The following is a 922,746-nucleotide window of genomic DNA, read 5'->3' as shown; positions in this document are numbered from 1 at the left end:
TACGTGCGCCGCAAAGACCCGCGCGTGCGCCTGGTGGCCCAGCTGGATGGCGGTGGCCATGAACGCGGCTTCCGCTCCGGCACCATGAATGTGCCGGGCATTGTGGGCTTTGGCCAGGCAGCGGAGTTGTGCCGCCTGCACCTGGACGCAGAACATGCCCGCCTTTCCGCGCTGCGCAACCGGCTGGAAAACGGCCTGCTGGCCCTGGGTAATGTAACCGTGAACGGGGATGCCACCCATCGCCTGCCCCAGGTGAGCAACCTGGCCTTCGGGCAGGTGTCTGGCGAAATGTTGTCGGCGGCCTTTGCCAGCCAGGTGGCGCTATCCTCTGGTTCTGCCTGCAATGCGGCGAGTATGGAGCCCAGCTATGTGCTGCAGGCTATGGGGTTGAGTGATGCGTTGGCGAGAGCCTCCCTGCGATTGAGCTTGGGTCGGTTCACCACGGAAGCGGAGGTGGATTTTGTGGTGGAGACCATTAGCCAGGCCGTGCGGCAATTAAGGACGCAGGTGTTTTCTGCGTAAAAAAAGAAGGCAGGCGCGGTGACCCGCCCACGCTCCCGGTTACCCCAAAAAACTCCCCCGCCAGGAAATATCCTTTGTTATTTCACGTTTGCTTATTAATTAGCAATTAATACATTAATCATTTTTTACTAGCTTTACCGGGTCCTTACCTGAACATCTCATGCTCGCCATCTTTAAAAAAGAAATAAACCAGTTCTTCAGCAGTATCACCGGCTACGTGGCCATTATCGTATTCCTGCTGGCCAATGGGCTGATGCTTTTTGTATTCCCTGATACCAGCCTGCTGGATTACGGGTATGCTAACCTGGACCCGCTTTTTGACCTGGCGCCCCTCATCTTCCTGCTGCTTATCCCTGCCATTACCATGCGCAGTTTTGCAGATGAATTTAAAGGCGGCACCATGGAACTCCTCGGCACCAAGCCCCTCACCGGCTGGCAGATCGTGATGGGAAAATTCTGGGCCAGCGCCCTGATCGTAGGCATTGCGGTGCTGCCTACCGGGGTGTATTATGTGGCCATCCGCGCCCTCTCCGCCACGCCAGGCAATATTGACAACGGTGGCATTGGCGGCGCTTACATCGGCCTGCTGCTGCTCGGCGCCGTATTCACTGCCATCGGCACCTGGGCCTCCTCCCTCACCGCCAATGCCGTGATCGCCTTCCTTATCGCTATTTTTACCTGTTTCCTTTTTTATAATGGTTTTGATGCACTCAGCAAATTACCGATATTCACCGGCGGCTGGGATTACTACCTGCAAATGGCGGGCATCAAGTTCCACTACAACTCTATCAGCAGGGGCGTGGTGGACAGCAGGGATGTGATCTATTTCCTAAGTGTAACGGGTCTTATGCTGTACCTGACCAAAACTGCCCTGCAGCGCAAAATGTGGCAGTAAGCCCTTCCCTCAAACCATTACCGCACCGCTTATCTCATGGAATCTACCAAAGCAAACAAACAGAAAAAATATATACAACGCGCCATCACGGTGGTGGCCGTGCTCATAGGGCTGAACGTACTGGCCGGCTATTTCCACACCCGGCTGGACCTCACGCAGGAAAAGCGTTTCACCTTGTCTGAGCCTACCAAACAGTTGTTGCGCAGGCTGGATGGCACCGTGTCCGTCACCGTATTTTTAAAAGGGGAATACCCCGCCAGCTTTAAGCAACTGGCGCAAACCACCCGGGAAATGCTGGAGTCTTTCAAAGAATACGGCGGCCCGCATATCCAGTTTGATTTCATCAACCCCGCCCAGGGCCTCTCTGACTCTGCCTTTGCCGTGCTACAGGATTCCCTGGCCGCAAAAGGCATCATGGCCTACAACCTGCAGGTGCAGCAGGAAGGCAACCAGGGCTACGCGGAAAAACTTATCTTCCCCGCGGCCATGCTGCATTACAAGGACCGCACCATCTCCGTGAACCTGCTCAAGGCCCAGGGCGGGCAGGATCCACAGGCGGCCCTCAACGCTTCTGAATCCTTGCTGGAATACCAGTTTGCCAATGCCATCCGCAAGCTGCAGCAAACGGAAAGGCCCCTGGTGGGCTACATGCTGGGCAATGGTGAATCACTGGGCCTGGAAGTATATGACGCCCTCTCTACCCTGCAGAGTAATTACCGCCTGGATACCATCACGCTCAACCTGAATGATCATATTCCACATGAATTTAACGCCATCGTATTTGCCGGCCCTACCCAACGCTTTACGGATGAAGACAAGTTGAAGATAGACCAGTACGTGATGCACGGCGGTAAGGTAATGTGGTTTGTGGATGCGCTGAATGCGCACGTGGACAGCATTAACGGGCAGGATAATTACATGGCGTTTGACCAGGGGCTGAACCTGGATGACATCCTGTTCCGCTACGGGGTGCGCATCAACAGCGACCTGGTGGAAGACCTGCAGTGCGACCGCCTGCCGCAGGTGGTAGGCAGCCTGGGTGGCAAGCCGCAAATGGCCATGCTGCCATTCCCTTTCTTCCCACTCCTCCAATCTGCCAGCACGCATCCGATCGTGAAAAATATGGATGAAGTGCTCACCCGTTTTGTAAGTTCCATTGATACAGTGGGCGATGCCGGCATCAAAAAAACCGTGCTGCTTACCACTGGTCAAAATAGCCGTAAGGCAACCGCCCCGGTAAAACTGAGCTGGGCAGAACTGGGCCTGCGCCCTAACCCGCGCAACTTCCGCCAGCAGCGTGTACCCGCCGCCGTGCTGCTGGAAGGCCGCTTCCCTTCCGTGTTCCAGCACCGCCTGAGCCGTGCGGAAGCCGACTCCTTCGCCCAATTGAGCGGCCAGCCTTTCCTGGAGCAGGCAGATACCATTAATAAAATGATCGTGGTGAGTGATGCGGACATTATTGCCAATGCCGTGTCCCAGCAAAAAGGCCCCCTGCAAATGGGCGTGAACCTCTACAATCCCGACTACGTTTTTGCCAACAAGGAATTTTTCCTCAACGGCCTGGAATACCTGACCACCAATGATGCAGGCATTATGGAAACACGCAATAAGGAACACGTGTTACGCCTGCTGGATCCCAAAAAAGTGGAAGCGGAAAAAACAAAATGGCAGATCATTTGCTTTTCTGTACCCATTGGTATGGTACTCCTGTTTGCCATGATCTTCCAATACGTCCGCCAACGGAAAAACGGCTAAGAACCGCACTGCTGCCTATTTACCGCCCACGCCGCCATCCTGCCGGCATGTACCGTATGAATGCTATTTACATTTAATTAATGTATATATAATTTTCATATGAGATAGTTTTATGCGCCGGTGTAACCTGTGGTTGCACATAAGGGCGATCTGTGGACATTAATCCATTATCTTTGCAACTCGTTTTAATTGATATACTGCATGACTCCCAACCAATTAACCTATCTGATCTTTGGCATCGTGATGGTTCTAGCCCTTGTTTTTGATTTGGGGTTACTCAGTAAAAAAACCGCCAGCATGAGCATGCAAAAGGCGCTCTGGCAAACGATTTTCTGGCTGGGCCTTTCCGCGGCATTCTGCGGGTTCATGTGGTATGAGAATGGTATGAACATGGCCATCAGCTACATCAGCGCATACCTGATGGAGTGGTCATTGTCTATTGATAACATCTTTGTATTTATCCTGATCTTTGGCGCGTTCCGGGTCCGGGAAAGCAATATCCCCCGGGTGCTCCTGATCGGCATTCTTATTGCGATCTTGCTGCGCGTGATTTTCATCACGGTGGGCGTGGCACTGATCGAGAAATTTAACTGGCTGCTATACGTTTTTGGTGCCATCCTGGTATACACCGGCATTAAAATGTTTACAGCTGAGCATGAAACCGAGTTCGACAAGGAACAAAGCGCGGTGTACCGCTTTATGCGGAAATACCTGCGCATCAGTGACGGGGAGCCGGCCGGCCGCTTTACCATCCGCAGTAACGGTAAGATCTATTTCACTATTTTGTCAGTGGTTGTGGTGATGCTGGCGGTAACGGATATTGTGTTTGCCCTGGATAGTATTCCTGCCGTTTTTGCCATCTCGCACGTGCCGTTGGTGGTGTATACGTCCAATATTTTTGCCGTACTTGGACTTCGCTCTTTATTCTTCTTATTACGCAGCGCAGTAAATAAGTTCGATTACCTGCAGCATGGCATTGCCATTGTGCTGGTGTTCATCGGGCTGAAAATGCTGGCTGAAATATTCCACTTCACCCTGCCCATCTATGTATCGCTGATCGTGATCGTGGTGTGCCTGGTGGGGGCCATTTTATACTCGCTTTACCGAAGCAGCAAAACGGACCGTTAGACACGGGCCACAAAACAATAAAAAGTGTATAACGCAGAAAGTATCAGCAAGATCCTCAAAGGAGAATTGTTGCAGCAGACGGGGTCTTCAAGCATTGAACATCTTTTATTGGACAGCAGGAAGCTCAATTTTCCGGAAACCTCTTTGTTTATTCCCATCGTAAGCCCCCGGCGCAATGCCCACCAGTACATGGAAGAAATGTACCGCAAGGGTGTCAGCAATTTCCTGGTGAGCGACGATGTGAACCTGGCACAATATCCAAAGGCCAATATCATCCATGTAAAAGATACCATGCAGGCCCTGCATACCCTGGTGGCCAACCACCGGCAGCAGTTCCACATACCGGTGATCGGCATCACCGGCAGCAATGGGAAAACCACTGTAAAAGAGTGGCTGTACCAACTGCTGGAAAAGGACTACAACATTGTACGCAGTCCCAAAAGCTACAATTCCCAGATCGGGGTGCCGCTTTCCGTGTGGCAAATGAAACCGGAAAATGAACTGGCCATTTTTGAAGCCGGCATTTCCCAACCCGGTGAAATGGTAAACCTGGAAAAGATCATCCGTCCTAACATCGGCATCTTTACCAACGTAGGCGAAGCACATGACGAAGGCTTCCTGAATGTGCGCCAGAAAGTGAATGAAAAGCTGGTGCTCTTCATGAAAAGCGAGTTGCTCATTTACTGCAAAGACTACCCCATCCTCAACGAATGTGTTTCCTCTTTTCATAACACCGTAGGCAAGCGCGATAAGGAAGACAGCCTGCAGCTCCTGAGCTGGAGCCGGAAGATGGAAGCAGACCTGCGCATCATTTCCGTAGATAAGAACCAGAACCATACCCGCATAGATGCGCTCTATAAAAACGAGCCGCACTTTATCCGCATTCCCTTTATTGACGAGGGTTCCATTGAAAACGCCATTCACTGCTGGGCCCTTATGCTGCACCTGGGCAAGGATCCGGAAGTGATCCGCCAGCGGATGGAAAGCCTGACCAATATAGCCATGCGCCTGGAACTGAAACAGGGTATCAATAACTGCTCCCTGATCAATGACAGCTACAACTCTGACCTGGGCTCTCTCAGCATAGCACTGGATTTCCTGCAGCAACAGCAGCAACATCCTACGCGCACCCTCATTCTCAGCGATATCCTGCAAAGCGGCAAAAGCGACGCCTCCCTGTATGAAGAAGTGGCCCACCTGCTAAAGAAACGCGGTATCAACAAGCTCATTGGCATTGGCAAAAATATCAACCACCAGAAGAAAACCTTCCAGCTGGTAGAAAATCTCAAGAGCCAGTTTTACAACAGTACCGATGAATTTATCCGCGATTTCGACCCGCAGGAATTCCAGAGTGAGACCATCCTGATCAAAGGAGCCCGCATCTTCGAGTTTGAGCGCATTGGCAAAAGGCTGGAACAAAAGGCCCACCAGACCATCCTGGAGATCAACCTGAGCGCCATTGAGCATAATGTAAAGCAATTCCAAAGCTACCTGAAGCCGGATACCAAGATGATGGCCATGGTAAAGGCATTCTCTTATGGCAGCGGCAGTTTTGAAATAGCCAACCTGCTACAGTTCCTCGGGGTGGATTACCTCACGGTGGCCTATGCGGATGAAGGCGTGGACCTGCGCCGGGGCGGCATTACCATGCCTATTATGGTGATGAACCCCGAGCCCAGCACCTTTGACGCCATCCTGCAGTGCGACCTGGAACCTGAGATCTACTCCATGCACGTGTTGCAACAATTCCTGGAAGAAGTACGGGTATCCGGCAAAAAAGAATTTCCTGTACACATCAAGCTCGATACGGGCATGCACCGCCTCGGCTTTGAACAGAAAGATATTGCGGCCCTTGCCGAAGTGCTTACCAATACGGACCTGGTGAAGGTGAAATCCATTTTCAGCCACCTGGCCGGCAGTGAAGATCCCAAGCTGGACGCCCTTACCCGCAAGCAGGGCAAACTCTTTGGCGAAATGAGCCACGAGCTGCAGCGCGCCCTCGGTTATGCGGTGATCCGCCACATTGTGAACAGTGCAGGCATTTACCGCCACCCGGACCTGCAACTGGACATGGTGCGCCTGGGCATAGGCATGTACGGGGTAGACAGCAGCCATGAAATAAAAGACCTGCTGCGCAATGTAAGCACGCTGAAAACCACTGTGGCGCAGGTAAAACATCTCAAGGCAGGAGAAACCGTAGGCTACGGCGCCACCTGGAAAGCCAAAGCCTCTGCCGCCATTGCCACCGTGCGCATAGGCTACGCAGACGGCTACCCACGCGCCCTGAGCCATGGTAAAGGCAAAATGCTCATTCACGGCAAACTGGCCCCGGTAGCGGGGATCATTGCCATGGACATGCTTATGCTGGACATCACCAACATCCCCAACGTGGAAGAAGGGGATGAAGTGATCGTGTTTGGCGAAGCCCTCCCCGTGGATGACGTGGCCAAATGGGCCGGCACCATTCCTTATGAAATACTCACCGGCATTTCGCAGCGCGTGAAGCGGGTGTATTTCCAGGAGTAAAATTGTCTCAGGTCTTAAGCCCTAGGTCTTAGGTACCATACTATATAATTAAAATATCCGGCTTTTGCCTTGTTAAGGCCTGGGACCTAAGACTTAAGACCCAAGCCCTAAGATCCAAGCCGCGGGCCTCCGCTGCGGCGGATGTTTTTTCCCAAAAGGATGAACATTCGCCGTTTTTTATTTAATATGCATTTAACTTAATATGTAAATGCGGGCGCAGCGCGGCCACATCTCGTAAAACGCATATCCATGCTGCATTTTCATACTACATACTCCTTAATACTTAATACATTTTTTTATATTTTTGGCGCATGAAATACAAGCACGTCATCTGGATTGTGGTGTTGGTACTGGCAGCAGACCAGGCATTGAAATTTTGGGTAAAGACACATATGACCATGGACCAGGAGTTTATGGTGATCGGCAACTGGTTCCGCATTCACTTCCTGGAAAACCCGGGCATGGCGTATGGCTTGGAATTTGGCGGCAACTTCGGTAAGATCCTGCTCACCCTTTTCCGCCTGGTGGCGGTGATCCTGGGCTTTGGGCTCATGAAAAAACTGGTGCGGGAAAACTATAGCAACGGCCTGCTGGTGTTTGGCGCCCTCATCCTGGCGGGTGCTGCCGGTAATCTGATCGATAGCATGTTCTACGGCATGATCTTCACGGACAGTAACTATTACCAGGTGGCGCAGTTTGTGCCCAACGGCGGCGGCTACGGCCACTTCCTGCACGGCCGCGTGGTAGACATGCTCTACTTCCACCTGTATGACGATGTCCTGCCGAACTGGGTGCCCTTTTCCGGCGGCAAACATTTTATCTTCTTTGCCCCCATCTTTAACATTGCAGATGCCAGCATTTCCGTGGGAGTGATCGCCATCCTGCTGTTCCAGAAAAAATTACTGCACAAGAAAACGGCTCCCATGGTAACAGATGGTGCAACCGTAAACACCGCTTCTGAACATACAGCGTAAGCCAACAGCATATTAGTCAAAGCCCGGGACCAATGGTTCCGGGCTTTGTGTTTTCAACCATTTTTCCATTCCTGCTTTGAAATTCCGGATACGCGGTTTATATTTGTCCACAAAATCTATAGACTATTATGGAAATAAGAATATTAGCCCCTCATTATCAACGATGTTGAGCCAGGCTCTTCCTATAATGACTGTAATTTCATCCATATTCCACCCCCATGGACCACCGCACACACACAACCAAAATGAATAAACAGATACGATTCCTTGTAGCATTATTCCCCCTTTTGCTGGCCACGGCCCTGCTGCATGCACAGCTGAACGGCTCTTACATTATTGATGGCCGCATCACCGACGACCAGGGTAACTACCTGCCCGGCGCCACAGTGCTGATCAAAGGCAGCAGCTTTGCGGCGCAGACAGACAGCGCCGGTTATTTTAAACTCACGGCGAACGTGAAACCGCCTTTTAAACTGAGTATCCGCCTCATTGGTTATCAGCCGCAGGAATTTGAGGTGCGCAATGCCAACAGCAAACTGGCTATACAACTCACTACCCAAAGCCTGCTGGTAAACGAGGTGGTGGTATCTGCCAGCCGCCAGCAGGAGAAGCTGATGCGCTCCCCCGTGGCCATTGAGAAGCTGGACATCCGCGCGCTGAAAGAAACGCCGGCCGCCACTTTCTACGATGCCATCGGTAACCTGAAGAACGTGCAGATGACCACCGCCGGCCTTACATTTAAAGTGTTCAATACCCGCGGTTTTAATGTGCCGAACAACTTCCGCTTTATGCAGCTGGTGGATGGGGTAGATAACCAGGCGGCCACCCTGGGCGTACCCCTGGGCAATGCCATTGGCCCCAGTGAACTGGACATCCAGAGCGTGGAGATCACGCCGGGCGCCAGCTCCGCCCTGTATGGCATGAACGCTATCAATGGTATGTCTAACCTTATTACTAAAAACCCGTTTGTATACCAGGGCCTTTCCGTATCGCAGAAAGTGGCGTTCAACCACTTTGACGGCAAAGGTGGTGACGGCCCCAAACCCATTACGGAAACGAACCTGCGCTTTGCAAAAGCCTGGAATGACAAGTTTGCCTTCAAGATCGATTTCAGCTACCTGCAGGGCACGGATTGGTATGCAGATAACCATAACGACTTTAACCCGCAGCCTGTTGCCAACCCGGACTTCCCCGAGCTGAGCGGTGCCAATAACCCGGCTAATGACGCCTGGAACAAATACGGTGATAACAGTAACATCCAGATCATTGATAAAAATAACCGCGCCTTTAACGTGCACCGCACCGGCTACTGGGAAAAAGACCTCGCCGGCGACTACCATGTGAAGAATATCAAAGGGGATGTGGCCCTGCACTACAAGATCAATCCTAAAACAGAGCTTTCCTATGCTTACCGCGTGGGCGATATGGATGGCTTTTTCCAGCGCGGCAACCGCATTGGCCTGCGCGATGTAGTGGTGCAGAATCACAAGGTGGAGCTCACCGCACCGGATTTCACCGTACGCGCTTACATGTCGCTGGAGAGCACGGGCAACTCTTACAATATGAACCCGCTGGCAGACAACCTGGAGAAATCCTTTAAGTCAGACTCCAGGTGGAAAGCGGATTACCTGAAAGCGCTCAATGACGCGGAGGATAAAACACCCAATGACCTGGCAGCTGCTCACCGTGCCGCACGTGCCGCTGCAGATGCAGGCCGTTTTACGCCTGGTACCGCGGCGTTTGACCGCCAGGTGTACCTGATCCAGCACGTAAATGACTGGGACATTTACCCTACTTCCAGCAACCCGAAAGATACTACCGGTGGTGCAGCCCTGTACCAGAAGAGCCACTTCTATCATGCAGAAGGCATCTGGAACCTGCGCCGCTACATTAAATTTGCCGATGTACTGGTGGGTGCAGATTACCGCACCCTCGAGATCTTCCCGGATGGGAATAACTTCGTGGACTTTACCCGTCCGCTGGCGGAGCGCAACCAGCCTGGGGGCAAGAACATCTGGTACGGCAAGTATGGTGGGTTTGCACAGGTGGCCAAGACCTTCTTTGCCGATGCCTTGAAACTTACCGGCTCCCTGCGCTATGATAAGAACCAGCAGTTCAGCGGCAAAGTAAATCCCCGCCTGGCGGCTGTTTACACCTTCAACGAAAAGCACAATGTGCGTTTCTCCTGGCAGAATGGTTTCCGCTTCCCCTCTTTGTTTGAAGCTTATTCTTTCGTAAACAACGGCCAGGTACGCCGCGTGGGTGGCCTGCCTTTCATTGAAAAAGGCCTTGGTTATTATGAAAATGCATTCTATACCTCCACAGTAGACGCCTTTACTACTGCGGTAAACCGCACTATCAATAATGAACACCTGAGTAAGCCGGATGCTGCAGCCAAGAACCAGAACATTCTTAAACAGTCTCACCTGGGGCCCATTAAACCGGAGCAGATCCAGGCCTTTGAAGCCGGCTATAAGAGCGTGGTGGCAGATAACCGTCTTTTCATAGATTTTGACGCCTATTACAGCCGTTATAAAAATTTCATCGGCCAGGTGGACGTGGTAGTGCCCAAAAACGGTAATGTAAGCGTGAAAGACAGCGCGCTGCTGGCTGCCATGCAGGATAAGGCACAACAAAACCGCTACCGCGTGTGGGCCAATAGTACCTCCACAGTGTCCAACTACGGTTTTGCCCTGGCCCTCACCTACGAATTTGATCACAACTGGAGCCTGAGCGGCAATGTGAACTATAACAAACTGGTGCAGGATAAAACCAAAGACGATGCACTGGTACCAGGCTTCAACACACCGGAATACTTTACCAACGTAAGCTTTGGCAACCGCGCGATTGTGCCCAACCTGGGTTTTAACGTGGTGTGGCACTGGCAGAAATCCTTTTACTGGCAAAACCTGTTTGGCAATGGTACCGTACCGGCTTACAACACCTTTGACGCCCAGGTTACTTACCGCCTGCCCAACATTAGTTCCAACATCAAGATCGGTGGCTCCAACATCTTCAACCACCAGTATTACCAGTACGTGGGCGGCCCCACCATCCGCGGCCTTTATTACGCCACCATCACCTATGACGGCGGATTTAAGAAGAAGAAAAAGGACTGATCTTCAACCAAAACAGCTGCATAAAAAGAGGACCGTATCAAAAAACGTGATACGGTCCTCTTGCTTTTTATTCGCACCTGCATCCTGCAATGCAGTGCCTTTTATCGATGCAAAGCATTCACCTGGTTGAGCAGCAGCTCATCATTCTCGAAGCTGCGTATATTCATTAACGTTATATCGGCAATCTGGGTCAGCGCCTCTTTGGTAAAGAAGCCCTGGTGAGAGGTGATGAGCACATTAGGGTAGGTCATCAGCCGCATGATCACTTCGTCATCAATGATATGCCCGGAGAGGTCCTGGAAGAACAGGGCCTCTTCCTGCTCATACACATCTATGCCCAAAGCCCCTATGTGCCTGCTTTTCAGCCCCTCAGCCACTGCATGGCTGTCTACCAGCCCGCCACGGCTGGTATTGATGAGGGTAACGCCGCGCTTCATCTGGCTGATGGAATGTGCATTGATCATATGCTGCGTGGCCTTGTTCAGCGGGCAATGCAGGGAGATCACATCACTTTCCGCCCACACCTTTTCCAGCGATACATACCGCACGCCCTGCTGCTCCAGCAGCACGTTGTGGGCAATGTCATAAGCCAGCACCTTGCACCCAAAGCCCAGCATAATGCGGGCAAACACGGCGCCTATATTGCCGGTGCCCACCACGCCCACTGTTTTCTTGAACAGGTCAAACCCTTCCAGGCCGGTCAGTGTAAAGTTGTAATCCCGCACCCGGTTGTAGGCACGGTGCACATGACGGTTCAGCGTGAGCAGCAGTGCCACCGCATGCTCCGCCACGGCATGGGGCGAGTAAGCTGGCACCCGTACCACGCGGATACCCGCACTGGCAGCGGCTTCCAGGTCTACATTATTAAACCCCGCACAGCGCAGGGCAATGAGCGCTACACCTTTTTGTTTGAGGACCTGGATCACGGCGGCATTCACCACATCATTCACAAACACGCAGATCACTTTTTCCTGTTTTACCAGGGCAGCGTTTTCTTCATTCAGGGCAAAGTCCAGGAAGCGGAACTGGAAACCAAATTGGGCGTTGGCTGCCTCGAAATACTTGCGGTCGTACGGCTTGGTGCTATAGAATAAAACCTGCATAGCGGAGGGAATTAAGAGTGCCCGCTGAAGGTAACGAAAAACGGCAGCATAAAAGAAAGGCGCCGTGGAAAGTCCGCGGCGCCCGTCTATGATTTGAGAAAAAGCGATGTTTAGATCTCACCCACCATTTTCTTCGGGTCTACCACCACGTCAAATTCTTCAGGGGTGATATAGCCCAGTTTCACGGCCATTTCCTTCAGCGTGGTGCCTTCTTTGTGTGCTTTCTGCGCAATTTCGGCCGCTTTGTAGTAGCCGATCTTGGTGTTCAGCGCGGTTACCAGCATCAGGGAATTGTCTACGTGTTTTTTGATATTGGCTTCAATGGGCGCCAGGCCTTCCGCGCACTTGTCGTTAAAGCTTACGCAACCTTCGCCAATGAGGCGGGCGGAGTGCAGGAAGTTATAGATCATCACGGGTTTGAACACGTTCAGTTCAAAATGGCCGGTGGCGCCGCCAATGTTAATGGCCACGTCGTTGCCCATCACCTGCGCCGCAATCATGGTCAGGGCCTCACATTGGGTGGGGTTTACCTTACCAGGCATGATGGAAGAACCAGGCTCATTGTCAGGGATGAAGAACTCACCGATGCCAGCGCGGGGACCGGAGCTCAGCATGCGGATATCGTTTGCGATCTTCATCAGGGACACCGCTACGGTTTTCAGTGCACCGTGCGCTTCTACAATAGCGTCATGTGCTGCCAGGGCTTCAAATTTATTGTCGGCCGTGCGGAAGGGCAGGCCGGTGAGGGTGGCAATGTGCTTGGCCACGTTCACCGCATAACCTTTGGGGGTGTTGATGCCGGTACCTACCGCGGTGCCGCCCAGTGCCAGCTCGCTCAGGTGGTCCAGGGTGTTGTTGATGGCGCGCAGGCCGTGATCCAGCTGCGATACGTAACCGCTCAGTTCCTGGCCCACGGTGAGGGGGGTGGCGTCCATGAAGTGGGTACGGCCTATCTTCACCACATGCATGTACTGCCTGGCTTTATCTGCCAGGGTATTGCGCAGCTTTGTTATGCCGGGGATGGTGGTTTCCACCAGCATTTTGTAAGCGGCAATATGCATCGCCGTAGGGAAAGTATCGTTGGAAGATTGTGATTTGTTTACATCATCATTGGGGTGCAGCACCTTGTCCTTATCGGTGAGCTTACCACCGCTGATCACGTGGGCGCGGTAGGCCACTACTTCGTTCACGTTCATATTAGACTGTGTGCCGCTACCGGTTTGCCACACCACCAGGGGGAATTCCTTGTCCAGCTTTCCTTCGAGGATCTCGTCGCACACGCGGCCGATCAGGTCTGACTTTTCTTTAGGCAGCGTACCTGCATCCAGGTTAGTGAGGGCCGCGGCTTTCTTCAGGTAAGCAAACGCGCGGATGATCTCTTTGGGCATGCGGTTAATATCCTGTGCTATTTTGAAATTTTCAATAGAGCGTTGCGTCTGTGCGCCATAGTAGGCATCTACCGGCACCTGCACTTCGCCCATTGTGTCTTTCTCTATTCTGAATTCCATATCTGTGATTTTTTGTGAGCCAAAGTTAGGGGATTGTTAGCTTGTTAGCTGGTTAAATTGTCTCAGTTCCCCGTAAACTTGGCGGGCCTTTTCTCCAGGAATGCCTGCGCGCCTTCCTGCAGGTCTTTTGTGCCAAAGCATTCGCCGAAGGATTTCATTTCAAAAGCGTAGCCATCGGTTTCCTTGTCCAGGGCGGCATTGGCGGATTGGAGCACCCGGGCCACGGCCAGGGGCGCTTTGGCGTGTATCTTTTGCAGCAGGCTTTGGGTGAAGGCAAGCAATTGATCGGGGGCCACTACATGGTTTACCAGGCCCCAGGAAAGGGCATCCGTGGCAGGCAGCATATCGGCTGTGAGCATCAGTTCTATGGCTTTGCCTTTACCCACCAGTTGCGTGAGGCGCTGGGTGCCACCGTACCCGGGAATGAGGCCCAGGTTCACCTCCGGCTGACCAAACTTCGCCTTATCGCTGGCCACGCGGAAATGACAGGCCATGGCCAGTTCGCAGCCCCCGCCGAGGGCAAAACCGTTCACCGCGGCCACAATGGGTTTTACACAATTTTCTATACGCTGGAAGATCACCTGTCCGCGCCGGGCCAGGTCAGCGCCTTCTGCAGGCGTGAGTTGCAGGAACTCGGAGATATCGGCGCCGGCCACAAAGGCCTTTTCGCCCGCGCCGGTGATGATGGCGCTTTTAACGTCGTCACGGCTGTACACTTCGTCCACCGCCAGGGCCAGGTCGGCCATCACCTGCTGGTTCAGGGCATTCATTTTATCAGGCCGGTTGATCGTAATGAGGTAGGTACCGTCAATCAGCTGGGTATTCAGCGTTGCATACATGAGGAAGCAGGTTTGTGCCGCAAGCCCCGTCTGTGTTGCATTCAACCGGCCTGCGACGTTTTATGGATTGGATGTTTTATGGTCGTGCTTATGATAATGCTTGTACCGGCCATCATAATGATCATGTGGTGGCCGCGCAAAATTATAGCTTAAGGTAACAAAAAACATTTTACTGTCCGTTTGTGCATAGGGGTAGGTCTTTACACCAGCTACAGTTTCGTGGTAATCTTTATTGAGGAAGTCGGTGAGGAAGTACTGTACCTTGAGGCCAATGCCCGGGTGGAAGCGGATGCCCGCAAATACGGAAGGCTGGAAGAGTGGCGTGCGGTCGCTGAACCAGGTATTGAATTTGTGCCGCTTGTCGCCGTCTATGAACTGTTTCTCCTTATAATTAAAATTGAGCGCATACTCACCACCGGCAAAGAACATGATGGTGCCATGCCTTACCTCGCCCAGCTTGATGCCGATGGGTATGGCCAGGGAATACACGCGGCGCTTGAGTTTCAGGGAATCGTTCTCCTTGGTGATAAGGCCCACATTGCGCAGGTTAAGACCGGTGAACACCCCAAAATGTTTGCTGAAATTGTAGTTGAAGTTATTGCCCACATTCACAAAAAAAGAAAAACGGGGAATGTTGCGCACATGCTCTCCGTTCTCTTTAATGCTGCCAAACGACAGCAGGGGGCCATCGCCGCCCCAGGTCACATAGACCTTGCGTTCCGGCACATCGCTGTAATTGTCATGCACACGGAGGTCCCATCTCATGTGCAGGTCGCGATGGGTGGTATCATGGGCACGGGAAGTATCTGACTGGGACTTGCCGGCCAGGGGAAACAGCAGGGAGAAAAGGAAATAGTACAGCGGATGAAGGTGTTTCATGATTGGGTATTTTTTGGAATAAGTACATCTTAAAGACGGCCGGCTTCCCAAAAAGTTTCAGCTTTCCCCTAAAATTTCTGCCCCGCCCGGGTAAAATGCCTCTTACCCGGGCCATCTCCCACTAAAACTGCCGGTGCTCCTTCACCCAGCCGGTAATATAAGCGGCAATATCCCGGGTATCCGTACCGGGTGGGAACAGCTTGCCTACGCCCATTTTGTGCAGGGCGGCGATATCATCTTCCGGGATAATGCCGCCGCCGGTGAGCAGCACATCATCCAGGCCTTTGTCTTTCATACACTGGATCACCTTGGGAAACACGGTCATGTGGGCGCCGGACAGGATGCTGATGCCAATGGCGTCCACATCTTCCTGCAGGGCCGCATTTACCACCATCTCGGGGGTCTGGCGCAGGCCGGTGTAGATCACTTCTATGCCGGCATCCCGCAGGGCGGCCGCAATTACCTTGGCCCCGCGGTCGTGGCCGTCCAGGCCTACTTTTGCTACCAGTACGCGTACCGGTCTTTCTTGCTGAATGGACATGTGTTTTGGGATGATTAGTATGTAAATGTATGTTTTTGTGAAAACATTACCTTTGGGGGCTTTAAAAGGTATTAGGTATTATGTAGCCGGTATTAAGTATTTTGTGCCAGTACAGCTATGTAAAAGTAAAAAGTATAACATCCGCTATACATAGTACTTAATACATACTACCTAATACATCCAATTATTTTATGAGCGAAGAAAGATCCCTCAATTTCCTGGAACAGATCGTAGAAGACGACATTGCAGCAGGCACCAATGGGGGCCGCGTGCTCACCCGCTTTCCGCCGGAGCCCAATGGCTACCTGCACATTGGCCATGCCAAATCCATCTGCCTTAACTTTACCCTGGCGCAGAAATATGGTGGCAAGACCAACCTGCGTTTTGACGATACCAACCCGGTAAAGGAAGACGTGGAATATGTAGATTCCATCAAAGAAGACATCAAATGGCTGGGCTTTGAATGGGCCCAGGAACTATACGCCTCCGACTACTTTGAACAACTGTACCAGTTTGCCGTACAGATGATCGAAAAAGGCCTGGCCTATGTGGATGAAGCTACCCCGGAGCAGATTGCCGCCGCCAAGGGCTCACCCACCGTACCCGGCACGCCCACGCCCGCACGCAGCCGCAGCGTGGCGGAAAACCTGGATCTCTTTGCCCGCATGCGCAAAGGGGAATTCAAGGATGGAGAAATGGTGCTGCGCGCCAAGGGCGACCTGACCTCGCCCAACATGCACATGCGCGACCCGCTCATGTACCGCATTAAACACGCCCACCACCACCGCACCGGCGATGCCTGGTGCATTTACCCGATGTACGATTTTGCCCACGGGCAGAGCGATAGCATTGAAAAGATCACCCACTCCATCTGTACGCTGGAGTTCATTCCCCACCGCCCGCTGTACGACTGGTTCATTGAGCAGCTGGGCATCTTCCCCAGCCACCAGTATGAATTTGCACGCCTGAACATGACCTACACGGTGATGAGCAAGCGCAAACTGATACAGCTGGTACAGGAAGGCCACGTACGCGGCTGGGACGATCCCCGCATGCCCACTATTTCCGGCCTGCGCCGCCGCGGCTTTACGCCCGCCAGCATCCGCATGTTCTGCGAAAAGATAGGCGTGCAGAAGCGCGACAACCTGATCGATTTTTCCCTGCTGGAATTCTGCATCCGCGAAGAGCTGAATAAAACCGCTCCCCGCGTGATGGCCGTACTGGACCCCGTAAAAGTGGTGATCACCAACTACCCGGAGGGCCAGGTGGAGATCCTGCACACGGAAAACAACCCCGAAGATGAAAACGGCGGTACCCGTGAAGTGCCTTTCAGCAATACACTTTACATTGAGCGGGAAGACTTCATGGAAGTACCTGCCAAAAAGTTCTTCCGCCTGGGCCCGGGCCTGGCCGTGCGCCTCAAATCTGCCTACGTGATCCAGTGTGAAAGCTTTGGCAAAGATGCGGATGGCAATGTGAGCGCCATCTACTGCCGCTACCTGCCGGAAAGCAAAAGTGGTAACGACACCAGCGGCCTGGTGGTAAAGGGCACCATCCACTGGGTGAGCGCCGCCCATGCACAGCAGGCAGAAGTACGCCTGTACGACCGCCTTTTCAACGTGCCGGAACCCGGCAATGAAGAAGGTGATTTCAAATCCTTCCTCAACCCGGACTCTCTCCAGGTGATCGGAAATGCGCTCATAGAGCCTTCCCTCACCAAAGCACAGGTAGGCGAGCGCTTCCAGTTCCTGCGCAAAGGCTACTTCGTGGTGGACAACGATTCCACTCCGGAAAAGCCAGTATTCAACCGCATTGTAACACTGAAAGATACCTGGGCCAAGGAGGCAAAAAAGGGATAAAAAATCGTACAACGTACAGCGTACAACGTACAACGTACTTACATAAAAAATGCCGGCGCAGTGCCGGCATTTTCCGTTTATATTACTACCCATTGTAACCGTATACTTCGGCCGGTTTGTACAAAATACGATGTACAAGATATCTCTATCCCTTTTTGCCAAATCTCAACACCGGCCAGCTTTCCCCGCTTTGCTCCGCTGTACGTTGTACGTTGTACGCTGTACGTTGTACGTTTTAAAGCGACATCATCTCTTTAAACTTCACCGCCTGCCGCCTGCTCACTTCAATTTTCTCTCCGCCTTTCATTTCCAGCAGCAAGCCTCCGTTAAAATAAGTATCTATCTTTTCGATCATGCGGAGATTTACGATATGCTTACGGTTGGCGCGGAAAAAGGTACGCTCATCCAGGCGCTCTTCCAGGGCGTTGAGTGATTTAAGGATGAGGGGTTTGTTGCCTTCAAAATACACGCGGGCGTAGTTGCCTACGCTTTCAAAAAGGCGGATCTCCTGGAGTTTCACAAACCAGCAGCGGTCACCGTCTTTTACAAATACCTGGTCGTTTTCAGACAGGATGTTGCGCAGGCCACCGGCCACGGCCTGTCTTTCTTTTTCATCTGCCTGGTGCAGTTTGTGGATAGCATCCGCCAGGCGTTTGGGCTCTACGGGCTTCAGCAGGTAGTCCAGTGCATTGTATTCAAATGCCTTGAGGGCGTGTTCGTCATAAGCGGTAATGAAGATCACCTGGGGGGCGCGCTCCAGTTCTGCCAGCAGCTCAAAGCCGGTCTGGTCGGGCATTTGTACGTCCAGGAAGAGCAGGTCAGGGCGCAGGGCCTCGATCTTCTCCAGGCCGTCCTTTGCATTTACGGCTTCGCCTACCACGAGTATTTCGGGGTGGTCTACCAGTAACTTTTTCAGTTCACTTCTGGCCAATCGCTCGTCGTCGATGATCAATGCTTTTTTCATACGAGTAAACGTTGTTCGTTAATCGTTAAATGTGAATCGTTTCCTTACACTACCGGCATCTGCACCCGTGCTTCCACGTGGGCGGCGTCGTCGTTGTAGATGTCAAAAGAGGCGCGGTTGCCAAACAGGAGGCTGAGCCGCTGCCGTGTGCTTTGCAGGCCAAAACCGTGTCCATCGCCTGCAGTGGCCCTGTTCGGGTGTAACTGGCCGGTGTTGCGGATGGTGAGCACATGATTCAGTTCCACCAGGCGGGAGCTGATCACTACTTCCCCTCCGTGGATCTGCCGGGAAATACCGTGTTTGATGGCATTCTCCACGAGGGTTTGCAACATCATGGGCGGTATAGGCAGTTCCAGCGTGGCCGGGTCTATCAGGTATTGCACTTTCAGCCTTTCCTCAAAACGGATGGTTTCCAGTGCCAGGTAATCTTTTACAATATTCAGTTCCGCCTCCAGGCTCACTGTTTCTACCTTTTCCGTAGCCATGGAGCTACGCAGGATGTTAGACAGTTCTGTGATGGCGGTCCGGGCCCGCTGAGGGTTCTCATCTACCAGGGCGCGGATACTGTTGAGCGCGTTAAAAATAAAATGCGGGTTCAGCTGCGCCTTGATGGTCTTGAGCTCCAGCTCCTTCACGGTACTTTCCAGTTTCAGCTGGTTCACCTGCGAGTTCCGGTTGCGCTCCACGTAATGCCAGGCAAAGTAGATAAGCAGCCACGTGGTGCTGATGGCCATCATGCCCAGCAGGCTCTTCAGGCCGTCCTGGGAAAGGCTTTCCGAAAACAGGTTCATGAACTCCTGGAGATCGGCCGGCGGGGCAAACTGACTGGGATTCAGCGTTATACACACCGTAACGCCCAGGGTCATGAACACGCCGATGCCGATCACCCCCGCAAAGAACAGTATGATAAGCTGGTCAAAGCTGTACTGCACCCAGTTGTTCCGGCGTATGATGAGCCGGTACAGGTGGGTGCCCGCCAGACCAAATATAATTACATAAATCAAGTTTATGACATCGTTGTGGTCCACCTTCTTCATGAAAGAGTAGGCCAGGAACACATTGATGACGAAGTAGGTGAACCAGCCCAGGAGCTGGCACCACCAGTATTTGGATATTTTCTTGAGCATTCCTCTTAAAATTACTACGCGGCGCGCTATTTCAAAAATACCGCAGGGGCCTGCGGGGGCAGGGCTAATTTATATGAATGGTAGCAGGGCGGGGGAAGTGGACAGACCGCGGTCATATAGCAGTGTTTGTTACTCATTTTCCCTCGTATTTCCCTGCAAAATCCTTATTTTTGACAGTATAAAACCATCAACCCGTCTATGGACATAACCGCCGGCCCACTATTGCGCCTTATAGATGACCCCAGCGACCTGCGGAAACTTGATAAGGAAAAGCTTAACCAGGTTTGTGAAGAACTCCGCCAGTTCATCATTGATGTCGTGAGCGTACATGGGGGCCACTTCGCCGCCAGCCTCGGTGTAGTGGAACTTTCCGTGGCGCTGCACTACGTGTTTAACACCCCGTACGACCAGCTGGTGTGGGACGTAGGGCACCAGGCCTATGGTCACAAGATCCTGACCGGCCGCCGGGATGTTTTTCATACCAACCGTAAATACAAAGGCATCAGCGGCTTTCCCAAGCGCGATGAAAGCCCTTATGATACTTTCGGGGTGGGGCACTCCTCCACTTCCATCTCCGCTGCACTGGGTATGGCCATGGCCTCCCAGATCAAAGGAGAGCATGACCGCCAGCACATTGCCGTAATAGGCGATGGCTCCATGACCGCGGGCATGGCCTTTGAAGCGCTGAACCACGCCGGCGTGGCCAATTCCAACGTGCTCATTATCCTCAACGATAATTGCATGTCCATTGACCCGAACGTGGGCGCACTCAAAGAATACCTGACAGACATTACCACCTCTCCCACCTACAACAAGCTGCGGGATGACGTGTGGAACCTGCTGGGCAAGCTGCCCGTGGGCAAACGCTTTACCCGTGACATGGCCTCCAAGCTGGAAGCCAGCGTGAAAGGCGTGGTAACCCGCTCCAGCAACCTGTTTGAATCCCTGAAGCTCCGCTACTTTGGTCCTATTGACGGGCATAATATCACCAAGCTGGTAGATACCCTGCAGGACCTCAAGGATATTCCCGGCCCCAAGCTGTTGCACATCGTTACCACGAAAGGCAAAGGCTACGCGCTGGCAGAAAAAGACCAGACCACCTGGCACGCACCAGGCCTGTTCGACAAGATCACCGGTGAGATCTACAAAAAACCGGTGGATGCGCCCCAGCCGCCCAAGTACCAGGACGTGTTTGGCGAAACCATCATAGAACTGGCGGAGGCCAATAAGAATGTGCTGGGTGTAACGCCCGCCATGCCCTCCGGCTCCAGCCTCAAATTCATGATGGAAAAAATGCCGGACCGCGCGTTTGACGTAGGCATCTGCGAGCAACACGCCGTAACCCTCTCCGCCGGCCTGGCCACCCAGGGCATGCGGGTGTTCTGCACCATTTATTCTTCCTTCATGCAGCGTGCCTTTGACCAGGCCGTGCATGATGTGGCCATACAAAAGCTGCCGGTGATCCTCTGCCTGGACCGCGCCGGCCTGGTAGGCGAAGACGGCCCCACCCACCACGGTGCGTACGACATTGCTTACCTGCGTGGCATTCCTAACCTCATCATCAGCGCACCGATGAATGAAGAGGAATTGCGTAATCTCATGTACACCGCACAACTGGAAAGCAACAAACTCCCGTTCGTGATCCGCTACCCCCGTGGCCAGGGCGTAATGCCCGACTGGCGCAAGCCTTTCAAAGCCATTGCCGTGGGTACCGGCCGTAAGATCCGCGATGGGAAAGACATTGCTATCCTCTCCATTGGCCACCCGGGCAACTTTGTAACCGAAGCCATCAGGCAACTGGTGAACGACGGCCTGCAACCCGCCCATTACGATATGCGCTTTGTAAAGCCCCTCGATGAAGCCCTGCTCCACGAAGTGTTCAGCCGGTTTGATAAGGTGATCACCGTGGAAGATGGCACTGTAACCGGTGGCTTTGGCAGCGCCATCCTGGAGTTCATGGCACTGCATGGCTACAAAGCCGATGTAAAGATGATGGGCATCCCGGATCGCATTATAGAACATGGCAAGCCCACGGAATTGTACCGTGAGTGCGGCTTTGACGCACCCGGCATTGCTGCCGCTGTGATAGAAATGATGAAGAACAAGATCACCGTACTGGGCTAACCACCAGCGGTAACACATATCTCTTTAATGAATTGGTCAGCGGTCCCCGGGTCACTGGCCAATTTTTTTGTACCTGCTTTTTATGACGGATCTCTATCTTTCCCTGCGCATTGTAAACATCCTCCGCGAAACGGAGGACACCTTCACCTACCAGCTGGAAACCACGGATGGTGAGCCCCTTCAGTACAAGCCCGGCCAGTTCCTCACCTTTCTCATCAACTTGCATGGCATAGAGTTCCGCCGCTCTTATTCCTTCAGCACCACGCCCGGCATCGATGCACTGCCGGCAGTAACGGTACGCCGCAGGCAAAACGGGGAGATCTCCCGCCACATCCTGCACGATTGGAAAGTGGGCGATGTGGTAACGTCCCTGCTGCCCTCCGGCCGCTTCACTCACGATACGCTGCAAACCACCCCCCGCGATATTGTGATGATGGCCGCGGGCTCCGGCATCTCACCTGTTTATTCCTTGCTCAAATACATTTTAGAAGCAGAACCTACCGCCCGGGTGACGCTGCTGTACAGCAACACGTCTCCCGAAACGGCTATTTTCCGCGAGGCGGTAGAAGCCCTGCAAACCCGGTACCCACGCACCTTTACATTGATCCACTTTTATAGCAGCGGCACCTCCCATGAGATGCCGGTATACCGGCGACTGAGCAACATTGTGCTGGAACCGCTCATCAACACCCGCCTGCATTACGACCGGCGCCTGGCGCAGTTCTACTTCTGCGGCCCGCCGGAATACATGCGCATGATCCAGCTTACCCTTACTTTCATGGGCTTTGATGCCACCCAGCTGCACAAAGAGAACTTCGTGGTGGATACCGAAGGAAAGCGCAAACACGCTGCTATTCCTACAGATGCCTCTCCCCGGGAAGTAACGCTACTGTATCACGGTGAAGCACACATCCTGCATGTACCGGGCAATGAAACCCTGCTGCACGCCGCACAGGCACAGGGCCTGCACCTGCCTTACAGTTGCAAGGGTGGCGTGTGCGGCTCCTGCACGGCCGCATGCACAGAAGGCTCCGTGTTTATGTCTGTAAATGAAGTGCTCACCGATGCGGAAATAAAACAGGGGCTGATCCTCACTTGTGTGAGTTACATTACCAGTGATAAAGCGGTGGTCCGCTGGTAATAAAAAAGTCCCGCCACGACTGGCAGGACTTGCTGTTAATACACTTAAATCAATCACTCACTTTGAGTTAGCTTAACATCGGTATATCGATGATCAATACGGATGAGGGTTTTGTGAATTTCACCTCCGCACTTTCAAACGCACTGATGCCAATGGCATCACGGGTTTGCAGGGTCTCTCCATCCACCATGGCTTCACCTTCAAAGAGGAAGATGTAGCTGCCGGCTCCCTTAAATTTCGTTGTAACATCCAGCGTCTGCCCTGCATCAAAATCACCCAGTGAAAACCAGGCCTGCTGGTTGATCCATAAACCCTCACTATCTTTTTCCGGCGATACTACCACCTGCAGTTTATTCCGGCGGGCAGCAGGATCGAAGGTTTTTTGCTCGTAGCGCGGCGTGATGTTCCGCTGTTCCGGGATCACCCAGATCTGCAGGAAATCTACCGTGTCTGTTTTGGATGCATTCATTTCTGAGTGGGCAATACCGCTACCGGCGCTCATGATCTGCACATCATTGGTATTGATGATGGCGTTTCTGCCGGTGGAGTCGCGGTGCTGCAATGCACCCGTGATAGGAATGCTTACTATTTCCATATTGTCGTGCGGGTGGGTACCAAATCCCATTCCGCCTTTCACACGGTCATCATTGAACACACGCAGTGCACCAAAATGGATCTTATCAGGACTATAATAATTAGCGAAGCTAAAGGTGTGGTAACTCTGTAACCAGCCATGGTTGGCAAATCCACGGTCATTGCCGCGATAGATTACTTTGTTCATATACTGTATCTCCTTATTGTTTATACAAATTTACACCAGTATACGGCGCAGGTAAATGGACGGAACAACGGAAATGGTAGACAGAAATCAGCGAAGCATAAAAAACCGCCTGCAGGCGCAAAGTCTTGTGGACCGTGGCTTGCAGGCGGCAGCTATGTGAGGAAGCAGCGGCTTATACCAGCTTGGCTTCTACAGTGATCTTTGTATTCAGCAGTTTGGAAATGGGGCAGTTCTTTTCGGCATCTGCAACCAGTTCATCAAACTTCGCCTGGTCTATACCGGGGATGGAAGCAGTTACTTCCAGGTGGCTTTCCACGATAGCGCCATTCTCAAAAGTGATGGTGGATTTAGTGTCAATGTTATCCGCTGTGAAGCCTGCACCGTTCAGGTTAAAGCTCAGCTTCATAGTAAAACAGCCGGCGTGTGCAGCACCTACCAGTTCTTCAGGATTGGTGCCGATACCGCTTTCAAAACGGCTGGTAAAAGAATACTGGGTGTCGTGCAGTACACCGCTCTGGGTAGAGAGTAAGCCTTTACCTTCTTTACCGCTGCCTTTCCAGTTTGCAGTTGCAGTTCTTTTCATAATTATATTTTTTTTTGTGAGGATGATCCCGCAAGAAATGTACCGTTGGGGGAGCTAAAATTACGGAAAACATAAAAAAGCCGGGCTGCTTTTGCGGCCCGGCATATGAAATATACGTTAAGTACTTATTGTTTTACCACCTGGATGCTGGCGTTCAGCTTCACTTCGTCGCTGAGGATCACGCCACCGGCTTCGGTGGTGCCATTCCAGCGCAGGCCAAAGTCTGCACGGTGCAGGCGGCCGGTTACTTCAAAGCCAGCCTTGGTTTGACCATACGGGTCTTTTACAATACCGCTGTATTCTACTGCCAGCTCCACGGGACGGGTTTCACCGTGCATGGTCAGGTTGCCGGTTACCTTGTATTCATCATCATGCAGCTTCTTTACCTGGGTAGATACAAAGCTCAGTTTGGGATATTGTGCAGCGTCAAAGAAATCAGGGGATTTCAGGTGACCATCACGTTGTTCATTCTTAGTGTTAATGCTGTCGATGTCTGCTTCAAAAGTGATCACCGCGTCTTTGAAGTCTTCGCCTTCATTGGTTACCGTACCATCAAAAGCAGTGAAGTTACCGCTTACATTTGTGATCATCAGGTGTTTGATCTTGAAACCTACTTCGCTATGTGCAGCGTCAATTTTCCAGGTTGCCATTGTTTTGTAGTTTATGTGTTTAGTAATCTTGTTCTCGGGTTTGTCTTCGTTGTTTCCGATTTGACAAGTCAAAATTAGATGTTATAACATGTATTTTAAATGGACAAAAAATAGAAAGTGGTGGACTTTTTTTCGGTAAATAGCAATTATCTGTTAATCAATTATTTATAATAAAAAAATCCGGGATTAGCTGCCTGCCTTGGATAACTCTTTGAATTCGGACGGGCTTTGGTTGGTGTATTTCTTGAAAAACCGGGAAAAATAATGGGGATCATCAAATCCCAGTTCATAGGCGATCTCTTTGGCGGAGAGATCGGTGTTGTATAAATAACGCTGTGCTTCCAGGATCACGCGGTTGCGGATCTGCTCCCCCGCGGTAATGCCGGATAGTTGCTTGCTGATCTCATTGAGCTGCACAGGCTTTATATGCAGCAGGTCTGCATAGTCCGATACATTCTTGAGGGTACGGAATTTCTCTTCTATCAGGTGCTTGAACTGCAGGTACACTCCATTGTAGTGCGGGGAAAGGGAATCCTGGGTGCCCGCGCTGGTAGCGGCTTTCAGGCGGGAGGCCAGCACCAGCAGGTAGCGCAGCAGGCCGTGGGTGGCCAGCTGGTATTCCGGCAGTTGGTCTATGATCTCGCGCATCATGCGCTGCACCAGCCATTCAAAGTCTGCTTCCATCCCCGTATCCAGGGTTACCACGCTGCTAAACTGGGCGTTGAAGAAAAGGCTGGAATTAATGCCGGAGTTCTGGTTGGCATCCTTCAGGCAGAGGAAGGCGTCCTGGAAGGCCACCAGGTAGCCTTCCAGCTGTTCGCTGAAATGCATCTGGTACACCTGGCCCGGGGCTACAAAAAGCAGCGTATTGGGCCCTACTTCATGAATGATGGTGTCGATGGTGATCCGCAGCTTACCTGCCTTGATCCAGTACATGGCATAGAAATCATGCCGGTGGGGATTGTCATGCCGAGCAAAGAAAGAATCCCCCAGGCCACAAATGCTGGACACGATCATGTCCGGCGTTTGCTGCGCCAGGGAGGGCAGGGTCACCATGGCAATATGCTGGCGCTTATCACTCATCTCCCTCGTTTTCGGCGTCTTCGTCTTCCGGTGTAATATGCAGGGGCATATCGCTCAGGTATTCCACGATAAAATTATTGCGCCCATCGCCCACCATGATGCCCAGGTGGTTCATCTGCACCAGTTCCAGCATGGAGAGGAACAGGAAGATGGCGTGCACACGGTCACGACAATGGTCAAATATTTTTTCAAAGGGAAGCGTCTTTTCGTAGCGGGCCATTTCCATCATATCGCGCCGGGAAGTTTCCATGGTGTACTCATATTTGTATACCACGTGCTGGGGTTTATCGCCCCGCTCTTTCATGCGCTGCATGATCTTTTCAAAGGTCTTGCTCAGCTTAAACAGGGTAATGGTCTGCACCTCCGTGCCCTCGCTGGTCACCTCGCCAATGTTTACCAGTTCCTTCGCAATGTTGCCGCGGCGCAGCATTAGCAGGCGTTCTGCTTCTTTCTCGGCCATTTCCACGGCCGCCTGTTTATAACGTTTGTATTCCAGGATCTTGTCTATCAGCTCCTGGCGGGGGTCTATCTCGTTGCCCTGCTCATCCACTTCCTTACGCGGTATCAGCATCTTGGCCTTAATGCGCATCAGTGTGGATACAAAGAGGATAAATTCGCTGGCCTGCTCAATGTTGAGCTCTTCCAGCTTATGGATGTACTCCAGGAAGTCCTGGGTAATGGTGTTAATGGGGATGTTATAAATGTCCAGCTCATCGCGCTCAATGAAGAACAGCAACAGGTCAAACGGCCCCTCAAACTGGGCCAGCTTTATTTTATAACTATGGTCTAAATGCTCGCTCACAGGCTAAAGTTTTTCCCGGGGCCATGCCGCACAGGCTTTCAAAAATAAGGAAAATACGGCATTTGATGGCGGCCCGGGTGGATGCGTGCGCCGTCGCTTTGGCATAACAGCGCCCGCGCGCCACGAGCCAGCCCCGGACCACACCTCCAGGGTAATTCCGGGCACGAAAAAACCCGCCGGGATGGCGGGCTTTCTCAATATTTTATCCCGGGTGGGGGCTAAAATAAGCTATCCAGGTGGCATTAAAACTTCGCGGAGAAGCCTACGCCTATCACTTCCTTTACCTGCAGCCTTGGGCCCAGCACCCCGGTTTTCGGGTTTTCAAACACCCTGGCCTTGTCATCATAGATCATATCCACGTTCACTGTAGCGGCAATGTATTTATTCACTTTCATGGTCAGCATGTTAGTCCAGAACATATACACATTCTGCGGCTTCTCCAGGTAATCTGAAAAAAGGTCCAGGCGGGTTTTAAAAGTAATGTCTTTGCTGATGGTAGCCAGCCAGTTCACCGTAACATATGCACCAAACTGCGACTTCACATGCTTGCCGGGATCCACGCCGTAAGCACCTTGTGCAGACAGCGAATCATCCATCACCACGATCCATCTGCCTGTAACGGGAGAAAGGAACACGGAGAAGGCATCGGAGGGCTTATAGTCGAAACCTGGCGACAGTAGCAGGTTTGCGGGCGAAAAGAATTTAGAGGTCAGTGTCTTGGACGTGTCCGTATAGAGGTACCCGTTAGCAAACTGGGTACGCACGTTGCCCAGCAGGCTGGCATACCAGTGCTTGCCTATATCGTAGCCATATTTGCTGGTAAGGTCTATGTGGTCATCTGCCTTACGGGTGCCCAGGGTGGTGGTGTTGGTAAGGCCAAAACCCAGGTCGGCCACGTTATCCCAGGCGCGCCGGCCATTTTTGTAAAAGGCATACGCGTTTAACAGGGAGCTGATGGACATGGAGAATTTATCGCCACCTGCTGCCCAGTTGGTCAGTGAGCCCTGGTTGATATTCACATTCACCAGCATGCCTTTCTTCCAGGTTTTAGGCACGGTGTCATTCGGGTCCTTCTTAATGTTGCCGGCCGCATTATCGCGGTAGGTTCCTAATTGGTTGATCTGGGCGTGTACGCTTCCCGTCCAGCACAGTACAGCCACGAGGGCCAGCACAGTTGATTTCAGTTTCATGTAGTGTGTGTATTTGTTGATAAGGGCTTACGGTACAGTATGTAAATGGATAACAACGCAGCCCGTATCATGTTATGGGCGCTGCCATATGCAGGCAGCGCCTTATTATTCTTCGTTGTTGTTACGCCCGGGCCTATTTTGCTTTGATGGCATCGCGGATCTCCATCAGCAGTTTTTCCTGTGCGGTAGGTTCTGGCGGAGCAGCAGGTGCGGCTTCTTTTTTCTTATGCAGGGAATTGATGGCCTTTACCATCAGGAATATGCTGAAGGCAATGATGAGGAACTGGAATATGGATTGTACAAAAGCCCCCCAGGCCAGCACGGCTACGCCTGCCGCCTTGGCCTGCGCCAGCGTATCAAAGTGTCGCGTCTCATTCCAGTTGAGCACCAAAAAGAGATTGGAAAAATCAGTGCCTTTGGTAAACAGGCCGATCACCGGCATGATCATATTATCCACCAATGAGGTTACGATGGCTCCGAAGGCCCCGCCGATGATCACACCCACCGCGAGGTCAACCACGTTGCCTTTCATAGCAAAATCCCTGAATTCCTTAATAAACGACATAGTAATAATATTTATGGTTACAGTTGAAATGTACAGTCTTTATGTTGTGTCGTTCTATTGGTCAAGATCAATGGCCCACCTTGGCGTCGCTGGTTTTGAGGCGGGGATAGTGCATGTCCAGTGCTTTCAATGCATCCCTTACAGTCTTTGCAATGTAGTATTCCTTGTACCAGTTGTTATCTGCCGGCACTATATGCCAGGGGATATCACTGCAGTGCTCAAACACATCGTCATAAGCGGCGCGGTACTTATCCCACAGTTTAGCCTCGGCCAGATCTGCTGCATTATACTTCCACATCTTCGTCGGATCTTCCGTGCGCTCCGCCAGTCTTCCAGCCTGCTCTTCCGGCGATATGTGAAGATAGAATTTTAATATCACCGTATTGTTATGTTTGGCCAATAATTGTTCAAACTGGTTGATGGCTTTCATGCGCTGGAAGGCCACCTTATCATCTATCCAGCTGTGCACGCGCTGTATCAGCACGTCTTCATAATGTGAGCGGTTGAAAACCTGCATCATACCTTTTGCAGGCGCATGCCGGTGAATGCGCCACAGGAAATCATGCGCCAGTTCATCCTCCGTAGGCCCTTTGAAAGGCTGCACTGCAACGCCCTGGGGGTTCAGCTGCCCGAATACTTTGCGGATGGTACCGTCCTTGCCGGCTGCATCCATACCCTGCAATACAATGAGCACGGCATGTTCCCTGCCTGCATACAGCAGGTTTTGCAGGTCATCCAGTTCGGCCAGGATCTTTTCTGTTTTGGCTTTGATCTCTGCTTTGTCTTCTTTGTTAGGAGCCTTGGTGCTGATGTCTGCTAATTTATCTTTTGCCATAAAATGATGATAAGTGAGGGTAAAAAAGTAGGGACTACCACTAAATGCGTACCGCTTTTACAATAGCATGCGCCTATCTTTGCGCCATGCGGACGCTGGTCTTGTGGCTGACCGCACATTTAATATAACAAAATTTTGAAACAAAGTTTTACAAACTGGCTGATATTTACCGGCCTTTCACTCACCTGGGGTTGCTCTTTTATCCTCATGAAAGTAGGTATGGAAGCTCTCACGCCCTTCCAGGTAGCCAGTATCCGCCTCTTGTCTGCCGGCATTTCCCTCCTGCCCTTCTTCTTCCAGCACATCCGTACCACGCCGCTGCGCAAGGTGCCGGTGATCCTGTTGTCAGGTATCCTGGGCAATGGCATTCCGGCCTATCTGTTCTGCATTGCCGAAAGCCGGATAGACAGTTCGCTGGCCGGCATACTCAACGCCCTCACACCGCTTATGGCCCTGGTAGCGGCTTTCCTGCTATTCAAAGTGCCGGTGAAGCGCCAGCAGTTGTTTGGTGTCTGCATTGGCCTGGCCGGTGTAGTGATGCTCTTTCTCGAAAAAGGTTTTGGCGATAATGCCTATTGGTATTATGGCTGCTGGATCGTGGTGGCCACGGCCTGCTATGGTATTAACATTGCGCTGGTGCATCATTACCTGAAAGGCTATACGTCGTTGCAACTGGGCTCCATTGCGCTCTTTGGCGTAGGAGGCATGGCAGCCGCCATGCTTTTTTCCGGTGATCTTACGGTTTTCCGGGGCGCCCGTTTTCCCTGGGCTTCTGTAGCTGCCGCGTGTACCCTGGGGGTAGTGGGCAGTGGCATTGCTTCTGTATTATTCTACCTGCTCATACAGCGGGCGGGGTCCCTGTTTGCCTCCATGGTCACCTACGCCATTCCCATCGTGGCCATCGGCTGGGGCATGGCGGCCGGCGAGACGATCACCCTCCTGCAGGTGGCATGCCTGGGCATTATCCTGGCCGGGGTGTACCTGGTAAACCGGAAAAAAGCGTAACGCTCCCGTTATAAACGACAAAACCCGCCGGGGCGGGTTTTTGTTTGCGGAATAATATCTGCATCAGCTTAGATAGACATAATTTCCTTCTCCTTCTGCTGGCAGTGCTTATCCACCAGGAGGATGAATTTGTCTGTCATGACCTGTACATTGTTTTCACCATCGCGGGCTTCGTCTTCACTGAGGCCGTCTTTCTGTAGCTTTTTAATGTCTTCGATCGCGTCACGGCGGATGCTGCGGATGGCGATCTTGCCCTGCTCACCTTCCCCGTTCACTTTTTTCACCAGTTCCTTTCTTCTTTCTTCGGTCATGGGCGGCAGGAACAGGCGGATGATCATGCCATCATTCTGTGGGTTCAGGCCAATATTGGAAGCGATGATGGCTCTTTCAATGGGCTGCAACATATTTTTTTCCCAGGGTTGTATGGTAATGGTACGGGCATCCGGGGCGGTAATGTTCGCCACCTGGCTGAGGGGGGTAGGCGATCCGTAGTATTCCACGTGAATGCTGTCTACCATATTGGGAGAAGCTTTTCCGGCCCTGATCTTTAAAAGTTCAGCTTCCAGGTGCGCAATCGCCTTTTGCATAGTCTGCTGGGCATCGTCAATAATAAGGGTCAGATCGTCTTGCATAATATATTGTGCTTAATAAGTGGTTGCAAACCTACACGATTTTTTTTAGTCGTCAAAGGCGGCACCGGCCCCTGGAGCCATAAAAAATGCCGCCATGCAAGCATAGCGGCACCGGGCAGAGACTGCAGTACTTTATTTGTCTTCCAGCACCCCGTTGGTGGTCACGTGCAGGATCTTGGTGCCCTTCACAGTGCTCATTTCGGGAGTGGAGGAAATGTTCGTAATAACAACGGACGGCCGTTCGCGACGCTTACGCAGCATGTACAGCATGCCGGTACCTAAGCTGGCAGCAGCCACCATCAGGATCAGCAGGGTTCCTGTGCCCAGGTCCTGGAACATGAAGGCGCCGGCTATGAAAAGTACATTGGTCACTACGGCTACCAGGGTGGTCTGGCGATGGTTCAGGCCCAGGTCCAGCAGGTAGTGGTGAATGTGGTTACGGTCTGCAGAGAAGGGAGAACGGCCGCTGAGCATGCGCACGGAGAACACGCGCAGGGTGTCAAACAGGGGCACGATCAGGATGGCCACCGCTACGGCAGGCACGGAATTTACCGGCAGGCTGCTGGCAGGGTTGCCCGCTACTTCAATGAACTTTACGATCAGTATGGTGTTGAGTAATCCCAGCAGCAAGGAGCCGGTATCGCCCATAAAAATTCTTGCAGGAGACACATTGAAGACAAGGAAAGCCGCCAGGCCACCGGCCATGGCAAAGCCGAGCACCGCGTAGAAGGTTTCGCCTACCTCCATAAAATAAGTACCCAGCACGGCAGATACCAACAGGCCAATGCCGCCGGCCAGCCCATCCACCCCATCAATCAGGTTAAACGCGTTGATGGTTACCAGGAAGGTGAAGTAAGTAAGCAGCAGGCTGATATGTTCTGGCAGTTCCTGCATGCCCAGGAAGCCATACATGCTGTGGATCTGGATATTGCCCAGGTAGATCACGGCAAAGGAAGCAATCAGTTGCCCGATCAGTTTTTTCACCGGTGAAAGGCCTACCAGGTCATCTTTCAGGCCCACGAGGAAGATCACGAAAAAAGCCGCTGTAAAATATTGAAAGGGAGACTTATCAGTTAACGGAGCACATACACCTGCTGCCAAAATAAAACCGGCAAAAAATCCAATGCCACCCAGCGTAGGCGTACGGGCCACATGCGCTTTGCGCGCGTCCGGTTCATCAAAAAGATGCTTGACTTGCGCCACCTTGATCAGCACCGGGATGGAAAGATAAGTGACAACAAAACTTAGGACAGTGGCAATAATTACATTCTCCATAATGGGGGTATTGAACACAATGCATTGAATTTCCTTCTCCAGTTTTCCTTTCAGCTTCTCCTATCAACGGTCTATCTCGGATATGTAGGACAAACAAACTCAGTAAATAAGTACAATGTGTTTAGTTAGACAAAGTCAAAGTAGTTCGGTTACTGCCTGACCGGCAATAATTTAGCAGGCCGGGGGCAAAAATAGCGTTTTTTTGCTACCTGTCCCCATATTTTTGATAACACGTTAATTCTCAATCATTTTGAGCCATCAGGTTGCCTTTAATTCTATAGCCTGTCTTGCAGCTGTACGGGCAGGGTACCATCCGGCGCCCACACCGATCGCCAGTATCGTGATGGTGATGAGTAAAAAGTCAGCCAGGTGCATGCTCACGGGGAAAGCATCTACCAGGAAGGAGGTGCCTCCCAGTTTTATGATCCCAAAACGTTGTTGCAACCAACAAATGGTGAACCCTAACACAAATCCCCCCACTGCGCCAAAACCCGCTATCAGCAAGCCTTCCGCGAGGAAGATCCTGCGGATCAGGGATTCGTGGGCCCCCATGGCTTTTAAGATAGTGACGTCCTTCTGCTTTTCTATGACCAGCATAGACAGGGAGCCTACCATATTGAAAGCCGCTATCACCAGCACAAAACTGAGTATGATATATACAAACCATTTCTCCGTCTGCATAATGGCAAAAAGAGACTGGTTCTGATCGAACCGTGTCTGTACTACAAATTTGCTGCCAAGCAATCTCTGCAACGAATTCTGTACCGATTTATCGCTCACATTTGGCGCAATTGCCACCTCAAGGGCGGACATTTGCCCACCTTTCATCGATAACAGCCGGCGCAAAAAGCCAATATCCGTGATCACATACTGCGTGTTGAAATCCTGCTGTATGTTAAAGGCGCCTACGGGAAACAACACATCACTGCTCAATGCCTGCTCCGGCAGGGTAGTGGCATCGGCCCCGGGCCGCGGCAGGTATACCGTTACCGGGATATCGCTGCGGGTTACGTCTATCCCCATCGCCCCTTCCAGGTCGTACCCGAACACCCCTTCCGGGATGCCCTGGGACATGGTTTCGTACTTACCTCTTATGATCTTATTCTTAACACCTGAGACCCGGGTATAGTTGCTATCCACGCCTTTTAAAATGGCAATCGTGGGCTCATTGTTATAGCTGAGCACCGCCTTTTCCTCCACCACCTCACTGTAATATACGATGCCGGGCACCGCGCGGATACGTTGCAGCATGGCCGTATCCAGGTACAATTGCTTGCCCTGGGCCGGTACTATCTTTATACTCGGGTAAAAAGAGGAGTACAGTGAAGCTACCAGTTCAGAAAACCCGTTGAAAACGCTGAGAATGATAAAGAGTGCGGCCGTACCTACGGCAATGGCGCATACGCTGATCCAGGCAATGATATTGATAGCATTGGTGGATTTCTTGGCCCAGAAATAACGGGTAGCGAATTGCCAGATCATAGGGACAGTTAGCTTTCGGAAAGTTGAAGAAAATTATTGGCATTCATGTACAAACGCATGTTAAACAGTGTTAACGCACAGAAATTGCCTGGAGCCTAGCTTTGGGGAGCGTCCGGATTCTCATTGATCTTTTTAAACAGCTCTTCCATCTTGAACACGTAGTCCAGGGTATCGTCCAGGAAGAAAGACAGCTCGGGGATGCGGCGCAGTTGCTTGGACATCCGGTTGCCCAGGTCTTTGCGGATCTCGGCGCTGTGCTCCTTGATGCGCTGCAGCATCTCGGAAGTATCTTTGATCTGGAACATGCTCAGGTATACGCGGGCTTCCAGCAGGTCCGGGGTCATGCGCACCGTGGCAATGGAGATCATGCCACCGTCTGTTACGTTAAATCCCATGCGCTGAAAGATGTCACTCAATTCCTGCTGCACCAGTTGTCCTACTTGTTTTTGACGCTTACTTTCCTGCATATCATGGGTATTAATGATCAACAAAAATATGAAATCCGCCGTCCGGCGCGGCTCCCCGGCGCATGATGGCCGGGCGGCTTCCGCGAAAGTAACATTAATTATGCTAATTTTGCAGGCCGCCACGGGCGGACTAAAGTAAATGGAATGAAGACTTTTAAGCGATTACTCAGATTTGCCACTCCCCTGCATCACTATGTACCCGAGCTGATGACGTACACCGTGCTGGGCATCGTGTTCGGCATTGTGAACTTCACGATGCTGATCCCCATGCTGCAGGTGATCTTTGGGCAAACCAAGATGGACGTGGTAAATACCCTGCCTCACTTTGCCTTTACCGTTGATTATTTTAAAACCGCATTCAACTATTATTTCAACCAGTTCTATACCCCGGCTACGCCCCTGCGCGGGCTGGCCTTTGTGTGCAGCATCATTGTAACGGCTACTATCCTGGCAAACTTTTTCCGCTACATGGCAGCACGCGTGCTGGTACGCATGCGTATGAACGTGCTGGAACGCATGCGCAATACGCTGTACAATAATCTTACCCACCAGTCACTGGATTTCTTCCACAACCGCCAGAAAGGGGAAATCCTTTCCGTGATGACCAATGACGTACAAGAAATTGAAGCATCTGTGATCAGCTCCATCCAGGTGTTCCTTCGCGATCCGTTCCTGATCATTGCCTACTTTGGTGTGCTGTTCTATATGTCCTGGCAGCTTACCTTGTTCACTATCGTATTCTTTCCCATCTCCGGCTTCCTGGTGTCTTATATTTCAAAGAAACTGAAGCAGAAAGGCTACTTCAGCCAGGAAATGCTGGGGAAGATCCTCAATGTGTCTGAGGAAACGGTGAGCGGCATCCGTGTTATACAGGCCTTCAGCGGCGAAGGTTTTATGCAAAGGAAATTTGCAGCCATCAACCGCCGCTTTTCCGTGGTGAGCAAGTCCATGTTCAACCAGCGCGAAATGGCATCCCCGGTGTCCGAAATGCTGGGTGTGATCGTGATCGTGATACTGGTAATGTATGGCGGTAACCTGGTGCTCACCCGTGCCAACGGCGGCATCCTGGATGGCGCGGGCTTCATCGTGTACCTGGTGTTCTATTCCCAGATCCTGAACCCTGCCAAGAACGTGGCATCTTCCATCACCACGTTGCAACGCGGCATTGTGGCCGGTGAGCGCATTTTTGGCCTCATGGACGTGCCCCCGCATATTGAAGAACGCCCCAATGCCAAGCCCGTAGCGGATTTCAGGCAACGCCTGGTGTATGATAATGTTACTTTTAAATACGAGCAGCAAAACGTGCTACGCAACGTGAACCTGGCCATTGAAAAAGGCCAGGTGGTAGCGCTGGTGGGCAAGAGCGGCGCCGGCAAAAGCACCATGGCCGACCTGCTGCCCCGCTTTTACGATGTAAATGAAGGCCGCATCACCCTGGATGGCGAGGACATCCGCGACTTTAAACTCAATGACCTGCGCAACCTGATGGGCATCGTATCACAGGAGGCCATTCTTTTTAATGATACCGTGTTTAACAACATTGCCTTTGGCCACCCGGATGCAAAGCTGGAGGATGTGATACATGCTGCAAAGATCGCCAATGCACACGAGTTCATTGCGCAGCTGGAAAACGGCTATGAGACCGGCATTGGCGATCGTGGCATGAAACTGAGCGGTGGCCAGCGCCAGCGACTCACCATTGCCCGCGCCGTGTTCAAGAACCCGCCCATCATGATCCTGGACGAGGCCACCTCCGCCCTGGATACCGAGTCTGAAAAATTAGTGCAGGAAGCATTGGATAAGCTGATGCAGCACCGCACAACCATCGTTATTGCCCACCGCCTCAGCACCATCCAGCACGCGCATGAAATTATAGTGATGGATAAAGGCGAGATCGTGGAACGCGGCCGCCACGACGAGCTGCTGGCGCTCAATGGTATTTATAAGCGGCTGGTGGAAATGCAGGAGTTTAAATAGATTGTACCAGGTACCGGTATCTCACTTTTAGAAAGGCAGCGGGTTTCCTGCTGCCTTTTTGCATGAAGGCATGGAGTAACGGGCATGCATGTATGTTATTGTGCAGGTTTACGGCTACGGCATAATTTTTGCATCTCTTTAACTTATTGTTTGTTTTTATTATCCTGTTACTTTCCACCCTATCCTCACTTTTTCTTACCGGAATACACTTACGCACCGCACAAGCGGCTGTTTTAAACAGACGTCCTAATTAGTATACATACAAACAGCAAGAGGCCATGCGCTCGTCGTGTGGCCTTTTCATTTGGGTGTGCGCGTTATTTGCGCGCGGGGTACGCGCATAAAAAAACCGGGCACGTGGCCCGGTTCATTTATTAAACAGTTGAAGGAAGTCCTTATTTGCTTTTTGCCAGTTTGGCTTCAATGCTCAGGGTAGCATGCGGTACGGCCTGCAGACGTTTCTTGTCTATCAGCTTACCGGTAACACGGCACACACCATAAGTTTTGTTTTCAATACGGATCAGTGCTTTTTCCAGGTGATCTGCGTATTGGATCTGGCGGCTGGCCATCTGGTTCAGCTGCTCACGTTCCTGGGAGCCGCTGCCATCTTCCATGCTCATATATTTGTTTTCGGTATCGTCTGTGCCTGCTTCATCCTTGCGGGTGATAAGGCCCTGGAGGAACACGAGTTCTTTGCGGGCGTTCTCCAGTTTTTTCTGGATCAGTTCCTTGAACTCCTGGAGCTCCGCATCGCTATAGCGGTACACCACGCCCACGGGCTGGTCTGGTGAGTCCAGGATGGACTTGGTAAACTCCGGCTGGTAGGCAACAGGAGAAGAAGAAGCAGTAACAGGTTTGGTAGTTTTTTTCTCCGCTGCTTTCTTCACTGGTTCCTTTTCTTTCGCAGGAGCCTTCACTTCTTTCTCTATTTTTTCTTGGTTGTCTTTAACAACTTTATTTTTTACGGGCATTGCTACTTCTTTTTCTGGATACTGAGTAATGTCCGGTTGTGTACGTGATACAGGAGCGACTGTTTTCTCCGGCTGTTTGGCAGCGGCGGCCTTCGGCGTCACTGTAGGCGTAGTTGCAACCGGGTGTTTTTCTTCTTTTTTCTTTACCGGGGCCTTAGCTTTCGCTACCGGTGCAGCTTTTACAGCAGTTTTAGGGGCAGGTGTCGCCTTTACGGGCGCTGCCACTTTGGGAGCTACGGCTCCTTTCTTGGGTGCAGCCGTTGTTTTGGCGGCCACTGTTTTCTTAGTAGTCGTTCTCGATGCAGACTTGGGGGCTGCCTTTGCAGCAGTGGTTTTCGACGCAGGCTTGGGTGTAGCCTTCTTCGGTGCGGCTTTTTTCGATGCTACAGGTGCTGCTTTTTTAGGGGCAGCCTTGGGTGCTGGTTTCGGAGCGGGCGCAGCCTTCTTAGCTGAAGCGGGCGCAGCCTTTTTAGCAGCAGCCTTGGGGGCTGCGGCCTTCTTGGCCGGCACTACCTTTTTCGTTGTTTTACTAGCAACTTTCTTCTTTGTTGCCATGGGGAATCAGCTTTTTTTGTTAACTAATACATTGAATTTTAAGTCATTAACTTCCACTTCCGTACCCAGCTGCAAATCCGTCACCAGTTCCAGGCTATCTGCCAAAATTTCCGTGCAAATATAGTCATTAAAGTTAATCAACGCTGTTTTCAGCCCCTCCACTGCTCCTACCTGTACGGCAATGCGGTCGGTAAGTTCAAATCCACTGTCCTTGCGGATCTTCTGAATCCGGTTTACCAGCTCGCGGGCATTGCCCTCGTCTAAGAGTTCGGGGGTGATCGTGATGTCGAGCGCTACGGTCAGTGAGCCCTTATTGGCTACCGTCCATCCCGGGATATCCTCAGAGATAATTTCAACATCGCTCAGTGTTAGTACAACGGGCTCGTTCTCAACGGTTAAGTGGAATTCTCCTGCTTTTTCCAGGCTGGCAATGTCTGCGGCCGTGAATTCACCGATGGCATTGGCCACCGCCTTCATCCGGGCGCCCATTTTACCGCCTAATGATTTATAATTCGGTTTGATCTTCTTCTTGATGAAACCTTCTGTTTCCGTAAGATACTCAATGTCTTTAACATTTACCTCACTTTTTATCAAATGCGCCACGTTGGAGATCTGCTCCTTCAAATGCGCATCGCTCATGGGGATCAGGATCTTATGCAGCGGCTGGCGCACATTGATCTTCACCTTTTTACGCAGTGACAGTACCAGGGAGGAGATGTCCTGGGCCAGTTGCATACGCTCTTCCAGTTCCGGATCGATGGCCGCGGCGTTTGCCTCCGGGAAATCGGTCAGGTGTACGGAAGCGGTATCTTTCACGCGACGGGAGATATTGTTCAGGTTGCTGAACAGCCAGTCGGAGAAGAAAGGTGATACCGGGGCCATCATTTGCGACAGCTTTTCCAGGCACTCATACAAGGTCTGGTAAGCGGCGATCTTGTCTTTTTCATACTCCCCTTTCCAGAAACGGCGGCGGCAAAGGCGTACATACCAGTTACTGAGGTGCTCATCCACAAATTCCTGTATGGCGCGGCCAGCCTGGGTGGGTTCAAAGTCATCCATGTTGGCGGTCACCGTCTTTATTAATGTATTGAGCAGGGAGATGATCCAGCGGTCAATTTCCGGGCGTTCTTCCAGGGGAATGTAAGCTTCCCTGAACGTGAACCCGTCCAGGTTGGCGTACATCGCAAAGAAATTGTACGTATTGTAGAGGGTGGAGAATAGTTTGCGCTGTACTTCCTTGATCCCGTCCAGGTCAAATTTCAGGCTGTCCCACGGCGAAGCATTTGTGATCAGGTACCAGCGGGTGGCATCTGCCCCAAAAGTTTCAATGGTCTCAAAGGGATTGATCACGTTCCCCAGGCGCTTACTCATTTTCACGCCGTTCTTATCGAGCACCAGGCCGTTGGATACCACTGTTTTATAGGCTACACTATCAAAGAGCATTACCCCAAGTGCGTGCAGGGTGTAAAACCAGCCACGGGTCTGGTCCACGCCCTCCGCAATAAAGTCTGCCGGGAAATTTTTGGCAAAAACCTCCTGGTTTTCAAACGGGTAGTGCCATTGCGCATAAGGCATGGCGCCGCTGTCAAACCAAACGTCGATCAGGTCTGGTTCCCGGTACATAGGCTGCCCATTGGAACTTACCAGGATCACGTTGTCTACATAAGGCTTATGCAGGTCTATGTCCAGCTGGTCACCTTTCATTTTCACTGCGGCTGCCTTCATTACACCGGCGGCGATGGCTTTGTTCACTTCCGTGGTCAGTTCCGCGAGGGAACCGATACAGATCTCTTCGCTGCCATCCTCTGTGCGCCATACCGGGAGCGGGGTGCCCCAGTAGCGGCTGCGGCTGAGGTTCCAGTCCACCATGTTCTCCAGCCAGTTGCCAAAGCGGCCTGTGCCGGTGAAGGCAGGCTTCCAGTTAATGGTCTTGTTCAGTTCCACCATCCGGTCCTTCATGGCGGTGGTTTTGATGAACCATGCATCCAGCGGGTAGTAAAGCACGGGCTTGTCCGTACGCCAGCAGTGTGGGTAGGTGTGCTCGTATTTTTCCACGCGGAAGGCACGGCCTTCCAGTTTCAGTTTTACGGCTATGTCTACGTCTACGTCTTTGTAATCCGGATCGTCTTTGTAGTTTTTAACATAGCGGTGGGAGAATTCACCTACGTTATCGGTGAACTTACCCTGGCGGTCTACCAGTATGAGCATGCCAATGTCATACTTGCGACCCACGCGGCTATCGTCTGCACCGAACGCTGGCGCGGTGTGTACAATCCCCGTGCCATCCTCGGTGGTCACAAAATCGCCCACCAGCACGCGGAACGGGTCACCGCTTTCCGGCAATGCGTAAGGCAGCAACTGCTCGTAACGGATGTTTTCGAGGGCGGCACCGGTGGTGGAAGCCAGGATCTTCCAGGGCAGGACCTTATCTCCTTCCCGGAATGCGTCAAAGGCGGCATTCTCCCCTTCCGGTTTAAAATATTTGCCCAGCAGGTCCTTGGCCAACACCACGTTCTGTGGTGTGTGGGTGTAAGGATTGAGGGTCTTTACCAGTACGTAATTAATATTACCGCCCACGGTAAGGCCCAGGTTGCTCGGAAGCGTCCAGGGGGTGGTGGTCCAGGCCAGGAAGAACACGTCTTCATTGCCGGCGGCGTCAAAAAGGAACTGGGACTTTGCATCGCGCTTAGCCTTGAACATGGCCACGATGGTGGTGTCCTTTACATTTTTATAGCAGCCGGGCTGGTTCAGCTCATGGGAGCTGAGGCCGGTACCCGCCGCCGGGGAGTAAGGCTGGATGCTCTTGCTCTTGTACAGCAGTCCTTTCTTATATAAGGTCTGCAGGCACCACCACAAGCTTTCTATATATTTATTATCAAAGGTGATGTAAGGATCTTTCAGGTCTACCCAATAACCCATCTTCTGGGTCAGCTCATCCCACTTGTCCTTATATTTAAGTACCTCCTTGCGGCAGGCTTCATTATAGGCTTCGATGGAGATCTTTTTACCGATATCGTCCTTGGTGATACCGAGCTGCTTTTCCACGCCCAGTTCTACGGGCAGGCCGTGGGTGTCCCAGCCGCCTTTGCGTTTTACCTGGAAGCCCTGCATGGTTTTATAGCGGCAAACCAGGTCCTTGAGGGTACGGGAAATTACGTGGTGAATACCGGGCATACCGTTAGCACTGGGCGGTCCTTCAAAAAATACGAAGGGAGTGGCGCCTTCACGATGGCTCACGCTCTGTTCAAAGGTCTGCCGGGCCTGCCAGCTTGCCAGGATCTCTTTTTCCAGTTGCGGGAGGTTCAGCTGCGTATATTCCGTGTACTTGTTGGTCATATGTAAACTCCGGTGGGACTTGATTTTAAATGATGTTCAAAAAAGGGCACACTGCACCTAAAATGCCTGCAAAGTTACGAAATCTGCCGCGGACGCCCTAAAGTCATTTAGTAAAAAAATCTCCCGATTTTATAATTTCTGATAAATTTTTCGTTATTTTACAATAAGATATTATCGACTTGCGTTTTGGCATTGTTTTAGCATTTAAGCGGAATTGAAAAACCTTTATCCATTTACCCGACTTTAGATAATAAAACCATATCAAACCGATGAAAAAAGTTATAATATTTTTATGCGCCGCCCTGCTTTCTTCCGGCATAGGATTTGCTCAGAAAAGGACGGTCAAAACGACGAAGTCTACCAAAAAGACAACGGTCGTAAAAGTGGAGGCCCCCGCTCCTGTAAAAGAAGCTTTCTCTCAAAGTTTTGCGGACGTTACGGATGCCAAGTGGACCAAGACCAGTGGAGGTAACTGGACGGCCGCTTTTGACAAACAAGAAATTAAGACCACTGCAGTATATAAGCCTGAAGGCACCTGGGTTTCCACACACAGCGAGTTTCAAGCGAACAATATACCGGAGCCGGTGTTAAATACAGTAAAGGCCAAATATCCTTCCGCTACTGTGAAGGATGCGACGAAGATTGAACGTGCAGATGTAGCCTCTTACTACAAAGTAAATATTCAGGATAACGGGACGGATAAAGCCGTGTTGATCAACGAAAGTGGTGTGTTATCTGAATAGACATTCATTACGTATTTCATAGGTATAGGGATAAATAGGACAGACCCTGCTCTTTTGGGCGGGGTTTTTCTTTTGTGCCATACGCTATCGTTTATAACATATTGACCAGGAAACCAGGCTTTACCGGCCTGGCCTTTTTGTTTACAAACCGGCCACCCGTGCGGATATGCGCACCCTGGTCCTATAAGAAATTTCCCGGCCTGGTATTTCTATCTGCAACGTGCTCCGTGCGGATATGCCGCGCCCTGCTTTCATAAAAAAAGACAGCCCCGTGCGGGACTGTCTCTCTATTACAACCACCTTGTTGATCATCCGTTATTTCAGCAGCTCACCTTTGAGGCGCAGCAGTTCTGTTTCGGCTACCTTGGCGTTGAAGCGGGCCTGGATGAGGCGGTACTGCGAGTCTTCCAGGCTTTGCTGGGCCTGTTTTACTTCTATGGTGGTGGATACCCCTTGCTTAAAGCGCTCCAGGGCCACCATCGCGTTTTCCTTGGCCAGCTCCAGGTTTTCCTGCTCCAGGGAAAGTGCTTGCTTATAGTACTCGTAATCTTTGAAAGAGTTGTTGAGATCAAGCGCCAACTTGGTGCGTACATTCTCCAGGTTGAGTTGATAATATTCCACATTCAGCTTGGCGTCCTGGTATTGCTGGCGTGCGGAGAAGCCGTTAAAGATGGGCACATTGAGTGTAAACCCATAATTGTAACCCCGGTTCAGGTTGGAGATAGGGCTGAACTGGTTAGTAGGCTGGCTGTAAATAGTACGGGAAAAATTGTAGGCACTATTAAAATACAGCTGCGGATAAAGATTGCCCTTGTATTCCTTCATGGCATATTTATACACTTCCACATTTTGTGCGGCAGACTTAATGTCCAGGCTATTCTTGTTCATCCCGGATTCCAGGTCACCAAAGGAAAGGTCCATGTTAATGGGAATGATCTCTTCCACTTCATAAGATACGTTGTTGGCCGGCCTGGCCGCCATTACCTGGTTCAGCGTGTCTTTGGTCTGGTCTATCACCGTGAGCTGGCGCAGGTATGCTGCCTTTTGTGCATTGTAGTCCACCTTAGCCTGCAGCAGGTCTGTTTTAGGGCCCAGGCCCGTGGTGAATTTTGCATCAGACAATTTTACACGTTCTTCTGAAATGGACATCTGCTCCTGGATGGCCCGCAGCTGCTGCTTTTCCTGTACCACATTATAATAAGTACGGATCACACGGGAGATGGTGTTGATCAGTTGCACTTTTACATTGGTCTCGCCCAGGTTGTTGATCGCTTCCAGCTTGTTGCGGGTGGCAAACATGCGCATACCATCAAACAACTTCCAGTTCAGCTGCAATTGCGCCTGCACATTGGGGCTGTGAATATTGTTCCTGTTAGATGGAGGACCTGTTTCAAACTTTTGCTTGGAGGTGTTGCTGTTCCACAAATTGGCCGCATTGGCATTCAGTGTGGGGGTGAACAGGAAGTTGCGGTAAGCGTAATCATTGGCCGCAACATCAAACACGTTCTTTGCCAGGCGGATGTCGTAGTTGTTTAGCAAAGCCAGGTCTATGGCCTGGTCCAGCGTGAGGATGTTACTGTTGTTACCAGGGGCCTTGTTACTCAGGCTATCGCTTTGCGCATGCGCAAAGCCTTGCATCAGTACAAAAAAAGTGAAGAAAATATATCGAACGTATTTCATGCGAATGAATCCATTTAAAAACTTATGCATGTGCAGTGGCTGCCTGCGCTTCATCACCGGCGGTGGCTTCTTCCTCTTCCTCATCATCGTGTGCGCCCCCGGCTTTGCGGCGGGACAGGAAGCTGTAGATAGCCGGGATCACAAACAGGGTGAGGATGAGGGAGAATATAATGCCCCCTACGATCACAATACCCAGCGGAATGCGGCTGGTGGCTGCGGCGCCCAGTGACATGGCAATGGGCAATGCACCCAGGGCCATGGCCAGGCTGGTCATCAGGATAGGGCGCAAGCGCATGCTGGATGCTTCCACCACGGCTTCTATCTTACCCATACCCTGGTCGCGCATATGATTTGCAAACTCCACGATAAGGATACCGTTCTTTGTTACAAGTCCTATCAGCATGATCATACCGATCTGGGAGAAGATGTTGAAGGTCTGGTCAAAGATCCACAGCGAAAGGAATGCACCGGCAATGGCCAGCGGTACGGTGAGCATGATGATAAGCGGGTCTATCCAGCTTTCAAACTGCGCGGCCAGTACCAGGTAGATCAGCACCAGGGCCAGTACAAAGGCAAAGCTGGTGTTGGAAGAGCTTTCTGCAAAGTCGCGGGAGGAGCCGGAAAGTGCAGTGGCAAATTGATCATCCAGCACGCCTTCACTTTTCAACTTATTATAGATGCGGTACATCGCCTTAATGCCGTCCCCGATGGTTTTGCCGGGGGCAAGGCCTGCAGAGATCGTGGCAGATTTATAACGGTTAAAGTGATAGATCACCGGCGGGCTGCTTTCTTCCTGGATGGTCACCACGTTGTCCAGCTGGATGGATTCTCCACGGGAGTTGCGCACGTAAATGTTCTGCAGGTCCATGGGATCATCACGGTCTCCACGGTACACTTCCCCCATGACCTGGTACTGCTTACCATTGCGGATGAAGTATCCATAACGCAGGTTACTGAGTGCCAGCTGCAGGGTTTGTGAAATATCATTTACCGATACGCCCAGCTCACTGGCCTTTTCACGGTTAATGTGCACCCGCAGTTCCGGCTTATTGAATTTCAGGTCCACGTCCACACCCTGGAAAGTGGGATCAGCATTCACTTCATCCAGGAAGCGGGGCAGGGCCTTGGACAGGCTGTCAAAATCAATGTGCTGCAATACGAAAGACACCGGCAAGCCGCTGCGGCGGCCCACCTGGATGGTTTGCTGCTCAATGGCAAACACCTTTGCATCCGGGAAGCGGAAGGTGTTACGGTTGATCATGTTCACGATCTGTTTCTGGGAGCGCTGGCGGTCATGCGGTTCCACCAGCATCACGTTGGCAACACCCGTATTCACCGCGGAGTTAGCGCTACCCGGGGCCACAATGGTCATGAGCATGGTTTGTTCCGGGATAGAGTCTTCCATGAATTTTTCCAGGCGGTCCATGTAGTGGTCCATATAATCGTAGGAAGTACCTTCCGGTGCGGTTACAGACAGGCGAAGCTGGCTGCGGTCTTCCAGCGGTGCCAGTTCGGATGGCAGTGTTTTACCGATAAGCCAGATGATCCCGCCGCAGGCGGCGATGATCAATACGGCTATCCAGCGCCATTTCATAAAGCCTTTGAGCGAATCTTTGTACCCGCTTTCCATCCACTGGAAGAAAGGCTCTGTTTTGGTATAGAACCAGGAGTGCGTATGGGTTTTGCGGCCCAGCTTCACGTTCAGTACCGGCGTAAGCGTGAGTGATACAAATGCGGAGATCAATACGGCGCCGGCCACCACGATACCAAACTCGCGGAACAGCTGGCCTACAAATCCTTTCAGGAATACGATGGGCAGGAACACGAAGGCCAGCGTAATAGAAGTGGCGATCACCGCAAAGAAGATCTCCTCAGAACCCTCGCGGGCGGCGCGCATGCGGGGCATGCCGGCTTCGATCTTCTTATAAATATTCTCCGTTACCACGATACCGTCATCCACCACCAGGCCCGTGGCCAGTACAATGGCCAGCAGGGTAAGGATGTTGATCGTAAACCCGCACACATACATAATAAAGAAGGCACCGATCAGCGATACGGGAATATCGATGAGCGGGCGGAAGGCCATGAGCCAGTCGCGGAAGAAGAGATAGATAATGATGATCACCAGGATGAGGGCCACCATCAATGTTTCCTGCACTTCCTCGATAGACTTCTTGATGAAGCGGGTATTGTCCATCGCAATGTCTGTCTGGAAGTCCGGCGGAATATCTTTCTTCAGCTGGTTATAACGTTTGTAAAATTCGTCCGCAATGGCCACGTAGTTGGAGCCCGGCTGTGGCACCAGGGCCAGCGCGATCATGGGCGTACCGCTTTCTTTGAGGGCAGATTCTTCATTCTCCGGGCCCAGTACGGCCTGGCCTACATCCCGCAGGTGAATGTCTGTATTGTTTACATTCTTAATGATGAGGTTATTGAAGTCATCTTCCGTATTGAGGCGCCCAAAGGTGCGTACAGTAAGCTCTGTAGCGTTACCTGCTATTTTACCGGACGGCAGTTCCACGTTCTGGGTCTGCAGGGCCGTCTGCACATCTGTGGGGGTGAGGCTGTAAGCAGAAAGGCGGGCGGGGTCCAGCCAGATGCGCATGGCATAGCGTTTCTCCCCCCAGATCTGGATCTGGCTTACACCGGGAATGGTTTGCAGTTTTTCCACCAGTACATTGGTGGCGTATTCGGTCACTTCCAGCAGGTTGCGGGAGTTGCTCTTTACGGTCATGGAAAGGATCGCGTCAGAGTTGGCGTCCTGCTTGGACACTACGGGCGGTGCATCAATATCCGGCGGCAGGCTGCGGAGGGCCTGGGACACTTTGTCGCGCACGTCGTTGGTGGCGGCTTCCAGGTCTTCCCCCAGTTCAAACTCCACGGTGATATTGCTGCTACCCTGGCTGCTGCTGGACGAGATATTTTTAATACCGGCAATACCGTTAATGGACTTCTCCAGCGGTTCGGTGATCTGGGTTTCAATAATATCGGAGTTGGCACCGGCATAGCTGGTGCGTACGTTCACGATGGGCGGGTCAATGGCGGGGAAGTCGCGCACCCCCAGGAAGGTGTAGCCCACCACGCCAAAGATGACGATGATGATGTTCATCACGATCGCCAGCACCGGTCTTTTTAATGATAATGAAGGTAAACTCATGGTATATCTTTTAGCCTGCGGCCAATGGCCTTATGGCAAACACGGTTCTATTGGTTACTGCACTTTATTGAACTTCACGGGCATGCCTTCCTTCAGCTGGAGAATGCCGGTGGTCACTACGGTATCGCCTATTTCCAGGCCGCTGGTGATCTGTACATTATCTTCTGTGCGGGTACCTGTTTCCACGGTCACGTATTTCACTTTGCCATGGTCCATTACCAGCACGGTCTTATCGCGGGTACCGGGTATGATGGCCTGGCTGGGTATCATAATGGCATTGGGATTATCCTTCAGATAGATGGTCACGCGGGCAAAGGAGCCGGGGAAGAGGCGGCCGTTGTTTGGCACGATGGCGCGGAGCTTCACGGTGCGGGTGCTCAGGTCTATCTTGGGATCTATAGCATAAATGCTGCCTTTGTAGTTCAGCGTATCGCCTGCCACCTTGAACCCAACCGGGTCAGTAAGGTGTACGGTGTTGCGGTATTTTTCAGGGATGGCAAAGTCTATTTTCAGCGGGTCTATCTGCTGCAGGGTAGCGATCACGGTGGCGGGGGTAACGATGGCGCCTTCGCTCACATTGCGCAGGCCCAGGCGCCCGTTGAAGGGGGCGCGGATCTCCGTTTTCTGGATCTGGGTGCGGGTAAACTCCATATCAGCGGCGGCGGCTTCCACCTGGTTGCGGGTTACGTCCACATCCTGGCGGCTGATGCCGTTTATTTTCAGCAGGTTTTCCTGGCGTTCCAGCGTGGTCTTGTATAGCTGCTGCTGTAGTTCCAGTTTCTGCAGGGTGGCTTTGAGGTCGGCATCATAGAGCTTTACCAGCAGGGTGCCTTTGGCAACGTTGGCACCTTCTTTAAAAAAGAGCCCGGTGATGCGGCCGTTCACTTCCGGCTGGATCTGTATCTCTTCATTGCTCTGCAGGGTGCCGCTGGCCTCGATGGTCTGGTCCAACACACTGTTTTTCACTACATAAGCATCGGCCAGGAGGGTCTTATTGGTTTTCCCTTTACCGCCGCTACCGGCTTCGTCCTTCTTTCCGGCGGAGATCTTCTTGACTACGAAATAGATAATGCCTGCCGCTACAGCGAGCAGCAGAACGGTCCTGAGCAGCTTTTTGCTATTTCCCATTTTAATGTATATGTATAATAATGTACTTGCGGAGTATTATCCTGTTGTTTCCGGTATATATGTCCCTGCTGTGGTGGTTTCCGGCGTGGGCCGATTTACAAGCCAACAAAAGTAATAAAAGGAGCATCATGGTGCTCCTGCCGTATTGTTAACTAAGGTTAACACTTCTATAAAAGGCACCTGGGGCTGTTAAATGGCGAATTGTTGGTATGATATTTATGGCGGGAAGCAAGGCCCGGAATGCGCCTGGGATGGGGGTTTAGGCAGGATCGGGGTTATAAAAGCCGGGGTGGTCCGGGAGGGGATGGCCGTTAAAATTTCCCCACGCCATTGGCAATTCAATAAATATTATATTTTTGCACTCAAGTTTAAACCAAAAACACTTAAAATTATGTCAGACATTGCATCAAGAGTTAAAAAGATCATTATTGACAAATTAGGCGTTGAAGAAGCTGAGGTAACTCCTGAAGCCAGCTTTACCAACGACTTAGGCGCTGACTCTTTGGATACGGTAGAACTGATCATGGAATTCGAAAAAGAATTCAACATCTCCATTCCTGACGAACAAGCTGAAACTATTACCACTGTTGGCCAGGCAGTTGCTTACCTGGAAGAACACGTAAAATAATCCTACTAATCAGATTTGTTTTAATGCAACCAAGACGAGTAGTCGTTACCGGTTTAGGCGCACTGACACCGCTCGGCAATTCTACCGCCGCATACTGGCAGGGATTGGCGAACGGTGTTTCCGGCGCCGGGTTAATCAAGCAATTTGACGCTTCTAAGTTTAAGACCCGCTTTGCCTGTGAGTTAAAAGACTTTGACCCTACCAACTATTTAGAGAAGAAAGAGGCCCGTAAAATGGACCCTTTCACCCAAACGGCCCTCATCTCCGCTGATGAGGCGGTACTTGATGCAAAGATCGACCGCAATAGTGTTAACCTGGACCGCATCGGTGTGATCTGGGCGTCCGGCATAGGCGGCATGATCGGCTTCTGCAACGAGCTAAAAGAATTTTATACCGGCGATGGTACGCCCCGCTTCAGTCCCTTCCTGATCCCCCGTCTTATCCTGGATATTGCTGCTGGCCAGATCTCCATGCGCCATGGATTCCGCGGCCCCAACTTTGCGGTAGCCTCGGCCTGTGCTTCTGCCACCAATGCCATCATTGAAGCCATGCACCATATCCGTTATGGTATGGCCGATGTGATCGTGACCGGCGGTTCCGAAAACGTGATCAACGAAGCCTGCGTGGGCGGCTTCAACGCCATGAAAGCCCTTTCTGAACGCAATGATGATCCCCTCACCGCTTCCCGCCCGTTTGACCTGGACCGGGATGGCTTTGTGATGGGTGAAGGCGCCGGCGCCATTGTGCTGGAAGCCTATGAGCATGCCATGGAACGTGGGGCCCATATCTATTGCGAACTGGCTGGTGGCGGCGCTTCTGCAGATGCTTACCACCTTACCGCTCCCCATCCGGAAGGCCTGGGTGCCCGCCTCGTTATGAGCCGAGCCCTGGCAGATGCAGGGATGCAACCTACTGACATCGATTACATCAATGTACACGGCACCTCTACGCCGCTGGGCGATGTGGCCGAAATAAAGGCCATCCAGCACGTATTCGGCGAAGCCGCTTACAATCTCAATATCAGTTCTACCAAATCCATGACCGGCCATCTCCTGGGCGCAGCCGGTGCCATTGAATCTATTGCCTGCATTAAGGCGATTGAGCATAGCCTCATCCCGCCTACTATCAATCATTTCAATGACGATCCGCAGCTGGACCCGAAATTAAATTTTACCTTTAATGTAGCGCAACAGCGGGAGGTGCGTGCAGCCGTGTGCAATACCTTTGGCTTTGGTGGGCACAACGCCTCTGTTATCTTCAAAAAATTCGTTGCCGAATAATAGCGTGAATATAGTACCAGGTTTTTTATACCGATTCAATCCAAAGAAAAGGCAACTTTATAAAGACCTTTTTAACTTACTCGGGTTCACCCCGGGTAACTTTGCATTGTATGAAGTAGCCCTGAGCCACCGCTCCAGCAAAGAAAAATTCCTGGAGAGCAACGAGCGCCTGGAATACCTGGGAGACGCTATCCTGGGCGCCATCATCGGCGATTACCTTTTTAAAAAATACCCGTACAAAACAGAGGGCTACCTCACCGAGATGCGCTCCAAGATCGTGAACCGCCAGCAACTGAACGATATCGCGATCAAAATGGGCCTGCGCAAACTTACTATCTACGATAAATACAACAGCTTCCTGAAGATCAGCCAGATCTTCGGGAATACACTGGAAGCGCTGGTGGGCGCCGTATACCTGGACAAGGGATACAAACGTACCAAACAGTTTGTACACAAACGCCTCCTGGTACCTTACATTGACCTGGAAGCGCTGGAAATAGTGGAGATGAACCACAAGAACAAACTCTATGGATGGGCCAACAAGAACGGCAAGAACCTGGAGTTTGAACTGCTGGAAGAACAGATGGACAGCGGCCGCCGAATCTTTACGGTAGGCGCCATGGTAGACGGGGAACTGATCTGCAGCGGCAAGGCCTTTAATAAGAAAGATGCCAGCCAGATAGCCGCCCAGCAAGCCATTGAGCTGCTAGGACTGGGAGATGGGGAGCGGTAAACCTTCCTTTATCAATGATGTTTTTTTGAAGGCCGGGTGGCCTTTTTTTATTTCCTTCATTTTAATGGTATAAAAAGCCCCGCAGCGCTTTAAGTGCTGCGGGGCTTCCTGTTTGGGTCTGAGCCGCCTGTTGCGCCTGTGAGGCCCCTTTGGCGATGCCCGCTGCCTGCACCGGCTGCACGTATGTTGCCGGACGGCATGATCTAATCGCCGGCATGCACGCCTACCTGTACCAGGGTAAGGTTATTTTCAGGGTGCTCAAAGTCGCAGTGGATGTAGTGTTCCCGGCTTTCACCCGTAAGAGGCAGGTGGCTCATCCGGGCACCGGTGATCAACTGGCAGTAAGTCTGCTCCAGCTTATCCCAGGCCCCTTTGTGCAGGGCAGATACGCAGGACAGGGGAGCGGTGGCTTCCAGGTGGTAAGGCCCCTGCACCGGACGGACGGACGCTACCGGAAGGCCTATACGCAGTTCGCCCCGGGTGGCCGGGTGGCCGTCAAAGCCATGATAGTGCCACTGTTGCGGGCCGCAGATCTCCATGCCCTGGGCAATGGCATCTTTGTAGATCTCTTTGGGCGCTTCCCGCACGAGGTCCAGCATTTCGGCCAGGGTTACGGTAAAGCGGCGGTGAAAGAAGTGGAAGGAGGGCGCCGTTTCCAGGCCCGGGGCGGCGCCCGCCTGGAAGAAGCCGAACCAGAACTTGAAATCCGGGTTGGCCAGCAGGTTAAAGTGGTTGAAAATGCTGGCTGCAAAGGCGGTGGGCTGGGTGCCGGAAGCGGTGATCAGTTGCCCGTCATCTACACTGGGCGCCTCCACGTAGCGGGGAGCGGCCTGGTATTCCGGAGCAGTGAGCTGCAGGTATTGCAGCGCATTGCTGGTATGATCCGCGTGGTCCAGCAGGCCATTCCGCGCCAGCAGGGTGGTGGCACCACAGATGGCGGCCAGCGGCTTGCGTTGCTGGATCATGTAGCGCAGCAGGGGCAGTATGGCGTGCAGCGCCGGGTCATTTTGTTGCAGGGCCATGCCACCGGGCAGAATGAGCAGGTCGATGGATTCAGGGCGCAGGGCTTCCAGGAAGGTGTCCGGGGTAACGGAGAGGTTGCCGCCGGAGCGTACAGGCGCCCCATCAATGGAGAAGGTGGTTACAGCAAAGTCTGAAAAATTATGCAGGCCGTACATGGCCAGCGCAGGCTCCCAGTCTGAATAACCGTTATACACAAACACGTAGCAGTTCCTTTGTTTTTCCATAGCAGGCGGATTTATACCACAAAAGAACCACCGGGGTGTGACAACCGTATGTCAGCAGGTTCTCAAAATATTTTCAGGCCATGCCGTGATGCTCCTGTAGCTCCGCTACCCGCTTGCGCACCAACTGGGTAAGCTCTACCGGGCTGATGATCTTTACGCCCCTGCCACAGGTCATCATCCAGCCGGCAAAGTGATCCAGGCAGCCTACCAGGAAGGTCATTTCAAAACCATCTTCAATGGGCGCTTCTGTGAGCAGGCCATGGTGCAGCTTTATAGTTTGCATGTGCTGGGCCACATCCTTGCGCATGTGGACGATCACCAGGTGTTGCATGTCATCCGGCTGGCTCTTTTGCGCCTCCAGGTATTCCTGCAGGGACATGCGGCTTTCGCGGGTGAAGGTTTCTTCCAGCACCCGCATGCTCTTGATACGGTCTGCCCGGAAATCGCGGTAGTCCTGGCGCAGGCGGCACCAGGCAATGAGGTGCCAGCGGTGCTGGCTCAGGAAAAGGCCGATGGGCTCTACGGCGCGGCGGCTTTCGTTGCTTTCCATCACGGTGCTGTAATCCAGTTGTACCACCTGCTGGCGTGCGATGGCTTGTTGCAGCGGTGTCAGAAAGCGGTTGGGGAAATCGTCCTGCTGCGGGTTTGCGGGCTTCAGTACGGCAATCTGGGCTTCCAGGTTTTCCAGGAAATCCTTGTCCTTGCCCCGCAGCACGGCACGTATCTTTTGCATGGCAGAGGTGAACTGCTGGCGTATACTTTCATCGCCAAACTGCTCCATCATTTTTTCACCTGTAAGCAGTGCGGCGGCTTCCTGCTCGCTGAACATAACGGGCGGTAAGTGATAGCCGTCCACGATGTAATAGCCTGTGCCTGCTTCCGCACCAATGGGCACGCCAGCTTCCTGCAAGGCCTTCACATCACGGTACACCGTACGCAGGCTCATGCTGAACCGGTCTGCTATCTCTGCGGCCTTCACGATCTTTTTACTCTGGAGGTGTACCAGGATGGCTGTAAGCCGGTCTATACGATTCATGTTATTATAGTGATGATATACACTGTAAAATTCGATCTTTTAATCTCGTTCTAATCCGCTGTGGTAGCGGAAAAAATATTTAAAAATTTTTAGTCCGGGCGTTAAACTTTAATGACCGTTGCCTGTCTTTATACCGTACAACATTTGAACGGAATGTGAAAGCGGGCAAAATATTAAAAAGTGCTTAAAAATGTTGTCAGATAGCGTCCAAAGTGCCTGAAAACGGCCAAAGCGCTATACCTTCATTAGATGCTACAGTACAGAATATAGGTTAAATGGTATGCCCCTGCAATTTTTTGCGGGGGCCTTTTTTTGTACTATATCCAATGCACTCCTGCTCATCGCATTATCTCATTTTTTAAATTCACTTGCTCCTCACTCCCGGCTTGTTACCAGGTAGCGCTACCTGGCAAACACTTATGTCTTTTAATGGCTAATTGGGAACGGGCCTGATGTCCACCAGGCTTTCTTTGTTAGCCGGGGCATCAAATATAGCGGGCTGTTTCGATTATGCATCCAGTAATTCCGTAAAAATTTTCCAGTGATCATTTTCGTATATCCATATCCGTATGAAATAGTTTTGGCCGGACTGTCCGTAGCTGTGACCCAAGTCGCGGGAGGATGCCAGCACACGGTGCTCTTCCGTGGTTTCCACCGTACCATCTCCCATTTATTGCAGGGCCGTGCGCCGGTCGTCCGGAGAGACCGCATGGTTGCAAAGCAACTGTGGCCGCGCAGTAAGATCGGCCTGCAAACGCTTCATCAACGATGCCTTTACGCTTTGTGCAAACATACCATTGGCACAAAACAATACTATGTGTAAACAAAACAGCTTTTTCATCCGCCCGGATTGGGGGTGTTGCACCGGCGTTATTGCCGTCACAAAATATACGTCATTTTAGCCACTTATTGCAGTCATATAGCGGGCAAACACCATATCTGAAATCATCAGGTGTTAAACCTTTTACGAATGAAATTCCTTGCTGCCTGAAATAAATTTATTTTCTATTTTTGTTACAGATCAAAAAGGACACTTTTTACACGATATGGCGTTTGACCCCGCAAAACCCGTTTCTGAAAAAGCGATCTACTTACAACTACGATCAACACGGAGAGAAAAACTAGCTATCACCCTTTTTAATTACACATCCATGAATACCCAGCCAACCCTTCCTGCAAGCAAGGCATTCAACGAAAAGAAACTGGAACGCCTGATTGCCGCCTTTGTACAGCAGGTAAATGAGCTGAACGACATGTCACTGCAACATATCAGCATCTATCTCCATGGCAAAGAAGGATGTTTCAATGCGCTTCCGCCGGAGGACATGGCCAAGCCACTGGAGAACAATGTTACCTACCGCGAAATAGAAGTACCTGCACCGGTACACAACCGCATTTACCTCATTTCAAGGGGATAACCACGAAGGCTATACGCCGGCAGCAACCCTTCTCCCGCACGGGTTACAGGGATCCTTTCAGGATGACAGGATCCATCTCATTATAAGACAATACCTTCCAGGGAAAGCCGCTGTCGCAGCCGGCTTTTAAGTTTTTATTAAGACTTCGCTGTTAAACTCCTGCTTTCATTGCGTATCTAATTATCAACAAAAACGCAATACCATGAAAGCGATTTTACTTTGCGGCACCTTGTTCATGACAATGCTCACCGCCACCGTAGCTCACGCGCAGCCCCTGCATCCTGCGCCCAAACAGCCCGTTCATCATCACCGTCACCATACCGTTGTAACGCACCACGAAATTGCCCGCAGGGCTCCTGTAAAAGGGCACATGAAATATGTGCACAACGAACGGCATGTGCCCTATAACGGTCACGAGGGTACGCTGAAACGGCACGACGGTTATACCCGCGACATTTACTAGCGTAAAAAGCCAACTTCCGGCGGCGCACATTGCCGCCCATAACAAACGGGTGTTGCACATTTCGTGCAGCGCCCGTTTTCTTTTTACTTTTGTGGCATGACACACCCATCCGGGCTGCTACCGGCCACCTTTATTGATACCATACGCACTCATGCCGCCGCGGCAGAGGCCCTGCGGCAACTGCACCCTGCACAACTGGACCTGCTTTACCAGCAGCAGTGGCTGAAAGCTGCCGTACCGGCTGCATACGGCGGCCTGGAATATTCCCTGCCACAGCTGGTAGCACTGGAAGAGGCCATGGGCTGGGCTGATGGCAGTATGGGCTGGGTATTTACCCTTTGTGCGGGTGCAGGCTGGTTTGGTGGTTTTATGGACCCGGCCTTTGCCATGGAAATATTTGCAGACCCGCAGGTATGCCTGGCCGGTAGTGGCGCTATAACTGGAACGGCTATACGGGAAAACAACGGCTACCGGGTGCAGGGCAGCTGGCAGTACGCCAGCGGGGTAAAACATGCTACGGTATTCACCGCAAACTGCCAGCTGGCGGGCACAGAGGAGGTGCTTACCTTTGCCTTCCTGCGCAGTGAAGTAACCCTGCAACCCACCTGGCATACCATGGGCATGGTGGCCACCGGCAGCGATTCGTTTGCTGTGGATGATGTATGGACCCCGGAAAGCCGGCTTTTTAAAATAGATGCAGGCGCCGCACGGATAAGCAGCCCACTCTATCACTTTCCCTTTTTACAACTGGCAGAAGCCACGCTGGCAGCCAATATTGCCGGCATGGCCATTCATTTCCTGGACGTCGCGGCGGAGCACCTGCAAGCCAAGGCCCGCGCCACCCGGGTACAGCACCAGCTTATGCAGCAGGTGCGGCACCAGGCCACTACCCTGCTGGATCAGGAGCGCCAAGCACTGCACCACAGTGTAGCCGCTGCCTGGGAAGCTTGTGTGGCAGCGCGGATAGTACCGGAAGCTTTGCGGACTGCCATCAGCCGGCATAGTCGCTCCCTGGCGCGGGTAGCGCTGCACCAGGTGGATATGGTGTATCCCTATTGTGGCATGGCAGCGGCCAACCCGGAAACGGAGATCAACCGCGTGTGGCGCGACCTGCATACGGCCAGCCAGCATGCCCTGCTCACCTTTGATGCATGAAGTAAAATTGCACTACCTTTAATCCATTCAACCCTTTATTTCAAAACCTTTGTTCTGACTGAAATGAACACCACTATCCGCCCCCGGCTCCACCCAACGCGCCCCTGGCTGGCCGCCTGCGTGCCGCTCCTGGCCTGTATCCTGCTGCTGGGCAGCTGCATCAATCTTCAGCATGTAAGTGACTATGCCACGGCCTCCGGCACCCAGCTGGAAAACTATAACAGCCTTGGCTACAGCTTTTCTCAGGCCTGTACAGACGCCTGTAACATTAATTCCCTGCGCGACGGGAAACTGGACACACCGCCCTGCGCATGCGCCGCAGACGCTACGGCAGACAGTGTAACCACCGTGCTTTATAAAACCCTGCATACTTATTTCGACGCCCTGGCCAAACTGTCTGACAAGAGCACCGCCCATTACAAAATGACGGGCCTTTCCAAAGGCCTGCAGGCCGGCAGTTTCGGGAGTGTGACCATCAGCGCGGAGCAGGCAGACGCCTCCACTAAACTGGCAGGACTACTGACCGATCTTATTGCCGGGTCTAAAAAACAAAAGAAAGTAAAGGAATACATCGGCCGTGCTGATTCTTCTGTACAGGTACTGCTCCAAGCACTGGCAGCCAACCTCCGGGATAACCTGGGCGGTAAGTTACGGGTACAGCAGGCTTACCTTCAGGGCCTGTATACAGACCTCGCCAATGATCCCAAAGCCACGCAATGGGAACGTGTACGCGCCGTACAGGATTACCGTGCCGCCGTGCAGGCTGCAAAAACAAAGAATGCAGCACTGGACCTTTATGCAAAAGGGCTGGACAAGCTGGCCCAGGGCCACCATAAGCTATACCTGGACAGGGAAAAATTAACCCTGGATGAGTGCAAAGCCGCGCTGGACACCTATTCCGGCCAGCTGAGCGACCTGGGAGAGGCATTCAAAAAACTTAAAAACAGCAACTGATCATGGCTACGCTTACCGCAAAACAGATCACAGAACTGGCCAATGATTTCCTGGGAATGGCCCAGGCAGTGGGCGATTACCGCTACCAGAATTACGGCAAACTGACCAAGGCCCAGAACAAACAACTCAGTGACCTGCACTGGACGCTGCTGAATTATTCGGAAGACCTGTTCACCCAATCGGCCATCTTCGTATTGGACGATGTGGATGGCTCACTGGACCAGATCAAGGATATTTCCAGGCAAATGACGGAGACTTACAAGCAGTTGGCCAAGGTGCAGCAGGTGATAGACATCAGCGCCGCGGCGGCTACCCTGGGCGCGGCTATTTTCAGCAAGAACCCTGTGGCCATAGCCGGCGCTGTGCAGGCATTGGTGAAGAGCATTAAAGGTTAACCAGTACCAGTTTTATAAGCCCCACAAATATCACTGCTGCTACAACGGATGCGATGATCATGATCCTGCCATGGCGGCGGGTGCGTTCATCAAACATATACGCACTGCTACCATCTGGCAGGGTTCTGCGCCCTTTCAGGAACGCAATACCGCTTGCTGCCGGCGTAGCCATCATCAGCCCTGCAAAGAGAGCAATGGGTGTGAGCCCATGCAACAACTGGTAGAAGCCGAGGAATGAAATGAGAAAACCGGCTGCGCCCACGCAATAGATGCCTGCCAGTGTTGTATTGGTCAATGGGCGCGGCCTGGCCAGTTCAGCTATCCGGGCTTCTTCCGCCGCCTCCACCTGTTCTTCCGTGATGGCTATCCCATGCTCCCGCAGCAAAGCTACGGCCAGGGCCTGGTCATACTCACCCCATTCATCCGGGCGGTGCACAATGTCCAGCAATTCCTTGTCCGAAAAGCTGAACAGGTAATAATCGGGTTCTATATCGTCCAGTGTTATTTGCACGCTGTTCCGCAGCAGGCGCTGCGCAGCCATAAACTGGTAACCCTGCACTTTTACCTCTACCCTGGCACCCGGCGCTTCCCCCACGAGGGTGCGGTCCAGGATGGGCGGTACCGTTTCCATGGTGGCCGGAATACCGTTGGCCATCAGGAACTGTACAAAGGTAGCGGCTTCCGATTCAGACTCAAAACGGCGGAAAGTGCGGTAGGGATGCATAAAAAGGGTTTCAATGATGCGGTGTAAAAGTAGCCGAAAATTTGTAACCGGGATTTCGAAAAATGTTGTTAAATTCATCTTGCGCACAACCCTACCATATCGCCGTTGTTGCCCGACTGGTTCTCACTTGCAGCCCACTACCACCTGTAAAGAAGAAAGTGAAGAAGATTCAACCAATTTCCGCAATTGTAATTTTTAGCAAGTATCTGTTTGCCCGGTAACCAAATGCCGGCCTCCTGTGACTGTAACACACAGGCCCTGGAACTTTAACGCGCTACCACCTGCGGGTACTGTACCGCTGCGCCTCCATTTTATTTTGACACGTGGCTACTGCCGGCTTACGGGCCGGGGATGCCCTTGTATTACCCTTTAGTTCCGTTCCATATTCCACGCATTTGTTCTTCATTTCTTAACCATCAACTTTTACCCGCATGAAAAAAATGACACCCGCAGGCTGGCTTGTTGCGCTCTGCACCCTGCTCTTCTTTGCTTCCTGTAAGAAAGACCTCGTTACTGATCCCAGAACCGCCACTGCCGCAAGAGCCGTATCTGCAGCAGATTTCAAGGTGATAGGCTACCTGCCTACCTGGTCTGGCACTGTAAGCGCCATCCAGTTTTCCAAGCTTACGCATATCAACTATGCTTTCCTCATTCCCACCACCAGTGGCGGGTACCAGGCCGTGGAAGATGCAGCCAAGCTGACCAGCCTTGTATCTTCCGCTCACGCCAATGGCGTGAAGGTGCTGATCTCCGTAGGTGGCGGTGGCGGCGGAGATGCCTTTCATACCATTGTGGCCAGTGCTTCGCTGCGCACCGCGTTTGTAAACAACATGGTGACCTTCTGTAACCAGTACAACCTGGATGGAGTGGACATTGACTGGGAATATCCCAGCGATGGCACGGAGGCGAATAATTTTGCCACGATGATGGCAGCGCTTTACACGGCCATGCACAATGGAGGCCGCCTCTGCTCTGCAGCGGTGATCGCCTACGGAGGCACCTCTATTACCAATGCGGTATTCAGTGCGGTAGACTACCTGCAGATCATGGCCTATGACGAGAACAATTTTCAGCATTCCACGTACGACCTGGCCGTGCAAAGCCTCAACTACTGGATAGGCCGCGGCCTGCCGGCTTCCAAAGCCATCCTGGGCGTGCCTTTCTACGCACGTGACAACCGGTATGACTATGCCACCAAGAACTACAACGAATTGCTGGCCATGGGCGCCAGTCCCAATGCAGACGTGTTCCAGACCTACGGTTACAATGGCATTCCCACTATTAAATCAAAAACATCACTGGCCATGTCTACCGCCGGCGGCATTATGGCCTGGGAACTGAGCGGGGATGAAGGCACCGGCGCTAACTCCCTGGTATCGGCCATCCATGATGTGGTAACCGGGGGCACTACCCATCCCACTAACCCGCCCATCGGCCAGACCATTACGCTCAAAGGCAGCAATGGATTGTATGTGAGCAGCAAGAATGGCACCGCGCCCATGATCTGTAATGTAAGTACCCTGGGTAGCTGGGAAAACTTTACCGTGGTAGATGCCGGCGGCGGTAAGATAGCCCTGCGCGGTAGCAACGGCCTGTATGTGAGCAGCGAGAACGGCACGGCCCCGATCAATTGCAACCGCACCACGGTGCAGGATTGGGAAAAATTTGACTGGGTGGTGAATAGTGCCGGCCGCGTAGCATTCCGTGGTAACAACGGCAAATTCATTTCCTCTGAAAATGGTACACAGAGCATGACCTGCACCCGTGACACTGCACAGGACTGGGAGTATTTCGGTATTAATCAATAAAGTACTGCGCGCCGCCACACACAGCGGCCGCCAGTGTACACAAAGCAGCGCCACTCAGCCGGCGCTGCTTTTTTAACTTTAGTTTTAGAAATGGGGACCTAATTTCAGGAAACATTGTTTCCCGATGAAATCTTTCCTGCTACTGCTTATCCTCCTGCTTCCCGCTGCCGCTGTGGCCCAGCAGCTTACCGGTATTGTGCTGGATGCACAGACCAATGTACCGGTAAAAGATGCCCTCGTTTCGCAGGGCATCAGCGTTTCCCGCACGGATAGCCGCGGCGTGTTCCACCTGGTGCTGAGTGTAGTGGTGGATTCCATTACGGTGTATGCCATTGGCTACCAGCACCGCCGCCTCCGTATGCAGGCGCTCCACTTTACAGATACCTTACCGGTATACCTGTACCCGCTGCAGTCCAGCCTCCGGGAGTTTGTGGTGAAGGGGCGCAATTACCACAAAGATTCCCTGGCCCTGCGCGATGAATTTGCCAAACAATTTAACTACCGCGGGCCCGGCATTTCAGATGTGCTGTGGCAATACAAAAGCCCCTATGATGCGCCTTCCGTATCCATCGGGCTCACCACGCTGGCATCTATGATCGGTAAAAAATGGACCAAGGAGTATAAGTTGCAGCAGAAGATGCTGGCCTATGAAAAAGAACGCTACATTGACAACCGTTTTACAGAAGAGATGGTGGAACACGTGACCCACCTGCAGGGCGACTCCCTGGCCCGCTTCATGCGGGAATACCGGCCCACCCAGCACTTCCTGCAAACCTGTACCGATTATGACCTGCTGCTGTACATCAAACACAATTGTGAAACGTTCCGTGGAATAACGGCGCCAGCTTCAGATACCACCCATGCTTCTTAACCGTGACAATAATGATGCCCGCTCAGTCATGCGCAATAAAACCATGCAGGCATTCACGGTACCTTACAACACATTTTGCCCCGTAAATTACGAATGATGCAGGCGTCGGGATCACCATATGCTAACTATTAATTATCTGATTTTAACCTGTACCGGTATAACCCGCTGCTGCCCCCTTTCCCTTAATATTCCATTTTAATGTCATCAGGACATGTTAAAAAATGGTAAAGATCAGTCAGAATCTGTGCACTGGAAATAGTTCTCTCCAAGTAATTTAACGTCACCAAAAAACGCCGGCTAAAGAATGATGAAAAAAATCAGCATCCCGGTTGTTTGTGCCAGGTGTAGCAGGTGTATGTAGAAAACAACCTTTAAAAAAACCAGATACTTCAGGGTTTGTAGCACAAACCCTTTTGAAGGCTTACTCGCAGGCCACGGGGCAACCTGTATGATGGCCGGTCCAACATTATGAAATTTCCTGCGAAAAGGCTTTCGCAGGAGCAGGATTCCCTTTGCCGTATGCGTTCCTCAAACAGATTATCATCACCCTTCCTTAATAACTACCATGAATAAACGCTTATCTAAACTGCCTCCCTTATTGCTATTGCTGCTGATGTGCTGTTTTGCACACGCGCAGCATGCCCGGCAAGCTGCCATCGACACGTCTGCCTACGTAAGTGGCAAAGTTGTTACAGACAAATACCTGCCCATCCCAGGGGCTACTATCCAGTTGCTGGGTAGTAAACATGCGATCAACACCAATAACAGCGGGGAGTTCCGCCTGCGCCGCAGCAAAGAGGACACTGCCATGCAGGTCAGCTTCATTGGCTTCCAGACGCAGGTACTTCCTTTAGGCAGTAATGTTACCGTGGTCCTTAAAGACGCGGCCAGTGACATGAACGAAGTGGTAGTGGTTGCCTACGGTAAGCAAAAAAAGATCTCCGTAACGGGGGCTATTGCCACGGTAGGCACCAAGGAGCTGAAACAAAGTCCTGTAGCCAATTTGAGCAATGCCCTTGCCGGCCGCCTGCCCGGCCTGGTCACAGTGCAAACCAGCGGGGAACCGGGCTACGATGGTGCCGCGCTTTGGATACGTGGCATGGCCACCTTCACCGGCAGCCAGTCCCCGCTCATCCTGGTAGATGGCGTGGAACGCTCCTTTTCCGGTATTGATGCCAACGAAGTGGAAAGCATTTCCATCCTCAAAGACGCCTCCTCCACCGCCGTGTACGGGGTGCGTGGCGCCAACGGTGTGATACTGGTAACCACTAAACGGGGCACCAATTCAAAGCCCCAGATCAATTTCACCCTGCAGGATGGTATCCAGGAGCCCACACGGCTGCCCCAATACCTGGATTCTTATGATGCACTTTCGCTGTATAAACAGGCACTCATTAATGATGGGCAGAACTATGCCATGTACACAGATGAATACCTGAACAAGTTCCGCGACCGCAGCCACCCGGCCTACCAGTACCTGTACCCGAACGTAGACTGGCTGCATACCCTGCTGAAGCCAACATCCCCCATGTATTCCGGCAACCTGAATGTGAGTGGCGGCAATAACTTTGTACGTTATTTCACCTCCATTTCCTATCTGCGCCAGAGCGGCTTATACCGGTATGCTAACTTGTCTGACTACGATATCCAGGCGCTGAATAACAAGTATAACTTCCGCACCAATATTGACCTGAACATCACCAAAGATCTTTCCATGGAACTGAACCTGGGAGAGATCATTTATGATAACAACTATCCCAACGTATCTGCCTCCGCATTGTTTGCAGACATGCAGTCCATTCCGCCTTACCTGTATCCCATGCAGAACCCCGATGGTAGTGTGGCTTACCAGTCGTCCAAGCCGTACAACCCCTTTGGGAGGCTTACCCAGGGCGGCTACCAGCGCAATTTTGAAAATACCCTGCAGGCTACTACCGGCGCAAAACTGGATATGCCCTGGATCACCAAAGGCCTGAGCACCCGTGTGCGCCTGTCTTTTGACTCTTATAATTACCGCAACGTAACCAGGGCCAAGTCTTACTACACCTACCAATGGTCCATTGCCGACGACCAGGCTACAGACCTTTCACAAGGCACCTACACCAAGATCACAGACGGTTCCAATAACCTGAGCTACGATGTGGCAGCCAACAGTAACCGCAGGACCCAGGTGGAAGCCTACCTGAACTACGAGCGCACCTTTGGTAAACACGCGATCACCGCGATGGCCCTGTACCAGCAACAAAGCTTCTTTGATGCCATTGGTTCCGGCGACGCCATTAACGGGCTGCCCTACAAATACAATGGCGTTGTAGGCCGCCTCACGTACAATTACGCGGCAAAGCTGTTTGGCGAGATCAATTTTGGTTACAACGGTTCTGAGAATTTCCCCGCCGGCCGCCGCTACGACCTGTTCCCCGCTTTCTCGGCCAGCTACGTGATCAGCGAGGAGCCTTATTTCAAAGAGCATGTGCGTAATATCAACCTGCTGAAGCTGCGCGCTTCGGCGGGCACTGTGGGCAATGATAAAATTGGCGGACAACGTTTCCTGTACCAGAGTACCTGGAGCCTGGCGGGAACTGGCTACCAGTTTGGCCGCAATCATGACGGTTCTTATTTTGGCGGCACCGTGGAAGACCGCACCGGCAACCCCGCGGTAACCTGGGAAAAGGCCAACAAATACAACCTGGGCCTGGACGCTGAATTTTTTGGAAGCGCCCTGTCATTCACCGGCGACGTGTTTTACGAAGACCGGAAAAACATCCTGGCCACCCCGGGCACCATCCCCAGCATGATCGGTATTGTGAACCTGCCTTATGTTAATCTTGGTGAGGTAAAGAACAAGGGCTTTGAAGTATCGCTGGAATACCGGAAACACTTTGCCAGGTTCGGCTATTTCGTGAAGGGAAACTATTCCTTCAATATCAACAAGATCATCCGGATGGATGAACCTTCTTACGAGGGTCATACCTACCAGCGCCACACCGGCCGCGCCATAGACGACCAGTATGGTTATAAGGCACTGGGCTTTTTCAGTTCACAGGATGACATCAACAAAAGCCCTGACCAGTCTTCCTTTGGGCAGATACAGCCGGGCGATATCAAGTATGAAGACATTAACAAAGATGGAGTGGTTAATTCCATGGACCAGACTTACCTGGGCAAGCGGGCAACGCCCAACCAGATCATGGGCCTGGCCCTGGGTGGTGATTTCAAAGGGTTTGACGTCAGTGTACTGTTCCAGGGAGGCTTTGGCGGCAATACCTGGTTCACCGGGCCGCGCATGTGGCCCTTCTCCGGCGACGCCGGCGTACTGTCTGACATCAAGGGCAACTACTGGACACCGGAACACCTGGATGCAAAATACCCCCGCCTTTCTTACGCCGCTAACCAGAACAATGACCAGAACTCCACCCTCTGGCTGTATAACTCAAACTATGTGCGCTTAAAAAACCTGGAAGTGGGCTATACGCTGCCCAACAGGCTTTCGGGGCATTACGGCATCCGCAGCCTGCGTGTGTTTGCCAATGCGTTGAACCTCTACACCTGGGATAAGATCAAAATCTTTGACCCCGAAACACCCAACGATTCCGGCAACTACCCGCAGATGCGCGTATTCAACTTCGGCCTCACCCTTGGTTTATAAACTGTGATCCATCCAAACAACAACGATGAAAAAAATAAAACTATATACCATCACACTGGCGCTTGGAGCAGGCTTGTTACTGCCCGCCTGTAAAAAGTTTTTGAACGTAGTGCCCTCTGAACTCGTCACCTCTGACCAGGTATGGGGCAACATCAACAATGCCAACGGTGTGCTGGCCAATATGTATTCTAAAATGCCTGGCTGCCTTGCCAGTGGCTGGACAGACGAGATCACCGCCGCCACCGATGAAAGTTTTCACCATTGGGGAGCCGGCTTTTATCCCATCTATTATAACAATGGCGCGTGGAATGCCGCTAACAATCCATACGATATCTGGGCCTCCAGCTACCAGAATATCCGCCAGTGTAACCTGTTCCTGGAAAACATTGATAAAGTGCCGGTACCTCAGAACCAACAGGACTACTATTCTAAAGTGATCCCCCGCTACAAAGCGGAGGCGCGTGTGCTGCGCGCGATGTTCTATTTTGATATGTTCCGCCGCTATGGTGCCATCCCGGTGGTGACCCGCTCTTATGACGTGTCCGAGTCCGGTGAAATGCAGATGGCACGTGCCCCGCTGGACTCCGTGGTTGATTTTATTGTTGGAGAATGCGAATCAGCCGCACAGACATTGCCCACGTCTTATTCAGACGGAGACCTGGGCCGTATTACACAAGGAGGAGCCCTGGCGGTGGCTGCACGCACCCTCGTTTATGCGGCCAGCCCGCTTTTCAATGGGAACACACTGTACAAGGATATCAAGAACAGTGACGGCACATCCCTTTTCCCACAGGCTTATGATAAAGGGAAATGGAAAAGAGCGGCCGATGAGGCGCAAAAAGTAATAGGCCTCAACCTCTATAAACTCAACACCATTCCCGGCGACCCTATCAACAGCTATGCCCGGGTATTCAACACCCGTAACTGGGATGAGGTGATCGTTGCCAAACAGCAGGCTAACAGCAAGAATATCGAAAACGAACTGCTGCCCTACGGCGGATGGTTCTCCGGCTGGGGCAAATACAGCATCCTGCAGGAATTTGTAGATGCTTACGAAATGAACAATGGTTATCCCATCAAAGCGCCTGGTTCCGGTTATGATGCCACGCATTTTTGGACCGGCGATATTTTCGGTGCGGACGGTTACAGCGAAACGGTGCATTTTGACAACATTTCCACCATGTATAAAAACCGTGATCCGCGGTTTTATGCCACGGTAACCTTCCAGGGAAGCAAGTGGGCCATAGGGCATACGGCCAATACGCCGGTGTGGATGTCGTGGTGGGGCAACAACGGGGGGCAATCCCAGGGCTGGCCCAAATCCACCGGCACCTACCCGGTTTCCGGGTACAATCCGCGCAAGTGGATCGCACCGGACGTGGATATGCTTAATTACTGGACCTCTCCGGATGCCCAGCGCAATGATCCGGTGATCCGTCTTTCAGAAATGTACCTGATCTATGCAGAGGCCATTAATGAATATAACGGGGGCCCTACCGCAGATGCGTTTGCGGCTATCAACAAGGTAAGGGAGCGGGTGAATATGCCGGACCTCCCGGTGCTTGCAGACGACAATTCATTAATCGGCTTCCGGGCACGTGTGCAAAATGAGAACCGGGTAGAATTTGCCTTTGAGTCCCACCGCTTCTGGGATGTGCGCCGCTGGCTCATTGGCACCACCGTGGATAACGGACCGGTACATGGCCTGAACGCCCGCCCCACCACGGAAGAGCTCAAAGCCACCGGCTACGACGTTAACAGTAAAGAGGCCGGCCTGGCAGTGTTCTACAAAGTGGTCACCATCCAGACCCGCGTATTCCAGCCAAAGCATTACCTGTTTCCCATTCCTCAAACGGAATTAGAGACCAACCATAAACTTGTTCAAAATTACGGTTGGTAATAGCTCCCCAAAAACCACCGTACTACTTACCTGTGGCTGGTGGTGAGCGGGGTGCCCACCGGGCATTGGGAACACCTTACGGATGGCAATGATGCCAAGACGGGCAGTGGCCATACCACTGGCACCACCGTTAATAGCCTGTTCATTCATTGATTCGAGCCCCAATATAAAACGGCCGCCATAGTTTGCTATTGGCGGTCTTTTTTTTGCCGGGGAGTGCAGCCTGCAAACTCTTTAAACGCGCGGATAAACTGGGATTGATCAGCGTATTCATTACAGGTAGTTGAAGCTGCGGATAACAGAGCGTCAGACGTGTACTTATGCAGGCAGCTGGCGCTGCGGGTGGTAGCCTGCGTTAAATGCATTTACAATGGAGCGGGGCGTAAGCACCGTCACCATGTGCCCTGCGGGCAATGGTACTGCCGTGCCATAGCCGGTTGCGTGCCAGGGATATAATTGACCACCGGCTATCACATGCGGATGATCATTGTACACGATAAATGTACCATCGGGCAATGTACCTGCTGCGGCATCATACGTTACCTTTTCCCCTTTTTTATTGATGCGTTCTGCGTGCAGTAAGTTGTCGATATGATTGATGGAGGTTTGCTCATTGAAACCCGCATCAGGATTGCCCTGCAGCCAGGCGGCCTTAAAGCGTTGGGCATCGGCGCGCCGGCATTCAAAACAGGGGCGGTGGCCGGCGGAGAAGGCGGTGGCTTCATCCGGGAAGAATAATTCTGTGTAGCGGTGGGGCGCCATCACGGTGCGTTTACGGCCTTTAAACTCCAGTACGCAGGTGATCCATGCTTTGAGTTTGAAGGTGCGTTGTATTTGCTGGTGCTCATTGTGCAGGAGGCCGCGGTTGCCCATCCACGCGCCACGGGCGGGCGTGCGGATCAGGTGGCCGTATGGATCTACGCGGTTTTGGAGCATGGGGAGGGTTTATTTACCATGCAAAATAAGCCAATATGCGCACAAACGGCTAAGGCCGCAAAGGCATCTTTTCAGCGGGGTGAGCCGTTGAGAAACCATTTGATCAGTGTGATATTACCTCGTGCAATCGGATCATATCCTTACAGGATGCCGCGCTTACTTGCCTTGCTGATTAATGCAGCGGTATTTTTTGCCCCAAACTTTTCCAGCAGGCTTTTGCGATGAGTATTTACCGTAGCGATGCTGATAAAAAGTTTTTCGCCAACTTCAGCATTGGTAAGTCCTTCAGCGATGAGTTGCAATATTTCCTTTTCGCGCCGGGTGATCAGGGGAAGCTTATCGTTTGAATCTTTCATGGAAAGCGCGGCATCAAAGCTCAAAAAACTCCTTCCCTTCATCACTGCATCTATTGCTTCCAGCAGCTCCTCTTTTGTCGCGTTTTTCAATATATAACCGGAAGCCCCGTTGTCTATCATATTCTGAATAACAGGCCGCTGGTTAAATGTGCTGAGGCCAAGTACAAAAACAGATGGGAAAAGATGCCTGACCTCTTTGCAGAGCTCAATGCCACTCACGTCCGGCAGGTTCACATCCATCAGTATAACGTCTGGTTGCTGTTGCTTTAAAAAGGCATGGCAGGATGCGGCATTCATAGCATGCCCCATCCACTCGATATCCTTCTCATTTTGCAGTAAGGAACGGATGCCCTCTATTACCATGTAATGATCATCTACTATAAACACCCTTGTTTTCATGCGTATAAGTTAAACAGCGATCTCAATTAAAGCAGATGTGCCATTCCCCGGCGAAGACCGGATGTCTAATTTTCCCTTTAGAAAGTCTACCCGGCTTTGAATATTTTTCCAGCCCATGCCGGCCGCTTGTTGCAGGACCGCTGTATCAAACCCTTTGCCATCATCTTCCACTGTAATGGTCAACAATTTTTCTGCTGCGGATTGATGCACTTGTACCAAAATATTTTTAGCTGCAGCATGTTTAATGGCGTTATTCACCAATTCCTGTACAATGCGGTACACTGTAACAGCTGTTGTTTGATCGAACAGGCTATTAGTCAAACCCAGTGATTGATAATGCGCATGGACGGCTCCGCTGCGGGTAACGTCATTACAAAATTCCTTTAAGGCGGTATCCAATCCATATTTCAACAGCATTTCAGGCATCATATTATGCGCCACACGCCGCATCTCTTTAATGCTGCTGTCAAGCATATCTATGCTTCTTTCGAACGCCTGTGCATTATCAGGTGTCATGATCAGATTTTCTTTCATATTACCCAATGAATGTTTTATACCACTGAGCATTCCGCCCAGTCCATCATGCAGGTCTTTGGCCAGGCGGGTGCGTTCCTGCGCTTCGCCTTTCAGCACAGCTTCTGTAGCAGTGAGTTGCTTCTCCGCCTCCAGCTCATCAATTTTTGCCTGCTGCAATTTTTTACGATGGTAGTAATTCCGGTAAGATAAAAGAAGGATCACCAGCAACGCTACTGCACCTGCTATTAAAAAATAAATAACGGCTGTCCTTCGTTTTAGCTGTATTTGTTGCAGTTTGATCCGGGCTTCCTTTTTCTCGGTTTCAAATCTCTTCTCAATGCTTAACGTTTTCTTTTGGATCTCATCGCCTCTAAATTTGTCTTCGATCACCTGGGCGCTGTCCAAACAACGCTCGGCTCCTGCGATATCATGCGTCGCATACAACACACTGGATAAGCTTTTCAGGTTCTCGTACTTTTCAGAGAGCAATTCAAGGCTGTCCGAAATTACCAGGGCCTTTTCGATATTGTTTCTCGCGGCTACAAAATCCTTTTTCAGCAAGTAAGAATGAGCTATACCCCTCAGCGCATTGGATTCTCCTTCAAAGTCGCCCAATTGCTCAAAGATCCCAAGAGATTTTTGATAGTACAGCTTCATACTATCGGCATTATACTGATGAAAATGAATATTGCCAATATCCAGCAAACTGAGTGCTTCCAGTCTTTTATAATTTATTTTACGGGAAATAGCCAACGCTTCATCGTAATAGGTCAATGCAGAATCAGTTTGCCCCACGGACTGAAAACTATTTGCCGTATTTAACAATGCCTGCCCCAATGAGGGTAGATCATCAGTAGTGCGTAAGATACTAACCGCAGCCTTTCCAAATTTCAATGCCTTGTCGCTTTGGCCCAGCTTCATGTAAGCATTTTGAAGCACATCCTGTATCCTGGCCATCTTTACTACATCGCCTGATGATTCAAAAAGCTTAATGGAAACTTCGTAACAATACACGGCACTATCATATTCATCCATGTATTGAAAGGTATTCCCGGTATTGGCCCATGATTTGGCAAGGGCTACATTATCGTTCAACGATTTGGCTATCTGAATAGCCTGTTTATTGAGCAGCAGCGAACTATCAAATTGCCCATTGACATTTAAAAGATAAGTGTAGTTCGAAATAAATTTCAACTCCCCACCTTTGTAGTTCAACTTCTTACTAAGCTGATAGGCTTTCCAATAGTAGGATCCGGCCGCATGAAAATCATCCAATTCATAAAGGTTCCCAATTTCAAGGTATGCAGACACCTTCATGGTGTCCTCCTTTGCAGTAGCTAACACTTTCAGCAAGCTGTCCTTTTTATCTACATCCTGAGAATTTGCCGGGGTGGCTATGCCGGCCAGGCAAATCAATAGTATAAATAATCTTTTAGGCATTGGGGGAATTGGGAATTTAACAGTTGCAAAATACTATTGAAGGTATATTTTTCCTCTCATTCTTTTTAATGATTTTTTATAGCCTGGTAAAGAGCCACAGCATGCATCGGGCACTGGAAAATGGCATACTCCATTCGCGTCCCCGACAAAAAATCATCTTTTTTAACGATAAGAACCGCCCGTCCACCGGGCTATTTTTATTGAAAAATCCCAAAATGAAAAAAACGTTGTTCCTGGTAGTAGCCATCATTATTCCGGCATTTACAGTGGCACAAAAGCCTTCTAAAGAGCAATATGAAGCCGACAGGAAAAAAATGGTGGCGGCCCAAAAGGAATTAGATTCCATAAAGGCTGCCATGAGCCCCGAGGCGCGGAAAAATTTCGAGGATATGATGGGAAAAATGGGCGGCACCAAAGCGATGCAAAATGCCCAGCAGGGGATGGACTACAATGCAAGAGGAAACACGGGTATTATGCAACGCAGTACCGACCCCGAAATTATTCCTGATAAAGTTGCTGCCTTTAAGATTGCAGCCGCTCCCCAAAGCAAGGCACAACTTACGGCTTACCTGTCTCCCATCTTTGCAGAAGCAGATAAACTCATAAAACCCGAAAGTAAAAACGCGGTAAAAAACCTGTTGAACAAAGGCGAAACTACCGGTAAATATGCCATGGTATTCTGGGCACACAATGAACTGGATAAAGCCCTTTATCTTTTATTGAACGCCTGCATTACCAATAGCGACGATATGGTTTCCCTCAATAACCTGGGCAGCCTGCTCACTATTTCCGGCTACGCGCACAAGTCGCTGCCCATACTGCTGTATGCGCAAAAATTATTGCCTAACAGCGGTACTATCGCCAATAATACAGGCCAGGCCTGGCTCAGCCTGGGCAATGTAGAGAAAGCAAAACCATTTTTAACTGCCGCAATAGCAAAAGATTCTGCCAATGCAGAAGCATACCGCTCATTGGCGCTTATCGCGCAGCAACACGGCAATAGCGCCGCCTGTGCAGGCTACCTGGAAAAAGCCATTGCTCACGGAGGTGCCACCGCCGAAAATATAAACCTGTTGCAGCAGGCATTGCCCAATGCAGACAAGTCCGGCATGTACCTATCCATCCATAACAATTTTAAACAATTCTATAAGGACCATAGCATCACCAAACGCTTTATAGTACCTGAAATCCCAGACAGTTATGAGGCTGCGGTGGCCACATATGCCGATATCAACAAGTTCTTTCTAGACCTGGACGCTACCATAAATGCTGCCGGGAAAGCCCGTAAGGAATTTGAGAAGGACGGTGAAAAGCAAATGATGGAAAACATGAATAAACGGATGGCACAGGTAAAGCAGATCTCCGAGAACGCAGGTAAACCAGGCGCTGCCAAAATGGTGCGGGATATGAAAGCCGGGCTTACTATTCCGTTTACGGCACATGCAGCTTTTATGCTCAACGCTATTGACAACCCGCAGTACAGTGTTTCCTACATCAGCCGCATGAACAAAGAAATCGCGGGCAGATTGCAAAGGGTAACTGAGCTGAAGCAATCATTGAAAACGGATTATGACAATAAAATAGCCGCTCTTGTAAATGAAAAAAGCAAACTGGATGACGGGGAAGGGAAGGGCGCTGCCAATATACGGACCATGCAAATTGACAAAGAGCTCTGCCAGTTAAAAACCGAAAGGCAAAATGCCTGGCTGAAAAAATCGGCTGAAATCAACAATCAGTATGTCCGTAACATGGAAGACCTGATGAACCAGCGTTTACAGGAATATCTTTTCTGGAATACCATAGCCTTGCAGCCCATACAAGACCCGACGGCCGTAAATTATGCAGCCTATATCAGCTACCTCAACAACTTAAATAGTTTCCGTTCTCTTTTTCCGGTGTATGTGGACGGCGGCTTATCCCAGCCCTGCGGTGACTATTTAAAACAGGACTTCAAAACAAAAGGGAAAATCCAGGAATGGGAAAGAGAACATTGCGAAGTGGATTTTGGGTTTGATGCCAAAGTAGTTGCAGGTAAAATGAATTGTGAGGGATTCACCATCTATGCAGATCTAAAGGCGGGTGAATTTACTTATAACCGGAGCATTGATCCGGTAACCTGGGAAACCACAGGGCATAGCCTGTCTGCCAAAGCCGGTAAAGACAAAGAATTTGAGATCACCAAAAACCTGGGTGGTAAAATCGGCGCTTCCGTAGAAACTACGATCAAATTTGATGGCAATATGACGCCTGTTGACCTCACCGTGCAAGGGGCGGCTGGGGCTGGCATCAGCGGCCCTTATGGCGGGGGCGCTTCTGTGGATTTAGGTTCAGTGACGGTAAGTGTAAGCGGCGGATTCAACGCCGCAGGCCCTGGCTTCACAAGTTTCGGCAGTGGTTTCCTGAAATAGTCTCGAAGCTACCGAAGCGCTAAAAAATATCCCCCTGCCCTTGTAATAAATAAGAAAATAGAAATGAAAAAATAGCTACCGTATTCTTTGCATGTATAGCCTTGCAAAACAGCCACGCTCAAACTGTTGTTATTGACAAAACGCCCGAGCGCGGTTTCAAAATATTTTACAACGCAAACCGTGTTGCAGGGACGTCCCGATAATTATAAAGACGACCATACCGATTTCCTTACACTCAACAACGGAAATGGCTACGTGGAAAACTGATTAAGCGGGGCAGATATGATTCGCATCCGGAAAGATCCTACCAGTGGATTGACAGGCATTACCTCATTACCCAACAGGGCATTCCATTATTGACAGCCGTTTCCCGCAAACAATATTTGCAAGACATGCCGGAGTATCTTGAATTAGAAAAAGCCAATTTTAGTTTTACCATAGAAGACCCGATAAATAAAATTGCCACAGATAAAAGCGATTTCGCAAACCAGAAAAGACAAACCCGGCAAGCCCATACAGCGATGTATGCTGAAATATACGAAGCAAGAAAAGCGAAGCTAAAAGCACTCCTCGCAACAAAAAGTGAAGATTGGCTACAACAGCAGGCCATAGAGGCGGGTGGCAACAAAACCAAAGATGCAAACGACCGGTTAAAAGAAACCGGAAAATTTTACGACAACGAAGAAGAAAACATTTACGCACTGTATGTTTTGAATCCCGCTTATTGGAGTAGAGATACCAGCGACCCCATAAAGCCAATATTATTCGAGATACAATTCAGGTATGAAATTGCAAAAGAAAATCAATGGGGTAAAAACCTTTTGAAAACCTTTGAAAAGAATTTTGATTTTGAGGCGCTGAGAAAAATGTTGAAATAATAAATCATCCTTTTTAACGATTGCGCCACCTGTATTCCCAAGCTACTTTTAATTTAAGTTATTACCCAGTAAAAAAATCAGCAATGAAAACAACTTTGATAATTGCGTTGATGGCAATATCCACTACGCTGTTTGCCCAGTCCATAACCATTTATGGCAAGGCGGTCAAAGGCGATGGAAGCCGCCTTAAAGGCACCTCTACAATGAAGCGATACGAGGACCAACTGATCATTACCAACTATACCGGGGGATCTGATCATACCGCGACCATAGAAATTGAAGTGCCTACGGCTGCTTATGTGGCTGACTTCAGGAATATGATGACCACCGCCACACAGCCCAAACCATCCATTGCTGCAAAGCCCATTATAAAAAACATCGCAAACCCCGGAAGTGCTCCTATCGCGGCTGCCACGGGAAAAATAACCACCCAATCGCTGCAAACATTTCCTTTGTCCAGGTTGGATATTTCCGTAACGAGCAGGGTTGGTAATAATTTACCCGTCGTATCCCGCCAGGTAATACTGGAAAACCTGATCGTAGAAAGCTGCACAGACATCCCTGCAAGCAATACCACCAAGATAAAACTGAAAGCAATCCGCATTGGCTGGATCTATTATAGTACAGATGCAAAAGGCAACACAACGGTTACCGGCAAGTCTGGATGGGATACAGCTGTGGGAGCTGCATGGACCAGTTTCTGACCTCAGCCCACTGCCGTTGCTAAATGACAAGTGACGGCTTTTACAGGGAATTACTGTAATAACAAATTACGCGATGAAGATGGTGCTATTCTATAACTATTAATACATTTTATAAATGAAAAAAGCAGTTTTCGTGTTATGTATGATACTCTTTACGGGTAGCATGGCGCATGCACAGTTGTTGCCTAAAATCAAAACAAAAGCCACTACAGCCGTCAATAGCTCAACTGACAGGGCTGCCGATAAAGTGGTGAACGAAGCGGTGAACAAAACTTCGGACAATGTAACGGACAAGGCAATAGGGGCAACCGGGGAAAAGATAAAAACCCTTTTCAAAAAGAAGAAGAAAAAGCCTGCTGATCCTGAACCTGCGGTGGCTCCTGCTACGGACAGTGTTGCCGTGAAGCCTAATGAGCCGGTTTCAGCAAATTAAATGCAACAAAAAACAACCGTACTGCACCTGGCAGGATAAACATTTTTAGCCGCCACGACATAGCAGCCACCTGGAAAATCATCTTTTTAACGATTGCCCGGGCTCCGGCACCGCTCTATTTTTACTATATAAAATCACATAAAATGAAAAAAATATGCTTCTTCATACTATTCATTGCCGGGGTAATGACCGTACATGCACAGAGAAAAAGTGATATGCAAACCAAAGGTCAAATCGCTCCTACAGTGATAACAGGCCCGAAGGTATCACAAACAGATCCAAAGGTTATATCGATAAAGCCAATAAAACTAAACGTAGCCACCATTGTGGCTAACCAGCCTTTCACAAAAGACCTGGCGATTGATCAGTTTCAGATATCGTATGACCCCTTGCTTAAGCGCTACACACTTAAATGCAGAATAGTTAATGCAGGAACCACCGATATTGACCTGAATCTCCTGTCTTATTACGCACACGGTTCTCCCAATGCTTTGAGCACTTCGGTGTCTGCATCTGATCCTGGTTTCGGAGAAAATTCTTACCCGATGAACATTCCCTTTGACCTGGAAACAGAACTCCCCTCCGGGTGGCAGGAAAATGGAAGGAACCTGAAGTTGCTCAATAGTTACCTGTCGGGTAAAACTTTTGTACTTGCTGTTACCAGCAGAGATCCTAATGCCGGTTGGGTTTTTACTATCAATACCAATCCTGTCCTTAAACCCGGTGAGGCCGCCTATGCCATGGCATTTGATAATGTGGTTTGGCAACCCGGTATTGTAGGGCTTGGGCCGCATAGAATTTACACCATTAAGATAGATCCACTCAATAAAACCGGCGATCAGAATTTAAGCAACAATACCATTTCTGTAACAGTAGATAATTATTATTGAAACCGCAAAAGAGATGAGATCAATAAAAAATAGGCTCCTGTTTATCCTGGTAATAACAATGAGCTGCCCGGGATTTGCCCAAAAGCAGTCCTTTGATATTGTTACCTATACCGCTCCTCAAAACTGGACAGGGAAAGCCGGAGATGGCAATATCTCTTATTCCCGCATTGATGGTGGCAACTGGGCACAGATAGCTATTTACCAGCACCGCAGCAGTGAGGGTGATATACAAAGCGATTTTGACAAGGACTGGAATGAACTGGTTGCAAACGGCAGAGCCATTTCAGCGCCCGATAAAACGGAACCAACGTCTGAAAGCGGCTGGACGGCAATGAGCGGCAACGGCGTATGGCAGTACAATGGCGCCAACGTAGCAAGTATGCTTACGGTGTATAGCAACAAGAAGGTTTGCGTGGCGATACTGTGCAATGCAACCGCCATGCCCTATTTGAAAGCGTATCAAACCATGCTTGGTTCATTGGATATAGCGGCTGCTGATCATCCCGGATCTTCCAATACTAACCATACTTCCCTGGCAGCTAAGGGCAATGGAAATGCTGTCGTTGGATTATGGTCATACAATTTGCTGGAAACGAGCGGGTATTCCAATGGCTTTCCTCAATATACCGCCGGCTATTCAAGAAGCGAATATCTTTTAAAAGAAGATGGAACTTATATTTATCGTGCCAAGAGCTGGATGGTTTACGGAGCGAAAAATATCTTATTCATTTATGAAGTAGGGACTTACTCCATAAATGGCAGCCAGATCAGTTTTACGCCGAAACAAGCTAAAGGCGGATGGTGGAAAAAGACAAGCAGCACCAAAGAATGGGGCCCTTTTGTAAGCGGCTTAACCGACTATAAGCAGGAAAGGAAGGTCTATAATTTTGAGATGAAATATTACTCAGGTACCAATAACACGGCGCTGATCTTGAAAACAGGAAACGCGACGGGAGTGCAGGAGATCAGCTTTACGAAACGGGCTGCCAATGAACCATTGATTGATAACCCGCCAGGCTTTGAGACCGGTTTTGAAAAATAAACCACTTAAAGCGCTAACACCAAAATAACTCCGGGCCATCTTAATGACCTAAAGACTACGCTTAAAAAGGAATGGGAAGGGAAATTCGATGCGTTAAAACCGGAATGCCCTTAGATCAATCATTACTGTTCGCAATGCCTGAAGATTTACGTGGAATGTCTATAGCATAATAATTCCACAATTCTTTAAATGCAAAAAACGCCTTCGAGTCCAAGACTCAAAGGCGTTTTTGTTCAGCGGAGACGGCGAGATTCGAACTCGCGATACGGTTTCCCGTATACACACTTTCCAGGCGTGCTCCTTCAACCACTCGGACACGTCTCCAGGTTGAAAGTTTCTTAATGGGCTGCAAAGATAGCGATTTGCCCCTATTCTCCAAATATTATTGCAGAAATTACTCCTCGTTTATTTCTATCGGCGTCAATTCACCGCACAGTGGCCGTTCTATCATTTCCCGCACCTGGTCCTGCGTCAGGTTTTCCTGGCCCAGAACGAACATGAGTTTGGTGATAGCCGCCTCAAAGGTCATATCATGGCCGCTCACGACCCCCATCCGTTTCAGTTCCCGGCTGGTCTCATACTTGCCCAACTCCACGGAGCCACCATCGCATTGGGTAATGTCCACCACCGTGGCACCCCGCTCTATGGCCTTGCGGATGCACTCAATGAACCAGGGCTGTGTATTGGCATTGCCACTGCCAAAGGTCTCCATGATCACGCCTTTCAGGCCGGGCACACTCAATATGGCCTCCACAGACTTGCGGGTGATACCGGGAAACAGTTTCAGCACCGTGATGTTCGTTTCCAGGTTCTTATGTACTACCAGCGGCTCCGTGGGCACGGGCTGCATGAAGGCGGATTTGTATTTGATGTCAATGCCCGCTTCGGCCAGGGGCGGGTAGTTCATGGAGTAAAAGGCTTCAAACTTCTCTGCATTATACTTCTTGGAGCGGTTGCCGCGGAAGAGGGAGAAGTCGAAATAGATGCACACTTCTGGCACCATGGCGTGGCCATTGTGCCGGGTGGCGGCAATCTCCATGGCCGTGATGATATTTTCCTTGGCATCCGTGCGGATCTTGCCAATGGGCAGCTGGGAGCCGGTAAGTATTACAGGTTTGGAAAGATGTTGCAGCATAAAGCTGAGCGCGGAAGCGGTAAACGCCATGGTGTCTGACCCGTGGAGGATCACAAATCCATCATAGCGGTCGTAGCGGTCTTCGATAATGCTGGCCAGTTCCACCCAGATCTCCGGCTGCATGTCCGATGAATCAATGGGCGGGTTAAAGGTGTACACATAAAAATCTATTCCCATCCGGTACAGTTCCGGCAAATTGTTCCTTATCTCGTTAAACCCTATCGGGCGGAGCGATTTGGTCTTGTCATCGTAGATCATACCAACCGTTCCTCCCGTGTAAATGATCAAAATCTTAGTCATCCTTAGCGGTGGAAATTGTACGCAAAGGTACCCCCTAAATGATTAGTGCATTTTGAATAATTTGCAGGCATTACTGCTCGTTATTTCCGCTACCTCTTCAATTTTTAGATTTTTTATATCTGCAAGGCATTGGCCTATCAAGGGAATATAGGCACTTTCATTGCGCTTGCCACGGTAAGGCACCGGCGCCAGGTAGGGCGCATCTGTTTCCAGCACCAGGTGTTCTATGCCTACCTGCTCCACGATCTTATCCAACCCGGATTTCTTAAATGTGAGCACACCGCCTATTCCCAGGTAAAAGCCCAGGTCAATGATTTCCTTTGCTTCTTCCAGTGTGCCGGAAAAACAGTGGAACACGCCGCTCAGCGTGCCATCCTGCAGCGCCTTTACATCGGCAATCGCCTCCGGTGTAGCACTGCGGCTGTGGATAGATACCGGTACCCGGTACTGTTTGGCCAGTTTCAGTTGCTCCCGGAATGCGTGGTGCTGCTGCTCCCGGAAGGTAGTGTCCCAGTAAAAATCCAGCCCTATTTCCCCCACGCCCACGAACGTGCGGCGGGAAAACCAGTCACGGATCAGCGCCAGCACATTTTCCACGTTCCCGTTCACATGGCAGGGATGCACGCCCATCATCGGGAAGCAGTGCCCGGGAAACTGCGTTTCCAGCGCCAGCATGCCGTCAATGGTGGTTTCATCCACATTGGGCAGCAACAAGGTGCCCACTCCTGCATCTATAGCCCTGGTAATCATAGCCTCCCGGTCAGTGTTAAAGCTGTCACTATACAGGTGCGTATGGGTATCGGTCCAATTCATAAAATATTTCTGAATAAGATTAAACTTATTTTATATATATTTGTCTACTATATCCTACAAAGGTAACCTTATTGAAAACAACCTAACATCTTCAACTATTTCTATGAAAACTTATTTCAGCACCAATCGCGTTGTGGCTACTGCTGCCCTGAGCCTGGCCACCATAACTGTTTTCTTCGCCTGTAAGAAAAATAACAACGACGCCAACTCCACTTCCAACGTGGTAGCAACCAACAACGCCATTGCTTCCATCAGTAATGAATCTGCTGCATCAGCCGGCTTCAGCGATGTGTTTGAAGTAAGTTTCAATGGTACCAAAGATATGACGGAAGCCCGGACCAGCACCGCCAGCCAGGAGCCCAGCGTGCAATATGGCTTTGAAATCAGCTATACACCGGTAGACAATACCTGGCCTAAAACCGTAACCCTGGATTTCAAAAATGGCAGCATTGGCCTGGATGGTAAAAAACGCTCCGGCCAGCTGATCATCACTTTGCCGCATCCCTTCCTGGTGGCTAATAATACGGTGACCATCACCTCCACTAACTATACCGTGGACGGCGTTAAACTGGTGGGTACAGAAACCCTGACCAGCGGCAACCTCACCAGTGCACTTAAATACACCCAGGTGATCAGCGGCACGGTAACCGTAGGTGACACCACCACTTATACCTACAACAGCAACAAGACCCTCATCGTTGATACAGACGGCTTCAAAGGCATTGGCTTTGCGGCCCTGAAATATCCCACCGGCGATAGCGCCGCTATCACTGTAACAGACACCCTGGTGAAAGCCTGGGATTGCCGCTGGATCGGTAAAGGCAAAGCTACCGTGGTACGCGGCAAGCTCACCGGCACCATTGATTACGGCAATGGAATCTGCGATGACAGTGCCACGGTAGTGGTGGGTAATTATACGAAGATGATCAAGCTCTAAGCAGCGATTGGTTTAAACATATGCAAAGGGGGCCGGCTCACATTTAGCGCCGGCCCCCTTTCCTTTTTATCACTGAACAATGGAACAGCGGGCTCATATCGCGCTATTACCGGCTATGCATCGCCTTTGGTTCAACTTGTAGCAGGGATGGCTTTCATCTCCCATTTTTGTTTTTCGCAGAATGCCAGCACCCGCGGCAGGGCATAAGACATGCGGTCCCAGGCCTTGGTACTGTCGTGGAATACGATGATGGAGCCTGGCTTTGCCTTGAACACTACATTCTCCACGCAGGCATCCCCGCCTATTTCCGTATCAAAATCCCCGCTCAGCACGTCCCACATAATGATCTGGGCCCCTGGTATACGTTCTTTGATCTGCTTTACCTGGAAAGGCGTAATGCGCCCATACGGTGGCCGGAAGAGGGGCCCCTGGATGTACCGGCGTGCTTCCATTACGTCTTCTAAATACTTGCCTGTGCCGGTTTTCCAGCCATTGAGGTGGTTATGCGTATGGTTGCCCACCGCATGGCCTTCTTCCAGGATGCGCTGGTAGATCTCCGGGTAGGCCTGCACATTTTTTCCAATGCAAAAGAAAGTACCCTTGGCCCCGTGGGCCTTCAGCTGGTCCAGCACAAAAGGGGTGGCCGTAGGATGGGGGCCGTCGTCAAACGTGAGGTACACGGCATTGGCGGCCGGGGAAAGGCTCCAGGTGCAGCTTTTGTAAAGGGCCTTCACGAGGGCCGGCGTCTTGGTCAGGTAGAACATAATGGACAATTATCTTCAAAAGTATACCTTTGTTACCTATGGAACAGAGAAAAGTTAGGGTGCGTTTTGCACCCAGTCCTACCGGTGGTTTACACCTGGGTGGCGTTCGCACGGTATTGTTCAACTACCTGTTTGCCCGCCACCACCATGGCACTTTTGTGCTGCGTATTGAAGATACTGATCAAACCCGCTACGTGCCCGGCGCGGAAGAATATATCCTGGAATGCCTGCGCTGGTGCGGCCTTTTGCCCGATGAAGGTAGCGAAGCCGGTGGTGAATACGGCCCCTACCGCCAGAGTGAGCGCAAGCCCCTGTACCGCCAGTATGCAGAACAGCTGGTAGCACAGGGCCATGCCTACTACGCTTTTGATACCCCGCAGGAGCTGGAGGCCATGCGCGAACGTTTTAAAACACCGGAAAATCCATCCCCCCAATACAATATCAAAATGCGCCATCACATGCGCAATTCCCACAGCCTTTCCCAGGATGAAGTAACCGCCCTGCTGGCTGCCGGTACCCCGCACGTGATCCGCATTAACATGCCGGCAGATGAAGACCTGCGTTTCACTGATATGATCCGTGGGGAGGTTACTTTCAATACCAGCAGCGTAGATGATAAGGTGCTGCTCAAGGCAGACGGTATGCCCACCTATCACCTGGCCGTGGTGGTGGATGATTACCTGATGAAGATCAGCCACGCCTTCCGCGGGGAAGAATGGCTGCCCTCCGCCCCGGTGCACATCCTGCTCTGGAAATACCTGGGCTGGGAAGCGCATATGCCACAATGGGCCCACCTGCCCCTGATCCTGAAGCCCGATGGCAATGGTAAACTGAGCAAGCGTGACGGAGACCGCCTGGGCTTCCCCGTGTTTGCCATGAACTGGACCGATCCCAAGACCGGCGAACTGACCACCGGCTTCCGCGAACGCGGCTTCCTGCCGGAGGCTTTTGTAAACATGCTGGCCATGCTGGGCTGGAATGATGGCAGCGGCCAGGAGATCTTCAGTATGGAAGAACTCATTGCCCGCTTTTCCATGGACCGTGTGCACAAGGGCGGTGCTAAGTTTGATTTTGATAAAGCCAAATGGTTCAACCATGAATACATTGTCCGCACGGATAATGAAAAACTGGCCGGCCTTTTTGCCCCCGTACTGGAAGCAAAAGGCATCGTGGCAGATCCTTCATACGTAGCCACAGTGGCGGGTTTGGTAAAAGAGCGCTGCCAGTTTATCAACGAGATCTGGGACCATGGCTTCTTCTTCTTTGAAGCACCCGCCAGCTATGATGAAGGTGCGGTGAAGCCCAAATGGAATGCAGACAAACAACAGTTCTTCGACGCCTGGAACCTGCAACTGGCCTCCCAGCATGATTTCAGCGCCTCTGCACTGGAAGAAAGCTTTAAGGCCCTGGCCGCGGAAAAGAACCTCAAAATGGGTGACCTGCAACTGCCCTTCCGCATCATGCTCACCAGTGGCAAATTTGGCCCGCCGGTGTTCGTGATCGCTGCTACCATTGGCCGCGAGCAAACCATTGCCCGCATTGCCAAAGCGCTGGAAGTGTTTGGTGCATAAGCAGGAAAAACAAGTATAAAAAAAACGGCTGCAGCTTCCGCGGAAGGTGCAGCCGTTCTGCATTTACAACCGGCACTAAAAAATACCCCGCCGGTGAAGACCAGCGGGGATTCAAAGTTAGTTACGATCAACATTTAAAATACCAGGGTTACACAGGATAGCCTTTAACAACTATTTGATCGCAAACCCGCGGGTGATCTTGTCATCCAGGTCACGCAGGTGCGCTTTGGTCATTTTATCCAGGGCAGGATTTTTCAACTGCTGGCGGAACATGGCCTGCTCTGCTTTCAGCTCATCACGGATCATGATCTGGAAGTCTGAAAATGCAGGATGGTACGCGATAGGGCCCAGGATCTGGTACTGGTCATCCTTGGCAAAGGCCTGTTCCAACATGCGGAACACGAAGAACTTCTGCAGGTTGCGGCGGTATACGTCCACGTTCTTACCGGCATGTTCTTCCGCAAAGATCATCTTGTTCAGGTCTGCCAGGTATTCTGTAGCGCCATAGTTAGCCCGGTCCGCATATTCCGCTTCCATGAGGAGGCTGATCCTGTTGCGGCCCACCAGTGCATTGATCATCCCGGTCTGCATCTCTGTAAATTCAATCATGAAATTGAAGTTGGCAAAACGGGTGGCCATGCTCTTCTCATTCAGCCACAGCGGGGTGTTGAAGAATTGTTTGTTGATGAAGTCCAACGCTGCTTTCTGTTTGGCCCTGGGCACATATACATCCACGGGGCCCGGTTCTGCACCGATCTTCGGCGTGGAGTACACCCCCCCAACAATCTTCAGCACATGTCCCATGTACAACTGGTACTGTGACAGTACTGCGCTGTAGGGTTCTTTCACCTGTTCCGCATCGTCGGTAGAATCAACATCCCATGCGGCTATCTGCGTGATAATGCGCTGGAGGTTTTTAATACCGTAGCCGCTGGCCTTCACGGCATCATCGCCCAGGTCTTCATTCTGGTTACGGGGATCAAAGGGCGACAGCTCACTGCCAAAACGCAGGCGGGGGTTCTTCAGGCTATCCGTAACGATCTTCGTCAGCGTCCGCTGCTCATCTGCAGAAGACTTATACTCCGGGCGCCAGGTGTAGCCCCACTGGACGGCCCAGGTGTCATAATCATTGATGCGGGGGAAAAGGCCGGCCTCGCCGATATTGTCTTCCGGCTGCGCCACGTAGTTAAAGCGTGCATAGTCCATGATAGACGGCGTGTGGCCGTGGGCTTCCACCCATTTCTTATTACGCAGGCTGTCTACCGGCACGCTGGAAGATGCGCCAAAGTTGTGCATGAGGCCCAGCGTATGGCCTACTTCGTGGGATGATACAAAGCGGATCAGTTGCCCCATCAGTTCATCATCAAATTCTCTTTTACGGGCGCGGGAATCGGTGGTGCCGCATTGTACCTGGTACCAGTCGTGCAGCAATTTCATTACGTTGTGATACCAGAAGATGTGGCTCTCAATGATCTCACCGCTGCGGGGATCGGCCACATTGGGGCCCATTGCATTGGCAATCACAGACGGGCGGTACACGATGGCTGAGTGAGTGGCGTCATCAATGCTCCAGGTGCTGTCTTCCTGCGGGGATGGAGCTTCGCGGGCATAGATCGCGTTTTTGAAGCCTGCTTTTTCAAACGCCTTCTGCCAGTCATTCACACCCGCAATCAGGTAAGGTACCCACTTCTTGGGCGTGGTAGGATCGATATAAAATATAATGGGTTTCTGGGGCTCCACCAGCTCACCGCGCTTGTATTTTTCCACGTCTTCCGGCTTGGGCTCCAGCCGCCAGCGCACTGCATATACGATCTCTTTTACGCCTTGCGGGTTAGCATCAAAATCTTTGAAGCCCGTGGCAAAGTAACCTACGCGGTCGTCTCGCAGGCGGCCCTGCATGGGCTTTTCCGGCAGGAGCACAAAGGAGGCATTCAGCTCCAGGGAGTAGTAAGGATAAGCAGGATTGAGACCGGCGGAATATGTTTTCAGCGCACGCACTTCCAGGTTTTTGGAGAACGTGTGCACATATTTGATATAGCTGCGGTCTGCCAGCTGGCCGGCCACACCGGCGCGCTGCTTCAGTTTTTCATTGTGGAAGTACAGCACATCGTTATCGGCATTCAGCCAGTCTGTTACTTCAATTACGGCAGCGGAAGAATCTTTGTTGTACGCCACGATGGGGAATGCAGCCGCCAGGGGTTGCACATTGTTCTTCTGTACACCGGCAAACATGGCCTTGGTGCTGTCCCCACTGTATTCTGAAAACGACATGCGCTTCAGGTACAGTTTATTGCCCGGGCCTTTTTCAAAGCTGTACACGGCTTCGCCGATTTCATCGCCGGCCATGCCAAAGGAGCCGTTGCGCATATCCACGGAGGCTTTGGCAATACGGCTTACATTCAGCAGATCGCGGCCCATGATGGAGAAGGGTATCTCAAACCAGTACTTGTCTTCCTTTTTGTGCACGGTGATAAAACCTTTGGAAGTCTCTACGTCTTTGGTGATCACCTCTTCGTACTTCTTTAACTTGGTTTTATCATCCTTCTCCTTCTTGGCGGTGGTGGAGTCGGTAGCGCTCTTCTCGGCGGAAGGAGTGGCTTTGGCGTCGTGTTTTTTCTTACGCTGGGCTACTGAGGAACTGCCTGCGCCAATGGTGGCGCACAGCAGTACTACAGCAAAAAATGACATCTGTCGTTTCATGTTGTTGTTGTTGTTAAACGATAAGCGTTGTGGTGGTTACCGTGGGTTTTGCACGATTTCCGGGTTTTGTTGAATGACTTTGTTTGCGATGGGAAACACATAAGCATTGCTGTTCGGTTCCAGCGTGATGACCTGTCCTTTATAATGATGGGACACCGTAGTGGCCAGGCCGGCCTCCTTATTCAGGCGTTTCAGGTCATACCAGCGGAAATCACGGGCCATCAGTTCGCGGCGCCGCTCATTCAACACCGTTACCAGGACATTGCTGGTGGTAGCGGTGAGGGGCTGGTAATCTGCGGCTTTAAACCGGTGCTTACGCAGGGCGTTCAGTTGATCCAGCGCGGTATTCACGTCACCGGCACGGGCGGCTGTTTCCGCCTTGATCAGCATCATCTCCGCTACACTCGGGCCATTCGTAAAATAGTTGTCCAGCGCAACAAACGGGAAATAATAAAAGCGGCCGGTGAACTGGTAGCTACTTTTCGTATAATCCGCTGTAAACAGTTGGTAACGCAGATCCGTGGTATCAAAAAGTTGCAGCAGGGAGTTGCTCAAAGGTACTGTTGCCGTGCCACCGCTCTGCACCTTACTGAAGATCACTTCCGGGTTATAAAGGCGGTAAGGATAGGCAGCCAGGCTGGTCACGTAGTCTTCAAGGTTCAGCAGGGTGTTCTGGCGGGCCAGGGTGCTGTCTGCATATTTCGCGGCATCGGCGTACAAGCCTTGCTGCAGGCTGGCGCGGGCCAGGATGGCATATGCCGCAGCCTGTGAAGCCTGGTTGGTATAGGCGCCCTTGTTATCCAGGTCCGGTATGGCGGCCAGCAGGTCTTTCTTTACCTGGTCATACACCGCCTGCACGGGGAAACGCTGCAGGCTTTCATCCAGGTTTGGCGTAAATACCATCGGGATGCCGGGGTCCGTACCGGCCGTGCCGGCATCATACTGTTTGGCGTAAATGTTCACCAGGGTATAAAATGCGTATGCGCGGTGCACCAGGGCTTGTGCATAGATATTGTTTTTCTGCGCATCGGTGCCCCCATCGCTGGTTTTCACACCGGCAAGCAACAGGTTGCTGATGTATACCTGCTTGTACATTTTGTTCCAGTCCTGGTCATCCGCATCCACTACAATGCTTGGCGCCCAGGTATAGGCATTGGCCACATAGATGTTCAGGGTATTCTGGTAGCCGCCATCGGATACATCCACATCGTCGGTGCCCCACATGGGATAGCTCACCGTAAGGTCAATATCCGTATAGTTAGCCAGCATGGCCTGGTAATCACTGGTATTGTGCAGGGTCTTCAGGCCCACCTGTGGAATTTCCACGTATTTGCGGCAGCCTGCACCGACAGTGAGTAACAATGCAGCCGCACTTATATTGAGTAAGATCCTCTTCATGATCAGAAAGTAAGATTAATGTTAAGCGCATAATTTTTTACAGGAGGCCAGCCAGTGTAATTGCCGGAGTACATATAATCCGGGTCTACCCCAACTTTATTCTTCCTCCAGATAATACCCAGGTTGTCTGCAGAAGCACGGATGCTGGCGTTCTTGATCACGCGCAAGCGTTCCAGTACTTTGGAAGGCAGGCTGTAACCCAGGGAGACCAGTTGCAAGCGGATATGGCTGCCATCGATCACGTTCGCATCGGAATACTGGTAGCGTGAAATGCTTGTAAAATTGGAATACAGTATTCCCGGAATATTCGTGGTGGCTTCATCACCGGGCTTACGCCAGCGGTCCACCAGTTGTTTGCTGGTTTGCAGGAACCCGGATGCGTAACCGGGGCTGGGGTACAGTTGCGGGTTAATGCCCGTGCGGAGTACCTTGTAATCCAGGTTGTACATCACAGACGCCTGCAGCGTCCACAGCTTATAACGCAGGCTATTGGTAAACCCGCCGAAATAAGCAGGAGAAGTACGGCCCACATACTTAAGATCTTCCGGCTTCAGGGAGGTATTATCCTGGTAAGAAAGCACATTGTGCTGCGCGTCATAGATCTGGGTCTGCCCCTGGTCATCCAGGCCAGCAAAGCGGTACAGGAACAGGTTGTCCACCGGGTAACCCGTGATCACCACAGGGATGCCGCTGGAAGAAGTGATGGTCTTGGGAAAGCGGGTGTCCGTGATCTTGGTCGTGTTGTAGCTAAAGTTCAGGATGGAAGTCCAGGTCCAGTTCGAACTACGTATAGGTGTTACCGTTAATCCCAGCTCCACACCATGGCCCGTCATGTTGGCGGCGTTCACATCCCGTTGTGTGAAACCATAGGTGGGATTGATGGGCAGGGAAGTGATCATGTTATACGTCTTCTTATGGAATATATCTGCATTCACCCCTAAACGGCCCTTGAAGAGTGATGCATCGATACCAAAGTTCAGCGTGCGGGTGGTAGCCCAGGTCAGATCCGGGTTTGCGGGATTTACCAGCAATGCACCGGGAACAGGCTGTGTGGGCGGGTTAGGCGCTGTGATGTTAATGATGGCAAACGGGGAAGCCGTAGCAGGAATTGTACCACCTGTTCCAATAGACCCACGGATATCCAGGTTATCCAGCCAGTTCGCCATGCGCAGGAATTTTTCATCCTTTATGTTCCAGCGCAACCCGGTAGACCACAGTGGCGTAGCACGTTTGCGGCGTTCCACCCCCACCAGGTTATGATCGTCAAAACGCACGCTTCCGGTTACAAAGTACTTACCAAGGAACGCATAGGATGCATTGCTGAAGTAAGACAGGAAACGGTAACGGCCCACAGACAAGGATGTACTGGTAGAACCAATGGAAGTTGGATAGCCATAAATAGTGGTATAAGTGGCTGTAGGATTTACCGGTACGGAAGAATATGTATCCTCATCAAAACCGTAATGCGCCTGGGAATAGCCACTGGAAGTAGTTTGGCGGATCTCTGCGCCGCCTATCATATTCAGGTGATGCTTATTGGCATTCCAGCCCTTGTCCAGGTCAAACTGGCCGCGGATGGAATAATCATTATTTACCTGGTGGCCGGTATACAGCACCCCGCCATAAGGTACACCATAAGTAACACGGCCATTCTTGAAGGAAGTACCGGTGTTCACCAGGTTCAGGGTGTTATAGCTGTTCAGCTTCTGCAGGTTGCTCATGTCTGTCATGTTTCGCTGGTACATGCCCGAAGCAGAAACAGTCAGCCAATTGGTGATCTTGCCGCGGATCTGCTCTGTAAGGCGGGTAGCCGTAGTGCTGAAGTAATTACTGGATTGTAGTTCATTAAAGCTGTTATAATACCAGGGCAGGTAACCGAGCGTGGTAAGGCTGTCTATCACATGCGGTGTGAAAAGGACAGAACGGTTAATGGGATTGCCGTTATCATCCACTAGCATATCATACGGGCGCAAGCCATTCGCAGTGGAACTCAGTGCATCCTGCGCCGCACCATTCACCTGGCGGTCTGTATACTGCATGTTAAATCCGGTGGTAAAAGTAAGGCGGCGGTCCAAGAAATTATTGGTCAGGTTGCCGGCAATATTGTACGCGGTGCTGGTATTCTCTCGAAACACTGGTTTGTTGCTGGTATAGTTGCCGGAGATGTAGAACGTGCTGGCATCTGTGCCACCGGAGAGCGAAAGATTGTACTGCTGGGTGATGGCCTTCTGTAGCAGGTAACGCTGGATCTGGCCCAGGTTATTGCGGTTGGAAAGCTGTTCCAGGGTCTTGTCCAGTTCTGCCTGGGAGATCTTCCCAGACTGCTGTGCAAACATGGCGGTGATCGCGTCACTCACATTGGAGTAGCGGTAGTAAGTGGAGGGATCAGTCACGTAATAGCCGTTGTCCCAAAGCTCCTTTTCATAGTCCACATACTGGCGGCTGTTCATCATATCCACGTTTTTCATGTCCGGATTGCTGGCCACGGTCACCGTAGAATTGAGGTTGATTACTGTACGGCCACGGCGGCCTTTCTTGGTTTCGATCACGATCACACCGTTGGCAGCACGGTTGCCCCAGATAGAGGCTGCGGCAGCATCCTTCAGGAAAGTGATACTCTCAATATCATTCGGATTGAAAATGCTCAGGATGGTGTTATTATTCACCGGGATCTGTGATTTACCGCCTGGCACCGCGCTACCGGTGCTCTGGCTGCCAGGAAAGTTGGCCAGGTTCTGCTCCACCGCCGGAAAACCATCCACTACGATCAGCGGGGTAGCTCCCCCGGCAGAAAAATTGTTATCCCCCCGGATCTGGATCTTGTTGTTGGCCACGTCAAAGCGTACACCTGGCACGCCCCGGGTAGCCAGGATATCCGTGAGGTTCAGCGAAGGATTCTCCGCGATCTCGTTGGCCGTTACCACTGTGAATGCCCCGGTGGCCTTGGTACGGTCCAGCTTCTGGTAACCGGTATTCGGCATTACGTTTATCCCGGACAATTGGTTTTCTGCCAGGTAGACTGTAACGGTCACTTCCAGCGGTTCATTTTCCATTTTCACCCGTTTCTCCACCTTATTATAAGCCACGTGGGTAACGGTAATAATGTACTTGCCCGGCTTTAACTGGGAAAAGGTGAATGCGCCGTCCGTACTGGTCATGGTGGTTTGCCCGGAAGGCTGCAGGGTTACCGTAGCATGAGCAATGCCACGCCCCATATCATCCTGCACCCTGCCAATAATAGGCTGCGGGTATGCAACCGCCTGTTGCACATCATCCATCACCTGCACCATGGATCCCTTGCGGCTGATCACGATGGTCTTATCCTGGATGTCATACACCAGGGAAGTACCCTTCAATGCCTTACGGATAAAGGATTCCAGCGGTTCATTCGTTGCCTTGATGGCAATGGGATGCTGGTCCACAATGTTCTGATCATAGAAAACAACGTAGCCCGTCTGTTGCTTGATCACTTTAAAAATGTTTGGCAGCGATGTGCTCCCGGAGGCATAGGTGATCGTCTGCGAAAAGGACCTGGCGCTGATCTGAAGGCAGCATGCCAGCATGATAATGGTTGATAATTTCATAACACGAAGTGTTAGAATCCTTAACCGGTGGCGGGGGCAGGCAGTGGTGGGCCCTGCATCCCGGCTATGCACCCCTACAGGCATAGCAATAACATTCCGGTTACAAAAAATGTCAAAAAGCATACTTTTGTACTGGTTTTTGGTTGATAATAAATAATTGTCTGAGCAGACGTTGTTTATGCACCGGCCTTTAAACTGATAGCCGTTCTACCTTCCCCGTAGAGCGGTTTTTGTTTTATTGCCGGTGTTCCTTCTTTCTTAATGTGCTAATCTGGTAATACGATCAATTTTCTTCCTTCTATTTTATAGTTGATCCCTACTTTCTCTAACACCACCAGTACCTGCTGCAATTGCAGGCCCCGCTGGACCTCGCCCCCGAAGCGGCGTTGCGGTATTGCACCCGCATACACTACTTCTATATCATACCAGCGGGAGAGCTGGCGCATCACCCCTGGCACATCTACCCCTTCAAAATTGAAGACGCCATTTTTCCAGGCAGTGATCTGCTCTACATCCACGCCAGGCAGCACATCCAGGTGGCCATCCGCCACGCGGGCCTGCTGGCCGGGCTGCAGCACCACGGCACTTGCAGCGCCCAGGTGCACATTTACTTTTCCCTGCACCAGTGTGGTATTGATAGACGGTTCGTCCGTATAGGCATTCACGTTAAACTCCGTACCCAGTACATCTATCGCCAGGCCATTATTTACCCGCACCTGGAAAGGCCGGGCGGCATCTTTGGCCACTGCGAAGTACACTTCGCCCTGTACGGCCACCAGGCGCTGGTTACCTGAAAATGCCGTGGGATAGGTAAGGGATGAATTGGCATTCAGCCACGCTTCTGTGCCATCCGGCAGTGTTACGCGGAACTGGCCGCCACGGGGCGTTGTAAGCGTGTTTTGCTGGGGTGTGCCGGCATTGCCTGCATACAGCAATTGGCCTCCCTGCTGGCTTACACTGGCGCCTATCTGTTGGTGCCCGGTGCTGTCCAGTGCAATGGTTTGTCCATTGCCCAGGGTCAATACCGCCCTGCTCGAACCGGGTTTGATCACCGCGGCCTGTTGTACATAGGGGGGCGTATTGCGCGCAGCGTGCCACCAGAAACCGGCCGCTACGATGCCTGCCACCGTGGCGGCGGCGGCCCAGCGCGCCACCGGTGCCAGGCGGAATGCCTTGCGCTGTGGTGCGCCCAGGATGGCCTTCAGCATGGGCGCGCCGGTAGCGGCGGTGTACTGTACATCCGACACGGACAAGGACTCCCAGTGCTGCTGCAGCAGGCTATCCAGGCTGGCGGTTTCCGGCTGTTGCGCCACATAGTCCATCAACTCCATCTCCTCGGCGGGTGTAGCTTGCTGCTGATAGTAGCGGTCCAGTAAATATTGTAAACGCGTGGTGGTCATAAAGGCGATAGGTAAATGGATGAAGGGTGTTGTGCTTATAAGACAAAGCGCACCTTCAAAAAGTAGATATGGAGGCCCGGAAATTTTTAAAGTTTTTTTACACGGGAAGGCAAGGACCGGAAAAGGCCGGGGATGAAGGTTAGCGGCGCATGCACAGTAGCAGCACCAGGGGAAGGCTTACGAGGTGCTTGTCCCGGATGTAGGCGCTTACAGAGAGCACCGCCAGCTGCATGTATTTTTTTACCGTGGCCACGGTGAGCCCCATGCGCTCCGCTATTTCCGCCTGGCGGAGGCGCTCCTGCCGCCCCAGGCGGTACACCTGCTGCTGCTGTGGGGGCAGCTGGCGGATGGCTTCGTCAATAAGGGAATAGAGCTGCGGAAGGTGGTCGGGGCTTTCTGTTTCTGCAAAGGATTGCGTGTAGGCAGCCCGGTTGCTGCGCTCCCGGGCCATCTTTTGCAAGGCGTTCAGGGCGCGGTTCCTGGCTATCACCCAGAGATAAGGACGGAAGGCAGCAATGCCGGTGAGGCTTTCACGGCTCATCCATATTTTAAAAAATACGTCCTGTACAATTTCTTCTGTATCCTCGGCAGAACGGGTAATGCGGAAAATATGGGTGGAGAGCAGGGGATAATAGTGGTGGAATAATTGCGTGAAGGCAGCTTCGTCTCCTGCCGCTACCCGCGACAGCAGGTCTTGTTCCCCAGACTGGTCCACTGCATGCAAATTCACTATAACGACCGATTTACCCGTTAAAAATAATAAAAAAGGAATGATCGGTTCCGGAAATTATACGGCGGTGCGTGTAAATTTGCGCTGCTTTCGTTATGTTTATCGCGTTCACTCAAAACGGAGACATGGATACATTCGCCCTTCTTACGGCATTAGTGACGCTCAGTGCCATTGCCTCTTTTGTAAATAACCGCGTGCTTAAGCTGCCGGGCACCATCGGCGTAATGGTGGTGGCTATTGTGCTGTCTGTGGTTATTTCCCTCACTGGTAAAATATTCCCGGGCGCATTTGCCTTCATCAAAGCACTCACCGCCAGTATCGATTTTTCACATACCCTGCTGGATATTATGCTGGCCTTCCTGCTGTTTGCCAGCGCCCTGCATTTTGATTACCCTGCACTCAAACAGCAGATAAAACCGGTGATGCTGCTCAGCACCTTTGGGGTGGTGGGCTCTACCCTGCTCTTTGGCTGGTTCCTCCGTTTTGCCACCATTGCACTGGATATTGAGCTGCCCCTCATGTACTGCTTTTTGTTCGGGGCCCTCATTTCCCCTACGGACCCGGTAGCAGTGCTCTCTATCTTAAAGAAATCCAAAGTGCCGGCCAGCCTGGAAACCATCATTGGCGGGGAGTCCCTGCTCAATGACGGCGCAGGCCTTTTGCTCTTCGTGATCCTCAAGGAAATAGCCGATGAATCCGTGGCCAATCCTACCCTACTGGAGGGTTTCACCATCTTTGCACAGGAAGTGTTTGGCGGCGTGGCCCTGGGCGCATTTTCCGCCTTTATGGCCTACAAGACCATGAAAAAGGTGGATGACTTCCAGACAGTGGTGCTGGTAACGCTTTCCATGGTCATGATCATTTCTGTTGCAGGGGGCCTGCTCCATGTATCCATTCCCCTGGCGGCCGTAGCGGCGGGCCTTATCCTGGGCAATACCACCCTGGGTGATAAGCGGGAACAGGAGTTGCAGGGCTACCTGCAGCGCGTCTGGAAGCTGATAGATGAAATGCTGAACACCATCCTCTTTGTGCTGCTTGGACTGCAGATCGTGGTAATGCCTTTTATCCAGAACTACTGGGTGCTGGGCGCGGCAGCCATTGTAGCCATCCTGTTTGCCCGCTGGCTCAGCATCCTGCTGCCTGCCATCGTGTTCAAGAAATTTGTGCACACCAATGTGCGCAACGTGACCATCCTGGCCTGGGCCGGCCTGCGTGGCGGTATCTCCGTGGCGCTGGCGCTCTCCCTGCCGCCGTCACCTTACCGGGAGCTTATTATCTCCGGCAGTTATTGTATCCTCCTGTTCTCCGTGATTGTGCAGGGGCTTACACTGAACCGGGTAGCAAATGCGCTGATGCGGGTGTAAAAGCTCATTCAACTGGCCTTATCTGTTAAAAGCAACATCCCGCCCTGCCATGCAAGACGGGATGTTGCGACCCCAAAATGCCTCCCACCTGGTGTAAAAAAAAATCCCGGCCGCATCCTGCAACCGGGAATATCTTAAACCCTGCCCCTTTCCGGGGACAACGCTGTTATTTTATTTCACTCCTACCTTGGAAGTATGCACTGCATTGGCAATTTCCTTGATCAGGGACGCATCTTTCTCGATCGCATTTCCCACCACGATCACATCCGCACCAGCCTTGCAGTTCAGGTACGCCTTTTCCGGGTCCTTAATACCGCCACCCACGATCACGGGGATGCCCACATGGCTGCTCACCCGCTGTATCATGCTTTCGGGAATGGGCTTCCGCGCACCACTGCCCGCATCCATATAGATCAGCTTCAGCCCCAGCATCTCACCGGCCAAAGCAGTACATAAAGCAATATCATCCTTGTCTGCCGGGATAGGCGCAGTATTACTGATATAGGACACCGTAGTAGGCGCCCCGCCATCAACTACCATGTAACCGGTGGACATTACTTCCAACCCGCTTTTCTTCACCGCGGCAGCACTCACTACGTGCTGGCCAATGAGCAGCTCGGGGTTGCGGCCGGAGATCAGTGATAAATATAAAAGGGCATCCGCGTAGCGTGACACCTGGGAAGGACTGCCGGGAAACAATACCACCGGGATATCGCAGTGGGCCTTCAATTGCTGTATCACCTCGTCCAGGTGCTCGGTAACCACCAGGCTGCCTCCCAGGTACAAATAATCCACTTTCGCGTCCACGCACTTTGTGGCCAGGGCACCCACACTCTGCGGTGTTACCTTGTCCGGGTCTATAAGCACCGCAAAGGCTTTCGCCCCTTTGGCTTTCTTTTCTACGAACGAGTTGTAAACTTTTTGCATTAAAATGGACATTGTTCCGGTTGAGACAAATGTATTGATTTTTTGTTAAATAGCTAGTTGCCTGATAAATACAGCGGTGCAGGCCTGCTTTCCTTCTCCAGATTTAGATTTGATTGCCAGCGGCTTGTATAGCCTGCTGCTACGATATAAACCCACCGGTTTCGTAATTGTTCGGCATCACAGGGCTCCCGCATTTTCCCGTCAAATGTAATGCCGGGCTTTTAAAAATCCTTCTTTCCGCACGTTTTTTGAAGTTTAAACCCAGTCTTATGCACACCCTGTGCTTATGCACAGCCTGTGGATAAGAAAAAGGAATATGCCACTATTTCTAATTTAACTTTAAAATCACCTCAAGTGACCAGTCCTTTAGACACCATACTCTTTAATACACCTCATTATAAATCCTTCGTCATGGGCAGTAAAAGCAATACCAAAGCCGGTTCCGGGCTTACCTTTTCCCGGCACTTTACCAATGACCGTCAAGGTCCGTTTGACCAATTCGAGTACGAGCTACGCACCTCGGTGATCCGCAATCCCAGCGGCGACACCGTTTTTGAAATGAACAATGTGGAAGTGCCCAAAGGATGGTCGCAGATCGCGACGGACATCCTGGCCCAGAAATATTTCCGCCGCGCAGGCGTGCCCCAGCCGGATGGTAGCCTGGGCCGTGAAACCTCGGTAAAACAGGTGGTACACCGCATGGCCAACTGCTGGAAGGTCTGGGGCGAACGCTACCATTACTTTGCTTCCGCCACCGATGCCCAGGTGTTTTACGACGAGCTGGTGTACTGCATGCTGAACCAGGCCTGCGTGCCCAACTCACCGCAGTGGTTCAATACCGGCCTGCATGAAAGCTACGGCATCACCGGCCAGCCGCAGGGCCATTATTATGTAGACCAAAACACCGGCAAGCTGGAAAAATCTACCTCTGCCTACGAACGTCCCCAGCCCCATGCCTGCTTCATCCTCAGCGTAAAGGATGACCTGGTGAACGAAGGCGGTATCATGGACCTCTGGACCCGCGAAGCCCGCATCTTTAAATACGGCTCCGGCGTGGGTACTAACTTCTCCCAGATCCGGGGCGAAGGGGAGAAACTGGCCGGGGGCGGCACTTCCAGCGGGTTAATGAGCTTCCTGAAAATAGGCGACCGCGCCGCAGGCGCCATTAAATCCGGTGGCACTACCCGCCGCGCCGCCAAGATGGTGTGCCTGGACCTGGACCACCCGGAGATCCTGGACTTCATTAACTGGAAAGTAGAAGAAGAAAAAAAAGTAGGCGCCCTTATTGCCGCCGGTTATTCTTCTGATTATGAAGGAGAAGCCTACCGCACCGTATCCGGTCAGAACTCCAATAACTCTGTACGCATTCCCAACAGCTTTTTCCGTAAACTGGAAGCGGGAGACGACTGGGAGCTGAAAGCCCGTACCACCGGCAAAACCATGAAAACAGTGAAGGCGGCGGACATGTGGAACCAGATTGCTTACGCCGCCTGGCGCTGCGCCGATCCGGGTACCCAGTACGATACCACCATCAATGAGTGGCATACCTGCCCGGAAGGAGGGCCCATCCGCGCCTCCAACCCCTGTTCTGAATACATGTTCCTCGACAACACCGCATGCAACCTGGCCTCTGTGAACCTGCGCCGCTTTTACGAGGAAAACAACAACACTTTTGATGTAGGTGGCTTTGAATACACGGTGCGCCTGTGGACCGTAGTGCTGGAAATATCCGTGCTCATGGCCCAGTTTCCCTCGCCGGAAGTAGCCCAGCTGAGCTACGATTACCGCACCCTGGGCCTCGGCTATGCAAACCTGGGCTCCATGCTCATGGTAAGCGGCATCCCGTACGACAGTGAGGCTGCCCGCGGCATAGCCGGCGCCATCACCGCCATCATGACCGGCGTTGCTTACAAAACCTCCGCGGAAATGGCCGCCCACCTGGGCGCTTTCCCGGAATACGAGGCCAACAAAGCCCACATGCTCCGCGTGATGCGCAACCACCGCGCCGCTGCCTATGATGCTGCAGATGCCTATGAAGGCCTGGAGATAAAACCCCTCGGCATCAATGCCCGCTACTGCCCCGATTACCTGCTGAAAGCCGCCACCAAGGCCTGGGACGAGGCCGTGAAGCAAGGAGAACTGCATGGATACCGCAATGCACAAACCACGGTGATTGCACCCACCGGCACCATAGGCCTGGTGATGGATTGTGATACCACTGGCGTAGAGCCGGACTTTGCCCTGGTGAAGTTCAAAAAACTGAGCGGTGGTGGCTATTTTAAGATCATTAACCAAAGCATTCCCACGGCGCTGAACAACCTGGGTTACCGCCCGCATGAGATCCGCGCCATCGTGGATTATGCAAAGGGTACGGGCAATTTTGCCGGCGCGCCTTACATTAACCACCAGACCCTGAGTGAAAAAGGGTTCCTGGGTGAGGAGCTGAAGAAACTGGATGCCGCAGCCGTATCCACGTTTGATATTTCTTTCATCTTCAACGTGTACACCCTGGGTGAAGAATGCCTGCAGCGGCTGGGCTTTACACCGGAACAGTACTTTAATATGGATTTCAGCCTGCTGGAAGCACTGGGCTTTACGGAAGAACAGGTAGAAGCGGCCAACGCTTTTGTATGCGGCACCATGACCGTGGAAGGCGCGCCCTTCCTGCGCGAAGAGCACCTGCCGGTGTTTGACTGCGCTAATAAATGCGGGAAGATAGGCCAGCGTTACATCCACGCCCATGGCCACATCCGCATGATGGCGGCCGCCCAGCCCTTTATTTCCGGGGCTATCTCCAAGACCATCAACCTGCCTCACGAGGCCACCATTGAAGAAATTGCTGATTCCTATATGCTTAGCTGGCAGCTGGGCCTCAAAGCCTGCGCCCTTTACCGCGATGGGTCCAAAATGAGCCAGCCCCTGAGCAATAAGTCTGACAAAAAGAAAAAGGCAGATGCAGCAGCCACCGAAGAGGCCCCTGCGGCAGCCGTAGCCCTGCACGATCTCACCATTGATGACCTGCTGGGCGAAGTGCAAAAACGCCTCATGGCCAGCGAGGACACTACACTGAAACGCCAGTTATCCCGCATCGTGGAGCGCAAATCGCTCCCGGCCAAGCGCCGCGGCTTTACCCAGAAAGCCAAAGTGGGCGGGCAGGCCATCTTCCTGCGCACCGGGGAGTATAATGATGGCACCCTGGGCGAGATCTTCATAGACCTGGCCAAGGAAGGCTCTACCCTGCGCAGCCTCATGAACTGCTTTGCCATAGCGGTCTCCGTAGGCCTGCAATATGGCGTGCCGCTCGAAGAGTTTGTGGACAAGTTCGTTTTCACCCGCTTTGAACCCGCAGGCATGGTAGACCACCCCAATATCCGGTCTGCCACCTCCCTCATTGATTATATCTTCCGCGTGCTGGGCTACGAATACCTGGACCGCCAGGACCTGGTGCATGTGCTCCCGGAAGTGGAAGATGAGGTAGACCCAGAGCTCTCTAACGTGCGGGTGACGATGGTAAACCTTGCCACCGGCGCCATAACGCCAGGCGGTGCCCCCGCCGGCATTAACACAGCCTCCGGCCCCCAGGCTACCCCACATACCGGCACGCACGCCCACAACGCCGCCCAGCCTGCGCTGAAAACCACCACCAGTCATGGCCACACCCATACAGAAACGCATACACAAGACTATCTCCGCAGTATGCAAAGTGATGCCCCGGCCTGCAATACCTGTGGGCACATCACCGTGCGCTCCGGCACCTGTTATAAATGCCTGAACTGTGGCAATAGCATGGGATGTAGTTAAGTTACTACTAAATAAAAAGGCCGTTTTCTACCCAGGAAACGGCCTTTTTTATTTTTGGCATGCTTAAGTAACGCAGTAGTAAACCGGCTACAAACGGGGGTAGAAAACAGGTGATTGGTTGTTAACCGGTTGCCTTCACAGTTTGTTAACAGCATTTACAAGCTTCCACTAACTATTTGACAATAAACAATTTGAGATTGAAATTTGTTAACGATTTGTTATTCGGGACCGAAAATTTCCACCAGACAAAACATGCACTTACATTTGTATTCAAATAGGGTTTTCATAGGATAGTAACAAATTGAGGGCGCCTTTCCAGGTGCCCTTACTCTTTTAGCCCGCACTACACTTTCCCCTTTTTTCATTTCCTACTTTATTGGTGTTCAAAAGCTTCTTCAACGATTGTTAATCGTTTGTTAACAGAACCTTTTGTTTCTTCTCTTCCATATTGCATTTCATCATAAATTTTATTTTTCATCTAATTATTGCACCCTTTCATTGAAGAATGAACATATTATCTATATTTGAACTGTATTAATTTTTATGGTTACTGTCCTATGAAAAACCAAATATCCTACACCGCATGATTCTTCATGCATGTAAATGACTCTCGAAAGCAATGGCTAGTCCATTGCTTTTGTTTTTGGGGGAAGGCTGGCGCCTGGAGGAGATACCGTTGTTTCCGGGAAGGCGTAACCGTCGCTTGAACAGGCTGTTCCTCCTGGAAAAAGTAGCTACCTGAGCAGGCAGTTGTTTTCAGGAAAATACAGCCGCCGGCCAGGCTGCGAACAATTCGTATGTAACAATTGTTTACCTTTCACTAACTCATTCACCCCTAAACCACATCCTTTATGAGAAATTACCTGGCAGAATTCTTTGGTACTTTTTGGCTGGTATTTGGCGGTTGCGGCAGCGCCCTTTTTGCCGCGGGCATCCCGGGCCTTGGCATTGGCTATGCCGGCGTGGCCCTCGCTTTTGGCCTCACGGTGGTCACCATGGCCTACGGTGTAGGACATATCTCCGGCGGGCACTTTAACCCTGCGGTTTCCATCGGGCTGGCGGCAGCAGGCCGTTTTCCGGGCAACCAGGTGCTCCCTTATATTATTTCGCAGCTGGTAGGGGCTGTGCTGGCAGCAGCGGTGCTGTATGTGATCGTTACCCACAATGTCACGCCCTTTGTGATAGACAACACCAAGCCAGGCGCATTTGCAGCCAATGGTTACGGCGACCTGTCGCCCCACGGCTATTCCCTGGTGGCAGCTTTCATTGCAGAATTTGTGCTCACCTGCTTTTTCCTGCTGGTGATCTGCGGCGCGTCAGACAAGTTTGCAAGCAAGGAACTCACAGGACTGGCCATAGGCCTGTGTTTAACCCTCATTCACCTGATCAGCATTCCCATTACCAATACTTCTGTGAACCCCGCACGGTCTACTTCCCAGGCATTGTTTGCCGGGGGCGGCTTCCTTCCGCAGTTATGGCTGTTCTGGGTGGCGCCTATTGCCGGTGCTTTGGTGGGAGGTTTGTTATATAAACATTTGCTCCAGTTGTCGGATAAGGGACAGGCTAATTAAAAACAGCTTACCGCACATCGGATAAAGTAACAACCCACCGGGCAATAACAATATGCCTGGTGGGTTTTCTTTTGCCTGTTAGCCGGAGATCATTCCCCCAGCAGCAACTCCCTGAAAAAGAACCGGTGTTGTTCTCCATAGCTCCGCTCCTCTACCTGGCCCACCCGGTAAGGCACCGGGCTGGAAAACAACGGCCCATCCACTACGAAAGAATGAAACTCCCCATTCTCCCCGCAAGGATCCACTCCCTCCGGAAGATCGGCCAGGAACGCGGCATCTATGACCCGGCCGGTGAAGTGGGCGGGGAGAAGGTCCGCATTCACACACACCACTACCGCCTTAAACCCATCCGCGATCATGGCCTCCACCAGGGCACGGCTATCCCGCTTCCAGAGCGGGAACACGCCTTCCATACCCACCTGCTCCAGCTGGCGCTCCCGGTATTGCTTCAGGTCTTCCAGGAAAATATCGCCAAAGATGGACGTGCTGATGCCCTGGTCCCGCATGAATGCCATCTCCTGCCCCATGATCGCGTTGTAATCTTCCAGGCCGGCCTGCTCCGGCAGCCAGGCCTTGCGCAGGGGAATGCCTACCCGTGCGGCCTGGGCGTCCAGCAGGGCTTCAGACAGGCCGTGCATGGACACCCGCCGGTAGGCAGCGCTCAACGTGGTAAAGAGGAAATCCACCTGGTGGCTGCCCGCCTGCAATACCTGCCAGAGGGCATAGGCGGCATCCTTGCCACTGCTCCAGTTCATCAGGGCTTTTTTCTTCATGTGGGTAATGATAACACTATTTAACATTAAAGCCCGGTTCGCCGGTCAAGAAATTGTTAATTGTAAAATTATATTTTGTAATTTTAGTCGGCAAAATCTAATCTCCCATGAAACATTTGTTGGCCATACTGTTGTTCCTGTCCGCACTCGTGGGCACGGCTGCGGCTAAGGGCATTGCCCCGGGCGACAACAATGAAGATCATGGAAATCCGAAGGCTACCGCCGCCAAGCCCACGCCCCGCGTGGAGGACTTGCTCTGGATACTGCCCACCGCCGGTGTGGTAACCCATGAGGCCCCCCAGACCCGGCTGGACCAGCAGGAGTTTGAACAGGCCGTGGTAGACCTTTATAAATGGTACCTCCAGGCCAATAAGAACGGCACCAATGCCCAAACCCTGAACGCCTGCGGCAAGGAACTGATGTTCCACTTCAAAGTAGATCCTAAAATCCTCCAGCAATACCTCCAGTTCATCAAAAACAACTTCCCCGGCCTTAGCGAGGAAGACCTGATAAACGGTAAGAAAAACACCGCTGCCAACAGTCACAGGAAATTTGCGCCCGTATCCACCCGGGACGACATCGAAAGCCCGATGTCCTTTTCGCTCACCAAATAAGCTGTATTGCGCGTACAGAATGGAGTTGCCATGCATCTGGAGTTTAATTACAAAAAGAATGAGGTGCTGAATGCCTTACGGTATCACTTTTTGCACCGCGGAGAAGTTCGCGTTTTCCAAGTTACCTTACTCATATTCATATTGTTCACCATCGCAGGATACCTGTTCCATGTGGTGAACCGTGGCGCCCTGGCCGGCGTTACGGGCATGACCATCCTCATTGTATGGAGCTTCTGGTACCTGCTGCCTGTATCCACTTACAACAAGGCCGCTACTTTCCAGGACAACATCCGCCTCCGTGTAAACGAGGAAGGCATGACCATCACCACCAGCGAGGGCGGCGACCGCTCCGTAGGCTGGCAGCGCTTTTCCCAGGTGGTGGAAACCCAAAAGTTCATTTACCTCTACCGCGATAAGAAATCCTTTTTCCTCATCCCGCTCAGCGCCTTTCAAACACCGGAGTCCCGGGCGGATTTCATGGACCTGCTGCAGCGTCACTTCCCGGGGAAGTATATCATTGACGGTAAATAAGCTCTTTCCTGTTTCCATCCTGTTAAGTTTGTCATACCGCAGCCATTCACACCGCGGCCGGCAGGCTATTTGTGTGCCAGTGAAATACAGTATCTTTGCGTCTTCATGAATCTACAGGCCGTTTTACAACTGTACCAACGTGATACCCGCCTGCAAACGCTGGTGAAAGGGATACATATGCCCGATCCGCAATATTTCCAGCTCACCGGCTTACATGGCAGCGCCGCATCATTCGTATCCGTAGGTACCTGGGCACAATCTGATGCCAACCATCTTTTTATTCTCAACGACAAAGAGGAAGCCGCCTATTTCCAGAACGACCTGGAACACCTGAGCCAGGCCCTCGATATTTTCTACTTCCCAGACTCTTTCAAGAAAACAGGCATATTCTCGGAGTTTAACAACAGCCATAGTATGTTGCGCACCGAAGCCCTCATGCGCTTCTCCGGTACCCAGGCCCACAAAAAAGTGCTGGTGTCTTACCCGGAAGCGTTGTTTGAGAAAGTAGCCGGCGCCAAGGCTTACAATGCCAACATGGTGCAGCTCAAAGTAGGCGATGTGCTGAAAATAGACCCGCTGCTGGAAAAGCTGGTCCAGTGGGGCTTTGAGCACGCCGACTTTGTGTATGAGCCCGGGCAGTACGCCGTGCGCGGGGGTATCCTGGATATTTATTCCTTTGGCAACGACAAGCCTTACCGCATAGAACTGTTTGGAGATGATATTGACTCCATCCGCCTCTTTGACCCGGAAAGCCAGCTCAGTGAGCGCAAACTCACGCAGGTGACCCTCATTGCCAACATGGACACCCATGCAGCAGATCACCTGAAAACCTCCCTGCTGGAATTTCTGCCGGCCAATACCGTGGTGTGGATGAAGGACCCGCAATACATCCGGGAAGTGCTGCAAACCATGGAGATCCGCCTGGCAGACTGGCTGGCCACCGGCAACTCCACCCGCACTACGGACGAGGAAACCCTGCACCTGAAGGAAAGTGATTTTGTGCCCGCCGGAGAACTGTTCCGCCAGATCCTGGAGCACCACTGCATTATCTTTGGCAGCAAGCCCCTGCCGGAAGATGGCCTGCGCAACGTACAGCCCCTTGCTTTTGATACCAGCGACCAACCGGTGTTTAACCGCCAGTTTGATATGCTGATCAAAGACCTGGCAAAACATAACGCTAACAAATACACGCTGTTCATCTTTGCAGAGAACCCGCGCCAGCTGGAACGCCTGCGCAGCATCTTTGAAGACCTGAAGGCGGACTTTGTTTTCTACCCCATTCCCACGCCCATCAGCGCCGGTTATATTGACCACGCGCAGAAAATACTGGTGTATACGGATCACCAGATCTTCCAGCGCTACCACAAGTTTAAGCTGAAGCAGGCCTACAACAAGAACAAGGCCCTTACGCTGAAAACCCTGCGGGAGCTGCAATCCGGCGATTATGTGACGCATATAGACCATGGAGTGGGTGTGTACAGCGGCTTACAGAAAATAGAAGTGAATGGAAAAATGCAGGAAGCTATCCGCATTGTGTATAAAAACAATGACCTGCTGTATGTGAACATCAACTCCCTGCACAAGATCAGCAAGTACACCGGCAAGGAAGGCCAGGAGCCCCGCGTGAACAAGCTGGGCAGCGATGCCTGGGATAAGCTGAAAGAAAAGGCCAAGACCCAGGTAAAGGATATTGCCAAAGACCTCATTAAACTGTACGCGGCGCGCAAGGCCCAGCAGGGCTTTGCCCACCAGCCGGATACTTACCTGCAAACGGAGCTGGAAGCATCTTTCCTGTACGAGGATACGCCAGACCAGAGTAAAGCCGTGGCAGATGTGAAGCGCGATATGGAATCATCGTCCCCCATGGACCGCCTGGTGTGTGGCGATGTGGGTTTTGGTAAAACAGAAGTAGCCGTGCGCGCGGCCTTCAAAAGCGTGGTGGATGGCAAGCAGGCCGCCGTACTGGTGCCCACTACCATCCTGGCTTTCCAGCATTACAAAACCTTCTCCGACCGCCTGAAGGACTTCCCCTGCACGGTGGATTACCTGAACCGCTTCAAATCTGCCAAGCAGAAAAAAGAAACCCTGCAACGCCTGGCGGAAGGCAAAATAGATATCATTGTAGGCACCCACGCGCTGCTCAGCAAAGACGTGAAGTTCAAAGACCTGGGCGTGCTGGTGGTGGATGAGGAACAGAAATTTGGTGTGAGCGCCAAGGAAAAGCTGAAGCAATGGAAAGTGAACGTGGACACGCTCACCCTAACGGCTACGCCTATCCCAAGAACACTGCAGTTCTCCCTCATGGGTGCACGGGATCTTTCCATCATCAATACACCGCCGCCTAACCGGCAGCCTATTGAAACGGAAGTGCACGTGTTTGACCAGGAGCTGATCCGCGATGCCATTTATTATGAAACGGAGCGTGGCGGCCAGGTATATTTCATTCACAACCGGGTGCAGGGCCTCCGGGAAATGGCAGGCCTCATCCAGGGCCTGTGCCCGGACCTGAGCATCGGTACCGCCCACGGCCAGCTGGAAGGCCATGAACTGGAAACGGTGATCATGGATTTCATAGACCGCAAATATGATGTGCTGGTGTGCACCAACATCGTGGAAAGCGGCGTGGATATTTCCAATGCCAATACCATCATCATCAACAACGCCCACCACTTTGGCCTTAGCGACCTGCACCAGCTCCGTGGGCGCGTGGGCCGCAGTAATAAAAAAGCATTCTGCTACCTGCTGGCGCCTCCCATCAGCAGCCTGCCGGCAGACAGCCGTAAGCGCCTGCAAACCCTGGAACAACACAGTGAGCTGGGCAGCGGTTTCCAGATAGCCATGCGCGACCTGGACATCCGCGGCGCGGGCAACCTGCTGGGGGGTGAGCAAAGCGGCTTCATTGCAGAAATAGGTTTTGATATGTACCAGAAGATCCTGGACGAAGCCATCCGCGAGTTGAAGCATACGGATTTCAAGGAGCTGTTCAAAGACCAGATAGAAGAAAAGAAAGACTTTGTGAGCGACTGTACCATTGATACAGACCTGGAGATCCTCATCCCGGACAGCTACGTAGAAAGCATCCAGGAGCGTTTGAACCTCTACCAGGAACTGGACAATATTGAAACAGAAGAAAAGCTCAAAGCCTTTGAAGCCTCGCTGGCAGACCGCTTTGGCCCCATCCCTGCGCCGGTGTACGACCTGTTCACCACCATCCGCTGCCGCTGGTGTGCCATTAAACTGGGCTTTGAAAAGATGATCCTCAAGGATGAAACCCTGCGTTGTTATTTTATCAACAACCCGGATTCCCCCTACTTTGAATCGCCCACTTTCAATCATATCCTGCACTACATTCAAACCCGCACTAACAATGCGAAGTTGAAGCAGGCAGGCAAAAACTTTTTGCTCACTGCCACCCGCATAAAAAGCATGACAGAACTGTATGACCTGATCAGCGGAATGGCAAAGCGGTAGCAGATAGCAGGCTATACTTATTATCTACTACAGATCTTCAAGGGCTGCGGCGTAATGCCGGCAGCCCTTTTTGTTGTAACTTTTGTGCAGGTATTTCGTTTAGAGAACTGTGCTGTACATTTTTTTTACTGTACTTATGGAATGCAACTATGAACACGCATCCTGTTAGCAAATGATCAAAGCAATCTTTCTGTTAAAAAAATCTTAAACAAACGCATATGAAAAAGGGTTTATTAGCATTACTCGCCATCCTAACAATTAACACTATGAGCTGGGCACAAAGCAATGATAAAACACCGCCGGTAAAAAAAATATCCGTCACCGGCAGCGCTGAATCTGAGATCACGCCAGACATTATCTACTTTGACATTACACTGCATGAGTACAAAAACAGAAATTCAAAGGTAGACATCAGCACCCTGGAAAAACAATTACAGAAAGCCGCACTGGACGCCGGTGTACGGTCATCAGACTTCACCATTGCCAATGTGTATGGCTTCAATGGTGACCAGTGGTGGAAGAAGAAAAAAGACCCGGACTTCATGGCCCGCAAAACCTACCGCCTGAAGCTGTCTAAGCTGGATAAGATCAACGAGATCCTCGCTGCCGTGGATGACGAAGGCATTGAAAGCGTAAGCATTTCTTCCTATGAGTACAGCAAGATGGAAAGCCTGCGTAAAGAAGTAAAAGAAAAGGCTATCCAGGCTGCCAAGACCAAAGCGGCTTACCTGGCCGCCGCTATTGATGAGCAGATAGGTGGCGCCCTGGAGATCCAGGAGCTGAACACTGACAACTACTCTGATGTACGTCCCGTGATGTACAACACCATGGTAAGAGCTGCTGCTGCACCGGCTGCAGACATGCCTTCCATTGATTTCAAGACCATCAAGGTGCGTGCAGAAGTAAATGCAACTTTCTTTATTAAGTAACTACGTACCTTGTACACATAAAGTGGGCGTCTCAAAATGCTGAGGCGCCCACTTTTTATTTAGGTACTTGTTGCTATAACTCCGCGCCGATGCCTGTTTTTGTCACCTGCGCTTTCAGCTGCCCGTTCTCATAGAAATCTGCTTCATCAAATTTAATGCGACTGGGGATCAGTATCACCATCGCCACGCGCGAGCTGGTATCGGTATTATTGAGCAGGGTATCATTATAGGCTACCCGCAGCTTTTGATCTTCCAGGTGGATGCCGGTAATGTGAATGCCGGCATGCGGGGTATGGAAATCACGGATAATGCCCAGCACCTTGTTTTGCTGGAATATGGTGGGCGTAAGGCGGGTACGGGTATTCAACGGGCGGAAGAGGCTTTCAAAACCTGCCTGCTGGTCCAGCACCACGTAGCGGGCATCCTGTTCCAGGTCCACATCGGGACGGGGTGCATAATCCGGCATCAGCTGGTAATGGATAGTGCGGCCACCATCGCCACAGGCGCTGAAAAGGCCCGCCAGTAGTGCGCCGCCCAGGAGGAAGATCATTATTTTCATGGCCGCCGTATTTAGTGAAGGATAGGCGGATACAACGGCCATTTTCATGCCAGCATGTGGCCGGTGGAAAAGCATTAACAAAAAAGCCCTGCCGGGTGATGGCAGGGCCGTGGACAGTAAAATGAGCTGCCTTAGTAGGTTACGTTAAACTTACCCTGGGAAATAGTCTTGCTTCTTTCGTTGTGGAACACCTGGCCACTGAAAGTACCGGCGGCGTGCACACCATCCAGCTGGGTAAGGTTCACTTGCACTGAATCGCCTATCCAGGTGGTGGCAATGTCCGCCTGCAGGATACTGTCTGCAAACACCATGGAACCATAATAAGTGCCGGGGCGGGCATTGGCAGAATCCAGCGGGAGGAACAGGATCACGTTCTGGGCAAAATTGTTTGTAAGGCCCCGCACCTCCAACGCTTTTTTCCCCATGGTGTCCATCATGATGGCGTCACCACCTTTGCAATTGTATTGGGCAGAATCGAGAAAGAACGAAAGGCTCACAACAGGAGCCGTCGTTGCAGCCTTCTGGCAGGCAGTAATGGTAACGATAAATGCCAGCACCAGTAAGGGCAGAAAGCGGAAGAGACGCATAGGTGTATGGTTAGAGTGAGAGTTTAATTTCCTTTTGCTACGGTAGACAGGTTAATGCGGAACTGGCCACCGGTCACCTTCAGTACCTGGTCCTGGTTAGTGGTAGATGCCACCTCACCGGAGAAGGTGCCTTCCAGCACCTTGCCATCAGCCTTGCTGATCTGGATCACGGAGTAGTGTGATGTATTTGATTGGTAGAAATCCTCACCACCCAGTGCCGGGACCCAGTTAATGCCATCCGTGGCATAGGCAGTATCGCCATAATTGCCCGCCACCACCTGGCCTTTGCGGAAGGTAACGGAGAGGGTGATCTGGCCTGCATTGGCAGCTGCACTGGTAAGGCCGGTCAGCACGTACAGGGAGTCTGTCTGGTTCACTTCCTGGTCTGCCACCGCTGCGGTGCTCAGTTCCAGCCTGGTAGTGGTATAAGCTTTCCCGTCCAGGGTAAAGGCCACCGTATTATCTGCCACCGTGGGGGTGGAAGGTTGGTCATTGCTGTCTTTCTTACAAGCAGCAAACAAGGCGGGCAGGGCGCACGCCATCAGCAGATGCCTGGTTTTCATAGGGCTATATTATTAGCATTCCGAAGATATATAAAATAATCAAATACCAATATTAAATAATGTGTTTACAGGCGCTGGTGCACGATATAGGGTGATTTCAGGTCCACCTTAAACTGCCCGCTGGTGAGCTCCACGGTCTTGGTACCGTCTGAGGTGTAGGCCAGTTTGCCGCTGAAGGTGCCTTCGATAAAGCTGCTGTCGGACCGGGTCAGGTTAATGGTGATGCCATATTGGGGTGTGGTGGCGTAAAAGTCGCGCGCATTGAGGGTTTCAGACCAGTACATGGCATTTTCCGCGTCCGTGGTATTGGTATACTCACCGGCGGGCAGCTGGCCATTGACCGTGTTAATGTAGAGGCCTACCTGCTGGCCACCGCTCATAGGGCCGCTGATCTCGTAGGCCAGGTTGGTCACCTGGTCTGTGCTGCGGGCCGTGATGGTGTCAATGAACATTACAAAGTCTTTGGAACTGGAGGTGTAGCTTTTGCCATTTACGCTCACGGTCAGCGTGTTAGCCGATCCGGGCTTGTCTTCGTGATCTTTTTTACAGGCGGAAAGGCCCAGTACACAGAGGGCCACTAATAGCAGTGGGTTTTTCATAGGATACGGTTTTTATCGGGTAGGCCCATCCGGGGCATCCAGACAAATATATGAAATGCATAATATGAATGCAATTTAATTTCCCCTGCGGCCAATGGGCTCCAAAACGAAACGCCCTTCCGCGGCAAGTGGAAGGGCGCTCTTTATAGAAAAACTGTTGTTACCGGTTAGGCATCAATGCGGGCATATTTCGCATGTGATTCGATGAACTCACGGCGGGGCGGCACCTCGTCACCCATCAGCATACCAAATACGCGGTCTGCTTCAGAGAGGCTTTCAATGGTCACCTGTTTCAGGGTGCGCTTGTCCGGGTTCATGGTGGTTTCCCAAAGCTGCTCAGCGTTCATTTCACCCAAACCTTTATAACGCTGTACCACTACGCTGTCTTCCTTACCGCCAGCAGCCAGCTTGGTAATGGCGGCTTTGCGCTGGGGCTCATTCCAGCAATAGATCTGGTCCTTGCCTTTCTTTACCAGGTACAGGGGCGGCTGTGCCAGGTACACATATCCCTGGTCTACCAGTGCGCGCATGTAGCGGAAAATGAAGGTGAGGATCAGGGTGGCAATGTGGCTTCCGTCCACGTCGGCATCTGTCATGATCACCAGCTTGTGATAGCGGAGTTTTGCCAGGTTCAGGGCCTTATCATCTTCTTCTGTGCCAATGGTTACGCCCAGGGCGGTGAAGATATTCTTGATCTCCTCGTTCTCATAGATCTTATGCTCCATGGCCTTTTCCACGTTCAGGATCTTACCACGGAGGGGCAGAATGGCCTGGTAGTTACGGTTGCGGCCCTGCTTGGCGGTACCACCCGCCGAGTCACCTTCGACGAGGTAGAGCTCACATTTTTCAGGATCGTTATCAGAGCAGTCGGCCAGCTTGCCGGGCAGGCCGGAGCCGGTCATCACGCTCTTACGCTGTACCATCTGGCGGGCCTTGCGGGCCGCCTCGCGGGCCTGTGCTGCCAGCACTACCTTGTTGATGATGGTCTTAGCCTCACGGGGATGCTCTTCCAGGTAGGCGTCCAGCACCTGCGCCACTGCGCTGTCTACCACGCCCATTACGTCGGAGTTACCCAGCTTGGTTTTAGTCTGGCCTTCAAACTGCGGCTCGGGCACCTTTACGCTGATAATAGCGCTCAGGCCTTCGCGGAAGTCATCACCGGTCACCTCTACCTTGCTCTTTTCAAAGAGCTTGTTCTTATCGCCATAAGACTTGAACACACGGGTAATGGCGCGGCGGAAGCCTGCCACGTGTGTACCGCCTTCAATGGTGTTGATATTGTTTACGTAAGAGAAAATGTTTTCGCTGAAGGAATCATTGTACAGCATGGACACCTCGATGGCTACGTTGGTACCGGCATCGTGGGCCTCAATGGTGATAGGCTGGGGTACCAGCGGGTTGCGGCGGGCGTTCTTGTCCACCATGATCACAAATTCCTGCAGGCCACCTTCACTGTAGAAGGTTTCGCTCACGGGGTGGCCGGCATCGTCCAGCTCCCGCTTGTCTGTGAGCACAATGCGGATACCGCGGTTCAGGAAAGCCAGTTCGCGCAGGCGGCCGGCCAGGATCTCCCGGTTATACGTGGTGTCCTTGAAGATCTCCCCATCGGGTTTGAAGTGCACCGTGGTTCCGGTGGTATCAGCCTCCCCGATCACGCGCACGGCGTATTGGGGAATACCGGCGCGGTACTCCTGTTCAAAGATCTGGCCTTCGCGGCGCACGGTTACATGGCAGGGGTCAGACAGCGCATTCACGCAGCTTACACCCACCCCGTGGAGACCACCGGAAACCTTGTAGGTATTCTTGTCAAATTTACCACCGGCGTGGAGCACCGTCATTACCACTTCCAGGGCGGAGCGGCCTTCTTTGGGGTGCATGCCCGTAGGGATACCACGGCCATCATCCACTACCGTGATGGAATTATCTTCGTTGATGAAAACTTCAATGTTTTTGCAATAGCCTGCCAGGGCTTCATCGATAGAGTTGTCCACCACTTCATAAACCAGGTGGTGCAGCCCCTTGACCCCGATATCACCAATGTACATGGCAGGACGCTTGCGCACCGCTTCCAAACCTTCCAATACCTGGATACTTCCAGCATCGTAACCACTATTTCCAGCAGGGGGAGTTTGCACTAATTCTTCGCTCATATTTGGATTTAAAATGCTTAATTGAATAAAACGGTGTGAATTGTGCAAATATAAGCTATATGGGGCTATTAACCATGAACTTTAAGGGGTTTTTCAGCCTGTTTTCACCCCTTTAACAAACCCTTGCAAACCCGCTCCTGCTGCCGGCTGATATCGGGCACTGCCGGGCCGCTAAGTGATACTTTTCAGCAAGCCGCTCCCCGCGGTTTGCTTGATGCCTTTAAAGATGGTCTTCCATACCAGGTTAAAGAAAGATTTATGCGGGTCCCTATCCATTTCCACGATGGCAGCCGCCGGTACAACGCCCTTATCCGGGCTGTTATTTTTGAGGCCAAACGCATTGGCCAGGAAGGTGGCCAGGCCCGACCTCTTTGCATGCTTTGTGTCTTCCTTTTGCTGCAGGAAAGTGACCTTGAGACTGTCGTACTTAAAGTCCACGGTACCGGCTGCACGGTATTGGTTCCCGCTCATATTGAAGGCCAATGAATGCACCTGGAGAGCGGCGATCTCTATCCGGTTCAGCGGGCGCACAATGGGGTTCATGCGCCGCCCGTCCAGGTTTTTCAACACCCCGCTCAGACGGAAGGCGCCTGCGGAGTCATTGATCGGGAAATCAAAACGGGCACTCAGGTCGCCCTGGCCCATCAGGAGGGCGTGTAGCCGGACCACCAGTTGGTTGTCTTTTTTTAGCGAAGTATCTATGTTCGTAATGTTGGTCAGCACGCCACTGGCGTGTTTAAAATCCAGCACCCCGGTTTCGCCGGTTTTGGGACTTACCTCCCGGTATTGTACGTCTATTTCTTTTGCGATCATGGTGTCCAGCTGCAAGGGCACGCCCAGGCGGGCCAGGACCTGGTTGGGATGCTTGCCATACTTGGGCTTCGGGTCTTCCGGCAGGTTGCGGTTGTGGTACACATGCACCATACCGCTGCCCACGTGCATACTGCGGGCCAGCAGGTTACCTTCCATCAGGGAATAAGGATCGCAGCCATGGATGCGCACCTGGTTGAAGCGGATATTGAAACGGTCGTTCTGGAAATGCAGGTGTTTATCAAACTCCGCGTAGTCATACATGGGCTCCAGGTGGAAGCTGTCGATGCGCAGCGTTTGTGCGGCAGCGTTATAGTGCAGCTCATGCACTTTCATCCAGTACATACTGTCCTTGGAGCGGTACTTATAATCTTTGAGGTCAATGGTGAAATTACTGCTGTAGAGGTAGCGCGTAGGATCACGCTGGGCTACAGAGTCCACCAGCAGGTCCTCCACGCGGATGTCCAGCTTATTTACCTGCATGCTCATTTGCTTTGCGCCGGGCCGGTCAAAGGTGTAGAGCATATTGGTATTGAGCAGTTGCAGGCGCCCGATGCGGATCTCTTTCAGTTGCCGGGACATGGCCTGGTAAAAGCTCCGGGGAGCGGAAGTGTCTTTGGTGCGGGTATCTACATGCATCACCAGGGCGGGTGCTGTGAATACGAGGGCGCTGGCCACGATCTTCTTTTCCCGGAAATACTGCCATGCCGAAAAGCCCTGCAGGTCTATCTTATCCGCCGCCACAGCGCAATAGAAAGGCCTGGCGCGCTGCTGCTCCTGCAGGTGATGATAGCGGGCGGTGTCTGGTACAAGGCTAATTTTATGCAGGGTGAGGTCTCCCCCCAGGATATCCAGGTCCATACTGGCATATTGCAGGGAATAAAGACTGTCTGTCATTTGCAGCACGTAACTGTGCAACTGGTGCTGCAGTTCGCGCCGCCAGTGGTAGCCGGTATACCAGGCCGCGCCTATCACTACCAGCAATATGCCTGTAAAACCAACTGCAACTTTTTTCCAGTGTCTTTTAGAAAATTGTACCATATCCATATCACTATTGGGGTACCAATACCATACCACCGGGACACAGCCGTAGTTTCCACGCTAACCGTTGCTTAAATGATACAGGTTGCTGATTATGACAAACCCAAGACCGCCCCCGTTACCTGCCAAACACCCAAATCCTTAATTTTACACTCCAGTCGCACGCACTGTCACTCATTTGTCAAAGCATGCATGCATTTCACAGCATCGCTTATATTTGTGAGGATTTTAATTACAGTTAGGCTTTGAAAGACGTACAGGAAATATTAACGATGGCCATTCCCCAGCCTGCAATGAGTGATCAGTTGCAGCTGGCGGAAAGCAGTGCCGTGGCCGTGCCAGACTGCATGGAATTTGAACTGCAGCGCTTTACCTACGATGTGCCCCTGCCGGTGGAGGACGTGGCCATGGTGGTGTACCAGCCCGCCAAACGCGGGCAGGCCGCTACGATAGAGCTGCGCTACTGCGTGAATGGCAGCAAGTACTGTAAGAACCCTGCCTGCACGGATAGCCTCTGCGCAGAGCACAAGGGTAAGTGCAATGAAAAAGATCCTTCCCTGGACCTGGTAACCCTGCGTTTCCAGCCCACCTTCATACAAACCTTACAAAAAGGCGCCACCAATTTCTCTTTTGAACTGAGCGGCAAAAAGCCCTTTGTGAAGACCCTGCAGCCGTGCAACAAGAGCAAGGCCGTGCTGGAGCAGATGGTGCACCACAATTATGAAGGCATTCTCAAAAATATTTTCCTGCAAAGCAAGGCCCTGGAACTGCTGCTGTTCAGCTCCGACCAGTTCATCAGGAACGATACGGAAGAGCGTTACGGCTGCCGTTTCCTCACCCAGCTGGAAGACCGGGAAAAGATCATCAAGGCCCGCGAGATCCTGCTCCAGCAGCTGGATGCGCCTATCACTATCCGTGACCTGGCCCGTAAGGTAGCGATGAACGAGTGTTACCTGAAAAAAGGCTTTAAGGCCATGTATGGTACCACCATTTACGATTACTTCCAGAAAGAGCGGATGGAGAAGGCCCGTGGCCTGCTGTATGAACAGGGCATTTCCGTATCGGAGGTGGCCATGCAGATGGGGTATTCCTGTATTTCCCACTTCTCTACCGCGTTCAAGAAACACACTGGCCTGAAGCCGTGTGAACTGCTGCTCCGGTAGGTTGCCGGCGCGTTCCCGACAACAATTTCCGGCAGTAACGAAGGCTTTTAGCGTCAACTTTCAAATAGGGATAATTTCCAAACGTAAACTGGTTTTCAACGGTTTGTGTTTGGAAATTGTTGTTTGGGGGATGTTCTATGCGGTGTTTGAAAATGGTGGGTGCCTGAAGCCGGAAATGGCGGGTTGGAAATTCCCTTTTTGATTATTGGTTTTCCCGAATTGAAAAGCGAAAGCGGATAAAGCGGCGTTATTTTGTATCACGAAGTCAAGGATATACATCCCCGCTTCCAATAAGCTTCCTTATTAGATTTGACCATTGGGAATGCGTAGGGCACCAGTAAAGCCATTACAACATTGCCGCGTATCCACACCATGAGTACGTTGCATGCCATACGCTTTCTTCAAAGTAATTGCATAAAAACTGGCCGTCATTTTTTAATGACGGCTTTCCTTTTTTTAGCCTAACAGTGCGAAGGCCACTTGCTGCAAATAGTGCCAGTCAGGCACTGTGAAGATGAACACTATCCCATAGTAGTGCCCAATGCCATTGAAGCCATCAAAATGAAATGGAGGAATGGGCCTTGAGAATAAAGACCCGGTCGGAGAAGTGGCCGGCAAAAATATTTCGCCGGAATCAGGCAGCGCTGCCGAAGTATTGTTATCCTGATTTACTGTACCCCTGCCGTAGAATCTTTCGGGGCCTGGGCCTCATTGCGCTTATACTGCTCAAAGGACTGCTTGATGTATAGCAGCAGGTCATAATCCGTAGCTGTTTTGAGGAAGTCGTACGTGGGGTGGTATTTCTGCATGAAGCTATCCAGTTCCGGGGGCTCCAGCTTGGTCATGCGGGCCACCAGGTCCGGGTTGTAGCGGTAGTCTACAAATTTCTCCTGTTCAAACGTTACCAGGGTGTTCTGGAAATGCTCTTTCTGCTTGCGGGCCTTGCTGGGCACCAGGTAGGAAAGGGCCGTGATCGGGCTGCTGGGCAGTGTTTTCAGCACATCCATGGCGCCGGGCTTATGGTAGTTGAAGTACTTGCCATACTCCTGCCGGTTGGCAATAGAATCCTGGTGATAGTTGCGGGATCTCACGGTAGCCTGGTTCAGGTCGTAGATGCGGCGGTTCATGTAGATGATCATGCTGCCCGCTGCGGGGATCACTTCGTGCTGGGCGGCGTAGCCGAGCATGGTGAACACCAGTGTATCGCCGGGCTCACCCTGGATAAAGAAACGCCCGTTTTCACTGGAAAGGGTGCCTTCTTTGGTGCGGAGATTCTGGATGGTCACTGCAGGCAAGCCGGTCTTGGCCTCCATATCAGCCACCATCCCGGAAACCCTGATCTGTGCATGTGCAACCTGTGTGCCTGCCAGTGAAACAAATATTAGCGCTACGATATAGAAAAACAGGCGACTCATGCTCATAAGTAATCTTGTAAATATAGTGCTCCCATCCTAAATAAAACGTTAAAAGTGCCCGCAGGGCGGGCCTTGGAAGCCTGCGTCTTTCCGGGAAAGCGCAAAATTCGGGTAAATAATTAATTATATTTACGCCCTAGTCAAATCTTATGCCGCAGCCGATCGTATTTGCTTCACAGCGTTATCAATATTTACGGGACGACCTGCTGCTCCACGCGGGGCTGCAGTGGGAACCCGGCCAACTGGCCATCCACAACTTCCCGGACGGGGAACATTACCACCGCATTCTTTCCAACATCCGCAACCAGCCGGTGATCCTGCTGGGCGGCACCATAGACGACCAGGAAACCCTGGAGCTCTTCGACCTGGCCAATGGCGTAGTACAGTGCGGCGCCTCTTCCCTCCACATTGTGATCCCCTTCTTTGGCTACTCCACGATGGAGCGCGCCGCCAAGCAGGGCGAAATCGTAAAGGCCAAGAACCGTGCGATCCTCTTTTCCGCCTTGCCCCAGACATCACAGGGCAATAATATTATTATGCTGGACCTGCATGCAGAAGGCATCTCTTATTACTTTGACGGCAACATCCGCCCCGTGCACCTGTACGGTAAAAGCATCGTGGAGGAGGCAGCCCTGGAGCTTTCCAAAGGGGAAGACTTTGTGCTGGCCAGTACCGATGCAGGCCGCGCCAAGTGGGTAGAGTCGCTGGCCAATGACCTGCATGTGCCCGCAGCATTTGTTTTCAAGCGCCGCATTTCCGGCGAGGAAACGCATGTAACCGCTATCAGCGCGGATGTAAAAGACAAGATGGTGATCATTTATGATGACATGATCCGTACGGGTGGCTCCCTGCTGCATGCCGCCAATGCTTACAAACAAGCGGGCGCAAGAGAAATAAATGTGATCACCACTCATGGCCTTTTCTCCGGCGGCGCCTTTGAAAAGATCAAGAAGAGCAACATCATTAAACGGGTGATCTGCACCAACAGCCATCCTGCCGCACTCGCTATTAAGGACCCCATGCTCCGTATAAAAACAGTGAGCGAGTTGATCATTTCTTACTTCCGCGATATTGGCATGCACGGTTAACAGTAGATAACATTTGTTAACTATCCTGCTGTTTTATTTTACCAATTAATGTTGAGACCCGCCACCACTACCCTCCTTTGGGTAGTGGTAAGGCCGCGTTGGCCTGATCTTTGTACCCCCATCCCAAATTTGTTTTTCAATACTGCTTGTGCCCAATAGGGGTTTGCACCTGTTTTTTGCGTGTTACTGTTTAGCAGTATGTAACCATTTATTAACGTTGTTTGCTGCTTTGTATTTGGTAAGGAATACGAACCGTTTCGTCTGTGAGCAAAGACATGCTATACTGTGCAGATTTTTACGAAAAACCTTTTTTTAATTTTTTCCTGATGTTTAGTTTTCGTGTACTTGTTTATGGAAGTAAAGCATATGAAGACATGGTTTCCCTTCGGGATGCAATACTCCGTAAGCCGCTGGGGCTAAGCTTTTCGCCGGAATACCTGGCCCGTGAGAAAGATGATATACTGATAGGCGGCTTTACTACCACACACCCGGAGCGCATGGTGGGTTGCTGCATCTTATCGCGCGTGGATAACAACACGGTGCAGCTGCGCCAGATGGCCGTAGCCAATGAGTACCAGCAGCAGGGTGTGGGCAGTGACCTTGTTGAATTTGCGGAAGCGCAGGCCATCAGCGCCGGTTACAAAACGCTGATGATGCATGCCAGGAATGTGGCCCAGGGCTTTTACACGAAACTTGGCTACCAAACAGTTGGACCAGAATTTGAAGAAGTAGGCATTCCTCATTACGAGATGCGGAAAAACCTTTAGTGCCAGCACCGGTCCTCATTTGTCCCGGAGAGTAACAACATGCAACCATATCACTTAACGCAAAAACCTTTTGTGTTACCCCTGCATGTGCCTCCCGCACTTACCTCCCGAATAAACACAAATCACATAAACAAGAATTGTAACCAAACCTGATTGACTAATGAGAAAAAATGTACTGATGCTATGCGGCATGTGCGGCATGCTGTTATCGTACACGGCCAGTATTGGCGCGCGGACGAACAGGGTCGGCACATCCACCGCAACGCGATCGATCGGCCAACTGCGAGATACCACACCATCCAACACGGCTTCCCCGGTAGTGATCACGCCCCAAAAGGCGAATGCTGATACTACCAAACCCGCCACTGCAACCCCCGTGGTGATCTCGCCAAATAAAACCGCCGGCGCTGACACGACCAAACCTGCTACAGATACGGCATCCAAAGGCGGTGTGGTCATCACGCCCAAAACTGCGGACAGCAGCAACACCGCGGCCCATAGCGATACCACGCGCCCGAAAAATGATACCGCCCTCATCCTGCCCCCGGACCCCGCCACTGCAGCGGCCACCGCCGGGCAGTTCAACCTCCGCGGCTCCGTGTCGGAAAACAATGCACCCGTACCCGGTGCACTGGTGGTGAACAAAACCACGCACGATACCACTACCACGGACGCTTCCGGCCAGTTTACCATCAAAGCCTCTATCAACGATACCCTGCTGGCCAAAGCCATCGGGTTCAATGAGCAACAGGTGAAAGTGGAAAAACGCACACCACAGGATATTCCCCTTACCACCACGAAGAGCACTGCCAAAACACTGAACACCGTAGTGGTAACGGCTTTGGGCATACAAAAGAATTCCCGTTCCGTAGGCTACGCCATTGCAGAAGTAGGTGGCAATGCCGTGCAGGAAGCCAAGGAAGTGAACTTTGCCAATGCCCTTTCCGGGAAGCTGCCCGGCCTGCAGGTGAATACCAATTCCGGGTCCATGGGTGGCTCTACCAAGGTGAATATGCGCGGTACCAAATCCATCCTGGGTAATAACAATGCCCTGTTTATCGTAGATGGGGTGTACCTGTTTAACAACAATACCAACCAGGCCGGCCAGCAGAATGGCGGTGGTGGTTACGACTATGGCAGCGCCCTGGCAGACATCAACCCGGAAGACATTGCCAACGTTTCTGTACTGAAAGGTGCCGCTGCTACTGCATTGTACGGCAGCCGCGGCGCAAACGGTGTAGTGTTCCTCACCATGAAAAAAGGCCCGGATACGGAAAAAGGCATTGGTGTTACCTACAGTCTCAACGCTCAGATGGATGAGGTGTATGTACTGCCCAAATACCAGAATCAATACGGCGGTGGCGCCAATGGCTTCGATACCCTGTATTACAACGAGCACCCGGAAGCCTTCCTCAGCGAAAGCGCCGCCACTTATGACGATAACAATGGCAAGGGCCGTTATGACCTGCTGCCGCAGTACTCCCAGGATGCCAGCTGGGGCCCCAAACTGAACGGGCAGATCATCCGCCCCTACTGGTCGTGGGACAAGGATAAAGGCAACCCCGATTTTGGTAAAACGGATAAGTGGGTAGCCCATCCCAACAACGTGCGCGACTTTTACCGCAAAGGCTTCACCATCACCAACAACGTAGCGTTTGCGGGTCGCAATGAGAAAGGCAGCTACCGCCTTTCTTACGGCAATATGAACCAGAACTTTATCCTGGCCAATTCCGGCCTGAAGCGCAATAACGTGGCCTTTACGGCTAACTACAACCTGCAGAAAAACCTGCACGCCGTAGCGTCTGTAAATTACTCAGACCTCCGTGCGCTGGGCAGGCCGGGCACCGGCTTTACCGGGCCTAACCCCACCCTGCAGTTTACCATGTACGGGCAGCGCCAACTGGATATCGAGAAAGAAAAAGAATATGCTTACGCGGACGGCTCCCAGCTCACGTGGAACCGTACTTCCTGGGACAATCCCAAGCTCTCCTCCAGTAATGGCCCTTACTGGAACCGCTACCGGGATTACGAGACCGACAGCCGCACCCGCACTTACGGCTATGCAGGCCTGGACTATGAGCCCATGAAATGGCTGCAACTAAGCGCCCGCGTATTCATGGACAGCTATAACACGCTGGAAGAAGAACGCACGGCAAAAGATTACGTGGTGGGCGGCTACATTAAACGCGAGCGCCAATCGAGGGAAATGAACTACCAGCTGACCGCCGCTTTCAAAAAGGACTTCAGCAAATCACTTTCCTTTAACGCGCTGGTAGGTGGCAACATCATGAAGCGCACCTGGAGCGTGCTGGGTGGCAGTACTGTGGGTGGCCTCATCCAGCCAAACGTGTACAACCTGAATAACTCCGCACAGCCCGCACAGATCATTGACAACCCGTACGAAAAGCAGGTGAACTCCGGCTTTGCTACCGCCTCCCTGGGGTTTAAGAACCTGCTGTTCCTGGAAGTATCCGGCCGTGAAGACCGCAGCTCCACCGTACCGGACCCATATTTCTATCCCTCCGCCTCGCTTTCTTTTGTATACAGCGACCTGCTGAAACAATGGAAATGGCTGGACTACGGCAAACTGCGCGTGAGCGCCTCTTCCGTGGGTAGCGATACAGACCCGTACAACATTTTTGATACGTACAACTTCCTGCCGGTGTATGGCACCTTCCCCATCACCAGCCTGAGCACCACCAAGAACAATCCTGATCTGAAACCGGAACGCACCCGTGAAATTGAAGCGGGTACGGAGATCCGCTTCCTGAATGATCATATTGGTATTGACTTCACCTATTATGACCGCCATACCAAGGACCAGATCATCCCGTTCAATATTACGCCCACTACCGGCTTTAACGCCACGTTTGTAAACGCAGGGGAAGTAAGCAACAAAGGTTTTGAGGTGGGGCTGTCGCTCAATCCCATCCGCCTGAAGAACAGCTTCCGCTGGGATATCACGGCAAACATTGCCCGCAATAAGAACCTGCTGCTGAACCTGAACATTCCACAGTACGGCCTTACCGCAGACCAGATCACCGTGGGTACAGACCGCAGGACCAATAAAGTGTCCGTGGTGGCCAAACCTGGCTATGCCCTGGGAACCCTGGTGGGCACGGACTACACGTACCTCAATGGCCAGAAAGTGGTGGATGACAACGGCTTCTACGTTCCCTCTTCCGACCTGAAAGTGCTGGGCAATGCCAATCCCGATTTCTTTGGAGGCATTAACAACGCCTTCTCCTATAAGGGAATTTATCTCTCCGCACTGGTGGACTTCCAGCATGGAGGCGATTTCTTCTCTTACACCAATATGTACGGCGGCGTGTCCGGCCTGCTGGACTTTACCGCGGCCAACGGCATCCGGGAAAATGGCGTAGTGAACCCCGGTGTACATGCGGATGGTACGAAGAACAGCACGGTGATCACGGCCAAAGACCACTTTAACCAGGACTTTGGTAAGTTCATCAGCAAGGCAAACTTCTACGACGCCAGCTACTGGTACCTGCGCGAAGTGAAGCTGGGTTACGACCTCCCGGAGTCTGTGTACAGGCACATTGGCGCACAGCGTGCCCGCATTTCCCTCTACGGCCGCAACCTGTGGTTGATCAAGAGCAATGCACCGAACGTGGACCCGGCAAACCTGATCAACTCTGATTCCAACATCCAGGGCATTGAAGGTGGTGCACTGCCTTCCGTGCGCTCTTACGGGCTTAACCTCAATGTTTCATTCTAATACTAACGGTAATGATTACACGAAAAATACTTTATAGTCTCGGCTTCTTGCTGCTGGTGGGCCTTGCTGCCTGCAACAAGTTTGACGAAATGAACCACGACCCGTCCAAGTCGGGCAGCACACAGCCGGAATACCTCTTCACCTATGGCGAGAAAAATGCCATGGACCTGATCTACGCCGGTACGCAAAACGGGAGCATCGGTATGCTGTATGCACAATACTGGACCGGCGACCAGGCAAACTCCAGCCGCTATGCCCTGGACGAAGGCAGTAACAATGCCTTATGGAGTGGCCTGTACATCACGGTAAACAACCTGCAGGAATCCATCCGCCTGAACCGCCTGCGCCAGGCGGATGTTCCTGCTGCTAAAAACCAGATCGCGTGCGCCTGGGTAATGAAAGCGTGGATCTACCAGATCCTGGCCGATGCCTATGGCAATATTCCTTTCTCGGAAACCAATAACCTCAGCAAGACCATCACGCCGAAATATGATGATGCTGCCACTGTGTACAAACAGCTGACAGACACCCTGCAGGCGCAGATTGCCCTCATGGATGAAACCCTGCCCGGCTTTGAAACCGGCGACGGTATTTTCAACGGTGACATGGCGAAATGGAAAAAGCTGGCCAACTCCCTGCTGCTGCGCATTGCCATGCGGGAAGTGGATGTAAATGCGGATGCGCAAAAGATCATTGAAACAGCGGCACCCAATGCGATGACGAGCAATGCAGACAACGCCGAGTTCAAATACCTGGGCGTGGACCCGAATGCATTCCCGTTCAACAACTCACAGCGTGAGATCATCCAGTACTATGTATCCTCCACGCTCACGGATTATATGCGTAATACCCACGATCCACGCCTGCCGGTATACGCCCGCCCTGCGACCATCCCGGATACCATCAATGGCATGCGCTACGGCTGGTCTGAAAGCGACCCGGACCGCAAGGCCGCCGGCTATTACTCTTACCCCGGCAGCAAAGTATACTCCGCCAGCATGCCCGGCATCCTGATGCAGTATGCAGAAGTGGAGTTTATCCTGGCAGAAGCAGCCGCCCGCGGCTTCGCCACCGGGGATGCAGCCACCCACTACAACAACGGTGTAAAATCGTCCGTCAGCTACTGGGCCGACACCTCCGCCGCTAATAATTTCCTGGCCAATGTGCCTTACACTGCCGGCGACTGGAAAAACGTGATCGGCACCCAGAAATGGCTGGCACTTTATCCACAAGGCCTTCAGGGCTGGTTTGAACGCAATCGCCTGGACCCGAAAAAGCCCAATGGTGACAGCCTTTTCCTTGCTCCTTACAACAGTATTGAAGATGGCTCCGTAAAATTTGTACCCTACCGCCTCAGCTATCCCAAGTCGGAACAAACCCTTAACGCCGCCAGCTACCAGTCAGCAGTGCAGGCCATGGGGGGCACAGACACACAGGGCAGTAAGAAGTTGTGGTGGGATAAGTATTAAAAATTGTACAACGTACAGCGTACAACGTACAACGTACTCTCAGCCGCTTGTTAATACAATGGCCTGAAATGCAGTATCCATCTGCATTTCAGGCCATTTAAATTATATGCATAAAAAAGGCCGTAGCTATGCATTGCATATTTACGGCCTTCGCTATTTTATCCGCTGTACGCTGTACGCTGTACGCTGTACGCTGTACGCTGTACGTTGTACGTTGTACGATCAATTAAAACATCGTAGCCTTCATCACCAGGTCACGCACAGCGGACATGTGGATGCGCTCCTGCTCCATAGAGTCACGGTAGCGGATGGTTACGGTGTGGTCTTCTTTGGTCTGGTGGTCTACCGTTATGCAGAAGGGAGTGCCGATGGCATCCTGGCGGCGGTAGCGCTTACCAATGCTGTCCTTTTCCTCGTAGTAAGTATGGAAGTAAGGTTTGCATTCATCGATCAGTTCCTGGGCCAGTTCCGGCAGGCCGTCTTTTTTAGTGAGCGGGAACACGGCGAGTTTAATGGGGGCCAGCATAGCAGGGATCTTCATCACCACGCGGCTGTCCTGTTTATCTGCAGTGCTCAGGTCCTGTTCTTCGTAAGCAGCGCATACGGTCAGCAGGAACATACGGTCCAGGCCTATGGAAGTTTCAATTACATAGGGGATATAGTTCTGGTTGATCTCGGGATCAAAGTACTGCTGTTTTTTGCGGCTGTATTCCTGGTGTTGTTTCAGGTCAAAATCGGTGCGGGAGTGGATACCTTCCACTTCCTTGAAGCCGATCGGGAATTCAAATTCGATGTCTTCTGCCGCATCCGCATAGTGGGCCAGCTTGATGTGGGGCTTGAAGCGGTATTTTGCTGTATCAAAGCCCAGGCTCTGGTGCCATTTCATACGGGCTTCTTTCCAGTGCTGGAACCACTCCTGCTGTGTGCCAGGCCGTACAAAGAACTGCATTTCCATCTGCTCAAATTCGCGCATGCGGAAAATGAACTGGCGGGCTACGATCTCGTTGCGGAAGGCTTTACCGGTTTGCGCAATACCGAAGGGGATCTTCATGCGGCCGGTCTTCTGTACGTTGAGGAAGTTCACAAAAATACCCTGTGCGGTTTCGGGGCGCAGGTAGATCTCGCTGGCTTCATCGGTAACGCTACCCAGCTGGGTGGAGAACATGAGGTTGAAGTTGCGGATCTCGGTCCAGTTTACCGTGCCGCTCACGGCGCAGGCAATCTTTTTTTCTTCGATGAGGGCTTTCAGACCGGCAAAATCATTTTCCTTCAGCAGGTCATCCATCTGTGCCAGCACCGCGGCTCCTTCTGCTTCCGGCAGTGTATCGGCGTACGCCTCGATCAGGTGGTCTACGCGGTAACGTTTCTTACTGTCTTTATTATCGATCATGGGATCGCTGAAGCTATCCACGTGGCCAGACGCTTTCCAGGTGGTGGGGTGCATGAAGATGGCCGCGTCAATACCCACGATATTGTCGTTCAGCTGGGTCATGCTTTTCCACCAGTAATCACGGATGTTTTTCTTAAGCTGGGCACCGTACTGACCGTAGTCGTACACGGCACTGAGGCCCTCGTAAATTTCACTGGAAGGAAATACGAAGCCATATTCTTTACAATGCGAAATGATCGCCTGGAAATTGTTCTGATCTGTTGCCATAAGGCAGCAAAGATAATGGCAAAAAGCAAAAAAGTCAATTTGCCCCATGGGGTGGCAAAAATGGCCTGAATGCCGCCAGGACAGGGCATTTCACCAGATGCTGCGTAAGGGAATGGAAAAATCATTGACACAGGCAACAAAAATCCACTGAAACCTGCTTCAGGGCCTGGTTTGCTGCTGGTCAGGGCTTTCATGGGGCAGGTGTTCCGGCGGGGCTGGCGGGTGAAAGCCCTTGGACGGATCCGCAGTGACCAGGGTTGCGTCCCCCGGCTTCAGGGGACCGGGCGGCATGGGAATGCGCTCAACCGGCTTAACCGCCGCCAGGCTGTCCAGCGCTTCGGTCGATTCTTCTGCGACCTGTTTTACCCACACGGCGTACTCATTGGGGTAAATGCGGGCCCCGCGGTAAGCCACCCAGCAGCGGGTAAATTCTGCCCCAAAGTACAGGATGGCCGCCGAGTAATATACCCAGAGCAGGATGATCACAATGGAACTGGCGGCCCCGTAAGTGGTACCTACTTTGCTCATACCCAGGTAAAACCCGATGCCAAAGCGCCCCAGCATGAACAGCACCGCGGTGGTCATCGCCCCTACCATTACGTGTTTCCATTGAATACGGGCATCCGGCAGGATCTTAAAAACGCAGGCAAAAAGCGTTGCCACCACCAGCAGGGTAATGGCCATATTCACTACATAAACCAGTACCACGGTGATCTCCGGGAACAGGTAAGTGAGCCGGGTGCTCAGCAACTCGATGAGCCCATTGAGCATCAGCGACACCAGCAGGATAAAGCCCATGCTCACGATCATGGAGAAAGATAACAGGCGGTTGAGGATGATCTTGATGAAACCATTCCTGGGCTTGGCTTTCAGCTGCCAGATCATGTTGATGGAGTCCTGGATCTCGCCAAACACAGTCGTGGCACCAATGAGCAGCGTCACGATTCCCACCATCGCGGCCAGGGTGCCGTGGTTAGAGAGGGCGGCGCTTTTGATCATATCCTGGATCTGGAGGGCGGCCTGGTTGCCTACCAGCCCTTTAATGCGGCCATATACGATGCCGTCCACTGCGGCCCGCCCTACAAATACGCGGAGCAGCGTAGTGATCACGATGATCATGGGCGCAATGGAAAAAATGGTGTAGTAGGCCAGTGAGGCGCTTAATTTCAGCACCTTGTCTGTCATGAAATTAGCACCGGCCTGCCGGAGTACCTGCCAATAGGCTTTTACAGAAAAAGGCTGTTTCATATGCTGGAGGAAAATCAAAAACGAAGCCAGCGCTGCAACGCCGGGCATCCTGCGCCTAGCGCTTTAATTTATCATTCTCGATGTGGCGGTTCGCGTCACGGATATTCTTCTTGTCGAAATTCTTTTCCAGGGCCACCGTCATGTCTATGCCCGTCTGGTTGGCCAGGCAGAGCACCACCCACATTACATCTGCCAGTTCATCGGCCAGCTCTTTCTTCTTATCGGATTCCTTACTGGATTGGTCACCATACTGGCGGGCAATGATGCGGGCCACTTCCCCCACTTCTTCGGTGAGGATGGCCATGTTGGTCAACTCGCTGAAATAGCGCACCCCCGTGGTGCTGATCCAGCTGTCTATTTTTTCCTGGGCTTCCTTGATGGTCATGGATATTATTCTTTTGCTTTGGTATCAATGAGGATGGTTACCGGTCCATCGTTGAGCAGCTGCACTTTCATATCTGCCCCGAAAATGCCGGCCGGCACGGGTTTGCCAAGATCAGCGGCCAGCGTGCTTTTCATTTGCTCGTACAAAGGGATGGCGGTATCCGGTTTGCTGGCGCGGATATAGGAAGGGCGGTTGCCTTTCTTCGTGGCGGCAAACAGGGTAAACTGACTCACAATTAAAATGCCACCGTCTATGTCTTTTACAGACCGGTTCATCACACCGGCATCATCATTAAAGATGCGCAGGTTCACGATCTTGGCGCTCAGCCACTGGATATCTTCCGCCGTGTCACTGTCTTCTATGCCCAGGAGGACCAGCAGCCCCGCTGCTATCTGCCCGGTGATCTGGCCATTCACGGTAACAGAGGCCTGGGTAACTCGCTGAATAACTGCCCGCATAGCGCAATGATAATGAAAAAAGGCATTGAGCCTACGCCCTGCACTGCCCGGTAGTGAATAAATCCGTAAGAAGGTTTTATGATGATGAAATAATGACTAAGGGATTACGCTTATCTTGCCATAAATATAACCCAACAAATTATAAATTTACAAATATGATTCCCTTCATATCGCCCGAGGAAATTACCTTCCGCACCGCGCGCAGTGGCGGCAAGGGCGGGCAGAACGTGAACAAGGTGGAAACCATGGTAGAAGGCTACTTTGACATACAAAACTCCCCCTCGCTCACGGATGCCCAGAAAACCTTACTGCTGGAAAAGCTGCAGAACAAGCTCTCCGCGGACGGGCAACTGCTGGTGAAATCGCAGGAAGAACGCACTCAACTGGGCAACAAGCAGAACGTGGTACGCAAGATCAACGGGCTGGTGCGCCAGGCCCTTACCCCCGTGAAGAAGCGGGTGGCCACCAAACCCAGTAAAGCCGTGAAGGAAAAGCGCCTGGACTTTAAGCGCAGGCTGAGTGAGAAAAAGCAGAACCGCCGGGGCTATCCGGGGGAATAAAGTAACTTTGATCAAAACTTTAGGGAATTGAGCATCAAACAACTGGCGGGTCAGACGGTTTTTTACGGAATAAGCAACATAATCAGCAAGTTTTTAAATCTCTTACTTACCCCATTTTATTTGCTGGTGTTGATGGACACCGTGTCTTTCGGGGCCATGTCCAGCGTATACGCCTACATTACCTTTATCAATGTGATCCTCACTTATGGGATGGAGACCACTTTCTTCCGCTTTGCCAAGCAGGGCCAGGAAAGAGCGGTGCTCAGCACTTCCATGATCTCCCTCATTGCCAGTTCCACCATTGCCTTCATCCTGTTCATGCTGGTGCGCACCCCGGTGATCAATTCTCCCCAGGGCGTGATGGCCGGGCTTACCGGGCATCCCAGCTACTACCTGTACATTGTCCTGGTGCTGTGTTTTGATGCCGTAACGGCCATTCCCTATGCGCAGCTGCGCCTGGACGGGCGCCCGGTGCGCTATGCCATTATCCGCATTGCCAATATCCTTACCAATATTTTCTTCAACGTATTTTTCCTGTGGCTGGGGCCCAAGCTGCACGCCAGCGGGGTGCCTTTCATGCCCCATCCCACCACCGGCGGTGAGCAGATCGGCTACATTTACCTGGCCAATGTAATGGGCAGCGGCATGACCCTTCTGCTCTTCCTGCCCCAGATCCTGAAGATAGACTGGAAGATCAACTGGCCGCTGTGGAAGCAACTACTGCAATACTCCCTGCCCCTGGTGGTGTTTGGCCTGGCCGGTATGGTCAATGAAACCCTGGACCGTGCCTGGTTCCTGCCCACCTACCTGCACATGCCCCTGCATGAAAAGCAGGAGGCGCTGTCTATTTACAGCGCCAATTACAAGATGGCCATCTTCATCACCATGTTCATACAGGCGTTTAAGATGGGGGCAGAGCCTTTCTTCTTTAAACAATCGGAGGGCCAGAACCCACAGAAGGTGTATGCCCGTATCATGAAACTCTTCGTGGTGCTGCTTTGTGTGATGTTCCTCTTTGTGAGCCTCTTCCTGGACATCTGGAAAATATTCCTGGTAAAGAACAAGTTTTACCAGCAGGGGCTTTTCATTGTACCGGTATTATTGCTGGCCAATGTATTCCTGGGCATTTATTATAACCTTACCATCTGGTTCAAGATCACAGACCGTACCCGCACCGGGGCGGCCATCACCATTATTACCGCGCTGCTGGCCTGGGGCTGTAATGCATGGTGGATACCCAGGATGGGCTATTTTGGCGCGGCGCTGGCCACCATGGTGTGCTACCTGGTCCAGATGGTGATCTGCTGGGCCCTGGGGCAAAAATATTACCCCGTGCCTTACCACCTGCCCCGCATCCTCACTTACATCGGGAGCGCCGTGGTGGTGTATTATTTCTTTGCATGGCTTACCAACCACCTGCTTTCACCCGGCGCTCCATACGCCCTTACCCCGGCCACCCTGGGCACCGGCCTGCTGTTCTTCTTTGCTTATCTTTGGTTTGTACTGAAAATGGAGAAAAGAGAATTTGCCAAACTCCCGTTTGTGGGCAAATACATCGGTAAATTGTAGCAAAATGGCGGGTGGTGACACCCGCCATTGCCCTATTCATATTATATAAATTGATATTTAATCCAATGTATACCGCTCATTGTTAATTATACGTTAGATGGCTGAAGGCCCGGAAATACCACTCGCGCATTATCCCTGCAGGAAAGGGTTGTACTTTTTCTCAAACCCGATGGTAGTAGCCGGTCCGTGGCCGGGAAAAACCTTTACATCGTCCGGTAAGGTAAACAGCTGCTCCCGGATGCTGGTGAGTAACGTTTCATGATCGCCGTAAGGCAGATCTGTGCGGCCAATGCTCTGGTAAAACAGCACATCCCCGCCTATCACAAACTTTTCCTTTTCACAATAGAATGATACACTGCCAGGCGAATGTCCGGGGGTGAAAAGCACCTCCAGCTCCGCATCACCAAAGGGTATGCGCTCGCCGGTTTCCAGGTAGCGGCCCGGAGGCACAGAAGGCTCAAACGGGATGTTGTACATCACACCCACTTCCGTGGCCCGGTCAAACACCGGCTGGTCTGCTGCATGAAAGGCAGGCTTCAGTCCAAAGGTCTTCGCTATAAGCGTATTGCCGAAAATGTGGTCAAAGTGTGTATGGGTATTTAAAAGTTGGACAACATGTAACTTTTCGCGTTGTATAAAGTCTAACAGTTCTTTGCGCTCAATTTCATAATAACAACCAGGATCTATGATGATACACGCTTTCCCCTCGCTGATCAGCAGGTAGGTATTTTCCTGCAAAGGGTTGAAAGTGAATTGTTGGATTTGGATCATTGTTTCGCCGATTTTTATATAATTTTATCGATATACAATATTATCAATACTTTCAGTATGAACCGATTTATTACCAGGTTTTTATTCGCCGGAATGCTGATACTTTCCACGTTTGCTGCCCACGCCCAAACCAATACGGTAGAGTATGGGAAAAACCGGGTTCAATTCAAGAAATTCAAATGGCGTTTTTACCAGAGCCGCCACTTTAATACCTACTTCAGCCAGAACGGCCTTGAACAGGGCAAATACGTAGCCCAGATGGCCGAGCTGGAACTCCCCTCCTTGGAACAATTCATGGAATTTACCTTCCGCAACCGCGTCAACATCGTGGTGTATAATAACTATGGTGAATACCTGCAGTCCAATATCGGTATTGGTATTGACTGGCAGAACACCGGTGGCATTGCCAAGCTGGTAGGCAACAAACTGCTGGTGTACTACGACGGGGACCATGAGCACCTGCGTAAACAGATCCGCGAAGGCATAGCCCGCGTGATGCTGGAAAACCTGTTGTTTGGCGAAGACATTGGCGAATTTGCCGGTAACGCCGTGGGGGGAGAGCTGCCCAAATGGTTCACCGACGGTTTCATTGCCTATGCCGCAGAACATTGGAATACTGACCTGGATGAACAACTGAAGAACGTGGTGCAATCTGCCAAATACAGCAACTTTAACCAGTTTGCCTACGACAACCCCTACCTGGCCGGGCATGCCTTCTGGTACTATATTGAAAGCAAGTATGGTAAGGATGCCGTGCCTTACCTCATGTATATTTCCCGCATCAGCCATGGCATGAAAAAGGGCTTTGAGCAGGTGCTGAACAAAGAGCCCAAGGTTATCATGCAGGACTTCTTTGTTTACAACGCCAAGCGCTACCAGCAGGACAACCGCCGCCGCCGCCAGGTGACCAAGGGCCGCGCCATCGTAGCACTGGAAACCACTAAAAAAGATTACTTCCGCTTCCAGCCCAACCCGAAGAACAATACCTACGCAGTAGTGGAATTTAAGAAAGGTATCTGGCACGTGGAGATCCGCCTGGGTGATGAAACCCGCAAGGACCTGCTGCATGGCGGCTGGCGCCAGCAGAAGTCTGAGCTGGACCCTAACTACCCGCTGCTGGCATGGAACCAGAAGGGCAACCGCCTGGCCATCATTTATGAAAAAGAAGGCAAGACGAAGCTGATGGTCTATGATCTCATTACAAAGATCACCATCCGCCAGGACCTGCCCCAGTATGAGCGCGTGCTGGATGTGAAATACCTCTGGGAGTACGACAACTCCCTGCTGCTGAGCGCTGTGAAGAACGGGCACTCCGACATTTACACCTACAGCATCAGCAACCTGAGATCCGAGCAGATCACCAACGACGTGTTTGACGACCTGGACCCCTCTTTCGTGGCCTTCCCCGGCAAGCAGGGTATCATTTATGCCAGTAACCGGCCTTCCGCTACGGCCCGCAGCTCGGATACTACATTGCCCCATGGGCGTTATAACATCTTCCTGGTAGACAACTTCAACAAAACGTCCCAGAAGCAGATCTCCCAGCTGACGAACATGGCCTATGGCGATGCCCGCCTGCCCGTGCAGTATAACACCACCCACTTCACCTTTGTATCAGATGCAAACGGTATCCGTAACCGTTATGCCGGCTTCTTCAAAACAGAGCGTGCCGGTGCAGACACCCTGTACTACGTAGGTGCGGAGATCCTCCACAATCCTGAAAAAGAAGAACTGGACTCTGCCCTGGCAGACTATGGCGCTACCGGGCCGGACTCTGTGCAGGTGGTTACGCTGACCAAAGATTCCACCTACACTTTCCCCATTACCAACTACCAGTATGGTATCAAGGAATCCACTATTGGCGGGGACCAGGGCCAGGTGTCTGAAGTGGTATCGCTCAATGACTATAAACGCCTGTACAAACTGAAAGTGGATACCAACACGCTGCGCCGCCGCAACGTAACCGCAAGGCCTACCCACTACCGCCAGGCACAGATGCATGAAGACAGCCTGCGTTTAGGCATCCCCGTGAGTGTGCCCGCTACCGTGGACACCGCCCGGCATAATGATTTCTTCCAGAACGAATTCGGCAATGAGCCCGATACCACCAAACGCCAACTGGAAGCGGCCGCACCCTCTCCCACGGTGAATATGTACCGTGAAGAACCGGTGCTCAAGAAATCACAATTATTCCCCTACCGGTTAAAGTTTGCCACGGATTACGTGCTGCTGCAACTGGATAACTCTATTCTCATCAACCGTTACCAGACCTTCACCGGTACAAACGCAGGCATGCCTACTGGCCCCATCCAGCTGGCCAATCCCTTCAACGGCATGATACGCCTGGGCGTAAGTGACCTCATGGAAGACCTCAAGTTCAATGGGGGCTTCCGCCTGCCGCTGGACCTGAACGGCACGGAATACTTCTTCACTACGGAATACCTGAAGCGGCGCTTCGATTATAAATTCACCTACTACCGCAAGGCAGAGAAAGACGCCATCGTGGTAAGTACCGGCGGTTCTTCCGGCATCAGCTACCCGGCCAAGCTGAAGACCAACCTGTACCAACTGGAAGTGCGCTATCCGTTCAGCCCTGTGAAGCGCATCGGCCTCACCGGCGCTATCCGCAACGACCGCCTGGTGACCCTGGCATCTGACGCTACCAGCCTGCACGAAAGTGACCACCACAATACCTACGCCATTGGCCGCGTGGAATACGTGTATGACAATACCCTCAATCCCGCTATCAATATCTGGAAAGGCACCCGCTACAAAGCATATGTGGAGGGCGACTTCCGCATGGGCGGCAGTGACCTGTCACAGTTCTTTGGGGCGCCGGTTCCCGGCAAAGGAGGCCTGATGGTGAACTATGGTTTTGACGGCCGCCACTACACCACCATTTTCCGCAACTTCATCTGGGCAACCCGCCTGTCTGCAGACTTCTCCGTCGGTACAGAGAAAATGCTCTACTACCTGGGTGGTACGGACAACTGGATGTTCCCCAAGATTAACAGCTACCCGCTGGTAAGCACCACGGAATCTTACGCGTTCCAGACGCTCACCGCACCGCTGCGTGGTTACAAGCAGAATGCGAAGAATGGTAACAACGCCCTCCTGTTCAACCAGGAACTGCGCCTGCCGGTGTTTGCCACCTTCCTGCAAAAGCCCATCACTTCTGCATTTATCCGCAACTTCCAGGTAGTGTCCTTCATGGATATTGGTACGGCATGGAATAAATCCTTGTCGTTCAAAGACGCTAACTATACATACTATACCAATGGCCAGGTGACTACCAAGATCAAGGAAGGCTTTCTCGGCCCGTTTGTGGGTGGTTATGGTTTCGGTGTACGTTCCACCATTGCCAGCTACTTCCTGCGCCTGGATGCGGGCTGGCCCATGACGGGTTTCTTCCGCGGCTCTCCCATCATTTACTTTGGACTGGGCGTAGATTTCTAAACCGCACTTACTTAACGCATATAAAAAGGAACAGCAGGCTACGAAGGCCTGCTGTTTTTTTTATGCTTACTCATGCTTGCGCTGGCCGGTGCACCATTGGGCGCATCACCCACAACAAGGCGGCCATGCAGGCGGTAAATGCCCAGGCATCCAGGTGATGATGCGGGTGCAGGAACAGGCCTGCTACGCCCTTGCCGATCTGCATGGGCTGGGTAAACACGTACCAGCTGTTCCACCGCCAGTAGCGGCCCATGTACACGCCCATGCCGGTGAGCAGGAATACCACGGCGTTAAAGACCAGCGGCTTTATGCGGGGAAACTTCCGGCTCCAGAAGTGCTGCATTTGCTGCAGGGAGCTGTAAGCCCACACCATGCCAGCCCAGGCAAAGGCCAGCAGCAGGATCAGGTCGTACCAGCGGGGCACGTCCTGGTACTGGAACAGGTGGTAAAGGTCCGTGAGCATGTAAGGTGCATTGGGCAGGAACATCAGCCACACAAAAACCATGGGCGCCCACAATATAACGCGCCGTTGCAGCCGGGGCACCCGGGTAAGGGCGGTGCTGATGATGAGTGGCACCAGGGCCAACACAATGTTCCAGGCCATATTCATCATACCCGGCTGCCTGGTGTGCTGTACCCGCACGCCCAGCATGGCCAGCGGAAACGCGGCAATGAACAGGTGTTGCAGCCAGTCCGGCAGCTGCTCTTTGTATTCGTATATCCGTAAGCGTGATAGTAACTTTTTCATCGTTGTAAATATGGAAAGAAGATCAGCACACCCGCTATCACCGCAATGATGGCACTCACCAGCACAGCCCCCGCGGCTACATCCTTGATCCATTTTATCCGCGGGTGCCGCTCGGGCGCCACGTGGTCCATGATCTTTTCCACCACGGTATTGATCATCTCTGTAACCCACACCATTCCTATGACCAGCAGCAGCAGCACCCATTGCAGGGCGGGCAGTTTTACATAGCAACCCAATGCTACCACCACTACGGTGGCCAGTGCGTGAATGCGGGCATGCGGCTCGCTGCGCAGGAAGGCGGCCATGCCCTGGAAAGCGTAACCAAAGCTAAGAAAGCGGGTGCGCCAGTAGTTAGTGAATTTGTTCATGAGCTTTGTCAATTACCGATGTACGGGCAGCCACCCAGGTCCAGGCGCCGCCTACCACGGTAAAATAAAGGAAAAAATGCGCCATTATGCTCAGCAGGCTGTGACAACCGCGGTCAAAGGTGAAAAGCAGCCACCCGCAAAGCGCTATAGCCAGCACGGTGACCAGGCTGCCGCCTATGGTGAGCGGCACGTAGGTGATACCGTACTTTTTAAACCAGGGATGCAGGATCATCTTGTTTGGATTTTTAAGGTGAATGAATTAAGCCTCGCTGGCCAACAGCCTGCGGGGCACGTCAAAACGTACTTTGCGGCTCACATACATGAGCACTGCCAGGATCACAAACAGGCCCAGGCTGCCCATCAGCAGGGCATTATCTTCCGATTGCAGGATCACGTAAATAAACCCGTAGAGAAAGGAAAGGGAACCTGCCACTGTAAGGGAAGTGCCCAGCTTCCGGAACATGCTGCCGGTAAAACCGGTGATCAACCCGATGGTCATAATGGAAGCAATGAGATAGGCCACATCAAAATTGGTCTGCTCGGAAATAGAGAGCAGCAGGGTGTAAAACACGATAAGCGCGGCACCGATCAGGCTATATTGCAACGGATGCACACTGCGGCCCTGCAGCAGTTCTATGAAATAAAACACCAGGAACGTGAGGCCTATAATGAGGATAGCATATTTGGAAGCACGGCTGGTTTGCTGGTAAGCATCTATGGAGGTCATTAACCGCACACCGAAGTTGCCGTGCTCCATATGGTAGGTATTGCCCACCCATGCATCCGGGTAATTGCGGTTCAGCTGCAGCACCTGCCAGTTTGCCGTAAACCCTTTCCCATGGCTGCTGTGGGTCTTGGGTAAAAAGTCACCTTCATAGCTGGGCTCCATGGTATCGCTTTCCAGGTTTACCTGGGTGAAGCTGCCCACCGGGGAAAAGAACAATTGTTGTGAGCCTTTCAGGTCAAAGTGGATATCAAAATCACCGGCCACCAGCTTGCCCTCCTGTAACTGTACCGGCACGCGGGTAAGGATGCCGCTGGGGTACAGGTCCTGGTTGGCCACACCCGGCGTGAAGCTATAGTCACTGTTGTTGTACACCATCTTTACTTCACTGCTGATGCCCCTCAGGTCAGACACACCTACGGAAAGGCTCACCTGGTCCGGGAGCACCCAGGCAGGGTCTATGCCCAGAGAGTTGAGCGCCAGGCTTTTGAAATCGCCCTTCAGATCCAGGTGGCTATCATAAACAGCCGTTTTATAAATGCCCCGGCTCCGCAGCTCCGGGTGCAACTTGCCGTTGATAGCGAGTTTTTCCGGGAGCACGTATGCATACAGCACCTCACCGGCCGCCTGGGCATCTGTCGTTTTGGGCACGCGGTAAGGCACTACCAGTACGGGCCCTGTCACAGTTTGCGACTTTCCCCATTGATCATTGATAGAGGCGGTAACACTTTGCTGGTACGCGTGTCTTTCCCGGATGAGGTCTTGCAGCATTACCGCGGGGATGAGCAGTATTACCACGAGCAGGAGGATCACCATAGCTTTGATTACCGGGGCGTAGCGCTGGAAGAGGTTGACCTCGGGCGATTGATTTTCCATCGTGTCAGTTTTAGAGTTTAAAAAGCACTTTGTATTTCAAAGTATATAGATAAAAAAAATTACTTTACAGATTTGATCATGGCTTCCAGGGCGGCCAGGTGGTTTTTGAAGGCTTTTTCGCCGGCTTTAGTTACGGCGTAGGTCGTGTTGGTCTTGCGGCCAATGAAGCCCTTATGCACTTTGAGGTAGCCGCTTTCTTCCAGCGTGTTCAGGTGCGAGGCCAGGTTGCCATCTGTGAGCTCCAGCATTTGCTTCAGGTCATTGAAATTCACCTCCTCATTCACCATGAGAATGCTCATCACGCCCAGGCGTATACGGCTTTCAAAAATTTTATTTAAATGCAGGATGGGATTTTCCATTCCAAAAAAGATCAATTGACGTCACAAAGATAAGCAGTCCGCCCAGTAATTGACAGCTTGCAAATATACGCTCCCCACCCAGGCCATGGTAGCAGGTTCTAGCCCTCTGCAGGGTGCCGCTCATACTTCCACCACATGAGCAGTCCGTAGATAATATGGCATACCCCAAAGCCCAGCGCCCAGAAAATAAGGCTGTAACCCACTATATCAAAGAAGAACAAGTTAATGAGGCCCAGTGCTATTTCCGTGAGGCCCAGGTAACGTACATCGCGCACGGTGTACTTGCTCACATTGATCAGTGCCAGCCCGTAAAATACCAGGCAGGCGGGCCCTATGGTAACATCGTAATGGTGATAGATACAACCCAGCAGGAACAATCCTGAACTGCCCAGGGTGACGATCATGTTCATGGCCATTTTGCGCGAAGTGGCATCCCAAAGGGAGGCACCTTCCCGGTTTGCCTTGCGCCAGGTGAAGTAAAAACCGGCACCAAAGGCCAGGATCACAATTACACCTGCCAGGATCAATAATTCCAGGCGGAGCTGGTTCCATATATCGGCATCCGCGCTCAGCACCGCGCGTCCGGCGGTACGTGCATGCTGCACGGCCGCATCGTAGTCCACATCCCCACCGTACGGCTGCACCAGTGCGCGGTAATGATCAATGCGCAGATGCGCCACGTACGCCCCGGCCAGGGCGATGATGCCCGCCGCCACTCCACTCAGTCCGCTGAGGGAGAGAAAGCGCGTGGATTTTTCCATGATACGCTTAATATCATGCAATGCCTGGATGGATTGTTCTTCGGTCATGTGTTAAAGCACTTTGCACTACAAAGCAAATGCATTTATGTGGGATTGCCAAATGGAAAATGTTTAAAAGGGGGGAAGGGGATACCATCGCCCCGCGGGGCCTGTCTCCCCGGCGGCGATGGTCGCCAACCAGGGCATGGCCTTGCTTGTAAAAAAAATTACCCTTGCTTTGTGAGCAAAGTACTTCCTCTCCCAAAGGCAGGCCCCCTTTCTCCGCATCCGGGAGACGGCCCCGAACCGCGGCTTTCCTCTCCCGGGAGAACAGCTGCTCACCGGGCCTCCTTGCCCCGCACCTGGGAGACGGTCCTGAACCGCGGCTTTCCCCTCCCGGGAGATCAGCCGCTCACCGGGCCTCCTTGCCCCGCACCCGGGAGACGGTCCTGAACCGCGGCTTTCCCCTCCCAGGAGAACAGCTGCTCACCGGGCCTCCTTGCCCCGCTCCCGGGAGACGGTCCTGAACCGCGGCTTTCCCCTCCCGGGAGATCAGCCGCTCACCGGGCCTCCCGTCCCGCTCCCGTGCCAATCGCCTCCCACAGGCCCCATCCCGGCATCCACCTACAAAATGATGTACATATCCCACTCCCCGGCCCGGTAATTGTATTACCCGTTCATTACTTCCACCCAGGGTCTTCATTTTTACGGTAACTTCGTTGCCGTATTAAGCGTTGTACCCCCGGTGAAAACTGTAGCGATCCACCTGGATAAGTTGCCTGCTCAAAACGGGCACCGATAATACTTTCCAGGTTTCCCTGCCGTTATTTCACCGGTACAAAAGGAAACTTTGCCGGAACTATCCCCAGAACCACCGGTTTTGGCCCCGAACGCGGCCCAGATCGGACAAAGACATGACTTTCAAGGATAAAAAACCAGTATTTTTACCGCAATTATGACGGGTTGGACGAGAATCATAGCTATAATTTTAGGTCTACAAGTATGGGGTATTAGCCTGTTTGCGCAATACAAGATCACCGGAGTGGTACGCGACGCCCACTCGGAAGAAATCATCCCTTTTGCTACCCTGGTATTCCCCCATACCAATACCGGTATGGTCACAGACGTAAACGGAGCATATACTTTTGACCTGTCATCTATCCCAGGAGATTCCCTGCAGGTAAGGGTAATGGGCTACCGCCTCCTGGCCATGCCCGTAAAGCGCAATGTACCCAATCAAACCATCAACTTCGATATTGAACGCTCCGACGTGTCACTGAAAGTGCACGAGGTAAAGGCCAATGTGAACTTTGCCCTCATCCTCCTGCGCCAGATCGTAAAACACAAACCGGAAAATAATTTCGACCGCATTCCCAACTACAAATACCAGTTGTACAACAAGATCGAGATCGATCTCAAAAATGTGAACAAGAAGAAGTTCTCCCATAACTTCCTCACCAAGCCATTCACCTTCATCCTGGATAATATAGACAGCACGTCGGAAGAACAACCCTTCCTGCCGGTGTACCTCACCGAAACCATGTCTGAATATTACTACCAGAAAGATCCGCATAAGACCAAGGAGATCATCAATGCATCCAAAACATCGGGGATTGACAATGCAAGCCTTATGCGCCTCATGGGCGGCATGTACCAGAATGTGAACGTGTACGACAACTTCATCCCCGTATTTGATAAACAGTTTGCCAGTCCTATCAACAACAACGGACAGCTGTTCTACGACTACAAGATCGCGGATACGGAATACATCAGCAACCAGCGTTTCATTAAACTGGCCTTTACGCCCAAACGCAAGGGAGACAACGCTTTCAGCGGCGACATCTGGGTACACGACACCACCTACGCGGTGATGAAAGTAACGCTCACCACGGATCGCAGTGCCAATATTAACTTCATCAAGAAGATCAGCATGGTGCAGGAATTCCGGCAAATGCCCGACAGCACCTGGTTCCTGGCCAAGGATAAATTTGTGGCGGACTTTTCCCCGCCCGGGCCTAATCCCACTAAAACACTGGATTTCATTGGCCGTAAAACCACTACCTACACGGATGTGGTAATGAATGATACATCCGTCACGAATATTTTTTCAGACAAACGGTATCCGTCCAACATTAACCTGCTGGCCGATGCCCAGCAGCGCCAGGATACGTTCTGGTCGCACAACCGGCCGGATAGTCTTAGCGGCAACGAAGCTGGTATTTACAAGATGGTGGACTCACTCTACCACATGCCCCTGTTCAATAAATATTACAATACCATTAAGTTCATCGCAGGCGGTTACAAGCCGTTTGGGCCTATCAAGTATGGCCCGTGGTATTATGTTTTCACGGCCAATGACCTGGAAGGATTCCGCACGGAGCTGGACCTGGCCACCACTAAGCAATTCCATCCTAACCTGTACCTCACAGGCTACCTGGCATACGGCTTCTCTGATCATGTGTACAAAGGCCAGCTCACGGCACTGTACCTGCTAAGCCGCCACCCGCGCAGCTACGTGTATGGCTCTTACACCAAGGACCTGGATAACGGGATCACCTATACGGACGAAATAGGCACCGGCAACATCTTCAGTGTGGCGATCCGCAAGCCGGGTGTGCCCCAGAAATTCCTGATGACGGAAACTTACCGTGCGGAATATTTCAGGGAATACTGGAGCGGCTTTTCTTATCACCTGAATTTTATCCACTCCGCCTACCACCCGTTTGCGCCCTTACCCACCATTGAAGATTATGCGAAGGAAGGCCAGAAAGGCACGCCTCTCACTAACTTTGAGGCCAAGCTGCAACTGCGCTATGCCTGGCATGAAAACTTCCTGGAGGGCGATTTTTACCGCACCAGCCTGGGTAGCAAATACCCGATCGTGGAAGCGGATTATTCCGTGGGCATACCGGATGTACTGGGCAGCCAGTACTCATACCAGCGCGTGGCACTGCAGGTGTATGACTACGTAAAAGTGCCGCCGGTAGGCAAGTTCTATTACAATGTATTTGCCGGGAAGATCTTTGGTACCCTGCCCTACACACAGCTGGATATTGCAAAAGGCAACGAATTGTATTACTACGATAAGTACGCGTTCAACATGATGAACCGCTTTGAATTCCTGAGCGATGAATATGTGGGCGTGAACCTGGAACACACCATTGGCAATGGTTTGCTGGGATATATCCCCCTTATCAAAAAACTGAAATGGCGCCAGTTCTGGACCGCGAAAGGCCTCATCGGCGATCTCTCACCTGCCAACCGTGAACTGAACCTCACCAAAGGTTATCCCTTCCGTACCCTGAAAGGCAATCCCTACCTGGAAGTAGGTACAGGCATTGAGAACATCTTCAAATTCCTGCGCGTGGATTTCATCTGGCGCGTAACACCGCAGCCCACTGCAGACGATCAGTGGAACAAACGTTTCGGGGTGTTCGGAAGTTTCAAATTATCATTCTAAAGAAAATACAAGGGGAAATCTCATAAGTAAAATGAAGGCCCTGAGAATTGCTTAAACAGAAAGTTTTTCCATCAGGTACCCGAACAAAAGAGGGTTGTCTCGAAGTTTGAGACAGCCCTCTTTTTATTCCCGCGGGTTATCCTGTTACTTTCCTATTCTTCTGTTTTAAACCAGCCTGCATACATCAGGTAATTGTTTGCAATACGCTTGATCTCTCCATTCATAAGGTCCTGGCTCACTTTCTTTACCATCTTTGCAGGCACGCCCGCATAGATGCTGCCGGCTTCAATGATGGTATTTTCCAGTACCACCGCGCCCGCGGCGATGATAGAGTTCTTACCCACCAGTACATTGTCCATTACGATGGCTCCCATCCCGATCAGCACATCATCTTCCACTGTACAGCCGTGCACAATGGCATTGTGCCCGATAGACACGTTGTTGCCGATAATGGTTTTTGTTTTTTCATAGGTGCAGTGGATCACCGCACCATCCTGCACATTCACTTTGTTTCCCATACGGATGCTGTTCACATCACCGCGTACCACGGCATTGAACCATACGCTGCAATCATCGCCCATGATCACATCGCCACAGATGGTGGCATTGGGGGCAATAAAACAATTATTTCCCTGCTGCGGGAGTACTCCTTTTACTGGTAATATGAGGGCCATAACGTAGATTTTCTGTTTGTAGGGAAAGGTAATGAATTTGTCCATTGCTCCCTGCACTGCCTTACCTTTGCTGCAATTATAAAGCGCAATGAATAACCGTCAACTTTTCTTGCGGCATGTGGCCCAGACCTCCGATGCGCCTCTGGCGCTGGAGATCACGCATGCAGCAGGTATGTATATGTACCAGGCCAATGGAAAGCGCCTGCTGGACCTCATTGCAGGCATCAGCGTGTGCAACATGGGCCACTGCCATCCCGCCGTGGTAAAAGCCATCCAGGAGCAAGCCGCCACCTATATGCACCTGCTGGTATATGGAGAACTGGTGCAGTCGCCCCAGGTGGCCTATGCGTATACCCTCACCCAACACCTTCCGGCAACGCTCAACTCCGTATATTTTACCAACTCCGGCGCAGAAGCCACGGAAGGCGCCATGAAACTGGCCAAGCGCTACACGGGCCGCCCGGAGATCATTGGCTTTGAAAACGCTTACCATGGCTCCACCCAGGGGGCGCTCAGCCTTATCGGGGAAGAATCCATGCGGGCCGCTTACCGCCCGCTACTGCCCGAGACACGTCATATCCGCCAGAACAATATGGACGACCTTCTCCAGATCACAGCGCGCACTGCCGCCGTGATGCTGGAAACCGTGATGGGCGAAGCCGGTGTGCGCAAACCGGATGCCGCCTGGCTGCAGGCCCTGCGCGCCCGCTGTACGGAAACAGGGGCCTTGCTCATCTTTGACGAGAACCAATGTGGCCTGGGCCGCACCGGTACCCTCTGGGCCTTTGAACAATACGGCATTGTGCCGGACATCGTTACCCTGGGCAAGGCGCTGGGCGGGGGCATGCCCCTGGGCGCATTTGTGGCAGACCGGGAAGTGATGTGGGTGCTCACCCATAACCCGGTCCTGGGGCATATCACCACTTTTGGCGGGCACCCCGTCAGCTGCGCTGCAGGCCTGGCGGGCTTTGAGGCCCTGCTCTCTTCCGGTGTGATCGGGGAAGTGGCGCAAAAAGAGCGGCTGTTTCATCACCTGCTCCGGCACCCGCGCATTAAAACAGTAAGGTCCGCGGGACTGATGATGGCTGTGCAACTGGATGATTTCCCGGCAAATAAGAAAGTGATCGACTACTGTATTGAGAAAGGCATGCTTACAGACTGGTTCCTGTTTGCCGCTGATTGCCTGCGCATTGCGCCCCCGCTGATCATTAGCGAAGCGGAGGTAAAAACCGCCTGTGCCCTGATCCTGGAGGCACTGGACACACTTTAGGAATTTTCACTATATTTGTAGGCAACGAAAATCCTATCCTATGAAAAGAGTGACGGCGCTCCTGCTGCTGGCCGCCATTGTGGCTACCACGTTTGCATCCTGCGCCTCCAGCAAAACAGGCTGTCCAGGTGTGAACTTTTACTCCAAACAGGACCGTGCGCAAACGCGCAGGGCACAGCATCAGAAAACCCTATTCTAAGTGTTATGCGCAAATCAATTGCTATTGTTTTACTGATCGTGCTGGACATCCTGGCGGCCTGCCGCTCCAATAAAGTAGGATGCCCGCAGCCGCGCAGCCAGTGGGGCGCAGAGAAAGTGCTGGAAGAAATGAGTAAGCCCAAGAAAGGCAGCAAAACATCCTTTGTGCCAATGCCGGCAAAGCATACCGTCACGGTATAACGGAGAAGCCTATATGAAATTTTAAAACGCCCGGAGGTACCCGGGCTTATTGTATTTGAATACTATGGTATAGCTAAGACACCTATACGATATATGAAAACGCCCGGAGGCAATGCGGATGTTCCGTATTTGAAAGAGGACTAACGATAACGAGTATACGTTGACCATCAATATCCCTTATCGTCCAGCGTGGAGAGGATGGTAACATAGCTCACATAGCGCTCGGGGTAGATCTTACCCTCGTCTACTGCCGCTCTCACAGCGCATCCTGGCTCATTGAGATGCAGGCAACTGCTGAACCGGCATTGGGAAATATAGGGTTGCATTTCCAGGAAATAATGGGACAGCTCCGCTTTATCAATATCCACGATGCCCAGCTCCCGGATGCCCGGTGTGTCTATGAGGCTGCCGCCGTCTTCCAGGTCAAACATTTCTGCAAAGGTGGTGGTATGCTGGCCTTTTCCGCTCCAGCCGCTCACGGCATGGGTTTTCAGCTGTGACGCAGGCAGCACGCCATTGATCAGGGTGGACTTCCCTACGCCGGAATGCCCGCTGAGCAGGGTGGTTTTGCCCGCCAGCAGATCCTTTACCATGGCAATATCCACGGCATCCGTAGCGGAGACCAGGCGCACGGTGTAGCCTATCTCGCTGTACATATCTTCGTACAAGGCGTATTGTTCTATCTCTTTTTCCCTGTAAATGTCTTTTTTGTTGAACAGCAGTATCACCGGGATGTGATAGGCGGCGGCCGTAACCAGGAAACGGTCCATAAAGCCCTGGGAGGTGCGGGGCGAGGCTACGGTGGTCACCAGGATGGCCTGGTCCATATTAGACGCAACGATGTGTTTTTTTACACGTCCATGCGGCGATTCCCGTACAATATAGTTGCGCCGGTCGTGGATGCCGGTGATCATGGCATCGCCCTGCTCCATTTCAATTTCCACGTAATCACCCACTGCCACCGGGTTGGTAGAAGTGATGTCCTTGTTCTTGAACACCCCCTTCATGCGTGCCTTGAACGTGGTACCATCCGCGCCCTTGGCCACATACCAGCTGCCGGTAGATTTATAGATCCTTGCCTCCATGGGTGCAAAAATAGGTATTAAGTATGGGTATGGCACTTGCCGGAAAAGAAAAATGCAGCAGGGCCGGCCTGCTGCACTTAAAATGTCTTCGTGTATTTAATACTGCTGTGGCGCTCAAAAATCACGGCAAACTCTTAAACACCGTATACCGCAGCAGCATTTCCAGCAGGAGGCTTACCAGCGCCAGGATGGCAAAGGGAAAGAAATGTTCTGCGTAGCGTTTGTAAGAGGTAACCTCTACCTTGGTCTTTTCCAGCTTGTCAATGTTATTGTAAATATCCTGCAGGGAGCTGTTGTCTGTAGCGCGGTAATAAATGCCGCCGGTCTCTGAAGCAATCTTTTTCATCAGGGCTTCATCAATCTGTACATCCATCATCTGCATCTGCACAGAGCCATCCGGCGCTGTCATGGGGAAGGGTGCTTTGCCAATGGTACCTAACCCGATCGTATATACGCGAATCTTAAACGCCTTGGCTATTTCCAGTGCGGTGAGCGGGTCTACCAGGCCGGTGTTGTTCACGCCGTCTGTGAGCAGGATGATCACTTTGCTTTTGGCCTTGCTGCTGCGCAGGCGGTCTACCGCGGTGGCCAGCCCCATACCAATGGCGGTACCATCCTGCAGCATGCCGCTCTTCACCTGTGCGATCTGGCTTTTCAGCACCGCGTGATCGGTGGTGATAGGGCACTGCGTAAAGCTTTCACCGGAGAAGATCACCAGGCCTATGCGGTCGCTGATACGGCGGTCCACGAAATCCTGCGCCACTTTCTTAGCGGCTTCAATACGGTTGGGCTGCAGGTCCTGGGCCAGCATACTGCCGGAAATATCCAGGCTTAGCACAATATCTATCCCTTCACTGTCAATGTTCTCGGAAGTATTGGAGGTTTGGGGCCGGGCCAGCGCCACTACCAGGGCGGCAAAGGCCAGGATGCGCAGGGCCAGCAACACGGGGCGGAAGCGCACTTTCCAGGACACAGGCAGTCCCCGCAGCCCCTGCACGGAAGACACGGCCATCACGCCCTGCCGGTTGCGCTGCTTCTTCATGTACCAAAAGATCATGAACGGGATGAGCAGCAACCACCAGAAGAACTCCGGGTAAGCAAATTCAATATTTTTCCAGATCGAAAAATCCATATCGTTCTTTATTCCAAAAAATCAATGTAGCGCTGGCAATTATTTTTCACCGTTCTTTTTATCCGCATCCGCTGTAGCAGGAGGTTTGGGCTTGGTCCATTCCACGATGGCAATGGCCTTTTGCAGGCAGTCCTCGTGGTCTTCCGGAGCGGGTTGCAGCTTCGCAAATTTGGCCAGGTCTGCCACGGTGAGGATGGCCTGTAGCTTATCACGCTGCTGGTTCAGGATGGTGACCGGTTTTATATTTTGCAGCAACTCGGCACTGGTTTGTTCCAGGGCCGCGATCTTGAATTGTTGTTCAAAATAATTACGCAGCACATCGGTGAGCGTAGTATAGTAAGCTTTCACATCCTGGTGCCAGGGCTTGTCCTTTTCCAGGGTGTGCAGCTCGCGGATGGCCACCTGGTAGGGCGTTTCCGTGGGTGCGGGCGGCACTACCACGGCGGGTGCTTTTTTCCTGCGGATAAAGAACCACCACACCAGGAAACCGATGATCAGCATAGCGGCAGCACCTATCACAAAATACCAGATGTAGTCCATAAAGTTCCAGGCCACGCCGCGCACGCTTTTGATGGGCTTGAATGCCTTGGTGGTATCCACCTGCACTGTGTTCACATCAATGGTCAATGGCTCCGTAAAGGCGGAATCTACCGTCTGGTCGGGGCGGATGAGCTCATACTTGATGGGCGGGATGACCCAGCGGCCGGAATCAAAACTGGTAATGGTAGTGGTCTGGCGGAAAATACCTGCATATTCGGCTGTAGGCGCCAGGGTATCCAGTTTAGCGCGGTCCACCACTTCAAAGTGCTCAAAAGAATCGGGCAGGATGGCCAGGCTCAATTGGTAGCCTTTGAGCGCAGCCGGTACTTTAATTTCCACCTGCATTTTCACCGGCTCACCCAGGCGGATATGGCTGGTATCTGTGCTGGCCTGTACGGAAAGTTGCTGGGCAGTAACGCGCAAAGACAGCCCCAGGAAGGCTGCCATTGTTATGAAAAAAAATTGGATACGTTGTTTGCTCATGTTGCTGCTGCGGGCTCGTTGGTTTTAACTCCTGTTCATGAAAAAGGTTTGCAACGCCTTCACATAATCCTCATCCGTGCGGATACTCATCAGGTCTGCCCCGCTTTTCAGGAAAGCGTTGCGGCAGTACTGGGCGTGCTGGGTAAACTGGTGCTGGTAGTAATCCCGCACCTGCTTATCGTTTGTGTCAATCCATTGCTGCTGGCCCGTTTCGGCATCCTTCACCTGGATGAGGCCTACGGCGGGCAACTCTTTGTCGCGCTGGTCATACACATGCAGCCCTATCACATCGTGCCGTTTGGCGGCAATATTGAGGGCGTCGTGGTAATTGGGATTGGCCAGGAAATCGCTGAGTACAAAAACGATACTGCGTTTCTTGGCGGCATTGTTAAAAAAGCGCAGGGTTTCGGTGATGTTGGTGCCTTTCTTTTTGGGCTTATAGCTCAGCAGCTCCCGGATAATGAACAGGATATGTGATTTACCTTTCTTAGGCGGGATGTATTTTTCGAGGCCGTCACTAAAAAAGACCACGCCTACTTTATCGTTATTATTGATGGCGGAAAATGCCAATACCGCGCACAACTCCGTGATCAGATCGCGCTTGCGCTGCTGGTGTGTACCAAAGGATGAGCTTTCACTTACATCCACGAGCAGCATCACCGTGAGCTCCCGCTCTTCCTCAAACACCTTGATGAACGGGTGATGGAAACGCGCCGTCACATTCCAGTCAATGGCCCTTACATCGTCCCCAAACTGGTATTCCCGCACTTCACTGAACGACATACCCCGGCCTTTGAAGGCGCTATGGTATTCGCCCGCAAAGATATGATTGGTAAGCCCCTTCGTCTTGATCTCCAGGCGTCTTACTTTTTTAAGTATCTCGGAAGTGTCCATTTCTTAAATCAATTTCCAAAAAACAATTTCCAACCGCAGGGCAGCTGCCGCTTATGGCACTTCTACCGCGTTGAGAATTTCGCTCAGGATGTTTTCGCTGGTTACATTCTCTGCTTCCGCTTCGTAGGTGAGGCCCACGCGGTGGCGCATTACATCAAAGCAGATGTTGCGCACATCTTCCGGGATCACGTAGCCACGGCGTTTGGTAAAGGCGTATGCCTTTGCAGCCCAGGCCAGGTTAATGCTGGCACGGGGGGAGCCACCGTAAGCGATGAGCGGCTTCAGTTTATTGAGTTTGTATTCTTCAGGATTGCGGGTGGCAAATACGATGTCGAGGATATAGCGTTCAATCTTTTCATCCATGTACACTTCCCTTACCAGCTTGCGGGCATTGAGGATGTCCTGCGGATCTATCACGGGATTGATCTTGGGCTGGCCTTCGGGATTGAGGTTCTGGCGGATGATGTGGCGCTCCTCTTCCTTGGTGGGATAGCCGATCACCACCTTGAGCATGAAACGGTCTACCTGCGCTTCGGGCAGGGTGTATGTACCTTCCTGCTCAATAGGGTTCTGGGTGGCCAGTACCAGGAAAGGCTCCTCCAGCTTAAAGGTGTTTTCACCAATGGTGATCTGGCGTTCCTGCATGGCTTCCAGCAGGGCGCTTTGCACCTTTGCCGGGGCCCGGTTGATCTCATCCGCCAGGATAAAGTTGGCGAAGATGGGACCGCGGCGTACCACGAATTCATTCTTTTGCTGGTTATAGATCATGGTGCCCACCACGTCTGCCGGCAGCAGGTCCGGGGTGAACTGGATACGGGCAAACTTTGCATTGATAGCAGAAGCAAGCGATTTGATAGAAAGTGTTTTTGCCAGGCCGGGCACCCCTTCCAGCAACACGTGACCCTGGGCCAGCAGGCCTATGAGCAGGCGCTCTACCATGTATTTCTGTCCCACAATTACTTTTCCCAGTTCCATGTTCAGCAGGTCTACAAAAGCGCTGGCCTGATGGATCTTTTCATTTAATTGTTTGATGTCGGTCGATGTATTTTCCATGCAGTTATATTTCGGAGTTGCTAAAATAAGCGATTTGCCCACAAAACGGCCCCGGCCCCAGGAACCTGTGCCGTTAAAATGCTGTTAAATGTAGCACTGTGGCTGGTTTTCACGCTTTTGCCACTGGCCGGCGCCGGACCATACCGCCCTGGCCGCCAACCTGCTGCGCCAATTTAGTAAAGGTGCTCGATATTTAGCCATAAATTTGCAGGAGCAATATTTTTTAAACCACGACATCCCATACATGTTAGATAATTTCATAGAACGCTGGCATAAAGTTGAAAAGCTCATGGTAGAGCGCTTCGGCAAAAAGCCCAATATGGAGGCTATGCTCTTCCTCATTGGGCTGAACGAGATCGGTAAACTCAAAACGAAATATACCAAGGAACAAAAACAGGACCTCATGCACGTGGCCATGTGCACCCTGCTGGCCCAAAGCGGCTATTACGCCCCGGACGGCCTGGACGCAGACGGATGGCCCCACTTTAAAGTACTGCAGCCCGTACCACCCATGAACGGCCTGCTGGAACAGGAGTTTTTTATCAAGGAACACATCATCGCCTACTTTGAGGCCGAAGAAGATATTGAAGGCATTACAGAATGATCACGCTAAAACAAGCCACCCTGGCGGACCTGGACCAGCTGGTAGCCCTGGAGCATGTCACCTGGGCCAGCACCTTCCGCCACCTGTATACGGCGGAAGACTTTGAGACCTATATGCAGGCTTACAAGACACCGGAAGCCATTGCCCGCAAACTGGAACGCCCGGGCACCCTGTGCTGGCTGGCCATGGATGGCAGTTTGCCCGTAGGTTTCCTCACCCTCAACCTGCATAAACAGCCGGACCACGGCGGCCCCCTGCCCGGCCCCGTCATGGAGATAGAGCAGATCTACGTACACCCGGATATTAAAGGCAAAGGCATTGGTACCCTGCTTTTCCAGCAAACCTACGGGATCGCAAAGACTGAAGGCATCAAAACCCTGTGGCTGGGCGTTTTCGAGAACAATGAACCTGCCCAGAAATTTTACATCAAAGAAGGATTTGAAAAATTTGCTACCCACATTTTCCGCGTGGGAGCACAGGACGATACGGACTGGTTGATGAAGAAGGAGTTGTATTAAGTCTTAGGTCTTAGGTCTTAAGTCCTAGGTCTTAAGTACATTCTTTTCAATTACGATACGATGCTGCCAAATTATTCTGTTATCATTCAAAACAAACCAGGACCCAAGACCTAAGACCTAGGACTTAAGACCTAGGACCTAAAACCTGGAACCTGGAACAATCATTTCCCCTCATGAAGCACCTCTACCTCCTCATGGCCTGTATACTGCTGTGCACGGGCCTTTCCGCCAGGCACCGGCGAGTGAAGATCATCACGCCCTATGGCACTATGGTGGTGCGGCTGTACGATGAAACGCCCCTGCACCGTGACAATTTCATTAAGCTTACGCGCCGGCATTTCTTTGACAGTACACTGTTCCACCGGGTGATCCTGCATTTTATGATCCAGGGTGGAGACCCGGATTCAAAGCACGCCAAACCTGGCCAGGAGCTGGGCAATGGAGACCTGGGATATACCATCCCGGCGGAGTTCCGCCCCAACCTCTTTCACCGTAAAGGCGTGCTGGCCGCCGCCCGCGATGACCGGCCAGACAAGGCTTCCTCTGCCTGCCAGTTTTACCTGGTGCAGGGCAAAGTATTTACCGATGCGGGGCTGGACAGCCTGGAAAACGGTCGCCTGCACGGGCGCAAGATCCCGCCGGCACAACGCGCGGTGTACAAGACCATTGGCGGTACGCCCCACCTGGACCAGAACTATACCGTGTTTGGCATCGTGGAAAAAGGCATGTATGTGATAGACAGCATTGCCGGGCAGCCTACGGATAAAAATGACCGCCCGCTCACCGATGTGCCTATGAAAATAAGGTTGAAAAAGAAGTGGTTGTTCTTTTAGTGTTATGCCTTGCTGGCATTGACTTTACGGGGTACATTGGGTTGTAATTACCGGCGCCTTGCGGCAAATGCGTTTTTTATCAGGACAATCCTTTAATTTTACGGCTCAAAATCAATCATTAATTATGAACTTTCCTTCCAACCTCCGTTACACCAAGGACCACGAATGGATCTCTTTAGAAGGTAACACCGCCACTATCGGTATCACTGAATTTGCGCAGCGCGAACTGGGTGACATTGTATTCGTAGACGTTCCTTCCGTTGGTAAAACCCTGGCTGCGGAAGAAGTATTCGGCACTGTAGAAGCAGTGAAAACCGTATCCGACCTGTTCCTGCCGGTGGCCGGCACCATCAATGAATTGAATGGTGGCCTGGAAAGCGAGCCTGAACTGGTAAACTCCGACCCCTATGGCCAAGGCTGGATGGTAAAGATGACCGTTTCCAACCCCGAAGACATTAACGCCCTGCTCACCGCAGACCAGTACAAAGCGCTGGTAGGCGAATAACGGAGGAGGCCTTTACATGAGATCTATCCGCTTTTACCTGCCCGCCATTGCATGGGTGCTGCTCATCCTTTGGGTCTGCACACTTCCCGGTAAAGACATTCCCAACGTAGGCTGGTGGGAAAGATTTCACCCCGATAAGGTGGTGCACTTCATATTGTTTGGGATGACGGTATTCCTCTTTGCCCTGGGTAACTACTGGCGCAAAAAACGGGTTTCCATCACCAACCTGGTTTTATTGGTATTGGCATCCGCCGCTTACGGGCTGGCCATTGAATATATCCAGCGATACTGGGCCCAGGGCCGCAGTTTTGATATGACAGATTTCCTTGCAGACTCCCTGGGTGCACTGGCCGGTGCTGTTATTTTTAGCTGGTTGTTCAACAGGCCGAAGGAGGCGTAGGTAAAAAGCACAGACTGATATTTTAAAAGCGATCGTACATGCAGTGCGGTCGCTTTTTTTTATGCGGTAGGACAAAAAAAATTCCCTCCGAGAAATCGGAGGGATTATCAAAATATACTGCTTATGAGAAATAAAAAGTTTGTTATTGTTGTTTTTGTGCTTCCACTTTAGCGTCGTTCTTCAGCTTATCATTTGCATAGATGGAGAACTCAACGCGCCTGTTCTCTGCACGGTGTGCTTCGGTGAGGTTATCCACCTTCGGCTGGGTAGGACCATACCAGAACGTTTGAATGCGGCTGGCGGAAACGCCCTGTGTAGCCAGGTAATTTGCTACAGACTTTGCGCGGCGCTCAGACAGGCCCATGTTATACGCTAAAGTACCGGTGCTGTCTGTATGACCTTCAACGCGTACGTACGTGTCGGGGTACTTATTCAAAATCTGGGCCAATTGTTGAATATTGGATTGCGCAGTAGAAGTTAAGTCTGCACTGTTAAAGGCAAACAGCACCCCATTGCTGAAAGTAACGTTGATACCTTCGCCCACGCGCTCTACGTTTGCGTTCGGGATCTCTGTTTTAATTTCCTGGGCCTGTTTATCCATCTTTTTACCGATCAGTACACCGGCAGTACCGCCTACCGCTGCACCCAGGATGGCGCCCAGCGCCGTATTGCCTGCCACTTTACCGATGATGGCACCTGCGGCAGCACCGCCACCTACACCGATCGCAGCACCTTTCTGCGTGTTATTTGCATTCTGAACAGTCTTACAGCCTACGCCTGAGATCATCAGTGCAGCCAGTGCCCAGGCCATAAACGTTTTACCGTTTTTCATAGAGTTAAATTTCAACATCGTTTACGAGTTTAAGTTGAGGTCAAAAATAGCGAAATCAAAGAAATCAAATATGTTGCCAAAGTCGGGAAATTGGCTAAGGAGTTACATTTCAGCCCATAACGGAAAAGAAAAAAGCCGCATGTTGCAGCTTTTTTTCTCGTATAGCCGGTAAGGTTAAGTTTACAATAGCTCTTACATGCCGCCCTGGTTCAGCTTTTCCGCGTTTTCAGCAAACTGCAGCGCTTCCAGCATTTCTGTGATCTCACCGTTCAGGAAGGCGTCCATATTATAAATGGTCATGCCAATGCGGTGGTCTGTAACGCGGCCCTGGGGGAAGTTATAAGTACGGATTTTGGCAGACCGGTCGCCGGTGCTCACCAGTGATTTACGCTGGGAGGCAATGGCTTCCTCATGTTTGCGCACGGCGGCTTCGTAAATGCGGGTACGCAGCATCTTCATCGCGATCTCCCGGTTTGAGTGCTGGCTGCGGCCTTCCTGGCATTCTACCACCACGCCGGTGGGAATGTGGGTGAGGCGCACGGCAGACTCGGTTTTGTTTACGTGCTGGCCGCCCGCACCGGAGGAGCGGAAGGTATCCATTTTAATATCGGCATCCCGCACGTCCACTTCCACTTCATCCGGCTCCGGCAGCACGGCTACCGTAGCGGCAGAAGTGTGCACACGGCCGGAGGCTTCCGTGGCTGGCACGCGCTGTACGCGGTGCACGCCGGATTCAAATTTCAGGGTACCATATACATCGTCTCCATTCACTTCCAATGCAATTTCCTTGTAACCACCGGCAGAACCAGCGGTTTCATTGAGCAGGGAGGTGCTCCAGCCCTTCAGCTCACAGTAGCGCAGGTACATGCGGAACAAGTCGCCGGCAAAGAGGGCGGCTTCGTCTCCACCGGTACCGGCCCGTATTTCCAGGATGGCGTTGCGTTCGTCCTGCGGGTCTTTGGGAATAAGGAGGTTGCGGATGGCGGCTTCCTGTTCTACCTTCTGCTCCTGCAGGGCCTCAGTTTCTTCTTTGGCCAGCTCCCGCATTTCATCATCGCCGCTTTCCAGTACTTCTTTATTAAAGGCGATCGCCTCCAGCAACTTCAGGTACTGGTCTCGCGCGCGCACGATCTTTTCCAGCTGGCGGTATTCCTTGCTCAACTTACTGAACTGTTTGTTGTCGCTCACCACATCCGGGTTGGTGAGGGCCATGGATACCTGGTCAAAACGGCCTTTTATATTATCCAGTTTGTCTATCATAATTATCTTTGACGGGGAAAGGGTTTTTCCCCGTGCAAAATTAAGATCATTGTTTTAAATAAACAGGAGTATGTCAGATTGGATCAAATTAAAGGCAGACCGGATCTTTGACGGGCAGCACATGCTGCACGGCAAAGTGCTGGTGCTGGAGGCAGATGGTACCGTGGAAGCCTTGCTGGACGCGGAAGATGCCGGGCTGGGCATTACAGAATGCATCGGGATGCTTACCCCGGGCTTTGTGAACACGCATTGCCACCTGGAGCTTTCCCACATGCAGGGCGTAATACCCGAAGGTACCGGGTTGCCCCTTTTCCTGCAAACCGTGATGGAAAAGCGCAACGGGGGCTCCGACCCGCTGAAAGCCATGACCCTGGCCGCCGCCCGCATGATAGAAGAAGGGGTGGTAGCCGTGGGCGACATCTGCAATTCCCCCGCTACCCTGGCGCTGAAGCAGCACAGCCACCTGTATTTTCACACCTTCGTGGAAACCATGGGCTTTATACCCGCCGGTGCCCCCCAGCGCCTGGAACAGTCGCTGGCCGTGCTGGAACAGTTCCGGGCCATTGACGGCCCCCAACACCGCAGCAGCATTGTGCCCCATGCGCCCTACTCCGTGAGCAAGGCCCTGTTTAACCTGCTGGCCAGCCTGCCAGGCAATGCCCTGCAAACCATCCACAACCAGGAAACCCTGGCCGAAGCCAGTTTGTACCTGGACAAGACCGGCGCCTTCCTGGACTTTTTCCGCCACTTCGGGATGGATATTTCCGGCTTTGCGCCTACCGGCAAGAACAGCCTCCAGAGCTGCCTGCCCTATTTCAATGACAACAGCCAGGTGATCCTGGTGCACAATACATTTACAACAGAAACGGATATACGCTTTGCGCAACAGCAGCCGCAAACCCTTTACTGGTGCGTATGCCCGAATGCAAACCTGTATATTGAAAAACAGGTGGCAGACATTCCCCTGCTGATGCGCACCGGCTGCACCATTACCATGGGTACAGACAGCCTGGCGTCTAATCACCAGCTGTCCATGTGGGCGGAAATAGCCGCCATCCGGGAGGCATACCCCGGCATTCCCCTGGAAGACATCCTGCAATGGGCCACGCTCAATGGCGCCAAAGCCCTGCAGATCGATGACCGCTACGGCAGTTTTGAAAGAGGCAAGCAACCAGGTGTAGTGCTGGTGGCGGAAGACATTTCCCGTAAATTATATTGATCTCCATATGCACGAATTCTTTTCGCGGCAATTCTTTGGTAACAGCCTGCGTGACTACACGATCCTGGTAGCCGTGCTGCTGATCATATGGGCGGTGCGCCGCCCCCTGTCCCGCGCGCTGGCCACGCTTTTTTTCAGCGTTATAAAAAAATGGGCCACGCTCATTCACCGTAAAGACCTGGTAGACCTGCTACTGCGCCCCATCGAGTTCTTCCTGCTGCTCTCCGTGTTCATGCTCACGGTGAACCATTTCCATTTTCCGGCCGAATTTAATTTTGTGCTGTACCGCGGCGAGGGCGAGGCCGGGGAGCAACACGTCTTCACCCTGCAACAGTTCCTCACGCTGGTGTTCAACATCGCCTTTGCATCGGCGGTGATCTGGATCGCCCTGCGCATCGTGGACTTTGTATCCCTGGTGCTGCACACCAAGAGCCGCGCCACGCAGGACAAAACTGACGATCAGTTCATCATCTTTTTCAAAGATTTTTTCAAGGCCATCCTCATGGTGCTGGGCTGCATCTGGATGATACGCCTGCTCTTTGGTCCCTCGCTGGTAGAAAAACTGGTGGCGGGTTTGGGCATAGGCGCGGCTGCGCTGGCACTGGCTGCCAAGGAAAGCATTGAAAACCTTATCGGCTCTTTCATCATCTTTTCTGACAAGCCGTTCCATGTAGGGGACACGGTGAAGGTGAACGGCTACCAGGGCGAGGTGGAAAAGATCGGCCTGCGCAGCACCCGCATCCGCACGGTGGATAAAACTTTTGTAACAGTGCCCAACAAACAGATGGTAGACAGCATTGTAGACAACCTGACCCTGCGCACCCTGCGCCGGGTGGAGCTGCGCCTGGAGCTGGACAGTGATACGCCGGCAGATAAAATACTGGCGGTGATCAAACGCATACGCGGCTTCCTGGTTACAGATGCCCGCGTGAATGAAGGCTTCCAGGTAAACCTGCAGGAGTTTTCAAAAGACACGTACGTGATACAGGTGATCTACCTGACCATGATCCTGGAAGCTGCGCCCTTCCTGGCTTTGCGGGAAGAGGTGAATATCCAGATCATCCGTGCGCTGGAAAAGGAAAGCGTGAAACTGCCCGCTACCAAAACGATCATAATAGATCCTGGCAGCAAGCGGCCTGCATAAAAAACATAACGGCAATAAGAAAGGCGCTCCCGGACAGGAGCGCCTTTCTTAATATAGCCTGCGGTAAAAATCACTGCATGGAAGAAGTAGAATTAGGATCGGGCTTGTCATTGCGCGTAGCGTCAAAAACAATTTTAGACAGCTCGGTCTCATAGTTGGAAGCAGTAGGATCACCTACAATGCGGCCCACTTCCTTGCCATTGCGGCTTACCACCACGGTGGGTATCTTCTTGAATTTGTAAGGTACCGTAACGCCGGCTTCGTCGTGCTGGTCTACGCAGAAAATTTCCATGGTCTCTGCGGGATAGCTGGCCTGCAGCAGTACTTTGGTGAGCTTGGGAAATGCTTCCTGGCTGGTAGCATCCCAGGTGCCAATGATCACGGTGATATTGAATTTCTCACGTTTTGCTTTCAGGAAATCCACGGCAGCGGCGGTATTGGGCTGGTAACGGTTTACACCGGTGTAAAACCAACGGAAGGCAGAATCACTCATGAAGGTCTGGAGTGTGGGCTTGCCTTTCAGCACTTTCACCCCTTCGGCGGTGCGGCTTTCAGTAAAAGGCTGGTTGGTCTGTGCAAAAGATGCAGTAGCTCCGAACAGCAACCCTGCAGCAAGTAATAAATGACTCAGTCGCATAAACATGATTTATATGTTACATTGTTAGATTGATAGATTGCGGGATCAATTCAACAATTTATCAATCTAAAGTTGATCTTTCAATTCTGTAAGGAATCCCCTCACCTTTAGCAAAGCCTGTACCATCTCAAAATTTCGGGCGGCCAGTTTCTTGTCTTCTTTCAATTTTTGCTTGGCCCCCTCAATGGTATATTTACGTTCCCGTAGCAGGTGGTAAATTAATTTCAGGTGGTGGATATCTTCCTGGCGGAACAGCCGGTCTCCCTTGCGGTTCTTTTTTGGCTGGAGGATGTCGAACTCATTTTCCCAGTAGCGCACCAGGGAGGCATTCACTTTGAACATGGCAGCCACCTCGCTGATGGGATAGTACTGCTTATCCAGGTTCACCTTGTCCAGGTCGCGGATCACGTGCGGATCGTCTGCCAGCTCCTTGAGCGACTTGCGCCCACGCTTCTTGGGACTGGCTAAGCCCGGCGTAGCCGCCAGCACAGGGGCATCCTTTCCGTCGGCCGTGGCCACCGGGGCTGGCTTCGGCGGTGGTGGGTCTGTTCCAAAAAGGTCCAATTGGTGCATCATGGCGTTGCGTTTATGGGTGAGTTCCAATAACAAATGTACAGGAAAACGTCCGCAAACCGCTAGTCAAATGACTGGTTGCCGGAGCGGGCTATCTTCAGCATTTCGTCAAACTGGTCTGGCGTAAGGTCGCTGAAGAAGAAATATACCGGGTCTACTTTTTCCCCGTTCTTGATCACTTCGTAATGGCAGTGCGGGCCGGTGCTTTTGCCGGTACTGCCCACCCAGCCTATCACTTCGCCGCGTTTTACCACTTCGCCGTCATGCACTTTTATCTTCAGCATGTGGCCATACATGGTCTTATAACCATAGCCGTGGTTAATAAGCACGTGGTTACCGTAGCCCACGGCCGCCTGGCTGGCATCTTCCACGGTGCCGTCGCCGGTGGCGTAAATGGGTGTGCCGGCGGGGGCGGCAAAATCAAGCCCGCTATGGTATTTTTCTGTTTTGTAGATCGGGTCAATGCGGTAACCAAAGCCGGAGGCAATGCGTTTCAATTCCTTGTTGGATACCGGTTGTATAGCGGGGATGGAAGCCAGCATTTTCTGCTTGTTCTTCACCAGGTCATCTATTTCCTTGTAAGATCTTTCCTGTACGGTAATGCGGTGCAGCAGCTCCTGGAGCAGGATGCCGGTGGATTTTACAATGTCGCTGTTGTTTGCATATTCGTCCTGTACCAGTTGTTCTTCACTCCTGGCACCCGCCCTGGAACTGTCCGGGATGGGAGAGGCCTCAAAGATCACGCGGTAAATATCATTGTCGCGCCGCTGCAATTCCGTAAGCTGCCCCTTCACCTCTTTCATATTGCTCTGCAGGGCCTCGTATCGCTCATTCATGGCGGCCAGGTCGTGGCGGAGGGTTTTTTCACGGGGAGAATCCAGGAATTTGAAAGATACTGCCAGGAAGAGGAAGCCGGTAACAATAGCGGCAGACAGGAAGCCCACCACGCGGAACACTTTCACCCGCACCGAGGTGACGAGCTTTTCATATTTGAGCGTTTGTGTATTATAAAAGTACTTGACTTTCTTCATTAGAGCTAGGGTTGTGCGATAGCCAGGACCAGTTCCTAACGCGTGTTGCGCATATTTATTTTATGTTGCAGTGTACAAAATATGGAGCTGGCAGGGCAAAAGATAGTGGTTTTTGAATAATCTGGCAGCTTTCAATATTTTTGCACCGCCCGGGTACCGCCATCTCTGGATGGCATCAGGTGCAAGGCCTTTCACAGGCAGGCATCAGCCGGGTATAAAACGCAAATTAAAGTCAAATTTCGCTTAAGCGCAAGCCGGGCACGGGGTTTAGGGGCCATGCAACACTATTTAACACTGTTGCATACCCCGCCTGCCGCCGCCTAAATGCTTCATGCTGAGCGCAAAAACGTAAAAACCTGCACCACCGGTGCATTGCATACATCCTTTTTATGACAGGTTCCGAAATCAGACAGCAATTCCTCGACTTCTTTGCTTCAAAAGGCCACGTGATCGTGCCCTCCGCTCCCATCGTACTGAAAAATGATCCCACGCTGAAATTTACCAACGCGGGCATGAACCAGTTCAAAGACTATTTCCTGGGCAATAAAAAAGCGCCCCACCACCGCGTGGCGGACACCCAGAAATGCCTGCGTGTGAGCGGCAAACACAATGACCTGGAAGAAGTAGGCGTAGACACCTACCACCACACCATGTTTGAAATGCTGGGCAACTGGAGCTTTGGCGACTATTTCAAGAAAGAAGCCATCGAATGGAGCTGGGAACTGCTCACGGAAGTGTACAAGATCCCCAAGGACCAGCTGTACGTGACCGTGTTCCAGGGCGATGCCGCCGAAAACCTGGAAAAGGACCAGGAAGCCTACGACCTCTGGAAACAATTTGTGCCGGAAGAACGTATTCTCCTGGGCAATAAAAAAGATAACTTCTGGGAAATGGGGGAAACCGGCCCCTGTGGCCCCTGTACGGAGATCCACGTAGACTGCCGCACCCCGGCCGAACGTGCCGCCGGCGACGGCGCCAGGCTGGTGAACGCAGACCATCCCCAGGTGATCGAGATCTGGAATAACGTGTTCATGCAGTTCAACCGCCTCAAAGACAAATCCCTGGAGCCCCTGCCCGCCAAACATGTAGACACCGGCATGGGCCTGGAACGCCTGGTGCGCGTGCTGCAGGGCAAACAAAGCAACTACGATACCGACCTGTTCATGGATACCATCCATGCCACGGAAAAACTGACCGGCCAGACCTACGGTGGCAGCGACTCCCGCAAGGACGTGGCCTTCCGCGTACTGGCAGATCATATCCGCGCCATCAGCTTTGCCATTGCAGACGGGCAACTGCCTGCCAGCAACGAAGCGGGTTATGTGATCCGCCGCATCCTGCGCCGCGCCGTGCGTTATTACTTCTCTTTCCTGGAAGTACGCAAGCCCCTGCTGCATGAGCTGGTGCCCGGCCTGGCCAAACAATTTGCACACGTATTCCCCGAGCTGGAAAAACAGGTGGACTTTGTAAAGAAAGTGATCTTCGAAGAAGAGAATAACTTCCTCCGTACCCTGGGCCAGGGCCTGGAACGCGTGGAAGCCGCCGTGGCAGACCTGAACGGCAGTAAAGTGATCAGCGGCCAGGTGGCCTTTGAACTGTCTGACACCTACGGCTTCCCGCTGGACCTTACCCAACTGATTGCCCAGGAAAAAGGCCTCACCGTGGATGAAAAAGGCTTTGAAGCAGCACTGAAAATACAGAAAGACCGCTCCCGCGCTGCTACGGCACTGGATGTGGACGACTGGGTAGTGCTGGATGAAAAGGCCGGTGTGAAATTCATTGGCTATACCCATCTCAGTGCAGACACGAAGATCACCAAGTACCGTAAAATAAAGGCCAAGGGCAGGGAACAGTTCCAGCTGGTGCTGGCCACTACACCTTTCTACGCGGAAAGCGGCGGCCAGGCCGGCGATACCGGTGTGCTGGAAATTGATGGTGAAACCATTGCCATCACAGACACTAAAAAAGAGAATGACCTCATCGTACACTTTGCAGACGTGTTGCCCTCCAGCCCTGCAGCCCCCGTGCATGCACAGGTAGATGTGGTGAACCGTAAGAGCACCGCCCGCAATCACTCTGCCACCCACCTGCTGCACGCCGCCCTGCGCCAGGTACTGGGCACCCACGTGGCCCAGAAAGGCTCCCTGGTGAACGGGGACTACCTGCGCTTCGACTTCAGCCACTTTGCCAAAGTGACCGATGAAGAGCTGGCGCAGATTGAAAGCATTGTGAACGATAAAATCCGCGAGAACATTCCCGTAGTGATCAAGGAACTGCCCAAGGAAGAAGCCCTGAAACTGGGCGCCATGGCCCTTTTTGGCGAGAAGTACGGCGATGTGGTGCGCGTGGTGATCATGGATCCCAACTATTCAGTGGAACTGTGCGGCGGTACCCACGTGGCTCATACTGGTGAGCTGGGCCAGTTTAAATTTACAAGTGAAAGCGCCGTGGCCGCGGGAGTGCGCCGCATTGAAGCCCTCACCGGCGTACAGGCAGAAACCTGGGTGAATGAGCAACTCACCGCCCTCAAGGCCCTGAAAGTACAGCTCAAAAATCCGAAAGACCTGATGAAGGCCGTGGAGCAGTTGATGGCTGACAAAGCCGCGCTGGAAAAGCAGGTAGAGGTGTTTGAAAATGAAAAAGTAAAACAACTTTCCACCCAGCTGCAAGGCAAAGCGGAAAATGTGAACGGGGTACAATTCATCGGGGCAGTGCTGGAAGTAAGCAATGCCGAAGCGCTGAAAAACATTGCCCTGGCCCTGAAGCAGCAGTTTGAGGCCAGCTTCGTATTTGCCCTGGCGGCCAACGTAGCCGGCAAAGCCAGCATCACGCTGATGATCGCGGATAACCTGGTAGCAGATAAAAAATGGAACGCCACCAGCATTATCAAGGAGCACATTGCCCCCCTCATCCAGGGTGGCGGCGGCGGCAAGCCTAACCTGGCATCTGCCGGCGGACAGGACGTAAGCCAGCTGGATGCAGTGATCAGCAAGGTGAAAGGCCTGCTCTAAATCTTCAGTCCAAACCTTTTATAAAGGCTGCTTCGCAAGAGGCAGCCTTATTTTTTAACTTTTCCTTGCCGGACGACCCCGTTAAATTTGTAACCATCCAAAAACAACAAAAAATTAAGACGTGATGAGCAAGATGTGGCAAACCCTTTCCCTGGCAGGTTTCAGCTGCCTGGTACTGGCCTCCACTGTGCCGGTACACGCCCAGTCGGCTGAGCAGCGTGACAAGCTGGGCGAATACGATGAGATCATCATCAAACGCAAAAGCGGGCAGGATGGTAAAGTGAACGTGGAAGTGCGCGACGGTAAAGTCTTTATAGATGGCCAGCCCCTGGACCAGTACAACAATCCCGACTTTTCTGTTCGCCAGCGCAGTGTGCGCCCGGTGGATGGCAACCGTATGATGATGCAGCCCCGGGGTGGCCTGCAATGGTTTTCCCAGCCACCGGCAGGGCTCAATACTAACCAGGCTTTACTGGGTGTGATCACTGAAAAGGCGGCAGCCAAGGGCGTAACCGTGCGCCAGGTGGGCAAAGACACCCCCGCGGAAAAAGCAGGCCTGCAGGTAGGCGATGTGATCACCGCCATTGACGATCATGCTATAGACGAGCCACAGTCGCTCTTTGAGACCATTGGCAGTTACAAACCGGGTGATGAAGTGAACGTAACTTACCTGCGCAAAGGCCAGGAAAAAAAGGTCAGCGCCATCCTGGGCAAGCACCAGGCAGACCTGGGTAACCTTTATAACATGGAGCCTGGCAATGATGACGACGGGCCTTTTGCCAACATGATGCCGCCCGGCATGCCGCGCCGCTATTTTGATTACGGCGATAACTTCCGCAATCCCCGTCCCCGCCTGGGCCTCAGCCTGCAGGATGATGATGCCGGCAAAGGCGCCAAGGTAACAGACGTACTGGCCGGCACCAGCGCCGCCAGCGCAGGCTTTGCCATGGACGACCTGGTGATACAGCTCAATGACACGAAGATCACTTCCGCAAAAGATTTTGCAAACGCCTATAAACGTGATAAAGAAAAAGGACAACTAACGGTAACGGTTATACGAAATGGAGAAACAAAAACGCTGACCGTAAAAGCACCGAAGCAGTTGAACAAAGTGGACTTGTAGCGAAATACTGTTTTGATATAGATTTAAGTGTTAGTATTCCTGTGCCCCGGCCTCGTACCGGGGCTTTTTTATGGTCTTACCGGAAAAATCTTTTTATCCACCGCAGCTTATTGCCAAAGGGCGGATACTTCACCGGTACATCCAGCCAGGTACCGGTTTTGATCATACTCTTGCGATGGGTAAAGGTTTCAAAACTATACTGCCCATGGTAGCGCCCTATGCCACTGGGGCCTACACCGCCCACGGGTAGTTCCGTATTGGCAAAATGGATGATGGTATTGTTCACACTTCCCCCGCCAAACCGCACCCGCGTGATCAGTTCCAGCTCCCGTTTCCGCTTGCCGGTAAAAATGTACATGGCCAGCGGGTAAGGATTATGAGCGATGATCTCCATGGCATCCTCCAGGTTTTTGTAAGGCAGCACCGGCAGGATGGGCCCAAAGATCTCTTCCTGCATTACCGTGGCGGTAAGTGGCGGATTGTCCAGCAGGGTGGGGGCAATAAAACGGCTGGCGCGATCTGTGGCCCCGCCGTGCAGGATGGGCGCCTGCTCCAGGTAAGGCAGCAGGGCATTGAAGCGCTTTTCATTGATAAGGCGGGGCAGGTCCGGGCTCTGGCTGGGATCTTCCCCATAAAACTGCACGATGTATTTTTTCATGGCCGTCACCAGCTTGTCCTTCACCTGCTCCTGTACCAGCACATAATCCGGCGCTACGCAGGTTTGACCCGCATTCCAGCATTTGCCCCATACAATGCGGCGGGCGGCTACAGCAATATTGGCCGTTTCATCCACCAGGCACGGGCTTTTGCCACCCAGCTCCAGGGTTACAGACGTGGGATGCCGGGCGGCCATGGCCATGATCTGCCGGCCCACCGGCACGCTGCCAGTAAAGAATACGTGGTCAAACCGGTACTGCATGAGCGCCGGCACTACCTCCTGGCCCTCGCCCTGCACCAGGCCAATGTAAGCCGGGTCAAAGGTTTCCGCGATCATGGCTTCCAGCACGGCGGCGCAGCGGGGCGCCAGCTCCGAAGGTTTGAGGATGGCGCAATTGCCCCCGGCAATGGCCCCGATCAACGGTGACAGCATGAGCAGCACCGGGTAGTTCCAGCTGCCAATGATGAGGGTAAGGCCCAGGGGCACCTTGTATATTTTGCTGTAACTGGGGTAGAACATGAAAGGCGAGGTGACCGCCTCCGGCTTCATCCAGTCCCCCAGGCCTGCCCGCATTTGGCTGATCTCCTTGTACACCACACCAATATCACTGGAAAATGCCTCCAGCGGCGACTTGTGCAGGTCGTCCCGCAAAGCCTGCATGAGGGAGGCCTCCCGCTGCTGCAGAGCTTTATACAGGCGTTTCAGCTGCCGGTCGCGGAAAGCATGGGGCAGGGTGGCGCCGCTCTCGAAGTAGGTCTTTTGCCGGGCATAAAGCGTAGCTATAGGCATAGTGTTTTCCATAATTGCAAACAATTTGGCCGCAATACAGGCAATTTAACAAATCTCCCCCGCTTTCGCCTTTCCGCTTATCTTTGTGGGGCACCTCGTATTGCATTCGAAAACAATGGTAGATTATTCAAAATATGAAACGGTGATCGGGCTGGAAGTCCATGCCCAACTGCTCACCGAAAGCAAGCTGTTCTGTGCCGATAGCGCTGCATTTGGCGGTGCTCCTAACACGCATATCAGCCCCATTACCCTGGGCTATCCTGGTACCCTGCCCATGCTCAATAAGAAAGCGGTGGAATACGCCATCAAGCTGGGCCTGGCCTGTCATTGCACCATTGAGCACAATAATTATTTTGCCCGTAAGAACTATTTCTACCCCGACCTGCCCAAAGGCTACCAGGTGTCACAACACACGGCGCCCATTTGCGTAGGCGGGCATTTAACGATACAGACCGAAGCCGGGGAACGCAGGATTGCGTTGAACCGTATCCACATGGAAGAAGATGCCGGCAAATCCATCCACGACCAGGATGACGATTTTACGCTGGTAGACTTTAACCGTGCCGGCGTGCCCCTGGTGGAGATTGTGACGGACCCCACCATCCACAGCGCGGACGAAGCCTACGCGTACCTCACGGAGCTTCGCCGGCTGGTGCGCTACCTGGGTGTGTGCGATGGCAACATGGAAGAAGGCAGCATGCGCTGCGACGCCAACATCTCCGTGCGTCTCCATGGCGATACCACACTGGGCACCAAGGTGGAAGTAAAAAACATGAACTCTATCCGTAACGTGAAGCGGGCCATCGAGTTTGAGGTAAAGCGCCAGATAGATCTCATAGAAGCCGGCGGCACCCTGGTGCAGGAAACCCGTAGTTTTGACGCAGCCACCGGCGGCTCATTTTCCCTGCGCTCCAAGGAGGAGGCCAATGATTACCGTTATTTCCCCGAGCCAGACCTGGCACCTTTCCATTTTACAGAGGCTTATATTGCAGGCATAAGGGCCACCTTGCCCGCATTGCCGGAAGAGCTCATTGCCCGGTATACCACCGTGTACGGCCTGTCTGAGTATGATGCCCGCGTGATCTGTGACGACAAGTCTTTTTCTGATTATTACGAACTGCTCATACAAGCTACCCCGCTTTATAAGGCTGCGGCCAACTGGATGCAGGGCCCGGTAAAATCCTGGCTCAATGACAACGGCGGCGATATTGCCACCTTCCCCGTGCCGGCGCCGGCCCTGGCTGCGCTGATCACCCTGGCGGATGAAGGCAAAGTAAGTTTCTCCGTAGCGGCCAAATCCATTTTCCCGGAATTGCTGCAACAACCAACGGAGACGCCACTGGCCATTGCCACCCGCCTGAACCTGCTGCAGGATAAAGACGAAGGGAGCATTGCCCCCATCGTGGACGAAGTGCTGGCCTCCCTGCCCGCCAAGGTAGCTGAGTTCAAGGCCGGTAAAAAAGGCCTGATGGCCCTTTTTGTGGGAGAGGTAATGAAACGCTCCAAAGGCAAGGCAGACCCGAAGCTGACCAATGCCCTGCTGGCGGAGAAATTAAAATAACCATATTTCAATACAACCATCTTATATGAAAAAAGCTTACCTCGCCCTGGGACTGGGCCTTACGCTGGCGGCTTGCAACCAGCACCCGGAAAAGGGAGATTTCAAGATCGATGTGCAACTGGACAATGCGCCGCTCACCCACATTACCCTGGACCAGCTGGGGATGAACGAGATAAAAGTGGTAGACTCCCTGACGCTGGCAGATGCCTCCGGCAAGTTCACGCTGAAAGGCATTGTGTCTGAAGAGGGCCTGTACCGCATTCACTTTGGCGAAGAAAAAAATAAAGATATCCTCCTGGCCCTGGATGCCGGCGACGTGCAGATCAAGGGTGACTACAATCACCTGGACAAGGTGACCGTAACCGGCTCTGAAGCTACCTCCGAACTGCAGGAATTTATGCGCCAGATGGATACGAAAGGCATGGCCCTGCAAAAGCTGGTGAGCGGCCTGGATACCCTGCAGGGAAAGAAAGGTGCAGACAGCCTGCTGGAAGCACGGTCCAAGGAAGCAGAAGCTGCCCGCCAGGCTTACATCCAGTGGAACATTGATTATGCAAAGAACACCAAATCCCCTGCGGTAGCGGCTTTTGCGCTGGGCACCAGCAGCATGGATGTGCTCCTGGAACACCAGAAGGACGTAGACGAGATCGCGAAAAAATTCCCGGCAAACAGCCTGGTAAAATCACTGGCCAGCGAAGTAGCTGAACAGGCAGACAAATCCAATACCGCCCAAGCTACCGCTGGTAACCAACCCGCCGTGAAGGCAGGTGATGAAGCGCCGGACTTCACGCTGAACACACCGGATGGCAAAACCGTAAGCCTTAAATCACTGAGAGGCAAATACGTACTGGTAGATTTCTGGGCCAGCTGGTGCCCGCCCTGCCGTGCGGAAAACCCCAACGTGGTAGCGGCTTTCAACGAATTTAAAGGCAAGAACTTCACGATACTCGGTGTATCATTGGATAAAGACAAAGCTTCCTGGGAGAAGGCTATTGCGGATGATCATCTTACCTGGACGCATGTGAGTGACCTAAAATTCTGGGATTCTAAAGTAGTAGGACTGTATGGAATTGAAGGTATTCCTTTTAACTTTTTGCTGGATCCGCAGGGTAAGGTAGTGGCTTCTAATCTGAGAGGACCGGCGCTGCAGGAGAAGCTGAAAACGGTGTTGCAGTAAGTAACGGTAGACCTGGCTGGGAAGAGGGCAGTGAAAAAAGTGCGTCCTCTTATTAGCAGTGTCAAAAAAGATCCGGTAAACTTTACGTTTTACCGGATCTTTTTTGTTATTAATAACTTGACGGTTAGATGCTCCTGCTTATTAGATTGTAATACACTAACGAAAAATAATATGCCAATAATCACTTTTTATTAAATTAGCTCTGGATTCATATTCTTGCTGTTTTAATCCCGGAAGTTCTGTATCCATTGGACCAAATCAAAGAACCCCTTATGTGCGTTGATTGCGTGGCCTCATTTTAATATCCCTTTGGTAAATCGAATACTTTGTTTTCCCAATTTTTAACCCGCTATAATCAATTTTATGTTACGATTCAAGAAACAATTGCCTATCCTGATGGCATTATGTGCCCTTCTATTTGTTGCCGGGAGTTGCCGCCGGCATGATCAATTCAATGATCCGGTATCCCCCGCAGCGCCTTCACCCCAGAAGGTATCACTCAAGCACATGCCTAACCCTTTTTCATTGCGCAATGTACAATTGGCCATGCAAACACTGAACAGGAAGACCAATGGGCGGGTAGCAGCAGACTGCCCCAACTGTTATCCAACGTATGTATATTACCGGATCAATCCCGCTAATGTTGACTCTAATGCAGTGAAGTTATTTCGTAATGACACCAGCATGTACCTCAATTCATTCCCTTTTGGTGATGGAGGCGTATACAATGACACCACGCTCACAGAAGATAACATCGCTCAATTGGAAGATGGTAACCTCTATGGCATTGCGCCTTTTGGTGACACGACCATTACGCGGCTAAAGAATATGTCGGCATTGAATTTTACTGCCCTGGATACACTTGTGCTCTTGCCGGATTCCAGCCAGCAACTGGCTGAACAGTCAATGCGACAGGTAGGCATGAATCTTAGTTTAAGGATTTGCCTGCTCAAAAAGCCACATGGATATGTCCGTACGGCGGATGACTATTATGGCTCCTCAGAACCGGTCAGAGGCATTAAGGTCTGGGCGCTTGCCTTTGGTATACCAGTTTCTACCCATACTGATGGAAATGGCTATTATGAGATCGGATTCAGGTTCTCTATTGGCTCTATCATGGGAACAGAGGCCAATTCCAGCCGGGTAAACATCAGACCGCTGGATTTTAGTGGACCGACAGGGTCAATTGACAATGCGCGTATACTGGCCAATCTTCTCATTGGTTCCGTGCACACCTATGGTGGCGTGAGCGCCTGCCGCATGGGTGATGGACTAAATATTACTTTTTCCGGTCATACACAACAACGGTACTGGGCTCATATTTTGAACGCTTACTATTTCCATGACCAATATTGTGCGCAGGAAAACATCCTTCCAGCTCCCAGTGGTATGACGGTATATGCGATTTGGAATAAATCTGCAGAAGTCGGTTCTGCTTCTACAATGATGATGGGGCACGCAAGTTTACCAATTGCTAACGTGGACATTACAAATTGGATAACTGGGTTCGTCAATCCACTTGGTAGTACAGATGCAGTTCCTCCCTTGCTGAGCAACGCCATCCGCGGATGGCTGCCCGATCAATCCTTCCAGGTTGGAGTAAATCCCCCTCCGCATTTCAGCACAGATTTTACGCAAATAGCTTTCCATGAACTTGGGCATGCATCGCAATACAGGCAAGTTGGTGGCTTATGGTACAGTGCAGTGGTAAACCGGGAAATTAACAATGGTGCGTCTAATCCTTACGGTAATGGCACAGAAACAAATGCCATCTATGTCGGTATGAGCGAAAGCTGGGCTGAGTTTATCGGAAATAAGTTTGCAACACGGCGCTATCCCAATGGCACAGATGCTGCGGGGACCGCATTTTCAGATAAACTTGAAACCCGGGAGACCTTTAAAAAGACGTTCATCCCCTCAGGCCTGTATTACGACCTCATGGATGCAACAAATACCAACCCGGTGGGAGAACCTTATGATAACGCTACTGGCCTTACCATCAACAGGATGTACTATGCCTTTGGTCCTTCTGTCACTTCCTGGTGCAGCTACGTTAGTGCTCTGACGGCCAGCGGAAGTATTCCTTATCTTTGGCCGCTGTTAACCCACTACAACATCGCCTGTGGCAACCGTTATTTGAGTACGGCAATCAATACAACACTGCAAAAACAAGGTTGTTCTGCCCCGTCAGTCGGGAGCATGGTGGCAATCAATTTTCCGGAGGGTTATGCCTCAAGTACAATATCCCAAGCAGATGCTAACGCACAAGCTGCGGCAGCCGCACAAGCCTACGCAAACGCACAAGGCACCTGTATTGGAGGCGTGTACGTAAAGTTGACATACCTTCACCAGCGAACGCTGGCGGATGGTACTCAAGAAGCCGATATTACCCTAAACTTCTTTTCTGATCCTGCAGGCACCATTCCGTATAGTGTAAGTGGCCTAACTGTAAATGTGGTAGATAATGTACTTAACTGTCCGGGCGGCAATTGCACCCCTTCGACCAATAATTATCATCCGGTAGCCACTGGCGCAGTTGTTGAAATGCTCCATCAGGCAGAAATTTTCTATAGCAGTACCACTACAGATGACTATCGCTCGCACGATTTTGAGATCCTCCCGGGGGCAGGGTATACCGCAATAAATTAGGTATTGCGATTAATGAGGAACGTGTCTCATTGGTCATTAAAACCGTACCTCCCGCGTGACGGCGATCCGCTACACAAAGCCAATGCGCATGTAGAAGCCCTGCTTTGATATACCGGTATTAAAAAGCCCCGGCCTGCACATGCAGCCGGGGCTTTCAATTTTTAAGTATCGCACCAAATTAGTAACCGTAGTTCTGGAGATTTCCTTTGGAAGCGTTGATAGAGTTCTGATCAATTGGCAGTGCCCACAGATGGCTGTCAACCGGCATAGACAAAGCAGTAGACGGCCAGGATCTTACCTGGTTTACGGAATAACCGCTGGTGGCTGAAGATCTGGCGATAGGCACATCCTGTCTTTTCAGATCAACAAAACGGTCGCCTTCAAATGCCATTTCCAGTCTTCTCTGGAGCTGGATTGCATTCAGCAGGGCAGTACCGGTTTCGGTTCCCGGAACGTAGTCAGAATAACGCTGTGCACGCAGGGTGTTCAAGTCAGCCAGGGCCAGTACAGGCTGGCTGGTTCTGGCATAAGATTCAGCGCGGATCAGCAGCACATCTGCAACGCGCATCAGCTTCACATCGTTCAGGTTCAGCGTACCTGTACCACCTTTTCCGAGGTATTTCACCACTAATTTATTGCTTATACTATTGTACACAGAGTCTTTGAAATAAGTAGGTCTGCGTATGTCTGTAGCAGTATATAGGTTGTAAAAGTCCAGGGTAGGCACCTGCTCTGGCTTGTTAGCCTGACCCAATACTGTACCGATATTGATCTTATCCACGTCCAGGATCTTCAGTTTGAACAACACACCATTGTTGGTAGCATCTGTCCAGATCTTCGGAAAGTCAGCATAAGAGCCTACGTTGGGAGAACCACCCAGCGCCGCGCTGGCAGCAGTGATCGCCTTGTCGTACTCACCACGGTAGAAATATGCTCTTGCCAGGTAACCATTGATACCGGCAAGGCTGATGCGACCATTGGTAGTAGCGCTGGCAGTAGATACAGACGGATCTACCAGGGAAGCAGCCTGCGTCAGGTCGGCTACGATGTTGTCGTACACTGTTTTAATATCATCTCTTTTGGGAGATTCAGTGTAGTTCGGAACGGTTTTCACATAAGGAATACCGAAATCGTTGGCGCCAGGAGTAGCTGTATAACGAACACCAAACAGGCGAACCATGTCAAAATGCACGACTGCTCTCATTGCCAATGCCTGGGCCAGGTAGTCGCTTTTAGCGGTGCTGTTCGGCAGGTTGTCAATGTTGTTAATGATCTCATTCGCAGCGCGGACGATGCCATAACCCTGTTGGAAAAAAGAAGTGGTGGACAGGGGTGTATAAGTCCAGTTAGCGAATGTCTGACCGGTACCGCGGCTTTGGCTGAACGGGATAGCATTATCTGCCAAGATATCATTTGAAACCACAAAGCTGAAGCCATCACCCCCGCCATAATAGCCCGAAGCGTTGGTCATTTGCTTGTATACACCGTTAACGGCATATTGGAACCCGGCTTCATCCTTCAACACAACCTCGGGCGGCAGCGCGTTGTAAGGTGTTTGGGTTAATTCTTTGTTGCAACCTGTTGCCATAAGCGCGAGGCATGCAGTACCATATATAATTAATTTCTTCATCTTGATGTCTTAGTATTAAAAAATTAGAGAGTTACATTGATGCCTACTGTCCAGGACTTGTAGTTCGGGTAAGAATACAAGCTGTACACACCGTTGATGTAAGCACTACCAGTGATCGGGCTGGTTGGATCAGACTCAGTGGAGCCAATGCCCACTTCGGGATCCCCCTTGTAATGCGGGCGGTAAGTAGCCAGGTTATGACCGGTAGCATAGAGGCTCAGGCCTTTGATCACCTTGGTACGGGCCAACACATTGGCAGGTACCGAGTAAGACAGGGTAACATCCCTCAAACGGATATAATCACCTTTCTGCAGCCAACGATCAGAATCGTAGAAATTAGAGTTATAAAGAACAGGCTTAGGCTGTACATTCTTATCGCCTGGCTTTTTCCAGTAGTTAAACGCATCTGTAGACATCCACGAGCTTACATTGTAGCCATCAGCCAGTGCATTCTCATAAATGATGTTGTAAATGTAGTTGCCACCAGCATAGTTCGCAGACGCAGCCAGGAAGAACTGTTTCCATCTAACATCCAGGTTCAAGCCACCGGAGTAAGTCGGATTGGGCGATTTACCATCCAATACCTGAGAATAGCTGGAACTGTAAACGTTGGTCACTTTACCATCGTTGTCATAGTAGAGCGCATCGCCGTTGTTCGGATCAGTACCAGCAGAACGTACCATGTAGAAGTTCAGGTAAGGTTTACCCACTTTCAGGGTGGTATAACCGTCTGGCTGCGGAATTTCTTCATTCGGCTTGCCAGTCAGTTTGGTTACACGGTTTTTGTTAAAGGCGATATTACCACCAAATGTTACGTCCAGATTCTGGGATTTCACAAACTGATATTTGAGTGCCAGTTCCACACCGGTGTTCTTCATGGAACCAAGATTCAGCAGAATATTGGTAAAGCCCACGGTGGAGGGGATGGGAACAAGCTGCAGCAGGTTTTGCCTTTTCTGATCGTAGTAATCAATTGAACCGGTCAGACGGGAGTCAAATGCAGCGAAATCAATACCAAGGCTGGTAGTGGTTTGTTTTTCCCAGGCCAGGTCCGGGCTGGGCAACTGAGAAGGCTTAGCAGCGGAAGAACCGTTGTAGCTGGCGAAGTTGTACAGTGACTGGGAGTTGTAGTTACCGATATTGAAGTTACCGGAAGAACCAATGCTTCCTCTTACTTTTAACGTGTTGACCCATTCAATATTGTGCATGAATTCTTCCTTGGCAACATCCCATGCAAGACCTACAGAATAGAACGTACCATATTTAGTGTTGCTACCGAAGCGGGAAGAACCATCCCTTCTGATAGAACCATCAACAAAATATTTCTCTTTATAATTGTAGCTACCGGTGGCAAACAAGCCCCAGAGCGTCCAGTCATTCTTAGAGGTTGTAGCCGTCTGCGGGGAAGCTCCATTATCCAACGTGGTCAGATCCGGAGAAGCAAAACCCTTCTGACTCATGGAATATGTTTTCTGGTGGTTCTTGGTAAACTCAGAACCAACCAACAGACTTACATTATGATTTTCATTGAATGTATGCCGATAGTTAGCCGTATTGGTCCATACGTAGTTAAACGTCTGGAATCCAGCATCCGTTTTGTTGCCAGTTGGCTTGCCATTAAGTATATTATCCAGGTAAGAACCAGGCTGGGTATACGCTTCAGACTGGTAATCCACATACTGTAAGCCTATCTGGGTTTTTACTTCCAAATCGCGGATGGGATGTACTGCTGCATAATAAGTACCGCCACCGTAATTAGTGATGTTGAAAGACGGATTATGTTTCAGCGCTTCCATAATGGGGAAACCATTAACAGTCAGATTGTAACCCTTGTAATTGTCAACGGTGCTATCCATCACCTGTTCATACGGATTGGTAGTGTATGCAGCCACAAAGGGGTTCTGCGCATTATAACGGTCGCGCAGTGCATTGATCCTGTAGCTGGAGAAAGAGGTATTAGTACCCAATGTCAGCCATTTCTTAGCCTTATAGGTCAGGTTAAGACGGCCACCGGTACGCTTGAAGGATGATTCACGGAGTATACCATCCTGCTGAGAGTGGTCCAGGGATACATAGTAGTTGAATTTGTCATCAGCACCGGCAATAGATATCTGGTTCTTCAACAGGGTAGCGTCCTGCATAACTACATCAAACCAATTGGTGCTGTGTGCTTCCAGGTTTGCCCATTCACCTTTCAGTTTGTCCATCGGTACAGACTGGATATCGGTAGAGTTAGGATCATAGCCATTTTCGGACATCCAGTTGGAGATGTAATAGTTGGTGAAGTCCAGATCATACTCATATTGCAGTTTCTGTGCGGTAGACATCATCTTGTAGTTATCCTTGATACGGGATTGCTGGCCATATTCGGTATTTACCTTTACCACAGGCTCACCACCCTTACCCTTCTTGGTAGTAATCACTATTACGCCATTTGCACCTCTTGCACCGTAGATGGCGGAAGAAGACGCATCCTTCAGGATAGTCAGGTCAGCGATATCATTCGTATTCAGAGCGTTGTAAGCGCGGGTATCCGCTATTACGCCGTCGATCACAAAGATAGGATCAGAACCTGCCGCCAGCGATCCTACTCCACGGATGCGGATGAAAGCGTTTTGTCCGGGAGCACCATTCTGAGCTGTGATCTGTACACCGGCAGCTTTACCCTGCAATGCGTTACCAATATTGAGCACTGGGATATCCTGTACCTTTTTTGCATCCACAGTAGCAATAGCACCAGTAAGGCTGGTACGTTTCACCGTCTGATAACCAGTTACCACCACTTCATCCAGTGCAGCAGTGCTTTTGTTTAAGCGCACCGTAACAGCGCCGTCCTTTATGGCAGCCTTCGCTACGTCGTAACCTACATAGGAAACTTCCACTTCCTCTTTACCAACAGGAACATTCAGCGAAAAGCTACCATCAGCAGCAGCCTGTGTACCTACGTTAGTACCTCTAACGCGTATGGTGGCGAAAGGTACAGGGTTACCTGATTCATCCAGAACTTTACCGGTCACGTGCCGGGATTGGGCGATTACCTGCAGTACGCTGAATACCGCAAGCACGCACAATAGTAGTGCTTTCTTCATAAGCAAATTCAGATTTTGATTTTGATTTTTATTTTCAATTATTATTCGACATACTATCGATCAATGCACGCTGGGTTTGTTGTGGTTAGAAACGTCTGTCCAAAAGAGAATTGATGGAATTCTCCACTAAGGTAATAGTCGAAATTAATCACAGTTGAATACAAGGTTCACAAATGCTGTAAGCGTGTTGATACTGTTTTTTTCAAATGCAGCCTCCAATTATTGGCTACTCTATTTAGATTTTGTTGATCTGTCTCCAAAATGTTGATAAACTAAACTTCAAATCTTCCTCATGCCCCCTCTTTTATGGGGCCATAAATTTGAGCTTGGGCAGCGTTGTAAACGACTTAATTAACGAAAACAAATTAAACGGTGCCGCAACGAACACGGTTCCAAATTAGGGAAAAAAATTTAACAAAATACTAGGGTACATGAAAGTGCTATACCGGAAATAATGTTTAAACCGGGTTTTGACAATCATTGTTTCATCACTGCCCGATATGCTGAATCCTTATCTGTGCTGATTTTTTTAACGTTTTGATAACATTTATCTCCGCTGTTGGGGCTGCAAGGGAAAAGGAGTGATCATTAACAATTCATTAACAAAACAATTCTTCCTCTATAGCATTAAATCCGTCTATTCTTGTCAAGTCAGGCCAATGATGAAAGGTTGTTGCCCATCCCTGGCCCAGCACTCTCTCGAAAATGGCCAGGTCATCAATTAAGGAAGGTAACCGAAAATAATACCTGGTTTAGCAAAACAGTCCAGGCTGCCAACGGACATCGAGCATGTAGCTCTTCCATGTTAAAATAATAAACGGGCAACAGGAATGCCGCCCGTAATTCATCAACCAAAATCTAAATCTCTCGATTTAGAAGAAACTCTTTATTGTTTAGAATTAATTCATCTCCAAGTGCACGGGCGTCCGGTCTCGTTACACACAGTAATACCTGGCTGGCATGCTGCCTTCATTACCCGGATACCTTGATTAGCGTGTTATCCTCATTACACGAGCAGTCATCTTACCCTTCACACAACCTACCTCACCTGCACCTGCAACGCCCTTCCCCAGCATTCACATGCCGTTACGCAGCGATTGCCAGCCCGGAAAAACCCGGTCACCGCTTACTTACGCCGTGAGCAAATGCAGCGGCTGCTCCTTCAGCAGCGTAAGCAGGATCGGAAACAGGTCCTCCTCCCGGTGGTTATAACGGAATTCGCATTCCCGCAGGTGCAGGTACACGGTGCCGGAATTCAGCCCCTTGAACTTTACCAGCCGGTGGCGGGTAAGGCCCCAGAAAGCTTCTATCCCTTCCGATGCCTGTACAGCCGGTGCCGAAGCACCCTTCCGTACATTGTACAACCGGTACTGGCTCAGATCTGCTACACCTTCATACTCCTCTACCAGGGCTGCGTCATCTGGTTGCAACCGTCCCTTGCCCAGTCCCTGCAGCAATGCAGGCCCGGCCTCCGGGATGATCTCCGTGTGCACACGGTCATTTACCTTGAAAATGCCCACAATAACGGGCTTGCGCAGAGGGGGTGGCGGCGTAATATCGCCCGGGGGATCTGGGGTCAATAACAGCGCTGAAGATACCTTGTGAGGCATAGCCGCCTGCAACAGGGATTCATTATGTAGCGCTATCCGCTGACGGATCTTCTTCAGGTAACTATTTACGGTTACCCGGCTCACGGCACTGATGTCCGCGATCTGTGTTGCGGTTAAATCCTCCGCAAACAGGCTCAGCAACTCCCTAAACTTGCGTTCAGAAAGGTGCGCTCCTTTCGAGTACTTATTTTTCATTAATCTGTGGTTAAGAATGGCGTAATAAACATCATACTTTTTTATTACAATCACCCATCCTTTGTTATAAACGGCACTATGTAAGTGACGAATGAAGGCCACTAGATTATTTTGGAGAAAGGGCGCAAACCCTTGCTGCACCAAGGGTTTACCCGTTATAACAAGCAACTTTTGGTTGTAGGAATGTACCTACATTTTCCTGTTAGCCACCTTGCCGTTCGTGGTCTTTTCCAGCCACAAAAGGAAACTGGGCAGGATGGTCAGGTTCGTCACCATGGCCAGCACCAGCGTCAGCGAAGTGAGCCAGCCCAGCGCCCGCGTGCCCCCGAAGTCAGAAAAGCTGAAGATCATAAAACCCGCAAAAAGGATCAGCGAAGTGTAAATGATGCTCAGCCCGGTTTCCCGGATAGTTTGCTGCACCGTTTCCCCGATGTTGCCCTGGTGATGGGGCAGCTCCTGCTTAAAGTTCACCAGGAAACGGATGGTAACATCTATGGCAATCCCCAGCGCTATGCTGAACACCAATACCGTGGAAGGCTTGATGGCAATGCCACACCAGCCCATCACCCCCGCCGTAACCACCAGCGGAATGAGATTGGGTACCAGCGCTATCAACAGCATACGCCAGGAACGGAACAGGTACAGCATACAAAAAATAATGAGCACAAACGCCAGCAGGATACTGTCTACCAGGCCATGTATGATAAACCGGCTGCCTTCCAGGAAAATAATGCTGGTACCGGTAAAGGTCACTTTGTATTGCGCTGTGTCAAACAACTGGTTCACTGCCGGCCGCAGGGAATCCAGGATAAGTGGCAACCGCTGTGAGCCCACATCCGCCATGCTTACACTCACCCGCGCCACCTGCCGGCTGCTGTCCATGAAGGAGGCCAGCAGCTTGCTGAACAGGGCACTGCCACCACCCGCCTCACTGCCCGCATTTTTCATACGCAGGTAGGGCGCCAGGAACGGTACGTCAAACTGGTTGGGAATGCTGTAACTGGCCGTATCCCCGTTGTAATAGGCCTGCTTCACGAACTTGATCCCTTCTGCAATGGACAGCGGCCGGGCAAATTCCGGCAAAACCGCTATCTGCGCAGAAAGACTGTCTATCTTTTGCAACGTGGGCAGGCTGATCACCCCGTTTTTCTTTTTGGTGTCAATGGCAATTTCCAGCGGCATTACGCCCTTGAAATTGCGCTCAAAGAATTTCAGATCGGTGTACAGCTTATCGGTATGCGGAATGTCGTCCACGATAAACCCTACGGATTGCAACCGCCACATGCCCACCACGGCCAGCACCAGCGACACTAACGTGATCGCATACACGATCTTGCGGTATTGGAACACCAGCTTGCTGATGGCAGCCAGCACCCCGTTAAAGAAGCGGCTCTCCAGGTAAGTGGTATGCCTTGTTTTAGGCGGAGGCAACAAGCTCAGTACCACCGGCAGGAAAATGAAAGAGATCACGAAGATCCAGAGAATGTTTAACCCCGCTACCACACCGAACTGCTTCAGCAGGGTGCTCTTCGTAAAATAAAACACGCCGAACCCAATGGCAGCAGTGATATTGGTGAATAACGTAACAATACCCATCCGTGCAATCATGCGCACGATCGCTGTTTGCTTATCCCCCGTCTTCGCATATTCTGTATGGTATTTATTGAGAAAATACACGCAGTTGGGAATGCCTATCACCACGATCAGCGGCGGGATGATACTGGTAAGCAGCGTGATCTTGTAGTGGAAAAGCACAATGGTAGCTACAGACCAGATAACGCCCATGGCTACTACCACCATGGACATCAGCACCGCGCTTACAGACCGGAAAAATGCAAAGAGGATGGCCGCCGTGAGCAGGAATGACAGTACCAGGAAGAACTTCAGCTCGTCTGCCACCCGGGTGGCCATGGCCGTGCGGATAAGCGGCAGCCCGCTCATGTACACCTCCTCCTGCTGCTGCTTGCCAAAAGTAGTGGCCATGGTAGTGATCTGCTTTACCACCACGTTGCGCCGGGCAGAGCTCATCACATCTTTGTTAATGCGTACGGCCATCAGGTAACTACTGGTCCGGGGATTATAAAGTTGTCCCGTGTAAAAAGGTAACCGGTGAAAGAGGCCCACCGCACTATCCAGTTGTGCGACCGTTTGGCCTTCCGGGAAAACCGCCACAGGCACCAGTTTGTGGGTACTGTCGTTCTTCACCAGGTTTACCGCGCCGGCCACGCTGAGGATATTCTCCACACCAGGCACCTGCTTCAGCCCTTTGGTGAGCTTACGGTAAGCGTCAAAACGGTCCGGTGCAAAAAAATGCGGGTCCTGCACGGCCAGTACCAGCAGGTTCCCATCTTCACCAAATTGCTGGCGGAACTGCAGGTATTCGAGATAACGGGGATTATCAGTAGGAATGGCGCCACCAAACTCGTAGGACAACTGTACCTTACTGGCGTAATAGCCCATGAGCGCTGTGCTGCCCAGCAAAAGAAAGAGGAGTAATAAACGGAACCGGAGCACAAAACCAGCGAGGCGTTGCCACATAAAAGATTTTTGGGTTTTGATATTTACTAAAGATAATCAAATATTACTTTTACGATTATGCATCGCCTGCTCGTTTTCCTAAGCCTGTTCTTATACCTCCGCAGTGCTGCACAACCTGTGCCCATCGGACATTGGCGCAGTCACCTGCCCGCGGCGCCCGCCCGCTCCGTGGCCTTGCTGGATGGGCAGCTGTATTGCGCCACGCCCTACACCGTGTTCAGTGTAAGCCCGGATGAACACGCCTTTACCACCTACAGTAAGGTAAACGGCCTGCATGATGCCGGCATTGCCTGCATGGGCGCCGGCGCAGGGGTACTCGTCATTGCATACCATAACAGTAACCTGGACCTGCTCAAAGACGGGGCTTTCATCAACCTGCCGGACATCTTGCAGAAGAACATTGCAGGTGACAAAAGTGTTCGCAACGTCAGCTTCTATAATGAAACCGCCCTGCTGGCCTCCGGTATCGGCATCATCGTGGTGAACACAGACCGGGCGGAGGTTGCAGATACGTATGTGCTGGGCGATGCCGGTGAATACCTGGGCGTAAATGCCTGCGCCATCAGCAACGGCTATCTCTACGCCGCTACAGACCGGGGCATGAAACGCGCCCCCCTGCAAGGCGCAAACCTCGCAGATTATCACAACTGGACCAGCGTAAATAACGGCCTGCAAGCCGCGCCTATAGCAGAATTACAGCTCCTGGGCAATACCCTCATTGCCCGCCAGGGCAATATGCTTTACCAGTGGAACAACGGCCAATGGCTGCCCTGGTACCAGGATGCTACTCACCACATCACCCGCATACGCGCTGCAGGCCAGCAACTCCTGGTGTGTGAACAGCCCGCCCGCATTTCCTTCCTTCAAAATGATGGCAGCCTGCAAGCCGCCATCAGCAACGGCTTCACTGCACCCAATGATGTAACGACACAGGATGGTGAGCTGTGGATAGCCGATAGCACCGGCCTTGTCAATTACACCGCTGGCACAGCGCAAAGCACCACCCCCAACGCGCCCCAAGGCATTGCCACTGGTGATATGATCTTCAACAACAATGACCTCTGGGCCATGGCAGGCCACAACAGCAGCGGGTTCTATGGCTTCGCCAATGAAACCTGGACCACTTACCGCAAAGGACTGGATACCCTGCCTAACCTGGTAAGCACCGCAGTACTGCATGATACCCTGTACGCTGGCTCCCTGGGGGGAGGCCTGCTGCAAATGAGCCCGGACGGGCATTTCACCGTATACAAACAACACTCCTTACTGCCGCCCACGGATGATGCCACCCACGCCTACAACGTGAGCGGCCTTTGCACAGATGCTTACGGCAATCTCTGGATGACGGCCACCGGCGCGGCTACAGACGTAGTGGTAAAAAAAGCCTCCGGCCAGTGGCAAACCTTTGGCATTCCTTTTTACCACACCAGCGTAAGCCAGATCCTGGTGGATGACTACGACCAGAAATGGATCGTATCGCCCGCGCAGGAAGGCCTCTTTGTGCTGAACACGGGCACAGACCTGGAAAACCCGGTGGACGATAAATGGAACCGCTACACCAGCGGCAATAACAATGGCAACCTGCCTGGCAATGATGTACGCTGCCTGGCCAAGGATAAGAACGGCTGGATATGGATAGGCACGGGGCAAGGCATAGCAGTACTGCCCTGCGCCCAGAACGCAACAGGGACGGGCTGCCCAGCCTACTGGCCCATTGTGCAGGAAGGCAGCTTTGCAGGTTATCTTTTTCAAAGTGAGCAGATCAACGCGATTGCCGTGGATGGGGCCAACCGCAAGTGGGTGAGCAGCAATAACGGCGTGTGGCTGGTAGCCGAAAACGGGGACTCCGTGCTCCAGCATTTTGATGTGACCAACAGCCCCTTGCTCAGTGACACGGTGTATAAGATCGCCATCAGCCCCATCACCGGCGAAATATGCTTTGCCACGGCCAATGGTATTATTTCTTACCGCGGTACCGCCACGGCTACCAGCAACGTAGCCGCTACCAGCGTATTGGCCTTCCCCAACCCGGTACCTCCCGGCTATACCGGCACCATTGCAGTACGCGGCCTCTTTGCCAATGCCACCGTAAAGATCACCGACATCAGTGGCAAGCTGGTGTACCAGGCCAAAGCCACCGGCGGCCAGGTAACCTGGAGTGGTACCGACTATACCGGGCACCGTCCTCAAAGCGGTGTCTACCTTGTGTTTGCAAGCAATGCAGATGGCTCGGATAAACTGGTTAGCAAGATTGTATTCATTCATTAGCAATGATAGCATATACACTAAGTGCCCAATAAAAAAAATCCCATCCTGGATCAGGACGGGATTTTTTTTATTGCGTATATACATAAACGTTATTCGGAGCGGAGGCTTTGTACCGGGTTCACCATAGCGGCCCGGATAGCCTGGAAGCTCACCGTGAGCAATGTAAGCATTAGCGCGCCCAGGCTGCTCAGCAGTAATACCGCCCAGGAGATCTGCATATGATATTCATATTTGGACAGCCATTGCTCCATGCAGTAATAAGCCACCGGTATGGCCAGTACGGAGGCCAGCAGCACCAGCATGACAAAGTCTCTGGACAGTAGGCCCCACACCTGTACAATGGTAGCACCCAGCACCTTGCGGATGCCGATCTCCCGCGTGCGCTGCGCCGCTACGAATGACGCCAGCCCGAAAAGCCCCAGGCAGCTTATCAGCACGGCAAACACGGTAAACACCGCTGCCAGCGTGCCGGTACGTTCTTCCACCTGGAACTTGGCCGCATACACATCGTCCACAAATCCATACACGAAAGGCCCCTTGGGATTATGTTGCCGGAAGATCTTTTCGATCACAGGCAGCGCCGCGGCAGGCTGCCTGCCCGGCTGCAGGCGAACGATGGCCATCGCGATGTCCACACCATCCGGTACAAAGATCATAGGGTTTACCTTTGCAAAAGGCGATTCCATCACTACATCCTTTACCACGCCCACCACATGCAACTGGTCATCACCCCAGCGGATCATCTTGCCCACCGGGTCTTTAATGCCGGTGTAACGTACGGCGGCCTCGTTTAAGATAACAGCATGATCATCTGTGCCATAATCCCTGGAAAGATCACGCCCACGGCTGATCTGCCAGCCTACGGCTTTACCATAGTCCACCGTTACCCGTGTCACACCAAATTGTGGCCGCATATCCGCCGGCATTCCCTCCCAGGAAAAACCGCCCAGGTTAGCCCATATCGCGGTAGCTGGGCCGGAAGACTCGGCCATTTCCGCCACCATACCGGATTGCAGCAGGTCGCGGCGCAGCCCCTCATAATTGGTCCTGATCTCCGGTGTGTTCAGGGCCACCTGCAGCAGCCCTTCCCGGTTGTACCCTACGGGCCTGTTTTGAGTATAGCGGATCTGCTGGTAAATGCTCACCGTACCAATGACCAGGACCACTGAAATAAAGAACTGCACTACCACCAGCAGCCTGCGTGGCAGGGCCGCCATCCGGCCGGTCTTGAACGTGCCCTTGAGCACCTTCACCGGCTTAAATGCTGATAAATAAAACGCGGGATAGCTGCCGGCTATGATGCCCGTAAACAGCACGCATACCAGGATCACTGCCCAGAAAACAACACTCCCTACCGGGAGGTGCATTTGCTTATCCGCGAGCTGGTTAAACGCGGGCAGCGCTGCGGCCGTTGCCAGCAAAGCCAGTACCATGGCGGCTGCGGCCATCATCACAGATTCTACCAGGAACTGCGCGATCAATTGCCCGCGCAAGGAACCGGATGATTTGCGGATGCCCACTTCCCGGGCACGCTTTTCAGACCGCGCTGTACTGAGGTTCATAAAATTGATACAAGCCAGCAGCAATACAAAACCACCAATGGCGCCAAACAGCCACACGTACTGGATAAGCCCGCCATCCGGCTTGCCGTTTTTGAAATTGTTGTACAAGTGCCAGTTACGCATGGGCTGCAGCACCGGCTTGGGATCGCCACCCAGGTTGCGGTGGTCAAACACACCGGCAATATGGGCGCTGGCATTTTCAAGGCTTACATGATCCTGCAACTGCGCATAAATGTCGTAGGAATTGTTACTCCACCTGTTATTTTCAATATCATGCCTGGCCCAGTCACGATCCTGTGCAATGTTCATCCAGGGCATCAGGTACTTTACAGGGGCAAAGCTGCAGTTCAATGGAAAATCGGCAAACACACCCGTTATCTTCATGCTGCGCTTATTGTCTACCCGCACTACCTGGTCCAGCGGGTTCTTATCACCAAAAAGCTGGTGGGCCAGGGAGGTGCTGATCAGGAGGGAGCCCACGTCATCCATCGATGCCGCGCTACCCTGCAGCAGCTGCATATTCAGCATGGACACCAGCGGTGTTTCCGCATACAGGCCAAAGGTGGTCAGCTGTGTTTCACCGGCCTCCATCACATGATCCGCACCTTTTCCAAGCGCCACGGCCTTATAGTCGCCCGCGTATTTCACGCGCATTTCGGCGGCCAGGGGGTAGGGCACCGTTTGATAAGTGCTTACAGTTCCATTATCGGTACTGTTATGATACACCTTCAGCAGGCGGTCGTAATGCGCGAAATTCCTGTTGAACGAGCATTCATCCCACATCCACAGCCCGGTAAGCAACGCCATGCAAAGTCCCATGGCAAGCCCCAGTACATTGATCACGGAATACACCTTGCTGTTGCGGAAACTCCGCCAGGCTATCTTGATATAGTTTTTAAACATTGCATGCAGTTTGTTTGTGTGCCACCGAAAAAATGCCATGCCGCACAGGTTATGATTGTCAATAGCAAAACATATAGTTATTTTACACATGTGTTCGTTATCAGTACGCGCCTCGTCCGTTATTGCTACCTTGTGGTTCTATCATGTTACACAAAACAAGGGGTATTGTTTTACGCCAGGTAAAGTATGGCGACACCAGTTTGATCGTGAGCATTTTCACGGAGCTTTTTGGCGTGCAATCTTACATGGTCAATGGCGCCCGCTCTTCCAAACCTAAAAGCGGCGGCAAGGGCAACCTGCTGCAACCCGGCAATATCCTGGAACTGGTGGTGTACCACCATGAGCAAAAGAACATGCAGCGCATTTCCGAGTTCAAACTTGGCTATATCTTTACCAGCCTGCATTTCAACGTGGTGAAGAACACCGTATCCCTGTACATGATAGAACTGTTGCAAAAGTGTCTTAAACAACCCGAGCAACAGCTGGAGCTGTATTATTTTGCAGAGAACATGCTGCAGCTCCTGGACCAGGCACCGCTTTCCGTAGTGGCTAACCTTCCCCTGTATTTTACCCTGCAGCTCAGCAGCCATATGGGTTTCCAGATCAGCGGCCAGTATTCGGAATACACGCATTACCTCGATCTGAAAGAAGGCGTCTTCACAGACCTGCCTCCCCACCACCCTTACCACCTGGATGCGCAGAACAGTGAATTCACTTCGCAGCTGCTCTATGCAAAAGATACCACCACGCTGGGCCACATCATCATGAACAAAGACCAGCGCCGCAAATTGCTGTATGCTTACCTGGATTTCTTTAAACTGCACCTGGCGGAGTTTACGGACCTGCATTCACCACCTATTTTGCATGAGATCCTCGATGCATAAAAGGAAACGCCCAAACTCAGTATCGTATTGAGCTTGGGCGTTTCCTTTATCTATAAAATGATGATCCTTATCTTCCGATCACTGTTCCTTTCGGGCCATTTTCATTCTCAAAATATTTCAGCTCCATATTGTTGCCATCAAACACTGCGTAGGAGTTGTAGTTGAGCCACTCTCCCAGGTTAATATAGCGGCTATGCGGGCCCACGGGCATATCTATGGGCAGGTGGCGGTGGCCGTAGATGAAATAATCGAAGTGTTGTTGTTGCAGGATTTCCTTGGAGTGGATGGCTAGCCATTCATTTTCTTCGCCCAGGAAATGTTCCAGCTCCATGCCGGTGGCGGAGCGGCTTTTGTGGCTGAAGTAGTTGGCAATGGAAATGCCCATGGCCGGGTGCATCCAGGAAAACAGCCAGCGGCACAAGGGGTTGCGGAATACTTTTTTCAGGAACTTATACCCATGATCACCGGGGCCCAGGCCATCGCCATGGGCTACGTAAAACTGCTTACCCCCTATTTCAAAGGTCTGCGGTTCCAGGTACACGGGGATGTTCAGTTCACTTTCAAAATAGCCGTTCATCCACATGTCATGGTTGCCAATGAAGGCGCTTACGCCAATGCCGCGGTCTGTAAGGGAAGCCAGCTTGCCCAGCAGGCGGGTATAGCCTTTCGGGATCACGTGGTTGTATTCAAACCAGAAATCAAACAGGTCGCCCACCAGGAAGATGTGGGCGGCGTCCTGCTCCGCCATGTCCAGGAAGCGCACAATGCGTTGCTCCCGGGCCCTGCTGGTGGCCGGATCCGGCGCACCCAGGTGGAAGTCTGACACAAAATAAACGCGCTTGCCTGCTGGTAATCCGATATGCATGAATTGGTTTTAAATCGTGGCAAAGATAAGGTGGATGAAAATGTATTTCCTGGTAAGGCTATTATAAAAAAACAGCGCAGGATCTTACTCCATGCGCTGTTGTTATCTACAAATAGATCAGACCTTATTTTTCTTCATCCAGCAGGAAAACGTACACCTCACGGGGGCCATGAATGCCCACTACCAGCGTCTTTTCAATATCTGCCGTGCGGCTGGGGCCTGTGGCAAAATTGATCATGGAAGGCAGTTTGGCGCCGTATTTATCCTTCATTTTGGCAATGCCGTCCTTCACATCAAACACCAGCTGGTGCGTGTAAGCGATCACCACGTGCACCGGCGTGTACACCGGTAAGGCACGCCCGGAGGGCTGTGCGGCGCTCATGATGATGCTGCCTGTACGGGCCACCAGGTATTCACAGTCGGTGATGGCCGCCTGGAAACCACTGGCTATATGGGCATTGTCTGCGTTCAGGAAAGAAAGGCCTGCGGGCGCCAGGAACTTCATCAGTGAAGGGGTCTGGCACAGCACCTGGCTCCAGTTCTTATGCTCGGCCAGGGCCTGCAGGTTCTCCAGCAGTTCACTTTTACCGGAGCAAAAGATGAACTTACCCTGCAACTTGCTGAACTCTTCGGCAAACTTCATTTCCAGCCCGTCGTGCGCCGTTTGGAACACGGAGTTGTTACCTTCCGCGTTCGGAAAAGGCAGTTGTACTGACTGGCTGAGGGCATTACGTACCCGCTTGAGGATGTTTTCTTTTGCCGGTGAAACGTTCATATTAATTTTCGTTAGCGATGGATGGAGCGCTGTTATTGATCAGGTCTGACGGGCTTACCGGGTCCACGGTGAGGTCACCAATGGGTTTGTGCTCACGGCGCACATCGTACGGGCGTTTACCGATCAGGCGTTCCAGGTCGTCTTTGTACAATACTTCTTTTTTCAACAGCTCTTCCGCCAGCACTTTCACTTCGTTCATTTTGGAAGTGAGCAGCTCCTTGGTGCGGATGTAGGCGTTATTGATCAGGATGCGTACTTCTTCATCGATCATACGGGCCGTTTCATCAGAGTAAGGCTTGGTGAAAGCCTGGTCGTTGTTCGGATCGTAGAAAGATACGTTGCCCACCTTGTCGTTCATGCCATACACACTCACCATGGCATAGGCCATGCGGGTGATCACCTGCAGGTCGTTCTGTGCGCCGGTAGAGATCTTGCCAAACACCAGCTCTTCCACGGCACGGCCACCCAGGGTCATGCAGATATCGTCCAGCAGCTGCTCGGTGTTATAGAGGTATTGCTCTTTAGGCAGGTATTGGGCGTAGCCCAGTGCAGCCACCCCACGCGGTACGATGGTCACTTTTACCAGCGGGTTTGCGTGTTCCAGGTGCCAGCCGCAGATGGCGTGGCCGGCCTCGTGGTAGGCGATCACTTCTTTCTCTTCGGGAGAGATGATCTTGTTCTTTTTTTCCAGGCCACCGATCACGCGGTCAATGGCATCGTTGAAATCTTCCATTTCCACCTGGTTCTTGCCTTTGCGGGCAGCGATCAGGGCCGCCTCGTTACATACGTTGGCAATGTCTGCGCCGGCAAAACCGGGCGTCATGGAGGCCAGCTTTTTAATATCGAGGTTGGGGGAAGTTTTGATGGGCTTCAGGTGCACTTCAAAGATGGTCTCACGGCCAGCCAGGTCCGGCTTGTCGATAGAGATCTGGCGGTCAAAACGGCCGGGGCGCAGCAGCGCGCTGTCCAGTACATCCGGGCGGTTGGTAGCAGCCAGGATGATGATACCGCTATCGGTACCGAAACCGTCCATTTCCACCAGCAGCTGGTTCAGCGTATTTTCCCGTTCATCGTTGCTCATCATTACGTTCTTGCCACGGGCACGGCCAATAGCGTCAATTTCGTCAATGAAGATGATACAGGGCGCTTTTTCACGGGCCTGTTTAAACAGGTCGCGCACACGGCTGGCACCTACGCCCACAAACAGTTCTACGAAGTCGGAACCGCTCATGGAGAAGAAAGGTACCTGCGCCTCACCTGCCATGGCCTTTGCCAGCAGGGTTTTACCCGTACCGGGAGGGCCTACCAGCAGGGCGCCTTTCGGAATTTTACCACCCAGGGCGGTGTATTTTTTAGGATTACGCAGGAAGTCCACGATCTCCATTACTTCTACCTTGGCTTCGTCCAGGCCGGCTACGTCACTGAAGGTGATGTTCACACGGGTGCCTTTATCAAACAGGGTGGCCTTGGACTTACCGATGTTGAAGATACCGCCAGGGCCGCCACTGCCGCCTCCGGGGCCTCCGCCCACCTTACGCATGAGCAATACCCACAGCCCTATCAACAGGAGAATGGGCAGCACGATCGAGACAAAGGGCTCCAGCATACCTTTCCGGTCTATGAAGTGAAGCTCCACCCGGTCCTTTGCGGGCACATTTGCCTGCGCGGCGTTGATATCGTCTTTGAAGGTGAGAATACTACCGATGCCGAAGGTGTAATGAGGGCCATTGTTAGTACCACTGATGCGGCTTTTGGCGATCTTGTTGTATTTCGGCTCGTTGAGTTTGTCTTTCTTAATGAAAACCTCTGCGGTTTCTTTGTTGATCACATTTACGTGATCGATGTCGCCGGAGTTGAGCAGCTCAGTCATGAACTGTTTGTAGCTGATCTCCTCGGTGGGGCCTTCCCACGGCCACAGGTTCATTGACAAAAGGGCTATACCAATAAAGGCATAAACCCAGTATATATTGAACTTAGGTCCTTTCTTTGGCGATTTGTCTGGGCTTTTGATGAAGTTATTGCCTCCTTTTTCCATAATATTCCTTTCGCTCCTTTTACGGATGTTTTTTGCAATGCTGATTAAATATCTGCGCGGTGTATTGAAGTTAAATAGTCACAGAATCTGGGCTGAAGTGTTGAGGGAGGGAGGTCAATGGCCTTACGCGCTTACATAGGTGGCCAGGGATGGCGCGCCGTATGCGGGCACTAGCCGGCATGTTCCATGCGATCTGCGTCGCTCCACATTTCTTCCAGACTGTAAAATTTGCGTGTTTCCGGCTGGAAAATATGAACGACCACATTCACATAGTCAACCAATATCCATTGTTGTGCAGTAAAACCTTCGTGTTTGTACGGCTCTTCGCCGATCTTGCTCATTTCTTCCTCTACATAGTCCGCAATGGCGCGTACTTGCGTACTGGAGTTGGCTTCACAGATGATAAAAAAGTCGGCCACCGCTTCCGGAATGTTACCCAGGTCCAGGGACACGATATTTTCTCCTTTTTTATCCTGGATGGCCCTGATGATGGTAGTAAAAATCTCACTATCTCTGCTCAGGCGGGTTTCCGCTCTTTTTCTCTTACTCAAAACGGTTATAGGTGCCAATAAATCACGTTTTCGTTAAAAATAATCTTTAATATTCAAAGTTACTAAATCAGGCATGAAATATTAACAATTATTAATGCCTTGGACAACAGCCGCTTCACACCGGTGAACCACCACCAAAAACAATAAAAAGCACTACTTTTCGTGCTGAAAAATAACGCTTTAAACATCTACTGTGATCGGACAGCCTTTTATTGTATTGAACACCACTGACAGCACCAATAACTATGCCATGGCACAGCTTAATGAAGGCCTGGTGACACCCGGAACTACCTGGTTTGCCATGGAGCAAACCGCCGGGAAAGGCCAGCGTGGCAAGCAATGGCACTCACCTCCCGGCGAAAACCTGATGATGACCACCCTGCTGGAACCCAAGGTGCTGGCCCTTTCCCACCAGTTCATGCTCAGCGCCTCCATAGCCCTGGCCGCTTATGATTTCTTTCTCCAGTACGCCGGCGATGAGACCGGGATCAAATGGAGCAATGACCTGTACTGGCGTGACAGAAAGGCAGGAGGCATTCTCATTGAAAACGTGCTGCGCGGCGGAAGCTGGCAATATGCCATCGTGGGCATTGGCATTAATATCAACCAGGCCCGCTTCCCGGACCACCTGCCCAATCCCGTATCGCTGAAGCAGATCACCGGCAAGGACTGGGATGCCGTAGCCCTGGCCCAAACGCTGTGCGCCTGCATCCAGCGCAGGTTTGAGCAGCTCCACCCCACTCGGTTCGAGGCCATCCTGGAAGCATATAAGAGCAAGCTGTTCCGCTGGCAACAGCCGGGACTTTACAAGCAGGGTGATACCTACTTTACTGCCACCATCCGTGATGTGCAGCCGGACGGGCGCCTGGTACTGGATAAAGACGGGGAAATATTTTCAGTGGGGTTTGGGGAGATCGAGTTTGTCATCACGAAATAAGGGCGGATTGTTCAGTTACGGACAAACATAGACCGGCGGCGGACAAGTGGGTTAAAGGGGAACCGCCCCCCGTTATTCATTCGCCGCCGGCTGCGATCCTGTTGCAGTAGGATGGAAGTGCTCATACACCAACTTGCCTTTGGCCTGGCCTACCTCATTCACCAGCTCATCCAGTGTAAGGCCCCTGATCTTGTTTACGGAGCGGAAGGTTTTCAGTAACTGGGTAGCGGTATTCTCCCCTATGCCTTTAATGGCTTCCAGCTCATTTTTAAAGGTGCCCTTGCTGCGCTTCTGCCGGTGGAAAGTGATGCCAAAGCGGTGCACCTCATCGCGTACGCGGCGGATCAGTTTCAGGCTTTCACTGCCGTAGGGAAGTTTTATACTGTCCTTATCCCCCGGGAAAAAGATCTCTTCCTCGTTCTTGGCCAGCCCTACCACCGTCATGCTGCCTATCAGGTCCAGGGCGCGGATGCTCTCCATGGCGGCGCCCAGCTGACCTTTACCACCATCAATGATCACCAGCTGAGGCAGGGGTTGCTGCTCCGCCAGCAGGCGGCTGTAGCGGCGGTGTACTACTTCCTTCATAGACGCAAAGTCGTTGATGCCTACCACCGTTTTAATATTGAAATGCCGGTAGTCCTTCTTGGAGGCCACCCCGTCTTTAAACACCACGCAGGCTGACACCGGGTAGCTGCCCTGGAAGTTGGAGTTATCAAAACACTCAATGTGCTCCGGCAGCAACGGCAGCTCCAGGTCCGCCTGCAACTGGTAAAGCACTTTCTTGCGCTCCATATCGCTCTTACCTTCCAGGTGGAGGATCTTTTTGCGGTATAACTCGTCCTTGAAATAGTTCACATTCTTCTCACTCAGCTCCAGCAGCTTTTTCTTATCGCCACCTTTGGGCACGGTTACCGTTACCTGGCTTTCCGGGTACTCAATTTCCATGGGCACCACGATCTCGCGGGCCAGGCTTTTAAAGGTATCCCGCAGGTAGCCAATGGCATAGGTGAGCACCTCTTCATCCCCTTCCTCCAGCTGTTTTTCCAGGGTTACCGTTTTGGTGTCGGAAATGGTGCCGTTCAGCACGCGCAGGTAGTTCACGTAAGCGGCGTTGCCTTCACTGAGAATGGTGAACACATCTACGTTGCCCACACGGGTATTGACCACGGTGGATCTTACCTGGTAGGCATTGAGGCTGTCTATCTTCTTGCGCAGGATCTCCGCTTTCTCAAACTCCATATTCATGGCATATTCCTGCATCTGCTCTTTAAACAGGTTTACCACCGGTGAGAGATTGCCCTTGAGGATGTTCTTTACCTGCGACAGGTTCTCGTTATAGTCTTCCTCTGTTTGCAGGCCTTCGCACGGGCCTTTGCAGTTGCCCAGGTGGTATTCCAGGCATACTTTGAACTTGCCCTTCTGGATGTTATTAGGCGTAAGCAGCAGGTTACAGGTGCGCAGGGGAATGTTGTAGCGGATCACTTCCAGCAGCTCCCGTACACGGCCCACGGAAGTAAAGGGGCCCAGGTATTCAGAGCCATCCTTGATCACGTTGCGGGTCAGGAACACACGGGGGTAGTTCTCATGCCGGATCACCATGTAAGGATAGGTCTTATCGTCTTTCAGGTTAATGTTGTACCGCGGCTGGAACTGCTTGATCAGCGAGTTCTCCAGCAGGAATGCATCCTGCTCTGAGTTTACGATGGTGAACTCAATATGGTGGATGTTCTCTACCAGCCGGCGGGTCTTAAAGCTGTCGTGGTTCTTCACAAAATAAGAGCTCACGCGCTTGCGCAGGCTCTTGGCCTTGCCCACGTAAATGATCTCGTTATTTTCGTCGAAGTACTTGTAAATGCCCGGCTGTAGCGGGATGGTGTGTGATATTTTTGAAAACTCCGCTGCTGTCATTTCCTTGTTATTTTGGGTACATGCGTACCTGCACAGACAAGTGGGTAGGCGCCAGTAGCACCACTTGCTGGTCTGTGGTAACACTCACTGTTTTCAGGTGCTGGTACACCAGCGTTGATGATGTTTTGTACAATAAATTGCTGGTGCGGGAACTTAGTTGCACTGATTGGATGTTGCCGGCGCTGTCTGTTTCCAGGAGCACCTGCTGGGGGTTTACGGCCGGCGTTTTGGCAGTATAGCTCAGGGAGCGCGCCCCGCTGAATTCGTCCGTCACGGAATCTATTGTGTATTGATCGCGCAGGGAAGGCTTGTTCAGGTCAATGCCGGCAAAGGGTTTCAGCAGGTGAGCAATGGTGGCCGTATCACTGGTGATGAGGGAATCCCGCACCCCGTCCTGTTCTGCTACTTTATGAAAAATGAGGCCCGCCTGTTTCAGCTGGTGCTGCTCTCCCGCAAAGTAAGCCGGCAGATCACGGAAACGCGCGCTGGCAGCAGCGGATGGGCCTTCTACCTGCATGCAGGCGGCAAATAAAAAAGCAATGCTGATCCCTGAAATTCCTGTCAAGCGGGCAAAACGACGGTCCATGTTTCAAAAGTACGCAGAAAAAAAATATGCGCCGTGAACACGGCGCATCTAAGCATGAGCAAATCTGTCGAGAGCACTAAAAAAATCGTTTAAACCAATTGACTCAATATGTTAACCTAGTGAAAAACCAATACTCAGATGCAGTACCCGGGGGCATTTCCATATCCTCCGCTCAAATTCCCCCCCTTTTGCCGGGAACCTGCCATTAAAACGCAGGCTATTCTTCAAAAGTTACACGCCCCATAAAAAAACCGCGGAAATTTTCTTCCGCGGTTTTTGTCCGTATGACACAATAAACTTACTGATGTTAAACGAGCACGGTGCCGGTCATTTCCTTCGGAATGGGCAGGCCCATGAAATGCAGGATGGTGGGAGCAATGTCGCCCAGTTTGCCGGCTTTCACTGCACCGCGGAAGTCCTTGTTGATGATGAAGAAGGGTACCGGGTTCAGGGTGTGGGCCGTGTTGGGGGAGCCGTCGTCATTTTTCATGAAATCGGCGTTGCCATGGTCTGCCGTCAGGAACACGGTATAGCCATGGTTCAGGGAGGCAGTTACCACTTCCTTTACACAGGCGTCTACGGTTTCTACCGCTTTGATGGCGGCTTCCCAGATACCGGTGTGGCCTACCATGTCCGCATTGGCAAAGTTAAGGGCAATGAAATCAGCGCTTTCGGCATTGATCTCGGCCACGATCTTTTCTGTTACTTCATGCGCGCTCATTTCCGGCTGCAGGTCGTAGGTGGCTACTTTGGGCGATGCGGCCATGAGGCGGCGTTCCCCTTCAAACTCCTTTTCACGGCCACCGCTGAAGAAGAAAGATACGTGCGGGTATTTCTCGGTCTCGGCAATGCGGATCTGGCTGCGGCCCGCCTGCGCTACCACTTCACCCAGGGTGTTGTTCAGGTTATCGTTCTCAAAGATCACATGCACGCCCTTGTATGTTTTATCATACTGGGTCATGGTGGTGTAGAACAGGGGAATGGTGTGCATGTCAAAATCCGGGAAGTCCTGCTGGGTAAGGGCCTGCGTGATTTCGCGGCAACGGTCTGTGCGGAAGTTGAAGCACAGCACCGCATCCCCTTCCTGGATGGTGGCCACGGGCGCGCCGTCTGCACCGGTGATGATAATGGGTTTGATGAATTCATCCGTCACGTCTGCCGCGTAGCTAGCCTTCACGGCAGCCACAGCATCTGCAGCTTTAGTGCCAATGCCCTTGGTGAGCGCATCGTAGGCCAGTTTCACCCGTTCCCAGCGCTTGTCGCGGTCCATGGCGTAGTAGCGGCCGGTTACGCTGGCAATCTTGCCCCCGTTTGCGTCCAGGTGCTGCTGCAGGTCTGTGAGATAGCCCAGGCCGCTTTTGGGGTCGGTATCGCGGCCGTCTGTGAAGGCGTGAATGTATAACTTAGTGATACCCATTTCTTTGGCAATATTCACCAGGGCTTTCAGGTGGCTGAGGTGGGAGTGTACACCGCCATCGCTCACCAGGCCCATGAGGTGGAGGGCTTTACCGTTGGATTTGGCGTACTGGAAAGTTTCCTGCAATACCGGGTTCTGGGCCAGTTCTCCTTCACGGATGGCTACGTTGATGCGCTGCAGTTCCTGGTATACAATGCGGCCCGCGCCAATGTTGAGGTGACCTACTTCGGAGTTGCCCATTTGCCCCTCGGGCAGGCCTACTTCCTCACCCCAGGTTACCAGGGTGGTGTGCGGGTATTGTTTGTACAAGCTGTCTACGAAAGGGGTATTGGCAGCGGCCACAGCGTCGGCGGCGGCTACTTTACCCTGCGCCCAACCATCCATGATGATCAAAATGGCTTTATTCTTTTCCATCCGGTTTCTGTTTTTAAAAATTCGGTCACAAAGATAATAGAAGCATTGGGCTTAAAAAGAGAAATCGCGGCGGGCTAAGCGCTGAGCGGGCAGACGCATCTGTGCTGAAAAAAGATAAAAAATACCTGATTTTTATATATTTCAAACCCTTTTTATAAATTAGCGCCTCAAAACTAGCGATCCGCGTAAAGCCGCGCCAGACCTCGCTTTTTGGCATAGTTTTGGAACATTAGAGATTAAAGGCATATGATGCCATTAAAATACAACATGATGAAAAATTTAATGTATGTGCTGGGGGCGCTGGGTGCAGTACTTGTGTTCACTGCATTTACGGTGTCCGCACATCCAAAACCCACCACTGAAGTAGTTGTAAGTGAGGCCGCTGGCCCGTTTGAACAAGTGGTGAGCGCTATCAAGGCGGGTAGCGTAAGTGGCCTGACCCCTTACATGGATAACACCATAGAGATCAACATTTCCGGTAAGTCTAATTCTTACAGCAAAACCCAGGCAGAAGTGATATTGAAAGATTTTTTTGCCAAAAACCAGGTAAAATCCTTCGAGATCGTGCACCAGGGTGAAGGCGGCGGCGGCTCCCGTTTTGGTATCGGGAACATGAGCACAGCCGGCGGCACTTACCGTACTTACTTCCTGCTCCAGAAAAAAGGAGCCAGCATGGTATTAAACGAGCTGCGCTTTGAGACCAAGTAACCATACCTTGTAGACATAAATCATTTGAAAACCTGGATAGCCCCGCCGCCGCGGGGCTTTTTTATCCGGCATATCCGGCAAACAGCCCCAACCCCTGGGGGCTGCCACCGCGCGGGACTCCTTTATCCGGCATATCCTGGCCAACAGCCCACCCCCTGGAGCCCCGCCGCCGCGGGGCAACCTTGTGCAGCGCCGTTGATTTCCCTGCCCCGGGGCTCCGCATTGAAAAGGGAGCGGGAGGCCGGAAGTCAAACAAGGGGATTAATCCCACAAAGTGTAATTTTGCTCCGGAAGTAAGAACGTCCTGTTTTAAACACATCATTATGGCATTAGACCCAACGGCTCTTTCGGCATTCATTACCAGCGCCCTGGCAGAAGATATTGGCAGCGGCGACCATTCCACCCTGGCCTGCATACCGGCCAGCGCCCGGGGCAAGGCCCAGCTCAAGATCAAGGAAGACGGCATCCTGGCCGGCATGGAAGTGGCGGAAGCCATTTTCAGGCACCTGGACGCTTCGGCCATTTTCACGCCCCTCAAAAAAGACGGGGACACCATGCAAAAGGGCGAGGTAGCCTTCACCATTGAAGCCAGCGTGCACACACTGCTCACCGGAGAACGCCTGGTGCTCAATTGTATGCAGCGAATGAGCGGCATTGCCACCCTCACCCATCAATATGTACAAGTATTAAAGCCTTATCATACCCGCATCCTGGACACCCGCAAGACCACGCCCAATTTCCGCCTCCTGGAAAAGGAAGCCGTGCGTATAGGTGGCGGTACCAACCACCGCATGGGCCTGTACGATATGATCATGCTCAAGGATAACCACGTGGACTTTGCCGGTGGCATCCCCCAGGCCGTGGCCCGTACCGTGGAATACCTGCAGGCGCACCACCTGGACCTGAAAATTGAAGTGGAAACGCGCACCCTGGAAGATGTGAAACAATGCCTGGCCACCGGCAAGGTAGACCGCATCATGCTGGACAATTATACGCCAGACCAGCTCCGCGAAGCCCTGCAGCTCATAAAAGGACAGGCGGAAACGGAGGCTTCCGGCGGTATTACCCTGGAAAATATTGTGACCTATGCCCAAACCGGCGTAGATTACATCTCAGCGGGCGCCATCATCCATCATGCGGTGAGCCTGGACCTGAGCCTGAAAGCGATGTAACAATGCGGCATCCATTATATACCTGAATGCAATTACCTTGAAGAAGATCCTCATCATCATTAACCGGAAAGCCGGCACCAACCGTCAAAAGCTGTTGGACGCCCACATAGCCCGCCACTTCCCGGAAAATGCCTTCCACGTAGAAACGGTGTACCTGGCTTACATGGGCCATGGGGAAGACCTTGCCAAAGATGCAGTGACCCGCCACTTTGATATTGTAGTGGCCGTGGGCGGCGATGGCTCTATTAACGAAATAGCCCGTGGCCTGCGGGGCAGCAAAACCGCCCTGGGCATCATTCCCCTGGGCAGCGGCAATGGCCTGGCCCGTGCCCTGAAAATACCGCTGAACATAGACAAGGCCATGGAACTGATCGTAACCGGCAGGCCCCGCCCCATGGACGTGGGCTTTGCCAACGAGCACCTTTTCCTCAGCAATGCCGGTCTTGGTTTTGACGCCAAAGTGGCGGAAGAATTCCGCCATACCAAGCACCGCGGCCTGTATGGCTACGCCAGCCAGGTGATCAAAAGTTTCAGGAATTACCGCTACCTTCCTTACCATATAGAAATAGACGGCAAAACGATCGAGGAGCCCGCGTTCCTGCTCACGATTGCCAACAGCAACCAGTTTGGTTTTGAATTTAAGCTGGCCGCGGATGCCACCGTATTTGACGGCCAGTTCGACCTTTGCCTAGTGCGCCCCATCTCCTTCTGGCAGTTGGCGCCACTCAGTTTCCACTCCCTGATGGGCAACCTGGAGAAAACTGATTTCATGCAGCACTACACCGGCCGCACCGTTACCATCAACAGCGAACAACTGGAATGCCTGCAGGTGGATGGAGACGCCGTGCCCCTGAGCAATGACCAGCAGGTTACCTTCCGCCTGGAACCCGGTGCCCTGCAGGTGATCGTGGCTGAATAATTCATGCTTCAAAACGTATTTCCCATGTCCAAGAACAAACGCACTACAAACGGTATCGTATTCTCCACCAACCCTGATTTCAAGCCCCAGCACGAGGAACCTGAAATACAGGATACCCTGCCGCCGGCCCAGCAGCAACTCCGTGTAAAACTGGACAACAAACAACGGGGCGGCAAAACGGTAACCCTCATTGATGGCTTCATTGGCACACCGGACGACCTGGAAAAGCTGGGTAAAGCGCTCAAGACAAAATGCGGCACCGGCGGCAGTGTAAAAGATGGCCAGATCCTGATCCAGGGCGATTATAAGGCCAAGGTGATCCAGTGGTTGACAGGATGGGGCTATACCAAAACGAAATAATTTCCAACTGCAGGAGAACTTATAAGGCCAGGTCCCGGCGGATCACTGGTGGAAAAGCCCGGGCGCATCATCGCATTGCGCCCGGGCTTTTCATTTCCCCGGAACATTGAAGTTGCTATTGGGAAATTTCTTCTGCCGGCTTTTTGTATTTTGTTCCAAAGTCTGCTTATGCCCCCACGCAAAAATACCTGGGTATTGCTCCTGCTGTTAGCTTCGAAAATAGCGTTGCAATACTGTGTTGTTTCCCCGCAATATGATCCTCACCGCGATGAATTCCTGCACCTGGACCTGGGGCACCACCTGGCCTGGGGCTACCTGAGCGTACCACCCCTATCTGCGGTGGAAGCCTTTTGCATACAGTGGCTGGGCAACGGGGAGTGGGCCGTGCGCCTGTTCCCGGCCGTATTTGGCGCACTCACCATCCTGCTGGTCTGGCAACTGGTGGCGGCCGCAGGCGGGCACTTGTATGCGCAACTGCTGGCATGTTTTGCCATGCTGTTCTCTTCCTACCTGCGCCTTAATATGCTGTTCCAGCCCAATTCGTTTGACGTGCTGGCCTGGACCTGGATCTACTATTGTCTGGTGCGTTATATCCAGACAGAAAAACCTCGATGGATGATCTGGCTGGGCGTGGCCCTGGGGCTGGGTTTCCTGAATAAGTACAACGTGATGTTCCTCGTAGTAGCGCTGCTACCTGCGTTGCTACTTACACCGCAACGCAGGTTGATGGCTACCCGGCCTTTCTGGTACGGAGCCGGCGTGGCGTTACTGATCGCATTGCCCAATATTATCTGGCAATGGCAACATAACTTCCCGCTGGTACATCACATGAAAGAGCTCAACACTACCCAGTTGGTAAATGTAACCGCATCAGGCTATCTTCTCTCCCAGGCTTTATTCCTGTTTGGTTCCATCTATCTCTGGATAGGCGGAGTGGTGGCGCTTTTCGTGTATCCCCCTTTCCGGTCTTACCGTGCATTGGGCTGGTCTTTTCTTTTTGTAACAGGCCTTTATTTGCTGGCGCATGGTAAATCTTATTATGCCTTTGGCCTGTATCCCATGCTGCTGGCCTTTGGCAGCGTATATTTTGAGCATTTGTTTGAGCATGGCTGGAAACGTTACCTGCGCCCGCTTTGGGTGCTGGTACCCGTGGGATTGCTGGCCTGGGTGTTTGACATTGTATACCCGGTGGCCAGTCCTGCGCGGCTGCAGTTGCAACACCACCGCATGCAGCGGCTTGGATTATTGCATTGGGAAGATGGTAAGGATCACTTACTACCGCAGGACTTTGCAGACATGCTGGGCTGGCACCAGATGGCAGACCTGGCGCTGAGCGCTTATCACAAACTGCCGGATAGCGTGAAGCCGCATACCCTGGTCATTTGCGGCAACTATGGCGAAGCCGGTGCCCTGAACTTCTACAACCATGGTAAAATGCCGGATGCCATTGCTTACAATGCAGACTACGCGTATTGGTTCCCGAAGATGGATACGCTTTCCGCCATCATTCTGCTGGATGACGAACCGGACGAACTGGCAAAGCGGGTAGCGGGCAGTATTGTAAAAGAAGGGCAGGTGACCAATGGGTATGCACGCGAGAATGGCACTGCCGTATTTACCCTCCGTGAGCTGCAACCGGGGCTGCTGGCCCTTTTGCGGGACAAGGCAACGGCAACGATCAACGAATATGAAGCCCGGAAATAAAGCAGGCATTCCGAAAAGCAAAAGCGGCAACCCGTTTACCGGATTGCCGCTTTTTGTATTCAATGCATTCAACTATCAATACTGCCAGAGGTCTTGTTCCTTGTTAAAGATCTTGTCATGGATGGCTTGTCCTTCCATGAGGCGCATTACGCCGTCTTTAATGTAGTCCTTGATCTCACGGTTGTAGTTATTGTTCTCCTTGATGATGTAGCTGGAGAAAAAGCGCATTTCAAATACGTCTTCCCAACTCATGCTGGCTGCGTCGTTGTTCTGGTTGTAAACATCAAATTTAGCCAGTACAGGGCGCAGGTCAGGATAGTATACCCAGAACAGGGGGATGGAGGCGCGCAGGCTGCCGTCTTCGTTCATACGGGCCACCATGGGGGCTATACCCAGGATGCGCACTTTGAGCGCGGAGGCTTCCTTGTCTATCACCCACACTTCCTTGATCTTGAATTGCTTGATCGTTTCGGGGTTGAAATCATCCCGGGTTTCCACCATTTTTTCCTCACCGGTCACGGGGTCAATGCTGCGCACTTGTTTTACCTCGCCCTGCAGCTTGCCCATGATCTCTTCGTAAGGCATCACGGTGGTGAAACGGTCATCAATCGGGTTGAAGGCCTCTACTTCCTTGTTCTTGATCGCGTTCAGCAGGATGTTGATGAACAGCTGGTTCGTACCGTTTTCATCCTCTACGTTATACTGGAAGGGCAGGTTCATTTTTTCGCGGATGTCAATGATCTGCCATACGCGTTTTTCCCAGAACTTGTCGTCTTCACGGATATAATCGTAGGTGAGAGGTGTACGGTCACGGATAAGGCTCTTGGCGGTTACACCATCCACACGCTTGGACGTACGGGGTGTATCTACCATGGGGCCTGCGCTGATGCCATCCGGGCGCAGGGAAGGCTGCGTACCAGTGGTGGCTGGCGCCGCGGGGGGAGGAGCCACTGTGTTACCGGTTGCCGGGTTGGTCACGCCTGCGTTGGGATCGGTCTGCTGGGTTGCATCAGCAGCCGGTTTACGCCGGGTGGCGCCGCCGCGACGTTGTGCATCAGCGCCGGTGCTGATCAGGGCAGTCAGTAAAACGCACCATGCTATCCGGTTGATCATTGTTGAACGCATAGAATTCAAGTTGTAAAGGACCGTTTTAGTTTAATTTGAAGGAAATGTTACCCATGTCGCGTACGCGGCCATCGGGACCTTTCACTTTTACATTGTCGAAGTATACCTGGTCGCCGGGTTTCAGGGAACGTACAGAAGCCTGGATGCTGCTGGGGAAGTAAGCGCTGTTAGCGTCGCCTTCCGCATAGTCCCTGCCTTTTGCATCGATACCGATACGGTAACCAACTACATCATATTTCACACCTTCAAATTCAAAGTTCTCCAGGTCAGCACGCAGGCCGCCCTGTACTTTAAATTCAGAGGCTTTCATATAACCGGATTTGTTCATACCCACTTTCAATACAGGGTCGGGGATGAATTTCACACGGAATTCTTTGGAAGAAAGGTTCTTGCCATCAGCAGATACCACGATGTTTGCTTTGCCAGGCTGGCTGCACGTTACCAGGAACTTGCCGGCTGCTTGTTTGGCAATGCTACCACCGGTGATAGAAGCGGCTACTTTTTCAGCAGGTACGCCGGCAGCGGTGATAGAGATCGGGTTCTGTACACCGATATAAAGAACGTTCATCTTGTCTGCAGAGATAGAAGTAGCAGAAGCGCCTACGGTGTAAGGTTCGTTGATCGCAGATTCTACTATTTCACCATTGGGCTTTTTCAGCTTGATGGTACCGGTCAGCGTCTTATCACCCAGGCCGGATACGGGGAGGGTGTAAGTAGCAAGACCGTTCTCCACTTTCAGGGTCTGGCCATTCACTACGATCTCAGGGCTCACGGTAGTGCTGTAAGCGCCGATCGCGATCTGGGCAGTGAGGGTCTGGCCTTCCTGCAGGTTCTTGGAGTTCATGGATACGAACGCCTGCATTTTATCGAACACGATGTCATTGGCGTGAATCTGCTTCAGCAGGTCTTCCACTACCATGGACTCAGAGTTTTTCACGTCGTTCTGCAGTTTAGACAGGATGGTGAAAGCAGCTACTGCGGGCACCATGTTAAAGTGGTAGGTGGTCCAGGTCTTAGCCTTGCCATCTTCCCCCTTATAGCTGTCCTGGATCTGCAGGGGCAGCGCTTTATCAAAAGTAGCGCGGTCTTTAGGATCTACACTGCTCAGCAGGCTGGTGCGGAACTTTTTGAGCATAGCCTGCAGCTCGGGGCCCTTCTTTTGGTTTTCCATGATGCGGGTGGCCACATCCAGGTTACCTTTTTCTTTCAGTGTTTTTTCACCGCTTGCTTCGGTTTCGTAACCACCGGTTTCTTTGGCGATCTGGTCTTTCAGCGCTTCCAGCTGGTCGTAAGCTGTTTTAGCTTCCGCTTTTACGGCATCAGCCTTTGCTTTCAGCGGGCCTACTTTTTCAGGATCGTCCGCCATTTGCTTTACAAAAGCTGCGTATGCGTTATTGTTCTTTCCGGTGATGGAAACGTTAGAGTTATCGATTGAATTGTTTACGATGGTAAACGCATTCAGGATCTCCGCAGACACGTTCAGTGCCAGCATGGAGGTAAGCACCAGGTACATGATGTTGATCATCTTTTGCCTGGGGTCTTTTGGTAATGCCATAGTTCTTTTCTTTTTGGATTAAAGCCTTTGTTTCAACTATAGTATTTCCAATTATCCTTTCATTGCGGACAGCATGTTGCCGTAAACAGTGTTCAGGTTACCGAGGTTCTTAGCCAGCAGTGTGATCTGTTCCTGTGTTTTCTTAGCATCTTCCACGCTATTGTTCATGGCTGCAGAAGCATTCACCAGGTTGCCGTAGAACTTGTTCATGGCTTTCAGGTGGTTGTTGGTATCCTGCAGTTCCAGTTCATAGATAGCGTTCAGGGAAGCCAGGTTCTTGCTCATCACCTGCATCTGCTCGTGGAAGGATTTAGTAGCATCAGAAGCGCTGTTGAAAGAAGATACAGCAGCAGCAGCATTGGTATATGCAGTAGCTACGTTACCTACGGCCACAGCAGCTTCCTTGGTTTTTGCTGTATAGTCACCGGTAGCAGCTACCACGTCGGAAATGTCGCGCATTTTGTCAACGGTAGTACCCAGTTTCTGGAAGTTCTCGCTCAGGCGTTGCAGGCTTACCGGCGTGATGTTGGCATCACCCAGCATTTTGTCCAAACCAGCCACATTAGGGCTGCCAGCGGCTACCACAGTTGTATGTGCAGGTGCATCATGACCACCGGTGTCCGGAACGAAGGCATACACCAGGAAGATGAGGGCCTCCACGCTCAAACCCATGATCAAAGCGATATCAGCGCCTTTCCAGTGCTCAATTTTGAACAGGGCCCCGATAATTACCACAGATGCAGCAGTACAAACGAAAAAGTTGAGCCATTTTGCTTTGTTAGGATTCATAGCCATAGGTTAAAATTTACTTTTTTAGTTAAATTTTGTTAAGGTTAAAGTGTTGAAGTTTATGGAATAGTTGTTTGCGCTAACGACTTGTGCTTGTTTTTCAGGATGTATTCCAAACTATTTGTGTTTGCTAAAATCGTTACGGGAACGGCTCAGGAACGCGATCGTACAACGGAAGCCGATGTAGGACTTGGCGCTGTCCTGGTATTCGTAAGAGCGGGTACCGGTTTGCAGGAAATAACCGATGTCTTTCCAGGAACCACCTCTTACAGCCTTACGTTTCATCTTCGGAGCCGCCGTATCCGGTACGTCCATGCGCAGGTAGGGGTTCATATCTGAAGTGAAAGAGTAAGCATTTTCATAATAAACGTCCTGTGTCCATTCTGCTACGTTACCAGCCATGTTGTACAGGCCGTAATCGTTGGGCCAGTAAGCATCTGCACGTACGGTGTAGAAGCCACCATCTTCCGGATAATCACCACGGCCTGGCTTGAAGTTGGCCAGCAAACATCCTTTCTTGTTGCGGATGTAAAGACCACCCCAGGGATAAGGCGCCTGCTCACGGCCACCGCGGGCAGCGTATTCCCACTGGGCTTCTGAAGGCAACTGGAACTTATCTTCTGTGAAGAGCTTCTTGGAGGTGCGGTAGTCTTCCCAGTAGCGGCTGCGCCATTCGTTGAAGGCGTTGGCCTGGTGCCAGGTAACACCCACTACAGGATAATTGTCAAAAGCCGGGTGCCAGAAATACATACGGGTCATCGGCTCGTTATATGCGTAAGAGAAGTCGCGGATCCAGCAGAGGGTGTCCGGGTAGATCGCCACATCTTTCTTTACGATGAACTGGGAGCGGGGCTTGCCGGCATTGGTACGCAGCTTAGCCTGGTCCCAGTTGAAAGTTTCGGAGTGATAAATGAGTTTATAAATATCGATCTCTTTCTTGCCGTACAGGCGGTTTTCCTGGGAGTAGTACAGCGGCTCCATCTTGTCGATGGTGGCCTTATCGGCATAGTTGATCTTCTGTTTCCAGTCAATGTAATCCTGCCCGTCATCCTGTTTTACATGACCCAGTAAAATGTGTGCGATGGAATCACGCACCCAGTTAACAAACTGGCGGTATTCATTGTTCGTGATCTCGGTAGCGTCCATGTAGAAGCCGGAAATGGAAATCGCTTTGTTGCGTGCTGTGAAAGAATAGTTCACGTCCTCATCACTGGGGCCCATGTGAAAAGTGCCGGACGGCACATACACCATTCCATAAGGTACAGGGGGAAAGTACTTCGGCCGGGGACTTACGCCGATTAATTGCCCTTGCGCATTGCCGGGAGTTTTTTTACTACCGCCACAGCTGGCCAGCAGGCTAACCAGCACGATCGCAAACAGACCACTGAAAAAATTAAGCTTCATAAGGGTAGCTTTCATTAGAATATGTGTTTTACGCTGAAAACCGCCAGGTGCTTCTAGCCTGTTGTAAGGACACACGCCTCTTACTTACGACCGGGCAAAGTTTTATCAAAGATAGCAAATGTAACAATATTTTTTAATCCGTAGTTACTTTTCCCACAAACTTTTCTCACCGGTTTCGGCCCTCGCGGGATATATAAACGCAAATTTTAACATTTTATTTTACGGGGTTAGCCCGATTTTTCGTTACGAGACGGCTCGTATCAAATATAAAACAAATATTAAATTAGTTTAATAATTTCTTCTATGTGTTTCACCGGTTTAATGCAATGGTAATGTTCGCACACGTAGATCAGCGTCTCCCCCTCCTGCTCCCGGCTGCTCAGCAGCGGGTAGTCCGGCCGGTCCTTTTCCGCGCCCAGTAAGACTTTGAAGGGAATATACACCTTCCCGATCTCATCCATCCTGGCCCGGAAATCCTTGCCTACCACGGCTATCTCCCGGGTGCCTGCCACCAGCTGTAACACGAAATTACACCATACCCCGAACGAGGTGGGATAGCGGCTCAGGGTTTGGGCCAGCTGGCCTGCCATCTTCACTGCACGGTCTGCCCACTCCTGGCGGTCATATGCAAGGGCCAGGTACCAAAGGTTGCCTGCCATCACGGAATTGCCGCTGGGTACTGCCCCGTCATAGATCTCTTTTTTGCGTACAATCACGTCTGCCTGGCCGGCTGCCGTGTAGTAAAAGTATAGCTGTTGCTCATCGGAAAACGCTTTACTCACATGCTCCGCCAGCAGTTGGGCTTTCTCCAGGTAGTGCAGGTGGCCGGTGGTCTCCTGCAGGGTTATCATAGCGCGGATGAACCAGGCGTAATCATCCAGGAACGCGGGATATTTAGCCTGCCCCGCTTTGCAGGTGTGGAAAAACGCAGGGGTTTCCCCGGGTTGTTTTAGTTGCGTCCAGCAAAATGCTGCATTCTTTTCCGCAGCATCCAGGTATGGCTGGTGCCCCAATGCCGCATAGGCTTTGCAATGGGCGTGTATCAATAACGCATTCCACCCTAATAAAATTTTGTCATCCAGCCCGGGGCGCACTCTTTTTTCCCGCGCTGCCAGCAACGCGGCCCTGCATGCTGCCAGTACGGTGGCCAGCCATTCCTTATCCAACTGGTTTTTAACGGCATAGTCTTCCAGGGTTTCCGGCATCCAGAGGATGTTCGTATGCTCCCAGTTCCCCTCATCTTTTACGCCGTAAAAATCACAGAACAAATTAGCCTGCTCTGTCAGGATAGACCCGATCTCCTCCCGGCTCCAGGTGTAGAATTTACCTTCCACCCCTTCAGAATCCGCATCCAGCGCGGCATACCAGCCACCGCCGGCATCCAGCATCTCGTTCTCAATGAAGGCCAGCGTGTGCCGGATCGTATCTGCATAGCGCTCGTCCTTTGTAAGTGTGTAAGCTTCCGCCAGCGTATCTACCAACAGGGCATTGTCATACAACATTTTTTCAAAGTGCGGCGCCAGCCACTGATCGTCTGTGGAGTAGCGGGCAAAGCCGCCCCCCAGCTGGTCATAAATGCCGCCCTGGATCATCTTGTCCAGCGAAAGTGTGGCCTGTGCAATGGCTTCCGGCTCCCGGAACAAATGCCCGTAGCGCAGCAGGAAATTGATATTGAACGTGCCGGGGAATTTCGGTGCACGCCCAAACCCGCCCCAGGTCTTATCCGCCTGCCCCATGATATTCTTATACATGGTATGACACTGATCCTGTGAAAACAGTTCATGACGGGGAATGTTCAGGTCAATGGGATTACTGAGGCCAAAATCGTTACTGCGGGTCATGTGCTCTGTGAGCTGGGCCGCCTGGGCCTCCAGGTCGGGCCGCTTTTCCAGGTAGGCATTGTGGATGGAGCGCAGCACGTCTGTCCATGAAGCCCGGTTGTACATGGCCTTTGGAGGGAAATAGGTACCCCCGTAAAAAGGCCGGGCGTCCGGCAGCAGGAACACATTGAGCGGCCAGCCACCCTGGCCGGTCATGGCCTGCACGGCATCCATGTAAATATGGTCCAGGTCCGGGCGCTCTTCCCGGTCTATCTTAATGTTGATGAAATACGCATTCATAAGGGCCGCGGTAGCCTCGTTCTCAAAACTTTCCCGCTCCATCACGTGGCACCAGTGGCAGGCGGCATAGCCGATGCTTACCAGGATGGGCTTATCCTCCCGGCGGGCCCGTTCCAGGGCCTCTTCGCCCCAGGGATACCACTCCACCGGGTTATGGGCATGTTGCAATAAGTACGGACTGGTCTCCTGTGCTAATCTGTTCATACGGAAAGTTGAAAGCGCAGCAGCTTCCCACAGCGGGATCTGTCCACAAGTTGTGCGCCAGTTTTGTTGGATAAGTATATGTTGTTCAACGAACTAAGTCACGTACAAGATAAGCCGTGTTCTGGTATTTTTTGTATTAATTCCATAAAAAAAGACAGCCCGGCGGACTGTCTTTTCAAATAGTATTTATAGGTACCGGTATGCAGCATAAAAAAGGCGCTGGTACCGGCAAGAAGCGGTGTAATTCCTGCAGCTATTTCTTCACCGTCATGTTAGACAGGTACAGCTCCAGGGCGGCCACCATGGAAGGTGCCTGGGGAGCCGGTGCCTTTACATCCAGGCGAAGACCTGCCTGCTCTACCGCGGCGGAAGTGGTAGGCCCGAAAGCGCCGATGGCGGTGCCATTCTGCACAAAGCCCGGTACGTTCTCAAACAGTGACTTTACGCCGGAAGGGCTGAAGAACACGATCATATCGTAGTCCTGTTTGGTCACTATTTCCTTTACATCATTGCTTACGGTTTTGTAGAGGCTGGCAGTAGCAAACTCGCATTTGTTAGCTTTGAACCATTCTTCAATATCTTTCTGCTGGCTGTCTGAGCTGGGGAAGAGGAACTTCTCGTTGTCGCGGTGCTTGTTCATCACCTCCAGGAGCCCTTTGGTGGAACCGTCTGCGCCGTAAAAAACCTTACGCTTGCGGTAAAGGATGAATTTCTGCAGGTAAAGGGCAACTGCTTCAGTGATACAGAAGTATTTGCAATCCTGTGACACCTTGATCTTCAACTCTTCGCATACGCGGAAGAAGTGGTCTACTGCGGTACGGCTGGTAAAGATCACCGCGGTGAATTGCAGGATGTCGATCTTTTGCTTCCGGAAGTCTTTGCCACTCACGCCTTCTACCCGGATAAACGGGAAGAAATCCAGCTTTACGTTGTATTTCTTGGCTAAGTCGAAATAAGGTGATTTTTCTGTTTCAGGCTTAGGTTGGGAAATCAGGATCGACAAGGTGTGTTTACTCTGCAAGTCTTTTTTTGGCCCGCCTTTTATCATACATTTTTGTGATTGCGCGTGTGTTAACAATTGGCTTTGTAACTGCTAAATTACCCGTTAACCAGTTTCAGGAGCACCTTCGTCAGAATGAGTACCGGCGCGACCTCGAATGCGCAAAGGTACAGAAAAAAATGCAATTTACTGAACGACAGGTACTGCTTCACCAGTGCATACGATCTAATATACCTGTATACAATCAATAATATGATCAAAAATATCGAAATATAGAGGAAAAACCGGGCTATTCCCGGTGAGCAGAAAGCCAGAATCACTAAAAAGGGCAACAACAATACGCCGGTGATCTTGTTGATCAGGTACAGGATGAAAACGTAGGCATCCACCAGGTCTTCATTGCCAAACAACCAGCCACACAGGCGCAACACCACGTACTTCACAAAATAGATGGCCGCCACCAGCAGGATCAGCGCAGGGATGAGCAGCAACGGGTTGTAGCTGGAAATGTATTGCAGGCGGAACATCACCAGGAACAGGTACATGCCCAGGCTGATGGCAAAGAAAATATTGAGCAAAAAGTTGGGAAACGGCGATTGGGACAACTGATCCTTCAGCTGGCGCTGGCTCAGGGTAGGATTGGTGAACGCGCGGAACAGGTCACTGAAATACTTCTGATATGCCAGGCGGATAATGCCCAGAATGAGCGTTACCCCCAGCATGATGTACACCAGCCAGTCCAGGCTGCGGTAATTGCGCAGCGGGTTCATATCGTATACCACGGGTTTGGGGCTACCGGTCTTGTGCAGGTTGTCCCCGGCCAGCAGGTGGTGACGGCGCAGGCTTCTCATCAGGCTGTCGTAGGCCAGGGAGCTGGCGGTAGGCGTGTACACGGACCGGCCCTGGGTAGGCGTGGCCACCGCATGCCTGGCGGCAGAGTCGGCGTAGGAAAACTGGCTGCTGTCTTTTTTTACACCTGCGGCCAAAGCAGCCTGGCGGGTAGTATCCGGTCTGCCGATGACGCGGCCCAGGGAATCGCGCTTCACCTTTGGCGCTATGACACGGCCCAGGGAGTCGCGGCGCACGGGCGCGATGGGCCGCCCCAGGGAATCGTGGCGGACCTTTGGCACTACTACATGACCGGCGGAATCGTGCTTAATGGTAGTGGTCACTTTCTTGGGAGGCACATGCCCGGTATCTGTCTGGGCAAAAATCGTAACCCGGCAGCAAAGCAGCAGGAGAAAAAACCAATAGCGCACAAAGAATATATTTCTGAATAATGGAGAGGCAACGCCACGTAACGCCGTAATTTTTAGGGCGATAAGCCTGCAGATGCCCAGGTTCACAAATATCTGATTATTTCCCATTAGTTGCATGGCCTTACCTTTGGGGCCTGAGAAAAAATATGGCTGGCATTTATATTCACATTCCATTTTGCAAACAGGCGTGCTACTATTGCAACTTCCACTTCTCCACTTCCCGGGGGCGGCAGTCAGAAATGGTGAGCGCCCTGCTGGCAGAACTGCTGCTGCAAAAAGATTACCTGGCCGGGGCACCGGTATCGTCCATTTACTTCGGGGGTGGCACCCCCAGCCTCCTGCAACTCACGGAAATAGAAAGCCTGCTGGCCCAGTGCCGCCTGCTCTTCCCCGTGAACGCGGATGCGGAGATCACCCTGGAGGCTAACCCGGACGACCTTACACCGGAAAAACTGCAGGCCCTCCACACGGCCGGCATTAACCGCCTGAGCATAGGCGTGCAGTCCTTCCACGAAGCAGACCTGCGCTGGATGAACCGGGCCCACAATGCGGGCCAGGCGCTCCAATGCATCCGCGAAGCACAGGCAGCCGGCTTTCACAATATCACGATAGACCTCATTTACGGAGGACCTACGCTCAGTGATGAAGGCTGGGCCATGAACCTGGAGCAGGTAAAGGCATTGAACATTCCCCATCTTTCCAGCTACGCCCTCACCGTGGAGCCAGGCACTGCCCTGGATCATTTCATTACGCAGCATAAAGTGCAGGCGGTAGACCCCGACAAGGCCGCCCGCCATTTTGAAATGCTCATGCAGTGGGCTGCTGCCAATGGGTATGAACATTACGAGATCTCCAACTTTGCCCGCCCCGGCTGGCACTCCCGGCACAACAGCAGCTACTGGCAGGGACAGCCCTACCTGGGAATAGGCCCGTCTGCACACTCCTTCAACGGGCACTCCCGCCAGTGGAATGTGGCCAACAACGCCCTGTACCTGCAGGCGCTGGAAAAACAAGCGCTGCCGTTTGAAAAAGAAACGCTCACCCCCACTATCCGCCTCAATGAATACCTGATGACATCCCTGCGCACTTCCCAGGGAGCCAGCCTGGCCTTCATCAGCGCCACCTTCGGGCAGGATAAAGCGGAGCGCCTGCGCCAGGCCGTGGAGCCTTATGTGGCCAGCGGCAAAATGCACCCGGTCATGGACTGGATGGTGCTCACCAATGCCGGGAAGCTGTTTGCAGACGGGATTGCATCGGACTTGTTTTTCTGATGGACGGCCCATTGGTGGTTGACAGCCTGCCTGCAGGTTGCTGACAGTTGGCCGGCCAGGTGGTTGACAGCCCGCCTATCGGTGCATGGCTCCATACATTGGCTCCCTGATGGTCGCCCGCTGGTGGCGGTTTTCCCACGCCCTCTTATCTGGTGCATGAATTACCTGCCATAAAACGTGAATTACCTGCCATAAAAAAAGACTGCCCCTTTCAAGGCAGTCTTCCTTCATGAAACAAGCTTCATCCCTAAGCCTTACCAGCCCAGGATATATGCAAAGATCAGGGGCGCCACGATGGTCGCATCTGATTCTACGATAAACTTCGGCGTGTGAATATCCAGTTTACCCCAGGTGATCTTCTCATTGGGCACGGCGCCGGAATAAGAACCGTAAGAGGTAGTGGAGTCGGAGATCTGGCAGAAATAGCCCCAGAAGGGAACATCATGCCATTCCAGGTCCTGGTACATCATGGGCACCACGCAGATGGGGAAATCACCTGCAATACCGCCACCGATCTGGAAGAAGCCTACGCCCTTGCCGCCGGAGTTTGCACGGTACCACTCGGAAAGGGTAGTCATGTATTCAATACCGCTCTTCATGGTGCTGGGTTTCAGCTCACCCTTGATGCAGTAAGAAGCAAAGATGTTACCCATGGTGCTGTCTTCCCAGCCCGGTACCACGATGGGAATGTTCTTTTCGGCTGCGGCCAGCATCCAGCTGTGCTTCGGGTCTATTTCGTAATGTTCTTTCATTACGCCGCTAAGCAGCAGCTTGTACATGTATTCGTGGGGGAAATAGCGTTCACCGTTGGTTTCTGCGTCTTTCCAGATCTTGAAAATATGTTGCTGGATGCGGCGGAATGCTTCTTCTTCGGGAATGCAGGTATCCGTTACGCGGTTATACCCTTTTTCCAGCAGCTCCCATTCATCCTGGGGGCTCAGATCGCGGTAGTGGGGCACGCGCTTGTAGTGCGTGTGGGCTACCAGGTTCATAATATCCTCTTCCAGGTTAGCGCCGGTGCAGGAGATGATGTCTACCTTGCCCGCGCGGATCATTTCAGCAAAGGAAATACCCAGCTCTGCCGTGCTCATGGCGCCGGCCAGGGTTACCATCATTTTACCACCTTCCAGTAAATGTGTTTCGTAGCCTTTGGCTGCATCTACCAGCGCTGCCGCGTTGAAGTGCCGGTAATGATGCTGGATAAATTGTGAAATGGGACCTTTTGTCATATGCTCTTAAATTTTTATCGGAGGGGCGAAGGTACGATTTTAGGGCAATGTGGGGGTGCCTTTCCGGAAAGTTAACGCGGCCTGCGGCATAGGGGCATAAAAAAGCCTGCCTTGATCGGTCAAGGCAGGCCTACAGATACTAAAACAGCGGATGCTATTACATGGCTTGTTTGAATTTGTTGTACACGCTCAACCAGCCGTCAGGCGTAGCCTTCACGATGGTGATCATGTCATCTTTACTTCTTTCAGTGATGTAGTAGGTCACTTCACCGTTTGCCTGGTACTCCGTAATGTTCTCAATGCGCTGACCGGCGTATTTCTTGGCCAGGCGGTTGGTTACCGCCAGGGGCAGCTGGTCTTCGTTCAGGTAACGGCTGGTGTTCAGCAGGTTACCGTCTGCATCAAAATGAGCGGTCACTTTAGACTCGCGGATGGTAAAGTTTGCAGTGTAGTTCTGGGCTTTATCATCTGTAAACCACTCTACGTTCTTAGCCTCGGTAAATTCCTTCTGGAAGGAGGCCATCACTTTTTTGTTGTTTACAGTTTCCTCTCTGAGGGAGGCAAAAGCTGTGCTGATACCGAATGTGGCAGCAACACAAAGCATCAGGATCATCTTTTTCATGGCGGAGAAAAATTTAATGATGTGATTGATTAGTGTTTATTGTTTGTTTGAATGATGATGTAAAACTACGTGCATCCGGGACAAGTGGCAAGGCTTACTATACCAGTGGCGGGTCATGATCAGTTTATATGATCCTATGTTGTAACGTGCATCCATAGCGGGTTACAGCACCTGGTGCCAGCCCCGCATCCAGTGCAGTGTTGCTGGGAAATGAAAAAAGTTGCAGCGGCCTGGGTTAAGGAATTGTTAAAAGGGAATTGTGGTAAGAATGGTAGATGCTGGATAAGAAGAAAGGGGGGAACGACTGATGGGTGGCGGGTTTGGTGGAAATGGGCGTTATTGCAATTTACGCAATAAAACTGTTAATGCAGATGGTTTTGCACAATATTTTTGCACTTCATTTGCACAATTATTAAAGACTGGATAAGCTGGCCTGGTTTTTAATACATTCGTGCTGCATGTACTATCAATTCTAACCATGAACTTCCTTGCCCACGCCTACCTCTCCTTTCACCAGCCGGACCTGATGACCGGCAATATGATCGGTGATTTTGTGAAAGGACGACAACTGGCCCTGTATCCGCAGCCCATACAGGAGGGCATCCGCCTGCACCGTGCCATCGATACCTTTACAGATAACCATCCTGCCACCTTTGCCGCCAGGGCTATATTCCGGCCACAGACCCGCCTATATGGGGCCGTGTTCACCGACATCGTGATGGACCACTTCCTGGCCAATGATCCGCGGCATTTCACAGATACCTCGCTCCAGGCCTTTGCACAGGAAGTATATGCCACGATAGGTACACCGCCGGTAGCACTGCCCTCCAGCTTTACCCATATGCTGGGATATATGTCTTCACAGAACTGGCTTTACAATTACCGCTTCCGCAACGGGATGGAACAAACCTTCCGCGGAATAGTAAGGAGGGCCAAGTATATCAACTTTGAAGCCAGCGTGCCACTGTCCGTTTTTGATACACATTACAACGCCTTGCAGCAATGCTACGATGAATTTTTCCCGGCCTTATATACCTTTGTTCAGAAATATACTGCCGCCTGACATTTTACAGCACATTATTCAGGGCAAAACCTGTACGTTTGCCCGGCAAATTTTTAATATCATCTATAAAGCAAATCGTAATTTTTATCTATGAAAAAGTACCTGCAATTCCTGGTTATGGCCAGCCTGCTGCTCACGCTGGGCATCAATGCAAAAGCACAGCATCCTGCACAACTGCCACCGCTGGACTCCAGTCCCATGGACATGGCTTACTTCCCGTCCATGTATCCTTACCTGGTGCGTGTAAAAGGGGAACCCGGCACCCTGGTGGCCCGCGTGGTGTACAGCCGTCCGCAAAAGAAAGACCGCGAGATCTTTGGCAAGCTGGTAGAATACGGTAAAGTATGGAGACTGGGCGCTAACGAAGCCACCGAGATCGAATTTTTCCAGCCGGTGACCATTGGCAATAAATCCATTCCCAAAGGCCGCTACACACTGTACGCTATCCCCACGGAGAAAACCTGGACCATGATCCTGAACAAGGACACTGATATCTGGGGCGCATATAAATACGACGAAAAGAAAGACGTGGTACGCGTAGATATTCCCGTAACCAGCCGCGATACCGTGGCCGAAAGCTTCACCATGCTGTTTGAAAAAAGCGATACCGGTGCAAACCTGAACATGTACTGGGACAAAACTGCCGCCAGCCTTCCCATTAAATTCAGTGTAAAGAAATAAGCGTGGGGGGCAGGCAAATTCCAGCCTCCCATTTCCAATATCAAAAACGTGAACGAAAAAGGCCCAAAGCTCCGGCGGAGCTTTGGGCCTTTTCTATACCGATACACTAACGGGGAGGAATATACGATAAACTGCTGAAATTCAATACAAATGCCGGTTCCGTGCATTACAGGATGTTTCCCATGCCGGTGGTCTATGTACATCCAATACAATTATTTTTCCATTACAAAAAAACATAATGCATAAAAAAGGTAGAATATGTAGTTTTGATCTTATCTTTATGAAGAGCGAAAACGCTACTGAAAATATGAAGCTTGGCACCAAACTGATTCACGCCGGCGTGGCCCCCGACCCGTCTACCGGCGCTATCATGACTCCGATTTTCCAGACCTCCACCTACGTGCAAAGCGCACCCGGTGTGCACCACGGTTATGAATACGCCCGCACCCAGAACCCTACCCGCGATGCCCTTCAGAACGCACTGGCGGCCATTGAGAACGGGAAGTTCGGCATCTCCTTCGGCAGTGGCCTGGCCGCTACAGACGGGGTACTGAAGCTGCTGCAGCCAGGCGACGAGGTGATTGCTTCCAACGACCTGTATGGCGGCACCTACCGTATTTTTACCAAGATCTTCCAGCGTTACGGCATCAGGTTCCACTTCATTGGCATGCAGGATGCACAGAACATCCGCCAGCATATTACGGCTGCCACGAAGCTGATCTGGATAGAAACACCTACCAATCCGCTGCTGAACATTATTGACATTGCCGCCTGCGCGCAGATAGCCAATGAGCACAACCTGCTGCTGGCAGTAGACAATACCTTTGCCTCGCCCTACCTGCAAACACCGCTGGACCTGGGCGCCCACATCGTGGTGCATTCCGCTACCAAGTACATTGGCGGCCACAGTGACGTGGTGCACGGCGCCGTGATCGTAAAGGACCAAGCACTGGCCGAGCAACTCTATTTTATCCAGAACAGCTGCGGGGCGGTACCCGGCCCGCAGGACTGCTTCCTGGTGCTGCGGGGCCTTAAGACCCTGCATGTACGCATGCAGCGCCATTGCGAAAATGGAGCGGCAGTGGCACAACACCTGCGCCAGCATCCCAAGGTGGACAAAGTGTACTGGTGCGGTTTTGAAGATCACCCTAACCATGCCATTGCCAAAAAGCAGATGCGCGGCTTTGGAGGGATGATCTCTTTTACGCTGAAAGACGATAGCCTGGAAGCGGCGCACAAAGTACTGAGCAATACCCACCTGTTTTCCCTGGCGGAATCCCTGGGCGGTGTGGAATCGCTCATTGGCCACCCGGCCAGCATGACCCACGCCTCCATTCCCCGCGAAGAGCGGTTGAAGAACGGGCTGGTAGATTCCCTGATCCGCCTCAGCGTAGGCATTGAAGATGTAGCTGACCTGATCGCAGACCTGGACCAGGCCATTGGCTAAAAAGACCGACAGACAAAACCTGACCGGCTGCAGCATTAGCTATGCCTGGCGCTGCAGCCGCTATCCTGCTATAGTATTTTTAACCTTATCCTCTGCCATGATCGCCAACTGTATCCCTGTACAGCCGGCGGTATGGACCTGCAGCGGACTATCCGATGAAAAGCATGAAGGGCCATGATTTAAAAGACTACCTGGACGCGAAAGCCGCGTACTACAATCAGCCGGATTTTATCCCGCACGATCCCATTGCCATTCCCCACCGGTTTAGCAAACTGCAGGATATCGAGATAGCCGCATTTTTTGCGGCCGTGCTGGCCTGGGGCAACCGCACTACCATTCTCAACAAAGGCACAGAACTGATGCGGATGATGGACAACGCACCGTATGATTTTATCCGGAACCACCAACCCCGCGACCGGATGGCCCTCATGTCCTTCAGCCACCGTACCTTCAATGGGCTGGACCTCCTGTATTTTATTGAATTCCTCCAGCACTGGTATACCAACGTTACTTCCCTGGAATTTGCCTTCAGCGGTCCTACGGACCCGCAGGATGAAACCGTGGAGAACGGCCTCATCGGTTTTCATAAGATCTTCTTTTCCCTGGAACACCCGGAAAGAACGGTCAAACATATTTCCACCCCTGCCAAAAACAGCGCCTGCAAACGCCTGAACATGTTCCTCCGCTGGATGGTGCGCAAAGACGATTGTGGCGTGGATTTTGGTCTATGGGAGCACATCTCGCCTGCCCAGCTGGTATGCCCGATGGATGTGCATGTGAGCCGCGTAGCCACGCGGCTGGGACTGATCCCGGAAGCCAAGGCCAATTGGAAAACAGCCCTGGCCCTCACAGACGCACTGCGGGAATTTTGCCCGGAAGATCCGGTCAAATACGACTTCGCTTTATTTGGATTAGGCGTAATTGAGAAGTATGTTTGACAAAAATTTAGTGAATGAAACACATTATTGCCTGGTGCCTATGCATGTGTGCCTCCCTTCCCGTGCTGCGTGCACAAGACTATGTGGACCTGAGTTATAATTTCCAGAAAGGCCAGCAATTCCAGTTAGAACAAAAAAGCCGCACTGAGAGCTACCTCACCGTGCAGGATATGATGCAGCGCTCCACCCGCGATTTCCAGGACGTACTGGTAATAGATGTTACAGACGCCGTCCCCGGTAAAGCCACGCTCACCCTCCATTATAAGGACCTGCGGTTTAACTTCAACGCGCACAACCAGAATATTATGGTAGATGCCAAGGTGGATAACGAAAAGGAACCCTTCCAGGCAGCTATCAAAAACCTGCTCAACCATGCCTTCACCGTGGAGCTACAAAGCTTTGGCATTGTAAAATCCGTCAATGGCCTGGATGAGGTGGTAGACAGCGCCTGTACCGCTGCTTTTGGCAGCCTGAAAGCCGATGAAAAAACTGCCTACACCCGCCTGGTAAAAGAACAATTTGGCGCCAAGGCCTTCCAGGCATGGCTGGAACAACTGCTCGTGATCTACCCCGCCCACGGCATTAAAACCGGCACCCAGTGGAACGAAACACTGCCCCTCCGCGCAGGGCTGAAAGGCGATATTGATTTCTTCTGGAACCTGCAAACCTGGGACAGTGAAACTGCCAAAGTGGGCGGCACTGGCAAGATCAAAACTGATAAGCAGGAAAACGTGCAGCTGGAAGATGGCTACACCGCCAATGCAGAAATAAGCGGCAACCTGCAAAGTGATTACCTGGTGACCCGCAGCAGCGGACTGCCCGCTATAGCCGTGCAGAACACAGAACTGAATGGCAACTACACCTACAAGGCAGACAAGTCAAAAGGCCTGAAAAAAGACTTGCAGGTCCCCGTGAAGATCATTACCAACGCTTCTTACAAGATCAAACAAATGAAATAAGCTGCATGCAGCCATAAGAAACGGCAGCACCGGTATACGGGCTGCCGTTTTTTATGGGCCTTCAAAAAACCTTCAGAATTTATTTCTTATTGATTTTCAAATACCTGGACCCTGGTTTGTGAGTTTGGTACACATTGTGCAATAGCAGGGTTATGGAACAAACGATCAATACCATGCCCGCTTTGTCGCCCTCCTACCTGGGTGCTACGGCCACCTGGCTAAAGCACTCTTTTGAACTACCCACACCGGCATCGCTTTCCTGGGACAACCTGGAAAACCTGCTGGCCCGCAAACTGGAAGCCCTGATCAGCGAAGACTTTCATCAATTCATTTTCCTGCTGTACCGCATAGACGTACCCGAACAGGCGGTACGGGATATCCTGGACGATGCCGGTGATAACGTAAACGTATATACGCAGATAGCGCGCCTCATTATCCGGCGCCAGGTGCAAAAGATCATCACCCGTGAAAGCTTTGCCCAGCCGCCGGCTGCAGGCCCCGATGATGAGGAAAGATGGTAACACGCATACAGGCGATAAAAAAAAGCGAAGTGCAACATGCCTTCGCTTTTTTTATGTTTTGTATAGTACGGTAAGCTATTTCTCAAACATCAGCTCCTTCACTTTTTCCTTGTCTTCCTTTTCTTTTGCCAGGTCAAAGGAAGTACCAAACACATAGTCCCACACGGAAGAACTTACACCAAAGCCTTTATCCTCGCTCTTGTAGTGGTGCAGGTGATGATTGCGCCACACCGGCTTCATAAACTTAAAGGGCGGGTTCCAGGCATGGATGGCGTAGTGCATGCTGCCATAGATCAGGTAACCCAGCAGGAAGCCGGGAAAGAACATGAACGTATAGCTACGCAGGAAAAGGTATTGTGCGGAAAAGATCACAGAGGCGAGGATAATGCTGGGCACCGGCGGCATGAAAAGACGCTGCTTATCGCGCGGGTATTCATGGTGGTTGCCATGCATCACGTAAATGAAACGCTGCATCTTAGGGCTTTCGGCCACGTAATGGAATGCAAAGCGGTGCATCAGGTATTCAAAGAAGGTCCAGAACAGCATAGCGCCTACAAACACCAGTGCCACCGTGGAAACGGGAAAGCCCAGTGTGGCGTGGCTGTAATAAAGCATGTAGGAAATAATGGGAGTGTACAGTCCCCAGATCACCAGGGGATGGGTTTTAGTCAGTACCTCGAGGTACTGGCTTTCAAATAAGCGTGCCTGTCCTTTGTTCTTAATTTTTTCGAATTTCATGTTAACGCCTGTTTATTCTAAGTTAAGGCAAAATTAACGCAAAACTTGTCATCCACCGTCAAAAAGCCATCATTTAATATTAATCATTTGTTTAATATATTTAGATTTCTTAACAACGAATTGAGGATTGGGTTGGCCAACTACCTTATATTTGGCTTTTTGGTGTTCTTATACATATTTGTCCAATGAAATTAGTGACTTACCTCCGGGAAGAAACCGACCAGCTGGCCCTTTTAGTAGACGGCCATTTATACAATACCCAGGAGCTCCACGATGAATTACCTAACAACATGCAGTTATTCCTGCTCATGTGGGACGATGTGATCGAGATTGCGCGCGGGGTGGAGGCGGAACTGAAAAAGGGGCGCCGCATAGGCAGCGCCGAGCCCATTCCGCTGGACAGTGTAACGCTGATGGCGCCGGTGCCTTTTCCCACCTCCTGCCGCGATGGGTACGCCTTCCGCCAGCATGTGGCCTCCGCCCGCCGCAACCGGGGGCTGGAGATGATCCCGGAATTTGATCAATACCCGATCTTTTACTTTACCAATCACAATGCCATCCAGGGCCCCGGCCCCATTGCCTGCATGCCGGACCATTTTGAGAAGCTGGACTTTGAACTGGAAGTGGCCGTGGTGCTGAACCGCTTTGGGCGCAATATTCCCGCGGCAGAAGCCGATGATTTCATTGCCGGCTTTATGATCATGAACGACATGAGCGCCCGCGTGCTGCAAATGGAAGAAATGAAACTGAACCTGGGCCCTGCCAAGGGCAAGGATTTCAGCACGGTAATAGGCCCCATGCTGGTAACGCCGGACGAACTGGCCGCCTATAAAATACCCGCAAAGCCCGGCCACACCGGCAACAACTACAACCTGAAAATGACCTGCAAGGTGAATGGCGTGGAAGTAAGCAACGGCAACATGGGCGATATGGACTGGACCTTTGCAGAGATCATTGAACGCTGCTCCTACGGGGTGAATGTAATGCCCGGTGATGTAATAGGCAGTGGTACCGTAGGCACCGGTTGCTTCCTGGAACTGAACGGCACCGGCCGCCTGAACGATCCCAATTACGAGGAACAGTGGCTGCAGCCCGGCGACGAAGTGACCATGGAGATCACGGGCCTGGGCACCCTCACCAACACCATCGAGGAAGAAGCCGCAGACCTGTCTATCCTGGCGCTGAAACAGCATTTCATGAATCTGCCAAAGGCGTAACCGTTTTAACCACGTTCGTATGATCATAGATCCCGCCACCCTGCCCGTGGCCGCCCTGCATGGTTACCTGCAGGGCGCCGTGGCCCCGCGCCCCATCTGCTTTGCCAGCACGCTGGATGCGGAAGGACGGCCCAATTTATCGCCCTTCAGCTTCTTCAACCTGTTTGGTACCAATCCGCCCACCCTCATTTTTTCGCCCGCCCGCCGCGTGCGCGATAATACCGTAAAGCATACCCTGGAAAACGTGCTGGCCACCCGCGAGGTGGTGATCAACGTAGTGTCTTACAATATGGTGCAGCAGGCCTCCCTGAGCAGCTGTGAGTACCCGCGGGACGTGAATGAGTTTGAAAAATCCGGCTTTACCCCCATTGCCTCCGAACGGGTAAAACCCTTCCGGGTAAAGGAAAGCCCCGTGCAGATGGAATGCAAAGTGCGGGAAGTGATCGCCACCGGCGATGGCCCCGGCGCCGGCAATCTGGTGATCTGTGAGCCGCTGCTCATCCACCTGGACGATGCCATCCTCAATGAGAAAGGCCAGATAGACCCACATAAAATAGACCTGGTGGCCCGCATGGGCGCTGACTTTTATGTACGCGCCTCCGGCAATGCCGTGTTTGAAGTGGCCAAGCCCAATAGCCACTGCGGCATTGGCATAGATGCGCTTCCCCCTGCCATCCGCCATAGCCGCGTGCTTACCGGCAACCACCTGGGCCAGTTGGGCAACGTGCACCAGCTGCCCCACATAGACGCCACCTTTGACGATGCACACCTGAAGCAGATCTTTCAATACTACAGCCTTACCCCGGATGAAATGGAAACAGAACTGCACCGGTATGCCGCACAGCTGCTGGACAAGGGTGATGTAGCAGGGGCATGGCAGGTATTGCTGGCGTAAAAGAAAATTGTAACACTGATCACTTACAATTGTTACCCAAAAAGAAAAGGCGCCCCGGAAGGCGCCTTTTGTATGTAAAACGGGTTTTGAAAACTATTTGATCAGTCCACCAAACACTTTCTTCAGCAGGTCCGTGGTTTGCTGCACGGGGTTGCTGCGGATGCTGGCTTCTTCTTTTGCGATCTGGTCAAAGAGGGCGGTTACAGCCTTGTCGGTTACATAGCCCTGCAGGTCCGGATTGGCCTTGTTGATGGTGGTGGGCAGCTTGTTGTAAGTAGCTACCAGGTTGCTGTAATACTTGGTGGCCAGGGTGCTATCCAGTTTGCTCTTGATCACCGGGCTGAAAGCAGCTTTCAGCTGGTCCGTGGTCTTGCCTTTAAAGTAGGCGGTAGCAGCGGTGGAATCACCTTTTACAATGTTCAGCGCATCCGTGATGGTCATTTGTTTGATGGCGCTGGCAAAGATGGGAGCAGCCTGTCCTACGGCCTGCTCCGCGGAGCGGTTGATCTGCAGGATGGCCTTGTCCACCTGGCTGCCCAGGCCTATCTGGCGCAGGGTAGCTTCTACCTTCTGTGCATCCGGCGGCAGCAGTACTTTGTAGATCTCGCTGCCAAAGAAACCATTCTGCTTGTTCAGCATGGAAATACCGGCGGTTACCCCCTTGCTCAGTGCCTGCTTGATAGCGTCTGCGGCCTGGTTCTGGGTTACATTACCGGTGCTGGTGCCGGAACTGGCAGTGGTGCTGGTAGAGGTAGTGGTGGTGGTGGCGCTGGAAGAAGTAGCTGTAGTGGTTTTAGCATTCTTTGCATTCTCAATAGAGTCAAAGTCCTGCTTCAACTTTTTCAGGAACTGGGCTTGTGCGCCTTGCAGGATAAAAAGGCTTGCGGCCACCAGCAATAAGGTACGTTTGATCATGGTATGTTTATGTTGCGGTTTTACAGTGATATGCAGGTGTAAATATGCACCAAATATCGCATTTATTCCCTGATGACCAACAAGGGTATATGGGAATGAAATGCAAGCTGGCGCGTGCGGCTGCGATGGAACAGGCCCGCCAGGAATCCATGCTGGCGGGGCACGGTGATAATAATGTCCGCCTTTTCCTGGTCTGCAAATGTGAGGATACCTTCTACCACGCTTTCATTTTCCACGAAACGGTACTCCGGCGTGTAATCGGCCAGGAGGGTGTCCATCACCAGGGTTTCAAAAGGCGTATCTGCTGTGAAGTGGCGTTTTTCGTGGTCTACATTAACCACGAAGAGGCGCGCACGGAAAGCATCCAGCAGCAGCTTCAGGGGCTGTATGGGAGTGTTTTCCGTAACCTTGCGGAAATCGCAGGCAAAGACCACGGTATTGATCTCCCGGAAAGAAGCCTCACCGGGAACAATGATCAGCGGTGTGTGGGTTTCTTTCATCACGTCCAGGGCGTTGCTGCCCAGCAGCATTTCCTCCACCCCGCTGCCGCCGGTGATCCCCATCACGATGAGGTCTGCCTGTTCCTCTTTGGCCACCTGGTCTATGTAGGCCTGGAGCAGTTGGTTTTCCGAGCGGGTAAGCAGGGTAACGCCTTCCGGCAGGTCGGCCTGGAGGCGGCTGCGCATCAGGGAAAGGCCGGTTTCACTGCTTTGTTTCAGGTCTTCCGGGTCAATGACCGGAATGGGGTCCGGCACATCCGGCACAGGCACTATGAGCTCATAAGCATGGTACAGCACCACCCGGGTGGTGCCTACCTGGCGGGCCAGGTGCAGGGCGTAGCGGGCGGCATTGTAGGCCGTGTCAGAAAAGTCAGTGGGGACGAGTATCGTTTTCATCGTTGCAGGGTTAGATGGTTAAAAACGTGCCAGGTTGAACCGGCGGAGTGTTAAATAATCTTAACGCGTGTAGGCAGGCGCCACATAAAAATTCCCCTAAATTGATGCCAGTATTGGTATAAGTCCGGCCAATACGGCCAAAACGATTATTTTTGCATCCCAACGCAAAAAATTGCAGTTAACATCAGCTTCTTGATCTTAAACGCAAGCGATTACGACAAACCAGCAACTTTTACGATGACACAGTTATCAGAGCAAGAACTCATACGCCGCCAGAAATTACAGGAGCTGCAGCGCCTAGGCATTGATCCGTACCCGGCGCCTCAATACCCGGTAAACAATACGGCGGTTAATATCCTGGCCCAATATAGTGAAGAAACCCGGGAACAGTTCCAGGACCTGTGCCTGGCGGGCCGTATCATGGAAAGCCGTGATATGGGCAAGGCTGCCTTTGTGAAGATCCAGGACCAGACCGGCCGTATCCAGCTCTATATCCGCCGCGACGATATTTGTCCCGGTGAAGATAAATCCCTTTACGACACCGTTTTCAAAAAACTGCTCGACATCGGTGACATCATCGGGGTGCGCGGTTATGCGTTCATCACCAAAACCGGTGAAACCTCCGTGCATGTAAAAGAACTCACCCTGCTTACCAAAGCCTTGCGCCCCCTGCCGGTGGTGAAGGAAAAAGACGGGGAAACCTTTGATGCCGTAACCGACCCGGAATTTAAATACCGCCAGCGCTATGTAGACCTGATCATCAATCCCCAGGTACGCGAAGTGTTTGCAAAACGCACCAAGATCATGCAGACCATGCGTGATTTCTACAATGAACTGGGCTACCTGGAGGTGGAAACCCCTATCCTGCAGCAGATACCCGGTGGCGCTACCGCCCGCCCGTTCATAACCCACCACAACGCGCTGGACATTCCTTTGTACCTGCGTATTGCCAATGAGCTGTACCTCAAAAGGCTGATCGTAGGCGGATTTGAAGGGGTGTACGAGTTTGCCAAGGACTTCCGCAACGAAGGGATGGACCGCACCCACAACCCGGAATTTACGGTGATGGAAATGTATGCCGCCTACAAGGATTACGAGTGGATGATGAACACCACCGAGACCCTGCTGGAAAAAATAGCCATTGCGCTGAATGGTACCACCCAGGTGACCGTGGGCGACAAGACCATCGACTTTAAGGCGCCCTTCCGCCGCGTGACCATGTACGATGCTATTAAAGAACATACCGGTATAGACATTTCCAGCATGGAAGAAGCGGAGCTGCGCGACGTGTGCAAACAACTGGGCATTTCCGTGCCGCCAAACATTGGCAAAGGCAAGCTGATAGATGAGATCTTCGGGGAGAAATGCGAAGGCCACTATATCCAGCCCACCTTCATCATTGACTACCCGCTGGAAATGAGCCCACTTACCAAGAAGCACCGCAGCAAAGCCGGTGTGGTGGAGCGTTTTGAGCTGATGGTGAATGGTAAGGAGATTGCCAACGCCTACTCCGAGCTGAATGACCCCATTGACCAGCGCGAGCGTTTTGAAGACCAGGTGAAGCTGATGGAACGCGGGGATGATGAGGCCATGTACATCGACTATGACTTCCTGCGCGCGCTGGAATACGGCATGCCGCCTACCTCTGGTATCGGCATTGGCATAGACCGGCTTACCATGCTGATGACCAACCAGCCCTCTATCCAGGACGTGCTGCTGTTTCCGCAGATGAAGCCGGAAAAGCAGGGATAAACCGGGAAGCCCGGCAGCTTCCAACCTGCCATTTCCAGGTTACAAAGGATCCGCTTTATAATAAAAGGCGCCAGGCTGTGAAAGCCCGGCGCCTTTTCCGTTATGGGATGGGAAATTATTTATTGGGAATTACCTACAAGAAAGGGCTGTAAAAACAGCCCTAACTACTTTTGACCATATCCTATGAAAACCAAAAGGAAGGTACGCCAGGGCAGTGGCAACGGGTAGCGCCAGTGCGCATACGCTGTAAAACATTTCCTGGACGGCGGGAAAAAGCACATTTCCGGCGTCAGGCAAAAATCAGATGATGAAAATAAAACAGGTGTGTTAAGTGGAGGCGAAATCAGTGGGGACAAGACCTTACGGCACTTATGGGCAAAAAAACAGGGCTGCAAGAATACAGCCCCGAAAAATTTTAACCATATCTTTATTGAAAAACCTACACCAAATATCATCCTAATTGCAACAGCAAATGGGGCATTTAGGTGAACGCTATGATTTAGTTGGGGAACGCGATAATTCGCAGGGTAACCGTGTAAGGAAAAATAATACTTTATGTATTTAAAACATATGTGTGCGGCCGGTTAAAGTGCATGTACTTATTTTATATCATATTGATCTACAATCATTTAATTATCCACCGCCTCAACATTTCATTGCCCGATGCTGTTTTCCTGGTAAAATAACCCATTGGGATCACCCTCTCATGTTCTGGTGAACGTTATGGAAATGCGGATGACCGTACCGGTGAACGTTGTGATTTGCGGGGTGAACGTAAAAGTAATGGCAGGCTATGACGAGCTGGTGTCCAGGATTGGCCAGCGCTTGCCGCAATACGGGTGCCCGTCCGGGGCCAACACCGTGATCTACACCGCGGATGTAAGACAAGGAACGGTTAACCATCAACATAGGCCAAGGGATAAGCAGGACCTTAAAAGTGGGGTTAATACAGGTAAACCAGGATACGGCATAAAGTTGGCCAGTTTATGAAAATGCTGGCGGTATGTAAAGATGGCTTAGGTTATGAAACGGCTTCCTCCACCCGGGAGTAAAAGAAAAAAGGCAGTAAGAATACTGCCCTCTAATAATTTTAACCATATCCTATGAAAAACCTGGAACAAAGATAGCCTGCCGCGCCACACTGTAAAGGCACATCTCGTGAACGTGCTGTTTTTGTTCGTAAAGCGCCGGATAAACGTGTTTTGTAAATACATAGTAATTATGATCATATGATAAATAAATTAAAGTAATTATTATTCACATGTGTCATATCAGGCAACGCGGGAACCATTTGCCACAGCCTGGTCTGGCTGCAGGAGGATGATGTCTTTACCTTCTCCCAGGGCGCCCAGCACCAGGCATTCTGAAAAGAAATTAGCGATCTGTTTTACGGGAAAGTTCACCACGGCTACCACCTGCCTGCCCACCAGCTGTTCCGGTGTGTACAAGGCGGTGATCTGCGCGGAGGAGCGTTTTACGCCCAGCTCCGGGCCAAAGTCAATAGTGAGCTGATAAGCGGGGTTGCGTGCCTTTTCAAAGGGTTGGGCGGAGAGAATGGTACCCACGCGGATGGCCACTTTTTCAAAATCGGGCCAGGTAATCGTTTCCATAAGCGACTGTGTTTTTGCAAGGGACCAAAATAGAAAAAGGCGGTGAGAACACCGCCTTCAAAAATTTTAACCATATCCTATGAAAAACCTTCACAAATATAAACCGGTCCTGGCTCCTATCAAGTCGCATTTCGTAAACGGCAGCAATCATTCCGTAAACGCGGATAAATGGGCCATGTTAACCAACGCTTAACAAGTTGTCGGCCGGTCCGCCCATCTGGCGACCTCAGCCTTATTGGCATGGTTATTGATTCCTGGTCTATTGAAGTTTAGGATAAAAAATAATAGGTTAAAGCAATAACGGCCCTGCTGTATCTACAGTTGGGCCGCTCTCTTTTTGGGAAAGTTCTTTATTCCTGCGCCTCCGTGCTATCCGTAGCTACGCCGGTGCTGTCCTGGTCGTGGATAGTGAAAGGACCGGAGGGGTGTAAGATCTTATAATTCGTAAAATCCTGGTTGGATTCCAGGCCCGTACCCCACAGGGTGTCTGTGCGGCTGCTCACGATGCGCACACTGTCGTTGGTAGTGAAAACCTGTTTCTTGGAGTCCCAGTTCAGGGTGCGGGCATCCAGGCGCTGCTCCTTTACATTCTTTACCACCACGTGGTCCCAGAGGTTTACATCGGCGCTGCCATCAAAGTATTTACCGTGGCGGGCGTCCACCGTGCTGGTAATGGCCCCGGTAGAGTCGTACACGTCAATGTGGAGGCCATGCGTGAACTCCAGGTAAGTGGGGCTTTCCAGGTGGCGCTGCATACTGTCGGCAGTGAGCTTAGCCGTTACTTTTGCCTTCTGGCTGTAAATGATGCTGATGCCAGCCCCCTTTTCCACACCGGCGGCTTTCTGGTCCATCTCCATGATGGTTTTGATATCGTTTTCGCAACCACTGGCTACCAATGCCAGCAAAAGGATGTAGAGCGTACGTTTCACAGGGGCAAATATCGTATTTATCGCTAAAGTAAAAGGTTAAAACTGGGTGTCCTAGTCGATGCTCAGCTTGCGGAAATGCCCGTTCAGCTGCACCCTTTCCTTCAATTTCTCCATTTCTGCCATTACTGGCAGCACCTTGTACAGGTGGCGTTTCAGGTACTCCAGCCGCTGCATTTCGTGGAAGAGGTGGAGCAACTCATATTCCTCATCCAGTGACAGGCCGGAATGGTGGGCCAGGTCGTAGGCGGAGAGGTCGGCATCTGCTTTCGTAAATTTCTTTTCCACCCGCAGCAGGCCATGCAGGGCCTTTACCTGGTCTACTACCTCCAGGCGCAGGCGCTCGTTGGTCTTCATATCATTAGCCGGGTAATTTACGATGGCGCCACTGTACAGCTTATCCGGCACCTGGCGGATGGTTTCCAGGATGCGGAATACCTGCAGCCCTTTTGTCACCACGTCCATTTCCCCGCTATCGTATATTTTGTCAATGCGCACCACTTCCACCAGGGTGCCGTATTCCAGTACATTTTTTTGCAGTACGGACGGGATGCCGAACGCCCTTTTTTCTGCGGTGGCTTCCTGGATGAGTTGTTTATAACGGGGCTCAAACACGTGCAGGTTCAGCTGTTCGTCCGGGTATACCACTACGTTCAATGGGAATATGGGAATGAAATTGGTCATGGTCTGAAAAACTTAAAAAATCCGCAATAAGATCCATCTTTCACCCTGGCAACTGCCGGGTACTGCTGCCATTCTCCGGGGGCAGCCAGTGGGAAAAAATACGAAAAATATTCCATCCGGCACTGCGCCTGGCACTGCACTGAAACCCCTATCTTTACCGCGCATTTTACCGATCTGCCCCCGCACCAACATGGAGAAGAACATTATCCTGGACTGCGAACGGATGAAATATCCGAACAATGGTCTCTATTATTACTGCCTGAACCTGGGCAAGCACCTGCTGCCCCTTCAGCAACCGGGGGAGCAAGTTTCCTTCTACGTAACGCCGGAAAACAAGGGCCTGTTTGGCAATGCGCCTTACGTGGAGTCTCATCCATGGCATAAGCTGGTGCTGCCCCTGGGCAATTTCAAAGGCGTGTGGCACTCTACCCACCAGGGATCGCCTTACTTCCCTTCGCGGCAAACCAAAGCCCGCATTGTGCTCACCATTCACGACCTGAACATGCTCTATGAAAAGGCGCGCCAGCCCCACCTCATACGCCGGCAGCTGCGCCGCATCCAGGATCATATTAACCGGGCAGACCATATCGTTACCATTTCCGAGTTTGCACTGAAGGATGTGCGGGAGCACCTGCACCTGGACAATAAGCCCATTACAGTGATCTATAACGGCTGCCGGGTGGAGACCTTCCCCGGCTTTGACGCGCCCCGCTACCGGCCGGCAAAACCATTTCTTTTCAGCATAGGTACTGTATTGCCCAAAAAGAATTTTCACGTACTTACCGCGCTGCTGGTACACCATGATTATGAACTGGTGATAGCCGGCAACATCCGCCAGAGCTACCTGGACAAGATCATGGAAACAGCCCGCCAGAACGGCGTGGCGGCCCGTGTGCGCGTGATAGGGCCGGTGAACGATGCTGAAAAATATTGGTATTATAAACATTGCGTAGCCTTCCTGTTTCCCAGCCTGGCAGAGGGTTTTGGCCAGCCCGCGGTGGAAGCCATGACCCTGGGCAAACCAGTATTCCTTAGCACCCATACCTCCCTGCCGGAGATCGGGGGCAATGCAGCCTACTTCTTTCACAGCTTTGAACCACAGGCCATGCGCGATGCCTTTGATGCCGGCATGCATCATTATGAAACCACGCACCCGCAGGCACTGATAGCGGCCAGGGGTAATTCCTTCAACTGGGACCAGGTGGCAGGGAGATACTTTGATGTGTACCGCAACGTATTGAACCAATAAAAAAAGCAGCGACCTCCATCGCTGCTTTCCCGTTTAAATGATCCTGTAATTGCGGTAGTCGAATAGGCGCTTACCTGTTTTCTTTTCTATCCAGTATAATACGCGCTTCTTCAGTTTTTTGAAATTTTTCCTGGACGTATCAAATTCAAAATCCCAGTTTTTTTTGGCAATGCGGTCTTCCATCACCTGCGGATGCCGCCCGGTAAAAGGGGCCAGTGAATCGATGCGATTGTAATCAAACAGTTCCCTGGAAGCCCGTGCTGCCATGGCTTTGCTGTTATCACCGTTATAAAGCTGGAAGGAGTTATCCAGCTTGCGGGCCTGGTGGTAAGGATCTTTTACCCAGCCGTAGTGATAAATGCGGGCATCCAGCGGTTTTACATTCAACTTCTGGTCATGCTTGCGGAAGCCCTGTGCATCGCGGTAAGAGCGGATCTGCTTATTGTTGCGGATCACGCGGATCTCATGCTGGTACCAGGTGCGGGAATCGCCAATATAGTTGTAACTGCCATAAAAATGCACGTAATCAAACAGCAGGCCTTCCACGCGTTTGTCTTGCAGATGCTGTTCCATGGCGGCTTTGATGCGGGGATGGTCTTCTTCATGCACCACTTCATCTGCCTGGATATAAAAAGCCCAGTCAGCATCAGCAGGTACATGATCAAAGGCCTTATCAGTTTCCACGGCCAGTACACGGCCTCCTTCGCGCAGGGAATCGTCCCAGGTGGAATACACGATGCGGATCTTGGGAGAACCGATGGAGCGGATGAGTAGTTCTGTATCATCCTCAGAATTGCCTACACTCACGATCACTTCATCGCAAAGCGGGAGAATGGAGCGGATGGCTTCTTTCACGGGATAATCGTATTTCACTGCGTTGCGTACAAAGGTGAACCCAACTACTTTCATGTGTACTGGTTATGTGATTAGCTTGCAAAATAACATAATCCCGGCACTGCCGCAATTACTTATCTTTACGCACATGGCATTAGCGTACTTATCCGGCTTGTTGCAGGGCGATACCCGCTCACTGGCCCGCTGCATTTCCCTGGTGGAGAATGAGGCACCGGGCTACGAACAGTTGCTGCAGGCCTTGCCCCATCGTACCAACACCCGCGTGGTAGGTATTACCGGCCCTCCCGGTGCAGGTAAAAGTACGCTGGTAAATGCCCTCATCAGCCAGCTTTTGCTGCAACAGCAAAAGGTAGCCATCCTGGCGGTAGATCCTTCATCCCCTTTCAATTACGGCGCCCTGCTGGGGGACCGCATCCGCATGAGCCGCCACTTTAACCACCCTGATGTGTACATCCGCTCCCTGGCCACCAGAGGGGCTTTGGGAGGACTGAGCCCAAAGATCATCGAGATATCGGAAGTGGTGAAGGCCGCAGGTTTCGATTATCTTTTCATAGAAACAGTAGGCGTAGGCCAGAGTGAAGTGGAGATTGCCGGCATTGCCGATACTACCGTGGTAGTGGTGGTACCGGAAGCGGGCGATGAGATCCAGACCATGAAAGCCGGCCTTATGGAGATCGCAGACATCTTCGTGGTGAACAAGGCAGACCGTGACCAGGCAGACCTCTTTGCCAGGAACTTGCGCACGCTGGCGCATACACGCAGTGGCGACTGGAACATCCCGGTGATCAAGACCATTGCCACGCAGGAGGAGGGCGTAAAAGCACTGATAGAACAGATCCAGCTGCACCAGCGGGGCATTTACAGCCATGAGCAGCGGCATGCATTGCTGCTGGCAGAAAAAGCTTACCAGCTTATACAGCAGCGCCGTATGCGGGACATCAGCCGCCAGGCATTGCAGCAGGAGGTGCTGAAACGCTTACAGGACGGGGATTTCAACCTGTACCGGCTGGCAGCTGAATGGGCGGGGCGCTAGCCTGGTCGTTTACATAGGACTAACGTTCACCTATAAACGAATTATACGTCATAACGCATGTTAACACTGGATAACAAAACCGTGTATGCAGGTGACCGGTCTTTGCAGGGTTTCATGCGCTGGCCCGGTTAGCATGATTCCGGCAATGGCGCCTGCAGGACTGGCCTGCCGCCAGCCCTGTACCAGGGCCGTTTACACGCCACTATCCCATTATATATTATAAAATGCCGGCCGCAAAACCGGCACTAGCCAACGGAAACAAGAAATTTTAAGGCAGGGGTGCTATTTACCTGGAGGAGCAGGATGCAACTAATGTAGCATTTACACCTAGTTTTACTTTAGTTACCTTAGCCCCCACATTGAAACGGAAGTAAACCTATGAGAAAATTGTCAGCATTTAATCCCGAAAGGCAGGAGGAAAGCGTTTCCGCCAAGGTTGTTGTGGCCATGGAGCGCATAGCCCAGTCTTTTCGCGTGATGTTATGGAATGAAGGTAAGCTGTATGGGTTAAGTCCGATCCAGATCCAGTTACTCACTTTTTTGCTCCATCAACCGGAGGAAGAGAGAACAGTTACTTTTTTGGCCGGCTTTTTTAACATGACCAAAGCCACGATCAGCGATGCGATCAAAGCCCTGGAGAGCAAGGCTTACCTTACACGTAAAGTGGTGGCTACGGACTCCCGCAGTTCCAGCCTTCACCTCACCCGCGAAGGCAAGGCCGTTGCCCGTAAAGTTGAGAAATTTGCGGACCCGTTGCAGGCCATCGTTGAGCAGTTGCCCGGTAAAGAGCAAGCCCGGTTACTGGACCAATTACAGCAGGTGATTCAGCAATTGAACGCCGAACAGATCTTGTCTGAGCAAAGCACCAGCTTCGCCTGGGTAAACGAGACCAGGAAGAAAAGGTAGTACACACCCTTTACCCTTCGCTCACACGTGCACGGTGCTCCGGCGAACCGGAGTAACCATTTGTAACTGCATCCTACACCGGTTACCTTATTTGCAAAAAAAGGTGAATGTTCCGCGGAACATTCACCTTTTGCTATTGTATACAGTGTGTGAAATCTATGCTTCTTCCCGCTGGCTCCGGAAAAAACGGAAGGCCAGGAAACCAATGATGGCCAGTGGTGTCACCGCCAGCATCAGGATACCGTTGTTCAACCCCTTGGCCGGGCCTTCTCCCAGCTGCTGGGCGGTTTTGGTACACAGCGAACATTGCGCCAGCACTGGCATTACAGCCGCCATCATCATCACACAAAACAGGACCAGTTTCTTCATTATCCTTTTGTTTTCAATCTTAAAGTTACGGGAAAATGCAGGTTCCTACAACATGATATTTCCCGGTGTCCATTATCAATAGTAAGGTGAGAGCAGTACATACACCACCACACCGGTAACGGCCACATAGAACCAGATGGGCCAGGTAATGCGGGCCAGTTTGCGGTGCCCTGCAAAGTTGTCCTGGAAAGCGCGCAACGTGGTAAAGAGCACCAGCGGTACAATGATGCCTGCCAGGGTAATATGGGTGACCAGGATGAAGTAATATACAAAACGCATAGCGCCGGCGGCGGCTTTTTCCGTAGCATCCAGTACCCCGTCATGGTTCAGGTCACCATACCGCGTTTCCGGCGCCAATGCGTGATAAGTCACATATGACAGGAGGAATACCACAGACAGGCTGATGGCCACCAGGTTGGTGGTCTTGTGGGCACGTACCTGGCCGTTCTTGATAAAGTACAGGCTGGCCAGCAATAGCACAGCGGTACTGCCATTGAGCACCGCGTGAAACAGCGGCAGGATGTGCACGTCAAAGCCCAGGTGCAGGTTGGGCCGTGGCAGATAGAACAAAACAGCTACCAGCGCCGGGATGGCGATGGATACGATGGTAATGGGAAGGTTGAGATTCTTGTGTTTCAGTTCCATGCGGAGCTTTTTAATGTTGTAATGTGCTTCAAGTGTTTAAAGATACATGCGGTTGGTAAGGTAACCTATGATATTACTCAGTTCCCGGCTGGTTGCCGTTTGAGAACAGGCGTTTGAACAGGCCAGGCTGGCTGCGGTCCTTGGCCAGGTGCAACACGGAAATATCGTTTACCAGGCGGGCCAGGTCTGCGGTATCCAGGCCGTTGTAGTAGCCCCGGATGTGACGGTATTTATCCAGCAGCACAAATTTTTCAGTGTGGATGAAATCATCCGGGCCACCGTCGCCCTGCTGTACCGCGGGCACGAAAAACTCGTTGCGGGCCAGGTTATAGATGGTCTTTTTATCGCCGGTGAGGAGGCTCCAGTTATCAGGACTGATCTTGTACTTGGCGGCGTAGTCCAGCAGGCGCGGCACACTGTCGCGCTCCGGGTCAATGCTGAAGGACAGGATCTGCAGCAGGGTATCGTTCTTCACCTTACCGTAGGCATCCTGGATGCGCTTCAGGTGGCGGGTAAGCGTAGGGCAAATGCTGGGGCAGGATGTAAAAAAGAAATCAGCGATGATCACCTTGTCCGGAAAATCTTTCAGGCTCACCGGCTGTCCCAGCTGGTTGGTGAGGGTAAAATCCTGCACGGTGTGAAATACGGTATCCTCTACCTGTTTGCCGTTCTTTTCAATGGTGCGCACCGAGTCTGCCACGTAGTAGCGGGGTACCGGCACGGCATTTTTGCCGTAATGATCTACGATGAGGTAACCGGCAACCGGCACCAGGGTAGCCAGGGCAAAGCCTATAATACCGCGTTTGGACATAGCGTTGATTGTATTAAATAATAACGTACGCGAAGGTAGCACATTTCGCATCCATGGCGATGCCACGCGGGGAATATTATACCAAGCACAGGCTATATACTACTTACTGCCTGCTACATCCTACCAAAAAACAAAATGGTTAAACACCTTGCGGCATTTAACCATTTTACAGTTATTGATTTAAGTAAAGCCTATTCGCCTTTGGGCTGTGCTACCTGTTCTGTTTGCGGTTTGCCAGGTGCCAGGTCCTTGCGCATGTTCTTCCAGGAATCACCATCAGCCAGGAAGGCGATAATAAACCAGATGAAGAGCAGCAGCGGGATGAGGATGGTCAGGATCAGGTTCTTTACCTCATGTTTCAGGTGCATGAACTCTGCTACGATGAAGAAGGCCTTCAGTACGGTGAGGCAGAGGTAGATTGAGTTACGTATCAGTACGGACGGCACGTCGAACTTCAGGTGAACGATAGCGATCGCCAGTTCCAGCATGGTGATACCCAGCAGGATCCAGAACGTTTTCCAGATAGTTTTTGTGGAGCTGTCTGCGTGACCGTGCTGTGCTGACAGGGTTGAATCTTCTGTATGTGCTGACATTATCGATAATAATTTTAGACGCTTTTAAAATACTTTTTCTTGTGTTGAACCTTAGAGCAGGTAGAAGCAGGTGAATACGAATACCCAAACCAGGTCTACAAAGTGCCAGTACAGGCCTACTTTTTCCACCATTTCATAGTGACCGCGATCATCATACGTGCCTTTCAGTACGTTTGCCAGGATCACGATATTGAGGATCACACCGGACGTTACGTGCAGGCCGTGGAAGCCGGTAATGGTAAAGAAAAAGTTGGTAAAGTCGCTGTGCGGAGACATTGTACCGTCCATGTTCACGAACGGGTTACGGCCCCACCAGGCGCCTTCGTGCCACAGGTGTGTCCATTCCCAGGCCTGGCAGGAAAGGAAGAGGATACCACCTACGATGGTCCAGGCTAACCATTTGGCTACACCCGCACGATTGCGGTTATGGCCTTCATGTACTGCCAGTACCATGGTCACGGAACTCATGATCAGGATAAAGGTCATCAAGCTCACAAATGCGAGGGGCAGGTTTGCTTCGCCGGCACCAGGGAAGGATTTGAACACTTCGTTCGGGTCGGGCCATGAAGTGCTGGAGAAACGAATCGTTCCATAGGAGATCAAAAGCGCTCCGAATGTAAAGGCATCGGAGATGAGGAAGAACCACATCATCAGCTTGCCGTAGCTTACATTAAATGGAGAATACCCTCCATCCCACCATTTTTTCTTCGCTGTTATCGCTGTATCCATTTTTCTTGATATGAAATTTTATACGTTTATCGAGCTACGCTCAAAAAAATCAAAAGATAGATCCAAAGGGCGTCCACAAAGTGCCAGTAGGTAGCTGCTACCTCTATGCCCACGGGACTGTAAACTTTAACATTGGTGCGGTAAGCCCGGAAGAACATTACCAGCAGCGCTACTACGCCACCCAGCACGTGCAGGATGTGCATGGCTACGATCACGTAGATGAACGACACCGATGCAGGGCCGGCCAGTGTAAGACCATGTGCCGCCATATCGGAGAAACCCCACAACTGCAGCGCCGCAAAAACCACACCCAGTGCGGCCGTCAGTGTGATCAGCTGGCGATAGCGGCCCATCTGGCGTTGTTTGAACACCTTCACCGCCAGTTGGATGGTAACGCTGCTCAGCAGTATTACCGCGGTGGATACCCAAAATATCTTCGGCAGTTCAAATACCTTCCAGTTTGCCTGCGCACGCTTTACAATGTATGCGCTCGTAAAGCCTATGAACATCATCGTAATACTCCCCATTGCTATCCACAGGGAATATTTATGCGGGTGTATCTTATTACGTTGTGCGCTCATGACAGACATTTCCTTGCAATTTAATTGTTACACTTTATCCGCCAGCATCGCCAGTTGTACCACGGTCAGGTAAATATAGGACCCGAACATGAGCTTTCTTGCGGCCGGCACATCACATTTCTTCAGTAGGAGGATGCTGCGGTACAGGAAAAACAGCGCAGCCGCCACGGAAATACCTGCATAAAAGGGACCACAGATCTTCAGCAGGTAAGGCGCCAATCCCGCGGGAATGAGCAGCAATACCCACATGGTAGCCTGCAAAGCCGTAAGCCGGGTGGGTTCACCACTGGCGGGCAACAGGCGGAAACCTGCTTTCAGGTAATCCTTATAACCCAGCCAGGCAATGGCCCAGAAATGGGGGAACTGCCAGATAAACTGGATAATGAACAGGGAAATTCCGCCCTCATCAATGGCATTGCTACCGGCTGTCCACCCGATGAGGGGGGGCAGTGCACCCGGGAAGGCCCCTACCAGTACGGCAAAGGAATTCCATTTCTTCCAGGGAGTGTATACAAAGGCATACATGATGAGAGACAGGGCACTGATGCCGGCGCTTAGCCAGTTAAAGGCAAAGCCCATGATCAATATACCGCCTACACTGGCTACGGAAGCCAGGACCACCGCTTCCGGTACTGATACGCGGCCTGTGGGCAGCGGACGAACACTCGTACGCGCCATGAGCTTATCGGTATCGCGCTCCAGCAGCTGGTTGATCGCGTTGGCGGCTCCTGTTACCAGGATACCTGCGGCAAATAATAAAAGAACTTTCAGTACGCTAAACTCATCCCGGGGTGCCGCCAGCCAGAAGCCTACCACGCTGGAAAACGCCACCATGAAGGTCAGGTTGAACTTCATAAGTTGAGAATAATCCCGGACGCGTGTAGCGACAGCTAATGATGACGACAACTTTATGGAGTTTTCTTGCAACATACCGATTCTATCACTGCCTGGAACTTTACCCCAGGCGCATGCTAAGTTATGCGAAACGGAAGCGCGGGGATGTATGGTCCGCGCTTCCGGAACTATTTTTTAGTGGGCAGACTCGTTAGGGCCGATAGGCGTGGTCTGCGGGATGAAGTCGATACCATCCTTGCTGTAATCATACGGCCAGCGGTATACTTCAGGAATTTCACCAGGCCAGTTACCATGACCAGCGTGGATGGGGGTGGTCCACTCCAGGGTGGTAGCCTTCCACGGGTTGGCGTTGGTGAGCTTGCGGCCTTTGAAAATGCTATAGAAGAAGTTGAAAACAAACAGCATCTGCGTAGCAAACACCCCGATCACCACGATAGAGATGAAGTGGTTCAGGTCAGCAAACTGTTTGAAAGATTCCCAGGTAGAATAATCGAAATAGCGGCGGGGCATACCGGCCATACCTTCATAGTGCATGGGCCAGAAGATCAGGTATGCACCCACCAGGGTGATCCAGAAGTGGATGTAACCCAGGGTGTTGTTCATGAAGCGGCCGTACATTTTCGGGAACCAGTGGTAAATACCGGCAAACATACCGAAGAATGCAGATACACCCATTACAATATGGAAGTGCGCGATCACGAAGTAAGTATCGTGCAGGTGGATGTCGATGGAAGAGTTACCCAGCCAGATACCGGTAAGACCACCAGAGATGAAGGTGCTCACAAAACCGATAGAGAACAGGGCACCGGGAGTGAAGTTGATATTACCTCTCCAGATGGTGGTAAGCCAGTTGAACACCTTGATCGCAGAGGGAACGGCGATGAGCAGGGTAAGCAACACGAAGAATGCACCGAGGAAAGGATTCAAACCGGTTACGAACATATGGTGGGCCCATACCAGGAACGCCAGGATACAGATCGCAAACAGGGAACCGATCATTGCCAGGTAACCAAAGATAGGTTTACGGGAGTTGATGGCCAGTACTTCAGATACCATACCCATTGCCGGCAGGATAATGATGTACACCTCGGGGTGACCCAGGAACCAGAACAAGTGCTGGTAGAGGATGGCGCTACCGCCTTCGTTAGACAGTGCTTTACCAGCCACGAAGATATCAGACAGGTAGAAGCTGGTGCCTGCGTGACGGTCGAACAGCAGCAGGATGAAACCAGACAGCAGTACGGGGAAGGACAGTACGCCCAGCACAGCGGTGAAGAAGAATGCCCAGATGGTCAGCGGCATCTTCGTCATGCTCATACCCTTGGTACGCATGTTCAGGATAGTGGAGATATAGTTCAGACCACCCAGGAGCTGGCTTACTACGAACAGTGCCATAGAAGCGATCCAGAGGTCCATACCTACTTTAGAACCGATAGAAGCATCACCCAGGGCGCTCAGCGGGGGATAAGCCGTCCAGCCGCCGGATGCAGGGCCTGTCTGTACAAACAGGGAAGACATCATCACCAGGCTGGCCAGGAAGAAGAACCAGTAGCTGAGCATATTCATGAAGGGGGAAGCCATATCACGGGCGCCCACCTGCAGGGGGATCAGGAAGTTGGAGAAGGTACCGGAAAGGCCGGCGGTCAATACAAAGAACACCAGGATGGTACCGTGCATCGTCACCAGGGCGTAGTATGCCTGCGGTGTGATGTGACCGTTTTCAGCCCAGTGGCCCAGGATGCTCTGCAGCCAGGGAAAGGACGTGTCCGGGAAGCCCAGCTGTAAGCGGAAGAGAACGGAAAAGAATGCACCAATGATAGCCCACACAATACCGGTGATCAGGAATTGCTTCGCGATCATCTTGTGGTCCATGCTGAACACATACTTGGAAATAAATGTCTCGTGGTGGTGACCGTGATCATCGTGCCCATGGCCCTGATCATGCCCCAGCGAGCCGTGTACCTCTTGATGACCGTGCAATGTTGCTTCGTTACTCATATCAGAATGCTATTTATGCTAACTGACCCATTTTACCGGAACCAGCTATTTTAAAGTTTTTTTATCAACGTCTAAAGTTAACGCTCTTCACTTAAACTATTTAGCCATCGCTACTGCTTTGTTCGCAGTGCTGTCTGCCGTGGCGGGCGCAGCAGCAGGAGTAGCGGAGGTGTGTGCCAGTTCGTACTGTGACTTCTGCTTGGCAGCCCATTCGTCAAACTCTTTCTGGGTTTCTACCACGATCACGGCTCTCATGGAGAAGTGACCGGCGCCGCACATCTGGTCGCAGGAAAGTTCGTAGGTGTAATCCGGGTTACCGGTCATCTGCTTCTTTTCTGCGGTGGTGTACTTCGGTGTGATCCACAGGGTAGTGGGAATACCGGGTACTGCGTCCATTTTCATACGGAACTGGGGTAAACCTACGTCGTGGATCACGTCGCGGCTACCGATGATGAATTTCACGGGCTTGTTTACCACCAGGTGGATCTCGGAAGCCATGAAGTCATCCTTATTATAGTCGTCTGCCCAATCCTGTCCTACAGGGTTGTTCTCAACGTCGCTGATATATTTGAATTTCTTGCTGCCCAGTTGTGCATCTTTACCGGGATAACGCACCAGCCAGTTAAACTGCTTACCGGTAACTTCCACTACCATGGCTTCCTTCGGTGCATCTGCGGTGATGGTGAACCAGTGTTTCAAACCAAAAGCCACCAGGATGGTCAGCGCAATGGCCGGGATCACCGTCCAGATCACTTCCAGTTTATTGTTGTGGGGGAAATAGAAAGCACTGCGGCCTTCCTTCTCCTGGAATTTGAAGGCAAACCAAAAGAGGAGGATCTGCGTAACCACGCATACAAAACCGGTAATGCCCAGGGTCACCCAGATCAGGTTGTCAATACCTTCACCCTGCACAGAGGCAGATACGGTATCAAGCTTATCTTTCAGGACCTCATTACAGTAGTATGCACCCAAAAGTCCCAGTACCAGGAATGCGATCATCAGGAAACCGTTAATACGATTCGACTGCTCCCGTGCCTTCTTTTCTCCTTTCAATATTGACACATACTCGCTTGCTTTAGCGATCTGGAAGATCACTACGAATATGAGCACAATTACTAAGACTGTTAAAAACCCTGACATTGCTATTTTCTAAATTAAGTTATCTAAATACTTTTCGCTTTGCTATCCACGATGCAAACGCACTTTTATCAAGTGTGGTGCAAAATACTTTCTTTCAGGTACGGATGATTCTTCACGGTCAAAGAGGCCTTGGTGAGCTGGTTAGCTACCCAGAAGATGACAAAACCAATGAACCCTACGGCAATGCCCAGTTCAAACAGCGGGAAATGCAGGTGTTTGTAAGAACCCGGCATCACCATCTGCCAGAAGTCGATCCAGTGACCGAAGATCACCACGATGCTCATGAACACCAGGGTGGTGTAGTTACGTTTGGCATCACGTTTCATCAGGATCAGGAACGGCGCGATGAAGTTGATGATCAGGTTGAAGAAGAAGATACCTCTCCATTCGCCGCGCACGCGGGGAACGAAGTATACGGTTTCATCCGGGATGTTTGCATACCAGATCAGCATATATTGGGAGAACCACAGGTAAGTCCAGAAAATGCTGAATGCAAACAGGAATTTACCCAGGTCATGCAGGTGTTCTATGTTTACGAAAGGCAGGTAACCCTGTTTTTTCAGGTATACGGTGAAGAGAATGATCACTGCGATACCAGAAACGAAGGAACTGATAAAGGTATACCAGGAGTACATGGTGGAGTACCAGTGTGCATCGATGCTCATCAGCCACATCCAGGGAGTGGTGGAGCCTACGCTCAGTACATAGATCACCATGAAAGAGCCGGTCCATACGGTACCTCTCCAGAGGATCTTGCGGCCGGTGTCAGGACGGAGGTCCCAACCGTCTTCCTGGATAGACATCTGGCGGAATTTCCAGGTGAAGAACATCCAGAGGCCGATCACGATAATAGTAGCGATCCCTACAAAGCCATAGCTCAGGAAAGCGCCTTTTGCATTCAGCACTTTGTCGCTTGCCACAGCAGCACGGTCTGCCCAGGGATACACGGAACTTACTTTACCAAACATCAGCGCGTAAACCACCACGAGTACTACAACACCGAGGGGTATCACGGTCATGGAGATGGCTTCCATTACACGGCGGAAGGTCATCTGCCAGCCGCCCTGTGCCAGCGTGGTAGCGGCAATAAAGAAGGTACTGGCCAATACGATGAGCAAAAAGAATACACTGTTTTGCAACAGGCCAGCCCAGAACAGCGTCTTATCAACTGCTACAGCGCCGATCACTAAAGTCAGCAAGCCAATAGCCATCAACACGAAGCTAGTCGTTCTCAATCTTGCCGGTACTACAAATTGGTCTTTCATTACTGTATATTAAAATACTTTTTGAAATGCGTTTATTTAAAATTACTTGGCGGCAGCAGCAGCGGTGCTGTCTTTTGCCGGTGCGGCTTCTGCAGCGGCTTTGGCGCCGGGCTGCATGCTGTGGATGTAAGCGGCCACTTTCCAGCGTTGCTCACGATCCAGCTGGCTGGCATAGCTACCCATGGCGTTCTTACCATAAGTGGCTACGTGGAACAGGCGACCTTCGGAGTAAGATCCGATGGCACCACTTACCAGGTTAGCCGGCTTGGCCGGGTACGGGCCATTACCGTCTTTGTACAGCGGGCCGTTACCGTCCAGGCCTGTACCATGACAGATGGCGCAGTAAATATTAAACAGGCGCTTGCCTTCTTTCAGGTCATCCGCAGTGATGTTCAGCGGGTTCTTGTTCAGGTTTGCCTGCGCAGTATCAAATTCTCCCAGATGATAAGGCAACAATTCTCCTCTCTTCACGGTACCGTCTACCGGCTTCATTGTCGCTAACCGTTCGCTATAAAACTCGTATGCACGGGACTGGTACATATCTGGCACATAGATCCTTCCAGGCTTTCTATGATCCTTGCATGCTGACAGGAATGCTCCGCTTGCCAGGGCAGCTACAATCAATATGTTGGAAATCCTTTTCATCAGAAATTTTTTGTCTTCTTTGGTCTGCCCCGCTTGCGGAGAGCAGTATTGTCATTTTAGTAAATGTCTGTTCTGTTATGCCTGTACAGCAGGTGCTGCGGGATCAAGCTCCTGCAGGTTCTCTTCCCGGTCGAAGCGGCCGTACCACCAGCCTTCTTCAGCCACCTGTGTATTGATGTCTTCTGCGCCTACGCTGGCCAGGTAGCTTGTCAGCTCCTGTTCTGTGCTGCGGGCAGTTACTTCCATCACCATTACAAACTTGTCGTCCGTCTGGCGCGGGTTGAAGATGTGTTTCTTTACACCAGGCATGATCTGGCAAAGGTAGCAGAAGGTCATTACCATGCCCACCGCGGCAAAAAGCACCGTCAGCTCAAAGGTGATGGGAATAAAGGCAGGCAGCGGAAAATGCGGCTTGCCACCAATGTTCAGCGGCCAGTCTACGTTAAACACCCAGCTCATGAAGCTCAGTGCCGTAGTGGTACCGGTGATGCCGTATACAAAACCTGCTGTGTGCAGGCTTGTCTCACGCAGCCCCATGGCATGGTCCAGGCCATGCACCGGGAACGGTGTATAGATATCGTGGATCTTGTAACCAGCCGTACGTACTTTCTTCACCGCCGGGAACAATACCGCCTCATCACCGAAACTGCCTACAACAAATTTTTTAACAGCCATATGTCGATAAATTCAAAATCTTCAAAAATAATTGTCTCGTTCTTGATCCAGCTACTAGTGGTGTGCCACGTCGTGAGCAAATTGTTCTGCCGGCAATTCTTCGTACTTCTCCATGTCCTCTTTGAAGCTTTTGCCGGTGGTTTTCAGTACGTGCTTGATTTCAGCAACCGCGATAACCGGGAAGTATTTTGCAAACAGGAAGTAGCAGGTGAAGAACAGGCCGAAGGTACCCAGGTAGAAACCAACCTCGGGCCAGGCCGGGCGGTAGTAAATCCAGCTGGAGGGCAGGTAATCACGGTACAGGGAAGTACAGATGATCACGAAACGTTCGAACCACATACCAATGTTCACGATGATAGACATGATGAAAGTAACCAGTACGCTTCTTCTCAGCTTACGGAACCAGAAGATCTGCGGGGAGATCACGTTACAGCTCATCATGATCCAGTAAGACCAGCCCAGGGGGCCAGCAGCGCGGTATTTGTAGAACTCAGCAAATTCATAAGGATTTCCGGAGTACCATGCCATGAAAAGCTCTGTCAGATAAGCACAACCTACTACAGAACCGGTCAGTACAATCACCTTGTTCATGGCTTCCATGTGCCCTACGGTGATGTATTCTTCCAGGCCCAGTATTTTACGGGTAATGATCAGGAGTGTTTGTACCATCGCGAAACCGGAGAAGATCGCACCCGCAACGAAGTAAGGCGGGAAGATCGTGGTGTGCCAGCCGGGAATTACGGAAGTAGCAAAGTCAAAAGATACGATGGTGTGTACGGAAAGTACCAGGGGGGTAGACAGGCCTGCCAGTACCAGCGACAGGCTTTCATGACGTTGCCAGTGTTTGGTGGAACCGGTCCAGCCGAAGGATGCAATGCCATACAGCAGTTTGCGCAATTTAGTCTTGGCGCGGTCACGTACGGTGGCAAAATCGGGGATCAGGCCGGAGTACCAGAACAGGAGGGAAACGGTGAAGTAAGTAGAGATCGCGAACACATCCCAGAGCAGGGGCGAGTTAAAGTTGGGCCAGAGCGGACCGCGGGTGTTCGGGTAAGGCAATACGAAAAAGCCCATCCATACACGACCCATGTGGAAGATCGGGAACTGACCGGCGCACATTACCGCAAAGATGGTCATCGCTTCCGCCGCACGGTTTACACCGGTACGCCAGCCTTGACGGAACAGCAGGAGGATCGCAGAGATCAGCGTACCGGCGTGACCGATACCTACCCACCATACGAAGTTGGTGATGTCCCAACCCCAACCAACAGTCTTATTCAGGTTCCACACACCTGTACCATAATACACTTCCCAGGTTACGGAGAATACGCCAAAACACAGGAGGCAGATGGAAATTACCAGGCCCACATACCAAAGTTTACCAGGCTTGGCCTCAATGGGGCTGATGATATCTTCGGTTACCTGGTGATAATCCTTCACCCCATCAACCAGAGGCTCTCTCAGTGTGGATTCGTACTTTAAATGCATAGTTCTTTAAGCTTTTAGCCGGGGCATTACCCCCGACTTTTTACTTTATGTTTTCTTCGATTCTCGTATTCGTTATTTATACAGCTTACGCTTCAGCTTTCTCTTCCTTGCCAGCCTTGTTACGGATCTTAGCCAGGTAGCTCACAGAAGGCAGGGTGTGGGTTTCTTCCAGCACGTAGTAGAGGCGCTCTTTTTGCAGCTCGTTGCGTACTTTGAAGATCTCACTTTCGTGGTCATTCACGTTACCGAATACGATAGCGTTGGTGGGACAACCGGTCTGGCACGCAGTTCTGGCTTCACCATCCTTCAATGGACGGCCGGCTTTCTTCGCACTCAGTTTAGCATCCTGCAGGCGCTGTACGCAGAAGGAGCATTTTTCCATGGTACCGTGGCTACGCATTACTACATCGGGATTAAGTACCATGCGGGTCAGGTTGTCGTTCATATCGGCAACATCGTACAGGTTGTCTGCCATGCTATCTGCACCATTCCAGTCTCTCCAGTTGAAGCGGCGTACTTTGTACGGGCAGTTGTTAGCGCAGTAACGGGTACCGATGCAACGGTTGTAAGCCATCTGGTTGATACCTTCAGAGCTGTGGTTCGTTGCAGACACCGGGCACACGTTTTCGCAGGGTGCGTTATCGCAATGCTGGCAAAGCATAGGCTGGAACACCACCTCTGGGTTGTTCTCATCACCGCTGAAGTAACGGTCGATGCGGATCCAGTGCATTTCGTGGCCCAGGGCTACCTGGTCTTTACCTACTACAGATACGTTATTCTCAGACTGGCAGGCAATGGTGCAGGAACCGCAACCAATGCAGGAGTTCAGGTCGATGGACATACCCCATTTGATGCCGGGGTAAGTGTACACACCTTTGGGATAGATGGTCGCGTCAGAGCGGAAGTCGGGTCCATAATGGGCCAGTTCTTCGCGGTCTTCGTTCACCTCTTTCGGGTTCTTGATGAACGCTTCCAGGGTGGTTTCCTTTACGATGGGGCGGCCCTCCAGGCTGTTGTGGGTTTGGGTTCTGGCCACCGGGAAATCAGCGCCGGTGTTTTCCACCGTTGCATTTACCGCAAAGTAGTCAAAGCTCTTACCGTTGTAGCTTACCATGGGATAAACGTTCGCACCACGTTCACCGGCAGCTTTACCTACCAGTTCCTGTTTGCTGCGGCCGTAACCTACGGCAATCGCCACCACATCCGGGTGGATGCCGGGAACGATCACCAGCGGCAGTTCTACCGCCTTACCGTTTACCGTTATTTTCAGAACTTTTTTGTCGTTGTGCACTTCATAGTCGTCACCCAGCACGGTGTTGGCCAGGTTCTTAGCCAGCGTATTGGATACGCAGGCATAGTTGTCCCAGGTGGCTTTGGTGATGGGGTCGGGCATTTCCTGCAACCAGGGGTTGTTGGCAAAGCGGCCGTTACCGATAGCTACTTTTTCGTAGAACACTACTTCATACTGGCCACCTTTCTTGCTGTTGCCCAGTTTTGCAGCTGCATCATTCACATTACCGGCAAAGGTGGCACCACCCAATGCAGCAGCAGCGGGTTCAATGATACCATCCTGCAGGGTCTTGTCCCATGCTTCCTGGCCACCCAGACGGGTGATCCATTCCTGTTTCAGGTAGTCAGCCCAGGTAGTGGTGCTGCCGCTCCAGGTGAGCAGTGCGTCCTGGAATGCGCGGGTCTTGAACAGGGGAGCGATGGTGGGCTGTGTAAAGCTGTAGTGGCCGGTTTTACCTTCCGCATCATTCCAGCTTTCCAGGTAGTGGTGGTCAGGGGCAGCGATCTTGCACAGTTCCGTGGTCTCATCACGGCGGTCGTTGAAGGATACGCTGTTCTTTACCTTGGCCAGGCCCTGGGTAAAGCCGGCGGCGTCAAAGTAATCGTAAGCAGGGTTTGCGTTGTACACCAGCAGGGTGTTTACGCGGCCTGCCTTCATATCTTCTACCAGGGCTACCATTTCGGCATCGTTGCCTTCGCGGTAGTTGCTGGTTATATTCCAGTCGATGGTGTTGCCGTTAGCGCCGATCTTATCGTTGATCGCAGCTACAATGGTTTGTACATCCACATCGTTGCTGCCGCTTACTACCAGGGCTTTGCCGCCGGCAGCCTGCAGGGCCTTGGCTGCATCTTTCACACCAGCGGCCAGGCGGCTGTCTGCAATGGCAGGAGCGCTTACCGCACCACCCAGGGCGCTGTACAGTGCCAGGGCCAGGGCGTTGGTCTCAGAAGGCTTGTGTGCGTAACGGTAGTCCGCATTGGCACCGGAGATGCTCATCATGCTTTCAAAGTGGAAGTGTTGGCTCATTTCCGGCTTTTCAGCATTGATCTTGCGGGTTTTGGAATATTGCTTGGCAAATTCTGCGGGGTTCAGCCAGGTACCCAGGAAGTCGGCACCCAGGCTCACGATCACTTTGGCATTTTCAAAGTGGTAAGAGGGGATAACGCGCTTGCCATGGGCAGCCAGGTTTGCATCCAGGAGGCCGGAGTAAGATACGGCATCGTAGGTTACGTGGCGGGAGCCGGGATATTTAGCCAGGAACTCACCGATCAGTTTCTTGGTGGTGGGGCTGGAAAAAGTGTTGCTCAGTAATACTACCGGGCCACCGCTCAGTGCAGCCATCACCTGCTTGTCTACCTCAGCCCAGTTGGCCTCTGCTTTGCCGATGGTCGGGAAACGCAGGCGGGCCGTATCGTACAGGCTCAGTACAGAACCTTGTACACGGGCGGTGGTAGCACCTTCCGTGATGGAAGAAAGGGTGTTACCTTCAATTTTGATGGGACGGCCTTCACGGGTCTTTACTACTACCGGTACATATTCACCGTCGATGGCGTAGGTAGAGGCATAGTAGTTGGGAACACCAGGCGTGATCTCTTCCGGTTTGTTTACGTAGGGGATCGCTTTATTTACAGGCATTTCGCAGCTGGCAGCGATGGTGGCTGCCGCCGTGGTGAAGCCGAGGTATTTCAAAAAGTCACGGCGGGGAGTCACACTGCTCAACAGGCCCTCACTCTCTTCAAAAGGCAGTTCACTGGAGAACTCATTCTCAACAGCCGCTTTATGTGCATTGGTATTGTGCAACTCTTCCAAGCTTTTCCAATACTTTTTTTGCTCCATGGTTTATTACGAGTTACGTTATAATAAATTGATGTTTCTATAGAGGGCGCACATGGCGCCCTTTCCTTATCAGATGTTGCGGATTAGTAGTGACATTTCTGGCACTCGGTACCACCTACTTGTTCTACCGTTACACTGTCGATCTTACCGGCTTTCACGTCGTCGTGCAGCTTGGTGAAGATGGAGTAGTATTTATTTTCGGTGAACTGTACTTTGGTAGTACGGTGGCAGTTGATACACCAGCCCATGGACAGCTCAGCGAACTGTTTCACTTCATCCATTTCCTGGATAGGACCGTGGCAGGTCTGGCATTGCTGTTTACCAGCTACTACGTGTTGAGAGTGGTTGAAGTATACGTGGTCGGGCAGTTGGTGAATGCGGTTCCAAGCGATCGGCTGGCCGGGTTTGGTGTATTTGCCTTTTTCCTTATCCCAACCCACTGCATCGTACAGCTTCTGGATCTCAGCGGTACCATTTACGCGCTTGCCCTCTACGGTTACGAGGTCAGGGCCATGGTATTCGTTGATCGCCTTGTGGCAGTTCATACAGATGTTCTCAGAGGGGATCATGGCATGCTTGCTCTTCTCAGCACCAGCGTGGCAGTACAGGCAGTTGATCTGGTTGATACCTGCGTGTACTTTGTGGGAGTAGAAGATAGGCTGGGCAGGCTGGTAGTCTTTCTGACGACCCAGGCTGATAGCGCCATTGATGGTGTAGTAACCACCGATAATAAAGAGGAGGAAGATCACGAGTGCGATGTAGGCCTTGTTCTTGTAGAAGGGAACAGGCTCCGGAACAGCTACGCCTTCTTTATCAGCGGCCAGCTTGTTCAGGTTAGAGTTGATCTGCAGCAGGATCAGCGCTACTACCGCCAGTACCAGGGTGATGATACCGAACAGCAGGCTGTTATTACCACCTTCTTCCTGGCCAGCTTCACCACCGGTAGCGGCAGTAGCTGCGGTTGCGGCCACAGGAGGCGTCGCAGTTTTAATGTACTCCAGTACGTTGTCAATGTCATCATCAGACAGGGCCGGGAAAGCAGGCATCTGCTGGCCGTTGTACTCTTTAAAGAGGCCATTGGCGTAAACATCACCGGAAGCCAGTACAGATGCAGAGTTGTGAACCCACTGGTGCAGCTTCTTTACGTCGCCGTTCCAACGATCCACCACACCTTGCAATGCAGGGCCGGTTACCTTCTTAAATACATTGTGACAAGTAGCACAGTTTTGCTGGAATATGGCCTTACCCTTAGCCGCGTCTGCAGCGTTCGCAGTTGAAGAGAACGCGAACAACAGTCCCGCGCATAGGATAAGCACACTCACAAATTGCTTGCGCAAATGATTGGAAACACGACGATACACAGCCTATATAATTTAGATTTGACCTAAGTTTCTCACTAGATTCTTAAAAGTGCCCACAAAAATAAGACAGAATATTGACAATCCACAAAGGAATTAAAAAAATTAATTGCTTGTAATAATCAACTCCCTTGTTAAACTACGTGCCCCGAAAGTGCCCGCAGTGGCGGATTACAGCTTATTCTTATCTATTCCCTTTCTTACTTATCAGCCAGAATTCCATATAAACTCTTTCTATATGTCCGCTGTGCCTGTGGATAAGTAAGCAGGCTAAAATGTACTGTGGATTAGGGTTTTATAGTATGCCCCCTGATCAGCTTTGAATGTTCCGTTGATGAAAGTCCCCTTGTTTAATGACTTTTGTCAGGTTTTTTCTTACCCCCGGGACATCGCTTATAATGGTAATAAAATTCGCTTTGCTATAACCTTATTGGTGGCGCTCCCATAGGAGCAGGGAATATGTCCAGTCGCATTCCCGGATTTCCGTACCCTGCAAAAGTGCAATAAAAATCGCTTCCAAGCTTCAAAAATAGGGTGGATTAATAGTTTATACAAGATACACCATTCATTTTGTGTTTACCGTGCTTATTTTTGCAGCCTACTAAAAAGGACCGTGTTGAAACAGATCGCCATATTCGCTTCAGGAGCAGGGAGTAACGCCCGCCAGCTCATCCGCCACTTCCAGCACTCGCCCCTGGCCAGGGTAAGCCTCATCGTGTGCAACAAGCCGGGGGCCGGCGTACTGGACATTGCGGCCGAATACGGCATCCCCACCCTCCTGCTGGACCGTCAGCTGTTCCTGAACACAGACACTTATATAAAAGAACTGAAAGCCCGCCACATCGACTTCGTGGTGCTGGCCGGTTTCCTTTGGAAAGTGCCAGCCAACCTGGTACAGGCATTCCCCCAGCGTATCATTAATATACACCCTGCCCTGCTGCCCAAATATGGGGGTAAAGGCATGTATGGCAACTTTGTACACGAAGCAGTGATTGCCGCCGGGGAAACCGAAAGCGGCATCACCATCCACTACGTGAACGAGTTTTACGATGAAGGTGCTCCCATCCTCCAGGAGCGTTGTACCATTACGCCCGACGATACTCCGGCCACCCTGGCCCAGAAGATCCACCTGCTGGAACACCAGTGGTACCCGGTGATTGTGGAACGATTATTGTCCCAGTTGCCCCAGTAACAAGCCCCCTTCTGCTGCTACAGCAACTCGTTTTTAAAAGCCGGTACTTAACTTATGAAAAGCATATTTGCCGCTCTGCTGCTTTGTTTTTTCGCCATTACGCAAGCCCATGCCCAGGACACCAGCAGGCCGTTCCCGAAAAGTACATTCATTAAAATAAACCCTGCCACGCTCATTAATGAACTGGACATCTCCCTGGAACAGGTGATTTCCCCCAAAGTGAGCCTGGAACTGGGTATCAGCGGCATTTATACAGACTATCCTGATTATGTGCTGCTGGAACGGGTGGACATTGGCCAGAGAAAACCTGACATCAGCACCCACCAGTATGTAGATGCCGTGGGACTTGGCTTCCGGGCAGGGCTGCGCTGGTATATTGTGCCACCCAAGCAGACCAATACCGTGATCCCCTCCGCCGGTGGCACCTACTTTGAGCCCGTGCTGCTGTATAAACGCATCTTCTATCCGCACGAGCACGTGACCATTGGCAATACCGATTATAAGAACTCCGGCAACAAGGATGTGTATGGCCTCCAGCTCCTGGTAGGCCGCCAGGTAACCCATAACCGCCTGGTGGTAGATCCCTACATTGGCATTGGTATCCGCACCAAGATCTATCATTACAACACCTACCACAACGACAACGGCACGGCCAACCTGGACCACGGACGCCTGGTAAGCGTACTGCCCAGCATCCAGTTCGGCATTAAGCTGGGGCTGAAACTGTAATATTTTTCTTTGGGGAATTGGCCCGCAGACCGGAACTTTGTGTTCTAAACTGCATCAGCATGCGCGTATCAAAAAAGGCTTTTTTTTATATTTCCTTCTTTGCGCTCCTGTCTGTCGCCTTCCTTGCCTATGCCGGATTTGCGATTTACCAGACCAACGGAACGATTAAGAATGTGGAACACCTGCCCATCCTGGGCCCAGGGCATACCGTGGAATCTTTTTCCTTCATTAACCAGGACGGCCGCACCATTACCAATGCAGACGTGAAAGGCAAAACCTACGTGGTGGAATATTTCTTTACCACCTGCAAAGGCATTTGCCCCAAGATGAACGCCAATATGGAAAAGGTGTACGCCAAATACAAGGACAACCCCGATTTCCTTATCCTCTCCCATACGGAAGACCCGGACAATGACAGTGTACCCGCCCTCAAGGCCTACGCAGAGAAGCACGGGGCCGACAGCAGGAACTGGTGGTTCCTCACCGGCAACAAGCGCCAGCTGTATAAACTGGCCCGGGAAAGCTACATGGTGGATGACGGTACAGACGCCGGCCCGGACGACTTTGTGCATACCCAGTGGTTTGCCCTGGTAGACAAAGACGCCCGCATCCGCGGCCTGTATGAAGGCACCAAGAGCAGCGACATCGATAAACTGAATACCGACATCGCCAGGTTGATGGCAGAAAAATAAGCATGAACAGATTCCTGCGCATAGCCACCTACCTGCTGGCCCTGTATCTCATAGAAACCCTGCTCTGCATACTGTGTTATGAAACAGAATACCTGGCACATGCCCTGCAGAACCATGGTTTCATAGACTGGAACTACCGCCAGGCCCTCCGCGATGCCGTGGAAATGAACGTGTTCCGCATGCTGGCCTTCTATGCCATCACGCTGCTGGTATTGTATTTTGGGCTGAAAGGATCCTGGAAATACCGCGCCTTGCAGGTGGCCGTTTTGAACTGTGGCACTTACCTGCTGCTGTGCGCCCTGTGCTACTGGCTACTGCCGGAAGATCTTACCAGCTGGTTCCGTCACTTTGCCGGATATGCCGCGCCAGCCACTTTCATCAGCCCGTTCATAGCCCAGGCATTCCAACGCCTGCGTAAGCTTACGGACCCTGCACCCAACAAAACAGCCATCCCATGACCACCGGGTATATAGATAAGATCAAGGAACTGCTGCGTATCAGCAAACTAAGTGTGACCGAAACCAGGCTGCGCATCCTGGAACTGTTTTTCACTGCCGATGGCGCCCTGGAGCACCACGATTTTGAAAAACTGGAAGGCGCCCACTTTGACCGGGTAACGGTGTACCGCACCCTCCAGACCTTCCTGGACAAAGGCATTATCCATAAGATCCCCACCACAGACAGTAACATTCACTACGCCCTGTGCAAGGACTGCTCCGAACATCACCACGAAGACCATCACATCCACTTCAAGTGCAAGCAATGCGATAGTACCCTGTGCCTGGAAGAAATCGACATTCCCGCCATTCAGCTCCCCACCGGCTATGCCGCCAGCAACGTAGCGGTGATCGTGAGCGGGGTATGCCCGAAGTGCAAATAGGGTTACCGGTATTATAAGTATGCGAAGAAATTATTAAAGCGATTATAACCCACAAAACAAGAGGCGGCATCCGGGAAGATGCCGCCTCTTTAATGCCTAGCTACAGCGCTTGGCGCCAATGGACCTACAATTTATCTATTTCCTCCTGCACAAAATCAGCCAGCTCCCTCACGTAAGCAGGGGAGAAATCAAAGCGGATACCAGCGGCTTTGTAAAGCTCCGGCAGGGACACCGTGTTGCCGAGGGCCAGTGCGCGCTGGTAGTTTTCCAGGGCCTGGGCCTTGTTCTCGCGGTATTGTTTCCACATGGCGATGGCGCCCAACTGGGCGATGCCATATTCGATATAATAGAACGGCACTTCAAACAGATGCAACTGGCGCTGCCAACTGGCGGCCCGGCCTTCTTCCAGGCCGGAAAAGTCTACCTCGTTGGGCGAAAACTCTTCCAGGATCTGTAACCAGGCAGCGGTACGCTCCGCTTCCGTGTGTTGCGGATGCTCATAGACCCAATGCTGGAACTTATCGATGGTAGCTATCCAGGGGAAGATGGTAATGGAGCGCTCCAGCTGTTGCAGCTTGGCGCGCTTCAGTTCTTCCGCATCGCTGAAGAAGATGTCCCAGTGGTCCATGGTAAAGAGCTCCATGCTCATGCTGGCCACTTCTGCTATTTCCATCGGGTATTCCTTGAACGCGCTCAATGACAGGGGATGGCTGAGGAATGAATGCACGGCATGGCCACCTTCGTGCACCATAGTGGTGAGGTCTTTCATCTGGCCGGCGGCGTTCATGAAAATGAAAGGCACACCGGTTTCCGCCAGGGGGCAGTTATAACCGCCGGGGGCTTTACCAATGCGGCTTTCGAGGTCCAGGCGGCCCATGCTTTTCATTACGCGGAGGCACTCGCCAAAGAAGGGATCCAGCGCGTCAAAGGTGGAAATGGCTTTATTCACCAGTTCTTCACCCGTGTGGAAAGGTTCCAGGGGCTTGGTGCCTGCCGGTTCCGCCTCTGTATCCCAGGGACGGAGCACATCCAGGCCCAATTTAGCCTTCTGGCGCTGCAGGCTTTTCTTCACCAGGGGCACAATGTGCTCACGCACCGCAGCGTGAAACTGGAAGCAGTCTTCTTTGGTATAATCAAAGCGGCCCAGTTCGCGGAACTTGTAATCGCGGTAGTTCTCAAAACCGGCGTTCACCGCTACCTGCTGGCGTTTCTGCACCAGGTCTGTGTAGAGCTTATCCAGGGCAGCCCGGTCTTGCAGGCGGCGGTCCATGGTCTTGCGGTACACTTCTTCCCGCAGGGTGCGGTCGCTACCCTCCAGGAACTTGGCGGCCTGCTGCAAGGTGTATTCTTTGTCATTTACCTTAATGGTCATCTTGCCGGAGATCACGCCGTACTGCTGGGCCATAACACTCAGTTCTGCAAAGAGCGGCACGTTTGCCTCACGGTAGAGTGATACCTGGTTGCGGGTGTTGCGCAGGTAAATGGAAAAGCCAGGCTTGGAAAGCCCGGCGGCAAAGGGGCTGTCCAGCAGGCGCTGGTTCAGTTCATTTGCCACGGGTTGCATCTTGGGCTGTATTTCCATGCAGAAGTAGGTGAAAGCCTCTTCCAGTTTGGGATCGGTGGTATCGCAGGTCATTTTGATCTGACGCCAGCAGGCGTCTTCGCTCACTACGGCTTCCAGTTCGCTGATGTCCAGCAGCCATTTTTCCAGGGCGGCGGTGCTGTCCAGCGGGCGCTCCTGCAGGTCCTGAAAATAGGGTTGCAGGGCGTCCCAGGTGGTTACAGTAAAGTCTTCGGGCAGAAAGTGCCGGGGGGCTTTTTTGATATGTGCGGTTGCTGTGTTCATTGTATTAAAATAATGTTTTAAATCCGGGCTTACCAGGTCCGCAATGTACAGGAAGATGTGGGAAAATGAAAAGTTAAATCTGCAGGGACTGTTTAAAACGCAAACAGCGTTTGTTGGCAGGTCGGGTATGGGCCGGGCAATGAAAAGTTAGCACGGTGGAGCTCAAAACGCAAACAACGTTTGCCGGTAACTCCAGCAAACGTTGTCCTGCAAATGTTATGAGAATAGCGTGATTACTCTTCTTCTTTCTTTTTCTTAGCGGCAGCCTTCTTAGGCTTGGGCGCCGGTGCTTCTTCGCCTTCTGCAGCGGGAGCAGCTGCTTTCTTGGCGGCAGCTTTTTTCGGTTTTTCAGCGGGGGCTTCTTCACCTTCAGCTACTTCTGCCTTTTTACGGGTGGCTTTCTTGGCGGGCTTTTCTTCGGCAGCAGGAGCGGCGTCCACTTCTACGAGAGCAGCCTCAGCAGCTTCTTCACTGGCAGCCTGGATCTCTTCAAAGTTGAGGAGTTCATTGGCTTTCAGAATACCAAACCATTTTACCATTTTCTTCATATCGCTCACGTATACGCGCTCTTCGTCAAAAGAGGGGAATACGGTCTTGAAGTATGCTTTGATGGCATTGTTGTCTGCCTTGGCATCTGGCTGAGCGGTGGCGCTTTCGTCCATCGCTTTGAACACAGCTACCAGGTTCACGTTATCACCGGTTGTAAATACTTCGATGCTTTCCAGGGGGGTAAAGTTGTGGATGCGGGAAGACACAAAGCGGGAGCTTTTATCTTCGAGCGACTTAACGATAGCGCCGTCCTGTTTACTAGCTATCAATTGGTACAAACCGCCGAGGCCGGTTATTGCAACAATCTCTCTATACTGCATATTCAATTTTTTTGGAAGGGCAAATATAAAAAAATTAATTATTGGCCAATGCCCTGAAACGGAAGACCTTGTTTTCCGCACCGGATAAAACAGCCCTTTCTCCCGGATAAGCAGTTAGCCCGCAGTGATTTAGCAGCGGCGGCCGCTGCTGAAAAAATTGACCTGGTTAAGGTGGTTGAAGTGGGTATCGAGGGCAAAAACGGGATCGTTTCCGGGCTGGCAGCCGGGTGGAGGGTCTTATTTCAGGCCCACATATGACGGCGGCAGGCGCCGGGCGCATCGTTTTGTCTGGCTATTCGCCACCATTACAGGCAGCGGCGGGGTGCATTACTTTTACCGAGCCGCCGCCTTAACAAACGGAATCCTACGGGAATCCATGCGTTGTTTTTCAAGTATCAGGGCCGCTCATGCCGGTTCCCAACAGCTTTGCCCGCTGTTCTTATTGCAGTTTCATGGCGAGTACCAGCGGCTGTTTCCAGTATTTCACAGTACCACCCCGGTCAAATACCATGACATATATTATATAAATACCTGCCGGTAATGTCCGCCTGTTATCACCCAGCCCGTCCCAGGTAAATTTACCTTCTGTCCCTAACAGGCTATTCCGCACCAGCTCCCGCACCGCGTGCCCATTTGCATCAAAAAGAGTGATATTCCCCACAAAGCCGGGCAATGGCATCACGTAATGGATAACGGCCAGATCGTCCATCCCATCAAGATCCGGCGAAAAGGTGGCTGGTGTCACACTCCAACCGCTGGCCTGCCCGGGCACCGGCATGGCCTGCGAGTTTTTACGCCCTGGCGTGCTGTAGCCTGCATCTGCCGCGGCAGAGTGCCAGTTGCCCGCGTTTTGTGTAGGTTTATCCGGGTCTATGCGTTCCAGGGAAATTCCTTTAGCCCCGGTCAATAATTCAAACTGCATCTCCGGTGAGTAGGCAAATGCATCCAGTCCTGCAGTATCATACCGCAGCCGCATGGCAGCACCCTCATTTGATAACGCCGGCAGGTGTACCGTTAACCGCGGCCCATCCATCCCGCAAATGGCCTGCCTGCAAAGCGCCTGCGGATCATTGCTCACAATGGCATAGGCGCCACCCATCAGCAGTAGTGGCTTGGCCACCAGCCGCAGGCCGGGCCTTTCATTGCCTTCTTTGTCCAGCATGATCAAAAATACATGCGAGAGGTCCACTGCATGATTACTGCGGTTATATAGCTCAATGAACTGGGGCATGCCTGGCGCGGGATCATACATCACTTCGTTGAAAACCACGTCCAGGCTGTCTGGTACGGCAGTGAGTGCGATGGCTGCTTCATTTTTCACCCCGCTTTCCAGCCCATTGCAATCTGTAATGCCGGTGGTAGTAAGTACATACAAACTATCCTGCTGCAAAGGCGTTTGCAAAGTGAGTACTACCTCATTGCAAAGCGGCGTGCGTACAGTTGCTTTAACAACCTTCAACCGGCCTCCCTGGAAGTGATAATGCTCCAAACCGTTTGCTGTGGCACTGTCCAGGGTTGCAGCAAAACTTAGCAACAAGTGCAGGCTGTCTGCCGGAAATGCCTGTAACAGGTCTGGTACTACCGGGGAGATATGGCCATCAGCTGCATTTCCATGACCAGGTGTGCCGCCCATTGCGGCGGTGGATGCGGTCCAGTTTTCTGCCATGCTGCAAGGTGTTGAGACATCTATCATTTCCAGGCTGTGGCCTCCTTTTGCATACGCGTCGTTATGGTAGGTTTCCTTACCATATGCAATAACATGCAGCAACGCATCATGTGCATTGCGCAACACAATGGTATCCGCGGTTTTGAATGCAGGAAATGCCGGTACGCTCAAAGTAGCCCCCAGCCTGCGATAGCTGCTGTCCGCATCTTTGTCGCAAATGATCAAAAGGCTATCTGGTGGTAATGCATATGCAGGTACAACACACCGTCGTATAGCATCTGCAAGTACACAGCCTTGCAGTTGTATAGTGTCCCCACTCCGGTTCTTTAGCTCAATAAACCGGTAAGGTGGTAACCCTGCAGGTGGCGATGGATCTGTAAGTATTTCATGTATGACGACATCGTATAATAAAGGTTCCCGTCCTGAAACATGCGCTGGAGGCGGCGTCACCGGTGGCGTTTGCGTGGTATCCGGCGGCGATGGCGTGGTCGTATCAGGCGGCGTCACCGGTGGCGTTTGCGTGGTATCCGGCGGCGATGGGGTGGTCGTATCAGGCGGCGTCACCGGTGGCGTTTGCGTCGTGTCAGGCGGCGTCCCCGGTGGCGTTTGCGTCGTATCCGGCCAAGCACCGGTAACCACGTCATCAAAGTAATGCTTATCAAAAAATGAAGCCGTTGATTGCTTCACTGCAAAGCCAAAATAACCCTGCGCGCCACCACTGCTGTCAACCGCGGTGCGCACCGTATCCCACGTTGCTACTGCCCCGGTACCGCATTGTAAATACCAATGCCCTCCGTGCCTTGAAACCCTTACCTGCACTATGTTTGAAGCATGGTTCAACAGGCCGTCCAGTCCATCGATCACCTTCACCGGCGCCTGGCCTTTCACCACGTGATAAAGGCTCACTTCGTCCGCGGTATTTCCCGCGCGCACAAAATAGCCGCTCACCACCGGCGATAATAAATTCAGCGTATCCGCCACGAGGAATACATCCACATAGTTTTGCGAGGATGGATTGAAGCCCAGTTTCATCCACCACTGCCAGCTATCCGCCGCATGTACTTCCGCAGTACCCAGGTAAAAGCTGCTCTTAGCCTGCTCCCAATGACTTTGCAGCTTGCCATCCTCCACTATCCAGGCGGTGTCCGTACCGCGCCAGGCATTGGCCGGCAGGCCGTTACTAAAATCTTCGCGGAAATCCTGGGCCATTATCCCAGGTGCTATACAGCATAAAACAGTTAACAAAAGCGCGGCAGCAATGGTCTGCGCACGTAACAGGGTTGTCCACATAAACAATGAGGGTTGAGCAAAACAATTTTTAGTGAGGCACAATGGTCCGCTTAAATTCCATCCCAAATCCTTCAAAATTGTTAATGGGTAAAAGCAATGGATTGCAATGAAAAAAAACTGTTTTTCTATCTCCAGCGGCCCCGTCACTGGGTGAAACAGGCCTGGCGCCCTCCGCTTTTTCCTTTGATTTTCTCTAAATATCCACCCAAAACCAAGGGTTAGCCTGTATTTCCGCTAAAAATCGCCGGGCGCTGCAAAAAAACGGGGGTTTAGCATTAATTTTACGTTCCTAATTTTAAAACCACATAAAAAAATGAAAGTTGCCGTTGTAGGAGCTACCGGCCTGGTAGGCTCAAAAATGTTACAAGTGTTGGCGGAGCGGAATTTCCCCGTGACCGAATTGATTCCCGTAGCCTCAGAAAAATCTGTGGGTAAGGAAGTAACATTTAAGGGCAAGTCTTACAAGATTGTGAGCGCGACCACGGCCATCGCGCTCCAACCTAACGTAGCGATCTTCTCCGCAGGCGGTTCCACCTCCCTGGAATGGGCGCCCAAATTTGCCGAAGCCGGCATCACCGTGATCGACAACTCCTCTGCCTGGCGCATGGACCCTACCAAGAAACTGGTGGTACCTGAGATCAATGGAGACACCCTCACCGCGGCCGACAAGATCATTGCCAATCCCAACTGTTCTACCATACAGATGGTGCTGGTGCTCAATCCCCTGCACAAGAAATATGGCATTAAACGCGTAGTGGTATCCACCTACCAGTCTGTAACCGGTACCGGCGTAAAGGCTGTGACCCAGCTGATGAACGAGCGCGCCGGCGTGGAAGGTGAAAAAGCCTACGCCCACCAGATAGACCTGAACGTAATTCCCCAGATCGATGTCTTCACGGACAATGGTTACACCAAGGAAGAAATGAAAATGGTGAACGAAACCAAGAAGATCATGGGCGATGACAATATTAAAGTAACCGCCACCACCGTGCGCATCCCCGTAATAGGCGGCCACAGTGAAGCCGTAAACGTGGAATTCAACAAGGAATACGACCTCGCCGAAGTACGCTCCATCCTGGAACATACCCCTGGCGTGGTAGTAGTAGACGACCCGGCCAATGCCAAATACCCCATGCCCAAGGACGCTCACGACCGCGACGAGGTATTTGTAGGCCGCATCCGCCGGGATGAGACCCAGGATAAGACCATCAACCTCTGGATAGTGTCTGACAACCTGCGCAAGGGAGCCGCTACGAACGCAGTGCAGATTGCGGAGTACCTGGCGGGTAAGCACATGTTGTAAAAACACGTGTTCCCAAAAGCAAAAAAATATAAAAGGTCCCGGTGCAGTGCCGGGACCTTTTTTCATATTATACCTTCACTGTCTACATGTATTAAATTAACATCCTCAATTAGTAAGCTATATTGATTATTTCCCCTGCGATCAGCATGTCCTGAAAACCAGCATTTTAATAACGCGCACGCCCCTACGATTTGTCTAATTCCTGGACTGTATACATATGGCAGCCATGCCAAAAAAGCCCGTCTAACACGACTTTCACGACAGTTTGATGCTTTTTTATTCAATAAATCAGCAAATCCTTGAAATAACCGCAGAAAAGCAAGGATGAAAACCAGGTTATTTTCAACATATTCAATATTTTATTAAAGTAATACAACGAAAAACTACACGGAAGTAGTATTGAAATCTGCAGGATTTCGTACAACTTTGGTAACATAATCCTATGCACCCGGGCACTAAACAGCTTGGATCGTTTCCGAAGTCGAATTGAAAACTATTTAAATCCTAAAATCCTAAGTTTCAAAAATCCTAACCTATGAAAACGAACACCAATCGCGAGCTGCTGTTAATGCAAAAGTTTACCGAAGAATGGTCTAACAATTTCTCCTCACAGGTTTCCCGGATCATGACGATCGTAGATCAGAAAGACACCCTGGACGGCATCATTCCGATCATTGAAGTGGCAAACGTGTACACACAAAAATTTGCACACAACAAGGTTGAAAAAGAATCCCTGCTCAAGAATCGCAAGGCGCGCCCCTTCGAGTTCGTTATTCACAAAAACTAAATTTTTACCGTCAGCACTGCTATCTTAGCACAGCAGGCCGTGCCCGCCGTGCAAGTACATGAAACCAGGTCCCCTATTCCAATGCGCGGTTCAGGAATGCCAGTAAGGGTTGCATCGCTGCAAAACTTTGCAGGATCTCTTTTACCAATCCGAGCTTCGTGCAGGTTTCATCCGTAAGATGGCGGTCTACTGTAAAACTTTTGTGCCTCAAAACAGCAATGGCCGGGTTATCGGCGGTGTACCCCTGGGGATTGGTCTTAAGTGTTTCCCCGCCTAACACTCCAAAGTATTTTTTGAAATTCTTACCGGAGACGATGTATTGAAACTCGTCGAAGTTGTAATCAATTTCCTGTCTCACTTTTTTCAACTCAGGCGCCGCTGGCATCCAGAGGCCGCCACCTGCAAAACTATGCCCACCCGGCTCGTAGTGAAAGTAGTAGCCTGCACGGAGCGACTTCTTTCCGCCTGCCTGGAAGGCTGCGCCCATATTGGTTTTGTAAGGGGTCTTATCTTTTGAAAAACGCACATCTTTATAAATGCGGAACACGCAGTCCTTGACCTGCAGGTTCTCCATCGAGGCGTCCTGCATAGCCAGGCCGTCCAGGATCTGCTGCACAGTATTTTCGTAGTCCGCCTTTGCCGCCAGGTACTCGTCCCGGTGCGCGTCAAACCATTCTTTGTGATTATTTTCTCCCAGTTGCAATATGAATTTTTCCGTTGTCCGTGCTAACATCTTATAAATATTGAAGTGTTTTATCGATCTGCCGATCTAATAATTTTAGCATTTTGCGCCATCTAAGTTAAGGTTTTTGCATGGCCTTGACATTCTCATAAAATGTATTAGCTTTGCAATCATCAGATGATATGATGAATAATGCCGTCATAAAAAAACGTTCCCTGGCAGATGAAGTGGCCAGTGCCCTGCAGGAGCAGATTGCCAAAGGTGTATACAAGATTGGCGACAAACTGCCCATCGAGCCGGAGCTCATGAAGCAGTACGGCGTGGGCCGCTCCACCATCCGCGAGGCGATCAAAACCCTCGTGAACGCCGGCCTTCTCCGCGTACAGCAGGGCCTGGGCACCTTTGTAGAGTCCATGCATGTGCACGCGGCGCCCATAGACCAGCGCCTGAAAAGGGCCAACCTGCACGACCTCAACGAAGTGCGGCAACTCCTGGAAATGAAGATCGCGGAAAAAGCCGCCCGGTACCGTACAGCAGAAGATATCAGCGCCATGCAAGCCTGCCTGGACCGCCGCCTGGCCGCTGCCAATGCCGGCCAGCTGGAGCAAACCATCGATGCGGACATTGCCTTTCACACGGCCATTGCCACCGCCGCCCGGAATGAAATCCTTTCTGATCTCTACCAGGCCGTGTCAGTGCACCTGAAAAAAGGATTTGCCAAACTGTATAATGACACCGGCATTTTCCTGCGCAGCCATGCCCTGCATGTGCAGTTATGCCAGGCCATTGCAGACCAGGACCAGAAGAAGGCCTGGAACACGGTGGGGGCTATTATTGACAATACGGACAAGTAGCGGGAAGTACGGCGCCGGAACCAGCTCAGAAACAGGCGTTTACTACATTTGACCTGGTCAATGAAATGGTCAAATATTAAATAAATAAACAATTAATATACAACAACTTGAAGATTAGGAATACTTCTCATTTTATCATGGCCGGCGCAACTTAATATACATAACATCACTTATTACTTTTCTGCTTTGAATCATCAGATGATCAGATCTTAAACTCACCTTTTATGGAACAAACGCTTTCCGCCAACAAGCCCGCCCAGGCGGTACAGAACGCCGCCCAGCAAACGGTGTTCGGTATTCTTTTCACTATTAGTTTTGCGCACCTGCTTAACGACATGCTGCAGTCGATCATCCCATCAGCCTATCCTATCCTGAAAGACCAGTTTGGGCTTAGCTTTTCCCAGATCGGTATTATCACCCTTGTGTACCAGCTCACCGCCTCTATTCTGCAGCCGTTTGTAGGCTGGTATATGGACAAGCGCCCTACGCCATATTCCCTGGCCGTGGGCATGGGCTTCACCCTTACCGGCCTGCTGCTGCTGGCTTATGCAGATAGCTTTGCCCATATCCTGCGGGCGGTGTGCCTGATCGGCGTGGGCTCTTCGGTGTTCCACCCCGAGGCTTCCAAAGTGGCCCACCTGGCCGCCGGTGAGCGCAAAGGGCTGGCCCAGTCCATTTTTCAACTGGGTGGCAATACCGGCAGCGCCCTGGGCCCCCTGCTGGCGGGCATTATCATTGTGCACCGCGGCCAGCATAGCATCACCTGGTTTTCCGCAGCCGCTGTCCTGGGTGTTATTGTGCTACTGGTAGTGGCGCAGTGGTACCGTAAAAAACTGATGGAGCACGCCGCCGGCAAGGCTCGCCGCACTATCAGGCCACATAATTTCTCCACGGGCCGCGTGGCGGCTTACCTGGGGATCCTGCTGGTGCTCATTTTCTCCAAGTATTTCTACATGGCTAGCATGACCAGCTACTATACCTTTTTCCTGATCAATAAATTCCACCTCACCGGCGACCAACCGCAGATGTACCTCTTTGGCTTCATGGGCGCCGTAGCGGCGGGCACGCTGATAGGCGGTCCCCTGGGCGACCGTTTTGGGCGTAAATATATTATCTGGTTCTCTATCCTCGGCGTAGCGCCCTTCACCCTGATGCTGCCCTACGCATCCCTGTTCTGGACCTGCGTATTGTCTGTTATCATCGGCATTATCCTGTCGTCTGCCTTTTCCGCCATCCTGGTGTATGCCACGGAACTGGTACCGGGCAAGGTAGGCCTCATTGCAGGCCTGTTCTTCGGTTTGGCCTTTGGCATGGGTGGCCTGGGATCTGCCGTACTGGGCAAGCTGGCAGACCGTACCAGCATTGAACACGTATTTCATTTATGCGCCTTCCTGCCCCTCATTGGCATCATTACTTCCCTGCTGCCAGACCTGGATAAAGTGAAAAGGTCGTTGCAGGAACAATAACAATAAACCGTAAACCGGGAGGCTTCCAAATAGCTGCCGGAAGCCCTTCCGCAATGGGGATAGTCTCAGGGCTGTCCCTTTTTGTTTCAGGGATGTGCATACACGAAAAAGCCCGCGGCGGATTGCCACGGGCCAGTGTTGTTTAGCAGCTTAGATGATTGTTCTACTTAGACTTGGTTGATAAAATAAGTTGGCAAGGTACAATGGGATAAACACGCGTTAAATGGTTCAAGGCCCGGTGTATTTTTTCGTCGGTCGAGATTTTGGTTGATCGAGGGGAGCGTGAACCTTGCCGGATATCTTAAGAACCGGGACCGGTAGGCCAGCGTCTTTCGCCTGGGGTAAGCCGCGTTTGAAGTGGCGTTACCTGCCTGGGGCACAAGGCGAAAGACTGCCAGGCTACCAGCTCCGGGGTGGTAGTTATTTGTCGATAAATTCTTTGTACTCTGTAGGTGCTGCTTCTTCATTCAGTGCACCCAGGCCATTTACCGCCAGGTTTGCAGGATGATAGCGCTCGCCGTGCTGGGTAGCATCCAGGCCCAGGATCTCCTCTTCTTCGCTTACACGCAGCGGGTGAATGAGGTTTATCAGTTTGAAGATGCCATAAGACACCGTGAAGCTGTAAGCCACTACGATCAACAGACCGGTAAGCTGTTTTACAAACAGGTCCGGGTTGCCGTAGAACCAGCCATCATTACCAGCAGGATTGATCACTTTCGTGGCAAAGATGCCGGTGAGCAGCATACCCACCATACCACCTACACCGTGGCAGGGGAACACGTCCAGTGTATCATCAATGCTGGATTTGGTTTTCCAGTGCACGGCCATATTGGAGATGATGGCGGCAATAAAACCAATAAACATGCTCTGCGGAATGCCCACATAACCGGCAGCGGGCGTGATGGCTACCAGGCCTACCACCGCACCAATGCAGAAGCCCAGTGCGGAAGCCTTGCGGCCGCGGATCACGTCAAAGAACACCCAGCTGAGGCCCGCAGCAGCAGCTGCGGTATTGGTAGTAGCAAAAGCGCTTACAGAAAGGGCATTGGCTCCCAGGGCAGAACCGGCATTGAAACCAAACCAGCCAAACCATAGCAAACCGGTACCGATCAGCACAAACGGGATGTTTGCCGGTTCCAGTTCTTTCTTTTCAATGTGGTCTTTACGGCGTTTCAGCACCAGGGCACCCGCCAGGGCAGCGCAGCCGGCAGAAATGTGTACTACGGTGCCACCGGCAAAGTCCAGTACACCCATTTTATACAGGAACCCGGAAGGATGCCAGGTCCAGTGTGCGATCGGTGCATACACCAGGAGGGAGAACAGCACCATGAATAATATGTAGGAAGTAAAGCGGATGCGCTCTGCCACGGCACCCACCACCAGTGCGGGGGTGATCACGGCAAACTTCATCTGGAACAATGCAAACAGCAGGAAGGGAATGGTAGCTGCATTGGCAAATGGTTCGGCTGACGGTACATTATGGAAGAAGAAATAAGTGCCGGGGTTACCGATCACACCTCCCAGGGAATCACCGAAGGCCATGCTAAAGCCCACCGCTACCCAGATAACACTTACCAGGCCGGCAGCAATAAAGCTCTGCACCATGGTGGAAATAACGTTCTTGCGGTTCACCATCCCACCATAAAAGAAGGACAGGCCGGGGGTCATCAGGAATACCAGGGCAGTAGCCACGAGAATCCAGGCAACATCGGCAACGTTATACTTACCATCGCCATTGAAAGCTACCTGGTTCTGAACAAAGAGCCCGATAACGGACAACGCTGCCAGTATCAGAAAAGGCAAATAGTCTTTAAAAGGTACTTTTTTTGTCATCATAGCTGCTTTTTTAACATTTCTGGCATAAAAGTACATTTTTGTCCAGGACCTAGGTTGGGTTTTGCAAAAATTAGAAATCATTAAATAAAAAAGCGCATTTATCTGACCAAAAACATCATATTACATTTTAATACTATATTAAAGCGTGTAAACTGGCAGTTTTGCTTCTGAAGTAATTAAATTATAAATTGATTAACAATAAATTAATACACGCTCACCCCGGTATTTGAAAATTTCAAATTTTAGTGGCAACCGGCCGGAATAGAACGAGATTAAAACGAGATTAGAATTGATTTTTAATTTATTATAATTTGTATTTTATATCTATATAATAGAAATAGGCTTCAGCCGCCTTCACATATATTATAATATTCAACATGCAAAAATGAGAATAAAACGAGGTCGGGCCCGTTTTTTTCATGATATGGGTCATAGAACAGGTAAAACCAGGTATGGGCGAAAATATTATCACCTGCTGCGCCCGGATGAAATCCTTTTGGGTTGCCCAGCCCGTCGATTTTATCATATAAAATAATTTATAATGTATTATTCATTGCAGGTGGAATGAATGCATAACGGTAAAATAAAAGCCGCGGCCCTGGGAGGCGGCGGCTTTTATTTTATGATAAAATTTCCGGGGATCATTTCTTCATGGCATCCAGGTCTTTTTGCATTTTAAACATCTGGTCGCGCAGGCGGGCGGCCTCCATGAAATCGAGGTCCCTGGCTGCTTTTTCCATATCCTTCTTCACGCGGGCAATGGCCTTTTCCATCTGCGGGATCGTGAGGGCGCCATTGTCCTTATTGTACACGGCTTTATCGTCTGCCACCAGGGCCATTTCATCATGTACTGCCAGCGGGGAGTGCTCATCATATTGTTTGATCTCCAATACGGAAGTTTGTCCCATGATCTCCTGGATGGATTTTTTTACCGTGCGGGGCACAATACCGTTGGCAATGTTGTGGGCCAACTGGCGCTCCCGGCGGCGGTCCGTTTCATCTATGGTACGCTGCATGCTCTCGGTGATGGTATCTGCATAGAAGATCACCAGCCCGTCTACGTTACGGGCGGCGCGCCCGGCGGTCTGGGTCAGGGAGCGCTGATCGCGCAGGAAGCCTTCTTTATCTGCGTCCAGGATGGCCACCAGCGATACTTCCGGCAGGTCCAGGCCTTCACGCAGCAGGTTCACCCCTACCAACACATCTATCTTGCCCAGGCGCAGGTCTCTCAGGATCTCCACGCGCTCCAGGGTATCTACTTCCGAGTGGATGTAGCGGCTTTTAATGTTAATGCGGGCCAGGTATTTATCCATTTCCTCCGCCATGCGTTTGGTGAGCGTGGTTACCAGCACGCGATCGCCCTTCTGGATGCGTTTGTCTATTTCATCCAGCAGGTCATCCACCTGGTTAATGCTGGGCCTTATTTCAATGGGAGGATCCAGCAGGCCGGTGGGGCGCACTACCTGTTCCACTACCACGCCTTCTGTTTGTTGCAGCTCATATTCACCGGGGGTGGCGCTCACAAAGATCACCTGGTTCATCATCTGCTCAAACTCGTAGAAGTTCAGCGGCCGGTTGTCCAGCGCGGAGGGCAGGCGGAAACCATAATCCACCAGTGTAAGCTTGCGGGAGCGGTCGCCCCCGTACATGCCGCTGATCTGCGGAATGGTCACGTGGCTTTCGTCTATCACCATCAGGAAGTCCTTTGGGAAATAATCGATCAGGCAGAAGGGCCTTACCCCGGGTTTGCGTCGGTCCAGGAAGCGGGAATAGTTTTCAATGCCGGCGCAGTAGCCCAGTTCCCGGATCATTTCCAGGTCATAGTTTACGCGCTCGGTGAGGCGCTGGGCCTCTATGTGTTTACCATTGGCCCGGAAATATTCCGCCTGCGCCAGCAACTCATCCTGTATTTCGTGGATGATCTGGGTCATCAGGTCTTTGGGGGCCAGGTACATGTTGGCAGGGAAAATGGCGGCATCGTCCAGGGAAAGGATGCGCTTCCCGTTGGTCACGTCAATGGTCTCCAGGGTCTCTATCTCATCGCCAAAGAAGGTGATGCGGTAGCCGTAATCCACGTAGGGCAGGTTCACATCCACGGTATCGCCCTGCACGCGGAAGTTGGAGCGGTTAAAATCGCCGGTGGTGCGGGAATACAGGGAATTTACCAGCGCATGCAGCAGGGCGTTGCGGCTGATCTGCATGCCCTTTTCCAGGCGGATGATCCCGTTCTCATATTCTGTAGGGTTACCCATACCGTAAATGCAGGACACACTGGCCACCACGATGATATCCCTCCGGCCGGAAAGCAGGTTGGACGAGGCCCGCAGGCGCAGCTTGTCCAGCTCCTCGTTGATGGCCAGGTCTTTTTCAATGTAGGTATCGCTCACAGGCATGTAGGCCTCGGGCTGGTAGTAATCGTAGTAAGACACGAAATACTCCACTGCATTTTCGGGGAAGAACTGTCTCAGTTCCCCGTACAGCTGGGCCACCAGCGTTTTGTTATGCGTAAGCACCAGGGTGGGGCGCTGGGTCTGCTGGATCACGTTAGCTATGGTGAAGGTTTTGCCGGAGCCGGTCACCCCGAGCAGGGTCTGGTAGGGTTCCCCTTCTTTTACGCCTTCTACAAGGCGGCGTATGGCCTCCGGCTGATCGCCTGCCGGCGGGTAAGGTGCATGTAATTTGAATGGCATGTAACAAATTTAAGCAATTGTACAATGTACTATATACAAGGCAGGGTGTACCATTCATCGCCGGTTTACGCCGAATGTAGCCGGCCAGCCGGCCTTGTACATTGTACTTTGCACCTTGTACAAAAAAAGACCAATTTTACACCTACAAACTTTAGAAGCAGATCATATGGGTAAAAAGATCCTTGCCGCGCTGCTTGCCGGCATATTATTGTTGCAATTGCCAATGCAGAGCTTTGCCTGGGGCAAAACCGGCCACCGCATTGTAGGGGAGATCGCGTACCGCCACCTGACCCCTAAAGCCAAAAAAGCAGTGGACGCCATCCTTGGCAAACAAAAGCTGGCCCTCATTGCCACCTGGCCGGACTTCATCAAGTCTGACACCACGGGCAAATACAAAGAAACCAACACCTGGCATTATATCGATGCGCCGGAAAAGGCAGATAATGCGCAGTTCCAGCAATATGCCAAAGACAAACAGGAACCCAATGCCTTCAACAAGGAACAGGATTTCATCAACACCCTGAAAGATCCGAAGGCCAGCCGGGCAGACAAGCTGTTTGCCCTCACCTTCCTCACCCATGTGGTGGGCGATGTACACCAGCCCCTGCACGTGGGTACTTCGGAAGAAGGTAGCGGCGGCAACAAGATCAGCGTTACCTGGAACAACCTGCCCACGAACCTGCACAGCGTATGGGATGAGAAGCTGATCGAATTCCAGGACCTCAGCTATACGGAATACAGCAATGCCATCGATACCGCATCTGCGGCTGAGATCAAGGCTATCCAGTCCGGCTCTTATACTGACTGGATGTATGAATCGCACCTGCTGGCCAACGATATCCTGGCGGAAGTGCACTCCGGCGATAAGCTGAATGTGTACAAATATGACTACTATCACCAGGCCATGCTGAACCGCCAGCTGCTCAAAGGCGGCCTGCGCCTGGCGGCTATCCTGAATGAAATTTATAAGTAGTTAAATGCTAATCGTGGTTATGGCCAGAGCGAGGCCTTTGTAGTGGATTAGCATATAATAAAAACGTCGTTGTTTTTGTGTAATGCAAAAACAACGACGTTTTTATTTTGAGCCGGCAGGTACCTATACCAGGTCTATATCAAAATTTACCAGGTCTACAAACTGGGCGAGGCGGGTGCTGATGTCTTCGTGCGTCACCTCGCGGATGCGGGCGGTGCCAAACTGCTCCACGCAATAGGACGCCATCACGGAACCTACGATGATAGCGGTTTTCATGTTTTCAAAAGAAATGTCGCGGGTCTTTGCCAGGTGGCCAATGAAGCCGCCGGCAAAGGTATCGCCGGCACCGGTAGGGTCAAATACATCTTCCAGGGGCAGGGCGGGCGCAAAGAACACGTGGTTCTCGTTAAACAGCAGGGCGCCGTGCTCTCCTTTTTTGATGATGAGGTATTTGAGGCCCATGGCCAGCAGTTTCTTGGCTGCTTTTACCAGGGAAAATTCGCCGGTAAGCTGGCGGGCTTCGCTGTCATTTACCAGCAGTACGTCTACCAGTTTGATGGTTTTCAGCAGGTCTTCCAGGGCTACTTCCATCCAGAAGTTCATGGTATCCATCACGATCAGCTTGGGGCGTGTTTTCATCTGGGCAATCACGCTGGCCTGTACCTGGGGGGCCAGGTTGCCAAGAATGAGGAACTCGCTTTCCTGGGCCGCGGTGGGCAGCACCGGCGCAAAAGTGGCCAGCACATTGAGCTCTGTGGCCAGGGAATCGCGGGAGTTCATATCCATGTGGTACTTGCCTTTCCAGTAGAAAGATTTTTCGTCTTCCTTGATCTGCACTCCATCCAGCACTACGCCTTTGGCGCTGAGCGCATTCAGCTCACTCTTCGGAAAATCACCGCCTACCACGGAAATCTGGTGTATGGGCTTCACAAAATTGGATGCTGCCCAGGAAATAAAAGTGGCGGAACCGCCGATGATTTTGCCGGATTGACCAAAGGGCGTTTCGATCTCGTCGAACGCCATTGTTCCTACAACTGTGAGGGACATTTCAGGAGTTTATGATTTAGAAATTAGAAAAACCGGAGCAAATGTACATCTTTCGGAGGTCTTTGCTAGCGCGTACCCTTCCTGGAGGTATATAAAATCGAGAATGACCGGAAATCTCCGGCCATTCTCTTGATGGTCCTCTTCATTAGGATATGGCCCCCCGGGAAACAAGTCCCATGGGGATTTAAGGGCTTCTATAGGATCTGGTCAGCCTTACGGCCAGTGTGTTATCAGGTTTATTTGAATGATCACTTGAGCAGTACCGTGGTGCTCAGCACTTTAAATTCTGTGCGCCGGTTCAGGGCCCTGCCGGCGGGGTTATCCTTACCATTGGGCAGGGTATTGGGCGCCACCGGGCGGGTTTTACCATAACCGCGGGCTATCAGCCTGCTTACAGGTACTCCCTTGCTCACCAGGTAGTCCACGCAGGATTGGGCACGGGCCTGGCTCAGTTTCATATTGTAGGCATCTTTACCCTTGCTGTCTGTATGCGCGCTCATTTCTATGTGGATATCTGCGTTATCCTTCATCAGCGTTACAATGCTGTCCAGCACCGGCTTGGATTCCGGGCGGAGGGTAGCTTTGTCGAAATCGTAATGAATATCCTCCAGCACAATGGGCTTACCTATTTCGTAACGCTTCATGCACACGGAAGGGTTGAACATGGAGTCGATGCGCTCCAGGGTATCTGTATTGCTGTAGATGGCTTTGGCAAAGTAGTCGCGGCGCTCAAACAGTACTTTGTAGCGCTTCTTCATTTCCACGGAGAAGAAGTACAACCCGCTTTCATCCACGGTCACGGTTTGCAATACATTGTTGGTAGCAGGATCTATCAGGCTAACGCGCACACCGGCCAGGGGCTGGTGGGTATCGCAGTCCGTAACGCCGCCACCCAGCATATTCACCTTGGGCTTTTTGGTGGTCACGAAGGAGAACAGTTCCAGGCAGCATACCGACTCACGGTCAGAGGAAATGAAGCCGCTTTTCAGGGGATCTTTCACATCCTTGGCGGTAAAGTAAATATCGTCTTTGGGAGAGTTGAAGGGAGTGCCCAAGTTCACGGGTTCCGTCCAGCTGCCAAAGGTACCATTACTCGTAAACAGGTCCATGGCACCCAGGCCCACGCGGCCGTTGGTACTGAAGACCAGGGTTTTTGCTTCACTGTTGTAATAGGGCGCTTCATCCTCTTCGCGGGTATTGATGGTGGTACCCATGTTGTGTGCCGTGGAGAGAGTGCCGTCTGCATTGATATCGCAGTACCAGATGTCGTACTTGCCCATGCCGCCGGGGCGGTTGGACGCAAAAGAAAGGTACTTGCCATCTGTGCTCACGTTAGGCTGCATGGAGTTATAGCCTGCCACGTTAATGTTGGCATCCAGTTCTACCGGTTCGCTCCAGCCGGTGCCAGTACGTTTTGCGGCGCAAATCCGGGTGGTCTTTATCCCGCCTACAATGCTCCAGCGGGTAATGAACAGGATGCGTCCGTCGGGGGTAATGCTGGCCGCGCCCTGGTCCAGGCCACGGGCGGCGGGTACGTCCACCTTATCGGAAGCGGAGTACACGCTGTCTTCCCCGCTTGCATTCCAGAGGTTATTGATGAAAGGGGTTTTCTTTTTTGCCGTAGCCTGTGAGTCCGGCCGGCTGGAAGTGAAGACCATTTTATCCGGCCCAAAGGCAATGGGCGCATAATTGGCGCCGCCCACGTTGATATTGCCACCCAGGCGGGTCACCAGGTATTCCTGCTGGTAGCTGGCATCGTCCCTGGCAAACTGGCAATTTTTGATCTCCATATCTGCGCGGGGACCATAATCGTCTGTCTCGTGGTATTCCTGGCGGAACTGTGTGAACTGCTGTATGGCCTGGTCAAACTTCTTATTGGCGCGCAGGCTCACCCCGTAGTAAAAGCGGGCCAGCGGGTAAGGATTGCCTTTCAGCGTTGCTGCCTGTGCGTACCATTTTTCCGCGCTGGCGTAGTCGTTGTATTTGCGGTAAGACTCTGCCAGTTTATACACGATCTCGTTGTAGTCCCTTTTGTTGTTGGTCCTGGCGGGCCTGTCCATTCCATAGGGTGTTACATCCCTGCTTTTCACGCTCTTTTCAGTGAGTGATTTGTTGTAGTACAGGGCAGCGGAATAATAGTCCGCTTTATCATAATACACGTCCGCGGTATGTTTGTATTCATACACGTATTGTGCATGCACGCCGGTGGCAGTGAGCAGGAGGAGCAGGCTGGTAAGCCATTTCAGGGTAGGAACAATACGTTTTGCAAACAGGTGCATATCGTAAAAATTTAATTGGGTAATTCAGTTTCTAACGTCAACGGGCCTACGTTACAGCCTGGGGCAGAAGAAGTTTTCTTCCGGCAGCACTCTCTTCTTTCTGCAGATGTAGGAAAGGGAAATCTCAAACGTATTCACGCCGTTGGTAAGTTTGTTTAACTGGGAGGTGGTGGCGTCGTAGCTGAGGCCCAGGAGGGCGTTCTTAAAGTGGAAGCCCACGTAAGGCACCACCGCATCCTTGAAACGCACGCTGGCGCCGCCCAGCACATATACTTCGGGGCTTACTTTGTATTGCGCGTACAACCCTACAAATTTTTCTTCGGCATTCCCTTGTCTCAGGTACATGAAGTGGGGTGTTACGGCAAAGCGATCGTCCACCCGGAGGCGTACACCACCGTGTACCAGGTAGCGCACCGGCAACACATGGCGGTCATTGTCCGTAGTGAGGAATTTGTCATTGGGCTGGGTAATGTGTGCGGCGCTGAAACCCAGGAAGGGATTAGCTGCGTGATCACCATTGCCATCGTAGTACAGTACCCCTACTGCCGCATCAAAGTCGTTGCTGTGGGTCCTTGTCAGTGACTCACCGCTGTACATAGAGGGGTCGAAACCCAGGCCTGGCGAGTATTGCATGCCTGTCTGGAACTTTGCGGGATCCACTTTGCGGCTGGTGAGCCCTCCCTGCAGGCCAAACACGATGTGCTGGCTTTCATTCCTGCCAAACTTTACGCCCTGGTAGGAGAAGCTGGCCATTAAGTTAAAGTAGTTGTAGCCTGCTTCGCCGGCAGACATATTAAGGAGACTTACCCCTACACCGATATTTTTATTGGTAGGCGCATCAAAGCTGAAACCGGCCGTAGTGTAAGGTGAGCCGATAGGCGCCCATTGGTTGCGGTAGTTTACCGTAGCGCGGTAATCGCCGTCCACAACACCGGTCAGCGCTGGATTGAGCCACAAGGGGAAGGCATAGTATTGGGAAAAATGCGGGTCTACCTGTGCCTGCGCCAGCCTGGGCACCATTAAGCCCAAGGCAAGCAGCATCAGAACGAACAAGTTTTTCATAGCACTTATTTTTCGCGTGTTTGAATGAGGGGAGATGCGCCGGAGCAGTGCATCTCCCTTCTTTTTTATGATCCTGAAGAGAGCTGTTTTTAGCGTACCACGGTTACTGAACCGTAGCGGGTTTGCTGGGTGCCATCCGTCATAGTGGCCCTGAGCGCCCATACATACACGCCGGTTGGCTGCGGAGATCCACTCACTGTGCCATCCCAGCCGGTATGGATATCCTTGCTGATGAAGATCTGCTGGCCCCACTTGTTGTATACGATAAATTCCATGGTGGCAATGGACTCACTGTACACATACAGCTTATCGTTGCTGCCATCGCCGTTTGGCGAGAAGACGTTGGGCACGTAGATCACATTGCCTTTAGGTGAAGCGGCCCTGCCTTCTATCGCTGCAATGCCGCTGGTGGCGCAGGCCAGTTGACCCAGTGCTCTCACCTCGAAGGCTACACGCTGGCCAGACTGCAGGCCGGTTACGGTGTGGCTGGTGCCGGTAGTACCGGAGCTGGGCGCAATAAAGCTGCCGCCATTCACACTCACTTCATAACCCTGTGCACCCTGTACCGGGTCCCAACAGAAGGTCACCTGGTCTTGTTTGCTGCTGTCGCACACGTGCACATTGGGTGCGGGGAGCTGCTGTTCCACGTTCACATCTGCGCTTACTTTATCCGCGCTGCCGCAGAACGTGCCCGGGGCGGCACCCACGAAGTAAGTGGTAGATGTGGTGAGGGCCGGGGTGGTGAAGCTATTGCCGGTGTAAACCGGTGTGGTAGCCGTTTCGCTGGTGTACCAGCTGAAGATGGCGCCCGGTACGGTGCTGCTGGCAGTGAGCGTAGCAGATGATCCGGGGCATACTACCTGGTCGCCGGTTACATTGGGGGTAGCGCCAGCCGGAAGCAGGCTCACCGTAGCGATGGCCCTGGTCGCACTTGTGCAACCGCCAGTGGTATTTTGTGCCTCCACGTAATAATTGGTCGTAGCAGTAATGGCCGGTGTCTTGAAGGTGGCGCCGGTAGCCAGGGCGGTGCCGCCGGTGGCCGTGGTGTACCATTTGTACTGCACGCCAGCCTGCGGGTTGCTCACGGTGAGCGTAGCCTGCTGGCCAGTGCACAGCCCTACCTGGTCTGCTGCCAGGGTAGGCGTAGTGGGTGCAGTGCTTACGGTGATGGCTGCGGCTGCACGGCTGGTGCTTACGCAACCTGCGGTGGTAGCGGCTTCCACGTAGTAAGTCTGGGAAGCGGTAATACCGGTGATGGTGTAATCCGGTCCCGTGAAGACCGCTGTGCCGCCGGTAGCGGTGGTGTACCAGCGATACAGCACGCCGTTAAGCGGGTTCTGTACGCTGATGGTTACCGGCTGACCTGCGCAGGCCACGGTGGCTGCATTGGTCACGGTGGGCACGGCCAGGGTGTTGGTCACCAGGGCGTGTGCCGGTGTGCGTGCGGGACTGGTGCAGCTGCCATTGGCCACTGCTGCCTGCACAAAGTAGGTCTTGTCTGCAGAGAGTGCCGGTGACGTAAAGGTAGCACCCGTACCTACCTGTGTACCGCCGCTGGCAGCATCCCACCAGGTGTACACCAGGTTATTATCCGGGCTGGCCACGGCGAAGGAGGCCGTGCCGCCTATGCAGGTAGTGATGTTATCTGCCGTGAGCGTGGGGTTCACCGGTGTGGTGGCCACGGTGGCAGTAGCTGCTGCGCGGGTGGCGCTGGAGCAGCCGCCGTTGCTGAGGCCTTCCACATAATACGTGGTGGTTTTTACCACATTGCTGGCCGTGAAGCTGGTACCGGTTGAGAGCAGGTTGCCGCCGGTAGCTGCGTCAAACCACTGGTAGGTGATGCCGGTTTGCGGCGCGGTTACAGTGAAGGTAACGTTACCTCCCGCGCAGGTTACCGCGCTGGCAGCTGCCAGGGTGGGCGTACCAGGTGCCGGTACAATGGTAGCCGTAGCTACTGCCCGGGCAGAGCTGGTGCTGCAGCCGGTGCTGCCGGTTGCTTCCACATAGAACGTGGTGGTGGCGGTGAGTGCACTGGTAGTGAAGCTGGTGCCGGTGTGTGCCGGTGTGCCGCCGGTTGCTACGGTATACCAGTTATAAGTAACGCCGCTCACCGGGGAAGATACCTGGAAGGTGGCAGACTGGCCGGAGCATACATTCAGGTTATTGCTCACCAATGTGGGCGTGGTGGGTGTGCCCACTGTCACTGCCGCTACCGCGCGCGAGCTGCCGGCGCAGTTTGCGTTATAGGCAGCCACATAATAAGTGGCGGCTGCGGTGAGCGCCGGCGTGGTGAAGCTGGTGCCGGTGGCCAGCAGGTTGCCGCCGGAAGCGGCATCGTACCAGCGGTAAGTGATACCGGCTACCGGTGCATTGATGGTGAAGGTAGCCTGCTGCCCGGAACAGATATTCTGGCTGGCTATTGTAAGCGTAGGCGTGGCCGGTGCGGTGCGTACCACCACTTTCACGGCTGCACGGGAGGTGCTGCTGCATCCTGCGCCGCTGCTGGCCTGTACATAATAAGTAGCGGAGGTATCAGCGCTGGCAATATTGAAGATAGCGCCTGTAAAGAGCGGGGTTCCTCCACTGGCGGTAGCGTACCATTGATAGGTAAGGCCTGCCTGCGGGTTGCTCACCGCAAGGGTTACGGGCTGGCCCAGGCACACCGTATCGGAGGTGGCGGCAGGCACAGGCACGGTAGGCACAGTACTTACCTGTACGTTGGCCACGGTGCGGGCGCTGGCGGTATTGCACGCGCCACTGGCGTTTGCGGTTTCTACGTAGTAAACCGCATTGGCCGTGAGCGCACCGGTAATATAGGTGGCCCCGGTAAATACCGGCGTGCCGCCAATGGCTGCGGTATACCAGCGGAACACCAGGCCGGTGGTATCGCTGGTCACTTTGAGCGTGGCGGTCTGGCCGCTGCAGATGCTTATGTTATTGCTGGCCAGCACCGGCGGGGTTACTGCTTTGCCTACAGTCACTTTCACCGCGGTACGGGTGGCAGCGCCGCAAGTACCGTTATAGCCTTCTGCATAGAAAGTAGTATCCTTTGTAAGGTTGCCGGTTACCAGCGGGTTGCCGGTGTATACCAGGTTGCCGCCTGTGGCAGCATCGTACCAGCGCACGGTGGCCGTGGCAGGTGTTACGGTAGCTGCAATGGATACCGGTGTACCGGAGCAGATGGAAAGGTTACCACCCGTGATGGTCACGGTGGGTACCGGCAGCACACTAACGGTAACGGGTACACGGTTCGGGTTCGGACAGTTGTTTGCGATCCTTACCGTTTGTACATAGTAAGTAGTGGTAGTGGTCAGCGCCGGGGTGATGTAATCACCGCCGGTGTACAGCAGGGTGCCGCCTACCGGTGCGCTATACCATTCAATACGGGCCACGGCCGGTGCGGTAGCATGCAGCGTAGTAGTGCTGCCGGCACAGATGGTCACGTTGGCCGGGGTCACAGCCGGGGTAATGGGTTTCAGCCCACCGTAGTAAATGCGCAGGGTCTGTGCGGCAGATACGGCACCGCTGTTCAATCTTATTTCAATACGGTCATAAGCTGCTGCCGGCACTACGTCCAGGTAGAACTTATTGGAACCGCTGAGCACATTCAGTGTGATGGTACTTATGTTCACATTATGCAGGTCCCCGTTGGGAGTAGCACCATTGAAGGATTGTACCTGCAGTCCGCCTATCAGGCTGGCATTTACCAGCTGCGCCGGGAATTCCAGGGCAAAACGGGCGGTATCGCCGGCGGCGCCCGGGGTGGGCATTACCAGTGTTTGTGATACGTAACCATTCACCAGGTTTACCAGCGCGCTCAGCGTGGAGTAAGTAGTGGTGTCTGCATCGATGGCGTTGGCGGGGTTTGTTACAGCACAGCCCAGGCAAAGCCCGTTCACGTCATTGGTCTGGGCAGTTACCAGGGCGCACCCGGGGGTTACGCTGTTAACAGTTACGCTTACTGCCGTGCGGGCGCTTACACAACCACTGGTGCTCATGGACTCTACGTAATAGGTCACGCTTGCCGTTAATGGCGGTGTTGTGTATTTGTTGCCGGTGTACACAGGGCTACCACCAGTAGCTACCGTGTACCAACGGTTCGTAATACCGGGACGGCTGGAGTCTGCAGCAAAGGTTTGTGTGGTACCTGCATTTACCGTTGCGGAAGTGGGGGTGATCACCGGCGCCGTGGGCAGGGGATTCACCTTTACGATGGCCGCGGTGCGGGTACTGCTGGAGCAGGTGCCGGCTACGCTTTCCACGTAGTAGGTAACGCTGCTGTCCAGCACCGGCGTGGTGAAGTTGGGGCCTGTAGCGATGGCAGTACCACCGGTGGCGCTGCTGTACCAGTTGTACACCAGGCCGGGCGTCGTGGAGCTGGCCTGTAGTACCACGCTGTTATGTGCGCAGATGGTATCGCCGGCAGGGGTAACGGTGGGCGGGGGCGGCATGCTGATCACGTTTGCCAGTACAGCTATACGGGTAGCATTGGCGCAGCCTCCGGTTTCACTCGCTGCTTCCAGGTAATAGATGGTAGATTTGGTCAGGGCCGGCGTGGTGAATGTTGCACCCGTATCCAGCGGGGTACCACCGGTAGCAGTGCTGTACCATTGGAACAGGGCGCCCGCCGGTGCAGTAGCATGGAAGGTAGCCTTGCTGCCGCTGCAAATGGTGATGGTGTCTGCCAGTGCCTGCGGAACATTGGGTGTGGGCAGCACTATAACGGTAACGGGTACACGTGGTTGCGTAGCGCAATCCGTGCTGGTACGCACCGCTTCTACCCAGAAGGTAGTACTGTTGGTGAGATTAGGCGTTACATAATTGTTGCCGGTGAATACCGGTGTGCCGCCAATACTTTGGGTATACCAGCGCATGGTCACATTGGTCACCGGCGCCACCGCCAGGCTGGCGGACTGGCCGGCGCAGATGCGGGCGGTATCAGATCCGCTCACCACCGGCACAGCTACTTTACGGTAGGCATCGCGGATAGTGATCGCATTGATAGCCTGGACCAGGCCGGAATTCAGTCTTACTTCTACCCGGTCAAATGACTGGGTGGGCTTAAAGGTGAAGTAAGCCTGGTTGTTGCTGATCAGGCGCAGGGTGATGGGCCCACCGTTCACCGCCTGCAGGTCGTTATTGAAAGTAGTGCCATTATAGGTACCTACCTGCACAGTGCTCAGCAGGCCTACGTCTGCCAGGCCGCTTGCCACGGTGAGGTCTATCCGCACACTGTCTCCCACTTCACTTACAGAGGGGAAGATCAGGGTTTGAGATACATATCCACCCAGCAGGCCCAGTATGGTGTGCAGGGTGCTGCCGGTAGCGGTGCTGCTGTCTATGGCATAACCGGGATTGTCTACGTAGCAACCCACGCAGATGCCATTGGCAGTGTTGGTTTGCGCAGTAGCTGCATCGCAGGGCACACGGCCGTTGCTGGTGTCTGCCAGTACGGTCACTGTAAGCGGAATGCGGAAGTTCGTAGCGCAACCGGCCTTGGTAGTGGCTTCTGCGTAGTAAGTGGTATTAGTGGTGAGGGAGGGCGTCTGGAACACCTTGCCGGTGAAGACAGGCGTACCGCCGGTAGCGGTAGTATAATAGTTGAAGATGGCTGCGGTATCTGCAGCGGTAGCGGTAAAGACCACAGAGCTGCCGTAGGCCACGGTAACACTACTGGGCGTTACATTAAATGCGGTGGGCACATGGCCTACCGTTACCGGTACAGCGGTGCGGCCACTGCGGCATCCATTACTGTTGCTGGCCACGTAGAAGGTGGTATCTGCATTCAGCACGCCGGTAGTGAAGCTGGCACCGGTGAAGATCACGGTAGTATCTGTTGCACTGGTAAACCACTGGAAGGTTACATTGGCCGGAGCGGTAGCGGTGAGCGTGGCAGTAGTGCCTGCGCAAACCTGGGTGCCTGCTGCAGTGGGCGCTGCGGCGGGGTTGCCCACATTTACGGTTACCGCAGTGCGGGCCGGGGAGTTACAACCGTAGCGGCCTGCAGCCACATAATAAGTGGTGGACTTGGTGAGGGCCGGTGTAGTAAAGGTATAACCACTGCCTGCTGCCGTGCCGCCTACTGCCTGGGTGTACCAGGTAATGTCTGCATTGGCCGGGGCCGTAGCTTTCAGCGTGGCGGTAGTGCCGCTGCAAATGCCGTCAGGTGCCGTTACGGTGGGACTGGGCACCACGGCGGCGGCATCGTATACCAGCACGCTGGTGACGGCGCTTATCAGGCCACCCACGCTGATGTTCACGCCATCAAATGCTTTACTAACTGGAACGGTTACACGGAATTTATTGGTACCGGGGAGTATGGACAGGTTCACCACGGAATCAGAGAGCATACGGCCATCACCGTTGGCGGTGGCGCCGTTGTACGTTTCAAAGCGGATGCCGCCCAGGATCTGTGCGTCTACCACGCCGCCGGGAACTTCCAGCTCTACCTGCACACTGTCGCCTGCAGGGTAGGTATTGGAGAAGTGGAGGGTCTGTCCATAGTAGCCGGCTATGCCTACCGCAGCGGTGATCTTGCTGGCGGTATTGCGGTTGCTATCCACTGCATAGCCGGGATCTGTAATGCTGCAAAGCAGGCACACCGCCGTGCTTACGGGGCTGGTCTGCGTATTGGCGTAGCTACAGGGAGCCGGGTCCATGGGGATATTGATATTCACTGTCACCTGTGTGCGCACGGTGCTGGAGCAACCGGTGCCGTTGCTTACCACTACATAATAGCTGGTACTGGAAGTCAGTGCAGGTGTGGTAAAGCTGGTACCCGTGTGTACCACGCTGCCGCCGGAGGGCGCATCGTACCAGGTATAGGTGTAGCCAGGATTGGGATTTACGATATTGAAAGTGGTCTGGTCGCCACTGTTCACCGTTACATTGTCAGGTGTTACCTCCGCACCGGGCAGGCCGGCAAATACTTTCACGGCTGCACGTGACGGGCTGGGACAACCATCTGCCGATGCGGCTTCCAGGTAGTATACGGTATTGGCATTCACAGCAGGGGTGGTAAAGTCTGCACCAGTGCCTACCGGTGTACCGCCTGTGGGCTGGGTATACCAGCGGAAGGTGGCATTGGCAGGGGTGCTGGCATGCAGTGTAGCAGGCTGGCCGCTGCAGGCGTATACAGAATCTGCCTGCGGGGTGGGCGTGCTTACAAAGCGTTGTACATATTCCACGTTCACGGCGCTGAGCGCACCGAGCACCCCGGAATTAAGGCGTACCACAATGCGGTCGTACGGGGCGGCCGGCAGGAAGTTGGCCGTGGCCTGTGCAGTGTTCAGACGCAGGGTGAGCATCTGTGGGCTTACGGAGGTGAGGTCGTTATTCGCCGTATTGCCACTGTAAGACTGTACCTGCACGCTGCTCAGCAGGCCCACATCGGCCAGGCCGGTGGGGAAGCTGAGGCCAATGTGTACACTGTCTCCATTGCTTACGGAGCCGAACTGGAAGGTTTGTTGTACATACCCGCCCAGCAGGCCAAGTACCACGTGCAGCGTAGATCCGGTGGCAGGGTCATTATCTACCGCCAGGCCGGGATTTTCCACGTAGCAACCCACGCATAAGCCGTTGGTGCTGGCAGACTGGCTGCCGGCGGCACCGCAGGAGATGTCCGGTACGTTAGGATTGATCACATTAACGGTAACGGCTATACGCTGAGTGCTTATGCAACCGGTAGTGGGGTTGCTGGCTTCCACGTAGTAGGTGGTATTGGAGAATAATAAGGGCGAAGTGAAGGTAGCGCCGCTGGCAATGCTGGTTCCCCCGGTGGCGGTGGTAAACCAATTGAAGTTTGCTGCACCGGATGCCGCACTGGCTGTGAAGGTCACAGACTGGCCGGCCTGGATAGTGGCTCCCGCGGGGGTTACCGTAACGCCGGTGGGCGCAGCCGCTACCACAGCGGTGATGGCCGTGCGGGTGGCGCTGCTGCAACCGCCATTGCTGGCGCTCACATAATAAATTGTGCTGGTAGTAAGTGCCGGCGTGGTGAAGTTAGCGCCGGTAGCCAGCGGAGTGCTGGCAGTATCGCTGGCGTACCAGGAGAAGGTAACACCGGTCACCGGGGTCACTGCCAGGGTAGCGGCCTGGCCTGCGCACACGCTGTCATTGGACGTGGCGCGTACTGGTGCCGCGGGCTGGGTATTTACCTGCACGGTAACGGGTGTACGAACCGGGTTTGCACAACCATAACGCCCTGCTTCCACATAATAGGTAGTGGTAGCGCTGAGCGCCGGTGAAGTAAAGGTGGTGCCGGTGCCTACCGCAGTGCCGCCTACCGGTACAGTGTACCAGGCGATGTCTGCACCACCGGTGGGTGCCGTTACTGTAAGGGAGGCCGTGCTGCCGGTGCAAATGCTGGCAGATGCGGGATTTACCACCGGTCTCGGTACGATCACGGATGCACCATAAATATTTAAAGTAGTAATTAACGTGCCTACGCCTCCTATGCTTACCAGCACGGCGTTGAACGGCTTGGTGGCCGGTACGGTGGCGTTAAAGCGCTCCCCGCCCAGGAGATTGAGTGTGAGCAGCGGGTTGTTGACAGACACTGCATCACCATTGGCTACCCCATTATTATACGTTTCCACGCGGATGGCGCCCAATGCCTGCAGGTCTGCCAGCCCACCGGGAAGTCCCAGGAGCAAGCGTACACTATCACCCGGCAGGTACGTATGCGGGTAAGTGAGCAATTGTCCCAGGTAGCCTGCCAGCGATACCGGCGTGGTGAGGGACGATGCCGTAGTGGTATCGGTGTCAATTGCGTTGTTAGGATTATTAACGGAGCAAAGCACACATGCGCTCAAACCGCCGGTATACACAGGGCTTTGTTGCGTGGTGGCAAAGCTGCACGATACATTGTTGTTGATGGTCACGGTTACGGTGGCCAGTGTGCGGCTGTTGTTTTCACAACCTTGTGCGCTTGTTACTGCCGCATAGTAAGTGGCATTGGTATACAACACTGGTGTGGTAAAGCTGGTACCGGTGGCGATGGGTGAACCGCCGGTAGGCGTAGTGTACCAGTTGTAAGTGGCGCCGGCTACGGGATTGCTGATATTGATGGTAGCGGTATGGCCGCCGGCAATGGCTTGCGTGGCAGGAGTTACCACCGGTGCAGCCGGTGTGGCATTTACTGTAGCGGTTACCTGCGTGCGTGCGGGGCTGGTACAGCCGGTGGCCAGTGATGCTTCTGCATAATAAGAAGTAGTGGTGGCCAGTGAGGGTGTGATGAAGGTACTGCCTGTGCCCTGCGATGTACCGCCGGTAGCGGCATCGTACCACGTATAGGTTACCCCAGCTTGTGGGTTGTTAATACTGAAGGTGGCTGTTTGCCCGCTGCACACCGTAGCAGTAGTGGCGCTTACTGTGGGCGTGGGCGGTGTTGGATTTACGTTCACCGTAACGGCCTGCCGGGTAGTGCTGCTGCAATTGCCCAGCACTGCACCTGCATATAACGTGGTGTTTGCCGTGGGCGTAAATGTATAATTATTGGTAGCTGCTACAGGTGTGCCACCCGTAGCTGTCGTGAACCATTGAATAGTAGCGCCGCCCGCGGGTACGGAGGCGGATAAGCTGATGGGGCTGCCGGCGCATACAGTGGCAGTGCCCCCATTGGCGATGGTAATATTATTAAGATTGATGGGTGCATGGTATGCAAAATACAGCCGCAGGCTGGAGAGGGCCGCAATGAGGGCAGACTCCCGGATCTCCACGCGGTCAAAGGCAGCAGTGGGGCGCAGCACAATGAGGGCCGTGGAGCTATCGTCCAGCAGGCGTAGTAAGGAGGGCGTTACGGTCACCGCGTCATTGTTGGACGTGGCGCCGTTGTACGTAGTGACAGTGATGTTGCTCAGCAGGTTAGCCGACAACAATGCCTGGGAGCTCCCGATCTGGATAACGAGGGAATCGCAGCCAGGATTGGGGTTTACAGAAGGGAACTGTAATGTTTCAAATACAGAAACACCTACGGCCACTCCATCCATGTTGAAGGTGGCATAGTCAGTACGGCTGGCGCTTACAGCATTGCCAGGGTTGGTAACGGCAGGGCCGCAAAGCAAACACAGACCGGTGCGGCCATTTGTCTGGCTAGTGGCATACACCTGTTGGGCCTTTGCGGAGGAGAGGGGCCATCCTATACACCATAACATGGACAATAGGATAGCAAGCGTGGTTACCTTGCGTTGGAGCGTAGCATTCACCTGCATAGCGGTTTTCATTTGGGTCTTTAAATTATTTCCATCAAAAGAGGACTGCACAAGGATAAAAGTGCAGTGAGCAAGCGGCAAGGGTTATGACGCGCAGAAAGATCGCTGTCAAAATTCAGGATACTTAATAGGGACACTATTTAAGAAGAGGACTTTGAGCGTAAACTTTCTCCGATAAGTATTGCGTTTTATTAAGGATTAGAAAATGTATGCTGCATTCTTTAGCATTCCGTGTTCCAATAAAGGGGCCATCTACTACATGACTTACTTATATGCTGTTCTCGTTGTTCAGTCAAAAGTAAGGGGCTGCATTTGTAAAATCACAACGCAGTTCATTCATTCAAAACACTTCCTGTTCAGCGCTGTTCACTTTAAAAATTAGCTGTTCATTCTTGTTCATTATTGATGAATGGGCTTATCGCCCGCGCCAAATAGTGTACAGAGAAACACTTATAAATGCAGGCAATATGGAAGTAACAGGGGCTTATCATGATGGATGCATGGACGATGCCTGGTATATGCCACTTGTATTCACAAGCTATGCGTAGCTGCTACACATTTTGTTCAAACGGGTGCATTCCTATTCTTTTCACTGCATTATTCCCGCAGTGTTGACCCGGTATTTTCATCTCCCTGCTGGCCGGAATGGCTTGCTAAAAAAAATTGGGGAAAAGTTTGCCCGTCCCAAAACTTGTCGTAGTTTTATTACAAACGGTAAGTGCTGCTGCAAACCCCGACCACAATGAAAGACAGGAGAGATTATTACACAACTAATTAATTTACATATGTATTACGCTTGCTAAACATATCCCCTCGTTTGGGTATGTGTTTAGCAATAAAATCGGATTATTCATTTCGTTCATTCCAGAAAATAAAAAATCTGGATTGTCAGCTATACACGTAACTAACACCATTATCAAATCCGTGTACCCCCTATGGTTGATCTATCCTATGACTTTATCATCACGCTTCAAAAAGAGGTGCTGCGAAAGTTCGGTGCGGAAGTGATCCTTCCTGCAGATTGTAAACATTTGTCTCACGCTATCCTGGATACCACCACCAAGTTGGTGAGCGAAACCACGCTCAAACGGGTGTTTGGCTTTGCCGTGGCACAACACAGCTTCTCCCGCTACACGCTCAATACCCTTTCCCAATATTGCGCATATAAGGACTGGGAGGACTTCCAGCAACGACACCATCAACAGGCCGGCGGTGCTCCCGCAACAGAAAATAATAAATGGAATACGCTCAAAGCTAAAGCCGATGCCGTATCCCACTACACGCTGCTTACGCTGAAGAACCGCTCCGGTGTGCCTTTCCAGCAAACCGCCGCCCGGCAATACTGCTTTGCCCACGTGGAGCGTTTCCTGGAAAGCGATTATGCCGCCACCGCCCTCATTGCACCCTCCGGCTGGGGTAAATCCATTGCCCTGGTGCATGTAGCAGAACATTTTTGGTTTGGCCGGGAGGGCCGCTACAAACAGGATGTGTGCTGGTTTATCCATGCCCACGCCGCCGGCAGCCTGCTGCTGAAAGGTTTCTCCCTTTCCACCTGGCTGGATAATCAACTGAACCTGGGCGCCGGTGAAAACCTGCGCGAATATTTTGCACAACATTATAAAGATAAAGGCGGGCGCTTGGTGCTGATCATAGATGGCTTTGACGAGATGTCCGTGGCCGGCGATAAACTGCGCATGCTTTATTCCAAGCTGGAGGACTTTGTATATTCCAATGACCGCTATCCATGGGTAAAGGTCATCCTGTCCATCCGCTCCAGCACCTGGTCCGATATCTTCCAGCATTCCCAGCAATACCCGGCCTTCCGCCGCTACTGGTACCTGGGACAGGAAATGGAAGAAGAGACCAACATCAACCTGCCCCCGCTCACGGAACAGGAAGTGAAAACGGTGCTGCACAATTATCTCTTTGATCCGGCCATCATCCGCACTTTCAGCGAACAGTTCCTGCAGCGGCTGCGCTATCCGTATTACCTGCAGATCTTCTGCCAGCTGAATGCAGATGCAGAAAAACACTTTGTAGACGAGCATCTGAGCCTGTATGAGATCATCTCCAAGTTTATACAACAACGCCTCTTCAATAGTCCCAGCAACAGCCTCAAGATCCGCATCATTGAAAAGATGCTGTCCCTGCTGGACCTGGGCCGTAACGGTATTTATACGGACAAGGGCCTGCTGTTAAACCAAAACGCAGATCTTTTTCCCGCCTACAAAGAACTGCTGGCCGATAACATCCTGGTGGAGGAAAACCTGAGCCAGGAAATAATGTTCTATGTGAAAGTGCGGTTTGCCCACAACATGTTGCTGGAATATTTTACAGCCATGAAATACCTGCAGGACAGCCAGCAGCAGATCACGCAATGCCTGGTGCACCAGGTCCTGGAACACCTGCCCCAGTCGCCTTACCGCGTAGGGGTGTTCCAATGGCTGCTGCGCTTTGCCATTAACCAGCACAATGTCCAGGGCATCCGCTGTATTTTCCAGGGAAACTTCACCGCCCCGGAAAAATCCCAGTTGCTGGAAAGCCTTGCCCTCCACTACCAGCATGAAGGCAAAGGCAGCAATGAGCTGAAAGCCATCTTCCCGCCCAGTTATTTCCAGCAATACCCCGTCAAGCATTATGTGAGTGACGATATTTTCCAGTTCCGCAACCGGAGCGTGCTCCATGTGCTGCTTACCCTGGTAGAGTCGCCGGAAGACAAGCTGCGGATCCGTTTCATCCTCTTCATGAATGCCCTGGTGGGCCTGCATGCAGAGCAATGCGAGGTAGAACTGCTCCAGCTGAAAAAACTGTTTGCCACGGAACTCCGCGATGATGTGTGCTGGGTAAGTCCTTACGAGATAGCATTATTCTTTTATGACTACCTGAAATTCGGCATCGTGGATGAAGATGTGCGCACCCGGATCTACCAGTTCTCAAATTACTGGAGCTACGCAACCCAGCCCCTCACCTTCTGCCAGCAGATCGTGTACCGCAGCCTGAGCTGCATCTTCTCCATGCTGGGCGATTATGAAACCCAGCACCGGTATGCCCAGGAACTATTCACACACGTGCCCTGGCTCCGCTTTCACAAATCAGACCCCTTCCGCGTACTGGTATTATGCCGCCAGGCAGAGGCCTGCCTGAACCTGGGGGATATTTCCGGGGCAGAACGCCTGTGCCGCCATGCAGAACAGGTAGTGAAGCAATATCCTACTGAATTTATTTACTCCCGCTACCCGGAAATGCTGCAAAAAGTAATGCAAGGTGCTGTGCTCTACGCCAAAAAAGAATACCCCCGCTCCCTGCGCCAGGCCGAGCAGGCCATGGAGCACCTGCACAAGCTGGACTTCAAGACCCTGGCCATTGCCAATTATCATTTGCTGGACAAGCTCTATCACCACCTGAAGATGGGGCATCAGCAATACGAGGTACAGCAGCAGCTGGAACTGATCCGAAAGAGCACTTCCTTCAAGCATGAGCAGGTACGGATCTAGCGCGGTAATTTAACGTTTCCGGTACCCAACATTGGCATGCTTTTACGGCGGTATACACCAGCATGGCTTTAGATCAAAGTAAATATACATGGGCCCAGCAGTTTTTGCTCAACTTACTGAGCCTTCTCACCATGGTGCCTCTGGCCCCTTACCTGAACCGGTTCCTGCCCCCCCTGGTGGCCGGAGGGTTCCACTGGGACCTGCTCCTGGCGGTGCTCATCGCATTTTTATTTACCCGCCTTTTGCTGTGGATCTTTAAACCCCTCATCATCCCGGCCTTTGTGCTCATGGTGGGCATCCTCGTGCTCAACCAGTTCACCAATAATTATTCTTTTGTAAACGTAGCCAATGATTACCAGGGCATGGTACAGGGCAACTGGGGCACGTCCGACAAAAAGCAGTACGATATCCTCAGTTACTACCCCCGGCGTGTGCTCAACTACCGCGACAAGACCGTGCTGGGCATCCGCGAGAAGCTGAATTTCAAGGACTCCGTGGTGCGTAATTTTTCAGTGCAGCATTCGCTGGAGAACTTTGACGAGTATTTTCCCAAATACGGCAACATGGTCCGTTACCTCTCCCTGTTCAAATACATCAACGGGCATTTTAAATATGTGAAAGACACTTACCGCGATGACTATTTTGCCACGCCCATGGAAACCATCCGGAACGGCCTGGGGGGCGACTGCGACGATCATTCCATCCTCATGGCCAGTTGCCTGCAGAGCATAGGCGCGCGCTGCCGCATCGTGCTCATACAGGGGCATGCCTACCCGGAGCTGTATTGCGGCAATAAAGACGATTTTGAGATCCTGAAGCAGGCGATCGTGAGCCTGTTTCCCAAGCCGCCCATCCGGGAGCTCAGCTACCATGAAATGAAAGGGGAATACTGGATCAACCTGGACTACACTGCCCACCACCCCGGCGGACGTTACCTGAATGACAAGGTGTATGCCTTCATCCCGCTGGTGGAAGAAGACAATTAAAAAAATGCAGCATACAGGGCACAAGCAATAAAGCCCCGATGCTGCATATGTTTATAAAAAGGTGGGTGAAAGAAAAGGGAATGGCTGGTCTGTTGATCTACGATCCCGGGTTCAATAGTGCCAGGTGCATGCGGGCTGATACAGGACTAAAAAATTTACCACCAATAAATTAATACCGTGCACCAACACCCGCAGCCTGGCTATTCTTGGCGCAGGCCCCTTTCCAATGCGGACGGAGACCTACGGCTGTCTTCTTGTTTACCAACGCGATCTGCGTTAAATAATTCCAATAGTCTATAGAATTGGTAGACAAATATACATGCAAAAATATAGTTTCCAAATTTTTTTTGAAAAATGTGATCATAGGGCTTCCTGGCCGCGGATCACTGGCAGATGAAAACCCTTGCTGCAACAATCTTCGTTAAAAATCATTATCTTCCTGGATCATCTCTCCCGGCAGCGGCCTGCTTTTTGGGCAGCGGCCATTATACCAGTTTATCATACGTAATGAATGGAAGAAGGTCTTTAACGGTGTACCTGCTGATGGTAGGGTGGTGTATTGTTACCCTTGTATACGGCAGGGTGCTGCTTTCCAGGCATCCGGGCATCCGCCTGTTTGACGGGGAGGCATTGGCCGTGGTATGCCTGGGCTTCTTTGCCGTGCCTTACCAGCACCTGGCGGGCCTGCCTTCCCTGGTGGATCACCGGGTGGGGTGGCGGCAACGGCTGCTGGCGCCCCTGGCAGCGGGGCTGGCCTTTGCGCTGGCAGACCTGCTCATTTTCCGCTTTGTACTGGTGCGGCCGCGCACTGATTTCCTGCAGCCTTTCCCTTACTCCCTGTTTTATTTCGGGGCCGATGCCTTTTATGTGGAGGTCATTTACCGGCTCCTGCCATTTACCATTCTGCTGTCGCTCACGGGGCACCAGCAGTTGCGGGAAGGCCGCACCCCGCTGGCCTTCTGGGCGGTGGCGGCCTGCTGCGCCCTGGCCGCACCTTACCAATTGCTGGTGAAGGGGCCCCGGCCGTTGATGTTGGGGCTGTATGCGCTGCATTTTGTATTCAATATGCTGCAGGCGGTGTTTTATAAACAGGCAGGCCTGCTGGCGGCAGTGTTCATGCGCATGGGCCATTATCTGCTGTGGTACGTGCTGCTGGGCCTATGCCTGCAGTGGCCGGTCCTGAACTGACATTTCTCATCTCTTGCCTTTTCTCAATCCTTATCTTTGCCGGCATGAGCCATTTTAGCCGCTTACGGAAATATCATGCTTTTTTAAGATACAAGCGCGACTTTGAACGATACAGTCTTCGGAAAGTGAGGAGTTACGAAGTAGTTATGCATTGGTTGCACAATAAAATGACGCGCACCCAATTTCTCATCGTGTCCGGGATACTGGTGGGTTGTACTGCCGGCCTGGCTGGCGTGGTGCTGAAAATGCTGGTGCACTATATCCACTATTTCATTACTTACCAGGTACATTTCCGCTTACAGATAGTGTTTTACGTAGTGTTCCCGCTGCTGGGCATTTTACTTACCACCCTCATTGTAAAGTGGTTCTTCAGGGGCCAGTCCCGCAAGGGCATACCCGCCATCCTGTACGAAATTGCGCAGAACAGCAGTTTCATTGCGCCGGTAAAGATGTATTCCCAGATCATACAAAGTGCGGTGACGGTGGGCCTGGGCGGCTCCGCGGGGCTGGAAAGCCCCATTGCCGTGACCGGGGCAGCCATTGGCTCCAACTACGCACGCACTTATCATCTCGGGTATAAAGAGCGCACGCTGTTGCTGGCTGCGGGCGCCACCGCGGGCATTGCATCGGCCTTCAATGCGCCTATTGCAGGGATGATGTTTGCCTTCGAGATCCTGCTTACCGGCGTGGTGTTCTCTGATTTTATACCGCTCATTGTGGCCGCCGTGTGTGGCAGCCTGCTTTCCAAGGTGATCCTGCAGGAAGAGGTGTTGTTCCACTTTGAATCGCGCCAGCAGTTCAATTATCATAATGTGCTTTTCTACCTGGGACTGGGCCTGCTTTGCGGGCTGTATGCCCGCTACTACGTGCTGGTGAGCAAAATGGTAGAGCATTTCCTGCATAAGATAACGCTGACACCTGTACAAAAAGCACTGTTGGGCGGTGCCTTCCTGTCTGTGGTATGTGTGCTCATGCCGCCTTTATTCGGGGAAGGCTATTCCAGTGTAAAAGAGCTGGCCACGGGCAATGCACAGTCCATGATCGACCATAGCTTCCTGCGGTACTTCCGGCTGGAAAGCTGGATGTTGCTGCTTTTCACCGGGTGCGTATGTTTGCTGAAAGCGTTTGCGTCTGCCGTAACCATTCAAAGCGGAGGCAACGGCGGTAACTTTGCGCCCTCCCTTTTTTCCGGCGCTTTCCTGGGTTACTTTTTTGCAGTGATCTGCCATACCATGGGCCTGCAGGGCATTCCTGTCACTAACCTGGTACTGGTGGGCATGGCCGGTGTGATGAGTGGTGTGATGTACGCCCCGCTCACGGCCATTTTCCTGATCGCGGAAGCCAGCTCCGGTTATGATCTTTTCATCCCGCTCATGATCGTTACGGTGATCGCATTCCTGGTAGTGAAATGGTTTGCCCCCATTTCCCCGGAAATGCGGGAACTGGCCATGCAGGGCAAGATCTTCACCCGGGAGCACGACAAAAACATTCTTTCCTTATTAAAACTGGAAGACCTGCTGGAAACGGATGTGCAGCGGGTACTCTCCTCCGCCCGCCTGCGCGAGGTCATAGAACTGGTGAAGAAAGGCCACGGGAACGTTATTGCCGTAGTGGCGGCCAATGGTACCCTGGAAGGCATCGTAACCCTGGATGAGCTGCGCCCCATCATGTTCAATACAGACCTTTATGACCGCATTATGGTGAAGCAGATCATGAAACCCGCACCAGGCGTGGTATTGGCAGACGACAGCATTGTGACCGCGATGGATAAATTTGAACAGGCCCACCTCTGGATCTTACCCGTAGTAAAGGATGGAATGCTGATTGGGTTTGTGTCTAAATCCAGGATCCTCAATGAGTACCGGGGCCTGTTGCAGGAGCATTCTGATGCGGTGGAAGGATAACGAAAACCGTATCATAAAAAGCGGCCGCATTTCACGTTGGAAGTGCGGCCGCTTTTTTATGCGGGTGTGGAGTGCTTCCTTGCAGACAGGCTCCTGCATGCCCCCCAGTGTGATGGTCATGGCAAATACGGTATCGCCAAAGAGAACAAGGCGCTCCCGTTCAAAGGCGCGGTGGGGACGTCCGGTCTTGTGCTATGGCATGCACATGGATATTTAAACCCTTGAATATGCTTATTTTTGCAAGGAAATCACTGGCATCATGGCAGAAGACTTAGCGATCGCTAAAGGCAGCAAAACAGCACAATATGAAGCCCTGCTGCCGCAGATAAAAGCCCTTATCACCGGGGAGCCCGACCTGGTGGCCAACCTGGCGAATATAGCGGGCGCGCTGCGCGAGCAGTTCAATTGGTTCTGGGTAGGTTTTTACCTTGTGAAAGAAGATGAACTGGTGCTGGGCCCCTTCCAGGGACCCGTGGCCTGCACTCGCATCCGCAAGGGAAAAGGCGTGTGTGGCAGCAGCTGGGCACAGGCCCAAACCCTCATTGTACCTGATGTTGAAAAATTCCCCGGGCATATTGCCTGCAGCAGCCTTTCCCGCTCAGAGATCGTAGTGCCCATCATCCGCAATGGTACCGTAATGGGTGTGCTGGATGTAGACAGTGCTGACCTGGACACCTTTGACGAAGTGGACCGGCGCTTCCTGGAAGAAGTGGCCGGGTGGATCGAATTTTAAGCATTTATCCTTCCATCACTAACACGATCTTCCCCTTCGTTTTGCCGGAGCGGCTCCGGGAAAGGGCTTCAGCAGCTTGTGCAAGCGGTACCTTCTGAAGCGCGGGCAGCTGGATAATGCCCGATTCCACCATTTGCGTGATGATCTGCAGGGCGTTTGCATTGGCCTTGAGCTCAAAGTTCTGGCCGTGGATGCCTTGTTTTTCCAGTGCTTTCTCATCCGCTACAAAGGCGGTGGTGAGTGCATAGCCACCGGGTTTTACCTGCGCGGCCAGGGCTGCAAAGGTTTCGGCATTGCTCACTAGGTCCAGCAGGGCGTCAATGCCCTGGGGATACCTGCCGCGGAGCTGGGCGGCTACATCGCCCTGGGTATGGTCTATGATGTCATCAGCACCCAGTTTTTTCATCGCTTCCGCATTGGCGCTGCTGGCGGTGGCTATCACGTGCAGGCCTTTGCTGTGGGCTATCTGTACTGCAAAGCTGCCTACGCCACCGGTAGCGCCCACGATGAATACGGTGGGGCCGGCTTCCAGGCCGGTACAGGCCACCAGCGCATTGGCCGTCATGGCCGCGGTGGGCAGGGCGGCGGCATCTTCCAGGGCAATATTCTGGGGCACCGTGTCCAGCGCACCCTCCTGCGGCACCACGATATATTCTGCATAGCTGCCATGCCCCAGGGGCGTGGTGAAAAACTGTCCATAGATCTTATCCCCTACCTGGTGGGCGCTTACACATTCGCCCACGGCTTCAATGGTGCCGGAGCCATCTTGCCCAGGGATGAGGGGAAAGTCGTGGCGCACGTGGCCTTTCATGATGCCATCTATCACTTTCCAGTCGTACGGGTTTACGCCGGCGGCGGCCAGTTTCACGAGGAGCTGGCCCTGGCCCGGGGTGGGCTTTGGCATATCGGAGAGCTGTGGCTGTGCGCCAAAATCGGCTACGGTAATTGCTTTCATGCAAGTGCGGATTATTCCGGGAAAACATCCCGCATGTTGTATGCCACGATTCCGTGAACCGTGTATGCGGCGGGCTTTTCCTTGATTTGTGCAAAAACAAAGGCCGTATAGGTAACGCGGCCCCGAGGAAAGATTATATTTTGTTCATCACTTTGGTAGTTCCATCTGCGTAGCCCAGCACCAGGGTGTGGGCGCGGTCTACAAAAAGCCCGTTCTCCACTACGCCGGGAATGGCGTTCAGCAAAGCTTCCAGTGACCTCGGATTTTTAATGGCGCCGAAGCTGCAGTCAGCAATGTAGTTGCCATTGTCCGTGATAAAGGTTTTACCGTCTTTCTGGCGCAGTTTGGGCCGGCCACTCATGGCGGTAAGCTGGCGGAAGGTATATTCCCAGCCAAAAGGCGTTACCTCCACCGGCAGGGGAAAGGCACCCAGTTGCGGTACAAATTTGTGCTCATCTGCCACCACTACAAACCTGCGGCTGGCGCTGGCAATGATCTTTTCGCGGAGCAGCGCACCACCGCCTCCTTTGATCAGTTGCAGCTGTCCGTCCACCTCGTCCGCCCCGTCAATGTCTACATCCAGGTAATCGAACTGTGAAAAAGTAATAAGGGGAATATGCTGTTCCCTGGCCAGTTCTTCCGACTGGATAGAAGTGGCGATGGCGCTGACCTGCAGGCCTTGTTTTACGCGGGCTCCGATCTCCATGATAGACCAGTAAGCGGTAGAACCGGTACCCAGGCCCACCTTCATACCGTTCTCTATAAAATCCACCGCCCGAACACCGGCGGCTTTCTTAGCTGCATCTGCGTTTGCCATAAAGGGAATTTTTGGTGCACAAATGTAGTTAAATGTTAATTGTTAATGGTGAATCGTTGGGGAAGGGGTTTACGGCCGTTTGCAATTTGTTAACCGTTATCGAGTGTTAAATATGGGCGGAGATCTGCCCTGGGAGCTTACATTTGCTTTTTTGGGAAAAGGCCGGCTACCGGCCACAGGATAATAATTACACATGAAACGTATGAACCGGATCACCTGCCTGGTGGCGGGGCTGCTGGCATCGCTGGGCGCCCTGGCCCAGGATACCGCCCAGCACGTGGTGACGGGCCGCCACAACAGCGCTGCCCAGGAAAAGAAACCTTATGTGATCATGATCTCTATTGACGGGTGCCGCTATGATTACCTTGACAAATATGGCGCCGTGAACCTGCAGCGCCTTTCTGCCAAAGGTGTACGCGCTGCCAGCATGCAGCCCAGCTTTCCTTCCCTTACTTTCCCAAACCACTACACGCTGGTGACCGGGTTGTATCCTTCCCACCATGGACTGGTGGACAACGGCTTTTACGACCGCCAGCGCAACCAGGTGTATAAGCTCAATGACCGCAAGGCCGTGCAGGACAGCAGCTGGTACCACGGTAACCCGCTCTGGGTGCTGGCAGAAAAACAGCAGATGGTAAGCGCCAGTTATTTCTGGGTAGGCTCAGAAAGCAATATCCAGGATGCCGCGCCTACTTACTCTTTTACCTACAATGAAAAAGTAAGCATAGACCGCCGCATACAGCAGGTAGTGGAATGGCTGCAGCTCCCGGAAGACCGGCGCCCCCACCTTATCACCTTCTACTTCCCGGAAGTGGACCATGCCGGGCATTTCAACGGTCCGGACGCTGACAGTACCCGCAACCAGGTGCGCTTTGTGGATGCCAGCATTGGTAAGATGGAAGCCGCGGTGGCCAGGTTGAAACTGCCCGTGAACTTCATCGTGGTATCTGATCATGGCATGATCGCCGCTGACACTGCGCACCGCATCATGACGGATGATTTTTATAAGGGCGACAGCCTGCTGGCACTGCCTGCCGCACAAAAGCTGATGTATTACGGTTCCAATAAAAAGCAGCTGGACAGCCTGTACGATTTCCTGAAGGGGCATGAGCTCCATTACACCGTGTACCGCAAAATGCAAACGCCCATGCGCTGGCATTACGGGCAGGATGACCGCTATAACCGCATTGGTGACGTGATAGCGCTGGCCGATGCAGGCTACGTTTTTGGCGGCAGCAAAGTGCGTTACAGCGTGATCGGTAATCATGGTTATGATAACCGTACCCCGGAAATGCAGGCTATCTTCCTGGCATGGGGACCGGCATTTAAATCCGGCTTGAAGATCCCTGCCTTTGCTAACGTGAACGTATATCCGCTGGTAGCACATATCCTGGGGCTTACCATCCCGGAAGCGATTGACGGCAGGCTGGAAGTATTACAGCCCACACTGAGGAAATGATCCCTGCATTTTATATAGCGGAACAGCCGGCAAAACCGGCTGTTTTTTTATGCTTGTAACTTTGTTGCAAAAATAGTTTTTGCTAACGTTTTCATGGCCCTTTACCTGTTGCAGAACAGACCCTAACAACCTAACCTACAATCACTTACGACAATATTTATGCATCAGCAAAAATGCCTGGGAAATGCCATCGAACAAGCTTGAATACCAGAATAATTTGCGGGGAAATAAAAAAGATGTAAACTTTGTATGGTAATTTTATTACGATGATACCTGATGATACTGTTGCTAGTTTTTCCCTCGCTTTGATAGCAGCAAAATTTGAAAAAGCACCACCCCGTTTTCCCAGCGCAACGTAAGAAGTCCTGACAACACTTCCCCAACGTATATGGTTTTTAACAACCCTGCGTGATCCGCTGCCACAGCGCGTTGCATGCCTCACTGTACCTTGTAAACAACAACTTATAATCAATCACACACTTATGCAAACATCCTCTTTAATGCAGTGGGCTATCCTTGGTGGCCTGCTCATCCTCTGCCTGGTATTGTACCGCGTTATCCTGCGTATATGCTTTGGCGTTATTATCGTGCCGGAAGACCAGATCGGCCTTGTAAAGAAAAAATTCAAGCTGGTAGGCAAGCAGTCATTGCCCGAAGGGCGCATCATTGCTACCAACGGCGAAGCGGGCTTCCAGGCGCAAACCCTGGCCCCCGGCGTGTATTTCCGCAAATGGGTGTGGCAGTACTCGGTAACCTTCCAGCCGTTTACCATCATTCCCACCGGCAAGATAGGCCTGGTGCTGGCAAAGGATGGTGCAGAGCTGGAAACCGGTTCTATCCTGGGCCGCAAGGTGCCTTGCGACTCCTTCCAGGACGCACTGGCCTTCCTGCAGAATGGCGGGCGCAAGGGCCGGCAAACGGCTATCATGACGCCGGGCTCTTACCGCATTAACACCTTTCTCTTTGATGTGGAAATGGTGGACATGACCTCCGTACCGGACAACGCGGTGGGTATTGTAACCACCCTGGAAGGCCGGGCGCTGGAACAGGGCATGATTGCCGGTAAGGGCATTAATGCGCACACCAACTTCCAGGATGTGGATGCCTTCCTGGAAAACGGTGGCTACAAAGGCCTGCAGGAACAGGTGATCCTCTCTGGTTCTTACTTCCTGAATCCCTGGTTTGTAAAGGTGGAAATGGTGCGTATGACGGAAATCCCCATCGGCCATGCCGGTGTGGCCATCTCCTTTGTGGGTGATGAAGGGGAAGACCTGAGTGGTACTGAATTTAAACACGGCAATATCGTGGGCCGTGGTTTCAAAGGTGTATGGGCAGAGCCTTTTGGCCCGGGTAAGTATCCGATCAACCCCTACATCATGAAAGTGGAAATGGTGCCCACCACTAACCTGGTGCTTAACTGGGCCTCTGCCCGCAGTGAAAGCCACCAGCTGGATAAGAATCTTTCCACCATCACCGTGCGTTCCAAGGACGGTTTTACTTTCACGCTGGACGTATCGCAGATCATCCACATCCCCGCGCCGGAAGCGCCCAAAGTGATTGCCCGCTTCGGTAACATGAGCAACCTGGTAACCCAGGTGCTGGAGCCGACCATTGGCAACTACTTCCGTAACTCTGCGCAGGATGCAGACGCCATCGACTTCCTGAAGAGCCGTAAAGAGCGCCAGGACTCCGCCCGCCTGCACATAGGCCGCGTGCTGGAACAATACAACGTACATGGCGTGGATACGCTGATCGGTGACATTGTACCGCCGGACAGCCTGATGAAAACCCTGACAGACCGTAAACTGGCAGAGGAGCAAAAGGTAACTTATGACACGCAGAAAACGGCCCAGGAAACCCGCCAGCTATTGGAAAAAGAAACGGCCATTGCTGAGATCCAGAAAGACATTGTGAAGGCAGACCAGGGCGTGCTCATTGCAGAAAGGATTGCCGATGCGGCCGTGAAGAAAGCTACCGGTGACGCAAATTCCGTGCGCCTGCAGGCCACCGCGGAGGCAGACCGCCTGCGCTTACTGGCCAGTGGGGAGGCAGAAAAAGTAAGGCTGCTGGCCCGCGCAGAAGCCGACCGTACAGAGTGGCAGGCCAAGGCGGAAGCAGAGCGCATCTCTGCTACCGGCCAGGCAGAAGCCGAAAAGATCCTGGCGATCGGTAAGTCCAGTGCAGAATCTTACAAACTGGCGGTGGAGGCCATGGGTGGACAGAACTTTACGCAACTGAAGATCATGGAAGCCATTGGTGCACAGCAGATCAAGATCATGCCGGATGTGCTGATCGGTGGTGGCGGGGAAGGCGCCAATGGGCCTATCAGCGGGTTACTGGGATTGAGATTGCTGGAGGAGATCCAGACAAAGAAGCACCCCGGACAAGGAGGGGAAGCGCCGCGGGGGTAATTGAAGAATTGATCGTGACAAATAGAAAATGCCTGGCGGAATGCCGGGCATTTTTGTTGTGAAGTTGAAGATGCCTTGGTTGGCAGAGGCCACCTCAATTGCGCCGCTCCGGGAGGCCTTTGCGTTACTGACGGGGGCCTTTAAAAGAAAAAGGGCCGCCGGGCCTTTTGCCGCGACAGCCACTTTTTGTTTTCAGCAAACAACGGATGCACTTATTGAACGAGTGTGGCAAGCTGCTTTTCGAGGTTCTCGCCACGCAGGTTGCGGGCGATGATCTTGCCTTCCGGATTGATCAGGAAATTGGCCGGAACCGCGGTGATGCCGTACTGGCGTGCAGCGGCATTGTCCCAGTATTTAAGGTCAGACACATGGGTGAAAGCCTGTACGCCATCTTTTTGAATGGCCGCCAGCCATGCGTCTTTCTTGCCCTGCTTGTCCAGCGATACACTCAGCACTTTGAAGTGCTTGTCTTTGTAATGCTCGTACGCTTTGAGCACAAAGGGGCTCTCTGCACGGCAGGGACCACACCAGGAAGCCCAGAAGTCCAGCAGCACGTAGCTGCCGCGGAAATCGGACAGTTTTACCGGCTTGCCGTTAATATCCTGCTGCATAAAGTCCGGCGCGATGGCGCCGATAGACAAACGCTTTTCGTTGTCCATGGCCTTTTTCAACTCTTTGCCAAAGGGGCTGTTGCGTACGCGCTCAGAGAGGTTGTTGAACATGGGCTCAATGATGGCCAGGTTCATCTGGTTGCCTACGGACATTTCCTTTAAGGCGATCACACTGAAGTAGGAGTCAGGGTTACCGAGGATAAAATTCTTTTGCAACACGCTTCTTACCTGCACGGCCTGGCGGAAGCGGGCATCCAGTATTTTCAGATAACTGGTGTCTTTGCTTTCGGACTTCAGGTATGCACCGTAATCAATGTTGATGTACTTCATACAGGTATCGTATGCAGATACATAAAGATTGTAACGTGTAAATTCCTTGTTGATCGGCGACGCCACGGTGGCGGTGGTTACGCTGTCTTTGCCGGTTACCGTGATGGTGCCGGGTTCCAGGTACACCAGGCGGTGGTCATTATCGCCGGTGGGGGCCATGTTACCTTCGCCGGTACGGTCCAGCATGAGCATGGCCAGGTAAGGTACATCCAGGGTGCCGGTGATCGTGAACTCGCCGTTCTTTACATCCGCAGAGTCCAGCCAGTTTTCGCCATTGTGGCGGCGGTCCAGGTACACCTTTGCAGGTGCACCCAGATTACCAACCTTTCCTTTTAATATAAACTTTTGTAATGGTTGTTGTTGTGCTGTACCGGCCAGTGGCAGGGCCATAGCGGCCAGCAGGATCCATTTTCTCATAGCATGTTGTTGTTGTAATTATCAATTGTTCAGCACCAGGATATCCGTGGGTGAGCCAGGGATACCGTCTGTTGTTTTCTTAATATCGCCGTTATGACCAGTGGAGGTGTTCAGGTACACCACTTTGCCGGGCACGCCTACTGCCAGGGTAGCGCCATCATCCATCACTTTGATCATGGAGATCGTCTGGCCGGTAAAGCTGGTGGCCAGCTTGGTGAGGAACTTGTTATCCAGGTTATAAGCGTAGATATCGCTGCCAGAAGTGAAGTAGGTAATGCTCAGCGGGGACGAGTCCCAGAGCGTATTAGCTGTTATCAGGCTATCACCTTTGAACTTGGCCATAGATTGCGGAGAGAACAACAGGATGCCCTGGAATTGCACAGCAAAGCGCAGTTCAAATTTCTTTTTACCGGCGCTGTCTGCCACGGCAAACATCTTATCATCACTGAAGCGGTGCATGTACACCATGTTCTTTTTCAGTTTGAGCGGATTAAAGATGGTGGTGTCTGCGGGCGGGGTCACCGTCAGGTTGATGTTACCAAAGAAGGTATTACCGGGGCCTATCCACATAAAGGAGTGGGAGAGCGTATCAAATCCCAGCTGGTAGGCGTCTGTTTGCACAAACTGGTTTGACAGGTAATATTTGCTGCTATTGATAGGAATGAGGGAGGTACCCCATTTGCCATATTCGGGCGCCTTGCCGTAGGTGTAGGTGTAACCCCAGTAAAACTGGCCGGAGAAAATACCGTTGGCCGTACCACCGTAGGTTTCGTAGAGCCCTTCTGCTTTGACAGACCCGGGATCGCCGAAGAAATTATCCACCAGGTTGCCTTGCTTCATCATGGTAGTGGTGCTCACGTTTACAACGCCGCTGCCATTGCCGGTATACCGCACCCACATCTTATCAACATACGCGTCTGTAAGGTTATGGTTCAGTGGGCCACACAACTGGACGCCACCGGGCGGCAGGGGATCTTTATTGAGTTTGCCGTATATGTCTGCCATCAGCGAGTCGTGCGGCGTTACGAAGGAAAGGGTGGAATGATCTGCCAGGGCGCTGAGGATCACCGTTCCCTTTGTGAATTCTGTTACGCCTTTAATGATAAAGTTGCGGAAGTACTTCTGGCCGTTGTTCTCATCGGTAATGGTAAGACGGGCATTGTAGCTGGCTGCCCCCAATGCAAACAGCATGTGCAGTTCCTTCCCGTCAAATTCAAGGCTGGAAAGCAGTTCCGGCACCGCTACAGACCAGTGCAGGTCATAATTATTACCCCCTTTACTGTTGATGGTAATGGTGGGCTTAATGATAAGGCTGTCGCCGATTACCACGGTGTACAGGGAGTCTACGTGGGCAACGGTAGGTGACGGAACGTCTACGTAATTGTAGTTACCCTGATCCTTGGCACAAGCCGTGAACAGCAACACGATGCTTACGAGGTAAAAGAGTTGTCTTTTCATGTGCAAGGCTTTAAAGTTTGATGGTTACACCATTTTCATCATGGAAATAATAGGCTCCGCCTTCCGGATAAAGAATCCACTTCTTGTCCGGGTTGTTGGTTGCATACAGGCTGTAAGTGCCGTCGCCATTGGCCGTTGTCACCAGGTTCAGGCTGGGATGTTTGGTCACGAAGGAGAAGGGGTCTTTAATGAAGCTGGTGAAGCTGCTGCAAATGAACATCATGGCCGGCTGGTGTGTAAAGTCTGCCGGCGGATACATAACGGTAGTACCGGTAGACAGTATCAGCAGTTCAAAACTCACACGGGAGTAGGGCCCCAGCTGGGACCAATAAGCCCACCACTCCGGTTGCTGCAGCATATTGGAGAAGGAGATCTTCGCTACATTGAAAAGTGTATCCGTTACCGTGAAATCGCTGGTAGGCAACAGTTTTACGCGCAGCTTCACAGAATGGCTATGCAGGGAGGTATCGGCAGCATAGAGGTATACCGGCACTTTTACAAAGCCGGAATCTGCCGGCATGATGTACTGTGGTTCCAGCGCCTTAAAATGCAGGCCGGCCTTTGCGGTGGTGGCAGAATCCACGATCGCGAGCTTGAAGATGCGATCCTTGGGCATACGGTCGCCGGAAATGCGGATGGGCAGCAAAGCCGTATCCACCGTGCGTTCGGGAGTAAAGGCGAAGGAGAATACCAGGCTATCCTTCAGGGCGCCTGCACCGGTAGAATCCCTCCAGTCAAAATAGATGTTAGGAGGCGTATTATAGATCGACGCCGGGTCATTTTTAGTGCATGCCGCCAATAAAGCACCTGCACCGAGTATGATGTAACAGAAAAATTTCTTCATGACAATACGTTTTAGCGGTTAGCATAAGTAAGCTCATCATCCGGCCAGGGCCAGGTAGCGATGGCATTGGTGAGCGGAATGGTAGTGCCGGTGGCCCCGATGATGGGCATGTTCAGGCGTTTGTACATGTAGAACATCTGGCCTTCGCAGAACAGCTCTTTACGTGCTTCCCTGGTAAGCGCCTGCAGGAATACCGTTTTATCGGTTGTCTTCAGCGAGTCCCCGATGTTACGTTCAAAGCGAACGGTGTTGTAATAATTACATGCGTTCACCGTATTGGTGCCCCAGCTTGCCTCTGCCGCTATGTAGTACATCTCACCGAGGCGTATGCAGGGTATGATCTGGTCATACAGGTTATCCGTGCTGCGGTAGTATTTCATGGCACGGTAGTAGGGGGCGGAACCGCCCTGCAGTTGTATCCACGTTTTATAACGCAGGTCGTTGCCTCCTGCCTCGGTATTGGCCTCAAACAGGGCATCGCCACCGGAAATGGTCTGGAACAGGCCATTGTTACCATTGGTAAGCAGGGATGCCAGTGCATTGCTCTGGTTTGGCGCGTACATGCCAAAGATGATCTCTTTGAAGCCTATCCAGTCACGCTTGGCATCGTCCGGGTTCAGCATGTCTGTCTGCTTTGTCCACGGAAATTTTTTGGAATTGATCACTTCCAGCGCATTGCTGAGCGCATTGGCATTGTCGCCGGCATAGAGGTATACGCGGGCCAGCTCTCCACATACCGCGTAATAGTTCATATGCGTGCGCCGGTACTGGTGGAACAGTTCAAAATCCTTGGTCTCGGTGGCTGTATCTATCGTACCATAGCCCACTTTGTAGCTGGGGTCCAGGATGGGGTCTATCCCGGCCAGCAAAGTCTTGGCATCCGTCAGGTCTTTGATCACCATGTTCAGCACTTCGCTGATCTTGTACAGCTTGGGCGCATTGCGGTCGAATGCCAGCTGGTATGGAACACCTTGTCCATCCGCCTTTGCATAATAACTGTTGGCAAAAAGGCGCAGCACATCAAAATGGCAGAACCCGCGCAGTGCCAGGGCCTCCCCTTTGATGATGTTATAGTTATTGCCTTTGAAGAGCAGCTTGTTGTTATCTACATGTGCCAGCAGGTTATTGGCATTGGCGATCACACCATAAAGATTTCTCCAGATGGTGTCTTTACGGGAGATGAAGGTTTGATCTTTATAATTATAGAGTTGCGTCTGGTGATAGGCGTTGCCGTCGGTGAGCGGGTCTGCATACAGTCCCTGGCCCACTGCTTCCAGTGTACCGGTGGTAAGCTCCCGGCCATACAGCTTGCCGTCAGACATCATGGTGTACATCCCATTGATCGCTTCTTTATACCCATCTTCTGTTTTAAACAGGTCATCATCGGAGATCTGTGTCTGGGGCTTTATGTCCAGCCATTTTTTGCAGGAACTGCAGGTGGCAACTACAAGGAGTGCTATGAAGATTTTTTTCATTGTTCTCTGTTTTAGAAGCGGGTTGACAATGTAAAGGTGAAGCTGCGTGCAAAGGGATATTCAATACCACGCATCTGGGCTACGGTAGACCAGTATGCGAGGTCGTTCATATTGAAAGCGATGCGCAGGTTCTTCATCTTCATTTTGCTGTAAAGGCTGGCGGGGGCATCCCAGGAAGCGTATACAGAAGTCCATTGTACGCGGTTCTCATGTTGTACGAAACGGGAAGTAGTACCGGTTTGCGTAATGTCAGCCACATCTTTGAAGAAGGTGTGATCACCCGGTTTTTTCCAGCGGCTGGTGAGTGCGCGGCGGTCCACGTTGAATTTAGGATCCGCATTCTCCACCATACGCTCCAGGGTTTCGTTGTATACATCTGCACCGAAGCTGGCAGAGAAACGTACTTCCAACATAAAGGCGCCATACACGACGTTACCACCGAAGTTGCCGGACAGCTTGGGGATATTATCTCCTACCGGTACGGATTCTTTTACATCATATACATAGGTAGTGGTTTTACCATCCCTGTTCAGGTAGATCTCTTTACCGGTTTCAGGATCAATACCCAGCGATTTCACCGCGTAGATAGTGCTCATGGAACGGCCTTCCTGGTAACGCTGCAGGGGCACGGAGTGCAGGGCAGAGTCGCCGGAGGCTTTGTTCACCTGATCATTATACGCCTTCATGGAATTAGACAGCTTGGTGAGGATGTTGGTATTGTGAGCCAGGTTCGCAAATACGTTCACTGACCATTTGCGCTGGCGCAGTACGTTGGCGCGTAAGAACAATTCGTATCCTTTATTCACAACATTACCAATGTTATCCTTGTAGCTGGTAAAGCCGGTGGAAGGCGCTGTATTTACATCACTGATCAGATCCGTGGTGAGTTTGTAATAATAGTGTGGCGATACATACAGGCGGTCACGGAAAGCGCTCAACTCAATGGTAGCTTCATAGTTCTTGGTGCGGGACCATTTCAGGTTCTTGTTGCCCCAGGTGGTGAACACAGCACCTACGCCGGTAGAGTACCAGTTGTTAATATAGTAATCATAGGTAGTATTGGATAAATAGGGCGGAAACTCATCAGAACCGGTGATACCCATGGTACCTTTTAAACGCAGCTGGTTAATAGCCGTATGCTGCAGGAACTTTTCATTGTGCAGGTTCCAGCCCAGGCCTACCGCACCAAAGGGTGCAAAGCGGGAGTTCTCTCCAAATTTGGAAGACCCGTCCACACGCACGGTGGCGTCCATCAGGAAACGGTTCTGGTAAGAATAGTTACCGGAAGCCAGAAAGCCGATCAGGCGGGTTGCTTCATAATAGCCGTGGGGGCTGCTCTCGTTATCATCCTTCCCGTATTCGCGGGCAAAGGCCAGGCTGGTGAAACGGTCGTTGCTAAAGCCCTGGGCTACGATATCACGCTCGTCATACTTGGTATCCTGTATGTTGGTGGCGGCAGAAAAGTTGAGGAAATGTGCGTTGTGGATCGCTTTGTTATAGTTAATGGTCAATGATCCATCCACCGTGGTCTGGTCAATGGTAGTGTAGTAATATTTACCGCGGTCCTTTACCTTGTCCGAGCCATAAAAGAAAAATTCATTACTCAGCGGAGACTGGAACTTATCACTGGTGGTACTGCGCTTGGTCACGGCGATATTACCGGTGATCTTGAGCGAAGCAGTCGGATTGTACTCCCCACCAAAGGCATCGATAAACTCCGTGTATTTGGTGCGGTTAAAACTGCCGGTATTCGCGTCCCACAGCGGGTTCAGGGCATACGTGGCGTTAGTGGCGTTACCAATATTGGGGTCACGGAAATTCCAGTGGTCCACTTCCTGTATAATACGGCCCAGGCTATCCGTTTTAGGATAATAAGGGTTCATCAATGCATAGTCACTGAAGCGCAGGTAAGGCCCGAAGCTGCTGCCAAAGGCATCTTCACTGGAGCCGTAAGGCGATTCCTGGCTTTTCATCTGCGTAAGGCTGAAGGTATTGCGGAACATCAGCTTATTATCCTTGATGTTGTAGGAAAGCGTGTTGCCAATGCCGGAACGGGTACGGGAAGATCCCTTCATCACACCATCCGCCGTCTGGTAGCGGGCGTCTACGCTATAGCGCATTTCGCGGGTACCACCGGAAAGGCTGAGGGAGTTATTGTGGCTGTAGGCTGTAGCTACCGGCTGGGCTATCCAGTCCGTATTCACACCAGAAAGCACATTGCGGCGCTTGGCGTAGTAAGATTCTTCAATGGAATTGGGATTGTCAACGCCATTGGCGTTGAAGAGCCCTGCTTCTTTTTCATATTCCAGTTTCTCGGAAGCGTTGAGCAGGTGATAGTCAGTAAGGTCCGGGGCACTTACACCCAGCATGTAGGTGTAATACACTTCCAGCTGGCCCTGTTTCGGGATGCGGGTCTGTATCATCACCACACCATTGGAAGCGCGGGATCCGTAAACAGCGGTAGCTGCGGCATCTTTCAGCAGAGTAATGGTTTGTATGCGGTTAATGTCCAGGTCAAAAATAGTTTCAATACCCACCTGGTAACCATCCAGGATGAAAAGCGGCAGGTTGGTTACATTGGAAAGCTGTGCACGGGTCAATGCGGACGACGGGCCATTTGAAACAGCCGTGGTACCTCTCACATTCACGGTGGGCATGGCATTGGGGTTAGAACCGCCAATATTATTCTCCACCAGTTTAAAAGAAGGATCATAAGCCGCAATGCTGCTCAGCAGATTCGTAGGATTGAACCGCTTGATCTCTTCCGCGGTGATCACCGTGGCGGAGCCTGTGTAGCTTTCTTTATTGAGCTTCTGGTAACCGTTCACCACCACATCTTTGAGCGACTGTGCATCGGTGAGCAGCTGCACATCCAGCTGGGAGCGGGTACCTACCTTGATCTCCTGTGTTTTATAACCAATGAAACTGAATACCACCGTGGCATTGGCAGGTACGTTATTCAGGGTGAACCGTCCTTTCTCCGTGGTCTTGGCCCCGTTGAAAGTACCCTTCACCACCACGGTCACACCGGGCATGGGCAACCCGGATTCTTCCGTAACCTGGCCGGTAATGGTATGTCCGTCCTGGCGGATGCTCTCCAGTTGAACGGGCGCGTTACCGGCGGTTGCGGAAGGAATTGGCTCACTGGCCGTGTTGCTGTTAATGGTTGGCTTGGGATTGGTTGGTTTTTGTTTTTCCTTATTCTTGTACACAATGAAGTCGCCGGTACCGGCTTCCTCTGCTTCCAGGCCCAGGGGGCGCAGGAAATCGTTGAGATAATCCACCAGTTTCTGGCTCTGTTGTTTTTCTGCCGGCTTCTGTACGGTAATACCGTTGATGGTATTGCCGGTGTAATTGATATGCACCTTGTACTGCTGCTCCAGGCCGGATAGTACTATCTTCAGCGGCAACTGCTGTCCGGTGTTCTGTCCTTCTCTCCACATCGTTATCCAGGGCGCTTTTGCGGCGTGCAGGTGGGCCTCCGCGGCCGATGCCTGCCCAGGTCCGCAAACCTGGATCAACAAGGCCAGCGCCAGGCTACCGCCTAATCTTCTGGCGTAGAAATCTACCATAGCTAAATGATTTTGGTTGGTGGTTGTATAGAAAAATCAAGCATTAATAAAAAGGCATAGTATCTCCGGAACCCGTGTCCGGGCCCGTTTTTTGGTTGACATGACTAATCTTCTTTTCCGCTAGTTACTCCTGTGATGTTGCTAATTACTGCCTATTCTATATGTGTTTGTTGCGGTTTGCTCAATTTTTACGTCAAATGAGCGAGACAGTGTCTTAAAAAATACGTCTACATTATCCAGTGGTACAGACCCCGTAAAGGTCTGGCTATTGAGACTGGTGTCTGTTAATTCTATCGTGATGCCAATATTTTCCTGTAGGCTGCGGATCACTTCCGGGATGGAAGCATCGTTGAAATGCAGCATCCGTGTGCGCCAGGAAGAATAATCTTCCGGGTCTACTTTTTTGGCGGCCAGTGCTGCGGTGGCAGCAGACCAGGTAACCATATCGCCGGGCTTCATAGTGATGGGAGCCTTTCTGGCGGCGGCTTTGGGGCCGTTGAGGGTGAGTTGCACCACGCCTTTGTCCAGTACTACCTGTGTTTGTACGCGGCGGGTATTTACATTGAATTCAGTGCCTACTACGTGGATGTCCACATCATTAGTGTGTACAATAAATGCCTGGCCATTATCCTGGTGGGTCACGGTGAAAAAAGCTTCGCCGCTCAGCCACACTTCCCGGGGCTTGCTGCCGGACCAGCGATCGGAATAGCGAAGCGCTGAGTTTACGTTCAGTTTTACCACGGAGTGGTCTGGCAACGCGATGGTGCGCAGCTCTCCCATGGCGGTGTGGATCTCTACCTGCTTTACGGCGGTAAGCTGCCAGGCCGCTATGGCGCCGATGGCTACACCTGCCACCAGGGCGGCATATGCCAGCCAGCGTTTCCAGGAGCGGCCCATGGGCACTACTTTGGCCTTTTGGGGGGCGGCATCAATGCTCTCCACGATGCGTGCCCAGGTAGCGGTGGCGACATGCTCCGGTACCGGGCTGCCGGCATGAATGGCCCTTACGATCTCCATGGCCTCCTGCAGGTCCGCTACCTGGCCCGGGTGCTGCTGCTGCCACTCCGCCCAGAAGGCGTTGCTGGCTGCGTCAGGCTCCAGAACCCACTTGCGAAAAGCAGGAAGTTGTAAAAAATCTTTCATCGTAGAATCGAAGGATGCCATTGGTGATACTTAACAGGTAAAGCAATAAAAGAGCAAAATCTTAGCGCCGTTTTCCAACTTTTTTCAAAAAATCTTGAATTTTCTTAGAAATGGGACAGGTGCAGGGCTAAAAAAGTGATGATCAGCAACTGATCACTGTGCTTTTTTAGATAATTCAGTGCTTTGGAGAGCAGTACATAAGAGGAGTTGAGGCTGAGCGCCATGATCTCGGCGGCCTGGCGGGGATCCAGGCCTTCGTAAAAGCGCAGGTACAGGATCTCCTGCTGGCGCGGGGGCAGTTGGTCCATCACGCGCGTAAGTTTGTGGCGTAGTTCCTGCGAAGCCTCGGCGCCGATGAGCACTTCCTCCGGCGAGTGAGCCTGCAGCCGTTCATTTTCCGTATGTTCAGGGAGTTTGCCGGTAAGGCGTTGCAACTCTGCGGAGAGTTTACGTTTAAGACTGGCCAGCAGGTAATATTTAATATTGTCCGTGATGGCCAGGCGTTCACGGCTTAGCCACAGGGTAACAAAGATATCATGAATGCAGTCCTGCACCAGGCTTTCGTCCGGCGTAATCTTCGTCCCGAAACGATAGAGGGAATCGAAGCTGGATTGGTAAATAAAGGCCAACGCATCCCGATCGCCTTCTATCATCCGTTCCCATAATGCTTTGTCAGGCAGGCCGGCGTACAATATTCTCTCCGTTTTTGTTTGTTGAATGCGATTGCGCTAAAGATAATCAGCGGTAAGATAGCAAACAAGCAAATTTCTTGTACGATCCATCTGATCTCCTGCCAATTTCATGACAAAAGGCCCTTTAAACGGGCCATTTTTCCAAAACAGCCACCCTGGTTACAAAATCGATATAGTCCGGCCTTCTGTCCACTTACACTTTATCCATGTTTTCCTCCCGCTCTGCCGGGCCGTTCTTTGGCGTGGCCTTCCGCTTCACCAGCTTACTGATCATTGGGAACTGGGCTTCCCACATCTGGTAGTAAAGGCCCTGGCGGTGCAGTAATTCCTCGTGCTGGCCTTCTTCCATGACCTGGCCCTGGGCCATTACCACGATCTTATCTGCATTCACGACCGTGCTAAGGCGGTGGGCAATGAGCACAATGGTTTTACCGGCCGCCCTCAACTGCTGTACCGCGTGCTGCACATGCTGCTCCGACCGGGAGTCCAGTGCCGCCGTGGCCTCGTCCAGGATCAGTACCTCCGGGTCTTTGTAAAGTGCCCGCGCTATGGCAATGCGCTGGCGCTGCCCGCCGGAAAGGCTGGCCCCGTTCTCGCCCAGCGGGGTGTTGAAACCCTGGGGCAGGCGTTCTATAAAGTCGAGGATCTGTATGTCGTGGCAAATGCGCACAATGCGTTTTACATCCGGCTCCAGGTCGCCCAGGGCAATGTTCTCTATCACGTTGCCATTGAACAGGTCTACCTGCTGGGGTACCACACTTACGTAGCGGCGCAGGGAGTCCGTGGTGAGGTAGCGGATGTCAAATTCCCCGATCATCACATTGCCAGCCTGCAGGGGATAAATATGCTGCAACAGGGAAAGCAGGGTGGTCTTGCCGGAGCCACTTTCGCCTACAATGGCAGTGGTGCGGCCGCGGGGGATATGCAGGTTCAGGTTCTCAAACACATTGGCCCGGGCGCCGTAGCGGAACATCACTTCCTTAAACCGGATGTCGCCGATCATATCAGGTGTAAGGGCCGTTTTGTTTTCCATGGATTCCCTTTCCAGGTCCATGATCTCGAAAAGACGGTCTGCTGCAATGAGGGCGTCCTGCATAGTCTTGTTCATGCCAATGAGCCCCGCCACCGGCCCGGTAAAGTAGCCGATGAGGGAATAGAAAGAAAGCAACTCACCCGGTGTGAGCTGGTTCTGGATCACAAAACCCGCGCCCACCCACAGCAGCAGGATGGTGAACACGCCGGTGATAAAACTGCTGGAATTGCCTATCCACAGGCCATTCTGGCTGGTGCGGTAAATGGTTTTCAGCACGCGGATGAAGCGGGTTTCTGTTTTCAGGTTCGCATATTCCTCTACCCCGAAGCGCTTGATGGTAGACACGGCATTCACTGACTCTACAAACTGCGCCTGCAGGTCTGCACTTTCTTCCATCAGTTTGCGCTGTGTATGTTTGTTCACCTTGTTGGAGAAAAAATAGATCAGCGCGTAGAAGGGTACGATGGAAACCAGTACCAGCGCCAGTTTCCAGTAATAGGTAAACATGAGCGCAAAGGAAAAAATGAGGATGAAAACGTTCACCGCAAAACTCACCATCACGTCATTCAGGAACACGCGGATCTTCACCGCATCATTCATGCGGGAGATCACCTCGCCCACCCGCATGTTATCAAAGAACTGTTGCGGTAAGCGCAGCAGGTGTTTATAATAACCGAGAATAAGCCGTGCATCGATCTGCTGGCCGGTTTTAATGGTGAGCACCGTGCGCATGTGGTTAATGCAAAGGCCCAGCACCAGCAGGGCCACCATGATCACCCCCATCAGGTTGAGCAGGTTGCCGTTACGGTCGGGCAGTACATTGTCAATGATCTTCTGTAAAAAGATGGAGGTAGAAAGGCCCAGTGCTGTATACACGATGGCGCCAAACATCACCTGTACCAATGTGCTGCGATGTGGGCGGAGCAGGTACCAGAAGCGGGTAAGCGTGGGTACTTTTTCATTGCCTTCGGCAAATGTTTCACCCGGTGTGAGCAGCAGCAGTACCCCGGTCCAGATCTTTTGAAACTGCTCCGGCGTGTACACGTGCAGTTGCCCGTCTGCCGGATCCATTACCTGCACGCCGGAAGGCTTTACCCCATATACCACCACGTAGTGATGCAGGGTTTGATTTACGATCACATGTGCCACGGCCGGCAGGGGAATTTCTTTCAGGCATTCATAGGGGCCGCGGATAGCCTTGCCGGCAAAACCAAGACGGGTAGCGGCTTCCAGCAGGCCTAAAAGGCTGGTGCCTTTTTTGTCGGTACCGGCATACTGGCGTATGCGGGCAATAGGAAGTTGCAGGTGATAATAGGCGGCGATGGAAGAAAGACAGGCCGCACCACAGTCTGTAAGGTCGTGCTGGCGGGCCAGTACCCGGCGGGGCGTTTTCCAGCGCTTAGTTAAGGGCAGTGTCATCATGTTGCAGGTTTGGATTCAGCCAATCATCAGTTTTATCGTAGAGCAATTGATAGAGCGTGCGTTTAGTTACGTGAAAGCGCACCTGGGCGGTCATGCCTTTTTTCACCATGCCTTTATAGCCGTTGTGCAGGGTCAGGTAATCGCGGTCCAGTGCACAGCGTACTTTAAAGTAGGGTTGATGGTTATCGAGGAATACATCGTTGGAAATGGCGATCACTTTGCCGCCCAGGAGCCCCCATTCATTGTAGTTAAAGGCATCCACCTGCACATTTACGGGCGTGCCTTTACGCAGCAGGCCTATGTCTTTGGGCAGTACGTACACTTCCGCAATAAGGCCGGAATCCGGGGAGATCTCGCCCAGTTCTTCGTTCACAGCCACATAGCTGCCGGCCTGTATGCCTTTGAGCTGCTGTATGGAACCACTGGTTACGGCGCGCACGGTGTAGTATTCTTTTTCGTGGTTGTACATGCTTTGCTTGGCCTCCGTTTGTTGCAGTTGCTGGCGTATGCTGGTGAGTTCGCCCTGCCATTCGCTGAACTGCTGCTCACGCGAGAGCTGCAGTTCACCCGCCGTGTTTTCCAGATCCGACTGGTATTTTTCATATTCCGCGGGGGCCACCACGTGCTGGTCAAACAGGGCTTTATAGCGGTCGTAGCTACGCTTTACCTGGGTATAGCGGCGCTGCAGTTCTGCCATTTTCTGCTGGTAGGTTTGGTATTGCTGGCGATAGAGGGTGCTTTGTAATGTGCCACCACGGCCATTTACCAGCTGCTCCAGGTCATGGAGCTGGGCCTGCAGGTCCTGGCTTTGTTCATTTACCAGCATGGTCTGTTCATCCACTGCGTGGGAGCGGATCTTAAAGAGCACCTGGCCTTGTTGCACGTGCATATTTTCTGTAACAAACAGGGAGTCTATACGGCCTTCCACGGGTACGCGGATCACGCTGCGCTCATTACCGGCGCGCAGGATGCCGGAGCTGTGCACGCTCACTTCCACTTTCACAATGCAGATGGTAACGAAAGCGGCAACCAGCAGGAATAAGATCAACAGGTATACGGTGCGGGAGCGGGTATGGTATTGAGCAAAGTGATGCTCCGCGGAAAAACTCACGATCTCGTGGGGAAATATCTGGCGGTCTGACATATGCGGCGGATTAGAAAAAAGACCAAAGGGATAACTACATGGAGTTATCCCTTTTGGTAATGATCTGTAAACTTAAAGTCCTGATCAGGAGTGATTAACGCTCAGGGAAACACCCAGCGAGCCGAGAAGGCCGCCCAGCAGGCCACCAGAATTGGAAGCGCCATTGCTGATACCAATGTTGATGGTGGTGTTACCAAGGCCAAGACCAGTGCCGGAGCCCAGGCCACCGGTAAGGCCGCCGAGGAGACCGCCCAGGCCAGTAGCGCCGGTGAGGCCACCCAGCAGGTTGCCGCCCAGCAGGCCACCCAGGATATCGCCGCCGCCAAGGCCGCCCAGGGTGATACCGCCATTAATGTCTTGCATTTCTTCGCCGGTGAGTTCGAGGATTTCCATAATAAGGATGATTTGAAAAATGTGATGAAATGAGGTTGCCTACTCTTTTCTAAGGGTTTTCAGCTTGCCCCTGCATGCACGTGTAAGGGTGAGACACGATGCACTAAAGGGAAGGCGTGATACCTGCAACGTTGATGCTCCAGTTAGCACCATGACCAGCTGCAGACACGCCTAAGGCTGCGCCGAGCAAAGTAAGGGCTCCGGTAAGATTCAAGCTGCTTGCAGCGGGATTAGCGCTATTAAGGCTGCCGGTAAGGTTGAACAGCAGGTTAGCGCCGAGGAGGCCGAGACTAAGACCTCCATTGATTTCCTGCATCGCCGCAGGAGTTAAGGTTTCAATTTTCATACGGATGTATTGAGGGTTTTACGTAAACAGTACGAAAAGTGGCGATGACATTAGGTTATGGGATCCTGAACTCTTACGGCCAATGTACGACACAAGTTGAATATTTAGATCAACTCAACAAACCCGGTGTGGTGCCGCATCCGGGCCACGCCCGCATACATGAGAGCAAATATTTTCAATTTTATGATTATTTAATATATGTTAATTTATATATGCAATCTGTTGCAATAACTGAATATGCATTGCTTATGGTAAGCCGGTTGAGGGTGGCCGAGGCTTCCGGGCACAGCCAGGCTGGATTGGCCGCAGGCCCGGAAAAAAGAGAAAAAATTTTTTGTTAATGCGCAGGATCGCATGCTTTTTTGCCCTCATATTTTAAAAAAAACGATCGCGCAGGGGTTTGCAGGGCACTTTTCCCGGGGGAAATGCCATCAACCTTGTATACCATCGCCGTCTAAAAACGATCGCGCACGGGTTTGCAGGGGCACTTTTCCCGGGGGAAATGCCATCAACCTTGTGGCCCATCGCTGTCAAAAACGGCTTTATTTCTTCGCTGCATTGTCATCCTCAAGCCGCCCGCTTATCTTTAGCACATGTTTAGAGAAACCAGCTATATCCGCCGTGCCGCTTTTGCCACCGCGCTTTTCCTATGCTGCAGCGCCGCTACCCGCGCCCAGTCTGTCTTTGATGCTTATGCACCGTTATTCACCACCCCGCGCCACTACGTATGCCAGCGCACCGCTGCGCCCCTCAACATTGACGGGCAAGCCACGGAATCCAGCTGGCAGAAGGCTGCCTGGACGCAGGACTTCACCGATATTGAGGGTGATAAACAGCCCGCACCCGCCCTGCGCACCCGCGTAAAAATGCTATGGGATGACAACAACCTTTACGTGTATGCCGAGCTGCAGGAACCGCAGATCTGGGCCAACCTGCAAAAGCGCGACACGGTGATCTTCTACGACAATGATTTCGAGATCTTCATCGACCCGGATAACGACGCCCACCAGTATTTTGAATACGAGGTAAATGCACGCAACACCCTCTTTGACCTGTTCCTCCCCATGCCCTACCGCAATGGCGGCAAGGCCCTCATCAGCTGGGATGCCAAAGGTATCCGCACCGCGGTACACCACCAGGGCACTATGAACAACCCGAAGGATAAGGACATACAATGGAGCGTGGAAATGGCCATCCCCTTTGAGGCCATGCGCTTCTGGAGCCAGAACAAGCCGCACGACAGCACCTGGTGGCGCATTAACTTCTCCCGCGTGGAATGGGATACGGACGTGAAAGACGGGAAATATGTGAAACGCACAGACGCCACTACCCATAAACCGCTGAAGGAACACAACTGGGTATGGTCGCCGCAGGGCATTATTGATATGCATGCACCGGAACGCTGGGGCTACCTGCTCTTTTCCTCCGCCACCGCGGGTGCCAAGGAAAAAGACTTCCAGTTGCCCTTTGGGGAAGACACCAAAAAATACCTCTGGCTGCTGTACTATAAACAGCGGGATTACCGCAAACTGCATGGCAGCTATGCCACCTCCCTGAAGGACCTGGGCATGCCGGAAAAAGTGACCGATACTAACGGTAACGAATACACGCTTTCGCTACAGGCCATTGCCACACAATTCACCGCCCGGCTGCAGTACCGCACCCGTTACTGGAGCATTACCCAGGAAGGCCGGCCCTACTTCACCAACGATTACGAATAACGATACCCCTTGTTTTTATTTACTGGCAAAAACCAACAACATGAATAAAAGACGTTTTTTAAAAGCCATGGGCCTGGGAAGCGCGGCCCTGCTGGGCAGCATGAAAGGAATGGCAGCCCCGTTTTCCGCGCCGGAGGAGGCCCCTTCCCTGCCAATCAGGGAGTCATCTCCTTCAAGGAGCGCATCTCCTTCAAAGGGGGATACGCCACGGCACCGGGTTTGGATCAATCCAAATCCTAAAGACAGTGATACCGACATCTCCATCCACTACACCGCCTATGCACAGGCGGGCGTTACGGATATTTATTTTGAAGCAGACAGTGAAAAGCATTTCCGCGCCGCAAAAGCAGCGGGCATCAATGCCCACCGCTGGATCTGGACGATGAACCGCGGGGAAAAAGACCTGCTGGCAGCCCACCCGGAATGGTATGCACAAAACCGTAAAGGCGAAAGCTGCGCCACCCACCCGCCTTACGTGGACTACTACCGCTGGCTGTGCCCCAGCAAACCGGAAGTGGTGGAATACCTGAAAAATGTAGTGCACACAGAGCTTTCCAAAGATTATGTAGATGGCATCCACCTGGACTACGTGCGCTATTGCGATGTGATACTGCCCGTGCACCTATGGGCCCATTACGGCATTGACCAGAGTAAAGAACTGCCGGAATATGATTTCTGTTATTGCGATACCTGCCGCGCAGGCTACAAAGCCCTCAAAGGCAAAGACCCGCTGGAGCTGGAACACCCGGACCAGAGCCCATCCTGGCGCAAGTACCGCTATGACCGAATTACCAACGTGGTGACCAACCTGGCCAATGTAGCACATAAGCACAAGAAGCCCATTTCCGCCGCCGTGTTTCCCACGCCGGAAATTGCCAAACGCATTGTACGGCAGGACTGGGTAAACTGGCCGCTCAACGCCGTAAGTCCCATGATCTACCACGGCTTTTATGATGAAGATGTGAGCTGGATAGGCGATGCGGTGGAGGAAGGCGTAAAAGCCCTGCACGGCAGGTTTCCACTGTATGCCGGCCTTTACCTGCCAGACTTCCACGACAATATGAACGACCTGGCCCGGGGCATTAAACTGGCCATGGACAATGGTGCCGCCGGCGTATCGCTGTTTGGCACCGTAACACCGGACGTACTCAGGGCCCTGATAGCTGCCAGTGCTTAAAACCCTTATCTTCGCTGCCCTTTAAAACCGCTTTTGCACATGGAAATACCACAGCCAAACGGCGCAATGCTACAGGAACTTGTTACCATGAAAATGCCTTTTGGTAAATACAAAGGCACTACGCTCTGTGACCTGCCCGTATCTTACCTGGAATGGTTTCCGCGCAAAGGCGGTTTTCCGCCCGGCAAACTGGGCATGCTGCTGGAAACCCTGCTGGTGATCAAGACCAATGGTCTCATGGAGCTGCTGGCGCCGCTGCGGAAAGGTGAAGGAGGTGGGAGCTAACCGTTAACTTTTTTTTCTGCCGGAAATACAACAGGCTGACCAGTCCAAATACACCACCAATAACAGATACCGCCATTACTCCCTGTTGGAAGAAGCGCCCCCAGCTCAGCTGTGTATTCCCAAATTCCTTGATGAGCAAAATACTTACGCTGCCCAGGTAGCCCATGGCATCGGCGATGTACATGATGAAGCCCACATTGCCTTTTACACGGAAAGTGGCGATCATGCGCTCGAAGAAAATGGCGTTATAGGGAATGTAACCCATGTACAGGCCCAGGCCCGCAATGCTCATCCACGCATATACATCAATACGGTGTGTGTCAAATAACCAGGTACCAATACCCACCAGTATACAACCCAGGATGATCATCCCGTGAATGATAGTGAATGCTTTGAGGTTATCCTTCACCAGGATAAGGCTGCTGATGCACACCAGCACGATCACGGAGATCATGGAATCTATGCGGGTGTACACGGAGTAGTCATGCACGCCAAAGTTGGCCCAGATCTCCACTTCAAAATTATCCCGCACATCGCGCATAATGGTAAAGAACACGTAGATCACCACCGTAATGATAATACCGGGAAGGAAGTAGTGTACAAAGTGGCGCCGCGCCGCGGCATCCATGGGCGCACGGGCCGTGCGCAGGGCCTTGTCTTCCTCGTTGGGCGGGGGTATCAGCTCCAGACAGGCTACAAAAAAGAGCAGGGGTAATGCAAACACGGCACCGGTTACAAAGGGCATCCAGTACTCGCTGATGCCCAGGCCCTGCATGAGACCGCGCCCGGTGGACTTCACAAAGCCGGAGGCAAATATCAGGCTGGTACTCATTACCGCCGTGAGGAACTCTGTATTGCGCCGCCCTTCCAGGTAGCCGCACACCAGGCCCCAGATCATGCCTAGCGGAAATCCATTCACGAAAAGGAATATGATGTTCCACGGCGCCGGCGTCACTGCAAAGGCAAACAACGCCACCCATGAAATAGCGATCAGCAGCAGGATGTACTGCGCACGGCGTTTGGCCGCGGTTTCCGCAATGAAGCGGATGCCGTAAAATTTGCTCAGCATATAGCCTACTACCTGGGCTATTACCAGCCATACCTTATAATCGACCCCCAGGTAGGCACTTCCTTCAAAAGTACCGGCAGCAAAGGCTTTGCGGAAAGCATACATGGATGTATAACACCCAAAGGAAGCCAGTGCAGCCACCAGGGATGCCACCGGGTAAGGCCATTGCGCCACAACGGCGCGGCCACGCTGCAATAATTTCATCAGCACTTTTTTTATTAAACCTGTGGCGCCAGCAAATGGCGGATGATCATTTTACGGTAATGGTCCAGCGGCGGCAGGGGCTGAAATTCCAGCTTGGCATTGTCATCCCATTCCCGCATTTTAATGAAGAGATTAAACCAGGGATGGTTCTCAAATGCCACCGCTTCCGCTTCAGACATGCGCCCACCCTGGAACTCCAGGGTTTTACGGCTGGCTTCAGACAAGCGCTCGTAGTAAGCGGGGTAGCGGAAAGTGAGGTAGCGCTTGGCCTCCACGTGGGCCTGCACCAGGGTCACTACTTTTTCGGAAAAGCCCTTGGCGCGCAGGTACTGGCCGCCCAGTTGCTCATGGTCCTTGACGCCGTAGCCGTCCATGCTTTCTACGGGCATTATCCGCTCACACAAATGGCCAATGTCATGGAAGAAGGCCGCCAGGACCACTTCTTCATCAAAGCCTTCCAGCTCCGCCAGCTGGGCGGCCTGGCACATATGTTCTATCTGTGATACCGGCTCCCCGATATAATCTTCTTTTCCAAAGTCTTCATACAGGCGGATGATCTCATCTGCAATAGCGGTATTAGCGTACATCTTGCTTCGCGTTTGGGTGGGTTATTAAAATACATGTGTAAGCGGCGGTGCCACGGGGTGGGCAGCGGAGAACTGCATACCCAGCAGCCCCGCAATGGTGGCGGCTATCTGTTGTTGGTACACCTGCTGTTGCGTTTTTATTTCGCCCAGCGCGCGCGTATCGGGGCCCAGGAAAGCCATCCAGATCTGGCCGGATTCTTTCACGTCCTGTCCATGGCTGGTCCAGGTGGGCAGGCCCGCGCCACCACGACCATGATCACACAGCACAATGAGCGTGGTCTTGTTTTTATATTGGGGCTGGCTTTGCAGTGTATGCCAGAGGTCTGCCAGCATGGCGTCTTCTGCGTGGGCCTGCTTCAGGTATTCGTCGTATTTGCCGGCGTGCGCAAATTCATCGGTATCATCAAAGGCGATGTACAACACACGGGGATGGTTTGCCTTCAGGTATTCACGGCCTGCCATGTATGTAAATTCATCAGGACGGCCTCCCAGGTATTTGGGGGACAGCCGCACCTGCTCACCGATCAGCGTCAAGGCCGGTGTGGTAGCGGGGATGGAGTCCATCGCGGCGTTTACATACACACCGCTGCGCGGCATGTTAAGGATGTAGGGAAATGCGTCCCAGGTGCTGAATGCAGCCACCTTGCCTTTGAAGCCGGGCTGCTGGTTAATGTATTCCAGTACGGTGGTGTTCTTGTTATAATTTTTATCGTTGGAATTTACCAGTGTGTCCGGGTAGCCGGTAAACATTTCGTTGTAGCCAGGGTAAGAGAACTGGTAGCGGTTGGCCACGTTCACCAGGTTACCTTCACTACGGTTGCCATAGAGCTGGCCCTGTTTTGCGATGGTGCCCCAGAAAAAAGGCAGCAATCTTTCGCGACTGCTGGCGGTGGAGTCTGCGCCAAAGTTCTTCAGGCTTTCCTGCCCTTCCGGTGCAAAGTGTTCGTTGTGCGCCAGTGCGGTATCTACCCCGCCAAAAATTTCCTGCCAGCGCATACCATCCATGGTCACGATGACGATGTTTTCCGTTTTACGCTGCTGTGCCATGCCGTGGAATGCCGCTACCAGTGTGGCCGCGCAGAGAATTAATTTTTTCATGTCCCGTTATTTTGTAAAGGCATAAAGGAGCCGTGCCACCGGGGCACGACTCCTTTAAAAAATTAAAGGCAATGTTTATTTGCTGCTCAGGAGCCACATTACGCCGTTGATATCATCGTTGCCGCCGTACTGCGATTGCAGGGCTGCTTCGTAGTTATCCGTATTGGCAGAACGCTCTGTAGTGTTATACTGGAAGCGCAGGGGAATACGGTTACTGTTGCCTGTACCATCACCCACGGTGAAGTTGGGCACCCCCGTTCTGCGGTAAGTGAAGTAAGATTCCAGGCCGGAGTGGCGGAAGAGGGCCAGGTAGCGCTGCTGCAGGATCTGCTTCAGGCCCTGTGCACCAGCGGCGTACTTTACGGTAGCCTGGTTGTAGTAGGTATTGAAATCTACCGTTACGTTGTACTTGTCATAGTTACCCAGGCTGGCACCGGGGTGCAGGAAGAACACCGTGAGCGGGCCGGAAACCGGGATACCGTAAAAGTCCATGGAAGCGCGGATGCCTGCTTTGTAGAAAGAATCTGCCGGTGCGCCGGTGTACCAGCCACGGTTAATGCCTTCCGCGATATTGAACATCAGTTCCGGGAAGCCGATCTGGATGCTGGGCTCCGCAGTGTAGGTATCGTAGTAGTGGTGGCGGTTCAGCAGGGAGTACTCCCCATGGTTGTTCCTGGCGTACATGTCTTTCAGTGCCTGACCGGGATCAGCGCCTACAAAGGATTTGAAGTCAGTAGCGCTTTGTTTCAGGGTATCTACCAGGTAGCGGGCCGGTTCTGCGGTAATGTACACGCGCGGGTCCTGCAGGCTATCCAGCAGGTGAATGTAAGTGTTGGACGTGTTGTAGCGCAAGGCATCAAAACCAAAGTTGTCCGGGTTGTTCGGGTACTTGTTAGTGGGGTTGATGTAAGTGTACTGCAGGTTGTCCGTGGCATCGCTCATGAGCGGGTACTTTGCCGGGTTGGAAAGGATCATCGCAAACTGTGCAGGCACGTTGAGGTCTGCATCTGTTGCTTTAAGGCTCAGTTCCAGCAGCAGGCGGATGCGCAGGGTGTTCACCACTTTCTGCCATTTCACCAGGTTGTTTGCCAGGAAAATATCGCCTTTCAATACCTGGCCGGGCGTGGTGTTAGACTGGTCGGGATTGGCAATCAGCTTTGCCAGCTCGGTATTGGCAGAATCCAGCCATATGAAAGCCTGTTTGAAAATGGCTTTCTGGGTATCGTACTTGGGTTGCTTGCCGTTCAGGCCCTGCAGTGCATCGGTCATGGGCAGGTCGCCCACTTCCAGGCTCATTTTGGTGAACAGGTAGGCACGGAAGAATTTACCCAGTGCCTCATACGGGTTGGTGGCATTGGCACCATTGGCCATGGCAGCTTTTTCCATATCCAGCACGTTGGCCAGGGTGGAATAATAATCCGCTGGCACGTCGCTTACCTTGGCACTCAGGCCACCAAAGTCATAACGGTTGTTACCATAGTAATCATAGTTACACAGGTAGTATTGGCCCCAGCGCTCTGCCATGGTGTAGGGCGCTTCATATGTATCGTTGAGGATACCGGTGAAAAGCAGGGAGGGCGCTACTTTTACCGGTTTGTTATTGTTTTCACCCAGGTCGCTGAAACTCTTTTTGCAACTGCTCATTGCAACAACGAGGGCTGCGAGCAACAGGGTGGCGGATAAGATCTTTTTCATACTGCAGCGTTTTTAAAAATTAGAACACAACATTCAGGTTAAAGCCATAACGACGGGTGGTCGGTGACTGCAATGCGGTAGCCGTGATGAGGGACGGTACGGTAGACGTAGTATTCTGCGTAGCATTGTACTGGTCCAGGTCCACATCTTTGAAACGCTTGTCTTTGTAGAAGTAAAGCAGGTTACGGCCAATGAGGGACACGCTTACTTTAGACAGGCCGGCCTTTGAAACCAGCGCGTGGGGCAGGTCGTAGCCCAGGGTCACCTCGCGCAGTTTAGCATAGGTCTTGCTCATCAGGTTGGCTTCATCCACATTGTAGTAGGAGCTTACAAAACCCTGTACGTTAGACGTAACGGTGTTTGGCGTAAACACCAGGTCTTTATAGTTGGTGATAGCACCGGTGGTAGAATTGTACTGGATGGCAGTACCATTGCTCACTACCACGCCATCACCTACGTAAGTACCTTCATAGCCGGACTTACCGGCGTTGTTGAAATCGTCCAGGCGGGAAGCGCCCAGCTTACCCTGTACGGTTTCAATGTTACGGCCACCACGCATGGTCTTGTTGTGCATGTAGTCCACCATTTTACCTCCTACACGGCCATCAAACTGGAAGCCCAGTGACACGCCCTGGTAAGAGAATTTATTGTAGATACTCCAGTCAAATTTGGAGTTAAGGTTACCAAGGTATTGTGATACCTGGTTAGCCAGCGGCGTACCGCCACTGTAGATGATGTTACCAACCGGATCGCGGAAGAAGGCAGAGCCATACAGCTTATCCACGCGGTCGCCTACATGGAAGAACTGGTTGAACACCTTCTGGCCATCGGGCAGTTCCTTGTATTTATCCACGAAAGAAGCGTAGTTCACCAGGATGTCCCAGTTCAGGCCCTTGGCGCTTTTCAGCGGGGAGCCAGTGAGTGACAGCTCATAACCGGTCTTCTTGGTAGTGAGGCCGTTCAGCACTTCCACCTGGCCACCAGATGCCGTGGAGATGGGGTTGGGCAGGATGCGCGGGCCATCCACATACTGGAAGGCGGTAGCGCTCAGGCCCAGGCGGTTTTCCAGGAAGCGGATATCCAGGCCTTCTTCATAGTTCACGCGGGTGAAGGGTTTCAGGCCTGCGTCAAACAGCTTGGTAGTACCGTGTGCATCCGGCTGGTTGTTGTACGTCTTGCTGGTATTGTAGTTGGAGTTCAGGCTGTAGTCCGGGCCACCGTAAGGCGACAGGTAGTTGCTGCCATAACCCAGGGGATAGTCGAACAGGGAAGAACCGGTGGGAGAACCACCCAGTGCCGTGATAGAGTTATATGGCGCCATGCCGATCACGGAAGAAGTAGCATCACCCTTTACATTGGCAAAAGAAGCGCGGGCCTTCAGGAAGGAGATAAACTCCGGCAGCTTCACATAATCAGAGACCGGTGTAGCCAGTGATACACTGGGATAGAAATACGTAGCCTGGCCCGGTGCAGCGGAAGACTTGTCCACGCGGCCGGTAGAAGACAGGGTGAGGTATTTACCAAAGCTCGCATCCAAAGAGTAGTAGGCGCTCAGTACGCGCATCTGGGAGGCAAAGCTGGAGGCCTGTATGTTATTCAGCGAGTTGCCAAAGTCATACACATTGGGCGTTTGCAGGTAGTCTGTGGAGGTAAAGCTGGAGCGGTATTCAAAGTTGCGCGCATTACCGCCCACAAGGCCGGACAGGTTTACAAAGCGCCCAATGTTGTAGTTGTAATTCAGCAACAGTTCTGTATTGTTCTCAAACAGGTTGCGCTTGTCTTCGCGGTAATCACCCATATTGCCTTCGCGGCCGTAGGGGTGCGCGGAGAAAGGCATCTTTTCATTACGGAACAGGTCATAACCGGTGATCTGCGTGCGCAGCGTGGCATTCAGGCCATTGCTGATCTTATAGTTTGCAGATACATAACCGTAAACGTCTGTTTTGTAGTGGCCACGCAGCCACTCATTCACCATGAAGTAAGGGTTGTGGTAGCGCTGGTATTCTGCAAAGATGGATTGTGTACCTTCTTTACCTTTCTGCCAGTAGTTGCGCATATCATCAATGTTCCAGTCTGCACCGGTCCAGATAGCAATGTTGTAGATCAAGCTATTGGGACCATAATCCACGTCGGGGTAATTAGGTGTGTATTGGCGGTTGTAATTGATATTTGCTTCCAGGCGGAGGCGGTCTGTGGGGTTGTAAGAACCGTACATGTTGAAGTTGGTAATGTTCAGTGACATGTTCGGGATGATGGCTTTCTGGTAAGACTGGGACACAGAGAAGCGGAGGTTGTAGTTATCGCCGGAAGCGCTCAGGGCCAGGTTATCCGTGGTCTGGAAACCCGTTTGCAGGAAGCGTTTCAGGTTATTCTTACCGCGGGCTACCCAGGGGGTGGGGGTGCGTTTACCGGTCACGGGATCTACGGGGCTGTCGTACTGGGCGATCAGCTGACCTTCAAAACGGGGGCCCCAAACGTCATAGTCGTTGTCGTTCAGGCCACCGCCTTTGCCATCTACAAAGCTATACAGGCCGTTCTCACCAGGGCCATATTCATCCTGTGTGCGGGGAAAGGCAAGGAAGCCACGGTCAAATGCGTTGGAGGAATTGAACTCCACCGTGAAGCCTTTCTTCTTGGTGCCTTTCTTGGTGGTGATGAGGATAGCGCCATATTGGGCACGGCTGCCATACAATGCGGCAGCAGCAGGGCCTTTCAGCACGGTGTAAGATTCAATATCGTCGGGGCTGAGGTTCCAGGTGTCGGAGCTAACGGGGATACCGTCTACCACGTACAGGGTGATCTCGTTACCCCGCAGCAATACGGTGGGTTTGGAAAGCAGTTCGGCGGATGCGCCTACAGAAAGGCCGGCCACTTTACCGGTAAGACCGGTGAGGGGGTTCTGGTCGCGGGCTTTCACCAGGTCTTCGCCTTTTACTTCCTGTACGGCGTAACCTACTTTTTTCACTTCCTTCCGTATACCCAGTGCCGTTACCACCACGTCATTGAGCTGTTTGGAAGAAACGGGCAGGGCCACTTCTACATGATTCCCGGTTACCGGCACCGTAATGGTCTGGTAGCCAATGAAAGACACAATAAGCTCATCTCCCTGCTTGGCCTGGATGGAGAAAGTACCATCCAACCCGCTGGTGGTGCCTATGCTCGTGTTTTTCACTTTTATGCTGGCACCCACGATCAGCTCTTTGGTCGTGGCTTCGCGCACTATACCTTTAACGGGCGACGTTTGCGCCCAGGCAGGCAGCTGGAAGAATAAGGTCATTACAAGGCTTAGTAATAACCAATGTGTAGATTTTGGCATAGTCATACCCAAGATTTTGTGTGTTTATGGCTACAAATCTATCCGGGTAGTGTTAAGCCAACATTTAGTTAATGTTATGTGAAAGTTAACATTAGCTAAACTTTATTGGGGCATTTAGGCTGATTTTGTTTACTTGCTATAAACAATATGGGTTTTGGACCCATGGATAATGAAATGTTTAGATTGTTTAACACTCGCCGGTCGTAAAAACATTTTACTTTGCCGGACCATGTGCAATGCTTATGAAAGAAGACATCTTGATCCAGATCAGTCAGCGGATTAAAGATCTACGGAAAGAAAAAGGAATTACGGTACAGGAGCTGGCCACGATGGCCGAGGTGAGCAAAGGGCTTATCTCCCAGATCGAAAACAGCCGCACCATTCCTTCCCTGACGGTACTGATAGACATCGTAAAAGCACTGGAGACAGACCTGAATGTTTTTTTCAGGGACATCTCCACCTCGGCGGATTCCCCGGTGCTCATCAAGCGCAAAGAAGAATACCAGCCCTTTGAAAAAGAGCAGGCCACCGGGTTTGACTACCTGCGCATTTTTTCCCGCCATCTCAAGGATGCCACGATAGACATAGTGCTGCTGGAGCTGCAGCCCCATGCCACCCGTCCCATGGTGCAAACAGAAGCCTTTGAATACAAGTTCATCGTAAGCGGGGAGATCGAGTACATCTTCGAGAAAGAGCAGATCCTTCTCCGGGCCGGCGACTCCATGTTGTTTGACGGCCGCCTGTCCCACACCCCACGGAATGTGGGCACCACACCTGCCAGTATGCTGGTGGTCTATTTTTTTGAAGAGCGAGACTAGCGCCAGGCTTTTCATTACCAACCAGTTTTAACCCCTGCAACGGCTATCTTAACAAAAAGGTAAACTTCTAGCGGTTTAGCATTACTAAACTTTTGTTTAATATTGCTGTGTAACTACCGATTATTACACGAGGGCATCCGCCTTCCAAAAACCGATAAGATGTCTATAAAACTGGTTGTATTTGACATGGCCGGCACCACGGTAAAGGATGATAACGGGGTGGCCAAAGCTTTCCAGGCCGCCCTGCAGCAGTATGGATATTCCATTCCCCTGGATGAGATCAACCCGATCATGGGTTATGAAAAAACGGAAGCCATCCGCATGATGCTGGGCCGCACCCTTACCCCCGAACAGATCACTGCCGAACATGTTTGCAATATACACCGCACCTTTGTACAGCACATGCTGGATTACTACCACACCACGCCGGATATCATGGCCCTGCCCCATGCAGAAGCCACCCTGCAGGCATTGCGCCAGCAAGGCGTGAAAGTGGGCATTAACACCGGTTTTTCCCGCAACATTGCCATGGCTATCGTAGATAAACTGGGATGGGAAAAGAAAGGCATTTTTGACTACCTGGTAGCATCGGATGAAGTGCCCCAGGGCCGCCCGCATCCCTATATGGTGCAGCGCATGATGGAAGCCGCCGGCATCACAGACCCGAAGGAAACCGCCAAGGTAGGCGACACAGCAGTAGACATCCGCGAAGGCCAGAACGTAGGCAGCCGCTACATCATCGGTGTTACTACCGGGGCCTTCACCCGTGCCGCCCTGGAGCCTTACCAGCCCACGCATATCATTGATGATATTGCGGAGGTACTGGACATTGTGAGGGGATAACGATCACATATTAACAACTTACTTTCCATGGCAAAATCAGCAATCGTAATAGGCGCAGGCATCCTGGGGCTGGCTACTGCGCGCGCACTGGCGGTGCGGGGCTACGCGGTGACGGTATTTGAGCGCAATGAAAGGGCCATCGGTGCCTCCATCCGCAACTTTGGGATGGTGTGGCCGGTGGGCCAGCCGGAAGGCACTTTGTATAACCGCGCTATCTTTAGCCGGAACACGTGGCAGCAGATTGCCGCGGAAAGCAAGATCTGGACAGACCCGGTGGGATCATTGCACCTGGCTTATCATGCCGATGAACTCGGGGTGATGGAAGAATTTGTACAGGCCAGTAAAAGCTACCGCCAGGTGGCCATGCTTACCCCGGAACAGGTGCAGGCCAAAAGCCCTGCGGCCAAAGCAACAGGCCTGCTGGGGGCATTGTGGAGCGCAGATGAAATGATCGTGGAAAGCCGCCAGGCCGTGGGCCAGGTAGCTGCTTTCCTGCAGGAAAAATACGGCGTGGTATTTCATTGGAACACCGCCATCAGCCGTATAGCGCACCCCGTGGTGTACTCCGGTAAGCGCACCTGGAGCGCAGACGAGATCTACGTTTGCAGCGGTGCAGATTTCGAAACCCTTTACCCGGAAACCTTCCTGGAAATTCCCATCACCAAGTGCAAGCTGCAAATGCTGCGCCTCCAGGCCCAGCCCGATAACTGGCGCATAGGGCCCTCACTCTGCGGCGGCCTTTCCCTTACGCACTACAGCGCTTTCCAGGTATCTCCTTCATTGGCGGCACTGAAAGAACGCTACGCGGAGCAATACCCGGAATACGTGAAATGGGGCATCCACGTAATGGTATCGCAAAATCACCTGGGTGAGCTTACCATTGGTGATACGCATGAATATGGCCTGGTGCAGGACCCCTTTGACCGGGAATCACTGAATGACCTGGTAATGGATTACCTGGCCACCTTCACGCAGTTTAAGAACAACTCCCGCCTGCAATCCTGGAATGGCACCTATGCCAAGATGAAGAACGGCGCTACGGAGTTCATCCACTCTCCGGAAACCGGCGTTACCATTCTCAATGCACCCAGTGGTGCAGGGATGACCCTTTCTTTTGGCCTGGCGGAAGAAGTGATCAGCGGGCAGTATACATTTTGATTAACATCTCCATGCAGGCGCCCGCCTATGCCTTGTGATTCGGGCCTATGGGCGGGGCTTCATGGTGATCAGTCTCCCTCCTTCCTGTTGAGGTAAGGATAATTGTCTTCATATTGTGCAAGCCCTTTGCGCAGCCGGCTCCTGATCATGCGCCGCAACCGGTGGGGAGCCAGTACTACCACACCATCTCCAAAACCCAGCAACTCCTTTTCCAGTTCGTTATTCAATTGTACCTGCATGGTAAACACGATGCCTTCCGGCAGCCGTTCCTTTACCTGTTGTGATGGGTGTAATGGCTTTGTTTCAATGTAGGGCGCATGCAGCTTGTTGGCAAAGAAGATCACGGTTTGCACATCTTCCCTGGGCCACTGCACCGTGGGGCCTATCACGTTCTTATAAAAATCAGCGGCATCCAGCCCCCTGCTTTCCCGGTACAATACCGTTTCATCATGCACTACTGATCCCATACGGTCCAGCGCCAGGTTCAATACGGTATGGTTCGGGTCTTTTGCGCCGCCTTCCACTACGCCTACTGCAAACCAGCGGTTCTTAAATTCTTTCAGCCACCACACGTGAAAAATAAGGTTACGCTGTTCGCGGGCCTTGAATGATTTGTAAACCATCCGCACTGGCTTTTGCTGCACAATAGACTGGTAGATCACATCCAGGTGCTCCAGGCCTTTCAGCTGGTCATTCTTCTCAAAATCTATCACCGTTTTGGTGTGATGGGTAGCCGCGTATACGTGGTCTTCCAGCTTTTGTACCACGGATTGCAGGCTGTTGAAGTGGTTGAAGCCTTTGAACTGCTTCAGCACTTCCACGGCCTCGTTCATGCGGTGCAGGTCCTGTTCACTCAGGGGAATATTCGTGATGCTGTAGCTGGCATCTTCATACGTGTAGTATTTTTTATTTACGATGATGATGGGTGCATTGTATCCCAGTTTATCACTGCGCATCATTTGTAGGTCGGCCTGCAGGGTGCGGCGGCTGATGCCTTTGTCAATACCTTCATATTCATACAGCCCTTCAGATACCGTGTCAATGAGATCTTCCAGGGTCCACCTGCGGCGGCGGTTGCGCAGGCAGTTGTCTATCAGCTTATAGCGGATCAACGCATTGCGGTTGACGGGCATAGGATTTGAATTTTTAGAAAAATAAAGAAATAAATCCAAGTGCGCAAAAAGCTTGCGCAGTTCAGTTTAACCTTTGTATTGTCAAGCAAATGATACAGATATGAACGCACTGAACATCACCGGCAAACAATTGATCGCCATCGGTTACCCACAGTCGCCCGCTATTACAGCGGCCCGCCATATAGCGGCCACTTTTGCGGAAACGCAGGAAGCGGAAGTGCTGGCCACTTTGGCGGCGCTCCTGGCTGCGCCGGAAGCCTACACCGCAGACGCGGTATGGGCCAGTCTGGCGGCCATGCTAATGGTCCCTGCGGATGAAACCATCCAACTGAAAGACCCTTCATCCTTTGTTATATATGGTCCTGAAGCCATTGAAGCCGGCGCCCGCGCACAGATGCAAACGGCGGTAAGATTACCGGTAACCGTTGCAGGCGCCCTGATGCCGGATGCCCACCAGGGCTATGGCCTTCCCATTGGCGGCGTACTGGCCACCAATAATGCAGTGATCCCTTACGGTGTAGGGGTAGATATAGGTTGCCGTATGGCGCTGAGCATCTTTGATGCACCGGCGGCTGTACTGGAAACACGGGCAGGTTTTTATGCCAACGCGTTGTTGCAGTATTCCGCTTTTGGCGCAGGCAATGGCTTTAGCGGGGCCCAACGTGCAGACCACGCCGTGCTGGAAAATGCAGCATTTGGTATGAACCGCCTTACCCGTAGCCTGAAAGATAAGGCATGGGCGCAACTGGGCTCTTCCGGTGGTGGTAACCACTTCGTGGAATGGGGTACCCTCACATTTGCCAATGCGGATAATGAATGGAACATCCCTGCGGGCCAATACCTTGCCCTGCTTACCCACTCCGGTTCCCGCGGCCTGGGCGCCACACTGGCTGGGCACTACACCAAAGTGGCCAAAGAGATCTGTAAGCTGCCCAGGGAAGCGCAAAACCTCGCCTACCTGGATCTCGATACCGATGCTGGCCAGGAATACTGGCTGGCCATGCACCTGGCCGGTGATTATGCGAGCGCCTGCCATGAAGTGATCCATCAAAAAATGACCGCCGCCATTGGCGCACCGCTGCTGGCACGGGTGGAGAACCATCACAACTTTGCATGGAAGGAAATGCTGAACGGCCAGGAAGTGATCGTGCACCGGAAAGGCGCTACCCCCGCGGGTGCCGGCGTGCTGGGCATTATCCCCGGCTCTATGACCGCACCGGGATACCTGGTACGGGGTAAAGGGAATGCGGCAGCTATTAATTCTGCATCGCATGGTGCGGGCAGACAAATGAGCCGTACGCAGGCGGAAAAAACGTTCACGCCCGCTGAATTGAAGAACATCCTGCAAAGCCACGGTGTTACGCTGCTCGGGGGTGGCCTGGATGAAGCGCCGGGTGCTTACAAAGACATCCGTGCGGTGATGAAAGCTCAGGAGGCGCTGGTCGAGATCATCGCGGAGTTTACGCCAAAGATCGTGCGGATGGCGGATGACGGGAGCAGGGAAGATTGATGGAATTAAATAACTAAGGCGCAGGTGGGGAACCGCTTGCGCTTTTGTATTGCAACCATTTCAATCATCACAGGCAGGTACAGCTGCGATATCAATGCAGGCTCCACGTACCGACCGGCCCAGCCGGAGCGCCCGGCATAAAATGTTTGCAGGATTACATTTTTTGTTTTAATTTCAAAAATCGGCTACAAAACCGATTTAGTTCAACCTTTCAAAGGAGCGCAGGGCCATCAACCAGCCCGGCCCTATCACACAGGACCTAGTATACGAAGACTGTTAGCCGGCAACTATTTTACCGTAACACATATCAACAACCAGTTTTTACAGCAATTGCATGGCGTAACCCGGATTGTGAAAGCGCAGCCAGCACACCATTGATCCATTTTTGTGAAATGCCGCATTGACACGCAATGCCGGCGGGGGCACTGATCTATTCATTGCATAAAATTTTGTGTTGCCGCAACGCGGCCAGGGGAGGTTTTGTCCTGCATATAACGCTGGCCTGGCTTCGCGATCGCGGGCGGGGAAAGTTTTGTCCGGCGCATAACCATTGGTTACATCCACCCAAGTCATTTCCTTTCTTTTGTTCACCTAAAAAACAACCCACAAAACCATGAAGCTTCACCTCCTGCTCTTAGGAGCCGCCACCTTGCTGGCACTGACCCCTGGTTGTAAAAAAGATGTGCTCAGCAGCAATAACCCCGGCACCACGCCCCGTGCCGCTCTTGCAGACCCTCCCACCACCTGGCAGGAACACTGGTTTGAGCATAACCAACTCCTGCAACGCAAATACTTTGACACCAGCGTAGCCGTGTATTACGACAATGATGTGAACACCTCCATCACCTGGCCATTCACCTACCTGGGTCAGGCCTGGAACTACACCAAACACACGTATGGCAGCTTTGGTACAGACACGCGCCTGTTTGCCATTTTCCACGCCGGCAAGTATTCCGGCGGCCATCCTTCCACTTACATGGATGCCAGCCATGACTACCGCAATGTGATAGACGTAGGCTCCTCCGACCCCAATGCCTGGCTGAGTGGCACGGGTAATGACATTGACCTTACCACCCATGAAATAGGCCACATCGTGGAAGGCGCCTCCAAAGGCGTACACAACTCACCGGCCTTCGGTATCTGGCACGATAGCAAATGGATGGAGATCTACCAGTACGATGTATATGTGGGCCTGGGCCGCAGTGCCGACGTAACCCGCTGGTACAACCTGGAAATGGCCAACTCCGACAACTTCCCCCGTGCCAACACGCATTGGTTCAAGGACTGGTTCTATCCCATCTACTCCTGGTATAGCCAGGCTGCAACGCTCGATAAATTTTTCACCTTGCTCGCCCAGTACTTTCCCAAACATAATTTCAATAACGGCATTGCCACCTATCCCGAGTACGACCGTGGTATGAACATGGGTGAATTTGTGCACTTCTGGAGCGGGGCGGCCGGCGTAGACCTGAAGCCCCTGGCGCTTTCCGCCTTTGGCAACCTGGATGAAGGCGGCAGCGACTGGACCACCCAGCTTACTACCGCACAAACCACTTTCCCCGGCGTTACCTACGCCAAAGACATTACCGCGGCCGGCACATTCAGTGCCAATAAAGAAAACAGCAGTGGCGCCGCTTCCGCGGAAGGTTCCACCAAAATGACGGACGCCAACTACAACACGAAATTCCTCATCTTTAACTATGCGCCCGATTTCTACATCCAACTGCTGTATGGCACCGCGCAGGTAGCGCATTCCTATGCGCTCACTTCCGGCAACGACGCCCCGGACCGTGACCCCAAAAGCTGGAACCTCCAGGGCTCTAACAACGGCACCACCTGGACCACGCTGGACACCCGCACCAACGAAACGTTCAGTGCCCGCATTTTCACTAAACGGTATACATTTTCCAACAGCACCGCCTACAAATATTACCGCCTCAACATCACAGCAAACAATGGCAGCAGCATCTGGCAGCTCAGTGAATGGCGCCTGCTGCAATAAAATAAAAGACGAGTACCATCCATTTTTGAGACACGCGCCTCCTCATCCGGGGAGGCGCCTTTGTTGTGGCCCGCCACCACAACCTGTTTACAAGCCCATTAAACCTCTCCCAAGTTACAGCGTCCAATAAACAGAAACCTTAAAAAGAGCGTACTATGAACAAGTTAGCAGGATTACTCGTTGCCTTTGCCCTGGTGGCATTTACCGCGGCAGATACATATGCACAGCGCGTGGTGGTACGCACCAGACCTGCCCGCCCCACCGTAATAGTAACAAGGCCCGTTGCGCCTTCTCCCCGCGCAGTATGGGTAGAAGAAGAATGGGTGCCCCAGGGCCGTGGCTACGTATGGCACGGCGGTTATTGGGCCGCACCGCCCCGGCCTGGTGTAGTATGGATAGCAGGCCACTGGAGACACGGCCGTGGAGGCTGGGTTTGGATTCCCGGTCACTGGAGATGAGACCGGTCATTTGTAAGTGAATAGCAGTGAATGATGGATACGCTATTGTGAATAGAAAAGGCCGCTTGTGTTACAAGCGGCCTTTTCTATTTCAACAATTTAACAAGCCATTAATTTAACATCATTCCAATAGCCAGCATCCCTATATAATGCCCTGCCTTTAATTCACGGCGGAGGGCCTGTAATGCCTTGCTCATGTGCTTTTCCACGGTTTTTACAGAAATGCCCAGTTCTGCGGCAATGGCTTTGTAACCAAGGTTACCGTAGTAACTTAGCATAAAAACCTGGCGGCACTTCTGGGGCAGTGTGTGAATGCTTTGATCGATCTGCTGTTTGAGCTCATTGCGCTCCAGGGATACGGCGGGTTGTATATCTGATTGGTAGCCTTCCTTTACAATTACCTGGTGATGGCTTTCCTGCACCAGCTTGTTCCGCAACACATTGGATATTTTGTACTTCACCGCGTTGCTCAGGTACCCGCCTACATTGAGATCATCAGGGAGATCTCCGCGTTTTAAATAGAGACTGATAAAAACTTCCTGTAGAATATCTTTTGCCTGCTCACGGTCGCGGAGAATGCGTAACGCCTGTTGGCCCAGTGCTTCCGCGTGTAGATGATACAAGGTCTCAAACGCCCGCCTGTCGCCGTTCCTGGCTTGTTGCCACAAGCCCTCTTCCATATGTGTATCCTGTGAAATAGCGGTAATTTTATCTGCAAATATATTCGGCCCACCAAACAAGCTGTGTTAAGTTATGGTAAACATTGCCCCAATGTTAACTTAATATGAACTCGCAAAAACGAGGGAGGGTAAATGCGGGTTGAAGTGATGAACTTACAAACAACCCATTATTCATGACGCCGGAGCGCCTGCAATATTTACTGGAAAAATACCTGGACGGCACCGCCACTGAGGCGGAGCGCCAGGCTTATGACGAATGGTACGAAGCCCGGCAACACGATACCGATGCGGCGCTCACACCCATGGAGCTCCGGCAGGTATACCAGCGCATTGCACATCGCACCACGCCGGCGCGGGTAGTGCGCATGCGCTGGGCCACCGCGGCTGCGGTAAGCGGGGCCATGGTGCTGGGTGCCGCCTGGTGGTGGCAACAGCCCCACCATCAAGCCGCAGTATCACCTGTAGCACAGGCCATCTCCGCACCGGCAGACACATTGGAATTTGAAAACAAACTGGCAGACCACCGCTCCGTGCATCTGCCGGACGGCTCACTGGCCACTTTATATAAAGGCTCCCGCATCCGCTACAGCAGCGGGTTTGGAAAGCAGGACCGCCGCATTATCCTCTTTGGCAAAGCCTACTTCAATGTAGCCCGGTACGCCGGCAACCCTTTCGTGGTTGAATCGGGAAATGTGGCCACCACCGCGCTGGGCACGGCTTTCACCATGGCCCGCACCGGCAGCGAGATCAAGGTATGGCTGCACAGCGGCCGTGTAATGGTGCAGGCTAACAACCGTATTGCTTACCTGCAACCCGGGCAAATGGCCATCAGCACCCCCACAGCAGCACTACTGACCATGAACAGTGAAAGCAGCGGCAATGCCACGCCTGCGCTTAAACGGGCCACCATCCGCGACTTTGGCGGGCTTACCGGCTATGCCGCCAGCTTTGACCAGCTGCCGCTTTCACAGGTACTGGACTCATTGGCCAAAGGTTACCACATCAACATCCGCGTGCAACACGCATCACTCGAAAACATCGCATTTTCCGGCACGGTGAGGCCCACAGACTCACTGGCACAGGTACTGCACCGCATTGCCCTGCTGGAAAACTTAAAGATCACCAATATGGCCACCGGCTACCGGATAGAAAAAAATCACTAACTAAAATATGCCCGTTACTATGTTACATCGCTACCTGGTAGGGAAAGGCGGAGCTTTGCCCCTAACTGAAGAACGATCCTCACAACCTTCCCTGCCGCAGGCCGGCCGCATCCTTGGCCTCCTGCTGGCACTGACTGTACTGCAACTGCTGCCGGCACAGGCACAGCACAAAACCTGGATCAAAGGCCTGATCGAAGATGAGAAAGGCCAACCTATTCCCGGTGCTTCCGTGCAGCTGAAAAGCGGGGCAGACAGCGTAAAACGTATGACCATGACCAATGAGCATGGTGTATTTACTTTTGATGATTCGCAAAACAAGCCGCCTTTCGTATTCACCATCGCTTACGTGGGCTACCTTACACAGACCATCACCAAGAACAACCTGGACCCGCAGAAAGAGCAGTCCATTTACGTGGTGATGAAAGAAGCTTCTTCTGCGCTGAATGAAGTGATCGTGGTGGGGTATGGCACCCAGAAGAAAGTGAACCTCACCGGCGCGGTAGACCAGGTGGGCAAGGAAGTGTTCACCAACCGCCCTATGACCAGTGCTACCAAAGGCCTGCAAGGGGTATTGCCTAACCTGAACATCCGCATCACGGATGGTAAGCCCACCCGTGGCGCTACTTACAATGTGCGCGGCACCACCTCCATCGGTGCCGGCGGCAGCGCCCTGGTGCTGATAGATGGCGTGCCCGGCGACCCCAACCTACTGAACCCAAATGATATTGAAAGTGTGTCTGTGCTGAAAGATGCCGCAGCAGCGGCCATCTACGGCGCACGCGGTAGTTTTGGCGTAGTGCTCATCACCACCAAGGCGCCCAGCAAAGACAAAACACAGCTCACTTACTCCGGTAACTATTCGCTTAACGACCGCACCATTAAACCTAAGTTCGTGACCAACGGTTACGAGTGGGCCAAGAACTTTGACGAGGCTTACTATGCCTGGAATGATTATAAAGCCCACCCGGCCAAGGCCAACTCCGTATTCCCTTTCTCCCTGGACTACCTGGATGAACTGAAACGCCGCAACGATGATCCGTCCTTGCCTAAGGTAGACATAGACCCCACCACCGGCAACTATGTGTATTATGGCAACACGGACTGGATGCATGAACTGTATGCAGACTCCGATCCTTCTACGGAACAGAATCTTTCTATGTCCGGAGGCAACAGCAAGTCTGACTATTACCTCTCCGGCCGTTACTATTCCCAGAAAGGTATTTTCCGCTATAATACAGACCACTTCAAGCAATACAACGTGCGCGCAAAAGGTACCGTGCGCCCGTTTGAATGGATGAAAGTGGAAAACAACTTTGACTTCTCCAACCGGCATTACTTTTATCCCATCCTCAACCACCCGAGCAACACGCCGGTGTGGAGAAGGATCTCTGATGAAGCATTCCCGGTGGCCATGCTGAAAAATCCTGATGGTTCCATCACAGAAAACGGCAGCATCGTGTTTGGCAGTTTTGTAACCGGTAATAACTATTCCGACCAGACGCAGTTGCTGCTGCGCAATACCAGCCGCGTAACCACCAGCTTCCTGCACGACCACCTGCATGTGAATGGCGACTTCACCTACGCTTTTACCTCCAACCTGGAAACCCGCCTGTATACACCGGTGCCGTATGAAAAAATGCCCGGCGCCACCCTGCTGCGTGGTGAAAGCAAGATGAACGAAGAGAACGACCGCACCATGTACACCGGCATGAACATCTATGCAGATTACAGCCAGCAGCTCCACAAACATGCTTTCAAATTACTGGTGGGTTATAACTATGAGAACACGCTCTTCAAATCGCGCTACTACCAGCACGATGGGCTGATCAATTCCAGCCTGCCGGATTTCTCCCTGATGAATGGCCTGAACTACACCCTCACCGGTGGCGGTTATGAATGGCGTACCCTGGGCGGCTTCTTCCGCGCGAATTACAATTATGACGAACGCTACCTGCTGGAAGTAAATGGCCGTTATGATGGTTCTTCCAAGTTCCCCACGCAACAGCAATGGGGTTTCTTCCCGTCTGCATCTGCCGGCTGGCGCGTGTCACGCGAGGCGTTCTGGAAGGTGAGCCCCGGTTTCATTTCCGACCTGAAGGTGCGCGGCTCTTATGGTTCACTGGGCAATGGCAACGTAGATCCTTACCAGTTCCTGGAGACGATGACCGTTACCAAACTGAATATGTCTATCAACGGCGTAACACCCATCTATACCCAGAACCCGAACGTAATTCCTGACGGGCTGACCTGGGAAAAATCCACCACCCTGAATGGTGGACTGGACGTGGCTTTCCTCAATGACCACCTGCGTGTGAACTTTGACCGCTATGTGCGCAAGACCACAAACATGTTTACGCCGGGCCCCACCTTGCCCAGCGTATTCGGCGCAGCCGTACCCAAAGGCAACTATGCGGACCTGAAAACACAGGGTTGGGAATTGTCTGTAAACTGGAACAACACTTTTAACCTGGGCAACAAACCATTTGGTTACAACTTTGGCGTGGTGGTGAGCGATTACACTTCCGTGATCACCCGCTACAACAACCAGCAGGGCCTCATTCCCACGCTGGCAAGCCCGAACAATTATTATGTAGGCATGCGCGTTGGCGAAATGTGGGGCTTTGTGAATGACGGTTATTTCACCGAAGCCGACCTGGCCGGCAAACATGCAGACCAGTCCTTCATCCGCGTGGCAGCGGCCAACCAGTTGCTCCCCGGTGATATCCGCTTCAAAGACCTGAACGGTGATAACAAGATCACACAGGGCGCCAATACCACAAAAGATCCGGGCGACCAGCGCGTGATCGGCAATACAGAGCCCCGCTACGCATTTGGCATCAATGGCGGCGCCAACTGGAATGGCTTCTTCATGAATTTCTTCTTCCAGGGTATTGGTAAAAGAGACTTCTGGCCGGGTGCAGATAACTCCCTGTTCTGGGGCCAGTATAACCGCCCTTACAGCTGGATGCCGGTAGATGTGCTGAACAACCGCTGGTCTGAAGAAAATCCCAATGCTTACTTCCCCCGCTTCCGTGGCTACACGGCGCTTAACAGCAATGCGGAACTCTACGTGCAGCAATCCAAATACGTGCAGAACGTGGCTTACATCCGTCTCAAGAACCTGACGCTGGGCTATACCCTGCCGCACAGCTGGACAGACCGCGCAAAGATGAAAGAAGCCCGCCTGTACTTCACCGGCCAGAACCTCTGGACGTGGACGCCCATGTACCGCCATGTGCGCACCATGGACCCGGAAGTGATAGAAGGCGCAGATCCTGAGCTGAGCAAGGGCGCCGGTAACGGCATGGACTATCCCATGCTGAAGACCTACACCGTGGGCATGAGTATTACTTTCTAAATGATCAATGCAGACAGACAATGAAAAAAAATATCCTCCTCTTCGCCATCGCCGCCCTGGGCCTGGCCTCCTGCAAAACAGACCTGGACCTGAAGCCTTTTGATAAACTGAGCCCCAGCAACGCTTTCAACAAGGAAGCAGACCTGCAGCTCTACACGACTTCTTTTTACAATATCATCACCGACGCCAATACCGTGATCCGTGCAGACGGTATGAGTGATTACATGGCGGGCAAGGAAGTGAACACCTTCCTGCTGCCCAGCTATGGCTCCACACAAAGCAGTGGCTGGACCTGGACACAACTACGCAATGTGAACTATTTCCTGGAGCATTGCGGCCAGGCGCAGGAAAGCACCGAAACAAAGAACCACTACGCCGGCATTGCCCGTTTTTTCCGCGCCATGTTCTATTTTGAAAAAGTAAAACGCTTTGGCAATGTGCCCTGGTACGGCCACACCCTGGCAGTAGGCGATCCCGAACTTTACAAAACGCAGGACCCGCGCACCCTGGTGATGGACAGCATCCTGGCCGACCTGAATTTTGCCTGCAACAACATCCGCGCTACCAAAGATGCCAGCTGCTCCCAGATCACCCGGTGGGTGGCGCTTGCTTACAAGTCGCGCGTATGCTTGTTTGAAGGCACCTTCCGCAAATATGAAATGCCTGACCTCCCGGATGCAGACAAATGGCTGGATGCCGCCGACAGCGCGGCCACCGCGGTGATCAACAGCAAACAGTACTCCCTGAACACCGCCGGCGATGCCAGCATGAACTACCGCAATCTCTTCATCAACGAAACACCCAATGCTACGGAAGTGATCCTGGCCTACGTATGCAACAAAAGCCTCCGTGTGTTCAACGATGCCAACTGGCTGTTCACCAGCGCCACGTATGGCAACCGGGTGAGCTTCACCAAAACCTTTATTGATACTTACCTGAATATTGATGGCAGCCGCTTTACAGACGGTACTAACTTTGACGCCATCCCTTTCCAGGAGGAAGTGAAAAACCGCGACCTGCGCCTGCAGCAAACCATCCGCATGGGCAATTACAGCCGCGAAGGGCAGCCTGCCGCCCCGGATTGGACCTACACCTACACCGGCTACCAGCCCATCAAATACACGCTGGACTCCAAGGCTACGGATGGTGTGGCAGAAAACTACAACTCCATTCCCCTCATCCGCTACGCGGAAGTGCTGCTGAACAAAGCAGAAGCCATTGCCGCCCGGCGCCCTCTCACCGCAGATGAATGGAACCTCACCATTAAACCCCTGCGGGCCCGCGCCGGCATCCAGAACACTGGTATGCCCACCGCAGCAGATCCTTACCTGGTGCAGTATTTCCACGATTCCAATGTACCGGTCACAGAAGCCACCCTGCTGGAAGTACGCCGTGAGCGCGGGGTGGAACTGGCCCTGGAAGGCTTCCGCTTCAATGACCTGGTGCGCTGGGGCTGCGGCCACCTGCTCACCATTTCCTACAAAGGCCTGTATGTGCCGGCCATGGATACACCAATGGACCTGAACGGCGATGGTAAACCGGAAGTAGCCTTTGTAAAAGCAACACCTGCCACCAAAGTGCCCGGTGTGTACTACTTCATCATTGACGATAACCAGGCCAAGCTGACGGAAGGTACCAGGGGTAACCTCATCTGGATGGATAACATTCCCCGCGACTGGCAGCCCTACAAATATGTATACCCGGTACCGTTCAGTGAAATCACGATCAACCCGAACCTGGTGCAAACAGACGGCTGGAAAGGAAAATAACATAAACGGAAACATATGAAGCGCGTATTTTTAGCAACTGCCCTGATAATGGCCACCATGGCCGGTTGGGCGCAAAAGGCCGGCCACGTGGTGCTGATCACCATTGATGGCTTCCGCCCGGATTTTTATACCGATGCCTCCTGGGGCATGGTGAACCTCCGCATGATGAAAGACAGCGGTGCGTATGCAGACGGGGTAAATCCGATCTTCCCCTCTGTAACCTACCCGGATCATACTTCACTCATCACCGGCGTAGCGCCGGCAAAGCATGGCGTATATTACAATGCGCCCTTTGAACCGCAGGGCGCCACAGGCATGTGGTATTTTTATTACGACAGCATTAAAGTGCCCACGCTGTATGATGCAGTGCACAAAGCCGGCAAAACGTCTGCGAACGTGATCTGGCCTGTAACGGTAGGCGCTCCTGTTGACTACAACATCCCGGACATCTGGCCCTACGCGGCCGGCACCAAGGAGAAAGACCGCCGCAAGGCCACGGCCCAATATGCTACGCCCGCGGGCCTGTACCAGGAAGTGGAGCAACACGCCACGGGCGTCATGCGCTTTGAAGATTTTTCCATGGAGAATGGTGAATTGATCTTTGATGAAAACGTGGCCCGCATCGGCGCTTACCTCATCCAGCAGTACAAGCCCACCTTTACCACCCTGCACCTGGCCTGCACAGACCATTACGAACATGAAGAAGGTCGTGATGGTTTTAAAGTACGCAAGGCAGTAGCAGGTGCAGACCGCGCCATTGGTACGGTAATAGAAGCGCTGCAACGTGCCGGCATTGCGGATAGCACCACCATTATCGTTACCGGCGACCATGGCTTTGTAAACATCAGCAAAACCTTTTGCCCTAACGTGATCCTGGCGCAACATGGCTTACTCACCAATGCAAAGGAAGGAGACTGGAAAGCGCAATTCCACACCAGTGGCGGCTCCGCATTCCTGATGCTGAAAGACCCGGAAGACGTGGCTACGCTCCATAAAGTGCGGGAGCTGCTGAAAGCATTGCCTGCAGAACAACAGGCCCTGTTCAAGATCATAGAACGCAAGCAGCTGGATGCCATCGGCGCAGACCCGCATGCAGCACTGGCCCTGGCCGCCGCCAAAGGCGTGACCATTGGCGGTGCTGTGAAAGGAGAAGTGGTAAAAGCGGCCAAAGGCGGCACCCATGGCTTCTACCCGGACTTTGCGGAGATCCGCACCGGGTTTGTCGCCTACGGCGCCGGCATTAACAAAGGCGCCCATGTAAAAGCAATGAGTGTGATAGACGTAGCCCCGCTGATCGCGCAACTGCTGGGGGTAAGCCTGCCGGATGCAGATGGCAAGGCGCCTGCTGGTGTAGCAAAATAACCACCCTGTCCTTTTAAAAACCTGCAACGGCCGCTCCTGGTGGGGCGGCCGTTCTCATTTACAATAATGCCCGTTGCAGCACCAAAGCACCTGCGGTGGCCCAGCTCCTGGTCATACGGTACACCACCTCGCGAAGGGTTGCATAAGAAACAGGGGCCTTTGCCAACGGCACATCAATGTGCTGGGGGCCGTGCAATACTGCCGTGGCCTGCCAGGTGGTAAGCAGTGTAGGGAGCTCAATGGCGAGAATTGCGCCCGGAAGCCCCTGGAATATTCCCGGCCCCACGGGCAATGGCAATGCCGTTGTGTACCATGCTACAACGGGGATGCTATCCTGCAGCAAGGTGGTAGCGCGGCGGCAGTGGTAGCCGGCAATCATGCGTTGGGCACCGCTTGTTTCCCACAGGAAGCCCCACGGCTTGTCCGCCACTGCAAAGCTGGAATCAAACACGCGCGCCTGCAGCATTTGCCAGTGATGTGCAAGATCTGTATACACGAGCTTAGCGCCCACCATGGCAAACCATTCATCAATGCTCACTTCCGGCGCGGCACTGTCTGCGTAAAAATAACTGCAGGCCTCGTTGAACTGAAGTATAAAACGGGCCGTCTTGTATTCCGGGTTTCCGTTTTTATAGGCTTCAAACCGCTCCTGCGGGAAGGCTTGCTGGTCCGCCATCGCCCGCATGAGGGCCCAGGCATTTACTTTCCTTTCAAAGACGATGCGGCCGTTCTGGCCCATGGCGGTACATTGCAGGCAATACAATGCCGCAAAAAGCAAGGCTACTTTTTTCATCAAAACGATTTTTTTAATAAGGGGAATTTATTGCGGCTTGCGCAGGGCAGAACGGGTTATACGGTTAAAGAGCATTACAAAAATACCCAGCGCTGCCAGGGTCAGTAACAGCAGCACATGCTGGCTATTGATAGCCGGCGACTGTAATATCCAGGCCCCGCCCAGCAGTAACACCAGCACCCACACCAGCAGCCAGGCGTCGTCCAGGGAAAGGAAATGTTTTTGGCGCGCTTTCACCGGGGCAGGCAGACGGTGCAGCACCTGCTCATTGAAGTAACGGGAAGGCGGCTGCTGCAAGCTCTTTTGCAGCGCGGCTTTCAGCATATCATCATTCATAGCTTTCTTTTTGTGCCTGCAGGGAAGCGGCCATACGTTTGCGGCCACGATGCAGCAATACTTTAATATTGGCCGCGGAATGGCCAGTGATCTGCACTATTTCGCGGATATCTTTTTCCATCAGGTAAAACAGGTTCACGATCATGTACTCATTGGCCGTAAGGCAACGCATGGCGTTATCTACCTGCAGGCGCAGCTCCTCCGGCGATGCGGCAGTTTCCTCCGCCTCTTCCGCCAGCGCTTCTTCGCTAATGGTGGGAATACGGCGCAGCTGCTGGATCTTGCGCAGCGCTTCGTAATAAATGATCTTGTACAACCAGGTGGAAAAAGCCGCTTCGTTACGGAACCGGTGCATTTGCAGGAACACGCGAATGAAGGCGTCCTGCACCACATCCTCCGCATCTGCAGGCTGCTTCAGGTACTTGAGCGCAATAGAAAATGCAAGGTCACGATGCTTTGAAAGCAAGGCATTCAAAGCATCCCGATCCCCATCGCGGGCCCGTTGTAGCAGCGCATCATGCATCTTTGCGCAGGCGTGCATTTACAATGAAGTAATACAGCAGCAGCCCCAACCCGCAACAACCCAGTATAGGAATGAGGTATCCCACCACCAGGGCACTACCTGTTGCATCTTTGGTAAGGAAAAAACCGATACCGATACCCAGGGAAAGGCACAGCAGCAGGATGCCCTTGCTCAGTGCACCGTAGCGCGCATTTTCCAGGTAGTTTGCCTGGAAGGCATAATCCCCTCTTTTGATCAGTTCCATCTTCTCTTTGTGCCGGCTCAGCACGTAATAACCCAGGATACCAGGGCCGGTGAACATGATCACGAAAATAGACCAGGCAAAAATGGTATGCTCTGACATGTGAATAGTATTTGGTATTTAGAAACCGGCGGGCGTGGAAAGGTTACAAAGTGTACCAGAAAAATACAAAAAAGAAAGCCTTTGCATGCAGTTGCATGCAAAGGCTTTCTTCGTACAGGCGCGCGCAGTGGAATGGCACGCACGGGTTTTTTGAGGATGGGAAGTGTTAGTTAAGGTACATTGCTTTCAGCTGGGCTACCTGTTTGGGGCCAACACCCAGTTCCGCTTGCATGAAATGCTCCACGGTACCATAATGCTGCTTAATGCCGGCAAACATGGCGGCCAGCAGTTCCGGGCGCAGTTCCAGGGCCTGTTTCATTTGCTCCACCTGCTCCGGTGTCATGCCGGCGCCCATCTGCTGGAACATACGGCCATACATGGGTTGCAGGTATACGTTGGATGCGGTGAAATCTGCATTGATGGTTTCCATGGGCACACCCAGGGCGTACAGCAGTAACGCAGTAGCCATGCCCGTCCTGTCGCGGCCACCGGTGCAGTGGTACATCATGGCTTCATCCCGGGGCATGGTGAGCAGCATGCTGAAGAACGCTTTGTAGCGCGGGCCCAGGTACTGTGGATTACCATAAAAATCCAGCATCCACTTGTCACCGCTCTTCATGGCTTCCTGCATCTGTTTTGCATTGGGCAGGCTGTCACTGCCAGCCGGCAGCAACAGGTAAGCCGTACCCGCGGGCAAATGATCCGGCGCTGCCTGGCTCTCTTTCACCCCGCGAAAATCCAGCACATTACGGATGTGGCGCTGGCGCAGCGTATCCATATCTGCATCTGTAAGGTGGCTCACATCCGCGGACCGGTATACTTTATTCCACTTCACGGCTTTGCCGTCTTTGGTCTTATAACCGCCAATGTCACGGAAATTCACGGCACCTTTTACATGCACCAGGCGCACAGTGCTATCTGCCAGCTGCGCATGCGCAAACAAGGGCAGGCAGCAGGCAATGCTGAAAAATATCTTTTTCATATCAGATAGTTAGATTGTCAGGTTAGTATTTTCCCTTTTGATGTTGGAAATTGTTTACTTGATAATATCCCAACGGATGCCCGCCTGGCCACGCTGGCTGTACCACTCCACCTGTGTGGGGCGGTGCGGGTCGCCGAGGTAATATTTCAGCGGCGCGTTGTTAAGGTTGTTCAATTCTGCAAACACGCGCAGGCGCGGTGTAAGGGTGACGGAAGCAGATGCATCAATGGTGAAGTAGTTGTCTGCATATGTGTACAGTTGTGGGCCCAGTTGCTGGCTCAGTGTCTCTATAGACCGGCCGCGGTAGTTGCCCGCTACTCTTACCATTACACCTTTTCTTTCATAGAACAGGATGGCGTTAAAAAGATTTTTACTCTGGTTGGGCAGGGCTGCTTTGTCGTATACTACTTTGCCGGATACGGTGCGGGGCACCGTGGTGCTGGAATGGATATAGGTGTAATTAAATTCCACGCCCAATCCGCTGAAGAAACCGGGCAGGAAGTCGAAACGCTTGTTGATGCCCGCTTCTGCGCCCACCAGGGAAGCCTTTTGCAGGTTCTTGGGTTGCGTGATCAGCACCGTGTTATTGTTGGCATCCAGGGTAGTGGATTGGTCGCTGAAGATCACATTGCTCAGGTCTTTGTAAAACACACCACCGCTCACCAGGCCAATGTTCCTGAAGTAATATTCTCCCATCAGGTCATAGTTGTTGGAATAGGTGGGCTTCAGGTCCGGGTTGCCTTTGGTGATGGTAGCCGGCGTTTGCGTGAGGTTCTGTGATTCCCCGGGGTTCAGGTCTGTGAAATTGGGGCGTACAAATGTGCGGGTAAAGGCGGCACGCACATTCAGCTGGTCATTCACACTGTACCTGGCATGCACCATGGGCAGCAGGGAATTGTAGCTTTTGCTCACCGTTACCGGGCTAATGACCGTACCGGTGCTATTGGTAGTAAGCGTGGAGCTGTTCAGCTGGAAAGCGGTGTGCTCATCACGCAGGCCGGCCGTGACGTGCAGTTTTTCATTCACTTTGTAATCTGCCATCGCGTAAGCGGCAAACACGTTTTCATGACCATGATAGATCAGCGTAGCATTGCTGGCAGGTGAGAAGTTGCGGAAGCCATTCTTATTGAGGAAGGACGTGTCATACAATTTGAACAATTGATCCTTGGTGAGCGGGTCCATGATCTCCGCATTATACGGGCTACCCAGCTCTTTAAAGAACCCGCCGCGGGTGGGGAAGCTGGTACGGTCCATTGAACTAAGCGTTACCAGGGCCGGCGATCCCGGGATACCCAGCGCGGCGCCGGGCAGCCATACGTAAGACGCCTGGTTAATGCCATCGCGGGTTTTGTTGCGGTACTTAGCGCCGTATTTGAGCGTCAGTTTACTATTAACCGTCTGCTTCAGGTTCACCTGGCCTACCTTATCACGGTCGCTATTGTTCAGCGAAGCGATGACCAGTTGTTGTAACGTGAGTTTAGACGGGTCCATCACTTCCTTCAGGTCCTTGGGATGCATCTGGATATGCATCGGGTCATCACCAATACCATCTGGAGCGTCCATCTTCAGGTATTTTTTACCATCGCTGCTCAGGCCATCTATCCCGCCTGCGATCTTTTGGCGGAAATAGGCAATGGGCAAGCCTTTGCTGGCATTGGTAGGCGGCGTGGTGAGGTAGTAGGAAGAATAATATTCCGCGGCACTCCAGTCCAGTTTCAGTTTGGCGCCCAGCTGGTGCTCACCGCCTACTTCACCGCCATTCAGCTTGGTCTGGTAGTAAGAGTAGCGGTAAGTGTATTGATAGCGGCTGTTATTAAAATCAAACCAGCTTTCGTATACGGGGCGGATGTCGTTAAACTTGTTCATCATACCACGGGCAAAGATCTTATTGCCGGCGTTGAAATTATATTCCAATCCCACGCTGGAACCGTAGGTTTCCCGGGTGCCCATGTAACGCTTCATGTCCAGGGTGCTGATGGATCTTTGCTGTACAGGGCTGGAAAGCCCGGTGTTGTAAGCCACTTCATAAGAGTCAGTGCCCCACTTGCGGTTCCACACCGCACCGGAGACCATCACACCCAGTTTGCCTTTGAAGAAACGGTCGCCATACACTGCAGATGCGTTGTAGGTACCGTCTTTTGAAAAGTTATTGTAACCACCGGCGCCGCTCACGTTCAGGATGCGGTGCTGGGGCGCGGTGCGCGTAATGAAGTTGATAGCACCCCCAATGGCATCGCCTTCCATATCCGGCGTGATGGCTTTGGTCACCTGCACGTACTGGATCATTTCAGAAGGCACTACGTCCAGCACGGAGGCGCGGGTGCCCATAGGATTGCCGGAAGGCAGGTGTATGCCATTGAACAAAGTGGAGGTCCAGGCAAATGGGGTACCCCGCACCGTGGCCTGGTCTGCCTCGCCATGGTAGCGGCTCACGGCCACGCCCTGCACACGCTGTACGGCTTCCGCGGCATTACGGTCCGGCAGCTTGCCAATCGCATCTGCCGCGATCACGTCCATGATGGCCACGGAGTTTTTCTTGATGCTATATGCCTTTACCTGGGAAGGTGCCATGGTTCCTTTCACGATCACCGCGCCCAGCTTACCTTCTACCGGGGAGAGTTCCAGCAGGCCGGCATCATTCACCCCTTTCTTTACATCCAGCTCCATTTCTTTCATGGCATAGCCTACGTAAAATACCTGTATGGTAAGGTGGCCCGTTGCCTGGGCATTGAGGGTAAACCCACCGGAAAGATCTGTGGAGGCAAGATGGTGGGTACTCTTCACCCGTACGGTAGCACCCGGCAGCTGGCCCTCTTTACTGGTAACCACCCCTTTGATCAGCTGTGCCTGTGTGCCAAGGGCAGGCCCCAGGAGGGCAGCCAGCAGCAGTTTGCGCAAAGACTTTTTGGATAAGCAATGAGACATACTAACAAAAGTTTTCGCAAAGCTGCGGCGCATTCCGCCCCGGGTCGACTTCGTGGGTACAACCGCACGCCCGCGGATCATTACGCACTTGCCTGGATTGATCTTCAACGCGTTAGCCACATTAAGCTAACGTTAACGATAGCCGGTTTGTGCCAGCAGGCGGGTCACGTGGTCGCGTTTCAGGTAGGCAGAAGGTGTGTAGCCGGTCACTTTTTTGAAGTATCCGTTGAACGACGATTTGGAATGGAAGCCGGCCTCAAAGGCCAGGGAAAGGATGTTAGGCGTAGCGCCGTGGCGGATGCATTTGTCCAGCAACCGCACTACCTCGCGGATGCGGTATTCGTTGACAAACTGGTAGAAGGATTTGCCCACGCCTGTGTTGATCAGTTCCGATGCCTGGTTACGCGGCACCTGCAGCAGGGCGGCCAGTTTTTCCAGGGAAAGGTCCGGGTCTGTGTAGATCTTTTGCTTTTCCATCAGCTGGATGAGGCGCATCTTCAGGGCCATCAGCTGGTCTGCGTCCAGCAGGGATTTGCGGGCCGGCGCTTCTTCTTCAGGATTGGCCTCCGCTATAACAAGGAGGGTATGGGGGCCTGCGGCCAATGGTGCCGGTCCCGGGGGCATTTCGGTGTGTATAACAACAGGACGTGTGGGATGCGGTATGAGTGCGCCTGCGGCAAATGCGCCCACCGCGGCGGGTGGGACGGCTTCTTCCGGCAAGGCGGCGGGTGGGGTGGTTTGGCCCAGGATGCGCTGCAGGCTCAGTTCATATTGGATGATCAGCACACAGCCCACCATCAGCTGCGCGTACACAAAAATGCGTATGGCAATGTTGGTCACGTCCGGGTCCAGCCCTAACCCGTTGACGTAAGGCAGGAGGGTGCCTGTTACGGCTATACAGCTGAGGGATACCAGGATCACGGAAAACTGGCGCAGCAGGCGGCGCTCTATGTTCCAGAAGGCGGACAACCGCCGGGAAACGCGCAGGGTAAGGATGGGGAATACCGCCATACCATAACTGCAATAGAGCACATATTTATTGTACACATCCAGGAAAACCAGGGGCAATTGCCCGCGCACCATGGTGGAAATGGCTACAAACAGGTACCCGAAAGCGCCGACAATGGCCGGCAAGAAGATGTACCAGTAGCGGAATGGCTTAAAGCGGTCGTTATGCACCTTCCGGGCAAAGATCCACAGCAGGGGGCCGTAAGCCAGGCCCACAAAGGTGTTGAAGGTACGGCGCATTTCTACAAAAGGCACCGCGGTGAAGATGATGAACTTAAAAGTGAGGTGCAGGCAAATGCAGGCCAGCAACCAGCGGAGCCACTCATTGGCCGGGCGTTTGGCCCGGGATGCCGGCAAAAGGAAAAGTGCGATCAGGGCCTGGCACAGGCCGAGGAAGATGACGTAATTCATAGCTGCTCACGGATGTCCGGGGCTAAGTTAAAATAGCAATGTTACCGCAGGGTTAAATTGGGAAGCCGGGCGCGCGGAAACCCTTGCCAGTGGCGGCGGTTTTTAGATTCTGCATCCCTGATTTATTCATTATCTTAAGCATCGAAAAACTCCACGCATATATGAAACATGCTCTCCTGGCACTTTCCACGCTCCTGCTGGCGGTGCCCGCCTTTAGCCAGCAACAGGTCACCACGAAAAATGGTATAGTAGAAGGCTATCCTACCCCCGATGCAAAAGTGATCTCGTACAAAGGCCTTCCTTTTGCCCAGCCTCCCACTGGTCTCCTGCGCTGGAAAGAGCCCCAGCCCGTACAAAACTGGACCGGCGTGCGCAAGGCCGACCACTTTGGGCCGCGCGCCATGCAGAAGCCCATCTTTGGCGATATGGGCTTCCGCTCAGATGGACTGAGTGAAGACTGCCTGTACCTGAATGTGTGGGCACCCGCCGGCGCCGGCAAGGGCAAGGCATTGCCGGTGCTCGTATACTTCTACGGTGGAGGCCTCGCTGCCGGCGATGGCTCAGAACCCCGCTACGATGGGGAGAGCATGGCCCGCCGCGGCATTGTTGCCATCACGGTTAATTACCGCCTCGGCATCTTCGGGTTCTTTTCACACCCGGATCTTACCAAAGAATCTCCCCATCACTCTTCCGGCAATTATGGCTACCTGGACCAGCATGCTGCCCTGGAATGGGTGCAGCAGAATATTGCCGCTTTTGGTGGAGATCCCAAGCGTGTTACCATTGCCGGCGAATCGGCCGGCAGTATTTCCGTATCCGTACAGATGGCCTCTCCTTTGTCTAAAGATCTCATTGCAGGCGCCATCGGCGAAAGTGGTGCCGCCATTAAACCCACATTGTATCCCATCCCCCTGGCAGAAGCAGAACAGAACGGCGTAAAACTGGCCGAACGCATACACGTGACCACCCTGGATTCCCTGCGCGCCCTGCCCGCGGAAAAGCTGCTGGATGCCGCATTCCAGCCGGGTGCACCGGGTACTAACGCCACGATAGACGGCTACCTGCTGCCTAAATCCCTGCCGGAAATATTTGCCGCCGGAGAACAGGCCCGCGTGCCCCTGCTGGCCGGCTGGAACTCTGCTGAAGTGCCCTACCAGTTTATCATGGGCCCATTGGCCCCCACACCGGATAATTACAAAAAGGTATTGGAAAAACTTTATGGCGACCGCGCCGCGGACATCCTGAAACTATACCCCGGCAACACGGATGAGGAAGTGATGCGCTCTGCCACAGACCTGAGCAGCGACCGTTTTATCGTGTACAGCACGTGGAAGTGGGCAGACCTGCATGTACAAACCAGCGGGCAGCCCGTTTACTGCTATCTCTTTTCCCGCATGCGCCCGCCGATGGTGGATAAAGACGCTGTGGCGGGCCTGGCAGGCGGTGTGATCAAAGGCAATGGCACCAAACCGGCGCAACCCAAAGCCATGGGCGCCGGGCACGCGTCGGAGATTGAATATGCACTGGGCAACCTGGCTACCAATAAAGTATATGCCTGGACACCGGACGATTATAAAGTGTCTGACACGATGGAAAGCTATTTTGCTAATTTCATAAAGACAGGCAACCCGAACGGGCCCGGCCTCACCAAATGGGAAGCGGTCAGGGATAACAACAAGGTGTCTTATATCGATATTGATGTGCAAACGGTGCTGCGCAGGGAAACCAAGCGTGCGCGGTATTTGTTACTGGACAAGGAGTATATGCAGCAGTAACTGCATGCCAACATAAAAGGGAGGGGCCGTATCAACAACCATGATACGGCCCCTTGTTATATGCCACTGTTTTCGTGCACCTGTTTTCTACAACCCGATCTTCGAATAGGGCACCCGGATGCCCTTCACCCGGTAAAAATACGGGTCCAGGTAGCTGCCATCGCAAGATGCCTGGCCACATGCGGAGAAATTCAAACAATACGTCACCAGTAATTCATTATGTCCGCTCGCAAATTCCGGGTGGATGGCCGGGGTGTAGTACCGCGCATACTGGCCTTTGAAATATTCCTGGATGGCATACACCTTCACCGGCGTAGAGAATGGCCCGGTGGGGGATGTAGCCGTGGCCATGTAGATATTGCGGCTTGCGTCGCAATTGAAACCCTGGTCCATGGTCACCTGCACATACTTGCCATTCACATAGGCGATGGCGTTAGTACCCAGGCCATCCGCCACTTTGGATGCGGCACCGGTGGTCACAGTACTGATCCATGCGGAACCGCTCCAGTACTGCCATACAAAGGGACTGCTTTCTGCAAAGCGGGCCACGTGCACATAACTGTTGTAACCATAACCTACACCCTCACTTCCAAAAGCATACACATACCCGTCACCGGGTTTTACCATGCCGGAAGAATAGGAAACAGTGGTCTGGCCGGAGAAGCCGTTAGGTTGAAAACGCTCTGCCACCCACTGGGTGCCGGTGCTTTGGGTAAGGCGGTACAGCGATTGGTTAGAAGCCGTCAAGGAGGTGCCTTCGCCGCATTGCACATACACCTTGTCTCCTATTTCCACGCCGGGGCCAGGCCATGACCAGTCGGTGCCGGGCTGGTTGTTAAAGACCTGCAGGGGGCGGCCGTTGTTGCTGTTGTTGATCGTCATGTTGGGCGTGTTCCCCGGGCTCCAGTCGGTGTGGCTGGGTTGAATGAGCACGGAGTTGTTGTAGCGGAAAACATCGTTGCAGTTAAACATGCTATTGGACTGCAACTGTGAGCCATCCCAGGCATCCTGGGTGATCCACAGCACCTTACCATTGTTGCCACTCCAGGTGAGGGGAATGCTGGTACCCTCGTCAAAGGCGGCAGAGCCCTGGCTGGTGCTGTTGCGGAAGAAGAACCTCACCACGGCATCATCGCGCCAGGTATCTTCCGCTATAACGTCAATGGACCAACGTTGTTTGTTGCCGCTGGCCGCCGTTTCCTGGATCACCTGGGCGCCATTGGCGGTAGACCCGCCGGATACGGAAAGTGCCAGGCCATTGCCTTTGTTCACAATGTTATACTGCCCGCCACCCAGGTCCTGCAGCTTCCAGAGCTGCTGGTCTGCCGGCAGCGGAAAGGATGCATACTGCTGCAGCACCGTGCCGCTTACATTGGTGCCGGAAGGCACGTCTATCAGCTTTCCGCTGAACAGGTTGCGGATCTGGTAATACCGCACACCGCCTGCCGTGGTCTGGTAAATGAGGTGCCATTTCTGCCAGTTGTCCTGCGCGCTCACGGAACCGGAGAGTTGCCACTGTTGCAGCAGCGTGTTGTCTTTAAATTTTTCATTGGCAGTAGGGTTGCCTGCTACCTCCAGGAACTTACCGCTGTTTACGTTGGTAATGGTCACCGTGGCGTAATCCGGTGGAGACGTGAGCGGAGAGCGGGCTACGGTAGAAGTACCTGTGGTCGTGGTTTTCAGCACATCCTGTTTACAGGCGGCCATTACCAGCAGGCAGAGAAAGAGTGCTGCTTTTTTCATTTGCGTGGAGTTTATTGGTTTAACAATATGCGATGGGGAAGCCCCACTTGGGGCATTGCGCTGATCACGTCTGCGGATGGGTTATCGCAGTGTCTTACTGTAAAATCTGGCCCACAGTGCAGATAATAGCCATACCAGTATTTAGTGCCTTACGTGGAATTTTTTTCGATGGATCTGTCTCATAGGAATAGACACGCGAGTGAAATGCTTCCGCCATTTTAAACCCGGTACGGATGAAATATTTTCCTGTCGGGAGTTTGCGTACCAAATACAATGACTCTTTTAACCGCCGTATGACAGGTGGGTAAAATACCTTTCCTGCCACTCCGTATTTCATGCTGGCTACCGGTAGGAATCCCGGCAAACCGTACCTTCCATTGCGTCCTAACGCTGTTCCACGGCCGGTCTGCCGCTATTACACGCGCTTTCAGTAATAGTAAATAAGCTATCCATAATAGTAAATAAACATCTGCCCCTTTCAGCTGCTGAAAAAATTTGGCAGGGTATAAAAATTTCTATATTTGTAGTATAGGATAGTATAGACCACCACGTTTCCCGTTAGTGAAACTGCACCAGCCAGCACCTCACTAACTGCCTGAATGAAGAGCGTAGTAATGCAAGAATGAAGCGGGTTTCCCTGACCGGTTGGCATTTTCCTCATGTTATTTTCCAGTGCTATGCAACAACGATAATTCCCCGTTTATGAATATGATCCACGTTTACTTAAAACGTGCGGTAACTACCTGGTTTCCCGCGCGTAAGGCCGTATTTTGTCTATTATTTATCTGTTGCTGTTGCTTAAATAATACTGCTTCAGGACAAAATACCATCACCGTTACCGGCACCATCACCGACTCTTCCGGTAATATGCTCAACGGTGTAAGTGTTATCAACACGGCAAAAAAGAATGCCGGTACTTACTCTGACGTTCACGGCAAGTTTGTGCTGGATGTAGCTCCCGGTTCTTTACTGCATTTCTCCTCCGTGGGATTTGTAGACCAGAACATCATGGTCACCGAAAAAACGCGCGTCATCAATCTCCGGATGATCCCCGCGGCATCGTCTATCTCGGAAGTGGTGGTGACCGCATTTGGCCGCAAAGAAAGGCGGGAAGCGGTAGTAGGTTCCGTGACCAGCATCCAGCCGGGAGAGCTGAAAGTGCCATCGAGCAACCTTACCACTGCACTGGCAGGCAAGGTGGCCGGTATGATCTCCTTCCAGCGGGGCGGCCAGCCGGGCATGGACAATGCGAATTTCTTTATCCGCGGCGTAACCACCCTGGGCTATAGCAGCTCCCCGCTGATACTGGTAGACAACATTGAGCTAAGCGCCAATGACCTGGCCCGCCTGCAGGTGGATGACATTGCCAGCTTCTCTATTTTAAAAGACGCCAGCGCCGCTGCCCTGTACGGCGCCAGGGGCGCAAACGGTGTGATCCTCATCACCACCAAAGAAGGTAAAATAGGTAAGGCCCGCATTAATGTGCGCGTGGAGAACTCCATCTCCCAGCCCACAAAGAACATTAAACTGGCCGATCCTGTTACGTACATGAAAGGTTACAATGAAGCCGTAACCACGCGCAATCCTTCCCAGACACCTCCTTACACGCCCAATGCCATTTACAATACCCAGCAAACACTGGAACATGCACCTGGCAGCAGCCCTTATATTTACCCGGCGGTGGACTGGATGAGCACTTTGTTTAAAGACCAGACCAATACCCACCGCGCTAACTTCAGCGCCAGCGGCGGTTCCCAGTTTGCCAAGTACTACATGGCCGGCTCTTATTCAAAAGACAATGGTATTCTCCAGAACAATCCTGTGAACAATTTTAACAGCGGGATGAAATATGAGAACTACCAGCTAAGGGCCAACGTGAACCTGAACGTTACCAAAACCACGGAAGTAGTGGTGCGCCTGTGGGGTAATTTCAATGACTACACCGGCCCCATCACCGGCAGCAACGACGGATTCTCCACGGATCTTTATGCCAGGGTACTGCATGCAAATCCCGTGGCCTTTGCCCCTTACTTTGCACCGGACAGTGCCAACCTGCTCACCAAGCATATCCTGTTTGGCAATAATAACCGCCTTACCGGCAGCCTGATGGACAATCCATATGCAGACCTGATGTATGGGTATAAAACCTTTTCGGAATCGAGGATGTCTGCACAGTTTGAACTGACGCAGAAACTGGATTTCATACCAGGCCTTTCTTTCCATGGTATTTTCAGTACCAACCGTTATTCCTACTTTTCCATCACCCGCAATTACAAACCCTTCTACTACCAGGTACAGAGCTATGATCCGCACACCAAAGACTATACACTGGACTGGATCAATGACAGTCCCGGTGCAGCGCAGGAGTTCCTGGGCATAAGCTCTGATCCGTCTTCCAAAAGTGTGTACACGTACCTGTACATGCAGGGCACCCTGGATTACAACCATGCTTTTGACAGGCACAACGTGGGTGCTACGCTGATCGCCACCCGCCAGCAAACCCAGTATGGCGACGCTTATGAGCCGGGCACTAACGTCCCCTCCCTGCTGCTTTCCCTGCCTTACCGCAACCTGGGCGTATCCGGCAGGGTGTCTTATTCCTACGACTCCCGCTATTTTCTTGAATTCAACTTTGGTTACAACGGCTCTGAACGTTTTGCCGCAGACCACCGTTTTGGTTTCTTCCCGACCATTGGTGGCGGCTGGGTGATCTCCAACGAAAAGTTCTGGCAGGGCGGTGTGGCAGACGTTATCACCCGCCTGAAACTGAGAGGCAGCTATGGCCTGGTGGGTAACGATAACATTGGCAGCCAGCGCTTCTTCTACCTCTCCAGCGTTACACCGGATGATGCGGGCAGGGGTACCTGGCCCGGGACCTTTGGCAGCACCAATGGCAATACTTACTGGGGCACCACCATCCAGGCATATCCCAACCCGGACGTGACCTGGGAGCGCTCCCGCAAATCGAACGTGGCCATAGAAGCTACTTTCTTAAAACACTTAAACATCACTGCAGAACTTTACCATGAATACCGTGATCACATCCTGATACGCCGCGGCTACATGCCGGTGAGCGTGGGTATTGAAAACACGGCCAATGACAACCTGCAGGCAAACCTGGGCATTGCCACGGCGCGCGGCCTTGATCTGAACCTTACTTATAACAACGCCATTACCAAGGACCTGTCCATACAACTGATGGGCAACCTTACGGCCACCTCCAATAAAACTATTTTCCAGGAAGAGCCGGAATATAAATACGACTACCGCTTCCAGAAAGGTAAACCCATTAACCAGCCCTTTGGTTATGTAGCGGAAAGGCTTTTCGTGGATGATAAGGAAGCCCGCAACTCCCCGCCACAGCTGTTTGGCAACAACCCTCCGCAGGGTGGCGACATCAAGTACCGCGATATTAACCATGATGGCATTATTGATAGTGATGACCAGGTACCCATTGGCCTGCCCACGGTACCGCAGATCATTTATGGTGCCGGCTTCTCCCTCTCTTATAAAAATTTTGATCTCAGTGCTTTCTTCCAGGGACTGGCCCGTGAGAGCTTTTTCATCAACCCCACATCGCAGGTGGACTTCTATTATGGCAAGTTTGGTACAGCCCCCTTTGTCAACAACGGCCAGTTGCTGCAGGCATATGCAGATAACCACTGGTCACTGGAAAACCAGGACCTATACGCCATGTATCCCCGCTACTCCGCTACAGACGTGGCTAACAACGAGCAACAAAGCACCTGGTGGATGCGCGATGGCAGCTTTGTGCGCCTGAAATCTGCGGAGATCGGGTACACCTTTCCAAAGCGCCTGAGCAGAAGGGCTTTCATGGACAATGCGCGCATTTATGCCAATGGCCTGAACCTGCTCACTTTCAGCCACTTTAAGCTGTGGGACCCCGAGATGGCCGGCCAGGGCTTTGCCTACCCCATCCAGCGCGTGTTCAACATTGGCCTGAACCTCAATTTTTAATTATCACAACCTGACGACCATGAGGACTTTGATCAAACCATTTTTATTATTCTGTCTTACCTTTTCCATCATATCCTGCAAAAAGTACCTGGACATTGTGCCCGATAACGTGGCTACACTGAACAGCTCTTTTACCAACCGGAATGAAGCACAGGCCTACCTGCTGGGCAACTGCTATTCCAACCTGCAACGCCTGGCGGACATTTGCCGCAATGCGGGCTTTACCACCTCCGGCGAAGTGATCATCCCCATAGACCTGCCCAGCAATCAAAGCTTCCGCGGCTCCGGCCAGGATGCGGGCTTTAACCTGCTGCGGGGCTTCCAGAACGCGGAAAACCCTTTGCTCAATTATTGGGATGCCTACAACCAGGGCCTGAACCTGTGGCAATCCATCCGCTTCTGCAATAACTTCCTGGACAATGTGAATACGCCGCCGGATGTAACGGTTACGGAAAGAAAACGCTGGATAGCAGAAGCCAAATTCCTGAAAGCTTACTATCACTACTGGCTGATCCGCATGTATGGCCCCATTCCCCTGGCGGATGTAGCCCTGCCGGTAAACGCCACCAGCGACCAGGTAAGACAAAAACAACAGCCGGTAGATACCTGCTTTAACTTTGTGGTACGCCTGCTGGATGAAGCCATTCCCGACCTGCCCCCGTCTATTCAAAGCGCTATCCGCGAAGATGGCCGCATTACCTCCACCATTGCCCTGGCGGTAAAAGCAGAAGTACTGGCCACGCAAGCCAGCCCCCTGTTCAACGGAAACCCGGACTACGCCAGCGTTGTGGGCAAAGATGGCAACAAGCTTTTCTCCCCCGGTGTAGATAAGGCAAAATGGCAACGCGCTGCAGATGCCTGCAAAGCTGCGATCGACGCGGCAAACCTGAACGGCGCAGCCCTCTACCAGTTTGTAGCGCAGAGTGGCATTACCCACATGACAGACTCCACCAAGCTGCTGCTTACCCTGCAAGGCGCTATCACCTTTAGCTGGAACCCGGAACAGATCTGGACCCTCAATCCTTATTTCGGCTACCAGATCCAGGCCTCGCCACGGGTGAATGCCATCTCCACCACGGTATATAACTTCTTCTCCAACCTGTCTGTACCCATGGCCGAAACTGAATTGTTCTACACGAACAACGGTGTGCCCATTAATGAAGACAAGAACTGGGATTATAACAACCGTTACAAAGTGGTACAGGGCGATGCGGCGAATGGCTACTATGTGAAAAAAGGCTACAGCACCAACAAAGGTAACCTGAACCGTGAACCACGTTACTACGCAGACGTAGCTTTCGATGGCAGCACCTGGTTTGGCTCCGGCAATACAGACGACAACAACCCGGATGTGATCAACGCTGTGAATGGCCCCGCCGCCCCGCTGGATCCCATTGCCTACAATGCCACCGGCTACTGGCCCCGTAAACTGGTACCTTACCAAACCACCTCCGGTGATAATAATTTCCAGACCTACAATTACTCCTGGCCTTTCATGCGCCTGCCGGCCATGTGGTTGCTGTATGCAGAGTGCCTGAATGAAGTAAGCGGCCCAAGCGCGGAAGTCTATAACTGGATAGACCTGGTGCGCGCCAGGGCGGGCCTCAAAGGCGTACAGGCCGCATGGGCGCAATATGCAAAGAACCCGGCCAAGCCCAATACGCAGGATGGCCTGCGCCAGATCATTCACCAGGAAAGAAGAATAGAACTGGCCTTTGAAGGACAGGCCGGGTGGGACCTGAGAAGATGGAAGGAGCTGCAAAGTGTACTGGTAAATCCTTTCCTGGGATGGAACGTGATGAATCAATCCAAGACCACCGGCGAGTATTATAACCTGCATACGGTGTTCCAGCCGCAGTTTGCCCTGAGGGATTACCTTTTTCCTGTACAGAAAGCAGACCTGCTGTACAACCCCAACCTGGTGCAAACGCCCTACTGGTAAGGCGCTGATGGCAATCCAATCATTTGAAAATCTAACAACCTAAGCACATGAAATTTCAAAAATATATTCCACACTGCATGGGCCTGTTGTTCCTGGGGGCGCTGCTCTTTAACAACGCCTGCAGGAAAATAGACGGCTACAACGATATTGTATCCAACGATAAGACCAAACCAGGCCCTGTAACGTCGGTGAAGGTGAGCAACTTTAACGGGGGCGCCTACATCACTTACGCACTGCCCGATTCCAAAAATATCCTGTACGTGGAGGCTAACTATGCCATCAGTGATAAGAAGACCCGCCAGACAAAATCTTCCTATTACTCTGATAGCATTACCGTAAGCGGGTTTGCCAAAAGCCAGGATTATAAAGTAACATTGTACGTGGTGTCCAGGGCCAACGTGAAATCCGATTCCGTAGTGGTGACCGTGCACCCCGATACACCGCCCTACCAGCTGGTATATGCATCCCTGGCGGCGCAGAATGCCTTTGGTGGCGTAAACATCAAAGCGGTGAATAAAACCCGGAACGCCGTGGGCATTGTAAGCCTGCTGCCCAATGCCAACACCAACTCCCTGGACATTGAAGACCAGCATTACAGCACCGCGGATTCCATTAATTACACCCTGCGCGGTTATGACACACTGCCCAAACCATTTGGCTTTTACGTAACGGATGAATGGGGCAATATTTCAGACACGCTGTTCAGCACCATCCACCCCATCTATGAAACCCTTATGGACAAGCAACTGTTCCAGCCTTTTGTATTGCCCACGGATGTACCCAACTACCAGAACGGCTATTTTAACCTGAGCAATCTTTGGAACAACAACAACGGAGAGCCCGGCTACAATACGCAGCAGCCCATCCTCAAATCAGATTCCAAGCCTTTCATATGGCCGGCATGGGCCACGTTTGACATGGGCCAGTCCGCGCGCCTGAGCCGCTATATGTTCTGGTTCAGGACCGGTGGCAGCAACGAGTTCGTATGGACCTCCGGATCGCCGCAAACGTGGGTGATATGGGGCCGCAATGACACCCCGGTAGATGAAGTGATGCCTGCCGACACCACGCAGCTGCCAGCCGTAGGCCAGGCCACCGCCGGTGGATGGATCAACATGGGCAAGTTCAACGCGCCGCCCAGGCCCCCGCACAACCCGCTTACCAACGAGGACCTGGCCACCTGGGCCGCGGGCTTCAACTTTGATCTTTCCATAGACCTGCCCAAGGTGCGCTACCTGCGCCTGGAGTGCTTCCACACCATGGGTGGCACTGACAATTACTTTGGTATTATGGAAATGTCTGTGTACGGCAACCCGAAATGAGCCGCCCGTACTGATCCTTCATTGCTAAAACATTCAAAATGAAAAATCGCCTTCACTATATTTTATTGCTCCTCGCCGTGCTGGTGGCCTGCGATAAAAAGCCCACCGATTTCCGTCAATATTTAGATGGGCATGAGATCACCTATCCCGGTAGCCTGGACCAGGTAACGGTATTGCCCGGCAACTACCGCCTGCAGCTGCAATGGGCGCCCAATCCCGATCCCAGCGTAACCCACTACATCGTATACTGGAATAATTATGCTGACTCCCTGGTGGTGGAAGCCAAATCACATACACCCACGGACACGGTGAAATGCACCATCAGCAACCTGCAGGAATACAGCTATACTTTCTTCATCAATGCCTATGATGCAGCCGGCAATAAATCGGTGACCCGGGAAGTGGACAATGCCCGTGTGTATGGCGATATTTACCACGCCAACCTCTTTAACCGCCCGGTGAATACAGATACCCCATTCATCGTGAGTTATGACGGAAGCAGTGTGCAGATCAAGTTTTCCACGCCGGACACCACGAATGTGAACACCGCCGTAAAGTATACCAACATGCAAGGCACAGTGATCACCAAGAACCTGCCCGCCACTGAGAACACGGTGGTGCTGGACGGCTACCAGCTGGGCACACCGGTACTGTACCAATCGTCTTATTTGCCGCAGAAGATCGCCATTGATACTTTCACCACGCTGAAAGCAGATACCTTCCCCACCATTTACCAGATAACGCAGTGCGACAAAACAAAATTTGCAGAAGTACATTTCCCGTTCGACGCAGGCGCCTATGAAGGAGATACCTATCTTGGCAAAGTGTGGGATGGCAATGCCACCGTGCGCGGGTACCCGGATATTTACCATAGTGACGATCCGGGCATATCCCTGCCCAGGACGGTCAGCTTTGACATGGGCGTGGTGTACAACAACATTGCCACCATTGAAGAAATAGGCCGGAACTGCTGTCATAATCCCATTGACTTTGAAATATGGGGCATTGCAGATACCACCGGCGCCACCCCCTCCCTGCCCGGCAATGATCCAAACTGGAAAAGCATGATGGAAGGCAAGGGCTGGACAATGCTTACGGAAGCAGTAAGAACGGATGATGGCTCCGCGCCTAAAAAATTTGACTTTATTCCCACACCACCGCCCGTTCGCTTCATGGTAATGCGGGTGATAAAAGTGGCCAGTGGCACCAATTCCATCAATATGAGCCAGCTCACGTTGTGGTACCGGAAGCAGTAAAGATTTATTAAATTTCAATAATGAGATCAAAGACAAACATGCTGATTACGCTGGCATCTGTGCTTGCCCCGGTGATGGCCGTGGCCCAGCAAAAGCCGCTGCACCTGTGGTACACCAAGCCCGCGGCGCAGTGGGAGGGCTCGCTGCCGCTGGGAAATGGCCGCCTGGGCATGACCACGGATGGAGGCGTAACGAAGGAAACCGTTGTACTCAATGACATCACGCTGTGGTCTGGCTCACCACAGGACGCCAACAATTATGGCGCTTACAAAAGCCTGCCCGAAATAAGACGCTTCCTTTTTGAAGGAAAGAATGACTCCGCCCAGCAACTGGTGGACAAGCACTTCATCTGCACCGGCCCGGGCGCCGGCGGCACGCAATGGGGCTGCTTCCAGACCCTGGGCAACCTGGTGCTGGACTTCTCTTACAACGGGAAGGCTGATTACAAGAACTACCGGCGCTACCTTTCCCTGGATAGCGCCATTGCCGTGGAAACGTATGAAGTGAATGGAGTAAAATTCAAAAAAGAATACTTCACCTCCTTCGGCACAGACGTGGCCGTGATCCGTATCACCGCAGATAAGCCCAACCAGGTGAACTGCTCCGTGTCTATGAACCGCGCAGAAAGAGGCACGGTAACCGTGGCTGGCAATGACCTGCAATTATCCGGTCAGCTGGACAACGGTACAGATGGCAAGGGCATGCAATACCTGGCCAAAGTGCACGCAGCATTGAAAGGCGGCGCACCATCCTTTTCCGGCAATAACCTGGTGATAAAGAACGCCACGGAGGTGATCCTGTACGTGTCTGCCAGCACTGATTTCAGGAACGCTGATTTTAAGCAACAAACAGATGCCCTGCTGGCCACCGCGCTCCGTAAGCCTTACCACCAGGAAAAGCAACTGCACGTGCAGGCGTATCAAAAGTTGTTCAACCGTGTGCAGCTATCCCTGGGTACCCATACCCGTGATGACCTGCCCACGGACGACCGCCTGCAGGCCTTCCAGCAGGCGCCAAGCGCGGACAACGGGCTGCCGGTGCTCTTCTTCCAGTTTGGCCGTTACCTCACCATCAGCAGCACCCGTGTGGGCCTGTTGCCGCCTAACCTGCAGGGCCTGTGGGCCAACCAGGTGCATACCCCCTGGAACGGTGATTACCACCTGGACGTGAATGTGGAAATGAACCACTGGCCGGTGGACGTGACCAACCTTTCGGAGCTGGACCTGCCCCTGGCAGACCTGGTAAAAAAGATGGTACCCCATGGCCAAACCACGGCAAAGGCATATTACAATGCAGATGGCTGGGTAGCACACGTGATCACGAATGTGTGGCAATACACCGAGCCCGGTGAAAGCGCCTCCTGGGGCGCCGCAAAGTCCGGCTCCGGCTGGCTGTGCGACAACCTGTGGCAGCACTATGATTTCACACGCGACACAGCTTACCTGCGCAGCATTTACCCGGTACTGAAAGGCTCCGCCCTGTTCTACAAAAGCATGCTGGTGCGCGATCCGAAGACCAACTGGCTGGTAACATCGCCTTCCTCCTCACCGGAAAACACCTTCTACCTGCCCAATGGAAGAACGGCCAGCATTTGCCTGGGCCCCACCATTGACAACCAGATCATCCGGGAATTGTATAACAACGTGATCACTGCATCCACTATGCTCAAAACAGACCAGGCACTGCGGGATACCCTGCAGGCGCAGCTTGCGGAGATCCCGCCCGCAGGCCGGATAGGCGCGGATGGCAGCCTGATGGAATGGCTGGAAGACTACAAACAAACCGATCCCCATCACCGCCACGTATCCCACCTCTATGGCCTGTTCCCGGCAAACCAGATCACGCCAGACAGCACGCCGGACCTGGCAGCCGCCTGCAAAAGAACATTGAACGACCGTGGTGACGATGGCCCCAGCTGGTCCATTGCCTACAAAATGCTGTGGTGGGCCCGCCTCTATGATGGAGACCGTGCCTATAAACTGTATGTGAACCTGATGCGGCCTACGTTTGGTACAGACATTAATTATGGCGCCGGTGGCGGTATTTATCCTAACTTGTTCTCTGCCGGGCCACCCTTCCAGATAGATGCCAACTTTGGCGGCGAAGCAGCCATTGCAGAAATGCTGCTGCAAAGCCACGCCGGCTACATCTCCCTGCTGCCGGCCATCCCGGCGGAATGGAAGGCGGAAGGTGCTGTAAAAGGATTGAAGGCAAGGGGTAATTTCACCGTGGATTTTTCGTGGAAACAGGGAAAGATCACCGCTTACAGCATCCATGCAGCCAACCCTACCCCTGTGAAAGTAAAAGTGAATGGGGAGATAAAAACAGTGATGAGCACCAAAAGCTGATATAAAACGATGACTAAAAGCATACTGATAATGGCCGTCACCTGTGTGTCGGCCATTGTTGCTACCGCGCAACGGAACCAACTGGCCCCCACGCCACCCATGGGCTATATGACCTGGAATTATTATGCAGACAAGATCACGGAGCAGGATGTAAAGTCCGTTGCCGATGCCATGGTGGCCAATGGCCTGCGGGATGCCGGCTATGAATACATCTTCATCGATGATGGCTGGCAGGGAGGCCGTGATAAGAAGAATAATTTCATTCCTGATGTGGAAAAATTTCCATCTGGTATGAAAGCCCTGGCAGACTATGTGCACAGCAAGGGATTGAAACTGGGTATTTATTCCGATGCGGCCCCGCTTACCTGTGCAGGTTACACAGCCAGTCTTCATTTTGAAACGCAGGATGCAAAAACATTTGCCGCATGGGGTATTGACTACCTGAAGTATGATTACTGCGGTGCACCATCAGACCAGGCCACGGCAAAAGCCCGTTACAAGACCATGGCCGATGCCTTGTCTGCTTCCGGCAGGAACATGCCGCTGGGCATCTGCGAATGGGGAGGCCGCCAACCCTGGACCTGGGCCGCTGCCGCCGGTGGAAGCCTGTGGCGCACCGCCGGCGATATCCGCGACAAGTGGGCTGCCGCCAATGATGCACCTGGCACCCCTGCTGGTGGTGTGGGCATACTGGATGCAGTGAATATCAACGCAGCCCTGGATACCTACGCCGGTAATGGAGGCTGGAACGACCCGGACATGCTGGTAGTGGGCCTCTATGGCTACAAAGGCCCCTCCGGCGACCTGGGTGGTGTGGGTTGCACAGATACGGAATACAGGTCGCAAATGAGCTTATGGTGCCTGATGGCAGCGCCACTGATGGTGAGCTGCGATATCACGAAGATGAATGCAGTCACCAAACAGATACTTACCAACAAAGACATCCTGGCCATTGACCAGGACAAACTGGGCAAACAAGCCGTGCGGAAGATCCATGCAAATGACTGGCAGGTGTTTGTAAAACCGCTGGAAAATGGTGAAACGGCCATTGGTATTTTGAATACCGCCGGCACTTCCCGGAAGTTTGAAACAACCCTCTCACAACTGGGCCTTGCAGGGAAATATCATACCTACAACGTGTGGACCCACGAAGAAAAGCAGCAGCAACAAAGGCTGTCTTACACCGTGGCATCGCATGAGACCGTGGTATTGAGACTGCGGAGTACAAAATAGACATTCCCTGCCGGGGCGTTCCGCGGCGCTGCCGGCGCCGCTTTTGCAGACCGGAAGAGAAGGGCCGCATTCCTCAGGGCAACAACAGTTTTTCCCGGATCGCCGCTGCATAAGAATAAGCAGTCCTGATGCGCGTTTGCAGAGCATCTGCCATTACCAGCAGGTAAGTGCCTTTGAAATACTTCTGCATTTCCCTGATCTTAAATTTATTCACGATGAAGGACCGGTGCACCCGTATGAAATGCGCTGGCAGCCGGCCTTCCAGGTAGATGAGCGTATGCTCCGCGAGGTGGACACCGGTAGCGGTGTGCACCTGTACATATTTGTCTTTGGCCTCAAAAAAGTACACGTCTTCTACCTGGATAAAATGCACCCTGGCGCCGGCTTTTACCGGGATGGTGCTGATCTTCTGTTCCGGGATCAGCTGGGCCAGTACGGATTTGACGTTGACCAGCAGGTTTGCCTGCGCACCTTTCTCCAGTACGCGCTGCATGCTGATGGCCAGGCGGTCCGGCGCTACGGGCTTCAATAAATAGTCCACAGAATTTACCTCGAAAGCCTTGATGGCATATTGGTCATAAGCAGTCACGAAAATGACCAGGGGCGTGTATTCCAGGTGTTGCAGTACCTCAAAGCCATTATAACCCGGCATTTGTATATCCAGGAATACCAGGTCCGGTTTATCGCGGTTGATGTGCGAAATAGCCGCATGGCCATCCGTCACCTCCGCAATGACCTTCACCTGCGGATAAGCTTCCAGGGCCTTGCGCAGCCGGCCGGAGGCTACTGGTTCATCGTCTGCCAGCAGTGCCCGGATGCTGGCTGGGAAAGGTGATGCTGACATATTTTTCCGGAGGGTTATGAAATACGATGTGGAAGGCATGGCCATATAACAACTGTAGCTTGCCTGTAACCAGTTTCAGTCCCGATCCACCGCTGGGCGCTTCACTAAATGCGGCACCCGGATCCGTGACGGTGTACATGAATTGCCCGCCCGCTTCCTGTACTGTAATGGTGATGACGCCCCCATCAGCACAGGCTTCTATGCCGTGTTTCACGGCATTTTCCACGATGGGCTGCAGGACAAATGAAGGCACCTGCCGCTGTTCCAGGCCCGCAGGCACGTGCAGTTCAAAATGCATACGGGCTCCGAAGCGGAGCTGCTGCATTTGCAGATAAGTGGTCACGATATCCAGCTCCGCTTCCAGTGAGTGGAAGGTAGGGCTGTTCATGGAAAGCGAAGCGCGGAAAAACTTTGACAGGAGCAGCACCAGCATTTCTGCCTTTTCCGGAGCGGCGGGAATGAGGCCTGCAATGGTATTGTGCACATTGTAGAGGAAATGCGGGTTTATCTTGGCGCGGAGCAGTTCCAGTTCTATAGCCTGCTGTTGCTGCTCCAGCTGCAGTACCCGGTATTGCTGGCTTTGCACCAATCCGCTGAGCTGGCGCCGCCCCTCTTCCGATGCATAAATGGGGATGCCCACCACCATCACGATCAGTATGTTCAGGATATAGATGCCACTTTCACCCGGCCAGCGGAAAGGAGGCCCGCCCGGTAGCCACGACAGCAGCCAAAAATACAAAGCAGTACCCGCGCCGGAGGCGAGAATAAGCAGCAGGATCACCACCAGCGCTTTAACCCCCGCAGGAGAACCGGCGGGCAGGAAGTAACCCCGCCCATAGATCACCGCCATCATCAGGGACCCGATGATGAGGCAGGACATCACCGATCCTGTAATGCTCAGGATACGGTGATCGTACCAGCAATAGCGGTACAGGCCAAAGGAAAGCCCAATGGCACCTGCTATTAATATCACCTTAAGGGCATTGCGCATAGCGGTAGTTTAAGGGAAGAGCAAGCTGGTATGAGCGTAATAATAATGCAAATAACGCAGACCTGGTGCGGGCAGCGTATCAGCCTGGGGTTTGGGTACTATCCTTCCCGGTGGATATTTTATAATCATCATTGGAGATGCCCGGTACCCCTTTGGGCCGTTTGGGCGGCGGTGCCTGGTGACGGGCCGTGTCAATGATATGAATAGGCGGGGTACCATTCACCAGGTGCCATAATTCTTTTTTCACCGGCGGCAAAAGCGGTATGAATGCGGAATCAACGCTGGCCTGGCTTTGCACGGTATCGCGCACCTGTACCGTATCCTTCTTTGCTTTGATGGGGTGTACCGGTATGATCATTTTCCCCGCGGGGCTGACGATGGTAACCGTGTCTGCAGGGGGGATGATTGTTTCTGTGGGCGGCACTGGTTTTACTGGCGGCACGGGCTTCGGCACCGGCCTGGATGCGAAGTACCACCACAGTAAAGCTGCTACTACAAAAGCACCGGCAAAGAAGTACCAGCCCTTCACCACCGCTTTCGGTGCAGGGACCTGCTGCTGCGGTGTGGCCACCCCATCGAGCTGCGCTTCAATGCCAGACCAGATCGCGTCTGCCATGTCGGGCACGGGGATCTCGTTCAGCTTTGCTGCTATTAATGCTTCGTATGGAGTGGTCTTATTCACCGGTTTGTTATCGCAGTTATTTTTTGTTGAAGGATCTTTCTTGCTTCGCTGAGGTGCCATTTGCTGGTGCCCTCACTGATGCCCAGGTGGGCGGCAATTTCCTTGTGCGTGTAGCCATCAATGGCGTATAGCACAAACACAGCGTGCGTGGCCCTGGGCAGCTGTCTTATCAATTGCAGGATCACCGCCGCATCCGTTTTTTCAATAATACTGTTGTTGACAAACGGTTCTTCCACTACCTGTGTCTCCAGGCTTACAAAACGGCTGCGTTGTTTGATATGGTCCAGGGACTCATTGATAACGATCTTTTTCAACCAGCCATGGAAGTTGCCTTTCGCACTATCAAAAGAAGCGATACTGCGGAACATCTTCACAAAGGCATGGCTCAGGATATCCGCGGCTTCATTTTCGTCCGTGGCATACCGCATGGCAATGGCCATAGCAAAGCCATAGCACTGCCGGTACAGCAGTTCCTGCGCTTTCCTTTTGCCTTCCCGGCAATCCTGAATAATATCGTCTAATGCCTGTTCCAGTGCCTTCTCTGCAATGTGAAATTACCAGTACTCATTATGCACTCGCCTCGCAAAAATGGCGGTAGCGATAGCCGCAACGTTCAGCCGTTCATTTGCATCCAGTTCATTGTAGAACCAGATGTTCTGGTTCATCAGGTCCACGATGCCGATCACGCCACCGGTAGTGCTCAATTCATAGCCGGAGAGCAGCTTGAATGGCAGGTTGGAGGTCTTTCCTTCCGCGTTTGCCGTTTGCTTAATGTTCACTGGTTTTATAAAAATGGTATCCGTTCCGTTGGTTGCCAGTCCGTTATCGCCCGGCTTTACGTAAGCAAACGGGTTTTTATCCCTGCTGGCTTTGCGGTCATAAATATTGGTCATCACCATTTCCCAGCCCTTTCCTACCTGTGTGGTATCACCGCTGATAACTGCAGAGAATACGTAATTGTACTGTTGCAGTTCTGTGAACGAGTTGGGAAACCCGCTTTTGTTCAGCAGGTGGTATTCCGTTTCGCGGGTCACCGCTTTTTCATGCGCGTACACCTGTACCACGTTATTACCATCCGTTAGCGCATAGCGGAATTTAGCCTTTTCATTATCTACCAGCCCGGCTTTACCAATGCCCAGTTGATTGAGCCAGAGATTTTCCAGGATAAAAGGCCTGCCCCAGCCAGGATAACTTACGTGTACGCCCCGTTTTATTTTGGATGTGGTAAAATGATCAAACGACATGCTATTACCGTGGGCGCCCTTTACGTGTAGCATGGTGGCCTGCTGCTGAAATGATTCCGGTATTGACATCTTGATCGTGGTGCAGCTACCGATACAACAGGCAGCTGCCATTAATAATACATTCCTTTTCATTCGTCTTTAAAATCCGTTTTAAATCGTGGCAGAAGGCTCATCCACGGTATTTTATCCTGGCCGCCACCTTAGTAAGATAAGGCAAAACCAGGCTGCCTCCATCCATAATACCCTGGTTTTGCGCCGGAGGTTGGGTAAAAAAAATATTTTTTTTCACCCCAACCATCCGGGAAGCCAGGAGGTATTACTACCAAACAAAACCAATGACGACTATGAAAATGAAACTGGCAATTGTACTGATGGCATCCGGCACGGTCTTTTTTTCCTGCAAAAAAGATAAGGAACAGGATAAGCCCACCGGCTGTACGGTAAACGTGCAAAACCTTGCGGGCGCCTACCGCCTCACCGCCCTGCAATACAAAGAAACCGCCAACGCCGCGCCGGTGGACTACCTGGCGCATATGGAAGATTGTGCTAAAGACGACATCCTTACCCTGAAAAGCGATGGTACCTATAGCTATGCAGATGCCGGTACGGTTTGCACTCCTTCCGGATCTGGTGACGGTACCTGGAGCGTGAAAGATAATGTACTGACCAGCGATGGCACTTTAAATGGCACCGTGGCCGGGTTTGATTGTAAAACGCTGACGTATTACCTGGAAAACTCCATCAAAACCGGGGATAAGTTGACGTTTACGCTGGTGAAGCAGTAAAGACCTGTATTGTTATGCCGGGAAGGTCTTCAGATCCTTGTGTTTGGAGGCCTTCTTGTTGATAATGGATATTTTGGTGAAGCAGTAGTACATTGTATTGTTATTCCTCAAAGAGGCCTTTAGATCATAGCATTTGAGGGCCTCTTTTGCATTGCCGGCTGGTGCCGTTGTTGATACTGATGCTTTGCTATCCGGATAAAGGTAAAGCAGATGTAAGCAATGCAGATAGCGGAGGGCAGCAGCTGGCTGTAAGGTTTATACCGAGGCAGCATCGTGCCGCAAAACGCCGACAGCAGGGCACTCCAGGCACTTACCATTTTGTAGCTGTGCTCATACAACACGGCTTTTTGCAGGAACCATAACGGCTGTATGCGTTTTAACAGATCATATCCGGCTACCAGGAACAAAGCGCCTACTGTGGAATAAATGACTGCCGGCGCCCAGTAGAAGCCCTCCCGCTTTAACACGTAGAGGTACCCGGCCCCTGCAAGCATTACGCCACCGGCTACGAGGTGATCCAGGTATTGGGGCCTGGCGCCCGCCAGCCGTACAGCGCGGATACCGCTGAAGCAATTATAGCCGCTCAGCAGCGTGAGGATGAAAAGGAACGCATTACCCCGGAATACAAATACGCCGAATAGGGCCGTGGAAATAACGATGTATACCAGGCGGGTGAACACCCTGCCATAGCGGGTGTGGCGGGCGCGCCTTTTTTGCACCACCATAGCCCCCAAACCCGCTACCAATGCTGCGGTACCGGCTGCTACGTGCAGGCCAATGTTGATGAGGTGTGTTGTTTGCATAGTGCCTTGGTTGAATATGCAAACAAACCTCGTTTGGAGGGCCAGGAAAAGTTATTTCCGACGAAAAGGGATATAATCCGATGAAATGGACAGGGCTTGGGACAGGTGATTTTCTATGGCCGGAGAGGCGCATGCGGCCGGAAGGTGGTCATTTATCCATAAATTTGGTTTATCACTTAACCCCTTGCAGGATGAAAATTTCAGCCAAAATAGAAAGCCGGCAGCATTACCATGCCACTGAGGTGCAGACAAATGGGACTGTAAAAACAATACAGCTACCGGTGAAGCCATCCGGTTATGGGTCTTCCGTGAATGGCGGTGAGTTGTTACTCCTTTCCTTAGCCACGTGCTTTTGCAATGACATTTACCGGGAAGCCGAGGCCCGTGGCATCCCGGTTTCCGGCATGACGGTGGAATGCACTGGTGAATTTGGTGCGCCGGGAGAGCCGGGAATGGATTTCAAATACCGTGCGGAGGTAAGCGCGGATGCTTCGCCGGCGCAGGTGGAGGAGCTGATACGGATCACGGACCAGGTAGCGGAAGTGCACAATACGCTGAGAAAGGGCCTGGCAGTGGTTTTGGAAAGGTGATTATGCAGGGCGGTACGTATTAGCGATGATCCCCCCGGGGAAGGTCCTGGCATCCACCAGTTTCAGGTCCAGCGGCTTTGAAAGACCGGTAAATACTGGCAGGCCGGCTCCAAACATGATGGGATGGATGGCCAGCTGGTACTCATCGATAAGTCCTGTTTCTATCAGGTTGCGTACAAAACCCGCGCCTCCAATTGCAATAATAGGCTTGCCTTCTTCCTGCTTTAACTCCCTGATGCCTTCCACAAGATCGCCATGGAAGATGCGCGCTTCGGCCCAGGAAGCACCCGCAGGCGTACCGGCAGTATTGGGCATTCCTTTGAATCCTTTTTGGGTGAATAGCGCTTTGGGAATGGTGTTCATTGGCGCTGCAAAAGGGCCGGTGGCGGTGGGCCAGTAAGGGGCCATCGACTCGAAGGATTTTCTACCCATGATGATGATCCCGGCCTCGTTGAAGGATGCTGCGCTCCAGGCACGGGATTGTTCATCAGAGTTGCGGAAAACCCAATCGTGTTCCCCATTCGGGCCAGCCACGAAACCATCAATGGACATGGACATTTTCATTATTAGTTTACGCATAAGTGGAAGGTTTGTTTTTTCAAATGTAGACCATTGGTGTGGGGAGGCGCCGGGGAGATTGTGACAAAGGTAAGGGGTGGATGGGACAGGCTGTATCAAAGCTTGCCTTAGCTAACAACGATGCAGCCTCCGGGTACCCGTGAGTAAGCCCTGCTGCCTATCCATGACCAGCAGGGCGGTGTTGGTTGTTTGATTTCCCGTCTGATAGAAACGGATTAAACTTTATCCTTGTGGACGAAATTGATAGCACTGAAAATGCTGATGCAAGCTATGCCGATAAAGAAAACCGAGATCGACAATGTATCACCAACAGATACTTTACCGAAGCGGAAAAGCAGGAAGCCCACGATTAAATTGAACATTGCCCAAAGTACGTTCACCAATGGCGAGGACAAGCCCTTGCCAGGCGGTTTGGCAAAAGGTGTGGGGAAAGGATCGCCTGCGGTACCTTTAATAAAGTGGGGAACAAAATTGGCCAGAAGCATTCCCGCCAGTAAATCGCTGAAATAATAATACCAATGCATAATAAATCTGTTTAAATGATTAAATAATTTCTTAACACCCTGAAAAAAGCACCGCAATCTGTGACACCGACTGCCCGTTTGAAGAATAGGCTACAGTTCCGGTCCCGGAAAGCGCGGAATATGTGAATGGCTTTTTCGTGCTCATTAAATAAGCTTATAAGCAAATTTTGACCAAATGTCGAAAAATGGGCAAATTTTTTTATTGCTTTAAACCATGGATCATCGAGCGGACCAGAATATTCACCCATGATTCCATGTTACTAAAATCGTTTTTGATTGTCATTTCACGCTTCATGCCGCGCAGGCTGCTTAACAGCACAAAGACTAAATCATCCTGGTCTTTATGGTTCAATCTGGTCAACTCCCCAAGCCGGATACCTTCAGTAATGACCTGTGCAAGCATTGCACCTTCCTGCTGGAAGATTTGATCATGGACAGCGAGCCTCGTCTTGCGGAAGCCTGATAATTCACTCGGATCCATACCCTCGTCCAGCGAATTGAAAAAGGCGCCCTTTTCGATCACGGCGGAAAGTTTGGCTAAAAAAAAGGCTTTTATTTTTTCTTCCACATTTGGCGCCTTGCTGATCGCCGCTGCGAGAGAGGCCATCAACGCCCTGATCTCGACACCTATCACCGCATCTAAGATCTCCTCCTTGGTCTTATAATAATAATAAAGGGAACTTCTGGCCTTACCTATGGCTTTGGCTATGTCGTCAAGGGTTACCCGCCGAAAGCCATGAACCTGGAATAATTGCTTTGCAGCTTGCAGGAGCTGTTCCTGGATTTCTTCTTCCTTGATATTGGCGGACATCTCTGTTGGTTTAAAGCTGTAAAAGTATAAATTTTGAGCAATTAAGCAAAATATGACCAATTGCCTATATTGGCTATAGAAAAATAAAATTTGCCATCGCTATTTCCGGGAGCGGATTTTTGTAAAAAGTAGATAAACATTTTAACGCCAGCGGCCATTTCCCGGCGGTGAACGCTGTGATGTCCTGGCATGGGACGGTGCCGGGGGGATGGTGACAAAGGTGGGAGGGCCAGGGGATGATGGCGTACATGCTGCATGCGCTAACATGGAGATCCATAAAGTCATGTGTGCTATTTCCCAATAATTTCCCTGCGGTGCTGAAGGCCCCAGTCGGTCAGGTTATCGATGATCGTTCTTAAGGTGAGGCCATGCCTGGTGAGCTCATATTGCACGGTGACCGGATGTGTATCTAAAATAGTACGCTCAATCAGTTTATTTGCTTCCAGTTCCTTAAGCTCCTTGCTCAACATCTTATTTGAAATACCCTCCACATCATTTAAAATATCGGAGAACCTTCTTTTGTTATAATGGCAGATCGAGGAAAGGATGTAGATCTTCCACTTTCCACTCAGCACGTCCATGGCGTCATGAACGGCCATCATTTCCTTTTTGCGATCCTGCTGAAAATTTGCTTTGCACTCCATATGTTACTTGGTTACCCGGAAGTTACTGTTACTTTTAGAAACAAAGTAACCAAAATAAATTCGCATGATCTAATTTTGTGGCCGAAACAAAACCAATAGACATGGATTTTACGAATAAGAACGTGCTCATTACAGGCGCAAGCACCGGGATTGGACTCGCTACGGCAAAGGCATTTATCAATGCGGGCGCCAATGTATGGATCAGCAGCAGGAGCGCCAGCAAGCTGCAGGACGCAGCTGCCGCGATCAACGACCGCAAGTTGAAAACCATTGTTTCAGACACTTCCAGCCTGGAGGGCATTTCGGTGGTAGAACAGGCCATTGCTGCCAGCGGTAATAAACTGGATGTGCTTTTCCTCAACGCCGGCATTGCTACTTTTACGCCGATTGCCCAAACCACCGAAGCCGATTTTGATGCACAGTTCAATACCAACGTGAAGGGACATTACTTTACGCTGCAAAAGCTGCTGCCTCATCTGGCAGACGGGGCATCCGTTGTGTTCACTTCTTCTACTGTGGCAACGGCTTCCAACCTGGGCACCAGCGTGTATTCCGCTACCAAGGGTGCATTGAACAAAATTGCGCAGATCGCGGCAAATGAATTGGCTGAAAGGAAGATCCGCGTAAACATCCTTAGCCCCGGGCCGGTCTTAACACCCGGACTGGAAGGTGCGGTGCCTGTGGAGGCGAAAGGCGTACTGGCCGCTGCTACAGCTATGCAGCGGTTGGGTGATCCCAGTGAAATTGCAAGCACGGTGTTATTCCTGGCATCTGAGGCGGCCAGTTTTATTACGGGTACGGAGATTGTTGCAGATGGGGGTTATCTTAATTATGCAATGAAATAGGATCGTTACCGGCCGGCGGATGAAAAGTGAAGGCTACAAGCAAAGCAACTTAATTTTTTAAGTCCTGCTTCGGCCCTGACATTTCATTCGCCTTGCTGTTTTATGCCTAAGTTAAGTGCTGAAATAGGGTGGTGTGTAGCATTGAAAAGTGAAATCAAATTCAAGTATGCTACGTATGGAGTTTTTCAAGTTAATCGATAGCTGGGATCTGCGGAATATTACTATCTTCCTTTTTAAGTTGGAGCTTTCCAAATTTAAAACTTAAAATAATGCCAAAGGAACGGAGAGGGATGTTCCTCATATTGGACTGACTAAAATTTGATCCATAAGAAATAATCCGTTGGTTAACGCATTGGTTAAACAAATTAGCAGCAGTTATGCCGATGCTTGCCCTTTTGTTCAAAAGTTGCTTTTTAAGGGCAATGGTATAAAAGAAAAAGGCAGGACGTTTACGCTGGACATATTTCAATTAAGATTACGAAACTGTTTAGGAGGCATCCCTACCTGTTTCTTGAATAGCTTAGTGAAATGAGACGGGTGTTCAAAACCTAAGTCATAGGCAATGACACTTATAGGTTTATCGGTATTCCATAGGAACAATTTTGCTTTTTCTGCTATTTTCAGATGTATATAATCTTGAGTAGTTTTCCCGGTAATTTTTTTTAAGACATCAGATAAATAATATGGGGATAAATTCAAACGGTTCGAAAAATACTTAACGTCTGGCAGACCTGTTTCAATTAAAGCATCGCCCGAGAAGTATTCGTTCAGCAGCTGTTCAAATTGTTGAATAATATCCCGGTTTACTCTTTCGCGGGTAAAAAATTGTCTGTCATAAAACCGGTCACAGTAATTCAATAACAGCTCGATATTGCTTACTATAAGTTTTTGGGTATGCTTGTCGATATGCTGTGCATATTCCTTCTCGATATTTCGGAGACAATGCTCCAAAATTTCCTTTTCTTTTTCTGATATATGTAATGCTTCTGCGGAATCGTAATTGAAAAAAGAATAATCGTTGATATTTCTTCCCAGGTTCGACCGGCTCAATAAATCTGGATGAAAAAACAATCCCATACCTTTTCCCGGAGCCGTATCCGTATTGGCAGCTACCACCTGGAACGGTGCGGTGAACAGCAGCGTACCCTCTTCAAAATCATAGTGCGCCCTGCCGTATTGCAGTGCTCCTTTTGTTTCTTTAAAATAAATACTATAGAACCCGAGCCTGTAAACGGTATTTTCAGGTACCCCTTGCTTGCGGGTTTTGGACAGATCGATAACGCTTACCAGCGGGTGCTTCGGCTTTTCGTATCCGTAGAACCGGTGCAACTCCCCAATAGATCTTATATCAACGATTTTTGTTTCCATATCCTTTGAACAAAGTTAGCAATTACTTCAGTCGCGCATGGCTTTAAGATAATATTCTTCGCTGTTCTTTGTTTTTAAATCGATATAGAAGCGGGCATCATCGCCTACTGCGTAGCGCAATTTCAAAACGCTGTCGGTAGCTGCATGATATATGGTTTCGGCAACTTCTTCCGGCGTTGCTTTCCGTAAATGTTCGGTGCGCCTGGTATAGCGGGGAATAAATGTTGCCAGCTCAGCGTTGTAATCCTCAATCTCGTTTTTAATCATTTCCATACCGCTTCTGAAATTGGTGGCTACGCTGCCGGGTTCGATGACTTTTACTGCAATATTTAAGAATGCCAGTTCGTGTGACAGTGCCTCGGAGAACCCTTCCAGCGCAAATTTAGAACTGTTGTACAAGCTTGCAAACTGCCCGGCTGTGACACCTCCGAAAGAAGAAATATTAATGATTATCCCGCTGCGGTTTTTACGCATGAATGGCAGCACTGCTTTGGTTACACGCATTGCCCCGAAAACATTCACATCATACTGCCGCTGGATCTGCGCTTCGGTCGCCGCTTCAAAGACACCCATCAAACCGTAACCGGCATTGTTAACCAAGACATCTATCGTTCCGAATTTCCCAACGCCCTTTTCAACTGCGTTTGTAATGCTTTCTTTATCCGTAACATCCAAAGGAAAGACAAGGATATTATCCTGTTGAGGTAACTCCATATCTTTACCGGAGGAACGCATCGTCGCAATTACGTTCCAACCTTTCATGTGAAATAATTTGGCTGTTTCTTTTCCAAAACCGGAAGATGCCCCGGTAACCAATACAGTCTTTGCCATTGTTTAAATTTTTAAGTTAAGGCAAAGGTCGGAACACCGGAACCGGATTACTTGCATATTTTTTGGATATGCTTATACTTTTTAAGGAATTACAGCAGCTAATTGTGGTGAAAACGCTGCCTGAATTCAACGGGCGTCAGGTTAGTCTTTCGCTTGAATAGCTTACTGAAAGATTGGGAATATCCGAATCCCAATCGATAGGCAATTTCCCCGACCGACAAGTCGGTGGATGATAAAAGTTCCTTAGCTTTTTCGATCACTTTCTCGTGAATGACCTGCTGCGCATTTTGTCCTGTCAATGACCGGAACATATCGCTCAGGTAACGCGGTGATACGGTAACTTCTGCGGCGAGCATTTCTACGGTGGGTAACCCAGCGGTCATAACGTTTTCAGTATCGAAATAATCATTCAGTATTTTTTCAGTCCGGGCTAACAAGCTGTGGTTTATCGTTTTTCTGGTGATAAATTGCCGCTTGTAAAAACGATTGCTGTAATTGAGTAAAGTTTCTATGTGTGAAATGATGATATCCTGACTAAAATCATCAATGCTGTGATTCAATTCATCTTCGATGTTTTTGAAAACCGGCAATACGTTCTTTTTCTCATTATCGGAAATATGTAGTGCCTCATTGCTTTCGTAAGAAAAGAAGCCGTATTGCCGGATATTTTGCCCCAACGGATGAAGCCGGATAAGATCAGGATGAAAAAGTAAGGTGATACCGAAATATTCCTGTTCCTCGACTGTCGTTATTAATTGCTTCGGTGCTGTGAAGATCATCGTCCCGTCATCAAAGTCATAATAGCTTTGGCCGTAGCCGCTTCTTCCTTTCAGATTCTTCTTGTAGGATATATTGTAGAAATCGAAAATGAAGGCCTTGGGTAATTGTTTTTTTCTGGCGGCAACTTTTGTGTTATCAAACAGGCTTACCAAAGGATGTAAAGGCCTTGGCAGTTCCAGCAACCTATGCAACTCGGATATAGCATTAATTATAACAGGTGATTGTTCCGGTTTCATAGCGCTAATTTATGAATTCATTTTGGTAAGAAAACTATCTTTCATAAAGGCCCGGAAACCTTCGTTGCCAATTTCAAGCCGTTTTGCATACAAAGCTTTTGCATCTTCACCTGCGATATACCGTACCTTATTTTCTCCATCTGTCGCAGCTTCATAGACAACTGCTGCGATGTCTTCCGACATGGCGCCTGCAGCTAACATCGTTTCGGAATTAGACATCATTGGTATTGAAATAATGTCATATTCCGGAATGGAAGTAAATTCCATAGAGCGGCTCATAAAGTCTGTTTTTATGCCTCCGGGAGCTACTGTTTTAATATATACTCCGTGAGCATTCAGCTCAAAAGACATACTCTCGCTCCAGCCCTCCAATGCCCATTTTGTGGCATGATAGATCGATCCTAAAGGAAATGTAACCAACCCTCCGAGAGAAGTTGTGTTGATAAACATTCCTGCTTTTTTATTTCTGAAATACGGAATAAATGCTTTGGTTACACGGATAACGCCCAGTAAATTAGTATTTAATTGTTTGGTGATTTGCTCATCACTTAATGCTTCCAGCGGACCTATTAATCCGTAGCCTGCATTGTTGAATACTACATCAACATCGCCCATTTTAATGGACTTTGACACCGTATCCTGGATGTGTTCCAAGTTGGTTACATCCAATGGCAACAAGGTTACATTATCCAATTGATTTAGCTCCGTTTCCTTTTCAGGATTCCGCATGGTAGCAATTACATGCCAGCCTTTTTCATGAAATAATTTAGCCGTTGCCTTTCCTAATCCGGATGATGCGCCGGTAATAAAAATAGTCTTGCTCATGTTTTGATCTTTTAATTTTACAGCACAAAATTCGAAAGACTTATTTTCACGGAAGTGTTCATATTGAGTTTCCTTGTGTTCAAAACGGCAGGTTTTTTCGTTCAGGCCTCCGTAGGGTCATACCCGCATGCTTCTTTGAACGCGAAAGGAAAATGAAATAAATTCTCGAAGCCCGGGTCGTTTAGGGTATAAATGTCTGTACAAGGTACAAAAAAGGGCCCCTTCCGGAGGCCCCTTTCATTCTCAACCAAAAATCATCCTTTTGAAAAGTGGTCGCCGTACATTTCCTGCAGGCGGCGGTTCATCCAGGAGCCTCGCATGTTCAGCGTGATCAGCTTACCCTGGGGATCAAACAAGAGGCAGTGTGGAATGGCGTTGATATGATAGGCTTTGGGCAGGCCTCCATCAAAGGCATGCAGGTCGCTGAGCTGCAACCAGGGCATTTTCTCCTGGTCCAGGGCCTTTAACCATTTGTCTTTGACATTATCCAGTGACACGCTGATGATCTCGAAACCCTGGGGATGGAAGTCCCGGTACATACTCTTCAGGTGGGGAATATCTGCGCGGCAGGGGCCACACCAGGAGGCCCAGCATTCCAGCATCACATACTTTCCTTTACCAATATAGTCGCGCAGTGCGTGCGCTTTACCGCTGCTGTCGGTAAAGCGCATGTCCAGTACTTCTGAGCCCAGTGCCGTACGCTGGTAGCCCGGAGCGATCTCTTTGAAATGCGATACCAGGTAACCATTGTCCTTTGACAGTTCAAAATAGCGGATCAGGCTATCTACCTGGGTGGTGGTGATATCGCTGCTGCGCAGGAAGCTGGTAGCGATGTAGGCATTCACCGCATCCGGTGTATGGTTTTGGATGTAACGCATGTTAAAGTCGTTGTCCACTGCTGCGGCTTCATCCAGCTGTACGGTTACCGGCACGCCTTTGTGGTAACGCTCTTCCATGTCGGCATCATCCTTGGCATTGATGATCTTTATATACTCATCGAAAAGTTCGTTCTCGCGTTTGCTGTAGCTACGCTCCACTTCATCATAAGCCATGTAGGCATCGTGACTCCTGCTGCCGGATACCTTTACGAAACCGTGCTTCTGGCCCCGCCAGCCGTCCAGTTCTATGCCCAGGCTGTCGTACACGGCGTCTATCTTAATATTTGAATTCTCCACGAACACACTAATGATCTTATCCTCGTACGTGGCGCTGGGATGTGCTTTTGCGTCGCGGAAAAGGATCTCACAAAAACGCGGGGAACTGGCGTCGCCGGTGATGGTAAAGCTGCCATTGTGCAGCACCGCGCTGTCCAGGTTCTTGCGTTGTGCAAAGCCGACATCTGCATAGCGCAGGTAGATCTTCGTGCCTTCCTGGCCGCCATCCACCTTGCCGGTGATGGTAAATTTGGGTGCAGGGTTTCCCAGAGTGGCACCCAGTAGTGCACCGAAAAACAAAGTTGCTTTTGTCATGTTGATATTTTTTTAATTGGAGGGTACCGTTAAAACTACTTTTGGATCATCGGCCTGTATGGTCACCGCGGTGCCATTATTATCTGCTGCGATCCGGGTCATGGGCAAGCCGTTCCGGAAATAATCAAAGGCCAGGTGCCCTTCAAAAGCCAGTTCCAGCCTGCGCTCCAGCAGGATCGCATCCAGCAGGTTGGCATTGCTGATGTCATCTACATCCGTGGCAGGCAGCCCCGCACGGACATGGATGACCTTGAGATCCGCTTTGGCATCCATTACATTCCCCAGTTTTGCATTGGCCTCTGCCCGGTTCAGGTACATCTCTGCCAGGCGCAGTACAGGTGCCGGCGCCTTGGTGCCAGTGTAGTAGTTAATGCAAAGCCATTTGGTGGTTTCATTAAAGCCGGAGCTGCTGTTCACCTTAAAGAAGGTACCTCTCACATCCCCCGCTTTGAAACGGCCCATCAGGTCGGCCGATGGCTTGAAAGTGGCGCCTACGCCGTAAATGGGGTCGTGATGGTACATCTGCCCGATCTGGGAGCCATACGTAAGGCTCGTGTTATTGATGGCAAAGATGATCTCCTTGTTACCACTGGGATCAGAACGCCCCAGGTTGCCATCTTCATCATCGGCAAACATTTGCTGGTAAGCGGCGCCCTGCAGCAATGCGTACTTACCGTTGCTTTCTTCTATCACACTGTCTGCATAAGCAACGGCCAGTTTGTTCATCGCCGCATCCGGGTTGGCGGGGGACCCGCCCATGTACAGGTACACACGGGACAGCAGGCCCCATGCCGCGCCGGTATTGGCAAAACTATTCGTCTTAGCTACCGGGGCTTTCATCAGCTGTGCTGCGGTTTTCAGGTCGTTGATAATAAATTCATACACTTCTTTTACTGAAGAAGGCGATGGCTTATCGTTGATATCGCCGGTCTTTTTTAAACCTACACCTGTACCGGCACCTCCATCCAGGTAAAAGGGCTTTCCATAGACACGCACCAGGTTGAAATAAGCCAGGGCGCGGATAAAAAGGTTCTCCCCGATCACGTAATTATAGCGGTCGTGCTGCTCATCCGTGAGTGCGTGGGTATCAAAATCCCGGGTGTGATCCAGTACCAGGTTCACGCTGGTGATCAGCTGGTAGCAACCCTGGTAAAAACCATAGCTGCCGCCCAGGGTGGCCACATTACTGTTCTGGAAAAAGAAGGCATCGGTATAGATAGAAACAGGCGCCCAGTTGGCCTGGGTCACGTTATTGCCGCGGCTTTCGCCAAAGTCCTGCTGCGAATATTCCAGGCCGCCGCACATGATCGCGTACGTGCCCAGGGTAGCTGCTTCAATGCCACCCACCGTAGCCAGTTCTCCATCCGCCGTCACCTTGGTAAGGGGCTTTATTTCATCCACCTGCTTGTTGCACGCCAGCAACAGGCCTGCCATTACCGGTATTAAAAATTTATAGCACTTCGTCATGATCTGTTGTAGTTGGATGATTAAAAATTGACTTGCAAACCAAACACGTAGCGGCGGGGTGCGCCGATGTTGGAACCTACGGATTCACCAAAATCCTGGGCCTGGCCTACAGACGGGCCTTCCGGATCGGAGGTCACGATCTTGCGGGAGAAGCGTGTGTACAGGTTGTCGCCGCTTACATATACCGTGGCACCGGCCAGTTTTGCGCGTTTCATCCAGTCGTCCGGCAGGCTGTAATTCAGCCGCACGCTGCGCAATCTTACGTTAGAGGCATCGTGTATATACTTATCCGTACCGGAGAAACTGGTGTTCACCTGGTAGTACAACCAGGGTTCCGTGGCATTCGTTTGCCCGGGTTGGGTCCATTCCCGCTGGCTTTTCAGTAAGCCTAACTGGTTGTACAAGCTCATGTAATAACCTCGTTGCATCTGCTCCGCCAGCCCATCGTGCATCACATACTTCAATGCATACGTGATCAGCACATTCAACGCAAAGCGCTTGTAAGTAAACGTATTCGCAAAACCACCGTAGTAGCGGGGCTGGAAAGAACCTACCGTTTGCATCTGGCGGGTATCGGAAGCCTGGCCTACTTCTGCAGGCGTGTTCACATACGTGTGACCGGCGTTGTGGCCATCGGCGTCAAACAGCAGCTTTTCAAACCGGGGCTTGCCGGTTTCCGGGTCCACGCCTGCATAGTGTATCGCTTTCATGGAGTTGATGTCCTCACCCGGGTGCAGGTAAAAACTTTCCGATGTATAGAAGCCCTGTTTCAGCGAGTCACGGGCCACTTTCACAATGCTGTTGTGATTATAGCTGATATTAAAATTGGTAGTCCAGCTAAAGTTCCTGTTGCGGATAATGTCTGCATTCACCAGAACTTCAATGCCGGTATTGCGCACAGAGGCTACGTTCTGCCACTGGTTGGGGAAGCCCGCCAGTGCATCGAGGATCACCTGCTGCAAAAGATTATCGGAGCGGCGCGTATAGGCGTCCACAGTAGCATTCACTTTATTGAACAGGCCCAGGTCAAAACCCGCACTGGCGGTCTTTGTCACTTCCCAGCGCAGGTCCGTGTTGGCGATATTGGAAATGCCCATCCCCTGCTGGCCGGCATACGTATAAGCCGTGCCGGGGCGGTACAGGGTCTGTGTAAGGAAGTTATCGCCCAGCTGGGAACCGCTGGTCCCGTAGCTGGCGTGCAGTTTCAGGTTGGAGATGACTTTTGAATTTTTCAGGAATGCCTCGTTGCTGGCCATCCACGCACCACCGGCCGAATAAAACGTACCATAGCGGCGGTTTGCCCCAAATGCGCTGGAGGCATCGCGGCGCACAGAACCACTTACCGTGTAGCGGCGGGCGTAGCTGTATTCCGCTTCACCAAAGAGGGAATACACTGCCTGGTCTATCTGGCCGCCTTCTACGTTACCCGCTTTCTGGGAGGGGATACCGTACGCAGAATAATCATATGCCCCGCCTATCTGTGTACCGAGTGAGATCTGGTCGTAGCCGGCCTGCACATGGTTTACATTGATGGAGGTGGTATAGTTGCTCGTCTTGCCAAACTCCATTGCTGCCAGTGCATTCACAGCATGCTCCCCGTATTGCTTGTGGAAATTCAGCTGGTTTGAGGTGAGGTAGGAACTGAGGTTATTGCTCATGGTGCCCAGCCAGCCTTGCGGTGCAGTGATGTCTGCACTGCCCGCGTAAGAACGCACATCCATGTACTGCACGTCCTTGCTGTAATTGAGATTGCCGGAGTTGGTGCTGGAAAGACTAAGCCAGTCAGTAATGCGGAAGGAGAGTTTGGCCGAGCCAAAGATCAGTTGTGACGTAGGCTTATCGTAGTTCCATTGGTTATCATACAGCGGGTTGGCTTGGATTTGCTCGCTGCCATACTGGGTATAAGTGAGCTGTGACCGCAGGGAACCGTTTGCATTGTATGGAGTGGCCCAGGGCAGCAACTGGTACAGGAAGGTACCGGTGGGGAATAACTCCCGGTGGCCATCATTGAGGATCGCATTCACGGCTACGCTGGCCGTGAGGCGGTCAGAGAGCTTGCTTTCCAGGTTGAGGCGCACGGATTTTCTTACCAGCCCGTTATCTACACCGGTAGATTGTTCGTTATAGTAAGAGGCGCCCACATAATATTTGGTGCGGTCTGTACCGCCGCTGGCGTTTACATTGACCTCCTTGGTATTACTGCTCAGGAAGGCGTATTTCTGCCAGTCATAAGAATTGGCCACGGCATCCTTGGCAGGCAGGCGGTAATCGAGGTAAGATTGTAAAGTGGGATAGCTGGCGGAAAGGCTGGCATTATTCACCTGGTAGTCCTGGATGAAGTAGCGTTGCTGGAGGTCATATAACTCTGGCCCGGTGAGGAAATGGATGGAACCGCGTACGGGCTCATTGAGGCCGTACTTTACTTCCGCAAAGGCGCGGGGCTTACCATCCTTTCCCTTTTTCGTATTGATAACGATCACGCCGCCGGCTGCACGAGAGCCATATATAGCAGTAGCCGCAGCGTCTTTGAGGATGGTCACATCTTCAATTTCCTGGGGTGTTACAATTTCTTTGAGATTTTGGTTGGGCATGATTACGCCGTCGAGTACCAGCAAAGGGCCATAATTCAGCGTAGGCATCACCACCTGGTTTGCCTGGTCTACCCCCACGCCGGCTATGCTGCTCTGGCCACGCACAAAGATCTGTCCACCGCTGCTGGTGGGGTCTCCCGCGTTCTGCTCAGAGATATACAAACCGGTAGCACGGCCTTTCAGCAGGGACACTGGATCGGACGTGGTGATGCCCATGCGCAGGTCTGCGCCGGAGATCTTCTGGATTGAACCGGTGATCTCGCCGGCTTTCTTCGTGGTATAACCAGTGGACACCACTACTTCCTCTACGTTGCTCACCGCCGCTTCCAGCACAAGGTCCATGCTCAGGGGTTTATTCACCACCTCTACCGGCACGGTAAGTTTTTTATATCCAATGCAGGTCACCGTGATAGTGTACTTCCCGGGCGACAATGCCGGGAATTCAAAGTAACCCCGCTGGTCGGATGATACGCCGCGGTGCAGGGGATTGAGCATCACGGTAGCACCGGCCAGGGGCCTGCCACCGCCGTTTATAATGCCGGACACCACGTACTGAGGCAGGTTGCCCCCCATGGCAAAAGTGCCTTGCAGCGCCGGCGTATTGGCCGCTTCGGCCTTGCTGAAAAGCAGGATGGTCTTGTCGGAGATATGGTATACCAGCGACTGATCCTTCAGCACCTCATCCAGGAAATCCTTCAGGGGCTTGTGTTCCACAGATACCGACACCGGCTTGCTCCCTGCAATGAGGTCTGCTTTATAAAACACCAGGTAACCGGTTTGTTGCTTGATCACCGAAAAGATCTCTTTCAGCGGCGCGTCTTTTACAGACAGGGTAATTTCCTGCGACATGGTCTTTGCAGACAGGTGAAGGCAGAAAACCAGCATAATGAAAGTTGTCAATCTCATAATTTGCAGCAGTTTGACTGGCAGCCGGCATGCTGCGCGCACCTGGATAAATGCAGCAGCCCTACTGCCATTGGCAGTTTTTTGCATAAATTTGATGTGTTTGGTTATTGAATAGAAGTTCCCCAGAACCTTGATCGGTCAACCGAACGTTTTACCCGCTCCGGCTCCTAACCCGGAGCGGTTTTTTTATCAGTCGATTTAGTCTTGGTTGTTTAGTGATTTAGTCTTGGTTGCTGACTTTAATGTGGATGTTTGTTTGCTGCTTGTTTTTAAAGGTGATGCAATAATGGTTGTTTAAAAAGAGTTGGTTGGCTTGTGATCAAATTGTTGGTTGCTTGTGTGTACGGTAATTGCTGATATGCTTATGCTAAGGTGAAACGATCAGTTGGTGGCCCTCCACCCGGAAGTGGATGCCCATTTCTTTCAGGCCGGACAGCAGGTCCGCCAATGGCACATTGCGGCTCATTTCCCCGCCAAAATGGATATCCGGGATGCCTTTTTCATATACTATTTCCAGGTCGTACCAGCGGCCCAGCTGGCGCATGACTTCCTGCAGGCTCATATCCTGGAAATTGAACGCCCCGTTCTTCCATGCCATCACCTGCTCCGTATCTGCATGCTTCACCAGCTTCTGGTACTTGCCGGCAGTGTATTGCGACTGCTCACCCGGTGCCAGCACCATACGTGCGCCGGGTTGCTCCAGCGGGGTGGTGGCTATTTTGCCGGACAAAAGCGTGGTGCGCTCCTGTCCTTCATCCGTATAGGCGTTCACGTTAAAGGAGGTTCCCAGCACCGCGATCTCGGAAGCCGGTGTATTCACCAGGAAAGGTTTGGATGCGTTCTGCGCAATTTCAAAGTATACTTCCCCGGTAATGCTTACCCGGCGTTCCGGCCCGGCAAAAGTGGTGGGAAAGCGGATAGACGATGCAGCATTTAGCCATGCCCGGGAGCCATCCGGCAGTTGCACCTGGAATTGGCGGCCTTTAGGGGTGCTGACGGTATTAAAAGCAGTGGCGCCAGCGGTCGTACCTGGCGCCTGGTATTGCAGCTGGTGGTTTTGAAGGGTCACCGGTGCGCCGTTCTGCACGGCCACTATACCGGCAGCAGCACTGTCCAGGCTTACCCGCGATCCGTCTGCCAGGATGAGGATGGCCCCATTTCTCCCGGGTGCTATGTAAGGCATGCTGGCAGCGGTTTCCCGGCCATGGTTCTTTGGATGAAGGTAGGTGAAGGTTGTAATGCCCAGCAGGAGCGCGGCAGCCGCAGCGGCGGCAACAGGCCAGATACGGCGCTGGCGGCGGGGCGTGGTGGCCGGCGCTATCACGGACCACATACGGTCCAGGTCTGCAACGGGCGCCGGCCGGGGATTGGCTTCCCAGGCATCACGCAGCAGGTCTTCACTGCCGGGATGCGATTGCAGCCATTGCAGCATTTCCCCAGTTTCCGCTGGCGTGGCTTTGTTGGAAAGGTACTGTGCTAACAGGTATTGAATACGCTCCATACCACAATAGACCGCGGCTTTTCAGAAATGGACCAGTTACGTTATAAAAAAATTTTCGCCACCAGGAGGGCGAGGGCTAAACTGTAGTTTTTCAGGTAGTTGCGCAGCAGTTTATTGGCTTCTACCAGGTGGTTGCGCACGGTATTGACGGAAAGCTGGAGCTGGTCGGCTATTTCCTGGTAGCTGAGGCCCTGCTCCCGGTTCAATTGGTAGATGATCTTCTTTTGGGGTGGAAGACTATCCACCGCAGCGTTGAGGATGCGTTGCAGTTCCGCTGCATCCAGCTGCCGGCCGGTATCATAGGGGTTTACAGCATCCTGCCCGCTTATGCTATCAAGAATGCGCTGCTCGTTGGCGGCTTGTTTCAGCCAGTCGTTGATCTGGTTAAAGATCATGCGGTAGAGATAAGCGGAAGGGTCTTTTACGGCATGCAGCTGCTCCCGGTATTTCCACACCCGGATAAACATTTCCTGCACCAGCTCTTCGGCCACCCAGGTAGATTTAGTATAATTATAGACGGCGGCATGCATCTTATCCGCATACATCTCAAACAGCAGCCGGAAGGCTGCATGATCCCCACTTGCTACGCGCTGTAGCAACCGGCTGGCGATATAGGACTCGTTTGCTTGCACTTGGACAACCTTCAAGACTTGAAATAAAAGGATTTCTAACCCACAGATCGTTTAGGGGATAGGTATTGGTGCTGGTAGACAAGATACAAAAAATGCAGATTGGCTGTATCTGTTTTATCCCCGGTGCCCCCTGGTACAATGGCAGCGCAGCCGTTCGGTGCAGCTTCAGAATAATGCCTTGTTGCCTTTCAACGCTATCTCGGAAATGTGTAATGTAAGCGCTGACACCAAAGTGAGCGACCAGGTTAATTTCACTTATAAGGCAACCTTGACGCAAACCTACAGCCATTCGGCAGTGGAAGCATCGGCCTATCATATCGATCAATTGCAGTAGCAGCTATCGCTTAATTACGCTCCGGCAGAAGCGCTCCAGTTCAAGAATTGCCAGAGCAGGCAGGACATTCTTTTGATGTTTTCGCCTTCCGCCAGGTTGCTCCGGTTCAGGGGCAATCGGTCACGTAGACGGCGTTCACGCCCATAACAATGGGCCTGGCCTTGAAGTCAAAAGCCTGCAGCTGTTTAAAACAGGCGAGCACCTCGTCAATGCCGGTCTTAATTCCGCTTGTCGGGTTTTTACCGGGGAGGATCCTTTAGATATCCGGGGATAAGATCTGCCGCATGGCTTCCGCGTCATTTGCGGCATAAGCTGTAAAAAGGATGGGATCAGTATTAAGTTCGGGATTGTGCAGACATGATATTTGGGTTTTAAATAATTAATTTTTTAGTTTCCCCAACAGGCTTTCCCGGTAAACTTTCCCAACCGGCAGTTTTTTACCCGCAATGGAAACTTCGTTCCCTTCGAGGTATTTGATGCCTTTCAACGAGGCTATATAGGATTTATGGATGCGGGTGAATTGGGATGCGGGCAGCTGTTGTTCAAACTGGGTGAGTGTCTGCTTGGACATCACGCGTTCCTGGCCGGTATAAATAAAAATATAATTGCCATAGGCCTCGATATAGCTGATCTCATCAAAGAAGACCTTGGTGAGTTTTTTGTCGGATTTGACCATTAAAAATAAGTCTTCGCTTTTTGATACCGGGACTTCACCGGTTTTATTGACGACCTTCTCGGTGGCCTGAACGAAACGCGGAAAGGAAAAGGGTTTTAACAGGTAATCCGTAACCGACAACTCAAACCCTTCGAGCGCATATTCCGGGTAGGCCGAAGTAATGATAACGGCAGGATATTTTTTAAGCGTACGCAGCATTTCAAAACCGGTCAACCGGGGCATATTGATATCCAGGATAATGAGGTCAATGTCTTTGGTTTTGAGCACCTGCATCGCTTCAAATGCATCCTCGCAGCTAGCGACTAAGGTCAGATAGGGTACCTGCTCAATATAGGTTTTGAGGATATCCCTGGCAATGGGTTCGTCGTCTACGATGATGCAATTGATATTCATTAGCTTAGGTCTATTATTAAATCTGCTTCGAAAAAGTTAGCGTCCTTAATTGTTTTTAAAATGTACTGCTGCGGGTAGATTAAATCCAACCGTTGTTTGACATTATTGAGGCCAAGGCCGCCCTTGGATTTGTTGACTTTGGGTATATAGTCGGGATCAACCGAGTTTTTAACTTTGAGTTTTAAATGACTATTTTCAACTGCGACGCTGATGTGTACAAATGGCGTTTGTCCTTTAGCCGCTGAAAAATGCTTGAAGGCGTTTTCTACAAATATGATCAATAGCAATGGCGCAATATATTGGTCAGAGTAATCCCCTTTTATTTGCAATTGTATATCGGTTTTATCGCTCAACCGGATCCTTTCCAGTTCTACGTAATTGCTGATATAATCCAGTTCATTACTCGCCGCCACATAATTCTGGTTGGTATCATATAGGGAATAACGCAATAGCTCGGATAGTTTCAGCATCAGGCCGGGCAGCATTTTCGACTCGGCAACTGAAAGTCCATACAGGTTATTGAGCGTATTAAACAGGAAATGCGGATTGAGTTGTGCTTTCAAATGGCGCAATTCATTTTCCTTTTGCTCTTTGTCCCGGATCAGGCGGTCTACCCCCATCTTGGCCAATGAAGCCATCACCGTAAATGCCACCATGGTGAAGGCAAAATGCTGATCCTGCCAGTTGGTCACCACGTCGGTGATATGGAACACCTTCGCAAAAAGCCTGCCGACCAGGTTCAGCAAATAAGGTAATAAATTGATCAAAATAATGAGTTGCACCAGGTAAAGCCCAATGCCGACCAGCCACTTACGACGTTTGAAAAACGGCAATACCAGCAGGTTCTGCGAATAGCATGGTATGATCAACTCAAGTATTTCCTGGAATACCAAACAAAACAGCGTGATCCCGCTCATACGCTGCGGATATTCCTTCAGTAAAATGTACAGACAGAAAACGATCACCCAGAACACCAGCTGGGTGTAAACCTTATAGGGCCAGGCAAATAAACGTGTCCAGTCGAAAATTTTCATTACCCAAAGAAAGTGTAACCGGGCCTTACCCCCAAATATTGGTGACGAACTTATTCATTTTGATGACAAACGTTTCATCACCACTTCAAATACGTTCATCATCAATCCCGTTAGGGTTATCATTCTTATTTTATCAGGGGTTTCATGCAGGATACTTTTGGTTCATAACCTTAAAATCATGAATACGACCATCGCTTCCTTTATCGCACTTTCACTATTTATTCATAGCGCCTTTGCGCAAACCGATACCGTTCAAGCCAATTTAATCAAAGACATACCGGCCTGGATGGCAGAATACCATGTGCCTTGTGCAGGTGTCGGCATCATCGAAAACGGCAAGATCACATGGGTCAAAAACTTTGGTGAACTGCAAGCCGGCCGTCCCGCCCCTAACAACACCTTATTCAATATAGCCTCCCAAACCAAACCGGTAACCGCCATGCTAACCTTAAAGCTGGTGGAACTGGGAAAATGGAACCTGGACGAGCCGCTGGAACATTACTGGATCGACCCGGATATTGCCGGTGATCCCTACTTGACGAAACTGACCACCCGTTTTGTGCTAAGCCACCAGACAGGTTTCCCCAACTGGCGTTCGGACAATGGCGGGACCAAACTCAAATTCAAATTTGAACCCGGTACAGCTTCGGGGTATTCGGGCGAGGGTTTTGAATATTTACGCCGGGCTTTGGAAGCAAAGTTCAAAGTCTCGCTTGCTGTATTGATGGATACGTACCTGTTTAAGCCCCTGGGCATGAAAGATACCTATTACTGGAGCGAAAACCTGGACACTGCTCGTTTTGCGATGTGGCATGACGGTCAGGGCAAGCGTTATGGGGCTTCTATACAGACGCCTGTCAATGCTGCCGATGACCTGATCACGACCATTGAGGATTACAGTAAACTGGGGATCTATGCGATGCAGCTGGCCAATGAAGGTGGGCCGGTGTATGCCGAAATGATCAAAATTCAAAGAAGGACAAAACCCGGCAATGGTTCTGGTTTAGGCTGGGGCTTGGTGGATGGTCTGCCGGACAGTGCCTATGCCTTACAACATGGCGGTTCGGATATTGGGGTACGGACGATGGCGGTTTTTTTACCCAGATCAAAAAACGGTGTGGTGGTGATGACCAACGGTGACAATGGGGCCTTTATCTGCGACCGGGTGGTTAAACGTGCATTGCCCGAAGGCGCGCAGGTGCTGGAAACGATGAACAAATCGGCGACCAGCCACGTAAGGATCGCTATCGCTGACCAATTACTCAAAAGCTATACCGGCACCTATGCGCAAAGCAATGGCAAACTGGTGAACGTGGCACAGGATGGCAACGCCTTAAAAATATCGGGTGACGGCGTGCCGACGGTGACCGTACTCCCCGAATCAGCCAATAAATTCTTTATGGAAGGCTACGACGTGCAGCTGCAGTTTCCCGACGCCAATTCCCTGGTTGTGATCGAAAGTGGTAAACAGGTATTAAAAGTTACCCGCAAATAAAATGAAAAGATATTTTATTGTTTTATTGATCTGTTTGGGTTGTGCTGCGCAGGCACAAACGATCAAACAATTAGAACGGGCTATGTACGGCATCGCCTCGGATGCGACCGAAGGCCGGTTCACAGGGTCCCGTGGTTACCTGAAAGCGGCTAACTATGTAGCCGGGCAATTAAAAGCAGCAGGCTTGAAAACCACATTCCAGGCAGTGCCGTTTCTGAGGGATAATTATGATGAAAGTTCCATAAGCATTGACGGTGTTGCTTATCCGCACCGGGTGGCAATTTCATCGTGTTGCAACATACTGCCACAACAGGCGATTGGATTATTTTAAAAACCATGCCCGATTCGGCTGAAACAGCCAGTTTGGTAACCCAAAAGGTGGCCGGTGTTCTGCTATTGCCGAACGAACAGCAAAACAGCGAATGGGAGACCACGGTGATCAGGCAATACCGCTTTGGTTATATGCATTACGCTGCCGACTATACAGCGGCTGATACGCAGCTGAATATCATCCTAATCAGCCCGGCCTTGACTAAAAAGCTCAATCAAGGCGCCAGGCCTGTAGTTGATATCAGGTTTAAACAGGAAAGGGCTAATGGCTATAATGTGATTGCCCATCTTCCCGGTACCGACAAAAAATTAAAGGATCAAACCATTATTGCCGGGGCTCATCTTGACCATATCGGTCGTTTGGGAAATCATATCTACAACGGCGCTAATGATGACGGCAGCGGCTGCGTGGCATTGTTAGCCGCCGCAAAGACGATGGCCCGTCACCCCACCAGAAGACCGCTCCAGTTCGTCTTTTACTGCGGCGAGGAATTGGGTTTATTAGGCTCGCGGTGACCTTTTTGCGGTAGTTATACTGGACGGTAATGGACACTGACATAGGCACTTTTTTGAAACTGCCGGGGCGGTAAGGCCCTGACCAAATCACTGTCTAAGGTGGGGAATGTGTCCAGCGTAACAAAAAAAGTAGCAGGAAAAGTGCTGGTGAAATGGTGGAAATCGGCGGATTTTGGCGGAATCTCAGAAAGGGCTTAAAACGACAAAACCCGCGGCTAGCGCGGGCTTCGAAGTTCGTTGAGCGTCGTTGAAGATCACTTTAGCTCCCCCTGCTGGGGAGTGGAATATATTGATTATCAATGTTTTATAAAGGAACCGTAAAAAAACACGTAGAAAGCCAATACAGGCCCACATTCCACCTGCTCAGTCCACCTCGCTTCCTGTTAAGAAATGAACAGTATCAATGGCAATGTTACTTAAATTTTCTAACACTTAAACCAGTGGCCCCGGCCCCGGCCGATCCCGTATTTTTGCACGCAGACCACCACCCATAAAACCGTTGCACTAATGACTACCCACCACCGGTACCTGGACCGTCACCCCGTGAATCCCTCGGCCCGGGCCATCATCATCGGCACCATTCACCCCCACGACTATACGGGGTTTGCAATGGATTTTTTTTACGGTAGCCAGTGCTCGACCTGGACCATCCTGGCCGAAGCCTTTCCCGACCGTTTTCCGAACCCCATCACCCGGGAGGCGGTCCTGGACTTTTTGACCACTCACCGCATCACCATGAGCGACACCATCCGCAGCTGCGACCGGATTTCCAACACCGCCCTGGACACTCACCTAATACCCAGGGCTTTCAACCTGCAGCTGGTAGACCAGCTACGAAACAGCCAGATCGAGCATGTATTTTTTACCAGCGGAGCAGGTAAGAACGGTGCGCTACGCACCTTCTATACCGGGATCCTGCGCTATAAATACCTGCCGATAACGGTATCCTTGAGTAAAACAGGGTTGCTGCCTACTGACATCTTTGGCCGTGATATCGCCTATACCGTGCTTTATTCTCCAGCCACCACTGCCGACCGTGGCATCATGAAGACCAAGGCGTTCAAAGAAGTCCGGCACCTCTACCAGCACTACGATAGCCCCGTCCATGCCTACAAGGTAGCCCTCTACCGCCAGGCTTTCTCCTTTCTGGTTGAAGGATAAAAAAAGATGCTGCCGGTAAAACCCGCAGCATCCTTTAAAAAATCCTAGTTGTCCTCCGTGCCCATGATCACACGGGTAATGTAGCCGGCCACCGCCTCCTTTAAATCTTCAGAACCGTCGGCGGCAAATTCGCCCACCCCGTCTTCACGTATATAGGTCCTGTAGTCTGATCCAAATTCCCGCATGTAGCCTGCCAGCTCCCTGTTCACCCAGGCTTTGATCCTGCTTTTGGAGATTTCGTTTACCATAGCATAAAAGTGTTTATACTATCATAAAGGACGGCTTTAGGAAAGATGGTCACCGAAAGATGAACATTTCCAAAAAATCTTGCCATCGATGCTTCACTACTATACCTGTCGCTGCAACCGCTATGAGGAAATTGGTAGCATTGTCTAATTCTATTATCCATTGGCTAGGTAGAAGCCAGCAGCTGCGGAATTTTTGTCAGCCAATAGGTTACCATTTGGCTGCCCCTACCTATAGCGGAGCAAAATTGCCTGCTGTTTATGGTAGCCTGTAACCTCCAATATTTAGGCAAAAGTTTCGTTTTACATAAACTGAGGAAAATCAGTGCCTTAATATTTGCTAAATTCACAAGGATTTAGTAATTATGAAGGATTAACAGTAATTTTGCGGCGAATTCCCAATTATACCCGGCCCGATTTTAGCACCTGATTGTTCTGGACGGCAGGTAACTACCGGTTTCACAACACATGCAACATGGCAGCAGCAGATCAAATAAAAACGCTTATTCAATCCTTTGGCAGTGACGACGAAGCTCGCTTCTTCGCTACCGCTATGCAAATTGCCGCTGCCGAGGCCAGAAAGGGTAATACCACTTTTGCAGAAGAACTCAAAAGTGCCATTGACAAAGCTAAGGTGGGCCGCCATGGTCCCAAGGGTCTTTTAAAAAATCTGCCGGTCAACGAGGCACAAAAGGAACTCAGCGATCTACTGGAAGTTGAGTACCCCCGCGTGAAGCTCCAGGATATGGTCTTAGATCAGAATGTACAAAACGGTCTCAAGCGGGTTGTCGATGAGCAGGCAAACGTTGAACTCCTGCGTCAGAATAATTTATCTCCAAGAAAGCGCCTTTTGTTCGTCGGTCCTCCTGGCTGCGGCAAAACCATGTCAGCCAAAGTTCTCGCCTCTGAGCTGGCCATTCCCCTCTTTGTAATCAGGCTCGATGGTCTGATCAGTCGCTACATGGGAGAAAGTATAGCCAAGCTCCGGATGATTTTTGATGCCATCCGGCAATACCGCGCAGTGTACCTGTTCGATGAATTTGACAGCATTGGGACAACCAGGACGCACGGAAATGACGTCGGTGAAATCAAGCGCGTGCTCAATTCCTTTTTACTGCTCATAGAAAAGGACGACTCCAACAGTTTGATCATCGCAGCGACCAACCTCCCCGAAACATTGGATGCGGCGCTGTTTCGCCGGTTTGATGATATTGTATTCTACCCACTACCAGGTAAGCAGCAGATTGTCGAGTATTTTGAAACGCATCTTGCCGATCTCAAACTTGCCAAAGGTTTGAATTACACCAAAATTGCCGACATGGCTTTGGGACTTAATTATTCAGAGATGAATAATATCTGCATGGATATTTATAAGAACGGACTGATCTACGGTAAAAAGGAACTAACCATTACCAGCCTCAAAACATACATCGAGCAACGGAAAAAACCGTTTTAATTGATCAAGTATGCCCCTATTTCGTAAACCACACCTTATCATCAAAGGTCGATCAAAGTCGTATCCCTATACGCCTAATCCCGGAAGGGATCCGGTCATTGCGCGAGAAGATGTTGATCGCGCCAAACACGCCCAAAAAATAAGAACTCAGTTCAACAGGGCGGTCAGGACATTCCAAAGCCAGGCGGATACAGATTTTGTCTATCTGACTATCCAGTCCCCTGTCGGTTTTTTGCTAAACCTGAAAGCATTACAGGACAGCAAATATAATTTTCAGTTGAGAACTTTAAGAGGACTCACTGCCAAAGGTAGTTCCGAAAAAGCTCAGGTTCAAAAATTTAAAGCGGTTGCTGGCTATGGCGACCACGAAGATGACGACAATGATATATACGAAGATGGTGACTTAACTTCCGACAATCCTGTTCCCGATGATGAAACGATATATGAGGCAACGGTTTATTTAAATAAAAAGGCCATCGCCACTTTTTTAAAAAAATTAGATCAATATCTGAACAAAGAATCCAAAACAGGTAAGCCGCGTCACCAAAAACTCATCGCTAACATAGAACACATAGCTGCAGCAACATTAGAGAGCTTTTGGAATGAGCCGGAACAAGACTTCCCTTCTTTAAATACCAATGTATGGTGGGAAGTTTGGTTAAGTCGGTCAACTGACGATCCTGCAAGGCCGTCTGCCGACACAATACTTGGAGATATATTTGATGAGCAAAACGTTCGAGTTGGCCGCCGGTGGCTCGTCTTTCCGGAAAGCTACGTGGTACTGATAAAAGCTACCGCCAGAACCCTTGCCAGCACCTTGCTTTTTACGGATCGGTTGATGGAACTGCGCCACCCCCATGATTTGGCGGACTTTTTTGTGGACTTACCCACAAGAGAACAACGCGAATGGGCCCAAGACCTGGCAGACCGGGTAACCCATGATCCAGATGGAGTCGCTGTTTGCCTACTCGATACGGGCGTCACCTTAGAAAACCCACTACTAAAACATCTCATCCCTCAAAAAAACCTGGACGCCATTGAGCCCCATTGGACCAAAGCCGATACTGGTAAGGGCAACGGACATGGCACGCCCATGGCAGGGCTGGCGCTCTATGGGGATTTAACTGAGCTTCTTAGCTCTACTCGCAGTATAACCATTTATCACCAGTTGGAAAGTGTCAAAATTCTGTCTCCTTCTTCCAAACATGACCCAGACAATTATGGTGCAATAACGGCGGAAGCAGTGGCCAGAGGTGAACTCATGCATCCTGACGCAAAACGAATGGTCTGTATGGCGATAACGCAATATGAATATGAGCACTATGGAAGGCCCACTTCTTGGTCTTCCGCCATTGACCAAATCGTATTTGGTAGCCACGAACAGCCTAACACTAAAACGCTTTTTTTCATTTGTGCAGGCAACCTTTACGAGGAAGAATTTACTGGGTATCCCTATACTAATAGGGACCGGTCGATCCATGATCCTGCACAGGCTTTTAACGCCATTACTGTAGGGGCTTATACTTTGAAAGATCAAGTGGATGCCGCCCGTTTTCCCGGCGCCGAACCGATTGCCAAACGAGGCGCACTGGCTGCTAGTTCTTCTACTTCCCATAAATGGGATCCCTGGTGGGCCGGAAAGCCCGATATAGTGATGGAAGGCGGCAATCATGCCGTTCAAAATAACAACCTAATCGTTCCTGATTCATTGCGACCTTTATCGACTGGCCGGGGTGGGGGAAATCCTTGGCTGCATCCCTTCGGGGATACCAGCGGCGCTACCGCGCTGGCCTCCAGGTTTGGCGCAATAGTCACCCAAAAATATCCAAATCTATGGCCTGAAACAATCAGAGGGCTCATCATCCACTCAGCTGATTGGACCAAGGCTATGCTCGAAGGAAAATCATTGAGAAATATAGGAAAAACAGAACTGAAACAACTGCTCAAGGAAGTGGGGTACGGTGTGCCGAATATAACGCAGGCCACTACCAGTGCCAGTAATTCCTTATCCCTCATTGCGGAGCGAAAGATTAAGCCGTTCAAAATTGACGGTTCCTCCATCAAAACCGATAAATTCCATTTATTCACCCTTCCTTGGCCCAAAGAAGCACTGGAAGAGCTTTTTGCCACAGAGGTTAAACTTAAAGTAACTCTGTCTTACTTTATCGAACCCAATCCCAACAGTAAAAGTTATCAACTTGCCACTAGTTATATCTCCCACGGCCTGCGCTTTAAAATGATTGATCGAAACGAAAGCACCGAAGCCTTTGCGGCAAGGGTCAGTAAAGCTATGCGGGAGAAGGACTATCAGCCGGAGGGATCGGAGCAATGGATTATTGGAAATAAAATTCGAAGCAAGGGCTCCATCCATAAGGACATCTGGATCGGCACTGCGGCGGACTTGGCGGCAAAAAATAAAATAGCCATTTATCCTGTCGGTGGATGGTGGCGCTACCGTAAACAACTCAAAAGATATGAGCACTCCGTAAGATATAGCCTGATCGTTACCATAGAGACGCCCGACAATAATGTAGATATTTATACCCCTGTCGCAAATTTGATCGATATCACCACCTGACAGAGATAACTACCTGGACAAAAAAATAGGCAAAGTCCGCAGAACCGTGCAATGCAGCGGCGGGTAATGATGCTGTTGCATTCGGCGTACATAAGTTAAACATCGTGATCACCTAATTCACGGGAGGTGAGCTATTGGAAGAATCTGCGTACATTGTTACTCTAATTACTCCACCTATATGGAAATGAAACGTATCCCGTCTTCGGGTGAACCGGTAATGATTGACAAAGCGCTACTGCAAAATGATGACAGCATCGAACTGGATTTGCAAAATGGATCAAATTCTGGCGAGTAAGAGATGTCTCCACATACCGGCGGATAAATACAGCGATCATTAACCGGGAAAGCATGAAGTTATCGTTTGGGGCAAAGTGGCCCACAATATGAAACTATTCTAAATGCCTAGTTCATCAAATTGTGCTGACCTGGTGCCATCGATTACCTCTCTTAATCCGATACGCACATAGTGCTTGCCTGCAATACCTTCCAACTTGTGGCCTGCAATTTTTTTTGCCACTGGCCATTGAACCCCCATACGGACCATAAGATTCCAACCCGTATGGCGGGCAATCTTATTTGAAATCTTCCGCGTAACGCCTGCCAGTGTCGCTATGGCCCTTATATTCTGGTTGTAGACCTGTACATCGACGAAGATGTCCCGTCTGAACCAGTACACACTTTCTCGGTTTGGATCCTCAAATTCCTTCATTATCTCCGTAGCATTGGGAAACTTCCATAAAGGTACAATGGTGGGCATTCCGTTTTTTTCCCGCTGACCGGTAACATACATTCCGACCTCATGATCAACGTGGACTTGGCACCGCTGCAGTCTTATAATATCTTTATAGTACCAAATTCCATAAATCTGAAGCAAAAATAATTTTTGATCCCTGCCCAGAGATGGATGCCCGGGATTGATGACGAGCCTTCGGATAGCTTTGATTTCATGAACATCCAGGTGGAGGCCCTCAACTCGATCAGGCACAGTGACCTTAACTTCCTCAAAAAATGTCGTTACAAGCCGCTCATCCAATAGCTTATCTTTCTTTGCTGCATGTTTTAAAACCACGGCGAATTTATCAAAATATGATTTTACGGAGGCGGGCGCCAGCACTCTACCTCCTTGCCCAATCTGCGCGGCCAGGAAGTTGCGGATCATGGCGACCAGGTCTTCGTCAAATTGAGAAAAGAGAATTTTTGGATTAAAATTATCCAGGTGCTTTATAAAGGCATGGTATTTCTCCCAGGTACAAAGGGAAAGCACCACTTTTGGGGGTGGATTTCTCATATAGTCTCTAAAGTAGTCGTTAAAGACAGCCCGACTTCCTCTAAAATTCAATTCCTTATCCACATGGTAATGGGTTAGGCTTTCTCCCCTATCAAAGAGTCTTTTATGAACCCCTATGATTTTTTGTTTAAGGTCTCTGATGGCCTGGTTGCTCTGAAAAGCGTACGGGCTTTTAGTGCTTATCCATGCATCGTCATTGCCTTGCCATTCTTCCACCGATGGCTTCCGAGGAAGCCCGACCTCGTAGTATTTCTCTCTTTCTCCCTCCGGTTTAACATAAATATGAACAGGATATCGCCCACTTTTATTGACACGGTTGCGGTAGTTATACTTGACTAAAATTGAGACTTCCATTACTCTGTCAGTTCTTTTGAACCTTCAATTCCAAATTGTTGAAAATGTGCATGGTAAAAAAAAATGACAACAAAAAATGGTAAATCACTGACAGTACAAAATGAACTATTCCGCCAAATATTTCCTGTTCAGGGGAGGCCAGCAATCAGATTGATCTTGTCAGATAAATGTCATTAGTCCCGATTGGCCTTTGTGTCAAACTAACAGGCAAAAATCTAATTTTTACCAATATTCTATTATTTTGGCATAAATTAGAACAGACACCGGATGCGGCACGCTGGAATCACTATCAAGAAAGGTGTACACCCTCATCACTATTATATTCACCACAAGAGCCTGCTCAACTAAAGGGCTTTAGGTCCTACAGCTTAAAAAGTATGGAGATTTTTAAAGAAAGAATCTTTACAAAAGATGGCTTGGAAGGCACACCGGGACTAAAATCAGTTTTGACTATTTAATAAATTAAAAACACGGTCAATCTCTCCTTTGTAATTTTCTATTGGTTGGTTGGGGAATGGTATGTTAGGTAGTCCTGGCAATTGTGTTCGAGCATACTGATATGCTTCGTTCAGGCTTAACATGGCATCTTTATAAAATTCATAAACATCTTCTCTACTTCTTATCAGGTTGAATGGTATTTCATAGTCAGATTTAACAGAAAGAACTTCATGCTCTCTCTTTGTCTGCATGTCGGTGAGCACATACTTCTTAGTTATTGTTAATACTACATTCTTCCTATTGATATGTGGTTCGGATTGGTAAGAAACTGATGACTGTCCCAACCCCATAATCACCGGAAAATCTAATGGCGAAAGGCTTAGATTTACTCTGTAACTTCTTGCATTCATTACGCTGCGGCTTTTAATAAAATTACCAATATTTAGCCATATTCCGTCCTCCGCTTTTCACTCTTGGACTCTGTGATTCAATATGTAGGCAGGGCAAAATGATTTAACTAAATTCTTCTGCTATTTTCAGCTGCCAACCAGCTGACTGTAAGGCGTCAAACATACTATTTTGATCGACCGCCGTCCAGCCGATTAAAGGCAGGCGCCAGCTTACTAATGGAACACCGATTGTATATCTGAATAAACCAAACAAAAAGTAAAGAAAAATGCAGATTGCTGACAGGCTGACCAGCAAACGATTCATCTGGAAAAAAATGCAAACCTGGGTAATAGTAAAAGTGAGGATCATACCTCCTATACAAATTACTTTACCAATCTTGTTGCGGATTGGCCCTTTAATCTTCTCTTGCTTTCTGTGTTGATAGGCTTTCTGCAGCTCCAGCTGTAACCATTCTAATCTCATTTTTTCGAGATGCACTGGCCGCGCCGGCTCCAATGTACCCGGCTTATAAAGATTCAAGGCGTCCACCACCTCAACAGGCAGTAGAAGTTCAAACTTCTCCAGTTCAGTATTAAAAACGACCATCGCTTTTTTTAATACTGCATAAACACCATTGTCAATAAAAAATACTGCTCATCGTTACTTTTTTCTCGAACAGGTGTTCATACTGAGATCGGATTAACTATCATGATCGGCAGTGCGGTCACCATCAGAAAAAATCGCTGAGAAGTCAATCGCTCATTCATCCCTACGCGGCGAGCCATTTTACCAACCTCCAACCTAGCACGGTAATGGTCTGCCAGCTCAGAAAGCACCTTTTTTAGCTGGCGCTGCTGATACCCTTCAAATACAAAAGGAAAAAAGACGGGCTCTGTTAATAATTGCCGGAGTTTGCTCACCATCTGCACCACATATTGCTCAATGCCTCCATCCGATCGCGGACGGGCAATTCCAAAAATATACTGGTGAAAGATGCCTGTATCATTTGCGAAAAAATCATCACCTAGTTTTTTTATGCGAGGGCGCCCAGTCAAAAGTTTGGCCTCAATTGTCCCAATAATATCGGCGGCAGTAAATGGCCTGGACCTTCGCCGCGACAAATCAGCCGCATAGGGGTTTATCTTGGGGCCTGCCCCATTACTTAGCCATTTCCTTATGCTGACTATTTCCAACTGTACGGCTTTATTTTGAGGGGAAGCTAAGCATCTGAACAAGTCCATCAAACACCACTGGATTGGGCTTATTGTAGACGTAGGGGCAATCCTGTAATGCCACCAGTGCCGCATCGGGATCCATCTTCCTGCTCAACTGCCCATCGGGCACACCGTCCGCCTCAATGATCTGTATTTTATTCAAGTTGGACAAATTGGTGTGCAGGTGGAAGGCAATGGCTTTTCCGGTGGAGTAATCGATGACATAGGCTTTGTAAATGTCTTCTGGCTTTCCGACAAGGACCACTTTATCACGGCGGAAGTATTTAACCAGGTGCTGCCACCGCTGCGCATTAAAGACTACCGCGCTGGCGATAAGCTGATCGGCCGGCGGTATCTGGCCTGCAGACTCCCTGTACGCTGCCGCGAATTCCTTGACCACCTCTTCGTTGCCTTGGCGGGAGGTTTTAAATCGGAGATAGGAAAGAATCTCCTGGTCAGTTTTATCCACCGGAAACTCATAATCCCCTTGCATATCACGGGCAAGATCACCCAGCGGCGATGGTTCATCGATGATAGCTTTTGCAAAATCAATAAGACTCATAATAACGGTTTTACGCTACAGTAATTTACGAAAAAACTGAATGAGCTGCTGTCGCTAATGGTTGACTGGGTACCACGGTGGCTATTGGCTGATAAGCTCTTTAATCGCTTTAAGAAATGCGGTCCGGTCCAGCTCTATATAGGGCAAATTTGAACCGGGATTTTCAGCCATAAACATGGCATACAGCTCTCCAAAAACATCCATGAGGCTGTTTTGGTTCACCTCGGCGATTACCACGGTCCTGGAAGCCTCGTTGCCCGGAATGGTCATCGTCTGCAGGCCATAGACCCTGGACACCGGAATGGGGGAGTGTTGCAGATAAAACACCGTCTTTCGATTGGATTTAAAGTCGATTTCTATTTCGATGGTCGGCTGGCGCCCCAACTCGTCGTGGCCCGCTTTGAGGATAAGGAGTAGATACAGCAGCGTCATAAAAGGGTCCGTCAGGCGCAGCAACATCATCTCGTGCGTGGAATACTCGCTATACTCATACCGAATGTTACCCTTGGTGATCTTAAGAGCGGAAGCCTCAAACATATTGGCAATACCACCATTGTTTAAGGGTATGACAAAATCCCAGTCCGGATGGTGGCTCTTTTTATAATAATCGTTGAGCACCAACGGCAGGTAATATCTGCCAGCCTCCTGAGAAATACGGTGGCTATAGATTTGTCGGTAAAAGTTGGAAAGACTCAAGTCTACCATCGACTTTACGCTGATGTTAAAAGACCAATGAGCCACCGCTGGCATCCGGCTGCGGGCCATGTTATCTGCATCATCAACAAGGCTGGTAGCCGGCGGAGCGGCTCCTGCCGGGAGCCCAGGCGCTGATGGTGGCACAGCCGCAGGCCCCGTGGCCGGTATCCTGATAGGGAAAACGGGTTTGGGCCCAATGGGTGGCGGGGTTACATATGGTTCATCATGAATCTCCCGCAGCAGTTCCCAGAATTTTGCCTCAAACTCCGCATCGCTAGTCATGTCCAGGGATTTCAACCCTTTTATAAAGGTTGGAGAACACTCTAAATACTTTCCCTTCCTGGCCACGGGGATAAACTTGCCGGCCACTTGGGAGGCATACAACTCCGCAGAGATCATGGAATACTCAAACCCCACCCCTCCTTTGCGGCCGTCGGCCTTCTCCTTATAGTTGGGCGTCATGATCATCACCACCTTATCTGCGGCCACAACGGATGTTTCCATAAAATGGGTGATGGACTTGCCAGCCCGGATTTCGTATTGATCCCGTAGTACTTTGACGCCTCCCTGGCTCTGCAGCCGGTCGGCCAGCGCAAGCACCCATGCCTGATGGACCGGATCATCATCCCAGCTATAGGAAAGAAATACAGTTAGATGGGCGGGCACAGCTGGGTCGCCAGCAGGTGTAGCCGCAGGAGCGGGAGTGGGTCTGGGGCCAGCCACCGGTGCAGGTGAAGACAGCGCGGATCCTGGACCAAAATAACCGTCCAGGAAGGTAGCAACCTCATCGCGCACTTCGGTGATATCGTAAGCCTTGTTGGGATAGACCGTCAGGTCAGACTTACCCCTTTTTTCTGTAATATTTACATGGTGGACAGCAGCCAGGCCCTCCAGCTGGTCCTTGATCTGGGGGTTGAGGGAGATGTCCTTTAAATACACCTTCAGGTGAGGGCCTACGTGGTCGGGGCCCAACTCGATCTTATAATTTGCCATAATCTACCTATTGGGGATTGGGGTTTTATGATTGGTCCGCAAAGGTATTTTATTTCAAGATTTACTCATTTTACCATTTTTGCATGCTTGCAATCAGTATAATAGCAACACCTTCATTTTGAGCGGTGGATTATTTCGGCCCATGGCGCTGGGACACAAAAGAAGATTACGCCGTAATGAATTCCTTTATGAATTTTGAAAATGAATCACTTTATAAAGCATTCCATCACCTGTGATAAAAGGAACAATCCTTCTGATGGGAAACTTTGATAATTCCATCTTACTAACCTTAAAATCTGTATAAACTTACTTACGCCTGGTTAGGATTTATCCATATCCATTATACCATCGGCGATGGCAGTCCAATGCTGACCCACAACCCTTCCATTTAAAATATCAATGATTCTGTTGCGTAAGTTAGGAGAGTCGGCAAGTATGCGCCCAATTCTTCTACCGATAACTCTTGCACCCACTAATTGCAGGTAGTTTCGGGCGGAATGATCGTAGAGATCAGCGGCATCTTCATGTTCGGAAAAAATGGTCTCTACTGTCAGGTCGAAGTACGCCTTAGTGATATCTTCGATATCTGTGATATCTTTTATCCTCTCTGGTCGGTCATTGCTTGAGATAATTTTTAAAAGAACCAGCCCCTCCAATGAGCAGACCTTCAATCTTAGTTCAGGGCTGATCTCAAAATAATCAGCATAAGGTAGAAGCTCCTTAAAGCCGGGAACATCCAAGATAAAAAGACGAGGACTTTCAAGACGGGCCTCCCGTAGCTCATTCTCTATCTCTCCGAAAGGTAATAGGTCTACCTCCAAAATACCTTTATAAGTAAACTTTATTGCCTCAGATGGATCAGCACTAAAATCACCTGTATCTACCAAAGCAGCTTTTATATCATAAAACTGCGCTTGGTCTGCGATCAACAATGCAATATCAATGTCCTGGGTTCTGCGGGAAGACGCATGTGTCGGATCCGCAGACAAGCCAATGTCTCTGGCCACCGCCCCTACCAAATAATATTCAATATTGAATTTTGCCAGGACATCTTGAAATTTAGAAAGCATCTCCAGTGCAATCTGGGTGAGAATATCATTCATGGAGGTAGGAATTTTTAATGCGGTTAGCTATTTCCCAATTACGACTATCTAAGCTATTTCGTAAATCTGCATACACTATCAGCGGAGGTGCGGCACCACGGTTGTGCCGATCTCCTTCCCAATCATGCCAAAATTTATCCAGAACAGTGATAGGGCCATCCTCATCGGGAACTATCCTCAGCTTACTGACAAGTTCATTTCCTGTAAAAGAGGTATATAGCGTAAATTCCTGCGGTAATAGATTAAATGTATATATATCAGCTCCAGGTTCTCCCCCCCAGTACATACCGTCGGTTGTCAGACCGCGCCAGTTATTCTCAAATTGCTTACTGGCAAACCGAAACCGTCCTTTAAATACTTTAGGTTTGAGTGTCAAAGCATACATTTCCACCCATCGCTCTATGAGTTTATCTCTTGCTGAAAATATTCCCTCATGGGTAATATAATCAGATGCCTGCAACTCCTTCCTGAGATCAGCGATATTGCCTGCAGAGATACCCGCAGCCTTGGCGATGACGCGGTAAGGTCGTTGCAGCATCGCTGGATCCTGAAGAACAACAAATAAGTATTGCAATCCGGCGCTTTTCCATATTTTACCGGTATTAGATTGCCTTACCTGCTTAACCTCCTGATCATTGATAAATATAACCAACTGGCCTGTATTTATGTAGCAATTACCACTGGCCTCCAGATAATTGCATCCCTGATGACGGAGGAACTCTTTTAACGGTGCTGGTATGTATTTAGCTACAAGTAACCATTGTTGTCTGGGAAGCATCGCTCCCAACAACTGTTCAACTCCTGCCTTCCGAACTTCACCCTTTATCTCTACACAAAGCGTCTCTGTAATTGATCCAGCCTTGATTTGAACAAAGTCGTCTACTTGTCTTGAACCAATCTCGTAGTCTACAGGCGGCTCCAGCACCCGCCTCATCGTCATGCCACTGTGCTCAGCAAAAGCTGTCATGGCAGGATGTAAAATTAACTGTTCAGCGTGCCTATCAACTAGCATTGTACATAATGTTTCAGTTGTACATGAATCATGTACAAGCAAATTTATTGTACAAAAGCGGTTTTTCCAAATATTATTGCAAATAACGGCCCTTAGATGAATCATGTACATATCTAATGCCTACAAATGGCGACCCCAACATTAAGGCAGTAATACCCTACATTGGAACTGGAATTCTAATTTGATTCACGCAAACGACCAGCAGAAAATCACCGGTGGCCTGGTCTGTTCCAACACCTGCCTGTTCCAGCATTTTATTTATATCCAGGCAGGCATTATAATGCTCTGCTAGGGAGGTCAGAACCGACCATAGCTGATCGGCTTCGCCCGCTCCAAAGGGCCAAGCATGGAAAAAAAGAGCTCCCGGGACCTTTAGTCCCACCATATCTGTTTCAATGCGCCGCTTGTAGTACTCATATCCTCCGGAGAACTCCACGGCGGTCACCCCGAAGATATACTGGTAGATGGTTTGAAACTTGGATCCCAAGCCCAGGTCAGAGACGGGCTTTACTTCTTTTACTTCGGTGAGGGGATAATTTCGGTCAAGGCTCTGGATAATAGTCTGTGCTATTGTTGACATCAATAATTTATTGGGGTATCGTCAAATCAGCCGGGAGGTACCCGCTGCCAGCGCGGTGGTGACTCTTAGCTGAGACAGGTGAGGAATCGGAAAGCAAAAAGCTAAACGGCGCGCACCTGGTCAAAGGCCTCTGCCCATCTTCCAGGGTTGCCTTCCTTGGGAAGGAAGCCATGGGCTCCACATTGCTTTATTTTTTGGATTTGATCTGGGCTGGCTCCCAAGGAGTAGGCCAAAATTCGGATTTCGGGATAGTGGGCCCGCAATTCCATGGCGGTCTCAAAGCCATCCTTAACAGGCATGCTGATATCAAGCAGGCAAATATCTGGCAGGCTTTGTCCTTTGGCCAGTTGATCGAGGAAGTCCTCCCCGTTGGTTGCTTCCGAATGAATGTCGTATCCGAACATTCCGACCATTGTTCTGGAGGTTTCCCGCATCAGGGGCTGGTCATCGACAATTGCGACGGTTAAGTGTTTAGAAGTCATCGGACGAAATAAGATTTAGGTTCAAACAATGGAAATCCTTGAAAAAAAACATGACAACAGGATGGACAAACGCCACATCCCAGGCTATAATCAGAGCAGAGCGCGTGGATAGGATTGTAAAACGGACTCTACAATGTAGTAAAAAATTCCAAAATCTTCTAGCGGTATGTGATCACATACCAAATGTTATTGAAAATCAACCCATTTTCCCGTAATGGAAACCCGGGAAAAGGAAAGCATAAAGCTCCGGTTTGCCTTGGCGCTTTTCAGGCGCCTACAGCACAATAAGCAGCTGGCTGGCCCCACCGGCCCAAGGCAAAAGCAAAGGAGTGAAACGGTTGATAGTTACCAGAAGCTGGAGCGTGCTTCTGGCATTCCCAAAGCGACCCTGATCGGAGTGTTCCAGGGAAAAATAAACGCAGCATCCACGACCCTCTTTGCCATCGCCGAAGCCCTGGATGGAGGAATGACCGCACTGGGTAGCGAGTTGGACTCCATTACCGATGAGGACCTGGCCGCCTACAAGGAAGCGCTACGCCACAGTCAAAAGGCCCGTATAGAGAAGAAGAAAAAAGGCACTCCCGGAAGGGGACGTAAGGCCAGACCCACGAAATAATCTACTCCCGCCCCTCCGTCAGCCCAAACTGGGCTGAAAGTTTGGTAAGTTGCTTAATGGACCTGGTAGCGGTTTTCTCATATATCCTTTGGGTGTGGGTGCCAACAGTAGAATAGGATATACCCAACTTATTGGCAATACCGCCTGGTTTTTCACCGCAAAGAATATAATGAAGCACTTCCAGCTCACGGTGGGACAGATCATCAAAAGGCGTCTTTCTGAAAAGGCCCCGGTATAGCGGGCCGGGTACGTCCTCAATAAAATCCCGCAGATCACTTACCAATTCCTCGTCCGGTGCCGATTTTAAAATGTACTTTTTTATACCATGATCTGCCAACACGGGCACAAATATATTGGCCGGCTGCTGGCTCAGTATTGCGACGCCGGTGTCAGGATACAATTTTCGGATCGTGGGCAGCACCTCAAGTATTTGACCATCCGGTAGCACTATGTCGGCAAGTAAATGAGTATAGGTCTTTTTATGCAAGGCGGCCATGAGCGAATGACAGTTCTCGGCCTGGTCCAAATCCGAGTACCCAAGCACTTCGGTAACGATCTTAGAGAGGCCCTGTCGGACGATGCCATGATCATCAACAATGAGTATAGATTTCATCTGCAACACAATTAAGGGGTTAAAAAACCGGACTCTATAAAAACACCTATAAACGCGATCCGTGTTATCATGTGCTCTGAATTTTTAATGATTATTCCGTCGTAAATTCCTTATCCAATTCCATTTTTGTTCACCTATTAAACCTTACCTATCATGCTAGTACCAAACGTGCCGAACGTAGTGGCTGTGGCATTGCATGCCATCCACCAACAATACGCGGAAAGCCTTAAAACAACCAAACAAGTCTCCCTGCTTTCGCTGTTTAATTCCGAAAATTTCCAATTTGATCTTTTCTGCAGTGACGCTGCAGCCCATCCTGAAATGGCCACCCTCAAACAGCGGACGACCTCCTTCGGGCAGCAATACGGGATCCTGCTGCCTGATGCAGATGCCTACATCACCTGCTCTATGTTCTTGTTCCCGGAAGCACCACTGCAAAAAATCATCACCATCTCCAAAAACTACGCGGTAGACTTTTACCTCAACGACAAAATGGGCAGAGATGCCAAGCCTACCAACCAGGAAATGCAGGTCCTTTATGAGATCAGAGACCGGCTGGCAGCCATTGGCAACGATCTCAGGCTTTCCCGTGGCGCCTCCCTGGCAGAAACAGCCAACGTAGAAGTGCTCCAGGAAATAGCCAATGGCGCCCCCAAATCCTGGTTTGACCATTTTCTCCGGCTCTACCTCACCCACATCGATGCCGCCCATAAATCATATGACGCTGCCACCCTGGGCTATATCCCATCGGTTGAAGCATATATCAAGCTCCGTGCTGACATCAGTGGCATGCCCCACACTGTGGCCATGATCGAGTATGCCAACAGCTGCTTCCTGGACTGGGACGAGCTAGAAAGCGCCGGCCTGGCCACCGATGTAAAAAAAGCCAACGAAACAGTATCCTATGTCGGCGCCCTGACCAACGATCTATTTTCTTTTGAAAAAGAAGTCATCGATTCAGCCAGTGACTCTAACCTGGTCTTTATCGTGTTGGCTAATAATTTTCGGATGCGCCTGGACGAAGCCATCCAGGTATCCGGCCATATTATCCGCCAACTACTGGCCGACTACACCGAAACTATCCAACGCATCGAGGACAGCATGGAAACGCTGCCCGAAATGTCAAAGACCAATTTGACAAATTATTTAAAGGGACTAAAGGCCGTACTACAAGCCTGCTGGACCTGGCAAACTTATACCCAGCGATATAAGCGCCCAGTCTCCATCTGGCAAGAGACCAGCCAAAAAGAAAAGGTAACGATGAAAGTCTAAAGTGTCTTTTTCATAGGGAAGGTTATGTCAAAGACACTACCGGTCGGCTGGGTTTCCACAACGATCTTGGCCCCCATGATATTAACCAAGTGTTTTACTATATAGAGCCCCAGGCCAACGCCATCGGGATTGGCTGGGGTTTTCTCCGTTACATAGGGCTTAAATAATAAGCCCACTTTATCCTCTTTAATCCCGCGCCCCTGGTCCCTTAACCGAAACTGCCAGTAATCGCCAAAGTTCTGAATATGGATACTGACGACGGTATCGGGCTCGGTAAATTTGATTGCGTTGGTGAGCAGGTTGTGTACGATCCTGCCAAATTTTAGCTTGTCAGCAATGAGCAAATCCGGGAAGCCCATAGAAAATTCGATTTTGGCCGTGACACCCCTGGCCGCCATGCTGTGCTTGTGCTTAGATACGATTTTTGTCACCTCGGCCTTAATGTCGATTGCCTGCAGGTCGATCTCATTAAAGCTGGCGTCTTTGAATTTGGAAAGCTCCATAAAATCCTCCAGCATTTCCCGGTACTGATTGGAGGCATTAATAAGACTGAGCGTGTCTTCCGGCCTTATGATTACACCCTTGGTCGATTTTGCGTGAAGGGCATAGATTTCGGTTGAAACGCCAATATAAGGGCCCCTGAGATCGTGGGCAATGTGTTGAAAGAGTAAGTTCTTTAACTCGTTGCGCTCCTCTTCCACAATAAGAGAGGCCTTCACTGTTTTGTGATAGCTGTGCAGATCAATAAGCATCTGCGTATTTTTGCGGTAAAGCTGAAATATTTTGAGTGTAAGGCTAATGACAACCGCATAGACCAGCCAACGGACTATATGCTGGACGACGAATGAAAAATGAGTAGGAGGTATGATCTCCAGCTCACTGTTAACCTCCATACAAACCAGCAGTAGCAGGTTAAAACAGATGACCAGATTACGGATCCGCCTCTTGGAAAAAAGATAGTATATGAGCCCGAATAAAAAAAGGATCATCAGTTGCGACTCCGACACCCTCCCCAGGATGGCCGTAAAATAAAATGTTGCGACGCTGATGGTAATGTAAAAACAAAAATTTGCCAGCATGAACCGCTTGCGCCGGTTAAGTTCAATGATCCCATAAACGATGCCCGCTTCCAGGTAGGCTCCAATCGGTATGAGTATATTCTTGCTGAGAAAATAAAAGATTGCGCCAGAGACAAAGTTGAGCAAGATCACATAAAGACAAAGCAGGTTTACACCTATGCAAATATTTCGATTAATGTCGTAGGCTGGCAGATCGCCAGTACCGGCATACTTCAGGGACTTAACAAACGTTCGGATCATTAGCTAATAGGTTTAATGGAGTATGGTCCAACCATACCACAGTGCCTTCCCACGCGATCCATTAAGGAAGCACTAAAAACTGGTGCATAAATATGCAAAAAATTTGAAATCGCTCAAAATGAGGCCCTATTTTTTCAACTTTGTCGAACCTGATTCCAGTTGATTGAGGATGATGCTGGAAATGGTTTTGGAAGGAACTTTAAAGAACCGTGCGATAGCCCTGATCTCGCGGATGCGCAATGGGTCCGGATTGGATGCCAGACGACCGAGACGCTTATAGTTCATGCCCAGCTGCTTGGAGACAAATGTCCTGTTGGAGTATACGAAGATGCCTGAGAAGGTAACGATCTTGCCCTCTTGGAGCAGACCAGTGGTTAATTTTATTTTTTCAAGATTTTTGTCGAGTCTTTTTTTTGCCTCGTTCATTCATCAAAAATGCATGTAAGCATTGGAATGTCAATGAAATAGGGCGGTTTTGTTCATCATTTGGGCTCCAAATCGACCCATGATGGGCTCCTTTTCTACCAATTAGTGTCGTAAGATTATGACATGGGTATTTGCGAACGCGTACTACATTGCGATTTCAGCCGTCCCGAAGACGGCTAAAGACTCGGTGACAGCTCGAGATTAGTTCCCCCGGCCTCCGGGGGATTTTATGAGAAAACAATTGTCCTTAGCCCCACATGCAACTCAAGGGGTTTACAGGCCAATTTATAAGATATTAGGTTATGGTTATGATTAGTAGCACGGCACACCTTTAAAGAGGTCAGGCAGGGCGTGCCGTGCCCTAAAACACGGTCTTGACCGATTGCCAAATCATTGCAGATGAAAACCATATCCTTATTATCCTGTTGGGTGATACTGACTTTTACTATCGTCCATGGCCAGCAAGCTAACCCTGGAAAGCAGGCACAGCGCACAGACCTGCTTAAGCGAATCTGGAAGGTATCCCTGGAACAAACAACCCCCAGGGTCTACGACACTTTGGATAAATCTGTGGGCTACAAGATCGTCTTCCCTGACAGTGCTGTCCGCATCAGCAGTCGCCGGCTGGATCAACTGGCCAAAAATGCCATCATGGTTATGGCCTCCATCGGGCTGATTGACTCCACTACCACCGACTCCGTATCAATGGACCTGTACGGATCCTCCGATAAAAAACCCGCCTTCAGCAAACGATATGGCCTGGCAGCCCTGCTGGCCAGCTTTAGAACCACAGCCGACAAGGTCTATGGCCTGTTCAGCCTTTGCCCTTATCGCAACATCGTCTACCCCAGGGCCGCTTCCTTAAACGCAGATATCTCCCCCTCTATTGATGTTCGTTCTCCAATGAGCGACTGTGGATATATTGGCCTCTGTTTTAGCCTGATCATTACAAAATATTTTGACGGCGCCAGCGGTAGGATCCAGACCCTGCGCTTTACCTGGTCAGATGGCACCGGCCAGCCGGTCCTGCAATCCTTTTCACGTACAGACAACTCTTACCTGGCACAAGAAAACGCTTTCCTTTAATCATTGCTTATCTCAAAATCATCCACATTTATGAAGATTGTAGTTTGGGCTATAGGGCTCATTTTTCTTATCATTGTATTCTATGAGGTCGCAACCATTCCCCCAGCAACCATGACGATGGAGGTAAAAAACATGCCATTAACCACCTTTCTGGATTCGGCAAAGACATACCTGCAGTTTACCTGGTATGCCAGCGATGACTCCGTTGTTAAAAGATTTCTTCCGCTAACCCTCCACCTAAAAAACACCAACCTGAATGATCTTGTTGATAGCCTGAAAGCAAAAGAACCATTGGTCAATTTTTCGGTTCAAAGAGTGGGAGCGTACAACTGCTTTATAGAAATATCGGCTGCCTTAAAATAGCCAATAATCGTGAAAAGTGTTATCTCCATATCATTGTCAAAATACCTGCGCACCGCAGGCATGCTCCTGGCCCTCTTCTATGGCAGCACCACCACCGCCCAGGATGACTACAGGCCACCCATCCGGGAAGCTAAACTCCAAATCCTCGAACGTTTGTGGCAGAAGCATCTTTATTGCGCTGACCTGCAGCCGGGTCAGACCGGTGATCATATGCTGCTCGTTTTGCCGGACAGTGAACAGGTACACAGCTATGATACCATCATCGACTGTATGCTGGCCATCTACCAGGGCTACATCGCACACAACTCCGAGTACAACGTAGAAAGCGTCTTTGTTAGCGTGAGCCTGCAAAGCGATAGTACCATTCCAGTAGCCAACGGATACTGCAAAATCCCCTGCGAACTATTTGCCGACCTCAAAACAGAAAACTATCTATCCTACCTGCTGCACCTGTCCCCCTATGCGCTCGGCTCGTTTATGGAAAAGGACGAGATCGTGGCGCGGCTCAAATACCCAGAGGCCTGGAATAAACGAACCGTCCCAGTGGCCAAGGCTTACCTGCGGGACCTGACAGGGGTAGTGGGCAAGCACTTTTTTTTTGAAACCACCCCTTTTACCCGGCTGCTGATCATCTGGAAAGACAACAAGGGCGCCATTCTTCCGCAAACATATTTACCACTGTCCCATGCCTTTAAAAAAGCTGTTCGCAGTTACCCGTAGGGGCACCCTGGCCCTAACAACCGGAATACTGGTGGTGGCCGCCTGCAACAAGACCCTGGCCCAGGGCGCCGTGATCCTTTCCGATCACAAGCTCACCTATGAAGAAAAGCGAAGGATGCTGGAGGGACTATGGGAAAGACCCCTGGGCTGGTATCCTGCAAAACAATCCCAATGCTGTGACCTTATTTCAATGCGACTATCAGATTCCGCCATCGCTAAAGGCAAGGCCCGGCTGGACACTCTCAGTTATTGCTATGCTCAACTTTACAATGCATACGCGCTACAGTCCCCTGACCACACCCCAGATTCGGTCCAGGTTATTTTCACCAACGGCACCGATTCTTTAACCCCCGTCTACAGCTCCAGGTTCTCCGTTAAGCAACTCAGAAAAAAGCGCCTCTCAGGCTATGATCTATGTCTGTCATTAGCCTTTTTTAGCAACAACCCGGCGGTAGCTTTTCCCCAGCCAGGAGAGCTGGTGATCTATTTCACAAAACCTACCCCCTTCGATCTTAAGATGGAAACATGGTATCATATCTGGATATCCTCCATGGCAGCTATCATGGGAAAGTATTTCCTGGCTCACGACCGCAAATACATACGGCTGATGATCTTGTGGGAGGACCCATTCGGCGTACTGCTGCATAATTTTTCAGAGCCCCGAAGCGATGTATTTAAAGCATTCTCCAAATGGTTTTAAGCAGCCGCCACGGCCCCTTTTAACAACCACTGCGGCGAGATTGCGCTCCCATTTTTCTATTTCCAGCTGGCCTTAAACTATCCTGCTATTTTTTGGTCCAGGTTACAAATAGTATGTATTTTCCCTTCCCCGACCGCCCGACTTTTAATAACTGACAAAACGAAAACCTATGCGTAAACTCGTCTTTTCATTTTGGCGGCAGGCCTTTATGGCGCTCGGTTGTACTGCTGCTTCGCTGCTGACCTATAGCCAAGGTCAGACATCCGGCCAGACGGCCGACTCTATCCAGATATCCAACGTCCAGGCAACCGGCGATCCGCTCACCGGACAGGTAAAGGTAACGATGGACTTTACCAATCACTACTCCCGGCCAGTTCGGGTCCACCTGGTTCTTGGCGGCTTTGATGGGCTGGGGCTCACCGATAACAAAGGAGGCAAATATAAAATCCATACCACCGACCAACTGGCAGGTACCGCCGATATCAACAAAGGGTTTAATAATATTACCTCCGTGCAGTTTGGCGACAAAAGATACAAATGGCTAACATTCGTAGAGCAGCAATTGACGCCAGGTGCCAGTCGCCAACTCTCCATCGGTATTCCCAAAGTAAGCCCATCGGTGACGGAGTTTAACGAGATAAATACCCGGCGCCAGGTTTCAATCAATTATGCAATGGTGGCTGATCACGTAGTAAAGCTGCCGGCGGTTCCCATCCAGTGGAAACGCCTTTCCAAATAATACGGATCCTGGTCCCATTTATTCAACCAGAACACGGGCCCACACGTGTTCTGGTTTTTTTAGCGATATCACTTCCTGGCTTCCTACTCCTTTCTTGCCACGGACTTGCCTACCCACTCGCTTCATTACCGGTTATAAATATTTTCCCCACCTACGGAGAAGTTACATATATGCCCTCTGCCGGCTGGTAGTTTTGTCCCTGTGAAATAAATGACATGGATATCGATACCACCAGGACCTATATTATGGTTCCAGCGGAAGAATTTACCGCGCTAAAATCAGCCTTGGCCCAGATTTCAAGCGATCTTGCAGAACTTAAAAACAGCCGTGTCTCTCCCGGCCCAAAAGCTGATTACATCCTGGCCGAAGAATTCATGCAACTCACGCACATCAAAAAATCCAAATTCTATGACATGGTCAACAACAATAAAATCCGGGTGATTCGCAAGCTGCGAAAAACCTACGTCCTGGCAACAGAGGTAAAGCGGTATTTTATCGATCCTGAAATGTCATAGCCGCCGGCAAAGGCAGGCTGTTTCCGCCTGCGACCCACTCACATCCACTACTAATACTATGACCAATCCGCAACCGCACCATGGGCCCACACAGATGGAAGTAGTAAAGTACTTCTTGCGGCTCGGCCTTGAGCAGAAACACGCAGATGCCTTCTTTTACTATTACAGCCTGGTCAAATGGGAAATTCATCCCGGCCAGCACGTAAGGAACTGGAAGGTCCTTGCCTACAATTGGGTAAAATCCTTTTCAGTGGCTGCGCCCGTTCAGCGTAGATCGATCCGCAAGCCAAGATAGCAACCAAGCAATTTTAAAATCCTAACTCCGTGATCACCACCAAGGCTAAGGCCTTTTGTGCTTTAAGCCGATTCCTGTTCTTTAAGGTACCGTGTGCGTGTCCAGCAGTTGAGCCAAACGAAGATCAAGTATGAGACATGGTAGCCTTTTTAGCGGCCTGGGAGGTTTTGACCTTGCCGCCGCATCCCAGGGATGGGACAACTGCTTCCAGGTGGAGAAAGACCCTTTCTGCCTGACCGTGCTGCGCAAGCATTTTCCCACGGTCCCAAAACACACCGATATCCTCACCTTTAATCCTGAGCCTTATGTCAACGCAATTGACGTTATTTCAGGCGGCTTTCCATGCCAGCCATTTTCCGTCGCCGGACAACGAAAAGGAACTGCAGATGACCGCTATCTCTGGCCGGCAATGCTTAGAGTTATTTGCGCGATTTCACCCCGATGGGTCGTGGCAGAAAACGTTCATGGCCTACTTAGTCTTGACAGGGGAATGGTCTTCGAACAGGTGCTCTCTGACTTGGAAGCTGCGGGGTACGAAGTACAATCGGTTGTTCTTCCAGCTGCAGGTGTCGGTGCGCCGCACATCCGCAACCGGGTCTTCATTATTGCCCACACCGCTGCCCCAGGACATAGGAGCGGTGCTGGTACGGCCGCGACGGGGAAGGGGGCGACCCGGCAAAAACGTAAAGGCCTTTTCAGGACACCTTTCGAGGATGGCTATGCGGGGCATGCTGCCTACGCCAACCGCCACAGATTACAAAGGGACCGTGAGTCAGCAGGCCCTTACCAGGAAAGACGGAAAGTCAAGGGCAGACACACTCCGAAATTTGCCCGTGCTGATTGGCGAACCTGGCCAACTCAACCCCCTGTTTGTGGCCGAGATGATGGGCTTTCCCATCAGTTGGACGGTATCTCCTTTTCAGCGTGGCGGCAGAAAAGCATCCAGGCATTAGGTGGCGCCGTCGTGCCGGAACTTCCTTTCCAGATTTTTCGCTCCATTGATAATTGGGAAAAATCAACGGCCAGTAAAATACCGTCGCCGCGCTAAAAGCCTATCCCCTCAAACCGCTGGCTTCTCATTTTGAAATAACGCTATCATGAGCCTGTTTTATCATATACTGGAGGATACACAACACCTGCTAACCGAAAAAGGGTTCGATGAGACCAGTCTTAATAGCCCGGACAAACCCGGCTGGTTATTTCAGCAACTACGTAACCAACTCAGTCTTGCGCTACGGGAAAGCCTCGCATATAAAGAACCGGTAGCCTTTCAACTTAGGGCAACGGGCTTTTTTAATGAGGACAGGGACATCGTGCTTTTTAATCTACACTTTCTTTTTGACGCGGGCGCCGGCACCCTGGCTATTCCACAGCTGGAGATGCACTATAACAAGCGAACCCTTTCGCTCAAGTTACAGGACCCCTCTGGGCTGCCTCATTCCAGCCAGGCTGTCTCCCTGTTTGCCAAGCCGCAGCTACTGCAGCGACCTGTGAAGGCAAAGGCGCCGGTAGGAAAGTCGTCCGCATCGCAAACGATTAACCGATCTAAAAAACCATGAAGCCGAGAAACATAGAGATTGAACTGGAGATCGCAGCCGTCCTGCTGGTCGGAAAGAAATACCTGGATATGGGCGGAACCACCTCAGAGGATTACCTATTTAACCTCCGCTCCAAAATACACGGTCAACTGCTGGAAAAGGCCCCCTATGGTGTCGCGTTGGATCCTGCAGACAAAAAATCTACCATCACCATGGATGCCCAGCGACAGTATGGTGCCCGCCATGCAACATTACAATTTGAGTACAGCCTCCAGGTGGAAACCCGTGAACTGGTTCTTCAAAAGATGATCATGGAACTAAGCTCAAAACCAGGACAACCACTGGTTTGGCAAAAGTCAAGCGGAGAAAAACTGCCTTCCTCAGACAAGGCGTTCTTTCTCATTGAAGGTAAAAAGCACCAGGACAGAAAAGACGGCCTTGGCCGCCAGATCAAGGGTGGATATTATAGCAACAGACGTAAAAAGTAAATGGCGCTATTACCACCGAATTCTATTTGCCTCCGACCAGAGACCATTCTATCTGTCTGCCACCTGAATGCTAACCAGCCAGCCATCGTTATGGGAACCAGACCATCGATACATCTTCAAGGCGGCCAGGTTATAGCTACGATCCTTCAGCACCCTCGCAGCATCCTTGATAAGACGCCACATAAGGAAACCAGCAACCCGTTTCACTCGCCGTGACCGACCGATAAACCACAAATTGTTTAATGCCATCAAATTTTAAAACATGCAAATTGAAGTAAAAAACATAACTGCCGTCGCCGCTCCTTACCAAATGCAGGGGCAATTTGAAGCGGAACTTTTCTTAAACGGGAAGCCAGCTGCCTTTATCACCAACGATCCCGCCACTCAAAGTGTCCGGTTTATTCCAAGGACCGCTCCCGACATCGGTGCGATAGCCGCTGCAGAGGTATTTATCCAGGAGCAGGCACAGGCCCAGAAGACAAAAGTCAAAAACGGCGCTAGTGATCTGCAGGAGTCTTTAGCCCTGACGGTGGAGATGGCCGTAGCGGCTCATTTTGAAAGCATCAACCGGCAGCATTTTGAAATGCTAAAAAACATCCGCAGTCGTTACGCCATATTATATGGAGACCCTAAAAAGGACTCTTTTCACCAAGTCGTTCTGCCCCGCGCAGTGAACAGTTACCTGGAAACACCCGAAGGAGAAAAGCAGTTGACGGACATCTTAAAAAAACAGGTGGCCCCTAAACTATATGCCGATGACAGCATCTTTAACGTCAATATTCCCTTCCGGATCCTGCGCAAAGCCTTCCCTGAAAAAGCCCGGCAACCCGCTCGCAAACCGGCAGTGCAGCCTGGCCCACAGCAGGGCAAAAAGCATTAACACCGCTACCGCCCCCGAGCGCCCCCCCCGTTGCACTTACCGGCGACGCATCCCATCTTTTTCTGCTCAGGGCGCCCTGGAGGCGCCCTGCCGGTCGGCCGTCTAAGCGGCGACCAGCAAGATGTACGATTGTGCACAAATGTGCCCTGGGCCCGCCTGGCGGGTCCCTTTTGCCGCCTGTAGTGCGGCCGCTTAAATCTACCTGCCATGCAAAAGGCAACCAAGCAAAAGGAGCTGCTGGTCCATGACGTAAAGACTCGCATCAGTGAAAAGGAATTTGCCCGCTTATCTTCCCTGATCGGGCAGACCCGGTATCGCAACATGAGTGAACTGCTGCGGGCCCTCCTTGCAAAGGAGCCGGTCACCGTCTACACCAAGGATGGGTCTTTGGCCGTGGTCATGGAGGAACTGGTGCTACTGCGCCGGGAACTTTCGGCCATAGGCAATAATTTAAACCAGGTCACCCGCCATCTCAATAGCCTCAAGGGCCAACCGGGTAAAGCCGCCCTGCTGCTGCAGGCCGACGCCACCATCTCACAGGTGCAACGTCAACTCGAAAAGATATATCCACTCATTTCTCAACTGGCCTTAAAATGGTTGCAAAAGTAAAACCGGGAAAGACCATCCGTGGCATTCTCAATTATAATGAGAATAAAGTCAAAGCCGGCAAGGCCTCCTGCATAGGTGCGGAAGGTTTTGGCTGCAGGCCAGATGAGCTGGACTTTAAAAGCAAACTATTTCGCTTTACCGACCTGCAAGACCGTAACAGGATCGCACAAACAAATGCCGTCCATATTTCCCTGGCATTCCATCCATCCGAAAAACTCTCAGACCAGCAGATGGTAGACATTGCCAGGTCCTATATGCAGCGTATCGGCTTCGGGGACCAACCCTATCTCATTTATCGCCACAACGACACCCATCATCCGCACCTTCACGTCGCCACCACCAATATAAAGTCAGATGGTGACCGCATTAGCTTGCACTATATCGGCCGCGATGTTTCAGAGCCCGCCCGCATGGCCGTGGAACAGGAATTTGGGCTGGTGGCCGCCAGTGCCCAGGAGAAGAAGTCCGCCTATCTGCTTTCGGCCATCGACATCCCCAAGGTCACCTACAGCAAAGCCGAAACAAAGGCCTCGATCTCCAATGTGGTCCGGTCTTCGATATGGCATTATAAGTTCAGCAGCCTGGAAGGCCTAGACGCCATTTTGCACCAGTTTAACGTAGCAGCCTATCGCGGTAAACCGGGATCCATAGCACATGAGCAGGGTGGCTTATCCTATCAGTTGATAGACGACACCGGACAGCGCGTTGGCAATGCCATTAAAGCCAGCACCATCTACGAGAAACCGACCTTAAAGAAACTGCAGGAACTCTTTGTTAAGAAAGCCCCGACCCGCGATAAGTTCAAAGGCCGCCTAATCCGGGTGGTGGACCATGCACTGCGCAAGGGTAGGGACCTGGCCGAACTTAAAAACCTGCTTGCAACCGACGGGGTCTTTGTCCACATCGGGGTAGATCAAACTACCGGTGGGCCCAGCTGCACCTTCGTAGACAATAAAACCTTTTGCGCCTTTGAAGGTACGGAGCTGGGACTGGCCTACAGCGCCGCCAGCGTCTTCGCTTCGATTGCCACCGGCCCTGCTGATGAAATTGCCTTCAATCAACATTTCGTTCAAAACATCCTGGCAAACACCGACTACACTGGCGGCCTGCCCAAAGTGATGGCGCGATGGGCCAAACAAGGGCTCATGGTATCGGCCGTCCAGCGTCCTGATGGGTCTCGTGTTTACCGGCTCGGCCACATTTCTACCGAGCCCCAGTCCTACACACCGGCTGACGGAAAGCTAAACGCCTATTTCAAAGCAAACAGTCTTTCTCCCGAACTGACCTCCCGGCTTATCCGGGTCTTGCAAGGACTGCCCTTTTACTCCGCCTTCCTGGGCCGGATGGAAGCAGCGGCTACCGACTTTACTATTCCCCTTACGCTACAGACCCAAATCGATCACGTAGTGGAAGCCATGTTCGAGGGCGGGCCATCCGGCTCCTACCTACCCCGGGAACTGCTGGCGGAAGCCCGCAAAAAGAAAAAGAAGAAAAGCTCGTAAGGCGCCGCTGTGCGCCTGCTAACACCTCATTTGTGAAAATGAAAAAACGTCAAATATGGATTCAGGAGAAAATCAACAAGCACTCAGGTCGACCATAGACCTGCTCAGAAAGGCAAGTGTAGTATTACTACTACTCCATTTTTATATTTTTTGTTATAGCGCTTTTGACCAGTGGGGCCTAACCACCCGCATCGTCCATGACATGCTGACCGGTTTTAGTAATACCGGCCTGTTTAACAATTTGCACCTGAGCAAAGCGATGGCCCTTGGTATTCTTGCCATTTCCCTGGTGGGAGAGCGCGGCAAAAAAGAGGAAAAGATCAAGGGTAAAACCATTATCCAATACCTGGTCGCGGGGCTGGCGCTTTATTTCGGTAGCGGCTTTCTTTTCTATTTGACGCTGGCAGCCACTGACCTTGCCGTCATTTATATCCTTGCCACTGGACTAGGATTTATACTCATTTTAGCCGGTGGTGCCAAAGTGTCCCGCCTCATCAAGATCAACCTGGGCAAAGACGTCTTTAATGAAGAAAATGAGTCTTTCCCCCAACAGGAAGAAAGGCTCGACAACCCCTACAGCCTAAACTTTCCGGCTACCTATAACCTGAAAGGCCAGCTGCGGAAGATGTGGATTTCGGTAGTCAATCCGTTTCGTGCCTCCTTGATAATTGGCGGACCCGGCGCGGCCAAGTCCGTGGGACTGATCCGGCCCTCTATCTACCAAATGATAGAGAAGGGCTACTGTCTTTTTTTATACGATTTCAAGTTCCCCGACCTTTCTCTTATTGCCTATAATGCCATGCTGCAGTATAAAGGCAATTTCAGAAAGCCGCCTGCCTTCTACTTCGTCAACTTTGACGATTTGAGCCTTTCCCACCGGTGCAATCCATTGGAGCCATCCACCATGCTCGATATCACGGATGCATCGGAGGCCGCCCGTACCATCCTGTTGGGTTTAAACCGCGAGTGGATAAAAAAAATTGGGGATTTCTGGGTGGAGAGTGCTATCAACTTTGTTACCGCCTGCATTTGGTATTTGCGCAAATACAAGGATGGCGCCTTCTGTACACTCCCGCATGTGATCGAACTTATGGGCATGCCATACGATGACCTCTTCCCGGTGCTGCAGTCTGAGCCAACCATCGAGGGGCTCGTCAATGTTTTCGCGTCGGCCTATCAACACCGAGCGCTCGAACAACTCGAGGGGCAGATAGCGAGTGCAAAAATTGCGATGGCCCGCCTGACCTCTCCCCAGCTCTATTATATTTTGAGTGGTGATGACTTCAGCCTGGACATCAATAATCCCGATGATCCCAAAATCGTAGCGGTGGGCAACAACCCGAGCAAGGTCCAAATCTATGGTGCAGTACTTTCATTATACATTACCCGCGTGGGTCGACTGGTCGCAAAAAAAGGCATGGAAAAATGCGGAATCATTTGTGACGAATTTTCTTCCATTTTCTGGAATGGGATAGAAAATTTAATAGCGATCGCTCGCGGGTATCGATAACCGCGTTGCCATCATTTTAGCCATCCAGGATTACGCGCAGCTCAAAAAAGACTATTCCCGCGAACAGGCAGAAGTGATCATGAACATTTGTTCTAATATCTTCTGCGGCCAGGCGGTGGGCGATACTGCCAAACTTGTCAGCGACCGCATTGGAAAGATCGTCCAACAGCGAGAAAGCGTTTCCATTAACCGTCAGGATACTTCCGTTTCCCGTAATACGCAGCTGGACCTGGCTGTGCCCCCCAGCAGGATCGCCAACCTGTCCTCCGGAGAGTTCGTCGGCATGGTAGCCGACAACCCCGATCAGCGTATCAAATACAAAGCCTTTCACTGCCGGCTGGACCTGGACTTTCCGGCCATCAACGCGCAGGAGAAAGCATACAAACCCTTACCCAAAGTAAGAAACATCACTGACCAGGAAGTACAAGACCACTTCATCACCATAAAGAACGAAGTATTTGACATTGTCCAGTCAGAAATGGAGCGCATCAAGAGTGATCCCAACCTTGCGCACCTGCTCTTTGTGGACCCATCCAAACCATCCTAAACAAGCAAAAAACGTTGCCATGAACACTTTCCAACATAATGCCATCATCGCCATCGGAGGCCTCGGCGAAATCCACCTACTTCATGAACAGCTTCGTAGACTCCTCTGGGGCCAAGGCCCCGACTACGTCCGGTTGCTTTCTCCCGTCTGTAATAGCCTGGCTGGCCGGCTGGCCAGCTTTGCCATCATGCCCCATGGATTTGACCTGGATTCCCCCAGCGCCCAAGCAGCTGGCCGGCTTTTAGAAGAAGCGACCATCCTAATCGGCATGGCTGACTGCCAGTACGTCCATGTCGGCTTTGGTATCCCGGGAGCCGCCGCCTACGTTTTAGGGCCATCCGTATAAGGGGGGATGGCGACACAGTAAAAATATCTCACCCGGCTGCTGGGCTGTTTCTAACCAATTTTGAGCTGGAGCACGGCCGACCTGGAGGCGTTCTATCGAGTATGATGGCATGGAAGAAGGATAGGATCAATTATTCCATGAGAATTTCGATGGCAGCCTGTAGGGCCATGCCAAGACTGCGCTACCGTACACCTACTAGTGTACCTTCAAAAAAGAATGCATAAGGCCATGCAGGCTCTTTAAAAAAGGTAATCTCGCCTTCATTTTCCCTGTGCTGGATCAGGACAAATAGCTGTTAAGCCACTTCGTCCAACACGGAATAAAAAAATGTTTGCTTTTTTATGGTCATTTTTGGTATTATTGAATCGTATAGTCCAAAAAGTAGTTATCCGTCTGTACCGTGGCATGAGAGGAAAGCGCATCGACCTCTTTCACGAAAAATCTTCTACGCTAGCCGGTAATAGTTTGGCTGTCGGAATTAAGTTCATTTTTCAATTACAATCGTTTTTATCTCTGGCCTAAATAAAGCCATCAATAGGTTAACCGCGTTGTTATTAACAAAATTCTCACCCCACTCAAACAGCTGAACTTTTATGAAAAAGAACCTTACCTATTTGGGTATGCTAGTAGTTTCGGTTGCCGCTATGCTCATTTACCTGTCGTCATGTAAACGAGAGATTATACCTCAGAGTAGCTCCGGCAGCAGATCATTATCCATCGAGGAAGCGAGGCAATTTTATGCCACCCATTTTGGTGCCGGCAAAAGCGCTCGAAAGTCCTCCCCTGCCTATAAAGAAGCCGATACCAGTTTGGGCGAACAATCTCCACAATGGGATGGCGCTCAAACAAGGGTACTAAAAAGCAATTTTGATGCAGTCCTGGCACCTCTGTACCGCAAGGACGTGTATACGGTGGTAAACGACAAACAGATGGTCCCTTACGGATTCCTTAATTTCTTGATGATGTACAAAGACGAGCACAACCAGGTTATTAGCGAATGGGTCGTCTTAAAACCCTCTGCCAAATGGTTATCATCTCTCGTAGACAGGCCATTCGACGGTGACATTGTGGTCAATAATTTAGACGGCACTAAAAAGAGCAGGTATTTTTTTGCAGATGGCCTCCAAGTGAGCCAATCTGTTCTGCCGCGTGACACAAGTGGAACCTCGACGAATGACCGAAAGAAAACGAGTATTAACACCATGAAAACTGACGACGCCACCCCTGTTATAATCAATCCCGATGAGGGCCCAGAATGTGATGTTACTACTTATGTAACTGTAACAACCACTCCTGGCACTACCTGTAGTTGCGCAGGACACACCTATGACCAGATTTCAAAATGTACTTGCGACAACCCACCAACCCCCGGTACCACAAGCCTTAGATATTATACCGAATGGCATTGCGACCCTGCCGTCGTCCCCCCAGTCGGAGGTGGTGGTAGTGATCCAGGCGGCCCGGGGGGAGGCGTCCCAGCAGGGGGATCCGTATCTACCGATTACCCACCCGTTAGCTGCAATGCTGATCCTAATTATACAATGCCAACTACACCGCCTCCTGCTGGCACCCAATATATGATCCCAAGGTAAAAAAGGAATATATATCATGCGACCTGCCTATCCTGCTCATTTTGGAGCAAGCGGCCATGCGGATGTTTTCGATGGCTCGACTTGTAAGCGTGGTTGCCATTTCGCCGATGGTGTAGCTTTTATTTATTTGTGGGCCTTAAATTAACTAACATGAAAAACATTATTTTATTAGCTTTTTCCGTACTACTATTTGCATGTTCGTCCACACGAACTGGACCATCTCCAAGGGAGGAAAAGCGCAATTGGATAACAGCGTATAAAAATACCGCCTTTATAGGGTGTCTAAAAGCGCATGACTCTACGATAATGAAGCAAGACGTTTCGGAATCACTTAACACGGACCTTTTGGGAGACTACAGTATGATACGACAAGCAGATAGCCTGGGACGAGCATATTATCAAAAAATAAAGCCTTCTCCGATTTTGGATCTCCAACAAAAGAAATTGGTAATCGATCAGGCGCTGGAATTCTATACCAGCAAATCCCTAGATTCCATTGCACGTGTACAATTCTCTACTTTTCAAAAAAATATGAAGAATGCGTACTAATTCTTGATCCAAGGGCCCTGAACCGTATAACTTGATCAAAATTGCAATATAGCTCAAAGGTCAACCCTGGCGTTTTCCGTGCTGGATGCCCGTCTGCGTAAACAAGCAATTACACACATCGCTTTTAACAATTGAAACATCCTTGAATAACAAACAGGATATACAAAACGACCTTCGAATCCAAGAAGGTTGATTAAAATCTCGCCCGGCTGGAGGGCCGTTTTATACCTGCAAAGGGGACGGCTCATCCGGCTCGGTGAGTATTGGGTAACCTCTGAAAGTTCCCTTTGGCAAAAACAAAACGGATAAAGTTTAGCCCGGGGCGCTACTTGTCCTTATGTTTGAAAAAATGCAACAAAGCATTTCTCCACCATTATTAGAAGCCACACTTCCCGTAAATGCCACCGAGCAGCAATATTTTATTATCGCCTGTCACTCGGCTGATTTGAAGGCGTTCGATGGGTATGGATAGTGCAGAACCGGGTCAAATAGATGAGGAATCCTGCTAAAAAAATGGTCATGAACCAATAAACCCTTAAATTGGGCGACTCAACCCATTGTTTTTTACGGTCCATGAGCCGCCCCCTACCATATAATGAAAGAGCCCTTCTTTTTAGGTTAGCCCAAGATGATGCCGTGGCATTTTCAACCCTGTTCCTTTATCATTACGATAGCATTTTTACCGCGGCCAGTAAACTACTTAAGGACAAAGCCGCCGCCGAGGATGTCTGCCAGCAGGTATTTGTCACCTTATGGGAAAAACGGCACCAGACCGAGATGATCGAAAACCTTTCCAGCTACCTATTTGTTTGCGCCCGCAACCTGATCGTCGCCAGGTTTAAAAAACAGACCATCCTCCAAAAATACCAGCGACAACAAATGAGCGTGCCACCCACCGGCGCCCCAGACCCTGAACACCTGCTTATGGGACGCCAACAAGAGCAGCTCGTCCAGCAAGCTATTACGCTGCTGCCGCCCAAGCAACAACAGGCTTTCCGCCTCAGCCGGGACCAGGGACTGGCCCACAAAGACATTTCTCGCATTATGGGCATCTCCGTGCCTACCGTAAAAGAACACATCTCCAAATCGCTGGCTTCTATCCGCAAATTCCTTTCCCAGTATCAGACCTACCTGCTTCCCCTGGCCATGGCCTGGCTGCTGAAATAATTTATTTTTTACTGGCACCCTACCACCGCCCCTCCAGGTTATCTATATACTGGTGGCAGTGCCATCGCCCCAAAATTTACCATCATGACAAAGGAAAGATTTACAGCCCTTTTGCAGCTGTACTACGATGATAAACTGTCAGGAGCAGAATTGCAAGAACTACTCACCGCCGCAGAGGATCCCGTTTATCAGGTCGAGTTTGAAGCCTTCATCGACAAGGGATTTGCCTCCGGGTATTTTAAAGGCGGCTCAACACCCGATCAAGCCCGCAAAGCCTTGTCCCTTATCCAACTGGAAGGCGCCAGCCAGCACACCAGGGCCGCAGTGGTCTGGTACCGGCGGCCTAAATACTGGGCAGGCGCTGCCTCCCTCATTTTCGTCCTGGCCATGCTGCTTTTTTACCTGGCTCCTTCAAAAAAGGCGCAGTCCCAAATGGCCGTAATCCCCCAAAATGCCGATTCCTTACATATCGCTCCAGGTTCTCAAAAAGCCACCCTTACCTTGAGCGATGGCAGCACCTTGTCGCTTGGAAACGGCAGCCGCCCGCTTTCGCTCACGCAGGGCTCCAGCCACTTGTCAACCCCAGATACCGGTCTGCTTTCCTATCAGGCCCTACCCGACGCCGGCCCGGCAGGGAGTGGATATAATACGGTATCCACCCCCCGCGGTGGGACCTACCGGCTGCAGCTGCCAGATGGAACACGGGTCTGGCTCAATGCCGATACAAAGATCACCTATCCGGTGGCCTTCGGACCCTCTTCCAGATCAGTGACGGTCCAGGGTGAGGCTTTCTTTGAGGTGGCCGCCAAGGCTCACCAACCCTTTATTGTCACCACCGCCACGAGTCAGACGACCGTGCTGGGCACTGCCTTTAACGTCAACGCTTACAACGACCGTCCGAGTTCCACCATCACTCTGCTTCGTGGTAAGGTACAAGTCAGTACTACCGGCGGCAGTAAGGTATTGCAACCAGGTCAGCAAGTCGGTATCGACGCAAAGGGTGCCTTGCACCAGCAGCTGGTAGATACCACTGCTGTGGTAGCATGGAAAAACGGCCTGTTTGATTTTCGGAGTACGGATATGGCAACCATCATGTACCAACTGGAGAAATGGTACGATATCCATGCTGTCCTAAAGGGAGGAATTGGCAGCCGGCACTTTACGGGTGTTTTCCCGCGGTCCTATGATGCCGCAGTCATGCTCAGTGTTATGCAAGCAACCGACTTAGACGTCACCTTAAATGGAAAAACACTGACCCTATCGCCTAAAAAAGAGTAGACCCGACCGCTTCTCAAAATAATTCCTGTGAATGGCCAGATAACCTACCCAAAAACTAATTAGCACCACCGTCGAAAGACAGCGACGGACATCAATAAAAACGGACCCCGATGCAAGCGGGATCCGAACGTGATGGGTGTTAGTACAATCGTCCCAGGACTGTCATTGTTAACCCAAAACGAAACAAAGCTATGCAAATGATTGCGACCGGCCAAGGTAGGCCGCAGCCGCTACCTGCACCTACCCGCTCCGAACCCCGGGCCAAACTACGATGGATGGCCCTCTTAATGACCACTGTAGTGCTGCTGGTCAGCACCAGCAGCCAGGCACAGGAAAAAATCTCTCTCTCCTTTAAACAAGCGCCCATTGGCACCGTGTTTAAAGCCATCGAAAGCCAGTGTAAGTACCGGTTTTGGTACGATGATAGTTTGCTGATCGGCTGTAAGCCTGTAACAATCGATATAAAGGACTTTTCCCTTGACAAGGCACTGAACCTGTGTTTTAAGGACCAGCCCATTACCTTTAAGATTGTTCACGAGACCATTGTAGTCAAAAGCAAATCCAAAACACCTGCTGGTTTAGAAGACGATCTGACTGGATTCGTTCATGGGCCAGAGGGCCCCCTGGAAGGGGCATCCATACGGGTGAGGGGGACTACCAATGGCACTATCACGGATGAAAAGGGCTTTTTTATACTGCATCATCATGGCGTCGGCACTGTCCTGCAGATCAGTGCAGTGGGCCATGAAAGTACAGAGATGGTCTCTACCAGCCGCCAGCTGTATATCACGCTTCCGCTATCGCCCAAAAAACTAGATGAAAGCGTTGTAATTGCCTATGGAAAGGTCACCCGGCAGGCCAACACAGCCGGCCTCTCGCAGGTGACTACGGACCAACTGGAACGCCAACCGGTCACCAATGTCCTCTCTGCACTGTCGGCCAATGTACCAGGCCTTGCCATTACGCAAGGCACAGGACTACCGGGAGCTGGCTTTAAAGTACAAATTCGCGGCCAAAGCAGTCTATCGAGTGGAACGGACCCGCTATACGTGGTGGATGGAGTACCCTTTCCTTCCACCTCGCTGGTAGCCTCGGGTACATCCGGGCCGGTGCTACCATTTTCTAGTCCCTTGGCGGCAATCAACCCGGCTGACATCGAGAGCATCACCGTGCTAAAGGACGCCGACGCTACGGCCATCTACGGGTCACGGGGCTCCAACGGCGTAGTGATGATCACTACCAAAAAGGCCACAGAAGGCTCCACCAGCGTGGACCTGGGCGCCTTTACCGGCATCGGGGCCATCACGCGAAGCTTGCAATTTCTAAACACCTCCCAGTACCTGCAGATGCGCCATGAAGCATTTGCCAACGATGGTGCAAGCCCACAACCTTATGACTATGATATCAACGGCACCTTTGACACCACGTGTTACACCGACTGGAAAAAACAACTCATCGGCGGTCACTCCTCCATTACCAATATCAACGGGTCGGTAGCCGGAGGAAGTAAACAAACCCAATACTTGCTCAGTGGAGGATTTATCCGGGAGACGCCGCCCATCCCTGGAAACTTCAGAGACGACAAAGGGTCGGCACACCTTCAGGCAAGCCATAGCAGCCTGGATGGGAAACTACGCTCCAGTATTTCAGCCATGTATCTGGATGAAACCAACCACCTGCCGTCCACCGACCCGACGGCACTGATCGCCAACTTACCGCCAGATGCTCCGTCTATCTACGATTCCACCGGTGCGCTCAACTGGCTCGGGGGCGCCTTTATGAATCCTTACGCTGCCCTCAAACAGCCCTACCAAGTGCATACCTCCAACCTGATTGCCACCACCACCTTCGATTATAGGATTTTTAAAGGCCTGCGCCTACAGGTGGACGGCGGCTACAACCAAATGCTGGTAGATGAACTAAAGCTCTATCCCCTCTCCACCTTTTACCCAGGATATGGTCTGACCTCCGGCAGCGCTACCTACGCCCATCACAGCGTTAAAACATGGAACCTGGAACCACAACTTCACTACCGTCGCAGTATTGCCGGCGGCCTGCTCCATGCACTGGCCGGTGCTACCTTTCAATCGACACGCGACGCTTCGGAGTCTATATCTGCTACCGGCTTTGCCGGTGACGCCCTGCTGGGAAATATCAAGGCAGCCACCACACTCAATGTGGATGCCAACGATGGGTACCTGTACAGGTACAACGCCTTCTTCGGCCGGCTATCTTATGACTGGCAGGACAAATACATGCTCTCGGTGAGTGGAAGGCGCGATGGCTCCAGCCGGTTCGGGCCGGGCCGACGATTTGCCAACTTTGGCGCCGTGGGCGCTGGCTGGGTATTTAGCAAGGAAGCCTTCGCCTCGGCACTGGCGCCTGCGGTGAGCTTCGGCAAAATTAGGGGCAGCTATGGCCTGACCGGAAATGACAAGATCGGCGACTACGTGTACCTGGATGCCTATCAACCCACCGCCAGGCCTTACCTTGGAGGCCCTGGACTGTACCCGGTGCGGCTCCTAAATCCCGACTACAGCTGGGAGACCAACAAGAAGCTGGAAGTAGCCCTGGAACTGGGCTTTGCCAAAGACAGGGTTTACTACACCCTTAGCTATTACAACAACCGAAGCTCCAATCAACTGGTAGGTTACGCCTTGTCTGCCGTCAGCGGCTTCACCAGCGTTCAATATAACCTTCCGGCTACGATCCGCAACAGCGGCTGGGAAATGGAACTGACAAGCCAAAATATTTCTGGCAAATATTTCTCCTGGAAGACCTCCTTTAACCTGACCATCCCCACCAATAAACTCGTGGCTTTCCCGGGACTGGAGGGTTCCTCCTATGCCACTTCCTATATCATCGGAAAATCACTGGACACCAAACCCCTCTACCGCTCCCTGGGCGTAGACCCGACAACAGGCGCCTACCAGTTTGCCAGCGCCGCAGGCGGGCAGGCTACCCTTTATCCAACCTATCCGGCCGATCTGGTTACCTCCAAACGTGTCGGCAGGAGCTTGTACGGTGGCTTGGAAAACAACCTACAATACGGGGGATGGTCGCTTGTCTTTTTATTCCAGTTTGTAAAACAGACGGGGTATAACTATCTCGGCACAGCCTTCACCGCGCCTGGATTTTATGGCAACCAGCCCACCGAGGTGCTTGCCAGGTGGCAACACCCGGGAGACCATACTACCGTACAGCGTTTCACGCAGGACTACGCCAGTGATGCCTATAACAGTTTTAGCAACGCCGTGTACTATGGCGACAATGCCATCTCCGACGCTTCCTTTATCCGGCTGAAAAACCTAGTGTTATCCTACAGTCTATCCACCCCCATCTGTGAGCGGCTCCACATAAAAGCTACTCGGGTCTTTGTGCAGGGACAAAACTTGCTGACAATTACTGGCTTTAAAGGCATGGACCCAGAAACCCAATACATGATATACCTGCCACCACTTAAAGTATGGACCGCAGGCATTAAAGTCACATTTTAAAACCTACGAACATGAACCATCGAAGCATTATAACTTTTTACCTGACCGCACTAGCCATACCACTGGCAACCGGCTGCAAAAAATTTGTGGACCCGGGACCGCCGCCAACGCAACTGGTTAGCCAGACGGTTTATGACAACGAAGCCACGGCGGCAGCTGCTGTCAATGGCATTTATAGTAAAATGATGGAAAGCCCCGGATTTGCCAACTGGCATATTACATTGTATGCCGGCCTTTCTGCCGATGAATACATCAACTATGCACCTACCGCCGAGCAGGTGCAGCTTTATACCAATAGCCTGAACGCACAGAACACCAACGTTTACACTTTCTGGTCCGAGGCATATAACTACATCTACATGACTAACGCGGTGCTGGAAGGACTGGGTCGCTCCACCGGCGTGAGCACTCCTGTCAAGACCCGCCTTGGCGCGGAGGCCAAATTCATCCGCGCCTTCTGCTATTTTTACCTGGTAAACTTTTATGGGCCCGTGCCGCTGGCGCTATCCACTGATTACCAGACCAACAACCGTCTGGCCCGCAGCCCAGCGGACTCCGTCTACGCGCAGATCACCGCCGACCTGGAAAGCAGCGCCACCGAGCTACCGACCACCTACGATCCATACGGCGGATCCCGGGCAAGAGCTACCAGCTGGGCAGCCTACGCCTTATTGGCGAGGGTCTACCTTTACACCGGTAAATGGCAAGCGGCCGAAGCAGCCGCCAGCCGGCTGCTGGAAGGTAATTCGCTGTTTAGATTAGAAGACGATCTCTCCTTGGTTTTTACGCCATCAAGCCAAGAGGCCATCTGGCAACTAGCCGCAGTTTCTCCCTACACGCCTACCTATGACGGATACTTTAATATCTTGACCACTGCCCCCAGCAGCCAGGCGCTCCGACCTGCACTCCTTGACAGCTTTGAGGCGGCAGACCTCCGCAAACAGAACTGGATAAGCTCCTACCAGGATGGCACCGGCACTTACTACTTCCCCTTTAAGTATAAAGTTCAAACCATCACCGCCGGCACTGCCTATCCCGAACAAACCACCGTACTGCGACTGGGTGAGCTTTATCTAATCCGGGCCGAAGCAAGGCTACAGCAGTCTGACCTTGCTGGCTCAGTATTCGATATCAACGCCATTCGTAACCGCGCAGGTCTTAGCCCATTTTCCAGTGATGATCCCGCCGCCACCCGCAATCAATTACTACGCCAAAGGCAGCTGGAACTTTTCTGTGAATGGGGACACCGCTGGCTGGATTTAAAAAGGCTATCTCTTACCGCATCGGTACTTACCGCCACCAAAGGCAAGCCATGGAGCCCAGGCGCTGATCTTTATCCGATTCCACGTAAAGAGATCACTAACAATTCCCACCTATCCCAAAACGACGGATACCAATAACAAAGGCGGGCAGCGTGGCCCGCCTTCAAACAATTTTGATCATGACTTATTTCCGAGCCACCATATTACTGCTGCTGGTTTGTTACCAAATAGGAGCCAGGGGCCAGCAACTGCAACCGGGAGACCGGCTGCCGGCTTACACTTTTACTGAAGTGCTCAATTATAGTCCGGGCCAGCTTCGTACCGATCAAGTAGGAGGCAAGGCAGTCATTTTAGATTTTTGGACGACCTACTGCGCTCCCTGCATCGCGGAGATGCCCTACCTGGATTCCCTGCAGCATGAATTCGCAGACCAGCTGCAGATCATTGCCGTAGCGATGGAACTGAAGCCAACGGTCAACCGGCTTTTAGACCGACTGCGATCCAACGGCTATTTGCCCTTCATGGCGTTGCCTTTTCCGAAGGACACGATCTTGTATCAACAACTGGTAGGTAAAGGCGCTCCGCTGGGACAACATACCTGGATAGATCGCCATGGAATCATCCGTTATTTTTCACAAGGAAGGACATTACTATCCCGTGAAAATATCAGGGCCTTCCTGGCCGGCGCCCCCGTGGCCGCACTGGACTCCTTTGTGGCGGAGCGCAGAAAGCAAAACGAGGCCGACCAGCGGGTCACCCAAATAACCGCTGTCCCCACCCCGGCCAGTGAGACCGGCGCCATTGCCGCCTCCTACCTGGCGCGGTGGACACCCGCCATGGGCCATTACATACCCACCATGATTGCCACCCATATGCCGGGCCAGGCGATCCGCGTAGCCGGCGCTCCACTATCAAAGCTCTACTACCTGGCCTATGGTGACACCTTGGTTTATTATCCTGTTGCTGGCGTGGCCAACTCCTACGGAAAATTATGGCCAGTGCCCATCTTTCAAACGCACCGCCGTCCTGCCAGCGACGGCCAGGATAGCAACCAGCTTTATTACTACTTTCAATCCGCTCCCGACAGTGTAACCAATGCCACCCGCCTGCAGGCGGTAATGAGGGCGCAACTGCAAGCGGTATTTAACTACCACGTCTCCATCCAGACAAGACCCATGCCTTGCTGGAAGCTCACGGTTGCGGACGAGCGTAAAATACCCCGAAGCCGGCGGGACCAAAAACCTGAAGACAACAGCGACGTCGGCCAGATTGCCCTTTCCGGCGTGGGGTCCGATTATTTGACCTACCGGCTGTATAGCGCCTTTCCCCTGCAGCCGCCCATTATCGACAGCACGGGCGGGCTTTCGGGACTACAGATAAGCATTCCCTTTGACGGGAGTTTTGAAAAACTTAAAGCCGGATTAAAGGCCGCAGGGCTATCCCTTACCTTATCAACAACACCCATGCGGGTCATTGTGATCTCGGATTAATGCAGGTCCCCGCCGCAGGTGTTGTGAGAAGATAGGCTCTATTTTATATCGACGGTCGCAAACGGTGGCGACCGGCCAGTATCCGCATAGGGGCTGGTAGTTCAAAACCACTTATAGGCCACGGCAGCAGTGCCGTGGTCTATTTGTTTGCAAGCACGGTGGGCGCCAGGGCATAGGAATACAGGTACTGGTCGATAACCGCATAAAGCACACCGTTGTAAATGGACATATCACTGAGCCTTTTATGACCTTGTTTGGAAAGATAAAAGCTCTCCCGGTATCCCTTACCTAGCTCATAAACATCCACAATGGCGGCGCCATCCAGCACCTGGTCCGGATCATTATCTGCCAACACTTCGCTGGCTATCAACAAATGATTTTGTGCGGCGGCCGCCAGGCGGTTGACGACCACCGGCGGAGCCGCCAACTGGCTGCGGGTACTATCGGCATAGGTCTGCACTTTGATCTTTGCTACGCTGTTGGTATCGATAGTATGGCCCCGGGAAAGTAGGGAGAGACTGGAATCCATCACCAGGTATTGGTTGCGAAACAGGTAGACATAGATAAACACCGCAGGATCCGTTGAATGCAGCAGCTTACCTTCCGTGCAAAACACGCCGTCCACTTGTTTGGTGAGTAGCTCGGCGTGATCGGTCACCTGGCCACGGCCTGGCCCATATAGGCTCAGGATATTCTGGTGCCGGAGTGGGTCATATCGCCTGAGCCCAATATGGGTCCCGTCAAAAACGGCCGCCTGGTTAAAGCCATAGGCGCTGAGGCTACCGCTGGTAGCGAATTGTAACTGCCCAGCATCTGCCTGGTAGACCGCGCCCTGCAAGCCATCTGTTACAAAGGCCGACGGTCCTGCAACGGATAGCCGGGAAGCCAGTGAGGGGGCTTTGCCAGCGGGGAAGGCAAGTGCCACCGCCATCGTGTCCATTACGCCCGTCCTGACGCGTAAGGCAACGCGGGGGTTGGTATAATTGCCCAGGAGCAGGTAAGGCCCGGAGGCACCCGCTATATAGTAAGAATTTACACCCAGATTGATGGAGCGGCCGGCCGTGAGTAGATGGGGAGGATAGGCGCGAAGAAAGGCGCCACTAACGCGGGTCTTCCAGCTGGAGAGCCCGTTGAGTACTGCCGGCACACCGACCGCCATGCAAAAGAGCACTGCCAGAATTTTGATTCTGCCTTTCATGTTGGAACAAAATTAAAATGGCTGGCAGTGTAAAAACTGCCAGCCGACATAAGGAATTAAAAAACCGGCCTACTAAATGTGGAAGCGCTGATCCACGCACTGTGCAGGATTAGAGGTTGATTTGTTGAAATACAAATTCGTGCAGGGAGTACCGCTGGTCAGGTTGCAGCCGGGCGGAATGTTGGATACCGCCGTACAAGCGCCAGGACTCTGTTGGAAGCCATCCAGAAACCTGGAATGGGCATTGGTCACTACCGCTCCGAGTAAAGCTGCCGCAACGGCTGCGCCGAAAAACAGATTGTGCTTTTTCATTCTCTTAAATTTTTTAGGTGAACAATTTTTTGTTTATGCTTAGGATCCTAATGCAAGTAATGAGGGGAGTCACCGGCCATGGAGACTATCAAAGCCGCCATGAGCCAAGCACATAACGATGGCCCTGCCAAGAAGGACTTGCCAGCACGCCGAGGGCGGCCAGTATCGTAGCACCAATGTTAAACACCAGGTGCTGTCGCCAGGTCATGTCCTGTAGTATGCCACCGCAGCTGCAGGGCACATACTGGCTAAACTTTAGAATGATGATAATATATGTAGTAAACATGACCATGAGGCTAAAGACTCCATAAAAGCCAAGCAGTCTCGTTCTTGGAAATAGCAGCGCAGCGACGCTGGCCAGCTCCAAAGCAGGAACCATCACTACCAGCCAACTGGCGTAAGCGCTGAGCGGCGGGGAAAGCCCGAGCTGCGATTTAAATTGGGCGAACGTTAGCAACTTCATGGCAGCGGCATACGTAAAAAGGACTACAAAGAATAGCGATAGCCACACTGTTATCGTTGATCTTTTCATGGCGGATAAATTTGGCAATGAATTATCAGGGCCATAGGCATATCTATCCCGCGTCCTTAAAGCGGAACTGGAAAACAGGTGGTCAGAAATGAGGGGATGTGAACTATAAAATCCTAACAATAGCTTTTTAATCTGGGGATGAGTTGCGTCCTACTTTACTAGCATTAGCGTATCCTGGGCCCATAGATACTCCTATTCTCAAATTGACAAGATTAGTTCTTTTATTCTCCCTGGTTTTATGATGAACGTGATTACTTAGGTCAAAGCTACGTTTATCGTTTAAACTTTTTGTTATGAACAGACAGACAATTTTTTGTGAACATTCGACACAGGCTTTATGAGTGATGGACTCCCGTTCAGTCTTTTCTTTTAGCTGACTGGCGGATTTGGGAGGGTGTCTGATCAAACCTTCGTCGGACTGCTGCACTGAAGTTGGAATAGTCTTCATAGCCAAACTCGGTTGCTATTTCGGCAAGCGGCTTTAGGCTACAGCATAAGCGCCGGTAGATAGCTTCCATCCTGGCCTGGAGAAAAAACTGGAGCATGCTCATGCCAAAACTTGCTTTGAATAGGCGCTCCAGCATTTTACCATGCATGCCGACAGCCTGCGACAATTCCCTTAGTGATGGTGGATGCATATGAAAAAGGCTGGCAAGCAACCGGGCCCTTACTTTGCGAAGTGATTCCAGCTGGTGCTCATTGCTCAAACTTTCTGCTACCATTGACATTTCCAACAGATCAAAGGCATTAAAGACAAACTTTTCCATCTCTGTATTGCGCACCGAAGCGGTCAAGCCCTCGGTCCACCATCTGCCGGCAATCTGCTTAAGCCTACCATCATCCTCCACATTCCATCTAAAAACGGTCGCCTCCTTCACGTCCCGGAGGTTAAGCAAAGCCGACGCCAGCGAAGGGAAGGTATGCTGATAGGTCTTTATCATTTTGAACGGGATAAAAAGATTGGCTGATACCATGTCATTATCCTTAGACAGAAATACTTCATGGTTGACAGATGAGGTTCTAATGATATTTAGCTGGCCGGCTGTTGCCAAGGCCACCTGCGCTCTGCTTCGATACTCCACCTGTCCATCCATCAGGTAAAACATATTATATTGGTCGCCTTTTATTTTTAGCAGGAAGGTCGTTTCTTCCCTAGCCTCATAATAGAGGAACCAGCACACGCCCGAACTGGTAGCAATAGCTTTTAAAACAATCAGGCATTTATTTTTAATTTCAGCGTAATAGCTCTCAGCACCGGGCATTTGTCCTTTGGGCCAATTATGGGGGATACCAGCAATCCACTCAATCCGCCGGTTCTTGGAAAGGTAGATTTCAAAAGGAATGTCATTCATTCAATGGTCATGGGTAGGGTTAAGAAAATATTAAGTTCGTGTATACATCCAATATAGTAAATAGCTTTAAACTTAATTTATGAGCAATAGACAAATTGAATTCCTATCTTATTGTCATGAAACGGCCGCCCGTGTAGCCTTAGTGACTATAGTCACATTACCCATTAAAACGGCGCCCTGGAAAGTTGATCAGCACTGAAAACATTTTTATCATTAAACAGCACACCTAATGATTTTAAAGGAAGCCGGCCGCTTGTTAAAGCGCGATCATGCATGCTATTGTATTCTACGCTCGTCAAACCTTGCCAATCCACACGCACCTACCTAGTTTTCGATAAGCGGGACTTTAACCGGCACTAGGCTCTAATCTCATTTTAATTTCTGCCGCTTTTTTTGTATCTTGAAAGATGGCCCTCGAAGGCCTGCATCCATCGTTAAGCCTCCATAGTAGTACATCTTAGCTACCCCATGCCTGTAAACAAACAGCCACCCTGTTAGCCGGATCCCATTAAATACCTTATTACTATGGACGAATTATTTATTGCAATTGAAACCCTGGTCAACAACTTTGCCTCCTTGTCTCAGGAGCAGTTGCCCCAGGCAGATATCCATTGGGGCCAGTGGGCTCCTGATCTTGACAAGACCCTGGCTTCATTTTTCCAACAATCGCTCAATGCCATTTCCCGCCTTGCTGATCAGCAGGAGGCCAGCCGGTTTGTACATACCTTGCAAGGCAAGTTCAACGACCTGGTGGAAAGCATCTTCCGGTTTGGATCCGCTTCTGCCGCGAGCCCCATGCCACCAACGGTCTACGACAATGTCTGCCAACAGCTGACCGTTGCCATCGATGACTTCAGTAAACAGTTCGGTCGGTATCTAAACCCCCTGACACCACTGCCCTACACGCATAGCCAGATCGTGGGCCGCCAGATGGGAAAGATGGTCAGCCAGATACAGGAACTATACCATTCCACCCGGGTTGACAAACCCCTGCTCTCCATTGCGCTCAAGCCGCTGGTCAACAGGGCAACCAATCCCACCGGAATCACCTACTACGAGCTATCCTATTTGCAAGCGCTCTCCTCTGACTTGAGGCAACTGCGCATCCAGGAAGACCTGGACACCTACACCATCCATTTTTTAAAAATCCTTTCCAATCAACTCAAAGAAATCCCCTTCAACGAGTCCAAGACCAACGTCCTGCTCAACGTAGTGCTGCTACATTACAATTTCAATTCCCCGGAGTACATCTCCTTTTGCGTACTCAATTTGATGGAGAAACTCGACACTCTTCCGACGCCGGAAGATAAGATCAAAATACTGCGGCTCTATATCCGGATGCTGCAGCAGGTGATCATCCGCCCGGGAGCGTCCCTATTGCCAGGCGACCTACCTCCTGCCAATCAACAGATCAGGTCCTTCATTGAGGCAGAAATCACCTACCAGGAATCCAAACTCAACGGCGACCAACAACACCGGTCTTTTGAAAAGATCGATACTGCCCTGTCCTCTTATGAGCTTCCGGTAGTGGTGGAGCTACTTATGAAGGATGGCGTTATTACCGATACCAATCGCTCTAAAATCTACCGGGTGATCTCTAACGCCTTTAACACAGTAGGCTCCGATGACGTAAGCCCGGAAAGCCTCCGCAGTAAAGGAAATAAAAACAACATGAAAGCCTCCGCTGTCCATTCCATCAGGGCAAGGGTCATAAAGTGGCTGGAAATTATCCGCAGCTGGTAGCCCCCGCCATGCTGGTCAACGGTCAACGGTCAGCTGTCACCTAGCAGCCTGCAGACTGCATTTAAAGTGCAGCCGGCCGCGCACCATCCCGCCTTTTTGGCCACAACGCTACTGGCCGCTTTTCCCTTTTTGTCAAACTAGCACATTGAGTCCCAGCCGTCTGCCGGTGGGTACACCCATTCATTGGACCTAGTCCCCCATGGTAACAGGGACGCATATGCTTTTTTTTGTCCTTGGTTTTTTGATGGACACCCCAAATCCCTGTACCAGCTTATCCATTTAAACTTTTACCCATGGACAGGAACCTATCTCAACTCACCCTTGAGATGTTGGAGGTAACCGGCGCTATCCTAAGAAATGAAGGAAACTCTATTAGAGCCATCTCTACCAACATCGCCCAGATTAACGCCTATATTGAACGGCTTAACCTTTACTTGGACAATCATGCATTCCAAGACACACAGGAAGAAATCAGCTTCTTCAAAACCATCCGTCCAGAGTTTGATGGCCGCTTACTGCTTTATGTCCGGCTGTTGCACTTGGAAAGTAAGTGTGAGATGGCCTCCACCGAGGAAAAGCTAGTCTTCTTCCAACAAGAGCGAAAGCGCATCAGCCAGTTCTCTCAGTTGCACCGGGACTTCTTCCGCTATTTTCTCACGGAGTCCACACACCTGGACAACCTCTACTTCACCCGTAGCGCAAACGACCAGCTTCCATTTATCGATGGGGATTTCCCGCTGTTCTATGACAAGCGATACTATGCCCGCATGAGTTTTAAGATCGCCTGCATCCACAGTCACCGGCTGATGCTTTCCTATCTGAACGACCAACAGCGCACCATCTCCCCGGATGGTACCAGCACGACTACGCCCACTGAAAGGCTGGTGTGGACGGGTTCTGTAACAGCGCTGGCTGAGCTAATCTACGGGCTCCAGGAGTATGGCGTGTTTAATAACACCAAGGTGGAAGTAAAAAAAATTGCCCGCTACTTTCAAGAGGTCTTCGGCGTCAAGATTGAGAACACTATCTACAAATACTATGAAGACATGCGTATCCGCAAAAAAAGCAGGACCCCGTTTTTTGACGGCGTCAAAAATGCGCTCCTTCGGCGCATGGACAAGGACGATGAGGAAGCCCTGTAAATTTTATTTTCCCCAGCTACGGAAACCTTACAGATTTCGCCTCTCCGCAAAGCCACTTTTGTGACGAAACAATGATTTAGTAAACGAAAAAATAAATCACATGCTCGTCAACAACATCTCGTGGGCGCAGTTTGCCACCTACACCGTCGTCGGAATAGGTGTGTACTATGCCGGGTTGATACTGCTGCGCAAGATCACTGTGATCCCCCAGCGTAAAAGCAACCCGATGAGCCCCCCTGCTGAAAATAATGCGGTTAAAGAAAAAGTATTCTGGCATCCGGAGCCCTCTCCCTATGCCCCCACAGCCAACGCGGCTGACCAAGAGCTGGACCAGGAAGGGCCGGAAAACTGGCAGCAGGATGAGGACCAGCAAGATCACAGCTTTGAGGCCCTCCAAATGCTGGCCAACGACATCGACCGCATTATCGGCGATCATGTCAGCTACCCGGACAAAGCCTCTATGATGGCTGAGATCAGCAAACACGTTGCCCTTTACCCGGTACTCAGTGACGCCGCATTTAAATCAGCCATTGGAAATATCATCATCAAAGCAGCTAAGGTAGACCGTGATCTGGAGATCACGCGCTCCGAAACTGACACCCTGTGGGAACAACCCGAATAGGGGTGAAAAGGTGCCCGGGCGGCAGTGAGAGACAGTAGGTGCGGGGTTACGGGCCCGCCCGGCCCTTTTCATTTTTTCATTAGCTCTTTCTCATCATTTATCACCATCACATTTTAACGAGGTATGAAACGGTATTGTGCAGTTAGAATAAAATGTGTGGGCAGAAAGTACTACGTAAGACTTTCTATCCTCACCCTTACAGCTCTTTTAAATCTGGTTTCCCTTGCAGCTTATTGCCAGGATGGCGCGGCAGGTGTTACCAATGCAACGGACGAAGTAAAAAAATATTTCAGTATCGGCATCGACTTAATGTATGCCGTGGGCGCGGTTCTCGGGCTCATCGGAGCTACAAAGGTGTATACTAAATGGAACAGTGGAGACCAGGATACCAGTAAGGTGGCCAGCCAGTGGTTTGGCAGCTGCATCTTCCTGGTAGTGGTGGCCACCATCCTGCGTGGCTTCTTTAAAGTAGCATAACCAGGGTATGCACAGCCGACTGCGCCAGCTGCTATTTGAATATTTAACCCGGCAAGCGCCGGAGCTGCTCATAAACGGCGGCGCCAAACGTTCACTGGACGGTTTGTTATCCATAACGGTAGAACAGGTAAGCGGAATAGAGGAGTGGCTTTTAAGTAAAGGCATACCCGCTGACAGGGTAGAAGTTATTTGTTGCGACCTAATGACCCGCAGATGGCGACCCTCTAAGTATCACTACATCGCCGGGCTACTGGCAACATATCAACCAGCGCAGTATGCGCTGTGGCGGGAAAATGGAACGCTTACCTACCAGGTGAGCCGGCTCATCGACCAATGCGGTCCTGCATTTGGTGCATTTTGTTTTAGTCCAGCCAATACCGGCGATCAGGCGCTTACAGTGGCTATCTGCAACATCATTGAATCTTACATCCATCCGACCGGCATAGCACAATAGCGATAAACTTCTTCTCTCTTATTCCCTTCCAATTCCTCCTCCGAGCGGGCTGGGTGCAATACCCACCCGCTCTTTTAAAAAACTTATTTTATGTCCAACACTATCTATTCCATCAACCGGGGCATCAACAAGCCCATCGAATTCCGCGGCCTTAAAGGACAATATATTTCTTACCTGGCCATCGGCCTGGTATGTCTGCTGCTCGTTTTTGCCGTGGGTTATATCATCGGCATCCCACCCTACCTCTGGGTAGCCGTCACCCTTATACTCGGTTTCGGACTTTTTTCCATCACCTTCAAGTATAGCCACCAGTATGGTCAATACGGGCTGATGAAAAAAGCGGCCCAACGGCAAATACCCACGGCCATCATCTGTCGCCAGCGCCGGACCTTTCTTAGCCTTCCCAAGGGCGGCGAAACTCCGTCTGCCACCAAATAAACCCTCCTTTCGCCATGGAACAACTCATTGAAAAAATAAAACTGGCTGACGACCTCTATTCGGTCGATCTCAGGCGCGGCGGCCTGGCGCTGGCGGCTGACCAGGAGAAACTGCTCTCCTTTCAAAAAATGGAAAGTCTGGTCACCAAAGCGGGTGTGGCCACCCACCGCCGGATCCTCTACGACATGGAAGCCAAAGACACTTACCTGGTAGAACCTTCCAGGATCATCCTCCCCGCGACGGTAAAACTGCTGGAGTTTCCGCATGAACAGTTCATTGCTTCCACAGGCCGGCCTCTGCCGCAGCTCATAGCACTGGACCTCGTTGATTTTATGGCCGAAGGCGTGTATGGTGCCCGGGAGATTCCCCGGCAAAAAATCTTTGGTAACGAATTTTTTGTGGACACCATGAAAATGGAACTGCGCCAGGTCAACAACCAAAAAAACACCATCTCCTTCGAAGACTTGTCCATGAACCAACACAAGATTTTCTTCGACTACAACCTGCAGTATAAAAACGTCCCAAAGCCTGCGGATGCCTTCTCACCCCACAATACCACTGCCTGGCTTCCGCTGTTGAGGGACATGGACCCAGTGGTCTGGAACCGTATCCAAAAATCTCAGGTGGAAATAGACCAAATGCTTAACAGCACAGTCCCGCTGCACGCACATAAGCCTCGGCACATGGACGCCAGCTCGCCCCGGCAGCACCGGCCTGGTGGTAGCCACTAATCATCCCATCATTTTTGTAAACGCCCGCTCAAGCATGGAACAAACATATTTAGACGTAAGCCTGGCCGGTGATATTTACCGCGTGTCCGACGACCGGACTGCCCTGCAGTACGTAAAGGATCCCACTAAATCCATTTCCTTCTCGGACATGGAGCGGCTTAAAACGGAAAGCCCATTGGTGTGGGTCAGGTTCTTATATGATACCAACACCAAAAGCCTTTACAATCCTGAAAAAATTCCTGCCAAACTGCCGCCAGAAGTAAAGTACGTGGAATTCCCTGACCTTCTGTTTTTGAATCCCAGGCTTGGCGCCAAAGCATTCGGCGAAGACCCAGAGGAAGTGGTTCGGAACTTACCAAAAGATGGCGGAAGGGTCATTTATCCCGCCAACCTGATTCCCCGCACCGAAATCAATGGCAAACAATATCACCTGGATTCTGAGAAAATGGAATTCAGGCGGGTCAACGATCCCAAGGACGTAATTAAGATCGATAACATCATTACCATTTCAGACTCGGTCATCAAAAAAATACTGGAGGCCCTGTTCAAACCACCGCCACCGCGGCCGCCCCGTAAACGGGATGGAGAAGACCCCTCCCGCAGCCCGGGTGGATTGTAGCATGAGCGCCAACCGACCCACCTTTCTGTCACCCTTGCCTGCCACCTCCGGCAAGCGCTACTCACTTACCAAATTTTAACAGCCGTTCCCTATGTTATTTGTCATATTAGTTATTGCCATCGTTATCGCCGCCGGCATCCTGCTGCAGCTGCGCGATCCCAAGGCCAAAGTCGTGGCCCTGGACAAATGGTTTCCGATCTCAAAAATTGAAGGCGACTGCCTGATCTCCCGGCAGGGAGATGCCACCCTGGCTTTTGAACTCACCCTGCCTGAAATCTTTACGCTGTCCACCGATGAATACGAGGCCCTGCACCATACCTGGATCAGGGCCATCAAAGTCCTACCACCTGGCACCGTGCTGCACAAACAGGATTGGTTCCTGGAAGACAAATTCCGGGCAGACCCTGAGAAGGAAAAATCGTTTCTACAACAAAGTTCCGACGCCTTCTTCCACGAACGGCCTACCATGGAGCATCGGTGCTACCTGATGTTAACCCGCAAGGCCCCTAAGCGCAGGGTCGCCACTTCCATGTTTTCCAGTCTGATCAAACCCTCCCTGGTAGCTCCCGAGATCATAGACCCCCAGACCTTTGCCGACTTTACAGACAAGGCCTCCCAGTTTGAACGGCTGCTCTCTGAGGGAGGGTTTATCACCGTACGTAAGATGAAAACCGATGAACTGGCGGGTACAGAAGATAAGGCCGGCCTGCTGGAACGGTATTGTTTCCTGCTCGGCCAAAACGAGCAGCCGCTGATGCGCGACATCAGCTTTAAACCAGAATGGAAGATCGGGGAGCAATACTGCCAACTGTACTCTCTGGCAGAAATGGAGGACCTGCCCTCCCAATGCGCCTCTCGGCTCACCTATGACCGCTACTCTTCGGACAAGAGCAAATATCCGGTGGGCTTTGCAGCTTACATCGGCCAGCTCTTACCGGGCAACCATATATACAACCAGTTCATCTCCATTGAAGACACCCAAAAGGTATTTAAAAAGCTGGAGGCCAAACGCCGGCGCCTGCAGTCCCTGTCTGCTTATAGCAGGGAAAACGCCATTGCGCGGGATGCCACCAACGAATTTCTCAATGAAGCCATTAGCCAACAACGCCAGCCGGTCCGGGCCCACTTCAACATCATGCTTTGGACCGATGATAAAGAGCAACTCAAAGACCTCCGCAATAAGGTCAGCGCCGCCCTTGCCCAGATGGATGCTAATCCCCGCCAGGAAATGGTGGGTGCGCCCCAACTCTACTGGGCCGGTCTTCCCGGCAACGCTGGTGATATTGCCGACAACGAATGCTTTGACACCTTCACTGAGCAAGCGACCTGCTTTTTTGCCCAGGACTCCAGCTACCGCGACTCCGTGAGCCCGTTTGGGATCCGGCTCGTCGACCGCCAGAGTGGCAAACCTGTATGGGTAGACATATCGGATGAGCCCATGGGAAAGACCACGGCAAATAGAAACAAGGCAGTCTTCGGTAGCTCCGGTAGTGGAAAATCCATGTTCATGAACCACCTAGTCAGGTCTTACTACGAACAGGGCGCCCACATTGTGCTCATCGACGTGGGTGGAAGTTACACGGGCCTGTGCCAGCTATTGGGCGGCTACTACTTCGCCTACACGGAAGAAAAGCCTATCACCTTCAATCCCTTCTTTGTGGCCGAGGGCGACTCCATGGACACCGAGAAAAAAGAAAGCATCAAAACTTTGATCCTTAGCCTATGGAAAAAGGATGACGAGGCTTTTAAACGCTCCGAATACGTGGCCCTCTCCAATGCCCTGAACCTGTATTTCGAATACCTGGACAAACACCCGAACATCTTTCCCTGCTTTGATTCCTTTTACGATTTCCTGCGCGACACCTACGTATCAGTGCTGCAGGGCGAAAACGTCAAAGAAAAGCACTTCGACATCGACAACTTCCTTTATGTGCTGCGGCCCTTTTATAAGGATGGGGAGTTTGGCTACCTGCTCAACGCCAGGGAGCGACTCAACGTCTTCCAGCAGCGATTCATTGTCTTTGAGTTAGATAACATCAAGGACCATCCCATCCTTTTCAGCATTGTTACCCTGATCATTTGCGAGCTATTCATTGCCAAGATGCGCAAGCTAAAGGGCATCCGCAAGGTGATCATCATCGAAGAAGCCTGGAAGGCCATCACAAAGAGCGGCATGGCGGAGTTCATGCGCTACCTCTACAAAACGGTCCGCAAATTCTTCGGAGAAGCCGTCGTGGTGAGCCAGGAACTCGATGACGTCATCAATAGCCCCATTATCCGTGAAGCGATCTTAAATAATGCTGACTGCAAAATCCTGCTGGACATGAGAAAATTTGCCAACAAGTTTGACCAGATTCAAACCACCATGTCCATGCCCGACAAAGGCAAGCCCATGGTGCTGAGCCTGAACAAAAGCAACGATCCCCGCCGGCGTTACCGGGAACTCTATATAGAGCTTGGCGGCATCTCCATGAAGGTCTACGGTTTTGAGCCCAGTCCCGCAGAGTATTACGCTTATACTACTGAGGAAAAAGAAAAGATGCTGGTGCAACAATATACCGCCCAGCAGGGTGGGGACATGAAAAAGGGAATCCGCGCTTTACTGGCAGACCAGCGATCCGGCAAAAAATAATTCAATCACCCGTAAATCACTTTCTCTATGAAACGATTTGCCATCACCGTCGCCATCATGGTCTCCTGCCTGGTGCTGGTGCCCACTCAGCAGAGCCATGGCCAGGCTATAGCCGAGATCATCCGGGAGGCCATCGTCAAGGTGATCAAGGCCGTGGACCTGATGATCCAGCGCCTGCAGAACGCCACCATTCAACTGCAAAACGCCCAGAAGGCCATCGAAAATGAGCTTTCCAAGCTGAAATTAAAAGAGATCGCCGACTGGGGGGAGAAACAGCGCCAGCTTTTTAAGACCTATTACGATGAGCTCTGGCATGTGCGCTCCATCATCATGTACTACCAGCGGGTCAAAGACATCGTAAACAAACAAGCCCAGATCGTAACGGAGTATAAGTCCGCCTTTAGCCTCTTTCAAAAAGACAAACACTTCAGCGCCGCCGAGCTGCAACATATCTCAGACGTCTACCTCGGTATCCTGAACCAGAGTGTCAAAAACGTGGAAGAACTGACCATGGTGGTCAACTCCCTGACCACCCAGATGAGCGACGCTGCCCGCCTAGCCATGATTGGCCACGTTGGCCAGGCCGTAGACAACAACCTGGCAGATCTGCGCACCTTCACTCACCAAAACAAGCTACTCAGCCTGCAGCGGTCTAAGGACGCCAGCGACATGGAAACCGTCCGGCAACTCTATGGTTTGCCATGAGGGCTGCAGGACCAGCATCCGCAATAGTTCTTCCCTTGAAAAAACGCGAGTATATGAAAAAGGAAAAGCCCGAACAATTTGACGACATCGCATTTCGCAAGTCGCTTTCCAGCCAGGAAGCCTTCGAAGCCCGTACCAAAAGAGGTATGCAACCAGTCGTCGATATCGCCGGATGGCCTTATTATGTTAACGTCCGCTGGAATCTGCTGGAGCCCCGGCTGGTTATGGGTGAAAGCAAAGTCCGTCCTACCATCAACTTGGATAAGGATTGCTACCACAATGAAACAGGTGAATTCTCCTTGTACTACCATACAAAAAAGCAGGCGCCGTTCGAGGACCTGGACTACGCTGCCTCTCTTCCCAAAAACGTGGTTTTTGTCAAAATACCGGGCATCTATGAACTCGACCCGGTAGGGATGGCCAGAGAGGATCAGTTAGCTGACCCACACGCCTACATAAAAAAACCCTTGCAGCTATATCACACCGCAGCGATCATTGAACTCAAGGATTCTCCGGCCATGGACATCATCCAACAAAACAAGCAGGAACTAAAAGAATGGAGAAAGCTACAGCGGCAGCAAAAAAATCGGGTTCCTCGGTTACTGATTCCCCGCCCACCAGGAAGAAAAAAAATCTGATACCCGTTCCATCACACTAAAAAACGTACCGGCTATGAAACGCATCATTTTTATACTGTTTGCCTGCCTGCTTGTGGCACTTCCGGCCACCACGCATGCGCAGACATTTTCTGAATGGTTCTTTCAGAAAAAGACCCAAAAAAAATACCTGTTAAAGCAGATCGCCCTGCTACAGACTTATCTGCTGGAGTTAAAGCAAGGATACGATATCTGCAAGGATGGTCTGGGCCTCATCCATGACATCAAAAACGGCGAATTCAGCTTGCATAACGCCTTCTATACGTCGCTTAAAACCGTGAACCCGAAGATCAAGGGCTTTTCTGCCGTTGCCGGCATCTTAAGCAATGAGCTCTACGTGCTTAATACCATCAAAGGCGCCGGAAAGGTCAAAGGTGCGGAGCCCCTGCCGGTATCGCTTCAATCCTCCATCGACAACACCCGCCAGCGGGTAGGGGATGACTGCGACCGGGTAATTGCTGAAACCACGGACCTGGTCACCAGCGGGACGTTTGCCATGACCGATGATGCCCGGCTAAAGCGTATCACCGCCCTGTTTGATTATTCCCGTCGTCAGGTCTCCTTCGTCCAGTCATACCGGATGCAGCTGAACCTGCTGCTACAAAGCCAGCAGCAGGACCGCCATGACATGGAGGAATGGCAACTCTGGCAGGGCATGGACTGATTCCATATCGCAACACCCAACGCAAATACGTACACCATGAAAAAAATACTCATCCTTTTGTTTACGCCGCTCTTTATCCTGGGGCCGACAATGGCCGCCCATGCGCAGGAGGCCGAAATAGAGCAGCTCCTGCTCAATGTCGAAAAACTGGCCGAGTTAAAAAGCATCCTGCAAAAGATGTATGACGGTTACAAGATACTGACTGAAGGCTATGAAAAAGTAAAGGAAATCACCTCCGGCAATTTCAACCTCCACGAAGTATTCCTGGATGGCCTCTATCTGGTCAGCCCCCAGGTGCGCAAATACCACCGGGTGGCAGACATTATCGATGCCGAAGCCACCATCCTTAAAGAGTACAAGGGCACGTTCGGCAAAATAAAAAGCTCCGGCGCCTTCTCCTCCGACCAACTGGGCTACCTGCAAGGCATCTACAACAACGTACTGGATGGCAGCCTTAAAAACATTGATGACCTGACCATGATCCTGACCGATTCCCAGATGCGCATGAGCGATGACGAGCGATTATCGGCCATTGACCGCATATACGCCAACATGCAAAAGCACCTGGTGTTCCTGCGCGACTTCAACCGCCAGACCTCCGTTGCCGCCTCCCAGACCCTGAAGGAGCGTAGCGATCTGCAATCGATCAACAACTTATACAACAAATAAAAGCCACCGTATGCGTAAATATCTCCCACCCATTATGCTGCTATCGGCGGCACTGCTGGTACCTGCCCTGGGGTTTTGCCAAACCGGTGTTGCCGGTGAGCTGCGCGGCCTGCATAAAGTACTGGCTGATCTCAAAGACGAGATGATGCCGCTTTGCGGCCAGCTGACCGGTATCGGCCAGGCCATCGCCGGATTTGCCGCCACCTTTTATATTGGATCCCGGATTTGGAAAAGCATCGCCAGCGCGGAGCCCATCGACTTCTACCCGCTTTTCCGCCCATTCGTGCTGACGTTTTGTATCATCAACTTCCCACTGGTCATCGCTCTGATGGAAGGCATTTTGTCTCCAACGGTCACCGGTACCGAAACGCTGGTTAACAACACCAACGCCTCCATCCAGAAACTGATGGAAAAGCGCCGCCAACAACTGGACACCAGCCGGGCCTACCAAATGTATGAGTCCAACAACGGCGAGGGGAACAAAGACCTCTGGATGCTCTATACCCAGGGCGGCCAGGATGACGATGACTTCCTGGGCATTGGCAGCGATATCAAGTTCGCCATGGCCAAAGCCTACTACAATTTGAAGAATTGGTTTAAGAATCTACTAAGTATGCTGCTGGAAATTCTCTACGAGGCGGCGGCACTCTGTATCAACACCATTCGAACGTTCAACCTGATCATCATGGCCCTGATCGGCCCCATCGTCTTCGGCCTTGCCGTCTTTGACGGCTTCCAGCATACCCTACCAGTCTACCTGGCGCGGTACGTCAACTTCTATATGTGGTTACCTATCGCAAATATCCTGGGAGCCTTACTCGGAAAAATTCAAGAAGGGATGATCAAGCTCGATATGGCCCAAATCGCCCAATACGGAGACAGCTTCTTTACCACCGCTGACGTGGGTTACATCGTGTTCATGATCATCGGCATCGTATCCTATTTCACCATCCCCAACATCAGCTCTATGATCATCAACGCTGGTGGCGGATCCACGCTAACCTCCAAGATCGGCGGCATGTCTCGCGGTGCAGTAGGCATGGGCGTGGGCATGGCCACCGGAGTTGCCGGCGGCGCCGCCGGCATGGCAGCCGATATGTTTGGTGATATGAACACCCGCATGACCACCGGAGCCGCAGGTGCCGGTACCGCATCTGACTATTTCAAGGATAAACTCTCTGGTTGACAACACCCACTTCCCCCACCTTTCAGATAGCATTTACTGTGACGCCAAGAAAAAGTGAAGTATGATAAAGCATCTTAACAATATCGACACCGCCTTTAAGCACATCCGACTGTTTTCTATTGTGTTCCTCCTAGCCACCGCAGCGCTCGGATGTTATATGGTTTACTCCAGCCAACTACAACATGACCGTGACAACAAGCGCGTCATTGTTATCGCCGGCGGCAAAGCGTTTATCGGGCTGGAAGGCCAACGCAAAGACAATATCGCCGTTGAAGTACGCGATCACATCAAAACCTTCCATGAGGACTTCTTTAACCTTTCCCCCGATGAAAAGGCCATCGAGTCCCAAATGGCAAAAGCACTCTACCTGGCAGATCGCTCAGCCCAAAACCAATATGAGCAGCTGCAGGAAAAAGGCTATTACAACAGTCTGATCGCCGGCAACGTAAGCCAGCAGGTAAGCTGCGACAGTATTGTACTGGACCTAGCCAGCGATCCCATTTATTTTAAATACTACGGCATCCAAAAGATCACCCGTCCCAGCGCCATTATTACGCGCAGCTTAGTCACCGAAGGCTACGTCCGGGACCTACGGGAAAGGACCGACAACAATCCCCATGGCTTTCTCATCGAGCGCTGGCAGACACTTGAAAACAAGGACCTCAGTGTTAAAAAACGTTTGCCATGAAAACGAAATCCTCTAAAAACGCGCTTCAGGAGCCTTCTGCCGCCCAGCAACTGCTACACCAGACCGGCCACCGGCTACAACAGCGGTGGGCTGGCTACATGGGCGCCAAAACCGCCCACTGGGACCGGCATAATAAGCTGCTCTTCCTGGCGGCCATCTGCCTGATCGGCGGCGGCATGAGCACAGCCGTCTTTGTGAACGCCCTGCGGCCAAAGCCTGCCAGCACCAGGCAACAGCGGCCCGCAGAGACCATCGCACCCGCGCCCTTGTATCTGCCCAGGCTCATTCCCACAGGAAAGCGTGACAGCGCGGTATTTGGCCGGTTCCATCACCTGGTCGACAGTCTTCGCACCACGCCAGCAGGCAGGCTCCGCCTCCAACGATACCTGGATAAACACCCTGGTCTCTTAGACAGCATCGCCTACATCGAGCAAGGGATGCATTAATTATTTACCCATAAAAATGAAGTGTATGGAAAGTGTGGAAGAACGAAAAAAGAAATTTTTAGTGGTAGCACCGCTGATTGTGATACCCTTTTTAGCCCTGTTGTTTTATTCCTTGGGCGGCGGCAGGGCCAACCCGCTTGCGGCCAAAACAGATACCACCCATGGCCTTAATGACGAGCTGCCTGCTCCCCAGCTGGCCAGTGATGGCGGTATGGATAAACTTAGCCTGTACCGCAAAGAAGAAAAGGAGCATCAAGACTCTATTCTTCATCACCAGGGCCGCAGTGATACCGTTTTCATTCCTTCCGTGGAGTCAGACGGCGTCGTGGAATCGCCCTTTTCTCCGGGACCCATCACCGATCCGGCCAAAGGCAGGGGGGCTACAAGTAGCGCCGGTGGTCCTGTGCTGGCCACCGGCTACCAACCCTCCAAAGAGCAACAGCTTACCCAAAAAATTGCTGCGCTACAACAGTTGCTTGCCAAACATGCCGCCGACACCCTAGCACTTCCCCCAGCCGTGCAGCCTGCCGGGGACACCGCAGCAGAAAACCGGATCGCGGCACTGGAAGCCAGGCTTCAGCAACAGACGCCAGAAGCTGCCATAGACCCTGGATCAGGCTCCGCTGACCTGACTAAAATGGACGGAGTGCTGGAAAAAGTCCTCGACATCAAATATCCTGAACGCGTGCAGGAAAGACTTCGCCAAGCCTCCATGGAGCAAAAAGGTAAAGTCCTGGCCGTAGCCGCCCAGCCCACGCCTATGGTCTCCGACCTTTTGGGACCGGCGCCCAGTGCGACTCATCTACCAACACCCACTGCGGCTGTGACGGGCGACTTCTTTGAGCTGGACGATGATCAGGCCACCGCTGCCACCACCAACACCATTGCCGCCGTGATCCATGAAGGCAGAACCGTGACGTCGGGAGCCACCGTAAAAATCCGCCTCCAGCAGGACATCTATGTAAAAGGCCAGCTTATTCCCCGTGGCAATTTCGTCTTTGGCAAATGCAGCTTCTCCGGCGACCGCATGCTCATCACCGTTTCATCTATTACCTATCAGGGCAATGTTTATCCGGTATCTCTAACTGTGTATGATACGGGCGGCATGGTAGGCATTTCCATCGATGCCAGCTTAAACCAGGACGCCGCCAAAGAGGGTTCCGATCAGGCTATCCAGGCCTTATCGGTCGGCACAATGGACCCCAGCCTCGGCGCCCAGGCGGCAAGTGCCGGCATCGAAGCGGCCAAACACATGCTCTCTAAAAAAGCAAAGACCATCAAGGTGACCCTCAAAGCAGATACACCCATCCTGCTGGTCGACAGTAAAAACCTCAATTAAGTAATCACTCCTCAAATCAACTATCATGTGTGCGAAAGACTTTGTGAACAGTGTAATGATCGTTTCGTTTGTTTTATTTGCCAGCTACCAACGGGTATCAGCGCAGACTAGCGCAACCACCATCGGCCCTATTACCCAACTGGAAGTGTCCACCGGGCAGACCACCACGCTGGTGTTTCCTGCCGCTATTAAAAGCGTAGACCGGGGCGCGGGATCCGTTATTTGTAAAATGGTAAAGGGCATCGAAAACGTGCTGAAGGTAAAGGCCGTGGACTCCATCATGAAACCCACCAACCTGACGGTCTACACTGCCGACGGCAGGATATACCCCTTTGCCGTGCGCTACGACCAGACCCATCCCACCTCGATGATCCAGTTTAACGGGCCTGGTGGCCTTGCCACCTCCACGCTCTTTGCAGGTGTCCAGCATACCGACACGGAACTGCAGGACCTGGCAGATAGCCTGCTAACCACCGTCAGCACCCGGCACCGCCCACGGGCTAAGGCCAACAACGGCATGCATATGGCCGTAACTGGCGCCTTCCTGTCTAAAGACATGCTGTTTCTCCAATTTAAGATTGCCAATTCTTCCCGCGTCCGTTATGACATCGACTTTGTCCGCTACTACGTCCGCGACAAGCACGAGCAAAAGCGCACCATCCATATCGAAAAAGAAGTAACGCCGCTCTTTGTCGCCTACAGCCAGCCCCAAGGCATCGCCCAGGACCACTCCTTGAAAATGGTAGTAGCATTTGATAAGTTCACCATTGCCGACAAAAAGCTCTTTATCGCAGAGGTATATGAACTCAAGGGTGACAGGACGCTGGTATGCAAGATCAAGGGCCGACAGCTACTCAAAGTAACCCCTCTTTAGGTTACCTCCCACAGGTACCATTCACTTAACCGTTTCAATCTTGTTTTATGGACACACCAACAAAACCCGTCAACAGGGTACACGACGACTTGGCCGCGTGGGACAAACTCGAACAACATTTCACTAAACGCTATGGCCCCCAGGCCTTCAGCGACCGGGAAACGCAGAAGGTGAAAGCCGACATCTTCCGCCATATCATCCGCAAACATGCGGGCAAGCCCAAAAATGACATGGAACGCGCCGAGCTCAAAATGCTTCGCGCTCATCATCGTGCCATGAACAGACGCCTATACCCCAATCCCTGGGTAAGGCTGGCCCGCAATACGGTGTCGCTGGGCACAAACATCGTGGTAACGGGGGCCAAGCAATTATTTAAGCTACTCAAATTTATCATCAACCCTACGGCAGCCAATGGTAAACAGACCACTCTGCCGGCACAAACTGCGCCAGCTCAGGTTCCCGCCACCAGTCAGTCTCAGACGGCAGGCCAGCAGCAAAGCAGGGGTGCTGCCATTAAAAACAGGCCGCAACAGCGAAGCACCCAATCGCAAACCACAGGGCAAAAACAGCGCAGTGGCCAGACCACTACAAAGCAGAATGGCCAAAAGCAGCAGCCATCCACCCAGAAACAAACCGCGCAGCAAGGCCGCACCACCGCCAAAGTACGCAAGCTCCCGCCCCGGCAAATGGTGCCCGCCAGCGCCAGCAAGGGGATGAGGCGCTCTTAATCTTAACTCAAAAAATCAAACTACCATGGAACAGAAAATGGATAGTGTAGAAAAGGCACAGAGGGATGTATTCTTTTCCGGGTTCGGGGAACAATACCACCCCGAAATAGCAAAACTCGCCAAGCGGGAAGACGGCAGATACGCCATTGAACACAAGGAAAATCTCGGCAGAATTACGGCCGCCCATGACCTGGAATTCGGCGTGAAGGCCGGACAGGTATTTTATAACGGCCAGCGTGTAACCCTGACCGATAATACCACCAACCAAGGCGTGAGCCAGTGGTTTCCCGCACCGAGCAAGATCACCAAAACGGAAGGCCAGCAACTGTTGTGGGACACCGAAGTTCCCCGGGCAGTGCAAAAAACTTATGTCGAATTTAATGATCAAGCTGCCAAGCCCGAAGAAAAACGTATAGAACATACCGTCTGGCTGCAACTGGACTTTAAACACAAAACCAAGCATGACAACTTCAGGGTGGTGGAATCTCCTGATTTTAATATGGCCGAGAAGCTCGGTGACTTTGTCTTCAAGCCCCAACTGCGGATGCCTTCCGATATGGGTAAAGCCATCGAGACCATGAAAAAGGGCGGGGAAATTGAAATTGCCGCCCAGGATGGCCTTCCCAAAGTCTTCATCAGCGCCAATCCCTCCAGAGGCACCTTCCATATCCGTGACGAGGAAGGCACCTTGCTCAAACACGATCAGTTTCGCACCGAAGCCGCAAAACAGGCAGACCAGGCCAGGAAAGAAGGACAAAATCAAGGACACGTCGACAACCCAGGGCAGACTCCCATGCACCGGTATAACCGGAACCCGCGTGAGATGAGCCCTGGGCGAAGTTCGGGCAGACACCAATAAGTAGTGCCTTCAGCACCAAAACCACCCGCCGGCAGGCGCCCTGCAGCTCACCTGCCGGCATTTTATCCATGTACTTCTACAGCGTCTTAATCCTCAATTCGTTTTTATGGACAACGTCTCTCATAGCTATCAACTGCAACTAAGTAAGCAAGATGCTAACAGTAATAACATCCATCACGAACAACACTACTTCCAGGACCTGCCAGGCGCCATGCGCAGCCTGGTTATATATGGGCTGGAGGGAGCCGATCATCCCACCCTTGCCGGTGGCAGCCAAAACAAAACTATCGCCTCCATCTACGAAAGCGGCAATCCCACGCCACTTGTGGAACTGATCGCCGAGCCACTGACCTATCCCGATCTTCAAAAAACGCCTGCTGGCCTGTACCTGCACACCCCGGAAGGCACTATCTACGATTTTGAAGAAAAGCTCGGCCAGGATATGTTTCGCATCGAGGGCTATGATGGCAATAAAAAAGACCTGCGTGTGCTTGCCTATATCCATGATCCCAAACGGTTAACCACCGAAGATATTGGCTTGGTCCCCCTGCTGGAAAATATCAGTGAAGACATCGGCAGAACCGGCGCCTTCGCCGTATCCTTTACCCAACAGGTGCGAGTCAGCTATGACCCGGTGAGCACCTACAATACGGAAGCCTATCATTATGACAACGCCGCCCTTGCATTTTCGGCGCTGCTGCATCATCCCTATCTCAAGCGCGGGGAGGAAAGCAATTTTTTAGACCCAGGCGGCCCCACCAGCTTGCAACTCAGTGGCCCGGCGGGTACGCTACTGATGGCAACCGACTTGGTACGCCACGGAGATGAGGGCGGCCATTACTGGCCCCAGCCTGGACTTTTCCTGTCCTTTCCCGACGGCTACGAAGCCTTCAGGCGGGAGGCTGCCATAACGGCTCCCAAAAGGCATGATCCTCAATTTGAAGACAACGCATTAGTCATCGCCGATTTTAATAATGATTTCACAAGACTAAGGCTCACCCCCGCTTTTCTGCAACTACAGCAGGATATAGCCCGCGAAATAGGCATCTTTCGTCCCGCGGTAGAACCGCCCTATCGACTGGAGCATACCTACCTGCCCGCTCGCATTCTCCCGGAGCTTGCCGATCCCGAATTCATGCGCATCGTCTCCTCGCCGGTCCACTCCCTGCAGGATGGTCTGCGGCAGTTACAAGCCATGGCGCCCGAACAGTACGACCGCACCCATGCCGTAAAGCACATGACAGGCGAGTACCTGTTGCACACCAAGCTATTTGAGAGTGGAAAGGAGGTGATCCGCCTCTACAAGAGCCCCGGGACGCAGGAGCTTCCTGCTGGTCTGTACCTGCAGGTCAACCCAGACAATCTTTCCTTACAAAGTCTGGCAGCCCTGGACCTGCTTTCCAATATGAAACAGCCCAGGCATTTCCACTTCCTGGTTACCCACCCAGGCACCCAGCCGGCACCCAGTGTTAAGCATGGCACCACTCCCCGTCACCTGCAGTCCGGTACAGGATCCGGCCGCAGCCTGTAACGAGGCAGGAACTCTTTTAAATGCGCTGGAAAAGTCAAATACATTTTTATGAAACAGGATCCGTGGAAATATCATCTCTTGCTTAAGAAACGGGAACATGGAAAGGTAATAGGAGAAGAGCATAGTTTCTCCACCTTAGAGCAGGCCACCCACAAGCTGCTGACCTATGCCATAGAAGAAGCTGATCACGACCACCTGGCACAAAGCAAGCACCATCGCCATATTGCCAAAATCTATAACGGGCAATTGGACAAAGTCCTGCTCACCTTGGGTGTTGTGCCCACCGTCATCGAGGCCGTACCCGTGTCCAAGTCTGGCTTATACCTTTCAAATCCCAACGGCACCATCCTTGACTTTGAACAATTACTGAGGCCGGATGAAAGTAAATTCTCTCGCATCAAAGGCTACAACAGTGCTAAGTCCAACCTTTGGCTGGCCCAGTATCAAAAGGAAGATGGCATAGCGGTCACCATCGACAGGGGAGTACTTGACGTATATGACAACCTATCGGCTGCCATAGCCAACCGTGGGCAATTCCGGTTTACCATCGCCAACACTGATCTACACGCAGGGCAAAGGAGCCATGGTAGTACCAACTATTATTTCGATAATGGCATGGCCGCCCTGCAGGGACTGTTGCAGGCCCCACACTTTGACTGGGGGCTGAAAACTTTCATAACAGAAATGGAACGTACTCCCCTACATTTTGGGCTCTATGGTCCGGCCAACAAGCTACTAGCTGAAACGCGGTTAGTATTCCCTAACGATCCAACCGCCCACCTGTGGCCCAAACCAGGGCTGTTTTTAAAATTTGAAGACGGCCTGCTGTCTTTTATGCATCACCATTGCCCAGGAATAGAGCTACCCTCGGACATCAGCGCTGAACAAAATTCCTTACAAATAGCCAGCATGAGCCGCAATGGCGAGCGACTTATGTCGGCCGGGATTTTTGATGACATAAAATATCAGATAAACCGGGCGATGACCGAGGCCAGCCCACCACCCCTTGTAGGGTATTTTATTGAATTAGTCCATGCGCCCACCAACCTCGCAGCCGACCAAGTCCAAGAAAGACATTTGCAACGCAGTTACCAGCCCATAAACACCTTCGTAGAAGGACTGGAAAAGCTACGCGCTATGCCCGCCCAACTATTTGATCAACACCATGCCTCAAAAATCAGGGATGATCATTACCTGTTACATGCCCTATTCTTAGACGATGGACGGGAGGTAGCCAGGATGTTTAAAAACCCAACCAATTCAGGCACCCTCTCTGAAGGTTTATGCCTTGCCGTCAACCCCGACGAGCTGACCATTCAGCGCATTCATTTTCTGTCGCCTATGCTCTCCGCTATGCAGCAGACAAAGGATTTTCATTTTTTATTTACTCGACTGCCCAAGGATCACTCCCCACACGTCCGAAAGCATGGAGACGCACCACGCCCCCTCTGGCCGGGCCCCGATGGCCACCGTGGCCTATAGCCGCTAGGGCTGTCAACACATTTTTATATGCTCCAGCGCAGCCTGCAAATGCCAATAACATCCACTCATTTTGACCTGTTAATGATCTCTGACATGGAACCCAATGCAAACTATATACTGGAACTACACACCTACCGGGACAACGAAAACGTCCCCATAGAGCGGCGTTATTTTGATACCATCCATGAGGCCATGATTTCCTTACTGGGAATTCCCCTGAACCGGTATCTTTCACCAGACCTGTCGCTGGGCGAGCCTGAGCTCTCCCGAGTCCTTGTTTTGGAGAAAACGCCCGGCAGCGAATATCAAATCGCCTCCACCTTTATCCTTCCCATAGAAGATGTGCTTAACGATGGGCCCTCTGCTGGACTATATCTGCATCACAACGATGATAGAGGCGCTGAGGACAGCATTGGTTCACTGGAAAACAGGATAGGGGCCAGCTTCTATCAGTTTCGCCACTATGACCACGACATGCCCATGGTTCAACTGGCCCGCCTGGTCTATGATGACAGCCAAAAGATAATCGCTGATCATGCCTTGGAACCCATGATAGAGCAACTACAAAACAGCGTCCAGGTACCCTGGCAATATGAACTGCGTATACTCGATACCGATGCAGCGATCTCCGTACATCGTTTCCATCATGCAGGGATGCCGGCGGCTTTTGATCAGCTCATAGGGCTCAAATATTTTGATAGTGCGGCCAGTGACCCGAAATACCGGTGGGAGACCGAAACGCCAGACCTCATGATCTCCGAACGCTCTGGTGTTCCCATTGTCACCGTCAGCGTGGATAGCAAAACGTCTGAAGATCACCGACCTGTCAGCCTTCTGGTCATCGGCGGTCTGGCCCGACTGGAGGCCATCGCAGGTGTAAACCTCTCGACCTTTGCCGGTTACGGTCATGATGGGTTCGAACTACCCATCGGTAGCATCCGTGGCACAGACCACGTCTTTACTCCCGTACCTGCCTTTGCAGCACTACAGGACCCAAAATCGCTGCAACAAGTACAACTCCCTGAGAACGCTCCTTTCACCCTTTCACTGGAGTACCGGGAACTCAAATCCCTGGAACAAAAGGATGCTGTCACGGCGGCCACCTTTAAAACCTACACCTTTGCCGACCTTAAAGATGCAGTGGCGGCACTGCGCAAAATCGATCTGGAATCTTTTGACGTGACCCATGCCGTTAAATGGTCAAAGAAGGAATACCTCCACCAAGCCACTCTCTATCACAGCACCGAACGCTATGAGGTAGCCAGCATGTTTAGCGTCCTGCGCGACCAACCTCACGTGCCGGCCGGCACCTACCTGAAAATAAACCCTGACCATCTTTCCACTGACACCCTTCATGTCTTGCATCCATTTGTCAAAGACTTACCTCACCAAGGCGCCTTGCTATTTATGGCCAAGTCAGCGGCCGCCCAGGCCCAGGAACTGCGACGAACCGTCGGCCCTCGCCATTTCAGCGAGGGAGGCTCCCGTAGAATATGATATTTCTTAACCAATAAAAGCCACAGCACTCATGGATAACGACTTCTTTGCCGACAAGAACTGGCCTTACAAATTGGAGCTTTCCGGTGCCATCGTAAGCTCGCCTTTCAACTCGCTAAATGATAACCGCTTCCTCAACGATCACTACTTTCATCACCTACCCACTGCCCTGGCAGCGCTGCTGGCCCTTCCACCTGAAAATTTTGATCAAACCATTATCCCCGCAGCACCCCCGCGGCCCCTGTATCAGCGTGCCGCCATAGTTGCCACCGGTAGTGGCGCGGAGCTGTTTAGCCTTTACAGTGTTCCAATGTCGGCAGCCGCCATGACCAGACAGCAAGCTGGCCTCTATCTTCAACTGGAAGCACTGGGAGCCACCGTAGCAACTCGCTATAACCTTCCACTGCAGCAGCTCTCGGGCTACGATCCGTCCTCGATCAGGATACCGGTAGCCTCTTATGTATCCGGCGACGCCCATACCCTCCGGCCGGATCCACAGCTGGCAGGGCTGATCTCTCGACTGAAGGGAGGGCCGCTTACCAGCAAAGACCGCTTCCAACTCCATACCGCCTACTATGGCCAATTTGGAGGCTTTACCATGGAAATCAGCCATTACTTTGACAGCTACCTGCATGCCCTGAGTGGCCTACTACATCATCCGACAGCAAATAAAATTCCACCCATGCAACGGACCATCCATATGACGGCCAAGGACACTGTGCTATCCAACAGTGGCTCGATCCTGGCCACCGTTGCCTACCTGCCCAGAAATCCCTGGGACCAGGCTCCTCCCCGCGGCTTTTACCTATGTCTGCCCAAGCCCAATGGCAAGTCTAGCCTGGACCTTGACCTTACCACCCTGCCCATCTACTCGCCCGAAGGAGCGCCCTACTACCAACTGGCCACCCTGGAAGGTGGCAGACCACAGGAATTGCCAGCCTTCACTCAACTGAAAAACCAAGTGGACCGGCAGCTGCGGTCCACCACCAAAAGGACTTTGCGTCACATCATCGCCCACCAGGCAAAGCGGGTCCTCGCTGGCCTGGGTGGAAGCAAGTCTCCCTAACCGGCCCACACTGGGCATCCTGGCCACCTGCAGGTCCCCCAAGCATCGAAAGTGACAACCTACAAAGGCTTGCCAGGCGACAACATTTTAATCCTTAATACTAACGATATGGAAAGGCAGTGGAAATACCAGTTAAGCATCGATGGAGCCATCATAAAAGTTCCCTCCGATGGCAGGCTGCTGCAAAAGACCAAAGAGATCAGCTACTACAACCATTTGGCCACCGCGCTCCAGGGGCTGCTGCAACTCAATATGTACGGATTTGATGACCAGTTCGGCCCTGAGCGGCAACAAAACAAATGGAACCGCTTGTACAATAGCGCTGGCATTACCCAGGTGGAGACCGGAAAGCCAGTCGTCACGATGCTTAACCTGCCCATTGCAGATAACCACCGCAATCCATTTCTGCAGCCCGGCCTGTACCTGTCTTTTGATATCGGTATTCACCGGTTCGAAAAGCTGGCGGGATTGTCCCTGGAACCACTGGGGCCCATGGATCTGCATATGGCCCGGCTGACCAGCTATGAATTCGACCATCGCCAGACCCTGGTAATAAACCCTGGACTAGCTGACCTGAAGATAGCCATCATCAAGAAGCAGGAACTGGAGGCACTGGAGCAATACCGCCTCTCTCTGAAGGGACAACCCACGGCGACCATCTACCAGCAAACGGCCTATCACTTCCATAACCTGCCTGATTCCTTTTCGCACCTGGTGTCCACCGATCTACAGCGGATGCAATCCAGCGCAGCCAATGTTATGGGTCCCAACCATGGTATCGCCTGGGTAGACCTGGAATATGGCAGCAGGAACGTGCCGGTGGCCAGCTTGATCCGCGAAGACAGAAGCAAAGTAGGATCGCTTTTGCAAGGCGCTTATATCTTCACCACCTCCGACCCCCGGGAACTGGAACGCCACAGCGGCGTGGAACTATCCGGTCTCCCCGCTTACCAAAACGGCAACCTGCATTACCTGCAAGTGGCAATTTTAAACCACGATGGCAAAGTCCTGCAGCCACTGGCTGCCCTGCAAAAAATTCGGGACAGCCTTACGGCCGACGGCCAGGCGCCCTTTAGCATCCGCTACCACCATCAAATCGCTGGAGCCGCGCAGTCTCCCAACGTAGCCGACTCCAGCTACAGTGAACGGACCTTTCCAACCCTATATACAGCAATGCTCCATTTCCTTGCCGCAGGCAAGGATCTGCTCGGTAAACCCCTCCTGGACGACCGGCCGGTTTCCTCCATCGAACTCGTTGACAACCGGCGGCAGCAGACCGCGGGCCATCTATTCAGACAAAAGACCAACGCTGGCCAGCTGGCAGCAGGCTACAACCTAAAAGTTGATCCTGACTACCTCGTCAGGGCCTTCAGGGAAATCGAATCACCGCTAAAGCAGCTCCAGCGCGATAAAGACCTTCACATTGTCCTTTCTTCTTTTACTGAAAAGACAACACTGAAAAAGAACACACCCAAGACCCGGTCCCGCCGCAAGCCTCCACCAGGGCAAGGTGGTAAATCCATATAAAAACATTTCTTCCTCCAACAACAATCCGTTACCATGGAAAAAGAATTTTTCTCCGAAAACAACTGGCCCTACACCCTCAAAGTATCCGGGTCCTTTGTTCATTCCCCCAATGAATCACTGAACAATGACCGGTTTCTGGAACTACGGCACTATCGTCACTTTTCGGCCGCCTTTACTGATATGCTTTCCTTGTCGACCGAAATGTTTGAACAGGAACTGCTACCCGACGGCCCCAAAAGCACCTTGTATAACGAAGTAGACATCATCCACACGCCAACCCAAAAAGAACTGGTCAGCTATCTCAGTCTACCGTTATCTGGTTATATCAGGACCGGGCAGTTTGCAGGCCTGTATTTGGTTTTCGCCGATCCTGCCGAGCAGATGGCGGCTAAATACAAGCTGCCACTGGACCGGCTTAGCCATTACGACCCAGGAGCCATTCTCCAACTGGTAGCCGACTACGACACCAACAACAAAAACATCATCCGTGTAGACCCCAACCTGGACCAGGTAGTAACTTCTCTCTCCACCTCGCTACGCCAAGAAGGCAAAGACACCCACCGGGTAGATGCCTCCTTCCAAAACCACGACGGCAAGTTACTCACCCGTATCAGCCATCATTTTGACGGCCTGGCTGCCGGCATGGACGCGCTACTCCATTTTCCACTTTATAACCTATTACCCAGCCACGTCTCGCCCGTCGTCATGACAAGTGAGGGGGTAACCTTACGAACACCAGAAGCCGACATTGCCAGCATCGGGTTCCAACACATGAAGGGGCAGGCACCACAGCCTGCCGCCGGTTTTCATTTGTCTTTTGCGGGTGATGCAGCAGCCCTACAACAAAGCCTTGGACTTAACCTGAGCAGCCTTCCCAAATTTGAGCAGCATGGAAAAGACCATTACCTGGTAGCCATCGCAGAAGGGGATAGGCCTGCCGAAGTTGCAGCTTTCACCGTTGCTCGGCTGCGTTTTCACGACCAGGTAATCGCTGCCCGCAAAGCCGCAAGGCAGGCTGGTTCCCAGCCCAAGACGATCTTCCCAAGACCAGGTAAACCATTATCACATTGACCTTCAAAACCGTGCTTTTTATGAAAGACGAAGATTGGGATTATCGCATCCAGCTTTCCGGCAGCACCGGCACCGGCGCTACCGCTGCCCGGTTTGAACAACTGGCATATACGAATACGCTGCTGGTCGCTTTTCAAGAGATCATAGACCTAGACCTGCGCCGCTTCGGTAAAGGAGACCTGGGTCCCAAAGCTGCAGACTACCGCTACGACCGGGCCACCATCACCTACCAACCCACCGGAGAAACGGTAGCCGCCACCCGCCATCACGCGGTCGGCGGCCCATACTTTCCCACCGGCCCTGGTCTATACCTGGAGTTGACACCCCCCCTGGCTTCAGTCGAACAGACGCTGGGGATTTCGCTTGCACCACTGCGATCCAAACAACTCCCCGAAGGCCATCTACGGCTGGCCTCCTATGCTCAAGATCATCCCAGGGACCTGGTCACCCATGATGGCGTGGACCAGGTAAGTGACCTGATGATGGAAAAACGGTGGAAGGAAGACTATGGCATTTTCCAGCTGGAGATTCACAAACCAGCTGCCCAGTTGGTTGCCGGCGCAGCTACTACCTATCACTTCGACCTTCTTAAAGACGGGCTGCTGGCACTCTTAGACCGGGACCTGGCTGACCTAAATCCGGTGGTAGGAAAGCGCTTCGGACCCGCTGTTAGCACCATGGTCCTGTCCCACTTCGGAGAGCCACTCATTGAAGTAGAACGACATCCCCGCTTCTTAGCCTTTCCTGTCACCGGGGTGCCCGGGATCTATTATACCGTGCCCCATAAGGACTCCCTAAACATGCTCTCCCGGGAGGTCGACCTAAGCGTGCTGCCGCATTTCGAGCTGGCCAAAGACTACTTCCAGGTGGCCGCCTACCAGGACAATACGCATCAACCAACACCTATCGCAGCACTGTCCCAACTGCGCAGCCAACTGGAACCCACAGCTGCACCCACCCTTAGCCAGGCAAGCGGCCGTTACGTACTCGAATTTGAATACCATGTGGCAGTCGAGGGTGCAACCAGGACCGGCAGGGCCCATTTTGACCAGCTAGCCCGTGCCCTTCAAACACTCTGTGCGCTGGAGCCCACCGCCTTTGACCTCGAGGGCGCCACAGCAGCATCCCCTCGCCTACAAAGAGCCCAACTCCTCAACCAAACCAGTGGTGAACTGATGGCTACCATGTTTAAAGCCAAGGAAGGGGATAACGGCCTGCCGGGTGGCATCTACCTCATGATTGGCAAAGAGCACCTCACCCCAGCGCTCTCCAGCGCCATTGGACCCAATCTTTCTGAGCACGAGCATGGTGGTCACTATCACTTTTTGTTGGCTAAGGCCGGGGAGCTGGCAACGCTGCAACGCAAACATAGCGACCGCCCCAGAACTATCGTCCACAATGACAAAGACACGGGGCTGCGCCGGTAACAAATGCATCACTTCAACAGCGTAATCCGCCTGCCATGAAAACACTTTTTCAATACGGTCTTGCCTACCTGGAGATGGGTTTTGCCCCTGTCACTGTGGGCAGCAAAAAAAGACCAGCTGAAGACTGGAAGAACTATCAAACCCGTGCCCCCACACCGGCAGAACTCTACCAGCTTTGCCAGCTTCCCTGGGCAACGGGCCTGGCGCTGGTTTGCGGCCCTGGCAGTGGCGGGCTGGAAGTAATTGACATGGACTTAAAATATGACCTGAGCGGCAGGCTGCGCGAGGACTTTGAGGCCGCCATCCGCAAGGCCGACCCGGCCCTGCTGGATAGCCTGGTGATCAACAGCACCCGCTCTGGCGGCAGGCACTACCTGTACCGGTGCCAGACCATCGGCCGCAACACCCCACTGGCGCAGCGACCGGCCACACAGCAAGAACTAGCCATAAAGCCCAAAGCCCTGGCGAGGGTACTCATCGAGACCCGGGGCGTAAAAGGTGTTGTCCTGGTTCCTCCAAGCCCGGGCTACCAGACGATTGCCGGGGATTTTACCGTAGTCCCCGAAATCACTGCCGCACAACGGGAGCTGCTCTTTTCCATCGCCCGCAGCTTTAACCAGGTCAAAGAAAAAAAACAAAAGCCCTACAAGCCACGCACCATAGAGACTACGCCAGTCGAAGGAATCAGCTCCATGGATGACTTTGACAAACGAGGGGATCCTGTTGCCTTGCTGGTAAAGCATGGTTGGAAGGTGGTCGGAGAACCCGGCGAGATCACCCAACTACTGCGACCTGGCGATACCGACAAAGATACCTCTGGCAACTACAACGCTACGCTGCGGTGGTTTTCAACTTTTAGCAACAGCGCGGCACCCTTTGAAGCGGAGACAGGCTACAAACCCAGCGCCGTCTTTGCTGAACTGGAATGCGGCGGTGATTACACCAAAGCGGCAAGAGAACTGGGTCGCCTCGGTTACGGGGATCCGCGGCGTCGCAAGCCCCCCAAAAAAGTCATTGCCTGGCAAAGACCCGGGCACCGGATGTGAAACAATGATTTTGTGAAGACTGAAAATGTGAAACGTGAACATCAGGACCATCATCACCTATTACGGTGGCAAGCAGAAAATGGCCTCCCTTATTTTACAACGCATACCTGCACACACCCTTTATGCAGAGCCCTTTTGCGGCGGAGCGGCCATCTTCTTTAATAAACAGCGCTCTTCGGTTGAAATCTTAAATGACACCAACGGAGAACTCATGAATTTTTACCGCGTGGTTAAGCATCGTTATACAGAACTCTACGAGCTTATTTATTCCACGTTGCACAGCCGCAGACAGCATGAACACGCCTGCATGGTATACACCTATCCTGAACTTTTTGATGAGGTCAGGCGGGCATGGGCCGTATGGGTGCTTTCTTCCCAATCCTTCTCGGCCATGCTGGACGGCTCCTGGGGCTACGACGTAAGCCGCGATACAACGACGCGCAAAATCCATAACAACAAATCAGAGTTTAGCTTTTATTTCTCCCGCAGGCTAGAACACGTACAGCTGGAGTCCACCGATGCGCTCAAGATCATCGCATCCCGTGACAGCCCCACCAGCTTTTTCTATGTTGATCCTCCTTACTACAACAGCGACCTGGGTCACTACAAAGGCTACACCAAAGAAGACTTCATCCGGCTGCTGGAGGTGCTATCGGCCCTTAAAGGTAAGTTCCTGCTTTCCTCCTATCCATCCGATGTGCTCACAGAATACACGCGTGCTAACGGATGGTATACGGAGACCTTCGACCAAATGGTAACCGTCAACATCAAGAGTGGAAAAGGTAAGCCCAAAACAGAGGTGCTGACTTCCAACTATGTGGCAAAGCCGCCAGTCAATCTTTCTCTTTTTTGATTTACCTCCACAAACGATCTCTTACCATGCTACCGATCAATGAAATTCATACGATGGATTGCCTGCAAGGCCTGACCAAAATGAGTGCTGACTCCGTGCAGTGCACCGTAACCAGCCCGCCCTACTGGCGTCAGCGTGACTACAACCACAAAGGCCAGCTCGGCCAGGAACCTACCCCTGAAGGCTACATCAACAATCTGCTGGCCATCACCGCCCAAATACACCGGGTCCTCCGCCCGGATGGCCTTTTCTGGCTCAACCTGGGAGACGGCTTCTATCACAGCAGCGGCAGTCGTAGCAAACGGGCTGGGGCCACCATCGCCCAAGACCTGCTCGGCACTGCCTACCAGCCCAAGGAACTCATAGGTCTTCCCTGGCAGGTGGCCCTTGCCATTCGCAGCCAAGGCTGGATGCTGCGCCAGGAGATCATATGGCATAAGCCCAACGGCATGCCCGAGAGCGTAAAGGACCGTTGTACCCGCAACCATGAGTACATCTTTATGTTCTCCAAACAACCCGATTATTACTATGACCCAGCAGCCATCGGCCAACCACTATCGGAGGCCACCCTCAAAGACAAACGACTATGCAACCCCTGTGTGGCAGGCCCGATCCGCCCCCAGCGCGGCTACCCCGGCGCCGCCCAACAGGGCTCCCGCTTGCTACGCCCCAACGGAACGCTAAGCACGGACCCCGCTGATCCGGCCACCGCATCCCGCCAGCCAGCTGCCCAAAGCCAGGCATGGGCCAACCGGCGCAGCGTGTGGACCATCGCACCCAAAGGATTCAAGGGCGCTCACTATGCTACCTTTCCCACCAGTATCCCGGAGCTATGCATCCGCTGTAGCACCCGCCCGGGAGACCTGGTACTGGATCCCTTCATGGGCGCAGGTACCACGGCGCTGGCCTCCTCCTACACCGGAAGAAGCTACATCGGCTTTGAAATTAACCCCACCTACGTAAAGCTGGCAAAAAACCGGCTGCTCCGCGAACTGGGACTTTTTTGCGGTCAGCCTGGATGAGGGTGACTGGCCATTATAAACATCTTCAAACATTTTACCATGAAAGGATTACCCACTTATTCCAACGTGCAAAAAGCAAAGCTGCTTTTTGACTTCTTCCCCGTCGAGATCACCGACCTGGTGGCCTTTGAACAGGAGGTGGCAGAAAAAGTCGTCAAAGACAAAGATCAACTCAAAGCATCGGCCAGCGAAAATCCGGTATTTCCTGCCGCCTATTGGGTGGCGCTGGCAGAAGCATCCTTAAAAAAAATTAAACACCCAGAAAGTAAGGTGACCAAGAGTGCCCAGGAATTTAGTGAACAACTATTTACCGGTGACAATGCTTTTTTTTCTAAACACTGCCTGTTGCTCTTTAGCTCGAGCCCCCGCTGTAAAAACGGCCGTTTCCGCCTCTGTGTTGACCTTTTCTTTCAAGAGGGAGGATAGGGTCAACTGGCCTACAACGCCGGCTCCGTGGCCATCGCTGACGGCTTTATGGGCATTGTTACCGGGTGGGTCTGGCCAATCTGCCTGTAGATCAGCTCTAGCAGCATCTTGGGGGTGATGCCAAACAGGTGGGCCATTATGTTGATCTCCCTGAGCTTGAATTCCGATGGGCATTTTATCAGCCGGCTAAACCGCTTGCTGTTAATGCCCATTTTTTTAAAGACGTGGGAGCGGTACACGTACTTAAAGATTTGCTCGAAGGATCCGATATGGCCGCCCGTTATCAGCAGACGGACGACCTCAAACTCCTGCTGCACTTTCATAGGCTACCGTTTTCGTTTACGTTTTTGCCGGCGCCGCATGTACACTTCCAATGCCTGTTTTGCCAGCGCCAGGTTTTGATAAGAGGTGAGCAGCATCTTCGTATCGTTATCTATCATGATAAACCACTGGTAAGACCCGCCACGAGACAGGTGGCCAATCTTTTTGCCATCCTGCCAAACCTCAATCCAGTACTGCTTGATGCGAATCAGTTCGTAATTCATAAACGCTAACTTACAGCCCATCCGCACAGCTTGTGCAGAACTTACCGCCTAATAATCTCGCGGGAACACTTTGTCACCTATAAGCGGAAAAACCGGGATGTTTTTAGGGCCAAAACTGCCCCTAATTAGGTCCATATTGAGCCCACGCTACTCTTTGAGGACAATTTTCTAAGTGCTTACTCTTATTTTTTGTTAAGAAACTCCCGCATCTGCGTTCGTTTTATTTACTTGCAAGCAGACCCAATAACTGCTCGCAAAAGGCCCTGACTACCGCACCAATTTTTAACTTCATTAACTACCTTTCCATGACTGAAGTCACTTCCGTCGTCAAGCAGCGCCCGAAGCAACCACTCACCCAGGCGCAGACCGCCTTCCTAAAGGAGCACTACAATACCATGCAGGCATTCGCCGCTCCAAGGTTTACTGACCCGCAGCATTGTGCAGGTGTTGTCCATGAAAGTTTTGAAATACTTTTCAGCCAGGACCCCGAGCTTAAAAAGCCCGTCGAAGCCATGATCCAGCTTTACCAGATTCTGGATGACCAATGCCGGGGAACCAGTTCGGCAAAGACATCTGTAAAACAAAAAGGGCGGCTGCTAAAGCCCCTTCGCAAAAGCGCATAAGTGTATTTTGGCTCAAGAAAAACCATCCGTACCTTATAGGGTCCGCCTCTTTACTCCCCAAAGGTCACCGCTGCCATAGTGGTGGCCTTCTTTTCTAGCCTACAAGCAGGTAGCAACATAGCACTACCAACTCCTTGAAAATTTATCACTCGAGCAAGGCTTATTCTTAACTTAGCGTACCATCCGGCTCCATGGCTGGATGAGACTTCACCCCCTCAACCCCAACATGATCACAACATGGAAACTAACCTCCACACCGCCCATGAAATACTTGCTGACTTTTTGGAAACCTGGGACGATGACGCGCTCAGGGATATGACGCTACCCGATTACGTAGGCATCGGAAGAAAAGACACCTTCGTGCAATACGTAGAGAACAAAACCAAACCGCTGGGAAGTATCGGCGGCATGGACTCTTCCAAATTCGGTATCTGGGAAAGGCGGGATCCTAGCCACCAGCCAGGCCGGTTCGCCAATGTAGGAAAATACTCCTGGCCACGACGGCTGCCTTTCGCCACCGCAGCGGAGGTTTTTGCGGCCATCAAAACCGAGCTACTCTCCATCGTAGCTGCCGCCAGGACAGGCAACTTTGCCGTGATTGACCGCCCTGGGATCCTCGTGGATTTCTTTAAGTGGAAGGTGGCCTTTTTGTACAGCAACGAGCGGCTGATCCCCATTTTTAGTAGGGACGTGCTGGCAGGCATCGCCCAAGGTCTCGGCCTACCCGGCAATCCCAAAAAGCTGCCAGTCTGGGACATTCAGCAAGCCATGGTGGCGGGCAAGCCTTTCGGCATGAACATCTACCAGTACGCCAGGCACCTGTTGGACCGCTATCCGTCTGCCCGGCAAAGAAAACACGACCACGACCAGCAGGGTACAGGCCAGACGGGCCGCAGGCGCAACACCCGCAAGGCCTCTACCGGTAAAAACACGGGCACTCTTAGCCGCAAAGGCACCGGCCCTACCACCGTCAACCAGGAACATAACCGGCTCCAGGAAATCCTCCGGGCAAGGCTGGAGGCCCAGTATGGTAAGGATAATGTACTTCTGGAGCATAACTACGTTGACCTGAAAGTGAGAACTCCGGAAGGTAATGTACTCTACGAAGTGAAGTCCGCCGCCTATGCCTCCGATTGTGTCGAAGAAGCGCTCGGACAGGTGCTGCGCTACGCCTTCCATCACAGGACAGGTCAGGAAGATGCAGTGGCGCTGGTTGTTGCCGGTAAATTTCCGCCCAACGAAAGTGACAGCGCCTACATCGCCTTTGTGACCGGACAGTTAAACATTCGCTTCAGCTATATGGCTATCGAATAAATATTGGTCCAGCGCACTGCCTTACCATCTACCTGCCGGCCACCGCAGCCAGCTGTAAAGGTCGGTTGCGATACTTTTCTTAATTGCGATTTGATATGATCGTTGAACAAGCCCGCTGAGAACCGGGCTTTCTCATGAAATGGCCTGTCAGTTATTTCCTTGTGTGGCTCCACTGATCAATTTGTTGGCATATTTGTCCCGCTCCCTGGTGACACTCTGAAGCCACTGGACATACATTTGGTCTGGCATTTCCCGGTAGCCCAAATCCAGTAACCGCATGTAAATGGCTTCCATTTCGGTAAAGGTCTTCTTTGCTAAAGGCAACCCGTGGGCCTTTTGTTCCTCATAAACGTGTTTGAGAGTTTCTGCTTTGAGTAACATTGCCTGCACGTTCAGCGGAAAATACTTAAGGGAAAGATCACATGCTTTCAAAATAAACCCATCGGTGTAGTTATGGGTCTTATGCTCATAGCCCTTTGCCAGGTCCAGGATACACAGACCAATAGACTGCTGACTACCCAGCGTATCCATGTAAATCCCTGACTGGACCGCCTGTAAGGGCAAATATCCTGACGCCATGATCCAGGCGTCAATGGGAAAACAACCAGAAGTAAGTTCGGTATTATACCAACCGATTTTTTTACATCTATTTTGAATATAAATATGATTGGGCGCCAGCGCAAGCCAGCAAGAAGCGCCGATTTCATCTGCCAGAATCTTATATAAATAGGGCAGACTGTGACAATTTCCACTCTTTGTCGCCAGTAACTTCGTTACAAACATATATCCCCAGTCCTTGCTACCGGTGTAATCAGTGAAGTCGTATGTGTAAGGCAATAGGTTATAGGCCTGCCCATCTTTGCCAATAAGATGAATGGTATCCTTAAGAAATCTATAGATGGCAAAATTTTTCTCAAAGTTGTTACTGTCTGAGTAGTGGTAGTTCTTTACTGGATTTGCTGTCATCCAGGCTTTGATTACTGCTGCAAGCATCCCAATGTGGGAATTAAATTTCTCATACCGCATGCCGCCCAGCGTAAAGGCGTTCTCAGTTATAAAGACAGCCTTCTTAAAGGACTCTGCATCTGGCTTGGTAATCAGTGAAGCCAACGAGTCATAGGCGGAATCATAATACTCGTGGACAGCGCTACCTTGCGCAAACCCCGGATGCTTCAATGTCAGCGCCAGCAGTAAAGGTAAAAGGAACGGTATTCGGGGACGCATATACTGGAAAAAAACTCTCGGCTGATTAAAACAACAATCGGGTTTCTACATTTTTCAACTTAAGTTGTTCATACACCATCTTCACATAGTAGCCGCTATAGGGCAATATCGCTATTTTGTCCTGCTGAAGCTGGGCGCTATGCACATCGGAAGGGAACACTACTGGAATATAAAGCCCCTCCTTAATTTTGATTCTCCGATTGGAGGCCTTGATAACGCCCAGTAACCCGGGCAAGTGAACCGGTGAATATTCCTGCAAATAAATTTCAATACTGCCATCCCTTTCCACGACTATCGCATATACCTTCAGGCTTTTTATAGGTTTGTGGTACATCTTCTCAAACCAGTTGATGCCACTTTGCAAGCTGTCGGTAGCTGGCTGCTCAAAAGTGTAGGTGATCGGTTGCTGGGCTCTCGCGCCGAACATAACAGTCAAGAACAAACCTATCAAGATCAATTTTTTTCCCATTATTTACCTCCAAAGTATTGAAGTGCAGTACGCAAAATGCTGAAATTGTTGTTATTCAGGGCTGGGGTTGTCGCAATATTGTCTTTTGGCGTGACATAATTACCCATCGGCCCTTGGTGGGGCACAAACGCATCGACATTCTTTGAGTCGATGGTAAACAAGGGCACTCCTGCTGCTGCTGCCTTAAGCCCATCGCCCCGCATTTGAACGGAGGCGTCCCGATTAGCGTCCGGATAAAGATCAGCAACCTGGTGGGTGTGCGCATCTCCAATTTTAATCAGACTGCCATCCTTTAGGCCCGCAATCTTGGAATCATCGGCAAATGAAAAATTTGGTCCGTTATTTTTGTCCGAATTGGTAAAAGCTGTCAAGGTCGCCTTTTCTGGATCCAAGACCAGGGTTGTTGTCTCTTCTTTATAGGTGTTTATATCCTTTCCGTCGCCATTACCCGCCGCGTAGAGCCCTTTAAAGTAATCTCCCTCGGACTGACCGCCAGGAAGTGACACCGTAATGATCTTGCTGTTTGCCTGGAGGTCCGAGGTTGCCGCCGCCGAAGTCGTACCCCCATTTTTGCTCTCAATATCAACAAATTTATCCGTGCTGATAATGCGCTGATTGTTTGTTTGCGCCCCATCGCTGCCTAAGTATTTCCCGGCCTTGCTGTAATAGTCATCCCACGGCGCCCTGCCGTCAGGGTCAGTGAATCTGATCGGATTGTTATACACAAAATTATACGGGCTCCACTCAGGAAATTTGGTCCCCAGCGGATCAGGACTCCACCATCTGCTCGCTGACGAGTTGTCGGAAAACTTTTGAAAAGTCGCCGTCGACTTAAGCAACCGAATAACCCTGCGAGTACGAATATTTATTAATACCGATCCGATACGCTGGACAGAATCATAATCAAAGGTTTCAATAAACTTACCTTTGGATAAGGTCAGTATTTTACCTTTCTTCCCTATCGATTCGAACGGGTTGTCCACCTGGGCATGGCAAATAATAGCGGATAAGATCAGTAGCGACAACAATGCAAATCGATTAAAGCTCATAAACTAGGCTTAATGGGTTAATTTTTTTTGTTTTGAAAAGATGACCTTTGTGCTCTTGCTTCCAGCTTTACCCGCTGCTGCAGCTTTTGGGTAGCCAATCGCTTCTTTTCGACCTCAATAGAGGTAAGCCACTCCTGATAGGCCGCTGTTGGCATATCCTGGTAACCAACACCATCCACGCGGCTATCAGCCTCCAACATTTCCTGGAAGGCCTTGAATGCTGTAGGGTATTTGGAGAGCTCTTCCGGTTTGGGCATGCCGGCAGCTTTAATCTCACGCAGTGCAATCGAACGCTTTAAGTTTGCATCTACCAGTAGAACGGTTATGTTGGACGGATCCACCTGAACAATGGTATTTCTGATTTGTGCAGCCAGCTCATCATATTCGAACTTTTTTAAATAGCCTAAGAGTAAATCAGAAAGGCAGCGGGCATACAACTGCCGCTTCGATAAAGTGTCGAGGTACGTTCTATTACGGAGGGCTTTGGAATTTATATATCCGCTGCCGGTGATCCAGCTACCGGAAACAATATTGCCATTCGTTGTCTCGTAATCCAGTAACCTGCCCCGGTTGTCCATAAACTGAATAAAGGAATGGCTAGGGGCAAGTGATAACCACGCTTTTGCCCCAAACTGTTCGGCGATCATGATATAAACGAGCGGAAGAGAATGACACTGCCCTGAACCGGTGGCCAGGCACTTGGAAGCAAACATATTGGTATAATCCTTTTCCCCCATGTAATCATCAAATGAATACTTTAGCGGAGGTACGATGTGGGTTAAATGGTCGGTGGTATCATAATAGGCATTTGCATGCTCATATATCTGTTGGATAGCATAATTGACCGACAAGCTGCTCTTTGCAGACAAACCCCCAGCTTTCAAGATTTGTCGCACCTGACCAGCCCGTACCTGCAGGGCCCGGATAAAGCGCTCCCGGCTTAACCTGTTGTCCAAGTAGGCGTTTTCAACTTCATATACCGCCTGGGAAAGTGAAAATTTATCCGGATCCATCTTTAGCAGCCGGGCGAGGGCGACCCGGTATGGACGGATTTCGCCCTCCTTTTTGAGCGCCTCTTTATATATGTCACCCAGTATTTGCTCCCGCTCTTTATCGGCATCGAGCATTACCTGACGGGCTGTCTCTGCTGGTGCCAAACCGACTGCGAGCCTGGGCTGGGGACCTGCCATAACCTCCGCCGTACCAGGAAACCCAACCCCGCTGGATGGAAGGCCGTGAGGATCAACGACCACCGCAGTCCCAACAGGTGGTATTTGATAGGAAGCAGGAGCCGGAATTCTTACCTGTACTCCCGCAAACGGGTCATTTGAAAAAACGGAGTAGTTAGCACGAACCTGAGCAATTGCACGGGAAGTTGATAAAGCTGACATAAACCACAAGCCGAGGTAAAAAAATTTTAAACATCGCCGATAGGGAAGTCGGCTTACAGATGCTCCTCGAATGGCATTTATCCGCATGGGTGGGTATAAGGGGTAATGGTTACTTTAAAGATAGGTAGAAATCCTATTAATATAAAAACGATTTTAGTCTCGGCGCTGAGGCAATTGATACGGTGATCGAATCGCTTTATCCATCTGTGTTTTTGGGCGGGCCCTAAAAGAAAAGCAGCCTTGAACAATATATGAATCCTCATTTCCCGCCGACTGCAGCCAGCCTGCGGTGGCATTCTTAACAATCGTGCATAGGTAATTAGTCGTAAATTCAATAAACCTTAACTATTTACCTGTGAAGGATGGCGTTGTCAAGGAGGCAGCATTCAAGGAACTTTATATTTCCTTTTATCCCCGTATCTACGCGGCCGCGTTTTCTCTATTGCGCCATCATCAAGCTGCCGAAGACGTCACCCAGCAAGTGTTCCTACGCCTTTGGGAAGGCTGGTCTACCATCGAAGCCGCGAACCTGGAAGGCTATCTTATCACCATGGCCAAGAACACGATCCTCAATCAATTTCGCAGTAACACCGTCCAGTCAAAGTACCGCAGGTATTTAAAGGAGCAACTGGAGCTGCCGGCCGGCAACGTGGAGGATCTGCTCATTGAGCGACAACAACTGTCGCTACTACAGGACACCGTCCGTCACCTGCCACCCAGGCAACAGCAAGCCTGGCGCCTGGCCCGGGAGCAGGGGCTCACCTACCGTGAAATCGCCCGGCAGATGGGCATCTCCAAAGACTCTGTAAAGGAACTGATGCAAAAGGCCAGCGCTGCCATTAAGGCCTTGCTTGGCTCCATCACGCTCTGGATCACCATCATTATTTTTTTACTGGGGCCACCCCCCCAAAGACACCAGCTGCGTGTCAATAATCAGGAGGCCGTCGCCAGAAGCTATGACTGAACAGCGATTTAAACAGCTGCTGGAAGGCTATCTCGCAGGATCCTTGACCAGCGGCCAACTGAAGGCCTTTCTGAAAGCAACCAGACAGAAAGACTCAGGGGACCTTTTGCTACAGCATTTGGAGGAAAAGATTAGTCAGGCCCCCAAAGCTGCAGACGACACACTCGCAGCAGCAAGCCTGGAGCGCTTTATGGCCAGAATGCAACAGGGCCAGGCCTTAGTGACCCAGCTACCCCGTAGCCGTCACAGGCCAGTGAGAAGGATAAGATACACAGCGGCGGCGGCGTTGCTGGTGGTAGGAATTGCTTTTTTCATAATTACACGGGACGGGCGGCATGATAAGGTTCCCCCTATCCCAACTGCTCTGATAGCAGTAGCAGCTGACCACTCAGCCCAGCTGCAGCTGGGCGATGGCAGCTCGGTGGTCCTGGACAGCCAGGCGGTAGAGAGCCCGGCTCTTTTATCCCGTGGCATCACCTACCATCCCGATAGCACCAGGCTGGTGTACAAAGCAGACCAACCAAAACGGGGGCTTGGTGGATCCCAAACGCTTTCCACAGGCAGGGGCGACCAGGTAAACGTAGTGCTCCCGGATGGTACGCGGGTCTGGCTAAATGCCAAGTCAGCCCTGCGTTATCCGGCCACCTTCCTGCCGGGAGCGCGAGTGGTAGAGCTATCGGGAGAAGGATACTTTGACGTGCGCCCTAATCGCGGCAGGCCTTTCCAGGTGCGGACCGCCAAGGTATTGGTAACGGTGCTCGGCACCACCTTTAACCTGAAGGCTTATGCTGGTGAAGAAATGATCACGACAGGTGTTTACCAGGGCAGGGTGCAGGTAAGTGACTCGGCTAGACAAACGTCTCTTTCTGCTGGCCAGCAACTGGTGATCACAAGCGATGGCAACTGGCACGCAGCGGCAGGCGCCGAACTGGCGGCAGCCGCTGCATGGAAAGATAAACTGTTTGTTTTTCGCCGTACTCCGCTGCCCGATATCATCGCTGAATTATCCAGATGGTATACCGTAGAGTTTCAAATCGCACCAGGTCTGTCCCGTACCTTCAGTGGCACCATACCCAGGACTGCAACGATAACAACAGTACTGGAAGTGCTAAAAGAAAGTGGCATCTCTTTTAGGAAGGACCGGAACAAAATTGTATTTTTCGATTAGCAGACATATTCCAAAGTCCACTACTCCCATGAGGCCACATCCTCATCCTCTCTGAAAGCCGCATTGCGACAGATGTTTCGAACGTTTCAAAGTCGCGCCCAAAATAAAAACAGGCGGATACTGTCTACTACCAGCATCCGCCTTTCGGGCTGAAAGCCCCAGACCTTGTAGGACATATTCCGGTCGGTCCAAGACAAAGGTATGGGGAACATGCAAACGAGCAATGTAATTGTAAAAGTATTTGGGGTCTGCAAACCCGCTGCCGGCGCTCTTTTCAGAGCAAGCCATCTTTCCCTCCTACTTGTTTTCATGTCCCTGCATTTTAACTTCAGTGCCGCCGCCCAAGGCAAGGTAACGCTCTCCGCCGACCAGGCCGATATCTCCACGCTCTTAAAAAACATCGAGGCCCAAACCGGTTATCACTTCTGGATGGAGGACGGAGTGACAACCCAGTTTAAGCCGGTCTCTATCCATGGACTGAACCTTACGCTACACGCTGCGCTGGACCTCGTCCTAAAAGACCAACCACTCACCTATAAGATCATCGACCATATAATCGTCGTAAAACTGTCCAACGCCACCTCCACAGCCCTGCAGGTGAGTGGAACGGTGCGGGCGGCCAGCGGGCCGCTGGAAAACGCCAGCGTGGTGGTGATCCAGACCGGGAAAGGTACGGCCACCAGCACCCAAGGAACCTTCCGGCTGCCAGACGTTCCACGGGGAGCGATACTGGCGGTAAGCTGCGTGGGATTTACTCCGCAACAGCGCACCGTTCATGATGACAGTCCGCAGGTGTTTACCCTCGTACCAGCCGAAAAGGAGCTGGACGTCCCCGTGATCGTAGCCTATGGCGTGGCCTCTCAGCGTACCAGCACCAGCCATATCAACAACCTGACTGGCGCCCAGGTCGCCATCCAACCCGTAAACAACGCCTTGTTTGCCCTGGAAGGAACCCTTCCCGGCATTTTTGTGCAACAGGTGACCGGCACCACCGGCGGCCAGGTAAGCATTCAAATTGGTGGCCGCAGTTCCATCAGTAGCGGCAACGACCCCCTCTACATCATCGACGGCATTCCTTTCCCCTCCACCTCTCTGGTACAAACCGGCGGCATTATCAACCAGGGCAGCCCCCTGCAGTTTCTTTCCCCCCAAGACATCGAGGGCATCACGGTCCTAAAAGACGCCACCTCAACCGCCATCTACGGATCCCGGGGCGCCAATGGGGTGGTGCTCATTTCTACGAAGAAGGCGAGGCCAGGTGGGGGCACGGGCTTTTCTGCGACCACCACCGCCGGCATTGGCATGATCGACCGGCGAGTGCCGATGCTTTCCACGCCCGAGTACCTGCAGATGCGCCACGAGGCCTTTGCCAAAGACGGGGCCAGGCCTGATCCGGCCAAGGACTACGATCTGCTATCATGGGACACCACCCGCTACACCGACTGGCAAAAAGCCCTGATCGGCCATACCGCCCCACAGTGGGAGCAGCGGCTGTCCTTTCACAGCAGCGGGCCTGCTCTGCGGACGTATTTTTCTGCTGGTTATGGCAAGGAGGGCACTGTCATGGGCCAAGACTTCCATTCCAACAGGGCTACCGGCCATGGTAGCATTAGCTACCGTTCTACCAAGGGGAGGCTGGCGGTGGCGGTGTCCTTTAACGGCAGCCTGGTAAGGCATTACCTTCCGGCAGCGGATCCTACGTCGTTTGCCTTACAACTGCCGCCGGATGCCCCCGCCGGTAGACTACCAGACGGTTCCTTTAACTGGGCGCCTGGTTTTAATAATCCATATGCGAACATGGCGCAGTATTACAAAGCTCGGAGCCACACAGCCGATATCACCAGCCAAATATCTTATGCTATCTGGAATTCGTTACGGCTGAAATTTAATGCAGGAGTTGTGGCTGAAAAAATGGATGAAATAAATGTAGGTCCTGTTGCCTCAATAAATCCATCCGCAGGAATCACAACTGGACGCTCGGGATTTGGGAAAAATTCGTTGCAATCTTGGACTATGGAACCCATGCTTGAGTACAGCCATTCTATTGCTAGAGCAAAAGTGCTTCTGTTGGCAGGAGCTACGCTTCACAGGGCCAGCAACAATAATTATATCATCAACGCCACTGGCTACACTGACCCAAACAGCTTGGAATCCATCAGGGGGGCCGCAGCAATCGACACACTCACGAATCAAAGTTTAGACTACCGGTACCTGTCCGGTTATGGTAGAGCTAGGCTCCAGATTAAGGAGCGGTATATTATGGAACTAACCGGCCGAAGGGACGGCAGTAGTAGGTTTGGGCCCAACCGGCAATATGCAATATTCGGTGGAGTTGGTGCAGCCTGGCTAATATCCGCAGAACCATGGATGCACAGTCGGTTCAATACCTTAAGCCTCGCAAAACTGAGTTTTACCTACGGAACCACCGGTAACGATCAAATCGGAGATTACGCCTTTCAAAATCGCTACATCCAAGCTACCTATCCCTATGGTGGACTGCGAGGACTGGTCCCCCAGCAGCTTTCCAATAATGACTACAGCTGGGAAGAGTCTCGGAAATTAAACATTTCTGTAGACCTGGGATTTCTCAAGGATAGAATCCAGCTGTCTGCCACTTACTACTGTAGCCGGACCTCCCAAGAGCTGCTTACCCTACCATTATCTGGTGTCACCGGGTTCCCTTCTATCACCAGGAATTCCGGCGCCGTGATTATGAACCGGTCATGGGAGTTTACGCTAAATGCCATCGCTGTGCAAGGGCATCGGTTCGCCTGGACGTGGTCCGCTAATTTGACGTTTCCACAAAACAAGCTGACATCCTTTCCAAGTATCAACACCACAAGCTATGCGGGCGTGCTGCAGGTGGGTAAAAGCCTGGCTGTTTATAAAGCGATCCACGCGACGGGAGTGGATCCCGGGACCGGTGAATACACCTTTTTGGACGTCAACCAGGACGGCCAGATCGCTCCGCCAGGTGACCTCACCGCATATAAGAGCATGGACCAGCAATACTACGGAGGTGTCAGTACCAAAATAACTGTTGGACAATTCAGTATTGATCTCCTTTTTCAGTTTGTAAAACAGCAAGGTTTCAACTACCTCTCCTTTAGCGGAAATGCGCCTGGCGGAATCGCCAACCAACCTACCTGGGTGCTGGCTCGTTGGAGGGATGTAGGACAGCGGGCTTCTGTTCAGAAATTTACGCAGGACTATTCTTCTACAACCTATGGAGCTTTTGCCAACCTCACCTCGAGCGATGCCATCGTCAGCGACGCATCCTATGTCCGATTAAAAAGCCTCTCTGTTAATTACAAAGTTCCTGTTAAAAACGAACCCCATCAGAACCGGCCGGAAATAGACATCTTTCTTCGCATGGCCAATATGCTGACATTGTCGGAATATAAAGGTCCTGATCCCGAAACTCAATCAGTACTTGGTTTCATGCCACCTTTGCGGACAATCATTGTAGGCGTAGCTCTTAACCTTTAAAACACAAAATCATGAAACCAGCAAAAAATTGGGCCTGTTTAATAATCTCTTTTGCCGCATTCGGTTCACCATCGTGCAAAAAATTCCTATCTGCAAAGACACCAACTCAATACACTTCCCAACCCAGCCAGCTAAAAAACGATTCAGATGCGAATGCTGCGGCTGTCGGCATTTATGAACAGCTATCTGGTACAACCTCTGGATTTTCATCCGGCCAAAGGAGCATTGCAGTCCTTTGTGGGCTTTATTCCGATGAACTGCAAAATTTTTCACCGGCTCCAGAACTGCTACAGTTTTATTTCAATAGCATAGCGCCAACAAACAGCATCAACCGTAGCCTATGGTCGGACCTTTACAAGGTGATCTACCAATGCAATAACTTGCTGGAAGGGCTCAACAATAATTCAAGCATTTCCCCTTCCCTTAACAGCCAGCTACAGGGAGAGTCATTATTTTTTCGTGCCTACTTCTATTTTTACCTCGTTAATCTTTACGGAGGGGTTCCACTTGCATTGTCGTCAAATTATGCAGTAAACGATTCCCTTAGCCGGTCATCCATGAATGTAGTTTATGGTCAAATCTGGCGTGACTTAATCACAGCGGCTTCTCTACTTTCCGATGACTATGCTGGTGACGGGGAACGCATACGCGCTAACAAAAGTGCAGCGGAAGCACTCTTGTCCAGAGTTTCATTATATACAGGGGACTATTCACAATGTATTTCCAGCTCGAGTAATGTAATCTCCCGAAACAACCAATATCAGCTTTGCACCCAGCCCAGTCAAGTATTTCTAAAAAACAGCAACGAAGCTATCCTCCAGCTTAAGCCAGTGCTCCCAGGATTCAATACAGCCGATGCAGAAGTATTTATTCTCCCTCGCATCCCTATGCTTGTGGCCCTTCAAGACGGTCTTGTGAATAGTTTTGATAGCACTGATTCCCGAAAGAGCGAGTGGATTGGCGCATACGTTTCGAGCGGCCAGTCCAATTATTTCCCCTTCAAATATAGGAAAAGGACATTCGAGGGCCTTTCGGAGTATTTGATGATGCTTCGGCTGACTGAACTCTATCTTAATAGGGCAGAAGCATATGCCCATCTGGGTTACACGGACAGTGCGTTGCGAGATTTGAATATGATACGCGCAAGAGCAAGCCTACTCGCAGATTCGCCGATGGGCCAGCAGGATTTATTAAGGGCCATTTATGCAGAACGCAGGCGGGAGCTTTTTACGGAATGGGGTCACCGGTGGTTTGATCTAAAAAGAACCGGTATGATCGACAGCGTAATGACTGCGATGAGGGGAAGCGCCTGGAGGCCGAGTGCTCAATTATTTCCAATACCCGCAACTGAGATCGCACTTAATCCTCATATAGTCCAAAATCCAGGGTATTGACACAGCAAACCCGCATTATTGCTTCAAAAACCTAATCCTATCGAAAGAGAAGACAAATAGTTCATCACCCCGTAAGGCCACCAAATGGTTGCTGTAGACGGCAAAGTCCCGAATGCCCTTCCCATCATAGTCAGGAACATAAAAGCTGCCCAAATAGTGGAATCCAGATACGGAGTACACATCAATTACTGAGCTGGTAAAAGCCAGTTTCCCCTTTTCATTATCTGCCCTTCGGCTGGAGTAAATAAAGAGCCATCCGTCTGAAACACAGGCATGTTTGTTGATCCGGGTAGGAGGCGAAGAAAAAGTTACTTTTCGTTCGCTGCTGATGCGGTGCATTGATATTTTAGCAAAGGTAACAGTGTCGATGGTAGTTCCATAGTATACTGTGTCCAGCCCCTGGTTAAACCCTATCAGTCCATTTCGATAATAATAGACATAAATGAACCTGCGACTGGCAGGATCGTACAGCAGGCTTCCATCAGCTGAAAAAAAAACATCCTGTTGACCAGTGAGTATAGAATTGTCCACCGTCAGTTTCTCTCCCGGCACAAAGGAGCCAAGGACGTACTGATTGCTGACAGTGTCTACCGCCCGGAAGCCAAATCCACTATCGCTAGGAGCAAGCAGGTCAAAACTTGGTATACCATCTGGCATAGACGTCGGCCGTAATGACCCTGCCCCAATGAATGCATAAATATTAGGGGTAATGCCCTCGACCAATAACGTCTGTTTTCCCTTTTCCACAATTCTAGCTGCTCCCCAGGCAAAATTGACAGAATCAGGAAGGTCCAACAAACTGGTATCACAATTTTTTAAGGTGAAGTCTGTTGTTAGCATCAACCCTGACTTTTTCGTATCTCCCAGGACAATCCTGTTGTCGTCCAGGGAGATTATGTACAAGGAGGACGAATTCAGATCGATATGATTGGGGTCGTGTAAAACGCCCATTACCATCCGACGATTAAATCCTGTAGGCTGGCCCTCCCTATATTTGGCATAAAGCTGCAGAAAGCATACAATACCAACGGCGATAATGGTAGTAATGCCTATGCGAAGTACTGTTTTCATGCTCTTTTATTTTATAATAAGAAAAGGCCGGGAGAGCCCGGCCTCGTTTTTGGGGAACTTATGAAGAAAGGTTTAATTGGTTGGAATGGAATAACATATGCCTGTGAAACGTGTCGCACAAGTTCCCCCAGCATAATACAAACCATCATCCGAGGTCATACCGCAAACGGGACCAATTGACGTCGTGCATAAAGCCTGGCATTGGCCACCAAGTTTACCATAGACAGTCGGCAGCCTGTTTACATGGGCTTTGACGGTAAGTGCCCCGATGGCGGAAAGAAACAGCATCCCTGCCATTAAGAATTGTTGACGTTTCATAAAAGTTGGATTTAATGATTGGTGCGACATTTCAGGTAGCCGCCTTCACCTTAATAGATAAGCCGGTAAGTATATTTTATGGTTGACCTGGGCCGGCGTCTGTCGCTCTACTATTACGACGCCGGTGAGTGCCAGGCCCGTAAAAAGGCAATTAAAGGCCAGATGTTGGGACCAGTTCATGCCTGAAAGGATGCCCCCGCAGCTGCAGGGAACGTAAGCCGCAAATTTCATGATTGCTATTATGTATGCCGTAAACGATGCCATCAGGAAAAGCGAAAGATACATGCCCAAAAGTCTGGTCTTGGTAAAGAACAGCAGGCCAACAGCGATCAACTCTGTCACAGGCACTGCGATCACTATGAATCCTACGAAATAAGTGAGCAAGGGAGACTGTCCGACTTCCGTCCTGAATTTTTCCATGTCGGAAACCTTGCTGATGGCGGCATAGCAAAATAAAACTTGAAGCAGGCAGGCAATGATGAAGGAAGTCAGGCTGCCGGCCTTTTTAGAGGCCCATTCCATGAAATGAAATTTTTCTGCGCGGCGGCACGGTACTGGGAAAATTGGTTGGTAGTAACACTCGTTACGGCCGTAAAATTATTACTATCAACCTCCATTAAGTTAGGAGCAAACGAATAACTTAGCCGTTATCGCAAAGGTTTTCAATCCTCGCCTCCGGTCTTCGGACAAAGCGCCTTTTAAGTTTGATACTCCGTGCTGGTAGTATCCGAGATTTACGTAGTACTCGTGGCGATACGGCCCACCACCGTCTTACCGCATTTGAAAAGGTCGAATAATCCTGGTATCCAAATTCCAGGGCTATAATCTGCAATGGTTTTTCGGTCCATATGATCTGCCGCAAAATGGCCTCCATCCTTGCGCCTATGAAATATTCCATCATAGATAGCCCAAAATGCTCTTTAAAAATCTTCTGAAGCGTTCTTCCGCAATGAGCCACCGCCATCGCCAGTTGGGACAGCGGCGGTGGAGTGCTTTTCTGAATAGCGACCAGTAGCAATACGCGGATCCGGGACACCACGGCAGCATGGCAACATGGGTCTTCCGGATCACAGCCAGCAGCACTGAGTGAAACACCCAAATCTCCCATTGCAAACAGCAGCATCCTGTCATAGCATTCCCACAGCCTGTCCAGGGACATCCGCCATCCACACGTTGCCAAATTGCCCGCTGTTTCATTTATCATCTCCTGTAACTTCCCTCCCTCCTGTTTGTCATGCCAGGCATAAAAGGTAGGAGCCATCAGCCACCCTGTTAAGTCCGGGAGTGAACCCTGATAATAGCGCAGGCGGTCATGGGAGATCGCAAGTAACAACAAACGTGTAGTGCCGTATACCTGTAACTCTATTTCGGGGAGATTGCCTGGCAAAAGCTCCCATCTACCGGGCCCGAGCATACTGGCGCCGTATCGGCATTTTAATGCCACCGTGCCAGCCAGCACGTACACTAAGGTCAAGTGGTCCTCTACGCAGTGCAACTGGACTGACTTACAATTGCGACCTGGCTGGAACTCCTGTAGCCAGGCCAGGGGAAATTCCTCGCGCACGGGCTGACAGATCACCCTTCCTCCAGCACCCCATGTGCTAAAAAAAGAGTCCGGCGCCCGGGAAGGATCCACATCCAACAGTCCTGTCCCTAATGATGACCAATGAAAGTACCCCCGACCCTTCTCCTCCAAAGCAAAAGGCATAAGGTTAAACATAAGTTTAAGACAATTTGATGACTCAAAAAGATGATGAAAATGCGGTGGAAGGGATGGAGAAAGGAAGTTTTTTTAAGTGCAGCAATACTAAAGTAAGGAATTTGTTTGTGAAAAAAACAGCTTATCTTTAGTCAGCTGCTAATTTCCCCTCTCGACTACTCCTTCCAACGTCTCGGTATTAGGAACGACAGCATTGTACGCGATGTAATGACTTCCTGGCTAAAACATTTTTATGAGCGCCAAACCAACAGCAGGGAGTGCCCGTACCCACGAGCAAGGATTCACTGATTTATTCAATGAATACAACGCCGCTCTTCGATATTTTGCCGAAGGGCTCCTTAAGGATCGTACTCAGGCTAAGGATGCCGTGGCCACCGTTTTTGAATCATTATGGAATAACGGTAACTGGCAAGCATTGCAAGTGCCCTCATCCTATCTTTATAAGGCTGTATACCATACTTGTCTAAACATAACCACCAGTAACAAAGCCAGGCAAAAACGCCAAAAAACTGCTTCAATCCAACAACCTGTTGATATAGATGAGGCCGTATTAGAGCGGATTTATCGCGCGGAAGTATATCGGGAATTGCACTCCGCACTTCAGAAACTTCCCGAACAATGCCGACGAGCGATGCAACTCTCTTACTTGGATGGGCTGACGGTGGAAGAAACCGCCAGGATAATGGAGATATCGGCCAGCGCAGTTAAAACCCACCGGATGCGGGGAGTCAAACAACTGAGAAAGCTACTCTCAGACCAGGTATTCTCCCTATTTTTCTTTCTTTAAAAAAAATTCCTTTCGCCTGTAGACCAAAACAGAAATTGTCTTGTGTTAATATACGGAAGGGGTCATCCGTAGCAGCAAATAGGATGGCTCGAGAAAGGAATTTCATCTAATTGACTTGTTAATTTCTTTACATGGAAGACTCCGTTGACATAATCATTCGCATGGCGAAACTAACCACGCGGTCGCTACAGGAGAAAATCAGTCCAGAGGAACTCGTCGAGCTGAAGGATTGGCTGGCCCAGAGTGAAAAACACCGAAGGTATCTGGCCAACCTTTTCTCAGACGAATCATTGGAGGAATATGCCAAGCCCATAAGAAGCGATGCAACCCAGCCAGAAGAACGGGAAACTGAAAAGGACAAAATAAGAAAGACACCTGCAATTATTAGGAGATTGATCGCTTGGGCAGCCTTGATAGCAGTTTTGGGTGGCCTCAGTTATTACCTATGGTGGCAGTCTAATGAAAAGCATTTGTTGGAGAAACCTGGACCAATATCTACTGCTTCTGTTATCGAGCCAGGGACCAGCAAAGCAATACTGACCTTGCCCAATGGACAACAGCTTTCTTTAAAGACCGGCCAGGACACCGACTTGTTGCTTTCAAATTCCGTTATTAAGCAGAGGGGTGGTACTATCAAATATCAGTCTACACAGCAATCAGGTAGGCAAGAGTATCACGTTTTATCTACGCCTCGAGGTGGCCAATGGCATTTAACACTTCCTGATGGGTCAGAGGTTTGGCTTAACGCCGCATCCTCTATAAAATATCCCACGTCCTTTCTGGCACAAGACCGAGAGGTCGAAATAACCGGAGAGGCGTACTTTCAAGTAAAGAGTTCTCCTTCCGCCCCGTTTATAGTTAAGGCTCCCCATACCACTGTCACGGTATTGGGGACGTCCTTTAACATAGCCGCCTATGCTAACGACAGTACGGTTGAAACTACCTTGGTTGGTGGAGTCGTAAAGGTATCAGCAGGCGGAAAGACAAGGGACCTTCAACCAGGTACACAAGCTGCAACTACCGCAACCGGTATTATTGTCAGATCAGCGAACCTTGACGCTGTAACCGCCTGGAAAGAGGGTTATTTTTACTACGATCAGGCTTCTCTAATATCGGTCATGAACGATCTGGAAAATTGGTATGACGTGAATGTAAAATTCGAAACCGACTTTAGCAAACTGCCGCATTTCAGCGGAAAGATAGACCGCAACATTTCCCTGGATAAAATTCTTTCGATGATTTCAGAAACGAAAGTCGCCACATTTAAAATAGAAGGCCGGACAGTTATTGTCCAGGAGGCAAAATAGATCATCCCTTTTTATCAAAACCAACCTCTTAACTCATTTGTCATGCGTGCTCACAAGTTTGTCCGTCAACGGACCAGGTACCGTATTGCTTACACTGGGCGGATCCTGGTACTATTTCTACTTCTCTTTTCGCCCGGATTATTGCAGGCTAAGGAAATTCAATATCCGGCTATCTCCATCCAGCTCAAACAGGTTCCGTTATCTACCGCCCTGCTCAAATTACAGGAGGCCAGCCATTACGGGGTGTTATTTCATGCAGATGACGTCATCAAATATGGAAAGCCCGTCACTATCAGTGTCAAAAAGCAACCACTGCCCAAAGTATTAAACTTACTTTTCGAGCATCAGCCCTTCACCTATCATATTACTGACTCCTACATTACTGTCGCCTATAAGAGCCCTGAGTCAATTATCCCTAAATCAGAAACCAACCAAGTCGGAGACACCAGCTCTATCACGATCACCGGTCACATCTCCTCTGAAAAGGGTGAGCCGCTGGCCGGTGCTACCGTGATGGTAAAAGGAACTCAAATAGGTGCTATCACTGATGGAGGCGGAGATTTCGTTATCAAAAATGTGCCCATATCTGCGACCAGCGTCCAGGTCCATATATTGGGCTACAAAACCTTAGAAATAGTGCTCAATGGGTCCAGACGCCTCGCAATCCGCTTGCAACAAGCGACCAACTCCTTGGACGAAACTGTTATCCTGGCTTATGGCAACACATCGAAACGACTCAATACCGGCAGCATCAGCGGGATTTCTGCTGACAAAATCTTTAGTCAGTCCGTGGGCAATGTGTTATCTGCGCTTGAAGGGCGTCTCCCGGGATTATACATTAGTCAAAACAGCGGTGTGCCGGGGGCAAGTATGAATGTCGTGGTGCGTGGCATAGGCAGCATTTCTAGCAGCGCCAATCCTCTCTACGTTATAGATGGAGTGCCGTTTACCAGCAACTCAATTGGTTCAACCGCATTTTCGTCCTCTATGACTAACGGCGGCAATCCGATGAACAGTATCAACCCCTCGGACATCGAAAGTATAGAGGTGCTGAAAGATGCCGACGCAACCTCCATATATGGTTCACGCGGCGCTAATGGAGTTATCTTGGTTACTACAAAAAAAGGGAAACCGGGAAAAACGACCGCTAATTTCTCCGCTTACACTGGGATCAGCCAGGTGGCAAAGTTCAAGGACGTGCTTGACACACGGAATTACCTTCAAATGAGAAGGGAGGCATACTCAAACGATGGTACCATGCCGAATCCCGCATCAGCTCCGGATTTATTAGTCTGGGATAGCACCAAAAATAACAACTGGCAAAAGAGACTAATTGGCAACAATGCGCATATTACGGACCTTCAGGCCACCCTATCAAGTGGCAATGCCACAACGCAATTTCTTATAGGCAGCGGATATCATCATGAAACAACAGTTTTCCCCGGTGACTATGGAGACAAACGTGGATCCGCATATATAAACCTTTCTCATTTGTCTGAGAACAATAAATTTAAAGCCTCTATAACCGCCAACTATTCCTCCGAAATAAACGATCTATTTTACACGGACATTACCAATGCAGCCCTTACTCTTCCTCCTAATGCACCAGATTTAATCGACAAAACCGGAGCACTCGTATGGCCTCCGTCCATTAGTAATCCGTATGCATATGAAAAGCAAACTTATAAAGCTACAACCAATAACCTTTTATCGTCAGCTCAGTTAGGTTATATGCTCTTTCCATTTTTGGAATTAAAGCTCAACGGCGGATTCACTCGTATGCAAATGGATGAGATCAAGACCATCCCCCTCAGTTCCCTGAATCCCGCAACAAACACCAATGCCAACACTTCGTCTCTTTTTGGAAATGGCAGTACTCAGACATGGATCATTGAACCCCAGCTGGCATTTACAAAAAGCATCCAAAATGGAGTACTTCAAGCCTTGATGGGATCGACTTTTCAGCAGGACGTCACTCAGAGCAACGCAGTATTGGCTACCGGATATTCAGACGACGCGCTTATGGAAAGCATGGCAGCCGCTGGAACGCTCACTCCTCAAAGCGTATTATACTCAAAATACAAATACAATGCTCTGTTTGCGCGAATTAACTATAATTACAAGGATCGCTATATTCTGAACCTGACAGGTAGAAGGGACGGCTCGAGTCGTTTCGGTCGTGGGAAACAATTTGCAAATTTCGGATCGGTAGGCGCTACTTGGATATTTTCAGATGAAAAGTGGATTAGGAACCATTTTTCCCTCTTAAGTTTTGGCAAACTGAGGGCAAGCTACGGCTCCACGGGCAATGATCGCATAGGCGATTACCAATATCTCAGCAACTGGTATCCGACGATGTATCCATACAATGGTATTGCTGGTCTTCATCCTGCCAACATTGCCGTACCTGATTATTCATGGGAGACAACGAAAAAACTGGAGGTAGGACTTAGTTTTGGCTTTTGGGATAATCGACTGATTGCTAACGCCGACTACTATAGAAATAGGTCTTCCAATCAGCTCGTAAATTACAATCTTCCTCCCAGTGCTGGATTCACCACTGTTATAGCAAATTTCCCGGCTCTGGTACAAAATAAGGGATGGGAAATTGACATTACCTCTATCAATATAAAATCTTCCAAATTTTCCTGGAGGACGAGCGCCAATGTTACAATTCCCAATAACAAACTGGTATCATTCCCCGGTCTGGAAACATCAGCATACAGCAGCATTTATATCATCGGTCAGCCGCTAACGATTCAAAGGACATTCCATGTTGCCGGCGTGGATCCTGCCACAGGAATCTACCAATTCCAAAGCGGAAAAGACGGCTCATATACCACATATCCGCAATCCCCACAGGACCTAATTTCAAGTTACAATTTGAGCCCCAAAATCTATGGCGGACTTGACAATGAATTACGTTACAAAAACTGGGCATTGGATTTCTTTATTCAGGCAGTAAAACAGGAAGGATACTCGATACCTCCAGTGCTAAACCCTGGTTTCATTTCCAATCAACCGCAGTCTGTAATGGCGCGTTGGCAACATCCTGGTGATCAGACAACGGTCCAAAAATTCAGCATGAGTGGGCAGGCGTTGATCCCGAACATTTATGCCAAACTCTACGGTGATGCCTTCTATGAAGACGCTTCCTTTATTCGTCTCAAAAACGTGCAACTCTCTTATTCGCTTCCTACAATGTTATTAAACAGAGTAAGCATCCATGGTTGTTCGCTCTATCTGCGGGGGCAGAATCTTTTAACCATAACGTCCTTCTCTGGTCTGGACCCGGAAGTTAACGCCCGAACAAATAATCCAGTTCTCCCTACGCTTAGAACTTTGACCGCTGGAATTCAATTGACGCTTTAATCCTTACAATTATGAAAAAACAAGTTGTAAATAATATCATCATGGCTCTTCTACTCCCGGCAATGCTACTTTCTTGCAAAAAATTCCTGCAAGTGGGCGCTCCGAAAACGGGACTGGTTGACGCCAGCGTGTTTGCCAGTAAATCAACGGCTATGGCCGCAGTAACCGGTTTATATGCGGACATGCAAGGAAATTATAGCTTTGCCAGCGGCGGACCTGAAAGTATTGGGCATGTATGTGGGCTGTCCTCAGATGAACTCGTAAATTACTCTCAAAGCCTTGATTACGCGGGCCTGTACCAAAACACCGTTACTCCATTAAATGGGACTCCGGCAGGTAGTACCTGGAATAATCCATATTATTATATCTACCAATGTAATGACATCATTGCCGGAGTTACGACATCTTCCACTATTGCAGACGAGGACAAAAAGGAAGTGATCGGCCAGGCCGAGTTCATCCGGGCATTTTGCTATTTCTACCTGACAAATTTATATGGTGACATCCCGTTAAATCTTACAACCGATTACTCAAGCAACAGGAATTCTTCCAAGGCTTCGTCAGATAAAGTGTATGAACAAATTATTGTGGACCTGCAAGAAGCAGCCGATAATCTTCCAGCTCCTGGGCCTACGGACACACGGATCCTGCCCAACAGCGATGTAGCCACGGCCATGCTTGCACGGGTCTACTTGTATTTAGCAAAATATCCAGAAGCCATTGCAGCAGCCGATAAAATAATTGCCAATACGGCAAGATATCAACTTCTACCCGACCTCTCTACCGTTTTCCTAAAGGAAAGCAGAGAGGCAATATGGCAACTCCAACCGGTCATTCCTGGGCAAAATACTAATGAAGGAGTCGACTTTATCCTAACCGCCGCTCCCACTAACGCAGTGCTATCCGACCGTCTTTTGGATGCCTTTGAACCTGCCGACACCCGCAAAACATTTTGGGTTGGAAATATCACAGTAGACGGCACCACCTATTATTTTCCGTACAAATACAAAGTACTTTCCTCCTCCGATCTGACCGAGTACTCAATGGTGATACGCCTGGCAGAACTGTATCTGATCAGAGCAGAAGCAAAGGCCATGACCGCAAATCTTGCTGGAGCTATGGCGGACCTGAATATGATACGCCATAGGGCGGGCCTCGGCAATACTACCTCCTCTACCCAGGCGTCCCTACTTCTGGCCATTGAACACGAAAGACAAGTTGAACTCTTTACGGAATGGGGACACCGATGGCTTGATCTTAAACGAACGGGGAGAGCTACAGCTGTGCTCTCACCATTAAAGCCGTCCTGGAAACCAACTGCTGTTCTTTTTCCGATTCCACAAAGTGAGATCAATGCCAACCCTCATATTACTCAAAATCAAGGATATTAATTTGTAACAACAAACTTTATGAAACGATCAAATTTAAAACAGCACTTTATTGCTGCCATGCTTGTCACCGGACTTCTGCTATCATCCATTGTTATCGGAAAACAAAAACAAGATATCGAACTGCCGCCCGCCAGGTTTCATGGGCGAATTGTGAACTATCAAGACGGGGACAGCCTCCGCGTTTTGCTTCAAAGGAATTCCCTAACTCCCACTGTAGGTAGTTACGAGCTGGCCGGTTGGTTGAACTTTTATACTAAAGTAAAAAATGATGGCACCTTTGAGTTTGAACTACCGATTTCCCCAGAGCCAAGTAGATTGCATATAGACGTTGTTAGGAGGGGGCTCGATGGAAAGCAAAAATATCTGCAAGATGGAGCTGTTGAGTATATTATTGAATCGGGAGATGATATCAAAATGGAGATTGAAGTTGACGAAAAAGACAGGGAATTTTCTATTTCCTTCTCCGGAAGGGGAGCACCCAAATACACATGTACTTATTTAACATCCCATAAATTTTTTCAATGGGATCCAGTGGTGGGTAATTTTATTACAGACGCAGAACTGAACAAAGCAGGAGAAGGCATGTTGTCCCCCATAGTTAAAGGGGCATATGATAAGCGATACTTTGGTGCGATGCATATTTTGGATTCTATGAAAGCTCTGATTTCTCCGTTGGTTTACGATGTAATAAGAGCTGATGCGTATGGGCAGGTCTATAGCTCAATGCTTGCAACATATGATGTTTTCTTTGAACGCGCATTCTTTTTTGAACCAGGAGAAAGTAACGTCAGCGAGGATATTAAAGCTCTCCTCCCACATTTCCTTGATACATTAAACCTCCCTCCTTTACCAGCATTAACCGGCAAAACAGCTGACAACTTTGCTCTATCTACATTCTTTAAAAATTTTCTGATTGGACAGCAAATTTATCGTTTACGTGCGCAAGGCAAAGAAAAATTTGACTGTTTAGAATTGGAAAATCAATTACTAAATATACCTATGACATCATTTCTAAGAGACAAGGTTTTGGCTATGTTTTTATTGACCCCTACTTTCACCCTCTATACGTCATTAAATCAAAGGTCCATGGATGAGTGTTGGGACGAAGGCATTAAGCAGATTAAAACACCTTACATTAGAAGCTATGTACAAGCAAACAATGTTGTACACCGAGGTCGTGCAGCTTATAATTTTGAACTAAGTGATCCATCCGACAAAAAGGTGCGCCTTTCAGACTTTAAGGGAAAGGTAGTCCTTATGGATACTTGGTTTACGGGTTGCGGAGGTTGTATTCGTTTCCACAAACGCTTTGAACAAGAAATCTACCCGTCATTTAGGAAAGATACAAATTTTATAGTAGTAAGCATTTGTAGCGATAAGGATAAAAACAGTTGGATAAAAAGTATGCAATCAGACAAATACACCAATGCAGCCTACGTGAATCTTTACACAAATGGCTTGGGTGATGATGCCCCAGTACTCCTCCACTACAAAGCTAATATGGCTCCATTCATTCTAATCATTGGTAAAGATGGTAAAATTCATAGCCGCATTTATGACAATTCGAGCTCCGATATCATCAGAGACATAAAAGATGCACTTTCCAAAAGTTAAATACCTAATATATTGAGTTTGAAAGATACGAGGGTATGGTCATACAAAGCAACTAAATATCCTCCTTTCACAATAAAACTCTTGCATCCTTTACCATCTAACTTGGGTAAATAAATACTGAATTTATACATGCCCTTCTGGAGATCATAAATATCTACAGGATCCGCCCTTTCAAAGTCCCCTTTGCTTTCGTTATCAGCGAGCAAAGGGGATTTAATGTATAAGAGGGCGTCGTCTACAACACTTTCTTCATTGGCGACCAATGGTGGCTTCGCCATAGTAATTTTGTTCTGTGAAGCAATATATTTCGCTTTAACCTTGGCAACACTGTTGCTGTCAATGGTGGTAAAACTATTAAGGAGTTTCAAGTTACTATCAAGGGAAAGAACGATGTTCTTATAGCGGTATACATATACTATCCTTCCATTTTCGGTGATATGAATTTTTCCATCCGATCCATACAAACCATCCGCAGGGGAACCAAGGGGGTATAAAGCGTGGTTACTATTGGAGTCAGTAAGATTATTTTCATTCAGGAGTAAGGTGTTATTAATGCGATCATAAGTTTGATAGATCAAATTGGAATTAGACCCAACCTCGAGACCTGCAAAACTTTGAAGGAGCCTTTTGGCACTAAAAGCATCGGTTTCAATGTTGCCAAATAAACAAAACTTTCCTACCGGGTCAAACATCCATATATGAGGGAAGTCAATTTTGGTAAGTACCTTGTCATAATTGACGCCTTCAAAATATGGGACATGCATAAGCAGGTGACCTGTATCGGACAGATCAAAATTGCTATAAAATATATAATTGAAGTTTGTATAATTTGCAAGGTAAACGTTAGAGGAAGACTTGCCAGCGAAATAATAGGAATTTACTTTAAGATCAACGCGCTTTGATACCCAAATACTATGAGGAGGAAATAATCGGATAAAATGGTTTTTTCGATTATTCTTAAATGCTGAAATAGCAAATATTAATAGCATTAGCATTACTCCAAGAATTCCCGAAACAAGCAAAATATTAATCCGTTTCATTGAATAAGATTTAATAGAAGCAGGAAACAAGTTCCTGCTTCCTGTTGCATTACGGACGATGGTAAATAAAAGTGCTCTCAGCTACAGTACATTTGTTATCCGAAAATACACCGACAATACCACACAAGGTTGGCTCCGGAGTGCTGGTACAAATGGTAGTGACGCACTGCCTGGTACTGACGTTTGTAGAGTTCCAGGTGTGTAATGTCTGAGTCTTGGGGCTCATTTTTTTCTCCGGAGCTTTGAAAGCGAAAATGGAAAGGATGCCAATAGCAAATGCACCTGAAGTAGCAAGAGTGCTGCTTGAAAGACTTTTTAAAGATTTCATAACGTTTTTTTTAAAATTGAATGAACTGATTTGATGAATTGGGATGCTGCATGGGCCGGCTAAGGCGGATGGCAGCAAGAAATCCGATAGATCATGACTGCTGTTTTTATGTTGGTGGAATTAAATAATAAATTAGGCGGGGGACACTTGCCTTTGAGCTTGCATTTGAATTCGGCCGCTCTTACCACGCAGCAGCCTAGTCTCTCGTGGCGGCCATATTATAGCAGCCCAACCACCCAGGAGAGAAACAACAATGTTGAATTTTAGGTGAGTGCTCCAGGACATCTTCGTTAAAACGCCTCCACAGCTACATGGGACAAAATCTGAATAATGGGTGATCAATATGATATAGGTGGTAAACATTACCATCATTACAAAAAATGCATACAGTCCTGCAAGCCGCGTTCTCGGGATGAGAAGAAGCAAGGCGATGGCAATTTCCAAAGCCGGGACGAGCACCACTACTATATTTGCCCACCAAGTGAGCATCGGCGATTGTCCAACCTGGGCGAGGAATTCATCATATTCTTTCCACTTGCTACCTGCCGCGTAAACAAACAATATGATAAAGCAGCAGGAAAGGACGGTCACAATTTTTGCAGCGATACGAGGGCTCAATTTCATAGTCATTTTTTTACATTTTTTAGGCTCCGGGAAATAGACTTACCATTTGTTTGGGGTACAGATAATGTAGCAGGAAGTGAAGCGGCCCACTGCTGCCGGTAAAAAGACCAGCTGAGGGTTCAAAGGGACGGTCGGTATTCCACCAGCCAATCCCTGCTTGTGGGCGGTAAAATAGGTGACCAAGTAGCTGTGCGATCCACCCAGCACGGTCATACCATATGATGTTTCCTGTGATCTGCCAGGCATGCAGGTAGACTTCTCCCAAACCGCTTAGACCACCGCTGGTCGTGAGCAGGTTGCTGGAAATGCGATCTGGATATTTTAAGAAAATATTAGCTGCTGCGTCTAAGTATTTATTTTCAGAAAAGATTTGAAACGCTTTAAGGAAAGTGAGGGCCAACCCAGCACCACTGTCCAGCCAAGGATTTGGTGCTTGCCACCCTCCATCTGCTTTACGGATCAGCCGATTCAATGCACTTCGAACAGCTTGCAAGGCGGCCACATCTGAAAAACCGGGTCCTTGCTCTATGTATATCATCAATGACCATAGAATGCCGGTACTTCCCGCAAAAAAACTGTCATCAACATTTTTCCATCGGCCGTCTGCCATCTGTAGTTCCACAATTCGCATAACGATCCGGGTCGCTTGTGCAAACCTCACTGTTCCTCCTGCAATAAGCAAGACTATGAGCTCTCCCGCCAGCCCATTACCCAGACTCAGGTCCGAGGACGCCTCAAGACTGGCGCCAGAGTAGCTATCCTCCAAGAGATCAAGAATTTCCGCTTCAGCCCCATTGAATACACCCGCATTGAGTCCTTCCCGGACAACCATCCGCATCCCTGCGACCCCGTGGCATAGGCCCTCATTCTCCCCTGGATAATTCTCTCGGAGTTGATCCAGCAAAAAGGTTATGTTCTTATTTAAATTTGCGGGATTATAATTCCATCTCAGTCCACAGCGAAGGGCCTTGAAAATGGTAAGCAATATTCCACCCACACCATCATAAAGGCCTGGGCTGATAACCTCGGAAGACCACTGACCAGAATAGAGCTTTTCCTGCTGCCGGTCAACTGTCTTCCAATAGCCCTGGCCGCTGAACATAGAAGGGTGATGCAGGCCGGCAAGCGCCTGCGTTACTATCTCTGTTAATTGCTCAGTGGAGAGTAAACAATCCTGATCAGCAGGTAATGTGATCTGATTTATTGGCAACCCATTTATAGCAGCCATCAAATCCTCAGTGGATGGAGCATTCATGGAATGTGAATAGCGGCATCCTTCTATCAATTGGGTCAGTGTCCTGTTTTCGGTAGCAAACAGGTAGGCCTTCCTTTTATCGCCTACTCCCATAAAATGGTGAGGAAAAAGCCCGGTTACTGCAAACAGCATCAGCCCTCCAAAAGCAAACACGTCTTCGGTAAATGATGGAAGATCGCAATTCGCATCTAGCTCACGTTTGTAACCTGGCGTGCCACCAGCAAACGGCGGCTGGGGAGCACTGTGCAGCCGGTCATAGCTTTGTTCCAGGTCAAGTGTCCATGCCTGATCCTTATGATCAATAAAAAAGTTAAATGGAGTGGCATCCCGATGAACAATTCCCAACTCATGCAGGCGGTTTAAAATGTCCAAGACTTGTAATAGGTAGCCCTTTATTCTTTCACGTTCTTCTTCCTCCAAGTCTGGCCACGAGCGGCCCCGTAATATTTGCTCGATAACTAACAGAAGTGATCGCGAAGGCACCCACTGACTGACCATGTATGCTTTACGCCCCGTCATTACAAACGATACCACATCGGGTGTACGCACATAGCCCTTCACCCTCCCAGCAATATGAACCTGCCAGCGGATCCTGTCTGCTGCATCTCGACCCATCTCATCTTCATTTATTCCAACTAAACCCTCTTTAATCACCCGGCGCCCAAACGTTCTCCAGCCCAGCTGGAATGCCTGCAAGACATGACCCTTAGCATCCGACTTCAACATATCAACTACCAGGTAACGACCGAGCAGAAGGAAGTTCCGCTTATGAGGATGATAGGCAACGATTCCACCGAAAGGCCAATTGACACCACGAGGAAGCTCAAACTGAAGCCGGTGGAAAAACCTTAATAGGCCCCTGCTGCCATTTTCAACGCTGTAAGAATTTGAAACACCTATAGTATCGACATATTCAGTATAGACTCTACCTCCCAAGTAGTAGGCACCCGGTACATCCGGTCCTTTCATCGACTCTGTGGCCGCAATAAGGAGAGCCGCAAGCTGGGCAGCTTCCTGATCGCCACTTGGCAGAATGCTTAACGCCTTACCCTGGAACTGTACACCGAATCCGCCATTAACCACAACATTACCCAGCTCATAATTTTTGAATAGACGCAAGGATACATGCTTACTGGCTAGAAGCGGAACAACCTGACTGACCACCTGTCTGAAATGCGATCTGGTCACGGCCACATGCAATCGCCAACCTGGCCCTTCCCAGTCATCACCGCATTGTAAATAGGGCCCCATCTCTGTTGGCTGCCATCCTTGTCCTTGTAGTACCACTCGTAAGTCTTCAACGTGAAGGTCCGAGTCCTGGGGACGTAGCTCCGCGAATATGGATGATGTAGCCATACAAATAGGATTTTCGGTTGTACAATATTGATATGGTAATTGTCTCTTCTTCCCTGCCTACATGATCAATCTATTTTCCTGAGCGAGTATTTGATTCTTGAATAAAGATAATAGTGATACAAGCCACGGGCGGTTGAGATAGCTCACAAATTGGTGTGAGCTACCTCACATTCGTGTTAACTGCGCACAGCCCGCAGCCGTGAGAGTTCTTCTCGTGAGATATTAAGATAGCTGGCGATCTCCTGCTGCTTTATCATTTGGAAGACTTCGGGATGCTCCCCCAGCAGCTGCTGGTAGCGCTCCCGCGCAGAGAGCGTGATCATTTGTTCATGGCGATAGTCGCAACTGCGGATATACATCTCGATCATCGATCCTGCTACCCACATCCACTCCTCTGGAAATTGCATGCGTATCGCAAGCAACTCGGCAAACGGAAACCGGATTACTACAGAGTCGGTGATGGCTTCGATCACTCTATCAGAGCGGGTAGAGCTGAACAGGTGTGTAAAGACCCCGGCCCACTGGCCAGGGAACCAGAGGCAGGAGGTTACATCCTGGTCCTTCTTGTCGTAAAAGTTACGGGTACGCAGCGCACCTTCCAGAACATACCAGACGTGCTTTACCTCTGTGCCTTTGCGCTGGAGCTGCTGCCGGCATCCATAATCCTCTACGGATGCCAAATCCTGAAGATGTTTGCGGAACTGGGTGGAGAAAACGCGTCCTTCTTTTTGTAAGCTGGAGAAGAAATCGAGTAAATAAGTGTTTGTGTTGTCCATAGCCCGGGCATTTGATGGTAAGTAAAGAAGGTACGGACACACTTATTTTTCGAGAGAAGCGACATATCCCGGAGAAGCATTGCAGACATCACAAATGTAGGAAAGCCCACTGGCCCGACAATTTAAAATGCAGCCGGCTACAGGTTTCCATATAACAAAGTGCAACCCAGCCGAAGGCATTGATCACAGGCCAGGTCTTACGATTTGCTGGCTGTCACCAGACTGCAGGCAGCCTACCAGGAGGGACTGAATTCTGAAAAGCATCGTTGCTGGATCCCGCCGGTAGCGGCTGGTTAAAGCTGTATGCCCGCCGTCAACATAGGCCCTAACATGAGCCCTGCAGGCCTGTCCGCCGGATCCGTCGCGGGCAGCCCACGGATCGCTGGGAGGGCAGGCCGCTGAAACTCACAAACAGCTGAAGATCAGGGACCAATCTACCCATCTTGGTACGGTTCCAGGGCCTCAGATGACAAAACTAAAATAATTAGTATTTTCTGACTAATAAAATTAGTAATTTGGTCGCCGGAGCAGGCCCGACTTGGGCAAAATGAAAGCGAATGGATACTGTAGTGCATATGGATTTGGACACCTTTTACGTGGAGGCAGAGCGGCTGCGGGACAGTCAACTGAAAGGTAAACCCGTACTGGTCGGCGGTCTTAGCGCCCGGTCGGTGGTGGCCAGCTGCAGTAGGGAGGCCCGCAGGTTTGGAGTCCACAGCGGCATGCCCACCAGGGAAGCGCTGCGCCTCTGCCCGGAAGCCATTGTCCGCAGGGGCGACATGGATTACTACTCCGGTCTTTCCAGGACGGTGACAGAAATCATCGCCGAATCGGCACCTTTGTTTGAAAAGGCCAGCATAGATGAGCATTACCTGGACCTCTCCGGCATGGAAAAGCATTTCGGGGCGTTCAAATGGGCGCACCAGCTGCGCGGCCGTATCACCCACCACACCGGCCTTCCCATCTCCTTCGGCCTTTCGGCCAACAAGACAGTATCAAAGATCGCCACCACCATGGCCAAGCTGTCCTCCGGGGAACTGGCGGTAGACCAGGGAAAGGAAAAGCCCTTCCTGGCCCCACTATCCGTTGGCAGGATCCCTGGGGTGGGCAGGCAGCTCCAGCTGGACCTGGCCTACAAAGGCGTCAGCAAGATCAGCACCCTGCAGCAACTGCCGTCAGACCTGATGGAGATGGCCCACGGAAAGATTGGCCTGCAGGTCTGGCGAAAAGGCCAAGGCATTGATCCCAGCCCAGTGACACCCTACACCGAACAAAAATCCATGAGCCGGGAACGCACTTTTATGGCTGACACCACCAGCCAGGCCGTGCTCAAGAAAAAACTCATGGACATGATCTCCGACCTGGGCTACGAGCTACGGGCCGCCGGCAAAATGACCGGCTGCATTACGATAAAAATTCGCTACAGCAACTTCGACACCCATACCAAACAGACCGTCATCCCCTATAGCTCGCTGGACGATGTGCTGATCACAAAGGCCCTGGCCCTTTTTGAAAAAACCTACAGCCGGCGGCTGCTGGTCCGGCTGCTGGGCGTGAAGTTCTCAAACCTCGTCGCCGGCTCCTATCAGATCGACCTTTTTAGCGACAGCCAGGAGGCCGTCAGTCTTTACAAATCCCTGGATGGAATTCGCAGCCGGTATGGCTACAAAGCCATTCTCAGAGCGGCGATCCTATGACATAGACCGCAGTAAAAACAATATGATTATGTGAAACAGGAAAAATGAAGGTGCTTGTTACTTAATATACACAGTTACTACTCGCTCAGGTGGGGTACCATACCAATGGAAGACCTAGTGGACCTGCTCATAGCGCAAGGCTATACGGGCGGCGTTTTGACTGATATTAATAACACCTCCGGGGCGCTGGAGTTTATCCGATCCTGCCAGGCTAAAAACTTCAAGGGCGTGGTGGGCATCGAATTCCGCCAGGAAGATCGGCTACTATATATCGGTATCGCAAAGAACAACGCTGGGTTTGCAGAGTTAAACGAGTTCTTATCTGGCCATAACATCGCCGGAAAGCCACTGCCAGATAGGGCGCCGGACTTTTCAAACGCTTACGTGATCTACCCATTTGGCACGGTGAAACTGGCCACGCTGGGAGAGAATGAATACCTGGGCATCAAATCGTCGCAGCTCACCAAACTATATAAAGCGCCGCCTGCCTTGTTCGCAAAGCTGGTAGCCCTACATCCGGTTACTTACAGCAAACCAGAGGACTGGCGCCTGCACCTGCAATTGCGTTCTATTGCCCACAACATCCTGCTGGACCAACTGAGGCCCGAGATGGCGGCGGCCAGGGACGAGACGCTGCCCTCCATCGGGGAGCTGATCACCGCCTACGCTGCCTATCCGCAGATCATGATCAATACCTACTCCCTGCTAGACAGCTGCAGCTTTGATTTTGATTTCAGTGGCTCAAAAAACAAGCACATCTACACCAGTTCCAGGTACGACGACCGCCAACTGTTGGAAAAGCTCGCCTACGAGGGAATGGTGCGGCGCTACGGGCCGAACGATGCCGTGGCCAAAGGCCGTATCGCAAAGGAGATTGACATCATTGATCAGCTGGGCTTTGCCGCCTACTTCCTTATCACCTGGGATATGATCCGGTATTCCGACAGCCAGGGCATTGCCCACGTTGGGCGGGGTAGTGGCGCCAGCAGCGTAGTAGCCTATTGCCTGGGAATTACCAACGTATGCCCGATCCAGCTGGGCCTATATTTTGAGCGGTTTCTAAACCCCAGCCGTAAAACACCGCCAGACTTTGACATCGACTACTCACACCGGGACAGAGACCGCGTGTTTGAGTATATGTTCCGGCGCTGGGGTAGAAGCCACACGGCCATTCTCGGAACAATGAACACCTTTGCGGATAGGAGCATCATCCGGGAGATTGGAAAGATTTATGGACTCCCAAAGGAAGAAATAGACCGGCTTATTGCCGATCCCAGGGCAGATGAGAACCGGCACCAGATCACGGCGAAGGTGGCAGCCTTTTACAAGCAACTGCCGTCCAACTTTCCCAACATGCGGTCCGTGCATGCCGGCGGCATCCTGATCTCTGAACTTCCTATCACCTGCTACACTGCGCTGGACATGCCGCCCAAGGCGTTACCCACAACACAGTTCGATATGTACCTGGCAGAAGCCATCGGCTTTGAAAAGCTGGACATTCTCTCCCAGCGGGGAATATCCAATATCAAGGAGGCTGCGGTGATCATCCGCGAGAACCGGGGCGTGAGTGTGGACGTGGATGCGGTTGATACCTTTTTTAACGATGAAGAAGTGAAACGAAGGTTGCGTACTGCAAAGGCGATAGGGTGCTTTTATATTGAGTCGCCGGCGATGCGACAGGTACTGGTCAAACTGGGATGCGAAGACTACCTCACCCTGGTTGCTGCCAGCTCCATTATCCGGCCAGGCGTGGGCAGCAGCGGAATGATGCGCACCTACCTGCACCGCCATCACAACCCCGGTAGCTTTACCTACCTGCATCCCATCTTAAAAGAACAACTCTCGGAGACCTATGGCGTAATGATCTACCAGGAAGACGTCCTGAAGGTCGCCATCCATTACGCCGGCCTAAGCCCGGAAGATGCTGACAGCCTTCGCAGGGCCATGAGCGGCAAAGATCGGGGTGGCCATCACATCGAAGCCATTCGCCAAAAATACTTTCACAACTGTGCTGCCAAAGGATACGACATAGCCGTCAGCACAGAGATATGGCGCCAGATCGAGAGCTTCGCCGGCTATAGCTTTGCCAAGGCCCACAGCGCGTCATTTGCTGTAGAGAGTTACCAATGCCTGTACCTCAAAAGCCACTACCCCAGGGAATACATGGTGGCGGTGGTTAACAACGGTGGCGGGTTTTATCATCCCAAAGTGTATCTGCGGGAAGCCATTAAAGAAGGGGGCACCGTTCACCTGCCGTGCGTAAATAATAGTCGCGCCCAGACCAGCATCCGTGGCTCCGATATCTATATCGGCTTTGACCAAATTGATAGCATTACCTCCGAGACCATCAGTAAAATCCTCGCCGCCAGGACGGCGGCAGGCCCATTTAAGGACCTTGAATCCTTTATGAGCCGCACCCGGGTGACCCAGGAGCAGCTCCATCTGCTGATCCGCGTGGGAGCCCTGCGTTTCACCGGCCAGAGTAAAAAGAGCCTGCTCTGGCGCAGCTATCCACTGCAGTCCACGACCAGGCCCTCCACCGGCGACCAGGCGCTGGTCTCCGCCGCCACGCAAACCGTGACGTTACCACAACTGGATGATCACCCGGATGAATACTACTACGATGAGATGGAACTGTTGCACTACCTGGTGAGCTGTAGCCCCTTTGACATGCTGCGGAGCCCCTTCCGGGGAGATGCTATGGTAGCCGACCTGCTACAGCTGGCGGGAAAGATGGTGCGGATGGTGGGTCACTATATCTGCCAGAAGTCACTGCGCACCAAGAAGGGGGAGCCCATGGCCTTCGGTACTTTTTGGGATGCTAACTTCGATTATCTGGACACGGTACACTTTTCGGAAAGCCTACGCCAGTATCCGCTTCAGGGTGCTGGCACTTATCTGCTGAAGGGAAAGGTCTGCCTGGAATATGGCGTACCGGCTCTTGAGGTAACGCAAATGGCCAAGTTGCCCATCCGTCCTGATCCGCGATTACAGGAATGAACGATGATTAAAGTCAAGGACTAATATAAGTTTATACTATTTTAAAAACTGGTTTAAGTTGTATCTTGGGGTAAACCCCTTCTTCTATGGTTACTCCACTACAATTAGATGCCGTCTTCTTGTTTATTAAAGAAAAAACCGAGTTAGGAGCGTTAGTCAACAACAATTATATCTGGAATTTGTATATTTCTAAGACCCCCGAATTAGGAATTGATCAATTATTGTTTTCTGATATTATAAACAAGCTAATAAAAGATGGCTATGTAAAAGAGGATTTTCAAAATTCCTATCATTTAACAGTAGATGGTCGCAATTTCAAAGGATATGTTTGGGCTGCGAAATGGCATAATAAGCTTTCAGCTAAAAATATAACCGAAGGTATTATTTACTCACTTGCGGTATTTGGAATTGTTGCGATACTAACCTTTATTTACCATCTCTTCTTTAAATAGAGCATAATAATTACAAAACTGATACTCCCCAATCACAGCACATGAACATATTGAGTGCAGTAGACGTCCTCGCCATCATAGTAAACAACTGATTTGATTCCATACAGGGCTTTCAAGTCTTCCACTGTAAAACATTTAATCTAAAAGTAAAAGCGACGGATCAGGCGAAAGTTCTCTAATACTCGCCCTGTTTCAAATTATCTTCCTCGCCCGGCTTCCAGGATTTAGAGAAATCTTTACCTGCAACCATCCGCGCAATTCCGGCAATTTGTGTAAGACGCATCAGTTCTTCAGCATCTATACCGAGGTTGTCAAAAATCCATTTATCGGACATATCAAAGTCCAGTTTCAACTGGACGACTATGTTTGACATACCATCAACAGCATGCTCTCCACGAGCGCGGTTATGAAGAATGGTGCCAGAAACCAGGTCAGGGTACTCTTGCTGGGAGGCCCTCATCTGGGTAACGGGAACCCGGCCAAAGGTGCTTTCCTTTATCTCCTTGTACATTCCGACCAGGTGCCGGTGAAAACCATCCACTATCTGAAGTACACCATCAACAAAGCATGCCACGATAGACATGGTATAGCCGAACTTTCCTACCGACTTGCGTAGCAGCTTTAGCTCCGGTGGCGCGACATGGTTGGGATTGTACTTATTGCCCTTGACCTGCTCTAGTTTTACCCACTTTACAAAATCGGCCGGATGATCCTTTAACGGGCTGACCTTGTGCAAGGCCTCTCTTACTTCATTGAGCGCATCGATCTTGTCGTCCACCGTCCCAAGTTCCGAGATCAGTTTGCACACTTCCGCTGTTTTCTTTGCAATAAGATCGGTCATAATTCATTTCTATATTTTTCGACAATACTTTTTTTGACTTGCTGCTGGTATTTGGTCAGACCAAAACCCATGTACTTACAGAGGTGGTCATTTTTCAGTATGCATATGCACATCCTTTTGTAAGAGGGGACGTTGGTGGTTTTGGTTACATTGTCAGTATGGTCTGGCGTTCCGCGAAACGTAATCCTGGGATCACCATTCTTTGTGTAGTTACTGACTCCTTCGCGCACTATGGGGTAACCCAGCTCCTCAATCTCTCTTACCGCTTCTTCAGACATACCACCGCCCGTGCGGTGCCAAAACTTAATGCTGAACTTGAACTTCTTCAGGTAATTTTCCCGCATTTCCTCCGGTAAGGTGGCCAGCAGAAACTTTAGATATGACCTCCAGGTGTGGCCCGGCGGTAGCATTACATCCCGGTAGCCCAGGGCCTTCGTTTTTCCGTAAATCGCCGCAAAGTTGGCGCCCTGCACGCGCCCTACCACTTTGGTCCACGTCTTTGGCTCAAGGATCCTATAGAGATGAAGGCTGCTTTTAGCCTCGTCGTTGAAGGGACTTGCCACGCGCATATCGGCCAGTTCAACGCCGGCCATATAAAACAGGTCGTATATCTTATTGTAATCGTAATGGAAACGGAAATTAGCTATCCAAACATCATCGACATCCCAATCATATAGCGGTGAGGCCGACCAAACGTTTTCCATATGACTGGTGATCCATTTTTGCCCATTGTAAGCATGTCGCTTATTGACGATACCACTGTACCGGTTCAAACTTTCATCCGTGCGCAGGCCCACCAGGCCGATGGTTTTACCGCCTCCGTGAGAGTCTTTATACCAACGCCCGAATTGCTTGGCATGCTCGGTATAAAGCATCCGGTACTGGTAGGTGGTCATGGGGTTATTGCCCAGGTGGTATACATAGGGCATGGTAGGCATGGGCCGCACCCAAATGTCCTGCAGGGTTTCATCCCAGGGAAACCAATATAACTGGTGATTATTTACAGCACTCCTGGTGGCAATGGGGATGCAGAACCAATACGGCTCCACGCGGTCCAGGAATTTCTCAAACATGGCCGTTACATACTCGGTCGTTTTCTCATACTGCGCCTCCATGTCCTGGTGAAAGAGCCCTATCCTTTTTTTAATACCCTTTCGGACCATATAATCCATCACCAGGTGGAGCAGCAGCCCGCTGTCCTTTCCGCCGGAAAAAGAGATGTAAATATTGTCGAACTCCTGGAACACGTAGTCCAGGCGCTGTTGGAAGGCATCATATACATTGAGGTCACTATATATCTTCATGTCTTAACAATGGCCAGGTCCGTAAAGTTGACCTTATAGCCTGTAACTTTAAAATGGGCCTTTTTAAACAGAATGGCGTGTTCATTCAAAACGGATGCGGTTAACATAGGGCTTGGGGATTTTTTAAAACGGTCAACAACTTCTTCTAAAAGACCCAATAGTTCATCATCTGTCGCGTCCAGCACCACGAACGCCTGCAGCTTTGTCTGCTGCAATGGGCGTTGTTCGACCGGAACGTCTTTGTCCTTCATATCCTTTTTAGGTAGATGTATCGGATCCTCCCCGATAAAGGCCTTGATCTTTCCATTCTTCTTTAGCACCAGCCAAGTCATGGATTCCTTGGTTGTAATGGCCAAGTTACCTCTTTTATTAATTATAACCGGATCCGTGGCATAAGGTGCCAATTCCCTGTAAAAATCTGGTGACGTTCCAACGATGCGAAGTATAGGCATACTCTATTGATTTTCAAAGTTAATACAGAAAAATATATACCACCAAAGCCTTATAGGCTTTCAACAAAATGCTTCAGTTTTGTTTTGTCCCGCATGGCCGTCCTGAACTCTTCGGCCAGGCCAATCTTCCGGGCTACATTTTTGCGGATTTTAGCATCGATGCCAGCTCTAGTTCGGGTGTCGATGATCTCCATAGGTCTGAGCTGCCCCAGCCTGTCAACTCGCCAGATGCACTGCTCCCGGTGAATCATGATAAAAGAGCTGGACCAGAACAGCAGGCGGGAACTTGCCTCCAGGCCATTGTGGCCCACCCCGCCGCTGCCCATAGTAGACAGGAAAAACTGCCGCTCCTGCCTTCTGAACAGGTCCATTTCTTCTGCCCGGGTCGCCCTGTTGCGGCCTGTAAAGACTGCACATTTGCTGGGGCCCAGGTACCTGGAGAGTAGCTCAATCTCATGCAAGTACTTACAGAAAAAGATCGTCTGGCCATCTTCATAGTCCGTCTGCTCCAGGAGGTCAAACTTATTGGTCCCCAGCTCCTCAATCTCGCCGGTAAGCGAATTCTTATAAAACCCGCAAGCGATTTGGTGCATCCGGGTCAGGTACCCAAAAATCTGATGGACCGGTACCATATCCTCAGAGGCAATCAGCCGAATAAGAGACTCTTTCTGCTCCTGGTACAAATCATACTGCCGGTCCGTCAGGTCACATTCCAACTCAATGAACTCCTTAGATGGTAGCTCCAGGCAATCTTCTTTCTTAAGCTGAAAGGTGTAAGGCTCCAGTAACCCGACCAAATAATCCAGGTTCTTGTAGCCGATGACCTCATCGCCGCCCGCCCCACCCATGATCATAAACTTTCGCTCAAACCGGTGATAGTTATGGCACTCCGTGATAAGCTCCGAAAGCATGGCATACTGCATATAAAAGTCCTTCGTATGCTCAATGGGTGTTCCGGTCATCACCACCTTAAAGCTGGTCTTATTGGCACAATAGAAGATGTACCTTGACCGCTTCGAGATCGGGCTTTTCACCATGAAGCTCTCATCAATTATTAGCTGGGTCTCGCTATCCACATAGTGATAGGCTTCCATGGCCGTGACAGAGCTGCTACTCATGCTTTCGGTACCAACGACCTTCCATTCTAGTCCCGGGTGCTTGCACCAGGTCCTGATCTGCTGCCAAAAATTACCAGTGTTGCTCACCGGGCAAAACACCAGGACCTTCTTTATCTGGCCAACCAAAAACCGGCTGACACATAGATCGATGACGGGCTTTGACTTGCCGATACCACCATCTGCGAAGAAGGCCGATACCTTCATAGAACACATGAACCGGAGCGCCTCGGCCTGGTGCAGCATGCTGCCCTCATGCACAGGCGGCACATCGTCGCGCAGCCGCACATGCAAGGGGACCTTGCGGCGCTCCAGTTCACAGTCGTTTATGATCTCAAAGAACTGCTTCTCTATCTCTCTTTTGTACCTTTCAGCTGTGTACCTGGCATATCCCTGGTCTTTCTTTTTGGCCGCGACATTTACAAAAACGGTCAGCCGGTCATTGACCACCTCAAACCACGCCTTCGTATAATATTTCCTATTGCGTACCCCGTAGTTAATATAGAGCCGGCTGATCCGGTGACCCTTACTATTATACAGGTCCGTCTCTTCCAAGGTGGCATTGAACAACCGCTTCTGCAGTTCCTCCAGAACCATAGGCTAGGCAACGAGCGGTTTTATTTCCCTTCTTATCAGTAGCTCCCTGTTCAATTTGTTGAGATTGAACGTGCATTTCTCAATTTCTACCTGTATGATTTCCGGGGTTCGGTCGGCGCCCTCCCTTTCTACGACGCACTGGCCCGCTGCAATGGCCTGTTGCACTTCCGGCATTGCGGTGGCCGCAAATGGGAACCGCTCTATTTCCATAGTCATGTCAATCACATCGGTTCTCCAGTGTCGCATGGATCCTCCGACTCTATACCTGCCGAAGATGACGTTGATGCCTTCACCAAGTTGTGATCTTTTCCCATGCCCATAAGACTGGGCGATCAGCCGGTTGAAAAGGTACACGGGCCCTTGCTCAACTTCGGCAGAAAAATTCCGGACATAGAGGGTACATTCCTCGTAAGCCCTTTCGCCCGTCACCCGCCAGAGTTTCATTAAAATAGCTCTGACCTCATCCAAGTAAATATCATCGAAGTACCAGGCTGCCGGCTCCCTAAATGTGCCATGCAGCTCATGTGCTCTTTCCAGAAATTCCGGGTGTTTAAACGATACCACCTTTATTTTTCGTCCTAACATTTTTAAATTGATTGCATTCTCCATAATTACAATAAGGTTTAAGTGAGACAGGGAATAATATAAGACGGGTCTGGCAAGGCAGCTGGACGCAGGGCAGCAGGACCGGCTGCGCCCAGCACGGCCCTTAGTTAAGCGGCTTTTTTGCCGCCTGTTATCATGTTAATACCCGCTTTAGTCTGCATCTTCGATATCACCGCTGTTGGTTTACCCTTCGCAGCAAAAGGATATACCTCTGGCAAGCTGTAAAAGATGGTGCTGTACCGCCATTCAAGGGAATTAGAGAACCTGGCCATGAGCCGGAAAGCCTGCGGCATGTTCAGGGCCCTGAAAAATCCTTTGATGTTATCCACTTCCTCTATCATCTCTTTGTATTGCCTTTTGGTCAGGTCCACCCGTCCTTGGTGAATAATATAATCCTTGAAGCGAATCCTGGAAGTAGAGAGTTGAACGACCACATCCTTCCAGTTCTGAACCCAATCTTTAAATGCCGGCTCGCAGGAGCGCAGGATGGCCGCAAAGAATGTCCGGTCAACATCCAGCTGACGCTTAAATGTCCCTTTCTTTATGACGGCCTCGATGCCCAGGGAGAAAAGGTACCTTGCGGTACGAAAGGAGTGGGAATCGTAAAGGTGAAGCCCACGGTAATATCGTTCGAGCAAGAAAACAGGCACAGTCTTTACTCCAATTGTTACATCACTGCAGTATGTGTTTTCCCAATCCATTCTTATCTGTAAACCAAACATGGCATATGATTTTTTTTTTGCGTGCGCTACTGACACACAAAACAGTTAAAAAATAGAAAGACAAAATCCAACCTTTCATAAGGAGTAAAAGTTTTAAGAAGAAGAGTCGTAGTTTCTCATGTTGCTAATAGTTTAACAGGTTAAAGTTTATGATACCGTTACTGGTCCAGCTCCAGGGATGCGGTCCGTGGTTCATGGTTGATTTTGGTAACCGTGACGTATCCTGATTGCTGGTCCGTAACTTCAAAGCCGGCTTGGCATAGCCCTTCTTTTAAGGCGGTGTCCTCGTTAAAGACCCGTATGTTTGTAACATCAATATCCACCATCTGGTCAAGGCAAAGGAGGAATAGCTCTATGAGTCCTGCAGACGGAGGCCCGCTACAGCTGGTGTTATTTGCAAATTCAGCCTTCCGGCCCCTGACATACACCTCATACTCCAGCCGTTCTACCGCCAAGGACTTGACGTCCTCCCCCGTCCAGGTGTCCCTCACCATTCCAGAACTGGCAACCGTCAGTACGTAGCAATCCGAATACTCCGCTTGTGGGGAAATATCCCAGTTGACACTTCCGTAAAGACTGGCCTCCATGCCCATCTGATAACAGAAGAATCGCTTTTTCTTTGCAGTAAATACCTGGATTGAACGTATGCCGGCCAGCTTTAGATATTTCTCATTGAAGGCCCTGATATCGAGCATCTCTAGCAATTTCAAATATGACCTCGGGTAGCTTTTTCTCAATTGCGCTATCGAAATTTTTTGCATAAACGGGTGGTTATATTTACAAGAAACGGATCCCTGCCGAAAGGGAAGCTGGGCGATAGCTCCAGACTAGCCCCCTGACAACCATTAAAGGATCAGCATCCAAGCGGCGCCGTGACGCCGGAAGCCTCTAGCATCCGACTGCCCCATGGGCAGGAGGTGGACGCAGGTGAGACCGGCGGGCCTGGCTAGTTGCCAGGACTGATAAAACAAAGCGAGTGGCGTTTTTTGTCGTAATCATTTGCATTCGTATTACGGGGTTAAACAGGTGCCCGCAGCGACTGACCCGGGCGACCGGCCGTTCTGCGATCTGCAGGACAAGCAAGGCGGTCCCAGGCCGTTTGCTACAGCAATTACCGGAAACATTAAAATCAAATGGGCTGGCTACATTTTCCAATGCGGGCAGCGTGAAAGGACCACATTATAGGTGGTGGCTCCTGTAACTCATCGCTACCGATAGAAAATGTCTCTTGCCAAAACGTGTGTATTCTCTCCTGTGTACTACTCTTCTGGTGTTGCCACTTTTAGAAGGCTTCCCCGCCACGGCTAACTGCCGGACGACGGAAAGCCACCGGTTCATTCATAGGTTTATAAAGTACCCGCTAATGGCGCCCACACTTCCAGTGCCCGGATCAGATAGCGTTCCGGAAAAATTGCCGGTCAGATTCCGGTTGGGCCCGTAGCTGATCTGCAGCTGGAAGTACCCAGCCCCCAAAAAACCTATCTGGTTGTTGTGATTATCATAGACGGCCACCGTGCCACTGGTACCATCAAGGTTGTAAGTACATGCTCTTAAGGAATCAGTCATTACCTCCATCCGGATACTGCCGGCACCGTTTGCCCCGGTGATCACAAAAGAGCGGATCCCGCTGTCAGAGACCTGGCCGATCCGAACGCTTACTTGGCCGGCTGTAAAGGACCACGATAAATCGCCATAAGAAAAGCCCAAGTTGGGCCAGGAGGCCGAGATGGCCTGCTCCATATACATTTTTTTGAGGTCGATGCTGGGAGTGCAGCCGCAGAGCGAAAGTAGAATTAACAGGCATACTAATCTGGTCATTGTTTTGGGTTAACAAAAAAGAATAAGGTTACCATCAGCCATGAAGCTGTCATGGACGAACAGGGTAGTTACAGGACATGGATGGGTGTTTTTAACGAGCCAGATAGTTTTCAAGTTGGGTAACAGTACCTGCGAATGTAGCTAAACAAGAGGGTCGCGCCCTCTGGTAGTTCTAATCTTCATGCACGGCTTGCTCGTGCGTAAATGCCACTGGCAAGAGTTTCTCTTTAGTCGATGGAACAAATCTCTTCTCAAATTTTAAGGTCCGGAGGTCAGTCTCCGTGGTAAAGCCCATCGATTCAAAAACCGGCTGTATTTTGCCGATATCGATCATGGAGCCCAGCACCACCCCATAAACGCCTTCTGCGCCATGATGGGCAGCATAGGTAATAGCCGAAACAATAAGCGCCCTTTCCAGAACACCTTCCCCGGCGTCTTGAGCCATACTGAGGCAGCTCAGCTTAAAAAATTTGTTGATGGTACGAAGGGTGGCCGTAGCCAACGGTGTCTTGCCCCTCGCGCTGGCGTAAATCCTGATCGTTGCATAACTAGACGCAAGATCATTTATAGCAACTATCACCTCGGTGTGCGCAAAAGTGGAAACGAAAAAATGAGCGCCCCATTCACCATGAATGATTGCAGTCAGGTGCTGGGAGTGGCCGACCTTTGCGGCAAGCATTGCGTCTGCTCTTTTCATCCACTCTTTCAACGCAGCGTTCTCCCGCTCGAGGCCCGCGGCGTACTGAGACTGCATATCACACTCCAGGCACTTGCGCGAGTAATTCGTTCTTGAATACAGCAGGAAATTGCGGAGGAAACGGACGGCAGCAATGAATTTGCCTTTCCAACCAGGAGAAGAAGGATAGGCGGGTACTGCATTCGTGGCAGCGGGAAGTAAAGGTTCGGTTCGGTTCATGGTGCGTCAATTCATTGTGATCAGAGGACGATCACCGCACCGAAGAAAAGACTAAAGACTCGGCAACAAGACCAGACGAGTGCCTGGCGCTTGGCTGAATTAAAGATAGGGTTTCCTTCTATTCACTGCTAAATTTAATGAAACTTTTTTTTCAGGTGTTAGTACTTGCTTGATATACAATTAACTAAGGGGGAAGTAAAAAACCGAAAAAAGTCGGTATGGGAGCCCATACCGACTTTTTCTAAGGGCGGTACTTGCTGGTTAAGGCTAACCGTTTGACTTTTTGCCAGCCCTCCCAGTGGGTCGCGTCGGACTCCAGTACGATCTTGAAGATTCCGTCCTTGATCGTCACCTCCTGGCCATACCAAAGGTCGCGCAACCCCATCTGGTCTAGGAGCATCTCCACGGCAATGCATGCCGAAACAAGACTCGTGGCCACGGCGAAGACCTCCGCGCCAGGCTGGAGGTCTTCGAACCAGTAGAGAGCAACACGGTGAGAAATCAGGTCGATCTTTTTTTCCATGAAACCCTTTTTAATATTATTAATATTAATAGACGCCACGGGGGACAATTTGGTCTAAATGGCCAGCTTTTCAAATCCTGCCAGGGCTGTGGCATCGATCATTTCCCGCAGGCCCATCTTAATATAAACACCGCCTACGTCCTTCATCTTTTGACCTGCGGCTTTTTTGAGCGCCGGGTACTGCAGACCAACCCTGGAAAGCAGTGTCATACCGGTATGGCGGGCGATCTTTGCAGTTACCTCCCGGGTAACGCCAGCCATCTCTGCCAGTACCTTTATATTGCGGTTGTAGGTTTGAGACTCCACAAAGGCATCCCTGCGGAACCAAAACGTGGATTTCTTATCAGCGTCCTCGAACTCCTTCATGATGCCTTCGGCATCCGGGTAGCTCCAAAGTGGGATGAGCCGGGGTACCTCATTTTTGCTGCGCCTTCCGGTGACATACATTCCAAACTCGTGATCATAATGGACATCATCGCGCCGCATGTAGAAAAGGTCGTTATAATACCAACAGCCATATATCTGCAAGAGGAAAAGTTTCTTATCCCTGACCTGGGAAGGCTGGAGTGCAAATTCAGGTAGCTTCTTAAAGTTGCGCACATCGATCACATCCCAATGCAACCCTTCCTCCCGGTCTGGGACATCCACAAATACCTTTCTGGTGATTTGGTCGACGACATCCTTCTCAATGAGTTTATCCTCGTTGGCCGCATGCTGTAGTATGACGATGAACTTATCAAAGAGAGACTTCACAGATGCCGGAGCCATGGTCTTGGTTTTTATACCAGGTTGGGCGGCCAGGTAATTGCGGATCCGTGCAGCCATCTCCACGTCGATCTCCTCGAAGCGCAGCTTAGGATTGAATTTATTTAAGTGCTGGAGAAAACTTGCGTACTTCTCCCAGGTACTCTCTTCCAGCTGGACCAGCTCCGGAGGGTTATCAATATAATTTTTAAAATAGTCATTGACCACAATCCGCGTTCCTTTAAAGTTCAGCTCCTTTTCGATGTGGTAGTGGGCAAGTTTGCGGTTAGCATCCACCATCCGTTTATGGACGGCAGTGATTTTGTCGATCGTGTTCTGGATGACCTTATTGCTTTGGAACGCATAAGGGCTGGTAGGCTTTACCCAGGCTGGACCTACGCCACCCCATTCTGCAATGGAGGGTTTTTGTGGCAGTTTTACGGGGTAGTATTTCTCCCCGGGCCCATCGATATAGACATAAATATGGACGGGATAGCGCCCGTTTGCATTGAGGACATTTCGCCAGTTATGTACGGCTTTGATGGAGACTCCCATGGTACTTTAATTTTTATTTTCCGTGCCGTGGAAGCCATCACTAAGGTGGGGTGGTTTTTGATACGGGCCAAAAAAGTAGCAGGAAAAGTGTAAGAAAAACCGTAAGAAAAACCGTAAGAAACGACACGGAAAATAGCGGAAATAAGCGGAGTCAGAGCGAGGTGTGAAAAGGGTCTAAAACGACGAAACCCGCGCCAGGCGCGGGTTTCAGATTCCGTTGAAAGCTATGAGCTAACGTTTGAGCTCCCCCTGTTGGACTTGAACCAGCGACCCTCTGATTAACAGTCAGATGCTCTAACCAACTGAGCTAAGGAGGAGTGTCCCGTTGAATTGGGATTGCAAAAATAGGAAAAAATCCATTCCTGCAAAATCTTTGCACACTTTTTTCAAAAACTTTTTCCCCCGCTACAACACCCGCACCAGCAAACGCTCTCCCAGCACAGCTTTCCGCGTATCGAAATTCATAAACGGCCCGTCCAGTTTGGTCACATAAAAGTGCGCAAAGCTGCGTAACGTATCCACTTTATGCCCAAAAGAAGCCAGCGTATCCACCTGCTGCGGCGCCAGAAATAACACCGCCCCCGCCGGCACCGCATCATATCCCGCATACCGCACCAACGGCGCCTTTAAATAATACTCAAACGAATAAGACGTTCTCCGGACACACCCCACCGGCTGCCCCGCCAACTGCGCATTTGCATACCGCGCCGCCGTACTGCCACTCTGGTACTGCATAATATCCGGGTACAACACCCCATTCATAAAGATATTCACCGCAAAACTCGCCAGCATCGTCCGGAAAAAGATCAACGCCCGCACATCCGCCGTTAACAGCCTGCGCAGCGCAAAATACCCCACCAGGATCACCGCCCCCACCAGGGCCCAGCCAAAAGAAAACGGAGGCCGGTACAGCACACAAATGCCCACCAGGGCCACCGCCACTATCCCTATGATCACATATTGCGTAACCCGGTAAAACTTCAGGGTGCCCAGCGTAAGCACATACTGCGCCGTTAAAATGGCAAAGAAGGGAAAAATGATATTCAGGTAGTGCGGCAGCTGGAAACGCGACAAAGAAAACATCAGGAACGTGGCCAACGCACCACATACATTGAAGTACTCCACCTGCCCGCGGAAACGCTGGAAATACACTACCAGCGCAGCATACAGCAGCACAGACCACGGCAGAAAGGCCCATAACAGCGTATGCAAAAAGAACGTCGGGTCCCCATTGCCTTTAATCGGTCCCGTATTCATGAACCGCCCAAACTGGCTGTCCCAGAAAAAGAATCGCAGCCCCGACACGCCATGCTGGCCAAACACCTGCTTTTCAGGGTGCATATCAAACTGTGTGTACAACGCGTACAACTCCGGTGTAATGAACACCCCCACCAGCAGGAAGGCAATCACCCACCGGAGGCTGAACACCTGTTTAAAATTCCGCGTAAACAACAAATGGCCGCCAATGGCCGCCCCAACCGGCACCAGTGCAAAGGGCCCCTTGGTCATCACCGCGCACGCGGCAAACAACGCGCCCAGCAGCAAATGCCAGCTGAACACCCGCAACGAAAGGCTCCGGTAAAAATGATATACACTCCCTATGATCAGCCCCATGAGATAAGGCTCCGCACGCACATCGTTGTTCGACAAGAGCAGGTGCTGCGCCGTAAGCAACACGCACACGCTCCAGCGGGCCACCTTTTCATTGTACAGCCCCTTCGCAAAAAAATAGGTGTAAACCACCCCCATGCCCCAGTACAGCAACGCGGGCAGTTTATACGCCACCGTGGTAAAACCCAACACCCGGTAACTCAGCGCCATCATCCAGAAAGGGAAGTGGGGCTTGTCCAGCCACTCCATGCCATCGGCCCACAGGTCCATGTAATTGTGCGCCTGCACCATATGCTTGGCAATGCCGGCATACAGCGCCCCGTCTGGCTCCATGATGGTCACGTTGATGCCGGAAAGGTTTACCACGATGCCCACCGCTATCATGATCTGGCTGATCTGTTTTTCTGTAAAGGCTGGCTTTTGCTGTGTCATGGGTCTCATTTATGCGAAGTACAAAAATTAAACGCCGGCCGCAATAATCCGGACCGGCGTTCATGCCTTAACAATAAAATAATATGCTAAAACCAGCTGCTCTTTTCTATACCCACATACAATCCATCCACCCGCTGCTCCACGGGATAGGTTTTCAGGTGATACCCCTCCCCGCTGGTATTGCGCCCGTTGCGCAGGTCAAAGCGGTACCGGTGCAGGGGGCATACCACCTCCGTTTGCTGGATAAAGCCATCCGCCATAATGCCGCTGGCGTGCGGGCATTTATAGGCAAAGGCAAACCACGTATCGTCTACTACGGTAAGGCATATACGTTTTCCGCCGGCGTCCTGCACGGTGATCTGCCCGGGCGCCACCACAGGATCATCCAGCTTATGCCAGGTATATGTTTTGCCCATTAAAAAAACGCTGTTTTGTAAGGATATTTCTTTGAATACAACGCTATCACCTTATCCAGGATGGTCTTGCGCAGCTCTTCCACATTGCGTTTCTCCGTGGCGGCTATGAACACGCAATTGCCATGGGTACGGGTTTCCCAGCTGGTTTTCAGCTGGCGCAGGATGTCTTCTTTCACATCATCGGCCAGCCACTCATCAAAGGTGTTTTGCTCATAAAGGTCCATCTTATTGAACACCATGATCGTGGGCTTGTCAAAGGCCTTCAGCTCCTGCAATGTGCGGTTTACCACTTCTACCTGGTCTTCATACTGCGGGTGGGAAATATCCACCACATGCAGCAGGATGTCGCTTTCGCGCACCTCGTCCAGGGTAGACTTAAAACTTTCTACCAGGTGGTGGGGCAGCTTGCGGATAAATCCTACGGTATCGCTGAGCAGGAAAGGCGTTTGGTCAAATACTACTTTACGGGTGGTGGTGTCCAGCGTGGCGAAGAGTTTGTTTTCTGCAAACACTTCGCTCTTACTGAGCAGGTTCATGGTGGTGCTCTTGCCCACGTTCGTATACCCTACCAGGGCCACGCGGATAAATTCACCCCGCTCTTTGCGCTGGGTAAGGGATTGCTTGTCTATCTCCTCCAGGCGCTTGCGCAGCAGCGAGATCTTATCCTTTACAATACGGCGGTCCGTTTCAATTTCTGTTTCTCCCGGACCCCTGCTGCCTATGCCGCCTCCCTGGCGTTCCAGGTGGCTCCACATACCACGCAGGCGGGGCAGGATGTACTGGTATTGCGCCAGCTCCACCTGCACCCGGGCCTGGGCCGTGCGCGCCCGGCGGGCAAAGATGTCCAGGATCAGATCACTGCGGTCTATCACCTTCACCTTTACCACCTTCTCAATATTGGAGATCTGGGAGCCGGTCAGCTCGTCATCAAAGATCACGAGGTTGATATTGCGGCCCAGTACATACGTTCTTATTTCTTCCAGCTTGCCCTTGCCCACAAAAGTGGCCCTGTCCGGGTGCGCCAGGCGCTGGGTGAAGCGTTTTACAGCAATGGCACCTGCGGTTTCCGCCAGGAAAGCCAGCTCATCCAGGTACTCCTGCAGCTGGCGTTCGTTCTGGTCTTTGGTGATCACACCCACCAGAATGGCCCGCTCTTCCTGCTGTACGACTTGTTGTTTTTCGATCAATGTGTTTTCAGTTTATACTGCAAATTTAATCAATTGCCCGCATTGGCCGGGTAAAGCCCGTAATTGATTAATTTACGCCGGTCAACAAAATCACTTACCATCAATATCACGGATATGCGCAAGCATTGGCTCATGGCCACCATATTACTAACCAACACCGCAATGGCTCAACAGAAAATGACGCCCGAGCTGCTCTGGCAGTTGGGACGGGTAAACGGGGAAGCCCTCAGCGCAGACGGCAAGTCTGTCCTCTACAGCGTAACCCGCTATGACAAAGACCAGAACAAAGGCAGTAAACACCTGTTCAGCATTCCCCTGGCCGGTGGCCCTGCCACTCAGCTACTGCCAGACGCCGGCAACGGTGACATTGCCGTACACCCGGACAAAACCGGCTTCAGCCGTGGCGGTCAATACTGGGAAATGAGCCCGGACGGCAGCAACGCGGTCCAGAAAACCAGCACGGAAGAGGGCATGGACAACATCCGCCTCTCCCCGGACGGCCAGTACATCCTCTTCTCCCGCGAAGTGCCCGTGAAAAAAATGAACGGTAAAGACATTTACCCCGACCTGCCCAAAACCACCGCCCAGATCTACGATAACCTGGACTACCGCCACTGGGACACCTGGGAAGACGGGAAATTCCAGCACGTATTTTACGCCCCTTATAACAACGGGCAGGTAGGCACCCCCGTGGACCTGCTGGAAGGCCAGCCCTTCGATTGCCCGCAAATGCCCTATGGTGGCGCGGAAGACCTCATCTGGGCTCCCGACGGTAAAAGCATTGTATATGTAACCAAAAAACGCTTCGGCAAGGAATACGCCACCAGCACCAACACCGGCATTTACGAATACAACCTGGCCGATAAATCCACTAAAGACCTGGCAGAAGGCCTCAACGGCTACGACGTGGCCCCCGCTTTCAGCCCCGACGGTAAATACATTGCCTGGCTAAGCATGGCCCACGATGGGTATGAGTCCGACAAGAACGACATCGTTGTACTGGACCGCGCCACCGGCTCGCGCATCAATCTTACCAAAGACTGGGATGGTACGGTAGGCGGTATCCAATGGAGCAAGGACAGCAAAAAGATCTACTTCGTGGCGCCCATCAAAGGCACGGAGCAACTCTTTGAAATAGCCGCCCAGAAACCGGGTACACCACACCAGGTTACAGACGGCAACTTTGACGTGGCGGGCATCCTGGGCCAGGCGGGCAATACGCTGGTAGTGTCCCGCACGGACTTTAACCACGCCGCAGAACTGTATACCGTAGACCTGAAAAATGGCCAGTTAAAACAGTTGACCACCGTCAATGACGACATCAATAAAACACTGGGCCAATGCAAGTCTGTAAAGCGTTGGATCACCACTACAGACAATAAGCAGATGCTGGCCTGGGTAGTGTACCCGCCGGATTTTGATTCCACTAAAAAATATCCTACTCTGCTGTATTGCCAGGGCGGCCCGCAGTCTGCCCTCACGCAGTTCTATTCTTTCCGCTGGAACTTCCAGCTCATCGCATCCCAGGGCTACATCGTGGTAGCGCCTAACCGCCGCGGCATGCCGGGGCATGGGGTAGAATGGAATGCCGCCATTTCCAAAGACTGGGGCGGACAGCCCATCCGTGATTACCTGAGTGCCATTGATGATGTGGCAAAAGAAAGCTATGTGGACAAAGCCCGCCTGGGCGCTGTGGGCGCCAGTTACGGCGGGTACTCCGTGTACATGCTGGCCGGCGTGCATAACAACCGCTTTAAAACGTTCATTGCACATGATGGCCTCTTTGATCTCCGCAGCTGGTATGGCACCACGGAAGAACTGTGGTTTGCCAACTGGGACATTGGTGCCTACTGGGACCATGCCAATGCGGAAAGCATTAAAAAGTTCAATCCCAGCGAATACGTGAACAACTGGAACACCCCCATCCTGGTGGTCCAGGGTGGCATTGATTTCCGCGTACCCATTGAACAGGGCTTGCAGGCGTTCCAGGCCGCACAGCTGAAGGGCATCAAGAGCAAACTGCTCTACTTCCCGGATGAGAATCACTGGGTGCTGCACAACCAGAATGCGCTGGTATGGCAGCGCGAGTTCTTCTCCTGGCTGAAGGAAACGCTGTAATCCCTTTACTGGCCTGTAACCGGAAACAAAAGAGCCGCCCACGCACTGCGCCGGGCGGCTCTTTTGTTTCCGGCACGGCCGGGAAGCTCACGGAACAAGCGGCCACTTATTTTCGTTACCTTAGGAAACCGTTACAACCTTCTAAACTCCACGTTATGTACACATCCCTGCTCTGGCAAGTCCAGCATGGCGTAGGCACCATTACGCTGAACCGCCCCGAAGTTTACAACGCCTTTAATGATACCCTTAGTTATGAACTGCAGGACGCCCTGAAGCAGGCCGCCAAAGACACTAAAGTAAGAGCCGTGGTGCTTACTGGCGCCGGCAAGGCCTTTTGCAGCGGGCAAGACCTGAAAGCCGCCAGTGAAGCGGGGACCCGCAGCCTGGGAGATTCCCTGCACAAGCGCTACAACCCCATTATCAAAGCCATCCGCGACATGCCCAAGCCGGTGATCTGCCAGCTGAATGGCGTAGCTGCGGGCGCCGGCTGCTCCCTGGCCCTGGCCTGTGACCTGATCATTGCCAGTGAATCTGCCACGCTGATAGAGATCTTCATCAATATAGCCCTGGTGCTGGATTCCGGCTCCTCTTACTTTCTGCCCCGTACCATCGGCTACCACCGTGCCTTTGAACTGGCCACCAAGGCCACTAAGCTCTCCGCCACGGATGCCAAAGCCCTGGGCCTCATCAATAAAGTAGTTCCCCCGGAAGCCCTGACGGACGTAGTGGCCGCGGAAGCAAAATTCTATGCGAACGCACCTACAAAAGCCATTGCCCTCCTGAAAAAAATGCTGACCAAAGGCATGACCGAAAACCTGGAGGCCGTGCTGGAATACGAAGCCTATTGCCAGGAAATTGCCGGTCATTCCAGGGATAATGCAGAAGGGATCACGGCATTCCTGGAAAAGAGGAACCCCGTGTTTACGGGTGAGTGATGCAGGCGCAAAAAAAAATCCAACCGCCGTCGCGATTGGATTTTTTTATTTGAATTGCTTCCTGGCTTACAGGCCACTCACATAGATCCCTATTGAATAGCAGGTAGGATCCAGCTGTGAAGTATTCTTAAAGATCGGGTTCAGGTTGTAGCTGCCAAACAGGCCGATAGGACCGAGGCCTACACGGGCAGTGGCCGCAAAGCGGAAATTGTTGAAATAACGGCGGGAGATCTCTTTTTCCACCACGCGGGAGTTATTCACTGACAAAACTTCCTTGGTGTGGGCATTCAGCAGGTAGCCTGCTTTAATACCAATAGCGGCTTTGAAACCCTTGTTGGCATTGTCTGAATTGGCGCGGTAGCGCAGTTCCACGGGAATATCGAAGTAAGTGGTAGCCACTTTAAAACGGCCTTTATTGTCGGTGCTGGACAGGCTGGGCACCGTGCTCACGTTGCCGTCAGAGTTGTCCAGGCGGTAACCTTTCAGGAAAATGCCACTGGTACCAAAACCAACACCCGGCGCTATAGACAGGTGGGGCTGCAGCTTTACATCGTACATGAAATAGGTGTTGAAACCACGGTTAAAGCCCGTTTTTACACCGGAGGGCAGACCGCTCCACGCGTCATAGGAAAGCTCCACTAACAGGAAATCACTGGATTTTTGCAGCGCCTTTTTCGCGACCCCAGAGCCACCGCCGTCCTGCGCCATTGCGGAAAAGAAACCACCGATCAGCGCAAGTGTAAATACTATTCTTCTCATAAATATGAATCTTCGATGCAAGAAAATTAGGCAAATTTAATGGAATGCCTGTAAAACAAAGATTTAAAATGTTAAAAATAGCGTTCGGAATCATATATTAGTAATATATCTCCACGAAATACCTGTTTTTACCGGTGTTCCCCCGAATTGACGCCCTGAAAAAGCCATATCGATGAAACAGCTGAAGCACCCGATCATTATCACGTTCACCATTGCCTTGCTTTGCATTGCTTTGTTTATCGGGTACACCTATATGGTGAACCGGGAGCCGGCGCAATGGAGCCGCCATACGGCCCTCGTATACCAACTGGCCGTTACCGGGGGCATTATCCTCAGCATCATCCTGGTAATGGCCCTGCTTCGCATTAATTTTATCATGCACGAGCTCCGCACCACCCGCAACGCCCTGGGCGATCACAAGGAGCTGTACCGCCAGCTGGTGGAAGATTCCGGGGTGCTCATGTACACCATCTCCCTGGAAGGCTACTTTGAATATATCAGTCCACAGGCCCTGGCCCTTACCGGCTATTCCCCGGAAGAACTGCTGGAGCGCCACTACTCCCTGCTCCTCAGCCCAGCCCTTTACGAAGAGCTGAATATTTTTTACCGGGAACAGGTGATCCGCCGCGAAGCCATTACCACCCGCGAGGTGGAAATGATCACAAAGTCTGGCACGCTCAAATGGGTGGAACAGCAGGTAACCCTGCGCTACCATCATGATAAGGTCATTGGCTACCAGGCCCTCGTAAAAGACATCCACGAGAAAAAGACCCTGCAGCTGCGCATGGACAAGCTACATGGGGAGCAGGAAGCGCTGCAGCACCTGCTGCTCAGCATCCTGGACCACACACCCACGTTTATATTTATCAAAGACCTCTACGGCCGCTACCTGCTGGTGAACAAGGAATTTGAAAAAGTGATGGGCCACCCCGCGGCAGACATCGTAGGCCGTACGGACCTGGAAATATCCCAACCGGCAGAAGCCCGCAAATGGGCCGCCAGCGATCAAAAAGCGATAGACAGCAAGGAGCCGGTAAACGTGGTGAGCAGCCTGGAACGCAACGGGCAATTGTGCCACTACCTGGTCACCAAATACCCGCTGCTGGACAAGCACCATGAAGTGTATGGCATAGGCGCCACTGGGGTGGACATTACGGAGCATGTGCGCCGGGAAAATGAGCTTTCCGATGCCCGGTCCGGCGCAGAAGAGGCCCGGCGCGTCCAGGAGATCTTCCTGGCCAATATGAGCCAGGCCCTGCGCACTCCCATCAATGGCATTACCGGCATGAGCTACCTGCTGCAAAAAACACCGCTCACGGATACCCAGCAGGAATACGCCGATGCAATGGCCGCATCCGCAGAAAAACTGGCCCTGCTGGTAAATGATATCCAGGAAATATCCCGCATCCGCGCCGGCAAGCTGCAACTGGAAAAAGGGGACGTGAACCTGCCCCAGCTCCTGCACAAGGCCATGGCCAGCGTGAGCGCCGCCGCAGATGCCAAGGGCCTCAACATGTACTGCGACCTGGACGAAAATATTCCCACGCAGCTAACCGGCGACATGCTGCGCCTGGGCCAGGTGTTTGGCGCCCTGCTGGATAACGCGGTAAAATTCACTGCCGTGGGCAATGTGCAACTTACCGCCATGCTGCTGGAAGAAGACAAACAGCGCGCACGTATAGGCATAGAAGTTAGAGACACGGGTATGGGCATTCCGCCGGACCAGTTGGAAACCATTTTTGAAACATACGCGCACGCCACGCCGGAAACGGCCCTCTTCTCCAGGGGGGCCGGCGTAGGACTGGCTATTTGCAAAGAAATTGTGCTCCAGCACGGGGGCAGCATTTCTGTAAAAAGTGACCTGAGTGAAGGCACCATCTTCTACGTGGAACTGCCCCTGGAAAAACACATCAATAGTGCCGCGCCCCGCCAGGCACTTACCGGCCAAAGCCTGGAAGGCAAGCGGGTGCTGCTGGCGGAAGACAATCCCATTAACCAGAAAGTAGTACGCTATACCCTGCAGCAAACCGGCGCCACCGTGGAAGTAGTGGCAGACGGCCTCACTGCGATGCAACTGATGATGCAAAAAAGCTACGACTGCCTGCTACTGGACCTGCAAATGCCGGACATGAACGGCTATGAAACCGTGGCAGCCCTGCGGCGCCTGGGCTTTACCACGCCATGCATAGCCATCACCGCATCCACCCAAAGTGAGGAAACGGCCAGGGCATTGTCCGAAGGCTTCAACGACTACGTTGCCAAACCATTCCGGCCGGATGAACTGGTGTACAAAATACTGGACCTGCTGAAACGCTTTCCCATCAAGGAACCTGCGCCGGTGAGCGCACCATCTGTGGTAGATTTTGATTACCTCCGCAAACTCACGGATAATGATCCCGGCTACCTGAAAGAGCTCGTGGACACCTTCAATAAAACGGCCCCTGCCTACATGGAACAATTGGCCCAATCCCTCCGTGAAGGGCGCTGGGAAGCCGTGCAGTTTGAAGCCCACCGCCTGCGGGCCAGTCTCTCCGTGGTGCGCATCCCGGCGCTTACGCAACTTATGGTAGAGCTGGAAAATGACGCGGCCCACCAGGCTGCCGGCTCCGCACATAAAAGGCTGCAATCAGCGCAGTTGCTTTACGAAGAAGCAAAAGCAGCCATTGCAGCCTTCCGGGAAACATTGTAATGTATTCAGGGAGTATTGGCGCTGTCATTTCCCGGCGCCAGGGGCAGCATAAAATAAAACAGGCTTCCCTTGCCCTCTTCACTCTCCACACCAATGCGGCCACCCTGCGCATCAATAAATTCCCGGGAAATAGCCAGCCCCAGGCCTGTGCCCTGCGGATGCTGTGCGCCCGGCACTTTGAAAAAGCGCTCAAATATTTTTTCACGGAATGCAGGTGCAATCCCCTTGCCCGTATCCCGCACACTGAATTGCAGTTCTCGTGTATCCGTTACCGTTACTGCCAGTGTTACGGTGGATCCCGGCTTGGAATAACGGATGGCATTGGTCAGCAAATTCACCAGCACCCAGGCAGATTTTTCCACGTCTGCCAGGATGGGAGGCAGGTTGTCCGCCACCTGCACATCTATGCGGATGTCTGCCCTGGCAGCGGCGTTGGTCACCGCATCCAGCGCATATTTTACGATACCGGATGCAAACACCGGCGTTACCTGCAGCTGTATGTTGCCACTCTCCACCTGTGAAAGGTCCAGCAGCTCACTTACAATGCGGATCATGCGCCGGTTATCCTGCTTCAGGCTTTCCACCAGTTCCTTTTGTTCCCCGCTAAGCGTACCTATACGCTCGTCTTCCAGCAGCTTCAGGCTGAAGTCTGACGCGGCCAGCGGGGTTTTGAGCTCATGGGAGATGGTGGCAATGAAGCGGGTCTTGGCCTGGTCGTGCTCCAGGAAAGAAGTGATGTTCTTGAGGATGATCACATACCCCGTGCGGGCCTCTTCCTGGTGGATGTCTATCACTTCCTGTACAAAAAAACATTCCTTGCCATCCACCACGATCTTCAATGGTTCATGCGCCTGCTGGTGGATGATGGTGCGCAGTAGGTCATTATTTTTTGCGGCCACACTGGCCGCAAAGCCTACCAGGTCGCGCTCCTTCATGTTCAACAGGTCCAGGGCCGGCTGGTTGGCAAAAAGGATAGTGTCATTTGCATCAAAACCGATGGTGGCGTCTTTGAGACTACTGATCACCGCTTCCGCGCGCTTCTTCTCAAACATGATGCGGGCCAGGTTGCTGTGCTCATACTGGTCCAGCTGGGCCGCCATGGTGTTAAAAGCTTCTGCCAGGTCGCCAAATTCATCATCCGATTTGAAGTACAGCCGCTGGCTGTATTTTTTCTGGGCAATGTTCTTGATACCTTCTGTCAGCTCGCGGATAGGGTTGGCAATATAGCCGGGAAAGTTAAACACAAATGTGAAGCCCAGCATAAAGCACACACCAATGATCACGGCAATGTAGATCAGGGCATGATCGCCGGTCTTATTGGATTTCACATGCTTTTCCTTGATGGCGCGCATGTTCACCGCCATGATATTGGCTATCCCCTGGCGGATGGGTTTAAAGTACTGCTCCTGGTGGGCGGAATCGTTTTGCAGGGCGGTGAAGGCCACACGTACATCATGTGCGGCGCGCGCTTCCCCGGTTTCCGTCAGGTTGCTTTCTTCCGCCATGAGGTTACGGTCAAAGGCGGTCATGGCCTGCTGGCGGTTGTCCGTCATTTGCTCCAGGGCGCGCAGCATATTCTGGCAATCTTCCAGCGATTCATAGTTGTCCTGCAGGATCATGCGCGATTTCTCATTCTGTCCCCTCAGCAGCAGCACGCCCACCACACTTACCAGCGCCAGCATGAGGTACAGGAAAAGTACCCCCAGGGTGATCTTCGTTTTAAGCCGGAACGTACTCATGATAATATAATGAGATCAATATCGTTTGCCGATAAGGTTTTTAACAACTGGTTGAAAAGGTTTGTACGCAAAATTATGCGAAACAGGCTGATATGCGGCTTGCCAATGCAAATGGTGGTCACTTCCTTTTCCCGGGCCTGGGCGATAATAGTCTCAGACACATCGGCATCCTGCAGGCGTATCACCTCCGCGCCCAGCTCTGTAGCCAGCTTCAGGTTATTGATCAGGTGGCGCTGGCTGGCCAGGTTGATCTTATCTGCCCGCTCATTGGGCGTTTGCACGTACAGCACAAACCAGTCCGCATGGTAGTAACTGGCCAGGCGGGCGGTTTTGCGGATCACTTTGCGGGCGATGGCATCATTGGTGGAAATGCAGGCCAGGAAGCGCTCGTGGCGCATCTGCTGCGCCCGCGGAATTTCCGTTTCCACCTTGCGCTCCACCTGGTTGGTCACCTCTTTGAGGGCCAGTTCTCGCAGCTGCAGGATCTTGTCTGCCTGGAAAAAATTCTTGAGGGCGGAGGCCACCTTGGACTGGTCATAGATCTTGCCTTCCTTCAAACGGGTGATCAGTTCATCCGCTGTGAGGTCAATGTTCACCACTTCATCCGCCATGTGCAACATACTGTCGGGCACCCGCTCCGTAACGTCCACACCAGTGATGGTTTTCACTTCGTGGTTAATGCTTTCAATATGCTGTATGTTTACCGCAGAGATCACGTTAATGCCGGCCTGCAGCAGCTCCACCACGTCCTGCCAGCGCTTTTCATGGCGGGCGCCGGGCATGTTACTGTGCGCCAGTTCATCCACCACCACCCACTCCGGCTGTAGCAGCAAAATGCCGGAGAGATCCATCTCTTCCAGCATTTTACCTTTGTAAAAGAGCTGCTTGCGTGGTATCATGGGCAGGCCCTCCACCAGTGCCTCGGTTTCCCTGCGCTGGTGGGTTTCTATGTAGCCTATCTGCACATTCACCCCGTTGCGCAGCAGGGCGTGGGCTTCCTGCAGCATGCGGTAAGTCTTACCCACACCGGCGCTCATGCCGATGTAGATCTTGAACTTGCCCCGCTTATCCCGTGTGGAGGGCAGTATGTAAGCCGGTATGTTTTCCTGTCCGGTCATATGCTGTTTTAAAAAGACAACATCAGCGCAGTGGTCACACTCGCATCGTTGTTGGTATACAATTGCTCCTTGCGGAACATGTCATCGCGGGCGCTGAACAGGCGGCCGCCTATGCGGAACAGTACATTTTTGGCAGGGGCTATGTCAAAGCTCAGGGAGTAGCCCATCAGGTCAAAACCATGCGGCGTGTCAGTCGTATACACTACCTGGTCCTTGTCTTTGAAAGCCTCTACCCGCCCGGTGAGGGCGTATTTCTGGTTAATGGCATAATGCGCGATCAGCGTGGGGGCATACCAGGTAGCATAGTCACCGGAGTGTGGTGTACGTTGTTGCATCCCGTAATCAAAACCTGCTATCAGCGACCATTTCTCCGTGAGATTAAAGGTACCATAGAAGTCGTTGTAGAAACGAAATTGGTACAATGAATCCGGCCGGTCGTTGCCAAAATACGTGCTGTAGTTGAGCAGTACTTTGTCATTGGGCTTGTACGTGATCTGGGTACCACCGCAGGGCGTCTGGTTGTCGTTCAGCAGGGCAATGCGCTGCCAGCCGTTCACATACAATGCGGCAAAGGTCCACTGGTCATTGGGCGTCCAGGTCAGTTTGGCACCGGCTTCGTAGTAGGGCGTATTATCTGCCACGATGCTGCGTGTAAGTGTGTAGCAATCCTTGCCAACGGCGCTCTCAAACCCAATGTGGGAAGGCATTACACCGGCATCCACCCAAAGGTTCTTTGCCAGTTTCACGCCTACGTTCGCTTCATAAATGTGCCGCAGAACGGTAGGCTCCGGGGCCAGGTTATACTCAGGGTAAGTACCTGCCATAAGCGTCACGTTACCGCGGATATTGTCTTTGCTGTAACTGGCCTTGAGGTAAGCAAGGTTGACGTTCACCTCATTGTGCCGGTTATAGCTATAAATAAAACCTGGCTTAATATGGTCTGCCGGGTTGTTGAAATCATAACTGTAGTAGGTTTCTACGTAAGCGGAAAAGGTCACAGGAGAAGCTGGTTTGGTGCTATCCTGTGCCATTCCCTTCATGCTGATCAATGATGCTAAACAAAGAACTGAAATAGCTTTCATACAGAATTTTGTAGGCCCTGCATCCTGGCGCCACCGCGGTAGAAATGGGAGCAGCTTACGAGCGGCAACGCAGGAGCAAGGTAAGGTTATTACAAAAGATAGGTTGCTGGCTTATTGCAGCTGGTTGAGCGCCACATTGAGCTGCAGCACATTCACCTTTTCCGGGCCAAAGAGGCCCAGCAGCGGGTGCTGTACGTGGCTATCCACCAGTGCTTTTACTTTGCCAGGCGCCAGCCCGCGCACGCGGGCCACACGGGCCACCTGGATGTAGGCGGCTTCCGGGCTCAGGTCCGGGTCCAGGCCGCTGCCGGAAGCCGTTACCAGCTCCGCGGGGATATCGGCGGTCTTTACGCCGGGATTGTGCACCAGGAAGGTGTCTACCCGGTCCTGCACCTGTTTCAGGTAGTCCGCATTTGACGGGCCTTTGTTGGAACCGGCGGAGCCAGCGGCGTTGTAATCCACGGCAGAGGGGCGGCTCCAGAAATATTTATCGTCCGTGAATTTCTGGCCAATGTTTTTATAACCAACCACTTTCCCATTTACGGTTACCGTTTCACCGTCACCACCACCGGGCGCCATGCGCGCCACGGCTGCAATGCACAGCGGGTATACCACGGCCAGCAGCACAAGCAGTGCGATGGAGAGCCGGATGGAAGGGAGCAGATACTTTTTCATGATGTGTAAGCTTTGTTTCTTATGAATGTGCACGTGTGTTTAGAACACCAGTGCCAGTAACAGGTCAATTAATTTGATACCGATAAAAGGAGCAATAAGACCGCCCACACCGTAGATCAGCAGGTTGCGGCGCAGCAGGGCAGAGGCGCCAATGGGCTTGTAAGCCACGCCTTTCAGTGCCAGCGGTATCAGCGCCGGGATAATGATGGCGTTGAAGATCACTGCGCTGAGGATGGCGCTTTCAGGGCTGTGCAGGTGCATGATGTTCAGCTGCTGCAGGGCCGGGATAGCCACCACGAAAAGGGCCGGTACAATGGCAAAGTACTTGGCCACGTCATTGGCAATGGAGAAGGTGGTGAGGGTACCGCGGGTCATGAGCAATTGCTTGCCAATCTCCACGATCTCAATCAGCTTGGTGGGGTCATTGTCCAGGTCCACCATGTTGCCCGCTTCTTTGGCGGCCTGTGTACCGGAGTTCATGGCCACCCCTACGTCTGCCTGTGCCAATGCAGGGGCATCGTTCGTACCGTCGCCCATCATGGCCACCAGGCGGCCCTGTTGCTGCTCTTCCCTGATGTAGCGCATCTTATCTTCCGGCTTGGCCTCGGCAATGAAGTCGTCCACGCCAGCTTTGGCGGCAATGTATTTTGCAGTGAGCGGGTTATCACCGGTTACCATCACCGTCTTCACGCCCATTTTACGCAGGCGCTCAAAACGTTCCTGGATGCCGGGTTTAATGATGTCCTGCAGTTCTATTACACCCTGCACTTTTTCGTCCAGGGAAAGTACCAGCGGGGTACCACCGTTAGACGCGATGGCTGCTGCCCTTTCCTGTGTTTCTTCGGGAAATCCATGCCCGGCCTTTGCGGCAATATTGCGGATGGCATCTACGGCGCCTTTGCGGATGCGCTGCCCGTCTGCCAGGTCTATGCCGCTGCTGCGGGTCTCCGCGGTAAACTTCACCAGCCCTGCGCCCTGGATGGAAAGCTGGCTGGTTACGTCTTTGCCGGCCAGTTCCACGATGGACTTGCCTTCCGGGGTTTCATCCGCCAGGGAGCCGAGGGCGCACAGTTTGATGAAAGTTTTTTGATCCACGCCATTGGCCGCATAAAAGTTGGTAGCCTTGCGGTTACCGATGGTGATGGTACCGGTTTTATCCAGCAGCAGCACATCAATATCACCAGCTGTTTCTACCGCGCGGCCAGACTTGGTGATCACATTAGCGCGGAGCGCACGGTCCATGCCCGCAATACCGATGGCAGACAGCAAGCCGCCAATGGTAGTGGGGATGAGGCATACAAACAAGGAGATAAAGGCCGCAATGGTGATGGGTGTATTGGCGTAATCTGCAAAGGGTTTCAACGTTACGCATACGATGATGAACACCAGGGTAAAGCTGGCCAGGAGAATGGTGAGCGCAATCTCGTTGGGTGTTTTCTGGCGGGATGCGCCTTCCACCAGCGCGATCATTTTATCCAGGAAAGATTCACCGGCATCGGTGCTCACCCTTACGCGGATCCGGTCGGACAATACTTTGGTACCGCCTACCACACTGCTTTTATCACCGCCGGCTTCGCGGATCACGGGCGCACTTTCACCGGTGATCGCAGATTCATCGATGGTGGCAATGCCTTCCACGATCTCACCATCCGCGGGGATGATATCGCCCGGCTCACAGATAAATTCATCGCCTTTTTGCAGGGTAGAAGAAGATACCACCTGGATCTCGTTGGTAAAGATCTCGCCCATCAGCACTACTTTCTTGGCCGGTGTTTCTTCCCGGGTTTTGCGCAGGCTTTCGGCCTGCGCTTTGCCACGGGCTTCGGCTATGGCTTCGGCAAAATTTGCAAACAGTACGGTGAAGAACAGCACTACAAATACCAGCGCATTGTAGGCCAGGCTGCCTTGCGCAGCATCCGGGTGCCACCAGGCGTTGAGGGTCACCACCAGCATAATGAGGGTGCCTACTTCCACGGTGAACATCACCGGGTTCTTGATCATGAGTTTAGGATGCAGCTTAATGAAGGATTGCTTAAGGCTTTCCATCACCAGCGCCCTGGGAAATAATTTATTGGAATTGTCCATTGTCGTCTGTCATTAATACATTGAGAAATACTCTGCCACGGGGCCCAGCACCAGCGCGGGGAAGAAGGACAGGGCCGTTAAGATGATGATCACCGCCATGGTCATAAAACCAAATGTGGCGGTATCTGTCTGCAGGGTACCAGCACCTTCCGGGATGAATTTTTTCTTCGCCATGATCCCTGCAATGGCCACCGGGCCTATAATGGGCAGGAAGCGGCCCAGCAGCAGTATGATGCCGGTGCTCACATTCCAGAAGATGTTGTTATCGCCCAGGCCTTCAAAACCGGAACCATTGTTGGCCGCGGCAGAAGTGTATTCATACAGCATTTCAGTGAAACCGTGGTAGCCGGGATTATTCAGCCACGCAGTGGGTTTCACGGCCCAGTCCACATCCGGGTGATGCGCCAGGATGTAAGCTGACAGTGCCGTACCTACCAGGATGATGAAAGGATGCAGCAGCGCTATCACCGCGGCGATCTTGATCTCGCGGGCTTCTACTTTGTGCCCCATGAACTCCGGTGTACGCCCCACCATAAGGCCCGAAATAAACACTGCTATGATGATGAAAATGTAGTAGTTGAGAATACCTACACCACAGCCGCCGTAAAAGGAGTTGATCATCATGGCCATCAGTTGCATGAACCCGGTGAGGGGCATGGTGCTGTCGTGCATACCGTTTACAGAGCCCGTACTGATAATGGTGGTCACGGTGCTCCAATACGCGGTGGCCGTAGGCCCAAAGCGCACCTCCTTGCCTTCCATGGCGCCGGTGGTTTGCCGGATACCCAGGTGGGCCAGTGCGGGATTACCGCCCACCTCATAGTGGATGGATGGAATGAGCAGCACGATCATCCCGATGGTCATCATGGCAAAGAGCACATAAGCAAACTTGCGGCGGTTGATAAAGAAGCCGAGGGCAAATACCATGGCGATGGGGATGATCACCTGCGCCACCATTTCCGTTATGTAAGTGGCGTAGTTGGGATTTTCCAGCGGATGGGCGCTGTTGGCGCCAAAATACCCGCCACCATTAGTTCCTACGTGTTTAATGGCGATCATGCCGGCAGCGGGGCCGCGGCTCACATTCACCGTATCACCCTGCAGGGTTACCACCGTATCTTTGCCTTTATAGCTGGCCGGTGTACCGTTAAAGGCCAGGATGATGGCCACTACTACGCTCAGGGGCAGCAGCACGCGGGTGATGGACTTTACGAAGAACTCCCAGAAGTTACCCAGCTTGGTGGTGGTTTTATCCTTCAGCGCTTTAAAAAGTACAATAGCGGCCGCAATACCGGTAGCGGCACTCACAAACTGCAGGAAGGTGATCACAAACAGCTGCGTGAGATAGGTAAGGCCGGATTCGCCGGAGTAGTGCTGCAGGTTACAGTTCACTACAAAGCTGATGGCCGTATTAAAAGACAGGTCGGGCGTCATGCCGGGATTGCCGTCAGGATTGAGCGGCAGTTTGTCCTGGAAAATAAGCACGAAGAAGGCATACAGTACCCAGAGCAGGTTAATGGTAAGCAGGGCTTTCATGTGCTGCTTCCAGTCCATCTCCTCTTTAGGATTAATGCCGGAAACCTTGTATAGCAGGCGCTCCAGCGGCTTCATAAAATCGGACCAGGTCTTTTCGCCTTTGAACACCTTTGCGATGTACTTACCGAAAGGCAAAGCGAGCAAGAGGGTAAGCCCGTAAGTGGCAATTACGCCAATCATTTCAGTATTCATTTTATTTCAATTGATAGGCGATGGTTAGAATTGCTCAGGCTTCAGGAGTACATATACCATGTACACGAAAATGAGCAGCGAGATAATGAAGAGTAACGTCATGATAGAAAAGTTGTGATGTGAAGATGTTCCGGCTATGGTCAGATCTTATCGAAAAAGTCTACAGACCTGTAAAAGAGCCAGAAAATAAATAGTAGCAACAGTGCCCAGAGTGCGGTAAGCATATAAAACAATTTGGTTTTTTAAATGGTGGCGGCCCGCAGCTGCTGCATACGCAGGGATTGCAGGCTGGCGGGGAGCAATATCCCGGGCGCCTGGCGCTGGGTAGGCAGGGTAGGAGAAAGGCCGTACACGTACACATTTTCAATGGCATTGCGCAGCCCCTGGCTACCGTTGCGGTAGAGGACACCGGCAAAGGCGCAGCATTTCTTTACTTCCGCCCAGTTCTTTGTAGCGATCATGCTGCTGGTGTAATCCGTAAAAGCATGGATGATCTTGTACAGGGCAGGTTTCCGCAGCGTTTGCAGGGTAAGCGTAAGTTCCGGGATCTGGGATCCGATGATGGCGGCAATCGTGTTGTCGGGTAACATGATCTATGCGTTTGCCGCGATATAAGCGATAGGGATGCCAAAGCGCAGGGTTCAGTGCTAACTTCCTTTTTATCAACACGTTATTGTTTGCACAGCCAGCCAGGTCTTATGGGCACCCTCCCGTTTCTGCATGGTGGTTTATAAAAATGGGGCACCTGGAATTTTGGCTACAACAATATACCATTTGGTTACAGGCTTCTCTGGCGGAATGTGGAGCTTTGCATTATTAAATGAACATGATTATGAAAATTGTACTCACGGGCTCATTGGGCAATATCGGAAAACCGCTTGCTACGGCGCTGGTGGCCGCCGGGCACCAGGTCACGGTGATCAGCAGCCAGGAAGAACGGAAGGCAGCCATTGAAGCATTGGGCGCCACTGCTGCCATTGGCAGCATGTTTGACGTGGCATTTCTTACCGCTGCATTTAAAGGCGCCGCCATCGTTTACCTGATGGAAACCATGGAAGCAGCGGGAAACCTGTTTGATAAGGACGTGGATTTTATCGGCAGCATCAGCCAGATCGGCCGGAACTACAAACAGGCCGTGGAAACTGCGGGTGTTAAACATGTGGTACACCTGAGCAGCATTGGCGCCCACCTGGAAAAGGGAAATGGCATTCTTTTATTTCATCACAACGTGGAAAGCATTTTAAAGGAGCTGCCGGCGGATGTGCATATTAAATTCATCCGCCCGGTAGGTTTTTATACTAACCTGTTTTCTTTTATCGGTGCCATTAAGAACACCGGGTCCATTGTTTCCAATTATGGCGGGGATCAAAAAGAGCCATGGGTATCGCCGCGGGATATTGCCGCCGTTATTGCGGAAGAGATGGAGGCGCCCTTTGATGGTAGAACGGTGCGTTATGTGGCCAGCGATGAAGTGTCGCCCAACGACATCGCAAAGGCCCTGGGCCAGGCTATTGGCCTGCCGGGCCTCCAATGGAAAGTGATCCCGGATGAACAATTGCTGGATCAGTGGCTGTCCATAGGCTTCAACCCCCAGGCGGCAGCGGGTTTCATTGAAATGCAACGCGCCCAGGGGAATGGATTGTTATATGAAGATTATTACCAGCACAAACCAGCGCTGGGCCAGGTGAAGCTGGCCAACTTTGCATCGGAATTTGCAGCAGCATACCGGGAGGCGTAAGCGCAAGCAGGAACGCCTTTATTAAAATAACCACATCACCATGGCAAACACAAAAACCATCCGCATAAAAACGATCAGCGAGTTTCACGAGCTAAGAGGCCTGCCCAAACCGGAACATCCGCTGATCAGTATGGTGGATTACCGCGATATACACAGACCGGCAAACATTGGCGATACCAACTGGATACTGGACTTTTACCAGATCTCTTTAAAACATGGAATCGGCGCTAAACTTAAATACGGGCAGCAGCAGTACGATTTTGATGAAGGCGTAATGTTTTTTATTGCACCCCACCAGGTGTTCCGCATAGACCCGGACGGGGACGAGCCTTCCAAACGCAGTGGATGGATGTTGCTGGTGCACCCCGATTTCCTGTGGGGCACATCGCTCGCAAAGGGCATCCACCAATATGAGTTCTTCGGGTACGCGGTGAATGAAGCCCTGTTCCTTTCAGACAGGGAAGAAAAGACCATGCACGGCATTGTACAAAACATTAAACAGGAGTACCATTCCAATATTGATAAATTCACCCAGGGCATCATCATTTCCCAGATTGAATCACTGCTAAACTATTCGGAACGGTTCTACCATCGCCAGTTCATTACGCGGAAAATCACCAACCACCAGCTGCTGGACAAACTGGAGACCCTGCTCAATGAATACTTCTCCAGCGGCCAGCTATCCGCCAAAGGCCTGCCCACGGTACAGTACCTCGCAGACGGGCTGTATGTTTCACCCAAGTACTTAACAGGATTACTAAAAGTTCTCACCGGGCAAACAGCCCAGCAACACCTCCACGAAAAACTGATCGCCCGGGCAAAGGAAATGCTGTCTACCACGCCACTGTCTGTAAGTGAAATTGCTTATGAACTGGGCTTTGAGCATACGCAGTCCTTCAGTAGGTTTTTTAAAACAAAGACAAACATCACACCGGTGCAATTCCGCCAGTCGTTTAATAATAACTGAGGTGATCATCACCTCTCCACACCTCCCGTTTCTGAAAAACCACCCTTCCATTTTGGCATGGTTGTAACACGCCGTCCCCCCCAACCAATCCCCTCTACCCCCCGCAATCCCTTTACTGGCGCGGGTCTCATTCCCTACCTCCTATTTCTGGCAATCCCTTTGCCATCCCATTACCCTACAACATCCAAACCTGCAAAAGCAGCCTTTTATGAAAATCGACATTAAAAAGAACCTATTGACTGGCGCCGCGCTGTGCATGGCCGCCTTGTCATACGGACAGGACTCCCTGCCGCCCGCCAGAGTACCCTTTGATGGGATGAACCTGGGCTGGATCAATGGCCAGAACCGCAATACAGATCCCTCCCTGCTGCAGTTGCGCGACAAAAACGGGGAAACCATCCTTACCGGCACGGTGCTGGTAGACGGTTATTTCAACTATAATTTTGCACGCCCCAAAGACAACACCCAAACCATCTCTTCCTCCATGGGCCGCACCAACGAGTTCCAGCTGAACCAGGTGAGCGTTGGCGTAGAAAGCAATTATAAAAACGCTATTGGCCGCCTGTGGCTGCAAACCGGCGCTATGACCCCGCTCGTGCAGGAAGCAGATGGCTCCGTGAACCGCGGCCGCAATGCCGGCACCCAGAACCTGAAACTCATCCGCGAAGCCGCCGCCGGTTACCACTTCAATGTGAAATACGGGCTGAACGTGGAAGCGGGGATCTTTATGTCTTACATTGGCCTGGAAAGTTATGTGCTGCAGGAAAACTGGAGCTACCAACGTAGCATGGTGTGCGACTTCACACCTTTCTATTTCCAGGGCGCGCGCCTGCAATTTTATCCCACCAAAAATTTTAAAACGGAACTGTGGTTACTGAACGGCTGGCAGACCTATAACAGCTGGAGCAAGAACCCCGGTGTAGGAAACTCTAACTACTGGCGCCCCAATGAAAACATCCAGGTGGTGGCTAACTTCTACTACGGCAATGATACCCATAACGCCGGCGATACTGTACTCTCCGCCGTGCATCGCTTCCACCACGACAATAGCTTTGTGGGCCGTTATTATCACAATGGCAACGCCCGCGGTATTTCCCAGGCAGCCTTTAGCCTCAACAACCACTACGGCTTCCAGAAAGGCCCTGGCATAAAACCCCGGGATAATTATATGGCCGGTTCATCCCTGGCACATCGTGTATGGTTCGACCGTAATAAACTGGCGCTCACCCTGCGTGCAGATTATGTGACCAACCCCGGCGGCTACCTGTCCTTTGTGCCGGCAGCTGCCGCAGCGCAGCCCAATGCCTATGACAAAGCCATTGCGGCTGGCAAAGACCTTAACATCAAACAATTTACTGCCACGTTTGATGTAATGCCGAGCAACTACGTAACCTTCCGGTTGGAGTACGTGCACCGCAATGCCAATATCCCCTACTTCGCCGGTGCCGGTGGCACCACTTCACAGACGGGTTTCATCACCGATGCCCCGGATGCCAGCTGGTTACCAGACCTTGTAAAAACTGAAAATCGCTTAATAGTCGCGGTTAATTTCCGACTATAACAGTAACAGACAGTATGAAATAAAGGGGCGCATCTGCGCTCCTTTTTTCATCTCTTCCCTATGCCGTTGCCACCTGCAATGCACCGGAAGCTGCTAATAATACCGGGCCATCAAACGTGCACCCGTAACTGCAATGTCATTATCGCTACCTTGTACCACGGGGATTAACTAAACAAATACAACACATCCTCCTTCGTCAGTTTCTTGATAAAGCCCGCATCGTCTGCAATGATCTCCTTCACCAGCGATTTCTTCCGCTCCTGCAGCTGCAATATCTTCTCCTCCACGGTGTCCTTACAGATCATACGATACGCGAAAATATTCTTCGTCTGGCCAATACGGTGTGTACGGTCAATCGCCTGCTGCTCCACCGCGGGATTCCACCATGGGTCCACAATGTACACATAGTCCGCCGCCGTAAGGTTAAGCCCCACGCCGCCTGCCTTCAACGAGATCAGGAACACCCTGCATTTATCATTGTTCTGGAAATTCTGTATAGCGCGCTCACGCTCCGTAGTAGAGGTGCTGCCATCAAAATATTCAAAGGGAATGTCTAACTCTTCCAGCTTGCCGCGGATAAGCCCCAGCATACCCAGGAACTGTGAAAACACCAGCACCTTGTGATTGCCGATATTCTCCGCGATCTCGCGCGTCAGCTCATCCAGCTTCACAGAATGATTGGGGTATTGGTCCGCTTCATTCAGGATGGCTGGGGAATCACAGATCTGGCGCAGCTTCATGAGGCCCTGCAAAATTGTAAGCTGGGAACGTTCCATGCCCTGGTCCTCGATCACGCCCAGGATCTTGGAACGGTACGTATTGCGGTACGCATCATAGATCTGGCGCTGCTCATTTTCCATTTCGCAGAAGATCACCGTTTCAATCTTGTCTGGCAGGTCTTTGGCCACCTGCTCCTTGGTACGGCGCAGGATGAATGGATAGATCAGCTTACGCAAATGCTCCTTACGCTCTTCATCTTGGAACTTGTCGATCGGGGTGGCAAATTCATTGCGGAAGAAGTCCACACTCCCCAGCATGCCGGGGTTGAGGAAGTGCATCTGTGCGTAAATATCAAACGTGTTGTTCTGCATGGGAGTACCGCTCAGTGCCAGGCGGTTGCGCGTGTTCAGCAGTTGTGCGGCCTTGGTCACCTTGGATTGCGGGTTCTTAATGGCCTGGCTTTCATCCAGCACCACGTAGTCCAGCGCTATTTTCATCAGCAACTGCACATCACTGCGCAGGGTGCCGTAAGTGGTAATAATAATATCAAAGCGCTCCAGTTCCTCCTGCTTTTTCAGGCGGGTGGCACCATGATGGATGTGGTAGGTCATTTCCGGGGTGAACTTCTTAATTTCACTTTCCCAGTTATAGATCAGAGTAGTGGGGCACACCACCAGGGCCGTACACTTGCCGTTATGCTTGTTCTTGTAATGCTGGATAAACGTAAGCGCCTGGATGGTTTTACCAAGACCCATATCGTCTGCCAGGATGCCGCCCCATTTCACTTCATCCAGGTAGTTGAGCCATTGGAAACCGCTTTCCTGGTAAGGGCGCAGCGTGGCCTGCAGGTTGTGCGGCAGGGATACGTTGCGGATCTCGTCAAACTTCAGCAGCTTTTTGCGTTTCTCTTCCAGCTCTGCCAGCACCGCTTCATCATCAATGAACTCATACAGTTCATCGATCACGCTGAAGTTGTATTTGGAAAGCTTTAAGCCTTTGTCCTTTTCCTCGCCGATCTTGAACAGCAGGGAATATTTACGCAGCCACTCTTCCGGCAGCAGGCCCAGGGAGCCATCTGCCAGTTGCACATAGTTCTGCTTATTTACCAGCGCCTGTTTGATCTCCTTGATGCTCACTTTCTGATCGCCATACAGGATCTCCACCTGCGCATCAAACCAGTCGATGCCGGAACTGATCTGCAGGTTGGTCACCGGTTTATGGCTGCTGAACTTGAAATTGCGCAGGTTATCAAAACCAAACACGCGCACATTCATGTCCTTCAGCGTATCAAAGAACAGGAAGAACCAGTTATTTTTCAGCGCATCCTTGGAGCGCAGGTAGAAATAGTTGTTATTGCTCGGCGCTGCAAAGTTGGTATGCAGGCTGCGGATCTTTTCCACGAAGGCCTGCTCCGCTTCTTTATTGCGATGGATGATCAGCACGCGGCTGCCTTCCTGCAGCGTAATGCGCGGTTCATCATTCCACTCCACCTCCTGGCCATGATAGGCAAAGCCCGGCTGGATAATGAAGGTTTCCCCCATTTCTTTCAGGTATACCCGTGGCTCCGGCACTATATCGTCTACTTCCGCCAGCAGGGAGCGGTCGTACTGCACGTCATAATTCTTGCTGAGCGGCAGCAGGAACTCCCGCAGGTAATCACCCCAGTCGTCCGTGGCCACCTGCACAGTACCTTGCTCCATAAAGCGGGCTATATACTGGCTGTCTTTCGCGTTCTCAAAAGCGTACAGTGTTTTATTGTACAGGAATAACAGCGGGCTGGCCCACTCGTTGGCCGATACATTCACCCATTCCAGGTCTACCAGTACCCAGCAGCTCACCGCAATGCCGCTGTCATTGATCCGGGTACGGAACTGCAGCTTCAGCGGGTTGGGCGCCATGGTTACGGGAATGATGTTCTTCGTCTTAAACTGCTGGCGGTCCGGCAGGTAAAAGTTAAGACGCTGGCCTTCCAGCTGGGGCAGCAGTTTTTGTACCTTGGGATGCAGGTACTCCAGGATCAGGTCCTTGGTTTCTGCGGGCAGGTCTTCATCATTGGTAGTGATGTTTTCCCAGATGCCTGCAAAAGGGGAGTTTTTGCTCAGGTACTTGCTTATCTCGCTTTGTTGCAGTTTGCGGATGGGCGTGATAAGCTCCCGGTCCGCTTCTTTGTATTGGTAAAAATCGATGTACTTGGTAAGATCCAGCTTGTTGATGAAGGACACGTATTCCGTTTCCTCATCGTTGGTTTCGCCATTGATCAGGTCTACCTTAAAATAGGGGAACAGCTTTTCATTGGCATTCCACACCACGCCCAGGCGTCGGTTGCCCAGCACGGGTTCATCCATGGCAGCACCATTGGCCACCGCTTGCGGCGGAGCTGCGTTGGCATTGGCCACGGGGGCTTCCACTCTTTTTATAGAGGGGTCCAGTACGCGCAGGAAGGGCTTGCCGTCCATGTAGGTGAAGGTGAACTTGCCTTCCAGGTTATCATTGAGAGAGTAGCCGTAAATGGCCAGCAGTTTGTTCTTTTCTTTATCCCAGTTGCGCAGCGTGTCAAAATAATAAGGCCCGTTCTTCTGTAACAGTTGCAGGAACAGGGCGGTTTTGTGCACGCAGAGTGCATGTCCATGCTCATCGCAGGTGCAGTGGGTATCAAAGAAACGCTCTTCGTTGCGCTGGAAGATCAGGGGGTATTCCTGGCCGTCTGCCTTCAGGGAGGCTTCCACCCGCTCATCCTTGGCCAGGATGATCTTTGCGGTGTGGTGGCGCAGTATTTTTTCGGCCTCTGCAAAGATCGCCTGCGAAGTGAGCAGCTTGATCGTCTTGAGGTCTATGAATTTCATTTTGATCAGCGTGTGGCGCTGGTCAAAAGTGGTATCAAACGTATCGAAGTGATTTTTATCCAGCATTTCCTGCAGGCTGAACAAGGCAGCAGCCTCATGCCGGCAAATGTCGCCCAGGTTGTAAGGGCATTGGCAACGGATCGACATGTTGGACGACTCGTTGTACTTGCTGATCGTTACTTTATAAAAATTGGCGTGGGTATCGCTTTTCACCCGGAAATTGGCCACCTTCAGCAGCGGATCGGCATCCAGGAGCTCCACCCCGCCTGTAGAGAAAATACGTTTGCCCCGGCGAATCACCTCGTCGGTACCATTGTTATAAACGTATTTCAGCAAATGGGGCAGTGACATAGTAATCCATTGCCATTTTTCTTCACAACGCGGGTTAACTAAAAAAGTTAGCAGGTTGTGAAAAGGCAATCCACAAAAGTAAACATAAAATTTCGAAAATCGGCCAGCCCAAGGGTCACATTCACCCCCCGGCTAACACAGAAATAACACGGGCCGGCACAAAGAAATGCCGGCCCGATGAATGTATTGAAAATTATTCGATTTATACTACTCTATCATCCAATTATCCCTGGAAAGCGATGAGTTCGTTATTCACCAGCAGCGGCAGTACGGGTGCGCTATCCGGCGTAAGGCAGTAACGCACATCCTTTTCCAGGCCGAAGCCGATCAGGCGCTTGAAGTGGGTAGCCCCCCGCATGAACTCAAACAGGTCGTGTTTACCGCTCAGGTAGGCCTGTTCTGCCAGCAGGGCAGAGTCGCAATTTACCTGGAAATGATCGCGGATGCGGCTTACCACGGCCCCGGCAAAGAGGGTATCTTCCATATTCACCCGGTCTTTCCAGGCGGCGCAGCCCAGGATCACATGCTGTTGCCGGCTCACCAGGTAATCACATACCGCGCTCAGGTTAGGGAAAGAGCCGGTAATGATCTGCCTGGCGTCTTTGGCCATATGCAGCAGCTTGGTCCCGTTAGTGGTGGTGAGCACCACGGTTTTGCCTTCTACAAAGGAGCGGGGATATTCAAAAGGCGAGTTGCCGTATTGCAGGCCTTCCGCAATCTTACCGTCGCGCTCCCCGGCGGTGATGGCGCCCAGGGCCTGGCCTATGCGCACGCACTCGGCCACATCCGCTACGGGGATAATGCGGGCAGCCCCATTGTACAGCGCCGTACAAATGGTAGAGGTGGCGCGCAATACATCAATAATAACTACAATGCTGTCTTTAACATCATACAAATGCAGCAGTGCCGGCGACATACACACCTCCAGGCGCGGCTTGTTGGATTCACTCATTCACTTGAAAATCTGGCCTGCCTCCGCCAGTGCGGCTGGCAGGCTATTAATTAATCGGTTATAATATGGCTAGTCCAGCACCACCCTCCACTTTTCCGATTCCGCAAAATCCTTGATGGTCTGGTTGCGCAGCCTGAGCAGGTTGGTCATGTAGCGCACCAGGAACAACTGGTTGAACCACTCTCCCAGCTTACCGTAAGGAATGGAATAGTTCAGCACATCAATGGCCACGGTACCATTACCTATCTCTTTAAAATGATGCTCATGGCTAAACTCCCGGAAAGGCCCTTTGGTCATTTCGTCCCGGAAGAAGTGCCAGGGCTGCATGGCGGTGATCTTTACCGTCATTTCCCGCACCCGGCCCAGGTGTTTGGCCTGCCAGGTTACGGTTTCGTTATAGTCAATAAGCCCACTGGTCCGGCCTTTCACGGCCACTTCCCGGGTGTGCTCCATACTGCGCTTGTGCAGCGTAATACTGCGGCTCAGGTCAAAGACCCGCTCCAGCGGCGCGTGAATAACGGTGGTCAGATGAATGGTAGGCATCAATGATACGGTTAAATTTTTTCAGAACGTTGTGGTCAATCTGGCATAGAACGCTAAAAGTACGCTACAAGGTACGATGTACAAAGTATAATGTACGAGTTTGCTGGAAAAACGTACAAGGTACAACGTACAGCGTACAACGTACAACGTACGCCCCCCAAAATGCCGGTAAGCCCTCCACGCCCTGAAAAAACAAGAGGTACACGACCAGGGCCATTCACCCTATCCTGTACCTCCGGATATCTTTGTACGTTGTACGTTGTACGCTGTACGTTGTACGATCTTAAGCAAAGGGCAACTTCACCACCCTGGCTTTCAATTGCTTATCCCGTACGGAAATATAAATCTCGCTGTCCAGGGCGGCATGGGGCAGGGCTACATAGCCCAGGCCAATGGCCTTGCCCAGGGTGGGGCTCTGGGTGCCGGAAGTTACCCGGCCTATGTTATTGCCCGCGGCATCTACAATGGCGTAGTCGTGGCGGGGAATGCCCTTGTCCACCATTTCAAAGCCCACCAGCTTTTGCCGGATACCGCTTTGCTTCTGGGCTTCAATAATATTACGGGCCGTGAAGTCTTTGGTGAATTTGGTGATCCAGCCCAGGCCTGCTTCCAGGGGGCTGGTGGTATCGTCAATGTCATTGCCATACAGGCAGAAGCCCATTTCCAGGCGCAGGGTGTCACGGGCGCCCAGGCCAATGGGTTTCAGGCCTTTGGGGCCGCCGGCTTCAAAGATGGCGGTCCAGATCTTGTCTGCGCTACCGTCCTTGTCTTCAAAATAAATTTCCACACCGCCGGCGCCAGTATACCCGGTAGCGCTCACGATCACGTTGTCCACTCCTGCAAAAGTGCCCTTGGCAAAAGTGTAATATTTCAGGTTCGCCAGGTCCACGTTGGTCAGGGGCTGCAGTATGGCCGTGGCATTGGGGCCCTGGATGGCCAGCAGGCAGGTTTTGTCGGAGATGTTGTGCATTTCCACGTTGGCCGTGTTATGCTTTGCGATCCATTCCCAGTCCTTTTCAATATTGCTGGCATTCACCACCAGCATGTATACTTTGTTTTCCTCAATGCAGTACACCAGCAGGTCGTCCACAATACCCCCCTGGTCATTGGGCAGGCAGCTGTACTGGGCCTTTCCGGCAGTGAGTTTGGAAGCGTCATTGCTGGTTACGCGCTGGATGAGGTCCAGGGCGTCCGGGCCTTTCAGTATGAACTCGCCCATGTGGCTTACGTCGAAAACGCCGGCGTTGTTGCGCACTGCCGCATGTTCGTCATTGATGCCCGTGTAAGAAATAGGCATGTTGTAGCCGGCAAATGGCGCCATTTTTGCCCCCAGGGCCAGGTGTTGCTGCGTAAAGGGTGTTTGCTTCATAAAGCTGGAAATTGTTTTTGTTGTACCGCGATCAGGCCGCAAAAATAAGGTATCACCCTTCAAAAAACACCACCGGCCCGGAATATCGCAGGTATTTGATCGAATGCAGGGCCGGGAACAGGAGGATTGTCACAAAAAGGTTTGCCAGACACCTTCCCCTATAAAACAAACGGTGCCGGACCTGCGTTTTTATAGCGATCCCGTGCCGGCTTTCCCGTAAATTTGTATTTACTGTCAATAAAATTCAATCGCTTGAAGAACTGTATTGTGTTATTGTTACTGGCCACGCTGCCCACCGCAGCGCAGAAAAAGGCTGACCGCAAAACACTGGAAAACCTCCAAACCACTGTTAGCACCCTCAACGCCGATAGCCTCCAGGGCCGGCAAACCGGTACGCCGGGCGAAACCCGCGCTGCAGCCTGGATCAGCGCACACATGCAACAGGATGGCCTGCAGCCCAAGGGCGACAGCGGCTATTTCCAATGCTTCGTGATCAAAGATGCCATGCAAACCGCGGCCAGCGCCCTGCTGCGTATCAACGACCACCCACTGGCCCCCAATGAACAGTTTTACGCATTGCCCTTCAGCGCCACCAAAGCCGCTAAGGGCGATGTGATCCCGCATGTGAATGAGCCCAACAATATCTGGCTGGTAGACCTCTCCACCCAGGAGATCCCGGCAGACAAAATACTGGAACACCTGCACAAACAGGCCACGGAAGCCATCAAAACCAGCGCCACCGCCGTGGTGTTCTATAATGGCAATATCCCCGCCGCGGAACTGGAAAAATGGAGCCACACAACCATGAAACCCTTGTCCATACCCGTGCTCTGGGTAACTGCGCCCACGGCCAAACAATACATGGGCGAGGACGCCGACAACCTTTCCGTAGACCTGAAAGTGGCCTTTGAGCACGTACGTACCCACGGTACCAACGTAATAGGCTTCATTGATAACAGCGCCCCGCAAACGGTGATCGTGAGCGCCCCCTATGACGGTGCGCCTGCCCGTAAAAATGACGACAAGGCCAGCGCCACCGCCGCCCTGCTGGAACTGGGCCGCCTGCTGAAAGCCAGCAAGCTCCATAACAATAACTACCTGCTGGTAGCCGTATCCGGCCAGGAACAGGGTGGACTGGGCAGCACCTGGTTTGACCAGCACTGCACCATAGCCGGTAATGCCGTTAACTACATCGTAAAACTGGCCCCCATGGGCCACGCAGACAAAGGCCTGCGCGTACAGGGCTGCGCCAGTGCCAATGCGTTTAAACAACTGCTCTCTGATGTTACACCTAACAGCCTGAAAGTAGATGTAGACAGTGCCACCCTGCCGCAAAGCAATGCGCCGGCCCTGGCCTTCTCCACCCCGGACGATGCCGCCGCGCCGGTGAACTACAATGGCACACTGGACGTGGTGAAAATGGTATACTCCCTCATTGAAAAAGCCAACAGCCAGGGCAAACTGGCACACCCATAACATGCAATTGAAACAAACCATGGCCGCATTGGCCCTGGTGGCCACACTGGCCGCCTGCCACAACAACGGTGAAGTACGCCAGCATGATACCTCGCATTATGATGTGATCACCGAAAAGTCGTACCTGGTGCGGGAAAGCAAGCCAGCCAGCAACCCGGAAACCGACAGTGTGGCTGCCAAACAACAGGCCTTCATAACCTACCTGGAAAGCAAGGGCTTTAAACGCCACCTCATTCAAAAAGACAGCATCCTGTTCCGCCGGGAAAATTCACTGGAAGTGGAAATGATCCTGGCGCCGCCCACAGACACCTGGGACATGCATACCATCATTGCTTTTGACCCGGCAAAAAATCCCTTCTTCGTAAACCTGCACCGCGACAGCTCCCAGCTGGTGCGCTACGTGGAAGGGCCGCGCCCGGACAGCACCGCTAAATAGCACGCGTAAAAAAAAGCGGGCTGGTAAAATGCCCGCCCGCTTAAAAACGCATCTACAGTCACGATTAACAATCTTCACACGTTTTACGCTCCCTGATGGTGCCTGGCGCCACGTCCGGGCCATCGCACTGCTTCATTCATCCTTCAACTCCGGGTGCCACATGTAGCGCATCACACTTCTCCTTCCTTCACCATTTTCTGCGCATCATGCTATTGCTTCCCAGGTTGCTTTACCTGCGGCCGGGAAGGTTCCCATGCTATCTTATCTGCCTCTTCGTCCGTCAGGTGGTTCTCTTCCAGGTCTTCCTCATCCAGTACAGGATCTATTTCATCTTCCACCACTTCTTCAGCGGTATCCTGCACATCCTCCTTTTCATTGTCTCCGGTGTTGCCGCCTATCTGGTTGCTGTCGTCCGCCGTTTTCTGAAAATTCCGGTCTTTAGCATTATACCCTTCCATCGGGTTTTTGTTGTTGTTTATGCCCATAATCGCCGTTTTTGGTGTGAATAATTTACAAGTAGGAATGTCAATATGGTGCCACGGCCAGCGGCCCCGGGGCGGGCGTTCAGTGAGCATCACGGGAGCCGCGCATTTGGCTGGAAGAGGCTGTAAAACTGCGCTGATGGCCTATTTGCAGAGGCACGCCCGGTTTTATCCTCACTTTGAGTAGGCGCACCCTCAGCGTACTTAGGTGTAATGCCCGCACATTGTGGATTAAACATTGCGGTGTATTTTTGATGACACCCAACCGGAAACTTGTTTAACTTTTTAAACTTACTGCGCAATGGAAAAAAGAACCCTGGGCCACTCCGGCCTGCAAATAGCTCCTTTAGTATTTGGTGGAAATGTTTTTGGCTGGACGGCGGATACCAACACGTCATTTGCACTCCTCGACGCCTTTGTGGACGCAGGCCTCAATTGTATAGATACCGCAGACGTGTACTCCGCCTGGGTGCCCGGCAATAAAGGCGGGGAATCTGAAACCGTTATTGGCCAATGGTTGAAAAAAAGCGGCAAACGGGACCAGGTGGTCATCGCCACCAAGACCGGCGCCAAAGGCTCCCCCGGCCAGGCGCTGGACAAAGCCGGCATTACCAGGGCGGTAGATGCATCCCTGCAGCGGCTGCAAACAGATTACATAGACCTCTTCCAAACCCACTACGATCATGAAGCCACGCCGGTCACTGAAACCCTGCAGGCCTATGCAGACCTCATAAAAGCCGGCAAGATCCGTGTAATAGGCACTTCCAATATGAGCCCTGCCCGCGTAAAAGCCTCGCTGGATGCGGCTACAGCGCACAACCTGCCCCGTTACGAAAGCATCCAGCCTTTGTACAATCTCTCCGACCGCACACCCTACGAAACGGAATATGAGCCCCTGATCAGGGAATACGGCCTGGGCGTGATCCCTTATTACAGCCTGGCCAGCGGCTTCCTTACCGGTAAGTACCGCAGCATGGAAGACCTCAACAAAAGTCCCCGCGGACAAGGCGTAAAAAAATACCTGGACGAACGCGGCATCCGCATCCTGGGCGCCCTGGACGATGTGGCCAAACGCTACTCCACCGCGCCGGCCGCCATTGCCCTGGCCTGGCTGATGGCAAGGCCCAGCATCACGGCACCCATTGCCAGCGCCACCAGCCTAGATCAGTTGCAAAGCCTGGTCAAAGCCACCCAGCTGCAACTGGACCGTGATGCCATTGAACAACTCAATGTAGCAAGTGCCTGAATAAAGTGTTAGATTGTTCTCAACAACTAACAAACCATCAATTAACCGTCAGACCATCCGGCAATTTAACACGCTAACAATATGATCATCAAAGTAGGCCTCATAGGCTTTGGCCCCGGCGGCCGCGTTTTTCATGCGCCCTTTATCACCAACGTGCCGGGCTTTGAACTGAAACGCATCCGGGAAAGAAAACCGGAGAATATTGCCATCATCAAGGCGTATTATCCCAACACGGAAATTGTTGCGGAAGCCAATGACATTATCAATGATCCCGCCATAGACCTCGTAGTGGTGGCCACTTCCAATGATGCCCACCTGCCCCTGGCCAAACAGGCGCTGCTGGCGGGCAAACACGTGGTGGTAGAAAAACCGTTCACCATCACCAGCGCGGACGCGGATGAACTGATCAGCATTGCGCAGCAGGTAAATAAAGTACTCACCGTAAACCATAACCGCCGCTGGGATAGCAATGCCAAAACAGTGGAAAAGGTGATCCGCAGCGGCATGCTGGGCACCCTGGTAGAATTTGAAGCACATTACGACCGCTTCCGCAATTACTTCCGCCCCGGCGCATGGCGGGAAGAGAACATTCCCGGCTCCGGTACCTGGTACGACCTGGGCGCCCACCTGGTAGACCAGGCCCAGATGCTCTTTGGCCTGCCCACCGCCATCACAGCCGATCTCCGGGCACAGCGCCCCGGCGGTAAAACCATCGACAGCTTTGACGTGCGCCTGCATTATCCCGATGTAAAAGTGACGCTGAAAGGCGGCATGCTGGTAAAAGAACTCGGGCCTACTTTCATGCTCTACGGCACAGAAGGTACTTTCCTGAAATACGGCATGGACCCGCAGGAAGACATCCTGCGCGCCGGCGGCATGCCCCAGGGCGATCCTAACTGGGGCGTGGAGCCGCAGGACATCTGGGGCAAGATCAATACTACGTACAATGGCCTCCACATTACCGGCCACATTGAAAGTGAGCGGGGCGATTATACCGGTTTTTACCAGAACGTACACGATGCCATCACAGGCACGGCACCCATTGCCGTAACACCTCAGCAGGCACGCAATACCATCCGCATCATTGAGCTGGCTATGCAAAGCCAGGCGGAAGGCCGCACCGTACCGTTCACGCATTAAAAAAAAGAAACCCCGGCCATCAAAGCCAGGGTAAAGCGTTATAAAAAGTTCCCCAACGGGGCGATGCAATAGGCACCGCCCCGTTTCTTTTTTAGCGTGCCTGCTGCACGCCATTGATCCACACCTGGGCAATAGTGTGGGTGTTCTTAATATTGTCTGCCGGGTTTTTATCAAGGATGATGAAGCTGGCTTTCTTACCGGGTTCCAGGGTGCCGGTCTCATTTTCAACGTGCAGCATTGCTGCTCCATTCTTTGTAGCACAGGTAATGGCCTGCAGCGGCGTAAGGCCCGCCAGCACCATCAGTTCCAGCTCCAGGTGCTCAGAATAGCCCTGGGTGCGGGCCAGCTGTGCGCCGGAGTCTGTGCCCATGCACACTTTTACACCGGCTGCATGCATCTTGCGCACATTCACCATCGCCGTGTGGAATGCATATATTTTCTTTTGCAGGTCCTTGTCCTTTTTTGCTTTTGCTTTGTAAGCGGCGCTGGTCAGCATTTCATATACACCCGGCTCCAGTGAGTTTTTGAAAAAAGGATCATTGATCCAGGGCACGCTGTCTGTGGCATAGGCAAAGCTGTACTGGTCCAGCGTAAGCGTGGGAATGTAATAAACACCTTTGCTGCGCATAGCCTCCACCAGGGTATCACTCACCTCTTTATCACGGATGCTGTGGGCAATTACATCCACCCCGTTATCAATGAGCCGGCGGGCATCTTCCAGGTAGTACACGTGCGCCGCCACATGCAGCCCATGGGCGTGTGCGCACTTGATGATGGTATCGTAAATGGCGGCTGTCATTTTGGGCATGCTGCCGTTAAAATCGTCTACCCACATTTTAACGTAATCCGGCTTATGCGGTGCCAGTTGTTTCATAGCTGCCGCGGCCTCTTCCGGCGTACGGGGCCGGAACACCTTGCTGGCAAAGGATGCGGGCGGACCGCCATTCAGCACTCCAAAGCCATAACCCGCGGTGTAAATGACAGCGCCCGGCACTTTTCCCGCGCGGGAACTGTCACGCAGCGCCCAGATGGCCTCCTGGTCCGTACCCAGCGAGAGCACGGCGCCCACGCCATAAGCCGCGTATTGCTTCAACTGGCGGACAATGTTTTCCGGTGTATAGTTCTGTGCCACCGCTGTAGTGTCTTTCAACAGGCCCAGGTGACCATGTGCGTTGATCAGCGTGGGCATCACCGTTTTGCCGGTGGCGTCAATGATGGTGGCGCCGGCTGGCAGGGAGTCTTTTCCTTCTTTCAGGATAGCGGTGATCTCATCGCCGCGGAACACCAGGGCCACATGCGCCATGGGGTCACCACCATTGCCATCTATCAGGGTTACCCCTTTGATCACGGTGAGCTTGTCACTGCCGGAAGTAGTGGAGGGCTGCTGGCATGCCGCGCAGCAAAGCAGCAGCACAGCCGCATAAAACAGGAAGGGTCGCATAGCGGGGATATTGTTTGCAGTAAGGCCACAAAATACACGCCAGCCCGGCATTTCCCGTAATATTTACATCAATGGCCATGAAGGCCGTGCCCACTCTCAGGTACAAGCCGCTGCATTACAGTGCCAGGGCCGGTTCCAGGGGTTCCTGCTCAGAAAGTTGCGGGCGCTTCACCGCCACTTTTTCCAGGGCCTGTTGCAGGTCTGCAATGAGATCTTCCGTTTCTTCCAGGCCCACAGACAGGCGCACCAGGCTGTTGGCCACACCGTTTGCCAGGCGTATGGCATCCGGGATGGATTTATGCGTCATGCTGGCCGGATGGCAGAGCAGGCTTTTTACGCCGCCCAGGCTTTCCGCCAGTTTAAAATATTGGGTGCTACACACCAGGGTTGTAGCGGCATCCACCGTGTCTGTTTTCAGGGTGAAGGACACCACACCACCAAAGCCTTTTGCCTGCCGTTTGGCCAATGCATGGTGCGGGTGGGAAGGCAGGCCAGGGTAAAATACCTTATCCACCAGCGGGTGTTGTTGCAGGAACTCGGCCACCGCCTGTGCATTCTGGCTATGTTGACGCACGCGCAGGTGCAGGGTTTCCAGCCCGCGGATAAGCAGGAAACTGTCAAACGGGCCCAGGATGGCACCCGTGGCGTTCTGGTAAAACTTGATCTCGTCACCAATGGCTTTATCCTTAGCCACCACAATGCCGGCAATAATATCACTGTGGCCGCCCAGGTACTTGGTGGCACTGTGCACTACCAGGTCTGCCCCCAGTGTGAGCGGCTGCTGCAACACGGGCGAAGCAAAGGTGTTGTCCACGCAAAGCAGCGCCCCGTGGGCCTTTGCCAGCTTTGCGATGGCGTGGATGTCGGAGATCTTCAGGGTAGGATTAGTGGGCGTTTCCAGCCATACCAGTTTTGTGTTGGGCGTAAATGCTGCGGCTACATTCCCCGCATCGGTGGTGTCTACATAATGCACAGTTACGCCAAACTTCTTATACACTTTGTCAAACAGGCGGAACGCGCCGCCATAGATATCATCCACAGCAATGATCTCGTCGCCGGCCTGCAGCAGTTTTACCACCGCGTCAATGGCGGCCAGGCCACTGGAAAATGCATAAGCAGCGGCGCCTTTTTCCAGGCCAGCCACCAACTGTTCCAGCGTGGCGCGGGTGGGATTGTTGGAGCGGGCATAGTCATACCCCTTGTTTACACCGGGGGCATCCTGCACAAAAGTGGAGGTCTGGTAAATGGGCACTGCAATGGCGCCGGTGTGAGGATCTGCAGGGATAGCGTGAAGCAATTCAGTAATGGTACTCATCGTTGTTGTTGTTTTTAAGTTTGATGAAAAAAGGATTTGAATAAACAGGTCCCTGGTCACAACACTTATCAAAACAAAAGCGGGGGGCATAAAAAAAAAGCTCACCCGATACCGGATGAGCTTTATATATAAATGCATTTATACCAAAACTAAGATCCGCGTTATCTGTCCGCCATTACAGCGGATGGAAGTAGCACCTTTCCCCGGGGGAAGGTTGCTAAGGTATCGTCGGGCCATGTCCCTCCACCTTTCTTGATAAGCATCTGAAAAAGAACTGGTGCAAAGATAAAGCAGAAAAAATGAAAGCACCAAATAATATCCTACAAAGTTTGTAGACTATCTTTTCGGCACCCAGACTGCTATGCCCCGCTGGTCTACATAAAACACTGCATTGCCTTCCGCGTCCAGCACCAGCTCCTGCAACGGGTTTAGGAAGTTCATAAATGTTTTGCCAGCAAAGGCTTTCCCCATGTGCATATTTATATTTCCACCCTGTTCACTGGAACTTAATACCACCGCGCATCCGCTGCCAGGTGCGCCTGCATCGCCACGCCGCACCCAGCCTATTACACCGGCAGCAGCAAAATAATCTTCCTGCTCCCCGTATGCATAATCTTTGCGCAGTTCCAATAGTTTTTCCAGCACCGCTACTTTCTCAATCGTTACATCACAGCCATTATCACGATACTGCGCACCATACAGGTCCGGGTAAAAAATGCAGGGTACCCCTTGTGCCCGCAGCAGGATGCAGCCATAGGCCAGTGGCTTGAACCATGCTTCCACCGGGCTTTCCAGCGTTTGGCACGGCTGTGTGTCATGGTTCTCTACTATGGTAATACTCTTATCTGCCCGCGCAGCGGTGAGGGTATTATCATACACTTTCCAAAGCTCCCTTTCGCCTTTGGACACCTCGTAAAAATTGTGGTGCAATGGTGCATCAAACAGGCTGATGCTGTTCTCTACCTTATCCAGGTAATCGAGCATTTCCGGCAGGTTATCCGGGCTCCAGTACTCGCCGATCATGGTGAAATCCTTGCCGGCAGCCTCTTTCATGGCCGTTGACCAGTTCTTCATAAACCTCCACGACATATGTTTGAGCGCGTCTATGCGGAACCCGTTGCACCCCGTCACCTGGAGGTACCATTTGCCCCAGTTATACAGTTCTTCCCGTACTGCCGGGTTCCTCGTTTCCACATCATCACCGATGAGAAAGCTGAAATTGCCGTTCTCCTGTGATACCTCTTCATTCCATTGGCCGTTGCCGTACTCGTTGAGGATCTTAAAGATACCCTGCTCTTCTGCAGGCAGGTTTGCAGCATAGTCTACACCAGCAAAGCTGTGATAGTCCCATTTGTATGCAGAGTATTGGTCTTTACGGCCGGGGAAAAAAAACTGGGTGAAAGCTTCAATTTCAAAGGGGGCGCCTGTCATCTCAGTACGGTTGTCGGGATTCACGCGCTGCACCTTTATTTTTTCCTTGCCATCGCCACCGGTGCGGTGGCCCAGCACCACATCAGTGAGCACTTTCAGCCCCTGCTCCTGTGCGGCCCTGATGGCCTGCAGGTAATCTTCTTTGGGGCCATACTTTGTGGCAACGGTTCCTTTCTGGTCAAACTCACCCAGGTCATAAAGATCGTACACATCATACCCTTCAGAATCCTTACCCCTGGCGCCTTTGAAGGCGGGAGGCAACCACGCGTGCGTGATGCCCTTTACTTTGAGTGATGCTGCTTCCTGCCGGAAATGCTGCCACAAATGGCCGTCCGCTGGTGTATACCAGTGGAAAAATTGAATAAATGTGTCTTGTTGCATTTTGCTCGTAATGTTAAGATCAGACAGCCCGTCCGCGGATCACGTTAATGAGAATGGCAATGATAGCCAGCACCAGCAGGATGTGGATGATACCGCCTGCAGAATACATAAAGAAGCCAAGTGCCCAGCCTATAACGAGGATTACGGCAACGACATAAAGAATGCTGTTCATAGTTAATGGTTTTAGTGGCTTTATGTACAAACAAATCTGTGCCAACCGCTCCCATTACTTATAGTATACCATGTGTGCATGCAGGTGGTGAGCCCATGCATTTGTAGAATCACTTCCACCATTCGTGAAAAAATACAGACGCTGAAACCCTTCACCACATTGCATTCTATGGGAGACGATTGGCAGTGTTTTTGGATAACATGGGTACCGGCATGTTGAACTGCACTGAATTCACGATTACAATTGGCAACATGCAAACCCACTGGCCTGCACCTGTAAAGGAAGGGCAGTACAAAAAATTTTTAACCAAAAACCTTTAGTTATGGCAACGTATGAAAAAGCTACAGAAGTGCTCAATGACCTTGTAAAGATCAACAATGACCGCGTGGAAGGCTATGAAAAAGCCATCGTACAAACCAACGAAGTTGACCTGAAAACCTTGTTTACCCAGATGGCGGACGAAAGCCGCAAATACGTGATGGAGCTGAACCAGCAACTGCGCAATTGGGGCAAAGATGTGCAAACGGAAACTACGGCGTCCGGCAAGATCTACCGCACCTGGATGGATGTGAAACGCACCTTCACGGGCAACGACCGCCACGCCATCCTGGCTTCCTGCGAGTATGGCGAAGACGCCGCCCAGCGTGCTTACGAAGAAGCCCTGGCTACAGAAGAGCCACTGCCCAATGAGCTCCGCGAGCTTATTACCCGGCAGAAAGCTTCCCTGAAACGGTCCCACGATATCATCAAGCAGCAACGTGACCTGGAGAAGGTTAATAGTTAAAAAGCTAATAATTAACCGGCTTCAAAGCATCACCTGCTAGGGGTTAACCATTCACTTTAACCATTAAAACAGCAAAGCGGTATGCCCCGGGGCATGCCGCTTTTTTGTGCCTTGCTGAAATGCTTATATTTGAATGTCTACCGCCTCAACCAAAACGCGATCATGCAAAAGGCCTCTTTCCTCGGTGTTACCTTGCTGGCACTCAGTCTTGCCGCCTGCCGGCAGCATACCCCGTCCAATACCGTGCACACGGATACCCTGCACCTGCAGGACTCATCGCTGGTGGCGCCCCCGGTGGTAGATACGCCCGTGGTGCCGGATACAATGTTCACGGCAACGGATAGCCTCCGCATCACAGAAGTGCAGTTACTGGGCAAATGGTCAAGACCGGTACAGGGGAAAGAAGGGGAAACGGAAGGATTTGAATTGAAACCCAAAGGACGCATACGCAACCTGCGCATCACTCCTTATAGCATGATCTACGATAGCTGGTCCCTCCGGAAAGATTCGTTGATTTTGAAAAGCCACATGCAGCATGTGATGGAGCCCGTAGTGGAGGTGGATACTTCGCTGGTTACAGGCATATCGGATACCTCCCTGGTATTATTTCCTATCAGGGCTGCCCAGGGCTACGAGGAGCGTTACACCCGGGTGGGTCATAGGAAATAGGATATGGTTAAACAAACAAGGCCGCGCCTAGTGGTATATTTCCCACAGGCCTATCAACACGGAAAGAGACGCCATGAACAGGCCGGCTACGATCATTTGTAATTCCTCTGTGGTTTTGCGGCCAATGGCCAGGGTAATAACACCCAGCGCGGCAACGCAGGCACCCACTTCTACTGCATGGGCAGGACTGTTGGTGATGAAGGCATAAACAGCAGCAAGGATACCCAGGATCATTACAACTACATAGCTAACTTTAGGGACACTGATGTGAAATTGCATAAATAACAATTGAGGGATTTATAAAAAATAATTGATTGACGTTGTTATTTCCGGACAGGCTTCGCTACAAGCCATACCGGGCTATTTCAGTGGGTAGAGGATAGTTAACAAAGCTTCGGTTGCTTACGGGAAATTAAATCATTTCCCCCATAAACAATATGCTGAAACCCGCCATGGGTAAAGAAAAAAATGAATTTGTTGCATTAGTTTTGCTTACATATTAACCCAAACCTTAATCCCTCCTGCAAGTCGAAACACATTAGCTCATAAAAAATATGTGCTCCATTTTTACGGTTTACCCCGGTATAAACCCTTGATTTTATTAGGGTTTCGCGAGGCCTATGCATAGTTGGTTTATTTAAATTGAAGAAATCAGTAACTCGTAAGTGATTTTTTGAGAAAGGGTAAGCTTTTTTTAAAAAATACCCGGGGCCAGGCAATAAAAAAGCCGCGGCTCCGTTAGGCGGCCGCGGCTTAAAAAGGTTATATAAAAGGAGGTATTAGCTGTTCAGCATTAAAGGCATTACCAGCATGAGCAGGTCTTCTGCGTCTTCTTTTTCAGAAGGCCGGAGAATGCCGGCTTTGGTGGGAGTAGATAGTTCAATGGTCACCTCGTCACCATCCGCCGCATTGAGCATTTCAATGAGGAACTTGGCGTTGAAAGCGATCTGCATGTCTTCACCGGTATACTGGCAACTCATGCGCTCATTACCTTCAAAGGAGAAATCCACATCCTGGGCGGAGAGCTGCAGCTCGTTGCCGCTGATGCTCAGGGCCACCTGGTTGGTGCTCTTATTGGCAAACACGCCTACGCGCTTCAGGGCGTTCTGGAAGTCGCTCTTGGCTACTACCAGGCGGTAAGGATTATCTTTCGGGATGACCACCTTATAGTCCGGGAAGCGGGCGTCAATGAGGCGGCAGATCATGGAGGCATTCTCGTGGATCACGAAGAAGTGGTTCTGGCTGTAGGCGATCTTCACCTGGTGGTCATTGTCCGGCAGCACGCCCTTCAGCAGGTTGAGCGGTTTCTTGGGCACGATGAAGGAATCGGCCTGGGGGGCCTGTACATCGGTGCGGATATATTTAACCAGGCGGTGTGCATCGGTCGCCACAAATGTGAGGCTGTTAGGCGCGATCTCGAAGAACACGCCGGTCATGGACGGGCGCAGGTCATCATTGCTCACGGCAAACAGGGTTTTGTTGATGGCCGTTACCAGCGAGGAAGAGGTGAGTGTAAAGGAAGTGGTATCGTCTGCAGCCGGTTCTTTCGGGAAATTCTCCGGGTTTTCGCCCATCACTTTATACTTGCCATTGTCCGACGTGATCTCCACAGCGTATGAATTCAGATCGATGGTGAAGGTGAGCGGCTGGTCCGGCAGGTTTTTCAAAGAGTCCATGAGGATCTTTGCGGGAATGCAAACACGGCCACTTTCCTTGGCTTCTACTTCCAGCTTTACTTTCATCACGGTTTCCAGGTCGGTGGCCACCACGGTCAGATCATTCCGGTCTATCACGAACAGGAAATCTTCCAGGATGGGCAATACCGTATTGGAATTAATAACCCCGCTTATCTGCTGTAACTGCTTTAACAAAGTGGAGGAAGAAACGATAAATTTCATGCGTCTGTGAGTTTGTCTATTTTATTTTTTGCGCTTGCTTTAAACTGTTTTGGGTGAATTGTTTAGTGTGGTTTTTCTTACAGGGACAATTCACGGACAATATAGTATAAAAGTATGGCAACCGCGCAAAGATAGAAAGTTTTAGGCGTTGGCAAAACCACGGCCGCCTTTGCCGGAAGGCACAAAAAACCGCCTCCAATTTCATGGAAATGCAAGAAAATCGTCATTTTATTAAAGAATCTAAAAAGAAACCCATCATTATTTCAATCTATTTTCAAATCAGTTACCTTTGCACCCGCATAAATTGCTTACTTAAAAAACCAGGATTATGAAACTATCTCATTTAGCGGAGACACTGATTGGATCTGAAATTATCAAATTGGCCGGTGAGATTAAGGACAAGATGGCGAAGGGTGAAAAGATCTACAATTTCACCATCGGTGATTTTGACCCGAAAATTTTTCCTATTCCTGCGGCCTTTGAACAAGAGATCGTGAACGCCTATCATGATCATTATACCAACTACCCGCCTGCCGATGGTATCCTGGAACTGCGCAAGGCAGTAGGAGATTTTATCAGCGACCGCGAAGGCCTCAGCTATGACCCGGCTTCCGAGATCGTGATCTCCTGCGGTGGCCGCCCCATTATCTATGCTACTTACAGAACCATCGTAGACCGCGGCGAGAAGATCGTGTACGCTACCCCGTCCTGGAACAATAATCACTATACCCACTTCCTGGAAGCAGAGCACGTGGTGCTGGAAACCAAGCCGGAAAACGACTTTATGCCCACCGCTGCTGAACTGAAGCCCCTGCTGAAAGGCGCTACCCTGCTGGCCCTCTGCTCCCCGCAGAACCCCACCGGTACCGCTTTCCACAAGCAACAGCTGGAAGAGATCTGCGACCTGGTGATCGCTGAAAACAAATCACGCAGTGCAGACGAAAAGCCCCTCTACATCCTGTTCGACCAGATGTACTGGGTGCTCACCTTTGGTGAAACACAGCACTACACCCCCGTAGGCCTGCGCCCCGAGCTGCGCGACTATACCATCTTCATAGACGGTATGAGCAAATCCTTTGCGGCCACCGGCGTGCGCGTAGGCTGGGCACTGGGCCCCAAACATGTGATCAGCAAGATGAAATCCATCCTCTCTCACGTAGGTGCATGGAGCCCCATGGCAGAGCAGAAAGCCGCCGCCAAATTCCTGGTGCAGAAAGAAGCGATCAATACCTACCTGGCCCACTTCAAAGGCGAGATCGAAGAACGCCTGTTCAAGATCCACGAAGGCTTCCAGGCCCTCAAAGCCGCCGGTCACCAGGTAGACTCCATTGCCCCGCAGGCCGCCATTTACCTCACCCTGAAAATTGACCTGGTAGGTAAAACCACCGCTGATGGTAAGAAACTGGAAGACCAGGCAGCCGTTACCTCCTACATCCTGGACGAAGCTAAACTGGGCCTGGTGCCGTTTGTAGCCTTTGGCGCTTCTAAAAATTCTCCCTGGTACCGCCTCAGCGTGGGCACCTGCGTGAAGGAAGAGATCCCGGCTATGTTTGCCCAGCTGAAAGCAGCCCTGGAAAAATTGAAATAGTCAACTACCGCTCAATAGCGATTGGAAATAATAAAAAATCCGGTTCCTGATGGCAGGAACCGGATTTTTTTATAGCTTAATGCCTGCATTATAGAATATTAAATTATTCATAATGTATTTAAGGCGTTAGCCATTTTTCAACTCAACAGCTATACAGATATGCACCTCACAGCAAGGGAAACGGAGAAGCTGCTGCTTTTCCTGGCCGGCGAACTGGCGGAAAAGCGCAAGGCCCGCGGGTTGAAGCTCAATTACCCGGAAGCCATAGCCCTGATCAGCAGCCGCCTGCAGGAAGCCGCCCGCGATGGCCAGTCCGTGGCCTCCCTCATGCACTACGGCGCCACCATCCTTACCCGCGAAGACGTAATGGAAGGCGTGCCCGAAATGATCCCCGAAGTACAGATAGAAGCAACTTTTCCTGATGGCACCAAGCTGGTGACCGTGCATGACCCGATAAGATAGCGCTTCGCGCGTACAAAGTACCGCGTACAACGTACCGCGAAGGTATATACAGCATTCAAACCAAATAGCTAACCCGTACCAAGTACGTTGTACGCTGTACGTTGTACGAAAACCTTTACACATGATCCCAGGCGAATATTTCATCTCCCCCGGCCACATAACCTGCAACGAAGGGCTGGCCACTGTGCAGGTAACCGTGGTGAACACGGGCGACCGTCCCGTGCAGGTAGGCTCCCACTACCATTTCTTTGAAGTGAACCGCCAGCTGGAATTTGAGCGGGAAGCCGCCCTGGGCATGCGGCTTAATATCGCCGCGGGCACCGCCGTGCGCTTTGAACCGGGAGAACAGAAAACCGTGGAGCTGGTAGCCCTCGGCGGCCGGCACTGCGCACGGGGACATAACGGCCTGGTAAATGGCGATGTAACGGAAACGGCTACACGCCAGGAGGCATTGGACAAACTGGCACCCGGACACTTCAAAAACAAAAAGGTATGAGCCTGCAGATCAATAGGACCAAGTATGCCAATATGTATGGCCCCACCACCGGCGATAAAGTGCGCCTGGGCGATACAGAGATCATCATAGCAATAGAAAAGGATTACGCTGTATATGGCGAAGAAGCCAAGTTTGGCGGAGGCAAAACCATCCGCGATGGCATGGCCCAGCACAGCACGGCTACCCGTGCGGAAGGCGTGCTGGATTTTGTGATCACCTCCGTGATCATCCTGGACCACTGGGGCATTGTGAAAGCAGACATTGGCATTAAAGATGGCAGGATTGTAGGCATAGGCAAGGCCGGTAACCCGGACACCATGGATGGTGTAAGCCCCAACATGATCATTGGCGCCAGCACAGAAGTGCACGGGGGCGCAGGCCTCATTGCCACCGCCGGCGGCATAGACACCCATATTCATTTTATCTGCCCGCAGCAGATAGACCATGCCCTGTACAGTGGCGTCACTACTATGATAGGCGGTGGCACCGGCCCGGCAGATGGTACCAATGCCACTACCGTAACGCCGGGGGCCTGGAACATCCAGAAGATGCTGGAAAGTGCAGACGCATTTCCCATGAACCTGGGTTTCCTGGGCAAGGGCAATGTATCATCCCTGAAGCCGCTCCGGGAGCAGGTGGAAGCCGGTGCGCTGGGTCTCAAGATCCATGAAGACTGGGGCGCCACACCGGCTACCATTGACGCCGCGCTACAGGTGGCAGACGCCTTTGATGTGCAGGTGGCCATCCACACAGACACCCTCAATGAAAGCGGTTTCCTGGAAGATACGCTGAATGCCATCAACGGCCGCGTGATCCACACCTACCATACAGAAGGCGCCGGTGGCGGCCATGCACCGGACATTATCCGCGCTGCCATGTTCCAGAACATCCTGCCTTCTTCTACCAATCCTACACGCCCTTACACGGTAAACACCATTGATGAGCACCTGGACATGCTCATGGTATGCCATCACCTGGATAAGAACTCGCCGGAAGATGTGTCCTTTGCAGATTCCCGCATACGGCCCGAAACCATCGCTGCGGAAGATATCCTGCACGATATGGGCGTGTTTTCCATGATGAGCTCAGACTCGCAGGCCATGGGCCGCGTAGGGGAAGTGATCACCCGCACCTGGCAAACCGCCAGTAAAATGAAGCAGCAACGCGGCGCCCTCCCGGAAGATGCCGGTAACAACAATGACAACTTCCGCGCAAAACGCTACGTGGCCAAATACACCATCAACCCTGCCATTACACACGGCATCAGCCAGTATGTGGGTTCCATTGAAGCCGGCAAGCTGGCGGACATTGTGTTGTGGAAGCCTGCTTTCTTTGGGGTAAAACCGGAGATCATCATTAAGGGCGGCATGATCATCAGCGCCCGCATGGGTGATCCCAACGCCTCCATTCCCACGCCGCAGCCGGTGATCTACCGGCCCATGTTTGGCGCCTTTGGTAAAGCCCTGTTCAGGACCTGCGCCACCTTTGTATCCCAGGCCTCCCTGGATAACGGCATCGTAAAAGGATATGGCCTGCAAAAAATGTTGCTGCCCGTAAAAGGCTGCCGCACCGTGACCAAAAAGGATCTCGTTCACAACGACCAGACGCCCGAGATCACTGTAAACCCCGAGAACTACGAGGTAAAAGTGAACGGCGAAAAGATCACCTGCGAACCGGTAAGCGTAGTGCCGCTGGCGCAACGGTATTTCCTGTTTTAAACGCAACCAACTACCATGATCATTCAATCCATAGCCGGCAACATAGCCACTACGCCGCTGGGGGAAAAAGAGATAGATGTGCTGGCGCTGGAATGGTTTGAAACCCATAAGCGCATCCAGCGCAAACGCAGCAGGGGCGGGCTGGAGCTGGCCTTCCGTTTTTTGCAGGAAAACCCGAACCTGCAGGAAGGTGATATTGTATACCTGGATGAAAGCCGTGCCGTGGTGGTGGAAATACAACCCTGTGAGGCCATCATGATCACACCGGCATCCATGCTGGAAATGGGCAGCGTTTGTTATGAGATCGGCAACAAACATTTACCCCTTTTCATCCAGGGTGCGGAAGTATTGGTACCTTATGAAGCGCCCCTCTTCCGCTGGCTGGAAGCGGCCGGCTATACACCCGTGCAGGCGCAACGCAAGCTTACCAATGCCCTGCGCAGCAACGTAACGCCCCACTCACATGGCGATGGCGCCGGCGGTGGGCTGCTTTCCCGCATACTCAACATGGCATCCAAATAATATGCAAGCTTACCTGCTGTCACTTTTACAGCTCACAGACCCGGCCCTGCCGGTGGGCGGCTTCTCACACAGCGCGGGGCTGGAAACCTATGTGCAGCAAGGACTGGTGCATAATACCGCCAGTGCAGATGCCTGGATCAGGAACATGCTGGCCGCAAACCTGGCTTACAACGATGCCGCTTTTATGAGCCTGGCTTTTGACGCCGCTTCGCAGGGCCTGGACGCCCTCTTGCCGCTGGATGAGCAATGCACCGCCCTGAAAACGGCGCGTGAATTGCGGGAAGCCAGCAACAAACTGGGGTTGCGCCTCATTAAAATATTCCGCCAGTTACAGCCATCACCGGTTGCGGAAGCTTATGAAAAGGCCATCCGGCTAAAGGAAGCAGCCGGGCATTATTGTATCGCATTTGGCGTATATGCGTATACGTTAGGTATACCGAAATCAGATGCCATCAGCGCGTTTTATTACAATGCCGCCGCTGGCATGGTCACTAACTGTGTTAAATTGGTGCCGCTGGGCCAGCTGGACGGGCAGCAGCTGTTGTTTCACCTGCAACCGCTTATCCGGGAACTTACCATCGCTACCCTGCAGCCGGAACCCGCACTGCTGGGGCGTTGTAACGCAGGTTTTGATATCCGCAGCATGCAGCACGAAAGGCTGTACTCAAGACTGTACATGTCTTAAATATTATTGAAAAGAGATGGAAAGAAAATATATCAAAATAGGCATAGCTGGTCCCGTGGGCTCCGGCAAAACCGCCCTCATTGAAAGGCTTACCCGCCGCATGGCCGGCCAGTACAGCCTGGGTGTGATCACCAATGATATTTATACAAAAGAAGATGCGGAGTTCCTCACGAAGAACAGTACCCTGCCGCCGGACCGCATCATTGGCGTGGAAACCGGCGGATGCCCGCACACCGCCATCCGCGAAGATGCCAGTATGAACCTGGAAGCCGTGGAAGAGATCACCACCCGCTTTCCCGACATTGAAATTGTATTCATTGAAAGCGGCGGCGATAACCTCTCCGCCACCTTCAGCCCCGACCTGGCAGACATTACCATCTTTGTAATTGACGTGGCGGAAGGCGATAAAATACCCCGCAAAGGAGGCCCCGGCATTACGCGCAGTGACCTGCTGGTGATCAACAAAATAGACCTGGCCCCCTACGTGGGCGCCAGCCTGGAAGTAATGGACCGCGATGCCCGCAAAATGCGGGGCGACCGGCCTTTCCTCTTCACAGACCTCATGAAAGGCACCGGCCTGCCGGAGGTGATCCAATGGATACGCCAATACGGGCTATTGGAAGACGTGGCGGAGGCAAAGGCATGACCTGCACCCTGCATATAACAGCCGCCCTGCGCGCCGGTATCACCTACCTGCGCCACAGCTATTGCACCCGGCCATTCAAGGTGGCAAACATCCGCGAGGACCGGGCCGCCCTGCAACTGCCCCTGGTGATCATGAGCGCCTCCCCGGGCATGCTGGACGGGGATGTGTACCACTGGAAAATTGAGGTGGAAGCCGGTGCCCACCTGCTGCTGCAAACCCAGTCTTACCAGCGTCTCTTTACCATGCAGCAGGGCGCCCACCAGCGTATTGACGTGGAAGTGGCCAGTGGGGCGGCTTTGCACTACCTGCCCCATCCCACCGTTCCGCAGGCGGCGGCCGTGTTTGAAGGTCACACACACATTCATTTACAGGAAAACGCGCACCTGCTGTGGAGTGAGATCATCACCTGCGGGCGTAAGCTCAATGGGGAAGTGTTTGCCTTTACCCGTTTTCACAGTACCACGGAAGTGCGCTGGAAGAACAAACTGGTACTACGGGAGAACACCTGGCTGGAACCGCAGCGCTGGTCACTTCCCGGCATGGGCCAGCTGGAAACCTATACCCACCAGGCCAGCCTTTTCTGCTTTGATGAACAGCTGGATATGAATGCGCTGGCAGATGCCCTGCATGAAATGTTCGCCATGGAAGAACGTATAGCCACAGGTGTGAGCCGCACTGCCCATCACGGCCTGATGCTACGCTTCCTGGGCCAGGGCGGGGAACAATTACAAACCATGATAGCCCGTGCAGCCGCCCTGGTGGCCGGTATGCGGGAAGGCGTAAATATATTGAAATGAACACCGGACTGGGCGCCCTGATGATCACGGCTATTGCCAATACCTGCCTGCACACGATGTCCGGCCCGGACCACTATGTACCTTTCATTGCCATTTCCCGCTCCCGGAAATGGTCCGTGACGAAGACGGTTTTCCTGACCCTCCTGTGTGGCCTTGGCCATGTGAGCGGCTCCATCATCCTGGGCATAGGCGCCATTACGCTGGGCTGGTCTATGACCAAAATAGGCTGGCTGGACGCGGTGCGCGGGGGCTTTGCCGGATGGGCCCTGCTGGCCTTCGGCATTGCTTATGCGGCCTGGGGCTTATGGCGCGCTTCGCGCAATGCAGCCCACAAACATTTTGATGTGATGGGAGAGGAGGTATACGTATACCAGCACCGGCATGGGGAGTATGTGATGCCGCAGGACCGGCGCAAAGTAACGCCCTTCCTGCTTTTCATCATCTTTGCCTTTGGCCCCTGTGAGCCGCTGATACCCCTCATGGCCCACCCCGCGGCCAGCGCCTCTTACTGGAATTTGTTCCTGCTGGTGAGCGTGTTCACTTTATTTACGCTGGCTACCATGGTCACCATGGTACTGCTGGGCTACTTCGGGTTTCCCATGCTGAAAACAGAACGCCTGGAAAAATACATGCACTTCCTGGGCGGTGTTACCATCATCATTTGCGGGGCGGGAATGGTGTTCCTGGGCTGGTAGCATGCTTCCGCGGGAAGTTGAACAGGATGGAACTGAGAATAGGAATGAAGAAAATACAGAGCGTGAGAATGGTGGTCATGATATCGCCATACACCATAGCATGCCGCCCTTCGGAAGGCTTGCCACCACTGGCTTCCAGGCAGGCCTCGTTGCCATCCATGAACACGGAAAAAGTGGCACAGGGATCAAAATGCGTGTAGAGCGAAAGGCCCAGTTTTATGCCCAGGATGCCGATCACGGTAAATGCGCACGCTTCCAGGAAGGGGTACCGTTCCATAAGTTTCACAAAACCCTGCGCTACAAAACGCATGGCCAGTATACCGGTGAACACCCCGAATAAAATGAGGAGAATGTTCCTGGAAAAGGCCACGGCAGCAAAAACATTGTCGATGGAAAAGGCGATGTCCATCAGCTCCACCAGCACCACGGTAGCCCAGAATGTGCCCAAAGTGTCTACCGTGGCCCGGTACAGCCAGTTCCGTTTTTTATTTACCTTTTCTTTGTGGACGTTCCTGTGGCGGACCTTATCCCACACCCATTTAACGGCCAGGTACAGCAAGTACAGGCCCCCCAAAGGTTTCAGCCACCAGAAGCTGATCAGGAAAGAAGCAAATACCAGGGCCAGGCCGCGGAACACGTAGGCCCCGATGATCCCGTAACGCAAGGCCCGCTTGCGCTCCGGTACCGGCAGGTCCATCACCATGGTAGCCAGCACCGCGGCATTGTCTACCGAAAGCAGGCTTTCTATCAGCACCAGGTTGCCCACCACTGCCAGCGATGGTAAAGGATTATCCAATATTTGTTGAAGCAGTTCCTGTATGGGCATGGGCATGCAGTTTATTTAACAGCCGTTGCCTTGCGGAATACGGGCCTCAGTAAAGCAGAGAGCGTAGTGTCCGGCGGCAGCAGCAGGGTCTTGACCCCAAAATTGCTGCCACCCTTCACGTCTGCAATGGGATTATCACCCACGTGCAGGATCTGTTCCTTGGTAACAGGGTACATTTTATTTACCCGGTCAAACATGAGCTGGTAGAACTTGGCAGCGGGTTTGCTGGTGCCTTCTTCATCAGAGTACAGCTGGAAATCGAAGTAGCCGTCAATGCCCCATTCCGGCATCAGCTGGCGCAGGGTGGCACCGGGAATATAGGCGGTGTTGCTCAGGAGGCTGATGGTGTAGCCCATATCGCGCAGGTCCTGGAAGAGGGCCGGCGTTTCAGGATCAATGAGGGTGGGGCGGTGCTGGAAAAAGAGCTTTTCCGTAGCTGCGTAATATGCGTCCAGCTGTTCCGTATGCACCTGGCGGATATCCACGCCCAGCGCAGCCAGCAGGTGGTAATAGATCTCATGGAAGGTACCCTGGCCACCTGTTTTTTCGTTGATGGCGTTGATGAGAATATCAAAGTATTTAAACTGGGTATTGATCTCTTCCAGGCTGCGTGCTACCTGGAAAGTGTCTTTAAAAAGCTGGTCCCGCTTGGGTTTATAGCTATGGTCAGATTGAATGAGGGTGTACCAGAGGTCAAAAGAGATGTGCTTGATTCCTTCCATTATGAAAATGTAAATGTGGCGTTGTTGGTAAATTCCCCGCAAAATTACCGGTTGCAACCCGATTACGCAATCCATTTTCTACACCGGGGCCTGCTCACTTGGAAATTTTCTCCTCTGGAACACCGGTTTCCGGGGGTTTTCTCATTGTCAGCCCACTGTCAAAAACCAAACAACTGGTCAACTTAATTTACTATTCTGCGAAAACGTTATACTTTTGACTTTGTAAGTCAAAAAGTCAAACAAGCATTATGATCACCACGGACAACCGGGATGAGACGAAGGACAGGATACTGGATGCGGCGCTGAAGCGCTTCATTCACTTTGGTGCGGGGAAGACGACGATGAACGAAATTGCCGAAGACCTCCGGTGCTCAAAAGCCTCTTTGTACTATTACTTCCCGGACAAGCAAGGCCTGCACCTGGCTGTGTTGGAAAAGATCAGTGAACATCTTTTCCAGACCATGGAGGAGCGCCTGGTAGAAATGAAAAAGGCGACAGATACCCTCCTGGACTTCATTGCCATTAAATACGAATTTGGCTGTAAGTTCTTCCGCCTGGAGATCTTTAAACTGATCCAGGAAAAGAAGATGATCACACCGCAACAGTTTCGTGCGTTCCGCGACCGGGAACACAAACTTTTCACCCGCATTTTTGAATTTGGCAATGACCAGGGCGAATTTCACCTGAAACGCCCCGCTACCGAGATCGCCAGCCTTTACCAGGACGTATTGGAAGGCGTACGTTACGTAGCTTCAGACGGCCTGCCGGTAATAGAGATCCCCAATGAAGATTTCTTCGCCAAGATCGTGGCCAAGCAGCGCGCCATTGCCCAGATATTTATCAACGGACTCAAATACAAAGACTAAAGAATGAACGTGCGTGAAAGAATCTTAGACACTGCGCTGCGCCTGTTCCGGACCTATGGCATGAAAAGCGTAACCATGTTCGATATCTCCCGTGAATGTGGTATTTCCAAGAAAACGGTGTACGAACATTTTACAGACAAGGATGCATTGATCAATGAGTCCATCGACTTCATGCTGTCCCAGCGCGGCTCCCAGATCAACCAGTGCGCTGAAAGCGACAACGCCATTGCGGAGTTGCTGGAAAGCCTGCAGTACAGTGAACAGTTTGCACAGGCCATTAACCCGGTGATGTTTTACGAACTGCGCAAATACCACCCCGATGCCTGGGCCAAGGTAGATGCCTTTAAACAACAGACCGCCTTGCCCACCATCCGCAAAAACCTGGATCGTGGCATTGCAGAAGGCCTGTTCCATAACAATATGAACCTGGACGTTATTGCCCGCATGCGCCAGTTGCAGCTGGAGTCCGTGTTCTCGCCGGAGCAATATCCCGCCACCCACTACAACCACCACGAGGTACTGGCAGAGCTTACCTGGCATTACATCCAGGGCGTAGCCACCCTCAAAGGCATGGAAGTAGCCGGCAACTACCGCGATGCGATGGTAGCCGTTCCCGTGCACTAAACTGCACACCTGATAAGATTTAATGTGTACGCATTATAAAGTTTTGTTACTAACAGTGTAACAGTTGTAGGTTTAGGTAATAGCCGGAGCACTCATGCCCCGGCTTTTTGTTTTTTAAAATGTCTTAAGTCTTAGGTCTTAGGTACCAGCCTTTGCCTTGTTCCTGCTTACCCCCGCACATTTCTCCATCATTACTTTATATTCGAATAAATATTTGCAACCATCTTAGGCCAGGTACCTAAGACTTAATACTACTTTTATGATCGGATTCATCGGGCTGGGCGCCATGGGGCAAGCCATTGCAGCCAATATTCTCAAGGCGGGTTTTGAACTTACGGTATATAACCGCACACCAGATAAAACAAAAGACCTGCAACAGGCAGGCGCCCGCGTGGCGGGGAGCGTGGCGGAGCTTTGCAGCAACGCAGACATTGTGCTCACCATGATCACGGATGACGCCGTGCTGGCGCAACTTACCGGCGGGGAAAACGGTATGCTGGCCCACCTGCGCAGGGATGCCCTGCACATTTCCCTGAGCACGATCTCTCCTGCTTTTTCCGATGCACTGGCTGCGCAACATGCCGCCCGCGATCAGCAATACGTAGCAGCACCCGTGTTTGGAAAACCGGATGTTGCCGCGCTGGCAAAGCTGTGGATAGCCAATGCCGGCAGCGCTGCCGCCAAGGAAAAAGCCAGGCCCGTGCTGGAAGCCATTGGCCAGGGCATTTATGATTTTGGCGAAAAGCCCGGTGCGGCCAACCTCGTAAAACTAAGCGGCAACTTCATCATCGCCGCGATGATCGAAACCCTGGCGGAAGCGTATACCCTGGGCGAAAAGAACGGGGTGTCCCGCCACGATATGCATGAATTTTTTACCAGCACGCTGTTTCCCGTACCCATTTACAAGAACTACGGGCGCCTGATTGCAGATCATAACTACCTGCCGGTAGGCGGGGCGCCGAAGATCCTGCAAAAGGATATGCGCCTGGTCAATGAAGTAGCGGCCCATAGCAGCGTGGCCATGCCTTTTGCCAATATTGTGCATAACCGGATGATAGCCATGGCCAATGCAAACGTCCAGGAAGACTGGGTGGGGTTTGCCCGCCAGGCCGCCACGGAAGCGGGTTTGTAGCCAACCGCACATAGCGCACCAGCGCCGCTTATACAAAGCGGCGTTTGGTTTCCACTTCCAAACCATTACATTTGAAGGATTCACAACAAAAACCACCACAATTCCTGCAAATGAAAAAATGGATCTTAGGCGTGGCGCTGTTAAGCTGCAGCAGCGCGTTTGCACAGGTTGCAACCAACAAAGACGGTAGCCACTACCAATTTACCACCATCAAGAACCTGGATGCCGGCGACGTACAGAACCAGGGCATGACCGGCACCTGCTGGTCTTTTTCCGGCCTGTCTTTCTTTGAAAGTGAAGCGCTGCGCAATGGCAAAGGCAAGGGCCTGAACCTGAGTGAAATGTTTGTGGTACACCAGATGTACCCGCTGAAAGCCGTCAACTATGTGCGGATGCATGGCAAAGCTAATTTTGGTGAAGGCGGCGGTTTTCCCGATGACCTGCTCTGCCTGCGTGAATACGGCCTGATGCCGCAAAGCGCATACGATGGCAACAAAGTAAAAATGTACAACCACGCCGAAATGGAAGGCGCGCTGGAAAGCTACGTGAAAGGCCTGGGCGAAAAGAACAGCATTAATCCTGTCTGGCAGAAAGCCTTCTCCGGTGTCCTGGATGCTTACATGGGCACCCCTCCCACTTCTTTTGAATACAATGGTAAAACCTATACGCCCCAGTCTTTTGCCAAAGAACTGGGCCTGCGTGCGGATGACTACGTAGTGATCTCCTCCTTCAACCACCATCCGTTCTACCAGCAGTTTGTGCTGGAAGTACCGGACAACTGGAACTGGGAACGCGTGTATAACGTGCCCCTGGCCGACTTTACCAGCATTGCGGAAAATGCCATCAACACTGGCTATACCATTGCCTGGGCAGCAGACGTGAGCGAGAAGACCTTCAACTTCAACGAAGGCCTGGCCCTGGTACCGGAAACCGACTGGTCTGACATGACCCCGGATGAAAGAAAATCCATCTTCACCGACCCCGTTAAAGAAAAGACCATCACCCAGGACCTGCGCCAGCTGGCCTTTGACAACTATGAAACACAGGACGACCACGGCATGCACATTGTAGGCCTGGTAAAAGACCAGAACGGCAACAAGTACTTCCGCGTGAAGAACTCCTGGGGCACACCCAACTTTGACAAAGGCTACTTCTACGCTTCTGAGCCTTACTTCCAGCTGAAAACCACCGCCATCATGGTGAACAAAAAAGCCATCCCCGCGGAAATTGCGAAGAAACTGGGTATTAAATAGTGACTTGTTATTCGTAAATAGTTGATCGTATAATTTTTTATCGGTTAATCGTTATAAAAAGGCTGCGGCAGACCTGGTGTCTGCCGCAGCCTTTTTCCTTCGCCCCTGCCTCTGCGCCCGTTTAACCATTCCCCTTTAACTATTAACCTTTTCTTATATTTGCGGATCATGGAACAGATAGAACAGCAAATAGCTGCTTACGAACAGGAGATCCAGGCGTTTACGCCGGGGAATGCCGACGCACTGGAACAGTACCGCATCAAATTCCTGGGCACCAAAGGCATTGTGAAGGCCCTTTTCGGGGAAATGAAAAATGTCCCGAATGAGCGCAGGAAGGAATTTGGCCAGGTACTGAACGGGTTTAAGCAACTGGCAGAAGACCGCTATGCTGCATTTGAGCACCTGAAGGATGCTGCTGCTGCCGGCACTGCCGATGCAGACCTGACCCTGCCCGCCGCCCCGCTGCGCCTGGGCACCCGTCACCCGATAAGCATTGTACGCAATAAGATCATCCGCATATTTGAACGCCTGGGCTTCAGCATTGCAGAAGGGCCGGAGATCGAGGACGACTGGCATAACTTCACCGCCCTCAACCTCCCGGAAAACCACCCTGCGCGCGACATGCAGGACACTTTTTACGTGAGCCGCAACCCGGACTGGATGCTGCGCACCCACACTTCTTCCGTACAGGTAAGGGTGATGGAAGAAGGCAAGCTGCCTATCCGCATTATCTGCCCCGGCCGCGTATACCGCAATGAAACCATTTCCGCCCGTGCACACTGCTTCTTCCACCAGGTAGAAGGCCTGTACATCGCGGAAAATGTGTCGTTTGCAGACCTGAAGCAAACCCTGTATCACTTTGTGCAGGAGCTGTTTGGGGCCGATACCCGCATCCGCTTCCGCCCGTCTTACTTCCCCTTCACAGAGCCCAGCGCGGAAATGGATATTTCCTGCTTCATCTGCGGGGGCGAAGGTTGTAACGTGTGCAAGCACACCGGTTGGGTAGAGATCCTGGGGTGTGGTATGGTGCATCCTAACCTGCTGCGCAACTGTGGCATTGATCCCGAGAAATACACCGGCTTTGCCTTTGGAATGGGCATTGAACGCATTACCATGCTCAAATACCAGATCAAGGACCTGCGCCTTTTCTCTGAGAATGATACCCGCTTCCTTTCCCAGTTTGAAGGGGCGGTCTAGCTTTTTATACCAGACACACGGACCACAGGTCCCGCTGCTTTTTGTGCGCGGGGTTTGTGGTCCGTGGCCGTTTAAAACCTTTGCGTATGCTTTCCATCGATGACGTACAGACCATTGGCGTATGCGGCGCCGGCACCATGGGTGCAGGCATAGCGCAGGTGGCCGCCATGGCAGGTTTCCGGACCCTGCTCTATGACGTGCAGCCGGCCAACCTGGAAAAGGCCGAAGCCCAGGTGAAGCGCCAGCTGCAAACCGCCGTGGAAAAAGGTAAGCTCACACAAGCTGCGGCAGACAAGGCCTTCCACCTGCTGTACTTCACTTCGGACCTGATGGACTGCACTGCAGAAGTGTTCATAGAAGCCATTGTTGAAAAGCCCGAGGCCAAGATCGCCCTGTTCAATCAACTGGCAGAGCTTAACCACAGCGATGTGGTATTTGCCAGCAATACCTCTTCCCTTTCCATCCGCAGCATTGCGCAGCGCATTCCCAATCCTTCCCGGGTGGCGGGTATGCACTTCTTCAACCCTGCCCACCTGATGCAACTGGTGGAAGTGGTGACCGGTCCGCAAACTGCGCCCTGGGTGGCAGATACGCTCTATGACCTGGCAAAGGCACTGGGTAAAAAACCGGTACGGGTACAAGATGCACCCGGCTTTATCGTAAACCGCGTGGCCCGTCATTTTTACATTGAATCCATGGAAATAGCCGGCCAGGGCGTAGCGGACCTGCACACCATAGACCGCCTGCTGGAGAGCGCCGGCTTCCGCATGGGTCCCTTCGCTTTAATGGACCTCATTGGCCATGATATTAACCTCGCGGTATCCCAATCCCTTTACGATGCTTTCCGGCAATCGCCCCGCTTTAAGCCACACGCATTGCAGGTTTCAAAGGTGGCGGAAGGTAAGCTGGGCAGAAAGACGGGTGAAGGATTTTACAAATATTAATCGTACAACGTACCGCGTACAACGTACAATGTACCGCGTATCGCGTGGGGGCCAATGTATGGTTTACGATAAACGTGGTCACGGCTAGCGGCAGCATCCCTTTGCTGTACGTTGTACATTGTACACTGTACATTCTATCAACAATATCCCTTACTTTTGGCCCCAGCCAATAAAAGGCGGCACTCTCACATGATTTTCGTTACCGGTGGAACGGGTTTTTTAGGCAGTCATTTATTGCGTGCGCTGGTACAGGCAGGAAAGCCCGTACGGGCGCTGTACCGCCGTGAAATTCCCGTTCAGCTTAGCGACATCCGCGATAAAGTGGAATGGGTAAAGGGCGATGTGCTGGATGTATTTTCCCTGGAAGAAGCCCTGCAGGGCGTTACACAGGTATACCACGCCGCCGCTACCGTTTCCTTCCAGCCCGGCGCTGGTGCCCGCATGATCCATACCAATGCAGAAGGCACGGCAAACATAGTGAACGCCTGCCTGGATGCGGGGGTGCAGAAACTGCTGCATGTAAGCTCCGTAGCTGCTTTGGGCCGGTCTAAGACAGCGGCTCCCATTGATGAGAAAGCAGAATGGGAAGAAAGTAAAAACAACTCCGCCTACGCCATCAGCAAGTACCGCAGCGAGATGGAAGTATGGCGCGGCATAGCAGAGGGATTGAACGCCGTGATCATAAATCCTTCCATTATCCTGGGCACCGGTTTCTGGGACGATGGCTCCGGCGCGCTGGTGAAAAACGCCTGGAAAGAATTTCCTTACTATACTACCGGCATCAATGGTTTTGTGGACGTGCAGGATGTGGTGAAAGCCATGCTGCTGCTCATGGACAGCGATGTGGCGCAAAAACGTTTTGTAGTATCGGCGGTGAACTGGTCTTACCAGGACCTCTTCACACAACTGGCCCAGGCCATGCATAAAAAGCCACCGCATATTGCTGTAAAGCCCTGGATGGCAGAAGTGGTTTGGCGCATGGAAAAGATCAAAGGCAGCCTCTCCGGCAAGAAGCCCCTGGTGACCAAAGAAACCGCCCGCACCGCCCAGCTGAAAGTATATTACAATAATGAGCGCCTGCTCAAAGCCTTGCCAGGCTTTACTTACAAGCCCATGGAACAATCCCTGCGTGAGATAGGCGCAGCATATTTGCAATACCTGGAGCAATGATCTCCACGCTGCTCCCCGCAGTAGCCGGGCCTGTAATCCGTTTCCATTTACCGCAATAACAACGTACTGATCACCGCGGCAAAGAGCGCTTCCTGCTGGGGCGTCACCGTGCTGCTCACCCACACCCGCGGCACGGCACCGGGCATTACCGCCGCCAGGGGCTTGCCGTGGTCCTGTATTTCGTAAGTGACCTTTTCATAAGAGTTGATGGTACCAAAATGGTTATGCGCCGTAACCCGGTAGCTCACCTTATCCAGCTGCAACACGCCAATAGGTGCATCCTGGTTTAGTTCCAGGTAGCTGGCATTGCGCAGCAATAACTCCCAGCGCGCCATGCTTTGCACCGGGTCATTCACCAGGGCATAGAACACCGGCGTAGTACCCGCCACACTGCTCAGGTAAGCCGGCAAAGGACGGTCTCCAAACACTACCCTTACCGTGTTGAGGGTTTGTACTGCCAGGCTCCCGGAAGGCCCGGAAACCGTATAAAAATAGGCATCTGTGGGGTGCTGTATGGCCAGGGGCAGGCCCGCCTTTGCAATACCGCCCTGGCGCGATCCGGTACTGTATTTTCCAAGGCTGTAGGTCCTGGCGCTGAACCACCCGTCATGCAAACTGGTAGCCCATTCCTGGGGTATGGTGTAAAGCCCGGGGTCTGTATATTTCGGCCTGGTAGTGGTGCAGGCCGTAACGAGGCAGCACAGCAACAGTAAGTACTTGTTCATGGTATAAATTTCCAACAAACAATTTCCAATATCAAAATATCCCAAAAAACAATTTCCAACGAACAAACCCGGAAACCCGGGCGCTCATTGGAAATTTGAAATCTGGTATGTGCTTTCCTTAAAGCCGGAACTGCTATTTCTTATGCAGCTGCTCCCATATCTCGGGGATGCGCTTCACCCAGGCCAGTTCTTTCATCTTTTCCCTTGCTTCCAGCGCCGGTGTGCCGAAGTAGATCTTGCCGCCTGCCAGGCTGCTGGGCACCCCGCTTTGTGCATTGAGCACGGCGCCTTTGCCAATGGTGAGGTCTTTGGAAATGCCAACCTGGCCCCAGATGGTCACGTCATCTTCAATGATGGTTTTACCGGCTATACCTACCTGTGCGGCAATAAGGCAGTTCTTACCGATCACCACCCCGTGGCCAACGTGGATCTGGTTGTCCATCTTGGTACCCTGGCCTATGATGGTATCGCCACTTACGCCCTTGTCAATGGTGCAGCCGGCACCTATTTCCACGCCGTTCTCAATCACTACACGGCCGCAGCTTTCCATCTTGTCAAACTTCAGTTCCTGGCCTTTGCGGGTCTTGAAATAAAAGGCATCGCCGCCTATGATGGTACCTCCCTGTATGATCACGTTATCACCTATCACGGAGTAGTCATAGATCACCACACCGGGGTGGATGATACAGTTGCGGCCTATGCGTACATGATGGCCGATGAACACGTTGGGTTGTATCACCGTACCCTCGCCGATTACCGCAGTATCACTGATGGCTTTGGTGGCAGGTTCAAAGGGGCGGAAGCGTTTTACCAGCTTCACGTATGCGCTGAACGGATCATCCAGCACCAGCAGCGCCTTGCCTTCCGGCACGTCTACCTTTTTGTTAATGATGATAATGGTGGCAGCGCTATTCAGGCTGGCGTTATAGTACTTTTCAAAGTCTACAAAAGAGATATCGCCCGGTGTAACCTTGTGGATCTCGTTGATGCCGGTGGCCTGCAAATCCTTGTTGCCCACCAGTTCCGCGCCAATGAATGCTGCTATTTCAGTGACTGCTATCGGTTCGTTGAACTTCATATAATTCGTCGTTGTGAGGAACAAAGGTAGGCACAGCGCGCAACATCCACCCTGTTGTTATCCACAAATTTTTTAGTGTTGTGAATAAAATTCTTTGCATTTTTTTTCTTTTGTGATGAAATTCTTTTTAATATTGTGTAGGGAATTTGTTTTCCCTGTACTTACTAACCCATTCACATAATAAGAAAGTCTGATTGTTTTCGCAGTCAGACTTTTTTTATTGCCTCTCAAACCCGCTGCCACAGCACGTTTCAGCCTTTCATCAGTACTGCTTTCTTCTTCCTGCCAGCCTTGTTTTCCTGCTTTATTACGGGGAGGAATACCCTTTGCGTACCGGCGCAGCAACGCCCGTTTTTGCCCGTAACGGTGATGGGATAGTTACTTTTTTGGTATCCGGCGGGTGCAATGCCAGCCTTTGCCGCCACGTATTATGGTACGGGCGATGACTGGTGCAGGCTAGGTGTTTGATTTATAATACAAATGCGGTGAAAACATGCATAACGGATGCAGGGATACAAGACAGGAAGCGACTGCAGTGATGGTATACGGATGCTATTAAAGGGAAAAATGGATAACAGGGAAAAGACAGGAAGGATGTTCAAACACAAAAGGGGCGCAGGATGCTGTAACCCGCTATGGCAGTGTGTTGCAGCGGGCGGTCAGGATGCAGGAAAAGTGCTGTTGGCAGAGGTTATCAGTCGTGCAGGTTAGCTGTTTTCAGGATATGCGGAATGTCCAGCAGCCGGATCTTTTTACCTTCCAGTTCCAGCATACCGTCTTTCTTAAATTCAGACAATAAACGGATGGCGCTTTCGGTAGCAGTACCGGCCAGGTTGGCTATCTCTTCCCGGGATAACCGTACGTTCAGGGTTTGGCCATCGGCTTCCAGCCCGTAGGTTTCCTTGATGAAGATCAGCGTCTCCGCCAGGCGCTCCCGCACCGGCTTCTGGGCCAGTTGCGTGATCTTTACTTCCGCCTTTCTCAGCTCTCCGGAAAGCATCCGCATCATCTCCATGGACAGGTTCGGATCCTTTTGCAGCACGCTCAGAAAAAGTTCCTTGGGGATGAAGCAGATCTCTGTATCGTCCAGCGCAGTGGCGGTGGCCGTGTAGCGCTCCCCGCTCAGCAGGGCCTTAAAGCCCATGATATCTCCCTCCCTTACCAGGCGGATGATCTGTTCCCGTCCGTCATCACCGGTATGGGATAACTTGATCTTACCGGAATTGATGCCGTACATGCCGAAAGAGTAAGCCCCTTCGTGGAAAATGATCTGTCCTTTCTTGTAAAGATGACATTCCATGGCAGCGTTGAGTTCTTCCATGTATTGCTCGTCCGCTTTGGAGAAAATAGCGAATAAGCGGTGCGGTTGCGGATTGCCAGGATGTTGTGCGGATGTATCCATAAGCGTGTTATGCAAAAGTACTAATTTGAGCCTTGTTCACCAAAAGACCAATGGCCCGTGGCGCTCGTTTATTATGTGATCTATAAGCCGTACGAAGTACTGACCCGTTTTAGTCCGGAACCCGGAAAAGCCACGCTGGCCGACTATTTCAGCGTACCCAAAGATGTGTACCCGGTGGGGCGCCTGGACTTCGACAGTGAAGGCTTACTGTTGCTCACCAATGATACCGCCATAAATAACCGCCTGCTGAACCCTAAGTTTGCCCACCAGCGGGAGTACTGGGTGCAGGTAGACGGCGCTATAACACCGGAAGCCATCACCAGGCTGCAACAGGGGGTAGACATTAACATTGATGGCAAAACATACCGTACCAAACGCTGTACCGCAATGGCATTCGATCATGAGCCTGCCGTGCCGGACCGCCATCCGCCCATCCGTTTCCGCCGGCACATACCGGCGCCCTGGATAAAGCTGGTATTGTCTGAAGGCAAGAACCGCCAGGTGCGCAAAATGACTGCAGCCGTGGGTTTCCCCACCCTGCGCCTCATCCGCTACCGCATTGGCAAGCTCACGGTGGAGGGTATGCAGCCCGGTGATATGCGCGCGCTTACCCGGGCAGAAGTGGAGGCCCTGGTGTTTGCGTAAGCAGGGCCCTGCGTTTTACAACCCACATCCCATGCGGGTTTCTTTGTGCTTTGCCCTAATTTAGCTAGGTTTGTCACTCTTAACTTTATCTTATGTTGAAATCTATGACCGGTTTTGGACGTGCGGAAGTAACGAAGGGCGAAACCACCATCATTGCGGAAATCAAATCGCTGAACGGTAAGCAATTCGAAGTGAACCTGAAGATTTCCCCCCAACTGAAACCTTATGAGTTCGAGATCCGTAACCTGCTGCAGCAATCCCTGCAAAGAGGTACGATCGACGCCACTGTCAACGTAAAACAGAACGGTGCTACCCGCCCCGTGGTGATCAATACAGACCTTGCCAAATTCTACTACCGCGGCATTGTGAGCCTGGCAGAAGACCTGCAGATCCCGCAGGAAGATATGCTGAATGTGCTCATGAAACTGCCCGAGGTGGTGACCCCTGCTACCGACCAGCTGTCTGACGAGCACTGGGCCGATGTGGAAAGCACCGTGAAAGCGGCCATTGCCGACCTGGATGCCCACCGTATGGACGAAGGCGCCGTGATGGAGGCAGACCTGACCCAGCGCATAGACAACATCTCCACTTTCAGCGAAAAAGTGAAAACACTGGACCCGCTCCGCAAAGACCGCATCCGCACCCGCCTGGAAACACTGGTGGCAGAGCATGTGGGCAAAGAGAATGTAGATGCCAACCGCCTGGAACAGGAACTTGTTTTCTACCTGGAAAAACTGGACATCTCTGAAGAACTGGTGCGCCTGGAAAACCACCTGCGCTACTTCCGCGAACTGCTGAAAGAAGCCGATCCTTCCAAGGGAAAAAAACTCAATTTTGTGCTACAGGAAATAGGCCGCGAGATCAATACCACCGGCTCCAAAGCCAATGATGCCGGCATCCAGCAATGGGTGGTGGGCATGAAGGATGAACTGGAAAAGGCCAAGGAACAGGTATTAAACGTTTTATAGCAAGGCCCTTAAATATCAATGTACCGTATGAACAAAACCTACCTGGCCCTTTTCGTGGCAGGCCTCTGTGCAATGGCTGCCTGCCAGCCCATGAAGATGGACACCTACGAGAAAAATGTAGACGTGCCCAATCACCAGTGGTCTGCCGATTTTAAGCCGGAATTCCAGGTAACCCTCCAGCCAGAGGACACCGCTTACCTTTACAACCTGTATGTGAATGTGCGCCACAGGGACGCCTATCCGTACAGCAACATCTGGGTGATCATCACCACCCAGTTCCCCGGTGCACAGCCCATTGCCCAGCGCGTGGAACTGCCCCTGGAAGACGTATCCGGCAAGTGGACGGCCACCCCCGCAGGTATGATGAATGCAGCAGACGACATCTACGATCACCGCATTCCCATCCAGTTGCGTGCCATCCTGAACCGGCCCGGTACGTATAAGATCAGTATTGAACAAAACATGCGGCAAAACCCGCTGCCAGATATCATGAACATTGGCCTGCGGGTAGAAAAAGCCGGGCACCGGTAAATGATCAGAAAATTTTATAACGACCTGCAGAGCGGCAGGGGCATCACCGTTCTATACATCATCCTGCTCAGCTACGTGATACTGGCGCTGATCTGGTGGGGCCTGCTCCTGTTTCGCCAAAGCCAGCAGATCACCGAGTATGAACGCAACAACCTTTCCCTACGCACAGACAGCCTGTCACAACCCGTGGCCTACCAGCTGGAGCTCCAGCGCATTGAAAAAGATGAGCACCTGCGCACCTTCAAGTTCCTGGGGGAAGGCGGCACCTTCATGGGCATCATCCTCCTGGGTGCCTTCTTCGTGTACCGCGCCGTGTGGAAGCAAATGCGCCTCAATGCCCAGCAGCAGAACTTTATGATGGCCGTGACCCACGAGTTCAAATCGCCCATTGCTGTGGTGAAACTGAACCTGGAAACCATCCGTAAACACCGGCTGGATGAAGAGAAGATGAAGAAGCTGCTGGATAATACCCTGCGCGAAACAGACCGCCTCAATACCCTTACCAATAACATCCTGCTGGCCGCCCAGCTGGAGTCGCACAAGTTTAAACCGGTCATGGAAATGCTGAACCTCTCTGCCCTGCTGGCACGTGTAACGGGCAACCTGCAGGGACGGATCAGCACCCACAGCATACAGGCACATGTTTTGCCCCAGCTGTGGGTCAATGGCGATAAATTCATGCTGGAACTGGTGATCAGCAACCTGGTGGAAAACGCAGTGAAGTACGCCCCCAAAGGCACGCCCATCACCATCAACCTGGCGCCCAAAGGCGACTGCCTGTACCTGGAAGTGGCCGATGAAGGACCGGGCATACCGGATGCGGAGAAAGCCAAAGTGTTCCAGAAGTTCTACCGCATTGGCAATGAGAACACGCGCAAGGCCAAAGGCTCCGGCCTGGGACTGTTCCTCAGCCAGCGCATACTGGCCCAGCACGGGGCCTACATTAAAGTGCGTGATAATACGCCGGCCGGCAGCATTTTTGAAATTGCCTGGCCTGCATATTCCACGCAATCTGCGTAAATTTGATAAGCGACGTTATTCTTACAAGGCATTAAGCAAAAAGCAGCAATATGAAGGAACCTACCAAAGCATCCATCCTGCTGGTGGAAGACGAAGAAAATCTGCAGGAAGCACTGAAGCTCAACCTGGAGCTGGAAGGTTATGAAGTGACGGCGGTGGACAACGGCACCGCGGCACTCAAAGCTGTGAAGAATGAATACTTTGACCTCATCATCCTGGATATTATGCTGCCCGAAATGGACGGCATTGCCGTATGCGAGAACATCCGCATACAGAACAACGATGTGCCCATCCTCTTCCTCAGCGCCAAGAACAGCAGCGCAGACCGCGTACTGGGCCTCAAGAAAGGCGGGGATGATTACATGACCAAGCCTTTCAACCTGGAAGAACTGCTGCTCCGGGTGGAAAAGCTCATTGTAAAGAACAAGAAGATCCTCGACAAAGACAGTGTACCCAATGTGTACAGCTTCGGGAACAACCAGATAGACTTTGCTGCACAGGAATGCATTGGCAAAGACGGCAGGCATTATGAGCTGAGTAAGAAAGAGACCATGCTGCTCAAGCTCCTCATCGAGAACAAAGGGGAAGTAGTGACCCGCGAAAAGATCCTGCAGGTGGTATGGGGCTACAACGTGTATCCCACCACACGTACCATCGATAACTTTATACTCAATTTCCGTAAGTACTTTGAGGAAGACAGCCGTAACTCCCGCTACTTCCACTCCGTGAGGGGTGTGGGATATAAATTCACGGAATAAACCTTCCCTTTCACCGCATTATACCGGCACCGGCCCGCTTTATACAAGCCCCGGTGCCGGTTTCGTTTGCTGACCAATTATGGGAGCAATGCTCCCGGATAACCCGCAATTACCCCCTTGTATTAATTGGCGTTTCCCTTTGCCCCTGAATTGCCCGATATTGCCGCTAACATTGGACTACAACCCACTTGCACGTGATACCATATGATGACAGGATACTCCCTACTAACTGGTACTGGGCATTGTTTATAATAGCGATATGCGCACTGGTGGCTTACTTTTACTGGCGGGAGCGACGCATCAAAGCCGCTGCAAACCGGGCGCTGCGACTGCAAAACGATACCGCCAGCCTGGAACTGCAAGCCTTGCAGGCCCAGATGGACCCGCATTTTATTTTCAACAGCCTCAATGCCATCCACCACTTCATCCTTACCACCAGCACGGAACTAGCCTCCCTTTACCTTACCCGCTTTGCAAAGCTGATGCGCTTTACCATCACCAATGTGAACAAGGACCTTATTAAACTGGAAGAAGACATTGAAGCGCTGGAGATCTACATGCAGCTGGAAAAACTGCGCTTTGAAGGCAAATTCATATACCAGATAAAACTGGCGCCGGAGCTTACCGGCAAGGTGATACTGGTGCCACCCCTGGTCATACAACCCTATGTGCAACACGCCATCTGGCACCATATCCTGCAACGGCCGCAGGATGAAGGCGGCCTGCTGATCATCAATATCCACCGCAGGGGCAGTGCCCTCCTTATCCGCGTGGAAGACAATGGTGTGCGTAACAACCGTACGGAAATGGAACACAAACGCCAGTCGCTGGTGATTGCCGCCGCCCGCCTGCACAGGCTTAGCAACAAGTTCCACGTGGGCACCCACATCGTGGAAGAAGAGGTGCTGGATGAGCAGCATGAGCACCAGGGCAATCGCATCATCATCCGCATAGACGGGGAGCTGGCGCCCATGGTATAAAATAAAAACGCCTTACGGGGATAAGATCCGTAAGGCGCTGCCAGCAAGGTTTTACGCTGTTTATAAGGTCTTGATATTATCACAGGCTATCCAGCCGGTTTTCCCATCTACCAGCTGCACTTTACAGTACTCCTGGGTGTGGTCCAGCACCGCTACCTTCATGCCTTCCTGTAACTCGAACATGTCTTTGGCGCCTGCATCGGGGGCTGCTTTTGCTTTTACCGCGGCATTCATCACAATGGCACTGCTGGTGTCCAGGTGCTCACTGTAGCGGAGAGCAGCCATACCCAGGGTTATTACCAGCAGCACAGCGCCCGCATACATTCCTATCCTGGCAGCCGGTGCCCGGCGGCCGGGATAAAAGAAGAACACGATAATGGCCGCTACCAGTAACCAGCTGAAAACAATGGACATCACCGCCCAGCCATTGGCAGAAAAAAGTTGGGTGAAGGTGATCCACCATTGCTGGAAAAACAGCAGGGGCAAGGCTTCCGGGTTGTTGGGGATCTGCTGGTTCACCATGTCCAGGTTATGCCGGGTGGCCTCATCCCGCGGGGAAAGCTGCAATGCTTTTTCATAATTGTACACAGCGGCACCAATGTGGTTGGCTTTGTAGTAGGCATTTCCCGCGTTATAATAAAGCGCTTTATCACGGTAGCCCTGGTCTATCAGTTGCTGGTATTTTGCCGCGGCGGCAGAATAGCTTTTTGTGCGGAACAGCTCATTGGCCTCCGTGAAGGTGGTTTGCGGCGTTTGCGCCTGCAGCGCAGTGGCAAAGCCCAGTAGTGTTACCAAAAAGAAGATCAGCTTGCGCATGAAATATGTTGGGTTTTACACTTGTTGTTGTTTAAGATCCTGTTCCAGGTTACTGATGATCTCAATAGCCTGCTGGTAGGTTTGCTGCATACGGCCTTTACCGCCGGAAGGCGCGTACAGGGCCATTTCGCAATCGTCCATCAGTTCAAAGAGCGGTGTGGTACGGTCTGCACGCAGGTGCTGCAGTTTATCGGTCACCAGTTGCCGGTTCAGTTCTGCAAACGGTATGTGCAGCTTGTTGCTCAGGTAGCCCCATACCGCGCGGGATGTTTCTTCGTAAAACGCTTTCTGCTGGCCGTCTTTCAGGTATTTAGCCGCCAGTGACAGGCGTTTCAGCGCCACCTTGTTGGCATTGCGGTGCTTCAGCAGGGAAGCGTTCTGCGTGTTATAATCTTCGCGGCGTTTCTTCATGATCAGCCATACCAGCGGTACCACGGGCAGCAGCAGCAACAGCCAGAACCAAACGCTGCTGAAGAAGAAGCCACTAGCCTTGCTCCAGGAAGTTACAACCCGGTGAATGGGCGCCAGCTCGTTCTTGCCTACACTGAAGTCTTCTTTCTCATGTTTGGTTTGCTTACCCGGCGTTACATGCACGGTAAAGGGCGATGAATGCAGGGTCTTGAACGATTGGGATACCGGGTCAAAGTACGTGAAGTCAATGGCCGGTATGACATGATCGCCGGCTTCCTGTGGCATGAGGGGGAACTCAAAAATGCGCGCACCGGAAAGGGGATTGCTGTTCTTGGCAATATCATCCGTCACCTTGGGATCATAGCGCTCAAACGCGCCGGGAATGGACACCTTGGGTGCATTCAGCAGGTTCACATTTCCCTGCCCGGTGATGGTAACTTTCAGGGTCAATGCATCGTCCGTGGTCAGTTGATCCTTATCAATGCTGGCATCCATCCGGAACTGGCCCACGGCGCCGGTGTAGCTGTCCGGGTGGTTGGCCGGTACCGGTTTTACATTGATGGTCACCGGGGCGCTTTCAATTTTGTAAGGTACGGTCACATACTCACCCTGCTGCCCAAAGAAGTCGTCATCAAACGGATCGCCGCCAAAGATATCGTCAAACGGGTCGCGGGGACGTTTCCGGTTGCCGGGCGTTACCTGCAGCAACTTTACCTGGTTGTCCACTTCAGCCGGGTCCAGCTCCAGCTGGCCGGATTGCAGGGGAAACAGCAACGTTTTGCGGATGGTGAATACTTTATACGTGAGGCCGTTCACCACTTCTTCCGTAGCCTGGGGCGGGTTAGGCAGCTCTACATCCTTGGCAGAAAACCCTTTGAATGCAGGCACCTTTGTCACACTGGAATTAGTAGGCAGGCGGGTGTACAATTTATAGGTGGCGGTAAGCTGCTCCCCTTCATATAGCGAAGTCTTGTCCACCGCCACTTTCACGAAAATATTTTTCTTCAGTTTAGCATCTATATTTTCCCCTTTGCGCAGCACCCCTTCCGGCAGGCCATTACCATTATCACCGCCACCACCACCGGGGAAACCTCCGCCAGGGAAGCCGCCGCCACGCTGGGAGGTAGAAGGTGCCGTGGCACTGTTGTTGCCCTTCACCACCTCGATGGTCACCGGGTTAGAGCGCACGATATTTCCATTCACCCGCACAGTAGCCGCGGCCAGCGTAAAGCTGCCCACATGCTTTGCCTGCAGCACGTAAATGAGGGATACATAATCAGAGCGGGAACCGTTTACGATGGAGGTACCCTGCATTTGCATGGGCCCCTGCACCACATCGAAATCTTTGAAAGGAGGAGGTGTAAAACCATTGACATCGCCTTGCGCGTTCTCCAGCATAAACTGCACCTGCAGTCCTTCATCCAGGCCAATGGTGGTGGCGCTTACCTTGGTAGTGAAGCGCATGTTCTGCGCCTGCGCTACCTGCATGCAGCCTGCAAAAAGTAATAGGGCAATGACCCGTCTTAGCATAAAATGTGAATAGACCATAGTTACTAGCCTGACAAATTTAACTAAAGCAATCCCTGTGCTTTTCATTATGCCGTTAAAAGTACGTTAAAAAAGGCCGCGGTAAAACTGCCGGGGATGGCCTGTGGATAAGGTTTTCCGGCGGTTTCACCCTGGGTTGTAAGGAGCAGGGGAAGGATGAGCGGCACCCGTTAAATGGGCCCCAGCATGGGTTGCATGATAATATCCTCTATCACCGTTTGCGGGGCCAGGGTAAAGGCCGTCCACAACACGCTGGCCACATCTTCCGGCTCCATCATGCGGCCGGCTGGTGCGTCAAAACCATCCCAGGAGGCCGTGAGCGTAGGCCCGGGACTGATGGCGGTCACTTTCACGTTGGCCGTTTTCAGCTCCTCCCGCAGGTTTTTGGAAAAGCCCAGCAGGGCAAACTTGGTGATACCGTAAGCGCCGCCGTTAGGGTAAGCGTTATGACTGGCGCTGGAACAGAGGTTAAAGATATGCCCCCGGCGCTGCGCTATCATACCCGGCAGCAGGCTGCGGGTAAGGTGGTAGGCACTATACACATTGGTGGCCATCAGCTGTTCCAGGTGCCCGTCTGCCTCGTTTTGCAGGGCGCCGGGGATGAAGATCCCGGCATTGTTTACCAGCAGGTCAATAGTGCCGAAAGCAGCCTGCACGGCTTTACCAAATTGCAGCACCGCCGTCTTATCCGCCATATCCACGGGCAGCGCCAGCACCTTCACATTGGGATTGGCCGCCTGTACTTCTGCGGCGGTGGCCTGCAGCGGGCCTTCGCCACGTGCACAGATGGCTACATTACATCCCTCCTTTGCCAGCCTGATGGCCACTGCGCGCCCAATACCTTTGCTGGCGCCCGTTACTACTGCGTTCATATCGTTGTTGCGTTTGTTTTAAAAATGGATTGCCTACCTTTGCGCATGCCGTACAAACATATCTTTTTCGACCTGGACCACACCCTGTGGGACTTTGAGGCCAATGCCCGTGAAACCTTGCTGGAGCTCTATCACACCCACCAGCTTAGCCAAAGGGGCATTGCTGATTTTGAAGATTTCCTGGCCCGCTACATCGTGCACAATGATAAGCTGTGGGATCGCTTCCGCAAAGGGTTCATGACCCGGAAAGAACTGCGCAGCAAGCGTTTCTGGCTCACCTTCCTCGAATATAAAATTGCCGACGAAAAGCTGACCATGGCATTCAGCGACCAGTTCCTGGAAATACTGCCTACCAAAACAGTGCTCTTTCCCTACACCATCGAGATCCTGGAATACCTGCTGCAAAAAAAATATGTGCTGCACCTGATCACGAACGGGTTTGAAGATACGCAATTGATGAAGCTGCGCAATGCAAACATTTTCCACTACTTCACTAACATCATCACCTCAGAAGCCGCCGGCAGCCTGAAACCGCATAAAGACATCTTTGATTTTGCCTTGCAGAAAAGCAGCGCCACCGCCACAGAAAGCATAATGATCGGCGATACCCTGGAAGTGGATATCCTGGGCGCACAGCAGGTGGGCATGGATCAGATCTATTTTAACCCGGCCGTACCGGCAACCGGCATTACGCCTACTTACACCATCCGGCATTTGCAGGAGATCGAGAATATTTTGTAGGCGCTGCGCGCAATACAGGGCATGAAAAAAGGCAAACCGTTTTACAACCGTTTGCCTTTTTGCTTTTGTAAAAATCCTATGGTTAGATGTTGGCTATAATCGTTTGTCCGCCGCGTACCAGCTGGTTGATCGTTACATCTACCTTGGTGCCCACCGGCAGGTAAATGTCCACACGGGAGCCGAATTTAATGAAGCCCATCTCTTCGTTCTGCGTTACCTGGTCGCCGGCCTTGAGGTAGTTTACAATGCGGCGGGCCAGGGCTCCTGCAATCTGGCGCACCAGGATGGCGTTGCCATTCTGCTCTATCACCACGGTGTGGCGTTCATTTTCCGTAGAAGATTTAGGGTGCCAGGCCACCAGGTATTTACCCGCGTGGTATTGGGAAAGTTTTACTTCACCGCTGATGGGGTTACGGTTCACATGCACATTGGCAGGGCTCATGAAAATAGACACCTGCAGGCGTTTATCTTTAAAATATTCCGGTTCGTACGTTTCTTCAATTACCACCACTTTGCCATCGGCCGGTGCTATTACCTGGGTGGTACCAAAGGTGTGCTCCCGCCGGGGTACGCGAAAGAAAGAAACAATAAAAAGAAAAAGGATCACAGATACCGCCAGCACCCAATAGCCGGCTACGGGGCTGCTCCAGTAAAACACAGCGGCATTGATCAGTGCCAGCACAAGAAAGGTAAGGGCAATCGAAGCAAATCCTTCACGATGGATTTTCATGTTTGATACAGTTGTTTTTAAAAAGCAGTTTTAAGGCCCGGTGGCAGCCGCCGCTGCACAAGGACTGGTAAGATTTTACACCGCGAAATTATGCAGAAAAAAATAAACATATACCCAGGCGAACGGGGCCGCCAGCAGTAAGGAATCAAAGCGGTCCAGGAAACCGCCGTGGCCCGGCATAATGCTGCCGGAATCTTTTACCCCGGCCAGGCGTTTCAGCTTGGACTCCAGCAGGTCGCCATACGTACCGGCCACCGCCGCTATACCGGCCAGCACCAGCCAGTGCAGGAAGGCCAGCCACTGGTATCCCCAGAAATATCCATACACCCCCGCTGCGGCCACGGCCAGGATCATGCCGCCCAGGGTACCTTCCAGCGTCTTTTTAGGGGAGATCTTGGAAAAAGGGGTACGGCCTATCAACGAGCCTACAATGTAAGCCATGGTGTCATTGATCCAGATGAAGATGATGAGCAGCAGCGGGATCAGCCAGCCCGGGGCATGTACCGCGGGATCTGTATGGGTGGGCGTGGAGCCCGTATGCGTGCGGATCCAGATCAGCAGGGAAAACGGGAGGCTGATGTACAAAAGCCCCAGCAGCGTAAAGCGCAGGTTCTTCATATCAATGTGCTGGCTGATGATGATATCGCCCAGGGGCAGCACCATCAGGAACAGGATACTCAGCAGCACACCAATGGCATGAACAGGCAGCAGGGTACCGCTGCCTTGCAGGCTGCGGGTCCACACGCCACCGCCAATGAACATCACGATGATGGCAATGTTTGCACAGAGCGCGCCAATGTATTGCCAGCCGGAGTCTTTATCATACCCGTTGTCCATCTTGCGCACCAGCCGGAAATACTCCACCAGGGCCCCGGTGCTGATGATGGCAAACAGCAGGATAAAGGAAATTTCATTCCATAGGATGCCAGCCAGCATTACGGCTACAAATACCAAAGCGGTCAGCGTGCGTGTAATAAATGTTTTCAAAAGCAAGTGGTTTAAAAATAAGATCAGCCAATGGAATCAATCTCTTCCGCGGTGGCTTCCGCCACGGGTTTGGGCGGGGTGGCGCGCTGCAAAAGTGAAAAGGCGATCACGGTAAGGCCCAGGCTGAGCAGGGCGGCATACCATGCCACATGATCATTTTGCGATGGATCTGCTTTAATGGCCCCATGGGCAAAAAGATAAAAAGCCACCACCTGTACGCCGTTATTCACCATGTGTATGATAATAGATAGCCACAGGCGGCCGGTGATCGCAAATATAGCCCCGAGTAAACCACCCAGCACCACGCGGGGCACAAATCCCAGTATTTCCCCGTGCACCAGGCTGAAGACGATGCTGGCCACCAGCACGGCCAGCCACTGCCGGCCCATCACTTTTGCCAGCAGGCGTTGCATGCCTGCGCGGAAAAACAGCTCTTCCCCGATGGCCGGTACCACGGCTATCAGCACAATATTCACCAGCAGGTCCCAGATGCTGTGGCCCGCCAGGAACAGCTTTGTAAGGGTGGCTGCCTGTTTATCCATCTCGCGGAACACGGCTGGCACCTTCCACGTTTCATTCCACTCCGCGGTCCATCCTACCAGGGGGATGATGACCACCAGGGCCACGACGGACCAGCCCAGCTGCCGCCCGTTTATGCGCCCGGTAAGGCCCAGGGCCGCCATGGGCCGGGTTTCCACCAGCACAGAAAGTACCACGGGGGGCAGTAGAAAAACGATGATTGTATAGCCAAATTGTGCTAATTTCATATAGCCGGCCAGGTTAGGATGATCTGCCATATTATGCTGGAGGGCAGAAAGGTCCATATGAGTGGTAACGGCCAGGAATGCAGTGGTAGCGATGGAAAACACAAAGAAGGCAGCAACGAAGAGCAGCACTAAAAATGCCAGCTGTGCGCCGGGCGATAATCGTTTCAGGTAAGCAGCCATAAAGCGTTACTGTGTTAAATTTGGCGTAAATTTACATCGAATAATCGGCTACACAAGGTCGTTTACACAAGGCACCCTGTACAAAACAATTATGGTGAAGATTGGACAAATAGAGCTGGGATCATTTCCTTTATTACTGGCGCCCATGGAAGACGTGAGCGATCCTCCCTTCCGCGCGGTGTGCAAGGCTAACGGGGCAGATCTGATGTATTCCGAGTTTATCAGCTCAGAAGGCCTTATCCGCGATGCGATCAAGAGCCGCGCCAAGCTGGATATTTTTGAATACGAGCGCCCGGTGGGCATACAAATATTCGGAGGTGATGAAGAGCCCCTGGCCATGGCCGCCCAGATCGTGGAGGCCGTAAACCCGGACCTGCTGGACATTAACTTTGGCTGCCCGGTGAAAAAGGTGACCTGCAAAGGCGCCGGCGCCGGTATTCTCAAGGACATTCCCAAGATGGTAAAGCTCACCGCCGCCGTGGTAAAGGCCACCAGGCTGCCGGTAACCGTGAAGACCCGCCTGGGCTGGGACGATGACACCAAGAACATTGAAGAAGTGGCCGAACGCCTGCAGGATGTAGGCATACAGGCCCTCACCATTCACGGGCGCACCCGCACCCAGATGTACAAAGGCGCCGCAGACTGGACCCTTATCGGAAAAGTAAAGAACAATCCACGTATACATATCCCGATTTTCGGTAACGGCGATATCACCACCCCTGAACAGGCAGTAGCTGCCCGCGCACGGTATGGGGTAGACGGTGTGATGATAGGAAGAGCCGCCATCGGCTACCCGTGGATCTTCCGAGAGATCAAGCATTTTATGGCCACCGGCGAACATTTGCCTCCACCAACTGTTGAAGAAAGGGTGGCCGTGTGCAAGGAACACCTGCAAAAATCCGTAGCCTGGAAAGGCAATATAGTTGGGGTGTTGGAAATGCGCAGGCATTATACCAATTACCTCAAGGGACTACCCCACATCAAGGACTTCCGCGCCCGGCTGGTCACCGCAGCAGACCAGGCCAGCATTGAAACCATCCTGGATGAAGTGGTACATCACTACAAAAACCACGTTTTTGAACGGGCGGCCATATTGCCCTCCATAGAGGACGTGCTTCCATCCGGCGCTGAAGCAAGCGGGTGTAACGTGTACGGATGAACGAAATAATCCTCCAATACACTTCATTTCCCTAAATTTTCTGTCTCATGACCTCACTAAAAATGCTGAAGAACGAAGTCTGGAAAGATCTGCAGATCAAGAACAAGAGCGCGCTCCGCAAGCGATACGCCGTTTCCAACATGGGCCGCGTGATCAGCTACTCGGAAAGCATTGAGGATGGCAAATTATTAACGGGAAGTACCGTGGAAGGCTACACCGTGCTGAATGTAAAACCGGCAGACAGCTACCAGTCGCTATACCTGCACCGTGAAGTAGCCCGCCTCTTTTGCGAAAAAGGCGGCCGCAGTGCCAAGTATGTGATCCACGAAGACCACGATAAAAAGAACAATAAAGCCGCTAACCTGCGCTGGGCCACCAAGGAAGAAATGGAAGCCCACCAGCAGAGCAGCCCCGCGAAACTGGCCTATAAAGAACGCCAGCGCCACCGCCTCAAAGGCCTGAAGCTGAATGCCAGCAAGGTTAAGAATATTAAACGCATCCTCAATAAGCCCGGTAAAAAGACCATGAAACAGATTGCCGAGCAGTTTGATATCAGTGAAATGCAATTGTACCGCATTAAAAGCGGAGAGAACTGGGCACATGTAACCCTGGATTAAGTACCCACATCTTCCCTGCCATAAAATATCATTCACGATGGTCATGCCTTCAAAAAGCATGACCATCCTGCGTTTGCGGTGTTCCTGCCACAGGCCTTTCCTGGCATCTTCACAACTACGGCTGTTCACCGTGCCCTGCGCGGATCGCAACCACTGCCAGGTGTCTGCCGCTCTCATACCCTTTGCCCGCAAGGCCACATTATTAGCTTTCTATATTTCTCACTATCTTTCTGACTCCACAATCTTTATCAACAATGTCTTATCAGAAAATAGCCATCATAGGTGGCGGCAACCTGGGTACCGCCATTGCACAAGGCCTGCTCAAAAGCGGCTTTTCCCAACCCGCAGATATCACCATTACCAAGCGCAATACCGCTACCCTGGCCGGTTTGCAGGCACAGGGCGTGCAGGTCACGTCAGACAATGCCGCCGCCATTGCCGGTGCAGATGTAGTGCTGGTGGCATTGAAGCCTTACAACGTGCGGGAGATCCTCGCTGCGTTCAAGGCCTCCTTTAATCCCCGCCAGCTCATCATCAGCGTGGTAACGGGTGTGTTCATAGACGAGCTGGAAGCCATTGTGGGCGTGGGCTCCCACGTATTCCGCGCCATGCCTAATACCGCTATCGCCATCCAGGAGTCCATGACCTGCATCTGCCAGAAGAACGCCAGCCCTGCGCAGGTGGAATGGGTGACCAGCCTGTTTAACACTGTGGGCGTAGCCGTAAGCATTGATGAAAAACTCATGGATGCAGCCACCGTACTCGGCGCCTGCGGCATTGCCTATGCCCTGCGCTTTATCCGCGCTAACATCCAGGGCGGCATTGAAATAGGCTTTGATGTACGCACGGCCAACCTGATTGCCGCACAAACCGCCAAAGGCGCCGCAGAGCTTATCATCCGCAACAACAGCCATCCCGAAGCCGAAATAGACAAGGTAACCACCCCCAAAGGCTGCACCATCGCAGGTCTTAACGAGATGGAGCACCAGGGCTTCAGCTCCTCCCTGATCAAAGGGATAACGGCTTCTTATGATAAGATTGTAAAGGGGTAAAGGAATTTTGGCCTTAGGTGCCAGGTCTTAAGTACCAGGTACTTTTCAACGCATTGGTAATGCCCCCTATTGCAGGGCATGCCTTCAAAGGGTAATACAATGGCCATAAACAGGTAAGTAAAATTTGTTGTAAGGTTAACCGGTACCTAAGACTTAAGACCTGGTACCTAAGACAATTTTATCTTAGTCCTCATTCCGCGGATAATCAAAAAAAAGGAACCGCTTGGGTGATTTATCAAAGGCTTCCCAGGAGTCGGTGTCCGCTTCCACCGCAAACACGCCGGCAGTAGGGACATTGTCTACCCGGATCTCTTCGGTAAGGTAGTTAGCGAAATCCGTAATGCCGGGGTTGTGGGCAAAGATGGCCACTGCATCAAAATCATTGTCGATGCGGGTGATCACTTTCAGGAAAGTGGAAGCATAACAGAGATAAAGCTCCTCCTCGAAAAGGATGGCCTGCCGGGGATAATTCCACTCCCGGGCCATGATCTTGGCCGTGCTTTTAGCCCGCTTGGCCGGACTGGCAATGAGCAGCTCGGGCGTTACTCCCCGCTGTAGCAGGCGGGAAGCCATCTCCGGTGCGTTTGCCTTTCCCCGCTTGTTCAGGGGCCGGTCAAAATCGTCCATGTCCGGATCGTTCCAGCTGGACTTTGCATGACGGATGAGCAGTAACGTTTTCATAACCGAAAACAATGGTTGTCCTAATTTAAGAATTAATTCTACAGGAAGTTAACTTCTTCTGACAACATGGCCGCAAACCCCGGTTTTATTTAAGGATTAATTAATACGCTGGTGTGCCTTCCTGCCGCGGTAGCCGTTATGGCCGGATGCCTTTGGTAATAATGCATCCGCCGTTTTGGCAATCCTATGGGATCACCCGTTGACGTTCAATACTTTCCCCATTTCTTCCATCCCACTTTCGCGCCCCCGCGCATAAAAAAACCGCTGCCTTTCAGCAGCGGTCTATATTTTTTACCCGCATACGGTTCATGGGTAACTTAACCCACGGCACGGTCATTACTAATTTCTCTTAGTATCCTCTTTCGTTGCTGCCTTCCATGAAGTTCATGAAGGCCTTATTTACGACGCGGTTGCCGCCGGGGGTAGGGTAGTTACCCGTGAAGTACCAGTCGCCCAGGTTGCTGGGGCAGGCCTGGTGCAGGCTTTCAATGCTCTGGTAGATCACGTCCACCTTGGCGTTGATATCCCTGGGGGTGATGATCTGGGCAATCTTGGCGGAGATCTCTTCGGTGGTGAACGGTTTATAAATGTTGCGCACCACGTTCTGCGCATGCAGGGTATTGGTACGTTCCAGCTCCTTGCAAAGGCCGTAGGCCTCTTGCAGGACGTGTTCCCTGCCGGTTTCCTTCAGTAGTTCAATAGCCGCGCTAAAGGCCACGAAATCGCCCATTTTGCTCATGTCTATGCCATAGCAGTCCGGGTAGCGGATCTGGGGCGCGCTGGACACTACGATGATGCGTTTAGGTCCCAGGCGGTCCAGCATTTTAATGATGCTTTCCCGCAGGGTGGTGCCCCGCACAATAGAGTCGTCTATCACTACCAGCGTATCCACACCGGGTTTCACGGTGCCATATGTAATGTCATACACGTGCTGCACCATTTCATTGCGGCCACTGTCTTCCGCAATGAACGTGCGCATTTTCACGTCCTTGATCGCGATCTTGTCTATACGCACGCGGCGGTTCACCATCTCGCTCAGCTTTTCGGCATCATAATCTTTGCCCCAGCTAAGGATGCGCTCTATCTTGATCTTATTCAGGTAGTCTTCCAGCCCTTTGATCATCCCGTAGAAGGCTACTTCGGCCGTGTTGGGGATGAAGGAGAAGATGGTATTTTTCAGGTCGTTGTCAATATCGCCCAGCACCTTTTCCGCCAGGTTATAGCCCAGCTGCAGGCGCTCCTTGTAGATCTTTTCATCGTTGCCGCGGCTGAAGTAGATGCGCTCAAAGCTGCATGCACGGCGCTCTTTCGGCTCCAGGATGCGGGTGATCTCGTATTCACCGGCCGGATTTACAATGAGGGCGTGCCCGGGCATCAGTTCGTGTACCTCGTTCTCACCCACGTTAAAGGCGGTACGGATGGCGGCACGCTCGGAAGCGGCCACGATCACATCCTCATTAATGTAGTAGTAAGAAGGACGGATGCCGTGCGCATCGCGGATCACAAAGGAATCGCCGGTACCAATGAGGCCACTTACGTGGAAGCCACCGTCAAACATGGTGAAGGCCTGCTTCAGGATGTGCTTCACATCCAGGCCATTCTGCCGGGTTTCGTCTTCTTTATTGAGGAAATGGGCAATTACTTCCAGCATGGCTGCCAGGTCGGAATTCCGGTGGGCCCCTTCGGGGAATTTCTCTGCAAATTTGAAGAGCTCCTGTACGTTCACCAGGTTAAAGTTGCCTGCCAGCGCCAGGTTGCGCGCAGGAACAATATTATGACGGACAAAAGGGTGGCAGAGTTCTACGTTGTTTTTACCCTGGGTAGCGTAGCGCAGGTGGCCCAGGAGCAATTCGCCGAGGAAGCGAACGTGGCCTTTCATGAGGCCGGGGTACTTGATGATTTCCGGTTGGTATTTTTCAATGTCAGCGATCTCTTCCCGCACTTTGCCAAAGATGTCGGCGATGGGCTGGGGCTGGCTGCTGCGGATGCGGTGCATAAAGGGCACCCCGGGCTCTGTGTTCAGTTTTACCGTGGCAAATCCTGCACCGTCCTGGCCGCGGTTATGTTGCTTCTCCATGAGGAGGTACAACTTGTTAAGGCCGTAGAACACAGTGCCATACTGCTGTTGGTAATAAGAGAATGGTTTTCTCAGCCGGATGTAGGCCAAACCGCATTCATGCTTTATCGCATCGCTCATACCCTGAATATTGAAGGCGCAAAGGTACGGTGAATTAAGGGCAAAACCCAAAAATTGCCAATTGGAAATGGCAATAGGGGGATAGAGTGGGGCTATTTGTGCCTTGCCACAAAAAAAGAGCCTCCCTTCCGGGAAGCTCTTTCCTATTTTTCAGCGTGTTATTTATTTTCTCGCGGTTGAATTAGTTACCGTAGTGCTGCTCTCCTGGGCCAGCCATTGGGAGATGTTCGGGCACTGGCGGTATTCATCATCTACGTGCACATAGTACGTGGGCACTTTCTCCCGCAGCCACCTGTTGAGGGCCATTGCTTTCTTGCGCTCCAGCGCCTGGTTCATGATGCGGGAATAGTCGTCGTCCAGGTTCATGCGGTGTGGCTTGGTGCGTGTTTTCAGGTACACCAGGCGTACCGCGGTGCGGCCCTGTTCATCAGTGAAGCGTTCCGGTTGGGACACTTCGCCCGGTTTCAGGGAGTCCAGCATCATCACGATGCTGCGGTCAGACGGATCGTCCAGCTGGTCAACGGTGATGAGGGTACTGCCGTTCACTTTATTCTGGCGCATCCCGTTATCAAACTTCGCCATCTGTGCGTCGGAGTACTCAGACACGGCTTCGGAGAAGTTGTATTTACCGGCAATGATATTAGCGCGGATGGAGTCCACCTTTTTAGTGGCAGCGGCAATGTCACTGTTTGTGATGGCCGGTTTTACCAGGATGTGCTGTACACGCACGTTATCACCCTGGCGGTTCAGGCAGAGGATGATGTGGTAACCAAACTGCGATTTGAACGGGTTACTGATCTCTCCTTCCTTGAGGCGGAAAGCCTGGGCCATGAAGTCCGGGTCCCACATGTTCTTGTCGTTGCGGTTCAGCACCATCACGCCTTCATTTTCCTTTACGCTGGGGTCCTCAGAGTAGAGGGTGGCCAGGGTAGAGAAGGAGGCCTGTTTGGCTTCTACGCGGTGTTTATAGTCCAGCAATCTATCAGTAGCGTACTTCTCCATTTCGTAAGATGCCTTGGGCAGCACCACCAGGGTACCGATCTCCAGCTCAGATTCAAAGAAGGGCAGGCTGTCTTTGGGAATACCGTCAAAGAAGGTTTTCACTTCAGACGGGGTTACTTTCACGGCGTTCACGATCTTTTCACGCATGGCCTTGGCCAGCAGCCCATCGCGGATCGGCTCGCGGAAGCGCTCACGCAGCTGGTAAATGGAATAACCGGTTACCTGCTTCATTTTTTCCTGGCTGCCGTACAGGTTCTGGAAGTAGCGGATACGGTTATCGATCTCACCATCCACATCATTGTCGCTCACGGGCAGGGAGTCGCGCTCCGCCTGCAGCACCAGGATCTTCTGGGCCACGATCTGTTCCATGATATTACAACCGGCTTCTGCGGGCAGGGGTTTCTGCTGGTCCCTTTCCTGGTTCATTAGCTCCCCGTCTATCTCCGATTTCAGCACGATCTTGTCGCCAACGATGGCCACAATCTTATCTGCAACCAGTTTTTGCTGGGCCATGCCGGCATTCCAGCAAAGCAGCGCACCTACAGATAAAGTCAGCAGTTTCTTCATATAATAATTGCGTGAATTTCAAAAGTAACCATTAAAGCCACTGCTGGTATGAACCCCGCCGAGGATTTAACAAAAGTTTAGGCAACAAAAAGCCGGAAGCAACGCGGGTCAGGCCTGTGTGCACAGGTCTGCATAAGCGCTCCTTCCGGCTCAGTACGGTTATTAGAGAGTACGTTTTACTTCTACTTCTTCAAAGCCTTCCACGATATCCCCTACCTGGATGTCACTGTAGTTACGGATGCTCAAGCCGCATTCCATGTTGGATACCACTTCTTTTACATCGTCTTTGTAACGTTTCAGGGAGCCCAGTTCGCCGGTATGTACTACGATGCCATCGCGTACCACGGTGATGCGGGTGTTGCGGGAGATCTTGCCATCCAGCACAAAGCAACCTGCCACGGTAACCTTGTCGAAGCGGTAGGTTTCACGCACTTCCACATGTGCCACCACCTTGCGTTCGATCTTGGGTTCAAGCATACCTTCCATGGCGCTCTTGATCTCTTCGATCGCATCGTAAATGATGGAGTAGTTGCGGATCTCGATGTTTTCTTTCTCTGCCAGACGGGCGGCCTGTGAGGACGGGCGCACCTGGAAGCCCAGGATAACGGCGTCTGACGCAGTAGCCAGCAGAACGTCTGATTCGGTGATCTGGCCTACGGCCTTGTGCACGATGCTTACCACGATCTCTTCGGTGCTCAGTTTCTGCAGGGAGTCGCTCAGCGCTTCTACAGAACCATCAAAGTCACCCTTGATGATCAGGTTCAGTTGTTTAAAGTTACCCAGTGCCAGGCGACGGCCAATTTCGTCGAGGGTGATGTGTTTCTTGGTGCGGATCACCTGTTCGCGCTCCAGCTGGGAGCGGCGGTTGGCCACTTCCTTGGCTTCGGCTTCGTCAGCGTACACACGGAATTTTTCACCTGCCTGCGGGGCACCGTTCAGGCCCAGTACCTGTACCGGGGTAGACGGACCGGCAGTATTGCGGCGCTGCCCTTTTTCATTGGTCATGGCCTTGATCTTACCGTAGTAGGCACCGGATACGATGGTGTCGCCCTGTCTCAGGGTACCATTCTGTACCAGGATGGTGCTCACATAGCCACGGCCCTTATCAAGGGAGGCTTCGATAATGCTACCGGAAGCTTCCCGGTTGGGATTGGCTTTCAGTTCCAGCAGTTCTGCTTCGAGCAGTATTTTTTCGAGCAGCTGGTCAATGTTGAGACCTGTTTTGGCGGAGATCTCCTGGCTCTGGTATTTACCACCCCAGTCTTCCACCAGCAGGTTCATACCGGCCAGTTGTTCTTTGATCTTTTCAGGATTTGCGCCGTCTTTATCCACCTTGTTGATGGCAAAGATCATCGGCACGTTTGCCGCCTGGGCGTGGGAGATGGCCTCACGGGTCTGGGGCATGATGGCGTCATCTGCAGCGATCACGATCACGGCAATGTCCGCACCTTTGGCACCGCGGGCACGCATCGCGGTAAACGCTTCGTGACCGGGAGTATCGAGGAAGCAGATCTGGCGGCCGTCATCCACGGTTACTTCGTAGGCCCCAATGTGCTGGGTAATGCCCCCTGCCTCACCGGCGGTTACTTTGGTATTGCGGATGTAGTCGAGCAGCGAGGTTTTACCATGGTCAACGTGACCCATAATGGTAACGATCGGTGCACGGGGCTGGAGGTCTTCCGGAGCATCCTGTACATCTTCTTCGTCCATTTCCTCTGCGTCATCCATACCGATGAATTCCACTTCGAAGCCAAATTCGCCGGCTACCAGTTCAATTACTTCGGCGTCTATACGCTGGTTGATGGATACCATGATGCCCAGGCTCATACACTTGGAGATCACTTCTGCGAAGCTCACGTCCATCAGGTTGGCCAGTTCGCTCACGGAGATAAACTCGGTTACCTGCAGCTTGTTGTTCTGGTCTCCATTCGCCTGCTGGTCCGCCATTTCCTGGCGTTTTTCGCGACGGTGTTTGGATTTCTGGCTGCGGCCGCCGCGGGCACCACCGCCCAGTTTGGCCATGGTTTCCTTGATCTTATTCTGGATCTCGTTCTTATCGATCTCACGGTCCGGAGCACCTGGGGCGCCGGTGTTGCCGGTACTGCCACCACGGTTGTACGGGGTGTGGGGACGGTTGTTACCAAAGTTACGGTTACCACCCTGCTGGTTGTTACCACCACGGTAGCCACCACCTTGCTGGTTGCCGCCACGGTTACCACCGGGGCCGCCGGTGTTGGTACGGTTACCACCCTGGCCCTGCTGGTCGCGGTTAAAGGGCGGACGGCTGCCTTGCTGGCCACCCTGGCCCTGCTGATCGCGGTTGAAGGGGGGACGGTTGCCCTGCTGGCCACCACCCTGGCCCTGGTGACCGCCACGGTTGTCGCGGTTAAAGGGCGGACGGTTGCCTTGCTGGCCGCCATGACCTTGCTGGCCATGTTGTCCATGCTGGCCACCCTGGCCCTGGTTGCGGTTTTGCTGGTCGCCAAACTCGCGGGGCTGGATGGGCTCTGGCTTTTTCTCCACGATGATGCGCTTGCGTTTACGCTTGTCATCGCGGTTATTCTTATTATTATCACGACGGTCACTTTCCACGGGCAGGTTGATCTTACCGATCACTTTGGGGCCGGTGAGCCTGTCTGCCTGGATGTTCTCTACCACGGCCGGGCCTTCATTTTCTGCGGCGGCGGGTGGCGGAGTGGTCGTGTTGGTGTTGTTGCTGGCGGTTGCAGCAGGAGCTTCCTGCGGCGGGGTAGTGGTGCTGGCGGGTGCGGTTACTACTACGGTTTGACTTTCTCGAGCGGCCGGTTTTTCCTGTTTTTCAACAGTCGGATGCGCTTCGGTTGTTGCTTGCACGGGTGCCGGTTTTGTTTGTTCCGTTTGTTCTTGTTTAGGCGCTTCTGGCTTAACAATGGCAGCAGGTGCTTCCGGTGCGGCAGCAGCGGGCTTGATTGTTTCTTTCGGCGTCGTGTCTGTGGCTTTGGCTTCCTGCGGGGCGGGTGCCGGTGCAGGTGTTGATTCCTTAGCTGGAGCTGCCGGTACCGGGTTGGGGGCTTTATCGGCAGCCGGCTTTTTGGCGCGGTTGGCCGGGTTCAGCGCATCCAGGTCGATGGTAGCGATGACTTTAGGTCCGTTTATTTTCGGGCTTTCTGTTTTAACGACTTCCTGCGCCGGTGTGGCGGGCGCTTCGGGTGCCTTGGGCGGAGCCGGTTGTTCCTTGGGAGCGGCGGCTACGGGTTCGGCGGGTTTTACTTCCGGGGCCGGTTTGGTTTCCGGTGCCGGCGTAGTGTTAGCAGCAGGAGCAGGGGTGCTTGCGGGAGCTTGCGGGGCTTTTTCGGCCTCGGGCTTCACTACGGGTTCAGGCTTTACAGGTTGCTTGGGTAATTCCTGGACAGGAGCGGGTGTCTCCTTAGGGGCAGCGGGAGCGGCGGCAACAGGCTTTTTAGCCGGCACTTCTGCTTCTTCCTTCTCCTTTTTCTTCGCTGTTTCTAACACGCTTCCTTTAGGGAGAGCGATCTGGTCGCTCTTCTTTTTATTATTCTTATCCTGCTGGAACTCCGATTGCAGTGCTGCGTACATCTGCGCGTTCAGGCGGGCGTTGGGCGAAGAGAATTCACCCATATCATAGCCCTTATTGGACAGGTACTCGATGAGGGTATCCTTTCCAATATTGAACTCCTTGGCAGCAGCCAGCAATCGTGGTGTGTTGTTTGATGTTTCAGACATACTTGAAATCGTGCCCTCCCCATGCCTCGCGCGGCGGCGAAGCTTTGGCTTTTTAACAATTACTCAAAAATATTTCCCTGCTGAATAAGCCCCCCGGGAAGGAGTGGGTGCAACTTACTCTTTATCAAATTCTTCCTGTAAAATCTTTCTCACATCTTCTACGGTCTCTACTTCCAGGTCGGAACGGCGAACCAATTCCTCTGAGGTGAGCTCCAGAACGCTGCGGGCGGTATCGCAACCAATGCGTTTGAGCTCATCGATGATCCACTCTTCGATTTCGTCGGAAAACTCTTCCAGGTCAATATCAAATTCGGAATGTTCTTGTTCTTCTTCACGGAACACATCGATCTCGAATCCTGTCAATTCGCAGGCCAGCTTAATGTTCACGCCCTTTTTGCCAATGGCCAGTGATACCTGGTCCGGCATGAGGAACACAGAAGCATATTTGCGTTCCTGGTCAATATCCATGCGGCTGATGCGCGCCGGAGTGAGGGCGCGTTGAATAAGCAGTTGAATATTTGCAGTATAGTTGATGATGTCAATGTTTTCATTGCGCAGTTCACGCACAATGCCGTGAATGCGGCTACCTTTCATCCCTACGCAGGCGCCTACGGGATCTATACGGTCGTCATAGGATTCTACTGCTACCTTGGCGCGTTCGCCGGGCTCGCGTACAATCTTTTTGATCACGATCAGGCCATCAAAGATCTCGGGTACTTCTATTTCCAGCAGTTTTGCCAGGAAAAGCGGGCTGGTGCGGGAGAGGAGGATCAGGGGAGCATTATTTCTCAGCTCCACTTTTTTCACCACGGCTTTGATATTCTCGCCTTTTTTGAAGTAATCGGTGGGAATCTGCTCCGCTTTAGGCAATATTAATTCATTCCCTTCATCATCGAGCAATAAAACTTCTTTTTTCCACACCTGGTACACTTCACCGGTGATGATCTCCCCTTCTTTATCGGCATATTTCTTTACCAGGATGTTCTTTTTCAGGTCGCCAATGCGGGCGCTCAGCGTCTGCTTGGCAGCCAGGATGGCGCGGCGGCCGAAGTCCTGGATCTCCACTTCTTCGTACAGGTCCTCACCTATCTGGTAGTCCGGCTCAATTTTAATCGCTTCTGAATAGGCGATCTGGGCATTGTCGTCTTCCACCTCACCATCTGTAACGATAGTGCGGCGGCGGAGGATCTCCAGGTCACCTTTCTCAGTATTTACAATCACGTCAAAGTTCTCATCGGAGCCATATTTTTTGCGCAGCAGTGTCTTGAACACATCTTCCAGCACCTTCATCAGGGTAGGACGGTCAATGTTCTCGGCCTCCTTGAACTCGGCAAATGACTCAATAAGATTAATACTAGCCATGTTTATTTTATATTGAATTAAAACACAATGCACACTTTGGTGTGCTTGATTTCAGTAAATGGTATCGTAACTAAATGCTTTTCCTTTTTCTTGCCCACCAGCTCTTCGATATCGATCTGGTCTTCCCGTACCGCCAGCAGGCTGCCTTCCTTAACGCTACCGTCCAGGAAAGTTACTTCTACTTTGCGACCAATGTTTTTGGTGTATTGACGGTGCAGTTTTAACGGCTCATCCAGACCGGGACTGGACACCTCCAGAGAGAAATCGTCGGCCGGGAAAAGACCGGAGGTTTCCAATAATGGATACAGGGCTCGGTTGAATTTGATCAACTTATCGATAGGCACTCCCAGGTCGCCGTCTATAAAGAGCTTGATATTGTTGGTAGGCTTTATTTTGACCTCCACTAGGAAAAACTCCGGGGTTTCGGCCAGCAGTCCCTCCGCCAGTGAGCGGATGCTTTCTATCATCTGTTCGTTTGCCATGTTGCAAAAGCAGAAGGGGACAATAACTCGTCCCCTTCGATTGATTCATTATTACTACGCAAAATTAAGATTTTATTTCAATCCAAAAAGTATTTCTTATAACTTGTAAGAAGAAATTTCCGCGCGGATCAGCCCTTTAAAGTCATAATATAATTATATATAATATATTTACCACAACCGCCCGCATGCAACCCGCCACCATACAGCGTTTGCGACAAATAAACCCGGAACTGATCATCTGGCCACTGGCCCTTATCCTGCTGGCGGTGATGCCACCCGCACATCCCTATCCCAGCATATGCCCCCTGCGCTGGCTCGGAATATCCTGGTGCCCCGGCTGCGGCCTGGGAAGATCCGTGAGTTATCTGCTGCATGGCGATTTCCGGGCGTCCTGGGCCAGCCATAAACTAGGCGGGCCGGCATTCCTGATCTTACTGCACCGCACTTTCTCCCTTGCCCTTAAAACCATCAAACCAAGTATATGACCAATCCCCTCTTTTTAAGCCTTCCCAATATTGAGGCAGAAGAATTGCTGTGGCTGGAGCAACTGACCGCCAACGCAGCCCCCAACATGGTACAGCAATTTGCCGCCCTTTACTCCAGCCGCCGCCAGGACCCGCAACTGATCCTGATCCTGGCCTGCCTGGGTTTTGTAGGGGTAAGCGGCATACACCGCTTTGTGCTCAAACAGGTGGGCATGGGCATCCTCTATTTCTTCACCGGGGGCCTGTGCCTCATTGGCACCATCGTGGACCTGGTAAATTACCGCAAGCTGGCTTGGGAGTTCAACAAGAAAGAAGCGATCGAAGTGGCCACCCTGGTAGGCATCCGCTAGGCGCTGCGAGGGTCAAAGATTTGTTAAAAAAGCGGCTGGCCTCCCTGGATGCCAGCCGTTTAGCCTTTACGTTCCGGCAATCTTCAATACCTTTGGGACATGTTAGAAGGTTTATTCAAGGATCTGTTCATCGTTTTCATAGGATATCTGCTTTACAAGTTTGTATTCAACTTCGTGGTGCCCCTGTTCCGGACCACCCGCCAGGTGCGCCGCCAGATGCAGGACTTCCAGCAGGCCATGCAGGAACAGGCACGCCAGCAACAACAAGCGCAGCAGCAGATGTATAACAACATGCAACAGCAGCAAGCCAATGCCGGGCAGCCCAAACGCCCCATTGAAGGAGATTACATTGATTTTGAAGAAGTAAAGTAAGGAGACCCGCTCACGATTGCGGCCTGAAAACTTCCAGGATCGTCTTTGGCCCCGGCAAATGCAGGGTGCGTATACCCACCGCCTCCGCCCCGGTGATATTGGGCAGGGAATCATCAATGAACAAGGTTTCTTCCGGCCGCAGGCCATGTGCATCCAGCACCAGCTGGTAGGCTTCCGCAAAAGGTTTGCGCAGGCCTATCTCATGGGAAAAATAGGCTTTGTCGAAAAACAAGCCCAGTGAAGGCAGGCCGCGGGTTTCCTGTAGTTTTTGCGTGAAAGCCTCGTGGTGCAGGGCATTGGTATTACTGAGCAGGTAGAGGTTATAGTGGTTGCGCAATTGCTGCAACAGCTGCAGGCGGGCCAGGGGAAAGTCCAGCAGAAGCGCGTTCCAGGCGGATTTTAACTGCTCCCGGGTCACGTTTTCCGGTGCCTGCGCCTGGAGGGCATCCAGGAACTGGTCTGGCGTAACCTTCCCGGTTTCAAACTGGTCGAACAGGTCGGCCATCTGGAACTGGGAATACAGGTTTTGGAAGTTGGTGAACCCCAGGTCGTGAAAAGCCTGGATGGTACGCTGGTAGTCGATGTTGAGGATGATGCCACCGAGATCGAAGATGATGTTTTTGATGCCTTGCATGAGGCTATTTTACAGAAAAACCCGTGAAGTTGTGGAGAATTGGGAAAAATAATTATTTTTGCGCTCCCCGGTAAAACGGGACTGGTCCTATAGCTCAGTTGGTTAGAGCATCTGACTCATAATCAGAGGGTCCCTGGTTCAAGCCCAGGTGGGACCACATTATAAAAAGCGCCGGTTCTAGCCGGCGCTTTTTATATTTTCAGCAATCGCGCATTTCCCGTCACCGCCCATTTTTCCCGCTCCCTGATAAGATTGTCTATCCTTTTGCAGCTTTAGTCCATTTAACAACCTCCGCGATCTCCGTAAGTTTAGAGCACCATTTCCTCCATCAACCAAATTCTCGTACACATGCTGAAGTTACCCGCCCTCCTGTTAGCAATTTTGTGCCTGCCCACAACCTTCAACAAGCTGTCAGCACAGGATCTACCCGGAGACCGCATTAACCTGGCGGGAGACTGGAACTTCCAGGTAGATTCCCTGGATAAAGGCATAACGGAGGCCTGGTTCAACAAACCCCTGTCCGGCCATATTAAACTGCCCGGTTCCATGACCACCAATAACCTGGGCAATAACATAGACGTACACACACCATGGACCGCCACCCTTTCAGATTCCAGCTGGTACACGCAGCCCCGGTATGCAAAGTATAGAGTGCCTTCCAACCTGAAGATCCCTTTCTGGCTGCAACCAGTTAAATACTACAAAGGGCCTGCATGGTACCAAAAAGAAATAAACGTCCCACCATCCTGGCATGGAAGCGATCTTGAATTATTCATCGAGCGAAGCCATTGGGAAACCGCTGTCTGGATCGATTCACACTTTGCAGGCAAGGCAAACAGCCTTGGTACGCCGGATGTGTTCCACCTGGGCAACACCATCTCCCCGGGACGCCATCTTCTCACTGTGAGGGTAGACAACCGGGTGACTGACATCAATGTAGGCCCTAACTCACACAGCATCTCTGACCACACCCAAGGTAACTGGAATGGCATGACCGGCCAGCTCCTTTTAACACGCAAACACGCTGCATATCTTGACGACGTACAGGTATTCCCGGACATCTACAAACGCCAGGTTGCCCTCCATGCTGCGTTGAAGAAAAGCAGCCTTCATGGGAGCAAGCTGCGGCTCACGATGGAACTGTACGATAATGAAGGTCGTAAACGGCCGCTTCCCGCAACGTCCATACCCGTGGCAGATACAGCCAACGATCTTTCCATTGCACTTCCCATCGGGGAGCACATGAAACTATGGGATGAATTTCACCCCGCCCTGTATCAATTGAAACTAACGCTGCTGGAAAACGGGCAGGTGCTGGACAAAAAAGAACTGAAGTTCGGCATGCGGAAGTTTGCCAGCAAAGGCACGCAATTCACGATCAATGACCGCCTCACATTTTTACGCGGTACGTTGGATTGTGCTGCGTATCCATTAACCGGTTATCCACCCGTTGACGTAAAATCCTGGCGGGATGTTTTTAAACAATGCAAATCTTATGGCCTTAATCATATCCGGTTTCACTCCTGGTGCCCTCCCGAAGCGGCGTTTGAAGCAGCAGACCAGTTAGGGCTTTACCTGCAGATTGAATGCAGCAGCTGGGCAAACCAGGGCGCTGTTATTGGCGACGGGACACCCCTCGATTCCTTCATTTATGCGGAAAGCAGGCGGATCGTGCAGGCCTTTGGCAATCACCCGTCATTTTGTATGATGGCCTATGGCAACGAGCCGGCTGGCAAAAACCATGTAGACTATCTCCGCAAATTCGTCATGTATTGGCAGCACCAGGATCCGCGCAGGTTATACACCACGGGCTCCGGATGGCCGGTAATTAAAGAAAGCGATTATAACAGCACCCCGGATCCCCGGATACAACGCTGGGGGGAGGGCTTAAAAAGTATCATCAACAGCCACGAACCAAGTACCGATTATGACTGGGAAGCCATTATCCGCAATAATCCCCAACCCACGATAGGCCACGAGATCGGCCAATGGTGCGTTTACCCCGATTTCAGCGAGATCGCAAAATATACCGGGGTATTAAAGGCACACAATTTTGAAATTTTCAGGGATGTCCTGGCGGAACATGGAATGGGACCACTGGCCCGCGACTTCCTGCATGCATCGGGTAAATTACAGGTGCTTTGTTATAAGGCTGATATCGAAGCTGCGCTGAGAACAAAAGGATTTGCAGGATTCCAGTTACTGGGCTTAAATGATTTTCCGGGCCAGGGCACGGCGCTGGTAGGCGTAGTGAACACCTTCTGGCAGGATAAAGGCTACATCACCGGCAATGAATACGCCCGGTTCTGCGGGCCCATGGTGCCACTGCTCCGGCTGCCTAAAATGATCTACAGGAATGACGAAACCATCCACGGAACGGTGGAAATGGCGCAATACGGACCAGGAAAATTAACCGGCATAACCCCCTCCTGGAAAATACGCAATAAAGATGGCCAGGTGTTGTTTTCCGGCAACCTGGAAACGCAGGACATTCCCAATGGCCAGATAGCCCTCGGCGCTTTCTCCCAGCCACTGGCCACCATCACGGAGCCTGCCCGGCTCACCGTACAGGTAAATGTAGCCGGTCATGAAAATGAGTGGGACATCTTCGTTTATCCGTCTCGGTTACCACAGGTGAATAATGATGTGATCGTAACTTCAAAGATGGATCAAAGCATCCTTGACCAGCTGCAGGCCGGCAAAAAAGTTTTGTTGTCAATAAAGAAGGGGACGCTGAAACCGGAATTCGGCGGCGGTATTGCCATCGGCTTCTCCAGCATTTTCTGGAACACGGCCTGGACCAATCAACAGCCGCCGGTATCGCTGGGCATACTTTGTGATCCGTCCCATCCCGCATTAAAATACTTCCCCACCCAAAATCATAGCAACTGGCAATGGTTTGATGGCATGACGCATTCCAATGCCATCGAATTAGATAAGCTAAACCCGGGCCTGGTACCAATAGTAAGGGTGATTGACGACTGGGTAACCGCCAGACCCCTGGGACTGGTCTTTGAATGCAAGGTGGGTAAAGGACGCCTGCTGGTTTCCGGTATTGATCTAACCGGTAATCTCGATAACAGGCCCGCGGCCGTGCAATTAAAATACAGCCTGCTGCAATATATGTCCGGAAACAATTTCAAGCCCTCAACAGCAGTTCCCGCAGAAAAACTAACGGCGCTGTGCAACTGGTGAACAACGTAAGGCGTCGGTTGGCTGCAGGGTGCTATCTTTGCTGATACATCCCTTTCTCACTGCTCCTGTATTGCGCCCGGAAAAAATCTGTACTTTTATTAATTGTCCATTAGACAAATAAAATAATAATCTCTATATTTATAGCCGTCACCATTCCCATCCGTCCATAATGGGAATAAGCAACTTCCGGGATGACCAACCCGGCTGTCATAAACGAAACAGTAACACATAGCGATCCATTAGAATTATCCACGTTTTTTAAAGTGCTTGACACCGCTGTATTCCGGAGGTGTTTCATTCCACGATGCACTGAAATTCATAACACCCGTGTTCCCGAGCTACCAGGTTGATGGCTTGCGGTATCTCTTTTTCTTAAAAAAAACGGCATTAACACACAGGGCTATTTAGCGCAACGCTGTTAAACTCACCCGGTTTAAACGGCATTCCACGTAACCAATATTGCAAACAAATAAATTCCACTTTATGCAAACGTTTCCCATTGGATTTTTAAGAAATCTATCGCTGTTGTCTTTTTTCCTGGCCTGCCTGCTGGGTCATAGTGCATTTGCACAACAGGCAAGTACTATTTCGGGCGTTGTTACATCGCAGGATGATGGCACCGCTATCCCGGGGGCTACTGTTATTATCAAAAATACTTCACAGGGTACCATTACGGATGCGAATGGAAAATATACCATCCATGCCGCCAAGGGAGCCACGTTGGTCTTCAAAGCAGTGGGGTATGTAACCAAAGAAATTCCGGTTAACGCGCCAGTGATGAACGTGGTAATAGCCACTACCGCCAGTAACCTGAACGAAATAGTGGTGATCGGGTATGGCACGGTTAAAAAGAAAGATCTAACCGGTGCCATTGCCAACATCAAAGGTGCTGACATTGCAGCCCAGGGGCAAAGTGATCTTACAAAAACACTGCAGGGGAAGCTGCCCGGCGTTACCATTGAATCTGCCGGTGGCAATCCCGGTGCAGGCACCAGGATCCTGATCAGGGGCGTTGGTACCCTTGGCAACGCAGCGCCGCTGTACCTGGTGGATGGCGTACCGGTGGCCAACATTAATAACCTGAGCCAGGCAGATATTCAATCCATAGATGTGCTGAAAGATGCTTCTGCTGCGGCTATCTACGGTTCCCGTGCGGCAAATGGCGTGGTGCTGGTAACTACAAAATCCGGCAGGAACGGAAAGGTAGCCATCGCGTTTAACGCCAATTATGGCGTGCAGCACATTGCGCACGAGGTGTCTGTTTTAAACGCACAGCAATGGGCCACCGTAAGCAATGCAGCGCATGACGCAGCAGGGCTGCCCAGGCTGGATATTGCCGCTAACCCGGCCCAGTTAGGCAAGGGTACAGACTGGCAGGATGCCATTTACAAAACCGCGCCCATCCAGCAATATGATATGACTGTGAGTGGTGGCAATGCCAATAGCAACTACAGCTTTTCCGGCGGTTATACAAACCAGCAGGGCATTGTAGACGTTACCGGCTACAAGCGCTACAACCTCCGCGTAAAATCTGAAACGAAAAAAGGGCCTTTGAAGATCGGTGAAACGGTACTCCTGACGCAGGAAAAAACGATCAACATGCCCGGTGGCTGGGGTGGCCAGGGCGGCGACCCGGTGGGATCTGCGGCTAAGATGATCCCCGTTTTCCAGATCTATGATTCCACCGCTATTGGCGGCTTTGCCGGTGCCTACGGCCCGGTAGTGAATGTGGCCAACCCCGTAGCACAGTTATACCTGGAAAGCATTGACCGGGTGGCCAGTAACGTGCTGGCCAATGCCTATGCAGAACTGTCCATCACACCCGATCTTACTTACAAACTGAACTTTGGTTACACCAGCACATTTGGAACCGGTACGGATTATACGCGGAGATATAATGTGGGCACATTATTTACGCATCCCACAAACGACCTGGGCGTCAGCAAAGACCAGACAGACCTGCTGCTAGTGGAAAATACACTGAACTATAGCAAAACCGTTGGAAAACACAGCATCCAGGCGCTGGCTGGTTACACTTACCAGAAAAACAATTACACCTATTTGTATTCCGCGCGTACAGATCTGCCGGACGGTATTAAAAACATTGACGCAGGCGCAGGCATCTCCACCACCGGTGGCAATAGCACCCAAAGCAGGCTGGCTTCTTTACTGGGCCGCGTGATCTATGCATACGATAACCGGTATTTACTGACGGCAAGTATCCGCCGCGATGGCTCTTCCAGGTTTGGCAGTGCAAACCGGTATGGTGATTTCCCTTCCATTGCATTGGGCTGGAATATTTCCAACGAAAAGTTTTACCAGGCACTATCCAACCCCGTGGTCTCGACCTTAAAGCTCCGGGCAAGCTACGGTGTGCTGGGCAACCAGGAGATCGGGGACTACCAGTACAGCGCTGCCATTGCGTCTAATATCAACTATGTTACCGGTGCTGCGCAACAAAAATGGTTTGGTTCTATTCAAACTGCCTTTGCAGATCCGAACATCAAATGGGAGAGCACCAAAACCAGCAATATCGGTTTTGATGCAGGCTTCCTGAAAGACAAGCTGAATGTTACGGCCGACTACTTTGTGAAAACCACGGACGATGTATTATTGAATGTGCCCATCCCCGGCTCCGCGGGCTCCGTGTCTAATCCTGTTGTAAATGCCGGGAAGCTCAGGAACAGCGGCTTTGAAGTGGGCGCCAGCTATGCAGATCATGCAGGTAAATTCAACTACAATGTTTACGGAACCTTTAGCCTGGTCAGAAATAAAGTGCTGGAACTGGGTACCGGCTCCCAGCAGATCTTCGGCGGGCAACCTACACACCACGGCGCTTCCAGCACGCTGACGGAAGCCGGTGGCCCCATTACCGGCTTTTACCTGATCAAGGCGCTCGGCATTTTCCAGTCGCAGGAGGAAGTAAATGCGTATAACAAATCCGGCCAGTTGATCCAACCCAATGCTGCTCCCGGTGATATAAAATTCTACGATAAAAATGGCGATGGCCAGATCAATGACCAGGACAAAGTGTATATGGGCAGCCCTTTCCCTTCATTTGAATATGGCCTGGGCTTCAATTTGTCTTACGCACATTTTGATCTCAATGCTTATTTCCAGGGCACGCATGGCAATAAGATCTACAACGGTTTGCGCCAGGACCTGGAAAGTATGAGCCTGGAGTTTAACTATGCAGCATCCACCATGCATGCCTGGACGCCGCAAAACCACGGTACCACGGTGCCCCGTGCGGTGATCAATGACCCCAATTTCAATGACCGGACGTCCTCCAGGTTCCTGGAAAACGGATCTTACCTGAGAATGAGAACCCTGCAGATAGGGTACACTTTCACAGACCTGGTAAAGAAACGCTGGAACGACGGCTCCTTAAGAGCCTATGTAAGCGCAGACAACCTGTTTACAATTACCAAGTACACCGGGTTCAATCCCGACCTGGGTAGAACAGGAAGCATTTTTGACCGGGGGGTTGACTTTGGCCACGTGGCCTACCCGCTTGCAAGAACCATTTCTGTAGGTGTTCAAATCGGATTGTAAATCAAAAATTTTTAACGTTATGAAAAAGAGCTTTTATATACTGAGTTGTATTGCCAGCCTGCAGCTGGCAATGGTGAGCTGTAAGAAGGAGGCACTGCAATTATCCAATCCTAACCAGATCACCACGGAGACTTACTGGAAGTCCGAAAGTGATGTGTTAAGTTCACTGGCAGCCACCTATTCCCTGCTGCGGGATGTAAACGGTGGTTTCTGGGGCGTGAGAGGGATTGAACTGGCCAACGGCCGCGGCGATGATTTCTTTATCCGCAACGACGTGGCCGACCTGTACCGTTTGTCAACCTTTACCAATACCCCCGACAGTGGCCCTTTGAACGACCTGTGGAATGACTGCTACCGCGCTGTTTTCCGTTCCAACCAGATCCTGGAGAACATAGACAAAGTACCCGGCCTGAGTGATGATGCAAAACATGCCTATATCGCGGAAGCCAAATTTTTACGGGGCCTGAATTATTTCATCCTGGTGATCAATTTCGGAGATGCTCCCATCATCTTAAAAACACCGCAAAGCAAGGACGACTATTTTGTAGCCAAATCGCCAGAGGCGGATGTCTGGAAACAGGTGAAACAGGATTTTACGGATGCCGCCACAGGCCTGCCGGTTAGCTATACTGCACAATGGGTGGGCCGTGCCACGAAAGGCGCAGCCCTCGGCTTCCTGGGCAAATCACAGTTGTACACGAAAGACTGGGCAGCCGCAGAAACAACACTGAAACAGTTGACCACGGCTCCTTTCACGTATCAACTGATGACCAATTATGGCGACAATTTCGTGGCTACCAAGGAAAACAACCAGGAGTCTGTTTTCGAGATCCAGCTGGGCGACGTGGGCGGCACCAACCCCTGGTCCGGCGAGAACGCAGGCCAGGCCCTGGGTGTAACGACCGCGCAGGAGTTTGCACCGTCTGAAGTGGCCGGCTGGTTTGAAGTGAGCTTTACAGATAAACTGTTCAATGAGTTTAAAAAAGAAAAAACAACGGCCAATGATTTTGACCCGAGAATGTATGCCACTATGGTGTGGAACTATCCCGGCGCCACCTTCTACAATAAACCGTTCAGTAGTTTCACATTGAGTTTTGGTTTCAGTAGCCTCATCAAAAAATACCAGAACTATAACCAGGACGGCGAAATTACCGGCGCCAGTGGCGCTTCTGACTATACCTCCAGCAACAATGAACGGGCGCTGCGCTATGCGGATGTATTGCTGATGATTGCCGAAGCGGAAACCATGCAGGGCAATACCGCTGCGGCCTATCCGTATGTGCAGCAGATCAGGGCCCGCGCGCAACTGGCTGCATTGCCGGGCGGGTACTCCCAGGACCAGTTGATGGCCGAGATCCGCCACCAGCGGATGCTGGAATTTGCCAGGGAAAACCAGCGCTTCTATGATCTGAAACGCTGGGGACTGCTAACCCAGGAAATAGGGAACAGCGACAAAGTGGGAAAACAGTATTTCCAATCCCCGAAGTATGATTATTTCCCGGTTCCACAGCCGGAGATCAATGCCAACACAAAGATGGAGCAGAATGTAAACTGGTAGCCGGAACAGTGAGCTACATATCGATCCTTTCCCTCACAAAGGCCGCCTTGCAGCGGCCTTTGTTATTTACCGGCGATTTTTTTCGCTTGTTTCCAATCTTCGCTTTTAAGGTCGCGGGCTAACTATTATCTTCAGGACGAATTAACACTTTTATTCCCCACACGTAACCAACCATTAAATCAAACATGAAACGCTACCCCTCGCTCGCCCTCTCAATTCTTGCGCTGATGTACGCGGCCAGCTCCTTTGCACAGGATGCCCGGTTACCAACGCCCTGGACCGACGATGCCATGCATGCGGACGTACCGCTCTCCGAATATCCCCGCCCGCAACTCCAGCGCGCCGACTGGCTGTGTCTCAATGGCCAGTGGGACTACAAAGGCGGTAAGGCCGCGCCAGCCGCACTCAATCCGTCAAAGCCTGCATCCTTTGAAGGCGCGGAAAAGATCCGGGTGCCTTATTGCCCGGAATCATACCTGTCTGGCATACAGCGCCCGCAGGAGATCAATATGTGGTACCGCCGCACTTTTGAGATCCCCGCCGCATGGGGGCATAAGAACGTGCTGCTCCACTTTGACGCGGTGGACCATGACGCCACCATTTTTATAAATGGCAAAAAAGCCGGTACGCATGCCGGTGGCTATGATGCCTTCAACATCAATATCACGCCTTTTTTACAGGATGGCACCAACACCATCGTGGTAGCGGCACACGACCCCAACGACGGCCGCACCCCGTCCGGCAAGAACGGCCCCCGCGGCGACTATGCCTTTACCTCCGGCATCTGGCAAACCGTGTGGCTGGAGCCGGTGAATCCCACCTACATCAGCAACATAAAATTGCTGCCCGATGTAGACGGCAAACGCCTCCAGGTGATCGTCAACAGCCCTGGCAAGGCTAAGGTGACTGCCATAGCCCTTAATGGCAAAGAAGTGGTTTCCCGGGCAAATGCCGCCACCGGTGAGGCATTCTACCTGCCCATTGAAAACCCGGTGTTATGGTCGCCCGGTGAGCCTTTCCTCTACGACCTCAAACTCACCCTGCACAACCCGGACGGCAGTGTGGCCGATGAAGTGACCAGCTACTTCGGCATGCGGGATATTAAGCTGGGCAAAGTAAACGGCGTGGTACGCCCCCTGCTCAACGGTAAATTCGTAATGCAACTGGGCCTCCTGGACCAGGGCTACTGGCCGGACGGTGTGCTCACCGCCCCCACGGAAGCCGCGCTTAAATATGATATCCAGTACACCAAGAACGCCGGTTTTAACCTGATCCGGAAGCACATGAAAACGGAGCCGCAACGTTTCTACTACTGGGCAGATAAACTGGGCCTGCTGGTATGGCAGGATATGCCTGCAATCTGGTACCAAAATGAAGACACGCTGAAATGCCGTACCACCTTCCGCCAGGAATTAAAGGCACTCATTGACGAACACTACAATTCCCCCTCCATCATTACCTGGGTACCTTTCAACGAGAACTGGGGCGCCTTTGACGTAAAGAACATCACCAACTGGGTGAAAGCCTATGACCCATCCCGGCTGGTGAATGGCAATTCGGGATTTAACAACAATCCTTCCTACCAGAAAGCCTATGGCGATCCTGGTAACGGCGATTACGTGGACACCCACATTTACGTGGGTCCAAACGGCGCATCGGAGCCCGATGGAAAGCGCGCAGCCTCCCTGGGCGAGTTTGGCGGCGTAGGCTTGTTTGTACGCGGCCATATGTGGCCGGTGGAGAACAATGCGTATGATTTTCAGCCTACAAAAGCAGCGCTCACAGACCGGTATACTTATTTGCTGGATTGTGTGGAACAGTTGATGCGTTACCGCGGATTGAGCGTAGCCATCTACACGCAGACCACGGATGTGGAGCACGAAGTGAACGGGGTATTGACGTATGACAGGAAAGTAGAGAAGATGGAGGCCAGCAAGGTAAAAGAAGTGAACGAGGCGGTGCTAAAAGCAGGAGATGAGCTGAACAAGGTGACGCAATAATTTACCGTAATTTAAAGACGAAGGCGGCCATTGTAATTGATGGCCGCCTTTTGCTTTATACGCAATCCTGCCCTTTTTTCGCCTTCATTATTTGATTTTCGCAAATATCCGATTGATCCTCGCAAACGGGCAGCTATCACGCTGTCCTAACTTTGCAGAAAACAATCTGCAATGGAAAACACCAGCAAAATAGCCCTTGTGACCGGCGGTAGCCGCGGCCTGGGCAAAGACATGGCCCTGCGCCTGGCTCAAAAAGGCATTGACGTGATCATCACCTACAACAGCCGCGCGGAAGATGCGCAAAACGTAGTGGCCCAAATAGAGGAGGGCGGCCGTAAAGCTGCTGCCCTGCAACTCAATACCGGCACCATTTCCAGCTTCCCGGCCTTCGCGGAACAACTTACCGCTGCGCTGAAAACGCACTTCAACAAAACCCACATTGATTTCCTGGTGAACAACGCGGGCCAGGGTGGCTACAGCCCCATCGCCGATGCTACCGAAGCCTTCTTTGATGACCTGCTCAACGTGCACTTCAAAGGCGTATACTTCCTCACCCAAAAGCTGTTGCCGCTTATGAATGATGGCGGCGGTATTGTGAACATCTCTTCCGGCCTTACCCGCGTAGCGGTACCCGGTTCATCTGCCTACGCATCCCTGAAAAGCGCCGTGGAAACCTTCACCCGCTACCTGGCCAAAGAGCTGGGCTCCCGTGGCATCCGTGCAAACGTAGTAGCCCCCGGCGCCATCATGACGGACTTTGGCAACGGCCACCTGCGCAGCAATGAAGACCTGCAGAAAATGGTCAGCAGCGTTACCGCCCTGGGGCGCCCTGGCGTGGCCGAAGATATAGGCGGCGTTGTAGCCTTCCTCTGCACGGAAGATGCCCGGTGGGTGAATGGGCAACGCATTGAAGCGGCCGGCGGCATGATGTTGTAACAGTCCGCGTCCCAACACCAGCATGTTCTTTTTCGGTATATTTGAATTATATAAGACCCGCATGCCCGAGCATACATCACTGGAAGACTTTTACCTGCGCAATGCGGCTCCTTTACCGGAAGGCATTGCGCAGGATATTGGCCACTTCAATGTATTTGAGGCGGAAAAACTGTTTGACAAAACCACCGGCCGCCGCACCATGCCTTACAGCCGGCGGGCTTATTACAAAATAGCCTGGCTGCGCGGGAAAAGCCGCGCGGAATATGCAGACAAAGTAGTGGATATTGATCAAAACGCATTGCTCTTTGCCACACCCAGGATCCCCTACCACTGGATACCTGCGGATGCTAACCAAACGGGCATGTTCTGCATTTTCACGCCTGAATTCCTCCTTCCGCGCAAATCAGGAGTGCTCCTGGAAGAGCTGCCGATCTACCAGCCCGGCCAGCTTCCCATTTTCCAACTGGACGAAACCGCCCGTGCGGAGGTGGAATACATCTTCCGCAAAATGCAGCGGGAGTTGGCATCCGATTATAAATTCAAGTACGACCTGCTCCGCAATCTCCTGCTGGAGCTTATTCATTACGGGCAAAAACTACAGCCGCTTTCCGCGCTCACTACCTCGCAAAATGCCTCCCAGCGCATCTCTTCCCTGTTTGTGGAGTTATTGGAAAGACAGTTCCCGCTGGAGTCGCCGCAGCAAAGACTGGGATTGCGTACACCCAAAGAATATGCAGACCGCCTGGCCGTGCATGTAAATCATCTCAACAAAGTATTGAAGGAAGTTACCGGCAGGACCACCTCGGAGCTCATCAGCCGCCGCGTAATAGAAGAAGCTAAAGTGTTGCTGAAACAAACCAACTGGAGCATTGCGGATATTGCATATTCGCTGGGTTTTGATGAGGTGGCACATTTCTCGAATTACTTCAAAAAGCAAACTGCACAGGCCCCGCTTAATTTCCGGGGATGAATTACCCCGCTCCAAGAACAATTTCCCGCCTGTGCTGCTGCCCCTTAAAAAGACAGGCCCTGCGTATTCCATCACTTCCCACAAGCATATTTTACGAACGCATACCCCGAGCATTTTTATTCTTTATCTCTGATACGCACCGCCAGCGGGTACCAGACCGTATGGGGCAGCCATTGCTCCGCCCGGCGCCAGTCATAGTCCTTACCGGTTGCGCATAAGAGCAGTTTTGTGCACATTTGCGTGCTGCATTGAGATCCGTTTGCAGCCTGCCGTCTTCCTGGACAAACTACTTCGCGAAGGGCATATTTGCAAGACCATTCGTCATTTTAGTAAGCGTTCCTTACACGCGTTGCGGGGGATGGCGTATCTTGCCCGCATGCTAGAACTGCCCATCACTCTCCGCGTGCCCCGCGCCGATGAAATGCCTGACCGCCCTGATATCGATGAACTGCTGGAACGCAGGCGGGAAGCCAATATCCAGCCCGGCTATACCCTGCAGCCCAATCATACACCCCAGCTGCCTTACACCTTCACTGCCGCCATCAATGTGAACAACGCCCAGCTCTGGGACCTGTTCCTGGCCCTGGCCGCGCTTTTCCCGGCAAAAGCCAGCGCCGTGTATAACGAGGCCAGTGAAGAAAGCCTCACCACTAACCTGCACCCTACGGATTATATCCTGAAACACTACGCCCGCTACAAAACAGAACTGGTGCAGGACTGCACCCTGGAATTTGGCCTGCTGTCCAATACCCGCGAAGCCCTCACAGAGCTGAATGTGAGCGCCTGCAAGTATGTGAAGTTCTGGGGCAATGACCTGCCGGCCTTTACCGCCGTGATGAAAACATTTGGCCTGCAGCTGTGCCGTCACCTGGACTTTGCAGACGAGTTTCCAAAGATCATTGTACCGCTGCGCCGGTTAGTACCGGGCACAACACCGCCTGTGCAGGTGGTAGAACATTTTGACCGTGCGTTTAATGTGGAACGTGGGGACTTTTATTAGCGGGGGTGGTTAACCATTTTCGCTTAGCTGAGCACTTTTTCAGTGAGCGCCATCAATTTGCGCGCATACACTTCCCGGGTGAGCGACCAGCGCCACAACGGGTCTTTTTCATCCGCCGCAGGCTTACTGCCGACAAAGGTGAGGCCGCAGTTCTGCAATACCTTCACGGCCGCATTATACTCGTCCAGCGTGTGGGCAATTACTTCCGTTACCTGCGGATGGGCAAATGCATAATCAATGAGGGCCTGCAGCAACTCTGTGCCATAGCCCTGCTCCCGGTAATCTTCATGGATCTCATAGCCTACCTCCACCACGCCATTGGCATCGGGGAGCGACTTAAAGCCACCGGTGCCCATGAGGGTGCGGTCTTCTTTATGAATGACCAGGTAAAAAAACCAGCCGTTAAGCTCGGGATGGTTGCGCAGTTTGTCGTAAGCTACCAGCACCAATTCCGGGTATTGGGTCCAGTGCTCGGGAATATTGATCTTCAGCAGGTCTGCCAGTTGATGGGAACCCTGCAATAAAGCCTCAAAATATTCCAGCTTACAGAATATCAGTTTCAGTCTTGAGGTTTGCATCGTTCATTAAACGGTGATTCGTTAGTTACAGGATTTTTTCGATCAGCTTAGATTGTGTAAATAGTAAAACTGTTAAACAAAATATGGTACCAAAAAAGTACAATATTAATCTGAAAAATCATAGTACCCCACAATAAAAAATGGAAGTGTTCTCATGTACACTTCCATTCTTTTATCGTAACAAACGTTTGTTTAGTGCGCTTGCAACCAGTTCTCCCCTTCACCTACCTCTGCATCTATGGGAACAGCCAGGGGCATGGCGTTGCGCATACCTTCCAGGATGAGCGGCTTTACCTTATCCAGTTCAGAGCGGTGTACGTCAAACACTAACTCGTCATGCACCTGCAGGATCATACGGGAACGGATTCCTTCCTTTCTAAAGCGGTCGTGAATGGAGATCATGGCCAGCTTGATCATATCTGCAGCTGTGCCCTGTATGGGCATGTTGATGGCGTTGCGCTCGGCATACCCTCTTACCACGGCATTGCCGGAGTTGATGTCTTTCAGCCAGCGCTTGCGGCCCAGCAGTGTTTCCACATAGCCTTTCCGCTGTGCGTAGCTGATCTGGTCTTCCATGTACTGCTTAATAGCCGGGTATTGTGCAAAATAGTTGTCAATAAGGGTCTTTGCTTCACTGCGGGCAATGCCCAGGTTCTCAGACAGGCCAAAGGCGCTTACCCCGTAAATGATCCCGAAGTTCACACTCTTGGCATTGCGGCGCATGTCGGATGTCACGGCATCCATCTCCACCCCATACACTTTGGCGGCGGTGGTGGCATGGATATCCAGCCCCTGCTGGAAGGCGGAGATCATCTGTGCATCTTCACTGATGGCAGCAATGATGCGCAGCTCTATTTGCGAGTAATCCGCTGAAACCAGCACGTGGTCCGGGTCGCGGGGCACAAAGGCCTTGCGGATCTCGCGGCCGCGGTCTGTACGGATGGGAATATTCTGGAGGTTGGGATTGTTGGAGCTCAAACGGCCGGTAACCGCTACCGCCTGGTTATAGGAAGTATGCACGCGGCCGGTGCGCGGGTTCACCATTAACGGTAACGCATCTACGTAGGTAGATTTCAGCTTGGTCAGCTCCCGGAACACCAGGATATCTTCCACGATCTGGTGTTTGTTGGATAGCTTGGCCAGCACATCTTCCCCGGTGGCATACTGGCCGGTACGGGTTTTCTTGGCTTTGGGGTCCAGCTGCAGTTTTTCAAACAAAACCTCTCCCAGTTGCTTGGGCGATGCCAGGTTAAAGCGCACGCCCGCCTGCGCATATACGCTTTCTTCCGCGCGGGCCGCTTCTTTTTCCAGCTCCCTGGAATATTCCTGCAATACGTTAATGTCCACTTTTACGCCTTCGTACTCCATATCCGTGAGCACTTTTACCAGCGGGGTTTCTATGTCGTAAAACACTTTTTCCACCTTGCGCTGGGTCAGCAGGGGGGCAAATTTTTCCTTCAGCTGCAGGGTAATGTCCGCATCTTCCGCGGCGTAGTCCTTGATCTTGTCCAGGGCCACATCACGCATGTTGCCCTGGCCTTTGCCTTTCTTACCGATCAGTTCTTCAATATGCACCGGCTCATACCCCAGGTACTGGGCGCTCAGCTGGTCCATACCGCGGCGGCCTTCCGGCTCTATGAGGTAGTGGGCCAGCATCGTATCAAACAATTTACCTTTCACGGAAAAGCCATACCATTTCAGCACGATCAGGTCGTACTTGATGTTCTGGCCAATGAAGGTCACATCCTCCCGTTCAAACAGGGGCACAAATGTTTTGATCACGTTGATCGCCCCTTCCCGGTCCGGCGGTGTGGGCACGTACCAGCCTTCCCCGCTTTTCACGGAAAAGCTCATGCCTACAATGTCTGCCGCGTTGGCATCCGTTCCGGTGGTCTCCGTATCAAAGCTGATCTCGGGGTGCTGCATCAGTATGTCCAGCAAGGCATGCAATTCGGCCTGCGTTTGTGCCAGCTGGTAGTTGTGAGGGGTATTATTGATATTTCTTTCTGCCCGGTATACATCCACCACCGGTTCTTCCACCACCGGCAGGGGCGCTTCCGCAGGTGTGTTTTCCACTACCTGGCCAAAGAGGTCTGTCTGCTGTACGCGGCCTTTCACGGGCGTTTCAGCAGTTTCGCCGAAGATGCGTTTACCCAGGGTTTTAAATTCCAGCTCATTAAAAACAACGGAGAGTTTTTCTTTATCCGGGCCTTTCAGTGAAAAATCTTCTTCGTGGAAGGTCACCGGCACATCGGTGATGATGGTGGCCAGTTGTTTGGATAGGAGCGCGTTTTCACGGCCGGCCTTGATCTTCTCACCCATTTTGCCACCTATCTTATCCGCATTATCCAGCACGTTTTCCAGGCTGTGATATTCCGCCAGCAGCTTCATGGCGGTCTTTTCACCCACACCGGCTATCCCGGGAATGTTATCCACGGCATCGCCCATGAGGCCCAGGATGTCGATTACCTGGTGTACGTCTTTGATCTGCCATTTGGCACATACTTCTTCAGGGCCCAAGATCTCCTCCTTGCCGCCCTGGTAGGGTGGTTTCCAGATCTTCACGTTGGCGCGTACCAGCTGGCCATAGTCCTTATCCGGCGTTACCATAAACACTTCGTAACCCGCGTCGCCCGCCTGCCAGGCCAGTGTACCGATCACGTCGTCTGCTTCATAGCCATCCACTTCCACCACGGGAATATTAAAGCCTTCAATGATGCGTTTTATATCCGGCAGGGCGGCCAGCAGGTCCTCCGGCGCTTCTTCACGGTTTGCTTTATAATCGGCAAAAGAGCTGTGGCGCTCTGTGGGCGCCAGGGTATCAAAAGCCACCGCCATGTGGGTGGGATTTTCTTTGTTGATGAGGTCCAGCAGGGTAGTAGTGAAACCAAATTGCGCATTGGTATTGCGCCCCTTGCTGGTGAGCCGCGGATTGCGGATCAGCGCATAATAGGCCCGGTATATGAGGGCCATGGCATCCAGTAAAAACAGTTTCTTTTGCATGCGGTAAACCTACAGGTTTTTAGGGTATTACGCAAAATCAAGTTGTGCAGGCGCACAGGATAGCTGCCATCCTGCCAATGCTTATCTTTGCGCGAAATTATCGTGCTCATGAATAAATGTTATCATCTCTCCAGTTGCAGCACCTGTAAGAAAATTCTGGATGAAGCGGGACTGGCGGCCAAAGGCTTTACCCTGCAAAATATCAAGGAAGAGAAGATCACACCACAGCAGCTGGAAGAAATGTACAAACTGGCCGGAAGCTATGAAGCGCTCTTCAGCCGCAGGTCTATGAAATACCGTCCCATGGGCCTTCACGAAAAACAACTCACGGAAGAAGACTATAAAAATCTCATCCTGGAAGAATATTCCTTCCTGAAGCGCCCTGTGACCATCGTAGGAAAAAAGATCTTTATCGGCAATACGAAAGAAGCCGTAACAGGATTGGTGAATGCGACCAAATAGCCGGCCGCTGCAGGCTGCATCTTACCCACATCATTAAAAAGGCTTCCTGCTACGGAAGCCTTTTCATGCTATGGGTAAGGATGTATCGCTTATTTACCGCCAAGCCGCTTTGCCTGGCTGTCCTTCACCTCCCGGGCAAACCCGCGCACAATTTCCTTGTACATTTCCATGTCTTGCTTGCCAAGTGATTTGAAGGGAAAGGTCTTTGCAGCTTCCAGTACAGTGGGCAGGTTGAATGCATCCTGGCTCACATTGTAGAAGAAGCCTTTTTCCATCAGCCATTCACCCAGGTATACCTGTTCTGACTGGCCGGGCGTAGGCACCAGGATAGCTTTCTTATCCAGTTTGGCCAGGTCCATCAGGGTGGTGTAGCCGGAGCGGCTCAGTACCATGGCAGATGCGGCCATGGCTTCATTGAGCTGGGCAGCATTCAGGTGGTTTACCTGCTGTACTTCGGGCGTTACCTGGTTCATTTCCGGCGTGCCGGGCTTACCGCTCACAATGAGGGCTTTGATGTGCAGGGGCTTGATCTGCTCCAGCACCATCTTTTCCAGGTTGGTGCGCTGGGGCTCCGGACCGGAGATCAGTACCAGCAGGTCATATTTTTGCGCTACTTCCGGCCTCGGCTCAAAGCGGCTCAGGCAACCCAGGAACTGCACGTTGGGCGGCAGTGGGTGGGGATGCGCCAGTTCACCGGCCAGGTTGTTCTCGCCCGCGTAGTCGGGCACCCAGCAGTGTGTATACCGGCGGATGTAGCTATAGTTCATCGCTTTCAGCCAGCGCTCCAGCGGACCACCAAAGGGTGTCTTGATCAGCAGCTGGTGGGAGATGATCACGGTGGGCAGGTCTTTGTGATACAGGCCAAAACGGTTGTCAGAGATCACCGCGTCTATCTGGTGGGTTTTCACCAGTTTACGCAGCCAGCGCTGTTCATTGCGGATGGCACCAATGATCTTGGGAATCTGGCTGATGATCTTGAGGCCAAAGAATTTACCTTTTTGCGCATATTCAATGCGGTAGCCTCTCAATGGAAGGATCGTAATTTGTGGGAACTCCTGGGACAGCAAAGCGGCGTGTTTGCCTTCAGCAGCAATAAGTACCTCGCAGCCAGCGTTTAATAGTTCATGTATGATCGGTATGTCGCGGGTGGCATGGCCCAGACCCCAGTCCAGCGGGACTACCAGGATCTTAACAGGCGGGAAGGTTGTGGCCAAAAAGTGTTAATTTTGTGCGAATTTAGTTTTAATTGACTAATTTCCGGTTAAGAAATTGTAAATTCCACGTACGCGAATTGTACCGCAGCGCACTTGCTAAAAATTGACACTTTAATAGTACGATTAAATTTAAGAAGAATCTTAAACTGCAGTATGAAACTTAAATGGATCCTGATCCTTTGTTTGTGTGGAAGTTTATTTTGCGAATCTTGTAGCGTCCTGAAAAAGAACGATTGCGGTTGTCCCACGATGAACAAAAAACACATGCATTAATTTGCCGACTATCCTATCCTTAGAAAACAACCTGTGGAACTGAATTATTCTTTAAGGACAAACAAATTTTATTTCATGAAACCGGTAGAAAGAGACTTATTGATCTTACTACACGAAGACCGTTATAATGAGCAACAGATCCAATCTGCTGTAAAACAGATCAGCGATATGTTGAGCATTATTGAGACGATGGATTATGTGGTGAGTGTAACGGAAGTGGTGGATTGTAACAAGACCCGTGTAAGCAACAAGCGCAGCGTATTGCTGAAAGCGTTTGCCCGCAAAACGCCAAAGCCTTTTGAATTTATTGTGCACAAGAACTAAGCGCAAATCTGTTATTTTTCCACGTTTTCCACGTCACACTGCAGCCCCACCTATGTAATTCGTGTTTTAAAATTCTTGTTGTAGGTTTGCCGGCAAACAACCGGTATTTCTGATGGCAGATCTGACACATTTACAAGATTTTATTGAGCCCGTATCCAAAGCCTGGTTAAATGACGACCAGGAGTATGACCCTGCGCAAATGGGCGGGGCGATCGATACCTACGAGTCGGAAGCGTACTTTCCCGACCTGGACACGGCCGATATTGTTTTGCTGGGTGTGGGCGAAGAACGCGGCAGCTTCCCGCCGCGCAACAGTATGGATGGGCCTAACGCCATCCGCCGCGAATTTTACAACCTCTATTACTGGCACAACGATGTGCGCGTAGCAGACATCGGCAACCTCCTTCCCGGCCAGGGCCTGGGCGATGCTTATGCCGCACTGTCGGCCGTACTAACCCCGCTGATAGATGCCGGCAAAACCGTGGTGATCCTCGGCGGCTCCCACGACCTTACGTATGCACAATACCAGGCATACGCTTCCAAACATTACATCATTGAAGCTACCGTGGCCGATGCCCTCATCGACCTCCAGGAAGGATCGCCCCGCCGCGATCTCAGTTTCCTCATGGATATGCTCACCGAGCAGCCCAATTACATCAAACACTTCAACCACCTGGCTTTCCAGAGTTACTACGTGCACCCCCGCATGCTGGAAACGCTGGATAAACTGCGTTTCGATTGCTACCGCCTGGGCCGTGTGCGCGAAAACCTGGACGAAATAGAGCCGGTGCTACGCAATACGGATCTTTTCAGCCTGGACCTCAACGTACTCCGCGCCAGCGATGCCCCCGCCACTGCCATTTCTCCCAACGGGCTTACCGGTGAAGAAGCCTGCGTACTGGCCCGCCACGCCGGCATGAGCGACCGCCTCAGCTCCTTTGGCATCTATGGCTACAAAACCGGTGCAGATAAAGGCAGCATGACTGCCAAACAGGTTTCGCAAATGCTGTGGTACTTCATAGACGGCCGCTCCGTGAAAAACCGCGAAGCAGCTCTCACAGAGCGCGAATCCTTCTGGGAATTCCACATTGCCGGTGCAGACATTGAAACCGTATTCCTGAAAAGTAAAAAAACACAACGCTGGTGGATGCAATTGCCCAGCAACGATTTTGTGCCCTGCTCCCACCACGATTACCTGCTGGCCAGCAACAACGAAATCCCCGAACGCTGGCTGCGCCACCAGGAAAGGCTCTGATCACTTTTACACGGTATAAAAACGAAAAAGGCCTGCCACATGTGGCAGGCCTTTTTCGGTGGCAGATTTGCCTGTCTGCAAAAGAGAACTTGTTGCTAGTGGGCATCCAGCCGTGCCAGTTGCAGCACACGATTACGCAGGTAGGCTGCTTTATTATCGGTAGAGATCACCCGGTCATCCAGGCCACTGAGCGTGGTCTTATGCTGCTTGTCCACCCGGGCGTCCAGCAGTTCAAAATAGGCGGTTTTGCGCTCTTCCCAGTCCAGCTGCTCCAGTTGCAGGCTTTGGCGCCCATTGCTATCCAGCTGGTTACACAACCGGGAATAACTGCGGCGCAGAAGGCTGTCCATGCTCCGGTAATATTGCTGGGCACAGTTATACTGGCCGCTGTGAAGGGAAAGACATTCCTGGTAGCGCTTGTCCAGGGAGTCCAGGATAACCCGGGACTGGGCCACGGTGGCGCCTCCCAGGAGGGTAAGCAATAGGAGTAAAGTTAATTTCATAGGTTACGGGTTCCTTAACAATAATAGGTCCTGCCGGTGTTGCTTGTACCTGCAAATATATTACATTAACATAATATGACACTTGGGAAAATGCGCCACCTTCCTAAATCGGCCGCGCCCCGGGTGCTTAGCCCCGGCATCGCTTCAACATAAAAACGCTCCCCAATAACAATTGCCTCAAAATAAAACAGGCCTGCCCTTTTCAACCATCGTCAAAAAAAGGCAGGCCTGTTTTTTTCGTAGGGGCGATAGCGTTAGCATGCTTTCGTATACCCCATACCGTTATATCACCACCAGTTCATAAAAATCAGCCGGGTTGTAGTATTGTCTGGCCAGTTGCTGCAATTCTTCTACGGAGATATTTTTGATCGTGCGGATGTTGTTGTAGAAGTAATTTTCGTCCAGGTCGTTCAGGATGAGATTCTTCCAGCGCTGGATGATGTGGAAGGCGCCGTCCAGGTCGCCCAGGATGGAGCCGATCATGTAGTTGCGCACCAGCAGGATCTCTTCTTCATCTATCAGCTCCTGCTGCATGCGCTCCATTTCCTTATACACTTCCACAATAGCTGCTTCGCACACATCGCGGCCCGCTTCCGTGGTAATGTTGATGGCGCCGGCCTGGCGGAAATTGTACACCTGGGAATGAATACCATACGTGTAGCCTTTGTCTTCCCGGATATTGCTCATCAGGCGGGAGCCAAAGTAGCCGCCAAACACGGTATTCAGCACCAGCATCTTCGGGAAGTCGGGATGGTAGCGGTTTGGGAAGGGACGCGCTATGCGGATGGCACCCTGCACCCCGTTCTCATCATTGAAAATGCGGTACTTCTTTTCCGTGGCCGGCAGGATGGGCAGCTCCGGTTTTATGAGCTGGGAAGTACCATTCCACTGGGTTTTGCCAAAGGCCTCATTCAATAGGGCAATGGCATTTCCCGGCACATTACCGGCCATGAAAATGCGGCAATTATTATACGTGTAATGGCGCTGGTAAAAGGCCCGCAGGGTTTCCGCCTGCAGGGCGTCATAGCCCTCCATGCTGCTCACACGGCCATAGGGGTGGAACTCGCCAAACAGGTAGCGGTCTATGTGGCGGTTGGCCACAAAATCACTCTTCTGCAGGTTCACCACCAGGCGCTGTTTCATGTTCTGTTTGTAAATGGCCAGTTCCTCTTCCGGGAAGCTGGGCTCCAGGATCACTTCCTGCAGGGTGGGCATCAGCGCCGGCAGGTGCTTGCTGAGGCAGTGCAGGGTGTAGGTGGCGTTTTCATGCGCACTGGTACGGTTCAGGTATGCGCCATAATAATCAATGGCTTCACTGATCTCCAGGGCGCTATGTTGGGCCGTGCCGTTCTTCATCAGGAAGTTTGTGGCGGCGGCGACCAGGGTTTCATTTTCATAAAAGCTGCCAGCCGGAAATACCATTTCCAGCTGCAGGGTATCCTGTTCGGCGGCATTCACCACGTACACAGGAATACCGTTGTCCAGCGTAAATTTTTCGTACGGCTTCAGCAGTATGTCAAATTCCACTGCATCCTTTATCGCGGGGGCATTTTGTCTGTTCATGGATCGTTACTGGTTGTCTGCGTAATAGTAAAGTGTATTGGAATTTTTCGGGTCCAGCACGGCCAGGGTTTCTGCATGCACCTCGGCGGCGGTCACCTGCTCGTAGTTGGCAAACTCAGTGTTCATCATAGCGGCATCGCCCATCAGCTCATAGAACGCCAGGTTATTGGCCCGGCTCAGGAGGCTGATGTCTTCAAACGCCAGCATGCTTTCCACGCGGTTCTTCACTTTCTGCAGTTCCCGGTCGGAGATCGCTTCGGCCTGCAGCTTACGGATCTCTTCTTCAATGGCGGCATCGGCGTCTTCCATTTTCACGCCTTTGACCAGCTTGCCTTCAATGGTGAGCAGGCCGGCATCCAGGCTGCCAAAGTGGTAGCACTCAATGTTGCTGAACAGTTTCTTTTCCTTTACCAGCACCTGGTGCAGGCGGCTGGAGCTGCCTCCCCCCAGGATATCAGATACCAGGTCTGCCGCGTAATAACGGCGGTCAGACCGGGGGTACATGTGATAGCATTTGTAGAGCGCGTCCAGGGGCACTTTGGATTTTACTTCCAGTTTGCGGGCCGCGGTCTGCGGAGGTTCCTGGGGCAGGTTCCGCACGTATTTTTCACCGGCGGGAATGTCGCCAAACCACTTCCGGGCCAGTTCTTTCACCTGCGCCACCGTTACTTTGCCGCCTACCACCAGGATAGCGTTTGCTGGGGTATAGTGTTTAAAGAAGAATGCCTTTACATCGGCCAGCTTTGCATCTTCAATATGAGCCAGTTCCTTGCCAATGGTCATCCAGCGGTAAGGGTGGGTGGTGTAGGCCAGTTCCCGCATCTTGGCCCAGGCATCGCCGTAAGGCTTGTTGATATAGTGCTCCTTAAACTCTTCCGTTACCACTTTGCGCTGTACTTCCAGGCTTTTTTCGCTGAAGGCCAGCGACAGCATACGGTCACTTTCCAGCCAGAAAGCCGTTTCAATGTTCTCTGCCGGCAGTTGTATGTAGTAGTTGGTAAGGTCGTTCGTGGTGTAGGCGTTGTTTTCGCCACCGGCCATCTGCAGGGGCTCATCGTACTCCGGGATGTTCACGGAGCCTCCAAACATCAGGTGCTCAAAAAGGTGTGCAAACCCCGTCTGGGCGGGATTTTCATCGCGGGCGCCCACATCGTACAGCACGTTCACCACGGCCATGGGCGTGGTATGGTCTTCATGCACAATCACCCGCAGGCCATTCTCCAGGGTAAATTTATCGTAATGAATCATAATCGTTTGTTACGGGTTGAGATGGGTGCAAAATAAGCATAAAATATCAGGGCCACCGGCGTTATCCGGGGCGGCATGCACAAAACAAGGACAGTGCCATTCACGAAAAGATGTCCTTCTGGCATGGATCCGCTCAGAGAATGCTCTTAACAGGCAGTTTTTTGATCATCAGGTTTCCATTCCGGCTGATCACCATTTCAGCCTTGGTGCCCGGGTATTTGAGCTGGTCGCGGTACACCTGCAGGTTATTGGTGAAGATCTTGTTCACCGCCAGCACAATATCGCCCTGCAGGAAACCGGCCTTCTCCGCCGGGGAGTGGGGGATCACTTCCACCACGGTAGCCCTTTCGTTGATCAGGTAAATGATAAGGCCCGTGTAGGAGTAGTCAAACATCTCGTTAAAATGGCTGTTGGGCTCCAGGTAGATCTCCTTTTTGCCGTAATTCAGGGTGAGGTTAAACCGGCGCAGCAGGTCATTGCCTATCAGCCCACCCAGGGATGGATATTGGGTAATGTTGGATACGTCGTCAAAAAGATAAGTGGGCACGTTGCGGAACACGAAGCTGCCCAGGCGGAATTCCTGCATGGTGGTAAGGTCCATTTCCAGCTTGCCGTTCAGCCCCTCGGCCTCCGTGCGCGTGCGTTTAAAACGCCGGCGCAGGTGCAGGCTGCTGTCTGTCAGGTACTGGTTGGAAAGCAGCAGGCACATACCGGCGCCGGTATCAAAATAATAATGCCCGTTTGCCGAGCCCTTTCCATTGCGCAAGGGGGCGTTCACCACGGGGATCATATTCATATTCGGGTGCAGCAGGGTGCCGCCGCGGGGGTAGCGGAAATCGCCTTTCGGGTACAGGCGGATCTCTTCCTTGTCATAATCCACCTGCACCACGAACCGGTTGATGAGGCTATAACCGATAATGCCATCTACGCGCACCCCATACACCTGGGAAATGGCCTCGTAATCATTCACATGAAAGTTGAGGCTATCCAGCTGGAAATCGGGGAAGCGCAGGGTGCGGTTATATACAAATTGCGCCTGCCGGGAGCCGCCCAGGCCCCGGATCACGGTGGACGATGGAACGGAGGTGATCCCCATCCGCTTACAGGCAGCGCTATCGAGGGATATACCCGCACTACCCGTATCAAAAATAAATTGAAGGGTATCCGGTAGGGGATCAAGAACTGCTTTTACGACTACCACGCCGCCGAAGAATTGCCTGAAGGGGAAACGTGCCAGGGGTTTCTCTTCTGTGTGCTGCCCATAGGCGCAATGCGTGGCGACCAGGATAGCCAGCAGCAGGTGTACGTGGAAGATTTTGCTTTGCATACTGTTATCGCGGACGTGCTACAACTAAATGTACGGAAATAAACCATGCAACACACTTGTAAACGCATATTCCGTGGAATGCCCTACAGACGGCCGTTTCCGCCCTACCAATGCCGTCTGTGACCGGCTTCGCCACCGCTTTTTTTGCCCCCGGGATAAACCTACATGGCAAGTTGGGGTTTCCGCAGCCTGCCGGTCTACCCACCCGCTCCTTGGCTAATAAGTTTGCAGCATTTCATTTTCAATTCCACTACCTTTGTACGGTTAGCAAGGAACAATATCATGCAACTGGAAGCTTTATATCAGCGCGCGCTGAATTTTGAATTTTTATCGCCGGAAGAAGGGGTATACTTATTTGAAAACGCCCCGCTGGCAGAACTGATGCACGTGGCAAATGAACTGCGTAAAATACAGGTGCCCCACGGGAAAGTGACCTGGCAGATAGACCGCAATGTGAACACCACCAACGTGTGTGTGGCCAACTGCAAGTTCTGCAACTTCTACCGTATACCCGGCCACGCCGAAGCCTACATTACCAGCATTGACGAATACAAGCGCAAAATCGAAGAAACCATTAAATATGGCGGAGACCAGCTGCTGCTCCAGGGTGGCCACCACCCGGAACTGGGCCTCAAATTCTATGTAGACCTGTTCCGTGAGCTGAAACAGCTTTTCCCCGACATCCGCCTGCACACCCTGGGCCCTCCCGAAGTGGCACACATCACCAAGCTGGAAAAAAGTACCCACCTGGAAGTGCTCACCGCCCTGCAGGAAGCAGGTATGGACAGCCTGCCCGGCGCCGGCGCCGAGATCCTCAACGACCGCGTACGCCGCCTGATCTCCAAAGGCAAATGCGGCGCCCAGGAATGGCTGGACGTAATGCGTGCCGCACACAAGCTCAATATTGCCTCTTCCGCCACCATGATGTTTGGCCACGTGGAAACCGTGCTGGAACGCTTTGAGCACCTGGCAGACATCCGCCAGGTACAAAGTGAAAAGCCGGAAGGCCACTATGGCTTCACCGCCTTCATCCCCTGGACCTTCCAGGACGTGGACACCCTGCTGGCCCGCATCCGCGGCGTGCATAACATGACCACGGCCGAGGAATACATCCGCATGATAGCGCTCAGCCGCATTATGCTGCCCAATATCAAGAACATCCAGGCGTCCTGGCTCACCGTGGGCAAACAGGTGGCCAAGCTTTGCCTGCATGCAGGCGCCAATGACTTTGGGTCTATCATGATCGAGGAGAACGTGGTAAGCGCCGCCGGTGCCCCCCACCGCTTCACTTACCGTACCATCCAGGAGGCCATCCGCGATGCAGGTTTTGAGCCCCAGCTCCGCACGCAACTGTATAAGTTCCGCGAGCTGCCGGCACACATCCAGGAGCAGATCATTAACTACTAAAAGGAGCACTGGCCGCAAGGCCCTGAATAGAAAAGGGAAACATGGAATGCATTAAAGCTTCCCGTTTCCCTTTTTCCACTTATAACCGGTTTTCTTTTTGTCAGCACGGTTTTCCTTTCTATCCGGCCGGTCGGCTGCGGCGCAAATACAGCCCCTGGCCTGTACAAATGTCATTTGTCATGTCAGAATTTCCCTGGAACTGCCATGGAAAATTTAACGTTTAAATGGGTCGCCGGATGGTATTTTCCTTTTGCCAGGTGCATTATTTTGGCTAATTTACAAGTCCCGGGAGATGAGCACCCCGGCCACCTTTTCGGTGGAAAAGAGCCACTGACCGAGGAATATTTAATTTTTCAACCGTTAAGCAATTTTGAAGCGCAGCAAGCGTTGTAAGATTGAAGTACAGAACCTATACGAACACGCGCAAACACAAGCAGGCACAGGCTTTCATAAGATCTAACCAATTCACGGTACTTCTTAGAACTTCATTAACATCAAACCTAAAGTATTGTTAATAGCGGTTGTGCCGCATATAATCGGAGTGCTATTTGCCGTATTAGCGTTGTAATTGAAACTGATAATTGTGATGGAAAGAAAACGAGGCGAGAGAGATCAATTCAGGTTAACATCCTGCCCCCACCTTCTTCCCATTTCCCGATAAACGAAATTAAAGAGAGTAATAAGTACAGTCATAACCTACAGCGGGTGGGCGTCTGCCCGCCTGCTTCTTTTTAAGACCTCGGGTTACTCTTTTGAAAGATATTAAACTAAGTAAGTAATAAGTACAGTCATAAACCGCGGGTGGGCGTCTGCCCACCTGCCTTTTTATAAGGAAATAAGTACGGTCAAAACCAAAGAGCAGTTCGCCAAAGACGGTGCGAATTTATACTTCTCTTAACAATTATTGTTCCTTTTTGGTTGGGATGGCCTGTAAATCAGGACCAACGGCTGGGAAAAGTCGCCGGGCACGGGCATTCCACCGCTAAATTTTAATTTTCCGGATGGTGTCCGCAGTACACCTGTTATTCCCTATTTTTGCTCCGCATCCAAAAAATCCGCCCGGCTAATATGCTAGAAATCAAGGTCAACGATCAACTGAGTTTGCGACAACTGGAGCCCGCAGACGCCCCGTTGGTATACGGCCAGATCGATTATTCCCGCAAAACCCTCCGTAAATTCCTCCCCTGGGTCGATTACAATCTTAAAGAAGATCATTCCCTTCGCTTTATAGAATTAATGCAACGCAAAGCGGAAGAACAGGACGCCATTGCCTTTGGTATGTTCAAAGATGCCGCACTCTGTGGCGTAATGGACCTGCATAACTGGGACCATTCCCTGCAGAAGGCTGAGATAGGCTACTGGCTGGGCGAGGCTTACCGGGGCCAGGGCATTGCCCTTGCCTGCTGCCACCGCCTCATGCAGTTTGGATTTGAAGAATTGCACCTCAATAAAATAGAGATCCGTTTTGCCCTGCAAAATGAAAGGAGCAGCCGCATCCCCATCCGGCTGGGCTTTGCCCGCGAAGGCATCCTGCGCCACAGCGCCAAGCTGCATGGGCAGCTGGTGGATATGGTGGTGATGGGAATGTTGAAACAGGATTTTAAGCCAATGCCGGACAAATAGGTTTGCTTGCTATTGGCCAGCCGCTCTTACCTTGCTCCGCTTTTTCCCATACCCAAAATAGATCACCAGCCCTATCGCCATCCAGATGATCAGCCGCAGCCAGGTATCGCCGGGCAGGGAGATCATCATGGCCAGGCACACCAGGATGCCCATGATGGGCACAAAGGGTACCCAGGGCGTTTTAAACGCACGGGGCGCATCCGGCATCTTGCGGCGCATGATCCATACCCCCGCACACACGATCACAAAGGCCAGCAGGGTTCCTATGCTGGTCATTTCGCCCACCACGTGCAGGGGCACAATGGCGGCAAAGCCACCCACGAAAACACACAGCAGGATGTTGGACTTCCAGGGCGTGCGGAATTTAGGATGGATCTCCGCAAAGATCCCGGGCAGCAGGCCGTCATTGGCCATAGCATAAAACACGCGGCTCTGGGCCAGCAGGTCCACCAGGATCACGGAGGTGTAGCCCACAATGATAGCCAGGATCACGGCCTGGGCCAGCCAGGTGTAAGGCGTATGCTTCAGCGCCACTGCCACCGGCGCCGCACTGTCTTTAAATTCCTGGTAAGGCGCCAGGCCGGTAAGTACATGGGAAAACAACAGGAACAGCACCGTGCACAAGGCCAGGGATCCCAGGATGCCGATGGGCATATTCCGCTGGGGGTTGCGCGCTTCCTGGGCGGCAGTGCTCACCATATCAAAACCCAGGTACACAAAGAAGATCACGCCGGCGCCGCGCAAGATGCCCGACCAGCCGTACGCGCCAAAAACACCCGTGTTTGCCGGGATGTAAGGATGATAGTTTGCCGGGTTAATGTATTGCCAGCCCAGTGCGATGAAAACCAGGACCACGCCCACTTTCAGTGATACCACGATGGCGTTCCAGATGGCGGAGCCGCGGGTGCCCCGCATCAGCAGCAGTGACATGGCCACCACTACCAGCAGTGCCGGTAAATTGAACCAGGCGTGCACCTGGCTTCCGTCTGCCAGCGTTACCAGCTCAAACGGGGAGCGCACCAGTTGCGGGGGCAGGTAAAGATGATACCCCGCCAGGAACTCCGTGAGGTAGTTAGACCAGCTGATAGCCACCGTAGCCCCGCCCACAGAAAATTCCAGCACCAGGTCCCAGCCTATGATCCAGGCCAGCACCTCGCCCATGGTAGCATACGCATAGGTATAGGCACTTCCGGCCACCGGGATCATGGAGGAAAATTCCGCGTAGCAAAGTCCGGCAAAGCAGCATCCCACCGCGGATACGATGAAAGATAAGGTCACCGCGGGCCCGGCGTTATTGGCTGCGGCCAGCCCGGTAAGCGAAAACAGACCAGCCCCAATGATCACCCCCAGGCCCAGCGTCACCAGCTGGAAAGCGCTGAGACTGCGTTTCAGGCTGTGGGCATTGTCCGCCACAGATTCCTGCATCAGCCAGGAAAGCGGTTTCTTGAAAGATGATTGCATATTACTCTATATAAGTAGTAGACTATTTGGGCGCAAAGGTAGGGGGAATTGTACAATGTACTGTGAACAAGGTCCTCTTTATCTGTAGGATACCGGCGGATAAAAAAACGCTGGTTGCCAAACAACCAGCGTTTCCCATTAACTTAAGCCCAATAAGGCAGGCCTGGGCATCTGTACAATTTTTACACGTCACAGATCTTCACACATCTTTTCAGCGCAGCCAGTTTATCTTTTTCCGTGGGGATAAATTCCTGGGCCACGTAGCCTTTGTAGCCGGTGGCCACGATGGCGCGCATCACTGCCGGGTAGAAGGTTTCCTGGGTATCGTCAATTTCATGACGGCCGGGCACCCCGCCGGTGTGGTAATGGGCAATGTACTGGTGGTTGTCCGTGATGGTGCGGATCACGTCTCCTTCCATGATCTGCATATGGTAAATATCGTAGAGCAGTTTAAAGCGCTCGGAGCCTATCTTCTTGGCCAGTTCCACGCCCCAGGCGGTATGATCGCACTGGTAATCGTGGTGGTCTATCTTGCTGTTCAGCAACTCCATCACGATGGTCACTTTTTTCTTTTCTGCGTAAGACATGATGCGTTTCAGGCCCGTGGCGCAGTTGTCCATGCCCTGTTCATCATTCAGGCCTTTACGGGCGCCGGAAAAACAGATCAGGTTCTTAAACCCGGCATTGGCTGTTTCATCGATCATATGCTGGTAGTATTCCACCAGCGGATCGTGATGTTCCGGGCGGTTCCAGCCCCGGTAAATGTCCCAATCCTTATTGATGCTGGCCACAATGCCACAATCCAGCCCATATTTGTGGGCGGTGGCAAACTGGGGAGGGTCCAGCAGGTCTATGGCTTCCAGGCCCATGGCCTTAAACGCCTTGCACATGTCATCCAGTGGGATGGAACTGTAACACCAGGCGCAGGCCGAGTGGTGGATGTTTCCTTTCAGCATATCGGTTGTTTCTGTACATGATACGGATGCGGCCAGGGAAGGCAGCGAAGTAACTGCCAATGCTACGGTGGCAGCCTGTTTGAGCATTTGTCTCCGGGAATGATTTTCTGGCATAACGTGCTATTAAGTAAAGGTGAATTTAATAGAAATTATTTATGATTCATCTATTTCATTGATAACCGGGTGGCAGCCGGCAAAAGCCCTGGACATTTAATTAACTGAAAATGAACGCCCCGGCCCGGGAACGGGCTTTCCGGCGGGATGGCGTAACAAAGCGGCATCACTGCACGTTTAAATTTTGGTAAGCTATTTGTTTTAATCCCAAAAAAGTGAGGTAGGTATGGGAAAGAAAATTACTCCGAATTTAACCGTTTGCATCATTATGGACCTGATCGGGTGCGCCAGTTATGCGTTTCCGGCGGTAGGTGAAGTTACCGATGTAGTGTGGGCTCCCTTATCGGCACTGGTGTTTTATTTCATGTTTGGGCGCAATGCTTTTGCCGCATTTGGCAGCGTCTTTAATTTCATGGAGGAATTGTTTCCCGGTACGGACATCATCCCGTGTTATACCCTGGCCTGGGCCGTGCAGCGGATGGTGAATACGCGCAGGGCGGTTTCAACCCGCAAACTGGCTACCGTGGCTCAATAAACGAATCTTCTTTACTCATCATATACCTTTCTTCCCGCAAGGAGAATTGCATTGTTTATTTTCAAAAGCTGCACGCTGATACCAGCGTGCAGCTTTTTTTTACATCATACCGCCGCCCCTGCGGAAGCCGCCCCCACCGGGGAAACCCATGCCACGGCCACCGGGGCCACGGGGGCCTTGTGACTGCTGCTGCTGTCCAAACTTATTGAGGAAGTAGGTAAAGCTGATCATGAAGTAGCGCTGCAGTACCATGTTGTTCACATCCTGGATGTAGTTTTCATTCACCGTACGGCTGATGCTCACATTCTGGCGCAACAGGTCAAAGCCCTGCAGCTTTATCAGTCCCTGCTTCTTCTTAAATACACTTTTGGAAACGAACCCGTTCAGCATCGTGATATGCTGGTTATACCCGGCAGAGCGCCCGGTGGTCACCGTGTAATCCACGTCACTGCCAATGATGAAGCCCAGCGGAAGGTTTACGTTAAAATCAAAAGTGAACTCGTAGTCAAAATAATTGGTGGCATTCTGCAGGGTGCTGGCGGTATTGTTCCAGTTAACGCTGCCGGAAGTGAAGAAGTCAAACAGCTCCTTGTAAGACCAGTCAAAACGTACATTCTCCTTCAGGTTCATGGTCTTGGTGGTGGAAAGCGCAGCTTCGTTGGGTATCGTTGCACCGTTTGCCACAACGTTGCCGGCAAAAGAGTGGTTTTGTCCGTAGCTGGCGTTCGTGCTCAGGTTCAGGTGGCTCTGTTCCAGGCCTTTTACCGGTATAATGTTGGTCATAAACCCGCTCAGGTTATAGTTACCATTCACATTCACCGGCTGGGAGATCTGCCGGCCCTGGCCATCGTTCACCGTTTTGCTCACGATCTGGTTCTGGTTGAAAGTAGCATTTACGTTAGAGAAAAAGCCGCTCATCGTTACCTGGTTGAACGAGTTGTAACGTGCCTGGATGGTATGGGTGAAGGTGGGCTTCAGGTCCGGGTTGCCTAGCTGGATATACTGCGGATTGCTGTTGTCCGGCACGGGTTGCAACTGGGAGAGCGTGGGCTGCGTGGTACTGCCACGGTAGGTGAACTGGAAGCGTTTACCCTTTGCAAAGTTGTAGTTGAACAAGGCTACCGGGAAGAAATTCACCGTCCGCAGGTGCACGGTGCTGTCTTTGGTCACGTTCCGGCTCTGCTGGTCATTTTCCTGCACGCTGATACCGATGGTATAGCCATATTTCAGCTTCTGGGTGCGGATATTCAGGCTTCCCATCTGCGTGGTGGTGGTGTTGTCAAAAGCGTTACTCAGGCTGTCGTTATGAAGATCATAATTGCCGGAAGCAGGATTATAATCAAAGGTATTGCGGCTCGATACGTTATGGCTGGTGTTATAATTATACGCCAGCTCCAGGTAACGGTTCTTGAAAATGGGCTCCGTATAATTCAGCCTTACGCCTTCATTGTTATTTTCACTGTGCTGGATGTTGCGCTGCTGGATGGTATCGTAAGCATAATCCCCGCTTTTGAGGATATACTGGTTGTTGGAGAGATTGAGCGCCGTACGGTCATTGGTATTGTAGCCACCGGAAAAGTTGGCACTGAAGGTACGACCCTGCTTGGCAAAGCGGTGACGGAACAACAGGTTGCCGGAAATATTAGGCGAGGTGCCCTCATTGATATTGTTCACCGCCCCCCCGTTCAGCAGCCTGGTGTGGCTGGTATCGAAAGACTGGTAAGTGTTATCGTTTTCGTTGTGGGCCTTGTTGTAGGTGAAGGTAGGCGTAAAGATCACGGAGTTCATAGAGTCTGGCGCATATTCCAGGCGCATGTCCACCCGGTGGTTGGCATTCTCATTGAGACCCTTGTTCTTTGCATCGTAAAAGTAAGAACTGTCTTTCCCGTTCTCGTCCTTCAGGAAGTACTGGGTACTGCTGGTTTGAGCGGTATTGGTCTTGCTGTCGTTATAGAAATAGCTGGCGTTTAATTTCAATTTCGTGTTGAAGTCCTGGTTAAAGTTCAGGCCCCCGTTCCAGTTGCGGGTAATGCCCGAGCCACCGGAGCCGATGGAAAGGCCGCCCGCATTTACGGAGCCGGAACGCACACTGCCGCCAAACCCACCACGGCCGCCACTTCCGTTGCCATTAGTGAAGTTAAACACATCCTGGGGCGTATAGCCCAGGTTATTTACGTTATTACCACCGCCCAGGAAAGACAACTGCTGGTTTTCCCGGAACCGGTTGGCCGTAACGTTGGCCATGAAGTGATCATCTGTACCATAGCCGGCCTGTGCGCGGCCAAAATATCCTTTGCGCTTTTCCGGTTTCAATACAATGTTGATCGCCTTTTCAATGTTACCATCGTCTATGCCGGTAAACTGCGCCTGGTCAGACTTACGGTCTATGATCTGCACTTTATCCACGATATCTGCCGGCAGGTTCTTGGTGGCCATCTTGGGGTCTGTACCAAAGAACGGCTTACCATCCACCAGCACGCGGGTTACCTGCTGGCCCTGGGCCGTAACAGTACCGTCCTTATCCACCTGCACGCCGGGCAGCTTTTTCACCAGATCTTCCACCATGGCGTTCTCACGGGTTTTGAAGGAGCCGGCGTTAAACTCAAGGGTATCCTGCTTTACTACCACCGGAGGCTTTTCCTGCACGATCTCCACTTCATTGAGCGCAAGGCCTTTGCGGGATATATTCACCGTGCCCAGGTCCTGCTGGGGTTTATCAGACGAGATAGTAATGGCGCGGTAAATGGGCTTGTAACCAAGAAAGGTCACAAATATGCGAAAGCTGCCATTGCCCATGCCACTCATCGTAAAATTACCATTGTTGTCAGTGATGGCCGTTTGCACCACAGACGAGTCGGAACTCTTCAAAAGGGCCACAGCGGCGGCAGGCATTGGCTCTTTGGAGTCTTTATCCACCAGTTTTCCCTTGACCTGGGTTTGACCAAAGGACACGGCGGCACAAAGCACGCAACTAATAATCAGCGCGATTTTTTTCATGTTGGAGGAAGCGAATTTTGGTTGGTAGGAAACATAAGCCTGGCCGAAAGATACAGCGGGAAAAGGGTTGCTTGTAACCGGCTATCCTGCGCTTTGGCCGTTCCGCGAATTCTGTGTGGTAGGGGAGGGAAAACTGCGCCAGCAGCGGGACAGCTGGCGCAGGTAATAAGTCTTTGGCTATTGCTGTTGTTGTTGACGCTGTTCTCTGATCTTCTGCATGGCCTCGCGGCGTTTTTCACGCATTTCATCCTGGCTGATCTTCGTTGCGCCGGCTGGCAGGGCCACCGTGGCATCTTCTACGGGTTTCAGGGCCACTTTGCTGGCCACGAAGGAACGTTTGTCGCTTTCTGCGCTCAGTACCACGCCGTTACCGGGTATCAGGCCATTTACAGGGGAGTAATTGAGGCCCGGCAGATCGCGGGTGTACCACACCGTGAAGTTTTCATCGCGCAGTTTGATCACGGCTTTTTTACAATTATAGCCTGCAATTTTCTTAGTCTTCTCAGACGATGTGTCCACACTGGTGGGGGTTACAAAGTCTTCTTCTGTGTAGTAGCTCTTCTTGTCGCCATCATTTTCAGTTACCACCTGCAAGGTTTTTTTGTGGGTCATATCCACGTAGGTAGTGTTACTGAAGGGAGGCTGGAAATTACCGCCACGGCCACGGAAGTTGGGCCGGTCCACGTCTACCTTGCCCATGCCCGAGGTAAAAGTAAAGTGCTGGGTAAAATTCACTACCTGCGGGGGAGCGCCCGGCTCTCCGCCACCCTGCTGGCCAAAACCATTACTGCCACCGGGACCAAACCGACGATCCATTTCCATGGTAACGTCATAGTCGATCACACCTGTGGACTGGGCCAGGGCTACCTGGCCAAAAGGCAGTGCCATTGCGGCACCAATCAGAATTTTTGCGAACTTATGCATGGGATGCTTTTTTGCTGGATCAAAGTTCTTCTTTCGGTAGAATTTATATCCGTTAATCATTATTATTTATTGTTAATTACTGTTAAGGCAATCCGGGGCCAAAGCGGGAATCCGGTAGTTTTGCAGGCACCACTTGATAAACATGCGGCAAAGGATAAGAAATATCATGTTACTGATGTGCAGTTGCATCCTGGGCATTTACCTGTTCCAGGGCTACTGGCTGTATAATTCCTACCGGATGCGCATGGACCAGTTCAACCACGAAGTGAACGACGCCCTGCGCAGTGCCGTGTTCAAAAAGCAGTTTGTAGATATCCGCAACAACGTCAGCAGCCTGCATGATTCCGTGACCGCAGATAAACACCTGCGCGTACGCCTGTCTACCTCCGACTTTAACCGCTACAAGGACCTGCGCCACTCCCTGGGCATGATCCGCAAGCCTATCCTGGACGACAACATGGACACCACCAGCATGCAGCTCTCCACGGACTCCCTGTCCCGTGTGTATGCCGATACCATGGCCCGCCAGATCGCTGAACTGCTCATCCTCAACCGCCTGTACAGCGACAGCATTAACCTGATCCGCCTGGACTCCATCCTGAGGACGGAGCTGCACAGCCGCGACATCTTTGCACCTTACCGCCTGGATACTTACCACATTTCCCTGAAAGGGTACGACCGGCTCAATCCTGCCTTCCGCGACAGCATCCGCCGCAGCGCTCCTGCCAAGACCTTCAAAACCCCGCTCACACCCCTGAGCAGCACCTTTGTACAGGCCAGCTTTGAAGAGACCTTTGGGTACGTGATGCACAAGATGCTCTGGGCTATCGTGAGCTCCCTGGTGCTGGTGATCCTTACCACAGCTGGTTTTGTGTACATGCTGCAAACTATCCTCAAACAAAAGAAGCTCTCTGAAGTAAAGAACGACTTTATCAACAATATGACGCATGAGCTGAAAACGCCCATTGCTACGGTATCTGCGGCGGTAGAGGCCATGCAGAACTTCAACGCGCTCAATGATACGCGCAAAACAGAGAACTACCTGAGCATTTCCAAACAGGAACTTTCCCGCCTTTCTGACCTCGTGGAAAAAGTACTGCAGATAGCGGCAGAAGAGAAAGAAGAAATTGAACTGTTCAAAGAGCCCACCGCCCTGGGTGAACTGATAGAAACCATGCTGAATAACTACGAGATGGTGTCCAGCAAGGAGGTGAAATTCACCTTTGATAACCAGGTAGGCGACCGCCGTGTGATGGTAGACCGCACCCACCTGGCCAATGCCGTGAGCAACCTGGTGGACAATGCCATCAAATACAGTGGGGACGCGGTGGACATCCGGCTGAATGCCCGCATAGACAAGGGCTTCCTGGAACTGAGGGTGACAGACAATGGCATTGGCATTCCCCGTAATTACCAGGAAAACGTATTCGATAAATTTTTCCGGGTACCTACCGGCAACCTCCATAAAGTAAAAGGCTTTGGCCTGGGCCTGAGTTATGTAAAGAAGGTAGTGGAAATGCATGGCGGCACCATCCTGCTGCAAAGCGAGATTGGCAAAGGCAGCGAATTTATTATCCGGATACCCGTTAACTAAAAATAACTATTATGTCAAAAGTATTACTGGTAGAAGACGAATGGCAACTGGGACAGATCGTGAAAGACAGCCTGGAAATGCGGGGCTTTGAAATGCTCTACGCAACAGATGGTCGCGAGGGCCTTACGCTCTACAAGGAACACAAGCCAGATGTAGTGGTGGTGGACATCATGATGCCCAATATGGACGGGTTTTCACTTACTCAGGAGATCCGCAGGGAAGATAAATTCACGCCTATCATTTTCCTCACGGCCAAGTCGCAAACCGCCGATGTGGTGAAAGGTTTTGAAGTAGGGGGCAATGATTATCTGAAGAAGCCTTTCAGCATGGATGAACTGATCGTGCGCATCAAGTCCCTGCTGCAACGCTATAACGAGACCATGCCCCCGCCGGATGCAGATGATGGCACGGTGATCATTGGCCAGTATGCCTTCAACTACACCAAGCAAACCCTCACCCGCAACAACGTTTCAGAGTTTTTGTCGCACCGCGAAGCAGAGATCCTGCGCCGCCTGTATGAAAATAAGAACGAGATCATGGAACGTAAAAAAGTACTGCTGGACCTCTGGGGAGATGATAATTTCTTCAATGCCCGCAGCATGGACGTGTTCATCACAAAACTGCGCCGCTACCTGAAAGAAGATCCGCGCGTACAGATCGTGAACATCCGCGGGGTAGGATATAAACTGATCTTTTAGAAGGGGCCCTTCATGCCACTGTTCTTTGGAAATTGAAATCGAAAGTTCTTTATTAATATCCTTCCTGCACCCGGGTAAGCTGGTAGGTGCCTAACCGCAGCTTCACCGGAATATGCACTTTTTGTTGCAGCTCCCATTCCCGCTTGCAAAAAAAGCCGAAGCACTGCTGGTAATAGCGGTCCGCCATCGGCTCGTTTACGATATAACCCGCCACCGGCGCGGGTTTCACCTCGCTCGTCTGTTTAAACGGAACCCATGCTTGTTGTTTTGGAGAAATGGAAACCTGGAATTCCCTGTCTAACGGTTTCCAGGTAAGGCCCTGCTGTGCTTTGGCCAGGTGGCCAAGGCAGAGACACAACATCAAAATAATACCGCACTGTTTCATTGTCCTTTCATTCGTTTGTTATGCAATGGCTTCCCAGCTGCCCAGGCCTTCGCGCACCAGTTCCGGTTCCCCGCTGGTGCAGTCTATCACGGTGGAAAACTCCATACCGCCGGTACCCCCATTCACCACGATGTCTACCAGGTGGCCAAATTTTTCATGGATGATCTCCGGATCCGTGTACTCTTCAATGTATTTATCCACCGGCAAGCTGGTGCTCATCAGCGGGTTGCCCAGTTCCCCTACAATGCTTTGGCAGATCACATTGTCCGGCACACGGATACCCACGGTGTCTTTTTTTGTTTTAATGATCTTGGGCACCTGGCGGCTGGCCGGCAGGATAAACGTGTAAGGCCCTGGCAGCGCACGCTTGAGGATGCGGAAGATGGGCGTATCCACACTTTTCGTATAGTCGGAGAGATGGCTGAGATCGTGGCAGATGAAGGAAAAATGCGCCTTGCGGGGATCAATGTTCTTGATGCGGCAAATGCGCTCCACGGCCTTGTGCTGGAAGATATCGCAGCCCATGCCGTACACCGTGTCCGTAGGATAGATGATCACCCCGCCATCGCGGAGGCATTCAATTACCTGCTTCAGGTTACGGGGATTGGGATTTTGTGGATGCAGTTCTAAAAGCATAGTCAAATTTACGCTATTTCCGTGCCATGGCTTTGTTAATAAATACGGAAATAATACTATATATTTAGTGGGTCCCGATATTCTTGTTATCTTTCCGCACTTTTTTGAAAACCTACTGCATGAACTTAAAAGGCATTGTGCCAAGAACCTGGCGAAAACTGAGGATTGTACTGCTGGTGTTGTTTGTGGGTCAGTTTCTGTACATCTTTTTACTGAAGTGGATACATCCGCCTTTCACGCTCACCATGCTGGATAACCGCCTGCATCTGCCAAAGGATAAGGAATTCCACTACCAGTGGGTGGACTATGATCATATTTCCGAATACGCCAAACTGGCCGTGATCGCCAAGGAAGACCAGCTCTTCCCGGACCACAACGGGTTCGACTTCAAGTCGATCGAAAAGGCCATGAAACATAACCAGAAAAGTACCAAGATCCATGGTGCCAGCACCATCAGCCAGCAGGTGGCCAAGAACGTGTTCCTCTGGCAGCACGGGGGCTGGTTCCGCAAGGGACTGGAAGTGTACTTCACCTTTATGATAGAAAAGGTCTGGGGCAAGCAGCGCATCCTGGAAATGTACCTGAACGTGGCACAAACCGGCGATGGCATTTATGGCATGGAGGCGGCGGCACAGCAGTACTACCATATCCCGGCAGCTTCGCTTTCGCGGGAGCAGGCGGCGATGATCGCGGGGTGTTTATCAAACCCGGTGAAGTTTACGGTGGTGCCCCCGGCAAAGATCACCATCTGGTACCAGCGGCATACGCTCACGCAGATGCGGTACATTGCGTCGGACCCGGATATTGCAGCGCTGGTGGAAAGCAGGAAGAAATAATTTTTTATATACCGGCAGCGTCCCCGCTGCCTTTTTTATGCGCCCTTCAAAAGCCTATCCACCGCGGCAATGCCGCGCTTCAGCCGCTCATCGAAACCGCCGCGGATATCGGCCCAGGGCAGTCCTGCGTTCACCACCACATCGCGGTAGTTGTTGTAAAAATACTGGCGCATCTGCGGATCACTGTGCTCACGCAGGGGATCTTCTTCCCAGGGAATGTCAATGTAGGTGAGCAGGTACAGGTCGTAGCGGCGGGAGGCAATGGTTTCCAGGATGCGGGGATCACAGCGGAGGAAGCTGTGCTCACTCCACACCCGAATCACGTGCAGGTCTGTATCACAAAAAATGAACGGACGGGGAGCACTGGCCGCCGCGGCGTCTTCCGCTGCCAGCTGGCCTTTGGCAATTTCATACAGGTCTGCCTCTTCATAGGGCCGGCCCAGCTGGTGAAGGTAGGCGCGGGCGTGCTCCGGCACCCACAACGTGTTGTAGTGGGCGGCCAGTTGTTCACTGAGCGTACTTTTGCCCGTGCTCTCAGGGCCGATGATCACAATTTTCTGCATGGGTATTTATGACGGCAATGCCGCTTCGCGGGCCGCGATCCGTTTCCAGTTTACATAGCCAAAACAGGCCACCACAAAGAGGAACACGGTAAGGGCTGCCGTAAGATAATAATGTTTATAGATCAGCAGGGGCACTGCCGCCAGGTTGGAAATATTCAGCAGCAGCCAGTTTTCCACTTTGCGCCGGGCCAGCAGCCACATGCCGCTGCAGGCCGTGGCCGATACAAAAGCATCAAACACCGGCACCGTGGAATCGGTAGCAAAGCGCAGCAGCAAATAGATGACGCCCCACCCGATGGCCGCTATCAGGATGGCGGTAACCAGCTCCGGGCGCGTGGTGTGGCTCACCGGCGTATGGTGCCGGGCCGCATCTTTCCGGCTCCAGTGGTACCAGCCGTATACGCTCATTACAAAGTAATAACCATTCAGACCCGCATCGGCATACAGGCCGCCGGCAATGAAGAGATAAATGTAAATGCCCGTGCTGACTAACCCGGTCGGGTATACGTAGATCTTGTTCCAGTTGGAATACAATACACTCAGCACGCCAAAGACCACCCCTACCACCTCCAAAGGCTTCATGTGGGCGCCTTCTGCCAGCATGCCCTGTACAAAGGACTGAAAATTCATGCGGTAAAGGTAGCGTAAGCGCACAAAAAAGCACAACCCGCGCTGCGCAGGTTGTGCTTCCTTATTATTATTTTTTCAACAGTGTGCGACGTAAATTATTCCGCTTCGGCCACTACTTCGGTCACCTCGGGGATCATACGCTTCATCATGCCTTCAATGCCGGCCTTCAGCGTGATCATGGAAGAGGGGCAACCGGAGCAGGAACCCTGCAGCATTACGGTCACCACACCATTGTCGTAGTTTTTGAACTGGATTGCGCCACCATCCATTTCCACGGCCGGTTTCACGTGATCTTCCAGCAGGGCCTTGATGCGCTGTACCACGTCGGTATCGTCTGCGCTGATGACGTTGCCACCGGCTGCTTTTACCGGCACTTCGTCTTCATTGATCACCGGGCGGTTTTCCTCCAGGTAATCTTTGAGGAAAGTGCGGATGGTAGGAATAATGTCATTCCAATCCGTATCCGGCGTTTTGGTCAGGGTAACAAAGTTAGCCATGATAAATACGCCTTTTATGAAGGGAAAGCTGAAAAGCTCTGTAGCCAGCGGGGAGGGTTTGGCAGCAGCTTCGTCCTGAAAATCAATGCTTTTGCCAGGGTACAATAATTTATTCGCCACAAACTTCAACGTTTCAGGGTTGGGCGTCATCTCCGTATAAATGCTGATGATCGGATTTCCTGTTTTAATCATGATAACACACAGTTTTGCCTTCCAAAGGTAGCAAACTTTCACGGGCTTGTGCGCCCGTGCCCGGCGAAAATTACAATTTTATTATAAGCACGGTCTATCCCATTTTTTACAAGATAGATTCTGGCAATACTATTCCCTTGCAGGCCGGCGTCCCTCTTTCCCCTGCGCCGTCCTAAACCAGGCGGTGACAGGGATTTACACAAACACATTATGATATATTATTATTTCTTAACGCGGATTTACCTCCTTATTTTGCAGCACAAACACACTAGCGAATGTCCAATACCAAACATTTACAGCCCCGCAAGCGGGTAGCCCTCATAGCGCATGACCACAAGAAAGCAGAACTGCTGGAGTGGGCCGTGTACAACAAAACGGTGCTGGTACGCCACGAGCTGTACGCCACCGGCACTACCGGCAAACTCATCGAAGAAACATTGGACGTACCCGTACGAAAGCTGCTCAGCGGCCCGCTTGGGGGCGACCAGCAAATAGGCGCCATGGTGGCCGAAGGCGCCATCGACGTGGTGATCTTTTTCTGGGACCCCATGGAATCACTGCCCCACGACCCGGATATCAAAGCCCTGCTGCGCCTCGGCGCCGTATGGAACATTCCCGTGGCGTGTAACCGTGCCACCGCTGATTTCCTGCTCACTTCCCCGCTCATGCATGAGCCTTATGAAGTACAGCTGCCGGACTACTCGCAGTATATTTCCAGGAAGGTGAAATAGACAATATAAGGTACAATGACTGGTTTTCGGCATTGATCCCCCGTGGCGTGAGCGGGTCTATGAAAGGCCGGAAGTGATCCTTCCGGCCTTTGATTTGCAGGCACCTCCGCGGTATATTGTATCTTGTACACTGTACATTGTACCGCCTACTTTACTATTTTCGCAGTTTTACAGGTTTCTTTACGGTTAAAGTATCGTTGAATGGTGAAGCATTTTCTGGCTATTGTTATTTTCCTATGGATCAGTGTGGGTGCGGCTTGGGGGCAGGTATCGCCCAAACGGGAACTGCGGGCTGTGTGGATAGCCACCGTAGCCAATATTGATTGGCCTTCTTCCAAATATCTCTCCAGCTACCAGCAACAACAGGAGTTTATCAACCTGCTGGACCAGTTTAAGAATAATGGTTTCAATGCCGTGGTGGTGCAGATCCGCCCCGCTGCGGATGCGTTTTACCTGTCGCAACTGGAGCCATGGTCTGAGTACCTTACCGGCTACCAGGGCCAGGCACCCAATCCATATTACGACCCGCTGGCCTTCATGATAGAAGAAGCCCACAAGCGGGGCATGGAATTTCACGCGTGGTTCAATCCCTACCGCGCCGCCATGAATGCCAATGGCAACGTGTCCCCCGGCCACATCACCCGCCTGCGCCCCACCTGGTTTGTCACCTACGACGGGCGCAAGTACTTTGACCCCGGGCTGCCGGAAGTACAGCAGTACGTGGCTTCCGTGATCAATGACGTGGTGAAGCGGTATGATATAGATGCCGTGCATTTTGACGACTACTTTTATCCATACCCCGTGCCAGGCCGCGGTTTTAATGACGATGCCAGCTACCGCCAGTACAATCATGGCCTGGCCCGCGACGACTGGCGCCGCGCCAATATTGACTCCCTCATTCAGCGCGTGAGCGCCAACATCAAGGCCATCAAGCCTTTCGTGAAATTCGGCATCAGTCCCTTTGGTGTGTGGCGCAACCACGACCGCGACTTTGAAGGCTCTTACACCCATGGCGGGCAGACCAACTATGATGACCTGTACGCGGATGTGCTGCTCTGGTTAAAAAAAGGATGGATAGATTATGTGGCCCCACAACTGTATTGGGAGTTCAACCACCGCCTGGTGGCCTTTGATGTGCTGCTGCCCTGGTGGGCCCAGCATGGCTACGGGCGCCACGTGTACATAGGACATGGTGTGTACAAACTGGGCACCACCGCGCCCTGGAAAAACCCGAACGAACTGCCCCAGCAGATCGAGGCCACCCGCACCATGGGCACCGTGCAGGGTAGCATCTTCTACAGCGCCAAATCCTTTGCCGGCAATCCTTACGGCATACAGGATTCCCTGCGCACGCATTTGTATAAATACCCCGCCCTGCGCCCGGAAATGCCCTGGATAAAATATCCTGTGCCACAGGCACCTTACTTCAGTGACGCGTTTGAGAAACCAAACGGCCTGGAGATCCACTGGGAAGACAATGATACATCCCATCTTACCCAGCAGTACGTGCTGTACCGCTTTGCAGACAAAGAGCCGGCAAACTTCAACGACGCTTCCAAGATCCTGGCCATCGTGCCACAGGCGCCGGACCCGGTGTACCTGGACGCCACCTACGAAAGAGGAAAGAACTATACTTATTATGTAACGGCGCTGAACCGCCTGCAGAATGAAAGTGCGCATGACCTGCCCCTGCAGGTGGTAGTGGAGGCAAACGGGCGGCGCAGGTTCGTATTTGAATAGGAGTGAGCCTTCGGCCAATAACTCCCTGTATTTTCATATAACCCATCATATTTACAACGGTGTCGCAGGTACGCGGCGCCGTTTTTTTATGATCTTCCCCCCGGGAGGTAGCCGCGGAAACCTTTATGAGCCTGTTTTATGACAAAATATCCCTGCAACTGGTTGAAATTGTTTGGTCTAGCAACGGTTTCGTTGACATTTCTTACGGGGCCAAATGGCTACCCAATACACTCCTGATTTTGGTATTATTCAAAGAATGGGCCGTCCAATTTTGATTTTTTCTAAACTTTTGCCTTATAACCTCGTTTCGTAAAAAAAATACCACCTTTTATTAGTATCTTTAAACCGTTCCCAGAACAACGATGGTAATTCCACCCGCGCGGCGCCAGCTGCCGGGAGTAGTGTAGGGTTAAAATCTAAACGAATGCAGGAAGTGAGTCAAGGGCTTTACCGCCCAGAGTTTGAACATGACGCTTGTGGTACCGGTTTTACAGCCCATATCAAGGGCCGTAAATCGCACCAGATCGTACGCGATGCACTGACCATGTTGGAAAACATGGAGCACCGCGGCGCTTGCGGATGCGAACTTACCACCGGCGACGGCGCCGGTATCCTTATCCAGATGCCGCATGAATTTCTTTACGACGAATGTCTGAAGATCGGCATCCGCCTGCCGGAATTTGGCAAATACGGCGTAGGCATGGTATTTTTCCCGAAAGAGCCCCGCTGGCGCGAAGAGTGCCGCGAGATCCTCGCACGGGCGGCGGAAAAACTCGGACTCGAAATTTTAGGCTACCGCAAAGTACCGGTACGCCCTGATGGTATCGGTGAATCTGCCCTGGCCGTGGAGCCCGAGATCGAACAGGTATTTATTGCCTCCCCCTACCACATCAGCAGTCCTGAAGCGTTTGAACGCAAACTCTTCGTACTGCGCAACTATGTATCTAAAACAGTACGCAACGCCATCCCCGGCGATAAGGCATCTTTTTATATTGCCTCCCTGTCTTATAAAACTATTGTGTACAAAGGCCAGCTCACCACTTACCAGGTGCGCCATTACTACCCTGATCTCAGCGATGAGAAACTGGTATCTGCCTTTGCACTGATCCACAGCCGCTTTGCTACCAATACCTTCCCCAGCTGGAAGCTGGCCCACCCTTACCGCTACATTGCGCACAATGGTGAGATCAATACGCTGAAAGGTAACCTGAACTGGCTGCGCTCCGGCGAACGTGATTTCGTGACCCAGTACTTCACCCCTGAAGAACTGGAAATGGTGCTCCCCATCGTGGCGGAAGGCCAGTCTGACTCCGCATCGCTCGATAACGTGATTGAGCTGCTTACCCTCTGCGGCCGCTCCCTGCCCCATGTAATGATGATGCTTATCCCCGAGGCCTGGGATGGCAACGAAAGTATGGACCCACAGAAGAAAGCATTTTACGAATACCACGCTTCCCTGATGGAACCCTGGGACGGTCCCGCTTCCATTTCCTTCACGGATGGCAAGATCATTGGCGCCACGCTGGACCGCAACGGTCTGCGTCCCAGCCGCTTTGTAGTGACCAAGGATGATCGCGTGATCATGGCTTCTGAAGCCGGCGTACTGCCCATTGATCCCAAGAACGTAAAGGAAAAAGGCCGCCTGCAGCCAGGCAAAATGTTCATCGTGGACATGAACGAAGGCCGCATCATTGGCGACGAAGAGCTGAAAAACCAGATCACTTCCCAGAAGCCTTATGGCGAGTGGATCAATAAATACCAGATCCGCCTGGAAGAGCTGCCTGAGCCCCGCGTTACTTTTTCCCATCTCTCGCACGAACAGATCTTTAAATACCAGCGCGCTTTCGGTTATTCCACCGAAGACCTGGATACCATCATTGCCCCCATGTCACTGGACGGCAAGGAGCCGGTAGGTTCCATGGGTACGGACACCCCGCTGGCCGTGCTGAGTGATCAGCCCCAGCACCTGAGCAGCTACTTCAAGCAGCTGTTTGCCCAGGTGACCAACCCGCCCATTGATCCCATCCGTGAACGCCTGGTCATGTCACTGGCCACCTTCGTGGGCAACAACGGCAACCTGCTGGATGAAGATCCGCTGCACTGCCACAGCGTGGCGCTGCGCCATCCCATCCTCACCAACCATGAGCTGGAAAAGATCCGCAGCATTGACACGGGTATCTTCCAGGCAAAAACGCTGCATACTTACTTTAAAGCCGATGGCAAACCGGGCTCCCTGGAAAAAGGCCTGGCGCGCCTCTGCCGCTACGCGATAGACGCCGTAGAAGATGGCTTTGAAGTGATCATCCTGTCTGACCGTGCCATCGATTCCGAGCATGCCGCTATTCCTTCCCTGCTGGCTGCATCTGCGGTGCACCACCACCTGATCCGCAAGGGTTACCGCGGCCAGGTAGGCCTCATCGTGGAAGCCGGCGACGTATGGGAAGTGCATCACTTTGCCTGCCTGCTGGGTTTTGGTGTTACCGCCATCAACCCTTACCTGGCCATCAGCACCATCCGCGACATGAAGCTGTCTGGCAAGCTGGCCACGGACCTGGACGTAGACACCCTGAAGAAAAACTACATCAAAGCCGTATGCGACGGCCTGCTGAAAGTGTTCTCCAAAATGGGTATCTCCACCCTCCAGTCTTACCAGGGCGCCCAGATCTTCGAGATCCTCGGTATCAATCAATCTGTAGTAGATAAATACTTCAATGGCGCCGTATCCCGCATCCAGGGCATTGGCCTCGATGAAATTGCGCGCGAAACCCTCGCAAAACACTGGGTGGGTTATGGCCGCAAAGAGTCTCCTGTACAGCGTTTGCAGGTAGGCGGGGTATACCAGTGGAAGCGCAAGGGCGAGTTCCACCTGTTCAATCCTACCACTATTCACCTGCTGCAATACGCTACCAGCCAGGGCGACTACGCTACTTTCAAGAAATTCTCCCGCAGTGTGAACGACCAGGACGAACGTGCCTGCACCCTCCGTAGCCTGCTGGCGTTTAAACGTACCCGCCCTTCTGTTTCCATTGACGAAGTAGAACCGGCATCCGCTATCTTGAAACGCTTTGCTTCCGGCGCGATGAGCTTTGGCTCCATCTCCCACGAGGCACACTCCACGCTGGCTGTTGCGATGAACCGCATTGGCGCCAAGAGCAATACCGGTGAGGGTGGAGAAGACGAGATCCGCTACCAGGAACTGGAAAACGGGGACTCCATGCGCTCCGCTATCAAACAGGTGGCTTCTGCCCGCTTTGGTGTGACCAGCTACTACCTGACAAATGCGGACGAATTGCAGATCAAGATGGCGCAGGGCGCCAAGCCCGGTGAAGGGGGCCAGCTGCCCGGCCATAAGGTGGACGACTGGATTGCAAAAGTGAGACACTCCACCCCCGGTGTAGGCCTCATTTCACCGCCGCCCCACCACGATATTTACTCTATCGAAGACCTTGCACAGCTTATATACGACCTGAAGAATGCCAACCGTGCCGCCCGCATCAGCGTGAAGCTGGTGAGCAAGGCCGGCGTAGGCACCATTGCTGCCGGTGTGGCAAAAGCCCATGCTGATGTGATCCTGGTGTCTGGCTTTGATGGTGGTACCGGTGCATCTCCCATCAGCTCTATCAAGCATGCAGGCCTGCCCTGGGAACTGGGCCTGGCCGAAACCCACCAGACCCTGGTGCGCAACAAGCTCCGTGGCCGCGTGATCGTGCAGAGCGATGGCCAGCTGCGTACCGGCCGTGATATTGCCATTGCCACCCTGCTGGGTGCAGAGGAATGGGGTATTGCTACCGCCGCCCTGGTGGTGGAAGGCTGCATCATGATGCGTAAATGCCATGTGAATACCTGCCCTGTGGGCATTGCTACACAGGATCCTGAACTGCGCCGCCGCTTCAAGGGCGACCCCGACCACGTGGTGAACTACTTCAAGTTCATCGTGGAAGAGTTCCGCGAGATCATGGCAGAACTGGGCTTCCGTACCGTAAATGAAATGGTGGGCCAGGTAGAAAGCCTGCAGATGCGGGAAGGCATCAGCCACTGGAAGTTCAAACACCTGGACCTGTCGCCCGTACTGTACCGCGAGCCCTCCGCACCCGGCGTGGCGCTGTACAAACAGGAAGAGCAGGACCACGGCATCTCCGAAGTGCTGGACTGGCAGCTGCTGAAGCTGGCCAAGCCCGCCATTGAGAAAGGCACCCGTGTGTTCCAGAGCTTCCCCGTGCGCAACACAGACCGCACCATTGGTACCATTCTTTCTAACGAGATCTCTAAAAAATACAAGAGTGAAGGCCTGCCGGAAGACACCCTGCACTTCCGCTTCACAGGCTCCGCCGGTCAAAGCTTTGGGGCATTCAATACCAGGGGTGTGACCCTGGAACTGGAAGGCGAAGCCAATGACTATTTTGGTAAAGGCCTCTCCGGTGCTAAGCTGATCCTTTATCCGCCTGCGGAAGCAGCTTACAAAGCAGAAGAGAACATTATTGCCGGCAACGTAGCCCTGTATGGCGCCACCTCCGGTGAAGCTTACATCCGCGGTAAAGCCGGTGAACGTTTCTGCGTGCGCAACTCCGGTGCTACCGTAGTAGTGGAAGGTGTTGGCGACCACGGTTGTGAATACATGACCGGCGGCCGCACGGTGATCCTCGGTGAAACCGGCCGCAACTTCGGCGCCGGTATGAGCGGCGGTATTGCTTACGTATACGACCTGAAACAAACCTTTGCCGCCCGCTGCAATAAGGATATGATTGACCTGGACCCGCTGGATGAGCAGGACGTAACTGCCCTCCACGACCTGATCACTAAACACCACGCCTATACGAACAGTGCGGTGGCCAGGTTCATCCTGAAAGATTGGGATAACCAACTGCGCCACTTCGTGAAAGTATTCCCGAAAGAATACAAGGCCGTACTGAAAGCAGGCGAGAAAAAGTTAACGGTTAAAGGTTAAGGATGCATCGCCGGGTTGTTTTAATAACTCCGGTCATCCACAACGATTAACAGGTAACGATTAACAATTTTACAATCCAACGTTTAACAATAGATCATGGGTAAACCAACTGGATTCCTGGAGTTTACAAGAGAGCTGCCAGGTAAGACAAGCCCGGAGGAGCGCATCAAAAATTATAACGAGTTCCAGAAGCGCTACGACGCGCCGGCCCTGAATCACCAGGCGGCCCGTTGTATGAACTGCGGCGTTCCTTTCTGCCACAGCGGATGCCCGCTCGGTAACGTGATCCCGGAGTTCAATGACGCCGTGTACCGCAATGACTGGCAGGAAGCATATGATATCCTGACCTCTACCAATAATTTCCCGGAATTTACCGGCCGCATTTGCCCGGCCCCCTGCGAGAGTGCGTGCGTGCTGGGTATTAACCAGCCGCCGGTGACCATCGAGGAAATTGAAAAGCACATCATCGAGATCGCTTTTGATAAAGGCCTGGTGCACGCCAAAACACCGCGGGTGCGCACCGGTAAAAAAATTGCAGTGGTAGGTTCCGGCCCCGCGGGCCTGGCCGCCGCCGCACAGCTCAACTATGCCGGCCATAACGTTACCGTGTTTGAGCGCGACGACGCGCCTGGTGGCCTGCTGCGCTACGGCATCCCCGACTTCAAGCTGGAGAAATGGGTGATAGACCGCCGTGTAACCCTCCTGGAAGAAGAGGGCGTGGTGTTCCAGTGCAATACCAACATTGGCGTGGACCTGTCGGTGAATGACCTGCTGCGTGAGTACCATGCAATTGTGCTTGCAGGCGGTTCCACCATTCCCCGCGACCTGAATATTCCCGGCCGTGAGCTGAAGGGGGTGCATTTTGCCATGGACTTCCTGAAGCAGCAGAACAAACGTGTGGCCGACCGCCCCGTGCAGGGGGAGGACATCCTCACCACCGGCAAGAACGTAGTAGTGATAGGCGGTGGCGATACCGGCTCCGACTGTGTAGGCACCTCCAACCGCCAGGGCGCCATCAGCGTTACCCAGCTGGAACTGCTGCCCAAACCGCCGGAAAGCCGTACCCAGTACATGCCCTGGCCCACATACCCGATGATCCTGAAAACGTCGTCCTCCCACGAGGAAGGCGCTAACCGTCACTGGGCTATTGCCACCAAAGCCTTCCTGGGCGATGGAAAAGGCAACCTGAAAGCCCTGCAGCTGGTAGACCTGGAGTGGAAACACACGGGCGATGGCCGCCCGGCCAGCTTCGTGGAAGTAGCCGGCTCTGAGCGCGAGATCCCCTGTGAACGGGCATTCCTGGCTATGGGCTTCCTGCATCCGCAGCACCAGGGTATGATAGACGACCTGGGTGTGGAACGCGATGACCGCGGCAACGTAAAAGCCACGGAAAAAGCCTACCAGACCTCTATTCCCAAGGTATTTGCCGCCGGCGATATGCGCCGTGGTCAAAGCCTGGTGGTATGGGCTATCAGCGAAGGCCGCGAATGCGCCCGCAAGGTAGATGAGTTCCTCATGGGCAACTCCCAGCTGGAAAGCAAGGATGCTTCCCTGCAGGCCATGGCCATCTAAAAAGTAAAACGCGTGCAGTACGCTGCACTTTGTATAAAAAACTAAGCTTTCTCATAAGCAGGTTTAGATTTTGTTGTAACCTTCAGCCGGGCCGGGTCTTTACCCGGCCTTTTATTATGCGCAACCCTCCCTCCCCGGCGGCGGGCAGGGAAGAAAAAAGTCGCAGCAGGTGCCTCCTCTTTTTGAAACCGCGCCGGCGAAAAATGAAACCTTGGGCGTATCTTCACAAAGCATTGCCGTGGAATACCTTTCCCACTTCCCATTAACCAACCAACAACCCTTACGCTGAACACTGCCTCCATACTGCATTCCCATAAATTACACCCTTTTGCAGGTATGAATTTTGTTGTGCCAGCTTGGGAGGTTTCCCTTTCGTAACACCCTTATTGACACGGAATAATCCATCGTTTTCAATCACGCTTCGTTAAGTCTTCGGTCTAGTGGCAGAAACAACTTTACAGGAACCAAAACGCCGCCACCGCTGGTGGAGATGGGTTTTGTGGATCTTCGCCTTTATTCTCATCCTGCCGGTCATAGCGGTACTGGTGCTGCAGCTGGATAGCGTGCAGGATTTCCTGCGCCGGAAAGGACAGGACTACCTGCAGCACAAGCTGCAAACCAAGGTCACCATCGGTTATGTGCATGCCCGCGGCTGGGACTACCTGGAGCTGCGCAATGTATACGTGGGCGACCGGGCCAACCAGCCCCTGTTTTACACCGCCTCCCTCAAAGTGCATTACAACCTGCTTTCCCTGCTCAACAAAGAGTTGCGCATCAATAAAGTGGAGTGGGACAGCCTCCGCATCAATGTGTACCGCCACGCCCGGGATACCGCCTTCAACTACCAGTTTGCCGTAGACGCATTCTCCAGCCCCAGTCCTACCGTGGACACCACGACCGGCGGCACGTCCATCACCTTTCACGTGCGCGATGTAAATCTTACCCATGCCACGCTGAACATGATGGACGAAGCAGGCGGGCTGAATGCGCAGGCCCAGTGGGACACGCTTTACATCAACCCGGATGACCTGCTGCTCAACGATGGCCTCTACACCTTCCGTGATATTACCGTGGCCGGCCTGGGCGGCCAGTTTAAACAGGCTTACCTGCCCAAAACCATTACCAGTGCCGCTCCGCCACCATCACCGCGGGATAGTGCCACCGAAAGAACTACACCCTTCCACCTGATCGTAAAGAACTTTAAGGTGCGCAACAGCGCCTTTGCCTACGGTGATGAAGGCAGCGGCGTGGGGGCGGACTTTGCCCTGCGCAGCTTCCGCGCGGCCGATGTCAACTTTGATAAAGACGCCGCTAAAATCCTCCTGGGCACTATCACGCTGGACAGTGCCAAGGGCAACGTAGTGCTGGACATCCCGAAAGATACGGTGGTGGCCAAAACACCCGCCGCCGCTGCACCTACGGTGAACTGGCATGTTACCGTGTCTGAAGCCGGCATTACCCGTACCGCCCTCAAATATGATAACGGACATCCCATTGAAGTGAAGACAGGCGGAGACCCTAATTACAATCACCTGGACCTGTCTGGATTCAACACCAGGGTTACCGATATTCATTACAGCGCAGACACCATTGCAGCGGTGCTACACCAGCTTTCCGTGCAGGACAAGACCGGCTTCACTATCCGCAAAGCCACCATGGATATGCTTTTCACGCCTACACAACTGCGCCTGCGGGATCTCTGGCTGCAAACCAATCAATCCCTGCTGCGCAAGTATATTGCCGTAACCGTGCCTTCGTGGTCTACCATCAGCCAGCAAATGAACCGGCTGCAACTGGAAGCCCTCCTGGATTCCAGCCACATAGCGCTGGGAGAGTGGCTGCCCTTTGTACCGGATGCCCGTAAGAACAAATACATGCAGCCCCTCTTCCGCAAGCAGCTGGACCTGCACGCGGTGCTGAAGGGCAATATGGAGCACCTGGTGATCGATAATTTATATGCTGCGGATAACGATGGCAATGTGATCAAAACTGCCGGCAGCGCAGACCATGTTACGGATGCGAAAAATATTGCCGCTGCCCTGCCCATGCTGTATGTGCAGACCGGCAATAAGGCCATCCGCAGCTGGTTGCCACCCCACACAATGCCAGACTCCATCCGCCTGCCGGAGAACATGATCATCACCGGTAATTTCTTTGGCGGCCTGGAAGACCTGAAGACTAAACTGGATGTGCGGAGCGATATCGCAAACGCATCCATCCATGCACACCTAGTGCACATCATGGATTCCATCCGCGCGGTGTACGATGTACAAATACCGCACTTCCATGTAAACCCGGGAGTGATGATCTACAGCCCGGAAATAGGCTGGATAGACGGGAACCTTTTTGCTTCCGGCCAGGGCTACGTGATGAGCCGCATGCAGGCAAAAGCGGGCCTCCATGTCATTGACGCCACTTATAATAAATACACTTACCACGACGTGTCATTGACTGGAGATGTGGATAACGGTGCGTTCAATATGCAGGGCCAGAGCAATGACACGGCCATGCTGCTGGACTTTACCGGCTCCGGCCAGCTTTCAGACTCCGCGCTCGATGCATTGAAAGCCTCCATGCACCTCCTGCATGCAGACTTTTATACCACCCATCTTTACCACGATACCCTGCTGCTCAAAGGCAACCTGGACGCGGATTTCAGCAGCCTGCACCCAGACCGCATCATTGGCAATGCTTACCTCACCGGCTGGCAGCTGGGCCTCCACAACGTGATCTATCCCATAGACACCGTGTTGCTCACCGCCGGTTATACAGACATGCAGCACGTAAACCTGGATGGGCCTTTCGGATATTTCCATACCTGGGGGCATGCAGACTACCGCGAATTTGGAAAACTGGGCATCATGGTACAGCGGCCCGTTATGCCTGCAGATACCGCCAGCAAATTTGTGGCACCCACTGGCCAGTTGATAGGCTGGGACGCTGCCCTGAGCATTCCCCGGAGCTTGCAGCCGCTGGTTCCCGGCATCAACATCCCCACACCGGTGCAGTTCTCCGGCCATCTCAATTCAGACAGCTCCCTGCTGGATGCCCGCCTGTACGTGCCCACCATCCGTTATGACTCACTGGTGGCAGACAGCCTGCAACTTACCGCGCACGAAGTGGATAGTACCCTGGATGCAAAAGTGACCCTGGCCAGCCTGCAAAGCAAATTCACCCCTCTTTATCATACGGAAATAGATGCCCATGCAAATGGTGGTATCATAGACTGGCGGCTGCTCCTGGACGATATGGCCCAAAAGCCCCGCTACGATGTGGCCGGCCAGGTGCGCCTGCTACCGGACAGTGTAACCGAGATCTCCCTGAAGCCCAATATGCTGCTGAACCGACTGCGCTGGCAGGTGGATGAAAATAACATGGTGCGCCTGAAAAACAGCCAGCCGGATAGCATCAACCTGAAACTGAACCAGGGCGCGCAATCCATTGCCGTGGTAACCCAGCACGAAGCCGATGCCAACGTACCCGCGCTGGACGCCACTATCAAGGATTTCCAGCTGGCCACCCTTACCGGTATGGCTTCTAAGGACACGCTGCTGGCCGCCGGCACCCTCAATGCGGCTGCCCACATCAGCCAATGGGACCTTTCGCCCAAAGTGCATGCAAAACTGAAAGTAGACAGCCTGGCTGTGCTCAATACGGCCGTGGGCACCCTCAATGCCACCGTGGAAACAGAACAGGCCAACCAATATAAACTGGACGCCACCATCCAGGGCAACGAAAATGATGTGAAACTGGCCGGAACTTACGACAGTACGATCAATGCCACCCTGGACATCAACAACCTGTCCATGAAGAGCATACAGCCCTTTACCATGGGCAACGTAAGCAACATGAAAGGCAGCGCCCGCGGGCACTTCGACATTACCGGCACCGCCGCGGCGCCGAAGATCCTGGGCCAGGTCCATTTTGACAATGCAGGCGGCACCATCGTATACACCGGCACCCCGCTTACCCTTCCGGATGAAGACATTGTGATCGACGAAAACGGCATTCTCTTTAACAAGCTGGTGGTGCAGGATAGTACCCAAAATGAACTGGTGGTGGATGGGCGCATCAACACTAAAAACTTCCAGCAATACCGTTTTAACCTCACGGTGGATGCGAGTGACTTCATGATCCTGGGCAAGCAGCAAAACCCCGACCAGCCTTACTATGGCCCTGCTTATATAGATACCCACGTACGCCTGCGCGGGGACATGAACCTGCCCAGGGTAGACATGAGCATGAAGCTGCTGGATAAATCGCAGGTGAATATTACCCTGCCGGCCAGTGAGGTTTCTGCCAGCAACCGGGAAGGCGTGATCGTGTTTGTGGATAAAGACAACCCCATTGACTCTTCCCTCGCCCGCGGCAAGGACACCACAGCACGCGCCGGCTTCAAAGGCGTGGCTTTTAACGGTACCATTGAAATAGATCCCAAGGCTGCCATCAAGATCGTGATAGACCCGCAGAATGGTGACTATGTTACTGCTAAAGGCACTGCCTCGCTCAATACCAGCATGGATCCCAGCAACGCGCTCGGTGTTACCGGCCGTTATGAGATCTCGGAGGGCAAATATGAAATGTCACTCAACCAGCTGATCAAACGCTCTTTTGATATCCAGAAAGGCAGCTACATCAACTTCAATGGTGACCCGATGAATGCAGACCTGGACATCACGGCAAAATACACGGTGAATACGTCTGCCATCAATATCCTGGAAGACCAGATAGGCGGAGCCACCGGCGCGGCGCGCAACCAGTACCTGCAAAAGCTGCCCATTGAAGTGTACATGGAGATCAAGGGCAACCTGAAACAGCCGGAGATCACCTTCCGCCTGGACATGCCGGCTAAAGACCAGGGCGCGTTCAACGGTATGGTGTACGCCCGTTTAAAACAGATCAACACCGTGGAATCTGACCTGAACAAACAGGTGATGGCACTGTTGGTGTTGAACACCTTCCTGGCAGATGACCCGCTTTCCTCCCTGGACAACGGCGGCGGCGGAGTAGATCAGATGGCCCGCCAGAGCGCCAGCAAGCTCATTTCCCAGCAGCTCAACAACTTTGCAGGCAATCTTATTAAAGGCATAGATCTCAACTTTGATCTCCAAAGCTCACAGGACTACACCACCGGTCAGGCCCAGGACAATACCATGCTGAACGTAAGCGCTTCCAAACAGCTCTTCAATGACCGCCTGAAAGTAACGGCCGGCTCTAACGTAATGCTGGAAGGCAGTAACCAGGCCGCAAGCTCCCTCATTGGAGATATTTCCGTAGAATACCAGATCACCAAGGATGGCCGCTACCGCATCCGCGTGTACCAGACCAACCTGAATGATGTGACCATCCAGGGCCAGGTGATTGAAACAGGTGTAGCATTTGTACTGGTGGTGGATTATGATCACTTCCGGGAAATATTCCAGCGTGCAGCCAAGGAAAAAGAAGCCAAACGCCTGCGCCAGCAACAGCAAGCAGATAAAAAACTGATAGACAAACAGGCGCAGCAACCGCCGCCACCACCGCCGGCCAAGCAATAGCTGCGGTTATTACAAACAATCTAATTTAACGTATAGCCATCACCGTTATCATACTTTTTTGATGTTATCCACATTCCGCCATATTATTTTGTTCATTGCTGTGTGCATGCTGTGTTATGCCTGCAGCAGCACCAAGTCTGTACCAGACGGGGACCGGCTGTACACGGGCGCCACCATAAAATGGAAAGACAGTAAAAAGAAGCCCAAAGACTACGGTACCCTTTCTGAAGGGATGAATAAAGTATTGCGCCCCAAGCCTAATAAAAAATTCCTGGGCATGCCCACCCGGTTGTGGTTCTATAATATGTCGCATGAGCCCAAAGGCAAAGGCCTTAATTACCTGCTGCATAAAAAATGGGGAGAACCGCCAGTGCTGCTCAGCAACGTGAAACCAAGCGTGAACATTGACCTGCTGCAAAATTACCTGGAAGACAATGGCTATTTCCAGAATGAATGGGCATCAGCAATAAAGAACACCGGCAAAAAGAAAGCATCCCTGGTGTACACCGTACAGCCCTACACCCGCTACTACATCAAAAGTGTGCGGTGGGAAGCTGATACCGCCACGCAGGTAGGAAAAGATTTTAAACGGACAGACAATAAGCGCCGCACCCTCCTCAAAGTGGGCGATCCCTACAGCTTTGAGACCATAAAACTGGAACGGGAACGTATACAAACTTCCATGCGCAACAATGGCTACTATTACTTTACACCAGATAATATCCTGGTGGAAGTAGACAGTACTAATAAAGGCCTGGTGGATCTCTATGTAAAGATCAAGGAGCATTCCACCAAAGCCGCCACCCGCAAGTATACCATGCGCAACATCACCATTTACCCGGACTACTCGCTTGCAGACAGTTCCGCTACCAAAGGGCCCGTAACGCTCTATAACAAACTGCGCATCATAGACCCGGAAAAGGAATTTAAGCCCATTGTGTTTGACCGCACCATGCTGCTGCTGCCAGACAGCCTGTACCGCCTGCGCAAGCACGATGCAACGCTGCAACGACTGGTAAGCCTTGGCACATTCAAATTCATCAAAGCCACGTTCCGCCCATATTCCAGGGACAGCTCCCTGCTCAATGCCACTTTTTACCTTACGCCTTATCCTAAACATTCCCTGCAGTTTGAGTTAAGAGGTACGTCCAAGTCAAACAACTTTGTAGGCTCTGAAATTGCCATTACCGGTAAGAACCGCAACTGGCTGCACTCCGCCGTGTTGCTGGAAGCCAATGTATCTGCAGGCTTTGAGGTGCAGAACGGCGGGCAAAGCATCGGCAAAAACTCTTACACGCTGAAAGGCGAGCTGGCAGCCACTTTCCCGCGTTTCATCACGCCCTTCCGTATCAATCCGCCCACCCCTTATGTGCCGCGCACCCGCCTCAGTGCATCGTACGAACTATGGAGCCAGCAAAACCTCTACAAGCTCAATTCATTTACACTGCAGGCACAGTACCAGTGGAAGCAAACCCGCTACATTTCACACATCTTTTCACCCATCGCTATTACTTTTGTACTGCCTACAGACACCACGGCAGCCTACGACAGTATTATCCACTACGATCCTTCGCAAAAAGCTGCGCTGGAAAAACAATTTATACTGGGAAGCAACTACACCATCACTTTCAATAACCAGAACGACCGGCGCATTCATGGTTTTTATATCAGCGCCAATGCAGACATAGGGGGCAACCTGGCCGGCCTTTTCCTGAAAAAGAACCTGGGCGATACCGCCAAAGCCATACTGGGCGTGCCTATTGCGCAATACCTGCGCTTCCAGGTAGATGGGCGCCATTACTGGAAGCTCACTAAAAACACCACCTGGGTAAACCGCATTTTTGCAGGTTATGGCCTGCCTTACGGCAACTCCCGGCAGCTCCCGTTTGTGAAACAATACTTCACCGGTGGCAGTAACAGTATCCGTGCCTTCCGGGCACGCACCCTTGGCCCGGGCGCTTACCGCCTGCCGGATTCTGTGAGCCGCTACATTGCCAATGAATCGGGCGATATAAAGCTGGAATATAACTCTGAACTGCGCGTACACCTGGTGAGTGTGGTGAACGGGGCACTGTTTGTAGATGCTGGCAATATCTGGAACCAGCAATACATCCCTGACCAGCCGGGCAGCCAGTTCCACCTGAGCGACTTTGCGTCACAGATAGCAGTAGGAGCGGGGGTAGGACTGCGCATTGATGCTTCCATCGTGGTAGTGCGCCTGGACCTCGGCATTCCCCTGCGCAAGCCCTGGCTGGAGCCGGGCCACCGATGGGTGTTTGACCAGGTAGACTTCGGGGACGGCGCATGGCGGAAGGAAAATATGATCCTCAACATTGCCATTGGCTATCCGTTCTAAAACGGTCTTTTCAAAATATTATGAACCGCTGAAAAGCCCGCTGTAACGCAAGTACAGCGGGCTTTTGCCTGAAATAATAAAATTGGACAATAAATATGTTAATGAAATCATATATTTAAATAAACTTTCATTATCTTTGTCCACACATGCAATAAGCCCTTGCTACGGGCGTTGCCGATAACCGTTATTGTTTGAGCATGTGCAGCACCTTCCAGGTGCAATATCCGTGTAGTTGTTGAGTAGCCGTTGTAGCTTACCTCCGCCGAATCTTTATCTACTATATACATTAAGTCATTACCTATTATACCTAAACTTGGCAACATTTGCTTGCCTTATTTATCCCTATGCTAGCAATAAACGGCACTTTTAAAAGTGCCGTTTGCTTTTGTAAAAAATCTGTCCAAAACATAGCGCTGTTGCGGCTTTTAGCTTATATTTAAGAAACACCCTTTTATGCAACCCTACACTGTGCGCCGCGTTTCCCTGCTTATGCTGTTGCTCACTGCGTTCCTTTTTGCCTGCAGCCCCAAATTGCAGCAACAGGGAGAGGCTTCTTACTATGGAGATAAGTTTGAAGGCCGCCGTACGGCCAGTGGCAGTACCTATCATGGCAATGCCCTTACTGCAGCCCATCCCACGCTGCCTTTTGGCACTAAAGTAAAAGTAGTAAACCAGGCCAACGGGCGATCTGTAAAAGTGCACATCACAGACAGGGGCCCCTCGGCCAACACGGGCCGTGTAATAGACCTTTCAAAAAAAGCCGCTAAAAAACTGGGCATGCTTTCCACCGGTGTAGCACAAGTGGAACTGTACTATAAAAAGAAAAGCTCCAGATAGAATTTCCAGCAAACAATTTCCAAACGGTGTAGCGTTGAAAATCAGGCGTTGAAATTGGAAGCACCTTGATATTGGAAATTGTTTGCCGGAAACTGCCTTTAAGCGTGCACTCCTTCTGCAATCTCTTCCACCATCTTTTTACAGAACGCCGGCAGGTCGTCCGGCTTGCGGCTGGTCACAAGGCCATTATCCACTACCACTTCTTTATCTACCCAATCCACACCTGCATTTCGGAGGTCCGTTTTCAGGCTGGGCCAGGAGGTCATGGTTCTGCCTTGCAGCGCGCCTGTTTCAATCAGTGTCCATGGGCCATGGCAAATGGCGGCAATGGGTTTGTTTTCATGTAAGAACTGGCCTACGAAATTCACCACGGCGGGAATGGTGCGGAGGCGGTCCGGGTTCATCACTCCACCAGGAAGCACCAGCGCATCATAATCCTGCGCATGTACCTCATCAATGGGTTTATCCACCTTATATTCCCCGCCCCAGTTAGTCTTTGCCCAGGCTTTCACTTTGCCCGCTTGGGGCGCAATAACATCCACCTTTGCCCCCGCATTTTCCAGGGCCTCTTTTGGTGCTGTAAATTCCACTTCTTCAAATCCATCTGTGACTACGATGGCCACTTTCTTACTACTCAATTGCTTTTCCATAATTCAATCTTTAAAAAGTGATTAATTTGGTTAACGTATGCTCTTTGATCAGGAGTGCTTTATGTTGATATCAGCAATAATTGATTAAGTCAAATAATAAATATCCGCAAATAATTGACTTGGTCAATTATTTTTGGTTAGGCCAGCTGGAAATTAATTTGCCTCCGTCAACCATCTGTTGGGTTGTCTTGAAACACCCTGTTGTGTAGAATTTTGGACAGGGTTACGTGGCGTCCGGATCCGGCAGTTTTTCCTTGTAATAAGCCAGGTCTTTGTTTGCCGGGCCGTTTAACACCTTGCCACGGTAACTAAACCGGCTGCCATGACAGGGGCAGTCCCAGCTTTGTTCATCCGGGTTCCACTTTACCAGGCAGCCCAGGTGGGTACAGGCAGCGCTTACCACGTGCAGTTCATTGTCCTCATCCCGGAACACTCCGTATTTATGTTTCCCCACCTCAATGATGCGGCCTTCTCCTACGCCGATAGCAGATACCTTCACTTTATCTGCTTCATGCGGGTACTCTTTCAGATATTCAATAAAGCCACCCACAAATTCCTTTATCCAGGTGCGCCCGGATTTAAAGAATTTCACACGGGCCGGGTCATATAAGGATGCCCATTTATTTTCCTTGCCCTGTATCAGGTCGGGTATCAGCAATCCCGCTATGGTGCCGTGTGTCATCCCATTGCCGGAGTCGCCGGTTACGATGAATATGTTGTCTTTATCACCAGGATTGTGACCAATGAACGCCAGGCCATCCATGGGCTCCAGCACCTGGCCAGACCAGCGGTAGATCACTTCCCCCGCCTCCGGGAAATGCCTGCGGGCCCAGGTTTCCAGCGCCTGGTAACGGTCTGGTCCCGGTTCCTTATTTTCAAACGCCAGGCCGGTGGCATGGTCTTCCCCACCTACGATCAGCACATCATAGATATCATCATACGGCGCGGTGCGCACGTAATGATAAGGAGGTATCTGGCTGTCTGCCTGCTGATCACCCGTATCCCACCACAGCGCTTTAGGCAGGCTGCCCTTTGCCATGCGCAGTCCTATTACATAGGTGCGGAAAGCAAACTGTTTCAGGTGCATGGTGAACTTATCATTCACCGGGCTATTCGTAGCCACCACCACGTAACGCGCATGTACACGGAAACCTTTATCCGTAACAACACCCTCCGCGTGAATGGCCTGTACATGTGTATGGGTGAATAACAACGCTCCTTTGCGGGTCGCCGCATCCGCCAGCCCCAACAAGTATTTCAGCGGATGGAAGGTGGCCTGGTGCATAAATTCAATGCCTGCCTGGTGGGTTGGCTTTATACCGGGTACCAGGTCCACAAATTTTACCGGCAGCCCGGCGGCAATGGCAGCATCATACTCTTTTTTGAGGCTATGCAGGTCATCCGTAGGATGCAGGAACAGGTAGCCCGGCAGGCGCTCAAATGCTGCCGCAATGTTTTCCGTGTTGCATACCGTTTCAATGTAATCTATGGCGGTGCGGTGACTGTCTGCTGCCAGCCGGGCCTTCTCTTTGCCAAAAATGCGTTCTATCTCATAGTAGCGGTCGTCCAGCGCCACGGTAAGGTGTGCGGTGGTGCGGCCGGTCTCACCACTGCCCAGGGCACCTTTTTCCAGCAGCACTGTCCTTATGCCTACGGTAGCCAGCTGGTAGGCGATGCTTACACCTGCTATGCCCCCACCTATGATCACCACCTCCGTTTGCAGGTCCTCTGCCAGCGGTCTGCCTGCCGGGGCGGTGACCGTGTTTTCCCAAACACGCTCGTGCAGGCTGCCTGCTACCTGGGGCAAGGGTTGCTGAAGTGATTCCATGTCATTCGTTTGTTTACAAATGGGTGGTACAAAAACAATTCCCCTGTGTTAAAACACTGGATGGCAAAGGGTTTCCACTCGCCAGCAGTACGGTCTGCCGCGGGCATTTTGTTGCGCAGGTTGAGGAGCTGTCAGGCAGGGGCTGTCTTCAACAGAAACTAATGCTGGTATTTAAATTGCATGTCTTCCTATCACTTATATTTACACTGGTTTATATAACGGCATTATGAGCATACGTCCCGTGTTACCTGGTAACATCAGCAACTTCAACCCGTTCCGGCACCGCCGCCAGCGGACCATCAGCTATAATCCCGCTACGAGCGACTCCGTGCGCCCTGAACCGGCCGAAGTGAAGATCACCGTATATGATTTTAACCCTGCAGATTGCCAGATCCTGCAGCCTACTAAAATAGAAGACACCTTTCCTTACCGCGATAGCCCTACCATCAGCTGGGTCAATATTGACGGGCTTCGCCGGGAAGATATCCGCAAGTTTTGCGATCACTTTGGCATTCACTTCCTGCTGGCAGATGATATTCTCAGTGTGGGCCAGCGCGCCAAGATGGACGAGATAGGAGATTATCTTTTTGCCCTGCTGCCCATGTTGTATTTCAATCCCCAGACCCATGCCGTGGAAGCAGAACAGGTGAGCATTATCCTGGGCAAAAACATCGTTGTGTCTTTCCAGGATGATCCCTCCCGCGACGTGTTTGGTCCTGTGCGCGACAAACTGCATATCCCCAACTCAAAGCTGCGCAATGGTACGCCGGACCTGTTGGTCTATGCCCTGCTGGATGCCATTGTGGACAGCTATTTCCACGTGATGGACAAGCTGGCGGAGCGTATAGAATTTATGGAAGATATAGTGCAGCGCGATGCCAGTAAACGTACCCTGGGCCGTATCAATTTTCTGCGCCATGAAATGCTCACCTTCCGCCGCGCCATTGCACCCGTTCGCGAAGTGATCAACGGCTTCCTGAAAAGTGACAGCGACCTGCTGAATGAGCACACGGAAAAATTCTTCAAAGACATTTACGACCACATTATCCAGGCAAACGATATGGCGGAGAACTATCGTGAAATGGTACTGAACCTGCAGGAGATGTACATTACGCAGGTAAACCTGAAGATGAATGAAGTGATGAAAGTGCTGGCGGTGGTAACCACGCTCATTGCCCCACCCACGCTGCTGGCGGGCATTTACGGGATGAACTTTAAAAACATGCCGGAACTGGAAACACAAAATGGATACTACATTGTGCTGGGGGTAATGGCCTTTATTTTCATCGGGATGATCGTTGTCTTTAAAAAACGTGGATGGTTCTGATATAAAAAAAGCAGGTAGTGATCCTACCCGCTTTAATGTGCAATGCGCTGTGTGCAATGCTATTTCTTCTTGTATACCGGTACCGTGCTGCATGGCTCCCCATACATAATGCTCTTTACCACGGGCCGCAACAATCTTGTTATTTCTGCATACGCATTGGCCCCGATAGGCAAATCCCCGCAACCTTTTATGACCACCCGCTTATCCGTGAAATCTGCTACCGGCAAGGCCTCCAGGCTTTTCATAAATAACACGGTCTGTAAGGTTTCTTCATTACCTACCACTACAAATTTTGCAATAGGCTCCAGGTAGGTCATCACCAGCATATACGCCCATGCAGGGATAATAGCATCTGCAGAGCAATGAATGGCTACATTTTTACCACGGTATTGTTCCCAGTCCAGTCCCTGTAACGACGCCCTGAAATCTTTTTCCTTCAGGATCATGCCCATGAACAGGTGGTCCTTCATATCAAAAACAAGGTTTTCACCCTGTGGAAAATAATCTTCCAGGTTAATGGTCTCCAGGCCGCTGGCTGCTACTTTATTCACAATTTCTTCCATAAAACCGGTTTTTACTGTTTATACAAATTTACTAAAAATAGGAAACCCTGCTGACATAGGGTTGTCATTACCCGGGGCCAACTTTGTACAGACAACACAAAAACCGCATGCATATGACAACACAGGAAATCGCAAACCGCTACGCTGAGATGGCCAGCCAGAACAAATGGGCAGAAATACAGCAGGAACTTTACAGCGACGATGTTACCTCCCGGGAGCCGGATAAGGCAGTGGAAAATGGTTTCCCTGTTTTTGTACAGGGCCGGGAAGCGCTGAAGGCAAAAGGGGAGAAGCACCGCGGCCGCATTGAAACCTTTCATGGCCGTAGTTTACAGGGCCCTATCGTTTCTGCAGACAGCTTTGCCATGGTACTCAACAGTGAGGTGACTTTCAACGGGCAAACCTCCCGCTCCCAGCTTTCTGAAATAGCCGTGTTCCAGGTAAAGGACGGCAAGATCATTTCAGAACAATTCTTCTATTAACAGCACTATCACACAGAAGCCAAAAGGCCCTCCCGGTATAAGCGGGAGGGCCTTTTTACATATGTCAGTCAGTTAGGATTACATGAATTTAGAACGGGTATCCTTTACGTTCGCTTTTTCTTTCAGCACATCAAACAGGATGTTGGGCAGGGTAGACTGCAGGCTTTGTTCGTAGCTGGCCTTGAGGCTGTTTACATCCTGGCCGTTCTGGGCAGGCGTGTAGCCATCCACCTTGATCACGTATACACCGGCATTGCCTTCAATGGGAGCAGATACCTTGGTAGTACCCAGCGCCTTATTGAAGGAAGCACCTACTACACGGGGCTCCAGGCCCAGGGTGGCTACCAGCGGGCTGCTGAAGTTGATGCCTTCTGCCTGCATCACCGGCTGGTTGCTTGCTTTAGCGGCAGCATCCAGGGAAGCAGGGTTGTTTAGCTTGGCAGTGATCTGCGCAGCTTTCTTCTGTCTTTTAACAGCCAGTTCCACGGCGGGTCTTACGGCAGACAGGCTGGCAGTACCGGCTTTCACCGCTTCTGTAAGCACTGCTACTACATATTTATCTTCCAGGGAAAATACATTGCTTACTTCACCCACCTTGGCGGTGTATGCCCATTTCACCAAATCGCGGCTGGTGCCCAGGCCCCTTACGGAATAGTCCATCGGGCGGATGCCGTCAGCTACACGTTTGGTACCTTTTTCCTGGGCGCTTTTGTTAAAAGCCTCCTGTGTACGGTTTGCACCGGCAAAGGCGCTTGCGTCGCTAAACGCAGCACTGTTGGTTTCTGAGCTGGACTCTACGGTGCGGGCCAGGTAGGCGATCTTTACAGCAGGGCCTATATTCTTCACCTGGTTGATCTTGATGATCATATAAGCACCCGGTACGTCGATCACTTTCATAGCACCGGCAGGCGCATTGAATACAAATTCAGACATTGGTTTGTAATCCGCGGGAAACTGCTGCATAGGAGTGAGGGTAGCTTCACCGCTATCCTGCTTCGCAGATTGCAGTTGGGATACTGAAGCAGCCAGGGCTTTCATGTTAGCACCACCTTTCAGCAGGGCTTCCACGCTGTCCACTGTTTTCTTGGCAGCAGAATCAGTGGCAGACTGCTTGGCAATGCCGATCTGGGTGATCACCACGGAATCCGGCATTTGTTTACGGTCCACCATTTTAGCATAGGTGATCTCGTTATTATCATAATAAGGACCGAATACCTGGCCCACGCTCAAACGCAGGATAGAATCCTTTTCCGGTACCATGATCTTGCTTTCCGGAACGTAACCGTCAAAGAATTTCTGGTCAGAGTTACGGTTGATGAGGCCTACCACATCCTTGGTAGTATCCAGTTCCGCTTTCAACTCACCCAGTTCTTTGAGTGCTGCGGCAGTATCCTTGCTGGAAGGCGTGGCGTCAAATACCATGTATTCAATCTTCCGGGAATCTTCTGTTTTGAACAGCGGCTTATGGCTGTCGATGAAAGCCTGCAGCTCGCCGTCTGTTACCTTCACGGTAGAATCTGCGATAGAAGTATAGGGCACGCTTACATAAGAAATGTTCGCATTGTTGCTGTTATCTTTCAGCTGCATGTTTGCCATCCAGTTAGGCATGTAAGCAGCCTGGCGGATCATGGCAAAATATTTATCACGCTTCTGGGATTCGATGATCTGGTTTTCGATGGCCAGGAGTTCATTCTGTCCTTCTGCGCTTTTATTGATACCGGCCAATACTTCATTAGACTTCTGGCGGTCGAACTGGCCGTTCTGGTCTGTGAAATGTTGTGCCCAGATAGGATTTACATTTTTACCGGTGAGCTGGTCGTCCAGTTCACTGTTGGTTACGTCAATACCCAGGGTCTTATACTGGGCGTCCAGGATGCGTTGGCTCAGGAGCTGGTTCCAGGCCTGCTGGCGGATCTGCTCGCGGGTTTCATCATTCAGGGAAATACCTCCCATCTGCTGACGGTACTGGTCTTCATTCTGAGACACGAGGTTGTTATACTCGTTAATATCAATTTCTTCACCGTTTACTTGACCGGCTGCGGTATTCCTACCACCCAATGAACCTCTGCCGAAAAATGCTTCCTGCAGCAGGAACCCAACAATAGACAGACAGATTACGACAACGATCACCACTGCGTATTTGTCCCTGATTTTCTGAAGTACTGACATATATAATTATAGGTATAATTTAGAAGGTAGCAAAAATAGAATAAAATAACTGGAACTGCAAAATCGGGTTTTCTACCCTCAAACGCCCTGTGGCAAAGGATTTCGGGTTACTCCTCTTCTTCTTTGTTGCAGGCTGAATGCACAGGTTATCCACAGTTTACAGCATAACGTGCTGTAAGATGTGTAAAAAGTTTGATTTTTAAAAGCCAATACCAGTAAGGATTTGAAATATTTTTTAAGGACGGGTTTGCTTACAGGTTTATTCACAATCTGGATGGGCACGGTGTAAAATCCACAGGCATTTGTGTATAAAGGAGGCCGGTTTTTTGAAATTCAGTTAAAAAACAACTTGCTCTTACAAAACCAAAAAAGGAGGCCTATTTATCCACAATTACCGTGTACAACCATGAGGGAATCGCAAAAATCCGGGGGAAACAGCCCCTCAAAATGCCGGAAAACTAAATTTGTTTGCCTGTTCAAAATCCTGTAGCGGTGTCCGGAGGGTGTAATTCACCATGGGAGTTAACATTTTCTTCATATTGCACCGCCGGAAAGATACCCACTTGAAATGATATCCACCGGTGTGGATGAAGTAGTGGAAACGTAGTACTGGCGCGGAAAAGAGTATGTTAATTTCCTGGGGATTACCAGGGTCAAAGGAATAACAACTAACTTTGTATCAGGTCAAAAAATTTCTTTCCCACATATTCACCCCCCTAATAGTAGTGGGCTTTTTATTTATCTAAAAAAGAAAAGTTATTAATTATGATTACAGATTTGACATCCGCAAAAAAAAATTTGCAAAAGAATGGATTTTTGGATATAGCGGTGGATGTACGCCTTGATCTGTTTGCGGAAATCGAAAGATTGAAAAAAGAAAAAAATGCCGTTATCCTTGCGCACTATTACCAGGAGCCGGATATCCAGGATGTGGCAGACTTTATAGGCGACAGCCTGGGCCTGGCCCAGCAGGCCGCCAGGACCGATGCAGACATCATTGTTTTTGCAGGCGTGCACTTCATGGCGGAAACTGCAAAGATTTTAAATCCCCATAAAAAGGTGTTGCTCCCGGATCTGAAAGCCGGTTGTTCCCTGGCAGACAGCGCCCCTCCCGAACTGTTCAAAAAATTCAAGGAAAAGTATCCGGATCATGTGGTGGTTTCGTATGTGAACTGCAGTGCAGGTATCAAAGCGCTCAGCGATATCATTTGTACCTCTTCCAATGCCGAAAAAATCATTGAAAGCATTCCAAAGGACCAGCCCATCATTTTTGCACCAGACCGCAACCTGGGGGCTTACCTGGTGAAGAAAACGGGTCGTGATATGGTGCTGTGGAATGGCGCCTGCATGGTGCATGAGATTTTTTCCCTGGAGAAGATCACCCGGCTGAAGGCGCTGCACCCTGGTGCCAAGGTAATAGCCCACCCGGAATGTGAAGCAGCAGTGCTGGAAGTAGCAGATTACATTGGTTCTACCACGGGTTTGCTGAAATTCAGCCAGCGGGATGATGCCCAGGAATATATTGTGGTGACCGAAACGGGTATCCTGCACCAGATGCAGAAGAATAATCCCGGTAAAACTTTCATACCAGCTCCGCCTAATAATGCTTGTGCCTGCAATGACTGCCCGCATATGAAGTTGAATACACTGGAGAAACTATATCTCTGCATGGAATATGAACAGCCGGAGATCACCATGGAAGAGCATCTGCGCCTGGCAGCTAAAAAACCGATAGACAGGATGTTAGAGATCAGTGCAAAGTATGGATTGTAAAATGTTTTAATTTACTGATAATCAATTAGTTAAGCCGATGTAATTTACGTTGGCTTTTTTATTTCCAGGAAGGCCTTTAGAATAAATTATACTGTACAACGTATCAGGTGGCTTGTGTTTATCGTATTCTCAGGGCCTTTATTTATTGGATTATTTTAGATTGATTATGCACAGAAAATAAATGGTTATCCACATCTAATGCAGGATTTTCCTGTTTTCGTTTATTTTCAATGTGGATTTAGGGAAATGAAGAGAAAAGCCCTGGTTATCCACAGATTTGAGTGAAATCTTGCTGTTTTTAGCAGTTTTAGTGTATTTCCAGGAGTTTATTTGACCAAATATTGTTTTCTTAAAAATAGGATGTTGAAAGTGATTGATTTTTTTGTGGCAGAAGTGAACAGAGAAATAGCATGGTTATCCACATTACTTTTGGTTTCCTGACTCAGCAGGAATTTTTGTTTTGGATCCCGTTTTTTGGAAGATGGGAATTTTAGCAGATAGCGCTTGTCAAAATGCTATCATTTTATGCAGCTGCCGAGACCGTTGGATGTTGTTTGACGTTTGGTGCTTAAATGTAAGTTATTTGGAAGACTACAGCTGTTCGGAAGGGGCACACGCAGAATTTACCGTGAAATCACTACGGGAGGCAATTCTTGTTCTTGGGGAGATAAAGTATGGGGGGAAGCCGGGTATAAAAAAGGAGGTGCAATTGCTTACACCTCTTCCACCCAAATATGTTCTGCTTCTGTTTTGCGAAGCGATAAATTATAACCTGCCACCAGGATGGAGATGGGGTCTCCGAGGGGGGCAATTTTTTCTACTTTCACCAGCTCTCCTGGTACACAACCCATTTCCATGAGTTTGATGTGGATTTCGTCAGATTCGAAAGAAATGATAGTCGCCTTCTTACCTTCGCTGAGCCGTGACAGTCTGATCTTATCTTTTTCCATACGTATCATTTCTTGGTGAATGATCTTACAAATGTAGGCGGACTAGGCCAATATGCAAAAAGCAGGGTGTGGAATGCCAGGGATTTAGCATTAATTTTACACGCAATTCAGACTTATGGCTATTTTCTTTTCAGATCAGGATGTAAAATCCAGGCTAACCAATAAACTTAAACTCAAGTCTTTTTTAAAAGAATTGTTCAGGCGGGAAGGGCAGGGGTTACGGCACCTGCAGTATGTGTTTTGTACGGATGCATTTTTGTTGGAGATCAACCAGCAGTTTTTGCAGCATGATACCTATACAGACATTGTGACTTTTGAATTATCCGATGATCCTACGATCACGGAGGGCGAGATTTATATAAGCATTGACCGGGTGGTTGAAAATGCGGAGAAGTTTAAAAGTGGTTATGAGCGGGAACTGCACCGGGTAATTTTTCATGGAGCATTGCATCTTTGCGGTTTCAGGGATAAGTCAAAGGTGGAGGCCGCCAAGATGAGGGAAAAGGAAGATGAGTATTTGAATTTGTATTTTCCCGCGTAGTCGTTGATAGTAGATATTTTTGAAGGCAGTCATGATTTCATGGCTGCCTTTTTTGTTGAGATGTTTTGGTCTTTTGTGTTTGAGGGAGGATAGAATAAATGAGTGATGGTTGTTGATTTACTTGTGATGATACTCAAATTGCTAAGGCTAAGCAGGGATATTTTTGTTGTCTACTTTTTTTGATTGTAGGTGATCTAATACGTTTAGTCAGGTTTGCCAATCGCTTCGTCTTTGTTGTTAGTAGCGGATTTATAGCAAATGTTCCACGTGGAACATTGACTGTAGATCGTAGTGCTAGCTGCCATCGAGCTATAAAAGAACCCTTAATTATCCTTATTTTATCAGCCTCCACGGCACTTGAAATTTACTATAGTTGCCTAACCATTCGCTTGTAATAACTCTTATGCCAGGAAGGTCGCACTCAGGGCAGATACACAACTAGCTATCGACTGTTTGTAGAGATGCATCAGACAGGCTGTGACAATCCTATAAGACGAAAGGGGACTAGAGATGTTATTTCGTTTTGACAAGGCAAAGTAATATAGCTGAGATCTGCCAGGCTCAAGTAGGACGGCGGGTTGTGGGTATTCTCCGTGGAGACCTTGAGATCTGCTTGGGTAAGGCGGCTTTAGAAATGAAGCGAGAAATTAACGAGATATCTAAGAAATATAGATGGTACAGGTCTGTAAATACAAATTTCAATTGTTTTTGTGTTTTAGAGAATAGATGCAGATGGGATTTGGAATGAACCCGCATGAAGCTATCAGTACCTTACATAGATGATGTACCAGATATATACCGAAGATCCGGCACAACGGAACAGGCCGATATGTTATTGGTACGGGAAGATCAATGTTATATCCGGTCTCTTGCCAGAACTTAAACCAATTACATTAATACCGGCCAGGGTGTTCTTATCCAAAAGGCTTCAGTATCTACTTTTGGTCGGGATAGTCTTTGAAAGGGAGGCTAACGGAATACACATTTTAGACCACTGATGCAAGGATCATAACATTCTTTTAGAAGAGGAATCTAAATACAGGAGGAACTTGGGAGGGGATTTAAGTGCAGCGGACCTTATGACTGGAATACTTAGAACCATGAGAGGTTGTCGGATAGTTGTCTTAATAGGCGATTGGCCATTTATTTTAAGTTCCCTCCAAGGACAGCTTGTTGATGAAGTAAACTGAATATTTTTTTTGATTTCTTTAGGTTCTGGGTAATCCAGGGGAAGGGATGAGAACCGGTTGGCGAGTTTTCGATGATCCGATAATTACAGGGTATTTAACCAGGTGATCAGGAATAAAAAAAAAGCCCAGACTATGTGGGGATCATATACCTGGTAAATATGTGATTTGGATAGCTGGCCGCCTGTTCTTCCCGGAGAATAAGTAGTACCGGGGGTAGGACTAGAACTGCCCGTCTGAAAGGGGTGGAGCGTTGATTGAGCTACCTTGGTAGAAGGAAGGAAGTTAGTCTTTCAGGGCGGTATATTACCCTACCTAGGAAGGAGGCTGTGCTATCAGGAACAACAATTGTTTTTCAATGCTTGGCCTTATTGGTTTTTTTGACTTGTTCCGGATAGGAGATCAGTTAGTGAATGCGATGTTCCACGTGGAACATACCCACTTCTATTGAAACTTGACTCATTATGAGAAGGTACAAATAGATATTTGCCGGCTTAACTGAGACGGGATCCAAGAGGATATTTACAGTCACAACTTAACGGGTGGTGATTTTTGATGGTCGTATTTTATTGATTAAATAGAATGAGGAGCCAGCCGGAGCAAACCTGCTTTTCCATAAGTTGAGAGGAAATGGTGAGGGGAAACAGGCGGCTGGGCTAAGCATCTTTGTATAATAACATACCAGGCTTTTATAGGGTTGAAATCAAAGATCACATAAACATTTGGTAGGGTGCAACTTTAATAGATGAGATTGGTAAAGAGAGTTGGCCTCATCCTCAAGGTAGGGCATCATGGCTTGCTGATTATTATTATTATTATTATTGAACCTTAAGATCATAAAAGATTATCGTCTATAATGTTCTTTTCACTTGAATCATTGGTCTTGGCCAGTGGATGGTTGGTGAAGAGCTGAGATTTAAACGGCCCACTAGGTGATTTATGAGAAATATACTTGAGAGTAAAACCGAACTATCTGTTTCAGTCAGTTGGATATAGTAGTTTGGGTTGTGGTATTTATAGATTGGATAATGTGATGCGATGGTTTGTTAGTTAGCCCCACGATGTATAGTTAACCGGAACATTGTAGAGGAGGGATCATGGGAATATATTAAGGATTGAACCTGGCTTAGCTCACTTTGGGATATCCTGTAAATATCTTTTGGAGGTGCTTTCAGAATTCCAGTTTGCTATTGTTCCTTTCCCCACCTTCTGTTTTTTGCACGGGCTGTATCTTTTAGGATGCCATGGTTACCTTATCTGTCTGGTAACGTGATATGGGAGGCGTAAGCGGCGGTTGTTCTTCAGCTTACTTATTTTTAAGTGCCTTTAAGTTCTTAGGTAATAAAATTGTAGCGTCGACTCTTTAAGATCGCGTGGAAGTAGGGGAGAGACGGATGTAAGTTCCAGGGTAGTTAAATTGTGGTGCTGGCCCTTTCAAATAGTGTGGGAATAGTAGAACGTCTCGATATAGATTCATAAGTGATCAAATTGTGGTGCCGGTTCTTTCACGTCGCGTGGAAGCAGGAGGGAGCCGGATATAATTTCCTGAGGAATTAAATTGTGGTGCAGATCCTCTCAAAATTGTATGAGAATAGTAGAATGGCTCGATATAGACTCATAAGTAATCAAATTGTGGTACTGGCCTTTCCAGATTGTATGGTAGGTAATGGAACGATGTAAGTTCTCGGGTAATAAGATTGTAGTGCCGGCTCTTTGGGATTGTCCGGGAGTAGTAATAGAATGTCCTGATATAAATTCTTGGTTAGTCAAATTGTGCTACCGGCCCCTTATCAAATACGGGGGGTGTATTGAAGATTCCAATCCACTGCGACACCTGATCTCCACGACTAAGGGGTGACGGCACCGGCAATTTTAAGATAGCATCGTATTCGGAAGGGGGCCATAACGGGGTACCCTCGCCAAAGGTATACGCTGGGATCATCCTGGATAAATATTTGTGTAGTCAAATGATGGCTTTGCCTAATCCAGCAGAATACCAGGTTCTTCAATCCACAACCCCCCTCTTCGTCTTTAAACAGTAAATGTTCCACGTGGAACATCCCTACATTCCCACCCCAATCAAAATACTCTTACCTTTGCACCCTATCTTAAAAGTATGTTTCCATTATACGATGTTATTGTTGTAGGCGCCGGCCATGCCGGTTGTGAAGCTGCGGCTGCTGCGGCCAACATGGGCTCTAAAGTGCTGCTGGTTACCATGAATATGCAAACCATCGCACAGATGAGTTGCAACCCGGCAATGGGAGGTATTGCAAAAGGTCAAATCGTAAGAGAGATCGATGCCCTGGGTGGGTATTCTGGTATCGTTACAGACATGTCCCTGATCCAGTTCCGCATGCTGAATCGCTCTAAGGGCCCCGCTATGTGGAGCCCCCGCGCACAAAGTGATCGCATGCTTTTTGCCGCTAAGTGGAGGGAGATGCTGGAACAAACAGCAAACGTCGATTTCTACCAGGATATGGTAAAGGGACTGATCGTTAAGGATGGCCGCTGCCAGGGCGTGATCACCGGCCTTGGCCATGAGATCCGTTCCAAAGCAGTGGTGCTCACTAACGGCACTTTCCTTAACGGGGTGATCCACATCGGGGAAAAACAATTTGGCGGCGGCCGCGTGGCAGAAAAAGCTGCGACCGGCATTACCGAACAACTTATTTCCCTGGGCTTTGAAAGCGATCGCCTGAAAACGGGTACACCTCCCCGCATAGATGGGCGCAGCCTGGATTACTCCAAAATGGAGGAGCAACAAGGTGACGAGGAGATCACCGGGTTCTCCTACCTGGATATTCCCACTATAAAACCAGCCGAACAAAGAAGCTGTCATATCACCTATACCAGTGAAGCCGTTCATGAAATGCTCAAGACCGGGTTCGACAGGTCGCCTATGTTTGCAGGGCGCATCAGTGGTACCGGGCCCCGGTACTGCCCAAGTATAGAGGATAAGATCAACCGCTTTGCCGAAAGGGAAAGACACCAGCTCTTTGTGGAACCGGAAGGGTTCAATACCGTAGAGATCTATGTAAATGGATTCTCTACTTCCCTGCCGGAAGATGTTCAATACAAAGCCCTGCGCCTGGTACCCGGTTTTGAAAATGCCAGGATGTTCCGCCCGGGATATGCCATCGAATATGATTTCTTCCCACCTACCCAGCTCCAGTTTTCCCTGGAGACTAAGCAAATGCCCAACCTCTTTTTTGCCGGCCAGATCAATGGAACCACCGGATATGAAGAGGCGGCCTGCCAGGGATTGATGGCCGGGATCAATGCTTCCCTGAAAGCACAGGACAAAGAGCCCTTTGTACTGAAAAGAAGTGAAGCTTACATAGGGGTGCTGATAGATGACCTAATCAATAAGGGAACCGAAGAGCCTTACCGTATGTTCACCTCCCGTGCTGAATTCCGTACCCTGCTCCGCCAGGATAATGCAGACCTCCGTCTTACACAAAAAGGATTTGACCTGGGCCTGGCCAAACAAGACCGCCTGGAAAAAATGCAGGCAAAGAAAGACGGTGTTGAAAAAATAAAAACCATTCTCCGGGAACTACCCATTGAACCTGCAGAGGCAAATGCATTCCTGGAAGCCAATAACTCCGCGCCGCTTACCCAAAAACAAAGATTGAATCAGATCCTGCTTCGCCCGGGTATTGACATTCTTTCTCTCTGTGAAAATCTGCCCACTGTAAAAAGTGCACTGCAGGAATTTGACCGGGAAACATTGGAGCAGGCAGAGATCCAGGTGAAGTACGATGTGTATATTGAAAAGGAAAACGAACTGGTAAGCAAGATGAGCCAACTGGAAAACCTGGTGATCCCGGACAGCTTTGATTATACTAAACTGGTATCACTTTCTAACGAGGCCCGCCAGAAATTTAATAAGATCCGTCCGCGCACCCTCGGGCAGGCAAGCCGCATAAGCGGGGTGAACCCAAGCGATGTTCAGATCCTGATGGTGTACATGGGAAGATAAAAAACAGGATTTTGAAATATTGAAATTGAAAAGGATGTTCCAGCCGGAGCATCCTTTTCTGTTTGGGGCCCAACCAGGTTAGGGCAAACAGAAAGTTACAAGGAAAAGGAAATTCTGAAAAAGCCACATAAAATCACCAGAAAATGGACCAGCATTCTGGAACGGCCAAATGTGGAAAAAGCGCCGTAGAAAAAATCATAAAAGAAATAACCGGACAATTTGGAACACCAGGAATACACCCTTCCATGTGTAAAATGTGCATAACCACGGCTTAGCCCGGTGAAAAGCTTGTAAAATATGTAAAACATTGAAAATCAATTAAATTTGGCCCTGAGAACCGACCTCATTATCTCCCCAAATTTTAAGGATCACCCGTCAGCCGGTATAGTTTATTCAAAACACCTCAAAGTGGCTAAAACAGCCGGAAAACAGGCTTTTATAACCTGCCACAGGATATTCATCATTTTATTGCCTTTTTACGCACAATTTCTGGACTGCCATCACTCATCCGGCATAAAGTATGTGATAAAGAAAGAAACCAAATTTTTATGAGTCAATCAGGCGACAACAAGAAAAAAGCCACTGATAAAAAATCAGACGACGAACAGTTTCCACTTTACCCCCATTATCCCGCCGGTGAAGATGTGTACAGTAAAAACAACCCCGGTAAACAGGTAGACGCCGATGTGGATAAGATCACCCGTAAGACACACATCACGGATGACGATCTCCAGGCGCGCAATAAAAAAGAAGCAGACAGTGCCCCGGTGGAAGGGGAAGACCTGGGCCTTATACCCGGCAACGATGCAGATGTAACAGAAGACGACCTGCTGGGCCTTGAAGCGATAGACCGGGAAATGAATGATGAAGATGAACTGGACGAAGCGTCCCTGGACGACATCAACGAAGCTGACGACGTAGATGCGCAGGAGTTAGACTGGCGAAATGATAAAACCGGCAGCGACCTGGATATTCCTGGTGAAGACCTGGATGATGAAGGGGAAGATATTGGTGCCGAAGATGAAGAGAACAATGGCTACAGCATAGGTGGTGACCGCCAGGATAGCCTGGAAGAAGACCGGGAAGATGATGGCAACTAACGCTGGGGGCTATACGTATGGATAACCCGGCTACAGCAAAGGTGCCAGCAGCCTGCAACACCCGTCAATAAAACGTTTCCAGATATTGCGGTTGAAGAACCGTGCAGTTGAAACAAGGGAAGCATATTGCAGGTCGTGCTCAAAGGCTTCATTGAGCTGTGCGGCTATCTCTTTATCATATAATAATGCCGCAATTTCCAAATTCAGGAAGAAACTGCGGTTGTCCATGTTTGCAGATCCTACCCATGCCAGGTTGTCATCTACAACCATCGTTTTGGCGTGAATAAATCCACGGGTATAAAAATATATTTTAACGCCTGCCTCCATTAACGGTTTCAGGAATGAATAGGCAGCGTGTTGTACAAAAAAAGAATCGCCCTTGGCTGGTATAAGGATCTCCACTTCTTTGCCAGCCAGTGCCGCGATCTGCAAAGCGCCCATCAGCTGGTCATTGGGAATGAGATAAGGATTGGTAATGCGGATGCGGCGGCGCGCCACCTGTAAGGCCATCAACATGCTTTGTAACACGGCCGGCCATTCAGAATCCGGGCCGCTGGTTACAATATCTGTGAAGCAGGTGTGCATAACATGATGCGGTACGCCAAAGTAAGGCTCACCCAGGGTAAATGTTTTTTTACAACAGTACCGGTAACTGAGCAGGAACTGCAGCTGCAGCAGGTTCACGGATTCTCCTTCTATCTTTAACGCCGTGTCTCTCCAGTACGTGGTGTGTTTTCCATCGTTTACATAACGTTCATCGAGGTTAATGCCTCCCACAAAACCCGTCTTCCCGTCAATGATGATGATCTTGCGGTGATCGCGGTAGTTGGCGTTTAAATAAAAATTGATCAGCACAGGGGAGAAGGCATATACTTCGGCTCCCATGGCTCTCAGCTTTTTGGGAATGTCGCCAATATCGCCGGAGCCCAGGTCATCGTAGATCACCCGCACTTCCACACCTTCCTTTAACTTTTCCATCAGCACTTCCGTGACAGCCTGCCCTACACTATCATCGGTGATCATGTAGTATTCAATGTGGATATGATGGGTGGCTTGTTTGAGTGCTTCCAGTACAAGCGGAATTTTTTGTTCCCCATTGATCAGCAATTGCACGCGATTATGTTTGGTCACGAGCGACTGCCGTGTGTTAAGCAGCATGGCAGATACTTCCTGCTTTTCACCTTCCAGCAAGCGCAGGGCAATTTGCCGTTGTTCCAGGCGGGAGCGCTGCAATTCCCAGAAACCGGCATACAACGCTTCGTCCTTGCTGCCTTTAAGGGTGAAGCGTTTTTTCTTACGCAGGTCGCGCCCCAGGTAATAATACACGATCATGCCGGCAATGGGCAGGTACACCAGCAGCAGGATGTAGGCGATGGCCTTTACGGGGTTGCGGTTTTCCAAAACGATGGAGCCGACTATACCCACCGTGGTGAGCACCATGAGCACAATGCTGATGATCTTTACATAAGCCGGCCAGCCGGAGTTGGAGAAGAACTGGTACAGATAATACACAGGCGGAGTATTAATAAAGTAAAGATAAAAAATGCATGGGCTGCATGGCTTTAAAAAACAAGATAAAAAGTCTGCAAAATGTATAACTTTATGGCTTATAAAAAGGAAATGGTGTCTTCCTTCCCAAGAACCGCCCGTTACGGGCTGATGGCGCCTGCAAATAGCTAATAGTAACGCAAACTATTTGTAGGATGAAATATGTCTTTCGCAAACCTGACCAGGTTTCCATCACATTACAGTTATTAAAGTGGACTTTATTGGTACTGCCGGTGGCGCTTACTACAGGTGCATTGGTAGCATTATTTTTATGGTCGCTGGAAAAATGTACCGGCCTGCGGTGGCAGTACCCATGGCTGCTATATGCCTTGCCCCTGGCGGGTATTGGCATCTGGTACCTGTACAAGCTGGCGGGTAAGAACGCTGCTGCAGGTAATAACCTGATTATGGACAATATCCATGAACCGGGTGGCGGTGTGCCGGCCCGTATGGCCCCCCTGGTGTTAATAACCACGCTGATCACGCATTTGTTTGGCGGATCTGCCGGCCGCGAAGGTACGGCTGTGCAGATAGGGGGCAGTATGGCCCAGCTTTATGCCCGTTGGTTCCGTCTCACAGTGGAAGACGTGCAGGTGCTGCTCACCGCCGGTATGGCGGCTGGTTTCGGTGCCGTGTTTGGCACACCGGTTACCGGGGCAGTATTTGCCATCGAGGTACTGGCCATCGGCGTAGTGCGCTACAAAGCACTGATGCCCTGCCTTATTGCGGCGGTACTGGCGGATATTACCTGCGCCAGTTTGGGCATTCACCACACAGCTTACCACATTGCGGATTTTGAACCTGCCCGGACATTTTCATTTATCCATGTAGATATGTTGTTGCTGGCAAAAGTGATCGTGAGTGGTGTAGCGTTTGGCCTTGCAGGGTATCTCTTTTCTGTACTGATCCATGGTATAAAAAAATACGCAGGCGTTTATATTAAACAGGCATGGTTAACGCCGGTGGTAGGCGGGTTATTGGTGATCGTATTATGTTGGGCGCTTGGAACCCGTGACTACATTGGGTTAGGTGTGAATGGACAATACCCGGACAGTGTAAGTATCCTGAATGCATTTCACGCCGGTGGGGCCACACCGCTGAGCTGGTGGTGGAAAATATTGTTTACGTCTATTACGCTGGCCATGGGTTTTAAAGGAGGAGAAGTAACGCCGTTATTCTTCATTGGCGCCACACTTGGGAACATCCTGGCGGTGTGGATGGGGGTACCGGTAGACCTGCTGGCCGGGCTGGGTTTCATTGCCGTTTTTGCCGCAGCTACCAATACGCCACTGGCCTGTACTTTCATGGGCGTGGAATTGTTTGGTACGCACTATGTGCTCTATTACGCCGTGGCTTGCTTTACCGCTTACTATTTCAGTGGCCATACAGGCATCTATGGATCGCAGCGCATTGGTATTCCTAAAACCGCTACAGACAACATTTCCGGGCTAACGCTTAAACAGTGGTCTGAGAAGACAGACAAATAGAAAAGGGCGGTATCAAACACCACACTTTTCGTTTATACGCTACCGTTAGTCTTTATCAATATAGGAATGCGCCTTACTATCCCGCGCAAAGATGTACACCAGTAAAGAAATGAACACGGCGATGGTCACATACCAATAGTACCAGGAGGCGTGGCCAATGTTTTTCAGGTAGAGGGCAATAGGCTCTGCCGTGCCGCCAAACACCGCTACTGCTATGGCATAAGGAAACCCTACGCCCAGTGCCCGCACATCTGCCGGGAACATTTCGGCCTTTACAATACCGCATACAGCGGTGTAACCACTTACAACGCACAACGCCGCCAGTATGAGCCAGAATACAGCCGCCTCGCTGTCTGCACGCATCAGCGCATTGAAAACAGGCACCGTGGTGAGCGTACCTAATACGCCAAAGGCGATCAGCAATGGCTTGCGGCCAATGTGGTCGGAGATCCATCCAAAGAGGGGTTGCATGCCAGCGTAGATAAGCATAAGCCAGAAGGTAAGTACGGTAGATTGGTCAATGGTGTAATGCAGGCTATTGACCAAAAATTTCTGCATATAAGTAGTGAAGGTGTAAAACGAAAGTGTACCGCCCATGGTAAGCCCTACCACGGTGAGCACCGCCCGGGGATGGGCTTTCCACAAGGCTACCAGGGAACCGCGCTGGCGCTGCGGTTTATCATCCATGTGCATGCTTTCCTCCATGTGGCGGCGCATGATAAATGCCACCAGTGCAAGTAAAGCCCCGATCACAAAGGGAATGCGCCATCCCCAGCTGGAGAGTTGGGCAGGTGTGAGAAACACTTTCTGCAATAACAGTTGTACTGCCAGGGCGCAAAGCTGGCCACCAATAAGGGTTACGTATTGAAAGCTGGAATAGAAACCCCGGCGCCGGGGAGATGCAATTTCACTCAGATAGGTAGCCGCGGTACCGTACTCACCACCTACGCTGAGGCCCTGCAGGAGGCGGGCCAGGAAAAGCAGGAGGGGGGCGGCCACGCCTATTCGGCCAAAGCCGGGTATACAGGCGATCATCAACGATCCGAACGACATGAGCAATACAGAAATGGTCATGGATACTTTGCGGCCACGCCGGTCCGCAATACGGCCAAAGAGCCATCCACCAATAGGCCGCATGAGAAAACCTACCGCAAAAATGCCGGCGGTATTGAGCAACTGGGCGGTGGCATTCATTTTCGGGAAAAACACCGGGGCAAAGTAGAGGGAGAAAGCAGCGTAGATATACCAGTCGTACCACTCCACCAGGTTACCCACAGCACCGGTAACAATGGCCAGCAGCGGGTGGCGTACAGGATGCGTGGAAGCTTGAAGAGACATAATGAACGGCGTGTTTGGGCATAAAAATAACCGTTTATCACAAGATGGCTGCCGGCATGCCGGGGCATTATGAAAAAATAAATAATTGGATTATTTTTAGAAGCACCCTTTTGTGCTTACTCCACGAACTTTCTATCAACCACCGCAGGGCCGTGTATTGCCCGCTCAAAATGTTTCTATGTCTACTAAGCCTACTACGCAGCGCTTCCTGCCGCTGGATGTATTCCGCGGACTGACCGTTTGCTTCATGATCATTGTAAATACGCCTGGTACCGGTGATAGCTATGCACCATTGGAACATGCCGCCTGGCATGGGTTTACGCCTACAGACCTGGTGTTTCCCTCGTTTATGTTTGCGGTGGGCAATGCGATGAGTTTTGCCATGAAAAAGTTCCAGTCCATGAGCAATGGAGAAGTGCTGGGCAAGATCTTTAAACGTACGGCTATCATTTTCCTGCTGGGTTACCTGCTTTCATGGTTTGCGCACAGTGTGCACGGTACCAGTTTCGTGCTGGAGCCTTTTTCACACACCCGCATCCTGGGCGTGCTGGAGCGCATAGCACTTTGTTACTGCTTTGCCTCACTGATGATCCTGTACTGGCCGGAAAAATGGGTATGGGGTGTGTCCATCGCGCTGTTATTCGTTTACTGGGGCCTGATGTATTTTTTTGGCGACCCGGGCGATTTCTACACCCTGCACGGTAATGCGGAACTGAAGCTGGACCTGTTTGTGATGGGCCCGGACCACCTGTACCATGGTGAGGGCGTACCTTTTGATCCGGAGGGCATCCTGAGCACCCTGCCGGCTATTGTAAATGTAGTAGCAGGTTACTACACCGGCCGCTATGTGCAGCGGTACCGGGAAGACAATAAAAAGCTCTGGCAACTGGCGGCCATCGGCATGGTGCTCATAGTGCTGGCCATGTGCTGGAACCCTTTCTTTCCCATCAATAAAAAATTGTGGACCTCTTCTTTTGTGCTGCATACGGTGGGCATTGACCTGCTCATTCTTTCTTTCCTCATCCTGATCATTGACAAGCTGGGGCTTACCGGGTGGACGGGCTTCTTTACCGTGTTTGGCAAGAACCCGCTTTTCCTGTACCTGCTTTCGGAATTATTATTGGTAATACTGTGGATGATACCTGTGGGCACAGGCAATCCCATTAGCTGGATAAATGACCACCTGTTCCAGGCATACTGGCCGGGCAAGCTGGGCTCCCTGCTGTTTGCCATAAGCTACATGCTGGTGTGCTGGCTGGCTGGCAAGATACTGGACTGGCGGAAAATATATGTGCGGGTGTGATAATATATAATGGGATGCAAATGCAACAGTGATAAATTGCGTAATTTCGAATCCCATTTGCGAACGACATGACATTACAGATATTTCTGACTATTTTCCTGGTATTACTCAACGGCTTTTTTGTGGCGGCCGAGTTTGCCATTGTAAAAGTCCGATCGACCCAGATCAGCGGATTGAAAGGGCCTAAGAACGTGCTGCACGCGGCACGCGCGGTGACCAATAACCTGGACGGCTACCTGGCCGCCACGCAGCTGGGCATTACCCTGGCATCCCTGGGCCTGGGTTGGGTAGGAGAAGAAGTAATGACCCGGATCATCCTCAATGCAGTGCACGCCCTCGGATTGCAGATGGATGATAACATGGCCCACAAGATCTCGGTGCCCGTTGCCTTTGCAGCCATCACCATGCTGCACATCGTGTTTGGAGAACTGGCGCCTAAGTCCATTGCTATCCGTAAAGCGCCCGGCACTACGCTGATCGTGGCATTGCCCCTGCGCATATTTTATTTTGTATTCAAGCCCTTTATCTGGGTGCTCAATTCACTGGCTAATGTGGTGCTGCGCATCATTGGTATTCCGCCCATGAAAGAAGCGGAGATCCACTCAGAGGAAGAATTGAAGCTCATCATTTCTGAAAGCCAGGAAGGCGGAGCCATTGAAGAAACAGAGCGGGAACTGATCCATAACGTTTTTGATTTTGACGACCGCCGGGTGAAAGAGATCCTGCGTCACCGCAAGGATATTGTGTGCCTGAAACTGGAATCTGCTTTTGATGAACTGTATGATACCGCTATCACGGATGGCTACTCCCGCTACCCCGTGTGCCAGCATAATTCTATTGACGACCTGGTTGGCGTGCTCTATACGAAGGACCTGGTAAGAGCACATCATGAAAGGCGTACCAGCAGCGTGAAAGACCTGCTCCGCCCCATTTTTTATGTGCCGGAAAGTATGAAGATCAAAGACCTGATGCGCAATTTCCAGAGCAAACGCCAGCAGCTGGCTATTGTTACCAACGAGTTTGGCGACACGGTGGGCCTGGTAAGCATGGAAGACATACTGGAAGAACTGGTAGGCGATATCCAGGATGAACACGACCAGGAGCAACCCATCGTAGTGCCACAGGAGGATAATACCTTCCTGGTGAATGCACATGAGCACATCCAGGATATCAACAAGCACCTGCCGCATGCACTGTTGGAAAGTGAAGAATACGAAACACTGGCCGGGCTCATTGCTTACCACTACGGATCCATACCTACAGAAGGAGAAGTGTTTCACTATGAAGGCTATGAGATCACGATCAAAAAAATGTTCAAAAGCTCTGTGGAAAAGGCGATCCTCCGCTGGATGAACGAGCCCAAAACAGAAAACGAACACTCCAATTCCTAAAAAATAAGGGCATGAACAAAGATCAATTGCAGTACCTGAACGGCAACTACCCGCCTTATGTAGACATTACGGAAAACCTGCCCCTGGGCGCGTATTTCGCAAAGAGCATAGCGGACCTGGCGCAGCTGGAAACGTACCGTCCCCTGGCCAATAAGGCGTACGCGGAAGGTAAATGGACGGTGAATGATATGATCCTGCATATGTCTGATACGGAAAGAGTGTTCCAGTACCGTGCCGTGCTTTTTGCGCGCAATGATAAATCTCGGGTGCCCGGCTTTGACCAGGAAGTGTGGGCACCGGCCGGAAAGGCCAACCAGCGCAGCTTTGACAGCCTGGTAGCGGAATTCAGGCTGGTAAAACAAAACACGCAATTTCTTTTCAGCACCTTTGATGACGAGGCGCTGATGCGCAGCAATATTTTCTGGAAATGGGAGATCCCCGTGCTGGCTATCGGTTACACAATTGTGGGGCACCAGCAGCATCACCTGAACATACTGGCGGAGCGCTACAAGCCCTTGCTGTAAGTAAAAGGATACTGATTTTTTTAACGGCTACATGATATTATCGTGTAGCCGTTGCCGTTAGTAAATAAAAGGAATGAGGCGTTTGGTGCGCTGTTGATAAGCGCTGTAACCCGCGCCAAATGCGGATTTTAACGCTGCTTCCTCCACCTGGATGCGGTAACTCAGGAGTATGCAGAAAGGGACAACCACGATAAGCAGGCAGATCCAGTTGGCCATACAAAGGGCCAGCCCGGCCATGATCATGAGCAGGCCCGTATAGCTCGGGTGGCGTACCACGCTGTAAAGCCCGTTTGTTTTCAGGGAATGGTCTGTAGCAATGGATACATCTACCGTAAAGAGATTGCCCAATTGATAAATAGCCGTCCAGCGCAGCACCAGGCCGGCAATGGCCAGTGCCAGGCCGCCGTAATAACAGGGATCGGGCGGTAGCGAGGCAAAACCTGCATAGGGGCGCAGGTATCCCGCACCGATCAATGCCACAGGAATAAAGATCCAGAACAGGCGGAGGGAGCCTTTGTCAACATGGGTACTTTTTTCTTTAGAGCGTTTCAGGAGGGCGAGGCTGACTTCGGAAAGGCAGAAAATTAGGGATACGACGGCAATGGCGTGCATGAGACCAGTTTTTTTAAAGATACTAAGTGGGGCCGGGATTAGAAAGGACCAGTTTACACCCCATGAATGCCGCGTAACGCCTGGCCACGGTGGTGATGGCTGCCAGGCGGGTTTTGCTCAGGGGAGAAAAGGGGTGCAGGGTTACGTACACTTCATTGTTTTTAAAGGTCCGTTTCCAGATACCCTCCACCCGGCCATTGATCACGATGGTGGGAAAGAAGATGCCATTAGCGGTGTAAACCACTTTTTTAAATGTTGGATCGTCCAGGGCAGCGCTACGGTCTGCATAACCCACCAGGTATTCATCGAAGGCCGCTAAAAGATAAATGCCTTTTCCGTCATGCTGCAGCTTCAGGCCTGCAGGCATGTAATAAGTTTGCCCGTTGCTGGTAAACGTTTCCAGGCCTGTGGCCATTTCCATCCCCTTCTTTGCATCTGTACCGGTAAGGCCTGCCCACCAGGCAAAATCGGCGCTGGTTACAGGGCCGCGGCTTTGACAGTAACGTTGGGCCAGTTGGGCCAGGGCTTCGTCAAAGCCCAGCGTAGCTTTGGGTGGCTTCACCCAATCCTGCAGCAGGGTAAAGGTGAGCGCTTTGCCCTGGCGGGGCCCGTAGCAGACCAGCTTATCCATTGCGGCGCGTAGCAGGATGAAGTTGATATGTTGGGGTCCAAGTTTGATGCGCCTGGCAGTGAGGGCGTCTGCCAGGGCTTCGCGGGTGAGGTGCTGACCACCTTCCAGCACGCGGTGCAGGATAGGCTGCGACTTGCGCAGGGTACTTTCTTCAATGCCGTGCTGGCGGTAGTAGGTGGCATGCTTACTGATCATACGCTGGCCCACCAGGTCCAATACCCAGTGCACATCGTCGGCGGCCAGCGTGTGTAGCGTGTTGCGGAATGCCCAGGTGCGCACAATGCTGCCGGCATTATAGGCGGCTTCAATGCCGGCATCCGTAACACCGGGTGCCCGCAGGCCCAGGGCCCACTTGGCGGCTGCATAGTCCTGGGCCTGTACTGCTACCAGGTGGGTAGCTGCTGCCACCGCGGTATTTATCGGATGAGAGATGTGTTGCTGCTGCAGGCGGAGATGGGCAATGGGCATTTTAGCCATAAGCGTACATTGGTTTTTTGAAGTTACAAAACTATCCTGCGTGTCTGACAGCCCTATGTCAGCAGGCATTAGCAGCCCGCTAACTTATTGGTATTCATTATGCCCGGAATAACGTACATTCATGGTTACCCGGAAACACCTGTTTGTATGATGAAATTATTTTCTTTCTGGCGCAGGCAACCCAAAGTTGCGCCAGTGGTCATAGATCCTTCAAAACCTGCACCCATAGCTGAGGAACGGCCACCCGTGGTACCATTACAATTACTGATCCTGCAGGTAGTGCAGGCATTCCCTAACCGCGGGGAAGACCGGGCTTTGCGCCGTTTTTTTGAAAAGACGAGTATTGATGCAGCCCGGGTGTTGCAATCGCGGAACCAGCTTGTTGAAAATGGCCTGCTGCAGCAGGGTGTGGTAAAACAGGGGGTACAGTATTTTGTATTGAGTGAAAAGGGCGGGACCTACCTGGAGGAGCATTATAAACCCGAAGCGATGATCGCGTATGTACTGGAGATAGAGCCCAAAGGATTTATTGCTACGCTGCTGCGGAATATTGCTGAGAAAAGCCAGCAGGAATCGTAGCATTCCTGCTAAAAGTATAATCCTGTTATGATGGCGGAAGTTCTGAGATCCCGGCTTGTGACCCCAGGCTGGTGGGCGAACAGTGATTAGCAGGTGGATCTAGGCATTAAATAAAAAAAAGCGATCACAACTTTCGTTATAATCGCTTTCTGTGTGGTGGGGGCCGGGATCGAACCGGCGACACAAGGATTTTCAGTCCTTTGCTCTACCAACTGAGCTACCGCACCAGCTTTTATCGCATTCCTTCGTGTGAAGGGAGTGCAAAGATAGGCATTCAATGATAACTACCAAATACTTATCTGAAAATTCTGAAGATTTTTTTGACTCATCCAGCAGCGATAAAAACGGACTAGTTCCCGTATACAACGAGGAACTTAATACGCATGAGTTTTAGCTGATCCAGGGAGTAATCTCCATCTGCCAGTTCCTCCTTAGCCAGCGCCAGGCTGGAGGTTTCGCAGTTTTTAAAGTAGTCCAGTATTTCGTCCTGGGCGTAGTCGTCCAGCTCTTCATCAATGCAATAATCCAGGTTCAGTTTAGTGCCGCTGGCTACGATAGTTTCCATTTCGCTCAGCAGTTCCTGCATGGTCAGTTCCTTGTTCTTGGCAATGGTTTCCAGCGGGATCTTTTTATCAATGTTCTGGATGATGAACACCTTCATACCGCTTTTATTCACCACGCTCTTCATCACAAAATCATCCGGCTTGGTGATGTCATTGTCCTGCACATATTTATCGATCACAGCAATGAATTGCTTGCCATACCGCACGGCCTTACCCTTGCTTACACCTTGTATCTTTTCCAGCTCTTCCAGTGTGGTAGGGTATTGCGTAGCCATATCTTCCAGTGATGTTTCCAGGAAGATCACGAAAGGAGGCAGGTTCTTTTCCTTGGCCACTTTTTTACGCAGGTCTTTCAGCATTTCAAAGAGGGCCGGGTCTGCGGAGGCTTGTGCCTCTACCTTGGCGTCTTCATCTTCGTCATTGCCTTCCACATCAAACTGGTGGTTCAGTGCTACGTAAATGGCGTGAGGTTCTTTGAGGAACTGGCGTGCCTTGTCGGTAAGTTTGAGCAGGCCGTATTCTTCAATATCTTTTTCGATCAGGCCTTCCAGCATCATCTGGCGGATGAGGGAGTTCCAGAAATGGGCATCGTGTTCTTTGCCTTCACCAAACTCCGGAAGCTGGTCATGGCGGTAAGTGGATATCTGTGGGGTTACCTTGCCGGTGATCACATTCACCACATAGTCTGATCCAAAGCGCTCCTGCAGGCCCTGGATGGCGCGCAGTACAATGGTCACCCGGTTCTTCACCTCTATCTTTTCCTTCGGGTGCAGGCAGTTGTCGCACTTGCCGCAGTTTTCCACATTGGAGGCTTCGCCAAAGTAATGCAGGATCACTTTGCGCCGGCATACGGCACTTTCAGCATAGGCCACTGTTTCGTTGATCAGCTGGGCGCCCATTTCACGCTCACTGAGCGATTTGTCACGCATGAGGTGCTCCAGTTTCTGCACATCCTGGTGGGAGTAAAAGCAGATACAGTTGCCTTCCAGGCCATCCCTGCCGGCGCGGCCGGTTTCCTGGTAATAATTTTCCAGGCTTTTGGGAATGTTGTAGTGGATCACAAAGCGCACATCGGGCTTGTCTATCCCCATACCAAAAGCGATGGTAGCTACGATCACTTCCACATCCTCATGGAGGAACTGATCCTGGCGGGAGGCACGGGTATTGGCGTCCAGCCCGGCGTGGTAAGCCACGGCCTTAATATTATTGGCCACCAGCATGTCGGCCAGCTCTTCCGTGGTTTTACGGTTGAGGGTATAAATAATACCGCTTTTGCCTTTGTGCTGGTGAATGTATTTAACAATTTCCTTGATGGTAGCGTCTTTCTTCCGTTTAGGGCGGATCTCGTAGTAGAGGTTGGTACGATTGAAGGAAGAAATGAAGGTATTGGGCTCGTGCAGGCTCAGGTTCTTAACTATATCGCTCTGCACTTTGGGTGTAGCGGTGGCGGTAAGGGCAATGATGGGCAGCTTGTCGTTGATCTGCTCTATCATTTCCTTGAGGCGGCGGTATTCCGGGCGGAAATCATGTCCCCATTCGGAAATACAGTGGGCCTCGTCTACGGCCACAAAGGAGATCGCCAGTTCGCGGAAAAAGTCCAGGTTTTCCTGCTTGGTCAGGGTTTCCGGGGCCACATAGAGCAGCTTGGTCTTGCCGGCCAGCAGGTCTGTTCTTACTTTCTTGATCTGGGTCTTGGAAAGGGTGGAGTTGAGGAAATGGGCCACATTGTCTTTGCTGCTGTAGGAGCGCACCAGGTCTACCTGGTTCTTCATCAGCGCTATGAGCGGGGAAACGATCAGCGCACAGCCCGGGCTCATCAGTGCCGGAAGCTGGTAACAGAGCGATTTTCCACCGCCGGTGGGCATGATCACAAATGTATCTCTGCCCGAAAGGATGCTATTAATAATTGCTTCCTGGTTGCCCTTGAAGGCAGAGAAGCCGAAATTTTCCTGTAATGCATCCAACAAACTTTCCTTTACGACCGCCATTGCATTCTGGTTTTAATGTTGTTGAGGCTAAAAAGCCATGTCAAATATATAAAAACCCTAATGTGTTTTTTAGGGGACACGAAATTAACGAAAAATGCGGTCTCCAGCAATATAAATTACACGAGGGGCGGGGCTTGGGTAAAAAATAATACCTTTGCTTCGTTTTTCATGAAACAGCAAAAAGTGATCAATATAAAGCAGGTAGCCCTGCGCACTTTGCAGGAAGAAGCGGCAGCGATAGAAGGGCTGAAGACCTTTATTAATGACGACTTTGAGAAGGTAGTGCAGCTTATCGGGCACTGCACCGGCAGGGTGGTGGTAACGGGCATTGGCAAGAGTGCCATCATTGCCCAGAAGATCGTAGCCACGTTCAATTCCACGGGTACACCCTCCTTGTTTATGCATGCCGCAGACGCCATCCACGGCGACCTGGGCATGATACAGGAACAGGATGTGGTGCTTTGCATTTCCAAGAGCGGAGATTCACCTGAAATAAAAATACTGGCCCCCCTGGTCCGCAACTTTGGCAACCCGCTGGTGGCCATGGTAGGTAACGCCAGCTCATACCTGGCACAGGCGGCAGATTATGTGCTGAACACCAGTGTGCCTAAAGAAGCTTGCCCTAACAACCTGGCACCCACTACCAGCACCACTGCCCAATTGGCGATGGGGGATGCGCTGGCAGTATGTTTGATAGAGCTTCACGGGTTTACCGCGGAAGATTTTGCTAAGTTCCATCCCGGTGGCACGCTGGGAAAGAAACTGTACCTGCGTGTGGGAGACCTCAGCAAGCAACATCCTGCCCCGGCTGTATTGCCGGAAAGCAACCTGCGGACCGTGATCGTGGAAATCTCTTCCAAAATGCTGGGCATCACTGCTGTAGTGGACGCACAAGGCCAGCTGGCCGGTGCTATCACCGATGGAGACCTGCGCCGCATGCTGGAAAAAGAGGTGTCGCCCGTGCAGATCACCGCGGCAGATATTATGTCGCGCCAGCCCAAATGCATCCAGGAACAGGAACTGGCCGTAAACGCGCTGGAAAAAATGCGCCAATATGACATCACGCAGCTGCTGGTGCTGGATGGCGAAACATATAAAGGCATCATTCATTTACACGACTTAATCCGGGAAGGAATTATCTAATGACACAGTTAAACCGACATTTTTATGTGGCCATCATGGCCGGGGGCATCGGCAGCCGCTTTTGGCCCTTTAGCCGGACCGACTATCCCAAGCAGTTCCTGGACATGCTCAATACTGGCAAAACACTGCTCCAGTGGACCTATGAGCGCTTCCTGCCCCTGGTGCCCGCAGAAAATATCTACGTTATTACCCACGAGCAGTATGCAGACCTGGTGGCTGAGCAGTTGCCTGCACTGCCGGCAGATAACATCGTGGCAGAGCCTTCCCGTAAGAATACCGCCCCCTGCGTGGCTTATATTTCCCATAAGATCCATAAGAAAGATCCGCTGGCCAGCATTATCTGTGCCCCGGCAGACCATCTCATCCTGGACCAGGTATCTTTTATCAATTCCTGCCTCATAGCCCTGCAGTTTGTGGAAAACCACAATGCACTGGTAACGCTCGGCATCACGCCTACCCGTCCGGATACGGGCTATGGTTACATCCAGTTTGAGACCCAGCAGGTAGCAGACAATGTGTACCCTGTGAAAACATTCACCGAAAAGCCCAACCTGGATATAGCGCGCACTTTCTTAAAGAGCGGTGATTTCCTGTGGAATGCAGGCATTTTTGTATGGCAGTCCAAGTCCATCCTGGCGGCCCTGAAGGAACACCTGCCGGAAGTAGATGAATTATTTGTTGCAGAAGAAGCCGCGCTGAACACGCCCCTGGAGAAAGAAGTAATTGAAGTGATCTATTCCCAGTGCACCAATATCTCTATTGATTACGGTATCATGGAGAAGGCGGATAATGTGTATGTGATCCCATCCAACTTTGGCTGGAGCGACCTGGGTACCTGGGCCTCTGCTTATGACAACCTGGAAAAAGATTACCTGGGCAATGCCGTACAAGGCAAGAACGTAATGGTGATAGACTCAACCAACAGCATGGTGAAGGCTCCGCACGACAAGCTGGTGCTCCTCCAGGGCCTGGATGATTTTATTGTGATAGACACCCATGACGTGCTGCTCATCTGCAAAAAAGATAAAGAACAACAGATCAAGGACTATGTGGCCGAAGTGAAACGCCACAAAGGCGATAGATATCTGTAAGCAATAAAAAATTGACAAAGGGCTGGTAATCTTCACCAGCCCTTTTGTATTTTTAGCTGCCACCAAGGAAACCCGTAAACATTACGCATGATCTTTCCATTTACTTCCAAACTGCCGGATGTAGGCACTACCATTTTTTCCGTGATGAGCGCCCTGGCAGCCCAGCACCAGGCCATTAACCTGTCACAGGGATTCCCGGACTTTGATACCAGCGATGAGTTGAAAGACCTGGTGAACATGGCTATGCAAAAGGGGTTTAATCAATACGCGCCTATGCCCGGCCTGCCGGCCCTGAGAGAGGTCCTGGCCGCCAAAGTGCAGCGCCTGTACGGCACATCCGTGAATGCAGATACGGAGATCACCATCACCCCCGGTGGCACTTATGCCATCTTCACAGCCATTGCTACGTGCATAGGCCCGGGCGATGAAGTGATCATCTTTGAACCGGCCTATGACAGTTACATTCCCAACGTACTGGTAAATGGAGGCGTGCCGGTGCTCATCCCGCTTTCGTACCCCGATTACTATATTGACTGGGCACTGGTGAAAAGCAGGATCACTACGCGTACTAAGATGATCATCATCAACACCCCGCATAATCCTACCGGCAGCATTCTCAAAGCCGGCGACCTGCAAATGCTGGAGCACATTGCGGAGCTGCATAATCTCATCGTACTTTCTGACGAGGTGTATGAGCACCTGGTGTTTGACGGGGCAACCCATGAAAGCGTGCTGCGTTATCCCAACCTGCTGAAACGCAGTTTTGCCGTGTTCTCTTTTGGTAAAGTATTCCATATCACCGGTTGGAAAATGGGGTATTGCATAGCACCGGCCCACCTGATGGCGGAGTACCGGAAAGTGCACCAGTACCTGTGTTTTTCTGTGAACACGCCCATGCAGCATGGCCTGGCCGCTTTCCTGCAATACCCGGAACATTATGAAACGCTGCCCTCCTTCTTCCAGCAAAAGCGCGATCACTTCCTGTCGCTCATGAAAGAAAGCCGCTTTACGCCGCTTCCCAGCCATGGCAGCTACTTTCAGCTGATGAAGTATGACCGTATATCCAATGAAGGGGATAAGGATTTTGCGGTGCGCCTCACCAAAGAAGCCGGTGTGGCCAGCATCCCGGTGTCTGCCTTCTACCAGGATGGAAAGGATGATCATGTGGTGCGGTTCTGCTTTGCAAAGCAAGATGAGACGTTGCAGCGCGCAGCGGAGCGGTTGGTGGAATTATAAATCGTACAACGTACAGCGTACAACGTACCGGAGGTTTTTAGAGCGGGCTTTAGTCCCGCTTTTTTTGAACCGTTCATTGGTCAGTGTCATTCGCTGTACGTTGTACAACAAAAAAGGCCTGCCCTATAAAAGGCAGGCCGTTAGCTAAGAACTGTATAATGCGCAACTAAAATCTTTATGCCGCAGTATTGGTGCTGCTGGCAGGATTATTTATATAACACGTGTGATCTAAAAAAGTTACTTCCCCGTTTTCCACGTTGTAGTGTGCACCGATAATGCCCACCTCCCCGCTCAGTACCATGCTACGGAGAATATTGCTTTGTTCCATTACCGCCTGCACGGAGCGTTCTGTGTGCAGGTGGGTTACGGCTTCTACAAAATCGCGGTTATTGGAAGTACGGTCCTCCTTGATGTTTTGCTCCTGGTGTACAGCAGGGGTAATGCGGCCCAGTAAGGCAGTGAGGTTGCCCAGCTCCACGGCATCGCAGGCGCCTTTTACGGCACCGCAATGGGAATGGCCCATGATCACGATCAGCTTGGACCCGGCTACTTTGCAGGCATATTCGAGGCTGCCCAGCACATTGTCTGTGATCACGGCGCCGGCCAGGCGTATGCTGAAGATATCGCCCAGGCCCTGGTCAAAGATGAGCTCTGCGGCGGTGCGGGAGTCCATGCAGCTTACAATAGCGGCCAGCGGCCACTGTCCGCCGGCGGTTTCCGTCATTTGCTGGTACAGGTTACGGGCCATTTGTGCGCCTTTAACAAAGCGGGCATTACCGGCTTTGAGGGAGGTGAGTACCTGTGCGGCGGTGGTATATTTCTGTGAGATAGCGTTCTGTGTGTGCATGTTTAAATGTTTTTGCGTTCAATCAATTCGTTTGTAATTCACGGATCAGCTCTTCATGTGTGCCCAGTGCTGTGATCTGCACATTGGCCTGCACATCGCTGATGGTTTCCTGTGGATGATTGGAAATTTTATATTCCGGTTTAAAGCCGGTAAGCAGCACGGAAATATTGCGGGCCTTTGATTTTACGCTGGCAAACTCGCGGATGATCTCCAGTACATCATAATCAATGTAAGCAGTCTTGCTGGCGTCTATGATCACCGTGGTGTTTTCCGGTAAGTGGTCCAGGGTAAGCAGGATGCTGGCTTTGTTGAGGAAGGAAACTTCCTGCGCCAGTTCTATCTGGATGGCCTGCCCCTGCGGGTTGCGGCGCTTGGAGAAATAGTAAGTGCTCTTCATATTGCCCCGCAGCAGGAACAATACGCTTACTGCCATACCTACACCAATGCCGATCAGCAGGTCGGTGCATACGATGGTGACCACCGTTACCACGAAAGGCACCCACTGGTACTTACCGTTGCGGAACATTTCCATGAATACGCCGGGTTTGCACAGTTTAAAGCCGGTCACCAGCAGTACTGCGGCCAGGGTGGCCAGCGGGATCTTATTGAGCAGCACCGGGATGAATGCGGCGCATACCAGCAGCAGCGTACCATGCAGCATGGAGGAAAGACGGGTGCGGGCGCCGGCATCAATATTGGCAGAAGAGCGCACGATCACCGATGTAACGGGCAGGCCGCCAAGGAGGCCGCTTACGATATTGCCAATGCCCTGGGCTTTCAGTTCCCGGTTGGGCGAGGAGTAGCGTTTTTGTTTATCCAGTTTATCAGAAGCCTCCAGGTTCAGCAGGGTTTCTATGGAGGCGATCACCGCGATGGTAATGCCGGTGATCCACACTTGTTTGTCGCCCAGGGCGCTGAAGCGGGGCAGGGTAAACTGGTGCACAAAATCGGGTACGCTGGCGGGTACCGGCAGGCTTACCAGGTGCTTGGGCCCCAATGCCCAGGCGCCACCCATTTTTGCAAACAGCGCCTGCAGGGCAATACCGGCCAGCACCGCAGCCAGTGCGGCCGGTATTACTTTTACCCCCGGTATTTTTTTCCAGAACAGGATGATGGCCAGTGATACCACGGTGATCACCGTGGCGCCGGTATGCACATATTTCAGGGTAGACAGCATGTTGGTAAACATATTGGCCGTGTCATCGTCTTCAAAAGCGGAATCTGCGGCGGCCGGGCGGAAATAACCGAAAGCGTTTGGTAGTTGCTTGAGGATGATGATGATGCCGATGGCCGCCAGCATGCCTTTGATCACGTTTGACGGGAAATAGTTTGCAATAGTGCCTGCCTTGACCAGGCCCAGGGCCAGTTGCACGCAGCCGGCAATCACCACGGAGAGCAGCAGTATATCAAAAGCGCCGAGTTTACCGATGGCAGTGAGCAGGATAGCGGTAAGTCCCGCGGCGGGGCCGCTCACGCTCACATGGGAGCCGGAAAAAGCACCCACTACCAGGCCGCCCACCATACCGGCAATGAGCCCTGAGAATAAGGGCGCGCCGGAGGCAAGGGCAATACCAAGGCAGAGGGGCACAGCGATGAGGAAGACTACCAGGCCCGCGGCCGCATCTTCCCTGATATGGGAAAAAATTTTAGAGGGTTGCATTAGTGTCGCATTTTTGCATGCGCTGCCGGCAGTACTTTCCAGGCACAAGCCTTCCGCACCTGTGCGGAGGTATTACCGGAAAAGACCAGCCTGACAATACATGCCAGTAAGTAAGTTGATAAAAGGAAAAGAAAAGCTACGCCAGGGGCAATGCCTGCGCGTTACGGCCGGAGGCCGGTGAAGATGCGCAACTTAGCAGTTGGGTGGAGGGGTTTGCACTTCCCGGGAGGGGTAAAGGGGAAGCTGCTCGTGGTAATGGCTGTATAGTTCCCGCAGGAATATTTCAGAAGCCAGGTAATCTACGTGGTTAAACACCAGGTGGAACTTTACTTTAAGCGCCTTGCCCGGGTCTTCATCATGCATGTGCTCTTCTACGATCTGGTTATTGAAAAGGATCTTTCCCAGCGCCCGCACGGGGAGCAGCTGCGTGCACATAATGGCCAGGAGCAATATACTGAGAAATCTTTTCAAGGGTGAAGTGAGAATGCTACAAGAATGATGTGTCACAAAAATAGGGAGTGATTTTAATAATTGTACCAGCTATCCCGCAAAGAAATGTTAAAAACATGTGGATTACGCGATGGGAGCCGTTCTTCATTTGCAAATAACCGCGGATACGCGCCTGTGGCTGCATTGGCCGCAGGCCAAAGCCTGCAATCCTTGCTGGTGGGCCTGTTGGCCAGGCTAGGCTGCCGCCAGGCATTCATTTTTCCGGAAACGCCGTTCATCCCGCCCAATAACCGTTCCTAATAATATCTATTATGCATTACAAGGTACCAGATAGCACACATATCCGCTGTGGTGGCTCATCTACGGATTTTTAATGGCTATTATTCAAAGCAAGTTATTTTGCCTTGAAAGGTATTTGGTATTGCACAGTACTAAAATTCATTCTATCTTTGAATCGTCAAAGCGACAATAACCAACCGATTTAAAAAGTTTAAAAGCTCACTTGCCATGAATATTGATAACACACAATCACAGATGCGGAAGGGGGTGCTCGAGTTTTGCATTCTCTCCGTGATCAAGCAAGGCGAGGCTTACCCTTCAGATATCATTGAGAAAATGAAAGAGGCCAAACTCGATATACTGGAGGGCACCCTTTACCCCCTGCTCACCCGGCTCAAAAATGCCGAATTGCTCACCTACCGCTGGGTAGAAAGCAGCTCCGGCCCCCCACGCAAGTATTTTTCCATGACAGATAAGGGCCTGGAATTTTACAAAGAACTCGAAGCAACCTGGCTGGAACTAGCCAACGCGGTACACGCACTCACCCAAAATGAACTCTAAATCCTCCTACAACCTAAAAGCGTTTTTATGAAAAAGATCATCAATATAAACCTCTCTGCAAGGCTGATCCCCATCGAGGACAGCGCGTATGAGATACTCCGCCAGTATCTCGACAGCTTGCGCAGGCATTTTTCAAAAGAAGAAGGAGCTGAGGAAATTCTGAGTGATATTGAAAGCCGCGTTGCAGAGTTGTTCCAGGACAAATTGAAGAACGGCGCCCACTGCATTACCGATGAGGACGTGCAGGCCGTGATCGCCTCCATCGGCCGCCCCGAGCAGTTTGAAGGTGATAACGCTGCCAGCCAGGAAGCCCCTGAGACCAATACTTTCCAGCCCCGTGGCCGCAAGCGCCTGTACCGCGACCCGGACAGCAAGGTGCTGGGCGGGGTGTGCGGTGGCCTGGGTAACTACTTCAACGTAGACCCGGTAGTATTCCGCATCGTGTTTGCCCTGCTGGCCATTGCCGGTTTTGGTACCGGGGTGCTGGCCTACTTTATCCTGTGGGTGGCAACCCCGGAAGCCACCACTGCCGCTGAAAAGCTGGAAATGCGCGGCGAAAGGGTAGACCTCAATAGCATTAAATCCACCATCCAGGACGAGATCAACCAGATCAAGGGCAACATGGGCAAGGTGGGGGATGATATCCGAAATTTTACCTCCGGCCGCGGTAAACAGGCAGGAAACGGCATTGAACGTTTCTTCCACGGCCTGGCAGACCTGTTAGGCAGAACCATCGTGATCCTGGGTAAAGGTGTCTTTTACTTCCTGATGGTGGTGCTCCTGATCTGCTTTATCACCGCCGCTGTGACCATTACTTCTTTCTCCGCCTTTTTCCCCATCAAAGGGGTACTGCTCAATCCCGGCCTGCAGTCCAACCTGCTTTGGGTAACCATTGCGCTGGTGTTTGGTATCCCGGTAGTGGCCATCATCATCTTCATCGTGCGTAAGCTCACGGGCATCAGGCAAAGCAGCCGCGGCGTAAGCGCCACCCTGGGTGTGCTGTGGGTGATAGGGTTGGTGTGCGGCCTGTGGCTGGCCACCTCCGTGGGCCGCGATTTCCGCGCCGGTGAGCATGTAACGGAAAAACGGACCCTGGAAATGCCTTCCCACGGGAAGCTGATCGTAAAGCAGCAGGGCTGGGACAATGACGAAAACGGTCACCTCCAGTTTGGCGACCTCATTGCGGACGAAGACACGGTACTGTATGAAAATGCAGTGAACGTGCGTACGGAAACAAGCCCCACGGGTAACTTTGAGCTGGAGATCCGCCGCCGCTCCCGTGGCCGCAATATGGGCCAGGCCCGTTACATGGCAGAACAGATCCAGCTGGACATCCACCAGGAAGATTCCATCCTCTACATCCCGAATGACATTACCATCCCCCGCGGTGTACGGTTCCGGGGCCAGGAAGCAGACGTGATCGTGTATGTACCGGCCGGCAAGGAAATAGACATGAGCGGCATCCGCGACGGCTACCGCCGCCACCACGTCCACTTTGGCCGTCATGGTCGCGATATCAACATTGATGTGGATGACGATGATAATGACAACGACAGCGATAATGATGCGGCCCCGGTGCAGAACGTGGACTCCCTGCGTGAGCACTTCCGCTACCACGGCAGCTCTGACCGCCAGCTGGATGACAGCAGCAAGCATACGCCGGTAGACAACAGCGATGACAAGAAAACATCCGCTACCGGTGTACAGGCCACGTCCCTGGTGCTCTACAGCCTGTATAACCTGTTAAAGATCAGTTAGGTTTTAGTCACTGTTAGTATATGTTAGTTTAATAATCAGTTACATCACGAATGGCAATGACCGCGGTTTTCACCGCGGTTTTGCATTTGTGGCCGGTCCCGCTTTGCGGGCCCCGGCCCCAGGCGGGCCTTTTTCACGTCCTATCCTGCACAGGACTCAAATTTCCCACTGTCAATTTTTCCCGATGCGATCATTGCCCCCGCCATTTAATTCATAGCTTTGCGTGTTGGTTGGAAGCCGCTGGCCGTAAGCCGCGTGCCATGCGCTTCAAGCTTAGGAATTAATTACGCGGAAAGGATGGATGCTCCCATAAATATTGCGCTGGTGGGAAACCCCAACAGTGGCAAAAGTTCTCTCTTCAATGCCCTTACCGGCCTAAACCAGAAAGTAAGCAACTTTCCAGGTGTAACGGTGGATAAGAAAACCGGCTCTGCCCGGATCAGTTCCCACCTGCAGGCCAATATCATTGACCTGCCCGGTACCTATAGCCTCTATCCCAAAAGCGCGGACGAGTACGTAACCTACGAGGTGCTCATCAATCCCTCCCACGAAGAAGTACCGGACCTGGTAGTGATCGTAGCCGACGCTGCCAACCTGAAACGCAACCTGCTTTTCTGCTCCCAGATCATGGACCTCAAAATGCCCGTGGTAATAGCCCTCACGATGATGGACATTGCCCGTAAAAAAGGCATTGAGATAGACCTGGAAGGCCTGGAATCCAAGCTGGGCGTGCCCGTAGTGGCCATTAACCCGCGTAAGAACAAAGGGCTTAGCGAGCTCAAAAAAGTAATAGAACAGGTGCTGCGCGATAAACAAGGCGTAGCGGTGCAGGATTTCATAGACAATAACGCCCTGGCCCCGGAACTGATCCGGGACATCAAACAATACTTCCCGGCCAAAAGTGATTACGCGGCCCTGCACGTGGCCGTGAACGTGGACGAGCTGCCTTTCCTCAACGGTGGCCAGCGCCTGGCCATTAAGAACAAACTGGCGGAGTACAAATTCAACAAAACAAAAATGCAGGCCGAGGAGATCATGCACCGCTATGGCCGCATTAAAACCCTGATGAAGGCCACCGTGGTGGAAGCGGACCCGCTGGAAAAGCAACTGCGTTCTGAAAAGATAGACAACCTGCTGCTGCACCGGTTCTGGGGTTACTTCATTTTGCTGACCGTGCTTTTTGTATTGTTCCAAAGCATTTTCTGGCTGGCATCTTACCCCATGGACGCCATTGAAAGCGCCTTTGGGGCACTGAGTGGCTGGCTTTCCACCCACCTGCCGGATAATAATTTTACAGACCTCATGGTCAATGGAGTGCTGGCAGGCATCAGCGGCATTGCCGTGTTTGTGCCACAGATCATGATCCTTTTTGGGCTTATCACCGTCCTGGAAGATACCGGCTACATGGCCCGCATCAGCTTTCTTACAGACCGCCTGATGCGCCAGGTGGGCCTCAACGGTAAGTCCGTGATGCCCCTGATCAGCGGGGTGGCCTGTGCCGTACCGGCCATCATGGCGGCCCGCAGCATTGAAAACCGCAAGGAACGCCTTATCACCATCATGGTAACGCCCCTGATGAGCTGCTCCGCGCGCCTGCCCATTTACACCATCGTGATAGCGCTGGTAGTGCCGGACCACAAGGTGCTCGGCTTCCTGAGCCTGCAGGGCCTGGTGATGATGGGCCTTTACCTGCTGGGCTTTTTCATGGCCATCCTCATTGCTGCTATCCTGCGCCTGCTGGTGCGGATGAAGGAAAAGAGTTATTTCATCATGGAGTTGCCCATTTACCGCGCGCCCCGCTGGAAAAACGTGGGGGTGACCATGGTGCAGAAAGCCAAAATATTTGTGACCGATGCCGGTAAGGTGATCATGGTCATTTCCGTGATCCTCTGGTTCCTGGCTTCTTATGGCCCGCCCAAAGGGATGCAGGCTGCCAAGGCACAGTACGAGGCCGCAGTACAGGCCCATCCTGAACAAAAGGAAGCACTGGACCGCCAGTACCAATCAGACAAACTTTCCCACTCTTATGCCGGGGTGCTGGGCCACCAGATAGAGCCCGTTATCCGCCCCCTGGGCTATGACTGGAAAATAGGCATTGCGCTCATCACCTCTTTTGCCGCCCGTGAAGTGTTTGTAGGCACCATGGCCACCCTGTACAGCGTGGGTGAAAACCCGGACGATAACGACGCCACCCTCCGTGAAAAGATGATGGCCGCCCGCCGGGAAGATGGTAGCCCCGTGTACACTTTGGCCACCGGCCTTTCCCTCATGATCTTCTACGCCTTTGCCATGCAGTGTATGAGCACCCTGGCGGTGGTGCGCCGGGAAACCCGCTCCTGGAAGTTCCCCGTGATCCAGCTGTTCTACATGACCGGCCTGGCTTACGTATGCAGCTTTGCAGTATACCAGCTGTTCAAATAAAAACACACTAAACCGGACGCGGTAAAAAAGGTACATTGCGGTGTAACTTAAACAGCTGTTTCATGCGCCATCTATTGCTTGCCGGTCTGCTGCTGCTCAGCGCTGCGGCGCAGGCTCAGTTCAGCGTGGATTCTTCCCGTTTGCTGAACGATATCCGCACTCTTTCTGATGACAAATATGAGGGCCGCCGCATAGGCTCCCGTGGTAGCCGCGAGGCACAATACTACCTGCTGGGCCGTTTCAGAGAAATAGGCCTGCAGCCCTTCAATGGGAAGTACGAGCGCATGTTCCTCTACAATGATGGTGGCCGGAATGTAACCGGCACTAACATTTACGGCTATATTCCCGGTGAGTCTGATGGAGTGATCATCATCACCGCACACTATGATCATGTGGGCATGCACCGCTCCAGTGATCCGGCACAGACAGACAGTATCTTTAACGGGGCGGATGACAATGCATCCGGCACCAGCGGCCTGCTGGCTATGGCGCAGTACTACATGCAGCACAAGCCACGGCACATGATGGTGTTTGCCGCGCTGGACGGGGAAGAAGAAGGGTTGCAGGGCGCCAAGGCGTTCTTTGTGCAACCGCCTTTCCCGGTAAAGCAAATACGGCTCAATGTGAATATGGACATGATAAGCCGCAATGACCAGCAGGAACTATACGCCAGTGGCCTGTATTATAACCCTGCCCTGAAACCTTTTGTGGATGCAGCCGCGGAGAAAAGCCTGATTCACCTGAAAACGGGCCATGACCGCCCGGACCAGGGGCACAACGACTGGACCGCACAAAGCGACCAGTACGAGTTTAAGCAACGCAATATTCCTTACATCTACTTTGGCGTGGAAGACCACCCGGACTATCACCGCGCTTCAGACGAGTTTAAGCACATACAACCTTCTTTCTTTTTCCAGGCGGTAAACACCGTACTTACCTTTATAGATGCGGCAGACAAGGGCCTGCCCATTATACCCAAAGACAGGAGGGTGATGTAAACCACCTTTGCATAACGCATAAAAAAATCCCGCTACCGGAATGGAGCGGGATTTTTTTATGTGCAATGTGCTTATCACTGGTGAGGCAACCGGGTGACCATGCCTTTGAAAGTACGTAGCGGAATGCCCTGGCCCACCGGTGATGCAGCTCGGGGATCGAAGCTGGCGGCGCGCTCACGGGCACCGAGGTCTGTATCCGTGATGCCCAGTGCATGAAATGCTTCATTCAGATACACTTCATGTACATCACCAAAATCTTCGGCGGCATCTTCGCGGGTACTGCCTTCCGTGGGTTGCAGGCCATAGTAATAATCGCCTATGCCTTTGGAATTTTTGATGGAGAAAGAGATGGCATACAGGTCGCTTTTACCAACGGTGATGCCGATGAAGCCCACCGGCTTGCCGTACGTGGGGCGGCCCACCTGCTTCCACGATGGCAGCACGGGCTTCAGGTTGTTGATAAGCAGTTCACTGGCGGATGCCGTGTTGTACGAAGCAATGAACACCACGTGCTGGGGGCTCAGGCTCCCTTTCTTGGAAAAGTTTGCCCGGTTATTTGCTACCAGGTAGTCATATTCATCGGAAAGTTTGTACTGGCCATTATCGAGGCGCATGGCTTTGGTTACCGCGTTGTAGTTGTGATTGGTGAGATTGCTGTTGAAGTATTCCGTGTACATGAGTGAAGTACCTACGGTGGAGGGAGCCAGCAGGTTGGCCATGTATTCAGACGTTTCTACCGCACCGCCACCATTGTAGCGGATATCCACGATCACGTCTGTAACACCAGCCGCGGAGAAAGCGCCGAAAAGGCTGTCCAGCCGGGTTTTTACCAGGTCCAGTGACAGGAACTGGTTAAACACGAAGTAGCCGATCTTTTTGCCACCCACGTTGTAGATCTTCGAAAAGAGCAGGGGGTTAATGCTGTAAGTGGCCGTGGTAAGATTTACAGTGGAGGAAGTGCCGTCCGGCTTCAGGAAAGTAAAGGCGGTGGAGCTGCTGTTGTAAAACGCATTTACCAGCCGGTCGTAGTTGGTGCCATGGCCGGTAGCGGCATTGTAATCATAATACAGGCTGGTATCCCCATTTACCGCGGTGAGCTTCCATCCGCGCTTTACGCCGGCCTTGCCGGCCGGAGAGCCGGGGTATACATAAATGGAGCGGATATCATCCAGCGCATAGTAGTTGATGTTGAAGCCAAAGTCGCCGGACACGCCGCCATTCAGCTCACCGGACACGGTGCCATCATCCAGGAAGCTGTAATGGTCCCGGGGCTGTGTAGGGTCCAGTGAATCGCGCTTGAATGCCCTGATGGCTTCCAGTTCTGCGTCCAGGCTGGAAAACTGCCGGGGCGCAAAGGTGTTATAATCCGGCAGCGCGTCTGTCCAGAGGTATTCGTCTTTAGTAATGTAATAAAGGGTGTCTTTGGTGCGGTCTGCCACGGAGGAAGTAGTGTCTGCCGGCGGGGTGGTGCCGCCGTGGTCCTTTTTATGGCAGGATATGGCCGTCAATGCCACCACGATGGCGGCAAACAGGCGGGGCCTTCCCGTGATAATATGGTGCATAAGCAATTTGATTTTGTGATAAAGAACGGTAGAAGAGAAAGGTAGAATGAATCCCTGGAAAAAGAATGCCAGGGATGAAATTATTTAGGGTAGCCTGCGGCCCATGTGCGCCCGGTGCGGAATGGACCGATTGTGGCCCATGTGTGCCTACACCGGGCTTTTCAGCGCAGGGATGGGCAGCCCGCCGGCGGCCATTTCCAGCCACTTTTTTACCTGGGCGGCCCATGCCTGCTGCTCCCGCCCTTCTGCACCACTGCTGGTATCTGCATCATAACGCTCCTGGATGCGGTTCATTTCCCTGAAAGATTCCAGGTACTCATATTGTATCACACTATCATAATCATCCGCGGGAAGGTGCAGGGCCAGGATCTTTTGGCGGAAGCGCATGGCCACCAGGTAGGTGAGGTCAAAGTGCAGCTGCTCATGGGCCAGGGTGCTGGCTTTGGCCATTTCCGGCAACACCCACGAGGCGCTTTTTACAAAGAAAACCTGCAGGAAAAGGTGGAGCTGCAGCGTATCATGGCGGAGGTGGCTGCTGCCATCGTAGGCAAAGCTGGTAAAGGAAATGGCGCCGCTGTGCCCGTGATAATGTGGGGAGGCGGTAAAATCCGCCAGCTGCAGGGGCCGGGCGGGATTGTAGTACACCGTGTCGCCGCCGGGGGAGGTGAGCAGGCCGGGAAAGGTAAAGGACACCTGCACCACTGTATCGTGCAGGGGCCTGGCCAGGAACAGCAGGAGTGGTAACCAGAGGGGCATGGGCCGGCATTTTTAAAGCATTACAGCAAAGCAGGTTCCACAATGGCGGGAGCACTGATTGTGCCCGGAAATTAGTAACTTACCAGTACCAAAACAATCACGTTATGTACGGGGGCGGATACATTTATGAAGAGCCAAACCAGCGCGCGGGTATGCCCGCCGCCACGCAGGAAGACCCGGAAATGCTGGCGGCCTTTGAGGCGCGCATTGCCCGGGGCGAAAAAATAGAGCCCAGGGACTGGATGCCCACGCTATACCGCAAGCAGCTGATCCGGATGATAGAGCAGCACGCACATTCCGAGATCATGGGCGCATTGCCGGAAGGCACCTGGATCACCCGGGCACCGGGCTTTAAGCGCAAACTGGCCCTGATAGCCAAGGTGCAGGATGAAATAGGCCATGGCCAGCTGCTGTACAATGCGGCCGAAACCCTCGGCAAAAGCCGGGAAGCCATGATCAATGACCTTATTTCCGGTAAGGCAAAATATTCCAACGTATTTAATTACCCCGCCGTAACCTGGGCCGACGTAACGGTGATCGGTTTCCTGATCGATGCCGCGGCCATTGTAAACCAGGTGGCCAATTCCAAGGGCTCTTACGGGCCCTATTGCCGGGCGCTGGAGCGCATCTGCTTCGAAGAAAGTTTCCACCTGAAGCAAGGCCACGACGCCTTTATAGACCTGGCCACAGGCACGCCTTTGCAGCGCCGCATGCTGCAGGAAGCGCTGAACCGCTGGTGGCAGCCCATCATCCATTTCTTTGGCCCGCCGGACAAGGACAGCCAGCACACAGAAAAGCTGATGCAATGGAAGGTGAAGATGGCCAGCAATGATGATATGCGCAACCAGTTCCTGGACCAGTATGTGCCCAAGATCTGGGAGCTGGGCCTTACCCTGCCGGATCCCGAGCTGCGCAAAGACTCCGCTTCGGGCAAATGGTTATTTGGTGACCCGGACTGGGACCTTTTCCACAAGGTGATCAATGGCCAGGGGCCCTGCAACCAGGAGCGCCTGCGCGTACGGCAATGGGCAGAATTCCAGGGCCGCTGGGTAAGGGAAGCACTGATGCAACCTACTGAACAATGGACAGCCCCCGCGGCATAAACAAAGAGGAACAGACAAGTATGAATGAACAATCGCTGGACCCGAGAATAAACCGCCTGCAACTGGGCGAAGCTGGTCCCTTGACCATTGCGGAAGGGGAGAACTGGAACACGTATGAAGTTTTTCACCAGGAGAAAAGAGGCGCCCACCATGAACACGTGGGTTGTGTACGGGCCCCCGGCCCGGAACTGGCGCTGGTGTTTGCCAAGGAGCAATTTGCCCGCCGTAAAAAGTGTGTAAATCTCTGGGTAGTGCGGAGCGCAGACATCCTGGCGTTTGACATAGCGGATGAAGATATGTTTGAGAACAACGCGGATAAAACCTACCGCGACGCCAGCGGCTTTAAGGTCATGGAGAAGATCAATAAATTCAAGAAGGGTGGTATTAAGTAACAGGCATGCATATTTCTTTCTATTCAAACCACAAAACTCAATGCAAACGCTTTCCCCCGCTTTGCGGCAACTGATCATTGCAATGGGCGATGATGCCCTGATCCTGGGCCACCGTAATTCCGAGTGGACGGGCCTGGGCCCTGTGATGGAAGAAGACATTGCTTTTTCGTCCATGGCACAGGATAAAATAGGCCATGCATGGGCTTTGTACCGGGTGTTGCACGAGCATGGAGGCCCCGATCCGGATGCATTCGCATTTCTTCGCCTGGCGGAAAAGTATACCTGCTGCCACCTGGTGGAGCAACCCATTGGCGAGTATGATTTTAGTTTGATGCGGCATTTTCTTTTTGACCATGCAGAAGCCCTGCGATATGAAGCCCTGGCAGACAGCAGCTTTGTGCCCCTGCAGCAACTGGCGCGGAAAATAAAAGGAGAATTGAAATACCATACCCTGCACGCCAATGCCTGGATCATCCAGCTGGCGCAGGCAGGTGAGGAAGGCAAAGCCCGTATGCAGGCCGCGCTGGAAGAAACCCTGCCGCTGGCATTGGGTATTTTTGAACCACTGGCCCAGGAAGCGGAATTGATCGCGTCCGGCGTGTATTGCGGAGAGGCCGCATTGCAGCAGCGCTGGTGGGAAAGCCTGCAGCCCATACTGGCTAAAGCGGGGCTGGCGCTGCCGGCCACCGGCGACCTGGAACCCGCGTATGGCGGACGTTCCGGCTGGCATACACAATATTTGGCGCCCCTGCTGGATGAAATGGGCGCCGTATTTCGCCTGGACCCGGAAGCCACCTGGTAAGGCTTATGATCCCTTTCATTTTTTAAACCGTGATGCACATGTCCACACCTTTGACCATAGACCGTGTATACCAATGCCTGGCCACCGTAATGGACCCGGAGATACCCGTGCTCAGCGTGGTGGACCTGGGTATGATCACCGGGGTGGAACTGGCAGGCAGCGCGGCGGTTACCGTAAAAATGATCCCTACCTATGCGGCATGCCCCGCGCTGCAATTCATACAACGCAACATACAGGTATCGCTGGAACGGGAGCTGCAGGTACCGGTGCTGGTACAGGTAGATGCAGCTACCCACTGGCATAGCAACCGCCTTACCGCGGCGGCCCGCCAGAAGCTGGAAGCCTTTGCCCTGGCGCCTCCGCCGGTATCGGGCAAGGTATCTGCCGAGATACTGCTACACACGCCCTGCCCTCATTGCGGCAGCAAGGATACTTATATGCGCTCTCCCTTTGGGGCCACCCTTTGCAGGGCTACACACTTCTGTAAAAACTGCGGTCAGTTGTTCGAACAGTTTAAACCGCTGGAGTGAGGCCATGTGCATACATTTTCCTACATTCACGCCTCAAACTAGCTGGGCATGAAGATAGGCTTGTACTTTGGCTCATTCAATCCGGTGCACAACGGGCATTTGATCATCGCAAACTTTATGGCTTACAATACGGACCTGGATATGGTGTGGCTGGTGGTATCGCCCCAGAACCCCCTGAAGCCGGCCGGCTCCCTGCTCAATGAACATCATCGCTTCCACCTCGTGGAACTGGCCGTGAAAGGCGCTCCCCGCCTGCGGGCCAGCAACATTGAATTTTCTTTGCCCCGCCCATCTTTCACCATCGATACACTGACCTATCTTGCTGAAAAATTTCCCACGCATGAATTTTCTGTGATCATGGGCAGTGATAGCCTGGAGAACCTTCCCCGCTGGAAGAATTATGAACAGCTGATCCGCGACTATCCCCTGTATATTTACATGCGCCCCGGCCATCCCGCGCGCGAACTCGCAGGTGCCCGCATTACCGTAGTGGAAGCGCCCCTGCTGGATATTTCTTCCACTGCCATCCGCAGGTGGATAAAGGAAGGCAAGCCGGTACGCTACCTCATACCGGATGATGTAGTGGCTTATATGGATGAGAATAATTATTACCGCTAAATGCAATGCGGGTACCCGCCTACTGCTTAACCACCTGCTCCTCCGGCCGGCCCCTGCGCTTCACTGCATATTCATTTCCATAGATCTTTAATAACAGGATAAACATAGAGATCAGCAATGGCCCGAACACAATGCCGATAAAGCCAAACAAATTGAGGCCTATGATCACCCCGAAAATAGTAATGAGCGGATGCACATCCCCAATGCGCTTAGCCAGCACAAACCGGAATATGTTGTCCACCGTGCCTACCACCAGGAAGCCGTATAGCAGCAGGCCCATGCCGTGCCAGGTTTGCCCGCTGGCCACTACCCAGATGCCAATAGGCACATATACCGCCGCGGCGCCAATGACAGGTAGCAGGGAAGCAAAGGCAGTGACCACCGCCCAGAATACCGGCTGGGGTACGCCCAGCAGCCAATAGCCCAGGCCTGCCACGGCGCCCTGCAAAATGGCAATGAGGGGGATCACCACGGCATTAGCAATTACCATGGTATGCACCTCTTTGCCCATGCGCACCACATTCTCCTCGCGGAGGGGAATGTACTCGTACAAAGCCGCTTCCATGGCCCGTCCGCAGGTGAGCATGAAGTACAGGATGAAGTACATGATCACGATGGAAGTAAGGCTGCTCAGGGTGGCGCCCAGCAGGTTTGGCAACATCACGGTGAGCTTACTTTGCAGCTGTTGCAGGCGCTCCGGCGAGAGCAGGTTGAGCCCCGAGCTTTGCTGCAGGCGGCCGTTCAGTTGCTTTACACCGTCTGCCAGGTCTGTGTAGTGATTGATGGCATAAGCGGCCTTGGAGGCTAACATATTGATCAACAGGCCGAAGGGCAACAGAATGATGAGAAAGGACAACAGCATGATCAGGGTTGCGGCCAGGGGGCCCGGCCAGCGCCACTTTTCCACGAGGCGGAACATGACATTGCGGCACAGCACATAGAAGGTAACAGCGCCCAGCAGGGCGGGGATAAAGGGTGAGAGTTCGGTAAATAAAAGTATGCCCAGTAACAGGATGAGGATGATGAAGCCTACCTGCTTCAGATGTTCGTTTTGGATCAATCCCATTGGTTAAATGCTTGTTACAGAAGCCCATCAAAATGCAGGCCCAAGGACTAAAATGTTCAGATAGCTTTAACAATCAGGATACAATTTGTGGAATGGTGTTTGCGTCTTTACAGGCATCATCACATTTTTAAACACCTAAAAAAGAAACACTATGAACAACAGCTCCAAAGCAGTAGTATCTTTCATTGTAGGCGCGGCCGTGGGCGTAGCCGTAGGTTATTTCCTGAACTCCGACAAGAAAGACGAACTGGTAGACAAACTGAAATACCAGGCCGACAAACTGAAAGACAAGTTGAAGAAGAAGAAAGCAGAATATGATAATGCCCTCGAACACGAACTGGCCTAATTCATTTACCCTGCACCTGCAATAAAACCCTTTGCATGGAAGACAACTTCAGCAATTATTTTCAGGAGACGGGAAAGACCTTACGCAGTTACATACAAACCCGCGTGGATCTCATCCGCCTCCAGGCAGCAGGAAAGCTATCCAGAACCGTGGGCGTACTTTTTTCCATGATGCTGGCTTTCCTGCTGTTTTTTTTCGTCATCGTATTCCTGGGCATGGTGCTGGGTTTTTTCATTGGAGAAAAAACCGGCAGTTTCACCATTGGATTTTCCTGTGCCGCCGCCTCCTTCCTGGTACTGATGCTGCTTATGTTCCTGCTGCGCAAACCCATACAGCGCGCGGTGTCTAACCTCATTATCCGCGAAATACTGCACGATGATGAAACGGAAGAGTTGCAGGAAAGGGCCGAGAACCGGCCACCGGAACCTGAAGAAGAACAGGACGAACCGGTAACAGAACATCATTAACAAGCAACCAACTCCCTAATGATAAAACTTTACCCATGCAGAAAGTGACCCACATGGATGCCCTGGAACAAGAGATCCAGCGCCTGAAGAGAAAATCAAGGGCACTGGAAGCGGAACTGGGCGAACGGGCCGATCACCTGAAAACGAATTTCAAAGGCATGGCACTAAATTCCGTAGTACCGGGTAATGTGCGCAAAAGCGGCGCCATGGCCATTGTAGGACGGGTGGCAAAGATTGCCTGGGAAAGCGGCAAGTTCAAGAACTTTGCGACCACGGCACTCATGAGCGCCGTGGAATACATTGGTGTGAGAGCCGGTGTAAATCTCTACCAGAAATTCACCAGCCGTAAAAAGAAAAAGAAACGAGCGGAAGACTTCTGATCTCCGTTAAAAATATAAGGCCGCCCTTTGTAAAGGACGGCCACCGGATAATAGGTTTAATAGCGAAAAGTATACGCCTGTGGATGTTTATCTGCAGGCTTTTTCATTTATTCCCCCTGGGTGTCCCCAGTCTCCTTCAACGGGGACCGGTTCCTCCGGGTGGGATGGGCTAATCTTCCCACACTTTCGTACCCTCGCTACAGTTAGCACAGATGTCGATAGACTTGCGGCCTGTCATCAGCTGGGTCCTGAATTTTACGTATGCTTCATTGTGCCACAGGGTGCGGAAATCTTCTTTTTTCAGATCGCCCAGTTTGTGCTGTGCGTCTTTATCGAAGCAGCAGGGCACTACCAGCCCGTCCCAGGTTACTACCGGGGAGTGCCAGAGGCGCCAGCAATGATTGCCCAGCCCACTTTTGATCTCGTAGGTACCATCTTCTTTCTGGCGGTAGCGGGAGTACTTGTCTATGGTAGGAATGAGGCGGTTGCCTTCTTCAAAGTCATAGACCTGCGCGGTTTTAAAGCGCACTTCATCCACGCCCACTTCCCTGGCCAGCTGTTTTATCGCTTCTATCTGGTGCTCATTGGGCTTTACCACCAGGAACTGGAAGAACACGAACGGCTTTTTGCTGTTCAGCTCTTTTTTCCATTTCACAATGTTCTTAGCGCCTTCTATTACCTTATGCAACTGCCCGCCTACGCGGTACTGGGAGTACACATCCTGGGTGGTACCGTCAATGGAAATAATGAGGCGGTCCAGCCCACTTTCCACGGTGCGCCTGGCATTGGCATCATTGAGGTAATGCGCATTGGTAGAGGTGGCGGTGTAAAGGCCGCGGGCAGCGGCGTGCTTTACCATGTCCAGGAAACCCGGGTTCAGGTAAGGCTCGCCCTGGAAGTAGAAGATGAGGTATAAAAGGTCTTTGGAAATACTGTCTATGGTGCGGCGGAAGAAATCCTGCTCCAGCATACCCGTGGGGCGGGTAAACGCCCGCAGACCGCTGGGGCACTCGGGGCAGCGCAGGTTGCAGGAAGTAGTGGGCTCAAACGAAAGGGAGATGGGGTAGCCCCACTGCACCGGCTTGCCCGTCCACTTGCTCACCCAGTAGCTGGCCAGCACTTTCCCAGCATTCCACGCCCGGCGGGGCGTGAATTTGGAAAGGAGGTTCAGACTGTCATTCAGGTTAAATTCCGGCATGGCATAAAGGATTGACTGTAAAAATAGGACAACTACCCCTTATATAAACATAAAAAGAAATTTTAACGCTATAATTGCGGAATAATAGGCCCCGGCCTTAAGCACCTGCAACGTACCCATGATCAAAAAAGCCTGGCAATCTTCCTTCATTCTCCTCCTCCTGCTGGTGGCCGCTGTGGCGGCCTGGTGCTGGTACCGCAACCGTGGCGGGATCAACTTTGTGCACTATTCCGAATTTGGCATAGACCTGCCGGTGAACTATGAAATGCATGGCATTGATGTGAGTAAATTCCAGCAGGACATCAACTGGAATGCCGTGGGACAGATGCAGGTGAAGAAGGTGCGGATCAGCTTTGCTTTTATAAAAGCTACGGAAGGTATTACCCGGCAGGACGCCTCCTTTAAGCGCAACTGGACCAAGTGTAAAGACGCCGGTGTGATCCGGGGCGCCTATCACTTCTTTTACTCCACCCGCGACCCGCTGAAACAGGCCATCAACTTCAAGAACGTGGTAGACCTGGAGCCGGGCGACCTGCCCCCCGTGCTGGACATTGAAGTGAGCAATAACCAGCCCCCCGCCGTGATCCGCAGTACCGCCCGCATATGGCTGGAAGAAATGGAGAAGGCATATAAGGTAAAGCCCATCATCTACACCAATATGAAATTTTACCGCAACTACCTTGGTGAAGAATTTGATGATTACCCGCTCTGGGTGGCCCACTACTATGTGGAAAAAGACCCCAGAACAGACCGGGTGTGGACCTTCTGGCAGCACAATGACCGGGGCCGGGTAGACGGCATCCGCACCACGGTGGACTTCAATGTATTTAATGGCGACAGCGCCGCACTTTCCAAACTCCTGATCCCGTAAAACCATCAGCTATGCCCGATACGGAAGAACAGCGCAAAGAGGGAATAGACATGCACCTGGTGCGCTTCTTTGTGAAGATCATGCGCACCGTGTTCCTGGGTTTTTTCTGGATGATGCTCAACGTTTTCTTTGGCCTGTATCTGGGTTGGGGCCTGCCGGAAATGGCGCCCACAGCCTATTTGATAGGGTTCTATCTTTTCTTCGTAGCATCACTGGCGGGTTACCTGGTATATGTATACCGGGTATGGAAAGACCGTTTTAAAAAACAATAAGCCAAAAAAAATGCGCCGGATAGCCGGCGCATGTACGATGGAAAAATTGAAAGTTTGCGTTATTTAAGGGAGCCCTTGCCAGTTGCGCCCAGATCCATGGTCCAGTAATCACCATCGCGGGCAACGCCAATGTCTGTATAATTAGCGCTCATCATGTTCTGGCAGTGATGGGGGCTGCCCAGCCATCCTACTACTACTGCCTGCTCGTCCATATGACCCATGGCCAGGTTCTCACCGGAAAATACCCAGTTGTAACCCACTGCAGTAATGCGGCTTTGTGGCGTAGAGCCGTTGGGGCTGTTATGGTCAAAGTAATTTTTGATCTGCATGTCCAGGGAGTGATCCCAGGCAGCGCGTTCCAGCAGGCCGTTCCAGGTGAGGGGGCCTACGGGAGGCATTTGCACGCCGCCACAGTTGCAGCCATGGGCGCGCAGGCCATTCACCAGCTGGAGGAGGAACGTGCGGTTAATATGATTGTCCGCCACGGTATCTGTGATAGCCGCCACGGGGGTAGTGTCTGCGATGATGGTGGTTTGTTTGGGCACCACAACAGCTTCTTTGGTGCAGCTGCTAAAGCTGATCACTGCGATGACGAAGCAAAAAAATAAACCGAGGCTGGATTTGCCGATCATTATAATCCCGTTTTACAAGGTAAGTGTATTGCGGGCTTTAAACAGGACAAGGCTAAAAAGGAAAATTGGGTCGGTTTGTTCCAGAGGAAGGGTTAAAAGGAGGACTCAAAGATAAGTGCGCTATTTGGAATGTAGCGCACCGCTTTTGCAAACGTTTAGTTAATGACGGCGGGCCAGGATGGGCCACAGGGGCGGATTTGCGGTTACAAGCTCGGGATCAGCACCTTACGCATGCTAACGGGCGTGCCTGTATGAAATAAGGCGGCCCGGGGTTGTGCCCGGGCCGGATTTTAAATTTGAAGGCAGTGTAAAGGGTACTGCCTGTGAAAGAGAGGATGATAGCGCTGTAACAATATATCAGGGTTTAATTGATATAAGGATCACAGCAGTTTACGGGGGGCCAGGTAGGCCACATGAAAACTGCGGATGATGCGGTCGATGTCATCCGCTGTTTGGCCGATCTTGGTTTGTAGCCTTGCCAGCAGTTCGGTTTCATGTCCTTTCACATACACCAGATCATCGTCGGATAATTGTGTAAAACGTTTTTTAAGCAAGGGTTTCAGTTCCGGCCATCTCGTTAAATGGGAACTCATAGCGCATGTATATTTTAAACAGGTTTAAGAGAAATTAATCCCGTAACGGGAGAATATTTCATAGTCAAAACCTATGCCTTGTCATAGCAACCGATTTATGCATAAGAAGATGCGGATGTCATGTAGAAATCGTTTCCCAGCAGGATGAACGCACCACGCTTTTGGGGAAAATCTGCAACGTTGGCCACAGCCTGTAACCATTGCCCCTGCTGCCTTTTGTTGGAATAAACTTTGTTTTGGTTGTACCTGCAGTATAGTTTGTTCTGCAGCAAAAACGGAGATCATGAGCGACAGTAAAGACAAGCGCACTGCGCCGCAAAACCGGAACGATAACGCTGAAAGAGGCACTGGTGCGTATGAGCAGCGGCCGCAACCCCAATCCAAAGTGCTGGAAACAGACAAGGCAACCCATACTACCAACCCGCTGAGAGGGCCTCTTTCAGAAAAACCGGAAAAGGAAAACAAGGCAGTACGGGATAACAAAGACATCGGGAAAAAATAAATGGCATAGGAAATGCATTCTTTCCCACGTGGAACGGTTGTGAAAGCAACCGCCGGGAAAAGTGCAATGCCCGGAAGCAATTGTACGATCTACAAAACGAAAGCATTTGAGCATGTGCAGATCCGGCAAGCAGCGCATCGTTTTGTACAACTAAATCCTTACGAACTTCTTTTTAATGTTGTGGTGTATAGCAGCCGTCCTATTCCTGGGACGGTTCTTTTTTTATATGGATTCCACAAAGTGTGGAATGTTCACAACTATAACATCCCCACTAATGATCGCTGGAAGAGGAATGATCTGCCACAATTTTCCAGTTGTCATCTATCTTTTTGATCAATAAGGTGAAGTAACCCTGGAGGTCGCCCACGGAGCGCTTCAGGTGCCAGCGCCCTACCACAAACCAGCTGTCGGGGCTGGGTTGCTGCCACTCCAGTAGCTTGAAATCCAGTTGCCCCATACTGGCCCGGTCCGGGTAACCCTTGCGGTAGGCATCGAGCGTGGCCTGCCAGCCGTGGCGCAGGCCGTTCTTGCCCACGAAAAGCAGGGAGTCAGAGTGCCAGTAGGTTTGCATAAAAGCCTTGAGATCGCCTTTGTTCCAGGCAGTGGACTGGGCGTCCATTACGGCCTGTATTTCCGCCGGCGCGGATTGTTGGGCCAGGACATGCTTTCCCAGTAGCAGGTTTAAGCTTAACAGGATGCTGAGCAGTGAAAAACGCATGGCAAATTTTTAGTAAAAGATAAACAGTTTTTGGGATGCGCCCAATAATTGAATAATGTACCTTTGCGCAACACAAAAATAATTCACCCTTCACAAAACTGTGTATATGCCTGGATATGAACTTTTTGGCCACGCTGAAAGAAAAGAAGTAAACGAGGTACTGGAAACGGGGATCCTCATGCGCTATGGATTTGACGGACCGCGCAAAGGCATCTGGAAGGCAAAGGAACTGGAGCACGAGATCAGCAAGCGCCTGAACGTACCATATACACAGCTTACCTCCAGCGGCACCTCCGCCCTCACCACGGCCATGGCAGCCCTGGGCCTGGGCGCCGGCGATGAGATCATCATGCCCACCTTTACTTTTGTGGCCAGCTTTGAGTCCGTATTTTCAGTAGGCGCCATCCCCGTGCTGGTCGATGTGGATGATACCCTCACCCTGGACCCCAAAGCCGTGGAAGCTGCCATCACCCCCCGCACCAAATGCGTAATGCCCGTGCATATGTGCGGCGCCATGGCAGACCTGGATGCGCTGAAGGCCATCTGCGAAAAACACAACCTCATCCTGCTGGAAGATGCTTGCCAGAGCTTTGGCGCCACCTACAAGGGCAAGGCCCTGGGCTCTATCGGCCACGCCGGTACCTTCTCCTTTGACTTTGTAAAGACCATTACCTGCGCCGAAGGCGGTGCGGTGATCACCAACGATAAAGAGGTATACGTGAAGTGCGATGGCTACACGGACCACGGGCACGACCACCTGGGCGTGGACCGCGGTGCAGACCTGCATCCCTTCATTGGTTATAACTACCGTATTTCGGAACTGCACGCCGCCGTGGGCCTGGCCCAGGTGCGCCGCCTGGATGATTTCCTGGCGACCCAGCGGGCAAACAAAAAAGTGCTGAAAGACGCTGTAGCTGCCATTCCTGGCGTTACCTTCCGCCGCCTGCCCGATGAAGCCGGCGACAGCGCCACTTTCCTTTCCTTCTTCCTGCCTACGGAAGAAGCCGCGCGAAAAGCCACCGCCGCCATCAAGGCTGCCGGCCTTCCTGCCTTCTTCTGGTTTGACAACAACTGGCACTACTTCCGCCAGTGGCAGCATTTTAAACAAAGTGCCGTGCTCACGCCCTTTGCAGCGCAACTGCAGCAGGCCATGGAGGTGTACAAGACCAGGACCTTCCCCGCATCCGATGCGATCATGGGCCGTTGTATTTCCACCCCAATCAACCTTACGTGGAGCAAGGAAGAAACAGCCGCAAGAGCAAAGAAGCTGGCGGAAGCCATTCAATCAGCGTTGTAATATCTTTGAGGCAGCGATGTGGTGAAAGCCGCATCGCTGCTATGTTTTCAGCATATTATATTGGCCGCAGGCCTAAAGATCCAATATGAAGAAAGTTGCACTCATTCCCGCCCGCTACGGCGCTACGCGCTTTCCCGGTAAGCTGATGGCCAACCTGGGCGGTAAGTCCGTGATCGTGCGCACCTATGAAGCAGTGGTGAACACCGGCTTGTTTGATGCAGTAGCCGTGGTGTGCGACAGTGACATCATTTATAACGAAGTGGTGAACAACGGCGGCAAAGCCATCATGAGCAAGCAGGAACATGCATGCGGTACCGACCGTATTGCCGAAGCTGCGGAGCAGATGGACGCAGACGTTTTTGTGAACGTACAGGGCGATGAACCCTTTACGCAAAAGGCCCCGCTGGAAAAACTGCTCCACCTTTTTGACGGCCCCGATGGTGGTAACATCCAGGTGGCCAGCCTGATGCAGGTGCTTACAGACCCAAAAAGCATTGAAGATCCCAACTATGTGAAAGTGGCCGTGGATAAGCGTTTCAACGCGCTGTTCTTCTCCCGCTCCGTCATCCCTTACCCGCGTGATAAGGAGGTAAAGATCACTTACTATGAGCACATTGGCATCTACGCCTTCCGTAAACAAACCTTGCTGGACTTTCCCAAAATGCCCATGACACCCCTGGAGGCCGCAGAAAAAGTGGAGTGCCTCCGCTTCCTGGAAAACGGCATTGCCATGAAGATGGCGGTAACGGAATACATGGGCGTGGAAATAGACACCCCGGAAGACCTGGAAAAAGCCGCGAAACTACTGTAAGGCTTACGGCTGCTGCATTTGATAACGATTAACGAAAAGACTAGCGATATGAAATTCAGGAATTTTAAAATGGTGGACTACGTGATCTTTGGCCGAGGCTCCATTAACCAACTGGGTGAGATCATTGCGCCCCACCGCAAAGGCGACGCTCCGATGATCTTTTTTGTAGACTATCATTTTGAAGGCGATGCTGCTTTTGCCGCCCGCCTGCCGCTGGAAGGCAAAGACAAGATCATGTACATAGATGTGACCGACGAGCCCAAAACCAAGGTGGTGGACGCCCTGCGCGACCAGCTGGTGAAGGAATTTGGCACCGTGTCCGGCATCATCGGCATTGGAGGCGGTTCTGTGATGGACATGGCTAAAGCCGTATCCCTCATGATGAACAATCCCGGCTCTTCTGCAGACTACCAGGGCTGGGACCTGGTGAAGTTCCCCGGCGTATACAAAGTGGGCATCCCCACTATCAGCGGTACCGGCGCGGAAGTGAGCCGCACCTGTGTGCTCACCGGCCCTACCCGCAAGCTGGGCATGAATTCAGACTTTACCCCGTTTGACCAGATCGTGCTGGACCCGGAATTAGTGAAAGGCGTGGATAAGAACCAGATGTTCTACACCGCCATGGACTGCTACATCCACTGCATAGAATCACTGCAGGGCACTTACCTCAATGCATTCAGCAAATCTTACGGAGAGAAAGCACTGGAGCTGTGCCAGGAGATCTTCCTGCAGAAAGATAACTGGGACGATGATTCCGATGATAAACTGATGATGGCCTCTTACGCCGGCGGTATGAGCATTGCCTACTCACAGGTAGGCGTGGCCCATGCGGTGAGCTATGGCCTGGCTTACCTGCTGGGCACCAAGCATGGCATTGGCAACTGCATCGTGTTTGACAAGCTGGAAGAATTTTACCCCGAAGGCGTAAAAGAATTTAAGGAAATGGTGAGGAAGCACAACATCACTATTCCCCAGGGGATCACCAAAGGCTTGTCTGATGCGGATTTCAACACCATGATCGATGTGTCCCTGGGTATGGCCCCCCTGTGGGAAAATGCACTGGGCAAAGACTGGAAAGAACAAATGACCCGCGAACGCCTGCGCAAGCTGTACGAACAGCTGTAAGCATTGCATATATTTTTAGTAAAGCCCTGCGTTACAATAGCGCAGGGCTTTTTTATGGGTATTTGCTGCCACACCGCAGATCCACTGCGCATCCGGGCCTTATTATTACTTTCGTTATCAAATACGTTGTCATGTTACTCACCATTCTATTGGCCGCGGGCCTGGTATTGTTACTGGTTATTGTACTGTTGCAGCAGCAAAAGTCTGGTGCCGTGAAACGCCAGCTGGACGCGGTGCTCCGGGAAAAGCATGAACTGCAGCTGGTGCACCACCGCCTGCTGGAGCGGCATGAGCTGCTGCAGCAACAAACAGTGGAAGGGCGCCAGCAAATGCAGCAACAATTTGAGCTCACCGCACAGCAGCTGTTGCAGCGGGTTTCCGGCCACCTGCTGGAACAGAACCAGGTAAAACTGGATGACGTTTTAAAACCCTTGTCTGACCGGATAGAAAGTTTCCGCAGCGCCCTGCAACATTCCCACACGGCGGAAACCGCGCAGCGCGCGGCCTTGCAGGCGGAGCTCCACCAGCTGCTGCAATTGAACCAGACCCTGAGCAAGGAAGCCAATAACCTCACCAATGCACTGAAAGCAGACAGCAAGAAACAAGGCAACTGGGGCGAGGTGATCCTGGAACGGGTGCTGGAAGCCAGCGGACTGCAAAAGCAGCTGCATTATTTCACGCAGGATAGCCGCCGCGATGAAAGCGGCCGCCAATACCGGCCAGACGTAGTGCTGCACCTGCCGGAGCAGCGCCAGCTGGTCATTGACTCCAAGGTGTCGCTCCGGGCATACGAAGCATTTTGCAGTGCAGAAAATGAAGCAGACAAACAGGCCGCCTTGCGTGCGCACCTGCAATCCGTGAAGAACCACATTGATGAACTGAGCCAGAAAAATTACAGCGCATTGTACGACAACAGTACAGACTTTGTAATGCTTTTTGTGCCCATAGAGCCGGCCTACGCGCTGGCGGTTATGCAGGAAGAAGACCTGTATGATTATGCCTTCCGCAAACGCATTATCCTGGTAAGTGTACCCGCGCTGCTGGCTACTTTGCGGATCATCAACAGTATGTGGAAACTGGAACAGCAAAACCGCAACGCGGCAGAAATTGTGCGGCAGGGTACGGCTTTGTTTGAGAAGTTTGCCGGCTTTGCCGAAGACCTGCGCGGGGTAGGGGCCCAGCTGCACAAAACCCAGGAGGCATATGATAATGCCATCAGCAAACTAACCACCGGTAAAGGCAATCTCATGGCCCGCGCACAGGCCATGCACAAACTGGGGCTCAATAGCCGCAAGGACCTGCCCAGGGACCTGCTGGACAAGAGCGAATTGTTATCGCCGGAAGACTAGGCCAGGAGCGCGCCTGCCGGATAACAGCCACCAGTTATCACCGGAAAACTAAGCCTGGAGTGCCTTCCGGCGGGGATGCACGGTGAAAAGGTAGAGCGGCGCTGCCAGTGTAACGGCGGCCGTGATGAAGAACGTAACCGGGAAGCGGCCGTACCGGTTATTATACAGTAGGGCGGAAAAATAAGCACCCAGCCCAATGGCCGCTTCCTGCGCAATATACATGCTGGCCAGTGCCCGGCCCCGGTGCTCCGGCTGGCCCAGGTCAATGGTCCACGCAGTGACCGCCGGGGAGCCCAGTCCTACAGAAATGCCATACACCACGGCCGCAGCAAAGAGCATGGCCCGGTCGTGTGTAAGGGCTATCATGGCCATGGAAGCGGCCATGATCAAAGCCGCTATTTTCAGGATGGGAATGCGCCCGTACCGGTCAGACACCTTGCCCGCCAGCAGGCGGATGGCGATGGAGGCCCCGGTGAAGAAAGAAAAGAACAAACCTTTGTTATCAATGCCGAGGAAATCGCTCATGTCCGGGATGAGGGTAAACACCGCACCATAGCTCAGGTAAATAAGAAAGGTAACGATCACCGCGGGCCACACCAGCGGCTCAAACAGCTCGTGCCGGGAAATGCGTAACAGGGAAAGGCGGAAGCGCTGCCGGTTTGCCAGCGTTTCTTTCATGCCAAACAGGATCACTACAGACATCAAGGCAAACATGGCAGACAGGCGGAACATGAAGAGGATGCCCCATTGCTTGCTCACCCAGCCACCTATGGACGGGCCTATGCTCATACCAATGGTGTGGAACAACCCGATAACACCCATGGCCTCGCCCCGCCGCGTGGAGGGCACCAGGTCAGATACGTAAGCCGCCGTGCCGGTAGGCTTAAAGCCGGTGGAAAAACCATGGAAAAAACGGAGGAGCAGGAAAGCGAATACGGAGCCCACCACAGGATACAGTAAGCTGCACACCACGCAGGTAAATGCGCCAAACATCATCACCGGCACCCGCCCGATGGTGTCCGACAGCTTGCCGCTGAATGGCCTGGAAAGGCCGGCCATCAAGGTGAAGAGCGCGAGGATGTACCCTTTGTAATCCGCCCCGCCCAGGTGAGACAGATACCCTGGCAGTTCGGGCAGCAGCATATTAAAACTGGCAGAAAATAACAGGTTGCTCAGGCATAGTAACAGGAACTGTAAGGTATAAATCCGCTCTTCCGTTGTATTCATTTTGCAAAATTAACATTTGCCCAAACATTAGGTACGCTTTGTGTGGAAGGGTGAACAACACCGGCAAAACATTGTTATCTGTCATCAGCGGGGATGACGAAAAACAACGGTGGGCAACCAAACAATCCGTAATTTTAAATCACTGCAACTCACTCAAATATTTAAACATATGCAAGTACAGATCGGCATTACCGACAACCACCGCCAGTCCGTGGCCACAGCCCTGAACCAGGTGCTCGCCAACGAGGTGGTATTGTATCAGAAAACCCGCAACTACCACTGGAACATTGAAGGATCCAGCTTCCTGGAGCTGCACCGCTTTTATGAAGAGCAGTACGGCGAACTGGAAGAAGCCATCGATGATGTGGCAGAACGCATCCGCTCCATTGGCCATTATGCGCAGGGCCGCCTGGCAGACTTCCTGAAGTCTACCAGCCTGCTGGAACAGGACTACAGTACGGACCGTATTGTGCAGATGACCAACCTGCTGAACGACCATGAGACCATCATCCGCGAGCTGCGTACGCTGGTGGATGAATTCACCGGGAAGTATAAGGATTCCGGCTCTGCCGACTTCGTGACCGGCCTCATGGAAAAACATGAAAAAATGGCCTGGATGCTCCGTTCCTACCTGAAATAGGGCATCTGACCGATAAAGCTTAGATTTGTAAGGGCTGGCAGCAATTTGCCAGCCCTTATTTATTTTAAATATTCCCATATGGACCAGGAAAAAGACCTGCGCCTTGCCATGTTGATCGATGCAGACAACATTTCCTACACCCACATCAAGGGCATGATGGAAGAACTGGCCAAATACGGCAACCCTACCTTCAAAAGAATTTACGGAGACTGGACCAAGCCCACCCTCACCGGCTGGAAAACCGTGCTGCTGGACAATGCCATCACCCCCGTACAACAATACAATTATACCTCTGGCAAGAATGCGACGGATGCAGCCATGATCATTGACGCCATGGACATCCTGTACACCGGCCGGGTAGACGGCTTCTGCCTGGTATCCAGCGACAGTGATTTTACCCGCCTGGCCACCCGCCTGCGCGAGGCCGGCATGCGCGTGTTTGGTATGGGGGAGAAGAAGACCCCCAGCGCCTTCCGTGCCGCCTGTGATAAGTTCATTTACCTGGAGATCCTGCAAACGGACCAGAAGAAGGAGCGCAAGAAAACAGCCGCCAGTGGTAAAGCCACAGTAGATAAAACGGAGAAGATCAAGCCGCCTATCAGCAAAAAGGATGAAGAACTGATAAACCTGCTGACAGACAGCATTAACGATATAGCGGATGAAGATGGCTGGGCCTATCTTGGGGAGCTGGGAAACCTCATCCTCAAGAAGCAACCGGACTTTGACGCCCGTAACTATGGCTACACCAAACTGCTGCAGCTGATCAAAAGCTTTGACCAGTTTGAAGTAGAGCTCCGTGAGACCGGGAGCGGTAAAAAAGCTGGCAACAATTTGGTGTTCGTTAGAGTGATACCCGGTGTATTTTTCTTAAGCTAAAAACACTTGTTATGAAACGTGTGCGCGTGATCCAGGAAGACATCACAAAAGTGCATGTGGATGCGATTGTGAACGCCGCAAACAGTTCCCTGCTGGGCGGCGGCGGGGTGGATGGGGCCATACACCGCGCGGGCGGCCCGGCCATCCTGGAAGATTGTTACGCCATCCGCCGCCGCCAGGGCGGATGCCCCATCGGCGAAGCAGTACTGACCGGGGCAGGTAACCTGCCGGCAAAGTATGTGATCCACACCGTAGGCCCTGTGTGGAACGGGGGCAGTAAGCAGGAGGACCAATTGCTGGCCAACTGTTACCGCCGCTCCCTGCAGCTGGCCGTGCGGCACCACGTGGAGACCATTGCATTTCCCAATATCAGCACGGGCATTTATCATTTCCCTAAAGCCAGGGCGGCACGGATCGCGGTGAAGACCATTGCTTCGTTCCTGGAGCAGGACCACCAGTTGAAAGAAGTACTGCTGGTATGTTTTGATGAAGACAGTAAGCGGATCTGTGAAAAGTTCGTGGAGAACCCCGCCGCCAGTGAAGAGCACTAAAAAGCCCGCCAGGTGCGGGCTTCAGGAAGGTATAAAAAAAGCAAAGACAGGCTGCATGGTTTCATGCGGCCTGTCTTTTATATAAAATGACTTATGAACAAACTAGCGCTTAACGTACTTAACGGTAGCGAACAACACACCTAAAGCCAATAGGATCACGAAAAAGATAGCCAGGTAGTGACCGATCACATCACCGGTTTTGTAGAACTGGGTAGTAGTTACTTCTGAAACTAAGAGCGACGACAACATATACGATGGTTTAAATTCTGTGTGCAAGGTATGACATTCGATGGACAATTACAACGCAAGGGCTGAATTATACCTTATACATATCCATAATTTAATACGCCAGTAATTTGCCAAGAGTGGCCTCCAGCCTGGATTTGGCCAGGAATTGCTGTTCCAGCGGGCCGGCAAATGGAACGGGCGTGTCCAGGCTGGCGCAGCGCATTACCGGTGCATCCAGGGCGGAAAAACAATGCTCCGCTATCCAGGCGGCAATCTCACCCCCCAGGCCACCGGTCAGCGTGTCTTCATGCAGCACCAGCACCCGGCCGGTACGCTGCACCGTGTCACGGATGGCATCGTAGTCCAGGGGCAGCAGGGTACGCAGGTCCAGGATATCCAGTGAGGCTTCCGGGTGTTGCGTGGCATATTCCACCGCCCAGTGCACGCCACTGCCGTAGGTGATAATGCTGGCCCCTGTGCCTTCCATTACCAGGTGGGCCTTGCCGATGGGGGTTACATAATATGGTTCCGGCACCGGCCCATTTATACTGCGGTACAGGGCCTTGTGCTCAAAGTACAGCACCGGGTTGGGGTCTTCAAAAGCCGCCAGCAGCAGGCCTTTGGCGTCTGCCGGGTTAGAGGGGTACACCACTTTGAGGCCGGGCGTGTGGGTAAACCAGGCTTCATTGCTCTGGGAGTGGAACGGGCCGGCCCCTACGCCAGCGCCCGTGGGCAGGCGCACCACCACATCTGCCGCCTGGCCCCAGCGGTAATGCAGCTTGGCCAGGTTGTTCACGATCTGGTTAAACCCGCAGGTCACAAAATCAGCAAACTGCATTTCCACCATGCTTTTAAAACCGCGGACGCCCAGGCCGGCGGCGGCTCCCAGCACGGCGCTTTCACAAAGCGGTGTGTTGCGTACGCGGGCTTTGCCAAACTGCTCGGTGAAGCCGTCTGTGATCTTGAACGCGCCCCCGTACGCACCAATATCCTGGCCCATGAGCACCAGCTGCGGATGTTTGTTCATGGCCTGTTGCAGCCCCTCGGTAATGGCATCTATGAAGCGCTTTTCCCGGGGCGCCGGCATGGCTGCCAGGGCAGTTTCCGCGGCGGGCAGGGTAGTGGCGGTAGCGGGAAGGGGGGCGTAAACATCCCGCAGTTCGTGTTCAATGCTGCTGTGCGCAGGCGGTGCGGTAGCCGTGAGGGCCAGTTCTGCCTCAATAAGATCATGCAGCTCCTGGTAGATGGCGGTTTTGCGGTCATCGCCCAGCAGTTTATGATCTGCCAGGAATGCTTCATACTGGTGGATGGGGTCCAGCAGGGCCCATTCTTCCAGCCGGGCTGCAGGCACATATTTAGTGCCGCTGGCTTCTTCATGGCCCCGCATGCGGAAGGTCATGGCTTCGATGAGCACCGGTTTTTGCTCGCGGATGGCGTATTCCCGCGCTTTCTGGATGGTCTGGTACACTTCCAGCAGGTTATTGCCGTTAATGCGCATGCCTTCCATGCCATAGCCCCAGGCCTTGTCTGCCAGTTGGGAGCAGCGGTACTGCTCCTCTACCGGGGTGCTGAGAGCATAGCCGTTATTTTCAATGAGAAAGATCACCGGCAGGTCCCATACGGCCGCCAGGTTCAGGGCTTCGTGAAACTCGCCTTCGGAGGTGCCGCCTTCACCGGTAAAGGCCAGTACGGCTTTTTGCTCGTTTTGCAGGCGATGGGCCAGGCCTATACCGTCTGCGATGGAAAGCTGGGGCCCCAGGTGGGAGATCATGCCCCAGATATGATGGGCATTACTGCCAAAGTGGAAGCTGCGCTCCCGGCCCCGGCTATAGCCTTCCGGGTGCCCCTGCCACTGCTGGAAAAGCTTGTGCAGGGGCATGTTGCGCGTGGTGAATACGCCCAGGTTGCGGTGCAGCGGCAGGATCCATTCTTCCGCCTCCATGGCCAGGGTAGCGCCTGTAGCGATGGCTTCCTGGCCAATGCCGGAAAACCATTTGGAAATGCGCCCTTGCCGGAGCAGCAGGAGCATTTTTTCTTCTACCAGCCGTGGGTACAACAAAGCTTTGTAAAACTGAAGGAGTTGTGCGTCGGTCAGGTTGGATCTGTCGAAGTACATACCGTTTGATGTTGCGTGATACAGGTGGCTATTACACGGGAATGTGCAGTGGTGGGTCAAACATCTTCCGGGCGCTTGCCCAGTGATACCAGGAAGCTGTTGATCACGGTCATCACAAGGCTGAAAAGCAGGGCCCACCAGAAACCATCCACCCGGAAACCATTTACCAGCTTGGCCGCCACCAGGATGATCACCGCATTGATGACCAGCAGGAACAGGCCCAGGGTAAATACCGTGATAGGAAATGTGAGAAATACCAGTACCGGTTTTACCAGCAGGTTCAGTACACCCAGCACCACCGCCAGTATGAGAGCGGTCAGGAAAGAATCCAGCCTTACCCCGGGCAGGATGTAAGCGGTGGCAAAGGCCGCCAGGGCACTGATGATTAAGCGGAAGATGATATTCATACGCCGGGTTTAGAGTTTCAAATGTAGGGATTCTGGCTTAGATGGGTGGGTGTGGTTTAGGTAAAATCCCGTGGTTTACCCGTTAATTCTTTTTATTTTGAGCCAGGGCCATCCCACCCGTTTCCCGGGGAGCATGTGCCGTAAAAACGCGTTACCATTTTTCCATGAAGCAACTCTTTTTCCCGCTGGCAGCCTTACTGGTGGCCGCTTTGCCCGCACATGCACAGCTGGCGGAACGGGCGGCCGCCCTCCGCAATAACAAAGCCCTGGCAGGTGCGCACACCGGCATTTGTATTTACGACCCGGTGGCCGGCAAGTACCTGTACCAGTACCAGGATAACAAGTATTTCCTGCCGGCATCCAATACCAAGATATTTACCACCTACACGGCGCTCACCCTCCTGGGCGATTCCGTGCCCGCCTTCCGCTACCAGCTTACGGCAGACACGCTGTACGTGCAGGGTACGGCAGATATCAGTTTCCTCAACCCTTTATTTCCACAACAGCAGGCCTTTGCCTGGCTGCGTGCTGCGGGCAAGCCCATTGCCCTGGTGCCGGCTATCAATGAGGATCAGCCCATGGGTCCCGGCTGGTCGTGGGAGGATTATGAGACCTACTACCAGCCGGAGCGCAATGAATGGCCCATGTACGGCAACATGGTCACCTTCTATCACCGCTGGAAGGCGGATAGCATTGCTCCCGCTTTCTTTAACCAGGCGCCCATTCTCACCGGGGTGGATAACACCCTGAAAGAAGCTACCCCAGGGCGCTTGCTGCACAGTAACCAGTTTTATGTGCACTACCCGGAGCGGAATAACAACGCCACGGAAGTGCAGGTGCCTTTCATTACCGGCTCCGTGCAGGACCTGGCCGTGCGGCTGGCAGACACCCTGCACGTGGGCGTAACGGTAACGGCTACACATGACATGTCAGCAGCCGCCGTTTTTTACAGCCGGCCGGTGGATGAGGTACTGCGCACCATGATGTATGAAAGTGATGATGGCATGGCAGAGCACATGCTCATGGCCGCCAGCAGCCACCTGCTGGATACCATCAGTACCGCCAAAGTGATAGATTACATGCTCCGGCACCAGTTAAACAACCTGCCCCAGGACCCGCACTGGGTAGACGGTTCAGGGCTTTCCCGTTATAATCTTTTTACTCCCCGCGATATCGTTACTGTGTTGCAAAAGCTCTATGCCGGTTTTGGAGCGCAGCGGATCTACAAGATATTTCCTACGGCCGGCAAAGGCACCCTCTCTAATTATTATGCAGGTATGGAAAACGCCATCTATGCAAAGACCGGCTCTTTTGGCAACTGCTTTAACCTGAGCGGCTACCTGGTTACAAAGAAAGGACGCCGGTTGGTATTTAGCGTGATGGTGAATAACCATAATGATAAGAACAGCAATATCCGCGCGGCGGTGCAAACTTTCCTGAAAAGCATTTACGAAAAAGAATAGGCGCAAACTCCTGCTGGCAGCGGCATACAGCAGACCATGAAAAAAGCCCCGGCAAATGGCGCCGGGGCTTTTGTGTGATCTACAAACCGATATTTTATTTCACAATAGTGTAGTCAATGAGGCGCACGGTATCTGTCTGGGTATCCGTTTCCACCAGGCCCACGCCCGATGCGTAAAAGTTAGTGCCCAGTGAAATGGTGATGGGCAGGGGCAGGTCCAGCAGGGAGCCGGAAGTTTGCACGGCGCTTACTCCGGTGTAGCTGGTATCTCCCACTATTTTGGAGATGGCTTTCTGCTCCATGGTGTAGGTCAGTTTGCCGCGCTGGGCTATGCCCTGTACATCCACAGATACGGTATCGTTCCAGCTGGAACCCACGGGGGCCGCGGATTTCAGGTAAAGGCTTTTGAAAGATCCAAAACTGTATTGCTGGTAAGTGAGATGGCCGGCAATCTGGTAATAATTGCCCTGGTCATCATAACTGTTATACGTGGTAACCCCGTTACTTCCCTGCATGATCTGGTAAATGGTGCCATCGATCGTTGTATCGCCGGTCACGGTTACGGTGTAGGTAGTGGTGTCATTGAGTGTGCTTACATCCTGGTAGCGGAAGGAAGAGCCCACGGTGTAAGGCGCGTAGGAATCGGGCGTGGAAGGTTTTACGTTGCCTTCCCGGCTTTTTTCCTTTTTGCAGGCGGCAAAGGTAAGGCCCAGGCCCAGCAGGGCAATGGCGCTGTAACGGAGCATCTTCATGGGTGTGATATGGTTTTTAGCGGCAGCCGGAGATGGCCGCTGCTATCACACAAAAAATGTACCGTAACACCGCCATACACGCACGGCCGGTGCGCTGCAATGCGCTACCGCAAAGGATTCCGGTGTGTTGCCTTAGTGAGAGGGGCTCAGCGTAAACACTACCTGGTGGGTGGCGTAGGAATGCGTGACCATGGTGGCAGTATCTGCGTCGTAACCGGGCTTGCCCGCAATCACGGTGGCAGCGGTACTGTCTACCAGCACCTGGGAAAGTTTGAAATAGCCATTGGCATCGGTGTAGATGGTAACGCCGCCGGCGGTTACCTGGGCGCTGTCTATCACCAGGTTGTCCTGGTCTTTCACCACTCCTTCAAAGGTGGTGCGTACCAGGGGAGTGGTGTTCTCGGGATAAGGAGTGGAAAGTTCCTTTTTACAGGCGGCCAGCAGCAATGTGCCGGATGCTGCAAACAGCAGGTGTTTGTAGAAACGTTTCATAGGCGTAGTGGATTTGCAATCTCAGTTGCCGGGTATCGGTATTTCGGTGACCACGAAGATACATAAATTAAACAAAAATATTATTTATTTTAATAATTTGATTTGTCCGGTAAGCAGGCCCTTTTGTTGTAAATAAGCGTATGGGGTACCTTTATTTTTAGAAAATATTTAACGGGGAAAGTGGTATCTTGACGGAGCAACAGTTTTAGCATAGGAAACCGCCTAAAAGCAATTTAATCATTTTCGAAGATTCCACGTCTACTCATTATTGCCGGCACCCTTAGCCGGTATTTCCATTTTTGTATACGGGATATTTACGAAAATGCTATTCAAATCCGGATAGTGTTTTTTTTATAAATGTGTGTATTAAAGCTGCTGGTCTTCTGGCCGGCGGCTTTTTTATTTGAATAAGGGGGCCCTGGGCTTAGGTATTGTTCTTGCCGGTTATTCAATCCTCAAAGAATCTCATCCCGCCTGATATGTGCCTGGTACTTCAGGCCTGGGGCTTAGGACAATATTTAAAGACGAATGGCCAGGCATACGCCCGGCCATTGCCTACTTAACATATTCAACAATTGTAATCTTACACGCCTAAGCTCCAGCCCTGACGGTAGGTGCGCTTTACGAACTGGTTCGCATCGTCAAAGTTGGTCACCTTCATGTTCTGCTGGTCCCACAGGAGCTTGATGTAGCGGCCGGGATAGCTGAACTGGGAAGGATTTTCGGGTTTGGGCTTGCGGATGTCGAAGCTGCGGATGGCCAGGTTTGCCATAAGCAGGGTTTCGGTGAGCGGGCCGGCGATCTCGAAGGGAGAGCTTACCTGGTGCTTGCCGTAACCGGCAATGGCGGCATTCACCCACTGCAGGTAGTGGCCTTCCGCACCACCCGGTACGCGGGTAATGGTTTGCGGCACGTTTGCGGTAGCGGTTCTGCTGGTGGGCAGCAGCTGCGGGTTGATGCCATAGGTACCGCACATCATCTTGCCTTTGGAGCCGATGAACAGCGCGCCGTTGCCACCGTCGCCCATTACTTCGTTGGGGCCCAGTTCTTCGGGGCGTGTGGGCTGAATGCCACCGTCCATCCAGTGCAGGGTCACCATCTTGCCATCGGGTTTCTTGAACCGGAGGGTTACGTGGGAAGAGGGCGGGCAGCTGTCGGGGAAGTAGCCGCGTTTGAATTCATCTACATACACAGAACCTACGCTGCATTCCACTTCGCTGGGATATTCCAGGCCCAGTACGCGGAAGGGCGGTTCAATGAGATGGCAGCCCATGTCGCCCAGGGCGCCGGTACCATAATCCCACCAGCCACGCCAGTTGAAGGGCACCAGTTTATCCACGTAATCTTTATACGGGGCGGTGCCCAGCCAGAGATCCCAGTTCAGTTCCTTGGGTACTTCCGCCTTGTTAGCGCTCCAGGGAATACCCTGTGGCCATACGGGACGGTCTGTCCAGCAGTACACGGTGTCTACCTCGCCTATCAGGCCGGCATTGTACCATTCCATCAGCTGGCGTACGCCATCGCCGGAGGAGCCCTGGTTGCCCATCTGGGTTACCACCTTGTATTTTTTGGCAGCAGCGGTAAGGGCACGGGCTTCATAAATATCGTGGGTGAGGGGTTTCTGTACGTACACGTGTTTACCCAGCTGCATGGCGGCCATGGCGGCTACCGCGTGCTGGTGGTCCGGGGTGGATACAGATACCGCATCAATGTGTTTGTGCTCTTTTTCCAGCATTTCCCGGAAATCCTTGTAGTACTTGGCTTTCGGGAAAGCGGTGCGGCTGGCCTGGGCGCGGCGGTCGTCCACGTCGCAGAGGTAGGCAATGTCTACCGGCCCCTTTGCAAAGGCGGCGATGTCGCCCTGGCCCTTACCGCCCACGCCTATACCGGCAATCTGCAGGCGGTCGCTGGGCGCAATAAATCCTTTACCGCCCAGTACATGGCGGGGTACAATCATAAAACCGGCAGCAGCCAGTGCGCCGTTTTTCAGGAAATCACGGCGGGAATTTGCGCCGGTTTTTTTGTTGTCCTCTTGCATTGAGTGTTGTTTAAAGCATGGATAAATGGAGTAATAATAGTTGCTGCATCTGTATGGCGCAAAGTCGGTGTGGCCAGTGCCGCAGGGCGTTTAGTCGTCCCAGGTCATCAGCTTGCCGCGGTCTTCCATTTTCAGGTAGAGCGGCACGTACTTTTCATCATAGCTCAGGTTGTACTGGGCCAGTACATCCGCGGGCGGGCCATCCCATTCATTGGGCGCGTTGCCAATATAACCCAGGTCTTTCACGCCGAGCTTAGTGGTGTAAAAACCGGTGGCGGTGAGGTCGCGCATGTGGTTAAAGAAGGTAACACCCTGGCTCATTTCCGGGGCGGCCTGCTCGGGGTAGGCAATGAGGTCCACCATGGCAATGCGCTGTTCCGGCGTGGCGTCCACAAAGGATTTGCCATAGCGGGTGGCCATCTGCACATCCAGCCAGCGCAGGCCTCCGCGCAGGGGGATCTGCCACTCCGGCTGGTCTTTTACGATAAATTCTATGAAGTCCGGCACCCCGGCCTCCGAGGCGGAGCCGGAATGTTCATCCTTGGGGATGATGATATCTGCCAGCACGGTGATGGTGCTCATCTCCGCGGGGGTAAAGAATTTTTCCGCTTTCAGTTTGGTATCGCGCTCCGCTTCTACCGGGGTGCGGCCGTAGCCTTTTTCTTTTTCCGGCTTATCGGTGGCCTTTCTTTCTGTAGTGGTGCCTTCGTGGCAGCCCGCCAGCAGCGCGCCCGCCGCGGCACTGCCCACCAGCAGGGCTTTGATCGATTTTCTTCTATCCATGGGATTTGCGGCTTTTAGATGTTCTGTTTTTTCAGTTCTTCATACAAATACTCGGAAGAGCGGATGGCCAGGGCCATGATGGTCCAGGTGGGATTCTTATCCGCCTGGCTTACAAAAGAGCCGCCGTCCATCACGAAGAGGTTCTTCACATCGTGCGACTGGTTGTATTTGTTGAGCACTGATTTTTTAGGATCGTTGCCCATGCGGGTGGTGCCTACTTCGTGGATGATACGGCCGGGATTTTCCAGCCCGTACATGGTGTCTTCCCCGGGCTTGGTACCCATGGGAATGCCGCCCAGCGCGTGTATCAGCTCCTCGAAGGTGTCATGCATATGTTTGGCCTGTTTGATCTCGTGCTCACTCCATTTGTAGTTGAAGCGCAGCACGGGGATGCCATATTTATCCACCACGTTCGGGTCTATTTCGCAATAGTTGTCTACACGGGCAATAGCTTCCCCGCGGCCTGCCATCCCGATGGTAGCGCCGTAGTAGCGGCGGATGTCTTCTTTCAGGCCTTTGCCGTAACCGCCGGCGGGCTTGGTTTTGCCGTTCTTGTCCGGCAGGCCGTTCAGGCGGTGCATGCCCATGCCAAAGCCGTAGCTGGGCATACCCATACCACCACCCATTTCTATGTGGTAGCCACGGGCAAAATCCAGCTTGGAATTATCCGCCCACCAGGGCACATACACGTGCATACCGCCGGTGCCGTCTTCGTTGTAGCGCTTGCGGTCCATCAAAGAGGGAATGTAAGCCCCGCGGGAGGCCCCGGTGCTGTCGTGCAGGTACTTGCCCACCAGGCCGCTGGAGTTAGCCAGGCCGTTGGGAAAGCGGGCGCTTTTTGAATTGAGCAGGAGGCGGGCCGTTTCACAGGTGCTGGCCGCCAGCACAATCGTTTTAGCATTTATTTCATATTCCTGCAGGTCTGTCTTATCTACGTACAATACAGAAGTGGCCAGGCCTTTGTCATCTGTCTTTACCTCGCGGGCCATGGCATTTACATACAGGTCTACACGGCCGGTGGCCACAGCGGGTTTTACCAGTACGGAAGAGGAGGAGAAATCACCATATACCTGGCAGCTGCGGCCGCACTGGCGGCAGAAGAAGCAGGCGCCCCGGTCTTTATTCACGGAACGGGTTTGTATGGAAAGGCGGGAGGGGATCACGGGCAGGCCTATTTTGCGGCCGGCCTGGGTGATCAGCATTTCGTGCAGGCGGGGCTTGGGCGGCGGCAGGAAGTAGCCATCCGGCTCATTGATCAGCCCTTCTTTGGTGCCAAACACGCCCACCATTTTATCGAGGCGGTCATAATAAGGTTTAATATCGGCATAGCCAATGGGCCAGTTCTCACCCAGGCCATCCACATCGCGGTGTTTAAAATCGCGCTCGCTGAAGCGGAGGGAAATGCGGCCCCAGTGGTTGGTACGGCCACCCACCATGCGGGAGCGGAACCAGTCGAACTGGGTACCATTTTTCTGGGTGTAGGGTTCTCCTTCCAGTTCCCATCCGCCGTAGGCGGCATCAAAATCGCCAAAAGGGCGGGAGGTGCTGGCGCCCCTGCGCGGCGACTCCCACGGCCATTTCAGTTGGGTGGATTGTTCAGGATTGGCGGGGTCATAATTGGGCCCAGCTTCCAGGAGGGCTACACTCAGGCCCGCGTCGGCCAGCATCTTGGCGGCCATGCCGCCACCGGCCCCGGAGCCCACAATGCATACATCGTAGCGCTTCCCCTTCTTTTTAATTTCAAAAGCCATTGCGTGGTAGTTTAGATGCACAGCGATCAGTAAGCTGTGTTGTTTCCTTTTTAATGACAAATAGACAACGTGGACCCTCTGTTCATAAGCATACGAGCAGGAAAGTCTGCAATCTTTGGTTTCCGTGTTTCTCCCTTCACAGGGCGCAATAAATCTATAAAAGAATCAGGGAAAATGAAAGGTCTTTTTTTACTTTGTTCGATATTCGACTTATGAAAAGCGATGGGAACTACTTTATCGGGATAGATATTGGCACCAGCAGCACCAAAGGCCTGGCGCTGAGCAGCCAGGGAGTGGCATTGCAGGTAGAGCAGGTGCACTACGGCATTTACCAGCCCAGCCCCGATCACAGTGAACAGGACCCGGAACAAATGGTAGCCGCCGTGCTCCAATGCATTAAGGCCATCGTGGCCCGGCAGGGAGTGCCTGCGGCTATTGCCTTCAGTAACGCCATGCACAGCATCATGGCTACAGACAAGGATGGAAAGCCCATCACCCCCATGCTGATCTGGGCAGATAACCGCAGCCTGCCCATGGCCGCCCGGCTGAAGAACACACCGGAGGGCCGGGACATTTACACGCAAACCGGTACTCCTATCCATCCCATGTCGCCCCTGTGCAAGATAGCCTGGTGGCGCGGGTCGGAGCCGGCCATGTTTGCCAGGGCGGCTTATTTTGTGGGGATCAAAGAATACGTTTTACACCGCCTCCTGGGCCGGTTTTATATAGACGATGCCACGGCTTCCGCCACTGGCATGTATAACATTCACACGCATGCCTGGAGCCCGGAAGCCCTGGCCGTAGCCGGCATACAGGAAAGCCAGCTGGCCAGGGTGGTGCGCAGCGTGGACATCCTGCAAGGGCTGGAGCCCGCGGTGGCAAAGGAATTGGGCCTGCCTGCCCTTATACCCCTGGTAGCCGGCGGCAGCGACGGGTGCCTGGCCCAGTTAGGCAGCGATGCCATGGACGAAGGCCATGCTACCCTCACCATTGGCACCAGCGGCGCCGTGCGCATGACCACCCACCGGCCGCTGATAGATGCGCAGCAACGCCTCTTCACTTATATTTTGAAAGACCAGTACGTGAGTGGAGGTGCCATTAACAACGGGGGCGTGGTGCTGCAGTGGTATGCCAAACAGTTTATGCCCAATACCCCTTTTACCACCGCGCTGGAACAGGCCCTGGCACTGCCTCCGGGAGCAGAAGGCCTGCTTTGCCTGCCCTATCTCATGGGCGAGCGTGCCCCTGTGTGGGACAGCCTGGCGCGGGGCGCCTTTGTGGGTATACAACCCGGGCATACACCGGCGCATTTCCTGCGCGCCCTCATGGAAGGGATGGCCTATGACCTGCTGGAGGTAACTATGGCCCTGCAGGAAACCGTAGGCCCTGTCAAAAAGATCTCCGTAAGCGGCGGCTTCACGGCCAGCCCTGCGTGGATCCAACTGCTGGCGGATATTTTTCAACTGCCGATGCACCTGCAGCAGCAAAGTGACGCATCCACGCTGGGCGCCATCTGGCTGGCCATGGAAGCCGTGGGGCAGCCCCGCCCGCACAATGCCACCACCGATGCAGACAAGGTGTTTGCGCCCAATGCGGCCCTGGCAGCGGTTTACGGGCAATATTTCGGCCTGTACCGCCAGTTGTATGGCAATTTGAAAAAAGTATTTGAAGGCCTTCATACCTTGCAGGCAGCACCTGCCAGTGCAACAGACGCCGTAAACACGGCCGCCACCAGTAAAGAAAACAACAACACGCACCCGCGTGCCGTACAATAAAACAGGCGCCCTGTGCGCCTGATGGTATAACGAAATCAATACTCATGGGAATACTACCCGCAGTCATTTATGTGAGCAGCCTGCTGCTCGGCGCAGGCATCTGGTTACTGATCTGGAGACGGCTCCACCAGGGGGCATCTGAAAAATGGTCCCGCCGCAGAATCTCCACCGTGATGTTTGCCATAGCGCTGGTGCTGATCGTAGTGTTCTCCATCCTGGATGACGTGGTGCTGAGCCAATTGCCGTGAGGGGCACAAAAAAAAGAGGCACTATTACTGCGCCCCCTTCTCAAACATTTTATCTAGTTCATTTAACTTAAACGACACAAACGTAGCCCTTCCACTTGGCGATACATTCGGTGTAACGCATGCAAACAATTCATCGATCAGGTTCTGCATTTCCCGCACGTTCAACACTTTTCCCACCGGTATGGCATTGTTCCGTGCCATGGACCGAACCAGTTGTTCCCGCCGGTCCAGCTTCAGCTCCGCGCTGCTATGCTTGAACTGCTCCAGCAGGCCTTCAATGCTGGCCTGCTCGTTCCCGCTCTGGATATCCGCTGGTGTGCCCCGCACCACGAACGTGTTTTGCCCAAAAGGCTCCAGGTCATACCCCAGGTGCTGCAGGTCCGGCAGCAGGGCGTTTATCAGCGCAGCATCTGCCGGGGCCAGGTCCAGTGTGTGGGGGAAAAGGGATTGTTGGGTGGGCATGGCCTTATCCTGCAACGAACGGAGGTAACGCTCATACAGGATGCGTTCATGCGCCGCATGCTGGTCTATCAGGAAAAAACCGGACTTGATGTGCGACAGGATGTAGTGCTGGTGCACCTGCATGGGTGCTTTGTGCTGCTCCTGCCAGCTGGCATCGATGGCTGCGGGCCCGGTGGGCGCGGGTGCTGAGGGCATGGAGGGCATACCGGGAAACTCCGTTCCATCCGGCCGGGGCGCCGCTATTTCGTAGAGGTCTTTCCAGTGCCGCAGGTTGCTGTCATTCTTTTCAATGCGGTGGGCCTGGTTAGCCTGGCTGAACGTTTTATACAAAGAGCCGCCGGTAGAGGCTTCCTGTTGCTGGCGGGTGAAGGGTTGCGTTACAGCAGTAAGCTGCTGGATGCCCGGGTCCAGGTCAAAATCCAGGGTGGGGCTTACATTGAACTGGGCCAGGGAATGCTTGATGGTGGCCTGTATGAAGGCATACAGCACTTTTTCATCGTCAAACTTGATCTCCTGTTTTGTGGGGTGCACGTTGATGTCTACATGTTCCGGGTTCACCTCTATGAACAGGACGTAGAGCGGATAGCTGTCGCTGGGCAGCATTTCCGCATAGGCGGTCATCACGGCGTGGTGCAGGTAGGGGCTGCGGATGAAGCGGTTATTTACGAAGAAGAACTGGTCGCCCCGGGTCTTCTTGGCCGCATCGGGCTTACCTACAAAGCCGTACACGTTCATGTAATCGGTCATTTCCTTTACCGCCACCAGTTTGGAATTATAGTGCTGGCCCAGGATGCTCACAATGCGTTGTTTCAGGGAGCCTTTTTCCAGGTAAAAGAGCTGAGCCCCGTTGTGGGTGAGGGTGAATTGCAGCTGGGGAAAGGACATGGCCACGCGGATGAATTCATCCACCACATGGCGCATTTCCGCGGCATTGCTTTTGAGGAAGTTGCGGCGGGCGGGCACGTTGAAGAAGAGGTTCTTCATGGAAATGCTGGTGCCGGTCTGCCATTGCACGGGTTCCTGTTTGCGCACGGCGCTGTTCTCAATTTCAATATAGGTGCCCACAGCGTCTTCGGCGCGGCGGGTTTTCAGTTCCACCTGGGCCACGGCGGCAATGGAGGCCAGGGCCTCGCCCCGGAACCCCATGGTGCGGATGCTGAAAAGGTCTTCAATGCTGCGGATCTTGGAGGTGGCGTGGCGTTCAAAACAAAGGCGGGCATCCGTTTCACTCATGCCACTGCCGTTGTCTATTACCTGTACCAGCTCTTTGCCGGCGTCTTTGAGGATCAGTTGTATTTCAGTAGCCCCGGCATCGACGGCATTTTCCAGCAATTCCTTCACGGCAGAGGCCGGTCTTTGGATCACTTCACCAGCCGCGATCTGGTTGGCAATATTGTCGGGTAATAAATGAATGATGTCTGTCACAACGAATGATTATGATTGAGCTGCTGCACCGGCTATAAAACAGCCGGCTGGTAACTGCCAAAGGTAACGCAAAACGGGATGAAAAAACAGGAGGAGGCCACCGGCAGTTATGCAGATGCCAGGCCTAATATTTGTTAATATTTGTTAATGTGTGAACTATATCGATTTTGCGACAATCCGTTCCGGCACGGGATTCGTAACTTTATGTCAACCGTAGAAAAAGCGCAGCGTTATAAAGACGCAATGACTATGCAACTTAGCGTTAGTAGAGAAAGAACATGATGGTTCTGAATTTTGTTAGTACTTATGACGAACTGAATCCGTTCCAAGGGACGACAGCTCAAAAAACAAACCAATGGCAGATGAAAAAAATGCTGTGTACTCCCGTACTGATGCCAGCAAAGTAAACCTTACCAACGAAGAGTGGAAAAAAGTATTGCCAGCCGACCTTTATGAAATAGCCCGGGAAAAAGGAACAGAATGGGCATTTACCGGAAAATATTGGAACAACAAAGAAAATGGCATTTATTACTGCGCCGTATGCGGCAACCCCTTATTCGTATCTGATACCAAATTTGAAAGCGGTTGCGGCTGGCCCAGTTTCTATCAGCCCGTTTCCAAAACCAGTGTTATTTATGCGCCGGACAATAGTCACGGCATGGAGCGTACGGAAGTAATGTGCGGCCGCTGTAAGTCGCACCTGGGGCACGTTTTCAACGATGGCCCGCCTCCCACAGGCTTGCGGTATTGCATCAATTCCGTGGTATTGGACTTTGAAAAGGCGCAGGAAGCGGAGCGGCGCTATGAGCATAAATAATTTCCGGGTCCGGTGAATTTTTCCCCCATAATCTTTATAACCAGGGAAGGTCGCGGGCGGCCAATTTTCAACAGCACGTAAGTTCCGGTTTCCAACAGCAAGGGGATCGTCATTCACGGTTTCCCGTGGGATCGCCCGCCTTTGTAAGGTGCCTGGCGCACATCCGTGCTGCCTGGCCCGGTCGTGCATTGCCCACTTGTTTGAAAACCGGTGTGGCATTTCCCGGCGCGGGGAAATAACAACCCGGAAATGGCCTGCCGGGAACTCCCAGTTTTATTTTGTTTATTTTGCGGGCAAATACCCGACAATGAAAATTGAAACGAAAGAACAATATAGCGCAGCTATGGACAGGATCTATTATTTACTGTCTATGCTGATAGAGCCCGGGTCGCCGGAAGAGAAGGAGCTGAAGGAATTGACAGCAGTAGTGACGGTGTACGAGGCAAAACTGGAAGAGAACCAGGAACAGTAGCCGCGGGGCAAATTTTCCCCTGACCGGCAAAAGTGGCATCTGACAGCGGTGGGTTTTCTTTAACGGCCATGCAATGGCGGCACTTACTTATCCAGGTAGGAGAGCAGCGTTTCATTCACCGTGGTCGGCTCAAACTCGATGATCTCATAAAGGGCCAGCTGCAGGCGGTCAAACGGGTCTTCCGCAATGATGGCTTCCACGGCGCGGCGGCTGTCTGCCTTTACCAGGATGAGCCCGCCGGTGCGCGGTTTGCGCCGCCCGGAAATGGCAAACTGACCACTGTCTGAATACTTTTTAAGGAAGGCCATGTGCTGGTCTATGTAATGGTCTATGGCGGCCAAGGGCCGCACATACTGTACGAGCACTAAAAACATGATAGGTTTTTCAACTAGTTGTGATACAATAAAAGGAGATACGGCAAAGTAACATATAATTCCGGGTGCTGTCCCGTTGAGATACATGTTATTTCTGCGAAACCCCGTGCGGTGACCATGCAACAATAAAGCCGGAAACCAGGGTGCAGGTCGATTAATACGTGAATCCCGGCGGATTATTGTAAGCGCCTAAGAAAAAACAGAGTAAATTCACGCCTAATACATCATCAAACTTCAACCTTTCCCCTTGTTTATGACAACATCCATGTATCGATTGTTGGCGGTAGCACTGGTGGCCACCAGCTTGCTGACCTCCTGCGCCAAACTGCCCAAACAAAGCAAGTACATCCCTGCAGAAGCTGCAGTGGTGGCTGACATTAACACCCGCCAGCTCATAGATAAGCTGATGTCTGGTGGCCTTACGCTGGACAAGCTGGCCGACGCCACCGGCGAGGCAGCCCATCCCGGGAAGGACAAAAATGCGGAAGACTCTGCCCGCGCAGAAGGCCCCAGCAAAGCCCTCAAAAATATTGAGAACGCCGGTGTGGACCTTTCTAACCACTTCTTTGCTTTCTACGTACAGGACTCTGTAGACCAGAGCAAGTCTTATGTAAGCATGATCGCTACCCTGCTGGACTCCTCCAAATTCGCTGCGTTTATTAAGAAAACCATGCCGGAAGCCGTAGCTGGCAAAGGTGAGGACTTCGCTTATATTTTTATGCCTGGTCAGCAAACCATCATCGGCTGGAACGCAGAACAGGCCGTGTCTATCACGGGTATAGACCCGATGCGCTTTGCCAATCACGGCGTCTGGGCCCCCGGCTCCATGCCCCCCGGTGTGGGCGATACCGCTGCAACAGACAGTGCCTCCAGCGCGGTACCTGCCGCCCCCGCGGCCATCAGCGATGACAGCCTGCGCCAATTCTGGGCCGGCCGCCTGGATCACCTCTTCCACCTGAAGCAAAGCGAGCGCGCTACTTCCATCAAATCTTTCAAGTCCCTGCTGGACCAGCATGCGGACCTGAGCCTGTGGTGCAACTCCGGTGCCCTGCTGAAAAGCCTGGCCTTCCAGCAGATCCCAGGCGACCTGGCCGTGCTGCTGAAAGATGCTTATAGCGCCTCCTCGCTCAATTTTGAGAACGGTAAAGTAGTAGTGGCCAGCTCCAGCTATGTAAGCCCGGCGCTAGACAGCATCTTTGAAAAGTACAAGACCACGATCGATGAAAGTATGCTGAAAAACTACCCGTCAAAGAATGTGACCATGTTCTTTGCAATGGGCGCAGACCTGCATGCCCTGGGCGATATCCTTACCCTTACCCACACGTACGAGCTGGCAGACGCCGGCCTGCAAAGTGCCGCCGGCGTTTCCCTGGCAGACCTGCTGAACGCGCTGAGCGGCCAGCTGGTGGCAGTAGGCTCTGACTACGCCCAGGTGAAAAAGCCACTGGAATGGAGCCCTTCTGACTCTACCACCACTACTGATATGAAATGGATAATAGCGGCTAAGGTGAAAGACAAAGCTGCCTTTGACCGCATAATGGGCAGCCGCCTGCTGAACGAAGTAGTGACCAAGGACGGTGACCACTACGTCCCCGTAATCCAAAGCAACAAGTTCTTCTCCACAGACATCACTTCAGATCACATCATCATGGGCTCCAGCACTGCATGGATAAACCAGTACATGGCCGGCAAAGCCGGTGCATTCCCGGAAGAGCACCTGCCGGCCGTGAAGGGTAAGAACGCCGTGTACTACACCGATTTCACCCACATGCTGAATGAACTGAAAAAAGTAAACCTGCCAGACAGCAATGCAACGGCAATAGTAGGCAAAGCTGCCAACCTGTTCAAAGACTTTACTTACAGCGTATCCCCGCTGGATGATAAAGCCATGAAAGCAGAAGCGGTGCTTACCCTGCAGGACCAGAGCAAGAACGCCCTGCCCCAGTTGGTCAGCTTTGGCGTGGAGGCTTTTGCGGCTTACAAACGTGCCAGCATGCGGGACGAAGAAATGCCCATGGCTGCCGTTGATTCCGTAGCAGTGCAGGACACAGCTGCTCCCGCACAGCCCCACCACTAATGCGTTAAAATCTTTTATTTTTGAAAAAGCTGCTTCCAAAAGGAGCAGCTTTTTTTCTGATTAATACATGCGCGCATGAACATCCAGTTAGATCACCTGGTGCCCATTCCCCTGCGGGACAAGATCAAACAACAGGGCTCTGAAGTGTGGGACCGGGCCATCACCCTGGACGCCGGCCAGTTTGTGAAGATAAAGGCACCCTCCGGCACCGGCAAAACCACCCTGGTGCACTATCTCTATAATATCCGCTATGATTACAGTGGTCAGGTACTGCTGGATGGCAAGGCCTGGGCAGGCTTCTCTAAGAACGAAGTGGCCAGCCTGCGCCAGCAGCAGATCAGCATCGTGTTCCAGGACCTGCGGCTGTTTGACCAGCTTACCGCCCGGGAAAACATTAACCTGAAAAGGACCATGCACCCCGGCCAGCCATACTGTACTGAAGAGCGGGTGATGGAAATGGCAGACGCCCTGCAGGTGCTTCACGTACTGCAGCAAAGCGCTAAAACCCTTTCCTATGGTGAGCGCCAGCGCATTGCCATCATCCGCGCGCTTACCCAGCCTTTTACCTGGCTGTTCATGGACGAGCCATTCAGCCACCTGGATGCGGCCAATGCCAACCGTGCGGCCCAGCTCATTGCCGTGGAGTGCAACCGGCGCCAGGCCGGCTTTGTCCTCACAGACCTGGATGCAGATACCCATTTTGATTACCATGTACACTATCATTTGTAAGCCCGCAGCATGAAAGCATTTTTCCGACTTCTTCATAAGATCATCCGCACGGGCGTAGGCCGCACCCGCTTTGTGATGGCGGCTTTGGGCCTGGGCATTGCCACATTGCTGCTGCTGCTGGCCGTGCAGACCTGGGACGATTTTGAACAACTGCTATACAGCCAGCGCAATACCACGGAGAGCGCAGACTTCCTGGTAGTGAGCAAAAAGATTGAGCATACTTCCGCTTCAGTAAATGCCTCTAACATGTTTACCCCGGAAGAAGTGCAGGCCTTCAGCCGCCAGCCTTTCGTCAAAGGCCTGGGCGGCATCACTTCCAGCCAGTACAAGGTAGATGTGGCAGCTCCCGGCAACCTGCAATTCACCAGTGAAATGTTTTTTGAGGCCATGCCAGACAGTTTCATTGATGTGCACAACGATGCCTTCCACTGGCAGCAGGGCAGCCGCGTCCTGCCCATTATCCTGCCCAATGACTTCCTGAACTTGTACAATTTTGGCTTTGCCCTTACACAGGACCTGCCCCAGATCTCACCGGAATCAGTAAAAGTGATCCCCCTGGAGATCACCATCAGCAACGGGGTGCGCCGTGAGCAGTTCATTGGTAAAGTGGTGGGGTTTTCAGACCGCATTACTTCTTTCCTGGTGCCCCAGTCCTTTATGCAGTGGGCCAATGCCAGCTACGGCAGCGGCCAGCCCACACCGGCCTCCCGTGTGATCGTGAAGGTGGATGATCCGTCCAATCCTGCGCTGGTAAAATACCTGGATGATCATGCCTACAGCACTAACCAGGATAAGCTACGCCACAGCCGCACGCGCCAGGTGGTGCAGATCATTGTATCAGTGATCGGTTTTTTCGGACTGGTATTGCTTTTCTTTGCCATGCTGGTGTTCAGCATGTTCATACAACTCATCGTGGCATCGTGCCGTGGGGAAATAGAATTGCTGGTGATCCTGGGCACCGCTCCGGGGCAGCTGAGAAGGTTCCTCATGAAGCAATTTGCACCGCTTTATATGATCACGGGCATCGTAGCACTGCTTATTATGAGCGGGCTGCAATACGCTGCCAGCAAGGCTTTGCAGGCACATGGATTTTTTATGGGCAGTTGGATAGGTGTGTACACCGGTGTGGCGCTGCTGGTGATCATAAGCGCGGTGTACCTGGTAAATGTAATGGCGGTACGAAAATATGTGGCGTTATACAGCTAGGCACATTATCTTGTGCCCCTAAAATGACCGTACATGAGCAACCATAAATTTGTACACGTAGTAAATTTCTACCTGAAGCCGGACCTTTCTGCGGCCGACATTGAACTGTTTGAAACCGAGCTGAAAGGCCTGGGCGTTATTGAAAGCCTGCTGCTGTACAATGTGGGCAAGCCCGCAAACACAGACCGCCCGGTAATAGACCGCAGTTACAGCTATTGCGAGCTGGCGGTATTTGCAGACGAAGCAGGGCACGATATATACCAGGTGCACCCGTTGCATAAGGCCTTCGTGGAGAAATGCAAACACCTGTGGGAAAAGGTAGTGATCTTCGACTCTGAGACCATTTAACTGAAACCTATATGCGAACAAAAAAGCCTCCTTTTCCAGGGAGGCTTTTTCATTTATCGTGAAAATGTATTTCAGCTTTCTTTGGGCGGGGCATTCAGCGCTTCCCAGAGCATGTCTTTCAATCCCTGCAATCCTTGCTGGGTTACGGAGCTGATGAACGTGTGGGGGATGCCCTCCGGCAGTTCCGCGCTGATGGCCTCTTTCAGCTCATCGTCCAGCATATCGCTTTTACTGATGGCTATTACAAATTGCTTGTCCAGCAACTCAGGATTGTATTGCTGCAGCTCATTGAGCAGGATATCAAATTCCTTGCGGTGGTCTGCGCTATCGGCGGGGATGAGGAAAAGCAGTACGGAATTGCGCTCAATGTGGCGCAGGAAGCGGTGCCCCAGGCCTTTGCCTTCGTGGGCGCCTTCAATAATACCGGGCAGGTCTGCCATGCAGAAAGAGCGCTCATCACGGTAGCTCACCATGCCCAGTTGGGGCGTGAGGGTGGTGAAGGCATAATCTGCCACCTTGGGACGGGCGGCGGTGATGGTGGAAAGGAGGGTAGACTTGCCCGCGTTGGGGAAGCCCACCAGGCCTACATCTGCCAGCATTTTCAATTCCACTACCTTCCAGCCTTCTACGCCGGGCATGCCGGGCTGGGCATATTCGGGGGTTTGGTTGGTGGCGGATTTGAAGTAGGCATTGCCCCGGCCACCCTGGCCGCCGGGCAGCCAGATGATCTCCTGGCCGTCGTGCAGGATCTCGGCTTCTATCTCACCGGTTTCCTCATCGCGGGTGGTGGTACCCAGGGGCACTTCTATGATCACGTCTTCGCCAAAACGGCCGGTGCAGTTATCGCCGCTGCCATTTTCCCCGTCTTCTGCCAGCACGTTCTTGTACCAGCGAAGGTGCAGGAGGGTCCACAACTGGGAGTTGCCCCGGAGGATGATGTGGCCGCCACGGCCCCCGTCTCCGCCATCAGGGCCTGCCTGGGCGTTGAACTTGGTGCGCATGAAGTGACGGCTGCCGGCCCCGCCTTTGCCGGAGCGGCAGAATACACGGATATAATCTACAAAGTTTGCTTTTTCCATGGGTAAATGTGCCGGTTTTGCCGTGGGTAACGGCCCGGCGGGTGTTAAAATAAAAACGCAAAGATCGTGAAGTTCCGGCGATTTTGAATGCCGGCTTCCATCTTTGCGTTTTTGAAGTAGGTATGTGGGCACCTGCGTGGCCGCAGGGCGGTATCATGCGTTGGGAAAAGGAGGCATTAAACCTCTTCGCTCACCAGCAGGTTGTCGATCTCGCGGCACAGCAGGTCAAAAACTTCTGCTTCGGAGCCGTTGCCTTTTACGGTGCGGAACTTACCAAAGCGGGCGTAGTGATCGGCCACGGGAGCGGTTTTGCTGTGGTATTCCACGATGCGGGCTTTCACCACTTTCTCATCTGCATCGTCGCTGCGGCCAGAGGTGAGGCCGCGGTTCAGCAGGCGGCGGATCAGTTCATCTTCTGGCACTTCGAGGGCCAGTACGATAGAGATAGACGTTTTTTTCAACGCCAGTAATTTATCGAGCGCTTCTGCCTGGGCAGTGGTGCGGGGGAATCCGTCGAAGATAAAACCTCTGGCTTCAGCGTTGGCATCCAGCTTAGAACTGATCATCCCGATCACTACCTCGTCCGGAACCAGCAAACCCTGGTCAATGAACTTACGTGCCTCCTGGCCCAGGGGCGTTTTTGCCGCCATTTCAAAGCGTAGCAGATCGCCGGTGGACAGGTGAAGCAGTCCGTATTTCTCAATGATTTTGGTGCTTTGAGTGCCCTTACCGCTACCGGGAGGGCCAAATAAAATCAGGTTGACCATGTTAATTATCTACGTTAAAGCAAGGCTGCAAATATAATAAAGAATTGAATGGTAGATAGAAGAATTTCCGTTTGACCGCAGTGGAATGAAAATTTATCCTTAAAATAGTAAATGTTTTGCAAATATCTGTGCCGTTGTGTAAATTTTTTGCAATCTAGCACTGGCAATCTTCGATAGGCCATGTTCCTTCTGCTGCGTTTGTTTACCTTGTGTTCCAGTATCCATGCTTTCGTAAGTTTATACCATGATGTACAGATCAGTAGTGAGGGCAATGGCCGGCCTGTGTGCGGCGGCCGCCCTCTGCAGCGCCGCGGTGGTGCCGGGCACTTCTCCACGTAATAAGCATAACGCCGTTCCCGGAGGCAAAGATTCCGCCCAGCGCTGGGTAGACAGTGTGTTTAACAGCCTCACGCCGGATGAGCGCATTGCGCAACTCATTATGATCCGCGCCCACTCTAACCTGGGGCCGGACCATGTGGAGAAAGTGATAAAGGATATCCGGGAAAATAAAGTGGGGGGCCTGGTATTTTTCCAGGGCGGGCCCCAGCGCCAGGCAGCCCTCACTAACTATTACCAGTCCATTTCCAAAGTGCCCCTGCTGGTAGCCATAGATGCGGAATGGGGACTGGGCATGCGGCTGGACAGTGTGACCGCCTTCCCGAAAAACGTGATGATAGGCGCCACCCAGGACACGGCCCTTGCCTATGCAGAAGGCCTGGCCATCGGCCGGCAGTGCAAGCGCATCGGGGTGCACATCAACTTTGCGCCGGATATGGATGTGAATAACAATCCCAATAATCCTGTGATCAACGACCGTTCTTACGGGGAAAATAAATACAACGTAGCGGCACTGGGCGTAGCCTTTATCCATGGCATGCAAAAGGCCGGGGTGATGGCCTCTGCCAAACACTTTCCCGGCCACGGCGATACAGAGGTGGACTCGCACCTGGACCTGCCCACCATCAGCAAAAGCATGGCCCAGCTGGACTCCCTGGAGCTGTACCCTTTCCGCCAGGCCATTGCGGCGGGCGTGGGCTCCATGATGGTGGCTCATTTGTTTGTACCGGCTATTGATAACAAACCGCATACGCCCACTTCCATTTCCGCAAAAACGGTAACAGGCCTGCTCCGCGGCCAGCTGGGCTACCATGGTGTGGTGGTAACAGACGCACTGGAAATGAAAGGCCTTTCCAAGTTCTATACAAACGGGCAGGAATCACTGCAATCACTCCTGGCCGGCAATGACCTGCTGGAACTGCCCAGCACCGCAGAAGGCAGCGTGGCGGCCATCCGCAAGGCCATCCGCAAGCACAAGATCAGCTGGGAAGTGGTAAATGAGCATGTGAAAAAAATACTCCGGGCCAAGTACGAACTGGGGCTGGCCAACTACAAACCGGTAGACACCGCACACCTTACGGAAGACCTGAATGCGGAGACCGACGCCTTGCGCCAGCGCATTGCAGACGAGGCCATCACAGTGGTGAAAAATGAGAATCGTCTTGTTCCCTTTATGCCCGCTACCATCCAGCCCCGCCTGGCCCTGGTGGCCATTGGCGCCAGCACGCCCAATAACTTCACGCAGCAGGTAAGGCAATACCGCCCCGATGCCGGTACCTACTTTTTTTCTTCCGCGGCAGATACCGCCCGCGCCCGCGAGATCATCGACGAAATTAAGGACCAGCACTACCAGGCCGTGGTGATCAGTGTGCATAATTACAGCCGCCGCCCTGCTCATAATTTTGACCTCACGGATGCGGCACTGCAGCTTATGCGCCAGTTGCAGCAGGAGTTGCCCTCGGTGACCATTTTCTTTGGTAATGCTTACGCCATCCAGTTTGCCTGCGAGGCACCGGCCATCATGGCGGCGTATGAAGATGACGATACTACGCAGGTCACCGCGGCCAGGGTGCTCTTTGGCCAGTTAAAACCCCAGGGCCGCCTGCCGGTAACGGTATGCCCCGGCCTGCCCTCCGGCCTGGGTATTACCTACGAACTGCCGGTGCCTGCAGTGGTGCCGGAGATCAACCCGGAGGCGGTGCACATGCACAGTGAGGTGCTGGCCCGCATAGACACGCTGGCCCGTGAAGCCATCCAGCGGGGTGCTACGCCAGGTTGTTCCATCTTTGCCATGAAAGACGGCCAGGTGGTGTACCAGAAGCAGTTTGGTAACTATGAATTTGGTAAGCAGGACCCGGTAACGCAAAAATCTATTTATGACCTGGCCTCCGTGACCAAGATCTGTGCTACCACGCTGAGCGTAATGAAAATGTACGACGAGGGGAAAATAAAGCTGGACGGCACTTTGGGGCAATACCTGCCCTGGGTGAAAGGCACGGATAAAGCGAAGCTGAAGATCCGCGATATTTTACTGCACCAGGCCGGCCTGGTAGCTTTTATCCCGTTCTACAAATCCCTGCTGGATGCAGCAGGAGTGCCGGATACCAGCTACTTCCGCCACCAGATGGATAGCGCCCACCAGGTGCGGGTAGCAGAAAACCTGTACCTGCGCAATGATTATCCTGCTACGATGGAAAAGATCATTGCAGACAGCAAGCTGGGTAAGAAGCACACCTATGTGTACAGCGATAATGATTTTATTTTCCTGGGCAAGATCGTGGAGCGGCTCTCCGGGCAGCACCTGGAGGATTACGTGCTGCATAATTTTTACGAGCCCCTTGGACTGGAAACCACCGGCTTCCGGCCACGGGAGCGCTTTGCCCTGGGGCTGATAGCCCCCACGGAAAATGAGCCCATCTTCCGCCGCCAGCTGATCAGGGGCGACGTGCATGACCCGGGCGCCGCCATGTTTGGTGGAGTGGCAGGGCATGCAGGCCTCTTCTCCGATGCGCAGGACCTGGGCATCATCCTCCAGCTGCTGCTGAACAATGGCAGCTATCATGGCCGCCGGTATTTCCGCCCGGAAACCATCAGGTTGTTCACCGCTTATAACAGTAAAATCAGTCGCCGCGGCCTGGGTTTTGACAAGCCGGAAAAGGACAATGCTACCCGCGAGGACCATTACCCCTGCAAGAGCGCATCGCCCCAAACCTTTGGCCACACGGGCTTTACGGGCACCTGTATCTGGGTAGATCCTAAGAGCCAGCTGGTATTCGTATTCCTGAGCAACCGGGTATGCCCCGACGGCACCAACCCCAGGTTGTCACAGCTTCATGTACGGGAAAATATAATGCAGACGTTGTATGATGCGATGTATTAGGGTCGTACAGCGTACAGCGTACAATGTACAACGTACATCAAAGCGTATGGATGCGCCAGAAGGGAATTGCGCACATCCCACCGGTATGGTGTGTAGAAGAGAACGTAAAGAAGAACAAGGGACAGTACGTTGTACATTGTACGCAGTACGTTGTACAATTTAATTCACCTTCCCTGTGCGGCTCACAGATGTTATGATGTTGATGGCGTGCTCAATGTCCCTGCTGCGGGTGCTGAGCACGATCTTGTAGGCGCCATCTTCCAGCTGGTCCAGGTTGTAGCGGGTTTCAAAGTGGGCCTTAACAGGCAGCACTTCTTCGTGCAGGATGTTACCGGATTTGTCCAACAGGTAGAGTTTTACTTTTTCCAGCTGTGGATTTTCCACGTTGATGTGAAAAGTAAGATTGGCGCCGGTAGCCTGCATTACGTTCATTTCCAGGGTGGGGGCGTCTTCCATTGTCATTATTACCGGGCTGGTAAATATGTTGCCATTATAGGCCACGAGGGGCTGCTGTGCAAATGCGGCAGTACCGGCAAGCAGGGTAGCAGCAAGAAGGATAGCGGTTTTGGTGTTCATTACACGTTTCATTTCCGTTGTGTTGATGGGTGATCGTTTTGGTAAAAGAATGGGGTATTAGCTAATACGGTTTTTTCTTTTGTTGTCGCCGCAAAGATCACGCGGAAGCATTACCGGAAGGTTACGGGGCAGTTAAGAAAAGGTTATCCCGGGATTAATAAAATGTGAAGCGGTAAATAATGGGGAAATGCAGGCTGGGGGCCATTCCTGGTCAATAGTAATTATGCCGCGATAAGGGCGCATCGCAGTAAAAAACAGCTACGCAGTACAAGCGTATGCAGCTATCTTATCCTTTAAAAAAAGAACAATACCCCTGCGGGAATCTTTGCCCCTGCAAGGCATATTGTTTTTAAGGGATGACCATCATTGGCTTTACGGGCACCTGTTCGGGTAAACCCGCAAAGCCATGTTGGTCTTTGGATTCCTGTGTTACCGGATGTCTATCCTGGGTGATCACAGCTTCATGTACGGGAAGTTATAATGCAAGCGCTTTGCAATGCCTGGTTGGCTGTACAACATACAGCCATGCATTAAAGCGTACGGGATGAACGCTGAAGGAAGAAAAATCTTCAGGCATCCCAGCGGTACAGAACGTACCGGCCGTGGAGAAGAATCTAACTTAGAAAGAGCAATGGACTCATTGGCTGCAAAGCAGCCACAGTAAAGGGAATTGTACTTAAAAAGCGGGGTACAATCAGTTTACTTTACCGCTGCGGCTTACTGAAGTAGCGATGTTGATAGCGCGTTTGATCTCCTGGTCGCGGGTGCTGAGAACGATCTTGTAAGAGCCGTCTTCCAGCTGGTCCAGGTTGTAGCGGGTTTCAAAATGAGCTTTAGCAGGCAGCAGTTCTTCGTGCAGTACGCTTCCGGTCTTGTCCAGCAGGTACAGTTTCACTCTTTCCAGGTTAGGATTTTCTACGTTGATGTGGAAGGTCAGGCCTTCAGCTTTGGTACCCTGGGCAATGTCCATTTTCAGGGCGGGGGCGTCGTTGCCGGTAGCTACGGTTGCAGCAGGTGTTTTGCCGTTATAGGCCAACAGTTCCTGGGCAGAAGCAGCGCCACCTACAAAAAGGGCAGCGGCAACGAGAAGGGCGGCTTTGGTGTTCATTACACTTTTCATAATTGTTCCGTTTTGCGTTTTTGTTAAAAGATATATTTACCTCGACTTGAAACTAGGTTAATCGATTTAGCAACAAAGCTACGGCATTCTGCGGTAATTAACCAAATTAAGAAAATGTTATCTGCCGATAAAAACTTATATGATTGATAATCAGCAGATTGTGTTTTCGATTTATTGCAACAAAGAGCACGTTGTTGCTGCCTGCTGCAACATTCTGCAATAAATTTAAATCAAATATTGCAAGAAAACAAAAATCAACGGGAAAAAACTGCCATGTGCGGGGTGGCTCTCGCGGAGGTAATAATTGTGCAAAGCGCCCTGCTTTCTCCGGTCCTGAGAAATATCAGTAAATAGCTGGCAGTGAGCGCCTATTTTTGCGGGCAGCGCCACCGGGAGCAAGGGGAGCTTAGATTTCGCTAATTTTGGTCGCTTGAACTTTTTATGGAGACAACTTATTCAAAACACCGCCCCGTGGCCATCTGGCTCTTCGTTGGCGTGGGTATGCTTATCATCATGGTCATGCTGGGCGGCATCACCCGTCTTACCGGCTCCGGTCTGTCCATTGCAGAGTGGAAGCCCATCATGGGGGCTATACCGCCTATGAACCAGGCGCAGTGGGAACATGCATTTGAGCAATATAAACAGATCGGCCAGTTTAAATACCTGAACAGCGATTTCACGCTCACGGATTTCAAACATATCTTTTTCTGGGAATGGTTTCACCGCGAGTGGGGCCGGCTCATTGGCGTGGTGTTCTTACTGCCCTTTATCTGGTTTATTATAAAGAGGAAGATCGATGCGTCTATGATCGTGCCCCTGGCCATCCTGTTCCTGCTGGGCGGGCTGCAAGGCGCCATTGGCTGGATCATGGTGCAGAGCGGCCTCAATGAGAATGATCTTTATGTAAGCCACATCCGCCTGGCCGGACACTTTATCACGGCTATGCTGCTCACCTCTTATACTTTATGGTTTGGGTTGAAGCTGATCGTGCCCGTGCGGGAGATCCAGTATAAACCCGGACTGCGCAAACTGAACCTGTTGCTGATCGTAGTGCTGGTGGTGCAGTTGATCTTCGGCGCCTTCATGTCTGGCCTGCATGCCGCTACCGCTGCCAGCACCTGGCCCAGCATCAATGGTGCGGCGGTGCCCCCCGGCATGCTCACGCAGGGATCATTTTTACAGGACATCTCGCATAACCTGATCACCGTACAGTTTATCCACCGCGGGCTGGCTTACCTGGTTACGCTGCTGGTGGTGAGCTGGTGGTGGAATGCGCGCAAGAGCGATCCGCGCTCCCTTCTGCACAAAATTCACATCGTGCCGCTTTTGCTGGTGCTGTTGCAGGTATTGCTGGGTGTGCTCACTGTGCTCAATGCCAGGATACACATTCCCATTGCCCTGGCCAGTATTCATCAGTGCGTGGGGATGCTCCTGCTGCTTTCCCTGGTTACATCACTTTTCATCAGCCGGGGAAAAGATGGGGCCACCTATCTCTATGTGAAACCTCCCCGGCCGGAAGACGCCATCGGCACACTTTGACCTGCCGGTTAAAACCTGTTATACCGCCTGTGGCAAATACCCGGGCGGTTTTTTTATACCGCTCCATATATATAATAGATTTTTAGTAAGTTTAACCACATATGCTGGGGAAACTAAAAATCATCGCTTTAAAAACATACTATTCCTTCCCGGTACAACTGTTGCTCTTGCACTTCCGCAAGTACCAGGTTCTATTGGTGTTTTGGGCTATTTTATTCAGTACCATCAATGGTGGTTTTGCCAAAGTATTTGGCGGCGATGCGCTGTTCCTCAATCCCGAATACCTGGGCCGTGTAAATTTTTACAGCACTGCCATCCTGGGCCTGGCCTCCGGCATTTTTACCATGAGCTGGCACATCACCACGTTCATATTACACACGCAGCGTTTTAAATTCCTGGCCACCACAGCGCAGCCTTTTTTCCGGTACTGCCTCAATAATTCTATCATTCCCCTGCTTTTCCTTATCAACCTGCTTTTCCGCGGGTGGGCTTACCAGCAGGATTACCAGCTGAGCGGCGTTACAGAAATATTGCTCCTGGCCGAGGGTTATGTGTGCGGCTACATGCTGATCATTTTCTTTTCCTTCTTTTATTTTTTTGGTGCGGACCGCAACATCGGCCGGCGGCTTACCCGCAAATTTGGGACACCCCGCAAGTTTGTAAAACTCATCCTCAAGCCTACGCAGGAGCCGGATGAGAACGCGCTGCCGGTGCACAGTTATCTTTTTACCCCCTGGAAAGTACGGCGCGCCAGGAAGGTGGATCACTATGATAAATTTTACCTGGACAGTATCTTAAAGCAACATCACTTTGCCGCCATTATCACGGTAGGCGCGGCTTTGGTGTGCCTGGTCATCCTTTCTTTCTTGATGGACTATAACGTGTTCCGCATTCCCGCAGGAGCCAGTGTGCTGATCTTTTTTGCGTTCCTCATTGGCATATCCGGCGCCTATGCATACCTGTTGCAAAGCTGGGCCATCCCACTTTTCCTGGTCATGCTGCTGGCGCTGAATATCATGGTGCAGAGCAACGTGGTGGATAACCGTAACAAGGCTTACGGCCTGGAATATAAGAACAAGCACCACCGCCCGGTATACAGTCCAGAAGCCCTGCAGCACTTCTTCACGGAAGCACGGCGCCAGGCGGATGTGGATAGCGGACTGGCCATCCTGGAGCGTTGGAAACAAAAATTCCCCGGAGGCCGGAAACCCTTGCTGGTGGTGATGAATTTCAGCGGGGGCGGCAGCCGCTCCGCCTTATGGAGCATGAATGTGCTGCAACGCCTGGACTCCGTGCTGGGCGGGCGCGTAATGCGCCACACCGTCATGATGACCGGGGCTTCCGGTGGTATGATGGGCGCCTCTTATTTCCGGGAGTTATATTATGAACAGCAACTGGGCATGCCCATTACATTATACGATACCACCTACACGGAACGCATTTCACAAGACCTGCTCAATCCCGTGTTCACCTCCCTGGCGGTAAACGATTTCATCACGCCCTTCCGCCGGTTTAAGATCGGGGATAATTATTACGCCCGTGACCGGGGTTATGCTTTTGAACGCCAGCTGAACCACAATACCCATAATGTACTGAACCGCACGCTGGGTGAGTACTACCTGCCGGAAAGCAAAGGCACCATCCCTATGCTGGTTTGGAATGCCACCATCAATGCAGACGGGCGCCGCCTCATGATCTCCCCGCAGAACATCAGCTACCTCTGCGCACCGGAGTACCTGTACCCCACGCGCATGGATAAGACCGCGCACCTGGTACGGGATATAGACGGGGTGGACTTTGGCCAGTACTTTGCCCGCCAGCACGCTATGAGCCTGCAGGTGACCAGTGCTATCCGCATGTCTGCCACCTTCCCGTATGTGCTGCCAAACGTATACCTGCCCAGCGATCCTATTGTGGATGTGATGGACGCCGGCATCCGCGACAACTTTGGGCAGCAGACCACGCTGCGTTATCTCTTTACCTTCCGGAAGTGGATCAATGAAAATACCGCAGGCGTGGTGTACCTGCAGATCCGCGATACCCGCAAGAATGATATTACCCGCATTAAAGAATCACAGTCGCTCAGTGATGTGATGTTTGCACCGCTGTTCACCATGCAATCGCACTGGAGCGCCATGCAGGATTTTAACCAGGATGCCACGCTGAATTACCTGGAAGGCTACTTCCCGAATAAATTCCACCGCATCATTTTCCAGTACGTACCACAGCAGGCCAATAAAACGGCGGCGCTCAGCCTTCACCTTAACTCCCGTGAGAAGATGGACATAGGCGATGCACTCGATAACCCTACAAACATGACCGCCCTCCGCTACGTGGAGCAGCTGTTCAATAATATCAATCCTGACAAATAAGCCATGGTATTGGGCCCTGCCGTTTATTGATTGCCATTGTCAATAAAGGGTAAGGGTATGAATATTTGACCGTGTCAACTAATGGGAAAAGCATTTGAAAACAAAAAAGCGCCTCTTTTTAAGGGGGCGCTTTTTTGTTTTGACCAAGTCAATTATCTTGTATTGACATTGTCAATTAATAGTTATAAAAGTAGTTGAAGATCAATTTTTAAGGAATCCAGAAACCAGTTGTATGAACTGGTCAAATACCTCCATATGCGGCGCATGGCCCACGCCTTCCAGCAATTCCAGGCGGCAACGGGGAATGCGGCTGGCCGCGGCCTTACCCAGTTCGGGGTAATTGCCCATCGTGGCCTTTACCTCGGGCGTTACCCGGTCTTTGCCAATGGCGGTACGGTCCAGGGAGCCGATGATGAGCAGGGTAGGGGCCTGGATCTTTTCTATTTCGTAGATCACCGGCTGGGTAAAGAGCATATCGTAACACAGGGCGCTGTTCCATGCCACTTTGGGATAATCGGGGCTCAGGGTCTGGCTGGCCTGGAGGGCGGCCCATTTGTCGTAAGCCGGTTTCCACTGGCCGTGGAAGTAGCTTTCCAGCTGGTATTTTTTGATCTTTTCGTAGTTCTGCTTCAGCTCTGCGGTGTACCATTTATCTACATCCTGGTAGGGCACTTTCAGTTTCCAGTCTTCCAGGCCGATGGGATCTTCCAGCACCAGTTTGGTCACCGTTCCCGGGTACTGGATGGCAAAGCGCATAGCCAGCATGCCACCCATGGAGTGGCCCAGCACCACGGCTTTTTGGATGCCCAGGCTGTCCAGCAGGCGGTGGGTATTCTCAGCCAGCAGGTGCAGGGAAAACTGCAGGTGGGCCGGCTTGTCAGATTTGCCAAAACCCACCTGGTCTGGCACTATCACCCGGAAGCCCTGGGCGGATAGAGCGGTGGCAGTACTATCCCAGTAGGCCCCGCCAAAGTTCTTCCCGTGCAGCAGCACCACCGTTTGCCCGTTGGACTGGCGCCCGGGTATGTCCATGTAGGCCATGCGCAGGGCATTGCCTTGCAGGGTCAGGTTGAAATAATGTACGGGAAATGGGTACTGGTACTGTGAAAAGGTGGCGTCATTGGGCGTGATCTGCTGCTGTGCGCGGAGCCCGCTCATGGTAAGCAGCATAGCGGCCAGGAGCATGGGGAAAAATTTTTGCATCGTTCGTTGTTATAAGGTTATGCTTTGGCAAATCTAAGGCCAGGGGCATAGTAATTGATGCAGGTTTAACACTCATTTTATCAGAGAGGGCCGCCCGGGGGATAAAAACCACGGAAATGCCCGTTGTATGAGCTTTTACCGTTTCATTACATTTATTTAAAATGGCGGTACCCGCTTATCCACTATCTTTTCGTACCTTTGCGCCGCGTTTGGGCGCCCTTTGTGTTCGCACAGCGCATTCTTTCACCAACAAAACAAAGCTCCGCCGAGGCGGATAATGTGTATGCAGATTAGAAACATTGCCATCATTGCGCACGTAGACCACGGTAAGACTACCCTGGTGGATAAGATCCTCCATGAGACCAACGTATTCCGTGCCAACCAGGAAACGGGTGAGTTGATCATGGATAACAACGACCTCGAAAGAGAGCGTGGGATCACCATCCTCAGTAAGAACGTGTCCGTTGAGTACAAAGGCACCAAGATCAATGTGATCGATACCCCGGGCCACGCCGACTTTGGCGGCGAGGTAGAACGCGTACTGAAAATGGCGGACGGCGTGATCCTCCTGGTGGACGCCTTTGAAGGCCCCATGCCCCAGACCCGCTTCGTACTGCAGAAAGCCCTGCAGCTGAACCTGAAACCTATTGTAGTTATCAATAAAGTAGACAAGCCGAACTGCCGTCCTGACGAAGTGCATGACGCCGTATTCGAATTGTTCTTCAACCTGGACGCTACTGAAGAGCAGCTGAACTTCCCGACCTACTATGGTTCTGGTAAGAATGGCTGGTTCAACAGCTCCCTGGAGCAGTGTGAGAACATCACCCCCCTCCTGGATGGCATCCTGGAACACGTTCCGGAACCTAAGATCGAGGAAGGCACCCTGCAGCTGCAGATCACTTCCCTGGACTACTCCACCTTCCTGGGCCGTATTGCCGTAGGTAAAGTAACCCGCGGTTCCATCAAGGAAAACCAACCCTTCTCCCTGATGCGTGCTGATGGCTCCGTGGTAAAAAGCCGTGTACGCGAACTGTACGTGTTTGAATCACTGGGTAAAAAGAAAGTGCCGGAAGTACTGGCCGGCGATATCTGCGCCGTGGTAGGCCTGGAAGACTTCACCATTGGCGATACCATCGCTGATTTTGAAAATCCCGAAGCACTGCCCATCATCGCCGTGGATGAGCCCACCATGAACATGATGTTCTCCATCAACAACTCCCCCTTCTTTGGTAAGGATGGTAAGTTTGTGACCTCCCGTCACCTGCGCGACCGCCTGATGAAGGAAACGGAAAAGAACCTCGCGCTCCGCGTGGTGGATACGGATTCTGCCGATAGCTTCCTGGTTTACGGCCGTGGTATCCTTCACCTGGGCGTACTGATAGAAACCATGCGCCGTGAAGGTTACGAACTGACCGTGGGCCAGCCCCAGGTGATCGTAAAACACATTGATGGTAAAAAATCTGAGCCGTACGAGATCCTGGTGGTAGACGTACCGGAAGAATTTGCCAGCAAGGTGATCGACCTGGTAACCCGCCGCAAGGGTGAAATGCTGATCATGGAAACCAAAGGCACCATGCAGCACCTGGAATTTGAAATTCCCTCCCGTGGCCTCATCGGCATGCGTACACAGATGCTGACCAACACTGCCGGTGAAGCTGTAATGGCCCACCGCTTCAGCGAATACAAAGCGTGGAAAGGCCAGATCCCCGGCCGTGGCAACGGTGTACTGCTGTCTAAAGAAGGTGGTACCACTACCGGTTACTCCCTGGACAAACTGCAGGACCGTGGCTCCTTCTTCGTAGATCCGGGTGAAGAAGTTTACGCAGGTATGATCATCGGTGAAAACAACAAACCCGGTGACCTGGTAGTAAACCCCAATGAAGGTAAAAAGCTGACGAACATGCGTGCGAGCGGTTCCGATGCAGCTACCAACATTGCGCCCAAGATCCAGATGACACTGGAAGAGTGCATGGAATACATCCAGCACGATGAATGCATCGAAGTAACGCCGAACCACATCCGCATGCGTAAAGTGCTTTTGAACGAAGAAGACCGCAAGCGTGTGGCCAAGTCCATGAAGACAGAAGCGTAGTCAGATGGCAGCATTGCCGGGCTAACGCTCAAAAATATAAATCCCCGCAAGTTTCAACGCTTGCGGGGATTTTTTTATGCCGGTATTTAGCGGGCCGGCCGGCTGCTTATAGGCCGTCGATGTAATACGCTGCAACCTGTCAATTTAAAACAAGCCGGACAGCCCCGGGATATTCAGCCCGCCCAGCATGCCGCTGGTTACGCCGGCCATTTCCTTGTCATACGCAGTTTCTGCACTTTTCAGGGCACGGTTCAGCGCCGTGATCAGCAGGTCTTCCAGTTCTTCTTTGTTGTCTGCATTGACCAGGCGGTCTGCAATTTCCAGTGATTGTACTTCACGGCTGCCGCTCACTACTACTTTTACGGCGCCATCGCCGGCTTCGCCAGTATGGCTGGTAGCAGCGGCGCGGGCCTTGGCATCCGCCATTTTCTGCTGCGCTTCCTGCAGCTTTCCCATAAGATCTCCGAACATAATTAAGGTGTGTTTGCCGCAAAGATAAATAATCGCAACTAACGTGTTAATTTGCAGCATCGTTATACCTGTGCGCGGGTAACATCCGTGCGCCGGTAGTGATTTACCAATAACGGTTGACCATTAACAATTAAGGATTAACCAGTAACTTAGGCATCTCAACCACAGCAAATTCTATGATTGAAACAACCGTCTGCGTGATCGGTGCAGGCCCCGCCGGAGCGGCTGCCGCCCTGCAATTGCAGCAATTCAATATTCCCTGTGTAGTAGTGGACAAAGCGGTGTTTCCACGCGATAAAGTATGTGGCGATGGCCTGAGTGGCAAAGTGCTCACCTGCCTGAACCGCATTAACCCTGAAATTGGTACCCGCCTCATGGAGTTCCAGGCCAAGCAGGGCAGCTGGGGCGTAACGTTTGTGGCGCCCAACCGCGCCAGCCTCGATGTGGCTTACAGGCCGGTGTATGATAAAGCCCAGGAGCCTTCGGCCGCGGGCTATGTATGCAAGCGCATGGATTTCGATAATTTCCTGGTGGATGAGCTGAAACGCTGCGAACAGGTGCAGTTGTTTGAAGGCCAGTCCATCGATAAATATGAACTGCAACCGGATGGGTATGTGCTGCGCGATAATGCCGGCACCTTTGTCGTGAAGGCACAGGTGGTGATCGTGGCAAATGGTGCCCACAGCGGGTTTACAAAGGAGGTAGCCAAGATCACCATGGAGCCCAGGCATTACATTGCGGGCATACGTGCCTACTACCAGGGCGTTACCGGCATGCATGAAGACAGCTTCATTGAACTGCATTTCCTGGACGAGCTGCTGCCCGGTTATTTCTGGATCTTCCCCCTGCCTAATGGAGAAGCCAACGTGGGCGTAGGTGTGCTGAGTGAAGTGGTGCGGAAGAAAAAGCTGAACCTGAAAAAAATGTTGCAGGACACGCTGGAGAAAGACCCGGTGCTGAGCAAGCGCTTTGAAAACGCAGAGCTGCTGGGCACTGTAGATGGCTATGGCCTGCCCCTGGGCAGCAAGCGCCGCACCCTTTCCGGCGACCGCTATATGCTCACCGGCGATGCCGGGTATCTCATAGATCCTTTTACCGGCGAGGGCATTGGTAACGCGCTGTACTCCGGCCGCATTGCCGCGCAGCAGGTAAAGGCCGCACTGGAAGCCAACGATTTTTCTGCTACGCAACTGAAGAAGTATGATGATGAAATATACCGTGTACTGGGACCGGAGCTGCAGCTGAGTACCCGCATGCAAAAACTGGTACAGCGCCCCTGGCTGTTCAACCTCCTGCTGCGCATCGGCATGCGCAACAAGCAGCTGCGGGAGTTGATGTCGTGCATGTTTTACGAGGTGGACCTGCGCAAGCGGCTTACCCGTCCTTCATTTTACCTGAAATTGCTGCTGAACCGCTAGCCGTTGCCAACGCGGCTTTACGGCGGTGCATACTGCTTGTTTTTGACCGTAGCCCCTTGCCCGAAAGGAGCGCTTTTGTAAGAGGAATATGTGTAGGTTTAGATCACTCTTATTGGCCCTTTGTTGTTGGATAACCTGCCTGCCGGCAAGGGGGCAGGCCAACCGTTTCAGCATAGCCCCCAAACCCACCTGGCTGGCGCCTTACCAGCCAGACCTGGCCCGCCGCCCGGATAGCAAGCGCATTGCGGAAGGATACTACCAGCTGCTGTTTGAAGAGCAGATCCAGGTAGAGCAGAAAAGTACTTACCGCCACATCATCCGCCAGATCGTTTCAGAAGCCGGCATCCAGAACGGATCACAGGTGTCCGTGGAGTACGACCCGGCTTATGAACAGCTGATCTTTCACCATGTACTGATCCGGCGCAATGGGGAGGTGATCAGCAAACTGGCTGCCCGCAACTTTAAGTTCCTCCAGCAGGAAGAAGACCTGGACGCTTTCATCTACAGCGGTACATACACCGCCCACCTGATCCTGGACGATGTGCGCAAAGGAGACCAGATAGAATATGACTACACCATTGTGGGCCGCAATCCTATTTTTGAGCATCCCTACTTTCACACCTTTTATCTTACCAGTTACGAGCCGATCGTTAATTTTTATAAATGCCTGATTGCAGACAGCAGCCGGCATTTTACCTTCCGGGGCTTTAATGGTGCACGCCCCCTGCAACGCAGCCTCCATGGCCACGACGCGTGGTACGAATACAAGGGCGATGTGCCCGTGCTGGAAGATGTGGACAACGCCCCTTCCTGGTACACGAACTTTCCTTTTGTGCAGGTGAGTGAGTACAGCAACTGGAAACAGATCGTGCAATGGGCGCAGCGCATCAATGTGGTGAAAAGCATGGGCCCGTTGCTGCGCAACAAGGTATATGGGCTGAAAGCCGCCACCGGGGCGGATCGTACGGCATACATGGAAAAGGCTATCCGCTTTGTGCAGGATGATATCCGCTACATGGGAATAGAGATGGGAGAGAATTCCCACCTGCCGCATACCCCGGACCAGGTGCTGGCCCAGCGTTTTGGCGATTGCAAGGACAAGTCCCTGCTGCTTTGCACTATTTTAAGGGCCAATGGCATAGCCGCAGATATGGCGTATGCCAATACCGATGAAGGCCCCATCCTGCAGACCTACCTTCCCACGCCCGATGCCTTTAACCACGCCATTGTGCACGCCTCCCTGGATGGCAAAAGCTACTGGATAGATCCCACCATTGCCTACCAGCGCGGTACCCTGGCTACCCTGGCCACGCCGGATTACGGGCAGGCCCTCATTGTGAACGACAGCAGCACCGGGCTAACGGCGATGCATACACGCCAGGCTGGGGAAGTAACCATCCGTGAGGAATTTTCCATCCCGGACGACAACCAGCAGCATGCCTCCCTCCGCGTGATCTCTGATTACACGCACTACTTTGCAGATGATATCCGCAATGAATACGCCAGCAACAGCGTGAAAGATGAGGAAGACAATTTCCTGAGCTTCTATAAAAAACTGTACGGACGTGTGAGCCTCAAGGATTCACTGGTAACGGTGGATAGCCTGCGCAGCAATCACTTTCACAGCGTGGAGCTGTACACCATACAAGATCCCTGGAAAACAGACAGTACGGATCATGACAAACGGGTATTCTATTTCCGGGCCAAGGCCTTCCTGGATGGACTGAGCCCCGTGGATGACGCCCAGCGCAAAGCCCCGGTGGCACTGCGTTTCCCTTTCCGTATGCACTACACGGCCACCTTTGACCGGGCAGAGGATTTCCCGGAAGAGGCCAAGGAGTTTGAGATCAAAAATGCCTATTACCGCGTCCACTTCCGCCCGGAGCTGGAAAATGATGAAGTGGTACTGCATTATGATTATGAAACCTACACAGACCATGTGCCGGTGGCTTACCTGAAACAATACATAGCGGACCTGGACCGCATTACCGGCCTTTGTTACCTCTCCTCCACCCAGCTGGATGACCGCGCGGCTGGTAATGGTAATCTGGAAAAGGCGGGCAATACCCTGATGGTAAACTACCTGGCCCTGGTGATAAGCTTGTTGGTACTGGGCATTTTCAGCTGGCTGGGATGGCGGTACGTGCACACCTACCGCGACATGCAGGAATATTACGGCTATGCGCAGAACCTGGGCGGATGGCTGCTGCTCCTGGGCCTGGGCCTGCTGATGTCTCTCCTGGCGCAGCTGGAGCATCTTTTTAACCTGCCGGTGTTTAACTATATGGAGGTGACAAAGTACACCAGTAACAAGGGCATGCAGAACGGCTCCGTTACGGAAACGTTCATGATGTTGCAGCTGATCGTGCACCTGTTCTTTTTCGTATACACCATCCTGTTAGACCTGCTGTTCTATTTCCGGCGGGATGTTTTCCCGCGCACGGCCATCGTGTATTTTGCGGCGTATGTGGGCTGGGGGCTGCTGGAGTGCCTGCTGGTGCGCAACCACCCGGCGCTTGGCAGCATTGGGAATGTGTATATGATGCTGGCCTGGAACACGGTGGGGGCGCTGATCTGGATACCTTACCTGTACTTTTCCCGCCGCTCCCGGGAAACCTTCCTGCTGCCCCACGTATCGCAGCTGGAGCATGGGCGCAGGGAGTAGCCGGTTTCCATCCCTTTACTTTATATTTACCTAAATTTTATCCCTTTGAAACGATTGACCCTTTTAGCATGCAGCGCTATGATAACCATGGCCGCATGCCAGACCAACAACAAGACGGAAGCCGGTACTACCACCGATTCTGTACGGGTAGCGGGAGCTGCAGCGCCGGACCTCAAAGGCCTGTACCGCTCCAATGATTTCAGCAGCAATGAAGAGCCCCTTTTCCTGTACATTAATTTTCACAACGCTTACCATGTGGCCGGGTATGACCAGCATAAAGGCCTGAAGCGCAATGTGAGCGGTAACGTGGTGCAGGAAGGCGATCACTGGAAACTTACCCTGCGGGAGCCGGGAGATAACCCGTTTGATGGCGTGTTTGAACTGGAGATAGACACTGCCGGCAATGGCCACGGCACCTGGACGCCGAATGACAAGCAGAAATTGAAGGCACACAGATTTTCACTCGTGGCGGTGCACCTGGAAGACAACCGGCTCAGTGGTTACCAGGGAGACCATTGTGATATTTCCTTTGAAGATGATGGCTCCGTGGTGATGAACTACTACCCTAAAACAAGCGACAGCACCTTTGCCCCGCAAATGCTTACCCTGCGCGGTGCTTACAATGTTAAAGATACCACCGTGTACCTGCACTGGCGCAATGCCGCTGCCGGGCAGCCTAATACAGATACCATGTTCCTCCGTTACGACGGCGAGGGAAAGGACCGCTATATTATGGGCCTGCACAACCGTGATTTTGAATTTTATATGGGTGAGTAATGCGGCAGGTCATCCATACAGGCCTGCGCTGGCTGGCGGTCTTGCTGATCCTTTGGGGAAGTGTGCTGATGATAAGGCTTTCACTGCCTTACGCCGCCTTTTACCGGTATACGGACTTCCTGATGACCAAGCAGCTGGTATACGCCAATCATTACTGGCGGTTTAGTTTTTATGTGCATGTATTGCTCAGCAGTTTTGTATTGATCACCGGCCTGTTGCAGTTCAGCAGATGGCTGTTGCTGCACCGGCCCCGCTGGCACCGGCTGTGCGGGAAAATATACGTGGTGATCGTGCTGTTTTTTAGCGGACCGGCAGGGTTGGTAATGGGATTTTATGCCAATGCCGGCTTCTGGGCACGGCTTAGTTTTGTGATCCTGGCGGGGCTGTGGCTGTTCTTTACCGCCATGGCCTGGCTTAAGATCGTGAAAGGCCGGTGGCAGGCGCACGCCACGTATATGCTTTACAGTTATGCCCTTACTTTATCAGCACTTAGCCTGCGCTTTTATGCACTGATGATAGGCATGCTGCATTTGCCGATACATCCCAGGCCCGCTTACATTGCCATTTCCTGGCTTAGCTGGACCCTCAACCTGCTGATCGCCTGTTTACTGGTACGCACTAAATTTTTACAGCGGTATGCTCCCGTGGAACGTACCGCTGTAAACAAATAAAAATTCCCTTATGGGCTACCGCATGGTCAGTGCCCCATTGCGCGGCACAAAGTGGCCATCCTGGCCCAGGCTGTAGCTTGCTTTATTCAATTCTTTTTGTTCCTTCAGTTTGTTATTAGCGTAACCGGAATCTTCCACTTTCTTTTCGTACACAAGATCAAAGCTGGTAATGTCAAAGTCGCCGTTAGCCTTTATGGTGGCTACTTTGAAAGGATCAGACAACTTTTCACGGCCACCGATGAGCATTTTATCTATCAACTTGCCGGTTTGGTTGTAGCTGGCGATGTAATACGTGAAAGGAATAGCGGATATTTCAGATCCGTCTTCTGAATCAAATACTTCATGGGAGGCATATACCAGGGTGCGTACACTGTCTGTGTTGCGTACCGTGCCCACCGCCAGAAAATCCTCGCCGGTTTCACGGGAAAACTCCACGGTGCGCATCTCTGCCACATAGCGCTCATATTCAAAAGAGATGGTGGGGAGTTCGTGCGTGGTACCATACTTCATATCCAGGGTGGTAGGCAGCTCCAGCACGGGCATATCGTGGGTGAATTGCGCCCACTCCATCTTTTCAGGATCCACGCCGCGGGTCAGCACATCCCGGATGCGCCACTCGAAATAATCCTGTGCAGTAGGGTTCATCCGCAGCAGGTCGGGGTCTTTCAAGATGTTCTTGACATTGGGATACCCAAATTCAATGGCGGTGATCACGTATTCTGCGGCGGAATCGCCTTTGTTCAAATGCGCATAGGCGCAGCCCATGTTGAAGAACACCCTGTAGAGGGGCTTGTAGTTCATGGCCTCCGCCACAGCATAGGCGTGCAAGGCTTCACCGGGCTTGTCCAGGTCCAGCAGGGCATTGCCCATTTCGTAATAGGCCTTGGCCTGTGGTTGCAGGAGAATGGAGGCTTTGAAAAGGGACAGGGCGCCCCGGGGATCTTTCTTGTTCCGGTATTTGTCAATGGCTGCCAGGAACTTTTTATCTGCCGCAGGGCTGGTGCCGGTGGTGCCTTTGAACACCATCATGGCCGTGTCCAGGTCCAGGTAATTGTTTTCGGTAAGGGTAATGCCGGAGTGATTTTGGGCCGTGTTGCTGCTCTGCGGGTGGCAGGCGCCCAGTACTACAGCCAGTAAGAACAGGGATAGGTAACGCATGGGGATGAGTGATGTTTTTTGTGTGCTAAAGATAAATAAAAAGGCGCACCGGTAAAGATGCGCCTTGGGGAAACAGTTTTGTTGCTGCTGGAGCCAACGATGGGACTCGAACCCACGACCTATTATTTACGAAACAATTGCTCTACCAGCTGAGCTACATTGGCAGGTATGCAAATGTAAAAAAAACAACTGCATACCACCAACGGCAGGCCGGGAAAATTTAAAGCAGGTGTTTAGGCATGTTGTGCCTCCGGCATTGTAGGGTCAAACAGCATGGCGGTGCACAGGCAGTTGTGACAACCTTTGCTGCATAGGATAGGGTAGTTGATGCAACTTTCACAGCCTTTCCAGAAGGCGGTGTCTGTAGTAATATCATGATAAGCCACCGGCATGAAACCCAGCTGGTTATTGAGTTTCATGACCGCGCCACCCGTGGTGATGCTGAATATTTTTGCATCCGGGTACAGGTGGCGGCTCAGGTCAAACACGGTGCGTTTGATGGCGGAAGCCACCCCCTGGTTACGGAAAGCGGGAGCTACAATCAGCCCACTGTTGGAAACAAATTCACCCTGCTGCCAGGTTTCCAGGTAGGAGAAACCTACCCAGGTACCATCGGGCAGAATGGCAATAACGGCTTTGCCCTGGAGGATTTTCTGTATAATGCTTTCCGGGCTGCGGCGGGCAATGCCCGTACCGCGTACCCTGGCGGAAGCTTCCATTTCGTTTACGATCTCACTGGCATATATCGTGTCTGCGGGCAGTGCTACCCGCACAATGACCTCACTTGTTTCCATGATGTTGTTGGTTTAATTGTTCCTGGATATAAAATGGATATATATTTTCCGGTATCAGATTGCAGCGGTCTATCCGCTCCCGGTTGTCTTGCAGGGGCAGCTGGGCCAGGTCGTGAATGAAAATGCCGATGATGGCTTGTTTCACAAATTGGTTACCGCGGGAATAAAGCCTGCCGGCGGCTTTCAGGCAACGGGCTGCCACGGCATAATTATGCGTGAGCAACTGGTCGTGCGTAAAGCGTGTGAAGCAGGTCATGGTGTCGTACAGCTGGAACACGGCCGGCAACTGGCGCAGGCGCTGGCGGAGGCCGGGCACGCTGTCTTCCAGGTAAGCGGGTACTTCATACTGGTTCATCATATGCTTGCGTTTAAGGACAGCTATACCGGCCAAACTTTGTTCCAGGTGGCTGGTTTTTGTGCCAATGGGCCATGGTGGCGCACGCCAGGGTAGACAAGCGCGCAGGAGGACCTGGAAACCATGCAATAATTGAAAACCACTTCCAAAACGGAATGGTATGGAACTGGTGGGAGTTGATGCGTGTTCTGCTCTATTCCCGATAACCGGCGGCCGGAGCGGCTTCGTATGCGGGGCTGGTATGTCCGCAACAATCGGGTTGCGGCCCGCCTGCGGCGGGGGTAATTTTACGTACCTTAATGTTTCGCCATGCAAACACCGCAATACCATACCATCGCCGCCGCTATTGAATACATTTCCACCCATTTCCTGGAACAGCCAGACCTGGAAACAGTGGCTGCACAGGTGCATGTAAGCCCTTTTCATTTACAACGCATGTTCACAGAATGGGCCGGCATCAGCCCCAAGCGCTTCCTCCAGTTTATTACTACCGCTTATTTAAAACAGAAACTGCACGAAACGCCTAACCTGCTGGAAGCCGCTGCCATGGCTGGTTTATCCGCCCAGTCGCGCGTGTATGATCTCTTTGTGACCCTGGAGGCGGTAACACCCCAGCAATTTCGCAGTGGGGGGGAAGCGGTACAGATCCGTTATGGCTATCATAACACGCCTTTCGGGCATGCCTTCCTGGCCGCCACGGAAAAAGGCATTGTAAGTATGCAGTTCCTGGAAGCCGGGCAGGAAGCGCTGGTGCTGGAGCAGCTACGCGCAGAATGGCCACAGGCGCGGGTGAGCGCAGATGAAGCCTTCACGGCGGTGTTGGTCAGCAAGATATTCAATGCAAAGCCGGGGGAAAAACTACACGTGATGGTGAAGGGCACCAATTTCCAGGTAAAGGTGTGGGAAGCTTTGCTGCGCCTGCCTGCCGGCAGCGTTACCACTTATTCCCGCATTGCGGAATACATTGGTCACCCCAGAGCTGTGCGGGCGGTGGGCTCCGCCATTGGGGCAAACCCGGTGGCCTTTCTGATCCCCTGCCACCGCGTGATCCGCAAGGAAGGCCAGCTGGGAGAATATCATTGGGGCAGCACCCGCAAAAAGGCACTGGTAGGCTATGAAATGAGTAAAGTGAATGAGACGGGAGAAGATGCCGCCTGACGGCTATTTGGGAGTATTGTCTTGCTTGTCGTCATCCCTCCAGGCCCAGAGGTAACGGGCTGCATAGGTGCGGTAGGGCGACCACTTAGCCGTAATTTTTACCAGCTTTTCTTTGAATGCTTTCTTATCTGTAGCATCCAGTTTGTAAAGTTTGATCATGGCGTTTTGCAGGCCCAGGTCGTCCAGGGCAAACACGTCTTCCCGTCCCAGCTGAAACATCAGCAGCATTTCCACGGTCCATCTTCCTACACCTTTGATCTGGGTGAGGTAGTTGATCACCTCGTCGTCCGCCATGGCATGCAGCTTGGCATCCGTTACTTTTTCTTCCACTACAAAGCGGGCCACGTTCAGCACATACTGCACTTTGGCGTTGGAAAGCCCGATGGCGCGCAGCTTTTCGGGCGCGGTGTCCATGATCATTTTTGCTGTAGGCTCTTTACCGTTATACAGGTCCAGGAAGCGCTGGTACAGCACCTGGGCCACCCGCACGCTGAGTTGCTGCGCCATGATGGAAGCAATAAGCCGCAGCGCCACATTGGGCCGCGGCTTTATCTCTTCCAGCGCAATGGTCATAATGCGCTGCAGTTTTTTGTCTTTGGAAAGATGTGCGTGGTGCATATCGGATGGTATTAATACGCAAACGGCTGCGTATACACCACCTGCAGCAGGGTTTGTCCTACAATGTGCAGGGTGGTTTTGTCGATGATGTCCATGTTATCGTGGGTGGTGTGCCAGTGTGCAGGAAAGTTGCCGTTGGTTTGCCAGCCCAGTACATCAAAAGTGGGGATATGGATGATATTGTTCACATACACGTGGTCATCATCTATGGAAGTACTTTCATCGTAGCGGAAGTACTGGCTGCCTCCCAGGCTGTTTGCCACATCCCAGAACATTTTCATCTGGCTGTAGGCCTTGTCTTTGGAAGTGGTTTCAATGGCAAAGATGGAATTTTTGCCCCCTACCATGTCCAGCAGGATGCCATAGTTTGCCTTGTAGCCGGGTACATGCGGGTGGTGCGCCCAGTACTGGGTGCCCAGTGCATAGCTGTCGGGCATTTCGCTGATGCCGGAATCTTCCACGTCTGTAAAAAGCAGGTCCACGCCCACGTTTGCGGGGATCTTTTGTGCCTTCATATGGCGCGCGGCCTCCAGCATTACGGCTACGCCGCTGCCGCCGTCATCGGCGCCGTCAAAGGGTTTGTCTTTGTTGGCGCCGGAGTCCTGGTCTGCATGCGGGCGGGTGTCCCAGTGGGCCAGCACCAGCACGCGGTCCTTGGCGCCGGGGTTGAAAGCGGCTACCACGTTGATACAGCGCAGCTTTTCCCGGTGCGGGCCGGTTACCGTGGTGCGTTGTACATACACGGTATCAGCCAGGGGCTTCACGGTGTTGATGATCCAGTTTGCACAGGCTTCCTGCGCCGGTGTGTTGGGAATGCGGGGGCCAAATGCCACCTGCTTAGCCACATAATTGTAGGCCGTGTCTGCGTTGAATACCGGTACATTGGCGGTGTTCACAGCGGGCGTGGTGGACTGGCTTTCCTGAGAAGCAGAAGAACCGGAATTGTTATGGCAGGCGCTGGCCAGGAATAAAAAGCCTGCGGCAGCCAGGGTAAGTTTTTTATGCATAGATGAATTGCTGAAACGCGATTTTATATTAGGTGGTGGCCCGTTTTTACTGCCGGCAATGCCGGGTAGAATACTTGCCGCCATCAATGACACTGGCAATAATAGTGCCTTGAAATGCTGATGGACAAAGGATTTCAGGGCGCCAATCATTTTTATACAATGCTGTAGGTCATGCTGCCGTCCTTCTCATCTTTCAGTTGTATGCCCATTTCCAGCAGCTGGTTACGGATCTTATCGGAAGTAGCGTAGTCCTTTCGGGCCTTGGCTTCTTTGCGCATGTTCATCAGCAGTTGCAGCACGTCATCCAGCTTGCTGTCGTCCGCCTGGCGTTCACCTACAATGCCCAGGATATCTACCAGGTATACTTTCCAGGTGTTTTTCAGGATGGTGAAGGTCTCTTCGCTGATCTCGGCCATTTTGATCTGTCCACTTTTCAGGGAATTGATCACCGGCGTCAGTTCAAAGAGGTTGGCCATTACCTTGGCGGTGTTCATGTCATCATTCATGAACCCGGGGATCTCTGCGCACCAGGTCCTTACCTGTTTGTCCAGTTCTTCATTAAAGGTTCCTTCGCCTTGTACGTAAGGCATGGCCTGTAGTAGTTCATTGGCCGCCAGCAGGCGGGCCAGGCCTTTTTCTGCGGCCTGCAGGGCTTCATTGCTGAAGTCCAGCGTGCTGCGGTAGTGGGTTTGCAGGATAAAGAAGCGCACTGTCATGGGGCTGTAGGCCTGCGTCAGTTCTTTTGCCGTGCCATTAAAAAGCTCGCGGAGGGTAATGGTGTTGTTGTAAGACTTACCCATTTTCCTGCCGTTGATCGTGATCATGTTATTATGCATCCAGTAGCGGGCCATCAGTTCACCGCCGGCTATTTCACTTTGGGCTATCTCGCACTCGTGGTGGGGAAATTGCAGGTCCATGCCACCGCCGTGAATGTCAAACTGGGTGCCCAGGTACTTGCGGCTCATGGCGGAGCACTCAATGTGCCAGCCTGGGAAGCCGTCGCCCCAGGGGCTGGGCCAGCGCTGGATATGCTCTGGTGGTGCAGCTTTCCACAGGGCAAAGTCCACTTTATTGTGTTTTTCGTCCTGGTTTTCCAGCTCGCGGGTGGTTTCCAGCATATCTTCCAGCACACGGCCACTGAGGATGCCATAGTGATGGTTGCCGGCGTATTTCTTCACATCAAAATACACGGAGCCATTCACTTCATAGGCGTAGCCGGCTTCCAGTATTTTTTTGATCATTTCTATCTGCTCTATGATATGGCCGGTAGCGGTGGGCTCTATGCTGGGCTCCAGGTTGTTAAAACGCAGCATGGCCCAGTGAAACAGGTTGGTATATTTCTGCACCAGTTCCATGGGCTCCAGCTTTTCCAGCAGGGCACCTTTGGCGATCTTGTCCACCGCGTCGCGGCCCTCTTCTTCAAAGTGGCCGGCATCGGTGATATTGCGCACGTAGCGTACTTTATACCCCAGGTAAGTGAGGTAGCGGAATAATACGTCGAAGGTGATATAAGGACGGGCATGGCCCAGGTGCGATTCGCCCGAAACGGTGGGCCCGCACACGTACATGCCTACATGCCCCGGGTATATCGGGATAAACTCCTCTTTCTGTCGCTTGATGGAATTGTAGACTTTCAGTGATGACATAAAAAAATAATGGATTGCAAAGATAGCGATTCGACCCTTGCCAAACTGCTTCCCCGCGGATTACAGGCCTCGGTGCCATTGCCTACTGCGCCGCACCGGGAGCGGGCTGTGGCAAGCGCAGTTTAAAAATAGTAATATTTTATCGCAGATAAGCGATCACCGGGTAGTGATCCGATAAGTTCGACTTGATCTTGCGGTACGCCAGCACCTTGAAAGTAGGATCGGCAAAGATATAATCAATACGCAGGGTGGGCGAGAGGCTGGCAAAAGTGCGGCCTATGCCGCTTCCCTTTTCCAGGAAAGCATCCTGCAAAGGCCCGCGTATGGTAAAGTAAGTGTAAGAAGCCGGGATATCATTGAAATCCCCGCAAACGATCACCCGGTAAGGGCTGCGGCGGATGAAGGACGCCACCGTATCTGCCTGGTGCCCCCTGCGCACCATGGCTGCCCGCATTTTCTCCAGGATGTTGCGTGTGGCCTTCAGCCCCGTATCTTCCTGGGACTTGATCTTATCCAGCTGTGAATAATCTTTCTGGTCAAAACGGTAGCTCTGCAAATGCATGTTGAGAATACGGATGGTGTCACCCTCCCGTGCTATGTCTGCATACACCAGGCTTTCACTCAGCGGCCCTTCGCTCATCTTTATCTTGCTGGAATTAATGATGGGGTAGCGGGAGTAAATGATGGAGCCCCAGTGCAGGTTGCCATTGCGGTTAAAATCGCTGGAAAAATAGCGGTAGGGCATCTGCAGTTCCTGGGAAATGTTCTCCCGGTTATTGGTGTCGTTATTTTTATCGGAAGTAAAAAAGTCCTGGAGGCAAAGGATATCCGGTGCTTGTTTTTTAATCAGGGCATAAATGGCCTGGCGGGTATAGCGGCTGTCCTTTTCGCGGTACAGGCCAAACTGCGCTACGTTGTAGCTCATTACCGTGAGCGAACTGTCTGTTACACTATCCGACACCGCATCGCCGGTGGGCCAGTGAAAAGCAATGTAGGCACTTACAGATTTCCACCCCAGCAGCAGTGCAATAAGCGGCAGCAGCGCATAACGCGCGTTAAAAAATAGCCAGCCCACCAGGAAAATAATAAGCAACGCCAGGAGAAAAGGAAAGCCCAGTGTAAGAAAGCCAATGGGCCAGAACCGCGCAGGAGAAAGGATAGGCGCCAGGCAGGTGATCAGGAACAAAACAGCAACGATCACGTTAATGACCAGAAAAAATCCTTTCGTAAATAGCCGCAGTAATCTCACCGTAAACGCTGTTTTGCCTGTTGAATTGGTTTGTCGAGTGGGATAAATTTACCGCAAATTCACGGAAGATCGGGTGCAGAAAATGCTAAAGTTTTTGCAGGTGCAGGGTGGCCATCACCGGTGTGTGCTCAAAGAGCGGGTGTGGGAAGGTGTTGTATGCTTCGCAATACAGGCGTGGATCAGTAAGGATGTAATCAATGCGCAGCGTGGGCGCCAGGGTACGGTAAGTGCGGCCTATGCCCCAGCCCTGCGCCAGGAATGCATCCTGCATGCCAGTGCTCAGTACATGGTAGGTATAAGACACGGGCACGTCATTGAAATCGCCGCAAAGCAGTACGGGGTAAGGGCTGTGGGCTATCAGCGCATGCAGGGTATCTGCTTCGTAAGCACGCGGGATCACGGTGTGGGTCATGCGCGAGAGGAGGTGACGTGTGTTGTGCAGTGTAAGATCCTGCAATTGCCGGATGCGGTCAATGGCGGCAAAATCAGTGTCAGTAAACATATAGGATTTCAACTGCACGGTATAGAGCCGCACGGTATCGCCATGCATCAGCAGGTCTGCCTCCAGGATGCTATGGCCGCTGCCCTCCTGGGTACTATCCACCGCAATGGCGCGGGCCTGTAAAATGGGAAAGCGCGTATACAGGGCAATACCCAGGAACACCTGTTCCCAGCGGTGTACATCTGCTGTAAAAAAGCAGGAAGGATAATCCATCACCTGGCAGATGGAGTCCAGGTTGTTGGTCCGGTTATACTGCCGGCCACTGTAGAATTCCTGCAGGCACAAGATATCCGGATTCGCCTGCTGTATGGTGCGGTACACCTTGTTCTGCACAGCGGTGTCCTCGCGGTAGTGCTTCAGTCCCAGGCTGCTGGCATTAAAGGTCATTAGCCGGAAACTGTTGGTGGCCGGCTTTTCTGCCTTGGCAAAGAGATGGCCACCCAGGCTCACAGACAGCGGCTGCAGGCAAACCAGCAGCGCCGCCAGGGAGAGCAGGTAATATTTTTTACCACAGACCAGCCATACCGGTACAAAACAAAGCATGGCCACGGCCAGGAATAAAAAGGGGATGCCGGCCAGGGTACCCAGGGCAAACCGGTGCGGGTGCAGCCGGGGCAGGAAGGCGGAGCAAAACAGTAAAATAGTAAAGAGGATGTGCAGTACCAGCAATGCACGGCATAGGCCATTCTTTAACCGTAAAGGCATAGTAGATGACGGATTTTTGGGGTTACCGTTATAAATAAAGTCCTCTAAAAAGCAATGCCGGTGCTACTTCCGGGCCACTAGTCCCTTTTGCTGGCGCGCAGCAGGGTATCCTTTTCTTCCACGGAGAGGGCGTCTATGCCCTGCATATTTATTTTGTCAAGCACTTCATTCAGTTCTGCTTCTGTTACACTGGCGCTGCGGGGGGCTGTGCGGCGGAAAGGCATGCCATGGCTCAGTAATTGTTCTCGGGTATTGTCCTCGTCGGGGTGAAACATATGGGATGCCCGGTACAGGAGGCGGTTCAGACGGGCGCCCCAGTCGCGGCCCTGCTGGTACTGGTGTATCAGCACAAAGCCAGTGAGCGCGCCTCCTGCCAGCAGCAGGTAGATACCTCCGAAATTATGGTCCATCACATTAGCACCTATCAGCAGTACAAAATACAACGCACTGATGATCCACAGCGGAATGCCGCCCTTGTGGCCCGGGCCGGTGAGCAGGCGGTAACCAGGAGCATACACCGTGGCAGCTACGGCAATGGCCATTACACTGGGACCAGCGCCCATAAAAAAGGAAGAAGACGCCAGCAGGCGGAAACCGGGAATGAGGTTCATACCGGCTATGTAAAATACGGCGCCTGCAAGGCCGCCAAAAACGTACAGGGGAACGATCCGCTGGTAACCGGCCGTGCGCTGCAGAATGGTCCCAAAGAAATAAAGCCACACCATGTCATACACAATACTTACATCAAACCAGGCATTGCCCAGGGGGCCATGGCTAAACATGAAGGTGAGCAGGGACCAGGGCTTTACCAGCAGGCGGGCGGGAGATGCAGGAAGGGTGAGCCAGTCTGCCACTTCCTCAAAAGAGGTTTCATGGTAACTGCCCAGCATGAAGATCACTTTTATAAAAAACAACAGCACAAAAACGGTGAGGTTAATGGAAACTAGTTTTGTAACCATGTTCCTTTCTTCACCGAGTGAAAGCGTGGGCTCGTGCCCCTTTTCTGCAACTTGCATGGTAGATATCATTTCACTACAAAAGTACGGAAACAGCGCAGTTATTTCCGCCGTTCCTGTATTTAAAACCCTTGCATAGCCGTTATTGCAGGCGGCCCCACATGACGGGCGCTGTAACAGGCTGGGCTTCAAAACACAAATCCCCGGCTACCAGGCAGTTGCCGCCGGACCCGGGAAAACGGTCACAAAAAGTTAATGGTAATTAGACTTGCCCGCCCCGGCCCACGCCTTGAGCAGGATATAACTGATGAGTACGCCACTCAGGTGGGCAAAATGCGCCACATTATCACCGGGCACGTGGTGGAAGCCCAGGATAAGCTCCAGCAGGATGTAGGCGCCTACCACGTACTTGGCCCGCCAGCGCAGGGGCCACACGATCATATTGGGGAAAAGAAACCCAAAAGCGAAGAGGATCCCAAACACGGCGCCGGATGCCCCCAGCACATAGGTGTTGGTATAACTGTCCACAAACTGGCGCACAAATTCCTTGGTGGTAAAGATCACCTCTGGGTCGTGCGGGTAGCTGGCCAGGCGCGACTTGGTCTCATCATATACATAATCACCGGAAGAGAGGTCGTAGCGGGCGTCCAGCTGCATGAAGTGCTGGTAGGTAGGCTGGTCCAGGAAGGCCTGCGCATCATGCTGTAACTGGTTGTTCTGGAAGTTCTGCACCCCCATGTACAGGGCGGCGGCGCCCATGCCACACAGCAGGTAGAACACCAGGAAACGCCCCGGTCCCCACAGCTTTTCCAGCAGGCTGCCGAAGAGCCAGAGGGTGCCCAGGTTGCTGAGCAAGTGCAGCAGGGACTCGTGCATGAACAAATGGGTGAAGAACTGGTAGGGAGAGAACATATCCGATCCCCAGTAGTGCAGTGCCAGGTGGTCTTCCATCCACTCCCGCAGGCTGTTGCCCGCGGTAAGCTGCGCCAGGAAAACCAGCCCGTTGATGATCAGCAGGTTTTTTATGACGATGGGAGGGATGAGGTCTATTTTCCTGGGCTTGGTAAAATGCATTGTTTCAGTAGCGCAATTAGTCGTTTTAGATATTAGGCCTGCGTTGCAGCAGCACTACATTCTCAATGTGATGGGTATGCGGGAACATGTCCACTGGCTGCACCCGTTCCACCGTGTACTTGGCATCCAGCAAAGCCAGATCCCTGGCCTGTGTAGCAGGGTTACAGCTCACATACACAATCTTCGGGGCGGCTATTTCAAGCAGTTTTTGTACCAGCTTTTCGTGCATGCCTGCGCGGGGCGGATCGGTGATGATCACATCCGGGGCGCCATGGTGCGCAAAAAATTCATCATTGCAGATGTCTATCACATCGCCAGCAAAGAATTCCGCGTTCTGCACGCCATTGTCCTTCGCATTTTCAATGGCATCGTCTATCGCTTCCTTCACCAGTTCAATGCCGATGATCTTCCTGGCTTTCTTAGATACAAAGATGCCAATGCTGCCGGTGCCGCAATACAGGTCATACACGGTTTCGTGGCCGGTAAGGCCAGCATAGTCGCGGGTTACCTGGTACAGGCGCTCACCCTGGTAGCTGTTGGTCTGGAAAAAGGATTTAGGGCCTATCTTAAATACGAAATCCTCCAGTTTTTCGGTGATGTAACCCTTGCCATGGTAAGTTCTGGGCTCCAGGTCAAAAATGCTGTCGTTCTTTTTCGGGTTGATGGTGTATACCAGCGTGGTAATGGAAGGCACAATGGCCAGCAGGTGGTCCAGCAGGGCGGTGCGGGCCGCCTTGTCTTCATGGTGGATCACGAGGTTCACCATGATCTCGCCGGTGGTGCAGATGCGGACCACCAGGTTGCGCAGCCAGCCGGTCTGGGCGCGGATGTCGTAGAAAGACAGGTCGTGCTCCAGGGCGTAGGCGCGGATGGTGTTGCGGATCAGGTTCACTGGTTCCTGCTGCAGGTAGCAGGTATTGATATCCAGCACCTTGTCAAACAGGCGGGGAATGTGGAAGCCCAGGGCATTGCGTTGGGGAATGCCGCCCTCATCGGGCAGGGTTTCCAGTTCGTCCTGGGGCACATAGGCGCGGTTACTGAAGGTAAATTCCAGTTTGTTACGGTAATGGCGGGTCAGTTCCCCACCCAGGATGGGCGTAATGGGGGGCAGGGCCATTTTGCCAATGCGGGTCAGGTGGTCTTCCACCTGCTGGGCCTTGTATTTCAGCTGCTCCGCATAGGGCAGCATCTGCCATTTGCAGCCACCACAGGTGCCAAAGTGCTCACAGAAAGGCTCCGTACGGGTGGGAGAATAGGTGTGTATATGAATGGCCTTGCCTTCTGCCCAGTCTTTCTTGTTCTTGCGCAGCCGCACATCCACGACGTCACCGGGCACCACGCCGCCCTCAATAAAAATTACTTTACCGTCTATCTTGGCCAGCGCTTTGCCCTCCGCGGCATAACCGCTTACCGGGACCTGCGCCAGGACTACATTTTTTTTCTTCACGCCTGCAAAGGTAATATTTTAAAGCTAGTCCCAACGGGCATTTGGGGAAATAAAGCACCACCCGCCAGGGCCAGCCGGCTAAGGCTCACCGTTTAACAATTAACACTTCCCGTTTACGTGTAATCCGTTATTTTTACGGGGTTACATTCCATTTTTCCGCCCTATGCGTAAACTTTTAATGCTTTTAACGGCCGTACTGTTCCTGCGGCCCGCCCTGCAAGCACAGGGATACCATATCACCGTTCAGGTAAAACCATTGAAACAAGGCCGGCTCTACCTGGGCCACTACATGGGCAAAGGCACCTACCTGGCAGATTCTGCGATGATAGGCCCCGATGGCACCGCCGTATTCCAGGGCAAGGAAAAACTGCTGGGCGGCATTTATCTGGTGGTGATGCCGGATAAGCGTGGCTATTTTGAAATGCTGGTAGACAAACAGCAGGATTTCTCCGTGACCTCCGATACCAGCGATCTCTCCGCAAAAGCCACTTTCAAGAACTCCGCAGATAATGATCTTTTCTCCGGTTACAATCATTTCCTGGCGGCCAATGCCGCGGAAGGCAATGCCCTGGCTGCGCAGCGCGCCACGCTGAAAACCGCTGCCGATACCGCTGCATGGCGCACCCGCCAGGTGGCTTTCACCAAAAAGATCCAGGCCTACCGCGATGACGTGGTGGCCAAACACCCGCAAACCCTGCTGGCCAGCATTTTCCGCGTGATGCAGGAGCCCGTGGTGCCGCCCACCCCTCCCGGTGAAGACTCCACCTTCCCCTACCGCTATTACCGCGCACATTTCTTTGACGGCACAGACTTCAGCGATGGCCGCCTGGTACGCACCCCCGTGCTGGAAGCCAAGCTGCAACAGTACTTCCAGACCCTGGTGCCCGGCTACCCGGATTCTATCAACGCTGCCTGTGATGAAGTGATAGCCAAAACCCGCAAGGACAAAGAGATGTTCAAGTTTGTACTGTGGTGGCTTACCTACAATTATGAATCATCCCAGTACATGGGCATGGATGCCGTGTTTGTATACCTGGTGGAAAAATATTACGTGCCGGGCGATGCCTATTGGCTCACGGATGAACAGCTGAACAAGATCGTGTCCCGCGCATACGCTATTGCACCCAACCTCATAGGCCAGCGCGCCGCGCCCCTGGAGCTGAAAACACCAGACAACAAACCCGTTTCACTCTACACCACCAAATCAAAATACACGGTGCTGGTGTTCTGGGACCCTACGTGCGGCCATTGCAAAATTGAGGTGCCCCGGCTGGACTCCGCCTACCGTGCCAGCTGGCAGAAAATGGGCGTTACGCTGTTTGGCGTAAAGACCGATGGTACCGTGGACCAGTGGAAAGAATTTATCAAAGACAATAAGCTTTCCGATGCATGGGTGCAGGCGTACGATCCCGAAAACAAGACCAACTATCATCACCTGTACGACGTGTATTCAACACCGTTAGTCTACCTGCTGGACGAGAATAAAAAGATCCTTGCAAAGCGGTTGGGTGTGGAACAATTGGACGAGTTCCTCAAACACAGTACAGCAGCCAAGCAATAGTGCAACTATATTAAAAAGATATGCCCCCGGCGCTTCGCTAAATTTTTAGCAGCCGGGGGTATTTCTTTGTGTTCAATACCATGGCCGGTTTCAGCGGAATATAGCTTCCTTGGCACAGTCTTTGGCTAGTGGTTGTTAACAAACCATTAAAAATTTCGGAACCATTTAAAAAACTAGGTTATGACTAAGAAGATCATGTTAACAGTGAGCGCATTGGCAATAGCGGCAGCTTCTTTCGCGCAATCAACATCGTCCATGAATGAACCGCCCACCCGCGCAAGAGTAGGGATCAAAGGCGGCCTGAACCTGTCTAATATTTCTAACCATAACAATGGGTCTACAGACAACAATAAAACCCTGGCCGGATGGAATGCCGGTGTGATCGTAGACCTGCCGCTGGCGCCCATCCTGTCATTGCAGCCGGGTGTGTTTTATACCACCAAGGGTACGAAGATAGAAGGGGGGACCAAAGGGTCTGTAACCGATCCATACTATAAATACACCACTAACCCTTCCTACATTGAGGTGCCGGTAAACTTCGTGGCCAAGCTGCCCCTGGGTGACTACACCAACAAGTTTTTCGTAGGTGCGGGACCGTATGCAGCCTTTGGTGTAGCCGGTAAGAACAAGTGGACGTCCAATGTGGGAGGTGTGGAAAGCAGTGGCTCTTCCACCATCAAATGGGATGACGATACCCCCTTTAACAGTGGGGATCCTAACCAGGGCTATGATAAACTGAAACGTTTTGACTGGGGCCTTAACTTCCTGACCGGCTTTGAACTGAATGACTTTATTATCTCCGCGCAGTATGGCCTTGGGTTTAACAAGATCTACAGTGGCACAGATGACCAACGGAATGACAAGAGTAAGAACCGTGTGTTCACGGTATCTGTAGGCTGGTTGTTCTAACCGCGGTGGTTGAAATTTCTAACCTCTAAAAAATATTATTGACCGCTTTTCTTAAAAACCAGCAAACCAATTTCACAACATGAAAAAGCTTTTATTGCTTGCGGTGATCATGATGACCGCCGCTGTATCCTTCGGCCAGGTAACTTTTGGCGTGGAGGCAGGCCCCAACTTTTCCAGCTACACTGCGAAACCGGACCGGGGCGACAAACAAACTTCCAAGATCCGCACCAGTGTGCGTGCCGGCCTCACCGCAGACCTGCCCCTGGGCAATGATTGCTACATAGGCACCGGCCTGTTTTACATGGGCAAAGGTGGCGTTAGCAAAGACGATTCCAACTTCAAGACAAAGCTCTCTTACCTGCAGCTGCCCATTGATTTTATGTACAAGGCAGACGTGGGAGAAGGGAAGGTGATACTGGCCGCCGGCCCCTACCTGGCCCTGGGCCTGGGTGGCACCGCGGAATATTCCCTGGCCGGCCGTACCATATCCACCAAGATCTTTGAAGACGAAGCAGGCGATGCAAAGCTGAAACGGTTTGATATGGGCGTGGGTATCCAGGTAGGTTACCAGTTCCCCATGAACCTGTACCTGGGCCTCAACACAGACCTGGGACTGGTGAATGCTTACAGCAATTCTGATGTGGGTAAATGGCATAATACCTCCTTTGCCGTATCCGTAGGTTATAAGTTTGGAGGAAAATAAGAGATTGAGTACTGTACTATTACTACGCGCCGTCTGCACCTGCAGGCGGCGTTTTCTTTTTTACAGGCATCCGTCCGGCAGTATACAACGTTAATATAACACACCTCCTCGCTAATTCAGATTAATTTTGCTTTGCGCTATACCGTATGAAAAAGATTGTACTGTTGATTGTTCTGACATTTCTGAGCACTGTCGTATCTGCACAGGCCAGCCTTGGATTTAAAGGTGGCTACGTTTTCTCTGATCTGGATTTCGGCAATAACGCCGGCGTACCGGCGGCCCGCAGCCATGGGCGCACTACCTGGCAGGCGGCACTGATGCTGAATGTGCCCCTGGGCGTACCGGGCCTGTACCTGGAGCCCAACCTGGGTTTTGTACGCAAGGGTGCTGCTTTTTCCGGCGGGCCCAAACTGGTAGGCCCGGGCGGGGCACCTGGCACCGGTCAAAGCCTGCTGCTGGATTACCTGGAGCTGCCGGTGAATGCAGTCTATAAATTTTCACTTCCCTTTGGCAAGCTGGCAGTAGGCGCCGGTCCTTACGTAGCTTACGGCCTGGCTGGCAGGTTTGACTACGTCCTGGAAAATGGCAGCGGTACCAATGCTACCGCCAGCAGGGATGTTACGTTTTCCAAGGCCTACAGCAACACCAGCATCAACATGGAGCGCTGGGATGCGGGGCTGAATGGGATGCTAAGCCTGGAGTTTAACAACTACCTGGTAGTGGGCGCCAATTACAGCTATGGCCTGGCCAATATAAATCGTTCCAACTTCGGGGATCTGCATAACCGTTACCTGGGCGTTACCCTCGGCATTTTGCTGAACCGCGAAGATTATTGATAACAGGTATTCCCGGCCACTAGCCGGTATAAAAAAGGCATGTTGTTTTGTGCAACATGCCTTTCGTTTTTTTATGCCAATGCCTGCAAATGCGCCAGCAGCCGCTGGCTCCAGGCCTCCGCGTCGTGGAAGGAAGAGAGGTGGTGCCCCGGGAAAGTGACCAGGGGCGTGCCTGCCTGCCGGGCCAGGTCCAGCGCAATAGCGCCGCCACTGCTCAGGCCCACCACATGGGCGGCTTCCTCGCCGGCAGCTTGCAGCACGGACAGTGCATCGTGGCTCTGGGTACTTACACAGGAGGGGAAAGCTGAAGGCGCGCTTTGCCCGCATCCGCGCTGGTCATAGGTGATCACGGTAAAGTGGGTGGCCAGTACGGGCAGCAGTTTATGGTACCACCAGGCTTCGCCACCCAGTGCGGGAATGAGTAACAGCGGGGCGCCGCTGCCGGAAACAGTATAATGAAGGTTGCAGCCAGGAACGGCTACGGTATGGGTGTGCATAATGATACAAGTAGTATGAATACAAAAGAATAACTACCCTGCACCGTAGGGAGCGGCAGGGCACGTGTATAAAGGCCACGGGCGTGGCCTTTAAAAGGCGGTTATATCTTCCTTGTTCACTGGCTTGTACATGATGGGAATATCGTTTATACAATGGCTGCCACCGCATCGCGCACTACCATGGGCTTGCCCAGGGTGTAGTAGTGCAGTACGGGTACGCCAAATGCTTTGAGTTCTTTGGACTGGGCAATGAGCCACTCAGTGCCCACCTGCTCTGCTTCTTTGTCTGTTTTGGTCTTCATCATGGCCAGGGCCAGGTCAGACGGGATGTCTACATTGAAGATGGGAGGCAGGGTGGTGAGCTGCTTTTTGCTGGTGAGCGGTTTCAGGCCCGGGATGATGGGAATATTGATCCCTGCTGCGCGGCAGCGGGTTACGAAATCAAAGTACTTCTGGTTATCGAAGAACATCTGGGTGATCACGTATTCAGCGCCGGCATCCACTTTTTTCTTGAGGAATTCCAGGTCTATCTGCAGGTTGGGGGCTTCTGAATGTTTTTCCGGGTAGCCGGCCACGCCTATGCAGAAGTTGGTCTTTACGCCGCCCTGCAGGTCTTTTTCCAGGTAAACGCCATTGTTCATATTGGCCACCTGTTCCAGCAGTTCTATGGCATAGCGGTGCCCGCCGGGCTCTGCCTCAAAGAAGCTTTCGTTCTTAGGAGCATCCCCACGCAGCACCAGCACGTTGTCTACCCCCAGGAAACCCAGGTCTATCAGGGCATTCTCCGTTTCTTCCCGGGTAAAGCCGCCACAGATCAGGTGGGGTACTGCGTCTATCTTATAATGGTTCATGAGCGCCGCGCAAATGCCTACGGTGCCGGGGCGCTTGCGGATCTCCACCTTTTCAAAAGTGCCATCCGGGCGCTTTTTGAACATATGCTCGCTGCGATGGTAGGTCACATTTACGAAAGAAGGCTTGAATTCCATCAACGGATCCAGGTGGTCGTAGGTGGATTCAATGCTCTTGCCCTTCAAGGGGGGCAATATTTCGAAAGAGATGGGTGTTTGCTTCTTCCCGGCTGCAGCAGCAATATGTTCAGTGATCTTCATGATGTGAGTATGAGGGGCGTTTGTTTTTAAACGCGGACAAAAATAGTATATCTCTGCCTTTTTTTAAGCTAAACCGGGCTATCCATAAATTAACAACCTGTTAAAGTCCTTGCCAGAGGCCATTGCAGCCGGAAAGTCGCACCCGGCGCGGCCTTACCCGGTTAACTTTCAACTTATTTCTTATTTTTGCTCAGTTTGAACATATGGGACTTAAAATTCATACAGACCAACTGGTCAAGAAATACGGAGCCCGCACGGTGGTGAACCACGTATCCGTAGAAGTGGAACAGGGGGAGATCGTGGGCCTGCTGGGGCCTAACGGCGCCGGCAAAACCACTACTTTTTATATGGTGGTGGGCCTCATTAAACCCGATGAAGGCAACGTATACCTTGACTCCCAGAACATTACCAAGCTGCCCATGTATAAACGGGCCCAGATGGGCATTGGCTACCTGCCCCAGGAAGCCTCCGTATTCCGCAAGCTCAGCGTGGAAGACAATATTGCCGCCGTGCTGGAAATGACGGACCTCAAAAAGGCCCAGCAGAAGGAAAAGCTGGAAAGCCTGCTGGAAGAGTTCCACCTTACCCACGTGCGCAAAAGCCCCGGGGATGTACTGTCCGGTGGTGAGCGCCGCCGTACCGAAATAGCCCGCGCCCTCGCAGTAGACCCTAAATTTATCCTGCTGGATGAGCCCTTTGCAGGGATAGACCCCATCGCCGTGGAAGACATCCAGGCCATCGTGGCCAAGCTCAAATACAAGAACATTGGCATCCTCATCACAGACCATAACGTACAGGAAACCCTCTCCATCACAGACCGGGCCTACCTGCTGTTTGAAGGCAAGATCCTCAAATCCGGCACGGCCGAGGAACTGGCCAGTGACGAACAGGTGAGAAAAGTGTATCTTGGGCAGAATTTTGTGCTGCACCGTAAGAATTATCTTGACGAAGCCGCCAGACAACAGTAAAAGACATTTCAATCCACACTAGTATCCTATATGAGAATATTAAGTCCTGCCTTGTCACAACTTGCAAGATTGCGGATGGGACGCATAGAGTATTTTATGCAGTACCCGGTGCAAGTACAGCAGCAGGTATTCCAAAACCTTATCAGCGCCGCCCAGTATACGGAGTTTGGCAAGCAGTACGGCTTTTCCAACATTTATAAAATAGACGAATACAAGACGCGCGTTCCCATTCATACCTACGATACCATTAAACCTTACATCCAGCGCGTGATGGAAGGCCAGCAGAATATTTTGTGGAACACCCCCATTAAATGGTTTGCCAAATCCAGCGGCACTACCGCGGATAAAAGCAAATTCATCCCCGTAACCGTAGAAAGCCTGGACGAGTGCCACTACCGCGCCGGCCGGGATGTACTCTCCCTGTTTTACAACAACTTCCCCGACTCTGATGTGCTCACCGGTAAGTCGCTCGTGATCGGGGGCAGCCACCAGGTCAATAAACTTTCCGCCACGGCAGACTCTTACTATGGTGACCTCAGCGCCGTGATGCTGCAGAACATGCCCTTTTACGGCAATATGATCCGTACCCCGGACCTTTCCATCGCCCTTATGGATGAGTGGGAAGAAAAGATAGAACGCATGGCCAATGCGGTGATCCACGAAAATGTGACCTCCATTGCCGGCGTGCCCACCTGGACGCTGGTACTCATTAAACGCATCTTTGAGCTCACCGGCACAGACAACCTGGCCGATGTGTGGCCCAATATAGAACTGTACATGCACGGTGGTGTAAGCTTCAAACCTTACCGCGAGCAGTTCAAACGCATTATCCGCAAGCCCGGCATGTACTACCAGGAAACGTACAACGCTTCCGAAGGCTTCTTTGCCGCACAGGATGTGATCGGAGAAGAAGGCCTGCTGCTTTTCCTCAACCATGGCATTTTCTATGAGTTTATGCCCATGGAAGAATATGGCAGGGAAGCCCCCCGCACCCTGCAGCTCAACGAAGTGGAAATGGGTAAGAACTATGCACTGATCATCAGCACCAACGGGGGCCTGTGGCGCTACCTGGTGGGCGATACCGTGCAGTTTACCTCCCTGTCTCCCTTCCGTGTAAAAGTGAGCGGGCGCACCAAATCCTTCATCAACGCATTTGGGGAAGAACTGATCGTAGACAACTCAGACCAGGCCATAGCCACCGCCTGCGAGGCCACCGGCGCCGTGGTAAATGATTATACCGCCGCCCCCGTGTACTTCTCAGAGGGCAGTAACGGTGGCCATGAATGGCTCATTGAGTTTGGCCAGCAGCCGGATAACCTGGAGCACTTCATCGATGTGCTGGATAGCACGTTGAAACAACACAACTCCGATTACGAGGCCAAACGCCACAAAGACATTGCCCTGGCCCGTCCCGTGGTGCATGTGATGAAGGAAGGCACCTTCACGGAATGGCTGAAGAGCAAGGGAAAACTGGGTGGCCAGCATAAAGTGCCCCGCCTGAACAATGAACGCAATTTTGTAGAAGAGATACTTACATTTTCAAAGCAACAATAGCATGCCCGCGGGGTTGCTATTAACCTATAACTACACGCATAATGATGAAATTACTGGAGAACAAAGTGGCAATTGTAACGGGCGCCAGCCGTGGTATTGGTGAAGGCATTGCCCTCAAATTCGCTGAACATGGCGCAAACGTGGCATTCACCTACCTGAGCTCCGATGAAAAAGCAAAGGCACTGGAACAAAAACTGCAGGCATTTGGCGTAAAAGCAAAAGCTTATAAGTCAAACGCCGGCGTATTTGCAGAATGCGAAACCCTGGTAAATGAAGTACTGAAAGATTTTGGCACCGTAGATATCTGCGTGAACAATGCCGGCATCTCCAAAGATAACCTCCTGCTCCGCATGAGCCCCGAGCAGTGGGATGATGTGATGAACACGAACCTGAAAAGTGTGTTCAACATGACCAAGCAGGTGATCCGCCCCATGATGAAAGCCAGAAGTGGTGTGATCATTAACATGAGCTCCATCATCGGTATCCAGGGCAATGCAGGCCAGAGCAGCTACGCCGCTTCCAAGGCCGGTATCATCGGGTTCACCAAGTCTGTGGCCAAGGAGCTGGGCAGCCGCAACATCCGTTGCAACGCTATTGCCCCCGGCTTCATTGAAACAGACATGACCCACTACCTGCAGGATGGCGACGCCAAGAATAACTACATGGAAAAAATCCCCCTGGGCCGCTTTGGTACCACGGAAGATATTGCCAACAGCTGCCTGTTCCTGGCCAGCGATATGGGCGCTTACCTCACCGGCCAGACGCTGAGCGTTTGCGGTGGGCTGAACATCTAATCTAGAAACTGCCCGCAGCAACATAAAAAAATCCAAATTCCATGACCGTATCGCGTCGTTGGAATTTGGATTTTTTATTGGAATACGTGGTATTACCCCTGCCTACTGTCTTTTATCAAACTTTTTACCCGGAATGGCCACCCGCACCCATTCCACGCACTTCCGGTCCTGCAGGGTTACGTAAATGGTTTGTCCGTCGGGGCCGCCAAAAACCAGGTTGCTGCATTGCTTGCCGCGCAGGTTGATGGTGTTGAAAATGCGGCCCGTGGGCGCCAGTACTACGATCTGGCCTGTGCCCCAGCGGCACACATAAAGGTTGCCGTTCTTATCGCATTTCATGCCATCCATGCCGCCGTCTTCAAATTCATAGAAAAGCTCTTTATGACTCAGGTTCCCCTTGTTGTCTACCCGGAACTTCCAGATCCTGCGCTGGGTGCCTTCATTTACATACAGGGTGCGCTCGTCGGGGCTTAGTTCTATGCCGTTGGTAGTGCCCATGTCTTTGGCCACCAGCGTGGCTTTGCCGTCTTTAATAAACCATACCTGGCCGGTATTTTCCTTCCAGTTGGGATCGGAGGCAAAGAAGCCGTCGTTCTTCATGAAGCACAGGTCATTGGGCTGATTAAAGGCATCGTTGTGCAGGTATACGCTTACTTTTTTGGTGCGCATGTCCACCGTCAGGATGTTGTGACCCACAAAGTCCGGCAGGTACATGGTGCCCTTGCTGTCAAAGTGCACCCCGTTGCCAATGCTGCTATCCGGCAGGGTTACGAAGATTTTGCCGCTACCGTTGCGGGTATTGATCTTGCCGATGGTGCCGTCTTTTTCAAAATTCACTACGTAAAGATTACCGGCCCGGTCAAAGTTGGGGCCTTCGATGTTCTTGCTGAACATGTTTTCCGCAGTGAGATCGTTGGCCTGGTTAAAGTCATCGGTCACTTTCTGGGCGGTGGCCGTCACGGTGACAAACACAGTGGCCAGCAGCAATGGTATTTTTTTCATAATATCCCCTTCGTTTTACAGCCATCAAAATAAGGAAAATGGTGATATTTTTGCACCCCCGGCGCCTTGGTCGGACAATATAATTATTTAATATGATTCATGTTTCCGACATCAAAGACCTGGAGAAACTTACTATTCATAAAGTAGGCAACGCATCTAAAGAAGAGCCACTTGTATTTTCCCAAAGCCCCCTGGCCCTGGAAGATGAGATGATCAGCCAGTTGCTGCTCACCTATTTTATCCAGCCATTCACCAACAATGCGGAATTTTTCCGCTTCACCCACGAGGCAGACCTCAACCTGAACGAAGTGTACCAGTACTGCCGGCGCATTTTTGAGGATGTGGAAACTTTCCAGGAGCAGTCCGTCAACATTGCCAAACACCTGTATAAACACAGCACCCACCCCAAGGTGAAAGGCGGGGAGCTGTACATTGTGCACTTCAGTAAATGCCAGGTGGACGGAGAGGAAGTGGAAGCAGTGGGCATCTTTAAATCAGAGAACCGCGATACCTACCTGAAGGTGTACCTGCAGGACGAGAACTACCAGGTAAACCATGATGATGGCATCAATATTTCCAAGCTGGATAAGGGCTGCCTGGTGTTCAATATTGAAGAAGAAGATGGCTACAAAGTGAGTGTGGTAGACAGCATCAGCAAGCAGAATGAGGCCATTTACTGGAAAGATGCCTTCCTGCAGGTGCAGCGCCGGGCAGACAGCTATCATCAAACGGAAAATATGGTGAACATGTGCAAGCAGTTCATCAACAACAAGCTGCCCACCGAGTTTGAGCTGAACCGCGTGGACCAGGCAGACCTCATGAACAAATCAGCCGCCTACTTCAAGGAAAAGGACCATTTCCAGATGGAAGAATTTGCCGAAGAAGTACTGGGCCATCCCGAGGCTATTGAGTCTTTCAAATCCTATCGCGAGTACTTTGAAAAAGAGAACCAGGAAGCATTCCCGGAAAGTTTTGACATCTCTTCCGCTGCCGTTAAAAAGCAGAATAAGGTATTCAAAACAGTGATCAAGCTGGATAAAAATTTTCACATTTATATCCATGGCAACCGTGAGATGGTGGAGCGGGGCTTTGATGAAACGATGAATATGAATTATTACAAACTATTCTTTGAAAGCGAAGCTTAGATAAATGAGAAGGCCGTCCTGGTTTATACCGGGACGGCCTTTTTTTATGCGGTAAAGCGCGGTTGTTTATTTCTTTTTCGCCACTGGTGCGCCGCTGAGTTTCAGCTCGTCGACCAGGTTTTTGCCGCCCCCCAGTTTGTCAATGCACCACAGTACATAGCGTACATCCACGCAGATGGTACGGTTGTACACCGGGTCAAACTGGATCTTGTGGCTGAGGGCCTCGTAGTTGCCGTCAAAGGCCAGGCCTACCAGTTCACCGTTTGCGTTCATTACCGGGGAGCCGGAGTTGCCACCGGTAATGTCGTTGGTTGTGATAAAGCACACCACCACATCATTGCGCGCAGCGTCCTTGTACGGGCCAAAGTCTTTGCGCCTGTACGCGTCAATGTAGTTTTGCGGCAGGTCAAATTCATAATCACCGGGCACATATTTTTCCATTACGCCAGTCATAGTGCAGGCATAATCATAATGCACGGCGTCACGAGGGCTGTAGGCTTTCACGTTGCCGTAAGTTACGCGCATGGTGAAGGTGGCATCCGGGTAGCGCTGCTTGTTGGGCTCCATTTCCATTACGCCTTTCAGGTATTCGCGGCCCAGGTCCTCGTTCGTGGTGGTAAACTTGGCAAAGATGGGCAGGTACTTGCTGTTGTAGTTTTTCAGGAAAGCACTGGCGTAGGCAAAGGCCGGGTCGTTCTGCAGGGTCACCGCATCCGGGTGGGCTGCAAAGTCGTTCCATTTTTTATCATCCAGGATGAAGGTGTTGCTCATCACGGAAGCGGCCCAGATGCGCCAGGTGTTGTCATCATCCAGGCTGCCAAATTTGCTGCGGATGTCTTCGTAAAAACCGATGGGCTGCTGGTTTTTGTCAATGTCTGTGTAGAACATGCGTGCGGTGGCCGCCAGTATTTTCTGGTCGCTGGGTTTATCTTCACCGGCCAGGAATGTTTTGCGGGCTTCGCTCACGGCGGTCATAGCCTTGGGTACCGCATCAGCCGGGGCGCCGGGTGTAGTGAGGGCCCGTTCAACGAGCACCAGGTTTGCCGCAAAAGCCGCCAGGGGAGAGCCCAGGATGCCTTCGCGCAGGTACTGGCGGTGTTTAGCGTAGGGGCGCCATTCATCGTATGCCTTGGCATAATCGCGGAAGATATTTTCATATTCCGGCTTGCCTTTGGCCCACTGGGTAAAGGCGGCTTCCTGTTTTTTCTTTTGGTCTTCCACGCCATACTTCAGCAGTTGTTTGCTTTCGCCGTCAAAGAATTTCCAGTAGTTGGCAATGCCGGCGTAGCTGGAGGCCAGCTTCAGTTTCACGGCCGGGTCTTTCTTCATCTGCTCAAACATGGCCTTCAGGCGTACATCGCGCAGGTTTACGATGGCCGGGTTTTCCACGCTGGTCTTCAGGTTTACACCAAAGGATGTTTCATAACGGTTAGTTCCACCAGGATAGCCAAAGATCATGGCGTAGTCGCCTTCTTTCACGCCCTTGGTAGACACAGGCAGGAAATACCTGGGCTTCATGGGCACATTGTCTGCACTATATTCTGCCGGTTTTCCATTCTTATCCGTGTACACGCGGAAAATAGAGAAGTCGCCCGTGTGGCGGGGCCATTCCCAGTTGTCGGTATCGCCGCCAAACTTGCCGATGCTTTCCGGCGGAACGCCTACCAGGCGGATATCTTTATAGCGCTCGTACACGTAGAGCAGGAATTGATTGCCTTTGAAAATGGGACTCACGCTGGCTTCGTAGCCGGTGCCTTCCGTGGCTTTGGCTACCAGTTCCTGCGTTTTATGTTGCTGTGCGTTTACGCGCTCCATGCCGCTGAGGCCTTTCAGCGCATCGTTCATCTGGTTGGTTACATCTTCCACGCGCACCAGGAACTGCACGGAAAGGTTCCTGGAAGGGATTTCCTCCTGCTTGCTGCGGGCATAGAAGCCATTCTTCAGGTAGTTGTGCTCCACGGTGCTGGCCGCGGCCACAGCGGCGTAGCCACAGTGATGGTTGGTAAAGATCAGGCCTTCGTTGCTCACGATCTCTCCGGTGCAGCCGCCACCAAAAATGATAATAGCATCTTTGATGGAGGCCTTGTTAATGCTGTACAGCTGCTCTTTCGTGAGCTTCAGGCCGCGCTTCACCATGTCGTTATAGGTTTGCTGGCCCAGGAGGTAGGGCAGCCACATGCCTTCATCCGCGCGGGTCACCTGGGCAGCCAGCAGCAGGATAAGGACGAACAGGTTTTTTTTCATGTCAGGTGAGATTTTTTTTGTTGTGGGTGGCAAACTAACTTTTTTTGCCCAAACGCAGGGCCGGAGCGGTATAAGCGGCGAAATTTCACCCGGGAAACCACAGCAGCCCCTGCTTTTTTGGAATGCCATTTGCCTTATGTACCCCGCCATTACAAGGTTGGAAAGACATAAGTATTTTTTAGATATATATTTAAATCATTTACTACCTCATACTATGAAAAAGGGAATAATACTGGTACTGAGCGTACTGCTTTTTGCCTGCCAGGAGAACAAGGCGCAACAGGAAAAGAAAGACTCCGCGCAAAAGAGTGTGGAAAAAGCAGGACAAAACCTGAAAGATGCTGCACAGGCCACCGGCGATTACCTGAGCACAGAGCGCGATAGCCTGAAGTCTGCCCTGCAGGTGCAGATCAGCAAAGTGGATAAAAAAATGGGAGAGTTGAAGAACGATGGTTCTGCCAAAGCGATGGAAACCAAAAAGCGTTTGCAGGTTTGGCGCGATTCGCTGAGCAGCAAAGCAACGGAAGTACAGAACGCCTCTGCAGACAAGTGGGAGGATACCAAAACGGGCGCCAACCGCCTGCTGGATAAGAGTAACCGTACCTGGGATAAGCTGAAACAGGGCATCCGGGACGCCTTTTCAGACAAGGATAGTACGAAAAAGGATAATTAACGCCTAATACTGTTCCTGTAGGTAATTTTGTACTTTTACTTTTACAGAAACACACCGAATTGCTGAAATCGTACTATCAGAAAGGAGTTATGGAAGCCGGCTGCGATGAAGCCGGCCGTGGATGCCTGGCCGGGCCTGTGTTTGCGGCAGCAGTAATTTTACCGCCCCGTTTCAGGCACCCCTTGCTCAACGATTCCAAACAAATGAAGCCCGCCCACCGCGAGGAAGTGCGGCAATACATAGAAACCAAAGCTATCTGCTACGCAGTAGCCAGCGTGGATAATGAAGAGATAGACCGGATCAATATCCTGAAGGCATCTTTCAAGGCCATGCACCTGGCCCTGGAGCAGTTGAAGCAACAACCGGAGTACATTTTAGTGGATGGCAACCGGTTTGTGCCTTATGGTACAGTGCCCCATGCGTGCATTATCCAGGGCGATGGCATTTATGCCTCCATCGCCGCGGCCTCGGTGCTGGCCAAGACCTATCGCGATGCCCACATGATGGCCCTCCACCTGGAACATCCCCAGTTTGGCTGGCATGAAAATAAGGGCTACGGTACACTGGTGCACCGCAACGCCCTGAGGGAACACGGCGAAACCCGCTATCACCGCAAATCTTTCCGGCTGAACTACGACCAACCGGAATTGGATTTTGAAAATACGGACGCCGGGCTGTAAATGCCTGCAAAGGCCCCACAGCGACGGCAACCAGGAAGATACTAGTTGTTAAAATTGTCGTTAGAAAGAGATTATGCTAAAACAGACCCAGCAACAAAAACTATTACAGAAGTTATCACCCCAGCAGATTCAGCTCATGAAACTGCTGCAGGTTCCTACTGTCAACCTGGAAGAGAGAATTAAGGAAGAGCTGGAAGAAAACCCGGCCCTGGAATATGGCGAAGACGAACAGCATGAAGATGAGTTCAAGGACACCCCGGATGAATATGAAGCCAGTGGAGAAGAGGGCGAAGGCGAAGACTTTGAGCCCGATGGCAGTGAAAATGAATATGACAATATCGATATTTCTGAATACGTGAGTGATGGCGATGATGACATTGCCGATTACAAGCTGCGCAACGATAATTATCCCGACCAGGATGAGAACAAGACCATCCCGGTAAAGGTGGAAACCTCCTTCCACGAGCACCTGCTGGAGCAACTGGGTATGCTGGAGCTGGAAGAGCGCCAGGGCGTGATCGCAGAGCAGATCATTGGCAGCATTGACGACGATGGCTACCTGCGCCGGGAGATCAGCGCCATCGTGGATGACCTTTCTTTTTCCCAGAATATTGATACAGACGAAGAAGAGATCCGTGGCCTGATCAAGAAGATCCAGGAATTTGACCCGGCCGGCGTGTGCTGTGCAGACCTGAAAGAGTGCCTGCTGCTGCAATTGCACCGCAAAGCCAGTGACGATCCGGGCGTGATCACCGCCATCTCTATCCTGGAAAATTACTTCGACGAGTTCACCAAGAAACACTACGAGAAAATACAAAAGTCGCTCAACCTGAGCGATGAAGACCTGAAGGAATCCATTTCCCAGATCATCCGGCTGAACCCGCGTCCCGGCAGCAATTACGCAAACCTGAACAAGGCTGAAAGCTACGTGCTGCCGGACTTTTTTATCTTCAATAATAATGGTAAACTGGAGCTCACGCTCAATTCCAAGAACGCACCGGACCTGCGCATTTCCGAGGGTTACCGGGAAATGCTGAAGGAGTACGACCGTGGTGATAAGAAAGACCGCCGCCAGAAGGAAGCGGTACTCTTCATCAAACAGAAGATAGACGCCGCGAAGTGGTTCATTGACGCCATCAAGCAGCGCCAGCACACGCTGTTGTCTACCATGGAGGCCATCATGAACTACCAGCATGATTTCTTCATCACCGGTGATGAAACTTCCATGCGGCCCATGATCCTCAAGGATATTGCTGACATTACGTCCCTGGACATTTCTACCGTAAGCCGCGTGGCAAACAGTAAGTATGTGCAAACCGAGTTTGGTACCTTCCGCCTCAAGTTCTTTTTCTCCGAATCACTTTCTACAGACAGCGGGGAGGAAGTATCTACCCGCGAGGTGAAAAAGATCCTGAGCGACCTGATAGCCGGGGAGCACAAACGTAAGCCGCTGAGCGATGAAAACCTTACGAAAATGCTGCAGGACAAAGGGTACAATATTGCCCGCCGTACGGTGGCCAAGTACAGGGAACAGCTTAATATCCCGGTGGCCCGCCTCCGCAAAGAACTGTAGGCGAATGCCCGAGAGGGCGTATCTTTGCGCCCACCACAATCCCGATTTATGATGGAAAATACCCGGCCTGCGCAGGGCTCCCGCACCGTTTACACCTCGGCGCCTTCTTTCCCGAAGGCTACGAAAGCCTTTGCGCAGGTGGTATCGGTAATATTTCACCCCCTCTTTATTCCCACGCTGATCACGGTAATGCTCGTGTGCAGCCTGCCGGAGTACTTTGCTACGTTCCGCAATCTCAGCAAGCGGTTTGATTATGATATTTTCTACTTCCGCGTGGTGAGCATCACGCTGATGTTCCCGCTGCTGGTGGTGCTGCTGTGCAGGACATTGGGTTTTTTGCCCAGCATACAGTTGAAGGGGCAGCAGGACCGGATCATTCCCTACCTGAGCACCATGATCTTTTATTTCTGGGCGTTCTATACGTTCAAGAAGGAAGGACAGGCACCGCCGTTTTTCGTCGTTTTTTTCCTGGGTATTTTCATTGCGGTGATCGTGTCATTCATCACAAACATCTTTGTGAAGATCAGCATGCACATGGTAGGCTGGGGTGGTGTGATCGGTTATTTGCTGACGCTGATGTGGGGATTGCAGGTCAATGTGTCCCTGCCGTTGCTGGTGGCGTTCCTGGTATGTGGCCTGGTGGCTACCTGCCGGATGATATTAAATGCCCACTCCCCATTCGAGGTGTACCTCGGTATTGTAGTAGGCATTGTGTCTCAGCTGGTAGCATATGGAATAGTCGGATAGTAAATAAAACGGGCAAACAAACGGGTTAACAATTGAGGTCATGTTCGGCTGTTGGAGGGATGCAGTGTATAAAAGCGCTTCTTGCTTGCCGGAAGAAACGCTTGTGAGCCGCGTACCATGGATGAGAATGTAGAAACCGGGGTCTTTAGATGGTGAAAGGCCTGACTGCGAATTCCTGTTCTTTCACTTTTCTCCCGCACACCACAAAAGTCCGGCTTTCCGTTAATCCGATCAAGCGTAGAAATACTGATTTTTATAAGTTCCGTAAAAGTACCTGCCGGCAGGCCTGCTTATGTAACCTACTTATAGCCAGCTGCTTATCTTTCCCTTTAAAAAATTTTAAAACTTTTTGCCTGCTACGCACATCCCTTGCGTATTAACCCTGCATCTTTGTAATGTTATCAGCGGGTAACAGCTGCAATAGATCAGCATCCTACTATTTATTTTAGTAAAAATGCTAATTATTTTAGGATAAATCAAAATTGCATATTACCTTAGCACACCATTGAATTCCTAATTACTAAACTTACTACAATGTCTACAGCCAATGCAGAAAAATTAAAGGCCCTTCGCCTTACCATGGATAAAATCGAAAAGGATTTTGGTAAGGGGTCTGTAATGATGATGGGAGAGAAAGGTTCGGAGCCGATGGAATACATTTCCACGGGTTCCCTGGGCCTGGATATAGCCCTTGGTATCGGCGGTTTACCCAAAGGAAGGATCATTGAAATATACGGCCCGGAGTCTTCCGGTAAGACGACCCTGGCTATTCATACAATTGCCGAAGCCCAGAAGAAAGGCGGCATTTGCGCTATTGTGGATGCGGAGCACGCGTTTGACAGTTCTTATGCGCAGCGCCTGGGTGTGGACGTGGACTCTTTGCTGATCTCCCAGCCGGACCATGGAGAGCAGGCACTGGAAATTGCGGATCGGTTGATCTTGTCTGGTGCGGTAGATGTAGTGGTGATCGATTCTGTGGCTGCCCTGGTGCCTAAAGGAGAACTGGAAGGGGAGATGGGAGAAAGCAAAATGGGCCTGCAGGCCCGCCTGATGTCACAGGCCCTGCGTAAGCTCACAGCTACTATTTCCAAAACAAACTGCTGCTGTATTTTCATTAACCAGCTGCGTGAAAAGATCGGTGTAATGTTCGGCAACCCCGAAACAACCACCGGTGGTAACGCCCTCAAATTTTACGCGTCTGTGCGCCTCGATATCCGCCGTATGACCCAGATCAAGGATGGAGAAGAGGCCGTGGGTAACCGCGTAAAAGTGAAAGTGGTAAAGAATAAAGTCGCCCCTCCCTTCCGCCAGGCAGAGTTCGACATTATCTTCGGCCAGGGTATTTCCAAAGTAGGTGAGATCATCGACATGGGTGTCGAATTTGGCATCGTGCAGAAGAGCGGTAGCTGGTTTAGCTACGATGGCAACAAACTGGGCCAGGGCCGCGATGCAGTGAAAACACTGCTGCTGGACAATCCTGGTTTGGCCAATGAAATTGAAGCCAAGATCAAAGCCAAGCGCCTGGAAATGCAGGCCGCCGAAGCGTAATTTTTTTTAAAGCCGTGGGTGGTAGCCCGGATTAACGGTGTATGGCTGCCCACGGTTTTTTCTTTTTAAGTATCCAGCTTTGCTATAGATTTTTTCCAATGCCGTTTTAAGTGCAATTGTTATAACCTGTGTGAATGCAGCACGCATTTGCAAAGGGGAAGGTTTGTACGGTCCATTGGCTCGTACCGTTATGGAAGGAAGGATTTGTGGGAAGGCATTCATTGGCTGGACCGTTATAGAGGACAGGTTTGTGTGGAAAGCATCCGTTGGCCGAACCTTACGAAAGGAAAGGTTCATGCGGTAAGCAACCATTTAACAGGACTATTACGGAGGCTTTACCGGCAGATATCAACAACAGGAATGGTTGATCCAGATCAATGATCTTGTCAATAACGAATAAGAAAAGCATATAGCCGCTGGTCTGTAACCCACGACTGGCAAGGCTGCTACAAATATTTCGCTTATCTATGTAAGCATTGGGTTAGTTAGTAATTTAATCATCCCTGCCTGTTTCCAGGCGGGGAGTTTTTTTGGAAAATGTTTTTGGGAAGAAGATCGGCAGGCAAGAAAGCTTATATTTATAGATACGTTTTGTAAAACCACTGGCTATGTTAACTGAAACCCTCACCCGGTTATTCCGCAGGGACCTGGAAAAGCTCAAAGATGAGCTGCAACAATACCATGACGAACGTAATATCTGGCGCGTTGCTCCGGATATTAAAAACTCCACCGGCAATCTTTGCCTCCACCTGGTGGGAAATCTCAATACCTACATCGGCGCAAACCTGGGCCAGAGCGGCTACGTACGCCACCGCGAACTGGAATTTTCCCTGAAACACATCCCCCGCGCCACGCTGCTTTCCAGCATTGACGATACCATTGCCGTCATCACGAATACACTGCCCAACATAAAAGCCACGGAGGAAGAATACCCGGAAGTGATCTGGGATCAGCGTACCAGCATTGAATACGTACTGATCCACCTGGCCACTCACCTGAATTATCACCTGGGCCAGGTAAATTACCACCGCCGCTTGTTGGATGTAAAGGAGCCGGTCTAAAGGATGGACTTGGGTCGGTTGATGATGTCAACAGGATAAACATGGAGATCACAGCAACAGAAATACTTTGTTGACGCAGGCAATGCATGCATAGCAATGCGCTATCATCAGGCGCCAAAAATATTTGCTTTACTCAATTATCTATTGCGGAAATTATTTGAAATGGTCAGGCAGGATGTTATGAAATGTCCGCCTGTACTGCGTTTCATCAATATGCCCTATGACTTTGGAGGGCACCATGAAAATATTGTTCAAAGCACTGGAGCTCCGATCGGAGTACTTCCCGGGCTGGTTGCATACAAGGAGAGGGATTTGTTTAAAAGAACTTGCCATGGAGCACCTGGTATTCCACCGGATCATCCGGGCAGGGCCCGAAACCGCATTCCAGGAACGCGATCACAAAGTTGCTCACGCAGATGATGAGCAGCAGCCAGCAGGTAAAGCGGATGGCATTCACCATGGAGCGCGGTACAAAGCTGGTCACCTGTGCGGTGCCATCAAATTGCTTTTCAGCAAAGAATAGGAGTGCGATGCAGACTATGCTGGCCAGGAAAATGAGCAGGCACCAGGTGTACAGGTGCAGCCCCAGTACCGGCGAGCCGTAACCGGTGTCGCCCGGCTTGGGCACAATGTGCAGGAAGATCTGCCGGGTAGCAATGCCGGCACCGAGTATGGCGCTGAGTATTGAGATGGCATAGTGCGCCGGCTTAATGCCGTTGCGCAGGTTCAGCATCAGCCCAAAAGCTACGCCCAGCACGCACATGCGCTGCAGCAGGCAAAGCGGGCAGGGAAATTCATGCCCGGCAAATTGTACTACATAAGCGCCGGTCAGTACAAAGCACAAACCCAGTACGCCCAGCAGGTTTATCAGGATAACAGTTTGTTTGCCCATGAATGTGTGCGTTAAAATTGTAAGTCCAGGTGGGAAGTCATGTGGTAGTTCCAGATCCAGCCAATCAATAGCAAGCTGGCTATCATCAGGATGATGGCCGGTTTGCGCCAGCCTTTATAACCAGCCCAGATAGCGATGCTCAGTAAAAAAAAAGGTGCGATCATCATGGCGCTTCCGTTTCACTAAAGGTAAGTAATTTAAAAGAGATGCACAGGCGGGGGCAACGGAACGGGTGCTGGTGGCTGCTTGCAGCTATATGCCATGTTGAAGGAAAGAGGGTGCCCCGTTAAAGCAAAAGGAGAGGTTCAATGCACAGGAATGGCTGCCGCATGGTACGTGGCCACTTTATTAAAGAGCTCATCGTAGCGCACTTCTGCGTTAAAGATGCGGGCATAACGCGCCAGGGCATAGAGCACGGGTCGGTTAGCCTCATCCAGCTGGCCTTTGCGCACCATTTCTTCCCACTTGGCAGTGGGGCCGTAAGCCTGCTTGAAATGGGAGCAAAGCTCATTGTGGAGTTTTACCTGCATATGCCGTGGAAGCAGCTCCGGCAGCATATTGTAGCCGAAGGCCTGCTGCAGGAGGTCACGGGCGGCTTCGTCCTGCTTGCTGATGTAAAAGTACTTGGCCCAGCTGATGCCGGCATTGACCATGATGGCCGCGAAGAGCGGCAGGCAATAAATATTATTGGCAAAGAGCAGCACCATACCTATAACGGGAAGGGTTATACGGGAATAGGCGGCCCATACACTGCGCTCACTGAGCAACATGGGGATGTCTTTGCCCGCGCCGGCCTGGTAATATGTTTCCCGCGGCAGCAGAGGAACGCCGGCAATCGTAAAGAACCTGGTCTTCACAGCCTGGTCGCAGTAGCGGTACAGCGTCCCCGAAAAGTGCGCACCAAAAATAGCGGCCATATTATCTCATGGGTTTAGGTTAGTCAGTGGCAAGGTATAGGAATGCTAATTTAAATATAAAATCTAATTATTCAAATAATTTATAATATATAATGAAAATTTGTTGTGTATAGAGGTACCTTTAGCGAGAATTTAACTGCCTGGCAGCCGCCGGGAACCGGGGCCGGGCGGCTGCGGGAGCCGTAATGCCACGATAGGAGACTGGCCGGGACGAACAGGGGCGCTGCTGGCCACTCACATGGCGCAGCGGGCTTCATAGGTAAGACCAGCCGCCTGGCGGCGACCATCACCTCAACATTCCCCGCTATACTACTGCTACAAACAAAAGGCGCCCCCTTCTCAGGAGGCGCCTTCGCATTCAAATATAAATAGGGTATTACATGTTATTCCTGGTAATTAGAAACAAGGTATTTTCCATCAACTCCTGGCGGGAGATTACCGGTCCTTTCCATCAGTCAATTCCCGGAAAAGATCCTTGCCCCGGTCATTGACACGTCCAAGTATTATGCATCCTTTTTAGGCTGCTGCTGGGATTGCTGCGGTTGTTTCGGGCGGTGGCGCGGGCCACGGTCACGGTGCTTGCCGCCTCCCTGGCCTTGTTGCGGTGCGCCCTCCGGGTTATCGCCACCTTGTTGCTGGGGCGGTCTTTCTCCCTTTGGCTTCTGCTCTCCCCTGGCCGGTCGTTGCTGTTGTGGACGTTCGCCACGGGGCTGGTTGTTACCACCACGGTCCCCACGGGGTTGATTATTGTTGCGGCCTTCACCACGCTCACGGCCTTCGCGTTGCTCACGCTGTTCACCGCGCAGTTCGCGGTCTTCGCGTGGTTCACGGCCTTCGTTCTGTTTTTCTTTATCACCGCGCTGGCGTTGCTTGTCCTTGTTGCCTTCACCACGGTTGCCGCCGCCCTGGGGCTGCTGGCCACCGCCTTTTTGTGATTGCTGGCGGGCTTGCTTGTCGCGGTCTTTCTGTTTGCGTTTCTGGGCATTCTTTTCCAGGGAGCGCAGGCTGATCTGGCCTACCACGTCCACAAAGCCCAGGTCTGCTTCTTTCGCACCCTTGCCAGTCACAACTTCCACTGCCTTCAGCTCATCCGGCTTCTGGCCCTGGCGGTTCATCTGGCGGATCTCCTTCACCCGTTGAATGGTCAGCGGGTACAGCTTGTTGCTGTTGGAGTAGGAGTACCACATCAGGTTCTTGAAAATATCGCGCTTCTGTAAAGATGCGGTGCCGCTGGCCGTTTCAATGGTGTCAGCGTCTTCCGGGAAATCTTTGAGGGCGTCCAGGTAAGTATCCAGTTCGTAGTTCAGGCAGCATTTCAGGCGGCCGCACTGGCCACTGAGCTTCGCCTGGTTAATAGAAAGGTTTTGATAACGGGCAGCGGTGGTGTTCACGCTCTTGAAATCAGTGAGCCAGGTGGAGCAGCAAAGTTCGCGGCCGCAACTGCCTATGCCGCCTACTTTACCGGCTTCCTGCCGGGCACCGATCTGGCGCATTTCCACCTTCACCTTAAATTCTGCGGCAAAGATCTTGATCAGCTCGCGAAAGTCTACACGGTCATCTGCGGTATAAAAGAAAGTGGCTTTGCGGCCATCAGCCTGCATTTCCACTTCTGTAAGTTTCATTTCCAAACCCAGGCTGCGGGCCAGGGCACGGCTGCGCACCAGGGCTTCTCTTTCCCGGCGCTTGTTTTCTTCCATCCGGTGCATGTCTTCTGTAGAGGAGCGGCGCAGTACCTTCTTTACTTCAGGGGTATCTTCTGCACGACGCTTTTTCATTTGCAGTTTTACCAGCTCGCCGGTAAGACTTACCATGCCTACATCGAATCCGCTCACACCTTCCACCGTTACCATCTCTCCTTTTTCAAAAAGCTGGCGCGTTACGTTGCGGTAAAAGTCTTTGCGGCTACCGTTGTTGAAACTTACTTCTATAATATCAAATGGTGCTAAACTATCACTGAGAGGGATATCGGCTAACCAGTCAAACACGTTCAGCCTGTTACATCCTCCTGTGCTACAACCTCCATTGCTCTTGCATCCTTTTGGTTTTCCATCTCCACCCGTACCACATCCGGCACAAGACATATGAGTCAATTTTAAATTTTACAAATAACAAAAATCCAGTCTAATCCCTCAATTTATGGTATTCCGGGCAGAACACCAAAACGAGGGATGTGGACAAAGATAAGGGAATATAACACGGGAAGCGGTCTTCGGCTTACAAAACTGGTAAAGGCTTTTTGCGGAAAATGTGTTGCAGGCGGATGGATAACGCGTGAAAAAGGATCTTGGCGTTAGCATTGCGCTCAATGTGGTAGCTGGCATTGTCCAGCTCCGTGGCTATCTGCTCCAGTTGCTCCAGGTTGGCCAGTTTCTGGATCTTGCCTGCAAAGTCTTTTTCTTCATCAGAGAAGGCCAGCTGGCTTTTGTCCATATACTGCAGGCGCAGGGAATGCTCCAGCAGGTTAATGAAGTAACGCAGGAATTGCTTCTGGTTCTCCCGTCCCATCTTCGGGCTGGCAATGTGCTCTACCCAGCCCTGCAGGCCCACGCGGTTGCCGGTGAAGATGAAATTGAGCCAGTTGCGCAGCAGCTCATAATAATCATCTTCCGCATGTTGCAGCAGGTGCAGGGCTTCCCGGTAGTTGCCGGATGCAATGGTGGCAATCTGCTGTGCCTTCTGCTCCGGTGCCTTGGCCCGGGTTACCAGGGCATTTACCATGTCTGCCTTGGTGAGTGGGTTCACTTTAATAAGGTGCACGCGCGACAGGATGGTGGCCAGGATGGCTTCCTGGTTTTCTGCTACCAGGATAAAAAGGGTATTGGCCGGTGGCTCTTCAATGAGCTTCAGCAGGCGGTTGCCTTCGTTGCCCAGGTACTCAGGCATCCACATGACCAGCACTTTGTACTCGCTTTCAAAGCTTTTGAGGGCCAGTTTGTGAATGATGTCATTACACTCCATGGCCGTGATGTTGCCCTGCTTGTTTTCCGCCCCGATGAATTGCAGCCAGTCATATGCATTGCCGTAAGGATGTACGTCTATGAACTGGCGCCACTCCGCCACGTAATCCGTACTGATGGGCTTATCGCCCGGTTTGCGGGGCACTACGGGGTAGGAGAAATGAATGTCGGGGTGGATGTACTTGCCGGCTTTTATGCAGGAGGCGCATACCCCGCATGCATCGTGGGCCTGTTTGTTCTCGCAGGTAATGTATTGGGAAAAGGCCAGTGCCAGCGGCAGCCCGCCGCTGCCTTCTGGCCCCAGCAGGATTATGGCATGACTGAGCCGGTTTTGCTGCACGGACTGCAGCAGTTGCTGCTTGGTGGCTTCCTGGCCTATGATGTCGGAAAAAAGCATGGACGCAAATTACGCATTACACCTAAAAAAACCGGCGCCTTCACAAAGGCGCCGGTAGCAGTATATTTTGGCAAGCTTTATTTCTCGATAGCAGCAATCACTGCCGGGTCGTCCGGGAGGGTTTTGGGGGCAAAAACGGCCTGTAATTCACCCTGTTCATTGATCAGGTATTTCTGGAAGTTCCAGGTTACCGCAGCGGGCTCCATGTGTTTGGCCACGCTCTGGTCGTACAGCCATTTGTACAGCGGGGCAATATCGTCCCCTTTCACGGAGATCTTGGCCGCCATGGGGAAGGTAACAGCATATTGCTTCGTGCAGAAGGTTTTGATCTCCTGGTTGGAGCCCGGTTCCTGCTGGCCAAAGTTATTGGCTGGGAAGCCGATGATCACCATTTTATCAGCGTATTTATTGTACAGTTTTTCCAGGGCGGCGTACTGGGGCGTGTTACCGCACAGGGAGGCGGTGTTCACGATCATGATCTTTTTGCCCTTGTAGTCGGCCAGGTTGATCTTATTGCCATCAATACCATCTACTTTAAAATCATAAATGCTGCCGGCGCCGGCGGCAAAGAGCATAAAGCTGGAGAGCATAAGAAGAAGACGAAACATAAAATGAGATTTATAAATGTGGTTAATAATTACGCATTACCTGGTTAAGATACGGAAAAAGAGCGGGCAGGGTTGCCTGGCCACAAAGATCCGCCATAATTGAAAAAAGCCGCTACCACTGGCCACAATTTGCCACGGCGGGCCACTATATTTTTAGATAGCAGGGGCTGGGCCTTCGGCCAATGCACACGTTGCTTAATGATCCGCCACCGCCAGGCTGCAAATGCTCACTTCCGCGCCCGGTACCTGCAGCAACAGGGATGCACAGGCCTCCGTGGTAGCACCGGTGGTGATCACATCATCCACCAGTAGCACATGCCGCTGCCCCAGTGCCTGCCCATCCCGCAGGGAGAACATATTTTGCAGCTGCTGCCACCGGTCCAGCCGGCCTTTGCGCGTTTGGGACACACCGGCGCGCTCTCTTTGCAACACGTTTGTCAGCACCTCTACCTGCAGCATTTCCGCAATGCCTTCCGCCAGTAACGCTGCCTGGTTGTAACCCCGCTGTTTCAGCTTTCCGGCAAAGAGGGGCACCGGCACCACGGCCTGTACTTCTTGCCACCAGGGGCTTTCCAGCAACAACCGGCCCATGCGTCTTCCCAGGAAACCAGCTATATCCCGGCGCCCCAGGTATTTGAAAAGGTGCACCAGTTGCTGCACCGGCGATCCACTTTCATAATAATAAGCAGACAAGGCATGCCGGATGGGCGTACGTCCCCGGAAGATACGCTGCACGGGATTTTCCTCCACCAGGTGGTAGTGGGTGAGCGGCAGTTTGTACAGGCAGCGCATGCACAGGATCTCCTCTGTGGGCGTTAGTTCCGCGCCGCAGGTATCACAGTTGTGCGGGTAAAATAATTGTCCCAGCGGGGACAGGAAACGGGTAATGGACATGTGCGCAACAAAATGGGTTGCGTTGGTTTTACAGCAGGATACAGGGCTTAGTGGAATAGTTGTTCATACACTTCTTCCACGCGGCCCACCGTTACCACCTGTATGTTGAACTTGTTGAAGTCAACGCCTTTCTGGTGGTAGCGGGAAATGAATATTTTTTCAAAGCCCAGCTTTTCTGCCTCGGCAATGCGTTGTTCAATGCGGTTCACCGCGCGGATCTCCCCGCTCAGGCCTACTTCCCCGGCAAAACAGATCTTGTGTGGCAACACCTGGTCTTCAAAGGAAGAAAGCAGTGCACAAAGTACGGCCAGGTCTATGGAGGGATCTTCAATGCGGATACCGCCGGTGATGTTGAGGAAGACATCCTTTACACCAAAATGAAAGCCGCCCCGTTTTTCCAGCACGGCCAGCAAGATCTGCAGGCGGCGCAGGTCAAAGCCGGTAGCTGTTCTTTGCGGGGTCCCGTAAACGGAATGGGTGACCAGTGCCTGTACTTCCACCAGCATGGGCCGCATGCCTTCCAGTGTGGCGCCGATGGCCACACCGCTCAGCATCTCGTCGCGCTGGGACATGAGTATCTCTGATGGGTTGGTCACCTGGCGCAAACCGGCCCCTGTCATTTCATAGATGCCCAGCTCAGAAGTGCTGCCAAAGCGGTTTTTGATAGTACGCAGGATGCGGTAGGCATAGTGTTGGTCGCCCTCAAATTGCAGCACGGTATCTACCATATGTTCCAGTATTTTGGGGCCGGCAATAGCGCCATCTTTTGTAACGTGGCCAATGAGAAATACCGGTGTATTGCTTTCCTTGGCAAAGCGTTGCATCTCTGCCGCCGTTTCACGGATCTGTGACACGGTGCCGGGTGCTGCTTCAATAAAAGGGGATTGCAGGGTTTGGATGGAATCTACGATCACCAGGTCTGGCTGCAACTGCTTTATTTCTTCAAAAATGGTCTGTGTATAGGTTTCCGTGAGCAGGTAAAACTGGTCATTTTTGATGTTGAGACGGTTGGCCCGCATCTTTATCTGCGATTCACTTTCTTCACCACTGATATAAAGCGTTTTGAGGTCCGTCATGAGCAGGGCATTCTGCAGGAAAAGGGTAGACTTGCCAATGCCCGGCTCTCCACCTACCAGTACGATGGAACCCGCCACTATGCCGCCTCCCAGCACGCGGTTCAATTCTGCGTCGGGCGAGATCCAGCGCTTTTCTTCGGATGCATCCACGGCATCCAGGTGCACCGTTTTATGTACTTTGGCGGTATCTGTTTTCCACTCCTGCTGGCGCAGTGGAAGATCCTTTTTTACCACTTTTTCTTCTACCAGTGTATTCCATTGTCCGCAGCTCGGGCACTTACCGGTCCACTTGGCTGCTTCATAACCACAATGCTGGCAAAAAAATGCCGTCTTGATTTTACTCATATCGCATAAAGGTAAGTCAAAGTAGAAGTATGAAAAATGAGATAGCAGATAACAGGTGATTGTAACGCGCCTGGAAAAATGTGAACGTGTTTTATGAAAATAAAAGGTTAAAAAACGATCGATAAGGGCATTAAAAACATAAAAAGTGGGGTAAAAAAGGGTCTTTAAAAATAAAAGAGCCAAACGGAAGATTCCGTTGGCTCTTTCTACTTACTAACCCATTAAATTCACGTCTAAATTACAAAATGGGTTCAGAATAAAAAAGTTTATTTGATCGCTGTGAATAACTTTAAATCCAATTTAAATTCGTATAGAAGCCCGTCCAGCCGCCGTTTCGGCAGACGGGCCCCTACAATATTACACGCAATAATCACTCATAAAAAGCTGATTCCGAGGTGCCAGAACCGGGTCTCCGAGGGGGTATTTTTGAGCAGTTAGCGGCATTTTCCGGGCTGACAAAATAGCCTTTTTGTCAGTTTTTCAGGTTTAATTTGTCAAAAAGGCAGTGTTAAATTTTTTGCGGGCAGCGTTTTATCGAACTTATGGAAAAAATGACGGGGTTTTCTTAACAAAAGCCTAAATCCTCCGCTTTTTGGAGGGTTGGATGCTAATTTGTACAGATTGCGTTAATATTACAGTATTAATTTAAATCCTACTATATCGTATGGTTACTCCTGGTGTTATGTTTATCTCCCTGATCTTTATCGTGATCAGTATGATCGTAAGCGGCCTCCTCAAGAGCCGCTTTCGGAAATACAGCGAGATACGCCTGTCGTCCGGCCTGTCCGGCCGCGAAGTGGCGGAGAAAATGCTGCGCGACAATGGCATTTATGATGTTAAAGTGGTGAGTGTGAACGGCTTCCTGTCCGATCACTACAATCCTGCTGATAAAACCGTGAACCTGAGCCCCGACGTTTACGAAGGCGTGAACGTAGCGGCCGCTGCGGTAGCTGCCCATGAGTGCGGCCACGCCGTGCAGCACGCCGCCGGCTATGCCTGGCTGCAGCTGCGTTCCAAGCTGGTGCCCGCGGTGCAGTTTTCCAATACCATCGTGCCCTGGGTACTGATGGGCGGTGTGTTGATGATCCGTGCTTTTCCCCAGCTGTTGCTGGCAGGTATCGTGCTGTTTGCCGTGACCACACTGTTCTCCCTGGTTACCCTGCCCGTAGAATTTGATGCCTCCCGCCGTGGCCTGGCCTGGCTGGATGGTGCCGGCATTACTTATAAAGAAGAGCACGATATGGCGAAGGATGCCCTGTGGTGGGCGGCCATGACCTACGTGGTAGCGGCCCTGTCTTCCGTGGCCATCCTGGTGCAGTACATCCTGATCTACCTGGGCAACAGCCGGCGCAATTAAGAGATAATACTTATTATATATATGAGGCCTGCCTTCCGGGGTGGGCCTCTTTATTATGGGGGGTATTTATATGATGCCAACTGTTCCGTTAGGGAGGTGGTTCGCAGGAGGCTGGGGCGGCGTTGCCTTGCGCATGGCGTCCCGCTAAAACCGGCAGCCCCTGTAAGTGCCTGGTTTTCAATCCCTGCAAGGATGTTTATAACTATTTGTCAAATTTTTTATTGAAAACCAATGTCTTACAGAGGTGCTTTGTAAAAAAGTAGGGTAAACCCATGGTTATTCAAATATCCCGGCATACCTTTGCCCTCCCTGAAAACAGGAAGGAATTTTACAGACGTAAAAACTTTATCGTTTCCAAAATGAACACTTTAAGTTTCAAAACCAAATCTGCCAACGACGCTTATGTAAAGCGGGAATGGCACGTCGTAGATGCTACGAACCAGACGGTGGGCAGAATGTGCGCGAAAATCGCCGCCATCCTCAGAGGTAAGAACAAGCCTTACTATACTCCCCACACTGATTGCGGTGATTATATCATTGTGATCAACGCCGATAAGGTGAAATTCACCGGTAACAAGCTGGCTGACAAAGAATACCTGACCTTCACCGGCTACCCCGGCGGTCAGAAGAAAGAGATCGCTAAGGACCTGCTGAACCGCCGTCCGGAAGTGGTGATCGAGCGCGCTGTAAAAGGTATGCTGCCGAAGAACCGCCTGGGCCGTGCGATGTACAAAAAACTGTTTGTGTACGCTGGTGCTGAGCATCCGCACACTGCACAGAAACCTTCTCCCTTAACTTTCTAATTTTTCTTTAATAAATGGAAAAGCAAAAGAACACAGTAGGTCGTCGTAAAGAAGCAGTTGCCCGCGTATACATCAGCAAAGGCACCGGTGCTATTACGGTAAACGACAAGGATTATAAAGTATATTTTCCCCTGGTATACCTGCAGAACCAGGTAGAACTGCCCCTCAAAACCATCGACGGCGTTGACAAGTTCGACGTGAAGGTGAATGCAAACGGTGGTGGTATCAAGGGCCAGGCAGAAGCGATCAAGCTGGGTATCGCCCGCGCACTGTGCGAAGTGAACCCCGAGTTCCGTCCTGCACTGAAAGCCCTGGGCCTGATGACGCGTGATTCCCGTGGTGTTGAACGTAAGAAACCGGGTAAACGTAAAGCAAGAAGAAGCTTCCAGTTCTCTAAACGCTAATACCTACCCTGGCTTTAGCATTCATAATCCTTTAATTGAGTATAAGTTATCATGGAAAATACTTCATTACAGCAGCAGCTTCTGGAAGCAGGTGTACACTTTGGTCACCTGAAGAAAAAGTGGAATCCTAAAATGCTGCCTTACATTTTCGCAGAAAAGAAAGGTATTCATATCATCGATCTGAACAAGACCGTAGAAGGTCTGCAGGATGCAGCAGCAGCCCTGAAGTCCATCGCCAAGAGCGGTAAGAAGATCATGTTCGTAGCCACCAAAAAACAAGCTAAGGAAATCGTTAGCGAAGTGGCCCGCCGCGTAAACATGCCTTATGTTACAGAAAGATGGTTAGGTGGTATGCTGACCAACTTTGCCACCATCCGTAAGAGCGTTAAGAAGATGCAGAGCATCGAAAAAATGCTGAACGACGGTACCTTCGAAAACGTAACCAAGAAAGAACGCCTGACCCTGACCCGCGACAAGGAGAAAATGGAAAAGGTACTGGGTGGTATCGCCCAGCTGGCCCGTGTGCCGTCAGCGCTCTTTATCGTAGACATCGCGCACGAGCACATCGCGCTGCTGGAAGCCAAACGCCTGGGTATCGCTACCTTCGGTATGGTGGACACCAACTCCGATCCTACGAAAGTTGATTTCGCAATTCCTGCGAACGACGACGCAACTAAATCTATCGCAATCATCGTAAACTACATCGCAGCCGCTATCGCTGAAGGCCTGTCCGAAAGAGCGGTAGAAAAAACTGACGACGTAGCGGAAGAAGAAGATACAGACGAAACCGCAGCTTCCTTCGACGTAGAAGGTGGTGAAGAACGTGACCGCAACCGCCGTGGTGGTGGTCGTGGTCAGGCCGGTGGCGCTGGTGGCCGTGGTCCTGGCGGTCCTGGTCGTGGTCCTGGTGGCCCCGGTCGTGGTCCTGGCGGTGGCGCCGGCCGTTCCGGTGGCGCTGGTGGCCAGCGTCGTCCGTCCGGTACTGGTGGCGGTGGTCGTGGCCCTGGTGGTCCCGGTCGTGGTCCCGGTGGTCCCGGTCGCGGTCCTGGTGGCGGCAGCCGTTAAGTTTTTGTGAATCGTTAATGGTTAATTGTAATCGTCGGCCTGGTGGCAGTATCTTGCCTGCCGGTGCGGTGATTGCGGTTAACCATTAACCACATTATACACAAGCATCTATTTAAGAAACTTTTAAAATCTATATAGCTCATGGCAACAATTACAGCATCTGATGTAAACAAGCTGCGCCAGCAAACTGGTGCCGGCATGATGGACTGTAGAAAAGCACTGGTAGAAAGTGACGGCGATTTCGAAAAAGCAGTAGACTACCTGCGCAAGAAAGGTCAGAAAGTAGCTGCACTGCGCTCCGACCGTGAAACCAAAGAAGGTGTTATCATCGCCAAGACCACTGCAGACGCTAAGTCTGGCGTGATCGTAGCGCTGGGTTGCGAAACCGACTTCGTTGCAAAGAACGAAGACTTCATAAAATTCGCCCAGTCTATCGTTGACCTGGCCCTGGCCAGCGGCGTGAAGACCGTGGAAGAACTGAATGCTGCATCACTGGAAGGTGCTACCGTTGCTGACAAGATCAACGACCAGGTAGCCAAGATCGGTGAGAAGATCACCCTCAGCAAATTTGAAAGAATTGACGCTGCCGGTGTTACTGCCTACATCCACGGTAACTACCGCATGGGTGTGCTGGTGGGCTTCACTACTGCCGTAGAAGAAGAAGTAGGTAAAGGCATCGCGATGCAGATCGCTGCTATGAACCCCGTTGCAATCGACGCGGATTCCGTAGCACCTGAAACCATTGCCCGCGAAAAAGAGATCGCTATCGAGCAGGTAAAAGCGGAAGGCAAAACCGGCGACATGGCAGAAAAGATCGCTATCGGTAAAGTGAACAAATTCTTCAAAGAAAATACCCTGATGGGCCAGGCTTACGTAAAGGACGCCGCCGGCAAATCAGTAGGAGATTACCTGAAATCTGTGAACGCTGACCTGAAGGTAACTGCCTTCAAACGCGTAGCACTGGGCTAATCAAACTTTTAATAAAAAAAGGAGGGAACAAAAATTCTCTCCTTTTTTTTACGCCCTGCCGCCAAAGCTGGCGCAGGTTACAACAGAATGCTTATATTCGGATACGGGAATAGCATTGCAAATCATCTTTTTACAACCTTTCTAAGCAGCATGTTGCCAAAGTATAAGCGAATCCTGCTCAAACTGAGCGGCGAGGCCCTGATGGGTGAAAACAGTTATGGAATTGATCACAAGGTAATTACCCAGTACGCACAAGAAGTGAAAGCCATCACAGACCTGGGTATCCAGGTGGCCATCGTGATAGGCGGGGGCAATATTTACCGCGGTATGAATGAAGCCGAGACAGGCATTGAACGCGCACATGGCGACTATATGGGCATGCTGGCCACCGTGATCAACGGGATGGCCCTGCAGAGCGGCCTTGAAAAAGCTGGCCTGTACACCCGCCTGCAGTCTGCCATCAAGATGGAACAGATCGCAGAGCCTTACATCCGCCGCCGCGCCATCCGCCACCTGGAAAAAGGCCGCGTGGTGATCTTCGGCGCCGGTACCGGCAATCCCTACTTTACCACCGATACCGCCGCTTCCCTGCGCGCTATCGAGATCCAGGCAGACGTGATCCTCAAAGGCACCCGGGTAGATGGCATCTACACTGCCGATCCTGAGAAAGATCCCGCCGCCACCCGCTTTGAAACCATCACCTTCTCCGAAGTCTACCAGAAATCACTGAACGTAATGGACATGACCGCCTTTACACTCTGCCAGGAAAACAAACTGCCCATCATCGTGTTTGACATGAACAAGGTAGGCAACCTGATGCAGGTGATCATGGGCAAGCCCGTAGGCACCCTGGTACAAGGCTAAGTTGTAACGGATATTTTTTGAAGGGCACTCCATAATGAGTGCCCTTTTTTTATGGCATGCAATGATATTGCTCATACCCTGGAGTGCGCTACAGCAGGCTGCTTGCCGGCAGATGTTTGCACATGTCATTGATTAAGTCATGCATGGCCATGTGGTTTTTTTCTGTTAACACACTTACCTTTGACGCATCAACAATTCCCCCTGACAGTCATGTTCAATCAACAGATAGCAGACCTGCGTAAAGACTACAAACAATCTTCCCTGGACGAGAAAGAAGTAGCCGCAGATCCCATTGCACAATTTGAAAAATGGTGGCAGCAGGCCACCCACAGCGATATTGCAGAGCCCAACGCCATGACCCTGGCCACCGCCAGCAAAGAAGGCAAACCATCTGCCCGCATCGTGCTGCTGAAAAGTTTTGATGCGGATGGCTTCGTGTTCTTCACCAACTACGAAAGCCGCAAAGGCCAGGAACTGGCGGATAATCCTTACGTGACCCTGTTATTTTTTTGGCAGGAACTGGAACGCCAGGTGCGCATTGAAGGTGTGGTGTCAAAGACCAGCGCCGCCGTCAGTGATGGTTATTACAACAGCCGTCCGCTGGGCAGCCGTATAGGCGCCATTGCATCGCCCCAGAGCCGCGTGCTGGCAGACCGGAAACTGCTGGAAGAACAGGTACAAATGCTGGCGGAAAGATACGTGCTGGAGGCCCCCCAGCGCCCCGCTTACTGGGGAGGCTATGTGGTGAAGCCCACGGCCGTAGAGTTCTGGCAGGGCCGCAGTAACCGCCTGCACGACCGCATCCTGTACACGCAGGACGGAGGGAGCTGGAACGTGGCAAGATTGGCTCCCTGATCAAACCGATAGATTGCTCCCACAATAGAAAAGGCCCTCCGAAGTGCATCGGAGGGCCTTTAATGTCTTTGGAACGGTTATTTACCGGCAGCAGTTTTAGCGGCGGCAGCAGTGTTCTTGTTTACTTTAGCCGGTCTGGATTTGCCGAAAGATCCTTTGAAGATCTTACCTTTTTTGGTTTTTACGTCACCTCTACCCATGATAGAATTTATTTGTTGTTGTTAATGAGATTGGCCGCAAGCGCGGCTTTCCGGCTGCAAAATAACGATTAAATCAGAATATTCCACCATACCGCACGCGGCCGGTACTACAACCGGTATAAAAACAAAAAGCAAGGAACGGAGACCGCACCTTGCTTGAATGAGTTGTTTGAACTGGTTAGAGCTTATCGGACAAAGCTTTACCGGCTTTAAACTTAGCCACTTTCTTAGCTTTGATCTTGATGATCTGGCCAGTCTGAGGGTTTCTACCGTTACGTGCAGCACGTTTGGTTACAGAGAAAGTACCGAAACCTACCAGGGTTACTTTACCACCTTTTTTCAGGCTGTCAGCAACAGCTTTGGTGAAAGAATCCAGGGCTTCGTTAGCCTGAGTCTTAGTGATACCGGCATCTTTAGCCAGCTTGTCGATTAATTCGGCTTTGTTCATAGTTAGTAAGATTTAACTAGTGAAAAATGTTTGATGTGAGCAAATATAAAGTGTTTTATCAGATTACCAAATTATTTAAGCCCTTTGTAAAAGTTTTTTTATCGGCTGAAAGGGCCTACAGGTAACGGTTACAGCCGATGGGATGTTTGACCGGCACGTATATCATACAACATATCAAGTCCGTAAAAGCGCACTGGTGGCTGGTTTACAACGCTTTCTATCTATAATGCTGCCATGTACCAAGTATTATACCAAACCTTCAAACCCTTTAGGGGCGGTGGATTACCTGTGGATAAGTTTAAAACCAGAAGGTGGTATACCTACGTAAAAAGGCCCGTAGACTTAGCGTTTACGAGCCTTTGAGCGGTTAATATCTTATCAGTGAGGTTATTTTTATACCACTTGCATCACGGTGCGGAAGCTTACAAACTGGTCGCCAAAGCGGTCAAAAGCCCGCTTCAGGAAGGCGGCAGCATGCTCTTGCTGAAAGGTCTGGTAGTTTTCCACGGTGTCAGCGAAACACTGCACCACGTAGGTGGATCCATCACTGTCGTCCTGCTCCAGCAGCCTGCACACGCGGTAGTCGTGAAACAGGCCTGTTTGTATAATGGCCGGCAGGTAGTCCTGTTTTATCCAGGTAAGCCAGGCCCCTTCTATAATGGGCGATACTTTCGTAGTGATATTGAAAATGATCATGTTCAAAGGTACGTTTCAGTAATTATACATCCAGCTCCAGGAACACCGGGCAGTGGTCTGAATGCTTGATATCCGGCATAATATGGGCGTCGGAAAGTTTCTCCAGCATGGGCGTGGTTACGTTAATGTAATCAATACGCCAGCCTTTGTTATTACCCCTTGCACCGGCCCTGAACGTCCACCAGGTATACTGGTGCGGGTCCTGGTTAAAGTGGCGGAAAGTATCCACAAAACCGCTGGCGAAGAACTTATCCATCCAGGCCCGTTCTTCCGGCAGGAAACCGGATGATTTCTTATTGCCCACGGGATCATGAATATCGATGGGTTTATGCACAATATTATAGTCACCGCATACTACCAGGTTGGGGCGGGTTTCCGCCAGTTCCAGCAGGAAACCATGAAACTCGTCCAGCCATTGGTATTTGTACGTCTGGCGCTCTTCCCCGGTGGTGCCGGAGGGGAAATAGGCGTTGATAAGGGTGATGTCACCAAAGTCCAGGCGGATCACCCGGCCTTCAAGATCGCTCTGGGCATGGCCGGTGCCATAGAACACGTTATCCGGCTTTATTTTGGTGAGCACGGCCACGCCGCTATAACCTTTCTTGGAGGCAGAGTGCCAGTAGTGCTCGTAACCCAGTGCTTCAAACTGCGCAAAGTCTACGTTGTCTTTATGGGCCTTTGTCTCCTGCACACAGATGATGTCTGCGGGATCTGTTTTTAACCAATCGGTAAAACCCTTGGTCATGGCGGATCTTACGCCATTCACATTGTATGATATGATCCTCATGCGCTGGTTTGATTACATGTCGTATTCCAGGATGGGGCGCAGCCATTTTTCTGCTTCTTCCACGGTCCAGCCTTTGCGGCGGGCGTAGTCTTCCACCTGGTCTTTTTCAATTTTACCGATACCAAAATAACGCGAAGCGGGGTTGGCAAAATACCAGCCGCTTACGCTGGCCGCGGGGTACATGGCCAGTGACTCTGTAAGGGTAATGCCGGTATTGCCCGTAGCATCCAGCAGGTCAAACAGTTTGAACTTCTCTGTATGTTCCGGGCAGGCGGGATAGCCAGGGGCCGGGCGTATGCCACTGTAAGCCTCGTCTATCAACTGGTCATTGGTAAGATGCTCTTCTGTGGCATAGCCCCAGAACTCTTTGCGCACGCGCTCGTGCATCAGCTCCGTAAAGGCTTCCGCCAGGCGGTCTGCCAGGGCTTTCAGCATAATGCTGTTATAGTCATCATGTTCTTCCTTGAACTGCGCTATCCACTTTTCAATGCCAATGCCGGCTGTTACCGCAAAGCCGCCAATGTAGTCCTGCTTCCCGGTAGCCTGGGGAGCAATGAAATCAGCGAGTGACATGTTAGGCTGGCCCGGCGCTTTCTTGATCTGCTGGCGCACATGCTCCAGGTTCACCGGTGCGGTGCCCGGTTGTTCCGGCGTTACGGTAATGGTATCCGGCGCCGTGGTATTGGCCGGCCAGAAACCTATTACTGCATTGGCCTGCAGCCATTTTTCCTTTACAATACGGTCCAGCAGGGCGCGTGCATCATCGTATAAACGGGTGGCTTCCTTGCCTACAATTTCATCCTTCAGGATCTGCGGGAATTTACCATGCAGCTCCCAGGAAATGAAGAAAGGATTCCAGTCGATATAAGGCACAATTTCTTCCAGCGGGTAGTGCTCAAACTTCTTAATGCCGGTAAAGGTGGGCCGCACCGGTTTAAAGGTGTTCCAGTCCACCGCAGCGGGGTTTTGCTGGGCTACTGCAAAGGGCAGGTATTGCTTTACCTGCTTTTTATTTTTGAAGGCTTCGTTCAGCTTCTGGTATTCTCCCTGTACTTCGGTGAGGAAGTTCTTTTTGAGTGCTTTGTTCAGCAGGCTACCGGTCACGGTTACACTCCGCGATGCATCCAGTACGTGCACTACACCGTGCAGGTATTCCGGTGCTATTTTTACCGCAGTGTGGGTGCGGCTGGTGGTAGCGCCGCCAATGAGCAGGGGCACATCAAACTGCTGGCGTTTCAGCTCACGGGCCACGTGCACCATCTCATCCAGGCTGGGGGTGATGAGGCCACTGAGGCCTATGATATCTACTTTCTCTTCGCGGGCGGCCTGTAATATTTTTTCTGCGGGCACCATGACGCCCAGGTCTATGATATCGTACCCGTTGCAACCCAGTACCACGCCTACAATGTTCTTCCCAATGTCGTGCACATCACCTTTCACTGTGGCCAGGAGGATCTTGCCGGCAGATTTTATTTCGCCGCCGTTCTTCTCCACGTTCAGGCGTTTTTCTTCTTCAATGTAGGGCGTGAGCACGGCTACGGATTTCTTCATCACGCGGGCGCTTTTCACTACCTGGGGCAGGAACATTTTGCCGCTGCCAAACAGGTCGCCCACGATGTTCATGCCGTCCATCAGGGGGCCTTCGATCACGTCCAGCGGGCGTGGATATTGCTGGCGGGCTTCTTCCGTATCTGCTTCAATGTAATCGGTAATGCCATTCACCAGTGCATGGCTGAGACGCTCCTGCACGGTGCCCTGGCGCCAGCGCTCGTCTTTTTCCACCACCTTGCCCTTGGCCTTTACGGTTTCGGCGAAGTTGATCAGCCGTTCAGTAGCGTCCTGGCGGCGGTTCAGGATGGCGTCTTCACAAAGCTCGCGCAGTTCCGGTTCTATATCGTCATAGATCTGCAGCATACCGGCGTTTACAATGCCCATGTCCATGCCGGCGCGGATGGCGTGGTAGAGGAACACGCTGTGCATGGCCTCGCGCACTACGTCGTTACCGCGGAAGGAGAAGGAAATATTACTAACACCACCGCTTATTTTAACCAGGGGCATCAGGGCCTTGATCTGGCGGCAGGCTTCTATGAATTCTACTGCGTAGTTATTGTGCTCTTCAATGCCGGTGGCAATCGCGAAGATGTTGGGGTCAAAGATGATATCCTGCGGGTCGTAGCCTACCTGGTCTACCAGGATCTTGTAGGCACGGTGGCAGAAGGAAACACGTTTTTCCAGTGTATCGGCCTGGCCGTTCTCGTCAAACGCCATCACGACCACGGCGGCTCCAAATGCCTTGCAGATAAAGGCCTGTTCTATGAATTTGGCTTCGCCTTCCTTGAGGGAAATGGAGTTCACCACGCACTTGCCCTGCAGGCATTTGAGGCCGGCCTCAATGATGCTGAACTTACTGGAATCTATCATCACCGGGATCTTGGAGATGTCCGGTTCTGCGGCCAGTAGGTTGAGGAAAGTGGTCATGGCCTGCTGCCCGTCCAGGAGGGCGTCGTCCATGTTCACGTCCAGGATCTGCGCGCCGTTTTCCACCTGCTGGCGGGCTACGGAGAGCGCTTCCTCATATTGACCTTCACGCACGAGGCGGGCAAATTTCTTGGAGCCGGTTACGTTGGTGCGTTCACCCACGTTGATAAAATTGGTCTCGGGGCGCACCACCAGGGGTTCCAGGCCGCTCAGGCGGAGGTAGGGGCGGATCACATTTGCAGTATCTGCAGTAATTGCATTCAGATCAGTACTCATTTATAACTCGGAGGGATGTGCGATCAGTAAAAAAGTTGGCTATACCAGGGTGTCCACCAGTTGTGGCAGCGGGCGGGCGGCAATCGTTTTCACGTGTTCTGCCATATGGCGGATGTGATCCGGTGTGGTACCGCAGCAGCCTCCCACAATATTTACAAAGCCGGAGCGTGCAAAGTCCTCTATGATGTGGGCGGTGTCTTCCGGTTCCTCATCATAGCCGCCAAATGCGTTTGGCAGGCCGGCGTTCGGATAGCAGCTCACATAGCAGCTGGCAATGCGGCTCAGTTCTTCCACGTAGGGGCGCATCTGCTCACCACCCAGGGCGCAGTTGAGGCCCACGGAGAATGGCCGGGCGTGCATTACGGAGATGTAAAAGGCTTCCAGCGTTTGCCCGCTGAGGGTGCGGCCGGAGGCGTCTGTGATGGTGCCGGAGATCATGATGGGCAATTCTTTTTTACCCGTATCCCGGAAATATTTTTTAACGGCAAAGATGGCCGCTTTACAATTCAGGGTATCAAAGATGGTCTCAATGAGCAGGATGTCTGCACCACCGTCTACCAGGCCGGAGATCTGCTCGTAGTAAGCATTGGCCACCTCGTCAAAGGAGACGGAGCGGAAGCCGGGATCGTTCACATCCGGGGAGAGGGAGAGTGTTTTGTTCATAGGCCCGATGGCGCCGGCTACAAAGCGGGGCTTTTCAGGGTTCTGCGCGGTGAATTTTTCGGCCGCGGCCTTGGCCAGGCGGGCAGAGGCCACGTTCAGCTCATAGGCCAGTGCCTGCAGGTCATAGTCTGCCTGGGCAATGGAGGTACTGCTGAAGGTATTGGTCTCGATAATGTCTGCCCCCGCTGCCAGGTATTCCTCGTGGATGGCGGAGATCACTGCTGGTTTGGTGATGCTGAGCAGGTCGTTATTTCCTTTGAGGTCGCTGGGGTGGTTGGCAAAACGTTCGCCGTGGTAGTCGGCTTCTTCGAGCTGGTAACGTTGGATCATGGTGCCCATGGCGCCATCAATGATCAGGATGCGCTCCCGGGCGCAGTCGGCTAATGATTTCATGAGAGAGGCGTTTATTAGTTACGATGAATAAATGCCTGGCAGCCGAACAATAAACAAATCCACTGCCAGACGAGCTATGCAAAGATAACAAACCCCTTTGTCTTCTCCACAAATAAGTGCCCCGGCCACTTTTGGCGGCAGCGCTAAAATTTTTTTTGGAGTTTTATAAAAGTCTACTACTTTTGTAGGGTAATCAAACCAACAGCATTACCAACATGGACCAGCGTTTCTTCTCCACTATGCGTGCCACCACCCCGATGCATAATTGTCATGCACGGTCCCGCTGTTGTTGGGCCTAACCCGGTTTCCCGGTTTTTTATCATTACAACAAAATCATAAGCCATGACTATCTCAAAGGATTTCCAAAGCCTGGAGCAGCATCTGGCGCAGTACGGCTTACAGGCAGTAGCCATTGAGCAACACACGCCGGAAGTATTTAAAGTATGTTTCCTGAATAAAATAGAGCGGGCCCAGTGGGAGAAGCAGCGCCATGCGCAGGGCGGGCTACCATTGTGTAGCAACAAACAAAGTAAATAGACCGGGCCTCCTGGGTCAATATATTTTCATAACGTGGAATTACAGGTTGAAAACAAACGGGTGTTGTCGAGCACCCGTATTTTTTTTGCGCTGATTTGAAGCCGGAGGGTAATTTTCAGGTGACAATTTCCAATACCAAGCAGGGTTTAAGGGTGCCAACGCCTGGTTCCTGGGAACCGGGATAATGCCGGCTCCGGGCCCGGTTCCTAAACTAACATACAGCAAAAGGTCCGGCTCCCGGGTATGCATCCCGGGAGCCGGACCTTGTTATATCTTGTAAATTGAAGTTGAAAGTTGTGATTTCCCTGGTATCGGAAATTTTACTTCTGCTGCACGTAATTCTCCAATGGCAGCCGGTTAAAGATAGACCTGGCAAGGGTCATTTCATCCGCATATTCCAGCTCACCGCCAAAGGCAATGCCGCGGGCGATGGTGGTTACTTTTACAGGAAGGTCCTTTAGTTTTTTGGAAAGGTAGTAGATCGTGGTATCGCCCTCAATGGTGGGGCTGAGCGCCATGATCACTTCCCCGATGCTTTTTTCCCGCACCCGCTCCACCAGGCTGTGGATATTGAGCTGGTCCGGGCCCACGCCATCAATGGGGGAGATGATACCGCCCAGTACGTGGTACTTCCCGTTGTACTGCTGGGTGTTTTCAATAGCCATTACATCGCGGATGCTTTCCACCACACACACCAGGCCATCATTGCGGGTGTGGCTGGCACAGATAGTGCACACTTCATCGTCAGATACATTGTGGCAATGCCTGCAGAATTTTATCTGCTCCCGCATGCGGGCCATGGCGTCGCTGAACTGCTGCACCTGGGCGGGCTCCTGCTTCAGCAAATGGAGCACCAGCCTGAGCGCCGTCTTCTTCCCAATGCCGGGCAGGCGGGCAAATTCATTAACCGCAGTTTCAATCAGCGCAGATGAGAAAATCATAGGGTGCAAAGATACTTGATTGGAGGGATTTAATGGTTGTATCAGGTCCTAAGCCCCAGGTACTTCCCTGGAGGTGCGAAGCGGCCTGCCCAGGTTACAGCAGAAGGCCCATGCATTTGTAAATACATGGGCCTTAGTTATCTGGCAGTTAATATTTCTTTAGCGCAATAGATACCTGAGACCTATTTCTTACAATCTCAACTCCGGCTTCACCAGCCAGTTTGCCTTAATATGCTGTATTTCAGGGAAGGTGACCACCCGCTCGGGTTGTTTTTTGGGTGTGCCGTAGTACACACCGCGGTCCCACTTGCCATTACCATTCCGGTCCAGCAGGATGCGGATCTCGTAATCACCGGGCTGCACCAGGTGCTGGATCCACGTGCCGTTGCTGCTGATCTTGCCGGAGTACCGGATGCCCTTGTCCCTCACCAGCTGCACTACATAATCTACCGGTTCGTTGGCAGCGGCTGCGCGCATACTGTCGCTCAGGACCAGGTGCAGGAATACTTCGCCGTAGTCCTGGGTGCGTTTGGCCACAAAGTTTACCGTGTCCGCCTTTTTCAGGCTGTTGTTATTGGTGTCTACAACAAAGCCGGGCAGTACCACCAGGCGGTAGGGCAGGCCGGATCTCCATTTGTAGCCTATGTTCAGGCGGGTGTGGGTGGAGTCAAAAGTGGTGGTGAAATTCACCGGGTCCAGGGTAGTGTCTTCATCCAGCTCCATGCGCGTAGTGTCTATAGAGCGGATGGGGAAGTTAAAGGTGAGGTGCATGGAGTCTGTAAGTTCCTGCTTGCCACCATCCAGGTTCACGCCCATGATCAGGCGGGGCTTCTTCTTTTTATCCTTTTCCTTTTTGTTGTTTTCTTCCGGCAGCAGCGTGCTGTCCACCGGCTTTTTGATCAGGGAGGTATCTGTTTCTGCAAAGGTGAGCAGGTTCACATCCGCCAGGTTACGGTTGATGGTGATCAGGCTGTCCGGGAAGGCAATAAGCTCTGAAGGATCATCGTATTGCAGGTCTTTATTCTCTTCTTTGAGGGCAAAGAGCTTGTAGGTGCCGGGCGCCAGGTTTTTGAACCGGAAGCTGCCATCACCGCGGGATTTGGTGTAGTACACCGGTTTTTCCTTGGTCACCACGGAGTCGTCGTCCAGCTTGCGGTACAGCATCACGGCTGCGTTACTGTCTACCCGCCCTATTTCCGCGTTAATAATATGCCCGCTGAGCTGGAGGGAGTCCAGGTAGTTGCCGGTAGACACCACGTATACAAATTCCTGCACGGAATTGCGCTCGTTCACGTCCTTGATGGCATCTGCAAAGTTGAAGGTGTAAGTGGTATTGGGCTGCAGTGTGTCCTTGATGACCATGGTCACGGAATGCAGCTTGGCAGTGACCTGGGGCGGTCGCTTCAGTGTGGGCGATACCACCAGCTTTTCATTCACGTTGTCCAGCTGCACATATTCGTCAAAAAGGAAGGTCACCTTATGAGTGTTGAACCCCAGGGTAGAGTCTGCGGGCGTGGCGCGCAGCACCACGGGAGGCAAGGTGTCCTTGGGCCCGCCCATGGGAGGCACAATGTTGGCGCAGTGTGTCATGCACACCGAGGAAATAAGTAAGACCAGCCAAAACGCCAGGTGCCCGAAAATCCGATTCATATTCCTTTGGTTCAAAAAAGTAACGCGCAAATGTACGGAAAACATGCCTTTACCCGCGGGCGCCATTGGCCGCAGGCCTCCGGTACGGCCCCGGTCAGGCCTCTTCTTCGGCCAGCAGGTCATGCAGGGCCACGTGCATTTTATTATCCTTGATAAAATTGCACCAGTGGCAGTCTTCCTTACCGCAGCCGGTGTAAAATTCCTTGTTCTGGATCTTCTGCCAGGTGTCTGCGATCTGTTTGCCCACTATTTCCAGGTCTTCCGCGGTGATCACCACTTTTTCCTTATGGTACACTTTCTGTTTGTTGGGCTCTATGAAGTCAAACTCGGTACTTACCACCTTCCAGTTCTTTATCCTGTAATTATCCAGCAGGATCTTATAGAACACCGCCTGGCGCCAGTAGTCGCCCCCATTGGGGTTGCGTTCATTGGGCCGTTCAAACTTCTTCCATTCTTTGATAGCTTTTTCGTAGTCGCCGGTCTTATAGTCCACTACGTTCACCTCGGAGCCGTTGAACTCCATCTTGTCCACTTTGCCTTTGATGGGCACCCCGCGCACTTCCACGTTGCGCACATTGCGTTCCACGCTCACGATCTTGTTCCAGGTGTGGAGATAGGTATCGTAATAGTCGCTCAGGATATCTTTCCCATATTCCATACGCCGGTTAAAAGCCTCGCGGGTAAAGCATTCCCGGTTACGCATCATGCTCCAGGCAAAGTCGCGCAGGAACTCTTCTTTTGATGGAAATTCATTGCGCCCGCCATCCTGCATTTTCACAAATAATTTCTCAATGGCGTAGTGCACGGCAGAGCCAAACTCGGTATTCTCCGAGCGGCCGGTGGGCACGCGCACCAGGTTTTTATAGAAGAAGCCCAGGGGGCAATCCAGGTAATTGTTCAGCGCCGTTACATTCATCACAAAGCTACTGAGCAGGTGGTCAATGAACTGCTGGTCCACCTTTTCGATCTCGGGGGCCTGGGGCTGGTTGTATTGCAGCAATTCAAAGGAGAACATGGCCTCCGGCGTATGTTCGATACGCTCACTGGGCAATGGATGCTCCTGTTGTATTTCGCTGATGAACATGCTGGGCTCCAGCGGTTTGGCATCCGCGCGGTACTCGGGATAGCTGATGTACAGGTGCTTTTCCGCGCGGGTGATGGCCACGTAAAAGAGGCGACGCAGCTCCTGCTCATCGCTGGAGAGGGCCTGGGTGGAAAATACCGTGTCCGGGAAGGAAAAGCCGCTGCTGTTTTTGCGCTTTTTCTCCCAGGTGTGGGAGTTGGTACCGGCCAGGAATACGTATTCAAATTCCAGCCCTTTGGAACCGTGGGCGGTGATCAGGTTAATGCCTTTTTCGTTGCCGCTCACCTGCACCAGCGGGATGGGCAGCCCGTTGGATTTCATGAGGCTCACCATTTCCATGAAGGTCACGATGTTCAGTTCGGGATTGCGGCGGGTTTCTTCTTTCAGGAAATCAAAGAGGGCCTGCAGTACTTTCATGAGCCAGATCTTTTCCGGCGATTGCATGATGTAGGCCAGCACGCCTCCCTCGCTGATCATCATGGCAAAGAGCTGCTGCAGGGTTACGTTATGGGCATCCTTGATCCATTTTTCCGTGGTGCGGCTCAGCTGCACCAGGGCTTCATCCGGCGTGTCGGAGAAGAGGGTGAGATTGCGCGTAGCGGCCCATTCCTTCATGTACTGGCGCAGGGAGGTTTTTTCCTGGTAACTCTTTTCCGTGGCACGGATGGTGGCTTTGGCGGCTTCCACGGGGGCTATGTTGTAAAAATCATAGTGCATGATCTCAAACAACAGGTCATCGCCACTGTAGGGCGTATCCAGTTCCGCGGCCACGTATTGCAGCAGGGTCAGTACTTTCTTTGCAAAGGAATTTTCAAAAAGGTTGATGCTCCGCTTTGAATAAAAGGGCAGGTTGAGCAGGCGAAGGTATTGCGCCAGCTCTTCCCCGTACCGGTTTTCGCGGTAGATCACCGCTATTTTACCTGGCTGCACACCATCTGCCAGGAGTTGCTGTACCTGCAGGGCAATGCCGGCCATTTCATCGCGGGGCGTGTTGTAGCGGCGAATGACGGGCTGTATATGCAGGGCGGTCAGCTTATCATTAGCCGCCACCAGGTCTTTGCTCAGGCCGGGTAGCTGGTTCACCAGGCGGGAGTTCCCGTTATTGTTGATCAGGGTCATGGATACATCCAGGATGTCCTGTACGGAGCGATAGTTCTCGGTAAGCACGATGGTGCGCAGGGTGCTCACAAAGCTTTCGGCAAATTGGGCCATGTTCTCCACGTTGGCCCCCTGGAAGCGGTAAATGGACTGGTCATCGTCTCCCACCACGAAGATGTTGGGCGCTGTTTCATCCTTCACCAGCAGCTGTATGAGGGTGTTCTGGGTACCGCTGGTATCCTGGTATTCGTCAACCAGGATGTATTGGAAGCGTTCCTTGTAGTCGGCCAGCAGGCCGGCGTTTTCGGAAAAGGCGCGGATCACCCAGTTGATCATATCGTCAAAGTCGTAGCGGTTCGCATTCAGCATCAGCTGCTGGAATACGTCAAACTGCTCCACGGCGGCCATAAGGCGGGCCATTTTTTCCTTTTCGGCGTCTATTTTGTCGGTGCGTACATCCCCTTTCTTAAATTCCTTGGTGGCGCGCTTGCAGATATATTCGTCCCGGGTGGGAAGGTCTGCCAGGTAAGCGTATACCCGTTCCCGTATGAAGGCAGCGGTCCAGCCTTCCCGCTTCATAGTGGAGAAGAGGTTGGCCAGGTTGTTCATATCAAAATACACATCGCCCCGGTAGCGTTTCAGGGGATTGTCTTTTTTAAACCCGTCTATCAGTTTTTTGAGCAACTGGATCTTTTCCAGGTCGGAAATAGGGTCCAGGATGGTTTTATCAAAAAGGCCCAGGTTGTCCTGGATCACGTCATTGCAAAAAGAGTGGAAGGTATGGATCTGCACGCGGTAGGCATCCGGGCCAATGAAGTCCGTAAGGCGGCGGCGCATGGCCACTGTACCGGCGTCTGTATAAGTGAGGCAGAGGATGTTCTGCGGCTGGAAGTCGGTATCGCGCAGGATCTTGCCAATGCGGGAGGCCAGGATCTGGGTTTTGCCCGTACCGGGCCCGGCAATCACCATCACGGGGCCTTCCGTGTGGTCCACGGCATTGCGCTGCTGCGGGTTCAGACGCTCGTACACTTCTTTGAACCGCTGGTTATGTAGTTGGGAATTAGTGGCCATATAGTTGTAAAAGTAGGGAATAGACACGGTACAAATATATGCGGGGACTACGCTATGTTTGTGCGTAGTAAATGTTAAAAACATGGCAGCTATCCACCGGTTGGAACGTACGCAGCTCATTCCCATTTCCCTGGAAAAGGCATGGGACTTCTTTTCCCGGCCGCATAACCTGGAGCAGATCACCCCGGCCTACATGCGTTTTCATATCACCTCCCCGCCGGTAGCGCACATGTATGCCGGGGAGGTGATCACTTATGTCATCCACCCCCTGCTGGGCATTCCCCTGCGCTGGATGACGGAGATCACCCACGTACAGGAAGGACGTTATTTTGTGGACGAGCAGAAGAAAGGCCCGTACGCCCTGTGGCACCACCAGCACCATTTTGAGCAGGTACCGGGCGGGGTGAAGATGACAGATATTGTGCACTACCAGCTGCCCCTGGGCCTCCTGGGCACATTGGCGGAAAAGCTTTTCGTGGCCCGCCAACTGGAAGATATTTTCGCTTTCCGCAGAAAGGCGATCACGCAATTGTTTGGAAGCCTGCAGGAATAGCCGTCATAACCCTGATAAAGCCCTACCAAAAACTTTTCCACACGCGCAATTTTTTTAATATATAATTTATTTCTATATTACATCCACTGTCCTGAACCGAAAACCTTTGTCCTATGAAAACCATGATGATTGCCGGCTTAGCGCTGGCTTTGATGAACAGTGTACCCGCCATGGCCCAGCATAAGAAGATTGCCATGAGCGCCCAGCCTTCCGTAAGCCTGGCCACAGATCCCGGCGACCTGGTGACCACCATTGAGTTCCAGGTAAAAGCAGAAGGAGAGGAGGTGAAGGTATTTTCCAAAGGCATTATCCCCTGGGTGAACCTGCAAAAGGCGGATAACGACCTGAAGAAAATGCTCAACGGTGCCGAGATCGTATTGCCCTATGGCAAAGTAACAGTGATGACCACCCTGCCCCAGTCCACCAGCTTCGTGATCAAGAGCGCCGGGGAGGGCGGTTTTTCCCGCAGTGCCCTGATCAGGGCGCTTAGTGATAAGATGACCAGATTGCCCATGGCCCGCCCGGAAACGCCGCTCAACCTGAGCACCGCGGATGTGTATGAAACAGAGAGTGGCCAGATCCTCCTCAAGCTGGACGTGGCTTCGTGACCACCGCGCCCTTCAGGAGGGACCTAACATTACTTATTACTACCCCGTTCATATTTGGCAAAAAGGGAAAGGCTGACGGTCGCCGGTCCCTTTTTTGCTTTCAGGGCTCCCTGATCAGGGGTAGCCGGGTTACTACCCTCAAATAGCTAAGTTGGACAACTTTCCGGCAAAACCAACCAACCCGCGCTTTCGTAGGTTTATTCGCAGACAAATTTTTTCTAAGACGTGCGGCGGTACGGGATGAAATTTTGAAGCGGGTAAGTGCCTGGTTATATCGTTGAAATCCTTACATTTAAGTGAGAAGATCCGCGAATCACCACCACTTGTCGAAAGCACCCGCCCATATAAATGAACAGATACTGGCTGCGCGCCTGCTGGCCGGTGACCCGGTAGCAAGGCAGTATTTGTACGACAAGTACGCTGGCGCTGTTTATGGGATAATATTACAGATTGTCGCTGACAGGAATAAAGCAAACGATGTACTGGTACGGGTTTTTGCGTACGCATTCCAGCACATCCATCATTTTACCAATGCCGGATATCATTCCCTTTTTGCCTGGTTAATGAAACAAGCCCGGGAAATATCCCTCCGGGAAACATCACCGTCACTAAGCCCTGGTGCAACAGTATCGCAGGGGCTGGTTTTAAGGAATAATCACTACATTCAGCGTTTTACAGAGGGACTTCCGGAACATAGCAGTCAGGTTTTCCGTCTTTGCTATTATAAAGGGCTTAGTATCCAGGCCGTAGCCCGTATGTTGGGCCTCCCGGAAGAAACAATAAAGCAGTCCCTCTCGATTGCCATGATTGAATTCAGAAAATATCTACAGTCCAATTGGAGCTAGAACAGTATATATCTACAGGTATCATTGAGAGTTTCCTGCTTGGCCTTGCCACCCCGGATGAAGTGGCGGAGCTGCAGCGGATGCGCCTGCGCTTTCCTGCGCTGGAAACAGAGATTGCCGCCGTGGAGCGCCGGATGGAAAATGCCGCCTTTGAAGAGGCCGTGATGCCGCCCGCCCGCGTGTGGGAGGGCATCCAGCAACACCTGAACTGGGAATCTTCTTTCCGCGATGAAAAACTGAGTGACGAAGAGCGCAAGCACTACACGTTCATCAGCATGCAACCCAAGGAGGGTACTTACATTTCCGTGCACCGCTCCTGGAAGATCATCCTCATTCTCTTCTTTTTACTCTCCAAGCTGTTCCTGGTGGGCTTCCTGTACTTTTATTTCAAGAGCCAGTCGCTCCAGGATAAACTCAATGAAGCCCGTCATCCGCAAACCACTGCTGCCACCCGATAGGCCTGCGGGTCTTCCTTTTATCATCTATACCATAATTCCAGGTATTTTGGTGCCGCCCGGCAGAACACTTTTGGTATGTTTCTTGTTTTTAATGCGTTTACTTTGCACCCAATTGCGAATTTTTAAAACCGCCACATAACATGAAGCACCTTACCCTGACTGCACTTTGCGCCTTATTCCTGGCATTTTTTGCTATTTCCTGCTCCCCCAAGACTGCCCCCGCCGATGGTGGCAGCGCTTCCATTAACAAGAAAGCCCTGAATGGCTCCTGGATCCTGACGGATGTTACCTTTGACGGCATTCCCAAGGGCTCCAAGATCACCGTTTTTGACCAGGCTTCTTACAAATGCTTCATTGGCAGCCAGTGGGATTTTGTATCGAACAATAACAAGGGCTCCTTCACCCTCACAGCCACAGACGAAGGCTGCGCCACCGGCAACCAGCCCATCATCTGGAGCATTATCCAGGAAAATGGCGGTAACGTGTTCCAGTTCAAAAAGCTCTACTCCGGCGATAAGGCCAAGAACGTGACCACCGGCTATAAAGTAGCCCTCACCGATGTAGAAGCCACCTCCATGACCTGGAGGGCTGCTGTAGGTTTCCAGGGCCAAACCGGCTACCTGGTGTATACGTTCCAGCGCAAATAGGATAAATTACCAGATGGTTACACTCCCGGCGTCCAGCCGGTAGTTGATCGCAATAGCCTGATCGCCGTTTTGTATTTGGCCCCTGCCACTTACAAAACGGCGGTCTTTTTTTTGCACTACCCGCCGGCAATGGGCCATTTGGCAATCTAACCACCGAACAATTTGTTAATCTGGCTTACCTTGCACCCCAAACCGGAACAAACATTACCATGAAAAAAACAGGCTGGATCTTACTGGCGCTGGTGCTTTGCCTCAGCGCGTGTGCACCGAACAATGTGAAAAATGAGCCCGATTGGGAAAAATACTTCACCAAATACAAGGCGGAAGGCTGCTTTATGCTGTTTGACAACAGCCAAGGGCAGTTCCAGGCTTATAACATGGACCGCATCCGCCTGCGCTTCCAGCCTGCCAACACCTTTGATATTTTCAACACCCTGGTAGCCCTGCAAACCGGTAAGATCGCCCACACCAGCACGGTGGTGGCAGATAGCGCCGCGGGGCAAAGCCTTACCACGGTCCAGGCTTTCAAAGACAACAATACCGCACATTTCCAGCAACTGGCCCGCCTCACAGGCAAGTCCGCGCTGGCCGCCTGGATGGACAGTGTGAAGTATGGCAACATGAAGATCAGCAGTGTAGACCAGTTCTGGCTGGACAACAGCCTGCTCATCTCCCCGGACGAGCAACTGGGCTTTGCCAAGAAACTATATTTCGATAACCTGCCTTTCACCAAGACCGCCATGGAAGAAGTGCGCAAAATGATGGTGCAGGAAACCACAGACAAGTACATCCTGAGCTATAAAACAGGGGCCGGTATGATGGGTAAAAAGAATGAAGGCTGGGTGATAGGCTGGGTGGAAGAGAACCGTCACCCCACGTTCTTTGTGCTCAACATTGAGTCGGAAGATCCCGCTTTTGATATGAACAGGATCCGCCTGGAAACTGCCAAAGCCATCCTCGCTGATGCGGGCTATTTCAAAGGCGAAAAGTAAAACAAGGATCACCACACCGTTCTGGTCGCGCGTTCCTGCCGGGGCGCGCGTTTTTTTTGGAGTAATGGCCCACCCAAACCCAGGCAGGCGCTGCATCCTGTTAAAATTTCCTAAAACCCGCAGGGAGCGTCTTGTTTAAAGGGTTAAAAAAATTATTTTTATGCCTCCCGTGCCCGCACGGCTTTACTGAAAACTGGATATGCTAAGATTTCAACATAGTGAATATTTATGGGGCCTGGTGTTGCTGGTACTGATGCTGCTGGTGTTCCTCGGCGTCTCTGCCTGGAAGCGCAGGTCCATCAAAAAGATGGGCGACCCTGCCCTGGTGGAAGAGATGTTCTCCGGCTACTCCCGCCGCCTGTTCACCCTGAAGTTCCTGCTGGTGTTCATCGCATTTTTCTTTGGAGTGATAGGCCTGGCAAACCTGCAGAAGGGCAGCCGCATGGAAAAGATCACCCGCAAAGGGGTAGATGTGGTGGTAGCGCTGGACGTGAGCCGCTCTATGCTGGCATCAGACATAAAGCCAGACCGCCTTACCCGTGCCAAGCAACTGGTCAGTAAGCTGATGGACAAAATGGAGAACGACCGTATAGGCCTGGTGGTTTTTGCGGGCAATGCCTACCTGCAAATGCCGCTCACCGTTGACTATTCTGCGGCCCGCATGTACCTGAACACCGTAACGCCGGACATGATACCCTCCCAGGGTACCGCCATTGCGGAAGCCATTCGTGTAAGCAATGAAGCGTATAACCAGAAAGAGCGCAAGCATAAAGCCATGATCATCATTTCCGATGGGGAAGACCATGATGAAAACGCCATCAAGGAGGCCCGTGCCGCCTTTGACCAGGGCGTGGCCATCAGCACCATCGGCATTGGTTCACCCAGCGGGGCCACCCTGCCCGATCCTGAAACCGGCGGTGTGAAAAAAGACCGGGAAGGCAACGTGGTGATCTCCAAACTGAATGAAGAAGAGCTCAAATCCATTGCCGCCGCCGGCAAGGGTATTTACCAGCACCTGGACAATAACAACGATGAAGTGGTAAATACCCTGGCTGCCAAAATAGACAGCATGGAGCAGAAAGAGTTTGGCGAGAATATTTTTACTGATTACAATTCTTATTTCCAGTACTTCCTGGTGGTTTGCTGCGTGCTGATCGCCATTGAATTTTTTGTACCGGAAACCCGTCGCCCGAAAGCTGAGCAGCCGGAAGACACCCTAAAACCCGTAGCATGATCCGTGCATTGAAAAAATATCTTTTCCTTGTAAGTACCATCCTGCTGGCCTTGCACACAGCGCAGGCACAAACAGGCAATAAATACATCCGCAAAGGCAACGACCTGTACAAAAAGCAGCAATACGCCGATGCAGAGGCCAACTATAAAAAAGCCCTGGAACTGAATGGCAAGTCTGTAGAAGGGAACTATAACCTGGGCAACAGTATGTACTCCCAAAAGCGCTTTGATGCAGCCCGCAAAGAGTATGACAGCTCAATGAAGCTTACTTCCAGCAAGGATGTGAAGGCAGATGCCAATTACAACATTGGCAACACCTACATGGAAGCCAAAAACTGGGAAGAAAGCATCCGCTCCTACAAAAATGCACTGAAGCTGGACCCGAGAGACGAAGAGGCCCGCTACAACCTGGCCTATGCGCAGGCCATGCTGAAGAACCAGCAAAACCAGCAGAATAAGGACAACAAGGATAACAAAGACAAGAAGGATCAGAAGAAGCAGGATCAAAAGCAGGATAAAGACAAGCAGCAACAACCCAAGGACCAGGACAAGGATAAGAAAGACCAGGATAAAAAAGACCAGCAGGACCAGCGCCCGCAGCCCCAGCCCAGCAAAATGGACAAGCAACAGGCCGAGCGCATGCTGGAAGCCCTGAGCCAGCAGGAAAAGAACCTGCAGGATAAAATGAAGAAAGTGAAAGGCCAGCCGGTGCAGACGGATAAGGATTGGTAATGGCGGCCCCGTCATATTTTTTGTATAAAAAGCGAAGGTTCCTTCGCTTTTTTGCGTTTAAAGCCCGCGGTGATCTTATTCCGGTGAGTTTTGCTTTGCAAACCGGATGAAGTGCTGGGCCAGTTTATCCTGCTGGCCTTGGAGGTAAATGAAATGGAACTTGCGCACCAGGCTGAAATTCTTCATAGACAGTAGTTTGAAATCTCCTGCTTCCAGCTCCCGTTTGATGGCCTGCAGGGGCAGGAAGGCCACGCAGTTGGAATTGGCCAGGTAAGATTTGATGCTTTCCGTACTGCCCATGTACATGGCAATATTGAGGTCTGTGGGCTTCAGTTTCAGCTGGGAAAGGGCGTCCAGGATCACTTCCAGGGTGCCACTGCCGTGCTCCCGCATGAGCAGGGGTATTTGCTTCAGGTCATTGGCCGTCAGTTTATCATCCTGGCCATACGTGTGCCGGGCATTGCCCACCAGCACTATCTCGTCCTTGGCCAGTTCCACGTACTTCAGCAAGGGATTTTTAGACTTGCCTTCAATGATGCCCAGTTCAATATTTTTTTCCAGGAGTGCCTGTTCTATCTGTTCCGTATTGCCCATGATCAGGGAGATCTCCACATCCGGATAGCGCTGGTGGAACTTGGCCAGCAGCGGGGGTATGAAATACTGTGCAATGGTGGTGGACGCGCCTATGGGCAGCAATCCACCCTGGGAGCTTTTCAGCTGGTTAATGTCGTACTCCAGGTTGCGGTAAGTGGTGAAGATGGTCTCTGCATGTTTCAGCATGATCTGCCCTGCCACCGTGAGTTTAATGCGGTTGCCAATGCGCTCAAACACTTTCACGCCCAGTTGCTGTTCCAGTTCGTGAATATGCTTGGTCACGGCCGGCTGGGAAATGAAAAGCTCCTCTGCCGCCTTGGTAAAGCTGAGGCGCTTGGCCACGGTGTAAAATACCCTGAGTCTGAAATCGAACATGTTGCTAATGTAATCAAAATAAAATAGGAGCCGCAAAGGGCTCCTGTACTGGAAAAATATTATCAGCTTATTGCTCTGGTATTAGCTTTTTTTCTTGGCGGCTTCTTTGTTAGCCTTGTAGCGCATGTCGGCAGTACCGTCTTTCTTGGTAGGTCCGGCAGGAGCAGCGGTGCTGGCGCCTTTGTTCTCTTTGTAACGTTTGTCAGGCGTACCGTCTTTCTTGGTATGAACGGCGGTAGAATCAGACTTGGTCTTTGCAGTTTTCTTCTGTGCGTTTACGCTGGATACGGACAGGGTAAGTACCATAACCAGGGCCATTAAGCCGGAGAGGAATTTTTTCATGTTGAAAGGATTTTAGGAAATGTACGGAGAAATGCAAAATGTGGACGCGGCGCCGCGCACATTTAAGCCAGTTTTAATTCCCTAATTCTTCTCCACCCACATGCCGTGGTCTTTGATGAGATCAATGAGCTCGTCAACCGCCACCTCGCTGCTCAGGCCACGCTTCACCACTTCCTTGCCACGGTACAACGTGATCTTGCCCACGCCACTGCCTACGTAGCCAAAGTCGGCATCCGCCATCTCACCCGGGCCGTTTACAATGCACCCCATGATCGCGATCTTCACGCCTTTCAGGTGATGGGTCACCGCGCGGATGCGGGCCGTGGTTTCCTGGAGGTCAAACAGGGTGCGGCCACAGGAAGGGCAGGAAATATATTCTGTTTTGGAAATGCGGGTACGGGTGGCCTGCAGAATGCCAAAGGCCACATTGTTCACCAGTGCCCGGCTGCTCACGTCCGTGCCGCGCAGCCACAGGCCGTCTCCAAAGCCATCCAGCAGGAGGGCACCGGTTTCTACGCTGAAGTGAATGAGCTGCTCATCCGCGGTGGCATCTGCTGCGCGGGTTTCCAGCAGCGCAGGTGTATTGATCTTCTCTTCCTGCAATTGCATAAAGAAACGGCGCACCGCCGGCATGGCATGCACATTCTCAGCATACACGCTCAGCACCACGGTTTTATCTGCCGCCAGGGCCTGCAGGGTAGCCGCGTCCGGCAGCTGGTCTGCATTCATGCTCACAAAGTTGAAGCTGGCGGAGCGCTGTGCAGCGCCCAGGTAGTCCTGCAATGTAAAGAAGGGCAGGTATTTTTCTTTATCCTCCACGCCGGGCCACACCGCAGCCGGAACAATCACATGGAGGGTGCCGGGCAGGGCAAAGGTGAGGGGCTTTTCAGTGAAGAGGTAATCTGCCGCGGCATCTGCAATGTTCCATTTATCAGAGGACTCGTCGTAGGTGTAGCCAATGGACCGCAGGGCTGCAGGGGTAATATTTTCGACTCCTTTAAAATCTGCCACCACCACGGGTACGTGTTTATCGCCAATGTTGCCCACGGCGGCTGTGGGGCGGCGGCTGTATTCAAAAGGAGAGTAGGTGATCTTTTCTACGGGGGCAATGGGCGCCTGTTTGGCGGCGCGGTCGTTATAGCGTTTCACCAGGTCGCGGCACACAGGCAGCTCAAATTCCGGGTCTTCCGTGAGGCTCACGCGGATGGTATCGCCCAGGCCGTCTTCCAGCAGGGTGCCGATGCCGGCGGCAGATTTGATGCGGCCGTCTTCCCCGTCGCCTGCTTCTGTAACGCCCAGGTGGAGGGGATAGCAGTGCCCCAGTTCCTGCTGCATGGTATGCACCAGGAGGCGGTAGGCCTGCACCATCACCTGTGGGTTGCTGGACTTCATACTGAGCACAATGTTCCGGTAGTCCAGGTCTTCCGCAATGCGGAGAAACTCCATGGCGCTTTCCACCATGCCCATGGGGGTATCGCCATAGCGGCTCATGATACGGTCGCTCAGGGAGCCGTGGTTGGTGCCAATGCGCATGGCGGTGCCGTGCTCTTTGCAGATATTCACCAGGGGGGTAAACCGTTCGCGGATGCGGTCTATTTCCTCCAGGTACTCCGCATCGGTATATTCAATGAGCTCAAATTTCTTTTTGTCGATGTAGTTGCCCGGGTTGATACGCACCTTTTCCACGATGCGGGCGGCAATTTCAGCGGCATTGGGTGTAAAGTGGATATCGGCTACCAGCGGCGTAGTATACCCCTGGGCGCGGAGCCCGTTGCGGATATGCAATAAGTTTTCGGCTTCTTTTTTACTGGGGGCGGTAATGCGCACCAGTTCGGCGCCTGCCTCAATACAACGGATGGCCTGGGCAATGGTACCGGCAGTATCCATGGTATCGGTAGTGGTCATGGTCTGCACGCGGATGGGGTGTCCATTTCCAATAAGCAGGTCGCCCACCTTCACTTCCAGGGTGTGCAAACGTTGATAAGCGGTGAGAGAATTACAATAAAGCTGCATAAAAAATTGAGTCCGGTCTGTAGAGCTCAAAGGTAAGGAATGGCGGATTGAGAAAGTGTTAATTATGGAGGCGGGATGCTGGCCGGAAACCGGGAAGGTTTCATCCAGCTTTCCCAACCTCGATAACTTTTTAAGTCCCCTTTAATTTAATTGTCATACCAGCATCAACTATTCAATTTAATGGTAGGAACGGTAGCTTCCCTTCCATGAAGATGTGCTAATTTTACAAGTGGCAGCTATTCTATACTATGTTACGTAAAACGGAAGAGATACCATTCCAGCATTTCCCCCATGCCGGACAAATCAGTCTGTTCAAGATCGGTGATTATCAAAGCGAAATTACACGCAAACCACACCGCCATGCTTTTTACCACCTCATCTGGTTCACCCAGGGACGGGGCACCCATATGGTAGATTTTAAAGAGTACGAACAAAAAGACAATACGTTATTTGTGCTTCATCCCGGCCAGGTACACCAGGTGCTGGAAGATAAGGCCGCGGGTGGTAACCAGGGATGGACCATCTCCTTTACCGAGAAATTCTACTTTGCCCGGGCGGAAGACGACCAGTCGCACTTCCAGCACCTGAGCATCCTGCACGACTTTTACCATACCGCCCCCATCCACCTCAGTGACCACGCCAGCCGGTCGTTCCAGGGCCTGGTGCCGCTCATGGAGCAGGAGCTGCAATGGGCCCATTGCCAGCGCAACGTGATCAAACAATACCTTACCACTTTCCTTACTGTGGCAGAGCGGGAGCGCAAGCGCCAGGACCTGCAGGAAGTAGCCCAGACCGGCGAAACCGCCATGAACGACCACCGGACCGTGCAGCTGCGCCAGCTGCTGGAAAAGCATTTCCGCCAGGAGCACCACACCGGGTTCTATGCCAGCGAATTTGCCCTTACGCCCAAACGCCTCAACGAGATCAGCCGCCTCAACACCGGCAAAACCGTTACAGAACTGCTGCATGAGCGCCTCATGCTGGAAGCAAAGCGCAACCTGGCCTTCAGCACCGTAAGTGTGAAGGAGATCTGCTACGACCTGGGTTTTGAAGACCCCGCCTACTTCAGCCGCTTCTTTAAACACCATACCGGGGTTACACCCCAGCATTTCCGGGAGCATATGTTCAAATAGTACAAGGTGCCGAACAGATGTTCAAATTGTGCAAGCCGGCAGGTCCTTTGTCCTAACCCCTAGCACTTAGGCTAATCTAACTTTGCAATCGAATTTTTCACACCCGAGCACACACAGAAAGGGATTTATGTTAAAAAGTATGGACATCAGGAAACCCATTGGCCTAATGGCGGTTCTTATGGGTGGCCTCTTATCCGCTGCCAACGCGCAAGACAGTACACTGACCCTGCAACAGGCATTGGAAACCGGCCTCCACAACTACCAGTCCATTAAAGCCAAAGAAAACTACCAGAAGGCAGCCGCTGCCAATGTGACCGCAACCCGCCGGGAGTACCTCCCCGATCTTAGTTTCCAGGCACAAAATGCTTTTGGTACCGTAAACGGACAGAACGGTCCGTTCGAAGGCTACAAAGGCTGGACCGTTTCCAGCTCCGGGCCTGCCCTGGCACAACAGAACTGGAACTCCGCATTTGGCGGGATCTATGCCATGAACATCAGTTGGGATTTCATCCAGTTTGGCCGCCAGAAGGCCAAGGTGAATGCCGCTAAATTCCAGGAAGCCAGCAACGCGGCAGACCTGGCCCAGGAACAGTTCCAGCAGCAGGTACGCATTGCCGGCGCTTATCTCAACCTCCTGGCCGCCCAGCGCCTGCGCAAGTCCATGGAAAGTAACCTGCAGCGCGCCCAGGATCTCAAGCGCATGATCACGGCCCGCGCGGTGGGTGGCCTGAATCCCGGGGTGGACAGTTCCATCGCCAACTCTGAAGTGTCCAAAGCCCAGATCAGCCTTGTGGATGCCATCAATTACGAAGACCAGCAACAGAACTTCCTGGCCCAGATGATAGACATCCCTGGCCGCCGCTTCCTGTTGGACACCTTCTTTGTTTCCAAAATACCAGCGGACCTGCTGCATCCCCAGGACACCTTTGACCTACGGAACCAGCCCATTCTCCGCTTCTATGATAGCCGCATCCAGGCCAGCGAAGCCAGTGTGGATTACATTAAGAAAAGTATGCTGCCAAAGATCACGGCCATGGGCATTTTACAGACCCGCGGTTCCGGCTTTGACTACGATTACAGCCAGGCCAATCTTTCCCATTACAGCTCCGCTTACTGGAATGGCGTTAATCCTACCCGCTCCAATTACCTGCTGGGCATTAACGCGTCATGGACCATCACGGACTGGACCCGTACCAAAGCCCAGGCACAGCGCCAGCACTTTACTTCAGAGGCTTACCGTAATGAGTATGAACTGCAGTACAGTACCCTGCAGCACCAGCTGGACCTGGCCAAACAGCAACTGCAAAATTCCATTGCCAAGTACGAGCAGGTGCCCTTTGGCCTGAAAGCCAGCAGTGACGCGTATTTGCAGAAGAGCACCTTGTATGAGAACGGCCTGTCTAACATTGCCGACCTGGCCCAGGCCCTGTATAACCTGAACCGGGCGGAAACTGACCGGGACCTGGCCTACAACGGCATCTGGCAATCCCTGCTTTACCAGGCCGCTACCGAAGGAGACCTGCAGGTGTTCCTTACCCAGGTGGCCAGCGCCGGCAAATAGCATCGCCGCCACTTAATGCCAGTACCGGATTTTAATCATTTGAACCAAGCAGTATGAATCTTATTAAACTGGCCCTCCGCAAACCAATCGCCATCATGGTGGCCGTAGTTGGCTTGTTGTTCTTTGGCCTGTCCGCCCTGCGGGACATTAAAATCGACATCTTCCCGGACCTGAACCTGCCGGCCATCTATGTATCGCAGCCCTATGGCGGTATGTCGCCCCAGCAGATGGAAGGCTTTATTGCTACCAACTACCAGAACCTGTTCCTGTACGTAACAGGGGTAAAAGATATTGAGGCCAAGAACATCCAGGGCCTCACCATGATCAAGATCTCTTTTTACGAAGGCACCAACATGGCGCAAGCAGCAGCGGAAGTAACGGCCATGGCCAACCGCGCATTTGCCTCCATGCCCAGTGGCACCCAGCCGCCCTTCATCATCCGCTTTGACGCGTCCACCCTGCCGATTGGACAGCTGGCACTGAGCAGCCCGATCCGCAGCAATAATCAGCTGCAGGACCTTGCGATGACGCTGGTGCGCCCTTCCTTCAGCCGCATTCCCGGTCTTACTTCCCCGGCCCCCTTTGGCGGTAACTCCCGTACCATCGTGATCCACGTAGACCCGGAACTGATGCGCTCCCACCACCTTACGCCAGACCAGATTGTGGCGGCGGTGAAAGACAATAACCAGATCTCTCCCGCCGGTAACGTGCGCGTGGGCGATGTGACCTACCTCACACCGGCCAATACCGTGATCCGCACCGTAAAAGAATTTGAAAACATTCCCCTGCAGATAGGCGAAGGGCCCACCGTGTTTGTGCGCGATGTGGCCAAGGTGGAAGATGCGGCAGACATTACCTCCAGCTATGCCGTGATCAATGGCAAACGCTCCGTATACCTGCCCGTGATCAAGACCGCCGATGCCTCTACCTGGACGGTGGTGAACAACCTGAAAAAAGCATTGCCCAACATCCAGAAGCTGCTGCCGGATGATGTGAAAGTGAACTTTGTGTTTGACCAGAGCGTATACGTGATCAATGCCGTGAAAAGCCTGATCAGTGAAGGCGTGATCGGGGCCGTGCTCACAGCCATCATGGTGCTGCTCTTCCTGGGCGACCGCCGTTCTGCCTACATCGTGATCATCACCATCCCGGTGGCCATCATCATCGGGGTACTGTGCCTCAAAATGGCCGGGCAAACCATCAATATCATGACGCTGAGCGGCCTGGCACTGGCTATCGGTATCCTGGTGGATGAATCGACGGTGACCATTGAGAATATACACCAGCACCTGGAAATGGGTAAAACCAAGGCGCAGGCTGTCTGGCACGCGTGCCAGGAAATTGCCTTCCCAAAGTTGCTCATCCTGTTCTGTATCCTGGCGGTGTTTGCTCCTTCCTTTATCATGGTGGGCGTGCCCCGCTCCATGTTCCTTCCCTTGTCACTGGCCATCGGGTTTTCCATGATCGCATCTTATCTGCTGTCGCAAACCCTGGTGCCCATCCTGTCTAACTGGATCCTGAAAGAAGAAAAATTCCAGCACCATGGCAAGGCGCACGAGCACGTGCACAGTGGGGAGGTACATAAATCAGACAAGTACATCAGTGCAGAACTGAAAGATGAAGCTGCGCATGAAAAGGAAATTGCAGGTTTTGACAAGTTCAAGCTGCGTTTCCTGGGCTGGCTTACCGCATTGATGGCCCGCCGCAAACTGGTAATAGGGCTTTACTTCCTGGTAACCGGCGGGCTGGTGGTACTGTTCGTGTCAAACATTGGCCGCGACATCCTGCCCAAGCTCAATAACGGCCAGTTCCAGCTCCGCCTGAAAGAGCCTGCCGGCACGCGTTTGGAGCGTACGGAAACTATGCTGCTCAAGGCCACCGACATCCTGAAAAAGATGGTAGGGCCTGAAAATATTGACATCACTTCTTCCTTCATTGGTACCCATCCGTCTTCATATTCCACTAACCCTATTTATCTCTTCATGGCTACACCCAGCGAAGCGGTAATGCAGGTGAACCTGAAAGAAGATTATAAGGTGAACATGGATGAGTTCAAGGAAAAATTCCGCAAACTGATCCACGAGCAGATGCCGGAAGTGAAGACCAGCTTTGAGCCCATTGACCTTACAGACAAGGTAATGAGCCAGGGCGCCAGCACACCGATAGAAATTGCGGTGATGGGTAAGAACTTCAAGGACAGCCGTCCGTATGCAGAGAAGATCCTGCAGGAAATGAAGAAGATCCCCTACCTGCGCGATGTGGCCATTAACCAGCCCCTGGACTACCCGGCCATCCGCATTAATATTGACCGGGAACGCGCCGCGCAGCTGGGCCTGAGCATTGGCGAAATAGCCCGTTCCCTCACGGCGGCTACTTCCTCTTCCCGCTTCACAGAAAAGAACGTGTGGCTGGATGAAAAGAACGCTACTTCTTACTTTGTGCAGATCTCCGTTCCGGAAAACCAGCTGGCCAGTATTGAAGATATGAAGGCCATCCCGCTGAGCAAGGACCATGACCGCCCTTCCCTGGGGGATGTGGCCACCCTGCAGCCGGATACTGTGATCGGGGAATATGACCGTATTGGTGCGGTGCGCATCATCTCCATCGGTGCCAATATCTACAAGAAAGACCTGGGCACGGCCAGTGCAGCCGTAGCCGCGGCCATCAAACGTGCCGGAGAGCCGCCAAGGGGTATCTCGGTAGAGAAACGCGGGACCATGAACCTGCTGAATGAAACCCTGGACAGCCTGCAAACCGGCCTGCTCGTAGCTATCGTCGTGATCCTGTTGCTGCTGGCGGCAAACTTCCAGAGCTTCCGCGTGGCCTTCGTGGTAATATCCACGCTGCCGGCAGTGCTGGTGGGGGCTTTGGGCATGCTGCTGCTCACGCACTCTACGCTGAACCTGCAGTCGTACATGGGTATTATCATGTCTGTGGGTGTATCGGTATCTAACTCGGTGCTGCTGATCACGGGCACGGAAAAGCTCCGCCTGCAAAACCAGGACTCCGTAAGATCCGCGCTGGAAGGTACTTCCATCCGCTTGCGCCCCATCCTCATGACCAGTATTGCGATGACCGCGGGCATGATCCCGATGGCATCCGGCCTGGGTGAGGCCGGCGACCAGACAGCGCCCCTGGGCCGTGCGGTGATAGGCGGCCTGGTAGCCAGTACCTTTGCTTCCCTCTTTGTACTGCCGCTCATCTTTGCATGGGCACAGCAGAAAGCCGGTGTGAAATCTGTTTCCCTCGATCCGGAGGATGAGCACAGCCCGTATTATGTACCTGGCGCCGCAAAGCTGGTGGACTAAAACAAAACCTGATTACACACATTTAAGATACTTGGATATGCAAAACACTAGAACCATGAAATACATGCTGCTGGCTGCGCTGGCGCTGCCCGCCGCCGGTATCCTGCTCCCTGCCTGCCATAGCTCGCAGGCGGAGGATAACAAAGGTGCCGAGAATGGCCCCACCCAGGTGAAAGCCGTTTCCCTGGAAAGAACCCAGCTGGAGAATGTGCTGGAACTGCCCGGTGAAATAAAGCCCTACCAGTTTGCCGACCTGTATGCCAAATTCACCAGCTACGTGAAAACGGTGAACGTGGATATGGGCTCCCAGGTAAGCTCCGGCCAGGTACTCATGACCCTGGAGGCACCGGAAATGAACACCCAGCTGCTGGAAGCACAATCCCGCCTCCACAATAAGGAAGCGGTGTACCAGGCCAGCCGCTCCACTTACGACCGCATGCTTAAAACCAGCAAGATCCCCGGTACCATCTCCCCGAACGACCTGGAGATCGCATTTTCCAAGATGAGTGCAGACAGTGCAGAGCTGCTGAGCGCCCGCTCTTCTCTGCGGGAAATCCAGGAGCTGCTGGGTTACCTCACTATCCGCGCGCCTTTCAACGGGATCATCACCGTGCGAAACGTGCACCCCGGTGCTTACGTAGGCCCGGCAGGCAAGGGCTCAGACAAGCCCCTGCTGCGCCTGGAAGAGCAGAACCGCCTGCGTTTATCCATTGCCGTTCCGGAAACGTATACCAGCAGCCTGCAAAACACCGGTGTGGTGCATTTCACCGTGCGCTCCCTGCCCGGCGATACTTTTACCGCCAGGGTAAACCGCGTGGCCGGTAGCCTGGATACCAGGCTGCGTGCGGAAATGCTGGAAATGGATATCAATAACACCGATAAAAAACTGCTGCCCGGCATGTATGCAGAAGTGCACATAGACCTGCCCGGGAGTCATGATACCTTCGTGGTGCCGAAGGGTGCTGTGATCACCACTTCCGAGAAAGTGTTCGTGATCAAGGTGGTGAATAACAAAGCCACCTGGGTGCCGGTAAGAAAAGGCAATGAATCAAATGGTAAAGTAGAAATATTCGGTAACCTGGCAGATGGCGATGCCATAGTGACCAATGGCAGTGACGAGATCAAGGATGGCCAGCCGGTGCAGGTAACCAAAAACGAGTAACCAGCTTAGTGTGTGTTTTAGAGCGGTGCCTGCGGGATTGATCAACATCATCAGCATATAACACAGGAACCAACAGCCACGGGCACCCTCTTTTCTTTACTGAAAGTTTTTTCACAGGTCAAAAAAATCCCGGGCGAACGCGGAAGCGGATAGCCCGGGGTTTTTTGTTTCCGGGCGAATGCCGGGATCTTCCCTAAAAGAAAATTTCCAGCAAACCACTGGCGGGCGGCGCTGGAAATTTCTTTCAGGGGAAATACAGTATTGGAAGTAGAAAGACTTAAGCTTTGAGTACGCCCAGCTCTTTACCCACTTTGGTAAAGGCAGCGATGGCCTTGTCCAGGTGCTCCTGTTCATGGGCAGCGCTCAGCTGCACGCGGATGCGGGCCTGGCCTTTGGGCACTACCGGGAAGAAGAACCCGATCACGTAGATGCCTTCCTGCAGCAGGCGGTCTGCAAACTGCTGGCTCAGGGGAGCGTCGTACAGCATTACTGGTACAATGGGGTGCTGGCCGGGCTTAATGTCGAAGCCGGCAGCAGTCATTTTTTCCCGGAAGTAGGTGGTGTTGTATTCCAGTTTGTCGCGCAGGGCGGTGGTGCTGCTCAGCATATCCAGTACGGCAATGGAGGCGCCTACAATGCTGGGGGCTACGGAGTTGGAAAACAGGTAGGGACGGCTGCGCTGGCGCAGGATGTCTATTACCTCTTTGCGGCCGGAGGTAAAACCGCCTGAGGCGCCGCCCAGGGCCTTGCCCAGGGTGCCGGTGATGATATCTACCCGGCCCATGACCCCGCGGTATTCGTGGGTGCCGCGGCCGGTTTTGCCCAGGAAGCCGGAAGAGTGGCTTTCATCGCTCATGACGATGGCGTCATATTTATCTGCCAGGTCACAGATCTTGTCCAGCTGGGCAATGGTGCCGTCCATGCTGAAACTGCCATCTGTAACGATAATGCGGCTGCGGCAACCGGCGGCTGCCTGGAGCTGTTTTTCCAGGTCTTCCATGTTATTATGTTCATAGCGGAAGCGTTGGGCCTTGCAAAGGCGCACCCCGTCAATGATGGACGCGTGGTTCAGGGCGTCGGAAATGATGGCGTCCTGCTCGTTGAACAGGGGCTCAAATACGCCGCCGTTGGCGTCAAAAGCCGCTGCATACAGGATGGAATCTTCCGTACCGAGGAAGGCGGCGATCTTCTGTTCCAGCTCCCGGTGAATATCCTGGGTGCCGCAGATGAAGCGCACACTGCTCATACCGTAGCCGTGGGTGTCGATGGTGTGCTTGGCGGCTTCGATCACGGTAGGATTGGAGCTGAGGCCCAGGTAGTTATTGGCGCAGAAGTTCAGTACAGTTTTGCCGTTCACGGTGATCTCGGCACCCTGGTCGGAAGTGATGATCCTTTCGCGTTTGTAAAGGCCGGAGGCTTCAATGTCTCCAAGCTCCTGGCGAAGGCGGCTGACGAATTTTTCGTTCATGTAGAATACTTTTAGGTTCCCGGTAGGGCAAAGTTACTGGAATAAAAATAGGTCATAATGCGGGGCCGGCCTTCCGGGGCCGGTTTTTTTGCGCGAATTTTGACCCAGGTGTAACATTCCGGAGCAGGCGTTCGTCATACTTTTATCATGCTGGGTTTAGGGTAAAGTGCAGGAGAAAAGGCATGTGACGCGACGTATGGACGACAGGGAAGACACGGGAAAAGGGGATAAATTGGTGAAAATCGTGCATACGTCCCGTTTATAGAACATTTGTCGGAACTTCGCACTGAAAAAATCCCGCGTTACCGGATGACGGAAAAGGAGTACAATAAATGCGTGGATCTGTATTCGGACAACCTCTTCCGGTTCATCGTCAAAAACCTTGGCCATACCGAAGACGCCAGAGACGTGGTACAGAACGCATTCGAGATATTATGGAAGCACTGCCAGGAGGTTCCCTTTGAAAAGGGGAAGTCTTACCTGTTTACAGTGGCCTACCATAATATGATCGATCATGTACGGAAGGTAAAGCGGATCACCCTTGTGGAAAATTTCAAAGAGGAGTCCAGGATAGCGGATACCAATGTGCACAACGCCCGGGAGGTCATGGAAAAAGCCCTGGCCCGTCTCAGCGAAGTGCAGCGCTCCCTTATCCTCCTCAAAGATTATGAAGGGTACAGCTACGAAGAAATTGGTACCATCATGGAGCTCAACCCCTCCCAGGTAAAAGTATACCTGCACCGGGCCCGGCTCCACCTGAAAGAGTACCTGGTAAAAATGCAGAACGTTATCTAATCAATACCCAAAGAATTGTCAGCAGGAATTAACATAGCAAACTACGAAGTTTTTCTTCTCCGCTTCATCGACGGCGACCTGGGCGCCGCCGAAGTGGCCGCGTTGCAGGACTTCCTGGAGCAGCATCCGCACATCCGGCAGGAGCTGCAATTGCTGCAAAGTACCGTGCTCACACCCGACCCGGAGGTGGTGTTTGAAAATAAAGCCCTGCTGTACCGTGGTACGCCCGGCATCCATGCGGATAACCAGACCGGCTTCCTCCTCAGTTATATCGACAATGAACTGCCTGCCACGGAAAAAGACGCGGTAGAAAAATATATTGCCCAAACTCCCGCCGCCCAGGCAGAACTGGCCCTGCTGCAACAAACCCGCCTGCAGCCGGATCTGGGCCAGGTGTTCCTGCACAAGGCTTCCCTGTACCGTCACCGAAGCCGCATACGGCCAGTGTATTGGTGGAGTGCCGGTGCCGCCGCGGTGGTAGCAGGTCTTATCGTATTTACGGCGCCCTATGGCAGCAAGGATCATAGTGGGAATGTACCGGCCGTTGTGGCGGTGAACCAGCAGCAGGCTTCCGGCACACCGGCACCCGCTGCTACGGAAAATGTTATCGCCCTGTCACCTTCAACCGGTGAGGCTACCCCTTCGAAAGGGGACGTTATCTCCCTGCCTCCTTCCAAAGAGGACATCGCGGCTGCAATGCCCGCGAAGGCCCCGGCCTTGTCTGCTTCAAAAGGGCACGTACGCCCTGCCCCGCCCGTGACAACCAGTGTGGCGTTGCATACACCCAGCGCTTCCCCGGCAACAGCCGCAAAGCAGGATCATGAATCCACGCCCGCACCACGCGGTAATAATAACAATAACGTAATGGTGGCCAGCAACGACATACCGGTGACTGCGCCTGCCAACAGTTCTACATTATCCCACACCACCACTTCCGCAAACAACGTGAGCACCGGCACCGCGCCGGCCAGTACTTCAAACGCGGCTACCATAGCGGCTTCCAGCCAGGATGCCGCGCCTGCAAAGCCGCCGGTGATGATGGCCATGGCCAGCCCTAAAGAAGAAAGTGCAGCCCCGGCAAGCATTCATGGAGAGCTGATCGCCTCCGTGGTAAGCTCCGGCGACAACAAGCTGCTGGACAAAGTGACCAACGTGGCACGATTTTTTGCGAAGAAAAAAGCTAACAATAAATGAGTAACGTTGTTATTAAACGTAGGTTGTTGCAACCCGGCGCTTACCTGAAATGGATGATCTTACCCGTATTGCTGTTCATTGCCGGCACCAGCCATGCACAGCAGACGGCCCTTACAGACACCATCCAGATCAAAGGCCTGGTGATCCTCAAATCAAAAAGCCCTAGTGGTCGCACCAGTTATAAGTTCTATAACGACACTACCTACATCAACAATAAACTTAAAAAGAACCTGCATACCCGCTGGCTGGTAGTAGACTTTGGATTTAATAATTATATAGACCGCAGTAACTACAGCGGTGCCAGTTACCTGGCCTACTATCCAACCACCCCGTATTATGCGGCAAACAGGACCTATGATTATTCCGCAGAGGGCCTCAACAACTTTGCCCCCCGTTACGGCAGCTCCCCGCTCACCTCACAGGAGTTTAAGCTGATCACCGGCAAGTCTGTGAATGTGAATATCTGGCTGTTCATGCAGCGCCTCAACCTGGTGAAACACAAGCTGAACCTGCAGTATGCCCTGGGCGTGGAAATGAATAATTACCGCTTTGCCCGCAATATCACCTACCAGCCCGGCTATCCAACCACGGTATACCGGGATACGGTGAACTTCACTAAGAATAAAATGTTTGCCGAGTATCTCTCCATCCCGCTGATGCTGAACTACACGGCACATCCTTATAAGCCCAGCCGCTCTTTCAAAGTGAGCGCAGGAGTAATGGGCGGTTACCTGGTAAAGGCCCGCACCAAGCAGATAAGCCAGGAGCGCGGCAAACAGAAAGTGAACGACGATTTTAACCTCAATAAATGGAGAATGTCGCTGACAAGCGAAATTGGATATGGTCCGCTGAAACTGTATGGCAACTTTGCCCTGACGGCCCTGCATGATTACGGGCTGCTGCAATATCCTTATTCGGTAGGGTTCCGGTTTAACGGCTTCTGATGTGCCGTTAAACTTTTAACGCCAGGAAATATCTAATCCCGCGTGTGGGACATGGGTTCCAACAACGTTCCGGTCTAAAAATATCGCGTATGAGATCTATCTTAGCTTTACTCGTTTGCACCGGCCTTATTGCATGGGCACATACCACAAAGCACAAGTACCTTGGTCTCCGGGCCAGCCAGCCCGCGTCCCTGGCGGCAATGCCCGGGCAGGACAACAATGGCGCCACCACTGCTGATTTCCACCGCTCTGTATTTCATTTGCCCGTACTTCACAACGTATACCTCCATGGCGTGTCTGCCATGTACCAGGACAGCATGGGCCGCCGCACCCGCTTTGGCAACAGTGTCACCGATCTGTGGCAACTGCAGTAGCGGCTATGCTTATTGCCCGAAAACCACTATTTTTATTGCTTCATGGCGGCAAATAAGCAACACTCCCCGGCGATCTTTCTGGTATGCCTTTCCTGGATGGCAGGACTGGCCTGTAACCACGCACAACCTCCTGCTAACCTTAATACACGGCTTACCTATAAACATTTCCAGGGCGAGGTAGGCGCCCGCAGGACCGTGACCCTGCCAGACAGTTCGGAAGTGATCCTGAACGGCCCCTCCACGTTGTACGTGCCAGATAATTTTACCGTTCATCACCGGGAGGTGGTCCTGGATGGGGATGCCTTCTTTACGATCCACACGTACCCGGACACCCCTTTCCGCGTGATCACAGATGTACTGACCACCGTAGTGCACAACGCCGTCTTTAAAATAAAGGTGGAACAAAAAGGCGCCGCCGTACAGCTGCTCAACGGGGAAGCCAAGGTGCTGAAAGCCTATAAATCGCATGACAACCAGCCGGAGTGGGTGCATGGGGGAGAAATGGTGATGGGCAATTCCAGCATTGACCTCATAGAGCCCGAAACCTGCGATACCACGGCGCTGCTGATGTGGAGAAGCGGTAAGCTCACGTTTGAAAAAGAGCCCCTGCCTGCGGCCCTGCGGGTGCTGGCCGATTGGTATAATACCGATATTAACTGGGAAGGCAACATCCCCCTCAATAAAACCGTGACCGGTGCCTGGGACAATGAGCCCCTGCCCGGCATCCTGGACAAACTGGGCCCGGAGCTGGGATTCACTTACAAAATGGACCATAACACGGTAAATATCAAGATGAAATAATGCCACTCACCCGGCCAGGGCCGGAAGCCACCATACCCGCCGGGAATAATTATCTATCCCCGCCGCTCATCCTTTTTGTAACAGGTTTTGCCTCCTTTTAACGTTTTCTTGGAGCCCCATCTATTATATTTGAAAGCTGAATTCCAACAAAAAACAACCAACCTTTTCTCATGACTCTCACGAAAGCACTGTTAGTCTGCTACCTGGCAGCCTCTGTACAAGCCGTGTCGGCACAGGTAAAACCCGTATCGCACGAATGGAAAGAAGCCAGCTCCGGCGGCTACACGTATCGTTATGTAACAAACGATCCCCAGCAAGCCCGTTTTTACAAACTGAAGAACGGCCTTACCGTAATCCTTAGCGTAAACAAAAAGGAACCGCGCATCCAGACCCTCATCGGGGTACGTGCCGGTAGCAACAGCGATCCGAAAGACCATACCGGCCTGGCGCACTACCTGGAGCACCTGCTGTTCAAAGGCACGGATACTTATGGCTCCCTGGACTGGACCAAGGAAAAAGGCTACATTGACCAGGTAGATAACCTGTACGACAAGTACAACGCCACCACCGATCCGGACGCCCGCAAAGCGGTGTACCATCAGATCGACAGCGTGTCCGGCATTGCGGCAAAGTATGCCATTGCCAATGAGTACGACAAGATGATGTCTGGCATGGGCGCCCAGGGCACCAACGCCCACACCTCCGTAGAAGAAACGGTGTACGAGGAAGATATTCCTTCTAACGCCATTGATAAATACCTGGCAGTGCAGGCAGAGCGCTTCCGCTACCCGGTGTTCCGCCTTTTCCATACCGAGCTGGAAGCTGTGTATGAAGAGAAGAACCGTGGCCTGGACAATGACCAGAACAAAGTGCGGGAAGCCCTCTTTGGCGCTATGTTCCCCACGCACAACTATGGTCAGCAGACCACCATTGGTACCATTGAGCACCTGAAAAATCCGAACATCAAGGCCATCCGCCAGTTCTACAATACGTACTATGTGCCCAATAATATGGCCATTGTAATGGCAGGTGATTTTAACCCGGATTATGTGATCAGGACCATCGACAAGGACTTTGCTTACGAGCAGCCCAAGCCCGTTCCGGAATACACCGGCCCGCAGGAAGCGCCCATCACAGCGCCCATCGTGAAAGAAGTGGTAGGCCCCGATGCAGAGAGCGTATTGATCGGCTTCCGCCTGCCGGGTATCAATGACCATAAAGACAATGTGCTGGCCGTGGTGATGTCACAGATCCTCACCAACGGTAAGGCAGGCCTCATTGACCTGAACCTGAACCGCCAGCAAAAAGTACTGGCTGCAAACGCCGGCAGTGATACGTTTAAAGATTATGGTTTCATGGTATTCAGCGGCAAGGCCAAGAACGGCCAGTCGCTGGAAGACGTGAAGGACCTGCTGCTGGGCCAACTGGAGCTCCTGAAAAAAGGCCAGTTTGACGAAACCCTGCTGAAGGCGATCGTCAACAACTTTAAGCTGTCTGAGATACAGGGCCTGCAGAGCAACAACAACCGCGCTACAGACCTGATGGACGACTTCATTAAAACCAAAGGCGACCTGTATGCAGAAGATGTAGCCTTCGTGGATGACATGTCCAAAGTGACCAAGCAGGATGTAGTGGATTTTGCCAATAAGTATTTTGGCAACAACTATGTGCTGGTGTACAAGCGTAAGGGTGAAGACAAAGACGTGGTAAAGGTGGAAAAACCTGCCATTACCCCGGTAAGCGTGAACCGTGACGACCATTCTGCCTTCCTGGACAAAATTGCCGCCATCCCCGCCACGCCGGTGCAGCCGCAGTGGCTGGATTATGAAAAGGATATCCAGAAATCCAAGGCCGGCCCCGCACAGGTACTGTATGTGCAGAACAAGGAAAATGGCCTGTTCCGCCTCTACTACCGCTTTGACATGGGCACCTGGAACGACCGCAAACTGGCCCTGGCCGCGTCTTACCTGCAGTTCCTCGGTACAGACAAGGCCACCTCTGAAGAGATCAGCAAGCAGTTTTACAACATTGCGTGCTCCTTCAACGTGAACACCAGCACGGAAAATACTACCGTGGGCATTACCGGCCTGCAGGAAAACTTTGACAAGGCCGTGTCCCTGTTTGAGAACCTGATGGCAAACTGCCAGGTAAATGAACAAGCCCTGCAGGCGCTGAAAGGCCGTATTGCCAAGAGTCGCGCAGATTCCAAGCTGAATAAGCGCGCTATTGCCAGCGCCCTGGCCCAGTATGGCCTCTATGGTGCCAGGAATCCTTTCAACTACCAGCTGAGTGCAGATGAGATCAGCAACACTACCGCGCAGGAACTGGTAGACCGCCTGCACAAGCTCTCTACTTATGAGCACAAGGTGATCTACTACGGTCCTGGCTCCCTGAAAGACGTAGTGGCCAAAATAACGAAACTGCACCCTATGCCGGCCACCTTTGCCGCCGCCCCGCCGGCAGTGAAGTTTGAGAAGACCAGCCAGGTGGCAAACCAGGTACTGTTCACCAACTACGACATGGTGCAATCTGAAGTGAACTGGATCCGCAACACGGAGCAGTATAACCCGGATGAAACCGCGAAGCTGCTGTTGTTTAACAATTACTTTGGTGGGGGTATGGAGTCCATCGTATTCCAGACCATCCGCGAATCCAAGGCCCTGGCCTATTCTACCTACGCCCAGTATGTAACGCCTGATAAGAAAGAAGGCCGCTACACAGAAGTGGCTTACGTAGGCAGCCAGGCAGACAAGATGAATGACGCGATCCGCGGCATGAACGAACTGCTGGATACCATGCCTATGGTGGAAAAGAACCTGGCTACCGCCAAACTGGCGATCAAGCAGGATATTGAAACCGAACGTATCACCGAAGATGGCATCATCTTCAGCTACCTCAATGCGGAAAAACTGGGCCTGCATACAGACCTGCGCAAACAGGTGTATGGCCAGATCGATGGGGTATCACTGAAAGACCTGCAGCAGTTCCACGACACACAACTGGCACACAAGCCTTATACCTATTGCATCCTGGCCAGCGATAAGAAAGTGAGCATGGATAACCTGAAGCAGTATGGCGATGTGAAAGTGCTCTCACTGGAAGAGTTGTTTGGCTACTAGGTCATTCCGTTTAAAAAGATATTTTTGCGCAGCGAAACCAGGTTGGTACTCCGGCCTGGTTTCGCTGTTTTTATGAAAACACAATAAGCACCCGGTGCCAGCGTTTAAAAAAATAACAATCCTACAAACCGAACACAACTATGATGCGCTATTGCGGTTGGCTTGCAGCCATCTTCCTATTGCCATTATGCAGCTTTGAAACAGGGAGTACCACCACTTTGAATGCCGGCGCCAGCACGGCCCGGATGTGGACGGACCCCAAATTCCTGACCGCTTCCATGACCAGCGGGCTGGAATACCTGGTGATGAACGCACCGGAAAATATTGCAGACAATGCCGGCGGAGACCTGTACCGCACCCGCCTCCTGCCAGGCACCATGGATCCTGACAAAGTATTTCTCCTCATTGATAAAAGTGATTACCGCCTGTACGTGTATGAGGATGTAACACTGCGCAAGATCTACAAAGTAACCTTTGGCAACAGTGACCAATCCGACAAATACATGCAGGGCGACCGCCGCACACCGGAAGGCGTGTTCCACATCAACAACAAGCGCCTGGACGCGCGCTGGAGCCGCTTTATGCTGCTGGATTATCCTAACGAAACTTCCTGGACCCGCTTCCGAGACCGCCAGGCCCGTGGCCTCATCCCGGCCACTGCTTCCATTGGCGACGGCGTAGGCATCCACGGTGTGGAAGAGGCCTCCGGCATCAATGACCTGTACGTGGAGCGGAGGATCAACTGGACACTGGGTTGCATCAGTCTGAAAAGCGCTGACATTGCGGAACTGTACAACGTGCTGAAAGTAGGGACGCCGGTGGTGATACGCCGGTAGGAATAAACGTATACTAAATAGAAAATCCAGCTTCCGGCAGGCATTACCGGGAGCTGGATTTTTTTTCGTGCACCAGGAAATCATTCAGGCATCGCCATAAAATCTTTTATACCCGCTTTCCATTTATCTCCTTCATTACGGCAAAACGACTGGTGGCCGGAGCGCTCAAAGATCACCAGGGATTTATGGGGTGCTTTGACGCCCAGGTGGGCAAAGATCTTTTGGGTTTCAAACTCCATGACGCGCGGATCGTGCCTGCCCCAACACATCAATGCAGGACAAGTGATCTTCTCTGCGTAGCGGTAGGGCTCAAAGTCGAAGCCCCAGAAGCCCTGTTCAATGCCGCCCCAGAAAGTGAGCAGGGGCGTGAAAGGATAGTTGGGAATGTGCACGGAGCGCATGCGGCTGTTCACCGCATCCGTGAGGGAGGCAAAAGGGGCTTCCAGGATCACACGGCCGGGGTGCAGGTCAAATTCCGGTACGCCTTTGAGGATCACCGCCGCGCCCATGCTCATGCCCCAGAGTGTAATGCGGTTATCATTTTCCCCCTTGTTTTTTACAAAGCGCCAGGCGGCCAGCAGGTCTTCCGTTTCCCTGTAGCCAATGGAGCAGGCATACCCTCCGCTGCCGCCATGGGCGCGGAAATCAATGAGGAAAGTATTATAGCCCAGCTGGTGGAAATAATTGGCTTCCGGCAGCTTGTCGCTCCTGCTGCTGCCGTAGCCATGCAGCAGGATCACCGTACCATTGGGCGCCTTGTCTGACGGGATGTACCAGCCTTCCAGGCGGATGCCATCGCGGGTATGGAGGATCACATTTTCATGCTCCAGGGTGGGCGTGTCCGTGTCCACAGACTTGGAGATCTTTACGCCGGTGAGGATCATGGCCACTTTTTCACCGGAGGTCATCTGTTCCGGTTTTTTATTGACATGGTTTGGATCATCGTAGAAGTGAGTGAATTTCCAGGCGTGTATGGCGCCGATAACATTGAAGAGGATAAACAGGAAAAGCAGTAGGTAACCGCAGCGTTTGAGGAACTTCATGGATTAAAGATAAAAGGTGGCTTGTTTTGGTAAAGTTAAATACCGCAAAATAAAAAAAGGTGTACCCGGGTTGCAGGTACACCTGGTTGTTATCGGTTGATCTGATTAGAGCTTGCCTTTCTTGATCTCTTCCACCACGCTTGGTTCCAGCAGGGTAGAGGTATCGCCCAGGTTATCAAATTCGCCCTCAGCGATCTTGCGGAGGATGCGGCGCATGATCTTGCCGGAGCGGGTTTTGGGCAGGCCGGTCACAAACTGGATCTTATCCGGTTTGGCAATGGGCCCAATGATGCGGGACACCGTTTGCAGGATGTCTTTCTTGGTAAGTTCCGCATCGTGCGTAAGGCGTTCTGCGATCACGAAGGCGTAAATACCCTGTCCTTTAATATCGTGCGGATAGCCTACCACGGCGCTTTCCACTACGCCGGCGTGCATGTTGATGGCATTTTCCACTTCCGCGGTACCGATGCGGTGGCCGCTCACGTTCAGCACATCATCCACGCGGCCGGTAATACGGTAGTAACCGTCTTCATCCCGCAGGCAGCCATCGCCCGTGAAGTACATGCCTTCGTAGGTGGAGAAGTAAGTTTTGCGGAAGCGTTCATGATCGCCAAAGGTGGTGCGGAGTATGCCGGGCCAGGGGAATTTGATGCACAGGTTGCCATTCACCCCGTTGCCGGTGATCTCTTTACCCGCTTCATCTACCAGCACCGGTTGTACGCCTGGTAGGGGCAGGGTGGCATAGCCCGGTTTTTCCGGGGTAATGCCGGCAATGGGTGTGATCATGATGCCACCGGTTTCCGTTTGCCACCACGTATCCACGATGGGGCAGCGGCCCTTGCCAATATTATCTTTGAACCAGTGCCAGGCTTCTTCATTAATGGGCTCACCTACGCTGCCCAGCTTACGCAGGGAAGAAAGGTCCTTATGATTTACCGGGCCCAGGCCATAGCCCATGAGGCTGCGGATGGCTGTGGGGGCGGTGTACAGGATGTTTACCCGGTACTTGTCCACGATGTCCCACATACGGCCGGCATCGGGATAGGTAGGTACGCCTTCAAACATAAGGGTGGTGGCGCCGGCGCTCAGGGGGCCGTACAGGATGTAGCTATGGCCGGTGATCCAGCCAATGTCTGCTGTGCAGAAATATACTTCTCCCGGTTGGTACTGGAAGGTGTTTACAAACGTGTAGTTGGCATATACCATATATCCACCGCAGGTATGCACCACGCCTTTAGGCTTGCCGGTGGAGCCGGAGGTGTAGAGGATGAAGAGCATGTCTTCCGCATCCATTTCCTCCGCCGGGCAGGCCGGGTTGCCCTGTGTTTCCACCGCCTTGATCTCATCTTCCCACCACACGTCGCGGCCTTTGAGCATGCTTACGGGGGTGCGGGTGCGGGTGCACACGATCACGCGTTTTACGGACGGGCAGGCCATGAGGGCGTCGTCAATCACAGATTTCAGGGGAATGTCTTTCCCACCGCGGAAGGCCCCGTCGCAGGTGATCACCAGGGATGCCTGTGCATCTTGTATACGGTCTGCAATGCTTTGCGCACTGAAGCCGCCAAACACTACGGAGTGGATGGCGCCAATGCGGGCACAGGCCAGCGTGGCAATGGCCAGCTCGGGGATCATGCCCATATAGATACACACACGGTCGCCCCGCTTTACGCCGTTGTTTTTGAGCACATTGGCAAACTGGCAAACCTTGTTATACAACTCACGATAGGTAAGCACACGGTGGCGCTCATCGGGTTCATTTGGTTCCCAGATGATAGCGGGCCGGTTGCCCAGCGTACCGAGGTGGCGGTCCAGGCAGTTTTCTGTGATATTCAGTTTGCCGCCCGCAAACCACTTGATGTCGGGTGATTTAAAGTCCCATTCCAGGACCTTATCCCACTTTTTGCGCCAGTAAAAATGCTCGGCAATGTTGGCCCAGAAGCCTTCGGGGTCAATAACGCTTTGATGATAAGCCTGTTGATACTCCTCGAAACTTTTAAGTTGGTACGGATACACAGCTAGTGGAATTTTTTTTGCGTTAGAAATAGATCATGTATTTATACACGCAATAAATGTAAGAAAAATCATCTACGGCAGGTAGTCCCACGGAGGGATTTCTCTGCTTAGCTGATTGCAGGAGTAGCTGTGGTGTATGCGCTCACGCGCCATACGGGTTAACTGTACCGCTTAAAATAGTTAGTGGCTTCGTGCGTGATTTGCTGCATTACCGCCAGGATCTTGTCCCGCTCGGCATTACTGAATTTGTTCTCTTTCTCCCGCATTTTACGGTAAAAGGTGGGGGCGCTCCAGTTACATTCTTCACATACACGCTGGCGGAAGAGGGCAGACATGGCCACAAGGTGCTTGTGGATATCCTGCAACGGATTCAGTTCATCGTTGTCTTGCATTTAAAGGGTTTCTTTTAAATGAATGAATTGGTACAGGATGAAAGTGAGATGGTTGTGTAAGCAAATGTATTTACAATTTTACAAAAATGTACCAAAAACGGCATAAAAATTTTAGGATGAAGTAAACCGGGCTACTATCCGCAATTAACATGATTTTCACATGATTACCGGGGTTTCAAAGTGATTTTCTGCGGGTTAAAAAGATGCGGCGCCGGCGCGCTTTCCGGGCCCACCACCCTGCGCACCGCCAGCCGGAATGCCCTGTTACCAGGCATTCTACCGGCCGCCGCCTTTCCATCGCCGCGCCGCGCCTGGTAACTAGGCTGATAGTAATACTGCGATTTTAGCTGCTGAATTATCATTTTAACATCCAGTTAGCATTTTATGGAAGCTAAAGTGTTAAATTCGATACTTATAGTCTAAATTTGTAAGTATAATTATCATAAGTTAACTTAAATTATTGATACATGGCCCAAGGGCTACCCGATATGGGAAAACGACTTAAGCAGATCCTGAACGATAAGCATATCAAGATCGTGGATTTTGCAAAGAAAGCCGGTTTCACCAACCAGATTGCACACTATTACCTGCGGAAGAAAGACATCAAACGCACCACGCTGGAGCGCTTCTGCAAAGTGATCGGCATTACAGTGCAGGACTTTATGCAGTGGGAGGGCAGTGTACAGCCGGACGGGGTGCTGCATTACGGGCAGCGCTTCCGGCAACTGGTCAGTGAAAAGGGTATCAATAAAACGCGGGTGGCAGACCTCCTGGGCATTACCCGGCGCGAAGCCGCCGCACTGGCAGAGAAGCCCATGTTTTCCGAAAGTGAAATGGAAACCGTACTGAAGGGCCTCAAGATCTCTATAGAACATTTCCTGAACCCTGATGTGGTGGATGATAAGCCCCCGCCACCCCGGGACCAGTTGCTGCGGGAGCGTTATTACCGCTTACTGGAAGAACATACCGCTTTATTAAAGGAAGTGGCGGCATATAAAGAAGAGGTAAGGCTGCTGCAGGAATCACTGGAGAAGTTGCAGGCCTCCCGGTTAGGCCGGAAATAAAGAAGGGGGCTTGCCTGTGGTTGCCTCCACCGGGCCCGGCCTTCCGCGCGGTGGCAGCGGCTCATCTTTGACATGCACCATTTTTAACAAAGGGGCAACCCTCCTGTGCGCTTCCCCAGGGGAGCACCCGGCCTCCCACCTCCGGCCGGTATGCCCGACACGCCCATACCTTCAATTATTTTTACGGCGCCGGCAAAAAAAACTGCCGCAAAATGTTGCAATGTTTAGTTTGGAATCCAGCAATGTTGCAAGATGTTGCAAAAAACATGAGATGGATCATATTTATTACACCGCAGCGTGACGGCGCCGAATAGGGGGGAATTTGTTCATAAACAGGCAACTAAAAACAGGGAGAGCAGGGCAAAAAATTGACACGGCCCGCAAGGGGAAGGCCGTTCCCCATAGACATATTTTCCGAAATGAGCCACTGTGGCGTATTTAGCAAAAGCAACACACAAAAAAAACGGCGCATCCTTTAAGGAAGCGCCGTTTTTAAACAACAGTTAAATTTTGTTCTCGCAACTATAGCTGATCGGAGTTGCGTTCATGCCGGTAAGAATGCCAGCATCTTCTCCATTTATAATTCCACGTTATGAAAAGCAACCGTGCAATGAATTGCGTTGTTGACTAATTACATTGCAAATATACGCAAGTTTTTGCAACCGCCAACTTTTTCTTGCGATTTTTTGCGATATATTTGTGGCAAATACCGCAAGATGCTGAAAGAAGAACGGTTAGACTACATTTTAAAGAAGTTGCAGACCGACCACAAGGTCCTGCATGCCGAACTTAGTAACGACTTACACGTTTCTGAAGATACGGTACGCCGTGATCTGGAAGTACTGGAAAAAAGCGGCCTCCTTATTAAAGTAAGAGGCGGCGCCATCCCACATTCCCCCAATCCCTACTCTTTTAAAGAACGCGCGGTACGCCATGAGGAAGATAAACGCACCATGGCGCAAAAGGCGTTATCTTTCCTGCACGATGGGCAAACGGTGATCCTCGATGGTGGTACCTCCACCCTGATGCTGGTAAAGATGTTCCCGCCCAACCTGCACCTGCGCGTCATTACCAATAACATCCCCATTGCCCTGCAACTGGTAGACCATCCCTCCGTAGAGGTGATCCTTACCGGTGGCCGGGTCATTAAGAACTCACAGGTGACAGGCGGTATGGATACCATCCGCCAGTTTCAACGTATGAGGGCAGAGATTTGTTTTATGGGCATCTGCAGCCTGCACCCGCAGGCCGGCGTTACCGGTACCGACATGGAGGAAGCGGAAGTGAAAGCCAGCATGGTTACCGCCTCCAACAAGGTGATAGCCCTGGCCACTGCCGATAAGATGGGTACCGCTGAGACCTTTAAAGTGTGTGACATCAGTGCGCTGAACATGATCATCACCGATGAACCGGATATCCCGCTGACACGTCCTTACAAGGACCTGGGCATTGAAGTTATCTAAGTGCATTACGGCTCATAAGATCCTGTGCGTGGGCGTAATGAAAAAATCACAACGTTTTGATCGGGAGCATTTCATCTACGCCGGCGCGGGCAGCCAGAATTGCCGTCAGTGCCTTGTTCTTTCTGCAGGGGCTGTGCTTTGCCAGCTGGGCATCCCGCATCCCTGCATTGCAACAGTCGCTAAGGCTGGATGAAGCCCAGCTGGGCAGCATTCTCTTTGCCTTGCCCATTGGCGCCATGGTATCCATCCCCGTAGCGGGATGGCTGGTGGCGCGCTATGGCAGCAAAGTGTGTGTGATCAGCGGAGCCGCGTGTTACGCGGTGGTGCTGAGCAGTATAGGATTGGCGCAAACGCCCTGGCAGCTTGGGTTAGCGCTGGTGCTCTTTGGTTGCGCCAGTAATATTACCAACATTGCCATGAATACACAGGCCGTGTCTGTAGAAGCAGAATATGGCCGCCCGGTGATGGCATCCTTTCATGGATACTGGAGCCTGGCAGGTTTTGCCGGTGCTGCTATCGGCTGGGGAATGTCTAAACTGGAGTGGTCGCCCTTCCGGCACTTTGCCTGTATAACGGTCATGGATATACTCACTTTGCTGGTGGTAAGCCGCTTTGTGATGCAGCAGGATGTGGTGGCCCGGCGTACCCGCACCCGCTTTACCTGGCCAGGTAAAATGTTGCTCATGCTGGGATTGATGGCCTTTTGCGCCGCCATCTGCGAAGGCACGATGGACGACTGGAGCGGGGTATATTTCAAGAAAGTAGTATTGGTATCCGCCCTGCTGGATGGCGCGGGTTACGTGGCCTTCAAAGGAGCCAGTGCAGCAGCCAGGCTGGCAGCAGATTTTTTCACCGCCCGTTTTGGGCGCACCCAGATCCTGCAGGCCTGTGGTATACTCACTGCCGGCGGGTACCTGATGGTGATCTGCCTGCCTTATTTTATCACGGCCACCCTGGGTTGTTTGCTGGTAGGAGCGGGGGTATCCATCATCGTGCCGCTGATCAATAGTGCTGCCGGGCGCTCCACCCAATTGCATACCGGGCTGGCACTGGCCACGGTAAGCACCATCGGTAACATGGGGTTTCTCATAGGCCCGCCCCTGATCGGTTTTGTGGCTAAGTACAACGGCTTGCAGATTGCATTTATCATTATTGCCCTGCTGGGCGCCTGCATTACGGTGCTGGCATCAAGGGTTAAGACATAAAGATTTTTTTAGGTTTCAGTAAATGATATAGCTGGCAATTTCTATTGCCGGCTTTTTTATTGTTAATTAATGAAGGAAGGCCTTGAACAATGATCAGCCGTTTTTATGCGCGGCATCGTAGTACAGGTGACGGTCGCCAAGTGACCAGTTAAGCTGGTTGTTTTCGCAGCGCAGGTCCTGGAAAGTGGAGCCTGCAACAGCCGGATACCACAGGTCTGTAGTGTCGCCATGCGAGATCGCTGCTTCCGGGGGAACAGGATTTTTTCATGGGGATCATTAAACACAAAGAAATGCGTGATACGTAATGGTATAGGTAATTATAACCGGGGTTTCGGCAGGGATGTTTATAGCGGAATGTAGTAAAAGGATTAGCGGGCAAACATGGCAAACAACACACCCACACCAATGAGGATGAGGCCACCAAAGCAATACCAGGGCGCTGCTTTTTGCAGGCCCATTTGCTCAATATGCGATTCCAGGTCCGGGTTAGGCAGGTACTTGTTGCTGTCTCCCTGGCGGGCCAGTACCCAGGTTTGGCTGATCGGGAACAGGGGAATATAGAACACGTGGGCTACACGCTGGCGCAGCTCAATGGAGTGCAGGCCGGTTTCGTCGGCGATCTGCAATTCGGCAAAGCTATAGCGTTTGGTAGTGAATGAGGTGGTGCCCCAGATCAAAAAGAACATATGCATAGCAGGAGGTTAAATGGTATGAATGTGAACGCAAACATATTATAAATATTTGTATAATTATAAAAAAATTTAATGTGAAATAAGCAGCACGCGGTGCTACGTCCGTACCGCACCTGCAGGTGCCACCACGGTACCCGGGGGAGGGCACGTGCAGCACAAATAGCGGTGTGCAGGTGGTAGCTCCGGGGCATACGGCTTCGTGACCTGCCGGTTGCATAACAATGCCCATTTCACCGCGCTGCACCGCAAAGCGTTCCATCCACCCGCGTACCGGCGCCGTTTTAGCCTGCAGCCAATGGCTGCACCAGCCGGGGAAAGCGCGGCCAATAGCGCCAAATCCCGGCATGCTGCCAGGCGGGCTTGTGTATCAGTACTCAATTGTATAAACAATATGTTTATATGATTGAGACTCAAATTTCATGTGGTATTCCGGTGAATATCCCGTAGTTTTGCACGATTTTTTTGTTCCCCCGCAGGATGCAGGAAGATCGCAGTTTTTCATTTTCAATACCAATATTAAAAATGCCTAAAGACTCATCTGTTAAATCTGTGCTTATCATTGGTTCTGGACCTATCGTAATTGGCCAGGCTTGTGAATTTGACTATTCCGGATCCCAGGCGGCCCGCTCCCTTCGCGAAGAAGGCGTAAAAGTGATCCTGATCAATTCCAACCCCGCAACTATTATGACAGACCCGATGATGGCAGACAGGGTATACCTGCTGCCACTCACGGTGGAAAGCATCGAACAGATCCTGGAAGAAAACCAGATAGATGCAGTGTTGCCTACCATGGGCGGCCAGACAGCCCTCAATCTCTGTAAAGAAGCAGACGAGTTGGGCATTTGGGAAAAATACAATGTGCAGCTGATCGGGGTAGACATTAAAGCCATCAACAAAGCAGAAGACCGCGAACTGTTTCGCCAGTGGATGATAGAAATGGGCATCCCGGTAGCTACTGCAAAAACAGCCAACTCCTTCCTTGAGGGTAAAGAATTTGCCCAGGAAATTGGGTTCCCGCTCGTGATCCGCCCCAGCTTTACCCTGGGTGGTACCGGCGGCGGTTTTGTACACGCACAGAAAGACCTGGACGAGGCCCTGAACCGCGGCCTGCAGGCATCCCCCATCCATGAAGTACTGGTAGAAAAAGCCGTACTGGGTTGGAAAGAATTTGAACTGGAACTGCTGCGCGATAAGAATAACAACGTGGTGATCATCTGTACCGTGGAGAACTTTGACCCCATGGGCGTGCACACCGGCGACTCCATTACCGTGGCCCCGGCCATGACCCTGAGCGATACCGCTTTCCAGGAAATGCGTAACCAGGCCATCCGCATGATGCGCGACCTGGGCAACTTTGCCGGCGGCTGTAACGTGCAGTTTGCCCTCAATCCTGAGACCGAAGAGCTGATCGCCATCGAGATCAATCCCCGCGTGAGCCGCTCTTCCGCCCTGGCCTCCAAAGCCACGGGTTACCCCATCGCCAAGATTGCCGCTAAACTGGCCATCGGCTACACCCTGGATGAACTGAAGAACCAGATCACCCAGACCACTTCCGCTTACTTTGAGCCTGCGCTGGATTACGTGATCGTAAAAATGCCGCGCTGGAACTTCGATAAATTTAAAGGTGCAGACCAGACCCTGGGCCTGCAGATGAAGTCTGTAGGTGAAGTAATGGCCATCGGCCGCACTTTCCCCGAGGCCCTGCAGAAGGCCTGCCAGAGCCTGGAAAACGATGCAGTGGGCCTGGGCTACTACGGTAAGTCCCTGCTCACCACCGAGCAGCTTTCCGAGCGCCTGAAAACGCCCACCTGGGACCGCGTTTTCCGCATCAAGGACGCCCTCATGCAGGGAATGTCCGTGAAGCACATCTACCAGCAAACCTTCATTGACCGCTGGTTCCTGCACCAGATCAATGACATTGTACTGTTGGAAAAACAGCTGGGTGAACATGACCTGGCCTCCGTGCCGGATGAAATGCTGAAGGAAGCCAAACACATGGGCTTCTCCGATGCACAGCTGGCCCTCATTTTTGGCAACTGTGAAGAAGACGAGGTATACGAAAAGCGGAAGGCGCTGGGCATTACCCGCACTTACAAAATGGTAGATACCTGCTCCGCAGAATTCCAGGCTAAAACACCTTACTTCTACTCCACCTTCGATACCGAGAACGAAAGCATCCGCTCCGACAAGAAAAAGATCATCGTGCTGGGTTCCGGACCTAACAGGATTGGCCAGGGTATTGAGTTCGACTACTGCTGCACCCACGGCCTGCAGGCCATCCAGGAGTGCGGTTTTGAAGCCATCATGGTAAACTGTAACCCCGAGACCGTATCCACCGACTTTGACATGGCGGATAAGCTCTACTTTGAGCCCGTGTTCTGGGAAAACCTCTGGGAGATCATTGAACTGGAAAAACCGGAAGGCGTGATCGTACAGCTGGGCGGGCAAACCGCGCTGAAACTGGCCCGCCGCCTGGAGGAAAAAGGCGTCAGGATCATCGGCACCAGCTTTGACAGCATGGACATTGCCGAAGACCGTGGCCGCTTCTCCGACCTGCTGAAAGCACTGGACATTCCCTACCCGCAATACGGTACTGCCTACACCACGGACGAAGCCATTGAAGTGGCCAAGGAAGTAGGTTACCCCGTGCTGGTGCGCCCCTCTTACGTACTGGGTGGCCAGCGCATGCGCATCGTGATCAACGAAGAAGAACTGGAGAACTCTGTACTCAGCCTGCTGAAGCACCTGCCCGGCAATAAGATACTGATTGACCACTTCCTGGACCGCTGCCAGGAGGCCGAGATAGACGCGATCTTTGACGGGGAGAACTTCCACGTGATGGGGGTGATGGAACATATTGAGCCCGCCGGCATCCACAGTGGCGACAGTAACGCCGTGCTGCCTGCCTTTAACCTGAGCCCCATGGAAGTAACCACCATGGAAGTGTATGCAGAAAAGATTGCCCGCGCACTGAATATCAAAGGCCTCATCAACATACAGTTTGCCATTAAGAGCGGCAAAGTAAGCGTGATCGAAGCCAATCCGCGTGCCTCCCGCACCACGCCCTTCATCGCCAAGGCTTACCAGGTGCCTTACCTGAACATTGCCACCAAGATCATGATGGGCACCCACACGCTGAAGGACTTTAAGATCGAGAAGAAACTGAAAGGCTTTGCCATCAAGGAACCGGTGTTCTCCTTCAATAAGTTCCCCGGTGTGAACAAGGAACTGGGCCCCGAAATGAAGTCAACCGGTGAAGCCATCCGCTTTATCAAGGACCTGAGAGATCCTTACTTCAGAACCCTCTACAAAGAGAAGAGCATGTATCTCAGCAAATAAATTACACAGCGGCGCTATGAAAATGGCGCCGCTTTTTTTTGCCCGTTAACGAATGCATTAACCATTGCCGGGGGGATAAAAATTACATTGCAGGACCTCAGCTAAAAATTGTTTGTCCCGTGCAATTGTTTGTAACTACGTTCTGCAAGAAAGCGCCTTTTGTGCGCCTGCTGCTGCCCTGGATACTGGGCCTGCTGTGGCAATGGCATTTCCCCGGAATGCACGGCTACCAGGTGTTTACGGCGGTGTTGCTTTGTGCGCTGCTCCTGGGCTTCCGCTATCTTCCTTTATCAAGACAGTATTTCCTGGCGCCCCTGCAAGGCCTGTTTTTATTCGTGCTGGTAATACAAACGGCATCGTATGTAGCGTGGCGCAATGATGTGCGGAACAATGCAGGTTGGTTTGGGCGCAATGCACCCGCGCCTTTGCAACTTGTGATAGATGCACCGGTGCAGCAAAGGCCCTATGGTTTCCGTACCACGGCCCGCGTGGTGGCGCAGTACACCACGCAAGGCTGGCAGCCGGCCTGCGGGGAAGTGCAACTATATGCCAAACCCGCTGCCAGCCTGCATCCTGGCGACAGGCTGGTGTGCACAGACAGTTTACAGCGCATACAAAACAGTGGTAATCCCGGTGCTTTTGATATAGCCGGCTACATGGCCGGGCAGCATATTTTCCACCAGGTGTGGCTCACGCCTGCGCATACATGGGTGGTGGGCAGAACGCCAATGCCGCTGTGGCAGCGCATCCTGGCGGCCTGCCGCCAGTACTGTGTGCGCACATTCCAGCGCTATGTGCCATCCCCACGCGAGGCTGGCCTCGCGGAAGCGCTGCTCATCGGGTACAAGGATGACCTGGACAAGCTGCTGGTACAGGACTACACGCAAGCGGGCGTGGTGCATATCATTGCTATATCAGGTATGCATTTGTTGTTGCTTTATGAAGCGCTGCTTTGGCTGTTGCAGGCATTGCCGGAAAAGCGTTGGTCCAGGGCCGTGAAGGCTGCGCTGATGCTGGCCGTGCTGTGGGGCTTTGCGTTGCTTACCGGTGGTGCTGCGTCTGTACTGAGGGCTACGTTGATGTACACCTTCATCACCGTGGAGCGGCTGGTAGTGCAGCGCTATACGAACCGTTATAATTTACTGGCAGCATCGGCCTTCCTGTTATTGTGCTATCAGCCAAGGCTCCTGCTGGACGTGGGTTTCCAGCTGTCTTACCTGGCGGTGCTGAGCTTAATGTTGTTCCAGCGAGGTATAGCCCGCCTGTATGTGCCCAATTCCCGTGCAGGGCGTTTTGCGTGGAATATGACCACCGCTACCTTGGCGGCGCAGGTACTTACGGTACCGGTAAGCATCTATTACTTTCACCAGTTCCCTAATTTTTTCCTGCTGGCAAACCTGGTAGCCATTGCCTTGTCAGAGCTGGCTATGTACGCATGCATCCTGTTGCTGGCGGTAGGCTGGGTGCCGCTGCTGGCGCGGGCTACAGGCTATGCGCTGTATGGATTGCTATACGCCATGAACACCTGGGTGCAATGGATAGGCCACCTGCCTTATGCGGTAAGTAATGGATTGTACCTGGGCGGGTGGGAAGTAGCGCTGTTGTATGCCGGTCTGCTGGCAGTGGCCACCTGGCTGCTGCTGCAATACCGGCAAGCATTCCGCTGGGCGCTGGTTTGCGTGGCCATGGTAGCACTGCTGCATGTGGCCCGGCTATGGCAGGCGGGCCGGCAACAGCTGATGGTGGTGTATAATATCCGCCGGCACACGGCCATAGACCTGGTGCAGGGCCGGCACGTAACCTTTGCAGGCGATACGGACCTGCTACAAGGCGGCGGTTTGCAGCAATACCTGTTGCCTGCGCGGCTGCCTTTGCAGATTACCGGGCAGCAAAACCTGGCCCCGGCACAACTCGTCTCTTTTGCCGGCCACCGCCTGGTGATCGTGAATGCCCCGCTGCCAGACATATGGCCGGTAAAAAAATGTAAGACGGATTACATTTTGCTGTCACATGATCCGCAAGTGGATATCAGGCAGTTGTTACAGCACTTTGATGCGGGCCGCTTTATTTTCGATGCATCGTGCAGCCCGGCTAAAATCAGGAAGTGGAAAAGTGACTGTGAGGCGCTAACTTTGCGTTTCTTCTCGGTTCCGGAGCAAGGAGCCTTCATTCAAAATTTCTAATCTTTCCGATACATGCAAAAGCAAATCAAATCCGCATTGATCTCCGTTTTCTATAAAGATAACCTGGAGGGCATTGTGAAGAAATTAGGTGAGCAGGGTGTAACTATTTACTCTACCGGCGGCACCCAGAAATTTATTGAAGACCTGGGCGTATCCTGCGTAGCGGTGGAATCCCTCACAGACTATCCTTCCATCCTGGGCGGACGTGTGAAGACCCTGCATCCTAAAGTGTTTGGTGGCATCCTGGCCCGTCGCGACAACCCGCAGGACCTGGAGCAGCTCAAGCAATACGCGATCCCTGAAATAGACCTGGTGATCGTAGACCTCTACCCGTTTGAAGAAACCGTGAAGAGCACTACAGAAGAACAGGCCATCATTGAAAAGATAGACATTGGCGGCCCCTCCCTGATCCGCGCCGCCGGCAAAAACTATAAAGACATAGTGGTGATTGGCTCCAAGGATCAATACGCAGACCTGGAAAACATACTGGCTAGCCAGGGCGGCGCTACCACCCTGGAAGACCGCCGCCGGTTTGCCGCAAAAGCATTTGAAGTGGTTGCCCACTACGATGCGGTGATTGCCAACTGGTGGATGAGGGACGAAGCTGCACCCGCTTACTTCCAGACCTCTGTACCCCAGGGCCAGGTAATGCGCTACGGCGAAAACCCGCACCAGCAGGCCACTTTCTATGGCGACCTGTCTGAGATCTTCAATAAGCTGCATGGCAAGGAACTGTCTTACAACAACCTGGTGGACGTGGACGCTGCCTGCCAGCTGATCGCAGAATTTACAGATACCACCTTTGCCGTGATCAAACATACCAACGTGTGCGGCATTGCCTCCCGCGCTACCCTGGTGGAAGCCTGGGTGGCCGCACTGGCCGGCGACAAGGAAAGCGCCTTTGGCGGGGTACTGGTGTGCAATAAACAAGTAGATAAAGCTACCGCTGCTTCCGTAAGCGAGATCTTCTTCGAGATACTCATTGCACCCGGCTTTGATGCTGATGCACTGGAAGTACTGCAGTCTAAAAAGAACCGCATCCTGCTGCAACAGCGGCAGCCGGTAAAGACCACCAAGATGTTCAAGAATGTACTGAATGGTGTGCTGGAACAGGGGATAGATAAGGGCAACTTTGAGAAATGGGAAGAAGTAGGTGCACAGCCGTCTACCGCTGCCCAGCGTGGTGACCTGGAGTTTGCCAACCTGGTGTGCAAACACCTGAAATCAAACGCCATAGCCCTGGTAAAAGATAAACAACTGATTGGTAAGGGCTGTGGCCAGACCTCCCGCATTGATGCCCTGCGCCATGCCATTGAAAAGGCCGGCCAGTTCAGCTTTGACCTGAAAGGTGCGGTGATGGCTTCCGATGCCTTCTTCCCCTTCAATGACTGTGTGAGCATTGCCCACGATGCCGGCATCACCGCGGTGATCCAGCCCGGGGGCTCCATCCGCGATGCAGATTCCATCACCTTTACCAAGGAACATGGTATGGCGATGGTGATCACTGGTATGCGCCACTTCCGTCACTAAGCCGGACCTCTCCGAAGCAGAAAATTGTAACCTGAAATTTAGAAAGCAGCCGCCTGTAAAGCGGCTGCTTTTTGCTATATTTCCGGCCGGTAGCCCATGAAGTTCATACAGCAACATACCCTCACCACTACAGACGATGCCTCGCTGATCCGGGAGTACAAAACCACCGGATCACTTGAATATTTGTCCGTACTCTACCAGCGCTATATGCCGCTGGTGTATGGGGTATGCCTGAAATATATGGATGAGGCCTCCGCCCAGGATGCGGTGATGGCCATTTTTGAAGAACTGGTATCCAAACTGAAGCAGCACGAAGTACAAAATTTCAAAAGCTGGCTGCACGTGCTGAGCCGTAACCACTGCCTGATGAAACTGCGGGCCATGAAGAGCCGGCAAGGCCTGGAAGTGCCCATGATAGCCGGCAGTTTTATGGAAATGGGCGAAAACCCACATCATGACGGTGAATACCAGCTGGAAGATCACCTGCAATCCATGGAAAAATGCATGGAACGCCTGCCTGCTGAACAAAAGCGCAGCGTGGACCTGTTTTATCTCCAGGAAAAAAGCTACCGCGAAGTGGCAGAGATCACCGGCTTTGAAATGAATAAAGTGAAAAGCTATATTCAGAACGGGAAACGCAATCTCAAAATCTGCATGGAACAGCATGGATAAAAAGAGCGCCCATATGGACCCACAGGCAATGGCGGAACTGATCCGCCGTTACTTCGCCGGTGAGCTGGACGATGCGGCCATGCATGCCCTGGAAAAACGGTCCCTCTCGGACCCGTTCCTGGCGGAAGCCCTGGAAGGTTTTGAGCAGCACCCCGCAGATCAAAGCGCCCAACTGGCCGCGCTGGAAGCCCGCCTGCAGCAACGCCTGGCCGGAGACGAGGCTACCGCGCCTCCGCTTGCGGCCACCACCGCCGGCCAGCCGGAAACACCCGTGGTAAAGATGCGCCACTTTGATTACCGCTGGGCTGTCGCAGCCGCCGTACTACTGCTGGTGGCGGTGGGCGGGTACCAATGGTTGCACCAGGATAACAGCAGCGCTAAAACCACCATTGCACAAGAAGTGCCTGATCATGCAGACAGTACCACAGTTACGGCTGTCCCCGCATCCATTGCGCCCACGCCCGCGGGTTCAGACAGTAGCCTTGCAGCCGTGGCCGCCGCGCCGGCGCTGAAAAAGCCTGCCGCCCCTGCCCCGGCTATCACTAAAGCGCAACGCAGCACCTGGGCAGATAGCGCCCCTGCTGCCCCTAAAGAATATTTTGATGGAGGAGGCACTCCTGGTGCTATAACCCCTGCAAGCCCACGCGTGGCAATGGAACGAACGACCACCCAGGTGCGCGCAGACAGCACCACCAGCGGTTACCTGAATTTTGAGCGCGCCCCTGATGAGACAATGGCCTTCAAAAAAAAGAGCGCACGCTTGCCTGCTAAGCCGGCCGCGGAATTGCAAACCTTTGGCTCAACGCCAGTCAATGGCAATGCAGATAGCCTCATCGCCGGCTTTGATAAAAATGTGGCCAGCGGCCTGGCCGTGAAAGGCAGGGTAGTGGACGAAAAAGGAACACCGCTGCCGGGTGTAGTGGTGCGTTACAAAGGTGCCTCTACCGCCGTGCAAACCAATATGGACGGGCTTTTCAGCCTGCCGGCCAATGGCATTGATGCCCGCAAGGTAGAACTGCAATACGTGGGATTCAATAAAATAGATACCCTGCTCTATGCCTCAAATGATGTAAAAAATCTTACGCTTAAACAAGACTCCCAGGGCCTGAACGATGTAGTGGTGGTAGGCTATAGCACCGGTGCCAGCTCCTCAGACGCGCTGCCTGGATATGAGGCGCCCCGTCCCGAGGCGGGCTACGACAGTCTGCAGCGCTACCTGAACAAATCACTGCAGGTGGCTGGCGCCCGCCATACCAAAATGCGCATTGTGTTTACTGTAACCCCCGCCGGCAAGCTCGAAAATTTCCGCATTCTCAACGGCGTCAGTGACTTTGTAGATCAGCAGGTGATAGAGTTGCTGAAAGAAGGTCCCGCATGGAAACCCGCATCAGACGCCCGCCCTGCCAAGGTAAGGCTGGCAGTGAAGGTGCCGGCGCCAAAGAAATAGTGCCCGCGGGATGATGCGATTTGCAGTTGTTGCCTGACGGCGGTAACCATCGCAGCACAATCATACCTCATTACAAAAGCTTGCAGCCTGCCCATTACAACGCGGTGGCATTGGCCCCAAAAGCAAAAAAGGCACAGGAACAATGTCCTATGCCTTCCCGGGTATTTCCCCCGATAACCAGTTTAAATGTTTGAATTTTTAATAGCCCGCACCAGGCGCCGGTTGCGGCGGTTTTCCCGCGCTTCCTGGAGGGAGATCACCGCCCAGATAGCGGCCGGGATCCAGCCTATCAACGTGATTTGCAGGATGAGGCAAAGAATGCCGGTGAGGATGCGGCCTCTCAGCATGAAAGAAAGCCAGGGCAACAAAATAGCAAGCAGTGTCATAATCGTAACGTTGTGTGTATTAAAAATACGATTATTTCCTTCTTTCTTTCCAAAGCTGGTTAAAGGACTTGGGGGCAAAGATGGGCAGTGCGCGGTCATCGCCCCAGGCCTTGGCAAACAGGCGGCTGATCACGAAATTCTTCATGCGCCCGCCGGCTGCGTTCATCAGGCTGCGGTGCAGGCTGGCCTGCTTCCAGCCATACCATGCCATCTTTTCACCGCCACCGGTGAAGTTCTCTTCCACGGCTTTATGGCGGTTGTGCAGTAGCAGCTCGTGCAGGTTAATGCGCACAGGGCACACTTCTGTACAGTTGCCGCATAGTGAGGAGGCATAACTGAGGTGCATGTAGTTCTCCATACCGGCCAGGTGAGGTGTGATCACGGAGCCAATGGGGCCGCTATAAGTAGTGGCGTAGCTGTGGCCACCTATGTTCTTATATACCGGGCAGGCATTGAGGCAGGAGCCGCAGCGGATGCAGTACAGGGCCTCGCGGGCTTCCACGTCTTGCAGGATGTTGGTGCGCCCGTTGTCGAGGATCACCACGTACATTTCGTCCGGGCCATCCGGCTCGCCTTCCTGGCGGGGGCCGGTAATGATGGTGTTATAGGAAGTGATCTGCTGCCCGGTACCGAAAGTGGCCAGCAATGGCCAGAACAGCGCCAGGTCATTGATGGAAGGCAGTATTTTTTCCAGGCCTACCAGGGCAATATGCGTTTTCGGGAAAGAGGTGGTAAGGCGTGCGTTACCTTCATTTTCGGTAATGGCAATGCCGCCTATATCTGCGATCATGAAGTTAGCACCGGTGATACCCACTTCTGCCTGGGTGTACTTGGCACGCAGGGTATCGCGGGCCACCAGGGTCAGTTGTTCGGGGGAAAGGGTAGGATCCGTACCCAGCTTGTCTGCAAAGAGGCGGGCCACGTCTTCCTTGCTCTTGTGCATGGCCGGCGTTACAATGTGGTAAGGCGGCTCCTCATCCAGCTGCTGGATATACTCCCCGAGGTCTGTTTCTACGGATTCAATATTGTGCTTGGCCAGGAAATCATTGAGGTGGATCTCCTCTGTGGCCATGGATTTGCTCTTAACGATGGTCTTGCAGTTCTTGGCCTTGCAAATGGCCAGGATCTCCGCCTGTGCCTGTTCTGCATTCTCGGCCCATATCACTTTTCCGCCGCGCTTAATGAAATTAGACTCAAAGTCTTCCAGGAATTTATCCAGGTGCTCAATGGCGCGCCACTTGGTGTTCTTGGCCCTTTCCCGGGCGGTCATGATGTCGGCAAACTGGCGCTTGCCGCCTACTACGGCTGCATTGTATTTACCGATGTTGTAATTGATCGTTTGCCGGTGCTGCAGATCGGCCGCCTTCTCTTCACTTGCCTTCAGGAAAGTGGATGCAGATGGATGCATATGCGGGTCAGTTAGTTAGTAGTAAAAGCGAAAGATAAGCATTGGGGGCCAAAGCCCTGTCATGGTGTGTACCGTATGATTATCCTGGTGCAAGTTTAATCAAAAATCCGGCCACCGGCGCGGTATTTCTTGCCAAAGGCTGATACGATCTTGCAGTGTTGCGGATTATTGATCCTGGCGGGGGAATGACTTCTTCGCGATCTTGTCCAGCACTTCATAAAATTCCGTGCCGTAAGCGCGGATGATCGCATCGCGGAGAAAGCGGTATACCGGTACTTTCAGTGCCTTGCCGTTCTTGCAGGCGGCCTTGCAGATGTCCCAACGGTCGTAGTTCACGGCTTCCCAGGTATCGTACTTTTTAACGCGGATGGGGTAGAGGTGGCAGGAGATAGGTTTCTTGAAATCCACCTTGCCATCGTTATATGCTTTTTCGATGCCGCAACCGGTAATGCCGTTTTCATCCACCGTGGCATAGGCGCAGATGCCGCCGTTCACAATGGGTGTTACATAACCGTATTCATCATCGATGGTATGATAGCCGGTTTTTTCGATCTCGGCAATGCCTTCAGCGCGCAGGTAGGGCTTTACAGCGGGATAGATCTTTTTCAGGGTCTTGAGCTCCTGTTTATTCAACGGGGCGCCGCAATCACCGGCCACACAGCAGGCCCCTTTGCAGGCGTTCAGGTTGCAGACAAACTGCTCCTCCACCACTTCGTCACTGATATATTTATCGTCAATTATGATCATAGCTAAACCGCTTCCTTGCTGCAAAGGTCCCTTAAAAATTCACAAAAAACAATTACCTATCTCCACTTCAGCGTTTGTACCATGTGCCACATATCCTCCTGCAGGAACTGGTGCACGGGGGCCAGGGAGTCTGCATTGGGGGTAGCGTCAAAGTAGAGGGCGCCGCGCAGGAAATGATGGACGCTGTCTGTAGCATAGAATTGCTTGGCGGAAGCCGCGTCTCCCTCCACGTCGTAGAAGAGTCCATACACGTCGTTAGGCGTGTGGATGGGCTTTTCATTGATGGAGGAGGCTTTGAGGGTGTGCTTGTAGGTGAGCTTAAAGGCGTCATTGACCAGCTTCTCGTAGGAATTGCCGTTTTTGCCTATTTCCTTGTAGCTCATGTACACCTTGCCATTGAGGGAAGGAAATTCCAGGTTGATCCACCAGGGATTTTCGGCTTTTTCCCCGAAGAAGAGGGAATCTTTTACCACTTTGGCGTATACGGGATATTCAAAGGTGTAAGGGTAGCCCGGCTCGTTGAATACCTGGTATTTTCTTTCCGGGAATTTGATCTTGAAATAACCCCTGGGCTTCGGTGTGAAAGTTTGCTCACAGCCGGCCAGGAATACCAGCAGCAGGGCGCTGCCGGCTATCAGGCGCAGTACTTTATTCACAGATAATTTATTCAGATTTGGTAACACCGTGTTTAATGGTCACCTGCACTTTCATGATGCGCATCTTGGTGACTTCCAGCACGGTAAAGTCGTAATCGCCATAGGTGATCACGCTGTTTTCTTCCGGGAATTTGCCTGCCAGCTCCAGGATCAGGCCTCCTACGGAGTCACTTTCACCTTTCACGCTTTCAAATGTGTCCGGGCGGATGTTCATAATGCGGCATGCATCGTTCAGCATCGTTTTGCCCTCAAACACAAACGTATCGTTGTCTACTTTGTTGTAGTGGAACTCGTCTTCATCAAATTCGTCCTTGATATCGCCGATCACTTCTTCCATGATGTCTTCCAGGGTGACAATACCGGAGGTGCCGCCAAATTCGTCCACCACCACGGCAAAGTGGATGCGGCGGTTCTGGAATTCGCTCAGCAGGTCTTCTATCAGTTTATGGCCATGTACAAAGAAAGGCTGGCGCATTACTTCGTGCCAGTCAAAGGTATCGGGCTTGTCCAGGTAGGGCAGCAGGTCCTTGGTATGGATCACGCCTACAATGTTATCCAGGTTGCCCTTATACACGGGCAGGCGGCTGTAATGCAGGTCTGCTACGCGTTTCACCAGTTCAGACAGGGTGGCGTCGTACTCCACGCCGTTCACATCCAGGCGGCTTTTCATGATCTGCTTCACGGTAATGTTGCCAAACTTGAGGATACCCTTGAGGATGTTCTTTTCTTCCTGGGTGGTGGTGGCGTCCGTACTGGCTTCAATAGCTTCGTCAATTTCCTGGTAGTTGACCACACCGGTGTTGCGGTGAAAGAGCTTGTCTTCGATGTTGCCGCTGAGGCCAACGAAGAAGTCGCTCACTGGTTCCAGGGTGGCGTGCACAATATTGATAAACCAGGCAAAGTAGGTGGCAAAGCGGATATTGTTCTGGGCGGCCCAGGTGCGGGGCAGCACCTGCCCGAAGAAGAGCAGCACGGCGCAGATAATGATGATGCGCACGGGCACGGAGATCAGTTTCAGGAACGATTCGGCCCCGGCATCGAGCATGAGCTGGAATACGTAGTTGGTCGTAAAGATGAAGGCAATGCTGAGCAGGATGCCGGAGATCTGGAGGCTGGCCAGCAGGGATTTGGGTTTTTCCAGCAGCTTGATAATCAGCTTGCCGGATACGTTCTGCCGGGTTTTGAGCACGTTCAGGTCCTTGTAGTTCAGGGATAAAAATGCCACTTCCGATCCGGATACGATGAAGGCGAGCAATAGTACCAGGAAAATTACGAGCAGGTAGACCATTACGTTGGGCGTAAGCGTGGTAGCTTGCAGCAGGGGATGCCCGGTCAAGAAAGCGGTGGCCGATTGGATTTCCAAAGTCATGTGCGTTTATAAAAACCACTCAAAAATAAGGGAAAGTAATTCAGCCGCGTTGATTGAATCGCTTTCCCATGTGTAAAGATAGGCATATAAGCAGGCGGTTTTCAAACGCTACCTATATAATTATATGTAAAATTAAGTAATGCAATGATTAAAAAGGCAGATCTCCCGCGGGTTCGTTCATGGAAGGGGGGAGCTCCATATTGGGGAATGCTTCTCCGCCACTGTTGGTCCCGGTGCCGCCCTGGTGACCGCTGAGGCCATGGTCGGAACTGTTGAGGTCCAGGCGCTTATCCAGCATTACCAGGTTGTCGCCCACCACTTCAGTGGCAAATTTCTTATTGCCCTCCTTATCTTCCCAGCTACGGGTGCGCAGGCGTCCTTCAATGTAAACGAGGCTGCCTTTGTGAAGGTATTTTTGGGCCAGTTCTGCCAGCCCGCGCCAAAGTACTACTGTATGCCATTCAGTCTGGGAAATCAGTTTGCCTGCCCTGTCCTTAAATGTTTCGGTGGTAGCCAGGGAAAATTTAGCTACTGCGATGTTGCCTTCTAAAAATTGTACATCCGGGTCCCTTCCTAAATTGCCAATCAACATTACTTTATTGACGCCTCTCATGATTGTAGGTTTTTGCTATTGATAATGAATTCTTCGTTCATAAAACCACCTTTCTAAAGTTAATGTATTTTTTAATCCAGTGCTTATTTTTCCATGGTCCTGCGGCTTGAAAAAGCAAAGTTCAGGCCGATTTCAGGAAAAAACGACAAGTGTTGGATCGCCATCATCATCAGCCTTTTCGCGAATCAGCTTTTTTCATTTCACGGCGGTTGATCCGGTGAAGGGAAGGGCCCGCGCGGGCGGAAATGTGAACGTGGAATAAGCGCCAATTTCGGATTTTTCAGCAAAAAAAACGAGCACATTTGGGCCAATGCCGCGATATTGTTCGCCTGTGTGGCTTAAAACGGGCCCAACCGTGGAAAATGGCCCCCGGTGGGGAGAAATTTCCAGGTTACCCTTCCCGGTAACAAGGGGTTGCCACCCGGATTTCCGCTTGCCGGAAGTTGAGTGGCAGGAACTGGTTGCGGGTAGCCGGGCATGATGGGAAACTTCCACCTTCCGCACGCGCGGCCTTCAAGCCGGTCCCAACCAGGTCATTCACTGCTTCAAAAAAGGGTGAGGCCCGTGGTTTGCTGCTCCAGGTAACTGACAATCGTTTTCGGGAATGCATAATCATTCAGCAGGGACCGGGGCACCAGCTGGTAACCTTCCAGTTTGGGGGCCCTGCCCTTTCCTTTCAGCGTTAAAAAGCGGGCAAAGATGGTCTGGTGGGTAAGCTGCTGTTTGTATTGCTCCGACAGGCCTTCCACTTCAAACTGCACGCCGGGCAGTGTATGGCGGAATGCTTCACTGGCCTGCAGCTCCGCCAGGGTAACAGGGCCGGGCGTTTCTACCAGGATAAACTCATGCAGGTTTTGCCAGATATCTTTCCCCGCCCGTTTGCGGATATAGACCTGGTTGTTATATATTAGTATTATGTAATAGAAGTGCCGCTGCCGGATGACCAGTTTCTTGGTTTTTACCGGCAGCTGGTCCACCCGGTCTGTGTTATAGGCCAGGCACTGGGTACTGAGCGGGCAGGTGGGACATTCCGGCGCCTGGGGCTTGCACACCACCGCGCCAAAATCCATGATCGCCTGGTTATAAGGTCCGGCCTGCTTTTTGTCGAGCAGTTCCCCGGCCAGTTGGGTAAATTCCTTTTTGCCCGCTGTGGAGTCGGAGGGTGTCTGGACGCCAAAGTACCGGGCCAGCACCCGGTATACGTTGCCATCCAGCACGGCGTGGGGCAGCCCGTAGGCGAAACTGGCAATGGCGGCAGCGGTGTAGGCACCTATGCCTTTGAGGGCCAGGATGGCGTCGTAAGTGTTCGGGAATACGCCATGGTACCGGGTGGCTATCTCGCGGGCGGCGGCCAGCATGTTACGGCAGCGGGCGTAGTAGCCCAGGCCCTGCCACAGGCGGAACACCTCATCATCGTGGGCCTGGGCCAGGTGGGCCACGGTGGGGTAGGCCTGGATGAAACGCTCGTAGTAAGGCCAGCCCTGTTCCACCCGGGTTTGTTGCAAGATGATCTCGGAAAGCCAGATGCGGTAGGGGTCTTTTTCCCCCTTCCAGGGCATGGTTCTGGTATTAATTTCGCGGTTCCAGGTCAGCAGGTTATCGGTAAAAAATGCTTTTCCAGCCCTTTTCATAATAGATCGTATGTGTTGAAAGTCAATACTGTGGCGCATTTCGCGCCATCGGTGTCATTTTTTTTGTTGCCCAAGGAACGTTAATTATCAACGATTCAGTTATGAAGAAAAAAGATAAAATATATTTGGATGAAAGTTAGCAATTAGAAAAATTTTAAATAACTTTACGTATAAAGTAATCCTCCGCTTCAATATGAGAAAAGCTGACTTAATTAACAACATTGCCGAAAAAACAGGCATACCTAAAGTTGATGTGCTGGTAACACTTGAAGCCATGTTCAAGGAGGTGAAAGAGGCTTTGGCCAACGGCGAGCACATTTACATTCGCGGTTTTGGTTCTTTTATTACCAAGAAGCGTGCGGCTAAGATAGGCCGTAACATCAAGAAAAATGTGGCCGTTGAGATCCCGGAGCATTTCATCCCCGCGTTCAAGCCGTCAAAAGAATTTGTAGCCGAAGTAAAGAAGCTTAAAAGTTAGTAATTTCGCAGCCTAATATTTAAGGCGTGCGAAAATCACAAGTTCTTCTTACCGGTGCCGGCGTAGCCGCTGTTGTGTTGTTGTTTGTTTTTGGACGTACTGTGCCCAAGCCAGACAAGCATACTGTTGCTGCCGCTGCTCCCATGATGGGTGGCGGACAGCCCGTAGTATCCATTGACTTCAATGAAGTACTGGCAAAAGCGAAGCAAAATGTTTCAGCAGACAGCCTGAGTCAAATCACATCCCTTGAGAACAAGGTGGTGCGGGGCGATGTAAAAGCCCAGCAAATACTTGTGTTTCATCAACTTGCTACGGCATGGGATAGCCTTCACCAGCCGTCGGTGGCCGCCCATTACCTGGGCGAAGCGGCTAAATTGGAAAATTCCGAAAAAAGCCTCACCTTTGCAGCCAATTTATTTTTAGCGAACCTGGACGACGAGGACCCAAGTATGTCCGCCTGGCAAGCCAAACAGGCCATAGACCTGTATGACAAAGCCATCGCGATGGACACGGCCAACGTTTCGTTGCAGATCGCGCAGGCATCTGCCTACATGCGTACGGGAAGCCCCATGGAGGGTGTTAGCAAGCTGAGAGCCCTTGCTGACAAGTACCCGGACAATGTGGAAGTGCAGATCACCCTGGGCGACCTGGCCATCCAGTCCCGCCAGTTTGATAAGGCAGCCGCCCGCATGGAAACGCTGCTGCAGCAGCACCCGGACAATGCACAGGCACTGTTCATTGCAGCGGAAGCTTACGGTGGCCTGGGGAATAAGGAAAAAGCCATCCAGTTGCTGGAACGCTGCAAAAAACTCGTGAATAATCCCGCGCTGATCAAAGAGATCGATGATCATATTGCGGAACTCAAATAAGTTTATTTCTCACATTTTAAAATTTCAAGTATGCCTTGCGGTAAGAAAAGAAAAAGACATAAAATTGCTACGCATAAACGTAAAAAGAGGTTGAGAAAGAACCGTCATAAGAAAGGTAAAAAATAATTGACGCTGTTTCCCGCTTTGCCTGCCGGATTACCGGTATGGACAGAGTACGGGACCGGATAAAATTTTTCCATACATCCTGCATGATTTTGGCAATTATATTGTTAAATTGCCAAGGTCATGCAGGTTTTTTTACCGGAACCGAGACCATTTCCGGAGAATACCTGTGATCGCTAAACCCTTGAAGCGCAAGTCCTTCATCGTTAACTGTAATGAAGAATTGCTAACTTACAGATGTTAGCTGCTATCTGGCGATACCAAAGGATACCAAAGCCTGCAGGTTTATACGCGCAGGATGCCATGTCCCCCTTCAATGGTGCAGCTTAAAAGGCTAAAATTTAAGACACTTGAATAAGGAATTGATTATAAATGCAGCACCTACTGGTGTAGAGATTGCATTGCTCGAAGATAAGCGGCTCGTAGAGCTGCATCACGAGAGCGGCAATCCTAATTTTTCAGTAGGCGATCTGTACCTCGGGAAGGTGAAAAAGCTCATCCCCGGGCTCAATGCTGCTTTCGTAGACGTGGGGTTCGAAAAAGATGCCTTTTTGCACTACACCGATCTTAGCCCGTATATCCGCTCCATCCTCAAATTTACCCAACTGGCCATGCACGACAAGAGCCCCGAGGGATTTGATTTTGGAAAGTTTAAGAACGAGCCCGAGATCGTAAAGACCGGTAAGGTGACCGAAGTGCTGGGCGGTAAGCCGAACATCCTGGTACAGATCCTCAAAGAGCCCATCTCCTCCAAAGGCCCCCGCCTGAGCTGCGAAATTTCCCTGCCTGGCCGTTTTATCGTGTTAACACCCTTCAACGACATTGTAGCCGTTTCCAAAAAGATCCACTCCTCGGAAGAAAGGAAAAGACTGCAGAAAATTGTAGAGGCCATCAAATCACCCAACTTTGGCGTGATCGTCCGTACCGCAGCGGAGGGAAAGAAAACCGCAGAACTGCACGAAGACCTCACCGCCCTGGTGGAGACCTGGAAGATCATACAGGCCAATCTCAAAGGCGCCCAGGCCCCGCAAAAGATCCTGAGCGAACAGGCCAAGACCACCAGCATGCTGCGCGACCTGCTCAACGAAAGTTTTAACCGCATTGTGATCAACGATAAGAATATGTACAGCGATACGCGTGCATATATCCAGAAGATCGCACCGGAAAAGCAGGACATCGTTACCTACTACCACAATGGGGCACCCATCTTTGACCACTACGGCATTACCCGCCAGGTAAAATCTGCCTTCGGTAAAACCGTAAACCTGGACAGTGGCGTGTACCTGATCATAGAAGCTACGGAAGCCCTGCACGTGATAGACGTGAACAGCGGTTACAAAAGCTCCAGCAACAACCAGGAACAGAATGCCCTGGCCAGCAACCTGGAAGCCGCGGCAGAAATAGCCCGCCAGCTCCGCCTCCGCGACCTGGGTGGCATTATCATCATCGACTTCATTGATATGAAGTTGCCCGAGAATAAAAAGACCGTGTTTGAAGCCATGGAAAAGCACATGGCCCAGGACCGCGCTAAACATACTATTCTCCCGATCTCCAAGTTTGGCCTGATGCAGATCACCCGCCAGCGCGTGAAACCGGAAATGACCATTTCCGTTGCAGAAGACTGCCCCACCTGCCGGGGTACTGGTAAGATCGGCGCTTCTATGCTTATCCTGGAAGAGATAGAAAAGAACCTGCTCTATCTCATCAACCACCAGCACAAAGGCCTGAGCATCCGCGTACACCCCATCCTGTACGCTTACCTCACCAAGGGTTTCCTGGGTAGCCGCCAATGGAAATGGTACTGGCGCTTTAAACGCTGGATAAAACTGAGGGCGGACAATAACTACCACCTCACAGAATACCGCTTCTTCGACAACAACGACGAAGAGATCAAATTCTAACCCATACCCATTACAATAAAGACTTTAAGGGCTGGCCACGCAGGACCAGCCCTTTTTAATTGGCAGATTTTTTGGGCCTTGGGAAAGCCGGGCACGACTGCCCCCATTTACCAAAAATCCAAAAAGATGAAGATGCGGTCATTACCCCTGTATGCATTATGCTTACTCCTCTGTACCCTGATGGCCTGCCAGCAGCAAGGCAGGAAGAACGCCCCCGTGATAAAGGCCAAAGAACGCAGCACCAAGGTGCTCACCAAACAAGACTACCTTCCCCAGGTGGTAGACAGCAATGCGCTGAACAAATTCCTGGACTCCAGTTCCCTGTATAAGCATTATGCAAATGAGGTGCGCGACTTCTACGCCAAACGGGAATATCACTATGCCTGGGTAGACCATGATACGATGACCGAACAGGCGGGTAATTTCATCAACATGGTGGAAACAGATCCCGCGCTGGGCAACGGTACCAGCGGCCTGCAAAACAAGCAGCTCAACGAGCTTTATAATGAAATAGGGGTGGATAGCGGCAAGGTAAATCCCGGCGATCCCCGCATTGCCAAACTGGAAATGATGCTCACCGCCCATTTCTTTTTATACGCAGATAAAGTGTGGGGCGGCATGACCAGCGACTCTGCCAGAGCACTGGACTGGTACATCCCCCGCAAGAAACTGGACATGGGCAGCGTGCTGCAAAGCATGATCTCCCAGAAATCAGGTTCCTTCACCAGCGATGAACCGGTGAACCAGCAATACAAACTGCTGCGCGACCAGCTGAAAAAGCTGGCGGATATTGAGCAGGAAGGCCATTGGGATACCATTGCCGTAAGCAAGGCCACTATCAAATCCGGCCAGCATTCGCCCGTGATAAGCCAGGTAAAAAACAAGCTCCACGCCTTTGGCGACCTGGCCGATGCAGATACTTCCCAGACATTTACACCGGCACTGGATTCTGCCTTGCGCAACTTTGAAGACCGCATGGGACTGAAGGTGGACGGGCAGATCACCCCCGCAGTGGTGAACGCCCTGAACGTACCGCTGAAGAACCGCATGGAACAGATCCTGGTGAACATGGAGCGCCTGCGCTGGGTGCCTGCGGATCCGAGCGGCGATTATTTACTGGTGAATATTCCCGCGTATAAGTTATATGTGTATGAAGATGGAAAGCTGGCCTGGAGCTGCAACGTAGTTGTAGGTAAGCCTGGTGGCAGCACTGTGATCTTTACCAAGAAAATGCAGTATGTGGTGTTCAGTCCTTACTGGAATGTGGCTCCCGGCATCCTGGCGCACGAGGTATTGCCTGCCGTGAAACGCAACCCCGGCTACCTGGCGCGTGAAAACATGGAAGTAGTTACCGGCAGCGGTAAAGTGGTGACCGGCGTGAATTTCAGCAAATACACCGGCAGCAACTTCCCCTACATCATCCGGCAACGCCCTGGTGGCAAGAATGCGCTGGGCAAGGTAAAGTTCCTCTTCCCCAATGAATACAATATTTACCTGCATGATACGCCCAGCAAAGGCCTCTTCAACGCTACGAACCGTTCTTTCAGCCACGGATGCATCCGCGTGCAGGAGCCCGAAAAACTGGCCAACTGGGTGTTGCGGAAAGACAGCGTATGGAATGCAGATAAGATCCACGCAGCCATGAACGCCGGTAAGGAAAAATATGTACAGCTGAAAGGTGATGAACAGGTGCCCGTGTATATCAGCTACTTCACGGCGTTTGTGGATTCAAAGGGAAGATTGAACCTGCGCAACGACGTATACGGCCATGATGCGCAACTGGCAAAACTGCTCTTTGCGAACCGTTGATCGTGTGAATGTTGATAAACGTATGTAAAAAAGACCGCCGTTGATAGCGTTTGCTGCCAACGGCGGTCTTTTCTCTGGTAAAATATCTGCTACGCTGTGATGTCCGGGTATGATCAACCATTAACTATTTCCCGGCAATAACAGAGATCTCCACGTTCACACCCTTCGGGAGGCCGGATACTTCCACTGTTTCGCGGGCAGGGAAATTGGCGGTGAAATATTTTCCGTAGACTTCATTTACCGCGGCAAAATTGCTCATTTTCGTGAGGAAGATGGTGGTCTTCACCACATCGTTGAAAGTGAGCCCTGCGGCGGAAAGTACGGCTTTCAGGTTTTCCATGACCTGGGTGGTTTCAGTGGCAATATCGCCGGTCACGAGGTCGCCCGTGGCAGGATTGATGGCCACCTGGCCGGATACGAAAGTGAAGCCGCCTGCTGTTACGGCCTGGCTGTAAGGCCCAATGGGAGCGGGCGCGTTGCTGGATTGAATGATTTGCTTTTCCATGGCTTAAAATTACAGGAAAATACTGCTCAGCGCAAGCCGGGCCTGCCAAAGGCTGCGCATTGCGCGCAGCGCGGTTTTCGTTAAATTCGCCATCCAAACCTTTGGCACATGCAGATACTTGTGACTGGTGATGCCGCCCGCTGGGAGGCATTGCAGGCAAAACCTTTCGGCCATCATACCCTGCGCTACGAGACAGACATCTCGCGCACAGACCTTTCGGCTTATGCGCTGGTGATAGACCTCTCGCTGGACGATACACCGGGCAATGCCACCAGCTATGCGCAATACCCGGATACGCCGGTGCTGGGCAACGTAGTGAAAACATCGCTGCAGGCATTACGCGAAAAGTATAACGCTACCAGCATCATTGGCTGCAACTGGCTGCCGGGTTTTTTACATATGCCGCTGCTGGAAATGTCGTGCACAGAGGATGCGCTGTGGCAAAAGTGGGAAAGCCTGCAAACGCAGCTCGGCTGGGAAAGCGCCAGGGTAGCGGATATGCCGGGACTTGTAACACCCCGCGTGGTGAGCATGATCATTAACGAAGCTTATTTTACTGCCGCTGAAGGAACGGCCAGCCGCGAAGACATTGACCTGGCCATGCAGCTGGGTACCAATTATCCGTACGGGCCTTTTGAATGGGGCGCAAAGATAGGACTGGCGCAGGTAGTGGGTATCCTGCGGGCGGTGAAGGCCGCTACCGGTATGCCCCGCTACGAAATATGCCCCTTGCTGGAGGCAGAAGCATTGAACCATAAAAATTAAAAGAAATTGGCCACGATCTTACACATAGACACCGCCACTACCGTGGGCTCTGTATGCCTTTCCAAAGATGGCGCGGTGCTGCAACTGCTGGAAAATCCCGAGCAACGGGAGCAGGCGGCGTCCATTACTTTGTTTATACAGCAGGCATTGCGCCAGGCAGGCCTGCGCGGGCAGGACCTGGACGCCATTGCGGTGAGTGCGGGCCCGGGCTCTTATACGGGGCTGCGCATTGGCGTGGCCACAGCGAAAGGGTTGTGTTACACCTGGCAAAAACCATTGATCGGTATCAGCACCCTGCAACTGATGGCCCAGGGCGCCATACAGCAGCAGCAGGACCAGGAGGCATTGTACTGCCCGATGATCGATGCCCGCCGCATGGAAGTATTCACCGCGTTGTACAACGCCCGCCTGGAGGCGGTTTTGCCGGGTGAAGCGCTGATCTTATCACCCGATAATTTCCAGGAATGGTTGTCCACACATCGCATCTATTTTTTTGGTGATGGGAGCAGCAAATGGGAAAATTTCATGGAAAAATCTGTGAACGCCCGCTTTATTCCCTACCAGATCAGCGCAGCCCATATGATCCCCCTGGCGGAGGAAAGTTATGCTGGAGGCCGCTTTGAGGATGTGGCTTATTTTGCGCCCCATTATCTGAAGGCATTTTACCATCCGGTTAAATAGAGCAGGCTCAGCAGGGAAAATTATGTCACAGAAGTGTCAAATAATGGATTTTTCGCAAGTGACCGCCTTTATATATGAAAAAATAAGGTATGGAAATTTTTTTTATTGTGATAGATATTATAGTTTTGTATCAATCGATAAATCCGCGGCTATTTTCTAGTAGGTCGCGTTTTACTGTCCGTTGATCCCTTTATTCATCATTTTAAAAAAACTGTTTAAGCGATGGAAAAAACATTATTGACAACCTCTTCTAATACGCTTATTATTTCTAGGGGTAACAGCGAAAAAGACCAGATCAAGTTGGATTACATTGCAGTAAAAAAAGCCGCGATGGTATTGCGTGCGATTAACCACAAGTTGCGTCAGCAGATGATCCGCCTCCTGGAAGATCATAAGAAAATGACGGTAACGGAGATCTATGTAAAACTGCGCCTGGAGCAGTCCGTAGCATCGCAGCACCTGGCCATCCTCAGAAGAGCAGGTATTGTGATCACCGAAAGAGACGGCAAGTTCATTCACTACACCATCAACAAGGGCCGTATCGCCGAAGTTGCCAAATTTGTAGAAGAACTGGTTGGCTAATCAGGAGTTTGTTCGAAAAAGATTTAACTACCCTCTCCCGCAACGGAGGGGGTAGTTTCGTTTTGGAGGGCGGGCCTGCTGTTGCGGGAGTTTGCAGCCCACCCTCTTCCAGGGGGGAAGCGTATGGTCTTTGACCAATGTCAGGCATGGGTGGACGGGGCACGGGTCATTGTTCCGTCATTGAAGCCGGGAATGGTTTATTGGAAAGTGCCTGCCGGCAAATAGATTTTATCCATAGGCCGTAGCTTTGAATATTCGTATTTTTGCAACAATCAAAAGCCAACAACCATGTTCGTAAAGCAATTGTATACTAACTGCTTATCCGAAGCCGCTTACTTCATAGAGTCGGCCGGGGAAGCGGTGGTCATAGACCCATTAAGAGACATCGACGCTTATATTGCGCTGGCCAAAGAGCGCAATGCTACCATCAAATATATTTTCGAGACCCACTTTCATGCAGACTTTGTGAGCGGCCACGTAGAACTGGCGGAAGCTACCGGCGCCCCCATTGTGTATGGGCCACTGGCCGTGACCAGCTTCCCGGCTTACATTGCCAAGGACCATGAAATCTTTAAAGTGGGTGAAGTGACCATAGAGGCGCTGCACACACCCGGCCACACGCTGGAAAGCACCTGCTACCTGCTGCGCGATGAAAACAACGACGCGCACAGTGTGTACACCGGTGATACCCTGTTTGTAGGGGATGTGGGCCGCCCGGACCTGTTCAGCGGAGACCTGAGCAAGGAAGAGCTGGCGGGTATGCTATTTGAATCACTGAACACCAAGATCAAGGCCTTGCCAGACCAGGTAACGGTGTACCCCGCACACGGTCCCGGCTCGTCCTGCGGCAAGAACCTGGGCCCCAGCACTTACAGCACCATTGGTGATGAAAAGAAAACCAACTATGCATTGCTGGCTACTGATAAAGCTACTTTTATCAACGAAGTAACGGACGGCCTTACAACGCCCCCCGTCTATTTCCCCATCAATGCAAAACTGAATAAAGAAGGCGCAGGTGCCCTGCAGGAAGTGAAAGAGAAATCGCTGAAGCCCTTGTCTGTAGCGGAGTTCAAAGAACGCGTGGCCAATGGCGCCTTGATCCTGGATACCCGCCATGCAGATACATTTGCAGACGGCTTTGTACCCGGTAGCATCAGCATTGGCCTGGAAGGCCGCTTCGCAGAATTTGTAGGCAGCCTGTTGCCCTTTGAACGCGAGATCGTACTGGTAACGGAGCCGGGTAAAGAGGAAGAAACCCTGGTGCGCATGGCCCGTGTAGGTTTTGATAAAGTGAGCGGCTACCTGGATGGCAGCTATGCTGCCTGGCAGGCTGCGGGTGAGCCCATAGACCTGATCATTTCCGTGGAACCGGATGAACTGGCCATGGACCTGCCGCATGATGAGCATCTGATGATCGTGGATGTGCGCAAGCCTGCGGAATATGCGGATGGCCACATTAAAAATGCCCTGAACCTGCCCCTCAATGATATGACGGACCCCGGTTCCATGGCAGACCTGGATGAGCACTTCAACCTGTATGTGCACTGCCAGGGCGGCTATCGCAGCATTATAGCCTGCTCCATGCTGAAGCGCGAAGGCATTCACAACCTGCGCAACGTGGTGGGTGGCTTCAAGGCCATGAAAGACGAAAAAGGCCTGGAAGTGGTGAAGGAAAGGAACGTACTGAATTAAGTTTAGATTAAGTTTAGCAGGTTTAAATGTTATAATAGGCGTCGCCGTTCCGGTGGCGCCTTTTGCATGTATGGATCTGCGTGGCTACAGGCATGTAGCCTCATCCATTCCATCCGCCAGGTTAAGTACGCCGGCGCGTTTTGTGGCAATTATCAGTTATATTAGGATAAATTTCAAGCATCACCTCAAAATCCAAAACCACTTACGATGAAAAAAGCGAGCTTTTTTTTAGCCGGGTTGCTGGCATTGTCCATGGCAGCCTGTAAGCCTTCTGACAAGGATATCCAGAAGGACGTGAATGAAAAACTGACCAGCGCTGCTCCCGGGGTGAACGGGCAGGTACACGACGGGGTAGTAACCCTGAGTGGTGAAGTGAAGGAAGACAGCATCAAGGCAAATGCTGCTACCGCCGTGCAGGGCATCAAGGGCGTAAAAAGCGTAGATAACCAGGTGACCGTTGCTGCGCCCCCGCCTCCGCCTGCTGCCCCTGAACCCGTGGTGATCTCTCCGGACGTAACCCTGCAGAAAAGCATTGACTCCGGCTTTACTGCCAATGGCCTTACCGGCATTACCGCTACTGTAAACAATGGTGAAGTAACCCTCACCGGCAGTGTGCAGAAAGCATCGCTGCGCAAGATCATGCAGGTAGTGCACGAAAGCCATCCGAAGAAAGTAAACAACCAGCTCACCCTTAAATAAAACGTCATGTCTGTACAAGAAAAATATCAATCGCTGGTAGACCTGGCAAAGAACCAAGGTGTAACCGATCTGAAAGTAAATGAACAGGAAGGCACCCTTTACGTAAGTGGCACTGCGCCCACCGCGGAAGCAAAAGACGCTATCTGGGACGCTTATGAAGCTGCAGATCCTGAAATGCGGTCCGGTGACCTGGTGCTGGACATCACCCTGCCCGAGGGTGTAACCGAACCTAAAACCTACGTGGTAAAAGCAGGGGATAGCCTGAGTAAGATCGCTAAGCTGTTTCCCGGTGTGTCCTGGAACGACATCTTTAAAGCAAATCAAGACCAGATCAAAGACCCCAATCTCATTCACCCCGGCCAGGAACTGAAGATCCCGGGATGATTGATACAGTCATTGACCTTGTAAAATAATAAGGCCTGGAATGCTTTACCGGTAAGCATTTCAGCGGTATAAAAATACAGCGGGCATTATCTTCGTGATAATGCCCGCTTTCGTTTTATACGGTTGGTTGTCCTTTGTATTCGTGTTTCCATCGCCGGTGGCTCCACACCCACACCTCTGGTTGTTCATGGATATTTTGTTCCAGGAAGCGTACAAATTGTTCGGTCAGTTGCCCTTCCGGAAGGTTTTGCGGGTCTTCACTGGCCAGTACCAGGCGGGCCTTGTAATAACCTCTTTTCACCTTGCGGATGTCTGCAAACACCACGGGGATGTTGTAGCGGCGGGCCGACATTTCAGGGCCTTTGTAAAACGCGGTCATCTTATTGAGGAAGGGCAACCAGTAAGTGCGGCGGGGATTGCCGGGGTTCTGGTCTGCCACCAGGGCTATCAGGTATTGCTTGTGCAGCCAGGGTTGCATGGCATTACCCATATCATTGGCCGGCAGCAGCACGGTGCCTGCGCGCTCCCGGAAGTGGCGGAACAGCCGGTCGGCCGGCTTGCTGGTGAGCGGCATGTATACCACCAGGAAAGGAAAGTTAACCCCCTGCTGGCAGAACACGTTGGCCCATTCCCAGTTAAAGTTATGTCCCAGGTGCAGCTGGCAGCTCTTTCCTTTAGCATAAAGTTCCTGCAGTACGGTGAGGTCACAATCAAAACGGCGCTTCAGGTTTTTCTTGCTGATGGTGAGCAGCTTGATGGTTTCCAGCATCATGTCCGTAAGATTCCGGTAGTACCGGCGGGCCAGGCGTTTGCGCTCGGCTTCCGTTCTTTCCGGGAAGGCCTGTTGCAGGTTGGCCATTACCACGGCTTTGCGGTAGCCAAACACGTGGTATACCAGCAGGAACAAAACGTCACTGATCCCGTACAAGATAAAGAAGGGAAGCACTGATATGAAATAACATATGGCTAATAAGAGGTAGTACATTTACAGGCTACTTACAACCCGCTACAGGACAATATTCTGCAGCAGGGTGGATTTGAAAGGATAATCGGTGTTGTAGTGCAGGCCCCGGCTTTCCTTGCGGAAGTTGGCCGCCTTCACGATCAGGTAGGCTACGGTGATCATGTTACGCAATTCACAGAGCTGGGGCGATACCACGGTGCGCTCATAGAGGGCTTCTGTTTCTTCGTGCAGCATGTCCAGGCGGCGCATGGCGCGTTGCAGGCGCTCGTCTGTGCGCACAATGCCTACATAATCGCTCATCACGGATTTCAGCTCCTTGAGGCTCTGGGTGATGAGGATCATTTCCTTGGGCTCCATGGTGCCACGGGCATCCCAGTCGGGGATGTCTTCATTGAACTCGGTGCTGTCTATTTTTGCTACCGCTTCCAGGTAGCAGCGGTGGGCAAACACCATAGCTTCCAGCAGGGAGTTGCTGGCCAGGCGGTTAGCCCCATGCAGGCCGGTGCTGGCGCATTCGCCGCAGGCATACAGGTGGTTGATGGAAGTTCTGCCCCATTCATTGGTTTTAATACCGCCGCAGCTGTAATGGGCCGCAGGTGCAATGGGGATCATGTCTTTTGTAACGTCAATGCCGATGGAGCGGCATTTCTCGTAAATATTCGGGAAGTGGTGGATGAATTTTTCCAGGTCCATGTGGCGGCAGTCCAGGTACACATGTTCCGTACCGGTGCGCTTCATTTCACTGTCTATGGCGCGGGCCACGATATCGCGGGGGGCCAGTGACAGGCGGTCATCGTAGCGGTGCATGAAGTCCTCACCGGCCTGGTTGCGGAGGATGGCGCCATCGCCGCGCACGGCCTCCGTGATGAGGAAGGCATTGCTTACACCCGGCTCGTACAAAGCGGTGGGATGGAACTGGATGAACTCCATGTTCTCAATGCGGCCCTTGGCGCGGTACACCATGGCCACCCCGTCGCCGGTAGCTATGCCGGGATTGGTGGTGGTGCGGTACACCTGCCCGTTGCCGCCGGTGGCCAGCAGGGTAATGCGGGACAATATTTTTTCAATGCGGTTGTTGCGCTGGTTCAGTACATACACACCGTAGCACTCCACATCCGGTGTGCTTTTGGTAACCAGGTAGCCCAGGTGGTGCTGTGTGATCAGGTCTACCACGAAGCAATGGGTAACCAGGCTGATATTTTTTCGTTTATGGATCTCCGTTAGCAGGGCGCGTTCTATTTCTTTCCCGGTTACATCTTTATGATGGATCACGCGGAACACGGAGTGGCCGCCTTCGCGGCCCAGGGAATATCCACCTTGCTCGTTCTTATCGAAATTAGTGCCCCATGCAATGATCTCGTTCACGCGTTCGGGGCCTTCCGTTACTACGATCTCCACTACCTTAGGATTGCAAAGGCCATCGCCGGCAATGAGGGTGTCTTCAATATGTTTTTCAAAGCTGTCGTGCTCCAGGTCATTCACCACGGCCACGCCGCCTTGTGCATACTTGGTGTTGGTCTCGTCTTCCCGTGTTTTGGTGATGATCATCACTTTCTTATCGGGACATGCTTCCGCAACTTTGAGGGCATAGGTAAGGCCTGCTATCCCGGACCCGATCACTAAAAAATCAACTTGCTGCTCCATATTTTTTGCATGTTTCGCTGTGGGCTAAGCCAGGGCGTTCGTCAAAATTAAGGGATAACGCGGGAATTTAGATACCTGGCGGTGGCATAAACCAGCAGGGCCAGGCAGGCGTTCTGCACGTACAGCAGCAGGGGAATGGCGATATTTTGCAGGTAATGCACAAAATTCTCCGGCCAGTTCACCGGCAGGCTAATGCCAAAGGGCAGGCTGGGAAACTGTAATTTATACCGCAGCATCACGAAAACGAAACCCGCTACCAGCGCCAGCCTCGCTCCCGGTGCCACGGGACTGGAAAAGCCATGCACGATGGATTCAAAGAGAACAAATAGCAGGAGGGCATAGGCTATAAAAAGAACATTGATCCAGTTCCAGGTGAAGTTCATCCCATTGTTATACACAAACGTGAGCACTACCATGGTGGTGATGGGCACAAAGCCAAAAATCGCCACCCAGTTGCATCTGCTGCGGGGTGGCAGGCGATAGCGCATTTGCAGCAAGGTGTACACCAGGAACACCGGTACGCAGAAAAGCGTGAACAGGTAAGGCAGCATAAACAACCAGAATCCCAGGAAAGTACCATCAAAGCGGACCTCGTACAGGCGGATAGCGCTGATGTCCTGCGAAAAATTAGCCAGCAGGGCAAAGAGCATTCCGTAACGGAAGGTGGAAGCTACGTGTTGGGTATTGGTCCACCAGAACAGCATGAGCAGGGGCATGCCTGCCAGCAGTGCGTAGTGGTGCACGCCCACCGGCGTGCATAATACAGTAAGCAGAATAAGCAGGAACAAGCCTGCCAGCAGCAAAGGGCGCATGGCACCCCGTACACGGTTTGTCTCGGGCATGGTTTAAAATTAAGACATAAGCATCAATAACGCCAGTCCGTGCACCCGGTTTAACGATTTATGAAACAAAAGCCACCTGTGATAAGGAGCGGCTTTTGTATTACAGGCAGGTGCCGTTAATCTTTAAAACCGTAAAAAGCCGCTACCACAGCGTAATTGGTCCAATCCGGCATAGTGTCAGCCGCTTAAATATAATGCACTGGCTACGATCACCATTGCCGGGGTGGCAGTGGTGAAACGGGGCGGCAGGTTGAAGACGGAAGGATAACGCAATCATGCGGGCCGGCCATTCAGGTGCCGAGCAGCACCAGGAAGGTGGTGCCTTTGCCCGGTTCCGTGCTCACTTTGAGCTGGCCTCCATGCAGCTGTATGATCTGCTGGGAAAGACTGAGGCCAATGCCGGATCCCGTGCGCTTGGTGGTAAAGAAAGGGATAAAGATCTTGTCGAGGGCTTCTTCATCAATGCCGGGGCCATTATCGGCCACGCTGATCACTACCTGCTGCCCGCCCTGCAGGCTGGTGCTGATGGCAATGGAGGGATTGTCTGTGTGCTCCAGCGCATCCATGGCGTTCTTCACCAGGTTAATGAGTACCATCTGCATTTGTGAAATATCCGCGTGCACCTGTACGTCCGTTTGCATGGAAAGGGTAGTGCCGATGCCTGCTTTTTTGAGTGCGGGCAGCAGCAATTGATACACATCATTGACCAGCGTTTTTACCGAAATGATGGTGAATTGTGGCGCCGGTAACGTTGTATAATCGCGGTAAGCGTTCACAAAATTCATGATGCCCTTACTGCGGTTCTCAATGGTGGAGAGGGCTTCCTGGAGATCGGCCACGGCTTCGTTAGCGGGCGTTACGGGTGTAATGTCCATGTCTACGATCTCCTGCATGGTACCGATCAGTGATACGATGGGCGTAATGGAATTCATGATCTCATGGCGCAGGATGCGGGCCAGGTTTTGCCATGATTCCAGTTCTTTTGCCTGCAGTTCTGCATGGATGTTCTGCACAGACAGTAGCTTGATGGCCCTGCCCTGGAGGGTGATGGCCGTGGCGTGGATGGAAAGCTGCTGGCCGTTCTGCGTTTGGTACAGGATCTTTTTGCCGGAGGCCAGTTTCATGAGTTGCTCTGCCAGGTCTTCATGCGTGCCTTTCAGCTCCATGATATTGCGCAGGCGGTAAATACCCAGGAAGCGGAAGGCTGCCGGGTTAATGAGCTCTATCTTGCCGGCGGTATCAAAACTCAGCACACCAATACTGATGTGCTGGATGATGGTGTCGATGTATTTAAGGTTGGCTTCTTTTTCCGCACGCGTTTGGCGGAAGGCTTCCATCACTTCATTGAACTGCTGGTTAAGCGCCGTGAAACTGGCGCCCAGCTTATTGTCTGCGCTGAAGCGGATGGAGAAATCGCCGTAACGGATAGACTCCAGGAAGAGGGTGAGCTTACGGTTTACCCGGGTAATGTAATGTACCAGGTAAAACACCTCTATACCCAATACTACGGCAAACAGGAGGCCCAGCACAGGCGTAACCTGCATCCAGGCCCAGGCCCCGAGCATGATGGTGGCGGTGATGCCGGCCACGCGCAGCAGTACATTGAGGGTAAAGCGGTTCACAGTTTAGAGGTTGTATTTTTCCAGCCGGCGGTACAGGGCGGCCCGGCTAAGGCCCAGTTCCCGTGCGGCTTCCGTAATGTTGCCATTGCATTTTTTCAATGCCTGTACGATCATATTGCGTTCCATTTCCTCCAGGTTGTAACCGGTATTGTCTGTCGTTTCCGGCTCAGCAGGTTTAATGAAAACATCTTTAGGCTGCAGGGTTTTGCCCTGGCAGAGGATCACCGCGCGTTCTATGGCATGTTGCAGCTCGCGGATGTTGCCCGGCCATTCATATTGCTGCAACTGGTTGGCCAGGGAATCACTGATGCCGGTTACGGGGCGCTGGTACCGCAGGCGGTACTGCTCCAGGAAGTGCTGGGCCAGGGGCAATATGTCTTCCGTGCGTTCACGCAGGGGCGGCAGTTGTATGGCAATCGTGTTGATGCGGTAGAGCAAGTCCTGGCGGAACTGTTGCTGGGCGGCCATTTGCTGTATATTACGGTTGGTGGCGCAGATCAGGCGTACATCCAGCGGTATCAGCTTATTGGAGCCCACGCGGGTCACCGAGCGGTTTTGCAGCACGGTGAGCAGTTTGGCCTGGAGGGGCAGGTTGATATTGCCCAGTTCATCCAGGAAGATGGTGCCCCCGTTTGCCTCCTCAAAGCGGCCCTTGCGGTCGTCGCGCGCATCGGTGAAGGCGCCTTTGACGTGGCCAAACAGTTCGCTTTCAAAAAGTGATTCGCTGATGGCCCCCAGGTCTACCGCCACAAAGGGTTTTGCCTTGCGGAGGGACAGCTCGTGGATGTGGCGGGCCAGCACATCTTTCCCGGTGCCGTTCTCGCCCAGGATCAGGATATTGGCATCGGTATTGGCCACGCGCGACACGGTTTCAAATACGGCCTGCATGGCGGGGCTCTGGCCTATGAGGTTATGATTTTGCTGTTGTTGCGTTTTGTCTTTTTCCGTAGCACGGCGTTTATGCAGGGCGGCATGCACCGTGTCCAGCAGCTTCTGGTTTTCCCAGGGCTTCAGCACAAAATCTGCCGCACCGGCTTTGATGGCGCGCACGGCCATCTCCACATCGCCGTAGGCGGTAAAGAGGATCACGGCCGCATTAGGCTTGAGGTCCAGGATACGGTCCAGCCATTCAAAGCCTTCCTTGCCACTGCTCAGGTCACGGGTGAAGTTCATGTCCAGCAGGATCACATCATACTCAAAGTTGGAAACGAGATAAGGGATCTTTTGCGGATTTTTCTCGAAGTCCACCTGTTCAAAGTGACGTTTCAGCAGCAGGCGGGCTGCACGCAGTACATCCAGGTCGTCATCTACAATGAGGATTTTGGCCGGGTCGAGTGTTGTCATACATTTAGTTGTGTGAAGGGTGGAGCAAACGCTGTTCCGGGTTGGGGCGCTGGCCGCAAGGAAATCGTCTCAAAACCGGACGTGCCAATATAAATAAAAGATTTCACGCGGGTGCGCAACTACCTGGCCTGCAGGGGCAAATCGTCCGGAAATGAACGTGCTTTGTTCATCTGCGTACGCTTATAACGGTGAAAACCCCTGCAAAGTGGCTATAATCAAGCATTTCGGCGTTTGGCACATGGATTGGCTACTGCTGATCAGCCAAAAATCTCAAGGCTCCCGATCATGGACAGAAAAATTGAAAAGAAGTATTGGAACAGGAAACGCATCCTGTATGTGGGAGGTGCCGCAGCACTGGTACTGCTGCTCGGCTACAACCTCATCTTCGCCGACCACCGTTCCAAATTAAACGTTGAAAAAGACAAAGTGACCATCTCCAAAGTAACCCAGGGTCCTTTTGACGACTATATTGCCGTTACCGCTGTAGTACTGCCTCTTAAAACCATCCGCCTCGATGCCATACAGGGCGGCTACGTGGTAAAGAAATTCCTGGAAGGTGGCAGCATGGTAAAGAAAGGGGATTCCATCCTCCGCCTGGAAAACCAGCACGTGATGATGGACTATGTGAATCATGAAACAGAGATCTACCGCCTGGTGAATGAACTGGAAAACACGAAGCTGAACCTGAAACAAAGCCACTTTGAATCTGAAAAAACACTCGCAGACCTGGACCGCCAGATTGCACAGGCCAAAGACCTGTACGACCGTAACAAACAACTGGTAGATGAGCGCATCGTATCCCGCCAGGAATTTAACAAGAACAAGTACGAATACGAGGGCCTGGTGCACCAGCGCGATATCCAGGCGCAGTACCAGCAGTTCCAGGAAGAAAACGCCAAAGTGCAGATCAGCCAGCTTTCCGGCACCCTGCAACGCACCCAGCATAACCTGGAGCTGATGAAGGAAAACATGGCCAACCTGGTGGTACGCGCCCCGGTAGACGGGCAGCTGTCCAGCATAGACGTGGAAGTGGGCTCCAGCATCGTGGAGGGCCAGAACCTGGGCCAGATCGATGATATGGACGGGTTTAAAATGCGCGCCACCGTGGATGAGCACTACGTTTCCCGCGTATTTACCGGTCTTACGGCCTCCTTTGAATTTAACGGGGGTAATTACGAACTTACTGTGACCAAAGTATATCCCGAGATCAAGGATGGCAGCTTTGCCGTGGACCTGAATTTTGGCAAGGACGTGCCGGAAGGCATCCGCCGCGGACAAACCTCTCCTATCCGCCTGGAGCTGGGTAAATCTGCATCCGCGGTACTGCTGCCCAGCGGCGGCTTCTTCTCAGACACCGGTGGTAACTGGGTGTACGTGCTGGATGCCGGTGGCAAGCGCGCAGTAAAACGCAAGATCACCCTGGGCCGTAAAAATCCCATGTTCTTTGAAGTAGTGGACGGGCTGAAACCTGGTGAGCAGGTGATCACCTCCTCTTACGAAACATTTGGTAACAAAGAAGTCCTCGAATTTTAAAAACATACATCGATCCTCTAAATCAACTATCGTATGATACGTACCGTTAACTTACAGAAACTGTTTGCCACCGAAGAGGTGGAGACCACGGCGCTCAACGGCATTAACCTCGAGATCAGGGACGGGGAGTTTGTAGCGATCATGGGCCCTTCCGGCTGCGGCAAGTCCACGTTACTGAACATCATTGGCCTGCTGGACAACCCCTCCGGTGGCGAGTATCACTTCTGGGACAAGGAAGTGGGACACATGAGTGAGCGCCAGCGCGCCCAGCTCCGCAAAGGCTCCATTGGCTTCGTGTTCCAGAGCTTTAACCTGATCGATGAGCTGACGGTGTATGAAAATGTGGAACTGCCGCTGCTTTACCTGAAAGTGCCTGCTTCCGAGCGGAAGGAAAAAGTGGAAAAAGTGCTGGAACGCATGAACATCATGCACCGCCGCAACCACTTCCCCCAGCAGCTGTCTGGCGGCCAGCAACAACGTGTGGCCATTGCCCGCGCCGTGGTGGCCCAGCCCAAACTGATCCTGGCGGATGAACCGACCGGTAACCTGGACTCCACCAACGGGGAAGAAGTAATGAAGCTGCTGCAGGAGCTGAACGATGCCGGCACCACCCTCATCATGGTTACCCACTCCCCGTACGATGCCGGTTTTGCACACCGCATCATCAACCTGTTTGACGGTCGCGTGGTAACAGAGAATATCAAGGAGCAATTTCACGTATAGCCGATACCGTTATACAGCAGTTGCCTGGTCAAAGGCAACAAAGGAAACGTTGATGATGGCGGCGGCATGTAAAAAGGCCCTTCCATGTTCAGCCACTATTTCCTCACCGCTTGACAGGGCCTGTACCGCTGGCAGGAAGGGTTTACCTCCCGGATCAATTTAGGGCCCGTATTTTCCTGGCCACCATTGCAGCGTCCATACTGTTTGCCTGGATCACCGCAGGCTACCAGGGCATCCGGGCTGCATTGACCCATCCCGTTCATACGTTACATTCAACACAAAAAGTACTCCCTATGTTCAAAACTTATCTGAAAATAGCCTGGCGCAATCTCTGGAAATCCCGGGTAATGACCGGTGTAAACCTGCTGGGCATGACTGCCGCCTTTACCGTAGCCCTGCTGCTGGCCATGACGGTGTATTCCGAATTTTCGTACGACAATTTTCATACGAACAGTCAGTCTGTTTTCCAGGTGTACCGTAGTGTGAACGACCGGGACCGCATCAAGGAAATGGCGAACCTGCCCATGCCTGCCAATGCGGCTTTGAAGAATGAGGCCCCTGGCGTGAAAGCCGCCACCCGCGTGATCGGGAGCAGTGCCAGCCTACGTGTGGGGGATAAGGAAGTAGAACAATTTGTTAGCTATGTGGATGCCGATTTCCTGCGCATGTTCACCTTCCCGGTGATCAGCGGCAGTAAGGCCCCCCTGGAGGGAATGAGTGATATGGTGCTCACGGAAAAGCTGGCGCATTCCCTGTTTGGCAATGCAGACCCCGTGGGCAAAACCGTACAGGTAAGGACCTCCGGCGACTGGAAGCCTTTCCAGGTAAGCGCCGTGGTAAAAGATGTGCCGCAAAACTCCACCATCGACTTCACCTGCCTGCAGCGGTATGAAAATTATGATAATTATGAGCAGTGCAAGAACCGCTGGGATAACTCCATGACAGACCAGTACATTCAACTGGAAAACCCCGCGGCTGCGGCCACTTTTACGCAGCAGATCCAGGGCATGGTCAATAAATATTATGCCGGCACCATTGAAGACCACCGCAAGGATGGGGCCCAGCCGGACGCGAATGGCAACTTTATCCGCCTGCAGCTGCTGCCGCTGAAGGAAGTGCATTTCAATCCCATCACCGGTGGCAGCGGGCGCCAGTTCATTTACCTGCTGATGGCCATTGCCTGCTTTATCATTTTCATTGCCGCAACCAATTTTGTGAACATCGCCCTGGCCCGCGCCTTTGGCCGCGGGCGGGAGATAGGAATGCGCAAAGTAATGGGCGCCCTGGAACGCCAGCTGGTGCTGCAGCTTTGGAGTGAAACCCTGATCCAATGCCTGATGGCGCTGGTACTGGGTCTTTTGTGTGCAAGGCTGCTGCTACCTTTTTACAACGGCATGTTCCGCGCAGGGCTTTCCTTCTCCCTGCTGAAAGATCTGCACCTGCTGGCTTATACGGCTACAGCGTTTGTATTGATCACTGTATTTGCCGGTGGCTATCCTGCCTGGCGCATGGCCCGCTTCAATACCCTGCAGGTACTGAAAGGCAAGCTACGCGTGGGTAGCAACAACCGCCTGCGCAATAGCCTCATTGTAGGCCAGTTTACCATCGCGGCTGCCCTGATCTGCTGCACCCTGGTGGCCTGGCAGCAGCTCAATTTCCTGCGCAGCATGCCCCTGGGCTACAATAAGGAAGAGGTGATCAGCATTCCCCTGGACAATAAAGTGCAGTACGAACAAGCCATACAACGCCTGCGGAATAAGCTGGGCAGCGACGGCCGGGTAAAAGGCATCAGCGCCGCCAATGTGAATATGGGCCGGGGCAACGACGGCAGCATGTCTACCTCCATGTTGTCTTTCATGTACAACGATCACATGATCACCACGCACTGGCGCACGGTGGATTATGATTATGTAAATACCATGGGCATGCGCCTGCTGGCCGGCCGCGATTTCTCTCCCAGCTTTGCCACGGACACCAACGCACTGGTGATCAATGAAGCCATGGCGCGCATACTGGGCGGGCCGGAGAAGGCAGTAGGACAACTGATGCCGGTGAGTGGCAACCAGCCACCCATGCCCATTATAGGCGTGGTGAAGGATTTTAATTTTGAATCACTGAAGAAAACGATCTCGCCGCTTTCATTCACCCTTTCCGGCCGGGAAAACCTGCGCTATATTTTTGTGAAAGTAGGCCCGGGCAACCTGCCGGCTTCCATGCACCTGGTAAAGCAGGCCTGGGAAGAAGTGGCGCCTGGCAGTACTTTCCAGGGCAGCTTCCTGGATGAGAATACAGACCGCCAGTATAACCAGGAAGGAAGACTGTCCCGCATTTTTATCAGCGCCGCAGTACTGGCCATCCTCATTGCCTGCATGGGCCTCTTTGCCATAGCGGTGATGGCCATGGCCCAGCGTACCCGCGAAATAGGCATCCGCAAGGTGCTGGGCGCCAGTGTGAACAACCTGGTACTGCTGCTTTCTGCTGATTTCCTGAAACTGGTGGTCCTTTCCATCCTGCTGGCCGCGCCCCTGGCGTGGTATGGCATGGACCGCTGGTTGTCTGATTACGCTTACCGCATTCATATACAGGGCTGGACTTTCTTACTGGTGGCGGTGATCGCCGTGGGGATCGCTTTCTGCACCGTGAGTTTCAATGCCATCCGCACGGCGCTGGCTAACCCGGTGAAAAGCTTGCGCAGCCTGGATTAACACATCTTTTCAAACGAACAAATAGCAATGATACAGTTAAAGCACATCAGCAAGAGTTACCCTGCCGGTTTCGGCAAAGTAGATATTCTCCGGGACATAGACCTGGTGATCCACGAAGGTGAATTTGTATCGATCATGGGGCCTTCCGGTAGCGGCAAATCCACGCTGCTGCACATTATGGGCCTGCTGGAAGAGCCTACGGACGGGCAGTATGTATTTGACGGGGAGCTGGTGAGCAAGCTGAATGAAAAGAAGCGCACCCAGTTGCACCGCGGCCACATTGGCTTCGTATTCCAGGCTTACCACCTCATTGACGAACTGACGGTGTATGAGAATATTGAAACGCCCCTGCTCTATAAAAATATGAGCGGCGGTGAACGTAAAAGCAAAGTGGCTGATATCCTGGACCGCTTTAACATCGTGGCCAAGAAAGATCTTTTCCCCGCGCAGCTTTCCGGGGGGCAGCAGCAACTGGTGGGTATAGCCCGCGCGGTAGTGGCCCAGCCCCAGGTGCTGCTGGCGGATGAGCCCACGGGCAACCTGCATTCTGAACAGGCACGCCAGATCATGGAGCTGTTCCGCACCCTGAATGAGCAGGACAAGATCACGATCATACAGGTGACCCATTCCGAAGAGAACGCGGGGTATGGAAACCGCATTATACGCCTGCAGGATGGCCAGGTGGTATCCTGATCAAAGGGGGGCCAGGGACCAGCCGGGTAAAATTATCATGACTGGAACGCTGGTCAGCCCTTTCCCGCATTTCTACAACTACATAAATATTGTATCATGTTTTGCCTTAACTTAGTGTGGCTACGCGCCATGCCTGCCCGTGTATTGCCTGCTGTGAGGACGTTTAAAAAGGCATTGCCACAACTATCTTATTCAGTTTTACCCATGAAGTTATTCGCCCCGGCAAGCATTGGCTTGTGTTTTTCTTTACTGGTAGCTGGTGTGCAGCCCGTGGCTGCGCAGGTGGCAGACTCTGTTCGTCCCTGGACCCTACAAGAGAGTGTTGATTATGCCATGCAGCATAATATCACGATTAAGCAACAGGATGTGCAGCGCCGCTTTGCCGCGCTGACGCTGAAACAAAGCCAGATGCAGCAAGTGCCGAACGTGGCGGCTGCCTTCAGTGAGAACTATAACCTGGGTCGTACGATTGACCCCACCTCCAACGTATTTGTGAACCAGGGTTATTTATCCACCAGCCCCGGTTTGCAGGCCAGCGCCAATATCTTCAACTGGTTTTCGCTCCGCAACCAGATTGCCGGGAACCGTTTTGAAAGCAGGGCCAATGATATGCTGCTGGAAAAGGCAAAGAACGATGTGGCCCTGAACGTGGCACAGGCATTCCTCCAGATCCTGCTCAATGATGAGCAGGTAAATATCAGCCAGAACCAGCTGAAGCTCACCCAGTCCCAGTTGGAAAATACCCGCAAGCAAGTGATAGCCGGCGCCGTGCCGGAAAGCAACCAGGCCGACCTGGAAGCCCAGCTGGCACGCGACAGCAGCACACTGGTATCTGCCCAGACCACCCAGATCGTGTCTGTGATACAGATGAAAGCCTTGCTGAACCTGGGCTTTGACCAGTCTTACGCCCCGCAGGTGCCGGGCAATATTGCAGATATTCCCATGCCCCACCTCACAGAGCTGGCGCCGGAAATGGTGTACAGCGCCGCGCAGGCAACATACCCCCTTGTAAAAGCAGACCAGTTGCGGATAGATGAATACCAGAAGCTGAAAAAAGCTGCCTTTGGTGCCATGTTTCCCACCCTGTCTGTGTCTGGTTTTTTACGTTCCTATTATGCCCACACGCCCAACCAGGGCGATGCGCTCACTTATGGCTACAGCGTGATCGGCAACGTGGAAACCGCGCCGGGTGTGCCCAATGGCGCCAACGTAGGGGCCTACTATCCCAAAACATTCACCAGCTATTATGTACCGTTTAAAACCCAGCTCAGTGATAACTTCCAGCAGGGGCTGGGGATTACCTTGAACATTCCCATCCTGAACGGCTGGCAGCTGCGCACCAATTACAACAAGGCAAAACTGAACCTGGAAAATCAGAAACTGACCACAGACCTGGACAACCAGAAGCTGAAACAGGATATTTATACCGCTTATGCAAATGCGGTAGGCTCTTTACAAAAATACAACGCAGCCTCCCGCTCCGTGGAAGCTTCCCAGCGGGCATTTGATTTTGCCAGCAAGCGCTATGAACTGGGGCTGATGAATACCATCGATTATATTACTACACAGAGTAACCTGTTCCGGGCCCAGATCGATAAAGTATCTGCCCTGTATGATTACATCTTTAAAATGAAGTTGCTGGAATTCTACAGGGATCAGCATATCACCCTGTAGGCACCGGTGGCCCATCCGTCAAAACACGACACACACATTACCGCAATATGAAAAAAAGGACGCTCTTTTGGATTGGAGGCATTCTCCTCTTGCTGGTGCTTATCATCGTAGTGATGAAAGCCACGCACAAGGATGAAGGCATTAAGGTAGCCACTGACAAAGCAGCCACCCGCGATATTACCGAAGTAGTAGCCGCGAGTGGAAAGATCTATCCCGAAACGGAAGTAAAAGTAAGTTCCGACGTATCGGGCGAGATCACCGATCTGCTGGTTATGGAGGGCGATTCTGTGAAAAAAGGCCAGACCCTGGCCCGTATTTATGCAGACATCTACGGCTCCCAGCGGGACCGCGCCATGGCCGCCTACAGCCAGTCGCAGGCCCAGCTGGCCAACTCCAATGCAGCCCTGAGCTCTTACCAGGCTAAGCTGGAACAGGCAAAAGCCGCCTATGACCGCGCCAAAGCCCTCAATGAACAAAAAGTAGTGAGCCGTTCTGAATTTGAAACCGCGCAAGCCACCTATCTTTCTGCCCAGGCAGATTACAATGCAGCCGTGCAGTCTATCAACAGTAATAGATTTGCCGTAGCCAGCGCCCAGGCAAACGTTACGGAAGCCAATAAAACACTGGGGCGCACCACCATTGATGCGCCTATGAGTGGCATTATCTCCCTGCTCTCTGTAAAGAAAGGGGAACGCGTGGTAGGTACCGCGCAGATGACCGGTACAGAAATGCTGCGCATTGCAGACCTCAGCGTTATAGAAACACAGGTGGATGTAGGAGAAAATGATGTGCCCAAAGTGCACTACGGCGATACCGCTATCGTGGAAGTAGATGCCTATAACGATCGCAAGTTCAAAGGCGTTGTAACCCAGATCGCCGCGTCCAACAAGGGCGCAGCCCTTACCAACACCACCACCAGCACCTCTTCTTCCGGCGAAACAGTGACCAACTACGTAGTGCATATCCGCCTGCTGCGCGACACGTATGCAGACCTGATAGATCCTGCCCATCCCAAGAACTTTCCCTTCCGCCCCGGCATGAGCGCCAGCGTGAATATCCGCACCCGTACCCATAAAAATGTACTGGCCGTGCCGGTGAATGCCGTAACCACCCGCGAAGTAAAAGATACTGCCAGCCTGAAAGGCAAGGATGCCCGCAAGGAAGATGGAGACGCTGCCACACCCAGCCAAACCAAGGAAGTAGTGTTTGTGGTGCAGAAAGACGGAACGGTGAAACAGGTGGAGGTAACCACCGATGTACAGGATGATGACTACATCGAAATTAAATCCGGCCTCAAAGCCGGTGACGAAGTGGTAAGCGCGCCCTACCCGGCCATTTCTAAACAACTGGAGAATGGCAAAAAAGTAAAGGTGGTGCCGGCCAGCACCCTGTTTGACAAGAAGTAGAAAACCCGCTTATAAAGGCCTTTTTGTGCAGGTAGTGGTTGCAAAGCCGCTACCTGCTTTCGTTTCAGGACTTTGCGTACAAGGGAGCCCCGGGCTTTTTAACATTTCTTAAATCCACCATAAGTACCTTATTTTAGTTACTTTGCGCAAAAATACCCAACAAGTGAGTATGGCAAATCCGATTGCAATTGTGGGCAGCGGCAGCTGGGCCACCGCCCTGGCCAAGATCCTGACTGACAATGGACAACCCGTGTACTGGTGGATACGCAGCGAAGAAGTGATCCGCCACATGCAAACAAGGCATCATAATAAACATTACCTGACCTCTGTATATTTCAATACAGCCCTGTTGCAACTGAGTGACAACCTGCAAACCGTGGTAGCCGCGTGCGACACGGTGATCCTCGCAGTGCCCTCTGCCTTCCTCACGTCCGTGCTGGAAGCCCTGCCGGAAGATGCGCTGCAGAACAAGAAAGTGATCTCTGCCATCAAAGGCATGATCCCGGACCAGAACCGGCTGATCAACGAATACCTGCTCACAGAATTTGGCCTGCCCCTGGAACAATATTTTACCATCACCGGCCCCTGCCACGCAGAGGAAGTAGCGGCGGAAAAATTATCCTACCTCACCTTCTCCGGCCTGCAACCCGCCGCCACGGCGGAGCTGGCGGCCCTCTTTACCAACGCAAATTTACAAACGGTGGTGAACACAGACGTGATAGGTGTGCAATTTGCGGCACTGCTGAAGAACATCTACGCACTGGGCGCCGGCATTGGCCATGGGCTTGACTACGGCGATAACTTCCTGAGTGTACTCATCACCAACTCATTCCGCGAGATGCAGGGCTTCCTGGAAAAATATGGCCAGTACGCCGGCACGGAACATCACCTGGCGCCGGAGCATGATTACAATGCCAGCGCTTACCTGGGTGACCTGCTGGTAACCTGTTACAGCCTGCATAGCCGCAACCGCACGTTTGGTAACATGATCGGCAAGGGATACAGCGTAAAAGCTGCCCAGCTGGAAATGAACATGGTGGCGGAAGGTTATTATGCAAGCAGGTGCATCTATGAGATCAACCGCGAGGTAGGTGCATATATGCCGGTAGCGCAGGCAGTGTATTCCATTTTGTGGGAACAGCAAAATGCAGCAGAAGCTTTCATGGCGCTGGAGAAAGGATTTATCTGAACACGTCTTTGCCGTGTGATGCAAAGGGTAAAAATATTAAAGGTGGCCTCCGGCCAATGGTACGCACCGCGCAAAAGCGGTGCGTTTTTTTTATTGTATTGGGAGGTTGATTTGCTGCGTTGGTACGGATCTCCTGCTGTTTTTTGTGGCATGCTTTACTGCACAGGGGCAAAGTAAAGCTTCAGCATCTGCAGGATCTTTTCTTCCAAGGCGGGTGGGGGAGGCTGGCTCTTACCCGGCAGGAGCACAATACCCGGGGCATCCACTTCATATTGCCATTCCTCACCGTCCATGAGAACGGCCACCTGGCTTTTCCAGGGAATCTTGCGGACCATCACAATGTGGGTAACCCCACCGAGGGAAAAAGTAAATGACATACTTCTCATGTGGCTAGGATTTGGGCCGGTGTGCAAACGGGCAATCTAAGTTGGGGAGCGTTAACTGTTTCAATTTTAATTTACAATAATGCATCCGCATTTCAAAAGCCGGTCATTGGCAAATTGAATCAATGATAAAATCCCTGGTTAGACAACCAGGGACAAGGTTTTGCAGCAGACCACAGGTGCACATCCTGTAGCATACTGAGATCAAATGAAAACTACCATCATGGATGCATAGTTTTGAGAACCATCATAAAAGGTGTGTTATTACTACGGCATTACCTGCTTCCCGGAAACCTGGGCAGTGGCTTGCAGCACAACTGCCCGCAGTACACCCGGAAAAAAGACAAGCCCAAAGCAGGAAAGTGCAAAAACCAGAGATCAATCTTCCTTGCATTGTGTTTCAAATGTCAACATTTTCATTGATCAGCTAGTGAATGGCTTGTTAAGGAAAAAAAGAAAAGGGACCCTGTGAGCAGGCTCCCTTTTTCAAGCATGGTTTCCGTTTCTGATTAGTTTTTACAATTGCAAACCCCATACCACCGGGCCTTCCCCTGCAGAAGCATTCATGGAGCGCCCAGGTTTCCCCTGCCCCAATTGCAACAAAAACCGTGGAAAATATTCCACAGTTGACGGAGGCCCCTGAAAGCCCGTTACCCGGCGACCTGCTGGATTGATATTTGAAGTTACACCCCGTACTGCCAGCTCCTGACTGTTTAGCGAAAAAGAAACCATGACCAGGTGTGAGACTGAAAAAATTGAACTATGAACAAAACCTTGCTTTTTATCACCTCTTATCCGCCCCGTCAATGCGGCATTGCCACCTTTGCACAAGACCTTGTAAATGCCCTGCATAAAACCTTTGCCGGGCAGCTGCATATCCAGGTCTGCGCCCTGTTGGAACCGGGTAAACAAATTGATTATGAACTACCTGTAACATATACGCTCAATGCGCACGACGCCGAAAGCTGCCTGGCGATGGCCCATGCCATTAACGCCAACCCCGACATTGACCTCGTTTGTATTGAACATGAATTCGGACTTTACGGTGGCGATTACGGCCACAACCTGCTGGGCCTTTTGTCCTTGTTGGATAAACCCTATATAGTACGGTTCCATACCGTGTTGCCCAACCCGGACCAGAAATGCCTGAAAACGGTGAGCCTCATCGGGTCCCTGGCATCCAGGATCACGGTGATGACCCAGACCTCTGCGGACATTCTCACCAGTACTTACCACCTGCCTGCAGAAAAGATCATTCACATTCCCCACGGTACCCATGCCCACATTGTGGACGACCGGGAAATGGTGAAGAAACGCTTTGGCGTACAGGGTAAAATGGTGTTGTCCACCTTTGGGCTGCTGAGTGAGAATAAAGGGCTGGAAACCGGCATCCGCGCCATGCGGCGCATTGCAGACCGGTTCCCAGCGGCAGTGTACCTCATCCTCGGCAAAACCCATCCCACCATTGTGGCGCGGGAAGGAGAGCGGTACCGCGAACGCCTGGAGGCCCTGGTGGCCGAGTATGGTTTGCAAAACCACGTACGGTTTGTGAACAGCTACCTTTCCCTGGAAGACCTGCTGAACTACCTGGCTATCACAGACATCTATTTATTTACCTCCATTGACCCACACCAGGCGGTGAGCGGCACTTTTGTGTACGCCATGAGCGCCGGCTGCCCCGTGATAGCCACCTCGTTTGTGCAGGCCCGGGAAATGCTGGACGAAACTTCCGGCTACCTGATAGACTTTAATAACCACGACCAGCTGGCAGATGCCGCCCTGAAACTGCTGGGCAACCCTGCCCTGCGGGCTTCCATGAGCGCCAGGGCCATGGAAAAAACGCGCTCCTCCATTTGGGAAAACGTGGCCCTGGCCCATATGGCCATGTACCAGGACATACAGCGGGAGCAGCAGTTTATGCTGCCCAACCTGCCCGCGGCCTTCCTGGACCATGCAGACCGCCTCACCGATGAATTTGGGATGATCCAGTTTGCCAGATATGACGTGCCCGACCCCGCATCCGGCTACACGCTGGACGATAACGCCCGCGCCCTCATTGCCATGTGCATGTACGCCCGGGAGTTTTCCGGCAACCGGTATGTGCTTAGCCTGGCGCATAAGTACCTGGATTTCATAGGCTTTTGCCAGCAGCCGGATAAGGGCTTCCTCAATTATGTGAATACGGAACGCCAGTTCACCGCTGAAAACCGGAACTGCAACCTGGAAGACAGCAATGGCCGCGCTATCTGGGCCCTGGGCTACCTGATGGCGGAAAGCAGCCACCTGCCTACATCGCTGGTGAAACAGGCTTATCTTTACCTGCGCGACTGCTTTACCTGGATAGAAGATCTTGCCAGCCCCCGGGCTATGGCATTTGCCATTAAAGGGCTGTATTTTTACCTGCGGTACGAAACCTCGCGCAGCGTGGTGAACCTGATCAATAAACTGGCCACCCGCCTGCAAAAATTATATGCCAATAACCACGATGACGCGTGGAAATGGTACGAACCTTGCCTGACATACGGCAATGCCGTGCTGCCGGAGGCCATGATGATGGCCTGGATGGCTACTGGTAAAGCGGTCTATAAACACATTGCCGAACAGAGTTTTGAATTCCTGTGCAGCAAAACGTTTAAGGAACGCTACATGAAAGTGATCAGCAATCGCAATTGGTTTAAAAAGGAAGACGCAGAAAATTGTACTGCCGATGGAGGGGAACAACCCATTGAAATAGCCTACACGATGTTTACACTGCAAACCTTCTTTGATGCGACCGCCAATCCCTTTTACCTGGAAAGAATGCGCATCGCCTTTAGCTGGTATCTTGGCAATAACCACTTGAAGCAGGTCATTTATAATCCGCTCACCTACGGATGTTACGATGGATTAGAAACGAACTATGTCAATCAGAACCAGGGTGCAGAATCTACCGTGTGTTACCTGATGGCCCGTTTATTAATGGAACAATGGAATAAGCAAAAATATGTTGCATCAAAAAATACCGAGGCAAGACCACCCTTATATCTCAGCCTTAACTGATCCGGGCGTGAAAGGGGCGTCTATTTTGATTATCGACGATGAACCGGACATTTGCAGGCTGCTGCAACTGAGCTTGGTAAGACATGGGTACAACGTGAAGTACGTGAACAGTCTTACCGAAGGCCTCCGGCACCTGGAAAACCAACGGCCCGATATACTCTTCCTGGATATCAACCTGCCCGACGGTTCTGGCCTGGAAGCATTGCCCAATATCAAGCGCCAATGTCCCAACCTCCCGGTGATCACCATTAGTGCATACGATAACGGACCGGAAAAACAACAAGCCCTGGAAACCGGCGCATCGTACTTCCTGGCCAAACCATTCAGCACCAAAAACCTGGATGACCTGATCAATAACTTCAAAAGCTGACAAGGCTCTACCCTGATATATTCGTAAATTTAATGGCCATCGCCAATTGTTGTAAATTATGAAGAACATTCTTATCATCGATGATGAAATAAACATCTGCACGCTCCTCAGCAAGTTCTTAAGTAAACACGGGTTCAAGGTAGACACCACCATGTCTGGCGCCACCGCGCTGAAGATGATGAAAGAAAAAACCTATGACCTGGCCTTGTGTGATTACCGCCTGAAAGATACAGACGGCGCACAACTGCTGCAGGATATCCGCGGACTGAGCCCACAGACCATTGTGATCATCATCACCGGCTACACCGACGTACGGGTGGCGGTGGATATGGTAAAAAATGGTGCTTACGATTATATCTCCAAACCACTGTACCCGGATGAGATCCTGAATCTCATTCATAAGGCCTTTGTGCACCAGGAAGCCGTGAAAGAGCAATACGGTAACGCATTGCCCCCGCTGCCTGGCAGCATGCCTCCGGCCAATACAGCGCCGCCGGCACCCGCCGCCGGCCATTCCGAATATAAAGAACCGCAGAGCGAAACACTGGAAAACCGCCGCGATGAAAAATACGTGTATGGCGACAGCAGCCCTGCAAAGGAACTGTACCGCCAGATAAACCTGGTAGCACCCACAGATTACAGTGTGATCATCTTCGGTGAAACCGGTACTGGCAAAGAGTCCGTGGCGCAGCTCATTCACCAGCACAGTAAGCGCAGGGGCCAGCCCTTTGTAGCACTGGATTGCGGTAGCCTTTCCAAGGAACTGGCGGCCAGCGAATTGTTTGGTCATGAAAAAGGCGCCTTTACGGGTGCTATCGGTACCAAGGTAGGGGCATTTGAACAGGCCCAGGGCGGCACCCTTTTCCTCGATGAAATTGCCAACCTCTCTTACGATATACAGGTAGCCCTGCTGCGTGTAGTGCAGGAAAAACAAATACGCCGCGTGGGCAGCATGAAGGAAATTCCCATTGATGTGCGCATCATTGTGGCCTCTAATGAAAAGCTGTCTGAAAGCGTGCAGAAAGGACGCTTCCGCGAAGACCTTTTCCACCGCTTCAATGAGTTCACCATTTACATTCCACCGCTGCGCGAACGCCAGGAGGACATACAGTTGTTTGTAAACGCCTTTGTACGCCAGGTGGAAAAAGAACTGCAGAAACAAACCGGCCGCATCTCTCCCGAAGTATGGGAATGCTTCAAGAAATATAACTGGCCCGGCAATATCCGTGAACTGAAGAACGTGATCCGCCGCGCCTGCCTGCTCACCCCCCAGGGCGAGGAGATCTCCATGAGCACCCTGCCCCTTGAAATGAAAGAGTCATTCACCCAGCACTTCGTGGAAGACCAGGTGGAAGAACTGGTACAAATGGCCAAGGACAACGACCTGAAAACCGTGGCCCTGCAGGCTGAGTACAACAAGATCATCAACGTGCTGAAAGAAGTGAAGTATAACAAGACCAAAGCCGCACAGTTGCTGAACATTGACCGCAAAACGCTGTACAATAAACTGCGCCTGCTGAACATTAATTACTAAACACGTTTACATTTTCAATACGTCCCCTGTTGCACTACTGCTGCAACAGGGGATCTTTATTTCCGGTATGTATCTTGGATACACATCAGAAAAACCACTATCGTTATGCAAACCGAAAAGGAACCAATCAATGCGGAGAAAGCAAGCCTGTTTGAAAAATTTTCGTCCTGGGTGATCTGCGCCACCGGCAGCTCCGCGGCCTTTATTATCGCCATAGCATTCATCGTGGTGTGGGCTTTCACCGGGCCGGTATTCCACTACTCAGATACGTGGCAGCTCATTGTTAATACCAGTACTACCATCATCACCTTCCTGATGGTGTTCCTCATCCAGAAGTCACAAAACAAAGACTCCAAATCCATCCAGTTAAAACTGAATGAGCTGATTGCCGCTACCAAAATGGCCAATAATAAACTGATAGGCGCAGAAGACCTTACCGAAAGGGAACTGGATACTATGCATCAATACTACTCCATGCTGGCCGAGCAAACCCGCCGCCGGCGCGCCTCCCGGAAGGAAGACGATCCCATGGAAAAGGAATTAGGAAAACTGAAAGATGCCATTGAAAGGAAAGAAGACGCCACAGGCGATATTGAGAAAAGCCAGGAAAAGATAGAGAAGCATTTGAATGATGGGGCTAAGTCTTAGGTTTCAGGTCTTAGGTCCTGTTTTTTACTTTACTTAATAGTACCTGAGACTTAAGACATAAGACCTAAGACAATTTTTCACTGATCATACACCGGAAAAGAGACCCGGAATGTAGTACCCCGTCCTTCTTCGCTATCCACGTGTACGGCGCCTTTATGATTGAGGATAATGTTTTGCGTGCTGGTGAGGCCCAGGCCTGTACCTTTTGGTTTATTGGTAAAGAAAGGATCAAAGAGACGGGCTTTATTGGCCTCCGGTATGCCGGCACCATTATCGGTGATGGTGATGTATACCTTGTCGTTGTTCAGCTCTGTGGCCACGGAGAGAATGCCCTGTCCGGGTGTCATGGCCTCAATGGCGTTGATCACAATATTGAGCAGCGCAATGAGGATCTTCTCTTCATCCACCATGATATAGGCATCGCCCAGCATGAAATTCTTGTGCACCATGATCTCGTTGAGCTGCAGGCGGTCTGCGGCCAGTTGCAGGGTTTTGCTTATCAGCTCGTTCACAATATAGGCTTGCATGTTCATCTCGCTCATGCGGGTGCTGTGCAGCAGTTCTGTGATCAGCTGGTTAATGCGGGTACAGTTACGCTCAATGATATCCACATACAACTGGCTTTCTTCGTAGCTGGGGAGTTCTCCCTGTTTAAACTGGCTGATGGCCAGCAGGATATTGGTGAGCGGGTTGCGTACCTCGTGGGCTATCACGCGGGCAATGCGGCCCGTGATGGCAAATTTTTCCTGCTGCGCGCGCTCCTGTTCCTTTTGTTTTTTATCGGTGATATCCTGGGCTACGCAAAGGAAGGTCTGTTCCTGCTCATCCAGCATGATGCCGTTTGCCAGTACAATGAGGCGCTTCCCCAGCTTGGTGCTGAAGAAATATTCCACCTGGCCGGTAATGCTTTCATCGCCGATGTGCGACATGAAAAAATCGCGCTGCTCTGATTGCAGGAAGAGGGATTGCAGGTTCATTTGCAGCAGCTCTTCCTTGCTGTACTCCAGCACCCGCAGGGCTGCGGGGTTGGCGTCAATGATCTGTTTATTACGGTCCGCCATGAGAATGAGGTCGTGCGCTTTTTCAAACACGCCGTAGTATTTTTTCTCACTGGCTTCCAGGGTGCGGAGGTGCTTGTATTCATCCAGTGCATAGCGGATGGAGCGTTCCAGCAGGGCGGAACTGATCTCACCTTTTACAAGGTAGTCACTGGCGCCTGCTTCCATCGCTTCCCGGTCAATGTTGTAATCACCTTTACCCGTGAGCATGATCACGGGGGCTTTGTAGTGCAGCTCCGTGAAGTGGTGCAGGATGTCTATACCCGTGTAAGGCCCCAGGCGGTAATCAATGAGGTAAATATCGTGGCGCTTCTTTTCAATTTCCTCAAGGCCCTTGGCGTAGGTGGAGGCCCATTCAATCTCGTATTGGGCGGGAGAAATATCCTGCAGCAGTTCGCTGACAAGGAAGAAATCGTCCTCGTCGTCGTCTACCATCAGGATGTGGATTGATTTGTCGGTCATAAAGAGAAAATCGGTAATGGTGCAATGCCCATCCGCAATAAGGATGCTAGCTTTTTCTACCGGGCATTGTTTAGCCGTGCAGCCGTTGTTTTACAGGCAAAAAGATATCGAAGCGCGCGCCTTCCCCCGGTTTGCCCGATGCCTGTATAACGCCATGGTGGCCTTCCACGATCTTCTTGCAGATGGCCAGGCCAATGCCGGTGCCGGCGTATTCACTCATGCCATGCAGGCGCTGGAAGAGGAGGAAAATACGGTCTGCATATTCCTGTTCAAAGCCTATCCCGTTATCTGCCACGCTGATGCGGCAATATTCCTCGGTGGCGGGAAAATCTTTCGCAATGCCCTGGATCTCCTTGCCTGGTATTACCTGGCAGGTAATATCTACCACGAGGGGGCGGCCCGGCGCCGCAAATTTAATGGCGTTGCCCAGCAAATTGAGGAAAAGCTGGTGCAGCGCTGTGGCGTGGCCGGTGATGGTGGGGAGATTATCGCAATGAATATTTACATTTTTTTCCTGGATGGGGAGTTCAAGATCACTTCTTACAGTTTGGAGGATGACATTGAGGTCTACATCCGCAAAATTTTCCGGGGCCAGGCGGCCTGCCCGGGAAAAGGCCAGCAGGTCATTGATCAATACCCGCATGCGTCCTACGCCATTGTTCATACGGGCCAGTAAGTCCAGCCCATCCTGGGGAAGCAGGTGGCCGTACTTGCCCTGCAGGCGGTCACTGAAAGTGGTGATCTTGCGCAGCGGCTCCTGCAGGTCGTGGGAGGCCACGTAGGCAAATTGTTCCAGTTCCTGGTTGCTTTTGGCCAGCAGGGAAATGTGTTGCTGTAGCTCCTGCTGGTACTGCTTCAGCCGCGCATCAATGTGCAGTTGCAGCTTGTATTCCTTATTGAGCACTACGAAGGAATAGATGCCAATGATCATGGCCAGCAAAGAAGTCACAAAGATCACGGGCACCCACAGGGAAGAAAAGAAATTGAACAGGGCAGATTTTTCCGTGAGCAACTGGTCTTCTATGCGTTCCATGTCGCGGATCTTTTTTTCAATGCGGTTACTGGCTGCCTGGTTCTGCTGTACCTCGTGCCGCTCCCCGCCGGGTGTGTCCATGCGGGCGGCCAGCATGAGCTGCATGTATTTGTTGTCCAGCAGGATCTTCAGGGTATCCAGCTGTCTTTGCTGGGCAGGATGGTTTTCCGTAAAGCGCCGCAACTGGCGGTACTGGCGCTCAATGTTGGCGCTGCGGTCCACCATGGAGGGATGCAGGAAACTGCTGTCGTGTGTAATGCTGAAGCCCCGCACCGCGGCTTCGGCTTCCTTCAGGTCCGCATTGATCACTTCCAGCCGCTTGGTCACTTCAATGGAGTGATTGAGGCGGGTGGCATTATTGATAAGATTGATGGCGATCAGGTAAGAAAAAACGGCAGCTCCCACCATTACAGTGAAAGCGATATAAAATCCCAGTTTTATTTTTTTATGAACGGCAGGGTGCATTCAAAGTACTGTTTAACGGTTGCCTTTTCCAAATTAACATTTTAAAACCAATAACGGGGTTCAACAATTGAAATAGCTATAAATATCAATCCCGAAAGGCGCTTTTGCCGCTCCCGGCGGCCATTTTCGTGGATTTTGTTCTACAAATCCAGGTATTGCCGCGGGCTGTTCCGGGCGGAGATGTATGGCAGGGACTTTGAAATTTATTTAACAGAAAGGACACATACAGTGATTTACAAAGCACCTTAACTGTACGCGCCAACCATCATTGCTCACGTTTAAACATATAGTTTATGCTCAACGTTATCCAGCCCGGTCACCAGCCGGAACAACCTACCCAACCACAGCCACAGCAGCCGGACGTACCCACGCCCAACCCGCCGCAGCCCCCGCCCCCGCAGCCGCAACAGCCGCCGGTACCCAATGAAGTGCCGGACCACGACATCAAACGCACGCCTACCCGCCCGAATGACAAGGAAGCAGCCGAAGAGGATGGTACACCGGCAGATGAAAAGCTGGGGCCTACCAAAGATTACAATCCGCAGGGCAAGGGCCATTATAAAGACCGTTTTCCTTTTCCCAATTCCCGGCATTAACCTGACGTAAAGCAAGCTTATGGAGGCCACAATGGAAGTGTTACAAGATCCGGTTGCACTGGCACATGCTGCAAAGCTGCGTTACGTGCATGCAAATAAACCCGGCTTCACCCGGGTAAAAGAAAACGGGGAAATGCGTTACCTGGACCAGGAGGGCAAGGAGATCACGGATGAAGAAACATTGCACCGTATACGGGGCCTGGTGCTGCCTCCCGCCTGGGAGCAGGTGTGGATCTGCCCTTATGCCAATGGGCACCTGCAGGCCACCGGGATAGACGCCGCCGGCCGCAAGCAATACCGCTATCACAGCCGCTGGGCGCAGGTGCGCAATGAAACCAAGTACCACCGCCTGCTGCGCTTTGGCGAAGTGCTGCCCCGGCTGCGCACGCAGCTGAAACACAACCTGCGGCACCGCAAACTGGATAAGGAAAAAGTGATTGCCATTGCGCTCAGTGTTATGGAAGAAACCATGATCCGCGTGGGAAATAGCGCTTATGAGAAATTATATGGTTCGCATGGGCTTACTACGCTGCACAACAAGCATGTGATCATACAAGGCAGCAAAGCCTTCTTCCATTTCAAAGGCAAAAAAGGAGTGGAACACAAAATAGAACTGAAGCATTCCACCCTGGCCAGACTGCTGCAAAAAGTGAAAGAAATACCCGGCCAGGACCTGTTCCAATACTACTGTGAAGACGGGGAACACCGCTGCCTGGACAGTGGAGAAGTGAATGATTATCTGCACCAGCACACCGGGGAGGACTTTACCGCAAAGGATTTCCGCACCTGGGCCGGTACCCTGCACGCCATGAACCTGCTGGCAGACCTGGCGCCTTTCCAAAGTGCGGCGGAATGCAAACGTAATGTGGTGGGCATTATAGATGGTGTGGCAGCAAAGCTGGGGAACACCCGCGCGGTGAGTAAAAAATATTACATCCACCCGCAAATACTTAGCAGTTATGAAAACGGATCCCTGGACCCTTACCTGGAGTTACTGCGCCTCCAGCGCGATAAACCGGCCAGGGGCGCGTTGCACAATGATGAAAAAATATTGTTGTTATTCCTGAAAGACCTGGCCCGGGAGAAGCCGCGACGCAGGCATGCGGCATAGGGAGGCTGAATTGACAGCAACAAAATAAACACAAAAAAGCGGGCCCGGAAGCCCGCTTTTGCTGTTTCTGATGATCCCGTTGTTTAGCCAAAAAGGATCTGTTCTTCCCGGTCTTCCAGCGGGATCCTTTTAATAAAATCCGCAAATCCTGACTCTTCATGCGTACTGTAGACACCGTAAGCGTCCAGCACATAGCCTTTTCCGCCCTCTTTGTCGTGCATGAGGTAGAGAATGGAAGAATCGGACGGGTCTGACTCCCCTTCAAAACGGTAGGTTTTGACAATGGTCAGCTCATCGGGATTATATATTTTCTGGGTGTCCGGCGACTGCATCCTGCCATGATCACTCATCTTCAACTCGTGGTCGTAACCATTTTTGCGCATCTTTTCCATCACGGCGGAAAGCGTAGTCATAACGCCTGGTGTGTATGCTTCCATAAACGGTGATTTTAATATTGTAAAAACCAACAATTGTGCCACCTGGTGGCATGTAGTTTGGGTTAAAATTTATCTAAATCATTAAGTTATGAGAGCGATTTGGTCAGGCACCATCGGCTTCGGGTTGGTGAATATTCCCATCAAATTGTACAGCGCCGTTTCTGAAAGCCGGCTGGACCTTGATATGCTGGATAAGCGCGACCATTCGCATATCCGCTTTCACCGGGTCAATGAAAAAACAGGTAAGGAAGTACCCTGGGAAGACATTGTGAAGGGATATCTCTACAATGATGAGTATGTGATCCTCGAAGACGAAGATTTTGAACAGGCTGCGCCCAAGAAAAGCAAAATGATAGAAATAGAATCTTTCGTGGAGCAGGATGAGATCGATGACATTTATTACGATACGCCTTACTTTGTTGAGCCGGAAAAATCAGGTGCAAAAGCATACGAGTTATTGCTGAAGACCCTGGAGAAAACAGGCAAAGCAGGCCTCGCCCGTTTTGTGCTGCGCAGTGTGGAGCACATTTGCGTATTACGGCCCCGGGAAGACCACCTGCTGCTGCAACAGCTACGTTTTGATGAGGACGTGCGCAAGCCCGAGGAACTGAAACTGCCTGCCGGCGCCAGCAAGATCGGCAAGAAAGAACTGGACATGGCCACTGCGCTGGTAGACCAGTATTCCGCACCGTTCGACATCACGCAGTATAAAAACGAATACCGCGATGAACTGATGAAGATCATCAAAGCAAAAGCAGCCGGTAAAAAACCCGTGGTGAAGAAGATGAAGATCGTGCACACCGCCAGCAACGATTTGTTGAGCCAGTTGAAAGCCAGTATTGGTGGGGGACGCAGCAGCGCTCGTTCCACATCCCGCAGTACCGGTTCTTCCCGCAAACGGGCCTCTTAGTTATGGAATAGTGTTTGTATTTCTCCTACTAAAGCATGCTGACATGAGAAGATATGTTTCCCGGAAAACTGCCACCAGCATAGCATTGCTGGTCCTGGCCGGCGGCGCCGCGGCCCTGTTGGCCTGGCGCCTGCGCAAAAGAAAAAAACACCGGCAGGATGCTATGGCAACAGCGGCGCACCTGGAACATACCTCCCCGGAAAGCGGCTACAGCCGCTGGTCTGCAAGCAAACATACCAATGCAACAGGCAGCCTGGGTGCTGCTTCGCATTGAGTAAAAATTTGTTCACCATATCCATGAGCGAAGCAAGGCAGGAAGTGTGAAAGACCGGCGTGGATCCTAAAACTTACAGCTATGGCAAACCATGCAAACAAAACAACCAACCTGGTACCCGTGTACGGCATCATCATTTCGGTGATTGCCATTGCATTATCGATCATCTTTTATGTGACCAATTACTACGATACGTTGTGGACGGGATTTATGATCGGCGCAGTGATCTTCATCGGGGTGCTGTTATCCGTGGTCAATTATAACAACAATCACCATGAACGGACCAACGCAGCCGCCATGTTTGGAATGGGTTTCCGCACCACGGTTTTCTCCGTGATCATTATCTCCATTTTTTCGATCATCCTCCATTTGATCGCTACTTCCGGCACCCATGCCATGCCTACCACCGCCAATAACGGCGACCAGGTGGCTGGCCAGGGCAATTTCTGGATCTACTTCCTGGGCCAGACCGTTTTCATGAACATGACCATGGGCGTACTGGCCGCAGCGCTGGGCGCCTTTGTGTTCAAGCGCAACCAGACCACCCCTTCCGCACGCTGACAAACAAATAAAATACATACCGGCCGGCCGCCTGCAAAGACGGCCGCCATTTTATGGGTAATGCCGGAATCAATATCTTTGCTCATATTTTTTTTATATGGCCAAAGGCAATATCCTGGTAATCGACGATGAAGAACAACTCCGGAAACTGCTCAGCAGGTTGTTAAGCCTGGAAGGTTATACCCTTTTTGAAGCCGGCACCGTGCGCAATGCCCTCAAGCTCTTCGAAAAAGAAGACATCCACGTGGTGCTTTCAGATGTGAAGCTGCCCGATGGGAATGGCGTAGCGCTGGTGGAGACCATCAAACAAAAATACCCGCAAACTGAGCTGATCCTGCTCACCGCGTACGGCAATATTTCCGACGGCGTGCAGGCCATCAAGAACGGCGCCTTCGATTACATTACCAAGGGCGATGATAACAACAAGATCATGCCCCTGGTGAGCAAGGCCATGGACAAGGCTTTGCTGCAATTTCGCATCCGCGATCTGGAAAAGAAAATAGGAGGCAAATACAATTTTGATAACATCATTGGCGACTCCAGTGCCATCCGCAATGCCATTAACCTGGCCCGCAAAGTGGCGCCCACGGACGTAACAGTGCTGCTGCTGGGCGAAACCGGCGCGGGCAAGGAAGTATTTGCCCAGGCCATCCACGCCGCCAGCCAACGTAGCGCGGAACCCTTTGTGGCAGTGAATTGCAGCGCCTTCAGCAAAGAGATACTGGAAAGCGAATTGTTTGGCCACAAAGCCGGGGCCTACACCGGCGCGGTTAAAGACACCAAGGGCTTTTTTGAAGAAGCCCGCGGCGGCACCATTTTCCTGGATGAAATAGGGGAGATGGCCATAGAGCTGCAAGCCAAGCTGCTGCGGGTACTGGAAACCCAATCGTTCTACAAAGTGGGGGAGTCTAAGCCCACGCAAACGGATGTACGAATTATTGCCGCTACGAACCGTAGCCTGGAAGAAGAGATCAACAGGGGGAATTTCCGGGCAGACCTGTTTTACCGCCTGTCTGCTTTCCAGGTAAGATTGCCTTCCCTGCAAGAGCGCAAGAAAGACATCCCGGCGCTGGCCCGGTTTTTCCTGCAGCAGGTGTCGCCCAAGCTGAATAAGCGCATCAGCCGCATCAGTGATGCCTTTCTCGATGCATTGCAACAACATACCTGGAAAGGAAATATCCGGGAGCTGCGCAATGTCATAGAACGCGCGGTGATCCTTTCCGAAGGAGACACCCTGGATGTAAATGCACTGCCCCTGGACTTTCGCCTGGAAGATGAAGGAGAAACAGCCACGCTTAGCCTGGCGGCCATTGAAAAGCGCCACATTGCAAGGGTGCTGCATTATACCAATGGCAATAAAACAAAGGCCGCGGAGATACTGCAGATAGGCCTTACAACGCTGTACAATAAGTTGAAAGAATACGGGTTATAAACGGCTTACAGCAACCATCCCATCAGCAAACAAGCCAATACGATAATAGGCCCCGGCACACGTGTAAAACACAGCAGCATGAGCACACACGCGGGGATGGCCAGGCTGTACCAATGGAGCGGTGTGGCAATGGCCAGCAGCAGAATGGCGGTAGCCGCCCACATAACCCCCACCACCACCGCGTTGATACCCTCCAGTGCGCGGTAAATGATCACATGCTTTTTCAGGTTTTGCCAGATGGGGAAGAAGAAGAGCACCAGCAATAAACTGGGCAGGAAAATGGCCACCGGCGCCAGCATGCAGCCCAGCAGCTGGAAACCCGGCCCCATGTTGCGCATGACCATGCCCCCTACGTATGCTGATATGGAAAAAGTAGGCCCCGGCAATGCCCGCATAATGCCTGCCCCGGTCAGCAATTCTTCCGCGTTAAGGTATTGGGTTTTAGCGCGGGTTACATATTGTTCCAGCATCATGGCTATCAGCACATCGCCTCCGCCAAACACCAGGCTACCGAAACGGTAAAAGTTTTCGAACAAATTAAAGGGGCGGCCCGTTACCCATTGGTGGGAGCGCGTGTATTCAGACATTACACCGGCCAGCACAAAAAGCAGCACAAACAGCCAGATGTTTGTCCACTGTATTTTTTGGGGCTTTTCATCAAAGTCGGGGATACGTTTGTTACTAAAGTTGGAGATGAGCCCACCCAGTAGGATAAGGCAGGGAAAGGTCCACGGGGAGCGGAGATAGAACATCACCACCATGCTCATGGCCATGATCAGGAAAGTGGCCAGGCTGTTAACGCTGATCCGGTAAGCCCGCACGCTGCCATAAGCCAGGAAGCCTACCGCCATAGGCTGTACGTATTTAAAAATGTCGATGGCCAGTGCCCGCTTGTCAAAGTATTGCAGCAGGAAGCTGAGGGCACCCATCATTACGCAGGCCGGTGTGATCCAGATCAGCAGGGTTACAAGCGCCAGCGGTACGCCGCCCCGCTTATAACCAATGAGGGTAAGCGTTTGGCTGGACGAGGCTCCTGGCAGCAGCTGGCAGAATGCATTGTATTCCATCAGCTCTTCCGCGGTAATGTCCTTCCGCTGTTGCACAAAGGTTTTCATCATCATTGCCAGGTGCCCTTGCGGGCCTCCATATGCAGTGATGCTGTGGAAGAAAACAGCTTTTAAAAAGGGCGTATGACGATGGAACACTTAGGTTAGTTATGCCAGCCAACAAATCTGGTTTGCCTTGTAAAAATAGGGCATAATCATTGCAACCTGCTAATTAGTTTTTGTGTTTATTGTTGGTCGCCCCCGTTTATAGTTTTAACGCTTGTTCAAACAAACCGGTTCTGATGAAACCCTTATTCCTGGCATTTGTCTTGTTACTTTCCATTACCGCTGCGGCCCGGCGTGCCTTATAACAGTGACGCATATTGATCTTCTTTTGCTGTCCAGGATACAGTGCCACAGCCAGGTGCGGGGAATACCTGCCTGGTTTTTGTGAGTAACCGCCATTTCCTGCAAGACAGTCTCCGCTTCCTGCTCACTTTCCAGGACCAGCTGGGCGAAGTGTTGCGCCGGCACCCAAAGGAACCAATACCCTGCTTCCCCGCAAGGCGGCCACACCCGGTGAATGACTAAATTCCACTCAGCATATATCAACGAAAAAATCCGCTCTCGTGAAGCGGATTTTTTTATGCATTGCAGGGTGAAGATTATTTTTTCAGGCCTATTTCCCGCAGTCTTTCATCCAGGTATTCACCGGCGGTAACAGGCTCGTAGGCCAGCGGGTGTTGTGCATCCACGCAGCTGGGCAGGCAGTCCAGGCGTACGGTGGACTTGGGATGCAGGAAGAACGGGATGGAGTAACGGGAGGTGTTCCATTTCTCACGCGGGGGATTTACCACGCGGTGGGTAGTGCTCTTCATCCGGTTGTTGGTAAGGCGTTGCAACATGTCGCCCACATTCACTACGATCTGCTCCGGCAGTGAGGTCACGGGCACCCAGTTGTTATGCTTGTCCAGGATCTGCAAACCATCTGCAGAGGCGCCTACCAGCAGCGTGATCAGGTTGATGTCTTCATGCTGTTCCGCGCGGATGGCGGATTTGGGCTCCTGTGTAATGGGCGGGTAATGGATAGCGCGCAGGATGGAATTACCGTTATGGATCTTGTCATCAAAGTAAAACTCATCCAGGCCCAGGTGAATGGCAATGGCCTGCAGCAGGGCACGGCCGCTCTTTTCAAAGCCACGGAATGCCTGGAAGAAAGTGGGCGTGAACTGCGGTACTTCCGCTACGCTTACATTATCCGGGTATTCTTTTCCAACGGGATCATTGTCTTCCACAGTTTGGCCAAACTGGAAAAATTCTTTCAGGTCCGGTGCGTCAAAGCCTTTGGCGTGCTCTTTCCCGAAGGAAGTATAACCGCGCTGGCCAGCCAGTTCCGGTATTTCATACTGGTGCTTTGTGTCAAAAGGGAGGGCGAAGAATTCCTGCACGTATTTGTACAGGTCTGCGATCAGCTGGTCCGGAATGCCATGGTTCTTTACTGCCACAAATCCTACTGTTTCATAAGCTTCACCCAGCTGTGCCACAAAGGCCGCTTTGCGTTGCGGATCGCCCGATGTGAAGTCCGCCAGGTCCACCGATGGAATGGAATGTTGATTTGCCATAGTGCATGATTTTTACTGGGCTAAGGTAACAAAAAGTTGATAGCAGCCCGCACGCAACTATTGAAAATACTGGGCTTCCCAAGGTGCTATGTCCATGAAAGCATAGCGGTGTACCCGGTTGATAGATACCTCGTCCAGCAGGTCCACAGCGTTCTTATAAGTGGAGGAGCTTGCAGGTTTTATCAGGAGCATCAGGTCACCGGGATGGCCGGCAGCCGCCAGCAGCTTTTGTTTCCGGCGGATGATGTCGCCGATGCCGGTGGCCTCCGCGTACGTGGTGTTATGAATATCCTGCGGATGGGGCGCGGTTTCCTCCCCGTTACTTTCATAGAAAGCAATGCGGTTGTCCGGTCCCAGCAGCACGGTAAGTGCTTTGCTGGCGCTGAGCGGCATCTGCTTGCCATCACTGGCCGGCATGAGTAAATTGGTGACCCTTGGTTTGGCCATGGTGGTAGTAAGCATGAAGAAGGTGATGAGCAGGAAGCCCAGGTCTACCATGGGGGTCATGTCTACACGGGTAGATAGTTTTTTGCTGCGCCGTACGCCGCCACGGGAGCGGGTTTGGGTATTGGTGTTCATTCCAGCCATAACGATAACGTTTTAGGATATACGAAAACAGATACTGGCAGAAAGCGCTTTCTGCCAGTAAGACGCTAAGGCTGGATGATTCCACACGCGGGCGCAAAAAAATCCGCTTCCTGGTGTTGGAAGCGGATCTGTATTGGCTAAAAACCAAAGACTAAAATTCAGCGCTCTTCGGCGTTCTCGGGAAGGGGATCACGTCGCGGATGTTGGTCATGCCTGTTACAAACAGGATGAGGCGCTCAAATCCAAGCCCAAAGCCGGCGTGGGGGCAGCTACCAAAGCGGCGGGTGTCCAGGTACCACGACATTTCTTCTACCGGCAGGTGCATGGCTTCCATGCGGCTTACCAGCTTGTCGTAGTTTTCTTCGCGCTGGGAACCACCTACCATTTCACCAATACCCGGGAACAGGATATCCATGGCGCGTACGGTTTTGCCATCTTCATTCTGCTTCATGTAGAAGGCTTTGATGGCAGCGGGATAGTCTGTGAGGATCACCGGTTTTTTGAAATGTTTTTCCACCAGGTAGCGTTCATGTTCGCTTTGCAGGTCTGCGCCCCATTCTTCAATGAGGTAGCTGAACTTCTTGCTCTTATTGGGTTTGCTGTTCTTCAGGATCTCGATGGCTTCTGTGTAGGAGAGGCGCTGGAACTCGTTGTTCACTACAAATTCCAGTTTCTCAATGAGGCCCATTTCACTGCGCTCGTGCTGCGGTTTTTGTTTTTCTTCTTCCAGCAGGCGGGTGGCCAGGAATTCCAGGTCCTCGCGGTTGTTTTCCAGCACATAGCCGATCACGGATTTCACGAAAGCTTCCGCCAGGGCCATATTATCGTCCAGGTCATAGAAAGCCATTTCCGGTTCTATCATCCAGAACTCCGCCAGGTGGCGGGTGGTGTTGGAGTTTTCTGCGCGGAAAGTGGGGCCAAAGGTGTAGATCTCACCAAAGGCCATGGCTGCCAGTTCGCCTTCCAGCTGGCCGGATACGGTCAGGTTGGTAGCGCGGCCAAAGAAGTCTTCCGTATAGTCCACGTGACCATTTGCGTCCAGGGGCGGGTTCTTGGGATCCAGCGTGGTTACGCGGAACATTTCCCCGGCGCCTTCTGCGTCAGATGCGGTGATGATAGGCGTGTGCAGGTATACAAAACCGCGTTCGTTAAAGAACCGGTGCACGGCAAATGCCAGTGCATGACGTACGCGGAACACGGCGCCAAACGTGTTGGTGCGGAAACGCAGGTGGGCAATTTCACGCAGGTATTCCAGGCTGGGCCTGTTTTTCAGCTGCAGCGGGTATTTTTCAGGATCGCAGTCCCCGAGGATCTCCAGGCTGTTCACCTTCAGTTCCACGCGCTGGCCTTTACCCATGGAGGGGATCACCTCACCGCCCACGCTGATGGAAGCACCGGTGGTAATACGCTTCAGGGTAGCGGCATCCAGGCTGTCCAGCGCTACTACGGCCTGCAGGTTATTATTGGTAGAGCCATCGTTGATCGCAATGAATTGATTGTTGCGGAAACTCCGCACCCAACCTTTTACAATTACTTCGTAATTAGTCCTGTCATCGGCCAGGATCTGTTTTACTTTCACTCTGTGGCTCATAAATTTTATGTTTGGATTTTAATGATGGATTGCAAAAATAATCCTTTACAGGCAATAGTACAGTGGCTTTCCGCCATCTGTTAAAAAATAGATAAAGTTGGGCCCCGGGCCTCCCCGGCCGGGGCGATGCGCGTAAATTTGGTCAAATATTTGATTCCGGTACTACCAAACGGATACCACGTACGAGCACAATTGCCAGGGCAGCATATCGACAAATTTATATAAGTTTAATATATAAATAAATTGCCAGGGCCCCAGTTAGGTAATTAGCGGTTGGATTTTTTTGGTGAATATTAAAAGATGTCTTAACGTTGCAGTTACAACCTGTCTGATAAGTCACTTTTGCATTCCATCTTCATCAGCAGTCCAGCTTCACTCCCTACCAAAAGTCGTAACCAACAAATTTTATTGGACACAGAATATTTTGATACCGGAGAGCATGGTATGCAATAAGTACCCGCCTTTAATGACATCTCAACAAAAAACCTTAGATAACACAGATGATGTATGACATCTTACAATTGAACGACATGATCGTTCCGGAGTTGCTTGATATTGCCGACAAGTTAGAAATAGTAAGCCCAAAGAAAGTTGAAAAACAAGATTTGATTTATAAAATTCTCGATAAACAAGCAGTTATGGCCTCAGAAGCAAATGCCAATAATGGGGAAGAAAAGAAAGCGCGCAAACGGAAAGTGGTGAAGAAGGAAGATGAACAATTGCCCCTGCTCGCACACGATGATGATAACCATGCTGAAGAAAAGCCAAAGCGTGGTCGTAAGCCCGCCGCCGCAAAGAAAGAAGATGAAGCGCCCGTTGCTCCCCCCAAGCCCAAATCCAAACTTTTAGAATTAGACCTCGATATACCGTCACTCACTTTTGATGATGACGATGACATCATTTTGCCTGCATTCACGGAAGATGAGCAAGCCGCTAAAGCTGCAGAAACAGCCGGCCCGGAAGCAGAAGAGCCGGAACAGGCACCTCAAAGCTCTCCCTTTGAAGAGGAGGAAGACGCCGAAGAAGATGATGACTTTGTAATGCCGGACGACATTGTGATCCCGCAGAAGCAGCAACGCCTTGCTCCCGCCAAGAAGGAAGTGCCCTTCAACGTAGAGTTTGACGGTGTGATCATGAGCGAAGGCGTACTGGAAATGATGCCTGATGGCTACGGTTTCCTGCGCTCCTCCGACTACAACTACCTGAGCTCTCCGGACGATATTTACGTATCGCCCTCCCAGATAAAATTATTCGGTCTTAAGACCGGTGACTCCGTAAAAGGCTCCGTAAGACCGCCCAAAGAAGGCGAAAAATACTTCGCCCTCCTGAAGGTGGAAACCATCAACAACAAGCTGCCCGAAGAAGTGCGTGACCGCGTGCCGTTCGACTACCTGACGCCGCTGTTCCCCTTCGAAAAAATGAAACTTACCACCACGGCCAATAACTACTCCATGCGCATCATGGACCTGTTTACCCCCATCGGTAAAGGTCAGCGTGGTCTTATCGTAGCACAGCCCAAGGTTGGTAAAACCATGCTGCTGAAAGAAGTGGCAAACGCCATCGCTACCAACCATCCGGAAGTATACCTGATGGTAGTACTGATCGATGAACGTCCAGAGGAAGTAACCGATATGGAACGCAGCGTTAAAGCAGAAGTGATTGCTTCCACCTTTGACGAACCCGCGGAAAAGCACGTGAAAGTATCTGCCATCGCGCTGCAGAAAGCCAAGCGCCTGGTAGAATGCGGTCACGACGTGGTGATCCTGCTGGACTCTATTACCCGCCTGGCCCGCGCCCACAACACCGTGGCGCCCGCCTCTGGTAAAGTACTGAGCGGTGGTGTGGAAGCAAACGCCATGCAGAAGCCCAAACAATTCTTTGGTGCCGCCCGTAAAATTGAAAACGGTGGCTCCCTCACCATCCTGGCTACCGCCCTGATAGATACCGGTTCTAAAATGGACGAAGTGATCTTTGAAGAGTTCAAGGGTACTGGTAACATGGAACTGGCGCTGGACCGCAAGCTGGCCAACCGCCGCGTGTTCCCCGCTATAGATGTTACTGCATCCTCTACCCGCCGCGACGACCTGCTGCTGGAAAGAGACGTGCTGCAACGCCTGTACATCCTGCGCAAACACCTGGCAGACATGAACACGGAAGAAGCGATGAACTTCCTGCTGCAACACATGAGAGGCACCAGGAACAATGAAGAGTTCCTCATCTCCATGAATGGATAATTTCCAGGAAATCATAAGCTGTAACACTACAAGTTTGTAATAAGTAAAAATCCAAATTCACACAGCATCCGCTGCAGGAATTTGGATTTTTTTATCCGTATTATTCGAAAATTGAAATTGAAGCCGGCGCTTCCTGGTGCTCTGGAAATTTGAAACTTCCGTTTACGGGTGTGGTGGCGCTGGTGTGCCCGGTGGATGCGGCGGTGTGGGCGGATGCGGTGGCCGGGTGGGGGCGCAGCTGCTGGCCACAAAAAAGACGGCCATTATCGCCAGCAGCTTCAAAGCGCGGAGTGATCTTACTGTATTCATGGCTTTTGATTTTATTACACCGGGTGTAACACTAAAATGTTGCCAAAAGTAACAGGAAGATCCGCCATGGTAGCGGGCTGTGGCTTAAGTGAGGCGGCTTATTTCCATTTGGCGGGAAACTCCTTCCTGCGCCGCTCCGTCATCTCCAGGCGGATATTGTTCGGCAATATTACCTGCGACCGGTCTGCACTCAGTTGCAGCACCGGTTTGAGGTGCACCATCTGCGTATTGTTGATCTGGAAAAAGGGCAGGCTGCCCAGTAGGTCCAGGTAATAGCGGAAAGGCCGCTCTGCCGTAACAGGGCCCCCATTGCGCAGGTGGAATATACAGGTTTCCTGGCCCGCCTCCAGGTACAGTACTTCCGACAACGGGGTCACCGTTTCCTGGTGGGTGCCCGGTAGTACCAGTTGCCATTGTTCCTGCTTGCCCTGGTGAAAGTTCTGCATGAGCACCTCGTAGCGCCGTTTGTTATTGCCCCGCGCTATGCGCACCTGTACTGCGCTTACCGCCTGTAACAGGCTTTCTTTATCAATAGGTTTCAAGATGAGCTCTACTTCACTGAAGCGGATGGTATGCACGAATTTTTTTTCAAATGCCGTTACAAACACTGCTTCAAAGGTGATATTATCCAGCCCTTGCAGCACCTCAAAGCCGGTGCCGTCGGGCATTTCCAGGTCGAGGAACACGAGGTCCGGCTGCAATTCCTTTATGCGGGCAATGCCCTCCGCGCAATCATTGGCCAATGCCAGCACCTGCACCTCGGGGCAATACCGCTCCAGCATCAAGGCAATGATATCCCTGCTGTTTCGCTCGTCGTCAATGATGATGGCTTTAATCATGTGTTATAGTTGAGGGATCAATACACGCACCCGCGTGCCGCTTCCCTGCTGGTCATGCAGGGCTTTGTCTATGATCTCTATTTGTATACCGGTGTTAAACATTTTATTCAGTAACTCTGCACGGTTAAAGCTGATCTCCATACCAGAGCTCTGGTGGCTTTTAGGCATGGTTCGCAGCGCCTTGGTCTTTTCTATACCAATGCCGTTGTCTTCAATAATACATTCCAGCATATCCGGGCCGGCCTGCCCAAAGGTGATGAGCAAATGGCCTATGGGCTGGAAACTGTTGTTCATGCCGTGTTTCACCGCGTTCTCCACGTAAGGCTGCAGCAGCATGGATGGCACTTCCAGTTCAGACACCGCCAGGTCCGGGTCTACCCGGATCTCAAATTCCATCTTGTTCTCGAAGCGCATTTTTTCCAGTCCCAGGTACGTATTGAGATACGTGATCTCGTCTGTCAGCGCAATAAAGTTACGCCGCGAAAAGTCCAGTGTTTTGCGGATGAGGTAAGAAAAGTCCGACAAATATTTCTGCGCCAGTTCAAAATCGCGCTGCATTACAAACAGCTGGATGGAGTTGAGGCAATTGAAAATAAAGTGAGGGTTGATCTGCGCGCGGATGGCCTTCAGTTCTATCTCCGCCAGTTTTTTACCGTATTCAAAGTCATTTTGCAGTTTGCGTTGTTCTTCGAGTTCCTGTTTCTTGCGCAGGATCTCCGTGGTTTGTTCTTTCACCAGTTCTTCCAGTTGCTCATTGAGTTTGCGTTGCAGCTCCTTGTTCTTATTGAGCTGCTTAATGAGCATTTCCTGGGTTTTGGTGCGCTCCTGGTGTACCAGCTTGTTGCGGTAGCTGAGGCCTGCCAGGAAGAACATGGCCTGCAGCAGCATGCCCACCACAATGATGGGAGAAGGGAGGGTGAGCTGCGCAGTACCGCTGTAGAAACCGTTTTCGCCTATGTGGGTCACAAAGGCAAAGAGGGCGGAGATAAACAACGACGCGGCACCAAACACGAAGAAGCGGATGAGCGGGTGGTGGCGGGAACGCCGGGACAGCATGATAAACACCAGTATACTGGGGAGCAGGCTGGCCAGGTACACATACCCGTACAGCCGGTAGGAAATATGATAGGAGCCGCGTGCAATGAATGCCACGCATACCACGATTACAATGCCAATGAGATAGCTTACCAACACGAAAACCCGTTGCAGGAAAGGAAAGCGCTCCCGCAGGTTCAGGAATGAATTGCCAAACAGCAGGTACATGAAATAAAAGCAGAACAGCAGGGCCGGCACATCCCAGTAATATTTCAGTGCGGGAAACTGGTGAAACCACGATACCTGGTAAGGCTTGGTATCTACGCGCAGGGCAAAGTAAAAGATGAGCCCCAGCATGTAGGCGGCAAAGTAAAGGTAGGAGCGGTCTGGCAGCTGTATATAGTTAATGATGGCCGTGCTGAGGAATACAATGAGCATGCCCAGGAGCACAAAAATATACATGGCATCGCGCTGGAAATAGATCTGCTGCGCGTGCTCAAAATGTGACAGGGTAAGGTCATTGAAGCCTACGGGCATGAGGGGATGCTCTGCCAGGTTGCGGTTCATGATCCGCAGGTAAAAGGTGCGGGTGGCACCTGCGGGCACGCCGGCAATGAAGCCGTAATGATGCCAGCGTTTATCGCTCGTATCTGTCATAAAGCCCGTGCGCATCAGTATTTGCGGGTTGCCGTCGGGGCCTTGCACAAACCACTCCATCAGGTCGTGCCAGCCGGCAAAGAGCGTGATATGCCCGCTGTCTGTCCCGCTGTTGCGCAATTGCAGGCGCAGCCAGAGGTTGTGCGTATGATTGGTGAAAAGGGTATCTGCGTGAAAAATGTTTGGATTGCGGGAAAAGTAGTCCGCTTTGAGGTCATTTACACCGAGGCCGTAGCCGGCATTGTCAAAACTGAACAGGAAAGGGCGCAGGTCCAGTTGGTCCGGCGGCGCGGTAAGGTCCAGCACCAGGGTGTCCCGGTCCGGTGAGGGAGCGGCAGAAAGCTGGCAGCAGGCAAACAGGCAAATAAGGAGCGTTATAATTCGATGCACGGTAATGAAGAGGTCTGGTGTTTAGATCAAAGCATCGATGGCTTGTGCCAGGGCATGGTCTTTTTCCGTAACCTTATCACCGGCATCGTGTGTATTAAGGTAGATGTCCACCTTGTTGTACACATTGGTCCAGTAAGGGTGATGGTTATGCTGCTCTGCCAGGAGTGCCACCCGGGTCATGAAGGCAAAGGCTTCACTGAAATCCTTGAACGAGAATGCACGATGCAGACGGTTATCTTTTTCCTGCCACATAGATAAATGAATTGATCAATGAATACAAGGGCCGGTTATTCAGGATAGGATAAGGTAGTAAAATTATTGCGTGGATGACGGTGCTAAAAGATGAGGTTCATCTTGTTCTTGATATCCCTGATATCCAATAAAGATACTAATTGTACCAGCTCCAGTTGCCGCAGTTGCTCAAATAATTTTTTCATCTCTTCGGGCTGGTAGTAGTCGCCCTTAACAAGCCAAAGATAATCGATGTTGCGCAGTTCCGGTAGCAGGAACTCTGCCTGGCAGTGGTTATTGTAAAGATAATGGGTCACTGACTTGGTGTGCTCCGGGTACTCGTATACGGTGAAGAAGAAGGAGCGGTTGTTCTTGGCCAGGCGGATCTCCAGGGAATTGTTTACCCGGAACTGGCAGCCCAGTGTACGGTTGATCTGCCAGCAAAGCTGGTAGTCCCGGGCCTGCGACATGATGCCGGCCAGGTAAGTTCCTTCAAAAAAATCTTCGACCAGTTGGTCCTGGTCCAGTTTCAGTTTGAGTACAGACACAAGCGAAAGTTACTAGATTGTGGCCAATTGCCGGCCGATTTATTTTGCCCCTTTGATCACGGGCATGTCTTTGCTTTTGGCCGGCGGAAAGGCCCAGCGTAGCTTTGAGAAGTTTTGCACCTTGTCGTTCTTCACTTTTACACCTTCCTGTTCCAGCAGTTCCTGCATGAGGGTAGGGGTGGGAAAGGCCTGGCGCCCGCTCAGCACCCCGCTGCTATTGACCACCCGGTGGGCGGGTACTGGCGGTTGGGCGCTGCCTGCCGCGTGCATGGCCCAGCCCACCATGCGGGCGGTGATGCGGGCTTCGGCGGCGTTGGCAATATCGCCGTAGCTGGTTACCCTGCCTTTGGGTACCATGCGCACCAGGCGGAATACTTCTTCAAAAAAGGATTCCTTTCCCTTTGAAGGGGGCGTGGCTGCTGGCAGGGCTTTCCTGGCAGCGGTCTTTACCACCGGTGCGGATTTCTTGGCTGTTTTTGCATCAGCCGCAGGCTTGGTTTTCACCTTCGCTGCTTGCTTCACCGCGGGTTTTGCCGGCTTTGAGGAGCTGGCTGCGCCTGGGCTCGGGGACTTTTTCATATGCAAAAGGACAATGTTTACAACCATTGCCGCAGCAGTGCCCGCGTTTCAGGTGGAATGCTGCGGTAAACACTATGTATCCCTGTTCATTGAGATAATAATCTACGCCCTCAATCAGCTTCGGGTGCATCATCAGATGGCAGTTTTACTTTGCGCCAGTCTATGGGCGCGGCTGGCAGGCGGAACTGCAGGTAGCGGATGGTGCGGCCATCCGCCAGGTGCATTTTCTCGTAGAAGGTCTGGATGCGCAGCAGGGCCGGCACTTCCGGCAACGCATATACGTCAGGGATATCCTGTAGCAGCTCACAACCCAGCGTGGCGATCACTTCCTGGGTAAAATGGTACAGTTCCGGTGAGTCTGTTTTCAGGTTGATCACCGCTCCCGGGGCCAGCAACGGTTGGTACAGCTGCAGGAACTTGGGATGGGTGAGGCGTTTCTTCGACTTGGATTTCCGCAGGAACGGGTCCGGGAAAGTGATCCAGATACCGGAAATTTCGCCCGGGGCGAAATAATGCTGTATTTTGTCGATCTGCGTGCGGAGGAAAGCGGCATTGACCAGGGGCTCTTCCAGGGCGGTTTTGGCGCCGCGCCAGATACGGTTGCCCTTCAGGTCCACTCCCAGGAAGTTCTCACCGGGAAAGGTGCGGGCCAGGCCCAGGGTATAATCACCCTTGCCACAGGCCAGTTCCAGGGTGAGGGGATGGTCGTTCTTAAAAAAATCCTTCCATTTTCCCTGCATGCCCTCCGGGTAGATGAGCACGTTGGGAAAGGTTTCTATTTCCGCAAAGCGTTCTAATTTGTGTTGTCCCATTGTGGCGGCAAAGGTACAATAAAAGGTCCTAGGTCTTAGGCCCTGGGTACATTCGTGGAGAGGGGGGGATGCTGTAAAAAGTACTTAGGACTTAAGACCCGGGTCCTTTATCGGGGACGGAAATAAAAAAAGCCTGCCTCCATCAAAGGAAGCAGGCCCTGGAAAGCTGTAGGAGAAGGATTCGAACCTCCACGAGGCAGTTAGCCAAAGCACAAATAAGATTAGTGGTCAACCCATTATGCTCCGTTTATCCCGTTATCCTCACCCTCGAGACAAGAGGGCATGTCTGCCAATTTCATCACCCCACAGGATAAAACCAATGTTTTTTTGCGGTGAAATACGCTGTTTGAACAGTGATTATGATGCAAATCTAAAGAAGCATGCAATTCCTTGCAAATTATTTAAGAAAAATTTTTGAAATTTCGATTTTTTTTAAATATTTGCATATCGGTTTAATACAATCAAAAACGAATTGTAAAAATGGTCAACAATTTGAATATTGACAAACTTGATTTGCAGATCATCAGTGAGATGATGCAGAATGCAGAGATCTCCTATGCCGACCTGGGAAAGAAGCTCTTTGTATCTGGGGGTACCATCCACGTTCGGATGAAGAAGCTTCAGGAGTTAGGTATCGTTAAAGGTACTAAATTACATGTAGATTTAAAAATGATCGGTTATGATGTCATAGCTTTCATTGGGATCTACCTGGAAAAAAGCTCCATGTACGATACCGTGGCCCGCGAACTGCGCAAGATCCCGGAAATGGTGCGCCTCAATTACACCACCGGTAGCTACAGCATGTTTGCCGAGATCATTTGCAAGGACATCACCCAGCTGCGCCGCATCCTGCATGATGAGCTCCAGAAGATCAAGGGCATTGAAAGGACCGAAACCCTAATTTCCCTGGAAGAAAGCTTTTACCGGACTATCAACGTGGTGGAATAGCCATCCGTCCGGAAGTAATTCCACGCCGTCTGTTGCCAGTGCATTCCACGCATCATGTATTACCCGCCCTGCACATTCCGGTAGCCTTTCAATTACTGTATCGCATTTACTGTTTCGCCAGCGGGCATCCGTGCCCTCCCTGTAGCGGCACCTGTCTCCGATCTTATCATTGTACACCGTTCCGGATCACCCGGGCCTGCCCCCTGCTGGCCGCATGATTGTATTGTTCCCGGGTGAACGGGGGCCGGGCCTCTTTTTCCGGTATTCCCTACAGGCCTTGTGGGGCTTGCATTTCCCGCGTTTTTGCTGCGGAAAAAAATCAGTAATCTTGTGGCATGGTTACCACAGACATTGCTGAAAAAATCCGGCTGCTTGAAGAAAAGTACGCCGCAATGGGGCAGAGCCTTTCTGCCTATCTGGATGGTCTCTTGTATGCAGATTACCTTACCTATTGGGACTACATCCAGCTGGATGTGCTCCTGAACCTGCAACACCCGCGGACACCCTTCCCGGATGAGAGCATCTTTATTATTTATCACCAGATCACGGAGCTGTATTTCAAGCTCACCCTGAAGGCCATTGATCAGATCTGCGAGGGCGCACCAGACGCAGAAGTATTTGCCACGCAACTGAAGCGTATCAACAACTACTTCAAAAGCCTGATCTCCTCCTTTGAGATCATGGTGGACGGGATGGACAAAGAGCAGTTCCTGAAATTCCGCATGGCGCTCCTGCCGGCTTCCGGCTTCCAGAGCGGCCAGTTCCGGATGATCGAGATCTGCTCTACAGACCTGCGCAACCTGGTGTATGCCAGCCAGCGCGAGGAATTGCGCGCCCACCCGGACCTGGCGCACGTTCTCAACCACATTTACTGGCGCAGCGGCGCCACGGAACTGGCCACCGGCAAGCGTACGCTTACCCTGGAACAGTTTGAGAAAAAGTACATGCCCACCTTCCTGGCATTGGCACAAAAACATGAGCACAACAACCTGTGCGCCCGCTACCAGCAGTTGCCGGCAGCAGACCAGGAAGCGCTTACGCCCCTGCTGAAGGAGTATGACTTCAACATCAATATCCGCTGGCCGCTCATGCACTACAAATCTGCCGTGCGTTACCTGCACAAAAAGCCGGAAGATATCGCCGCCACCGGGGGTACCAACTGGCAGCAGTTCCTGCCACCCAAGCACAAGCGGATCACCTTCTTCCCCGGGTTATGGACAGAAGAAGAACTGATACGCTGGGGTACTACACACGATATGTAAATTTCCAGGTTTCAATTTCCAATACACAGGAAATAAGAGATGAAGAGAGTTCATGTCCATGCAGGTGCAGCATGTAAAAAACACAAGTACAAGTAGCCGTCTAATTTTCGGATTGCGGGTTCAACCAAACCAACCAAGGGAAATTTTTACCACAGGCCCACTTCACTTAGCCATCAAATTTCCAAACCATTAAAAGCTGCTCCGGGAGAGCAGCGCTGCTAAAACCAAAAATTCCAAACAGTAAAATCCAACATCAATGCCGGACGCGGTAAGGGCGTTTTGTGCATGGGTGTTGGATTTTGTTCTTTTAACAACTTTTCTTTGACGTTGGAAATTGCCTATTGTAAATCGCCTTACAAACTCGGCGTCCTGCCTCCATCTACCGGCAGGTTAATGCCGGTGATATAAGCCGCTGCCGGTGTGGCCAGGAATGCCACCGCGGCCCCTACTTCACTGGCTTCTCCAAAACGCGCCGCCGGTATCTCTTCCAGCCATTCCTTTTCAATCACGTTACGGTCTACCCCTCTTTGTTTGGACGTGGCATCAAAGATGCTGTCCAGCCTCGCTGTTTTGGTGGACCCGGGCAACACGTTATTGACCGTGATCCCATAACGCGCCAGTTCACCCGCCAGGGTCTTGGCCCAACTGGCCACCGCGGCCCGGATGGTGTTTGATACTCCAAGATTTTTCAGCGGCGTTTTTACAGAGGTGGAGATAATTTGGATAATGCGCCCGTAGCCAGCTTCCTTCATGCCCGGCACCAGCGCCTGCGTAAGCAATTGATTGGTGACCACATGCTGCGCAAAGGCCGTGGTAAAGGCTTCCGGCTCCGCATCGATGATAGGCCCGCCTTTAGGCCCGCCGCTGTTATTCACCAGGATGTGGATGGGCCGGATGCTTTGCAATGCATGTACTAATGCCTTTACCTGTTCAGTATTCCCCAGGTCTGCCGGTATGGAAAGATGTTGCTGCCCATCCGGTGAGGCGAGTGTAACCAGCGCAGCTGCCAGCTTTTGCGCATCTCTTGATACCAGGATGCAGCGCGCGCCCAGCAATGCCAGTTCCTGCGCGGCCGCCAGCCCAATGCCTTGAGAGGCGCCGCAGATGAGGGCAGTTTTGTTTTGAAGGGAGAGATTCATATGGGAGCATTGAAAGTGTCCAGGTGCCAATTTCCAACATCAAAAGGAATTTTCCCCCGATATTGGAAACTGGTTTTCTGGAAATGGAAATTTTTATTGTCCCAGGTATCCTCCATCCACCGGGTAATAGCTTCCCGTTACAAACGATGCTTTATCACTGCTCAGCCACAGCACCAGCTCCGCTACCTCCTCCGGCTTGCCCAGGCGGCCAATGGGGTGAAGGGCTACGAGCGCCTGCTTTTGCGCAGCATTCATCTGGCTGAGCAGGGGCGTGTCAATGAAACCGGGGCCCACTGCGTTGATGCGGATGTTTTGTGGGGCATATTCCAGGGCCGCGGTTTGCGTAAGGCCCACCACGCCATGCTTGGCGGCTACATAAGCTGCGGCGGTTCTGAAGCCTACGGAACCCAGGATGGAAGCCATGTTCACGATCACGCCACCACCTGCTTTGAGCATGGCAGGCAGTTGGTAGCGCATACCGTAGAATACGCCATTGAGGTTAATGTTGATCACCTTTTGCCAGCCATCCAGGGTATATCCCCCGGTGGGCAGGGCAGGGCCACCTATGCCGGCATTGTTGCAGGCGATGTGCAGGGCGCCAAACTTCTCCGTGGCGGCCTTTACCAGTTTTTCATTGTCTTCGGGGCTGGCGGAATCCGCTTTGACAAAGATCACCTGGGCGCCTTGACCGCTGACCTGCTGCGCCACTTCCTGGCCGTGCGCCTCGTTAATGTCAGACAACACCAGGTTGGCCCCGGCCGCGGCATAGGCCAGGGCTATGCTTTTACCAATGCCGGAGCCCGCGCCGGTTACCAGGGCTGTTTTGTTTTTCAGGAGATCCATAAATTTGATTTTTAGAAATTTTAACAAATAGGTTGTATGTCTTGTTGCAAAAAAATTGATACGTTTGTCGCTGGTAAATGCTGTCCGGAATAGTGATGCCACATCCGTGAAGGCCGGCTCCCCAGGCGGCTGTTCCGGAAAAGCTGGTCCCAGGCCGTTTTTCTTGGAGATTTTGCATTAAATTTGTTGTCTGCACTGCGCTACAATGCCGTTTTATGGTCTTACGCTGTACGGCTTTTTTCTATCTTATAATTTTGTTTCAAATACCAATATGGAATATCACATTGAAGGTTCGTACAACACGGACCGCAATCACCTGATAATGAAGGAGTATGGCCGGAATGTCCAGCGCATGGTAGAGTTCCTGCTCACCATCGAGGACCCGGAAGACCGCCAGCGCAACGCGATGATCGTGATTGAGCTGATGGGTACACTGAACCCCCACTTACGCAATGTCGAGGATTTTCGTCATAAACTCTGGGACCACCTGTTCCTGATCTCCGATTTTAAACTGGACGTGGAGTCGCCCTATCCCATTCCCACGCGGGAAAAGCTGCGCGCCCGTCCGGAGCCCATGCCTTACCCGAAACAATATCCTAAATTCCGCCACCTGGGCAAAAACATTGAGCAGATCATTGAACGGGCCAAGAAGGAAGAGAACCCCGAAAAAAGAGAGGGTTTTATCCAGTGTATTGGCAACTACATGAAACTGGCCTATACTAACTGGCATAAAGAAAGTATCCACGACGACGCCATCCGCGCGGAATTGCTGGGCCTTACCCGCGGCGAACTGGAATACCAGCCCGGCCATGCATCCGCATCTTCCATGGCCTCCAATCCCGGCCCCGGCAACTCAGAC

At 51.9% G+C, this 922,746-nt stretch carries 782 protein-coding genes, 5 tRNA genes and 2 riboswitches (2 of these 789 cut by a window edge); of the genes, 401 read left to right on the top strand and 386 right to left on the bottom strand.

Features of this window, described 5'->3' with window-relative positions; translation table 11 throughout:
• The 7 genes from DCC81_RS05465 to DCC81_RS05435 form a co-directional block, all read left to right on the top strand.
• Positions 1-522, top strand: partial view of a cysteine desulfurase family protein gene (locus tag DCC81_RS05465; protein ID WP_108685564.1) — the final stretch only. The gene continues 639 nt to the left of window position 1, outside the view; 522 of the gene's 1,161 nt are visible here — the last part of the coding sequence; the start codon falls outside the window, past its left edge; its stop codon occupies positions 520-522.
• A gap of 160 nt (positions 523-682) precedes the next feature.
• The gene (gldF, locus tag DCC81_RS05460; protein WP_108685563.1) at positions 683-1,417 is read left to right on the top strand and encodes a gliding motility-associated ABC transporter permease subunit GldF; all 735 of its coding nucleotides are present in this window, start codon (positions 683-685) and stop codon (positions 1,415-1,417) included.
• 36 nt (positions 1,418-1,453) lie between these two features.
• A complete protein-coding gene (gene gldG, locus DCC81_RS05455; protein ID WP_108685562.1) occupies positions 1,454-3,172 on the top strand; it encodes a gliding motility-associated ABC transporter substrate-binding protein GldG in 1,719 nt (572 codons plus the stop codon).
• A 201-nt stretch (positions 3,173-3,373) separates the two neighbouring features.
• Positions 3,374-4,300, top strand: a complete 927-nt coding sequence (locus tag DCC81_RS05450; protein ID WP_108685561.1) for a TerC/Alx family metal homeostasis membrane protein — start codon at positions 3,374-3,376, stop codon at positions 4,298-4,300.
• 24 nt (positions 4,301-4,324) lie between these two features.
• Complete coding sequence (locus DCC81_RS05445; RefSeq protein WP_108685560.1) at positions 4,325-6,826, top strand: bifunctional UDP-N-acetylmuramoyl-tripeptide:D-alanyl-D-alanine ligase/alanine racemase; 2,502 nt, start codon at positions 4,325-4,327, stop codon at positions 6,824-6,826.
• 311 nt (positions 6,827-7,137) lie between these two features.
• Positions 7,138-7,800: a lipoprotein signal peptidase gene (locus DCC81_RS05440; protein WP_108685559.1), complete on the top strand. Its 663-nt coding sequence runs from the start codon at positions 7,138-7,140 to the stop codon at positions 7,798-7,800.
• Positions 7,801-8,045: 245 nt separating this feature from the next.
• The gene (locus DCC81_RS05435; RefSeq protein WP_108686473.1) at positions 8,046-10,919 is read left to right on the top strand and encodes a TonB-dependent receptor; all 2,874 of its coding nucleotides are present in this window, start codon (positions 8,046-8,048) and stop codon (positions 10,917-10,919) included.
• A gap of 101 nt (positions 10,920-11,020) precedes the next feature.
• Here DCC81_RS05435 and DCC81_RS05430 read toward each other — a convergent pair whose 3' ends face one another.
• The 5 genes from DCC81_RS05430 to DCC81_RS05410 form a co-directional block, all read right to left on the bottom strand.
• A complete protein-coding gene (locus DCC81_RS05430; RefSeq protein ID WP_108685558.1) occupies positions 11,021-12,022 on the bottom strand; it encodes a 2-hydroxyacid dehydrogenase in 1,002 nt (333 codons plus the stop codon).
• Positions 12,023-12,132: 110 nt separating this feature from the next.
• Entirely contained in the window at positions 12,133-13,530 is a 1,398-nt protein-coding gene (gene fumC / locus DCC81_RS05425) for a class II fumarate hydratase (RefSeq protein WP_108685557.1), read from the bottom strand.
• Positions 13,531-13,592: 62 nt separating this feature from the next.
• Positions 13,593-14,369 (bottom strand): enoyl-CoA hydratase/isomerase family protein, encoded by a 777-nt coding sequence (locus tag DCC81_RS05420; protein ID WP_108685556.1) that lies wholly within the window; start codon positions 14,367-14,369, stop codon positions 13,593-13,595.
• Positions 14,370-14,429: 60 nt separating this feature from the next.
• Positions 14,430-15,248 carry a porin family protein gene (locus DCC81_RS05415; protein ID WP_108685555.1) on the bottom strand — a complete coding sequence of 273 codons (819 nt, stop codon included), beginning with the start codon at positions 15,246-15,248 and terminating at the stop codon, positions 14,430-14,432.
• Positions 15,249-15,369: 121 nt separating this feature from the next.
• Positions 15,370-15,789, bottom strand: coding sequence for a cobalamin B12-binding domain-containing protein (locus DCC81_RS05410; protein WP_108685554.1), 420 nt, complete (start codon positions 15,787-15,789; stop codon positions 15,370-15,372).
• A 191-nt stretch (positions 15,790-15,980) separates the two neighbouring features.
• Here DCC81_RS05410 and DCC81_RS05405 point away from each other — a divergent pair, with 191 nt between their 5' ends.
• Entirely contained in the window at positions 15,981-17,648 is a 1,668-nt protein-coding gene (locus tag DCC81_RS05405) for a glutamine--tRNA ligase/YqeY domain fusion protein (protein WP_108685553.1), read from the top strand.
• A 235-nt stretch (positions 17,649-17,883) separates the two neighbouring features.
• Here DCC81_RS05405 and DCC81_RS05400 read toward each other — a convergent pair whose 3' ends face one another.
• Entirely contained in the window at positions 17,884-18,612 is a 729-nt protein-coding gene (locus DCC81_RS05400; RefSeq protein WP_108685552.1) for a LytR/AlgR family response regulator transcription factor, read from the bottom strand.
• A 44-nt stretch (positions 18,613-18,656) separates the two neighbouring features.
• A complete protein-coding gene (locus tag DCC81_RS05395; protein ID WP_108685551.1) occupies positions 18,657-19,739 on the bottom strand; it encodes a sensor histidine kinase in 1,083 nt (360 codons plus the stop codon).
• Positions 19,740-19,937: 198 nt separating this feature from the next.
• Here DCC81_RS05395 and dxs point away from each other — a divergent pair, with 198 nt between their 5' ends.
• Together dxs and DCC81_RS05385 are read left to right on the top strand one after the other, a co-directional pair.
• On the top strand, positions 19,938-21,863 hold the full coding sequence (gene dxs, locus DCC81_RS05390; RefSeq protein WP_108685550.1) for a 1-deoxy-D-xylulose-5-phosphate synthase: 1,926 nt from the start codon (positions 19,938-19,940) through the stop codon (positions 21,861-21,863).
• A gap of 82 nt (positions 21,864-21,945) precedes the next feature.
• Positions 21,946-23,004 (top strand): 2Fe-2S iron-sulfur cluster-binding protein, encoded by a 1,059-nt coding sequence (locus tag DCC81_RS05385; RefSeq protein WP_108685549.1) that lies wholly within the window; start codon positions 21,946-21,948, stop codon positions 23,002-23,004.
• Between the two features lie 67 nt (positions 23,005-23,071).
• Here the strand turns inward: DCC81_RS05385 and DCC81_RS05380 are convergent, their stop codons facing one another.
• The 8 genes from DCC81_RS05380 to DCC81_RS05345 form a co-directional block, all read right to left on the bottom strand.
• Positions 23,072-23,785, bottom strand: coding sequence for a pirin family protein (locus tag DCC81_RS05380; RefSeq protein ID WP_108685548.1), 714 nt, complete (start codon positions 23,783-23,785; stop codon positions 23,072-23,074).
• A gap of 172 nt (positions 23,786-23,957) precedes the next feature.
• Complete coding sequence (locus DCC81_RS05375; protein ID WP_205686257.1) at positions 23,958-24,368, bottom strand: OsmC family protein; 411 nt, start codon at positions 24,366-24,368, stop codon at positions 23,958-23,960.
• A gap of 125 nt (positions 24,369-24,493) precedes the next feature.
• Complete coding sequence (locus DCC81_RS05370; protein WP_108685546.1) at positions 24,494-25,018, bottom strand: YceI family protein; 525 nt, start codon at positions 25,016-25,018, stop codon at positions 24,494-24,496.
• 186 nt (positions 25,019-25,204) lie between these two features.
• The gene (locus tag DCC81_RS05365) at positions 25,205-26,101 is read right to left on the bottom strand and encodes a helix-turn-helix domain-containing protein (RefSeq protein WP_108685545.1); all 897 of its coding nucleotides are present in this window, start codon (positions 26,099-26,101) and stop codon (positions 25,205-25,207) included.
• The gene (locus tag DCC81_RS05360) at positions 26,094-26,903 is read right to left on the bottom strand and encodes a segregation and condensation protein A (RefSeq protein WP_108685544.1); all 810 of its coding nucleotides are present in this window, start codon (positions 26,901-26,903) and stop codon (positions 26,094-26,096) included. Before DCC81_RS05360 ends, DCC81_RS05365 begins: the two co-directional genes overlap by 8 nt.
• A 242-nt stretch (positions 26,904-27,145) precedes the next feature.
• Entirely contained in the window at positions 27,146-28,093 is a 948-nt protein-coding gene (locus tag DCC81_RS05355) for a DUF3078 domain-containing protein (protein WP_108685543.1), read from the bottom strand.
• Between the two features lie 133 nt (positions 28,094-28,226).
• Positions 28,227-28,658, bottom strand: a complete 432-nt coding sequence (mscL, locus tag DCC81_RS05350) for a large conductance mechanosensitive channel protein MscL (protein WP_108685542.1) — start codon at positions 28,656-28,658, stop codon at positions 28,227-28,229.
• A 67-nt stretch (positions 28,659-28,725) separates the two neighbouring features.
• Positions 28,726-29,493, bottom strand: a complete 768-nt coding sequence (locus tag DCC81_RS05345) for a PPK2 family polyphosphate kinase (RefSeq protein WP_108685541.1) — start codon at positions 29,491-29,493, stop codon at positions 28,726-28,728.
• A gap of 135 nt (positions 29,494-29,628) precedes the next feature.
• Between DCC81_RS05345 and DCC81_RS05340 the strand changes: the two genes are divergently transcribed.
• Positions 29,629-30,498, top strand: coding sequence for a DMT family transporter (locus DCC81_RS05340; protein WP_108685540.1), 870 nt, complete (start codon positions 29,629-29,631; stop codon positions 30,496-30,498).
• Between the two features lie 68 nt (positions 30,499-30,566).
• Here the strand turns inward: DCC81_RS05340 and frr are convergent, their stop codons facing one another.
• From frr to rbfA, 4 genes are all read right to left on the bottom strand, one after another.
• Positions 30,567-31,130 (bottom strand): ribosome recycling factor, encoded by a 564-nt coding sequence (gene frr, locus DCC81_RS05335; protein WP_108685539.1) that lies wholly within the window; start codon positions 31,128-31,130, stop codon positions 30,567-30,569.
• Positions 31,131-31,262: 132 nt separating this feature from the next.
• Positions 31,263-32,405, bottom strand: a complete 1,143-nt coding sequence (locus DCC81_RS05330; RefSeq protein WP_108685538.1) for a glycosyltransferase family 4 protein — start codon at positions 32,403-32,405, stop codon at positions 31,263-31,265.
• Positions 32,406-32,663: 258 nt separating this feature from the next.
• The gene (locus DCC81_RS05325) at positions 32,664-33,887 is read right to left on the bottom strand and encodes an FtsX-like permease family protein (protein ID WP_108685537.1); all 1,224 of its coding nucleotides are present in this window, start codon (positions 33,885-33,887) and stop codon (positions 32,664-32,666) included.
• 95 nt (positions 33,888-33,982) lie between these two features.
• A complete protein-coding gene (gene rbfA / locus DCC81_RS05320) occupies positions 33,983-34,354 on the bottom strand; it encodes a 30S ribosome-binding factor RbfA (protein ID WP_108686472.1) in 372 nt (123 codons plus the stop codon).
• Between the two features lie 144 nt (positions 34,355-34,498).
• Here rbfA and DCC81_RS05315 point away from each other — a divergent pair, with 144 nt between their 5' ends.
• Entirely contained in the window at positions 34,499-36,331 is a 1,833-nt protein-coding gene (locus tag DCC81_RS05315) for an ABC transporter ATP-binding protein (protein ID WP_108685536.1), read from the top strand.
• A gap of 395 nt (positions 36,332-36,726) precedes the next feature.
• Here DCC81_RS05315 and DCC81_RS25815 read toward each other — a convergent pair whose 3' ends face one another.
• Together DCC81_RS25815 and ileS are read right to left on the bottom strand one after the other, a co-directional pair.
• Positions 36,727-37,857 carry a TraR/DksA family transcriptional regulator gene (locus DCC81_RS25815; protein ID WP_240612904.1) on the bottom strand — a complete coding sequence of 377 codons (1,131 nt, stop codon included), beginning with the start codon at positions 37,855-37,857 and terminating at the stop codon, positions 36,727-36,729.
• Positions 37,858-37,863: 6 nt separating this feature from the next.
• Positions 37,864-41,193, bottom strand: a complete 3,330-nt coding sequence (gene ileS, locus DCC81_RS05300; RefSeq protein ID WP_108685535.1) for an isoleucine--tRNA ligase — start codon at positions 41,191-41,193, stop codon at positions 37,864-37,866.
• Between the two features lie 269 nt (positions 41,194-41,462).
• Here ileS and DCC81_RS05295 point away from each other — a divergent pair, with 269 nt between their 5' ends.
• On the top strand, positions 41,463-41,936 hold the full coding sequence (locus DCC81_RS05295) for a PepSY-like domain-containing protein (RefSeq protein WP_108685534.1): 474 nt from the start codon (positions 41,463-41,465) through the stop codon (positions 41,934-41,936).
• Between the two features lie 315 nt (positions 41,937-42,251).
• Here DCC81_RS05295 and DCC81_RS05290 read toward each other — a convergent pair whose 3' ends face one another.
• Genes DCC81_RS05290 through DCC81_RS05280 form a run of 3 tightly spaced genes read right to left on the bottom strand, consistent with a single transcriptional unit; the run spans position 42,252 to position 47,901 of the window.
• A complete protein-coding gene (locus tag DCC81_RS05290) occupies positions 42,252-43,616 on the bottom strand; it encodes a TolC family protein (RefSeq protein ID WP_165806445.1) in 1,365 nt (454 codons plus the stop codon).
• Positions 43,617-43,638: 22 nt separating this feature from the next.
• On the bottom strand, positions 43,639-46,773 hold the full coding sequence (locus tag DCC81_RS05285) for an efflux RND transporter permease subunit (RefSeq protein ID WP_108685532.1): 3,135 nt from the start codon (positions 46,771-46,773) through the stop codon (positions 43,639-43,641).
• 54 nt (positions 46,774-46,827) lie between these two features.
• Entirely contained in the window at positions 46,828-47,901 is a 1,074-nt protein-coding gene (locus tag DCC81_RS05280) for an efflux RND transporter periplasmic adaptor subunit (RefSeq protein ID WP_108685531.1), read from the bottom strand.
• 193 nt (positions 47,902-48,094) lie between these two features.
• Between DCC81_RS05280 and DCC81_RS26125 the strand changes: the two genes are divergently transcribed.
• From DCC81_RS26125 to rnc, 3 genes are read left to right on the top strand one after another with little or no spacing between them, the layout of a single operon-like run.
• Positions 48,095-48,529, top strand: coding sequence for an acyl carrier protein (locus DCC81_RS26125; RefSeq protein ID WP_449384880.1), 435 nt, complete (start codon positions 48,095-48,097; stop codon positions 48,527-48,529).
• Positions 48,530-48,552: 23 nt separating this feature from the next.
• Positions 48,553-49,809, top strand: coding sequence for a beta-ketoacyl-ACP synthase II (gene fabF / locus DCC81_RS05270; RefSeq protein WP_108685530.1), 1,257 nt, complete (start codon positions 48,553-48,555; stop codon positions 49,807-49,809).
• Positions 49,733-50,542, top strand: coding sequence for a ribonuclease III (rnc, locus tag DCC81_RS05265; RefSeq protein ID WP_317047833.1), 810 nt, complete (start codon positions 49,733-49,735; stop codon positions 50,540-50,542). The genes fabF and rnc overlap by 77 nt, the downstream gene beginning before the upstream one ends.
• Before the next feature lie 203 nt (positions 50,543-50,745).
• On the opposite strand, the gene DCC81_RS05260 is transcribed toward rnc, so the two are convergent.
• Both DCC81_RS05260 and DCC81_RS05255 read right to left on the bottom strand, forming a co-directional pair.
• Positions 50,746-51,789, bottom strand: a complete 1,044-nt coding sequence (locus DCC81_RS05260) for a DJ-1/PfpI family protein (RefSeq protein ID WP_108685529.1) — start codon at positions 51,787-51,789, stop codon at positions 50,746-50,748.
• A gap of 73 nt (positions 51,790-51,862) precedes the next feature.
• Positions 51,863-52,825: a helix-turn-helix transcriptional regulator gene (locus tag DCC81_RS05255; RefSeq protein WP_108685528.1), complete on the bottom strand. Its 963-nt coding sequence runs from the start codon at positions 52,823-52,825 to the stop codon at positions 51,863-51,865.
• A gap of 1,151 nt (positions 52,826-53,976) precedes the next feature.
• Here DCC81_RS05255 and DCC81_RS05250 point away from each other — a divergent pair.
• The 5 genes from DCC81_RS05250 to DCC81_RS05235 all read left to right on the top strand — a co-directional run bounded on the left by DCC81_RS05250 (position 53,977) and on the right by DCC81_RS05235 (position 57,210).
• Positions 53,977-54,243: a hypothetical protein gene (locus DCC81_RS05250; RefSeq protein ID WP_108685527.1), complete on the top strand. Its 267-nt coding sequence runs from the start codon at positions 53,977-53,979 to the stop codon at positions 54,241-54,243.
• A 202-nt stretch (positions 54,244-54,445) separates the two neighbouring features.
• Positions 54,446-54,706 carry a hypothetical protein gene (locus DCC81_RS25350; RefSeq protein ID WP_133177553.1) on the top strand — a complete coding sequence of 87 codons (261 nt, stop codon included), beginning with the start codon at positions 54,446-54,448 and terminating at the stop codon, positions 54,704-54,706.
• A gap of 96 nt (positions 54,707-54,802) precedes the next feature.
• Positions 54,803-55,861, top strand: a complete 1,059-nt coding sequence (locus DCC81_RS05245) for an acyl-CoA dehydrogenase family protein (RefSeq protein ID WP_108685526.1) — start codon at positions 54,803-54,805, stop codon at positions 55,859-55,861.
• A gap of 63 nt (positions 55,862-55,924) precedes the next feature.
• A complete protein-coding gene (locus DCC81_RS05240) occupies positions 55,925-56,815 on the top strand; it encodes a hypothetical protein (protein WP_108685525.1) in 891 nt (296 codons plus the stop codon).
• A gap of 2 nt (positions 56,816-56,817) precedes the next feature.
• Positions 56,818-57,210: a hypothetical protein gene (locus DCC81_RS05235; protein ID WP_108685524.1), complete on the top strand. Its 393-nt coding sequence runs from the start codon at positions 56,818-56,820 to the stop codon at positions 57,208-57,210.
• Here DCC81_RS05235 and DCC81_RS05230 read toward each other — a convergent pair.
• Positions 57,200-57,934 carry a hypothetical protein gene (locus tag DCC81_RS05230; protein ID WP_108685523.1) on the bottom strand — a complete coding sequence of 245 codons (735 nt, stop codon included), beginning with the start codon at positions 57,932-57,934 and terminating at the stop codon, positions 57,200-57,202. The two genes, DCC81_RS05235 and DCC81_RS05230, sit on opposite strands and share 11 nt — an antisense overlap.
• A 431-nt stretch (positions 57,935-58,365) precedes the next feature.
• Between DCC81_RS05230 and DCC81_RS05225 the strand changes: the two genes are divergently transcribed.
• From DCC81_RS05225 to DCC81_RS05210, 4 genes are all read left to right on the top strand, one after another.
• A complete protein-coding gene (locus DCC81_RS05225) occupies positions 58,366-59,742 on the top strand; it encodes a glycosyl hydrolase family 18 protein (protein WP_240612902.1) in 1,377 nt (458 codons plus the stop codon).
• 124 nt (positions 59,743-59,866) lie between these two features.
• Positions 59,867-60,613 (top strand): hypothetical protein, encoded by a 747-nt coding sequence (locus tag DCC81_RS05220; RefSeq protein ID WP_108685522.1) that lies wholly within the window; start codon positions 59,867-59,869, stop codon positions 60,611-60,613.
• 565 nt (positions 60,614-61,178) lie between these two features.
• Positions 61,179-64,259: a SusC/RagA family TonB-linked outer membrane protein gene (locus DCC81_RS05215; RefSeq protein WP_108685521.1), complete on the top strand. Its 3,081-nt coding sequence runs from the start codon at positions 61,179-61,181 to the stop codon at positions 64,257-64,259.
• A gap of 25 nt (positions 64,260-64,284) precedes the next feature.
• Entirely contained in the window at positions 64,285-66,159 is a 1,875-nt protein-coding gene (locus tag DCC81_RS05210; protein WP_108685520.1) for a RagB/SusD family nutrient uptake outer membrane protein, read from the top strand.
• A gap of 318 nt (positions 66,160-66,477) precedes the next feature.
• On the opposite strand, the gene DCC81_RS05205 is transcribed toward DCC81_RS05210, so the two are convergent.
• From DCC81_RS05205 to DCC81_RS05195, 3 genes are all read right to left on the bottom strand, one after another.
• On the bottom strand, positions 66,478-67,095 hold the full coding sequence (locus tag DCC81_RS05205; RefSeq protein WP_108685519.1) for a hypothetical protein: 618 nt from the start codon (positions 67,093-67,095) through the stop codon (positions 66,478-66,480).
• A 140-nt stretch (positions 67,096-67,235) separates the two neighbouring features.
• Positions 67,236-67,850: a response regulator gene (locus DCC81_RS05200; RefSeq protein ID WP_108685518.1), complete on the bottom strand. Its 615-nt coding sequence runs from the start codon at positions 67,848-67,850 to the stop codon at positions 67,236-67,238.
• Positions 67,851-67,859: 9 nt separating this feature from the next.
• Positions 67,860-69,806, bottom strand: a complete 1,947-nt coding sequence (locus DCC81_RS05195) for a tetratricopeptide repeat-containing sensor histidine kinase (protein ID WP_108685517.1) — start codon at positions 69,804-69,806, stop codon at positions 67,860-67,862.
• A 215-nt stretch (positions 69,807-70,021) separates the two neighbouring features.
• Here DCC81_RS05195 and DCC81_RS05190 point away from each other — a divergent pair, with 215 nt between their 5' ends.
• The 6 genes from DCC81_RS05190 to DCC81_RS05165 all read left to right on the top strand — a co-directional run bounded on the left by DCC81_RS05190 (position 70,022) and on the right by DCC81_RS05165 (position 76,161).
• Positions 70,022-72,214 (top strand): tetratricopeptide repeat protein, encoded by a 2,193-nt coding sequence (locus tag DCC81_RS05190; RefSeq protein WP_133177552.1) that lies wholly within the window; start codon positions 70,022-70,024, stop codon positions 72,212-72,214.
• 392 nt (positions 72,215-72,606) lie between these two features.
• Positions 72,607-73,092 (top strand): hypothetical protein, encoded by a 486-nt coding sequence (locus tag DCC81_RS05185; RefSeq protein ID WP_108685515.1) that lies wholly within the window; start codon positions 72,607-72,609, stop codon positions 73,090-73,092.
• 83 nt (positions 73,093-73,175) lie between these two features.
• Positions 73,176-73,796 (top strand): hypothetical protein, encoded by a 621-nt coding sequence (locus tag DCC81_RS05180; RefSeq protein WP_133177551.1) that lies wholly within the window; start codon positions 73,176-73,178, stop codon positions 73,794-73,796.
• 115 nt (positions 73,797-73,911) lie between these two features.
• Entirely contained in the window at positions 73,912-74,229 is a 318-nt protein-coding gene (locus tag DCC81_RS05175; RefSeq protein ID WP_108685513.1) for a hypothetical protein, read from the top strand.
• Positions 74,230-74,372: 143 nt separating this feature from the next.
• Complete coding sequence (locus tag DCC81_RS05170; protein ID WP_108685512.1) at positions 74,373-75,119, top strand: hypothetical protein; 747 nt, start codon at positions 74,373-74,375, stop codon at positions 75,117-75,119.
• A gap of 13 nt (positions 75,120-75,132) precedes the next feature.
• Complete coding sequence (locus tag DCC81_RS05165; protein WP_133177550.1) at positions 75,133-76,161, top strand: hypothetical protein; 1,029 nt, start codon at positions 75,133-75,135, stop codon at positions 76,159-76,161.
• Between the two features lie 237 nt (positions 76,162-76,398).
• Here the strand turns inward: DCC81_RS05165 and DCC81_RS05160 are convergent.
• The 3 genes from DCC81_RS05160 to DCC81_RS05150 all read right to left on the bottom strand — a co-directional run bounded on the left by DCC81_RS05160 (position 76,399) and on the right by DCC81_RS05150 (position 78,409).
• A tRNA-Ser gene (locus tag DCC81_RS05160) sits at positions 76,399-76,485 on the bottom strand.
• A gap of 70 nt (positions 76,486-76,555) precedes the next feature.
• On the bottom strand, positions 76,556-77,596 hold the full coding sequence (locus DCC81_RS05155) for an asparaginase (protein WP_108685510.1): 1,041 nt from the start codon (positions 77,594-77,596) through the stop codon (positions 76,556-76,558).
• Between the two features lie 42 nt (positions 77,597-77,638).
• The gene (locus tag DCC81_RS05150; protein ID WP_108685509.1) at positions 77,639-78,409 is read right to left on the bottom strand and encodes a TatD family hydrolase; all 771 of its coding nucleotides are present in this window, start codon (positions 78,407-78,409) and stop codon (positions 77,639-77,641) included.
• A 103-nt stretch (positions 78,410-78,512) separates the two neighbouring features.
• Between DCC81_RS05150 and DCC81_RS05145 the strand changes: the two genes are divergently transcribed.
• Positions 78,513-79,346, top strand: a complete 834-nt coding sequence (locus DCC81_RS05145) for a hypothetical protein (RefSeq protein ID WP_108685508.1) — start codon at positions 78,513-78,515, stop codon at positions 79,344-79,346.
• Between the two features lie 131 nt (positions 79,347-79,477).
• Here the strand turns inward: DCC81_RS05145 and DCC81_RS05140 are convergent, their stop codons facing one another.
• The gene (locus DCC81_RS05140) at positions 79,478-80,110 is read right to left on the bottom strand and encodes a polysaccharide deacetylase family protein (protein ID WP_108685507.1); all 633 of its coding nucleotides are present in this window, start codon (positions 80,108-80,110) and stop codon (positions 79,478-79,480) included.
• A 38-nt stretch (positions 80,111-80,148) separates the two neighbouring features.
• On the opposite strand from DCC81_RS05140, the gene gltX reads away from it, so the two are divergent.
• Positions 80,149-81,681 (top strand): glutamate--tRNA ligase, encoded by a 1,533-nt coding sequence (gene gltX / locus DCC81_RS05135; protein WP_108685506.1) that lies wholly within the window; start codon positions 80,149-80,151, stop codon positions 81,679-81,681.
• Between the two features lie 171 nt (positions 81,682-81,852).
• Here gltX and DCC81_RS05130 read toward each other — a convergent pair whose 3' ends face one another.
• From DCC81_RS05130 to DCC81_RS05110, 5 genes are all read right to left on the bottom strand, one after another.
• On the bottom strand, positions 81,853-84,381 hold the full coding sequence (locus DCC81_RS05130) for a zinc-dependent metalloprotease (protein WP_108685505.1): 2,529 nt from the start codon (positions 84,379-84,381) through the stop codon (positions 81,853-81,855).
• A 36-nt stretch (positions 84,382-84,417) separates the two neighbouring features.
• A complete protein-coding gene (locus DCC81_RS05125) occupies positions 84,418-85,779 on the bottom strand; it encodes a RagB/SusD family nutrient uptake outer membrane protein (protein WP_108685504.1) in 1,362 nt (453 codons plus the stop codon).
• Positions 85,780-85,781: 2 nt separating this feature from the next.
• Positions 85,782-89,363: a SusC/RagA family TonB-linked outer membrane protein gene (locus DCC81_RS05120; protein ID WP_165806444.1), complete on the bottom strand. Its 3,582-nt coding sequence runs from the start codon at positions 89,361-89,363 to the stop codon at positions 85,782-85,784.
• A gap of 266 nt (positions 89,364-89,629) precedes the next feature.
• The gene (locus DCC81_RS05115) at positions 89,630-90,763 is read right to left on the bottom strand and encodes a FecR family protein (protein ID WP_108685502.1); all 1,134 of its coding nucleotides are present in this window, start codon (positions 90,761-90,763) and stop codon (positions 89,630-89,632) included.
• A 139-nt stretch (positions 90,764-90,902) separates the two neighbouring features.
• Complete coding sequence (locus DCC81_RS05110; RefSeq protein ID WP_205686256.1) at positions 90,903-91,493, bottom strand: RNA polymerase sigma factor; 591 nt, start codon at positions 91,491-91,493, stop codon at positions 90,903-90,905.
• A 125-nt stretch (positions 91,494-91,618) separates the two neighbouring features.
• On the opposite strand from DCC81_RS05110, the gene DCC81_RS05105 reads away from it, so the two are divergent.
• Complete coding sequence (locus DCC81_RS05105; protein ID WP_108686468.1) at positions 91,619-92,857, top strand: cation:proton antiporter; 1,239 nt, start codon at positions 91,619-91,621, stop codon at positions 92,855-92,857.
• A 171-nt stretch (positions 92,858-93,028) separates the two neighbouring features.
• Here the strand turns inward: DCC81_RS05105 and DCC81_RS05100 are convergent, their stop codons facing one another.
• Positions 93,029-93,784 carry a geranylgeranylglyceryl/heptaprenylglyceryl phosphate synthase gene (locus tag DCC81_RS05100; RefSeq protein WP_240612901.1) on the bottom strand — a complete coding sequence of 252 codons (756 nt, stop codon included), beginning with the start codon at positions 93,782-93,784 and terminating at the stop codon, positions 93,029-93,031.
• A 411-nt stretch (positions 93,785-94,195) separates the two neighbouring features.
• On the opposite strand from DCC81_RS05100, the gene DCC81_RS05095 reads away from it, so the two are divergent.
• Positions 94,196-97,585, top strand: a complete 3,390-nt coding sequence (locus tag DCC81_RS05095; RefSeq protein WP_108685500.1) for a vitamin B12-dependent ribonucleotide reductase — start codon at positions 94,196-94,198, stop codon at positions 97,583-97,585.
• Between the two features lie 851 nt (positions 97,586-98,436).
• The gene (aqpZ, locus tag DCC81_RS05090; RefSeq protein WP_108685499.1) at positions 98,437-99,156 is read left to right on the top strand and encodes an aquaporin Z; all 720 of its coding nucleotides are present in this window, start codon (positions 98,437-98,439) and stop codon (positions 99,154-99,156) included.
• 89 nt (positions 99,157-99,245) lie between these two features.
• Here aqpZ and DCC81_RS05085 read toward each other — a convergent pair whose 3' ends face one another.
• Positions 99,246-99,929 (bottom strand): Dph6-related ATP pyrophosphatase, encoded by a 684-nt coding sequence (locus tag DCC81_RS05085; protein ID WP_165806443.1) that lies wholly within the window; start codon positions 99,927-99,929, stop codon positions 99,246-99,248.
• A gap of 107 nt (positions 99,930-100,036) precedes the next feature.
• Here DCC81_RS05085 and DCC81_RS05080 point away from each other — a divergent pair, with 107 nt between their 5' ends.
• The 4 genes from DCC81_RS05080 to DCC81_RS05065 all read left to right on the top strand — a co-directional run bounded on the left by DCC81_RS05080 (position 100,037) and on the right by DCC81_RS05065 (position 105,474).
• Positions 100,037-100,543, top strand: coding sequence for a hypothetical protein (locus DCC81_RS05080; protein ID WP_108685497.1), 507 nt, complete (start codon positions 100,037-100,039; stop codon positions 100,541-100,543).
• Positions 100,544-100,684: 141 nt separating this feature from the next.
• Positions 100,685-101,074: a YcxB family protein gene (locus tag DCC81_RS05075; RefSeq protein WP_165806442.1), complete on the top strand. Its 390-nt coding sequence runs from the start codon at positions 100,685-100,687 to the stop codon at positions 101,072-101,074.
• Between the two features lie 105 nt (positions 101,075-101,179).
• The gene (mfd, locus tag DCC81_RS05070) at positions 101,180-104,545 is read left to right on the top strand and encodes a transcription-repair coupling factor (protein WP_108685495.1); all 3,366 of its coding nucleotides are present in this window, start codon (positions 101,180-101,182) and stop codon (positions 104,543-104,545) included.
• Between the two features lie 266 nt (positions 104,546-104,811).
• A complete protein-coding gene (locus DCC81_RS05065; protein WP_165806441.1) occupies positions 104,812-105,474 on the top strand; it encodes an SIMPL domain-containing protein in 663 nt (220 codons plus the stop codon).
• Positions 105,475-105,547: 73 nt separating this feature from the next.
• Here DCC81_RS05065 and DCC81_RS05060 read toward each other — a convergent pair whose 3' ends face one another.
• From DCC81_RS05060 to DCC81_RS05035, 6 genes are all read right to left on the bottom strand, one after another.
• Positions 105,548-106,033 (bottom strand): hypothetical protein, encoded by a 486-nt coding sequence (locus DCC81_RS05060; protein WP_133177548.1) that lies wholly within the window; start codon positions 106,031-106,033, stop codon positions 105,548-105,550.
• Between the two features lie 131 nt (positions 106,034-106,164).
• A complete protein-coding gene (locus DCC81_RS05055; protein WP_133177547.1) occupies positions 106,165-106,620 on the bottom strand; it encodes a hypothetical protein in 456 nt (151 codons plus the stop codon).
• A 23-nt stretch (positions 106,621-106,643) separates the two neighbouring features.
• Positions 106,644-107,183 (bottom strand): hypothetical protein, encoded by a 540-nt coding sequence (locus DCC81_RS05050; protein WP_108685491.1) that lies wholly within the window; start codon positions 107,181-107,183, stop codon positions 106,644-106,646.
• 65 nt (positions 107,184-107,248) lie between these two features.
• Positions 107,249-107,782 carry a hypothetical protein gene (locus DCC81_RS05045; protein WP_108685490.1) on the bottom strand — a complete coding sequence of 178 codons (534 nt, stop codon included), beginning with the start codon at positions 107,780-107,782 and terminating at the stop codon, positions 107,249-107,251.
• 167 nt (positions 107,783-107,949) lie between these two features.
• The gene (gyrB, locus tag DCC81_RS05040; protein WP_108685489.1) at positions 107,950-109,932 is read right to left on the bottom strand and encodes a DNA topoisomerase (ATP-hydrolyzing) subunit B; all 1,983 of its coding nucleotides are present in this window, start codon (positions 109,930-109,932) and stop codon (positions 107,950-107,952) included.
• Positions 109,933-110,103: 171 nt separating this feature from the next.
• Positions 110,104-111,783, bottom strand: coding sequence for a hypothetical protein (locus tag DCC81_RS05035; protein WP_133177546.1), 1,680 nt, complete (start codon positions 111,781-111,783; stop codon positions 110,104-110,106).
• A gap of 245 nt (positions 111,784-112,028) precedes the next feature.
• Here DCC81_RS05035 and DCC81_RS05030 point away from each other — a divergent pair, with 245 nt between their 5' ends.
• On the top strand, positions 112,029-112,946 hold the full coding sequence (locus tag DCC81_RS05030) for a helix-turn-helix domain-containing protein (protein WP_133177545.1): 918 nt from the start codon (positions 112,029-112,031) through the stop codon (positions 112,944-112,946).
• Between the two features lie 668 nt (positions 112,947-113,614).
• Here DCC81_RS05030 and DCC81_RS05025 read toward each other — a convergent pair.
• On the bottom strand, positions 113,615-114,361 hold the full coding sequence (locus DCC81_RS05025) for a carboxypeptidase-like regulatory domain-containing protein (RefSeq protein WP_165806440.1): 747 nt from the start codon (positions 114,359-114,361) through the stop codon (positions 113,615-113,617).
• Between the two features lie 149 nt (positions 114,362-114,510).
• On the opposite strand from DCC81_RS05025, the gene DCC81_RS05020 reads away from it, so the two are divergent.
• The 4 genes from DCC81_RS05020 (at position 114,511) to DCC81_RS05005 (ending at position 121,424) form a co-directional block, all read left to right on the top strand.
• A complete protein-coding gene (locus tag DCC81_RS05020; RefSeq protein ID WP_108685485.1) occupies positions 114,511-115,449 on the top strand; it encodes a ribose-phosphate diphosphokinase in 939 nt (312 codons plus the stop codon).
• A 374-nt stretch (positions 115,450-115,823) separates the two neighbouring features.
• A complete protein-coding gene (locus tag DCC81_RS05015; protein WP_240612899.1) occupies positions 115,824-116,216 on the top strand; it encodes a GNAT family N-acetyltransferase in 393 nt (130 codons plus the stop codon).
• A 160-nt stretch (positions 116,217-116,376) separates the two neighbouring features.
• A complete protein-coding gene (locus DCC81_RS05010) occupies positions 116,377-119,955 on the top strand; it encodes a SusC/RagA family TonB-linked outer membrane protein (RefSeq protein WP_108685484.1) in 3,579 nt (1,192 codons plus the stop codon).
• Between the two features lie 11 nt (positions 119,956-119,966).
• Positions 119,967-121,424, top strand: coding sequence for a SusD/RagB family nutrient-binding outer membrane lipoprotein (locus tag DCC81_RS05005; RefSeq protein WP_108685483.1), 1,458 nt, complete (start codon positions 119,967-119,969; stop codon positions 121,422-121,424).
• Between the two features lie 226 nt (positions 121,425-121,650).
• Here the strand turns inward: DCC81_RS05005 and DCC81_RS05000 are convergent, their stop codons facing one another.
• The 4 genes from DCC81_RS05000 to dtd form a co-directional block, all read right to left on the bottom strand.
• Complete coding sequence (locus DCC81_RS05000) at positions 121,651-123,081, bottom strand: glycine--tRNA ligase (protein WP_108685482.1); 1,431 nt, start codon at positions 123,079-123,081, stop codon at positions 121,651-121,653.
• 159 nt (positions 123,082-123,240) lie between these two features.
• Positions 123,241-124,329 carry a YihY/virulence factor BrkB family protein gene (locus DCC81_RS04995; RefSeq protein ID WP_108686466.1) on the bottom strand — a complete coding sequence of 363 codons (1,089 nt, stop codon included), beginning with the start codon at positions 124,327-124,329 and terminating at the stop codon, positions 123,241-123,243.
• Between the two features lie 55 nt (positions 124,330-124,384).
• A complete protein-coding gene (locus DCC81_RS04990; RefSeq protein WP_108685481.1) occupies positions 124,385-124,714 on the bottom strand; it encodes a nucleotide pyrophosphohydrolase in 330 nt (109 codons plus the stop codon).
• A gap of 5 nt (positions 124,715-124,719) precedes the next feature.
• Positions 124,720-125,172, bottom strand: a complete 453-nt coding sequence (gene dtd, locus DCC81_RS04985; protein WP_108685480.1) for a D-aminoacyl-tRNA deacylase — start codon at positions 125,170-125,172, stop codon at positions 124,720-124,722.
• 155 nt (positions 125,173-125,327) lie between these two features.
• Here dtd and arfB point away from each other — a divergent pair, with 155 nt between their 5' ends.
• Together arfB and DCC81_RS04975 are read left to right on the top strand one after the other, a co-directional pair.
• The gene (gene arfB, locus DCC81_RS04980; protein WP_108685479.1) at positions 125,328-125,732 is read left to right on the top strand and encodes an alternative ribosome rescue aminoacyl-tRNA hydrolase ArfB; all 405 of its coding nucleotides are present in this window, start codon (positions 125,328-125,330) and stop codon (positions 125,730-125,732) included.
• Positions 125,733-125,864: 132 nt separating this feature from the next.
• Positions 125,865-127,301 (top strand): MATE family efflux transporter, encoded by a 1,437-nt coding sequence (locus DCC81_RS04975; RefSeq protein ID WP_133177544.1) that lies wholly within the window; start codon positions 125,865-125,867, stop codon positions 127,299-127,301.
• Between the two features lie 129 nt (positions 127,302-127,430).
• On the opposite strand, the gene DCC81_RS04970 is transcribed toward DCC81_RS04975, so the two are convergent.
• Positions 127,431-128,072, bottom strand: coding sequence for an MBL fold metallo-hydrolase (locus DCC81_RS04970; RefSeq protein ID WP_108685477.1), 642 nt, complete (start codon positions 128,070-128,072; stop codon positions 127,431-127,433).
• A gap of 93 nt (positions 128,073-128,165) precedes the next feature.
• On the opposite strand from DCC81_RS04970, the gene DCC81_RS04965 reads away from it, so the two are divergent.
• Positions 128,166-131,528, top strand: coding sequence for a hypothetical protein (locus DCC81_RS04965; RefSeq protein ID WP_108685476.1), 3,363 nt, complete (start codon positions 128,166-128,168; stop codon positions 131,526-131,528).
• Between the two features lie 70 nt (positions 131,529-131,598).
• Here DCC81_RS04965 and DCC81_RS04960 read toward each other — a convergent pair whose 3' ends face one another.
• The 6 genes from DCC81_RS04960 to DCC81_RS04935 all read right to left on the bottom strand — a co-directional run bounded on the left by DCC81_RS04960 (position 131,599) and on the right by DCC81_RS04935 (position 135,412).
• Positions 131,599-132,276 (bottom strand): DUF1361 domain-containing protein, encoded by a 678-nt coding sequence (locus tag DCC81_RS04960; protein ID WP_165806439.1) that lies wholly within the window; start codon positions 132,274-132,276, stop codon positions 131,599-131,601.
• A complete protein-coding gene (locus DCC81_RS04955; protein WP_108685474.1) occupies positions 132,273-132,644 on the bottom strand; it encodes a diacylglycerol kinase family protein in 372 nt (123 codons plus the stop codon). The genes DCC81_RS04960 and DCC81_RS04955 overlap by 4 nt, the downstream gene beginning before the upstream one ends.
• On the bottom strand, positions 132,628-132,876 hold the full coding sequence (locus DCC81_RS04950) for a hypothetical protein (protein ID WP_108685473.1): 249 nt from the start codon (positions 132,874-132,876) through the stop codon (positions 132,628-132,630). Before DCC81_RS04950 ends, DCC81_RS04955 begins: the two co-directional genes overlap by 17 nt.
• Before the next feature lie 27 nt (positions 132,877-132,903).
• Entirely contained in the window at positions 132,904-134,244 is a 1,341-nt protein-coding gene (gene creD / locus DCC81_RS04945; RefSeq protein ID WP_108685472.1) for a cell envelope integrity protein CreD, read from the bottom strand.
• A 59-nt stretch (positions 134,245-134,303) separates the two neighbouring features.
• Positions 134,304-134,603, bottom strand: a complete 300-nt coding sequence (locus DCC81_RS04940; RefSeq protein ID WP_108685471.1) for a winged helix-turn-helix domain-containing protein — start codon at positions 134,601-134,603, stop codon at positions 134,304-134,306.
• A gap of 98 nt (positions 134,604-134,701) precedes the next feature.
• Complete coding sequence (locus DCC81_RS04935; protein ID WP_108685470.1) at positions 134,702-135,412, bottom strand: hypothetical protein; 711 nt, start codon at positions 135,410-135,412, stop codon at positions 134,702-134,704.
• 973 nt (positions 135,413-136,385) lie between these two features.
• On the opposite strand from DCC81_RS04935, the gene DCC81_RS04930 reads away from it, so the two are divergent.
• On the top strand, positions 136,386-138,803 hold the full coding sequence (locus DCC81_RS04930; protein WP_165806438.1) for a DUF5686 family protein: 2,418 nt from the start codon (positions 136,386-136,388) through the stop codon (positions 138,801-138,803).
• 152 nt (positions 138,804-138,955) lie between these two features.
• Here DCC81_RS04930 and DCC81_RS04925 read toward each other — a convergent pair whose 3' ends face one another.
• Entirely contained in the window at positions 138,956-139,477 is a 522-nt protein-coding gene (locus tag DCC81_RS04925; RefSeq protein ID WP_108686465.1) for a gamma carbonic anhydrase family protein, read from the bottom strand.
• Between the two features lie 88 nt (positions 139,478-139,565).
• On the opposite strand from DCC81_RS04925, the gene DCC81_RS04920 reads away from it, so the two are divergent.
• Genes DCC81_RS04920 through DCC81_RS04915 form a run of 3 tightly spaced genes read left to right on the top strand, consistent with a single transcriptional unit; the run spans position 139,566 to position 141,146 of the window.
• Positions 139,566-140,747, top strand: a complete 1,182-nt coding sequence (locus tag DCC81_RS04920) for an aspartate aminotransferase family protein (RefSeq protein WP_108685468.1) — start codon at positions 139,566-139,568, stop codon at positions 140,745-140,747.
• 40 nt (positions 140,748-140,787) lie between these two features.
• Positions 140,788-140,946, top strand: coding sequence for a hypothetical protein (locus DCC81_RS25500; RefSeq protein ID WP_165806437.1), 159 nt, complete (start codon positions 140,788-140,790; stop codon positions 140,944-140,946).
• 5 nt (positions 140,947-140,951) lie between these two features.
• Positions 140,952-141,146 (top strand): hypothetical protein, encoded by a 195-nt coding sequence (locus tag DCC81_RS04915; RefSeq protein ID WP_108685467.1) that lies wholly within the window; start codon positions 140,952-140,954, stop codon positions 141,144-141,146.
• A gap of 167 nt (positions 141,147-141,313) precedes the next feature.
• Here DCC81_RS04915 and rsgA read toward each other — a convergent pair whose 3' ends face one another.
• The 5 genes from rsgA to DCC81_RS04890 form a co-directional block, all read right to left on the bottom strand.
• Positions 141,314-142,231, bottom strand: coding sequence for a ribosome small subunit-dependent GTPase A (gene rsgA / locus DCC81_RS04910; RefSeq protein ID WP_108685466.1), 918 nt, complete (start codon positions 142,229-142,231; stop codon positions 141,314-141,316).
• Positions 142,232-142,352: 121 nt separating this feature from the next.
• Positions 142,353-143,363: a vWA domain-containing protein gene (locus tag DCC81_RS04905; RefSeq protein ID WP_108685465.1), complete on the bottom strand. Its 1,011-nt coding sequence runs from the start codon at positions 143,361-143,363 to the stop codon at positions 142,353-142,355.
• Between the two features lie 39 nt (positions 143,364-143,402).
• On the bottom strand, positions 143,403-144,350 hold the full coding sequence (locus tag DCC81_RS04900) for a hypothetical protein (protein WP_108685464.1): 948 nt from the start codon (positions 144,348-144,350) through the stop codon (positions 143,403-143,405).
• A gap of 60 nt (positions 144,351-144,410) precedes the next feature.
• On the bottom strand, positions 144,411-145,280 hold the full coding sequence (locus tag DCC81_RS04895) for a DUF58 domain-containing protein (RefSeq protein WP_108685463.1): 870 nt from the start codon (positions 145,278-145,280) through the stop codon (positions 144,411-144,413).
• Positions 145,281-145,331: 51 nt separating this feature from the next.
• Positions 145,332-146,333, bottom strand: a complete 1,002-nt coding sequence (locus tag DCC81_RS04890; protein ID WP_108685462.1) for an AAA family ATPase — start codon at positions 146,331-146,333, stop codon at positions 145,332-145,334.
• A gap of 244 nt (positions 146,334-146,577) precedes the next feature.
• On the opposite strand from DCC81_RS04890, the gene DCC81_RS04885 reads away from it, so the two are divergent.
• The 5 genes from DCC81_RS04885 (at position 146,578) to DCC81_RS04865 (ending at position 149,193) form a co-directional block, all read left to right on the top strand.
• Positions 146,578-146,937: a hypothetical protein gene (locus DCC81_RS04885; protein WP_108685461.1), complete on the top strand. Its 360-nt coding sequence runs from the start codon at positions 146,578-146,580 to the stop codon at positions 146,935-146,937.
• Positions 146,934-147,455, top strand: coding sequence for a GNAT family N-acetyltransferase (locus tag DCC81_RS04880; protein ID WP_108685460.1), 522 nt, complete (start codon positions 146,934-146,936; stop codon positions 147,453-147,455). The genes DCC81_RS04885 and DCC81_RS04880 overlap by 4 nt, the downstream gene beginning before the upstream one ends.
• A gap of 173 nt (positions 147,456-147,628) precedes the next feature.
• Positions 147,629-148,288, top strand: coding sequence for a peptidylprolyl isomerase (locus DCC81_RS04875; protein WP_108685459.1), 660 nt, complete (start codon positions 147,629-147,631; stop codon positions 148,286-148,288).
• Between the two features lie 124 nt (positions 148,289-148,412).
• Entirely contained in the window at positions 148,413-148,793 is a 381-nt protein-coding gene (gcvH, locus tag DCC81_RS04870) for a glycine cleavage system protein GcvH (protein WP_108685458.1), read from the top strand.
• 16 nt (positions 148,794-148,809) lie between these two features.
• A complete protein-coding gene (locus DCC81_RS04865) occupies positions 148,810-149,193 on the top strand; it encodes a VanZ family protein (protein ID WP_108685457.1) in 384 nt (127 codons plus the stop codon).
• 142 nt (positions 149,194-149,335) lie between these two features.
• Here the strand turns inward: DCC81_RS04865 and DCC81_RS04860 are convergent, their stop codons facing one another.
• Positions 149,336-150,025, bottom strand: coding sequence for an OmpA family protein (locus tag DCC81_RS04860; protein WP_108686464.1), 690 nt, complete (start codon positions 150,023-150,025; stop codon positions 149,336-149,338).
• 192 nt (positions 150,026-150,217) lie between these two features.
• Complete coding sequence (gene prfA / locus DCC81_RS04855; RefSeq protein WP_108685456.1) at positions 150,218-151,285, bottom strand: peptide chain release factor 1; 1,068 nt, start codon at positions 151,283-151,285, stop codon at positions 150,218-150,220.
• 70 nt (positions 151,286-151,355) lie between these two features.
• On the opposite strand from prfA, the gene DCC81_RS04850 reads away from it, so the two are divergent.
• Entirely contained in the window at positions 151,356-152,504 is a 1,149-nt protein-coding gene (locus DCC81_RS04850) for an amidohydrolase family protein (RefSeq protein WP_108685455.1), read from the top strand.
• A 7-nt stretch (positions 152,505-152,511) separates the two neighbouring features.
• Positions 152,512-153,648, top strand: coding sequence for a mechanosensitive ion channel family protein (locus DCC81_RS04845; protein ID WP_108685454.1), 1,137 nt, complete (start codon positions 152,512-152,514; stop codon positions 153,646-153,648).
• Positions 153,649-153,718: 70 nt separating this feature from the next.
• On the opposite strand, the gene DCC81_RS04840 is transcribed toward DCC81_RS04845, so the two are convergent.
• The 3 genes from DCC81_RS04840 to DCC81_RS04830 form a co-directional block, all read right to left on the bottom strand.
• Positions 153,719-154,285: a TlpA family protein disulfide reductase gene (locus tag DCC81_RS04840; RefSeq protein ID WP_133177543.1), complete on the bottom strand. Its 567-nt coding sequence runs from the start codon at positions 154,283-154,285 to the stop codon at positions 153,719-153,721.
• 66 nt (positions 154,286-154,351) lie between these two features.
• On the bottom strand, positions 154,352-154,861 hold the full coding sequence (locus DCC81_RS04835) for a MerR family transcriptional regulator (RefSeq protein WP_240612898.1): 510 nt from the start codon (positions 154,859-154,861) through the stop codon (positions 154,352-154,354).
• A gap of 59 nt (positions 154,862-154,920) precedes the next feature.
• Positions 154,921-155,889: a M23 family metallopeptidase gene (locus tag DCC81_RS04830; protein WP_108685452.1), complete on the bottom strand. Its 969-nt coding sequence runs from the start codon at positions 155,887-155,889 to the stop codon at positions 154,921-154,923.
• A gap of 389 nt (positions 155,890-156,278) precedes the next feature.
• Here DCC81_RS04830 and alaS point away from each other — a divergent pair, with 389 nt between their 5' ends.
• Both alaS and DCC81_RS04820 read left to right on the top strand, forming a co-directional pair.
• On the top strand, positions 156,279-158,900 hold the full coding sequence (gene alaS, locus DCC81_RS04825; protein ID WP_108685451.1) for an alanine--tRNA ligase: 2,622 nt from the start codon (positions 156,279-156,281) through the stop codon (positions 158,898-158,900).
• A gap of 124 nt (positions 158,901-159,024) precedes the next feature.
• Positions 159,025-160,023 (top strand): PDZ domain-containing protein, encoded by a 999-nt coding sequence (locus tag DCC81_RS04820; protein WP_108685450.1) that lies wholly within the window; start codon positions 159,025-159,027, stop codon positions 160,021-160,023.
• 76 nt (positions 160,024-160,099) lie between these two features.
• Here the strand turns inward: DCC81_RS04820 and DCC81_RS04815 are convergent, their stop codons facing one another.
• On the bottom strand, positions 160,100-161,482 hold the full coding sequence (locus DCC81_RS04815) for an aldehyde dehydrogenase (RefSeq protein ID WP_240612897.1): 1,383 nt from the start codon (positions 161,480-161,482) through the stop codon (positions 160,100-160,102).
• A gap of 103 nt (positions 161,483-161,585) precedes the next feature.
• Here DCC81_RS04815 and gatB point away from each other — a divergent pair, with 103 nt between their 5' ends.
• From gatB to DCC81_RS04800, 3 genes are all read left to right on the top strand, one after another.
• Positions 161,586-163,031 carry an Asp-tRNA(Asn)/Glu-tRNA(Gln) amidotransferase subunit GatB gene (gene gatB / locus DCC81_RS04810; protein ID WP_108685449.1) on the top strand — a complete coding sequence of 482 codons (1,446 nt, stop codon included), beginning with the start codon at positions 161,586-161,588 and terminating at the stop codon, positions 163,029-163,031.
• A gap of 25 nt (positions 163,032-163,056) precedes the next feature.
• Positions 163,057-164,208 (top strand): TlpA disulfide reductase family protein, encoded by a 1,152-nt coding sequence (locus DCC81_RS26000; RefSeq protein ID WP_108685448.1) that lies wholly within the window; start codon positions 163,057-163,059, stop codon positions 164,206-164,208.
• A 363-nt stretch (positions 164,209-164,571) separates the two neighbouring features.
• Entirely contained in the window at positions 164,572-166,857 is a 2,286-nt protein-coding gene (locus tag DCC81_RS04800) for a DUF5977 domain-containing protein (RefSeq protein ID WP_108685447.1), read from the top strand.
• Positions 166,858-167,035: 178 nt separating this feature from the next.
• On the opposite strand, the gene DCC81_RS04795 is transcribed toward DCC81_RS04800, so the two are convergent.
• From DCC81_RS04795 to DCC81_RS04780, 4 genes are all read right to left on the bottom strand, one after another.
• Positions 167,036-168,445: a RagB/SusD family nutrient uptake outer membrane protein gene (locus tag DCC81_RS04795; RefSeq protein ID WP_394337116.1), complete on the bottom strand. Its 1,410-nt coding sequence runs from the start codon at positions 168,443-168,445 to the stop codon at positions 167,036-167,038.
• 65 nt (positions 168,446-168,510) lie between these two features.
• Positions 168,511-171,576: a SusC/RagA family TonB-linked outer membrane protein gene (locus DCC81_RS04790; RefSeq protein ID WP_108685445.1), complete on the bottom strand. Its 3,066-nt coding sequence runs from the start codon at positions 171,574-171,576 to the stop codon at positions 168,511-168,513.
• Positions 171,577-172,706: 1,130 nt separating this feature from the next.
• Positions 172,707-173,381 carry a LuxR C-terminal-related transcriptional regulator gene (locus DCC81_RS04785; protein WP_108685444.1) on the bottom strand — a complete coding sequence of 225 codons (675 nt, stop codon included), beginning with the start codon at positions 173,379-173,381 and terminating at the stop codon, positions 172,707-172,709.
• 189 nt (positions 173,382-173,570) lie between these two features.
• Positions 173,571-175,919 carry an efflux RND transporter permease subunit gene (locus DCC81_RS04780; RefSeq protein WP_108685443.1) on the bottom strand — a complete coding sequence of 783 codons (2,349 nt, stop codon included), beginning with the start codon at positions 175,917-175,919 and terminating at the stop codon, positions 173,571-173,573.
• A gap of 57 nt (positions 175,920-175,976) precedes the next feature.
• Between DCC81_RS04780 and porZ the strand changes: the two genes are divergently transcribed.
• Positions 175,977-178,187, top strand: coding sequence for a type IX secretion system anionic LPS delivery protein PorZ (porZ, locus tag DCC81_RS04775; protein ID WP_108685442.1), 2,211 nt, complete (start codon positions 175,977-175,979; stop codon positions 178,185-178,187).
• Positions 178,188-178,276: 89 nt separating this feature from the next.
• On the opposite strand, the gene DCC81_RS04770 is transcribed toward porZ, so the two are convergent.
• A complete protein-coding gene (locus DCC81_RS04770) occupies positions 178,277-180,652 on the bottom strand; it encodes an ABC transporter permease (RefSeq protein WP_108685441.1) in 2,376 nt (791 codons plus the stop codon).
• A 143-nt stretch (positions 180,653-180,795) separates the two neighbouring features.
• Between DCC81_RS04770 and recO the strand changes: the two genes are divergently transcribed.
• Positions 180,796-181,536, top strand: a complete 741-nt coding sequence (gene recO, locus DCC81_RS04765) for a DNA repair protein RecO (protein ID WP_108685440.1) — start codon at positions 180,796-180,798, stop codon at positions 181,534-181,536.
• A 67-nt stretch (positions 181,537-181,603) separates the two neighbouring features.
• Here recO and DCC81_RS04760 read toward each other — a convergent pair whose 3' ends face one another.
• The 4 genes from DCC81_RS04760 to rsfS all read right to left on the bottom strand — a co-directional run bounded on the left by DCC81_RS04760 (position 181,604) and on the right by rsfS (position 185,762).
• On the bottom strand, positions 181,604-182,401 hold the full coding sequence (locus DCC81_RS04760; RefSeq protein ID WP_108685439.1) for a UDP-2,3-diacylglucosamine diphosphatase: 798 nt from the start codon (positions 182,399-182,401) through the stop codon (positions 181,604-181,606).
• Positions 182,402-182,525: 124 nt separating this feature from the next.
• Positions 182,526-183,176 (bottom strand): LutC/YkgG family protein, encoded by a 651-nt coding sequence (locus tag DCC81_RS04755; RefSeq protein WP_108685438.1) that lies wholly within the window; start codon positions 183,174-183,176, stop codon positions 182,526-182,528.
• Position 183,177: 1 nt separating this feature from the next.
• Positions 183,178-185,211 carry an ATP-dependent zinc metalloprotease FtsH gene (gene ftsH, locus DCC81_RS04750; protein WP_108685437.1) on the bottom strand — a complete coding sequence of 678 codons (2,034 nt, stop codon included), beginning with the start codon at positions 185,209-185,211 and terminating at the stop codon, positions 183,178-183,180.
• Between the two features lie 170 nt (positions 185,212-185,381).
• Positions 185,382-185,762: a ribosome silencing factor gene (gene rsfS, locus DCC81_RS04745; protein WP_240612895.1), complete on the bottom strand. Its 381-nt coding sequence runs from the start codon at positions 185,760-185,762 to the stop codon at positions 185,382-185,384.
• 193 nt (positions 185,763-185,955) lie between these two features.
• Here rsfS and DCC81_RS04740 point away from each other — a divergent pair, with 193 nt between their 5' ends.
• Positions 185,956-186,699 carry a biotin--[acetyl-CoA-carboxylase] ligase gene (locus tag DCC81_RS04740; RefSeq protein ID WP_108685435.1) on the top strand — a complete coding sequence of 248 codons (744 nt, stop codon included), beginning with the start codon at positions 185,956-185,958 and terminating at the stop codon, positions 186,697-186,699.
• Between the two features lie 72 nt (positions 186,700-186,771).
• Here DCC81_RS04740 and uvrC read toward each other — a convergent pair whose 3' ends face one another.
• The 3 genes from uvrC to gpmI all read right to left on the bottom strand — a co-directional run bounded on the left by uvrC (position 186,772) and on the right by gpmI (position 191,024).
• Positions 186,772-188,607, bottom strand: a complete 1,836-nt coding sequence (uvrC, locus tag DCC81_RS04735; protein WP_108685434.1) for an excinuclease ABC subunit UvrC — start codon at positions 188,605-188,607, stop codon at positions 186,772-186,774.
• A 7-nt stretch (positions 188,608-188,614) separates the two neighbouring features.
• Positions 188,615-189,193 (bottom strand): hypothetical protein, encoded by a 579-nt coding sequence (locus DCC81_RS04730; protein ID WP_108685433.1) that lies wholly within the window; start codon positions 189,191-189,193, stop codon positions 188,615-188,617.
• Positions 189,194-189,500: 307 nt separating this feature from the next.
• A complete protein-coding gene (gpmI, locus tag DCC81_RS04725) occupies positions 189,501-191,024 on the bottom strand; it encodes a 2,3-bisphosphoglycerate-independent phosphoglycerate mutase (RefSeq protein ID WP_108685432.1) in 1,524 nt (507 codons plus the stop codon).
• 267 nt (positions 191,025-191,291) lie between these two features.
• On the opposite strand from gpmI, the gene DCC81_RS04720 reads away from it, so the two are divergent.
• From DCC81_RS04720 to DCC81_RS04700, 5 genes are all read left to right on the top strand, one after another.
• Positions 191,292-191,732: a DUF4783 domain-containing protein gene (locus DCC81_RS04720; RefSeq protein ID WP_165806435.1), complete on the top strand. Its 441-nt coding sequence runs from the start codon at positions 191,292-191,294 to the stop codon at positions 191,730-191,732.
• Between the two features lie 323 nt (positions 191,733-192,055).
• Positions 192,056-192,904, top strand: a complete 849-nt coding sequence (nadC, locus tag DCC81_RS04715) for a carboxylating nicotinate-nucleotide diphosphorylase (RefSeq protein ID WP_108685430.1) — start codon at positions 192,056-192,058, stop codon at positions 192,902-192,904.
• A 37-nt stretch (positions 192,905-192,941) separates the two neighbouring features.
• A complete protein-coding gene (locus DCC81_RS04710; RefSeq protein WP_165806434.1) occupies positions 192,942-193,823 on the top strand; it encodes a diacylglycerol/lipid kinase family protein in 882 nt (293 codons plus the stop codon).
• A gap of 24 nt (positions 193,824-193,847) precedes the next feature.
• Complete coding sequence (locus DCC81_RS04705; RefSeq protein ID WP_108685428.1) at positions 193,848-194,183, top strand: translation initiation factor; 336 nt, start codon at positions 193,848-193,850, stop codon at positions 194,181-194,183.
• Between the two features lie 48 nt (positions 194,184-194,231).
• Positions 194,232-195,887 carry a glycosyltransferase family 39 protein gene (locus DCC81_RS04700; RefSeq protein ID WP_262510153.1) on the top strand — a complete coding sequence of 552 codons (1,656 nt, stop codon included), beginning with the start codon at positions 194,232-194,234 and terminating at the stop codon, positions 195,885-195,887.
• 75 nt (positions 195,888-195,962) lie between these two features.
• Here DCC81_RS04700 and porN read toward each other — a convergent pair whose 3' ends face one another.
• From porN to DCC81_RS04665, 7 genes are all read right to left on the bottom strand, one after another.
• The gene (gene porN / locus DCC81_RS04695) at positions 195,963-197,012 is read right to left on the bottom strand and encodes a type IX secretion system ring subunit PorN/GldN (protein ID WP_108685426.1); all 1,050 of its coding nucleotides are present in this window, start codon (positions 197,010-197,012) and stop codon (positions 195,963-195,965) included.
• Between the two features lie 25 nt (positions 197,013-197,037).
• A complete protein-coding gene (gene porM, locus DCC81_RS04690) occupies positions 197,038-198,567 on the bottom strand; it encodes a type IX secretion system motor protein PorM/GldM (RefSeq protein WP_108685425.1) in 1,530 nt (509 codons plus the stop codon).
• A gap of 51 nt (positions 198,568-198,618) precedes the next feature.
• Positions 198,619-199,356 carry a type IX secretion system motor protein PorL/GldL gene (gene porL, locus DCC81_RS04685; RefSeq protein WP_240612894.1) on the bottom strand — a complete coding sequence of 246 codons (738 nt, stop codon included), beginning with the start codon at positions 199,354-199,356 and terminating at the stop codon, positions 198,619-198,621.
• 117 nt (positions 199,357-199,473) lie between these two features.
• Positions 199,474-200,775: a T9SS ring complex lipoprotein PorK/GldK gene (gene porK, locus DCC81_RS04680; RefSeq protein WP_240612893.1), complete on the bottom strand. Its 1,302-nt coding sequence runs from the start codon at positions 200,773-200,775 to the stop codon at positions 199,474-199,476.
• Between the two features lie 263 nt (positions 200,776-201,038).
• Positions 201,039-203,084, bottom strand: coding sequence for a thioredoxin domain-containing protein (locus DCC81_RS04675; RefSeq protein WP_108685423.1), 2,046 nt, complete (start codon positions 203,082-203,084; stop codon positions 201,039-201,041).
• A gap of 253 nt (positions 203,085-203,337) precedes the next feature.
• On the bottom strand, positions 203,338-204,087 hold the full coding sequence (locus DCC81_RS04670; RefSeq protein WP_240612892.1) for a uroporphyrinogen-III synthase: 750 nt from the start codon (positions 204,085-204,087) through the stop codon (positions 203,338-203,340).
• Between the two features lie 95 nt (positions 204,088-204,182).
• Positions 204,183-205,343: a DUF4271 domain-containing protein gene (locus tag DCC81_RS04665; RefSeq protein ID WP_165806433.1), complete on the bottom strand. Its 1,161-nt coding sequence runs from the start codon at positions 205,341-205,343 to the stop codon at positions 204,183-204,185.
• A gap of 146 nt (positions 205,344-205,489) precedes the next feature.
• Between DCC81_RS04665 and hemW the strand changes: the two genes are divergently transcribed.
• Entirely contained in the window at positions 205,490-206,614 is a 1,125-nt protein-coding gene (gene hemW, locus DCC81_RS04660) for a radical SAM family heme chaperone HemW (RefSeq protein WP_108685421.1), read from the top strand.
• Positions 206,615-206,868: 254 nt separating this feature from the next.
• Here hemW and DCC81_RS04655 read toward each other — a convergent pair whose 3' ends face one another.
• Together DCC81_RS04655 and DCC81_RS04650 are read right to left on the bottom strand one after the other, a co-directional pair.
• Positions 206,869-207,843: a deoxyhypusine synthase family protein gene (locus DCC81_RS04655; protein WP_108685420.1), complete on the bottom strand. Its 975-nt coding sequence runs from the start codon at positions 207,841-207,843 to the stop codon at positions 206,869-206,871.
• 157 nt (positions 207,844-208,000) lie between these two features.
• Positions 208,001-208,465 carry a hypothetical protein gene (locus tag DCC81_RS04650; RefSeq protein WP_108685419.1) on the bottom strand — a complete coding sequence of 155 codons (465 nt, stop codon included), beginning with the start codon at positions 208,463-208,465 and terminating at the stop codon, positions 208,001-208,003.
• A 478-nt stretch (positions 208,466-208,943) separates the two neighbouring features.
• Here DCC81_RS04650 and DCC81_RS04645 point away from each other — a divergent pair, with 478 nt between their 5' ends.
• The 6 genes from DCC81_RS04645 to DCC81_RS04620 all read left to right on the top strand — a co-directional run bounded on the left by DCC81_RS04645 (position 208,944) and on the right by DCC81_RS04620 (position 214,074).
• A complete protein-coding gene (locus tag DCC81_RS04645; RefSeq protein ID WP_108685418.1) occupies positions 208,944-209,528 on the top strand; it encodes an acyl carrier protein phosphodiesterase in 585 nt (194 codons plus the stop codon).
• Between the two features lie 90 nt (positions 209,529-209,618).
• Positions 209,619-210,209, top strand: coding sequence for a DUF2911 domain-containing protein (locus DCC81_RS04640; RefSeq protein WP_108685417.1), 591 nt, complete (start codon positions 209,619-209,621; stop codon positions 210,207-210,209).
• Positions 210,210-210,516: 307 nt separating this feature from the next.
• Positions 210,517-211,656: a cystathionine gamma-synthase gene (locus tag DCC81_RS04635; protein WP_240612891.1), complete on the top strand. Its 1,140-nt coding sequence runs from the start codon at positions 210,517-210,519 to the stop codon at positions 211,654-211,656.
• A 155-nt stretch (positions 211,657-211,811) separates the two neighbouring features.
• Positions 211,812-212,594, top strand: a complete 783-nt coding sequence (locus tag DCC81_RS04630) for a TIGR02757 family protein (protein WP_240612890.1) — start codon at positions 211,812-211,814, stop codon at positions 212,592-212,594.
• A 14-nt stretch (positions 212,595-212,608) separates the two neighbouring features.
• Positions 212,609-213,553, top strand: coding sequence for a DUF6263 family protein (locus tag DCC81_RS04625; protein WP_133177542.1), 945 nt, complete (start codon positions 212,609-212,611; stop codon positions 213,551-213,553).
• Positions 213,554-213,705: 152 nt separating this feature from the next.
• Positions 213,706-214,074 carry a hypothetical protein gene (locus DCC81_RS04620; protein ID WP_108685414.1) on the top strand — a complete coding sequence of 123 codons (369 nt, stop codon included), beginning with the start codon at positions 213,706-213,708 and terminating at the stop codon, positions 214,072-214,074.
• 75 nt (positions 214,075-214,149) lie between these two features.
• Here DCC81_RS04620 and DCC81_RS04615 read toward each other — a convergent pair whose 3' ends face one another.
• Positions 214,150-214,812: a sterol desaturase family protein gene (locus DCC81_RS04615; protein ID WP_108685413.1), complete on the bottom strand. Its 663-nt coding sequence runs from the start codon at positions 214,810-214,812 to the stop codon at positions 214,150-214,152.
• Positions 214,813-214,997: 185 nt separating this feature from the next.
• Between DCC81_RS04615 and DCC81_RS04610 the strand changes: the two genes are divergently transcribed.
• The gene (locus tag DCC81_RS04610; protein ID WP_108685412.1) at positions 214,998-216,029 is read left to right on the top strand and encodes a fumarylacetoacetate hydrolase family protein; all 1,032 of its coding nucleotides are present in this window, start codon (positions 214,998-215,000) and stop codon (positions 216,027-216,029) included.
• 19 nt (positions 216,030-216,048) lie between these two features.
• The gene (locus DCC81_RS04605) at positions 216,049-216,924 is read left to right on the top strand and encodes a flavin reductase family protein (protein WP_108685411.1); all 876 of its coding nucleotides are present in this window, start codon (positions 216,049-216,051) and stop codon (positions 216,922-216,924) included.
• Between the two features lie 93 nt (positions 216,925-217,017).
• Here the strand turns inward: DCC81_RS04605 and DCC81_RS04600 are convergent, their stop codons facing one another.
• On the bottom strand, positions 217,018-217,839 hold the full coding sequence (locus tag DCC81_RS04600; protein ID WP_108685410.1) for a DUF4197 domain-containing protein: 822 nt from the start codon (positions 217,837-217,839) through the stop codon (positions 217,018-217,020).
• A gap of 62 nt (positions 217,840-217,901) precedes the next feature.
• Positions 217,902-218,735 (bottom strand): universal stress protein, encoded by an 834-nt coding sequence (locus tag DCC81_RS04595; RefSeq protein WP_108685409.1) that lies wholly within the window; start codon positions 218,733-218,735, stop codon positions 217,902-217,904.
• Positions 218,736-218,972: 237 nt separating this feature from the next.
• Between DCC81_RS04595 and lysS the strand changes: the two genes are divergently transcribed.
• The gene (gene lysS, locus DCC81_RS04590) at positions 218,973-220,487 is read left to right on the top strand and encodes a lysine--tRNA ligase (protein ID WP_108685408.1); all 1,515 of its coding nucleotides are present in this window, start codon (positions 218,973-218,975) and stop codon (positions 220,485-220,487) included.
• 1,271 nt (positions 220,488-221,758) lie between these two features.
• Here the strand turns inward: lysS and DCC81_RS04580 are convergent.
• The 3 genes from DCC81_RS04580 to DCC81_RS04570 form a co-directional block, all read right to left on the bottom strand.
• On the bottom strand, positions 221,759-222,097 hold the full coding sequence (locus DCC81_RS04580) for a tRNA-binding protein (RefSeq protein WP_108685406.1): 339 nt from the start codon (positions 222,095-222,097) through the stop codon (positions 221,759-221,761).
• Between the two features lie 350 nt (positions 222,098-222,447).
• Positions 222,448-223,026 carry an LPS export ABC transporter periplasmic protein LptC gene (lptC, locus tag DCC81_RS04575; protein WP_108685405.1) on the bottom strand — a complete coding sequence of 193 codons (579 nt, stop codon included), beginning with the start codon at positions 223,024-223,026 and terminating at the stop codon, positions 222,448-222,450.
• Between the two features lie 51 nt (positions 223,027-223,077).
• Positions 223,078-223,707 carry an LON peptidase substrate-binding domain-containing protein gene (locus DCC81_RS04570; protein ID WP_108685404.1) on the bottom strand — a complete coding sequence of 210 codons (630 nt, stop codon included), beginning with the start codon at positions 223,705-223,707 and terminating at the stop codon, positions 223,078-223,080.
• A 190-nt stretch (positions 223,708-223,897) separates the two neighbouring features.
• On the opposite strand from DCC81_RS04570, the gene DCC81_RS04565 reads away from it, so the two are divergent.
• Positions 223,898-224,956, top strand: coding sequence for a glycosyltransferase family 4 protein (locus tag DCC81_RS04565; RefSeq protein WP_108685403.1), 1,059 nt, complete (start codon positions 223,898-223,900; stop codon positions 224,954-224,956).
• Between the two features lie 33 nt (positions 224,957-224,989).
• On the opposite strand, the gene DCC81_RS04560 is transcribed toward DCC81_RS04565, so the two are convergent.
• Positions 224,990-225,865, bottom strand: coding sequence for a glycosyltransferase family protein (locus DCC81_RS04560; RefSeq protein WP_108685402.1), 876 nt, complete (start codon positions 225,863-225,865; stop codon positions 224,990-224,992).
• 73 nt (positions 225,866-225,938) lie between these two features.
• On the opposite strand from DCC81_RS04560, the gene meaB reads away from it, so the two are divergent.
• Together meaB and DCC81_RS04550 are read left to right on the top strand one after the other, a co-directional pair.
• Positions 225,939-226,844 carry a methylmalonyl Co-A mutase-associated GTPase MeaB gene (meaB, locus tag DCC81_RS04555; protein ID WP_108686458.1) on the top strand — a complete coding sequence of 302 codons (906 nt, stop codon included), beginning with the start codon at positions 225,939-225,941 and terminating at the stop codon, positions 226,842-226,844.
• A gap of 378 nt (positions 226,845-227,222) precedes the next feature.
• Positions 227,223-227,750, top strand: a complete 528-nt coding sequence (locus DCC81_RS04550; RefSeq protein ID WP_108685401.1) for a MarR family winged helix-turn-helix transcriptional regulator — start codon at positions 227,223-227,225, stop codon at positions 227,748-227,750.
• Between the two features lie 156 nt (positions 227,751-227,906).
• On the opposite strand, the gene DCC81_RS04545 is transcribed toward DCC81_RS04550, so the two are convergent.
• The 15 genes from DCC81_RS04545 to DCC81_RS04475 all read right to left on the bottom strand — a co-directional run bounded on the left by DCC81_RS04545 (position 227,907) and on the right by DCC81_RS04475 (position 244,032).
• Positions 227,907-228,119, bottom strand: coding sequence for a hypothetical protein (locus tag DCC81_RS04545; protein ID WP_108685400.1), 213 nt, complete (start codon positions 228,117-228,119; stop codon positions 227,907-227,909).
• A 75-nt stretch (positions 228,120-228,194) separates the two neighbouring features.
• A complete protein-coding gene (locus DCC81_RS04540) occupies positions 228,195-228,764 on the bottom strand; it encodes a DUF420 domain-containing protein (RefSeq protein WP_108685399.1) in 570 nt (189 codons plus the stop codon).
• A gap of 73 nt (positions 228,765-228,837) precedes the next feature.
• Positions 228,838-229,575, bottom strand: coding sequence for an SCO family protein (locus DCC81_RS04535; RefSeq protein WP_165806432.1), 738 nt, complete (start codon positions 229,573-229,575; stop codon positions 228,838-228,840).
• 191 nt (positions 229,576-229,766) lie between these two features.
• Positions 229,767-230,168, bottom strand: a complete 402-nt coding sequence (locus tag DCC81_RS04530; protein ID WP_108685397.1) for a cytochrome C oxidase subunit IV family protein — start codon at positions 230,166-230,168, stop codon at positions 229,767-229,769.
• Positions 230,169-230,219: 51 nt separating this feature from the next.
• Positions 230,220-230,897 carry a cytochrome c oxidase subunit 3 gene (locus DCC81_RS04525; protein ID WP_108685396.1) on the bottom strand — a complete coding sequence of 226 codons (678 nt, stop codon included), beginning with the start codon at positions 230,895-230,897 and terminating at the stop codon, positions 230,220-230,222.
• A 26-nt stretch (positions 230,898-230,923) separates the two neighbouring features.
• Positions 230,924-231,478 (bottom strand): cytochrome c oxidase subunit 3, encoded by a 555-nt coding sequence (locus DCC81_RS04520; protein WP_240612889.1) that lies wholly within the window; start codon positions 231,476-231,478, stop codon positions 230,924-230,926.
• Positions 231,479-231,505: 27 nt separating this feature from the next.
• Positions 231,506-232,408 (bottom strand): heme o synthase, encoded by a 903-nt coding sequence (cyoE, locus tag DCC81_RS04515; RefSeq protein ID WP_108685394.1) that lies wholly within the window; start codon positions 232,406-232,408, stop codon positions 231,506-231,508.
• Positions 232,409-232,507: 99 nt separating this feature from the next.
• Positions 232,508-234,331 carry a cytochrome c oxidase subunit I gene (locus DCC81_RS04510; RefSeq protein WP_108685393.1) on the bottom strand — a complete coding sequence of 608 codons (1,824 nt, stop codon included), beginning with the start codon at positions 234,329-234,331 and terminating at the stop codon, positions 232,508-232,510.
• 96 nt (positions 234,332-234,427) lie between these two features.
• Positions 234,428-235,441 carry a cytochrome c oxidase subunit II gene (locus DCC81_RS04505; RefSeq protein WP_240612887.1) on the bottom strand — a complete coding sequence of 338 codons (1,014 nt, stop codon included), beginning with the start codon at positions 235,439-235,441 and terminating at the stop codon, positions 234,428-234,430.
• Between the two features lie 98 nt (positions 235,442-235,539).
• The gene (locus DCC81_RS04500; protein ID WP_108685391.1) at positions 235,540-236,736 is read right to left on the bottom strand and encodes a quinol:cytochrome C oxidoreductase; all 1,197 of its coding nucleotides are present in this window, start codon (positions 236,734-236,736) and stop codon (positions 235,540-235,542) included.
• 42 nt (positions 236,737-236,778) lie between these two features.
• Entirely contained in the window at positions 236,779-237,381 is a 603-nt protein-coding gene (locus tag DCC81_RS04495; RefSeq protein ID WP_108685390.1) for a c-type cytochrome, read from the bottom strand.
• A gap of 75 nt (positions 237,382-237,456) precedes the next feature.
• Positions 237,457-238,056, bottom strand: a complete 600-nt coding sequence (locus DCC81_RS04490; protein ID WP_108685389.1) for a DUF3341 domain-containing protein — start codon at positions 238,054-238,056, stop codon at positions 237,457-237,459.
• A gap of 54 nt (positions 238,057-238,110) precedes the next feature.
• Positions 238,111-239,544, bottom strand: a complete 1,434-nt coding sequence (gene nrfD / locus DCC81_RS04485; protein ID WP_108685388.1) for an NrfD/PsrC family molybdoenzyme membrane anchor subunit — start codon at positions 239,542-239,544, stop codon at positions 238,111-238,113.
• Between the two features lie 85 nt (positions 239,545-239,629).
• The gene (locus DCC81_RS04480; RefSeq protein ID WP_108685387.1) at positions 239,630-242,671 is read right to left on the bottom strand and encodes a TAT-variant-translocated molybdopterin oxidoreductase; all 3,042 of its coding nucleotides are present in this window, start codon (positions 242,669-242,671) and stop codon (positions 239,630-239,632) included.
• An 83-nt stretch (positions 242,672-242,754) separates the two neighbouring features.
• Positions 242,755-244,032: a c-type cytochrome gene (locus DCC81_RS04475; protein WP_240612885.1), complete on the bottom strand. Its 1,278-nt coding sequence runs from the start codon at positions 244,030-244,032 to the stop codon at positions 242,755-242,757.
• A gap of 610 nt (positions 244,033-244,642) precedes the next feature.
• Between DCC81_RS04475 and purN the strand changes: the two genes are divergently transcribed.
• From purN to DCC81_RS04450, 5 genes are read left to right on the top strand one after another with little or no spacing between them, the layout of a single operon-like run.
• Entirely contained in the window at positions 244,643-245,221 is a 579-nt protein-coding gene (gene purN, locus DCC81_RS04470) for a phosphoribosylglycinamide formyltransferase (RefSeq protein ID WP_240612884.1), read from the top strand.
• Positions 245,222-245,275: 54 nt separating this feature from the next.
• The gene (locus DCC81_RS04465; protein WP_108685384.1) at positions 245,276-245,950 is read left to right on the top strand and encodes a hypothetical protein; all 675 of its coding nucleotides are present in this window, start codon (positions 245,276-245,278) and stop codon (positions 245,948-245,950) included.
• Positions 245,951-246,009: 59 nt separating this feature from the next.
• Positions 246,010-246,642, top strand: a complete 633-nt coding sequence (locus DCC81_RS04460) for an SCO family protein (RefSeq protein WP_108685383.1) — start codon at positions 246,010-246,012, stop codon at positions 246,640-246,642.
• A gap of 2 nt (positions 246,643-246,644) precedes the next feature.
• On the top strand, positions 246,645-247,100 hold the full coding sequence (locus DCC81_RS04455) for a hypothetical protein (RefSeq protein ID WP_108685382.1): 456 nt from the start codon (positions 246,645-246,647) through the stop codon (positions 247,098-247,100).
• The gene (locus DCC81_RS04450) at positions 247,097-247,522 is read left to right on the top strand and encodes a Fur family transcriptional regulator (RefSeq protein WP_108685381.1); all 426 of its coding nucleotides are present in this window, start codon (positions 247,097-247,099) and stop codon (positions 247,520-247,522) included. Before DCC81_RS04455 ends, DCC81_RS04450 begins: the two co-directional genes overlap by 4 nt.
• A 124-nt stretch (positions 247,523-247,646) precedes the next feature.
• Here the strand turns inward: DCC81_RS04450 and DCC81_RS04445 are convergent, their stop codons facing one another.
• The 3 genes from DCC81_RS04445 to DCC81_RS04435 form a co-directional block, all read right to left on the bottom strand.
• Complete coding sequence (locus DCC81_RS04445) at positions 247,647-249,368, bottom strand: M3 family oligoendopeptidase (RefSeq protein WP_108685380.1); 1,722 nt, start codon at positions 249,366-249,368, stop codon at positions 247,647-247,649.
• 233 nt (positions 249,369-249,601) lie between these two features.
• Positions 249,602-250,237, bottom strand: a complete 636-nt coding sequence (locus DCC81_RS04440; RefSeq protein ID WP_108685379.1) for a DUF5606 family protein — start codon at positions 250,235-250,237, stop codon at positions 249,602-249,604.
• 439 nt (positions 250,238-250,676) lie between these two features.
• Complete coding sequence (locus DCC81_RS04435) at positions 250,677-253,112, bottom strand: lamin tail domain-containing protein (protein WP_108685378.1); 2,436 nt, start codon at positions 253,110-253,112, stop codon at positions 250,677-250,679.
• A gap of 394 nt (positions 253,113-253,506) precedes the next feature.
• Here DCC81_RS04435 and DCC81_RS04430 point away from each other — a divergent pair, with 394 nt between their 5' ends.
• Positions 253,507-254,496 (top strand): aspartate-semialdehyde dehydrogenase, encoded by a 990-nt coding sequence (locus DCC81_RS04430; protein WP_108685377.1) that lies wholly within the window; start codon positions 253,507-253,509, stop codon positions 254,494-254,496.
• A 535-nt stretch (positions 254,497-255,031) separates the two neighbouring features.
• On the top strand, positions 255,032-255,283 hold the full coding sequence (locus DCC81_RS04425; RefSeq protein ID WP_108685376.1) for a hypothetical protein: 252 nt from the start codon (positions 255,032-255,034) through the stop codon (positions 255,281-255,283).
• 73 nt (positions 255,284-255,356) lie between these two features.
• Here the strand turns inward: DCC81_RS04425 and DCC81_RS04420 are convergent, their stop codons facing one another.
• Positions 255,357-256,016: a DUF2461 domain-containing protein gene (locus DCC81_RS04420; protein ID WP_108685375.1), complete on the bottom strand. Its 660-nt coding sequence runs from the start codon at positions 256,014-256,016 to the stop codon at positions 255,357-255,359.
• A gap of 113 nt (positions 256,017-256,129) precedes the next feature.
• Between DCC81_RS04420 and DCC81_RS25995 the strand changes: the two genes are divergently transcribed.
• Positions 256,130-256,819 carry a FadR/GntR family transcriptional regulator gene (locus tag DCC81_RS25995; protein ID WP_317047831.1) on the top strand — a complete coding sequence of 230 codons (690 nt, stop codon included), beginning with the start codon at positions 256,130-256,132 and terminating at the stop codon, positions 256,817-256,819.
• Positions 256,820-257,043: 224 nt separating this feature from the next.
• On the top strand, positions 257,044-258,285 hold the full coding sequence (locus DCC81_RS04410) for an MFS transporter (RefSeq protein ID WP_108685373.1): 1,242 nt from the start codon (positions 257,044-257,046) through the stop codon (positions 258,283-258,285).
• Between the two features lie 420 nt (positions 258,286-258,705).
• On the opposite strand, the gene DCC81_RS04405 is transcribed toward DCC81_RS04410, so the two are convergent.
• Entirely contained in the window at positions 258,706-260,121 is a 1,416-nt protein-coding gene (locus DCC81_RS04405; protein WP_317047830.1) for an ammonium transporter, read from the bottom strand.
• A gap of 641 nt (positions 260,122-260,762) precedes the next feature.
• Entirely contained in the window at positions 260,763-262,811 is a 2,049-nt protein-coding gene (gene uvrB, locus DCC81_RS04395) for an excinuclease ABC subunit UvrB (protein WP_108685371.1), read from the bottom strand.
• A gap of 166 nt (positions 262,812-262,977) precedes the next feature.
• On the opposite strand from uvrB, the gene DCC81_RS04390 reads away from it, so the two are divergent.
• Positions 262,978-263,784 (top strand): S1/P1 nuclease, encoded by an 807-nt coding sequence (locus tag DCC81_RS04390; RefSeq protein WP_108685370.1) that lies wholly within the window; start codon positions 262,978-262,980, stop codon positions 263,782-263,784.
• Between the two features lie 123 nt (positions 263,785-263,907).
• Here DCC81_RS04390 and DCC81_RS04385 read toward each other — a convergent pair whose 3' ends face one another.
• The 4 genes from DCC81_RS04385 to DCC81_RS04370 all read right to left on the bottom strand — a co-directional run bounded on the left by DCC81_RS04385 (position 263,908) and on the right by DCC81_RS04370 (position 278,395).
• A complete protein-coding gene (locus DCC81_RS04385; RefSeq protein WP_108685369.1) occupies positions 263,908-264,831 on the bottom strand; it encodes a PfkB family carbohydrate kinase in 924 nt (307 codons plus the stop codon).
• A gap of 248 nt (positions 264,832-265,079) precedes the next feature.
• Positions 265,080-267,110: an OmpA family protein gene (locus DCC81_RS04380; protein WP_108685368.1), complete on the bottom strand. Its 2,031-nt coding sequence runs from the start codon at positions 267,108-267,110 to the stop codon at positions 265,080-265,082.
• 51 nt (positions 267,111-267,161) lie between these two features.
• Positions 267,162-268,172, bottom strand: a complete 1,011-nt coding sequence (locus DCC81_RS04375) for a PorP/SprF family type IX secretion system membrane protein (RefSeq protein ID WP_108685367.1) — start codon at positions 268,170-268,172, stop codon at positions 267,162-267,164.
• 89 nt (positions 268,173-268,261) lie between these two features.
• A complete protein-coding gene (locus DCC81_RS04370) occupies positions 268,262-278,395 on the bottom strand; it encodes a gliding motility-associated C-terminal domain-containing protein (protein ID WP_108685366.1) in 10,134 nt (3,377 codons plus the stop codon).
• Positions 278,396-279,318: 923 nt separating this feature from the next.
• Here DCC81_RS04370 and DCC81_RS04365 point away from each other — a divergent pair.
• From DCC81_RS04365 to DCC81_RS04335, 5 genes are all read left to right on the top strand, one after another.
• A complete protein-coding gene (locus DCC81_RS04365; RefSeq protein WP_108685365.1) occupies positions 279,319-281,877 on the top strand; it encodes an NACHT domain-containing protein in 2,559 nt (852 codons plus the stop codon).
• Between the two features lie 62 nt (positions 281,878-281,939).
• Positions 281,940-282,863, top strand: a complete 924-nt coding sequence (locus tag DCC81_RS04360) for a transglutaminase domain-containing protein (protein ID WP_108685364.1) — start codon at positions 281,940-281,942, stop codon at positions 282,861-282,863.
• A gap of 507 nt (positions 282,864-283,370) precedes the next feature.
• The gene (locus DCC81_RS04350; protein WP_108685362.1) at positions 283,371-284,051 is read left to right on the top strand and encodes a hypothetical protein; all 681 of its coding nucleotides are present in this window, start codon (positions 283,371-283,373) and stop codon (positions 284,049-284,051) included.
• 146 nt (positions 284,052-284,197) lie between these two features.
• On the top strand, positions 284,198-285,955 hold the full coding sequence (locus DCC81_RS04345) for a chloride channel protein (RefSeq protein WP_240612883.1): 1,758 nt from the start codon (positions 284,198-284,200) through the stop codon (positions 285,953-285,955).
• Between the two features lie 259 nt (positions 285,956-286,214).
• The gene (locus DCC81_RS04335; protein ID WP_108685359.1) at positions 286,215-286,688 is read left to right on the top strand and encodes a GAF domain-containing protein; all 474 of its coding nucleotides are present in this window, start codon (positions 286,215-286,217) and stop codon (positions 286,686-286,688) included.
• A gap of 4 nt (positions 286,689-286,692) precedes the next feature.
• Here the strand turns inward: DCC81_RS04335 and DCC81_RS04330 are convergent, their stop codons facing one another.
• A complete protein-coding gene (locus DCC81_RS04330; protein ID WP_108685358.1) occupies positions 286,693-287,643 on the bottom strand; it encodes an NADP-dependent oxidoreductase in 951 nt (316 codons plus the stop codon).
• 133 nt (positions 287,644-287,776) lie between these two features.
• Complete coding sequence (gene rpiA / locus DCC81_RS04325) at positions 287,777-288,460, bottom strand: ribose-5-phosphate isomerase RpiA (protein WP_108685357.1); 684 nt, start codon at positions 288,458-288,460, stop codon at positions 287,777-287,779.
• A 193-nt stretch (positions 288,461-288,653) separates the two neighbouring features.
• On the opposite strand from rpiA, the gene DCC81_RS04320 reads away from it, so the two are divergent.
• Both DCC81_RS04320 and DCC81_RS04315 read left to right on the top strand, forming a co-directional pair.
• Entirely contained in the window at positions 288,654-289,919 is a 1,266-nt protein-coding gene (locus tag DCC81_RS04320) for an alkaline phosphatase family protein (protein WP_240612882.1), read from the top strand.
• 482 nt (positions 289,920-290,401) lie between these two features.
• Entirely contained in the window at positions 290,402-292,330 is a 1,929-nt protein-coding gene (locus tag DCC81_RS04315) for an SPFH domain-containing protein (protein WP_108685355.1), read from the top strand.
• A gap of 212 nt (positions 292,331-292,542) precedes the next feature.
• Here DCC81_RS04315 and DCC81_RS04310 read toward each other — a convergent pair whose 3' ends face one another.
• From DCC81_RS04310 to DCC81_RS04260, 11 genes are all read right to left on the bottom strand, one after another.
• The gene (locus DCC81_RS04310) at positions 292,543-293,688 is read right to left on the bottom strand and encodes a TlpA disulfide reductase family protein (protein ID WP_108685354.1); all 1,146 of its coding nucleotides are present in this window, start codon (positions 293,686-293,688) and stop codon (positions 292,543-292,545) included.
• A 21-nt stretch (positions 293,689-293,709) separates the two neighbouring features.
• The gene (locus DCC81_RS04305; protein WP_108685353.1) at positions 293,710-295,146 is read right to left on the bottom strand and encodes a PKD-like family lipoprotein; all 1,437 of its coding nucleotides are present in this window, start codon (positions 295,144-295,146) and stop codon (positions 293,710-293,712) included.
• Between the two features lie 10 nt (positions 295,147-295,156).
• A complete protein-coding gene (locus DCC81_RS04300; protein ID WP_108685352.1) occupies positions 295,157-295,990 on the bottom strand; it encodes a DUF4843 domain-containing protein in 834 nt (277 codons plus the stop codon).
• Positions 295,991-296,001: 11 nt separating this feature from the next.
• Positions 296,002-297,465: a RagB/SusD family nutrient uptake outer membrane protein gene (locus DCC81_RS04295; RefSeq protein ID WP_108685351.1), complete on the bottom strand. Its 1,464-nt coding sequence runs from the start codon at positions 297,463-297,465 to the stop codon at positions 296,002-296,004.
• 11 nt (positions 297,466-297,476) lie between these two features.
• The gene (locus DCC81_RS04290) at positions 297,477-301,037 is read right to left on the bottom strand and encodes a SusC/RagA family TonB-linked outer membrane protein (protein WP_108685350.1); all 3,561 of its coding nucleotides are present in this window, start codon (positions 301,035-301,037) and stop codon (positions 297,477-297,479) included.
• A 141-nt stretch (positions 301,038-301,178) separates the two neighbouring features.
• Complete coding sequence (locus DCC81_RS04285) at positions 301,179-302,201, bottom strand: FecR family protein (protein ID WP_108685349.1); 1,023 nt, start codon at positions 302,199-302,201, stop codon at positions 301,179-301,181.
• 83 nt (positions 302,202-302,284) lie between these two features.
• Entirely contained in the window at positions 302,285-302,833 is a 549-nt protein-coding gene (locus DCC81_RS04280) for an RNA polymerase sigma factor (protein WP_108685348.1), read from the bottom strand.
• A gap of 232 nt (positions 302,834-303,065) precedes the next feature.
• Positions 303,066-305,327, bottom strand: a complete 2,262-nt coding sequence (locus DCC81_RS04275; RefSeq protein ID WP_108685347.1) for a peptidase domain-containing ABC transporter — start codon at positions 305,325-305,327, stop codon at positions 303,066-303,068.
• Positions 305,305-306,471 (bottom strand): HlyD family secretion protein, encoded by a 1,167-nt coding sequence (locus tag DCC81_RS04270; RefSeq protein WP_108685346.1) that lies wholly within the window; start codon positions 306,469-306,471, stop codon positions 305,305-305,307. The genes DCC81_RS04275 and DCC81_RS04270 overlap by 23 nt, the downstream gene beginning before the upstream one ends.
• 84 nt (positions 306,472-306,555) lie before the next feature.
• Positions 306,556-306,864 carry a hypothetical protein gene (locus tag DCC81_RS04265; RefSeq protein ID WP_108685345.1) on the bottom strand — a complete coding sequence of 103 codons (309 nt, stop codon included), beginning with the start codon at positions 306,862-306,864 and terminating at the stop codon, positions 306,556-306,558.
• Positions 306,865-306,967: 103 nt separating this feature from the next.
• A complete protein-coding gene (locus DCC81_RS04260; RefSeq protein ID WP_108685344.1) occupies positions 306,968-307,210 on the bottom strand; it encodes a hypothetical protein in 243 nt (80 codons plus the stop codon).
• A 38-nt stretch (positions 307,211-307,248) separates the two neighbouring features.
• On the opposite strand from DCC81_RS04260, the gene DCC81_RS04255 reads away from it, so the two are divergent.
• The 4 genes from DCC81_RS04255 to DCC81_RS04240 all read left to right on the top strand — a co-directional run bounded on the left by DCC81_RS04255 (position 307,249) and on the right by DCC81_RS04240 (position 310,393).
• Positions 307,249-307,551, top strand: a complete 303-nt coding sequence (locus DCC81_RS04255; RefSeq protein WP_133177540.1) for a hypothetical protein — start codon at positions 307,249-307,251, stop codon at positions 307,549-307,551.
• A gap of 252 nt (positions 307,552-307,803) precedes the next feature.
• Positions 307,804-308,931: a carbohydrate-binding family 9-like protein gene (locus tag DCC81_RS04250; RefSeq protein WP_108685342.1), complete on the top strand. Its 1,128-nt coding sequence runs from the start codon at positions 307,804-307,806 to the stop codon at positions 308,929-308,931.
• Positions 308,932-308,971: 40 nt separating this feature from the next.
• Positions 308,972-310,108 (top strand): family 10 glycosylhydrolase, encoded by a 1,137-nt coding sequence (locus tag DCC81_RS04245; RefSeq protein ID WP_108685341.1) that lies wholly within the window; start codon positions 308,972-308,974, stop codon positions 310,106-310,108.
• 39 nt (positions 310,109-310,147) lie between these two features.
• Positions 310,148-310,393, top strand: a complete 246-nt coding sequence (locus DCC81_RS04240; RefSeq protein ID WP_108685340.1) for a DUF3820 family protein — start codon at positions 310,148-310,150, stop codon at positions 310,391-310,393.
• On the opposite strand, the gene DCC81_RS04235 is transcribed toward DCC81_RS04240, so the two are convergent.
• The 5 genes from DCC81_RS04235 to DCC81_RS04215 form a co-directional block, all read right to left on the bottom strand.
• Positions 310,344-311,666 carry a DUF5690 family protein gene (locus DCC81_RS04235; RefSeq protein WP_108685339.1) on the bottom strand — a complete coding sequence of 441 codons (1,323 nt, stop codon included), beginning with the start codon at positions 311,664-311,666 and terminating at the stop codon, positions 310,344-310,346. The two genes, DCC81_RS04240 and DCC81_RS04235, sit on opposite strands and share 50 nt — an antisense overlap.
• A 14-nt stretch (positions 311,667-311,680) precedes the next feature.
• Complete coding sequence (locus DCC81_RS04230; RefSeq protein ID WP_108685338.1) at positions 311,681-312,253, bottom strand: phosphonate degradation HD-domain oxygenase; 573 nt, start codon at positions 312,251-312,253, stop codon at positions 311,681-311,683.
• 24 nt (positions 312,254-312,277) lie between these two features.
• On the bottom strand, positions 312,278-313,351 hold the full coding sequence (locus DCC81_RS04225) for an alkaline phosphatase family protein (protein WP_205686255.1): 1,074 nt from the start codon (positions 313,349-313,351) through the stop codon (positions 312,278-312,280).
• 75 nt (positions 313,352-313,426) lie between these two features.
• Positions 313,427-315,046, bottom strand: coding sequence for a SusD/RagB family nutrient-binding outer membrane lipoprotein (locus DCC81_RS04220; RefSeq protein ID WP_108685337.1), 1,620 nt, complete (start codon positions 315,044-315,046; stop codon positions 313,427-313,429).
• Positions 315,047-315,065: 19 nt separating this feature from the next.
• On the bottom strand, positions 315,066-318,368 hold the full coding sequence (locus tag DCC81_RS04215) for a SusC/RagA family TonB-linked outer membrane protein (protein ID WP_240612881.1): 3,303 nt from the start codon (positions 318,366-318,368) through the stop codon (positions 315,066-315,068).
• Positions 318,369-318,604: 236 nt separating this feature from the next.
• Here DCC81_RS04215 and DCC81_RS04210 point away from each other — a divergent pair, with 236 nt between their 5' ends.
• The 3 genes from DCC81_RS04210 (at position 318,605) to DCC81_RS04200 (ending at position 321,181) form a co-directional block, all read left to right on the top strand.
• Complete coding sequence (locus DCC81_RS04210; RefSeq protein WP_108685335.1) at positions 318,605-319,180, top strand: helix-turn-helix domain-containing protein; 576 nt, start codon at positions 318,605-318,607, stop codon at positions 319,178-319,180.
• 159 nt (positions 319,181-319,339) lie between these two features.
• A complete protein-coding gene (locus tag DCC81_RS04205) occupies positions 319,340-320,023 on the top strand; it encodes an HAD-IA family hydrolase (protein WP_108685334.1) in 684 nt (227 codons plus the stop codon).
• A 27-nt stretch (positions 320,024-320,050) separates the two neighbouring features.
• Positions 320,051-321,181, top strand: a complete 1,131-nt coding sequence (locus DCC81_RS04200) for a TIGR03364 family FAD-dependent oxidoreductase (protein WP_108685333.1) — start codon at positions 320,051-320,053, stop codon at positions 321,179-321,181.
• A 68-nt stretch (positions 321,182-321,249) separates the two neighbouring features.
• On the opposite strand, the gene DCC81_RS04195 is transcribed toward DCC81_RS04200, so the two are convergent.
• The gene (locus DCC81_RS04195; protein ID WP_108685332.1) at positions 321,250-322,314 is read right to left on the bottom strand and encodes a helix-turn-helix transcriptional regulator; all 1,065 of its coding nucleotides are present in this window, start codon (positions 322,312-322,314) and stop codon (positions 321,250-321,252) included.
• A gap of 100 nt (positions 322,315-322,414) precedes the next feature.
• Here DCC81_RS04195 and DCC81_RS04190 point away from each other — a divergent pair, with 100 nt between their 5' ends.
• From DCC81_RS04190 to DCC81_RS04175, 3 genes are all read left to right on the top strand, one after another.
• Positions 322,415-323,824: an RtcB family protein gene (locus DCC81_RS04190; RefSeq protein ID WP_108685331.1), complete on the top strand. Its 1,410-nt coding sequence runs from the start codon at positions 322,415-322,417 to the stop codon at positions 323,822-323,824.
• Between the two features lie 613 nt (positions 323,825-324,437).
• Positions 324,438-325,826 (top strand): hypothetical protein, encoded by a 1,389-nt coding sequence (locus tag DCC81_RS04180; RefSeq protein WP_108685329.1) that lies wholly within the window; start codon positions 324,438-324,440, stop codon positions 325,824-325,826.
• A gap of 155 nt (positions 325,827-325,981) precedes the next feature.
• Positions 325,982-326,284: a YXWGXW repeat-containing protein gene (locus DCC81_RS04175; RefSeq protein WP_108686455.1), complete on the top strand. Its 303-nt coding sequence runs from the start codon at positions 325,982-325,984 to the stop codon at positions 326,282-326,284.
• A 110-nt stretch (positions 326,285-326,394) separates the two neighbouring features.
• Here DCC81_RS04175 and DCC81_RS04170 read toward each other — a convergent pair whose 3' ends face one another.
• Positions 326,395-326,964 (bottom strand): RNA polymerase sigma factor, encoded by a 570-nt coding sequence (locus DCC81_RS04170; RefSeq protein ID WP_108685328.1) that lies wholly within the window; start codon positions 326,962-326,964, stop codon positions 326,395-326,397.
• Between the two features lie 173 nt (positions 326,965-327,137).
• Between DCC81_RS04170 and DCC81_RS04165 the strand changes: the two genes are divergently transcribed.
• The 4 genes from DCC81_RS04165 to DCC81_RS04150 are packed head-to-tail and all read left to right on the top strand — an operon-like array spanning position 327,138 to position 334,616.
• Positions 327,138-328,127 (top strand): FecR family protein, encoded by a 990-nt coding sequence (locus DCC81_RS04165; RefSeq protein ID WP_108685327.1) that lies wholly within the window; start codon positions 327,138-327,140, stop codon positions 328,125-328,127.
• Between the two features lie 19 nt (positions 328,128-328,146).
• Positions 328,147-331,485: a SusC/RagA family TonB-linked outer membrane protein gene (locus DCC81_RS04160; protein ID WP_205686254.1), complete on the top strand. Its 3,339-nt coding sequence runs from the start codon at positions 328,147-328,149 to the stop codon at positions 331,483-331,485.
• Positions 331,486-331,505: 20 nt separating this feature from the next.
• Positions 331,506-333,254 carry a RagB/SusD family nutrient uptake outer membrane protein gene (locus DCC81_RS04155; RefSeq protein WP_108685325.1) on the top strand — a complete coding sequence of 583 codons (1,749 nt, stop codon included), beginning with the start codon at positions 331,506-331,508 and terminating at the stop codon, positions 333,252-333,254.
• A gap of 15 nt (positions 333,255-333,269) precedes the next feature.
• Positions 333,270-334,616, top strand: a complete 1,347-nt coding sequence (locus DCC81_RS04150) for an alkaline phosphatase family protein (RefSeq protein ID WP_108685324.1) — start codon at positions 333,270-333,272, stop codon at positions 334,614-334,616.
• Between the two features lie 58 nt (positions 334,617-334,674).
• On the opposite strand, the gene DCC81_RS04145 is transcribed toward DCC81_RS04150, so the two are convergent.
• From DCC81_RS04145 to DCC81_RS04115, 7 genes are all read right to left on the bottom strand, one after another.
• The gene (locus tag DCC81_RS04145; RefSeq protein WP_108685323.1) at positions 334,675-335,409 is read right to left on the bottom strand and encodes a GLPGLI family protein; all 735 of its coding nucleotides are present in this window, start codon (positions 335,407-335,409) and stop codon (positions 334,675-334,677) included.
• Positions 335,410-335,436: 27 nt separating this feature from the next.
• Positions 335,437-335,745 (bottom strand): hypothetical protein, encoded by a 309-nt coding sequence (locus tag DCC81_RS04140; RefSeq protein ID WP_108685322.1) that lies wholly within the window; start codon positions 335,743-335,745, stop codon positions 335,437-335,439.
• Positions 335,738-336,286 carry an RNA polymerase sigma factor gene (locus tag DCC81_RS04135; RefSeq protein WP_108685321.1) on the bottom strand — a complete coding sequence of 183 codons (549 nt, stop codon included), beginning with the start codon at positions 336,284-336,286 and terminating at the stop codon, positions 335,738-335,740. Before DCC81_RS04135 ends, DCC81_RS04140 begins: the two co-directional genes overlap by 8 nt.
• Entirely contained in the window at positions 336,261-336,611 is a 351-nt protein-coding gene (locus DCC81_RS04130) for a DUF6249 domain-containing protein (protein WP_108685320.1), read from the bottom strand. The genes DCC81_RS04135 and DCC81_RS04130 overlap by 26 nt, the downstream gene beginning before the upstream one ends.
• A 166-nt stretch (positions 336,612-336,777) precedes the next feature.
• Entirely contained in the window at positions 336,778-337,593 is an 816-nt protein-coding gene (locus tag DCC81_RS04125) for a tyrosine-protein phosphatase (protein ID WP_108685319.1), read from the bottom strand.
• Between the two features lie 54 nt (positions 337,594-337,647).
• On the bottom strand, positions 337,648-340,518 hold the full coding sequence (locus DCC81_RS04120; protein WP_108685318.1) for a TonB-dependent receptor: 2,871 nt from the start codon (positions 340,516-340,518) through the stop codon (positions 337,648-337,650).
• Positions 340,519-340,650: 132 nt separating this feature from the next.
• On the bottom strand, positions 340,651-341,937 hold the full coding sequence (locus DCC81_RS04115; protein ID WP_108685317.1) for a helix-turn-helix domain-containing protein: 1,287 nt from the start codon (positions 341,935-341,937) through the stop codon (positions 340,651-340,653).
• Positions 341,938-342,098: 161 nt separating this feature from the next.
• On the opposite strand from DCC81_RS04115, the gene DCC81_RS04110 reads away from it, so the two are divergent.
• Positions 342,099-343,712, top strand: a complete 1,614-nt coding sequence (locus DCC81_RS04110) for a carboxylesterase/lipase family protein (RefSeq protein ID WP_205686253.1) — start codon at positions 342,099-342,101, stop codon at positions 343,710-343,712.
• 87 nt (positions 343,713-343,799) lie between these two features.
• On the opposite strand, the gene DCC81_RS04105 is transcribed toward DCC81_RS04110, so the two are convergent.
• Positions 343,800-345,455, bottom strand: a complete 1,656-nt coding sequence (locus tag DCC81_RS04105; protein WP_108685316.1) for an RICIN domain-containing protein — start codon at positions 345,453-345,455, stop codon at positions 343,800-343,802.
• Between the two features lie 702 nt (positions 345,456-346,157).
• On the opposite strand from DCC81_RS04105, the gene DCC81_RS04100 reads away from it, so the two are divergent.
• Genes DCC81_RS04100 through DCC81_RS04075 form a run of 6 tightly spaced genes read left to right on the top strand, consistent with a single transcriptional unit; the run spans position 346,158 to position 357,534 of the window.
• Positions 346,158-349,433: a SusC/RagA family TonB-linked outer membrane protein gene (locus DCC81_RS04100; RefSeq protein ID WP_108685315.1), complete on the top strand. Its 3,276-nt coding sequence runs from the start codon at positions 346,158-346,160 to the stop codon at positions 349,431-349,433.
• A gap of 19 nt (positions 349,434-349,452) precedes the next feature.
• Entirely contained in the window at positions 349,453-351,375 is a 1,923-nt protein-coding gene (locus tag DCC81_RS04095; RefSeq protein ID WP_108685314.1) for a RagB/SusD family nutrient uptake outer membrane protein, read from the top strand.
• Positions 351,376-351,422: 47 nt separating this feature from the next.
• The gene (locus tag DCC81_RS04090; RefSeq protein ID WP_108685313.1) at positions 351,423-352,697 is read left to right on the top strand and encodes a DUF4959 domain-containing protein; all 1,275 of its coding nucleotides are present in this window, start codon (positions 351,423-351,425) and stop codon (positions 352,695-352,697) included.
• A gap of 38 nt (positions 352,698-352,735) precedes the next feature.
• Entirely contained in the window at positions 352,736-353,953 is a 1,218-nt protein-coding gene (locus DCC81_RS04085) for a DUF4998 domain-containing protein (RefSeq protein WP_108685312.1), read from the top strand.
• A gap of 20 nt (positions 353,954-353,973) precedes the next feature.
• Complete coding sequence (locus tag DCC81_RS04080; RefSeq protein ID WP_108685311.1) at positions 353,974-356,301, top strand: glycoside hydrolase family 95 protein; 2,328 nt, start codon at positions 353,974-353,976, stop codon at positions 356,299-356,301.
• A gap of 30 nt (positions 356,302-356,331) precedes the next feature.
• Positions 356,332-357,534 carry a glycoside hydrolase family 27 protein gene (locus tag DCC81_RS04075; protein WP_205686252.1) on the top strand — a complete coding sequence of 401 codons (1,203 nt, stop codon included), beginning with the start codon at positions 356,332-356,334 and terminating at the stop codon, positions 357,532-357,534.
• Between the two features lie 73 nt (positions 357,535-357,607).
• Here DCC81_RS04075 and DCC81_RS04070 read toward each other — a convergent pair whose 3' ends face one another.
• The 5 genes from DCC81_RS04070 to DCC81_RS04050 all read right to left on the bottom strand — a co-directional run bounded on the left by DCC81_RS04070 (position 357,608) and on the right by DCC81_RS04050 (position 361,427).
• Positions 357,608-358,378, bottom strand: a complete 771-nt coding sequence (locus DCC81_RS04070) for a LytR/AlgR family response regulator transcription factor (RefSeq protein WP_165806431.1) — start codon at positions 358,376-358,378, stop codon at positions 357,608-357,610.
• Positions 358,326-359,369 carry a sensor histidine kinase gene (locus DCC81_RS04065; RefSeq protein ID WP_108685308.1) on the bottom strand — a complete coding sequence of 348 codons (1,044 nt, stop codon included), beginning with the start codon at positions 359,367-359,369 and terminating at the stop codon, positions 358,326-358,328. Before DCC81_RS04065 ends, DCC81_RS04070 begins: the two co-directional genes overlap by 53 nt.
• Before the next feature lie 79 nt (positions 359,370-359,448).
• Positions 359,449-360,051, bottom strand: a complete 603-nt coding sequence (locus DCC81_RS04060; protein ID WP_133177539.1) for a hypothetical protein — start codon at positions 360,049-360,051, stop codon at positions 359,449-359,451.
• Entirely contained in the window at positions 360,048-360,560 is a 513-nt protein-coding gene (locus tag DCC81_RS04055; RefSeq protein WP_240612952.1) for an RNA polymerase sigma factor, read from the bottom strand. The genes DCC81_RS04060 and DCC81_RS04055 overlap by 4 nt, the downstream gene beginning before the upstream one ends.
• A 45-nt stretch (positions 360,561-360,605) precedes the next feature.
• Positions 360,606-361,427, bottom strand: a complete 822-nt coding sequence (locus DCC81_RS04050) for a hypothetical protein (protein WP_133177538.1) — start codon at positions 361,425-361,427, stop codon at positions 360,606-360,608.
• A 203-nt stretch (positions 361,428-361,630) separates the two neighbouring features.
• Between DCC81_RS04050 and DCC81_RS04045 the strand changes: the two genes are divergently transcribed.
• On the top strand, positions 361,631-362,080 hold the full coding sequence (locus DCC81_RS04045; RefSeq protein ID WP_108685304.1) for a lipocalin family protein: 450 nt from the start codon (positions 361,631-361,633) through the stop codon (positions 362,078-362,080).
• Positions 362,081-362,199: 119 nt separating this feature from the next.
• On the opposite strand, the gene DCC81_RS04040 is transcribed toward DCC81_RS04045, so the two are convergent.
• Complete coding sequence (locus tag DCC81_RS04040) at positions 362,200-362,883, bottom strand: hypothetical protein (protein WP_108685303.1); 684 nt, start codon at positions 362,881-362,883, stop codon at positions 362,200-362,202.
• Positions 362,884-363,074: 191 nt separating this feature from the next.
• On the opposite strand from DCC81_RS04040, the gene DCC81_RS04035 reads away from it, so the two are divergent.
• On the top strand, positions 363,075-363,473 hold the full coding sequence (locus DCC81_RS04035) for an OsmC family protein (protein WP_108685302.1): 399 nt from the start codon (positions 363,075-363,077) through the stop codon (positions 363,471-363,473).
• Here the strand turns inward: DCC81_RS04035 and DCC81_RS04030 are convergent, their stop codons facing one another.
• From DCC81_RS04030 to DCC81_RS04015, 4 genes are all read right to left on the bottom strand, one after another.
• Positions 363,474-364,052 (bottom strand): dihydrofolate reductase family protein, encoded by a 579-nt coding sequence (locus DCC81_RS04030; protein ID WP_108685301.1) that lies wholly within the window; start codon positions 364,050-364,052, stop codon positions 363,474-363,476.
• 215 nt (positions 364,053-364,267) lie between these two features.
• Positions 364,268-364,576 carry a hypothetical protein gene (locus tag DCC81_RS04025; RefSeq protein WP_108685300.1) on the bottom strand — a complete coding sequence of 103 codons (309 nt, stop codon included), beginning with the start codon at positions 364,574-364,576 and terminating at the stop codon, positions 364,268-364,270.
• A gap of 199 nt (positions 364,577-364,775) precedes the next feature.
• Positions 364,776-365,387 (bottom strand): TetR/AcrR family transcriptional regulator, encoded by a 612-nt coding sequence (locus DCC81_RS04020; protein ID WP_108685299.1) that lies wholly within the window; start codon positions 365,385-365,387, stop codon positions 364,776-364,778.
• A gap of 290 nt (positions 365,388-365,677) precedes the next feature.
• Positions 365,678-366,031: a winged helix-turn-helix transcriptional regulator gene (locus tag DCC81_RS04015; protein WP_108685298.1), complete on the bottom strand. Its 354-nt coding sequence runs from the start codon at positions 366,029-366,031 to the stop codon at positions 365,678-365,680.
• Positions 366,032-366,132: 101 nt separating this feature from the next.
• Between DCC81_RS04015 and DCC81_RS04010 the strand changes: the two genes are divergently transcribed.
• A complete protein-coding gene (locus DCC81_RS04010; protein ID WP_108685297.1) occupies positions 366,133-366,876 on the top strand; it encodes an SDR family NAD(P)-dependent oxidoreductase in 744 nt (247 codons plus the stop codon).
• Positions 366,877-367,066: 190 nt separating this feature from the next.
• Here the strand turns inward: DCC81_RS04010 and DCC81_RS26030 are convergent, their stop codons facing one another.
• From DCC81_RS26030 to DCC81_RS03950, 12 genes are all read right to left on the bottom strand, one after another.
• The gene (locus DCC81_RS26030; RefSeq protein WP_108685296.1) at positions 367,067-367,345 is read right to left on the bottom strand and encodes an outer membrane beta-barrel protein; all 279 of its coding nucleotides are present in this window, start codon (positions 367,343-367,345) and stop codon (positions 367,067-367,069) included.
• Positions 367,342-368,244, bottom strand: coding sequence for a helix-turn-helix domain-containing protein (locus DCC81_RS04000; RefSeq protein WP_108685295.1), 903 nt, complete (start codon positions 368,242-368,244; stop codon positions 367,342-367,344). The genes DCC81_RS26030 and DCC81_RS04000 overlap by 4 nt, the downstream gene beginning before the upstream one ends.
• A gap of 27 nt (positions 368,245-368,271) precedes the next feature.
• Entirely contained in the window at positions 368,272-369,075 is an 804-nt protein-coding gene (locus tag DCC81_RS03995) for an SDR family oxidoreductase (RefSeq protein ID WP_108685294.1), read from the bottom strand.
• Between the two features lie 98 nt (positions 369,076-369,173).
• Positions 369,174-370,091, bottom strand: coding sequence for a helix-turn-helix domain-containing protein (locus DCC81_RS03990; protein WP_108685293.1), 918 nt, complete (start codon positions 370,089-370,091; stop codon positions 369,174-369,176).
• A gap of 9 nt (positions 370,092-370,100) precedes the next feature.
• A complete protein-coding gene (locus tag DCC81_RS03985) occupies positions 370,101-370,916 on the bottom strand; it encodes an SDR family oxidoreductase (RefSeq protein WP_108685292.1) in 816 nt (271 codons plus the stop codon).
• A gap of 254 nt (positions 370,917-371,170) precedes the next feature.
• A complete protein-coding gene (locus tag DCC81_RS03980; protein WP_108685291.1) occupies positions 371,171-372,385 on the bottom strand; it encodes a TlpA disulfide reductase family protein in 1,215 nt (404 codons plus the stop codon).
• A 12-nt stretch (positions 372,386-372,397) separates the two neighbouring features.
• Positions 372,398-373,852, bottom strand: coding sequence for a RagB/SusD family nutrient uptake outer membrane protein (locus tag DCC81_RS25675; RefSeq protein WP_108685290.1), 1,455 nt, complete (start codon positions 373,850-373,852; stop codon positions 372,398-372,400).
• A 20-nt stretch (positions 373,853-373,872) separates the two neighbouring features.
• Positions 373,873-377,349, bottom strand: a complete 3,477-nt coding sequence (locus DCC81_RS03970; RefSeq protein ID WP_165806430.1) for a SusC/RagA family TonB-linked outer membrane protein — start codon at positions 377,347-377,349, stop codon at positions 373,873-373,875.
• Positions 377,350-377,716: 367 nt separating this feature from the next.
• Positions 377,717-378,850 carry a FecR family protein gene (locus tag DCC81_RS03965; RefSeq protein ID WP_108685288.1) on the bottom strand — a complete coding sequence of 378 codons (1,134 nt, stop codon included), beginning with the start codon at positions 378,848-378,850 and terminating at the stop codon, positions 377,717-377,719.
• 41 nt (positions 378,851-378,891) lie between these two features.
• A complete protein-coding gene (locus DCC81_RS03960; RefSeq protein WP_165806429.1) occupies positions 378,892-379,497 on the bottom strand; it encodes an RNA polymerase sigma-70 factor in 606 nt (201 codons plus the stop codon).
• A gap of 698 nt (positions 379,498-380,195) precedes the next feature.
• On the bottom strand, positions 380,196-380,885 hold the full coding sequence (locus DCC81_RS03955; RefSeq protein ID WP_205686251.1) for a LytR/AlgR family response regulator transcription factor: 690 nt from the start codon (positions 380,883-380,885) through the stop codon (positions 380,196-380,198).
• Positions 380,885-381,919 carry a sensor histidine kinase gene (locus DCC81_RS03950; RefSeq protein ID WP_108685286.1) on the bottom strand — a complete coding sequence of 345 codons (1,035 nt, stop codon included), beginning with the start codon at positions 381,917-381,919 and terminating at the stop codon, positions 380,885-380,887. The genes DCC81_RS03955 and DCC81_RS03950 overlap by 1 nt, the downstream gene beginning before the upstream one ends.
• 178 nt (positions 381,920-382,097) lie before the next feature.
• On the opposite strand from DCC81_RS03950, the gene DCC81_RS03945 reads away from it, so the two are divergent.
• From DCC81_RS03945 to DCC81_RS03930, 4 genes are all read left to right on the top strand, one after another.
• Positions 382,098-383,414, top strand: a complete 1,317-nt coding sequence (locus tag DCC81_RS03945; RefSeq protein ID WP_108685285.1) for a serine hydrolase domain-containing protein — start codon at positions 382,098-382,100, stop codon at positions 383,412-383,414.
• Between the two features lies 1 nt (position 383,415).
• Positions 383,416-383,745: a zinc-binding metallopeptidase family protein gene (locus DCC81_RS03940; RefSeq protein WP_108685284.1), complete on the top strand. Its 330-nt coding sequence runs from the start codon at positions 383,416-383,418 to the stop codon at positions 383,743-383,745.
• Entirely contained in the window at positions 383,706-384,260 is a 555-nt protein-coding gene (locus tag DCC81_RS03935) for a M28 family metallopeptidase (RefSeq protein ID WP_165806428.1), read from the top strand. The genes DCC81_RS03940 and DCC81_RS03935 overlap by 40 nt, the downstream gene beginning before the upstream one ends.
• Before the next feature lie 507 nt (positions 384,261-384,767).
• On the top strand, positions 384,768-385,421 hold the full coding sequence (locus tag DCC81_RS03930; RefSeq protein WP_108685282.1) for a uracil-DNA glycosylase family protein: 654 nt from the start codon (positions 384,768-384,770) through the stop codon (positions 385,419-385,421).
• A 44-nt stretch (positions 385,422-385,465) separates the two neighbouring features.
• Here DCC81_RS03930 and DCC81_RS03925 read toward each other — a convergent pair whose 3' ends face one another.
• Complete coding sequence (locus DCC81_RS03925) at positions 385,466-385,669, bottom strand: hypothetical protein (RefSeq protein WP_108685281.1); 204 nt, start codon at positions 385,667-385,669, stop codon at positions 385,466-385,468.
• Between the two features lie 472 nt (positions 385,670-386,141).
• Here DCC81_RS03925 and DCC81_RS03920 point away from each other — a divergent pair, with 472 nt between their 5' ends.
• A complete protein-coding gene (locus tag DCC81_RS03920; RefSeq protein WP_108686452.1) occupies positions 386,142-387,122 on the top strand; it encodes an AAA family ATPase in 981 nt (326 codons plus the stop codon).
• A gap of 10 nt (positions 387,123-387,132) precedes the next feature.
• The gene (locus tag DCC81_RS03915) at positions 387,133-389,700 is read left to right on the top strand and encodes a S8 family peptidase (protein WP_108685280.1); all 2,568 of its coding nucleotides are present in this window, start codon (positions 387,133-387,135) and stop codon (positions 389,698-389,700) included.
• Positions 389,701-390,094: 394 nt separating this feature from the next.
• On the opposite strand, the gene DCC81_RS03910 is transcribed toward DCC81_RS03915, so the two are convergent.
• The 10 genes from DCC81_RS03910 to DCC81_RS03865 all read right to left on the bottom strand — a co-directional run bounded on the left by DCC81_RS03910 (position 390,095) and on the right by DCC81_RS03865 (position 398,812).
• Positions 390,095-391,342: a phage integrase SAM-like domain-containing protein gene (locus DCC81_RS03910; RefSeq protein ID WP_108685279.1), complete on the bottom strand. Its 1,248-nt coding sequence runs from the start codon at positions 391,340-391,342 to the stop codon at positions 390,095-390,097.
• Positions 391,343-391,782: 440 nt separating this feature from the next.
• Entirely contained in the window at positions 391,783-392,190 is a 408-nt protein-coding gene (locus DCC81_RS03905; protein ID WP_133177537.1) for a hypothetical protein, read from the bottom strand.
• A 103-nt stretch (positions 392,191-392,293) separates the two neighbouring features.
• A complete protein-coding gene (locus tag DCC81_RS03900; protein WP_108685277.1) occupies positions 392,294-392,776 on the bottom strand; it encodes a hypothetical protein in 483 nt (160 codons plus the stop codon).
• A 77-nt stretch (positions 392,777-392,853) separates the two neighbouring features.
• The gene (locus DCC81_RS03895; protein ID WP_108685276.1) at positions 392,854-393,363 is read right to left on the bottom strand and encodes a hypothetical protein; all 510 of its coding nucleotides are present in this window, start codon (positions 393,361-393,363) and stop codon (positions 392,854-392,856) included.
• A gap of 10 nt (positions 393,364-393,373) precedes the next feature.
• Positions 393,374-393,946 (bottom strand): YozE family protein, encoded by a 573-nt coding sequence (locus DCC81_RS03890; RefSeq protein WP_108685275.1) that lies wholly within the window; start codon positions 393,944-393,946, stop codon positions 393,374-393,376.
• Between the two features lie 81 nt (positions 393,947-394,027).
• Positions 394,028-395,635, bottom strand: a complete 1,608-nt coding sequence (locus DCC81_RS03885) for a toll/interleukin-1 receptor domain-containing protein (protein ID WP_108685274.1) — start codon at positions 395,633-395,635, stop codon at positions 394,028-394,030.
• 320 nt (positions 395,636-395,955) lie between these two features.
• Entirely contained in the window at positions 395,956-396,738 is a 783-nt protein-coding gene (locus DCC81_RS03880) for a hypothetical protein (protein ID WP_108685273.1), read from the bottom strand.
• Entirely contained in the window at positions 396,731-397,750 is a 1,020-nt protein-coding gene (locus DCC81_RS03875; protein WP_165806427.1) for a type IV toxin-antitoxin system AbiEi family antitoxin, read from the bottom strand. Before DCC81_RS03875 ends, DCC81_RS03880 begins: the two co-directional genes overlap by 8 nt.
• Positions 397,751-397,907: 157 nt before the next feature.
• Complete coding sequence (locus DCC81_RS03870) at positions 397,908-398,330, bottom strand: hypothetical protein (protein ID WP_108685271.1); 423 nt, start codon at positions 398,328-398,330, stop codon at positions 397,908-397,910.
• Positions 398,331-398,431: 101 nt separating this feature from the next.
• Entirely contained in the window at positions 398,432-398,812 is a 381-nt protein-coding gene (locus DCC81_RS03865; RefSeq protein ID WP_108685270.1) for a response regulator, read from the bottom strand.
• Between the two features lie 256 nt (positions 398,813-399,068).
• Here DCC81_RS03865 and DCC81_RS03860 point away from each other — a divergent pair, with 256 nt between their 5' ends.
• Positions 399,069-399,428: a hypothetical protein gene (locus tag DCC81_RS03860; RefSeq protein WP_133177536.1), complete on the top strand. Its 360-nt coding sequence runs from the start codon at positions 399,069-399,071 to the stop codon at positions 399,426-399,428.
• Position 399,429: 1 nt separating this feature from the next.
• Here DCC81_RS03860 and DCC81_RS03855 read toward each other — a convergent pair whose 3' ends face one another.
• Positions 399,430-400,041 carry a response regulator transcription factor gene (locus DCC81_RS03855; protein ID WP_108685268.1) on the bottom strand — a complete coding sequence of 204 codons (612 nt, stop codon included), beginning with the start codon at positions 400,039-400,041 and terminating at the stop codon, positions 399,430-399,432.
• Between the two features lie 153 nt (positions 400,042-400,194).
• Here DCC81_RS03855 and DCC81_RS03850 point away from each other — a divergent pair, with 153 nt between their 5' ends.
• On the top strand, positions 400,195-401,313 hold the full coding sequence (locus DCC81_RS03850) for a terpene synthase family protein (protein WP_108685267.1): 1,119 nt from the start codon (positions 400,195-400,197) through the stop codon (positions 401,311-401,313).
• On the opposite strand, the gene DCC81_RS03845 is transcribed toward DCC81_RS03850, so the two are convergent.
• Together DCC81_RS03845 and DCC81_RS03840 are read right to left on the bottom strand one after the other, a co-directional pair.
• Entirely contained in the window at positions 401,310-402,632 is a 1,323-nt protein-coding gene (locus DCC81_RS03845) for a sensor histidine kinase (protein WP_108685266.1), read from the bottom strand. The two genes, DCC81_RS03850 and DCC81_RS03845, sit on opposite strands and share 4 nt — an antisense overlap.
• A gap of 126 nt (positions 402,633-402,758) precedes the next feature.
• Positions 402,759-403,058 (bottom strand): hypothetical protein, encoded by a 300-nt coding sequence (locus DCC81_RS03840; RefSeq protein WP_108685265.1) that lies wholly within the window; start codon positions 403,056-403,058, stop codon positions 402,759-402,761.
• Between the two features lie 399 nt (positions 403,059-403,457).
• On the opposite strand from DCC81_RS03840, the gene DCC81_RS03835 reads away from it, so the two are divergent.
• The 22 genes from DCC81_RS03835 (at position 403,458) to DCC81_RS03725 (ending at position 425,731) form a co-directional block, all read left to right on the top strand.
• A complete protein-coding gene (locus DCC81_RS03835; RefSeq protein ID WP_108685264.1) occupies positions 403,458-404,144 on the top strand; it encodes a hypothetical protein in 687 nt (228 codons plus the stop codon).
• A gap of 30 nt (positions 404,145-404,174) precedes the next feature.
• A complete protein-coding gene (locus DCC81_RS03830; RefSeq protein ID WP_108685263.1) occupies positions 404,175-404,507 on the top strand; it encodes a hypothetical protein in 333 nt (110 codons plus the stop codon).
• Positions 404,508-404,516: 9 nt separating this feature from the next.
• Positions 404,517-405,227, top strand: a complete 711-nt coding sequence (locus DCC81_RS03825; RefSeq protein WP_133177535.1) for a hypothetical protein — start codon at positions 404,517-404,519, stop codon at positions 405,225-405,227.
• On the top strand, positions 405,193-405,927 hold the full coding sequence (locus DCC81_RS03820; protein WP_108685261.1) for a hypothetical protein: 735 nt from the start codon (positions 405,193-405,195) through the stop codon (positions 405,925-405,927). The genes DCC81_RS03825 and DCC81_RS03820 overlap by 35 nt, the downstream gene beginning before the upstream one ends.
• Positions 405,928-406,096: 169 nt before the next feature.
• Entirely contained in the window at positions 406,097-406,666 is a 570-nt protein-coding gene (locus DCC81_RS03815; protein WP_108685260.1) for a hypothetical protein, read from the top strand.
• 215 nt (positions 406,667-406,881) lie between these two features.
• Positions 406,882-407,181 carry a helix-turn-helix domain-containing protein gene (locus DCC81_RS03810; protein WP_108685259.1) on the top strand — a complete coding sequence of 100 codons (300 nt, stop codon included), beginning with the start codon at positions 406,882-406,884 and terminating at the stop codon, positions 407,179-407,181.
• A 425-nt stretch (positions 407,182-407,606) separates the two neighbouring features.
• Positions 407,607-408,524: a DNA cytosine methyltransferase gene (locus DCC81_RS03800; RefSeq protein ID WP_108685257.1), complete on the top strand. Its 918-nt coding sequence runs from the start codon at positions 407,607-407,609 to the stop codon at positions 408,522-408,524.
• Between the two features lie 49 nt (positions 408,525-408,573).
• Complete coding sequence (locus DCC81_RS03795) at positions 408,574-409,035, top strand: hypothetical protein (RefSeq protein WP_108685256.1); 462 nt, start codon at positions 408,574-408,576, stop codon at positions 409,033-409,035.
• The gene (locus DCC81_RS03790) at positions 409,032-409,502 is read left to right on the top strand and encodes a hypothetical protein (RefSeq protein ID WP_108685255.1); all 471 of its coding nucleotides are present in this window, start codon (positions 409,032-409,034) and stop codon (positions 409,500-409,502) included. The genes DCC81_RS03795 and DCC81_RS03790 overlap by 4 nt, the downstream gene beginning before the upstream one ends.
• Positions 409,503-409,764: 262 nt before the next feature.
• The gene (locus tag DCC81_RS03780; RefSeq protein WP_108685253.1) at positions 409,765-410,382 is read left to right on the top strand and encodes a hypothetical protein; all 618 of its coding nucleotides are present in this window, start codon (positions 409,765-409,767) and stop codon (positions 410,380-410,382) included.
• A 207-nt stretch (positions 410,383-410,589) separates the two neighbouring features.
• Positions 410,590-410,991, top strand: a complete 402-nt coding sequence (locus DCC81_RS03775; RefSeq protein ID WP_108685252.1) for a plasmid mobilization protein — start codon at positions 410,590-410,592, stop codon at positions 410,989-410,991.
• Positions 410,976-412,493, top strand: coding sequence for a relaxase/mobilization nuclease domain-containing protein (locus tag DCC81_RS03770; RefSeq protein WP_108685251.1), 1,518 nt, complete (start codon positions 410,976-410,978; stop codon positions 412,491-412,493). Before DCC81_RS03775 ends, DCC81_RS03770 begins: the two co-directional genes overlap by 16 nt.
• 55 nt (positions 412,494-412,548) lie before the next feature.
• Entirely contained in the window at positions 412,549-414,003 is a 1,455-nt protein-coding gene (locus DCC81_RS03765) for a YWFCY domain-containing protein (RefSeq protein WP_240612880.1), read from the top strand.
• A complete protein-coding gene (locus DCC81_RS25790) occupies positions 413,996-414,550 on the top strand; it encodes a TraM recognition domain-containing protein (protein WP_317047836.1) in 555 nt (184 codons plus the stop codon). Before DCC81_RS03765 ends, DCC81_RS25790 begins: the two co-directional genes overlap by 8 nt.
• A gap of 19 nt (positions 414,551-414,569) precedes the next feature.
• The gene (locus DCC81_RS03760; protein WP_108685250.1) at positions 414,570-414,896 is read left to right on the top strand and encodes a hypothetical protein; all 327 of its coding nucleotides are present in this window, start codon (positions 414,570-414,572) and stop codon (positions 414,894-414,896) included.
• A gap of 593 nt (positions 414,897-415,489) precedes the next feature.
• Positions 415,490-416,488, top strand: coding sequence for a hypothetical protein (locus DCC81_RS03755; RefSeq protein WP_133177534.1), 999 nt, complete (start codon positions 415,490-415,492; stop codon positions 416,486-416,488).
• A gap of 150 nt (positions 416,489-416,638) precedes the next feature.
• On the top strand, positions 416,639-417,037 hold the full coding sequence (locus tag DCC81_RS25345; protein WP_133177533.1) for a hypothetical protein: 399 nt from the start codon (positions 416,639-416,641) through the stop codon (positions 417,035-417,037).
• A 636-nt stretch (positions 417,038-417,673) separates the two neighbouring features.
• Positions 417,674-418,204 carry an RNA polymerase sigma-70 factor gene (locus DCC81_RS03745; protein WP_165806426.1) on the top strand — a complete coding sequence of 177 codons (531 nt, stop codon included), beginning with the start codon at positions 417,674-417,676 and terminating at the stop codon, positions 418,202-418,204.
• Between the two features lie 84 nt (positions 418,205-418,288).
• Positions 418,289-419,482 carry a FecR family protein gene (locus tag DCC81_RS03740; protein WP_108685246.1) on the top strand — a complete coding sequence of 398 codons (1,194 nt, stop codon included), beginning with the start codon at positions 418,289-418,291 and terminating at the stop codon, positions 419,480-419,482.
• Between the two features lie 275 nt (positions 419,483-419,757).
• Positions 419,758-422,979, top strand: coding sequence for a SusC/RagA family TonB-linked outer membrane protein (locus DCC81_RS03735; protein WP_165806425.1), 3,222 nt, complete (start codon positions 419,758-419,760; stop codon positions 422,977-422,979).
• Between the two features lie 11 nt (positions 422,980-422,990).
• On the top strand, positions 422,991-424,379 hold the full coding sequence (locus tag DCC81_RS03730; RefSeq protein ID WP_108685244.1) for a RagB/SusD family nutrient uptake outer membrane protein: 1,389 nt from the start codon (positions 422,991-422,993) through the stop codon (positions 424,377-424,379).
• A gap of 41 nt (positions 424,380-424,420) precedes the next feature.
• Entirely contained in the window at positions 424,421-425,731 is a 1,311-nt protein-coding gene (locus DCC81_RS03725; RefSeq protein ID WP_108685243.1) for a TlpA family protein disulfide reductase, read from the top strand.
• A gap of 139 nt (positions 425,732-425,870) precedes the next feature.
• Here the strand turns inward: DCC81_RS03725 and DCC81_RS03720 are convergent, their stop codons facing one another.
• The 4 genes from DCC81_RS03720 to DCC81_RS03705 form a co-directional block, all read right to left on the bottom strand.
• Positions 425,871-426,929, bottom strand: a complete 1,059-nt coding sequence (locus DCC81_RS03720; protein ID WP_108685242.1) for a hypothetical protein — start codon at positions 426,927-426,929, stop codon at positions 425,871-425,873.
• 72 nt (positions 426,930-427,001) lie between these two features.
• Complete coding sequence (locus DCC81_RS03715; protein ID WP_108685241.1) at positions 427,002-427,241, bottom strand: hypothetical protein; 240 nt, start codon at positions 427,239-427,241, stop codon at positions 427,002-427,004.
• Positions 427,242-427,329: 88 nt separating this feature from the next.
• Positions 427,330-427,773 (bottom strand): MauE/DoxX family redox-associated membrane protein, encoded by a 444-nt coding sequence (locus DCC81_RS03710; RefSeq protein ID WP_108685240.1) that lies wholly within the window; start codon positions 427,771-427,773, stop codon positions 427,330-427,332.
• Positions 427,774-428,129: 356 nt separating this feature from the next.
• Positions 428,130-429,125, bottom strand: coding sequence for a helix-turn-helix domain-containing protein (locus DCC81_RS03705; protein WP_108685239.1), 996 nt, complete (start codon positions 429,123-429,125; stop codon positions 428,130-428,132).
• A 525-nt stretch (positions 429,126-429,650) separates the two neighbouring features.
• On the opposite strand from DCC81_RS03705, the gene DCC81_RS03700 reads away from it, so the two are divergent.
• The 31 genes from DCC81_RS03700 to DCC81_RS03550 all read left to right on the top strand — a co-directional run bounded on the left by DCC81_RS03700 (position 429,651) and on the right by DCC81_RS03550 (position 459,745).
• Positions 429,651-430,868, top strand: a complete 1,218-nt coding sequence (locus tag DCC81_RS03700; protein ID WP_108685238.1) for a hypothetical protein — start codon at positions 429,651-429,653, stop codon at positions 430,866-430,868.
• Between the two features lie 293 nt (positions 430,869-431,161).
• Complete coding sequence (locus DCC81_RS03695; protein ID WP_108685237.1) at positions 431,162-432,010, top strand: RteC domain-containing protein; 849 nt, start codon at positions 431,162-431,164, stop codon at positions 432,008-432,010.
• 100 nt (positions 432,011-432,110) lie between these two features.
• Entirely contained in the window at positions 432,111-432,632 is a 522-nt protein-coding gene (locus DCC81_RS03690) for a hypothetical protein (protein WP_133177531.1), read from the top strand.
• A gap of 156 nt (positions 432,633-432,788) precedes the next feature.
• On the top strand, positions 432,789-433,109 hold the full coding sequence (locus DCC81_RS03685; protein ID WP_262510152.1) for a DUF4134 domain-containing protein: 321 nt from the start codon (positions 432,789-432,791) through the stop codon (positions 433,107-433,109).
• A 7-nt stretch (positions 433,110-433,116) separates the two neighbouring features.
• Positions 433,117-433,563: a hypothetical protein gene (locus tag DCC81_RS03680; protein WP_108685234.1), complete on the top strand. Its 447-nt coding sequence runs from the start codon at positions 433,117-433,119 to the stop codon at positions 433,561-433,563.
• Between the two features lie 90 nt (positions 433,564-433,653).
• Positions 433,654-434,001: a DUF4133 domain-containing protein gene (locus DCC81_RS03675; RefSeq protein WP_108685233.1), complete on the top strand. Its 348-nt coding sequence runs from the start codon at positions 433,654-433,656 to the stop codon at positions 433,999-434,001.
• Positions 434,002-434,015: 14 nt separating this feature from the next.
• Positions 434,016-434,732, top strand: coding sequence for a hypothetical protein (locus DCC81_RS03670; protein WP_108685232.1), 717 nt, complete (start codon positions 434,016-434,018; stop codon positions 434,730-434,732).
• Positions 434,733-434,766: 34 nt separating this feature from the next.
• On the top strand, positions 434,767-435,351 hold the full coding sequence (locus DCC81_RS03665) for a hypothetical protein (RefSeq protein ID WP_108685231.1): 585 nt from the start codon (positions 434,767-434,769) through the stop codon (positions 435,349-435,351).
• 91 nt (positions 435,352-435,442) lie between these two features.
• Positions 435,443-437,983, top strand: coding sequence for a TraG family conjugative transposon ATPase (locus DCC81_RS03660; protein ID WP_108685230.1), 2,541 nt, complete (start codon positions 435,443-435,445; stop codon positions 437,981-437,983).
• Positions 437,984-438,010: 27 nt separating this feature from the next.
• Positions 438,011-438,688, top strand: a complete 678-nt coding sequence (locus DCC81_RS03655) for a conjugal transfer protein TraI (RefSeq protein WP_108685229.1) — start codon at positions 438,011-438,013, stop codon at positions 438,686-438,688.
• Between the two features lie 53 nt (positions 438,689-438,741).
• Complete coding sequence (locus tag DCC81_RS03650; RefSeq protein ID WP_133177530.1) at positions 438,742-439,326, top strand: hypothetical protein; 585 nt, start codon at positions 438,742-438,744, stop codon at positions 439,324-439,326.
• A gap of 34 nt (positions 439,327-439,360) precedes the next feature.
• Entirely contained in the window at positions 439,361-440,008 is a 648-nt protein-coding gene (locus DCC81_RS03645) for a hypothetical protein (RefSeq protein ID WP_108685227.1), read from the top strand.
• A gap of 36 nt (positions 440,009-440,044) precedes the next feature.
• The gene (locus DCC81_RS03640) at positions 440,045-440,677 is read left to right on the top strand and encodes a hypothetical protein (protein ID WP_108685226.1); all 633 of its coding nucleotides are present in this window, start codon (positions 440,045-440,047) and stop codon (positions 440,675-440,677) included.
• Between the two features lie 10 nt (positions 440,678-440,687).
• A complete protein-coding gene (gene traJ / locus DCC81_RS03635; RefSeq protein ID WP_108685225.1) occupies positions 440,688-441,863 on the top strand; it encodes a conjugative transposon protein TraJ in 1,176 nt (391 codons plus the stop codon).
• A gap of 61 nt (positions 441,864-441,924) precedes the next feature.
• A complete protein-coding gene (traK, locus tag DCC81_RS03630) occupies positions 441,925-442,551 on the top strand; it encodes a conjugative transposon protein TraK (RefSeq protein WP_108685224.1) in 627 nt (208 codons plus the stop codon).
• Positions 442,548-442,997, top strand: a complete 450-nt coding sequence (locus tag DCC81_RS03625) for a hypothetical protein (protein WP_108685223.1) — start codon at positions 442,548-442,550, stop codon at positions 442,995-442,997. Before traK ends, DCC81_RS03625 begins: the two co-directional genes overlap by 4 nt.
• A gap of 25 nt (positions 442,998-443,022) precedes the next feature.
• Positions 443,023-444,336, top strand: a complete 1,314-nt coding sequence (traM, locus tag DCC81_RS03620; RefSeq protein WP_165806424.1) for a conjugative transposon protein TraM — start codon at positions 443,023-443,025, stop codon at positions 444,334-444,336.
• Between the two features lie 25 nt (positions 444,337-444,361).
• Positions 444,362-445,210, top strand: coding sequence for a conjugative transposon protein TraN (gene traN / locus DCC81_RS03615; protein WP_108685221.1), 849 nt, complete (start codon positions 444,362-444,364; stop codon positions 445,208-445,210).
• Positions 445,211-445,257: 47 nt separating this feature from the next.
• Positions 445,258-445,938, top strand: coding sequence for a hypothetical protein (locus tag DCC81_RS03610; protein WP_108685220.1), 681 nt, complete (start codon positions 445,258-445,260; stop codon positions 445,936-445,938).
• Positions 445,939-445,963: 25 nt separating this feature from the next.
• Positions 445,964-446,797, top strand: coding sequence for a hypothetical protein (locus DCC81_RS03605; RefSeq protein ID WP_108685219.1), 834 nt, complete (start codon positions 445,964-445,966; stop codon positions 446,795-446,797).
• Between the two features lie 106 nt (positions 446,798-446,903).
• Positions 446,904-448,328 (top strand): hypothetical protein, encoded by a 1,425-nt coding sequence (locus DCC81_RS03600; protein ID WP_108685218.1) that lies wholly within the window; start codon positions 446,904-446,906, stop codon positions 448,326-448,328.
• Positions 448,329-448,376: 48 nt separating this feature from the next.
• Positions 448,377-449,810 (top strand): hypothetical protein, encoded by a 1,434-nt coding sequence (locus DCC81_RS03595; RefSeq protein WP_108685217.1) that lies wholly within the window; start codon positions 448,377-448,379, stop codon positions 449,808-449,810.
• Between the two features lie 27 nt (positions 449,811-449,837).
• A complete protein-coding gene (locus tag DCC81_RS03590) occupies positions 449,838-451,307 on the top strand; it encodes a hypothetical protein (protein ID WP_108685216.1) in 1,470 nt (489 codons plus the stop codon).
• Positions 451,308-451,338: 31 nt separating this feature from the next.
• A complete protein-coding gene (locus DCC81_RS03585) occupies positions 451,339-452,373 on the top strand; it encodes a hypothetical protein (RefSeq protein ID WP_108685215.1) in 1,035 nt (344 codons plus the stop codon).
• 108 nt (positions 452,374-452,481) lie between these two features.
• Positions 452,482-453,900: a hypothetical protein gene (locus tag DCC81_RS03580; RefSeq protein ID WP_108685214.1), complete on the top strand. Its 1,419-nt coding sequence runs from the start codon at positions 452,482-452,484 to the stop codon at positions 453,898-453,900.
• 33 nt (positions 453,901-453,933) lie between these two features.
• Positions 453,934-454,971, top strand: coding sequence for a hypothetical protein (locus tag DCC81_RS03575; RefSeq protein ID WP_108685213.1), 1,038 nt, complete (start codon positions 453,934-453,936; stop codon positions 454,969-454,971).
• 20 nt (positions 454,972-454,991) lie between these two features.
• A complete protein-coding gene (locus DCC81_RS03570) occupies positions 454,992-456,398 on the top strand; it encodes a hypothetical protein (RefSeq protein WP_133177529.1) in 1,407 nt (468 codons plus the stop codon).
• A gap of 35 nt (positions 456,399-456,433) precedes the next feature.
• Positions 456,434-457,444 carry a bifunctional DNA primase/polymerase gene (locus DCC81_RS03565; RefSeq protein WP_108685211.1) on the top strand — a complete coding sequence of 337 codons (1,011 nt, stop codon included), beginning with the start codon at positions 456,434-456,436 and terminating at the stop codon, positions 457,442-457,444.
• Between the two features lie 34 nt (positions 457,445-457,478).
• Positions 457,479-458,297 carry a DNA adenine methylase gene (locus tag DCC81_RS03560; protein WP_205686250.1) on the top strand — a complete coding sequence of 273 codons (819 nt, stop codon included), beginning with the start codon at positions 457,479-457,481 and terminating at the stop codon, positions 458,295-458,297.
• Between the two features lie 26 nt (positions 458,298-458,323).
• Positions 458,324-459,319 (top strand): DNA-methyltransferase, encoded by a 996-nt coding sequence (locus tag DCC81_RS03555; protein ID WP_108685210.1) that lies wholly within the window; start codon positions 458,324-458,326, stop codon positions 459,317-459,319.
• A 39-nt stretch (positions 459,320-459,358) separates the two neighbouring features.
• A complete protein-coding gene (locus tag DCC81_RS03550; protein WP_108685209.1) occupies positions 459,359-459,745 on the top strand; it encodes a hypothetical protein in 387 nt (128 codons plus the stop codon).
• Between the two features lie 11 nt (positions 459,746-459,756).
• Here DCC81_RS03550 and DCC81_RS03545 read toward each other — a convergent pair whose 3' ends face one another.
• Both DCC81_RS03545 and DCC81_RS03540 read right to left on the bottom strand, forming a co-directional pair.
• On the bottom strand, positions 459,757-460,068 hold the full coding sequence (locus DCC81_RS03545; protein ID WP_108685208.1) for a hypothetical protein: 312 nt from the start codon (positions 460,066-460,068) through the stop codon (positions 459,757-459,759).
• A gap of 3 nt (positions 460,069-460,071) precedes the next feature.
• Positions 460,072-460,290 (bottom strand): hypothetical protein, encoded by a 219-nt coding sequence (locus DCC81_RS03540; RefSeq protein ID WP_133177528.1) that lies wholly within the window; start codon positions 460,288-460,290, stop codon positions 460,072-460,074.
• A gap of 305 nt (positions 460,291-460,595) precedes the next feature.
• On the opposite strand from DCC81_RS03540, the gene DCC81_RS03535 reads away from it, so the two are divergent.
• Together DCC81_RS03535 and DCC81_RS03530 are read left to right on the top strand one after the other, a co-directional pair.
• Complete coding sequence (locus tag DCC81_RS03535) at positions 460,596-460,913, top strand: hypothetical protein (protein WP_108685206.1); 318 nt, start codon at positions 460,596-460,598, stop codon at positions 460,911-460,913.
• A 237-nt stretch (positions 460,914-461,150) separates the two neighbouring features.
• Positions 461,151-462,227 (top strand): hypothetical protein, encoded by a 1,077-nt coding sequence (locus DCC81_RS03530; RefSeq protein ID WP_133177527.1) that lies wholly within the window; start codon positions 461,151-461,153, stop codon positions 462,225-462,227.
• Between the two features lie 147 nt (positions 462,228-462,374).
• On the opposite strand, the gene DCC81_RS03525 is transcribed toward DCC81_RS03530, so the two are convergent.
• From DCC81_RS03525 to DCC81_RS03510, 4 genes are read right to left on the bottom strand one after another with little or no spacing between them, the layout of a single operon-like run.
• Positions 462,375-463,451 (bottom strand): hypothetical protein, encoded by a 1,077-nt coding sequence (locus tag DCC81_RS03525; RefSeq protein WP_108685204.1) that lies wholly within the window; start codon positions 463,449-463,451, stop codon positions 462,375-462,377.
• A 25-nt stretch (positions 463,452-463,476) separates the two neighbouring features.
• Positions 463,477-463,920: a hypothetical protein gene (locus tag DCC81_RS03520; protein ID WP_108685203.1), complete on the bottom strand. Its 444-nt coding sequence runs from the start codon at positions 463,918-463,920 to the stop codon at positions 463,477-463,479.
• Positions 463,920-464,969: a hypothetical protein gene (locus tag DCC81_RS03515; protein ID WP_108685202.1), complete on the bottom strand. Its 1,050-nt coding sequence runs from the start codon at positions 464,967-464,969 to the stop codon at positions 463,920-463,922. The genes DCC81_RS03520 and DCC81_RS03515 overlap by 1 nt, the downstream gene beginning before the upstream one ends.
• A 17-nt stretch (positions 464,970-464,986) precedes the next feature.
• Entirely contained in the window at positions 464,987-466,360 is a 1,374-nt protein-coding gene (locus DCC81_RS03510) for a hypothetical protein (RefSeq protein ID WP_108685201.1), read from the bottom strand.
• Between the two features lie 355 nt (positions 466,361-466,715).
• Here DCC81_RS03510 and DCC81_RS03505 point away from each other — a divergent pair, with 355 nt between their 5' ends.
• From DCC81_RS03505 to DCC81_RS03490, 4 genes are all read left to right on the top strand, one after another.
• The gene (locus DCC81_RS03505; RefSeq protein WP_165806423.1) at positions 466,716-467,324 is read left to right on the top strand and encodes an RNA polymerase sigma factor; all 609 of its coding nucleotides are present in this window, start codon (positions 466,716-466,718) and stop codon (positions 467,322-467,324) included.
• A gap of 253 nt (positions 467,325-467,577) precedes the next feature.
• Complete coding sequence (locus DCC81_RS03500; RefSeq protein WP_165806422.1) at positions 467,578-468,492, top strand: FecR family protein; 915 nt, start codon at positions 467,578-467,580, stop codon at positions 468,490-468,492.
• A 210-nt stretch (positions 468,493-468,702) separates the two neighbouring features.
• The gene (locus DCC81_RS03495) at positions 468,703-471,981 is read left to right on the top strand and encodes a SusC/RagA family TonB-linked outer membrane protein (protein WP_165806421.1); all 3,279 of its coding nucleotides are present in this window, start codon (positions 468,703-468,705) and stop codon (positions 471,979-471,981) included.
• An 11-nt stretch (positions 471,982-471,992) separates the two neighbouring features.
• The gene (locus DCC81_RS03490; protein ID WP_108685197.1) at positions 471,993-473,375 is read left to right on the top strand and encodes a RagB/SusD family nutrient uptake outer membrane protein; all 1,383 of its coding nucleotides are present in this window, start codon (positions 471,993-471,995) and stop codon (positions 473,373-473,375) included.
• Between the two features lie 15 nt (positions 473,376-473,390).
• Here the strand turns inward: DCC81_RS03490 and DCC81_RS03485 are convergent, their stop codons facing one another.
• From DCC81_RS03485 to DCC81_RS25490, 4 genes are all read right to left on the bottom strand, one after another.
• On the bottom strand, positions 473,391-474,446 hold the full coding sequence (locus DCC81_RS03485; RefSeq protein ID WP_108685196.1) for a hypothetical protein: 1,056 nt from the start codon (positions 474,444-474,446) through the stop codon (positions 473,391-473,393).
• A 72-nt stretch (positions 474,447-474,518) separates the two neighbouring features.
• The gene (locus tag DCC81_RS25340; RefSeq protein ID WP_133177526.1) at positions 474,519-474,764 is read right to left on the bottom strand and encodes a hypothetical protein; all 246 of its coding nucleotides are present in this window, start codon (positions 474,762-474,764) and stop codon (positions 474,519-474,521) included.
• Positions 474,765-474,809: 45 nt separating this feature from the next.
• Positions 474,810-475,286 (bottom strand): MauE/DoxX family redox-associated membrane protein, encoded by a 477-nt coding sequence (locus DCC81_RS03480; protein WP_108685195.1) that lies wholly within the window; start codon positions 475,284-475,286, stop codon positions 474,810-474,812.
• A gap of 118 nt (positions 475,287-475,404) precedes the next feature.
• On the bottom strand, positions 475,405-476,025 hold the full coding sequence (locus DCC81_RS25490; RefSeq protein WP_165806420.1) for a helix-turn-helix transcriptional regulator: 621 nt from the start codon (positions 476,023-476,025) through the stop codon (positions 475,405-475,407).
• A 691-nt stretch (positions 476,026-476,716) separates the two neighbouring features.
• Between DCC81_RS25490 and DCC81_RS03470 the strand changes: the two genes are divergently transcribed.
• The 5 genes from DCC81_RS03470 to DCC81_RS03450 all read left to right on the top strand — a co-directional run bounded on the left by DCC81_RS03470 (position 476,717) and on the right by DCC81_RS03450 (position 484,955).
• Positions 476,717-477,271 (top strand): RNA polymerase sigma factor, encoded by a 555-nt coding sequence (locus tag DCC81_RS03470; protein ID WP_108685193.1) that lies wholly within the window; start codon positions 476,717-476,719, stop codon positions 477,269-477,271.
• 131 nt (positions 477,272-477,402) lie between these two features.
• A complete protein-coding gene (locus tag DCC81_RS03465) occupies positions 477,403-478,578 on the top strand; it encodes a FecR family protein (RefSeq protein WP_108685192.1) in 1,176 nt (391 codons plus the stop codon).
• A 42-nt stretch (positions 478,579-478,620) separates the two neighbouring features.
• Positions 478,621-481,950 carry a SusC/RagA family TonB-linked outer membrane protein gene (locus DCC81_RS03460; protein ID WP_108685191.1) on the top strand — a complete coding sequence of 1,110 codons (3,330 nt, stop codon included), beginning with the start codon at positions 478,621-478,623 and terminating at the stop codon, positions 481,948-481,950.
• 11 nt (positions 481,951-481,961) lie between these two features.
• Complete coding sequence (locus DCC81_RS03455) at positions 481,962-483,341, top strand: RagB/SusD family nutrient uptake outer membrane protein (RefSeq protein ID WP_108685190.1); 1,380 nt, start codon at positions 481,962-481,964, stop codon at positions 483,339-483,341.
• An 18-nt stretch (positions 483,342-483,359) separates the two neighbouring features.
• On the top strand, positions 483,360-484,955 hold the full coding sequence (locus DCC81_RS03450) for a thioredoxin-like domain-containing protein (protein ID WP_108685189.1): 1,596 nt from the start codon (positions 483,360-483,362) through the stop codon (positions 484,953-484,955).
• On the opposite strand, the gene DCC81_RS03445 is transcribed toward DCC81_RS03450, so the two are convergent.
• The 5 genes from DCC81_RS03445 to DCC81_RS03430 all read right to left on the bottom strand — a co-directional run bounded on the left by DCC81_RS03445 (position 484,952) and on the right by DCC81_RS03430 (position 490,334).
• Entirely contained in the window at positions 484,952-485,995 is a 1,044-nt protein-coding gene (locus tag DCC81_RS03445; RefSeq protein WP_133177525.1) for a hypothetical protein, read from the bottom strand. The two genes, DCC81_RS03450 and DCC81_RS03445, sit on opposite strands and share 4 nt — an antisense overlap.
• A gap of 49 nt (positions 485,996-486,044) precedes the next feature.
• Positions 486,045-486,323, bottom strand: coding sequence for a hypothetical protein (locus DCC81_RS25335; RefSeq protein WP_133177524.1), 279 nt, complete (start codon positions 486,321-486,323; stop codon positions 486,045-486,047).
• A gap of 132 nt (positions 486,324-486,455) precedes the next feature.
• Positions 486,456-486,947 (bottom strand): MauE/DoxX family redox-associated membrane protein, encoded by a 492-nt coding sequence (locus DCC81_RS03440; protein ID WP_108686450.1) that lies wholly within the window; start codon positions 486,945-486,947, stop codon positions 486,456-486,458.
• Between the two features lie 19 nt (positions 486,948-486,966).
• Complete coding sequence (locus DCC81_RS03435) at positions 486,967-489,558, bottom strand: lanthionine synthetase LanC family protein (protein ID WP_108685187.1); 2,592 nt, start codon at positions 489,556-489,558, stop codon at positions 486,967-486,969.
• 176 nt (positions 489,559-489,734) lie between these two features.
• Positions 489,735-490,334 (bottom strand): Crp/Fnr family transcriptional regulator, encoded by a 600-nt coding sequence (locus DCC81_RS03430; RefSeq protein WP_108685186.1) that lies wholly within the window; start codon positions 490,332-490,334, stop codon positions 489,735-489,737.
• Between the two features lie 575 nt (positions 490,335-490,909).
• Here DCC81_RS03430 and DCC81_RS03425 point away from each other — a divergent pair.
• The 3 genes from DCC81_RS03425 to DCC81_RS03415 all read left to right on the top strand — a co-directional run bounded on the left by DCC81_RS03425 (position 490,910) and on the right by DCC81_RS03415 (position 495,483).
• Positions 490,910-492,031, top strand: coding sequence for a DNA polymerase Y family protein (locus DCC81_RS03425; protein WP_240612879.1), 1,122 nt, complete (start codon positions 490,910-490,912; stop codon positions 492,029-492,031).
• 54 nt (positions 492,032-492,085) lie between these two features.
• Positions 492,086-495,031 carry a DNA polymerase III subunit alpha gene (locus tag DCC81_RS03420; protein ID WP_108685184.1) on the top strand — a complete coding sequence of 982 codons (2,946 nt, stop codon included), beginning with the start codon at positions 492,086-492,088 and terminating at the stop codon, positions 495,029-495,031.
• An 86-nt stretch (positions 495,032-495,117) separates the two neighbouring features.
• Positions 495,118-495,483 carry a hypothetical protein gene (locus DCC81_RS03415; protein ID WP_108685183.1) on the top strand — a complete coding sequence of 122 codons (366 nt, stop codon included), beginning with the start codon at positions 495,118-495,120 and terminating at the stop codon, positions 495,481-495,483.
• Between the two features lie 175 nt (positions 495,484-495,658).
• Here the strand turns inward: DCC81_RS03415 and DCC81_RS03410 are convergent, their stop codons facing one another.
• From DCC81_RS03410 to hflX, 15 genes are all read right to left on the bottom strand, one after another.
• Positions 495,659-496,324 carry a ParB N-terminal domain-containing protein gene (locus DCC81_RS03410; protein ID WP_108685182.1) on the bottom strand — a complete coding sequence of 222 codons (666 nt, stop codon included), beginning with the start codon at positions 496,322-496,324 and terminating at the stop codon, positions 495,659-495,661.
• On the bottom strand, positions 496,321-497,628 hold the full coding sequence (locus DCC81_RS03405; protein WP_108685181.1) for a DUF3440 domain-containing protein: 1,308 nt from the start codon (positions 497,626-497,628) through the stop codon (positions 496,321-496,323). The genes DCC81_RS03410 and DCC81_RS03405 overlap by 4 nt, the downstream gene beginning before the upstream one ends.
• The gene (locus DCC81_RS03400; RefSeq protein WP_108685180.1) at positions 497,625-498,080 is read right to left on the bottom strand and encodes a hypothetical protein; all 456 of its coding nucleotides are present in this window, start codon (positions 498,078-498,080) and stop codon (positions 497,625-497,627) included. Before DCC81_RS03400 ends, DCC81_RS03405 begins: the two co-directional genes overlap by 4 nt.
• Before the next feature lie 50 nt (positions 498,081-498,130).
• On the bottom strand, positions 498,131-499,792 hold the full coding sequence (locus DCC81_RS03395; protein ID WP_108685179.1) for an SNF2-related protein: 1,662 nt from the start codon (positions 499,790-499,792) through the stop codon (positions 498,131-498,133).
• A gap of 3 nt (positions 499,793-499,795) precedes the next feature.
• Positions 499,796-500,401, bottom strand: a complete 606-nt coding sequence (locus DCC81_RS03390) for a hypothetical protein (RefSeq protein ID WP_108685178.1) — start codon at positions 500,399-500,401, stop codon at positions 499,796-499,798.
• Between the two features lie 104 nt (positions 500,402-500,505).
• Entirely contained in the window at positions 500,506-501,120 is a 615-nt protein-coding gene (locus DCC81_RS03385; RefSeq protein ID WP_133177523.1) for a hypothetical protein, read from the bottom strand.
• A gap of 158 nt (positions 501,121-501,278) precedes the next feature.
• A complete protein-coding gene (locus DCC81_RS03380) occupies positions 501,279-501,881 on the bottom strand; it encodes a hypothetical protein (RefSeq protein WP_108685176.1) in 603 nt (200 codons plus the stop codon).
• Between the two features lie 577 nt (positions 501,882-502,458).
• Positions 502,459-502,938, bottom strand: coding sequence for a hypothetical protein (locus DCC81_RS03375; protein ID WP_133177522.1), 480 nt, complete (start codon positions 502,936-502,938; stop codon positions 502,459-502,461).
• A 172-nt stretch (positions 502,939-503,110) separates the two neighbouring features.
• Entirely contained in the window at positions 503,111-503,854 is a 744-nt protein-coding gene (locus DCC81_RS03370; RefSeq protein WP_133177521.1) for a hypothetical protein, read from the bottom strand.
• Positions 503,855-504,095: 241 nt separating this feature from the next.
• Positions 504,096-504,377, bottom strand: a complete 282-nt coding sequence (locus DCC81_RS03365) for a hypothetical protein (protein ID WP_133177520.1) — start codon at positions 504,375-504,377, stop codon at positions 504,096-504,098.
• A gap of 54 nt (positions 504,378-504,431) precedes the next feature.
• Positions 504,432-505,676, bottom strand: a complete 1,245-nt coding sequence (locus DCC81_RS03360; RefSeq protein WP_108685172.1) for a phage integrase SAM-like domain-containing protein — start codon at positions 505,674-505,676, stop codon at positions 504,432-504,434.
• 243 nt (positions 505,677-505,919) lie between these two features.
• Positions 505,920-505,993 (bottom strand) — tRNA-Asn (locus DCC81_RS03355).
• 88 nt (positions 505,994-506,081) lie between these two features.
• The gene (locus DCC81_RS03350) at positions 506,082-507,719 is read right to left on the bottom strand and encodes an ArnT family glycosyltransferase (RefSeq protein WP_240612877.1); all 1,638 of its coding nucleotides are present in this window, start codon (positions 507,717-507,719) and stop codon (positions 506,082-506,084) included.
• Positions 507,720-507,805: 86 nt separating this feature from the next.
• Positions 507,806-508,135, bottom strand: a complete 330-nt coding sequence (locus DCC81_RS03345; protein WP_108685171.1) for a Rieske (2Fe-2S) protein — start codon at positions 508,133-508,135, stop codon at positions 507,806-507,808.
• Entirely contained in the window at positions 508,135-509,322 is a 1,188-nt protein-coding gene (gene hflX, locus DCC81_RS03340; protein ID WP_108685170.1) for a GTPase HflX, read from the bottom strand. Before hflX ends, DCC81_RS03345 begins: the two co-directional genes overlap by 1 nt.
• A gap of 114 nt (positions 509,323-509,436) precedes the next feature.
• Between hflX and DCC81_RS03335 the strand changes: the two genes are divergently transcribed.
• Both DCC81_RS03335 and DCC81_RS03330 read left to right on the top strand, forming a co-directional pair.
• Positions 509,437-511,440, top strand: a complete 2,004-nt coding sequence (locus DCC81_RS03335; RefSeq protein WP_108685169.1) for a S9 family peptidase — start codon at positions 509,437-509,439, stop codon at positions 511,438-511,440.
• 155 nt (positions 511,441-511,595) lie between these two features.
• Positions 511,596-512,375 carry an enoyl-CoA hydratase-related protein gene (locus tag DCC81_RS03330; RefSeq protein WP_108685168.1) on the top strand — a complete coding sequence of 260 codons (780 nt, stop codon included), beginning with the start codon at positions 511,596-511,598 and terminating at the stop codon, positions 512,373-512,375.
• Positions 512,376-512,441: 66 nt separating this feature from the next.
• On the opposite strand, the gene DCC81_RS03325 is transcribed toward DCC81_RS03330, so the two are convergent.
• Positions 512,442-513,134, bottom strand: a complete 693-nt coding sequence (locus DCC81_RS03325; protein ID WP_108685167.1) for a porin family protein — start codon at positions 513,132-513,134, stop codon at positions 512,442-512,444.
• Positions 513,135-513,306: 172 nt separating this feature from the next.
• Between DCC81_RS03325 and DCC81_RS03320 the strand changes: the two genes are divergently transcribed.
• Positions 513,307-515,823, top strand: a complete 2,517-nt coding sequence (locus DCC81_RS03320) for a PAS domain-containing sensor histidine kinase (protein ID WP_108685166.1) — start codon at positions 513,307-513,309, stop codon at positions 515,821-515,823.
• A 5-nt stretch (positions 515,824-515,828) separates the two neighbouring features.
• On the opposite strand, the gene DCC81_RS03315 is transcribed toward DCC81_RS03320, so the two are convergent.
• The 8 genes from DCC81_RS03315 to DCC81_RS03280 all read right to left on the bottom strand — a co-directional run bounded on the left by DCC81_RS03315 (position 515,829) and on the right by DCC81_RS03280 (position 524,840).
• Positions 515,829-517,562, bottom strand: a complete 1,734-nt coding sequence (locus DCC81_RS03315; RefSeq protein ID WP_108685165.1) for an ATP-binding protein — start codon at positions 517,560-517,562, stop codon at positions 515,829-515,831.
• The gene (locus tag DCC81_RS03310; protein WP_108685164.1) at positions 517,559-518,680 is read right to left on the bottom strand and encodes a histidine kinase; all 1,122 of its coding nucleotides are present in this window, start codon (positions 518,678-518,680) and stop codon (positions 517,559-517,561) included. The genes DCC81_RS03315 and DCC81_RS03310 overlap by 4 nt, the downstream gene beginning before the upstream one ends.
• 8 nt (positions 518,681-518,688) lie before the next feature.
• The gene (locus DCC81_RS03305; protein ID WP_108685163.1) at positions 518,689-519,762 is read right to left on the bottom strand and encodes a porin; all 1,074 of its coding nucleotides are present in this window, start codon (positions 519,760-519,762) and stop codon (positions 518,689-518,691) included.
• Positions 519,763-519,873: 111 nt separating this feature from the next.
• Positions 519,874-520,437 (bottom strand): K(+)-transporting ATPase subunit C, encoded by a 564-nt coding sequence (locus DCC81_RS03300; RefSeq protein ID WP_108685162.1) that lies wholly within the window; start codon positions 520,435-520,437, stop codon positions 519,874-519,876.
• A gap of 39 nt (positions 520,438-520,476) precedes the next feature.
• Positions 520,477-522,522, bottom strand: coding sequence for a potassium-transporting ATPase subunit KdpB (gene kdpB / locus DCC81_RS03295; protein ID WP_108685161.1), 2,046 nt, complete (start codon positions 522,520-522,522; stop codon positions 520,477-520,479).
• Between the two features lie 12 nt (positions 522,523-522,534).
• Positions 522,535-524,250 carry a potassium-transporting ATPase subunit KdpA gene (kdpA, locus tag DCC81_RS03290; protein ID WP_108685160.1) on the bottom strand — a complete coding sequence of 572 codons (1,716 nt, stop codon included), beginning with the start codon at positions 524,248-524,250 and terminating at the stop codon, positions 522,535-522,537.
• Between the two features lie 24 nt (positions 524,251-524,274).
• Positions 524,275-524,352 carry a potassium-transporting ATPase subunit F gene (locus tag DCC81_RS26025; RefSeq protein WP_205686291.1) on the bottom strand — a complete coding sequence of 26 codons (78 nt, stop codon included), beginning with the start codon at positions 524,350-524,352 and terminating at the stop codon, positions 524,275-524,277.
• A 140-nt stretch (positions 524,353-524,492) separates the two neighbouring features.
• On the bottom strand, positions 524,493-524,840 hold the full coding sequence (locus DCC81_RS03280) for a DUF7674 family protein (protein WP_108685159.1): 348 nt from the start codon (positions 524,838-524,840) through the stop codon (positions 524,493-524,495).
• 242 nt (positions 524,841-525,082) lie between these two features.
• Between DCC81_RS03280 and DCC81_RS03275 the strand changes: the two genes are divergently transcribed.
• From DCC81_RS03275 to DCC81_RS03265, 3 genes are all read left to right on the top strand, one after another.
• Entirely contained in the window at positions 525,083-525,988 is a 906-nt protein-coding gene (locus tag DCC81_RS03275; RefSeq protein ID WP_108686447.1) for an NmrA family NAD(P)-binding protein, read from the top strand.
• A gap of 40 nt (positions 525,989-526,028) precedes the next feature.
• The gene (locus tag DCC81_RS03270; RefSeq protein WP_108685158.1) at positions 526,029-526,955 is read left to right on the top strand and encodes a helix-turn-helix domain-containing protein; all 927 of its coding nucleotides are present in this window, start codon (positions 526,029-526,031) and stop codon (positions 526,953-526,955) included.
• Positions 526,956-527,163: 208 nt separating this feature from the next.
• Complete coding sequence (locus tag DCC81_RS03265) at positions 527,164-528,516, top strand: outer membrane beta-barrel protein (protein WP_108685157.1); 1,353 nt, start codon at positions 527,164-527,166, stop codon at positions 528,514-528,516.
• A 164-nt stretch (positions 528,517-528,680) separates the two neighbouring features.
• Here the strand turns inward: DCC81_RS03265 and DCC81_RS03260 are convergent, their stop codons facing one another.
• From DCC81_RS03260 to gcvT, 4 genes are all read right to left on the bottom strand, one after another.
• Positions 528,681-532,430 (bottom strand): DEAD/DEAH box helicase, encoded by a 3,750-nt coding sequence (locus DCC81_RS03260; RefSeq protein WP_108685156.1) that lies wholly within the window; start codon positions 532,428-532,430, stop codon positions 528,681-528,683.
• A 223-nt stretch (positions 532,431-532,653) separates the two neighbouring features.
• Positions 532,654-533,382 (bottom strand): 2-phosphosulfolactate phosphatase, encoded by a 729-nt coding sequence (locus DCC81_RS03255; RefSeq protein ID WP_108685155.1) that lies wholly within the window; start codon positions 533,380-533,382, stop codon positions 532,654-532,656.
• 69 nt (positions 533,383-533,451) lie between these two features.
• Entirely contained in the window at positions 533,452-533,925 is a 474-nt protein-coding gene (locus DCC81_RS03250) for an SRPBCC family protein (protein ID WP_108685154.1), read from the bottom strand.
• A 283-nt stretch (positions 533,926-534,208) separates the two neighbouring features.
• Positions 534,209-535,294, bottom strand: a complete 1,086-nt coding sequence (gene gcvT, locus DCC81_RS03245) for a glycine cleavage system aminomethyltransferase GcvT (RefSeq protein ID WP_108685153.1) — start codon at positions 535,292-535,294, stop codon at positions 534,209-534,211.
• Between the two features lie 252 nt (positions 535,295-535,546).
• Between gcvT and DCC81_RS03240 the strand changes: the two genes are divergently transcribed.
• Positions 535,547-536,770, top strand: a complete 1,224-nt coding sequence (locus DCC81_RS03240; protein ID WP_133177519.1) for a M28 family peptidase — start codon at positions 535,547-535,549, stop codon at positions 536,768-536,770.
• A gap of 1 nt (position 536,771) precedes the next feature.
• Entirely contained in the window at positions 536,772-537,206 is a 435-nt protein-coding gene (locus DCC81_RS03235) for a hypothetical protein (protein ID WP_133177518.1), read from the top strand.
• Positions 537,207-537,415: 209 nt separating this feature from the next.
• On the opposite strand, the gene DCC81_RS03230 is transcribed toward DCC81_RS03235, so the two are convergent.
• Positions 537,416-537,691: a hypothetical protein gene (locus DCC81_RS03230; RefSeq protein WP_108685150.1), complete on the bottom strand. Its 276-nt coding sequence runs from the start codon at positions 537,689-537,691 to the stop codon at positions 537,416-537,418.
• A 298-nt stretch (positions 537,692-537,989) separates the two neighbouring features.
• Between DCC81_RS03230 and DCC81_RS03225 the strand changes: the two genes are divergently transcribed.
• Together DCC81_RS03225 and DCC81_RS03220 are read left to right on the top strand one after the other, a co-directional pair.
• A complete protein-coding gene (locus DCC81_RS03225; protein ID WP_108685149.1) occupies positions 537,990-538,934 on the top strand; it encodes an aldo/keto reductase in 945 nt (314 codons plus the stop codon).
• A gap of 81 nt (positions 538,935-539,015) precedes the next feature.
• Entirely contained in the window at positions 539,016-540,074 is a 1,059-nt protein-coding gene (locus DCC81_RS03220) for an oxidoreductase (RefSeq protein ID WP_108685148.1), read from the top strand.
• A 91-nt stretch (positions 540,075-540,165) separates the two neighbouring features.
• Here DCC81_RS03220 and DCC81_RS03215 read toward each other — a convergent pair whose 3' ends face one another.
• The 4 genes from DCC81_RS03215 to DCC81_RS03200 all read right to left on the bottom strand — a co-directional run bounded on the left by DCC81_RS03215 (position 540,166) and on the right by DCC81_RS03200 (position 544,814).
• Positions 540,166-541,515, bottom strand: a complete 1,350-nt coding sequence (locus DCC81_RS03215) for an amidohydrolase family protein (protein WP_165806419.1) — start codon at positions 541,513-541,515, stop codon at positions 540,166-540,168.
• A 115-nt stretch (positions 541,516-541,630) separates the two neighbouring features.
• Positions 541,631-542,830: a trans-sulfuration enzyme family protein gene (locus tag DCC81_RS03210; protein WP_108685146.1), complete on the bottom strand. Its 1,200-nt coding sequence runs from the start codon at positions 542,828-542,830 to the stop codon at positions 541,631-541,633.
• A 158-nt stretch (positions 542,831-542,988) separates the two neighbouring features.
• Positions 542,989-543,092, bottom strand: a riboswitch (SAM riboswitch).
• A gap of 74 nt (positions 543,093-543,166) precedes the next feature.
• On the bottom strand, positions 543,167-544,642 hold the full coding sequence (locus tag DCC81_RS03205) for an alpha-amylase (protein ID WP_108685145.1): 1,476 nt from the start codon (positions 544,640-544,642) through the stop codon (positions 543,167-543,169).
• A gap of 19 nt (positions 544,643-544,661) precedes the next feature.
• Positions 544,662-544,814 carry a lmo0937 family membrane protein gene (locus DCC81_RS03200; RefSeq protein WP_108685144.1) on the bottom strand — a complete coding sequence of 51 codons (153 nt, stop codon included), beginning with the start codon at positions 544,812-544,814 and terminating at the stop codon, positions 544,662-544,664.
• Positions 544,815-545,136: 322 nt separating this feature from the next.
• Here DCC81_RS03200 and DCC81_RS03195 point away from each other — a divergent pair, with 322 nt between their 5' ends.
• The gene (locus DCC81_RS03195; protein WP_108685143.1) at positions 545,137-545,598 is read left to right on the top strand and encodes a ferritin-like domain-containing protein; all 462 of its coding nucleotides are present in this window, start codon (positions 545,137-545,139) and stop codon (positions 545,596-545,598) included.
• A gap of 162 nt (positions 545,599-545,760) precedes the next feature.
• Positions 545,761-546,267 (top strand): lipocalin family protein, encoded by a 507-nt coding sequence (locus DCC81_RS03190; protein WP_165806418.1) that lies wholly within the window; start codon positions 545,761-545,763, stop codon positions 546,265-546,267.
• Between the two features lie 27 nt (positions 546,268-546,294).
• Here DCC81_RS03190 and DCC81_RS03185 read toward each other — a convergent pair whose 3' ends face one another.
• Positions 546,295-546,546 carry a hypothetical protein gene (locus DCC81_RS03185; protein WP_133177517.1) on the bottom strand — a complete coding sequence of 84 codons (252 nt, stop codon included), beginning with the start codon at positions 546,544-546,546 and terminating at the stop codon, positions 546,295-546,297.
• Between the two features lie 500 nt (positions 546,547-547,046).
• Entirely contained in the window at positions 547,047-548,165 is a 1,119-nt protein-coding gene (gene dnaN, locus DCC81_RS03180; RefSeq protein ID WP_108685140.1) for a DNA polymerase III subunit beta, read from the bottom strand.
• Between the two features lie 328 nt (positions 548,166-548,493).
• On the opposite strand from dnaN, the gene DCC81_RS03175 reads away from it, so the two are divergent.
• From DCC81_RS03175 to DCC81_RS03135, 9 genes are all read left to right on the top strand, one after another.
• Entirely contained in the window at positions 548,494-549,753 is a 1,260-nt protein-coding gene (locus DCC81_RS03175; RefSeq protein ID WP_108685139.1) for a pyridoxal phosphate-dependent aminotransferase, read from the top strand.
• A gap of 159 nt (positions 549,754-549,912) precedes the next feature.
• Entirely contained in the window at positions 549,913-550,215 is a 303-nt protein-coding gene (gene ureA / locus DCC81_RS03170; protein ID WP_108685138.1) for an urease subunit gamma, read from the top strand.
• A 121-nt stretch (positions 550,216-550,336) separates the two neighbouring features.
• Complete coding sequence (gene ureB / locus DCC81_RS03165; RefSeq protein ID WP_108685137.1) at positions 550,337-550,711, top strand: urease subunit beta; 375 nt, start codon at positions 550,337-550,339, stop codon at positions 550,709-550,711.
• Positions 550,708-552,429, top strand: coding sequence for an urease subunit alpha (ureC, locus tag DCC81_RS03160; protein ID WP_108685136.1), 1,722 nt, complete (start codon positions 550,708-550,710; stop codon positions 552,427-552,429). Before ureB ends, ureC begins: the two co-directional genes overlap by 4 nt.
• A gap of 15 nt (positions 552,430-552,444) precedes the next feature.
• Positions 552,445-552,951: an urease accessory protein UreE gene (ureE, locus tag DCC81_RS03155; RefSeq protein ID WP_108685135.1), complete on the top strand. Its 507-nt coding sequence runs from the start codon at positions 552,445-552,447 to the stop codon at positions 552,949-552,951.
• A 1-nt stretch (position 552,952) separates the two neighbouring features.
• Positions 552,953-553,636 carry an urease accessory protein UreF gene (locus DCC81_RS03150; RefSeq protein ID WP_108685134.1) on the top strand — a complete coding sequence of 228 codons (684 nt, stop codon included), beginning with the start codon at positions 552,953-552,955 and terminating at the stop codon, positions 553,634-553,636.
• A gap of 16 nt (positions 553,637-553,652) precedes the next feature.
• Positions 553,653-554,282, top strand: coding sequence for an urease accessory protein UreG (gene ureG, locus DCC81_RS03145; RefSeq protein WP_108685133.1), 630 nt, complete (start codon positions 553,653-553,655; stop codon positions 554,280-554,282).
• Positions 554,279-555,079, top strand: a complete 801-nt coding sequence (locus DCC81_RS03140) for an urease accessory protein UreD (RefSeq protein ID WP_165806417.1) — start codon at positions 554,279-554,281, stop codon at positions 555,077-555,079. Before ureG ends, DCC81_RS03140 begins: the two co-directional genes overlap by 4 nt.
• The gene (locus DCC81_RS03135) at positions 555,076-555,774 is read left to right on the top strand and encodes an urease accessory protein UreH domain-containing protein (RefSeq protein WP_108685131.1); all 699 of its coding nucleotides are present in this window, start codon (positions 555,076-555,078) and stop codon (positions 555,772-555,774) included. The genes DCC81_RS03140 and DCC81_RS03135 overlap by 4 nt, the downstream gene beginning before the upstream one ends.
• Here DCC81_RS03135 and DCC81_RS03130 read toward each other — a convergent pair.
• A complete protein-coding gene (locus DCC81_RS03130; protein ID WP_108686446.1) occupies positions 555,737-556,600 on the bottom strand; it encodes a DUF475 domain-containing protein in 864 nt (287 codons plus the stop codon). The two genes, DCC81_RS03135 and DCC81_RS03130, sit on opposite strands and share 38 nt — an antisense overlap.
• Positions 556,601-556,611: 11 nt before the next feature.
• Entirely contained in the window at positions 556,612-557,322 is a 711-nt protein-coding gene (locus tag DCC81_RS03125; protein ID WP_165806416.1) for an HAD family hydrolase, read from the bottom strand.
• A gap of 248 nt (positions 557,323-557,570) precedes the next feature.
• Between DCC81_RS03125 and DCC81_RS03120 the strand changes: the two genes are divergently transcribed.
• The 7 genes from DCC81_RS03120 to DCC81_RS03090 all read left to right on the top strand — a co-directional run bounded on the left by DCC81_RS03120 (position 557,571) and on the right by DCC81_RS03090 (position 564,508).
• A complete protein-coding gene (locus tag DCC81_RS03120; RefSeq protein ID WP_108685129.1) occupies positions 557,571-558,188 on the top strand; it encodes a TetR/AcrR family transcriptional regulator in 618 nt (205 codons plus the stop codon).
• 9 nt (positions 558,189-558,197) lie between these two features.
• The gene (locus DCC81_RS03115; RefSeq protein WP_165806415.1) at positions 558,198-558,812 is read left to right on the top strand and encodes a TetR/AcrR family transcriptional regulator; all 615 of its coding nucleotides are present in this window, start codon (positions 558,198-558,200) and stop codon (positions 558,810-558,812) included.
• Positions 558,813-559,071: 259 nt separating this feature from the next.
• The gene (locus tag DCC81_RS03110; RefSeq protein ID WP_108685127.1) at positions 559,072-559,944 is read left to right on the top strand and encodes an NAD(P)-dependent oxidoreductase; all 873 of its coding nucleotides are present in this window, start codon (positions 559,072-559,074) and stop codon (positions 559,942-559,944) included.
• A gap of 110 nt (positions 559,945-560,054) precedes the next feature.
• Positions 560,055-561,197, top strand: a complete 1,143-nt coding sequence (locus DCC81_RS03105; RefSeq protein WP_108686445.1) for a C1 family peptidase — start codon at positions 560,055-560,057, stop codon at positions 561,195-561,197.
• A 168-nt stretch (positions 561,198-561,365) separates the two neighbouring features.
• On the top strand, positions 561,366-562,394 hold the full coding sequence (pheS, locus tag DCC81_RS03100) for a phenylalanine--tRNA ligase subunit alpha (RefSeq protein WP_108685126.1): 1,029 nt from the start codon (positions 561,366-561,368) through the stop codon (positions 562,392-562,394).
• Positions 562,395-562,480: 86 nt separating this feature from the next.
• Positions 562,481-563,338 (top strand): 3-hydroxyacyl-CoA dehydrogenase NAD-binding domain-containing protein, encoded by an 858-nt coding sequence (locus DCC81_RS03095; RefSeq protein WP_108685125.1) that lies wholly within the window; start codon positions 562,481-562,483, stop codon positions 563,336-563,338.
• A 189-nt stretch (positions 563,339-563,527) separates the two neighbouring features.
• On the top strand, positions 563,528-564,508 hold the full coding sequence (locus DCC81_RS03090) for an NAD-dependent epimerase/dehydratase family protein (protein ID WP_108685124.1): 981 nt from the start codon (positions 563,528-563,530) through the stop codon (positions 564,506-564,508).
• Between the two features lie 47 nt (positions 564,509-564,555).
• Here DCC81_RS03090 and DCC81_RS03085 read toward each other — a convergent pair whose 3' ends face one another.
• The 4 genes from DCC81_RS03085 to DCC81_RS03070 all read right to left on the bottom strand — a co-directional run bounded on the left by DCC81_RS03085 (position 564,556) and on the right by DCC81_RS03070 (position 567,713).
• Entirely contained in the window at positions 564,556-565,233 is a 678-nt protein-coding gene (locus DCC81_RS03085) for a hypothetical protein (protein WP_133177516.1), read from the bottom strand.
• A gap of 133 nt (positions 565,234-565,366) precedes the next feature.
• A complete protein-coding gene (locus tag DCC81_RS03080; protein WP_108685122.1) occupies positions 565,367-566,311 on the bottom strand; it encodes a UDP-3-O-(3-hydroxymyristoyl)glucosamine N-acyltransferase in 945 nt (314 codons plus the stop codon).
• Positions 566,312-566,383: 72 nt separating this feature from the next.
• Positions 566,384-566,656 (bottom strand): hypothetical protein, encoded by a 273-nt coding sequence (locus DCC81_RS25330; protein WP_133177515.1) that lies wholly within the window; start codon positions 566,654-566,656, stop codon positions 566,384-566,386.
• Positions 566,657-567,005: 349 nt separating this feature from the next.
• On the bottom strand, positions 567,006-567,713 hold the full coding sequence (locus DCC81_RS03070; RefSeq protein ID WP_108685120.1) for a Crp/Fnr family transcriptional regulator: 708 nt from the start codon (positions 567,711-567,713) through the stop codon (positions 567,006-567,008).
• 57 nt (positions 567,714-567,770) lie between these two features.
• On the opposite strand from DCC81_RS03070, the gene DCC81_RS03065 reads away from it, so the two are divergent.
• The 6 genes from DCC81_RS03065 (at position 567,771) to DCC81_RS03040 (ending at position 572,615) form a co-directional block, all read left to right on the top strand.
• Positions 567,771-568,358 (top strand): pseudouridine synthase, encoded by a 588-nt coding sequence (locus DCC81_RS03065; protein WP_108685119.1) that lies wholly within the window; start codon positions 567,771-567,773, stop codon positions 568,356-568,358.
• A 92-nt stretch (positions 568,359-568,450) separates the two neighbouring features.
• On the top strand, positions 568,451-569,326 hold the full coding sequence (locus DCC81_RS03060; RefSeq protein WP_108685118.1) for a YicC/YloC family endoribonuclease: 876 nt from the start codon (positions 568,451-568,453) through the stop codon (positions 569,324-569,326).
• 27 nt (positions 569,327-569,353) lie between these two features.
• On the top strand, positions 569,354-569,857 hold the full coding sequence (locus DCC81_RS03055) for a gliding motility lipoprotein GldH (protein WP_165806414.1): 504 nt from the start codon (positions 569,354-569,356) through the stop codon (positions 569,855-569,857).
• Entirely contained in the window at positions 569,858-570,877 is a 1,020-nt protein-coding gene (locus DCC81_RS03050) for a sensor histidine kinase (RefSeq protein ID WP_108685116.1), read from the top strand.
• A 50-nt stretch (positions 570,878-570,927) separates the two neighbouring features.
• Positions 570,928-571,635: a response regulator transcription factor gene (locus DCC81_RS03045; RefSeq protein WP_108685115.1), complete on the top strand. Its 708-nt coding sequence runs from the start codon at positions 570,928-570,930 to the stop codon at positions 571,633-571,635.
• Between the two features lie 194 nt (positions 571,636-571,829).
• Positions 571,830-572,615 carry a sensor histidine kinase gene (locus tag DCC81_RS03040; protein WP_133177514.1) on the top strand — a complete coding sequence of 262 codons (786 nt, stop codon included), beginning with the start codon at positions 571,830-571,832 and terminating at the stop codon, positions 572,613-572,615.
• 60 nt (positions 572,616-572,675) lie between these two features.
• On the opposite strand, the gene DCC81_RS03035 is transcribed toward DCC81_RS03040, so the two are convergent.
• The 3 genes from DCC81_RS03035 to DCC81_RS03025 all read right to left on the bottom strand — a co-directional run bounded on the left by DCC81_RS03035 (position 572,676) and on the right by DCC81_RS03025 (position 576,262).
• Positions 572,676-573,431, bottom strand: a complete 756-nt coding sequence (locus DCC81_RS03035) for an SH3 domain-containing protein (protein ID WP_108685113.1) — start codon at positions 573,429-573,431, stop codon at positions 572,676-572,678.
• 15 nt (positions 573,432-573,446) lie between these two features.
• Positions 573,447-575,372, bottom strand: coding sequence for a BatD family protein (locus DCC81_RS03030; protein WP_165806413.1), 1,926 nt, complete (start codon positions 575,370-575,372; stop codon positions 573,447-573,449).
• A gap of 188 nt (positions 575,373-575,560) precedes the next feature.
• Positions 575,561-576,262: an SDR family oxidoreductase gene (locus DCC81_RS03025; RefSeq protein WP_108685111.1), complete on the bottom strand. Its 702-nt coding sequence runs from the start codon at positions 576,260-576,262 to the stop codon at positions 575,561-575,563.
• 45 nt (positions 576,263-576,307) lie between these two features.
• Between DCC81_RS03025 and DCC81_RS03020 the strand changes: the two genes are divergently transcribed.
• Positions 576,308-577,003, top strand: coding sequence for a YjjG family noncanonical pyrimidine nucleotidase (locus DCC81_RS03020; RefSeq protein ID WP_108685110.1), 696 nt, complete (start codon positions 576,308-576,310; stop codon positions 577,001-577,003).
• Between the two features lie 82 nt (positions 577,004-577,085).
• Here the strand turns inward: DCC81_RS03020 and DCC81_RS03015 are convergent, their stop codons facing one another.
• From DCC81_RS03015 to DCC81_RS03005, 3 genes are all read right to left on the bottom strand, one after another.
• Positions 577,086-577,733 carry a phosphatidylserine decarboxylase family protein gene (locus DCC81_RS03015; protein WP_108685109.1) on the bottom strand — a complete coding sequence of 216 codons (648 nt, stop codon included), beginning with the start codon at positions 577,731-577,733 and terminating at the stop codon, positions 577,086-577,088.
• A 75-nt stretch (positions 577,734-577,808) separates the two neighbouring features.
• Complete coding sequence (locus tag DCC81_RS03010) at positions 577,809-578,720, bottom strand: phosphatidate cytidylyltransferase (protein WP_240612876.1); 912 nt, start codon at positions 578,718-578,720, stop codon at positions 577,809-577,811.
• 23 nt (positions 578,721-578,743) lie between these two features.
• Positions 578,744-579,667 carry a CPBP family intramembrane glutamic endopeptidase gene (locus DCC81_RS03005; RefSeq protein ID WP_108685108.1) on the bottom strand — a complete coding sequence of 308 codons (924 nt, stop codon included), beginning with the start codon at positions 579,665-579,667 and terminating at the stop codon, positions 578,744-578,746.
• Positions 579,668-579,758: 91 nt separating this feature from the next.
• Between DCC81_RS03005 and dusB the strand changes: the two genes are divergently transcribed.
• The 3 genes from dusB (at position 579,759) to proC (ending at position 582,495) form a co-directional block, all read left to right on the top strand.
• Positions 579,759-580,826 carry a tRNA dihydrouridine synthase DusB gene (gene dusB / locus DCC81_RS03000; protein ID WP_108685107.1) on the top strand — a complete coding sequence of 356 codons (1,068 nt, stop codon included), beginning with the start codon at positions 579,759-579,761 and terminating at the stop codon, positions 580,824-580,826.
• A 47-nt stretch (positions 580,827-580,873) separates the two neighbouring features.
• On the top strand, positions 580,874-581,443 hold the full coding sequence (locus DCC81_RS02995) for an NUMOD4 domain-containing protein (RefSeq protein ID WP_108685106.1): 570 nt from the start codon (positions 580,874-580,876) through the stop codon (positions 581,441-581,443).
• Positions 581,444-581,697: 254 nt separating this feature from the next.
• Complete coding sequence (gene proC / locus DCC81_RS02990; protein WP_108685105.1) at positions 581,698-582,495, top strand: pyrroline-5-carboxylate reductase; 798 nt, start codon at positions 581,698-581,700, stop codon at positions 582,493-582,495.
• Positions 582,496-582,678: 183 nt separating this feature from the next.
• Here the strand turns inward: proC and DCC81_RS02985 are convergent, their stop codons facing one another.
• The 6 genes from DCC81_RS02985 to DCC81_RS02960 all read right to left on the bottom strand — a co-directional run bounded on the left by DCC81_RS02985 (position 582,679) and on the right by DCC81_RS02960 (position 592,509).
• Entirely contained in the window at positions 582,679-583,176 is a 498-nt protein-coding gene (locus DCC81_RS02985; RefSeq protein WP_108685104.1) for a SixA phosphatase family protein, read from the bottom strand.
• Between the two features lie 349 nt (positions 583,177-583,525).
• Positions 583,526-585,373, bottom strand: coding sequence for an amidophosphoribosyltransferase (locus tag DCC81_RS02980; RefSeq protein ID WP_108685103.1), 1,848 nt, complete (start codon positions 585,371-585,373; stop codon positions 583,526-583,528).
• 162 nt (positions 585,374-585,535) lie between these two features.
• Positions 585,536-586,942 carry a peptidylprolyl isomerase gene (locus DCC81_RS02975; RefSeq protein WP_108685102.1) on the bottom strand — a complete coding sequence of 469 codons (1,407 nt, stop codon included), beginning with the start codon at positions 586,940-586,942 and terminating at the stop codon, positions 585,536-585,538.
• A 162-nt stretch (positions 586,943-587,104) separates the two neighbouring features.
• Complete coding sequence (gene infB, locus DCC81_RS02970; RefSeq protein WP_108685101.1) at positions 587,105-590,665, bottom strand: translation initiation factor IF-2; 3,561 nt, start codon at positions 590,663-590,665, stop codon at positions 587,105-587,107.
• 114 nt (positions 590,666-590,779) lie between these two features.
• Positions 590,780-592,027 carry a transcription termination factor NusA gene (gene nusA / locus DCC81_RS02965; RefSeq protein ID WP_108685100.1) on the bottom strand — a complete coding sequence of 416 codons (1,248 nt, stop codon included), beginning with the start codon at positions 592,025-592,027 and terminating at the stop codon, positions 590,780-590,782.
• A 17-nt stretch (positions 592,028-592,044) separates the two neighbouring features.
• Positions 592,045-592,509, bottom strand: coding sequence for an LSm family protein (locus DCC81_RS02960; protein WP_108685099.1), 465 nt, complete (start codon positions 592,507-592,509; stop codon positions 592,045-592,047).
• 185 nt (positions 592,510-592,694) lie between these two features.
• Between DCC81_RS02960 and DCC81_RS02955 the strand changes: the two genes are divergently transcribed.
• From DCC81_RS02955 to DCC81_RS02945, 3 genes are all read left to right on the top strand, one after another.
• A complete protein-coding gene (locus DCC81_RS02955) occupies positions 592,695-592,994 on the top strand; it encodes a DUF2752 domain-containing protein (RefSeq protein ID WP_108685098.1) in 300 nt (99 codons plus the stop codon).
• The gene (locus DCC81_RS02950; protein ID WP_108685097.1) at positions 592,991-593,344 is read left to right on the top strand and encodes a TM2 domain-containing protein; all 354 of its coding nucleotides are present in this window, start codon (positions 592,991-592,993) and stop codon (positions 593,342-593,344) included. Before DCC81_RS02955 ends, DCC81_RS02950 begins: the two co-directional genes overlap by 4 nt.
• 99 nt (positions 593,345-593,443) lie before the next feature.
• A complete protein-coding gene (locus tag DCC81_RS02945) occupies positions 593,444-593,716 on the top strand; it encodes a DUF4834 family protein (protein ID WP_108685096.1) in 273 nt (90 codons plus the stop codon).
• A 10-nt stretch (positions 593,717-593,726) separates the two neighbouring features.
• Here DCC81_RS02945 and DCC81_RS02940 read toward each other — a convergent pair whose 3' ends face one another.
• A complete protein-coding gene (locus DCC81_RS02940; protein ID WP_108685095.1) occupies positions 593,727-594,350 on the bottom strand; it encodes an HAD family hydrolase in 624 nt (207 codons plus the stop codon).
• 83 nt (positions 594,351-594,433) lie between these two features.
• On the opposite strand from DCC81_RS02940, the gene DCC81_RS02935 reads away from it, so the two are divergent.
• From DCC81_RS02935 to DCC81_RS02900, 8 genes are all read left to right on the top strand, one after another.
• Positions 594,434-594,507 (top strand) — tRNA-Ile (locus tag DCC81_RS02935).
• Positions 594,508-594,698: 191 nt separating this feature from the next.
• Positions 594,699-597,545: a sugar-binding domain-containing protein gene (locus tag DCC81_RS02930; RefSeq protein ID WP_108685094.1), complete on the top strand. Its 2,847-nt coding sequence runs from the start codon at positions 594,699-594,701 to the stop codon at positions 597,543-597,545.
• Positions 597,546-598,028: 483 nt separating this feature from the next.
• A complete protein-coding gene (locus DCC81_RS02925) occupies positions 598,029-601,100 on the top strand; it encodes a SusC/RagA family TonB-linked outer membrane protein (RefSeq protein ID WP_108685093.1) in 3,072 nt (1,023 codons plus the stop codon).
• A 19-nt stretch (positions 601,101-601,119) separates the two neighbouring features.
• A complete protein-coding gene (locus tag DCC81_RS02920) occupies positions 601,120-602,658 on the top strand; it encodes a RagB/SusD family nutrient uptake outer membrane protein (protein ID WP_108685092.1) in 1,539 nt (512 codons plus the stop codon).
• Between the two features lie 185 nt (positions 602,659-602,843).
• Positions 602,844-604,658, top strand: a complete 1,815-nt coding sequence (locus DCC81_RS02915; RefSeq protein ID WP_108685091.1) for a glycoside hydrolase family 2 protein — start codon at positions 602,844-602,846, stop codon at positions 604,656-604,658.
• A 171-nt stretch (positions 604,659-604,829) separates the two neighbouring features.
• Positions 604,830-605,594: an SDR family NAD(P)-dependent oxidoreductase gene (locus DCC81_RS02910; RefSeq protein WP_108685090.1), complete on the top strand. Its 765-nt coding sequence runs from the start codon at positions 604,830-604,832 to the stop codon at positions 605,592-605,594.
• A gap of 61 nt (positions 605,595-605,655) precedes the next feature.
• Complete coding sequence (locus tag DCC81_RS02905; RefSeq protein ID WP_108686443.1) at positions 605,656-606,564, top strand: helix-turn-helix domain-containing protein; 909 nt, start codon at positions 605,656-605,658, stop codon at positions 606,562-606,564.
• Between the two features lie 376 nt (positions 606,565-606,940).
• On the top strand, positions 606,941-607,564 hold the full coding sequence (locus DCC81_RS02900) for a hypothetical protein (protein WP_133177513.1): 624 nt from the start codon (positions 606,941-606,943) through the stop codon (positions 607,562-607,564).
• A gap of 23 nt (positions 607,565-607,587) precedes the next feature.
• On the opposite strand, the gene DCC81_RS02895 is transcribed toward DCC81_RS02900, so the two are convergent.
• Both DCC81_RS02895 and polA read right to left on the bottom strand, forming a co-directional pair.
• Positions 607,588-608,142, bottom strand: coding sequence for a GNAT family N-acetyltransferase (locus tag DCC81_RS02895; protein WP_108685088.1), 555 nt, complete (start codon positions 608,140-608,142; stop codon positions 607,588-607,590).
• A 192-nt stretch (positions 608,143-608,334) separates the two neighbouring features.
• A complete protein-coding gene (polA, locus tag DCC81_RS02890; RefSeq protein ID WP_108685087.1) occupies positions 608,335-611,145 on the bottom strand; it encodes a DNA polymerase I in 2,811 nt (936 codons plus the stop codon).
• Between the two features lie 108 nt (positions 611,146-611,253).
• On the opposite strand from polA, the gene DCC81_RS02885 reads away from it, so the two are divergent.
• Positions 611,254-611,607: an arsenate reductase family protein gene (locus tag DCC81_RS02885; protein WP_108685086.1), complete on the top strand. Its 354-nt coding sequence runs from the start codon at positions 611,254-611,256 to the stop codon at positions 611,605-611,607.
• An 89-nt stretch (positions 611,608-611,696) separates the two neighbouring features.
• On the opposite strand, the gene DCC81_RS02880 is transcribed toward DCC81_RS02885, so the two are convergent.
• A complete protein-coding gene (locus tag DCC81_RS02880) occupies positions 611,697-612,821 on the bottom strand; it encodes a glycosyltransferase (protein ID WP_108685085.1) in 1,125 nt (374 codons plus the stop codon).
• Between the two features lie 348 nt (positions 612,822-613,169).
• Here DCC81_RS02880 and DCC81_RS02870 point away from each other — a divergent pair, with 348 nt between their 5' ends.
• Positions 613,170-613,418 carry a hypothetical protein gene (locus DCC81_RS02870; RefSeq protein ID WP_133177512.1) on the top strand — a complete coding sequence of 83 codons (249 nt, stop codon included), beginning with the start codon at positions 613,170-613,172 and terminating at the stop codon, positions 613,416-613,418.
• Between the two features lie 112 nt (positions 613,419-613,530).
• Entirely contained in the window at positions 613,531-614,673 is a 1,143-nt protein-coding gene (locus DCC81_RS02865) for a formimidoylglutamase (protein ID WP_108685082.1), read from the top strand.
• Positions 614,674-614,768: 95 nt separating this feature from the next.
• Here DCC81_RS02865 and DCC81_RS02860 read toward each other — a convergent pair whose 3' ends face one another.
• The 4 genes from DCC81_RS02860 to DCC81_RS02845 all read right to left on the bottom strand — a co-directional run bounded on the left by DCC81_RS02860 (position 614,769) and on the right by DCC81_RS02845 (position 619,314).
• The gene (locus tag DCC81_RS02860) at positions 614,769-615,176 is read right to left on the bottom strand and encodes a lysozyme inhibitor LprI family protein (protein WP_108685081.1); all 408 of its coding nucleotides are present in this window, start codon (positions 615,174-615,176) and stop codon (positions 614,769-614,771) included.
• 282 nt (positions 615,177-615,458) lie between these two features.
• Entirely contained in the window at positions 615,459-616,739 is a 1,281-nt protein-coding gene (locus DCC81_RS02855) for a M16 family metallopeptidase (protein ID WP_108685080.1), read from the bottom strand.
• Between the two features lie 6 nt (positions 616,740-616,745).
• Positions 616,746-617,987 carry a M16 family metallopeptidase gene (locus DCC81_RS02850; protein ID WP_108685079.1) on the bottom strand — a complete coding sequence of 414 codons (1,242 nt, stop codon included), beginning with the start codon at positions 617,985-617,987 and terminating at the stop codon, positions 616,746-616,748.
• Between the two features lie 133 nt (positions 617,988-618,120).
• Complete coding sequence (locus DCC81_RS02845; protein WP_108685078.1) at positions 618,121-619,314, bottom strand: aspartyl protease family protein; 1,194 nt, start codon at positions 619,312-619,314, stop codon at positions 618,121-618,123.
• Between the two features lie 282 nt (positions 619,315-619,596).
• Here DCC81_RS02845 and mqnC point away from each other — a divergent pair, with 282 nt between their 5' ends.
• Positions 619,597-620,721, top strand: a complete 1,125-nt coding sequence (gene mqnC, locus DCC81_RS02840; protein WP_108685077.1) for a cyclic dehypoxanthinyl futalosine synthase — start codon at positions 619,597-619,599, stop codon at positions 620,719-620,721.
• Between the two features lie 1,068 nt (positions 620,722-621,789).
• Complete coding sequence (locus tag DCC81_RS02830) at positions 621,790-622,344, top strand: GNAT family N-acetyltransferase (protein ID WP_108685075.1); 555 nt, start codon at positions 621,790-621,792, stop codon at positions 622,342-622,344.
• Positions 622,345-622,353: 9 nt separating this feature from the next.
• Here DCC81_RS02830 and DCC81_RS02825 read toward each other — a convergent pair whose 3' ends face one another.
• On the bottom strand, positions 622,354-623,805 hold the full coding sequence (locus DCC81_RS02825) for an amino acid permease (RefSeq protein ID WP_205686249.1): 1,452 nt from the start codon (positions 623,803-623,805) through the stop codon (positions 622,354-622,356).
• Positions 623,806-623,987: 182 nt separating this feature from the next.
• A complete protein-coding gene (locus DCC81_RS02820) occupies positions 623,988-624,848 on the bottom strand; it encodes a hydroxypyruvate isomerase family protein (RefSeq protein ID WP_240612875.1) in 861 nt (286 codons plus the stop codon).
• Positions 624,849-625,101: 253 nt separating this feature from the next.
• Here DCC81_RS02820 and DCC81_RS02815 point away from each other — a divergent pair, with 253 nt between their 5' ends.
• Positions 625,102-625,410 (top strand): hypothetical protein, encoded by a 309-nt coding sequence (locus DCC81_RS02815; protein WP_205686248.1) that lies wholly within the window; start codon positions 625,102-625,104, stop codon positions 625,408-625,410.
• 99 nt (positions 625,411-625,509) lie between these two features.
• Here the strand turns inward: DCC81_RS02815 and DCC81_RS02810 are convergent, their stop codons facing one another.
• A complete protein-coding gene (locus tag DCC81_RS02810; protein ID WP_108685073.1) occupies positions 625,510-628,407 on the bottom strand; it encodes a TonB-dependent receptor family protein in 2,898 nt (965 codons plus the stop codon).
• A gap of 177 nt (positions 628,408-628,584) precedes the next feature.
• Positions 628,585-629,331 (bottom strand): GLPGLI family protein, encoded by a 747-nt coding sequence (locus DCC81_RS02805; RefSeq protein WP_165806412.1) that lies wholly within the window; start codon positions 629,329-629,331, stop codon positions 628,585-628,587.
• 166 nt (positions 629,332-629,497) lie between these two features.
• Between DCC81_RS02805 and DCC81_RS02800 the strand changes: the two genes are divergently transcribed.
• Entirely contained in the window at positions 629,498-630,925 is a 1,428-nt protein-coding gene (locus tag DCC81_RS02800; protein ID WP_165806411.1) for a sensor histidine kinase, read from the top strand.
• Positions 630,926-630,936: 11 nt separating this feature from the next.
• Positions 630,937-631,623 (top strand): response regulator transcription factor, encoded by a 687-nt coding sequence (locus DCC81_RS02795; RefSeq protein WP_108685070.1) that lies wholly within the window; start codon positions 630,937-630,939, stop codon positions 631,621-631,623.
• A gap of 52 nt (positions 631,624-631,675) precedes the next feature.
• On the opposite strand, the gene DCC81_RS02790 is transcribed toward DCC81_RS02795, so the two are convergent.
• Positions 631,676-632,008, bottom strand: coding sequence for a hypothetical protein (locus tag DCC81_RS02790; protein WP_108685069.1), 333 nt, complete (start codon positions 632,006-632,008; stop codon positions 631,676-631,678).
• Positions 632,009-632,026: 18 nt separating this feature from the next.
• Positions 632,027-632,644 (bottom strand): L-threonylcarbamoyladenylate synthase, encoded by a 618-nt coding sequence (locus DCC81_RS02785; RefSeq protein WP_108685068.1) that lies wholly within the window; start codon positions 632,642-632,644, stop codon positions 632,027-632,029.
• Between the two features lie 119 nt (positions 632,645-632,763).
• On the opposite strand from DCC81_RS02785, the gene mtgA reads away from it, so the two are divergent.
• Positions 632,764-633,480, top strand: a complete 717-nt coding sequence (gene mtgA, locus DCC81_RS02780; RefSeq protein ID WP_108685067.1) for a monofunctional biosynthetic peptidoglycan transglycosylase — start codon at positions 632,764-632,766, stop codon at positions 633,478-633,480.
• 35 nt (positions 633,481-633,515) lie between these two features.
• Here the strand turns inward: mtgA and DCC81_RS02775 are convergent, their stop codons facing one another.
• The 3 genes from DCC81_RS02775 to DCC81_RS02765 form a co-directional block, all read right to left on the bottom strand.
• Positions 633,516-634,043, bottom strand: a complete 528-nt coding sequence (locus DCC81_RS02775; RefSeq protein WP_108685066.1) for an AAA family ATPase — start codon at positions 634,041-634,043, stop codon at positions 633,516-633,518.
• 6 nt (positions 634,044-634,049) lie between these two features.
• Entirely contained in the window at positions 634,050-634,673 is a 624-nt protein-coding gene (gene pnuC, locus DCC81_RS02770; protein ID WP_108685065.1) for a nicotinamide riboside transporter PnuC, read from the bottom strand.
• A gap of 95 nt (positions 634,674-634,768) precedes the next feature.
• Positions 634,769-635,362 carry a NifU family protein gene (locus tag DCC81_RS02765; protein WP_108685064.1) on the bottom strand — a complete coding sequence of 198 codons (594 nt, stop codon included), beginning with the start codon at positions 635,360-635,362 and terminating at the stop codon, positions 634,769-634,771.
• A 275-nt stretch (positions 635,363-635,637) separates the two neighbouring features.
• Between DCC81_RS02765 and DCC81_RS02760 the strand changes: the two genes are divergently transcribed.
• The 7 genes from DCC81_RS02760 to DCC81_RS02720 all read left to right on the top strand — a co-directional run bounded on the left by DCC81_RS02760 (position 635,638) and on the right by DCC81_RS02720 (position 653,080).
• The gene (locus tag DCC81_RS02760; RefSeq protein ID WP_108685063.1) at positions 635,638-636,093 is read left to right on the top strand and encodes a methylglyoxal synthase; all 456 of its coding nucleotides are present in this window, start codon (positions 635,638-635,640) and stop codon (positions 636,091-636,093) included.
• A gap of 201 nt (positions 636,094-636,294) precedes the next feature.
• Positions 636,295-637,833, top strand: a complete 1,539-nt coding sequence (locus DCC81_RS02755; protein WP_108685062.1) for a glycoside hydrolase family 10 protein — start codon at positions 636,295-636,297, stop codon at positions 637,831-637,833.
• Between the two features lie 424 nt (positions 637,834-638,257).
• A complete protein-coding gene (gene gltB / locus DCC81_RS02750) occupies positions 638,258-642,778 on the top strand; it encodes a glutamate synthase large subunit (RefSeq protein ID WP_108685061.1) in 4,521 nt (1,506 codons plus the stop codon).
• Between the two features lie 96 nt (positions 642,779-642,874).
• Complete coding sequence (locus DCC81_RS02745; RefSeq protein WP_108685060.1) at positions 642,875-644,350, top strand: glutamate synthase subunit beta; 1,476 nt, start codon at positions 642,875-642,877, stop codon at positions 644,348-644,350.
• A gap of 440 nt (positions 644,351-644,790) precedes the next feature.
• Positions 644,791-649,887, top strand: coding sequence for a translocation/assembly module TamB domain-containing protein (locus DCC81_RS02735; protein WP_108685058.1), 5,097 nt, complete (start codon positions 644,791-644,793; stop codon positions 649,885-649,887).
• A 61-nt stretch (positions 649,888-649,948) separates the two neighbouring features.
• Positions 649,949-652,243: a translocation and assembly module lipoprotein TamL gene (gene tamL / locus DCC81_RS02730; RefSeq protein ID WP_108685057.1), complete on the top strand. Its 2,295-nt coding sequence runs from the start codon at positions 649,949-649,951 to the stop codon at positions 652,241-652,243.
• A 453-nt stretch (positions 652,244-652,696) separates the two neighbouring features.
• Entirely contained in the window at positions 652,697-653,080 is a 384-nt protein-coding gene (locus tag DCC81_RS02720) for a septal ring lytic transglycosylase RlpA family protein (RefSeq protein ID WP_108685055.1), read from the top strand.
• A gap of 98 nt (positions 653,081-653,178) precedes the next feature.
• Here the strand turns inward: DCC81_RS02720 and DCC81_RS02715 are convergent, their stop codons facing one another.
• Together DCC81_RS02715 and DCC81_RS02710 are read right to left on the bottom strand one after the other, a co-directional pair.
• Positions 653,179-653,730 (bottom strand): type 1 glutamine amidotransferase domain-containing protein, encoded by a 552-nt coding sequence (locus tag DCC81_RS02715; RefSeq protein ID WP_108685054.1) that lies wholly within the window; start codon positions 653,728-653,730, stop codon positions 653,179-653,181.
• A gap of 223 nt (positions 653,731-653,953) precedes the next feature.
• The gene (locus DCC81_RS02710) at positions 653,954-655,558 is read right to left on the bottom strand and encodes an FAD-dependent oxidoreductase (RefSeq protein WP_108685053.1); all 1,605 of its coding nucleotides are present in this window, start codon (positions 655,556-655,558) and stop codon (positions 653,954-653,956) included.
• Positions 655,559-655,784: 226 nt separating this feature from the next.
• Between DCC81_RS02710 and corA the strand changes: the two genes are divergently transcribed.
• Entirely contained in the window at positions 655,785-656,885 is a 1,101-nt protein-coding gene (corA, locus tag DCC81_RS02705; protein WP_108685052.1) for a magnesium/cobalt transporter CorA, read from the top strand.
• 59 nt (positions 656,886-656,944) lie between these two features.
• On the opposite strand, the gene DCC81_RS02700 is transcribed toward corA, so the two are convergent.
• Entirely contained in the window at positions 656,945-657,448 is a 504-nt protein-coding gene (locus DCC81_RS02700) for a DUF2480 family protein (RefSeq protein ID WP_108685051.1), read from the bottom strand.
• A 113-nt stretch (positions 657,449-657,561) separates the two neighbouring features.
• On the opposite strand from DCC81_RS02700, the gene DCC81_RS02695 reads away from it, so the two are divergent.
• Positions 657,562-657,930: a nuclear transport factor 2 family protein gene (locus DCC81_RS02695; protein WP_108685050.1), complete on the top strand. Its 369-nt coding sequence runs from the start codon at positions 657,562-657,564 to the stop codon at positions 657,928-657,930.
• Positions 657,931-658,008: 78 nt separating this feature from the next.
• Here the strand turns inward: DCC81_RS02695 and DCC81_RS02690 are convergent, their stop codons facing one another.
• The gene (locus DCC81_RS02690; protein ID WP_108685049.1) at positions 658,009-660,099 is read right to left on the bottom strand and encodes a peptidylprolyl isomerase; all 2,091 of its coding nucleotides are present in this window, start codon (positions 660,097-660,099) and stop codon (positions 658,009-658,011) included.
• Between the two features lie 765 nt (positions 660,100-660,864).
• Between DCC81_RS02690 and nadA the strand changes: the two genes are divergently transcribed.
• A complete protein-coding gene (nadA, locus tag DCC81_RS02685; protein WP_108685048.1) occupies positions 660,865-661,872 on the top strand; it encodes a quinolinate synthase NadA in 1,008 nt (335 codons plus the stop codon).
• A 713-nt stretch (positions 661,873-662,585) separates the two neighbouring features.
• Here nadA and DCC81_RS02680 read toward each other — a convergent pair.
• Entirely contained in the window at positions 662,586-662,822 is a 237-nt protein-coding gene (locus DCC81_RS02680) for a FeoA family protein (RefSeq protein ID WP_108685047.1), read from the bottom strand.
• A gap of 115 nt (positions 662,823-662,937) precedes the next feature.
• Here DCC81_RS02680 and ybeY point away from each other — a divergent pair, with 115 nt between their 5' ends.
• The 3 genes from ybeY to DCC81_RS02645 all read left to right on the top strand — a co-directional run bounded on the left by ybeY (position 662,938) and on the right by DCC81_RS02645 (position 669,635).
• Positions 662,938-663,363: an rRNA maturation RNase YbeY gene (ybeY, locus tag DCC81_RS02675; protein ID WP_108685046.1), complete on the top strand. Its 426-nt coding sequence runs from the start codon at positions 662,938-662,940 to the stop codon at positions 663,361-663,363.
• Positions 663,364-666,666: 3,303 nt separating this feature from the next.
• Positions 666,667-668,535, top strand: coding sequence for a tRNA uridine-5-carboxymethylaminomethyl(34) synthesis enzyme MnmG (mnmG, locus tag DCC81_RS02660; protein ID WP_108685043.1), 1,869 nt, complete (start codon positions 666,667-666,669; stop codon positions 668,533-668,535).
• A 548-nt stretch (positions 668,536-669,083) separates the two neighbouring features.
• Positions 669,084-669,635, top strand: a complete 552-nt coding sequence (locus DCC81_RS02645) for a hypothetical protein (RefSeq protein WP_108685040.1) — start codon at positions 669,084-669,086, stop codon at positions 669,633-669,635.
• Positions 669,636-669,665: 30 nt separating this feature from the next.
• On the opposite strand, the gene cls is transcribed toward DCC81_RS02645, so the two are convergent.
• A complete protein-coding gene (gene cls, locus DCC81_RS02640) occupies positions 669,666-671,147 on the bottom strand; it encodes a cardiolipin synthase (RefSeq protein ID WP_108685039.1) in 1,482 nt (493 codons plus the stop codon).
• A 95-nt stretch (positions 671,148-671,242) separates the two neighbouring features.
• A riboswitch (Fluoride riboswitch) is annotated at positions 671,243-671,311 on the top strand.
• Between the two features lie 27 nt (positions 671,312-671,338).
• On the opposite strand from cls, the gene DCC81_RS02635 reads away from it, so the two are divergent.
• On the top strand, positions 671,339-672,670 hold the full coding sequence (locus DCC81_RS02635; protein WP_108685038.1) for a voltage-gated chloride channel family protein: 1,332 nt from the start codon (positions 671,339-671,341) through the stop codon (positions 672,668-672,670).
• Between the two features lie 45 nt (positions 672,671-672,715).
• Here DCC81_RS02635 and DCC81_RS02630 read toward each other — a convergent pair whose 3' ends face one another.
• The gene (locus DCC81_RS02630; RefSeq protein ID WP_108685037.1) at positions 672,716-674,008 is read right to left on the bottom strand and encodes an MFS transporter; all 1,293 of its coding nucleotides are present in this window, start codon (positions 674,006-674,008) and stop codon (positions 672,716-672,718) included.
• 178 nt (positions 674,009-674,186) lie between these two features.
• Here DCC81_RS02630 and DCC81_RS02625 point away from each other — a divergent pair, with 178 nt between their 5' ends.
• The 3 genes from DCC81_RS02625 (at position 674,187) to DCC81_RS02615 (ending at position 677,226) form a co-directional block, all read left to right on the top strand.
• Positions 674,187-675,311 (top strand): acyltransferase family protein, encoded by a 1,125-nt coding sequence (locus DCC81_RS02625; protein WP_108685036.1) that lies wholly within the window; start codon positions 674,187-674,189, stop codon positions 675,309-675,311.
• Between the two features lie 68 nt (positions 675,312-675,379).
• On the top strand, positions 675,380-676,702 hold the full coding sequence (locus DCC81_RS02620; RefSeq protein ID WP_108685035.1) for a hemolysin family protein: 1,323 nt from the start codon (positions 675,380-675,382) through the stop codon (positions 676,700-676,702).
• A gap of 11 nt (positions 676,703-676,713) precedes the next feature.
• Entirely contained in the window at positions 676,714-677,226 is a 513-nt protein-coding gene (locus tag DCC81_RS02615) for a DinB family protein (RefSeq protein WP_108685034.1), read from the top strand.
• 57 nt (positions 677,227-677,283) lie between these two features.
• On the opposite strand, the gene DCC81_RS02610 is transcribed toward DCC81_RS02615, so the two are convergent.
• Positions 677,284-677,838: a methyltransferase family protein gene (locus tag DCC81_RS02610; RefSeq protein WP_108685033.1), complete on the bottom strand. Its 555-nt coding sequence runs from the start codon at positions 677,836-677,838 to the stop codon at positions 677,284-677,286.
• Between the two features lie 22 nt (positions 677,839-677,860).
• Positions 677,861-678,946 carry a winged helix DNA-binding domain-containing protein gene (locus DCC81_RS02605; protein ID WP_165806410.1) on the bottom strand — a complete coding sequence of 362 codons (1,086 nt, stop codon included), beginning with the start codon at positions 678,944-678,946 and terminating at the stop codon, positions 677,861-677,863.
• Between the two features lie 147 nt (positions 678,947-679,093).
• Here DCC81_RS02605 and DCC81_RS02600 point away from each other — a divergent pair, with 147 nt between their 5' ends.
• Complete coding sequence (locus tag DCC81_RS02600; RefSeq protein WP_133177511.1) at positions 679,094-679,525, top strand: hypothetical protein; 432 nt, start codon at positions 679,094-679,096, stop codon at positions 679,523-679,525.
• 154 nt (positions 679,526-679,679) lie between these two features.
• Here the strand turns inward: DCC81_RS02600 and DCC81_RS02595 are convergent.
• Together DCC81_RS02595 and recQ are read right to left on the bottom strand one after the other, a co-directional pair.
• Positions 679,680-679,752: transfer RNA gene (locus DCC81_RS02595), tRNA-Phe, on the bottom strand.
• A gap of 122 nt (positions 679,753-679,874) precedes the next feature.
• Positions 679,875-682,076, bottom strand: a complete 2,202-nt coding sequence (recQ, locus tag DCC81_RS02590) for a DNA helicase RecQ (RefSeq protein WP_108685030.1) — start codon at positions 682,074-682,076, stop codon at positions 679,875-679,877.
• A gap of 168 nt (positions 682,077-682,244) precedes the next feature.
• Between recQ and DCC81_RS02585 the strand changes: the two genes are divergently transcribed.
• The 3 genes from DCC81_RS02585 (at position 682,245) to DCC81_RS02575 (ending at position 685,546) form a co-directional block, all read left to right on the top strand.
• Complete coding sequence (locus DCC81_RS02585) at positions 682,245-683,219, top strand: KpsF/GutQ family sugar-phosphate isomerase (protein ID WP_108685029.1); 975 nt, start codon at positions 682,245-682,247, stop codon at positions 683,217-683,219.
• Entirely contained in the window at positions 683,219-684,310 is a 1,092-nt protein-coding gene (locus DCC81_RS02580; protein WP_108685028.1) for a mannose-1-phosphate guanylyltransferase, read from the top strand. The genes DCC81_RS02585 and DCC81_RS02580 overlap by 1 nt, the downstream gene beginning before the upstream one ends.
• Positions 684,311-684,397: 87 nt before the next feature.
• On the top strand, positions 684,398-685,546 hold the full coding sequence (locus tag DCC81_RS02575; protein ID WP_108685027.1) for a methionine aminotransferase: 1,149 nt from the start codon (positions 684,398-684,400) through the stop codon (positions 685,544-685,546).
• 175 nt (positions 685,547-685,721) lie between these two features.
• Here DCC81_RS02575 and DCC81_RS02570 read toward each other — a convergent pair whose 3' ends face one another.
• The 3 genes from DCC81_RS02570 to DCC81_RS02560 form a co-directional block, all read right to left on the bottom strand.
• A complete protein-coding gene (locus DCC81_RS02570) occupies positions 685,722-686,393 on the bottom strand; it encodes a carbonic anhydrase (RefSeq protein ID WP_108685026.1) in 672 nt (223 codons plus the stop codon).
• A 22-nt stretch (positions 686,394-686,415) separates the two neighbouring features.
• Positions 686,416-688,053 carry a SulP family inorganic anion transporter gene (locus DCC81_RS02565; protein ID WP_108686441.1) on the bottom strand — a complete coding sequence of 546 codons (1,638 nt, stop codon included), beginning with the start codon at positions 688,051-688,053 and terminating at the stop codon, positions 686,416-686,418.
• 192 nt (positions 688,054-688,245) lie between these two features.
• Positions 688,246-688,524 carry a hypothetical protein gene (locus DCC81_RS02560; protein ID WP_133177510.1) on the bottom strand — a complete coding sequence of 93 codons (279 nt, stop codon included), beginning with the start codon at positions 688,522-688,524 and terminating at the stop codon, positions 688,246-688,248.
• Positions 688,525-689,010: 486 nt separating this feature from the next.
• Here DCC81_RS02560 and DCC81_RS02555 point away from each other — a divergent pair, with 486 nt between their 5' ends.
• The 4 genes from DCC81_RS02555 (at position 689,011) to DCC81_RS02540 (ending at position 694,520) form a co-directional block, all read left to right on the top strand.
• Positions 689,011-689,343 carry a PadR family transcriptional regulator gene (locus tag DCC81_RS02555; protein WP_108685024.1) on the top strand — a complete coding sequence of 111 codons (333 nt, stop codon included), beginning with the start codon at positions 689,011-689,013 and terminating at the stop codon, positions 689,341-689,343.
• Between the two features lie 27 nt (positions 689,344-689,370).
• Entirely contained in the window at positions 689,371-691,101 is a 1,731-nt protein-coding gene (locus tag DCC81_RS02550) for a PspC domain-containing protein (protein ID WP_108685023.1), read from the top strand.
• A 297-nt stretch (positions 691,102-691,398) separates the two neighbouring features.
• Entirely contained in the window at positions 691,399-693,522 is a 2,124-nt protein-coding gene (feoB, locus tag DCC81_RS02545) for a ferrous iron transport protein B (protein WP_108685022.1), read from the top strand.
• Between the two features lie 62 nt (positions 693,523-693,584).
• Entirely contained in the window at positions 693,585-694,520 is a 936-nt protein-coding gene (locus DCC81_RS02540; protein ID WP_108685021.1) for a M28 family peptidase, read from the top strand.
• 74 nt (positions 694,521-694,594) lie between these two features.
• On the opposite strand, the gene DCC81_RS02535 is transcribed toward DCC81_RS02540, so the two are convergent.
• Together DCC81_RS02535 and DCC81_RS02530 are read right to left on the bottom strand one after the other, a co-directional pair.
• Entirely contained in the window at positions 694,595-696,082 is a 1,488-nt protein-coding gene (locus DCC81_RS02535) for a S41 family peptidase (protein WP_108685020.1), read from the bottom strand.
• Positions 696,083-696,229: 147 nt separating this feature from the next.
• Complete coding sequence (locus DCC81_RS02530) at positions 696,230-696,838, bottom strand: hypothetical protein (RefSeq protein ID WP_108685019.1); 609 nt, start codon at positions 696,836-696,838, stop codon at positions 696,230-696,232.
• A 104-nt stretch (positions 696,839-696,942) separates the two neighbouring features.
• Between DCC81_RS02530 and paaA the strand changes: the two genes are divergently transcribed.
• The 5 genes from paaA to nadD are packed head-to-tail and all read left to right on the top strand — an operon-like array spanning position 696,943 to position 700,283.
• Entirely contained in the window at positions 696,943-697,941 is a 999-nt protein-coding gene (paaA, locus tag DCC81_RS02525) for a 1,2-phenylacetyl-CoA epoxidase subunit PaaA (protein WP_108685018.1), read from the top strand.
• Between the two features lie 20 nt (positions 697,942-697,961).
• Positions 697,962-698,333 (top strand): 1,2-phenylacetyl-CoA epoxidase subunit B, encoded by a 372-nt coding sequence (locus DCC81_RS02520; RefSeq protein WP_165806409.1) that lies wholly within the window; start codon positions 697,962-697,964, stop codon positions 698,331-698,333.
• A gap of 40 nt (positions 698,334-698,373) precedes the next feature.
• On the top strand, positions 698,374-699,135 hold the full coding sequence (gene paaC / locus DCC81_RS02515) for a 1,2-phenylacetyl-CoA epoxidase subunit PaaC (RefSeq protein WP_108685016.1): 762 nt from the start codon (positions 698,374-698,376) through the stop codon (positions 699,133-699,135).
• A gap of 38 nt (positions 699,136-699,173) precedes the next feature.
• The gene (gene paaD / locus DCC81_RS02510) at positions 699,174-699,665 is read left to right on the top strand and encodes a 1,2-phenylacetyl-CoA epoxidase subunit PaaD (protein WP_165806408.1); all 492 of its coding nucleotides are present in this window, start codon (positions 699,174-699,176) and stop codon (positions 699,663-699,665) included.
• A 48-nt stretch (positions 699,666-699,713) separates the two neighbouring features.
• The gene (gene nadD, locus DCC81_RS02505; RefSeq protein ID WP_108685014.1) at positions 699,714-700,283 is read left to right on the top strand and encodes a nicotinate (nicotinamide) nucleotide adenylyltransferase; all 570 of its coding nucleotides are present in this window, start codon (positions 699,714-699,716) and stop codon (positions 700,281-700,283) included.
• 19 nt (positions 700,284-700,302) lie between these two features.
• Here the strand turns inward: nadD and DCC81_RS02500 are convergent, their stop codons facing one another.
• Complete coding sequence (locus tag DCC81_RS02500) at positions 700,303-701,349, bottom strand: AI-2E family transporter (RefSeq protein WP_108685013.1); 1,047 nt, start codon at positions 701,347-701,349, stop codon at positions 700,303-700,305.
• Between the two features lie 151 nt (positions 701,350-701,500).
• Between DCC81_RS02500 and DCC81_RS02495 the strand changes: the two genes are divergently transcribed.
• The 3 genes from DCC81_RS02495 to DCC81_RS02485 are packed head-to-tail and all read left to right on the top strand — an operon-like array spanning position 701,501 to position 702,542.
• A complete protein-coding gene (locus DCC81_RS02495) occupies positions 701,501-701,695 on the top strand; it encodes a YtxH domain-containing protein (RefSeq protein ID WP_108685012.1) in 195 nt (64 codons plus the stop codon).
• A gap of 35 nt (positions 701,696-701,730) precedes the next feature.
• Entirely contained in the window at positions 701,731-702,162 is a 432-nt protein-coding gene (locus DCC81_RS02490; RefSeq protein WP_108685011.1) for a hypothetical protein, read from the top strand.
• Positions 702,163-702,197: 35 nt separating this feature from the next.
• Positions 702,198-702,542, top strand: a complete 345-nt coding sequence (locus DCC81_RS02485; protein WP_108685010.1) for a hypothetical protein — start codon at positions 702,198-702,200, stop codon at positions 702,540-702,542.
• Positions 702,543-702,711: 169 nt separating this feature from the next.
• On the opposite strand, the gene DCC81_RS02480 is transcribed toward DCC81_RS02485, so the two are convergent.
• Positions 702,712-703,740 (bottom strand): SPASM domain-containing protein, encoded by a 1,029-nt coding sequence (locus DCC81_RS02480; protein WP_108685009.1) that lies wholly within the window; start codon positions 703,738-703,740, stop codon positions 702,712-702,714.
• Between the two features lie 118 nt (positions 703,741-703,858).
• Between DCC81_RS02480 and DCC81_RS02475 the strand changes: the two genes are divergently transcribed.
• Positions 703,859-704,611, top strand: a complete 753-nt coding sequence (locus DCC81_RS02475; protein WP_108685008.1) for a glycoside hydrolase family 25 protein — start codon at positions 703,859-703,861, stop codon at positions 704,609-704,611.
• 11 nt (positions 704,612-704,622) lie between these two features.
• Positions 704,623-704,883, top strand: a complete 261-nt coding sequence (locus DCC81_RS02470) for a hypothetical protein (protein ID WP_108685007.1) — start codon at positions 704,623-704,625, stop codon at positions 704,881-704,883.
• A 59-nt stretch (positions 704,884-704,942) separates the two neighbouring features.
• Here the strand turns inward: DCC81_RS02470 and DCC81_RS02465 are convergent, their stop codons facing one another.
• Both DCC81_RS02465 and DCC81_RS02460 read right to left on the bottom strand, forming a co-directional pair.
• Complete coding sequence (locus tag DCC81_RS02465) at positions 704,943-705,515, bottom strand: CAP domain-containing protein (protein WP_108685006.1); 573 nt, start codon at positions 705,513-705,515, stop codon at positions 704,943-704,945.
• Between the two features lie 380 nt (positions 705,516-705,895).
• Positions 705,896-706,108, bottom strand: a complete 213-nt coding sequence (locus tag DCC81_RS02460; RefSeq protein WP_133177509.1) for a CsbD family protein — start codon at positions 706,106-706,108, stop codon at positions 705,896-705,898.
• A gap of 283 nt (positions 706,109-706,391) precedes the next feature.
• Between DCC81_RS02460 and DCC81_RS02455 the strand changes: the two genes are divergently transcribed.
• Positions 706,392-706,610 carry a hypothetical protein gene (locus DCC81_RS02455; RefSeq protein ID WP_108685004.1) on the top strand — a complete coding sequence of 73 codons (219 nt, stop codon included), beginning with the start codon at positions 706,392-706,394 and terminating at the stop codon, positions 706,608-706,610.
• Positions 706,611-706,881: 271 nt separating this feature from the next.
• On the opposite strand, the gene DCC81_RS02450 is transcribed toward DCC81_RS02455, so the two are convergent.
• Complete coding sequence (locus DCC81_RS02450; protein WP_108685003.1) at positions 706,882-707,328, bottom strand: YybH family protein; 447 nt, start codon at positions 707,326-707,328, stop codon at positions 706,882-706,884.
• 106 nt (positions 707,329-707,434) lie between these two features.
• Here DCC81_RS02450 and DCC81_RS02445 point away from each other — a divergent pair, with 106 nt between their 5' ends.
• The 4 genes from DCC81_RS02445 to DCC81_RS02435 all read left to right on the top strand — a co-directional run bounded on the left by DCC81_RS02445 (position 707,435) and on the right by DCC81_RS02435 (position 711,910).
• The gene (locus DCC81_RS02445; RefSeq protein ID WP_108686440.1) at positions 707,435-708,625 is read left to right on the top strand and encodes a DegT/DnrJ/EryC1/StrS family aminotransferase; all 1,191 of its coding nucleotides are present in this window, start codon (positions 707,435-707,437) and stop codon (positions 708,623-708,625) included.
• A gap of 85 nt (positions 708,626-708,710) precedes the next feature.
• Positions 708,711-709,436 (top strand): 3-deoxy-manno-octulosonate cytidylyltransferase, encoded by a 726-nt coding sequence (gene kdsB, locus DCC81_RS25670; RefSeq protein WP_205686247.1) that lies wholly within the window; start codon positions 708,711-708,713, stop codon positions 709,434-709,436.
• A 48-nt stretch (positions 709,437-709,484) separates the two neighbouring features.
• Entirely contained in the window at positions 709,485-710,561 is a 1,077-nt protein-coding gene (locus DCC81_RS25665) for an iron-containing alcohol dehydrogenase family protein (RefSeq protein ID WP_205686246.1), read from the top strand.
• Between the two features lie 131 nt (positions 710,562-710,692).
• Positions 710,693-711,910 (top strand): DNA recombination protein RmuC, encoded by a 1,218-nt coding sequence (locus DCC81_RS02435; RefSeq protein ID WP_108685002.1) that lies wholly within the window; start codon positions 710,693-710,695, stop codon positions 711,908-711,910.
• A gap of 48 nt (positions 711,911-711,958) precedes the next feature.
• On the opposite strand, the gene DCC81_RS02430 is transcribed toward DCC81_RS02435, so the two are convergent.
• Positions 711,959-713,137: an MFS transporter gene (locus tag DCC81_RS02430; RefSeq protein ID WP_108685001.1), complete on the bottom strand. Its 1,179-nt coding sequence runs from the start codon at positions 713,135-713,137 to the stop codon at positions 711,959-711,961.
• Between the two features lie 169 nt (positions 713,138-713,306).
• Between DCC81_RS02430 and DCC81_RS02425 the strand changes: the two genes are divergently transcribed.
• From DCC81_RS02425 to DCC81_RS02415, 3 genes are all read left to right on the top strand, one after another.
• Positions 713,307-713,777 (top strand): Dps family protein, encoded by a 471-nt coding sequence (locus DCC81_RS02425; protein WP_108685000.1) that lies wholly within the window; start codon positions 713,307-713,309, stop codon positions 713,775-713,777.
• A gap of 78 nt (positions 713,778-713,855) precedes the next feature.
• Positions 713,856-714,653, top strand: a complete 798-nt coding sequence (locus tag DCC81_RS02420) for an NYN domain-containing protein (protein ID WP_108684999.1) — start codon at positions 713,856-713,858, stop codon at positions 714,651-714,653.
• Positions 714,654-714,664: 11 nt separating this feature from the next.
• Positions 714,665-715,204: an O-acetyl-ADP-ribose deacetylase gene (locus DCC81_RS02415; protein WP_108684998.1), complete on the top strand. Its 540-nt coding sequence runs from the start codon at positions 714,665-714,667 to the stop codon at positions 715,202-715,204.
• Positions 715,205-715,306: 102 nt separating this feature from the next.
• Here DCC81_RS02415 and DCC81_RS25485 read toward each other — a convergent pair whose 3' ends face one another.
• The 3 genes from DCC81_RS25485 to DCC81_RS02405 all read right to left on the bottom strand — a co-directional run bounded on the left by DCC81_RS25485 (position 715,307) and on the right by DCC81_RS02405 (position 717,955).
• A complete protein-coding gene (locus DCC81_RS25485; RefSeq protein ID WP_165806407.1) occupies positions 715,307-715,453 on the bottom strand; it encodes a hypothetical protein in 147 nt (48 codons plus the stop codon).
• Between the two features lie 91 nt (positions 715,454-715,544).
• Entirely contained in the window at positions 715,545-717,548 is a 2,004-nt protein-coding gene (locus DCC81_RS02410) for an alpha-ketoacid dehydrogenase subunit alpha/beta (RefSeq protein ID WP_108684997.1), read from the bottom strand.
• 56 nt (positions 717,549-717,604) lie between these two features.
• Positions 717,605-717,955 (bottom strand): phage holin family protein, encoded by a 351-nt coding sequence (locus DCC81_RS02405; RefSeq protein WP_108684996.1) that lies wholly within the window; start codon positions 717,953-717,955, stop codon positions 717,605-717,607.
• A gap of 164 nt (positions 717,956-718,119) precedes the next feature.
• Between DCC81_RS02405 and DCC81_RS02400 the strand changes: the two genes are divergently transcribed.
• A complete protein-coding gene (locus tag DCC81_RS02400; RefSeq protein ID WP_108684995.1) occupies positions 718,120-719,418 on the top strand; it encodes a D-alanyl-D-alanine carboxypeptidase/D-alanyl-D-alanine-endopeptidase in 1,299 nt (432 codons plus the stop codon).
• A gap of 94 nt (positions 719,419-719,512) precedes the next feature.
• Here DCC81_RS02400 and DCC81_RS02395 read toward each other — a convergent pair whose 3' ends face one another.
• From DCC81_RS02395 to DCC81_RS02375, 5 genes are all read right to left on the bottom strand, one after another.
• A complete protein-coding gene (locus tag DCC81_RS02395; RefSeq protein WP_108684994.1) occupies positions 719,513-720,169 on the bottom strand; it encodes a hypothetical protein in 657 nt (218 codons plus the stop codon).
• A 132-nt stretch (positions 720,170-720,301) separates the two neighbouring features.
• Positions 720,302-720,661 (bottom strand): peptidase associated/transthyretin-like domain-containing protein, encoded by a 360-nt coding sequence (locus DCC81_RS02390; RefSeq protein WP_108684993.1) that lies wholly within the window; start codon positions 720,659-720,661, stop codon positions 720,302-720,304.
• A 583-nt stretch (positions 720,662-721,244) separates the two neighbouring features.
• Positions 721,245-722,699 (bottom strand): Gfo/Idh/MocA family protein, encoded by a 1,455-nt coding sequence (locus DCC81_RS02385; RefSeq protein ID WP_108684992.1) that lies wholly within the window; start codon positions 722,697-722,699, stop codon positions 721,245-721,247.
• A gap of 90 nt (positions 722,700-722,789) precedes the next feature.
• Positions 722,790-723,482, bottom strand: coding sequence for a gluconate 2-dehydrogenase subunit 3 family protein (locus DCC81_RS02380; protein WP_108684991.1), 693 nt, complete (start codon positions 723,480-723,482; stop codon positions 722,790-722,792).
• Positions 723,483-723,496: 14 nt separating this feature from the next.
• On the bottom strand, positions 723,497-725,233 hold the full coding sequence (locus DCC81_RS02375; protein ID WP_108684990.1) for a GMC oxidoreductase: 1,737 nt from the start codon (positions 725,231-725,233) through the stop codon (positions 723,497-723,499).
• Positions 725,234-725,445: 212 nt separating this feature from the next.
• On the opposite strand from DCC81_RS02375, the gene DCC81_RS02370 reads away from it, so the two are divergent.
• Both DCC81_RS02370 and DCC81_RS25325 read left to right on the top strand, forming a co-directional pair.
• Complete coding sequence (locus DCC81_RS02370) at positions 725,446-727,008, top strand: gluconokinase (protein WP_108684989.1); 1,563 nt, start codon at positions 725,446-725,448, stop codon at positions 727,006-727,008.
• A 44-nt stretch (positions 727,009-727,052) separates the two neighbouring features.
• Positions 727,053-727,256 (top strand): hypothetical protein, encoded by a 204-nt coding sequence (locus DCC81_RS25325; RefSeq protein WP_133177508.1) that lies wholly within the window; start codon positions 727,053-727,055, stop codon positions 727,254-727,256.
• Between the two features lie 24 nt (positions 727,257-727,280).
• On the opposite strand, the gene mutL is transcribed toward DCC81_RS25325, so the two are convergent.
• Entirely contained in the window at positions 727,281-729,143 is a 1,863-nt protein-coding gene (mutL, locus tag DCC81_RS02365) for a DNA mismatch repair endonuclease MutL (RefSeq protein WP_108684988.1), read from the bottom strand.
• A gap of 355 nt (positions 729,144-729,498) precedes the next feature.
• Between mutL and msrB the strand changes: the two genes are divergently transcribed.
• Entirely contained in the window at positions 729,499-729,960 is a 462-nt protein-coding gene (gene msrB, locus DCC81_RS02360) for a peptide-methionine (R)-S-oxide reductase MsrB (RefSeq protein ID WP_108684987.1), read from the top strand.
• A 307-nt stretch (positions 729,961-730,267) separates the two neighbouring features.
• Entirely contained in the window at positions 730,268-730,432 is a 165-nt protein-coding gene (locus DCC81_RS25480) for a hypothetical protein (RefSeq protein ID WP_165806406.1), read from the top strand.
• Between the two features lie 83 nt (positions 730,433-730,515).
• Here the strand turns inward: DCC81_RS25480 and DCC81_RS02350 are convergent, their stop codons facing one another.
• On the bottom strand, positions 730,516-730,806 hold the full coding sequence (locus DCC81_RS02350) for a YciI family protein (protein ID WP_108684985.1): 291 nt from the start codon (positions 730,804-730,806) through the stop codon (positions 730,516-730,518).
• A 253-nt stretch (positions 730,807-731,059) separates the two neighbouring features.
• On the opposite strand from DCC81_RS02350, the gene DCC81_RS02345 reads away from it, so the two are divergent.
• The 4 genes from DCC81_RS02345 (at position 731,060) to DCC81_RS02330 (ending at position 735,166) form a co-directional block, all read left to right on the top strand.
• Entirely contained in the window at positions 731,060-732,883 is a 1,824-nt protein-coding gene (locus DCC81_RS02345) for a DUF4836 family protein (RefSeq protein ID WP_108684984.1), read from the top strand.
• 75 nt (positions 732,884-732,958) lie between these two features.
• The gene (locus DCC81_RS02340; RefSeq protein WP_108684983.1) at positions 732,959-733,612 is read left to right on the top strand and encodes an ATP-binding cassette domain-containing protein; all 654 of its coding nucleotides are present in this window, start codon (positions 732,959-732,961) and stop codon (positions 733,610-733,612) included.
• A gap of 9 nt (positions 733,613-733,621) precedes the next feature.
• Positions 733,622-734,818 (top strand): ABC transporter permease family protein, encoded by a 1,197-nt coding sequence (locus DCC81_RS02335; RefSeq protein ID WP_108684982.1) that lies wholly within the window; start codon positions 733,622-733,624, stop codon positions 734,816-734,818.
• Between the two features lie 33 nt (positions 734,819-734,851).
• Entirely contained in the window at positions 734,852-735,166 is a 315-nt protein-coding gene (locus DCC81_RS02330) for a Dabb family protein (RefSeq protein ID WP_108684981.1), read from the top strand.
• A gap of 71 nt (positions 735,167-735,237) precedes the next feature.
• Here DCC81_RS02330 and obgE read toward each other — a convergent pair whose 3' ends face one another.
• The gene (gene obgE, locus DCC81_RS02325) at positions 735,238-736,245 is read right to left on the bottom strand and encodes a GTPase ObgE (RefSeq protein WP_108684980.1); all 1,008 of its coding nucleotides are present in this window, start codon (positions 736,243-736,245) and stop codon (positions 735,238-735,240) included.
• Between the two features lie 176 nt (positions 736,246-736,421).
• Positions 736,422-737,012 (bottom strand): adenylate kinase, encoded by a 591-nt coding sequence (locus DCC81_RS02320; RefSeq protein WP_108684979.1) that lies wholly within the window; start codon positions 737,010-737,012, stop codon positions 736,422-736,424.
• A gap of 244 nt (positions 737,013-737,256) precedes the next feature.
• Between DCC81_RS02320 and DCC81_RS02315 the strand changes: the two genes are divergently transcribed.
• On the top strand, positions 737,257-740,229 hold the full coding sequence (locus DCC81_RS02315; RefSeq protein ID WP_108684978.1) for a glycoside hydrolase family 3 N-terminal domain-containing protein: 2,973 nt from the start codon (positions 737,257-737,259) through the stop codon (positions 740,227-740,229).
• Positions 740,230-740,388: 159 nt separating this feature from the next.
• On the opposite strand, the gene DCC81_RS02310 is transcribed toward DCC81_RS02315, so the two are convergent.
• Positions 740,389-740,817: a hypothetical protein gene (locus DCC81_RS02310; protein WP_108684977.1), complete on the bottom strand. Its 429-nt coding sequence runs from the start codon at positions 740,815-740,817 to the stop codon at positions 740,389-740,391.
• 682 nt (positions 740,818-741,499) lie between these two features.
• The gene (locus DCC81_RS02305) at positions 741,500-741,925 is read right to left on the bottom strand and encodes a hypothetical protein (RefSeq protein ID WP_108684976.1); all 426 of its coding nucleotides are present in this window, start codon (positions 741,923-741,925) and stop codon (positions 741,500-741,502) included.
• Positions 741,926-742,366: 441 nt separating this feature from the next.
• Here DCC81_RS02305 and DCC81_RS02300 point away from each other — a divergent pair, with 441 nt between their 5' ends.
• On the top strand, positions 742,367-743,464 hold the full coding sequence (locus DCC81_RS02300; protein WP_108684975.1) for a COX15/CtaA family protein: 1,098 nt from the start codon (positions 742,367-742,369) through the stop codon (positions 743,462-743,464).
• Between the two features lie 101 nt (positions 743,465-743,565).
• Positions 743,566-745,836, top strand: a complete 2,271-nt coding sequence (locus DCC81_RS02295; protein ID WP_108684974.1) for a patatin-like phospholipase family protein — start codon at positions 743,566-743,568, stop codon at positions 745,834-745,836.
• A 201-nt stretch (positions 745,837-746,037) separates the two neighbouring features.
• On the opposite strand, the gene DCC81_RS02290 is transcribed toward DCC81_RS02295, so the two are convergent.
• Complete coding sequence (locus tag DCC81_RS02290; RefSeq protein WP_205686245.1) at positions 746,038-747,039, bottom strand: alpha/beta fold hydrolase; 1,002 nt, start codon at positions 747,037-747,039, stop codon at positions 746,038-746,040.
• Between the two features lie 283 nt (positions 747,040-747,322).
• Between DCC81_RS02290 and typA the strand changes: the two genes are divergently transcribed.
• Positions 747,323-749,131: a translational GTPase TypA gene (typA, locus tag DCC81_RS02285; RefSeq protein ID WP_108686438.1), complete on the top strand. Its 1,809-nt coding sequence runs from the start codon at positions 747,323-747,325 to the stop codon at positions 749,129-749,131.
• A gap of 144 nt (positions 749,132-749,275) precedes the next feature.
• Here typA and DCC81_RS02280 read toward each other — a convergent pair whose 3' ends face one another.
• Positions 749,276-749,602 carry a YbaB/EbfC family nucleoid-associated protein gene (locus DCC81_RS02280; RefSeq protein WP_108684973.1) on the bottom strand — a complete coding sequence of 109 codons (327 nt, stop codon included), beginning with the start codon at positions 749,600-749,602 and terminating at the stop codon, positions 749,276-749,278.
• Between the two features lie 176 nt (positions 749,603-749,778).
• Here DCC81_RS02280 and DCC81_RS02275 point away from each other — a divergent pair, with 176 nt between their 5' ends.
• The 4 genes from DCC81_RS02275 (at position 749,779) to DCC81_RS02260 (ending at position 755,133) form a co-directional block, all read left to right on the top strand.
• Positions 749,779-751,020 carry an NAD(P)/FAD-dependent oxidoreductase gene (locus tag DCC81_RS02275; protein WP_108684972.1) on the top strand — a complete coding sequence of 414 codons (1,242 nt, stop codon included), beginning with the start codon at positions 749,779-749,781 and terminating at the stop codon, positions 751,018-751,020.
• A 112-nt stretch (positions 751,021-751,132) separates the two neighbouring features.
• Positions 751,133-753,685: a DUF3857 domain-containing protein gene (locus DCC81_RS02270; protein WP_165806405.1), complete on the top strand. Its 2,553-nt coding sequence runs from the start codon at positions 751,133-751,135 to the stop codon at positions 753,683-753,685.
• 45 nt (positions 753,686-753,730) lie between these two features.
• Complete coding sequence (locus DCC81_RS02265; protein ID WP_133177507.1) at positions 753,731-754,462, top strand: hypothetical protein; 732 nt, start codon at positions 753,731-753,733, stop codon at positions 754,460-754,462.
• Positions 754,462-755,133 (top strand): DUF2306 domain-containing protein, encoded by a 672-nt coding sequence (locus DCC81_RS02260; protein WP_108684969.1) that lies wholly within the window; start codon positions 754,462-754,464, stop codon positions 755,131-755,133. The genes DCC81_RS02265 and DCC81_RS02260 overlap by 1 nt, the downstream gene beginning before the upstream one ends.
• Before the next feature lie 15 nt (positions 755,134-755,148).
• Here DCC81_RS02260 and DCC81_RS02255 read toward each other — a convergent pair whose 3' ends face one another.
• The 4 genes from DCC81_RS02255 to DCC81_RS02240 form a co-directional block, all read right to left on the bottom strand.
• Positions 755,149-756,291: a tetratricopeptide repeat protein gene (locus DCC81_RS02255; RefSeq protein WP_108684968.1), complete on the bottom strand. Its 1,143-nt coding sequence runs from the start codon at positions 756,289-756,291 to the stop codon at positions 755,149-755,151.
• An 88-nt stretch (positions 756,292-756,379) separates the two neighbouring features.
• Positions 756,380-756,455 (bottom strand) — tRNA-Thr (locus DCC81_RS02250).
• Positions 756,456-756,524: 69 nt separating this feature from the next.
• A complete protein-coding gene (locus DCC81_RS02245; RefSeq protein ID WP_108684967.1) occupies positions 756,525-757,085 on the bottom strand; it encodes a GNAT family N-acetyltransferase in 561 nt (186 codons plus the stop codon).
• On the bottom strand, positions 757,072-757,443 hold the full coding sequence (locus tag DCC81_RS02240) for a DUF7674 family protein (protein WP_108684966.1): 372 nt from the start codon (positions 757,441-757,443) through the stop codon (positions 757,072-757,074). Before DCC81_RS02240 ends, DCC81_RS02245 begins: the two co-directional genes overlap by 14 nt.
• A 306-nt stretch (positions 757,444-757,749) precedes the next feature.
• Here DCC81_RS02240 and DCC81_RS02235 point away from each other — a divergent pair, with 306 nt between their 5' ends.
• A complete protein-coding gene (locus tag DCC81_RS02235) occupies positions 757,750-758,598 on the top strand; it encodes a methylated-DNA--[protein]-cysteine S-methyltransferase (RefSeq protein WP_108684965.1) in 849 nt (282 codons plus the stop codon).
• Positions 758,599-758,601: 3 nt separating this feature from the next.
• Here the strand turns inward: DCC81_RS02235 and DCC81_RS02230 are convergent, their stop codons facing one another.
• The 8 genes from DCC81_RS02230 to rlmD form a co-directional block, all read right to left on the bottom strand.
• A complete protein-coding gene (locus DCC81_RS02230) occupies positions 758,602-759,216 on the bottom strand; it encodes a DNA-3-methyladenine glycosylase family protein (protein ID WP_108684964.1) in 615 nt (204 codons plus the stop codon).
• Positions 759,217-759,227: 11 nt separating this feature from the next.
• Positions 759,228-760,223 (bottom strand): M28 family peptidase, encoded by a 996-nt coding sequence (locus DCC81_RS02225; RefSeq protein ID WP_165806404.1) that lies wholly within the window; start codon positions 760,221-760,223, stop codon positions 759,228-759,230.
• Between the two features lie 152 nt (positions 760,224-760,375).
• On the bottom strand, positions 760,376-761,869 hold the full coding sequence (gene cysS, locus DCC81_RS02220; protein ID WP_108684962.1) for a cysteine--tRNA ligase: 1,494 nt from the start codon (positions 761,867-761,869) through the stop codon (positions 760,376-760,378).
• Positions 761,870-762,008: 139 nt separating this feature from the next.
• On the bottom strand, positions 762,009-763,118 hold the full coding sequence (locus DCC81_RS02215; protein WP_133177506.1) for an endonuclease/exonuclease/phosphatase family protein: 1,110 nt from the start codon (positions 763,116-763,118) through the stop codon (positions 762,009-762,011).
• A gap of 85 nt (positions 763,119-763,203) precedes the next feature.
• Positions 763,204-764,325 carry an endonuclease/exonuclease/phosphatase family protein gene (locus tag DCC81_RS02210; protein WP_108684960.1) on the bottom strand — a complete coding sequence of 374 codons (1,122 nt, stop codon included), beginning with the start codon at positions 764,323-764,325 and terminating at the stop codon, positions 763,204-763,206.
• A 77-nt stretch (positions 764,326-764,402) separates the two neighbouring features.
• The gene (locus tag DCC81_RS02205; RefSeq protein WP_165806403.1) at positions 764,403-765,341 is read right to left on the bottom strand and encodes a rhomboid family intramembrane serine protease; all 939 of its coding nucleotides are present in this window, start codon (positions 765,339-765,341) and stop codon (positions 764,403-764,405) included.
• 192 nt (positions 765,342-765,533) lie between these two features.
• The gene (locus DCC81_RS02200; RefSeq protein ID WP_108684958.1) at positions 765,534-766,355 is read right to left on the bottom strand and encodes a rhomboid family intramembrane serine protease; all 822 of its coding nucleotides are present in this window, start codon (positions 766,353-766,355) and stop codon (positions 765,534-765,536) included.
• A 25-nt stretch (positions 766,356-766,380) separates the two neighbouring features.
• Positions 766,381-767,802: a 23S rRNA (uracil(1939)-C(5))-methyltransferase RlmD gene (gene rlmD / locus DCC81_RS02195; RefSeq protein ID WP_108684957.1), complete on the bottom strand. Its 1,422-nt coding sequence runs from the start codon at positions 767,800-767,802 to the stop codon at positions 766,381-766,383.
• A gap of 163 nt (positions 767,803-767,965) precedes the next feature.
• On the opposite strand from rlmD, the gene DCC81_RS02190 reads away from it, so the two are divergent.
• From DCC81_RS02190 to DCC81_RS02175, 4 genes are all read left to right on the top strand, one after another.
• Positions 767,966-769,363, top strand: a complete 1,398-nt coding sequence (locus tag DCC81_RS02190; RefSeq protein WP_108684956.1) for a TlpA family protein disulfide reductase — start codon at positions 767,966-767,968, stop codon at positions 769,361-769,363.
• A gap of 180 nt (positions 769,364-769,543) precedes the next feature.
• Positions 769,544-770,272: a porin family protein gene (locus DCC81_RS02185; RefSeq protein WP_108684955.1), complete on the top strand. Its 729-nt coding sequence runs from the start codon at positions 769,544-769,546 to the stop codon at positions 770,270-770,272.
• A gap of 79 nt (positions 770,273-770,351) precedes the next feature.
• The gene (locus DCC81_RS02180) at positions 770,352-770,975 is read left to right on the top strand and encodes a porin family protein (RefSeq protein ID WP_108684954.1); all 624 of its coding nucleotides are present in this window, start codon (positions 770,352-770,354) and stop codon (positions 770,973-770,975) included.
• Between the two features lie 146 nt (positions 770,976-771,121).
• A complete protein-coding gene (locus DCC81_RS02175; RefSeq protein ID WP_108684953.1) occupies positions 771,122-771,811 on the top strand; it encodes an outer membrane beta-barrel protein in 690 nt (229 codons plus the stop codon).
• 71 nt (positions 771,812-771,882) lie between these two features.
• Here DCC81_RS02175 and DCC81_RS02170 read toward each other — a convergent pair whose 3' ends face one another.
• Entirely contained in the window at positions 771,883-772,308 is a 426-nt protein-coding gene (locus DCC81_RS02170) for an alpha/beta fold hydrolase (RefSeq protein WP_108684952.1), read from the bottom strand.
• A gap of 146 nt (positions 772,309-772,454) precedes the next feature.
• Positions 772,455-773,417, bottom strand: a complete 963-nt coding sequence (locus DCC81_RS02165) for a methylenetetrahydrofolate reductase (RefSeq protein ID WP_108684951.1) — start codon at positions 773,415-773,417, stop codon at positions 772,455-772,457.
• Positions 773,418-773,620: 203 nt separating this feature from the next.
• On the opposite strand from DCC81_RS02165, the gene lptB reads away from it, so the two are divergent.
• From lptB to fabG, 3 genes are all read left to right on the top strand, one after another.
• The gene (lptB, locus tag DCC81_RS02160) at positions 773,621-774,385 is read left to right on the top strand and encodes an LPS export ABC transporter ATP-binding protein (protein ID WP_108684950.1); all 765 of its coding nucleotides are present in this window, start codon (positions 773,621-773,623) and stop codon (positions 774,383-774,385) included.
• 75 nt (positions 774,386-774,460) lie between these two features.
• On the top strand, positions 774,461-775,939 hold the full coding sequence (locus DCC81_RS02155; protein WP_240612873.1) for a GH3 auxin-responsive promoter family protein: 1,479 nt from the start codon (positions 774,461-774,463) through the stop codon (positions 775,937-775,939).
• Positions 775,940-775,980: 41 nt separating this feature from the next.
• Positions 775,981-776,733, top strand: coding sequence for a 3-oxoacyl-[acyl-carrier-protein] reductase (fabG, locus tag DCC81_RS02150; protein WP_449384879.1), 753 nt, complete (start codon positions 775,981-775,983; stop codon positions 776,731-776,733).
• Between the two features lie 102 nt (positions 776,734-776,835).
• On the opposite strand, the gene DCC81_RS02145 is transcribed toward fabG, so the two are convergent.
• Positions 776,836-777,735 carry an SMP-30/gluconolactonase/LRE family protein gene (locus DCC81_RS02145; protein WP_108684947.1) on the bottom strand — a complete coding sequence of 300 codons (900 nt, stop codon included), beginning with the start codon at positions 777,733-777,735 and terminating at the stop codon, positions 776,836-776,838.
• Positions 777,736-777,827: 92 nt separating this feature from the next.
• Here DCC81_RS02145 and DCC81_RS02140 point away from each other — a divergent pair, with 92 nt between their 5' ends.
• Positions 777,828-778,880 (top strand): nucleoid-associated protein, encoded by a 1,053-nt coding sequence (locus DCC81_RS02140; RefSeq protein WP_108684946.1) that lies wholly within the window; start codon positions 777,828-777,830, stop codon positions 778,878-778,880.
• 66 nt (positions 778,881-778,946) lie between these two features.
• Here the strand turns inward: DCC81_RS02140 and DCC81_RS02135 are convergent, their stop codons facing one another.
• Positions 778,947-781,124, bottom strand: coding sequence for a S46 family peptidase (locus DCC81_RS02135; RefSeq protein WP_108684945.1), 2,178 nt, complete (start codon positions 781,122-781,124; stop codon positions 778,947-778,949).
• Positions 781,125-781,338: 214 nt separating this feature from the next.
• On the opposite strand from DCC81_RS02135, the gene DCC81_RS02130 reads away from it, so the two are divergent.
• The 6 genes from DCC81_RS02130 to DCC81_RS02105 all read left to right on the top strand — a co-directional run bounded on the left by DCC81_RS02130 (position 781,339) and on the right by DCC81_RS02105 (position 787,406).
• Positions 781,339-781,797 (top strand): hypothetical protein, encoded by a 459-nt coding sequence (locus DCC81_RS02130; RefSeq protein ID WP_108684944.1) that lies wholly within the window; start codon positions 781,339-781,341, stop codon positions 781,795-781,797.
• Positions 781,798-781,856: 59 nt separating this feature from the next.
• A complete protein-coding gene (locus DCC81_RS02125; protein WP_108684943.1) occupies positions 781,857-782,477 on the top strand; it encodes a ribonuclease HII in 621 nt (206 codons plus the stop codon).
• 73 nt (positions 782,478-782,550) lie between these two features.
• Positions 782,551-784,050 (top strand): RNA polymerase factor sigma-54, encoded by a 1,500-nt coding sequence (rpoN, locus tag DCC81_RS02120; protein WP_108684942.1) that lies wholly within the window; start codon positions 782,551-782,553, stop codon positions 784,048-784,050.
• 48 nt (positions 784,051-784,098) lie between these two features.
• Entirely contained in the window at positions 784,099-784,797 is a 699-nt protein-coding gene (locus DCC81_RS02115; RefSeq protein ID WP_108684941.1) for a hypothetical protein, read from the top strand.
• 534 nt (positions 784,798-785,331) lie between these two features.
• The gene (gene recA, locus DCC81_RS02110) at positions 785,332-786,345 is read left to right on the top strand and encodes a recombinase RecA (RefSeq protein WP_108684940.1); all 1,014 of its coding nucleotides are present in this window, start codon (positions 785,332-785,334) and stop codon (positions 786,343-786,345) included.
• Positions 786,346-786,953: 608 nt separating this feature from the next.
• Complete coding sequence (locus tag DCC81_RS02105) at positions 786,954-787,406, top strand: DUF1572 family protein (RefSeq protein WP_108684939.1); 453 nt, start codon at positions 786,954-786,956, stop codon at positions 787,404-787,406.
• 316 nt (positions 787,407-787,722) lie between these two features.
• Here the strand turns inward: DCC81_RS02105 and DCC81_RS02100 are convergent, their stop codons facing one another.
• The 8 genes from DCC81_RS02100 to radA form a co-directional block, all read right to left on the bottom strand.
• Positions 787,723-788,298 carry a disulfide bond formation protein B gene (locus DCC81_RS02100; protein WP_108684938.1) on the bottom strand — a complete coding sequence of 192 codons (576 nt, stop codon included), beginning with the start codon at positions 788,296-788,298 and terminating at the stop codon, positions 787,723-787,725.
• A gap of 11 nt (positions 788,299-788,309) precedes the next feature.
• A complete protein-coding gene (locus tag DCC81_RS25475) occupies positions 788,310-788,465 on the bottom strand; it encodes a DUF5993 family protein (RefSeq protein WP_165806402.1) in 156 nt (51 codons plus the stop codon).
• A 138-nt stretch (positions 788,466-788,603) separates the two neighbouring features.
• Complete coding sequence (locus DCC81_RS02095) at positions 788,604-789,215, bottom strand: cysteine peptidase family C39 domain-containing protein (protein ID WP_108684937.1); 612 nt, start codon at positions 789,213-789,215, stop codon at positions 788,604-788,606.
• A 503-nt stretch (positions 789,216-789,718) separates the two neighbouring features.
• Positions 789,719-791,200: a regulatory iron-sulfur-containing complex subunit RicT gene (gene ricT / locus DCC81_RS02090; RefSeq protein ID WP_240612871.1), complete on the bottom strand. Its 1,482-nt coding sequence runs from the start codon at positions 791,198-791,200 to the stop codon at positions 789,719-789,721.
• 229 nt (positions 791,201-791,429) lie between these two features.
• Complete coding sequence (locus DCC81_RS02085; protein WP_108684935.1) at positions 791,430-792,569, bottom strand: DNA polymerase III subunit; 1,140 nt, start codon at positions 792,567-792,569, stop codon at positions 791,430-791,432.
• 77 nt (positions 792,570-792,646) lie between these two features.
• Positions 792,647-793,177, bottom strand: coding sequence for a glutathione peroxidase (locus DCC81_RS02080; RefSeq protein ID WP_108684934.1), 531 nt, complete (start codon positions 793,175-793,177; stop codon positions 792,647-792,649).
• 195 nt (positions 793,178-793,372) lie between these two features.
• Entirely contained in the window at positions 793,373-794,071 is a 699-nt protein-coding gene (locus tag DCC81_RS02075) for a ComF family protein (protein WP_108684933.1), read from the bottom strand.
• A 47-nt stretch (positions 794,072-794,118) separates the two neighbouring features.
• The gene (gene radA, locus DCC81_RS02070; RefSeq protein WP_108684932.1) at positions 794,119-795,492 is read right to left on the bottom strand and encodes a DNA repair protein RadA; all 1,374 of its coding nucleotides are present in this window, start codon (positions 795,490-795,492) and stop codon (positions 794,119-794,121) included.
• A gap of 682 nt (positions 795,493-796,174) precedes the next feature.
• Between radA and DCC81_RS02065 the strand changes: the two genes are divergently transcribed.
• From DCC81_RS02065 to pdxH, 7 genes are all read left to right on the top strand, one after another.
• The gene (locus DCC81_RS02065; RefSeq protein WP_108684931.1) at positions 796,175-796,849 is read left to right on the top strand and encodes a zinc metallopeptidase; all 675 of its coding nucleotides are present in this window, start codon (positions 796,175-796,177) and stop codon (positions 796,847-796,849) included.
• 359 nt (positions 796,850-797,208) lie between these two features.
• A complete protein-coding gene (gene rplM, locus DCC81_RS02060) occupies positions 797,209-797,652 on the top strand; it encodes a 50S ribosomal protein L13 (RefSeq protein WP_108686437.1) in 444 nt (147 codons plus the stop codon).
• A 14-nt stretch (positions 797,653-797,666) separates the two neighbouring features.
• Positions 797,667-798,056 (top strand): 30S ribosomal protein S9, encoded by a 390-nt coding sequence (gene rpsI / locus DCC81_RS02055; protein WP_108684930.1) that lies wholly within the window; start codon positions 797,667-797,669, stop codon positions 798,054-798,056.
• A 51-nt stretch (positions 798,057-798,107) separates the two neighbouring features.
• Positions 798,108-799,121, top strand: coding sequence for a 30S ribosomal protein S2 (gene rpsB / locus DCC81_RS02050; RefSeq protein ID WP_108684929.1), 1,014 nt, complete (start codon positions 798,108-798,110; stop codon positions 799,119-799,121).
• A gap of 141 nt (positions 799,122-799,262) precedes the next feature.
• Positions 799,263-800,090, top strand: coding sequence for a translation elongation factor Ts (tsf, locus tag DCC81_RS02045; RefSeq protein WP_108684928.1), 828 nt, complete (start codon positions 799,263-799,265; stop codon positions 800,088-800,090).
• 150 nt (positions 800,091-800,240) lie between these two features.
• On the top strand, positions 800,241-800,954 hold the full coding sequence (gene pyrH, locus DCC81_RS02040; protein WP_108684927.1) for a UMP kinase: 714 nt from the start codon (positions 800,241-800,243) through the stop codon (positions 800,952-800,954).
• A gap of 210 nt (positions 800,955-801,164) precedes the next feature.
• Positions 801,165-801,809 carry a pyridoxamine 5'-phosphate oxidase gene (gene pdxH / locus DCC81_RS02035; protein ID WP_108684926.1) on the top strand — a complete coding sequence of 215 codons (645 nt, stop codon included), beginning with the start codon at positions 801,165-801,167 and terminating at the stop codon, positions 801,807-801,809.
• A gap of 77 nt (positions 801,810-801,886) precedes the next feature.
• Here the strand turns inward: pdxH and DCC81_RS02030 are convergent, their stop codons facing one another.
• The 6 genes from DCC81_RS02030 to DCC81_RS02005 all read right to left on the bottom strand — a co-directional run bounded on the left by DCC81_RS02030 (position 801,887) and on the right by DCC81_RS02005 (position 807,750).
• Positions 801,887-802,009 (bottom strand): 30S ribosomal protein THX, encoded by a 123-nt coding sequence (locus DCC81_RS02030; protein WP_108684925.1) that lies wholly within the window; start codon positions 802,007-802,009, stop codon positions 801,887-801,889.
• A gap of 178 nt (positions 802,010-802,187) precedes the next feature.
• Positions 802,188-802,457 (bottom strand): HU family DNA-binding protein, encoded by a 270-nt coding sequence (locus DCC81_RS02025; RefSeq protein ID WP_108684924.1) that lies wholly within the window; start codon positions 802,455-802,457, stop codon positions 802,188-802,190.
• A gap of 393 nt (positions 802,458-802,850) precedes the next feature.
• Positions 802,851-803,153: a DUF4286 family protein gene (locus DCC81_RS02020; protein ID WP_108684923.1), complete on the bottom strand. Its 303-nt coding sequence runs from the start codon at positions 803,151-803,153 to the stop codon at positions 802,851-802,853.
• Positions 803,154-803,175: 22 nt separating this feature from the next.
• Positions 803,176-803,940 (bottom strand): exodeoxyribonuclease III, encoded by a 765-nt coding sequence (locus DCC81_RS02015; RefSeq protein WP_108684922.1) that lies wholly within the window; start codon positions 803,938-803,940, stop codon positions 803,176-803,178.
• Positions 803,941-803,952: 12 nt separating this feature from the next.
• Entirely contained in the window at positions 803,953-806,694 is a 2,742-nt protein-coding gene (gene metH, locus DCC81_RS02010; protein WP_108684921.1) for a methionine synthase, read from the bottom strand.
• 39 nt (positions 806,695-806,733) lie between these two features.
• Complete coding sequence (locus tag DCC81_RS02005; RefSeq protein WP_108684920.1) at positions 806,734-807,750, bottom strand: homocysteine S-methyltransferase family protein; 1,017 nt, start codon at positions 807,748-807,750, stop codon at positions 806,734-806,736.
• Between the two features lie 342 nt (positions 807,751-808,092).
• On the opposite strand from DCC81_RS02005, the gene DCC81_RS02000 reads away from it, so the two are divergent.
• Entirely contained in the window at positions 808,093-808,287 is a 195-nt protein-coding gene (locus DCC81_RS02000; protein WP_108684919.1) for a hypothetical protein, read from the top strand.
• A 320-nt stretch (positions 808,288-808,607) separates the two neighbouring features.
• On the opposite strand, the gene recR is transcribed toward DCC81_RS02000, so the two are convergent.
• The 3 genes from recR to DCC81_RS01985 form a co-directional block, all read right to left on the bottom strand.
• Positions 808,608-809,228: a recombination mediator RecR gene (gene recR, locus DCC81_RS01995; protein ID WP_108684918.1), complete on the bottom strand. Its 621-nt coding sequence runs from the start codon at positions 809,226-809,228 to the stop codon at positions 808,608-808,610.
• Positions 809,229-809,417: 189 nt separating this feature from the next.
• Positions 809,418-810,878 carry an Ig-like domain-containing protein gene (locus DCC81_RS01990; protein ID WP_165806401.1) on the bottom strand — a complete coding sequence of 487 codons (1,461 nt, stop codon included), beginning with the start codon at positions 810,876-810,878 and terminating at the stop codon, positions 809,418-809,420.
• A 94-nt stretch (positions 810,879-810,972) separates the two neighbouring features.
• Positions 810,973-814,158: an ATP-dependent DNA helicase gene (locus DCC81_RS01985; protein ID WP_240612870.1), complete on the bottom strand. Its 3,186-nt coding sequence runs from the start codon at positions 814,156-814,158 to the stop codon at positions 810,973-810,975.
• 55 nt (positions 814,159-814,213) lie between these two features.
• On the opposite strand from DCC81_RS01985, the gene DCC81_RS01980 reads away from it, so the two are divergent.
• The 8 genes from DCC81_RS01980 (at position 814,214) to DCC81_RS01945 (ending at position 820,199) form a co-directional block, all read left to right on the top strand.
• Positions 814,214-814,684 (top strand): SRPBCC family protein, encoded by a 471-nt coding sequence (locus tag DCC81_RS01980; protein WP_108684915.1) that lies wholly within the window; start codon positions 814,214-814,216, stop codon positions 814,682-814,684.
• A 113-nt stretch (positions 814,685-814,797) separates the two neighbouring features.
• Positions 814,798-815,292, top strand: coding sequence for a hypothetical protein (locus DCC81_RS01975; protein ID WP_108684914.1), 495 nt, complete (start codon positions 814,798-814,800; stop codon positions 815,290-815,292).
• Positions 815,293-815,615: 323 nt separating this feature from the next.
• Positions 815,616-816,137, top strand: coding sequence for an RNA polymerase sigma factor (locus DCC81_RS01970; RefSeq protein ID WP_165806400.1), 522 nt, complete (start codon positions 815,616-815,618; stop codon positions 816,135-816,137).
• Positions 816,128-816,595, top strand: coding sequence for a hypothetical protein (locus tag DCC81_RS01965; RefSeq protein ID WP_108684912.1), 468 nt, complete (start codon positions 816,128-816,130; stop codon positions 816,593-816,595). Before DCC81_RS01970 ends, DCC81_RS01965 begins: the two co-directional genes overlap by 10 nt.
• 140 nt (positions 816,596-816,735) lie before the next feature.
• Positions 816,736-817,242: a lipocalin family protein gene (locus DCC81_RS01960; protein WP_108684911.1), complete on the top strand. Its 507-nt coding sequence runs from the start codon at positions 816,736-816,738 to the stop codon at positions 817,240-817,242.
• Positions 817,243-817,451: 209 nt separating this feature from the next.
• Positions 817,452-818,234: a penicillin-binding transpeptidase domain-containing protein gene (locus tag DCC81_RS01955; RefSeq protein ID WP_108684910.1), complete on the top strand. Its 783-nt coding sequence runs from the start codon at positions 817,452-817,454 to the stop codon at positions 818,232-818,234.
• A 199-nt stretch (positions 818,235-818,433) separates the two neighbouring features.
• Positions 818,434-819,468 (top strand): VWA domain-containing protein, encoded by a 1,035-nt coding sequence (locus DCC81_RS01950; protein ID WP_108684909.1) that lies wholly within the window; start codon positions 818,434-818,436, stop codon positions 819,466-819,468.
• The gene (locus DCC81_RS01945; protein ID WP_205686243.1) at positions 819,465-820,199 is read left to right on the top strand and encodes a tetratricopeptide repeat protein; all 735 of its coding nucleotides are present in this window, start codon (positions 819,465-819,467) and stop codon (positions 820,197-820,199) included. Before DCC81_RS01950 ends, DCC81_RS01945 begins: the two co-directional genes overlap by 4 nt.
• A gap of 75 nt (positions 820,200-820,274) precedes the next feature.
• Here DCC81_RS01945 and DCC81_RS01940 read toward each other — a convergent pair whose 3' ends face one another.
• From DCC81_RS01940 to ispG, 3 genes are all read right to left on the bottom strand, one after another.
• Positions 820,275-821,168, bottom strand: coding sequence for a LysR family transcriptional regulator (locus DCC81_RS01940; RefSeq protein WP_108684908.1), 894 nt, complete (start codon positions 821,166-821,168; stop codon positions 820,275-820,277).
• Between the two features lie 81 nt (positions 821,169-821,249).
• Positions 821,250-821,510 (bottom strand): hypothetical protein, encoded by a 261-nt coding sequence (locus DCC81_RS26120; protein ID WP_240612869.1) that lies wholly within the window; start codon positions 821,508-821,510, stop codon positions 821,250-821,252.
• A gap of 81 nt (positions 821,511-821,591) precedes the next feature.
• Positions 821,592-823,523 carry a (E)-4-hydroxy-3-methylbut-2-enyl-diphosphate synthase gene (ispG, locus tag DCC81_RS01930; RefSeq protein WP_108684907.1) on the bottom strand — a complete coding sequence of 644 codons (1,932 nt, stop codon included), beginning with the start codon at positions 823,521-823,523 and terminating at the stop codon, positions 821,592-821,594.
• Between the two features lie 248 nt (positions 823,524-823,771).
• On the opposite strand from ispG, the gene DCC81_RS01925 reads away from it, so the two are divergent.
• From DCC81_RS01925 to DCC81_RS01910, 4 genes are all read left to right on the top strand, one after another.
• A complete protein-coding gene (locus tag DCC81_RS01925; protein ID WP_108684906.1) occupies positions 823,772-824,656 on the top strand; it encodes a helix-turn-helix domain-containing protein in 885 nt (294 codons plus the stop codon).
• 166 nt (positions 824,657-824,822) lie between these two features.
• Positions 824,823-826,217, top strand: coding sequence for a TolC family protein (locus tag DCC81_RS01920; protein ID WP_165806399.1), 1,395 nt, complete (start codon positions 824,823-824,825; stop codon positions 826,215-826,217).
• A 53-nt stretch (positions 826,218-826,270) separates the two neighbouring features.
• On the top strand, positions 826,271-829,525 hold the full coding sequence (locus DCC81_RS01915; RefSeq protein ID WP_108684904.1) for an efflux RND transporter permease subunit: 3,255 nt from the start codon (positions 826,271-826,273) through the stop codon (positions 829,523-829,525).
• A gap of 37 nt (positions 829,526-829,562) precedes the next feature.
• Positions 829,563-830,687, top strand: a complete 1,125-nt coding sequence (locus DCC81_RS01910) for an efflux RND transporter periplasmic adaptor subunit (protein ID WP_205686242.1) — start codon at positions 829,563-829,565, stop codon at positions 830,685-830,687.
• A gap of 277 nt (positions 830,688-830,964) precedes the next feature.
• Here DCC81_RS01910 and kbl read toward each other — a convergent pair whose 3' ends face one another.
• Positions 830,965-832,155 (bottom strand): glycine C-acetyltransferase, encoded by a 1,191-nt coding sequence (kbl, locus tag DCC81_RS01905; protein ID WP_108684902.1) that lies wholly within the window; start codon positions 832,153-832,155, stop codon positions 830,965-830,967.
• Between the two features lie 309 nt (positions 832,156-832,464).
• Here kbl and DCC81_RS01900 point away from each other — a divergent pair, with 309 nt between their 5' ends.
• From DCC81_RS01900 to DCC81_RS01875, 7 genes are all read left to right on the top strand, one after another.
• Positions 832,465-832,950 carry an RNA polymerase sigma factor gene (locus DCC81_RS01900; protein WP_108684901.1) on the top strand — a complete coding sequence of 162 codons (486 nt, stop codon included), beginning with the start codon at positions 832,465-832,467 and terminating at the stop codon, positions 832,948-832,950.
• Positions 832,951-832,965: 15 nt separating this feature from the next.
• A complete protein-coding gene (locus DCC81_RS01895; RefSeq protein WP_108684900.1) occupies positions 832,966-834,144 on the top strand; it encodes a hypothetical protein in 1,179 nt (392 codons plus the stop codon).
• Positions 834,141-835,088 (top strand): outer membrane beta-barrel protein, encoded by a 948-nt coding sequence (locus DCC81_RS01890; RefSeq protein ID WP_133177505.1) that lies wholly within the window; start codon positions 834,141-834,143, stop codon positions 835,086-835,088. Before DCC81_RS01895 ends, DCC81_RS01890 begins: the two co-directional genes overlap by 4 nt.
• A gap of 89 nt (positions 835,089-835,177) precedes the next feature.
• Positions 835,178-835,462: a hypothetical protein gene (locus DCC81_RS25320; RefSeq protein ID WP_133177504.1), complete on the top strand. Its 285-nt coding sequence runs from the start codon at positions 835,178-835,180 to the stop codon at positions 835,460-835,462.
• A gap of 42 nt (positions 835,463-835,504) precedes the next feature.
• A complete protein-coding gene (locus DCC81_RS01885; protein WP_108684898.1) occupies positions 835,505-836,263 on the top strand; it encodes a FecR family protein in 759 nt (252 codons plus the stop codon).
• Positions 836,264-836,433: 170 nt separating this feature from the next.
• Entirely contained in the window at positions 836,434-839,382 is a 2,949-nt protein-coding gene (locus tag DCC81_RS01880) for a M16 family metallopeptidase (RefSeq protein ID WP_108684897.1), read from the top strand.
• 140 nt (positions 839,383-839,522) lie between these two features.
• Positions 839,523-840,218: a L,D-transpeptidase family protein gene (locus tag DCC81_RS01875; RefSeq protein ID WP_108684896.1), complete on the top strand. Its 696-nt coding sequence runs from the start codon at positions 839,523-839,525 to the stop codon at positions 840,216-840,218.
• Positions 840,219-840,298: 80 nt separating this feature from the next.
• Here the strand turns inward: DCC81_RS01875 and DCC81_RS01870 are convergent, their stop codons facing one another.
• From DCC81_RS01870 to DCC81_RS01860, 3 genes are all read right to left on the bottom strand, one after another.
• Positions 840,299-841,261, bottom strand: a complete 963-nt coding sequence (locus tag DCC81_RS01870; RefSeq protein ID WP_108684895.1) for an alpha/beta hydrolase — start codon at positions 841,259-841,261, stop codon at positions 840,299-840,301.
• Between the two features lie 105 nt (positions 841,262-841,366).
• Positions 841,367-843,277, bottom strand: coding sequence for an acetate--CoA ligase (acs, locus tag DCC81_RS01865; RefSeq protein ID WP_108684894.1), 1,911 nt, complete (start codon positions 843,275-843,277; stop codon positions 841,367-841,369).
• A gap of 158 nt (positions 843,278-843,435) precedes the next feature.
• Complete coding sequence (locus tag DCC81_RS01860; protein WP_108684893.1) at positions 843,436-843,669, bottom strand: hypothetical protein; 234 nt, start codon at positions 843,667-843,669, stop codon at positions 843,436-843,438.
• A 488-nt stretch (positions 843,670-844,157) separates the two neighbouring features.
• On the opposite strand from DCC81_RS01860, the gene DCC81_RS01850 reads away from it, so the two are divergent.
• The 3 genes from DCC81_RS01850 to DCC81_RS01840 all read left to right on the top strand — a co-directional run bounded on the left by DCC81_RS01850 (position 844,158) and on the right by DCC81_RS01840 (position 847,401).
• The gene (locus tag DCC81_RS01850) at positions 844,158-844,733 is read left to right on the top strand and encodes a helix-turn-helix domain-containing protein (protein ID WP_165806398.1); all 576 of its coding nucleotides are present in this window, start codon (positions 844,158-844,160) and stop codon (positions 844,731-844,733) included.
• A gap of 716 nt (positions 844,734-845,449) precedes the next feature.
• Entirely contained in the window at positions 845,450-846,196 is a 747-nt protein-coding gene (locus tag DCC81_RS01845; RefSeq protein ID WP_108684890.1) for a DeoR/GlpR family DNA-binding transcription regulator, read from the top strand.
• Between the two features lie 56 nt (positions 846,197-846,252).
• Positions 846,253-847,401, top strand: a complete 1,149-nt coding sequence (locus DCC81_RS01840) for an MFS transporter (RefSeq protein WP_108684889.1) — start codon at positions 846,253-846,255, stop codon at positions 847,399-847,401.
• Positions 847,402-847,769: 368 nt separating this feature from the next.
• Here DCC81_RS01840 and DCC81_RS01835 read toward each other — a convergent pair whose 3' ends face one another.
• Positions 847,770-848,093, bottom strand: coding sequence for a hypothetical protein (locus DCC81_RS01835; protein ID WP_133177503.1), 324 nt, complete (start codon positions 848,091-848,093; stop codon positions 847,770-847,772).
• Positions 848,094-848,615: 522 nt separating this feature from the next.
• On the opposite strand from DCC81_RS01835, the gene carB reads away from it, so the two are divergent.
• The 5 genes from carB (at position 848,616) to DCC81_RS01810 (ending at position 857,264) form a co-directional block, all read left to right on the top strand.
• Entirely contained in the window at positions 848,616-851,432 is a 2,817-nt protein-coding gene (gene carB, locus DCC81_RS01830) for a carbamoyl-phosphate synthase large subunit (RefSeq protein ID WP_108684887.1), read from the top strand.
• 119 nt (positions 851,433-851,551) lie between these two features.
• On the top strand, positions 851,552-853,615 hold the full coding sequence (locus tag DCC81_RS01825; protein WP_133177502.1) for a ComEC/Rec2 family competence protein: 2,064 nt from the start codon (positions 851,552-851,554) through the stop codon (positions 853,613-853,615).
• Between the two features lie 12 nt (positions 853,616-853,627).
• Positions 853,628-855,145: a bifunctional phosphoribosylaminoimidazolecarboxamide formyltransferase/IMP cyclohydrolase gene (gene purH, locus DCC81_RS01820; RefSeq protein WP_108684885.1), complete on the top strand. Its 1,518-nt coding sequence runs from the start codon at positions 853,628-853,630 to the stop codon at positions 855,143-855,145.
• Between the two features lie 96 nt (positions 855,146-855,241).
• Positions 855,242-855,817, top strand: coding sequence for an RNA polymerase sigma factor (locus tag DCC81_RS01815; RefSeq protein ID WP_108684884.1), 576 nt, complete (start codon positions 855,242-855,244; stop codon positions 855,815-855,817).
• Entirely contained in the window at positions 855,810-857,264 is a 1,455-nt protein-coding gene (locus DCC81_RS01810) for a carboxypeptidase-like regulatory domain-containing protein (protein ID WP_108684883.1), read from the top strand. The genes DCC81_RS01815 and DCC81_RS01810 overlap by 8 nt, the downstream gene beginning before the upstream one ends.
• A gap of 182 nt (positions 857,265-857,446) precedes the next feature.
• On the opposite strand, the gene DCC81_RS01805 is transcribed toward DCC81_RS01810, so the two are convergent.
• The 7 genes from DCC81_RS01805 to mutY all read right to left on the bottom strand — a co-directional run bounded on the left by DCC81_RS01805 (position 857,447) and on the right by mutY (position 864,074).
• Complete coding sequence (locus tag DCC81_RS01805; protein ID WP_108684882.1) at positions 857,447-857,650, bottom strand: YqaE/Pmp3 family membrane protein; 204 nt, start codon at positions 857,648-857,650, stop codon at positions 857,447-857,449.
• A gap of 31 nt (positions 857,651-857,681) precedes the next feature.
• Positions 857,682-859,058, bottom strand: coding sequence for a LutB/LldF family L-lactate oxidation iron-sulfur protein (locus DCC81_RS01800; protein ID WP_108684881.1), 1,377 nt, complete (start codon positions 859,056-859,058; stop codon positions 857,682-857,684).
• A gap of 165 nt (positions 859,059-859,223) precedes the next feature.
• Positions 859,224-859,805: a DUF3109 family protein gene (locus tag DCC81_RS01795; RefSeq protein WP_108684880.1), complete on the bottom strand. Its 582-nt coding sequence runs from the start codon at positions 859,803-859,805 to the stop codon at positions 859,224-859,226.
• 56 nt (positions 859,806-859,861) lie between these two features.
• On the bottom strand, positions 859,862-860,461 hold the full coding sequence (gene gldD, locus DCC81_RS01790; protein WP_108684879.1) for a gliding motility lipoprotein GldD: 600 nt from the start codon (positions 860,459-860,461) through the stop codon (positions 859,862-859,864).
• A 7-nt stretch (positions 860,462-860,468) separates the two neighbouring features.
• Positions 860,469-861,830 (bottom strand): gliding motility-associated protein GldE, encoded by a 1,362-nt coding sequence (gldE, locus tag DCC81_RS01785; protein WP_108684878.1) that lies wholly within the window; start codon positions 861,828-861,830, stop codon positions 860,469-860,471.
• A gap of 148 nt (positions 861,831-861,978) precedes the next feature.
• Positions 861,979-862,443: a single-stranded DNA-binding protein gene (locus tag DCC81_RS01780; protein ID WP_108684877.1), complete on the bottom strand. Its 465-nt coding sequence runs from the start codon at positions 862,441-862,443 to the stop codon at positions 861,979-861,981.
• A 545-nt stretch (positions 862,444-862,988) separates the two neighbouring features.
• Positions 862,989-864,074 (bottom strand): A/G-specific adenine glycosylase, encoded by a 1,086-nt coding sequence (gene mutY, locus DCC81_RS01775; RefSeq protein WP_108684876.1) that lies wholly within the window; start codon positions 864,072-864,074, stop codon positions 862,989-862,991.
• 193 nt (positions 864,075-864,267) lie between these two features.
• Here mutY and DCC81_RS01770 point away from each other — a divergent pair, with 193 nt between their 5' ends.
• The 4 genes from DCC81_RS01770 to DCC81_RS01755 all read left to right on the top strand — a co-directional run bounded on the left by DCC81_RS01770 (position 864,268) and on the right by DCC81_RS01755 (position 869,254).
• A complete protein-coding gene (locus DCC81_RS01770) occupies positions 864,268-864,552 on the top strand; it encodes an HU family DNA-binding protein (protein ID WP_089714817.1) in 285 nt (94 codons plus the stop codon).
• A 26-nt stretch (positions 864,553-864,578) separates the two neighbouring features.
• Positions 864,579-865,421 carry a tetratricopeptide repeat protein gene (locus DCC81_RS01765; protein WP_133177501.1) on the top strand — a complete coding sequence of 281 codons (843 nt, stop codon included), beginning with the start codon at positions 864,579-864,581 and terminating at the stop codon, positions 865,419-865,421.
• Between the two features lie 473 nt (positions 865,422-865,894).
• Positions 865,895-867,445 carry an Rne/Rng family ribonuclease gene (locus DCC81_RS01760; RefSeq protein ID WP_108684874.1) on the top strand — a complete coding sequence of 517 codons (1,551 nt, stop codon included), beginning with the start codon at positions 865,895-865,897 and terminating at the stop codon, positions 867,443-867,445.
• A 126-nt stretch (positions 867,446-867,571) separates the two neighbouring features.
• Positions 867,572-869,254 (top strand): L,D-transpeptidase family protein, encoded by a 1,683-nt coding sequence (locus tag DCC81_RS01755; RefSeq protein WP_133177500.1) that lies wholly within the window; start codon positions 867,572-867,574, stop codon positions 869,252-869,254.
• A 124-nt stretch (positions 869,255-869,378) separates the two neighbouring features.
• Here the strand turns inward: DCC81_RS01755 and DCC81_RS01750 are convergent, their stop codons facing one another.
• The gene (locus DCC81_RS01750; protein ID WP_108684872.1) at positions 869,379-869,759 is read right to left on the bottom strand and encodes a RidA family protein; all 381 of its coding nucleotides are present in this window, start codon (positions 869,757-869,759) and stop codon (positions 869,379-869,381) included.
• Positions 869,760-869,867: 108 nt separating this feature from the next.
• On the opposite strand from DCC81_RS01750, the gene DCC81_RS01745 reads away from it, so the two are divergent.
• The 6 genes from DCC81_RS01745 (at position 869,868) to DCC81_RS01720 (ending at position 874,562) form a co-directional block, all read left to right on the top strand.
• A complete protein-coding gene (locus tag DCC81_RS01745; protein ID WP_108684871.1) occupies positions 869,868-870,524 on the top strand; it encodes a 3-hydroxyacyl-CoA dehydrogenase family protein in 657 nt (218 codons plus the stop codon).
• Positions 870,525-870,530: 6 nt separating this feature from the next.
• Positions 870,531-871,205 carry a tRNA (adenosine(37)-N6)-threonylcarbamoyltransferase complex dimerization subunit type 1 TsaB gene (gene tsaB, locus DCC81_RS01740; RefSeq protein WP_108684870.1) on the top strand — a complete coding sequence of 225 codons (675 nt, stop codon included), beginning with the start codon at positions 870,531-870,533 and terminating at the stop codon, positions 871,203-871,205.
• 222 nt (positions 871,206-871,427) lie between these two features.
• On the top strand, positions 871,428-871,787 hold the full coding sequence (locus tag DCC81_RS01735) for an ArsR/SmtB family transcription factor (protein ID WP_089714803.1): 360 nt from the start codon (positions 871,428-871,430) through the stop codon (positions 871,785-871,787).
• A gap of 288 nt (positions 871,788-872,075) precedes the next feature.
• A complete protein-coding gene (locus tag DCC81_RS01730) occupies positions 872,076-873,479 on the top strand; it encodes an MBL fold metallo-hydrolase (RefSeq protein ID WP_108684869.1) in 1,404 nt (467 codons plus the stop codon).
• Positions 873,480-873,686: 207 nt separating this feature from the next.
• Positions 873,687-874,178, top strand: a complete 492-nt coding sequence (locus DCC81_RS01725; RefSeq protein ID WP_108684868.1) for a BON domain-containing protein — start codon at positions 873,687-873,689, stop codon at positions 874,176-874,178.
• Positions 874,179-874,184: 6 nt separating this feature from the next.
• Entirely contained in the window at positions 874,185-874,562 is a 378-nt protein-coding gene (locus tag DCC81_RS01720; protein WP_108684867.1) for a LysM peptidoglycan-binding domain-containing protein, read from the top strand.
• A 115-nt stretch (positions 874,563-874,677) separates the two neighbouring features.
• Here DCC81_RS01720 and DCC81_RS01715 read toward each other — a convergent pair whose 3' ends face one another.
• From DCC81_RS01715 to DCC81_RS01695, 5 genes are all read right to left on the bottom strand, one after another.
• Entirely contained in the window at positions 874,678-875,547 is an 870-nt protein-coding gene (locus tag DCC81_RS01715; protein WP_108684866.1) for a lysophospholipid acyltransferase family protein, read from the bottom strand.
• A 21-nt stretch (positions 875,548-875,568) separates the two neighbouring features.
• Positions 875,569-877,170 (bottom strand): L-aspartate oxidase, encoded by a 1,602-nt coding sequence (gene nadB, locus DCC81_RS01710; protein WP_108684865.1) that lies wholly within the window; start codon positions 877,168-877,170, stop codon positions 875,569-875,571.
• A gap of 47 nt (positions 877,171-877,217) precedes the next feature.
• Positions 877,218-878,012, bottom strand: coding sequence for a hypothetical protein (locus DCC81_RS01705; RefSeq protein ID WP_108684864.1), 795 nt, complete (start codon positions 878,010-878,012; stop codon positions 877,218-877,220).
• A gap of 290 nt (positions 878,013-878,302) precedes the next feature.
• Complete coding sequence (locus DCC81_RS01700) at positions 878,303-879,634, bottom strand: sensor histidine kinase (protein WP_108684863.1); 1,332 nt, start codon at positions 879,632-879,634, stop codon at positions 878,303-878,305.
• A 3-nt stretch (positions 879,635-879,637) separates the two neighbouring features.
• Positions 879,638-880,978 carry a sigma-54-dependent transcriptional regulator gene (locus DCC81_RS01695; RefSeq protein WP_108684862.1) on the bottom strand — a complete coding sequence of 447 codons (1,341 nt, stop codon included), beginning with the start codon at positions 880,976-880,978 and terminating at the stop codon, positions 879,638-879,640.
• 285 nt (positions 880,979-881,263) lie between these two features.
• On the opposite strand from DCC81_RS01695, the gene DCC81_RS01690 reads away from it, so the two are divergent.
• From DCC81_RS01690 to DCC81_RS01660, 7 genes are all read left to right on the top strand, one after another.
• Complete coding sequence (locus tag DCC81_RS01690; RefSeq protein ID WP_108684861.1) at positions 881,264-882,511, top strand: efflux RND transporter periplasmic adaptor subunit; 1,248 nt, start codon at positions 881,264-881,266, stop codon at positions 882,509-882,511.
• 33 nt (positions 882,512-882,544) lie between these two features.
• Entirely contained in the window at positions 882,545-883,234 is a 690-nt protein-coding gene (locus DCC81_RS01685; RefSeq protein WP_108684860.1) for an ABC transporter ATP-binding protein, read from the top strand.
• A 293-nt stretch (positions 883,235-883,527) separates the two neighbouring features.
• Positions 883,528-885,939: an ABC transporter permease gene (locus DCC81_RS01680; protein ID WP_133177499.1), complete on the top strand. Its 2,412-nt coding sequence runs from the start codon at positions 883,528-883,530 to the stop codon at positions 885,937-885,939.
• A 27-nt stretch (positions 885,940-885,966) separates the two neighbouring features.
• The gene (locus DCC81_RS01675) at positions 885,967-886,632 is read left to right on the top strand and encodes an ABC transporter ATP-binding protein (RefSeq protein WP_108684858.1); all 666 of its coding nucleotides are present in this window, start codon (positions 885,967-885,969) and stop codon (positions 886,630-886,632) included.
• A gap of 204 nt (positions 886,633-886,836) precedes the next feature.
• Complete coding sequence (locus DCC81_RS01670; RefSeq protein WP_165806397.1) at positions 886,837-888,306, top strand: TolC family protein; 1,470 nt, start codon at positions 886,837-886,839, stop codon at positions 888,304-888,306.
• Positions 888,307-888,353: 47 nt separating this feature from the next.
• On the top strand, positions 888,354-889,712 hold the full coding sequence (locus DCC81_RS01665; RefSeq protein WP_108684856.1) for an efflux RND transporter periplasmic adaptor subunit: 1,359 nt from the start codon (positions 888,354-888,356) through the stop codon (positions 889,710-889,712).
• Between the two features lie 169 nt (positions 889,713-889,881).
• Complete coding sequence (locus tag DCC81_RS01660; RefSeq protein ID WP_108686435.1) at positions 889,882-890,901, top strand: NAD(P)H-dependent glycerol-3-phosphate dehydrogenase; 1,020 nt, start codon at positions 889,882-889,884, stop codon at positions 890,899-890,901.
• Positions 890,902-891,056: 155 nt separating this feature from the next.
• Here the strand turns inward: DCC81_RS01660 and DCC81_RS01655 are convergent, their stop codons facing one another.
• The gene (locus DCC81_RS01655) at positions 891,057-891,287 is read right to left on the bottom strand and encodes a hypothetical protein (RefSeq protein WP_133177498.1); all 231 of its coding nucleotides are present in this window, start codon (positions 891,285-891,287) and stop codon (positions 891,057-891,059) included.
• 759 nt (positions 891,288-892,046) lie between these two features.
• Between DCC81_RS01655 and DCC81_RS01650 the strand changes: the two genes are divergently transcribed.
• The 4 genes from DCC81_RS01650 to DCC81_RS01635 all read left to right on the top strand — a co-directional run bounded on the left by DCC81_RS01650 (position 892,047) and on the right by DCC81_RS01635 (position 896,875).
• Positions 892,047-894,323: a glycosyltransferase gene (locus DCC81_RS01650; RefSeq protein WP_108684854.1), complete on the top strand. Its 2,277-nt coding sequence runs from the start codon at positions 892,047-892,049 to the stop codon at positions 894,321-894,323.
• 25 nt (positions 894,324-894,348) lie between these two features.
• On the top strand, positions 894,349-894,693 hold the full coding sequence (locus DCC81_RS01645; protein WP_240612867.1) for a response regulator: 345 nt from the start codon (positions 894,349-894,351) through the stop codon (positions 894,691-894,693).
• A gap of 58 nt (positions 894,694-894,751) precedes the next feature.
• The gene (locus tag DCC81_RS01640; RefSeq protein WP_108684852.1) at positions 894,752-896,227 is read left to right on the top strand and encodes a sigma-54-dependent transcriptional regulator; all 1,476 of its coding nucleotides are present in this window, start codon (positions 894,752-894,754) and stop codon (positions 896,225-896,227) included.
• Between the two features lie 105 nt (positions 896,228-896,332).
• Positions 896,333-896,875: a low affinity iron permease family protein gene (locus DCC81_RS01635; RefSeq protein WP_108684851.1), complete on the top strand. Its 543-nt coding sequence runs from the start codon at positions 896,333-896,335 to the stop codon at positions 896,873-896,875.
• A 77-nt stretch (positions 896,876-896,952) separates the two neighbouring features.
• On the opposite strand, the gene DCC81_RS01630 is transcribed toward DCC81_RS01635, so the two are convergent.
• Both DCC81_RS01630 and DCC81_RS01625 read right to left on the bottom strand, forming a co-directional pair.
• Complete coding sequence (locus tag DCC81_RS01630) at positions 896,953-898,395, bottom strand: hybrid sensor histidine kinase/response regulator (protein WP_108684850.1); 1,443 nt, start codon at positions 898,393-898,395, stop codon at positions 896,953-896,955.
• Positions 898,396-898,465: 70 nt separating this feature from the next.
• Positions 898,466-899,893, bottom strand: coding sequence for a sensor histidine kinase (locus DCC81_RS01625; protein ID WP_108684849.1), 1,428 nt, complete (start codon positions 899,891-899,893; stop codon positions 898,466-898,468).
• Between the two features lie 293 nt (positions 899,894-900,186).
• Here DCC81_RS01625 and DCC81_RS25470 point away from each other — a divergent pair, with 293 nt between their 5' ends.
• Both DCC81_RS25470 and DCC81_RS01620 read left to right on the top strand, forming a co-directional pair.
• Positions 900,187-900,489 carry a hypothetical protein gene (locus tag DCC81_RS25470; protein ID WP_165806396.1) on the top strand — a complete coding sequence of 101 codons (303 nt, stop codon included), beginning with the start codon at positions 900,187-900,189 and terminating at the stop codon, positions 900,487-900,489.
• A 19-nt stretch (positions 900,490-900,508) separates the two neighbouring features.
• Positions 900,509-901,600: a DNA topoisomerase IB gene (locus tag DCC81_RS01620; protein ID WP_240612866.1), complete on the top strand. Its 1,092-nt coding sequence runs from the start codon at positions 900,509-900,511 to the stop codon at positions 901,598-901,600.
• An 83-nt stretch (positions 901,601-901,683) separates the two neighbouring features.
• Here DCC81_RS01620 and DCC81_RS01615 read toward each other — a convergent pair whose 3' ends face one another.
• Complete coding sequence (locus tag DCC81_RS01615; protein WP_108684847.1) at positions 901,684-902,037, bottom strand: hypothetical protein; 354 nt, start codon at positions 902,035-902,037, stop codon at positions 901,684-901,686.
• A gap of 88 nt (positions 902,038-902,125) precedes the next feature.
• On the opposite strand from DCC81_RS01615, the gene ku reads away from it, so the two are divergent.
• The 4 genes from ku to DCC81_RS01595 all read left to right on the top strand — a co-directional run bounded on the left by ku (position 902,126) and on the right by DCC81_RS01595 (position 905,214).
• The gene (ku, locus tag DCC81_RS01610; RefSeq protein WP_108684846.1) at positions 902,126-902,947 is read left to right on the top strand and encodes a non-homologous end joining protein Ku; all 822 of its coding nucleotides are present in this window, start codon (positions 902,126-902,128) and stop codon (positions 902,945-902,947) included.
• Between the two features lie 43 nt (positions 902,948-902,990).
• The gene (locus DCC81_RS01605) at positions 902,991-903,221 is read left to right on the top strand and encodes a hypothetical protein (RefSeq protein ID WP_108684845.1); all 231 of its coding nucleotides are present in this window, start codon (positions 902,991-902,993) and stop codon (positions 903,219-903,221) included.
• Between the two features lie 81 nt (positions 903,222-903,302).
• Positions 903,303-903,782 carry a hypothetical protein gene (locus tag DCC81_RS01600; RefSeq protein WP_108684844.1) on the top strand — a complete coding sequence of 160 codons (480 nt, stop codon included), beginning with the start codon at positions 903,303-903,305 and terminating at the stop codon, positions 903,780-903,782.
• Between the two features lie 97 nt (positions 903,783-903,879).
• Positions 903,880-905,214, top strand: coding sequence for a sigma-54-dependent transcriptional regulator (locus DCC81_RS01595; protein WP_108684843.1), 1,335 nt, complete (start codon positions 903,880-903,882; stop codon positions 905,212-905,214).
• A 5-nt stretch (positions 905,215-905,219) separates the two neighbouring features.
• On the opposite strand, the gene DCC81_RS01590 is transcribed toward DCC81_RS01595, so the two are convergent.
• The gene (locus tag DCC81_RS01590; RefSeq protein ID WP_108684842.1) at positions 905,220-906,419 is read right to left on the bottom strand and encodes a chromate transporter; all 1,200 of its coding nucleotides are present in this window, start codon (positions 906,417-906,419) and stop codon (positions 905,220-905,222) included.
• 291 nt (positions 906,420-906,710) lie between these two features.
• Between DCC81_RS01590 and DCC81_RS25465 the strand changes: the two genes are divergently transcribed.
• On the top strand, positions 906,711-906,851 hold the full coding sequence (locus DCC81_RS25465) for a hypothetical protein (RefSeq protein ID WP_165806395.1): 141 nt from the start codon (positions 906,711-906,713) through the stop codon (positions 906,849-906,851).
• Positions 906,852-906,925: 74 nt separating this feature from the next.
• Here the strand turns inward: DCC81_RS25465 and DCC81_RS01580 are convergent, their stop codons facing one another.
• From DCC81_RS01580 to asnS, 3 genes are all read right to left on the bottom strand, one after another.
• Complete coding sequence (locus DCC81_RS01580; RefSeq protein ID WP_108684840.1) at positions 906,926-907,882, bottom strand: isopenicillin N synthase family dioxygenase; 957 nt, start codon at positions 907,880-907,882, stop codon at positions 906,926-906,928.
• A 57-nt stretch (positions 907,883-907,939) separates the two neighbouring features.
• Positions 907,940-908,470: an ExbD/TolR family protein gene (locus tag DCC81_RS01575; protein WP_108684839.1), complete on the bottom strand. Its 531-nt coding sequence runs from the start codon at positions 908,468-908,470 to the stop codon at positions 907,940-907,942.
• Between the two features lie 151 nt (positions 908,471-908,621).
• Positions 908,622-910,061 (bottom strand): asparagine--tRNA ligase, encoded by a 1,440-nt coding sequence (gene asnS, locus DCC81_RS01570; RefSeq protein ID WP_108684838.1) that lies wholly within the window; start codon positions 910,059-910,061, stop codon positions 908,622-908,624.
• A gap of 503 nt (positions 910,062-910,564) precedes the next feature.
• On the opposite strand from asnS, the gene rho reads away from it, so the two are divergent.
• On the top strand, positions 910,565-912,295 hold the full coding sequence (gene rho, locus DCC81_RS01565) for a transcription termination factor Rho (protein WP_108686434.1): 1,731 nt from the start codon (positions 910,565-910,567) through the stop codon (positions 912,293-912,295).
• Positions 912,296-912,702: 407 nt separating this feature from the next.
• Here rho and DCC81_RS01555 read toward each other — a convergent pair whose 3' ends face one another.
• The 7 genes from DCC81_RS01555 to trmB form a co-directional block, all read right to left on the bottom strand.
• Positions 912,703-913,443, bottom strand: a complete 741-nt coding sequence (locus DCC81_RS01555) for a LytR/AlgR family response regulator transcription factor (RefSeq protein ID WP_108684836.1) — start codon at positions 913,441-913,443, stop codon at positions 912,703-912,705.
• A 3-nt stretch (positions 913,444-913,446) separates the two neighbouring features.
• Positions 913,447-915,525, bottom strand: coding sequence for a histidine kinase (locus DCC81_RS01550; protein ID WP_108684835.1), 2,079 nt, complete (start codon positions 915,523-915,525; stop codon positions 913,447-913,449).
• A gap of 21 nt (positions 915,526-915,546) precedes the next feature.
• Positions 915,547-915,777 (bottom strand): 4a-hydroxytetrahydrobiopterin dehydratase, encoded by a 231-nt coding sequence (locus tag DCC81_RS01545; RefSeq protein WP_108684834.1) that lies wholly within the window; start codon positions 915,775-915,777, stop codon positions 915,547-915,549.
• Between the two features lie 83 nt (positions 915,778-915,860).
• Positions 915,861-916,304 carry an IPExxxVDY family protein gene (locus tag DCC81_RS01540; protein WP_108684833.1) on the bottom strand — a complete coding sequence of 148 codons (444 nt, stop codon included), beginning with the start codon at positions 916,302-916,304 and terminating at the stop codon, positions 915,861-915,863.
• A 39-nt stretch (positions 916,305-916,343) separates the two neighbouring features.
• Positions 916,344-916,883 carry an MGMT family protein gene (locus DCC81_RS01535; RefSeq protein WP_108684832.1) on the bottom strand — a complete coding sequence of 180 codons (540 nt, stop codon included), beginning with the start codon at positions 916,881-916,883 and terminating at the stop codon, positions 916,344-916,346.
• Entirely contained in the window at positions 916,786-917,013 is a 228-nt protein-coding gene (locus tag DCC81_RS01530; RefSeq protein ID WP_108686433.1) for a DUF5522 domain-containing protein, read from the bottom strand. Before DCC81_RS01530 ends, DCC81_RS01535 begins: the two co-directional genes overlap by 98 nt.
• Positions 916,994-917,695 carry a tRNA (guanosine(46)-N7)-methyltransferase TrmB gene (gene trmB, locus DCC81_RS01525; protein WP_108684831.1) on the bottom strand — a complete coding sequence of 234 codons (702 nt, stop codon included), beginning with the start codon at positions 917,693-917,695 and terminating at the stop codon, positions 916,994-916,996. Before trmB ends, DCC81_RS01530 begins: the two co-directional genes overlap by 20 nt.
• A 480-nt stretch (positions 917,696-918,175) precedes the next feature.
• Here trmB and DCC81_RS01520 point away from each other — a divergent pair, with 480 nt between their 5' ends.
• Together DCC81_RS01520 and DCC81_RS01515 are read left to right on the top strand one after the other, a co-directional pair.
• The gene (locus tag DCC81_RS01520) at positions 918,176-918,643 is read left to right on the top strand and encodes an Lrp/AsnC ligand binding domain-containing protein (RefSeq protein WP_108684830.1); all 468 of its coding nucleotides are present in this window, start codon (positions 918,176-918,178) and stop codon (positions 918,641-918,643) included.
• A 335-nt stretch (positions 918,644-918,978) separates the two neighbouring features.
• Positions 918,979-919,905 (top strand): tryptophan 2,3-dioxygenase family protein, encoded by a 927-nt coding sequence (locus tag DCC81_RS01515; RefSeq protein WP_108684829.1) that lies wholly within the window; start codon positions 918,979-918,981, stop codon positions 919,903-919,905.
• Between the two features lie 353 nt (positions 919,906-920,258).
• On the opposite strand, the gene DCC81_RS01510 is transcribed toward DCC81_RS01515, so the two are convergent.
• Positions 920,259-921,044, bottom strand: a complete 786-nt coding sequence (locus DCC81_RS01510; RefSeq protein ID WP_108684828.1) for an SDR family oxidoreductase — start codon at positions 921,042-921,044, stop codon at positions 920,259-920,261.
• 93 nt (positions 921,045-921,137) lie between these two features.
• Positions 921,138-921,887: an SDR family NAD(P)-dependent oxidoreductase gene (locus DCC81_RS01505; RefSeq protein ID WP_108684827.1), complete on the bottom strand. Its 750-nt coding sequence runs from the start codon at positions 921,885-921,887 to the stop codon at positions 921,138-921,140.
• A gap of 271 nt (positions 921,888-922,158) precedes the next feature.
• Between DCC81_RS01505 and DCC81_RS01500 the strand changes: the two genes are divergently transcribed.
• Positions 922,159-922,746, top strand: the 5' portion of a protein-coding gene (locus DCC81_RS01500) for a DUF4290 domain-containing protein (protein WP_108684826.1). The gene runs 129 nt beyond the window's last position; 588 of the gene's 717 nt are visible here — the first part of the coding sequence; it begins with the start codon at positions 922,159-922,161; the stop codon falls past the right edge of the window.

The organism is Chitinophaga parva (assembly GCF_003071345.1).
Lineage (GTDB): Bacteria > Bacteroidota > Bacteroidia > Chitinophagales > Chitinophagaceae > Chitinophaga > Chitinophaga parva.
This window is presented reverse-complemented; position numbering and strand designations above follow the sequence as displayed.

Excerpts from the sequence above, each read along its gene's own strand:
- DCC81_RS05370 (WP_108685546.1), bottom strand. The coding sequence starts at position 25,018 with ATGGCAACCTGGAAAATTGACGCTGCACATAGCGAAGTAGGTTTCAAG.
- DCC81_RS05420 (WP_108685556.1), bottom strand. The coding sequence starts at position 14,369 with ATGTATGCAACGCTGAATACCCAGCTGATTGACGGTACCTACCTCATT.
- DCC81_RS02480 (WP_108685009.1), bottom strand. The coding sequence starts at position 703,740 with ATGCCGGAATTTAACCTGAATGACAGTCTGAACCTCCTTTCCAAATTC.
- DCC81_RS04920 (WP_108685468.1), top strand. The coding sequence starts at position 139,566 with ATGAATAACCGTCAACTTTTCTTGCGGCATGTGGCCCAGACCTCCGAT.
- DCC81_RS05395 (WP_108685551.1), bottom strand. The coding sequence starts at position 19,739 with ATGCTCAAGAAAATATCCAAATACTGGTGGTGCCAGCTCCTGGGCTGG.
- DCC81_RS04090 (WP_108685313.1), top strand. The coding sequence starts at position 351,423 with ATGAAATTTCAAAAATATATTCCACACTGCATGGGCCTGTTGTTCCTG.
- nadD (WP_108685014.1), top strand. The coding sequence starts at position 699,714 with ATGAAGATAGGCTTGTACTTTGGCTCATTCAATCCGGTGCACAACGGG.
- gldE (WP_108684878.1), bottom strand. The coding sequence starts at position 861,830 with ATGACTTTGGAAATCCAATCGGCCACCGCTTTCTTGACCGGGCATCCC.
- DCC81_RS02910 (WP_108685090.1), top strand. The coding sequence starts at position 604,830 with ATGGAAAACACCAGCAAAATAGCCCTTGTGACCGGCGGTAGCCGCGGC.
- DCC81_RS01605 (WP_108684845.1), top strand. The coding sequence starts at position 902,991 with ATGAGAAGATATGTTTCCCGGAAAACTGCCACCAGCATAGCATTGCTG.
- DCC81_RS01880 (WP_108684897.1), top strand. The coding sequence starts at position 836,434 with ATGACTCTCACGAAAGCACTGTTAGTCTGCTACCTGGCAGCCTCTGTA.
- DCC81_RS02230 (WP_108684964.1), bottom strand. The coding sequence starts at position 759,216 with ATGCACCACGCACATCTTTCCAAAGACAAAAAACTGCAGCGCATTATG.
- DCC81_RS02175 (WP_108684953.1), top strand. The coding sequence starts at position 771,122 with ATGAAAAAGATTGTACTGTTGATTGTTCTGACATTTCTGAGCACTGTC.
- DCC81_RS04150 (WP_108685324.1), top strand. The coding sequence starts at position 333,270 with ATGAAGCGCGTATTTTTAGCAACTGCCCTGATAATGGCCACCATGGCC.
- DCC81_RS04180 (WP_108685329.1), top strand. The coding sequence starts at position 324,438 with ATGAAGCTTCACCTCCTGCTCTTAGGAGCCGCCACCTTGCTGGCACTG.
- DCC81_RS03980 (WP_108685291.1), bottom strand. The coding sequence starts at position 372,385 with ATGACAAAAGCAACTTTGTTTTTCGGTGCACTACTGGGTGCCACTCTG.
- DCC81_RS01860 (WP_108684893.1), bottom strand. The coding sequence starts at position 843,669 with ATGCAAGACAACGATGAACTGAATCCGTTGCAGGATATCCACAAGCAC.
- obgE (WP_108684980.1), bottom strand. The coding sequence starts at position 736,245 with ATGGAAAAAGCAAACTTTGTAGATTATATCCGTGTATTCTGCCGCTCC.
- fumC (WP_108685557.1), bottom strand. The coding sequence starts at position 13,530 with ATGGAATTCAGAATAGAGAAAGACACAATGGGCGAAGTGCAGGTGCCG.
- DCC81_RS01815 (WP_108684884.1), top strand. The coding sequence starts at position 855,242 with ATGAAGTTCATACAGCAACATACCCTCACCACTACAGACGATGCCTCG.
- DCC81_RS04675 (WP_108685423.1), bottom strand. The coding sequence starts at position 203,084 with ATGAACAGATTAGCACAGGAGACCAGTCCGTACTTATTGCAACATGCC.
- DCC81_RS03220 (WP_108685148.1), top strand. The coding sequence starts at position 539,016 with ATGATCATCAAAGTAGGCCTCATAGGCTTTGGCCCCGGCGGCCGCGTT.
- typA (WP_108686438.1), top strand. The coding sequence starts at position 747,323 with ATGCAGATTAGAAACATTGCCATCATTGCGCACGTAGACCACGGTAAG.
- DCC81_RS01685 (WP_108684860.1), top strand. The coding sequence starts at position 882,545 with ATGATACGTACCGTTAACTTACAGAAACTGTTTGCCACCGAAGAGGTG.
- DCC81_RS04160 (WP_205686254.1), top strand. The coding sequence starts at position 328,147 with ATGTTACATCGCTACCTGGTAGGGAAAGGCGGAGCTTTGCCCCTAACT.
- DCC81_RS01580 (WP_108684840.1), bottom strand. The coding sequence starts at position 907,882 with ATGGCAAATCAACATTCCATTCCATCGGTGGACCTGGCGGACTTCACA.
- fabF (WP_108685530.1), top strand. The coding sequence starts at position 48,553 with ATGCAACCAAGACGAGTAGTCGTTACCGGTTTAGGCGCACTGACACCG.
- DCC81_RS04105 (WP_108685316.1), bottom strand. The coding sequence starts at position 345,455 with ATGAAAAAAGCAGCACTCTTTCTCTGCCTGCTGGTAATGGCCGCCTGT.
- DCC81_RS02790 (WP_108685069.1), bottom strand. The coding sequence starts at position 632,008 with ATGAAACAGTGCGGTATTATTTTGATGTTGTGTCTCTGCCTTGGCCAC.
- DCC81_RS03315 (WP_108685165.1), bottom strand. The coding sequence starts at position 517,562 with ATGAGTACGTTCCGGCTTAAAACGAAGATCACCCTGGGGGTACTTTTC.
- metH (WP_108684921.1), bottom strand. The coding sequence starts at position 806,694 with ATGAGTACTGATCTGAATGCAATTACTGCAGATACTGCAAATGTGATC.
- DCC81_RS02400 (WP_108684995.1), top strand. The coding sequence starts at position 718,120 with ATGAAGCAACTCTTTTTCCCGCTGGCAGCCTTACTGGTGGCCGCTTTG.
- DCC81_RS04975 (WP_133177544.1), top strand. The coding sequence starts at position 125,865 with ATGGACACCGTGTCTTTCGGGGCCATGTCCAGCGTATACGCCTACATT.
- DCC81_RS02635 (WP_108685038.1), top strand. The coding sequence starts at position 671,339 with ATGAAATATGTCTTTCGCAAACCTGACCAGGTTTCCATCACATTACAG.
- DCC81_RS05380 (WP_108685548.1), bottom strand. The coding sequence starts at position 23,785 with ATGAACAAAGTAATCTATCGCGGCAATGACCGTGGATTTGCCAACCAT.
- DCC81_RS03575 (WP_108685213.1), top strand. The coding sequence starts at position 453,934 with ATGGAAAAAGAATTTTTCTCCGAAAACAACTGGCCCTACACCCTCAAA.
- DCC81_RS03480 (WP_108685195.1), bottom strand. The coding sequence starts at position 475,286 with ATGGAATGGGCCTCTAAAAAGGCCGGCAGCCTGACTTCCTTCATCATT.
- DCC81_RS04965 (WP_108685476.1), top strand. The coding sequence starts at position 128,166 with ATGCTGATACTTTCCACGTTTGCTGCCCACGCCCAAACCAATACGGTA.
- DCC81_RS02520 (WP_165806409.1), top strand. The coding sequence starts at position 697,962 with ATGAATGAACAATCGCTGGACCCGAGAATAAACCGCCTGCAACTGGGC.
- DCC81_RS04040 (WP_108685303.1), bottom strand. The coding sequence starts at position 362,883 with ATGCAAACAACACACCTCATCAACATTGGCCTGCACGTAGCAGCCGGT.
- DCC81_RS03995 (WP_108685294.1), bottom strand. The coding sequence starts at position 369,075 with ATGGCAAAGACTGTATTGGTTACCGGGGCATCTTCCGGTTTTGGAAAA.
- DCC81_RS02450 (WP_108685003.1), bottom strand. The coding sequence starts at position 707,328 with ATGCGTTTTTCACTGCTCAGCATCCTGTTAAGCTTAAACCTGCTACTG.
- DCC81_RS03855 (WP_108685268.1), bottom strand. The coding sequence starts at position 400,041 with ATGAAATCTATACTCATTGTTGATGATCATGGCATCGTCCGACAGGGC.
- DCC81_RS02290 (WP_205686245.1), bottom strand. The coding sequence starts at position 747,039 with ATGCAAAAATTTTTCCCCATGCTCCTGGCCGCTATGCTGCTTACCATG.
- DCC81_RS03905 (WP_133177537.1), bottom strand. The coding sequence starts at position 392,190 with ATGAATGCAAGAAGTTACAGAGTAAATCTAAGCCTTTCGCCATTAGAT.
- DCC81_RS03735 (WP_165806425.1), top strand. The coding sequence starts at position 419,758 with ATGGCCCTCTTAATGACCACTGTAGTGCTGCTGGTCAGCACCAGCAGC.
- DCC81_RS03670 (WP_108685232.1), top strand. The coding sequence starts at position 434,016 with ATGGAACAACTCATTGAAAAAATAAAACTGGCTGACGACCTCTATTCG.
- DCC81_RS02600 (WP_133177511.1), top strand. The coding sequence starts at position 679,094 with ATGATGAAATTATTTTCTTTCTGGCGCAGGCAACCCAAAGTTGCGCCA.
- DCC81_RS04200 (WP_108685333.1), top strand. The coding sequence starts at position 320,051 with ATGGCAAAATCAGCAATCGTAATAGGCGCAGGCATCCTGGGGCTGGCT.
- gltX (WP_108685506.1), top strand. The coding sequence starts at position 80,149 with ATGGAACAGAGAAAAGTTAGGGTGCGTTTTGCACCCAGTCCTACCGGT.
- DCC81_RS02085 (WP_108684935.1), bottom strand. The coding sequence starts at position 792,569 with ATGCTTTTTTCCGACATCATAGGCCAGGAAGCCACCAAGCAGCAACTG.
- DCC81_RS25350 (WP_133177553.1), top strand. The coding sequence starts at position 54,446 with ATGAAAGCGATTTTACTTTGCGGCACCTTGTTCATGACAATGCTCACC.
- DCC81_RS05015 (WP_240612899.1), top strand. The coding sequence starts at position 115,824 with ATGGTTTCCCTTCGGGATGCAATACTCCGTAAGCCGCTGGGGCTAAGC.
- DCC81_RS04300 (WP_108685352.1), bottom strand. The coding sequence starts at position 295,990 with ATGAAGAAATTTTTCTGTTACATCATACTCGGTGCAGGTGCTTTATTG.
- DCC81_RS03200 (WP_108685144.1), bottom strand. The coding sequence starts at position 544,814 with ATGAACAGCATTCTTTATGTCGTTGCCGTAATCCTCGTTATAGGCTGG.
- DCC81_RS03985 (WP_108685292.1), bottom strand. The coding sequence starts at position 370,916 with ATGAGCAAGACTATTTTTATTACCGGCGCATCATCCGGATTAGGAAAG.
- DCC81_RS04115 (WP_108685317.1), bottom strand. The coding sequence starts at position 341,937 with ATGAATTACGTCATCTTCCTCGGCCTGTGCCAGGCCCTGATCGCACTT.
- DCC81_RS05215 (WP_108685521.1), top strand. The coding sequence starts at position 61,179 with ATGAATAAACGCTTATCTAAACTGCCTCCCTTATTGCTATTGCTGCTG.
- DCC81_RS02605 (WP_165806410.1), bottom strand. The coding sequence starts at position 678,946 with ATGGCTAAAATGCCCATTGCCCATCTCCGCCTGCAGCAGCAACACATC.
- DCC81_RS02135 (WP_108684945.1), bottom strand. The coding sequence starts at position 781,124 with ATGAAAAAAAACCTGTTCGTCCTTATCCTGCTGCTGGCTGCCCAGGTG.
- hemW (WP_108685421.1), top strand. The coding sequence starts at position 205,490 with ATGGCTGGCATTTATATTCACATTCCATTTTGCAAACAGGCGTGCTAC.
- DCC81_RS02955 (WP_108685098.1), top strand. The coding sequence starts at position 592,695 with ATGCAACCCGCCACCATACAGCGTTTGCGACAAATAAACCCGGAACTG.
- DCC81_RS02855 (WP_108685080.1), bottom strand. The coding sequence starts at position 616,739 with ATGAACAGACAAAATGCCCCCGCGATAAAGGATGCAGTGGAATTTGAC.
- DCC81_RS03510 (WP_108685201.1), bottom strand. The coding sequence starts at position 466,360 with ATGTCAGCTTTATCAACTTCCCGTGCAATTGCTCAGGTTCGTGCTAAC.
- uvrB (WP_108685371.1), bottom strand. The coding sequence starts at position 262,811 with ATGCCATTCAAATTACATGCACCTTACCCGCCGGCAGGCGATCAGCCG.
- DCC81_RS25335 (WP_133177524.1), bottom strand. The coding sequence starts at position 486,323 with ATGAAATCTTTAAAAAGTCTTTCAAGCAGCACTCTTGCTACTTCAGGT.
- DCC81_RS26120 (WP_240612869.1), bottom strand. The coding sequence starts at position 821,510 with ATGAAAAAATTCCTCTCCGGCTTAATGGCCCTGGTTATGGTACTTACC.
- DCC81_RS04085 (WP_108685312.1), top strand. The coding sequence starts at position 352,736 with ATGAAAAATCGCCTTCACTATATTTTATTGCTCCTCGCCGTGCTGGTG.
- DCC81_RS03300 (WP_108685162.1), bottom strand. The coding sequence starts at position 520,437 with ATGAAAAAGTATCTGCTCCCTTCCATCCGGCTCTCCATCGCACTGCTT.
- DCC81_RS02240 (WP_108684966.1), bottom strand. The coding sequence starts at position 757,443 with ATGATGAACCAGTATGAAGTACCCGCTTACCTGGAAGACAGCGTGCCC.
- purH (WP_108684885.1), top strand. The coding sequence starts at position 853,628 with ATGCAAAAGCAAATCAAATCCGCATTGATCTCCGTTTTCTATAAAGAT.
- DCC81_RS04495 (WP_108685390.1), bottom strand. The coding sequence starts at position 237,381 with ATGAAAAGGATTTCCAACATATTGATTGTAGCTGCCCTGGCAAGCGGA.
- DCC81_RS04720 (WP_165806435.1), top strand. The coding sequence starts at position 191,292 with ATGATGAAAAATTTAATGTATGTGCTGGGGGCGCTGGGTGCAGTACTT.
- DCC81_RS01715 (WP_108684866.1), bottom strand. The coding sequence starts at position 875,547 with ATGTACTACCTCTTATTAGCCATATGTTATTTCATATCAGTGCTTCCC.
- DCC81_RS02425 (WP_108685000.1), top strand. The coding sequence starts at position 713,307 with ATGCAAGTACAGATCGGCATTACCGACAACCACCGCCAGTCCGTGGCC.
- DCC81_RS03405 (WP_108685181.1), bottom strand. The coding sequence starts at position 497,628 with ATGAAGATATATAGTGACCTCAATGTATATGATGCCTTCCAACAGCGC.
- DCC81_RS26000 (WP_108685448.1), top strand. The coding sequence starts at position 163,057 with ATGAAAAAAGCTTACCTCGCCCTGGGACTGGGCCTTACGCTGGCGGCT.
- DCC81_RS05130 (WP_108685505.1), bottom strand. The coding sequence starts at position 84,381 with ATGAAACGACAGATGTCATTTTTTGCTGTAGTACTGCTGTGCGCCACC.
- DCC81_RS03715 (WP_108685241.1), bottom strand. The coding sequence starts at position 427,241 with ATGAAAAAGCACAATCTGTTTTTCGGCGCAGCCGTTGCGGCAGCTTTA.
- DCC81_RS02140 (WP_108684946.1), top strand. The coding sequence starts at position 777,828 with ATGATTCATGTTTCCGACATCAAAGACCTGGAGAAACTTACTATTCAT.
- DCC81_RS01545 (WP_108684834.1), bottom strand. The coding sequence starts at position 915,777 with ATGTGGCAGGAAAAAGATAACCGTCTGCATCGTGCATTCTCGTTCAAG.
- DCC81_RS03690 (WP_133177531.1), top strand. The coding sequence starts at position 432,111 with ATGCTCGTCAACAACATCTCGTGGGCGCAGTTTGCCACCTACACCGTC.
- DCC81_RS02860 (WP_108685081.1), bottom strand. The coding sequence starts at position 615,176 with ATGAAATTAACTTTACTCCTATTGCTTACCCTCCTGGGAGGCGCCACC.
- DCC81_RS03025 (WP_108685111.1), bottom strand. The coding sequence starts at position 576,262 with ATGAACGCAGTAGTAACGGGCGCCAGCAAAGGTATTGGGCGCGCAGTG.
- carB (WP_108684887.1), top strand. The coding sequence starts at position 848,616 with ATGCCTAAAGACTCATCTGTTAAATCTGTGCTTATCATTGGTTCTGGA.
- DCC81_RS02985 (WP_108685104.1), bottom strand. The coding sequence starts at position 583,176 with ATGAAAACGTTACTGCTCATCCGTCATGCAAAGTCCAGCTGGAACGAT.
- DCC81_RS05295 (WP_108685534.1), top strand. The coding sequence starts at position 41,463 with ATGAAAAAAGTTATAATATTTTTATGCGCCGCCCTGCTTTCTTCCGGC.
- DCC81_RS02295 (WP_108684974.1), top strand. The coding sequence starts at position 743,566 with ATGCTGGGGAAACTAAAAATCATCGCTTTAAAAACATACTATTCCTTC.
- DCC81_RS05400 (WP_108685552.1), bottom strand. The coding sequence starts at position 18,612 with ATGAAAAAAGCATTGATCATCGACGACGAGCGATTGGCCAGAAGTGAA.
- DCC81_RS03265 (WP_108685157.1), top strand. The coding sequence starts at position 527,164 with ATGAAAATCGACATTAAAAAGAACCTATTGACTGGCGCCGCGCTGTGC.
- DCC81_RS02255 (WP_108684968.1), bottom strand. The coding sequence starts at position 756,291 with ATGCGTTACCTATCCCTGTTCTTACTGGCTGTAGTACTGGGCGCCTGC.
- DCC81_RS04375 (WP_108685367.1), bottom strand. The coding sequence starts at position 268,172 with ATGAAAAACTTGTTCGTTCTGATGCTGCTTGCCTTGGGCTTAATGGTG.
- DCC81_RS02915 (WP_108685091.1), top strand. The coding sequence starts at position 602,844 with ATGAAACGCTACCCCTCGCTCGCCCTCTCAATTCTTGCGCTGATGTAC.
- DCC81_RS02345 (WP_108684984.1), top strand. The coding sequence starts at position 731,060 with ATGACAACATCCATGTATCGATTGTTGGCGGTAGCACTGGTGGCCACC.
- DCC81_RS02000 (WP_108684919.1), top strand. The coding sequence starts at position 808,093 with ATGACTATCTCAAAGGATTTCCAAAGCCTGGAGCAGCATCTGGCGCAG.
- DCC81_RS01600 (WP_108684844.1), top strand. The coding sequence starts at position 903,303 with ATGGCAAACCATGCAAACAAAACAACCAACCTGGTACCCGTGTACGGC.
- DCC81_RS03650 (WP_133177530.1), top strand. The coding sequence starts at position 438,742 with ATGAAAAAGGAAAAGCCCGAACAATTTGACGACATCGCATTTCGCAAG.
- DCC81_RS02870 (WP_133177512.1), top strand. The coding sequence starts at position 613,170 with ATGAAACCGGTAGAAAGAGACTTATTGATCTTACTACACGAAGACCGT.
- DCC81_RS03030 (WP_165806413.1), bottom strand. The coding sequence starts at position 575,372 with ATGCTAAGACGGGTCATTGCCCTATTACTTTTTGCAGGCTGCATGCAG.
- DCC81_RS03225 (WP_108685149.1), top strand. The coding sequence starts at position 537,990 with ATGGAAAAAAGAACCCTGGGCCACTCCGGCCTGCAAATAGCTCCTTTA.
- pyrH (WP_108684927.1), top strand. The coding sequence starts at position 800,241 with ATGTTGCCAAAGTATAAGCGAATCCTGCTCAAACTGAGCGGCGAGGCC.
- DCC81_RS03140 (WP_165806417.1), top strand. The coding sequence starts at position 554,279 with ATGACCTGCACCCTGCATATAACAGCCGCCCTGCGCGCCGGTATCACC.
- DCC81_RS02205 (WP_165806403.1), bottom strand. The coding sequence starts at position 765,341 with ATGCAAGTTGCAGAAAAGGGGCACGAGCCCACGCTTTCACTCGGTGAA.
- paaC (WP_108685016.1), top strand. The coding sequence starts at position 698,374 with ATGCAAACGCTTTCCCCCGCTTTGCGGCAACTGATCATTGCAATGGGC.
- DCC81_RS03110 (WP_108685127.1), top strand. The coding sequence starts at position 559,072 with ATGATCGGATTCATCGGGCTGGGCGCCATGGGGCAAGCCATTGCAGCC.
- DCC81_RS02305 (WP_108684976.1), bottom strand. The coding sequence starts at position 741,925 with ATGAAAAGTGTAATGAACACCAAAGCCGCCCTTCTCGTTGCCGCTGCC.
- traJ (WP_108685225.1), top strand. The coding sequence starts at position 440,688 with ATGCGTAAATATCTCCCACCCATTATGCTGCTATCGGCGGCACTGCTG.
- DCC81_RS01620 (WP_240612866.1), top strand. The coding sequence starts at position 900,509 with ATGGAGGCCACAATGGAAGTGTTACAAGATCCGGTTGCACTGGCACAT.
- DCC81_RS03815 (WP_108685260.1), top strand. The coding sequence starts at position 406,097 with ATGCGTAAACTCGTCTTTTCATTTTGGCGGCAGGCCTTTATGGCGCTC.
- alaS (WP_108685451.1), top strand. The coding sequence starts at position 156,279 with ATGACAGGTTCCGAAATCAGACAGCAATTCCTCGACTTCTTTGCTTCA.
- prfA (WP_108685456.1), bottom strand. The coding sequence starts at position 151,285 with ATGATAGACAAACTGGATAATATAAAAGGCCGTTTTGACCAGGTATCC.
- DCC81_RS05095 (WP_108685500.1), top strand. The coding sequence starts at position 94,196 with ATGGGCAGTAAAAGCAATACCAAAGCCGGTTCCGGGCTTACCTTTTCC.
- DCC81_RS03255 (WP_108685155.1), bottom strand. The coding sequence starts at position 533,382 with ATGAGTGAATCCAACAAGCCGCGCCTGGAGGTGTGTATGTCGCCGGCA.
- DCC81_RS05055 (WP_133177547.1), bottom strand. The coding sequence starts at position 106,620 with ATGCGTCTCTTCCGCTTTCTGCCCTTACTGGTGCTGGCATTTATCGTT.
- DCC81_RS04955 (WP_108685474.1), bottom strand. The coding sequence starts at position 132,644 with ATGAACAAATTCACTAACTACTGGCGCACCCGCTTTCTTAGCTTTGGT.
- DCC81_RS02165 (WP_108684951.1), bottom strand. The coding sequence starts at position 773,417 with ATGAAGATCACTGAACATATTGCTGCTGCAGCCGGGAAGAAGCAAACA.
- DCC81_RS05100 (WP_240612901.1), bottom strand. The coding sequence starts at position 93,784 with ATGCAAAAAGTTTACAACTCGTTCGTAGAAAAGAAAGCCAAAGGGGCG.
- DCC81_RS02485 (WP_108685010.1), top strand. The coding sequence starts at position 702,198 with ATGCAGAAAGTGACCCACATGGATGCCCTGGAACAAGAGATCCAGCGC.
- ureC (WP_108685136.1), top strand. The coding sequence starts at position 550,708 with ATGAGCCTGCAGATCAATAGGACCAAGTATGCCAATATGTATGGCCCC.
- DCC81_RS01940 (WP_108684908.1), bottom strand. The coding sequence starts at position 821,168 with ATGTTCGATTTCAGACTCAGGGTATTTTACACCGTGGCCAAGCGCCTC.
- DCC81_RS05105 (WP_108686468.1), top strand. The coding sequence starts at position 91,619 with ATGGATACATTCGCCCTTCTTACGGCATTAGTGACGCTCAGTGCCATT.
- DCC81_RS03185 (WP_133177517.1), bottom strand. The coding sequence starts at position 546,546 with ATGCAATTTCACATCAGTGTCCCTAAAGTTAGCTATGTAGTTGTAATG.
- DCC81_RS03020 (WP_108685110.1), top strand. The coding sequence starts at position 576,308 with ATGCCGTACAAACATATCTTTTTCGACCTGGACCACACCCTGTGGGAC.
- DCC81_RS03310 (WP_108685164.1), bottom strand. The coding sequence starts at position 518,680 with ATGACCGGACAGGAAAACATACCGGCTTACATACTGCCCTCCACACGG.
- DCC81_RS01515 (WP_108684829.1), top strand. The coding sequence starts at position 918,979 with ATGGTTACCACAGACATTGCTGAAAAAATCCGGCTGCTTGAAGAAAAG.
- DCC81_RS03545 (WP_108685208.1), bottom strand. The coding sequence starts at position 460,068 with ATGAAAGTGCAGCAGGAGTTTGAGGTCGTCCGTCTGCTGATAACGGGC.
- DCC81_RS03060 (WP_108685118.1), top strand. The coding sequence starts at position 568,451 with ATGTTGAAATCTATGACCGGTTTTGGACGTGCGGAAGTAACGAAGGGC.
- DCC81_RS04245 (WP_108685341.1), top strand. The coding sequence starts at position 308,972 with ATGAATAAAAGACGTTTTTTAAAAGCCATGGGCCTGGGAAGCGCGGCC.
- DCC81_RS04780 (WP_108685443.1), bottom strand. The coding sequence starts at position 175,919 with ATGTGGCAACGCCTCGCTGGTTTTGTGCTCCGGTTCCGTTTATTACTC.
- DCC81_RS03610 (WP_108685220.1), top strand. The coding sequence starts at position 445,258 with ATGGACACACCAACAAAACCCGTCAACAGGGTACACGACGACTTGGCC.
- DCC81_RS04455 (WP_108685382.1), top strand. The coding sequence starts at position 246,645 with ATGAACAGATTCCTGCGCATAGCCACCTACCTGCTGGCCCTGTATCTC.
- DCC81_RS04280 (WP_108685348.1), bottom strand. The coding sequence starts at position 302,833 with ATGATAGAAGGCGATCGGGATGCGTTGGCCTTTATTTACCAATCCAGC.
- DCC81_RS03955 (WP_205686251.1), bottom strand. The coding sequence starts at position 380,885 with ATGAATATCAATTGCATCATCGTAGACGACGAACCCATTGCCAGGGAT.
- DCC81_RS02455 (WP_108685004.1), top strand. The coding sequence starts at position 706,392 with ATGAGCGACAGTAAAGACAAGCGCACTGCGCCGCAAAACCGGAACGAT.
- DCC81_RS02350 (WP_108684985.1), bottom strand. The coding sequence starts at position 730,806 with ATGTTTTTAGTGCTCGTACAGTATGTGCGGCCCTTGGCCGCCATAGAC.
- rsgA (WP_108685466.1), bottom strand. The coding sequence starts at position 142,231 with ATGGAGGCAAGGATCTATAAATCTACCGGCAGCTGGTATGTGGCCAAG.
- DCC81_RS02690 (WP_108685049.1), bottom strand. The coding sequence starts at position 660,099 with ATGTCAGTACTTCAGAAAATCAGGGACAAATACGCAGTGGTGATCGTT.
- DCC81_RS02430 (WP_108685001.1), bottom strand. The coding sequence starts at position 713,137 with ATGAATACAACGGAAGAGCGGATTTATACCTTACAGTTCCTGTTACTA.
- DCC81_RS03175 (WP_108685139.1), top strand. The coding sequence starts at position 548,494 with ATGAAACTATCTCATTTAGCGGAGACACTGATTGGATCTGAAATTATC.
- DCC81_RS04490 (WP_108685389.1), bottom strand. The coding sequence starts at position 238,056 with ATGGCTGTTAAAAAATTTGTTGTAGGCAGTTTCGGTGATGAGGCGGTA.
- DCC81_RS04785 (WP_108685444.1), bottom strand. The coding sequence starts at position 173,381 with ATGAAAAATAAGTACTCGAAAGGAGCGCACCTTTCTGAACGCAAGTTT.
- lptB (WP_108684950.1), top strand. The coding sequence starts at position 773,621 with ATGGGACTTAAAATTCATACAGACCAACTGGTCAAGAAATACGGAGCC.
- DCC81_RS01635 (WP_108684851.1), top strand. The coding sequence starts at position 896,333 with ATGCAAACCGAAAAGGAACCAATCAATGCGGAGAAAGCAAGCCTGTTT.
- DCC81_RS04510 (WP_108685393.1), bottom strand. The coding sequence starts at position 234,331 with ATGAGTAACGAAGCAACATTGCACGGTCATCAAGAGGTACACGGCTCG.
- DCC81_RS03210 (WP_108685146.1), bottom strand. The coding sequence starts at position 542,830 with ATGAGTACCATTACTGAATTGCTTCACGCTATCCCTGCAGATCCTCAC.
- dxs (WP_108685550.1), top strand. The coding sequence starts at position 19,938 with ATGGACATAACCGCCGGCCCACTATTGCGCCTTATAGATGACCCCAGC.
- rho (WP_108686434.1), top strand. The coding sequence starts at position 910,565 with ATGTATGACATCTTACAATTGAACGACATGATCGTTCCGGAGTTGCTT.
- DCC81_RS01990 (WP_165806401.1), bottom strand. The coding sequence starts at position 810,878 with ATGAATCGGATTTTCGGGCACCTGGCGTTTTGGCTGGTCTTACTTATT.
- DCC81_RS02385 (WP_108684992.1), bottom strand. The coding sequence starts at position 722,699 with ATGCAAGAGGACAACAAAAAAACCGGCGCAAATTCCCGCCGTGATTTC.
- DCC81_RS05220 (WP_108685522.1), top strand. The coding sequence starts at position 59,867 with ATGAAATCTTTCCTGCTACTGCTTATCCTCCTGCTTCCCGCTGCCGCT.
- DCC81_RS04635 (WP_240612891.1), top strand. The coding sequence starts at position 210,517 with ATGAAGCTTGGCACCAAACTGATTCACGCCGGCGTGGCCCCCGACCCG.
- DCC81_RS01670 (WP_165806397.1), top strand. The coding sequence starts at position 886,837 with ATGAAGTTATTCGCCCCGGCAAGCATTGGCTTGTGTTTTTCTTTACTG.
- DCC81_RS03515 (WP_108685202.1), bottom strand. The coding sequence starts at position 464,969 with ATGAGCTTTAATCGATTTGCATTGTTGTCGCTACTGATCTTATCCGCT.
- lysS (WP_108685408.1), top strand. The coding sequence starts at position 218,973 with ATGACACAGTTATCAGAGCAAGAACTCATACGCCGCCAGAAATTACAG.
- DCC81_RS04540 (WP_108685399.1), bottom strand. The coding sequence starts at position 228,764 with ATGGAACTGAAACACAAGAATCTCAACCTTCCCATTACCATCGTATCC.
- DCC81_RS02260 (WP_108684969.1), top strand. The coding sequence starts at position 754,462 with ATGCGGCAGGTCATCCATACAGGCCTGCGCTGGCTGGCGGTCTTGCTG.
- DCC81_RS05005 (WP_108685483.1), top strand. The coding sequence starts at position 119,967 with ATGATTACACGAAAAATACTTTATAGTCTCGGCTTCTTGCTGCTGGTG.
- DCC81_RS03665 (WP_108685231.1), top strand. The coding sequence starts at position 434,767 with ATGGAACAAACATATTTAGACGTAAGCCTGGCCGGTGATATTTACCGC.
- DCC81_RS04615 (WP_108685413.1), bottom strand. The coding sequence starts at position 214,812 with ATGAAATTCGAAAAAATTAAGAACAAAGGACAGGCACGCTTATTTGAA.
- DCC81_RS04290 (WP_108685350.1), bottom strand. The coding sequence starts at position 301,037 with ATGGTAGATTTCTACGCCAGAAGATTAGGCGGTAGCCTGGCGCTGGCC.
- DCC81_RS03390 (WP_108685178.1), bottom strand. The coding sequence starts at position 500,401 with ATGGAGAATGCAATCAATTTAAAAATGTTAGGACGAAAAATAAAGGTG.
- DCC81_RS01795 (WP_108684880.1), bottom strand. The coding sequence starts at position 859,805 with ATGATCATAATTGACGATAAATATATCAGTGACGAAGTGGTGGAGGAG.
- DCC81_RS04260 (WP_108685344.1), bottom strand. The coding sequence starts at position 307,210 with ATGAAAATTGAAACCTTAACTCCTGCGGCGATGCAGGAAATCAATGGA.
- DCC81_RS04210 (WP_108685335.1), top strand. The coding sequence starts at position 318,605 with ATGAAAGAAGACATCTTGATCCAGATCAGTCAGCGGATTAAAGATCTA.
- DCC81_RS03540 (WP_133177528.1), bottom strand. The coding sequence starts at position 460,290 with ATGAATTACGAACTGATTCGCATCAAGCAGTACTGGATTGAGGTTTGG.
- DCC81_RS05255 (WP_108685528.1), bottom strand. The coding sequence starts at position 52,825 with ATGAATCGTATAGACCGGCTTACAGCCATCCTGGTACACCTCCAGAGT.
- DCC81_RS03570 (WP_133177529.1), top strand. The coding sequence starts at position 454,992 with ATGAAAGACGAAGATTGGGATTATCGCATCCAGCTTTCCGGCAGCACC.
- DCC81_RS01835 (WP_133177503.1), bottom strand. The coding sequence starts at position 848,093 with ATGCATATGTTCTTTTTGATCTGGGGCACCACCTCATTCACTACCAAA.
- DCC81_RS03415 (WP_108685183.1), top strand. The coding sequence starts at position 495,118 with ATGGTTACTCCACTACAATTAGATGCCGTCTTCTTGTTTATTAAAGAA.
- DCC81_RS04350 (WP_108685362.1), top strand. The coding sequence starts at position 283,371 with ATGAATGGAAGAAGGTCTTTAACGGTGTACCTGCTGATGGTAGGGTGG.
- DCC81_RS01875 (WP_108684896.1), top strand. The coding sequence starts at position 839,523 with ATGATGCGCTATTGCGGTTGGCTTGCAGCCATCTTCCTATTGCCATTA.
- traN (WP_108685221.1), top strand. The coding sequence starts at position 444,362 with ATGTGTGCGAAAGACTTTGTGAACAGTGTAATGATCGTTTCGTTTGTT.
- DCC81_RS03845 (WP_108685266.1), bottom strand. The coding sequence starts at position 402,632 with ATGATCCGAACGTTTGTTAAGTCCCTGAAGTATGCCGGTACTGGCGAT.
- DCC81_RS05330 (WP_108685538.1), bottom strand. The coding sequence starts at position 32,405 with ATGGAGAATGTAATTATTGCCACTGTCCTAAGTTTTGTTGTCACTTAT.
- DCC81_RS04285 (WP_108685349.1), bottom strand. The coding sequence starts at position 302,201 with ATGGCATCCTTCGATTCTACGATGAAAGATTTTTTACAACTTCCTGCT.
- DCC81_RS02720 (WP_108685055.1), top strand. The coding sequence starts at position 652,697 with ATGCAACCCTACACTGTGCGCCGCGTTTCCCTGCTTATGCTGTTGCTC.
- DCC81_RS04165 (WP_108685327.1), top strand. The coding sequence starts at position 327,138 with ATGACGCCGGAGCGCCTGCAATATTTACTGGAAAAATACCTGGACGGC.
- DCC81_RS03345 (WP_108685171.1), bottom strand. The coding sequence starts at position 508,135 with ATGGGCAAAACATATACCTGGCATAAGCTGGATGATCCTGTGGTGGCG.
- nadA (WP_108685048.1), top strand. The coding sequence starts at position 660,865 with ATGATTACAGATTTGACATCCGCAAAAAAAAATTTGCAAAAGAATGGA.
- porN (WP_108685426.1), bottom strand. The coding sequence starts at position 197,012 with ATGCGTTCAACAATGATCAACCGGATAGCATGGTGCGTTTTACTGACT.
- DCC81_RS03790 (WP_108685255.1), top strand. The coding sequence starts at position 409,032 with ATGAAGCCGAGAAACATAGAGATTGAACTGGAGATCGCAGCCGTCCTG.
- DCC81_RS04385 (WP_108685369.1), bottom strand. The coding sequence starts at position 264,831 with ATGTCCCTCACAGTTGTAGGAACAATGGCGTTCGACGAGATCGAAACG.
- rpiA (WP_108685357.1), bottom strand. The coding sequence starts at position 288,460 with ATGGCAAACGCAGATGCAGCTAAGAAAGCCGCCGGTGTTCGGGCGGTG.
- DCC81_RS01630 (WP_108684850.1), bottom strand. The coding sequence starts at position 898,395 with ATGACCGACAAATCAATCCACATCCTGATGGTAGACGACGACGAGGAC.
- DCC81_RS03970 (WP_165806430.1), bottom strand. The coding sequence starts at position 377,349 with ATGAGATTGACAACTTTCATTATGCTGGTTTTCTGCCTTCACCTGTCT.
- DCC81_RS02850 (WP_108685079.1), bottom strand. The coding sequence starts at position 617,987 with ATGATTCATTACGATAAATTTACCCTGGAGAATGGCCTGCGGGTGATT.
- DCC81_RS04130 (WP_108685320.1), bottom strand. The coding sequence starts at position 336,611 with ATGTCAGAGCATACCATTTTTGCCTGGTCTATTTTCGTGATCATGTTC.
- DCC81_RS01640 (WP_108684852.1), top strand. The coding sequence starts at position 894,752 with ATGAAGAACATTCTTATCATCGATGATGAAATAAACATCTGCACGCTC.
- rbfA (WP_108686472.1), bottom strand. The coding sequence starts at position 34,354 with ATGCAGGAAAGTAAGCGTCAAAAACAAGTAGGACAACTGGTGCAGCAG.
- DCC81_RS02765 (WP_108685064.1), bottom strand. The coding sequence starts at position 635,362 with ATGATTAAAACAGGAAATCCGATCATCAGCATTTATACGGAGATGACG.
- DCC81_RS01915 (WP_108684904.1), top strand. The coding sequence starts at position 826,271 with ATGAATCTTATTAAACTGGCCCTCCGCAAACCAATCGCCATCATGGTG.
- DCC81_RS05155 (WP_108685510.1), bottom strand. The coding sequence starts at position 77,596 with ATGACTAAGATTTTGATCATTTACACGGGAGGAACGGTTGGTATGATC.
- DCC81_RS03800 (WP_108685257.1), top strand. The coding sequence starts at position 407,607 with ATGAGACATGGTAGCCTTTTTAGCGGCCTGGGAGGTTTTGACCTTGCC.
- DCC81_RS03320 (WP_108685166.1), top strand. The coding sequence starts at position 513,307 with ATGAAACAGCTGAAGCACCCGATCATTATCACGTTCACCATTGCCTTG.
- DCC81_RS02410 (WP_108684997.1), bottom strand. The coding sequence starts at position 717,548 with ATGTACTTCGACAGATCCAACCTGACCGACGCACAACTCCTTCAGTTT.
- DCC81_RS05000 (WP_108685482.1), bottom strand. The coding sequence starts at position 123,081 with ATGGCAACAGATCAGAACAATTTCCAGGCGATCATTTCGCATTGTAAA.
- DCC81_RS03105 (WP_108686445.1), top strand. The coding sequence starts at position 560,055 with ATGAAAAAATGGATCTTAGGCGTGGCGCTGTTAAGCTGCAGCAGCGCG.
- DCC81_RS03435 (WP_108685187.1), bottom strand. The coding sequence starts at position 489,558 with ATGGCTACATCATCCATATTCGCGGAGCTACGTCCCCAGGACTCGGAC.
- DCC81_RS04225 (WP_205686255.1), bottom strand. The coding sequence starts at position 313,351 with ATGAAAAAATTAATTCTCTGCGCGGCCACACTGGTAGCGGCATTCCAC.
- DCC81_RS02030 (WP_108684925.1), bottom strand. The coding sequence starts at position 802,009 with ATGGGTAGAGGTGACGTAAAAACCAAAAAAGGTAAGATCTTCAAAGGA.
- DCC81_RS03730 (WP_108685244.1), top strand. The coding sequence starts at position 422,991 with ATGAACCATCGAAGCATTATAACTTTTTACCTGACCGCACTAGCCATA.
- DCC81_RS02445 (WP_108686440.1), top strand. The coding sequence starts at position 707,435 with ATGCCTGGATATGAACTTTTTGGCCACGCTGAAAGAAAAGAAGTAAAC.
- DCC81_RS02280 (WP_108684973.1), bottom strand. The coding sequence starts at position 749,602 with ATGTTCGGAGATCTTATGGGAAAGCTGCAGGAAGCGCAGCAGAAAATG.
- DCC81_RS03600 (WP_108685218.1), top strand. The coding sequence starts at position 446,904 with ATGGACAACGTCTCTCATAGCTATCAACTGCAACTAAGTAAGCAAGAT.
- DCC81_RS04600 (WP_108685410.1), bottom strand. The coding sequence starts at position 217,839 with ATGATCAAACGTACCTTATTGCTGGTGGCCGCAAGCCTTTTTATCCTG.
- frr (WP_108685539.1), bottom strand. The coding sequence starts at position 31,130 with ATGCAAGACGATCTGACCCTTATTATTGACGATGCCCAGCAGACTATG.
- DCC81_RS02745 (WP_108685060.1), top strand. The coding sequence starts at position 642,875 with ATGGGTAAACCAACTGGATTCCTGGAGTTTACAAGAGAGCTGCCAGGT.
- DCC81_RS05195 (WP_108685517.1), bottom strand. The coding sequence starts at position 69,806 with ATGCCTAAAAGATTATTTATACTATTGATTTGCCTGGCCGGCATAGCC.
- DCC81_RS04885 (WP_108685461.1), top strand. The coding sequence starts at position 146,578 with ATGTTAGATAATTTCATAGAACGCTGGCATAAAGTTGAAAAGCTCATG.
- DCC81_RS03460 (WP_108685191.1), top strand. The coding sequence starts at position 478,621 with ATGCGTGCTCACAAGTTTGTCCGTCAACGGACCAGGTACCGTATTGCT.
- DCC81_RS03130 (WP_108686446.1), bottom strand. The coding sequence starts at position 556,600 with ATGCCCATACAGGAACTGCTTCAACAAATATTGGATAATCCTTTACCA.
- DCC81_RS02645 (WP_108685040.1), top strand. The coding sequence starts at position 669,084 with ATGAGTCAATCAGGCGACAACAAGAAAAAAGCCACTGATAAAAAATCA.
- DCC81_RS01510 (WP_108684828.1), bottom strand. The coding sequence starts at position 921,044 with ATGAATCTCTCCCTTCAAAACAAAACTGCCCTCATCTGCGGCGCCTCT.
- DCC81_RS02210 (WP_108684960.1), bottom strand. The coding sequence starts at position 764,325 with ATGCCTTTACGGTTAAAGAATGGCCTATGCCGTGCATTGCTGGTACTG.
- DCC81_RS02585 (WP_108685029.1), top strand. The coding sequence starts at position 682,245 with ATGAAACAGCAAAAAGTGATCAATATAAAGCAGGTAGCCCTGCGCACT.
- mutY (WP_108684876.1), bottom strand. The coding sequence starts at position 864,074 with ATGAAAAGGGCTGGAAAAGCATTTTTTACCGATAACCTGCTGACCTGG.
- DCC81_RS03535 (WP_108685206.1), top strand. The coding sequence starts at position 460,596 with ATGACTGAAGTCACTTCCGTCGTCAAGCAGCGCCCGAAGCAACCACTC.
- DCC81_RS01920 (WP_165806399.1), top strand. The coding sequence starts at position 824,823 with ATGGCGGTTCTTATGGGTGGCCTCTTATCCGCTGCCAACGCGCAAGAC.
- DCC81_RS05345 (WP_108685541.1), bottom strand. The coding sequence starts at position 29,493 with ATGGCAAAAGATAAATTAGCAGACATCAGCACCAAGGCTCCTAACAAA.
- DCC81_RS03725 (WP_108685243.1), top strand. The coding sequence starts at position 424,421 with ATGACTTATTTCCGAGCCACCATATTACTGCTGCTGGTTTGTTACCAA.
- DCC81_RS02475 (WP_108685008.1), top strand. The coding sequence starts at position 703,859 with ATGATCAAAAAAGCCTGGCAATCTTCCTTCATTCTCCTCCTCCTGCTG.
- DCC81_RS04880 (WP_108685460.1), top strand. The coding sequence starts at position 146,934 with ATGATCACGCTAAAACAAGCCACCCTGGCGGACCTGGACCAGCTGGTA.
- DCC81_RS02190 (WP_108684956.1), top strand. The coding sequence starts at position 767,966 with ATGCGTAAACTTTTAATGCTTTTAACGGCCGTACTGTTCCTGCGGCCC.
- DCC81_RS03720 (WP_108685242.1), bottom strand. The coding sequence starts at position 426,929 with ATGAAAGGCAGAATCAAAATTCTGGCAGTGCTCTTTTGCATGGCGGTC.
- DCC81_RS03230 (WP_108685150.1), bottom strand. The coding sequence starts at position 537,691 with ATGGGCATAAACAACAACAAAAACCCGATGGAAGGGTATAATGCTAAA.
- DCC81_RS03900 (WP_108685277.1), bottom strand. The coding sequence starts at position 392,776 with ATGGTCGTTTTTAATACTGAACTGGAGAAGTTTGAACTTCTACTGCCT.
- DCC81_RS03470 (WP_108685193.1), top strand. The coding sequence starts at position 476,717 with ATGAGCGCCAAACCAACAGCAGGGAGTGCCCGTACCCACGAGCAAGGA.
- DCC81_RS05365 (WP_108685545.1), bottom strand. The coding sequence starts at position 26,101 with ATGAGTGATAAGCGCCAGCATATTGCCATGGTGACCCTGCCCTCCCTG.
- DCC81_RS03680 (WP_108685234.1), top strand. The coding sequence starts at position 433,117 with ATGCACAGCCGACTGCGCCAGCTGCTATTTGAATATTTAACCCGGCAA.
- DCC81_RS03400 (WP_108685180.1), bottom strand. The coding sequence starts at position 498,080 with ATGCCTATACTTCGCATCGTTGGAACGTCACCAGATTTTTACAGGGAA.
- cysS (WP_108684962.1), bottom strand. The coding sequence starts at position 761,869 with ATGTCATCACTGAAAGTCTACAATTCCATCAAGCGACAGAAAGAGGAG.
- DCC81_RS05405 (WP_108685553.1), top strand. The coding sequence starts at position 15,981 with ATGAGCGAAGAAAGATCCCTCAATTTCCTGGAACAGATCGTAGAAGAC.
- DCC81_RS03920 (WP_108686452.1), top strand. The coding sequence starts at position 386,142 with ATGGCAGCAGCAGATCAAATAAAAACGCTTATTCAATCCTTTGGCAGT.
- DCC81_RS04235 (WP_108685339.1), bottom strand. The coding sequence starts at position 311,666 with ATGAAATTATTGCAGCGTGGCCGCGCCGTTGTGGCGCAATGGCCTTAC.
- DCC81_RS04370 (WP_108685366.1), bottom strand. The coding sequence starts at position 278,395 with ATGAAAACCGCTATGCAGGTGAATGCTACGCTCCAACGCAAGGTAACC.
- DCC81_RS03595 (WP_108685217.1), top strand. The coding sequence starts at position 448,377 with ATGAAACAGGATCCGTGGAAATATCATCTCTTGCTTAAGAAACGGGAA.
- DCC81_RS05185 (WP_108685515.1), top strand. The coding sequence starts at position 72,607 with ATGCCGGAGTATCTTGAATTAGAAAAAGCCAATTTTAGTTTTACCATA.
- feoB (WP_108685022.1), top strand. The coding sequence starts at position 691,399 with ATGGATGCTCCCATAAATATTGCGCTGGTGGGAAACCCCAACAGTGGC.
- DCC81_RS04145 (WP_108685323.1), bottom strand. The coding sequence starts at position 335,409 with ATGAAAAAAGTAGCCTTGCTTTTTGCGGCATTGTATTGCCTGCAATGT.
- DCC81_RS04850 (WP_108685455.1), top strand. The coding sequence starts at position 151,356 with ATGTCAGATTGGATCAAATTAAAGGCAGACCGGATCTTTGACGGGCAG.
- DCC81_RS04800 (WP_108685447.1), top strand. The coding sequence starts at position 164,572 with ATGTTACGATTCAAGAAACAATTGCCTATCCTGATGGCATTATGTGCC.
- DCC81_RS05170 (WP_108685512.1), top strand. The coding sequence starts at position 74,373 with ATGAAAAAAATATGCTTCTTCATACTATTCATTGCCGGGGTAATGACC.
- DCC81_RS03120 (WP_108685129.1), top strand. The coding sequence starts at position 557,571 with ATGATCACCACGGACAACCGGGATGAGACGAAGGACAGGATACTGGAT.
- DCC81_RS25485 (WP_165806407.1), bottom strand. The coding sequence starts at position 715,453 with ATGTTGTCGTCGCTCTTAGTTTCAGAAGTAACTACTACCCAGTTCTAC.
- DCC81_RS01505 (WP_108684827.1), bottom strand. The coding sequence starts at position 921,887 with ATGGATCTCCTGAAAAACAAAACAGCCCTGGTAACCGGCGCGGGCTCC.
- DCC81_RS05410 (WP_108685554.1), bottom strand. The coding sequence starts at position 15,789 with ATGTCCATTCAGCAAGAAAGACCGGTACGCGTACTGGTAGCAAAAGTA.
- DCC81_RS04865 (WP_108685457.1), top strand. The coding sequence starts at position 148,810 with ATGAGATCTATCCGCTTTTACCTGCCCGCCATTGCATGGGTGCTGCTC.
- DCC81_RS04135 (WP_108685321.1), bottom strand. The coding sequence starts at position 336,286 with ATGCACGCCTGCGCAAAGATGCATGATGCGCTGCTACAACGGGCCCGC.
- DCC81_RS02980 (WP_108685103.1), bottom strand. The coding sequence starts at position 585,373 with ATGAGCGATGCGATAAAGCATGAATGCGGTTTGGCCTACATCCGGCTG.
- DCC81_RS03965 (WP_108685288.1), bottom strand. The coding sequence starts at position 378,850 with ATGGAGCGTATTCAATACCTGTTAGCACAGTACCTTTCCAACAAAGCC.
- ileS (WP_108685535.1), bottom strand. The coding sequence starts at position 41,193 with ATGACCAACAAGTACACGGAATATACGCAGCTGAACCTCCCGCAACTG.
- DCC81_RS04425 (WP_108685376.1), top strand. The coding sequence starts at position 255,032 with ATGAAAACGAACACCAATCGCGAGCTGCTGTTAATGCAAAAGTTTACC.
- DCC81_RS01720 (WP_108684867.1), top strand. The coding sequence starts at position 874,185 with ATGTCTGTACAAGAAAAATATCAATCGCTGGTAGACCTGGCAAAGAAC.
- DCC81_RS01660 (WP_108686435.1), top strand. The coding sequence starts at position 889,882 with ATGGCAAATCCGATTGCAATTGTGGGCAGCGGCAGCTGGGCCACCGCC.
- DCC81_RS02130 (WP_108684944.1), top strand. The coding sequence starts at position 781,339 with ATGAAAAAGGGAATAATACTGGTACTGAGCGTACTGCTTTTTGCCTGC.
- DCC81_RS02945 (WP_108685096.1), top strand. The coding sequence starts at position 593,444 with ATGTTAGAAGGTTTATTCAAGGATCTGTTCATCGTTTTCATAGGATAT.
- DCC81_RS04430 (WP_108685377.1), top strand. The coding sequence starts at position 253,507 with ATGAAAGTTGCCGTTGTAGGAGCTACCGGCCTGGTAGGCTCAAAAATG.
- DCC81_RS03525 (WP_108685204.1), bottom strand. The coding sequence starts at position 463,451 with ATGCGTCCCCGAATACCGTTCCTTTTACCTTTACTGCTGGCGCTGACA.
- DCC81_RS03520 (WP_108685203.1), bottom strand. The coding sequence starts at position 463,920 with ATGGGAAAAAAATTGATCTTGATAGGTTTGTTCTTGACTGTTATGTTC.
- DCC81_RS03090 (WP_108685124.1), top strand. The coding sequence starts at position 563,528 with ATGATTTTCGTTACCGGTGGAACGGGTTTTTTAGGCAGTCATTTATTG.
- DCC81_RS04095 (WP_108685314.1), top strand. The coding sequence starts at position 349,453 with ATGAGGACTTTGATCAAACCATTTTTATTATTCTGTCTTACCTTTTCC.
- DCC81_RS02555 (WP_108685024.1), top strand. The coding sequence starts at position 689,011 with ATGAATATTGATAACACACAATCACAGATGCGGAAGGGGGTGCTCGAG.
- DCC81_RS01955 (WP_108684910.1), top strand. The coding sequence starts at position 817,452 with ATGAAAAAAACAGGCTGGATCTTACTGGCGCTGGTGCTTTGCCTCAGC.
- DCC81_RS03205 (WP_108685145.1), bottom strand. The coding sequence starts at position 544,642 with ATGCAACAAGACACATTTATTCAATTTTTCCACTGGTATACACCAGCG.
- DCC81_RS03605 (WP_108685219.1), top strand. The coding sequence starts at position 445,964 with ATGGAACAGAAAATGGATAGTGTAGAAAAGGCACAGAGGGATGTATTC.
- DCC81_RS04520 (WP_240612889.1), bottom strand. The coding sequence starts at position 231,478 with ATGAGCGCACAACGTAATAAGATACACCCGCATAAATATTCCCTGTGG.
- DCC81_RS02925 (WP_108685093.1), top strand. The coding sequence starts at position 598,029 with ATGCAAACGTTTCCCATTGGATTTTTAAGAAATCTATCGCTGTTGTCT.
- DCC81_RS01745 (WP_108684871.1), top strand. The coding sequence starts at position 869,868 with ATGCAGATACTTGTGACTGGTGATGCCGCCCGCTGGGAGGCATTGCAG.
- DCC81_RS01770 (WP_089714817.1), top strand. The coding sequence starts at position 864,268 with ATGAGAAAAGCTGACTTAATTAACAACATTGCCGAAAAAACAGGCATA.
- DCC81_RS04315 (WP_108685355.1), top strand. The coding sequence starts at position 290,402 with ATGCAAACATCCTCTTTAATGCAGTGGGCTATCCTTGGTGGCCTGCTC.
- DCC81_RS05165 (WP_133177550.1), top strand. The coding sequence starts at position 75,133 with ATGAGATCAATAAAAAATAGGCTCCTGTTTATCCTGGTAATAACAATG.
- DCC81_RS04100 (WP_108685315.1), top strand. The coding sequence starts at position 346,158 with ATGAATATGATCCACGTTTACTTAAAACGTGCGGTAACTACCTGGTTT.
- DCC81_RS01980 (WP_108684915.1), top strand. The coding sequence starts at position 814,214 with ATGGCAGCTATCCACCGGTTGGAACGTACGCAGCTCATTCCCATTTCC.
- porL (WP_240612894.1), bottom strand. The coding sequence starts at position 199,356 with ATGAATCCTAACAAAGCAAAATGGCTCAACTTTTTCGTTTGTACTGCT.
- kdpA (WP_108685160.1), bottom strand. The coding sequence starts at position 524,250 with ATGAATACTGAAATGATTGGCGTAATTGCCACTTACGGGCTTACCCTC.
- gldG (WP_108685562.1), top strand. The coding sequence starts at position 1,454 with ATGGAATCTACCAAAGCAAACAAACAGAAAAAATATATACAACGCGCC.
- DCC81_RS02225 (WP_165806404.1), bottom strand. The coding sequence starts at position 760,223 with ATGCATAAAAAACTTACCCTGGCTGCCGCAGGCTTTTTATTCCTGGCC.
- DCC81_RS01850 (WP_165806398.1), top strand. The coding sequence starts at position 844,158 with ATGGGAAAACGACTTAAGCAGATCCTGAACGATAAGCATATCAAGATC.
- DCC81_RS01705 (WP_108684864.1), bottom strand. The coding sequence starts at position 878,012 with ATGCCCGAGACAAACCGTGTACGGGGTGCCATGCGCCCTTTGCTGCTG.
- DCC81_RS25675 (WP_108685290.1), bottom strand. The coding sequence starts at position 373,852 with ATGACGAAGTGCTATAAATTTTTAATACCGGTAATGGCAGGCCTGTTG.
- DCC81_RS04970 (WP_108685477.1), bottom strand. The coding sequence starts at position 128,072 with ATGATCCAAATCCAACAATTCACTTTCAACCCTTTGCAGGAAAATACC.
- DCC81_RS05240 (WP_108685525.1), top strand. The coding sequence starts at position 55,925 with ATGAACACCACTATCCGCCCCCGGCTCCACCCAACGCGCCCCTGGCTG.
- DCC81_RS02015 (WP_108684922.1), bottom strand. The coding sequence starts at position 803,940 with ATGAGGATCATATCATACAATGTGAATGGCGTAAGATCCGCCATGACC.
- DCC81_RS04080 (WP_108685311.1), top strand. The coding sequence starts at position 353,974 with ATGAGATCAAAGACAAACATGCTGATTACGCTGGCATCTGTGCTTGCC.
- DCC81_RS02370 (WP_108684989.1), top strand. The coding sequence starts at position 725,446 with ATGAAAAGCGATGGGAACTACTTTATCGGGATAGATATTGGCACCAGC.
- DCC81_RS03135 (WP_108685131.1), top strand. The coding sequence starts at position 555,076 with ATGAACACCGGACTGGGCGCCCTGATGATCACGGCTATTGCCAATACC.
- DCC81_RS05315 (WP_108685536.1), top strand. The coding sequence starts at position 34,499 with ATGAAGACTTTTAAGCGATTACTCAGATTTGCCACTCCCCTGCATCAC.
- traK (WP_108685224.1), top strand. The coding sequence starts at position 441,925 with ATGATAAAGCATCTTAACAATATCGACACCGCCTTTAAGCACATCCGA.
- DCC81_RS02695 (WP_108685050.1), top strand. The coding sequence starts at position 657,562 with ATGACAACACAGGAAATCGCAAACCGCTACGCTGAGATGGCCAGCCAG.
- DCC81_RS03645 (WP_108685227.1), top strand. The coding sequence starts at position 439,361 with ATGAAACGCATCATTTTTATACTGTTTGCCTGCCTGCTTGTGGCACTT.
- DCC81_RS02535 (WP_108685020.1), bottom strand. The coding sequence starts at position 696,082 with ATGCACCATATTATCACGGGAAGGCCCCGCCTGTTTGCCGCCATCGTG.
- DCC81_RS03250 (WP_108685154.1), bottom strand. The coding sequence starts at position 533,925 with ATGCCTACCATTCATCTGACCACCGTTATTCACGCGCCGCTGGAGCGG.
- DCC81_RS03485 (WP_108685196.1), bottom strand. The coding sequence starts at position 474,446 with ATGAAAACAGTACTTCGCATAGGCATTACTACCATTATCGCCGTTGGT.
- DCC81_RS03095 (WP_108685125.1), top strand. The coding sequence starts at position 562,481 with ATGCTTTCCATCGATGACGTACAGACCATTGGCGTATGCGGCGCCGGC.
- DCC81_RS03565 (WP_108685211.1), top strand. The coding sequence starts at position 456,434 with ATGAAAACACTTTTTCAATACGGTCTTGCCTACCTGGAGATGGGTTTT.
- DCC81_RS02335 (WP_108684982.1), top strand. The coding sequence starts at position 733,622 with ATGAAAGCATTTTTCCGACTTCTTCATAAGATCATCCGCACGGGCGTA.
- DCC81_RS05080 (WP_108685497.1), top strand. The coding sequence starts at position 100,037 with ATGAAACATTTGTTGGCCATACTGTTGTTCCTGTCCGCACTCGTGGGC.
- DCC81_RS25340 (WP_133177526.1), bottom strand. The coding sequence starts at position 474,764 with ATGAAACGTCAACAATTCTTAATGGCAGGGATGCTGTTTCTTTCCGCC.
- DCC81_RS05025 (WP_165806440.1), bottom strand. The coding sequence starts at position 114,361 with ATGAGTCGCCTGTTTTTCTATATCGTAGCGCTAATATTTGTTTCACTG.
- DCC81_RS04250 (WP_108685342.1), top strand. The coding sequence starts at position 307,804 with ATGTTTAGAGAAACCAGCTATATCCGCCGTGCCGCTTTTGCCACCGCG.
- DCC81_RS03835 (WP_108685264.1), top strand. The coding sequence starts at position 403,458 with ATGAAAACCATATCCTTATTATCCTGTTGGGTGATACTGACTTTTACT.
- DCC81_RS03385 (WP_133177523.1), bottom strand. The coding sequence starts at position 501,120 with ATGTTTGGTTTACAGATAAGAATGGATTGGGAAAACACATACTGCAGT.
- DCC81_RS02680 (WP_108685047.1), bottom strand. The coding sequence starts at position 662,822 with ATGGAAAAAGATAAGATCAGACTGTCACGGCTCAGCGAAGGTAAGAAG.
- DCC81_RS03395 (WP_108685179.1), bottom strand. The coding sequence starts at position 499,792 with ATGGTTCTGGAGGAACTGCAGAAGCGGTTGTTCAATGCCACCTTGGAA.
- DCC81_RS01655 (WP_133177498.1), bottom strand. The coding sequence starts at position 891,287 with ATGAGAAGTATGTCATTTACTTTTTCCCTCGGTGGGGTTACCCACATT.
- gcvT (WP_108685153.1), bottom strand. The coding sequence starts at position 535,294 with ATGAAGCAAACACCCTTTACGCAGCAACACCTGGCCCTGGGGGCAAAA.
- DCC81_RS02920 (WP_108685092.1), top strand. The coding sequence starts at position 601,120 with ATGAAAAAGAGCTTTTATATACTGAGTTGTATTGCCAGCCTGCAGCTG.
- DCC81_RS03150 (WP_108685134.1), top strand. The coding sequence starts at position 552,953 with ATGCAAGCTTACCTGCTGTCACTTTTACAGCTCACAGACCCGGCCCTG.
- mfd (WP_108685495.1), top strand. The coding sequence starts at position 101,180 with ATGAATCTACAGGCCGTTTTACAACTGTACCAACGTGATACCCGCCTG.
- DCC81_RS03675 (WP_108685233.1), top strand. The coding sequence starts at position 433,654 with ATGTCCAACACTATCTATTCCATCAACCGGGGCATCAACAAGCCCATC.
- DCC81_RS04790 (WP_108685445.1), bottom strand. The coding sequence starts at position 171,576 with ATGAAGAAAGCACTACTATTGTGCGTGCTTGCGGTATTCAGCGTACTG.
- DCC81_RS02830 (WP_108685075.1), top strand. The coding sequence starts at position 621,790 with ATGCTAGAAATCAAGGTCAACGATCAACTGAGTTTGCGACAACTGGAG.
- DCC81_RS05375 (WP_205686257.1), bottom strand. The coding sequence starts at position 24,368 with ATGAAAAGAACTGCAACTGCAAACTGGAAAGGCAGCGGTAAAGAAGGT.
- DCC81_RS05045 (WP_108685490.1), bottom strand. The coding sequence starts at position 107,782 with ATGAAAAACCCACTGCTATTAGTGGCCCTCTGTGTACTGGGCCTTTCC.
- DCC81_RS05180 (WP_133177551.1), top strand. The coding sequence starts at position 73,176 with ATGAAAACAACTTTGATAATTGCGTTGATGGCAATATCCACTACGCTG.
- DCC81_RS03055 (WP_165806414.1), top strand. The coding sequence starts at position 569,354 with ATGAACAAAACCTACCTGGCCCTTTTCGTGGCAGGCCTCTGTGCAATG.
- DCC81_RS02950 (WP_108685097.1), top strand. The coding sequence starts at position 592,991 with ATGACCAATCCCCTCTTTTTAAGCCTTCCCAATATTGAGGCAGAAGAA.
- DCC81_RS04465 (WP_108685384.1), top strand. The coding sequence starts at position 245,276 with ATGAAAAGCATATTTGCCGCTCTGCTGCTTTGTTTTTTCGCCATTACG.
- DCC81_RS03270 (WP_108685158.1), top strand. The coding sequence starts at position 526,029 with ATGGCAAACACAAAAACCATCCGCATAAAAACGATCAGCGAGTTTCAC.
- polA (WP_108685087.1), bottom strand. The coding sequence starts at position 611,145 with ATGCAAAAGAAACTGTTTTTACTGGATGCCATGGCCCTCATATACCGG.
- DCC81_RS04795 (WP_394337116.1), bottom strand. The coding sequence starts at position 168,445 with ATGGCAACAGGTTGCAACAAAGAATTAACCCAAACACCTTACAACGCG.
- DCC81_RS03380 (WP_108685176.1), bottom strand. The coding sequence starts at position 501,881 with ATGCAAAAAATTTCGATAGCGCAATTGAGAAAAAGCTACCCGAGGTCA.
- DCC81_RS05415 (WP_108685555.1), bottom strand. The coding sequence starts at position 15,248 with ATGAAACACCTTCATCCGCTGTACTATTTCCTTTTCTCCCTGCTGTTT.
- DCC81_RS25475 (WP_165806402.1), bottom strand. The coding sequence starts at position 788,465 with ATGATGATCGCACCTTTTTTTTTACTGAGCATCGCTATCTGGGCTGGT.
- DCC81_RS01625 (WP_108684849.1), bottom strand. The coding sequence starts at position 899,893 with ATGCACCCTGCCGTTCATAAAAAAATAAAACTGGGATTTTATATCGCT.
- DCC81_RS03125 (WP_165806416.1), bottom strand. The coding sequence starts at position 557,322 with ATGGAAGGAATCAAGCACATCTCTTTTGACCTCTGGTACACCCTCATT.
- rpsI (WP_108684930.1), top strand. The coding sequence starts at position 797,667 with ATGGAAAAGCAAAAGAACACAGTAGGTCGTCGTAAAGAAGCAGTTGCC.
- DCC81_RS04120 (WP_108685318.1), bottom strand. The coding sequence starts at position 340,518 with ATGTCTCATTGCTTATCCAAAAAGTCTTTGCGCAAACTGCTGCTGGCT.
- DCC81_RS03070 (WP_108685120.1), bottom strand. The coding sequence starts at position 567,713 with ATGGATACATCCGCACAACATCCTGGCAATCCGCAACCGCACCGCTTA.
- DCC81_RS05290 (WP_165806445.1), bottom strand. The coding sequence starts at position 43,616 with ATGAAATACGTTCGATATATTTTCTTCACTTTTTTTGTACTGATGCAA.
- DCC81_RS05285 (WP_108685532.1), bottom strand. The coding sequence starts at position 46,773 with ATGAGTTTACCTTCATTATCATTAAAAAGACCGGTGCTGGCGATCGTG.
- DCC81_RS02700 (WP_108685051.1), bottom strand. The coding sequence starts at position 657,448 with ATGGAAGAAATTGTGAATAAAGTAGCAGCCAGCGGCCTGGAGACCATT.
- DCC81_RS05150 (WP_108685509.1), bottom strand. The coding sequence starts at position 78,409 with ATGAATTGGACCGATACCCATACGCACCTGTATAGTGACAGCTTTAAC.
- DCC81_RS03305 (WP_108685163.1), bottom strand. The coding sequence starts at position 519,762 with ATGAAAGCTATTTCAGTTCTTTGTTTAGCATCATTGATCAGCATGAAG.
- DCC81_RS02105 (WP_108684939.1), top strand. The coding sequence starts at position 786,954 with ATGTTAACTGAAACCCTCACCCGGTTATTCCGCAGGGACCTGGAAAAG.
- DCC81_RS04360 (WP_108685364.1), top strand. The coding sequence starts at position 281,940 with ATGGCTTTAGATCAAAGTAAATATACATGGGCCCAGCAGTTTTTGCTC.
- DCC81_RS04630 (WP_240612890.1), top strand. The coding sequence starts at position 211,812 with ATGAAAAGCATGAAGGGCCATGATTTAAAAGACTACCTGGACGCGAAA.
- DCC81_RS01665 (WP_108684856.1), top strand. The coding sequence starts at position 888,354 with ATGAAAAAAAGGACGCTCTTTTGGATTGGAGGCATTCTCCTCTTGCTG.
- recA (WP_108684940.1), top strand. The coding sequence starts at position 785,332 with ATGTCTACAGCCAATGCAGAAAAATTAAAGGCCCTTCGCCTTACCATG.
- DCC81_RS04835 (WP_240612898.1), bottom strand. The coding sequence starts at position 154,861 with ATGATGCACCAATTGGACCTTTTTGGAACAGACCCACCACCGCCGAAG.
- DCC81_RS02805 (WP_165806412.1), bottom strand. The coding sequence starts at position 629,331 with ATGCATAAGTTCGCAAAAATTCTGATTGGTGCCGCAATGGCACTGCCT.
- kdsB (WP_205686247.1), top strand. The coding sequence starts at position 708,711 with ATGAAGAAAGTTGCACTCATTCCCGCCCGCTACGGCGCTACGCGCTTT.
- DCC81_RS03375 (WP_133177522.1), bottom strand. The coding sequence starts at position 502,938 with ATGACCAGATTAGTATGCCTGTTAATTCTACTTTCGCTCTGCGGCTGC.
- DCC81_RS03235 (WP_133177518.1), top strand. The coding sequence starts at position 536,772 with ATGCAATTGAAACAAACCATGGCCGCATTGGCCCTGGTGGCCACACTG.
- DCC81_RS04215 (WP_240612881.1), bottom strand. The coding sequence starts at position 318,368 with ATGACTATGCCAAAATCTACACATTGGTTATTACTAAGCCTTGTAATG.
- DCC81_RS02180 (WP_108684954.1), top strand. The coding sequence starts at position 770,352 with ATGAAAAAGCTTTTATTGCTTGCGGTGATCATGATGACCGCCGCTGTA.
- DCC81_RS02375 (WP_108684990.1), bottom strand. The coding sequence starts at position 725,233 with ATGGCTTTTGAAATTAAAAAGAAGGGGAAGCGCTACGATGTATGCATT.
- DCC81_RS04070 (WP_165806431.1), bottom strand. The coding sequence starts at position 358,378 with ATGTCAGCATCACCTTTCCCAGCCAGCATCCGGGCACTGCTGGCAGAC.
- DCC81_RS04875 (WP_108685459.1), top strand. The coding sequence starts at position 147,629 with ATGAAGCACCTCTACCTCCTCATGGCCTGTATACTGCTGTGCACGGGC.
- DCC81_RS04905 (WP_108685465.1), bottom strand. The coding sequence starts at position 143,363 with ATGGATTTTTCGATCTGGAAAAATATTGAATTTGCTTACCCGGAGTTC.
- DCC81_RS04525 (WP_108685396.1), bottom strand. The coding sequence starts at position 230,897 with ATGGATACAGCGATAACAGCGAAGAAAAAATGGTGGGATGGAGGGTAT.
- DCC81_RS02115 (WP_108684941.1), top strand. The coding sequence starts at position 784,099 with ATGATGGAAAATACCCGGCCTGCGCAGGGCTCCCGCACCGTTTACACC.
- DCC81_RS05440 (WP_108685559.1), top strand. The coding sequence starts at position 7,138 with ATGAAATACAAGCACGTCATCTGGATTGTGGTGTTGGTACTGGCAGCA.
- dnaN (WP_108685140.1), bottom strand. The coding sequence starts at position 548,165 with ATGAAATTTATCGTTTCTTCCTCCACTTTGTTAAAGCAGTTACAGCAG.
- DCC81_RS05235 (WP_108685524.1), top strand. The coding sequence starts at position 56,818 with ATGGCTACGCTTACCGCAAAACAGATCACAGAACTGGCCAATGATTTC.
- porM (WP_108685425.1), bottom strand. The coding sequence starts at position 198,567 with ATGGCATTACCAAAAGACCCCAGGCAAAAGATGATCAACATCATGTAC.
- DCC81_RS03280 (WP_108685159.1), bottom strand. The coding sequence starts at position 524,840 with ATGTTACCCGACAACACGATTGCCGCCATCATCGGATCCCAGATCCCG.
- DCC81_RS03050 (WP_108685116.1), top strand. The coding sequence starts at position 569,858 with ATGATCAGAAAATTTTATAACGACCTGCAGAGCGGCAGGGGCATCACC.
- DCC81_RS03625 (WP_108685223.1), top strand. The coding sequence starts at position 442,548 with ATGAAAACGAAATCCTCTAAAAACGCGCTTCAGGAGCCTTCTGCCGCC.
- DCC81_RS02550 (WP_108685023.1), top strand. The coding sequence starts at position 689,371 with ATGAAAAAGATCATCAATATAAACCTCTCTGCAAGGCTGATCCCCATC.
- nrfD (WP_108685388.1), bottom strand. The coding sequence starts at position 239,544 with ATGCATTTAAAGTACGAATCCACACTGAGAGAGCCTCTGGTTGATGGG.
- DCC81_RS04960 (WP_165806439.1), bottom strand. The coding sequence starts at position 132,276 with ATGAAAAAGTTACTATCACGCTTACGGATATACGAATACAAAGAGCAG.
- DCC81_RS25480 (WP_165806406.1), top strand. The coding sequence starts at position 730,268 with ATGAAAATTGAAACGAAAGAACAATATAGCGCAGCTATGGACAGGATC.
- DCC81_RS03045 (WP_108685115.1), top strand. The coding sequence starts at position 570,928 with ATGAAGGAACCTACCAAAGCATCCATCCTGCTGGTGGAAGACGAAGAA.
- DCC81_RS03885 (WP_108685274.1), bottom strand. The coding sequence starts at position 395,635 with ATGGCAAATTATAAGATCGAGTTGGGCCCCGACCACGTAGGCCCTCAC.
- DCC81_RS03640 (WP_108685226.1), top strand. The coding sequence starts at position 440,045 with ATGAAAAAAATACTCATCCTTTTGTTTACGCCGCTCTTTATCCTGGGG.
- DCC81_RS03080 (WP_108685122.1), bottom strand. The coding sequence starts at position 566,311 with ATGAAGTTCAACGAACCGATAGCAGTCACTGAAATAGCAGCATTCATT.
- DCC81_RS03275 (WP_108686447.1), top strand. The coding sequence starts at position 525,083 with ATGAAAATTGTACTCACGGGCTCATTGGGCAATATCGGAAAACCGCTT.
- DCC81_RS03550 (WP_108685209.1), top strand. The coding sequence starts at position 459,359 with ATGAAAGGATTACCCACTTATTCCAACGTGCAAAAAGCAAAGCTGCTT.
- DCC81_RS01575 (WP_108684839.1), bottom strand. The coding sequence starts at position 908,470 with ATGGCTGGAATGAACACCAATACCCAAACCCGCTCCCGTGGCGGCGTA.
- DCC81_RS04560 (WP_108685402.1), bottom strand. The coding sequence starts at position 225,865 with ATGAAAGTAGTTGGGTTCACCTTTGTACGCAACGCAGTGAAATACGAT.
- DCC81_RS04405 (WP_317047830.1), bottom strand. The coding sequence starts at position 260,121 with ATGATGACAAAAAAAGTACCTTTTAAAGACTATTTGCCTTTTCTGATA.
- DCC81_RS04065 (WP_108685308.1), bottom strand. The coding sequence starts at position 359,369 with ATGCGCAATGCCCTTAAGGTGATATTAATAGCAGGTGCCATTGGGCTT.
- DCC81_RS03555 (WP_108685210.1), top strand. The coding sequence starts at position 458,324 with ATGCTACCGATCAATGAAATTCATACGATGGATTGCCTGCAAGGCCTG.
- DCC81_RS03330 (WP_108685168.1), top strand. The coding sequence starts at position 511,596 with ATGTACACATCCCTGCTCTGGCAAGTCCAGCATGGCGTAGGCACCATT.
- DCC81_RS03755 (WP_133177534.1), top strand. The coding sequence starts at position 415,490 with ATGAAAAAGAACCTTACCTATTTGGGTATGCTAGTAGTTTCGGTTGCC.
- DCC81_RS03425 (WP_240612879.1), top strand. The coding sequence starts at position 490,910 with ATGGATTTGGACACCTTTTACGTGGAGGCAGAGCGGCTGCGGGACAGT.
- DCC81_RS05260 (WP_108685529.1), bottom strand. The coding sequence starts at position 51,789 with ATGGAAAAACAAAGGAACTGCTACGTGTTTGTGTATAACGGTTATTCA.
- DCC81_RS25470 (WP_165806396.1), top strand. The coding sequence starts at position 900,187 with ATGCTCAACGTTATCCAGCCCGGTCACCAGCCGGAACAACCTACCCAA.
- DCC81_RS05205 (WP_108685519.1), bottom strand. The coding sequence starts at position 67,095 with ATGCTCCAAAACCGCGTAGATCCATACGGCCACCTGATCCGCACGCCC.
- DCC81_RS04890 (WP_108685462.1), bottom strand. The coding sequence starts at position 146,333 with ATGGAAAATACATCGACCGACATCAAACAATTAAATGAAAAGATCCAT.
- ureG (WP_108685133.1), top strand. The coding sequence starts at position 553,653 with ATGGAAAGAAAATATATCAAAATAGGCATAGCTGGTCCCGTGGGCTCC.
- DCC81_RS01755 (WP_133177500.1), top strand. The coding sequence starts at position 867,572 with ATGAAGATGCGGTCATTACCCCTGTATGCATTATGCTTACTCCTCTGT.
- DCC81_RS04305 (WP_108685353.1), bottom strand. The coding sequence starts at position 295,146 with ATGAAAAGACAACTCTTTTACCTCGTAAGCATCGTGTTGCTGTTCACG.
- DCC81_RS03990 (WP_108685293.1), bottom strand. The coding sequence starts at position 370,091 with ATGAAACCGGAACAATCACCTGTTATAATTAATGCTATATCCGAGTTG.
- DCC81_RS04545 (WP_108685400.1), bottom strand. The coding sequence starts at position 228,119 with ATGAAGAAACTGGTCCTGTTTTGTGTGATGATGATGGCGGCTGTAATG.
- DCC81_RS02415 (WP_108684998.1), top strand. The coding sequence starts at position 714,665 with ATGAAACGTGTGCGCGTGATCCAGGAAGACATCACAAAAGTGCATGTG.
- DCC81_RS04640 (WP_108685417.1), top strand. The coding sequence starts at position 209,619 with ATGAAAAAGTACCTGCAATTCCTGGTTATGGCCAGCCTGCTGCTCACG.
- DCC81_RS01805 (WP_108684882.1), bottom strand. The coding sequence starts at position 857,650 with ATGACACTGCTTGCTATTTTGTTGCCCTGGCTTTCTTTCATGCTGAGA.
- DCC81_RS05245 (WP_108685526.1), top strand. The coding sequence starts at position 54,803 with ATGACACACCCATCCGGGCTGCTACCGGCCACCTTTATTGATACCATA.
- DCC81_RS02075 (WP_108684933.1), bottom strand. The coding sequence starts at position 794,071 with ATGTCCATTACCCGTTTCCTGTCCCCGCTGGGACAATTATTTTACCCG.
- DCC81_RS02435 (WP_108685002.1), top strand. The coding sequence starts at position 710,693 with ATGTTACTCACCATTCTATTGGCCGCGGGCCTGGTATTGTTACTGGTT.
- DCC81_RS04365 (WP_108685365.1), top strand. The coding sequence starts at position 279,319 with ATGGTTGATCTATCCTATGACTTTATCATCACGCTTCAAAAAGAGGTG.
- DCC81_RS04140 (WP_108685322.1), bottom strand. The coding sequence starts at position 335,745 with ATGAATGATGATATGCTGAAAGCCGCGCTGCAAAAGAGCTTGCAGCAG.
- ureB (WP_108685137.1), top strand. The coding sequence starts at position 550,337 with ATGATCCCAGGCGAATATTTCATCTCCCCCGGCCACATAACCTGCAAC.
- DCC81_RS02320 (WP_108684979.1), bottom strand. The coding sequence starts at position 737,012 with ATGGTCAACCTGATTTTATTTGGCCCTCCCGGTAGCGGTAAGGGCACT.
- DCC81_RS02975 (WP_108685102.1), bottom strand. The coding sequence starts at position 586,942 with ATGAAGAAACTGCTGACTTTATCTGTAGGTGCGCTGCTTTGCTGGAAT.
- DCC81_RS03870 (WP_108685271.1), bottom strand. The coding sequence starts at position 398,330 with ATGTCAACAATAGCACAGACTATTATCCAGAGCCTTGACCGAAATTAT.
- DCC81_RS04125 (WP_108685319.1), bottom strand. The coding sequence starts at position 337,593 with ATGAAAAAGATATTTTTCAGCATTGCCTGCTGCCTGCCCTTGTTTGCG.
- porZ (WP_108685442.1), top strand. The coding sequence starts at position 175,977 with ATGCATCGCCTGCTCGTTTTCCTAAGCCTGTTCTTATACCTCCGCAGT.
- DCC81_RS01530 (WP_108686433.1), bottom strand. The coding sequence starts at position 917,013 with ATGCACCCGAAGCTGATTGAGGGCGTAGATTATTATCTCAATGAACAG.
- DCC81_RS01650 (WP_108684854.1), top strand. The coding sequence starts at position 892,047 with ATGAACAAAACCTTGCTTTTTATCACCTCTTATCCGCCCCGTCAATGC.
- uvrC (WP_108685434.1), bottom strand. The coding sequence starts at position 188,607 with ATGACAGCAGCGGAGTTTTCAAAAATATCACACACCATCCCGCTACAG.
- gyrB (WP_108685489.1), bottom strand. The coding sequence starts at position 109,932 with ATGAGCGAAGAATTAGTGCAAACTCCCCCTGCTGGAAATAGTGGTTAC.
- DCC81_RS02715 (WP_108685054.1), bottom strand. The coding sequence starts at position 653,730 with ATGGAAAAGCAATTGAGTAGTAAGAAAGTGGCCATCGTAGTCACAGAT.
- DCC81_RS04015 (WP_108685298.1), bottom strand. The coding sequence starts at position 366,031 with ATGGAGTGCAAAGCAAATTTTCAGCAGGATCGCAAAAAGGAAATGATG.
- paaD (WP_165806408.1), top strand. The coding sequence starts at position 699,174 with ATGTCCACACCTTTGACCATAGACCGTGTATACCAATGCCTGGCCACC.
- DCC81_RS03940 (WP_108685284.1), top strand. The coding sequence starts at position 383,416 with ATGAAAAGATATTTTATTGTTTTATTGATCTGTTTGGGTTGTGCTGCG.
- DCC81_RS05280 (WP_108685531.1), bottom strand. The coding sequence starts at position 47,901 with ATGGGAAATAGCAAAAAGCTGCTCAGGACCGTTCTGCTGCTCGCTGTA.
- DCC81_RS05210 (WP_108685520.1), top strand. The coding sequence starts at position 64,285 with ATGAAAAAAATAAAACTATATACCATCACACTGGCGCTTGGAGCAGGC.
- DCC81_RS04730 (WP_108685433.1), bottom strand. The coding sequence starts at position 189,193 with ATGGACCGTCGTTTTGCCCGCTTGACAGGAATTTCAGGGATCAGCATT.
- DCC81_RS04320 (WP_240612882.1), top strand. The coding sequence starts at position 288,654 with ATGAAACGTATGAACCGGATCACCTGCCTGGTGGCGGGGCTGCTGGCA.
- DCC81_RS03915 (WP_108685280.1), top strand. The coding sequence starts at position 387,133 with ATGCCCCTATTTCGTAAACCACACCTTATCATCAAAGGTCGATCAAAG.
- DCC81_RS25490 (WP_165806420.1), bottom strand. The coding sequence starts at position 476,025 with ATGGCTCCTACCTTTTATGCCTGGCATGACAAACAGGAGGGAGGGAAG.
- DCC81_RS04265 (WP_108685345.1), bottom strand. The coding sequence starts at position 306,864 with ATGGAAATCCTCGAACTCACCGGCGAAGAAATGCAAGACATTAATGGC.
- DCC81_RS03035 (WP_108685113.1), bottom strand. The coding sequence starts at position 573,431 with ATGCGCAAGCTGATCTTCTTTTTGGTAACACTACTGGGCTTTGCCACT.
- cyoE (WP_108685394.1), bottom strand. The coding sequence starts at position 232,408 with ATGTTGCAAGAAAACTCCATAAAGTTGTCGTCATCATTAGCTGTCGCT.
- DCC81_RS05435 (WP_108686473.1), top strand. The coding sequence starts at position 8,046 with ATGAATAAACAGATACGATTCCTTGTAGCATTATTCCCCCTTTTGCTG.
- DCC81_RS04645 (WP_108685418.1), top strand. The coding sequence starts at position 208,944 with ATGAACTTCCTTGCCCACGCCTACCTCTCCTTTCACCAGCCGGACCTG.
- DCC81_RS02575 (WP_108685027.1), top strand. The coding sequence starts at position 684,398 with ATGATCTTTCCATTTACTTCCAAACTGCCGGATGTAGGCACTACCATT.
- DCC81_RS02865 (WP_108685082.1), top strand. The coding sequence starts at position 613,531 with ATGGCAGATCTGACACATTTACAAGATTTTATTGAGCCCGTATCCAAA.
- DCC81_RS03890 (WP_108685275.1), bottom strand. The coding sequence starts at position 393,946 with ATGAGTCTTATTGATTTTGCAAAAGCTATCATCGATGAACCATCGCCG.
- DCC81_RS02145 (WP_108684947.1), bottom strand. The coding sequence starts at position 777,735 with ATGAAAAAAATACCATTGCTGCTGGCCACTGTGTTTGTCACCGTGACG.
- DCC81_RS01780 (WP_108684877.1), bottom strand. The coding sequence starts at position 862,443 with ATGAGAGGCGTCAATAAAGTAATGTTGATTGGCAATTTAGGAAGGGAC.
- DCC81_RS02940 (WP_108685095.1), bottom strand. The coding sequence starts at position 594,350 with ATGCAAGGCATCAAAAACATCATCTTCGATCTCGGTGGCATCATCCTC.
- DCC81_RS03840 (WP_108685265.1), bottom strand. The coding sequence starts at position 403,058 with ATGAACGAGGCAAAAAAAAGACTCGACAAAAATCTTGAAAAAATAAAA.
- DCC81_RS03370 (WP_133177521.1), bottom strand. The coding sequence starts at position 503,854 with ATGAACCGAACCGAACCTTTACTTCCCGCTGCCACGAATGCAGTACCC.
- DCC81_RS02800 (WP_165806411.1), top strand. The coding sequence starts at position 629,498 with ATGTTACTGATGTGCAGTTGCATCCTGGGCATTTACCTGTTCCAGGGC.
- DCC81_RS04445 (WP_108685380.1), bottom strand. The coding sequence starts at position 249,368 with ATGAACACAGCAACCGCACATATCAAAAAAGCCCCCCGGCACTTTCTG.
- DCC81_RS02235 (WP_108684965.1), top strand. The coding sequence starts at position 757,750 with ATGCAAACACCGCAATACCATACCATCGCCGCCGCTATTGAATACATT.
- DCC81_RS02710 (WP_108685053.1), bottom strand. The coding sequence starts at position 655,558 with ATGGAATCACTTCAGCAACCCTTGCCCCAGGTAGCAGGCAGCCTGCAC.
- DCC81_RS02760 (WP_108685063.1), top strand. The coding sequence starts at position 635,638 with ATGTCCAATACCAAACATTTACAGCCCCGCAAGCGGGTAGCCCTCATA.
- DCC81_RS04570 (WP_108685404.1), bottom strand. The coding sequence starts at position 223,707 with ATGACCAATTTCATTCCCATATTCCCATTGAACGTAGTGGTATACCCG.
- gatB (WP_108685449.1), top strand. The coding sequence starts at position 161,586 with ATGGTAGATTATTCAAAATATGAAACGGTGATCGGGCTGGAAGTCCAT.
- DCC81_RS05020 (WP_108685485.1), top strand. The coding sequence starts at position 114,511 with ATGCCGCAGCCGATCGTATTTGCTTCACAGCGTTATCAATATTTACGG.
- gpmI (WP_108685432.1), bottom strand. The coding sequence starts at position 191,024 with ATGGAAAAGAATAAAGCCATTTTGATCATCATGGATGGTTGGGCGCAG.
- ku (WP_108684846.1), top strand. The coding sequence starts at position 902,126 with ATGAGAGCGATTTGGTCAGGCACCATCGGCTTCGGGTTGGTGAATATT.
- DCC81_RS04840 (WP_133177543.1), bottom strand. The coding sequence starts at position 154,285 with ATGCGACTGAGTCATTTATTACTTGCTGCAGGGTTGCTGTTCGGAGCT.
- DCC81_RS05450 (WP_108685561.1), top strand. The coding sequence starts at position 3,374 with ATGACTCCCAACCAATTAACCTATCTGATCTTTGGCATCGTGATGGTT.
- pnuC (WP_108685065.1), bottom strand. The coding sequence starts at position 634,673 with ATGAATTTTCAGTCCTTTGTACAGGGCATGCTGGCAGAAGGCGCCCAC.
- DCC81_RS02610 (WP_108685033.1), bottom strand. The coding sequence starts at position 677,838 with ATGCACGCCATTGCCGTCGTATCCCTAATTTTCTGCCTTTCCGAAGTC.
- DCC81_RS04045 (WP_108685304.1), top strand. The coding sequence starts at position 361,631 with ATGACGACTATGAAAATGAAACTGGCAATTGTACTGATGGCATCCGGC.
- DCC81_RS04535 (WP_165806432.1), bottom strand. The coding sequence starts at position 229,575 with ATGTCCAAACGCGGTATTATAGGCTTTGCCCTGGCTACCCTGGTGCCG.
- DCC81_RS05385 (WP_108685549.1), top strand. The coding sequence starts at position 21,946 with ATGACGGATCTCTATCTTTCCCTGCGCATTGTAAACATCCTCCGCGAA.
- DCC81_RS04625 (WP_133177542.1), top strand. The coding sequence starts at position 212,609 with ATGAAACACATTATTGCCTGGTGCCTATGCATGTGTGCCTCCCTTCCC.
- DCC81_RS05325 (WP_108685537.1), bottom strand. The coding sequence starts at position 33,887 with ATGATCTGGCAATTCGCTACCCGTTATTTCTGGGCCAAGAAATCCACC.
- DCC81_RS04530 (WP_108685397.1), bottom strand. The coding sequence starts at position 230,168 with ATGTCAGCACATACAGAAGATTCAACCCTGTCAGCACAGCACGGTCAC.
- DCC81_RS02395 (WP_108684994.1), bottom strand. The coding sequence starts at position 720,169 with ATGAAGATGCTCCGTTACAGCGCCATTGCCCTGCTGGGCCTGGGCCTT.
- DCC81_RS05125 (WP_108685504.1), bottom strand. The coding sequence starts at position 85,779 with ATGAAGAGGATCTTACTCAATATAAGTGCGGCTGCATTGTTACTCACT.
- DCC81_RS04030 (WP_108685301.1), bottom strand. The coding sequence starts at position 364,052 with ATGCGTAAACTAATAATGAAAATGTCCATGTCCATTGATGGTTTCGTG.
- DCC81_RS04860 (WP_108686464.1), bottom strand. The coding sequence starts at position 150,025 with ATGAAAAACGGTAAAACGTTTATGGCCTGGGCACTGGCTGCACTGATG.
- DCC81_RS02245 (WP_108684967.1), bottom strand. The coding sequence starts at position 757,085 with ATGGAAACAAGTGAGGTCATTGTGCGGGTAGCACTGCCCGCAGACACG.
- dusB (WP_108685107.1), top strand. The coding sequence starts at position 579,759 with ATGGTGAAGATTGGACAAATAGAGCTGGGATCATTTCCTTTATTACTG.
- DCC81_RS02170 (WP_108684952.1), bottom strand. The coding sequence starts at position 772,308 with ATGCACACCCATACCGTAGCCGTTCCTGGCTGCAACCTTCATTATACT.
- DCC81_RS04820 (WP_108685450.1), top strand. The coding sequence starts at position 159,025 with ATGAGCAAGATGTGGCAAACCCTTTCCCTGGCAGGTTTCAGCTGCCTG.
- DCC81_RS02025 (WP_108684924.1), bottom strand. The coding sequence starts at position 802,457 with ATGAACAAAGCCGAATTAATCGACAAGCTGGCTAAAGATGCCGGTATC.
- DCC81_RS03775 (WP_108685252.1), top strand. The coding sequence starts at position 410,590 with ATGCAAAAGGCAACCAAGCAAAAGGAGCTGCTGGTCCATGACGTAAAG.
- DCC81_RS05085 (WP_165806443.1), bottom strand. The coding sequence starts at position 99,929 with ATGAAGAAAAAAGCCCTGATGAACTGGAGCAGTGGCAAGGATGCCGCC.
- DCC81_RS02005 (WP_108684920.1), bottom strand. The coding sequence starts at position 807,750 with ATGAAATCATTAGCCGACTGCGCCCGGGAGCGCATCCTGATCATTGAT.
- DCC81_RS02755 (WP_108685062.1), top strand. The coding sequence starts at position 636,295 with ATGGTGAAGCATTTTCTGGCTATTGTTATTTTCCTATGGATCAGTGTG.
- msrB (WP_108684987.1), top strand. The coding sequence starts at position 729,499 with ATGGCAGATGAAAAAAATGCTGTGTACTCCCGTACTGATGCCAGCAAA.
- DCC81_RS02540 (WP_108685021.1), top strand. The coding sequence starts at position 693,585 with ATGCGCCATCTATTGCTTGCCGGTCTGCTGCTGCTCAGCGCTGCGGCG.
- DCC81_RS02490 (WP_108685011.1), top strand. The coding sequence starts at position 701,731 with ATGGAAGACAACTTCAGCAATTATTTTCAGGAGACGGGAAAGACCTTA.
- DCC81_RS01800 (WP_108684881.1), bottom strand. The coding sequence starts at position 859,058 with ATGCATCCATCTGCATCCACTTTCCTGAAGGCAAGTGAAGAGAAGGCG.
- DCC81_RS04025 (WP_108685300.1), bottom strand. The coding sequence starts at position 364,576 with ATGCATTGGTATTATTATTTCAGCGATTTACTGGCGGGAATGCTTCTG.
- kdpB (WP_108685161.1), bottom strand. The coding sequence starts at position 522,522 with ATGGACAATTCCAATAAATTATTTCCCAGGGCGCTGGTGATGGAAAGC.
- DCC81_RS04990 (WP_108685481.1), bottom strand. The coding sequence starts at position 124,714 with ATGACCATCAAGGAAGCCCAGGAAAAAATAGACAGCTGGATCAGCACC.
- DCC81_RS01870 (WP_108684895.1), bottom strand. The coding sequence starts at position 841,261 with ATGAAGTTCCTCAAACGCTGCGGTTACCTACTGCTTTTCCTGTTTATC.
- DCC81_RS01950 (WP_108684909.1), top strand. The coding sequence starts at position 818,434 with ATGCTAAGATTTCAACATAGTGAATATTTATGGGGCCTGGTGTTGCTG.
- tsf (WP_108684928.1), top strand. The coding sequence starts at position 799,263 with ATGGCAACAATTACAGCATCTGATGTAAACAAGCTGCGCCAGCAAACT.
- DCC81_RS04035 (WP_108685302.1), top strand. The coding sequence starts at position 363,075 with ATGAAAATTTCAGCCAAAATAGAAAGCCGGCAGCATTACCATGCCACT.
- DCC81_RS05115 (WP_108685502.1), bottom strand. The coding sequence starts at position 90,763 with ATGACCACCACGCGTTTACAATATTTACTGGACCGCTACTATCAGCAG.
- DCC81_RS02900 (WP_133177513.1), top strand. The coding sequence starts at position 606,941 with ATGCTAGAACTGCCCATCACTCTCCGCGTGCCCCGCGCCGATGAAATG.
- nusA (WP_108685100.1), bottom strand. The coding sequence starts at position 592,027 with ATGGCTAGTATTAATCTTATTGAGTCATTTGCCGAGTTCAAGGAGGCC.
- radA (WP_108684932.1), bottom strand. The coding sequence starts at position 795,492 with ATGAGTAAAATCAAGACGGCATTTTTTTGCCAGCATTGTGGTTATGAA.
- DCC81_RS02020 (WP_108684923.1), bottom strand. The coding sequence starts at position 803,153 with ATGATCATTTTCAATATCACTACGAAAGTATCGCCCATTATAGAAGGG.
- DCC81_RS02420 (WP_108684999.1), top strand. The coding sequence starts at position 713,856 with ATGGACCAGGAAAAAGACCTGCGCCTTGCCATGTTGATCGATGCAGAC.
- DCC81_RS02500 (WP_108685013.1), bottom strand. The coding sequence starts at position 701,349 with ATGGGATTGATCCAAAACGAACATCTGAAGCAGGTAGGCTTCATCATC.
- DCC81_RS05175 (WP_108685513.1), top strand. The coding sequence starts at position 73,912 with ATGAAAAAAGCAGTTTTCGTGTTATGTATGATACTCTTTACGGGTAGC.
- DCC81_RS05060 (WP_133177548.1), bottom strand. The coding sequence starts at position 106,033 with ATGAAAATAATGATCTTCCTCCTGGGCGGCGCACTACTGGCGGGCCTT.
- DCC81_RS02960 (WP_108685099.1), bottom strand. The coding sequence starts at position 592,509 with ATGGCAAACGAACAGATGATAGAAAGCATCCGCTCACTGGCGGAGGGA.
- DCC81_RS01945 (WP_205686243.1), top strand. The coding sequence starts at position 819,465 with ATGATCCGTGCATTGAAAAAATATCTTTTCCTTGTAAGTACCATCCTG.
- DCC81_RS03760 (WP_108685250.1), top strand. The coding sequence starts at position 414,570 with ATGAACACTTTCCAACATAATGCCATCATCGCCATCGGAGGCCTCGGC.
- DCC81_RS05120 (WP_165806444.1), bottom strand. The coding sequence starts at position 89,363 with ATGAAATTATCAACCATTATCATGCTGGCATGCTGCCTTCAGATCAGC.
- dtd (WP_108685480.1), bottom strand. The coding sequence starts at position 125,172 with ATGCGGGCAGTTATTCAGCGAGTTACCCAGGCCTCTGTTACCGTGAAT.
- DCC81_RS04270 (WP_108685346.1), bottom strand. The coding sequence starts at position 306,471 with ATGTCAGACCGCCAGATATTTCCCCACGAGATCGTGAGTTTTTCCGCG.
- DCC81_RS02625 (WP_108685036.1), top strand. The coding sequence starts at position 674,187 with ATGTCTACTAAGCCTACTACGCAGCGCTTCCTGCCGCTGGATGTATTC.
- DCC81_RS03490 (WP_108685197.1), top strand. The coding sequence starts at position 471,993 with ATGAAACCAGCAAAAAATTGGGCCTGTTTAATAATCTCTTTTGCCGCA.
- DCC81_RS04655 (WP_108685420.1), bottom strand. The coding sequence starts at position 207,843 with ATGACAAAAGGTCCCATTTCACAATTTATCCAGCATCATTACCGGCAC.
- recO (WP_108685440.1), top strand. The coding sequence starts at position 180,796 with ATGTTACACAAAACAAGGGGTATTGTTTTACGCCAGGTAAAGTATGGC.
- DCC81_RS03925 (WP_108685281.1), bottom strand. The coding sequence starts at position 385,669 with ATGGTAAACGAAATCTCCAAAAGCAGGATCAAAGCCTGGGTGAACAGG.
- ybeY (WP_108685046.1), top strand. The coding sequence starts at position 662,938 with ATGGCTATTTTCTTTTCAGATCAGGATGTAAAATCCAGGCTAACCAAT.
- DCC81_RS02310 (WP_108684977.1), bottom strand. The coding sequence starts at position 740,817 with ATGAAACGTGTAATGAACACCAAAACCGCTATCCTTCTTGCTGCTACC.
- DCC81_RS04330 (WP_108685358.1), bottom strand. The coding sequence starts at position 287,643 with ATGAAAGCAATTACCGTAGCCGATTTTGGCGCACAGCCACAGCTCTCC.
- DCC81_RS03780 (WP_108685253.1), top strand. The coding sequence starts at position 409,765 with ATGCAAATTGAAGTAAAAAACATAACTGCCGTCGCCGCTCCTTACCAA.
- DCC81_RS03530 (WP_133177527.1), top strand. The coding sequence starts at position 461,151 with ATGGAAACTAACCTCCACACCGCCCATGAAATACTTGCTGACTTTTTG.
- DCC81_RS02155 (WP_240612873.1), top strand. The coding sequence starts at position 774,461 with ATGGGACGCATAGAGTATTTTATGCAGTACCCGGTGCAAGTACAGCAG.
- DCC81_RS04240 (WP_108685340.1), top strand. The coding sequence starts at position 310,148 with ATGGAAATACCACAGCCAAACGGCGCAATGCTACAGGAACTTGTTACC.
- DCC81_RS02620 (WP_108685035.1), top strand. The coding sequence starts at position 675,380 with ATGACATTACAGATATTTCTGACTATTTTCCTGGTATTACTCAACGGC.
- DCC81_RS01900 (WP_108684901.1), top strand. The coding sequence starts at position 832,465 with ATGACGGAAAAGGAGTACAATAAATGCGTGGATCTGTATTCGGACAAC.
- DCC81_RS04940 (WP_108685471.1), bottom strand. The coding sequence starts at position 134,603 with ATGGAAAATCCCATCCTGCATTTAAATAAAATTTTTGAAAGCCGTATA.
- DCC81_RS01680 (WP_133177499.1), top strand. The coding sequence starts at position 883,528 with ATGTTCAAAACTTATCTGAAAATAGCCTGGCGCAATCTCTGGAAATCC.
- DCC81_RS05430 (WP_108685558.1), bottom strand. The coding sequence starts at position 12,022 with ATGCAGGTTTTATTCTATAGCACCAAGCCGTACGACCGCAAGTATTTC.
- DCC81_RS02300 (WP_108684975.1), top strand. The coding sequence starts at position 742,367 with ATGGAGACAACTTATTCAAAACACCGCCCCGTGGCCATCTGGCTCTTC.
- pheS (WP_108685126.1), top strand. The coding sequence starts at position 561,366 with ATGGAACAGATAGAACAGCAAATAGCTGCTTACGAACAGGAGATCCAG.
- DCC81_RS03830 (WP_108685263.1), top strand. The coding sequence starts at position 404,175 with ATGAAGATTGTAGTTTGGGCTATAGGGCTCATTTTTCTTATCATTGTA.
- DCC81_RS01810 (WP_108684883.1), top strand. The coding sequence starts at position 855,810 with ATGGATAAAAAGAGCGCCCATATGGACCCACAGGCAATGGCGGAACTG.
- DCC81_RS25815 (WP_240612904.1), bottom strand. The coding sequence starts at position 37,857 with ATGGCAACAAAGAAGAAAGTTGCTAGTAAAACAACGAAAAAGGTAGTG.
- trmB (WP_108684831.1), bottom strand. The coding sequence starts at position 917,695 with ATGGGACAACACAAATTAGAACGCTTTGCGGAAATAGAAACCTTTCCC.
- DCC81_RS04155 (WP_108685325.1), top strand. The coding sequence starts at position 331,506 with ATGAAAAAAAATATCCTCCTCTTCGCCATCGCCGCCCTGGGCCTGGCC.
- DCC81_RS04020 (WP_108685299.1), bottom strand. The coding sequence starts at position 365,387 with ATGTCCGCCAATATCAAGGAAGAAGAAATCCAGGAACAGCTCCTGCAA.
- DCC81_RS04760 (WP_108685439.1), bottom strand. The coding sequence starts at position 182,401 with ATGCATATCGGATTACCAGCAGGCAAGCGCGTTTATTTTGTGTCAGAC.
- DCC81_RS04205 (WP_108685334.1), top strand. The coding sequence starts at position 319,340 with ATGTCTATAAAACTGGTTGTATTTGACATGGCCGGCACCACGGTAAAG.
- DCC81_RS05035 (WP_133177546.1), bottom strand. The coding sequence starts at position 111,783 with ATGGTACAATTTTCTAAAAGACACTGGAAAAAAGTTGCAGTTGGTTTT.
- DCC81_RS03655 (WP_108685229.1), top strand. The coding sequence starts at position 438,011 with ATGAAACGATTTGCCATCACCGTCGCCATCATGGTCTCCTGCCTGGTG.
- DCC81_RS25345 (WP_133177533.1), top strand. The coding sequence starts at position 416,639 with ATGAAAAACATTATTTTATTAGCTTTTTCCGTACTACTATTTGCATGT.
- DCC81_RS03190 (WP_165806418.1), top strand. The coding sequence starts at position 545,761 with ATGCAAAAGGCCTCTTTCCTCGGTGTTACCTTGCTGGCACTCAGTCTT.
- DCC81_RS03590 (WP_108685216.1), top strand. The coding sequence starts at position 449,838 with ATGCTCCAGCGCAGCCTGCAAATGCCAATAACATCCACTCATTTTGAC.
- DCC81_RS25320 (WP_133177504.1), top strand. The coding sequence starts at position 835,178 with ATGAGATCTATCTTAGCTTTACTCGTTTGCACCGGCCTTATTGCATGG.
- DCC81_RS03695 (WP_108685237.1), top strand. The coding sequence starts at position 431,162 with ATGGACAGGAACCTATCTCAACTCACCCTTGAGATGTTGGAGGTAACC.
- DCC81_RS01520 (WP_108684830.1), top strand. The coding sequence starts at position 918,176 with ATGGTCAACAATTTGAATATTGACAAACTTGATTTGCAGATCATCAGT.
- DCC81_RS01735 (WP_089714803.1), top strand. The coding sequence starts at position 871,428 with ATGGAAAAAACATTATTGACAACCTCTTCTAATACGCTTATTATTTCT.
- DCC81_RS03820 (WP_108685261.1), top strand. The coding sequence starts at position 405,193 with ATGCCTTTAAAAAAGCTGTTCGCAGTTACCCGTAGGGGCACCCTGGCC.
- DCC81_RS02380 (WP_108684991.1), bottom strand. The coding sequence starts at position 723,482 with ATGGATAGAAGAAAATCGATCAAAGCCCTGCTGGTGGGCAGTGCCGCG.
- DCC81_RS04565 (WP_108685403.1), top strand. The coding sequence starts at position 223,898 with ATGGAGAAGAACATTATCCTGGACTGCGAACGGATGAAATATCCGAAC.
- recQ (WP_108685030.1), bottom strand. The coding sequence starts at position 682,076 with ATGGCGGTCGTAAAGGAAAGTTTGTTGGATGCATTACAGGAAAATTTC.
- DCC81_RS03865 (WP_108685270.1), bottom strand. The coding sequence starts at position 398,812 with ATGACTTCTAAACACTTAACCGTCGCAATTGTCGATGACCAGCCCCTG.
- DCC81_RS01690 (WP_108684861.1), top strand. The coding sequence starts at position 881,264 with ATGGACAGAAAAATTGAAAAGAAGTATTGGAACAGGAAACGCATCCTG.
- DCC81_RS04050 (WP_133177538.1), bottom strand. The coding sequence starts at position 361,427 with ATGAAAAGGAATGTATTATTAATGGCAGCTGCCTGTTGTATCGGTAGC.
- DCC81_RS01890 (WP_133177505.1), top strand. The coding sequence starts at position 834,141 with ATGAGTAACGTTGTTATTAAACGTAGGTTGTTGCAACCCGGCGCTTAC.
- DCC81_RS03795 (WP_108685256.1), top strand. The coding sequence starts at position 408,574 with ATGAGCCTGTTTTATCATATACTGGAGGATACACAACACCTGCTAACC.
- DCC81_RS01725 (WP_108684868.1), top strand. The coding sequence starts at position 873,687 with ATGAAAAAAGCGAGCTTTTTTTTAGCCGGGTTGCTGGCATTGTCCATG.
- traM (WP_165806424.1), top strand. The coding sequence starts at position 443,023 with ATGGAAAGTGTGGAAGAACGAAAAAAGAAATTTTTAGTGGTAGCACCG.
- gltB (WP_108685061.1), top strand. The coding sequence starts at position 638,258 with ATGCAGGAAGTGAGTCAAGGGCTTTACCGCCCAGAGTTTGAACATGAC.
- DCC81_RS02065 (WP_108684931.1), top strand. The coding sequence starts at position 796,175 with ATGTTTATCTCCCTGATCTTTATCGTGATCAGTATGATCGTAAGCGGC.
- creD (WP_108685472.1), bottom strand. The coding sequence starts at position 134,244 with ATGGAAAATCAATCGCCCGAGGTCAACCTCTTCCAGCGCTACGCCCCG.
- DCC81_RS05010 (WP_108685484.1), top strand. The coding sequence starts at position 116,377 with ATGAGAAAAAATGTACTGATGCTATGCGGCATGTGCGGCATGCTGTTA.
- gldF (WP_108685563.1), top strand. The coding sequence starts at position 683 with ATGCTCGCCATCTTTAAAAAAGAAATAAACCAGTTCTTCAGCAGTATC.
- DCC81_RS04110 (WP_205686253.1), top strand. The coding sequence starts at position 342,099 with ATGAAACATGCTCTCCTGGCACTTTCCACGCTCCTGCTGGCGGTGCCC.
- DCC81_RS02905 (WP_108686443.1), top strand. The coding sequence starts at position 605,656 with ATGCCCGAGCATACATCACTGGAAGACTTTTACCTGCGCAATGCGGCT.
- DCC81_RS04500 (WP_108685391.1), bottom strand. The coding sequence starts at position 236,736 with ATGAAAGACCAATTTGTAGTACCGGCAAGATTGAGAACGACTAGCTTC.
- DCC81_RS02815 (WP_205686248.1), top strand. The coding sequence starts at position 625,102 with ATGGGAAAGAAAATTACTCCGAATTTAACCGTTTGCATCATTATGGAC.
- DCC81_RS25325 (WP_133177508.1), top strand. The coding sequence starts at position 727,053 with ATGGGAATACTACCCGCAGTCATTTATGTGAGCAGCCTGCTGCTCGGC.
- DCC81_RS01845 (WP_108684890.1), top strand. The coding sequence starts at position 845,450 with ATGCTGAAAGAAGAACGGTTAGACTACATTTTAAAGAAGTTGCAGACC.
- DCC81_RS04950 (WP_108685473.1), bottom strand. The coding sequence starts at position 132,876 with ATGATCCTGCATCCCTGGTTTAAAAAGTACGGTATCACCTACGTGCCG.
- DCC81_RS04830 (WP_108685452.1), bottom strand. The coding sequence starts at position 155,889 with ATGAAGAAAGTCAAGTACTTTTATAATACACAAACGCTCAAATATGAA.
- DCC81_RS04440 (WP_108685379.1), bottom strand. The coding sequence starts at position 250,237 with ATGCAGTATAGAGAGATTGTTGCAATAACCGGCCTCGGCGGTTTGTAC.
- DCC81_RS03700 (WP_108685238.1), top strand. The coding sequence starts at position 429,651 with ATGGACGAATTATTTATTGCAATTGAAACCCTGGTCAACAACTTTGCC.
- DCC81_RS05225 (WP_240612902.1), top strand. The coding sequence starts at position 58,366 with ATGAAAAAAATGACACCCGCAGGCTGGCTTGTTGCGCTCTGCACCCTG.
- DCC81_RS02820 (WP_240612875.1), bottom strand. The coding sequence starts at position 624,848 with ATGCTCAAACAGGCTGCCACCGTAGCATTGGCAGTTACTTCGCTGCCT.
- DCC81_RS03495 (WP_165806421.1), top strand. The coding sequence starts at position 468,703 with ATGCAAACGAGCAATGTAATTGTAAAAGTATTTGGGGTCTGCAAACCC.
- DCC81_RS02845 (WP_108685078.1), bottom strand. The coding sequence starts at position 619,314 with ATGCAAAGCAAAATCTTCCACGTACACCTGCTGCTGGCTATCCTGGTC.
- DCC81_RS04935 (WP_108685470.1), bottom strand. The coding sequence starts at position 135,412 with ATGACCGAAGAACAATCCATCCAGGCATTGCATGATATTAAGCGTATC.
- DCC81_RS02895 (WP_108685088.1), bottom strand. The coding sequence starts at position 608,142 with ATGCAAACCTCAAGACTGAAACTGATATTCTGTAAGCTGGAATATTTT.
- DCC81_RS03365 (WP_133177520.1), bottom strand. The coding sequence starts at position 504,377 with ATGGAAAAAAAGATCGACCTGATTTCTCACCGTGTTGCTCTCTACTGG.
- DCC81_RS02470 (WP_108685007.1), top strand. The coding sequence starts at position 704,623 with ATGCCCGATACGGAAGAACAGCGCAAAGAGGGAATAGACATGCACCTG.
- DCC81_RS03005 (WP_108685108.1), bottom strand. The coding sequence starts at position 579,667 with ATGGCTGCTTACCTGAAACGATTATCGCCCGGCGCACAGCTGGCATTT.
- DCC81_RS01975 (WP_108684914.1), top strand. The coding sequence starts at position 814,798 with ATGAAAACCATGATGATTGCCGGCTTAGCGCTGGCTTTGATGAACAGT.
- DCC81_RS04220 (WP_108685337.1), bottom strand. The coding sequence starts at position 315,046 with ATGAAAAAGATCTTATCCGCCACCCTGTTGCTCGCAGCCCTCGTTGTT.
- meaB (WP_108686458.1), top strand. The coding sequence starts at position 225,939 with ATGGCATTAGCGTACTTATCCGGCTTGTTGCAGGGCGATACCCGCTCA.
- DCC81_RS03335 (WP_108685169.1), top strand. The coding sequence starts at position 509,437 with ATGCGCAAGCATTGGCTCATGGCCACCATATTACTAACCAACACCGCA.
- DCC81_RS02615 (WP_108685034.1), top strand. The coding sequence starts at position 676,714 with ATGAACAAAGATCAATTGCAGTACCTGAACGGCAACTACCCGCCTTAT.
- DCC81_RS03880 (WP_108685273.1), bottom strand. The coding sequence starts at position 396,738 with ATGAATGATATTCTCACCCAGATTGCACTGGAGATGCTTTCTAAATTT.
- nadB (WP_108684865.1), bottom strand. The coding sequence starts at position 877,170 with ATGGAGCAGCAAGTTGATTTTTTAGTGATCGGGTCCGGGATAGCAGGC.
- DCC81_RS03215 (WP_165806419.1), bottom strand. The coding sequence starts at position 541,515 with ATGCGACCCTTCCTGTTTTATGCGGCTGTGCTGCTGCTTTGCTGCGCG.
- DCC81_RS03705 (WP_108685239.1), bottom strand. The coding sequence starts at position 429,125 with ATGAATGACATTCCTTTTGAAATCTACCTTTCCAAGAACCGGCGGATT.
- DCC81_RS04380 (WP_108685368.1), bottom strand. The coding sequence starts at position 267,110 with ATGCACCTGTTTGCAAAACGTATTGTTCCTACCCTGAAATGGCTTACC.
- DCC81_RS04610 (WP_108685412.1), top strand. The coding sequence starts at position 214,998 with ATGAAATTAGTGACTTACCTCCGGGAAGAAACCGACCAGCTGGCCCTT.
- aqpZ (WP_108685499.1), top strand. The coding sequence starts at position 98,437 with ATGAGAAATTACCTGGCAGAATTCTTTGGTACTTTTTGGCTGGTATTT.
- DCC81_RS03585 (WP_108685215.1), top strand. The coding sequence starts at position 451,339 with ATGGATAACGACTTCTTTGCCGACAAGAACTGGCCTTACAAATTGGAG.
- DCC81_RS01910 (WP_205686242.1), top strand. The coding sequence starts at position 829,563 with ATGCAAAACACTAGAACCATGAAATACATGCTGCTGGCTGCGCTGGCG.
- DCC81_RS04460 (WP_108685383.1), top strand. The coding sequence starts at position 246,010 with ATGCGCGTATCAAAAAAGGCTTTTTTTTATATTTCCTTCTTTGCGCTC.
- DCC81_RS03930 (WP_108685282.1), top strand. The coding sequence starts at position 384,768 with ATGACTACCCACCACCGGTACCTGGACCGTCACCCCGTGAATCCCTCG.
- DCC81_RS02200 (WP_108684958.1), bottom strand. The coding sequence starts at position 766,355 with ATGCATTTTACCAAGCCCAGGAAAATAGACCTCATCCCTCCCATCGTC.
- DCC81_RS01960 (WP_108684911.1), top strand. The coding sequence starts at position 816,736 with ATGAAGCACCTTACCCTGACTGCACTTTGCGCCTTATTCCTGGCATTT.
- DCC81_RS03580 (WP_108685214.1), top strand. The coding sequence starts at position 452,482 with ATGGAAAGGCAGTGGAAATACCAGTTAAGCATCGATGGAGCCATCATA.
- DCC81_RS04550 (WP_108685401.1), top strand. The coding sequence starts at position 227,223 with ATGAGAAAATTGTCAGCATTTAATCCCGAAAGGCAGGAGGAAAGCGTT.
- DCC81_RS02995 (WP_108685106.1), top strand. The coding sequence starts at position 580,874 with ATGACCTCACTAAAAATGCTGAAGAACGAAGTCTGGAAAGATCTGCAG.
- DCC81_RS05140 (WP_108685507.1), bottom strand. The coding sequence starts at position 80,110 with ATGTTCTACCTGACCAAGACGCCGGCCCTCGTGAAGGCCCTTTACAAA.
- DCC81_RS03910 (WP_108685279.1), bottom strand. The coding sequence starts at position 391,342 with ATGGAAGTCTCAATTTTAGTCAAGTATAACTACCGCAACCGTGTCAAT.
- DCC81_RS04605 (WP_108685411.1), top strand. The coding sequence starts at position 216,049 with ATGATCATAGATCCCGCCACCCTGCCCGTGGCCGCCCTGCATGGTTAC.
- DCC81_RS03445 (WP_133177525.1), bottom strand. The coding sequence starts at position 485,995 with ATGAAACGGATTAATATTTTGCTTGTTTCGGGAATTCTTGGAGTAATG.
- DCC81_RS03740 (WP_108685246.1), top strand. The coding sequence starts at position 418,289 with ATGACAAAGGAAAGATTTACAGCCCTTTTGCAGCTGTACTACGATGAT.
- DCC81_RS03410 (WP_108685182.1), bottom strand. The coding sequence starts at position 496,324 with ATGACCGATCTTATTGCAAAGAAAACAGCGGAAGTGTGCAAACTGATC.
- DCC81_RS02095 (WP_108684937.1), bottom strand. The coding sequence starts at position 789,215 with ATGGCCGCTATTTTTGGTGCGCACTTTTCGGGGACGCTGTACCGCTAC.
- DCC81_RS02795 (WP_108685070.1), top strand. The coding sequence starts at position 630,937 with ATGTCAAAAGTATTACTGGTAGAAGACGAATGGCAACTGGGACAGATC.
- DCC81_RS03450 (WP_108685189.1), top strand. The coding sequence starts at position 483,360 with ATGAAACGATCAAATTTAAAACAGCACTTTATTGCTGCCATGCTTGTC.
- DCC81_RS02405 (WP_108684996.1), bottom strand. The coding sequence starts at position 717,955 with ATGAATATCATCTTCCGCTTAATCATCAGTGCCCTGGCGGCCTTTGCC.
- DCC81_RS02775 (WP_108685066.1), bottom strand. The coding sequence starts at position 634,043 with ATGCAGAAAATTGTGATCATCGGCCCTGAGAGCACGGGCAAAAGTACG.
- rpoN (WP_108684942.1), top strand. The coding sequence starts at position 782,551 with ATGCTAAAACAGACCCAGCAACAAAAACTATTACAGAAGTTATCACCC.
- DCC81_RS04335 (WP_108685359.1), top strand. The coding sequence starts at position 286,215 with ATGGCAGAAGACTTAGCGATCGCTAAAGGCAGCAAAACAGCACAATAT.
- paaA (WP_108685018.1), top strand. The coding sequence starts at position 696,943 with ATGTACGGGGGCGGATACATTTATGAAGAGCCAAACCAGCGCGCGGGT.
- DCC81_RS02930 (WP_108685094.1), top strand. The coding sequence starts at position 594,699 with ATGCTGAAGTTACCCGCCCTCCTGTTAGCAATTTTGTGCCTGCCCACA.
- DCC81_RS04915 (WP_108685467.1), top strand. The coding sequence starts at position 140,952 with ATGCGCAAATCAATTGCTATTGTTTTACTGATCGTGCTGGACATCCTG.
- mqnC (WP_108685077.1), top strand. The coding sequence starts at position 619,597 with ATGCAACTGGAAGCTTTATATCAGCGCGCGCTGAATTTTGAATTTTTA.
- DCC81_RS04845 (WP_108685454.1), top strand. The coding sequence starts at position 152,512 with ATGCACGAATTCTTTTCGCGGCAATTCTTTGGTAACAGCCTGCGTGAC.
- DCC81_RS05145 (WP_108685508.1), top strand. The coding sequence starts at position 78,513 with ATGAAAACTTATTTCAGCACCAATCGCGTTGTGGCTACTGCTGCCCTG.
- DCC81_RS01595 (WP_108684843.1), top strand. The coding sequence starts at position 903,880 with ATGGCCAAAGGCAATATCCTGGTAATCGACGATGAAGAACAACTCCGG.
- DCC81_RS04580 (WP_108685406.1), bottom strand. The coding sequence starts at position 222,097 with ATGGAAACGATTACCTGGCCCGATTTTGAAAAAGTGGCCATCCGCGTG.
- DCC81_RS03770 (WP_108685251.1), top strand. The coding sequence starts at position 410,976 with ATGGTTGCAAAAGTAAAACCGGGAAAGACCATCCGTGGCATTCTCAAT.
- DCC81_RS01730 (WP_108684869.1), top strand. The coding sequence starts at position 872,076 with ATGTTCGTAAAGCAATTGTATACTAACTGCTTATCCGAAGCCGCTTAC.
- DCC81_RS04310 (WP_108685354.1), bottom strand. The coding sequence starts at position 293,688 with ATGAGAAAATGGATCCTGCTGGCCGCTATGGCCCTGCCACTGGCCGGT.
- infB (WP_108685101.1), bottom strand. The coding sequence starts at position 590,665 with ATGTCTGAAACATCAAACAACACACCACGATTGCTGGCTGCTGCCAAG.
- mscL (WP_108685542.1), bottom strand. The coding sequence starts at position 28,658 with ATGTCGTTTATTAAGGAATTCAGGGATTTTGCTATGAAAGGCAACGTG.
- DCC81_RS04170 (WP_108685328.1), bottom strand. The coding sequence starts at position 326,964 with ATGGAAGAGGGCTTGTGGCAACAAGCCAGGAACGGCGACAGGCGGGCG.
- corA (WP_108685052.1), top strand. The coding sequence starts at position 655,785 with ATGAGCATACGTCCCGTGTTACCTGGTAACATCAGCAACTTCAACCCG.
- DCC81_RS02315 (WP_108684978.1), top strand. The coding sequence starts at position 737,257 with ATGATGTACAGATCAGTAGTGAGGGCAATGGCCGGCCTGTGTGCGGCG.
- DCC81_RS02580 (WP_108685028.1), top strand. The coding sequence starts at position 683,219 with ATGACACAGTTAAACCGACATTTTTATGTGGCCATCATGGCCGGGGGC.
- DCC81_RS03465 (WP_108685192.1), top strand. The coding sequence starts at position 477,403 with ATGGAAGACTCCGTTGACATAATCATTCGCATGGCGAAACTAACCACG.
- mnmG (WP_108685043.1), top strand. The coding sequence starts at position 666,667 with ATGTTTCCATTATACGATGTTATTGTTGTAGGCGCCGGCCATGCCGGT.
- DCC81_RS26025 (WP_205686291.1), bottom strand. The coding sequence starts at position 524,352 with ATGACGTTACTCTTCATTATCTCGCTGCTCATTTTCGTGTACATGGTA.
- gcvH (WP_108685458.1), top strand. The coding sequence starts at position 148,413 with ATGAACTTTCCTTCCAACCTCCGTTACACCAAGGACCACGAATGGATC.
- DCC81_RS04770 (WP_108685441.1), bottom strand. The coding sequence starts at position 180,652 with ATGTTTAAAAACTATATCAAGATAGCCTGGCGGAGTTTCCGCAACAGC.
- DCC81_RS04995 (WP_108686466.1), bottom strand. The coding sequence starts at position 124,329 with ATGAAACAGCCTTTTTCTGTAAAAGCCTATTGGCAGGTACTCCGGCAG.
- DCC81_RS01750 (WP_108684872.1), bottom strand. The coding sequence starts at position 869,759 with ATGGAAAAGCAAATCATTCAATCCAGCAACGCGCCCGCTCCCATTGGG.
- DCC81_RS04900 (WP_108685464.1), bottom strand. The coding sequence starts at position 144,350 with ATGGCAGCCTTCCTGGGGCTGTCTTTGCGCGTTACTGCCCAGCAACTT.
- DCC81_RS04650 (WP_108685419.1), bottom strand. The coding sequence starts at position 208,465 with ATGAAAAAGATGATCCTGATGCTTTGTGTTGCTGCCACATTCGGTATC.
- DCC81_RS04390 (WP_108685370.1), top strand. The coding sequence starts at position 262,978 with ATGGGTAAAAAGATCCTTGCCGCGCTGCTTGCCGGCATATTATTGTTG.
- DCC81_RS01535 (WP_108684832.1), bottom strand. The coding sequence starts at position 916,883 with ATGAAAAAGTCCCCGAGCCCAGGCGCAGCCAGCTCCTCAAAGCCGGCA.
- DCC81_RS03950 (WP_108685286.1), bottom strand. The coding sequence starts at position 381,919 with ATGAAAATTTTCGACTGGACACGTTTATTTGCCTGGCCCTATAAGGTT.
- DCC81_RS25500 (WP_165806437.1), top strand. The coding sequence starts at position 140,788 with ATGAAAAGAGTGACGGCGCTCCTGCTGCTGGCCGCCATTGTGGCTACC.
- DCC81_RS03850 (WP_108685267.1), top strand. The coding sequence starts at position 400,195 with ATGCTAGTACCAAACGTGCCGAACGTAGTGGCTGTGGCATTGCATGCC.
- DCC81_RS04925 (WP_108686465.1), bottom strand. The coding sequence starts at position 139,477 with ATGGCCCTCATATTACCAGTAAAAGGAGTACTCCCGCAGCAGGGAAAT.
- DCC81_RS25665 (WP_205686246.1), top strand. The coding sequence starts at position 709,485 with ATGAAATTCAGGAATTTTAAAATGGTGGACTACGTGATCTTTGGCCGA.
- DCC81_RS02825 (WP_205686249.1), bottom strand. The coding sequence starts at position 623,805 with ATGCAATCATCTTTCAAGAAACCGCTTTCCTGGCTGATGCAGGAATCT.
- DCC81_RS02460 (WP_133177509.1), bottom strand. The coding sequence starts at position 706,108 with ATGAGTTCCCATTTAACGAGATGGCCGGAACTGAAACCCTTGCTTAAA.
- DCC81_RS04230 (WP_108685338.1), bottom strand. The coding sequence starts at position 312,253 with ATGTACGCTAATACCGCTATTGCAGATGAGATCATCCGCCTGTATGAA.
- DCC81_RS04815 (WP_240612897.1), bottom strand. The coding sequence starts at position 161,482 with ATGGAAAACACTATGCCTATAGCTACGCTTTATGCCCGGCAAAAGACC.
- DCC81_RS02530 (WP_108685019.1), bottom strand. The coding sequence starts at position 696,838 with ATGCCCCTCTGGTTACCACTCCTGCTGTTCCTGGCCAGGCCCCTGCAC.
- asnS (WP_108684838.1), bottom strand. The coding sequence starts at position 910,061 with ATGAGCCACAGAGTGAAAGTAAAACAGATCCTGGCCGATGACAGGACT.
- DCC81_RS01555 (WP_108684836.1), bottom strand. The coding sequence starts at position 913,443 with ATGATTAAAGCCATCATCATTGACGACGAGCGAAACAGCAGGGATATC.
- DCC81_RS05050 (WP_108685491.1), bottom strand. The coding sequence starts at position 107,183 with ATGAAAACCAGGCATCTGCTGATGGCGTGCGCCCTGCCCGCCTTGTTT.
- DCC81_RS03945 (WP_108685285.1), top strand. The coding sequence starts at position 382,098 with ATGAATACGACCATCGCTTCCTTTATCGCACTTTCACTATTTATTCAT.
- DCC81_RS02330 (WP_108684981.1), top strand. The coding sequence starts at position 734,852 with ATGAGCAACCATAAATTTGTACACGTAGTAAATTTCTACCTGAAGCCG.
- DCC81_RS03350 (WP_240612877.1), bottom strand. The coding sequence starts at position 507,719 with ATGACACAGCAAAAGCCAGCCTTTACAGAAAAACAGATCAGCCAGATC.
- DCC81_RS04410 (WP_108685373.1), top strand. The coding sequence starts at position 257,044 with ATGGAACAAACGCTTTCCGCCAACAAGCCCGCCCAGGCGGTACAGAAC.
- DCC81_RS05250 (WP_108685527.1), top strand. The coding sequence starts at position 53,977 with ATGAATACCCAGCCAACCCTTCCTGCAAGCAAGGCATTCAACGAAAAG.
- DCC81_RS02565 (WP_108686441.1), bottom strand. The coding sequence starts at position 688,053 with ATGCAACCCTCTAAAATTTTTTCCCATATCAGGGAAGATGCGGCCGCG.
- DCC81_RS04195 (WP_108685332.1), bottom strand. The coding sequence starts at position 322,314 with ATGCCCGTCAACCGCAATGCGTTGATCCGCTATAAGCTGATAGACAAC.
- DCC81_RS04295 (WP_108685351.1), bottom strand. The coding sequence starts at position 297,465 with ATGAAAAAAATCTTCATAGCACTCCTTGTAGTTGCCACCTGCAGTTCC.
- DCC81_RS05200 (WP_108685518.1), bottom strand. The coding sequence starts at position 67,850 with ATGAAAACAAGGGTGTTTATAGTAGATGATCATTACATGGTAATAGAG.
- DCC81_RS04275 (WP_108685347.1), bottom strand. The coding sequence starts at position 305,327 with ATGATGACACTGCCCTTAACTAAGCGCTGGAAAACGCCCCGCCGGGTA.
- DCC81_RS04175 (WP_108686455.1), top strand. The coding sequence starts at position 325,982 with ATGAACAAGTTAGCAGGATTACTCGTTGCCTTTGCCCTGGTGGCATTT.
- DCC81_RS04010 (WP_108685297.1), top strand. The coding sequence starts at position 366,133 with ATGGATTTTACGAATAAGAACGTGCTCATTACAGGCGCAAGCACCGGG.
- DCC81_RS02080 (WP_108684934.1), bottom strand. The coding sequence starts at position 793,177 with ATGTTTCGTCTTCTTCTTATGCTCTCCAGCTTTATGCTCTTTGCCGCC.
- DCC81_RS05355 (WP_108685543.1), bottom strand. The coding sequence starts at position 28,093 with ATGAAACTGAAATCAACTGTGCTGGCCCTCGTGGCTGTACTGTGCTGG.
- DCC81_RS04000 (WP_108685295.1), bottom strand. The coding sequence starts at position 368,244 with ATGGAAACAAAAATCGTTGATATAAGATCTATTGGGGAGTTGCACCGG.
- porK (WP_240612893.1), bottom strand. The coding sequence starts at position 200,775 with ATGAAAGCTACCCTTATGAAGCTTAATTTTTTCAGTGGTCTGTTTGCG.
- DCC81_RS04595 (WP_108685409.1), bottom strand. The coding sequence starts at position 218,735 with ATGAAAACGATACTCGTCCCCACTGACTTTTCTGACACGGCCTACAAT.
- DCC81_RS03660 (WP_108685230.1), top strand. The coding sequence starts at position 435,443 with ATGTTATTTGTCATATTAGTTATTGCCATCGTTATCGCCGCCGGCATC.
- DCC81_RS02390 (WP_108684993.1), bottom strand. The coding sequence starts at position 720,661 with ATGAAACGTTTCTACAAACACCTGCTGTTTGCAGCATCCGGCACATTG.
- DCC81_RS04420 (WP_108685375.1), bottom strand. The coding sequence starts at position 256,016 with ATGTTAGCACGGACAACGGAAAAATTCATATTGCAACTGGGAGAAAAT.
- DCC81_RS03085 (WP_133177516.1), bottom strand. The coding sequence starts at position 565,233 with ATGAACAAGTACTTACTGTTGCTGTGCTGCCTCGTTACGGCCTGCACC.
- DCC81_RS03810 (WP_108685259.1), top strand. The coding sequence starts at position 406,882 with ATGGATATCGATACCACCAGGACCTATATTATGGTTCCAGCGGAAGAA.
- DCC81_RS03195 (WP_108685143.1), top strand. The coding sequence starts at position 545,137 with ATGGCAACGTATGAAAAAGCTACAGAAGTGCTCAATGACCTTGTAAAG.
- ftsH (WP_108685437.1), bottom strand. The coding sequence starts at position 185,211 with ATGGAAAAAGGAGGCAATAACTTCATCAAAAGCCCAGACAAATCGCCA.
- ispG (WP_108684907.1), bottom strand. The coding sequence starts at position 823,523 with ATGCAGCTTTATTGTAATTCTCTCACCGCTTATCAACGTTTGCACACC.
- DCC81_RS01695 (WP_108684862.1), bottom strand. The coding sequence starts at position 880,978 with ATGACAACACTCGACCCGGCCAAAATCCTCATTGTAGATGACGACCTG.
- kbl (WP_108684902.1), bottom strand. The coding sequence starts at position 832,155 with ATGAACGAAAAATTCGTCAGCCGCCTTCGCCAGGAGCTTGGAGACATT.
- nadC (WP_108685430.1), top strand. The coding sequence starts at position 192,056 with ATGGCATTAGACCCAACGGCTCTTTCGGCATTCATTACCAGCGCCCTG.
- DCC81_RS01925 (WP_108684906.1), top strand. The coding sequence starts at position 823,772 with ATGTTACGTAAAACGGAAGAGATACCATTCCAGCATTTCCCCCATGCC.
- DCC81_RS04895 (WP_108685463.1), bottom strand. The coding sequence starts at position 145,280 with ATGGACACTTCCGAGATACTTAAAAAAGTAAGACGCCTGGAGATCAAG.
- recR (WP_108684918.1), bottom strand. The coding sequence starts at position 809,228 with ATGATTTTCTCATCTGCGCTGATTGAAACTGCGGTTAATGAATTTGCC.
- DCC81_RS03260 (WP_108685156.1), bottom strand. The coding sequence starts at position 532,430 with ATGTCACTGCCCCATTTGCTGAAATACGTTTATAACAATGGTACCGAC.
- DCC81_RS02495 (WP_108685012.1), top strand. The coding sequence starts at position 701,501 with ATGAACAACAGCTCCAAAGCAGTAGTATCTTTCATTGTAGGCGCGGCC.
- rplM (WP_108686437.1), top strand. The coding sequence starts at position 797,209 with ATGAACACTTTAAGTTTCAAAACCAAATCTGCCAACGACGCTTATGTA.
- DCC81_RS04075 (WP_205686252.1), top strand. The coding sequence starts at position 356,332 with ATGGCCGTCACCTGTGTGTCGGCCATTGTTGCTACCGCGCAACGGAAC.
- DCC81_RS03875 (WP_165806427.1), bottom strand. The coding sequence starts at position 397,750 with ATGCTAGTTGATAGGCACGCTGAACAGTTAATTTTACATCCTGCCATG.
- DCC81_RS02340 (WP_108684983.1), top strand. The coding sequence starts at position 732,959 with ATGAACATCCAGTTAGATCACCTGGTGCCCATTCCCCTGCGGGACAAG.
- DCC81_RS02100 (WP_108684938.1), bottom strand. The coding sequence starts at position 788,298 with ATGGGCAAACAAACTGTTATCCTGATAAACCTGCTGGGCGTACTGGGT.
- proC (WP_108685105.1), top strand. The coding sequence starts at position 581,698 with ATGTCTTATCAGAAAATAGCCATCATAGGTGGCGGCAACCTGGGTACC.
- mtgA (WP_108685067.1), top strand. The coding sequence starts at position 632,764 with ATGAACTTAAAAGGCATTGTGCCAAGAACCTGGCGAAAACTGAGGATT.
- DCC81_RS02810 (WP_108685073.1), bottom strand. The coding sequence starts at position 628,407 with ATGAAAAAAATCGCGCTGATTATTAGTTGCGTGCTTTGTGCCGCCGTG.
- DCC81_RS04620 (WP_108685414.1), top strand. The coding sequence starts at position 213,706 with ATGGAACAAACGATCAATACCATGCCCGCTTTGTCGCCCTCCTACCTG.
- DCC81_RS04345 (WP_240612883.1), top strand. The coding sequence starts at position 284,198 with ATGCATTGGTTGCACAATAAAATGACGCGCACCCAATTTCTCATCGTG.
- DCC81_RS03430 (WP_108685186.1), bottom strand. The coding sequence starts at position 490,334 with ATGGACAACACAAACACTTATTTACTCGATTTCTTCTCCAGCTTACAA.
- DCC81_RS02885 (WP_108685086.1), top strand. The coding sequence starts at position 611,254 with ATGAATAAATGTTATCATCTCTCCAGTTGCAGCACCTGTAAGAAAATT.
- DCC81_RS01615 (WP_108684847.1), bottom strand. The coding sequence starts at position 902,037 with ATGGAAGCATACACACCAGGCGTTATGACTACGCTTTCCGCCGTGATG.
- DCC81_RS03015 (WP_108685109.1), bottom strand. The coding sequence starts at position 577,733 with ATGAAAATCCATCGTGAAGGATTTGCTTCGATTGCCCTTACCTTTCTT.
- DCC81_RS04190 (WP_108685331.1), top strand. The coding sequence starts at position 322,415 with ATGAACGCACTGAACATCACCGGCAAACAATTGATCGCCATCGGTTAC.
- DCC81_RS04755 (WP_108685438.1), bottom strand. The coding sequence starts at position 183,176 with ATGAACGTTTCACCGGCAAAAGAAAACATCCTCAAGCGGGTACGTAAT.
- DCC81_RS02630 (WP_108685037.1), bottom strand. The coding sequence starts at position 674,008 with ATGTCTCTTCAAGCTTCCACGCATCCTGTACGCCACCCGCTGCTGGCC.
- DCC81_RS04480 (WP_108685387.1), bottom strand. The coding sequence starts at position 242,671 with ATGGAGCAAAAAAAGTATTGGAAAAGCTTGGAAGAGTTGCACAATACC.
- DCC81_RS03440 (WP_108686450.1), bottom strand. The coding sequence starts at position 486,947 with ATGAAATTGAGCCCTCGTATCGCTGCAAAAATTGTGACCGTCCTTTCC.
- ureA (WP_108685138.1), top strand. The coding sequence starts at position 549,913 with ATGCACCTCACAGCAAGGGAAACGGAGAAGCTGCTGCTTTTCCTGGCC.
- DCC81_RS04705 (WP_108685428.1), top strand. The coding sequence starts at position 193,848 with ATGTCCAAGAACAAACGCACTACAAACGGTATCGTATTCTCCACCAAC.
- DCC81_RS03325 (WP_108685167.1), bottom strand. The coding sequence starts at position 513,134 with ATGAGAAGAATAGTATTTACACTTGCGCTGATCGGTGGTTTCTTTTCC.
- DCC81_RS03360 (WP_108685172.1), bottom strand. The coding sequence starts at position 505,676 with ATGGGAGTCTCCATCAAAGCCGTACATAACTGGCGAAATGTCCTCAAT.
- pdxH (WP_108684926.1), top strand. The coding sequence starts at position 801,165 with ATGTTCAATCAACAGATAGCAGACCTGCGTAAAGACTACAAACAATCT.
- DCC81_RS03455 (WP_108685190.1), top strand. The coding sequence starts at position 481,962 with ATGAAAAAACAAGTTGTAAATAATATCATCATGGCTCTTCTACTCCCG.
- DCC81_RS03765 (WP_240612880.1), top strand. The coding sequence starts at position 412,549 with ATGGATTCAGGAGAAAATCAACAAGCACTCAGGTCGACCATAGACCTG.
- DCC81_RS05230 (WP_108685523.1), bottom strand. The coding sequence starts at position 57,934 with ATGCATCCCTACCGCACTTTCCGCCGTTTTGAGTCTGAATCGGAAGCC.
- DCC81_RS02275 (WP_108684972.1), top strand. The coding sequence starts at position 749,779 with ATGATTGAAACAACCGTCTGCGTGATCGGTGCAGGCCCCGCCGGAGCG.
- tamL (WP_108685057.1), top strand. The coding sequence starts at position 649,949 with ATGTTATCCACATTCCGCCATATTATTTTGTTCATTGCTGTGTGCATG.
- DCC81_RS02570 (WP_108685026.1), bottom strand. The coding sequence starts at position 686,393 with ATGCACACACAGAACGCTATCTCACAGAAATATACCACCGCCGCACAG.
- DCC81_RS03710 (WP_108685240.1), bottom strand. The coding sequence starts at position 427,773 with ATGAAAAGATCAACGATAACAGTGTGGCTATCGCTATTCTTTGTAGTC.
- arfB (WP_108685479.1), top strand. The coding sequence starts at position 125,328 with ATGATTCCCTTCATATCGCCCGAGGAAATTACCTTCCGCACCGCGCGC.
- DCC81_RS26125 (WP_449384880.1), top strand. The coding sequence starts at position 48,095 with ATGGCGAATTGTTGGTATGATATTTATGGCGGGAAGCAAGGCCCGGAA.
- rpsB (WP_108684929.1), top strand. The coding sequence starts at position 798,108 with ATGGAAAATACTTCATTACAGCAGCAGCTTCTGGAAGCAGGTGTACAC.
- DCC81_RS04435 (WP_108685378.1), bottom strand. The coding sequence starts at position 253,112 with ATGGCCCAGGATTTCCGCGAAGATTTTAGTAACGGCCTGCCGGCCAAT.
- DCC81_RS02185 (WP_108684955.1), top strand. The coding sequence starts at position 769,544 with ATGACTAAGAAGATCATGTTAACAGTGAGCGCATTGGCAATAGCGGCA.
- DCC81_RS04450 (WP_108685381.1), top strand. The coding sequence starts at position 247,097 with ATGACCACCGGGTATATAGATAAGATCAAGGAACTGCTGCGTATCAGC.
- DCC81_RS01675 (WP_108684858.1), top strand. The coding sequence starts at position 885,967 with ATGATACAGTTAAAGCACATCAGCAAGAGTTACCCTGCCGGTTTCGGC.
- ureE (WP_108685135.1), top strand. The coding sequence starts at position 552,445 with ATGATCATTCAATCCATAGCCGGCAACATAGCCACTACGCCGCTGGGG.
- fabG (WP_449384879.1), top strand. The coding sequence starts at position 775,981 with ATGATGAAATTACTGGAGAACAAAGTGGCAATTGTAACGGGCGCCAGC.
- DCC81_RS05190 (WP_133177552.1), top strand. The coding sequence starts at position 70,022 with ATGAAAAAAACGTTGTTCCTGGTAGTAGCCATCATTATTCCGGCATTT.
- DCC81_RS02465 (WP_108685006.1), bottom strand. The coding sequence starts at position 705,515 with ATGATCGGCAAATCCAGCCTCGGTTTATTTTTTTGCTTCGTCATCGCA.
- DCC81_RS02785 (WP_108685068.1), bottom strand. The coding sequence starts at position 632,644 with ATGCTTTTAGAACTGCATCCACAAAATCCCAATCCCCGTAACCTGAAG.
- DCC81_RS05065 (WP_165806441.1), top strand. The coding sequence starts at position 104,812 with ATGAGCTGGGCACAAAGCAATGATAAAACACCGCCGGTAAAAAAAATA.
- DCC81_RS01885 (WP_108684898.1), top strand. The coding sequence starts at position 835,505 with ATGGCGGCAAATAAGCAACACTCCCCGGCGATCTTTCTGGTATGCCTT.